The 922,746-nt window shown below is 72.7% G+C and carries 796 protein-coding genes, 8 tRNA genes, 15 pseudogenes and 3 riboswitches (2 of these 822 cut by a window edge); of the genes and pseudogenes, 338 read left to right on the top strand and 481 right to left on the bottom strand.

Translation table 11 applies throughout. The features are described from left to right. Positions 1-264 carry the 5' end (the start) of a 30S ribosomal protein S2 gene (gene rpsB, locus OG422_RS23030; RefSeq protein ID WP_405745017.1) on the bottom strand. The gene continues 648 nt to the left of window position 1, outside the view, so the window shows 264 of its 912 coding nt (coding positions 1-264); its start codon is at positions 262-264; its stop codon lies beyond the left edge, outside the window. A 565-nt stretch (positions 265-829) separates the two neighbouring features. Here rpsB and OG422_RS23025 point away from each other — a divergent pair. Next, positions 830-2,215: a murein hydrolase activator EnvC family protein gene (locus OG422_RS23025; RefSeq protein ID WP_405745014.1), complete on the top strand. Its 1,386-nt coding sequence runs from the start codon at positions 830-832 to the stop codon at positions 2,213-2,215. Between the two features lie 109 nt (positions 2,216-2,324). On the opposite strand, the gene OG422_RS23020 is transcribed toward OG422_RS23025, so the two are convergent. The 22 genes from OG422_RS23020 to OG422_RS22915 all read right to left on the bottom strand — a co-directional run bounded on the left by OG422_RS23020 (position 2,325) and on the right by OG422_RS22915 (position 24,470). Further along, positions 2,325-2,864, bottom strand: a complete 540-nt coding sequence (locus tag OG422_RS23020; RefSeq protein WP_143944407.1) for a TetR/AcrR family transcriptional regulator — start codon at positions 2,862-2,864, stop codon at positions 2,325-2,327. Between the two features lie 238 nt (positions 2,865-3,102). After that, positions 3,103-3,939 carry an RNA polymerase sigma factor WhiG gene (gene whiG, locus OG422_RS23015; RefSeq protein ID WP_405745012.1) on the bottom strand — a complete coding sequence of 279 codons (837 nt, stop codon included), beginning with the start codon at positions 3,937-3,939 and terminating at the stop codon, positions 3,103-3,105. 346 nt (positions 3,940-4,285) lie between these two features. Continuing rightward, positions 4,286-5,533, bottom strand: coding sequence for a DNA-processing protein DprA (gene dprA / locus OG422_RS23010; protein WP_405745010.1), 1,248 nt, complete (start codon positions 5,531-5,533; stop codon positions 4,286-4,288). Then, complete coding sequence (locus OG422_RS23005; protein ID WP_405745008.1) at positions 5,530-7,197, bottom strand: YifB family Mg chelatase-like AAA ATPase; 1,668 nt, start codon at positions 7,195-7,197, stop codon at positions 5,530-5,532. The genes dprA and OG422_RS23005 overlap by 4 nt, the downstream gene beginning before the upstream one ends. Before the next feature lies 1 nt (position 7,198). Continuing rightward, complete coding sequence (locus OG422_RS23000) at positions 7,199-7,540, bottom strand: YraN family protein (protein WP_143942778.1); 342 nt, start codon at positions 7,538-7,540, stop codon at positions 7,199-7,201. A gap of 954 nt (positions 7,541-8,494) precedes the next feature. Then, a complete protein-coding gene (locus OG422_RS22995; RefSeq protein WP_003980220.1) occupies positions 8,495-8,803 on the bottom strand; it encodes a DUF2469 domain-containing protein in 309 nt (102 codons plus the stop codon). A gap of 38 nt (positions 8,804-8,841) precedes the next feature. After that, the gene (locus OG422_RS22990) at positions 8,842-9,366 is read right to left on the bottom strand and encodes an NUDIX hydrolase (RefSeq protein WP_405745005.1); all 525 of its coding nucleotides are present in this window, start codon (positions 9,364-9,366) and stop codon (positions 8,842-8,844) included. Beyond that, positions 9,359-10,141 (bottom strand): signal peptidase I, encoded by a 783-nt coding sequence (lepB, locus tag OG422_RS22985; RefSeq protein WP_405745003.1) that lies wholly within the window; start codon positions 10,139-10,141, stop codon positions 9,359-9,361. The genes OG422_RS22990 and lepB (OG422_RS22985) overlap by 8 nt, the downstream gene beginning before the upstream one ends. Before the next feature lie 55 nt (positions 10,142-10,196). After that, a complete protein-coding gene (lepB, locus tag OG422_RS22980; protein WP_405747955.1) occupies positions 10,197-11,144 on the bottom strand; it encodes a signal peptidase I in 948 nt (315 codons plus the stop codon). After that, complete coding sequence (gene lepB, locus OG422_RS22975) at positions 11,086-12,099, bottom strand: signal peptidase I (RefSeq protein WP_405745000.1); 1,014 nt, start codon at positions 12,097-12,099, stop codon at positions 11,086-11,088. The genes lepB (OG422_RS22980) and lepB (OG422_RS22975) overlap by 59 nt, the downstream gene beginning before the upstream one ends. Next, entirely contained in the window at positions 12,092-12,856 is a 765-nt protein-coding gene (gene lepB, locus OG422_RS22970) for a signal peptidase I (RefSeq protein WP_405744997.1), read from the bottom strand. Before lepB (OG422_RS22970) ends, lepB (OG422_RS22975) begins: the two co-directional genes overlap by 8 nt. Before the next feature lie 90 nt (positions 12,857-12,946). Beyond that, on the bottom strand, positions 12,947-13,294 hold the full coding sequence (gene rplS, locus OG422_RS22965; protein ID WP_143942771.1) for a 50S ribosomal protein L19: 348 nt from the start codon (positions 13,292-13,294) through the stop codon (positions 12,947-12,949). Between the two features lie 132 nt (positions 13,295-13,426). Next, positions 13,427-14,236, bottom strand: coding sequence for a tRNA (guanosine(37)-N1)-methyltransferase TrmD (trmD, locus tag OG422_RS22960; RefSeq protein ID WP_405744994.1), 810 nt, complete (start codon positions 14,234-14,236; stop codon positions 13,427-13,429). Then, positions 14,236-14,781, bottom strand: a complete 546-nt coding sequence (gene rimM, locus OG422_RS22955) for a ribosome maturation factor RimM (RefSeq protein ID WP_405744991.1) — start codon at positions 14,779-14,781, stop codon at positions 14,236-14,238. Before rimM ends, trmD begins: the two co-directional genes overlap by 1 nt. A gap of 178 nt (positions 14,782-14,959) precedes the next feature. Next, a complete protein-coding gene (locus tag OG422_RS22950; protein ID WP_143942774.1) occupies positions 14,960-15,199 on the bottom strand; it encodes an RNA-binding protein in 240 nt (79 codons plus the stop codon). Between the two features lie 2 nt (positions 15,200-15,201). After that, positions 15,202-15,651, bottom strand: coding sequence for a 30S ribosomal protein S16 (gene rpsP / locus OG422_RS22945; RefSeq protein ID WP_143942775.1), 450 nt, complete (start codon positions 15,649-15,651; stop codon positions 15,202-15,204). A 156-nt stretch (positions 15,652-15,807) separates the two neighbouring features. Then, the gene (locus OG422_RS22940) at positions 15,808-16,398 is read right to left on the bottom strand and encodes a hypothetical protein (protein WP_143942776.1); all 591 of its coding nucleotides are present in this window, start codon (positions 16,396-16,398) and stop codon (positions 15,808-15,810) included. Between the two features lie 281 nt (positions 16,399-16,679). Further along, on the bottom strand, positions 16,680-18,236 hold the full coding sequence (ffh, locus tag OG422_RS22935; RefSeq protein WP_143942777.1) for a signal recognition particle protein: 1,557 nt from the start codon (positions 18,234-18,236) through the stop codon (positions 16,680-16,682). Positions 18,237-18,341: 105 nt separating this feature from the next. Beyond that, entirely contained in the window at positions 18,342-20,993 is a 2,652-nt protein-coding gene (locus tag OG422_RS22930) for a [protein-PII] uridylyltransferase (protein WP_405744986.1), read from the bottom strand. Beyond that, positions 20,983-21,321: a P-II family nitrogen regulator gene (locus OG422_RS22925; RefSeq protein WP_405744984.1), complete on the bottom strand. Its 339-nt coding sequence runs from the start codon at positions 21,319-21,321 to the stop codon at positions 20,983-20,985. The genes OG422_RS22930 and OG422_RS22925 overlap by 11 nt, the downstream gene beginning before the upstream one ends. Further along, a complete protein-coding gene (locus OG422_RS22920) occupies positions 21,318-22,727 on the bottom strand; it encodes an ammonium transporter (protein ID WP_405744982.1) in 1,410 nt (469 codons plus the stop codon). The genes OG422_RS22925 and OG422_RS22920 overlap by 4 nt, the downstream gene beginning before the upstream one ends. A gap of 276 nt (positions 22,728-23,003) precedes the next feature. Beyond that, a complete protein-coding gene (locus tag OG422_RS22915; protein ID WP_405744980.1) occupies positions 23,004-24,470 on the bottom strand; it encodes a hypothetical protein in 1,467 nt (488 codons plus the stop codon). Between the two features lie 498 nt (positions 24,471-24,968). Between OG422_RS22915 and OG422_RS22910 the strand changes: the two genes are divergently transcribed. Further along, positions 24,969-25,643: a bifunctional DNA primase/polymerase gene (locus OG422_RS22910; protein WP_405744977.1), complete on the top strand. Its 675-nt coding sequence runs from the start codon at positions 24,969-24,971 to the stop codon at positions 25,641-25,643. Positions 25,644-25,737: 94 nt separating this feature from the next. On the opposite strand, the gene ftsY is transcribed toward OG422_RS22910, so the two are convergent. Beyond that, entirely contained in the window at positions 25,738-26,973 is a 1,236-nt protein-coding gene (gene ftsY, locus OG422_RS22905) for a signal recognition particle-docking protein FtsY (RefSeq protein ID WP_143944090.1), read from the bottom strand. A 367-nt stretch (positions 26,974-27,340) separates the two neighbouring features. Here ftsY and OG422_RS22900 point away from each other — a divergent pair, with 367 nt between their 5' ends. After that, positions 27,341-28,813: a cytosine permease gene (locus OG422_RS22900; RefSeq protein WP_143944091.1), complete on the top strand. Its 1,473-nt coding sequence runs from the start codon at positions 27,341-27,343 to the stop codon at positions 28,811-28,813. A gap of 330 nt (positions 28,814-29,143) precedes the next feature. Continuing rightward, positions 29,144-30,136: an LLM class flavin-dependent oxidoreductase gene (locus OG422_RS22895; RefSeq protein ID WP_405744972.1), complete on the top strand. Its 993-nt coding sequence runs from the start codon at positions 29,144-29,146 to the stop codon at positions 30,134-30,136. Positions 30,137-30,308: 172 nt separating this feature from the next. On the opposite strand, the gene OG422_RS22890 is transcribed toward OG422_RS22895, so the two are convergent. After that, on the bottom strand, positions 30,309-30,722 hold the full coding sequence (locus OG422_RS22890) for a cupin domain-containing protein (RefSeq protein WP_405744969.1): 414 nt from the start codon (positions 30,720-30,722) through the stop codon (positions 30,309-30,311). A gap of 71 nt (positions 30,723-30,793) precedes the next feature. Between OG422_RS22890 and OG422_RS22885 the strand changes: the two genes are divergently transcribed. After that, a complete protein-coding gene (locus tag OG422_RS22885; protein WP_405744966.1) occupies positions 30,794-31,816 on the top strand; it encodes a GlxA family transcriptional regulator in 1,023 nt (340 codons plus the stop codon). Positions 31,817-32,053: 237 nt separating this feature from the next. Here OG422_RS22885 and OG422_RS22880 read toward each other — a convergent pair whose 3' ends face one another. From OG422_RS22880 to OG422_RS22865, 4 genes are all read right to left on the bottom strand, one after another. Further along, positions 32,054-33,472 (bottom strand): sugar porter family MFS transporter, encoded by a 1,419-nt coding sequence (locus tag OG422_RS22880; protein ID WP_143941869.1) that lies wholly within the window; start codon positions 33,470-33,472, stop codon positions 32,054-32,056. 207 nt (positions 33,473-33,679) lie between these two features. Continuing rightward, positions 33,680-37,372: a chromosome segregation SMC family protein gene (locus tag OG422_RS22875; protein WP_405744963.1), complete on the bottom strand. Its 3,693-nt coding sequence runs from the start codon at positions 37,370-37,372 to the stop codon at positions 33,680-33,682. 282 nt (positions 37,373-37,654) lie between these two features. Then, on the bottom strand, positions 37,655-37,852 hold the full coding sequence (locus OG422_RS22870; RefSeq protein WP_030287366.1) for a hypothetical protein: 198 nt from the start codon (positions 37,850-37,852) through the stop codon (positions 37,655-37,657). A gap of 383 nt (positions 37,853-38,235) precedes the next feature. Continuing rightward, positions 38,236-38,517 (bottom strand): acylphosphatase, encoded by a 282-nt coding sequence (locus tag OG422_RS22865; protein ID WP_405744959.1) that lies wholly within the window; start codon positions 38,515-38,517, stop codon positions 38,236-38,238. Positions 38,518-38,649: 132 nt separating this feature from the next. Between OG422_RS22865 and OG422_RS22860 the strand changes: the two genes are divergently transcribed. Then, positions 38,650-39,555 (top strand): CAP domain-containing protein, encoded by a 906-nt coding sequence (locus OG422_RS22860; protein ID WP_405744956.1) that lies wholly within the window; start codon positions 38,650-38,652, stop codon positions 39,553-39,555. A 40-nt stretch (positions 39,556-39,595) separates the two neighbouring features. Here the strand turns inward: OG422_RS22860 and OG422_RS22855 are convergent, their stop codons facing one another. Together OG422_RS22855 and OG422_RS22850 are read right to left on the bottom strand one after the other, a co-directional pair. Further along, positions 39,596-40,108 carry a hypothetical protein gene (locus tag OG422_RS22855; RefSeq protein WP_143941864.1) on the bottom strand — a complete coding sequence of 171 codons (513 nt, stop codon included), beginning with the start codon at positions 40,106-40,108 and terminating at the stop codon, positions 39,596-39,598. Then, on the bottom strand, positions 40,105-40,878 hold the full coding sequence (locus OG422_RS22850) for a MerR family transcriptional regulator (RefSeq protein ID WP_405744953.1): 774 nt from the start codon (positions 40,876-40,878) through the stop codon (positions 40,105-40,107). Before OG422_RS22850 ends, OG422_RS22855 begins: the two co-directional genes overlap by 4 nt. Before the next feature lie 227 nt (positions 40,879-41,105). Between OG422_RS22850 and OG422_RS22845 the strand changes: the two genes are divergently transcribed. Then, the gene (locus OG422_RS22845) at positions 41,106-41,303 is read left to right on the top strand and encodes a hypothetical protein (RefSeq protein WP_143941862.1); all 198 of its coding nucleotides are present in this window, start codon (positions 41,106-41,108) and stop codon (positions 41,301-41,303) included. Between the two features lie 24 nt (positions 41,304-41,327). On the opposite strand, the gene mutM is transcribed toward OG422_RS22845, so the two are convergent. The 10 genes and pseudogenes from mutM to OG422_RS22795 form a co-directional block, all read right to left on the bottom strand. Next, entirely contained in the window at positions 41,328-42,278 is a 951-nt protein-coding gene (gene mutM, locus OG422_RS22840) for a bifunctional DNA-formamidopyrimidine glycosylase/DNA-(apurinic or apyrimidinic site) lyase (RefSeq protein WP_143941861.1), read from the bottom strand. 89 nt (positions 42,279-42,367) lie between these two features. Continuing rightward, a complete protein-coding gene (gene rnc, locus OG422_RS22835; protein ID WP_405744949.1) occupies positions 42,368-43,222 on the bottom strand; it encodes a ribonuclease III in 855 nt (284 codons plus the stop codon). A 7-nt stretch (positions 43,223-43,229) separates the two neighbouring features. After that, positions 43,230-43,403 carry a 50S ribosomal protein L32 gene (gene rpmF, locus OG422_RS22830; RefSeq protein ID WP_003951102.1) on the bottom strand — a complete coding sequence of 58 codons (174 nt, stop codon included), beginning with the start codon at positions 43,401-43,403 and terminating at the stop codon, positions 43,230-43,232. A gap of 2 nt (positions 43,404-43,405) precedes the next feature. Next, entirely contained in the window at positions 43,406-44,038 is a 633-nt protein-coding gene (locus OG422_RS22825) for a DUF177 domain-containing protein (RefSeq protein WP_143941872.1), read from the bottom strand. A 175-nt stretch (positions 44,039-44,213) separates the two neighbouring features. Continuing rightward, positions 44,214-45,304: pseudogene (locus OG422_RS22820) on the bottom strand (IS630 family transposase). 43 nt (positions 45,305-45,347) lie between these two features. Continuing rightward, positions 45,348-46,448, bottom strand: coding sequence for a cell division initiation protein (locus OG422_RS22815; protein ID WP_405744946.1), 1,101 nt, complete (start codon positions 46,446-46,448; stop codon positions 45,348-45,350). A 132-nt stretch (positions 46,449-46,580) separates the two neighbouring features. Next, positions 46,581-47,060: a pantetheine-phosphate adenylyltransferase gene (coaD, locus tag OG422_RS22810; RefSeq protein ID WP_285229398.1), complete on the bottom strand. Its 480-nt coding sequence runs from the start codon at positions 47,058-47,060 to the stop codon at positions 46,581-46,583. Positions 47,061-47,086: 26 nt separating this feature from the next. After that, positions 47,087-47,686: a 16S rRNA (guanine(966)-N(2))-methyltransferase RsmD gene (gene rsmD, locus OG422_RS22805; RefSeq protein ID WP_405744943.1), complete on the bottom strand. Its 600-nt coding sequence runs from the start codon at positions 47,684-47,686 to the stop codon at positions 47,087-47,089. Between the two features lie 249 nt (positions 47,687-47,935). Next, positions 47,936-50,167, bottom strand: a complete 2,232-nt coding sequence (gene recG, locus OG422_RS22800) for an ATP-dependent DNA helicase RecG (protein WP_405744940.1) — start codon at positions 50,165-50,167, stop codon at positions 47,936-47,938. 287 nt (positions 50,168-50,454) lie between these two features. Further along, a complete protein-coding gene (locus tag OG422_RS22795) occupies positions 50,455-52,182 on the bottom strand; it encodes a DAK2 domain-containing protein (protein WP_405744937.1) in 1,728 nt (575 codons plus the stop codon). A 231-nt stretch (positions 52,183-52,413) separates the two neighbouring features. Between OG422_RS22795 and rpmB the strand changes: the two genes are divergently transcribed. From rpmB to OG422_RS22780, 3 genes are all read left to right on the top strand, one after another. Then, positions 52,414-52,599, top strand: coding sequence for a 50S ribosomal protein L28 (gene rpmB / locus OG422_RS22790; protein ID WP_030287328.1), 186 nt, complete (start codon positions 52,414-52,416; stop codon positions 52,597-52,599). 445 nt (positions 52,600-53,044) lie between these two features. Next, complete coding sequence (locus OG422_RS22785; protein WP_405744934.1) at positions 53,045-54,409, top strand: bifunctional o-acetylhomoserine/o-acetylserine sulfhydrylase; 1,365 nt, start codon at positions 53,045-53,047, stop codon at positions 54,407-54,409. Further along, positions 54,406-55,560 carry a homoserine O-acetyltransferase gene (locus OG422_RS22780; protein ID WP_405747952.1) on the top strand — a complete coding sequence of 385 codons (1,155 nt, stop codon included), beginning with the start codon at positions 54,406-54,408 and terminating at the stop codon, positions 55,558-55,560. The genes OG422_RS22785 and OG422_RS22780 overlap by 4 nt, the downstream gene beginning before the upstream one ends. A gap of 216 nt (positions 55,561-55,776) precedes the next feature. Here OG422_RS22780 and thiD read toward each other — a convergent pair whose 3' ends face one another. Continuing rightward, positions 55,777-56,580 carry a bifunctional hydroxymethylpyrimidine kinase/phosphomethylpyrimidine kinase gene (thiD, locus tag OG422_RS22775; RefSeq protein WP_405744931.1) on the bottom strand — a complete coding sequence of 268 codons (804 nt, stop codon included), beginning with the start codon at positions 56,578-56,580 and terminating at the stop codon, positions 55,777-55,779. Positions 56,581-56,590: 10 nt separating this feature from the next. Next, positions 56,591-57,601, bottom strand: coding sequence for a thiamine-phosphate kinase (locus OG422_RS22770; protein WP_143940466.1), 1,011 nt, complete (start codon positions 57,599-57,601; stop codon positions 56,591-56,593). A gap of 158 nt (positions 57,602-57,759) precedes the next feature. Here OG422_RS22770 and OG422_RS22765 point away from each other — a divergent pair, with 158 nt between their 5' ends. Beyond that, positions 57,760-57,993: an Lrp/AsnC family transcriptional regulator gene (locus OG422_RS22765; RefSeq protein ID WP_143940467.1), complete on the top strand. Its 234-nt coding sequence runs from the start codon at positions 57,760-57,762 to the stop codon at positions 57,991-57,993. A gap of 8 nt (positions 57,994-58,001) precedes the next feature. Then, positions 58,002-58,493 (top strand): DUF3515 domain-containing protein, encoded by a 492-nt coding sequence (locus tag OG422_RS22760; protein WP_143940468.1) that lies wholly within the window; start codon positions 58,002-58,004, stop codon positions 58,491-58,493. A gap of 37 nt (positions 58,494-58,530) precedes the next feature. Here the strand turns inward: OG422_RS22760 and OG422_RS22755 are convergent, their stop codons facing one another. The 3 genes from OG422_RS22755 to OG422_RS22745 form a co-directional block, all read right to left on the bottom strand. Next, entirely contained in the window at positions 58,531-59,667 is a 1,137-nt protein-coding gene (locus OG422_RS22755) for a D-alanine--D-alanine ligase family protein (RefSeq protein ID WP_405744926.1), read from the bottom strand. A 109-nt stretch (positions 59,668-59,776) separates the two neighbouring features. Further along, on the bottom strand, positions 59,777-60,778 hold the full coding sequence (locus tag OG422_RS22750; RefSeq protein WP_143940470.1) for an NAD(P)H-dependent glycerol-3-phosphate dehydrogenase: 1,002 nt from the start codon (positions 60,776-60,778) through the stop codon (positions 59,777-59,779). Then, positions 60,775-61,584: a lysophospholipid acyltransferase family protein gene (locus OG422_RS22745; protein WP_405744924.1), complete on the bottom strand. Its 810-nt coding sequence runs from the start codon at positions 61,582-61,584 to the stop codon at positions 60,775-60,777. Before OG422_RS22745 ends, OG422_RS22750 begins: the two co-directional genes overlap by 4 nt. A gap of 140 nt (positions 61,585-61,724) precedes the next feature. On the opposite strand from OG422_RS22745, the pseudogene cofC reads away from it, so the two are divergent. Further along, positions 61,725-62,288 (top strand): annotated as a pseudogene (gene cofC, locus OG422_RS22740) (2-phospho-L-lactate guanylyltransferase); the annotation flags it as partial. A gap of 105 nt (positions 62,289-62,393) precedes the next feature. On the opposite strand, the gene OG422_RS22735 reads toward cofC, so the two are convergent. From OG422_RS22735 to leuC, 5 genes are all read right to left on the bottom strand, one after another. Then, positions 62,394-62,597, bottom strand: coding sequence for a hypothetical protein (locus tag OG422_RS22735; RefSeq protein ID WP_143940493.1), 204 nt, complete (start codon positions 62,595-62,597; stop codon positions 62,394-62,396). 114 nt (positions 62,598-62,711) lie between these two features. Next, positions 62,712-63,395, bottom strand: coding sequence for an HU family DNA-binding protein (locus tag OG422_RS22730; protein WP_405744921.1), 684 nt, complete (start codon positions 63,393-63,395; stop codon positions 62,712-62,714). A gap of 124 nt (positions 63,396-63,519) precedes the next feature. Continuing rightward, the gene (locus OG422_RS22725) at positions 63,520-63,765 is read right to left on the bottom strand and encodes a hypothetical protein (RefSeq protein ID WP_143940473.1); all 246 of its coding nucleotides are present in this window, start codon (positions 63,763-63,765) and stop codon (positions 63,520-63,522) included. Between the two features lie 135 nt (positions 63,766-63,900). Further along, a complete protein-coding gene (gene leuD / locus OG422_RS22720; RefSeq protein ID WP_143940474.1) occupies positions 63,901-64,494 on the bottom strand; it encodes a 3-isopropylmalate dehydratase small subunit in 594 nt (197 codons plus the stop codon). A 6-nt stretch (positions 64,495-64,500) separates the two neighbouring features. Then, the gene (leuC, locus tag OG422_RS22715; RefSeq protein ID WP_405744917.1) at positions 64,501-65,931 is read right to left on the bottom strand and encodes a 3-isopropylmalate dehydratase large subunit; all 1,431 of its coding nucleotides are present in this window, start codon (positions 65,929-65,931) and stop codon (positions 64,501-64,503) included. Positions 65,932-66,104: 173 nt separating this feature from the next. On the opposite strand from leuC, the gene ndgR reads away from it, so the two are divergent. Then, on the top strand, positions 66,105-66,821 hold the full coding sequence (ndgR, locus tag OG422_RS22710; protein WP_143940476.1) for an IclR family transcriptional regulator NdgR: 717 nt from the start codon (positions 66,105-66,107) through the stop codon (positions 66,819-66,821). A 95-nt stretch (positions 66,822-66,916) separates the two neighbouring features. Here the strand turns inward: ndgR and OG422_RS22705 are convergent, their stop codons facing one another. Then, positions 66,917-67,384, bottom strand: a complete 468-nt coding sequence (locus OG422_RS22705) for a DUF4188 domain-containing protein (RefSeq protein WP_143940494.1) — start codon at positions 67,382-67,384, stop codon at positions 66,917-66,919. Between the two features lie 84 nt (positions 67,385-67,468). Here OG422_RS22705 and OG422_RS22700 point away from each other — a divergent pair, with 84 nt between their 5' ends. After that, positions 67,469-68,110, top strand: a complete 642-nt coding sequence (locus OG422_RS22700) for a MerR family transcriptional regulator (RefSeq protein ID WP_405744913.1) — start codon at positions 67,469-67,471, stop codon at positions 68,108-68,110. A 95-nt stretch (positions 68,111-68,205) separates the two neighbouring features. Here OG422_RS22700 and OG422_RS22695 read toward each other — a convergent pair. The 8 genes from OG422_RS22695 to OG422_RS22660 form a co-directional block, all read right to left on the bottom strand. Continuing rightward, positions 68,206-68,278: transfer RNA gene (locus OG422_RS22695), tRNA-Glu, on the bottom strand. A gap of 43 nt (positions 68,279-68,321) precedes the next feature. Further along, a tRNA-Gln gene (locus OG422_RS22690) sits at positions 68,322-68,393 on the bottom strand. Between the two features lie 16 nt (positions 68,394-68,409). After that, positions 68,410-68,482 (bottom strand) — tRNA-Glu (locus OG422_RS22685). Between the two features lie 63 nt (positions 68,483-68,545). Continuing rightward, positions 68,546-68,618: transfer RNA gene (locus tag OG422_RS22680), tRNA-Glu, on the bottom strand. Positions 68,619-68,669: 51 nt separating this feature from the next. After that, a tRNA-Gln gene (locus tag OG422_RS22675) sits at positions 68,670-68,741 on the bottom strand. Between the two features lie 451 nt (positions 68,742-69,192). Continuing rightward, complete coding sequence (gene gltX, locus OG422_RS22670; protein ID WP_405744910.1) at positions 69,193-70,671, bottom strand: glutamate--tRNA ligase; 1,479 nt, start codon at positions 70,669-70,671, stop codon at positions 69,193-69,195. Then, positions 70,664-71,425, bottom strand: a complete 762-nt coding sequence (locus tag OG422_RS22665) for a fumarylacetoacetate hydrolase family protein (RefSeq protein WP_405744907.1) — start codon at positions 71,423-71,425, stop codon at positions 70,664-70,666. The genes gltX and OG422_RS22665 overlap by 8 nt, the downstream gene beginning before the upstream one ends. 81 nt (positions 71,426-71,506) lie before the next feature. Next, on the bottom strand, positions 71,507-71,695 hold the full coding sequence (locus OG422_RS22660; RefSeq protein ID WP_405744904.1) for a hypothetical protein: 189 nt from the start codon (positions 71,693-71,695) through the stop codon (positions 71,507-71,509). A gap of 676 nt (positions 71,696-72,371) precedes the next feature. On the opposite strand from OG422_RS22660, the gene OG422_RS22655 reads away from it, so the two are divergent. The 8 genes from OG422_RS22655 to OG422_RS22620 all read left to right on the top strand — a co-directional run bounded on the left by OG422_RS22655 (position 72,372) and on the right by OG422_RS22620 (position 82,847). Continuing rightward, positions 72,372-76,178, top strand: a complete 3,807-nt coding sequence (locus tag OG422_RS22655; protein WP_405744901.1) for a nitrate- and nitrite sensing domain-containing protein — start codon at positions 72,372-72,374, stop codon at positions 76,176-76,178. A gap of 9 nt (positions 76,179-76,187) precedes the next feature. Beyond that, positions 76,188-76,601 carry a roadblock/LC7 domain-containing protein gene (locus OG422_RS22650; RefSeq protein WP_185993829.1) on the top strand — a complete coding sequence of 138 codons (414 nt, stop codon included), beginning with the start codon at positions 76,188-76,190 and terminating at the stop codon, positions 76,599-76,601. A gap of 94 nt (positions 76,602-76,695) precedes the next feature. Further along, positions 76,696-77,103 (top strand): DUF742 domain-containing protein, encoded by a 408-nt coding sequence (locus tag OG422_RS22645; RefSeq protein WP_143940484.1) that lies wholly within the window; start codon positions 76,696-76,698, stop codon positions 77,101-77,103. Further along, entirely contained in the window at positions 77,084-77,680 is a 597-nt protein-coding gene (locus OG422_RS22640) for an ATP/GTP-binding protein (protein WP_143940485.1), read from the top strand. Before OG422_RS22645 ends, OG422_RS22640 begins: the two co-directional genes overlap by 20 nt. Positions 77,681-78,050: 370 nt before the next feature. Next, positions 78,051-81,158, top strand: a complete 3,108-nt coding sequence (locus OG422_RS22635) for a nitrate- and nitrite sensing domain-containing protein (protein ID WP_405744897.1) — start codon at positions 78,051-78,053, stop codon at positions 81,156-81,158. 10 nt (positions 81,159-81,168) lie between these two features. Further along, the gene (locus tag OG422_RS22630; RefSeq protein WP_143940495.1) at positions 81,169-81,582 is read left to right on the top strand and encodes a roadblock/LC7 domain-containing protein; all 414 of its coding nucleotides are present in this window, start codon (positions 81,169-81,171) and stop codon (positions 81,580-81,582) included. Positions 81,583-81,667: 85 nt separating this feature from the next. After that, complete coding sequence (locus OG422_RS22625; RefSeq protein WP_405744894.1) at positions 81,668-82,288, top strand: DUF742 domain-containing protein; 621 nt, start codon at positions 81,668-81,670, stop codon at positions 82,286-82,288. Then, positions 82,269-82,847 carry an ATP/GTP-binding protein gene (locus OG422_RS22620; RefSeq protein WP_073760799.1) on the top strand — a complete coding sequence of 193 codons (579 nt, stop codon included), beginning with the start codon at positions 82,269-82,271 and terminating at the stop codon, positions 82,845-82,847. Before OG422_RS22625 ends, OG422_RS22620 begins: the two co-directional genes overlap by 20 nt. 98 nt (positions 82,848-82,945) lie before the next feature. Here OG422_RS22620 and OG422_RS22615 read toward each other — a convergent pair whose 3' ends face one another. Both OG422_RS22615 and OG422_RS22610 read right to left on the bottom strand, forming a co-directional pair. Further along, complete coding sequence (locus OG422_RS22615; protein WP_405744890.1) at positions 82,946-83,146, bottom strand: DUF397 domain-containing protein; 201 nt, start codon at positions 83,144-83,146, stop codon at positions 82,946-82,948. Between the two features lie 330 nt (positions 83,147-83,476). Next, a pseudogene (locus tag OG422_RS22610) lies at positions 83,477-83,590 on the bottom strand (helix-turn-helix domain-containing protein); the annotation flags it as partial. An 89-nt stretch (positions 83,591-83,679) separates the two neighbouring features. Between OG422_RS22610 and OG422_RS22605 the strand changes: the two are divergent. Beyond that, on the top strand, positions 83,680-83,820 hold the full coding sequence (locus OG422_RS22605; RefSeq protein WP_405744887.1) for a hypothetical protein: 141 nt from the start codon (positions 83,680-83,682) through the stop codon (positions 83,818-83,820). A 90-nt stretch (positions 83,821-83,910) separates the two neighbouring features. On the opposite strand, the gene OG422_RS22600 is transcribed toward OG422_RS22605, so the two are convergent. Then, on the bottom strand, positions 83,911-85,680 hold the full coding sequence (locus tag OG422_RS22600; protein WP_405744884.1) for a dihydroxyacetone kinase family protein: 1,770 nt from the start codon (positions 85,678-85,680) through the stop codon (positions 83,911-83,913). 266 nt (positions 85,681-85,946) lie between these two features. Between OG422_RS22600 and OG422_RS22595 the strand changes: the two genes are divergently transcribed. Continuing rightward, entirely contained in the window at positions 85,947-87,242 is a 1,296-nt protein-coding gene (locus OG422_RS22595) for an MFS transporter (protein WP_405744881.1), read from the top strand. Between the two features lie 66 nt (positions 87,243-87,308). Here OG422_RS22595 and OG422_RS22590 read toward each other — a convergent pair whose 3' ends face one another. The 3 genes from OG422_RS22590 to OG422_RS22580 form a co-directional block, all read right to left on the bottom strand. Then, on the bottom strand, positions 87,309-87,512 hold the full coding sequence (locus OG422_RS22590; protein ID WP_143940490.1) for an acyl-CoA carboxylase epsilon subunit: 204 nt from the start codon (positions 87,510-87,512) through the stop codon (positions 87,309-87,311). Between the two features lie 71 nt (positions 87,513-87,583). Next, positions 87,584-89,167, bottom strand: a complete 1,584-nt coding sequence (locus OG422_RS22585) for an acyl-CoA carboxylase subunit beta (RefSeq protein ID WP_405744877.1) — start codon at positions 89,165-89,167, stop codon at positions 87,584-87,586. Between the two features lie 207 nt (positions 89,168-89,374). After that, positions 89,375-91,822, bottom strand: a complete 2,448-nt coding sequence (locus OG422_RS22580; RefSeq protein ID WP_405744874.1) for a polysaccharide lyase 8 family protein — start codon at positions 91,820-91,822, stop codon at positions 89,375-89,377. A gap of 345 nt (positions 91,823-92,167) precedes the next feature. On the opposite strand from OG422_RS22580, the gene OG422_RS22575 reads away from it, so the two are divergent. Continuing rightward, a complete protein-coding gene (locus tag OG422_RS22575; protein WP_405744871.1) occupies positions 92,168-92,779 on the top strand; it encodes a YceI family protein in 612 nt (203 codons plus the stop codon). A gap of 86 nt (positions 92,780-92,865) precedes the next feature. Here the strand turns inward: OG422_RS22575 and cimA are convergent, their stop codons facing one another. From cimA to OG422_RS22535, 8 genes are all read right to left on the bottom strand, one after another. Next, positions 92,866-94,521, bottom strand: coding sequence for a citramalate synthase (gene cimA, locus OG422_RS22570; RefSeq protein ID WP_143944716.1), 1,656 nt, complete (start codon positions 94,519-94,521; stop codon positions 92,866-92,868). A gap of 515 nt (positions 94,522-95,036) precedes the next feature. Next, positions 95,037-96,362: an MFS transporter gene (locus tag OG422_RS22565; protein ID WP_143942609.1), complete on the bottom strand. Its 1,326-nt coding sequence runs from the start codon at positions 96,360-96,362 to the stop codon at positions 95,037-95,039. Positions 96,363-96,472: 110 nt separating this feature from the next. Further along, positions 96,473-97,084, bottom strand: coding sequence for a TetR/AcrR family transcriptional regulator (locus OG422_RS22560; protein ID WP_143942610.1), 612 nt, complete (start codon positions 97,082-97,084; stop codon positions 96,473-96,475). Between the two features lie 76 nt (positions 97,085-97,160). Next, positions 97,161-98,201 carry an agmatine/peptidylarginine deiminase gene (locus OG422_RS22555; protein ID WP_405744867.1) on the bottom strand — a complete coding sequence of 347 codons (1,041 nt, stop codon included), beginning with the start codon at positions 98,199-98,201 and terminating at the stop codon, positions 97,161-97,163. Between the two features lie 44 nt (positions 98,202-98,245). Beyond that, on the bottom strand, positions 98,246-99,937 hold the full coding sequence (locus tag OG422_RS22550) for an urease subunit alpha (RefSeq protein ID WP_405744864.1): 1,692 nt from the start codon (positions 99,935-99,937) through the stop codon (positions 98,246-98,248). After that, positions 99,934-100,623 carry an urease subunit gamma gene (ureA, locus tag OG422_RS22545; RefSeq protein ID WP_405744861.1) on the bottom strand — a complete coding sequence of 230 codons (690 nt, stop codon included), beginning with the start codon at positions 100,621-100,623 and terminating at the stop codon, positions 99,934-99,936. Before ureA ends, OG422_RS22550 begins: the two co-directional genes overlap by 4 nt. Before the next feature lie 210 nt (positions 100,624-100,833). Then, on the bottom strand, positions 100,834-101,919 hold the full coding sequence (locus OG422_RS22540; protein WP_405744858.1) for a branched-chain amino acid aminotransferase: 1,086 nt from the start codon (positions 101,917-101,919) through the stop codon (positions 100,834-100,836). A gap of 354 nt (positions 101,920-102,273) precedes the next feature. Continuing rightward, positions 102,274-103,314, bottom strand: a complete 1,041-nt coding sequence (locus tag OG422_RS22535) for a 3-isopropylmalate dehydrogenase (RefSeq protein ID WP_405744855.1) — start codon at positions 103,312-103,314, stop codon at positions 102,274-102,276. Between the two features lie 128 nt (positions 103,315-103,442). Between OG422_RS22535 and OG422_RS22530 the strand changes: the two genes are divergently transcribed. Further along, positions 103,443-105,047: a purple acid phosphatase family protein gene (locus OG422_RS22530; protein WP_405744853.1), complete on the top strand. Its 1,605-nt coding sequence runs from the start codon at positions 103,443-103,445 to the stop codon at positions 105,045-105,047. A 72-nt stretch (positions 105,048-105,119) separates the two neighbouring features. Here OG422_RS22530 and OG422_RS22525 read toward each other — a convergent pair whose 3' ends face one another. The 3 genes from OG422_RS22525 to OG422_RS22515 form a co-directional block, all read right to left on the bottom strand. After that, the gene (locus tag OG422_RS22525) at positions 105,120-105,251 is read right to left on the bottom strand and encodes a hypothetical protein (protein ID WP_285229409.1); all 132 of its coding nucleotides are present in this window, start codon (positions 105,249-105,251) and stop codon (positions 105,120-105,122) included. Between the two features lie 407 nt (positions 105,252-105,658). After that, positions 105,659-107,290: an L-glutamate gamma-semialdehyde dehydrogenase gene (gene pruA, locus OG422_RS22520; protein ID WP_405744850.1), complete on the bottom strand. Its 1,632-nt coding sequence runs from the start codon at positions 107,288-107,290 to the stop codon at positions 105,659-105,661. A gap of 144 nt (positions 107,291-107,434) precedes the next feature. Continuing rightward, a complete protein-coding gene (locus tag OG422_RS22515) occupies positions 107,435-108,361 on the bottom strand; it encodes a proline dehydrogenase family protein (RefSeq protein ID WP_143942617.1) in 927 nt (308 codons plus the stop codon). A gap of 269 nt (positions 108,362-108,630) precedes the next feature. On the opposite strand from OG422_RS22515, the gene OG422_RS22510 reads away from it, so the two are divergent. Beyond that, a complete protein-coding gene (locus OG422_RS22510) occupies positions 108,631-109,980 on the top strand; it encodes a helix-turn-helix domain-containing protein (RefSeq protein ID WP_405744846.1) in 1,350 nt (449 codons plus the stop codon). 223 nt (positions 109,981-110,203) lie between these two features. On the opposite strand, the gene OG422_RS22505 is transcribed toward OG422_RS22510, so the two are convergent. From OG422_RS22505 to OG422_RS22475, 7 genes are all read right to left on the bottom strand, one after another. Next, complete coding sequence (locus tag OG422_RS22505; protein ID WP_405744843.1) at positions 110,204-111,235, bottom strand: PRC and DUF2382 domain-containing protein; 1,032 nt, start codon at positions 111,233-111,235, stop codon at positions 110,204-110,206. Between the two features lie 297 nt (positions 111,236-111,532). Further along, complete coding sequence (gene serA / locus OG422_RS22500) at positions 111,533-113,128, bottom strand: phosphoglycerate dehydrogenase (protein WP_405744840.1); 1,596 nt, start codon at positions 113,126-113,128, stop codon at positions 111,533-111,535. 279 nt (positions 113,129-113,407) lie between these two features. Then, positions 113,408-114,406: a ketol-acid reductoisomerase gene (gene ilvC / locus OG422_RS22495; protein ID WP_143942543.1), complete on the bottom strand. Its 999-nt coding sequence runs from the start codon at positions 114,404-114,406 to the stop codon at positions 113,408-113,410. A gap of 151 nt (positions 114,407-114,557) precedes the next feature. After that, positions 114,558-115,082, bottom strand: coding sequence for an acetolactate synthase small subunit (gene ilvN / locus OG422_RS22490; protein WP_143942544.1), 525 nt, complete (start codon positions 115,080-115,082; stop codon positions 114,558-114,560). 35 nt (positions 115,083-115,117) lie between these two features. Continuing rightward, positions 115,118-116,977, bottom strand: coding sequence for an acetolactate synthase large subunit (locus tag OG422_RS22485; RefSeq protein ID WP_405744836.1), 1,860 nt, complete (start codon positions 116,975-116,977; stop codon positions 115,118-115,120). Positions 116,978-117,184: 207 nt separating this feature from the next. After that, entirely contained in the window at positions 117,185-120,100 is a 2,916-nt protein-coding gene (locus OG422_RS22480) for a putative bifunctional diguanylate cyclase/phosphodiesterase (RefSeq protein ID WP_405744833.1), read from the bottom strand. A 291-nt stretch (positions 120,101-120,391) separates the two neighbouring features. Next, positions 120,392-121,369, bottom strand: coding sequence for a 2-hydroxyacid dehydrogenase (locus OG422_RS22475; protein ID WP_405744830.1), 978 nt, complete (start codon positions 121,367-121,369; stop codon positions 120,392-120,394). Positions 121,370-121,456: 87 nt separating this feature from the next. Here OG422_RS22475 and OG422_RS22470 point away from each other — a divergent pair, with 87 nt between their 5' ends. Continuing rightward, positions 121,457-122,488, top strand: a complete 1,032-nt coding sequence (locus tag OG422_RS22470) for an aldo/keto reductase (RefSeq protein ID WP_405744828.1) — start codon at positions 121,457-121,459, stop codon at positions 122,486-122,488. 384 nt (positions 122,489-122,872) lie between these two features. Then, positions 122,873-124,030 carry a PQQ-dependent sugar dehydrogenase gene (locus OG422_RS22465; RefSeq protein ID WP_405744825.1) on the top strand — a complete coding sequence of 386 codons (1,158 nt, stop codon included), beginning with the start codon at positions 122,873-122,875 and terminating at the stop codon, positions 124,028-124,030. A gap of 130 nt (positions 124,031-124,160) precedes the next feature. Here OG422_RS22465 and OG422_RS22460 read toward each other — a convergent pair whose 3' ends face one another. The 14 genes from OG422_RS22460 to mnmA all read right to left on the bottom strand — a co-directional run bounded on the left by OG422_RS22460 (position 124,161) and on the right by mnmA (position 142,398). Further along, the gene (locus OG422_RS22460; protein ID WP_405744822.1) at positions 124,161-124,850 is read right to left on the bottom strand and encodes a hypothetical protein; all 690 of its coding nucleotides are present in this window, start codon (positions 124,848-124,850) and stop codon (positions 124,161-124,163) included. A gap of 219 nt (positions 124,851-125,069) precedes the next feature. After that, positions 125,070-127,181: a phosphocholine-specific phospholipase C gene (locus tag OG422_RS22455; RefSeq protein WP_405744820.1), complete on the bottom strand. Its 2,112-nt coding sequence runs from the start codon at positions 127,179-127,181 to the stop codon at positions 125,070-125,072. A gap of 183 nt (positions 127,182-127,364) precedes the next feature. After that, positions 127,365-128,270, bottom strand: coding sequence for an LLM class F420-dependent oxidoreductase (locus OG422_RS22450; protein ID WP_405744817.1), 906 nt, complete (start codon positions 128,268-128,270; stop codon positions 127,365-127,367). Positions 128,271-128,446: 176 nt separating this feature from the next. Then, the gene (gatB, locus tag OG422_RS22445) at positions 128,447-129,955 is read right to left on the bottom strand and encodes an Asp-tRNA(Asn)/Glu-tRNA(Gln) amidotransferase subunit GatB (RefSeq protein ID WP_405744814.1); all 1,509 of its coding nucleotides are present in this window, start codon (positions 129,953-129,955) and stop codon (positions 128,447-128,449) included. 16 nt (positions 129,956-129,971) lie between these two features. Then, complete coding sequence (locus OG422_RS22440; RefSeq protein ID WP_185994060.1) at positions 129,972-130,205, bottom strand: hypothetical protein; 234 nt, start codon at positions 130,203-130,205, stop codon at positions 129,972-129,974. A 5-nt stretch (positions 130,206-130,210) separates the two neighbouring features. Further along, entirely contained in the window at positions 130,211-131,704 is a 1,494-nt protein-coding gene (gene gatA, locus OG422_RS22435; RefSeq protein WP_143943736.1) for an Asp-tRNA(Asn)/Glu-tRNA(Gln) amidotransferase subunit GatA, read from the bottom strand. A gap of 5 nt (positions 131,705-131,709) precedes the next feature. Continuing rightward, positions 131,710-132,006 carry an Asp-tRNA(Asn)/Glu-tRNA(Gln) amidotransferase subunit GatC gene (gatC, locus tag OG422_RS22430; protein ID WP_030258164.1) on the bottom strand — a complete coding sequence of 99 codons (297 nt, stop codon included), beginning with the start codon at positions 132,004-132,006 and terminating at the stop codon, positions 131,710-131,712. A gap of 516 nt (positions 132,007-132,522) precedes the next feature. Continuing rightward, positions 132,523-134,631, bottom strand: a complete 2,109-nt coding sequence (locus OG422_RS22425; RefSeq protein WP_143942095.1) for a bifunctional diguanylate cyclase/phosphodiesterase — start codon at positions 134,629-134,631, stop codon at positions 132,523-132,525. 157 nt (positions 134,632-134,788) lie between these two features. Then, positions 134,789-137,005: an NAD-dependent DNA ligase LigA gene (gene ligA / locus OG422_RS22420; protein ID WP_143942094.1), complete on the bottom strand. Its 2,217-nt coding sequence runs from the start codon at positions 137,003-137,005 to the stop codon at positions 134,789-134,791. A 32-nt stretch (positions 137,006-137,037) separates the two neighbouring features. Continuing rightward, on the bottom strand, positions 137,038-138,087 hold the full coding sequence (locus OG422_RS22415; RefSeq protein WP_405744808.1) for a methionine synthase: 1,050 nt from the start codon (positions 138,085-138,087) through the stop codon (positions 137,038-137,040). A gap of 100 nt (positions 138,088-138,187) precedes the next feature. Further along, positions 138,188-138,877, bottom strand: coding sequence for an SDR family oxidoreductase (locus OG422_RS22410; protein WP_405744805.1), 690 nt, complete (start codon positions 138,875-138,877; stop codon positions 138,188-138,190). A gap of 105 nt (positions 138,878-138,982) precedes the next feature. Continuing rightward, positions 138,983-139,525 (bottom strand): TIGR00730 family Rossman fold protein, encoded by a 543-nt coding sequence (locus tag OG422_RS22405; protein WP_143942091.1) that lies wholly within the window; start codon positions 139,523-139,525, stop codon positions 138,983-138,985. A 131-nt stretch (positions 139,526-139,656) separates the two neighbouring features. After that, positions 139,657-141,033, bottom strand: a complete 1,377-nt coding sequence (gdhA, locus tag OG422_RS22400) for an NADP-specific glutamate dehydrogenase (RefSeq protein ID WP_405744802.1) — start codon at positions 141,031-141,033, stop codon at positions 139,657-139,659. A gap of 237 nt (positions 141,034-141,270) precedes the next feature. After that, entirely contained in the window at positions 141,271-142,398 is a 1,128-nt protein-coding gene (gene mnmA, locus OG422_RS22395) for a tRNA 2-thiouridine(34) synthase MnmA (protein ID WP_405744799.1), read from the bottom strand. Between the two features lie 54 nt (positions 142,399-142,452). On the opposite strand from mnmA, the gene OG422_RS22390 reads away from it, so the two are divergent. Continuing rightward, positions 142,453-143,112 (top strand): N-acetylmuramoyl-L-alanine amidase, encoded by a 660-nt coding sequence (locus OG422_RS22390; protein ID WP_143942088.1) that lies wholly within the window; start codon positions 142,453-142,455, stop codon positions 143,110-143,112. A gap of 15 nt (positions 143,113-143,127) precedes the next feature. On the opposite strand, the gene OG422_RS22385 is transcribed toward OG422_RS22390, so the two are convergent. Beyond that, positions 143,128-144,297, bottom strand: coding sequence for a cysteine desulfurase family protein (locus OG422_RS22385; RefSeq protein ID WP_143942087.1), 1,170 nt, complete (start codon positions 144,295-144,297; stop codon positions 143,128-143,130). 142 nt (positions 144,298-144,439) lie between these two features. Here OG422_RS22385 and OG422_RS22380 point away from each other — a divergent pair. Next, positions 144,440-145,039: pseudogene (locus OG422_RS22380) on the top strand (alpha/beta fold hydrolase); the annotation flags it as partial. Here OG422_RS22380 and OG422_RS22375 read toward each other — a convergent pair. Further along, positions 144,997-145,845, bottom strand: coding sequence for a thioesterase family protein (locus OG422_RS22375; RefSeq protein ID WP_405744795.1), 849 nt, complete (start codon positions 145,843-145,845; stop codon positions 144,997-144,999). The pseudogene OG422_RS22380 and the gene OG422_RS22375 sit on opposite strands and share 43 nt — an antisense overlap. Positions 145,846-145,940: 95 nt before the next feature. On the opposite strand from OG422_RS22375, the gene OG422_RS22370 reads away from it, so the two are divergent. Further along, entirely contained in the window at positions 145,941-146,570 is a 630-nt protein-coding gene (locus tag OG422_RS22370) for a trimeric intracellular cation channel family protein (RefSeq protein ID WP_143942084.1), read from the top strand. A gap of 19 nt (positions 146,571-146,589) precedes the next feature. On the opposite strand, the gene OG422_RS22365 is transcribed toward OG422_RS22370, so the two are convergent. Further along, positions 146,590-148,029, bottom strand: a complete 1,440-nt coding sequence (locus tag OG422_RS22365; protein ID WP_405744791.1) for a M1 family metallopeptidase — start codon at positions 148,027-148,029, stop codon at positions 146,590-146,592. Between the two features lie 825 nt (positions 148,030-148,854). Between OG422_RS22365 and OG422_RS22360 the strand changes: the two genes are divergently transcribed. The 5 genes from OG422_RS22360 to OG422_RS22340 all read left to right on the top strand — a co-directional run bounded on the left by OG422_RS22360 (position 148,855) and on the right by OG422_RS22340 (position 154,120). Further along, complete coding sequence (locus OG422_RS22360) at positions 148,855-150,105, top strand: IS701 family transposase (RefSeq protein ID WP_405744788.1); 1,251 nt, start codon at positions 148,855-148,857, stop codon at positions 150,103-150,105. A gap of 236 nt (positions 150,106-150,341) precedes the next feature. Next, positions 150,342-151,430, top strand: a complete 1,089-nt coding sequence (locus OG422_RS22355) for a 50S ribosomal protein L11 methyltransferase (protein ID WP_405744785.1) — start codon at positions 150,342-150,344, stop codon at positions 151,428-151,430. A 39-nt stretch (positions 151,431-151,469) separates the two neighbouring features. Next, entirely contained in the window at positions 151,470-152,894 is a 1,425-nt protein-coding gene (locus tag OG422_RS22350; protein ID WP_405744783.1) for an iron-containing redox enzyme family protein, read from the top strand. Then, on the top strand, positions 152,843-153,211 hold the full coding sequence (locus OG422_RS22345) for a Rieske 2Fe-2S domain-containing protein (protein WP_143941581.1): 369 nt from the start codon (positions 152,843-152,845) through the stop codon (positions 153,209-153,211). The genes OG422_RS22350 and OG422_RS22345 overlap by 52 nt, the downstream gene beginning before the upstream one ends. A 114-nt stretch (positions 153,212-153,325) precedes the next feature. Continuing rightward, entirely contained in the window at positions 153,326-154,120 is a 795-nt protein-coding gene (locus OG422_RS22340; RefSeq protein ID WP_405744779.1) for a LysE family translocator, read from the top strand. Positions 154,121-154,188: 68 nt separating this feature from the next. Here OG422_RS22340 and OG422_RS22335 read toward each other — a convergent pair whose 3' ends face one another. The 16 genes and pseudogenes from OG422_RS22335 to OG422_RS22260 all read right to left on the bottom strand — a co-directional run. Continuing rightward, positions 154,189-154,734, bottom strand: a complete 546-nt coding sequence (locus OG422_RS22335; RefSeq protein WP_405744776.1) for a methylated-DNA--[protein]-cysteine S-methyltransferase — start codon at positions 154,732-154,734, stop codon at positions 154,189-154,191. A 151-nt stretch (positions 154,735-154,885) separates the two neighbouring features. Then, positions 154,886-155,764, bottom strand: a complete 879-nt coding sequence (locus tag OG422_RS22330) for an MGMT family protein (RefSeq protein WP_405744774.1) — start codon at positions 155,762-155,764, stop codon at positions 154,886-154,888. Then, positions 155,761-156,339, bottom strand: coding sequence for an RNA polymerase sigma factor (locus tag OG422_RS22325; RefSeq protein WP_251076593.1), 579 nt, complete (start codon positions 156,337-156,339; stop codon positions 155,761-155,763). Before OG422_RS22325 ends, OG422_RS22330 begins: the two co-directional genes overlap by 4 nt. An 85-nt stretch (positions 156,340-156,424) precedes the next feature. After that, a complete protein-coding gene (locus OG422_RS22320; RefSeq protein ID WP_143941577.1) occupies positions 156,425-157,165 on the bottom strand; it encodes an MOSC domain-containing protein in 741 nt (246 codons plus the stop codon). A gap of 2 nt (positions 157,166-157,167) precedes the next feature. Next, positions 157,168-158,076, bottom strand: a complete 909-nt coding sequence (locus tag OG422_RS22315; protein ID WP_405744770.1) for an alpha/beta fold hydrolase — start codon at positions 158,074-158,076, stop codon at positions 157,168-157,170. Positions 158,077-158,158: 82 nt separating this feature from the next. After that, a complete protein-coding gene (locus tag OG422_RS22310; RefSeq protein WP_405744767.1) occupies positions 158,159-159,442 on the bottom strand; it encodes an ATP-grasp domain-containing protein in 1,284 nt (427 codons plus the stop codon). After that, on the bottom strand, positions 159,432-160,376 hold the full coding sequence (locus OG422_RS22305) for an alpha/beta hydrolase (RefSeq protein ID WP_405744764.1): 945 nt from the start codon (positions 160,374-160,376) through the stop codon (positions 159,432-159,434). The genes OG422_RS22310 and OG422_RS22305 overlap by 11 nt, the downstream gene beginning before the upstream one ends. A gap of 75 nt (positions 160,377-160,451) precedes the next feature. Continuing rightward, entirely contained in the window at positions 160,452-161,801 is a 1,350-nt protein-coding gene (locus OG422_RS22300; protein WP_405744761.1) for an MFS transporter, read from the bottom strand. A 221-nt stretch (positions 161,802-162,022) separates the two neighbouring features. Beyond that, entirely contained in the window at positions 162,023-163,066 is a 1,044-nt protein-coding gene (locus OG422_RS22295) for an ABC transporter ATP-binding protein (RefSeq protein ID WP_405747949.1), read from the bottom strand. 164 nt (positions 163,067-163,230) lie between these two features. Continuing rightward, positions 163,231-164,334, bottom strand: coding sequence for an ABC transporter ATP-binding protein (locus tag OG422_RS22290; protein WP_143941572.1), 1,104 nt, complete (start codon positions 164,332-164,334; stop codon positions 163,231-163,233). After that, complete coding sequence (locus tag OG422_RS22285) at positions 164,331-165,341, bottom strand: ABC transporter permease (RefSeq protein ID WP_143941571.1); 1,011 nt, start codon at positions 165,339-165,341, stop codon at positions 164,331-164,333. Before OG422_RS22285 ends, OG422_RS22290 begins: the two co-directional genes overlap by 4 nt. Before the next feature lie 76 nt (positions 165,342-165,417). Further along, positions 165,418-167,166, bottom strand: a complete 1,749-nt coding sequence (locus OG422_RS22280) for an ABC transporter substrate-binding protein (RefSeq protein ID WP_405744756.1) — start codon at positions 167,164-167,166, stop codon at positions 165,418-165,420. A gap of 95 nt (positions 167,167-167,261) precedes the next feature. Continuing rightward, on the bottom strand, positions 167,262-168,263 hold the full coding sequence (locus OG422_RS22275) for an ABC transporter permease (protein ID WP_405744753.1): 1,002 nt from the start codon (positions 168,261-168,263) through the stop codon (positions 167,262-167,264). A 406-nt stretch (positions 168,264-168,669) separates the two neighbouring features. Beyond that, a complete protein-coding gene (locus OG422_RS22270; RefSeq protein ID WP_405744750.1) occupies positions 168,670-169,455 on the bottom strand; it encodes an enhanced serine sensitivity protein SseB C-terminal domain-containing protein in 786 nt (261 codons plus the stop codon). Positions 169,456-169,513: 58 nt separating this feature from the next. Next, positions 169,514-170,320, bottom strand: coding sequence for an enhanced serine sensitivity protein SseB (locus tag OG422_RS22265; RefSeq protein WP_143941568.1), 807 nt, complete (start codon positions 170,318-170,320; stop codon positions 169,514-169,516). 43 nt (positions 170,321-170,363) lie between these two features. Continuing rightward, a pseudogene (locus tag OG422_RS22260) lies at positions 170,364-171,098 on the bottom strand (AAA family ATPase); the annotation flags it as partial. A gap of 492 nt (positions 171,099-171,590) precedes the next feature. Beyond that, a riboswitch (glycine riboswitch) is annotated at positions 171,591-171,685 on the top strand. A gap of 146 nt (positions 171,686-171,831) precedes the next feature. On the opposite strand from OG422_RS22260, the gene gcvT reads away from it, so the two are divergent. The 7 genes from gcvT to OG422_RS22225 all read left to right on the top strand — a co-directional run bounded on the left by gcvT (position 171,832) and on the right by OG422_RS22225 (position 180,286). Further along, positions 171,832-172,959: a glycine cleavage system aminomethyltransferase GcvT gene (gcvT, locus tag OG422_RS22255; protein ID WP_405744746.1), complete on the top strand. Its 1,128-nt coding sequence runs from the start codon at positions 171,832-171,834 to the stop codon at positions 172,957-172,959. A 156-nt stretch (positions 172,960-173,115) separates the two neighbouring features. Next, positions 173,116-173,493 carry a glycine cleavage system protein GcvH gene (gene gcvH / locus OG422_RS22250; RefSeq protein WP_405744744.1) on the top strand — a complete coding sequence of 126 codons (378 nt, stop codon included), beginning with the start codon at positions 173,116-173,118 and terminating at the stop codon, positions 173,491-173,493. Positions 173,494-173,561: 68 nt separating this feature from the next. Further along, positions 173,562-174,821 (top strand): serine hydroxymethyltransferase, encoded by a 1,260-nt coding sequence (glyA, locus tag OG422_RS22245; protein WP_405744741.1) that lies wholly within the window; start codon positions 173,562-173,564, stop codon positions 174,819-174,821. Between the two features lie 420 nt (positions 174,822-175,241). Then, entirely contained in the window at positions 175,242-176,624 is a 1,383-nt protein-coding gene (locus OG422_RS22240) for an L-serine ammonia-lyase (protein WP_143942933.1), read from the top strand. 426 nt (positions 176,625-177,050) lie between these two features. Then, on the top strand, positions 177,051-177,629 hold the full coding sequence (locus OG422_RS22235) for a hypothetical protein (protein ID WP_405744737.1): 579 nt from the start codon (positions 177,051-177,053) through the stop codon (positions 177,627-177,629). A gap of 117 nt (positions 177,630-177,746) precedes the next feature. Beyond that, on the top strand, positions 177,747-179,099 hold the full coding sequence (locus tag OG422_RS22230) for a Dyp-type peroxidase (RefSeq protein ID WP_405744734.1): 1,353 nt from the start codon (positions 177,747-177,749) through the stop codon (positions 179,097-179,099). A gap of 56 nt (positions 179,100-179,155) precedes the next feature. Beyond that, on the top strand, positions 179,156-180,286 hold the full coding sequence (locus OG422_RS22225; RefSeq protein ID WP_405744731.1) for a catalase family protein: 1,131 nt from the start codon (positions 179,156-179,158) through the stop codon (positions 180,284-180,286). A gap of 27 nt (positions 180,287-180,313) precedes the next feature. Here OG422_RS22225 and OG422_RS22220 read toward each other — a convergent pair whose 3' ends face one another. Continuing rightward, entirely contained in the window at positions 180,314-180,781 is a 468-nt protein-coding gene (locus OG422_RS22220) for a hypothetical protein (RefSeq protein ID WP_405744728.1), read from the bottom strand. A gap of 156 nt (positions 180,782-180,937) precedes the next feature. Beyond that, the gene (locus tag OG422_RS22215; protein WP_405744725.1) at positions 180,938-181,612 is read right to left on the bottom strand and encodes a hypothetical protein; all 675 of its coding nucleotides are present in this window, start codon (positions 181,610-181,612) and stop codon (positions 180,938-180,940) included. 301 nt (positions 181,613-181,913) lie between these two features. Between OG422_RS22215 and OG422_RS22210 the strand changes: the two genes are divergently transcribed. The 5 genes from OG422_RS22210 to OG422_RS22190 all read left to right on the top strand — a co-directional run bounded on the left by OG422_RS22210 (position 181,914) and on the right by OG422_RS22190 (position 185,197). Then, positions 181,914-182,246, top strand: a complete 333-nt coding sequence (locus OG422_RS22210; RefSeq protein WP_143942928.1) for a hypothetical protein — start codon at positions 181,914-181,916, stop codon at positions 182,244-182,246. A gap of 235 nt (positions 182,247-182,481) precedes the next feature. After that, on the top strand, positions 182,482-182,937 hold the full coding sequence (locus OG422_RS22205) for a MarR family winged helix-turn-helix transcriptional regulator (RefSeq protein ID WP_143942927.1): 456 nt from the start codon (positions 182,482-182,484) through the stop codon (positions 182,935-182,937). Between the two features lie 191 nt (positions 182,938-183,128). Then, positions 183,129-183,683, top strand: coding sequence for a GH25 family lysozyme (locus tag OG422_RS22200; protein WP_143942926.1), 555 nt, complete (start codon positions 183,129-183,131; stop codon positions 183,681-183,683). A gap of 57 nt (positions 183,684-183,740) precedes the next feature. Then, positions 183,741-184,568 carry an ammonia-dependent NAD(+) synthetase gene (gene nadE / locus OG422_RS22195; RefSeq protein WP_405744722.1) on the top strand — a complete coding sequence of 276 codons (828 nt, stop codon included), beginning with the start codon at positions 183,741-183,743 and terminating at the stop codon, positions 184,566-184,568. Positions 184,569-184,855: 287 nt separating this feature from the next. Next, entirely contained in the window at positions 184,856-185,197 is a 342-nt protein-coding gene (locus tag OG422_RS22190; protein WP_384601368.1) for a hypothetical protein, read from the top strand. Between the two features lie 97 nt (positions 185,198-185,294). Here the strand turns inward: OG422_RS22190 and OG422_RS22185 are convergent, their stop codons facing one another. The 7 genes from OG422_RS22185 to OG422_RS22155 all read right to left on the bottom strand — a co-directional run bounded on the left by OG422_RS22185 (position 185,295) and on the right by OG422_RS22155 (position 192,503). After that, the gene (locus OG422_RS22185) at positions 185,295-186,140 is read right to left on the bottom strand and encodes a cytochrome c biogenesis CcdA family protein (RefSeq protein WP_405744718.1); all 846 of its coding nucleotides are present in this window, start codon (positions 186,138-186,140) and stop codon (positions 185,295-185,297) included. Further along, positions 186,137-186,907, bottom strand: a complete 771-nt coding sequence (locus tag OG422_RS22180; RefSeq protein ID WP_143942921.1) for a DsbA family protein — start codon at positions 186,905-186,907, stop codon at positions 186,137-186,139. Before OG422_RS22180 ends, OG422_RS22185 begins: the two co-directional genes overlap by 4 nt. A gap of 130 nt (positions 186,908-187,037) precedes the next feature. Then, positions 187,038-187,550, bottom strand: coding sequence for a hypothetical protein (locus OG422_RS22175; protein ID WP_405744715.1), 513 nt, complete (start codon positions 187,548-187,550; stop codon positions 187,038-187,040). A 550-nt stretch (positions 187,551-188,100) separates the two neighbouring features. Next, the gene (locus tag OG422_RS22170) at positions 188,101-188,628 is read right to left on the bottom strand and encodes an ATP-binding protein (protein ID WP_405744712.1); all 528 of its coding nucleotides are present in this window, start codon (positions 188,626-188,628) and stop codon (positions 188,101-188,103) included. Between the two features lie 269 nt (positions 188,629-188,897). Further along, positions 188,898-189,665, bottom strand: a complete 768-nt coding sequence (locus tag OG422_RS22165; RefSeq protein WP_405744709.1) for an enoyl-CoA hydratase/isomerase family protein — start codon at positions 189,663-189,665, stop codon at positions 188,898-188,900. Between the two features lie 84 nt (positions 189,666-189,749). Next, entirely contained in the window at positions 189,750-190,919 is a 1,170-nt protein-coding gene (locus OG422_RS22160) for an Ig-like domain-containing protein (protein ID WP_251076899.1), read from the bottom strand. 348 nt (positions 190,920-191,267) lie between these two features. Next, a complete protein-coding gene (locus OG422_RS22155; protein ID WP_143944259.1) occupies positions 191,268-192,503 on the bottom strand; it encodes an Ig-like domain-containing protein in 1,236 nt (411 codons plus the stop codon). Between the two features lie 277 nt (positions 192,504-192,780). Between OG422_RS22155 and OG422_RS22150 the strand changes: the two genes are divergently transcribed. The 12 genes and pseudogenes from OG422_RS22150 (at position 192,781) to glgB (ending at position 214,745) form a co-directional block, all read left to right on the top strand. Next, positions 192,781-194,685, top strand: coding sequence for an ABC transporter ATP-binding protein (locus OG422_RS22150; RefSeq protein ID WP_405744704.1), 1,905 nt, complete (start codon positions 192,781-192,783; stop codon positions 194,683-194,685). Next, a complete protein-coding gene (locus tag OG422_RS22145) occupies positions 194,682-196,541 on the top strand; it encodes an ABC transporter ATP-binding protein (protein WP_143944447.1) in 1,860 nt (619 codons plus the stop codon). The genes OG422_RS22150 and OG422_RS22145 overlap by 4 nt, the downstream gene beginning before the upstream one ends. A 215-nt stretch (positions 196,542-196,756) precedes the next feature. After that, positions 196,757-197,026: pseudogene (locus OG422_RS22140) on the top strand (N-acyl homoserine lactonase family protein); the annotation flags it as partial. 169 nt (positions 197,027-197,195) lie between these two features. Continuing rightward, complete coding sequence (locus OG422_RS22135; protein ID WP_405744700.1) at positions 197,196-198,572, top strand: methyltransferase; 1,377 nt, start codon at positions 197,196-197,198, stop codon at positions 198,570-198,572. A 91-nt stretch (positions 198,573-198,663) separates the two neighbouring features. Further along, on the top strand, positions 198,664-200,529 hold the full coding sequence (locus tag OG422_RS22130) for an ABC transporter transmembrane domain-containing protein (protein WP_405744698.1): 1,866 nt from the start codon (positions 198,664-198,666) through the stop codon (positions 200,527-200,529). Between the two features lie 14 nt (positions 200,530-200,543). After that, complete coding sequence (locus OG422_RS22125; RefSeq protein WP_405744695.1) at positions 200,544-202,469, top strand: ABC transporter ATP-binding protein; 1,926 nt, start codon at positions 200,544-200,546, stop codon at positions 202,467-202,469. A 346-nt stretch (positions 202,470-202,815) separates the two neighbouring features. Continuing rightward, a pseudogene (locus OG422_RS22120) lies at positions 202,816-204,480 on the top strand (M4 family metallopeptidase); the annotation flags it as partial. A 298-nt stretch (positions 204,481-204,778) separates the two neighbouring features. After that, the gene (locus OG422_RS22115; protein ID WP_143939976.1) at positions 204,779-206,404 is read left to right on the top strand and encodes a M4 family metallopeptidase; all 1,626 of its coding nucleotides are present in this window, start codon (positions 204,779-204,781) and stop codon (positions 206,402-206,404) included. A 423-nt stretch (positions 206,405-206,827) separates the two neighbouring features. Continuing rightward, entirely contained in the window at positions 206,828-208,828 is a 2,001-nt protein-coding gene (locus OG422_RS22110; RefSeq protein ID WP_405744692.1) for an alpha-1,4-glucan--maltose-1-phosphate maltosyltransferase, read from the top strand. Next, positions 208,825-210,543 carry a maltose alpha-D-glucosyltransferase gene (gene treS / locus OG422_RS22105; protein ID WP_143939974.1) on the top strand — a complete coding sequence of 573 codons (1,719 nt, stop codon included), beginning with the start codon at positions 208,825-208,827 and terminating at the stop codon, positions 210,541-210,543. Before OG422_RS22110 ends, treS begins: the two co-directional genes overlap by 4 nt. Before the next feature lie 251 nt (positions 210,544-210,794). After that, entirely contained in the window at positions 210,795-212,243 is a 1,449-nt protein-coding gene (locus tag OG422_RS22100; RefSeq protein ID WP_405744689.1) for a maltokinase N-terminal cap-like domain-containing protein, read from the top strand. Between the two features lie 168 nt (positions 212,244-212,411). Then, positions 212,412-214,745: a 1,4-alpha-glucan branching enzyme gene (gene glgB, locus OG422_RS22095; protein WP_405744686.1), complete on the top strand. Its 2,334-nt coding sequence runs from the start codon at positions 212,412-212,414 to the stop codon at positions 214,743-214,745. Positions 214,746-214,852: 107 nt separating this feature from the next. Here glgB and OG422_RS22090 read toward each other — a convergent pair whose 3' ends face one another. Then, positions 214,853-215,380 carry a DUF4259 domain-containing protein gene (locus OG422_RS22090; RefSeq protein WP_405744683.1) on the bottom strand — a complete coding sequence of 176 codons (528 nt, stop codon included), beginning with the start codon at positions 215,378-215,380 and terminating at the stop codon, positions 214,853-214,855. Positions 215,381-215,642: 262 nt separating this feature from the next. Further along, positions 215,643-217,040 carry a cation:dicarboxylate symporter family transporter gene (locus OG422_RS22085; RefSeq protein WP_143939970.1) on the bottom strand — a complete coding sequence of 466 codons (1,398 nt, stop codon included), beginning with the start codon at positions 217,038-217,040 and terminating at the stop codon, positions 215,643-215,645. A 141-nt stretch (positions 217,041-217,181) separates the two neighbouring features. On the opposite strand from OG422_RS22085, the gene OG422_RS22080 reads away from it, so the two are divergent. The 4 genes from OG422_RS22080 (at position 217,182) to OG422_RS22065 (ending at position 223,235) form a co-directional block, all read left to right on the top strand. Beyond that, positions 217,182-218,879, top strand: a complete 1,698-nt coding sequence (locus tag OG422_RS22080) for an ATP-binding protein (RefSeq protein ID WP_405744680.1) — start codon at positions 217,182-217,184, stop codon at positions 218,877-218,879. After that, positions 218,876-219,559: a response regulator gene (locus OG422_RS22075; RefSeq protein ID WP_405744678.1), complete on the top strand. Its 684-nt coding sequence runs from the start codon at positions 218,876-218,878 to the stop codon at positions 219,557-219,559. The genes OG422_RS22080 and OG422_RS22075 overlap by 4 nt, the downstream gene beginning before the upstream one ends. A gap of 287 nt (positions 219,560-219,846) precedes the next feature. Beyond that, positions 219,847-220,629, top strand: coding sequence for an ABC transporter ATP-binding protein (locus OG422_RS22070; protein WP_405744675.1), 783 nt, complete (start codon positions 219,847-219,849; stop codon positions 220,627-220,629). A 65-nt stretch (positions 220,630-220,694) separates the two neighbouring features. After that, the gene (locus OG422_RS22065) at positions 220,695-223,235 is read left to right on the top strand and encodes an ABC transporter permease (RefSeq protein ID WP_405744672.1); all 2,541 of its coding nucleotides are present in this window, start codon (positions 220,695-220,697) and stop codon (positions 223,233-223,235) included. A 77-nt stretch (positions 223,236-223,312) separates the two neighbouring features. On the opposite strand, the gene OG422_RS22060 is transcribed toward OG422_RS22065, so the two are convergent. Beyond that, the gene (locus tag OG422_RS22060; protein ID WP_143939966.1) at positions 223,313-224,338 is read right to left on the bottom strand and encodes an ATP-dependent 6-phosphofructokinase; all 1,026 of its coding nucleotides are present in this window, start codon (positions 224,336-224,338) and stop codon (positions 223,313-223,315) included. A gap of 257 nt (positions 224,339-224,595) precedes the next feature. Here OG422_RS22060 and pta point away from each other — a divergent pair, with 257 nt between their 5' ends. Genes pta through pyk form a run of 3 tightly spaced genes read left to right on the top strand, consistent with a single transcriptional unit; the run spans position 224,596 to position 229,423 of the window. Next, positions 224,596-226,686, top strand: coding sequence for a phosphate acetyltransferase (gene pta / locus OG422_RS22055; protein ID WP_405744668.1), 2,091 nt, complete (start codon positions 224,596-224,598; stop codon positions 226,684-226,686). Between the two features lie 40 nt (positions 226,687-226,726). Next, a complete protein-coding gene (locus OG422_RS22050) occupies positions 226,727-227,938 on the top strand; it encodes an acetate kinase (RefSeq protein ID WP_405744665.1) in 1,212 nt (403 codons plus the stop codon). A 60-nt stretch (positions 227,939-227,998) separates the two neighbouring features. Then, positions 227,999-229,423 carry a pyruvate kinase gene (pyk, locus tag OG422_RS22045; RefSeq protein WP_405744662.1) on the top strand — a complete coding sequence of 475 codons (1,425 nt, stop codon included), beginning with the start codon at positions 227,999-228,001 and terminating at the stop codon, positions 229,421-229,423. A gap of 73 nt (positions 229,424-229,496) precedes the next feature. Here the strand turns inward: pyk and OG422_RS22040 are convergent, their stop codons facing one another. The 4 genes from OG422_RS22040 to OG422_RS22025 form a co-directional block, all read right to left on the bottom strand. Next, positions 229,497-230,810, bottom strand: a complete 1,314-nt coding sequence (locus tag OG422_RS22040; RefSeq protein ID WP_405744659.1) for a hypothetical protein — start codon at positions 230,808-230,810, stop codon at positions 229,497-229,499. Then, the gene (locus OG422_RS22035) at positions 230,800-231,357 is read right to left on the bottom strand and encodes a DUF6114 domain-containing protein (protein WP_143939961.1); all 558 of its coding nucleotides are present in this window, start codon (positions 231,355-231,357) and stop codon (positions 230,800-230,802) included. Before OG422_RS22035 ends, OG422_RS22040 begins: the two co-directional genes overlap by 11 nt. A 152-nt stretch (positions 231,358-231,509) precedes the next feature. Beyond that, entirely contained in the window at positions 231,510-232,127 is a 618-nt protein-coding gene (locus tag OG422_RS22030; RefSeq protein ID WP_143939960.1) for a DUF6230 family protein, read from the bottom strand. A 603-nt stretch (positions 232,128-232,730) separates the two neighbouring features. Beyond that, a complete protein-coding gene (locus tag OG422_RS22025) occupies positions 232,731-233,696 on the bottom strand; it encodes a tetratricopeptide repeat protein (protein ID WP_143939959.1) in 966 nt (321 codons plus the stop codon). A 325-nt stretch (positions 233,697-234,021) separates the two neighbouring features. Between OG422_RS22025 and OG422_RS22020 the strand changes: the two genes are divergently transcribed. Continuing rightward, positions 234,022-234,666, top strand: coding sequence for a TetR/AcrR family transcriptional regulator (locus OG422_RS22020; RefSeq protein ID WP_405744654.1), 645 nt, complete (start codon positions 234,022-234,024; stop codon positions 234,664-234,666). Between the two features lie 115 nt (positions 234,667-234,781). Here OG422_RS22020 and OG422_RS22015 read toward each other — a convergent pair whose 3' ends face one another. From OG422_RS22015 to OG422_RS21985, 7 genes are all read right to left on the bottom strand, one after another. Beyond that, positions 234,782-234,994 (bottom strand): DUF397 domain-containing protein, encoded by a 213-nt coding sequence (locus tag OG422_RS22015; protein WP_143939957.1) that lies wholly within the window; start codon positions 234,992-234,994, stop codon positions 234,782-234,784. Then, positions 234,991-235,710: a DUF5753 domain-containing protein gene (locus tag OG422_RS22010; RefSeq protein WP_405744651.1), complete on the bottom strand. Its 720-nt coding sequence runs from the start codon at positions 235,708-235,710 to the stop codon at positions 234,991-234,993. The genes OG422_RS22015 and OG422_RS22010 overlap by 4 nt, the downstream gene beginning before the upstream one ends. Then, complete coding sequence (locus OG422_RS22005; RefSeq protein ID WP_405744648.1) at positions 235,661-237,361, bottom strand: methylmalonyl-CoA mutase; 1,701 nt, start codon at positions 237,359-237,361, stop codon at positions 235,661-235,663. Before OG422_RS22005 ends, OG422_RS22010 begins: the two co-directional genes overlap by 50 nt. Positions 237,362-237,518: 157 nt before the next feature. Then, positions 237,519-237,851: a DUF3817 domain-containing protein gene (locus OG422_RS22000; protein ID WP_143939954.1), complete on the bottom strand. Its 333-nt coding sequence runs from the start codon at positions 237,849-237,851 to the stop codon at positions 237,519-237,521. 204 nt (positions 237,852-238,055) lie between these two features. Next, positions 238,056-238,565, bottom strand: a complete 510-nt coding sequence (locus OG422_RS21995) for a MarR family winged helix-turn-helix transcriptional regulator (RefSeq protein ID WP_143939953.1) — start codon at positions 238,563-238,565, stop codon at positions 238,056-238,058. Between the two features lie 179 nt (positions 238,566-238,744). Next, positions 238,745-239,068, bottom strand: a complete 324-nt coding sequence (locus OG422_RS21990; protein ID WP_405744645.1) for an MTH1187 family thiamine-binding protein — start codon at positions 239,066-239,068, stop codon at positions 238,745-238,747. Continuing rightward, positions 239,065-239,409 carry a DUF3817 domain-containing protein gene (locus tag OG422_RS21985; protein ID WP_143939951.1) on the bottom strand — a complete coding sequence of 115 codons (345 nt, stop codon included), beginning with the start codon at positions 239,407-239,409 and terminating at the stop codon, positions 239,065-239,067. The genes OG422_RS21990 and OG422_RS21985 overlap by 4 nt, the downstream gene beginning before the upstream one ends. A 241-nt stretch (positions 239,410-239,650) precedes the next feature. Here OG422_RS21985 and OG422_RS21980 point away from each other — a divergent pair, with 241 nt between their 5' ends. From OG422_RS21980 to OG422_RS21965, 4 genes are all read left to right on the top strand, one after another. Next, complete coding sequence (locus tag OG422_RS21980) at positions 239,651-240,289, top strand: AIM24 family protein (protein WP_143939950.1); 639 nt, start codon at positions 239,651-239,653, stop codon at positions 240,287-240,289. Next, complete coding sequence (locus tag OG422_RS21975) at positions 240,289-240,939, top strand: AIM24 family protein (protein ID WP_405744641.1); 651 nt, start codon at positions 240,289-240,291, stop codon at positions 240,937-240,939. Before OG422_RS21980 ends, OG422_RS21975 begins: the two co-directional genes overlap by 1 nt. Next, positions 240,936-241,709, top strand: coding sequence for an AIM24 family protein (locus OG422_RS21970; RefSeq protein WP_405744638.1), 774 nt, complete (start codon positions 240,936-240,938; stop codon positions 241,707-241,709). The genes OG422_RS21975 and OG422_RS21970 overlap by 4 nt, the downstream gene beginning before the upstream one ends. Positions 241,710-241,852: 143 nt before the next feature. Then, complete coding sequence (locus OG422_RS21965) at positions 241,853-242,329, top strand: MarR family winged helix-turn-helix transcriptional regulator (protein WP_143939947.1); 477 nt, start codon at positions 241,853-241,855, stop codon at positions 242,327-242,329. Between the two features lie 95 nt (positions 242,330-242,424). Here OG422_RS21965 and OG422_RS21960 read toward each other — a convergent pair whose 3' ends face one another. Both OG422_RS21960 and OG422_RS21955 read right to left on the bottom strand, forming a co-directional pair. Continuing rightward, positions 242,425-243,810, bottom strand: coding sequence for an ATP-binding protein (locus tag OG422_RS21960; protein WP_405744635.1), 1,386 nt, complete (start codon positions 243,808-243,810; stop codon positions 242,425-242,427). Further along, on the bottom strand, positions 243,803-244,492 hold the full coding sequence (locus tag OG422_RS21955; protein ID WP_143939945.1) for a response regulator transcription factor: 690 nt from the start codon (positions 244,490-244,492) through the stop codon (positions 243,803-243,805). Before OG422_RS21955 ends, OG422_RS21960 begins: the two co-directional genes overlap by 8 nt. Positions 244,493-244,602: 110 nt before the next feature. Here OG422_RS21955 and OG422_RS21950 point away from each other — a divergent pair, with 110 nt between their 5' ends. Then, entirely contained in the window at positions 244,603-245,289 is a 687-nt protein-coding gene (locus tag OG422_RS21950; RefSeq protein ID WP_405744631.1) for a PepSY domain-containing protein, read from the top strand. Between the two features lie 80 nt (positions 245,290-245,369). On the opposite strand, the gene meaB is transcribed toward OG422_RS21950, so the two are convergent. Together meaB and OG422_RS21940 are read right to left on the bottom strand one after the other, a co-directional pair. Continuing rightward, positions 245,370-246,326, bottom strand: coding sequence for a methylmalonyl Co-A mutase-associated GTPase MeaB (meaB, locus tag OG422_RS21945; RefSeq protein WP_143939943.1), 957 nt, complete (start codon positions 246,324-246,326; stop codon positions 245,370-245,372). Between the two features lie 71 nt (positions 246,327-246,397). Next, complete coding sequence (locus tag OG422_RS21940; protein WP_405744628.1) at positions 246,398-247,609, bottom strand: acetyl-CoA C-acetyltransferase; 1,212 nt, start codon at positions 247,607-247,609, stop codon at positions 246,398-246,400. 137 nt (positions 247,610-247,746) lie between these two features. Here OG422_RS21940 and mce point away from each other — a divergent pair, with 137 nt between their 5' ends. The 8 genes from mce to OG422_RS21900 all read left to right on the top strand — a co-directional run bounded on the left by mce (position 247,747) and on the right by OG422_RS21900 (position 259,258). Continuing rightward, a complete protein-coding gene (gene mce / locus OG422_RS21935) occupies positions 247,747-248,187 on the top strand; it encodes a methylmalonyl-CoA epimerase (RefSeq protein WP_143939941.1) in 441 nt (146 codons plus the stop codon). Between the two features lie 237 nt (positions 248,188-248,424). After that, positions 248,425-252,684, top strand: a complete 4,260-nt coding sequence (gene scy / locus OG422_RS21930) for a polarized growth protein Scy (RefSeq protein WP_405744624.1) — start codon at positions 248,425-248,427, stop codon at positions 252,682-252,684. A gap of 114 nt (positions 252,685-252,798) precedes the next feature. Beyond that, entirely contained in the window at positions 252,799-253,734 is a 936-nt protein-coding gene (locus tag OG422_RS21925; protein WP_405744622.1) for a cellulose-binding protein, read from the top strand. A 126-nt stretch (positions 253,735-253,860) separates the two neighbouring features. Further along, the gene (locus OG422_RS21920; RefSeq protein WP_405744619.1) at positions 253,861-254,865 is read left to right on the top strand and encodes an ABC transporter ATP-binding protein; all 1,005 of its coding nucleotides are present in this window, start codon (positions 253,861-253,863) and stop codon (positions 254,863-254,865) included. 2 nt (positions 254,866-254,867) lie between these two features. Next, positions 254,868-255,638 carry an ABC transporter permease gene (locus tag OG422_RS21915; protein ID WP_405744616.1) on the top strand — a complete coding sequence of 257 codons (771 nt, stop codon included), beginning with the start codon at positions 254,868-254,870 and terminating at the stop codon, positions 255,636-255,638. 167 nt (positions 255,639-255,805) lie between these two features. Continuing rightward, complete coding sequence (locus OG422_RS21910; protein ID WP_405744613.1) at positions 255,806-257,050, top strand: ATP-binding cassette domain-containing protein; 1,245 nt, start codon at positions 255,806-255,808, stop codon at positions 257,048-257,050. A gap of 392 nt (positions 257,051-257,442) precedes the next feature. Continuing rightward, the gene (locus OG422_RS21905) at positions 257,443-258,360 is read left to right on the top strand and encodes an ABC transporter permease subunit (RefSeq protein WP_405747948.1); all 918 of its coding nucleotides are present in this window, start codon (positions 257,443-257,445) and stop codon (positions 258,358-258,360) included. Between the two features lie 151 nt (positions 258,361-258,511). After that, a complete protein-coding gene (locus OG422_RS21900) occupies positions 258,512-259,258 on the top strand; it encodes a GNAT family N-acetyltransferase (RefSeq protein ID WP_405744610.1) in 747 nt (248 codons plus the stop codon). Here the strand turns inward: OG422_RS21900 and OG422_RS21895 are convergent. Continuing rightward, positions 259,255-259,572, bottom strand: coding sequence for an ATP/GTP-binding protein (locus OG422_RS21895; protein WP_405744607.1), 318 nt, complete (start codon positions 259,570-259,572; stop codon positions 259,255-259,257). The genes OG422_RS21900 and OG422_RS21895 overlap by 4 nt on opposite strands. Positions 259,573-259,761: 189 nt before the next feature. On the opposite strand from OG422_RS21895, the gene OG422_RS21890 reads away from it, so the two are divergent. Next, a complete protein-coding gene (locus OG422_RS21890; RefSeq protein ID WP_143940239.1) occupies positions 259,762-260,811 on the top strand; it encodes an LLM class flavin-dependent oxidoreductase in 1,050 nt (349 codons plus the stop codon). A 152-nt stretch (positions 260,812-260,963) separates the two neighbouring features. On the opposite strand, the gene OG422_RS21885 is transcribed toward OG422_RS21890, so the two are convergent. Beyond that, entirely contained in the window at positions 260,964-261,356 is a 393-nt protein-coding gene (locus OG422_RS21885) for an SCO5389 family protein (RefSeq protein WP_143940238.1), read from the bottom strand. A gap of 249 nt (positions 261,357-261,605) precedes the next feature. On the opposite strand from OG422_RS21885, the gene nucS reads away from it, so the two are divergent. After that, positions 261,606-262,268, top strand: coding sequence for an endonuclease NucS (gene nucS, locus OG422_RS21880; RefSeq protein WP_143940237.1), 663 nt, complete (start codon positions 261,606-261,608; stop codon positions 262,266-262,268). A 154-nt stretch (positions 262,269-262,422) separates the two neighbouring features. Here the strand turns inward: nucS and OG422_RS21875 are convergent, their stop codons facing one another. The 3 genes from OG422_RS21875 to OG422_RS21865 form a co-directional block, all read right to left on the bottom strand. Beyond that, on the bottom strand, positions 262,423-264,864 hold the full coding sequence (locus OG422_RS21875; RefSeq protein WP_405744603.1) for an ATP-binding protein: 2,442 nt from the start codon (positions 264,862-264,864) through the stop codon (positions 262,423-262,425). A 305-nt stretch (positions 264,865-265,169) separates the two neighbouring features. Further along, positions 265,170-265,493, bottom strand: a complete 324-nt coding sequence (locus OG422_RS21870) for an STAS domain-containing protein (RefSeq protein WP_143940235.1) — start codon at positions 265,491-265,493, stop codon at positions 265,170-265,172. Between the two features lie 204 nt (positions 265,494-265,697). Next, the gene (locus tag OG422_RS21865; protein WP_143940234.1) at positions 265,698-266,546 is read right to left on the bottom strand and encodes a 3-hydroxyacyl-CoA dehydrogenase family protein; all 849 of its coding nucleotides are present in this window, start codon (positions 266,544-266,546) and stop codon (positions 265,698-265,700) included. A gap of 253 nt (positions 266,547-266,799) precedes the next feature. Here OG422_RS21865 and OG422_RS21860 point away from each other — a divergent pair, with 253 nt between their 5' ends. Beyond that, complete coding sequence (locus tag OG422_RS21860; protein ID WP_143940233.1) at positions 266,800-267,372, top strand: cob(I)yrinic acid a,c-diamide adenosyltransferase; 573 nt, start codon at positions 266,800-266,802, stop codon at positions 267,370-267,372. An 88-nt stretch (positions 267,373-267,460) separates the two neighbouring features. Here OG422_RS21860 and OG422_RS21855 read toward each other — a convergent pair whose 3' ends face one another. Beyond that, a complete protein-coding gene (locus OG422_RS21855) occupies positions 267,461-268,036 on the bottom strand; it encodes a hypothetical protein (RefSeq protein WP_405744598.1) in 576 nt (191 codons plus the stop codon). A 160-nt stretch (positions 268,037-268,196) separates the two neighbouring features. Here OG422_RS21855 and OG422_RS21850 point away from each other — a divergent pair, with 160 nt between their 5' ends. Further along, on the top strand, positions 268,197-269,507 hold the full coding sequence (locus tag OG422_RS21850; protein ID WP_405744595.1) for a sensor histidine kinase: 1,311 nt from the start codon (positions 268,197-268,199) through the stop codon (positions 269,505-269,507). Beyond that, positions 269,504-270,190, top strand: coding sequence for a response regulator (locus OG422_RS21845; protein ID WP_405744592.1), 687 nt, complete (start codon positions 269,504-269,506; stop codon positions 270,188-270,190). Before OG422_RS21850 ends, OG422_RS21845 begins: the two co-directional genes overlap by 4 nt. 95 nt (positions 270,191-270,285) lie before the next feature. Here OG422_RS21845 and OG422_RS21840 read toward each other — a convergent pair whose 3' ends face one another. The 25 genes from OG422_RS21840 to OG422_RS21720 form a co-directional block, all read right to left on the bottom strand. After that, the gene (locus tag OG422_RS21840) at positions 270,286-270,735 is read right to left on the bottom strand and encodes a DUF2550 domain-containing protein (protein ID WP_143940229.1); all 450 of its coding nucleotides are present in this window, start codon (positions 270,733-270,735) and stop codon (positions 270,286-270,288) included. Positions 270,736-270,883: 148 nt separating this feature from the next. Continuing rightward, positions 270,884-271,267 carry a F0F1 ATP synthase subunit epsilon gene (locus OG422_RS21835; RefSeq protein ID WP_018087383.1) on the bottom strand — a complete coding sequence of 128 codons (384 nt, stop codon included), beginning with the start codon at positions 271,265-271,267 and terminating at the stop codon, positions 270,884-270,886. Between the two features lie 108 nt (positions 271,268-271,375). Further along, complete coding sequence (gene atpD, locus OG422_RS21830; protein WP_143940228.1) at positions 271,376-272,830, bottom strand: F0F1 ATP synthase subunit beta; 1,455 nt, start codon at positions 272,828-272,830, stop codon at positions 271,376-271,378. Between the two features lie 5 nt (positions 272,831-272,835). Continuing rightward, on the bottom strand, positions 272,836-273,759 hold the full coding sequence (locus tag OG422_RS21825) for a F0F1 ATP synthase subunit gamma (RefSeq protein ID WP_405744587.1): 924 nt from the start codon (positions 273,757-273,759) through the stop codon (positions 272,836-272,838). Between the two features lie 20 nt (positions 273,760-273,779). After that, positions 273,780-275,372: a F0F1 ATP synthase subunit alpha gene (gene atpA, locus OG422_RS21820; protein WP_405744584.1), complete on the bottom strand. Its 1,593-nt coding sequence runs from the start codon at positions 275,370-275,372 to the stop codon at positions 273,780-273,782. 214 nt (positions 275,373-275,586) lie between these two features. Beyond that, positions 275,587-276,402 carry a F0F1 ATP synthase subunit delta gene (locus OG422_RS21815; protein WP_143940225.1) on the bottom strand — a complete coding sequence of 272 codons (816 nt, stop codon included), beginning with the start codon at positions 276,400-276,402 and terminating at the stop codon, positions 275,587-275,589. Beyond that, positions 276,399-276,962 carry a F0F1 ATP synthase subunit B gene (locus OG422_RS21810; RefSeq protein WP_143940243.1) on the bottom strand — a complete coding sequence of 188 codons (564 nt, stop codon included), beginning with the start codon at positions 276,960-276,962 and terminating at the stop codon, positions 276,399-276,401. Before OG422_RS21810 ends, OG422_RS21815 begins: the two co-directional genes overlap by 4 nt. A 47-nt stretch (positions 276,963-277,009) precedes the next feature. Continuing rightward, complete coding sequence (gene atpE, locus OG422_RS21805) at positions 277,010-277,252, bottom strand: ATP synthase F0 subunit C (protein WP_143940224.1); 243 nt, start codon at positions 277,250-277,252, stop codon at positions 277,010-277,012. 76 nt (positions 277,253-277,328) lie between these two features. Then, positions 277,329-278,126 (bottom strand): F0F1 ATP synthase subunit A, encoded by a 798-nt coding sequence (gene atpB, locus OG422_RS21800; RefSeq protein ID WP_143940242.1) that lies wholly within the window; start codon positions 278,124-278,126, stop codon positions 277,329-277,331. A 279-nt stretch (positions 278,127-278,405) separates the two neighbouring features. Next, positions 278,406-278,843 (bottom strand): hypothetical protein, encoded by a 438-nt coding sequence (locus OG422_RS21795; protein WP_143940223.1) that lies wholly within the window; start codon positions 278,841-278,843, stop codon positions 278,406-278,408. Positions 278,844-279,145: 302 nt separating this feature from the next. After that, on the bottom strand, positions 279,146-280,489 hold the full coding sequence (locus tag OG422_RS21790) for an MraY family glycosyltransferase (protein WP_143940222.1): 1,344 nt from the start codon (positions 280,487-280,489) through the stop codon (positions 279,146-279,148). Positions 280,490-280,630: 141 nt separating this feature from the next. Continuing rightward, positions 280,631-281,962, bottom strand: coding sequence for a serine hydroxymethyltransferase (gene glyA / locus OG422_RS21785; protein ID WP_143940221.1), 1,332 nt, complete (start codon positions 281,960-281,962; stop codon positions 280,631-280,633). A 220-nt stretch (positions 281,963-282,182) separates the two neighbouring features. Then, the gene (locus tag OG422_RS21780) at positions 282,183-282,914 is read right to left on the bottom strand and encodes a protein-tyrosine-phosphatase (protein ID WP_405744578.1); all 732 of its coding nucleotides are present in this window, start codon (positions 282,912-282,914) and stop codon (positions 282,183-282,185) included. Beyond that, positions 282,911-283,558, bottom strand: coding sequence for an L-threonylcarbamoyladenylate synthase (locus tag OG422_RS21775; protein WP_143940220.1), 648 nt, complete (start codon positions 283,556-283,558; stop codon positions 282,911-282,913). The genes OG422_RS21780 and OG422_RS21775 overlap by 4 nt, the downstream gene beginning before the upstream one ends. A 50-nt stretch (positions 283,559-283,608) precedes the next feature. Continuing rightward, positions 283,609-284,454, bottom strand: a complete 846-nt coding sequence (prmC, locus tag OG422_RS21770) for a peptide chain release factor N(5)-glutamine methyltransferase (RefSeq protein ID WP_143940219.1) — start codon at positions 284,452-284,454, stop codon at positions 283,609-283,611. Positions 284,455-284,498: 44 nt separating this feature from the next. Next, entirely contained in the window at positions 284,499-285,578 is a 1,080-nt protein-coding gene (gene prfA / locus OG422_RS21765; RefSeq protein ID WP_143940218.1) for a peptide chain release factor 1, read from the bottom strand. A 163-nt stretch (positions 285,579-285,741) separates the two neighbouring features. Then, positions 285,742-285,966, bottom strand: coding sequence for a 50S ribosomal protein L31 (gene rpmE, locus OG422_RS21760; protein ID WP_143940217.1), 225 nt, complete (start codon positions 285,964-285,966; stop codon positions 285,742-285,744). Between the two features lie 219 nt (positions 285,967-286,185). Further along, positions 286,186-287,310, bottom strand: a complete 1,125-nt coding sequence (locus OG422_RS21755) for an LCP family protein (RefSeq protein WP_143940216.1) — start codon at positions 287,308-287,310, stop codon at positions 286,186-286,188. 371 nt (positions 287,311-287,681) lie between these two features. Next, on the bottom strand, positions 287,682-289,703 hold the full coding sequence (gene rho, locus OG422_RS21750) for a transcription termination factor Rho (RefSeq protein ID WP_405744571.1): 2,022 nt from the start codon (positions 289,701-289,703) through the stop codon (positions 287,682-287,684). A gap of 377 nt (positions 289,704-290,080) precedes the next feature. Next, positions 290,081-290,998 carry a homoserine kinase gene (gene thrB, locus OG422_RS21745; RefSeq protein WP_143940214.1) on the bottom strand — a complete coding sequence of 306 codons (918 nt, stop codon included), beginning with the start codon at positions 290,996-290,998 and terminating at the stop codon, positions 290,081-290,083. A gap of 319 nt (positions 290,999-291,317) precedes the next feature. Beyond that, positions 291,318-292,403: a threonine synthase gene (gene thrC, locus OG422_RS21740; protein WP_405744568.1), complete on the bottom strand. Its 1,086-nt coding sequence runs from the start codon at positions 292,401-292,403 to the stop codon at positions 291,318-291,320. 8 nt (positions 292,404-292,411) lie between these two features. Further along, positions 292,412-293,713: a homoserine dehydrogenase gene (locus OG422_RS21735; protein ID WP_143940212.1), complete on the bottom strand. Its 1,302-nt coding sequence runs from the start codon at positions 293,711-293,713 to the stop codon at positions 292,412-292,414. Positions 293,714-293,851: 138 nt separating this feature from the next. After that, entirely contained in the window at positions 293,852-295,243 is a 1,392-nt protein-coding gene (lysA, locus tag OG422_RS21730; RefSeq protein ID WP_143940211.1) for a diaminopimelate decarboxylase, read from the bottom strand. 27 nt (positions 295,244-295,270) lie between these two features. After that, complete coding sequence (gene nrtL, locus OG422_RS21725) at positions 295,271-296,296, bottom strand: ArgS-related anticodon-binding protein NrtL (protein WP_405744563.1); 1,026 nt, start codon at positions 296,294-296,296, stop codon at positions 295,271-295,273. A 200-nt stretch (positions 296,297-296,496) separates the two neighbouring features. Next, complete coding sequence (locus tag OG422_RS21720) at positions 296,497-297,066, bottom strand: PleD family two-component system response regulator (RefSeq protein ID WP_405744560.1); 570 nt, start codon at positions 297,064-297,066, stop codon at positions 296,497-296,499. A gap of 320 nt (positions 297,067-297,386) precedes the next feature. Between OG422_RS21720 and OG422_RS21715 the strand changes: the two genes are divergently transcribed. Next, positions 297,387-297,458: transfer RNA gene (locus OG422_RS21715), tRNA-Arg, on the top strand. A 211-nt stretch (positions 297,459-297,669) separates the two neighbouring features. Here the strand turns inward: OG422_RS21715 and OG422_RS21710 are convergent. The 5 genes from OG422_RS21710 to OG422_RS21690 form a co-directional block, all read right to left on the bottom strand. Beyond that, positions 297,670-298,728 carry a cytochrome c oxidase assembly protein gene (locus tag OG422_RS21710; protein ID WP_405744558.1) on the bottom strand — a complete coding sequence of 353 codons (1,059 nt, stop codon included), beginning with the start codon at positions 298,726-298,728 and terminating at the stop codon, positions 297,670-297,672. Positions 298,729-298,796: 68 nt separating this feature from the next. Further along, a complete protein-coding gene (locus OG422_RS21705) occupies positions 298,797-299,378 on the bottom strand; it encodes a hypothetical protein (protein ID WP_405744555.1) in 582 nt (193 codons plus the stop codon). A 38-nt stretch (positions 299,379-299,416) separates the two neighbouring features. Next, a complete protein-coding gene (locus OG422_RS21700) occupies positions 299,417-300,139 on the bottom strand; it encodes a hypothetical protein (protein ID WP_405744553.1) in 723 nt (240 codons plus the stop codon). Next, positions 300,136-301,422, bottom strand: coding sequence for a putative T7SS-secreted protein (locus OG422_RS21695; RefSeq protein ID WP_405744551.1), 1,287 nt, complete (start codon positions 301,420-301,422; stop codon positions 300,136-300,138). The genes OG422_RS21700 and OG422_RS21695 overlap by 4 nt, the downstream gene beginning before the upstream one ends. Before the next feature lie 2 nt (positions 301,423-301,424). Further along, positions 301,425-301,748: a hypothetical protein gene (locus OG422_RS21690; protein ID WP_405744549.1), complete on the bottom strand. Its 324-nt coding sequence runs from the start codon at positions 301,746-301,748 to the stop codon at positions 301,425-301,427. Positions 301,749-302,026: 278 nt separating this feature from the next. On the opposite strand from OG422_RS21690, the gene OG422_RS21685 reads away from it, so the two are divergent. Continuing rightward, entirely contained in the window at positions 302,027-302,515 is a 489-nt protein-coding gene (locus tag OG422_RS21685; protein ID WP_405744547.1) for a hypothetical protein, read from the top strand. A gap of 79 nt (positions 302,516-302,594) precedes the next feature. Here OG422_RS21685 and OG422_RS21680 read toward each other — a convergent pair whose 3' ends face one another. The 4 genes from OG422_RS21680 to OG422_RS21665 all read right to left on the bottom strand — a co-directional run bounded on the left by OG422_RS21680 (position 302,595) and on the right by OG422_RS21665 (position 308,621). Beyond that, the gene (locus OG422_RS21680) at positions 302,595-305,375 is read right to left on the bottom strand and encodes an FUSC family protein (RefSeq protein WP_405744545.1); all 2,781 of its coding nucleotides are present in this window, start codon (positions 305,373-305,375) and stop codon (positions 302,595-302,597) included. Then, positions 305,372-305,608, bottom strand: a complete 237-nt coding sequence (locus tag OG422_RS21675; RefSeq protein WP_405744542.1) for a hypothetical protein — start codon at positions 305,606-305,608, stop codon at positions 305,372-305,374. The genes OG422_RS21680 and OG422_RS21675 overlap by 4 nt, the downstream gene beginning before the upstream one ends. Before the next feature lie 84 nt (positions 305,609-305,692). Next, entirely contained in the window at positions 305,693-307,075 is a 1,383-nt protein-coding gene (locus OG422_RS21670) for a M64 family metallopeptidase (RefSeq protein WP_405744539.1), read from the bottom strand. Positions 307,076-307,325: 250 nt separating this feature from the next. Beyond that, positions 307,326-308,621, bottom strand: coding sequence for a cytochrome P450 (locus OG422_RS21665; RefSeq protein ID WP_221938192.1), 1,296 nt, complete (start codon positions 308,619-308,621; stop codon positions 307,326-307,328). Positions 308,622-309,260: 639 nt separating this feature from the next. On the opposite strand from OG422_RS21665, the gene OG422_RS21660 reads away from it, so the two are divergent. The 4 genes from OG422_RS21660 to OG422_RS21645 all read left to right on the top strand — a co-directional run bounded on the left by OG422_RS21660 (position 309,261) and on the right by OG422_RS21645 (position 313,358). Further along, positions 309,261-310,709 (top strand): FtsW/RodA/SpoVE family cell cycle protein, encoded by a 1,449-nt coding sequence (locus OG422_RS21660; RefSeq protein WP_405744536.1) that lies wholly within the window; start codon positions 309,261-309,263, stop codon positions 310,707-310,709. Beyond that, positions 310,706-312,160, top strand: a complete 1,455-nt coding sequence (locus OG422_RS21655) for a penicillin-binding transpeptidase domain-containing protein (protein WP_405744534.1) — start codon at positions 310,706-310,708, stop codon at positions 312,158-312,160. Before OG422_RS21660 ends, OG422_RS21655 begins: the two co-directional genes overlap by 4 nt. Before the next feature lie 99 nt (positions 312,161-312,259). Next, positions 312,260-312,745, top strand: coding sequence for an HD domain-containing protein (locus tag OG422_RS21650; protein WP_251076929.1), 486 nt, complete (start codon positions 312,260-312,262; stop codon positions 312,743-312,745). Positions 312,746-312,884: 139 nt separating this feature from the next. After that, entirely contained in the window at positions 312,885-313,358 is a 474-nt protein-coding gene (locus OG422_RS21645) for a VOC family protein (RefSeq protein WP_143944518.1), read from the top strand. A gap of 120 nt (positions 313,359-313,478) precedes the next feature. On the opposite strand, the gene OG422_RS21640 is transcribed toward OG422_RS21645, so the two are convergent. Next, on the bottom strand, positions 313,479-314,609 hold the full coding sequence (locus tag OG422_RS21640; protein WP_405744532.1) for a ferritin-like domain-containing protein: 1,131 nt from the start codon (positions 314,607-314,609) through the stop codon (positions 313,479-313,481). A 223-nt stretch (positions 314,610-314,832) separates the two neighbouring features. On the opposite strand from OG422_RS21640, the gene OG422_RS21635 reads away from it, so the two are divergent. The 5 genes from OG422_RS21635 (at position 314,833) to OG422_RS21615 (ending at position 319,877) form a co-directional block, all read left to right on the top strand. Then, positions 314,833-315,780 (top strand): diiron oxygenase, encoded by a 948-nt coding sequence (locus OG422_RS21635; RefSeq protein WP_405744529.1) that lies wholly within the window; start codon positions 314,833-314,835, stop codon positions 315,778-315,780. A 71-nt stretch (positions 315,781-315,851) separates the two neighbouring features. Then, the gene (locus OG422_RS21630) at positions 315,852-316,592 is read left to right on the top strand and encodes a TetR/AcrR family transcriptional regulator (RefSeq protein WP_405744526.1); all 741 of its coding nucleotides are present in this window, start codon (positions 315,852-315,854) and stop codon (positions 316,590-316,592) included. Positions 316,593-316,698: 106 nt separating this feature from the next. Continuing rightward, a complete protein-coding gene (locus OG422_RS21625; RefSeq protein WP_143944331.1) occupies positions 316,699-316,965 on the top strand; it encodes a hypothetical protein in 267 nt (88 codons plus the stop codon). A gap of 276 nt (positions 316,966-317,241) precedes the next feature. After that, complete coding sequence (locus OG422_RS21620; protein WP_405744523.1) at positions 317,242-318,444, top strand: chitinase; 1,203 nt, start codon at positions 317,242-317,244, stop codon at positions 318,442-318,444. A 212-nt stretch (positions 318,445-318,656) separates the two neighbouring features. Beyond that, complete coding sequence (locus OG422_RS21615; RefSeq protein ID WP_405744520.1) at positions 318,657-319,877, top strand: NlpC/P60 family protein; 1,221 nt, start codon at positions 318,657-318,659, stop codon at positions 319,875-319,877. A 43-nt stretch (positions 319,878-319,920) separates the two neighbouring features. On the opposite strand, the gene OG422_RS21610 is transcribed toward OG422_RS21615, so the two are convergent. From OG422_RS21610 to OG422_RS21590, 5 genes are all read right to left on the bottom strand, one after another. Next, the gene (locus tag OG422_RS21610; protein ID WP_405744517.1) at positions 319,921-321,183 is read right to left on the bottom strand and encodes a styrene monooxygenase/indole monooxygenase family protein; all 1,263 of its coding nucleotides are present in this window, start codon (positions 321,181-321,183) and stop codon (positions 319,921-319,923) included. 63 nt (positions 321,184-321,246) lie between these two features. Then, positions 321,247-321,867: an ATP/GTP-binding protein gene (locus OG422_RS21605; protein WP_143943681.1), complete on the bottom strand. Its 621-nt coding sequence runs from the start codon at positions 321,865-321,867 to the stop codon at positions 321,247-321,249. Between the two features lie 34 nt (positions 321,868-321,901). Next, on the bottom strand, positions 321,902-322,303 hold the full coding sequence (locus OG422_RS21600) for a DUF742 domain-containing protein (RefSeq protein WP_143943678.1): 402 nt from the start codon (positions 322,301-322,303) through the stop codon (positions 321,902-321,904). Continuing rightward, positions 322,300-322,791: a roadblock/LC7 domain-containing protein gene (locus OG422_RS21595; RefSeq protein ID WP_143943677.1), complete on the bottom strand. Its 492-nt coding sequence runs from the start codon at positions 322,789-322,791 to the stop codon at positions 322,300-322,302. The genes OG422_RS21600 and OG422_RS21595 overlap by 4 nt, the downstream gene beginning before the upstream one ends. Further along, positions 322,791-325,847: a nitrate- and nitrite sensing domain-containing protein gene (locus tag OG422_RS21590; protein ID WP_405744512.1), complete on the bottom strand. Its 3,057-nt coding sequence runs from the start codon at positions 325,845-325,847 to the stop codon at positions 322,791-322,793. Before OG422_RS21590 ends, OG422_RS21595 begins: the two co-directional genes overlap by 1 nt. Before the next feature lie 614 nt (positions 325,848-326,461). Here OG422_RS21590 and OG422_RS21585 point away from each other — a divergent pair. After that, positions 326,462-327,307 (top strand): hypothetical protein, encoded by an 846-nt coding sequence (locus OG422_RS21585; RefSeq protein WP_405747946.1) that lies wholly within the window; start codon positions 326,462-326,464, stop codon positions 327,305-327,307. Between the two features lie 76 nt (positions 327,308-327,383). Here OG422_RS21585 and OG422_RS21580 read toward each other — a convergent pair whose 3' ends face one another. Beyond that, positions 327,384-327,878, bottom strand: coding sequence for a MarR family winged helix-turn-helix transcriptional regulator (locus tag OG422_RS21580; RefSeq protein ID WP_143944026.1), 495 nt, complete (start codon positions 327,876-327,878; stop codon positions 327,384-327,386). A 420-nt stretch (positions 327,879-328,298) separates the two neighbouring features. Between OG422_RS21580 and OG422_RS21575 the strand changes: the two genes are divergently transcribed. Then, entirely contained in the window at positions 328,299-329,156 is an 858-nt protein-coding gene (locus tag OG422_RS21575; RefSeq protein WP_405744508.1) for a lysozyme, read from the top strand. A gap of 75 nt (positions 329,157-329,231) precedes the next feature. Here OG422_RS21575 and lon read toward each other — a convergent pair whose 3' ends face one another. After that, positions 329,232-331,703, bottom strand: a complete 2,472-nt coding sequence (gene lon, locus OG422_RS21570) for an endopeptidase La (protein WP_405744505.1) — start codon at positions 331,701-331,703, stop codon at positions 329,232-329,234. A gap of 211 nt (positions 331,704-331,914) precedes the next feature. Here lon and OG422_RS21565 point away from each other — a divergent pair, with 211 nt between their 5' ends. Continuing rightward, entirely contained in the window at positions 331,915-332,736 is an 822-nt protein-coding gene (locus tag OG422_RS21565; protein WP_405744502.1) for a GNAT family N-acetyltransferase, read from the top strand. Positions 332,737-332,809: 73 nt separating this feature from the next. On the opposite strand, the gene OG422_RS21560 is transcribed toward OG422_RS21565, so the two are convergent. Continuing rightward, positions 332,810-333,550 (bottom strand): rhomboid-like protein, encoded by a 741-nt coding sequence (locus OG422_RS21560; RefSeq protein WP_143943212.1) that lies wholly within the window; start codon positions 333,548-333,550, stop codon positions 332,810-332,812. 194 nt (positions 333,551-333,744) lie between these two features. Here OG422_RS21560 and OG422_RS21555 point away from each other — a divergent pair, with 194 nt between their 5' ends. The 8 genes and pseudogenes from OG422_RS21555 to OG422_RS21520 all read left to right on the top strand — a co-directional run. Beyond that, positions 333,745-334,491, top strand: a complete 747-nt coding sequence (locus OG422_RS21555) for a spermidine synthase (protein WP_405744499.1) — start codon at positions 333,745-333,747, stop codon at positions 334,489-334,491. Positions 334,492-334,635: 144 nt separating this feature from the next. Next, positions 334,636-335,376, top strand: coding sequence for a response regulator transcription factor (locus tag OG422_RS21550; protein WP_030280798.1), 741 nt, complete (start codon positions 334,636-334,638; stop codon positions 335,374-335,376). Then, complete coding sequence (locus OG422_RS21545) at positions 335,373-336,497, top strand: ATP-binding protein (RefSeq protein WP_405744496.1); 1,125 nt, start codon at positions 335,373-335,375, stop codon at positions 336,495-336,497. The genes OG422_RS21550 and OG422_RS21545 overlap by 4 nt, the downstream gene beginning before the upstream one ends. 259 nt (positions 336,498-336,756) lie before the next feature. Next, on the top strand, positions 336,757-340,530 hold the full coding sequence (locus OG422_RS21540) for a multifunctional oxoglutarate decarboxylase/oxoglutarate dehydrogenase thiamine pyrophosphate-binding subunit/dihydrolipoyllysine-residue succinyltransferase subunit (RefSeq protein ID WP_405744493.1): 3,774 nt from the start codon (positions 336,757-336,759) through the stop codon (positions 340,528-340,530). Between the two features lie 230 nt (positions 340,531-340,760). Next, complete coding sequence (locus OG422_RS21535; protein WP_030280801.1) at positions 340,761-340,943, top strand: DUF6104 family protein; 183 nt, start codon at positions 340,761-340,763, stop codon at positions 340,941-340,943. Positions 340,944-341,270: 327 nt separating this feature from the next. Continuing rightward, on the top strand, positions 341,271-342,149 hold the full coding sequence (locus tag OG422_RS21530; RefSeq protein ID WP_405744489.1) for a DUF4097 family beta strand repeat-containing protein: 879 nt from the start codon (positions 341,271-341,273) through the stop codon (positions 342,147-342,149). Between the two features lie 2 nt (positions 342,150-342,151). Continuing rightward, the gene (locus OG422_RS21525) at positions 342,152-343,180 is read left to right on the top strand and encodes a PadR family transcriptional regulator (RefSeq protein ID WP_405744486.1); all 1,029 of its coding nucleotides are present in this window, start codon (positions 342,152-342,154) and stop codon (positions 343,178-343,180) included. Between the two features lie 648 nt (positions 343,181-343,828). Next, a pseudogene (locus OG422_RS21520) lies at positions 343,829-344,683 on the top strand (SCO6745 family protein); the annotation flags it as partial. Positions 344,684-345,009: 326 nt separating this feature from the next. Here the strand turns inward: OG422_RS21520 and OG422_RS21515 are convergent. From OG422_RS21515 to OG422_RS21505, 3 genes are all read right to left on the bottom strand, one after another. Continuing rightward, positions 345,010-345,654 (bottom strand): HutD family protein, encoded by a 645-nt coding sequence (locus OG422_RS21515; RefSeq protein WP_405744483.1) that lies wholly within the window; start codon positions 345,652-345,654, stop codon positions 345,010-345,012. Positions 345,655-345,682: 28 nt separating this feature from the next. Further along, entirely contained in the window at positions 345,683-346,645 is a 963-nt protein-coding gene (locus OG422_RS21510; protein ID WP_143942944.1) for a zinc-binding dehydrogenase, read from the bottom strand. A 271-nt stretch (positions 346,646-346,916) separates the two neighbouring features. Continuing rightward, positions 346,917-348,134, bottom strand: coding sequence for an NADP-dependent malic enzyme (locus OG422_RS21505; RefSeq protein ID WP_405744480.1), 1,218 nt, complete (start codon positions 348,132-348,134; stop codon positions 346,917-346,919). Between the two features lie 530 nt (positions 348,135-348,664). Between OG422_RS21505 and OG422_RS21500 the strand changes: the two genes are divergently transcribed. The 3 genes from OG422_RS21500 (at position 348,665) to OG422_RS21490 (ending at position 351,433) form a co-directional block, all read left to right on the top strand. Beyond that, positions 348,665-349,636: an ABC transporter substrate-binding protein gene (locus tag OG422_RS21500; protein WP_405744477.1), complete on the top strand. Its 972-nt coding sequence runs from the start codon at positions 348,665-348,667 to the stop codon at positions 349,634-349,636. A 64-nt stretch (positions 349,637-349,700) separates the two neighbouring features. Then, positions 349,701-350,639, top strand: a complete 939-nt coding sequence (locus tag OG422_RS21495; RefSeq protein ID WP_405744474.1) for an amino acid ABC transporter permease — start codon at positions 349,701-349,703, stop codon at positions 350,637-350,639. 41 nt (positions 350,640-350,680) lie between these two features. After that, the gene (locus OG422_RS21490; protein WP_405747945.1) at positions 350,681-351,433 is read left to right on the top strand and encodes an amino acid ABC transporter ATP-binding protein; all 753 of its coding nucleotides are present in this window, start codon (positions 350,681-350,683) and stop codon (positions 351,431-351,433) included. A gap of 91 nt (positions 351,434-351,524) precedes the next feature. On the opposite strand, the gene OG422_RS21485 is transcribed toward OG422_RS21490, so the two are convergent. Both OG422_RS21485 and OG422_RS21480 read right to left on the bottom strand, forming a co-directional pair. Continuing rightward, on the bottom strand, positions 351,525-352,322 hold the full coding sequence (locus OG422_RS21485; protein WP_405744472.1) for an SDR family NAD(P)-dependent oxidoreductase: 798 nt from the start codon (positions 352,320-352,322) through the stop codon (positions 351,525-351,527). A 197-nt stretch (positions 352,323-352,519) separates the two neighbouring features. After that, complete coding sequence (locus OG422_RS21480; protein WP_405744469.1) at positions 352,520-353,281, bottom strand: class I SAM-dependent methyltransferase; 762 nt, start codon at positions 353,279-353,281, stop codon at positions 352,520-352,522. 93 nt (positions 353,282-353,374) lie between these two features. Between OG422_RS21480 and OG422_RS21475 the strand changes: the two genes are divergently transcribed. Next, the gene (locus OG422_RS21475; RefSeq protein ID WP_143942950.1) at positions 353,375-354,004 is read left to right on the top strand and encodes an ABATE domain-containing protein; all 630 of its coding nucleotides are present in this window, start codon (positions 353,375-353,377) and stop codon (positions 354,002-354,004) included. Here the strand turns inward: OG422_RS21475 and sodX are convergent. Next, positions 353,908-354,369 (bottom strand): nickel-type superoxide dismutase maturation protease, encoded by a 462-nt coding sequence (sodX, locus tag OG422_RS21470; RefSeq protein WP_405744467.1) that lies wholly within the window; start codon positions 354,367-354,369, stop codon positions 353,908-353,910. The two genes, OG422_RS21475 and sodX, sit on opposite strands and share 97 nt — an antisense overlap. Before the next feature lie 188 nt (positions 354,370-354,557). On the opposite strand from sodX, the gene sodN reads away from it, so the two are divergent. Continuing rightward, a complete protein-coding gene (gene sodN / locus OG422_RS21465; RefSeq protein ID WP_405744465.1) occupies positions 354,558-354,953 on the top strand; it encodes a superoxide dismutase, Ni in 396 nt (131 codons plus the stop codon). A gap of 186 nt (positions 354,954-355,139) precedes the next feature. Here sodN and OG422_RS21460 read toward each other — a convergent pair whose 3' ends face one another. After that, positions 355,140-356,099, bottom strand: a complete 960-nt coding sequence (locus OG422_RS21460) for a LysR family transcriptional regulator (RefSeq protein WP_186000447.1) — start codon at positions 356,097-356,099, stop codon at positions 355,140-355,142. 226 nt (positions 356,100-356,325) lie between these two features. Between OG422_RS21460 and snpA the strand changes: the two genes are divergently transcribed. The 3 genes from snpA (at position 356,326) to OG422_RS21445 (ending at position 359,432) form a co-directional block, all read left to right on the top strand. Continuing rightward, positions 356,326-356,982 carry a snapalysin gene (snpA, locus tag OG422_RS21455; protein WP_405744463.1) on the top strand — a complete coding sequence of 219 codons (657 nt, stop codon included), beginning with the start codon at positions 356,326-356,328 and terminating at the stop codon, positions 356,980-356,982. Positions 356,983-357,427: 445 nt separating this feature from the next. Beyond that, complete coding sequence (locus OG422_RS21450) at positions 357,428-358,174, top strand: FadR/GntR family transcriptional regulator (RefSeq protein ID WP_143943430.1); 747 nt, start codon at positions 357,428-357,430, stop codon at positions 358,172-358,174. Further along, positions 358,167-359,432, top strand: a complete 1,266-nt coding sequence (locus OG422_RS21445; protein ID WP_405744460.1) for a CynX/NimT family MFS transporter — start codon at positions 358,167-358,169, stop codon at positions 359,430-359,432. Before OG422_RS21450 ends, OG422_RS21445 begins: the two co-directional genes overlap by 8 nt. A gap of 162 nt (positions 359,433-359,594) precedes the next feature. Here the strand turns inward: OG422_RS21445 and OG422_RS21440 are convergent, their stop codons facing one another. Continuing rightward, positions 359,595-360,680: a magnesium and cobalt transport protein CorA gene (locus tag OG422_RS21440; protein WP_405747943.1), complete on the bottom strand. Its 1,086-nt coding sequence runs from the start codon at positions 360,678-360,680 to the stop codon at positions 359,595-359,597. 262 nt (positions 360,681-360,942) lie between these two features. Between OG422_RS21440 and OG422_RS21435 the strand changes: the two genes are divergently transcribed. The 3 genes from OG422_RS21435 to OG422_RS21425 all read left to right on the top strand — a co-directional run bounded on the left by OG422_RS21435 (position 360,943) and on the right by OG422_RS21425 (position 364,672). Next, the gene (locus OG422_RS21435) at positions 360,943-361,122 is read left to right on the top strand and encodes a hypothetical protein (RefSeq protein ID WP_143943426.1); all 180 of its coding nucleotides are present in this window, start codon (positions 360,943-360,945) and stop codon (positions 361,120-361,122) included. Further along, positions 361,119-363,383, top strand: a complete 2,265-nt coding sequence (locus OG422_RS21430; RefSeq protein ID WP_405744458.1) for a heavy metal translocating P-type ATPase — start codon at positions 361,119-361,121, stop codon at positions 363,381-363,383. The genes OG422_RS21435 and OG422_RS21430 overlap by 4 nt, the downstream gene beginning before the upstream one ends. 350 nt (positions 363,384-363,733) lie before the next feature. Next, a complete protein-coding gene (locus OG422_RS21425; RefSeq protein WP_143943425.1) occupies positions 363,734-364,672 on the top strand; it encodes a beta-ketoacyl-ACP synthase III in 939 nt (312 codons plus the stop codon). A 31-nt stretch (positions 364,673-364,703) separates the two neighbouring features. Here the strand turns inward: OG422_RS21425 and OG422_RS21420 are convergent, their stop codons facing one another. Together OG422_RS21420 and OG422_RS21415 are read right to left on the bottom strand one after the other, a co-directional pair. Then, complete coding sequence (locus OG422_RS21420; RefSeq protein ID WP_143943424.1) at positions 364,704-364,925, bottom strand: hypothetical protein; 222 nt, start codon at positions 364,923-364,925, stop codon at positions 364,704-364,706. A 96-nt stretch (positions 364,926-365,021) separates the two neighbouring features. Next, positions 365,022-365,936 (bottom strand): glutaminase, encoded by a 915-nt coding sequence (locus tag OG422_RS21415; protein ID WP_143943423.1) that lies wholly within the window; start codon positions 365,934-365,936, stop codon positions 365,022-365,024. A 228-nt stretch (positions 365,937-366,164) separates the two neighbouring features. Between OG422_RS21415 and OG422_RS21410 the strand changes: the two genes are divergently transcribed. Next, on the top strand, positions 366,165-366,398 hold the full coding sequence (locus OG422_RS21410; RefSeq protein WP_405744453.1) for a hypothetical protein: 234 nt from the start codon (positions 366,165-366,167) through the stop codon (positions 366,396-366,398). A 50-nt stretch (positions 366,399-366,448) separates the two neighbouring features. Here the strand turns inward: OG422_RS21410 and OG422_RS21405 are convergent, their stop codons facing one another. Next, positions 366,449-368,047, bottom strand: coding sequence for a Na+/H+ antiporter (locus OG422_RS21405; protein ID WP_405744450.1), 1,599 nt, complete (start codon positions 368,045-368,047; stop codon positions 366,449-366,451). Between the two features lie 71 nt (positions 368,048-368,118). On the opposite strand from OG422_RS21405, the gene OG422_RS21400 reads away from it, so the two are divergent. The 4 genes from OG422_RS21400 (at position 368,119) to OG422_RS21385 (ending at position 370,783) form a co-directional block, all read left to right on the top strand. Next, a complete protein-coding gene (locus tag OG422_RS21400) occupies positions 368,119-368,379 on the top strand; it encodes a UBP-type zinc finger domain-containing protein (RefSeq protein ID WP_143940716.1) in 261 nt (86 codons plus the stop codon). Positions 368,380-368,547: 168 nt separating this feature from the next. After that, on the top strand, positions 368,548-369,051 hold the full coding sequence (locus OG422_RS21395) for a GNAT family N-acetyltransferase (RefSeq protein WP_143940717.1): 504 nt from the start codon (positions 368,548-368,550) through the stop codon (positions 369,049-369,051). Between the two features lie 285 nt (positions 369,052-369,336). After that, positions 369,337-369,750: an anti-sigma regulatory factor gene (locus OG422_RS21390; protein WP_143940718.1), complete on the top strand. Its 414-nt coding sequence runs from the start codon at positions 369,337-369,339 to the stop codon at positions 369,748-369,750. A gap of 43 nt (positions 369,751-369,793) precedes the next feature. After that, positions 369,794-370,783, top strand: coding sequence for an RNA polymerase sigma factor SigF (locus OG422_RS21385; RefSeq protein WP_143940737.1), 990 nt, complete (start codon positions 369,794-369,796; stop codon positions 370,781-370,783). Positions 370,784-370,853: 70 nt separating this feature from the next. Here the strand turns inward: OG422_RS21385 and OG422_RS21380 are convergent, their stop codons facing one another. After that, positions 370,854-371,312, bottom strand: coding sequence for a hypothetical protein (locus tag OG422_RS21380; protein WP_405744446.1), 459 nt, complete (start codon positions 371,310-371,312; stop codon positions 370,854-370,856). Positions 371,313-371,454: 142 nt separating this feature from the next. On the opposite strand from OG422_RS21380, the gene OG422_RS21375 reads away from it, so the two are divergent. Together OG422_RS21375 and OG422_RS21370 are read left to right on the top strand one after the other, a co-directional pair. Continuing rightward, a complete protein-coding gene (locus OG422_RS21375) occupies positions 371,455-372,438 on the top strand; it encodes a diacylglycerol kinase family protein (protein ID WP_143940720.1) in 984 nt (327 codons plus the stop codon). A gap of 320 nt (positions 372,439-372,758) precedes the next feature. Further along, on the top strand, positions 372,759-373,016 hold the full coding sequence (locus tag OG422_RS21370) for a WhiB family transcriptional regulator (RefSeq protein ID WP_003983230.1): 258 nt from the start codon (positions 372,759-372,761) through the stop codon (positions 373,014-373,016). 156 nt (positions 373,017-373,172) lie between these two features. Here the strand turns inward: OG422_RS21370 and OG422_RS21365 are convergent, their stop codons facing one another. Further along, complete coding sequence (locus OG422_RS21365) at positions 373,173-374,642, bottom strand: sensor histidine kinase (protein ID WP_143940721.1); 1,470 nt, start codon at positions 374,640-374,642, stop codon at positions 373,173-373,175. A 931-nt stretch (positions 374,643-375,573) separates the two neighbouring features. On the opposite strand from OG422_RS21365, the gene nagB reads away from it, so the two are divergent. After that, entirely contained in the window at positions 375,574-376,356 is a 783-nt protein-coding gene (gene nagB / locus OG422_RS21360) for a glucosamine-6-phosphate deaminase (protein WP_405744443.1), read from the top strand. 76 nt (positions 376,357-376,432) lie between these two features. Here nagB and OG422_RS21355 read toward each other — a convergent pair whose 3' ends face one another. The 4 genes from OG422_RS21355 to OG422_RS21340 all read right to left on the bottom strand — a co-directional run bounded on the left by OG422_RS21355 (position 376,433) and on the right by OG422_RS21340 (position 381,219). Continuing rightward, on the bottom strand, positions 376,433-378,013 hold the full coding sequence (locus OG422_RS21355; protein ID WP_405744441.1) for a glycoside hydrolase family 3 protein: 1,581 nt from the start codon (positions 378,011-378,013) through the stop codon (positions 376,433-376,435). Between the two features lie 10 nt (positions 378,014-378,023). Next, positions 378,024-378,854, bottom strand: coding sequence for a carbohydrate ABC transporter permease (locus tag OG422_RS21350; protein ID WP_143940724.1), 831 nt, complete (start codon positions 378,852-378,854; stop codon positions 378,024-378,026). Continuing rightward, positions 378,851-379,840 (bottom strand): carbohydrate ABC transporter permease, encoded by a 990-nt coding sequence (locus tag OG422_RS21345; protein WP_405744438.1) that lies wholly within the window; start codon positions 379,838-379,840, stop codon positions 378,851-378,853. The genes OG422_RS21350 and OG422_RS21345 overlap by 4 nt, the downstream gene beginning before the upstream one ends. A gap of 149 nt (positions 379,841-379,989) precedes the next feature. Then, a complete protein-coding gene (locus OG422_RS21340) occupies positions 379,990-381,219 on the bottom strand; it encodes an extracellular solute-binding protein (RefSeq protein WP_405747942.1) in 1,230 nt (409 codons plus the stop codon). Between the two features lie 281 nt (positions 381,220-381,500). Here OG422_RS21340 and OG422_RS21335 point away from each other — a divergent pair, with 281 nt between their 5' ends. The 5 genes from OG422_RS21335 to OG422_RS21315 all read left to right on the top strand — a co-directional run bounded on the left by OG422_RS21335 (position 381,501) and on the right by OG422_RS21315 (position 388,339). Then, entirely contained in the window at positions 381,501-382,262 is a 762-nt protein-coding gene (locus OG422_RS21335) for a GntR family transcriptional regulator (protein ID WP_405744435.1), read from the top strand. A gap of 163 nt (positions 382,263-382,425) precedes the next feature. Next, on the top strand, positions 382,426-382,686 hold the full coding sequence (locus tag OG422_RS21330) for a DUF3311 domain-containing protein (RefSeq protein ID WP_143940728.1): 261 nt from the start codon (positions 382,426-382,428) through the stop codon (positions 382,684-382,686). Further along, complete coding sequence (gene mctP, locus OG422_RS21325) at positions 382,686-384,350, top strand: monocarboxylate uptake permease MctP (protein WP_405747940.1); 1,665 nt, start codon at positions 382,686-382,688, stop codon at positions 384,348-384,350. Before OG422_RS21330 ends, mctP begins: the two co-directional genes overlap by 1 nt. 173 nt (positions 384,351-384,523) lie before the next feature. Beyond that, a riboswitch (cobalamin riboswitch) is annotated at positions 384,524-384,689 on the top strand. Positions 384,690-384,854: 165 nt separating this feature from the next. Next, complete coding sequence (locus OG422_RS21320; RefSeq protein ID WP_143940729.1) at positions 384,855-387,281, top strand: ribonucleoside-diphosphate reductase subunit alpha; 2,427 nt, start codon at positions 384,855-384,857, stop codon at positions 387,279-387,281. Next, positions 387,281-388,339 carry a ribonucleotide-diphosphate reductase subunit beta gene (locus tag OG422_RS21315; RefSeq protein WP_143940730.1) on the top strand — a complete coding sequence of 353 codons (1,059 nt, stop codon included), beginning with the start codon at positions 387,281-387,283 and terminating at the stop codon, positions 388,337-388,339. The genes OG422_RS21320 and OG422_RS21315 overlap by 1 nt, the downstream gene beginning before the upstream one ends. Before the next feature lie 73 nt (positions 388,340-388,412). Here the strand turns inward: OG422_RS21315 and def are convergent, their stop codons facing one another. From def to OG422_RS21280, 7 genes and pseudogenes are all read right to left on the bottom strand, one after another. Then, positions 388,413-389,054, bottom strand: a complete 642-nt coding sequence (gene def, locus OG422_RS21310) for a peptide deformylase (protein WP_143940731.1) — start codon at positions 389,052-389,054, stop codon at positions 388,413-388,415. 66 nt (positions 389,055-389,120) lie between these two features. Further along, entirely contained in the window at positions 389,121-390,107 is a 987-nt protein-coding gene (locus OG422_RS21305; protein WP_143940739.1) for a hypothetical protein, read from the bottom strand. Positions 390,108-390,390: 283 nt separating this feature from the next. Continuing rightward, positions 390,391-391,615: pseudogene (locus OG422_RS21300) on the bottom strand (HD-GYP domain-containing protein). A 104-nt stretch (positions 391,616-391,719) separates the two neighbouring features. Continuing rightward, entirely contained in the window at positions 391,720-392,157 is a 438-nt protein-coding gene (locus OG422_RS21295) for an HD-GYP domain-containing protein (protein ID WP_405744431.1), read from the bottom strand. Continuing rightward, positions 392,154-392,750 carry an HD-GYP domain-containing protein gene (locus OG422_RS21290; RefSeq protein ID WP_405744428.1) on the bottom strand — a complete coding sequence of 199 codons (597 nt, stop codon included), beginning with the start codon at positions 392,748-392,750 and terminating at the stop codon, positions 392,154-392,156. Before OG422_RS21290 ends, OG422_RS21295 begins: the two co-directional genes overlap by 4 nt. Positions 392,751-393,406: 656 nt before the next feature. After that, positions 393,407-393,829: a mycothiol system anti-sigma-R factor gene (gene rsrA, locus OG422_RS21285; RefSeq protein WP_143940732.1), complete on the bottom strand. Its 423-nt coding sequence runs from the start codon at positions 393,827-393,829 to the stop codon at positions 393,407-393,409. Beyond that, a complete protein-coding gene (locus OG422_RS21280) occupies positions 393,826-394,518 on the bottom strand; it encodes a sigma-70 family RNA polymerase sigma factor (protein WP_405744425.1) in 693 nt (230 codons plus the stop codon). The genes rsrA and OG422_RS21280 overlap by 4 nt, the downstream gene beginning before the upstream one ends. Positions 394,519-394,841: 323 nt before the next feature. Between OG422_RS21280 and OG422_RS21275 the strand changes: the two genes are divergently transcribed. Then, a complete protein-coding gene (locus tag OG422_RS21275; RefSeq protein ID WP_143940734.1) occupies positions 394,842-395,429 on the top strand; it encodes a helix-turn-helix domain-containing protein in 588 nt (195 codons plus the stop codon). Positions 395,430-395,489: 60 nt separating this feature from the next. On the opposite strand, the gene OG422_RS21270 is transcribed toward OG422_RS21275, so the two are convergent. Next, positions 395,490-396,137 carry an alpha/beta family hydrolase gene (locus OG422_RS21270; RefSeq protein ID WP_405744421.1) on the bottom strand — a complete coding sequence of 216 codons (648 nt, stop codon included), beginning with the start codon at positions 396,135-396,137 and terminating at the stop codon, positions 395,490-395,492. Between the two features lie 140 nt (positions 396,138-396,277). Next, positions 396,278-397,111: an SOS response-associated peptidase gene (locus OG422_RS21265; RefSeq protein ID WP_405744418.1), complete on the bottom strand. Its 834-nt coding sequence runs from the start codon at positions 397,109-397,111 to the stop codon at positions 396,278-396,280. Positions 397,112-397,310: 199 nt separating this feature from the next. Here OG422_RS21265 and OG422_RS21260 point away from each other — a divergent pair, with 199 nt between their 5' ends. The 5 genes from OG422_RS21260 (at position 397,311) to hisN (ending at position 402,159) form a co-directional block, all read left to right on the top strand. Beyond that, positions 397,311-398,051: a M50 family metallopeptidase gene (locus OG422_RS21260; protein WP_405744415.1), complete on the top strand. Its 741-nt coding sequence runs from the start codon at positions 397,311-397,313 to the stop codon at positions 398,049-398,051. 233 nt (positions 398,052-398,284) lie between these two features. Continuing rightward, positions 398,285-399,637, top strand: a complete 1,353-nt coding sequence (aroA, locus tag OG422_RS21255; RefSeq protein WP_405744412.1) for a 3-phosphoshikimate 1-carboxyvinyltransferase — start codon at positions 398,285-398,287, stop codon at positions 399,635-399,637. 13 nt (positions 399,638-399,650) lie between these two features. Continuing rightward, on the top strand, positions 399,651-400,658 hold the full coding sequence (gene rsgA, locus OG422_RS21250; RefSeq protein WP_405744409.1) for a ribosome small subunit-dependent GTPase A: 1,008 nt from the start codon (positions 399,651-399,653) through the stop codon (positions 400,656-400,658). A gap of 89 nt (positions 400,659-400,747) precedes the next feature. After that, the gene (locus OG422_RS21245; RefSeq protein ID WP_143941618.1) at positions 400,748-401,071 is read left to right on the top strand and encodes a multidrug efflux SMR transporter; all 324 of its coding nucleotides are present in this window, start codon (positions 400,748-400,750) and stop codon (positions 401,069-401,071) included. Positions 401,072-401,352: 281 nt separating this feature from the next. Further along, positions 401,353-402,159: a histidinol-phosphatase gene (gene hisN, locus OG422_RS21240; RefSeq protein WP_405744405.1), complete on the top strand. Its 807-nt coding sequence runs from the start codon at positions 401,353-401,355 to the stop codon at positions 402,157-402,159. Between the two features lie 158 nt (positions 402,160-402,317). On the opposite strand, the gene OG422_RS21235 is transcribed toward hisN, so the two are convergent. Continuing rightward, entirely contained in the window at positions 402,318-403,781 is a 1,464-nt protein-coding gene (locus tag OG422_RS21235; RefSeq protein WP_405744402.1) for a catalase, read from the bottom strand. A 157-nt stretch (positions 403,782-403,938) separates the two neighbouring features. Here OG422_RS21235 and OG422_RS21230 point away from each other — a divergent pair, with 157 nt between their 5' ends. Further along, complete coding sequence (locus OG422_RS21230; RefSeq protein ID WP_143941615.1) at positions 403,939-404,358, top strand: Fur family transcriptional regulator; 420 nt, start codon at positions 403,939-403,941, stop codon at positions 404,356-404,358. Positions 404,359-404,517: 159 nt separating this feature from the next. Here the strand turns inward: OG422_RS21230 and OG422_RS21225 are convergent. From OG422_RS21225 to OG422_RS21210, 4 genes are all read right to left on the bottom strand, one after another. Continuing rightward, a tRNA-Met gene (locus tag OG422_RS21225) sits at positions 404,518-404,591 on the bottom strand. A gap of 89 nt (positions 404,592-404,680) precedes the next feature. Continuing rightward, positions 404,681-406,447 (bottom strand): tetratricopeptide repeat protein, encoded by a 1,767-nt coding sequence (locus OG422_RS21220; RefSeq protein ID WP_405744398.1) that lies wholly within the window; start codon positions 406,445-406,447, stop codon positions 404,681-404,683. Between the two features lie 323 nt (positions 406,448-406,770). Further along, positions 406,771-406,844: transfer RNA gene (locus OG422_RS21215), tRNA-Met, on the bottom strand. A gap of 118 nt (positions 406,845-406,962) precedes the next feature. After that, positions 406,963-409,788 (bottom strand): UPF0182 family protein, encoded by a 2,826-nt coding sequence (locus OG422_RS21210; RefSeq protein WP_405744395.1) that lies wholly within the window; start codon positions 409,786-409,788, stop codon positions 406,963-406,965. A gap of 214 nt (positions 409,789-410,002) precedes the next feature. Between OG422_RS21210 and OG422_RS21205 the strand changes: the two genes are divergently transcribed. Beyond that, on the top strand, positions 410,003-410,557 hold the full coding sequence (locus tag OG422_RS21205) for a PPA1309 family protein (protein ID WP_143941613.1): 555 nt from the start codon (positions 410,003-410,005) through the stop codon (positions 410,555-410,557). A 42-nt stretch (positions 410,558-410,599) separates the two neighbouring features. Here OG422_RS21205 and OG422_RS21200 read toward each other — a convergent pair whose 3' ends face one another. The 4 genes from OG422_RS21200 to OG422_RS21185 all read right to left on the bottom strand — a co-directional run bounded on the left by OG422_RS21200 (position 410,600) and on the right by OG422_RS21185 (position 413,915). Beyond that, entirely contained in the window at positions 410,600-411,691 is a 1,092-nt protein-coding gene (locus OG422_RS21200; protein ID WP_143941612.1) for a PDZ domain-containing protein, read from the bottom strand. 120 nt (positions 411,692-411,811) lie between these two features. Continuing rightward, positions 411,812-411,985, bottom strand: coding sequence for a hypothetical protein (locus OG422_RS21195; protein ID WP_185993890.1), 174 nt, complete (start codon positions 411,983-411,985; stop codon positions 411,812-411,814). A gap of 180 nt (positions 411,986-412,165) precedes the next feature. Next, positions 412,166-412,645 carry a molybdenum cofactor biosynthesis protein MoaE gene (locus OG422_RS21190; RefSeq protein ID WP_143941611.1) on the bottom strand — a complete coding sequence of 160 codons (480 nt, stop codon included), beginning with the start codon at positions 412,643-412,645 and terminating at the stop codon, positions 412,166-412,168. A gap of 118 nt (positions 412,646-412,763) precedes the next feature. Continuing rightward, the gene (locus tag OG422_RS21185) at positions 412,764-413,915 is read right to left on the bottom strand and encodes an SDR family oxidoreductase (RefSeq protein WP_143941610.1); all 1,152 of its coding nucleotides are present in this window, start codon (positions 413,913-413,915) and stop codon (positions 412,764-412,766) included. Between the two features lie 191 nt (positions 413,916-414,106). Between OG422_RS21185 and OG422_RS21180 the strand changes: the two genes are divergently transcribed. Together OG422_RS21180 and OG422_RS21175 are read left to right on the top strand one after the other, a co-directional pair. Further along, positions 414,107-415,567: a zinc-dependent metalloprotease gene (locus tag OG422_RS21180; RefSeq protein WP_405744389.1), complete on the top strand. Its 1,461-nt coding sequence runs from the start codon at positions 414,107-414,109 to the stop codon at positions 415,565-415,567. Continuing rightward, positions 415,564-416,094: an NUDIX hydrolase gene (locus OG422_RS21175; protein WP_405744386.1), complete on the top strand. Its 531-nt coding sequence runs from the start codon at positions 415,564-415,566 to the stop codon at positions 416,092-416,094. The genes OG422_RS21180 and OG422_RS21175 overlap by 4 nt, the downstream gene beginning before the upstream one ends. A gap of 179 nt (positions 416,095-416,273) precedes the next feature. Here the strand turns inward: OG422_RS21175 and OG422_RS21170 are convergent, their stop codons facing one another. From OG422_RS21170 to OG422_RS21155, 4 genes are all read right to left on the bottom strand, one after another. Then, positions 416,274-417,032 (bottom strand): AIM24 family protein, encoded by a 759-nt coding sequence (locus tag OG422_RS21170; protein ID WP_405744384.1) that lies wholly within the window; start codon positions 417,030-417,032, stop codon positions 416,274-416,276. Between the two features lie 16 nt (positions 417,033-417,048). Next, on the bottom strand, positions 417,049-417,732 hold the full coding sequence (locus tag OG422_RS21165; protein ID WP_405744381.1) for an AIM24 family protein: 684 nt from the start codon (positions 417,730-417,732) through the stop codon (positions 417,049-417,051). A 14-nt stretch (positions 417,733-417,746) separates the two neighbouring features. Then, on the bottom strand, positions 417,747-419,312 hold the full coding sequence (locus OG422_RS21160) for a TerD family protein (protein WP_405744378.1): 1,566 nt from the start codon (positions 419,310-419,312) through the stop codon (positions 417,747-417,749). Positions 419,313-419,421: 109 nt separating this feature from the next. Beyond that, positions 419,422-419,994, bottom strand: coding sequence for a M48 family metallopeptidase (locus tag OG422_RS21155; protein WP_405747938.1), 573 nt, complete (start codon positions 419,992-419,994; stop codon positions 419,422-419,424). Between the two features lie 249 nt (positions 419,995-420,243). Between OG422_RS21155 and OG422_RS21150 the strand changes: the two genes are divergently transcribed. Both OG422_RS21150 and OG422_RS21145 read left to right on the top strand, forming a co-directional pair. Further along, entirely contained in the window at positions 420,244-421,380 is a 1,137-nt protein-coding gene (locus OG422_RS21150) for a ThiF family adenylyltransferase (protein ID WP_143943840.1), read from the top strand. Positions 421,381-421,414: 34 nt separating this feature from the next. Further along, positions 421,415-422,815, top strand: a complete 1,401-nt coding sequence (locus OG422_RS21145) for an ABC1 kinase family protein (RefSeq protein WP_405744375.1) — start codon at positions 421,415-421,417, stop codon at positions 422,813-422,815. A gap of 35 nt (positions 422,816-422,850) precedes the next feature. Here the strand turns inward: OG422_RS21145 and OG422_RS21140 are convergent, their stop codons facing one another. From OG422_RS21140 to OG422_RS21120, 5 genes are all read right to left on the bottom strand, one after another. Beyond that, on the bottom strand, positions 422,851-423,063 hold the full coding sequence (locus tag OG422_RS21140) for a hypothetical protein (protein ID WP_405747936.1): 213 nt from the start codon (positions 423,061-423,063) through the stop codon (positions 422,851-422,853). Positions 423,064-423,285: 222 nt separating this feature from the next. Continuing rightward, positions 423,286-423,603: a hypothetical protein gene (locus OG422_RS21135; RefSeq protein WP_405744372.1), complete on the bottom strand. Its 318-nt coding sequence runs from the start codon at positions 423,601-423,603 to the stop codon at positions 423,286-423,288. After that, a complete protein-coding gene (locus OG422_RS21130) occupies positions 423,600-423,953 on the bottom strand; it encodes a WhiB family transcriptional regulator (protein ID WP_030280963.1) in 354 nt (117 codons plus the stop codon). The genes OG422_RS21135 and OG422_RS21130 overlap by 4 nt, the downstream gene beginning before the upstream one ends. Positions 423,954-424,069: 116 nt before the next feature. Further along, complete coding sequence (locus OG422_RS21125; protein ID WP_143943843.1) at positions 424,070-424,393, bottom strand: hypothetical protein; 324 nt, start codon at positions 424,391-424,393, stop codon at positions 424,070-424,072. A 142-nt stretch (positions 424,394-424,535) separates the two neighbouring features. Continuing rightward, positions 424,536-426,785 carry an ATP-dependent DNA helicase UvrD2 gene (locus OG422_RS21120; protein WP_405744369.1) on the bottom strand — a complete coding sequence of 750 codons (2,250 nt, stop codon included), beginning with the start codon at positions 426,783-426,785 and terminating at the stop codon, positions 424,536-424,538. A 431-nt stretch (positions 426,786-427,216) separates the two neighbouring features. Here OG422_RS21120 and OG422_RS21115 point away from each other — a divergent pair, with 431 nt between their 5' ends. Beyond that, positions 427,217-427,474 carry a glutaredoxin domain-containing protein gene (locus tag OG422_RS21115; RefSeq protein WP_143944853.1) on the top strand — a complete coding sequence of 86 codons (258 nt, stop codon included), beginning with the start codon at positions 427,217-427,219 and terminating at the stop codon, positions 427,472-427,474. Between the two features lie 174 nt (positions 427,475-427,648). On the opposite strand, the gene nudC is transcribed toward OG422_RS21115, so the two are convergent. The 5 genes from nudC to OG422_RS21090 all read right to left on the bottom strand — a co-directional run bounded on the left by nudC (position 427,649) and on the right by OG422_RS21090 (position 438,389). Next, the gene (nudC, locus tag OG422_RS21110) at positions 427,649-428,584 is read right to left on the bottom strand and encodes an NAD(+) diphosphatase (protein WP_143944854.1); all 936 of its coding nucleotides are present in this window, start codon (positions 428,582-428,584) and stop codon (positions 427,649-427,651) included. A 67-nt stretch (positions 428,585-428,651) separates the two neighbouring features. Then, positions 428,652-430,052 carry a dipeptidase gene (locus OG422_RS21105; protein ID WP_405744365.1) on the bottom strand — a complete coding sequence of 467 codons (1,401 nt, stop codon included), beginning with the start codon at positions 430,050-430,052 and terminating at the stop codon, positions 428,652-428,654. Positions 430,053-430,062: 10 nt separating this feature from the next. After that, positions 430,063-433,866, bottom strand: a complete 3,804-nt coding sequence (locus OG422_RS21100) for a UvrD-helicase domain-containing protein (protein WP_405744362.1) — start codon at positions 433,864-433,866, stop codon at positions 430,063-430,065. Positions 433,867-434,052: 186 nt separating this feature from the next. Continuing rightward, a complete protein-coding gene (locus tag OG422_RS21095) occupies positions 434,053-437,427 on the bottom strand; it encodes an ATP-dependent helicase (RefSeq protein WP_405744359.1) in 3,375 nt (1,124 codons plus the stop codon). A 302-nt stretch (positions 437,428-437,729) separates the two neighbouring features. Beyond that, positions 437,730-438,389, bottom strand: a complete 660-nt coding sequence (locus tag OG422_RS21090; RefSeq protein ID WP_405744356.1) for an MGMT family protein — start codon at positions 438,387-438,389, stop codon at positions 437,730-437,732. Between the two features lie 366 nt (positions 438,390-438,755). Here OG422_RS21090 and OG422_RS21085 point away from each other — a divergent pair, with 366 nt between their 5' ends. Beyond that, positions 438,756-441,671, top strand: a complete 2,916-nt coding sequence (locus OG422_RS21085) for a lysylphosphatidylglycerol synthase domain-containing protein (RefSeq protein WP_405744353.1) — start codon at positions 438,756-438,758, stop codon at positions 441,669-441,671. 102 nt (positions 441,672-441,773) lie between these two features. On the opposite strand, the gene moeZ is transcribed toward OG422_RS21085, so the two are convergent. The 12 genes from moeZ to OG422_RS21025 all read right to left on the bottom strand — a co-directional run bounded on the left by moeZ (position 441,774) and on the right by OG422_RS21025 (position 456,736). After that, positions 441,774-442,952 (bottom strand): adenylyltransferase/sulfurtransferase MoeZ, encoded by a 1,179-nt coding sequence (gene moeZ, locus OG422_RS21080; protein ID WP_143943822.1) that lies wholly within the window; start codon positions 442,950-442,952, stop codon positions 441,774-441,776. A gap of 34 nt (positions 442,953-442,986) precedes the next feature. Beyond that, on the bottom strand, positions 442,987-443,580 hold the full coding sequence (locus tag OG422_RS21075) for a hypothetical protein (protein ID WP_405744349.1): 594 nt from the start codon (positions 443,578-443,580) through the stop codon (positions 442,987-442,989). Continuing rightward, positions 443,568-444,518: an NAD(P)-dependent oxidoreductase gene (locus tag OG422_RS21070; RefSeq protein ID WP_143943821.1), complete on the bottom strand. Its 951-nt coding sequence runs from the start codon at positions 444,516-444,518 to the stop codon at positions 443,568-443,570. The genes OG422_RS21075 and OG422_RS21070 overlap by 13 nt, the downstream gene beginning before the upstream one ends. A 209-nt stretch (positions 444,519-444,727) precedes the next feature. Next, the gene (locus tag OG422_RS21065) at positions 444,728-445,804 is read right to left on the bottom strand and encodes a hypothetical protein (protein WP_405744346.1); all 1,077 of its coding nucleotides are present in this window, start codon (positions 445,802-445,804) and stop codon (positions 444,728-444,730) included. A gap of 434 nt (positions 445,805-446,238) precedes the next feature. Further along, positions 446,239-447,903: a glycosyltransferase gene (locus OG422_RS21060; protein ID WP_405744344.1), complete on the bottom strand. Its 1,665-nt coding sequence runs from the start codon at positions 447,901-447,903 to the stop codon at positions 446,239-446,241. A 316-nt stretch (positions 447,904-448,219) separates the two neighbouring features. Then, entirely contained in the window at positions 448,220-450,193 is a 1,974-nt protein-coding gene (locus tag OG422_RS21055) for a dipeptide ABC transporter ATP-binding protein (RefSeq protein ID WP_405744342.1), read from the bottom strand. Beyond that, positions 450,190-451,179 carry an ABC transporter permease gene (locus OG422_RS21050; RefSeq protein ID WP_405744336.1) on the bottom strand — a complete coding sequence of 330 codons (990 nt, stop codon included), beginning with the start codon at positions 451,177-451,179 and terminating at the stop codon, positions 450,190-450,192. The genes OG422_RS21055 and OG422_RS21050 overlap by 4 nt, the downstream gene beginning before the upstream one ends. Continuing rightward, positions 451,176-452,129 carry an ABC transporter permease gene (locus tag OG422_RS21045; RefSeq protein WP_405744333.1) on the bottom strand — a complete coding sequence of 318 codons (954 nt, stop codon included), beginning with the start codon at positions 452,127-452,129 and terminating at the stop codon, positions 451,176-451,178. The genes OG422_RS21050 and OG422_RS21045 overlap by 4 nt, the downstream gene beginning before the upstream one ends. A 10-nt stretch (positions 452,130-452,139) precedes the next feature. Beyond that, positions 452,140-453,888 (bottom strand): ABC transporter substrate-binding protein, encoded by a 1,749-nt coding sequence (locus OG422_RS21040; RefSeq protein WP_405744331.1) that lies wholly within the window; start codon positions 453,886-453,888, stop codon positions 452,140-452,142. A 186-nt stretch (positions 453,889-454,074) separates the two neighbouring features. Continuing rightward, positions 454,075-454,188 carry an Ms4533A family Cys-rich leader peptide gene (locus OG422_RS21035; RefSeq protein WP_405744328.1) on the bottom strand — a complete coding sequence of 38 codons (114 nt, stop codon included), beginning with the start codon at positions 454,186-454,188 and terminating at the stop codon, positions 454,075-454,077. Between the two features lie 99 nt (positions 454,189-454,287). Further along, complete coding sequence (locus tag OG422_RS21030) at positions 454,288-455,715, bottom strand: DUF3152 domain-containing protein (RefSeq protein ID WP_405744325.1); 1,428 nt, start codon at positions 455,713-455,715, stop codon at positions 454,288-454,290. Positions 455,716-455,722: 7 nt separating this feature from the next. After that, the gene (locus OG422_RS21025) at positions 455,723-456,736 is read right to left on the bottom strand and encodes an alpha/beta fold hydrolase (RefSeq protein ID WP_405744323.1); all 1,014 of its coding nucleotides are present in this window, start codon (positions 456,734-456,736) and stop codon (positions 455,723-455,725) included. 194 nt (positions 456,737-456,930) lie between these two features. Between OG422_RS21025 and OG422_RS21020 the strand changes: the two genes are divergently transcribed. The 4 genes from OG422_RS21020 (at position 456,931) to OG422_RS21005 (ending at position 458,954) form a co-directional block, all read left to right on the top strand. Then, positions 456,931-457,146, top strand: a complete 216-nt coding sequence (locus OG422_RS21020; protein ID WP_143941501.1) for a hypothetical protein — start codon at positions 456,931-456,933, stop codon at positions 457,144-457,146. A 148-nt stretch (positions 457,147-457,294) separates the two neighbouring features. Beyond that, positions 457,295-457,936 (top strand): TetR/AcrR family transcriptional regulator, encoded by a 642-nt coding sequence (locus OG422_RS21015; RefSeq protein ID WP_143941500.1) that lies wholly within the window; start codon positions 457,295-457,297, stop codon positions 457,934-457,936. 117 nt (positions 457,937-458,053) lie between these two features. Further along, a complete protein-coding gene (locus OG422_RS21010) occupies positions 458,054-458,281 on the top strand; it encodes a DUF3107 domain-containing protein (RefSeq protein WP_143941499.1) in 228 nt (75 codons plus the stop codon). A 403-nt stretch (positions 458,282-458,684) separates the two neighbouring features. Next, positions 458,685-458,954 (top strand): hypothetical protein, encoded by a 270-nt coding sequence (locus OG422_RS21005; protein ID WP_405744318.1) that lies wholly within the window; start codon positions 458,685-458,687, stop codon positions 458,952-458,954. Positions 458,955-459,031: 77 nt separating this feature from the next. Here the strand turns inward: OG422_RS21005 and OG422_RS21000 are convergent, their stop codons facing one another. Then, complete coding sequence (locus tag OG422_RS21000) at positions 459,032-459,769, bottom strand: ferritin-like fold-containing protein (protein WP_143941497.1); 738 nt, start codon at positions 459,767-459,769, stop codon at positions 459,032-459,034. A 221-nt stretch (positions 459,770-459,990) separates the two neighbouring features. Between OG422_RS21000 and OG422_RS20995 the strand changes: the two genes are divergently transcribed. The 3 genes from OG422_RS20995 (at position 459,991) to OG422_RS20985 (ending at position 463,676) form a co-directional block, all read left to right on the top strand. After that, the gene (locus OG422_RS20995) at positions 459,991-462,294 is read left to right on the top strand and encodes a DEAD/DEAH box helicase (RefSeq protein ID WP_405744316.1); all 2,304 of its coding nucleotides are present in this window, start codon (positions 459,991-459,993) and stop codon (positions 462,292-462,294) included. 124 nt (positions 462,295-462,418) lie between these two features. Then, complete coding sequence (locus OG422_RS20990; RefSeq protein ID WP_143941495.1) at positions 462,419-463,270, top strand: alpha/beta fold hydrolase; 852 nt, start codon at positions 462,419-462,421, stop codon at positions 463,268-463,270. Between the two features lie 250 nt (positions 463,271-463,520). After that, positions 463,521-463,676: a hypothetical protein gene (locus tag OG422_RS20985; protein WP_169750032.1), complete on the top strand. Its 156-nt coding sequence runs from the start codon at positions 463,521-463,523 to the stop codon at positions 463,674-463,676. 90 nt (positions 463,677-463,766) lie between these two features. On the opposite strand, the gene OG422_RS20980 is transcribed toward OG422_RS20985, so the two are convergent. The 4 genes from OG422_RS20980 to OG422_RS20965 form a co-directional block, all read right to left on the bottom strand. Next, complete coding sequence (locus tag OG422_RS20980) at positions 463,767-464,372, bottom strand: MarC family protein (protein WP_143941494.1); 606 nt, start codon at positions 464,370-464,372, stop codon at positions 463,767-463,769. Between the two features lie 127 nt (positions 464,373-464,499). Beyond that, positions 464,500-465,354 carry a PHP domain-containing protein gene (locus OG422_RS20975; protein WP_405744313.1) on the bottom strand — a complete coding sequence of 285 codons (855 nt, stop codon included), beginning with the start codon at positions 465,352-465,354 and terminating at the stop codon, positions 464,500-464,502. Positions 465,355-465,533: 179 nt separating this feature from the next. Next, positions 465,534-466,172, bottom strand: coding sequence for a DUF6758 family protein (locus OG422_RS20970; protein WP_405744310.1), 639 nt, complete (start codon positions 466,170-466,172; stop codon positions 465,534-465,536). 166 nt (positions 466,173-466,338) lie between these two features. Continuing rightward, complete coding sequence (locus OG422_RS20965; RefSeq protein WP_143941491.1) at positions 466,339-466,956, bottom strand: suppressor of fused domain protein; 618 nt, start codon at positions 466,954-466,956, stop codon at positions 466,339-466,341. 564 nt (positions 466,957-467,520) lie between these two features. Between OG422_RS20965 and OG422_RS20960 the strand changes: the two genes are divergently transcribed. Beyond that, positions 467,521-468,630, top strand: coding sequence for a magnesium and cobalt transport protein CorA (locus tag OG422_RS20960; RefSeq protein WP_143941490.1), 1,110 nt, complete (start codon positions 467,521-467,523; stop codon positions 468,628-468,630). Positions 468,631-468,663: 33 nt separating this feature from the next. Further along, positions 468,664-469,203, top strand: a complete 540-nt coding sequence (locus tag OG422_RS20955) for a hypothetical protein (protein WP_405744307.1) — start codon at positions 468,664-468,666, stop codon at positions 469,201-469,203. A gap of 48 nt (positions 469,204-469,251) precedes the next feature. On the opposite strand, the gene OG422_RS20950 is transcribed toward OG422_RS20955, so the two are convergent. Next, complete coding sequence (locus OG422_RS20950; RefSeq protein ID WP_405744304.1) at positions 469,252-470,034, bottom strand: hypothetical protein; 783 nt, start codon at positions 470,032-470,034, stop codon at positions 469,252-469,254. A gap of 228 nt (positions 470,035-470,262) precedes the next feature. Here OG422_RS20950 and OG422_RS20945 point away from each other — a divergent pair, with 228 nt between their 5' ends. From OG422_RS20945 to OG422_RS20935, 3 genes are read left to right on the top strand one after another with little or no spacing between them, the layout of a single operon-like run. Continuing rightward, positions 470,263-471,591, top strand: a complete 1,329-nt coding sequence (locus OG422_RS20945) for a magnesium transporter MgtE N-terminal domain-containing protein (RefSeq protein WP_405744301.1) — start codon at positions 470,263-470,265, stop codon at positions 471,589-471,591. Further along, the gene (locus OG422_RS20940; protein WP_405744298.1) at positions 471,581-472,156 is read left to right on the top strand and encodes a DUF1003 domain-containing protein; all 576 of its coding nucleotides are present in this window, start codon (positions 471,581-471,583) and stop codon (positions 472,154-472,156) included. Before OG422_RS20945 ends, OG422_RS20940 begins: the two co-directional genes overlap by 11 nt. 43 nt (positions 472,157-472,199) lie before the next feature. Beyond that, a complete protein-coding gene (locus OG422_RS20935; RefSeq protein WP_143943743.1) occupies positions 472,200-473,360 on the top strand; it encodes an Mrp/NBP35 family ATP-binding protein in 1,161 nt (386 codons plus the stop codon). 110 nt (positions 473,361-473,470) lie between these two features. On the opposite strand, the gene OG422_RS20930 is transcribed toward OG422_RS20935, so the two are convergent. The 5 genes from OG422_RS20930 to sigE all read right to left on the bottom strand — a co-directional run bounded on the left by OG422_RS20930 (position 473,471) and on the right by sigE (position 478,876). Next, positions 473,471-474,115 (bottom strand): hypothetical protein, encoded by a 645-nt coding sequence (locus OG422_RS20930; protein WP_143943744.1) that lies wholly within the window; start codon positions 474,113-474,115, stop codon positions 473,471-473,473. 180 nt (positions 474,116-474,295) lie between these two features. After that, complete coding sequence (locus OG422_RS20925; protein ID WP_143943747.1) at positions 474,296-474,769, bottom strand: sec-independent translocase; 474 nt, start codon at positions 474,767-474,769, stop codon at positions 474,296-474,298. A 114-nt stretch (positions 474,770-474,883) separates the two neighbouring features. Further along, positions 474,884-477,100 (bottom strand): trypsin-like peptidase domain-containing protein, encoded by a 2,217-nt coding sequence (locus OG422_RS20920; RefSeq protein ID WP_405744295.1) that lies wholly within the window; start codon positions 477,098-477,100, stop codon positions 474,884-474,886. A gap of 124 nt (positions 477,101-477,224) precedes the next feature. After that, positions 477,225-478,112, bottom strand: coding sequence for an anti-sigma factor family protein (locus OG422_RS20915; RefSeq protein ID WP_405744292.1), 888 nt, complete (start codon positions 478,110-478,112; stop codon positions 477,225-477,227). Then, on the bottom strand, positions 478,109-478,876 hold the full coding sequence (gene sigE / locus OG422_RS20910; protein ID WP_143941659.1) for an RNA polymerase sigma factor SigE: 768 nt from the start codon (positions 478,874-478,876) through the stop codon (positions 478,109-478,111). Before sigE ends, OG422_RS20915 begins: the two co-directional genes overlap by 4 nt. A gap of 165 nt (positions 478,877-479,041) precedes the next feature. Between sigE and OG422_RS20905 the strand changes: the two genes are divergently transcribed. Beyond that, positions 479,042-479,725 carry an O-methyltransferase gene (locus OG422_RS20905; RefSeq protein WP_143941642.1) on the top strand — a complete coding sequence of 228 codons (684 nt, stop codon included), beginning with the start codon at positions 479,042-479,044 and terminating at the stop codon, positions 479,723-479,725. A gap of 177 nt (positions 479,726-479,902) precedes the next feature. On the opposite strand, the gene OG422_RS20900 is transcribed toward OG422_RS20905, so the two are convergent. After that, the gene (locus tag OG422_RS20900) at positions 479,903-480,070 is read right to left on the bottom strand and encodes a DUF3117 domain-containing protein (RefSeq protein WP_003985072.1); all 168 of its coding nucleotides are present in this window, start codon (positions 480,068-480,070) and stop codon (positions 479,903-479,905) included. Positions 480,071-480,402: 332 nt separating this feature from the next. On the opposite strand from OG422_RS20900, the gene OG422_RS20895 reads away from it, so the two are divergent. After that, entirely contained in the window at positions 480,403-481,203 is an 801-nt protein-coding gene (locus OG422_RS20895; protein ID WP_143941644.1) for an enoyl-CoA hydratase/isomerase family protein, read from the top strand. Positions 481,204-481,248: 45 nt separating this feature from the next. Here the strand turns inward: OG422_RS20895 and OG422_RS20890 are convergent, their stop codons facing one another. Both OG422_RS20890 and OG422_RS20885 read right to left on the bottom strand, forming a co-directional pair. Next, the gene (locus OG422_RS20890; protein WP_405744288.1) at positions 481,249-481,860 is read right to left on the bottom strand and encodes a DNA-3-methyladenine glycosylase I; all 612 of its coding nucleotides are present in this window, start codon (positions 481,858-481,860) and stop codon (positions 481,249-481,251) included. Next, a complete protein-coding gene (locus OG422_RS20885) occupies positions 481,857-482,372 on the bottom strand; it encodes a DivIVA domain-containing protein (RefSeq protein ID WP_405744285.1) in 516 nt (171 codons plus the stop codon). The genes OG422_RS20890 and OG422_RS20885 overlap by 4 nt, the downstream gene beginning before the upstream one ends. A 90-nt stretch (positions 482,373-482,462) precedes the next feature. Here OG422_RS20885 and folP point away from each other — a divergent pair, with 90 nt between their 5' ends. Then, positions 482,463-483,323, top strand: coding sequence for a dihydropteroate synthase (gene folP, locus OG422_RS20880; protein WP_405744282.1), 861 nt, complete (start codon positions 482,463-482,465; stop codon positions 483,321-483,323). Positions 483,324-483,424: 101 nt separating this feature from the next. On the opposite strand, the gene OG422_RS20875 is transcribed toward folP, so the two are convergent. Both OG422_RS20875 and dapE read right to left on the bottom strand, forming a co-directional pair. Next, positions 483,425-484,183 carry a TIGR00730 family Rossman fold protein gene (locus OG422_RS20875; RefSeq protein WP_405744280.1) on the bottom strand — a complete coding sequence of 253 codons (759 nt, stop codon included), beginning with the start codon at positions 484,181-484,183 and terminating at the stop codon, positions 483,425-483,427. Between the two features lie 107 nt (positions 484,184-484,290). After that, positions 484,291-485,382: a succinyl-diaminopimelate desuccinylase gene (dapE, locus tag OG422_RS20870; protein ID WP_405744277.1), complete on the bottom strand. Its 1,092-nt coding sequence runs from the start codon at positions 485,380-485,382 to the stop codon at positions 484,291-484,293. Positions 485,383-485,478: 96 nt separating this feature from the next. Between dapE and OG422_RS20865 the strand changes: the two genes are divergently transcribed. Further along, a complete protein-coding gene (locus OG422_RS20865) occupies positions 485,479-486,432 on the top strand; it encodes a heavy metal transporter (protein ID WP_405744274.1) in 954 nt (317 codons plus the stop codon). A gap of 317 nt (positions 486,433-486,749) precedes the next feature. Further along, positions 486,750-487,196: an ATP-binding protein gene (locus tag OG422_RS20860; protein ID WP_405744272.1), complete on the top strand. Its 447-nt coding sequence runs from the start codon at positions 486,750-486,752 to the stop codon at positions 487,194-487,196. A 74-nt stretch (positions 487,197-487,270) separates the two neighbouring features. Here the strand turns inward: OG422_RS20860 and dapC are convergent, their stop codons facing one another. After that, the gene (gene dapC, locus OG422_RS20855; protein WP_405747934.1) at positions 487,271-488,365 is read right to left on the bottom strand and encodes a succinyldiaminopimelate transaminase; all 1,095 of its coding nucleotides are present in this window, start codon (positions 488,363-488,365) and stop codon (positions 487,271-487,273) included. Positions 488,366-488,517: 152 nt separating this feature from the next. Then, positions 488,518-488,838, bottom strand: coding sequence for a ferredoxin (gene fdxA / locus OG422_RS20850; RefSeq protein WP_004950253.1), 321 nt, complete (start codon positions 488,836-488,838; stop codon positions 488,518-488,520). Between the two features lie 138 nt (positions 488,839-488,976). Here fdxA and OG422_RS20845 point away from each other — a divergent pair, with 138 nt between their 5' ends. Both OG422_RS20845 and OG422_RS20840 read left to right on the top strand, forming a co-directional pair. Next, complete coding sequence (locus tag OG422_RS20845) at positions 488,977-489,987, top strand: GNAT family N-acetyltransferase (RefSeq protein ID WP_405744270.1); 1,011 nt, start codon at positions 488,977-488,979, stop codon at positions 489,985-489,987. Next, positions 489,984-490,850, top strand: a complete 867-nt coding sequence (locus OG422_RS20840) for a tetratricopeptide repeat protein (protein WP_405747933.1) — start codon at positions 489,984-489,986, stop codon at positions 490,848-490,850. Before OG422_RS20845 ends, OG422_RS20840 begins: the two co-directional genes overlap by 4 nt. A 158-nt stretch (positions 490,851-491,008) precedes the next feature. Here OG422_RS20840 and OG422_RS20835 read toward each other — a convergent pair whose 3' ends face one another. The 8 genes from OG422_RS20835 to OG422_RS20800 form a co-directional block, all read right to left on the bottom strand. Next, the gene (locus OG422_RS20835; protein ID WP_405744267.1) at positions 491,009-491,614 is read right to left on the bottom strand and encodes a response regulator; all 606 of its coding nucleotides are present in this window, start codon (positions 491,612-491,614) and stop codon (positions 491,009-491,011) included. Positions 491,615-491,728: 114 nt separating this feature from the next. Then, positions 491,729-492,997 carry a sensor histidine kinase gene (locus OG422_RS20830; RefSeq protein WP_405744264.1) on the bottom strand — a complete coding sequence of 423 codons (1,269 nt, stop codon included), beginning with the start codon at positions 492,995-492,997 and terminating at the stop codon, positions 491,729-491,731. Beyond that, entirely contained in the window at positions 492,994-493,731 is a 738-nt protein-coding gene (locus tag OG422_RS20825) for an ABC transporter permease (protein WP_143941655.1), read from the bottom strand. Before OG422_RS20825 ends, OG422_RS20830 begins: the two co-directional genes overlap by 4 nt. Beyond that, the gene (locus OG422_RS20820) at positions 493,728-494,693 is read right to left on the bottom strand and encodes an ABC transporter ATP-binding protein (RefSeq protein WP_405744260.1); all 966 of its coding nucleotides are present in this window, start codon (positions 494,691-494,693) and stop codon (positions 493,728-493,730) included. The genes OG422_RS20825 and OG422_RS20820 overlap by 4 nt, the downstream gene beginning before the upstream one ends. Positions 494,694-494,833: 140 nt before the next feature. Next, entirely contained in the window at positions 494,834-496,981 is a 2,148-nt protein-coding gene (locus OG422_RS20815) for a hypothetical protein (protein ID WP_405744257.1), read from the bottom strand. A gap of 302 nt (positions 496,982-497,283) precedes the next feature. After that, on the bottom strand, positions 497,284-497,760 hold the full coding sequence (locus OG422_RS20810; RefSeq protein ID WP_405744255.1) for a DUF6113 family protein: 477 nt from the start codon (positions 497,758-497,760) through the stop codon (positions 497,284-497,286). Then, complete coding sequence (gene mshB / locus OG422_RS20805) at positions 497,757-498,728, bottom strand: N-acetyl-1-D-myo-inositol-2-amino-2-deoxy-alpha-D-glucopyranoside deacetylase (RefSeq protein ID WP_405744252.1); 972 nt, start codon at positions 498,726-498,728, stop codon at positions 497,757-497,759. Before mshB ends, OG422_RS20810 begins: the two co-directional genes overlap by 4 nt. 251 nt (positions 498,729-498,979) lie before the next feature. Continuing rightward, positions 498,980-499,174 carry a hypothetical protein gene (locus OG422_RS20800; RefSeq protein WP_030287173.1) on the bottom strand — a complete coding sequence of 65 codons (195 nt, stop codon included), beginning with the start codon at positions 499,172-499,174 and terminating at the stop codon, positions 498,980-498,982. A gap of 275 nt (positions 499,175-499,449) precedes the next feature. Between OG422_RS20800 and OG422_RS20795 the strand changes: the two genes are divergently transcribed. The 7 genes from OG422_RS20795 (at position 499,450) to OG422_RS20765 (ending at position 509,296) form a co-directional block, all read left to right on the top strand. Continuing rightward, on the top strand, positions 499,450-501,654 hold the full coding sequence (locus tag OG422_RS20795; RefSeq protein ID WP_405744249.1) for a prolyl oligopeptidase family serine peptidase: 2,205 nt from the start codon (positions 499,450-499,452) through the stop codon (positions 501,652-501,654). Between the two features lie 361 nt (positions 501,655-502,015). Continuing rightward, positions 502,016-503,047 (top strand): ABC transporter permease, encoded by a 1,032-nt coding sequence (locus tag OG422_RS20790; protein WP_405744247.1) that lies wholly within the window; start codon positions 502,016-502,018, stop codon positions 503,045-503,047. 103 nt (positions 503,048-503,150) lie between these two features. Continuing rightward, the gene (locus OG422_RS20785) at positions 503,151-504,950 is read left to right on the top strand and encodes an ABC transporter substrate-binding protein (RefSeq protein WP_405744244.1); all 1,800 of its coding nucleotides are present in this window, start codon (positions 503,151-503,153) and stop codon (positions 504,948-504,950) included. Between the two features lie 115 nt (positions 504,951-505,065). After that, on the top strand, positions 505,066-506,037 hold the full coding sequence (locus OG422_RS20780) for an ABC transporter permease (RefSeq protein WP_143942897.1): 972 nt from the start codon (positions 505,066-505,068) through the stop codon (positions 506,035-506,037). A gap of 11 nt (positions 506,038-506,048) precedes the next feature. Then, positions 506,049-507,110, top strand: coding sequence for an ABC transporter ATP-binding protein (locus OG422_RS20775; RefSeq protein WP_143942898.1), 1,062 nt, complete (start codon positions 506,049-506,051; stop codon positions 507,108-507,110). A gap of 12 nt (positions 507,111-507,122) precedes the next feature. Next, positions 507,123-508,280, top strand: a complete 1,158-nt coding sequence (locus tag OG422_RS20770; protein WP_143942899.1) for an ABC transporter ATP-binding protein — start codon at positions 507,123-507,125, stop codon at positions 508,278-508,280. 216 nt (positions 508,281-508,496) lie between these two features. Further along, a protein-coding gene (locus OG422_RS20765; protein ID WP_405747929.1) for an IS5 family transposase occupies positions 508,497-509,296 on the top strand; the annotation gives its coding sequence in 2 pieces (ribosomal slippage) (positions 508,497-508,821 and positions 508,821-509,296; 801 coding nt in all). On the opposite strand, the gene OG422_RS20760 is transcribed toward OG422_RS20765, so the two are convergent. From OG422_RS20760 to OG422_RS20745, 4 genes are all read right to left on the bottom strand, one after another. After that, on the bottom strand, positions 509,180-509,476 hold the full coding sequence (locus tag OG422_RS20760; RefSeq protein WP_405747931.1) for a helix-turn-helix domain-containing protein: 297 nt from the start codon (positions 509,474-509,476) through the stop codon (positions 509,180-509,182). The genes OG422_RS20765 and OG422_RS20760 overlap by 117 nt on opposite strands. 41 nt (positions 509,477-509,517) lie before the next feature. Further along, positions 509,518-510,135 carry a hypothetical protein gene (locus OG422_RS20755; RefSeq protein ID WP_405744239.1) on the bottom strand — a complete coding sequence of 206 codons (618 nt, stop codon included), beginning with the start codon at positions 510,133-510,135 and terminating at the stop codon, positions 509,518-509,520. A 32-nt stretch (positions 510,136-510,167) separates the two neighbouring features. Then, entirely contained in the window at positions 510,168-510,731 is a 564-nt protein-coding gene (locus OG422_RS20750; protein WP_405744237.1) for a hypothetical protein, read from the bottom strand. 456 nt (positions 510,732-511,187) lie between these two features. Next, a protein-coding gene (locus OG422_RS20745) for an IS5 family transposase (RefSeq protein ID WP_405747929.1) occupies positions 511,188-511,987 on the bottom strand; the annotation gives its coding sequence in 2 pieces (ribosomal slippage) (positions 511,188-511,663 and positions 511,663-511,987; 801 coding nt in all). Between the two features lie 209 nt (positions 511,988-512,196). Between OG422_RS20745 and OG422_RS20740 the strand changes: the two genes are divergently transcribed. After that, complete coding sequence (locus tag OG422_RS20740; RefSeq protein WP_405744234.1) at positions 512,197-513,504, top strand: SUKH-4 family immunity protein; 1,308 nt, start codon at positions 512,197-512,199, stop codon at positions 513,502-513,504. Positions 513,505-513,527: 23 nt separating this feature from the next. On the opposite strand, the gene OG422_RS20735 is transcribed toward OG422_RS20740, so the two are convergent. Genes OG422_RS20735 through OG422_RS20715 form a run of 5 tightly spaced genes read right to left on the bottom strand, consistent with a single transcriptional unit; the run spans position 513,528 to position 519,289 of the window. Continuing rightward, the gene (locus OG422_RS20735; RefSeq protein ID WP_405744231.1) at positions 513,528-514,712 is read right to left on the bottom strand and encodes an ABC transporter ATP-binding protein; all 1,185 of its coding nucleotides are present in this window, start codon (positions 514,710-514,712) and stop codon (positions 513,528-513,530) included. After that, positions 514,699-515,739, bottom strand: coding sequence for an ABC transporter ATP-binding protein (locus tag OG422_RS20730; RefSeq protein ID WP_405744228.1), 1,041 nt, complete (start codon positions 515,737-515,739; stop codon positions 514,699-514,701). The genes OG422_RS20735 and OG422_RS20730 overlap by 14 nt, the downstream gene beginning before the upstream one ends. A gap of 11 nt (positions 515,740-515,750) precedes the next feature. Then, a complete protein-coding gene (locus OG422_RS20725) occupies positions 515,751-516,725 on the bottom strand; it encodes an ABC transporter permease (RefSeq protein ID WP_405744225.1) in 975 nt (324 codons plus the stop codon). After that, positions 516,718-517,641: an ABC transporter permease gene (locus tag OG422_RS20720; RefSeq protein ID WP_143944471.1), complete on the bottom strand. Its 924-nt coding sequence runs from the start codon at positions 517,639-517,641 to the stop codon at positions 516,718-516,720. Before OG422_RS20720 ends, OG422_RS20725 begins: the two co-directional genes overlap by 8 nt. 19 nt (positions 517,642-517,660) lie before the next feature. Beyond that, positions 517,661-519,289: an ABC transporter substrate-binding protein gene (locus OG422_RS20715; protein WP_405744222.1), complete on the bottom strand. Its 1,629-nt coding sequence runs from the start codon at positions 519,287-519,289 to the stop codon at positions 517,661-517,663. Positions 519,290-519,667: 378 nt separating this feature from the next. Here OG422_RS20715 and OG422_RS20710 point away from each other — a divergent pair, with 378 nt between their 5' ends. Next, the gene (locus OG422_RS20710; RefSeq protein ID WP_405744220.1) at positions 519,668-520,360 is read left to right on the top strand and encodes a class I SAM-dependent methyltransferase; all 693 of its coding nucleotides are present in this window, start codon (positions 519,668-519,670) and stop codon (positions 520,358-520,360) included. Between the two features lie 178 nt (positions 520,361-520,538). On the opposite strand, the gene OG422_RS20705 is transcribed toward OG422_RS20710, so the two are convergent. The 7 genes from OG422_RS20705 to OG422_RS20675 all read right to left on the bottom strand — a co-directional run bounded on the left by OG422_RS20705 (position 520,539) and on the right by OG422_RS20675 (position 530,924). Further along, a complete protein-coding gene (locus tag OG422_RS20705) occupies positions 520,539-521,600 on the bottom strand; it encodes an ABC transporter ATP-binding protein (RefSeq protein ID WP_405744218.1) in 1,062 nt (353 codons plus the stop codon). Beyond that, complete coding sequence (locus tag OG422_RS20700) at positions 521,593-522,630, bottom strand: ABC transporter ATP-binding protein (protein ID WP_405744216.1); 1,038 nt, start codon at positions 522,628-522,630, stop codon at positions 521,593-521,595. Before OG422_RS20700 ends, OG422_RS20705 begins: the two co-directional genes overlap by 8 nt. Positions 522,631-522,641: 11 nt before the next feature. Further along, a complete protein-coding gene (locus OG422_RS20695; protein ID WP_405744214.1) occupies positions 522,642-523,562 on the bottom strand; it encodes an ABC transporter permease in 921 nt (306 codons plus the stop codon). Beyond that, positions 523,555-524,478, bottom strand: coding sequence for an ABC transporter permease (locus OG422_RS20690; protein WP_143943048.1), 924 nt, complete (start codon positions 524,476-524,478; stop codon positions 523,555-523,557). The genes OG422_RS20695 and OG422_RS20690 overlap by 8 nt, the downstream gene beginning before the upstream one ends. Positions 524,479-524,655: 177 nt before the next feature. Continuing rightward, a complete protein-coding gene (locus OG422_RS20685) occupies positions 524,656-526,281 on the bottom strand; it encodes an ABC transporter substrate-binding protein (RefSeq protein ID WP_405744211.1) in 1,626 nt (541 codons plus the stop codon). Between the two features lie 458 nt (positions 526,282-526,739). Beyond that, on the bottom strand, positions 526,740-528,644 hold the full coding sequence (gene typA / locus OG422_RS20680) for a translational GTPase TypA (protein ID WP_143943050.1): 1,905 nt from the start codon (positions 528,642-528,644) through the stop codon (positions 526,740-526,742). A 243-nt stretch (positions 528,645-528,887) separates the two neighbouring features. Then, positions 528,888-530,924 (bottom strand): ABC transporter family substrate-binding protein, encoded by a 2,037-nt coding sequence (locus OG422_RS20675; protein ID WP_405744209.1) that lies wholly within the window; start codon positions 530,922-530,924, stop codon positions 528,888-528,890. Positions 530,925-531,298: 374 nt separating this feature from the next. On the opposite strand from OG422_RS20675, the gene OG422_RS20670 reads away from it, so the two are divergent. Continuing rightward, positions 531,299-531,592 (top strand): hypothetical protein, encoded by a 294-nt coding sequence (locus tag OG422_RS20670; protein ID WP_405744207.1) that lies wholly within the window; start codon positions 531,299-531,301, stop codon positions 531,590-531,592. Between the two features lie 125 nt (positions 531,593-531,717). Here the strand turns inward: OG422_RS20670 and OG422_RS20665 are convergent, their stop codons facing one another. The 6 genes from OG422_RS20665 to OG422_RS20640 form a co-directional block, all read right to left on the bottom strand. Next, positions 531,718-534,261: a SpoIIE family protein phosphatase gene (locus OG422_RS20665; RefSeq protein WP_405747927.1), complete on the bottom strand. Its 2,544-nt coding sequence runs from the start codon at positions 534,259-534,261 to the stop codon at positions 531,718-531,720. 284 nt (positions 534,262-534,545) lie between these two features. Then, positions 534,546-535,007 (bottom strand): ATP-binding protein, encoded by a 462-nt coding sequence (locus OG422_RS20660; RefSeq protein WP_405744205.1) that lies wholly within the window; start codon positions 535,005-535,007, stop codon positions 534,546-534,548. 174 nt (positions 535,008-535,181) lie between these two features. Next, positions 535,182-535,649, bottom strand: coding sequence for a (deoxy)nucleoside triphosphate pyrophosphohydrolase (locus OG422_RS20655; RefSeq protein WP_185994077.1), 468 nt, complete (start codon positions 535,647-535,649; stop codon positions 535,182-535,184). A gap of 40 nt (positions 535,650-535,689) precedes the next feature. After that, positions 535,690-535,869, bottom strand: a complete 180-nt coding sequence (locus tag OG422_RS20650) for an SPOR domain-containing protein (protein WP_405744203.1) — start codon at positions 535,867-535,869, stop codon at positions 535,690-535,692. Positions 535,870-536,114: 245 nt separating this feature from the next. Then, positions 536,115-537,866 carry an APC family permease gene (locus OG422_RS20645; RefSeq protein ID WP_405744201.1) on the bottom strand — a complete coding sequence of 584 codons (1,752 nt, stop codon included), beginning with the start codon at positions 537,864-537,866 and terminating at the stop codon, positions 536,115-536,117. Between the two features lie 277 nt (positions 537,867-538,143). Then, positions 538,144-538,896, bottom strand: a complete 753-nt coding sequence (locus OG422_RS20640; RefSeq protein WP_405744199.1) for a GntR family transcriptional regulator — start codon at positions 538,894-538,896, stop codon at positions 538,144-538,146. 170 nt (positions 538,897-539,066) lie between these two features. On the opposite strand from OG422_RS20640, the gene OG422_RS20635 reads away from it, so the two are divergent. Beyond that, positions 539,067-539,819, top strand: a complete 753-nt coding sequence (locus OG422_RS20635) for a PIG-L deacetylase family protein (RefSeq protein ID WP_405744197.1) — start codon at positions 539,067-539,069, stop codon at positions 539,817-539,819. 271 nt (positions 539,820-540,090) lie between these two features. Here the strand turns inward: OG422_RS20635 and ychF are convergent, their stop codons facing one another. After that, a complete protein-coding gene (gene ychF, locus OG422_RS20630) occupies positions 540,091-541,179 on the bottom strand; it encodes a redox-regulated ATPase YchF (protein WP_405744195.1) in 1,089 nt (362 codons plus the stop codon). Between the two features lie 416 nt (positions 541,180-541,595). Here ychF and OG422_RS20625 point away from each other — a divergent pair. Then, positions 541,596-541,886: pseudogene (locus OG422_RS20625) on the top strand (DUF6542 domain-containing protein); the annotation flags it as partial. A gap of 61 nt (positions 541,887-541,947) precedes the next feature. Here OG422_RS20625 and ppgK read toward each other — a convergent pair. Continuing rightward, positions 541,948-542,835, bottom strand: coding sequence for a polyphosphate--glucose phosphotransferase (gene ppgK / locus OG422_RS20620; RefSeq protein WP_405744193.1), 888 nt, complete (start codon positions 542,833-542,835; stop codon positions 541,948-541,950). Between the two features lie 99 nt (positions 542,836-542,934). Then, positions 542,935-544,020, bottom strand: coding sequence for a 4-hydroxy-3-methylbut-2-enyl diphosphate reductase (locus OG422_RS20615; protein WP_405744191.1), 1,086 nt, complete (start codon positions 544,018-544,020; stop codon positions 542,935-542,937). A gap of 119 nt (positions 544,021-544,139) precedes the next feature. Here OG422_RS20615 and OG422_RS20610 point away from each other — a divergent pair, with 119 nt between their 5' ends. The 4 genes from OG422_RS20610 to OG422_RS20595 all read left to right on the top strand — a co-directional run bounded on the left by OG422_RS20610 (position 544,140) and on the right by OG422_RS20595 (position 548,433). Next, entirely contained in the window at positions 544,140-545,603 is a 1,464-nt protein-coding gene (locus tag OG422_RS20610; RefSeq protein ID WP_405744189.1) for an APC family permease, read from the top strand. A gap of 266 nt (positions 545,604-545,869) precedes the next feature. Next, positions 545,870-547,108: an exodeoxyribonuclease VII large subunit gene (gene xseA, locus OG422_RS20605; RefSeq protein WP_405744187.1), complete on the top strand. Its 1,239-nt coding sequence runs from the start codon at positions 545,870-545,872 to the stop codon at positions 547,106-547,108. Between the two features lie 10 nt (positions 547,109-547,118). Then, on the top strand, positions 547,119-547,421 hold the full coding sequence (locus OG422_RS20600; protein ID WP_405744185.1) for an exodeoxyribonuclease VII small subunit: 303 nt from the start codon (positions 547,119-547,121) through the stop codon (positions 547,419-547,421). Between the two features lie 418 nt (positions 547,422-547,839). Beyond that, the gene (locus OG422_RS20595) at positions 547,840-548,433 is read left to right on the top strand and encodes a malonic semialdehyde reductase (protein ID WP_143943990.1); all 594 of its coding nucleotides are present in this window, start codon (positions 547,840-547,842) and stop codon (positions 548,431-548,433) included. Between the two features lie 102 nt (positions 548,434-548,535). On the opposite strand, the gene OG422_RS20590 is transcribed toward OG422_RS20595, so the two are convergent. After that, positions 548,536-549,072, bottom strand: a complete 537-nt coding sequence (locus OG422_RS20590; RefSeq protein ID WP_143943992.1) for a DUF4245 domain-containing protein — start codon at positions 549,070-549,072, stop codon at positions 548,536-548,538. A gap of 204 nt (positions 549,073-549,276) precedes the next feature. On the opposite strand from OG422_RS20590, the gene glpX reads away from it, so the two are divergent. Further along, the gene (glpX, locus tag OG422_RS20585; protein ID WP_143943991.1) at positions 549,277-550,308 is read left to right on the top strand and encodes a class II fructose-bisphosphatase; all 1,032 of its coding nucleotides are present in this window, start codon (positions 549,277-549,279) and stop codon (positions 550,306-550,308) included. A gap of 85 nt (positions 550,309-550,393) precedes the next feature. On the opposite strand, the gene OG422_RS20580 is transcribed toward glpX, so the two are convergent. Both OG422_RS20580 and OG422_RS20575 read right to left on the bottom strand, forming a co-directional pair. Then, the gene (locus OG422_RS20580; RefSeq protein WP_030288011.1) at positions 550,394-550,753 is read right to left on the bottom strand and encodes a WhiB family transcriptional regulator; all 360 of its coding nucleotides are present in this window, start codon (positions 550,751-550,753) and stop codon (positions 550,394-550,396) included. Between the two features lie 278 nt (positions 550,754-551,031). Continuing rightward, complete coding sequence (locus OG422_RS20575) at positions 551,032-551,865, bottom strand: DUF1707 domain-containing protein (RefSeq protein ID WP_405744182.1); 834 nt, start codon at positions 551,863-551,865, stop codon at positions 551,032-551,034. Positions 551,866-552,125: 260 nt separating this feature from the next. Between OG422_RS20575 and OG422_RS20570 the strand changes: the two genes are divergently transcribed. From OG422_RS20570 to OG422_RS20520, 11 genes are all read left to right on the top strand, one after another. Further along, positions 552,126-553,823 (top strand): fumarate hydratase, encoded by a 1,698-nt coding sequence (locus OG422_RS20570; protein ID WP_405744180.1) that lies wholly within the window; start codon positions 552,126-552,128, stop codon positions 553,821-553,823. Positions 553,824-554,529: 706 nt separating this feature from the next. Beyond that, on the top strand, positions 554,530-555,252 hold the full coding sequence (locus tag OG422_RS20565; RefSeq protein ID WP_405744178.1) for a hypothetical protein: 723 nt from the start codon (positions 554,530-554,532) through the stop codon (positions 555,250-555,252). A 61-nt stretch (positions 555,253-555,313) separates the two neighbouring features. After that, complete coding sequence (locus OG422_RS20560) at positions 555,314-555,940, top strand: hypothetical protein (protein ID WP_405744176.1); 627 nt, start codon at positions 555,314-555,316, stop codon at positions 555,938-555,940. Positions 555,941-556,278: 338 nt separating this feature from the next. Next, entirely contained in the window at positions 556,279-557,967 is a 1,689-nt protein-coding gene (locus OG422_RS20555; protein ID WP_405744174.1) for an amino acid permease, read from the top strand. After that, positions 557,964-558,986 (top strand): acetamidase/formamidase family protein, encoded by a 1,023-nt coding sequence (locus OG422_RS20550; protein ID WP_405744172.1) that lies wholly within the window; start codon positions 557,964-557,966, stop codon positions 558,984-558,986. The genes OG422_RS20555 and OG422_RS20550 overlap by 4 nt, the downstream gene beginning before the upstream one ends. 184 nt (positions 558,987-559,170) lie before the next feature. Continuing rightward, positions 559,171-560,106, top strand: coding sequence for a hydroxymethylbilane synthase (gene hemC, locus OG422_RS20545; RefSeq protein WP_405744170.1), 936 nt, complete (start codon positions 559,171-559,173; stop codon positions 560,104-560,106). A 143-nt stretch (positions 560,107-560,249) separates the two neighbouring features. Continuing rightward, a complete protein-coding gene (locus OG422_RS20540; protein ID WP_405744169.1) occupies positions 560,250-561,671 on the top strand; it encodes a class II fumarate hydratase in 1,422 nt (473 codons plus the stop codon). Positions 561,672-561,792: 121 nt separating this feature from the next. After that, complete coding sequence (locus OG422_RS20535) at positions 561,793-562,521, top strand: DUF402 domain-containing protein (protein ID WP_405744167.1); 729 nt, start codon at positions 561,793-561,795, stop codon at positions 562,519-562,521. A gap of 223 nt (positions 562,522-562,744) precedes the next feature. Beyond that, a complete protein-coding gene (locus OG422_RS20530) occupies positions 562,745-563,428 on the top strand; it encodes a class I SAM-dependent DNA methyltransferase (RefSeq protein ID WP_405744165.1) in 684 nt (227 codons plus the stop codon). 85 nt (positions 563,429-563,513) lie between these two features. Continuing rightward, positions 563,514-565,841 carry a SpoIIE family protein phosphatase gene (locus OG422_RS20525; RefSeq protein ID WP_405744163.1) on the top strand — a complete coding sequence of 776 codons (2,328 nt, stop codon included), beginning with the start codon at positions 563,514-563,516 and terminating at the stop codon, positions 565,839-565,841. 360 nt (positions 565,842-566,201) lie between these two features. Continuing rightward, positions 566,202-567,665, top strand: a complete 1,464-nt coding sequence (locus OG422_RS20520; RefSeq protein ID WP_405744161.1) for a catalase — start codon at positions 566,202-566,204, stop codon at positions 567,663-567,665. Positions 567,666-567,741: 76 nt separating this feature from the next. Here OG422_RS20520 and OG422_RS20515 read toward each other — a convergent pair whose 3' ends face one another. Then, positions 567,742-570,024 (bottom strand): transglycosylase domain-containing protein, encoded by a 2,283-nt coding sequence (locus OG422_RS20515; protein WP_405744159.1) that lies wholly within the window; start codon positions 570,022-570,024, stop codon positions 567,742-567,744. A gap of 277 nt (positions 570,025-570,301) precedes the next feature. Between OG422_RS20515 and OG422_RS20510 the strand changes: the two genes are divergently transcribed. The 7 genes from OG422_RS20510 to OG422_RS20480 all read left to right on the top strand — a co-directional run bounded on the left by OG422_RS20510 (position 570,302) and on the right by OG422_RS20480 (position 578,530). Beyond that, a complete protein-coding gene (locus tag OG422_RS20510) occupies positions 570,302-571,267 on the top strand; it encodes an SPFH domain-containing protein (protein ID WP_143942594.1) in 966 nt (321 codons plus the stop codon). Further along, positions 571,264-571,545, top strand: coding sequence for a hypothetical protein (locus OG422_RS20505; RefSeq protein WP_405744157.1), 282 nt, complete (start codon positions 571,264-571,266; stop codon positions 571,543-571,545). Before OG422_RS20510 ends, OG422_RS20505 begins: the two co-directional genes overlap by 4 nt. A gap of 238 nt (positions 571,546-571,783) precedes the next feature. Further along, a complete protein-coding gene (locus OG422_RS20500) occupies positions 571,784-572,470 on the top strand; it encodes an ABC transporter ATP-binding protein (RefSeq protein ID WP_405744155.1) in 687 nt (228 codons plus the stop codon). Further along, positions 572,467-574,851 (top strand): FtsX-like permease family protein, encoded by a 2,385-nt coding sequence (locus tag OG422_RS20495; RefSeq protein WP_405744153.1) that lies wholly within the window; start codon positions 572,467-572,469, stop codon positions 574,849-574,851. Before OG422_RS20500 ends, OG422_RS20495 begins: the two co-directional genes overlap by 4 nt. 132 nt (positions 574,852-574,983) lie before the next feature. Continuing rightward, entirely contained in the window at positions 574,984-575,508 is a 525-nt protein-coding gene (locus OG422_RS20490) for a PadR family transcriptional regulator (protein WP_405744151.1), read from the top strand. Then, positions 575,505-576,194: an ABC transporter ATP-binding protein gene (locus tag OG422_RS20485; RefSeq protein WP_405744149.1), complete on the top strand. Its 690-nt coding sequence runs from the start codon at positions 575,505-575,507 to the stop codon at positions 576,192-576,194. Before OG422_RS20490 ends, OG422_RS20485 begins: the two co-directional genes overlap by 4 nt. Continuing rightward, on the top strand, positions 576,191-578,530 hold the full coding sequence (locus OG422_RS20480; RefSeq protein WP_405744147.1) for an ABC transporter permease: 2,340 nt from the start codon (positions 576,191-576,193) through the stop codon (positions 578,528-578,530). The genes OG422_RS20485 and OG422_RS20480 overlap by 4 nt, the downstream gene beginning before the upstream one ends. A gap of 64 nt (positions 578,531-578,594) precedes the next feature. Here OG422_RS20480 and OG422_RS20475 read toward each other — a convergent pair whose 3' ends face one another. Beyond that, a complete protein-coding gene (locus tag OG422_RS20475; protein ID WP_143942076.1) occupies positions 578,595-579,572 on the bottom strand; it encodes a hydrogen peroxide-inducible genes activator in 978 nt (325 codons plus the stop codon). 296 nt (positions 579,573-579,868) lie between these two features. On the opposite strand from OG422_RS20475, the gene OG422_RS20470 reads away from it, so the two are divergent. Both OG422_RS20470 and OG422_RS20465 read left to right on the top strand, forming a co-directional pair. After that, positions 579,869-580,423, top strand: coding sequence for a peroxiredoxin (locus tag OG422_RS20470; protein ID WP_143942075.1), 555 nt, complete (start codon positions 579,869-579,871; stop codon positions 580,421-580,423). Positions 580,424-580,434: 11 nt separating this feature from the next. Next, the gene (locus tag OG422_RS20465; protein WP_030287967.1) at positions 580,435-580,968 is read left to right on the top strand and encodes an alkyl hydroperoxide reductase; all 534 of its coding nucleotides are present in this window, start codon (positions 580,435-580,437) and stop codon (positions 580,966-580,968) included. 82 nt (positions 580,969-581,050) lie between these two features. Here OG422_RS20465 and OG422_RS20460 read toward each other — a convergent pair whose 3' ends face one another. From OG422_RS20460 to OG422_RS20445, 4 genes are all read right to left on the bottom strand, one after another. Beyond that, a complete protein-coding gene (locus tag OG422_RS20460) occupies positions 581,051-582,601 on the bottom strand; it encodes an AI-2E family transporter (protein ID WP_405744144.1) in 1,551 nt (516 codons plus the stop codon). Positions 582,602-582,736: 135 nt separating this feature from the next. Beyond that, a complete protein-coding gene (locus OG422_RS20455; protein ID WP_405744142.1) occupies positions 582,737-583,438 on the bottom strand; it encodes a transglycosylase SLT domain-containing protein in 702 nt (233 codons plus the stop codon). Positions 583,439-583,847: 409 nt separating this feature from the next. Beyond that, on the bottom strand, positions 583,848-585,185 hold the full coding sequence (locus OG422_RS20450; RefSeq protein WP_143942072.1) for a PhoH family protein: 1,338 nt from the start codon (positions 585,183-585,185) through the stop codon (positions 583,848-583,850). Positions 585,186-585,596: 411 nt separating this feature from the next. After that, positions 585,597-586,376 carry an isoprenyl transferase gene (locus tag OG422_RS20445; RefSeq protein WP_405747925.1) on the bottom strand — a complete coding sequence of 260 codons (780 nt, stop codon included), beginning with the start codon at positions 586,374-586,376 and terminating at the stop codon, positions 585,597-585,599. Positions 586,377-586,517: 141 nt separating this feature from the next. Between OG422_RS20445 and mgrA the strand changes: the two genes are divergently transcribed. Both mgrA and OG422_RS20435 read left to right on the top strand, forming a co-directional pair. Then, positions 586,518-587,555, top strand: a complete 1,038-nt coding sequence (mgrA, locus tag OG422_RS20440) for an L-glyceraldehyde 3-phosphate reductase (RefSeq protein WP_405744140.1) — start codon at positions 586,518-586,520, stop codon at positions 587,553-587,555. 723 nt (positions 587,556-588,278) lie between these two features. Further along, positions 588,279-588,641, top strand: coding sequence for a DUF192 domain-containing protein (locus tag OG422_RS20435; protein ID WP_405744138.1), 363 nt, complete (start codon positions 588,279-588,281; stop codon positions 588,639-588,641). A 177-nt stretch (positions 588,642-588,818) separates the two neighbouring features. On the opposite strand, the gene OG422_RS20430 is transcribed toward OG422_RS20435, so the two are convergent. The 12 genes from OG422_RS20430 to OG422_RS20375 form a co-directional block, all read right to left on the bottom strand. Continuing rightward, positions 588,819-589,487: an OmpA family protein gene (locus tag OG422_RS20430; protein WP_405744136.1), complete on the bottom strand. Its 669-nt coding sequence runs from the start codon at positions 589,485-589,487 to the stop codon at positions 588,819-588,821. 8 nt (positions 589,488-589,495) lie between these two features. Next, positions 589,496-590,077: a hypothetical protein gene (locus tag OG422_RS20425; RefSeq protein WP_405744134.1), complete on the bottom strand. Its 582-nt coding sequence runs from the start codon at positions 590,075-590,077 to the stop codon at positions 589,496-589,498. Positions 590,078-590,144: 67 nt separating this feature from the next. After that, a complete protein-coding gene (locus OG422_RS20420) occupies positions 590,145-590,870 on the bottom strand; it encodes a pilus assembly protein TadG-related protein (protein ID WP_405744132.1) in 726 nt (241 codons plus the stop codon). Between the two features lie 38 nt (positions 590,871-590,908). Next, positions 590,909-591,076 carry a hypothetical protein gene (locus OG422_RS20415; RefSeq protein ID WP_405744130.1) on the bottom strand — a complete coding sequence of 56 codons (168 nt, stop codon included), beginning with the start codon at positions 591,074-591,076 and terminating at the stop codon, positions 590,909-590,911. 476 nt (positions 591,077-591,552) lie between these two features. Continuing rightward, positions 591,553-592,446: a DUF5936 domain-containing protein gene (locus OG422_RS20410; RefSeq protein ID WP_143944352.1), complete on the bottom strand. Its 894-nt coding sequence runs from the start codon at positions 592,444-592,446 to the stop codon at positions 591,553-591,555. Between the two features lie 13 nt (positions 592,447-592,459). Continuing rightward, positions 592,460-593,404 carry a type II secretion system F family protein gene (locus tag OG422_RS20405; RefSeq protein WP_405744128.1) on the bottom strand — a complete coding sequence of 315 codons (945 nt, stop codon included), beginning with the start codon at positions 593,402-593,404 and terminating at the stop codon, positions 592,460-592,462. Beyond that, positions 593,401-594,738 (bottom strand): CpaF family protein, encoded by a 1,338-nt coding sequence (locus OG422_RS20400; protein WP_405744126.1) that lies wholly within the window; start codon positions 594,736-594,738, stop codon positions 593,401-593,403. Before OG422_RS20400 ends, OG422_RS20405 begins: the two co-directional genes overlap by 4 nt. Beyond that, complete coding sequence (locus OG422_RS20395) at positions 594,735-595,352, bottom strand: TadE/TadG family type IV pilus assembly protein (protein ID WP_405744124.1); 618 nt, start codon at positions 595,350-595,352, stop codon at positions 594,735-594,737. The genes OG422_RS20400 and OG422_RS20395 overlap by 4 nt, the downstream gene beginning before the upstream one ends. Further along, complete coding sequence (locus tag OG422_RS20390; RefSeq protein ID WP_405744122.1) at positions 595,349-595,675, bottom strand: pilus assembly protein; 327 nt, start codon at positions 595,673-595,675, stop codon at positions 595,349-595,351. The genes OG422_RS20395 and OG422_RS20390 overlap by 4 nt, the downstream gene beginning before the upstream one ends. 233 nt (positions 595,676-595,908) lie before the next feature. Then, positions 595,909-597,252: a CpaE family protein gene (locus OG422_RS20385; protein WP_405744120.1), complete on the bottom strand. Its 1,344-nt coding sequence runs from the start codon at positions 597,250-597,252 to the stop codon at positions 595,909-595,911. 13 nt (positions 597,253-597,265) lie between these two features. Beyond that, positions 597,266-597,982, bottom strand: coding sequence for a Flp pilus assembly protein CpaB (gene cpaB, locus OG422_RS20380; protein WP_405744118.1), 717 nt, complete (start codon positions 597,980-597,982; stop codon positions 597,266-597,268). Further along, positions 597,979-599,397, bottom strand: coding sequence for a hypothetical protein (locus tag OG422_RS20375; protein ID WP_405744116.1), 1,419 nt, complete (start codon positions 599,395-599,397; stop codon positions 597,979-597,981). Before OG422_RS20375 ends, cpaB begins: the two co-directional genes overlap by 4 nt. A 314-nt stretch (positions 599,398-599,711) precedes the next feature. Between OG422_RS20375 and OG422_RS20370 the strand changes: the two genes are divergently transcribed. After that, positions 599,712-600,758, top strand: coding sequence for a chitinase (locus tag OG422_RS20370; RefSeq protein WP_405744114.1), 1,047 nt, complete (start codon positions 599,712-599,714; stop codon positions 600,756-600,758). Positions 600,759-600,869: 111 nt separating this feature from the next. Here the strand turns inward: OG422_RS20370 and OG422_RS20365 are convergent, their stop codons facing one another. The 5 genes from OG422_RS20365 to OG422_RS20345 all read right to left on the bottom strand — a co-directional run bounded on the left by OG422_RS20365 (position 600,870) and on the right by OG422_RS20345 (position 606,113). After that, positions 600,870-601,787 (bottom strand): serine protease, encoded by a 918-nt coding sequence (locus OG422_RS20365; RefSeq protein WP_405744112.1) that lies wholly within the window; start codon positions 601,785-601,787, stop codon positions 600,870-600,872. A gap of 179 nt (positions 601,788-601,966) precedes the next feature. Then, entirely contained in the window at positions 601,967-603,457 is a 1,491-nt protein-coding gene (locus OG422_RS20360) for a GntP family permease (RefSeq protein WP_405744110.1), read from the bottom strand. Between the two features lie 192 nt (positions 603,458-603,649). After that, positions 603,650-604,060: a RidA family protein gene (locus tag OG422_RS20355; protein ID WP_405744108.1), complete on the bottom strand. Its 411-nt coding sequence runs from the start codon at positions 604,058-604,060 to the stop codon at positions 603,650-603,652. A 29-nt stretch (positions 604,061-604,089) separates the two neighbouring features. Continuing rightward, positions 604,090-604,845 (bottom strand): IclR family transcriptional regulator, encoded by a 756-nt coding sequence (locus tag OG422_RS20350; RefSeq protein WP_405744106.1) that lies wholly within the window; start codon positions 604,843-604,845, stop codon positions 604,090-604,092. Beyond that, positions 604,842-606,113 carry a sugar kinase gene (locus OG422_RS20345; RefSeq protein ID WP_405744104.1) on the bottom strand — a complete coding sequence of 424 codons (1,272 nt, stop codon included), beginning with the start codon at positions 606,111-606,113 and terminating at the stop codon, positions 604,842-604,844. The genes OG422_RS20350 and OG422_RS20345 overlap by 4 nt, the downstream gene beginning before the upstream one ends. A gap of 522 nt (positions 606,114-606,635) precedes the next feature. Here OG422_RS20345 and OG422_RS20340 point away from each other — a divergent pair. Both OG422_RS20340 and OG422_RS20335 read left to right on the top strand, forming a co-directional pair. After that, positions 606,636-607,964 (top strand): alanine racemase, encoded by a 1,329-nt coding sequence (locus tag OG422_RS20340; RefSeq protein WP_405744102.1) that lies wholly within the window; start codon positions 606,636-606,638, stop codon positions 607,962-607,964. Positions 607,965-608,122: 158 nt separating this feature from the next. Further along, positions 608,123-609,745: an amidohydrolase family protein gene (locus OG422_RS20335; protein WP_405744100.1), complete on the top strand. Its 1,623-nt coding sequence runs from the start codon at positions 608,123-608,125 to the stop codon at positions 609,743-609,745. Here OG422_RS20335 and OG422_RS20330 read toward each other — a convergent pair. After that, positions 609,720-609,914, bottom strand: coding sequence for a DUF397 domain-containing protein (locus tag OG422_RS20330; RefSeq protein ID WP_405744098.1), 195 nt, complete (start codon positions 609,912-609,914; stop codon positions 609,720-609,722). The two genes, OG422_RS20335 and OG422_RS20330, sit on opposite strands and share 26 nt — an antisense overlap. 1 nt (position 609,915) lies before the next feature. Beyond that, positions 609,916-610,770 (bottom strand): helix-turn-helix transcriptional regulator, encoded by an 855-nt coding sequence (locus OG422_RS20325; protein ID WP_405744096.1) that lies wholly within the window; start codon positions 610,768-610,770, stop codon positions 609,916-609,918. A gap of 109 nt (positions 610,771-610,879) precedes the next feature. On the opposite strand from OG422_RS20325, the gene OG422_RS20320 reads away from it, so the two are divergent. Next, entirely contained in the window at positions 610,880-611,116 is a 237-nt protein-coding gene (locus OG422_RS20320) for a hypothetical protein (protein ID WP_405744094.1), read from the top strand. A gap of 197 nt (positions 611,117-611,313) precedes the next feature. Here OG422_RS20320 and OG422_RS20315 read toward each other — a convergent pair whose 3' ends face one another. Next, positions 611,314-613,434 carry a P-loop NTPase fold protein gene (locus tag OG422_RS20315; protein ID WP_405744092.1) on the bottom strand — a complete coding sequence of 707 codons (2,121 nt, stop codon included), beginning with the start codon at positions 613,432-613,434 and terminating at the stop codon, positions 611,314-611,316. Between the two features lie 282 nt (positions 613,435-613,716). On the opposite strand from OG422_RS20315, the gene OG422_RS20310 reads away from it, so the two are divergent. The 7 genes from OG422_RS20310 (at position 613,717) to OG422_RS20280 (ending at position 618,725) form a co-directional block, all read left to right on the top strand. Beyond that, on the top strand, positions 613,717-614,925 hold the full coding sequence (locus OG422_RS20310; protein WP_405744090.1) for a pyridoxal phosphate-dependent aminotransferase: 1,209 nt from the start codon (positions 613,717-613,719) through the stop codon (positions 614,923-614,925). A gap of 127 nt (positions 614,926-615,052) precedes the next feature. After that, entirely contained in the window at positions 615,053-615,322 is a 270-nt protein-coding gene (locus OG422_RS20305; protein ID WP_405744088.1) for a hypothetical protein, read from the top strand. Continuing rightward, positions 615,315-615,944 carry a DUF6879 family protein gene (locus OG422_RS20300; RefSeq protein WP_405744086.1) on the top strand — a complete coding sequence of 210 codons (630 nt, stop codon included), beginning with the start codon at positions 615,315-615,317 and terminating at the stop codon, positions 615,942-615,944. Before OG422_RS20305 ends, OG422_RS20300 begins: the two co-directional genes overlap by 8 nt. Before the next feature lie 210 nt (positions 615,945-616,154). After that, on the top strand, positions 616,155-617,174 hold the full coding sequence (locus tag OG422_RS20295) for an NB-ARC domain-containing protein (protein ID WP_405744084.1): 1,020 nt from the start codon (positions 616,155-616,157) through the stop codon (positions 617,172-617,174). Beyond that, on the top strand, positions 617,171-617,527 hold the full coding sequence (locus tag OG422_RS20290) for a hypothetical protein (RefSeq protein ID WP_405744082.1): 357 nt from the start codon (positions 617,171-617,173) through the stop codon (positions 617,525-617,527). The genes OG422_RS20295 and OG422_RS20290 overlap by 4 nt, the downstream gene beginning before the upstream one ends. Beyond that, positions 617,509-618,246 (top strand): hypothetical protein, encoded by a 738-nt coding sequence (locus OG422_RS20285; protein WP_405744080.1) that lies wholly within the window; start codon positions 617,509-617,511, stop codon positions 618,244-618,246. Before OG422_RS20290 ends, OG422_RS20285 begins: the two co-directional genes overlap by 19 nt. 50 nt (positions 618,247-618,296) lie before the next feature. Then, complete coding sequence (locus OG422_RS20280) at positions 618,297-618,725, top strand: hypothetical protein (protein WP_405744079.1); 429 nt, start codon at positions 618,297-618,299, stop codon at positions 618,723-618,725. Positions 618,726-618,884: 159 nt separating this feature from the next. On the opposite strand, the gene OG422_RS20275 is transcribed toward OG422_RS20280, so the two are convergent. Next, positions 618,885-620,705 (bottom strand): phosphoenolpyruvate carboxykinase (GTP), encoded by a 1,821-nt coding sequence (locus OG422_RS20275; RefSeq protein WP_405744077.1) that lies wholly within the window; start codon positions 620,703-620,705, stop codon positions 618,885-618,887. A 421-nt stretch (positions 620,706-621,126) separates the two neighbouring features. Between OG422_RS20275 and OG422_RS20270 the strand changes: the two genes are divergently transcribed. Together OG422_RS20270 and OG422_RS20265 are read left to right on the top strand one after the other, a co-directional pair. Continuing rightward, positions 621,127-621,879 carry a hemolysin III family protein gene (locus OG422_RS20270; RefSeq protein ID WP_405744075.1) on the top strand — a complete coding sequence of 251 codons (753 nt, stop codon included), beginning with the start codon at positions 621,127-621,129 and terminating at the stop codon, positions 621,877-621,879. Next, positions 621,876-622,637, top strand: coding sequence for a TetR/AcrR family transcriptional regulator (locus tag OG422_RS20265; RefSeq protein WP_405747923.1), 762 nt, complete (start codon positions 621,876-621,878; stop codon positions 622,635-622,637). The genes OG422_RS20270 and OG422_RS20265 overlap by 4 nt, the downstream gene beginning before the upstream one ends. A gap of 78 nt (positions 622,638-622,715) precedes the next feature. On the opposite strand, the gene OG422_RS20260 is transcribed toward OG422_RS20265, so the two are convergent. The 5 genes from OG422_RS20260 to mca all read right to left on the bottom strand — a co-directional run bounded on the left by OG422_RS20260 (position 622,716) and on the right by mca (position 628,834). After that, positions 622,716-624,059, bottom strand: coding sequence for an amidase (locus OG422_RS20260; protein WP_405744073.1), 1,344 nt, complete (start codon positions 624,057-624,059; stop codon positions 622,716-622,718). 168 nt (positions 624,060-624,227) lie between these two features. After that, complete coding sequence (locus OG422_RS20255; RefSeq protein WP_405744071.1) at positions 624,228-625,232, bottom strand: zinc-binding dehydrogenase; 1,005 nt, start codon at positions 625,230-625,232, stop codon at positions 624,228-624,230. 143 nt (positions 625,233-625,375) lie between these two features. Then, positions 625,376-627,433 carry a thioredoxin domain-containing protein gene (locus OG422_RS20250; RefSeq protein WP_405744069.1) on the bottom strand — a complete coding sequence of 686 codons (2,058 nt, stop codon included), beginning with the start codon at positions 627,431-627,433 and terminating at the stop codon, positions 625,376-625,378. A gap of 251 nt (positions 627,434-627,684) precedes the next feature. Next, positions 627,685-627,957 carry a hypothetical protein gene (locus tag OG422_RS20245; RefSeq protein WP_185994108.1) on the bottom strand — a complete coding sequence of 91 codons (273 nt, stop codon included), beginning with the start codon at positions 627,955-627,957 and terminating at the stop codon, positions 627,685-627,687. Between the two features lie 4 nt (positions 627,958-627,961). Continuing rightward, positions 627,962-628,834, bottom strand: a complete 873-nt coding sequence (gene mca / locus OG422_RS20240; RefSeq protein ID WP_143944345.1) for a mycothiol conjugate amidase Mca — start codon at positions 628,832-628,834, stop codon at positions 627,962-627,964. Positions 628,835-628,960: 126 nt separating this feature from the next. On the opposite strand from mca, the gene OG422_RS20235 reads away from it, so the two are divergent. Both OG422_RS20235 and greA read left to right on the top strand, forming a co-directional pair. Further along, positions 628,961-629,371, top strand: coding sequence for a DUF4307 domain-containing protein (locus tag OG422_RS20235; RefSeq protein WP_405744066.1), 411 nt, complete (start codon positions 628,961-628,963; stop codon positions 629,369-629,371). Between the two features lie 419 nt (positions 629,372-629,790). Then, positions 629,791-630,288 carry a transcription elongation factor GreA gene (greA, locus tag OG422_RS20230; RefSeq protein ID WP_143944343.1) on the top strand — a complete coding sequence of 166 codons (498 nt, stop codon included), beginning with the start codon at positions 629,791-629,793 and terminating at the stop codon, positions 630,286-630,288. Positions 630,289-630,404: 116 nt separating this feature from the next. Here the strand turns inward: greA and OG422_RS20225 are convergent, their stop codons facing one another. The 3 genes from OG422_RS20225 to ilvA all read right to left on the bottom strand — a co-directional run bounded on the left by OG422_RS20225 (position 630,405) and on the right by ilvA (position 633,814). Next, positions 630,405-631,274 (bottom strand): ABC transporter permease, encoded by an 870-nt coding sequence (locus OG422_RS20225; protein WP_405744064.1) that lies wholly within the window; start codon positions 631,272-631,274, stop codon positions 630,405-630,407. Then, positions 631,271-632,398: an ATP-binding cassette domain-containing protein gene (locus tag OG422_RS20220; RefSeq protein WP_405744062.1), complete on the bottom strand. Its 1,128-nt coding sequence runs from the start codon at positions 632,396-632,398 to the stop codon at positions 631,271-631,273. The genes OG422_RS20225 and OG422_RS20220 overlap by 4 nt, the downstream gene beginning before the upstream one ends. Positions 632,399-632,554: 156 nt before the next feature. Continuing rightward, complete coding sequence (gene ilvA / locus OG422_RS20215; RefSeq protein ID WP_405744060.1) at positions 632,555-633,814, bottom strand: threonine ammonia-lyase; 1,260 nt, start codon at positions 633,812-633,814, stop codon at positions 632,555-632,557. Between the two features lie 356 nt (positions 633,815-634,170). Here ilvA and OG422_RS20210 point away from each other — a divergent pair, with 356 nt between their 5' ends. Beyond that, complete coding sequence (locus OG422_RS20210; RefSeq protein ID WP_405744058.1) at positions 634,171-634,671, top strand: MarR family winged helix-turn-helix transcriptional regulator; 501 nt, start codon at positions 634,171-634,173, stop codon at positions 634,669-634,671. A 129-nt stretch (positions 634,672-634,800) separates the two neighbouring features. Here OG422_RS20210 and OG422_RS20205 read toward each other — a convergent pair whose 3' ends face one another. Continuing rightward, entirely contained in the window at positions 634,801-635,961 is a 1,161-nt protein-coding gene (locus OG422_RS20205; RefSeq protein WP_143943349.1) for a cystathionine gamma-synthase, read from the bottom strand. A gap of 138 nt (positions 635,962-636,099) precedes the next feature. Between OG422_RS20205 and OG422_RS20200 the strand changes: the two genes are divergently transcribed. The 4 genes from OG422_RS20200 to OG422_RS20185 all read left to right on the top strand — a co-directional run bounded on the left by OG422_RS20200 (position 636,100) and on the right by OG422_RS20185 (position 640,516). Continuing rightward, positions 636,100-637,239, top strand: a complete 1,140-nt coding sequence (locus tag OG422_RS20200) for a hypothetical protein (RefSeq protein ID WP_405744056.1) — start codon at positions 636,100-636,102, stop codon at positions 637,237-637,239. Between the two features lie 328 nt (positions 637,240-637,567). Further along, positions 637,568-638,239, top strand: a complete 672-nt coding sequence (gene msrA, locus OG422_RS20195) for a peptide-methionine (S)-S-oxide reductase MsrA (protein ID WP_405744054.1) — start codon at positions 637,568-637,570, stop codon at positions 638,237-638,239. A 284-nt stretch (positions 638,240-638,523) separates the two neighbouring features. Then, positions 638,524-638,958 carry a hypothetical protein gene (locus tag OG422_RS20190; RefSeq protein ID WP_251076788.1) on the top strand — a complete coding sequence of 145 codons (435 nt, stop codon included), beginning with the start codon at positions 638,524-638,526 and terminating at the stop codon, positions 638,956-638,958. A gap of 16 nt (positions 638,959-638,974) precedes the next feature. After that, positions 638,975-640,516, top strand: coding sequence for a DnaJ C-terminal domain-containing protein (locus OG422_RS20185; RefSeq protein WP_405744052.1), 1,542 nt, complete (start codon positions 638,975-638,977; stop codon positions 640,514-640,516). A 60-nt stretch (positions 640,517-640,576) separates the two neighbouring features. Here the strand turns inward: OG422_RS20185 and OG422_RS20180 are convergent. Then, positions 640,577-640,795: pseudogene (locus OG422_RS20180) on the bottom strand (XRE family transcriptional regulator); the annotation flags it as partial. Between OG422_RS20180 and OG422_RS20175 the strand changes: the two are divergent. After that, entirely contained in the window at positions 640,751-641,062 is a 312-nt protein-coding gene (locus OG422_RS20175) for a hypothetical protein (protein ID WP_405748087.1), read from the top strand. The pseudogene OG422_RS20180 and the gene OG422_RS20175 overlap by 45 nt on opposite strands. Before the next feature lie 110 nt (positions 641,063-641,172). Further along, a complete protein-coding gene (locus tag OG422_RS20170) occupies positions 641,173-641,922 on the top strand; it encodes a maleylpyruvate isomerase family mycothiol-dependent enzyme (protein ID WP_405744050.1) in 750 nt (249 codons plus the stop codon). A 70-nt stretch (positions 641,923-641,992) separates the two neighbouring features. On the opposite strand, the gene OG422_RS20165 is transcribed toward OG422_RS20170, so the two are convergent. From OG422_RS20165 to OG422_RS20155, 3 genes are all read right to left on the bottom strand, one after another. Continuing rightward, entirely contained in the window at positions 641,993-643,318 is a 1,326-nt protein-coding gene (locus tag OG422_RS20165) for a DUF2786 domain-containing protein (protein WP_405744048.1), read from the bottom strand. Positions 643,319-643,415: 97 nt separating this feature from the next. Continuing rightward, a complete protein-coding gene (locus tag OG422_RS20160) occupies positions 643,416-644,717 on the bottom strand; it encodes an Ig-like domain-containing protein (RefSeq protein ID WP_405744046.1) in 1,302 nt (433 codons plus the stop codon). Between the two features lie 342 nt (positions 644,718-645,059). After that, the gene (locus OG422_RS20155) at positions 645,060-645,407 is read right to left on the bottom strand and encodes a hypothetical protein (protein WP_405744044.1); all 348 of its coding nucleotides are present in this window, start codon (positions 645,405-645,407) and stop codon (positions 645,060-645,062) included. 107 nt (positions 645,408-645,514) lie between these two features. Between OG422_RS20155 and OG422_RS20150 the strand changes: the two genes are divergently transcribed. Then, positions 645,515-645,880 carry an LAETG motif-containing sortase-dependent surface protein gene (locus OG422_RS20150; protein WP_405744042.1) on the top strand — a complete coding sequence of 122 codons (366 nt, stop codon included), beginning with the start codon at positions 645,515-645,517 and terminating at the stop codon, positions 645,878-645,880. Between the two features lie 90 nt (positions 645,881-645,970). Here the strand turns inward: OG422_RS20150 and hutH are convergent, their stop codons facing one another. The 5 genes from hutH to OG422_RS20125 form a co-directional block, all read right to left on the bottom strand. Then, the gene (gene hutH / locus OG422_RS20145) at positions 645,971-647,509 is read right to left on the bottom strand and encodes a histidine ammonia-lyase (RefSeq protein ID WP_405747922.1); all 1,539 of its coding nucleotides are present in this window, start codon (positions 647,507-647,509) and stop codon (positions 645,971-645,973) included. 271 nt (positions 647,510-647,780) lie between these two features. Further along, positions 647,781-648,977 (bottom strand): GGDEF domain-containing protein, encoded by a 1,197-nt coding sequence (locus OG422_RS20140; protein ID WP_405747920.1) that lies wholly within the window; start codon positions 648,975-648,977, stop codon positions 647,781-647,783. 261 nt (positions 648,978-649,238) lie between these two features. Continuing rightward, positions 649,239-650,027: an enoyl-CoA hydratase/isomerase family protein gene (locus tag OG422_RS20135; RefSeq protein WP_405744040.1), complete on the bottom strand. Its 789-nt coding sequence runs from the start codon at positions 650,025-650,027 to the stop codon at positions 649,239-649,241. Between the two features lie 185 nt (positions 650,028-650,212). Further along, a complete protein-coding gene (locus OG422_RS20130) occupies positions 650,213-651,481 on the bottom strand; it encodes an adenylate/guanylate cyclase domain-containing protein (protein WP_405744038.1) in 1,269 nt (422 codons plus the stop codon). A gap of 185 nt (positions 651,482-651,666) precedes the next feature. Next, positions 651,667-652,602, bottom strand: a complete 936-nt coding sequence (locus OG422_RS20125; protein ID WP_405744036.1) for a biotin--[acetyl-CoA-carboxylase] ligase — start codon at positions 652,600-652,602, stop codon at positions 651,667-651,669. Positions 652,603-652,732: 130 nt separating this feature from the next. Between OG422_RS20125 and OG422_RS20120 the strand changes: the two genes are divergently transcribed. From OG422_RS20120 to OG422_RS20105, 4 genes are all read left to right on the top strand, one after another. Then, positions 652,733-654,322 (top strand): acyl-CoA carboxylase subunit beta, encoded by a 1,590-nt coding sequence (locus tag OG422_RS20120; protein WP_405744034.1) that lies wholly within the window; start codon positions 652,733-652,735, stop codon positions 654,320-654,322. 25 nt (positions 654,323-654,347) lie between these two features. Next, the gene (locus OG422_RS20115) at positions 654,348-654,554 is read left to right on the top strand and encodes an acyl-CoA carboxylase subunit epsilon (RefSeq protein WP_143941597.1); all 207 of its coding nucleotides are present in this window, start codon (positions 654,348-654,350) and stop codon (positions 654,552-654,554) included. A 146-nt stretch (positions 654,555-654,700) separates the two neighbouring features. Then, positions 654,701-654,829: a morphogenic membrane protein MmpB gene (gene mmpB, locus OG422_RS20110; protein WP_285229390.1), complete on the top strand. Its 129-nt coding sequence runs from the start codon at positions 654,701-654,703 to the stop codon at positions 654,827-654,829. 142 nt (positions 654,830-654,971) lie between these two features. Next, entirely contained in the window at positions 654,972-655,583 is a 612-nt protein-coding gene (locus tag OG422_RS20105; protein WP_143941596.1) for a nucleoside triphosphate pyrophosphatase, read from the top strand. A 172-nt stretch (positions 655,584-655,755) separates the two neighbouring features. Here OG422_RS20105 and OG422_RS20100 read toward each other — a convergent pair whose 3' ends face one another. Next, positions 655,756-656,220: a hypothetical protein gene (locus OG422_RS20100; protein WP_405744031.1), complete on the bottom strand. Its 465-nt coding sequence runs from the start codon at positions 656,218-656,220 to the stop codon at positions 655,756-655,758. A 502-nt stretch (positions 656,221-656,722) separates the two neighbouring features. Here OG422_RS20100 and OG422_RS20095 point away from each other — a divergent pair. Next, positions 656,723-658,492 carry an acetyl/propionyl/methylcrotonyl-CoA carboxylase subunit alpha gene (locus OG422_RS20095; RefSeq protein ID WP_405744029.1) on the top strand — a complete coding sequence of 590 codons (1,770 nt, stop codon included), beginning with the start codon at positions 656,723-656,725 and terminating at the stop codon, positions 658,490-658,492. Positions 658,493-658,642: 150 nt separating this feature from the next. On the opposite strand, the gene OG422_RS20090 is transcribed toward OG422_RS20095, so the two are convergent. Next, a complete protein-coding gene (locus OG422_RS20090; protein ID WP_405744027.1) occupies positions 658,643-659,827 on the bottom strand; it encodes an alpha/beta hydrolase in 1,185 nt (394 codons plus the stop codon). A gap of 429 nt (positions 659,828-660,256) precedes the next feature. Between OG422_RS20090 and OG422_RS20085 the strand changes: the two genes are divergently transcribed. Further along, complete coding sequence (locus tag OG422_RS20085) at positions 660,257-660,820, top strand: TetR/AcrR family transcriptional regulator (protein ID WP_251076598.1); 564 nt, start codon at positions 660,257-660,259, stop codon at positions 660,818-660,820. A gap of 448 nt (positions 660,821-661,268) precedes the next feature. Next, entirely contained in the window at positions 661,269-663,437 is a 2,169-nt protein-coding gene (helR, locus tag OG422_RS20080; protein WP_405744025.1) for an RNA polymerase recycling motor ATPase HelR, read from the top strand. Positions 663,438-663,531: 94 nt separating this feature from the next. On the opposite strand, the gene OG422_RS20075 is transcribed toward helR, so the two are convergent. Next, complete coding sequence (locus OG422_RS20075) at positions 663,532-664,455, bottom strand: DeoR/GlpR family DNA-binding transcription regulator (protein WP_251076597.1); 924 nt, start codon at positions 664,453-664,455, stop codon at positions 663,532-663,534. Positions 664,456-664,726: 271 nt separating this feature from the next. After that, the gene (locus tag OG422_RS20070) at positions 664,727-666,172 is read right to left on the bottom strand and encodes an NAD(P)H-quinone dehydrogenase (RefSeq protein ID WP_185994177.1); all 1,446 of its coding nucleotides are present in this window, start codon (positions 666,170-666,172) and stop codon (positions 664,727-664,729) included. Between the two features lie 114 nt (positions 666,173-666,286). Here OG422_RS20070 and OG422_RS20065 point away from each other — a divergent pair, with 114 nt between their 5' ends. From OG422_RS20065 to OG422_RS20055, 3 genes are all read left to right on the top strand, one after another. Continuing rightward, entirely contained in the window at positions 666,287-666,724 is a 438-nt protein-coding gene (locus OG422_RS20065; RefSeq protein ID WP_143941588.1) for a gamma-glutamylcyclotransferase, read from the top strand. A 211-nt stretch (positions 666,725-666,935) separates the two neighbouring features. Next, positions 666,936-667,757: a purine-nucleoside phosphorylase gene (locus OG422_RS20060; protein ID WP_143940343.1), complete on the top strand. Its 822-nt coding sequence runs from the start codon at positions 666,936-666,938 to the stop codon at positions 667,755-667,757. A 173-nt stretch (positions 667,758-667,930) separates the two neighbouring features. Next, the gene (locus OG422_RS20055; RefSeq protein WP_405744022.1) at positions 667,931-669,610 is read left to right on the top strand and encodes a phospho-sugar mutase; all 1,680 of its coding nucleotides are present in this window, start codon (positions 667,931-667,933) and stop codon (positions 669,608-669,610) included. Between the two features lie 32 nt (positions 669,611-669,642). Here OG422_RS20055 and OG422_RS20050 read toward each other — a convergent pair whose 3' ends face one another. Continuing rightward, the gene (locus OG422_RS20050) at positions 669,643-670,266 is read right to left on the bottom strand and encodes a PH domain-containing protein (RefSeq protein WP_405744020.1); all 624 of its coding nucleotides are present in this window, start codon (positions 670,264-670,266) and stop codon (positions 669,643-669,645) included. A gap of 219 nt (positions 670,267-670,485) precedes the next feature. Between OG422_RS20050 and deoC the strand changes: the two genes are divergently transcribed. The 3 genes from deoC to OG422_RS20035 are packed head-to-tail and all read left to right on the top strand — an operon-like array spanning position 670,486 to position 673,795. Further along, positions 670,486-671,481: a deoxyribose-phosphate aldolase gene (deoC, locus tag OG422_RS20045; protein ID WP_405747918.1), complete on the top strand. Its 996-nt coding sequence runs from the start codon at positions 670,486-670,488 to the stop codon at positions 671,479-671,481. 3 nt (positions 671,482-671,484) lie between these two features. After that, a complete protein-coding gene (locus tag OG422_RS20040; RefSeq protein WP_143941384.1) occupies positions 671,485-672,942 on the top strand; it encodes an aldehyde dehydrogenase family protein in 1,458 nt (485 codons plus the stop codon). Further along, complete coding sequence (locus OG422_RS20035; protein ID WP_143941385.1) at positions 672,935-673,795, top strand: aldehyde dehydrogenase family protein; 861 nt, start codon at positions 672,935-672,937, stop codon at positions 673,793-673,795. The genes OG422_RS20040 and OG422_RS20035 overlap by 8 nt, the downstream gene beginning before the upstream one ends. A 73-nt stretch (positions 673,796-673,868) precedes the next feature. Here the strand turns inward: OG422_RS20035 and OG422_RS20030 are convergent, their stop codons facing one another. Then, a complete protein-coding gene (locus tag OG422_RS20030) occupies positions 673,869-674,255 on the bottom strand; it encodes a hypothetical protein (RefSeq protein ID WP_405744017.1) in 387 nt (128 codons plus the stop codon). A 323-nt stretch (positions 674,256-674,578) separates the two neighbouring features. On the opposite strand from OG422_RS20030, the gene OG422_RS20025 reads away from it, so the two are divergent. Both OG422_RS20025 and OG422_RS20020 read left to right on the top strand, forming a co-directional pair. Next, positions 674,579-675,268, top strand: coding sequence for an ATP-binding protein (locus tag OG422_RS20025; RefSeq protein WP_251076577.1), 690 nt, complete (start codon positions 674,579-674,581; stop codon positions 675,266-675,268). Positions 675,269-675,342: 74 nt separating this feature from the next. Then, a complete protein-coding gene (locus tag OG422_RS20020) occupies positions 675,343-675,834 on the top strand; it encodes an OsmC family protein (protein WP_143941387.1) in 492 nt (163 codons plus the stop codon). Between the two features lie 275 nt (positions 675,835-676,109). On the opposite strand, the gene OG422_RS20015 is transcribed toward OG422_RS20020, so the two are convergent. Next, positions 676,110-676,850, bottom strand: coding sequence for a SigE family RNA polymerase sigma factor (locus tag OG422_RS20015; protein WP_143941388.1), 741 nt, complete (start codon positions 676,848-676,850; stop codon positions 676,110-676,112). A 288-nt stretch (positions 676,851-677,138) separates the two neighbouring features. Between OG422_RS20015 and afsQ1 the strand changes: the two genes are divergently transcribed. The 5 genes from afsQ1 (at position 677,139) to OG422_RS19990 (ending at position 681,144) form a co-directional block, all read left to right on the top strand. Beyond that, positions 677,139-677,816 (top strand): two-component system response regulator AfsQ1, encoded by a 678-nt coding sequence (gene afsQ1, locus OG422_RS20010; RefSeq protein ID WP_185993866.1) that lies wholly within the window; start codon positions 677,139-677,141, stop codon positions 677,814-677,816. Positions 677,817-677,908: 92 nt separating this feature from the next. Continuing rightward, on the top strand, positions 677,909-679,519 hold the full coding sequence (locus OG422_RS20005; protein ID WP_405747916.1) for an ATP-binding protein: 1,611 nt from the start codon (positions 677,909-677,911) through the stop codon (positions 679,517-679,519). Continuing rightward, complete coding sequence (locus OG422_RS20000) at positions 679,516-680,142, top strand: hypothetical protein (protein WP_405744014.1); 627 nt, start codon at positions 679,516-679,518, stop codon at positions 680,140-680,142. The genes OG422_RS20005 and OG422_RS20000 overlap by 4 nt, the downstream gene beginning before the upstream one ends. Positions 680,143-680,378: 236 nt before the next feature. Continuing rightward, positions 680,379-680,891, top strand: a complete 513-nt coding sequence (locus OG422_RS19995; protein WP_185993868.1) for a VanZ family protein — start codon at positions 680,379-680,381, stop codon at positions 680,889-680,891. 46 nt (positions 680,892-680,937) lie between these two features. Continuing rightward, positions 680,938-681,144 carry a PspC domain-containing protein gene (locus tag OG422_RS19990; protein ID WP_143941391.1) on the top strand — a complete coding sequence of 69 codons (207 nt, stop codon included), beginning with the start codon at positions 680,938-680,940 and terminating at the stop codon, positions 681,142-681,144. A gap of 83 nt (positions 681,145-681,227) precedes the next feature. On the opposite strand, the gene OG422_RS19985 is transcribed toward OG422_RS19990, so the two are convergent. Both OG422_RS19985 and OG422_RS19980 read right to left on the bottom strand, forming a co-directional pair. Further along, entirely contained in the window at positions 681,228-681,515 is a 288-nt protein-coding gene (locus OG422_RS19985) for a hypothetical protein (RefSeq protein WP_143941392.1), read from the bottom strand. Positions 681,516-681,679: 164 nt separating this feature from the next. Continuing rightward, on the bottom strand, positions 681,680-682,816 hold the full coding sequence (locus tag OG422_RS19980) for an adenosine deaminase (RefSeq protein ID WP_405744012.1): 1,137 nt from the start codon (positions 682,814-682,816) through the stop codon (positions 681,680-681,682). A 103-nt stretch (positions 682,817-682,919) separates the two neighbouring features. Between OG422_RS19980 and OG422_RS19975 the strand changes: the two genes are divergently transcribed. Then, positions 682,920-683,801 (top strand): alpha/beta hydrolase family protein, encoded by an 882-nt coding sequence (locus OG422_RS19975; protein ID WP_405744010.1) that lies wholly within the window; start codon positions 682,920-682,922, stop codon positions 683,799-683,801. A 35-nt stretch (positions 683,802-683,836) separates the two neighbouring features. Here the strand turns inward: OG422_RS19975 and OG422_RS19970 are convergent, their stop codons facing one another. Continuing rightward, positions 683,837-684,784 (bottom strand): LysR substrate-binding domain-containing protein, encoded by a 948-nt coding sequence (locus OG422_RS19970; protein WP_405747914.1) that lies wholly within the window; start codon positions 684,782-684,784, stop codon positions 683,837-683,839. A gap of 153 nt (positions 684,785-684,937) precedes the next feature. Between OG422_RS19970 and OG422_RS19965 the strand changes: the two genes are divergently transcribed. Then, on the top strand, positions 684,938-686,257 hold the full coding sequence (locus OG422_RS19965; RefSeq protein ID WP_405744009.1) for an MFS transporter: 1,320 nt from the start codon (positions 684,938-684,940) through the stop codon (positions 686,255-686,257). A 69-nt stretch (positions 686,258-686,326) separates the two neighbouring features. Here OG422_RS19965 and OG422_RS19960 read toward each other — a convergent pair whose 3' ends face one another. From OG422_RS19960 to OG422_RS19925, 8 genes are all read right to left on the bottom strand, one after another. Then, entirely contained in the window at positions 686,327-686,920 is a 594-nt protein-coding gene (locus tag OG422_RS19960) for a Uma2 family endonuclease (protein ID WP_405744007.1), read from the bottom strand. A gap of 96 nt (positions 686,921-687,016) precedes the next feature. Then, positions 687,017-688,294 (bottom strand): thymidine phosphorylase, encoded by a 1,278-nt coding sequence (locus tag OG422_RS19955; protein ID WP_405744005.1) that lies wholly within the window; start codon positions 688,292-688,294, stop codon positions 687,017-687,019. Positions 688,295-688,582: 288 nt separating this feature from the next. Next, the gene (locus OG422_RS19950) at positions 688,583-688,984 is read right to left on the bottom strand and encodes a cytidine deaminase (RefSeq protein WP_405744003.1); all 402 of its coding nucleotides are present in this window, start codon (positions 688,982-688,984) and stop codon (positions 688,583-688,585) included. Next, the gene (locus tag OG422_RS19945; protein ID WP_143941400.1) at positions 688,981-690,264 is read right to left on the bottom strand and encodes an ABC transporter permease; all 1,284 of its coding nucleotides are present in this window, start codon (positions 690,262-690,264) and stop codon (positions 688,981-688,983) included. The genes OG422_RS19950 and OG422_RS19945 overlap by 4 nt, the downstream gene beginning before the upstream one ends. Next, positions 690,261-691,430, bottom strand: coding sequence for an ABC transporter permease (locus OG422_RS19940; protein WP_405744001.1), 1,170 nt, complete (start codon positions 691,428-691,430; stop codon positions 690,261-690,263). The genes OG422_RS19945 and OG422_RS19940 overlap by 4 nt, the downstream gene beginning before the upstream one ends. Then, entirely contained in the window at positions 691,427-693,106 is a 1,680-nt protein-coding gene (locus OG422_RS19935) for an ABC transporter ATP-binding protein (RefSeq protein WP_405743999.1), read from the bottom strand. The genes OG422_RS19940 and OG422_RS19935 overlap by 4 nt, the downstream gene beginning before the upstream one ends. A gap of 72 nt (positions 693,107-693,178) precedes the next feature. Further along, on the bottom strand, positions 693,179-694,210 hold the full coding sequence (locus OG422_RS19930; protein WP_405743997.1) for a BMP family protein: 1,032 nt from the start codon (positions 694,208-694,210) through the stop codon (positions 693,179-693,181). A gap of 618 nt (positions 694,211-694,828) precedes the next feature. After that, positions 694,829-695,224, bottom strand: coding sequence for a hypothetical protein (locus OG422_RS19925; RefSeq protein WP_405743995.1), 396 nt, complete (start codon positions 695,222-695,224; stop codon positions 694,829-694,831). Positions 695,225-695,702: 478 nt separating this feature from the next. Between OG422_RS19925 and OG422_RS19920 the strand changes: the two genes are divergently transcribed. From OG422_RS19920 to OG422_RS19900, 5 genes and pseudogenes are all read left to right on the top strand, one after another. Further along, on the top strand, positions 695,703-696,542 hold the full coding sequence (locus tag OG422_RS19920; protein ID WP_405747913.1) for a Scr1 family TA system antitoxin-like transcriptional regulator: 840 nt from the start codon (positions 695,703-695,705) through the stop codon (positions 696,540-696,542). Then, the gene (locus tag OG422_RS19915) at positions 696,539-696,751 is read left to right on the top strand and encodes a DUF397 domain-containing protein (protein ID WP_405743994.1); all 213 of its coding nucleotides are present in this window, start codon (positions 696,539-696,541) and stop codon (positions 696,749-696,751) included. The genes OG422_RS19920 and OG422_RS19915 overlap by 4 nt, the downstream gene beginning before the upstream one ends. Positions 696,752-696,977: 226 nt before the next feature. After that, a pseudogene (locus OG422_RS19910) lies at positions 696,978-697,238 on the top strand (hypothetical protein); the annotation flags it as partial. Positions 697,239-697,332: 94 nt separating this feature from the next. Further along, the gene (locus tag OG422_RS19905) at positions 697,333-697,578 is read left to right on the top strand and encodes a hypothetical protein (RefSeq protein ID WP_405743992.1); all 246 of its coding nucleotides are present in this window, start codon (positions 697,333-697,335) and stop codon (positions 697,576-697,578) included. A gap of 85 nt (positions 697,579-697,663) precedes the next feature. Continuing rightward, positions 697,664-698,293 carry a hypothetical protein gene (locus OG422_RS19900; RefSeq protein ID WP_405743991.1) on the top strand — a complete coding sequence of 210 codons (630 nt, stop codon included), beginning with the start codon at positions 697,664-697,666 and terminating at the stop codon, positions 698,291-698,293. A 69-nt stretch (positions 698,294-698,362) separates the two neighbouring features. Here OG422_RS19900 and OG422_RS19895 read toward each other — a convergent pair. Further along, a pseudogene (locus OG422_RS19895) lies at positions 698,363-698,515 on the bottom strand (alpha/beta fold hydrolase); the annotation flags it as partial. 105 nt (positions 698,516-698,620) lie between these two features. On the opposite strand from OG422_RS19895, the gene OG422_RS19890 reads away from it, so the two are divergent. Continuing rightward, complete coding sequence (locus OG422_RS19890) at positions 698,621-699,115, top strand: CGNR zinc finger domain-containing protein (RefSeq protein WP_405743990.1); 495 nt, start codon at positions 698,621-698,623, stop codon at positions 699,113-699,115. Between the two features lie 82 nt (positions 699,116-699,197). Here OG422_RS19890 and OG422_RS19885 read toward each other — a convergent pair whose 3' ends face one another. The 5 genes from OG422_RS19885 to OG422_RS19865 form a co-directional block, all read right to left on the bottom strand. Next, complete coding sequence (locus tag OG422_RS19885) at positions 699,198-700,481, bottom strand: amidohydrolase (RefSeq protein WP_405747912.1); 1,284 nt, start codon at positions 700,479-700,481, stop codon at positions 699,198-699,200. 202 nt (positions 700,482-700,683) lie between these two features. Beyond that, the gene (locus OG422_RS19880) at positions 700,684-701,979 is read right to left on the bottom strand and encodes a hypothetical protein (RefSeq protein ID WP_405747910.1); all 1,296 of its coding nucleotides are present in this window, start codon (positions 701,977-701,979) and stop codon (positions 700,684-700,686) included. Positions 701,980-702,103: 124 nt separating this feature from the next. Next, positions 702,104-703,030, bottom strand: coding sequence for an N-acetylneuraminate synthase family protein (locus OG422_RS19875; protein WP_405743988.1), 927 nt, complete (start codon positions 703,028-703,030; stop codon positions 702,104-702,106). A gap of 68 nt (positions 703,031-703,098) precedes the next feature. After that, on the bottom strand, positions 703,099-704,397 hold the full coding sequence (locus tag OG422_RS19870; protein ID WP_405743986.1) for a cytidylyltransferase domain-containing protein: 1,299 nt from the start codon (positions 704,395-704,397) through the stop codon (positions 703,099-703,101). Between the two features lie 53 nt (positions 704,398-704,450). Next, the gene (locus OG422_RS19865) at positions 704,451-705,788 is read right to left on the bottom strand and encodes a DUF6716 putative glycosyltransferase (RefSeq protein WP_405743984.1); all 1,338 of its coding nucleotides are present in this window, start codon (positions 705,786-705,788) and stop codon (positions 704,451-704,453) included. A 187-nt stretch (positions 705,789-705,975) separates the two neighbouring features. On the opposite strand from OG422_RS19865, the gene OG422_RS19860 reads away from it, so the two are divergent. The 3 genes from OG422_RS19860 to OG422_RS19850 are packed head-to-tail and all read left to right on the top strand — an operon-like array spanning position 705,976 to position 709,435. Next, positions 705,976-706,953, top strand: coding sequence for a glycosyltransferase family 2 protein (locus OG422_RS19860; protein WP_143942912.1), 978 nt, complete (start codon positions 705,976-705,978; stop codon positions 706,951-706,953). Then, the gene (locus OG422_RS19855; RefSeq protein ID WP_405743982.1) at positions 706,953-708,296 is read left to right on the top strand and encodes a polysialyltransferase family glycosyltransferase; all 1,344 of its coding nucleotides are present in this window, start codon (positions 706,953-706,955) and stop codon (positions 708,294-708,296) included. Before OG422_RS19860 ends, OG422_RS19855 begins: the two co-directional genes overlap by 1 nt. Continuing rightward, on the top strand, positions 708,293-709,435 hold the full coding sequence (locus tag OG422_RS19850; RefSeq protein ID WP_405743980.1) for an acyltransferase family protein: 1,143 nt from the start codon (positions 708,293-708,295) through the stop codon (positions 709,433-709,435). The genes OG422_RS19855 and OG422_RS19850 overlap by 4 nt, the downstream gene beginning before the upstream one ends. Before the next feature lie 118 nt (positions 709,436-709,553). Here the strand turns inward: OG422_RS19850 and OG422_RS19845 are convergent, their stop codons facing one another. Next, positions 709,554-710,222, bottom strand: coding sequence for a TetR/AcrR family transcriptional regulator C-terminal domain-containing protein (locus tag OG422_RS19845; protein ID WP_143942915.1), 669 nt, complete (start codon positions 710,220-710,222; stop codon positions 709,554-709,556). 38 nt (positions 710,223-710,260) lie between these two features. Between OG422_RS19845 and OG422_RS19840 the strand changes: the two genes are divergently transcribed. Next, positions 710,261-711,841 (top strand): FAD-dependent monooxygenase, encoded by a 1,581-nt coding sequence (locus tag OG422_RS19840; protein WP_405743978.1) that lies wholly within the window; start codon positions 710,261-710,263, stop codon positions 711,839-711,841. A 454-nt stretch (positions 711,842-712,295) separates the two neighbouring features. Then, positions 712,296-712,814, top strand: a complete 519-nt coding sequence (locus OG422_RS19835) for a hypothetical protein (protein ID WP_405743976.1) — start codon at positions 712,296-712,298, stop codon at positions 712,812-712,814. Between the two features lie 138 nt (positions 712,815-712,952). Here the strand turns inward: OG422_RS19835 and OG422_RS19830 are convergent, their stop codons facing one another. Together OG422_RS19830 and OG422_RS19825 are read right to left on the bottom strand one after the other, a co-directional pair. Continuing rightward, the gene (locus tag OG422_RS19830; RefSeq protein WP_143942918.1) at positions 712,953-714,350 is read right to left on the bottom strand and encodes a gluconate:H+ symporter; all 1,398 of its coding nucleotides are present in this window, start codon (positions 714,348-714,350) and stop codon (positions 712,953-712,955) included. 67 nt (positions 714,351-714,417) lie between these two features. After that, entirely contained in the window at positions 714,418-714,930 is a 513-nt protein-coding gene (locus tag OG422_RS19825; protein ID WP_143942919.1) for a gluconokinase, read from the bottom strand. 135 nt (positions 714,931-715,065) lie between these two features. Between OG422_RS19825 and OG422_RS19820 the strand changes: the two genes are divergently transcribed. After that, positions 715,066-715,767 (top strand): FadR/GntR family transcriptional regulator, encoded by a 702-nt coding sequence (locus OG422_RS19820; protein ID WP_143942920.1) that lies wholly within the window; start codon positions 715,066-715,068, stop codon positions 715,765-715,767. A 14-nt stretch (positions 715,768-715,781) separates the two neighbouring features. Here OG422_RS19820 and OG422_RS19815 read toward each other — a convergent pair whose 3' ends face one another. The 4 genes from OG422_RS19815 to OG422_RS19800 all read right to left on the bottom strand — a co-directional run bounded on the left by OG422_RS19815 (position 715,782) and on the right by OG422_RS19800 (position 720,322). Continuing rightward, positions 715,782-715,994, bottom strand: a complete 213-nt coding sequence (locus tag OG422_RS19815; RefSeq protein ID WP_030284618.1) for a hypothetical protein — start codon at positions 715,992-715,994, stop codon at positions 715,782-715,784. A 273-nt stretch (positions 715,995-716,267) separates the two neighbouring features. Continuing rightward, positions 716,268-717,254 carry a hypothetical protein gene (locus OG422_RS19810; RefSeq protein WP_405743973.1) on the bottom strand — a complete coding sequence of 329 codons (987 nt, stop codon included), beginning with the start codon at positions 717,252-717,254 and terminating at the stop codon, positions 716,268-716,270. Further along, the gene (locus OG422_RS19805; RefSeq protein ID WP_143942270.1) at positions 717,254-718,045 is read right to left on the bottom strand and encodes an RNA polymerase sigma factor; all 792 of its coding nucleotides are present in this window, start codon (positions 718,043-718,045) and stop codon (positions 717,254-717,256) included. Before OG422_RS19805 ends, OG422_RS19810 begins: the two co-directional genes overlap by 1 nt. Positions 718,046-718,567: 522 nt before the next feature. Beyond that, positions 718,568-720,322 carry a beta-N-acetylhexosaminidase gene (locus OG422_RS19800; protein WP_405743971.1) on the bottom strand — a complete coding sequence of 585 codons (1,755 nt, stop codon included), beginning with the start codon at positions 720,320-720,322 and terminating at the stop codon, positions 718,568-718,570. A gap of 442 nt (positions 720,323-720,764) precedes the next feature. On the opposite strand from OG422_RS19800, the gene OG422_RS19795 reads away from it, so the two are divergent. From OG422_RS19795 to OG422_RS19775, 5 genes are all read left to right on the top strand, one after another. Next, the gene (locus OG422_RS19795; protein ID WP_405743969.1) at positions 720,765-721,379 is read left to right on the top strand and encodes a 2-oxo-4-hydroxy-4-carboxy-5-ureidoimidazoline decarboxylase; all 615 of its coding nucleotides are present in this window, start codon (positions 720,765-720,767) and stop codon (positions 721,377-721,379) included. A 180-nt stretch (positions 721,380-721,559) separates the two neighbouring features. Further along, positions 721,560-721,940 carry a succinate dehydrogenase, cytochrome b556 subunit gene (gene sdhC, locus OG422_RS19790; protein ID WP_143942268.1) on the top strand — a complete coding sequence of 127 codons (381 nt, stop codon included), beginning with the start codon at positions 721,560-721,562 and terminating at the stop codon, positions 721,938-721,940. 9 nt (positions 721,941-721,949) lie between these two features. Further along, positions 721,950-722,423 (top strand): succinate dehydrogenase hydrophobic membrane anchor subunit, encoded by a 474-nt coding sequence (locus tag OG422_RS19785; RefSeq protein ID WP_384600846.1) that lies wholly within the window; start codon positions 721,950-721,952, stop codon positions 722,421-722,423. Between the two features lie 20 nt (positions 722,424-722,443). Continuing rightward, positions 722,444-724,198, top strand: a complete 1,755-nt coding sequence (gene sdhA / locus OG422_RS19780; RefSeq protein ID WP_143942266.1) for a succinate dehydrogenase flavoprotein subunit — start codon at positions 722,444-722,446, stop codon at positions 724,196-724,198. Beyond that, entirely contained in the window at positions 724,198-724,971 is a 774-nt protein-coding gene (locus tag OG422_RS19775) for a succinate dehydrogenase iron-sulfur subunit (protein WP_143942265.1), read from the top strand. Before sdhA ends, OG422_RS19775 begins: the two co-directional genes overlap by 1 nt. Positions 724,972-725,187: 216 nt before the next feature. Here OG422_RS19775 and OG422_RS19770 read toward each other — a convergent pair whose 3' ends face one another. The 8 genes and pseudogenes from OG422_RS19770 to OG422_RS19735 form a co-directional block, all read right to left on the bottom strand. Next, positions 725,188-725,709 (bottom strand): FBP domain-containing protein, encoded by a 522-nt coding sequence (locus OG422_RS19770; RefSeq protein ID WP_143942264.1) that lies wholly within the window; start codon positions 725,707-725,709, stop codon positions 725,188-725,190. Between the two features lie 153 nt (positions 725,710-725,862). Continuing rightward, entirely contained in the window at positions 725,863-727,047 is a 1,185-nt protein-coding gene (locus OG422_RS19765) for a S8 family serine peptidase (RefSeq protein ID WP_405743966.1), read from the bottom strand. Positions 727,048-727,163: 116 nt separating this feature from the next. After that, entirely contained in the window at positions 727,164-728,501 is a 1,338-nt protein-coding gene (locus tag OG422_RS19760) for a hypothetical protein (RefSeq protein ID WP_405743964.1), read from the bottom strand. 51 nt (positions 728,502-728,552) lie between these two features. Further along, a complete protein-coding gene (locus OG422_RS19755) occupies positions 728,553-728,819 on the bottom strand; it encodes a hypothetical protein (RefSeq protein ID WP_405743962.1) in 267 nt (88 codons plus the stop codon). A 336-nt stretch (positions 728,820-729,155) separates the two neighbouring features. Then, the gene (locus tag OG422_RS19750; RefSeq protein WP_405743960.1) at positions 729,156-730,493 is read right to left on the bottom strand and encodes a hypothetical protein; all 1,338 of its coding nucleotides are present in this window, start codon (positions 730,491-730,493) and stop codon (positions 729,156-729,158) included. 163 nt (positions 730,494-730,656) lie between these two features. Then, positions 730,657-731,391 (bottom strand): hypothetical protein, encoded by a 735-nt coding sequence (locus OG422_RS19745; protein WP_405748085.1) that lies wholly within the window; start codon positions 731,389-731,391, stop codon positions 730,657-730,659. 83 nt (positions 731,392-731,474) lie between these two features. Then, positions 731,475-731,762, bottom strand: a pseudogene (locus tag OG422_RS19740) (WXG100 family type VII secretion target); the annotation flags it as partial. Then, positions 731,755-732,090 (bottom strand): hypothetical protein, encoded by a 336-nt coding sequence (locus OG422_RS19735; RefSeq protein WP_405743958.1) that lies wholly within the window; start codon positions 732,088-732,090, stop codon positions 731,755-731,757. The gene OG422_RS19735 and the pseudogene OG422_RS19740, both read right to left, overlap by 8 nt. 446 nt (positions 732,091-732,536) lie before the next feature. On the opposite strand from OG422_RS19735, the gene OG422_RS19730 reads away from it, so the two are divergent. Together OG422_RS19730 and OG422_RS19725 are read left to right on the top strand one after the other, a co-directional pair. Beyond that, positions 732,537-732,788 (top strand): SCO4848 family membrane protein, encoded by a 252-nt coding sequence (locus tag OG422_RS19730; protein ID WP_143942257.1) that lies wholly within the window; start codon positions 732,537-732,539, stop codon positions 732,786-732,788. Between the two features lie 311 nt (positions 732,789-733,099). Further along, positions 733,100-734,521 carry a D-alanyl-D-alanine carboxypeptidase gene (locus tag OG422_RS19725; RefSeq protein WP_405747908.1) on the top strand — a complete coding sequence of 474 codons (1,422 nt, stop codon included), beginning with the start codon at positions 733,100-733,102 and terminating at the stop codon, positions 734,519-734,521. A 131-nt stretch (positions 734,522-734,652) separates the two neighbouring features. Here the strand turns inward: OG422_RS19725 and OG422_RS19720 are convergent, their stop codons facing one another. Continuing rightward, the gene (locus tag OG422_RS19720; protein ID WP_405743955.1) at positions 734,653-735,678 is read right to left on the bottom strand and encodes a YihY/virulence factor BrkB family protein; all 1,026 of its coding nucleotides are present in this window, start codon (positions 735,676-735,678) and stop codon (positions 734,653-734,655) included. Positions 735,679-735,866: 188 nt separating this feature from the next. Here OG422_RS19720 and OG422_RS19715 point away from each other — a divergent pair, with 188 nt between their 5' ends. Then, positions 735,867-736,622: a decaprenylphospho-beta-D-erythro-pentofuranosid-2-ulose 2-reductase gene (locus OG422_RS19715; protein ID WP_405743953.1), complete on the top strand. Its 756-nt coding sequence runs from the start codon at positions 735,867-735,869 to the stop codon at positions 736,620-736,622. Between the two features lie 166 nt (positions 736,623-736,788). Here OG422_RS19715 and OG422_RS19710 read toward each other — a convergent pair whose 3' ends face one another. The 5 genes from OG422_RS19710 to OG422_RS19690 form a co-directional block, all read right to left on the bottom strand. Beyond that, complete coding sequence (locus tag OG422_RS19710; protein WP_143944476.1) at positions 736,789-737,370, bottom strand: 2'-5' RNA ligase family protein; 582 nt, start codon at positions 737,368-737,370, stop codon at positions 736,789-736,791. 233 nt (positions 737,371-737,603) lie between these two features. Then, positions 737,604-738,614, bottom strand: coding sequence for a tryptophan--tRNA ligase (trpS, locus tag OG422_RS19705; RefSeq protein ID WP_143944950.1), 1,011 nt, complete (start codon positions 738,612-738,614; stop codon positions 737,604-737,606). Between the two features lie 267 nt (positions 738,615-738,881). Continuing rightward, positions 738,882-740,072: a glutathionylspermidine synthase family protein gene (locus OG422_RS19700; protein WP_405743951.1), complete on the bottom strand. Its 1,191-nt coding sequence runs from the start codon at positions 740,070-740,072 to the stop codon at positions 738,882-738,884. Between the two features lie 7 nt (positions 740,073-740,079). Beyond that, a complete protein-coding gene (locus OG422_RS19695; RefSeq protein ID WP_405743949.1) occupies positions 740,080-740,433 on the bottom strand; it encodes a hypothetical protein in 354 nt (117 codons plus the stop codon). Positions 740,434-740,475: 42 nt separating this feature from the next. Further along, positions 740,476-741,936, bottom strand: coding sequence for a PLP-dependent aminotransferase family protein (locus OG422_RS19690; RefSeq protein ID WP_405743947.1), 1,461 nt, complete (start codon positions 741,934-741,936; stop codon positions 740,476-740,478). 47 nt (positions 741,937-741,983) lie between these two features. Here OG422_RS19690 and OG422_RS19685 point away from each other — a divergent pair, with 47 nt between their 5' ends. Together OG422_RS19685 and OG422_RS19680 are read left to right on the top strand one after the other, a co-directional pair. Then, positions 741,984-742,475: a carboxymuconolactone decarboxylase family protein gene (locus tag OG422_RS19685; RefSeq protein WP_143943646.1), complete on the top strand. Its 492-nt coding sequence runs from the start codon at positions 741,984-741,986 to the stop codon at positions 742,473-742,475. A 46-nt stretch (positions 742,476-742,521) separates the two neighbouring features. Continuing rightward, positions 742,522-743,244, top strand: a complete 723-nt coding sequence (locus tag OG422_RS19680; RefSeq protein WP_405743945.1) for an isocitrate lyase/phosphoenolpyruvate mutase family protein — start codon at positions 742,522-742,524, stop codon at positions 743,242-743,244. Positions 743,245-743,363: 119 nt separating this feature from the next. Here the strand turns inward: OG422_RS19680 and OG422_RS19675 are convergent, their stop codons facing one another. Continuing rightward, the gene (locus tag OG422_RS19675; RefSeq protein WP_405743943.1) at positions 743,364-743,741 is read right to left on the bottom strand and encodes a hypothetical protein; all 378 of its coding nucleotides are present in this window, start codon (positions 743,739-743,741) and stop codon (positions 743,364-743,366) included. 111 nt (positions 743,742-743,852) lie between these two features. On the opposite strand from OG422_RS19675, the gene OG422_RS19670 reads away from it, so the two are divergent. Beyond that, a complete protein-coding gene (locus OG422_RS19670; protein WP_405747907.1) occupies positions 743,853-744,683 on the top strand; it encodes a Scr1 family TA system antitoxin-like transcriptional regulator in 831 nt (276 codons plus the stop codon). Continuing rightward, the gene (locus OG422_RS19665; protein ID WP_405743941.1) at positions 744,680-744,889 is read left to right on the top strand and encodes a DUF397 domain-containing protein; all 210 of its coding nucleotides are present in this window, start codon (positions 744,680-744,682) and stop codon (positions 744,887-744,889) included. Before OG422_RS19670 ends, OG422_RS19665 begins: the two co-directional genes overlap by 4 nt. A gap of 184 nt (positions 744,890-745,073) precedes the next feature. On the opposite strand, the gene OG422_RS19660 is transcribed toward OG422_RS19665, so the two are convergent. Continuing rightward, positions 745,074-745,235 (bottom strand): hypothetical protein, encoded by a 162-nt coding sequence (locus OG422_RS19660; RefSeq protein WP_405743940.1) that lies wholly within the window; start codon positions 745,233-745,235, stop codon positions 745,074-745,076. A gap of 28 nt (positions 745,236-745,263) precedes the next feature. Here OG422_RS19660 and OG422_RS19655 point away from each other — a divergent pair, with 28 nt between their 5' ends. Beyond that, the gene (locus OG422_RS19655; RefSeq protein ID WP_405743938.1) at positions 745,264-746,490 is read left to right on the top strand and encodes an RNA-guided endonuclease InsQ/TnpB family protein; all 1,227 of its coding nucleotides are present in this window, start codon (positions 745,264-745,266) and stop codon (positions 746,488-746,490) included. Between the two features lie 35 nt (positions 746,491-746,525). Here OG422_RS19655 and OG422_RS19650 read toward each other — a convergent pair whose 3' ends face one another. From OG422_RS19650 to OG422_RS19625, 6 genes are all read right to left on the bottom strand, one after another. Next, positions 746,526-747,518, bottom strand: a complete 993-nt coding sequence (locus OG422_RS19650) for an ABC transporter substrate-binding protein (protein WP_405743936.1) — start codon at positions 747,516-747,518, stop codon at positions 746,526-746,528. A 2-nt stretch (positions 747,519-747,520) separates the two neighbouring features. Then, positions 747,521-749,500 carry an ABC transporter permease gene (locus tag OG422_RS19645; protein ID WP_405743934.1) on the bottom strand — a complete coding sequence of 660 codons (1,980 nt, stop codon included), beginning with the start codon at positions 749,498-749,500 and terminating at the stop codon, positions 747,521-747,523. Further along, on the bottom strand, positions 749,497-749,661 hold the full coding sequence (locus OG422_RS19640; protein WP_185994051.1) for a hypothetical protein: 165 nt from the start codon (positions 749,659-749,661) through the stop codon (positions 749,497-749,499). Before OG422_RS19640 ends, OG422_RS19645 begins: the two co-directional genes overlap by 4 nt. Then, complete coding sequence (locus OG422_RS19635) at positions 749,661-750,824, bottom strand: glycine betaine/L-proline ABC transporter ATP-binding protein (protein WP_405743932.1); 1,164 nt, start codon at positions 750,822-750,824, stop codon at positions 749,661-749,663. The genes OG422_RS19640 and OG422_RS19635 overlap by 1 nt, the downstream gene beginning before the upstream one ends. Beyond that, the gene (locus OG422_RS19630) at positions 750,824-752,392 is read right to left on the bottom strand and encodes a GMC family oxidoreductase (protein ID WP_405743930.1); all 1,569 of its coding nucleotides are present in this window, start codon (positions 752,390-752,392) and stop codon (positions 750,824-750,826) included. Before OG422_RS19630 ends, OG422_RS19635 begins: the two co-directional genes overlap by 1 nt. Before the next feature lie 166 nt (positions 752,393-752,558). Then, positions 752,559-754,061: an aldehyde dehydrogenase family protein gene (locus OG422_RS19625; protein ID WP_405743928.1), complete on the bottom strand. Its 1,503-nt coding sequence runs from the start codon at positions 754,059-754,061 to the stop codon at positions 752,559-752,561. A gap of 188 nt (positions 754,062-754,249) precedes the next feature. Here OG422_RS19625 and OG422_RS19620 point away from each other — a divergent pair, with 188 nt between their 5' ends. Beyond that, positions 754,250-755,080 (top strand): hypothetical protein, encoded by an 831-nt coding sequence (locus tag OG422_RS19620; RefSeq protein ID WP_405743926.1) that lies wholly within the window; start codon positions 754,250-754,252, stop codon positions 755,078-755,080. Here the strand turns inward: OG422_RS19620 and OG422_RS19615 are convergent. The 3 genes from OG422_RS19615 to OG422_RS19605 form a co-directional block, all read right to left on the bottom strand. Continuing rightward, on the bottom strand, positions 755,066-755,521 hold the full coding sequence (locus OG422_RS19615; RefSeq protein WP_405743924.1) for a zinc ribbon domain-containing protein: 456 nt from the start codon (positions 755,519-755,521) through the stop codon (positions 755,066-755,068). The genes OG422_RS19620 and OG422_RS19615 overlap by 15 nt on opposite strands. A 22-nt stretch (positions 755,522-755,543) precedes the next feature. Beyond that, entirely contained in the window at positions 755,544-755,753 is a 210-nt protein-coding gene (locus tag OG422_RS19610; protein WP_405743922.1) for a hypothetical protein, read from the bottom strand. A 163-nt stretch (positions 755,754-755,916) separates the two neighbouring features. Then, positions 755,917-756,927 (bottom strand): DUF5954 family protein, encoded by a 1,011-nt coding sequence (locus OG422_RS19605; RefSeq protein ID WP_143944783.1) that lies wholly within the window; start codon positions 756,925-756,927, stop codon positions 755,917-755,919. A 182-nt stretch (positions 756,928-757,109) separates the two neighbouring features. Here OG422_RS19605 and OG422_RS19600 point away from each other — a divergent pair, with 182 nt between their 5' ends. After that, a complete protein-coding gene (locus OG422_RS19600; protein ID WP_143944782.1) occupies positions 757,110-757,319 on the top strand; it encodes a DUF5988 family protein in 210 nt (69 codons plus the stop codon). A 183-nt stretch (positions 757,320-757,502) separates the two neighbouring features. On the opposite strand, the gene OG422_RS19595 is transcribed toward OG422_RS19600, so the two are convergent. The 8 genes from OG422_RS19595 to OG422_RS19560 form a co-directional block, all read right to left on the bottom strand. Further along, positions 757,503-758,534: a hypothetical protein gene (locus OG422_RS19595; RefSeq protein WP_405743920.1), complete on the bottom strand. Its 1,032-nt coding sequence runs from the start codon at positions 758,532-758,534 to the stop codon at positions 757,503-757,505. Next, the gene (locus OG422_RS19590) at positions 758,531-758,902 is read right to left on the bottom strand and encodes a hypothetical protein (protein WP_143944501.1); all 372 of its coding nucleotides are present in this window, start codon (positions 758,900-758,902) and stop codon (positions 758,531-758,533) included. Before OG422_RS19590 ends, OG422_RS19595 begins: the two co-directional genes overlap by 4 nt. After that, positions 758,889-760,712, bottom strand: a complete 1,824-nt coding sequence (locus tag OG422_RS19585; RefSeq protein ID WP_405743917.1) for a hypothetical protein — start codon at positions 760,710-760,712, stop codon at positions 758,889-758,891. Before OG422_RS19585 ends, OG422_RS19590 begins: the two co-directional genes overlap by 14 nt. Before the next feature lie 227 nt (positions 760,713-760,939). Further along, positions 760,940-761,929: a malate dehydrogenase gene (locus OG422_RS19580; RefSeq protein WP_143944502.1), complete on the bottom strand. Its 990-nt coding sequence runs from the start codon at positions 761,927-761,929 to the stop codon at positions 760,940-760,942. Positions 761,930-762,673: 744 nt separating this feature from the next. Continuing rightward, complete coding sequence (locus OG422_RS19575; RefSeq protein WP_405743915.1) at positions 762,674-763,528, bottom strand: DUF2690 domain-containing protein; 855 nt, start codon at positions 763,526-763,528, stop codon at positions 762,674-762,676. A gap of 471 nt (positions 763,529-763,999) precedes the next feature. Continuing rightward, entirely contained in the window at positions 764,000-764,791 is a 792-nt protein-coding gene (locus OG422_RS19570; RefSeq protein WP_405743913.1) for a peptidoglycan-binding protein, read from the bottom strand. Between the two features lie 527 nt (positions 764,792-765,318). Then, a complete protein-coding gene (locus OG422_RS19565; protein ID WP_405743911.1) occupies positions 765,319-765,747 on the bottom strand; it encodes a DUF3017 domain-containing protein in 429 nt (142 codons plus the stop codon). Positions 765,748-765,820: 73 nt separating this feature from the next. Beyond that, entirely contained in the window at positions 765,821-766,675 is an 855-nt protein-coding gene (locus OG422_RS19560) for a bifunctional methylenetetrahydrofolate dehydrogenase/methenyltetrahydrofolate cyclohydrolase (RefSeq protein ID WP_405743910.1), read from the bottom strand. Positions 766,676-766,941: 266 nt separating this feature from the next. Between OG422_RS19560 and OG422_RS19555 the strand changes: the two genes are divergently transcribed. From OG422_RS19555 to OG422_RS19540, 4 genes are all read left to right on the top strand, one after another. Further along, positions 766,942-767,694: an RDD family protein gene (locus tag OG422_RS19555; RefSeq protein WP_405743909.1), complete on the top strand. Its 753-nt coding sequence runs from the start codon at positions 766,942-766,944 to the stop codon at positions 767,692-767,694. A 133-nt stretch (positions 767,695-767,827) separates the two neighbouring features. Continuing rightward, positions 767,828-768,379 (top strand): hypothetical protein, encoded by a 552-nt coding sequence (locus tag OG422_RS19550; protein WP_405743908.1) that lies wholly within the window; start codon positions 767,828-767,830, stop codon positions 768,377-768,379. 209 nt (positions 768,380-768,588) lie between these two features. After that, positions 768,589-769,350: an FHA domain-containing protein gene (locus tag OG422_RS19545; RefSeq protein ID WP_405743907.1), complete on the top strand. Its 762-nt coding sequence runs from the start codon at positions 768,589-768,591 to the stop codon at positions 769,348-769,350. Continuing rightward, on the top strand, positions 769,347-770,909 hold the full coding sequence (locus OG422_RS19540) for a serine/threonine protein kinase (RefSeq protein WP_405743906.1): 1,563 nt from the start codon (positions 769,347-769,349) through the stop codon (positions 770,907-770,909). The genes OG422_RS19545 and OG422_RS19540 overlap by 4 nt, the downstream gene beginning before the upstream one ends. A gap of 53 nt (positions 770,910-770,962) precedes the next feature. On the opposite strand, the gene OG422_RS19535 is transcribed toward OG422_RS19540, so the two are convergent. The 3 genes from OG422_RS19535 to purN all read right to left on the bottom strand — a co-directional run bounded on the left by OG422_RS19535 (position 770,963) and on the right by purN (position 773,766). Beyond that, positions 770,963-771,340, bottom strand: coding sequence for a hypothetical protein (locus OG422_RS19535; protein WP_405743905.1), 378 nt, complete (start codon positions 771,338-771,340; stop codon positions 770,963-770,965). Between the two features lie 198 nt (positions 771,341-771,538). Then, positions 771,539-773,122: a bifunctional phosphoribosylaminoimidazolecarboxamide formyltransferase/IMP cyclohydrolase gene (purH, locus tag OG422_RS19530; RefSeq protein ID WP_251076722.1), complete on the bottom strand. Its 1,584-nt coding sequence runs from the start codon at positions 773,120-773,122 to the stop codon at positions 771,539-771,541. Then, positions 773,110-773,766: a phosphoribosylglycinamide formyltransferase gene (purN, locus tag OG422_RS19525; protein ID WP_143942756.1), complete on the bottom strand. Its 657-nt coding sequence runs from the start codon at positions 773,764-773,766 to the stop codon at positions 773,110-773,112. Before purN ends, purH begins: the two co-directional genes overlap by 13 nt. Before the next feature lie 315 nt (positions 773,767-774,081). Between purN and OG422_RS19520 the strand changes: the two genes are divergently transcribed. Further along, entirely contained in the window at positions 774,082-775,149 is a 1,068-nt protein-coding gene (locus OG422_RS19520; RefSeq protein WP_405743904.1) for a hypothetical protein, read from the top strand. An 81-nt stretch (positions 775,150-775,230) separates the two neighbouring features. Here the strand turns inward: OG422_RS19520 and OG422_RS19515 are convergent, their stop codons facing one another. After that, positions 775,231-777,078: a DUF6350 family protein gene (locus OG422_RS19515; RefSeq protein ID WP_405743903.1), complete on the bottom strand. Its 1,848-nt coding sequence runs from the start codon at positions 777,076-777,078 to the stop codon at positions 775,231-775,233. 213 nt (positions 777,079-777,291) lie between these two features. Here OG422_RS19515 and OG422_RS19510 point away from each other — a divergent pair, with 213 nt between their 5' ends. Further along, the gene (locus OG422_RS19510; protein ID WP_405743902.1) at positions 777,292-778,821 is read left to right on the top strand and encodes an RNA polymerase sigma factor; all 1,530 of its coding nucleotides are present in this window, start codon (positions 777,292-777,294) and stop codon (positions 778,819-778,821) included. A gap of 66 nt (positions 778,822-778,887) precedes the next feature. Here OG422_RS19510 and sucD read toward each other — a convergent pair whose 3' ends face one another. Together sucD and sucC are read right to left on the bottom strand one after the other, a co-directional pair. Further along, positions 778,888-779,772, bottom strand: a complete 885-nt coding sequence (sucD, locus tag OG422_RS19505; protein WP_143943555.1) for a succinate--CoA ligase subunit alpha — start codon at positions 779,770-779,772, stop codon at positions 778,888-778,890. 21 nt (positions 779,773-779,793) lie between these two features. Beyond that, positions 779,794-780,972 carry an ADP-forming succinate--CoA ligase subunit beta gene (sucC, locus tag OG422_RS19500; RefSeq protein WP_405743901.1) on the bottom strand — a complete coding sequence of 393 codons (1,179 nt, stop codon included), beginning with the start codon at positions 780,970-780,972 and terminating at the stop codon, positions 779,794-779,796. A gap of 613 nt (positions 780,973-781,585) precedes the next feature. Here sucC and OG422_RS19495 point away from each other — a divergent pair. Beyond that, entirely contained in the window at positions 781,586-782,470 is an 885-nt protein-coding gene (locus OG422_RS19495; protein WP_405743900.1) for a peptidoglycan-binding protein, read from the top strand. 180 nt (positions 782,471-782,650) lie between these two features. Here the strand turns inward: OG422_RS19495 and OG422_RS19490 are convergent, their stop codons facing one another. From OG422_RS19490 to OG422_RS19465, 6 genes are all read right to left on the bottom strand, one after another. After that, positions 782,651-783,826 (bottom strand): hypothetical protein, encoded by a 1,176-nt coding sequence (locus OG422_RS19490; protein WP_405743899.1) that lies wholly within the window; start codon positions 783,824-783,826, stop codon positions 782,651-782,653. 88 nt (positions 783,827-783,914) lie between these two features. Then, entirely contained in the window at positions 783,915-784,823 is a 909-nt protein-coding gene (locus OG422_RS19485; protein WP_405743898.1) for a hypothetical protein, read from the bottom strand. Between the two features lie 454 nt (positions 784,824-785,277). After that, positions 785,278-785,688, bottom strand: coding sequence for a hypothetical protein (locus OG422_RS19480; protein WP_143943550.1), 411 nt, complete (start codon positions 785,686-785,688; stop codon positions 785,278-785,280). Between the two features lie 352 nt (positions 785,689-786,040). Next, positions 786,041-787,180, bottom strand: coding sequence for a VWA domain-containing protein (locus OG422_RS19475; protein WP_405747905.1), 1,140 nt, complete (start codon positions 787,178-787,180; stop codon positions 786,041-786,043). Between the two features lie 125 nt (positions 787,181-787,305). After that, a complete protein-coding gene (locus OG422_RS19470; protein WP_405743897.1) occupies positions 787,306-789,945 on the bottom strand; it encodes a DUF5682 family protein in 2,640 nt (879 codons plus the stop codon). A gap of 86 nt (positions 789,946-790,031) precedes the next feature. Further along, complete coding sequence (locus OG422_RS19465; protein ID WP_405743896.1) at positions 790,032-791,222, bottom strand: AAA family ATPase; 1,191 nt, start codon at positions 791,220-791,222, stop codon at positions 790,032-790,034. Between the two features lie 167 nt (positions 791,223-791,389). Here OG422_RS19465 and OG422_RS19460 point away from each other — a divergent pair, with 167 nt between their 5' ends. Together OG422_RS19460 and OG422_RS19455 are read left to right on the top strand one after the other, a co-directional pair. Beyond that, the gene (locus tag OG422_RS19460; RefSeq protein WP_405743895.1) at positions 791,390-792,751 is read left to right on the top strand and encodes an SWIM zinc finger family protein; all 1,362 of its coding nucleotides are present in this window, start codon (positions 791,390-791,392) and stop codon (positions 792,749-792,751) included. Between the two features lie 160 nt (positions 792,752-792,911). Further along, positions 792,912-794,711, top strand: coding sequence for a DUF5691 domain-containing protein (locus tag OG422_RS19455; protein WP_405743894.1), 1,800 nt, complete (start codon positions 792,912-792,914; stop codon positions 794,709-794,711). Positions 794,712-794,874: 163 nt separating this feature from the next. Here the strand turns inward: OG422_RS19455 and OG422_RS19450 are convergent, their stop codons facing one another. Continuing rightward, the gene (locus tag OG422_RS19450) at positions 794,875-795,333 is read right to left on the bottom strand and encodes a cobalamin B12-binding domain-containing protein (RefSeq protein WP_143944786.1); all 459 of its coding nucleotides are present in this window, start codon (positions 795,331-795,333) and stop codon (positions 794,875-794,877) included. A 622-nt stretch (positions 795,334-795,955) separates the two neighbouring features. Between OG422_RS19450 and OG422_RS19445 the strand changes: the two genes are divergently transcribed. Continuing rightward, positions 795,956-797,701: a M23 family metallopeptidase gene (locus OG422_RS19445; RefSeq protein ID WP_405747903.1), complete on the top strand. Its 1,746-nt coding sequence runs from the start codon at positions 795,956-795,958 to the stop codon at positions 797,699-797,701. Positions 797,702-797,771: 70 nt separating this feature from the next. Here OG422_RS19445 and pcrA read toward each other — a convergent pair whose 3' ends face one another. Continuing rightward, on the bottom strand, positions 797,772-800,258 hold the full coding sequence (gene pcrA, locus OG422_RS19440) for a DNA helicase PcrA (RefSeq protein WP_143943233.1): 2,487 nt from the start codon (positions 800,256-800,258) through the stop codon (positions 797,772-797,774). Positions 800,259-800,518: 260 nt separating this feature from the next. Continuing rightward, positions 800,519-800,704, top strand: a riboswitch (cyclic di-AMP (ydaO/yuaA leader). Between the two features lie 7 nt (positions 800,705-800,711). Here pcrA and OG422_RS19435 point away from each other — a divergent pair. After that, on the top strand, positions 800,712-801,851 hold the full coding sequence (locus OG422_RS19435; protein WP_405743893.1) for an NlpC/P60 family protein: 1,140 nt from the start codon (positions 800,712-800,714) through the stop codon (positions 801,849-801,851). A 141-nt stretch (positions 801,852-801,992) separates the two neighbouring features. On the opposite strand, the gene OG422_RS19430 is transcribed toward OG422_RS19435, so the two are convergent. Next, positions 801,993-802,346, bottom strand: a complete 354-nt coding sequence (locus tag OG422_RS19430) for a hypothetical protein (protein WP_405743892.1) — start codon at positions 802,344-802,346, stop codon at positions 801,993-801,995. Between the two features lie 222 nt (positions 802,347-802,568). On the opposite strand from OG422_RS19430, the gene OG422_RS19425 reads away from it, so the two are divergent. Both OG422_RS19425 and OG422_RS19420 read left to right on the top strand, forming a co-directional pair. Next, positions 802,569-802,970: a hypothetical protein gene (locus tag OG422_RS19425; RefSeq protein ID WP_405743891.1), complete on the top strand. Its 402-nt coding sequence runs from the start codon at positions 802,569-802,571 to the stop codon at positions 802,968-802,970. Beyond that, positions 802,949-803,158, top strand: a complete 210-nt coding sequence (locus tag OG422_RS19420) for a GNAT family N-acetyltransferase (RefSeq protein WP_405743890.1) — start codon at positions 802,949-802,951, stop codon at positions 803,156-803,158. The genes OG422_RS19425 and OG422_RS19420 overlap by 22 nt, the downstream gene beginning before the upstream one ends. Positions 803,159-803,246: 88 nt before the next feature. Here the strand turns inward: OG422_RS19420 and OG422_RS19415 are convergent, their stop codons facing one another. The 4 genes from OG422_RS19415 to OG422_RS19400 form a co-directional block, all read right to left on the bottom strand. After that, entirely contained in the window at positions 803,247-804,371 is a 1,125-nt protein-coding gene (locus OG422_RS19415; RefSeq protein WP_405743889.1) for an alpha/beta hydrolase, read from the bottom strand. A 250-nt stretch (positions 804,372-804,621) separates the two neighbouring features. After that, the gene (locus OG422_RS19410; protein ID WP_285229418.1) at positions 804,622-805,446 is read right to left on the bottom strand and encodes a response regulator transcription factor; all 825 of its coding nucleotides are present in this window, start codon (positions 805,444-805,446) and stop codon (positions 804,622-804,624) included. Positions 805,447-805,639: 193 nt separating this feature from the next. Continuing rightward, complete coding sequence (locus OG422_RS19405) at positions 805,640-806,920, bottom strand: PspC domain-containing protein (protein WP_405743888.1); 1,281 nt, start codon at positions 806,918-806,920, stop codon at positions 805,640-805,642. A 96-nt stretch (positions 806,921-807,016) separates the two neighbouring features. Next, positions 807,017-808,963 (bottom strand): serine/threonine-protein kinase, encoded by a 1,947-nt coding sequence (locus OG422_RS19400; RefSeq protein WP_405743887.1) that lies wholly within the window; start codon positions 808,961-808,963, stop codon positions 807,017-807,019. Positions 808,964-809,193: 230 nt separating this feature from the next. On the opposite strand from OG422_RS19400, the gene OG422_RS19395 reads away from it, so the two are divergent. Both OG422_RS19395 and OG422_RS19390 read left to right on the top strand, forming a co-directional pair. Continuing rightward, on the top strand, positions 809,194-810,789 hold the full coding sequence (locus OG422_RS19395) for a PspC domain-containing protein (protein WP_405743886.1): 1,596 nt from the start codon (positions 809,194-809,196) through the stop codon (positions 810,787-810,789). Then, on the top strand, positions 810,786-810,995 hold the full coding sequence (locus OG422_RS19390) for a hypothetical protein (RefSeq protein ID WP_143944088.1): 210 nt from the start codon (positions 810,786-810,788) through the stop codon (positions 810,993-810,995). The genes OG422_RS19395 and OG422_RS19390 overlap by 4 nt, the downstream gene beginning before the upstream one ends. A gap of 95 nt (positions 810,996-811,090) precedes the next feature. Here OG422_RS19390 and OG422_RS19385 read toward each other — a convergent pair whose 3' ends face one another. Both OG422_RS19385 and OG422_RS19380 read right to left on the bottom strand, forming a co-directional pair. Beyond that, a complete protein-coding gene (locus OG422_RS19385; protein WP_405743885.1) occupies positions 811,091-811,573 on the bottom strand; it encodes an NUDIX domain-containing protein in 483 nt (160 codons plus the stop codon). Between the two features lie 300 nt (positions 811,574-811,873). Continuing rightward, positions 811,874-813,166: a hypothetical protein gene (locus OG422_RS19380; RefSeq protein WP_405747901.1), complete on the bottom strand. Its 1,293-nt coding sequence runs from the start codon at positions 813,164-813,166 to the stop codon at positions 811,874-811,876. A gap of 301 nt (positions 813,167-813,467) precedes the next feature. Between OG422_RS19380 and OG422_RS19375 the strand changes: the two genes are divergently transcribed. Together OG422_RS19375 and OG422_RS19370 are read left to right on the top strand one after the other, a co-directional pair. Continuing rightward, on the top strand, positions 813,468-813,812 hold the full coding sequence (locus OG422_RS19375; protein WP_405743884.1) for a hypothetical protein: 345 nt from the start codon (positions 813,468-813,470) through the stop codon (positions 813,810-813,812). Between the two features lie 173 nt (positions 813,813-813,985). Then, complete coding sequence (locus OG422_RS19370) at positions 813,986-814,420, top strand: GNAT family N-acetyltransferase (protein ID WP_405743883.1); 435 nt, start codon at positions 813,986-813,988, stop codon at positions 814,418-814,420. Positions 814,421-814,739: 319 nt separating this feature from the next. On the opposite strand, the gene guaA is transcribed toward OG422_RS19370, so the two are convergent. Further along, entirely contained in the window at positions 814,740-816,314 is a 1,575-nt protein-coding gene (gene guaA, locus OG422_RS19365; protein ID WP_143943012.1) for a glutamine-hydrolyzing GMP synthase, read from the bottom strand. Positions 816,315-816,570: 256 nt separating this feature from the next. Here guaA and OG422_RS19360 point away from each other — a divergent pair, with 256 nt between their 5' ends. Further along, positions 816,571-816,873 carry a chorismate mutase gene (locus OG422_RS19360; protein WP_143943013.1) on the top strand — a complete coding sequence of 101 codons (303 nt, stop codon included), beginning with the start codon at positions 816,571-816,573 and terminating at the stop codon, positions 816,871-816,873. A gap of 524 nt (positions 816,874-817,397) precedes the next feature. On the opposite strand, the gene OG422_RS19355 is transcribed toward OG422_RS19360, so the two are convergent. The 3 genes from OG422_RS19355 to OG422_RS19345 form a co-directional block, all read right to left on the bottom strand. Then, on the bottom strand, positions 817,398-819,251 hold the full coding sequence (locus tag OG422_RS19355) for a GMC family oxidoreductase N-terminal domain-containing protein (protein ID WP_405743882.1): 1,854 nt from the start codon (positions 819,249-819,251) through the stop codon (positions 817,398-817,400). A gap of 54 nt (positions 819,252-819,305) precedes the next feature. Then, entirely contained in the window at positions 819,306-821,015 is a 1,710-nt protein-coding gene (locus tag OG422_RS19350) for a succinic semialdehyde dehydrogenase (RefSeq protein ID WP_405743881.1), read from the bottom strand. Positions 821,016-821,221: 206 nt separating this feature from the next. Next, positions 821,222-821,944 (bottom strand): hypothetical protein, encoded by a 723-nt coding sequence (locus OG422_RS19345; protein ID WP_405743880.1) that lies wholly within the window; start codon positions 821,942-821,944, stop codon positions 821,222-821,224. Between the two features lie 196 nt (positions 821,945-822,140). Here OG422_RS19345 and OG422_RS19340 point away from each other — a divergent pair, with 196 nt between their 5' ends. The 3 genes from OG422_RS19340 to OG422_RS19330 all read left to right on the top strand — a co-directional run bounded on the left by OG422_RS19340 (position 822,141) and on the right by OG422_RS19330 (position 825,533). After that, on the top strand, positions 822,141-823,166 hold the full coding sequence (locus OG422_RS19340) for a hypothetical protein (RefSeq protein ID WP_405743879.1): 1,026 nt from the start codon (positions 822,141-822,143) through the stop codon (positions 823,164-823,166). Between the two features lie 316 nt (positions 823,167-823,482). Beyond that, positions 823,483-824,145 carry a response regulator gene (locus OG422_RS19335; protein WP_405743878.1) on the top strand — a complete coding sequence of 221 codons (663 nt, stop codon included), beginning with the start codon at positions 823,483-823,485 and terminating at the stop codon, positions 824,143-824,145. Positions 824,146-824,147: 2 nt separating this feature from the next. Then, on the top strand, positions 824,148-825,533 hold the full coding sequence (locus tag OG422_RS19330; protein WP_405747899.1) for a sensor histidine kinase: 1,386 nt from the start codon (positions 824,148-824,150) through the stop codon (positions 825,531-825,533). A gap of 36 nt (positions 825,534-825,569) precedes the next feature. Here the strand turns inward: OG422_RS19330 and OG422_RS19325 are convergent, their stop codons facing one another. After that, complete coding sequence (locus OG422_RS19325) at positions 825,570-825,932, bottom strand: STAS domain-containing protein (protein WP_405743877.1); 363 nt, start codon at positions 825,930-825,932, stop codon at positions 825,570-825,572. Between the two features lie 475 nt (positions 825,933-826,407). Here OG422_RS19325 and OG422_RS19320 point away from each other — a divergent pair, with 475 nt between their 5' ends. Together OG422_RS19320 and OG422_RS19315 are read left to right on the top strand one after the other, a co-directional pair. Further along, complete coding sequence (locus OG422_RS19320) at positions 826,408-826,989, top strand: sigma-70 family RNA polymerase sigma factor (protein ID WP_405743876.1); 582 nt, start codon at positions 826,408-826,410, stop codon at positions 826,987-826,989. Next, on the top strand, positions 826,986-828,389 hold the full coding sequence (locus OG422_RS19315) for a zf-HC2 domain-containing protein (protein WP_405743875.1): 1,404 nt from the start codon (positions 826,986-826,988) through the stop codon (positions 828,387-828,389). Before OG422_RS19320 ends, OG422_RS19315 begins: the two co-directional genes overlap by 4 nt. A 103-nt stretch (positions 828,390-828,492) precedes the next feature. Here OG422_RS19315 and purU read toward each other — a convergent pair whose 3' ends face one another. Together purU and OG422_RS19305 are read right to left on the bottom strand one after the other, a co-directional pair. Next, a complete protein-coding gene (purU, locus tag OG422_RS19310; RefSeq protein ID WP_405743874.1) occupies positions 828,493-829,416 on the bottom strand; it encodes a formyltetrahydrofolate deformylase in 924 nt (307 codons plus the stop codon). A 48-nt stretch (positions 829,417-829,464) separates the two neighbouring features. After that, positions 829,465-829,914: an SCO4402 family protein gene (locus tag OG422_RS19305; RefSeq protein WP_251076864.1), complete on the bottom strand. Its 450-nt coding sequence runs from the start codon at positions 829,912-829,914 to the stop codon at positions 829,465-829,467. 180 nt (positions 829,915-830,094) lie between these two features. Between OG422_RS19305 and OG422_RS19300 the strand changes: the two genes are divergently transcribed. Continuing rightward, entirely contained in the window at positions 830,095-831,441 is a 1,347-nt protein-coding gene (locus OG422_RS19300; RefSeq protein WP_405743873.1) for an ABC transporter substrate-binding protein, read from the top strand. A gap of 170 nt (positions 831,442-831,611) precedes the next feature. Here OG422_RS19300 and OG422_RS19295 read toward each other — a convergent pair whose 3' ends face one another. Continuing rightward, positions 831,612-833,360: a hypothetical protein gene (locus OG422_RS19295; RefSeq protein WP_405743872.1), complete on the bottom strand. Its 1,749-nt coding sequence runs from the start codon at positions 833,358-833,360 to the stop codon at positions 831,612-831,614. A gap of 276 nt (positions 833,361-833,636) precedes the next feature. Further along, positions 833,637-835,028 (bottom strand): transcriptional regulator, encoded by a 1,392-nt coding sequence (locus OG422_RS19290; RefSeq protein WP_405743871.1) that lies wholly within the window; start codon positions 835,026-835,028, stop codon positions 833,637-833,639. A gap of 596 nt (positions 835,029-835,624) precedes the next feature. Between OG422_RS19290 and OG422_RS19285 the strand changes: the two genes are divergently transcribed. From OG422_RS19285 to OG422_RS19270, 4 genes are all read left to right on the top strand, one after another. Next, entirely contained in the window at positions 835,625-836,431 is an 807-nt protein-coding gene (locus tag OG422_RS19285) for an ABC transporter ATP-binding protein (RefSeq protein ID WP_405747897.1), read from the top strand. Further along, positions 836,428-838,065: a transporter gene (locus OG422_RS19280; protein WP_405743870.1), complete on the top strand. Its 1,638-nt coding sequence runs from the start codon at positions 836,428-836,430 to the stop codon at positions 838,063-838,065. Before OG422_RS19285 ends, OG422_RS19280 begins: the two co-directional genes overlap by 4 nt. A gap of 316 nt (positions 838,066-838,381) precedes the next feature. After that, the gene (locus tag OG422_RS19275; protein WP_405743869.1) at positions 838,382-840,520 is read left to right on the top strand and encodes a hypothetical protein; all 2,139 of its coding nucleotides are present in this window, start codon (positions 838,382-838,384) and stop codon (positions 840,518-840,520) included. Beyond that, positions 840,510-841,835, top strand: coding sequence for a hypothetical protein (locus OG422_RS19270; RefSeq protein ID WP_405743868.1), 1,326 nt, complete (start codon positions 840,510-840,512; stop codon positions 841,833-841,835). The genes OG422_RS19275 and OG422_RS19270 overlap by 11 nt, the downstream gene beginning before the upstream one ends. Before the next feature lie 78 nt (positions 841,836-841,913). On the opposite strand, the gene OG422_RS19265 is transcribed toward OG422_RS19270, so the two are convergent. The 3 genes from OG422_RS19265 to OG422_RS19255 form a co-directional block, all read right to left on the bottom strand. Continuing rightward, positions 841,914-844,421: a protein kinase domain-containing protein gene (locus OG422_RS19265; protein WP_405743867.1), complete on the bottom strand. Its 2,508-nt coding sequence runs from the start codon at positions 844,419-844,421 to the stop codon at positions 841,914-841,916. Positions 844,422-844,885: 464 nt separating this feature from the next. Then, positions 844,886-845,758 carry an alpha/beta fold hydrolase gene (locus OG422_RS19260; RefSeq protein ID WP_405747895.1) on the bottom strand — a complete coding sequence of 291 codons (873 nt, stop codon included), beginning with the start codon at positions 845,756-845,758 and terminating at the stop codon, positions 844,886-844,888. Between the two features lie 1,032 nt (positions 845,759-846,790). Further along, on the bottom strand, positions 846,791-847,483 hold the full coding sequence (locus OG422_RS19255; RefSeq protein ID WP_405743866.1) for a metal-dependent transcriptional regulator: 693 nt from the start codon (positions 847,481-847,483) through the stop codon (positions 846,791-846,793). A gap of 259 nt (positions 847,484-847,742) precedes the next feature. Between OG422_RS19255 and OG422_RS19250 the strand changes: the two genes are divergently transcribed. Then, positions 847,743-848,501: an SIS domain-containing protein gene (locus OG422_RS19250; protein WP_405743865.1), complete on the top strand. Its 759-nt coding sequence runs from the start codon at positions 847,743-847,745 to the stop codon at positions 848,499-848,501. Between the two features lie 109 nt (positions 848,502-848,610). Here OG422_RS19250 and OG422_RS19245 read toward each other — a convergent pair whose 3' ends face one another. Both OG422_RS19245 and pdxH read right to left on the bottom strand, forming a co-directional pair. Beyond that, positions 848,611-850,044 carry a PAS domain-containing protein gene (locus OG422_RS19245; protein WP_405743864.1) on the bottom strand — a complete coding sequence of 478 codons (1,434 nt, stop codon included), beginning with the start codon at positions 850,042-850,044 and terminating at the stop codon, positions 848,611-848,613. Positions 850,045-850,696: 652 nt separating this feature from the next. Beyond that, positions 850,697-851,395: a pyridoxamine 5'-phosphate oxidase gene (gene pdxH, locus OG422_RS19240; RefSeq protein ID WP_405743863.1), complete on the bottom strand. Its 699-nt coding sequence runs from the start codon at positions 851,393-851,395 to the stop codon at positions 850,697-850,699. A 441-nt stretch (positions 851,396-851,836) separates the two neighbouring features. Between pdxH and OG422_RS19235 the strand changes: the two genes are divergently transcribed. Continuing rightward, on the top strand, positions 851,837-852,949 hold the full coding sequence (locus OG422_RS19235; protein ID WP_405743862.1) for a citrate synthase 2: 1,113 nt from the start codon (positions 851,837-851,839) through the stop codon (positions 852,947-852,949). A 158-nt stretch (positions 852,950-853,107) separates the two neighbouring features. Here OG422_RS19235 and OG422_RS19230 read toward each other — a convergent pair whose 3' ends face one another. From OG422_RS19230 to OG422_RS19190, 9 genes are all read right to left on the bottom strand, one after another. Next, entirely contained in the window at positions 853,108-853,722 is a 615-nt protein-coding gene (locus tag OG422_RS19230) for a TetR/AcrR family transcriptional regulator (RefSeq protein ID WP_143940959.1), read from the bottom strand. Then, a complete protein-coding gene (locus OG422_RS19225) occupies positions 853,710-854,558 on the bottom strand; it encodes an enoyl-CoA hydratase family protein (RefSeq protein WP_405743861.1) in 849 nt (282 codons plus the stop codon). Before OG422_RS19225 ends, OG422_RS19230 begins: the two co-directional genes overlap by 13 nt. Continuing rightward, positions 854,555-856,141, bottom strand: coding sequence for an AMP-binding protein (locus tag OG422_RS19220; RefSeq protein WP_143940961.1), 1,587 nt, complete (start codon positions 856,139-856,141; stop codon positions 854,555-854,557). Before OG422_RS19220 ends, OG422_RS19225 begins: the two co-directional genes overlap by 4 nt. A gap of 266 nt (positions 856,142-856,407) precedes the next feature. Continuing rightward, complete coding sequence (locus tag OG422_RS19215; protein ID WP_143940962.1) at positions 856,408-857,583, bottom strand: acyl-CoA dehydrogenase family protein; 1,176 nt, start codon at positions 857,581-857,583, stop codon at positions 856,408-856,410. A gap of 189 nt (positions 857,584-857,772) precedes the next feature. Next, complete coding sequence (locus OG422_RS19210) at positions 857,773-859,722, bottom strand: biotin carboxylase N-terminal domain-containing protein (RefSeq protein WP_405743860.1); 1,950 nt, start codon at positions 859,720-859,722, stop codon at positions 857,773-857,775. Positions 859,723-859,729: 7 nt separating this feature from the next. Further along, entirely contained in the window at positions 859,730-861,337 is a 1,608-nt protein-coding gene (locus OG422_RS19205; RefSeq protein ID WP_405743859.1) for an acyl-CoA carboxylase subunit beta, read from the bottom strand. After that, a complete protein-coding gene (locus OG422_RS19200; RefSeq protein ID WP_143940965.1) occupies positions 861,334-863,043 on the bottom strand; it encodes an acyclic terpene utilization AtuA family protein in 1,710 nt (569 codons plus the stop codon). Before OG422_RS19200 ends, OG422_RS19205 begins: the two co-directional genes overlap by 4 nt. Then, positions 863,040-863,849 (bottom strand): TIGR03084 family metal-binding protein, encoded by an 810-nt coding sequence (locus OG422_RS19195; RefSeq protein WP_405743858.1) that lies wholly within the window; start codon positions 863,847-863,849, stop codon positions 863,040-863,042. The genes OG422_RS19200 and OG422_RS19195 overlap by 4 nt, the downstream gene beginning before the upstream one ends. A gap of 368 nt (positions 863,850-864,217) precedes the next feature. Next, on the bottom strand, positions 864,218-865,048 hold the full coding sequence (locus OG422_RS19190; RefSeq protein ID WP_405747893.1) for an EamA family transporter: 831 nt from the start codon (positions 865,046-865,048) through the stop codon (positions 864,218-864,220). 255 nt (positions 865,049-865,303) lie between these two features. On the opposite strand from OG422_RS19190, the gene OG422_RS19185 reads away from it, so the two are divergent. From OG422_RS19185 to OG422_RS19170, 4 genes are all read left to right on the top strand, one after another. After that, positions 865,304-866,167, top strand: coding sequence for a LysR family transcriptional regulator (locus OG422_RS19185; protein WP_405743857.1), 864 nt, complete (start codon positions 865,304-865,306; stop codon positions 866,165-866,167). Between the two features lie 159 nt (positions 866,168-866,326). Continuing rightward, positions 866,327-867,442, top strand: a complete 1,116-nt coding sequence (locus OG422_RS19180) for a hypothetical protein (RefSeq protein WP_405743856.1) — start codon at positions 866,327-866,329, stop codon at positions 867,440-867,442. Positions 867,443-867,444: 2 nt separating this feature from the next. After that, on the top strand, positions 867,445-870,813 hold the full coding sequence (locus OG422_RS19175) for a CHAT domain-containing protein (protein ID WP_405743855.1): 3,369 nt from the start codon (positions 867,445-867,447) through the stop codon (positions 870,811-870,813). A gap of 199 nt (positions 870,814-871,012) precedes the next feature. Further along, positions 871,013-871,531 (top strand): hypothetical protein, encoded by a 519-nt coding sequence (locus OG422_RS19170; RefSeq protein WP_405743854.1) that lies wholly within the window; start codon positions 871,013-871,015, stop codon positions 871,529-871,531. A 29-nt stretch (positions 871,532-871,560) separates the two neighbouring features. Here OG422_RS19170 and OG422_RS19165 read toward each other — a convergent pair whose 3' ends face one another. The 4 genes and pseudogenes from OG422_RS19165 to OG422_RS19150 all read right to left on the bottom strand — a co-directional run bounded on the left by OG422_RS19165 (position 871,561) and on the right by OG422_RS19150 (position 875,719). After that, complete coding sequence (locus tag OG422_RS19165; protein WP_405743853.1) at positions 871,561-874,455, bottom strand: FAD-binding and (Fe-S)-binding domain-containing protein; 2,895 nt, start codon at positions 874,453-874,455, stop codon at positions 871,561-871,563. Positions 874,456-874,541: 86 nt separating this feature from the next. Further along, positions 874,542-874,709 (bottom strand): annotated as a pseudogene (locus OG422_RS19160) (IS5/IS1182 family transposase); the annotation flags it as partial. A 136-nt stretch (positions 874,710-874,845) separates the two neighbouring features. Further along, positions 874,846-875,457, bottom strand: coding sequence for a DUF6879 family protein (locus OG422_RS19155; protein ID WP_405743852.1), 612 nt, complete (start codon positions 875,455-875,457; stop codon positions 874,846-874,848). Beyond that, a complete protein-coding gene (locus tag OG422_RS19150) occupies positions 875,450-875,719 on the bottom strand; it encodes a hypothetical protein (protein WP_143943295.1) in 270 nt (89 codons plus the stop codon). The genes OG422_RS19155 and OG422_RS19150 overlap by 8 nt, the downstream gene beginning before the upstream one ends. A 262-nt stretch (positions 875,720-875,981) precedes the next feature. On the opposite strand from OG422_RS19150, the gene OG422_RS19145 reads away from it, so the two are divergent. Then, complete coding sequence (locus OG422_RS19145) at positions 875,982-878,108, top strand: tetratricopeptide repeat protein (RefSeq protein WP_405743851.1); 2,127 nt, start codon at positions 875,982-875,984, stop codon at positions 878,106-878,108. Between the two features lie 224 nt (positions 878,109-878,332). On the opposite strand, the gene OG422_RS19140 is transcribed toward OG422_RS19145, so the two are convergent. Together OG422_RS19140 and OG422_RS19135 are read right to left on the bottom strand one after the other, a co-directional pair. Continuing rightward, the gene (locus OG422_RS19140; RefSeq protein ID WP_405743850.1) at positions 878,333-878,875 is read right to left on the bottom strand and encodes a hypothetical protein; all 543 of its coding nucleotides are present in this window, start codon (positions 878,873-878,875) and stop codon (positions 878,333-878,335) included. A gap of 84 nt (positions 878,876-878,959) precedes the next feature. After that, positions 878,960-879,826: an oxaloacetate decarboxylase gene (locus OG422_RS19135; RefSeq protein WP_405743849.1), complete on the bottom strand. Its 867-nt coding sequence runs from the start codon at positions 879,824-879,826 to the stop codon at positions 878,960-878,962. Positions 879,827-880,246: 420 nt separating this feature from the next. On the opposite strand from OG422_RS19135, the gene serC reads away from it, so the two are divergent. After that, positions 880,247-881,365, top strand: coding sequence for a phosphoserine transaminase (gene serC, locus OG422_RS19130; RefSeq protein WP_405743848.1), 1,119 nt, complete (start codon positions 880,247-880,249; stop codon positions 881,363-881,365). Between the two features lie 193 nt (positions 881,366-881,558). After that, on the top strand, positions 881,559-882,032 hold the full coding sequence (locus tag OG422_RS19125; protein ID WP_405743847.1) for a PPOX class F420-dependent oxidoreductase: 474 nt from the start codon (positions 881,559-881,561) through the stop codon (positions 882,030-882,032). A gap of 256 nt (positions 882,033-882,288) precedes the next feature. Here the strand turns inward: OG422_RS19125 and OG422_RS19120 are convergent, their stop codons facing one another. Then, on the bottom strand, positions 882,289-883,047 hold the full coding sequence (locus tag OG422_RS19120; protein ID WP_405743846.1) for a DUF4232 domain-containing protein: 759 nt from the start codon (positions 883,045-883,047) through the stop codon (positions 882,289-882,291). 314 nt (positions 883,048-883,361) lie between these two features. On the opposite strand from OG422_RS19120, the gene OG422_RS19115 reads away from it, so the two are divergent. Then, a complete protein-coding gene (locus OG422_RS19115) occupies positions 883,362-884,102 on the top strand; it encodes a VOC family protein (protein WP_405743845.1) in 741 nt (246 codons plus the stop codon). 127 nt (positions 884,103-884,229) lie between these two features. Here OG422_RS19115 and OG422_RS19110 read toward each other — a convergent pair whose 3' ends face one another. Next, positions 884,230-885,414 carry a helix-turn-helix domain-containing protein gene (locus OG422_RS19110; RefSeq protein ID WP_405743844.1) on the bottom strand — a complete coding sequence of 395 codons (1,185 nt, stop codon included), beginning with the start codon at positions 885,412-885,414 and terminating at the stop codon, positions 884,230-884,232. 203 nt (positions 885,415-885,617) lie between these two features. Here OG422_RS19110 and OG422_RS19105 point away from each other — a divergent pair, with 203 nt between their 5' ends. From OG422_RS19105 to OG422_RS19095, 3 genes are all read left to right on the top strand, one after another. Continuing rightward, a complete protein-coding gene (locus OG422_RS19105; RefSeq protein ID WP_405743843.1) occupies positions 885,618-885,830 on the top strand; it encodes a hypothetical protein in 213 nt (70 codons plus the stop codon). 85 nt (positions 885,831-885,915) lie between these two features. Continuing rightward, on the top strand, positions 885,916-886,365 hold the full coding sequence (locus OG422_RS19100; RefSeq protein WP_405743842.1) for a glycine-rich domain-containing protein: 450 nt from the start codon (positions 885,916-885,918) through the stop codon (positions 886,363-886,365). Between the two features lie 70 nt (positions 886,366-886,435). Further along, positions 886,436-887,077, top strand: a complete 642-nt coding sequence (locus tag OG422_RS19095; RefSeq protein WP_405743841.1) for a class I SAM-dependent methyltransferase — start codon at positions 886,436-886,438, stop codon at positions 887,075-887,077. Positions 887,078-887,101: 24 nt separating this feature from the next. On the opposite strand, the gene OG422_RS19090 is transcribed toward OG422_RS19095, so the two are convergent. Continuing rightward, a complete protein-coding gene (locus OG422_RS19090; protein WP_405743840.1) occupies positions 887,102-888,097 on the bottom strand; it encodes a hypothetical protein in 996 nt (331 codons plus the stop codon). Between the two features lie 172 nt (positions 888,098-888,269). On the opposite strand from OG422_RS19090, the gene OG422_RS19085 reads away from it, so the two are divergent. Together OG422_RS19085 and OG422_RS19080 are read left to right on the top strand one after the other, a co-directional pair. Next, a complete protein-coding gene (locus OG422_RS19085) occupies positions 888,270-888,986 on the top strand; it encodes a GDSL-type esterase/lipase family protein (RefSeq protein ID WP_405743839.1) in 717 nt (238 codons plus the stop codon). A gap of 57 nt (positions 888,987-889,043) precedes the next feature. Beyond that, positions 889,044-890,042, top strand: a complete 999-nt coding sequence (locus OG422_RS19080; protein WP_143942498.1) for an aldo/keto reductase — start codon at positions 889,044-889,046, stop codon at positions 890,040-890,042. Between the two features lie 170 nt (positions 890,043-890,212). Here the strand turns inward: OG422_RS19080 and thpR are convergent, their stop codons facing one another. The 3 genes from thpR to OG422_RS19065 form a co-directional block, all read right to left on the bottom strand. Then, positions 890,213-890,797 (bottom strand): RNA 2',3'-cyclic phosphodiesterase, encoded by a 585-nt coding sequence (gene thpR / locus OG422_RS19075; RefSeq protein ID WP_405743838.1) that lies wholly within the window; start codon positions 890,795-890,797, stop codon positions 890,213-890,215. Between the two features lie 156 nt (positions 890,798-890,953). Further along, the gene (locus tag OG422_RS19070) at positions 890,954-892,390 is read right to left on the bottom strand and encodes an MFS transporter (protein WP_143942496.1); all 1,437 of its coding nucleotides are present in this window, start codon (positions 892,388-892,390) and stop codon (positions 890,954-890,956) included. 29 nt (positions 892,391-892,419) lie between these two features. Then, complete coding sequence (locus OG422_RS19065) at positions 892,420-892,857, bottom strand: MarR family winged helix-turn-helix transcriptional regulator (protein WP_143942495.1); 438 nt, start codon at positions 892,855-892,857, stop codon at positions 892,420-892,422. A gap of 130 nt (positions 892,858-892,987) precedes the next feature. Between OG422_RS19065 and OG422_RS19060 the strand changes: the two genes are divergently transcribed. Beyond that, positions 892,988-893,215, top strand: coding sequence for a ribbon-helix-helix protein, CopG family (locus OG422_RS19060; protein ID WP_405743837.1), 228 nt, complete (start codon positions 892,988-892,990; stop codon positions 893,213-893,215). A gap of 156 nt (positions 893,216-893,371) precedes the next feature. Beyond that, the gene (locus tag OG422_RS19055) at positions 893,372-894,784 is read left to right on the top strand and encodes an MFS transporter (protein WP_405743836.1); all 1,413 of its coding nucleotides are present in this window, start codon (positions 893,372-893,374) and stop codon (positions 894,782-894,784) included. Positions 894,785-894,819: 35 nt separating this feature from the next. On the opposite strand, the gene OG422_RS19050 is transcribed toward OG422_RS19055, so the two are convergent. Further along, positions 894,820-896,286, bottom strand: a complete 1,467-nt coding sequence (locus OG422_RS19050) for an NCS2 family permease (RefSeq protein ID WP_405743835.1) — start codon at positions 896,284-896,286, stop codon at positions 894,820-894,822. A gap of 271 nt (positions 896,287-896,557) precedes the next feature. Here OG422_RS19050 and OG422_RS19045 point away from each other — a divergent pair, with 271 nt between their 5' ends. Both OG422_RS19045 and OG422_RS19040 read left to right on the top strand, forming a co-directional pair. Next, positions 896,558-896,836 carry a DUF2530 domain-containing protein gene (locus tag OG422_RS19045; RefSeq protein WP_405743834.1) on the top strand — a complete coding sequence of 93 codons (279 nt, stop codon included), beginning with the start codon at positions 896,558-896,560 and terminating at the stop codon, positions 896,834-896,836. A gap of 56 nt (positions 896,837-896,892) precedes the next feature. Further along, entirely contained in the window at positions 896,893-899,340 is a 2,448-nt protein-coding gene (locus tag OG422_RS19040) for an HAD-IC family P-type ATPase (protein ID WP_405743833.1), read from the top strand. Positions 899,341-899,492: 152 nt separating this feature from the next. On the opposite strand, the gene OG422_RS19035 is transcribed toward OG422_RS19040, so the two are convergent. Further along, positions 899,493-900,254: a calcium-binding protein gene (locus OG422_RS19035; RefSeq protein WP_405743832.1), complete on the bottom strand. Its 762-nt coding sequence runs from the start codon at positions 900,252-900,254 to the stop codon at positions 899,493-899,495. A 54-nt stretch (positions 900,255-900,308) separates the two neighbouring features. Between OG422_RS19035 and OG422_RS19030 the strand changes: the two genes are divergently transcribed. Then, positions 900,309-900,488, top strand: a complete 180-nt coding sequence (locus OG422_RS19030; RefSeq protein ID WP_143942489.1) for a hypothetical protein — start codon at positions 900,309-900,311, stop codon at positions 900,486-900,488. Positions 900,489-900,587: 99 nt separating this feature from the next. On the opposite strand, the gene OG422_RS19025 is transcribed toward OG422_RS19030, so the two are convergent. Both OG422_RS19025 and OG422_RS19020 read right to left on the bottom strand, forming a co-directional pair. After that, positions 900,588-903,845 carry a sacsin N-terminal ATP-binding-like domain-containing protein gene (locus OG422_RS19025; protein WP_405747891.1) on the bottom strand — a complete coding sequence of 1,086 codons (3,258 nt, stop codon included), beginning with the start codon at positions 903,843-903,845 and terminating at the stop codon, positions 900,588-900,590. A 293-nt stretch (positions 903,846-904,138) separates the two neighbouring features. Then, the gene (locus OG422_RS19020; RefSeq protein ID WP_405743831.1) at positions 904,139-905,062 is read right to left on the bottom strand and encodes a DUF3027 domain-containing protein; all 924 of its coding nucleotides are present in this window, start codon (positions 905,060-905,062) and stop codon (positions 904,139-904,141) included. 390 nt (positions 905,063-905,452) lie between these two features. Between OG422_RS19020 and OG422_RS19015 the strand changes: the two genes are divergently transcribed. From OG422_RS19015 to OG422_RS19000, 4 genes are all read left to right on the top strand, one after another. Beyond that, complete coding sequence (locus OG422_RS19015) at positions 905,453-906,862, top strand: MFS transporter (RefSeq protein WP_405743830.1); 1,410 nt, start codon at positions 905,453-905,455, stop codon at positions 906,860-906,862. Positions 906,863-907,032: 170 nt separating this feature from the next. Continuing rightward, complete coding sequence (locus tag OG422_RS19010) at positions 907,033-907,536, top strand: hypothetical protein (protein WP_143942782.1); 504 nt, start codon at positions 907,033-907,035, stop codon at positions 907,534-907,536. A 43-nt stretch (positions 907,537-907,579) separates the two neighbouring features. Beyond that, the gene (locus OG422_RS19005) at positions 907,580-908,284 is read left to right on the top strand and encodes a futalosine hydrolase (protein WP_405743829.1); all 705 of its coding nucleotides are present in this window, start codon (positions 907,580-907,582) and stop codon (positions 908,282-908,284) included. A gap of 45 nt (positions 908,285-908,329) precedes the next feature. After that, positions 908,330-909,181 (top strand): 1,4-dihydroxy-6-naphthoate synthase, encoded by an 852-nt coding sequence (locus OG422_RS19000; RefSeq protein ID WP_143942784.1) that lies wholly within the window; start codon positions 908,330-908,332, stop codon positions 909,179-909,181. A 40-nt stretch (positions 909,182-909,221) separates the two neighbouring features. On the opposite strand, the gene OG422_RS18995 is transcribed toward OG422_RS19000, so the two are convergent. After that, the gene (locus tag OG422_RS18995) at positions 909,222-909,605 is read right to left on the bottom strand and encodes a cold-shock protein (protein WP_143942785.1); all 384 of its coding nucleotides are present in this window, start codon (positions 909,603-909,605) and stop codon (positions 909,222-909,224) included. A 210-nt stretch (positions 909,606-909,815) separates the two neighbouring features. Between OG422_RS18995 and OG422_RS18990 the strand changes: the two genes are divergently transcribed. Continuing rightward, the gene (locus tag OG422_RS18990) at positions 909,816-910,067 is read left to right on the top strand and encodes a hypothetical protein (RefSeq protein WP_405743828.1); all 252 of its coding nucleotides are present in this window, start codon (positions 909,816-909,818) and stop codon (positions 910,065-910,067) included. On the opposite strand, the gene OG422_RS18985 is transcribed toward OG422_RS18990, so the two are convergent. Then, a complete protein-coding gene (locus tag OG422_RS18985) occupies positions 910,037-910,705 on the bottom strand; it encodes an HAD family hydrolase (RefSeq protein WP_405743827.1) in 669 nt (222 codons plus the stop codon). The genes OG422_RS18990 and OG422_RS18985 overlap by 31 nt on opposite strands. A gap of 253 nt (positions 910,706-910,958) precedes the next feature. Between OG422_RS18985 and OG422_RS18980 the strand changes: the two genes are divergently transcribed. The 4 genes from OG422_RS18980 (at position 910,959) to OG422_RS18965 (ending at position 915,482) form a co-directional block, all read left to right on the top strand. Next, the gene (locus tag OG422_RS18980; RefSeq protein ID WP_251076724.1) at positions 910,959-911,960 is read left to right on the top strand and encodes an iron ABC transporter permease; all 1,002 of its coding nucleotides are present in this window, start codon (positions 910,959-910,961) and stop codon (positions 911,958-911,960) included. 23 nt (positions 911,961-911,983) lie between these two features. Continuing rightward, the gene (locus OG422_RS18975) at positions 911,984-913,132 is read left to right on the top strand and encodes a FecCD family ABC transporter permease (protein WP_405747889.1); all 1,149 of its coding nucleotides are present in this window, start codon (positions 911,984-911,986) and stop codon (positions 913,130-913,132) included. After that, the gene (locus OG422_RS18970) at positions 913,129-913,983 is read left to right on the top strand and encodes an ABC transporter ATP-binding protein (RefSeq protein ID WP_405743826.1); all 855 of its coding nucleotides are present in this window, start codon (positions 913,129-913,131) and stop codon (positions 913,981-913,983) included. The genes OG422_RS18975 and OG422_RS18970 overlap by 4 nt, the downstream gene beginning before the upstream one ends. Before the next feature lie 413 nt (positions 913,984-914,396). Further along, positions 914,397-915,482, top strand: coding sequence for an ABC transporter substrate-binding protein (locus tag OG422_RS18965; RefSeq protein ID WP_405743825.1), 1,086 nt, complete (start codon positions 914,397-914,399; stop codon positions 915,480-915,482). A 196-nt stretch (positions 915,483-915,678) separates the two neighbouring features. Here OG422_RS18965 and OG422_RS18960 read toward each other — a convergent pair whose 3' ends face one another. Beyond that, a complete protein-coding gene (locus OG422_RS18960) occupies positions 915,679-917,061 on the bottom strand; it encodes a hypothetical protein (protein ID WP_405743824.1) in 1,383 nt (460 codons plus the stop codon). Positions 917,062-917,559: 498 nt separating this feature from the next. On the opposite strand from OG422_RS18960, the gene OG422_RS18955 reads away from it, so the two are divergent. After that, complete coding sequence (locus OG422_RS18955; RefSeq protein WP_405743823.1) at positions 917,560-920,205, top strand: helicase-associated domain-containing protein; 2,646 nt, start codon at positions 917,560-917,562, stop codon at positions 920,203-920,205. Between the two features lie 151 nt (positions 920,206-920,356). On the opposite strand, the gene OG422_RS18950 is transcribed toward OG422_RS18955, so the two are convergent. Beyond that, complete coding sequence (locus tag OG422_RS18950; protein WP_405743822.1) at positions 920,357-920,575, bottom strand: hypothetical protein; 219 nt, start codon at positions 920,573-920,575, stop codon at positions 920,357-920,359. Between the two features lie 90 nt (positions 920,576-920,665). Between OG422_RS18950 and OG422_RS18945 the strand changes: the two genes are divergently transcribed. Next, positions 920,666-921,301 carry a TetR/AcrR family transcriptional regulator gene (locus tag OG422_RS18945; protein WP_405743821.1) on the top strand — a complete coding sequence of 212 codons (636 nt, stop codon included), beginning with the start codon at positions 920,666-920,668 and terminating at the stop codon, positions 921,299-921,301. Positions 921,302-921,463: 162 nt separating this feature from the next. Then, positions 921,464-922,746, top strand: partial view of a DNA repair helicase XPB gene (locus OG422_RS18940; RefSeq protein ID WP_405743820.1) — the 5' portion only. The gene runs 370 nt beyond the window's last position; the window shows 1,283 of its 1,653 coding nt (coding positions 1-1,283); its start codon is at positions 921,464-921,466; its stop codon lies off the right edge, out of view.

The raw sequence follows: 922,746 nt of genomic DNA, 5'->3' as shown, positions 1-922,746 counted from the left end.
GCCCACGCGGGTCGCCTGCTCGGCAATGGCCTCCTGGGCCTGCTTCTTGGTGCCGACGAACATGACCGAGCCGCCGTGGGCAACGGTCTCCTTGACGAACTCGTAGGCGCGGTCGATGTACGACAGCGACTGGAGCAGGTCGATGATGTAGATGCCGTTGCGCTCCGTGAAGATGAAACGCTTCATCTTCGGGTTCCAGCGGCGGGTCTGGTGCCCGAAGTGGACGCCGCTCTCCAGCAGCTCCCGCATCGTGACGACGGCCATGGCCGTACTCCTTGTTTTCTCGGTTCCACTGCGGCCGGTCGGCCGCGGTGCCTGACGCCCCGACGCGCCTGCCGGGGAGGGAACCTTGCGGAACCGTCCGAGGACCGAGGGGCGCGGCCACCGTGCTGCCCGACGGGGACTGATGCACTGGCGGCGGGGCGTGCGAAGTCGACCCGGTGACCCGGATCGCCACCAGAAGTGTACGGGACGGCCGACGCGCTCAGCGACACACGCCTTTCACATGGTGCCGCCCCGCGCTGCCTCACCTGCAGCGGGACTCATAGATGGCCCCGGTGGCCCCATGGGCCTGGCGCGGTGGGCTGCGCCATGGGGACGTCGTCGGTAGGTGCCGACCACGATGGTTCTTCTCGGGGAGACCGTGACGGGGCGTCGCGCATGAGGCTGTCGTCGAGGGGAGCGTCGGAGCCTTCGAGGGCACAGGCGCTCAGAGCCGGAGGCTCGGGCGCTCACTGGATCGGGTGAGGAGGATGTCCACAGACGCGGAGTTACCCACAGATCTGGTTCAAGATCCCCGCGCTCGTTCGGACTCCGTCACCGTCGATCCATGCGACTTCTCCCACCTCTCCCCAGCCTCCGGGTCCTGCCCGGCCGCCTCCGCCCTTCGTCCCCTTCCGGGCCTCGCACTTCGGTCCTTCCTTCGCCCGCCTCCGGCAGCCGTCGGCCGTGGTGCGTTCGGCGATTCGGCCCATTGGGTGCGCGGTGCCGCGCCCGACCGTCACGGTCGAGCGGGCCCCTGCCACGCGATCGGTGCTGGAGCGCCCCCGGAGAGGCTCCGGTCACGCGGCTCAACGCGGCCGCTCCGTCGGCACGCCGATCCGGCTCGCATGGTGCGACGACGCGCGGCCGTCGGCCCCACGTGCTGGACACGTCCGGCTTCGGACGTTGCGTACGCACAGTGCAGGGTTACGGACGCCGCTTGATGCCCGTGCCGGGTCCCCTGGCCCAGGCGCCGGAGTCCGGGCCCGCGCGGCCGCACGATGTGGCGCATGTCCCGGCCGGTGGCGTTGCCCTGCAGGTCACGGGCGTTTCGGCCAGGGGCGCGCTCGCCGCTCTGATGGCGTTCGCGGCCTTCGCTTCTCTCGCCGCGCTCACCGGTGTGGCGGCCGCCCGCGCGGGGGGACGTGGGGCACCGGCCGAGCCCGGGCCCACCGCTCCGCAGGCCGCGGAAGCCCCGCCTCCTACCTCCGCCGACCGTGCCTGGCCGGTGGACGGCGAAGCAGGATCCCGGCCCACGATCCTGCGTGGCTGGGAGCCGCCGCCCGCTCCCTGGGCGCCGGGGCACCGAGGCGTCGATCTGGCGGCGGCGCCCGGGACCACCATCCGGGCCGCCGCGCCCGGCGAGGTCACCTTCGCCGGAGTCGTCGCAGGCCGGGGCGTCCTCACCATCCAACTGTCCGGCACCGGAGAGCCGCCACTACGTACGACGTACGAGCCGGTACGAGCTTCGGTCCGCAAAGGCGACCGGGTGGACGCGGGTCAGCCGGTCGGCATCCTCCAGCAGGGGCCGTTCCACTGCCACGAGCCCTGCCTCCACTGGGGCCTCCTGCACGGGAGGACCTACCTCGATCCGCTCACCCTGATTCCTCCGCGTATGCAGCAAGGCGGCCCATCACGGCTCCTCCCGCTCACGGGCGTCCCGGTTCCGCCGGAACGCCCCCGGTCGGCGGGACCTCACACGGACGGGGCGAGCGGGGGCCGGGAGACGTTCGAGAGGAGAGCGACAGCGGATGGTGGGGTGAGCGGCGAGCGCCGGCCAATGGGGCTAGGTATCGCCTGGCGGCCCGCTCGGGCCGGGGCCACGTGGAGGGTCGGAGCAGCAGGGTCAGGGCGCTGGCCGCCCGGGAGCGCGTCAGCCGACGGGGCGCCGTGCCCTGAGTGCCTGGGTGGTGAGGTGGCGGCGGGGTGGCAGCGGCTGAGGCCGTCGGGCTGACGCACGCGGTGGTGGAGGGGTGGGTGGGGCGGGGGAGGGGGAGGGGGAGGGGGAGGGGGAGGGGGAAGCCCCCCAAGGGCCGAAACAACCAAGCCCCCGCCCCTCCCCCTCAGCCCCGCACCCCCCGCAGGACCATTGCGACCGCTGCCTCGGTGATTTCTTCGGGATCCTCCGCGGCGCCGAGTTCGATGCGGCGGACGGCGGCGTCGACGACGCCCTGGAGGAGCATGGCGGCCAAGCGGGGCTGGGCGTGGCCAAGGCCGGCGAGCGCTTCCACGATCATGGCGATGAGTCCGCCGTGGGCGGCCCGGATCTTCTCCCGCGCCCCGGCGTCCAGCTCTCCTGCCGAGATGGCGACGACCGCGCGGTGCCGCCGGTCGCCGACCAGGGCGAGCTGGCGTCGTACATATGCCTCGATCTTCGCTTCGTCGGTGTCGGCGCGCTCCATGGCCGCCTCGACCTCCGCCGCCCATACCGGGAAGTCGACGGCGCACAGCTCTTCGACGACGGCGGCGCGGGAGCGGAAATATTCGTATACGGACGACCGCGCGAGGCCGGTGCGCTCGGCGAGTGCGGGGAAGGTCAGGGCTTCCGTTCCGCCTTCGGACAGCAGGGTGCGGGCGGCGTCCAAGAGGGCGCCGCGTTGCATCGTTCGGTGCTCGGCCACTGAGGCCGCTCGAATCCTGGGCACCTGACCACTCTACGGATGGGCGGCGCCGAGCGGCACTCCGCGTCGGCTCCACGGCGGGCCGCACCGCTACGGAGGCGGGTGGGGCCCACACCTCCCGACGGCCGACTCGGCACCGACGGCAGTCCAGCCGGACGGATGGCCCGGATGGCGGAGCCAGCTCGACACCCCGCGAAGCCGCCGCGGGCGCCCGCCCCGCTCACCGTCCCGCGTCGGCGAGTTTGGCGCGCAGCTGGAGGACGGACTTGGTGTGGATCTGGCTGACCCGGCTCTCGGTGACGCCGAGGACGTTGCCGATCTCGGCGAGGGTGAGGCCCTCGTAGTAGTAAAGGGTGACGACCGTCTTCTCGCGGTCGGGCAGGGTGTTGATGGCGCGGGCGAGCAGTCGTCGCAGTTCGCGGTCCTCGGCGATCTCGACGGGGTTGTCGGCGGCGGTGTCCTCCAGCGTGTCCATCAGGCTGAGGCGTTCGCCGCCTTCACCCCCGGCGTGCAGGAGCTCTTCGAGGGCGACGACGTTGGCCAGGGAGAGTTGACTGAAGACGCCGTGAAGGTCTTCCAGGGAGATGCCCATTTCGCGGGCGACCTCGGACTCCGACGGGGTGCGGCGCAACTGGGCTTCGAGGGTCGCGTAGGCGCGTTCGACGGCGCGGGCCTTCTGCCGTACGGAGCGGGGGATCCAGTCGAGCGCGCGCAGTTCGTCGATCATCGCGCCGCGGATGCGGGTGATCGCGTAGGTCTCGAATTTGATGGACCGTTCGGGCTCGAACTTCTCGATGGCGTCGATGAGTCCGAAGACCCCGGAGGAGACGAAGTCGGCCTGTTCAACGTTGGAGGGCAGGCCGACACTGACGCGTCCTGCGACGTATTTGACGAGTGGTGAGTAGTGCAGGATCAGCTGTTCCCGCAGGCGTTCGTCGCCGGTTCGCTTGTAGGAGCGCCACAGATCGTCGAGCGCGCTGGGGGCGGCGGGGCGCACGCCGGCGCGCGCGGCAGGTGGTACTGCCGCGCGGTCAGAACCGGAGGTGTGCTGGGGCATTCGTCGCCTTGAGCCGTTCTGCCGAGACACGGGTGGATGGGTGGGCGGGCTGGTCGGATGTGAGCGTAGCGTGACTGAAGCGTCGCTGTGTGCGAGGGAGTGCGGTTCGGGTGTACGCAGATACGTTCCGCTGCCCGCACCCCAGGGTTACCGCGTACGGCACGCCGCGGCGTTGCGCGCGGCGCGTCGGGTAGGTGGGCCACCGGCCGAAGAGGCGTGGCCGACGGGGCCTCTCGCGTCCCGTGCGCCACATCGACCTCTCCTTGCGGTGCGGTTTGGCCTGCTGAAGCATGCCAAATCTGGATTCGGCGGTTCTGTCCTCACCTTTTCACCCGTTCGCGCCAGGTCACGTACCGCCTCGCCGGGAACCGGTGGGGGCATCGGCCTGCCGTACGAACTCCCAGCGCGTACCGGATCTCCGGACGAATCCGAGCGTGCACAGTTCGTGGAGCTTGCTGTGGGTGACGTCCTGGGAGAGGCCGGATTCATGGGCGACGTCGGTGAGGGCCGCGGTGCCGCGGGGTGGCAGGGCGTCCAGGACGCGTGCGGTGGCCGGACCGAGGAGGTCGCGGGCGAGCACCGGGCCGCGTGGTTCGGGGGCGAGGTCGCCGATGGCACCGGCGTGCTCGACGACTTCGTCGGCGCAGGTGACCACCGTGGCCTCGCCGCGCAGGAGTTGATGTACACCGGCGGAGAGTGCGCTGGTGACGGGCCCCGGTACGCCCATGGTGAGTCGCCCCAGGGTCTGCGCGCGGCGGGCGGTGACGAGGGAGCCGCTGCGCAGTGCGGCTTCGACGACGACGGTGCCGCGGGTGAGGGCGGCGATCACGCGGTTGCGCTGGATGAACCGGCTGCGGGTGGGATGCGCGCCGGGTGGTAACTCCCCGACGATGAGGCCCTGTTGGACGAGGCGGTGGATCAGTTCGGTGTGGCCGGAGGGGTAGGCGCGGTCGATGCCGCAGGCGAGGACGGCGAGGGTGGCGCCGCCCGCGGCGAGGGTGCCGCGGTGGGCCGCTCCGTCGATGCCGTAGGCGGCCCCTGAGACGACGGTCCAGCCGCGGTCGGCGAGCCCGGCGCCCAGGGTGGCGGCGAGGTGGGCGCCGTACTCGGTGCACGCCCGGGCGCCGACGAGGGCGACGGAACGCAGGGCCCACAGGCGGAGGTTCGCGCCGCCGCGTACCCAGAGGCCGGTGGGGCGGGTGTCGCCGAGGTCGTCGAGCTGACCGGGCCATTCGTCGTCCCCGGGGCAGAGGAACCGGGCCCCGAGAGCGGCTGCCGTGGCGAGGTCGGCCGCGGGGTCCGCGCGGGCGGCCCGCAGGCGCAGGCCGTCCAACGCGGCGCGGCTCCCGCCCCTGGGTGGCGGCCCGTCGCCGGTGAGGACGTGCCACAGGGCGACGGGTCCCAGTTCGCGCAGCCAGCGTCCGGCGCGTGGGTCGCCCGGTTCGATGACGCGGCTGAGGGCGGCGCGGGCGGTGCGCTCCGGGGTGGGGCGGTCCGGTGGCGCCGGTGCGGTGTCGGCGGCGGTGGGGCCGTGGGATCGAGGTTCGCCGGTGGCCGGGCGGCGGGGCTCGTGAGGCGGGTGGGGTGTGGTCATGACGTCACCTGCGCCGGGGCGGGGTGCCGGGGGTGTTTCCCGTCCGGGCGGGGGCGGCGACGGGCGGTGGGTACGGGGACGCCGCGTTGAACGCCGGTGCGGAGTTCGAGGGCCCCGGCGACGTCTTCGGCCGTGGGGCGGTCGCGTCCGGCGAGGTCGGCGGCGGTCCAGGCGACGCGGAGGACGCGGTCGAGGCCACGGGCGGTGAGCAGGCCGCATTCCAGGTCGCGTTCGGCCTGGGCCAGCGCGCCGGGTTGGGCGTGCCAGCGGGTGCGGAGTTCGTGGCCGGGCACCTCGCTGTTGGTCGTCCAGGGCGTCCCGGCGTAGCGGGCGGCGGCGCGGGCGCGGGCCTCGCGTACCCGTTCGGCGACGGTGGCGCTGGATTCGGCACCGGCGTCGAGGGCGGCGAGGGCGGAGCGGGCGACCGGTTCAACGGTGACGCGCAGGTCGACGCGGTCCATGAGGGGGCCGGAGAGGCGGGCGCGGTAGCCGCGGACGGAGGACGGGCGGCATTCGCAGCCGCCTCCGGGGGTGCCGTGGCGGCCGCAGGGGCAGGGGTTGGCGGCGAGCGCGAGGAGGAAGCGGGCGGGCATCCGCAGCATGGCGGCGGCGCGGGCGACCACGACGTGACCGGCTTCGAGGGGCTGGCGCAGGGCGTCCAGCACGCGGGCGCTGCATTCGGCGGCTTCGTCGAGGAAGAGCACCCCGCGGTGGGCGAGCGAGACTGCTCCGGGGCGGGGCAGTCCGGTGCCGCCGCCCACGAGGGACGCCATCGTCGCGGAGTGGTGCGGCGCGCAGTACGGCGGCCGTTCGACGAGTGGCTGGCCGGGCGGGAGGGTGCCGGCGACGGAGTGGACGGCGGTGACTTCGAGGGATTCCTTGGGTGTCAGGGGCGGCAGCAGGCCCGGGAGGCGTTCGGCGAGCATGGTTTTCCCTGCTCCGGGCGGGCCTTTGAGGAAGATGTGGTGGCGTCCGGCCGCGGCGATCTCCAGGGCGCGGCGGGCGGTGTGCTGGCCTGCGACGTCGGCGAGGTCGGGGAGGTGGTCGCCCGAGGGCAGTCCGGCGGCGATGCCGGTGCCGGGGACGGCGAGTCCGGCCAGCAGCGGGTCGGGGCGCCCTTCCCGTGGCACTTCCTCCTCGTCGGGGACCGGTTCGTCGGCCAGGATGGCGATGAGTTGGCGCAGGCTGCGGACGCCGAGGACGGTGACGCCGGGGACGAGGGAGGCTTCGGCCGCGGTGCATTCGGGGACCACGACGGTGCGGTATCCGGCTTCGGCGGCGGCGAGGACGGCGGGCAGTACGCCGCGGACGGGGCGGACCCTGCCGTCGAGCCCGAGTTCGCCGATCATCATCAGGTCGGTCAGCTCCCGGGGGTCGAGGCGTTCGGCGGCGCCCAGGACGGCGCAGGCGACGGCGAGGTCGAAGCCGCTGCCGCTCTTGGGGACCGATGCCGGGCTGAGGCCGATGGTGAGTTTCTTCTGCGGCCATTCGGCGCCGGAGTTGACGACGGCGGCGCGGACCCGGTCCTTGGCCTCGACGAGGCTCTTGTCGGGGAGTCCGACGAGGGTGAAGGCGGCGACGCCCGGTTCGAGGTCGGCCTGGACCTCGACGACGACGCCTTCGACGCCGACGAGCGCGACGGAGCAGGTGCGGGCGAATCCCATCTCACGCCACCCCCCGGACGTGCTCGACGACCGGGGCGCCCCGGGCCGGCAGGAGGACGCCGATGACATCGATGCGGACGCCTCCCGGCGGCGGTCCGCCGTGGCGTTCCATCCAGCGTTCCGCCAGGAGCCGCAGCCGGCGGGTCTTGTCGGGACGTACGGCGGCCATCGGGTGTTCGTAGGCGCTGGCGCGACGGGTCTTGACCTCGCAGATGACGAGGGCGTCGGCGTCGGTGGCGACGATGTCGATCTCGCCGTCGCGGCAGCGCCAGTTGCGGTCGAGGATGCACATGCCGCTCGCGGTGAGGCGGCGAACAGCCAGGTCCTCGCCGTACCGGCCCAGGGCACGGCGCGGTGTGGTGACCGGTCGGGTGACCGGCGAGGCAGGGGTACGACGCGGAGCTTCGCGGCTGCCCTGAGCCTCGGTGGAACGGGTGCGGCGACCCGGAGCGCGGGTCTCGCCGCGGGGTTTCCGGGGGCGCGTACGCCCGGTCCGTGCGCTGTCGTGGTCCGGGCGAGTGCCGGGCGCGCGGCCCGGGGCGTCCGGCGGCTCCGCCTCGGCTGCGGAGTGTGGGGCCGGGGGCGGCTCCGGGGTGTCGGCAGGCGCGGGCCCCCGGCTCCCGGCACCGGGGTGGTGCGGGGTGGCGCGTGTCGGTGCGGCGTGAGCCTGACCGGGCGGCGCGCCGCTCACCGGAACGAGCCGGACGCCCTCCGCCTCTTGCCGTACCGCACTCGCCGGAACGGGCGGGGCTCCGCGCTCCGATCCGGACGACGTGCCGCACCCCGGCCCAGGCCGGACCGCGCCCCTCTCCTCCGGCCGTGCCTCACCCGCCGAAAGGAACGGCGCCCCGGGCGCCGAGCCGATCCGGGCAACGCCCCCCAGCTCGGCCGCCCAGGCCCCCGTCGCCCCAGCCGACGGGACCCCCATCCCTCCAGGCCAACCGCCGCTCTCCGGCCCCGCCCACAGGCCGTTCCTCACACCGTGCTGCATGACGTTCATGCGGTACCACCTCCGGCACCGACTGTGACGTCTTGGACCGGAAGTATTGGATCTTGGTGGATAACCGCCCGGCTGTGGATAACTCGGCCGCCCGGACGAGCGGAGCAACGCCCTCACCACACCGCCCCGGCAGCCCCGACCACGTATCCACGCCACCGACCGCACGCCTTACAGACGCACGCCCCGGCCACTCAGCCGCAGGTCACACGCCCCCGGCCCCACCGATCCGGACCAACCCGCACGCCCCGGCATACCGCAAGCCCCGACGCCACCCGTCGTCCGAAGCCCGGCCCTCACTCAGCTCCCCGGCAGATCCAGATCGCTCTTGTTCAGCTCTTCGATGTTCACGTCCTTGAAGGTCAGGACGCGGACCTGCTTGACGAAGCGAGCGGGGCGGTACATGTCCCACACCCAGGCGTCGGCCATCGACACCTCGAAGAAGACCTCACCCTGGACGGAGTGCACCTGCATCTCGTAGTCGTTGGTGAGGTAGAAGCGCCGCTCGGTCTCGATCACGTATTTGAACAGTCCGACGACGTCGCGGTACTCCCGGTAGAGCTTCAGCTCCATCTCGGTCTCGTACTTTTCGAGGTCCTCGGCGCTCATGGCAGATCCCCTTCAGCCGTGCGTGCCCCTATTGTGCGTCAGGCCCGCTCGGTCTCCAGGGCCAGCGGCGCACTCGGGGGCCCTTCGTCGAGCAGCGTGCGCAGCAGCCCGGCGAGTCTGGTCGGGTACACCGTCTCATGGGTCGCCGACAGTTCCGCCACGGTCCACCACCTCAGCCCCGACACGCTGCGCCGCTCCAGGGTGGTCTGGCCCCGGGTGTCGGTCGCGGTGCGCTCCGTGCGGGCCAGGTAGTACCACTCTTCCTGCTCCCAACGGCGGCCGTCGAACGGGAAGGAGCAGCGGCGCTGCCAGAGCACCGGGCCAAGGACCGCGCCGGTGATGCCGGTCTCCTCGGCCAGTTCCCGCAGGGCGGCCTCCTCGTGGGTCTCGGTGCCCTCCAGGCCGCCGCCGGGCGTGAACCACCAGGTCTCCTCCGGGTGCGCCGGTTCGAAGCCGTGCAGCAGAAGGATGCGGTCGGCGGGGTCGAGGAGGATGACGCGGGAGACCCGGCGCGCCTCCACGGGCAGGCCGCCCTCGGCCGCGTCGGTGACGCCGTCAGCCATGGGCCCGCTCCCCGTCGGCCGCGGGCGCCGCCCCGGCAGCCCCCGCGGGCCCGCCCTGAGCTGCTCGTTTCCTGCGGGCGGCGAGGGGCCCGTACGCGGCGCCGCCCAGGATGAGGACGGCTCCGGCGACGATGGCGGCGGTCAGCGGAAACAGCGGGCCCGGCTCGGAGGTGCCGCCGGGCAGCGCGGCGAAACCGTCGGCGCGGTCGAGCATGCCGACGCCGCTCAGGGGCCAGGCCAGGGCGTCGACGCGGCCCAGGACGGCGTCGCGCGGCACGGAGCCGTCGTCGCCGTCGGCGGCGTGGGAGCGGGAGTCGAGGGAGTCGCCGCGGTGGTCACCGAGGAGGAAGAGGCGGCCGTCGGGGACCTTGGCGGTGAAGCCGGTGGGCGAGGCGAGCCGCGGGTTCTGGAGGTACGGCTCGTCGACGGGGGTGCCGTTGACCGTCAGCTTCCCCTTGGTGCAGCAGGCGACGGTGTCGCCGCCGACCCCGGCCACCCGCTTGACCATGGGGACGTCGCCCCAGACGTTGTCCCGGAAGACGACGACGTCGCCGCGGCGCACCTGGGAGCCGTCGACGTTCTCGGCCAGCACCCGGGCGCCGGGTGCGATCGTCGGGGCCATCGAGTCGGTCGGCACCGTATAGGGGCGGTACAGCAGTGCCGCCCAGACGAAGCCGCCGAGGAAGAGGAGACAGCCGACGGCCACGGCCAGACCGGACAGTGCGCTGCCCGTGGTCCGGCCGTGGCCGTCGGTGCGTTCGGTGCTGCGGACCATCCCAGCGCTCCCACCCCGCGGGCGCGGGCCCGCGTCGAAGATCTGGGACGGCACCCTACCTGGGAGTACGTTCCCCGGTCAGCCTCTTGCGACGCCAGAGGACGAGCGGGACGGCACCGGCCAGACCGAGCGCGGCGGGCGCGGCGGCCATGGCCTTGTCGATGCCCTGCTGCTGGAAGGTGTCCGGCACCGAGAGCGTCGACCAGCGGTTGATCGGCCAGGCGATGGTGAACGCGCGGCCGACGACCTCGTCCACCGAGACCGTGCCGTCGCCCTTGAGGTTCTGGTGGTAGCGCGAGTCCAGGGAGTCGTCGCGGTGGTCGCCCATGACCCAGATGCGGTCCTTGGGGATGTGGATCGGGCCGAAGGCGCGGTCACCGCACGGCGTGTTGCCGGGGAAGATGAACGAATCCTCCTTGAGGGCCTTGCCGTTGACCTTGACCGGCCCGGTGCCGTGGCACTCGACGGTGTCGCCGCCGACCGCGATGACCCGCTTGATCAGGTCCTTCTCCTCGGCGGACGGCATCAGACCGATGAAGCTGAGGACCTTCTGGACGGGGTTGGGCTCGGGCGTCGGCGTCTCGTTGAGCCAGCCGCCCGGGTCGTGGAAGACGACGACCTCGCCGCGCTCCGGCTTCGACCCGAACCACGGCGTGAGCTTGTCCACCAGCACCCGGTCGCCGCGCTGCAGGGTGTCCTGCATCGAGTCGGACGGGATGGAGAACGCCTGCACCAGGAAGGTCTTGATCAGCAGGGCGAGGATCAGCGCGATACCGACGAGGATCGGCAGTTCCTTCCAGAAGGCGCGCTGCTTCTTGGCCTTCGTCACGCCGTCCTTCTCCTCGTCCGCGGCGGGCCGCCGGGCCGCCGGTGGTGCCTGACCTTCGTACGGTGACTGTGCCTGTGGCTTCGCGAGATGCACAGAACCCGCCGCCGACGCGGCCTCACCGCGCCCCGCCGGTTCCTCGGGCTCTCCGGTTCCGGACCGCGCACCGACCGCCAAGTCCCCCACATCCACTCCTTACTCCGCGCTCTCGCCCGCCCGTCAACCGGTGCAGGCCCATCACTCCCATAACGAGCGGGAGTTCCGCAGGGGTCGGGAGTGGGGTCAAAGACTCGGGCAACACCCTATGCGGGCCTGCCCCGGCCGCCGCCTTCGCGCCCGGCGCGTCGTGCACGTTCGCGAAGGTGTCGGGCTCTTCCAGGTGCCGCCAGTGGGCGAACGGCCAGGCGATGACCACGGCCCGCCCGACGACGTTGTCCTCGGAAACCGTGCCACGGTACGCCTCGTCGAGATGGAAGCGCGAATCCGCCGAGTTGGAACGGTGATCGCCCATGACGAAGACCCGGCCGGTGGGGACGTTCACCGTGAACGGCGTCTCGGACGGCGGGTTGCCGGGGTGAAGGTACGGTTCGGTCAGCGGGGTGCCGTTGACGGTGACGCGGTGCTGTGCGTCGCAGCATGTGACGGTGTCACCGCCGACCGCGACGACCCGCTTGATCAGGTCCTGTTCGTCGGCCGACGGCAGCAGGCCGATGAAGGTCATGGCCTCCTTGAACTGCTTCACACCGGGCGGATCGGCGGCCTTCTTCGTCTGCTCGCCCTTGAGCCAGCCGCCGGGGTCCTTGAAGACGACGACGTCACCGCGCTCGGGCTGCCAGCCGAACCACGGGGTGAGCTTGTCGACCAGCACCCGGTCCCCGATGCGGATCGTCTGTTCCATGGAGCCGGACGGGATCACGAACGCCTGGACCAGGAACGTCTTCAGGACCAGCGCGATGGCCAGCGCCACGGCGATCAGGATGGGTATTTCCTTGAGGTACGAGCGGCGTCTGCGGCGTGTGATGCGGCGCGCCTGACGCCGCCGCTCGGCCCGGCCGCCGGTCGCCGGACGGTCGTCCGCCGCGTGCGCGCCGTCGCCGTCCTGCGGTTTGCCGTGCCGCCCCCGGTTACCCATGGGAGCCTGCCGGAACGGGCACCCGGGAGAACGCCGGCGGCCGGTCCAGGCCCGTCCAGCGGCTCACCGGCCAGCTGATCCAGTCGGCCCGGCCGATCACCTTGTCGACGGGGACGGTGCCGCCGCCTTCCTCACCGAGGTGGTCGCGGGAGTCACTCGACCGCGACCGATGGTCCCCCATCACCCACAGCTTTCCCTGGGGCACCACGATGTCGAAGGGCACCGACGACGCGGCGTCCCCCGGATACACATAGCCCTCGGTCACGGGCTCACCGTTCACCTTGATCCGCCCCCGTTTGTCGCAGCAGGTCACCCTGTCCCCTCCGATCCCGATCACGCGCTTGACGTAGTCGGTGTCGGCCGGACGGGCCAGGCCCACCGCCGCGCCGGCTCCGCGCAGCAGGCCCGTCACGGGATTCTCCTCCGTCTCCCTGTGAACGAAAGACCCTGTGCCGTCGAAGACGACGACGTCCCCGCGCCGGGGCGCGTCGCCGAAGCGGTACGCGAGCTTGTTGACCAGCACCCGGTCACCGACCTGGAGGGTGTGCTCCATCGATGTGCTCGGGATGAGGAACGGCTGGACGACGAAGGCGCTCAGCAGCAGCACGAAGACCACGCAGCAGACCAGCAGCGTCAGTGGCCGGAAGCGGAGCCGGGCGGAGGCGGCGGGAAAACGCGCGGAGCGCGACTGCGGCTCCCGTCCCTGGTCGGGGACGGGGGCGCGGTCGCGCTCCGGGAGCTGTGCGTCGGTGTCCATCGGAACGTGAGCCTATCCGGCTGGTTCCGGGCACCGTACGTGAGCCGGGTGCCGGGGCCCTCACAACGGAGGGCGGCCCGGCGTGCGGGCTCACCTGTCGCGCTTCTCCTTGATCTTCGCGGCCTTGCCGCGCAGCTCACGGAGGAAGTAGAGCTTGGCGCGACGGACGTCACCGCGGGTCACCAGCTCGATCTTCTCGACGATCGGGGTGTGCACGGGGAAGGTGCGCTCGACGCCGACGGAGAAGCTGACCTTGCGGACCGTGAAGGTCTCGCGCACGCCGCTGCCCTGGCGGCGGATGACAACGCCCTTGAACTGCTGCACACGGGAGCGGTTGCCCTCGATGACGCGGACGTGGACGTTGACGGTGTCACCCGGGCGGAAGGCCGGGATGTCGCTGCGCAGCGACGCGGAGTCGACGGAGTCGAGAAGGTGCATGACCTACTGCTTTCTTCGCTGATGCCACAGGTCATCAACGGGAATTCGGAGAGGATGTTCGGATGCCGTTCCGTCGGACGGGCGTCGTTCCCCCTGTGGCAGGGGCGCGCGCCGGACGCACACAGCAGCGGCCTATTCTTCCACGCCCTGGTCGGTCCACCCAAATCGGCCGTCCTTACCCGGGGCCCACCCCAGGATGGACAGCAGTTCACGGTCCTTCTTGTCGAACGCGGCGGGGTCGGCCCGCTCGATCAGGTCCGGGCGGTTGCGGTCGGTACGGCGGAACGCCTCGTCACGACGCCAGCGGGCGATCTTGCCGTGGTGGCCGCTGAGCAGCACCTCGGGGATGCCCCGGCCGCGCCACTCGGGCGGCTTGGTGTAGACGGGCCCCTCCAGGAGGTCGGCCATCGCACCGGGCGCGAAGGAGTCGTCCTGGTGGGAGGCGGCGTTGCCCAGGACGCCGGGCAGCAGCCGGGCGACGGCCTCGACCATCACCAGGACCGGCGCCTCGCCGCCCGCCAGGACGTAGTCGCCGATGGAGACCTCGCGGACGTCGAGCCGGTCGCCGTACTCCTCGATGACGCGGCGGTCGATGCCCTCGTAGCGGGCCGGGGTGAAGACCAGCCAGGGCTTGGCGGAGAGTTCGACGGCGAGCTGCTGGGTGAACGGCTCGCCGCTGGGCGTCGGCACGACGAGGACGGGCGCGCCCTCACCGGAGGCGAGGATCTCATCCAGCGCCTCGCCCCACGGCTCCGGCTTCATGACCATGCCGGGTCCGCCGCCGTAGGGGGTGTCGTCGACGGTGTTGTGCTTGTCGTGCGCCCAGTCCCGCAGGTCGTGGATGCGGACGTCGAGCTGGCCGCGGGCGCGGGCCTTACCGACGAGGGAGACGTTCAGCGGTTCGAGGTACTCGGGGAAGATCGTGACGATGTCGAGGCGCATCAGCTGTCCTCACGGCTGCTGGCGATCTCGGCCTGCGCGTCGTCGAGGAGGCCGGGCGGCGGGTCGATGACCGCGCGCTGCTCCTCCAGATCGATCTCCGGGACGATCTCGCTGACGAACGGGATCAGCACCTCGCCGCCCTCGGGCCGCCCGACGACGAGCAGATCCTGGTAGGGCAGGTGGGAGACCTCGGTGATCCGGCCGACGACGGTGCCGTCGCGAGTGACGACGTCGAGGTCGATCAGCTGGTGGTCGTAGAACTCCTCGGGGTCCTCGGGGACCTCCTCGGGGTCGACCTCCGCGATCAGCAGGATGTTGCGCAGGGCCTCGGCGGCGGTCCGGTCCCTCACGCCGGCGAACCGCAGCAGCAGCCGGCCGCTGTGGACCCGGCCGGTCTCGATGGTGAGCGGTCCGGCCGTGGACGGGTCGGTGGCCAGGACGGCTCCGGGCGCGAGCCGCAGTTCGGGCTCGTCGGTACGCACCTCCACGGTGACCTCGCCCTTGATGCCGTGGGCGCGGCCGATCCGCGCGACTACCAGCTGCACGGTGTTGCCTCTCTGCGGCCGATCCGCCGCCGCTTGCGCGGAACCGCTGCGGTGCCGCGCGTGATGTTGCCGATTCCGGTGGCGACCGGGCGCCCGTGGGGTACGGGGCTGCGGCGCCGACGACAAAGGCCGGGGACGGCCCGAAAGCCGTCCCCGGCCCGAGCCGGTGTTCAACTGTTCAGTGGACCTGGTCCACGTCGACGAGGTCGACGCGGATACCCCGTCCACCGAGACCGCCCACGACGGTCCGCAGGGCGCGGGCGGTACGGCCGTTGCGGCCGATCACCTTGCCGAGATCATCGGGGTGGACCCGGACCTCCAGCACACGCCCACGACGCAGGGTGCGCGAGGCTACCTGGACGTCATCGGGGTTGTCGACGATGCCCTTGACGAGATGCTCAAGGACCTCCTCGAGCATGCTCAGGCCTCGGTGGGCTCAGAGGCCGACTTGTCTGCCTCGGCAGCAGCCTCGTCCGCCTTCTTGTCGGCCTTCTTCGCCTTCGGGGTGATGGCCTCACCCTTCGGCTCGTCGCCGGACGCCTTGGCGGCGGCCTCGAAGAGGGCACGCTTGTCGGCCTTCGGCTCGGCGACCAGCATCGGCGCCGGGGCGGGCAGGCCCTTGAACTTCTGCCAGTCGCCGGTGACCTTCAGGATGGCCATGACGGGCTCGGTCGGCTGCGCGCCGACACCCAGCCAGTACTGGACACGCTCGGAGTCGACCTCGATGCGGGAGGGGTTCTGCACCGGGTGGTACAGACCGATCTCCTCGATGGCCCGGCCGTCACGGCGGGTACGCGAGTCGGCGATGATGATGCGGTAGTGAGGCGCGCGGATCTTGCCCAGACGCTTCAGCTTGATCTTGACTGCCACGGGAGTGGTGTCTCCTGGTCTTGACGTGGTGGGGCACAACGGGATGCCACGTGGGGATGCGGTACTCGGTATGCCCGATGGACGCGTCAGCCGGAGGAGAGAGGGGTCCTGTGCGACTGTCGAGTACAGCGGTCCATTGTGCCACACGCCCTACGGTCAGCCGACCGCGGCCACCTCGGGGATCCGGAACGGCTTGCCGCAGCCTCCGCAGACGATCGGGGCCTGGGCCAGCACGGACGGGACGACCCGGACGTTGCGTCCGCAGTCGCAGACGGCCTTGACGCGGACGCCGCCGCCGGAGGAACCGTGGCGGGCGGCCGGGCCGCGGAAGCTGCGGGCACTGTCGGTGGCGGTCGCGGCGGTGTGGGCCTTGAGGGCTCTGGCGAGCCGCTCGATGGTGGGGCGGTAGCGGCGTCTGGCCTCGGGGCTGAGCGTGACCAGCGAGAAGCCGCTGCTGGGGTGGGGCTCGTCGGCATGATCCAGGCCCAGCTCCTCGGCGATGGCGAGGAACCGGCGGTTGTGGTAGCGGCCCGCACGGGAGGTGTCGCGGATGCCGCGGGAGGCGGCGATGCCGTGGACTGCCTCGTGGAGCAGCCGTTCGAAGGAGAGCTCGGCGCCACAGGCGGACGACGACTCTCCGATCAGGGACTCGGGCGCGGCCAGATCCGGCAGCTCGGGGTGGTGCCGTTGAATATCGGCCCAGGCGAGCGCCAGTTCGGCGGCGAGAACAGGCGGTGTCGTGCTCACGTCGTGACAACGAGCCGGGGACGCCAGGTGTTCCGATTCCGGGCCATCCCAAATAATTTGCACGTACCAGTCAGTTTCGTGTCATGGGCCGCGCCCGGGGCGGCTGCCCCGTTCCGCGCCCACGGCGTACAGGGGCCCGCGAAGCCGGTGCGTACCCCCGCGTCATCCGTACGGCGTACGCCGTCGCACCGCGCGGTGCGGAGGGCGCCGTGCCCGGCCGGGTGCGCGCGGGCCCCCGCCGTGTGCGTACGGCGGGGGCCCGGGCGGCAGGACCTCGGGGGTCAGCCCATGAACTTCTTGAACTCCTCGGGGAGTTCGAAGTCCTGGGCGTCGGCTCCGCCGGGGGGCAGGCCGAGCGGATTGCCGTTCTGGGCGGCCTCGCGGCGGGCGGCGGCCGCCGCCTCCTCGGCCTTGCGCTTCATCGGGTTACCGCTCTTGCGCTTGCCCTTGGCCTGCTTGACCTGCTTCTTCTTCTTGGCGCCGCCGCCCGCGCCGGGCATCCCGGGCATGCCCGGCATCCCCGGGATGCCGCCGCCCTGGGCCATCTTCGACATCATCTTGCGCGCGTCGAAGAACCGCTCGATGAGGTTCTTGACCGCGCTGACCTCGACGCCGGAACCCCGGGCGATACGGGCACGGCGGGAGCCGTTGATGATCGTCGGTTCGTGGCGCTCGGCCGGGGTCATCGACTTGATGATCGCGGCGGTGCGGTCGACCTCGCGCTCGTCGAGGTTGTTGATCTGCTCCTTCATCTGCCCCATGCCGGGCAGCATGCCGAGCAGCTTGGAGAGGGAGCCCATCTTGCGGACCTGCTCCATCTGGGCCAGGAAGTCGTCGAGCGTGAACTCCTTGGGGCCCTTCTGGAGCTTGGCCGCCATCTTCTCGGCCTCGGCCTGGCTGAAGGTCTGCTCGGCCTTCTCGATGAGGCTGAGCATGTCGCCCATGCCGAGGATGCGGGACGCCATGCGGTCCGGGTGGAACGCGTCGAAGTCGTCCAGCTTCTCGCCGTTGGAGGCGAACATGATCTGCTTGCCGGTGACGTGCGCGATGGAGAGCGCGGCACCGCCTCGGGCGTCGCCGTCGAGCTTGGAGAGGACAACGCCGTCGAAGCCGACGCCGTCGCGGAACGCCTCGGCGGTGTTGACCGCGTCCTGGCCGATCATCGCGTCGACGACGAAGAGGACCTCGTCGGGCTTGACGGCGTCGCGGATGTCCGCGGCCTGCTGCATCAGCTCCTGGTCGATGCCGAGGCGGCCGGCGGTGTCGACGATGACGACGTCGTGCTGCTTGGCGCGGGCGAACTCGATCGAGTCCTGGGCGACCTTGACCGGATCGCCGACGCCGTTGCCGGGCTCGGGGGCGTAGACCGCCACCTCGGCGCGCTCGGCGACGACGGAGAGCTGGTTGACGGCGTTGGGGCGCTGGAGGTCGCAGGCGACGAGCAGCGGCGTGTGACCCTGACCCTTGAGCCAGCGGCCGAGCTTGCCGGCGAGGGTGGTCTTACCGGCACCCTGGAGACCGGCGAGCATGATGACGGTCGGCGGGGTCTTGGCGAAGCGCAGGCGGCGGGTCTCGCCGCCGAGGATGCCGACCAGCTCCTCGTTGACGATCTTGATGACCTGCTGGGCCGGGTTCAGCGACTGGGAGACCTCGGAGCCGGAGGCGCGCTCCTTGACCTGCTTGATGAAGGCCCGGACCACGGGCAGCGCGACGTCGGCCTCAAGAAGGGCGATACGGATCTCGCGCGCCGTGGCGTCGATGTCGGCCTCGGAGAGGCGGCCCTTGCCCCGGAGGTTTTTGAAGGTACTCGCCAGGCGGTCGGAAAGCGTATCGAACACGGCGGTCGTCGTTCCTCGGGGTCGGGGGCATAAGACAGTCGACTCCTAGGGTATCCGGCCCGGCAAGCGGGCCACTCCGGGCCGCCGGCACCGGTACCGGGCGCGTCATTCCAGGGCGCGGCGCACGGCGCGGGCGGCGGCGCGGGCCCGTTCCCCGGTGAGCGGGGTGCCCGCGCCGTCGGTGAGGTAGAAGGCGTCGACGGCGCTGGCGCCAAGGGTGGAGACGCGGGCGCCGCGGACGGTGGCACCGGTGGATTCGAGGGCCCGGCAGACGCGGTGCAACAGGCCGTGGGAGTCGCGGGCGCGGACGTCGATGACGGTGGCGGTGCGGGAGGTGCCCGGGGCGACGGTGACGGTGGGCGGCGGGGCGTGGGGCGCACGGGGCCGGTGGGCGCGTTCGCGGGCGGCGAGGCGGGCGGGGAGGTCGAGGGTGCCGTCGAGGGCGCGGAGGAGGTCGGCGCGGAGTCGGGCGGCCGGGGGCAGGGCCCCGTAGTGGGCGGCGATCCGCCAGGTCAGCAGGGCGACCGGTCCCGCGCCGACGGGGTCGAGGGTGCGCAGATCGGCGGCGCGGACGGTGATCCGGTGCAGGGCGAGGACCCCGGCCGCGGCGGCGAGGACGCCGGTGGCGGGCGCCGCGGACGCCGGGTCCGGGCAGCGGTCGGTGGGGACGGCGAGGAGGAGTGCGGCGCCGACCGGTTCGGGGGCGCCGGGCCCGGTGTCCGCTCCTGCGGCGCCGGGCGCGGGGCCTTCGGGGCGGAGGGTGAGGACGGGGCCGCCGGTGTGGGCGGCTTCGGCGGCGAGGCGTTCCTCCTCGGCGGTGGGTGGGCGGGTGGCGGGGCCGTCCGGTACGGGTTCACCGGCGAGGCGGTCGGCGACGCGGGCGACGAGGCCGTCGACGAGCGCACCGCGCCAGGCGCTCCATGCGGCGGGCCCCGTGGCGCGGGCGTCGGCCTCGGTGAGGGCGTGCAGCAGGCCGAGGGTGCGGACGGTGCCGACGGCTCCGGCGACGGCGGTGACCGTCTCGGGGTCGTCGAGGTCGCGGCGGGTGGCGGTCTCGATGAGCAGCAGGTGGTGGCGGACGAGGGTGGCGAGGACGGCGGTGTCGTGGGCGCCGAAGCCGAGGCGGGCGGCGACGGCGCGGGCGACGGGTGCACCGGCCACCGCGTGGTCGCCGGGCAGGCCCTTGCCGAGGTCGTGCAGGAGGGCCGCGACGAGCAGCAGGTCGGGCCGGTCGACGCGGCGGGTGAGGGCGGCGGCGCGGACGGCGGTCTCGACGAGGTGGCGGTCGACGGTCCAGGTGTGGACGGCGTTGCGCTGCGGCAGGCAGCGGACCCGTTCCCACTCCGGCAGCAGGCGGGTGAGCAGGCCCTCGGCCTCCAGGGTCTCCCAGACGGGGACGGTGGGGGCGCCCGCGTCGAGGAGGGCGACGAACGCCTCGCGGGCCTCGGGCGGCCACGGCACGGGTAGCGGGTGGGTGGCGGCCGCGGCGGCGCAGCGGCGGGCGGCGTGCGGGGAGAGCGGCAGTCCGGCCCGGGCGGCGGCGGCCGCGGCGCGCAGGCCGAGGACGGGGTCGCGTTCGGGGCGGGCGGTGCGGGCGAGGGCGGCCTCCCCGTCGTGTGCGACGACGCCGTCGGCGAGCGGGGCGCGCTCGCCCCGTCCGGCGGCGCGGTCCCCGGCGAGCAGACCACGCAGCAGCGGGCGTACGGAGCGGGCGCGCAGGATCCGGCCGGTCGCGCGCCAGGTGATGTCGGCGGCGTACGCGAGGGTGCGGGCGGCCTCGTAGGTGTGGCGGAGCAGGACGTCCGCGTCGGGGAGGCCGAGGGCGGCGGCGACCTGGTCCTGTTCCTGGAGGGTGAGGCGGTCGGTGGCGCGGCCGGTGGCGAGGTGGAGCGCGTCGCGGATGTCGAGGAGGCGGGTGCGGGCGGCTTCGAGCCCGTCGCGTGGGGCGTCGGCGACCCAGGAGGCGGCGACGGCGCGCAGGGCGGTGGCGTCACGCAGCCCGCCGCGGGCCTCCTTGAGGTCGGGTTCGAGGAGGTACCGGAGGTCGCCGTGGCGCTCGGCGCGGGCGCGTCCCAGGGCGTGGAGTTCCGGGAGGCGGGCGGGGGCGGCGGCGCGCCAGTCGGCGGCGGCGGCGGTGCGCAGCGCGTCGGTGAGGGTCCGGTCACCGGCGAGGTGGCGGGCGTCAAGGAGGCCGAGCTGCACCTTGAGGTCGGCGCGGGCGGCGGTGCGGGCCTGCGCGGGGGTGCGGACGGAGTGGTCGAGGTCGAGGCCGTGGTCCCAGACCGGGTACCAGAGGCGGTCGGCGAGCGTGGCGAGTTTGGACGGGGCGGCGCGGCCGTCGTGGAGCAGGAGGAGGTCGAGGTCGCTGCGCGGGGAGAGTTCGCCACGTCCGTAACCGCCGACCGCGACGAGCGCCGCCCCGGTGACCCCGGTGTCGACGGCCGCGGCGGCGAACAGCGCGGCGAGCCAGTCGTCGGTGACCTGCGCGAGGGCGGCCCGGCGCTCGGGGCCGGGGAGGGCGGGGGTGGGGAGGAGGCGCAGCCGCGTGGCGGGGTGGTCGTCGTCCGGCGTGGGGCCGGCGGCGCTGCGGGGCGAGTTGTCGTCCGGTAGGGGACCGGCGGCGTTCCGGAGTGAGTTGCCGTCGTCGCGGGACGGGGCCGGGGTGTACGGGGCGGGGCGGGGGGCCGGAGCGGGGCGGGGGCGCGGGGCGGGAGCCGCCCCCTTCCCGGGCCCCGCCGACCGGGGGTCACAACGCATCCGCCCCCCTCTCCCCCGTGCGCACCCGCACCACTTCGTCCACCGGCACGCTCCACACCTTGCCGTCACCGATCTTGCCGGTGCGGGCGGCGGTCACGATGGCCTCGGCGAGAGGGGCGGCGTCCGCGTCGTCGGCGAGGACCTCGATGCGGATCTTCGGGACGAGGTCGACGGTGTACTCGGCGCCGCGGTAGACCTCGGTGTGGCCGCGTTGCCGGCCGTAGCCGCTGGCCTCGGTGACGGTCAGGCCGTGCACGCCGAACGCCTGCAGTGCCTCCTTCACCTCGTCGAGGCGGTGCGGCTTGATGACTGCCGTGATGAGCTTCACGCGTCCACCCTCTCCGTGTCCGGGCCGAGGCCCCGTTCCGCTTCGTTCGTGGGTGCCGGTCCGCCGCCGAGGGCGCCGGGAGTCCCCAGGGCCACGGCCGGTACGCGGTGGACGGCGCCGCCGCCCGCGCCGGTGAAGTCGTAGGCGGTCTCGGCGTGGGCGGTCCGGTCGACGCCGGTGATCTCCTCGTCCTCCGCGACCCGGAAGCCCATCAGCCGGTCGACTCCCTTGGCGAGGAGGTGGCTGACGACGAAGGAGTAGAGCAGGACGGCGGCCACGCCGAGGGTCTGCTTGCCGAACTGCCCGAGGCCGCCGCCGTAGAAGAGGCCGCGGGCGGGGGACTGCACGCCGCCGGTGGCGAAGAGGCCGACGAGGAGGGACCCGGCGATGCCGCCGACGAGGTGGACGCCGATGACGTCGAGGGAGTCGTCGTAGCCGAGCTTGTACTTGAGGCCGACGGCCAGGGCGCAGAGGATCCCCGCGATGACGCCGACGGCGAGGGCACCGAGCGGGCTGACGGCGCCGCATGCCGGGGTGATGGCGACGAGTCCGGCGACCGCGCCGGAGGCGGCGCCCAGGGTGGTGAACGCCCCGTGGCGCAGCTTCTCGTACGCGAGCCAGCCGAGCATCGCGGCGGCGGCGGCGACCTGGGTGTTGACGAAGGCGACCGCGCCGACGCCGTCGCCGTTGCCCAGCCAGGAGCCGGAGTTGAAGCCGAACCAGCCGAACCACAGCAGTCCGGCGCCGAGCATCACCAGGGGCAGGTTGTGCGGCCGCATCGGGTCCTTGCGGAAGCCGATGCGCCGTCCGACGACGAGGAGGACGCCGAGGGCGGCGGCGCCCGCGTTGATGTGGACGGCGGTACCGCCGGCGAAGTCGATGACGCCGAGCCGGAAAAGCCAACCGCCCTCGCCCCACACCCAGTGGGCGACGGGGAAGTAGACGACGGTGACCCACAGGGCGGTGAAGAGGGCCCATGCGGTGAATTTGACGCGGTCGGCGAGGGCGCCGCTGATCAGCGCGGGCGTCAGGACGGCGAACATCAGCTGGAAGACGGCGAAGACGTACACCGGGATGGTGCTGGTGCCCCACAGTTCGGTCAGGCCGATGCCGCCGAGTCCGGCGAAGTCGCCGCGCCAGCCGATGAGTCCGCCGCGGTCGGTGCCGAAGGCGAGCCCGAAGCCGTAGAGGACCCACAGGACGGTGACGATGCCGAGGCTGACGAAGCTCATCATCAGCATGTTGAGGACGCTTTTGACGCGCACCATGCCGCCGTAGAAGAAGGCCAGGCCCGGCGTCATCACCATGACGAGGGCGGAGCAGAGGAGCATGAAGCCGGTGTCGGCCGGGCTCAGGGCGGCGTCGGCCGCGAGCCCGTCCGCGAGGGTCTGGATGCCTGGGGGCATCGGCGTCTCCCGTCGTCGATGCGGCCCGTGCGGGTGCCGTGGTGGGTGGGCCGTCGTTCCGACGAGGCTGGCGCAGCCCGGTTTCGGCCACGGCCCACGGGTGTTTCGCCGCCGTGACGAAGGCGTCGTCGGTGTTACGTGGCGGTGAACGGGGACGGTGCGCACGGCGCCGGACGCGGGCCGGCCGCGGCGCCACCCGTATGACCTGGCATGGGGAAGCCGAGTCGGGTGGTACGGGGTGGCGTCCGCGGCCGGTGTCGTGCGGCCTCGGCGTCGTCAGACGGCCTCGGCCTCGGGGAGGCCGCGGGCCAGCTCCTCGCCGAGGTGGATCACCTCCGCGACGGTGCCGAAGTCGCGGGCGGCGGTGTCGACGGTCTTCCGCAGCCGGGTGTTGACCCGCTCGGAGCGGACCTGCTGGGCGAACGGCATGGCCTGCCGGGCCCGCACGGCGCACTGCTCCGGCTCGCGCTGCAGCAGATGGACGGTGGCCATGCCGATGAGGTTGAGGGCGTACGAGCGCTGGTGCTCGGCGTCCTTGGCGAAGAGTTCGACGGCGCGCTCCATGACCGGCGCGGCGAGGGCGGCGTAGGTGGGGCTGCGCCCGGCGACGTAGGCGAGATCGCGGTAGGAGTGGGCGTTCTCGGCGTTCAGTTCGGCTTCGGAGAAGAAGCGGATCCAGTCGGGCTCGGGCTCGCCCGGCACCGCGTCCTCGAAGGTCTCCTCCGCCATGCGGACGGCGCGCTTGACCTTGCTGGGGCGGCCCATCCCGGCGCAGGCACGGGCCTCCACCGCGTACAGCATGGCCTGGGTGCGGGCGGTGGCCGTCTCGCGGCTGCCGTACTGCGCGAGGTGGATCAGCTCCAGCGCGTCGTCGGGGCGGCCGAGGTGGATCATCTGGCGGCTCATGCTGGAGAGGATGTACGCACCCAAGGGGCGGTCGCCGGCCTCCTTGGCGGCGTGCAGCGCGAGGACGAAGTACTTCTGGGCGGTGGGCTGCAGGCCCATGTCGTAGCTCATCCAGCCCGCGAGCTGGGAGAGTTCGGCGGCGACCTTGAAGAGGCGGGTGGCGACGGTGGCGGGCTGCGGCTCCTGGAGGAGGTCGGTGACCTCGTGGAGCTGGCCGACGACGGCCTTGCGGCGCAGCCCCCCGCCGCACTGGGCGTCCCACTGCCGGAACATGGCGGTGGTCGCCTCCAGCAGGTCGAGTTCGGGTACGGAGAGGCGGGCGCGGCGGGTGCGGTCGCGGGCGGGGTCGGGCTGCGGGGCGCCCGGGGCCGGGGGGACCGGAACCAGCCAGCGCTGCATCGGCTCGATGAGGGACGGTCCGGCGGCGAGGGCAAGGGAGGTGCCGAGGAAGCCGCGGCGCGCCAGCATCAGGTCGCTGCGGGAGAACTCGCTGAGGAGGGCGGTGGTTTGGGGACCGGCCCAGGGCAGGTCCACGCCGGAGACGGACGGGGCGCGGTGCGCGGCGCGCAGGCCCAGCTCCTCGACGCCGACGACGCAGCCGAAGCGTTCGGAGAAGAGTTCGGAGAGGATGCGCGGGATGGGCTCGCGCGGCTGTTCGCCGTCGAGCCAGCGGCGGACGCGGGAGGTGTCGGTGCTGATGTGGTGCGCGCCCATCTGGCGGGCTCTGCGGTTGACCTGACGGGCCAGCTCGCCCTTGGACCAGCCGCTGCGCACGAACCACGATCCCAACTGTGTGTTGGGACGCTTCTCGGCAGTTCCGCTGCCGTTGCCGCCCACTGGTAACGCCCCCAACCGTGTGTCGCCCGACGCGAATCCCGTGCAGGATCCGGCTTGTTGAGGCATCCTGCCCGGCCGGCTCCGGCCGGTCGCGCATTCCGGCCACCGCTCCGGCCGGTCCGGCCACCGGCGGGACCGCCCCGGACGGCACCCCCCGGCTCCGCGCACCGAAAGTAATCGTACGATCACGCTCTCCGTGAGATCGCTCACGGAAACGCCACCATTCGCCACCCCTTCGAATGAACTGGCACTCCGCTCCGCGCGATTGACTTGACACAGGTCGGGCGCAACCCGACGGAGCGATGCGTGTGACGGCGCGCGCCACGGCACACGCCCCGTGGCGCGCCCCGCTCCGAGGACGCGCCGCGGGGCGTCGGCGCCCCGTCGACGGAGCGTCACGGCGGCGCTCCGGGCGTCCCGTGCGGCGGGGCGCCGCGGTCGGCTCCGGGTCCCGGGGCGGCTCGTAACCAGACCGACACACCACCCGTTGGAGGGGGCATGGGTTTCACGATCGGCGGCATCCGGGACATCGGTGCCAGGCGCCGCGTGCGCGCGCCCGAGAGCACCACGGTGGCCGAATACACGGGGCTGTGGGGCTGGGACGTCGTGCCCGGCGCCCGGGCGGCACGCATCGGTGGCGGGCGCCTGGAGTGCTCGTGCGGGGTGTCCGCGTGCCCGGCACCCGGCGCGCATCCGCTGTCCTTCGGCGCGGAGATCGCGGCGGGCGCCTCGCTGGAGACGGTCACGGCCGCCTGGTCGCGGACGCCGGGGGCGGCGGTGCTGCTGCCGGTGGGCCGGTCGTTCGACGTGCTCGACGTACCGGAGGCGGCGGGCCGGTGCGGGCTGGCGCGGCTGGAGCGGATGGGGGTGCCGCTCGGCCCGGTGGCGCTGACACCCACGGGGCGCGCGCAGTTCTTCGTCGCGCCGGGGGCCGCCGCCGGGCTCCCGGGGCTGCTCTACCGGACGGGCTGGGACGACGCGGCGCTCGATCTGCGCCCCCTGGGGCAGGACGACCACCTCACCGCTCCCCCGTCCGACCTCGGCGCGGACGGCCCCGTGCGCTGGCTCCGTCCGCCGTCCCTGGAGACGGCGGCCCGCCCGCCGCAGGCCCGGTTGCTGCTGGGGATGCTCGCGTACGTCTGCCACCGCTCGGGCCACCGGGCGGCCGGGTAGCGCCCCGGTCCGCTCCGACGCGACGGCCCCCGGCGCCTCGCTCCGTACGGGAGCGGGTGCCGGGGGCCGTGGGCGCCGGTGGGTGGCGCGGTGGTCAGTCGCCGATCAGCGCGTCGACGAACGCCTCGGGCTCGAACGGCGCGAGGTCGTCGGCGCCCTCGCCGAGACCGACGAGCTTCACCGGGACGCCCAGCTCCCGCTGGACGGCGACGATGATGCCGCCCTTGGCGGTGCCGTCGAGCTTGGTGAGGACCACGCCGGTGATGTCCACAACCTCGGCGAAGACCCGCGCCTGGACGAGGCCGTTCTGGCCGGTGGTGGCGTCGAGGACGAGCAGCACCTCACCGACCGGGCCGTGCTTCTCGACGACCCGCTTGACCTTGCCCAGCTCGTCCATGAGGCCGGTCTTGGTGTGCAGCCGGCCGGCGGTGTCGACGAGGACGACGTCGGCGGATTCGGCGATGCCCTCCTTGACAGCGTCGAAGGCGATGGAGGCGGGGTCGCCGCCCTCGGGGCCGCGCACGGTGCGGGCGCCGACCCGTTCGCCCCAGGTCTGGAGCTGGTCGGCGGCGGCGGCGCGGAAGGTGTCGGCGGCGCCGAGGACGACGGACTTGCCGTCGGCGACCAGCACCCGGGCGAGCTTGCCGGTGGTGGTGGTCTTACCGGTGCCGTTGACGCCGACGATCAGGACGACGCCGGGGATCTCGTCGCCGCCGTTGCCGATGCCGTTCGCGGTGTGCACGGAGCGGTCGATGTCGGTGCCGATGAGGGTGAGCAGTTCCTCGCGCAGCAGGGCGCGCAGGTCTTCGGGGGTGCGGGTGCCGAGGACCTTGACCCGCTCCCGCAGCCGCTCGACCAGCTCCTGGGTGGGGGCGACGCCGACGTCTGCGGTGAGCAGGGTCTCCTCGATCTCCTCCCAGGTGTCCTCGTCGAGGTGTTCGCGGGACAGGAGGGTCAGCAGGCCCTTGCCGAGGGAGTTCTGCGACCGGGAGAGCCGGGCGCGCAGCCGCACCAGGCGGCCGGCGGTCGGCTCCGGAACCTCGATCTCCGGGGCGGGCGGGGCCTCCGGCTCGGCGACCGGCGCCTCGGCCTCGGGGGCTTCGGCGACGGGCAGCGGCGTGTCTTCGATGGTGCGACGGGATACGTCGCTCGGGGTCTCGGCTTCCTCACCGACCTGCGGTTCTGCGGGCGGCGCGGTGACGGAGGGCGTGACGGCGGCGGTCGGCGGGGACGGCGGCAGCTGCTTCTTCTTGCGGCCGCTGACGACGAGCCCGCTGATCGCGCCGAGCACGACCACGGCGATGACTACAGCAAGGATGACGATTTCCATAACCCTCCCAGTATCAGCCACGTGCCGTCCTCGGGGGCCGCACGCGCCGATCCCGTAAGCGCCGCGCGCCCCTCGCGCCCCCGCCCACGCCCCGGTGCGCGGGGCGCGCGTCCGACACGTCGAGGCTGGCCGGAAATCGCTGGTCAGCAGGGTGGCGGGAAAGTGAGGGGCTTCCTCAGACAGCGCGGAGCTGCGGTTTCATGGAGGCATCCAACGGGACGTACGGCACGAACTTGGACCAAAGTACAATGGTGGACGGCTGCGCAACGCGCGTAGAGTCCTGGCGACCGAACCCGGCCGGGCACCAAAGCCGCTGCCTCAGCGCCTCCCGGGGCGCTCCAGAACCGCGCACGGAGACACCTGCACCATGGGCACCACGTCCACCCCCGAAGCCGACGGCGCCGTCGAGACCCGGGGCATCGAGCCCGTACCCGACCGCGAACGCCACGGACGCGTCCGCGAACTGTTCCCCACCTGGGTCGCCGCCAACATCAGCGTGCTCCTGCTGACCATGGGCGCCGCGCTGGTGGTCAACAACGGGCTGAACTTCTGGCAGGTGCTGCTGGTCGCCGTCATCGCCGCGACGGTGGCGTTCGGCATGGTCGGGGTGTTGTCGGTGTCCGGGAAGTGGGGCGGCGCGCCGGGCGCGATGCTCTCCCGGGCGGCGTTCGGCGTCCGGGGGAACTACTTCCCGGGCGCGGTCCTGTGGGTGGCCCGCTTCGGCTGGGAGACGATCAACGCCGTCACCGGCGCGTACGCGGTGCTGACGGTGCTGCGGCTGCTGTTCGACATCCGGGCCAACAACCTGCTGGTGGTCATCACCCTGCTCGCGTTCGTCGCCTGTACGTATCTGGTGAGCGGCATGGGGCGCAAGGCGCTCAACCTCTGCAACCGGTACTCCACGTACCTCTTCGGCCTGTTCACCGTGATGGTGCTGGTGTATCTGATCGCCACCATGGACTGGCAGGCGATCTTCGCGAAGAAGGCGGGCACCACCGCGATGGTGATCGCGGGCATCGGCACCATCGCCGCGGGCGGCATCAGCTGGGTGCCCACCGGCCCGGACTTCGCGCGCTACCTCCCGCACTCCGCGTCCGGCCGCCGGATCGTCGGCGCCACGGTCTCCGGCGCGGCGCTGGTGCTGGTGCCGATGGTGCTGATGGGCGGCGTGATGGCGGTGTCCAACCCGAAGCTGGCCGGGCAGAACACCGACCCGATGTCGTTCCTCGGCACGATCCTGCCGACCTGGCTCGCGGTGCCGTATCTGATCACCGCGCTGGTCGGGATGGTGCTGATCAACAGCCTGTCGATGTACTCCGCCGGGTTCACCGCGCAGACCATGGGCGTCAAGCTGCCGCGGGCCCTGGCGGTGAGCATCAACGCCGTCATCAGCCTGGTGGGCGGGCTGTTCATGATGCTGGTCGCCAAGGACTTCATCGGGCAGTTCATCACCTTCCTCACGCTGCTCGCGGTCTCGTTCTCCGCCTGGATCGGCGTCTACGCCGTGGACATGGCCCGGCGCCGCTCCCTGGCCGTCCGCTACGACGCCGACAGCCTGCTGACCATCGGGCGCACCAGCCGCTACTGGTACCGGGGCGGCTTCTGCTGGCAGGCCATGATCTCCTGGGCCGCGGCGCTGGCCGCGGGGCTGTGCTTCACGACGGTGCAGTGGTTCACCGGCCCGCTGGCCACCACCTGGATCGGCCGGAACGGCCTGGGCTGGGCGGCCACGATCCTGATCGCCGCGGTCCTCTTCGCGGTGCTGCCCCGCCCGAAGGAGAACGTCCCGGCCACGGACGAGCCGGTCACCGGGGGCCGGACGCCGCTCACGACGGGCTGACGGGCCGCCGCGTGGGGCCATGCCCCCGTCCGGCCTCGTGCGGCCGGGGCCTGCCTCGTGCGGCGCCGTGCCGCGGCTCCATGCGGCACCATGCCGCGGCGCCGTGTGGACAAGAGGCCCCGCCCCATGCGGGGCCCCACACCTGGCCCCATGCGGCACCGTGCCGCGGCCCCATGCGGCACCACCGCGCCCCGACGCACGGCGACACGACCGCCCCGTCCGGGGCCACGGGACCACCCCGGGCGCGGCCCGCACCACCCTGGAAATCTGACACCTCGTCAGCTCCCCCCCCCCACCCGCCACCCGCCACCCGGCGAAGGGGACGCCGCCATGCCGCCCATCACCGTTCTGCGCCTGAACCTCGTCGACCCCGACCCCTCCCCCGCCTCGCTCGCCGCCCGCTACCGCGCGGCGCTGGAGATGGCCGCGTACGCCGACGCACGGGGCCTGACCACCGTGCAGACCGAGGAGCACCACGTCACCGGCGACGGCTGGATGCCCGCCCCGCTGGCCTTCGCCGGGGCGCTGCTCGGCGCCACCCGCCGGATCACGGTCACGGTCTCCGCGCTGCTCACGCCGTTGCACGATCCGCTCCGGCTGGCCGAGGACCTCGCCGTGCTCGACCTGCTCGGCGGCGGACGGCTGGTCACCGTCGCCGGGCTCGGCTACCGGCCCCAGGAGTACGCGGCGTACGGCAGGGACTGGGCCGGGCGCGGCGCCCTCCAGGACGAGGTGCTGGAGACGCTGCTGACCGCCTGGCGCGGCGAGCCGTTCCGGTACCGGGGCCGCACCGTGCAGGTCACGCCGCGCCCCTGCACCCGGCCGCATCCGCCGCTGCTGGTCGGTGGCGGTTCACGCGCCGCGGCCCGGCGCGCCGCCCGGCTGGGGCTGCCGCTGTTCCCCTCCGCCCATCTGCCGGAGCTGGTGGCGTACTACCGCGAACGGTGCGCCGCGTACGGCACCGAGGGCCGGGCGCTGCAGCCCGACGCCCGCACCTGCCTGCTGCACGTCTCCGAGGACCCGGAACGGGCCTGGGATCGCTACGGTCCGCATCTGCTGTACGAGGCCCGGACCTACGCGTCCTGGCAGCCCGCGGGCGTCCGCTCGGCGGTGCGCTCGGCCGCACGCGACGTGGCGGAACTGCGCGCGGAGGGCATCTACCGCATCGTCACACCGCAGGAGTGCCTACGGCTGGCCCAGGAGCCGGACGCGCCGGGCTCGTGGGTCCTCCACCCGCTGTGCGGCGGCATCCCGGTCGACGAGGGCTGGCGCGCCCTCCGCCTCTTCACGGACGAGGTCCTGCCGGGGCTGGGGGTGGGGTGAGGGGCGGTGCGGGGCGGGATGTCGCATGAGACGGGGCGGTACGGGGCCGGGCGCTGCAGGGGGCGGGGCGCACCATGCAGCCGCCCCATGCGGCACGAGGCACGGGCCGGTGCGGCCCGCCCCATGCGGCCGTGCCCCCTGCGCCGCCGCCCGGCCCCGTACCCCCGTACCGTCAGCCCTCCGGGTAGAAAACGAACAGTGTGCAGCCATCCGCGGACTGCGGCACGTGCCAGGAGCCCGCGGGTGCGTGGATAAAGGTCCCCGCGGGGTGGGCGCGGTCGCCGTCGTGGAAGGTTCCGGAGACCACGTAGACCTCCTCGGGGCCCGGCTCGTGGACGTCGATCCCGTCCCAGCAGCTGCCGGGGGCGAACTCCACGACCATCGCCTTCGCGCCGTTCTCCCCGGTCCACAGCAGCCGGGCGCTGATGCCGGGTGCGGGTTCCATGGGCTCGGCGTCGGCCACCGTACGGAAGAGGTAGCCGGGCGTGCCGCCCACGCCCCCGGGGTGCGCCCCCGCCACCGCTCCGGCGGCTATGCCCTCGGGCGCCGCGTCCTGCTCGTCGTTGACCTGCGTGTTCACGTTCATGGGGACAGCTTGTCGGGCCGGTGGGGGCCGTTCCCAGTGCCAGAACCGACCCCGCCGGGTACTTTCCTGCCATGATCAAATCGTCGTCCCGCACCGCCGTGCCACCGGGCGGGGAAGGGGCGCGTCATCAGGTCGTGGCGCTGGTGCACGCACCGCAGCCGACGTTCGAACTGGGCTGTGCCGCGGAGGTCTTCGGCACCCGGCGGCCCGGCCTCCCCGCGTACTACGACTTCCGGATCTGCGCGCTGCGGCCCGGCTCCGTGGCGACGACCGCCGGGTACACGCTGCACGCCACGGCGGGGCTGTCCGCGCTGGACGAGGCCGACACCGTCGTCGTCCCCGGCTGGGCGCCCGACGCGCCGTTACCCGAGGCGATACACGGGGCGCTGCGCGCCGCCCACCGGCGTGGCGCCCGCCTGATAGGGCTCTGCTCGGGCGCGTACGCGCTGGCCGCCACCGGGGTGCTGGACGGGCGGCGGGCGACGACCCACTGGAACCGCGCGGCGGATTTCGCGGCCCGTTTCCCGCGCGTGGAGATGGACGCCACGGTGCTGTACATCGACCACGGCGACGTCGCGACGAGCGCGGGGGCGGCCGCCGGGGTCGATCTCTGTCTGCATCTGCTGCGCGCCGACCACGGTGCCGGGTACGCGGCGCGCGTCGGCCGCTACATGGGGGTACCGCCGCACCGTGAGGGCGGCCAGGCGCAGTTCACCGCGGAGGCGCCGCCCCGGCGGGCGGACCCGTCGCTGGCACCGTTGCTGGACTGGGTGTCCGGGCGGCTGGGGACGCGGGTGTCGGTGGCGGAGATGGCGGCGCGGCTGCGGGTCTCGCCGCGGACGCTGGCGCGCCGCTTCACCGAGGAGGTGGGCACCAGCCCCGGCCAGTGGCTGCTGGCCCGCCGGATCGCGGCGGCGTGCACGCTGCTGGAGGAGACCGATCTGCCGGTCGAGGCGGTGGCCGCGCGCGTCGGCCTCTCGTCGGCGACCAACCTGCGGCGCCGCTTCCACGACGCCCTGGGCACGACACCGGCCGCCTACCGCCGCGCCTTCCGCCACCGCTCCCCCGTGCCGCCCGGGAACGCCGGTACCTGACGAGCGGACGGGCCCGGGGCGCGCCGCATGCCGCGGCGCATGGGGCCGACGCGCATGGGGCCGCCGCGCATGGGGCGGCACACAGGAACCGCGCCCCCCGTACGCACGGCGCAGCCACGCAGGAGGCCCACGCACCACGCGGCGCCCACCGGAACACCCCCACACACGACACCGCCCCGGCTCTCCGAATGAGCCGGGGCAGCATCCACTTCCGAGGAAACGGACTGGCGGGGTGGGTTAGCCCATCTCCTCCAACGCCTTGCCCTTGGTCTCCTTCACGAACTTCAGCACGAAGGGGATCGAGAGCAGGGCGAAGACCATGTAGATCACGTACGTACCGGAGAGGTTCCAGTCGGACAGGCTCGGGAAGCTCGCCGTGATGGCCCAGTTGGCGATCCACTGGGCGGAGGCGGCGACGCCGAGCGCCGCGGCGCGGATGCGGTTGGGGAACATCTCGCCGAGGAAGACCCAGACCACCACGCCCCAGGAGAGGGCGAAGAAGAGCACGAAGCAGTGGGCCGCGATGAGGGCGACGGTGCCCTGCGTCGTCGGCAGCGTCCCGGCCGCCGTCTTGGCGGAGAAGGCCCACGCCTCCAGGGCGAGCGCGACGGCCATACCGGCGGAGCCGATGAGGGCCAGCGGGCGGCGGCCGATCCGGTCGACGAAGATCATCGCGATGACGGTGCCGATGATGTTGATGATCGACGTGGTGAAGCTGTAGAAGAACGAGCCGCTGGGGTTGATGCCCACGGACTGCCACAGCGTCGACGAGTAGTAGAACGCGACGTTGATGCCGACCAGCTGCTGGAAGACCGACAATCCGATACCGACCCACACGATCGGCAGGAAGCCGCCCCGGCTGCCCAGCAGATCCCTGAACGTCGACTTGTGCTCCCGGCGCATCGCCTCCTGGATCTCCTCGACCCGCGTGTCGAGATCGACGCTGTGCCCCTCGACCTCGGACAGCACCTGCTTCGCCTTGGTGATCTTGCCGACGGAGATCAGGAAGCGCGGCGACTCCGGGATGACGAACGACAGCAGGCCGTACAGGAGCGCCGGGATCACCATCACGCCCAGCATCCACTGCCACGCCTCGATACCGGCGAGCTTGCCGCGCTGGTTGCCGTCGGCGAGGTTGAGGATGCCCCAGTTGACGAGCTGGGAGACGGCGATGCCGACGACGATCGCGGCCTGCTGGAACGAGCCGAGCCGCCCCCGGTACGCGGGCGGCGAGACCTCGGCGATGTACGCCGGGCCGATCACCGACGCCATGCCGATCGCGATACCGCCGAGCACCCGCCACATGGCGAGGTCCCAGAGCGCGAACGGCAGCGCGGACCCGACGGCGCTGACGGTGAAGAGCCCCGCGGAGATCTGCATCACGTGGATGCGGCCGATCCGGTCGGCGATCCGGCCCGCGGTGGCGGCGCCGATCGCGCAGCCGATCAACGCGATGGCGATGACCTGGGCCAGAACGGCGGAACCCACGTCGTACCGGCCGCGGATCGCCTCGACGGCGCCGTTGATGACGGAGCTGTCGTAGCCGAAGAGGAAGCCGCCCATCGCGGCAGCCGCGGTGATGAAGATGACATGGCCGAGATGGTCCGGCTGAGCCTTGCGGCCTTCCGGTACCGCCGGCTGCGCGGTGCTGGTCAACGTGTACTCCAGTGGCCCGGCTGCGCTGCCGGGCGTAGGGGGCTGGCACTTCCAGTGGCGCATACGTCGAGGGCAGCCACCACGTGAAGGCAAAAACGACATGGCAGAGACTATTCGTTCAAGTTTCTAAGTCAATAGCGCGAGATGAAAAGACGCATCCACCCCGTTGGGTGACCTGAATTCAAGTTCTGAACAGAGGTGTCGGGCTCAGCGCAGCCGCTGGCTGATGACCTTCGAGACACCGTCGCCCTGCATCGAGACACCGTAGAGGGCGTCGGCGACCTCCATCGTCCGCTTCTGGTGCGTGATCACGATCAGCTGGCTGCTCTCCTGCAGCTCCTCCATGATCCCGATCAGCCGCTGCAGGTTGGTGTCGTCGAGCGCCGCCTCGACCTCGTCCATCACGTAGAACGGGCTGGGGCGCGCCTTGAAGATCGAGACCAGCAGGGCCACCGCGGTCAGCGACCGTTCGCCGCCGGACAGCAGCGAGAGCCGCTTGACCTTCTTGCCGGGCGGGCGGGCCTCCACGTCCACCCCGGTGGTCAGCATGTGCTCCGGATCGGTCAGCACCAACCGGCCCTCGCCGCCCGGGAAGAGCCGCCCGAAAACGCCCTCGAACTCCCGCGCCGTGTCGTGGTACGCCTCGGTGAAGACCTGCTCCACGCGCTTGTCGACGTCCTTGACGACCTGGAGCAGATCGACCCGGGTCTTCTTCAAGTCTTCAAGCTGCTCGCTCAGGAACTGGTGCCGTTCCTCCAGTGCGGCGAACTCCTCCAGGGCCAGCGGGTTCACCTTCCCGAGCTGCTGATACGCCCGCTCGGCCGCCTTGAGCCGCTTCTCCTGCTCGGCACGGACGTACGCCACCGGCCGGTTCCGCGGATGCTCCGGATCGTCCGGCAGCCGCTCCCCCTCCGCGGGCGGCGACGGCGGCACGGGCTGGTCCGGTCCGTACTCCGCGACCAGCGCGGACGGCTCCACGCCCAGCTCCTCCAGGGAACGCGACTCCAACTGCTCGATCCGCAGCCGCTTCTCGGCCCCCAGGACCTCGCCCCGGTGCACCGAGTCGGTCAGCTTGTCCAGCTCCGACGCGAGCTGCCGGCCCTGCTCCCGCGCGGCCGCCAGCGCCTCCTCGCTCCCGGCGGTGGCCCGCTGCGCCACCGCCCGCTCCTCCTCGGCCCGTACGAGGGAGACCTCGACGTGCGCCAGCAGCTGCCGGGCGCCCGAGACGACCGCCGAGGCGACCGCCGCCTCGTGGCGCAGCCGGGCGCGCCGCCGTTCCGCGCGCGCCCGCGCCTCGCGCTCCGCGCGCGCCCCTCGGTCCAGCGCGTCGGCCCGCCCGGCGAGCGCCTTGACCCGCTCCTCGTGCGTACGCGTCTGGAGCCGGGCCTCCATCTCCGTCTGCCGGGCGTTGGCACCGTCGGCGGCCAGCCGGTCCCGTACCGAGGTGTCCGGCTCCTCCTCGCCCGGCTCCTCCTCGGCGACCGCCAGCCGCTCCGCCAGCTCCTCGGCCTCCTCGGTGGCGCGGGCCAGGGCCTCCTCGGCCTTCGCCGTCGCGGCGGCGGCCCGTTCGGCCTCCCCCGCCGCCGCCCGCGCCTGCCCGGCGAGCCGCCCGAGGTCCCCGGCGACCTGTGACTGCTCACGCTCCGCGGTACGCCGCCGGGCGTCCAGCTCCGCGACGTGCGCGGCGGCCGCGGTGCGCCGTTCGGCGGCCCCGTGCCGCTCCTCGGCGAGCGCCGTGCAGCGGGCGTCCAGCGCCGCGAGTGCGGCGGCCGCCTCGTCGACGGCCACCCGGACCTCCAGCAGGCTCGGCGCCCCGGCCGACCCGCCGTGCGCGAAGTGCCCGCCGAGCACATCGCCCTCGCCGGTGACGGCCGTCATCTCGGGGCGCGCCGCGATCAGCTCCTCGGCGTCCTCCAGCGTCGCGACGACCACCACATCCCGCAGCAGCCGCCGGACGGCCAGGGTCAACTCCGGCGGTCCGTCGACGAGTTCGGCGGCCCGTACGCCCGGCTCCCAGGGGCCGGGCAGCAGCCGGGCGGCCTCCGGGGCGCCCGCCCCGTCCGGCTCCGCACCGGCCTCCCGCGCGGGCGCCGGGACCCGCACGCCGCATGGGGCCGCGGCACCACCGGGGGCCCCGTGCGCGGGCACGGCGGGGCCGGTCGTCGCGGGCACCGTCGCCCCGGGGGCGGCCAGCAGCATCGCCGCCCGGCCCGCGTCCTGCTTGCGCAGCAGACGGATCGCGTCGGCGGCGGCAGCCGGTCCGCTGACCGCGAGCGCGTCGGCCGCGACGCCGAGCGCGGCGGCGACCGGCACCTCGTGGCCGGGCGCAACGGTCAGCAGCTCCGCGGCCGGTCCGAGCAGGCCGGTCAGCTCCTCGGACGCGGCCAGGAGCGCGCCGCTGCCGTCCTTGCGCCGCAGCCCCGACGCGAGTGCGTCATGCCGGGCCGAGGTCGCGGCGCGCCCGCGCTCCGCGACGGTCAGCGCCTCCCGCACGGCCTCCAGCGCGGCGTCCGCCGCGGCGAGTTCCTGCCGGGCGGCCTCGTCCCGTTCGGCGTCCTCGGCGCGCGTCGCCTCCAGGGCACCGGCCTCCGCCGCGCGCCGTTCGTACTCCTCCTGCGCCTCCTGCGCCCGCTGCCGGGCACCGTCGCGGGAGGCGGCGAGCCGCCCGATCTCGGCCTGTGCGGAGGCGGCCCGGCCGCGGGCGGCGCTGACCTGCCCGCTGAGCCGCGCCAGGCCCTCGCGCCGGTCGGCGAGGGCCCGCGCCACATCGCGCAACCGCCGCTCCTCGTCGGCCAACTCCCGCTCCAGGGCAGCGCGGTGCTCGACGGTGTCCTCCAGCGCCCGGCTCGCGGCCTCCACCGCGGCGGTCAGCTCCGCCTCCTGCTCCCGGATGCGGGCGGCCTCGCGCTCCATGTCCTCGGGGTCCCGGCCGCGCCGCTCCTCCGGCGGCGCCTGCTGGGCGCTGCGCACCCGCGCCTCGGCGAGCGAGACGGTGCCGCGCACCCGCTCGGCGAACCGCGACAGCTCGTACCAGTTCTGCTGGGCCCGCTGCACCCGTGGCGTCAGCGTCCGCAGTCGCTCCTCCAGCTCCGCCTCCTGCCGCCGGGCGTCCCGCAGCCGCTGTTCGGCGGCCTCCTTGCGCTGCTTGAGCGCCGCCTCGTCGGCGATCTCGGCGTGCAGCGCGCGGCGCAGCGTGACGAGGTCGTCGGCGAGCAGCCGCAGCCGGGCGTCGCGCAGATCGGCCTGGATGACGGCAGCGCGCCGGGCGACCGCCGCCTGCCGGCCGAGCGGTTTGAGCTGGCGGCGCAGTTCGTCGGTGAGGTCCTGCACGCGGGCGAGGTTCGCCTGCATCGCGTCCAGCTTGCGGACCGCCTTCTCCTTGCGCTTGCGGTGCTTGAGGACCCCGGCGGCCTCCTCGATGAAGGCCCGGCGGCCCATCGGGTCGGCGTGCAGGACGCCGTCGAGCTGCCCCTGGCCGACGATGACGTGCATCTCCCGGCCGATGCCGGAGTCGCTGAGGAGTTCCTGGATGTCGAGCAACCGGCAGGTGTCGCCGTTGATCTGGTACTCGCTGCCGCCGTTGCGGAACATCGTCCGGGTGAGGGTGACCTCGGCGTACTCGATGGGCAGCGCGCCGTCGGAGTTGTCGATGGTCAGCGACACCTCGGCCCGGCCGAGCGGCGGCCGCCCGGTCGTACCGGCGAAGATGACGTCCTCCATCTTGCCGCCGCGCAGCGACTTGGCACCCTGCTCACCCATCACCCAGGACAGCGCGTCCACGACGTTGGACTTACCGGATCCGTTGGGCCCCACGACGCAGGTGATGCCCGGTTCGAAGCGGAGCGTCGTGGCGGAGGCGAAGGACTTGAAGCCTCGCAGGGTCAGACTCTTGAGGTGCACGCCGTGCGACTTTACCGGCCGATTCCGGGCGCCCCGGACGACATCCCGGGGCCCGGCGGAGACCGCCGCGCCGCCTCGCGTTCTCTTTCGGTTTCATGCCGCGTGGCGCAGGGCACATCATGCGGTAAGCGCCGGACGGAGCCGGCACTCGGGGCGCGGGGAGGGCGGACATGACGAAGGGACGCCGAAGCGTCCCTTTTGCAGATCTCGCGTGGCGCAGATCGTGCTGATTGCAGTTCCTCAAGCAGGTGGCATACGCCGTACCGGCCCTTGAGGCGGGGGTCAGGTGAGCGCGGGCTCCGCCTGGGGTACGTCGAGCATCGAACCGTCGTGACGTGCGGCAGCGGACAGCATGTCGTTTTCGGCCTGCATCCGGATCAGTTCGGATTCCAGGTCCTGCACGCGCTGCTGAAGCCGTCGCATCTCGGAGAGGACTCGGGGGTCGGAGCCGCCGACGTAACCGAGAAGCGCCTTTGCCATGATGGATGGTCCTCCACAATGAGTGACCGACCGAAGCGGTGTGGGTCGTGAGGGATTCGCGCACCCGCGGTGCTTGTCATTTGCGGGGTTCTCCATGCCAAACAGCTAAGGTGCGCGGGGATTCCAGAGTCTCACCAAATGTTTTGACGGTCAACACGATCACGCCCCGTATCGCCGGGCACCTGAGACGGCGCTGCCGTGACGGCCGGGCGCCGATGCTCCAGAAAGGTCCCGCAGGGGCGTGGAGATCATCCGTACAGCGGCAGCCTTGCACGGGACGGCCGAGTTGGCAACCACCAGGCCAGATCTCCCGACGGCGGGCCTCCGGGGCACGGTTTGAAGATCATCCCCGAGGCCACTCCGGGTCGGCTTTCCGCCGTCCGTCAACGCGTCGCGAAGCCGTCGTAACCCCCGCGCGGGGTGTCCCATATCTCAGTCACACCGTCGACGCGCCCGGGCGTGTCCCCGGCGCGCAGCCACTCCAGCAGTTCCTCGCAGCGGTCCTTCGGGCCTTCGGCGACGACCTGGACGCGTCCGTCGTCCAGATTGAGCGCGAATCCGACCAGTTCGCCGATGCGCAGGGCGGTGGCGCGGGTGAACCAGCGGAACCCGACGCCCTGGACCCGACCGCGCACCCATGCCGTCAGGCGGACTTCTTCCTTCATGGCGTGCACGGTATCCGGCCGATCGGCCGGCGAGCACATTGGCCCGGAGAGTCATGGCGTACAGTCACCCGGCAATCCAGCTCACCCTTTCGGGTGAATTTCTCGATGCTGAGGACGGAAGGACGCCAGCGGATGGGCCGCCACAGACGCTCTGTTCCCCCTGCCACCGGACCGGTGGGCGCACCGCCCACCGACGCCACGCCCGGCGAGGGCCGCCGACGGGGCCGCCGCGCCCGGCGCACGGTGCCGGTACGCACGGGGCTGATCGGCGCGTCCGCCGCGGTGGCGATGGGCACCGTCGCGGTCGCCTCGGGGCTGATCCCGGGCGGCGGCGACCGGTATGTCGTGGGTGAGGAGGCCGGGCAGCCGGTCCGGGCCGGTGCGCTGCCGGACGCTTCCCCACAGGGCGGCGAGTCGGCCGCACCGACGGACCGGGCATCGGGTGCGGTCGGCCGCGGCCGTGTCCGCGCCACGGCCCCCGGCACCGACCGGCCCACCTCCGCGGCGTCCCCGTCCACCTCTCCGTCCCCGAAGGCGCACCACAGGTCGGCGTCGCCAACGGCCGGATCCGGGCACGGCGGGAGCGGCGGCGCCGCCTCCGGCGCGGCGCCCACCACGGCGCCGACGCCGTCCGCACGCCCGCAGCGCTCGGTGGGCTCCGGGACATCGGCCGAGGCGCAGGTGCTGTCGCTGGTCAACGAGGAGCGCGCCCGGGCCGGCTGCGCGCCGGTCAAAGCCGACGCCGAACTGGCCTCGCTGGCGCGGGACTTCAGCGACGACATGGCCGCGCGCGGCTTCTTCGACCACACCGACCCGGACGGCGCGGGCCCCTGGGACCGCTCCCGCACGGCGGGTATCTCCGGCCTCGGCGGCGAGAACATCGCCCGCGGCCAGGCGGACGCCGCGGCCGTCATGGAGGCGTGGATGCACAGCCCCGGCCACCGCGCCAACATCCTCAACTGCGAGTACCGCATCCTCGGCGTCGGCGTCCACCGCGGGCCGGGCGGGCCCTGGTGGACCCAGGACTTCGGTTTCTGACGCCGACCGCCACCGGGCCCGACCGCCACCGGGCCCGGCCTCAGTCCGGAACCCCCAGATCCCGCCGCATCACCGCGCTCAACGCGCTGAGCGCGGGCTCTGCCGCCTTCAGGTCCGTCAGGGCCCGGTCGGCGCTCTCGCCGTCGTCGGCGCGGCCCCGGTCGAGGCGTTTGACGACGGCATCGGCGTGCGCCAGGACCCGGTTGACGTCGCGCGACGCGGCCAGCACCGCCCCGGGGACGCTCATCTGCGCCTCGGCATAGCGGTCGCGGTACTCCAGCCGCGCCTCCTCCGTCTGCTCGCGTTCGTGCGCACCGTAGACGCCGTCGCGCAGGCGGTGCAGCGCGTCCTTGAGGAGGGTGTGGAACTGCCGGGAGGCACGGTTGAGCGCGGTGTACGCGGTGCGCCGCTCGTCGAGGGAGCGGCGCGCCGCCTCCTCCGCCGCCTCCTCGACGCGCTGCCGCCGCGTGATGCGGTGGGTGAGCAGTGGGGCGAAGAGCGTGCCCAGGACGCCCACGACGGCGGTGAGCATGGCGGCGATGACGGCGCTCATCCCGGCGGCTCCGTGGACGTTCCTTTCACCGGCCCCACGCATCCTTCCGTGCCGTGTTCCGGGCGTTCTTCCGCCCGCCGCAGGAGATAGGTGTGCAGGGCCGCGGCGGCGGTGAGGCGGTGGCGGGACGCCTGGTGCAGGGCGTCGCGGCGGCGGGCCAGCTCCGCGCGGAGGCGGTCGGGGCTGCCGGTCGTGCGCAGTTCGCGGAGGACGGCGGCGAGGGCGGCGAGCGGGTGGCCGCCGCGTCGCAGCAGCGCGGTGACGTGCGCGAGGTGCACTTCGGCGGCGGGATAGCGGCGGTATCCGGTGGCCGGTTCGCGCTCCGGGCGCAGCAGACCGTGGTGCTCCCAGAGCCGCAGCACGGGCGGCCGGACGCCCACGACGCGGGCGGCGTCGCCGATCCGCAGGGGGCGCGGCGCGGACGCGGGCGGCTCGGCGGCCAGCACGGTGCCGAGGGCGTCGTGCACCGCCGCCAGCTCACCGCGCTCCCGGTCCAGCCGGGCGTGGCTCGCGTCGAGCGCGGCCAGCGCGGTCTCCTCGTCACCGTCGTGGACGGCGCGCATGACGGTGCGGGTGGTGGCCCAGCCGTGTCCGGCGGCGAGCGCCCGGGCAGCGGTGAGCGCCTCGGCGTGCAGGGTGGTGAACCGGCGGTGGCCGCCCGCGCTGCGCGGTGCCGGAGGCAGCACCCCGGTGTCCAGATAGCTGCGCAACTGCTGCACGGAGAGGCCCGCCGCCCGCGCGAGCTCACCGGCCCGCAACCGGTCCCTCACGCCGCCCTCCCCCGCCGCCCCGTTCCGTCCGACGCGGTCAGCTTACGGGCCGGACCGCCCCGGCGGGCACCGTTTCCGGAGGGTCCCGCCGCCTCACCGCCAGTTGAGATTTTCCCGCCCATTTCCCACCACCACCTGCGCAGACATCGTCGAAATCCCTGCTCGCACAGGAATGGAAGACTTGAGACCGGGCGGAACGACGCCCCTGACGAGAGGGAGGCCGCGGCATGAAGTTCGTACTCGAGGTCGAGGTGGACGAGGGCAGGATCGCGCAGGACCCGGCGGGCGAACTGGGCCGCATCCTGCGTTACTGGGGCGGCAATCTCCACCACTACGCGATGGCACCCGGCGACGGCTCGGCGGTGTACGACTCGGAGTACCGCGAGGTCGGCCGCTGGCATCTCACCGAAGCGCCCAGCGCCTGACCGCGGGCGCCGGACGGCCCGCGCTCAGGGCCGCGGCGGCCGCTGGCAGCGCGGGCAGAAGTAGCTGGAGCGGTTCATCCAGGGACGGCGGCGGATCGGGGTGCCGCACCGGCGGCACGGCTCGTCCTCCCGGCCGTACGCGTCGAGGGACCGCTCGAAGTAGCCGGACTCGCCGTTGACGTTGACGTAGAGGCTGTCGAAGCTGGTGCCGCCGACGGCGAGGGCTGCGGCCATCACCTCCCGTACGTGGCCGAGGAGTTCGGCGGTGCGCGGGCGGGTGAGGGTGGCGGTGGGCCGCTCGTAGTGCAGCCGCGAGCGCCACAGCGCCTCGTCTGCGTAGATGTTGCCGACGCCGCTGATCAGGGACTGGTCGAGCAGGGCGCGCTTGACGGTGGTACGGCGGCGGCGCAGCGCGTCGTGGAACGCGGCGTCGTCGAAGCACGGGTCGAGCGGATCGCGGGCGATGTGCGCGATGGCGTCCGGGAGCTGGTCCGCGTCGCCGGGCACCGTGTCGTGCAGCGAGAGACCGCCGAAGGTCCGCTGGTCGACGAAGCGCAGCTCGGTCCCGGCCGCGTCCTCGGGCGGCGGGGACACGGTGTCGTCGAAGCGGACCCGGATCCGCAGATGCTTCTCGTCCGGCGCGTCCTGCGGCTGCACCAGCAGCTGACCGCTCATCCCGAGGTGGGCGAGGACCGCGAGGCCATGGGTGACATCGGTGGTGATCTGCGGCGCCAGGCCCTCGGCCGCGGTCTGCGCAGCGGGGCCGCCACCGGACACCGGCAGCCAGAGGTACTTGCCACGGCGCCGCGCCGCGTCGATGCGCAGCCCCGTCAGCCGGGCGGCGAAGTCGGCCGCGCCCGCGGTGTGACGGCGGATCGCGCGCGGGTGCAGCACCTCGACCGAGTCGATGGTCCGGCCGCTGACCCAGCGGTCCAGTCCTCGGCGTACGACCTCGACCTCGGGCAGTTCGGGCACCGCGGCTCTCCTCACGGGTTTCGGCAGGGTACGGAAAAGACTTCTGACCCCGTCGGGCGGTGTCGCCCGACGGGGTCAGAAGGGGTGGTTCAGCAGGCCGGCGTCGAGGAGTCGCCGGAAGCCGTGGACGGGTCGGCGGCGGAGCCGTCCTGCCCGGCCTCGGCGCGCTCGTCCGCCGCGGCGCGAATGGCACGCCACGCGGACTCCGCCGCCTGCTGTTCGGCTTCCTTCTTGCTGCGGCCGGTGCCGGTGCCGTACGAGACACCACCGACGCGGGCGGCAGCCGTGAACGTCTTCTCGTGGTCCGGTCCGGCCTCGGTGACCAGGTACTCCGGAACGCCGAGACCTTCGGTCGCGGTGAGCTCCTGGAGGCTCGTCTTCCAGTCCAGGCCGGCGCCCAGGCTGGAGGACTTCTCGATGAGCGGGTCGAAGAGCCGGTGCACCAGCTCGCCGGCCGCGTCGAGGCCCTGGTCGAGGTAGACCGCGCCGATCACCGCTTCGAGGGTGTCGGCGAGGATGGATGCCTTGTCCCGGCCGCCCGTGCCTTCTTCGCCCCGTCCGAGGCGGATGAAGGCGCCGAGGTCGAGGCCGCGGCCCACCTCGGCGAGCGCGCGCGAGTTGACCACCGCGGCCCGGAGCTTGGCCAGCTGGCCTTCCGGGAGATCGGGGTGGATGCGGTACAGCGTGTCCGTGACCACCAGGCCCAGCACGGAGTCCCCGAGGAACTCCAGCCGCTCGTTGGTGGGCAGACCGCCGTTCTCGTACGCGTAGGAACGGTGCGTCAGCGCACGTACCAGAAGGGCGGACTCAAGGTGGTACCCGAGCCGCCCTTCCAGAATCGTGTGGGACGAGGCCGTGTCCGCCGGTGCCTGCTCCTCGCCGCGGGTGCCGGCCGAGGGGTGGGCGTCTTGCGCCTTCTTGGGGCTAGACACAGTGCCTGTCACCAGCCGCTCAGACCTCGAGGACCTGGCGCTTGTTGTAGGTGCCGCAGCTCGGGCACGCGATGTGCTGCTGCTTCGGCTCATGGCAGCGCTCGCACGCCACCAGGGTGGGGACCGCAGCCTTCCACTGCGACCGGCGGTGGCGCGTGTTGCTGCGCGACATCTTCCGCTTCGGAACAGCCACGGCTACTTCTCCTGCTTCTCGTCGACGCCCGCATCGGCGCCGCCCATGTTGTCCTTCTCGTCGTCCTGGTTGGTCCCGACGAGTCCCTGCAGTGCCGCCCAACGGATGTCGACGGCATCGTGGTGGTGGTCCGGGTCGTCCGCGAGCCGTGCTCCGCAATCGGAACACAGACCCGGGCAGTCTTCCCGGCACACCGGCTGCAGCGGCAGTGCAAGCACCACCGCGTCCCGCAGCACGGGTTCGAGGTCGAACAGGTCGTCCTCGACGAAGAGCGTGTCCTCCTCGTCCTCGGCGTCGTCGCCGGATTCCGCGGTGCGGGTCCGGGCATCGGCGTCGGGGTAGGCGAACATCTCCTGGAAGTCCGCTGCGAGCTCGCGCTCCAGCGGCTCCAGACACCTTACGCACTCCCCCTTCACGGTTGCACGGGCGGTACCTGTGACAAGTACCCCGTCCATGACCGATTCCAGGCGGAGGTCGAGCGCGAACGGGGTGCCCTCGGGCACACCGATCACCTCGTTACCGAGGTCCCGGGGGGCCTCGACGGTGCGGGAGAGCCGCTGGAGCGCGCCGGGACGACGGCCCAGCTCGCGCGTGTCGAACACGAGCGGGGAACGGTGGTCGAGGCGGGCGTTGATGGCTTTCCTGCTTTCTGTACCGGGGGTCCGGCGCTCCGCCTTCCGGCCACCGGGCTCAGGGAGCGGGCGGAGACGGAAACGGGCAGCCGGGATCGCGGACGTACACGCGACCGAACAGCCAGGATACTGGACATGCCCGGATAGGCCCAATCCGCTCCCCTCCGGACGGGACTCCCTAGTGTTCTGAGTCGGGAATTCTGTTCAGATATGAGGCGAGGTGTTCGAGGATCCGTCCGCGGTCTTGGTCCAGACGTAGGGCTTGGGGTCGGTGTTCCAAGCGGCGATCCAGGTCCGGATGTCGTTCTCCAGGGCTTGGACGGTCTTGTGGACGCCTCGCCGTATCTGTTTGTTCGTCAGCTCGGCGAACCACCGCTCCACGAGGTTGGGCCAGGACGATCCCGTCGGCGTGAAGTGCAGGTGGAACCGGGGGTGCGCCAGCAGCCACGTCTTGATCGCCGGGGTCTTGTGGGTGGCGTAGTTGTCCAGCACAAGGTGGACTTCGAGGCCGTCCGGTACTTCGCGATCGAGCTTGACGAGGAACTTCTTGAACTCCTCGGCTCGGTGGCGGCGGTGCAGGGAACCGATGACCTTGCCGGTGGCGACCTCCAGGGCGGCGAAGAGGGGGGTGGTGCCGGCGCGGACGTAGTCGTGCCCCATCCGCTGAGGGACGCCGGGCATCATCGGTAGCACCGGCTGGGAACGGTCCAGGGCCTGGATCTGCGACTTCTCGTCCACACAGAACACCAGAGCCCGCTCGGGCGGGTCCAGATAGAGTCCGGCGACGTCGTGGACCTTGTCGACGAAGTACGGATCCCTCGACAGCTTGAACGTCTCCGAGCGGTGCGGCTGCAGACCGAACGCCCGCCACACCCGTGACACCGTCGACTGCGACAGTCCCGTCTGCTTCGCCATCGACCGCGTCGACCAGTGCGTCGCATCCTTCGGGGCGGACTCCAGAGTCTTTGCGACCAGTGCGGCTACCTGCTCGTCGGTGACCGACCGGGGACCACCCGAGCGGGGCATATCTCCCAGACCGACGATCCGGTGCTCGACGAACCTCGCCCGCCAGCGGCCCACCGCATGCGCAGTCGAGCCGAGCCGAACCGCCACATCCTTATTCGACATCCCCTCCGCACAGGCCAGGATGATGCGGCACCGCAGAGCCCACGCCTGCGGCGTGGAACGGCGCCGCACCCACCCCTCCAGCGCAGCCCGTTCCTCATCCGACAGGATCAACTCGGCCTTCGGCCGCCCAGTACGCACCACAGACCAAACCTATACATCTGAACAAAATTCCCGACTCAGAACACTAGGGGCGGCCCTCCTCGTACTGCCGGAGCTGGTCGAGGTTGATCATGCTGGTGTCGAAGAGGCTGGTCTCCTCCAGGGCGCCGGGCTGCGTGGGCGCCTGCGGGAGCTGCTGGGGGGCCTGCTGCGGGGCGTCCGGGTAGCCGGTCCGCTGGTCGTAGCCCTGCTGCGGGACCTGCGGGGCGGTCTGCTGCTGCCAGCCGTAGCCGTACGGGTCCTGCGGCTGGGCGTACTGCTGCTGCCCGTAGGCGTAGCCGTCCTGGCCCGCCGCGTAGCCCTGGTCCGGGTAGTAGCCGGGCTGGACGTACTGCGGGGCCTCCGCCGCGGCCCGGAGCGGCTGCGGGGCGGGGTGCACCGGGGCTGCGGGCTGCTGCGGGGCGACGTCGGCGAGTCCGGCGAGGAACTCCGCGTCGGCCTGGTGGCCGCCGGCCCGCTCGTCGGTCTGGGCGGCCAGATGGGCGCCCAGCTCGTCGACGGCGCGGGCGCCCTGGAGCTTGTCGCGGCCGCGGCCGACCGCTTCGAGGGTCTTGGTCAGCACCGCCTGGAAGGCGCCGAACTTGGCGTCGACATAGGCGTCGGCGCGCTCGGTGAGCGTCGCCGGGTCGGCGCTGCGCTCGGGGGCCTCCGCGTCGGCATAGCCCTGTTCGTCGAGACCGGGGCCGCGGCCGAGCAGCTTCTCGCGGCCGCGGTCGACGGAGCCGATGGTCTTGGTGAGGACGACCTCGAAGTTGGCGAGCTTGCTGTCGACGTAGTCGTCGGCCTCGGCGCGGATCTCCTCGGCCTCGCGGCGGGCCTCGGCGAGGATGCGGTCCGCCTCGTCCTGCGACTGGCGGGCGACCTCGGTGTCGGAGATCAACGAGCCGCGGTGGGCGTGGGCGGACTCGATGATGCGCTCCGCCTCGACGCGGGCCTCCTCGACCATCCGCTCACGGCCGCCGAGCAACTCCTGCGCCTGGGCCAGCGAGCCGGGCAGCGCCGCGCGCACCTCCTCCAGCAGGGCGAGCAGTTCGGCCCGGTTGACCACGCAGGACGCCGACATGGGCACGGAACGGGCGCTGCCGATGTTGTCGACGATCTCGTCGAGCTTCTTCTGCACGTCCACGTTGGACTCGCCACTCTCTGAAGGGATGGAACGAGGGAACGCCACGACTGTACGGCCACCGGACCCCGCTCCGACACCTGCTGACGGCCCGTCAGCAGGTGGTGACGCCCGGCGGGTGCACCGGGGTGCGGTTCAGCGCTGCCGCAGCCGCTCGGTGAGCGCTTCCAGGACGAACGGCGGGACGAGGTGGCCGACGTCGCCGCCCCATGCCGCGACCTCCTTGACGAGGCTGGAGGAGAGGAAGCTGTAGGTGGGGTTGGTGGGGACGAACAGCGTCTCCACGCCGGAGAGCCCGTTGTTCATCTGGGCCATCTGGAGTTCGTAGTCGAAGTCGCTGACGGCGCGCAGGCCCTTGACGATCGCGGGGATGTCGCGCTGCTTGCAGAAGTCGACGAGCAGGCCGTGGAACGCCTCGACCTCGACGTTGCCGTACTCGGCGGTGGCGCGGCGGATCAGGTCGATGCGCTCGTCGACCGTGAACAGCCCCTGCTTCGACTGGTTGATCATCACGGCGACGTGCACGACGTCGTACAGCTTGGAGGCACGGGCGATGATGTCCAGATGCCCATTGGTGATGGGGTCGAAGGACCCGGGACAGACGGCGCGGCGCAACTCTGGTTCCTCGCTCTCCGATGCGTTCATGACACGCGTTCCGACGTCTCGTCGGAGGACGTCGAAGCGGCGCGACCGTACCAAAGCGTCCCCTCGCCGTAGCGGCGGGCCTTGATCGCCGCGAAACCGTCCGGCCAGGAGAACGCGCCGCCTCGGGTGCTCCGCTCCACCGTGACGAGTGCGCCGGGCGCGCACCAGCCCGCTCGGCGGAGTGTGAGCAGGATCTCCCGCAGTTCGTCGTCGGTGACGGCGTACGGCGGGTCGAGGAAGAGGACGTCGTACGGGTCGCCGGGCGCGGCACCAGCGGCGGTCTGTTCGGCGCGGCCGGTGCGGACCTCGGCGCCGGACAGGCCGACGGCCTTGACGTTCTCGCGCACGGTGCGGGCGGCGCGGGCGTCGGCCTCGACGAGCAGGACGTGGGCGGCGCCCCGGGAGAGCGCTTCCAGGCCGACCGCGCCGGAGCCCGCATAGAGGTCGAGGACCCGGGCACCGCTCATCGGGCCGTCCAGCGACTCCCAGGTGGAGAAGAGGCCCTCGCGCGCGCGGTCGGAGGTCGGGCGGGTGCCGTTGCCGGGGGGTACGGCCAGGCGGCGGCCGCCGGCCGTACCGGCGATCACGCGGGTCATGGGCCCGTCCTTACGTGGTGCGGGGTCGGTGGGGAGACGGCGGCCGGGGTGCGGCGCCGTGGCCTCCACGATATTCCGGGTGGGCACGGGACGGCGCCTGCTGGGTGGCCGGTCCGGGCGGGGGCGCCGGGGAGGGTGAGGCTTCTCACGTGCGGGGGCGGGCCTCATGTGGCGGGCCTGGCCGGTCGCGCGGCCCCGCACCTTGGGCGCCGGGCCGGTCGCGCGGCCTCGCCCGGCAGCCCGATCCCGTCACCCCTTGTCGAGATACTCCTCGCGTTCGTCGTCCAGCAGGGCGGCGAGCGCGGTGCGCAGTTCGGGGTAGGTGTCGAGGGACGGGTCGGCGGCGACGACGGCGGTGGCCTCCTCGCGGGCGGCGGCGATGACCTCCTCGTCCTCGATGACGGCGAGCATCCGCAGCGAGGAGCGCACACCGGACTGGGCCCGGCCGAGGACGTCGCCCTCGCGGCGCTGTTCGAGGTCGATGCGGGAGAGTTCGAAGCCGTCGAGGGTGGCGGCGACGGCGGCGAGGCGGGCGCGCGCGGGGCTGGCCTCGGGCATCTCGCTGACCAGCAGGCAGAGCCCGGGGGCGGCGCCCCGGCCGACGCGGCCGCGCAGCTGGTGGAGCTGGGAGACGCCGAAGCGGTCGGCGTCCATGATCACCATGGCGGTGGCGTTGGGGACGTTGACGCCGACCTCGATGACGGTGGTGGCGACCAGGACGTCCAGCTCACCGGCGGCGAAGCGGCGCATGACGGCGTCCTTGTCCTCGGGCGCCATCCGGCCGTGCAGGGCGGCCACCCGCAGTCCGGCCAGCGGCCCGGCGGTGAGCTGCCGGACGACGTCGAGCACGGCGAGCGGCGGCCGCTTCTCCTCGGTGTCCTCGGGCGACGGCTCGGCCTCGGCACCGCCCTTGCCGCCCTTGGCCGTTCCGGGGGCGTCCTCCTCGTCGCCGATCCGGGGGCAGACGACGTAGCCCTGGTGGCCCGCCGCGACCTCCTCGCGGACCCGCTCCCAGGCGCGGGCGAGGAAGTGCGGCTTGTCCTTCGCGGGCACGACATGGGTGGCGATGGGCGAGCGCCCGGCGGGGAGCTGATCGAGGACGGAGGTCTCCAGGTCGCCGAAGACGGTCATGGCGACGGTGCGCGGGATGGGGGTCGCGGTCATCACCAGGAGATGTGGGGTCCGCTTCTCGCCCTGGGAGTGGCCCTTGCCGCGCAGGGCGTCGCGCTGCTCGACACCGAAGCGGTGCTGTTCGTCGACGACGACCAGCCCGAGGTCGTGGAACTGCACCTTGTCCTCGATCAGAGCGTGGGTGCCGATGACGATTCCGGCCTCGCCGGTGACGAGATCGAGGAGCGCCTGCCGCCGGGCGGCGACACCCATGGAGCCGGTCAGCAGCACCACCTTGGTGCCGTGCTCGGCCCCGCCGAGCATTCCGCCCTCGGCCAGCTCCCCCATCATCTCCCTGAGGGAACGGTGGTGCTGCTGGGCGAGGACCTCGGTGGGGGCGAGCATCGCCGCCTGGCCCCCGCCGTCGACGACGGTGAGCATCGCGCGCAGCGCCACCATCGTCTTGCCGGAGCCGACCTCGCCCTGGAGGAGGCGGTGCATGGGGTGGTCGGTGGCGAGGTCGGCGAAGATCTCGTCGCTGACCTTGCGCTGGCCTTCGGTGAGGGTGAACGGCAGCGCGGCGTCGAACGCGTCGAGGATGCCGCCCTCGGTCAACGGGCGGGGTACGGCAGGGAGTTGGGTCTCGGCGAAGCGGCGGCGGGCCAGGGCGACCTGGAGGACGAACGCCTCGTCCCACTTCAGCCGGGCGCGGGCGTCGGCGATGTCGGCCTTGGTGTGCGGGCGGTGGATCTTCTCCAGGGCCTCGGGCAGCTCCACCAGTGCCCGGCCCGCGCGCAGCGCCTCGGGCAGCGGGTCGACGGCCTCGTGGGCGCGGGGCAACACGGCGTCGACGGCCTTGGCGAGCTTCCAGGACGCCATCTGCTGGCAGGCCGGGTAGATCGGCATCAGCGCGCCGGCGAACGCGTCGACGGCCTCGCTGCCGGACTCCTGGTCGAGGAGAGCGTATTCGGGGTGGGTGAGCTGGAGCTTGCGGTTGAAGACGGAGACCTTGCCGGCGAACATCGCACGGCGGCCGGGCACCAGGTCCTTGTGCGGTTTGTGGATGCCCTTGCCGAAGAAGACGAGCTGGAGGCGGCCACTGCCGTCGGTGAGCGTGACCTCCAGCCGCTGGCCACGGCCGCCGTTGAACCGCAGGACGCGGGCGTCGGAGACCTGGGCGACGACGGTGACGTGTTCGTCGAGCGGAAGGTCGGCGAGGCGGGTCAGCTCACCGCGCTCGGCGTACCGGCGCGGGTAGTGGTGCAGGAGATCGCCGACCGTGTGCAGGCCGAGGTGGTCGGCGAGCACCTTCGCGGTGGTGCCACCGAGGGTCTTCTTCAGAGGTTCGTCGAGCGCGGCCACGGAACCCATTGCACACCATGCCACTGACAAACGGCCCCTCTCGCGGGCGGCGGGGCCTGTTGCGGGGGGGGCGGGAGCGGGCGGCGCGGGGCGGGGGTTGGGGTGAGCCCGGGTCCGCGGGTGGGGCCCCGGGTGCCCGGCCTCCTGCGCGGCGCCCCATGCGTCCGGCCCCCTGCACGGTGCCCGTGGCGTGAGGCCCGCGCAGGGCGGCATGGGCCCCTGCACGGCGCCCATGCCGCCGCCCCCTGCGCAGCCCCCGAGCGCCCCCTACGCGGCGCCCCCACGCCTACGCCCCGCTACTCGACCCCGATCAGCAACGGCGCCGCATGGCGGCCGCCCTCGTACACGACGGTGTCGACGGCGAGGAACCGTTCGCGGACGTGGGCCTCCAGCCGTTCGGCGAGGCCGTCCGGGGCGCAGGCGCCGCGGACCAGGGTGACGAGTTCGCCGCCGGCCGAGAGCATCCGGTCGAGGACGGTGAGGGCGGTGTCCGTCAGATCGCCGCCGATGACCACGACGTCGCCGTCGATGAGCCCGAGAATGTCGCCCCGCTGGCAGATGCCTGCCATCGTCCACGCCTGCCGTTCGGCGACGGCCAGTTCGGCGTAGCGGGTGGCCCCGGCGGCCGAGGTCATGGCGACGGCGTCCTCGTCGAAGCTGCGGTCGGGCTCGTGCACGGCGAGCGCCGCGAGGCCCTGTACGGCGGCGCGGGTGGGGATGAGCGCGACCCGGATGCCCTCGGTGCGGGCCGCCTCGGCCGCCGCGGCGGCGGTGTGCCGCAGCTCGGGGTCGTTCGGCAGCAGCAGCACCTCGCGGGCGTGCGCCTGCCGGATCGCCTGGACCAACTCCCCGGAGGCGGGCGGCTCCCCGGGGCGCACGCGCACCGCGGTCGCACCCGCCTCCTCGCACAGCGCGGCCAGGCCCTCCCCGGGGACGACGGCGACGACGCCCCGTGCGGCCGGTTCCACCGCCTCCCGCACGGCGTGCGCGGCGCCGTCGAAGTGCGTGATGCGGATGCGGTACGGGCGGCCCGCCTCGATACCGGCCTCGACGGCGGCGCCCGCATCGTCGACATGGACATGAACGCGCCACAGGTCGTCGCCGCCGACCACGACGAGGGAGTCGCCGAGCACGTCGAGCCGGGAGCGCAGCCGCGCCACGGCGGCGTCGGTGGCCTCCAGGAGATAGATCACCTCGAAGGCGGGCCCCGCCGCCTCCCCGGGCGGGCAGCTCTCCGGCGCGGCCACGGTGACGGCCGCGGGGCCCGCCGCCTCCGGGAGCGGGGCGTCGGCCCGTACGGGGACCGGGGCGGTGGTGACCTCGCCGGACAGGGCGTCGGCGAGCGCCCCCAGCAGGGCGACGAGACCGCAGCCCCCGGCGTCCACGACCCCGGCCCGGCCCAGGGCGGCGAGCTGTCCCGGGGTGGCGCGGAGCGCGGTGCGGGCGCCGTCGTGGGCGGCGCCCGCCACCGCCGCGGCGTGCGGCGCGGTGGCGGCGACGGCCACCGCGGCATCGGCGGCGGAGGCGGCGACCGTCAGCACGGTGCCCTCCACGGGGTGCGCGACGGCCTCCCGGGCGGCGGCGGCGGCGCGGTGCAGCGCACGCCCCAGGGTCACGGGCGGACAGCCGCCGGGCCGCTCACCGGTGGCGCCCGCATCGTCGGCCCCCGCAGCTCCCGGCCCCGTCGCAGGCACCGGCGGCGCGGCCAGGATCTCGGTCATGCCGCGGAGCAGCTGGGCGAGGATCGTGCCGGAGTTGCCGCGCGCCCCGATGAGGGCGCCGTGCGCCATGGCTCCGGCGGCGTCGGCGAGGCAGGGCGCGGTGCCCGCGGAGGCGTGGCCGTCGAAGGCCGCCTCGACGGCGCGAGCGGCGGATTCGACGGTGAGGTAGAGGTTGGTGCCGGTGTCGCCGTCGGCCACCGGATAGACGTTGATCGCGTCGATCCGGGCACGCTCCCGGCCCAGCGCCTCCAGAGCCAGCCCGCACCAGGTGCGGATCGCGGCGGCGTCGAGCGGGTGCGGCACAGCGTCCTCCTGGATGCACGGGATGACCGCACAGTAGCCGCGGTCACACCGGGAGCCCGGGGCGGGGGCCGGAGCACGCGTGGTAGTTTCGTTCTACGGAAGCGGCCGTTGTATGCTGCTCCGGTTGCCCGGTGCGAATCGGGCCATTCCTCTCCTGGCGATGCCGGTCGGTCAATGCACTCGGCCCGTCAGGATTCACCGTAAGTGCATCTGAAGTCTTTGGAGTGACCCGTGGCTGCCAACTGCGACGTCTGCGGCAAGGGGCCGGGCTTCGGCAAGAGTGTCTCTCACTCGCACCGCCGTACCAACCGTCGTTGGAATCCCAACATCCAGACGGTTCGTGCAGTGGTCGAGCGTACGCCGAAGCGGCTCAACGTCTGCACCTCGTGCATCAAGGCCGGCAAGGTCTCGCGCTGACGTCTTAGCCGTAGCGCAGCCAAGCCGGTTGCTTGACGCAAAGCCGGTCCACCGAAAGGTGGGCCGGCTTTTCGTCGTTGTCCCACGGGGCACGGAGCCCTCGGTTGTCCCACGGGGCCGGGGCGTTGTCGCGGGCGGACGGCGCCCCGTACGGCGGGCACACGATGCGGAGGCGAGCGCCCCGTGCGGCGGGCGCACGGGGCAGGATCAGGCCCCTCGCGCGGGGGGCCGTGCCCCGTTGCCGCGCGGCGCGCACTGTTGCCGGGTATGGGCCCCGTGTTGCCGTCCGTTACGGGTGGGCGCCGCTCGTTGCGCCGTCGTTGCGGTCTCGTGGCCGGGCGGCGGTACCGCTTCCGGGGCGTTCCTCGCCGCCCCTAGTGTCCGGGTTCCGGACGCGGCACTCCCCTGCCGGGTCCGTCCGTCACCCACTGTGCGAGGACCGTTCATGAGCCAGCCCGTCGACTCCGTCACCGCAGGACACACCACCGACGACCACGCCGGGGCGGAGGACCCGTCCGCCGCGTGGTCCTTCGAGACCCGGCAGATCCACGCGGGTGCGGCCCCCGATCCCGCCACCGGGGCCCGCGCGGTGCCGATCTACCAGACGACGTCCTTCGCCTTCCGGGACACGCAGCACGCCGCGGACCTCTTCTCGCTCGCCGAGCCCGGCAACATCTACACCCGGATCCACAACCCCACCCAGGACGTCCTGGAGCAGCGGGTCGCCGCGTTGGAGGGCGGCGTCGCGGCCGTCGCGCTCGCCTCCGGGCAGGCCGCCGAGACGCTGGCGCTGCTGACGCTGGCGGGCGCCGGTGACCACGTCGTGGCCTCGTCCTCGCTGTACGGCGGGACGTACAACCTGTTCCGGCACACCCTGCCGCGGCTGGGCGTGGAGGTGTCGTTCGTCGACGACCCCGACGACATCGCCGCCTGGCAGGCGGCCGTACGCCCCACGACGAAGACGTTCTTCGCGGAGACGCTGGGCAATCCGCGGGGCAACGTCCTCGACGTCCGGGCGGTCGCGGACGCGGCGCACGGGGCGGGCGTGCCGCTGATCGTCGACAACACGGTGCCCACGCCCTATCTGCTGCGGCCCATCGAGCACGGCGCGGACGTCGTGGTGCACTCGGCGACGAAGTTCCTCGGCGGACACGGCACCACGCTGGGCGGCGTGGTGGTCGACGCGGGCACCTTCGACTTCGGGGCGCACGCCGAGCGGTTCGCCGCCTTCCACACCCCCGACCCGAGCTACCACGGGCTGCGCTACTGGCCGGACCTGGGCCCCGGCGCGTTCGCCGTGAAGCTGCGGGTGCAGCTGCTGCGCGACATCGGCCCGGCCATCGCGCCGCACTCCGCGTTCCTGCTGCTCCAGGGCATCGAGACGCTCAGCCTCCGCCTGGAGCGGCACACCGCCAACGCGCAGGCGCTCGCCGAGTGGCTGGAGCAGCGCGACGAGGTGGCGGCGGTGCACTACCCGGGGCTGACGTCCAACCGCTGGTACGAGGCGGGGCAGACGTATCTGCCGCGTGGTGCGGGCGCGGTGCTCTCGTTCGAGCTGCGCGACGGCATCGAAGCGGGCAAGAAGTTCGTCGACGCGGTGCGGCTCTTCAGCCACCTCGCGAACATCGGTGACGTACGGAGCCTGATCATCCACCCGGCGTCGACCACCCACAGCCAGCTCGACGAGGAGCAGCTGGCGGCGACCGGCGCGGCGCCGGGCCTGGTGCGGCTCTCCGTCGGGCTGGAGAGCCTGGAGGATCTGCGGGCCGATCTGGAGGCGGGGTTCCGGGCCGCGAAGGCGGCGTCCTGAGCACCGTCGCGTCGGGCCGTGCCCTCCCGCCGGCCTCCGGGGCCTGGCGGGAGGGCGATCCGCCGGGCCGCCGCCGGTGGGTGACGCTGCCCGGCACGCTGCCGCTGGAGGCCGGTGGCGCACTGCCGGGCGTGCGGATCGCGTACGAGACGTGGGGCACGCTCGCCCCGGACGCCTCGAACGCGGTGCTGGTGCTGCACGCGCTGACCGGCGACAGCCATGTGGCGGGCCCGGCGGGGCCCGGGCATCCCACGGCGGGCTGGTGGGACGCGCTGGTCGGGCCGGGCGCGGCGCTGGACACCCGGCGGTGGTTCGTGGTGGCGCCCAATGTGCTGGGCGGTTGCCAGGGCAGTACGGGTCCGGCGTCGCCCCGTCCCGGCGGCGCGGGGCGGTGGGGGCCGGACTTCCCGCTCGTGACACCGCGGGACCAGGCCGCCGCCGAGGCTCGGCTGGCCGACGCGCTGGGCATCGGGCGGTGGGCGGCGGTGATCGGCGGCTCCATGGGCGGTATGCGGGCCCTGGAGTGGGCGGTGGGGCTGCCGGAGCGGACCGGTGCGCTGCTGGTGCTGGCGTGCGGGGCGGCGGCGTCGGCGGAACAGATCGCGTGGGGCGCCGTGCAGACGGCCTCGGTGCGCGCCGATCCGGGCTGGCGCGCGGGGCGGTACCACGACGCCCCGGACGGTGCGGGCCCGCACCGGGGGCTGGGCGTCGCCCGACGGATCGCCCAGCTCACCTACCGCAGCGAACCGGAGCTGGCGGACCGGTTCGGGCGGCGGGCGCAGCCCGGCGAGGACCCGTGGCGCGGCGGGCGGTACGCGGTGGAGTCGTACCTCGACCACCATGCGGGCAAGTTGGTGCGGCGGTTCGATGCGGGGAGCTACGTCACGCTCGTCGAGGCGATGAACGCGCACGACGTGGGGCGCGGACGGGGCGGCGCGGCGGCGGCCCTGGCGCGGGCGCGGATGCCCGCGGTGGTCGCCGGTATCGGCTCCGACCGGCTCTACCCGCCCGCCCAGCAGGCCGAGTTGGCGGCCCTGCTCCCCAGCGCCGACCGGCCACGCATCCTCGACTCACCGTCCGGCCACGACGGTTTCCTCACCGAGACGGAACAGGTCGGGGCGGTACTGCGGGAGGTGCTGGGGCGGGGGTGAGGGCGCCGCCCCGGGGCGGGCGCGAGGCCACCCCGCATGGGGCGGCGGCACGGGGAGAGGCAAGCCGGACATGGGGCAGGCGCGAGGCCACCGCATGGGACGGCCACCGCATGGGACGGCCACCGCATGGGACGGGCACGACCAACCCCGCATGGGGCGGGCGCGAGCCCCCCGCACAGGGCGGGCACCGCACCGCCTCACCGAACGGCTGCCCCCTCACACTCCCTCATGCCACCGCCACCCATGATCCACCGGCCCGATCCCGCTCCCCAGCCGGAAGCCCGCCGCGAGTGCGCCCGTGACGTACTCCTTCGCGGCGGTGACGGCCTGCGGGACGGTGTCACTGTGGGCGAGCCGGGCGGCGACGGCGGAGGCGAGGGTGCAACCGGTGCCGTGGGTGTGGCGGTTGTCGTGGCGCGGGGCGCGCAGCCAGTGCTCCTCGGTGCCGTCGGTGAGCAGGTCGACGGCGTCGGCGGCGCCGGGCAGATGGCCGCCCTTGATGAGCGCCCAGCGCGGCCCGAAGGCGAGGACCGCGTCGGCGGCGCGGCGCATCCCGGTCTCGTCCGTGGTGCGCACGCCGGTCAGCTGCGCCACCTCGTCGAGGTTGGGCGTGGCGACGGTGGCGGTCGGCAGAAGCTTGGTGCGGACCGCGTCGAGGGCGGTCGTGGCGAGCAGCGCATCGCCGTGCTTGGAGACGCCGACGGGGTCGACGACGACGGGCACGGCCAGCTCCGCGAGGAGCGCGGCGACGGTCTCCACCAGCTCCGGCGAGGCGAGCATCCCGGTCTTCACCGCCTGAACGCCGATGTCGTCGACGACGCTGCGGAACTGCGCCCGCACCGCCTCGGCGGGCAGCTCCCAGGCGCCCTGGACGCCCCGGGAGTTCTGCGCGGTGACGGCGGTGACCACGCTCATGCCGTGGGTGCCCAGCGCCAGCATCGTCTTGAGGTCGGCCTGGATGCCCGCGCCGCCGCCGGAGTCGGAGCCGGCGACGGTCAGTACGCGTGGTGGGGTCTGCACGGCGCCGAATCTACCGGCCGCCGCCGGGCGCCACGGAGCCGCCCCGGGGCGGGGATTCGGCGTCGCCGTTGTCCCCGAAGTGATCCCAGCCGGCCCGGGCCCAGGGCGCCCCGTCCACCGTCACCTGCGGCAGCGCGGAGGGGTGCAGAACCTCGCCGATGACCTTCCAGCGGGCGGGCAGCTTCACATCGGGCGGGAACGTCGCGACGATCGCGTGGTCCTCGCCGCCGTTGAGCACCCACTGCATGGGGTCGACGCCGACGGCGGTGCCGATGTCGGACATCTGCGTGGGGATGTCGATCTTGGTGGAGGCGAGGTCGATGCGGACCTTGCTGGCCTCCGCGATGTGCCCGAGGTCGGCGACGAGGCCGTCGCTGACGTCCGTCATGGCGGTGGCGCCCAGTCCGGCCGCCGCCGGGCCCGCGTGGTACGGCGGTTCGGGCCGCCGGTGCGCCTCGACGAAGGCGCGCGGCGAGCGGAACCCGCGGGTCAGCACGGCGTACCCGGCGGCCGACCAGCCCAGCCAGCCGGTCACCGCGACGACATCGCCGGGCTGCGCGCCGCCGCGGGTCACCGGCTCGGCGTTGCGCAGATCGCCGAGGGCGGTGATGGCGACGGTGATGGTGTCGCCGCGTACGACGTCGCCGCCGACCACCGCGGCACCGGCGACCTGGCATTCGTCGCGCAGCCCGTCCATCAGCTCGGTCGGCCAGGTGGCGGGGAGTTCCGCGGGCACGACGAGGCCGAGGAGGATGGCGGTGGGCACGGCGCCCATGGCGGCGATGTCCGCGAGGTTCTGGGCCGCGGCCTTCCGGCCGACGTCGTACGCGGTGGACCAGTCGCGGCGGAAGTGCCGGCCCTCCAGGAGGATGTCGGTGCTGGCGACGACCCTCCGGTCGGGCGCGGTGACCACCGCGGCGTCGTCGCCCGGACCGATGCGTACCGCCGGGGTGGGGGTGATGCGGGAGGTCAGCTCCCGGATCAGCCCGAATTCCCCCAGCTCGCCCACGGTGCCCTTCATGCTGTCGCCCTTCTCCTGCGTACGGCCCGTCCGTACTTCGCTGGTCTGGGCGCCGCACCGGCCGCCGTCACCGCGCGGGTCTCCCCGCTCCGCTCGGTGACGCGGTACCGTGGCGTCCCTTCTTCCCCCATGATCCTCGAAGCCGCCCTGGAGGTCCCGTGGTACAGGCGTACATCCTGATCCAGACCGAGGTCGGCCGGGCCTCGGCGGTGGCGGAGGTGATCGCGCAGATCCCCGGTGTGCTGACGGCCGAGGATGTGACCGGTCCCTACGACGTCGTGGTGCGCGCGCAGGCGGAGACCGTCGACGAGCTGGGCCGGCTGGTCGTCGCCAACGTGCAGCGGGTGGAGGGGATCACCCGCACCCTGACCTGTCCGGTAGTCCATATCTAGCTCCCCGTATGCTCGGCCGGGTGATCTCGTCTCGTCGCTGGTTGCCGGTCCTGCCGTCGCTCGCCGTGCTGTGCTGCACGGCGGGCTGTTCCTCCGCGGACGAGGTCACGCCGCCCGCGCCCGAGGGCGCGTCGGCCCAGCACTGCCGGGCCCTCCACAAGGAGTTGCCGGACACCGTCGACGGGCTGGCGCGCAGGAGCACCGAGCCCGCGTCGGATTTCACGGCCGCCTGGGGCGACCCCGCCGTACAGGTGCGCTGCGGGGTGCCGAAGCCGGGCGCGTTGACGTCCGGGGGTGAACATTACAACCCCGGCGCCGACGCGGCGGACGTCAACGGCGTCTCGTGGTTCCTGGAGAAGCGCGACGACGGCTACCGCTTCACAACGGTACTGCGCAGGACCTACGTCGAGGTGACGGTGCCGGGGAAGTACGCCCCCGAGGTCAACGCGCTCACCGATCTCGCCACCGCGGTGAAGAAGACCGTGCCCGAGGGCGTCTGAGCCGGACCCGCGGCGGGCGGGCCCGGCACCGGACGGGTCAGCGCAGGCCGGTGGAGCGGTTCAGCGCCGCTTGGAGGAGCCGGTCGATCAGCTCCGGGTAGCTCACACCGCTCTCCTGCCACATCCGCGGGTACATCGAGATGGGCGTGAAGCCGGGGAGTGTGTTGATCTCGTTGATCACGAACTCGCCGTTCTCCTGGAGGAAGAAGTCCGCACGGACCAGGCCCTCGCAGGACGCCGCCTCGAACGCCGCGACGGCCAGTTCCTGGACGCGGACGGTCTCCTCGGCGGTGAGCGGCGCGGGCACCAGGCCCGCCGCCGAGTCGATGTACTTCGCCTCGAAGTCGTAGAAGTCGTGGGCGGTGACCGGCGGGATCTCCGCCGGGACGCTGGCGCGCGGGCCGTCCTCGAACTCCAGGACCCCGCACTCGATCTCGCGGCCGCGCAGCAGCGACTCGACGACGACCTTCGGGTCGTGGCGCCGCGCCTCCTCGATCGCGTCGTCGAGCCCGTCGACGTCGTCGACCTTGGTGATGCCCATGGACGAACCGGCGCGGGCGGGCTTCACGAAGAGCGGCCAGCCGTGTTCGGCGGCGAAGTCCACGATCTTCTTGCGGGCGGCCTCGGGGCTGCGCTCCCACTCCCGGGGCCGGATGACCTCGTACGGGCCGACCGGCAGCCCGAAGGAGGTGAACACCCGCTTCATGTAGTCCTTGTCCTGGCCGACGGCGGAGGCGAGGACGCCGCAGCCGACGTAGGGGACGCCGGAGAGTTCCAGCAGGCCCTGGAGGGTGCCGTCCTCGCCGTAGGGGCCGTGCAGCACGGGGAAGACGACGTCGACCTCGCCCAGCGCCTTGGGGACGGAGCCCGGTTCGCTGTAGACCAGCTCACGGTTGGTCGGGTCGACCGGCAGGACGACGCCGCCCTCGCCGGATTCGGCGAGCTCGGCGACGCTCGGCAGGCGGCGGTCCGCGATGGCCATCCGCTCCGGGTCGTCGGCGGTCAGGGCCCAGCGTCCGTCGGTGGTGATCCCGATCGGCAGCACGTCGTACTTCTCGCGGTCGATGGCACGCAGGACGGCTCCCGCGGTGACCACGGAGATGGCGTGTTCGGAGCTGCGGCCACCGAACACGACGGCGACACGGGGCTTGTGGGGAGGGGTCTGGCTGCTCATATCGACTTGAGGGTACCTGCTGGTGGATACGGAGTCGGCGCGGCGGCGGCCGTGCGCGGCGCCGTGTCCGCGCGCCGCACGGGGCGGGCCGGGCGCCGCGCGCGGGCGGTCAGTGGCGTTCGGACTTGGCGCTGCGCGACATCAGCTCCTTGAGGGCGACCATCGGCGGCTTGCCCTCGTGGACGATGTCGAAGACCGTCTCGGTGATCGGCATGTCGACGCCGTGGCGGCGGGCCAGATCCCGTACGGATTCGCAGGACTTGACGCCCTCGGCGGTCTGCTTGGTCACCGCGATGGTCTCGGCGAGGCTCATACCGCGGCCGAGGTTGGTGCCGAAGGTGTTGTTGCGCGAGAGCGGCGAGGAGCAGGTGGCGACGAGGTCGCCCATGCCCGCCAGGCCCGCGAAGGTGTGCGCGTCGGCGCCCATGGCGAGGCCCAGGCGGGTGGTCTCGGCGAGACCGCGGGTGATCAGCGACGCCTTGGCGTTGTCGCCCAGGCCCATGCCGCCCGCGATGCCGACGGCGAGCGCGATGACGTTCTTGACGGCGCCGCCCAGCTCGCAGCCGACGACGTCGGTGTGGGTGTACGGGCGGAAGTACGGGGTGTGGCAGGCGGTCTGCAGCCGCCGGGCGACGGACTCGTCGGTGCAGGCGACGACCGCGGCGGCGGGCTGCCGGGCGGCGATCTCCTTGGCGAGGTTGGGGCCGGTGAGGACCGCGACGCGCTCGGCGGGGACCTTCGCGACCTCCTCGATGACCTCGCTCATCCGCTTGGCGGTGCCCAGTTCGACGCCCTTCATCAGGGAGACCAGGACGGTGTCGGCGGGCAGCAGCGGCGCCCAGGCGGCGAGGTTGTCGCGCAACGTCTGCGAGGGGACGGCGAGGACGGTGAAGTCGGCCCCCGCGGCTGCCTCGGCGGGGTCGGTGGTGGCCCGCACGGACGCGGGCAGCTCCACCCCCGGCAGGTAGTCGGGGTTGGTCCGGTCCTTGTTGATCGCGTCGGCGACGGCGGCGCGGCGGCCCCAAAGGGTCACCTCGCAGCCCGCGTCGCCGAGGATCATCGCGAATGCGGTGCCCCAGGACCCCGTGCCGTAGACGGCGCAGCGCGTCACTTGCCTTCATCCTCCTGTGCCTGCTGGGTGCTTCGGACCGGCCCGGCGGCGGCCGCCGCCCGGGCCGCCTCGCGGGCCGCGCGCCGCTCGTGGGCGAGCGCCCGGCGCGGGTCGAACGGTACGGCGGGCGGGGTCTCGCCCCGAACGTCCGCCAGCTGCGCGGTGATCGCCGCCATGATCGTCTCGGTGACCTCGCGCAACACCTCGGCGGTGGGCTCCTTGCCGTGGTACGCGCTGAGGTCGACCGGCGGCCCGGCCTGCACCCGCAGCGTCTTGCGCGGCAGCAGACGGAGCTTCTTCTCCTTGGCGTACGGCGGCATCGCCTCGTTGGCGCCCCACTGCGCGACGGGGATGACCGGCGCCTTGGTGAGCAGGGCCACGCGCGCGGCGCCGGTCTTGCCCTGCATCGGCCAGAGCGCCGGATCACGGGTGAGCGTCGCCTCGGGATAGAAGGCGACGCATTCGCCCTTCTCGATGGCGGTGACGGCGGCACGGAACGCGTTGGCGGCGTCGGTGGTTTCCCGGTAGACGGGGATCTGTCCCGTGCCGCGCATCATCAGGCCGACAAAGCCGCTGCGAAAGAGCCCGGACTTGGCGAGGAATCGGGGAACCCGCCCGGTGTTGTACTGATAGTGCGCGTACGACAGCGGATCGAGATACGAGTTGTGGTTGACGGCGGTGATAAATCCGCCGTCGGCCGGAATGTTCTCCATTCCGCGCCAGTCCCGCTTGAACAGAACCAGGAGCGGCGGTTTGCAGATGACCGCGGCCAAGCGGTACCAGAAGCCGATTCTGCGGCGGGACACGTGGACACCCTCCTTGTGGGACCTGCTGAGCTGCTGCGAGCCGGCAGCCGCACAAGTGTCGCCCCAGGTACCCGCTATGTCGAGAACACCGTAACCCCGCGGTCCCCGACGGGCTGCGGCAGCAGGGAAAATCGAATCCTATGCGAGGAGACGGAGTGGATGTGGGCTGGAGCCTGGTCGTGCCGTTGAAGCCGCTGGTGCGGGCCAAGAGCAGGCTTTCCCCGGCGGTCGGTGAGGAGTTCCGCCCGCGACTGGCGCTCGCATTCGCCCTGGACACCGTCGGCGCGGCACTGGCCTGCGGCGACGTCGCGGATGTGGCGGTTGTCACGGACGATCCGGCGGTCGCCGGGCCCCTTTCGGCGCTCGGCGCGCGGATCGTGCCCGACACCCCGGCACACGGCCTCAATGCGGCACTGGCCCACGGCGCGGCCGCGGTCCGGGCGCGCCGCCCGGGCGCGGCGGTCGCGGCCCTCAACGCCGATCTGCCCGCACTGCGCACCGCCGAACTGGAATCCGTCCTGCAAAGGGCCGCGCTATTTCCGCGGGCTTTTCTCGCCGATGCGGCGGATATCGGAACAACGCTTCTCACCGCACGTTCCGGTACGGAATTGGCACCGGCATTCGGCGGCCGTTCGCGGGAGCGGCACCGTGCGTCGGGCGCACGGGAGATTTCCGGGCGGGCGGCGGCTTCGGTGCGCCGGGACGTGGACACCGGCGAGGACCTGCACGAGGCACTGGCGCTCGGGGTGGGAGCGCACACGGCGCGGGTGGCCGCGGCGCTGGCCCGGACGGCGGGCGCCGCGGGGCTCTCAGAGGGTCTGGAGCGTGAGGAGCGTGATCCGGAGGGCGTCGCCCTCGCCGGTGGTCTCGATCCGTACCCGCTGGCCGGGACGCAGCAGGCGCAGACCCCCCGCGTCGAAGGCGGCGGCGTCGAAGGGCACGGGGGTGCCGTCGTCCAGCAGCACGCTGCCGGAACGGGAGTCCGAGTCGTAGGTGTACGCGGTGGCCTGCATGGTGCAGAGCCTAAAGGAGCCGGCCGCCCCCGGTGAACGCGCGGTCGCCACGCACCGCGGGCCGGGCTCCCCGGAGGGAGACCGGCCCGGCGCGAGGCGTCACCGCTGCGGGAATTACCGCTTGCGGGCGGTGGTCTTCTTCGCGGCGGTCTTGCGTGCCGTGGTCTTCTTCGCGGGAGCCTTCTTCGCGGTGGTCTTCTTCGCGGGCGCCGTCTTCGCCGTGGTCTTCTTGGCGGCGGGGGCGGTCTTCTTCGCCGGGGCGGCCTTCTTCGCAGTGGTCGTCTTCGCCGCCGTGGTCTTCTTCGCGGCGGCCGTGGTCTTCTTCGCCGGCGTCGCCTTCTTGGCGGTGGTCTTTGCGGCCGTGGTCTTCTTCGCCGCGGCGGTCGTCTTCTTCGCCGTGACCTTCTTGGCGGTGGTGGCCTTCTTGGCGGCCGCCTTCTTCACGGTCGTACGCGTGGAAGCGCCGCCCGAGAGGCTGCCCTTGGGCGCCTTCTTGACGGCCACGTCGTGCTTGGGGAGCTTCTTGGAACCGCTCACCAGGTCCTTGAATCCCTGACCCGCGCGGAATCGCGGCACCGAGGTCTTCTTGACCCGCACGCGCTCTCCGGTCTGCGGGTTCCGGGCGTAGCGGGCCGGGCGGTCGACCTTCTCGAACGACCCGAATCCGGTGACCGAAACGCGGTCGCCGGCGACAACTGCACGGACGATTGCGTCCAGTACGGCGTCCACCGCGTCCGCGGCGTTCTGACGGCCACCGAGCTTGTCGGCAATGGCTTCTACGAGCTGCGCCTTGTTCACGTCTTCCCCTTCGGAGACATTGCTGGAACGATAGATTCCAAGCTTTTTCGCACGTTAGGCAGATATATACCGCAAATCAAACACGAAACGGGCTAATCACCCTTGTGCCGCAACGCACTCGACCTCACGCACTTCCGTCGGTGTGCACGTCTTCGGGATAACGACCTTCGTCGAGGTCGGCCATGAACCACTCCAGACGCCTTGCCGCGTTCGCAAGATCGTGTTGTGCCGCGGCCGTGATGACGAGCAGCTTCCGGGTCAGCGCCATCCGTACGCCCTCCGGGACTTGCAGTGTCCGCACCCTTGCGTGTGCGTCCTTGAGTTGGTCGGCGACGTAACCGTAGAGCTGGAGTTGGCCGTCGCGTTCCATGCGCTAATTGTGCCATCTGCGGCGAGTTGTCGCTTCACGGGGCCTCAACAGGCGTCCGAACACGCCGATGCGCCCCCTGCCAACTGCACAGGGGGCGCATCGTACGCAATATGTCTTTGAGCCAAAAGTCCGAGGTCAGGCCACCACGGTCCGCGGCTTGAACGCGGGCCTTTTTGCCTCGTACGCGGTGATGGCCGACTCCTCCCGGAGGGTGAGGCTGATGTCGTCCAGCCCCTCCAGCAGTCGCCACCGCGCATTCTCGTCCAGCTCGAAGTCGGCCTCCACACCTGGGGCGAGCACCTTGCGCGCGACCAGGTCGACGGTGACCTCGGCTGCCGGGTCCTCCTCGGCCAGCTGCTGCAGCCGCTCGACGGTCTCCTGCGGCAGGACCACCGTCAGCAGGCCGTTCTTGAGGGAGTTGCCGCGGAAGATGTCCGCGAACCGCGAGGAGATCACGGCCTTGAAGCCGTAGTTCTGCAGCGCCCAGACGGCGTGCTCACGGGAGGAGCCGGTGCCGAAGTCGGGGCCCGCGACGAGCACCGTGGCGCCCCGGTGCGCCTCCTGGTTGAGGACGAACTGCGGGTCCTTGCGCCACGCCTCGAAGAGCCCGTCCTCGAAGCCGTCGCGGGTGACCTTCTTCAGCCAGTGGGCCGGGATGATCTGGTCGGTGTCGACGTTGCTGCGGCGCAGCGGCACGGCCCGGCCAGTGTGGGTGGTGAAAGCTTCCATGGTTCCTCAGACTCCCGCGGGCGTACGAACGTCGGCGTCGGACAGGTCGGCGGGCGAGGCCAGATGCCCGAGCACCGCGGTGGCGGCGGCGACCTGCGGCGAGACCAGGTGGGTGCGGCCGCCCTTGCCCTGCCGCCCCTCGAAGTTGCGGTTGGAGGTGGAGGCGGAGCGCTCGCCCGGCGCCAGCTGGTCGGGGTTCATTCCCAGGCACATCGAGCAACCGGCGTGCCGCCATTCGGCCCCCGCCGCGGTGAAGACCTTGTCCAGCCCCTCCTCGACCGCCTGGAGGGCGACCCGCACCGAGCCCGGCACGACGAGCATCCGCACGCCGTCGGCGACCGAACGCCCCTCCAGAACGGAGGCGGCAGCGCGCAGGTCCTCGATGCGGCCGTTGGTGCAGGAACCTACGAAGACGGTGTCCACACCGATCTCACGCAGCGGCTGACCCGCCGTCAACCCCATGTATTCCAGGGCCTTTTCGGCGGCCTGCCGCTCCGAGGCGTCCTCGTACGAAGCGGGGTCGGGGACGCGGGTGGAGAGCGGCGCGCCCTGACCCGGGTTGGTGCCCCAGGTGACGAACGGGGCCAGCTCGGCGGCGTCGATGACGACCTCCGCGTCAAAGGCCGCGTCGTCGTCGGTGCGCAGCGTGCGCCAGTAGGCGACGGCGTCGTCCCAGTCGGTGCCCTCGGGGGCGTGGGCCCGCCCGCGCAGATAGGCGAAGGTGGTGTCGTCCGGGGCGATCATCCCGGCCCGGGCGCCCGCCTCGATCGACATGTTGCAGACGGTCATCCGGGCTTCCATCGACAGCTTCTCGATGGCGGGGCCGCGGTACTCCAGGACGTAGCCCTGGCCGCCGCCGGTGCCGATCTTGGCGATGATCGCCAGGATCAGGTCCTTGGCGGTGACGCCGTCGGGCAGCTCGCCCTCGACGGTGATCGCCATGGTCTTGAAGGGGGCCAGCGGCAGCGTCTGGGTGGCGAGGACGTGCTCGACCTGGCTGGTGCCGATGCCGAACGCCAGGGCGCCGAACGCACCGTGCGTGGAGGTGTGACTGTCACCGCAGACCACGGTGGTGCCCGGCTGGGTCAGTCCCAACTGCGGTCCCACCACGTGAACAACGCCCTGTTCGACATCGCCCAGCGGGTGCAGCCGCACGCCGAACTCCGCGCAGTTCTTGCGCAGCGTCTCCAGCTGGGTGCGCGAGACCGGGTCGGCGATCGGCTTGTCGATGTCGAGGGTCGGGGTGTTGTGGTCCTCGGTGGCGATGGTCAGGTCCGTACGGCGCACCTGCCGTCCGGCCTTGCGGAGGCCGTCGAACGCCTGCGGGCTGGTGACCTCGTGCAGCAGGTGGAGATCGATGAAGAGGAGGTCGGGCTCGCCTTCCGCGCGCCGGACGACGTGGTCGTCCCAGACCTTCTCCGCGAGTGTCCGTCCCATCGCTTTCCCTCCGGCCGGCCGCATCGCCGGCCCAACTCGTACTGTGCGCACGGTCCCCGCACCCCCGTGCCGGGCCCCGCACCGGGCCCTGGTCGAGGGCCATGGCTACAGAGTGACGACTTCCACGGAAAATTGAACTTGCGTTTCACACTGTGAGACGCAAGTATCGTTGCATGGACAACTCTAGCGGCGTCGGCGTTCTCGACAAGGCGGCTCTCGTATTGAGCGCTCTGGAGTCCGGTCCGGCCACCCTCGCCGGGCTGGTCGCGGTGACCGGGCTCGCACGACCCACGGCCCATCGGCTGGCCGTGGCCCTGGAACACCACCGGATGGTGGCGAGGGACATGCAGGGCCGGTTCATCCTCGGCCCCCGGCTGTCCGAACTGGCCGCCGCGGCCGGTGAGGACCGCCTGCTGGCGACGGCCGGGCCGGTGCTCACACATCTGCGCGATGTGACGGGCGAGAGCGCCCAGCTCTACCGTCGCCAGGGCGACATGCGGATCTGTGTGGCGGCGGCGGAACGGCTGTCCGGACTGCGGGACACCGTCCCGGTCGGCTCCACGCTCCCGATGAAGGCCGGTTCCGCGGCGCAGATCCTCATGGCCTGGGAGGAGCCCGAGCGGCTCCACCGTGGACTCCAGGGCGCCCGCTTCACCGCCACCGCGCTCTCCGGCGTACGCCGCCGCGGCTGGGCCCAGTCGATCGGCGAGCGGGAGCCGGGCGTGGCCTCCGTCTCGGCGCCGGTCCGCGGCCCCTCGAACCGCGTGGTGGCCGCCGTCTCCGTCTCCGGCCCGATCGAGCGGCTGACCCGCCACCCGGGCCGGATGCACGCCCAGGCCGTCATCGACGCCGCCGCCCGCCTCTCCGAGGGCCTGCGCCGCACCGGCTGAGAGGCCCCCCACTCCCCTACGGGCCGTGGCCCGGGGTACCGCCCTTCATGGGGGCTCCCCGGGCCACGGCCCGCCTGCTGCACGCGACGGGGCGGTCAGACGCCCAGCCGCTCCGGGGCCTGCACCCTGTCGCGCAGCGACCGCACCCCGTACGCGGCACCGAGGCCGCGCGCCGGCATGTCCCCGTAGATCGTCTCGTAGCTCCCCGCCGGGACCACATACGTCTCATGCCAGATGCCGACATGCCCCGCACCCTGGCGCGCACGGCGGTTGAACGTGGCCCACGCCGGGCGGTGCTCCCGGTCCGGCGCCACCGCGTACGCCAGCAGCTTCTCCTTGGACTCCCAGTACTGCACGACCTCGAACGTGCGGGGCGGCCCGCCCACCAGCCGGTGGTGGAGCAGTCCGGCCGTACGGTCGCGGCCCAGCTCCTTCAGCATCCTCGGCATCGCGAGGAACACCGGCAGCCAGCGGTGGACCGCCCAGAGGTGGTGAATCCGCATGCCGATGAGAAAGATCACGACATCCCCGTCGGCATCCGCCGTGACCCGGCCGGGATGCATGTCACCGCTCACGTCGCCCCCTCGTTGGATAGCACCACTGCCCAATGATTGGATAGTGGCGCTACCCAAGAAGGAGCACAAGGGATGCGTCTCTCCGAACTGAGCGAGCACAGCGGGGTTTCCACCGCCACGATCAAGTACTACCTGCGCGAACAGCTCCTGCCGCAGGGCCGGCGGATCACCGCGACGCGCTCCGAGTACGACGCGTCCCATCTGCGGCGCCTGCGCCTGATCCGCGCGCTGATCCAGGTGGGCAAGGTGCCGGTGGCAACGGTCCGCGAGGTACTGGCGGCGGTCGACGACGAGAGCCTGGGCCGCACCACCCGGCTCGGCGCCGCCCTGTGGGCGCTACCCCGCGCCGAGGAGGCCGATCCGCAGGCCCCGGCGACGCGCGAGGCCCAGGCGCTGGTGGAGGACCTGCTGACGGAGCTGGGCTGGGACTTCGCCCGCGCCAACGGCGCCCTCTCCCCCGCCTACCGCTCCCTGGTGACTCCTCTGGCCCGTCTGCTGGAGCTGGGCCACCCCGTGACCGTGGCCGAACTCACGCCGTACGCACGGCAGATGGCGTCCGTGGCCGGTCATGACTTCGACGTCCTGGAGACACTGCCGGACGACGCGGAGCGGGCGGAGACCGCCGTGGCCGCCGCGATCCTCCGGGAGCCGGTGCTGCTCGCTCTGCGTCGGGTGGCCCAGGAGGAGGAGTCGGCCCGGCGCTACGGGCCGTGAGACGGGAGGCCGTGCGCGAAGGCCGCACGGATTCCGTCCCGAATTCCGCATACGACAAAGGCCCCTGCCGAAGCAGGGACCTTTTTCTCTTCGCGTACCCCCGACCGGATTCGAACCGGCGCTACCGCCTTGAGAGGGCGGCGTGCTAGGCCGCTACACAACGGGGGCCTGCTTTTTTGCAGTTGAGTTCGCATGACGCGAATTCTCTGCGCTGGGCTACCAGGACTCGAACCTAGACTAAATGAACCAGAATCACTCGTGCTGCCAATTACACCATAGCCCATGGTGGTTTAGACCAGTACCCCCGACCGGATTCGAACCGGCGCTACCGCCTTGAGAGGGCGGCGTGCTAGGCCGCTACACAACGGGGGCCCTAGCGATCCTCACATCGACACATCCGGGAGCGACCCGAAGATGACGGAAAGAAAGGATCTGTACCCCCGACCGGATTCGAACCGGCGCTACCGCCTTGAGAGGGCGGCGTGCTAGGCCGCTACACAACGGGGGCCTGATACTGCACTCAAGAGACCATGGTTTTCTCGAAGAGAAAGATCTCTTGCTGGGCTACCAGGACTCGAACCTAGACTAACGGAACCAGAAACCGTCGTGCTGCCAATTACACCATAGCCCACCAAAACGCAACCCCCAGTGGGGATTTTGTTCGGCTTGCGCTTTCCGGCCGGACCTCTCGGCCCTCCCGGGCGGCGCAGAAAGAACATTACCCGAAGGTGCACGGGGCTCCAAAACCGATAGGGCGCGGAGCAGGGCGGAAACGCCGTAAGGCCCGGTGAGGCGGAGGACGACGGACGGTCCGGAACGGCGGCACCGGGCCGGGGCGCCGCTCCGGCAGCGCTGGTCGGCTCCCCGGCGTACGGGGGCGCCCCTGCGGCCATGAGGGCGGCGGCGGGGCCGCCTCCCTGCCCCTGTCAAGGTTCCCGGCGGGGCGAGCGACGGATCCGGCCGTACGCGGCCCTCGCGGCGCCTCTGGGCGCGCTCCTGGGCCCTCACGCCGTCGCCCGCCCCGCATACGCCAAGGACCCGGAAGCCATCTCGACTTCCGGGCCCCCAGGGCTCGTACGAGGTCAGGCTGCGAGCTTGGCCAGGGCCGCGTCGATGCGGGACAGGGTTCGCTCCTTGCCCAGGATTTCCAGGGACTCGAAGAGGGGCAGGCCGACGGTGCGGCCGGTGACCGCGACGCGGACGGGGGCCTGGGCCTTGCCGAGCTTGAGGCCGTGCTCCTCACCAGCGGCGAGGACAGCGTTCTTCAGCGACTCGGGGCTGCTCCAGTCGGCGTCCAGCAGCTTGGCGCGGGCGGTGGTGAGCAGCGCCACCGGCTCGCCCTTCATCGCCTTCGTCCAGGACGCCTCGTCCTCGACCGGCTCCTTGCGGAACAGGAAGTCGACGTTGGCGGTGATGTCCGAGAGGACCGTCAGCCGGGTCTGGGCGTGCGGGGCGATGGCCTCCCACGCCGCTTGGTCGAAGTCCTCGGGCGCCCAGTTGGCGTGCGGGGCCGTCAGCCAGGGCTCACAGGCGGCGATGAAGGACGGGAGGTCCAGCTGCCGGATGTGGTCGGCGTTGATCGCCTCGGCCTTCTTGAGGTCGAAGCGGGCCGGGTTGGCGTTGACGTCCGCGATGTCGAACTTCTCGACCAGTTCGGCGACGGAGAAGAGGTCACGGTCGGCGGAGAACGACCAGCCGAGCAGCGCGAGGTAGTTGAGCAGGCCCTCGGGGAGGAAGCCGCGCTCGCGGTAGAGGTTGAGGGACGCCTGCGGGTCGCGCTTGGAGAGCTTCTTGTTGCCCTCGCCCATGACGTACGGCAGGTGACCGAAGGCCGGGATCCCCTTGGCGTAGCCCAGCTCGATGAGCGCCTTGTAGAGGGCGACCTGGCGGGGGGTGGAGGAGAGCAGGTCCTCGCCGCGCAGGACGTGGGTGATGTCCATCAGCGCGTCGTCGACGGGGTTGACGAGCGTGTAGAGGGGCGCGCCGTTGGCCCGGACGATGCCGTAGTCCGGAACGTTGTCCGGAGTGAAGGTCAGCTCGCCGCGGACCAGGTCGGTGAAGGTGATCGGCTCGTCGGGCATCCGGAAGCGGATGATCGAGGAGCGGCCCTCGGCCTCGTAGGCGGCCTTCTGCTCGTCGCTCAGGGAGCGGCAGGTGCCGTCGTAGCCGGAGGGCTTGCCGGCCTTGCGGGCGGCCTCACGGCGGGCGTCCAGCTCCTCGGTGGTGCAGTAGCAGGGGTAGGCGTAGCCGCCGGCGAGCAGCTTGTCGGCGACCTCCTTGTAGAGGTCCATGCGCTGCGACTGGCGGTAGGGCGCGTGCGGGCCGCCGACCTCGGGGCCTTCGTCCCAGTCGAAGCCCAGCCACCGCATGGAGTCCAGCAGCTGGTTGTAGGACTCCTCGGAGTCGCGGGCCGCGTCGGTGTCCTCGATGCGGAAGACCAGGGTGCCCTGGTGGTGGCGCGCGAACGCCCAGTTGAACAGGGCGGTGCGGACCAGTCCCACATGGGGGTTGCCGGTCGGTGAGGGACAGAAACGGACGCGGACGGGGGTCGCGTTAGCCACGCTTGATCACCTTGTTGGTGAGAGTGCCGATGCCTTCGATGGTGACGGCGACCTCGTCGCCGACGGTGAGCGGGCCGACCCCGGCCGGGGTGCCCGTGAGGACGACGTCGCCGGGGAGCAACGTCATCGCCTCGGTGATGTGGACGATCAGGTCCTCGACGGAGCGGACCATCTCGCTCGTCCGGCCCAGCTGACGCTGTTCGCCGTTGACGGTGCACTGGATGGTCAGATCGGAGGGGTCCAGCTCGGTCTCGACCCAGGGGCCGAGCGGGCAGGAGGTGTCGAAGCCCTTGGCGCGCGCCCACTGCTTCTCACGGCGCTGGACGTCACGCGCGGTGACGTCGTTGGCGCAGGTGTAGCCGAGGATGACGTCCTTGACGCGCTCGCGGGGCACCTCGCGGCACATCCGGCCGATGACGACGGCCAGCTCCGCTTCGTGGTGCACCTCCTCGGAGAAGGAGGGGTACGCGATGGGGTCACCGGGGCCGACCACGGAGGTGGAGGGCTTGAAGAAGGTGAACGGGGCGTCGGAGACGTCGTGGCCCAGCTCGGCGGCGTGGGCGGCGTAGTTGCGGCCGATTGCGACCACCTTGTTGGGCAGCACCGGCGGCAGCAGGCGGACCTTGTCGAGGGGGACCTTCTGGCCGGAGCGCTCGAACTCCGCGAAGGGGTGTCCCTTGATGACGTCGATCTCGTCGCCCTCTAGGACGCCGAAGCCGACGTTGCCGTCGATGGAGAATCTGGCGATGCGCACGGGTGCCGCTGCCCCTCATTGATCACTGGCCGGAGTGGACACTCCAGGCTAACGCGGGGGCGCGGCTCGCCCGCTGCGGAATTACGCCGCGGTGTCCTGGCCGGGGGCGTCCATCAGGACGGTACGGCGCGGGTTGGCGGTCTGCGTGGGCAGCTCGGCGACGTGCTCCGGGGCCGGGGTGGCGGCGGTCAGCTCGTCGGCGTCCTTGAGGTGCGCCAGCGTGGTGCGCCGCGGGTTGGCTATGTTGCGGAACATCATCGTGGTCTTCACTGCTTCACGCCTCGCGTAGATCGGGATGCATCGGAAGGGACGGCCGGCCCGGTGGGGCGGTGCGGACCGGGCCCGCCGCATCCGTGGCGCCGCGGGAGCGCGGAATCACGACAACGGGCGAGGTCGCGCGGGGTGTCCTTGTCGCGCCGGCTGCCTTTGTAAAGCATCAGACTAAGCGGGCCATTCCCTGCGATGCGGGGGGAAAGTCACCGACCCCCCTGTGAGTTTCCTCACTGAGTACGTGACAAATGCCGCAATTCCCACGATCAGCATCAAGGGATGAACAGGACATCGATCACCAGAAGGCTCCATTTCGCCTCCGATCACCGCACCTGGGACAACGGAGCGACCGAAGCGGTTAGAGGTCAAAAGTCCGTTATCGACCATGGATCCCTCTACGTGTCGTGACACGATCCGCACCGTGTGTCACCCATGTCGCACCGCACGGTTCCGCTCTTGTTGGAGATCCGGCACTGTGCTGGAATTCCACGGACCGCCGCATGTATCAACCGGCGCGCAGGGCGCGATGTGGCGCAGCGCGGTGGAGTTGCTCTCTCGGCCAGAGGGGGAAGCCCACCGGTCATTCACGGCCGCACGGGGGCTTGCGGTCCCCCACGACTCGACACCGTCCCGCCGCTCACGCGGGGGGACGCCTGGTCCAGAGGTTGCGACGCTAGTGCAGGGACGTTTCAAGAGGGATGGCACGGAGCCTTCCCAGGCCCGTAAGGGCCGGGAAGCTGCGGCGGAGCCGGAGCCGCGCGGCGGGACCGACCGCGCCTCCTCTCCCCAGCGTGCCCAGGGGGGCGGTCCGGCGAACGCCCCGGCGCCGTCCGACCGGAGCGGCGGCGACGCCGACCGGGGAACGGCCAAGGAGCAGTCGGGCCCGGGCGGTCCCGGCTCCCGGGTCGCGTTGCGCAACTGGCGCATCAGCACCCGTCTGATCTCCCTGCTCGCGCTGCCCGTGGTCGCCGCGACCTCGCTGGGCGCCATCCGTATCCAGGACTCGATGGAGAACATCGAGCAGCTGGACAAGATGAAGATGCTCACCGACATGACGCGGCAGGCCACCGAGCTGGCCGACGCGCTCCAGGTCGAGCGGGACAAGTCGGCGGGCCCGCTGGCGGGTTCGGGCAACGCCAAGGACGACGCCAACGTCGTCGCACCGCGGGAGGCCACCGACCGCGCCCGCATCGCGTTCAACCAGGGCACCGGCGACATCCAGGGCGTCGACGCCACGATGACCGGTGTGCGGGCGACCGTCCTGGAGATCGGCCGCCAGCTCAACACCCTCAACGAGATCCGCGGCAGCGCGTACAAGGACGACGGCAACGCCGCGCGCACCATCAGCAACTACAACCAGCTGATCGACTCGCTGCTCTCCCTCTCCCAGGACATGGCGCAGGCCACCAGCAATCCGGAGATGATCCGGTCCACCCGTGCACTGGCGGCGTTCTCCTCGGCCAAGGAGTACGCGTCGATGCAGCGCGCCCTGGTCAGCGCCGGTCTCGCCCACAAGGGCGGCCCCCAGCTCTCCGCCAACGACCGGTTGGCCGGACGTACCGCCGAGGACGACGAGAAGGCGGCCCGCGACCGCTTCTCGCAGATCTACGCGGGCAATGCCGGCTCCCTCACCCGCGGTCTGGACGGCAACAACGACGAGATCAAGGCGGCGGTCGCCTTCGCGCACCGCGCCTTCGCCAGCAACAGCGGCATCCGCAGCCAGGAGTACAAGTACCTGGACTGGTACGACTCCGACACCGTCAAGGTCGAAGAGATGTCTCGGATCGAGACCTCGCTGCTGACCGAGATGGAGCAGAAGTCCCGCGAGCTGCGCAACGCGGCGACGCAGGAAGCGATCATCAACGGTGCGCTGATCTTCCTCGTCCTCGGTGTCTCGCTGGTCGGCGCGTTCGTCGTGGCGCGGTCCATGGTCCGCTCGCTGCGCCGTCTCCAGGACACCGCCCAGAAGGTGGCCCAGGAGCGGCTGCCGGAGCTGGTCAAGCACCTGTCCGACACCGACCCGCAGGACATCGACACCTCCGTCGAGTCGGTCGGTGTGCACAGCCGGGACGAGATCGGCCGGGTGGCCGCGGCCTTCGACGACGTGCACCGCGAGGCGGTCCGGCTGGCGTCCGAGCAGGCGCTGCTGCGGGGCAACGTCAACGCGATGTTCACCAACCTCTCGCGCCGCTCCCAGGGCCTGATTCAGCGCCAGCTCTCGCTCATCTCCGAGCTGGAGTCCCGCGAGGCCGACCCGGACCAGCTGTCCTCCCTCTTCAAGCTCGACCACCTCGCGACGCGTATGCGCCGTAACGGTGAGAACCTCCTCGTTCTCGCGGGTGAGGAGCCCGGCCGTCGCTGGACGCGTCCGGTGCCGCTGGTCGACGTGCTCCGCGCCGCCGCCTCCGAGGTGGAGCAGTACGAGCGCATCGAGCTGACCGCCGTACCGCAGACCGAGGTCGCCGGGCGCGTCGTCAACGACCTCGTGCACCTGCTCGCGGAGCTGCTGGAGAACGCCACGTCGTTCTCCTCGCCGCAGACCAAGGTGAAGGTGACCGGTCACGCGCTGCCCGACGGGCGGGTGCTGGTCGAGATCCACGACACCGGTATCGGCCTCTCCCCCGAGGACCTGTCGTCCATCAACGAGCGGCTGGCCAGCCCGCCGACCGTGGACGTCTCGGTCTCCCGCCGGATGGGTCTGTTCGTGGTCGGCCGCCTGTCGCTGCGTCACGGCATCCGCATCCAGCTGCGGCCGTCCGACTCCGGTGGCACGACCGCGCTGGTCATGCTGCCCGTCGATGTGGCGCAGGGCGGCAAGAAGCCGGCGCCGTCCACCGCGAAGGGCCAGTCGCCCGAGGGCGGTACGGGTTCCGGCTCCGGCTCCGGTACGGGTTCCGGCTCCGGCGGGACGAGCCGTCTCGCGGGGCTGCAGCCGCGCGGCCAGGTCGGTTCGGGCCCCGGCGGCACCGGGCGGCCCGCGCTGCCGGGCCGTGGCGGTCCGGGTGGTCCCGGGCGTACGGCCCCCGGTGGTCTCGGCGGTCCGGGCGGCTTCGGCGGTCCGGTGCCCTCCGGCGGCCCCGTGCCGCAGGCGCCCGCGGCACCGGACGCGTCCGCGCGCCCGGCGAACGCCCCGGCCGACGGCGGCCGTCCCGCGCTCCCCACCCGTCACGTGCAGCGCGGCGAGGCGCCCGCCGAAACCTCCGGCGCGACGCCGATGGTGGCGCCGCCCACCGGTGCGCCGGGCCGTGACGAGCGGCCGCAACTGCCGCCCCGCGGCCCGGCCGCGGAGCTGACCGGCTCCCCCGCCGCGGAGGCCGCTCCGGCCGTCGACTCCCCGCAGCCGGGCACCAGTTGGGGCGTACGCCGCGACCGCGGCGCGACCGACGACTGGCCGCTGGCACCCCGCGAGCCCCAGGACACACCGCGCGGCCACGAGGAGCCGGAGACCACCGGCACCTTCGCGCGTCCGACGGCGCCGGAGACCACGGGCGCCTTCGCGCTCCCGACCCCGCCCGAGACGACCGGCACCTTCGCGCGCCCCACGCCGCCCGAGACGACCGGCACCTTCGAACGTCCGGCGCCGCCGGAGACCACGGGCACCTTCGCGCTCCCGGCGCCGCCCGAGGCGACCGGTGGCCCCGGTGACACCACGGCCTTCGCCCGGCCCGACTTCAACGGGCCGCCGCCCGGCGCTCCCCGGGGCGACGCGCAGGCGCCCGATGACACCGGCCGGTTCCCGCTGCCCGGCGGCCCCGCCCCCGCGGCTCCGGAGCACTTCGGGCAGACCGCGTCCGGTCTCCCGCTGCGGGACGCCGGGCGGCCCGACGCGTCGCGCCGGGCGGCTCAGGAGAGCGGCGACGCCCCGTCGGAGGCGGCCAGCCTCTTCGGCGTCGCCCCCGAGGCGCCGCACTCCACCGGCCAGGTCCCGGCGCAGCCGTCGCCGGACGTCGCGCCGGAGCCCGCCCCGTCGGCGGACTGGCTCGGCGACACGTCGGCCGGTGCCGGTGACGGGCGGACGCCGATCTTCGACACCATCGAGTCGAACTGGTTCCACACGCCGGAGGCGGCCGCCGCCGGTGTGGAGCCGCCGCCCTCCACCCACGCCGAGGCGCCGCAGCCGCAGCCGCAGCAGGCTCCGCGGCCCGCGGACGGTCCGGACGACACGCCCGCCGGGGGCTTCGACACCACCGGCTGGCGCAGTTCACCGAACGACGAGACCTGGCGGCAGGCGGAACAGATCCGTCAGCCGGCCGCGGGCGGGGTGACCACGTCGGGACTGCCCCGCCGGGTGCCGCGCGCCAATCTCGTCGCCGGTACGGCACAGCAGCAGCCCACCCAGAGCGGTCCGCAGGTCTCGCGCGCGCCCAGCGACGTACGCGGCCGGCTGACCAGTCTTCGCCGGGGTATCCAGCAGGGCCGGCAGGCCGGTGGCGACACCGGGCAGCACGGCGTGGTGGACCCCACTCACCAGCAGGAGCGTTAGTTGAGTCCGATGAGCCAGGCGGCGCAGAACCTGAACTGGTTGATCACCAACTTCGTGGACAACACCCCCGGTGTCTCCCACACGGTCGTGGTCTCCGCGGACGGTCTCCTCCTCGCCATGTCCGAAGGCTTCCCACGGGACCGAGCCGACCAACTGGCAGCAGTGGCCTCCGGCCTCACCTCGCTGACCTCCGGCGCCTCCCGCATCTTCGAAGGCGGAAGCGTCAACCAAACCGTGGTGGAAATGGAACGCGGCTTCCTCTTCATCATGTCCGTCTCCGACGGATCCTCCCTGGCCGTCCTCGCACACCCCGAGTGCGACATCGGCCTCGTCGGCTACGAAATGGCCCTCCTGGTCGACCGCGCAGGCAACGTCCTCACCCCCGACCTACGCGCCGAACTCCAGGGCAGCCTGTTGCACTGAAGCGCCGCAGCACATGTCCCGTACACCGCCGAACAGCCACCGGCCCAACCCGACGGCAGTCCCGCACAAGACAGTTGTCACGCCCGGAGGATCCATGACCCCGCCACCCACGTCGGACCCCTACGATGCCTACAGTCAGGCGTCGTACGGCGGCGAAGGCGACCAGCCCCTGGTGCGTCCCTACGCCATGACGGGCGGCCGCACCCGGCCGCGCTACCAGCTCGCCATCGAGGCGCTGGTCAGCACCACGGCAGACCCGTCCCAGGTGCCCGGTCTGCTGCCGGAGCACCAGCGGATCTGCCACCTGTGCCGTGAGGTCAAGTCGGTCGCCGAGGTCTCCGCGCTGCTGCACATACCGCTGGGGGTGGCGCGCATTCTCGTCGCCGACCTGGCGGAGGCCGGGATGGTGGCGATCCATCAGCCGGGTGGCAGCGGTGAGGCCGGCGGTACGCCGGACGTGACGCTGCTGGAGAGGGTGCTCAGTGGACTTCGCAAGCTCTGACGCCGCGTTCGGGGACGGCGCCCCCGCCCGTTCGACCACCTCGGCGAAGATCGTGGTGGCCGGCGGTTTCGGTGTGGGCAAGACGACCTTCGTCGGCGCCGTCTCGGAGATCAACCCGCTGCGTACGGAGGCCGTGATGACCTCCGCGTCGGCGGGCATCGACGATCTCAGCCACGTCCGGGACAAGACGACGACGACCGTGGCGATGGACTTCGGCCGCATCACCCTGGACCAGGACCTGATCCTGTACCTCTTCGGTACACCCGGACAGGACCGCTTCTGGTTCATGTGGGACGACCTGGTGCGCGGTGCGATCGGGGCCGTCGTCCTCGTCGACACCCGCCGCCTCGCCGACTGCTTCCCCGCCGTCGACTACTTCGAGAACAGCGGCCTCCCCTTCGTCATCGCCCTCAACGGCTTCGAGGGGCATCAGCCGCACACGCCCGAAGAGGTGCGCGAGGCCCTGCAGATCGGGCCCGGTACGCCGATCATCACGACCGATGCCCGTCAGCGCGGTGAGGCGAAGAGCGCGCTGATCACGCTGGTCGAGCACGCGCTCATGGCCCGCCTGCGCTGATGGCGGGTCCGTCCGGAGCTGTTCCGGGCGGACCCGCCGTACGGCGCCGTCCCCAGGTGTGTCACCGGCTGTGTCACACGCTGTGTCGTTGGACACGCCGTCGATTGTGTTCATAACGTTTCGGCAGGCAATTGCCCCGCCACAGACACACCTTGCGCACACTTGGCTCCACTGTGCACACGCTTCCCTCGTATTTTGCCGCGGCTCGCCCTTAACGCCCCTTTTATATGAGGTCTCTCCTGCCTTCTCCAGGCTTTGCTCAGTGTTTGGAACGCGCGCGTCCGACGTGCTGAAATTCGCTGAACTCCGAAGGAGACGCCCAGAAGAAACGGCACAGCACGACGTGTCGCGCCGAGAGGTTGTTGGTCGAGTGAGGCGAAGTAAGGCGAGCCCCGAGCCGCGGGAGGCCCGGCGGGGCAACTTCACCCCGCCGTCGCGCAGTACCGGCCCGGCTCCCGGGACGCCCGAGCCCACGCCCGCCCCGCCCTTTTCCGGTGGGAAGCCGTACTCCCCCCGCAACTGGCGGGTGGCGACCCGTCTCAACGCCATCCTGCTGATCCCGGTCCTGCTCGCGCTGGTCTTCGGCGGGCTGCGGGTCAACTCCTCCCTCGACACCTGGCAGGACGCGCAGGACGCGGAGAGCACCGCGAAGCTCGTCCGCGCCGCCCTCACCTACGGCAACACGCTCATCGACGAGCGGGACCGCACCGCCGACCCCCTGCTGAACGGCAAGAAGAACGACCCGGCCGTCGGGGACGCGCGCGCCGCCACCGACCGGGCCGCCGCCGACTTCCGCACGGCCGCGGAGTCGATGCCGGACAAGCCGGGCCTCAAGCGCCGCCTCGCCTCGTTCACCACCGCCGAGAACGGCCTCGGCGCGCTGCGCGACTCCGCGTACACCTCGGCGCTGCCCGGCGTGCGCACCGAAGAGGGTTACGTCGCCATCCAGCACCCGCTGATGGAGTTCGCCAACGAACTCGGCCTGGGGACCGGCAACATCACCTCCTACGGCCGCACCGTCTACGCCCTTTCGCTCGCCAAGGCCGCCGCCTCGCTGGAGCGCTCGATCGGCGTCCACCTCCTCGTCGACCCGGCCACCGGCATCACGTACACACGCCAGTTGACCGCCTTCGCGTCGTACCGCTACCTGGAGAACATCGCCATCGGCGAGTACACCTCCGGCGGCACCCCCGAGGACGTCGAGCGGCTGAAGAAGGACACCGCCGCGCTCAAGGCGACCGCAAAGGCGAAGAACGCGCAGGCCCGGCGGCAGGCCGAGACGGCCGGGCGGCCGTTCCGTGCTCCCCCCTCCATCGACGCCATGGCCACCGCGATCGGTTCCGGCGCATCGCCGCAGGATCTGGCGGACCGGGGCATCACGCCCGAGGTCTGGTTCACGGCGGCGACCGGCAGCTTCGACATGTACCGGTCCATCGAGAAGGACCTCGCGGACAAGGCCGTCGCCGAGGCCGCGCAGATCTCGGCGGACGCCGAGCGGACCACCTTCACGGACACGGCCATCGTGCTCGCCGCCCTGATCGCCGCCTTCCTGGTGGCCGGTCTGATGGCGCGGCGGATGAGCCGCAACATGCGGACGCTGCGGACCGCGGCGTTCGGCATCGCCGAGCAGAAGCTGCCGATGCTCGTCGACCAGCTCTCGCGGGCCGAGCCGGGCCGGGTCGACACCCGGGTGCGGCCGATCCCGATCGGGACGACGGACGAGATCGGTGAGGTCGCCCGCGCCTTCGACCAGGTGCACCGCGAGGCGGTGCGGCTGGCGTCCGAGCAGGCGATGCTGCGCGGCAACGTCAACGCGATCTTCACCAACCTCTCGCGCCGCAACCAGGGCCTCATCGAGCGGCAGTTGACGCTCATCACCGACCTGGAGAACAACGAGGCGGACCCGGACCAGCTGGAGAACCTCTTCCGGATGGACCACCTCGCCACGCGCATGCGGCGCAACGGCGAGAACCTCCTCATCCTCGCGGGCGAGGAGCCGGGCCGCCGCTGGGACCAGCCGGTCCCCCTCGTCGACGTCCTGCGGGCCGCCACCTCCGAGGTCGAGTCGTACGAGCGCATCGAGCTGGCCGGGGTCACGGAGAGCGAGATCCACGGTCAGGCCGTCACCGACCTGGTGCATCTGCTGTCGGAGCTGCTGGAGAACGCGACGACGTTCTCCTCTCCGCAGACCAAGGTGCGGGTCGCCGCGACCCGGATGTCCGACGGCCGCATCATGGTCGAGATCCACGACAAGGGCATCGGGCTGGCCGCCGAGGACTTCGCGGACATCAACCACAAGCTGGCGAACCCGCCGAGCGTGGACGTCGCGGTCTCCCAGCGCATGGGCCTGTTCGTGGTCGGCCGCCTCGCCGACCGGCACGGCATCCGCGTCCAGCTGCGCCCCTCGGGCGAGCAGGCGGGCACCACCTCGCTGGTGATGCTGCCCGACGCGATCACCCACGGCGGTGGCGGCAACGTCCGGTTCGAGGAGGACTTCACCGTCCCCCGGACCGCGCCCGACCAGCCCCGCCCACCGCGTCCGGACGCACCGGCCACCGCGCCCGGAGCGGCCCCCGGCCACCCCGGGTTCGCCGCCGACGCGGCCGGGGCCGGTCACGACGGCATGAGCCGGTCACTGCTGCGCGAGGAGCGCCGCGCGGCCCTGGAGGAGACGCAGGGCGCCCAACAGGCCGACGGGGGACCGCTGTTGGGCGGTGTGGCGCCGGACCTTGCCGGGTACGGTGCGCAGTCCGGGCCGCAGGCATATGCGGAAGCCGATCAACCGCGGTATGGCGACGGCACGTTCGGCACCGAAGGTTTCCGGCCTGCGGCCGATCCGCACGCCACGGACCAGCATCCGTACGCCGCGCCCGAAGCACCCGCCACCGGCGGCGGCTTCGAACCCGCCGCGTACGATGGGCACTTCGGAGCCGAAGCGGAATCTGACCGGAATACACCCGCCGCTCACGTTGACGCGTCCGAGCGCGTACCATTCGACCGTCCGGGCTCGTCCCCGAGCGACTCCCACTCGCTGACCGATGCCGGTCTTCCGCGCCGCGGAGGCCACACGGAGCAGGCGCAGCCTGCTGCGCAGGAGTGGGCGCAGCCCGGGGAAGCGGCGGTGCCCCCACAGCGGTGGGAGGCGTCGGATCAGGTCCTGGACGGCTCCGAATGGCGCAGCTCCAACGACGAACGGTGGGAGCGGGCGGAGCGGCTGCGTGAGCCGAAGGCTGGCGGGGTCACCCCGTCCGGTCTGCCGCGACGGGTGCCCAAGGCCAATTTGGTCGAGGGTTCGGCGGAGCAGAGCCCGCAGGGTGGCCCCCAGGTCTCCCGTGCCCCGGAGGACATCCGCGGCAGGCTGAGCAATTTGCGTCGCGGCGTCCAGCAGGGCCGCAGCGCGGGGGTGGACCGCTCGGAGTTCCCCCACAATGACCAACAGGGCTTCGGCCCCGGCAGCACCTACGATCAGGAGCGTTAGTGTGAGCCCGATGAGCCAGGCGGCGCAGAACCTGAACTGGTTGATCACCAACTTCGTGGACAACACCCCCGGTGTCTCCCACACGGTCGTGGTCTCCGCGGACGGTCTCCTCCTCGCCATGTCCGAAGGCTTCCCACGGGACCGAGCCGACCAACTGGCAGCAGTGGCCTCCGGCCTCACCTCGCTGACCTCCGGCGCCTCCCGCATCTTCGAAGGCGGAAGCGTCAACCAAACCGTGGTGGAAATGGAACGCGGCTTCCTCTTCATCATGTCCGTCTCCGACGGATCCTCCCTGGCCGTCCTCGCACACCCCGAGTGCGACATCGGCCTCGTCGGCTACGAAATGGCCCTCCTGGTCGACCGCGCAGGCAACGTCCTCACCCCCGACCTACGCGCCGAACTCCAGGGCAGCCTCCTGAACTAGCAGACAAGCAGTGCGTTTCCCGCCATCGGCCCATTAGGGTTCGAGGGCGCGACCGGCATCAGACAGGCAAGTTGGAGGAGGAGACGTGGCAACGCCCCCTGGCGGATACCCGTACGGCCCCGGACAGCAGTCCGGGTCCCAGGGCGAGACCTCTCACAACCGCTTCAACTTCCCGTCCTCGCCGAGCCGCCGGCCGCAGCGGTCCCATCCGCGGCGGCAGCAGCAGCAGCAGCCCCAGCAGACCCCGCCCGGCCCGTACGACTCCCAGCCGTACGAGCCGTCGGTGTACGAACCGCCTCGGACGCCCGGCATCCGCCCGGCGCCGCTGCAGCCCCCGGCGCCCCAGGCGCCCACGGGCGGCGCGCACAATCCGTTGGTGCGCCCGTACGCCATGACCGGGGGCCGGACGCGGCCGCGCTACCAGCTCGCCATCGAGGCACTGGTCAGCACCACGGCCGATCCGTCCCAGCTACAGGGCCAGCTGCCGGAGCACCAACGCATCTGCCACCTCTGCCGCGAGATCAAATCAGTTGCCGAGATCTCCGCACTTCTCTCCATCCCCCTCGGCGTCGCCCGGATCCTCGTCGCCGACCTGGCGGAGGCCGGACTCGTCGCCATCCATCAGCCCGGCGGGGACGAGACCGCCGGCGGACAGCCAGATGTGACACTGCTCGAAAGGGTGCTCAGTGGACTTCGCAAGCTCTAGCGGTGCAGCCCGCTCCACCACCTCCGCGAAAATCGTGGTGGCGGGCGGCTTCGGCGTGGGTAAGACCACGTTCGTCGGGGCCGTTTCAGAGATCAACCCGCTGCGCACCGAAGCCGTCATGACCTCAGCGTCTGCGGGGATCGACGATCTCACGCACGCGCCGGACAAGACGACGACGACCGTGGCGATGGACTTCGGCCGCATCACCCTGGACCAGGACCTGATCCTGTACCTCTTCGGTACACCCGGACAGGACCGCTTCTGGTTCATGTGGGACGACCTGGTGCGCGGTGCGATCGGGGCCGTCGTCCTCGTCGACACCCGCCGCCTCGCCGACTGCTTCCCCGCCGTCGACTACTTCGAGAACAGCGGCCTCCCCTTCGTCATCGCCCTCAACGGCTTCGACGGCCACCAGCCGTACACGCCGGACGAGGTCCGCGAGGCGTTGCAGATCGGACCGGACGCCCCGATCATCATCACCGACGCCCGCCACCGCAGCGAGGCGAAAAGCGCGCTCATCACGCTCGTGGAGCACGCGCTCATGGCGCGCCTGCGGTAGCCGCCTGACGGCGCGGTTTTCCGACGTACGGCGAAGGCCCCCGCTCACCTGACTGTCAGGTGAGCGGGGGCCTTCGCCGTGTCGGCCGGCCGGCCGCGTCAGCCGTCGACGAAGTGGTCGAACTCCCCGGCCTTGACGCCGAGGATGAACGCCTTGAGGTTGGCGCGGGACGTGGTGAGGATGACTTCCGGGGCGTCGCTCTCGCACACCTTGATGGTGTCGCTGTCGGGAGCCGCGACGTGAAGACACTGGGCGCCCTCGCCACTGAACGAAGACTTCTGCCACTCATGCGGGGGCATGGCGTTCCTCTCAGACGTTCTTTGCCATCCGGTGGATCAGATCGCGGGACTTCGCCGGTGCCAGGGCTCGGGATTCCAAGCAGTCCAGCACAACCCGGGACTTCTCCAACTGAGCCTCGGCGTGCATGAAATCACATCCGTACTCGGTGTCGACTTCGACAGTGTCCAGTGCGGGAACTGGGCCGGAGGCATAGACGTACGGCTGACCGGCAGGTGTTCGCGGTACTCCTCCCACCAGCCGCGCGCCCGCCCTCCCGTCATCCCGGCGAGCGCCTCGACGTAGTCCGGGTCGGCGCAGCCATAGGCCGCGGCGAACGCCCGTACCCGATCGGCACTCACTGCGTGACGGGCCGCTTCGATGGTGCTGATCTGCGCCTGTCGGATGCCAAGGCGGTTGGCTGCCTCACCCGACGAGAGCCCTGCCCGTTCCCGTGGCTTCCGCAGCTCAAGGGCAAGTCGCTGCTGCCGCAGGGTGACCTTTCGACGGGCACATCGCCGCCTGGGGACTGGCGTACGAGGACGGGGAGGCGGACATGGTCAGCACCGGCGGGCGGACGTATCTCAGTCTGCGTTCGCCGGAGAGTGCGCTGCGGTGGTTCGGGCGGCCGACGGATACGCAGGTGTGGCTCATCCGGCCGGGGGCGGGGCAGTTCCCGGAGAAGCGGCCCGTCTGACGGTGACGGACAGACCCGATAGGCACGAAGGGCCTGTGGAGGAGAGGCGGCGCTCTCCTCCACAGGCCCTCAGCGGTCATGGGGCGGCGATCAGTCGTGCAGCGTCTCCCCGACGGCGGTGAGCAGGAGCGCGAGGGAGGTGGCCCCGGCGTCGGGGTGGCCGAGGCCGAGGTCGCCCATGCGGGCGGCGCGGCCGCGGGCCGGGACGAGGTCGGCGGTCGCGGCGGCGGCGCGGGTCGCGGCCCCGGCGGCGGCGCGCCACGCCGTGGCGGGGCCGTCGGCGGTGCGGGCGCGCAGTGCGTGGCGGAACGGTTCGAGGGCGTCGAGCAGGGTCTTCTCGCCGACGCGGGCACCGCCGAGTTCGGCGACGGCGCGGTGGGCGGCGTCGGCGGCGTCGGCGAGGAGCGCGGTGGTGCAGGCGTCGTCGGGGGCCTTGGCGAGGACGGCGCCGGTCTCGGCGAGGAGGGCGCCGTAGAGCGCGCCGGACGCGCCGCCCGAGGCGTCGGCGAGGGCGAGTCCGGCGCCGAGCAGGGCGGCTCCGGCGGAGCGGGGCCCGGCGGGGCCGGTCTCGGTGGCGCGGGCGGCGGCGACGGCGGCGCGCAGTCCGCGGACGATGCCGATGCCGTGGTCGCCGTCCCCGGCGACGGCGTCGAGGCGGCCGAGTTCGTCCTCGTGGGCGGCGACGGCGTCGAGGGCGGCCTGGAGGGCAGCGGTGGCGGGCAGGTCGGCGGCGCCGGGCGCGGTGCGGGCGGCCGGGACCTGCGCGGTGTCCGTGGCGTCGCCGTCCTCCGTGCGGTCGTCGGCGGCGGGGGTGTGGCCGCCGGGCAGGCTGCGGAAGGCGGGGGTGTCGCAGGGGGCGTCGTAGAGGGCGGTGAGTTCGTCGTCGAGGACCATCAGGGAGAGCGAGACGCCGGCCATGTCGAAGGAGGTGACGAACTCCCCCACCTCGGGCCGGTACGGCTGGAGTCCGGCGGCCCGCAGGCGGCGGTTGACCTGGCGGTAGACGACGAACATCTCCTCGTACTTGGTGCGGCCGAGGCCGTTGAGGAGGACGGCGACGCGGCCGGTGACGGTGGCGGGCCGGGGCAGTTCGGCGAGGAGGTTGTCGACGAGCGCGTCGGCGAGTCCGGCGGCGGTCAGGCCGTGGGTGGTGCGCAGTCCGGGCTCGCCGTGGATGCCCATGCCGAGCTCGGTGGTGCCGGGCTCGACGGTGAACAGCGGTGCGGCGGCGCCGGGCAGGGTGCACCCGGCGAAGGCGGCGCCGAAGGTGCGGGTCATGGCGTTGGCGTGGGCGGCGAGGCGGGCGACGGTGCCGAGGTCGTCGCCGCGGTCGGCCGAGGCGCCGGCGATCTTGAAGACGAAGAAGTCACCGGCGACGCCGCGGCGGTCGCGGGACGGGTCGATCTCCTGGCCGTCGACGGGCGGCGGGCCGCTGGCGACATCGTCGGTGACGAGGACGGTGCGGACGTCGGTGCCCTCGGCGGCGAGGCGGCGGGCGGCGAGGCCGAAGTGCATGACGTCGCCCGCGTAGTTGCCGTAGGTCATGAGGACTCCGGCGCCGCCGTCGGCGGCGCGGGCGGTGCGGTAGACCTGCTCGGCGCTGGGGCTGGCGAAGACGTCGCCGATGGCGGCGGCGTCGGCGAGACCGGGGCCGACGAGTCCGGCGAAGGCGGGGTAGTGGCCGGAGCCGCCTCCGATGACGACGGCCACCTTGCCGGGGCGGGGCATGTGCCGCCCGACGACGCCGAAGGCACCCGGGACCCGGCGGACGGTGCGCGCGTAGGCGTCGGCCAATCCTTCCAGCCAGTCCTCACGGAAGGTCTCGGCGTGGTGTACCGATCCGGCGGGGGTGGTGGTCATCAAGGGCACACTCCTTTGTTTCGTCCCTGTTTGATTTAACACCTACATCACAGACTCGTCACCCCTCACCCCAGAAATCACCTGGCCACCTGGGAGAACTGCTGCCCAAAATCCCCCGCATCACATCTTGCGTGTGAAGATCTCAGGATTCATGATGCTCGCATCGTGCGCGCCGCCCGGCGGCGCCCGAGCCGGACGACCCGGCTCCCCTGCCCCGACCCGCCGTCCGCCGTCCCGCGGCGGCACCCGCCCCACGGAGGCGTGACATGGCACCACCCACCCTGTTCGACCGGATCGGCATCCCGAGGCCGCTGGTCTTCGGCTACCTCGGCGTCCTGCTGTTCATGGTGGGCGACGGCGTCGAATCCGGTTTCATCGCGCCGTTCATGGCGGACCACGGCGCCGGGACCGAGGTGCACGCCTCCTATGTGATCACGGCGTACGGCGTGACCGTCATGCTCGCCTCCTGGCTCTCCGGGGCGCTGTCGGATCTGTGGGGACCGCGCCGGGTGATGCAGCTGGGGCTCGTGGTGTGGATCGTCTTCGACATCCTCTTCCTCACCCTCGCCATCGGCCCGCAGAACTACCCGCTGATGCTGGTCTTCTACGGTCTGCGCGGCTTCGGCTACCCGCTCTTCGCCTTCGGATTCCTCGTCTGGATCACCGCGACCGCCCCGAAGGCGCGGATGGGCACCGCCGTCGGCTGGTTCTACGTCGCCTTCACCGGCGGTCTGCCGACGCTCGGTTCACTCGTCGCGGGCGTGACCAACCCGCTCTTCGGTCACCTGGGCACGCTGTGGGTGGCGCTGGCGATCATCACGGTCGGCGGGGCGTTCTGCCTGCTCGGGGTCCGCGAGCGCACCGGATTCGCGCGGCTGGCGCCGCCGGAGGTGCGTCCGGTGCAGTCGCTGCTCTCCAGCCTCTCCATCGCCTGGACGCATCCGAAGGTCGCCGTGGGCTGTGTGGTGCGCGTCATCAACACCGCGCCGGAGTTCGGCTTCCTGGTGTTCCTGCCGACGTTCTTCGCCAAGGAACTGCACTTCGGCGAGGGCCGCTGGCTGACACTGCTCGCCGTCATCTACGGCACCAACGTCTTCTGCAACCTGCTGTTCGGTGTGATCGGCGACCGGATCGGGTGGCGGAAGACCATCGCGTCGTTCGGCGGCCTCGGCTGCGCCATCACCACGCTCGCGCTGTACTTCGTCCCCAAGGCGGTCGGCAGCCACTACTGGGTCGCGATCGTCGTCGGCATGCTCTACGGCGTGACGCTCGCCGGATTCGTCTCCATCTCGGCGCTGATCCCGGCGCTCGCCCCCGACAACAAGGGCGGCGCGATGGCACTGCTCAACCTCGGTGCGGGCGGCGCCGCGTTCGTCGGCCCGGCGATCGTCAGCATCTTCCTGGAGCCGCTGGGCCCGTCCGGCATCGTCATCATCTTCGCCGCGCTGTACGTCGTCTCGGCGCTGCTGACGCTCTATCTCAAGACGCCGGAGGAGGAACGGGGCGCAGCGGAGCCGGTGCCCGGTGGGCCGAAAGCCACCCCGGAGCCGGTCCGCGCCTGATCCCGAATACGCCTCGGGCCCCGCACCATGCACAGGTGCGGGGCCCGAGGCGTATCCGGCGGTGGGTCAGCGCTGCCAGCTGGTCGCGCCGTGGAAGCCGTACTGGCGCTCCAGGCGGCGCCAGCGCGCGGCGGTGGCGCGGGGGCGGGCCGGGGCGGCGGGCCGGTGCGCGGCGCGGGCCAGGAGCACGGCCGTCAGGGCCGCCAGCTCCTCCTCGCTGGCCTCGCCCTTCTCCACACGGATGGGGGTGGCGGGGGCTGCGGAATTCATGCGGGTCTCCGTCGTCTTCATCGTCTTCGTCTCCGCGGTCGCCTGCGTCGCCGGTCGGCCCGGCGCGGGGGCTACTGCGGCGGGTTGCCGTGCTTGCGGGCGGGCAGGTCCGCGTGCTTGGTACGGAGCATCTCCAGCGAGCGGATGAGGGTGTGGCGGGTCTCGGCCGGGTCGATGACGTCGTGCACCAGACCGCGCTCGGCGGCGTAGTAGGGGTGCATCAGCTCGGACTTGTACTCCTTGACCATGCGCGCGCGCATGGCTTCGGGGTCCTCGGCGTCGGCGATCTGCCGGCGGAAGATGACGCCGGCGGCGCCTTCCGCGCCCATGACGGCGATCTCGTTCGTGGGCCAGGCGTAGGTGAGGTCCGCGCCGATGGACTGCGAGTCCATGACGATGTACGCGCCGCCGTACGCCTTGCGCAGCACGATCGAGATGCGCGGGACCGTGGCGTTGCAGTACGCGTACAGCAGCTTGGCGCCGTGGCGGATGATGCCGCCGTGCTCCTGGTCGACGCCGGGCAGGAAGCCGGGAACGTCCAGCAGCGTGACGATCGGGATGTTGAAGGCGTCACACATCTGCACGAAGCGGGCGGCCTTCTCGGACGCCTCGATGTCGAGCACACCGGCGAGCGACTGCGGCTGGTTGGCGATGAGGCCGACGACCCGGCCGTCGAACCGCGCCAGCGCGCAGATGATGTTGGTCGCCCAGCGCTCGTGGACCTCCAGGTACTCGCCGTCGTCGACGATCTCCTCGATGACCTTGCGCATGTCGTACGGGCGGTTGCCGTCCGCGGGGACCAGGTCGAGCAGGGCGTCGCCGCTGCGGTCCGCGGGGTCCTCGCACTCGACGACCGGCGGGTTCTCGCGGTTGTTGGCCGGGAGCAGCGAGAGCAGGTAGCGGACCTCTTCGAGACAGGTGGTCTCGTCGTCGTAGGCGAAGTGCGCCACGCCGGAGGTCTCGGCGTGGACGTCGGCGCCGCCCAGGCCGTTCTGGGTGATCTTCTCGCCGGTCACCGCGCGGACGACGTCCGGGCCGGTGATGAACATCTGCGAGGTGTCGCGGACCATGAAGACGAAGTCGGTGAGCGCCGGGCTGTAGGCGGCGCCGCCTGCGCAGGGGCCGAGCATCACGGAGATCTGCGGGATGACGCCGGACGCCTTGGTGTTGCGCTGGAAGATGCCGCCGTATCCCGCGAGTGCGGAGACGCCCTCCTGGATACGGGCGCCCGCGCCGTCGTTCAGCGAGACCAGCGGCGCACCCGCCTGGATGGCCATGTCCATGATCTTGTGGATCTTGGTGGCGTGCGCCTCACCGAGGGCGCCGCCGAAGATCCGGAAGTCGTGCGCGTAGACGAAGACCGTCCGGCCGTGGACCGTGCCCCAGCCCGTGATCACACCATCGGTGTAAGGCTTCTTCGCCTCCAGGCCGAACCCGGTCGCCCGGTGCCGGCGCAGCGGCTCCACCTCGTTGAACGAACCCTCGTCGAGCAGCAGCTCGATCCGCTCTCGGGCGGTCAGCTTGCCCTTCGCACGCTGGGCTTCGGTCGCCCGCTCGCTGGGGCCTCGGTACGCCTGCTCGCGGATCGCGTGCAACTCGGCGACGCGCCCACGGGCGTCGGTCGCGCCCGCGGGCACCTCTTCGACAGTGGTCATGCACCGACGGTACGTGGGCGAGGGCCCGGGCGCCGATGTCAGTTTCGTACAACGTCGGATGCGATTTGGTGGGCAAGCAGTACAGAAGCCTCCTGTACGTGAGGTCGGCGCGCTGCTCCGATCGAGTGAGGTGTGGGCCATGTGCTGTATGGGGCCGACAAAACCGGGGCGGGCGCGAGGTACCCCGTCAGACGGCGTCCGGGCCGGTCAGCGCAGTGTGAGGGTGGCGGTGTGGGTGGCGCAGACGGTGCCGGGGGTGAGCCTCAGGCGCAAGGTGCGGCCGGTGGCGAGGACCACGATGCCGGGGTCGTGGCGCGGGACCGCGGCGACCGGCCGGTCCCAGACGATCTCCAGCGGATCACCGGTCCGCTCGGGCGCGGCGGCGTGCAGGGTGGCGGTGCGCGGCCCGGTGCGCCGGACGAGGAGGCTGACCGGGCCGTCGGCGGTGAGCGGTCCGGCGGTGCCGGGGCGGAAGAAGTGGGCGGCGGTCAGGCCGAGCGCGTCGACGGCGACGGCCTGCTGACCGGCGGTGTGCGCGAGGACGGTGAGCCAACGGGGGTCGGCGGCACGGGCGGCGACCGCGTGGGCCGTGGCGCCGGGCATCAGGAGGTAGAGGTAACGGGCGTCGTCCGGGTCGGTGCCGTGGTCGTACCAGAGGGTGAGGTAGCGGCGGGTGAGCTCGGTGGCATCGGAGCCGGTGTTGATGTCGCGCCAGGAGCCGGTGCGGTCCTCGCGGAGGGTGTGCAGCGCGGCGCCGCCAGGAAATCCGCCGGGGAAACCGCCGGGGAAACCGCCGGGGAAAACATAGCCGCCGTGTCCGGCGAGGTGGGCCCAGCGCGCGGCGGGGAAAGTGCGGACGGCGCCGGGGGCGGTGGGCTGCGGGCGGCCGTCGACGGTGAGGGCGGCGCGCCCGGCGGCGCCGAGGGCGCGGTTGTCGACGATCGTCTCGACGGGCACGCCGTCGTGGACGGTGATCCCGGCGCCGAGGCAGACGACGGTGTCGTCGAGGAAGAACCACGACTTGTGGGCGGTGAGGGTGGAGCCGAGGCCGCGCAGATGCTGGCCGACGGCGGCGTAGGTGCCGTCGGTGGTGCCGCCGACCCCGCGGACGTCGGGGCGGGGCGCGCCGAAGGCGCCGCCCTCGTTGTCGGCGAGGCGCTTGGTGGAGACGGTGGTGCCGGGCAGCCGGTAGGGGTCGACGGTGGGCCAGTAGGCGTCGGTGTACTGCCCGCCGCCGGTCTCCCCCGCCCACCAGGAGAGCATGCCGGAGCCGGTGTGCCAGCCGTGCGGGTTCTCACCGTTGCCGTTCTCGTAGTGGGCGATGCGCGCGGAGGCCATGGCGAGCCCGGCGGTCCAGCCGGGGCGGCGGTGGACGGCGCGGTCCATGGCGGGGAAGAGGCGGTGGCCGTCCGGCTCCGGGGCGGGCGCGGCGGGGCCGTCGGCGACGGCGGCGAGTCGGGCGAGGTCGGCGACGGTGTACTGGCGGTCGGTACGGACCGGCAGCACCCGGTCGCGGGCGATATGGCCCTTGACCAGGGCGTGCCAGCGGGTGCGTGCGGTCGGGTCCGCGCTCTCGGCGAGCAGCGCGACGGCGGCGAGGAGGGCGTGCCCGTGGTAGTGGTCGCTGCGCGGGACGCGGCGGTCGTCGGTGAGCAGATCGCCGCGGCTGACGGCCCGTCCGCTGACCATGTCCATCATCAGGCCGTCGTGGAGCAGCGGCGCGTAGGCGTGGGTGACGCTGTCGAGGACGGTGCGGCGGGCCGGGTCGGTGACGGCCCATTCGGTGCCGGTCAGGAGAGCGAGGAGTCTGCCGATGCCGTCGAGGAGGACGTAGCCGTAGGTGCCGGAGTAGGCGACGGCGGTGTGCTGGATGAAGGAGCCGTCGGCGTAGAGCCCGTCGCCGTGGGTGACGTAGGGAAAGACCGGGGAGAGGGCGTCGCGGGCGAGGGCGATCTTGGCCGGGGTACGGCCGAGGACGCCGCGGAGCACGACGACGCGGCACAGGTCGACGCGGTTGGCCCCGGTGCTGGTGCCGGTGTACGCGCCGAGGGCCGAGTCGGGGACGAAGTGGTCGACGGCGGCGAGATGGCGGGCGCGGTGGTCGTCGGGGAGCGGGCCGCCGGGCAGGTGGGTGTCGAGGACGGCGAGGGTGTCGAGGAGCTGCTGCGGGCTGCCGATCTGCCAGTCCCACCAGTTGCCGTAGCGGTCGGCCCCGGCGTGGTACACAGCGGCTTCGAGGTGGTCGAGGCCGGTCAGGACGGTGTCGGCGAGGGCGGCGTCACCGGTGAGTCCGGTGCCGGGCTGGGCGTACGCCTCGGCCATGGTGTGCAGCCGGGTGTAGCTGCGGGTGATCCCGGCCGACGGGTCGAAGGGCTGGTCGGGCCAGAGCGACGCGGCGGCGGGCCGCATGGCGGCGGCGAACCGTCCGGCCAGCTCCCCGGTCTCGCGCAGCGCGCGGGCGTACGGCTCGGCGGCCGGGTCGACGCCGGTGCCGAGGACGAGGTCCACCCAGCGGCGGCGCAGGGCGGCGAAGACGTCATCGGGGGCGGAGGGCCTTGGGGCGGACGCGGCGGGCGCGGCGGCGCCAAGGACGGTCGCGCCCCCGGCGGTGGCGGCGAGGAAGGCGCGGCGGGACCAGGCGGAGGGGTACGGCACGGTCGTTCCCTTCGGTGACGGCACGGCGGCCGACGGCGTCCGCCCGATGGCGGGCCCGACCGGCCAACCGGCCTGCGGGGCGGCGGACTTGGCGGGCGGAGCGCCGGTGTAGCACGGGGCGCGGGGCACCGACAAGAACACCATGAAGCGGGAGGGAACGGGCGGGGCGAGCGGGGCGGGAGGGGCGAGTCGGGCAACGGGGCACCGCGGGAAGGCGGCGGCGAGTCGCCCCGTGCCCGAACCCCGAACCTCGAACCCCGAACCCAAAAGGTTGAACATTGAACGAGATCTCGCTACAGTCATCCTCGTCGTTGAATATTAAACAACTTCTTCCGAGGAGGAGCCATGGCTCTGTTCACCCGCAAGCGCGCCGAAGCCCCCGCCGCCCCCGCCCTCGTCGCGGCGGACCCCGCGCTCGCCGCCCTGACCGGCGACTACACCATCGACCCGGCCCACAGCGCCATCGGCTTCGCGGTGCGCCACGCCATGGTCACCAACGTCCGCGGCGCGTTCGGCACGTATGAGGGGCGGCTGCACCTCGACGGTTCGGAGCCCGGCCGGTCCACCGCCGCGCTGGAGATCCGGACGGAGAGCATCGACACCGGCATCGGCGACCGCGACGCCCATCTGCGCGGCGGTGACTTCTTCGACGCCGAGGCGTTCCCGCTGATGACCTTCCGCAGCACCGCCGTCGCGCAGACCGCCGCCGACCGCTTCCGCGTCACCGGCGACCTGACGATCAAGGACGTCACGCGGCCGCTCACCCTCGACCTGGAGCTCCAGGGCACCGCCACCGACGTCTACGGCGCCGAACGCGTCGGCTTCGAGGGCAGCACCGAGATCCTGCGCTCCGAGTGGGGCCTGACCTGGAACGCCGCGCTGGAGGCCGGTGGCGTGATGGTCAGCGACAAGGTCAAGCTCACCTTCGACATCTCCGCGGTCAAGAACGCCGCCTGAGCCACCGCTCCCCCGCATGCCGCGGCCCCGCGCACGGCCCCTCCCCCGAGGGCCGGACGCGGGGCCGCGGTACATGTGCGGTCCGGTTACTCCTGCGGCTCCGCCCCGGCGCGCAGCAGCCCGTACGCGTAGGCGTCGTCGAGCGCCTGCCAGGAGGCGGCGATGACGTTCTCGGCGACGCCGACCGTGGCCCACTCGCCGTTGCCGTCGGTGGAGGAGATCAGGACGCGGGTGATCGAGCCGGTGCCCTGGCGGCCCTCCAGGATGCGGACCTTGTAGTCGACCAGCTCGATCCGGGCGAGCTGCGGGTAGATCCGCTCCAGACCGACGCGGAGCGCCCGGTCCAGGGCGTTGACCGGGCCGTTGCCCTCGGCGGTGGCGACGATCCGCTCGCCCTTCGCCCACAGCTTCACCGTCGCCTCGTTGGCGTGCGAGCCGTCCGGGCGGTCCTCGACGATCGCCCGCCAGGACTCGGTACGGAAGAACCGCGCGGCCCTCCCCCGCTCCCCGTCGCGCGCCAGCTCGTCGCGGAGCAGCAGCTCGAAGGAGGCGTCGGCGGCCTCGTAGGTGTAGCCCGCCAGTTCGCGTTCCTTGACCCGTGCGACGACCCGGCCGACCAGCTCCCGGTCGCCGCCGAGGTCGATGCCCAGCTCCTTGCCCTTCAGCTCGATCGAGGCGCGGCCGGCCATGTCGGAGACGAGCATCCGCATGGTGTTGCCGACCAGCGCCGGGTCGATGTGCTGGTACAGGTCCGGATCGACCTTGATCGCGGAGGCGTGCAGCCCGGCCTTGTGCGCGAACGCCGAGACGCCGACGTACGGCTGGTGGGTGGCGGGCGTGAGGTTGACGACCTCGGCGATGGCGTGCGAGACGCGGGTGGTCTCGGCGAGCTTGCCGGGCGGCAGCACCGCGCGGCCGTACTTCAGCTCCAGCGCGGCGACCACGGGGAAGAGGTTGGAGTTGCCGACCCGCTCGCCGTAGCCGTTGGCCGTGCACTGGACGTGGGTGGCACCGGCATCCACCGCGGCGAGGGTGTTGGCGACGGCGCAGCCGGTGTCGTCCTGGGCGTGGATGCCCAACCGGGCGCCGGTGTCGGCGAGGACGGTCCGGACGACGGCGGCGACCTGCGCGGGCAGCATGCCGCCATTGGTGTCGCAGAGCACCACCACATCGGCGCCCGCCTCGCTCGCGGTGCGCACGACCTGCTTGGCGTAGGCCGCGTCCAGGGCGTAGCCGTCGAAGAAGTGCTCGCAGTCGAGGAAGACCCGGCGGCCCCGGTCACGCAGGTACGCGACGGTGTCCGCGACCATCGCGAGGTTCTCCTCGGGCGTGGTGCGCAGCGCCAACTCGACATGCCCGACATGGGACTTGGCGACCAGCGTGACGACCGGCGCGCCGGACTCCAGGAGGGCCGCGACCTGCGGGTCGTCCTCGACGCGGACCCCGGCCTTGCGGGTGGCGCCGAACGCGACGAGCTGGGCGTGCCGGAAGTCGATCTCCGCGCGGGCCCGCTGGAAGAACTCGGTGTCGCGGGGGTTGGCGCCGGGCCAGCCGCCCTCGATGAAGCCGACGCCGTAGTCGTCCAAGTGCCGGGCGAGGGTGAGCTTGTCGGCGACGGTGAGGTTGATGCCCTCGCGCTGGGCGCCGTCGCGCAGCGTCGTGTCGAAGACGTGGAAGTCGTCGGGGACCGCGCCCGCGGGGCGGGGCTCGGGCGACGCCGGGGCTGTGTGTGCGTCCGTCATGCTGGTCTGGCTCCTGTCGGGATCTCGGTCTACCGGAATGACCGGCTCCACCGTCCCTCCATGTTCCCTCGCGCTCCGCGTTCCGGGCCGGGTGGGGCCGGAAACGAAAAAACCCCTCGCGGGTGCGAGAGGTCTGCGCGCGGGTCTGGGACGACGAGGGCCGCGCCGTACGCGGTAGGTACGGGGCGGTCACTGCGGACCGGCGCGCCTGCTGCCAATAATCATGGCGAACGAGAGCACGGGGGGCAGTCTGGCACGGCCGGGGCGGCGCGAGGTAGCCGGTCTCACGATGCGGGCGCCGGGGCGGACGGGGCCGGGCCGCGCGGGCCCCGGGGCGGAGCGCCTCGGTCCGGCGGCGGCCCGGGGAGAGGGCCGCCGCCGGCCGGCCGACGGTCCGGGTCGGCTCGGGGGAACCGGCCCGGGGCGTCGTGGCAGGGCGTCCGCCGGTCAGGGTCCGTACGGGCGCCGTGGTGCGGGGCGGGCCGGACGGCTGGCGTCCGGCCCGGTGGGGCGGGTCAGGCGGGGGCCTGCCCCGTGGCCGGGGCGGGTGCGCCCGGCGCGGCACCGTCCTTGCCGACGCGGTGCAGGTCGATGGTGCGGGTCTCGCGCATCGCCAGGTAGACGACGAGGGAGACGGCGGCGCACCCGGCGACGTACCAGTAGTAGCCGGATTCGATGCCGCCGTTCTTGAACCAGAGGGCGACGTACTCGGCGGTGCCGCCGAAAAGGGCGTTGGCGATGGCGTACGGCAGGGCGACGCCGAGGGCGCGGATGCCGGTGGGGAACAGCTCCGCCTTCACACAGGCGTTGATCGAGGTGTAGCCGGTGACGATGACGAGCGCCAGCAGCGAGAGGCCGAGCGCGGGCCAGAAGGAACCGGCGTGCCGCAGCAGCGTCATGATCGGCACGGTCAGGAACGTCGAACCGATCGCGAAGGTGATCAGCAGCGGACGGCGGCCGATCCGGTCGGAGAGCCACCCGGCGAACGGCTGGAGGCACATGAAGAGGAACAGCGCACAGAAACTCACCAGCGATGCCGTGGACTTCTCCATCCCGGCGCTGCCCGAGAGGTACTTGGTGAGGTACGTCGTGTACGTGTAGTACGCCACGGTGCCGCCCATGGTCAGCGCGATGACGAGGAACGCCTCACGCTTGTGGGCCAGCAGCGCCTTGAGGGTGCCGCGGTCGGGGTCGGTGGCGGCGTCGTCGTCGGCGTAGACGTCGGTCTCCAGCATGTTGCGGCGCAGGTAGAAGACGATGGCGGCGCCGAGCGCGCCGATGATGAACGGGATGCGCCAGGCCCAGCTGTGCAGCGCCGCGTCGGACAGGGTGCGCTGGAGGACGATCTGCAGGCCGAGGCCGAGGAGCTGGCCCGCGGTCATCGACACGTACTGGAAGCTGGAGGCGAAGCCGCGCCGTCCGGGGGCGGACGCCTCGGTGAGGTAGGTGGCGCTGGCCGCGTACTCGCCGCCGACGGAGAGGCCCTGGAGCATCCGGGCGAGCAGCAGGACAGCGACGCCGCCGTAGCCCGCGACGCCGTAGGTGGGGGCGACGGCGATGAGGACCGCCGAGGCGGACATCAGGGTGACGGTCAGGGTGAGCGCCGCCTTGCGGCCCTTGCGGTCACCGACCCGGCCGAGCAGCCAGCCGCCGACGGGGCGCAGGAAGAAGCCGACCGCGAAGATCCCCATGGTGTTCATGAGGTTGGCGGTGTCGTTCCCCTTGGGGAAGAACGCATCCGCGAAGTACACCGCGAAGCTGGCGTACACGAACCAGTCGAACCACTCGACCATGTTCCCGGCCGAGCCGACCCAGATCTTCTTCCACTGTTCTCTCCCCATAGCCGATCACGGTCGCCGACCGCCGGCCGCTCGGCAAGAGCAACGTCCGCAACGATCCCGCGTACTTGAGTGCGTTGCGTTCGCGGGCGGGGAACTTTTGCGGAGGTGCCTTACGCCGGGCCCAGCGTCTCGTCGAGGAATTCCGCCACATGCGCGCGGACCGTGGCGAGGTCCGTGCCCGGCAGGCCGACGACGAGGTGGGTGGCGAAGCCGTCGAGGAGGGCGCGGATGCGGGTGGCGAGGCGTTCGGCGTCGACGGGGCGGAAGGTGCCGTCGGATCCGCCCTCGACGAGGAGGGCGACGAGGTCGCGGTGCCAGGCGAGTTCGAGGTCGAGCTGGCGCTCGCGGGCCGCGTCGTCGGCGGTGCGGGTGCGGTTCCAGACCTCCAGCCAGAGCGTCCAGCGCGGGTCGCCGGGGCCGTCGGGGAGGTAGAGGCCGACGAGTGCGTCGAGGCGTTCGCGGACCGGGACGCGGCGGGCGAGGGCGGCGCGTCGTTCGGCGCCGAGCTGTTCCTCGCTCCATCGCAGGGTCTGGAGCAGCAGCTCGTCCTTGGTGCCGAAGTAGTACAGGATGTGGCCGCTGCTCATGCCGACCGCGCGGCCCAGGCCCGCCATCGTCAGCCCCGTAAGGCCCCGGGCGGCGATCGTGGCCATCGCGGCGGCGAGTACCTGTTCGCGGGGCTGGTTGAGCCGGCGCCGGGGACGGCGGGCGGGTCCGGACACGGGGCCTCCGGGGTCGGTGGGAGTGTGACGAGAGGACCCTATGGGACGGCGGCGGGCCCGCCGTCCCTTACGGGCATCAGGGCCGCGGTTGCTGCTGGGTGATGCAGTGGATGCCGCCGCCCGCCGCGAAGAGGGTGCGGGCGTCGACGAGGGTGACGGTGCGGTCCGGGAAGAGGCGGCGGAAGAGGGCCGCGGCCTCCTCGTCGCGCGGGTCGTCGAAGGCGCAGAGGACAACGCCGTCGTTGCAGAGGTAGTGGTTGAGGTACGAGTGGTCGACGGGTGCGCCGTCCTCCTCGATGACGGTGGGCGCGTCGACCTCGATGACCTCCAGGCGGCGGCCCCGGGCGTCGGTGGCCGCGCGCAGCACCTCGGCGATCTCCTTGCCGACGGCGTGGTCGGGGTGGGCCGGGTCGGGCTGGCTGTGGACAAGGACGGTGCCGGGGCGGGCGAAGGCGGCGACGATGTCGACATGGCCGCGGGTGCCGAACCGGCCGTAGTCGGCGGTCAGTCCGCGCGGCAGCCAGATCGCCTTGGTGGTGCCGAGGTGGGCGTGGATCTCCGCCTCGACGTCCTCCTTGGTGCGGCCCTGGTTGCGGTCCGGGTCGAGCTGCACGGTCTCGGTGAGCAGCACGGTGCCCTCGCCGTCGACGTGCAGGCCGCCGCCCTCGTTGACCAGCGACGACGCGTAGGTACGGGCCCCGGCCAGGTCCGCGACGTGCGCGCCGATCCTCGCGTCGTGCTCCCAGCGGGCCCAGTCCTGGGCGCCCCAGCCGTTGAAGATCCAGTCGGTGGCGCCGAGCGTGCCCGCGCCGTCGGTGAGGAAGGTGGGGCCGATGTCGCGCATCCAGGCGTCGTCCAGCTCCGCCTCGACGACGTCGATGTCCGGGCCGAGCAGCGCGCGGGCGCCCTGGGCGGCGGCGGGCGCGGCGACGACGGTGACCGGTTCGAAGCGGCGCACGGCGCGGGCCACCCCGGCCCAGGCGCGGCGGGCGGCCAGAAGGGTCTCGCCGCCCTCCTCGCCGAAGGTGGCGTTGGCGCCGGGCCAGGCCATCCAGGTGCGATCGTGCGGCGCCCACTCGGGGGGCATGCGGAAGCCGTCGGCGGCGGGGGTGTTCATGCAGGGTTCCTCACAGTTCGGTGCCGGGGCGCGGGCCCGGCGGCTCACAGGAAGTACAGGCGGGAGAGGGAGACGGTCTCGGCCGGGTCGGAGCGCATCGCCTCGCCGTCGAGGGTGACCAGCCCGCTGCGGGCGTCGACCTGCACCTCGCCGATCCGGGAGTTGTGGACGAGGTCGGCGGGGCCGATGCCGCGGGTGCCGCGGACGGCGACCCGGCGGCGGCGGGTGGGCAGGTGGTCGCCGCCCGCCTCGGCCGCGGCGCGGGAGACGAAGGCGACGGACAGCTCCGCGGGCGCGGCACCGTGCGCGCCGAACTGCGGGCCCAGCACGAGCGGTTCGCAGGTGTCGGTGGCGGCGTTCGGGTCGCCGGTGACGCCGTACGCGGGGAACCCGGACTTCAGCACCAGCTGCGGTTTGGCGCCGAAGAACCGCGGCTGCCAGAGCACGATGTCCGCCATCTTGCCGGTCTCGATCGACCCGATCTCGTGCGCCAGGCCGTGCGCGAGGGCCGGGTTGAGGGTGAGTTTGGCGAGGTAGCGCAGCACCCGGGCGTTGTCGTCGTGCGGCCCGTCGCCGTCGAGGGGCCCCAGCTCCGCCTTCATCTTCCCGGCCATCGCGAAGGTCCGGCGGACGGTCTCCCCGGCACGGCCCATGCCCTGCGCGTCGGAGGAGGTGATGCCGATGGCGCCCAGGTCGTGGAGGACGTCCTCGGCGCCCATCGTCCCGGCGCGGATGCGGTCGCGGGCCATGGCGGCGTCGCCGGGCAGGTCGGTCTTGAGGTCGTGGACGGAGACGATCATGCCGTAGTGCTCGGCGACGGCGTCCCGCCCGAAGGGGAGGGTGGGGTTGGTGGAGGAGCCGATGACGTTCGGGACGCCCGCCATCTTCAGGACGTTGGGGACGTGCCCGCCGCCACAGCCCTCGATGTGGAAGGCGTGGATGGTGCGGCCCTCCAGGACGGCGAGGGTGTCCTCGACGGAGAGACATTCGTTCAGGCCGTCGCTGTGCAGCGCGACCTGGACGTCGTGCTCCTCGGCGACGCGCAGCGCGGTGTCCAGGGCGCGGGTGTGGGCGCCCATGTCCTCGTGGACCTTGAAGCCGCAGGCGCCGCCCTCGGCCAGCGCCTCGACCAGCGGCGCCTCGCCGGAGGACGAACCGCGGCCCAGGAAGCCGATGTTGACCGGCCAGGCGTCGAACGCGCCGAACGCCCGGCCCAGCGCCCACGGCGAGTTGACTCCGACGCCCCAGACCGGCCCGAACTCCTGGCCGATGATCGTGGTGACGCCGGAGGCGAGCGAGGCTTCCATCACCCGCGGGGAGAGCAGATGGACATGGGTGTCGACGGCGCCCGCGGTGGCGATCAGGCCCTCGCCGGAGACGATGGTGGTGCCGGTGCCGACGACGACGTCGACGCCGTCGAGGGTGTCCGGGTTACCGGCCCGCCCGATGGCGGCGATCCGCCCCTCGCGGATGCCGATGGAGACCTTGCGGATGCCCTGGACGGCGTCGATGACCAGGACGTTGCTGATCACGATGTCGCAGGTGTCGCGGACGGCGGCGGCCTTGAGGTGGAGCCCGTCGCGGGCGGTCTTGCCGAACCCGGCGAGGAATTCGTCGCCCGGCTGCTGGGCGTCGGACTCGACGCGGACGACGAGCCCGGAGTCGCCGAGGACGACGCGGTCACCGGCGCGCGGGCCGTGCACCGACGCGTACTCGTGGGGGTCCATGCCGGTCATGAGTGCTCCTCCGCTCCCAGGTAACCGCAGGCGTGCGCCCGCCGCAGCGCTTCGGCCTTGGCCCCCGGCGCGTCCAGCGGCCCGTCGACGAGTCCGGCGAAGCCGATCGCGATGCGGTCGCCGCCGATCGGCACCAGCCCGACCTCCGCGGTGCCGCCGGGGTCGAACCGCACGGACGAGCCCGCCGGGACGCACAGCCGCATGCCGTAGGCGGCGGCACGGTCGAAGTCCAGCCGGGGGTTGGCCTCGAAGAAGTGGAAGTGCGAGGTGACGCTGACCGGCACCGACGCGGTGTTGCGGACGGTGATCCGCAGTGCCGGTTCGGGCTCCGGATCCGCCGGTCCCGGCAGGACGGCGCCGGGTCCGTACGGGTCGGGCACCGCGCCGCGGATCGGATCGCTGACCACCGCCAGCCGGGAGCCGTCGTCGAAGACCGCCTCGACATGCACCTCGGTGACGACCTCGGCGACGCCGGGCAGCACCTCGTCCGGGCCGAGCACGGAACGCGCCGCCTCGATCGCCTCGGCGAGGCGGCGTCCGTCACGGGCCGCCTCGCAGACCGTGTCCGCGATCAACGCGGTCGCCTCGGGGACGTTCAGCCGCACCCCGCGGGCCCGGCGCGCCCGCGCCAGCTCGGCGGCGCCGAACAGCAGCAGCCGGTCGCGTTCCGTCGGGGTCAGCCGCATCCTCACACCTCCAGCTCGATTTGAGCAGCACTCTAACTTGACGGTGAAGGCGCACGGAAGAGCTACCGTGTGAGGGGACAGCCACAGGCGATGAGGCGGATGTCCACTATTGATCAGCGCTCTAATAATGTGGGGCCCGGAACGCAGCGCGGGCCGCCACCCGTGCAGGGTGGCGGCCCGGTGTGCGATCGGCCGGTGCGGCGGAACGGATCAGCCGAGGGGGTGCATCCAGCCGTGCGGGTCGGCGGCGGCGCCGGTCTGGATGTCCAGCAGCGCCTTGCGGAGCTTCATGGTGACCTCACCGGGCTGCCCGTCGGCGACGCCCCAGGCACCGTCGGCGGACTTCACCGAGCCGACCGGGGTGATCACCGCGGCGGTGCCGCAGGCGAAGACCTCGGTGAGCGTGCCGTCGGCGGCGCCCGCCTTCCAGTCCTCCACGCTGATCCGCTCCTCGGCGACCTCGTAGCCCAGGTCGGCGGCGATGGAGAGCAGCGAGGCGCGGGTGATGCCGGGCAGCAGCGAACCGGTCAGCGCCGGGGTGACGATGCGGTTGCCGAAGACGAAGTAGAGGTTCATGCCCCCCATCTCCTCGATCCAGCGGCGCTCGATCGCGTCCAGCCAGACGACCTGGTCGCAGCCCTGCTCGGCGGCCTGGGCCTGGGCGACCAGCGAGGCGGCGTAGTTGCCGCCGGTCTTGGCGGCGCCGGTGCCGCCGGGCACCGCGCGGACGTACTCCTTCGACAGCCACACCGAGACCGGCTTCACGCCACCGCCGAAGTAGGCGCCCGCCGGGGAGGCGATCACGAGGAACATGTACTCGTTGGCGGGCTTGACGCCCAGCCCGACCTCGGTGGCGATCATGAACGGCCGCAGGTACAGCGACTCCTCACCGGAGGCGGGCACCCACGCCTTGTCCTGAGTGACGAGCGCGTCGCAGGCGGCGATGAACGTCTCGACGGGCAGCTCGGGCATGCCCAGACGGCGCGCGGAGTCCTGGAAGCGGCGGGCGTTGGCGTCCGGGCGGAAGGTGGCCACGCTGCCGTCGGGGCGGCGGTACGCCTTCAGCCCCTCGAAGATCGTCTGCGCGTAGTGGAGGGTCATGTTCGCCGGGTCCATGGAGAGCGGCGCGTACGGCACGAGCTGGGCGTCGTGCCAGCCGCGGCCCTCCGTCCACCTGATCGTCACCATGTGGTCGGTGAAGTGCCGGCCGAAGCCCGGGGCCGAAAGGATCCGCTCCCGCTCGGCGTCGGACAGCGGGTTCGCGGAGGGCTTGAGTTCGATCGTGGGCGTCGTCATGAATGCGTGTCCTTCACTGCGTCTTCCGGAGCCGGGCGGCCCGGCGGGCGGGGCCGGGAGTGCTCGGGGTGCGGCACCGGTGCGGTTGTTGCGGCCGCGCGCCCCGGGCGTGGGGTGGCCCCTGGCGTCAGGGGCGCCTCGTCGTCGCGGCCGGCGGTCCATGTCCGATTATCGCTCGCGGGTGTCCGAGCGCGGAACGGGCGTGCGCGGGCCTGTCGACCGGCGCACGCCGGTACGGACCGGTTCGCCGGCGATGGTCTCACCGGACTGGTGGTATGTACACGGGATATAGGACACGGAGCGCCGGGCCTTCGCGGGCCCGGCGCTCCGTGGTGTGGCGATACGGCGCGGGCGTCAGCCCGCTACGCGTGCGGCGAGCGCGTCACCGATCTCGTCGGTGGTGCGGGCCGCACCGTCGCGGGCCTCCAGGTCGGCGGCGACCGCCTCCTCGATACGGACGGCCTCCGCGTCCAGACCGAGGTGGCGCAGGAGCAGGGCGACCGACAGGATCGTGGCGGTCGGGTCGGCCTTGCCGGTGCCCGCGATGTCCGGCGCGGAGCCGTGCACCGGCTCGAACATCGAGGGGAACTCGCCGGTCGGGTTGATGTTCCCGGAGGCCGCGAGGCCGATACCGCCGGTGACGGCGGCGGCGAGGTCGGTGAGGATGTCGCCGAAGAGGTTGTCGGTGACGATGACGTCGAACCGCTCGGGCTGCGTGACGAAGAAGATCGTCGCGGCGTCGACGTGCAGATAGTCGGTGGTGACCTCGGGGTACTCCGCGCCGACCTTGTCGAAGACCTTCTTCCACATGTGCCCGGCGTAGACCAGGACGTTGTTCTTGTGGACCAGCGTCAGCTTCTTACGGGGACGGGCGTTGGCCCGCTCGAACGCGTCCCGGACGACCCGCTCCACACCGTAGGCGGTGTTGACGCTGACCTCGGTGGCGACCTCGGCGGGGGTACCGGTGCGGAGGCTGCCGCCGTTGCCGGTGTACGGGCCCTCGGTGCCCTCGCGGACGACGACGAAGTCGATCTCGGGACGCCCGGCCAGCGGCGTGGCAGTGTTCGGGAACAGCTTCGACGGCCGCAGGTTCACGAAGTGGTCGAAGGTGAAGCGGAGCTTGAGCAGCAGTCCGCGCTCCAGCACACCGGAGGGGACGGACGGGTCGCCGATCGCGCCCAGGAGGATCGCGTCGTGCTCCTTGAGCGCCGCCAGTTCCTCGTCGGGGAGGGTGTCACCGGTCGCGTGCCAGCGCCGGGCACCAAGGTCGTACTCCTTGGTTTCCAGCTTGACGTCCTGCGGGAGGACGGCGGACAGGACCTTGAGGCCCTGGGCCACGACCTCCTGGCCGATACCGTCACCGGGGATCACTGCGAGGCGAATGCTGCGAGACATGCCTGGACCCTACTCGTCGTCCCATTCATTGACACGCAGCGTCCGCCATGCGGACACATGGGGAGCCGGTCAGCCACCGTTCACCTTTCCGACCCGCTCCGGTCGGGTCGCGCTGGGACATTCGGGCCATGACTGGAGACTCCCGGGGGAGCGCCCCCCTGCCCTCGCATCTGCCGCGCGTGGGCATACCGGAACGGCTCGCGGCCCGGATGAGCATGCCCGAACAGCACGCCTACCTGCGGACCAAGCTGACCCGGCGGGGTCTGCTGCGCTCCTCGGCGGTGACCGCCGGAACCGTCGCCGGGGGCGGGCTGCTGGCCGGTTCGGCACACGCCACGCCCGTCGCCACCCCCACGCTGCTCACCTCGGGCGCCGCCTCGCCGGTGGACGGTTCGCTGGTCGCCCCGTTCGCCCGCCATCTGGCGTTCGGCGCCGACCCCAAGACGCAGATGCGCGTTTCCTGGCAGGTGCCGTTCGCCGTGCGGCGGCCGTATGTGCGCGTCGGGCTGAAGCCGTGGGACCTGGGCCGCAAGATCCAGGCGGAGGTCCGGGACCTGCACACCCCGTCACTGTCCCCCCAGCTGCCCGCGGTCGACCAGTTCTATCTGCACGCGGCGCTGGACGGGCTGCGCCCGGGGACCACGTACTACTACGGCGTAGGCCACGACGGCTTCGACCCGGCGGACGCGCGCCACTTCGCAGCCGTCGGCACCTTCCACACCGCCCCGGCGCGCGCCGAGAGGTTCGTCTTCACCGCCTTCGGCGACCAGGGCGTCAGCTACCACGCGCTCGCCAACGACCAGCTGATCCTGGGCCAGAACCCGGCCTTCCACCTGCACGCCGGTGACATCTGCTACGCGGACCCGGACGGCCAGGGCTCCGAGCACGACACCTACGACGCGCGGGTGTGGGACCAGTTCCTGGCCCAGACCGAGTCAGTGGCGAAGTCCGTGCCGTGGATGGTGACGACCGGCAACCACGACATGGAGGCGTGGTACTCCCCCAACGGCTACGGCGGCCAAAGCGCCCGCTGGACGCTGCCGGGCAACGGCCCCGACCCGGACGCGGCGCCCGGTGTCTACTCCTTCACCTACGGCAACACCGCCGTCGTCGCGCTGGACGCCAACGACGTCTCGTACGAGATCCCCGCCAACCAGGGCTACACCGGCGGCCGCCAGACCCGCTGGCTCGACCGGCGTCTCGGCGAGCTGCGCGCCACCCCCGGCATCGACTTCGTCGTGGTCTTCTTCCACCACTGTGCGTACTCCACCACCACCGCGCACGCCTCCGACGGTGGCGTCCGCGACGCCTGGCTGCCGCTCTTCGAGAAGCACCGCGTCGACCTCGTCGTCAACGGCCACAACCACGTCTACGAGCGCACCGACGCCCTCCAGGGCGGCCGGGTGGCGAAGAAGATGCCCCCGGGCGAGCGGGTGGACCCGCGCCACGAGGGCATCGTCTACGTCACCGCCGGCGGCGCGGGCAAGGCGCTCTACGACTTCCCCGTCCCGGACAGCTACGAGGGCCACACCAAGGACCTCGACCACGTGGACACCTACCACTGGGCGAAGGACGGCACGAAGACGAAGGAAGCCGCGGAGTGGTCCCGGGTCCGGTACACCGGCTTCTCGTTCCTCGCCGTCGAGGTCGTCCCCGGTCACCGGCCCACGATGAAGGTCACCGCCCTCGCCGAGTCCGGTGAGCGCATCGATCACTTCGAGGTGGTCCGGTAGGAACCGCCGCCGGGAGGCGGCGGGCGGCACACGCGAAGGGGTGCGGCAGCTCCGGCCGCACCCTCGCGGGGCTCAGTGCCCGGTCACGCCGCCGTTGTCGCGGCGGTCGAGGGCGCGCTGGAGGGCGGCCGCCGCGTTCTTGCGGTCGGCCTCGTTGGTACGGCGGGCGGAGTGACGGGTCCTGCGGACGGCGGTCTCGGCCATGATGCACGTCTCCCATGCCTCGGCCCCACGGCCCGGACGAGCCGGACGGAAAGGGGCACATCAATCGGAAGGCCGGAAGGGCGGGGGCCGGCGCGGCAGGGGTCGCCTGCCCTCAGCACGGGCCACATCCGCCGTCGCTCGATGGAGCGATTCGTTCGGCTCCTACAACGCTAGGCGAGCGGAGCCGTGATGTCTGCACAAGTACTTGGTCTTCCTACTATCTGAGACGGCGGGGCCCGGAAAGGCCGCCCCACGCCCCTGCCAGGTCCCACGCGAAGCGCCCCCGGCCGGTCAGGCCAGGGGCGCTTCGCGCGGCAGGAAACCGCGGGTCACCGGCGTACTGGGGGGAGGTCGCAGGCCGGTGACCACCGGGGGGTGCGGGGGACACCACCCGGTGTTCGGGGGTGTCAGCCCATGTGCGGGTAGCGGTAGTCCGTCGGCGCGACCATCGTCTCCTTGATGGCGCGCGGGGACATCCAGCGCAGCAGGTTGAACTTCGAACCGGCCTTGTCGTTGGTGCCGGAGGCGCGGCCGCCGCCGAAGGGCTGCTGGCCGACGATGGAGCCGGTCGGGCGGTCGTTGATGTAGAAGTTGCCGGCCGCGAAGCGGAGCTTCTCGGAGACCTCGGCGACGACCTCCCGGTCCTTGGCGAGGACGGCACCGGTCAGCGCGTAGGCCGACGCGGACTCCATCTGCTCGACCGTCTTGTCGAAGTCGGCGTCCTCGTAGACGTGGACGGCCATGATCGGGCCGAAGTACTCGGTCTTGAAGACCTCGTTCTCCGGGTCCGAGCAGACGATGACGGTCGGGCGGACGAAGTAGCCGACCGAGTCGTCGTAGGTGCCACCGGCGACGATCTCGCAGGTCGGGTCGGCCTGGGCGCGGTCGATGGCGGCCTTGTTCTTGGCGAACGAACGGTCGTCGATGACGGCGCCCATGAAGTTCGACAGGTCGGTGACGTCACCCATGGTGAGGCCGTCGATCTCGGCGGCCAGCGCGTCCTTCAGGCCGCCGTCCCAGGTGGAGCGGGCGACGTAGGCGCGGGAGGCCGCGGAGCACTTCTGGCCCTGGTACTCGAAGGCGCCACGGGTGATGGCGGTCTTCAGGATCGCCGGGTCGGCGGTCGGGTGGGCGACGATGAAGTCCTTGCCGCCGGTCTCGCCGACCAGACGCGGGTAGGAGCGGTAGTTCGTGATGTTCTCGCCGACGGCCTTCCACAGGTACTGGAAGGTGGCGGTCGAGCCGGTGAAGTGGACGCCGGCCAGCTCCGGGTGCGGCAGGGCGACCTCGGAGACCTCCTTGCCGTCACCGGTGACGAGGTTGATGACGCCCTTGGGCAGGCCCGCCTCCTCCAGCAGCTCCATCAGCAGGATCGCCGAGTGGGTCTGCGTCGGGGACGGCTTCCACACGACGACGTTGCCCATGAGCGCCGGGGCGGTCGGCAGGTTGCCCGCGATGGCCGTGAAGTTGAAGGGCGTGATCGCGTAGACGAAGCCCTCCAGCGGACGGTGGTCCAGACGGTTCCAGACACCGTTCGGCTGCATGGGGGGCTGCTCCTGGAGCAGTTCCCGCGCGAAGTGCACGTTGAAGCGCCAGAAGTCGACGAGCTCACAGGGCGCGTCGATCTCGGCCTGCTGAGCGGTCTTGGACTGGCCCAGCATCGTCGAGGCGGCGATGGTCTCGCGCCACGGGCCGGACAGCAGGTCGGCGGCCTTCAGCAGGATCGCCGCGCGGTCGTCGAAGGACATCGCGCGCCACGCCGGGGCGGCGGCCAGGGCGGCGTCGACGGCCTCCTGCGCGTCGGCCTTGGTGGCGTTCGCGTAGGTGCCGATGACGGCCTTGTGATGGTGCGGCTGCACGACGTCGAAGCGCTCGCCGCCGCCCATCCGCTTGACGCCGTTGATGGTCATCGGCAGCTCGATGGGGTTACCGGCGAGCTCCTTGAGCTTGGCCTCCAGGCGAGCCCGCTCCGGGGATCCGGGGGCGTAGCCGTGCACCGGCTCGTTGTACGGGGCGGGGACGTGGGTCACAGCGTCCATGACGGCCGTGCCTCCTTCGTTTCGACGTCGGTTTCCATCGTGGTGCGAGCGGCGCAGCGCCGCTGCGGGTGGGCGGCGCGGGCGCTGGCGCGGGGATCGTGCCCCGCACTCCAGCATCCACCCGCGCAGGCCCGTCCGGGGCCGTCAGCCGCGGGTGGCGAGCGACCGGAGGAAGAAGGCCAGGTTGGCGGGGCGCTCGGCGAGGCGGCGCATGAAGTAGCCGTACCAGTCGGTGCCGTACGGAATGTAGACGCGCATCCGGTGGCCCTCGGCGACCAGGCGCTCCTGCTCGGCCTCGCGGATGCCGAAGAGCATCTGGAACTCGAAGTCGCCGGGCTTGCGGCCGTTGCGCTGGGCGAGGTCCTGGCCGATGGCGACCATCCGCGGGTCGTGGGAGCCGATCATCGGGTACCCGTCGCCCGCCATGAGGATCTTCAGGCAGCGCACATACGCCTTGTCGACCTCGCGCTTGTCCTGGAAGGCGACGGTCGCGGGCTCCTTGTAGGCGCCCTTGACCAGCCGGACCCGGGAGCCCTCGCCGGCCAGCGCGTGGCAGTCGTCCTCGGTACGGAAGAGGTACGACTGGACGACGGCGCCGGTCTGCGGGAAGCGCTCGCGCAGCTCCGAGAGGATGGCGAGGGTGGAGTCGACGGTGGTGTGGTCCTCCATGTCGAGGGTCACCGTCGTACCGGCCTCGGCGGCGGCCTCGACCACCGGGAGGACGTTCTTGAGGGCCAGTTCATGGCCGCCGGTCAGCGCCTGGCCGAAGGCCGAGAGCTTGACCGACATCTCGGCCTTGGTGCCGAGGTCCTGCTCGGAGAGCGCCTCGGTCAGCCGGAGGTAGGCGTCGCGGTTGCGGAGCGCCTCGGAGGGGTCGGTGATGTCCTCGCCGAGGTGGTCGAGGGTGACCTCCATCCCCCGCGCGGCCAGCGACCGCACGACGGCCATCGACTGGTCGAGCCGTTCACCGGCGACGAATCGGTCGACCACCGGGCGGGTGATCGGAGCGGCCGCAACGATGCGGCGGATGCTGTCGCTGCGCGCGGCGGCGAGAAGCACGGGACCCAGCATGGGGCACCTCCACGATTCAGGATGACAAATGCCGGGCGGGCGCCGTTTGGGGGCGGGCGCTGCGGCAAGGTGAGCCACCTGAAACTTAAGGATCTCGCCACCTTTCAGCCATCGACAGCTGTCACGCCTTCGTGTCCCGGATCTCAGACAGATGTATGAGAATGAAACCAACGGCGAGAGAGACCGCCGCACCACCGGGCCGCCGATGATGACGGTGCGCGGTCACGGGGAGTGGTACGGCAAGCGACACGGAAGGGGACGGCCGGCGGATGCGGGGCGACTACCAGCAGCTCGTGGACGACATCTCAGCGGCGCTCGGAGCGCCTGCGACCCTGGAGGACCGCGATTTCGGGCTGATCGCGTTCGGTGCGCACGAAGGCGACGACGATCTCGTCATGGATCCGGTGCGCACCCGTTCGATCCTCCAGCGGCGCTCGTCGGCCGCGGTGCGTGCCTGGTTCGAGGCGTTCGGGATCGCCCGCGCCAAGTCCGCGCTGCGTATCCCGCCGGACCCGGCGGCGGGCGTGTTCAAAGGCCGGATCTGTCTGCCCGTACGCCACCGCGGCATCGTGCACGGCTATGTCTGGCTGCTGGACGACGGCCACCTCACCGACCTGGAGCTGGGCGGCCGGGACACCCCGCCGGACCCGCGGATCGAGCACGCCATGGAGACCGCGTCGCGGATCGGCGCGCTGCTCGCCGAGGACGCGCGCGCCGGGTCGGAGCTGGGCGATCTGCTGCAGGAGCTGCTGCTGGCCCATCCCGCGGACCGCCCGGCGGGCGCCGTCCTGCTGCGCGACGCGCTCCGCGACACCCTGCGCTTCACCCCGGGCGCGCCGCTGACGCTGGTGGCCGTGCTGCCCTGGGACACCACCGACACCGATGCCGCGCCGCCGCCGAGCCTGCCCGGGCTGCTGGCCGCCTGCGCGATGTACCCGGAGGGGCCGGGCGCACCGGCCGACACGCCGGGGATGCTCCCGCTGGACGGCACGACCCCGCCCCGCGGCATCCCCGTCCTCACCGCCCCGCGCCCCCGGCAGCCGGCCCCCGCGCTGGCCGCACTGGTGCGGCTGCGCTCGCCGGGTGCGCTCGGGCCCGCGCACACCGTCGCCGAGCATCTGCTGCGCTCCCCTCGCGCGGGCGCCCTCGCACAGCAGCAGCCGGGCCGTGGCGCCGCGCGTACGCAGCCGCCGCAGGAGGCCCGGCTCGGGCCCGGGGTCGCCGGAATCGCCGCCGGGACCACGGAGTTGGCGGCGCTGCCGGGCGCCTGGCACGAGGCACTGGACGCGGCCCGCTCGGCGCGCGCCGAGCCCCGGCTGGGCACCGTCGCCGAATGGGCCGCCCTGGGCTCGTACCGCCTGCTCACCGCGTTGCCCACCGAGACCCCGGACGCCGCCGTGCGGCCGCTGCTGGATCCGGCCCACACCGAACTGGCCCGCACCGCCGAGGCGTTCCTCGACTGCGCGGGGCAGGCCGGCCGCACCGCCCAGGTCCTCGGCATCCACCGCCAGACGCTCTACTACCGGCTGGGCCGGGTGGAGAAGCTCACCGGCCTCGACCTGGACGACGGCGAGGACCGGCTGTTGCTGCACATGGGGCTGAAGGCGTCGCGGTTGTAGGGGCCGACGGTCGCGGTTGTCAGGGCCGATGCGCGTGGCCGTCGGCGTGCCGGGCGGCCCCGGGTTCCGGGCGGAGTCAGGCAGGGCGCCGCGCCCCCGCTGGCGCGGGCGCCCCGGGCGGGGCGAGCCCCCAAGGCACCGGCGCTCCGTGCCGCAGGCGTCCGGGCGGGCGGGGGCCGGGCGTCGGCCCCCGCCCCTCTCCCGGGTGCGACGCCCCACCCGGTTACCGGCGGCGCTCCGGGCCCGGGCCCTTGCGGTCTCCCTTACGGGTGGACATACCGTCGTCGAACTCCACTTCCTCCTTGCGGAGTTCGGTGTTGATCTCTCTCTGCTCGGTGACCCGCTCGGTCTCCAGCCGTACCCGCTCCACCGGCACGGTCCGCTTGGTGACCACGGCCTCCTCCTCGTGGAGGACGACCTCGACCTCGCCGTCGCCGAGCCGCGGTGCGGTGCGCCCGCGCATCTGCTCCTCGTCGCTGATCTTCTCCCGGACCAGCCGCACCTCCTCGTGGCTGAGGGGGACGGTGCGGTGCACGTCCTCGGTCACCACGTGCTTGCGCAGATGCGCCCGGCCGGCCTCGCGCTCCGCGGTGCCGATCTGGATCCGCTCCTCGGAGAGCACGATCTCGGGGGTCTGTTCACGGGTCTCCTTGGTGCGCGCGGCCTCGCCCTCCGCACGGCCGCGGGACATCGCCATCCCGCCACCGGCCCCGGCTCCGGCCATCGGCCGGTCGGTGCGGGCGGCGCGCTCGCCCTCGGCCATCGTGCGGTCGCGCTCCCCGGCCCGGGCGCGGCGTGTGCCCCCGGCGGCCATCCCGGCGGCACCGCCCGCGGCGGTCCCGGCGGCCATACCGGTGGTGCCCTTCATCCCGGTCGTCCCCGGCGTACCGGCCGGACTGCCGGTGTCGGCGCCCGTGGGGCCTCCGGTCGTACCCGGCCGGGTCAGCCCGTAGTGGCGGTAGAGCTCATCCTCCTCGGAGGGGTCGAGGTGCCCGTCCGCGTCGATCCGCGGCGCCTCCTTGATGGTGTCCTTCGTGTGCGGAACATGCAGTTCGTCGTCGACCCGCCGGGCCCCGGCAAGCGGGATGAAGGTCTCCTTCATGCCGAACAGCCCGGTCCGCACCGTGATCCACTCCGGGACGTTGGTGGCGTCGTCCCGGTAGACCTGCTGGACCGATCCCACCTTGGCGCCCTCCGCATCGACCACGTTCAGGCCGGTGAGGTCCTGAGGGGTGTCACCCAGGGGTGCATTCATGGCGTCTTCTCCTTCCGCACGCGCCGGAGGGGGCACGCGCACTTCCCATTGCGCGTCGCCCCGACCCGCGCAGCGACTCGGGAACGGGCCCGCCATGCGGCTCCGGGGCCCCCGGGACGCTCCTGACGGCGCTCCCGCCCACCCCGGTCACTACTCCATTCGGGTGAACGCAGGGGGCCTGAGCCGCCGGGCCGCTCACCCGGCCGGACGCGCACCGTTCGCGGCCCGCCCCCCGGCACGCGAACGGGCCCGGACCCCGCCGCAGCGGAATCCGGGCCCGTCGGGAAACGGTGCGGCTCAGCCGAGGTTCACGGAGCGCACCGACGAGGCGCCGATCTCGTCGGAGATCTCCGCGAGCACGCTCGCCGGGATGGTGTCGTCGACGGTCAGCGCGACCAGCGCCTCACCGCCCACGTCCGCCCGCGAGACCTGCATCCCGCCGATGTTGATCCCGGCCTCACCCAGGATCCGGCCGACGGTGCCGACCACGCCGGGGCGGTCGCCGTAGCGCAGGAACGCCATGTGATCGGCGAGCGCCAGGTCGATGGAGTGGTCCCCGACCGCGACGATCTTCTGGGTGTTGCGGTGGCCGGAGAGCGTGCCGGAGATCGACACCTCCTGGCCGTCCGCGAGGGTGCCACGGACGGTGACGACGTTGCGGTGCTCGGCCGACTCGCTGCTGGTCGTCAGCCGCACCTCGACGCCGCGCTCCTGCGCGAACAGCGGGGCGTTGACGTACGACACCGTCTCGTCGACGACGTCCTCGAACACGCCCTTGAGCGCGGAGAGTTCGAGCACCTTGACGTCGTGCTGGGTGATCTCGCCGTACACCTCGACGTCGAGGCGGACCGCGACCTCACCGGCGAGCGCGGTGAAGATCCGGCCCAGCCGCTCGGCCAGCGGCAGCCCCGGCTTGACGTCCTCGGCGATGACGCCGCCCTGGACGTTGACGGCGTCCGGCACCAGCTCACCGGCGAGCGCGAGGCGCACCGAGCGGGCCACCGCGATACCGGCCTTCTCCTGCGCCTCACCCGTCGAGGCGCCGAGGTGCGGGGTCGCCACGACCTGGTCGAACTCGAACAGCGGCGAGTCGGTGCAGGGCTCGGAGGCGTACACGTCAAGACCTGCGCCGGCGACCCGGCCCTCCTTGAGGGCGGCGGCGAGGGCCGTCTCGTCGACGATGCCACCGCGCGCGGCGTTGACGATCCGGACCGACGGCTTGACCTTGTGCAGCGCGTCGTCGCCGATCAGACCGACCGTCTCGGGGGTCTTGGGCAGGTGGACGGTGATGAAGTCCGCGACCTCCAGCAGCTCGTCCAGCGAGAGGAGCTTGACGCCCATCTGCGCGGCACGGGCCGGCTGGACGTACGGGTCGTAGGCGACGACCTTCATGCCGAACGCGGACATCCGCTGCGCGACCAGCACGCCGATCCGGCCGAGGCCGACCACGCCGAGGGTCTTCTCGCTCAGCTCGACGCCGGTGTACTTGCTCCGCTTCCACTCGCCGTTCTTCAGCGCGGTGTTGGCCTGCGGGATGTTGCGCGCGGTGGCCACCAGCAGACCGCAGGCCAGCTCGGCGGCGGTGACGATGTTGGAGGTGGGAGCGTTGACGACCATCACACCGGCCTTGGTGGCGGCGGAGACGTCGACGTTGTCCAGGCCCACGCCCGCGCGGGCGACGACCTTCAGCTTCTTCGCGGCGGCGATGGCCTCGGCGTCGACCTTCGTCGCGGAGCGCACGAGGATCGCGTCGACCTCGGCGAGGGCGGGCAGCAGTTCGGCGCGGTCGGCGCCGTTGCAGTGCCGGATGTCGAAGTCGGGGCCGAGCGCGTCAACGGTCGCGGGCGACAGTTCCTCGGCGATGAGTACGACGGGTTTGCTGGCAGTGCTCACGTGGTCTTCAGTCCTCACTAGTCCTTCGCGGACGGCCGTCCCGACGGCCGAAGGCGGTGAAGGGGGCAGCCGCGTGAAGACGCACGACGTTGTGAGCCTGACGCGCTTGTGCCTGGCAGTGTAGTGGCGGCCCGGGACTCCTCCTGCGCCGGAGCGTAAGGATCACCCGTGCGTGGTTCTACGCGGTGGACAAGGCGGCCGCGGCCCGCTCGTGCGGGCGCGCGGCCACAAGGGTGACGGGGGTCGCGGGCGGTGCCGCGGCCCCCGTCACCCGGATGCTCACGCCTCGTCGTCGACCCAGCTCATCAGCTTGCGCAGCTGCTTGCCCGTGGTCTCCAGGAGGTGGTTCTCGTCGGCCTTCTTGTACTCGTTGTACTTCGGCAGACCGGCGTTGTACTCGGCCATCCAGTTGTTGGCGAAGGTGCCGTCCTGGATCTCGCCCAGGACCTTCTTCATCTCGGCCTTGGTCTGGTCGGTGATGATCCGCGGGCCGGTGACGTAGTCGCCCCACTCGGCGGTCTCGGAGATCGACCAGCGCATCTTCTCCAGGCCGCCCTCGTACATGAGGTCCACGATGAGCTTCAGCTCGTGCAGGCACTCGAAGTACGCGATCTCGGGCTGGTAGCCCGCCTCGACCAGCGTCTCGAAACCGGCCTTGACCAGCGCGGCGGCGCCACCGCACAGCACGGCCTGCTCGCCGAAGAGGTCGGTCTCGGTCTCCTCGGTGAAGGTGGTCTTGATGACACCGGCGCGGGTGCCGCCGATGCCCTTGGCGTACGAGAGGGCCAGCGCGAAGGCGTTGCCGGAGGCGTCCTGCTCGACGGCGGCGATGCAGGGCACGCCGCGGCCTTCCTCGTACTGACGGCGGACCAGGTGGCCGGGGCCCTTGGGGGCGACCATGCAGACGTCCACACCGGCCGGGGCCTTGATGAAGCCGTAGCGGATGTTGAGGCCGTGGCCGAAGAACAGGGCGTCGCCGTCCTTGAGGTTGTCCTTGACGGACTCCTCGTAGACCTTCGCCTGGATCGGGTCCGGCACCAGGATCATGATGACGTCGGCCTCGGCCGCCGCCTCCGCGGGGGTGACGACACGCAGGCCCTGCTCCTCGGCCTTCGCCTTGGACGTGGAGCCCTCGTGCAGGCCGACGCGCACGTCGACACCCGAGTCACGCAGCGACAGCGCGTGGGCGTGGCCCTGGCTGCCGTAACCGAGGACCGCGACCTTGCGGTTCTGGATGAGGGACAGGTCGGCATCGGCGTCGTAGAACAGCTCGGCCACTTCGGGTATCTCCTTGGATCTAGCTGGTTGCCCACACAGTACGTCGGGCGGGGTACGGAAGGTTTCGGGGTCTCGCGATGCGGGCGAGGGGCGGGCGCCGCGGCCTGGCGGCGCCCGCGCGGGTCAGGCCGTGCGGGTCAGGCCGTGCGGGTCAGGCCGTGCGGTCCAGGGCGCGCAGCGAACGGTCGGTGATGGACCGGGCGCCGCGCCCTATGGCGATCGTGCCGGACTGCACCAGCTCCTTGATGCCGAAGGGTTCGAGCATCTTGAGCATCGCCTCCAGCTTGTCGCTGGAGCCGGTCGCCTCGATCGTGACGGCGTCGGGTGAGACGTCGACGGTCTTGGCGCGGAAGAGCTGGACGATCTCGACGATCTGCGAACGGGTCTCGTTGTCGGCGCGGACCTTCACGAGGACGAGTTCACGCTGGATGGCGTGGCCCGGCTCCAACTCGACGATCTTCAGGACGTTGACGAGCTTGTTGAGCTGCTTGGTGACCTGTTCGAGGGGGAGCGACTCGACACTCACCACGATGGTGACGCGGGAGATGTCGGGGTGTTCGGTGACACCGACCGCGAGGGAGTCGATGTTGAAGCCGCGGCGGGAGAACAGCGCGGCGATCCGGGCGAGGATGCCGGGGGTGTTCTCCACCAGGACGGAGAGCGTGTGCTTGGACATGTCGTCTTCTCTCTATCTTCCGTGACGTCCTGGGCTCAGTCGTCCGCGCCGTCGCCGAAGTCGGGGCGCACGCCCCGGGCGGCCATGACCTCGTCGTTGGAGGTGCCGGCGGCCACCATCGGCCAGACCTGCGCGTCCTCGTGGACGATGAAGTCGATCACGACCGGGCGGTCGTTGATGGCGTTGGCCTTGGCGATGACGGAGTCCAGCTCGGCCGGGTCCTCGCAGCGCAGCGCGACACAGCCCATCGCCTCGGACAGCTTGACGAAGTCCGGGACGCGGGTGCCGCGCGGCTTGCCGTCGGCGGGGTCGGCGTCGGGACCGCTGTGCAGCACGGTGTTGGAGTAGCGCTGGTTGTAGAAGAGGGTCTGCCACTGGCGGACCATGCCGAGCGCGCCGTTGTTGATGATCGCGACCTTGATCGGGATGTTGTTCAGCGCGCAGGTGGTCAGTTCCTGATTGGTCATCTGGAAGCAGCCGTCGCCGTCGATCGCCCAGACGGTGCGGTCGGGCATGCCCGCCTTGGCGCCCATCGCGGCGGGGACGGCGTAGCCCATCGTCCCGGCGCCGCCGGAGTTGAGCCACGTCGAGGGCTGTTCGTAGTCGATGAAGTGGGCGGCCCACATCTGGTGCTGGCCGACGCCCGCGGCGTAGATGGTGCCCTCCGGGGCGAGCTTGCCGATGCGCTCGATGACCTGCTGCGGGGCGAGGCTGCCGTCCTCGGGGAGTTCGTAGCCGAGCGGGTACGTCTCGCGCCAGCGGTTGAGGTCCTTCCACCAGGCGCCGTGGTCGCCGCGGTGGCCCGCCTCGTGCTCCGCCTGGACGGCGACGATCAGATCGGCGATGACCTCGCGGGCGTCACCGACGATCGGCACGTCCGCGACGCGGTTCTTGCCGATCTCCGCCGGGTCGATGTCGGCGTGGATGACCTTGGCGTACGGGGCGAAGGAGTCCAGCTTGCCGGTGACGCGGTCGTCGAAGCGGGCACCGAGGGTGATCAGCAGGTCGGACTTCTGGAGCGCGGTGACGGCGGTGACCGAGCCGTGCATACCGGGCATGCCGACGTGCTGCGGATGGGTGTCGGGGAACGAACCGAGCGCCATCAGCGTGGTGGCGACGGGCGCGCCGGTCAGCTCGGCCAGCACCTTCAGCTCGGCGGTGGCGCCCGCCTTCATCACGCCGCCGCCGACGTAGAGCACCGGGCGCTTCGACTCGACGATCAGCCGGGCCGCCTCGCGGATCTGCTTGGCGTGCGGCTTGGTCACCGGGTGGTAGCCGGGCAGCTCGGTGTGGGGCGGCCAGGCGAAGGTGGTCTGCGCCTGCATCGCGTCCTTGGCGATGTCGACGAGGACCGGGCCGGGGCGGCCGGTGGAGGCGATGTGGAACGCCTCGGCGATCGTCCGCGGGATCTCGGCGGGGTCGGTGACCAGGAAGTTGTGCTTGGTGATCGGCATCGTGATGCCGCAGATGTCCGCCTCCTGGAAGGCGTCCGTGCCGATCGCGCCGGAGGCGACCTGACCGGTGATCGCGACCAGCGGGACGGAGTCCATGTGGGCGTCGGCGATCGGCGTGACGAGGTTGGTGGCACCCGGGCCCGAAGTCGCCATGCAGACACCGACCTTGCCGGTGGCCTGCGCGTAGCCGACGGCGGCGTGGCCCGCGCCCTGCTCGTGCCGCACCAGCACGTGCCGGACCTTCGCGGAGTCCATCATCGGGTCGTACGCCGGAAGGATCGCGCCACCGGGAATGCCGAAGACCGTGTCGGCCCCCGCCTCCTCCAGAGAGCGGATGAGGGACTGCGCACCCGTGACGTGCTCGACGGCGGTGCGGTGCGCTCCTCCGGCGTGACGGGTCCGCGGCTGCGGATGGTGGGCCCCGGTGGCCTGCTCGGTCATCTGCGTCTCTTCTCGAAGCTGAGGGTTTTGGCGGGGTTTGGGGGGTCTGGTGCAATAAAAAACCCCTCGTGCCGGGAGGCAAGCGAGGGGAGCGCGTCGGTGCGGTCAGTTGGGCTTCATCGTTGCCCAGCTTCAGCCGACGCGCTGTCCAAGTACGAGAATTCGGGTGCGCATGGCACTGACCCTCCCCCCAGCGCGCCGTGAGTGTCAAGTGGGTGGGACGGAGGTCTCACTATGTGAACGGAGCGGGGGGTGAACGATGGCGTCGGGACCCGACCCGCCGTGCCGTACGGGCAGTCCGCTGCCGGTCAGCACCACCGCGCGGCTCGGGCCCGCGGGGCTCGGCAGCGGGGTGGAACCGGCCGTCAGGACGCGGCGCAGACGGTGTTCGTCGAGCGGTCCGGAGAAGGCGGCACCCTGGCCGTGGGTGCAGCCCATCGCGCGCAGGGCGAGCACCTGCTCGGGCAGGTCGACGCCCTCGGCGACCGACTGCATCCCGAGATCGGAGGCGATCCGCAACAGGCCGGAAGTGATCTTGTGCAACCGGGCGGACTCCGCCACACCGTCGATCAGCCCGCGGTCCAGCCGGAGCACATCGATGGGGAGCCGCCGCAGCGCGCCGATCGCGGCGTATCCACTGCCGAAGCCGTCGAGGGCGATACGGACACCCAGCCGGCGCAGCGCGACCAGGCGGCGTTCCAGTTCGTCCAGCGGGGTCCGGGCATCGCTTTCGGACAGCTCCAGGACGAGCGCGCCCGAGGGCAGGCTGTGCCGGGAGAGCAGCGTTTCGACGGTCTTGGGCGGCAGGGAGCGGTCGAGGAGGCGGCGGGCGGAGAGCCGGACGGCGACCGGGACGCGGTGACCGGCGCGGTGCCGGGCGGCGGCCTGTTCGACGGCGGCCTCCAGATGCCAGCGGCACAGCTCCGCGGTGCGGTCGCCGTTGTCGTCGGCGAGCCGCCCGCGCTCGCCGACCCGCAGGAACTCCGCCGGGGTGAACAGAATGCCCTGGGCGGAGCGCCACCGGGCGTGCGCGGCGACGGCGGTGACCCGGCCGGTGGCCAGCTCGATCACCGGCTGGTGCAGCAGCAGGAACTCGCCGTCGTGCAGCGCGCTGCGCAGCCGGGTGGCCAGCTCGGCGCGGCGGGCCACCTCGGCCTGCAGCTGCGGGGCGTACAGCTCGACGCGTCCCTTTCCGGCCTGCTTGGCGCGGTACATCGCGAGGTCGGCGTTGCGCATCAGGCCGGCCGGGGTGATGCCGGGCTCGGCGAAGGCCACGCCGATGCTGGCGGCGACCCGTACGTCGCGCCCCTCGATGCGGTACGGCTCGGAGAGCGTGATGCGGAGGCGGTCGGCGATCTCGTGGATGCGGAATTCCCGGGTGGCGGAGTCGCAGGTGGCGTCGCCGGTGATCAGGGCGGCGAATTCGTCGCCGCCCAGCCGGGCCGCTATGTCGCCGGAGCGCACCGACTCGCCGAGCCGCCTGGCGGCCTGGATGAGGAGTTCGTCGCCCGCCTGATGGCCGATGGTGTCGTTGACCTGCTTGAAGCCGTCGAGGTCGATGTAGAGCACGGCGGTGCCGTGATCCCCGGCGCGGCGACCGGCGAGGGCCCTGCTGACCCGCTCGGTGAACAGGGCACGGTTGGGCAGATCGGTGAGGGCGTCGTGGGAGGCGTTGTGCTGGAGCTGCGCCTGGAGGCGGACGCGCTCGGTGACGTCCCGGGAGTTGAAGATCAGGCCGCCGTGGTGGCGGTTGACGGTGGATTCGACGTTGAGCCAGCCGTCGCCGCCGGGCCGCCGGTCACCGGCGCGGAAGCGGCATTCGATACGAGTGGTGGGCTCGTCCTGGGGCGAGACGGCGAGGAAGCGGCGGACCTCGTGGAGGACCCGGCCGAGGTCCTCGGGGTGGATGAGCGCGGAGAGCTCGGAGCCGACCAGCTCCTCCGCGTCGCGGCCGTAGACCCCGGCGGCGGCGGGGCTGACGTAGCGCAGCACCCCGCTGGGCGCGGCGATCATGATGACGTCGCTGGATCCCTGCACCAGGGAGCGGAAGTGGTTCTCCTTCTGCGCCAGCTCCTGGGTGAGGGTGAGGTTGTCGAGCAGCACGATGCCCTGGCGGATCACCAGGGCGAGGACGACCGTGCAGCCGGTGAAGAGGACGACGCGGTCGAGGCGCCGCCCGTCGAGGACGTTGGTGAGGATGCCGAGGGTGCACACCGCTGCGGCGAGGTACGGCGCGAGCGCGCCGAGCGAGCCCGCGAGCGGCCGGGCCCCGGGGTACGGGAGGCGGCGCGGCGCCCGTCCGGCGTCCTCGGCGGCATCCCCCGGGGCACGGCGGGTGAACCAGGGGGCGTAGGCGAGGAGGACCGACCCGGCGAACCATCCGGCGTCGAGGATCTGGCCGGAGCGGTAGTGCTCGCGCAGCAGCGGTGAGGTGAACAGCGCGTCGCACATCACCGTCAGGGCGAGTGCGGCGATGGCGGTGTTGACCGCCGAGCGCTGGGCGCACGAGCGGCGGAAGTGCAGCGCGAGGACCATGCTCACCAGCACGATGTCCAGCAGCGGATAGGCCAGCGTCAGCGCGCACCGGGCGACCGAACGGCCCTGGAAATGGGCGGTGTTGGCGAGCGCCAGGCTCCAGGAGAGGGTGAGCAGGGAGCCGCCGATCAGCCAGGAGTCCAGGCCCAGGCAGACCCAGCCGGCGCGGGTGACCGGCCGTTTGGCGAGGACCAGGAGCCCGACGATGGCGGGCGGCGCGAAGAGCAGGAAGCAGAAATCGGCCGGGGAGGGGCTGGGTACCGGGGCGCCCTCGACGACCTCATACCAGCCCCAGATGCCGTTGCCGAGCGCGGCCATCGCCGAGGAGACGGCGAAGAGCGACCAGGCGGGGCGGGCGTGGGAGTCGGCGCCCCGGGCGTACAGTGCGCAGGAGACGGCGGCCACCAGCGCGGCGAAGCTGAGCCCGAAGTCACCCATGACCAGCGCGACTTTGGGGGATCCCCAGCCGAGGGCGGCGCCGACCGCGTACCCCCCGCAGACCGCCGCGAGCGCGATCTGCGGCAGCAGGCTCGGCGGCCGGTCGGCGGGCAGCGGCGGATGGGGGAGCACCGCGCCCGGGGCGCTCACCGGGCCCTCCCGCAGGCCGTGGTCCGGCTGTGACGCGGTCGGCGCACCGGAGGCTGCTGCCCTATTCCCCCCGGTGCTCGTGGATCGCGTGTCTCGCGGTTTGCCCATCGGCCGTACATCGCCCGTCGCCCCCCTCGCGTTCCGGATGCTTCACGGGCGCCGCTCGCCTCGTCGGCGCCGTCCCCGCTCGGGACGATACACCAGATCGGTCACTCAGGGATATAGGTTCCCTACAGAGCGTAACTATGTGTGAGGTGCAGGCACGCAGCGCATTCATACTGCCCCGTAGCGCTACCTCTCGGCATTCCGCTCCGCCGTGGCGACGGTGTTCCGTAGCGGCCGGCCGGCGGCGAAAAGGGTCAGCTGGTCGCGCAGGAGGCGCTTCGCACGGGGCAGAAAGGCAGAGCTGGGGCCACCGACGTGGGGAGTGATGAGCACGCCGGGGGCGCGCCACAGGGGGTGTCCGGCCGGAAGGGGTTCCGGATCGGTGACGTCCAGTGCCGCCAGCAGCCGTCCGGACGTCACCTCCGCGAGCAGCGCGTCGGTGTCCACGATCCGGCCGCGGGCGATGTTCACCAGCAGGGCACCGTCCTTCATCCGGGCCAGGAAGTCGCGTCCTGCCAGGCCACGGGTGTCTTCGGTGAGCGGGGTGGCCAGGACGACGACATCGGCGTCGGGCAGGAGGGCATCGAGCGCGGAGAGTGGATGCACAGGGCCGCGCACGGTCTCACGAGCGGTGCGCGCGAGGCGCGCCACCCGCGCGCACTCGAAAGGAGTGAGCCGGTCCTCGATGGCACTGCCGATCGACCCATACCCCACGATGAGGACGGATTTGTCGGCCAGCGCAGGCCGGAACCCGTGCCGCCACTCCCCCGCGTCCTGGGCGCGGACGAAACCGGGGATGCCGCGGAGCGCGGCCAGGATGAGCGTCAGCGCCAGCTCGGCGGTGCTGGCGTCGTGCAGGCCGCGGGCGTTGCAGAGCCGGGTGCCGGGCGGCAGCCGGTCCAGTGCGGGCAGGATGTGTTCGACACCGGCGGTCAGCGTCTGCACCACCCGGAGCCCGCTCATCCGGGCGAGCGGCCGCAGCGACGTCTCCACGTCCTTCATGTACGGCACGGCGTAGAACACGCACCGGGCGGGATCGGCGGGATACTCGGGACCCGCGTCCCAGTGGACGTAGTTCAGGCCCGTGGGGAGACCGTCGATCTCTTCCGGAGGAATCGGGAGCCAGACGTCGTGCGGGGCGCCGTGCGGGTCTGCGGTTGCCATGGTCCGAGGCTATGCGAAGGACCGTTCCTCCAGACGTTAGTTTGGTCTGGCCCTTGACCGGGGGCGAGGGGACGGAGGCACGACCAGGTGGAGCGCAGGACAATCGGCGCGGCAACGCTCGAAGTAGGCGCAATCGGGCTCGGCTGCATGCCGATGAGCTGGGGGTACACCGAGTCGCAGCGGGATTTTGAGAGTTCGCTGCGGGCCGTGCACACCGCGCTCGACCGGGGGTGCAGCCTGCTGGACACCGCCGACATGTACGGACCGTTCACCAACGAGTTGCTGGTGGGCCGGGTGCTCAAGGAGCGGCGCGCGGACGCGTTCGTCTCGACCAAGTGCGGGCTGCTCGTGGGCGAGCAGCACATCGTCGCCAACGGGCGGCCCGGCTATGTGAAGCGCGCCTGTGACGCCTCGCTGCGGCGGTTGCGGACCGACCACATCGATCTGTACCAGCTGCACCGCGCGGACCCGGAGGTGCCGATCGAGGAGACCTGGGGGGCGATGGCGCAGCTGGTGGCGGCGGGCAAGGTGCGGTCCCTGGGGCTGTGCGCGGTGGGCGCCCGGGCGCTGCGGCCGACGCGGACGGACCGGCCGGTTGCCGGTGGCGGGCGCCGTCCCGGGGCGCGCACCCACCAGTTGACGATGCGTCAGCTGGAGCGGATTCAGCAGATCTTCCCGGTCAGCAGCGTGCAGGCGGAGCTGTCGGTGTGGTCGCCGGAGGCGCTGGAGGAGCTGGTGCCGTGGTGCGAGTCGCGCGGGGTCGGCTTCCTGGCGGCGATGCCACTGGGCAACGGCTATCTGACCGGCACCCTCACCCCGGGCCAGGGCTTCGAGCCGGAGGACATCCGGGCCCGTCATCCGCGCTTCACCGCCGAGATGATGGCGGCGAACCAGCCGGTGGTGGCCGGGCTGCGCCGGGTCGGCGCCCGGTACGGCGCGACGCCGGGGCAGGTCGCGCTGGCCTGGGTACTGGCGCAGGGCCGCCATGTGGTGCCGGTCCCGGGGACGAAGAAGGAGCGGTGGGCGGCGCAGAACGCCAAGGCCGCCGACCTGGTGCTGGACCGCGCGGACCTGGCGGAGATCGCTTCCCTGCCGCCCGCCCGGGGCTCCTGGTACTGACTCCGGGGGGGCAGCGGGAGCAAGGCGCGGGTGCCCGCGAGGGTGGCCGTCGGGCGCCCGTTGGGGCGAGTCCCTGGCGTGCCTCGCCCGCCCCGGCGCAGGTCCTGACGTCGCCTCGCCCGCCCCGGCGCGGTCCCTGACGTCGCGCCGTCCACCCCAGGGAACGTTGGCGTACCGCCGTGGCGGTGGGCGTCCGTGCGGCGGCGGAGGGAATCACGGTGTCGGCCGCCGCGCGGCGCGGTGCGGGTGTGGTGTCCTGGGGCGGGGCCGTGCCGTGCCGACCGGCGCCTCCGGCGGCCGGACGGCGCGCGGGCCCGGCGTGCGCGCCGCCCCCGGCGCGGGCCCGGGGGCCGTGGACCGCTCCCCCGACGAGAGGAATCCGCCGTGCCACACCGCCTTCCGACCGCCGTGACGGCCGCCGCCGCGCTGCTCCTCGCGGCGGGCTGCTCCGCCCACGGGAACCGGCCCGCCCCGGGCGCGCCGTCCCCGGAGCGGTCCGCCGCCGCGGTCACCGGACCGCAGCGGGATGCCTCCCCGCCGCCCGCCAAGGGGTCGGCCAAGGTGACCCGTACTCTCGCGACCGGGCTCAACTCCCCCTGGGGCGTCGCCGCGCTGCCGGGCGGCGATCTGCTGGTCGGCTCCCGCGACAAGGGGACGCTCACCCGCGTCTCGGCCCGCGACGGGCACAAGACCGAGGTGGGGTCGGTGCCCGGTGTGGCCCCGGGCGGCGAGGGCGGTCTGCTGGGTCTCGCCGTCTCCCCGTCGTTCCGCGGGGACCATCTCGTCTACGCGTACTTCACCACCGCCTCCGACAACCGCATCGCCCGGATGAGCTACGACGACACTCGGCACCCCGGTGATCAGCTGGGCGCGCCCCACACGGTGCTGCGGTCCATCCCCAAGGGCCATTTCCACAACGGCGGCCGGATCGCCTTCGGCCCGGACCGGATGCTCTACGCACCGACCGGGGAGACCGGCGACAAGGACCTGTCACAGGACAAGAAGTCCACGGCGGGCAAGATCCTGCGGATGACGCCGGACGGCGCGCCCGCGCGCGGCAACCCCGATCCCCGTTCGGTGGTGTACTCCTACGGCCACCGCAACGTGGAGGGCCTCGCGTGGGACAGCGGAAAGCGGCTGTGGGCCTCGGAGTTCGGCGAGGACACCTGGGACGAGCTGAACCTCATCGAACCGGGCCGCAACTACGGCTGGCCCGCACGGGAGGGCAAGGGTCCGACGAGCGGCCGCTACGTCAACCCGGTGCTCCAGTGGAAGCCCGCCGACGCCTCGCCCAGCGGACTCGCGTACGCCAAGGGGTCCCTGTGGATGGCCGCGCTCCGCGGGGAGCGGCTGTGGCGCATCCCGCTGAACGGGGCGAAACCGGCGGCGGCCCCGCAGGCGTTCTTCACCGGACGCCACGGGCGCCTCCGGACCGTCCTGCCGGCGGACCACGGGGCGCTGTGGCTGGTGACGAGCAATACGGACGGACGGGGGCAGCCCCGGAAGGGCGACGACCGGATTCTGCGGGTGGAGGTCAGCTGAGGGAGGGCGTGGCCGGGGCCCGGCCCCGCCCGACCCCGCCCTCTCCGCCCCCGAACCGACACACCCGAAGGCCCACCGGACGGAACCGGTGGGCCTTCGGCGCGCCGTGCCGACGGGGTACGGGGCGTCGTCACCCCGCGGGGGCCTGGACCGGGGACTTGGGGAGGGTGGGCAGGCTCGCCAGCAGGTCGAAGTACATGCCCGCGGCGATGAGGAGCCCGAGGACGCCGAGGGCCAGGCCGCCCCAGGCGACGGCGCGGGTCCAGGTGGCACGCGGCCGGTTGAAGAGCACCGCGGCACCGACGGCCACGGCGAGCAGCGCGAAGACGCCGTTGATCAGCGCGGTGGTGTGCCAGGGCGCCCCGTAGACCGCGGCGATCTGGTCGCCGGCCTTGCCGGACTGGAGCTTGATCTGCCCCAGCAGGGCCTGCCGTTCGGCGAGCAGCGTGCCGAGCCAGGTGCCGGTCACGGAGGCGAGGCCGAGCCCCGCGGCGACGACGGCGCCCGCGCCCCGCTTCACGCCGGACGAGGCGGGGGCCGCGTCGTCTTCGGTCTCGTCGGCCGCGTCCTCGGCGTCTTCGGCGCGCTCCGTGTGCTCGGCGTCGGCGGCGTCCGCCGCCTCGGTGTCATCGGCCGGGTCCGCCCCGCCCCGTTCGCCCGTGCCGGACGCGGAGGCCGCCGCGTCGTCACGGTCACCGGCCGGTTCCCCGGTGGCCTTCCCCTCCGTCCGCGGGGTTTCCGTGGCGGTGTCGGCCGTCACGGACGGGTCGTCGGTTCGCGTCGCGTCGCGCTCGTCGGTCGTCGTCCTGGTCGTTCCCATGGGCGCGACCGTAGGGGCCGCGTCTGAGAGCCGGATGAGAGTCGGATGAACGCCGGGACAGCGACGGGGCGATGCGGGACGACGGGGCCCGGCCTCGCGGCCGTCGCCCCGTGCCGCGGCGCCCCATGCGGCCCCATGCCGCCGTCCCATGCGGCACCGCGCCGCCCCGCCCCATGCCGCCCCGGGACGTGCCCCGCTGGGCCGCCCCGGGGCACCCCCTCACCCCGTAACCGACTCCTCCCCGTCCTCGATGTGGCCCATCAAGCGCCGACGGAACGACGCGTCCTCGGCCGCTGTGAGGGCCAGGTCGTACCAGCCGTGGGCGTCCGCCGCCGCATGGGCGACGGTGCGGGTCGATCCGGCCCGCACCGTCAGCGTGCGCGGTGCGGCGTCCCCGTAGGCGAGTGGGGCCAGCGTGAGGGTGAGGTCGGTGGAGCCGCCGTTGACGACGGTCAGGTGCAGCTCCCGGCGGTCCGCGTCGAGGCGGGTGCGGACGGCCACCGCGGCAGCGGTGCCCCCGGCGCTCCCGGCGAACTCCCGGCGGAAGCCGTTCGGCCCGGTGACGGTGAAGCGGTACGCACCGTCCTTGACCGGCACGTCCCAGGTGCCCTTCCTCGCCACCTCGCGGTGCTGGGGCGTGCCGTACTCCTTCGCGTACGGGTACAGCGCCAGGTGCGCGGAGGCCACGCCGTCGTTGCGGACGGCCAGGCGGAAGAGCCCGGCGCCCGCGTCCAGCGCGCCGTCGGCGTCCGGCTGGTAGGGCAGCGGGCGGGCCGGGCGGACACCGGGCTCCTGCTCCGGGAGCGCCTGCCGGGCGGGCGGCAGCGGCGCCCAGCGGCCGCTGAACGGCGGGATCGCGCCGGGCTGCGCGACCGACGGCTGCCTGCGGCCGCGGCGGAAGTCGAACGCGCCGGTCAGATCGCCGCAGACCGTTCGCCGCCAGGCGCTGATGTTGGGCTCGCGCACCCTCGTCCACTTCTCCAGGAACCGGGTGATCGAGGTGTGGTCGAACACCTGCGAGCAGGCGTAACCGCCCACCGTCCAGGGCGAGATGACGAGCATCGGCACCCGCATGCCCAGCCCCGTCGGCTTCCCGTCCCAGAACTCCCCGTCGGTCCCGGGCGGCGGCACCGGCGGCGGTACGTGGTCGAAGAACCCGTCGTTCTCGTCGTACGTCAGGAACAGCGCGGTGTGCCGCCACACGTCCGGGTTGCGGCCGAGGGCGTCGAGGACCTTGTAGACGATGGTGGCGCTGGCGACGGGCGAGGAGGAGCCCGGGTGCTCGGAGTCGGCGGCCGAGGGGACGATGTACGACACCTCGGGCAGCTTCCCGCTCGCCACATCGGCGGCGAACGCGGTGGCCGTGGAGTCCGGTTCGCCGCGGCGCAGCGCCCGTTCGAAGAGGCTGCGGTCGCCCGCCCCGAGCGCCTGGACGCCCTCCTCCAGCTGCGCCAGCAGCTTCTTGCGGCCGGCGTCGTCGGCGGCGGCCACCTTCCCGTAGAAGGCGGTCATGTTGCTGGCACCGTCCACCTTGGCCAGGGCCTTCTTCGCCACCGCCTTGAAGCTCGCGTAGAACTCCAGGTTGTTGTCGGTGAAGTTGTCCCACTCCTGGTAGACGCGCCAGGTGTGCCCGGCCTTCTCCAGCCGCTCCGGGTACGTCGTCCAGGCGTAGCCGGGGTGGGTGTCCTCGTCGTACGCGTCGTTGCCCACGGCGCGCTTGCCGCTGCCCGGCTCGAAGCCCGTCCAGCCGCTGACCAGGTGGTTGCGGTTGGGGCTGGTGGAGGAGTGGATGGCGGAGTGGTACGCGTCGCAGACGGTGAAGGTGTCGGCCAGCTCGTGGTGGAGCGGCACGTCACGCCGGTCGTAGTGGGCCATGGTGGCGGCGGTCTTGGCGGTGACCCAGTTGTTCATCCAGCCGTCGTTCCACGCCTTGGCGCCGCCGTCCCATTCGTGGTTCAGCGCGCCTATGTACTGAAGGTCCTTGTGCTGCGCCGCGGCCGCCTCGCGTACCGAGAAGGGCAGGACGGTGCCGACGCCGAGCAGCCCCGGCTGCTCGAAGACGCTGCGGCCGCCGGGGAGTTCGACGGCGTTGCGGTCGGCGTAGCCGCGGACGCCGCGCAGGGTCCCGAAGTAGTGGTCGAACGACCGGTTCTCCTGCATCAGCACGACGACATGCCGGATGTCGCCCAGCTCCCCCCCGCGGCGCCCCGGCCGCGCCGCGTCGGCGGCCAGCGCCTGCTGCAGCGACGGCGGCAACAGCGACCCCACGGCCGCCACCCCCGCCGCCGCGCCAACTCCCAGGACCCGTCTACGAGATACCTCCGGTGCCACGCCCGACCTCCCAGTCGACAGTCAATGGTCTTCGGTCAGCCCATTGAGATGGTGCGACTGGGACGGTAGTGGAGCGGTGTGACCGGCGGCAGGTATCGAGGTGACAACTTTGGAACACGTGACCGAACCCCTCGTCGTAAGGGGCTCGCGGCGGCTCGGTCGGCCGGTCGTGCTCGCGGCGGCTCAGCCGGCCAGCAGCGCCGGCGCCAGCTCCCGGAGCTGCCCGAGCCCCGGCTCCAGGTCCGCCGTCAGCGGCTGGACGGCGACATGGTCGGCGCCCGCGTCGAGGTGTTCCCGCACCCGCCGCCGGATCGCGTCCACATCGCCCCAGGCCACCAGCGCGTCGACCAGCCGGTCACTGCCGCCGCCCGCGAAGTCGTCATCGTCGAAGCCGAACCGGCGCAGACTCCCGACATAGTTCGGCAGCGTCAGGTAGTGACGCAGATGGTGCTCGCGGGCCAGGCCGCGGGCGGTGGCCGGGTCGCTCTCCAGCAGCACCGCCTGCTCGGGTGCGAGCAGCGGCCCGGCGCCGAGGACCTCGCGGGCGCGGACGGTGTGCTCCACGGGTACGAAGTACGGATGGGCGCCGGACGCGCGGTCCCGGGCCAGCTCCAGCATCTTCGGGCCGAGCGCCGCCAGCACCCGGCCGGGCTCCGCCGCGGGAGCCGGGCCCTCGTACGGCGCGCCGTCCATCGCGTCGAGGTAGCCCCGCATCGCGGCCAGCGGCTTGGCGTACGTGTGGCCGCGCAGCCCGACGAGCGGGGCGTGGCTGGCGCCGAGGCCGAGCAGGAAACGGCCGTCGTACGCCTCGGCGAGGGTGCGGGTGGCGGCGTGGGAGGCTGCGGCGTCGCGGGCCCAGATGTTGGCGATGCCGGTGGCGACGGTGAGCCGTTCGGTGGCGGCGAGCAGCAGTCCGGCGTGGGTGAACGCCTCCTTCGAGGTGACGCCCTCCCCCACCCACAGGGCGCCGAAGCCGAGGCGTTCGATCTCGGCGGCCGCCTGACGGCCGGTCGCCGCCGGGAGCCGTCCGAGACCGCCGTGCCAGACGCCGATCCGGCCGATCCGCGCGACGAGAGCGTGCTGGGACACCGTTCCTCCAGAGGGTCAGGGGACGTCCGCGTCCCGTTCCGTGCCCCCTGCAGCGTCCTGCGGGCGCCCGGCATTCCTTGATCGGACGGCCGGTACGTGCGAAGGCCGTACGCGAACGGCGGCCGCCTCCCCGGGAGTTCCGGGAGGACGGCCGCCGCTCGCGTGCCGGGAAGGCGTCAGCCCTCGACGCCCAGCTTCTCCAGGATCAACTCCCGGACGCGGGCCGCGTCGGCCTGGCCGCGGGTGGCCTTCATGACCGCGCCGACCAGGGCACCCGCCGCGGCGACCTTGCCGCCGCGGATCTTGTCGGCGATGGCGGCGTTGCCCGCGATGGCCTCGTCGACGGCGGCGCCCAGCGCGCCCTCGTCCGAGACGACCTTCAGGCCGCGCTTCTCGACGACGGTGTCCGGGTCGCCCTCACCGGCAAGCACACCCTCGATGGTCTGCCGGGCCAGCTTGTCGTTGAGGGAACCCTCGTCGACCAGCGCGGCGACCCGGGCGACCTGCGCCGGGGTGATCGGCAGCGCGGCCAGCTCCACGCCGTCCTCGTTGGCGCTGCGGGCCAGCTCGCCCATCCACCACTTACGGGCGGCGGCCGAACCGGCGCCCGCCTCGATGGTGGCGACGATCAGATCGACCGCACCGGCGTTGAGGATCGACTGCATGTCGTGGGCGGAGACGCCCCACTCCTCGCGCAGCCGGTTGCGGCGGATCCGCGGCAGCTCGGGCAGGACCGCCCGCAGCTCCTCGACCCAGGCGCGCGCGGGGGCGACCGGCACCAGGTCCGGCTCGGGGAAGTAGCGGTAGTCCTCGGCGTTGTCCTTGATGCGGCCGGCCGTCGTCGAGCCGTCCTCCTCGTGGAAGTGCCGGGTCTCCTGGACGATGGTGCCGCCGGAGGAGAGGACCGCGGCGTGCCGCTGGATCTCGAAGCGCGCCGCCCGCTCCACGGAGCGCAGCGAGTTGACGTTCTTCGTCTCCGAGCGGGTGCCGAACGTCTCGGTGCCGTTCGGGCGCAGGGAGAGGTTGACGTCGCAGCGCATCTGGCCCATCTCCATGCGCGCCTCGGAGACGCCCAGGGCCCTGATCAGCTCACGCAGCTCGGCGACGTACGCCTTGGCGACCTCGGGGGCCCGCTCACCGGCGCCCTCGATCGGCTTGGTGACGATCTCGATGAGGGGGATACCGGCGCGGTTGTAGTCGAGCAGGGAGTGGGACGCGCCGTGGATACGGCCGGTGGCGCCGCCGACGTGCGTCGACTTGCCGGTGTCCTCCTCCATGTGGGCGCGCTCGATCTGGACGCGGAAGACCTCGCCGTCCTCCAGCTGTACGTCGAGGTAGCCGTCGTAGGCGATCGGCTCGTCGTACTGGGAGGTCTGGAAGTTCTTCGGCATGTCCGGATAGAAGTAGTTCTTCCGGGCGAAGCGGCACCACTCGGCGATGGAGCAGTTCAGTGCCAGGCCGATCTTGATCGCCGACTCGACACCGATCGCGTTGACGACCGGGAGGGAGCCGGGCAGGCCCAGGCAGGTGGGGCAGGTCTGCGCGTTGGCGTCGGCACCCAGCGTGGTGGCGCACCCGCAGAACATCTTGGTCTTGGTGCCGAGCTCGACATGGACCTCCAGGCCCATGACGGGGTCGTAGGACGCGAGGGCGTCCTCGTACGGCACCAGGTCAGTGACTGTCACGGTGAAACTTTCCCTCTCAGCCCAGCAGGACGTCGTCGTCGCCCAGGCGCTTCAGTTCGCGGTAGAGGATCGCCAGGCCGGTGACGATCGCCGCGGCGGAGACGCCGGCGTCGATCAGCCGCAGCGTGTCGTGATCGTTGCGGGCCTCCCTGGCCTGCTTGAACACGCCGAAGGCACCGAACGCGGTGGTGCCGATCGACAGGTACACGCCGGACTTCGACTTCTTGAAGTTCTTGGCCTTCTTGCCGATGTTGCTCACAGTGACGGTGCCTCCTCCAGCAGCGGGTGGCCCCACTTTTCCACGAAGGCGGCCTCGACGGCGGCTCCGACCTGGTACAGCCGGTCGTCCTTCATGGCGGGGGCGATGATCTGCAGTCCGACGGGCAGGCCGTCCTCGGGCGCCAGGCCGCAGGGCAGCGACATGGCGGCGTTTCCGGCGAGGTTCGTCGGGATGGTGCACAGGTCGGCGAGGTACATCGCCATCGGGTCGTCGGCCCGCTCACCGATCGGGAAGGCGGTGGTGGGCGTCGTCGGCGAGACGATGACGTCGACCTTCTCGAAGGACTTCGCGAAGTCCTGGGTGATCAGCGTGCGGACCTTCTGCGCCGAGCCGTAGTAGGCGTCGTAGTAGCCGGAGCTGAGCGCGTAGGTGCCGAGGATGACGCGGCGCTTGACCTCGTCGCCGAAGCCGGCCTCGCGGGTGAGGGCGGTGACCTCCTCGGCGGACTTCGTGCCGTCGTCGCCGACGCGCATGCCGTAGCGCATCGCGTCGAACCGGGCGAGGTTCGAGGAGCACTCGGACGGCGCGAGCAGGTAGTACGCGGAGAGCGCCAGGTCGAAGGAGGGGCAGTCCAGCTCGACGATCTCGGCGCCGAGGCTCTTCAGCAGCTCGACGGACTCCTCGAACCGCTGCACCACACCGGCCTGGTAGCCCTCGCCGCGGAACTGCTTGACGACGCCGACGCGCATGCCCTGCACGCTGCCGTTGCGGGCCGCCTCGACGACCGGCGGGACCGGCGCGTCGATGGAGGTGGAGTCCAGCTCGTCGTGGCCGGCGATCGCCTCGTGCAGCAGCGCCGCGTCCAGGACCGTACGGGCGCAGGGGCCGCCCTGGTCGAGGGAGGAGGAGAAGGCGACCATGCCGTAGCGGGAAACCGCGCCGTAGGTGGGCTTGACGCCGACCGTGCCGGTGACGGCGGCGGGCTGGCGGATGGAGCCGCCGGTGTCCGTGCCGATGGCGAGCGGTGCCTGGAAGGAGGCGAGGGCGGCGGAGGAGCCGCCTCCGGAACCGCCGGGGATCTTGGTGAGGTCCCAGGGGTTGCCGGTCGGGCCGTAGGCGCTGTTCTCGGTGGAGGACCCCATGGCGAACTCGTCCATGTTGGTCTTGCCGAGGATGACGACGTCGGCGTCCTTGAGGCGCTGGGTGAGCGTCGCGTCGTACGGCGGGATCCAGCCTTCGAGGATCTTGGAGCCGACGGTGGTGGGCATCGTCCGCGTGGTGAAGATGTCCTTCAGCGCGAGCGGGACACCGGCCAGCGGGCCGAGCTTCTCGCCGCGGGCGCGCTTCTCGTCGACGGCGCGGGCCTGGGCCAGCGCGCCCTCGCGGTCGACGTGGAGGTAGGCGTGCACCTTCTCGTCGACAGCCTCGATACGGGCCAGATGGGCCTCGGTCACCTCGACGGCGGTGACCTCGCCGGACGCGATCTTCGCCGCGGTCTCGGCGGCGGTGAGCTTGATCAGGTCTGCCATGTCGGTCACTCCTCCCCCAGGATCTGCGGCACCTTGAAACGCTGCTGCTCCTGGGCGGGGGCGCCGGAGAGCGCCTGCTCGGGAGTGAGCGACGGACGGACCTCGTCCGCCCGCATGACGTTGGTCAGGGGCAGCGGGTGGGAGGTCGGCGGTACGTCTTGATCGGCGACCTCGGAGACGCGGGCGACCGCGCCGATGATGTCGTCGAGCTGTCCGGCGAAGTGGTCGAGCTCTTCGTCCTTCAGCTCCAGACGTGCCAGCCGGGCGAGGTGGGCGACCTCCTCGCGCGTGATGCCAGGCATGCAGCGTTCCTCTGCTGGTTCTCGGAGTTCTTCGTGAACGTGAATCTGTCGGAGATCTACGTGAATCTGTACGGCCCAATCCTATGGCCCCGGCGTACGGAGCCGCGCCTGCGTTCCTGCGGGGCGAACGGGCGGCACCGGCGGGGCGGCCCGGGCGCCCTCGGCGGGCAGGGTGCTCCGGTGCGGTACGGGCCCGGCGGTGCGGTACGGGCCCGGTGCGGTACGCGCCCGGTGCCGCCGTGGCCCGGGGTCAGCGGTTCCCGGCGGGCGGGGCGTCGGGGGCGCCGGGCGGGGTGGCTTCGCCGGGTGCGGCGGGCGGGGACGGTTCGCCGGGTGCGCCTGATGTGGCGGGCGAGGCCCGTTCGGCGGGCGTGGCGGCTCCCCCGGGCTCGCCGGACGCGGCAGGCTCGCCGGACGCGTCCGCCGCACGGGCTTCCCCAGGCGCGGCGGACGCATCCGGCGACGGCCGGTCGGTGTGGTCGGAGCGGGGAGGTGGGACGGCCGGTGGCCGGGTCCTCAGTTCAGGACCTGTCCCGAAGGGCGGTCTGCCGCCTTCTCCGCCGCCAGGGCGGCCGTCTCCGATTCACGGTGCCAACCGCTCTTGCCACGGGCGCGCAGCCAGGCGGTGGTCTCGTCCGGTGGCATCGCCGCCGCCACCAGCCAGCCCTGCACGGCGTCGCACCCGAGGTCGCGCAGGCGCTCCCAGGTCTCGTCGTCCTCCACGCCCTCGGCGACGACCAGCAACCCGAGGGAGTGGGCGAGGTCGAGGGTGCAGCGGACGATCTCGGCGTCCTCGTTGTCGACCGCGAGCCGGGCCACGAAGGAACGGTCGATCTTCAGCTCGCTGACCGGCAGCCGCCGCAGATGGACCAGGGAGGAGTAGCCGGTGCCGAAGTCGTCGAGGGACATCTTGACGCCGTGCCCGGTCAGCCCGGCGAGGGTGTCGGCCGCCCGCTGCGGGTCCTCCAGCAGCACATGCTCGGTGATCTCCAGCTGGAGAGCTCCGGGAGGGACGCGGTGCCGGGCGAGACGGGCGGCGACCGCACCGGCGAAGCCCGGCGAGTGCACATCGCGCGGCGAGACATTGACCGCGACCGGCACCTCCAGGCCCATCGCCCGCCACCGCGCCACCTGGGCGAGCGCGGTCTCCAGCACGTACTCCGTCAGCCGGGGCATCAGGCCGGAGGTCTCGGCGATGGCGATGAACTCGTCGGGAGGCACCCGCCCGCGGTCCGGGTGCACCCACCGCACCAGCGCCTCCAGGCCCGCGACATGGCCGTCGAAGCCGACCTTCGGCTGGTAGTGCAGCTCGACGTCCCCGGCGTCGAGGGCGCGGCGCAGATCGCCGAGGAGGCCGAGGCGGTCGGGGGTGTTGCCGTCGCGCCGGGCCTCGTAGACCTCGACGCCGCTGCGGTCCCGCTTGGCCTGGTACATCGCGACGTCGGCGCGGCGCAGCAATCCCTCGGCGTCCAGCGCGTGGTCCGGGAAGACGGCGACCCCCGCGCTCGCTTCGAGTACGAGGGTCAGACCGTCGAGGTCGAGGGGGGAGCCCAGCGCGGCGACGAGGTTGCGGGCCACCCGCTGGGCGCTGGTGAGCGAATCGGCCGTGGGGAGCAGTACGGCGAACTCGTCCCCGCCCAGACGGGCCGCCTCGGCGCCGCGCGGGAGGGCGGCGCGCAGCCGGTCGGCGATCTGCAGCAGCAGGCGGTCACCGGCGAGATGCCCGAGGGTGTCGTTGACCGAACGGAAGCGGTCGAGGTCGATCAGGACCAGGGCGCACCGGGCCTCGATCCGCTCGGCCTCGTCCAGCGCGGACCAGGTGCGCTCCAACAGCCACTGGCGGTTGGGGAGTCCGGTGAGCGGATCGCGCAGCTGCTCCTCGGCGCGGGCGCGGGCGATCCAGAGGGTGGAGTCGAGGGCGATGAGCGGGACGGCGTAGAGCGGCAGCAGCAGCGGGGCGTGGTCGGCGGTGACGGCGATCAGCGGGGCGATGCCGAACAGGGCGACGCCGACGAGCATCTGACGGGTCAGCGCGGTCCGGGTGACGGTGGGCAGGCCGCCGCCGCGCGGCAGCAGGGTGCACCACAACAGGCCGCGGGTGACGAGGAGATAGCAGGCGGCGGCCGCAACGACCTGCGGGAGGACGGAGAGATCCCACGCCTCGGGCCGCCAGGGGTGGCGGACCGTCGCCGTGCTGCCGAGGGCCGTGCCGGCGAGGGCGGCGGCCCCCACGCCCAGCAGGTCGACCGCACCGTGCAGAACGGCCTGCCGCCAGCGGTGGCGGCGGGCCGCGCCGACGAGGACGACGACGGCGAGGCTGACCAGGACGGCGGGCATCCAGCCGTAGAGGAGGACGACGGCGAGGGCGAGGGCGGCACCGGAGCCGGTGCCGCCCCACCAGCGGTCGCGGCCGAGGGCGACGAGATGGCCGACGATGATGCCGGTGAGGACGGCGAGCGACCAGCCGACGGTGCCGGAGGGGAAGAGCTCCCGCCGCTCGCCCAGTGTCCAGATCACCCCGGTCAGGAGGGTGAGGCCCGCGAGGACCGTGAAGGCGGCGGGCAGCGCGGGCACGACAAGCCGGCGGAGCCGCGACGCCGGAGCGGCGCTGTCGGTCGGTTTCATTCCGATCCCTCTCACAGCCGGCTGTGCCCGCGCCACGGCAGGCGCACCCCTCAACAGTAGGACGCGAAGGGCCCCTACGGGCAGCGATCGGCAGCGGTTGCCCGAATGCGACCCGGCCATCCCGATCACTCTGGTATGCGCCGAAGGGGCTGGCCTGTCACTCCTCCTCGGGCGGCGTGACCGCTACCTCACGTGCCGCGTCGGGCCCTTGTTCCAGCAGCACCGCGAAGCCGTCGTCGTCCAGAACGGGCACCTTCAGCTGCATCGCCTTGTCGTACTTGGAACCGGGGTTGTCACCCACGACGACGAATCCGGTCTTCTTGGAAACGGAACCGGTCACCTTCGCCCCGAGACTCTGCAGGGCCTCTTTCGCGCCATCTCTGGTGTGGGACGCCAGGGTGCCGGTGACGACGACGGTGACGCCTTCCAGCGGGCGCGGGCCCTCGTCGTCCTGCTGCTCCTCCTCCATACGGACACCGGCCGCGCGCCAGCTCTCGATGATCTGGCGGTGCCAGTCCACCTCGAACCAGCGCTTGAGGGAGGCGGCGATGGTGGGCCCGACGCCCTCCACGGCGGCCAGCTCCGCCTCGTCGGCCTCGCGGATGCGGTCGATGGAGCGGAATTCGCGGGCCAGCGCCTCGGCGGCCACCGGGCCGACATGACGGATCGACAGGCCGGTGATGATCCGGGCCAGCGGACGCTCCTTGGCCGCCTGGATGTTCTCCAGCATGGCCAGGGCGTTCTTCTTCGGCTCGCCCTTCTGGTTGGCGAAGAACGTCACGATCTTCTCTTCGCCGGTCTTCGGGTCCCTCTTGGGCAGGCCGGAATCCGGGTCCAGGACAGAGGACTTGATGGGCAGCAGTTGCTCGATGGAGAGGCCGAAAAGGTCGCCCTCGTCCTTCAGCGGCGGCTCGGCGGGCTCCAGCGGCTGGCTGAGCGCGGTGGCGGCGACATAGCCGAAGTTCTCGATGTCCAGGCATTTGCGCCCGGCGAGGTAGAAGAGCCGCTCGCGGATCTGCGCGGGGCAGGAGCGGGCGTTGGGACACCGCAGGTCGATGTCGCCCTCCTTGGCCGGCTGCAGCGGCGTACCGCACTCGGGGCAGTCGGCGGGCATGACGAACTCCCGCTCGCCGCCGTCGCGCAGATCGGCCACCGGGCCGAGGATCTCCGGGATGACGTCACCCGCCTTGCGGATGACGACGGTGTCGCCGATGAGGACGCCCTTGGCCTTGACGACGTCCTGGTTGTGGAGCGTGGCGAACTCGACCTCGGACCCGGCGACGGTGACCGGCTCGACGACGGCGTACGGCGTGACGCGGCCGGTGCGTCCGACGCCGACGCGGATGTCGACGAGCTTGGTGTTGACCTCCTCCGGCGGGTACTTCCAGGCGATGGCCCAGCGCGGGGCGCGGGAGGTGGAGCCCAACCGACCCTGGAGCGGGATCTCGTCGAGCTTGACGACCACGCCGTCGATCTCGTGCGCGACGGCGGTGCGGCGGATCTCGGGGTCGGCGTGGCGGGCGATGAACTCGCGGACGGCGGCGAGGGAGTCGACGACGCGGTTGTGCGCGGCGGTGGGCAGGCCCCATTCGCGCAGCAGGTCGTAGGCGTGCGACTGACAGTCGATGGCGAAACCCTGCCGGGCGCCGACGCCGTGGACGACCATGTGCAGCGGCCGGGTGGCGGTGACCTTGGGGTCCTTCTGGCGGAGCGAACCGGCGGCGGCGTTGCGCGGGTTGGCGAACGGGGGCTTGCCGTCGGCGACGAGGCGTTCGTTGAGCTCCAGGAACTTTTCCATGGGGAAGTACACCTCCCCGCGGACCTCGACCAGCTCCGGGATCCGTTCGCCGGTGAGGCGGTGCGGGATCTCGGCGATGGTGCGGACGTTGGGCGTGATGTCCTCGCCGGTGCGGCCGTCGCCGCGGGTGGCGGCGCGGGTGAGGCGGCCGTGCTCGTAGGTGAGGTTGACGGCGAGGCCGTCCACCTTCAGCTCGCACAGGAAGTGGTAACCGGCACTCTTCGGGTCGCCGCCCAGCTCCCCGGCGATCCGCTCGGCCCAGGCGGCCAACTCCTCGTCGTCGAAGGCGTTGTCGAGGGAGAGCATCCGCTCGCGGTGCTCGACCTCGGTGAACTCCGTGGCGTACGCACCGGCGACCTTCTGGGTCGGGGAATCCGGGGTGCGCAGTTCGGGGTGTGCCTCCTCCATCGCCTCCAGGGAGCGCAGCAGCCGGTCGAACTCCGCGTCGCTGATGACCGGAGCGTCCTTCACGTAGTACCGGAAGCGGTGCTCCTCGATCTGCTCAGCGAGCCGCGCGTGCTCCTCCCGCGCCGCCGCGGGCACCTCTGATGCCACTGCGTGCTGTTCGCCAGCCACCGTCTTGTCCTCCCGTGATCCGTGAGTGGTCGTCACTCAGGGTTGTCTGCGAGCGAGGTCGCGGCCCGGACGACGTGGGCGAGCACGGAGCGGGCGTATGCGGGCGAAGCGCCCGCGAGCCCGCACGACGGGGTGACGACCACGGACTCGGCGAGAGTCCCCGGCGTCAGCCCCAGCCTGCGCCACAGCGTCCTGACACCCATGACGCTACCGGCAGGGTCTGACAATCGGCCGTCCACGCCGGGCACCACCCCGGCGAAGAGCGCGGTGCCGCCCTCCACCGCCTCGCCGATCGCCTCCTCCTCACGCTCGGTGAGCAGGGAGAAATCGAACGAGATGCCCTGGGCACCGGCCCGGCGCAGCAGCGCGAACGGGACGGCGGGCGCGCACGAATGGACGACGACGGGGACGCCGTCCGCGGCGTCGACGACGGTCCGCAGCGCGGCCTCGACGTCGGCGCGGTCGACGACCGGGTGGGTGCGGTATCCGCTGGCGGACTTCACCCGGCCCTGGAGGACGGCGGTGAGCGACGGCTCGTCGAGCTGGAGCACGGGCCGCGCGCCGGGCACCCGGCGCCGGAGGTCCGCGAGGTGGGCGCGTACCCCCTCGGCCAGGGAGGCGGTCAGGTCGCGGCAGGCACCGCGGTCGCTGACGGCGGCCTCGCCGTTGCGCAACTCCAGGGCGGCGGCGAGGGTCCACGGTCCGACGGCGGAGACCTTCAGCGGGCCCTCGTGCCCCTGGGTGAACTCCTCCAGGGCGTCGAGGTCCTCGCCGAGCCAGGCGCGGGCGCGGCGGGTGTCGCGCCCGGGGCGGTCGCTGATCCGCCAGCCGCTGGGCTCCACATGGGCGTACAGCTCGACGAGGAGGCCGCAGGTCCGGCCGATCATGTCGGCTCCGGGGCCGCGGGCGGGCAGCTCCGGCAGGTGCGGGAAGGTCTCCAGCGAGCCGGTGACGGTCCTGACCGCCTCGCGCGCGTCGCCGCCGGGCATCGAGCCCACGGCAGTCGCCGTCCCCGCGCCCCAGGGGCGCGCGCCGCCCCGCTCGTCCGTGCCGCTGCGCTCACTCGTACTGTTCTCGCTCACCCCGGAAGCGTATGACGCGGTACGTCACCTGGTGGCGGGTGGCCCGCCCGGGGCTCACGGGGGCGCCCCGGAGAGGCAGGCGTTCCCCGGGGCGCGGTGCTCAGCGCCCCGGGCGGACCGAGAGGTCGTTGATCTCGGCGTCCCGCGGCAGGTCGACGGCGGCGAGGATGGCCGTCGCGACCGACTCGGGGTCGATCCAGCGCGAGGCGTCGTACTCCTTGCCCTCCTGCTGGTGCGTGCGGGCCTGCATCGGCGTGGCCGTCCGGCCCGGGTAGACGGAGGTGACCCGCACGCCGTTGCCGTGCTCCTCGCCGCGCAGCGCGTCGGCGAGCGCCTTCAGGCCGTGCTTGCTCGCCGCGTACGCGCCCCACTCGGGGTTGGCGCGCAGCCCGGCTCCGGAGTTGACGAAGACGACGTGCCCCTTGGCGACGCGGACCAGCGGCAGCAGCAGCCGGGTCAGCTCGGCGGGCGAGACGAGGTTGGCGGCGAGCTGCCGCTGCCACGCCTTGGCGCCGAGGTCACCGATCGCGCCCAGCTCGATGACGCCGGCGATGTGCATCAGCGAGTCGAGCCGTTCGGGCAGCGGCTGCTTGCCCAGCGCCCAGTCGAGCTTCTCCGGGGTGGCGAGGTCGCCCACCAGCGTCCGGGCGCCCGGGTACCGCGCGGCCAGCTCCTTGGCCCGCCCGGCGTCCCGGGCCAGCAGCCACAGGTCCTCCCCGCGCTCCGCCAGCCGCCGTGCGACCGCCGCTCCGATGCCCGACCCTGCGCCCGTGATCAAGTGCGTACCCATACCCCGATCCTAACGAGCCGCCGCGGGCACTCCACCCATACCCCCGCAAGGGCCGCATATCGCCGAACACCCGAGTGACCTGGGTGTATGCCGCCGCGAGCCGGGTCAGGCGGTGATGCCCGCCTGCTCCTCCAGATACGCCAGGGCGCCCACGCCGTCCTCGGCGAAGAAGACCAGTTCGGTCAGGGGCAGCGGCAGGAAGCCCTCGGCCTCCATGCGCTGGAACTGTGCCTTGAGGCCGTCGTAGAAGCCCGCGGTGTTCAGCAGGACGACCGGCTTGGTGTGCATCCCGTGCTTGCGCAGCTCCAGGATCTCGGTGGCCTCGTCGAGCGTGCCGGTGCCGCCGACCATGATCACGATGGCGTCTGCCCGCTCCAGCAGCTGCGCCTTCCGTTCGGCGAGATCCCGGGTGACGACCATCTCGTCCGCGCCGGAGCGCGCCTTGTGCGCCAGGAACTCCACGGAGACGCCGATCAGCCGTCCGCCGGTCTCCTGCACGCCGTCCGCCATGACCTGCATCAGGCCGGTGTCGGAACCGCCCCACACCAGGGAGTGGCCGCCCTTGCCGATCAGCTCGGCGAACTGCCGGGCGGGGGTGACGTAACGGTCGTCGAGGTCGGCGGCGGAACAGAAGACGCAGATGTTCATACGCGCCAGCTTACGAGCCGGGGCGCGGCGCCCCTCGGGCGGCCGCGGCGGAGGTGGCGCGGAGGTGCCGTGCCGGGCGGGCGACCGGCACCGTCGGCCCCGCACGTCGTTGGGCGGGGCCGCCGGGCGCGTCAGATCAGGCCCTGGGCGAGCATCGCGTCCGCGACCCGCTCGAAGCCCGCGATGTTCGCGCCCGCGACATAGTCGCCCGGCATACCGAAGCGCTCGGCCGTCTCGTAGCAGGTGTCGTGGATGTGCCGCATGATCGCGGCGAGTTCACCCTCGGCCCGCTCGAAGCTCCACGCCTCGCGCGCGGAATTCTGCCGCATCTCCAGCGCGCTGGTGGCGACGCCGCCCGCGTTGGCGGCCTTGCCCGGCCCGAACGCGACACCGGCGTCCTTCAGCAGCGTCACCGCCTCCGGGGTCGTCGGCATGTTCGCGCCCTCCGAGACGGCCTTGACGCCGTTGCGGATCAGCGTGCGGGCGGCGTCCGCGTCCAGCTCGTTCTGGGTGGCCGACGGCAGCGCGACGTCACAGGGGACGTCCCACACCCGGCCGCCGGGGACGTACCGGGCCGAACTGCCGCGCCGCTCGGCGTACTCGGAGATGCGGCCGCGCTCGACCTCCTTGATCTCCTGGAGCAGCGGCAGGTCGATGCCCTTCTCGTCGACGACATAGCCGCCGGAGTCCGAGCAGGTCAGGACGTGTGCGCCCAGCGCCTGGGCCTTCTCGATGGTGTAGATGGCGACATTGCCGGAGCCGGAGACGGCGACCTGACGGCCGTCCAGCTCCTCGCCGCGCCGCTTCAGCATCTCCTCGGTGAAGAGGACGTTGCCGTACCCGGTGGCCTCCGTACGGGCCTTGGAGCCGCCCCAGTCGAGGCCCTTGCCGGTGAGCACCCCGGCCTCCCAGCGGTTGGTGATCCGCCGGTACTGGCCGAAGAGGTAGCCGATCTCGCGGCCGCCGACGCCGATGTCACCGGCCGGCACATCGGTGTGCTCGCCCAGATGCCGGTACAGCTCCGTCATGAACGACTGACAGAACCGCATGACCTCGGCGTCGGACCTGCCGTGCGGATCGAAGTCGCTGCCGCCCTTGCCGCCGCCGATATTGAGGCCGGTGAGAGAATTCTTGAAGATCTGCTCGAAACCGAGGAACTTCACGATTCCGAGATTGACCGAGGAATGAAACCGCAGTCCGCCCTTGTACGGACCGAGTGCGCTGTTGAATTCCACCCGGAAGCCCCGGTTGACGCGGATCGCCCCGGAATCGTCCTGCCACGGCACCCGGAAGATGATCTGCCGCTCGGGCTCGCAGATCCGCTCCACGATCCTGGCCTCGGCGAACTCCGGCCGCGCCGCGAGCACCGGGGCCAGCGTCTCCAGCACCTCCAGCGCCGCCTGGTGGAATTCCGGCTCCCCGGGATTCCGCCGGACCAGCTCCGCGTGCAGGGCCTTGTGCCACCCCGGGTGAACTCCGGACCGGCCCTCGGACTGAACAGTCGACATGCTTTCGGATCCCTTCCTGACCGACGAAAAGCCGCCCGCGCCCCGATTCCTGACGAAATCGAAAGGGGCGGCGGCTTACGGAAACGTCCTGTCGCAGCTCCGAGACTATTTGCCGCAGGGCCCCACATCGAGAGCACTGTGGGGAAAACCTCATCCGCACCGCGGAATCCGGCCGCGCCCGGCGGAGGGGAAGGCCCCCGCACGGAACCTTCCCCTCCGGGACCGACCGCGGACCCCCTACGCCCCCGCCGCCGCCCGGCGCCGGGTCGTGGCGATGGTGGCGGAGCCGACGACGCGGGTGTCGTCGTAGAGGACGACGGCCTGGCCGGGGGCGACGCCGCGGACCGGTTCGGCGAAGGTGACGTGCAGCTCCTCGCCGTCGACCAGCTCGGCGCGCACCTCCGTCTCGCCGCCGTGGGCGCGCAACTGGGCGGTGTACGTGGCCGGGCCGTCGGCCGGCGGGCGGCCGCACCAGCGGGGACGTATCGCGGTGAGGGCGGTGACGTCGAGGGAGGCGGCGGGGCCGACGGTGACGGTGTTGTCGACCGGGGAGATGTCGAGGACGTAGCGCGGCTTGCCGTCGGGGGCGGGGGTGCCGATGCGCAGGCCCTTGCGCTGGCCGATGGTGAAGCCGTAGGCGCCGTCGTGGCTGCCGAGGCGGTTGCCGGACTCGTCGACGACGGCGCCCTCGGCGGTGCCCAGGCGCTTGGCGAGGAAGCCCTGGGTGTCGCCGTCGGCGATGAAACAGATGTCGTGGCTGTCCGGCTTCTTGGCGACGAACAGGCCGCGCCGGGCGGCCTCCTCGCGGATCTCCGCCTTGGTGGTGCGGGTGTCGCCCAGCGGGAACATCGCGTGCGCCAGCTGCCGGTCGTCGAGCACCCCGAGGACGTACGACTGGTCCTTGGCCATGTCGGAGGCGCGGTGCAGCTCACGGCTGCCGTCCTCGCGCAGCACGACGGTGGCGTAGTGGCCGGTGCAGACGGCGTCGAAGCCGAGGGCGAGGGCCTTGTCGAGCAGCGCGGCGAACTTGATCTTCTCGTTGCAGCGCAGGCAGGGGTTGGGGGTGCGGCCGGCCTCGTACTCGGCGACGAAGTCCTCGACGACGTCCTCGCGGAAGCGCTCGGCGAGATCCCAGACGTAGAACGGGATGCCGATGACGTCGGCGGCGCGGCGGGCGTCGTGGGAGTCCTCGATGGTGCAACAGCCGCGGGCGCCGGTCCGGAACGATTTCGGGTTCTCGGACAGCGCGAGGTGCACGCCGGTCACATCGTGTCCGGCCTCGGCGGCGCGGGCGGCGGCGACGGCGGAGTCGACACCGCCGGACATGGCGGCGAGTACGCGCAGGCGGCGGGGTGCGTCAGTCATAACTTCTCCAGAGTAGACGGAACCACCGACAGGCCCGTACGCGTTGTCCAGCGCATGGGGAAGACGGAACGGACGGGGTCCGGCATCAGCAGACGGCGGGTGCTGTGGATCGGCGGCGCCGCGGTGGTGGCCGCCGGTTCCGCGGTCGCGGCCCGTGGCGGGCTGCTGCCGGAAGCCGGGAAGCCGCGGACACCCGGCGCCGTCGACCAGCCGGGCGCGGAGTGGACAGCGGCGTCCCCGGCGAACTGGCGGCGGGCCGACCGCCCGGACGACTACCCCATAGACCGTGTGGTGATCCATGTCGTCCAGGGCAGCTTCGCGACGGCCCTGAAGGTCTTCCAGGATCCGTTCCACGCGGCCGCCTCGCACTACGTGGTGCGCAAGGACGGCCATATCGCGCAGGTCGTCCGGGAGCTGGACGTGGCGTTCCACGCGGGCAACCGCGCGTACAACGAGCGGAGCGTCGGCATCGAGCACGAGGGTTTCGTGGACCGCCCGGAGGACTTCACGACGGCGATGTACGCCGCCTCGGCGCGGCTGACGGCCGGGATATGCCGCCGCTACGGGTTCCCCGCCGACCGGAAGCACATAGTGGGCCACTCCGAGGTGCCCGGCGCCGATCACACCGACCCGGGGCCGCACTGGGACTGGGACGGCTATCTGCGGCTGGTCCGCGCGGAGCTGCGGAAGACCCCGCCCAAGGGCGCCGCGTAACGGGGCCGCCCCCAGTCAGCTCAGTCCGGCCTGCCGGGCCCGTTCGACCACCGGGCCGATGGCCTCGGCGAGCACCGCGACGTCCTCGGCGGTCGAGGTGTGGCCCAGGGAGAAGCGGAGCGTGCCGCGGGCCAGCTCGGGCGGGGTGCCGGTGGCGAGCACCACATGGCTGGGCTGGGCGACCCCGGCGGTGCAGGCGGAGCCGGTGGAGCAGGCGATGCCCCGGGCGTCCAGGAGGAGGAGCAGGGAGTCGCCCTCACAGCCGGGGAAGGAGAAGTGCGCGTTGGCGGGGAGCCGCCCGGCCGGGTCCGGGTCGCCGCCCAGGACGGCGTCGGGCGCGGCGGCGCGTACGGCCTTGATCAGGTCGTCGCGGAGGCCGCCGATCTCGCGGGCGAACTCCTCGCGGTGCGCGACGGCGTGGCGGGCGGCGGCGGCGAAGGCCACGATCGCGGGGGTGTCGAGGGTGCCGGAGCGGACCTGACGCTCCTGGCCGCCGCCGTGCAGCACGGGCACGGGCGCCCACTCCCGGCCCAGCAGCAGCGCGCCGATGCCGTACGGGCCGCCGATCTTGTGGCCGGAGACCGTCATGGCGGCGAGTCCGGACGCGGCGAAGTCGACCTCGGTCTGGCCGACCGCCTGCACCGCGTCGGCGTGCAGCGGGATGCCGAACTCCCGGGCGACGGCGGCGAGTTCGGTGACCGGCTGGAGGGTGCCGATCTCGTTGTTGGCCCACATGACGGTGGCCAGCGCGACATCGGCGGGGTTGCGGACGACGGCCTCGCGCAGCACGTCGGGGTGCACCCGCCCGTAGGAGTCGACCGGCAGCCACTCCACGCGGGCGCCCTCGTGGGTGGCGAGCCATTCCACGGCGTCCAGGACGGCGTGGTGCTCGACGGGGCTGGCCAGGACGCGGGTGCGGGCCGGGTCGGCGTCCCGGCGGGACCAGTACAGGCCCTTGACCGCGAGGTTGTCGGCCTCCGTGCCGCCGGCTGTGAAGACGATCTCGCTGGGGCGGGCGCCGAGGGCGGCGGCGAGCGATTCGCGCGCCTCCTCGACGGTGCGCCGGGATCGCCGTCCGGCGGCGTGCAGCGAGGACGCGTTACCGGTGACGGTCAACTGAGCGGTCATCGCCTGGACCGCTTCGGGGAGCATCGGCGTGGTGGCGGCGTGGTCGAGGTAAACCATGGTGCCCCCGATTCTACGGGCGGCCGTCCGGGCCCCCGGGGGCGCATGTCCGGCGCGCGGGGGCGCCGCCGCGCCGCACCGCCCGCGTGCCCGCCGTCGGGCCTCTCGACGCCCTCCGTAAGGAGTCATTAGCCTGACGGTCATGACATCAGCGACGCAAGAGGTGCCGTGCCACCTGGACCGTACGTTCGCCGCCTCGACCGGGCAGGTGCGCTGGGCCGTGCTCGGCCCGGAGGAGAGCGAGGAGCCGCCCGTCGCCCTGCTGCATGGAACGCCGTTCTCGTCGCACGTCTGGCGGTCGGTGGCCCGCGCACTGGCCGGGCGGCGGCGGGTCCATGTCTGGGACATGCCGGGCTACGGCGCCTCGGAGATGCGCGCCGGGCAGGACGTCTCGCTGGCCGCGCAGGCGGTGGTCCTCACCGAGCTGCTGGACCACTGGGGGCTGACCGAACCGGCCGTGGTGGCACACGACTTCGGGGGCTGTGTGGCGCTGCGGGCGCATCTGCTGCACGGCGCGCGCCATGCCCGGCTGGCACTGGTGGACCCGGTGGCGATGGCGCCCTGGGAGTCCCCGGCGTACCGGCTGCTGGGGCGGCACGCGGACGTCTTCACGCAGTTGCCGCCCGCGCTGCACCGGGCGCTGGTGCGTGAGTACGTCGCCTCGGCGAGCGCCACCGGGCTGCGCCCCGGCCCGGACCCTCAGTCCCCCAGCGGCGCCCGGGCCAGCTGGCGGGACTGGGCGACGAGGCGGTCGGCGGAGTCCCAGACCTCGGCGTCCTCCTCCAGGAAGCCACCGGCGAGGTTGCGGGTGGTGACGGCGACGCGCAGCGGGCCCGGAGCCGGGCGGCAGCGGATGTGGCAGGTCAGCTCGACGGTCGGCACCCAACCGGAGAGGCCCAGGTCGAAGGCGGTGGGCGGCATGGCGTCGACGGTCAGCAGCAGGGAGAGCGGGTCCGGGTCGCGGCCGTCGGCGAGGCCGAACCAGCCGCGCATCTCGCCCTTGCCGGAGGGCGCGCCGATGGCCCAGCCCGAGGTGGCCGGGTCGAGCCGGATGTCGAGCCGGTCGGCGATGGCGGTGCTGCCCGGTATCGCCGATCCGCCGTCGGGTGCGCTGCCGGTGCCCAGGCAGTGCTCGTACGGGGGCAGCTCCGGGGGCTTGGCGCTGGTGCGGACGTCGTCGCGGAGCGCGGCGAGGTCGCCGTAGGAGGCGAGTACCCGCATCCGCTCGACCTCGGTGCCGTCTGGCGCGGTCTGGACGAGGGTGGCGGTGCCGGTCGACATGGTGCGGCCGGTGCGGACCACTTCGGTGCGGAGGGTGGCGGGCCCGGGGACGGACGCCGTCAGGTAGTGCGCGGTGACCGAGAACGGGTCGGGGTGCGGCAGGGCGTCGCCGAGCGCGCGGCCCATGAGGGCGAGGAGGTAGCCGCCGTTGACGGCCCGGATGATCGTCCAGCCTGCGGAGAGCTGTGCATCGTAGCGCCCCGGGGCGCGGCGCACCACCGCCGTGTCCCGGTCGAACTCGCTGTTGCCAAGGGTCACCTGTGCCATGGCCGGAACGCTACACCGAAAAGTTACCGACTGGTAGTGTCGGTTTGCGGCGCCCTGCGGGTAGACGCACCGCCGCGGCCTGGGATGATCCCGGCATGCTGCACGTGCTCTACCTGTTCGGTGTCGCCGCGTTCGCCGCGAGCGGCGTGCTCGCCGCGTACCGCGCGAACATGGACCCCTTCGGCGGTCTGGTGCTCGCCTTCGCCGCCTCGATCTCCGGCGGCACGCTGCGCGATCTGATCCTCAATCGGCACCCGCTCTACTGGACGCACGACTGGGTACTGCTGACGTTGATCATCTGCGTCGGCGTGGCCACCATGGTCTATCTCCGCTTCTGGACCCTGCCGCGGAAGTCCCTGCTGGTCGTCGACGCGGTCGGGCTCGCCGTCGTCACCGTGATCGGGGCGCGCGCCGCCATCGACGCGGGCGCCACCCCGCTCGCGGTGATCATCCTGGCGGTGCTGACGGGCGTGGCCGGTGAGGTCATCCGCGATGTGCTGTGCGGGGAGTTCCCGCCACTGCTGCTGCGCGAGGACGTCTACGCCATCGCCGCGCTGGCCGGCGCCGCCCTCCTGCTGGCCCTGCACCATCTCGGCATCGGCGGCACCGCGGCCACCGCCGCCTCCGCCGGACTGGTCTTCGCGCTGCGGATGGGCGCGGTCTACTTCGGGCTGCACCTGCCCCGGCCGCACCGTTCGGCGCGCCACGGGGGCGCGGACGACTGACGAGGCCGGGGCGGCGGCCTTACGGCTTCGGCAGCGGCGGCCGGGAGCCGGTGTTCAGCCAGGCGTCGAAGAGGTCGCCCAGCCGCTGGCCGGAGATCTTTTCGGCCAGCGCGATGAACTGCGAGGTCTCGGCGTTGCCGTAGCGGTGGGCGGCGGTCCAGGCGGGCAGCAGCGTGAAGAACGCGGTGTCACCGATGCGTTCGCGCAGCGCCTGGAGGGTCATCGCGCCCCGGTCGTAGACCGCGTGGGAGAACATCGTGTCCCACTGCGGATCTGCGACCTTGATCTTCCAGAACGGGTCGTCGGCGGGTGTCGCGGCGTACGCCTCGCGGAACGCGTCGTGGGCGCTCTTGGTGCCCTTGTGCTCGTCCCACAGCCACTGCGCGTAGCTCGCGAAGCCCTCGTTGAGCCAGATGTGCTGCCAGTCCTTGACGGAGACGGAGTCGCCGAACCACTGGTGGGCCAGTTCATGGACGATGGTGGACTCGTTGCGGACCGCCGAGTAGGCGGGCTTGGACTGCACCTCCAGGGAGAAGCCCGCCTGCGGCATGTCGTCGACGATGGCGCCGGTCTCCTCGAAGGGGTACGGCCCGAACACCTTCGACCAGTAATCCGTGGCCTCCGCCGTGACGCCGTAGACATCGACCTTCCCGGCGGGCAGCGTCGGGTCGGTGGCGACGTAGATCGGCGTGCCGCCGGGCGTGGTGCCGGTGCGGACGTCGAACTTCCCGATCGTGGCGGTGGCCAGATATGTCGCCATCGGGCGGCTCTCGCGCCAGTGGGCGTACGAGCGGCCGCCGCGCTCGCCGGAGTCGATCAGCCGCCCGTTGGAGACGCCGGTCAGCCCCTTGGGCGCGTCGATGCGGATGTCGTACGTCGCCTTGTCGCCGGGGTGGTCGCTGGAAGGGAACCATGTGGAGGCGGCGTTCGGCTCGCACGCCACGAAGACGCCGTCCTTCGTCTTCATCCAGCCGTAGTCGGAGCCGAAGATGATCGGCCCGCCGAGCGGCTGGGGCACGCCGCTGTAGGTGACGGTCACCTGGAACGTCCGGCCGTCGCGCAGCATCCGCGCGGGCCGGACGGTGAGTTCGTCGCCGGATCTGGTGAAGCGCGCCGGGCGACCGTCGACCCGGACGGCGGCGACATCGAGTTTCTGCAGGTCGAGGTCGAAGGCGCTGAGGTTCTGGGTGGCGCGGGCGGTGAGCGTGGTGCGGCCGTCGAGGCGGCCGGAGGAGGGGTGGTAGCTGACGCCCAGGTCGTAGTGGAGGGCGTCGTAGCCACCGTTGCCGAGGTTCGGGAAGTAGGTGTCGCCCGCGCCGGGCGCGCCGGGGGTGCCGACGGGTGCGGCGGCGACGCTGCCGGGGGCGGTGGCCACGCCGCAGACCGTGGCGGCGACGGTGCAGGCGGCGGCCAGGGAGAGCAGCCGGGGGCGGCGGAGTGCGGATACGGAGAGTGCCATGGTGAGCCCATCTCTTCGGACACACGGATGTGGGATTCGTACGGGGCGCAGCGGGCCGACTCTGCCCGCCGCCGCGGCTCCCGGCGCGGGACTTTGCCAACTCGTCATGCGGGCCCGGGACTTCCCGCCACCCGGGCACGGGCGGCCCGGCCGTACCTGGCGCGCCCCCTGCGGGCGGCCCGTCCGCGGTGGCCGATCGGCGCCGTACGCGAACGCGCCGCGGTGGGCACCGTGGTGCGGGGCGCGGCGGCCCACCGGGGCGTACACGGGCGCGACGTGCGGGTTCTCCGCCGCGGGGCGGGGTCGCGGCCCGGGCGGCGGCTTCGCCTGAACAGGTAGAAACACCGCCGGGGCGCGATGGGTTGCACGGCGCCCCGGAAAGAGATGCGGACCGGCCATAATTCAGCCGGGACAATTGGATCAACAGGGGAAGAAGGATCGTCAATTTTACTGTTTCTTTAGTTGTCTGACTGAACCCGTCGCCTGTTAATCTGACGTCCTTCATCCCAAGACCACACGGAGAGGGGCAAGCGGCATGATCAACTCACCGGGTGCCCACCCCTGTTATACGGATGACGATCCTCCGGAGCCGTACTGACCCACGCGGCGACACCCTCGATTCGTCGCGAAATACGGACTCCGTTCTCCGATGCCCTCCCCGGCATTTCCTTTACCGCCACCATTCCGGACAGGTCTTTTCCGGTCAGGAATGTGCTGACGCGCGGTTTTTCCACCGCTGAACAGGTACCACCCGTGCGCCGCCCGGCCGCACACCTCCCGCAGCATCACGAGTTCCCGCTCGCCCTACGCAACGGAGGAACACCTGTGCCCCCGCTCGCCTCGCCACTCGCTCCCGCCCCGCCTTCACCCGGCGCGGCGCCCCTGCCCCGGCCCCCTTTAGCCAGCGCGCCCGAGGCCGGTCCCCCCGCCGCCGTACCGCAACCCCCGGAGGCGGAGCGGACACCGCCCGGCGACGCCGACGCGTTCGACGCCCGGCTCGACGCGGCACTGGACGCGCTCGGCACCCGCATCGGCCCCCTCTTCGCCCGCCCCGAACCGCGCGCCCAGGCCCTGCGGTACGTCCGCGCGCTGCTCGGCGGCACCGGCGCCGGAAACAGCTGGCGGCTCGCCCACCGCGTCGGCGACGGCTCGCCCTGGCGCATGCAGCGGCTGCTCACCCGGGCCCGCTGGGAGCTGGAAGCCTTCCAGGACGCGGTCCGCGGCCAGGTGCTGGAACACCTCGGGCACCCCGACGGCGTGCTGACACTCGGCCAGATCGACACCGTCAAGAAGGGCGACAAGTCGGTGGCCGTCGCCCGCCAGTACGCCGCCGCCGCCCGCCGCGTCGAGAACTGCCAGACCACGCTGCTCGCCTCCTACACCTCGCCACTGGGCACCGTCGTCCTCGACCGCGAGCTGTATCTGCCGCCCTCCTGGGCCGAGGACGCCCAGCGCTGCCATCAGGCGGGGGTGCCTGCCGACCGCACCGCCCACCGGCCCCGGACGGAGTTGGCGCAGCGCCTCGTGGAGCGGGCCCACGCCGCCCGGGTCCCGTTCGCCTGGGTCAGCGGCGATCTGACGCGCGGCCAGGACGCGGGGCTGCGCGGCTGGCTGGAGCAGCGGGCGACCGGCTATGTCCTGCCCGTCTCCGCCGGGTACCCGGTCCGCACCGTAGGCGGCCCGGCTCTGCCCGCCGGGGTACTGGCCCGCAGCGCCGCGGGGCCCGGTGTGCCGGACGCCCTCGCACCGTCCTGGGAGTGGTCGGCGGTGCCGCTCGGCGCGGCCGGACCCGGCGGCCTCGTCCGTCTGCTGCTGACCCAGCGTCACCCGGGAACCGGACGCACCGGCCACTATCTGGCGCACGCACCGCAGGACACCGCCGTGCCCGTGCTCGCCGCCGTCGCGCGCGGCGGGTGGCACACGCTGCGCGCCGCGCCCGGGGCGTGCGAGAGCGTGCAGTTCACCCGTACCGAGGTCCGGACGTGGACCGCGTGGTACCGCCACACCACGCTCGCCCTGGCGGCACTCGGCGTTTACGCGGCCGCGGGCGCGCCGCACGGAAAAGTACCGCAGTAGCTTCCCCATATCGCAGGGTGCACCGCATTCCATTGCGTGATGCGAGCGGCATCTGCTTTTCTGAGAACGTGACGGTCGGCAGCATTTTCCGCCGCACCGCATCACCACGGCGAGGAAAGGAGATGCCCTCTGCTCCCCCTCGCCGGTAATCCCTGTATGTCGTTCGCACCGAAATCCTTCTCGGGTTGATTCCGACGCCGGTAAGACCCCACACATGGGAGTGTGCGTAGACCATCATGGTAACGACCATCAACACGCCGACCGACGGATTTCCGCCCGGCGTATCCCTCGCGAACGCACCGTCGCCGATAAGGGGGGAATCCCCGGAGCTGCGTCTCGCTCTGGCCTCGCTACAGGCCCAGGCGCAGACGCTGAACGAGCTGATCCGGACCACCGTCGACGCGCTGGCCTCCCCCCAGGCGGCGCCGGTGCCGGGCACCCGCGCCTTCGCCGAGATCGCCCAACGCACCGTGCCCCGCTGGCACTTCGCCATGCTCAACGACACCGCGCGCAACGAGGCGCTGGCCACCGCCGTGCGCCGCGCGATCCCGCCGGGCGCCACCGTCCTGGACATCGGCTCCGGCACGGGGCTGCTGGCCATGGCCGCCGTCCGGGCGGGCGCCGCACACGTCTACACCTGCGAGGGCAATCCGCTGCTCGCCGAGATCGCCCGTCAGATCATCGCCGAGCACGGCATGTCCGACTCGATCACCGTGCTCACGAAGTTCTCCACCGCCATCGAGGTCGGCCGGGACCTGCCGCGCCGCGCCGATGTGCTGATCTCCGAGATCGTCGACTGCGGGCTGATCGGCGAGGGGCTGCTGCCCACCGTGCGCCACGCCCGCGAACATCTGCTGGCCCCCGGCGGCGTGATGATGCCAGTCTCCGCCCGCCTCCACGGCCAACTGGTCGACAGCCCGGCCATGGTCAACCTCAACCGGGTCCACGAGGCGCACGGCTTCGACGTGTCGCTGATGGAGACCGTCGCCACCCGCGGCCACTTCCCGGTACGGATGCACACCTGGCCGCACCGGCTGCTCTCCGACCCGTTCGAGATGGCCGCGTTCGACCTGGCGCACGACCCGCTGCTGCCGGGCAGCCGCCGCCTGACGGTCCCGGTCACCACGGGCGGCCGGGCGCACGGTCTGCTGTCGTGGTTCTCGCTGAAGCTGTACGACGGCCTCGACCTGTGCAACGCGCCGGACAATCCGGAGTCGCACTGGATGCAGGCGCTGCTCCTCTTCGACAAACCGGCATCCGTCACCGCGGGCGAAAGCCTCGACATGGAACTGCGGTGGACGGAGAACCAGCTCACCGTCGTCTGAACCGCACCGCCAATCTTCGGACCAGAAAGGCACCGTGACATGAGCCACGCTCCGAATGCGTACGTTCCTTTCGAGCTGCACGGCCAGGAACTCCGCGATGCGGTCGTCCGGTACGCGAGCAATCCGATCTACCTCGACAACGAGGAGTGGCAGAACAACGACAACCCCTACCGCCGCCAGCTGCGCCCGCAGGTCCTGCCGCATCTGGATTACGATGCCGTGCCCGGCCGCGAGAACATTCTCGACTACAGCAGTCTGGCCGTGCAGCGGGTCCTCACCAGCGTCTACGAGGCGGATCTGGTGTTCCTCCCCAAGTCCGGCCTGAAGGACGGTAAATGGGAGGACTTCCAGCAGTTCTACAGCCCCAGCAACCGCGCCCTCGGCGAGGCGATACGACCGGCGCTGGAGAAGTACGCGTTCGGTTTCCTCGACGACGAGGTCGAGATCTCCGGAAAGTGGACGAAGGAGAGTTTCCACGCCTACATCGAGTCGCTGGGCGCGGACGATCCGGCCGAGGCGTCCCTCACGGAGAAGGCGATCCTCTCCTCCACCGACCGCGAGCGCGCCGCCCGGATGTGGCTGATCCAGTTCGCCCCGGACTTCCTCTCCGAGGCGTCGCCGATGATCCGCAACGTCCTCGGGCACTACGGCGCCACGCAGTCCGAATGGTTCAAAATCATCATCGACGAGTACGGCTACGGCGTCCACGACACCAAGCACAGCCGCCTCTTCGAGCGGACGCTGGAGTCGGCGGGGCTCGCATCCGACATCCACCGGTACTGGCAGTACTACCTCAACAGCAGCCTGCTGATGAACAACTACTTCCACTACCTGGGGAAGAACCACGAACTGTTCTTCCGCTACGTCGGCGCCCTCTACTACACGGAGGCGACGCTCGTCGACTTCTGCCGCCGCGCGGCGTCCGTCCTCACCTCGGTATTCGGCGACAAGGCCGATGTGGAGTACTTCACCGAGCACGTCCACATCGACCAGCACCACGGCCGGATGGCCCTGGAGAAGCTCATCGACCCGCTCATCGAGGAACACGGCGAGCACATCATCCCGGAAATCGTCCGCGGCATCGAGGAGTACCGCGTCATCCAGGCGGTCTCCGACGACGATTTCGCCACCCAGATCGCCTGGATGGACAAGGGGCCGGAATTCAAGAAGCTGCACGCACCGGTGTGGGCGGCGATCGAGAGCGGCAAGGTCACCGCACCCGTCGCCGATATCGTCGAACCGTACGGCGAACTCTCCAACACCCACTGCCACGACGGCGACGAGCTGTGCCACATCGTCTCCGGCACCATGAAATTCGTCAGCGGCTTCGACTCGCACCAGATCCTCGAAGCCGGTGAGGGCACCGTCATCCAGAAGAACCGGCTGCACGGCGCCATCATCGAATCCGAGGAATGCGTCTACCAGATCCACTCCGTGGGGGACTACAAGAAGTGCTTGTCCTGACATTCGCGGCCACCGGCCGCGGGAATTGCGTGGAGGTCGACGGCACACCGTACGTGTACGTGCGGACCGCGTCGGGATCCTTCGTCATGCGTGCCGACTGCCCGCACCGCGGCGGCCCGCTCCATCTGGCCGCCGAGGGGCCCGAGGGCAAGTCCCTGATCTGCCCCTGGCACGAGCGGCGCACCGCCACGGTGCGGATGCGGCAGCGGATTCCCGCCGTCCGCACGGGGCGGACGGTGCGGGCCGTCCTCCCCCATCCGCCGCAGGCCGAGGTATCGCACCAGCACCGCCCGCTGTCACCGGCGCTGGCCTGCTGATCCGGCGGCGCGCCCCGCGCCGCCGACCGGCCGGTGCCGTGCCCGGACTCCCCGTGGTCCCGGGCACGGCACCGGCCTGACCGCGTCCGCCCGCGCACGAGCCAAGGAGCGGCAGTGCCCGGCCTTCTCTTCCTCAGCACCTCCCTGCTGGTCATCGCCACCCCGGGCCCCGATGCCGCGCTGGTGACCCAGCTGGTACTGCACACCGGCGCACGGCGCCAGGCGGCGGTCGCCGCCGTCGGCATGATCACGGCCGGTGCGCTGCACGGCGTGCTGGCGCTGACCGGCGTCGCCCTGTTGCTGCGCACGGACCCCAGGCTGCTGACCGCGCTCCAGTGGTGCGGGGCGGTGGTGATGCTCGTCTGGGGACTGAGAGCGGTCCGGGCCGCGGCACGGGGGCCGGGAGCGGCGGACGTTGGCGCCGGCCCGGAGGCCGGGACCGGACCGGGAGCGGGCGCCGGGGCCGGAGGTGGTCCGGGGTGCCGCTCCGGTGCGGGGCCCGAGGCCGGGCCGGGGCACGAGGCCAGGCTCGGTTCCGGCGCTCCCGGACGCGGGCTCGGCTCCGCTTCCGGGCTCGGCTCCCTCTCCCCCGCCGCACGCCGCTACTTCTGGACAGGGATGCTCTGCACCGGCGGCAATCCGAAGGTGGGGCTGTTCCTGCTCGCGTATCTCCCGCAGTTCGTGCCGCCCGGTGCCCCATGGGCACTGAGCATGGGCGTGCTGACCGGCGTCTACCTTGCCCTCGCGGCGCTCTGGCTGACCTGTGTGATCTCGGCAGTGCATCTGCTGCACGGGCTGGCCCGCTCCCGACGGCGCGCACCGCGGGTACCGGGTCGTGGACTGCGGCTCGTCGACGGCGTGGTGGGCGTGGTCTTCATCAGCTTCGCGATCAGGCTGGCGTGGCACTGATGGGACGGCTGCGGAAGCGGGTCACGACAGGGCCCGGTGGCGGGGCCACACCGCGTCGGAGGTTCGGCTCAGGCACCCGCCTCCAGTTCGAGCAGCAGCCGCTTGGCGGCGAGCCCCCCGGCGTACCCGGTGAGCTTCCCCGAGGCGCCGACCACGCGATGGCAGGGCAGGACGACGCAGAGCGGATTGGCCCCCAGGGCCACGCCGACCGCCCGCGCCCCGCCCGGCCGCCCCAGCCTCTCGGCGAGCTGTGCGTACGTGAGGGTGTGGCCGTACGGGATGAGGCCGGTCAGGGAGAGCACCACCTCACGGCAGAACGGGGTGGCCAGCCGCAGATCCATGGGCAGGGCGAAATCGCGGCGGCGACCGGCGAGGAAGTCCGCCAACTGCTCGCGCACCTGCGCCAGTTGGTCCTGTTGCGGGGCGGACACCCCCGCCTCCTCCTCGGTGCAGCACGGCGTCACCCGGGAAAGCTGCTTACGGACCTCCTCGGGGAAGGCGAAGCCGCAGTAGAGCAGGGCCTCGTCGGAGACCGCGAGCGTCATCCGCCCGACAGCGGTCTCCTGCGTGGCGAGGCCCACGGTCTCCGGCTCGGCCTTCTTCTTCCTGGACATGACGGACTCCTTCGGGAAGCAACAACGGTCGGCGACCGGGACCGCCCCGGCGCCGCACCGGGCGGCCGCGCGGCCGCGCCGACCGGCCCGGCGGAGGTGGCCGCCGCCCGGCGCGCATGCAGGGCGGCCCGTGTGCGCCGCGGCGGTCAGCTCATGCGGCGAGCGGCCGACAGGACCGGCACGGTCGGTATCCGGCCCGGCGGGCATCGCGGGCGGACCGGAAGGGGACTTGGTGCCGCGGGGTGATACGGCGGGCGTGCGCGCACAGCGGATGGCAGTAGATATGGGTGGTGTCGCTGCCGAGGAAGACGGTGTGCGTCCGCACCAGCGCACGGACCCGCTCCGGGCTGATGCCCTCCGCCTCCCGCAGCGCGGCGCCGACCGCCCCGCCGTACGCCGCGTCGTGCGGCACCCCCTCGTCGTCCGTGACGCGGTGGCAGGGGATCAGCAGCTGTATCGGGTTACGAGCCAGCGCCGCGGCCACCTGCGCGGTACGGCCCCGGGGCACACCGTCCTGAAGCTCGGCGTCCGGAGGCTCGGCGTCCGGGACCGCCGCCCCCTGAAGCCCGGCCTCCCGCACCACCCAGGAGGTGGGCCGCAGTTGCCCGTACGGGATCGAGCGGACCGCGTCGAGGACGGCGGACTCGGTGTCCGTCAGCCCCGCCCCCGCCAGATTGATCCGCAGCTGCCGGGCGCGACCGGTCCGCACCGCGGGGCGGACCCCGGGCGCGGTCGCGGTGCCCGGCACCGCGCTGCGGCCGGTGGCCGCCAGATGCCGTTCCTCGAAATCACGCGCCGTGCCGACCACCGCGGCCAGGACGGCTCCCGTCACCACCGGGCCGCTCTGTGCCACATACAGCCCCCCTGCGGGGGCCTCGACACGGACATAGGTGTCGTAGCGGTCCTCGGGGATACCCACATACCGCAGCACCTTCAGTTCGAAGGGGGTCGGGCCGGTGTCCGCCAGCTCCGCCAGCGCCCGCGCAAGCGCCGGTTCACCGGTGCCCTGCCCGTTCACTCCTCCACTCACGTCCTCACCTCCCTCAGGTGTGCCGCTTCCGGCCCCAGTAATTCCCGTAACGCCAGCAGGCCCCGTGACACCTGCGCCTTGACCGTGCCGACCGGGCACCCTTGCACCTCGGCGACTTCCGCATAGCTCATGCCCAGTACGTGCCGCATCACGACCGCGGTACGGGAGCGCTCGGGCAGCTTGCCGAGGGCGGCGCCCAGCATCTCCCGCTCCGCGATCCGCGACGCCCACTCCTCCGGGCCGGGACCGGTGTCCGCCCATCTGTCGGAGTAGTCCTCCACACAGGCGGCCGAGACCGGGCGCCGGACCTTGGACCGGATGTCGTTGCGCCACACATTCGTGGCGATGCTCAGCAGCCAGGCCCGCGGACGCAGTTCCCGGCGGCGCCCCGGCGTGTAGTCCCGCAGCGCCTTGTAGGCCCGCAGGAAGGTCTCCTGTCCCAGATCGTCCGCCTCGGCCGCCGACCCGGTCACGCGGTACAGGTAGGTGCGCACGGCCGAGCCGTGGATCCGCACCAGCTCCGAGAAGCCGCCGTCCAGATCCCGGGCCAGATGCTCGGTCAGTCGCTCAGACATCTCGTCCTTCACCCAATGGACACCGTTGACACTTCGCCAGTTCCGCGGAATGCGGGGATTACGGTTATGCATCGGGCCCCACCGCTCAGTCGAGCAGCACGGCCCGGTCGCCGGTGCGTATACCGCCAGGTCGGATCACTTTCGCGTAGATGCCGAAACACATTCCGCTGGATTGCCGGAATGTTTTGAGGATGCGCCCGTCGTAGGGCAGTCCCTCCCGGTCGTGGTTGACCATGACGCAGCGTTCGGTGCGCTCCACGACCTCGAACCGCGCCTCGCCGACGGCCAGCGTCCGGCCCACCCAGGCGTCCTCCACAGGGCCGGTGGCCTCCGCGGTGTCGAGCAGGATGTTGGGGCGGAAACGGCGTACGTCGATGACGGAGTCGGGCAGCAGCGCCCGGGCATGGGCCAGGGACGCGGTCGTCACCAGGTGGACGATGCCGGGCCCGGCGTCGAGCAGTGGCACGTTCTCCTCGGCGGCGAGGGTGACGTCCTTGCGCAGCGCCTTGGAGAGCGCCTCGTGGACGCCGGGGTCGTCGCCGCGCCACCGCTCACCGCCGGGGAAGGCGATACAGGGCACCTCGCCGTCGTACCGCGAGGAGAAAAGGCGCAGGTCACGGGTGGAGGCGAACCTCGGGGTGCTCTTCCCCGCGCCGTACTTGCCCTTCGGTGTACGGACGGCCCACAGGCGGTCGCCGACCACCCCGCGGGCGTCGATGTCGAGGGCGGTGTGCCGCTCGCCGAGCATCGACTTCACCGGGAAGCGTTGCAGAAGACTGACGGTGCCGGCGGCGGTACCCGCGCCGACGTCGGTGGTGTCCGGCACGCTCAGTGCTCCTTCCAGAACTCGCGCAGCAGGGTGTGGACGGTCTCCGGCTCCTCGACATGGCCGAACGAACCGCTGCGCTCCAGCATTTCGAAGCGGGTGCGCGGCGCCCACTCGACGAACTCCCGCTGCAGCGCCGGGTAGAGCGCCCGGTCGTACCGTCCGGCCAGGACCATCAGGGGCGCCTCGATCTCCGCCAGCCGCGGCCGGAAGTCGGGGATGCGGGGGATTTCGCCGCCGACGGTGAAGTCGACGTCGGCGCCGCAGAAGAGGGGGTAGAGCGCGAGGTTGCGGGCGCCGGGCTCGGTGGCGAGCAGCGAGGCGTGGTCGGGGTTGTGGAAGCGGACCGGTTTCACGGCGGCGGCGAACTCCGCCTGCATCGCCGGGTCGGTGGACGGGACGCCCCGCTCCCGCAGGGCGGTGATCCGCGCCCACACCTCGGGGAACTGCAACTCCAGTTCCCGGTTGATGTTCTCGTGGTTGAGCTGCCACATCTGCGGGCTGTGCAGGCTGTTGGCGAGGGTGAGGGTGCGCACCGTCTCCGGGTGGTCCAGCGCCAGGGCCTGGCCGAGCAGTCCGCCGTAGGAGAAGCCGTAGAGGTGGACCGGGCCCAGGTCGAGGGTGGTGAGGAGGGCGGCGATATCGGCGACGTCGCGGGCGAAGGTCAGCTCCGTGAGGTCGTCCGGGGTGTCGGAGCGGCCGCGTCCGTGCAGGTCGACGTAGAGGACGCGGTGGTCGGAGGCGAGCGCGTCGAAGTGCGGGTGGAAGACGACATGCGATCCCGCCGGGCCGAGCCCGGCGAGCAGCAGGACGGGGTCGCCCTGCCCTTCGCTCTCCACCCAGAGGCGGTGGCCGTTGGCTTCGTGGTACGCGCCGTCCGGGTGCCGGACGGCCGGTGCGTCGTGGGACATGGTTCCGCTTCTTTCTGTTCCGTGTGGTGCGTTGTCGCGTGGTGCGGTGTGGTGCGGTGCCGCATCGTGCGGTGCGGGGCCGTCAGACGGGGTCCAGCCGGAGGCGTTCCTCCATGCGCCGTACCGCCCGGCAGTCGGCCTCGACCTGCTCGGGGTCTTCGTGGGCGAGGACCACGAAGCCCAGCGAGAGGGTCTGCAGCAGGTCCTGGGTGACGCCCAGGCGCTGGCCGTTGCGGAGGTGGACGGCGGAGTGGTGGAGCGACGGCAGGTCCTGGACGGCGTCGAAGACCTCGGCGTTGGTGACCGTTCCGGCGGCGCGGCTGATGAGGAACACCACCCGCGTGTGCCGGTGCAGGTCGAAGCTGTCGGGTATCCGCGCGCCGGGGCCGCCGAGCACGCTGCGGACGGTCCGGTCGATCTGGCTGTCGCCGGTGGCGTGGCGGTTGAACGGGGGGTGGCCGCCGCCGTGCGGGCGGGCGTTCAGCTCGATGAGGCGGGGGCCGTCGGCGGTCCACATGATTTCGACATGGGCGGCGCCGAAGCGCATGCCGACGGCGTCCAGGACGCCGCGGGTGTAGTCGGTCAGCTCGGCGACGACCGGGTCGCCGGGGGCCAGCCACTCCATCGTCGAATAGACCGCCATATGCGGTCCGTTGTCGACCTTGGAGTAGCGGGTGACGTCGGCGACGGTGTGCCGCCCGTGATGGCTGAAGGTGTCGACGACGTACTCGGTGCCGGTGGCGTACTCCATCAGCAGCATGCGGTCGTTGATGACGTCCCACTGGTTGGGGCTGCCGAGCTGTTTCTCGAACGCCTCGCGCCATCCTTCACCACGCGGCAGGCGTTCGACGCCGTCCGTGCTGGCGCTGCGGGGCGGCTTGATCACCAGATCGCGGCCGGTCAGCCCCGCGCGGGCGATCCAGGCGCGGGCCTCCTCGGGATCGGCGGTGCAGATCTGGGCGAGGGTGGGCAGCCCCGCGGCGGCAACGACGGCGGCCATCGCGCCCTTGTCGCGCCGGGCGGCGGCCAGGTCGGGGACGTTGGCGGTGGCGGGCAGGAGCCGCGCGGCGAGCAGATCGGCCAGCTCCACGCCCGGGTCGGCACCGGCCACCACACAGCTCGGGGCCAGCTCCCGCAGCCGGGCGACGACCGGCTCCCTCGCGCCGTCGTACCGGATGATCTCGTCGAAGTCCTCCGGACGCCACGACGGGGCGTAGACCGGCATGACCTCGGGGCGGGAGAGGACGGCGACCGTCCGTACGCCCGCTTCCCGGAAGGCCGGGGCAAAGTACATGCCGGAGGAGTACGGGTCGACGATGACGGCGGGGCCGGGCGCGCCGCCCGCGCCGGGGAGGTCAGTGGTCATGGGGCGTGCCTCCTTCGGCGAGTGCGGCGGCGGCGTGGCAGAAGCGTTCCCAGGCGTCGTCGACCGCGGGGCTCAGCGCGCGGGCGCGGACGGCGGCGTGCACCAGGCCCTCCTCGATGACCAGGTGGACGGCGGTGCCGTGGTTCCGGAGGTTCTTGGCGTACTCCTCGGAGTCGATGCGGAGGGAGTCCATCTCGGCGCCCATGATGTAGGCGGCGGGCAGTCCCTCGAAGGTGCCGGAGACCAGCGGTGAGACATAGGCGTCAGCGGCTCGGGCGGCGTCGGGGCAGTAGCAGGCGGTGTAGTACTCCATCTCGCCGCCGGTGAGCAGCGGGACGTCCTCGCCGCCGTGCCGCCAGCGGGTGAAATCGAGGACCGGGCTGATCAGCGCCTGGCCGCGGAGCGCGGGCCCGCGGCGGTCCCGGCTCATCATGGAGAGCACCACGGCCATGTTGCCGCCGGAGCTGTCGCCGCAGACCACGACGCGCTCCGGGTCCACATCGAGGCGGTCCGCCGCGGCGACCACTCCGCACAGGGCGCCGTAACAGTCCTCCAGCGCGGTCGGGAAGGGATGCTCGGGCGCCATCCGGAAGTCGAGGGCGATGGTGGTCAGCCCGGAGCGGGCGGCGAGTTCGGCGACGGCGGTGTGGTGGGTCTCCAGGGAGCCGACGACGAAGCCGCCGCCGCGGATGTAGAGGAGCACGCCCCGGCCCCGGCGCCGCTCGGGCCGGTAGACCCGGATGCGGTGCTCCTCGCCGCCGTGCCGCACGATGTCGTCGGCGTGGGTGACGCCTTCAGGGTATTCGTAGGGGAATGCGACGGTCAGGCCGTGGTAAAGGCGGCGCTGTTCGGCCACCGGGTGGCGGTAGAAGTCCGGCGGCATGGCGTTGTTGCTGCGTTCGATGAATTCCTCGATACCGGGCGCGTAGGGCATGTGCGGTCTCTCCTCACGTGCGGGCCGCTGGTGCGGCGGACGGCGGCGGCGACGGGCGGGCCGGAAGGGGCCGATTCAGGTGTCGAGGGGCTGGGTGACGGCGGTCGGCTGTGCGGGCAGCGCGGCGTCCGCGTCACCACCGGCGTCCGTGCCGCCGCCGTCCTCCGGGTGGGACGAACCGCGGAACTGGGCGCGGATGCCCTTGCGGACGAGGACCGGCAGGCACAGGACCGTGCCGAGCGCGCCGACCCAGACGGCCGCGCTGAGGCCGAATCCGGCGATGACGCCGGAGGCCAGGGCGCTGCCCAGCGGGATGCTGCCCCACAGCAGGAAGCGCTGGACGGAGTTGACGCGGCTGAGGAGTTCGGGCGGGGAGTCCGTCTGCCGCAAGGTCTGGGAGGTGGGGCCGAAGGCGCCTTCCCCGACGCCATGGATGACGCTGCCGATGACGAGCCCGGCGATCGACCCCAGGCCGCCGGAGACCGGCATCAGCACCAGGCCGAGGACCGAGACGGAGGCGCCGGTGATCAGCGTGCGGGCCATGCCCCAGCGCTCCACCATCCGTCCGCTGAGCAGATTGCCGACCGGGAATCCGGCGGCCGCCGCCCCCACCACCAGGCCGATGCCGACGGCCCCCAGGTGCAGTTCCTCGCGGCTGTAGAGCACCAGGGACGCCTCGACCATGGTGAGGAAGAGGACGTAGACGGTGCCGCAGAGGATCACCGGCTCCAGGCGGGGGTGCTTGAGGAAGAACCGCAGCCCCTCGCCGACGTCCCGGATCAGCCAGCCGCGCTCACGGGCCTGTTCCTGCACCGGCTTCTTCGGTTCGCGGGTGCGGATCCACAACACGGCGAGCACGGAGAGCGCGAAGGTGAGGGAGTTCAGCGCGACCGCCGCCGCCACCCCGACGAACGCGATCACGGGGCCCGCGATGACCGGGCCGAGCGACCGGCTGACCGATTCGGAGAAGAAGAGCCGGGCGTTGCCGCGGTGCAGCTTCTTCGTGCCGGTGAAGAGCACGGGCAGATAGGAGGTGTAGGCGACCTGGAAGAAGACCGTGCCGCATCCGGCGACGCCGACCAGGGCCAGCAGGCCGATGAGCGAGAGGGTGTCGGTCAGCGCGAGCACCGCGATCAGGGCGAAGCAGGCGGCCTGGAGGGCATCGCAGCCGATCATGACCGTGCGCCGCGGCAGCCGTTCGATGATCGCTCCGGCCGGGAGTCCGAGCAGCAGGAACGGGCCGAAGAGGAACATCGGGATCAGGGCCGCCTGGGCCGGGGTCGCGTCTAGCGCCGCCACGGCGAGCAGTGGCAGGCCCAGCACCATGACTTGGTCGCCCAGCAGGCTGGCCGACTGGCCGGCCCACAGCTTGGCGAAGTCACGGTCGGCTCCGGCCGCTTCCTCGGCAGGGGTTTCGGTGGTCATGATCGGACGCACTCCCGTCTCTCCGGACCACGGGAGGGCGTCGGCCGGTCACGGCGCCACCGGCGCCGCGGGACCGCCTGCCGTCCCGTCTCACAGAAGAAACACCGGGCCGACGCCGGGGGTTGCAAGGAATGCACAGAGATTTCGGGGCGTCGGCATCCGCTGCCGACGCCCCGAAGAACGTCCGGTTCCCGTGCCCCGGCCACCGCGGGGCACGGCCGTCACGACGTCCGGGAGGACACCTCCGAGGGCCCCGGGGCGTTCTCCGGGTGGTGGCAGGCCACCTTGTGCCCGTCCTTGAGCGAGACCAGCGGCGGTTCGGTCGTCGTGCAGGTCTCGGTCGCCTTCCAGCAGCGGGTGCGGAAGCGGCAGCCGGACGGCGGGTTGATCGGGGACGGTACGTCGCCCTTGAGCAGGATGCGGTCGCGCTCGGTGCGCCGCCGCGGGTCGGGTACGGGCACCGCCGACATCAGCGCCTTGGTGTAGGGGTGCATCGGCGCGGCGTACAGGGAGGCACGGTCGGCCAGTTCGACGATCTTGCCGAGGTACATCACCACGATCCGGTCCGAGACGTGCCGGATGACGGAGAGGTCGTGCGCAATGATCACGTACGTCAGGCCCAGCTCCTCCTGGAGGTCGTCCATGAGGTTGACGACCTGCGCCTGGATGGAGACGTCCAGCGCGGAGACCGGTTCGTCGGCGACGACCAGCTTCGGCTTGAGGGCGAGGGCGCGGGCGATGCCGATGCGTTGGCGCTGGCCGCCGGAGAACTCGTGCGGGTAGCGGTTGTAGTGCTCCGGGCTCAGGCCCACCAGTTCCAGCAGCCGCTGCACCTCCTTCTTGACGCCGCCCTCGGGTTCGACGCCCTGGAGGCGGAAGGGGGTGGAGACGATGCCGCCGATGGTGTGCCGCGGGTTCAGCGACCCGTACGGGTCCTGGAAGATCATCTGGACGTCGCGGCGCATCGGGCGGAGCCGCCCCGAGGAGAGGTGGGTGATGTCCGTCCCCTCGAACTCGACGGTGCCGCTGGTGGGTTCGTCGAGCCGGGTGATGAGCCGTCCCATGGTCGACTTGCCGCAGCCGGACTCGCCGACCACGCCCAGCGTCTCGCCCGGGTACACGTCGAAGTCGATGCCGTCGACCGCCTGGACGGCGCCGACCTGCCGCTTGAGCAGGCCCTTGGTGATCGGGAAGTGCCGCGTCAGCCCGCGCACCCGCAGCAGCGGGGTACGCACCTCGTCGGCGTCCTCCCGCTGCGCGGGCACGGCCTCGGCGACCTCCGCGGCCCCGGCGACCTCCGCAGGCTCGGCGACCTCCGCGGGCTCCCCGGCCCCGGCGACCTTCTCGGCCTCCACGACCTCAGCGGCCTTCTCGGCCTCCGGCGCCTTCTCAGCCTTACCGGCCTTCTTCTTCTCGTTCTCGTTCTCGCTCACAGCTTCGGCGCAATCTCTTCGGTCCAGATCCGCTTCCGCTCCGCCGGTGCCATGTGGCACGCGGAGAAATGGCCGGTCGTGGCCTCGGTGAGTTCGGGGCGGACCGTACGGGTGAGGTCGTCCTTGGGCACGTCCGCGTACGGGCAGCGCGGGTTGAAGGCGCACCCGGAGGGGACGTTGATCAGGCTGGGCGGCGAGCCCTTGACCGGGATCAGCCGGTCGGTGTGGTCCCGGTCGATGCGCGGCATGGAGCCGAGCAGACCCCAGGTGTAGGGGTGTTGCGGTGCCGAGAAGATCTTGTCGGCGGGGCCGCGTTCGATGCACCGTCCGCCGTACATGACCAGCAGGTCGTCCGCGAGTTCGGCGACCACGCCCAGGTCGTGGGTGATCACGATGACCGCGGAGCCGAACTCCTTCTGCAGATCGCGGATCAGGTCGAGGATCTGCGCCTGGACGGTGACGTCCAGCGCGGTCGTCGGCTCGTCCGCGATGAGCAGTTCGGGGTTGTTGACCAGCGCCATCGCGATCATCGCGCGCTGGCGCATACCGCCGGAGAACTGGTGCGGATGGTCGTCCACCCGCTTGTCCGGCTGCGGGATGCCGACCCGGTCCAGCATCTCGATCGCCCGCTTGCGCGCCGTCTTCCTGTCGACGTCGTGATGGACGCGGTACGCCTCCACGATCTGCTTGCCGACGGTGTAATAGGGGTGCAGTGCGGAGAGCGGGTCCTGGAAGATCATCGCCATCCGGCGGCCGCGCAGGCGGCGCACCTCGTCCGGGTCGGCGCCGATCAGCTCCTGGCCGTCCAGCCGGATCTCGCCGGACATCCGGACCTTGGCACGCTGCCGCCGCGACGCCCGGTGCAGGCCCATCACGGCGAGCGAGGTGACGGACTTGCCGGAACCGGACTCGCCGACGATGCCGAGGGTCTTGCCCTTCTCCAGCGTGAAGGAGAGGCCGTCGACGGACTTGACCAGGCCGTCGTCGGTCGGGAAGTGCACCTTCAGATCGCGGACGTCGAGGAACGCGGAACCGCCGGACGGCTCAGGGTTGCCGGTCGGGCCCGGGGCGCCGGATGCGGTGTCGTCGGAGTCGGTCACGAGAGCCTCACGCGCGGGTCGACGGCGGCGTACAGGACGTCCACCACCAGGTTGCACAGGACGATGAAGAACGCGGCGAGCAAGGTGACGCCGAGGATGTTGGGCAGGTCGTTGGCGGTGATCGCCTGGACGGCGAAGGCGCCCACGCCCTGGAGCGAGAAGACCTGTTCGGTGATGAGCGCACCGCCGAGCAGCAGCCCCAGGTCCATGCCGAACACCGTGATGAGCGGGGTGAGGGCGGCGCGCAGCCCGTGCCGGACGACGACGGTGCGCTCCCCCAGACCCTTGGCGCGCGCGGTCCTGATGTAGTCCTCACTCAGCGTCTCCAGCATGCCCGCCCTGGTCAGGCGGGCGTAGAGCGCCGAGTAGAGGAACGCCAGCGTCACCCAGGGCAGGACCAGCGTGCGGGCCCACAGGAGGGGGTTGTCGAAGAGCGGGACGTAATCGCTGCGTTCGAAGATCGGCCACTGGTAGGTGAAGAGCGCCAGCGCGATGGCTCCGGTGAAGAACATCGGCAGCGACACACCGGCCAGGGCGACTCCCATCGACAGCCGGTCGAAGAGCGATCCGGGGCGCAGCGCGGAGATGACGCCGGTGGTGATGCCGGAGACGAGCCAGACGACGGCCGCACCGAGGGCGAGCGACAGGGTGACCGGCAGGCGGGACTGGATCTCCGGCCAGACCTCGATATGGGTCTTGAAGGAGTAGCCGAAGCACGGGACGTGGCAGCGCGCCGCCTCGGGGCCGAACTTGTAGTCGACGCCGGTGAAGATGCCCTTGAGGAACTCCCAATACTGTTCGTACACGGGCTTGTCCAGGCCGAGGTTCCTCTTCACCGCCGCGATGTCGGCGGGCGTCGGCGACTTGCCGATGTACTGCTGGGCGAGCTGGTCGGTGGTCTGCCCGGCGATCTTCGGCAGCAGGAAGAAGATGCCGAAGGTGACCGCGCTGACGATCAGCAGCAGGATCACCGCGCTGATCACCCTGCGGATGAGGTACGAGAACACGGGGATGCGGCGTCGGTGCCCGCGGGGCCGAGGGGGCCGGCCGCGGGCGCCAATGCCTTCACCTGCCTTCCGGGACTTACTTCTTGACGCCGATGTTGAGGTAGTCGTACTGCCCGCTGTAGGCCGAGGTGGCCACCATGTTCGTGGCCTTCGGGGAGCGGTAGTTCAGGACCTTGAAGTAGGTGAGCGGGACCATCAGGGCCTGGCTCATCGCCTTCTTGTCGATCTCGGCGTACGCCTTCTCGCGCCCGGCCTTGTCGGGGTTGGCGACGGCGGAGTCGAGGAGCTTGTTGATCTCCGGGTCGTCCGTCTCGGAGAGGTTGACGTTGCCGGAGCTGGAGATGGCCTTGCCGTTGAGGATCTGCTGGAGGTAGCCGTAGCCGGTCGGGAAGTCGGCGCCCCACTGCATCATGATCAGGCCGACGTTGTTCTTCTTGTTGAACGTCGGGACGCCCGCATAGTCCGAGAAGTACTTGCTGCTCGGGTACTGCTGGATCTTGGCGGTGATGCCGAGCTTCTTCAGCGAGGAGATGACGGAGGTCGCCGCGTCCACCTCCTCCTGCCGGTCACTGCGGGCGAGGATGGTGGTGGAGACGTTCCCGGCGCCGCACTCGGCCCACTTCTTCTTCGCCTCGGTGAGGTCGAGGTTGTCGCCCGAGTACTTCTGCGGGTACAGGTCGAACTTCTCGTAGCCGGGGATGTCGGTCGGCAGGACGGTGGAGGCGATGTCGCCGCGGATCGGGCCGCCGAGAGAGGTCTGCACGGCCTTCTTGTCGACGGCGTACTCGACCGCCTGGCGGCAGGCGAGCTTGTCGAACGGCTTCACCTTGGTGTCGATCGACAGGTAGTTGAGCCGCTGGCCGAGGGCGTTGTCGGTGTTGCCCTTCTCCTTGGCGTCGGTCAGCAGCTGCGCCTGTGTCTGCGCGTCGACGCCCTTACCGGCCAGGTCGACGGTGGTGTTCCCGGCCAGCAGGTCCTTGTCGATGGTGGACTGCGCCACCTTCAGCTTCAGGACGATCTTGTCCGGCAGCTGCTTGCGCAGCGGGTCCGTCTTCGCCGACCAGTGCGGGTTGCGGACGAGGGTGAGCTGCTTGCCCTCCTGGTAGTCCTGGAACTTGTACGAACCGGAGGAGACCACGGACCTGGTGTAGTCGGCGCCCTTGTCCTTGGCCTGCGGGACCGGCGCGGTCTGCGGGGCGCTGACCAGCTGGTCGAACTCCGCGAGCGCCTTCTTGAGGTGGAAGACGATGGTGTGGTCGTCCGGCGTCTCGATCGACTTCAGACCGGACTTGCTCTTGTCCTTGTACGGGCCCTTGTAGCCGCCGCCGTCGTTGTCCTTGAGGAACTGCTGGAAGTAGTTGGGCCCCAGGGACAGCGTGTCGCGGGCGAAGTTGGAGCGCTCGACGGCGTACTTGACGTCCTGCGAGGTGACGTCGGTGCCGTCGTCGTACTTCACGCCCTTGCGGAGCTTGTACGTCCAGGTCTTGCCGCCGTCGGAGGACTTGCCCTTGGACTCGGCGAGGTCCGGGACGATCTCGTTGCCCTTGGGGCCGGGGCCCGGCTTGAAGGTCGTCAGGGAACGCGCGTAGAGGCGGCTGAAGTTGTACACGAACGCGTAGTAGGTGTTGCCCGGGTCGAAGGACTCGGGGGCGTCGCTCATCGCGTAGGTGACCGTGCCGCCCTTCGCGTCCGAGGCGTTGACGATTCCCTCGGTGGCGGCGTTCGCCTTGCCGGAGGCGGTGGATCCGGCCCCTCCGGTGCAGCCGGCCAGCAGGCCCGCGCTGGTGATGGCCGCTATCGCCGCGACCGGAACTGACCTTCGCATGATGGTGGCGCTCCCCTTCAATCGTCGAACACTTCGAGAAATGACTTCGGAAAACTTCGGAACGACTGGACGTGGTGCGGCGGGCGGGGGCCGGCTCAGCGGCCGCCGCGGGGGTCCAGTGCGTCCCGCAGACCGTCACCGAGCAGGTTGAACGCGAGCACGGTGACGAAGATGGCGAGACCGGGGACGAGCATGTACTGCGGGTCGACCTCGTAGTACTTGACCGCCTGGTTGAGCATGCCGCCCCAGGACGCCTGGGGCGGCTGGATGCCGACACCCAGGAAGCTCAGCGCCGCCTCGAAGAGGATGTTGGAGGGGATCAGCAGCGTCGAGTAGACGACGATCGGGCCGACGAGGTTGGGCAGCAGTTCGCGGAAGAGGATGAACGGGCCGCGCGCGCCCATGCCGCGCGCCGCGTCGACGAACTCCCGCTCCCGCAGTGACAGCGTCTGTGCCCGCACGATGCGGCCCATGTACGGCCAGTTGAAGAAGCCGATCACGAAGATCAGCACGGAGAGGTGGAGCGGCAGTCCGGTGAGGCCGAAAGCGCCCCCCTGGAGCGAGGCGGAAATCGCGATGGCGAACAGCAACAGCGGGAACGCCAGGAAGACATCCATCAGCCGGCTGATCACCGCGTCGACGCGCCCGCGGTAGAAACCGGCGATCACGCCCATGACCGTGCCGATCGCCACCGACAGCACAGTGGCGCCGAAGGCGACGATCAGCGAGACCCAGGAGCCCTCCAGCACCCGGGCGAGCAGATCGCGGCCGAACTTCGGGTCCACACCCAGCGGATGATCGCCGCTCATGCCGCCCAGGTCGCCCTTGGGAAGCGTGGTGTTGGGGTCGATCAGCGACTGGTTGGGGCTGTCGGGGTCGAGACCGAGCAGTGCCTGGAGCGGGCGGGAGAGCGCGGCAACGGCGATGAGCAGGATGACAACGATGGCACCGGCCACCGCGACCTTGTCGCGCCGGAAGCGCAGCAGCGCGATGCGGCCCAGCGAGCGGCCTTCGATCCGCTTGCCCTCCACGCCCTTCAGCACCGCTTCCGGCTGCGTCTGGGCAGCCGCGCCGGTGGTCTCGATCGGTGCGGTCACAGTGCCTTTGACCCCTCTCGGCCGACGGTGGCCGGCCTCACGCCCCGCCGCGCTCGCGGCCTGGTCCCCATCGCCGCCGCACGCCCTCGTACGGATGCACGGAACGTTCGCCACGCGAAACGTCGCGCGTTCACCTGGCAGGTGTCCGGATGGTGTTCGTACACAGGGCCGATGCCCTGCTGCCGGAGTCTTCATCCGATTCGCGATCACTCACCAGCCCCCAAGGTGAATGGATGCGCAACTGTGATGTGGTCCACAAGTCTCCGCTATGCGGACGGAATGGACGTCTGAGCGGAGAATTCCGTGGCGGGAAAACGCCCGTCAACTTACGGGCAAACAGGGCAATTGGGGGCGCCGTGCCCGAGGCGGCGCAACTCCGGGGCGGCCCGGTGGGCGCGCCGCCGGGTCAGTAGGGGCGCGGGTAGCCGTACCCGGGGGCGGGCGGCTGCACCGGGGTGCCATAGCCCTCACGATCGAAGAAGGGGCGCGCGCAGGCCCGCATCCACATGCCGACCGGGTCGTACTCGTCGTTCATCGCGACGGTCGAGACGGGCAGCCCGTCCGGGACCGCGCCGATCGACTGCTGGATCATCAACCGGGCGGCGTCCACGCCCTGTTGGCCCGCGTCGTAGAGGTCCAGGCCGAGGGCGAGGTACGGCGCGCCGAGGGCGGGCTGCACCCAGGCGCGGCGCAACGACCGTACGGCGGGCGTGCGGTGGGCGTTCTGTGCGAGGAGGGCGTAGAACTGCGGGAGGTCGATGACCGGTTCGGTGATGCGCAGCGGTCCGGCGGGCAGCCGGTCGAGGCCGCCGGCGATGCGGCGCAGATCCAGCCAGGGGATGCCGACGCCGCCGCCGGGGGCGTGCGGATTCAGCCACAGGCCCCACCGGTCGGGGAAGAGGGCGGCGGCGATCTCGACACCGGTGACCAACTCGTGGTCGCGGTTCCAGCCGGAGGCGGCCAACTCGGGTGCGGAGGTGACGCAGGGCGCGTAGCCCAGGCCGTCGACCTCCATGTTCCCGTACTGCGCGTCGGGCATCCCGGCGCGGCCGTGCCAGAGCAGCATCCAGACCTGACCGGCGGCGAGCGCGTGCAGCAGCGCTTCGTAGGCGTCGTAGCGGCCGGGCGTGACCTGCCCCAGCATCTGCTCGACCCGGCCTGCCGCCGCTCCCTGATGCGCACCCGCGCTCACGTGGTCCGTCCCTTCTCCGGCGGCCGTGTGGGGTACGTCCGCCCGTCGTCCGTCCAGCTTACGAGTGGTCCCGGGAGTAGAAGGGCCGTACGCGCGCACCCATCCAGTCGGCGACCGGATCGCCCTGGGCGACGTCCAGCAGCACCAACTGGACGGGCCAGGCCACCGGAACCGCGCCGAGCGCGCGCCCCAGGGCCGTGAGGGCCACCTCGCGGGTGGCGTCGTCGAAGGGGTCGGCGAGGGTGGCGTCGATCTCCACGCCGACGAAGAGCGCGGGCGTGTCGCCCTCCACACTTGCCAGGGCGCGACGGGCAGTTCGGACAATTCCAACGCCGGAGAACTCCAGCCCGGCGGCCGCGAGGAAGTCCACCGGCTCCTCCTGCCAGTCCGGCTCGAAGAGCCGCACCCGGCCGCCGAGGGGCGCAGGCATCCCGGGCACCGCCTCCCGGCACAGCTCGGCCACCGCGGGCGCGGGCAGCGTGGTGCCGACCGTGCCGCCGGGGTTGACGGCGATACCGAGCAGCGGCGGCAGCCCGCGGGCGAACTCCTGCGCCGGGGCGACGGTGAAGGCCATGTGCGTGCCGACGGTCCGCAGGAACTCCTGCTCGGAGCTGAACACCGGGACGTACGCCGCGTCGTCGATCTGGACGGTGGGCAGATCCAGGCCCCGGCCACCGGGGCCCGCGGCGTCCGGACCGCCGCCGTTGGGCAGCGGCACCCACACCCGGCTGCGGCCCAGCACCTCCACGATCCGGCCGCCCGCGCCGGGGTGGCCGACCGAGGCCCCGAGGACCTCTTCGAGTGCGTTGGCGGGCCACGCCAGTTGCGGTATTCCCTGCTCGATCCCCTGCTCGGGAAAGTTCATGTCCATCCATCCGCTTCCGTACCGCGCGCTCTGGCCGACGAGCCTAGACGAGTGGCGGCGGCGCCGCGTCCGCCGCCCGGGCCGCGGGCCCTCCCCCGTCGAAGCGGAGCACGCGCAGCCGGTCCGCCGCGGCCCGGTCCAGCAGGACGGCCGAGGCGAAACCCCGGGGCGGGCGGCCCGCCGCCGCGTCCCCGATCAGCCGCCGGGCGGCCGCGCGGTGCCGGGCAAAGGCGTAGCCGGACACCCCGCGCCCGCGCGAGCGCTGGCCGCACCGCGCCACCTCGGGCGGGACGTCGAGCAACAGCAGGTGGGGGCGGCGCCCGCCGCGCCACGCGGCGCGGGCGATCCAGCGGCGCACCCAGGCCTGTGTGCCGCAGTCGTGCACCACCGCGCCCCGGCCCGAGCGCAGCACCCGGCGCAGCCCGAGGTAGTGCGCCACCCGGACGAGTGGCCGGTAGAGGACGTACGGCACCCGGCGCAACCGGCCGCGCTCCCAGCGCGCGCGCACGTCCTGGGAGTCGACGCGGTGGACGGGCGCGCCCCCGTCGTCGGCCGCCGGTACGACGCGGTGCATCAGGGTGCTCTTGCCACTGCCGGGCAGCCCGGAGACGACGACCACGGCACCCGCGGGGAAGCGGAGTTCGGGCGGGAGCGTGGCGGTGGGGCGGGCGCGGAGGTCGGTGACGGCGGGGGTGGAGGGGGACGCGGCGGGGGCGCAGCCCGGGGCCGGGACGCCGCCCGATCCCGAAGTGCCGCCCGGAGCCGGGCCCGAGGTGCCGCCCGGAGCCGGGGCATCGCCGGAGCCCGGGCCGCCCGCCGAGCCCGGGGCATCGTCCGAGCCCGGGGCATCGTCCGACCTCCGCCCCGCCCGCGCCCCCCAAGGCGTGCGCGGGCCCCAAGGCGTGCGCGGGCCCGGCACCAGCCCGGACGGCGCGGCGCCCCCGCCCCCCGGTGTGGCCGTGCGCGCGGCTTCGCTCTGCACCGTGATCGCCCCTCCCCGTTCGGCGGGGCCGGGCGGCGGCCCGCCCCCATCCCCCGCACAGTGTCAAGGAAAGGTAATGCCCTTCACGGCATGGGGCGTTCCGGTGCCATGGCATCCGGGGCGCACGGGGCCACGCGAGCTGGGGCGGGGCCGGGCGGAGGCGCTCCGTCCGGTCCGTCCCGTGGGTTCCGGGCCGGGGCTCCTACGTGCGGCGTTCCCATGCAATGATGTCGGCGCCACGTGCACTCCTGTGTTCCGCCGTGCACGGTCAACTCCATACCGGCCGCTTGAATCCGCGCGGGAGAGTCCCCGGCCGCACGCCGGGGCGCCGAAGGAGCAAGTCCTCCCTTGAATCTCTCAGGCCCCTATACCGCGCGGGCGAGGCAGATCTGAAAAGCGAGCCGCGGCCCGGTCCGGGAGCGGCTCCACCCAAGGTGCAAACCGGCCCGTTCGCGGGATTCCGGTGAACCTCTCAGGTTCCGATGACAGATGGGGAGACATGTCCTCTCATCCTGTCCGGGAGCCCACTATGACCGATGCCCCCCGCCGCACCGCGCTCGACGCCGTCCACCGCGCGCTGGGCGCGACCATGACCGACTTCGCCGGCTGGGACATGCCTCTGCGCTACGCCAGCGAGCGTGACGAGCACGTCGCCGTCCGCACCCGCGCCGGTCTCTTCGACCTCTCCCACATGGGCGAGATCACCGTCACCGGCCCGCGCGCGGCCGACCTCCTCGACCATGCGCTGGTCGGCAACATCGGCTCCGTGAAGCCGGGCCGCGCCCGCTACACCATGATCTGCCAGGAGGACGGCGGCATCCTCGACGACCTGATCGTCTACCGCCTGGGCGAGCAGGAGTACCTGGTCGTCGCCAACGCCTCCAACGCGCAGACCGTCCTGGACGCGCTGACCGCCCGGGCCGGCGGCTTCGACGCCGCGATCCGCGACGACCGCAACGCCTACGCGCTCCTGGCCGTGCAGGGCCCGGAGTCCCCCGGCATCCTCAAGGCCGTCACCGACGCCGACCTGGACGGGCTGAAGTACTACGCCGGGCTGCCCGGCACGGTCGCCGGGGTGCCCGCGCTCATCGCCCGTACGGGATACACCGGCGAGGACGGCTTCGAGCTGTTCGTACGGCCGGAGGACGCGGCCGCGCTCTGGGAGGCGCTGCTGGCGGCGGGCAAGGACGTGGGTCTGGTGCCGTGCGGTCTGTCCTGCCGCGACACGCTGCGCCTGGAGGCGGGCATGCCGCTCTACGGCCATGAGCTGACGACGGCGACCACGCCGTTCGACGCGGGTCTGGGCCGGGTCGTGAAGTTCGAGAAGACGTCCAACGGCGGCGCCTTCGTCGGCCGCGCCGCGCTGGAGGCGGCCGCCGCGCGCGCCGAGGAGCAGCCGCCGCGCACGCTCGTCGGCCTGATCGCCGAGGGCCGCCGGGTGCCGCGGGCGGGCTACGCGGTGGTCGATGCCGCGGGCACCGTCATCGGCGAGGTGACCTCCGGGGCGCCGTCGCCCACCCTCGGCAAGCCGGTCGCGATGGCGTACGTCGACGCCGCGCACGCCGCCCCCGGCACCGAAGGCGTCAAGGTCGACATCCGTGGCAGCCACGAGCCGTACGAGGTCGTCGCGCTGCCCTTCTACAAGCGGGAGAAGTAGCCCCGTATCCGCATGCGGGCGACGTAGCCCGTAGCGGGACACCTCACCCCGGGTGGGGCCGCCGCGCCGGGCCGGTGCGGCCCGGCCGCCACCGGTGTGTCTCACTGTGCAAGACCCCTTTCACCACCACACCCTCGCGTACAGGAGAATCGACCCATGAGCAACCCCCAGCACCTGCGCTACAGCAAGGAGCACGAGTGGCTGTCGGACGCCGAGGGCGGCGTCTCGACGGTCGGCATCACCGAGCACGCGGCGAACGCGCTCGGCGATGTCGTCTACGTGGAGCTCCCGGCGGTCGGCACCACGATCACGGCAGGCGAGACCTGCGGTGAGCTGGAGTCGACCAAGTCGGTCAGCGATCTCTACGCGCCGGTCGACGGCGAGATCACCGAGGTCAACGAGGGTGTCACCGACGACCCCTCGCTGGTGAACACCGCCCCGTTCGAGGGCGGCTGGCTGTTCAAGGTGAAGGTCACCGCGGAGCCGGGCGACCTGCTCTCCGCGGACGCATACACCGCCTTCACCGCCGGCTGAGTCCGCCACTCGGCCGCCGCCCGTACCGGAAGCGCTCCGCGCCCCCCTGACCCTCCAGGAGAAGACCCATGTCGCTTCTCGACAGCTCCCTCCACGAGCTCGACCCCGACGTCGCCGCCGCCGTCGACGCCGAGCTGCACCGTCAGCAGTCCACCCTCGAAATGATCGCCTCGGAGAACTTCGCTCCGGTCGCCGTCATGGAGGCGCAGGGCTCGGTTCTCACCAACAAGTACGCCGAGGGCTACCCCGGCCGTCGTTACTACGGCGGCTGCGAGCACGTCGATGTGGTCGAGCGGATCGCCATCGACCGCATCAAGGAGCTCTTCGGCGCGGAGGCGGCCAACGTCCAGCCGCACTCCGGTGCGCAGGCCAACGCCGCCGCGATGTTCGCGCTGATCAAGCCGGGCGACACCATCCTGGGCCTGAACCTCGCCCACGGTGGTCACCTCACCCACGGCATGAAGATCAACTTCTCCGGCAAGCTCTACAACGTGGTGCCCTACCACGTCGACGAGAAGACCAGCCTGGTCGACATGGACGAGGTCGAGCGCCTCGCCCGTGAGCACCGCCCGAAGCTGATCGTCGCGGGCTGGTCCGCCTACCCGCGTCAGCTGGACTTCGCCGCCTTCCGCCGGATCGCGGACGAGGTCGGCGCGTACCTGATGGTGGACATGGCGCACTTCGCCGGTCTGGTCGCCACGGGCCTGCACCCCAACCCGGTGCCGTACGCCCACGTCGTCACCACCACCACCCACAAGACCCTGGGCGGTCCGCGCGGCGGCGTGATCCTCTCCACCCAGGAGCTGGCCAAGAAGATCAACTCCGCGGTCTTCCCGGGCCAGCAGGGCGGTCCGCTGGAGCACGTCATCGCGGCGAAGGCGGTCTCCTTCAAGATCGCGGCGTCCGCCGAGTTCAAGGAGCGCCAGCAGCGCACCCTGGACGGCGCCCGCATCCTGGCCGAGCGCCTGGTGCAGCCGGACGTCACCGAGGCGGGCGTCTCGGTCCTGTCCGGCGGCACGGACGTCCACCTCGTCCTGGTCGACCTGCGCAACAGCGAGCTGGACGGCCAGCAGGCCGAGGACCGCCTCCACGAGGTCGGCATCACGGTCAACCGCAACGCTGTCCCGAACGACCCGCGGCCCCCGATGGTCACCTCGGGTCTGCGGATCGGCACCCCGGCGCTGGCCACCCGCGGTTTCGACGCCGACGACTTCCGCGAGGTCGCCGACGTCATCGCCGAGGCGCTGAAGCCGGTCTACGACGCCGAGTCGCTGAAGGCGCGGGTCGCCGCCCTCACCGCGAAGCACCCGCTCTACCCCACTCTCTGAGAGGGGGCGCGCGGCGCACCGCCGCGCGCCGTTTCCTCCGGGCGCCGCACCGCCGGCGCCCGGAGGCGGTACGGGCCACGAGCCCGGGGCCCCGGTCCCGGGCTCGCCGTCTGCCTGCCCGAAGATGCAGAACGATCCGGCGCACAGGCCGTGAAACGGGTGCGGACGGCGGCCGCGTACGCCGGTCGGGCCCGTCCCTCGATCGTTCCGTACGACCCTCCGCGCGGGGAGTCCCGACCGCCCCGGCACCCGCCGTTCCCCGGGCCGACGGCCGCCCTTAGGACCGCGTCCGGCGACCCGCACCGTGTCCGGGTTACGCTCGTCAGCCGGCACCGATACGCCCCGAAACCCGCACCAACCTCCCCGATCCCCCTCCCCGCCCGCACCGCCCCTCACGAGCAGACAAGGGAGTCCGCCACCGTGGCCATCTCCGTCTTCGACCTCTTCTCCATCGGCATCGGCCCCTCCAGCTCCCACACGGTGGGCCCCATGCGCGCGGCCCGGATGTTCGCCGGCCGCCTCAAGAAGGACGGACTGCTCGCCCAGACCGTCTCGGTGCGCGCGGAACTGTTCGGCTCGCTCGGCGCCACCGGCCACGGCCACGGCACCCCCAAGGCCGTCCTGCTCGGCCTGGAGGGGCACTCCCCCCGCACCGTCGACGTGGAGAACGCCGACACCCGCGTCGCCGAGATCCGCGAGAGCGGGCGGCTGCGCCTGCTGGCGGCCGAGATAGGGGAGGCCCACGAGATCGCCTTCGACGAGGCGACCCAGCTGATCCTGCACCGCCGCCGCTCCCTGCCGTACCACGCCAACGGCATGACCCTCTTCGCGTACGACGAGCACGGCGCCCCGCTGCTGGAGAAGACGTACTACTCGGTCGGCGGCGGCTTCGTCGTCGACGAGGACGCGGCGGCCGAGGACCGGATCAAGCTCGACGACACCGTCCTGACGCACCCGTTCCGCACCGGCGACGAACTGCTGCGGCTGACGCAGGAGACCGGGCTGTCCATCTCCGCGCTGATGCTGGAGAACGAGAAGGCGTGGCGTACCGAGGAGGAGATCCGCGCGGGGCTGCTGGAGATCTGGCGCGTGATGCAGGCGTGCGTGACGCGCGGTATGACCCGTGAGGGCATCCTGCCGGGCGGGCTGAAGGTCCGCCGCCGGGCCGCCAACGCCGCCCGCGCGCTGCGCGCCGAGGGCGACCCGCAGGCGCACGCCATGGAGTGGATCACCCTCTACGCCATGGCCGTCAACGAGGAGAACGCGGCGGGCGGCCGGGTGGTGACCGCCCCCACCAACGGCGCGGCCGGGATCATCCCCGCCGTCCTGCACTACTACGTGAACTTCGTGCCCGGAGCCGACGAGGACGGCGTGGTCCGCTTCCTGCTCGCCGCCGGCGCGATCGGCATGCTCTTCAAGGAGAACGCCTCCATCTCGGGCGCGGAGGTCGGCTGCCAGGGCGAGGTCGGCTCGGCCTGCTCGATGGCGGCGGGCGGCCTCGCCGAGGTCCTGGGCGCCACCCCGGAGAAGGTGGAGAACGCCGCCGAGATCGGCATGGAGCACAACCTCGGCCTGACCTGCGACCCGATCGGCGGCCTGGTGCAGATCCCGTGCATCGAGCGGAACGGCATGGCGTCCGTCAAGGCCGTCACCGCGGCCCGGATGTCGCTGCGCGGCGACGGCCGCCACCATGTCTCCCTCGACAAGGTCATCAAGACGATGAAGGACACCGGCGCCGACATGTCGGTCAAGTACAAGGAGACCGCGCGGGGCGGTCTCGCGGTGAACATCATCGAGTGCTGAGGAAATGGGCCCTGACCAGCGCGTTCGTCTCCTTCAGCGCTGTCAGGGCCTTCCCTGCTTACTCGGCGGAAAGTCCCTCGGAAGTCCCCGGGACAGGGTGAAAGTCCCTGAAAAGTCCCTGGGATGCCCCAGTCGGCATTGCTCTTGGTCCTGCGCCTGGCCGGATCTGTCCTCGGGAGCCTGTCCGGGGGCGAGGTCCCCGGTATGCGCCTTCCCGCACCCGCGTTCCTGCCTTCCCGGACGCGGGTGCGGGAAGGCCATCGGCCGGTGAAGTGATCAGGCGGGTGCCCCGAGTGGCCGCATCGCTCAGGGGCGAGGATGCGAGGCAGAGCATCCGCGGTGACGATGAAGAGGCGAGGGCGACGGCGCGCCACGATCCGCGCGCCAGGAGACCCTCGCATCGACCGTAGGCAGGAGGATCTCACGATGACTGCGACGACAGGTGCAGCCCAACCTGCTCACCCCGAGCGCCCGGGCAAGTCGGATGGGGTCTGCAGCGAGTTCACCGTCTTTACGAAGATCAAGCCGGGCCACGCGGATGCTCTGCGCAAGGATCTCGCCAAGATCGCCGGCGCGGAGAACCGTGCTGCGCTGCGCCAGATCGGCACTCTGCACGACGCACGGCACGTGATCTTCGACAACGACACCCAGTTCATGTTCGCCAGCGTCTTCGACGGCTCCTGGGACACCTACATCGACGACTTCGGCAAAACGGTGGTGGGGAAGCACTTCGACACGATCTTCGCGCACAGCGAAGGGTTCCCCGGCGTCAGTGATCCAGGGGTGAAGGACTGGTTCGTCGCCCACCAGGAACCCGCGGGGGTCTTCGTCAGCTCCTATCCCGATCTCACCGTGCAGCAGATCTGGAAGGACCACCGAGTGGACGAGGCGTTCGAGGAGGTGCTGGACACCCCCGAGTTCCGGGCCGCGCTGGACAACCCGGCCAACGCGGAGTTGGTGGCCACGCCGGCCTTCCAGAAGCTGTTGGAGGAAGCCTCGGCCTAGAACCCGGACACAGCCACCCCTCAGAGCCGACCCACCATCGGTGGACCGCGTCGGCTGGTGCGAGTCAGCCGTTGCAGGGCTGCTCAGGCAGAGACCGATGTGGAGGCACAAGCGACCATGAACACGGCGGCAAACACCAGCGTGGCGAGCGTGCGCGTCGAGATCGACGACGTCCAGAGCGGGGCCCTACGACCACGGCCCGTGCCCTACCAGGGAAAGTTCATCTTCCTGCGCGTCGATGACCGCCATGCAGGGCGCGCCCTCCTGCGGCGGCTGCTCCCGCTGACCGCGGCTGGTCTGCCCGAGGCGGACCGGAGCCGGGATGCCTGGGTCGCCGTGGCGTTCACCTATCAGGGACTTGAGGCCCTGGGGGTGCCGCAGGAGTCGCTGGACAGCTTTCCGCAGGCGTTTCGTGAGGGCATGGCCGCCCGCGGGGAGCTGATCGGCGACGTGGGTGAGAGTGCACCGGCTCACTGGGAGGCACCGTTTGGAACCGGCTCCGTTCACATCGCGTTGAGCGCCCTCTCCTCCGATGCGGCGCAACTGGGCAAGGAGCTGGAGCAGGCCCGTGCCGCCTACGAGGACACGCCCGGCGTCCAGGTGATCTGGCAGCAGGACGTCCACCAGCTCCCGACCGGACGCACCACCCTCGGCTTCCGTGACGGCATCAGCCATCCGAACATCGAGGGCGTCGGACTGCCCGGCTCCAACCCGCAGGAAGCCCCCATCAAGGCCGGAGAGTTCATCCTCGGCTACCCCGACGAGACCGGGAGCCTGCCGCCCATGCCCAGCCCTGAGGTGCTGGGGCGCAACGGGACCTACGTGGCCGTCCGCAAGGTCCACACCAACGTGGCGGCCTGGCGGCAGTACCTGCGCGCGAACAGCTCCAGCGCCGAGGAGGAGGCCCTCCTGGCGGCGAAGATGGTCGGGCGCTGGCCCAGCGGAGCACCGCTGGCGCTGGCGCCGGAGCACGATGATCCGGAGCTGGCGGCCGATCCGCACCGCGTCAACAACTTCCTGTACCGGGAGAACGACGACCGAGGCTTCCGGTGCCCGGCCGGTGCGCACATCCGGCGCACCAACCCCCGCGATTCCACCATCATCGGCGACGCCCGGATGCACCGCCTCATCCGCCGTGGCACCACCTACGGACCGCCGCTTCCGGAGGGCGTGCTGGAGGACGACGGTGCCGACCGCGGCCTGGTCGGAGTATTCATCGGGGCCCATCTGGAACGACAGTTCGAGTTCATCAAGGCCGAGTGGGTCAACGACGGAAACTTCATCGGCCACCCCGGCGAGAAGGACCCCGTGGCCGGGCACCACGGCGGAACCGGCAGTGTCACCATCCCGGAGAAGCCGGTCCGCCGGCGCCTGCAGAACCTACCCAGCTTCGTGGTCACCCGCGGCGGCGAGTACTGCTTCCTGCCGGGTCTGCGTGCTCTGCGCTGGCTCGCCGAACTGGAGGACTGACGGCGATTCCCCTCGCCCTAGGATCCGATCATGCTCTCCGAGGAGAGGCCGAAGTCATGGCAACACCGTTCGTCCGCTACACACCTGACGTCGAAGACGACGACCCGAACTTCGACCAGAGCCTGCAAACGGTGATCGACAAGACCGAGAGCTTCATCGCCGAGTCGGTCCAGGCGGGCGGCACCGGACAGGCCCTTCGCGACGCCCATGCCAAGGGCTACGGGCTGGTCCGAGGGGAAGTGGAGATCCTGGACGGGCTTCCCCCCGAGTACGCCCAGGGCATCTACGCCACTCCGGGAACCCACGACGCGCTCATCCGCTTCTCCAACGGCTCGCCTCACACCGGAGCCGACGCGCGACTGGGCAGCGCCACCGGACTGGCACTGAAGATCTTCGACATCCCTGGCCCGACCCTGCTGGAAGACGAACCGGACACAGGCACCTTCGACTACGCCAACATCAACGGACCGATCTTCTTCTGCAACACGATCGAGCACTACCTCTTCATCCAGGAACTGTTCCTCAACGCGCCGTCCTACTTCTCCCAGGGCCGCCCCGGCGCACATCGTTTCTTCACCGAATTCGTGACCGGAAAGGGAACGCTGGAACAGGGCAGCTGGGCGTGGGACGAGTTCCTGGCTTTCCTGCGACTGTCCAAGATCCTCCCGGTCAACGTACTGCTGTCGAGCTACTGGACGATGGGTGCGGTCCGGCACGGGGACTACATCGCCAAGGTGCGCATCACCCCCGATCCGTCCGCCGCCGCCGCGGTGGTCCGGCGCGACATCGACCCGGCCTCCGCGCCGGAGGTCTTCCGACCGGCCCTGCAAGCCGAACTGCAGGAGCGTCCCTACGCCTTCGACATCCAGGTCCAACTCTGCACCGACCTGGAGCGCATGCCAGTGGAGGACACCACCGTGGAGTGGCCCGAACAGCTCTCGCCGTCCGTCACCGTGGCCAGGCTGAGGCTGCCACAACAGGACATCTCCGGCCCGGAAAACCTGGCGAAGATGGACGCGCTGTCCTTCACGCCCTGGCGGGTCACCGCCGAACACGCCCCCCTGGGCAACATCATGCGGGCCCGCAAGGAGGTCTACCGGCGATCCTCCATAGAACGCCACAGGCTCAACGACCAGCCGCGCACGGAGCCCCGCAGCGCCGACGAGGTGCTTGGCCCACCCCGATGAAGCCGTCCAGCTCCTATCGGTGGCGATTCAGTGTTCGAGCACCACCTTGGCCAGCACGATAACCGCTCCGAGCAAGAGATTGACAGCACCGTTGACCAACACCACGCGTACCGTGGCGCCGCCCCGCACGACGGGGACGGTTGCCCAGCCCACCTGCTCGATCAGGGCGACGATCAGCGCACACCACGTGGTGCCCGCCATCCCCAGGCCGAACGGCGAGCTGATCGCTACCGCGGCGGCGGGCGGAACGGCCACCTTGACGATCGGCCATTCACGCACAGCGACCCGGCGGACCTCCCCCCAGGTCACGGGGTGATACAACAGCCGTTCCCCGGCGAGGCGCGCGTAGACGTGCGCCGCCCAGAACACCACACCGGTGATGAGCAGGAGCAGCATCAGCTTGATGCGGGGAAACGGACCGAGCGTCCCGGCGGTGGCCACCACTGACGCCGCAAGGATTGAGCCGTAAACAGCCCCGACGTAGTCCGTCCGCATCCCCGAGGGCGCCTTCGGTACGTCCCCGTGCGTGGTAACTCGCCATCCCACACACCCAGGATCCACCCGCATCCACCAGCCCGCACAGTCGGCCGATGCGCCCAGCCTCCACCCTCCTCGGCACAAACGCCCACACCGGCCAACGCCCCACCCTGCTCAAGCGGCGTTCGGCACCTGCGGACCCCGAAACGAGGACCAGAAAACGCGGCTGCTCACGACCAGCACCCAAGCAGGAAAGACCAGCTCGGACCACGGGACGCTGGTGACGACAAAGAGCAGCACCAGCGCCACGAGGAACCCGAGCCAGCCGAGCCAGCGGGGAAAGAGACCCAGGCCGCGCCCGATCGACGTAGTGGACAAGGTGAACACCGCCGCCATACGCATCCCATAACTCAACAGCACCGTGTAGGTGAAATGCCGCCCCGCCTCCCAACCCTGGGGCGTTGCCGCCAGTTGCGAGGCGCCGGCTGGCCCCACCAAGCCCTCGGCCGAGGCCGCGAGCGCGAACAGCATCGCAACGAACAGCAGCCCACTGCCCAAGAAGAGCGTGGCGAAGAACCTGTCCTCCCGCGCACCGACGTAATCGCGTACCGCACCCATGAACCACAGGAAGAAAACCCCGCCGAACGGCACCAGGGTAAGCGCCGTCTGCAGAGCGTCACGGCGCGATGGATCAGCCACCGCGGCCGCCGCACCGTTCGCCTGGCCAGGGAGCGCGAGACGGACCAGCACGATGACCGCAGCCAACAGCAGCGCGAACACCACCCCCGCCACACCCGCCGCCCGTGGCGTCCGCAACACCCGCGCCGGATCTCCACCCTCCACCTGCATGAGCCGCCTCCCTGCACGCGACCACTCCGGGGCCGTCGGCCCACCATCGTGCCGCGCAAGGGCGCGATCGAGTGCTCAGGCACACCCCCAGCGCAAACGATCACTCCTACGGGCCAAGTGGATCATCGACGTATCCCCGAGTTGTGCCCCACATACGCCGCGCGCCGGGCGGACCGGCACCGCGGCCCGCCGCCGCGTCGGCACCCGCGCCCGCGGCGGGCGGCCGGCCGTCCCGCCGGAACCACGCACCGCGCCACGTGCGTCTGTCACTGTCATGAGCGGCGATGCCCCTGGACGGAACATGAGCAGCGCACCCGGCGCCACCGTCGGCGCCGGATGTCTCCTCGCCTGCCTCGGTGCGGCGATCGCGGCGCTGGTGTGGGCGCCCCGGGCCGCCTTGAACATCGACGGCGGGTTCGAAGGCCAGTCCCGCGATCTCAGCGTGCTCTACGTCGATCTTCCCCTCATCGCGCTCGGCGGCGCGCTGGTCCCGTCCCTGGTCTGGGCGCTGACCGCACGCCGGGTGGGGCGCCCCTGGGTCGCGGCGCTCGCGGCCGGGGCCGCGTTCGCACTCGGGCTGTGGGGGCTCATGGAGTGGTGGACGCCTCGGCAGCACCCTGGCTCAGGCGTCTGACCGTCCGGCGACGGCGGCGCCGCACGCGTCCGGACCGGCCGGCACCCGTCCTCCCGGACCCGGCACGGCTCGTGCCCAGCCGCCCGCCTCCGAAAACCTCCCCCCGGACGGTTGTCCATAGCACATTCTGCCTGGTCAAGGCACTTATCCCGGGCACGGCGCGCCGCTACAATGAGTGTCGCTCCGGACGCACAGTGCGTACGGGCCCGAGCTTCGACGGGGAAGGAGAGGCGGCGTGACCACGCTCGACCTCAGCAGCCATCCGGGTCCCCTGGCCAGGCGGTTCCAGCAGGCACACACCCTGCTGTGGACGACCATGGTCTCCGAGGAGGTCACCTCCCCGCAGTTCGCGGTCCTCAACTCCCTGGTCGGCGAGGAGGGGCTGGATCAGCGCACCGTCGGCGAGCGGGTCGGCCTGGACCGCTCCACCATCGCCGAGGTGATCCGGCGGCTGGTGGTGCGCGGGATGGTCGACAAGATCCGCGATCCGCGCGACGGCCGCCGCGCGGCGCTGCGCGCCACCGACGAGGGCGTCCGCGTCCACAAGAAGCTCGCGGTGCGCACCGCGCGGATGAACCAGCTGTTCCTCTCCCCGCTGGCGCCGTCCGAACGGACCGTCTTCGTGGAGCTGCTGTGCCGCGTCTCGGACGCCGCCGAACAACTGCGCCACCCCACGCAGCCCATCGGCTGATCCCCGGTCACCTTTTCGACGCCGCCACCTCGACCGTCCCGCGCCGTAGTGGTTTCCCCCTTCGCGCCAACTGGCCGTCACCCTGCGGAACTTCTCGGTAGCGATCTGGCGTCTTCCCCAGTGAACGTGCTGAACTGCTGGAACGCAGTGGACGGTTCGAAGAAGCAGGTCGGAACGGCGGGAGGCCGCTCATGCTGCACGGTGTCGATGTCAGCTCGTACAACACGTCGTTCTCCACGGACGGGCTGGACTTCGTGATCATCAAGGCCACCGAGGGCCGCTCGTACCTCAACCCCCACCAGTCGGCGCAGGCGGCGAAGGCGCGTAAGGCCGGGTGCGTGGTCGGCTTCTACCACTTCCTGTGGCCGGGGAACATCGCGGCGCAGGCGCGGTACTTCGTCGAGAAGTGCGCCTCGGTCGGGGGCGACATCCTCGCCGCCGACTGGGAGACCACCGGCAGCGGCACCTACGCGAGCAACGCGCAGAAGGACCAGTTCCTGAGAGAGGTGAAGAAGCTCCGCCCCACGCACCGGGTGATGCTCTACTGCAACCGCGAGTTCTGGCTGCACCACGACACCTCCTCGTACGCCGGTGACGGACTGTGGATCGCCGACTACGTCAAGGCCGGGCATCCGCGGATCAAGGCGAAGTGGCGCATCCACCAGTACACCGACCGGCCGCTCGACAAGGACGTCGCGGACTTCGCGAGCAAGGCCGCCCTCAAGAAGTGGGCGCACCCGGCATAAGGTTTCCGGTGGCCGGTGCGTCCGGCCGACCGGATTCCGACAGAACGAGGAGCAGCCGTGAGTGACCCGGCGTCCATGGCCCAGCAGGAGATCTCCCGGGATCTCCAGGTGAGCGCGTCCTTCGACGCCGGGCACGAGATCGAGCGCCGGGTCGCGTTCCTCGCGAAGCGGCTGACCTCCACGGGCCTGCGCTCCCTGGTGCTGGGCATCAGCGGCGGCGTGGACTCCACGGCCGCGGGCCGCCTGTGCCAGCTCGCCGTGGAGCGCGCCCGGGAGGCGGGCCACGACGCGACGTTCTTCGCGATGCGGCTGCCGTACGGCGTCCAGGCCGACGAGAAGCACGCGCAGCAGGCGCTGGACTTCATCCGGCCGGACCGGCTGCTGACGGTGGACGTCCGTCCGGCGAGCGATGCCGCGCTGGTGTCGGCGGTCGCCGGGGGGCTGGAGTTCCGCGACGCCGCCCACCAGGACTTCGTCCAGGGCAACATCAAGGCCCGGCAGCGCATGATCGCGCAGTACGCGGTGGCGGGCGCCCAGGACGGTCTGGTCGTGGGCACCGACCACGCCGCCGAGGCGGTCTCCGGCTTCTTCACCAAGTTCGGTGACGGCGCCGCCGACGTCGTCCCGCTGACCGGCCTGACCAAGCGGCGGGTGCGCGCGGTGGCCGCGGCCCTGGGCGCCCCGGACGAGCTGGTCGTCAAGGTGCCGACGGCGGACCTGGAGACGCTGGACCCGGGCAAGCCGGACGAGGACGCGCTGGGCGTGACGTACGACCAGATCGACGACTTCCTGGAGGGCCGGCCGGTCGACGATGCCGTGCGCGACGCCATCGTCCGCCGCTACCACGTCACCGCCCACAAGCGGGAGCTGCCGCTCGCGCCGTGACGGCCGATGCGCGATACGAAGGGCCCGCCGGTGCGCTTTCCGGCGGGCCCTTCGCCGTCTGTGGGCGCCCCGGGCGCGTACGGGGCAGGCCGTCCGGGGCGGTCCGGGCGTGCGCGGGCCCGTCCGCCCGGCCCGTACGTGGGGACGGACCTGTCATGCGCCGGTAAGGCGACAGCAAGCTTCCGGGGGCTAAGACGTCGGCCGCGGCGGGCAGGGATGCGGCCATGGGAGACCACGAAGCACGATCGGAAGATCCACTGTCAGTGGGGGCGCCTACGCTCCGAGGCATGGGTTACGCACAGCTGCGCGAACTCCGCACCGCGCTGACCACCGCCTCCGACATCGCCTCGTCCCTGCGGGCCACGCCGACCCGGCGGGACGCCGACCAGCTCGTCGACGCACTCCGCCGGGCGCTCACCGCCGCCGGTTCGCTCGGCGAGGCCACCGGCCCGACCGGCTGTGCGCTCCATCCGCACGGCGCGGTCGACCCCCTCCACGGCGACCCGGAGGACCCGCTGCCGCCCGGGTACGGCAAATGCCTGCTCTGCAACGACCGCCGCAGACGGGCCGACGCCCCGGTCCGCCTGCACCACCGCCGCCAACGGCCCGGCGGGCGGCGCAGCGCGTAGGGCGGTCGTGGCGGGGGCCCGGACGGCCCGAGGCCCCGGCAGGCCCCGCGTCGCGCCGGGCCGGGGCCTGCGGGGCCGTCTCATGCCGCCCGTCGTTTCACTCCGGCGCGTCCTGTCCCCGCGGCTCCTTCTCCGGGCGCAGGGCGATCCGGCCGAGGACCACGGCGACGACGAGTGCGCCCAGCGCGATCAGTACGTAGTCCGGCACGGCGTTGCCGATCGACGCCACCCACTCCTCGACGCGGAACTCCGCCTCCGCGTCGAGGACGCCGGGCAGTGCGCTGGTCCCGTTGTAGCGGAGGAAGAGCACGCCGATGGCGATGAAGAAGAGGCCGGACAGGAGCGAGGTGGTGTGCAGCCGCAGCCTGCCGAGGCGCAGTTCCCGGCCGCGCAGCCAGCCGCGGCTGCCCAGCCGGTAGCGGTCCCAGAGCAGGGCGAGGACGAACAGCGGCAGCGCCATGCCCAGCGCGTAGACGGCGAGCATCGACGCGCCGTAGACCGGTGAGCCGCTGACCGCGGTGACGGTGAGGACCGCGCCGAGGATCGGCCCGGCGCAGAATCCGGCCAGCCCGTAGACACAGCCCAGCAGGAAGGTGGAGACGGCCGAGCGGGGCGTGATCCGCGCGGCCGCGGCCTGGGCGCGGCGGGAGGCGAAACCGAGGCCGAGGATCTGCGCGAGCCCCATGGTAATGACGACCCAGCCGCCGACGGTGATCAGCAGGTCGCGGTGGCCGTTGAAGAGCCGGCTGGCGGCGGTGGAGGCGACGCCGAGCGGCACCAGCGTGGTGGCGAGCCCCAGGTAGAAGACGCCGGTGCGGGCGAGCAGCCGTCCCGGGTGGGAGAGCGAGTACGCGAAGAACGCCGGGAGCAGCAGCGCGCTGCACGGGCTGACGAGCGCGAGGGCGCCGCCGAGGAACGCCGCGAGGTACCCGATGTCGGTCACTTGCCGCTCCCCTTGCCCGCCGTCTTCCCGGCCGCCGCCTTCGCGGCGCTCTCGATCGCGTCGGCGAAGACGGAGGTGGGCTGGGCACCGGACACCGGGCGGCCGTTGACCAGGAAGGACGGCGTGGACTGCACGCCCAGTTCGTACCCCTCCTCCTGGTCCTTCTTCAGGGCGCTGCGGGCGGCCTCGCTGTCGAGGTCGGTGCGGAACTTCTCGATGTCCTCGACCCCGGCGGTGCGGGCCAGTGCGACGAGCTTGTCCTCGGCGAGCGCGTCGCCCTTGCGGGTCTTGGCGTACAGCTCGTCGTGCAGCTGCCAGAAACGGCCCTGGCGCCCGGCGGCCCAGGAGGCGCGGGCGGCGCGTTCGGAGTCGGCGCCGTAGAGGGTGAAGTTGCGGAACTCGATGCGCAGCGTGCCCGCGTCGACGTACTTCTTGATCAGCTCGGGCTGGGTCTCGCGGGTGAACCGGCCGCAGAACGAGCACTGGTAGTCGGCGTATTCGACGAGGACCACCGGGGCGTCCTTCTGGCCGACGGCCAGCGCGTCACCGGCCTCGCGGCGGCTGGTGCGCTCGGCGAGCCGGTCGTAGAGGCGCCGCTGTGCCGGGTCCTCCTGCGGTTCCGGGGCGGCGGCCTTCGGTTCGTTGGGGCCGCGGCCGTCCTCGACGGCCCGTCCGGCCGCGATGCCGATGGCGACGACGGCGATGAGAAGGGCGATGATCGCGCCGACGGCGGCGAGCTTGCGGGTGGGTGAGGTGAGGGTGGGCACAGGTTCTCCAGTCGTACCGGGGTGGCGGAAGGGCCGGACGGCGGTGGCGGGCCGCACGGGGCGGCGACGCGGCACGGGCCGGTCCGGATGCGGGCACACGGGAGCGCGGCGGCGCTCGCGTGGGGCGCCGCTAAATCCGCAGTACGGGCAGGAGCGTGGCGGGGTCGGCGGGCCCCGCGGGGCCGGTATCGGAGCGTGCCGGGACGGGCCGGGCGGGGGGCGCGGCGGCGAGCGTGGCCGGTACCGCGACGCTGGGGGCAAGCGGTTCCCCGCGGTGCGGGGTGGGCAGCGGCGCCGATTCGTCGGGCCCCGGCGCATGCCGCCCCGAGCAGTGCCGGGGGACGTCGACGAGGTCGGTCCGCGCGGCGAGGCGGTGCGTGCGGTCGGGGGCGGCGTCGGCGCGGTCGCCGGTCGGGGGCGCCGTGTCGGTACGCGGCTCCGCCGGGCGCGCGGTGTCCTCCGGGGGCGCCGCGTCGCGCAGGGCGGGAGCGGCCGGTGCGCCGGTGGCCCGGGGGCCGGCCATGGCCGTGGCCTGCACGGCCCCCCACGACTGGTCGCCGCCGGTACGGCAGAGCAACGGGCCGAAGGTCACGGCGAGGAGGAGCAGCCAGATCGCGGCCGCCGGTCGGCGGGTGGCTGTCATGGCCCTCCTTCCTCGTCCTGGCGTGCGCGAATACCCCGGCGCACGCCACCGTCGCGGTCGCCCGCGCGCGGCCGTGATGATCCCCGTCCGCGAGCGGCCCCATCCTACGGACCACGGCGCCGCCTCCCGAGCACGGACCGCCATCCGAAGGAGGCACGGCGCCGGGGCGCACAACGCGGGAGAACCGGAGCCCGCCACGGGCGGTGCGGCACCCGCCGGGCGGTGGCACCGGCGGACGGGACCGCCACAGCGCCGCATATACATCGAGGCAACCGGTAAACAAACCGTCGTTTGCAAGGCCGGTGGCACACCTCACCTGGGATCTCCCTGGACTTGATCCCTCGATGTCACACATTGTCCGCAATGCACTTTTGGCATCGGAGGCCGGACCTGTCATAGTCGTTCGCAACGACCCCCATTGACCCGGGCCAGGTCGTTCCACCCCCGCGGACACACCCCTTCCGTCCGCCGAGGGGCGACACTGGGGCCTCACCCGCACCACCCTGCGGGAGGCCCCAGTCGCGTATCCGGGGGCGGTACGCCGCCCGGCTCAGCGGTCGCCGGTGCGCATCTCGAACCAGGTGGTCTTGCCGCGCGGCAGCAGATCCACGCCCCAGCGGTCGGAGAGCGTGTCGACGAGGAAGAGGCCCCGGCCGCTGACGTCCAGCTCGCGGACCGGCATCAGACACGGCAGCCCGCGCGAGGGGTCGCGCACCTCGATCCGGATCCAGCCGCGCCGCCGCAGCATCCGCAGCCCGAACCGCCGCGCGCCGGTGTGCCGTACGGCGTTGCCCACCAGCTCCGACACCAACAGGACGGCGTTCTGGGCGAGTTGGGGGGACAGGTCCCACTGGTCGAAGAGGACCCGGTGGGTCAGCCGGCGGGCGGCGCCGGCGGACTCGGGGCGCGAGGGGAACAGGACCTCGTCCACGGAAGGGTCGCCGAGCAGATCGAGCACCACGGGCCCCGGGGCGCCCGGTGCCGGTCCGTCGCTCTCCGGTGCACCGGGGACTCCCCGGCAGATGGCAGCCGTGCCGCACAGCGGCTGCGGCTGCTCCGATTCCTCCAGGCCCGCCATGCCCCCATCATGGCCGCTGCGCAACACCCGCGGGACCGGAACCGGCGGAATCCCGTACCGGGGAGCGCCGGGTTCCGGTCGCCGCGGGGCCCGTCGCGGCGGCGTTCATGACACCACCGTCACCTGCCTGAGCTGCGAGGCGACCGCGCCGGGAGGCGCCTGCCGGGGCGGCGGCACGGGGCGGGCCCGCACGGGGCCGGATCGGCGCGATTCCCTCTCACGAGGCACGGCGCACCGGCCGTTCCCACGCCCCGCCAACCCCCGGCCCCTCAGCGGAACTTGGCCTTGCCGGGGCCTTCCTCGACGAAGCTGCGCATGCCGATCTCACGGTCCTCGGTCGCGAACAGCCCGGCGAACAGGGAGCGTTCGATCGCCAGGCCGGTTTCGAGATCCGTCTCCAGACCGGCGTCGACGGCCTCCTTGGCGGCGCGCAGCGCGAGCGCCGGGCCCTTCGCCAGCTGCGCCGCCCAGGCGTGCGCCGCGTCGAAGACCTCGGTGGCGGGAACGACACGGTCGACCAGGCCGATGGTCAGCGCCTCGCCGGCCCTGACGTGCCGCCCGGTGAAGATCAGGTCCTTGGCCTTGGACGGGCCGACCAGGCGCGACAGCCGCTGGGTGCCCCCGGCGCCCGGGATGACGCCGAGCAGGATCTCCGGCTGGCCGAGCTTGGCGTTCTCCGCCGCGATCCGGAAGTCCGCGCAGAGCGCCAGCTCGCAGCCGCCGCCCAGGGCGTAGCCGGTGACCGCGGCGACCACCGGCTTGGGGATACGGGCGATGGCGCTGAACGCCTCCTGCAGCGCCTTGGACCGCACCACCATGGCGGCGTAATCCATCCGCTGCATCTCCTTGATGTCCGCCCCGGCGGCGAACACCTTCTCGCTGCCGCGCACCACGACGGCGCGGACATCGTCCCGGCGGGTGGCCTCGCCGGCCAGCTCGCGCAGCCGGTCCTGGGTGGCGATGTCCAGCGCGTTCATCGGCGGGCGGTCGAGCCGGATGGTCCCGACGCCGTCGGCGATCTCGAAGTTCACAGTCATACCGCGAAGGTTAGTCGTCGTTAACGGCGCTGGGTACGGTGCACCGACGTGCCGCACACCGCCCCGGGCCCGGGCGCCACCGGCTCAGCGACGGTCCGCCTTCCACTCCTTCCAGGAGAGGTTCCAGTCGCTGAAGCCGTTGTCCGGCTGGATCGTCTCGTCGTGGGAGTTCTTGACGACGACCACGTCACCGACGAGGGAGTTGCGGAAGAACCAGGCGGCGGGGGTGGCCGGATCGCCGCCGCCGCGCTGGTCGAAGAGGCCCACACAGCCGTGGCTGGCGTTGCGGCTGCCGAACGCGTCCCGGCCCGCCCAGTAGTTGCCGTGCAGGAAGGTGCCGGACGTGCTCAGCCGCATGGCGTGCGGGACGTCCTTGATGTCGTACTGGCCGCCGAAGCCGACAGTTTCGCCGTTCATGCGGGTCACCTGGAGCTTCTCGCTGATCACCATCCGGCCGTTGTACGTCTCGGTGCCGGGCGCCCCGGCGGAGACCGGAATGGTCTTGATCTTCTTGCCGTCGCGGACCACGGTCATCTTCTTCGACCGGGCGTCGACGGTGCTGACCTGGCTGCGCCCGATGGTGAACGCCACCTTCTTGGACTGCGTGCCGTAGACACCGGGCCGGCCCTCGACACCGTCGAGGCGGAGCCGGAGGGTGACCTCGGTGCCGGGCGCCCAGTACTTCTCGGGGCGGAAGTCCAGCCGGTCGTTGCCGAACCAGTGGCCCTCGACGGGGACGGCGGGCTCCGCGGTGACCTCGACGGCCTTCTCCACGGCGGCGGGGTCGGTGATGCCGCGGCTGAAGCGCAGCGAGACCGGCATCCCGACGCCGGTCTTCCGGCCGTCCTCCGGCGTGTACGTCGCGGTGAAGGTCTCCTTCGGCGTGAGCGTGGTGAAGCGGGCGTGCCGGGTGGCCTTCCGGCCCTCCGCGTCGGCGGCCACGGCGTCGACGGTGTAGGTGGTCGCCACCCCGAGGTGCCCGGTGGGCTGCCATCCGGTACCGCCGCCGGATATCCGGCCCGGTACGTCGTGGCCCTTGGCGTCCTTGACCTTGACGGAGAGGAGCTTGCCCCAGCGGGCGGTCACCGCGAGGGCGCCGCTGGTGGCGACGGAGTCCGCGCCGTCCCGGGGCGCGATCGTCAGCACCGCTTTCGAGGGGCCGTGCGCGGTGCGCGCCCTGTCGGCCGGGTCCTTCCCGCTCGTACCGTCCCCGCACGCCGCGGCGAGGAGAACGGAGCCGAGCGCGAGGGCCACGGCCGCGCCTCGTCGTGCCCGCAGCCGTATCGGCCGCCGACGTATCGACCGTCGTATCGGCTCTCCGGATATCGCCTGATGCACCTCTGGCCCCTCTTCCCCTCGCGCCGCACGCACTCCCCCGCGCGCAGGACACCGCCGTTCGGCACGGCACCGCCCACCGATGGGCAGGGCCACGCGCGTTCCGTTAGATAACCACACCGGTCTGACAGTGCGGTGTCCGGCGAGTGCGGCACGGGATCCGGTCGGGGCGGATGGACAGGGAGAAAGAGGGATAAGGCGGGGCGGCACGTCATATCGGCCTGCGGGCAAGGAAGTTGACGGCTCGCGTCGACTGCCGCCCCGGGGCTACAGGGCCGTCCCCGCTCGCCACTGCGTCCAGGGCATGTTCCAGCCGCCGAGGCCGTTGTCCGGGGCGACGGTGCGGTCCCGGGAGTGGCGGACCTCCACGATGTCGCCGATGAGCGACTGCGTGTAGAACCAACCGGCCGGGGTGGCGCCCTTGCCGCCCTTGTTGTCGAGCAGACCGACGCAGCCGTGGCTGGTGTTCTCGTCGCCGAAGATGTCGGGGTCCGCCCAGTAGTTGCCGTGCAGGAAGGTCCCGGAGGTCGTCAGGCGCATCGCATGCGGCACGTCGGGGATGTCGTAGGCGCGGCCGAAACCGACGGTCCGGGCGTCCATCCGCGTCACCCGCTGCCGCTCCAGGATCACCATCTTCCCGTTGTACGTGGGGTTCTTCTCGTCGCCCGCGGTGACCGGCAGCGTCACCGGCTTCTCCCCCTGCCGGGTCACCGTCAGGGTGTGCCGGGCCGCGTCGATGATGCTGGTCTGGTCCCTGCCGATGTGGAAGCGGACGGTCTCGCGCTGTGCGCCGAACGTCCGGGGACCGGCCCGGACGCCGTCCAGCCGGAGGTCGACGGTGACGGTGGTGCCGGGCCGCCAGCGCTCCCGCGGGCGGAAGTCCAGCCGCTGGTCACCGAACCAGTGGGGGGCGAGCTCGACGTCCGGCTCCGCGGTGACCCGGACGGCCCGCTGCACGGCGGCGAGGTCGGGGATCGGGTGGTTGAACTGGAGCGAGACGATCATTCCAGTGCCGACGGTCGCACCGTCCTCGGGGAGGAGCGAGGCTGCCAGCTTGGCGGGGCCGGTGGTGAAGGTGGTGTGCCGGGACCTGCGGTCGCCCGCGCCGTCCAGCGCCACCGCGTCCACGGTGTACGTCGCCGCGGCCTCCAGCCGGGGCGCGGTGGGCCGCCAGCTCAGGCCGTCCCGGGCGATCCGGCCCGGCACCCGCGCCGCGCCGCCGTCGCCGGTGCGCCGCACCGTCACCCGCTGGAGCCGCCCGTCGGGCACCCGGATGACGAACCGTCCGCTCTCGCTGACATCGCGGGCGCCGTCGCCGGGCTCGATGTCGATGCCCTGCTCCGGACCGGGCGGTTTGTCGCCGCCCAGCAGGTCGGGGACGGCGCAGCCGGTCACCGCGGTCAGGCCGCACACCGGCACCAGGGCGAGACGGAGGAGACGCCGGAGCCGCACGGGGCGGCGGGCCGGCGGGCGGGGGGCGCGATCCTTCTCATCACCGGACATATGACGAATTGTGACCGATGAGACGGTTAACACACTGGAAGTGACGGCCCGGCACGGCCGTGTCCCGTAGGGGATGCGGCCTTGTGGTGGTACGGGGACGGCGGGGGCCGGTTCCGGCGGAGGCGCGGATCGGGGCGGTGGGAGCCCCGCCCTCCGGGCGGACGACGGGACGTTGCGGACACGCCCAGGCCCGGGCGGTGGGTGAGGGTTCGGCCGGGGCGGTGCGGCGGGAAAAGCACATGAGCGTTGTCAGTGGCCGCCCTTACTCTCGCCTGTGATGGATGCCACCGCGAGCACACCCGCCCGTCCACCGTCCTCCGAGCCCCCACGGCACTCCGCCGTGCGGTCGCTGCTGCGCCTGTGGCCGTTCGTCCGGCCGGTGCGGGCGCGGCTGTTCACGGCCGCGGCCGTCGCCGTCATCGCGTCCTGCATCAGTCTGGTCATCCCGTTGGTGCTCAAGTGGATCGTGGACGGCCCGGTCGCCGCGGGCGCGCCCGGCGGCGTATGGCTGGGCGGCGGCTTCCTCCTGTTCCTCGGGGTGGCCGAGGCGGGGCTGTTCGGGCTGCGGCGCTGGCTGGTCGCGCGGCCGCTGGCGGGTGTCGAGGCGGCCCTGCGGGAGCGGCTCTACGCCCGCCTCCAGCGGCTGCCGGTCTCCTTCCACGACCGCTGGGCCTCGGGCCAGCTGCTCTCCCGCGCCACCACCGACCTCCAGCTGCTCCGGATGTTCCTGGCGTTCCCTCTGACGTTCCTGCTGGTCAACGGCGCCACGATCCTCGTGGGCTGCGCGATCCTGCTGACCCAGCGTTTCTCGCTGGGGCTGATGCTGCTGGCGCCGGTCGTGCCGCTGATGATCCTGTGCTCGGTCTTCGAGGCGAAGTACGCGCTGGCCGCACGCCGGGCGCTGGACCAGGTCGGTGATCTGACGACGGTGATCGAAGAGTCGGTCCTCGGCATCCGGATCGTGAAGGGCTTCGGCCGCCACCGCAGCCAGGCCCGGATGTTCCGGCGGCTGACCCATGGCCTGCGCACCACCGAGCTGCGCAAGGCCCGGCTGCTTGCGGTGATCTGGGGCTTCATCACCCTGCTGCCGGAGCTGGCGATCGGCGCCGCGCTGGTGCTGGGCACCGTCCAGGTGGCGGACGGCGCGCTCTCGGCCGGCACCCTGGTCGCCTTCCTGTCGACGGCGCTCGCACTGCGCTGGCCGGTGGACTCCATCGGCTTCCTGCTGGCGATGAGCAACGAGGCGGCGATGGCCGCCGACCGGTACTTCGAGGTGCTGGACGCACCGTTGGCGGAGGCGTCGGACCCGTCCCCCGGGCCGCGGGCCACCGCCGACGACACGGACGGCTCCGGCCCGTGCTCCGACTCCGGCCCGTGCTCCGGCTCCGACGACTCCGGCGGTCTCGTCTTCTCCGGTGTCGAGTTCCGCTATCCCGACGCGCCCGGGGACGCCCCGCCGACGCTGTGCGGGGTCGATCTGCGCATCGCGTCCGGGGAGACGATGGCGCTGGTGGGGGCCACGGGCAGCGGGAAGACGACGCTCACGGCGCTGGTCCCGCGGCTGTACGACCCGACCGGCGGCCGGATCACCCTGGACGGCCGCGACCTCACTGCGCTCTCCCGGGACGAGGTGCGTGGCCTGGTGTCGGTGGCGTTCGAGGAGCCGGCGCTGTTCTCCGCGACCGTCGCCGAGAACGTCCTGATGGGCGGCGCGGACCTCCAGGAGGCCGATCTGCGGCGGGCGTTGGCGGTGGCGCAGGCCGACGGCTTCGTCTCCGCGCTGCCCCAGGGGCCGCACACCCAGGTCGGGGAGCAGGGCATGAGCCTCTCCGGCGGCCAGCGGCAGCGGCTCGCGCTGGCCCGCGCGGTCGCCGGGCGGCCGCGTTTCCTGATCCTCGACGATCCGCTCTCCGCCCTCGACGTCCACACCGAGGCGCTGGTCGAGGCGGCGCTGCGGCAGGTCCTGGCGACCACCACCGCGCTGATCGTCGCGCACCGCCCGTCCACGGTCCTGCTGGCCGACCGGGTGGCGCTGCTCTCCGGCGGCCGGATAGCCGCCGTCGGCACCCACCACCAACTGCTGCGTGACAACGCCGAGTACGCCGGGCTGATGTCCGGCACCGACCCCGTGACGGCCGGGTCGGTGTCCCGGCCCCGCGGCACCTCCGGAGGCACCCGATGACGACCGCCCCCGCACCCGGCGCCGTACCCGCCGACCCGCCCGCGTCCGCACCGCCGCCCGGTGACGGCGACGCCTTCGCACGGGACGTCCTCCCGGCCCCGCCCGGGGCGTCGCGGCGGCTGCTGCGGTCGCTGCTGGCCCCGCACGCCCGGTGGGTGACGCTCTCGGCCGTGATGCTGCTGCTCCAGCAGGCCGCGGTGCAGGCCGGGCCGCTGCTCGTGGCGTTCGCGCTGGACCGCGCGGTGCCCGCGCTGCGCGCCGGGGACCACGGCCCGCTGGTCACCGTGGCGGTCGCGGCCGCACTGTGCGCCGTGGTGTCGGGCGGGCTGAAGTACCTCTTCGTCCGCTGCTCGGCCCGGATCAGCCAGGACGTCCTGCTGGAGCTGCGCGGCCGCATCTTCCGGCACGCGCAGGCACTCAGCCTCGACTTCCACGAGCGGTACACCTCGGGCCGGTTGATCTCGCGCGCCACCACGGACGTCGAGTCGCTGCGCGAACTCCTCGACGAGGGCCTGGAGGAGCTGATCTCCGTCGTGCTCTCCACGGTCTGGATCACCGCGATGCTCCTCTACCTGGACTGGCGCACCGGTGCCGCGGCGCTCGCCTCCGCCGGGCCGCTGGCGCTGCTGGTCCGCTCCTACCAGCGGCGTTCGCTGCGGGTGTACAGCAGCAAGTCGTCGGCGGTCGCCGCCGTCATCGTGAAGTTCACCGAGACGGTCAACGGCATCCGCCCGGTGCAGGCGTTCCGCCGCGAGCGGCCCAACGACGCCGCGTTCGCCGCGCTGAACCGCACCCACGAGGGCGTCAACGGCGACACCCTGCTGGAGATGGCCCGGTATGTCGTCGGGTCGCGGCTGGTGGCCAACTTCGCGGTCGCCGCGATCGTGCTGTGGAGCTCCTACCGCGTGGCGACCGGCGGTCTGGAGCTGGGCGTGCTGGCCGCCGCCGTGCTGTATCTGCGGCGGCTGTACGACCCGATCGACCGGCTCGGGATGTTCCTCAACTCGTATCAGGGCGCGGCCGCCTCGCTGGAGAAGATCGCCGGTCTGCTGGCCCAGCGCCCGTCGGTCCCGGAGCCGTCCGCCCCGGCGGCGCTGCCCCCGGCCTCCGACGGGCGGCCCGGGCGGGAGGTCGTCTTCGAGGACGTGCGGTTCGCGTACCGGACCGGCGGCGAGGTGCTGCCCCGCTTCGGCCTGCGGCTGGCCGCGGGCGAGACGGTCGCCGTGGTCGGTTCGACCGGCGCCGGGAAGTCGACGCTGGCGAAGCTGCTGGCCCGGTTCTACGACCCGGCCGAGGGCCGGGTCCTGCTGGACGGCGTGGACCTGCGGGAACTGCCGTCGGCCGAGCTGCGCCGGGGCGTGGTGATGGTCACCCAGGAGGCGTTCCTGTTCTCCGGGACGGTCGCCGAGAACATCGCGCTGGGGCGGCCCGACGCCACCCGCGCGGAGATCGAGGACGCCGCCCGGGCGATCGGCGCGCACGGCTTCATCGCCGCGCTGCCGGACGGGTACGACACCGATGTCCGCAAGCGGGGCGGCCGGATCTCCGCGGGCCAGCGGCAGCTGGTCGGCTTCGCGCGGGCGCTGCTCGCCGACCCCGCCGTGCTGATCCTGGACGAGGCGACCAGCTCGCTGGACATACCGGGCGAGCGGGCGGTGCAGCGTGCCATGGACACCGTGCTGCGCGGCCGGACGGCGGTGGTGATCGCGCACCGCCTGTCGACGGTGGAGATCGCCGACCGGGTGCTGGTCATGGCCGACGGCCGGATCGTGGAGGACGGCACCCCCGCCACCCTGATATCCGACCGCGGCCGCTTCGCCGACCTGCACCGGGCATGGCGGGACAGCGTGGGGTGAGCCGGGGCGTGGGGCTCGTCTGCGTCCGGTATCGGGGTGGTGGGTACGGCCTGGCGCCGGGCTGTCGGCTCCGGGCCGGTCGGCCGTGGGCGGTGGCCTTCGGCCCGGTCGGCCTCGCTCCGCCCGGCGCCGGGTGGCCGCTTGTCCGCGTACGGCGAACGACGCGTCGCCGACGGCCCGTTGGCCGGGCGGCGGTGCTCCGGCAGCATGGCCGGATGAGGGAGGACACAGCGGTGCGCCGCCTCGATCCGGGGTACTTCGTACGGCCCGCGTCGGAGACGGGCGGGCCGCGGCCACGGGTCGAGCCGGTCCTCGCGTATCTGGTCCGTAGTCCGGAGGGGCTGCTGCTCTTCGACACCGGGATCGGTGCCGCCGACCCCGGTACCGAGGCCCACCACCGGCCGCGACGCCGGGGTCTGGCCCAGGCGCTGGCGGACGCGGGCGTCGCCCCGGCGGACATCGCCCTGGTGGTGAGCTGCCCTCTCCGCCCCGAGCCCCGCACCCCTGGCCCGCACCACGCCGCAGCCCGGCCCCTCCGGCCGAGCCGCGCCCCGGGGCGCGGGCCAAGCCACACCCGACCCCGCACCCCCAGACCCCAGCCCCCGCCCGGCTCCCGCTCCGGCGACGTCGCGCCTCGGCTAGCCTGAATCCACGATGAACCGTTTCACGACGTCATGGGGTGCGTTCGACCTCACCCGCTTCCCCGAGGACCCCCGCGACCCGCTCCGTGCCTGGGACGCCGCCGACGCCTATCTGCTGGACCATCTCGCGGAGAGCGGGACCGGCGCGGCCCCGGACACCGGGGCCGCCCCCGAGCCGCCCGGCCCGTCCGGCACCGGCACCGGCACCGGCACTGGCACTGGCACTGGCACTGGCACCACCGTCATCCTCGGCGACCGCTGGGGTGCCCTCACCACCGCACTGGCCGGAGCCGGAACCGGGCCCGATACCGAGGCCGGAGCCGGAACCGGGCCCGGGCCCGCGGCCGCCGGAGCCGAGGCCGCCGGAGCCGAGGCCGCCGGAGCCGAGGCCGCCGGAGCCGAGGCCAAGCCCCGAACCGGAGCCGAACCCGGAGCCGGGCCCGCCCCCGTCCACCTCACCGACTCCTACCTCACCCAACGCGCCACCGAGGCGAACCTGCGGCGCAACGGCGTCGCCGACGGGGCCGTACAACTGCGGACGGTGCTGGACGAGCCCCCGGAGCGGATCGATCTGCTGCTGGTCCGGGTGCCGAAGAGCCTGGCGCTGCTGGAGGAGCAGCTGCGTCGGCTGGCGCCCGCGGTGCATGCGGGTACCCGGATCGTCGGCACCGGCATGGTCTCCGAGATCCACACCTCGACGCTGAAGCTGTTCGAGCAGATCCTCGGGCCGACCCGGACGTCCCTCGCCGTCCGCAAGGCGCGGCTGATCTTCTGCACCCCGGACCCGGCCCTCGCCCCCGCCGCCCCCTCCTGGCCGCGCAGCTACGCGCTGCCCGGGGACGTCGGCGTGATGTCGGGGCGGACGGTCACCAACCACGCCGGGATCTTCTGCGCCGACCGGCTGGACATCGGGACCCGCTTCCTCCTCGGCCACCTCCCCCCGCGGCGGGGCGCCGAACGCGTCGTCGACCTGGGCTGCGGCAACGGCGTCGTCGGCACCGCGATGGCGCTGGCCAACCCGGAGGCGGAGACCGTCTTCGTCGACGAGTCGTTCTCCGCCGTGGCCTCCGCGCGCGCCACCTTCGCGGCGAACGCGCCGGACGGGGCGCGGGCAGAGTTCACCGTCGGCGACGCGCTGACGGGACTGCCGCCCGGCTCGGTGGACCTCGTGGTGAACAATCCGCCGTTCCACACCCACCGTGCGACCTCCGATGCGACGGCCCGGCGGATGTTCGGCGGTGCGCGCGCCGTGCTGCGGCCCGGTGGTGAGCTGTGGGTCGTCGGCAACCGCCACCTCGGCTACCACGTCCGGCTGCGGCGGCTCTTCGGCAACTGCGAGGTCGTCGCCTCCGACCCGAAGTTCGTCCTGCTGCGGGCCGTCCGCCGCTGACCCCTGGGGCGTGTCTTTCCGGTCTTCGTGCGTCACAGGCCCACGAAGACCGGGAAGACACGCCCCAGGGGCCGCCCCGTAGGGTGCGGCCATGGGGAACTCGGGCCGTCCGGCGGCACGTTCGGGGCGGGAGACGCCCGACCACCGGAGCGCCGCGCGCTATCTGCTGTGGCTGACGCGTCGCCAGCTGCCCCGGGTGGCGGCGGGTGCCACCTTCGGCACGCTGTGGATGACGGGGCTGATGATGCCGCCGTATCTGCTCTCCCGCGCCCTCGACGACGGGCTGGTGCCGGGTCGCCGGGGGCCGCTGCTCGGCTGGACGGCGGCGCTGCTGGCCATGGGTGCGCTCAACGCCGCCCTCGCCATCGCCCGCCACCGCACCATGACCCGGGTACGGATGGACGCGACGTTCCGCACGGTGCGGGTCGTCGTCGACCAGACGCTGCGGCTGGGGGCGTCGCTGCCCCACCGGGTGACGGCGGGCGAGGTGGTCACCATCGGCATCGGGGACGTCGGGGTGATCAGCCAGACGCTGACGCTGACCGGCCCGGGGGTGGGCGCGGTCATCGCGTACGGGGTGGTGGCGGCGCTGCTGCTGGCGGTCGACCCGGCGCTCGCCGCGCTGGTGTTGCTGGGGGTTCCGGCGCTGGCGGTGCTGGTGGGGCCGTTGCTGAGGCGGCTGGAGGGCGCCGAGGCGCGCTACCGGGAGCGGCAGAGCGGGCTGGCCGACCGGCTGGCGGATCTGGTCGGCGGGGTGCGGGTGCTCGGCGGGCTGGGCGGCAAGGAGGTGTTCGCGGCGCGGTACCGGCGGGAGTCGGCGGCGCTGCTCGCCGAGGGGTACCGCGTCGGCGCGCACGCCAGCTGGATCCAGGCGCTGGGCGTGGGGCTCCCGGCGCTGTTCCTCGCCGCCGTCACCTGGCTCGCGGCCCGGATGGCCGCCGACGGGGCCCTCTCCGTAGGCGAGTTGGTCGCGGTGTACGGCTACACGGCGGCGCTGGCGGCGCCGGTGTCGTTCCTCATCGAGGCGGGGTACGACGTGACCCGGGGGCTGGTCGCCGCCCGCCGGGTGGTGCGGTTCCTGGACCTGGCACCCGACGCGCGGGGCGGCAGCAGCGACGGGGGCGACGGGCCGCCGGTGCCGTCCGTGCTGCGGGATCCGGTCTCCGGCGTCGAGGTGGTGCCCGGGACGCTGACGGTGCTGGCCGGGGCGCGGCCCGAGGAGTCCGCCGCGGTGGTCGACCGGCTGGGCGGCGTCGCCGGGACCGCCGCGACCTGGGGCGCGGTGCGGCTGAACGCGGTGGACGTGGCGCGGCTGCGGGAACGGGTCCTGGTCGCGGACAACGAGGCGGCGCTGTTCGCGGGCACGGTGCGCGAGGCCGTTTCGGGGCGCCGGGCGCGCCCGGCGGACGCGGTGGCCCGGGCACTGCACACGGCGGCGGCGGAGGACATCGTGCGGGCGCTGCCCGGTGGCCTGGACGCGCGGCTGGACGCGGACGGAAGCAACCTCTCCGGCGGGCAGCGGCAGCGGCTGCGCCTGGTCCGGGCACTGCTGGCGGATCCGGAGGTGCTGCTCGCCGTGGAGCCGACGTCGGCGGTCGACGCGCACACCGAGGCGGCGGTCGCGGCCCGGCTGCACACCGCCCGGGCGGGCCGTACGACCGTCATCGCCGCCACCTCACCGCTGGTGCTGGACCGGGCGGATGTCGTGTACCACCTGTCCGGCGGGCGGGTGGCGGCGGTCGGCACCCATCGCGAACTGCTCGCCTCCGCCCCGGAGTACCGCGCGCTGGTGGTGCGGGGCGCGGACGACGAACCCCCTGCCGGGCCCGGGGCCGTCCCAGACGCCCCGGATGTGCCGGACGCCCCGGATGCCCCCGGAGGCGATCTGCCCGCGCGCCGCGCCCCCGTGGACGAGGTACCCGGGCAGCCCGCCCCCGTCGCCGAGGAGACACCGTGACGGAGAAAGGCACCGTGACAGAAGAGGCCGCCGCAACGGAGGAGACCGCCGCAACGGCCCCACCGACACCGGACGCCACACCACCACCGGACGCCGCCCTCCCGGTCGCCTCCCCCCGGGAAACCCGGCGCGCGGCCGGCCGGCTGATCCGGCGCGACGGCCGCGCCTTCGCGCTGATGCTCGTGCTCAACGCGCTCGCCGCGGGCGCGGGGCTGGCCGGTCCGTGGCTGCTGGGCCGGATCGTCGACACCGTACGGAGCGGCGGTGGCGCCGCCGCGGTGGACCGGCTGACGCTGCTCATCGTGGTCGGTACGGTGCTCCAGCTGCTGCTGGGCCGCTCCGCGCGCTACGTCGGGCACCGCTTCGGCGAACGGGCCCTGGCCCGGGTCCGGGAGGGGTTCGTCGACCGGGCGCTGGCGCTGCCCCCGGCGGTGGTGGAGCGGGCCGGTACCGGGGATCTGACGGCGCGTGGCACGGCGGATGTGGCGTCGGTCGCCGGGACGCTGCGCGATGCGGCACCGGAGGTGTCGGTCGCGGTGGTCCAGGCGCTGTTCCTGCTGGGCGCCGTGGTGGTGCTCCATCCGCTGCTCGGGGCATGTGCACTGGGGCTGGCCGGGTGCGGGTTCGCGGTGCGCTGGTATCTGCGGCGGGCGCGGGCCGCGTATCTCGACGAGGGCGCGGCCCAGTCCGAGCTGGCCGGGCTGCTCGCGGCGACCGCTGCCGGTGCCCGGACCGTCGACCTGCTCGGTCTGGAGGAGAGCCGCGCGGCGGCGGCCCGGCGGGCGATCGAACGGTGCCGCCGCACCCGGCTGCGCACGCTGTTCCTGCGTAGCGTGCTCTTCCCGGTGGTGGACTTCTCGTACACGGTCCCGGTGGCCGCCGCGCTGACGGCGGGCGGGGCGCTTCACGACGCGGGCGTGGTGAGCCTGGGCGCGGTGGTGTCGGCGGCGGTGCTGCTGGGCCAGTTGTCGGCCCCGCTGGACACGCTGCTGTTCCGTACGGAGCAACTCCAGGCCGGTGCCGCGGCGTTCGCCCGGGTGGCGGGCGTGGGGACGGAGGCGGTCGGGCCCGGCGGGCACGCGGAGGCGGGCACCCCCGGAGCAGACGGGAAACCGGCCGCCCCCGAAGCGGCATCGTCCCCGGCCCCCGGCGCCACACCCGACGCCCCGTCCGCCCCCGCCCCCCGCGGCCGGATCGAGGCCCACGGCGTCCGCTACGCGTACGCGCGCGGAGCAGGCGACGAGGTGTTGCGCGGCGTGGAGGTGGCGGTACGGCCGGGGGAGCGGCTCGCGCTCGTCGGGCCGTCCGGGGCCGGGAAGTCCACCCTGGGCCGGTTGCTGGCCGGGGTCGAGGCGCCGGGTGCGGGGACGGTGACGGTCGGCGGGGTACCGGTGGCCGCGCTGCCGCCGGAGGAGCTGCGCCGTCAGGTGGTGCTGGTCACCCAGGAACACCATGTCTTCCTGGGCACTGTCCGGGAGAACCTGCGGATCGCCGCGCCCGGCGCCGCCGACGCCGCGCTGCACGCCGCGCTCGCCGCCGTCGGTGCGGACTGGGCGGCGGCGCTGCCGTCCGGGCTCGACACCGAGCTGGGCCCCGGCGGCCACCTCCCGGACGGGGCACAGAGCCAGCAACTCTCCCTGGCCCGGGTGGTGCTGGCCGACCCCGGCATCCTGATCCTCGACGAGGCGACGGCGCTGCTGGACCCGCGGACCGCACGGCGCACCGAACGGGCGCTCGCCGCCGTACTGGAGGGCCGTACGGTCATCGCCGTCGCGCACCGGCTGCACACCGCGCACGACGCGGACCGGGTGGCCGTCATGGAGGCGGGCCGGATCACCGAACTCGGCACCCATGACGCCCTCGTGGCGGCCGACGGCGCCTACGCGGCCCTGTGGCGCACCTGGCACGGGGACTCCTCGGGGCAACCGACGCGGTCCTGACCACCCCTCAAACCCACGTATTCCAGCCGCCCCATGCCCACCCCCGCACCACCTGGGCCTGCACCCCGGCGGTCCACACGCTCCCGGTGTCCGCATTCCGAACTCGCATTCCGGGCTACGGACGGTTTCCGGCCAATTAGTTGAAGGGGCCCTGACAAGGACCTCGCGGCGGTGGCACTCTTCCCGGCAGCCGCCACACGGACCCCCACAGTCCCACCGTGCGGCAGTCGGCACCGTCTCCCCCCACACACGTTCCAAGTGTTCTGCCTCGCTCTGCCCGGACGGCCCTCCGCCGCCCGGTCCCCCTCGGCCGCGGCCCTGCCGCAGCCCCGCAGAAGGAGTCAGTGTGAGACGCACCCCCCCTCGTCGCGCCGTCGCAACCGGAGCCCTCGTCGCCGCCACGGCCATGCTCGCCGTCGGCGTGCAGACCGGGACCGGCACCGCGGCCACCCCTCACCCGGCCGCACCCCACGCCGCCCCCGTCGCGGGCGCCCTGCCCGCGCAGCTCTCCCCCGCCCAGCGCGGCAAGTTGATCCGCGCCGCCGGCGCCGCCACCGCGGCGACGGCCAAGGAACTGAAGCTCGGCGCGCAGGAGAAGCTGCTCGTCAAGGACGTCTCCCGGGACGCCGACGGCACCACCCACACCCGCTACGCGCGGACCCTGGACGGCCTGCCGGTCTTCGGTGGCGACCTGATCGTCCACGAGGCGAAGGGCGGCGCCGTCAAGGGCGTCACCAAGGCGCAGACCCGGCAGCTGAAGGTTGCCACGACCACTGCGAAGGTCGCACCGTCCGCCGTGTCCGCCAAGGCGCTCTCGTCCGCCCGCTCCCTGGGCGCATCGAAGGCCGCCGCCGACAAGGCGCCGCGCAAGGTGGTCTGGGCCGCCGACGGCACCCCGCGGCTGGCGTACGAGACCGTGATCGGCGGGCTCCAGAAGGACGGCACCCCCAACCAGCTGCACGTCATCACGGACGCCACGACCGGTGAGCAGATCTTCCAGTACCAGGGGATCGAGAACGGCATCGGCAACACCGAGTACAGCGGCAAGGTCACCCTGGGCACCACCGCCTCCGGATCGTCCTACACGCTGACCGACGGCGGCCGCGGCGGGCACAAGACGTACAACCTCAACCACGGCTCGTCCGGCACCGGCAAGCTCTTCACCAACTCCACCGACACCTGGGGCAACGGCACGCCGCAGAACGCCGAGACCGCCGCCGCGGACGCCGCCTACGGCGCGGCCGAGACCTGGGACTACTACAAGGAGGTGCACGGCCGCACCGGCATCAACGGTGACGGCGTCGCCGCGTACTCCCGCGTCCACTACGGCAACAGCTACGTCAACGCGTTCTGGGACGACAGCTGCTTCTGCATGACGTACGGCGACGGCAGCGGCAACGCCGCGCCGCTGACCGCGCTGGACGTCGCCGGGCACGAGATGTCCCACGGCGTCACCGCCGCGACCGCCGGTCTCATCTACAGCGGTGAGTCCGGTGGCCTGAACGAGGCGACGTCCGACATCTTCGGCACCGCGGTGGAGTTCTACTCCAACACCGCCGAGGACCCGGGCGACTACCTCATCGGCGAGAAGATCAACATCTACGGCGACGGCGAGCCGCTGCGCTACATGGACAAGCCCTCCAAGGATGGCGCGTCGGCCGACTACTGGTCGAGCACGGTCGGCAACAAGGACGTGCACTACTCGTCCGGCGTCGCCAACCACTTCTTCTACCTGCTGTCCGAGGGCAGCGGCGCGAAGGACGTCAACGGCGTGCACTACGACAGCCCGACGTACGGCGGGAAGTCCGTGCCGGGCATCGGCCGGAAGAACGCCGAGAAGGTCTGGTTCAAGGCGCTCAGCCAGTACATGACCTCGTCCACCAACTACGCCGCGGCCCGCACCGCGACCCTCAAGGCCGCGGCCGACCTCTTCGGCCAGGGCAGCGCGACGTACAACACGGTCGCCAACACCTGGGCCGCGGTGAACGTCGGCTCCCGGGTGTCGGCCGGAAAGTGACATCCTGACCCGGTGACGGCACCGGCCGGTCATCTCGGCGTGGCATGGCCGAAAGGCCGACCGGTGCACGGAACCCACCTGCGAAAACGGCGAATTGGGCGCCGCTTCCGGACCTCCGGGGGCGGCGCCCGTTTCCGTTGCGCGGATCGCGCGTACACCCCTACCGACGAATTTCGGCCAACCTGCTCTCAGCGTCCTGACATGAACGCGTTCGGAATGGCAATGTTCCCGACGCACGTCACACCCGCATCGCTTTGCACCCCCACCACTTGGCAAAGTTGAAGGAGCACGCGTGACCCCCCGCATATCCCGCAAGGCCCGCATCACCGGCACTGCTGTCGTCGCCGCCGCGGCCCTCGTCGCCGGCGTCGCCGCCACGGCGAGCGCCTCGACCGCCCCGGCCGCCAAGGGCGGCGCGCCGGTCGCCCTCACCACCTCGCACCGCGCCGAGCTGATCCGCGACGCAAGCGCCGCCAAGGCGCAGACGGCCAAGGAGCTGGGCCTGGGCGCCCAGGAGCAGCTGGTCGTCAAGGACGTCATCAAGGACGCCGACGGCACCGTCCACACCCGCTACGACCGCACCTACGCCGGTCTGCCGGTGCTCGGTGGCGACATGGTCGTGCACCGTGCCAAGGACGGCTCCATCAAGAGCACCACCAAGTCGACCCAGAAGACCATCAAGGTCGCCTCCCTCACGCCGAAGATCACCGCGGCCGCCGCCGCGCAGCGCGCGCACGGCACCGCCGCCAAGTCGATCAGCGCCAAGCAGACCGGCGCGCAGGCCGCGAAGAAGGTCGTCTGGGCCGCCTCCGGCTCGCCCGTCCTGGCGTACGACACCGTCGTCAACGGCGTGAAGAAGGACGGCACCCCGAGCCGGATGCACGTCATCACCGACGCCAACACCGGCAAGAAGCTCTTCCAGTACGACGACATCCGTACCGGCAAGGGCGAGAGCGAGTTCAGCGGCACCGTCGACCTCGGCACCACCAAGGACGGCAGCAACTTCACGCTGACCGACGGCGAGCGCGGCGGTCACAAGACCACAAACCTGGAGAACGCCGAGGACGGCGACGGCAAGCTCTTCACCAACTCCACCGACACCTGGGGCAACGGCAAGCCGGACAACCCGGAGACCGCCGCCGTCGACGCGCACTACGGTGCCGCCTTGACCTGGGACTACTACAAGGAGGTGCACGGCCGCACCGGCATCAAGGGTGACGGCAAGGGCGCCTTCTCCCGCGTCCACTACGGCGACAACTACGTCAACGCCTTCTGGGACGACAGCTGCTTCTGCATGACGTACGGCGACGGCGAGGGCAACAAGGCCCCGCTGACCGCCATCGACGTCGCGGCCCACGAGATGTCGCACGGTGTCACCTCCGCCACCGCCAACCTCACCTACAGCGGTGAGTCCGGCGGCCTGAACGAGGGCACCTCCGACATCTTCGGCACCTCGGTCGAGTTCTACGCGAACAACTCCGAGGACCCGGGCGACTACCTCATCGGCGAGAAGATCGACATCAACGGTGACGGCACGCCGCTGCGCTACATGGACAAGCCGTCCAAGGACGGTCAGTCGCAGGACAACTGGGACTCCAGCACCGGTGGCCTGGACCCGCACTACTCGTCGGGTGTCGCCAACCACTTCTTCTACCTGCTGTCCGAGGGCAGCGGCGCCAAGGAGATCGGTGGCGTCAAGTACGACAGCCCGACCGCCGACGGCTCCAAGGTCGAGGGCATCGGCCGGGACAAGGCCGAGAAGATCTGGTTCAAGGCCCTGAGCGAGTACATGACCTCGAACACCGACTACAAGGCGGCCCGTGAGGCCACCGTCAAGGCCGCCACCGACCTGTACAAGGCCGACAGCGCCGAGGTCAAGGGCGTCGAGGCCGCCTGGAACGGCGTCGCCGTCAAGTAACGCACCACGCCGGGCGCCGTGCGACACGGCGCCCGGCACCACGCCGATCCGCCCGGGACCCCTGTGACGTGTCCCCGGGTGCGGTCGGCGCCCCGAGAACGGCGGAACGGCCGGGGAACTCTCTCCCCGGCCGTTCCGCCGTTCCGCCGTTCCGTCATGTCCCGGCTCTCGCGCCACTGCGGGACTCCGGGACTCCGGGACTCCGGGACTCCGGGACTCCGGGACTCCGGGACTCCGAGGTGGCCCTCGCGCCACTCCGGGCCACCCCGCCCTCCCGGCACCCGGCCGCGGACCGGCCGGCGCCGCCCCGGCCGCCAACCGGGTGAAGGCGGCAGGCCCCCCGCTCCTCGCACACCGACTCCCCCAGCGGAACGGATAGAAAGGAGAAATTCCGGCAAAACCTGACGATTCTCTGGTGAGCCCATGATCGGTCGCATCCCTGTCCTGGACATCCGCCCCCGCCTCGACGACGGCCGCCCCGCGAAGGCGGTGGCGGGCGAGACCTTCGACGTCTCGGCCACCGTCTTCCGCGAGGGCCACGGCGCCGTCGCCGCCAATGTCGTGCTGACCGGTCCCGCGGGCCGCACCGGCCCCTGGACCCCGATGGCCGAACTCCGCCCGGGCACCGACCGGTTCACCGCCGAGGTCACCCCGGACGCCGAGGGCCGCTGGACGTACACCGTCGAGGCATGGGCCGACCCGGTCACCACCTGGCGCCGCGATGCCGCCGTGAAGATCCCCGCCGGGCTCGGCACCGAACTCACCCTCCGCGAAGGCGCCGACCTGCTGACCCGCGCCGCCGACGGTGTTCCCAAGGACGCCGGACGCGAGGCGGTGCTCGCCGCCGCCGACGCGCTGCGCGACACCACGGCGCCGCCCGCCGCCCGCCTCGCCGCCGCGACCGCCCCCGCCGTCACCGACGCGCTCGCCCGCCACCCGCTGCGCGAGCTGCTCACCGCCGCCGCCCCGCTGCCGCTCCTCGTCGAGCGCCGCCGCGCGCTGTACGGCTCGTGGTACGAGCTGTTCCCCCGCTCCGAGGGCGCCACCGCGCGGCCGGACGGCACCCTCGTCGGCGGCACCCTGCGCACCGCCGCCGAACGGCTCCCGGCCGTCGCCGCGATGGGCTTCGACGTCGTGTATCTCCCGCCCGTCCACCCCATCGGCACCACCCACCGCAAGGGCCCCAACAACTCCCTGACCGCCGGACCGCACGACGTGGGCTCCCCCTGGGCCATCGGTTCCGCCGACGGCGGCCATGACGCGCTCCACCCGGACCTCGGCACCTTCGACGACTTCGACCACTTCGTCCGCACCGCCCGCGATCTGCGGATGGAGGTCGCGCTCGACTTCGCGCTCCAGTGCTCGCCCGACCACCCCTGGGTCACCCGCCACCCCGAGTGGTTCCGGCACCGCGCCGACGGCTCCATCGCCTGCGCGGAGAACCCGCCGAAGACGTACCAGGACATCTATCCGCTCGACTTTGACACCGATTTCCGGGGGCTGGTCCGTGAGACCGAGCGGCTGCTGCGCTTCTGGATGGACCGGGGCGTGCGGATCTTCCGGGTCGACAATCCACACACCAAACCGGTGCACTTCTGGGAGACGGTGATCGGCGCGGTGGGCCGCACCGACCCGGATGTCCTCTTCCTCGCCGAGGCGTTCACCCGCCCCGCGATGGTCCACGCCCTCGCCCGCGCCGGGTTCCAGCAGTCGTACACCTACTTCACCTGGCGGAACACCAAGCAGGAACTGAGCCGCTACCTCACCGAGCTGTCCGGCGAGGGCGCCGGTTATCTGCGGCCCAATCTCTTCGTCAACACCCCGGACATCCTGCACGGCTACCTCCAAAGAGGTGGGCGTCCCGCCTTCGCCGTCCGCGCGGTGCTGGCCGCCACCCTCTCCCCCACCTGGGGCGTCTACGCGGGCTACGAGCTGTGCGAGGCAGAGCCCGCGGAGCCGGGCAGCGAGGAGTATCTGAATTCGGAGAAGTACCAACTGCGGCCCCGCGACTGGGCGGCCTCGGCCCGGAGCGAAAAGAGCCTCGCCCCGCTGCTCACCACCCTCAACCGCGTCCGCCGCCGCCATCCGGCCCTTCAGCAACTGCGGCGGCTGCATTTCCATCCCACCGACAACGAAGCGGTCCTCGCCTATTCCAAACGCGCGGGCCACGGCCGCGGCGCCGATACCGTCCTGACCGTGGTGAACCTTGATCCACACCACACCCAGGAGGCCACGGTCTCGTTGGACATGCCGGAACTCGGCCTCGGCCGGGACGATTCCTTCCCGGTGCGCGACGAGCTCACCGGCGACACCTACCACTGGGGCAGGGACAACTATGTACGGCTCGATCCGGGCCAGTCGCCCGCGCCCGCGCACGTACTGTCCCTGCGACCGTCCTCACCGATCGGAGGGTCACCCAATTGATCGTCAACGAGCCCGTGCATGACACGTTCGAGGACACGCCGGAAAAGGACCGTGATCCGGACTGGTTCAAACGCGCCGTCTTCTACGAGGTCCTGGTCCGTTCCTTCCAGGACAGCAACGGAGACGGCGTCGGCGACCTCAAGGGCCTCACCTCGCGGCTCGATTACCTGCAATGGCTGGGCGTGGACTGCCTCTGGCTCCCGCCGTTCTTCAAGTCCCCGCTGCGGGACGGCGGTTACGACGTCGCCGACTACACCGCGGTCCTCGACGAATTCGGTGACCTCGCCGATTTCGTGGAATTCGTCGACGCCGCCCACCAGCGCGGTATGCGGGTCATCATCGACATGGTGATGAACCACACCAGCGACCAGCACCCGTGGTTCCAGTCCTCCCGTAACGACCCCGAGGGGCCGTACGGCGACTACTACGTCTGGGCGGACGACGACAAGCAGTACGCCGACGCGCGGATCATCTTCGTCGACACCGAGGCGTCCAACTGGACCTTCGACCCGGTGCGCAAGCAGTACTACTGGCACCGTTTCTTCTCCCACCAGCCGGACCTCAACTACGAGAACCCGGCGGTCCAGGAGGAGATGATCTCCGCGCTGCGGTTCTGGCTCGACCTGGGCATCGACGGCTTCCGGCTGGACGCGGTGCCGTACCTCTACGCCGAGGAGGGCACCAACTGCGAGAACCTGCCGCGCTCGCACGCGTTCCTCCGGCGGGTCCGCGCCGAGATCGACGCGCACTACCCGGACACCGTATTGCTGGCCGAGGCCAATCAGTGGCCCGAGGACGTCGTCGACTACTTCGGCGATTACGCGACCGGCGGCGACGAATGCCACATGGCGTTCCACTTCCCCGTCATGCCGCGTATCTTCATGGCGGTACGCCGCGAATCGCGCTATCCGGTATCGGAAATCCTCGCCAAGACCCCGGCGATCCCGTCCGGCTGCCAGTGGGGCATCTTCCTCCGTAACCACGACGAGCTGACCCTCGAAATGGTGACCGACGAAGAGCGCGACTACATGTACGCGGAGTATGCCAAGGACCCGCGCATGCGGGCCAATATCGGCATCCGCCGCCGCCTCGCCCCACTGCTCGACAACGACCGCAATCAGATCGAACTCTTCACCGCCCTGCTGCTCTCCCTGCCGGGCTCGCCGATTCTCTATTACGGCGACGAGATCGGCATGGGGGACAACATCTGGCTCGGTGACCGCGATGCGGTTCGCACCCCGATGCAGTGGACCCCGGACCGCAATGCCGGATTCTCCTCCTGCGATCCCGGGCGGCTCACCCTGCCGACCATCATGGATCCGGTCCACGGTTATCAGGTCACCAATGTCGAGGCGGCGATGAGTTCCCCGTCGTCGCTGCTGCACTGGACCCGCCGGATGATCGAGATCCGGAAACAGAATCCGGCGTTCGGGCTCGGCAGTTACACCGAACTCCCCTCCAGCAACCCGGCGGTCCTCGCCTTTCTGCGGGCCGCGCCCGGCGAGGGCGGTGCGGACGACGATCTCGTCCTGTGCGTGCACAATTTCTCGCGCTTCGCCCAGCCGACGGAGCTGGATCTGACGGAATTCGACGGACGTCATCCGATGGAACTGATCGGCGGGGTGCATTTCCCGCCGATCGGCCAACTGCCGTATCTGCTGACGCTGGCGGGCCACGGCTTCTACTGGTTCCGGCTCCGCCGCAACGCCGTCTGACGCGGGGGCGGGCCCGCCGCCCGCCCGGTCCGTGGGCCGCCCTCCGCCCGTGCGCCGACCTGCGCGTACGGGCGGAGGTCCGTCCGGGGGCGGGCAGGTCCGGCCGCAGGGCGGGCCCGCCCGCGCCGTGATGGCGTCCGGCCCGGCGGACTCCGTCCGGGGGTACGCTCCCCGCGCCGCCGCACGGAGAACGCCGCATTCCGGGACACTTTGCGCATCCTGTCGAGTGCCCCGGGAAAGGACGCGCCCCCATGCCGGACCCCGCCTCGACCGGTGCTCCGCCCAGATCCGGCGGGCCTCCGCTCGCCGCCGCGCCCGATCTGCTCTCCTCGCTCGCGCCGCTCCTCGCGGACTGGTTGCCCGGCCGCCGGTGGTTCGCCGGGCACGGGCGGCTGATCACCGGCTTCACCCTGCTCTCCGCGACCGAGCTGCTGCCCGGCGCCGCCGCCGGCGGGCCGCCCGGCCTGCTCCATCTGCTGGTCCGCGTGGAGCAGGCGACGGCCCCGGCGGCCGGTGCGCCACCCGGCGGTGACTGCTACCAACTACTGCTGGGCGTGGGCCGGGAGCTGCCGCCGTGGCTGGCGCCCGCGCTGATCGGCCGCCCCGCAGGCGGCCCGCTGCGCGGCCACGCCGTCCACGACGCGTTGCTCGACGGGCGGCTGTGCGGGCTGCTGCTGGAGCGGCTGCGGCTGCCGGGCCGCATCGGGGTGCTCGACTTCCACCGCGAGGCGGGCGCGGAGATCCCGCCCCGGCTGCCCGGCCGCCCGCTCGCCGCGGAGCAGTCCCACACCTCCCTCGTCTACGGCGAGACGCTGATCCTGAAGGTCTTCCGCCAGGTCACGCCGGGCCTCAACCCGGATCTGGAGCTGCCGCGCGTGCTGGCCGGTGCGGGGTGCCCGCGGGTGCCCGCGCCCGTCGCGTGGTTCGAGGCCCGCCCGCCGGAGCGCGGTGCCGAGCCGACGACGCTGGGCGTGCTCCAACCGTATCTGCCGGGCTGCGCCGACGGCTGGCAGCTGGCGCTGGCGGCGCTGGCCGGGCGCGCCGACTTCACCGCTCCGGCGCGGGCCCTGGGCCGCGCCACCGCGGAGGTGCACACCGCGCTCGCCCGGGCGCTGCCCACGGTCGCGCTGCGCCGTCCGCAGCTGGAGTCCATCGCGGCGGGGATGCGCGCCCGGCTGGAGAGCACCGCCCGTGCGGTGCCCGGCCTGCGGCCGTACCGCGCCGGGCTGCGCACCGCGTTCGATGCGCTCGCCACCGCCGGGCGGGGCGGCGGCAGCTGGGCGGCGCAGCGCATCCACGGCGATCTGCACCTGGGGCAGACGCTCCGCCCGGCCCGGGGCCCCGGCCGCTGGTCCCTGATCGACTTCGAGGGGGAACCGGCCCGCCCGCTGGCCGAGCGGCGCCGCCCGCAGCCCGCGGTCCGCGATGTCGCCGCGATGCTCCGCTCCTTCGACTACGCGGCCCGTAGCGGCCCCTCGGGCGGCGACGCCTGGTCCCTGGAGTGGGCGCGCCGCACCCGGGAGGCGTACTGCCGCGGCTATGTGGAGGGCGGCGGCCCCGACCCCTGCGCGGCACCGGAACTGATGCGCGCGTACGAGACCGACAAGGCCGTCTACGAAGTGCTCTACGAGGCCCGGCACCGGCCCGACTGGCTGCCGGTACCGATGGCGGCGGTGCGGCGGCTGGCCGACGGGGGGTGAAGGCCCGGGCGTGTGCCGCCGGGGCGCCTTGCGACGGCTGCGGGGCTCCTTCGGTGCGCCGGTGCCGCCGCCTCCCGTGGGTGTCGCCCCGTCGCGTGCGGCTGCCGCCCGTCCCCGCCCGACCGTTCCGTCCGCCGATCGTCCGTCGCCCCGCCCAGGAGGCCGCCCATGACCGTCCGCCCGCCGTCCCGCCGCCGCCCCGCCGCACCGCCGACCGCCGTCCGGGAGGCGACCGGGCCGACCGACCTGGCGAGGTCGGCAACCTCGGCCGGAGCTGCCGCCGTTCCGGGCGCGGCTGACGCCCCGGAGGTACGGCAGGCTGCCCCCCTCCCCGACGAGGACCGCGCCCGCCTGCTGGCCGGTGCGCACCACGATCCGCACGCCGTGCTCGGGGCGCGGCCGGTGCCCGGTGGGGTGCTCTTCCGGGTGCTGCGGCCGCACGCCCGAAAGGTCGCCGTCGTCACCCGGGGCCGGTGCGCGGTCCTGCGGCCCGAGGGGGACGGGCTGTTCGCCGGGGTGCTGCCGCTGCGCGCCGTCCCCGCGTACGAGCTGCGGGTGGCGTACCCGGACGCCACGCTGACGGTCCGCGACCCGTACGGCTTCCTCCCGGCGCTGGGCGCGCCGGATCTGCGGCTGCTGGGCGAGGGGCGGCACGAGCAGCTGTGGCAGGCGCTCGGTGCCCGCGTCCTGACGCACCAGGGCGTCACCGGCACCCGCTTCACCGTCTGGGCCCCGAACGCGCGCGGGGTGCGGATCCTCGGGGACTTCAACCACTGGGACGGCACCGCCTTCCCGATGCGGTCGCTGGGCGCCTCGGGGGTGTGGGAGCTGTTCCTGCCCGGCGTCGGCGCGGGTGAGCTGTACAAGTTCGAGATCGCCCGGCCGGACGGCTCGCACACCGTACGCGCCGACCCGATGGCCCGGCGCACGGAGTGCCCGCCGGCCAACGCCTCGGTCGTCGACGTCTCGCACCACAAGTGGCGGGACGGCGCCTGGATGGCCGCGCGGGGCGCCCGGCCGCCGCACGCCGCGCCGTTCTCCGTCTACGAGGTGCATCTGCCGTCCTGGCGACCGGGCCTGACCTACCGGCAGCTCGCGGCGCAGCTGCCCGCGTACGTACAGGATCTCGGCTTCACGCATGTGGAGTTCATGCCCCCGGCCGAGCATCCCTTCGGCGGTTCCTGGGGCTACCAGGTCACCGGCTACTACGCGCCGACCGCGCGGATGGGCACCCCGGACGACTTCCGGTATCTGGTCGACGCGCTGCACCGGGCGGGGATCGGTGTGCTGATCGACTGGGTGCCCGCGCATTTCCCGCGCGACGACTGGGCGCTGGCGGAGTTCGACGGGCGGCCGCTGTACGAGCATCCGGATCCGGCGCGGGCCGCGCACCCGGACTGGGGGACGCTGGAGTTCGACTACGGGCGGGCCGAGGTCCGCAACTTCCTCGTCGCCAACGCGGTGTACTGGTGCGAGGAGTTCCACATCGACGGGCTCCGGGTGGACGCCGTGGCATCGATGCTCTACCTCGACTACTCGCGGCCGGAGGGCGCCTGGACGCCCAACGCGCACGGCGGGCGGGAGAATCCGGACGCCGTCGCCTTCCTCCAGGAGATGAACGCGACCGTCCACCGCCGCTGCCCCGGGGTGGTCACCGTCGCCGAGGAGTCCACCGCCTGGGACGGCGTCACCCGCGCCACCCATGAGCCGGGCGCGGGCGGGCTCGGCGGGCTGGGCTTCGGGCTGAAGTGGAACATGGGCTGGATGCACGACTCCCTCCGGTACGTCGCCAAGGAGCCGGTGCACCGCAGGTACCACCACGGCGAGATGACCTTCTCCATGGTCTACGCCTACTCCGAGAACTATCTGCTGCCGATCTCGCACGACGAGGTGGTGCACGGCAAGCGGTCGCTGGTGTCGAAGATGCCGGGCGACTGGTGGCAGCGGCGCGCCACCCACCGCGCCTACCTCGGCCACATGTGGGCCCACCCGGGCAAGCAACTCCTCTTCATGGGGCAGGAGTTCGCCCAGGGCGCGGAGTGGGCGGAGCGCCACGGCCCGGACTGGTGGCTGCTGGACCCGTCGTACGCGGCGGAGCCGGACCACCGCGGGGTGCGGGATCTGGTGCGCGACCTCAACCGCGCCTACGGGGCGGCGCCCGCGCTGTGGGAGCGGGACACCGACCCGGCGGGCTTCGCGTGGGTGGACGCGGACGCCGCCGAGGACAACGTCTTCGCCTTTCTGCGCTTCGCCGCCGACGGCTCCCCCCTGCTGTCCGTGACCCACTACTCCCCCGTGGTCCGCCCCGGCTACCGGCTCGGCGTCCCGGACACCGTGGCCGCCTGGCGTGAGGTGCTGAACACCGACGCCGCGCGCTACGGCGGCGGCGGTGTCGAGAACCCCGGCGCGCTGACGCCGGAGCCGGTGCCCGCGCACGGCCGGGAGACCTCGCTCACCGTCACGCTGCCGCCCCTGGCCACGCTCTGGCTGCGCCCGGCCTGACCGGAGCGGCGGACACGGGGCCGCCAGGCCCGCCGGGCACGGGGCCTCCCGGACCGCCGGAATCCCGCCGTCCCGGCCGGGGGCCGTCCCCGCTGTCTCCGCTCCCCTCAGACCCGCTGGGCGACCGGTCCGAGCGCGGCCCGCAGCCCGGCGACCGAGGCCCGCCACTGCGGTCCGGAGTCCGACTCGTCCCACAGCTCGGCCAGTTCGGAATCCGGGGCGAGCACCCGGTCCAGGGCGCGGACGGCCAGACCGGTCAGCTCGGGCGGCGGCTGCGGTATGACACAGCGCGGCACGGACACCGCCGCACCCCCGCACACGACGGGCCCGGCCACGCCGACCGCGCCCGCACCGGCCCTCTCCACACCGGCCCCGCCCGTACCGCCCGACTCCGTACCGGCCGCACCGCCCCTCTCCGCACCGCCCGTACCGCCCGGCCGGGCCGCCGCCAGCAGCGCGGCCGCGGCCACCGCCGTCTCGCCCTCCGGTGCGTCCAGGTACCAGCGCTCCTCGACGGCGTCGGCCAGTGCCGTGCGTACCGCGAAGAGGCGGCGGTTCTCCGGCAGCGCGCCCAGTCGCACCACGAGGTCCGCCGCGGCGTCGCCGCCGAACGGACCCGTCCCCCATGTGCCCATGCCCCGCTCCTCGTTCACCAGCGGCCGGTGCACCACCGGCCGCTGTCATCCCGTTCCCTGCATGGTGCCGCACACCACTGACAACGGCCGTCCGGCGAGGGCGGGGAACGGGGCGCGACACGGCGTATCCGCAGGTGGGGCGGGAAAGCGGAAGGGGCGGGCGCCCGAAGGCACCCGCCCCGTACGGCGGTGGAACGCAGCGCACCCGGCGCCGTCACCACGCGGCGCGGGCGGTCCCGAGGAACTGCCGCCGCGCGTCCGGTCAGGCCCCGGCGAGCTCCTTCGCCCCGTCCGCCCGCGGCGCGTCATCGGCCGGTGCGGGGACGCCGTGGTCCTCGTTCAGCGTCGCCTCGTCGAACGGCAGCTGACCGGCGAGGACCTCGCCCACCCGGGCCTTGTCGATCTCCTTCGTCCAGGTACCGATGAGGACCGTGGCGACGGCGTTTCCGGCGAAGTTGGTGAGCGCCCGCGCCTCGCTCATGAAGCGGTCGATGCCGACGATCAGGCCGACGCCGTCGACCAGTTCGGGGCGGTGCGACTGGAGGCCGCCGGCGAGGGTGGCCAGGCCCGCGCCGGTGACGCCGGCCGCGCCCTTCGACGCGATGATCATGAAAACGAGGAGGGAGATCTGCTGCCCCAGGGCGAGCGGCTTCCCCATCGCCTCGGCGACGAACAGCGCGGACATCGTCAGGTAGATGGCGGTGCCGTCGAGGTTGAAGCTGTAGCCGGTGGGGACGGTGATGCCGACCACGGGCTTGCTGACGCCCAGGTGCTCCATCTTGGCGATCAGCCGCGGCAGCGCCGACTCCGAGGAGGAGGTCGACAGAATCAGCAGGAACTCCCGCGCCAGGTACTTCAGCAGCAGGAAGATGTTCACCCCGGCGAAGAGCCGCAGCAGCGTCCCGAGGACGACGATCACGAAGAGCAGGCAGGTGAGGTAGAAGCCGACCATGATGACGGCGAGGGACTTCAGCGCGTCGACTCCGGTCTCGCCGACCACCGCGGCGATGGCGCCGAAGGCGCCGACCGGCGCCACCCACATGATCATCGACAGCACGCGGAAGACCAGCTTCTGCAGATGCCCGACCCCGCGCAGCACCGGCTCGCCCGCCTTGCCGAGCGACTGCAGCCCGAAGCCGACCAGCAGCGCGACCAGCAGCGTCTGGAGGACCTCGCCCTGAGTGAAGGCGGAGACCAGCGTCTTCGGGATCATGCCGAGCAGGAAGTCGGCGGTGGACTCGCCGCCGCCCGCGGTCTGCGCCTGGCCCGCGTGGCGGACCGTTTCGGTCAGGTGCAGGCCCGAGCCGGGCTCCAGGATGTTGCCGACGACCAGTCCGATGGCGAGGGCGACGGTGGACATCACCATGAAGTAGCCGAGGGCGAGACCGCCGACGGCGCCGACCTTGGCCGCCTTGCGGACCGAGCCGACGCCCAGCACGATCGTGCAGAAGATGACCGGCGAGATCATCATCTTGATGAGGTTCACGAACCCGGTGCCGAGCGGCTTCAGCTCGACGGCGACACCGGGGGCGATGAAGCCCACGGCGATGCCGAGCAGCACCGCCGCGATCACGACGATGTAGAGGAAATGCGTGCGGTCCCGCTTCTTCGGCGCGTTCTCCCCGGTGGTGCCACCCGACGGCGGCGTCTTTGCAGCCACGGCTGCCTCCTCGCTCTACGGTTGCGCGCTGAATCTGCGGCTCGGGCGCAACGAATCCCGGCGACTATGCACCTGACCTGTGGCGTGCGTCACCCTTACGTGCATTTCGTTCATATAAAAGTGACCGGGCAGACTGTTTGCATGCACCTTGCCCTTCCGCGGACGCCATGGCGCCTGCGTCGCCCCCGCAGCCTCGCCGGGCAGCTCTTCGCGATGCAGGTCCTGCTGGTGACCGTGGTCGTCGCGGGCTGCGCGCTCTTCGCGTACGCGAGCGCCGGGCGGCAGGCGAAGGAGACCGCGCGGCGGCAGACGACGGCGGTGACGACGGCGGTCGCCGACTCGCCCGCGGTGATCGCCGCCGCCCGCACCGCCGACCCCACGGCGGTGCTCCAGCCGTACGCCGAGCGGCTGCGGCGCGACGCGGGCGTCGACTTCGTCGTCGTCATGGCGCCGGACGGCACCCGCTGGACGCACCCCGAGCCGGACGCGATCGGCCGGACGTACCTCGGGCACACCGGACGGGCGCTGCACGGCGAGACGTTCACCGAGACGCACCTCGGCGTGCTGGGGCCGTCGGTGCGGGTCATCGCGCCGGTCCGCGACCCCGCGCACGGCGACCGCGTCACCGCGCTGGTCAGCTCCGGCATCACCGTCGCCACCATCAGCGAGCAGCTGCGCAATCAGGTACTGGCGCTGCTCGGGGTGGCCGCGGCGGCGCTGGCGCTGGGCGGGCTCGGGACGTACGTCATCAACGCCCGGCTGCGGCGCCACACCCACGGGATGAACGCCGCCGAGCTGAGCCGGATGCACGACTACCACCAGGCGGCGCTGCACGCGGTGCGAGAGGGACTGCTGATGCTCGACGGGCGGCGGCGGGTCTCGCTGATCAACGACGGCGCCCGGGAACTCCTCGGGGTGGCCGACGACGCGGTGGGCCGTCCGGTGGCGGAGCTGGGGCTGCCCGCGCCGCTGGCGACGGCGCTGACCGCACCGGGGCCGCTGATCGACGCACTGCATCTGACGGACGAGCGGGTACTGGTCGTCAACTCCGCGCCGGTCTCCGGCGGGGAGCACCGCGGCAGCGTCATCACCCTGCGCGACCACACCGAACTCCAGGCGCTGTCCGGCGAGCTGGACTCCGTACGCGGGTTCACGGAGGCGCTGCGGTCGCAGGCGCACGAGGCCGCGAACCGGCTGCACACGGTGGTGTCGCTGATCGAACTGGGCCGCGCCGACGAGGCGGTGGAGTTCGCCACCGCCGAACTGGAGCTGGCCCAGGCGCTGACCGATCAGGTCGTCGGCGCGGTCGCCGAACCGGTGCTCGCCGCCCTGCTGCTGGGCAAGGCGGCGCAGGCCAACGAGCACGGCGCGGAGCTGGCACTGACCGCCGACAGCCGGATCGACGACGGGCTGCTGCCGCCGGATCTGCCCGCCCGCGACCTGGTGACGGTGCTGGGCAACCTCATCGACAACGCCCTGGACGCGGCGGCGCCGGACGCCACCTCGGGCGCCGCGCCACCGGAGAGCGACGGCCCGGCCGCTCCGCCGAAGGTCACCGTCACCGCCCGCTCCGACGGTGGCGAACTGCTGCTGCGCGTGGCGGACAACGGGCCCGGCGTGCCCGAGGAGAGCGCGGCGGAGATCTTCCGCCGCGGCTGGAGCAGCAAACGGCCCACGGCGGGCGCCCCGGCGCGCGGCCGGGGGCTGGGCCTGGCCCTCGTCCAGCAGGCGGTCCGGCGCAACGGCGGTACCCTCACCCTCGACCACGCCCCGGACGGCGGCGCGCGCTTCACGGTACGGCTGCCGCTGCCCGGGACGACGGACGGCGGTGCCTCATGATGACCGCCCCCGACATCAAGGTCCTCGTCGTCGAGGACGATCCGGTGGCCGCCGCCGCGCACACGCTGTACGTGGGGCGGGTGCCCGGTTTCACGGTCTCGGGCACCGTGCACTCCGGCGCGGACGCCCGCCGCCACCTCGACCAGCACACCGTCGACCTGCTGCTGCTCGACCTCTATCTGCCGGACGGGCACGGGCTCCAGCTGATGCGGACGCTGCGCGGCGCCGGGCACGGTGCGGACGTCATCGCGGTCACCTCGGCGCGCGATCTGACGATGGTGCGCGAGGGCGTGTCGCTGGGCGTGGTGCAGTACCTCCTCAAGCCGTTCACGTTCTCGACGCTGCGCGACCGGCTCCAGCGGTACGCCGCGTTCCGCTCCACCGCGGGCGAGGCCAGCGGGCAGGACGAGGTGGACCGCGCCATCGCCGCGCTGCGCAACCCGCGCCCGGCGGCGCTGCCCAAGGGGCTGACCTCCGCGACCCTGCGCGCGGTCACCGACGCGCTGCGCGCCGCCCCCGACGGCCTGTCGGCCACCGAAGCGGGCGCGGGCGTCGGCATCTCCCGGATCACCGCCCGCCGCTACCTGGAGTACCTGGTGGAGACGGGCCGGGCGGCCCGCGCCCCGCAGTACGGCCAGGTGGGCCGCCCGGAGCTGCGGTACCGCTGGTCGGGGCGGTAGCGCGGCGGCGCGGGCGCGCCGGGGCCGTGGGGCCGTAACGCGCGGAAGGCGCACCCTCCGGGGGCCCGGGAGCACCTCAACTCCCGCGCCCCGGCGGGCCCGTGGGCCGTACGGCACCGGCCGGTCCTCGCCCTGTGGACGGACCGGCCGTCCCCCTTGAGAGGGACCGGCGGGCCCGGCGTCGGACTTCCGGCCGGTGCCGCTTTCGGTCCCTCGGGGCGACGACGCTGACGGGTGCCGCGGCCGACGATGGGAGCACGTTGCCCGTCCCGTTCCCAGGAGTTCCCGTGTCCCATGCGGCTGCCGTCCCCGCACCCACCCTCGCGACGTCCGGTGTCGCCGCCCGCGCGGCCGACCTCAGCAAGGTCTACGGCGGGGGCGAGACGAGGGTGGTGGCGCTGGACTCGGTCTCCGTCGAGTTCGGCACCGGCCAGTTCACCGCGATCATGGGTCCGTCCGGCTCCGGCAAGTCGACGCTGATGCACTGCATGGCGGGGCTGGACACCATTTCGTCCGGCTCGGCCCGCATCGGCGACGTGGAGCTGGCGGCGCTCGGCGAGAAGAAGCTGACCCAGCTGCGCCGCGACAAGATCGGCTTCATCTTCCAGGCGTTCAACCTGCTGCCGACACTGACCGCCGCCGAGAACATCACCCTCCCGATGGACATCGCGGGCCGCAAGCCCGATCCGGCGTGGATGAACGCCGTCATCGAGACGGTGGGCCTCTCCGGCCGCCTCACCCACCGCCCCGGCCAGCTCTCCGGCGGCCAGCAGCAGCGCGTCGCGGTCGCCCGCGCCCTGGTCGCCCGGCCGGAGATCATCTTCGCGGACGAGCCGACCGGCAACCTCGACTCCCGCTCCGGCGCCGAGATCCTGGGCTTCCTCCAGGAGTCGGTGCGCGCCATGGGCCAGACGGTCGTGATGGTCACCCACGACCCGGTCGCCGCGGGCTACGCCGACCGCGTCGTCTTCCTCGCCGACGGCCGCATCGTCGAGGAGCTGCACCGGCCCACCTCGGACGCGGTCCTGGACCGTATGCGGCGCTTCGACGGCCGCGGCCGTACGCAGTGACCCCGGCCCCGCGCCGCACCGCCCCGCCACCCCATCCGAGCCTCCGGCCCCAGGACTGACACACCATGCTGCGAACAGCCGTGCGCAACCTCTTCGCGCACAAAGCCCGGCTGATGATGACCGTGCTCGCGGTCCTCCTCGGCGTCGCCTTCGTCTCCGGCACCCTCGTCTTCAGCGACACCGTCGGCAACGCCCTCAAGAACGCCTCCGCCAAGAACCTCGACGACGTCGCCGTCTCCGTCCAGGCCGAGTCGGAACCCCCGAAGGCCGACGACCGGCGCACCACCGTCCTCACCGACAAGACGGCCGCCAAGGTCCGCGCGGTGCCCGGCGTACGGGCCGTACGGGCCGACATCACCGGCGACGCGGTCCTCGCCGCCAAGGACGGTAAGCCGGTCGGCGAGGCGTGGCAGAACCTCGCCGCCAACTACCAGCCCGGCCCGGACGGCAAGGACGGCCGCTATCCGCTGGTCCGGGGCCGCGGCCCGGCCGCCGCCGGCGAGATCGCGATGGCCGAGGCCACCGCGCGCAAGGCCGGCTACCGGATCGGCGACACCGTACGGTTCGCCACCAACGGCCCGGTGCTGGCGAAGAAGCTGGTCGGCCTCGTCGCCACCGACGACCCGAAGGTGACCGCGGGCGGTTCGCTGGTGCTGCTCGACACCGCCACCGCGCAGCGGCTCTACCTCCACCCCGGCCAGTTCGACGAGCTGGTGGTGTCGGCCGCGCCCGGCGCCGACGAGGCGGCGCTGACCCGCGAGGTCCGCGCGGCCGTGCCCGGCAAGGGGGCGACGGTCACCAGCGGCACGGCACTCGCCGAGGAGCAGAGCGTGCTGCTCGCCGAGCAGAACAAGGCGCTGACCTCGACGCTGCTGACCTTCGCCGGGATCGCACTGTTCGTCGGCATCTTCATCATCGCCAACACCTTCACCATGCTGATCTCCCAGCGCCGCCGCGAGATCGCCCTGCTGCGCGCGGTCGGCGCCTCCCGCCGCCAGGTGGTCCGCTCGGTGCTCATCGAGGCGACGCTGCTGGGCGTGGTGGCCTCCGTCGTCGGCATGGGCCTGGGCGTCGGCATCGCCACGGGAATCCGCGCCGTCCTCAACGCCAACGACGCCGGGCTGCCGGACGGGCCGCTCGTCATCAGCCCCGTCACCGTCCTCGCGTCGCTGGCCACCGGCACCGTCGTGACGGTCCTGGCCGCGTGGCTGCCGTCCCGCCGGGCGGCGAAGATCGCGCCGGTGGAAGCGCTGAGCACGGTCGACACGCAGGCGGCGCCGCGCAGCCTGGTGCTCCGCAACATCTTCGGCGCCGTCGTCGGCGGCGCCGGTGTGGCCGTGATGTTCTGGGCCTCGACGCTGGAGTCCAGCGACGACCTGCCGATCGCGATGCTCGGCTCCGCGCTCACCATGATCGGCGTGATCGTGCTGGCGCCGCTCCTCTCCCGCCCGCTGGTCTTCCTCACCGGCGCGGTCACCGGCCGTCTCTTCGGTACGGTCGGCAAGCTCGCCAAGGAGAACGCGCTGCGCAACCCGCGCCGGACCGCCGCGACCGGCTCGGCGCTGATGATCGGCCTCACCCTGATCACCGGCATGACCGTCGTCGGCCACTCCGCGCAGTCCGCCGTCGACCGGATGACCTCGACCCAGCTGACGGCCGACTACCAGATCACCACGTCCACGTACTCCGGCCTCGACCCGAAGCTGTCCGCAAAGACGGCGCAGGTCCCCGGCGTGACGGCGGTGGCGCCGCTGCGCAACTCCGCCTTCCTCCTCGGCGAGGACGCGGTGCACCTCAACGGCACCGACCTCCGCACGATCGGCCGGGTCACGGACCTCAAGGTGGTCCAGGGCTCGCTCGGCGCGGTGCACGGTGACGCCGTCGCGCTGGCGAAGAGCGTCGCCGACAAGGCGGGCAAGCACACCGGACAGAGCCTCGACGTCAGCTTCTTCGGCGACAAGAAGCGCCACCTCACGGTCGCCGCCGTCTACGAGGACAACGAGATCGCCGGTGACGCCCTCTCCGACCTGCCGCTGGTCGCCACCCCGACGGAGCGTCCGAAGGACGACTCGCTGCTGGTCAAGACCGCGCACGGCGCCTCCGAGGCGACGGCCGCGCAGCTGCGGGCCGCCTTCGGTGACAACCCGCTGGTGAAGGTCCAGGACCACGAGGACCTGCGCCGGGAGAACGCCGGTCAGATCGGGATGCTGGTCAACATGGTCTACGGGCTGCTGGGCATGGCCGTCGTCATCGCGGTGGTCGGCGTGATCAACACCCTGGCGATGTCGGTCTTCGAGCGGACCCGGGAAATCGGGATGCTGCGCGCCATCGGCCTGGCGCGGACCGGGATCAAGCGGATGGTCCGGCTGGAGTCGGTCGTCATCTCGCTCTTCGGCGCGGTGCTCGGCATCGGCGTGGGCCTGTTCCTCTCCTGGGCCGGCGGCTCCATGCTCGCCTCGTCCTGGAAACTCTACGAGACGCTGCTGCCGTGGGGACGGCTGGCGCTGTTCGTGGCGATCGCCCTGGCGGTGGGCGTGCTGGCCGCCGTCTGGCCGGCCCGCCGCGCGGCGAAGCTGAACATGCTGGAGGCCATCGGCGCCCAGTGACGGCCGGGCACGACAACAGCGGCGCGCCGTCCCCCACCGGGGAGGCGCGCCGCCGCCGTGTCCGGACGGGCCGCAGGTCAGAAGACCGACTCGGCCTCCCGCATCCGGTCGGCGGGGACCCGCTTCAGTTCGGTGACCGCCTCCGCGAGCGGCACCATCGTGACGTCGGTGCCGCGCAGCGCCGTCATCTTCCCGAATTCCCCGCGGTGCGCCGCCTCGACGGCGTGCCAGCCGAAGCGGGTGGCGAGGACGCGGTCGTACGCGGTGGGGGTGCCGCCACGCTGGACGTGGCCGAGGATGACCGGGCGGGCCTCCTTGCCGAGGCGCCTCTCCAGCTCGACGGCGAGGGCGTTGCCGATACCGGAGAACCGCTCGTGGCCGTACCGGTCGATGGCGCCCTTCTTGTAGTCCATCGTGCCGGGCGCGGGGTGAGCTCCCTCGGCGACGCAGATCACGGCGAACTTCTTGCCGCGCGAGAACCGTTCCTCGACCATCCGGACCAGGTCGTTCACGTCGAATTCGCGCTCCGGCAGACAGATGCCGTGGGCGCCGCCGGCCATACCGGACTCCAGGGCGATCCATCCGGCGTGGCGGCCCATGACCTCGACGACCATCACCCGCTGATGCGATTCGGCGGTGGTCTTGAGGCGGTCGATGGCCTCGGTGGCGACGCCGACGGCGGTGTCGAAGCCGAAGGTGCGGTCGGTGGAGGAGATGTCGTTGTCGATCGTCTTGGGCACGCCGACGACCGGCAGTCCGGCGTCCGCCAGCATCCGGGCGGCGGTCAAGGTGCCCTCGCCGCCGATCGGGATGAGGACGTCGATGCCGTGCTCGCGGGAGAAGTCCTTGGCGTTGTCGCACGCCTCGCGCAGCCGGTCGCGCTCCAGGCGGGCGGAGCCGAGGATGGTGCCGCCGCGGGCGAGGATGCCGCTGACGGCGTCCAGGTCGAGCTTGCGGTAACGCCCGTCGAGCAGTCCCTTGAAACCGTCCTCGAAGCCGATGACCTCGTCGTCGTGGCCGGTCAGGGCGCGGTGGACGACGGACCTGATCACAGCGTTCAGCCCGGGGCAGTCGCCGCCGGCGGTGAGGACTCCGATACGCATCGTGCTGTGTCTCCTGTGCTCGCTGTCGGTCGCGCGGCCGGTCCGATTCTTCCACGGGGCGTCCGGGCGCGCCCTCACCCGCCCGGCGCCCCGCCCTTCTCCCGGGCCCTTTCCCTCGGGGAAACCGGGACGCGCGACCGCCCCGGAGCCGCGGGTATGGTCAAGAGGGCGAGCCCGCCATAACGGCTGTTTCCGACCCTACTCTGACTGCCCCGGCTGATCTGACCCTGGCGACAACGGATGGACGGAGAGCACGCGTGACACGCAGCGTGTACGTGACCGGTACCGAGCGCGGCGACGGCCGTCAGGTCGTCGAGCTGGGAGTGATGGAGCTCCTGACCCGCCACGTCGACCGGGTGGGCGTCTTCCGCCCGCTGGTCCACGACGGACCGGACCGCCTCTTCGACCTGCTGCGGGCCCGCTACCGCCTCAGCCAGCCCACCGAATCCGCCTTCGGCCTCGGCTACGACGAGGCCGCCGGCCTCCAGGCCGAGCACGGCACCGACGAACTGGTCTCCCGGCTGGTCGAACGGTTCCACGCGGTGGCCCGGGAGTACGAGTACGTCCTGGTCCTCGGCTCGGACTACGCCGCCACCAACCTGCCGGACGATCTGGGCCTCAACGCCCGCCTCGCCAACGAGTTCGGCGCCGCGGTGATCCCGGTGGTCAGCGGTCAGAGCCAGGAGGCCGAGGCGGTGCGCGCGGAGGCCCGGAACGCCTACCGCGCCTACGCCGCGCTCGGCTGCGATGTCGTCGCCCTCGTCGTCAACCGCGTCGATCCGGGGCTGCAGAAGGCCGTCGTCGAGCGGCTGGCAGCGCGACTGCCGGTGCCGTGCTACGCGCTGCCGGAGGACGGTGCGCTCTCCGCGCCGACCGTCGGGCAGCTGGTGCACAGCCTGGGCGCGGAGGTACTGCTCGGTGACGACTCCGGGCTCGCCCGCGACGCCCGCGACTTCGTCTTCGGCGGCGCGATGCTGCCGACGTTCCTCAAGGCGCTGACGCCGGGGTGCCTGGTGGTGACGCCCGGGGACCGTGCCGACCTCGTCATCGGGTCGCTCGCCGCGCACAGCGCGGGCGCCCCGCCCATCGCCGGGGTGCTGCTCACCCTGGACGAGCGGCCCGGCCCGGACATCATGGCGCTGGCGGACCGGCTGGCGCCCGGCACCCCGGTCGTCTCGGTGCCCGGCGGCTCCTTCCCGACGGCCGCGGAGCTGTTCGCCGTCGAGGGCAAGCTCAACGCCGCGGCGCCGCGCAAGGCGGAGACCGCGCTCGGCCTGTTCGAACGGCATGTGGACACCGTCGAGCTGACGAATCGTATCTCCGTGGCCCGCTCCGGCCGGGTCACGCCGATGATGTTCGAACACGAGCTGATCGAGCGCTCGCGGTCCGGGCGGCGCCGGGTGGTGCTGCCCGAGGGCGGTGAGGAGCGGGTGCTGCGCGCCGCCGATGTGCTGCTGCGCCGCGACGTCTGCGCGCTGACGCTGCTCGGCGAGGAGGAGGCGATCCGCAAGCGCGCCGCCGACCTCGCCATCGATCTGGCGGACGCCCAGATCATCGACCCGCAGGCGTCGCCGCTGCGCGAACGCTTCGCCGAGCGGTACGCGGAGCTGCGCGCCCACAAGGGCGTCGGCTACGAGCTGGCGTACGACGTCGTCGCCGACGTGTCGTACTTCGGCACCCTGATGGTGCAGGAGGGCCTGGCCGACGGCATGGTCTCCGGCGCGGTGCACTCGACCGCGGCGACCATCCGCCCGGCCTTCGAGATCATCAAGACCAAGACGGACGCGCAGATCGTCTCGTCCGTCTTCTTCATGTGCCTGGCCGACCGGGTCCTCGTCTACGGCGACTGCGCGGTCAACCCGGATCCGGACGCCGAGCAGCTCGCCGACATCGCCATCCAGTCGGCCGCCACCGCCGCGCAGTTCGGGGTGGAGCCGCGGATCGCGATGCTGTCGTACTCCACCGGTACCTCCGGCTCCGGCGCCGACGTCGACAAGGTCCGCCGCGCCACCGAGCTGGTCCGCAAGCTCCGGCCGGATCTGCTGGTGGAGGGCCCGATCCAGTACGACGCGGCGGTCGACGCCTCCGTGGCGCGCACCAAGCTGCCCGAATCCGAGGTCGCGGGCCGGGCGACGGTGCTGATCTTCCCGGACCTCAACACCGGCAACAACACCTACAAGGCGGTGCAGCGCTCGGCGGGCGCCATCGCCGTCGGACCGGTCCTCCAGGGCCTGCGCAAACCGGTCAACGACCTGTCGCGCGGCGCGCTGGTGCAGGACATCGTCAACACCGTCGCCATCACCGCGATCCAGGCGCAGGGCGCCCCGCCCGGCGCCGGTGCCGTCTGACCCGCGCCCGCCCCGTCCCGCAACCACCGGAAAGCGCTTCATGACTGCCAACCCCACCCGCGTCCTCGTCCTCAACTCCGGCTCCTCGTCGGTGAAGTACCAGCTGCTCGACATGGCGGAGAGCCGTCGGCTGGCCGTCGGTCTCGTCGAGCGGATCGGTGAGGAGACCTCGCGGCTGGTGCACACGCCGCTGGCCACCGGCGGCGCACGGCGGGTGCACGAAGGACCGATGGCCGACCACGACGCGGCGCTGAAGGCGGTCGCGGCGGAGCTGGCCGCCGACGGCCTGGGCCTCGACTCGCCGCAACTTGCCGCGATCGGGCACCGTGTGGTGCACGGCGGCCTGAAGTTCACCGAGCCGACCGTCATCGACGAGGTGGTCCTCAAGGAGATCGAGCGGCTGGTGCCGGTCGCGCCGCTGCACAATCCGGCGAACATCACCGGCATCCGCACCGCCCAGGCGCTCCGCCCCGACCTGCCGCAGATCGCGGTCTTCGACACCGCGTTCCACACCACGATGCCGGAGTACGCGGCCCGTTACGCCATCGACGTGGCCACCGCCGATGCGCACCGCATCCGCCGCTACGGCTTCCACGGCACCTCGCACGCGTATGTCTCGCGCCGCACCGCCCGGCTGCTGGGCAAGGACCCGTCCGAGGTCAACGTCATCGTGCTGCACCTGGGCAACGGCGCCTCGGCGTCGGCGGTGGCGGGCGGCCGGTGCGTCGACACCTCGATGGGGCTGACGCCGCTGGAGGGCCTGGTGATGGGCACCCGCTCCGGCGACATCGACCCGGCGGTGACGTTCCACCTCAAGCGGGTCGCCGGGATGTCCGCCGACGAGATCGACGAGCTGCTCAACAAGAGGAGCGGGCTGGTCGGGCTCTGCGGCGACAACGACATGCGGGAGATCCGGCGCCGTATCGACGAGGGCGACAAGGCCGCGGCCCTCGCCTTCGACATCTACATCCACCGGCTGAAGAAGTACCTCGGCGCCTACACCGCGGTGCTCGGCCGGGTCGACGCGGTGGCGTTCACCGCGGGCGTCGGCGAGAACGCCGCCCCGGTGCGCGCCGCGGCGATGGCCGGTCTGGAGGGGCTGGGCATGGCCGTGGACGCCGACCGCAACGCCGTACGGTCCGACGAACCGCGGCTGATCTCGCCCGAGGGCGCCCGGGTCGCGGTCGCCGTGGTCCCGACAGATGAGGAGCTGGAGATCGCCCAGCAGACATACGCGCTGGTCACCGCCTAGCTCCGCGCCCGCCTTCGGGGGAATATTCCGCTCCGAAACAAAACCGATAGGATTCAGCCCATGCGCCGTTCGAAAATCGTCTGCACCCTGGGCCCCGCCGTCGACTCCTACGACCAGCTGAAGACGCTGATCGAGGCCGGTATGAACGTGGCCCGTTTCAACATGAGCCACGGAACCCACTCGGAGCACGAGGAGCGGTACCACCGCGTCCGCAAGGCGTCCGAGGAGACCGGCCGCGCGGTGGGCGTACTGGCCGACCTCCAGGGTCCGAAGATCCGCCTGGAGACGTTCGCCGACGGCCCCGTGGAGCTGGTGCGCGGCGACGAGTTCGTCATCACCACCGAGGACGTCCCCGGCGACAAGCGCATCTGCGGCACGACGTACAAGGGCCTGCCCGGCGACGTCTCCAAGGGCGACCCGGTCCTCATCAACGACGGCAACGTCGCGCTCCAGGTCGTCGATGTCGACGGCCCGCGGGTGCGCACCATCGTCATCGAGGGCGGCGTCATCTCCGACCACAAGGGCATCAACCTGCCCGGCGCGGCGGTCAACGTCCCCGCGCTGTCGGAGAAGGACATCGAGGACCTGAAGTTCGCGCTGGCGATGGGGTGCGACATGGTCGCGCTCTCCTTCGTCCGCGACGCCAAGGACGTCCAGGACGTGCACCGCGTGATGGACGAGGTCGGGCGCCGCGTCCCGGTCATCGCCAAGGTGGAGAAGCCGCAGGCGGTCGCCAACATGACGGAGGTCGTCATGGCCTTCGACGCGGTGATGGTGGCCCGCGGTGACCTCGCGGTGGAGTACCCGCTGGAGAAGGTCCCGATGGTGCAGAAGCGCCTGGTGGAGCTGTGCCGCCGGAACGCCAAGCCGGTGATCGTGGCGACCCAGATGATGGAGTCGATGATCACCAACTCGCGGCCGACCCGCGCCGAGGCGTCCGACGTCGCCAACGCGATCCTGGACGGCGCGGACGCGGTCATGCTCTCCGCGGAGTCGTCGGTCGGCGCGTACCCGATCGAGACCGTCAAGACGATGTCGAAGATCGTCGAGGCGGCCGAGGAGGAGCTGCTGTCGAAGGGCCTGCAGCCGCTGGTCCCGGGCAAGAAGCCGCGGACGCAGGGCGGCGCGGTGGCCCGCGCGGCGTGCGAGATGGCGGACTTCCTCAGCGGCAAGGCGCTGGTGGCGTTCACCAAGTCCGGTGACACCGCCCGCCGGCTCTCCCGCTATCGCGCGGCCCAGCCGATCCTGGCCTTCACCACCGACCCGGCCACCCGCAACCAGCTCGCGCTGAGCTGGGGTGTGGAGACGTTCGTGGTGCGGCACGTCGACAACACCGATGCGATGGTCGACCTCGTCGACGCGGAGCTGCTCAAGCTCCAGCGGTACAACGAGGGCGACACCATGATCATCACGGCCGGTTCGCCCCCCGGCATCCCCGGCACCACCAACATGGTGCGCGTCCACCGCCTGGGCGGCGAGAGCTGATCCGGCGCCGGTGACACGGATACGGCGGTGGCCGCCCCCACGGAAGGGGGCGGCCACCGCCGTATCCGTTGCCTCAGCTGTTCTCGATGGTCTCGTGCAGCCCGGGGACGTGCAGGGTGCCGCCGAACTGTCCCGACTGGGCGAGCTTCACCTTGGTGAAGTACGCGAACGGGATGTTGATGGGCGGCGGGTGCTCCGGGTCGAAGACGATCGGGATCAGCCCGAAGAGGTTGCCCTGCAACCGCTCGGTGTAGAGCGTGACCTGCCCGTCGCGGATGGTCGACGTGGAGCCCGGCGTGGACCGGACGTGGTACTTGAGGCCGTTCGGCCCGTCCACGATCTGGTGCAGGTCACCGATGTCGATGCCACCGGCGGTGAACTTCAGCGCCTGCTTGGTCCGCCCGCTCGGCGTCCGGAGGTTGACCACGCCCTTGTAGTCGAGTTCCTTCAGCGTCAGCGACGAGGCTTCCAGGTGCCAGGGGCCCTCCGGCACGGCGGCCGGGGGCTGTTCGTCCGTACCGTCCGACTTCTTCTCGACGACGCACGGGAACGACTTCTTCCCGTCCGCGTCCGGCGCACCGGGGTCGGCCGTCGCACCGGCCGTGGGCCCGGCGGCGTCGCCCTTCCCCTCGGCGGCCTCGTCCGCCGCGTCCCGCACCGGCTCCGCGGCCTTGTCGGCCGCGTCCCGTACGGGGTCGGCGGTCTTCCCGGACGACGGCTTCGACGGGTCCGGCTGCTTCGAGGGCTCCGACATCGCGGACGGGCTCGGGCCCGGCGACGCGGCGTCCTTGCCGCTCTCCGTGCCGGAGTCCTTCGCGCCGCCGGGCGGGACGGCGTCCTCGATCTTCTTGCCCCAGCCCAGCGGGTCGTACCAGGGGTTGCCTTCGTCGTCCGTGGGGGACGACGACGGGGTGGTGGACGGGGACGGCGCGGAGCCGGCGTCCTCGCCCCCGGACGCGGAGCCGGACGGCGACGGCGAGGCGTCGGGCGACGGCGTGCCCGGACCCGGCGCCTTCCCCTTCTCCCCGCCCTCGGCGGCCTTCTCCTCGGCGGCCTTCTTCTTGGCTGCCTCGGCGTCCTTGGCGGCCTTCTCCGCCGCGGCCTTCTTCTTGGCGGCCTTCTCCTTGGCCTGCGCCTCCTGCTCCTGCTGGTCCGGAGCGGTGACGCACGGGCCGTCCTTGAAGGGGCTCTTGGGCGCCGGCTTGGCCACCGCCAGCTGGGGCGTGAACCCCATGCCCATGAGCACGGCGGACGGCATCGCGGCGATGGCTATCGCCTTGCCCGCGGGCACATGGAACCGCGTCAGCAGCGGTTTCTTCGGCGCCGCGTGCCTCGGTCCGGATCTCGCCCCGGCGGCTGCGTTCTCGTGCAGCTCGTCACCCGGCACGGTGCCTCCCGTTCGTTCCGTTGGTCGGGCTCGTTCCTGACAGGTCGTCCAGTCCGTCGCCCGATCCCGGAGCCGCACCGGCCGCGACCGGCTGCCCGCCGACCGCCGCACCGGCCCGCGCGCCCTGCGGGCCGCCGCCCTCCGCCGCCGCCCGGCCCGGCGCCCACGAGACGCCGAGCGCCCCGCCGAACAGTCCCAGCAGGAAGCCGACGAGGAAGGCACCGAAGTTCGAGACGACCAGGGAGACGAGGGACAGCAGGATGGCCGCCACCCCCGCGAAGACCCGCGAGGCCGGCTGGAACCACAGGGTCAGACCGAGCACGACCAACAGCACGCCGATGATCAGCGATCCGGCACCGGCGGTGGTCGCCATGCGCAGGGTCAGCGAACCGATCGTGAGATTGGCGTAGGGGAAGTACATGATCGGCAGACCGGCCAGCAGCGTCAGAAGACCGGCCCAGAACGGGCGTTGCCCGCGCCACTGCCGGAACGCGAGACGCTTCCGTCCAAGGTTCTCGTTCAGTCCTGGTCGCGTGTCGGCGCTCATGCCATACCTTCGCTTCGTTCGGCCCCGCATCCACGCGGCGCGCACGGTGGTTCTGGGCTGGACTACGTGACTGCTGACGTCATCGGCGGACAGGCGCGGGGTCACCACGGCGCGGCCGCGGCCTCGCGCCCCGCGCCCGTACGCTCAGCGCGTCAGTAGCACTCGTTCTTGCCCTTGCTGACCTTCATCTGAAGGCCGCTCAGCTTGAACGTGCCGGCCGTGGTCGCCCACGCCGTCTGCTGGACGCCGGTCAGCGTGGCCTTGTCGGCTTCCTGGGCGAACGAACCCGGGTCGGCCTTGTCGCCCTTCTTCATGCCGGGGCCCTTGGACGTCGACCCCGCGGCCACACCGATGTTGATGTTCTTGAAGGTCGCATCGGCGTTCAGCTGATCGAGGTCGATGTAGAGGTTCTTCGCCACGACCGGTGTCGCGCCGCCACCCGCCATCAGCTTCATCGACACATCGCCGAAGACCGGCACCGGCACGACGACCGACTGGCACAGGTTCTTGATCTTGGCGTCGGAGAACGCCGAGACCGCAACCGGTACCTGCTTGCCGTCCTTCTGGGCGTCAACCGCTCCGTACTGAACGAAGCCGGTGCCCTCCAGTCGGTCGGTGCTGACCTTGAACTGCTGGCCGGACACGCTGAACGATGCCGCGAGGGCGCCCTGCGACAGGGCGACGCCTATCGCGGCGGTCGCCGCGACGCTGGGCACCATGACGACGGCGAACCGCTTCCATCTGGTCCCGCCACGAGCCAGGGACTCCATGACTTTCCTCCTTCTCGGACGTACATCTCCGGCACCGGCGGACTCGGTCGAGTTCCGCGGTACCCGGGATGGGAGAAGTGCTACGTCCTCGGGAAGGAGAGCGCCCGTGCTCGAAAGGCGCAAGGCGTTCCGAATACCGGCGATCACCCCCGAGCGACAACCACTGGCCACGCTCTCGCGCAACCTCCTGGACAGGCCCTGCCGTTGATGGCGGGGACCCCCCTGCCCACGGTCGGCAACAGGGGCCGCCGACCCACTCGGTGGGGACCCATCTGCCCGTGGCGCCGGCCGGCTGCCGGACTACGGAAAGGGACCGAGCGTGGCCGATCGTGGTGCATTCCACGCCGCCGCACAAGGGGTTCGTTACTTGCGGGTAACGGGCAGATCACCGGGGCGCGACCGACCAATATCGCGCGGGCACGCAGCGTCGCCGCGCTCGACCCGGAAATACGGGGCATCCGCGACCGTATGCCGACACATCACCCCGTCGGACTTACTACGAGTAACAGCGGCCACGATTGCCAAGGTTTGGCAAAGCGTGGCCGCTGATCATTTCACCCGGCCGGCGTACGCCCCGGTCGGCGGGCGGGCCCTTGGGGACCGTCAGAAAAGGACCCGGGCCAGCGCGGTACGCGCCGAGACGACCCGCGGATCGTCCGTGCCGATCACCTCGAACAGCTCCAGCAGCCGCACCCGCGCGGCCTCCCGGTCGTCACCGGCGGAGCGCTTGACCGTGTCAACGAGACGGCCGAAGGCGTCCTCGACATGACCACCGACAAGGTCGAGGTCGGCGGCGTGGATCTGCGCCTGCACATCGGCCGGGTTCTCCGCGGCGACCTTGCGGACGTCGGCGGGGACGAGGTCCTGCACCCGGCGCAGCAGTTCGGCCTGGGCCAGCCCGAGCTTCGCCTCGGGGTTGCCGGGATCGTCGGAGAGGACGTTCTTGTACGCCTGCACGGCGCCGCCCAGATCACCGGCGTCCAGCGCGGCACCGGCGGCCGCCAGCGCCGCGTCGTACGGACCGGCCGGGGCCTCGACGGGGGCCGGGGCACCCGCGGCCTGCGGGTCGACGGGGGCACCGACGATGCCGAACTGCTGCTCGGCGGCCTGGACCAGCTGGTCGAGCACCTGACGGATCTGTGCCTCGGGGGCCGCGCCCTGGAACAGCGGGATGGGCTGCCCGGCGACGACGGCGAAGACCGCGGGGATGCCCTGCACACCGAACTGCTGGAAGAGCATCTGGTTGGCGTCGACGTCGACCTTGGCGAGCACGAACTTTCCGGCGTACTCACCGGCCAGCCGCTCCAGCAGCGGACCCAGCTGCTTGCACGGCTCGCACCATTCGGCCCAGAAGTCGAGGACGACCGGCACTTCGGTGGAGCGCTGCAGGACGTCCTGCTGGAACCCCGCCTCGTCGACATTGATCACCAAGGGGGTGCCGGCGGCGGGCGTTTCGCCCGTGCGCGCCGCCTCGGCGCGCGCCTGCTCGGCCTTCTGCTTCGCCTCCCCGGCGGCCTTCACCGCTGCGAGGTCGACGACTCCACTCATGGACATGTTGCGTGGCTGCATGGGTCCATCCTCCCCCCTGAACGGCCCGTTCCGGAAAGCGATACCGAAAATCCGGCCCGCGGGCCGCACCGGACCCTCTTCCCGGATGCTCCGGCCGTCCGTACACTCCGCCGGGATGCGGTGCACGGCCGGGCCTGGCGCCCGATTCCGGCCCCTCGCGGGGCCCCTGCGTGGCCGCGGGTCCCCACCCGGGCCGATGTGATCGTCGCTCTTACGCTACGACCCGTAGCGTAACTGCTGGTGGTCCCGCGGCGGCACCCCCGCCGGAGAGCCGCCGTCGTGATCTGCCTCACGACCCGCACCGAGAACGGTACTACTGGCCGGTATGGTCGCCCGCATGCCGCACTCCTGCCCCCGAAAACGCCGCACGGGCCGCCCGCGCAGCGTCGAGACCGACCGCGCGATCCTCGACGCGGCACGGGCCGCCCTGGTCGATCTGGGCTGGGGCCGGTTCACCATGGGCGATGTCGCCGCCCGCGCCGGGGTCGCCAAGACCACGCTCTACCGCCGCTGGGCCCACAAGAACGAACTGGTCGTCGACGCCGTCGCGGTCCTCTTCGACGAGCTGGAACTCCCCGACCGCGGCAGCCTCCAGGCCGATATCGAGGGCGTGGTCCTGCAGTTCGGCAGGTTGCTGGAGCGGCCGGAGACGAAGGCGGCGCTGATGGCGGTGGTCGCCGAGTCGACGACCGACGCGGCGCTGCGCGAACGCATCCGCACCGCCATCGTCGACCGGCAGATGCGCCTGGTGGTCCTGGGCCGCGAACGCGCCCAGGAACGCGGCGAACTCCCCCCGGACCCGCCCGACCACGACGGCGCCCGGGCCGCCGCCGAGACGGTCGGCCTGATCTTCGACGTCATCGCCGGAACGGTCGTCCACCGCACCCTGGTCTCCGCGGAACCGGTCGACACCGTCTGGGCCCGCCGCCTCGCCACGATCCTGTTGGCGGGGCTGGCGGGGCTCGACTGAGGCGGGGCCGACCGCACGCCGTACGCCTCTTCCGGCCGCGAGATGGCCGAACGAAAGCCCCGCCCGCCCTCCAACTCGGAGGCTCGGGCGGGGCTTTCGTCGTACGCGGACCGGCTCAGGTGCGGAGCTCGCCTGCCTTGACGCCCGCGACGAAGGACGCGAACGCGGTGGCGGGAACGCTCAGCGCCGGGCCCTGCGGATCCTTGGAATCGCGGACGGGGACCACACCGCGCGAGGCGACGAGGTCGGCGGCGATCTCGATGCACTCACCGCCGTTGCCGCTGTAGGAGGACTTGAACCAGGTCAGGGGGAGGGAGTCGGTCGTCACGGGGCGCCCTTTCGCAACTGCTCGATCATGGCCACGGATTCCGCCTGGGACAGCGATTCGGCCTGCAACTGATGGTAGGCCGACAGTACGGACAGCACGAACGTCGCTTCCCGGTCCAAGTGCCCCTGCGCTTGGGACTCCGCGTACGCGATCATGGACCGGTCCGACATCGTCAGCAGGTTGATCGGCAGGTTGAAGGGCCGCCGCTCGCCTATGTCGTACGGGGCGACTTGGAGCATCGAGTTCGGCAACTGGGCGAACTTCACAAGGTGCCGCAGCTGCTCGTCCATGACCTCGGCGCCACCGATCGGACGGCGCACGCAACTCTCGTCCATCACCACGAGCATCGTGGGGGGCCTGGGGCGCACCAGCGCCGCCTGGCGATCCATCAGAACCGCGACGCGCTCATCAGCCTGCTCGGGCGTGAGCGTGCCCCGCCTCACGTTGCCCTCTTCCATGGCCCTTGCGTACGCGGGCGTCTGAAGCAGACCGGGAATGACCCCGATCTGGAACATCCGGAGTTCGACCGCCCGGGCCTCGCACCCCACGTACTCCGGATATCCCTCCAGCAGGCTGCCGTGCCTGATCTCGCCCCAGCCGCGCGCGAACGACTCCGTGGTCCCCGGCGATGCGGCGGGGAGGCGCGGCCGTCCAGCCGCGCCCCGCTCAGAACCCCGCCGGCTCCGTGTAGACGCCCCACTCGTCCCGCAGCGCATTGCAGATCTCGCCGAGGGTGGCCTCGGCGCGGACCGCCTCCAGCATGGGTTCGATCATGTTGCCACCGGTGCGGGCGGCGGTGAGCATCGCGTCGAGGGAGGCGGTGACGCGGGCGTCGTTGCGGGCGGCCTTGCGGTCGGTGAGGGTGCGGACCTGTTCGCGTTCGACCTCGTGGCTGACGCGGAGGATCTCCAGGTCGCCGGTGACCGAACCGTGGTGGCAGTTGACCCCCACGACCTTCTTGTCGCCCTTCTCCAGGGACTGCTGGTAGCGGAAGGCGGATTCGGCGATCTCGCCGGTGAACCAGCCGTCCTCGATGCCGCGCAGGATGCCGGAGGTGACCGGGCCGATGGAGTGCTGTCCGTCCGGGACGGCCCGGGCGCCGCGCTCCTTGATCCGGTCGAAGATCTTCTCGGCGTCCGCCTCGATCCGGTCGGTGAGCTGCTCGATGAACCACGAACCGCCCAGCGGGTCGGCGACGTTGGCGACGCCGGTCTCCTCCATCAGCACCTGCTGGGTACGGAGCGCGATCTCGGCGGCCTGTTCGCTGGGGAGCGCCAGGGTCTCGTCGAGGGCGTTGGTGTGCAGGGAGTTGGTGCCGCCGAGGACCGCGGCGAGCGCCTCGACGGCGGTGCGGACGACGTTGTTGTACGGCTGCTGGGCGGTGAGCGAGACCCCGGCGGTCTGGGTGTGGAACCGCAGCCACTGCGCCTTCTCGCTGGTCGCGCCGTAGACGTCGCGCATCCAGCGGGCCCAGATGCGGCGCGCGGCGCGGAACTTGGCGATCTCCTCGAAGAAGTCGAGGTGCGCGTCGAAGAAGAAGGACAGGCCGGGCGCGAAGGTGTTGACGTCCAGGCCGCGGCTGAGGCCCAGCTCGACGTAGCCGAAGCCGTCGGCCAGGGTGTACGCCAGCTCCTGCGCGGCCGTCGCCCCGGCCTCGCGGATGTGGTAGCCGGAGACGGAGAGCGGCTTGTACGCGGGGATCTTCGCCGCGCAGTGCTCCATCAGGTCGCCGATCAGCCGCAGATGCGGCTCGGGCGGGAAGAGCCACTCCTTCTGGGCGATGTACTCCTTGAAGATGTCCGTCTGGAGGGTGCCGTTGAGGACGGCGGGGTCGACGCCCTGGCGTTCGGCGGCGACGAGGTACATGCAGAAGACGGGGACGGCGGGGCCGCTGATCGTCATGGAGGTGGTGACATCGGCGAGCGGGATGTCCCGGAAGAGGATCTCCATGTCGGCGGCGGAGTCGATGGCGACGCCGCAGTGGCCGACCTCGCCGAGCGCGCGCGGGTCGTCGGAGTCGCGGCCCATCAGCGTCGGCATGTCGAAGGCGACGGAGAGGCCGCCGCCGCCCGCCTCCAGGATCATCTTGTACCGCTCGTTGGTCTGCTCGGCGTTGCCGAAGCCGGCGAACTGGCGGATGGTCCAGGTGCGGCCCCGGTAGCCGGTGGGGTGCAGCCCGCGAGTGAAGGGGTACTCGCCGGGCCAGCCGATCCGCTCGAAGCCGTCGACGGTGTCGCCGGGGCGCGGGCCGTAGACGGGCTCCACGGGGTCGCCCGAGAGCGTGGTGAAGTCCGCATCGCGCTTACGGGCGGAGTCGTACCGAGCCTGCCAGCGGAGGCGGCCCTCTTCGATCGCGTCGGCGTCCATACCCCGAATTTACTAGGACGTCCTAGTACTTGTCGATGGCAAGCCGCCGTCGTGTCCGCCGTACCGGGCCCAGTACCGGTTCCCTACCTGCCCTGAACAGCACGAACGCGCCCGTCCCCGGGTGGGGAGGGCGCGTGGCGGCGGCGGTGCGGCGCGGTCAGACCTTGACCGGCTGCGGTGTCCCGTCCTGGAGCTGCGGCCGGATCTCGGCGACGACCTGGCGCTCGACGAAGAACGCGGCGGTCGGGATGGTACCGGCGACCAGCACCCACAGCAGCTTGCCGAACTTCCACTTCGCCTTGGAGCCCAGGTCGAAGGCGAAGACGAGGTAGATGATGAACAGCACGCCGTGGATCTGGGAGACGACGAGGGTGAGGTCCTTGCCCGCACCGAAGCCGTACTTGGCCACCATGCAGGCGCACAGGACGAGGAGCATGACGGCGGTGGCGTAGGCCATCACCCGGTAGCGGGTCAGGACGCTGGGCTTCATGCCCCCGAGCGTAACCGGACCTCCTGGGGCGATCTTCGCCACCCCCGTGGCGTGCCGGTGGCCGGTCCGGTGCGCGACGGAAAGGGCAGGTGATGCCTTGGCCGGGCGGCCGGGCGGGTCCGCCGCCGACGGCCGGGCGAGCCTCCGGCGGGCGGCCGGGCGGGCCCCGGCGCGGGGCCGGGCGGCTCCCGGCGGGCGGCCCGGTCAGTCCTCGGCGAAGTCGCCCGCGGCGACGCGCAGCGGGCGGAGCATCGCGAAGATCTCCGCGCACTCCTCGGCGTCGTAGGCGCCCAGGCCGAAGTCCATCCCCATCAGGTCGCGGGTGGCGGCGTCGCACACCTCGCGGCCCTTACCGGTGATGGTGGCGAGGGTGCCGCGGCCGTCGTTGGGGTTGGGCCGCTTGGCGACCAGACCCGACGTGACCAGCCGGTCGACGGTGTTGGTGACCGAGGTCGGGTGGACCATCAGCCGCTCGCCGATCTTCGACATCGGCAGCTCCCCCGCCTTCGAGAAGGTGAGCAGCACCAGCGCCTCGTAGCGCGCGAAGGTCAGACCGTACGGCTTGACCACCGCGTCCACCTCGGAAAGCAGGATCTGGTGGGCCCGCATGATCGAGGTGATCGCGGACATCGACGGCACGGCTCCCCAGCGCTGCTGCCAGAGTTCATCGGCGCGCGCGATGGGATCGAAAGCAAGACTGAGCGGCTTCGGCACGCCGTCGACCCTATCGGGCGGCCATATACCGGTCGGACGCGTCTCGGGATACGGGCGACCCGCCGCGCTTCCCGAAGGCGAACGGCCCGTCCGGCCGACGCCCGGTCCCGTACGGGAGGGAGCGTCGGCCGGACGGGCCGTCGGGTGGCGCGGCGGTACGGGGCCGGGGCCGCGCGGGGTCAGGCCGGGGCGTCGCCGTCCGCCGGGGCGTCGGCGGCGAGGTGGCGCTCGACGGTGGCGACCTTCGAGGTCAGGCCGTCGGTGACGCCCGGCCGGATGTCGGCCTTGAGGACCAGGGAAACCCGGCCCGCGCGGGCCTCGACGGCGGCGACGGCGCGCCTGACGATGTCCATCACCTCGTCCCACTCGCCCTCGATCGAGGTGAACATGGCATCGGTGCGGTTCGGCAGGCCGGACTCGCGGACGACGCGGACGGCATCGGCGACGTACTCGCCGACGTCCTCGCCCACGCCCAGCGGGCTGACCGAGAAGGCGACGATCATGCGTTGACCGTGCCTTCCCGGCGGGCGCGGGCGGCGATGACGGAGCTCTCGGCCTCGCGCTTGAGCTTGCGCTCGGCGAAGAACCCGCCGGTGGGCAGCACCGAGAGGAGGAAGTAGAGGGCGGCGGTCTTCAGGTCCCACTTGGCGCGGTTCCAGGCATCCAGCCAGAAGACGACGTACAGGATGAACAGCACGCCGTGGACCATGCCCATGACCATGACGCCGTCGAAGCTGGTGGTGCGCTTGAGGACCGAGCAGCACAGCAGCAGGAGGAAGGAGATCGCCTCGGGGGCCGAGATCAGGCGGAGCCGGTGGAGTGCGGCGGCGGTCTTGATGTCCACGGGAACCTCGTTCGGGTGGCAGGGGGCGACAGACGGAGGGGGCAAGCGGCTTGTGCAAGGGTTCACAAGCCTGCCGTCCATTGTTACAGCCGCTCCCGGAACCGCCGCGCCGGGGGCCGGGCGGCGGCCCCGTAGGGGAGGAACGCCTCCCGGCGCCCGGGAGGAATGGGGGCGATCCCCGAGCGGATCAGGGGTCGACAGGCCTCCCGCGGCGGGTGGCGCTGCGGCTACCGTTCGGGACGTGGCTCAGTTTCGGCTCCACGGGAGCAAGGTGCTCGCCGTCGACATGTCGGGCGACGCCGTCAAGGCGAAGAACGGCGCGATGGTCGCGTACGAGGGACAGATGTCGTTCAAGAAGAAGACCGGAGGGGGTGAGGGTCTGCGCGGGATGGTCACCCGGCGCCTGACCGGTGAGCAGATGGCGGTCATGGAGGTGAAGGGGCAGGGCACCTGCTATTTCGCCGACCGCGCGAGCGAGATCAACCTGGTGCAGCTGCACGGCGAGAAGCTGTTCGTGGAGGCGAGCAATCTGCTCTGCACGGACGCCGCGCTGCGCACCGGCACCACCTTCACCGGGCTGCGCGGCGCCTCACAGGGCAACGGCCTGTTCACCACCACCGTGGAGGGCACCGGCCAGGCGGCGCTGCTCTCCGACGGCCAGGCGGTGGTGCTGCGGGTCACCCGGGAGTATCCGCTCCAGGTCGACCCGGGCGCGTACATCGCGCACACCGGCGATCTCAAGCAGCACTTCCAGTCCGGGGTGAACTTCCGCACGTTCCTGGGCGAGGGGTCCGGCGAGGCGTTCCAGATCCGCTTCGAGGGCGAGGGCCTGGTGTACGTCCAGCCCAGCGAGCGCAACACCGTGGGCGGTGAGGTCTGATGCCGTTCACGGTCCTCAACTCCCGCATGGTCGAGGCGCGGATCACGCCGGGGGCGCAGCTGTTCAGCCAGCGCGGCGCGATGCTCGCCTACCGCGGCGAGGTCTCCTTCACGCCGAACATCCAGGGCGGTCAGGGCGGCATCGGCTCGATGATCGGGCGCCGCCTGGCCAACGAGGCCACCCCGCTGATGACGGTGGAGGGCGACGGCACGGTGATGTTCGGCCACGGCGGCCATCACGTCGAGGTCATAGACCTCACGGGCGAGACGCTGTACGTCGAGGCCGACCGGCTGCTGGCGTTCGACGGCTCACTACGGCAGGGCACGATGTTCCTGGGCTCACAGGGCGGCGTGATGGGCATGGTGCGCGGCCAGGTCACCGGCCAGGGCCTGTTCACCACCACCCTTGAGGGGCACGGCTCGGCGGCGGTGATGGCCCACGGCGGCGTCATCGCGCTGCCGATCTCCCCGCAGCAACCGGTCCACGTCGACCCGCAGGCGTACGTCGCCCACCGCGGCGAAGTGCGCAACAAGCTCTCCGCCGCGCTCGGCTGGCGCGAGATGGTCGGCCGCGGCTCGGGCGAGGCGTTCCAGCTGGAGCTGTCGGGCCAGGGCACCGTCTATGTACAGGCGTCGGAGGAGAAGCTGTGAGCACACCCGTCATCCACGACGTCCACACCCTGCCGCGGAACGACAACGTCAATGCCTACGCGTTCTCGGTGGAGCTTCAGGGGCAGTGGTTTCTGCAGAAGGGAAAGATGATCGCGTACTACGGCGCGATCGATTTCCACGGCGTCGGGCACGGTCCGCTGGAGCGGCTGATCTCGACGAGTTTCCATTCACCGCTGCATGCGGCGGACTGGGTGGTGGCCGAGGGCCGGGGCAAGATGGTCCTCGCCGACCGGGCATTCGACGTCAACTCCTACGACCTCGACGACGGCAACCTCACCATTCGCTCCGGCAATCTGCTCGCGTTTCAGCCATCTCTGTCGCTGAAGCAGTCGATCATTCCGGGCTTTCTGACGCTGCTGGGCACCGGCACCTTCGTCGCCGCGTCCAACGGCCCGGTGGTCTTCGCCGAGCCGCCGATCCGGGTGGACCCGCAGGCCCTCGTCGGCTGGGCGGACTGCCCGTCTCCGTGCCACCACTACGACCATCAGTACCTGCGGGGATTCCTCGGCGGTGTCCGGGCGCACACCGGCCTGGGCGGGGTGTCGGGCGAGGAGCACCAATTCGAGTTCGTGGGTGCAGGTACGGTCCTGCTGCAGTCGACGGAGCAGTTGATGGCGGAGCGGCCGACGGGCGAGATGGCGTCGGAGCCGGGTATTCCCGGGGGCGGGGGTCCCGGCGGAGGAAGTGGCTCACAAGTGCCGCAGCTGCCAGGTGCGTTCGGCGGCCTCCAGCAACGTTTCGGGCTGTGAACGGTAGTCTGCGCACGGTGAGCAGCTCGAACGCCTGAGCCACCACGTCCGGCCCGGGGAGCCGGAACCGGCGGCCGTCGCACGGTCCGCCCGATCGACCCGCATTTATTTCATCATTCAACTTTTACGGGTAGAATTCATCCATGACGACCGACAGCGACACCCCCTGGCTGACCGACCAGGAACAGCGCGCCTGGCGTACCCATCTGGACGTCAGCAGGCTGCTGATGCACCAACTGGAGCGCGATCTCCAGCCGTTCGGGCTGACCAACAACGACTACGAGATCCTCGTCAACCTCTCCGAGGCCGAGAACCACCGGATGCGGATGAGCGATCTCGCGTCGAGCACCCTGCAGTCCAAGAGCCGTCTCTCGCACCAGATCACCCGCATGGAGAACGCCGGTCTGGTCCGCCGTGAGCACTGCGAATCGGACCGCCGCGGGCTCTACGCCGTCCTGACCGACGAGGGCTGGGAGACCATGCGCCGGGTCGCGCCGCACCATGTCGCCTCGGTGCGCAGGCACTTCATCGACCTCTTCACCCCGGAGGGCCTGGCGCAGCTGCACTCCTCGCTGGGGCCGGTCGCCGCCCGGCTGCGGGAGCACCGCGGCGCCCTCTGAGCCCACCCGCCGCGGTCCGCCCCCGGACCGCGGCACCGGCGGCGCGCCCGGGAGCAGGCCCTGCTCCCCGCGGCCCGCCCCCGCTCCGCCGCAGGTCAGCGCGTCACCGGCAGCCGCAGCTCGAACACCGACCCCTCGCGCACCCGCAGCGAACCACCGTGCCGCTCGGCCACGTCCCGGGCGATGGCCAGCCCCAGCCCGGCGCCGCCGTCGTCCCGCGCCCGCGCGTCGTCGAGCCGGACGAACCGCTCGAAGATCCGCTCGCGGTCCCCCGGCGGGACGCCCGGCCCGTCGTCGTCGACCCGCAGCACCGCCTCCGCGCCCTCACGCACCACCTCCACCCGCACCGCCGCGGTGGCGTGGCGCTGCGCGTTGTCCAGCAGATTGCCCAGCACCCGGCCCAACTGGCTCCGCGACCCGGTCACTTCGGCCTCGTCCAGCCACCCGGCCGTGACGGCGATCCGGTCGGCGGGCCGCTGCGACATCTCCTCCCGCACCAGCGCGGCCAGCGCGACCGGCGCGCCGACGGGCCGTTCCCCCGCGTCCAGCCGCGCCAGCAGCAGCAGATCGGCGGCGAGCTGCTGGAGCCGTACGGTGTCCTCGACCGCGCCCGGTACGTCCAGCAGCTCCGGGTGGGCGGCGCCCACCTCCAGCTGGGTGCGGAGGCTGGCGAGGGGGCTGCGCAGCTCGTGGGAGGCGTCGGCGACGAAGCGGCGCTGCCGTTCGACGGATGCCTCCAGCGCCGCCAGCGTCTCGTTGGTGGTCCGCGCCAGCCGCCCGATCTCGTCCCGCGCCGCGGGCACCGGCACCCGGCGGCCGAGGTCCGTGCTCGCGGTGATCGCGGCCATCTCGCCCCGGATGCCCTCCACGGGCCGCAGCGCCCGCCGGGTGACCAGCCAGGTCACGCCCGCCACGACCAGCAAAAGCAGCGGCAGGCCGATCAGCATCGCGGTCCGGAGCGAGCCCACGGCCTGCTGGGACGGCGCGAGCGGCGCCCCGGCGCGCACCACCGCCTTGCGGCCGCTGGCGTCCTCCGCCTCGACGGTCGCGAAACGGTAGTCGGCGCGGTGCCCGTCGACGGTCGCGGTGCCGTCGGCCACCTTCACGTCGTCGTCGACCTCGCCGTGATGGCCGTCGCCCGTCACCTCGTCGGAGCCGTCGCCGTCGGGCGCGCCGGTGACCCGCCGCCCGTCGACCTCCTCGACCTCGTCGCCCACGGCCAGCAGCCGGCCGTCGTCGTCGGTGACCACCACCGGGCGGTCGTCGCCGTCCGGCAGATGCAGATCGCCGTGGACGGAGCCGGTGGCGACCCGTACGGCGACGGCGCGGGCGGCGACCTCGGCCTGGAGGTCGGTCTGGTCGCGGAGGTTGCCGCGCAGCACCAGCAGCAGCGCCGTCCCGGCCATGACCAGGGCCAGCGCCACCACCAGCGTCGCCCCGGCCGTCGCCCGGGCGCGCACCGAACCGAACGCCTCACGCATCGGCCACCAGCCGGTACCCGGCGCCGCGCACGGTGACGATGTGCCCGGCGCCCAGCTTGCGGCGGAGGGCGCTGACGTACACCTCGACGATATTGAGGTCGCCCTCGTAGGCGAAGTCCCAGACGTGGTCGAGGATCTCGGCCTTGGAGACCACCTCCCCGGCGCGCAGCGCGAGCTGTTCCAGGACGGCGAACTCCTTCGCGGTCAACGTCACCTCGGCGCCGTCCCGCAGCACGGTGTGCGCGCCCTGGTCGACGGTGAGGGCACCGATCCGCAGCACCGGCGCGGCCGTCCGCCCGTGGCGCCGCAGCAGGGCCTTGACCCGCGCGACGAGGACCACGTACGAGAACGGTTTGGTGAGGTAGTCGTCGGCGCCGGTGTCGAGCCCCTCGGCCTCGTCGTACTCGCCGTCCTTGGCGGTCAGCATCAGGACGGGCACGTCACTCCCGGCGGCCCGGAGCGCGGCGCAGACGCGGTAGCCGTTGAGCCCCGGCAGCATGATGTCCAGCACGATCAGGTCGTGGGTGCCCTCGCCCGCGCGGCGCAGGCCCTCGGTGCCGTCGTGGACCACGTCGACGGTGTAGCCCTCGGCGCGCAGGCCGCCGGCGAGCGCGCGGGCCAGCCGTTTCTCGTCCTCGACGATCAGCAGGCGGAACGGGCGCGCGGGCGTGGGATCAGGCATGCGCTCAGCTTCGCACCCCGTTCCTGAAGCGCTCTTCAGGGTCCTTCAGCTCCGCTTCAGCTTCGTTTTGCCACGGTGGGGTCATCGCCGATCACAGGGGAGCAACCACCATGAAGCGCCGTTTCGTTCTCGCCGCCACCGCCGCCACCGTCCTCATCGCCGGGGGCGCCACGACCGCCGTCGCCGTCACCACGGACGACGGCCCCGGCAGCCCGCAGTCCGGCGCCCAGACCTCCGCACAACTCGCGGCGACCGCCGGGGCGGACGGCGCGGACGGCCGCGAGGAGTCCGGGGACGCCCAGAGGGCCGCCGGGGCGAAGACCGGCGCCGCACAGGCCGCCGTCGCCGCGGTGCGGGCGGTCCCGGGCACGGTCACCGAGATCGAACTGGACGAGGACCGCGGCGCCCTGGTCTGGGAGGCCGACGTGCTCGGCCGCGACGGCGCCTGGCACGGCCTCACCCTCGACGCCCTCACCACCCGCGTGCTCCACTCCCACGTCGACCGGGACACGAGCGGCGCGCACGGCCAGGACCGGGCGCGGGCGGCGCTGCGGGGCACCACGGTGGGCGCGGCGGACGCCGCCCGCGCCGTCGGCCAGCGGCGTGGCACGGTGACGTCCGTGGACTTCGAGGACGACCCCGCGAAGGCCGTCTGGGAGGTCGAGACCGTCACCCGGGACGGCCGGGAGCACACCTACCTCGTCGACCCGCGCACGGCCGCGGTGAGCGCCGCCCCGGCGGACGACGACCACGCCGACCACGACGGTGCCGGGGACCACGACGGTGCGGACGACTGAGCCGCCGCGTCCCGGCCCAACGGCTGCGGCCCCGGCTCCCGCACCGTGCGGGAGCCGGGGCCGCAGCCGTACAGCCCGCGTCAGCTCCCGGTGATCCCCTCGACCAGCTCGTCCGCCGCCCGGTACGGATCGCAGTCACCCGCGACGATGCGGTCCGCGAGGGCCTCCAGGCGCCGGTCGCCGTGCAGGTCGCCGATCCGTTCGCGCAGCGCCGTGACCGCGATGGTCTCGACCTCCTGGGCGGCGCGGGCGTGGCGGCGGCGGGCCAGGACGCCGTGCTCCTCCATCCACGCCCGGTGCTTCTCCAGCGCCTCGACGACCTCGTCGACGCCCTCCGCGCGCGCCGCGACGGTCTTGACGATCGGCGGCCGCCAGTCCCCGGCGGCCCGCGCGGCGCCCAGCCCGAGCATGTGGTTCAGCTCCCGGGCGGTGGCGTCCGCGCCGTCCCGGTCGGCCTTGTTGACCACGTAGACGTCGCCGATCTCCAGGATTCCGGCCTTCGCCGCCTGGATGCCGTCGCCCATGCCCGGCGCCAGCAGGACCACGCTGGTGTCGGCCTGGGAGGCGATCTCCACCTCGGACTGCCCCACGCCGACCGTCTCGACGAGGATCACGTCGCACCCGGCCGCATCCAGCACCCGGATCGCCTGCGGCGCCGCCCAGGCGAGGCCGCCCAGATGGCCGCGGGTGGCCATCGACCGGATGTAGACGCCGGGGTCGGAGGCGTGGTCGCTCATCCGGATCCGGTCGCCGAGCAGCGCCCCGCCGGAGAACGGCGAGGACGGGTCCACCGCCAGCACCCCGACCCGCTTCCCCGCCTTGCGGTACGCGGTGACCAGCGCCGAGGTGGTGGTGGACTTCCCGACGCCGGGCGAGCCGGTCAGCCCGACGACATAGGCGTTGCCGGTCAGCGGGGCCAGCGCCGCCATCACCTCCCGCAGATGCGGGGAGGCTCCCTCCACCAGGGAGATCAGCCGGGCCACCGCCCGGGGCCGGCCCTGCCGTGCCTGCTCCACCAGCTGCGGGACGTCCACCATCGCTGCTCGGCTCCTTCGGCTTCTACGGGTGCGTACGAACGGTGCGGTTCACCGGCGCGGGCCGGTGGTGCTCACTTCCCCGGGACGCGGAGGATCAACGCGTCGCCCTGGCCGCCACCGCCGCACAGGGCGGCCGCGCCGGTGCCGCCGCCGCGCCGCTTCAGCTCCAGCGCGAGGTGGAGGACGAGGCGGGCGCCGGACATGCCGATGGGGTGGCCGAGCGCGATGGCGCCACCGTTCACGTTCACCTTTTCGTGGGACACCCCGAGGTCCTTCACGGACTGCACGGCGACCGCGGCGAACGCCTCGTTGATCTCGATCAGATCAAGATCCTCGGCGGTCAGGCCCTCCTTGCCGAGGGCGTGGAGGATCGCGTGGGACGGCTGCGACTGGAGGGAGTTGTCGGGGCCCGCGACATTGCCGTGCGCGCCGATCTCGGCGATCCACTCCAGGCCCAGCTCCTCGGCCTTGGCCTTGCTCATCACCACGACCGCGGCGGCGCCGTCGGAGATCTGCGAGGCGGAGCCCGCGGTGATCGTGCCGTCCTTGGCGAAGGCCGGGCGGAGCTTGCCGAGCGATTCGGCGGTGGTCTCCGGGCGGATGCCCTCGTCCTGGCTGAAAACGACCGGCTCGCCCTTACGCTGCGGGATCTCCACCGGCGTGATCTCCGCCTCGAAGATCCCGTTCTTCTGCGCGGCGGCGGCGAGCTGGTGGGAGCGGGCGGCGAACGCGTCCTGCTCGGGGCGGGCGAGGCCGAGGCGGGTGTTGTGCTTCTCGGTCGACTCCCCCATCGCGATGTTCTCGAACGCGTCGGTGAGGCCGTCGTGCGCCATCGCGTCGAGCATCTGCACGGCGCCGTACTTGTAGCCCTCGCGGGACTTCGGCAGCAGATGCGGGGCGTTGGTCATCGACTCCTGGCCACCGGCGACGATCACGTCGAACTCCCCGGCGCGGATCAGCTGATCGGCCAGGGCCACGGCGTCCAGGCCCGAGAGGCAGACCTTGTTGACGGTCAGCGCCGGGACGTTCATCGGGATACCGGCCTTGACGGCGGCCTGGCGGGCGGGGATCTGGCCCGCGCCGGCCTGGAGCACCTGACCCATGATCACGTACTGCACCTGGTCGCCGCCGATGCCCGCGCGGTCCAGCGCCGCCTTGATGGCCACCCCGCCGAGGTCGGCGCCGGAGAAGGAGCGCAGGGAGCCGAGGAGACGACCCATGGGGGTGCGCGCCCCCGCCACGATCACGGAGGTGGTGCCGTTGGTTCCGTTCGTTGCAGACATGCGGTGCGGCCTTCCTTTGCAGGGAAGTTAACGAGGGTTCCCGTCAATGTACTGAGGGGTACGCGCCGGGTCACCGGCAAGTGGGTGTGACGGCGCGCACGTTGCGTAACCGGCCGTGCGAGCGGTGCACTGGAGCCATGCTGACGCGAATCGACCACATCGGGATCGCCTGTTTCGACCTGGACAGGACCGTCGAGTTCTACCGTGCCACGTACGGCTTCGAGGTGTTCCACTCCGAGATCAACGAGGAGCAGGGCGTCCGCGAGGCGATGCTCAAGATCAACGAGACCTCGGACGGCGGCGCCTCCTACCTCCAGCTGCTGGAGCCCACCCGCGAGGACTCCGCGGTCGGCAAGTGGCTCGCCAAGAACGGCGAGGGCGTGCACCACATCGCCTTCGGCACCGCCGACGTCGACACCGACGCCGCGGACATCCGCGACAAGGGCGTCCGGGTCCTCTACGACGAGCCGCGGACCGGCTCCATGGGGTCACGGATCACGTTCCTGCACCCCAAGGACTGCCACGGCGTGCTGACCGAACTGGTCACGGCGGCACCCTCCGCCCCGGCCGACCACTGACCGATGTCCTCCCCGGCCGGTAGAGTGCTGCTTCGGCCGGGGTACGAGGTGCTCACGCACGGTGCGAGCGCTTCCTGGGAATGGGGCTCGGTCCATACTCCGCCGATGATCTGACACCATTTCTTCGGAAGGGTCGGCTCCGGGGACGCAGCCTCGTACGACGTGACGTGTACGGGTCGATCGTCCGCAGCACCGGGGACGGCCGCCACCTGACCATGGGACGGATGGGACCGCGCAGTGCGGGGCAACGAGCGCCAGGAGCGTCAGCGGGCTGAGGCCGATCACCTCTCGCAGTTCGAGGCCGAGATGGAGCGGCTGAAGACCGAGCGGGACAAGGCCGTCCAGCACGCCGACGACCTCGGCTATCAGGTCGAGGTGCTGCGCGCCAAGCTGCACGAGGCGCGCCGCACGATCGCGAGCCGGCCCGCCTACGACAACGTCAGTCACCAGGCGGAACAGCTGCTGCGCAACGCCCAGATGCAGGCGGAGCAGTTGCGCGCCGACTCCGAGCGGGAGCTGCGCGAGGCCCGGGCGCAGACCCAGCGGCTGCTCCAGGAGCAGTCCGAGCGGCAGGCCCGGATGGAGTCCGAGCTGCACACCGAGGCCGTCGAGCGCCGCCAGCGGCTCGACGAGGAGCTGAACGAGCGCCGTCAGACCGTCGAGTCGCACGTCAACGAAAACGTCGCCTGGGCCGAGCAGTTGCGTGCCCGTACGGAGTCCCAGGCCCGCCGGCTGATGGACGAGTCGCGGGCCGAGGCCGAGCAGGCGCTGTCGGCCGCGCGGGCCGAGGCGCAGCGGCTGGCCGAGCAGGCCCGGGAGCGGCTGGGCACCGCGGCGGAGGAGGCCCGCACCGAAGCGGAATCCATCCTGCGCCGGGCGCGGGCCGACGCCGACCGGCTGCTGAGCGCCGCCTCCACCCAGGCCCAGGAGGCCACCGACCAGGCGGAGCAGCTGCGTTCGAGCGCGGGCAGCGAGTCGGAGGAGGCGCGCCGCACGGCCGCCGAGCTGACCCGTACCGCCGAGACGCGGCTGAAGGAGGCCGACACGGCGCTGCGCGAGGCGCGCGCCGAGGCGGAGAAGCTGGTCGACGAGGCGGAGCAGAACGCCACCAAGCGGCTGTCGGCCACCGAGTCGGAGAACGAGCAGCGCACCCGTACGGCCAAGGCGGAGATCGCCCGGCTGGTCGGCGAGGCCACCAAGGAGGCCGAGGCGCTGCGGGTCGAGGCCGAGCAGCTGCGGGCGGACGCCGCGACGGAGGCCGAGCGGCTGGTCGCCGAGGCGCGCGAGGAGGCCCGGGGCAAGGCGGCGGAGGACTCCGCGGCGCAGCTGGCGAAGGCCGCGCGGACCGCCGAGGAGGTGCTGACCAAGGCGTCCGAGGACGCCAAGGCCACCACGAAGGCGGCGGCCGAGGAGGCCGAACGGCTGCGCACCGAGGCCGAGTCGGAGGCCGACCGGCTGCGCGAGGAGGCGCACGACACCGCCGAGCAGCTCAAGGGCGCGGCGAAGGACGACACCAAGGAGTACCGCGCCAAGACCGCCGAACTCCAGGAGGAGGCACGGCGGCTGCGCGGCGAGGCGGAGCAACTGCGCGCCGACGCCGTCGCGGAGGGCGAGCGGATCCGCGGCGAGGCGCGCCGCGAGGCGGTCCAGCAGATCGAGGAGGCGGCCGGGTCCGCCGAGGAGCTGCTGACCAAGGCGAAGGCGGACGCCGAGGAGACCCGTACCAAGGCCGGGGCGGAGAGCGAGCGCGTCCGCACCGAGGCCATCGAGCGCGCCACCACGCTGCGCCGCCAGGCCGAGCAGGCGCTGGAGCGGGCCCGTACCGAGGCCGAGGAGCTGCGCTCCGAGGGCGCGCAGACCGCGGAGCTCGTCGCGTCGGAGGCGGAGGAGTCCGCGGCGCGGCTGCGCGAGGAGACCGAGACGGCCGTCGCGGAGCGGCGCGAGGAGGCGCAGGCCGAGCTGGACCGGCTCACGGCGGACGCCGAGGAGAAGGTCGCGTCGGCCGAGGAGGCGCTGCGCGAGGCGCGCGCCGAGGCGGAGCGGCTGCGCCGCGAGACCCAGGAGGAGGCGGCCCGGCTCAAGACGGAGGCCGCCGAGCGGCGCCGTACGCTCCAGCAGCAGGCCGAGGAGGAGGCCGAGCGGCTGCGGACCGAGGCCGCGCAGGACGCGTCGGCGGCCCGTACGGAGGGCGAGTCGGCCGCCGAGCGGCTGCGGACCGAGGCGGCGGCCGAGGCGGAGCGGCTCAAGGGCCGGGCGCAGGAGAGCGCCGACCGGGTGCGCTCGGAGGCCGAGGCGGCCGCCGAGCGGGCCGGTAACGAAGCGGCCGAGGCGCTGTCCGCGGCGCAGGAGGAGGCCGCGCGGCGCCGCCGGGAGGCCGAGCAGCTGCTGGGCGAGGCCCGCGAGGAGGCCCACCAGGAGCGCACCGCGGCGCGGGAGCAGAGCGAGGAGCTGCTGACGTCGGCGCGTACCCGCGTCAGCGAGGCGCAGGCCGAGGCGGAGCGGCTGGTCGGGGAGGCCGAGCAGCGGTCCGATGAGCTGGTGACGACCGCCGAGACCGCCGCGCAGGAGGTGCGGGATGCGGTCTCCGGGCTGCACGGGCAGGCCGAGGAGGAGATCGCCGGGCTGCGGTCGGCGGCCGAGCAGGCGGCGGGGCGGACGCGGACGGAGGCCGGCGAGGAGGCCGAGCGGGTCCGCGCGGACGCCTACGCCGAACGCGAGCGGGCATCCGAGGACGCGACGCGGGTCCGGCAGGAGGCGCAGGAGTCGTCCCAGGCCGCACAGGAGCTGGCGGAGCGGACGGTGGCGGAGGCCATCGAGGAGTCCGAGCGGCTGCGCGCCGCGGCCGCGGAGGTCCTCGACGAGGCGCGCCGGGACGCGGGCACGGCCCGTACGGAGGCCGCGGAGCAGGCCGACCGGCTGGTCACCGAGGCGACCGCGCAGGCCGGGAAGCTGGTCGCGGACGCCACCGCCAAGGCGCAGCAGCTGCGGACCGACGCGTCGGACGCGCTGGCCGCCGGTGAGCAGGACGCGGCGCGGGCCCGTGCGGAGGCACGGGGCGACGCCAACCGCATCCGGTCGGAGGCCGCGGAGCAGGCCGACCGGCTGATCACCGAGGCCCGCGCGGAGGCCGAACGGATCGTCAACGAGGCGACGGAGCTGACCGCTTCGGCGCAGGAGGACGCCGACCGTACGGTCAAGGAGGCCCAGGAGGCCGCCGAGCGGATCCGCGCCGAGGGCGAGGAGCAGGCGCGGGCGCGGCTGGCCGCGGCGACCGCGGAGGCGGAGCGGCTTCGGGAGGAGGCCGAGCAGGCGCGGGAGCAGGCGCGGACGGAGGCGGAGCGCACCGGCGACGAGGCGCGCAAGGCCGCCAACAAGACCCGTTCGGACGCCGCGGTCCAGGCCGACGAGCTGCTGAAGGAAGCGGGCACCGAGGCCGAGAAGCTGCGGACGGAGGCGGCCGAGACCGGCGCGCAGGCCGAGCGGGACGCCGACCGTACGCGGTCGGACGCCCGGGAGCAGGCCGACCGCATGGTGGCCGCCGCGTCCGCCGAATCGGACCGGCTGCGCACCGAGGCCGCCGAGACGGTCACCTCGGCGCAGGAGCACGCCACCCGTACCCGCGGCGAATCGGCCAAGGTCAAGGAGGACGCCGAGGCCGAGGCGGAGCGGCTGCGGACGGAGGCGCAGGAGGAGACCGACCGGCTGCTGGACGAGGCGCGCAAGGACGCCGCCAAGCGCCGCGCGGACGCCGCCGAGCAGGCCGATCAGCTGGTCGCGAAGGCCCAGGAGGAGGCCGTGCGGGCGGCCGCCGCGGCCGAGGAGCAGGCCGACACGATGGTCGGCGCGGCCCGCAAGGAGGCCAACCGGATCGTCCAGGAGGCGACGACGGAGGGCAACGCGCGGGTGGAGAAGGCCCGTACGGACGCCGATACGCTGCTGAGCGAGGCGCGCGGGGACGCGACGGCCATAAGGGAGCGCACCGAGGAGCTGCGGACCCGCGTCGAGTCCGAGGTCGAGGAGTTGCACGACCGGGCGCGCCGGGAGTCGTCGGCCGCGATGAAGAACGCCGGTGAGCGGGTCGACAAGCTCATCGCGCAGGCGACGCAGCAGCAGACGGAGGCCGAGGAGAAGACCGAAAAGCTGGTGTCGGACGCGAACAGCGAGGCCAGCCGGGTCCGGATCGCGGCGGTGAAGAAGGCCGAAGGGCTCATCAAGGAGGCCGAGAACAAGCGGGCCGAGGCGGTGCGCAACGCGGAGCGGATGCACACCGAGGCCGAGGCCGAGGCCGCCCGGATCATCGAGGAGGGCCGCCGGGAGCTGGAGGTCCTGTCGCGCCGCCGCAAGGACATCAACACCGAGATCTCGCGGGTGCAGGATGTGTTGGAGGCCCTGGAGTCGTTCGAGACGCCGGGTGCCGGGGACGGTAAGGCCGGGGGCGGCAAGGCCGCCGCAGGGGCTTCGTCAACTCGTTCGAGTGGCAAGCAGTCTGAAGGGTAGCCACTCAAATGAGGGGTCATTCTCCTCTTCAAACGGACATGGGCTCGATGACACGCCGGTCGGGCCCCTAGGATTCTCCTTATCACCTCACCGGTCTCTTTCGACAGGAACCCCATGAGCGACACTTCCTCCCCCTTCGGCTTCGAGCTCGTGCGGCGTGGGTACGACCGCGGTCAGGTGGATGACCGCATTACAAAGCTTGTCGCGGACCGCGACAGCGCGCTGGCCCGTATCACCTCGCTGGAAAAGCGGATCGAGGAGTTGCACCTCGAAACGCAGAACGCCCAGGCCCAGGTCACCGACGTCGAGCCGTCGTACGCGGGGCTCGGGGCCCGCGTGGAGAAGATCCTCCGTCTCGCCGAGGAGGAGGCCCAGGAGCTGCGCGAGGACGCCCGTCGCTCCGCCGAGCAGCACCGCGAGCTGGCCGAGTCGGCCGCCCAGCAGGTCCGTAACGACGCCGAGCAGTTCGCCGCCGAGCGCAAGGCGAAGGCCGAGGACGAGGGTACGCGGATCGTCGAGAAGGCCAAGGGCGAGGCGTCCACGCTCCGTTCCGAGGCCCAGAAGGACGCGCAGTCCAAGCGGGAGGAGGCGGACTTCCTCTTCGAGGAGACCCGCGCCAAGGCCGCCCAGGCCGCCGCGGACTTCGAGACCAACCTCGCCAAGCGCCGCGAGCAGTCCGAGCGGGACCTCGCCTCGCGTCAGGCCAAGGCCGAAAAGCGCCTTGCGGAGATCGAGCACCGCGCCGAGCAGCTGCGGCTGGAGGCGGAGAAGCTGCGGACGGACGCGGAGCGCCGGGCCCGTCAGACGGTGGAGACCGCGCAGCGCCAGGCCGAGGACATCGTGGCCGACGCCAACCAGAAGGCCGACCGCGTCCGCAGCGAGTCCGAGCGCGAGCTGGCGGCGCTCACCAACCGCCGCGACTCGATCAACGCCCAGCTCACCAACGTCCGCGAGATGCTAGCGACGCTGACCGGCGCGGCCGTCGCCGCCGCCGGTGTCCCGGACGACGAGACCGCCTCCCGCGGCGTCCCGGCCCAGCAGTCCCGCTGACGCCCGGCGCCCTTCCGGCCCGTACGAGCGCCCTCGGTCCGCCTGTCAGGCGGTGCGGGGGCGCTCGGCCGTCCGGGCGGCGGCCGCCCGGTGGCGGGGGCTTCCGGGCGGCTTTAGCGTGCTTACATGATCGAGCTGGACGGGCTGACCAAGCACTACGGTGACAAGGTCGCGGTGGACCACCTCACCTTCACGGTGCGGCCGGGCATCGTCACCGGTTTCCTCGGCCCGAACGGCGCGGGCAAGTCGACCACCATGCGCATGATGCTGGACCTGGACAATCCGACGTCCGGTTCGGTGCGGATCGACGGGGAGCACTACCGGCGGCTGACGGATCCGCTGCGGTCGATCGGGGCGCTGCTGGACGCCAAGGCGGTGCACGGCGGGCGCAGCGCGTACCACCATCTGCTGTGTCTGGCGCAGAGCAACGGCATTCCGCGGCTCCGGGTCGGCGAGGTGCTGGACACCGTCGGCCTCACCTCCGTCGCAAGGAAGCGGTCCAAGGGCTTCTCGCTCGGGATGGGGCAACGGCTGGGGATCGCGGTGGCGTTGCTGGGCGATCCGCGGGTGCTCCTCTTCGACGAGCCGGTCAACGGCCTCGACCCGGAGGGCATCCACTGGATCCGCAACCTGATGAAGAACCTTGCCGCCCAGGGCCGTACCGTCTTCGTCTCCTCGCATCTGATGAGCGAAATGGCGCTGACCGCGGACCATTTGGTGGTGATCGGGCGTGGGCGGCTGCTCGCGGACACGTCGATGGCGGAGTTCATCCGCGGCAACTCGCGCGCGTTCGTACGGCTGCGGTCGCCGGAGCCGGAGCGGCTGCGGGAGGTGCTGCACGCCGAGCGGATCGTGGCGGTCGAGGCGGCCGGCGGTGCCCTGGAGGTCGACGGGGAGCCGTCGGAGCGGCTGGGGGAACTGGCGGCCCGGCACGGTCTGGTGCTGCATGAGCTGAGTCCGCAGCAGGCGTCGCTGGAGGAGGCGTTCATGCGGCTGACGGCGGAATCGGTGGAGTACCACGCGCACGACGGGGAGCCGGGGCGGGCCGAGGGGCCGGTGCCGTCGGCGCCGCCCGGCGTGGCGGCCGCACCCGGTGGCTGGGACAGCGACTGGCGGAAGAAGGGGAGCTGACGATGGCGGCGGTCGGGCAGGTGCTGCGCTCGGAGTGGACGAAGATCCGGTCGGTGCGGTCGACGGTGTGGACGCTGGGCATCGCGGTGGTCGTCACCGTCGCGCTGTCCATGCTGATCTGCGCCTTGGCGGCGAACGACTTCCGCACCATGCCGGTGCGCGACCGGCTGGCCTTCGACGCCACCAACATCAGCTTCGCCGGGATGGGCCTCGGCCAGCTGGCGATGATCGTGTTCGGGGTGCTGGTGGTCTCCAACGAGTACAGCACCGGCATGATCCGCAGCTCTCTGGCGGCCGTACCGCAGCGCGGCACCTTCCTGTTCTGCAAGCTGACGGTGGCGACCGCGCTGGTCTTCGTCGTCGGCCTGGCCACCGGCTTCCTCGCGTTCTTCGCGGGGCAGGCGATGCTCGGCGACCACCGGGCGCACCTCGGCGATCCCGGGGTGCTGCGCGCGGTGTTCGGCGCCGGGCTGTACATGACGATGATCGCGCTGTTCTCGATGGCTGTGGCCACGATGCTGCGCAGCCCGATGCTGTCGCTGGGCATCCTGATGCCGTTCTTCTTCCTCGTCTCCAACATCCTCGGCAATGTCTCCGCCACCCGGAAGATCGGCCGGTATCTGCCCGACCAGGCGGGTCAGAAGGTGATGCAGGTGGTCCCCCGCGACACCGATGTGCCGTACGGGCCGTGGGGCGGTTTCGGGATCATGGCGGCGTGGACGGCAGCGGCGCTGATCTGCGGCTACGTCCTGCTGAAGCGGCGCGACGCCTGAGCGGGGCGTACGGGGGCGGGGGCGTGGGGAGTGCGGGGCGGGCGCGAGCCGTGGGTGCGGCCGACCGCGCCCCGTTTTGGCGAGAACCGTCAAGGGACAGATAGCCTCCTAATCCTCACGGGGGCACGAGGGCGCCTCTGCCCCGACCATCTCGCGAGGGGCGGAGAATGATCGAGGCAGTCGGCCTGACGAAGCGCTACGGCGCCAAGACGGCCGTGCACAACCTGTCGTTCCAGGTGCGGCCGGGCACCGTCACGGGTTTCCTGGGGCCGAACGGTTCCGGCAAGTCCACGACGATGCGCATGATCCTGGGCCTGGACGCCCCGACGTCGGGCCACGCCACCATCGGCGGCCGTCCGTTCCGCCAGCTCCCCAACGCCCCACGGCAGGTGGGCGCGCTGCTGGACGCCAAGGCGGTGCACGGCGGGCGCAGCGCGCGGGCGCATCTGCTGTCGCTGGCGCAGCTGTCGGGCATTCCGGCCCGCCGGGTCGACGAGGTGCTCGGCGTGGTCGGTCTCCAGGACGTCGCGGGGCGCCGCTCCAAGGGCTTCTCCCTCGGCATGGGGCAGCGGCTGGGCATCGCCGCCGCGCTGCTGGGCGACCCGCAGGTGCTCCTCTTCGACGAGCCGGTCAACGGCCTCGACCCGGAGGGCATCCTGTGGGTGCGCAACCTGATGAAGCAGCTGGCGGCGGAGGGCCGTACCGTCTTCGTCTCGTCGCACCTGATGAGCGAGATGGCGCTGACCGCTGAGCATCTGATCGTGATCGGCCGGGGCCAGCTGATGGCGGACATGCCGGTCAAGGACTTCATCTCGGCCAACTCCGCCGACTTCGCCCGGGTCCGTACGCCCGGCACAGAGCCGGAGCAGCGCGAGAAGCTGGCCGCGGCGCTCGGTGAGGCCGGTGCCCGGATCGAGCCCGAGCAGGACGGCGCGCTGCGGGTGACGGGACTGCCGCTCCCCCGCATCAGCGATCTCGCCCACGAGGCGGGCGTCCGGCTCTGGGAGCTGTCGCCGCATCAGGCGTCCCTGGAGGAGGCGTACATGCGCCTGACCCAGGGCGCGGTGGACTACCGCTCGACCTCCGACGCACGCACCGGACTCCAGCAGGCGCCCGCCGGGTACCCGCAGCAGCTCGGCGCCCCGCACGGCTTCCCGCCCGCCCAGGGCGGCCCGGCGTCCCAGGGCGCGATGCCCGGCGCGCAGCCGAACCCGTACGCCCCCCAGGGCCCGTACGCGCCGCAGGCCGCCCCGGGTCAGGGGTACCCGCCGCCCGCCCAGGGAGGTCCGGTGCCGCAGGGTCCGGTGCCCGGCGCGCAGCCGAACCCGTACGCCCCGCAGCCGCCCGCGGTCCCGATGCCGCCGGCCGCTCCCGCCGACATGACCGCGCCGCACCACGAGGAGGCCCGATGACCAGCCCTCAGCAGCCGCAGCCCGAGCGCGGCCCGAACGACGCCGCGGCGCAGGGACAGCCCGCGAGCCAGGGCCAGCCGCCCGCCACCCCGGCGCAACCCGCCGCCCCCCAAGGCCGGCAGCCCGCCCGGGAGCACGGCACCGTCGTGCTCGGCGCCGTGCCGCAGCCGCCCGCCCGTGAGGCCGGGACGATGATGCTCACGGCCCAGCAGCTCCCCGCGCACCAGGGCGACGGCCCGCCGCCGCAGCCGCTGGCGGCCGGTGGCGGCCTGGCCAAGGAGCCCGGCACGATGATGCTGAAGGCCCCGGCCGCCCCGCCCGGTCAGCCGGGCCCCGGCGCCCCGCAGCCCGGTGCCCCGGTACCGGCCGGTCAGCCGGGCCCCGCCGCGCAGATCCCGCAGGCGGGCGCCCCGCAGGCCCCGCAGCCGCCCGCCCAGGGGCCCGGCGCCCCTGCGCAGCAGCCCGGCCCCGCGTTCCACCAGGGGCAGCCGCATCCCGGCGCGCCCCAGGGTGCGCCCGCCGGGTACACCTCGCCGATCCCGGTGCGCTCCACCCACCTCGGGCATGCGCTCGCCTCCGAGTGGACCAAGATCCGTTCGGTCCGCTCGACGCTGTGGACGCTGGGTGCGCTCTTCGTCCTGATCTTCGGCATCGGCACGCTGACCGCCCTCGCGCTGGGCACGCAGCGGTTCGTCGACCCCAAGCTCGGCATGGCGTTCTTCGGCGTCCTGCTCGGCACGCTCTGCATCATCCCGCTCGGCGTCCTGGTCATCTCGTCCGAGTACGGCACTGGCATGATCCGTACGACGATGACCGCCTGCCCCCGCCGCGCCCGGGTGCTCGCCGCCAAGGCGATCGTCTTCACCGCGCTGGCCTTCGTCATCACGACGATCACCACCACGCTCGTCGCCGTGCTCACCAACGGCATGGTCAGCGGCCCGGACCCGACGTCCGGCGAATGGTTCCGGGTCACCGTCGGCGCCGGTCTGTACGTCTCGGTGCTCGGCCTGCTGGCGCTCGCCGTCGGCTCGCTGCTGCGGCACTCCGCGGGCGCCATCAGCGCCATGCTCGGCCTGGTGCTGCTGCCGATGCTGCTGGCGGTCTTCATGCTCGGCTCGGAGAGCCTGAAGTCGGTGAGCAAGGCCCTGATCGAGTACTCGGTGCCCAACTCGCTGGCGTCGCTGTACGGCAACCCGTTCCTCGGCACGGACACCGGCCCGCAGGGCTGGGAGCCCCTCTGGATCCTGGTCGGCGTCACCGCGGTCGTCCTGGGCGCCGCCTTCGCCGCCCAGTCGAAGCGCGACGTGTAGGACGGCTCCTCCCCGGAGGACACCAGGGCGTGCCCGCCCGTTCCGCCTCGGCGCGGGACCGGCGGGCACGCCCTTCGCCGTTCCCGTACGCGGTGCGCACCCCGCGGAAAACCCGGTGACGTCCGACGGCCGCACCACTACCCTCGCGGGCGTGATCCACGACGAGGAACGGCTGCTGGCCCTGGAGGTCGACGCGGTCCACGGCCTCGAACGCTCCCCCGGCGGCCCGCCCGCCCGCGTACGGAACCGCTCCGTGCCGGCGCTCTGGGCCTGGTCGCCCCGGGCCCGCCTGGCGGCGCTCGGCCCCGCCCTCGCGCATCTGGACGCCCTCGACGACACGGACCAGCCGTACGCGCCCGGCCTGCGCCCCGACCCGCTCGTGCGGCTCGCCGCATCCCTGGGCGACCGGGCCGTCTCCCTGGAGGGCGGCCCCTGCTTCGTCTTCCCCACGCCGCTCCCGGACCCGGGCCCGGCGCCGCTGCCCGTCCTCGTCTCCTCCGACGAGGGCCGCGCCGCGGCGCGTGAGCTGATCCGGCCCGGCAACTGGCAGCCCGGCGAGTGGGCCGAGCTGATCGGCGGCGGCGCGGGCGCGTGGGCGATGGCGGTGCACGACGGGCAGCCCGTGTCGATCTGCCACACCCCCGCCGCGGGCGCCACCACCGCGGAGGCCGGCATCTGGACCCGCGCCGACTTCCGCGGCAGGGGCCTCGCCCCGGCCGTCGTGGCCGCCTGGTCCCGGCGCGCCCGCCACGGCAAGGAGGCGCTCTTCCACAGCGCCACCGCCGACAACCACGCCTCCCGGTCGGTCGCCCGCCGCCTGCGGCTCACCCCGCTGGGCTGGCTGTGGCGGCTGCGGGAGGCGGCGGACCGGGAAGGCACGGCCCAAGTGCCGGGCTAGTACCGCGGCGCGTTCCGCGATCGCTGGAGCCGGGCGCTGCGGCGGTCCCGGGCGTTCCAGCACGCCCTGTGCCAGTGGCGGCGGTCGTCGACGTCGCCGAGCTGCGGCCAGGCCACGACGTGCGGGATGCCCGGCGGGATCTCCTGGTCGCAGCCGGGGCAGCGGTAGTGCTTGGCGGCGCCGCCACCGCCGACGTGCCGGACGACCCACTCCTCCCCGCGCCACTCCGCGGTCTGTTCCAGACCGTAGCGGTCCCCCTCTGCGCGTTCGGCGGGCTTCGCACCGCCATGCTGGCGGTTTCGACGCGGAGACACAGGGCACCTCGGGAGATCTGCGGGGTCACGGGCCGTCACCAGCGTACGCGCCGGACAGGCGGGCGCGGCAGGCCCGGTGCGTTCCTGCGATCATCAGCAGAACCGTGCGCCGGACCGTGCCTTCGGCACGTGTCAGCCGTTATTGCCTGAGTGGGGAAAGCCGCGTCGGCTGCGAGGAGGCAGAGAGCGATGCGCGTTGGGGCTTTCGTCCTGGCCGCTCAATTCCCGGGCCAGGGACAGGGGGAAGCGCTGTACAGAGCGGTCCGCTGCGCGGAGGTCGCGGAGCGGTCGGGGCTCGATGACGTATGGCTGGCGGAGCACCACTTCGTGCCGTACGGCGTCTGCCCGTCGGCGGTGACGCTCGCCGCCCTGTTGCTGGGCCGGACGGAACGGATCGGCATCGGCACCGCGGTCAGTGTGCTGCCGACCCAGCATCCGGTGGCGCTGGGTGAGCAGGCGGCGCTGCTGCACCTCACCTCCGGCGGCCGCTTCACCCTCGGCGTCGGCCGCGGCGGCCCCTGGGTCGATCTGGAGGTCTTCGGCGCCGGTCTCGCCGCGTACGAGCGGGGCTTCCCGGAGGCGCTCGATCTGCTGCTGCGCTGGCTGCGCGAACCGCGGGTCGGTGCGGCGGGCGAGCGGTACGCGTTCCGGGAGGTGGCGGTGGTGCCGCGCCCCGCGCAGGCGCTGGCGCCGCCCGACGCCCCGGACGCGGAACTGCCGGGCCCCGGGGTGCTGGTGGCGTGCACCTCCCCCGCGTCGGTGCGGCTGGCGGCCGCGCGCGGGCTGCCGATGCTGCTGGGCATGCACTGCGCGGACGACGAGAAGGCCGAGATGGTGGCGTTGTGGCGGACCGCGGCGCGGGAGGCGGGGCGGGGCGGCGACGAGATCGCGGCCGCCCGCCATGTCTCGGCCGGTGTGGTACAGATCGCCGACGACCGGCGGGACGCGGTCGAGACGCTGACGAAGGCGATGCCCGGCTGGCTGCGCCAGGGGCTGGGCGCGCATGTCACCGTCGACGGCCGGGTCCGCGCCATGCGGGACCCGGTCGCGTACACGGAGAAGCTGTGCGCGCTGCATCCCGTCGGGACGCCGCGGCAGTGCGCGGACAAGCTGGCGGCGACGGCGGAGCGTACGGGCATCACCACCCATGCGCTGCTCGTCGAGGGTTCGGGTGATCTGGCGGCCACCGAGGAGAACGTCCGCCGCCTCGGCGGGGACGTCACACCGCAGTTGGGGTGACCGGCCGTACGCCCCGTCCGCCGGACGGGGCGTACGGTGCCGCGCGGTACGTCGGTGTGGTCAGCGGTCCGGTCGGTGCCGCTGCCGCGCACACCCGTGTGCAAGGCGCCGGAAGGGCGCGTGGAAAGGGTGCGCGGCGGCAGCGGAAGCGGTCAGCAGTCGCGGAGTACGGGCGACTGGTTCAGCAACTGGCCGCGGATGGAGGTGAAGCGGGCCAGGCGGTCGTCGACCGCCGGGTCGAGGGGGAAAACCGCGACGCGATGGCAGTTCTGGAAGGCGAGACGTACACCGAAGTGACGTTCCAGCGATCCGCGGATCGCATCGCTCGCCAGCGCACGCAGCAACTGACCGCGCGCCTGCTCGTCCGGCGGCGGCGTCAGATTGTCGGCGAACTCCCCGCCGTCCGCCTTCAGCCGGTCCACCAGCGAGCTGATCATTCCCCATGCGTAGGGCAGGGAGGTGCGGACGCAGTCGACAAATGCGGCTTCGTCGACCTCGCCTCGCTCGGCCTGTTCGAGGAGGGCCGGTGAGACGTCGAGCGACATGAGGTTCTCCTCTCGCGGCCCCGCCGGAACGGGGGGCCTCACGGAACGGGATATGGGGCATCGCGACGGAGCGTGTCTGCCTCACGACCCCCCGCATCAACGGTAGGCCGCGCAAGAGCCCGGCACCAGAAGATTGCACAGACAACCAGCCAAGGGCCGCCGCCGGAGGTGCGGGGGTTTCCCCCGGAAACGTCCGCGTCTCCGGGGCGAATCGCGCGGGTGGCCTCCGGTCGAGTAGCGTGACGCCCCATGCGTCTCGTCATCGCCCGCTGCTCCGTGGACTACGCGGGCCGGCTCACCGCCCATCTGCCCTCCGCCCCCCGCCTCATCCTGGTGAAGGCGGACGGTTCGGTCTCCGTCCACGCGGACGACCGCGCCTACAAGCCCCTCAACTGGATGTCGCCGCCGTGCACCCTCAAGGAGGGCGACGGCCAGGTCTGGACGGTGGAGAACAAGGGCGGCGAGAAGCTCATCATCACCCTTGAGGAGGTCCTGCACGACTCCTCGCACGAACTGGGCGTCGACCCCGGTCTGATCAAGGACGGCGTGGAGGCCCATCTCCAGGAGCTGCTCGCCGACCGCATCGAAACCCTTGGCGAGGGCTATTCGCTGATTCGGCGCGAATACCCCACCGCCATCGGCCCGGTGGACATCCTGTGCCGCGACGCCGATGGTCAGACCGTGGCCGTGGAGATCAAGCGGCGTGGCGAGATCGACGGTGTGGAGCAGCTCACCCGCTATCTCGAACTCCTCAACCGCGACCCGCACCTGGCGCCGGTGAAGGGCATCTTCGCCGCCCAGGAGATCAAGCCGCAGGCCCGGGTGCTGGCCACCGACCGCAAGATCGGCTGTGTGGTGCTCGACTACGACGGTCTGCGCGGTATCGAGGACGACAAGCTCCGCCTCTTCTGACCCCGGCGACCCTCCGGTCCCGTACGACGGCCCGGTACGCGCCCGGCTGCCCCCAGGGGCGGCCGGATCCGTACCGGGCCGTTGCGCGTTTCCGTACGGGCGTCGCACGGCCCGTACGGGAGCGCCCGTACGGGCCGGAGCCGCCGCCGCGCCGTCAGGCCGTCGGGGTGCCCGACAGCGTGGCCGTGCGGGCGGCGGTGCCGTGGGTCTGCGGATCGGAGGCGGACGGGCTCTGGCCGGTCGGCTTGCCGGTGGGGTCGGTCGGGTCCGGCGTCGTCGGCTCGTCCGTCGGGTCGCCGGTGGGCGTCGGCTCGGTCGGCCGGTGGGTGGGCCGGGTCGGGCGGCTCGTCGGCTCGGTGGGGTGGCCGGTGGGCCGGGTCGGGCCGGTCGACGGGTCCGTCGGCGTCGGGGAGCCGGTGGCCGAGGCCGTGGTGGGCGCATCCGTCGACGGGGACGGGCTCTCCGCCTCCTGCGACGGCGTGGCCGAGGCGGCGGTGGCGGGCGGCGGCACCTGCGGGGACCAGGTGTCCCCGGGCGTCGTCGGCTCCGCGTCGTCCGGTTCGGTGGGCTGTTCCAGGGTGGTGCGGCCGCCGGGGCGGTTGTCGTCGCCGCCCGAGGTCGCGCCGAGCGTGACGACGGTGCCGAGCACTGCGGCGAGCAGCACGCCCGCGCCCGCCGCGGTGAGATTGCGGCGCGTGGTGGCGGATTTCCGGGCCGCGAGGGCCGGTTGGACGGCGGTCTCGTCGCCCTTCTTCCCGGCGGGCGCGGGGCGGGAGGCGACGACCGGCGTCCCGGCCACCGGCGTCTTCGGGCCGGAGGCGGCCTGGCGCGGCCCGGTGGACGGCGCCGCCGCCGCGAGCGGCACGGCGGCGCCGGGCGCGGGCGGCGGCGGGGAGCCGGTGCCCTCGGCGCTCTGCCGCTCCCGGTCGGCGACGAGGGCGAGGGCGCGGCGGCCGGCCACCGCGCCGCTGCGGTCGGAGAGCACCCCGCGCAGCCCGATGGACGCCTCCAGTTCGGCGCGCGCCCGGTCGAGGCTGTCGCCGCAGAGCGCCAGGACGCCCAACTCATGGTGGAAATAGGCTTCCTCGGCGACCTCACCGGCCAGCCGCGCGGCCTCCTGGCCGTGGCGCAGAGCCCGTTCCCAGGCGCTCCAGTGCAGCCCGGCGGCGAACGCCGGAGCGGCGGTACGGGCCAGCAGCACGGCGGCGCTGGCGTGGCCGCTCTCCCGGCCCGCGGTGAGCGCGGCCATCGCGGCGAGCACGGCGTCCGCCTCGGCCGCGGCGCGCTCCGGGGTGACCGAGGGGTGCCCGGCCCACCAGGCGTAGTGCTGGGCCGCGGTGTGCGCCCGGGCGGTCGCGCCGTCGGCGTATCCGGCGGCGGCCAGCTGGTCCCGGACGGTGGCGGCGAGCCGGTAGTGGCCGCCCGCCGGGGTGATCAGCCCGCAGCCGAGGAGGTCGCCGAGGGCGGCGTCGGCGTGGGCGTCCTGGGTGAGGGCGGGGAGGTGGGCCTGGTGCGGGAGTTCGCCGCCGAGCGCCACCGCGAAGCGCAGCGTCTCCTGGGCGGCCGGGCCCAGCCGTCCGGCGATCAGCGGCGCGGGCGCCGCGGTGTCGGCGGCGGAGGGCAGCGGGGCGTGGGGCTGCCCGGGGACGCCCGCGGAGGCGGGCGCGAAGAGGCCGGGGCCGTCGACGGGGGCGCCGCCGGGCCGGTCGCGCAGCCGCAGCAGCGCCGCCGCCTGGACGAAGCGCAGCGGCAGCCCCTCGGACTCGAACCACAGGTCGGCGGCCCAGGCGGTCTCCTCGTTGGCCAGCGGCCGCTGCACGGCGCGCTCCAGGAGCCGCAGACCGGCGGCGCGGCCGATGCCGCCGAGGAAGACCTCCTCGACGGGACAGCCGGGGCTGGGCGCCGCGACGTCGGGGGTGGCGGAGAAGAGGAAGGCGCACTCGGGGGTGGCGTCGAGCAGTTCGTCCAGGGCCCGGCCGCCGAACTCCAGGTCGTCGAGGACGACGATCGCGCCGATCCCGGCGAGCAGCCGCGGCAGCTCCTCGCGGTCCGGCCGGTGCTGCGGTGCGCGGTGGACGGCGGCGAGGAGCGCGTACAGCAGGTCGGCGGGGGTGCGGTGGTAGCCGGAGAGGCGGACGACGCCGTCGGGGGCGATCCCGGTGCAGGCGGTGGCGACGGCGTCGAGGAGGCGGGTGCGGCCCGCGCCGGACGGCCCGGTGAGCCGTACCGAACGGCCGCGGGTCAGCAGGCGCACCAGCCGCTCGGTCTCCTCGCCGCGCTCCTCCAGCGTGGCGGTGCGGGAGGCGTGGACGGGCGCGCCGGGTGGCACCGGGGGCGCCGCCGCGCGGGCGGCCTCGGCGCGCTCCTCGGCGTCGCGCCGGTCGGGGTCGGCGGGGCGTTCCCCGGGCGGGCAGGGTTCCATCTCGCTGCCGTCGAGGGGGTTGACGGTGACGAGGTAGCGTCCGGCGACGAGGCGGACGGTGCGGACGGGCTCTTCGGGGCCGGTCTGCATCCCGCCGAAGGCCGGTGCGCCGGGTTCGTCGCCGCCCGCCGGGATACCGCTCTCGTCGGGTCCCCGCCGGGTGTTCGGGTCCATGGTCACAGCCCCCAGATGCCCTTCTGTTCGCTCCGCCCGGCCGCGCGGGCCCGTCCTCGTGACCGGGTGCGCGCCGTCGTCGTGTGGTCCGGCCGGCCCCCGGCCGCGCGGTGCGGGCGGGGCCGGGGTCAGCCGCCGCGGGTGCCGCGGACGCGGAGGTGACCCTAGCCCCGGGATGGTACGGGCCCGCCGCCGGGGCCCTGACATGTCCGGAACGACCCGTTCCGACGGTATGACCGCGGAATCGACGGACGTGAACGGCCCGGGACTGCCGTGGAACGCGGCCGTCCCGGGCCCGCCGGGACTCACACCCGGGGCAGCGTCTCCGCCGCGAGCCCGCCCTCGATGGCGAGAATGCGGTGCAGGCGGGTGGCGACCAGCAGCCGCTGCATCTGGGGCGGCACCCCGCGCAGCACGAGACGGCGGTTGACCCGGCCCGCCCGGCGGTGCGCCCCCATGATCACGCCGAGCCCCGTGGCGTCCCAGGAGTCCAGCTCGGTCAGATCCAGCACGAGATCGCCGCATCCGGAGTCGACGGCGGTGTGCAGGGCCGTACGGGCGTCCGCCGCGCTGCGGACGTCGAGGCGGCCCCCGACGATCAGCTCGGCGTGGTCGCCCTTGATGTGCATATGCGCTCCCCGAATGGTGTGGTGCCGTGCTGGAGGTCTACCGAACTGACTGCCTCTCCGACGGCGAAGTTGCCGCCCGTGAGCGAACCGATACCGAATTCACCCGACGGGGTGACCACTTCGCCGTCCGCGATCTGACGTCACGTCAGCGCCCGTGGACATGCCTCCTCCTGAGCCTTCCAGGATGCCAGGACGCGCCGCCGTTCAGTGCGCGTAGAACCCGCGCCCGCTCTTACGGCCGATGTCGCCCGCGTCGACCATCCGCCGCATGATCTCCGGCGGCGCGAACTTCTCGTCCTGCGACTCGGCGTAGATGTTGTCGGTGGCGTGCAGCAGGATGTCGACGCCGGTGAGGTCGGCGGTGGCCAGCGGGCCCATCGCGTGACCGAAGCCCAGCTTGCACGCGAGGTCGATGTCCTCGGCGCTCGCCACGCCCGACTCGTAGAGCTTGGCGGCCTCGACGACCAGTGCGGAAATCAGCCGGGTGGTGACGAAACCGGCGACGTCGCGGTTGACGACGATGCAGGTCTTGCCGACGGACTCGGCGAACTCGCGGGCGATGGCGAGGGTTTCGTCGCTGGTCTTGTAGCCGCGCACCAGCTCGCACAGCTGCATCATCGGCACCGGCGAGAAGAAGTGCGTGCCGACGACCCGCTCCGGGCAGGAGGTGGCCGCGGCGATCTTCGTGATCGGGATCGCGGAGGTGTTGGAGGCGAGGACCGCGTCGTCCTTGGCGAGCTTGTCGAGCGCCTGGAAGATCTCCCGCTTGACCTCGATCTTCTCGAAGACCGCCTCGACGACGACATCCGCGTCGCCGACCGCGTCCAGATCGGTCGTGGTGGTGATGCGGGCCAGCGCCTGCTCGGCGGCGTCCGCGTCCAGCTTCCCCTTGGCGACGAACTTCGCGTACGACGCCTCGATACCGCCCTTGCCGCGGGCCAGCGCCCCGTCCGTCACATCGCGGAGCACCACGTCCCACCCCGCCTGGGCGGAGACCTGCGCAATACCGGATCCCATGAGTCCGGCACCGATGACGGCGAGCTTCTTTGCCACTGCTGTCCCCTCACACCCTGTGTGTTCCAGAATCGGTCAGGGTGACGTTATCCGTACTGAGCGATCGTTTGGTAGGTAAGAGACACGCGTCACGCCCGGCCCCCGGCGAACGGCGCCCGGCGGCCCGTCCGTCCGTGTCCCGCGTCACCCGGAAGGCCGTCAGACGACCCCGCACGCGGCGGAGTTAGGGACCCTCGGCGGCCGGGCCCGGCGCGCCGGATCCGCCCGGCGGCCCGCCGCGTACGCTCGTGCCATGGTGAATCTGACGCGCATCTACACCCGCACCGGCGACAAGGGCACCACCGCCCTGGGCGACATGAGCCGCACCGCCAAGACCGACCGCCGGATCGCCGCCTACGCGGACACCAACGAGGCCAACGCGGCGCTCGGTGTGGCCCTGGCCCTCGGCGAACTGCCCAAGGACGTCCGGGCGGTGCTGCTGCGCGTGCAGAACGACCTCTTCGACGTCGGCGCCGACCTGTCCACCCCGGTCGTCGAGGACCCGAAGTACCCGCCGCTGCGCGTCGAGCAGAGCTACATCGACAAGCTGGAGGCGGACTGCGACCGCTTCCTGGAGCGGCTGGAGAAGCTGCGCAGCTTCATCCTCCCCGGCGGCAGCGCCGGTGCCGCGCTGCTCCACCAGGCGTGCACGGTCGTCCGCCGCGCCGAGCGCGCGACGTGGGCGGCGTTCGAGGAGCACGGCGACACCATGAACCCGCTCACCGCCACCTACCTCAACCGCCTCTCCGACCTGCTGTTCATCCTGGCCCGTACGGCCAACAAGGAGGTCGGGGACGTGCTGTGGGTGCCGGGCGGCGAGCGGTAGTCGTATCCGTAGTCGCAGTCGCAGTCGTACGAGCGGTGACCGTAGTCGTATGGGTCCGGGGCGCCCCCGCCGGCGGCCCGGACCGCGCTCAGCGCAGCACCTTCGGGCGCCGCCGCGCCGCCTCCGGCTCCCCGGCCGGCGCCTTCTTCGGCCACAGCAGGTACGACAGGGCGATCACCCCGTGGACGGCCACCAGCCGGGCCATGGTGAGCTGCCACTCCCGCAACGTCGCGGTGTCACCGTCGCCGACGTACCAGGCCGCCAGCTCCAGCAGCCCGGCGGCGACGGCGCCCATCGCGACCGTCCGCAGCCACAGTTTCCCCTCGTGGCGGGCGCGGGCCAGGCCGTGGCGGGGCGGCTTCACCGGCCGCGGGGCGCCGCCGAACCGGTGCGCGGCATGGCCGTCGGCCCAGCGGATCGTGTAGTGGCCGTAGGCGACGGTGTAGCCGAGGTAGACGGCGGCGAGGCCGTGCTTCCCGTCCGCCGTGGCGCCGGTGCGCAGATCGATCGCGGTGACGGTCAGCAGCACCAGCTCCAACAGCGGCTCCAGCAGCAGCACGGCGGCTCCGGTGCGCGGCATCCGGCACCCGTACCGCAGCACCAAACCGGCCGCGAGCAGCACCCAGAACCCGACCTCGCAGACGACGATCAACGTGACAACCATGGCGTTCCTCCTCCGGGACGCCTCAAGACTGCCGCCGCCACCCCGCCCGGGACGTCGTCGCCGACGACGATTCCGGCTGCATCTTTCGATGTAGTGGCGGCGCCGGGACAGTCACCGTGACGACGAGGCGGGCGCCGCCCCGGCCGTGTTGGATGGACGGGTGCCGCCGCTCCCCCGCCCCGTCCGCCCGCACCGCGACGACGTCCTCATCGCGGCCGCCGGGCTGCTCGGCGGGGTGCTGCTGTGGGCGCTGGGCCTGCGCGGCGCGCCACCGGTGCCGGGGCTGCCGCCGTGGGCGTCCCTGGTGGCGCCGGCCGTCGCCGCCGGGGCCGAACTGCTGCGCCGCACCGCACCGCTGACCGGCCTGGCGCTCGCCACCGCCGCGCTCGCGCTGGACACCTGCGCCGGGACGCTGCTCGCCACCGTCGTAATGTTCACCGACCTCGTGTACGCGGCGGTCCTCCACGGCGGGCCCCGCGCGGCCCGCCGCATCCCGCCGGGCACCGCGCTGGCGACCGTCCTCGGCACGCTGATCGCGCTCGCCGTGGCCCGCGACCCGCAGGCGCTGTTCGTCGGCGTCTTCCTCGGGCTGATCACCCTCACCCCCGCCTGGACCGGCCTGATCGTCCGCCACCACCGCGACGCGGCCCAGGCGGCCCGGCTACGGGCCGAGCAGACCGCGCTGCTCGCCGGGATGGACCGGGCACAGGCGGTCGCCGGGGAGCGCGCGCGGATGGCGCGGGAGCTGCACGACGTCGTCGCCGGGCATCTGTCGGCCATCGCGCTGCACACCACCGCCGCGCAGACCCTCGACGATCCGGCCGCGACCCGGGAGGCGCTGGGCGTCATCCGCGAGAACAGCGTGCGGGGCCTGGCCGAAATGCGCCGCCTCATCGGACTGTTGCGCGCCTCCGGCGGCTCCGAGGCCGACGGCGAACCACCCGCCGTCCCCACCCTCGACGGCCTCCCGGCCCTCCTCACCCGGGTCCGGGCGACGGGGGCGGGCGACGGGCTGGCCTTCAGCCTCCACGACGGCCGCCAGGGGTACGAGGACGGGGCCCGGCTCAGCGGCAGCTCCCGGTCCGGCAACGGCACACGGACCGGCGACGGTGCCGCCCGGCCCGGCGGCACCCCCGCCTCCCTCCCCGCCCCCGTGGAGCTGGCCGCCTACCGCATCGTCCAGGAATCCGTGACCAACGCCCTCAAACACGCCACGCCCGGCGAGGTCACCGTCCGCCTCGACCGGGCGCCAGGCGGCCCGCTCATCCTCGTCGTGACCAGCCCGTACGGGACCCGCCGCGGGCCGGGCGGCGCGCGGGTGCCGGGCTCGGGCGCCGGACTGACCGGCATGCGCGAGCGCGCCGCGCTGCTGGGCGGCGTCTGCGACGCGGGCCCGGCGGACGGCCCCGACGGCACCGTATGGCGGGTACGGGCCACACTCCCCGCCACCGAGGAGGCACCCCCGACATGACCGGCACACCCCCGCGCCCGCTGCGCGTCGTCGTCGCCGAGGACCAGTCCGCCGTCCGCGCCGGGCTCGTCCTCATCCTCCGCTCCGACCCCGGCATCGAGGTCGCCGGGGAAGCCGCGGACGGCGAGGAGGCGGTCCGCCTCGCCCGCGAGCTGCGCCCCGATCTCGTCCTCATGGACATCCAGATGCCGCGGCTGGACGGCGTCTCGGCCACCCGCCGGATCGTCGCCGAGGGGCTGGCGGACGTCCTGGTGCTGACCACCTTCGACCTCGACGCGTACGTCTTCGGTGCCCTGCGCGCCGGTGCCGCCGGATTCCTGCTCAAGGACATGGACGCCACGGCGCTGCTGGCCGCGGTGCGCACGGTGGCCGCCGGGGACGGGCTCATCGCCCCCGCGGTCACCCGCCGTCTGATCGCGGAATTCGCCGGGACCTCCGCACCCCGGGAACGTACGGAGCCCGGGCCCGGCCCCGCGGTGCTGGAGGCGCTGACGCGGCGCGAGCGGGAGGTCCTGGGAGTACTGGGCCGCGGCCTGTCGAACGCCGAGGCCGCGGTGCGGCTGGAGATGGCCGAGGCCACCGTGAAGACGCATGTCAGCCGCTTGCTGGCCAAACTGGGACTCCGCAGCCGGGTGCAGGCGGCCGTCCTGGCCCAGGAGCTGGGCGTGGAACCGCCGCCGTAGTCGGCCGCGGCGGCGTAGGGCGGGGCTCTCTTTCAGGCAACATTGGCCCTCCCCCAGACTCCGTCCGGGGGCACCCCCTTCAGCGGGGCTCTCTTTCAGGCAACATTGACCCGCTGCCCGGGCGGCGCCGCCTCCAGCCAGGCGAGGAAGCCGGTGAGGGCGTCCTCGCTCATCGCCAGTTCCAGGCGGGTGCCACTGTGGCGGCAGACGAGGACGACGGAGTCGGAGAGCAGCGCCAGCTCCTCCTCGCCCTGCGGGGTGCGGCGCTCGACGACCTCGATGGCGGAGCGCTCCAGGATGCGGCGGGGCCGCGGCGCGTAGGAGAAGACACGGAACCACTCGACGCAGTCACCGTTGTAGCGGGCGACGCCGTAGATCCAGCCCTTGCCGCTGGGCTCGCCTTCGTCCTCCGGTACGTTCCAGCGCAGGCTGCAGTCGAAGGTGCCGCCGGACCGCTGGATGAGCCGCCGTCGCAGCCCGAAGACGAACAGCCCCAGCAGCACCAGTACCACGACCGCGCCGCTCACGAGCAGAGCGAGGACCATCTCGACCGACCTCCTCGCCTCTGTGGGGGATCCCCGCGCCGGGTCGGGCGCGAGGGAGGGAAACGCACCTGCATTGCCTCAGCCGCGGGCCGCTCCGGAAGTCTCCGGGCAGCCCGCGGCTGAGGATCGATCTCGTCGGTGACGGGGCTCAGTGAACGCCCGTCACCGCGCGCAGCCGGACATCGGCGCGACGCTCGGCGGCCGCGTCAGCGTCCGACTTCGCTCGCTCCAGTGCCCGCTCCGCGCGCTGGACATCGATCTCGTCCGACAGCTCGGCGATCTCTGCGAGCAGAGACAGCTTGTTGTCGGCGAACGAGATGAAGCCGCCGTGCACCGCGGCGACGACAGTACCGTCCCCGCTCTCGCCGGTCGTACGGATCGTCACCGGGCCCGACTGCAGCACGCCGAGCAGCGGCTGGTGTCCGGGCATGACGCCGATGTCGCCCGACGAGGTGCGCGCGACGACCAGGCTGGCCTCACCGGACCAGACCTGCCGGTCCGCTGCGACCAACTCGACGTGCAGCTCAGCCACGATGGCTCCTCGGGTCTCCACCTGCCGGGTCCGGCAGATGTTGGGTCAAATACTAGTGGTCGTACGGGCCGGGGGCGGCCAGGGCCGCCCCCGGTGCCGAAGCCGGGGTCAGGAGACGCCCAGCTCCTTGGCGTTCTTCTCCAGGTCCTCGATGCCACCGCACATGAAGAAGGCCTGCTCGGGGAAGTGGTCGTACTCGCCGTCCGCGATGGCGTTGAAGGCGTGGATCGACTCGTCGAGCGAGACGTCCGAACCGTCGACGCCGGTGAACTGCTTCGCGACGTGGGTGTTCTGCGAGAGGAACCGCTCGATACGACGGGCGCGGTAGACGGTGAGCTTGTCTTCCTCACCCAGCTCGTCGATACCCAGAATCGCGATGATGTCCTGAAGGTCCTTGTACTTCTGCAGGATCGTCTTGACGCGCGAAGCGCAGTCGTAGTGCTCCTGCGTGATGTACCGCGGGTCCAGGATGCGGGACGTCGAGTCCAGCGGGTCCACCGCCGGGTAGATGCCCTTCTCCGAGATCGGACGGGACAGAACGGTCGTCGCGTCCAGGTGGGCGAAGGTGGTGGCCGGCGCCGGGTCGGTCAGGTCGTCCGCGGGGACGTAGATCGCCTGCATCGAGGTGATCGAGTGACCACGGGTCGAGGTGATGCGCTCCTGGAGGAGGCCCATCTCGTCCGCCAGGTTCGGCTGGTAACCCACCGCGGACGGCATACGGCCGAGCAGCGTGGAGACCTCGGAACCCGCCTGGGTGTACCGGAAGATGTTGTCGATGAAGAAGAGGACGTCCTGCTTCTGGACGTCACGGAAGTACTCCGCCATCGTCAGACCGGCCAGGGCGACGCGCAGACGGGTGCCCGGCGGCTCGTCCATCTGACCGAAGACCAGCGCGGTCTTGTCGATGACGCCGGAGTCCGTCATCTCCTCGATGAGGTCGTTGCCCTCACGGGTGCGCTCACCGACACCGGCGAACACCGACACACCGTCGTGGTTGTTGGCCACGCGGTAGATCATTTCCTGGATCAGAACGGTCTTGCCGACACCGGCACCACCGAACAGACCGATCTTGCCGCCCTTGACGTACGGGGTCAGCAGGTCGATGACCTTGACGCCGGTCTCGAACATCTCGGTCTTGGACTCGAGCTGGTCGAAGCTCGGGGCCTTGCGGTGGATCGGCCAGCGCTCGGTGATCTGGGCGGCCGCCTCGGGCTTGTTCAGGATCTCGCCGAGGGTGTTGAAGACCTTGCCCTTGGTGATGTCGCCGACGGGCACGGTGATGCCCGCACCGGTGTCAGTCACCGCGGCCTGGCGGACCAGACCGTCGGTGGGCTGCATCGAGATCGCCCGGATGACGCCGTCACCCAGGTGCTGGGCGACCTCAAGGGTCAGCGTCTTGGTCGTGCCCTGCTCGGCAGGGTCGTCGACGTCGACGTGCAGCGCGTTGTAGATGTCCGGCATCGCGTCGACGGGGAACTCCACGTCGACAACCGGGCCGATGACCCGCGCGACGCGGCCTGCGGCCACGCCCGACGCGGCGGTCGGCTCAACAGTGGTGGTCATAGTTGTCAGTCACTCCCCGCGGTCGCGTCGGCCAGGGCGCTGGCGCCACCGACGATCTCGCTGATTTCCTGGGTGATTTCGGCCTGGCGGGCCGCGTTGGCAAGCCGCGAGAGCGACTTGATGAGCTCTTCGGCGTTGTCGGTGGCCGACTTCATCGCGCGCCGCGTGGCGGCGTGCTTCGAGGCGGCGGCCTGGAGCAGCGCGTTGTAGATCCGCGACTCGACGTACCGCGGCAGCAGGGCGTCGAGGACGTCCTCCGCCGAGGGCTCGAACTCGAAGAGGGGAAGGATCTCCCCGCCCTTCGCCGGCTCCTCCTGCTCGCCCTCGGCGGTACCGAGGCTGAGCGGCAGCAGCCGGTCGTCGAGCGCCGTCTGCGTCATCATCGACACGAACTCCGTGAAGACGATGTGGAGTTCGTCCACACCACCCTCGGCGGTGTCCTTCTGCACGGCGGCGATCAGCGGTGCGGCGATCGCCTTGGCGTCGGCGTACGTCGGGCTGTCGGTGAAGCCGGTCCACGACTCCTGCACCGCCCGCTCGCGGAAGGCGTAGTACGACACGCCCTTGCGCCCGACGATGTAGGCGTCGACCTCCTTGCCCTCGGCCCGGAGCCGCTCGGTGAGCAGCTCCGCGGCCTTGATGACGTTGGAGGAGTAGCCGCCGGCCAGACCGCGGTCGCTCGTGATGAGCAGCAGCGCGGCGCGGGTCGGCCGCTCCGCCTCGGTCGTGAGCGGGTGCTGGGTGTTCGAGCCGGTGGCAACCGCTGTCACCGCGCGGGTCAGTTCACTCGCGTACGGCGTCGATGCCGCCACCTGACGCTGCGCCTTGACGACGCGCGAGGCGGCGATCATCTCCATCGCCTTGGTGATCTTCTTGGTCGCGGTGACGGAGCGGATGCGACGCTTGTAGACCCGGAGCGTGGCTCCCATGGATCAGGTCCCTTCCGTCGTCACTTGGCGGTGCTGACCGGAGCGTCCTCACCGAGAAGCTTGCCGTCCGAGGTCTCGAACTGCTGCTTGAAGGCGGCGACGGAATCGGTGAGCGCCTGGATGGTGTCGTCGGACATCTTGCCGCCCTCGACGATGCTGACCAGCAGGTCCTTCTTCTCCCGGCCCAGGTGGTCCAGGAGCTCCCGCTCGAAGCGGCGGATGTCCTCGACGGGCACGTCGTCCATCTTGCCGGTGGTGCCGGCCCAGATGGAGACGACCTGGTTCTCGACGGGGTACGGAGCGTACTGACCCTGCTTGAGCAGCTCGGTCATGCGCTTACCGCGCTCCAGCTGGGCCTTCGAGGCGGCGTCCAGGTCGGAACCGAAGGCGGCGAACGCCTCCAGCTCGCGGTACTGGGCGAGGTCCACACGAAGACGGCCGGAGACCTGCTTCATGGCCTTGTGCTGGGCGGAGCCACCGACACGGGAGACCGAGATACCGACGTTCAGCGCCGGGCGCTGGCCCGCGTTGAACAGGTCGGACTCCAGGAAGCACTGACCGTCGGTGATGGAGATGACGTTGGTCGGGATGAACGCCGACACGTCGTTCGCCTTGGTCTCGACGATCGGGAGGCCCGTCATCGAACCGGCACCGAGCTCGTCGGAGAGCTTCGCGCAGCGCTCCAGCAGACGCGAGTGCAGGTAGAAGACGTCACCCGGGTACGCCTCGCGGCCCGGCGGGCGGCGCAGCAGCAGGGACACGGCGCGGTAGGCGTCGGCCTGCTTCGAGAGGTCGTCGAAGATGATCAGGACGTGCTTGCCGGAGTACATCCAGTGCTGGCCGATGGCCGAGCCGGTGTAGGGCGCCAGGTACTTGAAGCCCGCCGGGTCGGACGCCGGGGCGGCGACGATGGTGGTGTACTCCAGGGCACCGGCCTCCTCCAGCGCGCCGCGCACGGACGCGATGGTGGAGCCCTTCTGGCCGATGGCGACGTAGATGCAGCGGACCTGCTTCTTCGGGTCGCCCGAGCGCCAGTTGTCGCGCTGGTTGATGATCGTGTCGACGGCCAGGGCGGTCTTGCCGGTCTGGCGGTCGCCGATGATCAGCTGACGCTGGCCACGGCCGATCGGGACCATCGAGTCGACGGCCTTGTAGCCGGTCTGCATCGGCTCGTGGACCGACTTACGGACCATGACGCCCGGAGCCTGCAGCTCCAGGGCGCGGCGGCCCTCGGACTCGATCTCGCCGAGGCCGTCGATCGGGTTGCCCAGCGGGTCGACGACGCGGCCGAGGTAGCCCTCGCCCACGGCGACCGAGAGCACCTCACCGGTGCGCTGCACCGGCTGGCCCTCCTCGATACCGCTGAACTCGCCGAGGACGACCGCACCGATTTCGCGCTCTTCGAGGTTCAGCGCGAGACCGAGGGTACCGTCCTCGAACTTCAGCAGTTCGTTCGCCATCGCCGAGGGAAGGCCCTCGACCTTCGCGATGCCGTCACCGGCCTCGCTGACCGTGCCGACCTCCTCGCGCGAGGCCGCGTCCGGCTTGTACGCCTGGACGAAGTTCTCCAGCGCGTCCCGGATCTCCTCCGGCCGGATCGTGAGCTCCGCCATCTGGGTTCCCTGCTCTCCTTGTTGGGCCCGAAGTTACTTGCGGGGGTCTGGGGTTACGTCCCCAGGGGGTTTCCGCCTACGGCCCAACTCGGGCCGCCGTCGTGCTTGTGCTGTCTCCCGGCGCGGGCTCCCGGCCGCGGCCGGACCTCTCGGTCCGGCCCGTCGGTGCCGGTGCTCTGTCACCGGTGGTGCAGCTCTTGAGTTGGTGGCTGGGTCAGCCGGCCATCCGCCGTGCCGCCTCGTCGAGGCGGTCCGCGATGCTCCCGTTGATGACCTCGTCGCCGATCCGGACCTGCACACCGCCGAGGACCTCGGGGTCCACGTCGAGGTTCAGGTGGATCTGCCGTCCGTAGACCGCGGCCAGCGCGGCGGCGAGGCGCGTGCGCTGTCCTTCGTCCATCGGCACCGCCGTGGTGACCACCGCGATCACGCGGTCGCGTCGGTGCGCGGCCAGCTTGGAGAGGGCATCGAGCCCTGCTTCCAGGCTACGGCCTCGCGGCTGGGCCACGAGCCGGCCCACGATGCGCGTGGTCACCGGGTTGGCCCGGCCGCCCAGCAGCGTGGTCACCAGCTCGGTCTTGGCGGCGACCGAGGCGTTGCGGTCGGTCAGTGCGCGGCGCAGCTCGCCGTTGGAGGTGAGGATCCGGCCGAACCGGAACAGCTCGTCCTCGACGTCGTCGAGCCGACCGGACCGCTGTGCCGCGGCGAGGTCGGCGCTGTAGGACAGCTCCTCCATCGCGTCGGCGAGGTCACGCGAACGCGACCAGCGGGACCGGACCATGCCGGACACCAGGGCGGCGGCCGGACCGCCGATCTTGGTGCCGAGCAGCCGGTCGGCCAGCTCGGCCCGCGCCTCGCCGGACTGCGCCGGGTCGGTCAGGACCCGACGCAGCGAGACCTCGCGGTCGAGCAGAGCGGTGACGGCAGCCAGCTCCTCGGCGAGCTTCGTCGCGTCGACGGACGCGTTGTCCGTCTGCGCGTCGAGCTGCTCGCGTGCGGAGGCGAGTGCCTCGCGGCTCGCTCCGTTCATCGGCCGGCCTCAGCCTTCGTCGTCTCCGACGCCGCCTTGGCCTCGATCTCGCCGAGGAAGCGGTCGATGGTCCGGCTCTGCCGGGCGTGGTCCTCCAGGGACTCGCCGACGAGCTTGCCGGCCAGGTCGGTGGCGAGCTTGCCCACGTCCTGGCGCAGGGACTGCGCGGCCTGCTTGCGGTCGGCCTCGATCTGGGCGTGACCGGCAGCGATGATTTCCTCACGCTGCCGCTGGCCCTCGGCGCGCATCTCGGCGATGAGCGTCGCGCCCTGCTCCTGCGCCTCCTGGCGCAGGCGCGCGGCCTCGTGGCGGGCGTCGGCGAGCTGGGCCCGGTAGTCCTCCAGGACCTGCTGGGCCTCGGCCTGTGCGGCCTCGGCCTTCTCCATGCCGCCTTCGATCTTCTCGCGGCGCTCGTCCAGAACCTTGTTGATGTTCGGAAGGAGCTTCTTGGCGAGGAAACCGAAGACGATGAAGAAGGCGATCAGGCCGATGACAAGCTCTGGGATCGGCGGGATGAGCGGGTTCTCGGGAACCTCGACCTCACTCGCCAGGCTGACCAGGGTCACGTCAATGCCTTCCGTCTAAGGGGATCGTCGGTGCGTTTCGTTTACTTGTAAACGAAGCCCATGACGATGCCGATGAGGGCGAGCGCCTCACAGAAGGCGAAACCCATGATCTGGTTGGTGCGGATCAGGCCCGCGGCCTCGGGCTGACGGGCCAGGGCCTGGGTGCCGTTACCGAAGATGATGCCGACGCCGACGCCGGGGCCGATGGCGGCCAGGCCGTAACCGATCGCGCTGGCGCTGCCGGTGAACGCGTCTGCGGAGGCGAGGGTCTGGAGAGCGGACATGCCGGTTCTTCCTTCTCTTTCAAGGACCGGTGGGGGTTGGCCACCGGACGTCTGTTGGTATGGGGAGGCGGGGTGCTCAGTGGTGCTCGGCGAGCGCGCCCTGCACGTAGTTGCAGGCCAGGAGGACGAAGACGTACGCCTGGACGGCCTGGATGAACAGCTCGAAAGCGGTCATCACGATGGTCATCACGAACGAGGCGCCCGCGTAGACGAAGCCGAAGCCGTTCGCCAGGTAGAAGCTGGCGATGGTGAACATCACGATGAGCATGTGGCCCGCGAACATGTTCGCGAAGAGTCGCACCGCGTGGGTGAAGGGCCGGATGAGCACGTTCGAGAAGAGCTCGATGATCATCAGGAGCGGCAGGACCGCGCCCAGCGACTTGTCGTAGCCGGTGATGTTCTTCAGGCCGCCGACGAAGCCGTGCTTCTTGAAGGTGAGGAACATCCACAGGACCCAGACCATCAGGGCCAGACCCGCGGGGAAGGCGATGACCGAGGTCACCGGGAACTGGGCGACCGGAATGATCGACCAGAGGTTCATGATCCACACGAAGAAGAACAGGGAGACCATGAAGGGGACGTACTTCTCGCCCTCCTTCTTGCCGAGCGCGTCGTACACGAGCCCGCGGCGCACGAAGTCGTAACCCGCCTCAGCAACCATCTGGAGCTTGCCCGGCACGACCTTGGCGCGACCGAAGGCGGCCCAGAAGAACCACACCACGACGACCGTGCTCAGCAGAGCCAGCAGCATCGGCTTGTTGAAATTGAAGCCGCCGATGGTGAAGAGCGGTTCGAAGACGAACGAATGAAGGCCCGGGGCCTCGAAGCCACACCCCGGGATAAAAAGGTGGCACTCCGTGTCGAAGGCGAGCATCGTTTCAGCACTCACCGCGGGCTCCTTCAGCGTGGCGCATGGGTACGGCAACCTCGTTGTGTCGGCGCGGCATTGAGCCACGGAGCGGCACTGGACTGGTCTTGCGGAATAGGGGGCGGCGTCTCGGCGCTGGGCCGGGTCGGATCGCAGGCATCGGCCACGAGGCCCACCGGCTCCAGCTCGTGGAACTCGGGTGCTCAGCCGCCTGCGCCGACTGTGCCGCAGTTGGCACCGGACGATAGCAGGCCCGTGATCGGGCTTTTATTCCGGCCCTACGTGTCACGTCGGCGACCCCGCCGTCTCCGCCTTCTTCGCCTCTGCGGAGTCAGGGTCCACGTAGAGAATCTTCGCCTTCATGTGACCGCGGGTCTGTGCAGCGATCCACACGAGGGTGGCGCCGAGCAACGTGAAGGCAAATGCCTTCGTATCAAAGAGCGTTGTGTCCTTGAAAGTCAGCAGGAAGACCGCGACCAGCAGGATCTGCACGGAGTAGAGCAGAAGGCCCATCATCTGGAAGAGCTGCGGGTAATTCTTCGCGGTCTGCTGCAGGACGACGAGTCCCGCTCCCATGACGAGAACCACCAACAGGGTGCCGATCACGGCACCGACGGCCCCCGCGCCACCGACGAGCGCGGCGCTGACCGCGACGGCGACGACGCCGGCGGCAAGCGTGGGCACGAGGGCATGGACGAGAAGTCGGGCGTCATTCGACTGCATGGCGGCGCTCCGGCAAGGGGTGGGGGTGTGTTCGTCAGGGACGAGCGTAGACCCGGGCGGCGGAAGAACCTGCTGAGCCCAAAGGCCCCGCACTGTAGGGACCTTCGGCTCTGTCGCCGAGTCTCGTGAACGGTATCACAAACTATTTGATGAGGTCTTTACCTCTATCGTGTGCCGCCCGTCACACGTGAGCGTGACCCCGCGCGTTGGTGCAGCGACAGGCGGCACTTTGTCTGCTATAGGGCCAAGTCACCCGATTTAGCGATGCAGTTGACGGACATCAGCGGCGTCACACACGAGTTTCAGCGGTGACTGTCCGCCCGGCGACGCTCCACGAAGCGTGACCGCTCGCCGATCGCGGTGGCGCCGTGCAGCCCCGCGGCGACCGCCTCCCGCGCCTCGTCCCGCTCCCCCCGCACGCCCTCGGCCGACTCCCCCGCGGCGGCTTCGCCGGTCTCCGGGCGAACGACCCTGCGGTAGCGCGGCGGCACGATGCGCTGCGCCCACATCGGCGCCCGCGGCGTGAACCGCGGCAGCAGGAGCAGCACCAGCCCGACCGCGCTCAGCAGCACGATGCCCAGGACGATCCACATGCTCGCGTTGTTGACCGAGTACGCGACCGCGCCGAACGCGATCAGCGCCGACCAGAAGTACATGATCAGGACAGCGCGGCTGTGGGAATGACCGATTTCCAGCAGCCGGTGGTGGAGGTGTCCGCGGTCCGCGGCGAACGGCGACTGGCCGTTCCAGGTGCGCCGGACGATCGCCAGGATCAGGTCGGCGACCGGCACCGCGATGACGGTCAGCGGCAGCAGCAGCGGGATGTAGACCGGCACCATCGAGTGCGTCGCCTCGCGGATACCGCCGGTCTTCAGGCTGAGCAGGTCCGGGTCGACCTGACCGGTCACCGACACCGCTCCGGCCGCCATCACCAGGCCGATCAGCATCGACCCGGAGTCGCCCATGAAGATCCGCGCCGGGTGCAGGTTGTGCGGCAGGAAGCCCAGGCACATGCCCATCAGCACCACCGAGAACAGCGTCGCGGGGGCTGCCGCCTCGATGCCGTAGCCGAACCACATGCGGTACGCGTACATGAAGAACGCCGCGGCGGCGATGCACACCATGCCGGAGGCGAGACCGTCGAGACCGTCGACGAAGTTCACCGCGTTGATGGTGATGACGACCAGTGCGACGGTCAGCAGCGTGCCCTGCGTCGGCGACGGCAGATACGTGCCGACGCCCGGGATCGGGATGTACAGGATCGTCAGACCCTGGAGGACCATCACGCCCGCGGCGACCATCTGGCCGCCGAGCTTGACCAGCGCGTCCACGCCCCACTTGTCGTCCAGCACGCCCAGCAGCCAGATCAGCGCGGCGCCGGAGAGCAGGGCACGCGGTTCGTTGGAGTCCGCGAAGACGCTCTTGAGATTGGTCAGATGGGAGGCCACCAGGAGGCCCGCGCACAACCCGCCGAACATCGCGATGCCGCCGAGCCGGGGAGTCGGCTCGCGGTGCACATCACGGGCCCGGATCTCCGGCATCGCCCCGGCCGCGATGGCGAACTTGCGCACCGGGCCGGTCAGCAGATAAGTCACCGCGGCCGTGACGCACAGCGTCAGCAGGTATTCACGCACGGGCTGCCCCACAGATATAGCTGGCCATCACAGCCCCACACCCTATGCGGGTCCACGACCACGCCGTACACACAGGTGGCGGGCTGCCGGGTGACGGACGTCCGTCACCGTCCCCGCGGAGTGTGACGGAAGGGGGCCGTACGCGGTTCCCGATCAGTTCCGGCCGGGATACGGCGGAAAACCGCCGACGAGCGCTGCGGTGCGCGGGCGGACCGCGGCGTCCCCGCGCAGCGCCGCCCCGATCAGCTCCGCGATCCGCGCCATCTCCGCCCCGCCCATCCCCTGCGTCGTCACCGCCGCGCTGCCCAGGCGGATGCCGGTACGCCGGGCCGTGCCGTCCGGGCAGGCCAGCGCGCAGGTGTCGAGGACGATCCCGGCGGCGGCCAGCCGCCCCCGCGCCGTCCCGGCGTCGAGGCCCAGCGGCGCGGTGTCGGCGACGATCAGATGGGTGTCGGTGCCGCCGGTCGCGAGCGTCAGGCCCTGGTCGGCGAGGGCGGCGGCGAGCGCGCGGGCGTTGGCGACGGTCCGCCGGGCGTAGCCGCGGAACGCGTCGGTGGCCGCCTCGCGGAACGCGACGGCCTTGGCGGCGACGGAGTTCATCTGCGCGCCGCCCTGACTGAACGGGAACACCGCCCGGTCGATGCGCTCGGCGAGCCGCGCACCGCACAGGATCATCCCGCCACGCGGCCCGCGCAGCACCTTGTGCGTGGTGGCACAGACGACATCCGCGTACGGCACCGGGCTGGGCGCCGCTCCCCCGGCGATCAGCCCGGCGGGATGGGCGACGTCGGCGATGAGGTAGGCGCCGGTCTCGTCGGCGATGTCGCGGAAGGCGGCGTAGTCGATATGGCGCGGGTAGGCGATCGAGCCGCAGACCAGGGCCTTGGGGTGGCGCTCGCGGGCCAGGGCGCGGACCTCATCGAGGTCGAGGAGGCCGGTGGCCGCGTCGACGCCGTATCCGGCGAAGTCGAACCAGCGGCCGGAGAAGTTGGCGGGCGAGCCGTGGGTGAGGTGTCCGCCGTGCGGCAGGGACAGGGCCAGAACGGTGTCTCCGGGGCGCAGCAGGGCGGCGTAGGCGGCCAGGACGGCGGAGGACCCGGAGTGGGGCTGGACGTTGGCGTGTTCGGCGCCGAAAAGGGCCCTGGCGCGTTCCACGGCGATCCGCTCGGCGAGGTCGACGATCTCGCAGCCACCGTGGTGGCGGGCGCCCGGATAGCCCTCCGCGTACTTGTTGGTGAGCGGGGAGCCGAGGGCGGCGAGGACCGCGGGCGAGGTGAAGTTCTCCGCGGCGATCAGCTGAAGCGTCTCGCTCTGCCGGGCGCTCTCGCCGACCAGCACCCCGGCGATCTCCGGGTCGGCGGCGGCCAGCGCCGCGAAATCCGCCGGGAACGCCCCGGCGTCGGCAGCCGTTCCGGGGCCCGGCGAGGTGCCCGGGCGCGTGTCGGCCGGTGACGTGCTGCGGGGTGACGCGGTGGTGGCGGACATGGCGCGCTCCGGGCCTCGTGCGGGGACTCACGTCCAATGTAGGCGCGGTGCAGCGATCGGGCGCGGCGGCGGGGCCCGGGCGTACGAGCCTCGCCACGGGGGCGGGAGACGGCCGGGAGAGGCGGCTACGAGGGCGGGCCAGGGCCACGGATGGGCCGGCGTACGGCGAGCCAGGAGCGCGAGCGCCGGCACCCACCAGGTGCCCGCCCGCACGCACCCCCTACGCCCGCGCCGGAACCCCCGTGAGGGCGGTGACCACCGGATCCAGGGCCTGGTTGATCTCGTCGCCGATGGAGCGGAAGAAGGTGATGGGGGCGCCATACGGGTCGTAGACCTCGTCGGACTCCGGGTCGGGCGCCAGCAGCCAGCCGCGCAGCGCGGCGGCGGCGCCGACCAGGGTGCGGGCCCGCTCGACCAGGCCGCAGTCGGGCAGCTCCGGGTCGGGCTCCGGCAGAGTGGCCGGGTCTATCGCCCGCACCAGCCGGTTGAACTCCTTCAGCGTGAAGGTGCGCAGGCCCGCGGAGTGGCCCATCGAGATGACCTGGGCGCGGTGGTCGCGGGTGGCGGTCAGGACCAGGTCGGCGCGGATGACGTGCTCATCGAGCAGTTCGCGGCCCAGGAACCCGGCCGGGTCGGCGCCGTAGTCGGCGAGGACCGTCGCGGCGTGCGTCTCCATGGGCGCGCCCTCATGGCCCCAGGTACCGGCGCTCTCCACCACCAGGCCGCCGCTGCCCGCACCGCCCAGCCGCAGGTCGAGCGCGTGGCGGTGCAGCCGCTCGGTGATCGGCGAGCGGCAGACGTTGCCGGTGCTGACGTGCAGGATCCGGAAGCGGGCGGGCGCGACCGGCGCCGCGGTGCGGGCCTGGACGGCGGCGGCGTAGCCGGACGGCGGCACCGACGGGAAGGCGGTCTCGCCGGGCCCCGTTATGCCGCGCCCCAGGGGCGCCATCAATTGGCCACCTCGAGCTCGGGCACGACCTTCCGCAGCTCCTCGGCGCTGAGGGCGCCCTCGCGCAGCAGCACCGGGATGCGGCCGGTGACATCGACGATCGAGGACGGCACGGCGGCGGGCGTGGGGCCGCCGTCGAGGTAGACGGAGACGGAGTCGCCCAGCATCTCCTGGGCGGCGTCGCAGTCCTGCGGGGAGGGGTGTCCCGTGAGGTTGGCGCTGGAGACCGCCATCGGGCCGAACTCGGTGAGGAGTTCGATGGCGACGGGGTGCAGCGGCATGCGTACCGCGACGGTGCCGCGGGTCTCGCCGAGGTCCCAGGTCAGCGACGGCTGGTGGGTGGCGACGAGCGTCAGACCGCCGGGCCAGAACGCGTCGACCAGCTCCCACGCCTGCTCGGAGAAGTCGGTGACCAGGCCGTGCAGGGTGTTGGGCGAGCCGATGAGGACCGGCGAGGGCATACCGCGGCCGCGGCCCTTGGCCGCCAGCAGATCGCCGACGGCGTCGGCGCTGAACGCGTCGGCCCCGATGCCGTAGACGGTATCGGTCGGCAGAACGACCAGCTCGCCGCGGCGGACGGCCGACGCGGCCTCACGCAGACCGGTCGCGCGGTCGGTCGCGTCGCTGCAGTCGTATCGCCGTGCCATTTAACGGTCCTCCTCGTGCGGAACGGATACATCGGGCGTCGGGGCGGCCGTCATGGCGTCACCCGGCGCGCGGTGGCGAAACGGGGCCGGTTGTTCAGGTCCGGGTGATCGGCCGCGTCGGCCCAGCCCCGTTCCTCGGCGAAGATCCACGGCACCTGGCCGCCCTGGGTGTCGGCGTGCTCGATGACGACGAGCCCGCCGGGCCGCAGCAGCCGGTGCGCGGTCCGCTCGATGCCCCGGATGGTGTCCAGGCCGTCCTCACCGGAGAACAACGCCAGCTCGGGGTCGTGGTCGCGGGCCTCGGGGGCGACGTACTCCCACTCGGTGAGCGGGATGTACGGCGGATTGGAGACGACCAGGTCGACCTGGCCGTCCAGCTCGGGCAGCGCGGTCAGCGCGTCGCCGTGGTGGAGGTTGACCCGCGAGCCCTCGACGTTGCGCCGGGCGTACGTCAGGGCCTGCTCGGACAGCTCCACGGCGTGCACCGTGGAGCGCGGCACCTCCTGCGCGAGGGCGAGGGCGATGGCGCCGGAGCCGGTGCACAGGTCGACGATGAGCGGTTCGACGACGTCCATGGCGCGTACCGCGTCTATGGCCCAGCCGACGACCGACTCGGTCTCCGGGCGGGGCACGAACACGCCGGGACCGACGTGGAGTTCGAGGTAGCGGAAGAACGCGCGGCCGGTGATGTGCTGGAGCGGTTCGCGGGCCTCGCGGCGGGCGATCGCCTCCCAGTACCGGGCGTCGAAGTCGGCGTCGGCCACCGTGTGCAGCTGGCTGCGCTTGACGCCGTGCACATGCGCGGCCAGCTCCTCGGCGTCGAAGCGCGGTGAGGGCACCCCGGCGTCGGCCAGCCGCTGGGCGGCCTGGGCCACCTCGGCGAGCAGCAGGTTCACGGGTTCCTCCAGCCGGTCGTGCGGGCGTGCGGGTGGTGCGGGTCTTACTGGGCGGCGGCGAGCTTGGCCGCCGAGTCGGCGTCCACGCACGCCTGGATGACCGGGTCCAGCTCGCCGTCGAGCACCTGGTCCAGGTTGTACGCCTTGAAGCCGACGCGGTGGTCGGAGATGCGGTTCTCCGGGAAGTTGTACGTCCGGATGCGCTCGGAGCGGTCGACGGTGCGGACCTGGCTGCGGCGGGCGTCGGACGCCTCGCGCTCGGCCTCCTCCTGGGCGGCGGCCAGCAGCCGCGAGCGCAGGATGCGCATCGCCTGCTCCTTGTTCTGGAGCTGGCTCTTCTCGTTCTGGCAGGAGACGACGATGCCGGTCGGCAGGTGGGTGATGCGCACCGCGGAGTCGGTGGTGTTGACGGACTGGCCACCGGGACCGGAGGAGCGGTAGACATCGATCCGCAGGTCGTTGGGGCCGATCTCGACCTCGACCTCCTCGGCCTCGGGCGTGACGAGCACACCGGCGGCGGAGGTGTGGATGCGGCCCTGCGACTCGGTGGCGGGGACGCGCTGGACGCGGTGCACGCCGCCCTCGTACTTCAGGCGGGCCCAGACGCCCTGGCCCGGCTCGGTGGCCCCGCCGCCGCCCTTGGTCTTCACGGCCACCTGGACGTCCTTGTAGCCGCCGAGGTCGGACTCGTTGGCCTCCAGGATCTCGGTCTTCCAGCCGGCCCGCTCCGCGTAGCGCAGGTACATCCGCAGCAGGTCACCGGCGAACAGCGCGGACTCCTCGCCGCCCTCACCGGCCTTGACCTCCAGGATGACGTCCTTGTCGTCGCTCGGGTCGCGGGGGACGAGCAGCAGCCGCAGCTTCTCGGTCAGCTCGTCGCGCTTGGCGTCGAGCTCCTTGACCTCGTCGGCGAAGTCCGGGTCGTCCGCGGCGAATTCGCGCGCGGTCTCCCTGTCCTCGCCGGTCTGCTTCCAGGAACGGTAGGTGGTGACGATCGGGGTGAGTTCGGCGTAGCGCTTGTTGAGCCGCATGGCCTCGCGCTGGTCGGCGTGGACCGCGGGGTCGGCCAGCTTCTTCTCCAGACCGGCGTGCTCGCCGATCAGTTCCTCGACCGCCTCGAACATCGTGGGGTTCCTTAGCTGACTGGTGTTTCCGGGTGCCGGTCACCTGGTGCGGCACAACAGCCGCGGCGTGCCGGACCCCCGGCCGGGTCCGTGGCCTGGACGACAAAGCGCCGGTCCGGTCGCCCCTCGGAGGGGCGACCGGCAACCGGCGCCTTGCGGGTCGCTACTTGTTGGCCGAACCGGCGGCCTTGCCGAAGCGGGCCTCGAAGCGGGCCACACGGCCACCGGTGTCCATGATCTTCTGCTTGCCCGTGTAGAACGGGTGGCACTCGGAGCAGACGTCGGCACGGATGCCACCGCCCTCGACGGTGCTACGGGTGGTGAAGGACGCGCCACAGGTGCAGCTGACCTGCGTCTCGACGTACTCCGGGTGGATGTCGCGCTTCAAGGGGATCTCCTAGGTTCGGGAGTGCTCCGGGTCGTGCCGCGGGTTTGCGTCACGTGAACCGGGGCCGACGGTCCAGTCTGCCAGGACTTGTCGCATCTCCCAAAACCGGGGTGGACCGCCGGGTATTCCCCGCCCCGGGAGCGGGGAAACCCCGGCGGCCGGACGGTTACGCGCCGTCCCCGGGCCTCCACATCGCGTGGCTGCCCGAAGGGGCCGCGGCTACTTCACGTACGAGCCGGTACCGCCCTTGTCGCCCGCGGAGTCCTTGAGCGCGGTCTTCGGGATGGCGCGGTCCTGCCGCAGCGCGTCCCAGACCTGCGCGGTCTGCCGGGGCAGCGGGACGACGCGCGCCGGGTCGAGCTTGTCGTACTCCACGGGCAGCGTGACCATGTGGATGTTCTGCGAGTCGAGGGAGCCGAGGGACTTGGCGAGGCCGGTGAGCGCGCCGACCGAGTTGAGGTCGGTGTCGGTGGTGACGGCCCTGGTGGCGGTGTCGGCGATGTCGTAGAGCTTGGCCGGGCTGGTGAGCACGCCGACGTTCTTGACCTGCTGCATCAGCGCCTTGACGAAGGTCTGCTGGAGCTGGATGCGCCCCAGGTCGCTGCCGTCGCCGCCGGGGACGCCGTGCCGGGTGCGGACGAGCCCGAGGGACTGCTCACCGGTGAGGACGTGATGCCCGGCGGGCAGGTGGAGATGGCTGGAGTTGTCGTCGATCGGCTTGCTGGTGGTGAGTTCGACGCCGCCGAGCGCGTCGATGAGCTTCTTGAAGCCGGTGAAGTCGACCTCGACGAAGTGGTCCATCCGGATGCCGCTGAGTGATTCGACGGTCTTGACGGCGCACGCGGGGCCGCCGACCTCGTAGGCGGTGTTGAACATCGCCCGCCGCGCGCCGGCCACCTCCTTGCCGTCCTTCACGCAGGCGGGACGGGTGATGAGGGTGTCGCGCGGGATGCTGACGACGCTCGCCTTCTTGTGGCCCTTGTAGACGTGCAGCACCATCGCGGTGTCGGAGCGCGCGCCGCCCTCGTCGGTGCCGTACGCGGCGTTGCTGCCGGACCGGGAGTCGGAGCCGAGGACGAGGATGTCGAGGGAGCCGTTGTCGACGTTGTCGGGCCGGTCCTTGCCGAGGGCGGCGTTGATGTCGATGCCCTTGAGGTTGCCGTTGAGCTGGTAGTAGACGTAGCCGAGTCCGGCGCCGGTGAGCAGCAGGCAGCTGACCGCGGCGCAGAGCGTGAGGGTCAGGGCGCGGCGGCGTCGGCTGCGCGCCTTGCGACGGCGCCCCGTGGCGCGTATGCGGCTGCGGCGGCTCGCCGTCGCCCTCTGCGTCCCGTTGCTGTCGGCCATGTGCTCCTCGGTCCGTATGCGCTGCCCCCCGCCCGCCCCGTGCGGGCACGGCGCGTCATGTCGTGGGAGACGGGGAGCCGGACGGAAGGGTTGCACAGCGACCTGTACGCACCGGGCGGACACGGGCGGACGCACGCGCACCGCCGTCCGGCCCGTACGTCCGTCCCGACCTGGACCGATGGCCGGTTTCCGGCCACCGCCAAGCGGTCGGTTCCGGGCATCTCCTGTGCGAAAGGTCTCAGCGGGACACCTCCGGACGGAGGTATACGGACCGGTCGTCGGCGGTTCACCCCTCGTGCCGGGCCCGGACAGCGCGAAGCCCCCGCACGCGAAAGTGCGGGGGCTTCGTGGCGGCGTTGCGCGGCCGGGCGTCAGTCGTTGCCGTTGCCCATGCCCGGCGTCGTCTTCTGGATCTGGAGCAGGAACTCCGCGTTGGACTTCGTCTGCTTCATCTTGTCCAGCAGCAGCTCGATCGCCTGCTGCTGGTCCAGGGCGTGCAGCACCCGACGCAGCTTCCAGACGACGGCCAGCTCGTCGGCGCCCATCAGGATCTCCTCCTTACGGGTGGACGACGCGTCGACGTCCACCGCCGGGAAGATCCGCTTGTCGGAGAGCTTGCGGTCGAGCTTGAGCTCCAGGTTGCCGGTGCCCTTGAACTCCTCGAAGATCACCTCGTCCATCCGCGAACCGGTCTCGACCAGCGCGGTGGCCAGGATGGTCAGCGAACCGCCGTCCTCGATGTTGCGCGCGGCGCCGAAGAACCGCTTCGGCGGGTAGAGCGCGGTCGAGTCGACACCACCGGACAGGATGCGGCCGGAGGCGGGCGCCGCGAGGTTGTACGCGCGGCCCAGACGGGTGATGGAGTCCAGCAGGACGACCACGTCGTGACCCAGCTCGACGAGACGCTTGGCGCGCTCGATGGCCAGCTCGGCGACGGTGGTGTGGTCCTCGGCGGGACGGTCGAAGGTCGAGGAGATGACCTCGCCCTTGACCGACCGCTGCATGTCGGTGACCTCTTCGGGCCGCTCGTCGACGAGGACGACCATCAGGTGGCACTCGGGGTTGTTGCGGGTGATCGAGTTGGCGATCGCCTGCATGATCATGGTCTTACCGGTCTTCGGCGGGGCCACGATCAGACCACGCTGGCCCTTGCCGATCGGCGTCACCAGATCGATGATCCGGGTCGTCAGACCGCTCGACTCACCCTCCAGGCGCAGCCGCTCCTGCGGGTAAAGGGGCGTCAGCTTCCCGAACTCCGGGCGCTGGCGGCCCTGTTCGGGCGCCACGCTGTTGACGGTGTCGAGGCGGACCAGCGCGTTGAACTTCTCGCGGCGCTCGCCGTCCTTGGGCTGGCGGACCGCACCGGTGACGTGGTCACCCTTGCGCAGACCGTTCTTACGGACCTGGGCGAGCGAGACGTACACGTCGTTCGGGCCCGGCAGGTAGCCGGAGGTCCGGATGAACGCGTAGTTGTCGAGGATGTCGAGGATGCCCGCGACGGGGATCAGGACGTCGTCCTCGGAGACCTGCGGCTCGTTGCCGAATTCCTCGCGCCCGCCGCGACGGCCCCGGCGGTCGCGGTAACGGCCACGGCGGCCACGGCGGCCGCCCTCGAAGTCGTCGCCGTCGTCGTGGCGGTTGTCCCGCTGACGGTCCTGACGGTCCTGACGGTCGCGGCGGTCGCCCTGGCTGCCGACGTCGCCACCGTCGTTCTTGTTGCGGCGGCCCTGCTGGCGGTCGCGGCGGTCGCCCTTCTGACCGCGGTCCTGACGGTCGCCGCGGTCCTGGCGGTCGCCGGCCTTGTGCTGCTGATCGGACTGCTCGCCCTTGGCGGGCCGCTCGTCGACGGCGGTGTCGGCCTTGCCCTTCGGCTCGGCCTTGATGTCGGCCGCGCCCTCGGGGCTGCCGGCGGCCGCGGTGGCCCGGCGGCGGCGGCGCTCGCCGGCCGGCTGCTCGTCGCTGGCCGGCTGACCGGGAATGTCGATCTGCTGACCGGCCTGCTTCTCGGCGGTCTTGTCGGCCTTGGCCGGCTTGTCGGCGGCCTTGACGGCGTCGCCGTCACCCGTACGGGCCTTGGAGGTGGTACGGCGCTTGGGCTTGGTGTCGGTCTCGGCGGGCGCGTCGGCCTTGGCGGAGCCGGAGGAGCCCGCGGCCTGCCTCTCCTTGATGACCTCGATCAGCTGGCTCTTGCGCATCCGCGCGGTGCCCTTGATGCCGAGGCCGGAGGCGACCTGCTGCAGCTCTGCCAGGACCATGCCGTCGAGGCCGGTACCGGAACGGCGGCGCCGCGTGGTGCCGGCAGCACCGGTGGCAGGCGCGGCGGGAGCGTCCGTGGCGGGCGCGGTGGCACTGCCATCGGTGCGCACGCCCATCAGATCGGTGGTGTCGCTCACGAAGGGTCCTTCCCTGGAGCGGGCGTCGGCCTGTCTGGCTCGGCGACCGGTTGTGCTGTCCGGCTGGTGGTCCCGCGGTGTTGCGAACCGGGCCGGGGCGGTGGTCCCGCCGGATACGGCGGAAAGATCAGTTCATTGGTCCGGCGCGAAGGGATGCTGTGTGACCCATGTCCGTCACGCCGATTCCGGAGCGTGCTCACTCCTGCTCGGGCTATTGCTTCGAGCAGTTTGGGAGGCTCCCGGAAGAAAGGTGGTCCCGATAGGGACACGAAGCATCGCGCCACTCAGGCGTCGAGTACTGACTTGAGGTTAACACTACCGGATCCAACAAACATTCCCCCTTCCCAAGACCGGCAATCGTCGATCACCCGCGTCGGTCACCCGGCGAGCGGCAGGACGCATGTGCCCGCCGCGTCGAGGGCCAGCCGGTTGGCCGCCCAGCCCTCTCCCGCCAGTGCGGCGACCTTGTCGGCCGAGGCGTCCTCGGCCAGTGCGAGCACCGTCGGGCCCGCACCGGAGATGACCGCGGGGACACCGTCCGCACGCAGTCGGTTCACCAGCGCCACACTCTCCGGCATCGCGGGGGCGCGGTATTCCTGGTGAAGTCGGTCCTCGGTCGCGGCCAGCAGCAGCTCGGGGCGCCTGGTCAGCGCCTCGACGAGCAGTGCGGCGCGACCGGCGTTGGCCGCGGCGTCCACATGCGGGACGGTGCGCGGAAGCAGTCCGCGGGCGGTCTCGGTGAGCACCGGTTTCCCGGGGACGAAGACGACGGGGACGATCGACGCGGCCGGCTCCATCCGGATCGCGCGGGCCGCCCCGGTGTCCATCCAGGCCAGGGTGAAGCCGCCGAGCAGACAGGCGGCGACGTTGTCGGGGTGGCCCTCGATCTCGGTGGCCAGCTCCAGGAGCGCGGCGTCGTCGAGTCTCTGCTCACCACCGATGGTGACGGCACGCGCGGCGACGATTCCGGCACAGATGGCGGCCGACGACGAGCCGAGGCCCCGGCCGTGCGGAATGCGGTTGGCACAGACGATTTCCAGCCCGCGCGGCTGCCCGCCGAGCAGGTCGAAGGCGGTGCGCAGGGAGCGTACGAGCAGATGACTCTCGTCGCGCGGGAGGGTTTCGCTGCCCTCACCTGCGATGTCTACGTGCAGACCGGAGTCGGCGACCCGCACCACGACATCGTCGTACAGCCCCAGCGACAGGCCGAGGGCGTCGAAGCCGGGGCCAAGATTGGCGCTGGTGGCGGGGGTGCGCACCCGGACGGCGGCGGCACGGAACGCGGGACCGGCCATCGCTCGATGACTCTCCTTGATTGATGCTGCGGTATGCCCCGCGCCACCGCGGCGCCGAGGCGCCCGGTCGGCCGCCGGGGACTGTTCTGACCTGCCCTGCACACCACTACGTCATGCCGTGCGGAGGGGAGTTGACTGCCAGCCTATCGAAGGAAGGTTCTGTGGCGACACAGGGCGCACGGGAGGCGCACGGTGCGTGTCGCAGACCGAGCCGTGCCTCACTTCTGACTTTGCAGCCTTTGCACTCTTTGCTGCACGGCGGGTCACCTGCCCCGGGAGCTGGTGACCCGCCGTACGCCCGGCGTGTGCGGTTTCCGGGTTACGCGAGACCGAGACGCTGGGCGGCGGCGTCCGCGTCGATCGGGACGGTGACGGGCTGCGGCGCACCGGCCACCGCCCAGTCGGGGTCCTTGAGGCCGTTGCCGGTCACCGTGCAGACGATGCGCTGACCGGGGTCGACCTTGCCCTCGTCGGCGGCCTTGAGTAGACCGGCGACCGAGGCGGCCGACGCGGGCTCCACAAAGACGCCCTCCTGCGCGGCCAACAGCCGGTAGGCGGCCAGAATCTGACGGTCGGTCACCTCATCGATGAAGCCGCCCGACTCGTCCCGCGCCTGCTCCGCGAACGACCACGACGCAGGGTTGCCGATGCGAATGGCGGTGGCGATGGTGTGCGGGTCCTTGACGACCTCGCCGCGCACGATCGGGGCGCTGCCGGACGCCTGGAAGCCCCACATCCGCGGGGTGTGCGAGGCGATGCCGTCGGCGGCGTATTCGCGGTAGCCCTTCCAGTATGCCGTGATGTTCCCGGCGTTGCCGACGGGCAGGACGTGGATGTCGGGCGCGTCGTCGAGCATGTCGACGATCTCGAACGCCGCGGTCTTCTGGCCCTCGATACGCACAGGGTTCACGGAATTCACAAGTGCGACCGGATACTTGTCCGAAAGTCCACGGGCGAGCGTCAGACAGTCGTCGAAATTTCCGTCGATCTGGAGAATCTTCGCGCCGTGCACCAGCGCCTGGCCCATCTTGCCGAGGGCGATCTTGCCCTGCGGGACGAGCACCGCGCAGACCATCCCGGCGCGCACCGCGTACGCGGCGGCGGAGGCGGAGGTGTTGCCGGTGGAGGCGCAGATCACCGCCTTGGCGCCCTCCTCCTTGGCGCGGGTGATGGCCATCGTCATCCCGCGGTCCTTGAAGGACCCGGTGGGGTTGGCACCCTCGACCTTGAGGTGCACCTCGCAGCCGGTGCGCTCGGACAGCACCTGCGCGGGGACGAGCGGCGTGCCGCCCTCCCGCAGGGTGACCGCCTCGGTCGTGTCGCTGACCGGCAGCCGGTCACGGTATTCCTCGATGATTCCGCGCCACTGACGGTTCGCGGCGGACGCGGTGGAATTGGCAGACATGGGTTCCTTTACTCCCCTTCGACCCGCATGATGCTGGCGACACCGCGGACGGTGTCCAGCTCACGCAGAGCCTCGACGGTCGACGACAGGGCGGCGTCGGCCGCCCGGTGGGTGACGACGACGAGGGATGCCTCGCCGTCTCCGTCGGGCCGCCCTTGCTGACGGACGGTGTCGATCGACACCCCGTGCTCGGCGAAGACCGTGGCGACCTGCGCGAGCACGCCGGACTTGTCGGCCACGTCGAGACTGATGTGGTAGCGCGTGACGACCTCGCCCATCGGGCTGACGGGCAGCCGCGTGTACGCGGACTCCCCCGGCCCGGTGGTGTCGGCGACCTTGTTGCGGCAGACCGCGACGAGGTCGCCGAGCACCGCGGACGCGGTCGGCGAACCGCCGGCGCCCGGCCCGTAGAACATCAGCTGACCTGCGGCGTCGGACTCCACGAACACCGCGTTGTACGCCTCGCGGACGGAGGCCAGCGGATGGCTGAGGGGGATCATCGCGGGGTGCACCCGGGCGGTGACGGACGCGCCGTCCGCGGCACGCTCGCAGATGGCGAGCAGCTTGACGGTGCACCCCATCCGCTTGGCGGAGGCGATGTCGGACGCGGTGACCTCGGTCAGGCCCTCGCGGTGCACGTCATCGATGGTCACGCGGGTGTGGAAGGCGATCCCGGCAAGGATCGCGGCCTTCGCGGCGGCGTCGAAGCCCTCGACGTCGGCGGTCGGGTCGGCCTCGGCGTACCCGAGGGCGGTGGCCTCGTCCAGCGCCTCGCTGTATCCGGCGCCGCTGGTGTCCATCTTGTCGAGGATGAAGTTGGTGGTGCCGTTGACGATGCCGAGGACGCGGTTGACCTTGTCACCGGCGAGCGATTCGCGCAGCGGGCGGACCAGCGGGATCGCGCCGGCGACCGCGGCCTCGTAGTAGAGGTCCGCGCCGTGCCGCTCCGCCGCGGCGTGCAGCGCGGCGCCGTCGGCGGCGACCAGCGCCTTGTTGGCGGAGACGACGCTGGCGCCGTGCGCGAAGGCGGTGGTGATCAGCTCACGGGCCGGTTCGATGCCGCCGATGACCTCGATGACGACATCGACGTCCTCGCGTTTGACCAGCTCCATCGCGTCGGTGGTGATCAGCTCGGCCGGGATGCCCTCGCGCACCCGGTCGGGGCGGCGGACGGCGATCCCGGCCAGCTCCACGGGGGCACCGATGCGGGCCGCGAGGTCGTCGGCGTGCGTCGTCATGATGCGCGCCACCTCTGAGCCGACCACACCACAGCCCAGGAGCGCCACCTTCAGCGGACGCGTACGCATCATTCGACCTCTGCTTTTCATCGATACTGCCGTTTTTCTTCTTGGTGATTTCTCAGTCTCACGCACCGGACGGCACTTTCCGCACCTCGTCCGGATACCGAGACATTTATGTCGTCCGCGCCGGACACGCGAACAAGTTCGTCATCCGACATCCAACCGCAGGAGATCCTCCTCCGTCTCCCGGCGGACGATGACCCGTCCGGCGCCCCCGGCGACGGCCACCACCGGCGGCCGCAGCGCGTGGTTGTAGTTGCTGGCCATCGAGCGGCAGTACGCGCCGGTGGCGGGCACCGCCAGCAGGTCACCGGGGGCCACGTCGGACGGCAGGAAGGCGTCCCGGACGATGATGTCGCCGCTCTCGCAGTGCTTGCCGACGACGCGGGAGAGCATCGGCTCGGCGTCCGAGGTGCGTGAGACCAGCGCGACGGTGTACTCCGCGTCGTACAGCGCGGTGCGGATGTTGTCGGACATCCCGCCGTCGACGGAGACGTACGTCCGCAGCCCCTCCAGCTCCTTGACGGTGCCGACCTCGTACAGCGTGAAGGCGGTGGGGCCGACGATGGCGCGGCCCGGCTCGACGGAGAGCCGCGGCACGCGCAGCCCGGCCGCCTCGCACTCCTTGGTGACGATCTCGCCGAGCGCCTTCGCGATCTCGTGCGGCTCGCGCGGATCGTCGTCCGACGTGTACGCGATGCCGAGGCCGCCGCCGAGGTCGATCTCCGGCAGCTCCACGCCGTGCTCGTCACGGACCTCGGTCAGCAGCTGGACGACGCGCCGGGCGGAGACCTCGAACCCGGCCATGTCGAAGATCTGCGAGCCGATGTGGCTGTGGATGCCGGTCAGCTCCAGGCTGTCGAGGGTGAGCGCCCGCCGCACGGCCTCGGCGGCCTGCCCGCCGGCCAGCGCGATGCCGAACTTCTGGTCCTCGTGCGCGGTCGCGATGAACTCGTGGGTGTGCGCCTCGACACCGACGGTGACGCGGATCTGCACCCGCTGCTGCTTGCCGAGCCGCTGCGCGATGTGCGCGACCCGCACGATCTCCTGGAACGAGTCGAGCACGATCCGCCCGACGCCGGCCTCGACTGCGCGGGTGATCTCCTCGGTGCTCTTGTTGTTGCCGTGCAGCGCGATCCGCTCGGCGGGCATCCCCGCGTCCAGCGCGGTCGCCAGCTCACCGCCGGAGCAGACGTCGAGGTTGAGCCCTTCCTCGGTCAGCCATCGCACCACCGCGCGGGACAGGAACGCCTTGCCCGCGTAGTACACGTCGGCGCCCGTCCCGAACGCCTCCCGCCAGGCCCGGCAGCGCGCCCGGAAGTCGTCCTCGTCGAGGAAGTACGCGGGGGTGCCGAACTCCTCGGCGAGCGTCTTCACGTCGAGTCCACCGACGGTCACCAGGCCGTCGGCGTCGCGCCGGACGGTACGCGACCAGACCCGCGGGTCAAGGGAGTTGAGGTCGGCGGGCGGCCCGGCGTAGTGCCCCTCGGGCAGCACATCGGCGTGACGGGGCCCGGCAGGGTGGGCGGAACGGCTCATGGTGGTGGAGATCCCCTCGGATGTCGTTCAAAGTCGTACGGGTGCGGAGACGCCGAGCAGGCGGAGGCCGTTGGCGAGCACCGTCCCGCTGGCCTCGGCGAGGGCCACCCGGGCGCGGTGCACGGCCAAGGGTTTCTCCTCACCGACGGGCAGCACCCGGCACCCGTCCTGCCAGCGCAGATACGCATCGGCCACCGCTTCCAGATGCCGCAGCACGCGGTCCGGCGCCCGGTACCGCGCCGCGGCGGCGACGGCGTCCGGGAAATCGGCGAGGAGGAGGTGGAGGGCGTGGGTGTCCGGGTCGGGGCCGGTCTCGATGTGGCTCTCGGGGCCGGTGTCGCCCGGCGCTCCCGTGAAACCCAGCTCGCGGGCGTTGCGCACCGCAGCCTGGGCGCGGGCGTACGCGTACTGCACCCGGAAGCGCGGGTTCTCCTCCCGCTGCGTGGGCCGCTCGGGCGGCCGCACCGGGTCGTGCGCGGCCGGTCGCAGCAGCGCCCACCGCGCCTCGTCCTCGCCGAGCCGGGCGACGAGCCGGGCCAGCTCGGCCCGCGCACCGTCGGACGACGCGGCTCCGGCGTCCGGCGCGACGTCGCCCGGCCGCGTCCCGCGGTCGGCCACGGCCGCGTCGATCCGCGCCAGGGCCTCGGCCACGGCGAGCCCCCGCGCGCCCCCGGACGGCGGCGCGGTCGCGGCTCCGGGGCGGCCCGGGCGGGCGCCGCCGGTGCCGTACCGCGGTCCCTGCGCGAGGACGGTGCGGACCAGCTCGGCCGGTGCGCCGTCCCCCAGGGTGAAGTTCAGAAATCCGGGCCCGGCGACCTCGACCCGCGCGATGCCCGCGCATCCGGCCAGCCGCTTGCGCAGCACCTCGGCGACCTCACGGGCGGGCAGCCCCGCACCCGCGGCGAGCTGCAGCGCGACGTTGGACGCGTAGTCCCCGGAGTGCGGCGCGGGCCGCACCACGACCCGCTCCGGCACCACCACGGAAAGCTCCCGCTCCGCCACGGCACCACGCACGGAGCGCAGGACGGTACGGGACAACTCGGCGGGGGTCACAGGACAAGCGTAGGGGAGAAGGGGGGCACCCATGCGACCAGGTTTCGCCTGGTGGACAGCGGGGGCCGGCCGGGGGCCCTGTCGGGTCGCCCGGGACGGTGCGCAGGGGCAGGGTGGGGACGGTGGCTGGGGTCGGGTGGGGGCGGCGCCCGGGCCGCTCAGGGCGACGTCGGGGTCACCTCAAGACCTCGGCGGTCCGCTCAGGACGACGCCCGGCGGTCGCCGAGATCGCCCCGCCAGCCGTGGTACCGCTCGCGGCCGCCGTACGGCGCGAGGTGATCCTGCCGGTCCAGATGGTCGCCGCAGTCGAGATGCGCGACGTGCTCGGTGAGGCCCGGCTGCTGTCGTACCAGCGCCATCCCGGCGGCCCGCTCCGCCGCCAGCCGGTCCGCCACCGCGGTGTCGCCGTCGGCTGTCGGCCGCCGCCCCTTGCGGGCCAGCCGCGCCACCGTCTGCACCATCTCCACCGGCTCGAACGGCTTGCTCAGAAACGCGTCGACGCCCACGGCTTCACCACTGTCCGTCTCCCCCTGGGTGCAGGCGCTGATGATCGCGATGGGGATGTCCCACGTCCGCGGATCGGCCCGCAGCCGCGCCGCCGTGTGCAGACCGTTGAGCCGCGGCATCACGACGTCAAGGGTCACCACATCGGGTCTCACGTGGTGCACGACATCCAGACACTCGGCACCATCAGCCGCGGTCACGACCTCGAAGCCCTCCAGCTCAAGGTTGACCCTGATCAACTGCCGGATCCCCTTGCTGTCATCCACAACAAGGATCCGACCGCACAAGCCAGGCACACGACGAGACTAGGGGCCCGCCTGCGGCGGCGTACCGCTTTTCCGCACTTCGCCCCCGCGCGGGGGACGTTTCCCCGACCGCCCCTCCTGCGCCTCTGACATGCGCTAAGGCACGGAGTCGGGGGTTGGGCCGGGCCTCCGCGGGGCGCGTGTGGGTGGCGGTGGCCGTCGGCCGGGGCGGCGCTCCCGGACCCGCGGAACGATCTCCACGTCCCTCCCCGGAATCACGTGCCGGAACACCCCATCGGAGCTGGTAGTGTTCTACCCGTCGCAGAGCAACACAGCGAAACGCCCCCGTAGCTCAGGGGATAGAGCAACGGCCTCCGGAGCCGTGTGCGCAGGTTCGAATCCTGCCGGGGGCACCCTTCATGAGGTGCCTGAAGACCCTGACATAAGTGGAAACACTGATGTCAGGGTCTTAGCGTATCTGTAGGCGTATGCCATCAGGAAAGGGCGGGAGTCGGTCTCACCGGCTCCCGCCCTTTCCCATGGCTCTCGGCCTTCTCCCGCTCCGCGTTCGCGAGGCCCTCCGTCACGCTCGTCAGGCCGTATCGATGTCGCTCTTGGTGGGCCTCAGCCCCTCGGGGCTCCGCCTCCCCCACGCCGGTACCGCTCCCCCACCGCGCCCTGGTCCGTCTCCCACCAGGGGCGGGTCAGTTCCGGGTGCGGCGCCTTGGTGTCGGCCGGCGTCCCCGTGGCGTCCGGCACGGCCGGTGCACTCGGGGGGACCGGCGCCGCCGCCGTCGCCAACTCGCGGTCCAGTCGGGCGTCCAACGCCACCGTCCTGCCGCGTTCGGAACGTACCCACTCCGCGAAGACCGCGATGAGGAAGGGCAGGCCGATCAGCTCGGCGAGGGTGAGCATGAGGCCGCCGCCGATCATCTGGTCGCGCTGCGGGCTGGGGTCCCAGGGGCGGTGGTGGGCGGTGTACCAGCCGCCGGCGACCAGGGTGCCGCTGGTCATCACGACGATGCCGGGCACGGAGTCGACGAGCCCGTCGACGAGGACAAGGAGGGCCCGTACCGGATGGCTGCACCATGTGGGCAGCAGCTCCTCGCGGGTGAGCATCGGCAGGACGAAGAGGGTGCCGACGACGAGGAGTTGCAGGTACATCAGCTCGTGCAGCGGGCCGTGTCGCAGCGCTGTCGTGAAGTACGGCGTGAAGTAGATCGCCAGCTCGGAGGCGAGCACCAGGACGGTGCTGACCAGCGGGAACGTCAGCAGGCGCAGCAGGCGGCCGGAGAGTGCGCCGCGTAGTCGGCGGGCGGTCGGCGACCGTTCGCCCAGGGCCCGTAGCGCCAGTGCCAGCGGGTCGCCGAGCGCCAGGCCGAGCGGGGCGATCAGGTCGAGAACGATGTTCTGCACCGCTGCCGGCCAGAACAGTTCGTGGTCGTAGACCGCCAGCCCGGACATGGTCGCCACGGTGATCGCGCCGAGCCCGATGCCCGCGAACGCCGCACTCCGGGCGACCGGCCATCGTTCACCGCGGCGCGCCAGCCGTACGACGCCCCAGGCGTAGAGGCCACCCAGCAGCACGACCAGGGCGAGGGCGTACGGGTCCAGTTGCCAGCTGTCGGCCAGCCGTGCGGCGGTCAGCTCCGGCAAACCGGCGGAAAACGGTGTCGGTGTCACGGGTCACCACGCTAGACCTGCCGCCGAGCGGGGCGCGCGCGGGGCACCGGAGGCTGCGGGAGCCCTGGTCAGCGGTGGCGGCTGGGGCGGGTGATGCCCGCGCGGGATGCCTGCTTCGTGCGGACGGGGCCCGCGCTTTTACGTTCCTTGTCGCTGTCCGCCCAGCGCTTCGGCTGCAAAAACAGCAGCTCGCCGGTGCCCGGGACCAAGGCCGCGCCGCCGAACGGCTCGTCTCCGGCGAACCAGACGCCCGCCTCCAGCTCCGGCCAGTCGGAGCGGCCCAGCGGATCCTTCGCGCGCAGCGTGGGGGCGTCCTCGTGGCGTCCGCCGAGGCGGAGGTAGAGGGTGTGGGACGCGTACTGGCCGTCCTTCTCCACCGGGGTGCGGAATTCCAGGGGATAGGTGCGGAGCACCCGCGCGCACTTACGGGTCAGTGCCATGCGTTCCCGGAACGCCAACAGGACGATCAGGCCGCCGAAGAGACCGATGAGGGCCAGCGGGATCAGGTAGGTGTTCTGGAACACGAGCAGCTGGACCCAGAGGAGGAAGAACACCGGGAAGAATTTCAGGAAGCTCTTCGTGGCGGTGGTGTAGTGGTACTTCAGCGCTCTCCCGAAATCCGTGCCGTCGGTCGGGTAAGGGGCCGGCACGGCCTTCCGGAGCCTGGCTCGCACGCGCTCTTCCGGGGTCATCCGAAGGGGCTCCTTTCTGCTGCGTCGGGGGCGGCGGACGGTCCGGAATTCCCGTTCGCCGCGGACTCCTCCGCCGGGTCCGTGAAGGACACCGTGCGGGCGACGCCGAGCAGCACGCCGCGGTAATCCTGGGCCCATTCCACGGCGGGGGTGACCAGTTGCAGCATGACGATCGATGCGTTGCCGGGGCGGGGGATGGCCACCGTGCCCTGCCAGACGGTGCCTTCGCGGGATTCTTCTTCCGTTCCCTCTTCCGATCCCTCGGGGGGAGCGGCCGGTGAAGGCGTGCGGCGGACGGTTTCCCATACGTATCCGGTGCCGACGGGGATTTCCACCGGGACGATGCCGTCGGCGCGGCTGGTTCCCGTGCTGTCGCCGCCCAGGAGTTGCATCAGGACGGCGTTGGGATTGGCGCCCGTGGTCGCGACGGTGGAGACCGTGAGCACGGACAGGGTGGGTTCGCCGTCGTCGTCGGGGTGCATTCCGAGGGCGCACCCCATCACCTCGCGTTTCCGGAGCATGGTGAGGACGGACGCGTAGAGCCGGAATATCTGGTCGGCGCGGTCGCGGTGCTCGGGAGGCAGCAGAGTGATCTGGCGGGCCGCCTCCTGGATTCCCTCAGGGGTGGGCTGGAGGTCCAACGGGAGGTAGCCGTAGGGCAGTCCGTACCAGAATTCTGGTTTCGGTTCGGCCGCTGTCGTGTCGATAAGGCCGTTCACAGACGGATGCCCCTCACCATTTCTGCTACGTCGGTAATGATTTCGGTGGCGCCGCCCTTCAGACCGGTGCCGGCGGCGACACCCTTGGTGACCTCGGCACCGTCATGCCCCAGGCCGTCCTTCGGGAGCACTCCGAGGCTTTCCATGGACGACGCCATGTTGGCCGCCACGTTGACGCCGTTGATGCCGTACTGGAGCGCTCCGGTGGCAGGCGCGGTGGCGACGTCAAGTGCCTTGTAGCTGAAGGCCGGCACGATTTCGCTGCCGAATTTGCCCATTTTCGAGCCGAGCGACATGGCTTCGCCGCCTTCGCGCGCGACCGCCGCCGCGAGCCCCGCCTCGCTGCCCGCCCGGGCGAGGGCACCGACGCCCGGCACCATGCCGAGGGCGTCGCCGACCATGGAAGCTCCGGCGAATATGCCTTCCTTCCAGCCGTATTTGCCCGTCAGAGCGTCCCTGAAGTCCTCGCTGGAGAGGTTCTTGGCCATGGACACCGCGCTGGCGGCGACCGCGATACCCGCGAAGAGCGGCGCCAGCGGCGTCGGGAGCAGCGCCAAGAGACCGGCGATGGCGCCAATGGTTCCGGCGTGCTCGACGAGGAAGTCGCCGAGCCACTTGAGTCCTTCGCCGATAGCGCTGAGCGCTTTGCTGAACCAGCCCGGTTCCTTGGGGGCCAGTTTGTCGTCGGCCTCGTCGAGCTTTCCGGCGACGTCGTTGGCGCGATGGCTGTGCAGGTCTTCGAGTTCGCGTGCCTTTTTCAGGACGTCGTCGTAGGCGGTGTTGGCGTCATCGACCTGCTTGGACGCTTCGTTGAGCGCTCGTTCGGCGGCCCGCAGACGGTCCGTGGCGGCATCCGCCTCCGCCTGGCTGGGGTATTCCTTTCCGCCGAGCTTGAGGTCCGGGTCCGCCTTGGCCGCGTCGTAGCGCTTCTGGGCGCTGTCGGCGTCGGTCTTCTTCTCCCGCGCGGCGTCATCGTATTTCTTCGCCAGATCGCGATGGGAGGAGAGATCACCTTCCCAGCCCTTGAGGCATTTTGCAGCCTTGTCCAGGGAGTGGCCCGCGTTCATCACGGCCACCTTGAGGTCGCCGTCGACGGTGTCGCGGAATGCGCTGGCGGCGTCGCCCTGCCAGCTGGAGCTGGCGCCGAGGAGGTAATCGATCTGCTGGTAGCAGTTGTTCAGGGTGTCGGCCGCCGCCTTCACCTTGGTGTAGAGACCGGTGACCGATTCGGGGAGTCCGGGGACCGGATTCCAGCCCAGACTCGGATAAGGATTTGCGGCCATGGTCAGCGCTCCCCCGCATTAGTGGCTGCGGTCTCTTCCATCTTCTTGAGCGCCTTGGAGAGGTTTTGCTCCATCTCCTTGTAGCTCAGCGCGGTCTTCTCCACGCCTTCGTCGACCGCCTCGATCAATTCCTTCAGCTCGCTGGTGCCGTACTTCCACCGCTCCTGGAAGGTCTCGCACGCCTCGTCCAGCCGTGCCGTGCCGATCTGTTCGGCACTGACGGACGAAAGGGCTTTGCGTGTGCTCTCCAGATCCGAAACGGATTTCTTCAACACGCGGCCGAATGACCCAAGTTGTGTGAGATCCATCTTGAACTCGTCGGACACCGGTAAACCTCTCCTCCCCCAGCAAACGAAGTGAACATACGCCGCACGAGGGGCAATTGGGGCACCCATGCACCGCCCGGCGTGACGTCAGGATAAGATATAGCAACTATCAAGTTCTTGTAATCTCCGACCTCGGGAGACGGTCCTTTCCCGGTGTCGATGGCCTGATGTTCGAAAAGGGGGACTTTCTGGTGAGGTCTGCGGCGTATACGGTTCCGGACACAGTCGCCTTCGAGGATGCGGGAACACGGTCCGCCTGGGCCGCGGAGCGTCGGCGGGTGCGGATACTCCTGACGTGCTGGACGGTCGGGTGGGTGGTGTTCTTCATCGCGCTCACCCTGCTCGACGGGTTCGGGGTCATCTCGCTGTCCGACGTGAAGTGGAGCGGGCGCAGGGGGCGTGGCGGCGGGAATCTGATCGGTGCGATCGGAGCCATCACCCTGCTCGTCTACATCTGCTTCCTCTACTACTACGTGATCTCCCTGCGCGCCCTGAAGCGCATCCGCCGCCTGCTGGAAGCTCACCCGTGGCGCCCGGTGGCCGCGGTGCGGCGGATTCCGCGGAACAAGGACATCGGCGTTCCGGTGCGGCTGCGCCTCGGGGACGCAGACGAGTGGACCAGGGACATGTCCACCCGTGGGACGCGACCGCGGCGGCAGTGGCCCAAAGCACTGGAGCAGGGGGCCTGGCACGCCGGGAATCTGGAGGGTGCGGGTGTGCTCGCGCTGCCCGGTGGCGGGCGTCCGATGGAGATCAAGCCTCGGTGAGGTGACGGTGTGCAGGGTGCGGGGCGCGGGCCGGTGGTGACGGCCCGCGCCCCGTTGCCGTTTCCGGGCACGCCCCCGCTCAGGCCCCGCCCACCGGCTCCAGGTCGATGTCGTGCCGCAGCTCGCCCGCTCCGGCGCGTACGGAGAGGAACGCGGCGCGCGGCGGATGGGCCGAGCCGGAAGCGATGAGGGTGTAGCTGCCGGGCGGCACGGCGGGGATGCGGTAGTGGCCGCCGGTCGCGCGGCTGGTGGCGCGGCGTTTGCCGCGGGCGTTGACGATGGTGATCCAGGCGTCGCAGCCGCCGGGGTGGTCGGTGCAGCGGAGGGTGCCGGTGACCGTGGTGCCCGTCGTGCGCGCGCCCGGGGCGAGTTCGGTGCGTACGGCGGGTCCGGGAGTCCCGGCGGCCATCGTGACCCGCGCGGCCGAGGCGCCGCCCACCTCCCGCGGATGCGCCGCCCGATTACGGGCCGCCCAAGCCGCCAGCGCCTGCTGGGTACGGCGATCGACGGCAGCCGCGGCGGAGACGGGTCGCGGCGCAGGCGCGGCGGGTGTCGCAGCGGCCAGGGTCAAGCCGCGCTGTTCCGCGTACGCCGCCAACGCCTCGTCCAGAGCGGCAAGTTCATGCAACGCCGTACGCAGCCGGTCCGCGCGAGGTCCGGACGGCCCCCGCAGGTGGGCGGCGAGGTCGCGGAGGAGAGGGCCGACGCGGGTCCAGGTACCGGGTGTCGGGGCGCCCGCGGCGTGCCGGTCGAGGGCGTGCAGGGAGGTCGTGAGGGTGGTGAGGATCTGGCGGACGCGGGCGCTCAGGTGGGGAGCGAGGTCGAGATCGGTGTCGGCGGCCGCGGCGAGGGCACGGGCGTGGCCGGTGGCGTGGGTGAGGAGGGCGAGGCGGTTCTCGGTGCCGCGGCCGCGGATGCCCAGCGGCATACGGATCAGCGGCCGCAGGACGCCGTGGACGGGGAAGAGCGCGGCGTCGATGGCGCGGGCGGCGCCGCGCAGCCGGACCGGGGCGTCCGGCTGGTCCCAGCGAAGGGCGATCTGGGCGAGGAGGTGTTCCATCGCGGAGAGGTAGCCGCGTTCGGCCTCCTGGGCGAGGCGGCGGCTGGAGACCGGGAAGATCAGCGCGGCGCAGGCCGTGGCGGCGAGGACGCCGAGGCCGTTGTCCAGCAGGCGTTCGGCGAGCAGGCCCTCCAGGGCGTCGTTCGGCGTGGTCATGCCGTAGAGCTGGGTGAGGGCGGTGACAAGGCCGACGACCCAGTACGCGTAGCGGCGTTGCATGCCCCAGGAGCCGGCGGCGAGGCCGAGGACGATGACGGTGAGGGTGGCGTAGACGTGGCCGGGGCCGATGAGGCGGAGCAGGAGGATGCCGAGGACGGCCCCGGCGACGGTCCCGGCCATGCGGTGGACGAACTTCCGCAGCCGTTCGTGGGTGGTGCTGGTGCCGAACAGCGTGATCATGACGCCGACCAGGCCCCAGTAGAAGCGGCGCGGGTCGATGGCGTCGGTGAGCGGGCAGACGAGCGCCGAGGCGACCGCGGCGTGCAGCGGGACGCGCAGATACGGGACGGCGCGGCGCCAGCCGTGGTCGCTGCGGGCGGCGACGACGCGCCGGGCGACCTCGCCGGTGCCCGCGGGCTGCCCCTTCTCCAGGGCGACGGTCGGCCGGAACGGCACCTCGGCGCGGGCGGTGGGGGTGTGGCTGCCGAGGTCGAGCCAGTGGGCGAGGGAGTCGGCGAGGGAGTCCAGCAGGTCGCCGACGCGGCGGGCGAGGGCCGCGGCCTCCGCGTCGGCGGGTCCGGCCTGCGGATCGTCGAGGACGAACGCGGCCTGCTGGCGGATGAGTTGGGCCGCCGGGTGGAGCGCGTCGGCGCGGCCGAGCGGGGTGTCGCGGGCGATGACGAGGCCGACGACCATCGCCTCCCGCAGCGGGGCGGGGACCTGGAGGCGGGTGAGGTGGGTGAGGGCCTCGCCGATGCCGCGCAGGGCGAGTTCGGCGTCGAAGAGGTGGCGGTGGAGGAGTTCGGCGGCGACCGGGTCGGCGGCGACCTCGGGCTGGGCGAGACGGCCGTCGATGGTGACGGTGGTGGTGTTGAGGCGGCGCAGGCTGCGGCGCATCCGGGCGATGGCGACCTCGTGGTCGGCGTCCGGGTCGAGGGCGGCGGTGGCGGCGTCCGCGACGCGACGCGCCTCGACGACGAAGGCGCGCTGGGTACGGAGCAGGTCCTCGCGCGGCATCGGATAGCAGAGGAGCAGGCGGGCGGCGAGGACCGCGGCGGAGGCGGTCAGCGCGACGACGAAGAGCTCACCGCAGAGGGCGAGCGGGACGGCGGCCATCATGCCGACCATGAAGGCGTTGAAGGTCATCATGCCGGTGAGCAGCGCGAGGGTGCCGAAGCGGGCGAGGAGGAAGGTCAGCGCCAGCGCCGTCACCATCAGGGCGATCTCCAGCAGCCGGTCCGGGCGGAGCCAGGCGGCGACCGGCAGGGCGGCGGAGTACGGCAGCGGCATCCACAGGGTGGCGCGGGCCAGCCGCAGCGGCGTGTTCTCGGCGATGACGAACGCGCTCATCAGGCCCATCATCCCGGCCACCGTCATGGCGAGGACGGCGGGCAGGTCCAGCGCCACGGACATGCCGTAGCCGGTCGCCAGCGCCGCGGTCATGGAGACCAGCGACCGCCACCCGGACTGGAGTTGACCGAGCCCCGGATCGGCCGCGAGGACCCGATCCCACCAGCGTCTGGGCCCGGCGACGCGGTACGGGGCGAGCGGGCCCGTCCGGGGCCGGGGCGCGGGGCCGGGGCGGTCGCCGTCGGCAACTGCGGTGGTGTCCTGGGTCGTGGCGGCGGCTGGGGTGGTCAATTGACCTCCGGTTCGGGGGCGTGGGGCGGGGGTGCGACGGCGCGGTGGGCGGCCAACTCGGCGGTGCAGTACGGAAGTTGGGGCGCGGTGCACGATGCGGGGATATGGCCGTGGGCCGGGGCGGGGCCGTCGGTGCGACGGTGGGGCCGCGCGGGGCCCGGGGCCGCGCGCCCGGTGCGCATCTCGCCCGGCGCCGGGCCCCGTTCGGGCTCCGGCGGCAGCGATAGATGCATATCGCAATCATATACGCCGACGGGGGCGGCCCTCGGGGATTCGGTCCCGGGGGCCGCCCCCGCGGGGCGGTGCGGCGCGGTCGGTCAGCCGGTGACGCGCCAGCTCAGTTCGGTGGTGAGAAGGGAGCGCAGGGACGGGTCACGGACCGCGTCCGTGGCGTCGGTGGCGCGGACGGTGACGGTGTGCGGGCGGCCGTCGGCGGGGACGCCGAGGGCGGCGGGGCGCACCGTGGTCGCGCCGCGCGCCGAGCGGGCCTCACGGCCGTCGACGTACCAGTGCGGAACGGCGCCCGGCAGCGGGGTGACGCGGAGCGAGCCGCTCCGGGGGAGCGGCCGCCCGGTGGGCACCTCGGCGGTCAGCGTCTTGGAGTGGCGGTGGAATCCGGCGATCATCGCCTCGCGGCCGGGAAGATTGAACTCCTGCCCCAGGGTCCGCATGATCGAGTTGTCGGTGGGGCGGTTGATCCCCTTCTCGTAGTAGCCGCCGCCCTCGTACGCGCCGACCGTGCCGCCGTCCGGGGACTCCTGGCCCAGCCAGCGGAACCACTTCTTCTGCTGGGACTTCATCGCGTCCGCGCCGAGGGTGGAGATGTTGGAATCGGTGGGCTCGGGGCCGGTGTAGGTGCCCTCCTGCCCGTAGTCGTACTCGTCGGCGAGCTTGCCCAGGGAGTGGCCGGTCTCATGGACGGCGATCTGGTCGGACTGGTCGTTGTCGGACGAGGCGGTGGCGATGCCGTCGTAACCGACCTGCGAGGAGACGGCGTTGTACCCGGCGCCGCCGTACTTGGACGAGTGGCCGAGGACGACGACGAGATCGGCGGCGGGCGCCTTGGCGGCGTACGCCTCGACCTTCGCGGTGTCGACGCAGAGCAGCCGCTCGGTGCCGTTGCAGAAGAAGGCGGAGCTGAGAGCGGTGTTGCGGACGACGTCCTGGGTCGGGTCGCCGGAGACACCGGAGTCATGGGAGACGGCGTCGACGGCCCAGACGTTGAAGAGCTTGGTGTACGAGGCGTACGGCTCGACGGCCGTCATCTTCTCCCACTTGGCGCGGGCGGCCTTGTGGAAGTCCTCCTGCTGGTCGGCGGTGTAGCCGTCGCCGATGAAGACGACGTCGAGCTTGTCGGCGACCGGGCCGTTCCGGACGAGCGGGGTGACGTCGCCGTCGGCGGCGATGGCGGTGCGCGCGGCCGGGGCGAGCGGGGCGGAGGCGGGCACGGTGGTGTGGCGGGGGTGACCGCCGGGCCCGGTGAAGTACTCGACGGGCTGCGCCGACCGGGCGGCTGGAGCCGCTGCCGGGGCCGGGGCCGCTCCGGCGGGCGCGGCGGCGGTCAGCGCGAGGGCGGCGGCGAAGGCCGCCCCGACGGCCGCGGCGGCGCGCAGGGGCGCGGGGCGCCGACGGCCGGGCGGGGTGCCGCGGTCACGCCCCGGGGCGTGGCCGGACGTACGGACGGAGGCGCGTATGCGCATGGATCGATCCTCCCAAGTCCCGCCGACGGTACGGCGGGTGGAGCCGGATGGGCGCGGCTCAATGTAGGGCGCGGGGAGGAGGCGGGCAACGGTGGGCCGTCGAGTGGCCGGGGAGGAGGACGAGTTGGCGGGCGGGGTGGGGCTCGGCCCGGCCGGCTCCCCCCTGGCCCCGGAGACGCCTCGCCCCGGCGTGCCCGTCCGTACCGGAGGCCGGACGAGCGCGCCGGGGCGGGACGCGTCAGGGCGGGGCTCAGCCGCCCAGTTGCACCGGCAGCGAGTCGATCCCGTACACGATGGAGAGCTTGCGGAAGCTCAGGTTCTCCGGTTCGACGGCGAGGCGCATCGTGGGGAAGCGGCGGACGAGGGCCGGGTAGGCGGCGCGCAGCTCCATCCGGGCCAGCTCGGCGCCGACGCAGCGGTGGATGCCGTAGCCGAAGGCGAGGTGGGAGGGGACGTTGCGGTCGGGGTCGAAGCGCTCCATGTCGGGGCCGAGGGCGCCGTCGCGGTCCGCGCCGCTCAGGGAGCACAGCACGATGTCGCCGGCGGCGATCCGCACGCCGCCGATCTCCAGGTCCTCGCGGGCGAAGCGCGGGAAGGCGACCTGGACGACGGTGAGGTAGCGCAGCAGCTCCTCGACGTACCGTTCGACGGCTTCGTCGCCGTCCTTGAGTGCCGCGAAGTGGTCCGGGTCCTGGAGGAGGACGAGGGCGCCGAGCGCCAGCATGCTCGCGGTGGTCTCGAAGCCGCCGGTGAGGACGCCGTCGGCGAGACCGGCCAGCTCCTCGTCGCTGACGGTGTCGCCGTGCTCCTTGACGATCATGCCGAGGAGACCGTCGCCCGGGTCCTTGCGCTGCTTCTTGACGACCTCACGGAAATAGGTCAGGGATTCCGATATGGCGCCGAAGGACGCGTTGGCGCCGCTGAAGAGGTCGAAGCGCGCGGCGCTCAGCCGCTCGAAATCCGCACGGTCCTCATAGGGCACACCGAGGAGTTCGCAAATCACCAGAGAGGGAATGGGCAGCGCGAAAGCCTGGACGATGTCGACCGGTTCGCCGTCCTTGCCGGCCCGCTCCATCGCATCCAGCCGCTCCTCGACGATCTCGTGGATACGCGGGGTGAGGCGGCTCAGGCGGCGCATGGTGAATTCCGGGGTGAGCAGCCGCCGCAGCCGGGTGTGGACGGGCGGGTCGGCGAAGCCCAGACCGCCCGGGTTCTGCTCGGCCTCCGCGCCCGCCTTGCCGACCAGGTGGGTGAAGTCCGAGCTGAAGGCGTTGGCCTTGCCGAGCACCGCCTTGACCTCGTCGTAGCCGGTGACCAGCCAGACGTTCGCGGCTATCGGCACCGGAAGCTTGGTGATGGGCTCCTTCTCCCGGACGGCTCCCAGCTCGGGCACCGGGTCGAGGCCGTCGCGCCGCAGCGGCATCAGCACGGACTCGGGCAGGAAGGACATCCGCGAGAGATCGAAGCCCTTCTTCCGCGTTCTCGCGAGATACAGGCGGCCGGCCCAGGCGATGATCCGGGAACGGAGTGTCGTCATGACGCTCATACTGCCTTTCGTCGGGGAGGGGACGGTCATCCGCACTCGGCGGCCCGGAGGGACCGAGGAAGCGCGGGGCGTCCGCCCGGCGTCCGCGGTGGTGCCGTACGCCGTAGGGGATGTCTTTCCGGCATCCCCTGCCCCTCGCTTGCGGCGGTCACGGCGCGGGTCCGTGACGTCGACCGGCATCGCCGGTCGCCCGCGGCCGGCGTGACGCGCTCGGCCCTTGTCTTTCGCGTCGAGTTTACAAAGCGCCCTTGGCGGCGCCGAGGGCCCAACGGCCCTGATACGCGTCGGGGGCACCCCTGGAATTCCCCTGACCCCCCACCCGACCTTCATCCATCACTCCCGTACCGGCCGAGGCACCACCCTGAACTTCCTTTACCAGGACGCCGATTTCCGGTACGGAGTTGCCCGGAGTGCGGACTCCGGTTCCGTGCGCCGGGGCGTACGCGTCCCCGCTCCCGGTACGCCGACCCGCTGCCGTCCCGTGGAATCCCGCGTTCCCTCGACCCGGCCGCCCGGTGTCGCGCCCGTACCCCCGGAGGAACGAATCGGAATTACCCCCGAAGAAATCGCATTCCGACATGAGCAGCGCATGAACCGACATAACACATATAAGCCGCCTTACTTGCTACGTTGCCAGGCATGACGGCAACGGCCCCGCCCCCGGCCCCGGCGTCGTCCGCCGCCTCGGCGGCGGACCGTCCGCCGCCCCTCCCGCTGGTGCCCCGACGGCGCGGCGTCGAGCTGGTCCTGCTGACCGGCGCGGTGCTGATCAGCGTCTGCGGGTACACCGTCGTCGGGCTGACGGTGCGGGGCGCGGTGCCCGGCGGCGCCGCGGGGTACGGCGCGGGGCTCGGCGCCCTCGCGCTCCTGGCCCATCTGGCGGTGCGGCGCGGCGCCCCGCACGCCGATCCGCTGCTGCTGCCGGTCGCCGTCCTCCTCAACGGGCTCGGGCTGGTCCTCATCTTCCGGCTGGACCTGGCGACGCCGGGCCACCACGCGGCACCGGCCCAGCTGGTCTGGTCGGCGGTCGGGATCGCGCTGTTCACGGCGGCGGTGCTGCTGGTACGCGACCACCGGAAGCTGGCGCGGTACGGGCCGGTGTGCGCGGCGCTGGCGCTGGCGCTGATGCTCGCGCCGCTGGCGTTCCCGGCGGTCAACGGCGCGAAGATCTGGATCCGGCTGGCGGGGTTCTCGATCCAGCCGGGCGAGTTCGCGAAGGTACTGCTCACGGTGTTCTTCGCGGCGCGGCTCGCGGCCCACCGCGCGGCGCCCCCGGCGGACGGCCCCGGCGCGGCGCGGCGCACGGCGCTGCGGATACTCCGCCCGGTCGCCGCGGTCTGGCTGCTGACCGTCGCCATCCTGGTCCTCGAACGCGACCTCGGCACCTCGCTCCTCTACTTCTGCATCTTCGTGGTGCTGCTGTACGTGGCGACCGGGCGGCTGGGCTGGCTCGCGGTCGGGCTGCTGCTGGCGGGCGCGGGCGCAACCGCCGTCGCGGTGCTGGAGCCGCATGTGCACAGCCGGGTGGAGGACTGGCTGCATCCGTTCGCCGGCGTCGCGGCGGGCGCGGGCCCCGGGCAACTGGCGCAGTCGCTGTACGCGTTCGGGGCGGGCGGTCTGCTGGGCACCGGGCTGGGCCGCGGCGACTCGTATCTCATCGGCTTCGCCATGAAGTCCGACTTCCTGCTGGCGACGTTCGGGGAGGAACTGGGGCTCGCCGGGCTGACCGTGCTGTTCCTGCTCTACGCGATCTTGGTGGCGCGCGGCTTCCGGGCCGGGCTCGGGCTGCGCGACCCGTTCGGCGGGCTGCTGGCGGTGGGCCTCGCCTCGCTCCCGGCGGTGCAGGTCTTCGTCATCGCGGGCGGGGTGATGGGGCTGATCCCGCTGACCGGGATGGCACTGCCGTTCCTGGCGCAGGGCGGCTCGTCGCTGGTGACGAACTGGCTGATCGTGGCCCTGCTGATCCGCCTCAGCGACCGGGCCCGACGGCCTCCCGGGGACGCGCCGGACGCCCCGGACGGGCTGCGGGACATGGTCGGGACCGCGGCGGTGGCGGTGGCCGGGCGCGCTCCGGAGGCGGGCCGGTGATCCGCTGCACCCGGCACGCCGCCGTCTTCTGTCTGCTGCTCTTCGTCGCGCTGCTGGGCAACGCGGCGTGGGTCCAGGTCTTCCGCGCGCCGGAGCTGGCCGCCGATCCGGCCAACCGCCGGGCGCAGATCGCGCGGTACGCGGAGCCGCGCGGCGCGGTACTGGTCGCCGGGCGGCCGGTGACCGGCTCGCACGACAGCGGCGGGCGGCTGCGGCACGAGCGGACGTACACCGACGGGCCGCTGTACGCGCCGGTCACCGGGTTCTCCTCGCAGACGTACGGCACCTCGCTGCTGGAGCGGGCCGAGGACGGGGTGCTGTCCGGGACCGATCCGCGGCTGACGGCGTTCCCCTGGTGGGACGGGCTGACGCGGGCGCGGCGGCGGGGCGGGTCGGTGGCGACCACCATCGATCCGGCGATGCAACGCGCGGCGTTCGCGGGCCTGGGCCGCCGGACGGGCGCGGTCGCCGCCGTCGAACCGCGCACCGGCCGCATCCTGGCGCTGGTCTCCACCCCCTCGTACGACCCGGCCCAGCTGTCGGGCAACGGCCGGAAGGTGACGGCGGCGTGGCGGCGGCTGACCGGGGCGGCGCGGCAGCCGATGCTCAACCGGGCGATCCGGCAGACGTATCCGCCCGGTTCGGCGTTCAAGGTGGTCACCGCCGCGGCGGCGCTGGAGGGCGGGTTGGTCGACGACCCGGACGAGCCCACCGACTCCCCCGATCCGTACACCCTGCCCGGTACGGACACCATGCTGGTCAACGAGTCGGACGACTGCGAGGACGCGTCGCTGCGGGAGGCGTTCCGGGTCTCGTGCAACACGGTCTTCGCGCGGCTGGGCGTCGGCGCGGGGCTGGACACGATGGTGCGCACGGCGCGGGCCTTCGGCTTCGACGGGCGGGGGCCGCGCATCCCCTCGCCCGTCGCACCGAGCACCTTCGACACGTCGATGGACCGGGCGCAGCTGGCGCTGTCGTCGATCGGGCAGTACGACACGACGGCGACGCCGCTCCAGATGGCGACGGTCGCGGCGGCGGTGGCCGACGACGGGGAGCGGGCGGCGCCGTATCTGGTGGACGAGGTGACCGACCCGTCGGGGACGGCGCTCGCCGCGGCGGAGCGCCCGGCGCCGGTCCGGGCGATGAGTCCGGCGACCGCCCGGCGGCTCCAGGAACTGATGGTGGACGTCGTCGAGCACGGCAGCGGGCACCGCGCCGCGATCCACGGCGCGGTCGTCGGCGGCAAGACCGGGACCGCCCAGCACGGCGTGCACAACGAGGGCACCCCCTACGCGTGGTTCATCTCCTGGGCACGCCGCGAGGACACCGCCGAACCGGCGGTGGCGGTCGCGGTGGTCGTCGAGGACGCGGCGGCCGACCGCACCGAGATCAGCGGCGGCGGCAGCGCCGCCCCGATCGCGGGCGCGGTGATGCGGGCGGCGCTGCGGTGAGGGGGCGGGTACGGGGCCACGCCACGACGTGCGGCCCGGGCCCGTCGCACCATGCGGCCCGGCCCCTTCCCGGCCCGAGCACCCCGGCACAATGACCGCATGACGGAACCTGACGGCGGTACGACGGTGTCCGGTGCGGCGCCCATGCTCACCACGGCGGAGGTCGAGGCGCTGGCGCGGCGGGCGCACGACGGGCAGACGGACAAGGCGGGCCGCCCGTACGCGGAGCATCTGGCGGCGGTCGCCGACGGGGTGCGGGAGCGGGGCGGCGGCCCCGAGCAGATCGCCGCGGCGTGGCTGCACGACGCCGTCGAGGACGGGGCGCTCTCCGCGGACCGGCTGGCGCGGGCGGCGCTGGCCGAGGCGACCAAGGCGATGGTCCTCGCCGTCACCAAACGGGACGGCGAGCCGCCCGAGGCGTACGCCGCCCGGATCCTGGCGACACCGGGCGCGCTGCTGGTCAAGACGGCCGACCTGGCCCACAACGCGGACCCGGCGCGGCTCGCGGTGCTCGACGGGCCGACCCGGGAGCGGCTGACGGCGAAGTACGCCCGGATGCGGGCGCTGTTGGGGCTGGCCGGGTAGCGGACCCGCCTACGAGGTGCTGACCGGCCCGGTCGCGGGCGGGTGGCCGGTACCCCAATGGCGGGCGCCGCGCCAGGGTGGCACGGTCGTTGTCAGGGGGTGGGACGCGCGTCCCGTCCGCCGACACCAGGAGCCCGCCATGCCGAAGATCACCCCGAATCTCTGGTTCGACACCCAGGGCAAGGACGCCGCCGAGTTCTACGTCTCGGTGTTCCCCCACTCCCGTATCACCCAGGTCTCGTACTACGGCGAGGCCGGTCCGCGCCCGGCCGGGACGGTGCTGACCGTCGATTTCGAGCTGGACGGGCAGCCGTACACGGCGATCAACGGCGGCCCGGAGTTCACCTTCGACGAGGCGATCTCGCTGCTGATCAACTGTGCGGACCAGGCGGAGGTCGACTACTACTGGGACGCCCTGGGCAAGGGCGGCCGCACCGGTCCGTGCGGCTGGCTCAAGGACCGCTACGGCCTGTCCTGGCAGGTGATCCCCGACGCGCTCGGCGAGCTGATGGCCGACCCCGATCCGGCGCGCGCCCAGCGCGCGTTGCAGGCCATGCTGGGGATGCAGAAGCTCGATGTCGACGCGTTGCGGGCGGCGGCGGACGGAGGCTGAGCCGGGCGCCGGGACGAGGCGGCGGGGCGCCCGGGACAGACGTGGCAGTCAGGGCGCCCGTGGCAGGCGGGATGCCCGGCCTGCCCCGCCCGATCGGCCTCAAGCCCCGCCCGCCCGGCCTCACCCCCGCCCCTCACCGCCGTCCTCCGCAGCCCCCTCCGCGACCGTCGCCGCGATCTCGGCGGTGCGGGCCGCCTCCTCGGCGGCGAAGCGGCGGGCGTCCAACTGCTCGGCCAGCTCCTCGTCCTGGGCCATCAGCGTGTCCAGCTCCGCGTCGCCCAGGTCGAGGACGCCCAGGTCGGCGTAGGCACGGCGCAGGCGCGGGCCCCACAGGCCGATGTCCTTGACACACGGCACGATGCGGCTGAAGAGCAGCTTGCGGAAGAGGTGCAGGAACTCCGACTGTTCGGTGAGTTCCAGGGCCTCGGCGCGCGGGATGCCGAAGTTCTCCAGGACCTCCAGACCGCGCAGCCGATCCCGCATCAGATAGCAGCCCTCGATGACGAACTCCTCGCGTTCGCGCAGTTCGGCGTCGGTGAGCTGCCGGTAGTGGTCGCGCAGCGCCATCCGGCCGAAGGCGACGTGCCGGGCCTCGTCCTGCATGACGTAGGCGAGGATCTGGTGCGGCAACGGCTTGGTGGTGGTGTCGCGGATCATGCCGAACGCCGCCAGCGCCAGCCCCTCGATGAGCACCTGCATCCCGAGGTAGGGCATGTCCCAGCGGGCGTCGCGCAGGGTGTCGCCGAGGAGGGCGCGCAGGCTGTCGTTGACGGGGTAGAGCAGCTGGATCTTCTCGTGCAGGAAGCGGCTGTAGATCTCGGCGTGCCGCGCCTCGTCCATGGCCTGGGTGGCGGAGTAGAACTTCGCGTCGAGGTCGGGCACGGACTCGGTGATCCGGGCGGCGCACACCATCGCGCCCTGCTCACCGTGGAGGAACTGGCTGAACTGCCAGGCGGCGAAGTGCTGGCGCAGCGCGCCGCGGTCCCGTGCGGACATCCGGTCCCAGTAGGGCGTGCCGTACAGGACCGTCGACTCGTCCGGGGTGCCGAGCGGGTCGAGCGGGTCGACCTCCTGGTCCCAGTCGATGCGGGTGGTGGCGTCCCACTGCTTGTCCTTGCCCTTCTGGTAGAGGGCGAGGAGCCGGGCGCGCCCCTCGTCGTACTCCCAGCTGAAGCGGGCGGCTCCGGCGGCGGGGACCTCCCATAGGAGGCCGTCGGCGGGTTCTTGGGTGTAGGTCTCGCGGCTCGACACGGGCGTCTCCTCGGCTCACCGGGCTGCTGGGGCCTGTCATCACGCTCCGCCCGCCGGCCGGGGAACGCGTCGTGCGATGCGGTACGGCGGCGGGGTCACCCGCAGGCTCACACGCTGCTTACCGGCGGGTCAAGAAGTCGTGTGCGGGGGATTGACGGGCTTACTGACGCACAGTCTTATAAGATGTGACCGCTGGTAACCCATGAGCGAGGTAGCCACAGCCATGACGAGCGCGACGACCGCGATGACCATCCCGGACACCGAGGTCCTGCGGGACGCCCTCGGGCTGCTCAAGGACCGCGAGCAGGTGGCCGAGCGCCTGCTCGACTCCTCAGCCAAGCACTCCTTCGACCCCGACACCGCACTCGACTGGGACGCACCGCTCGAAGACGGCAAGTGGTACTGGCCGCCGGAGCTGGTGTCGCTCTACGACACGCCCCTGTGGCGCCGGATGCCGGTCGCGCAGCAGCAGGACCTCTCCCGGCACGAGGCCGCATCCCTCGCGTCGTTGGGCATCTGGTTCGAGATCATCCTGATGCAGCTGCTGGTGCGGCACCTCTACGACAAGCCGGTGACCAGCGCACACGTCCGCTACGCGCTCACCGAGATCGCGGACGAGTGCCGCCACTCGAAGATGTTCGCCCGGCTGATCACCCGCAGCGGCGCGCCCGCGTACCCGGTCTCGCGCCTCAACCACCACCTCGCCCGCATCCTCAAGACCGTCTCCACCACGCCCGGTTCGTTCGCCTGCACCCTGCTGGGCGAGGAGATCCTGGACTGGATGCAGCGGCTGACCTTCCCGGACGAGCGGGTGCAGACCCTCGTACGCGGCGTGACCCGCATCCATGTCGTCGAGGAGGCGCGCCATGTGCGCTACGCGCGGGAGGAGTTGCGGCGGCAGATGGTGACCGCGCCGCGCTGGGAGCGGGAGCTGACCCGGGTCAGCGCGGGCGAGGCGGCGCGGGTCTTCTCCGTCGCGTTCGTCAACCCGGCGGTGTACAGCAACGTCGGCCTGGACCGGCGGGAGGCCGTCGCGCAGGTCCGGGCGAGCGGGCACCGCCGCGAGGTGATGCAGTCCGGCGCCAAGCGGCTGACCGACTTCCTCGACGAGATCGGCGTGCTGCGCGGTGTGGGCCGGAAGTTGTGGCGCAGCTCCGGGCTGCTGGCCTGATCCGCACGGACCGGCGGGCGGCGGCCCGGCCGTCCGTGCGGCCGCGAACGCGGGGCGGTTACGCTGCTGGTATGAACGGCAGCGGCACCGCCCCGGCAGTACCCCGACCCGCCTATCGCAGGATGGGCGTGGAGCAGCGCCGCAGCCAACTCCTCGCCGCCGCACTGGGACTGTTCGCCCACCGCGCGCCCGAGGACGTGACGCTCGACGACGTCGCGACCGCCGCCGGGGTCTCCCGGCCGCTGGTCTACCGCTACTTCCCCGGCGGCAAACAGCAGCTGTACGAGGCGGCCCTGCGCAGCGCCGCCGACGCCCTCGAAGGCTGCTTCGACGAACCGGAGGCCGGCCCGCTCACCCAGCGCCTCTCGCACGCCCTCGACCGCTATCTCGCCTTCGTCGACGAGCACGACGCAGGGTTCAGCGCGCTGCTCCAGGGCGGCAGCGTGGTCGAGACGTCCCGGACGTCGGCGATCGTGGACGAGGTCCGGCGCGCCGCGGCCGACCACATCCTGCACCACCTCGGCGCACCGGAGCCGGGGCGGCGGCTGCGGATGACCGTCCGGATGTGGATCACGGCGGTGGAGGCCGCCTCGCTGATCTGGCTGGACGAGGAGAAACACCCGGACCTGGGCGAACTGCGGGACTGGCTGGTCGACCACTTCATGGCGCTGCTGACCTCGACGGCGGCGCGCGACCCGCAGACGGCCCGGGTGGTGCGGCGGGCGCTGGCGCTGGAGACCCGCGAGGGCCGGGTGGGCGACCTGGCCCGCCGCACCGTGCCGGTCATCGGCGACGCCGGTCATCTGCTCTGAACGACGCCGCGGCCCGGGCCCGGCGTGAGCCACCCGGCTCCTGCCGTGGCACCGGCCCGCACCCCTGACGCGTCCCGTCCCGCTCCCCCGGTGTGACACTGGCGCCGTGAGAAGCGAGAACACCCCGTTCACCGGCGGCCCGCTGGACGGCCGGGTGCTGCCGGTCCTCGTCGGCGCCACCGGCCGTCCGCCGAAGGTCTACACCGTGCCGGTCCCGCACGACGACGGCACCCCGCCGACGGTGCACGTCTACCGCCGCGTCCCGGGCCCGCCCGGCCGCCTCGGCCTGCCCCGCGGCTGGCGCTACGCGTACGACCCCGAGGGGGATGCGGGGCGGGGGCGGCTCACGTGGCCCTGGAGCAAAGCGGGTTGAGACATCGGCGGGTGCCGGACCCGGGCGCCCTCCTCGGACGCGCCCCTGGGCGCCCGCCCCGCCGGCTCCCCACGCCCACACCCTCTCCACCCGCCCTGGTCCGGACCATTGACACCCAATGGTCTAGTCCTGTTTGCTTCCTGCCCGGGGGAGCCGCCCCGCCTCCCTGACCGGATCGCCCCCTTCAGGGGCGGCTTCCCCTGCCTCGACACCGCGCCACCGCCCGTGCACCGCCCCGTGCCACCGTTCCGCGCCGTCGACCGAAGGAGCAGCACCATGCGCACCGGCTCGCCCCGCCCCGACCGTCCCGGCCGCATCCGCCGCGCCGCCGCCCGCCGCCGTCGCGCCCTGCCCGCCGCGCTCGCCGCCATCGCCACCACCGCGGTGCTCACCGCCCTGGCCGGTACCGGACCGGCGCACGCCGCAGCGGCGCCCGCCCCGTCCGCCGCCCGGCCCGCCGCCGCGTCCGCGCACACCCTCGTCGGCTACCTCCACGCCAGCTTCGCCAACGGCTCCGGCTACACCCGCCTCGCCGACGTCCCCGACAGCTGGGACCTCATCGATCTGGCCTTCGGTGAGCCGACCTCCCCCACCTCCGGCGACATCCGCTTCTCGCTGTGCCCGCAGAGCGAGTGCCCGGGCGTGGAGAGCGAGGACGAGTTCAAGGCCGCGGTCAAGGCGAAGCAGGCCGCGGGCAAGAAGGTGCTGATCTCGATCGGCGGGCAGAACGGCCAGGTCCAGCTGACCACCGCCGCCGCCCGGGACGCGTTCGTGACGTCCGTCGGCGCCCTCATCGACCGCTATGGGCTCGACGGCCTCGACATCGACTTCGAGGGCCACTCCCTCTCCCTCGACGACGGCGACACCGACTTCACCAAGCCCACCACGCCCTCCGTCGTCAACCTCATCGCGGCGGTGAAGTCGCTCAAGGCGAAGTACGGCGAGAAGTTCACGCTGACGATGGCGCCGGAGACCTTCTTCGTCCAGCTGGGCCACCAGTACTACGGCTCCGGCCCCTGGGGCGGTCAGGACCCGCGCGCCGGGGCGTATCTGCCGGTGATCCACGCGCTCCGCAATGATCTGACGCTGCTGCACGTCCAGGACTACAACTCCGGACCGATCATGGGCCTGGACGAGCAGTACCACACCATGGGCAGCGCCGACTTCCCCATCGCGATGACGGACATGCTGCTCGCCGGTTTCCCCGTCGCGGGCAACAAGGACCAGGTGTTCCCGCCGCTCAAGCCCTCCCAGGTGGCGATCGGCCTGCCCGCCTCGCCCAACGCCGGCAACGGCCACACCTCGACCGGCGACGTCACCAAGGCGCTCAACTGCCTCACCAAGAACACCGACTGCGGCGGCTACACCCCGCACGGCGCCTGGCCGGACCTCGGCGGCCTGATGACCTGGTCGATCAACTGGGACCGCTACAACGACTGGGAGTTCCAGAAGAACTTCGACGCCTACTTCGGCCGCTGAGCGGCGCGGACCTGGCCCCACGCCGCGCCCCGCCCCGCACACCGGGCCGCCCGGCGCCGATCGGGTGAGCCGACCGCCCGCTTCCTCCGCCTTCGTTCAGAAATCACCACCCACCGTGGCAGCATCCCCACCGTTCGCACGTCACGGATACGGCCGGACGGCCGGAGCACCGGGCACCCCGGCGCCCGGCCGTCGGCGTCGGAGGTGGTCAGATGTCCGGTCCCGCACCGCAGTCGTCGCGCTCCCTGCGGTCGGCCGGTGCCGCGCTGCTCCTCGGCGCCACCGCGCTGACCGGCCCCGCGGCCACCGCCACCGCGGCCCCCGCCCCGGACCCGGCGACGACGGCCGAGGCGTCCGCCTCCCCCGGCGACCCGGCCCCGGACCCCCACAGCCCCGCCGCCCTCCTCCGCCGCCTCCAGGCCCTCTACCGCTCCGCCGAGGAGTCCACCGAGGCGTACAACGCCACCCAGGAGGACCTCAAGGCGACGCAGGCGCGCGCGAAGAGCCTCGACGAGCGGCTGCAACAGGCCCGCGCCCGGCTCGCCGGGGCCCGCGCCGACGCCGGGCGGCTGGCCCGCCAGCAGTACCAGGGCGGCGGCCCCGCCACCCTCGCCTCGTACGTCCGGGTGCTGCTCGCCGACGACCCGGAGCAGGCGATGGACCGCAGCCATCTGCTGCACACCGCCGCCACCGAGGCCGCCGCCACCATCGACCGGATGGCCCGCGGCGCACGGCAGGCCGACACCCTCGCCCGGCAGGCGGACGCCGCCCTCGACCGGCAGCGCGCCCTCACCGCACAGCGCGCCCGGCAGCAGGCCACCGTGCGGTACCGCCTCAAGGACGTCGAGCGGCTGCTCGCCCAGCTCTCCGAGGACCAGATCGCCGCGCTCGACCGGCTGGAGAGCGACGGCGCCGCCACCGCGCAGCGGACGCTGGAATCCCGCGGCGCGCTCGGCGCGGCGGGCGCCCCCTCGTCCGCGGGCGACCGGGCCATCGCCTACGGCCTGCGCCAGGTCGGCAAACCGTACGTCTGGGGCGCCACCGGGCCCGACGCGTTCGACTGCTCCGGCCTCACCTCGCAGGCGTGGTCGCACGCCGGGCGAACCATCCCGCGCACCAGCCAGGAGCAGTGGAAGCGGCTCCCGCACGTCCCGCTGAACCGGCTGCGCCCCGGCGACCTCGTCGTCTACTTCCCCGGCGCGACCCATGTGGCGCTGTACGTCGGCGCCGGGAAGGTCGTCCAGGCACCACGCCCGGGCACCACCGTCCGCCTCTCCCCGCTCGCCTCGAACCCGCCGCTCGGCGCCGTCCGCCCGGACCCCGCCGCTCGGCCGGTCACCGGCTACACCGCGCCCCGTCAGGTCACCGCGGACGGCCCGGCGCCGGGGGCGGCGGACGCCGGATACGCCACGTCCGCCGCCCCCGGGCACTGAGCCGGGGACGGCGGACGGAAGCGGCGGACGGACGGTCCGGAGGTCAGGACTCCGGGCCGCCGAACGACCCCAGGTACGCGTTGGTCTTCTCCGGCTCGAAGAAGAAGTTCTCGAAGTCGGCCGGGTTGTTGAAGCCGTTGGCGAAGCGGTCCGCGACCGGCTGGATCTGACCGGCGGCGCCGATCAGGTTCAGCACGTGCTCGGGCGGCGGCGCCAGCATCGCGTTGGTCCACTTGGTGACGTGCTGCGCGGTCTGCCAGTAGCGCTCGAAGGTGGCCTGCATCCACTCCGCGTCGAACGGCTGGTCGCCACGCTCGACGATGGAGGAGAGGTAGGCGGCGGCGCACTTGGAGGCGGAGTTGGAGCCCTGGCCGGTGATCGGGTCGTTGGCGACGACGACGTCCGCGACACCGAGGACCAGACCGCCGGAGGGCAGCCGGCCGATGGGGTTGCGCACGGTCGGGGCATACCGCCCGGCCAGCGTGCCCTGCGCGTCGGTCAGTTCGACCTTCGTGGAGCGGGCGTACTCCCAGGGCAGGAACTTCTCCAGCAGTTCGAGGGTGAGCGACAGGTGTTCGTTGGGGTCCTTGACGCCCTGGAACGCGTCGAGCGGACCGCCCGGTATGCCCTCCCAGAAGAGGATGTCGGCGCGGCCGGAGTTGGTGAACGTCGGCATGACGAACAGCTCGCCGACGCCGGGCACGAGGTTGCAGCGCACCGCGTCGAATTCCGGGTGCTCGGGGCGCGGGCCCATGCCGTGGACGTACGCGACGGCCAGGGCGCGCTGCGGGGTGTCGTACGGCGAGCGGGACGCGTCGCGGCCGAACATCGAGACCAGTTCGCCCTTGCCCGCCGAGACCAGCGTCAGGTCGTAGCGACTGGCGAAGAAGTCCAGGTCGGAGACTGCGGCGCCGTGGATGACGAGCTGGCCGCCGCGCTGCGCGAAGGTCTCCATCCAGCCGGCCATCTTGACCCGCTGGTCGACGGACTGAGCGTGGCCGTCGAGCTTGCCGACCCAGTCGATGGCGCGCTGGGAGCCCTCGGGGGACTCGAAGCTGCCGGGGGCGGCGACCGAGACGCCCAGGCCCTCGATGCGCGGCGCCTGGTTCTCCCAGAAGTTGATCTGGAGGTCGCGCTCGTGCTGGAGGGCGGTGTGGAACATGCACTGCGTCGACATGACCCGGCCGGAGCGGATCTCGTCGGAGGTGCGGTTGGACATCAGGGTGACCTCGTAGCCCTTGGACTGGAGGCCAAGGGCGAGCTGGAGGCCGGACTGACCGGCTCCCACGACGAGTATCTTCCGCATGGTGGTGCTCTTCTCTGCGTTGCTGCTGCTTCGGGGAGGGGGTGGATCGGTGCGGGCGGCAGCCTATTCGGGCGTTTCGGCCAACGCGTGACCGACCAGTGCCAGCAGCGATTGGACGACGGTGGGCCGGTTCCGCGCGTCCATGATCACGATGGGTACGTGGGGCGGCACGGTCAGCGCGTCCCGCACGTCCTCCACCGCGTACATCGACGTCCCCTCGAAGTGGTTGACGGCGACGACGTAGGGCAGCTGGCAGCTCTCGAAGTAGTCGAGCGCCGGGAAGCAGTCCTCCAGCCGCCGGGTGTCCGCCATCACGATCGCGCCGATCGCCCCGCGCACCAGGTCGTCCCACATGAACCAGAAGCGCTGCTGTCCGGGCGTGCCGAACAGGTAGAGCACCAGGTCCTGGTCGAGCGTGATGCGGCCGAAGTCCATCGCGACCGTGGTGGTCTTCTTCTCCGGCGTGGCGGTCAGATCGTCCGTCTCCGCGCTGGCCTGCGTCATCACCGCCTCGGTCTGCAGCGGGGTGATCTCCGAGACCGAGCCGACGAACGTGGTCTTGCCGACGCCGAAGCCACCGGCGACCACGATCTTCGTCGCGATCGGGGCGCGCGAACGGTCGGTCTGCCAGCTCTGCAGGCCCGCATCGGCGGCGGACCGTGCACCGCCGGCGAACAGGTCCACGCCGTCGGCGCCCGCCGCACCGGCCGTTATCGTGTCAGAGCCTGTGAAGTCCACTCAGCACCCTTTCCAGCAGCGCGCGGTCGGGCCGGCCGGTGCCGTGACCGGTGCCGTAGACGCGGATCTTTCCCTGGTCGGCGAGGTCACTCAGCAGCACCCGGACCACGCCGAGCGGCATATTGAGCAGTGCGGAGATCTCCGCCACCGAACGCATCCGGCGGCACAGCTCCACGATGGCGCGCATCTCCGGCATGACCCGGTCGCCCCAGCCACCGGACGTCAGCTCGGGCCGCTCACTGGGGGCGTCGAGCGCCGCGACGAACGTCTCGACGAGCAGGACGTGACCGAAGCGGGTCCGGCCGCCGGTCAACGAATACGGTCGTACGCGCGCGGGTTTGCGGTCCCCGCCGCGCACGGGAAGTTGGGGTGTGGTGCTCACTGGGCGCTCTCCATCGACTTACGCAGCTCGCTGCGGAGTTCGGGGGTGAGGACATGTCCGGCACGGCCGACGAAGAGCGCCATGTGGTAGGCGATGATGCTCATGTCGCAGTCCGGGGTGGCGTGCACGCCGAGCAGCGAACCGTCGCTGATCGACATGACGAAAAGACTGCCCTCGTCCATGGTGACCATGGTCTGCTTGACCAGCCCGCCGGACATCAGCTTGGCGGCGCCGGAGGTGAGGCTGCCCAGTCCGGAGACGATGGTGGCCAGGTCGGCGCTGGAGCCGCGGGGCCCCCCGCCTTCCGCATGCACCGCCGCCTCGCCCTGTCCGGGGTCGGAGGAGAGCAGCAGCAGACCGTCGGAGGAGACGACGGCGACGGAGAGAATCCCTGGGACCTCGTCGACAAGATTGGTCAGCAGCCAGTGCAGGTTCCGGGCCTGGGTGCTCCGGCCGCCTGCTCCGTGGGCAATGGGCGCTTGGGCCATCAATCGCGTGCCTCCTCGACAACGTGGCTCATCCCCGGGGCCCCCGCACCGCCGGTGTCCATCTGTGAGCTGGTCTGCTGCGCGGCCCGGTCCTGCGGCGCGGCGGGCTGCGCCGCGCCACCCGGGCCCTCCGGACGGCCCCCGAACTCCGCCTCGACCTCGCGGCGTCCGGAGCGCGCCCCCTGCTGGAAGCCGCCGAGCCGTCGGCGCAGCGCCTCCGCATTGGCCTTGCCGGTCTTGCGCGGCGCGGCGGCGTTCTCCTTCGGCGCCACGATCTTGGGCGTCCGCTTGGGCAGGCCCAGGTCCGTACGGCGCTGCTCGGGCACCGCGGACTGCTCCCCGGCGCCCGGTGCGGTCGCCTCGGCGTGCGGCGCGGCCGCCTGCGCGGGCTCCGCGGCCGGAGCGGGCCGGGTGTGCTGGTCGGGCCCGATGGCGTACGGGTCGGCCGGTGCCGCGGGCTCCGCCGGACGGCGGTGACTGCCGGTGCCGGGCTCGCCGTAAGGGCCGGACGACATCGGCCCGTACGGGCTGCCGCCGACGGGTGCCTGCGGGGCGGCCGGGGCCTGCGGTGCCTGCACCTGCGGGGCGGCGGGCGCCTCGACGTACGGGGCGACGGGACCGGCCGGTGCGGGACGGCCGGAGGCCGCGTCCGGGACGACGGGGGCGACGGGCGCCTGCGGGCCCGGCGCCTGCGGGGCCTGAACCTGCGGGGCCCGGGCCGTGCCCGGAGCCTGCGCCTGCGGAGCTATCTGCGTCCGCGGGGCCTGAGCCGGAGCCTGCGGGGCCCGCACCTGCGGGTCCCTCGGCATCTGCGGCCCGGTGGGGGCCTGCGCCGCCGGGTTCCGGTCCGTGGGCACGCCGCGGTCCGGGAGTCCGGCCGCGTCGATGGCGCGCTCGGCTGCGGCGACCAGCGGATCGGCTTGCGGGGCCGGGGCCACGGCGGGCTGCGCGGGGCCCGCCCCGCGCTTCGGGAGGGCCGTCTGGTCGGTGCGCGGCACCCGCGTCTGGAGCGCGTTGGAGTTCGCCTCGGCGACCGAACCGGGCAGGGTCGGGCCGGCGGACACCGGCGTGCCCGCGCGGGTGTTCACCGGACCCGGGCGGGTCGGCAGGATCGAACCGGGCAGCACCACGACGGCGGTGACGCCGCCCTGCTGCTGGGCCCGCAGCTGCACCCGGACGCCGTGCCGGGCGGCGAGCCGCACCACGACGTACAGGCCCAGGCCCAGGGCCTCGTCGATGGACTCGGAGGTGGACGCGGCCTCCGCGTCGGCGAGCCGCTCGTTCAGCTCGGCGAGGCGTTCGGCGGTCATGCCGATGCCCTCGTCCTGCACCGAGAGCATCAGCTCACCGGTCTCCAGCAGCCAGCCGGACAGCTCGACATGGGCCTCCGGCGGGGAGAACGCGGTGGCGTTCTCCAGGAGTTCGGCGACCAGGTGGCTGAGGTCGTCGGCGGCGAACCCGGCGATCTGCGCATGCGGCGGCAGCGACTGGATGATCACCCGGTCGTAGCGCTCGATCTCGCTGACCGAGGCGCGCAGCACGTCCAGCAGCGGCACCGGGCCCGGGTGACCGGTGCCGTGCTCGGTACCGGCCAGGACCAGCAGGTTCTCGCTGTTGCGGCGCATCTGCGCGGCGAAGTGGTCGAGCTTGAAGAGGGTTTCCAGGGCCTCGGGGTCCTGCTCCTGCTCCTCCATCGACTCGATGACATGGAGCTGACGCTCGACCAGGCCGACGGTGCGCAGCGCGAGGTTGACGTACCGGCCGTGCACGCCGGTACGCAGCGTCGCCAGCCGCTCGGTCAGCTCCCCGACCTCGGCCCGCAGCGCGTCGCGCTCGCCGTCGAGCACCTCGCGCTCGTCGGCCAGCCGCTGCCGGGCGGTGATCAGCCGGCCGCGCTCGCCCTCCAGCTCGGCGGTGCGCCGGGCCACGGCGGCGACCTGCGCGTGCAGCGCGTTGACCGAGCGGACGGCGGCGGCGAACTCGTCGTTGCGGCCCTTGAAGGCGATGGGCTCCTCGTGCGCCGGGTCCGCGGCGACCCGCTTGGCGCCGAGCCGCAGCGCGGCCAGCGGGCGGGTCATGGAGCGGGCGGCGGAGATCGAGACGCCGAGCGCGAGCAGCAGGCAGACGCCGACCAGGGCGATCCGTACCTCCAGCGCGGTGACGTCGTCGTCGCGCAGGTCGGAGAGGCGCTGGATCTCCTGGGTGGCCAGGGCCGATTCGACGCCGCGCATCAGGTCGATCCGGGCGGTGAGGGTGGCCTGGACCCGCGAGCGGCTGAGCGCCATGTCGGCGGCGTCCATGCGCGGCTGGTCGGTGAGGCGGGTGAGGTACCGCTCGGCGGTGGTGACGTCCGCGCCGTTGACCGTGGCGTCGTAGCGGTCCTGGGTGCGCTCCCCGGCAACCTGCGTGAAGTCCGCGAGGGAACCCTGTTCGCGCAGGTGGGCGAGTTGCGCTGCGGCGGACAGCTGGGGCTGCTCGCCGCCCGCCCGCAGCGCCGCGAGCAGCAGCGCGCGGGTCCCGGCGGCCTGTTCGACGGCGCGGCCCAGCGCGGGCAGCGCACGGGTGTCGGCGTCGGCGCCGTCCGCGCGTCCGGGCAGGGAGCGGGCGATGTCGTCGGCGATCGCGCCGAGCGCCTGGAGGGTACGGGTGTACGCCTCGTAGGTGGACTGCGCGGTCGCCGGTCCGGCCAGGGCCTCCTGACGGATCTGCGGCAGCCCGGAGAGCTGCTTCTCGGCGGCGGCGTAGACCGCGGTCTCGCCGGACGCGCCCTGGGAGGCGGCGCGCAGATCGCGCAGCTGCCGGTCGACGCGGGCGCGCAGCGCCTCGTAACCGGCGGCGGTGCTCCCGCCGCGCCCGGTGGCGACGTACGACGTCATGGTGTCGCGCTCGTCCGCCAGGGAGTGGGACAGCGCTATCGCCCGTGCGTCGAGTTGGGCGAGATCGACAAGGCGCTGACTCGTGTGGGTGTCGTCCACCGCGGCGCTGATGCCGGGGGCACCGGCACCCACGACGGCGACCGCGACCACCGCCACCGCGCCCATCAGACGGTTGCGCACCCGCGCGGGGCGCCTGCCCGCGGGGTCACCACCGGTCGTCGCGTCCCTGCCGGGGCCTGTGCCCGTATCCGGTACCGGGACCGGTCGGGCCGGCGTTCCCGGCTTCCCTGCGCTGCCCCGAAGCCGCTTCTTCCGCACCGCTGCTCGCATTCCTGTCTCGCCTGCCCACGCCGTGTGGCGCGCGGGTCCGGCTCGGTTTCCGCTCGCGGGGCAAACCTGCGCGAAACCGCAGCAGTGCACACTTCCGCGAAGGGAAACAGCCCGGTCTTGCGCGGCGCGACGTATGTCCCGGCCCGCCCCCCATGGTTCGGGAAGCGACCTTTCCACCGGCTCCGCGCAGTGGCTCGGCAACACTTGCCCGGCCACGCGAATGAGTGAACATCAATCGGAAGTTGACCATCAACTTCCACGCGTGGCCGATTCTCGGTGCAACCCGGCGCAACCCTGTGGTGCGTTTGGAGAACCGGTCGGCTCCTGCAAAGATGCCCGCCCGCACCGCGCGCGCCCCCGCACGGGCCGCCCCGCCGCGCGCACCGGACGCCGGTCCGCCGTCCACCCGCCCGCGCGGCGCCGCCACCGCCGCCGCCCGCCGCCGCTCCGGCAGACTGCCCGGCATGCGCATCGAACTCGCCGTCGCACCGGGCGATCCCCAACACCCAAACGAGGACTACGCTTCCGTCGCTCTGCCCGCGTCCGGCCAGGGCGGAACCCTGGTGCTGCTGGACGGCGTGACCCCACCCGAGGGCGACTACGGGTGCATGCATCCGGTGCCGTGGTTCACCGCGCGGCTCGGGGGCGCGATGCTCGAACTGTCGGTTTCGCACCGGGACATGACGCTCCCTGAGGTGCTCGCGGCAGCCATCTCCCGTACGGCCGCCATTCACCGGTCGGCGTGTGACCTTTCTCACCCCCGCACCCCGCAGGCCACGGTGGTCGCCGTGCGGTGGTCCGAGGAGAGCGTCGAACACCTCGTACTCTCCGACTCGGCCCTGCTGTTGACGCGCGCGGACGGTTCCGTGACACCGGTGCGCGACACCCGGCTCGACGAGCTGACCCCGGCGGTCCGCGCCGAACGCGAGGCGCTGCGGGCGCTGCCACGCGGCTCGGCCGCGCGCACGGCGGCCGCCCGCCGGTACGTACGTTCCGTCGAGGCGCTGCGGAACGCCGAGGGCGGGTTCTTCACGGCGGCGGCCGATCCGTCGGTCGCCGCCCGCGCGGTCACCGGATACACACCGCACGCCGATGTACGGGCGCTGACGGCGCTCAGCGACGGCGCCGGGCGCTGGGTCGAGGTGTTCCGCGAGGGTTCCTGGCAGGAGTGCGCGGCGCTGGTGGCCCGCGACGGCCCGCAGGCGCTGATCGACGCGGTCCGCGCGGCGGAGGCGGCGGACCCGGAGGGCGCCGCGTACCCGCGGGGCAAGGCGCGGGACGACGCGGCGGTGGTGTACGTGGAGCCGTGAGGGCGGGGCATCGTGCGGCGGCGGGCCGGCTGGTGCGGCGCCCCGCCCGGCCGCAGGACGGCTCCACGGGCATGCCCTACGCCCCGTCCTCCCCCTCCCGTTCGGCGTTGAGGCGGTGCAGCAGGCGGCTCAGTTCGGCGACCTCGGCGCGGTCCCAGGCGGCGAGGCGGCGGGCGTAGCGGGCGCGGCGGGCGAGGCGGGCCCGGCCGTAGCGGTCGTGGCCCTCGTCGGTGAGGCGGACCAGGACGGCGCGGCCGTCGGCGGGGTCGGGCTCGCGGGTGACCAGGCCGAGCCCTTCGAGGGCGTGCAGTTGACGGCTCATCGTCGCCTTGCCGACGCCGAAGTACCCGGCCAGGTCGGTGGCGCGCTGCGCCCCGGCGTCGGAGAGGCGCACCAGCAGGCCGTACGCGGCGGGCTCCATGTCGGGGTGGACCTCGCGGGCCAGCTCGCCCGAGGAGGCGCGGGCCCGGCGCAGGAACACCGCCAACTCGCGTTCCAGGGCGAGGAATACGTGGTCCACACCCGCCGCGTCGCCGTGGTCCGCCGCTCCATCGGCTCCGGTGTTGTGCACGTCAGCACCCTTTCCGGCGTTTCCGTTCGTGAAAAGTTTCCGCTCGCCGCCGCCGAAGCCGCAGCTCCGCCAGTATTTCGCAGGATTAGACCAACGGCAGCCCCGTGTCCCTCTTTTATCGCCGAGGTCTACGCGCGTACCGTCATTTCTGGCATGGCCACACCAAGTCCGTCGGGTGCCCGGCCGTCCCGGTCCGCGTACGGCGTCCGCACCGACGGGCGCCCGCGCGCACCACGCACACCGCATCTCCGCACCTGCACGTCGGCACCCGCAATTCCGGCACCACGCACCACGCACCGCACTCCGCCGCGCCCCGCGGCGGTCGCCGCCGTACCCCGGCGGCGCGTGACACCGGGGCCGCGGTCCGCCGCGGCTCCGTCATCCCCCCTCAGGTCACCTCAACGAAATCCGGAGGCACGCATGCTCGTGCACAGATCGGGCTCCCCGCACCGCACCCGCTCCCTGGCCACCGTGGCCAGCGCCCTGCTCGCGCTCTTCGCGCTGCTGCTGGGCCTGCCCGGCGTCGCGACGGCCGCCGCGACCCCCGCCAAGGACGCGCCCGAACCGTCCCACCCCGCCCAGGACTGGGCCGGATCGCAGATCGCCGCACACGAGGGCACCGGCTCGGTCCGCCCGGCGACCGGGCTGCTCGCCGGGGTCGAGGGTGTCGACGTCAGCGGTCACCAGGGCAACGTCGACTGGTCGGCGCTGTGGAACAGCGGCGTGAAGTTCGCGTACGTCAAGGCGACGGAGTCGACGACGTACACCAACCCCTCCTTCGCGCAGCAGTACAACGGCTCATACAACATCGGCATGATCCGCGGCGCGTACCACTTCGCCACGCCGAACACCTCCAGCGGCGCCGCCCAGGCCAACTACTTCGTCGACCACGGCGGCGGCTGGTCCAAGGACGGCAAGACCCTGCCGGGCGCGCTGGACATGGAGTACAACCCGTACGGCGACACCTGCTACGGCATGACCGCCACCGGGCTCGTCAACTGGATGAAGGACTGGTTCGCGACCTACAAGTCGCGCACCGGCCGGGACGCGGTCATCTACACCTCCACCAGCTGGTGGAAGCAGTGCACCGGCAACAACACCGGCTTCGGCGGCGTCAACCCGCTGTGGGTGCCGCGCTACGGCTCCTCGGTCGGTGAACTCCCGGGCGGGTGGGGCTTCCACACCATCTGGCAGTACACCTCGACCGGCCCGGACGTCGGGGACCACAACTCCTTCAACGGCGCGTACGACCGGCTCCAGGCCCTCGCCAACGGCTGACGGCCGCAACCGTGAAAAACGGGCCCCTCCCGCGCTGTGCGGAAGGGGCCCCGGTGCGATGGCCCGCCGCGTCCGTCACGCCGCGGCGGGCACCGCCCCGTCCGGTGCGGCCGGGTCGCGGACCGGCGTCGCCGCGTCGGTCAGCGCCAGCTCCAGCACCGTGCGCACATCGGTGACCGGCCGCACGTCGAGGGTCTGGAGGATCTCCTCGGGGACCTCGTCCAGATCCGGTTCGTTGCGCTGCGGGATGATCACCGTGGTGATGCCCGCACGGTGCGCGGCGAGCAGCTTCTGCTTGATCCCGCCGACCGGCAGCACCCGCCCGGTCAGCGACACCTCACCGGTCATCGCCACATCCGGCCGCACCTGACGGCCGGAGAGCAGCGAGGCCAGCGCGGTCGTCATCGTCACGCCCGCGCTCGGCCCGTCCTTCGGGACGGCTCCGGCCGGTACGTGCAGATGGACGCCGCGCTCCTTGAGGTCGCCGACCGGAAGTTCCAGCTCCGCGCCGCGCGAGCGCAGGAACGACAGCGCGATGTGCGCCGATTCCTTCATCACGTCGCCGAGCTGGCCGGTGAGCGTCAGCCCCGAGGCACCGGTCTCCGGGTCGGCGAGCGACGCCTCGACGTACAGCACATCGCCACCGGCGCCGGTGACCGCGAGTCCGGTGACCACCCCGGGCACGGCGGTCCGCCGCACGGCCGGATCCTGCGCCGCCTCCGGGGTGTGGTGCGGCCGTCCAATCAGCGGGCGCAGCTCCTCGGTGCCGACGGTGAACGGCAGCTCCCGCTCGCCCAGTTCGTGCCGGGCGGCCACCTTGCGCAGCAGCCGGGCCACCGCGCGCTCCAGGTTCCGTACGCCCGCCTCGCGGGTGTACTCCCCGGCCAGGCTGCGCAGCGCGTCGTCGGTAAGGGTGACCTCGCCGGGCGCGAGTCCGGCCAGCTCCAGCTGGCGCGGGAGCAGATGGTCGCGGGCGATGACGATCTTCTCGTCCTCGGTGTAGCCGTCCAGCCGCACCAGCTCCATCCGGTCCAGCAGCGGCCCGGGGATGGCTTCGAGGACGTTGGCGGTGGCGAGGAACACCACGTCGCTGAGGTCGAGTTCGACCTCCAGGTAGTGGTCGCGGAAGGTGTGGTTCTGCGCCGGGTCCAGGACCTCCAGGAGGGCGGCCGCGGGGTCGCCGCGGTAGTCGGAGCCGACCTTGTCGATCTCGTCGAGCAGCACCACCGGGTTCATCGAACCGGCTTCCTTGATCGCCCGGACGATGCGGCCGGGCAGCGCGCCGACGTACGTCCGCCGGTGGCCGCGGATCTCCGCCTCGTCGCGTACGCCGCCGAGCGCCACCCGGACGAAGGAGCGGCCCATGGCCCGGGCGACGGACTCGCCGAGCGAGGTCTTGCCGACACCGGGCGGCCCGACCAGCGCCAGCACGGCGCCCCCGGCGCGGCGCCCGCCGCCGGTGGTGGCCTCGGCATCGGCGGCGTCGGCCCGTTCGGCGCGCCGCTTGCGGACCGCCAGGTACTCGGTGATCCGCTCCTTGACGTCCTCCAGACCGGCGTGGTCGGCGTCGAGCACGGCGCGCGCCCCGGTGATGTCGTAGGCGTCCTCGGTCCGTTCGTTCCACGGCAGTTCGAGGATGGTGTCGAGCCAGTTGCGGATCCAGGGGCCCTCGGGGCTCTGGTCACCGGCGCGCTCCAGCTTGTCGACCTCCTTGAGGGCGGCCTTGCGGACGTCCTCGGGGAGCGCGGCGGCCTCGACGCGGGCGCGGTGGTCGCCGCTCTCGTCGTCGGCGTCGCCGTTCAGCTCGGACAGCTCCTTGCGGACCGCCTCCAGCTGCCGCCGCAGCAGGAATTCGCGCTGCTGCTTGTCGACGCCCTCCTGGACGTCCTTGGCGATGGACTCGGCGACGTCCTGCTCGGCCAGATGGTCGCGGAGCGTCTCGGTGGCGAACTTCAGCCGGGCGACCGGGTCGGTGGTCTCCAGCAGCCGGACCTTCTGCTCGGTGGTGAGGAACGGCGAGTACCCGGCGTTGTCGGCGAGGGCGGAGACGTCCTCGATCTGCTGGACGCGGTCGACGACCTGCCAGGCGCCGCGCCTGCGCAGCCAGCTGGTGGCCAGCGCCTTGTACTCGGTGACCAGCTCGGTCACGGCGCCGGGAAGGGTGCGGCCGCCCTCGCCGTCGGCGGTGCCCGGCACCGTCTCCTCGACGGTGCTGCCCGCCACCCAGAGTGCGGCGCCCGGGCCGGTGGTCCCGGAGCCGATGCGTACCCGGCGCAGCCCGCGGATCAGCGCGCCCGGGTCACCGTCGGACAACCGGCCGACCTGCTCGATCCGACCGAGCGTGCCGATCGCGGCGTAGGTGCCGTCGACCCGGGGCACAAGCAGCACCTCCGGTTTGTTGCCCTGGACAGCGGCGGACTGCGCGGCCTCCACAGCGGCCCGTACGTCCGCGTCCGACAGGTCCAGCGGCACGACCATCCCGGGCAGGACCACCTCGTCATCGAGGGGCAGCACCGGCAGAGTGAGCGTGTGGGACGACGAAGCCATGATCTCCCCTTCGGCAGGCAAGTTGAGCTGTTCCCACTCAATGCCGGGGAGCGGGGAGATGTTCCCCGGTCCGTGTTCGCCGTGAGCGATCAGCGGATCGCCGTCCGGCGCGACGCCCCCGTGTCCGGTCCCCCCGCCACCGCGCCCACCGGGCACCACGACACGCCCGCCGCCGCGGAAAACCGCTTGCCCTCCCTCGTACCGTCGAACCGTGACGGACATCGACGGCTTGCTCGCGGCCTACGACGAGCGGATGCGGGACGTCCCGCCGGACCTGCCCCGGGGCGTCACCGCGGAGCGGGACGGGCCGCTGACGCGGCTGACCGGGCAGTTCCGCGGCTTCGTCAGCGGCCCGCCGGACCTGGGCGTACGCGGCGCCGCACTGGACGCGCTGATCGCCCGGCAGTGCGCGGTGTTCGCCGCCCGGGGCGAGGCCGTGGAGTGGAAGACCCGCGACCACGACCTGCCGGAAGAGCTCCCCGAGCGGCTGCGGGCCGCCGGGTTCGTGCCCGAGGAGCGGGAGACGGTGCTCATCGGCCGCGCCCGGGAGATGGCCGGGGAGCCCGTACTCGCCGAGGGCGTCACACTGCGCCGGGTCACCGACGACGCCGATATGCGGCGCATCGCGGCCATGGAGACGGCGGTCTGGGGCGACGACCACGGCTGGCTGGCCCACGATCTGACCGCCCGGGTGGCCGCCGCCCCCGACCGTATCGCCGTCCTGGTGGCGGAGGCCGGGGGCGAGGTGGTCTCGGCGGGCTGGCTGGTGCTGCGGCCCGGCACCGGTTTCGCGAGCCTGTGGGGCGGCTCGACGCTGCCCGCCTGGCGCGGCCACGGCGTCTACCGCGCGCTGGTCGCCGCCCGCGCCACACTCGCCGTGGCCCACGGCGCGGACCTCCTCCAGGTCGACGCCTCCGGCGCCAGCGCCCCGATCCTGCGCCGCCTCGGCTTCCATGCGGTGACCACGACGACGCCTTACGTGTGGACGCCGGGGGCGGGTGAGGGCAGCGAACCGGGCGCGGGCGGGCCGTGACCGGGGCGACCCGGGGCGGACGCGGGGCGCGGCGGCCGGGCCGCCACCGCCCGCCGCCCGCCCGACAGCCAGCTCAGCGCCGCCGCACCCCCGCCACCGGCACCGCACACCCCGGCACCGCACGCCCCGCCGCCCGCCGCAGCGCCGGATGCCCCAGATCCCCGTGGAGCCGCACCGGACGCGGGCCGGACCGCCCCCGGCGCAGCAGCGGCCAGGCGGCCGCACCGAGGGCGAGGGAGAGGAGGTGGCCGCAGGAGCTGAGCGGGTCGGCGAAGGTCAGCAGGTCCGCCGCGGCGTAGCAGGCGGCGCCGCCGAGCAGCGGCCACCGCAGCCGCCCCGGCAGCAGCCCGGCCAGCGCTCCGGCGCAGGTCATCACGCCGTAGCTGATGCCGTAGTCGAGGCGGTGCGCCGCGCCGGGCGGCAGCGCCCCGGTGGCGACGGCGGCGCCCACCGGCAGCTCCGTGGCGAGGGTGGCCAGCACATGGCCGCCGAGGAAGACCGCGACGGTGCGCACGGCGCCGACCCGCCGCTCCAGCGTGGCCAGCACCACGACGAAGGCGAACGCGAACCCGGAGAGCAGCCCGCCGTCGATCCACAGCGCGCTCGCCACCAGCACCCGCAGCGGCGTCGCCGCCAGATGCGCCGCGTCGGTGCTGGAGCCCCGCAGCAGCTCGGCCACCCGCACCGGGTCCGCGTACGCCGCGAAGAGCGAGGTCCCCACCAGCAGCAACGCGTACCAGAAGGTGAACGGCGTCGCCCGGGGCCCGGGCAGCAACCGCCACGGCCACCGGCCCGACCGCCCCGCTCCGCTCACCGCGCCGCCCCTCCCCGTCGGTTCCGGCCCTCCGTACGCCCGCCCTGCTCAACGCCCGGCGACGCCCGCCCGTTCACCACGCGACCGCCCGCTCCACGTGAGCTACGTCACGGCACACAACCCGGGGCGGGCCCGCCGCGTTGCCCGAACCATCGGTTGGACCGGCGTCCGCGCGGTTGGCCAGGATGGCCCGTATGACTCCCGTTCCCCCCGACCCGAATGTCCCGACCTCGGCCGGTCCTGCGGAGGGCCCGGTCACACTGGACCGCCGCGAGGGTCCGTACGGCGAGGTGGTGCTGCGCCGGCGCGGCGGCGCGGACGGCTCCGGTGGCGCGCCGGTCCACGAGATCATCGCCAACGGCTGCTTCCTGATGGACACCTCCGACGGCCGCTCCGAGCGGCTGCTGATCGATGCGGCGCTGGCCGGTCTGCCGCCGGAGCGGGAGCGTCCGGCCGTGCTGATCGGCGGCCTCGGCGTGGGGTTTTCGCTGGTCAGAGCGGTGGAGGAGGAGCGCTGGGGGCGGATCGCGGTGGTCGAGCGGGAGGCCGCGGTGATCGACTGGCACCGCACCGGCCCGCTGTCCGGGCTGACCGGCCGGGCGCTCGCCGACCCCCGCACCGCGATCGTGCACGCCGATCTGGTGGCCCATCTGCGCGACGACGCGGCCCCTGGCTCGTACGACGCACTGTGTCTGGACATCGACAACGGGCCGGACTGGACCGTCACCGACGGCAATGACGGGCTCTACTCCCCCGCCGGGCTCGCGGCCTGCCGGGCGGCGCTGACGGCGGGTGGGGTGCTGGCCGTCTGGTCGGCCCAGCCGTCGCCCGCCTTCGACCAGGCCCTCCGGAATGCCGGTTTCCAGCGCGTTCGCACGGAAGAGGTACCTGTCGCCCGAGGTGTCCCCGACGTCGTTCACCTCGCGCACAAGGGCGCGTAGCCGACAGTCACACCGTGCGCTTACGCTGCTCCCCTGGATGTGACGCGGCGCGGCGGCCCGCGCCCCGCGACGGGCCGCCGCGCGCCGCTGCCGCACGTCCACTCACTACGCGACCAGGCACACGGGGACATGCAGGGGCGGGCGATGGACCAGACTCAGACCAGCCAGGGCGGCACCGCCGCGGCCACGCCGGGCGCCCAGCGCCGGGTGCTGGTCGTCGAGGACGACCCGACGATCGTGGACGCCATCGCGACCCGGCTGCGCGCCGAGGGCTTCCAGGTGCAGACGGCGACGGACGGCCCGGCGGCCGTCGACACCGCCGAGGCGTGGCAGCCCGACCTGCTGGTCCTCGATGTGATGCTGCCGGGCTTCGACGGCCTGGAGGTCTGCCGCCGGGTGCAGGCGCAGCGCCCGGTGCCGGTGATGATGCTGACCGCGCGGGACGACGAGACCGACATGCTGGTCGGGCTGGGAGTCGGCGCGGACGACTACATGACCAAGCCGTTCTCCATGCGGGAGCTGGCCGCGCGGGTGCACGTCCTGCTGCGCCGCGTCGAGCGGGCGGCGCTCGCCGCGCACACCCCGCGCAGCGGCATCCTGCGCCTGGGCGAGCTGGAGATCGATCACGCGCAGCGCCGGGTCCGGGTGCGCGGCGCCGACGTCCATCTGACGCCGACCGAGTTCGACCTGCTGGTCTGCCTGGCCAACACGCCCCGCGCGGTGCTCTCCCGTGAGCAGCTGCTGGCGGAGGTGTGGGACTGGGCCGACGCGTCCGGGACACGCACGGTCGACAGCCACATCAAGGCGCTGCGCCGCAAGATCGGCGCCGAGCGCATCCGTACGGTCCACGGCGTCGGCTACGCCCTGGAGACCCCGCCCGCATGACGCGTGGGTGGCGGGCGCGCGGCCGTGCCCTGGCCGGGCGCCTGTGGGAGGGGCTGCGGCCGCTCGATCCCTACCGTTCGGTGAAGGCGGCGCTCGGCGCGCTGGTCGTCGTCTCGGTGATCATCACCACGCTGCTGGTCTTCGTCGCCATCCACTCGGCGACCGAGCTGCGGGTGATCACCGTCTTCTCGATCATCGCGTCGCTGCTGATCACGCAGTTCGTGGCGAACAGCCTGACGGCGCCGCTCGACGAGATGACGGACGTGACGCGGTCGATGGCCCACGGCGACTACACCCGCCGGGTGCGCGCGGAGCGGCGCGACGAGTTCGGCGACCTGGCCAGCGCCTTCAACCGCATGGCGGCCGACCTGGAGGCGGTGGACACCCACCGCAAGGAGCTGGTCGCCAACGTCTCGCACGAGCTGCGCACCCCCATCGCGGCGCTGCGCGCAGTGCTGGAGAACGTCGTCGACGGCGTCTCCGAGCCGGACCCGGAGACCATGCGGACGGCGCTGCAGCAGACCGAGCGGCTGGGCCGTCTCGTCGAGCATCTGCTGGACCTCTCCCGTCTGGACAACGGCGTCGTGCCGCTGCACTGCCGCCGCTTCGAGGTGTGGCCGTACCTGTCCGGGGTGCTGAAGGAGGCCAACATGAGCCGCGGCGCCTCCACCCTCGCCGGAACGGCCGGGTCCGGCACCCACACCCGTACGGACGTCCATCTCCACCTGGACGTCTCACCCCCGGAACTGACCGCGTACGCGGACGCCGAGCGGCTGCACCAGGTCGTCGCCAACCTCATCGACAACGCGATCAAGCACAGTCCGCGCCATGGCCGGGTCACCGTGCACGCCCGGCGCGGCGAGGGGCCGCAGAGCCTGGAGCTGGACGTGCAGGACGAGGGCCCGGGCATCCCGGAGGCGGAGCGCTACCGCGTCTTCGAACGCTTCAACCGCGGCGGGCCCGCGCCGTCCGGTCCGGGGTCCGACGGCGGTACGGGGCTGGGCCTGGCCATCGCGCGCTGGGCGGTGGATCTGCACGGCGGACGCGTCGGCGTGGCCGAATCCGATCGCGGATGCCGAATCCGGGTCACTCTTCCGGGGACGGAGTCCGGCCGGAGCTGACGGCCCGTGGCGTAGGGTCGGTGCCGGAAGCACACGAACGGCGGTGCACCGCCCCGATCAGGGGGGTGCACCCGTGGCGAGTCGTACCCGCGCACGGGCAAACTCCGAGTGTTTCCCGCCAAGTCATGCCTCGAAACCCGTCGGCGAATGTGACGTGCGCTACCTGTACCCCTCCCGGACTGCACCAAAGGTCACAAGAGGCGTAGCCTTTATTTCCGCTGTCCACCACCTTAGGAAGCGGAAGAGGGCGGTTGCCGCCGTGTCGCCACAGTCCCCCAACAGCTCGAACATTTCGACCGACCAGGACCGGCAGGGGAAGTCCCCTGCCGCCGCCTTCGGTGCGAATGAGTGGCTCGTTGACGAGATCTACCAGCAGTACCTCCAGGACCCGAACTCGGTAGACCGGGCCTGGTGGGACTTCTTCGCCGACTACAAGCCCGGCGCCACTGCCGCCCCGGGCCAGCCGGCCGAGGGCCCCGCCCCCGTACCGCCCACCCAGGAGAAGCCCGTGGCGCCCGCGAAGCCCGCCGCTCCGGCGCAGCCCGCCGCGAGCGCCCCGGCCCCCGTCAAGGCGGCCCCGGAGCCCGTGAAGGCCGCGCCCGCCGCAAAGCCGGCCGCCGCCGCGAAGCCCGTCGCCAAGAAGGACGGCGCGGACGAGACCCCGGCCGGTCCCGAGCTGGTGACGCTGCGCGGCCCGTCGGCCGCCGTCGCGAAGAACATGAACGCCTCCCTGGATCTGCCGACGGCCACGTCCGTCCGCGCGGTCCCGGTGAAGCTGCTGTTCGACAACCGCATCGTCATCAACAACCACCTCAAGCGCGCCCGGGGCGGGAAGGTCTCCTTCACCCACCTCATCGGGTACGCGATGGTGCAGGCCCTCAAGGCCATGCCGTCGATGAACTACTCCTTCCAGGAGAAGGACGGCAAGCCGACGCTGGTCAAGCCCGAGCACGTCAACCTCGGCCTCGCCATCGACCTGGTGAAGCCGAACGGTGACCGTCAGCTCGTCGTCGCCGCCATCAAGAAGGCCGAGACGCTCACCTTCTTCGAGTTCTGGCAGGCGTACGAGGACATCGTCCGCCGCGCCCGCAACAACAAGCTGACGATGGACGACTTCACCGGAGTCACCGCGTCGCTGACGAACCCGGGCGGCATCGGCACCGTCCACTCCGTGCCGCGTCTGATGCCCGGCCAGGGCCTCATCATCGGCGTCGGCGCGATGGACTACCCGGCGGAGTTCCAGGGCACCTCGCAGGACACCCTGAACAAGCTGGGCGTTGCCAAGGTCATGACGCTGACCAGCACGTACGACCACCGCGTGATCCAGGGCGCCGCCTCCGGCGAGTTCCTGCGCATCATGAGCCAGCTGCTGCTCGGCGAGAACGACTTCTTCGACGACATCTTCAAGTCGCTGCGGATCCCCTACGAGCCGGTCCGCTGGCTGCGGGACATCGACGTCTCCCACGACGACGACGTCACCAAGGCCGCCCGGGTCTTCGACCTGATCCACTCCTACCGGGTCCGCGGCCACGTCATGGCCGACACCGACCCGCTGGAGTACCACCAGCGCAAGCACCCCGACCTCGACATCATCGAGCACGGCCTCACCCTGTGGGACCTGGAGCGCGAGTTCGCGGTCGGCGGCTTCTCCGGCAAGTCGATGATGAAGCTGCGCGACATCCTCGGCGTGCTCCGCGACTCGTACTGCCGCACCACCGGCATCGAGTACATGCACATCCAGGACCCCAAGCAGCGCAAGTGGATCCAGGACCGTCTCGAGCGGCCGCACAACTCGCCCGAGCGCGAGGAGCAGCTGCGCATCCTGCGCCGTCTGAACTCCGCCGAGGCGTTCGAGACGTTCCTGCAGACCAAGTACGTCGGCCAGAAGCGCTTCTCGCTGGAGGGCGGCGAGTCCGTCATCCCGCTGCTGGACGCGGTCATCGACTCGGCCGCCGAGTCGCGGCTGGACGAGGTCGTCATCGGCATGGCCCACCGCGGCCGCCTCAACGTCCTCGCCAACATCGTCGGCAAGTCCTACGCGCAGCTCTTCCGGGAGTTCGAGGGCAACCTCGACCCGAAGTCGATGCACGGCTCCGGCGACGTGAAGTACCACCTGGGCCAGGAGGGCACCTTCACCGGCCTGGACGGCGAGCAGATCAAGGTCACCCTCGCGGCGAACCCGTCCCACCTGGAGACGGTCGACCCGGTCATCGAGGGCATCAGCCGCGCCAAGCAGGACATCATCAACAAGGGCGGCACGGACTTCACGGTCCTGCCGGTCACCCTCCACGGTGACGCCGCCTTCGCCGGTCAGGGCGTGGTCGCCGAGACGCTCAACATGTCGCAGCTGCGCGGCTACCGCACGGGCGGCACGGTCCACATCGTCATCAACAACCAGGTCGGCTTCACCGCCGCCCCGGAGTCGTCGCGTTCGTCGATGTATGCGACCGACGTGGCCCGCATGATCGAGGCGCCGATCTTCCACGTGAACGGCGACGACCCCGAGGCCGTCGTCCGCGCGGGCCGCCTGGCGTTCGAGTTCCGGCAGGCGTTCAACAAGGACGTCGTCATCGACCTCATCTGCTACCGCCGCCGCGGTCACAACGAGACCGACAACCCGGCGTTCACGCAGCCGCTGATGTACGACCTGATCGACAAGAAGCGTTCGGTGCGCAAGCTGTACACCGAGTCGCTGATCGGCCGGGGCGACATCACCCTGGAGGAGGCGGAGCAGGCGCTCCAGGACTTCCAGGGCCAGCTGGAGAAGGTCTTCGCCGAGGTCCGCGAGGCCGTCTCGGCCCCGGGTGCGGCCGAGGTGCCGGACCCGCAGGCGGAGTTCCCGGTGGCGGTCAGGACCGCGATCTCCCACGAGGTCGTCAAGCGCATCGCCGAGTCGCAGGTCAACATCCCCGACCGGGTCACCGTCCACCCGCGTCTGCTGCCGCAGCTGCAGCGCCGTATGTCGATGATCGAGGACGGCACGATCGACTGGGGTATGGGCGAGACCCTCGCCATCGGCTCCCTGCTGCTGGAGGGCACCCCGGTCCGCCTGTCGGGCCAGGACAGCCGCCGCGGCACCTTCGGCCAGCGCCACGCGGTGCTGATCGACCGGGAGACCGGCGAGGACTACACCCCGCTGCTGTACCTCTCGGACGACCAGGCGCGCTACAACGTCTACGACTCGCTGCTCTCGGAGTACGCGGTCATGGGCTTCGAGTACGGCTACTCCCTGGCCCGCCCCGAGGCGCTGGTCATGTGGGAGGCGCAGTTCGGTGACTTCGTCAACGGCGCGCAGACCGTCGTCGACGAGTACATCACCGCCGCCGAGCAGAAGTGGGGCCAGACCTCCGGCGTCACGCTGCTGCTGCCGCACGGCTACGAGGGCCAGGGCCCGGACCACTCCTCGGCCCGGATCGAGCGCTTCCTCCAGCTGTGCGCGCAGAACAACATGACGGTCGCCATGCCGACGCTGCCGTCGAACTACTTCCACCTGCTGCGCTGGCAGGTCCACAACCCGCACCACAAGCCGCTGGTCGTCTTCACCCCGAAGTCGATGCTGCGTCTGAAGGCCGCGGCGTCGAAGGCGGAGGAGTTCACCACCGGCGGTTTCCGTCCGGTGATCGGCGACGCGAAGGCGGACCCGAAGAACGTCCGCAAGGTGCTGCTCTGCTCCGGCAAGGTCTACTACGACCTGGCCGCCGAGCGGGACAAGCGCGGTGCCGACGACGTCGCGATCATCCGCCTGGAGCGGCTGTACCCGCTGCCGGGCAAGGAGATCCAGGCCGAGATCGCCAAGTACCCGAACGCCGGGAAGTTCCTGTGGGTGCAGGAGGAGCCGGCCAACCAGGGTGCGTGGCCGTTCATCGCGCTCAACCTCATCGACCACCTGGATCTGGCGGTCGGTGCGGACATCCCGCACGGTGAGCGTCTGCGCCGCATCTCGCGGCCGCACTCCTCGTCGCCCGCGGTCGGTTCCGCCAAGCGTCACCAGGCGGAGCAGGCCCAGCTGATGGCCGAGGCGTTCGACGCGTAGTCGCCCGCCCCGGTGACCCGGACACCGGAGGGCCCGTCCCCACGAGGGGGCGGGCCCTTCGCCGTGCCCGCCCGCGCTTCCGGGGGCGGCGGGCGGGCACGGCGTTGCGCCCGTCCCGGGGCGCGCTGCGCGGCGTCGCCGCCCGTCCCGGTGGCGGGTGGCTGCGCGGCGCTCTGTCCGGCCTGCCTATCCTGGCCGGGAACGTCCTACTGACCCCTGGTGGAGAGCTCGTGTATTTCACTGACCGCGGCATCGAAGAGCTGGAGAGCCGACGCGGCGAGGAGGAGGTCACGCTCGGCTGGGTGGCCGATCAGCTGCGTACGTTCGTCGATCTGAACCCGGACTTCGAGGTGCCGGTGGAGCGGCTGGCGACCTGGCTGGCGCGGCTGGACGACGAGGACGACGACGAGTAGCGGACGAGCGCCCCGAGGGGCGACGCGACAAAGGGCCGGCGGCCGAGGGGCATCCCTTGGCCGCCGGCCCTTTGCCGCGTGAACCGCTGCCTTGTCCATCGGCTTCCCTCCTGGCGGCTTCTCTCCTGGCGGCTTCTCTCCTGGCGGCTTCTCTCTTGACTTCACCGGAGCGCGATATATCGTGTATGGCGAAGACGCGATATGTTGCGTTGCGCTTCCATCCAACCGGGGGTCGGTATGTCCAGCGAGTCGAGTTTTGGTACGTCGAGTTCTCCCACGTCCGGATCCGGCACGCCGGGGAACGAACGGTCGCACCCTCCCCTCCGCGTGACCGAGCCCCGCACCCTGGAGATCGACGAGCCCGTGGGGGCCCTGGAGATCCGGGTGTGCGGCGGCGCGGTCAACGTGGTGGGCTCGGCCGAGGAGGGCCCGGCCCGGGTGGAGATCGGTGAGGTCACGGGCGAGCCGCTGACCGTCTCCCTTGAGGACGGAACCCTCTCCATCGGCTACGACAACCCGCCGTGGAAGGGGCCCTGGAAGGAGCTGTTCACCTTCCTCCAGCGCAAGGCGTGGCGCGAGCACGGCGCGGTGGTGTCGGTGACCGTCCCGGCCGCCACCCGTGTCGACGTCGGCGTGGTCGGTGCCACAGCGGTCGTGACGGGCATCGCGGGCCCCACCCGGGTGCGGACCGTCTCGGGCGACAGCACGCTCGTCGGGCTGACCGGCGAGGTGCGCGCGGAGACCGTCTCGGGCCGGGTCGAGGCGCAGGGCGTCACCGGCGGTCTGCGGTTCCACTCCGTCTCGGGGGATCTGACGGTGCTGGACGGCGGCGCGGCCACGGTGCAGGCGGACTCCGTGAGCGGTGACATGGTCCTCGACCTCGATCCGTCGGACCGGGGCGCGGACATCCAGTTGACCAGCGTCTCCGGCGAGGTGGCGATCCGGCTCCCGGAGCCCGCCGACACCCGGGTAGAGGCGGGCACCACCAGCGGCACGGTCTCCAACGCCTTCGACACGCTGCGGGTCGGTGGCCGGTGGGGTGCGAAGAACATCAGCGGAACGCTCGGCTCCGGGACGGGCAGACTGAAGGCCACCACCGTCTCCGGTGGCCTCGCGCTGCTGCGCCGACCGGCCTTCGAGACCGGGGACGGCGGCCACCCGGGCGACGGCCCGGCCACCCCGTCCATAGAGAAGAAGGTGCTCTGACCATGCCTCCCGTCTTCGCCCACGGCCGTCTGCGCCTCTATCTCCTCAAGCTCCTCGACGAGAATCCGCGCCACGGCTACGAGGTCATCCGCCTGCTGGAAGAGCGCTTCCAGGGCCTGTACGCGCCGTCGGCCGGTACGGTCTATCCGCGGCTGGCGAAGCTGGAGGCCGAGGGCCTGGTCACGCACGCCACCGAGGGCGGTCGCAAGGTCTACTCGATCACCGAGGCGGGCCGTGCCGAGCTGGCCGGACGCGGCGGAGAACTGGCCGAGCTGGAGCTGGAGATACGCGACTCGGTGGCCGCGCTGGCCTCCGACATCCGGGCGGATGTGAGCGGTTCGGCAAGCGACCTGCGCCGCGAGATCCGCGAGGCCGCCCAGCAGGCACGGACGCAGGGCCGCCAGGGCGGCGACGGCGCGGGGCCGGAGGGCGAGGGCACGTCCGGCGACAAGGAGGCGTGGCGGCAGGCGAAGGAGGAGTTCTGGCGGGCCAAGGAGGAGTGGAAGGAGCAGGCCCGCCGGGCGAAGGACGAGCGCCGCCGCGCCGAACAGGAGGCGCGCCGCGCCCGCGAACAGGCCCGCGAGGCCCAGGCGTTCGCCCGGGAAGAGGTGCAGCAGGCCCTCCGGCGGGTCCAGGAGCAGGCACAGGAGCGGGTACGGTCCGGCGACTGGGCGGGCGCGGTCCGGGAGGCGCTGTCGGAGGTCTCCCGTGAGGTGGGCCGCTTCGCAGGAGGAACAGGGCTCGGCGGAGCCGCCACCGAGGGCCGGCCGGGCGCGGACCACACGGCGACCGGGCGGGCGGGGGCCGGGGAACCGTCCGCGCCGGAGTGGGCGGATGAGCCGCCGGGCCCCGATCCGGCCCGCGACTTCGACCGTCTGCTGGACCGCTTCCGCGACGACCTCCGGGACGCCGCCCGCGATCACGGCATCACCGCCGAGCAGGTACGCCGGGCCCGGCAACGGCTCGCGGCGACCGCCACCGAAATCGGCGCTGTGCTGCGGGAGCCGGAAGCGCGAGGAACGGAGAAGTAGGGGCAGGGGGCGCCAGGGGCCAAGGGCCGGGGCCGGGGCCGGGGCCGGCGGGGGGAAGTAGCGGCTGGGGAGCGGGAGTTCGGCACAGTTCGACCCGGAAGGGGCGCACCGTCCCGCCGCGGCGCCCCGCCCCCTCCGCGCCGTCTCCCTCCCGCCTCTCCCCGCCATCTCCCGCCCCGCCGGGGCGTCCGGCTCGCTCCCCGTCCTCTCCCGTCCCGCCCCTTCCCCGCTCGCCTCGCTGCCGCGTCGCCCCTGCGCGCCCCTTCCCGGCCCTTCACGCCCCTCCCCACCCCTCTCCACCTCTCCTCACCCGCCATCACGGAGAGTTATTCATCGCAGCCAGGATTCACGGCGCGTAATCGGGGAACGTCATCTGTCGCACGGTTTTTCGTCCGGGGCCGGTGCGGGGTTCCCGGTCCGGTGTCCGGTCGGTGGCCGTGTGCGGAGCGGGTCGCGGCGTGGGCTGCGCCCCGACGTCCGTGCGGGGCGCCTCGTTCCGTACGGCATCCGCCGCCCCGTACCGGCACCACACGGTCCGCGGACGCGCCCGAGGCGTGGACCCCGACGACAGGGCCTGGCCCTCGCGGCGCGCGCCAACGGCCGTTCCCTCTCTGCACGCACGCATCGTGAAGGCCATGAGGTACAGCGATGTCGGACTACCCTTCGGTCGCCCGCCGAATGTGGCAGCAGCTCGAACCGCTGCACGCCACCGCCTACTCCGCCCCCGAGGCCCAGCGGGTCGCGGCGGGCCTCGGTTACGACACCACGTCGCGGCGTCCCGGCTACTTCGCCTGGCGCACGGCTCCGCTGGGGGCCGTGGGCCCGGAGCTGGTGACCGCGGCGTTCTACACCTTCGCGCCGCGACTGGTGGCCCAGTACGTACCACGGATCTGGGCGACGGCCCGGCCGGGCGCGGTGCTGGATGCACGGCTGCGGGCCGTCGACCGCGCGCTCTCCCGGCTGCTGGGCGACCGGCTGTCCGGCCCCGAGGTGGCCGAGGCCGCCCAACTGGCCCGCCGCGCCGCCGAGAACGCCCACGCCGTGGCGCGTCCGCTCGCCGCCGCCAACCGCGATCTGCCGTGGCCCGGGCCGCCGCATCTGGTGCTGTGGCAGGCCGCGGCGGTGCTCCGTGAGCATCGTGGTGACGGCCATCTCGCGACCCTGCTGACCTGGGGGTTGGACCCGTGCGAGGCGTTGGTGTCGCATGCGGCGGCGGGCGGCGGACGGGACCGTCACGGCTGGGCCGCCCCCGCGTCCGCCGCCGCCCGCGGCTGGAGCGCCCAGGAGTGGAGCGACGCCCACGACCGGCTCGCGGCCCGCGGCTGGATCGCACCGGACGGCAGCGCCACCGCGTGGGGGCTGCGGGAGCGGGAGGCGATCGAGCGGTTGACGGACCAGTTGGCGGCCGGTCCCTGGCGCGCGCTCGGCCGGTCCGGCGCCGAACGCCTGCACCTGCTGCTGCGCCCGCTGAACCATGCGCTCCTCGCGGCGGGCATCCGGCCGCCGGATGCGGGGGCGGCGCCCGTAACGCCGTGTTCCCGGGGGGAGTTGCCGCCGGTGCGGGGTGCCGTGGGCGCCGTGGATGCGGTGGGCGCCGCGGCGGCCGCGTCGCTCATCTCGCCGCCGCGGTTCTCCCCGTTGCCCCCGTCGTCGCCTTCGTCCCCGCCGTCCTTGGCGCCGCCTCCGCCGGCCCGGCCGGCCGGCCCGTCCGCCCCGGTGGTGGCCGTCCTCGCGGCGCGCGGCAGCACGCCGTAGCCGTCACGGTCCGGCGCCCGGGCCCGGTGCGGCGCCCCGCCCGTCCCGAGCCCGACGCCGCACCGGCCCGCCCGTCAGCGCGCCCCGTCCGCCCTCTCCCCCGCCAACGTGATCACCGCGGCAACCCCACCCGTACGAAGCTCCGCAGTCACCCCGCCGGGCAACAACACCGCGTCGTGACAACCGAGTTCGGCCACGACCGCACCGCCCGAGGCCACCACCGCCCCCGCCGGGACCGCAGCCGTACCGTCGGGCTCACCGGGCTCGGCCGCCGTACCGCCCGGCAACGCCACCACCAGCCTCGGCCCGGACCCACCCGGCAGATCGCACCCGCCCCGTACGACCGCGACCTCCGCGTCCGCCCGTCCCTCCCGCACCATGACGTTGAGGTTGACGACCGGGCCGTCCACCAGGCGGCAGTCGGTGGCGGCGGCGCCCGGGAAGGCGAAGGGGGTGTGGCGGGGCAGCGGTGGGTGGGTGGTGCCGTCGACGGTCAGGTGCAGTCCGGCGCCGTCGACGACGGTGAGGACGCGGCGGATGCCGGGCAGCGGGGAGTACGGGCCGTCGCGGGTGACGTCGGCCAGGCTGACCCGCCAGTCGAAGGCGTCCCAGCCCGCGCCGTCGGGGTGGGCGGCGATCTCGCGCGTCACCCCGCCGCCGTTGCTCCACGGCGCGGCGACCCGTTCCGCCGCCCGCAACACCCGTATGCCGTCGCCCACTTCGCCCCTCGCTCTCCGTCGTCCCCGCTCAGACCGTCAGGACGACCTTGCCGAACAGGTCGCCCTCCGCCATCCTCGCGAAACCCTCGCGCGCCCGGTCCAGCGGCAGGGTGGAGTCGATGACCGGGCGGACGCCCTTGGCGGCGCAGAAGCTGAGCAGCGACGCCAGCTCCTCCTTGCTGCCCATCGTCGAGCCGACGACCTTCAGCTCCAGGAAGAAGATCCGGTTGAGTTCGGTGCGCTCGGGGTGGAAACCGCTGGTGGCGCCCGAGATGACGAGGGTGCCGCCGGGGCGCAGTGACCTGACCGAGTGCGACCAGGTGGCGGCGCCGACCGTCTCGATGACCGCGTCCACCCGGTGCGGCAGCCGCTCCCCGCTGCCGAACGCCGCCTCGGCGCCCAGCTCAACGGCGCGGCGCCGCTTGCCCTCGTCGCGGCTGGTGACGAAGACCCGCAGCCCGGCGGCGGCGCCCAGCACGATCGCGGCGGTCGCCACGCCGCCGCCCGCGCCCTGGACGAGAACGCTGTCGCCGGGCCGCACCCCGGCGTTGGTGAAGAGCATGCGGTACGCGGTGAGCCAGGCCGTGGGCAGGCAGGCGGCCTCCTCGTAGGTCAGCTCCTTCGGCTTGGGCAGGACGTTCCAGCTGGGGACGGTGACCTGCTCGGCGAAGGTGCCCTGGTAGCGCTCGGTGAGGAGGGAACGGGTCTCGCCGGGGCCGACGCCGTGGCCGGTCTGGCCGATGACGGAGTGCAGGACGACGTCGTTGCCGTCGGCGTCCGTCCCGGCGGCGTCGCAGCCGAGGATCATCGGCAGCGCGTCCTCGGTGATGCCGACCCCGCGCAGCGTCCACAGGTCGTGGTGGTTGAGGGAGGCGGCCTTGACGTTCACGGTGGTCCAGCCGGGGCGGCTCTCCGGGGCCGGGCGTTCGCCCAGTTCGAGGCCGCTGAGCGGCTGGTCTCGGTCGATGCGCGCGGCATAGGCAGCAAACATGAGGCCAACCTAGGCCGCGGACGCCCGACGCGGTACGGGGCGGAGCTGTGACGCGCGCCGCGTGGACGGACCGGCGTACGGCGCCGGGGGCACGGAACCGGGCGGGACGAAGGACCGGGCCCCGGCCACCACGAGCCGGGCACCGGGCCCGGCCACGCCCCTCGCTCCCCCACCCCCAACGGGCCGGGCCCCGCACGCACAACGGGCCGGGCCCGCACCCCAAGAGGCGCGGGCCCGGCCCGTCGGCAACGCGGCGAGGCCGCGGCACGCGTCAGGCGCGTGCCACACCCTCCGCACGGGCGGCGGCCGCGACGGCGGCGGAGACGGCCGGGGCGACGCGCTCGTCGAACGGCGAGGGGATCACGCACTCGGCGCTCAGCTCGTCGGCGACGACGGCGGCCAGCGCCTCGGCCGCGGCGAGCTTCATGCCCTCGGTGATGCGCGAGGCCCGCACCTTCATGGCACCGGCAAAGATGCCGGGGAAGGCCAGCACGTTGTTGATCTGGTTCGGGAAGTCGCTGCGGCCGGTGGCGACGACGGCCGCGTACTTGTGGGCGACGTCCGGGTGGATCTCCGGGGTCGGGTTGGCCATCGCGAAGATCAGGGAGTTCTTCGCCATGGTGGCCACCGCGGACTCGGGGACCGTGCCGCCGGAGACACCGATGAAGACGTCCGCGCCGTCGAGGGCGTCCTCCAGCGAACCGGTCCGCCCGCCCTTGTTGGTGAAGCCGGCCAGCTCCCGCTTGACCTCGGTGAGGTCGCCGCGGCCCGCGGAGACGATGCCCTTGCGGTCGCAGACCGCGACGTCGCCGATGCCCGCCTCGATGAGGATCTTGGCGATGGCCACACCGGCGGCGCCCGCGCCCGAGATGACGGCGCGCAGCTGGCCCAGCGCCCGGTCGGTCAGCTTGGCGGCGTTGCGCAGCGCCGCGAGCGTGACGACGGCGGTGCCGTGCTGGTCGTCGTGGAAGACCGGGATGTCCAGCCGCTCCTGGAGCTTGCGCTCGATCTCGAAGCACCGGGGCGCGGAGATGTCCTCCAGGTTGACGCCGCCGAAGGAGGGCGCCAGCCGGACGACGGTCTCGATGATCTCGTCGGCGTCGGTGGTGGCGAGCGCGAGCGGCACCGCGTCCACGCCACCGAACTGCTTGAAGAGGATGGCCTTGCCCTCCATCACCGGGAGGGACGCCTCCGGGCCGATGTCACCCAGGCCCAGCACCGCGGTGCCGTCCGTGACGACCGCGACGACCTGAGACTTCCAGGTGTAGTCGTGCACCAGCTCGGGCCGCTCGGCGATGGCGCTGCAGACCTTGGCGACGCCCGGCGTGTACGCGAGGGACAGGTCGTCCCGGTCGCGGACGGGGACGGTCGCCTGGATGGCCATCTTGCCGCCACGGTGCAGCGCGAAGGCCGGGTCGAAGGAGGCGCCGACGCCGTCGGCCCCCTCGTCGGTGCTGTCGCTGCGAGGATTGACGATCTCCGCTGCCACTTTGTTGAACCCCTTTGTTCGTAAATGGTGAGGGTGGCCACCCCTGGTTGGGAGGTGGGCGGGCACCGCGTCCGTTCCCTGCGCGCCGGATGACCGGTACGCGGGGGGAGGTACGGACGCCGGGCGCGCCGCACACGCGCCCTGAGCCCCGGATGAGGGGTGTAACGCCCCTTTCTACCGGACGGGCGTGGCGGGCGACGAGCCAGATCCGTCACCCCACCCCCCGGCGGATCCGGCAATAAAGATCAATGGGGCGAATCCCCGGGAGGGTTAGGGGTCCTCGTCCATATTTCGAGACATCCGGACGGGCGGGGCAGAGGGGCCCGTGCCGTAGATCCCGGTCACCGCACGGCGGTGGAGCAGGCCGAGCCGAACACCCCTGGTCCGTTATCCGATTTTGACCTGAACGGCAGTCCGAATATCGGATCCCTGATGGCAGGATTCCGTCCATCGACCGAGGTCGGGGTGGCTGTGAGCCCTTCTTCCCGGCCGTTGCCCGCCGGCTTTTCCCCATCCGCAGGAGGATCAGCATGACCGCACGTCCCACCCGTCGCACGGCCTCCGGCAGGTCTCGGACAGCCGTGGCCGGGGCGACCGCGGTCGCGGCCGCGCTGCTGCTGACGTCCTGCGGGGACCAGACCGACGCGGCCGTCGCCCGCCGTGAGGCGGTGAAGAATCGTGACACCAGCGCCCCGCTCTTCAAGTTGCTCCCCAAGGACGTCCAGGAGAAGGCGCTCATCCAGGTCGGCTCGGACATCACGTACAAGCCGGTGGAGTTCCGCAGCGACGGCGCGATCGAGGGCATCGACCCCGATCTGGCGGCCGTGCTGAGCAAGGAACTGGGCGTCAAGCTGAACTTCAACAACGCCACCTTCGACACCCTCATGGGCGGCATGAAGTCCAAGCGGTACGACATCGCGATGTCCGCGATGACGGACACCAGGGAACGCCAGCAAGGCATCGACTCCAGCACCGGCAAGAAGATCGGTGAGGGCGTCGACTTCATCGACTACCTCAACGTCGGCGTCTCGATCTACACCCAGAAGGGCAAGACGCAGGGCATCGACGGCTGGGACGCCCTGTGCGGCAAGAAGATCGCGGTGCAGCGCGGCACCGTCTCGCACGATCTGGCCAAGGACCAGTCGAAGAAGTGCGAGAAGAACGGCGAGCAGCCGATCGCCATGGAGGCGTTCGACAACGACTCCGAGGCCCAGACCCGGCTGCGCACCGGCGGTGTGGACGCGGTCTCCAGCGACTACCCGGTCGCCGCGTACGCCGTGAAGGTCTCCGGCCACGGCAACGACTTCCAGATGGTCGGCGGCGCGCCGGTGAAGGCCGCGCCGTACGGCATCGCCGTGCCCAAGGGCAGCGAGAAGCTGCGCGACGCGCTCAAGGCAGCACTGGAGCGCGCCATCAAGAGCGGCGCCTACGCCAAGGTCCTCGACAAGTGGGACGTCAAGGAAGCGGCGGTCCCGGAAGCGAAGCTCAACGGCGGTTCCTGACCGCCGCGGCGCCCGCTTCCGCGCCCTCCCCGCCGATCCGCTGAACCTCCGAAAGGCAGCATCCGTGTCAGTCGACGTCGAGAAGTCGGACCGGTCCCCGGCCGGCACACCGTCCCCGCCCGAGTCCATCAAAGCCATCCCCGTCCACCACTACGGCCGCTGGGTGGCGGCGCTCGTCGTCCTCGGAGTGATCGCGGCGCTCGTACAAGCCTTCGCCTCCGGGAACGTCAACTGGGGCGCCATCCCCGAATACCTCTTCAACGCGGACATCCTCAAGGGTCTGCGCAACACCCTGCTGATCACCGTGCTGTCGATGGTCATCGGCATCGTGCTCGGCGTGATCCTCGCGGTGATGCGCCAGTCGAACAACCGGGTGACCTCGTCCGTCTCGTGGTTCTACATCTGGTTCTTCCGCGGCACGCCGGTCTACGTCCAGCTCTTCCTCTGGTTCAACCTCGGTCTCGTCTTCCAGTACATCGACATCATGCCGATCTACAAGGACGAGTGGTCGGACTTCATGACGCCGTTCCTGTGCGCGCTGCTGGGCCTCGGGCTCAACGAGGCGGCGTACATGGCGGAGATCTGCCGGGCGGGCCTGAACGCCGTCGACGAGGGGCAGACGGAGGCGGCGCACGCGCTCGGCATGAGCCACGCCAAGACGCTGCGCCGGATCGTCGTGCCGCAGGCGATGCGGGTGATCGTCCCGCCGACCGGCAACGAGGTCATCAACATGCTGAAGACCTCCTCGCTGGTCATCGCCGTCCAGTATTACGACCTGCTCCAGGCCGCGCAGAACGTCGGCCGGGACTCCGGTGTCGTGGTGGAGATGCTGATCCTCGCCGCCGCCTGGTACCTGATCGCCACGACGGTGCTCAGCATCGGCCAGTACTACCTGGAGCGGTACTACGCCCGCGGCGCCAGCCGCCAGCTGCCGCCCACCCCGCTCCAGCGCGCCAAGGCGAAGCTGGCCGGGAGCTTCCACCGCGCCGGAGGTGCCGCATGACCGCCAGCAAGTCCGCCCCCGCCAAGGGCTCCGGGGCCCCGATGGTGAAGGCCGAGGGCGTCCACAAGTCCTTCGGCGCGGCCCACATCCTCAAGGGCATCGACCTGGAGGTGGCGCCCAAGGAGGTCTTCTGCCTGATCGGCCCGTCCGGCTCCGGCAAGTCGACGTTCCTGCGCTGCATCAACCACCTGGAGAAGATCAACGCCGGGCGGCTGTCGGTCGACGGTGAGCTGGTCGGCTACCGCGAGCAGAACGGCAAGCTCTACGAGCTGCGCGACCGCGAGGTGGCCGCCCGCCGCCGCGACATCGGCATGGTCTTCCAGCGCTTCAACCTCTTCCCGCACATGACCGCGGTGGAGAACATCATGGAGGCGCCGGTCCAGGTCAAGGGCGAGTCGCGGGCGTCCGCCCGGGAGCGCGCCACCAAGCTGCTGGACCGCGTCGGCCTGAAGGACAAGGCCGGGAACTACCCCTCGCAGCTCTCCGGCGGCCAGCAGCAGCGCGTCGCCATCGCCCGCGCGCTGGCGATGGAGCCGAAGCTGATGCTCTTCGACGAGCCGACCTCAGCGCTCGACCCGGAGCTGGTCGGCGACGTCCTCGATGTGATGAAGGACCTGGCCGCGGACGGTATGACGATGGTCGTGGTCACCCATGAGATGGGCTTCGCCCGTGAGGTCGGCGACTCGCTGGTCTTCATGGACGACGGCGTGGTCGTCGAGTCCGGCCACCCGCGCGAGGTCCTGGGCAACCCGCGGCACGAGCGCACCAAGTCGTTCCTGTCCAAGGTGCTGTGATCCGGGGCCGGGGCTGATCCCGGCGGGATTACGGAGGCGGTACGGGCCCTGGGGGCGCGTACCGCCTCCGGCGCGTTCGGGGCGGCCGCCCTCAGTGCACGGAGAACCCGCCGTCGACGAAGAGGGACTGCCCGGTGACGTAACCGGAGGCGCGGCTCGCCAGGAACACCGCCGCGCCCGCGAAGTCCTCGGCCAGCCCGTTGCGGCCGGTCAGGGTGCGGGCGGCCAGCGCCGCCACCCGCTCCGGGTCGGACGACAGCTGCGCGTTGAGCGGGGTCATCACGAAGCCCGGGACCAGCGTGTTGCAGGTGACGCCGTGCGGCGACCACGCCTCGGCCTGCGAACGCGCCAGCGACTCCAGCGCCCCCTTGGAGACCCCGTAGGCCCCGCTCTGCACGAACGCGCGGTGCGCCTGCTGCGAGCTGACGTGGATGATCCGGCCGAAGCCCCGCTCGGCCATACCGGGGCCGAACCGGCGCCCCAGCAGATGGGGCGCCTCCAGGTTGACCGCCATCGTGGCGTCCCAGACCTCGTCGGTCATCTCCCCCATCGGCGGCCGCAGGTTGATCCCGGCGCTGTTGACCAGGATGTCGGGCTCGCCGAAGACCGCGGCCACCTCCTCCGCCCCGGCGCGCACCCCGGCGCGGCTGCCCAGATCGCAGCTCACGGCGGCGGCCCGGCGGCCGTCGGCGGTCAGCTCGTCGACGGTGGCGGCCAGCTCCGCCTCCCGGCGCGCGACGACCACGACGCGCGCCCCGGCCCGTGCGAGCGCCCCGGCGATCCCCCGGCCGATACCGGAACTGCCGCCGGTCACCACGGCATTCAGACCCTCCAGCGAGAACAGGTCGGAGAGGTAACTGTGAGGCGTCTGCGGCGTCTGAGGTGTCATGCCCGCACCATAAACGGTGTCCGCCGCCCGGAGGCGGGGCGTCCGGCCCCCGGACAGGTCACGGGCAGCGGGGGCCCGGGAGCCGGGACGGCCGTACGGCGGCGGGGCCGGGCAGCCGCCGTACGGCAGGAGGGCGCGGGCCGGGGCACGGGCCGGGCGCGCCTCCGAAAGGGTGCGCCCCCGGCCTCACCCCCGCCTCACTTCAACCCGAGCACCAGCGCATCGCTCGGCGACCGCCACACCGTCCGCGCCTCGGCGAAGCCGGAGTCCCGCAGGACCTGGGCGTGCCACTGCGCGGAGGGGGTGTCGCCGTCGGCGTGCTCCCCGTAGATCTCGAACCGCTCGGCGGTCGGCCCGGCCAGCAGCGGGTCGGCGGCGGCCAGCTTCCACCAGTCGGCCCAGTCGACCGCACCGGCGGCCTTGGCGCGGTCCATCCGGGCGTGGCGCTGCGCACGGTCGGCGGCGTTGATCCGCGGGGTGGACCCCTCCGGCATGTGGTCGGCGTTCATGAACACGCCGCCGTCGCGCACCACGGTGCCCAGCTGCCCGTAGAGCCCGCGCAGGTCCTCGGTGTGCAGCCAGTGCAGCGCGGTGGCGGTGAGCACCGCGTCGTAGGACTCGTGCGGCAACTGCCGCGTCCAGGAGGGGTCCTTCAGATCGGCACGGACGAACCGCACCCGCGCGTCACCGGCGAAGTACCCTTCGGCGATGGCCAGCAGTGCGGGATCCAGATCGACGCCGACACTCTCGGCCTCCGGGAAGCGCTTCAGCAGCCGGTCGGAGATCGAGCCGGTGCCGCAGGCGAGGTCGAGCACCCGGGGCGCGGTGCCCACCAGCGCCTCGACCATGTCGAGCATCACCCGGAACCGCTCCTCGCGGTCCGGCATGTACCACTCCTGCTGCCGGTCCCAACTGTCCTGCCACGCCTGCCAGTCGGCCCCGTCCACGGTCTCCGTCATCACGAACCCCTTCCACGTGTAATACCCTCGTAGCCACAACACCCATTACGGCCACCTGCCCGGAACGATAGCCCGCCCCCGTAAGGACTACAAGTGGAACTGGCCTATTACTCGGACTATGCCGTGCGGCTCGTCAACACCGAGGAGCCCGAGCGCGGCGGCGACAGCCTGACCTCCGTCGAGGCGGTCCGCGCGCTCTTCGGGCCCGCCCAGCAGATCGCCCGCCGCGCCACGGAGAGCGATGTGACCCGGCTGCGCGCGGTCCGCGGCCGCCTGCGGACCGTCTTCGAGGCGGCGGCCGACGGGGACGAGGTCCGCGCCGTCGACCTGCTGAACGCGCTGATGATGGAGTTCCCGGTCAGCCCGCAGATCTCCGGCCACGAGTACCGCGACGCGGACGGCCGCCCCGACTGGCACATGCACATCGCCGACCACGCGGCCAACGCGACCGCCGGCTACACCGCCACCGCCTGCATGGGCCTCGCCTTCCACCTCACCGAACTGGGCGTGGACCGGCTGGGCGTCTGCGAGGCCCGCCCCTGCCGGAACGTCTACGTCGACACCTCCACCAACCGCTCGCGGCGCTACTGCTCCGACCGCTGCGCGACCCGCGCCAACGTCGCCGCCTACCGCGCCCGCAAGAGGCTGGAGAGCGAACGCGCCGCACGCAGCGGACGCACCGCCGACAGCGCCCAGGACGCCACGGCCAGCGGCGAGCGCTGAGCCCCCAGCGGCCGCAGCCGCACCCGGGCCCGCGCCACCACCAGCTCGTCCGGCACCGCCCCGAACTCGCGGCTGTCGTTGACCACCTGCGGATTGTCGCCCCGCACCCACCAGCCGCCGTCCTGCCGCTCGACGGCCCGTTTGACGATCAGCAGGTCCTGCCGGAACGGGTGCCGCACCACCACCACATCACCCGGCCGGACGGCCGCGCCGTAGTGCAGCAGCAGCCGGTCGCCGGGCCGGAGCGTCGGCAGCATCGACGGGTTGTACACCTCGGCGAGCCCGAACACCGGCCCGCGCCGCCGCGCCCCGGGCCCCGGCCCGTCGCCGCTCCCGGGCCCGCGCCCGTCCACCCGCTCGGGCATCCAGCCCACCTCCCGGTCCGGCCCGGCCCGGCACCCACCGGACCATCCCTCCAGCTCACCGGTCCATCCTCCATCAGTCCCGGCCGGTGGCCGGACTTTTGCCCTAAGACCCACGGGCCGCCCGAGAAAAGGGTTCCGGCACCGAGTAATCTCGCCCGTGAGAAGACGATCACGAGGAAGGACTGAACATGCTCTCGCGCCTGTTCGCCCCCAAGGTGAAGGTCAGCGCCCACTGCGACCTGCCCTGCGGTGTGTACGACCCGGCCCAGGCCCGTATCGAGGCCGAGTCGGTCAAGGCCGTCCAGGAGAAGTACCAGGCCAACGAGGACGCGGACTTCCGCACCCGCGCGGTCCTCATCAAGGAGCAGCGCGCCGAGCTGGCCAAGCACCACATCTCGGTGCTGTGGAGCGACTACTTCAAGCCCCCGCACTTCGAGAAGTACCCGGAGCTGCACCAGCTGGTCAACGACACCCTCAAGGCCCTCTCGGCCGCCAAGGGCTCGAACGACCCGGCCACCGGCCAGAAGGCCCTGGACCTCATCGCCGAGGTCGACCGCATCTTCTGGGAGACGAAGAAGGCCTGATCCCCCGGATCGGACCCACGGCGCCCTGCGGGTGGTGCACCCCCGCAGACCAGTGTCGCTTCGAAGGGGCTCGGCGGATGTTCCGCCGGGTCCCTTCGGCATGTGCGGCGGGGCCCTCGTTCCCGGCTGCACGCGCAGGGGAGGAAATTCGGCGCGTTGCGCCATCCGGGCGCCGGGCCGCGCCCCCTACGCCGAAGCCAATCCCCTCCGCAGCCCCCCGTCCCCCTTCCGCAGCAGCCACGCCCGGTACGCGGCGCTGGCCCAGGCGATCTCCGTGTACGACGCGGTGAGGTCGGCGAAGAGGGCCTCGGGTGGGGCGGCGAGGGTGGCGTCGGAGCGGCAGGCCATGAAGAGGCGGACGGCGAGGGGGTCGCCGCGCAGGGGGCGGATGTCCATGCCGTGGCGCGGGCGGGAGGTCGGCTGGCAGGGGGTGACCACCTCGCCGGCGGCGACGAGGTCGGCGGCGGTGAGGTAATCGCCGTGCACGACGCGCGGGTTGACCCCGGCGGCGGCCCAGATGCGGCGCAGTCCGACCCATTCGCCGTCCACGGTCGGGTCGACCATCCACGGGTCGCCCGCCAGGTCGGCGAGGTCGACGACCTCCTTGGTGGTGGCCGGGTGGGTGGCCGGGAGGGCGATGAACTGCGGTTCGCGGGCGATGAGTTCGTGCTGGTCGAGGTTGGTCGGTACGCGCAGCGGCGCACCCTCGACCTCGTGGACGAAGACGGCGTCGAGCTGGCCGGAAGAGACCATCTGCAGCAGCGCGTTGGCGGAGACGTCGATGCGCAGGGCGGGGTCGGTGCCGGGCAGGCGGGCGCGGAGGCGGCGCAGCCAGCCCGCGACGGCACGGCTGCTGGTGCTGCCGATGCGCAGCCGGGCGCCCTGTTCGCGGACGGAGACGGCGGTGATCTCGTCGACCAGGGCCCGCATGTCGGCGACGATCGGGCGGGCCCGGGAGAGCACCACATGGCCCAGCGGGGTGGGGCGGCTGCCGGTGGCGGCGCGGAAGAAGAGCTGGCCGCCGAGGGCCTTCTCGATGCGGTGGAGCTGCGTGGTCAGCGACGGCTGGGTCATGCCCAGCTGACGGGCCGCCTTCCGTACGCTGCCGGAGTCGGCGATGGCGCACAGGGCTCGAAGATGCCTCACCTCTAGCTCCACGCGGGGAGCATAGCCATGCGCGAAGGCGTCACACCAGACTCCTGAACCGCCATGAACTGCCCCTTTCCCCTGGGGTATTGAGCCGCCCTATCGCCTCCTGGCATCTCCGCCTCACGGGTGAACTGCGTCCAGACTCGGCGGCACCAAGAAATCCGGGGCCCCGGCCGCCGCCCCACACGGCGGCCGTAGCCCTCGGAAATTAAGGAGCCCCCACATGAGATCTCCCAAGACGGCGCTGTCGGCGGCGCTCGGCCTGGGCCTCGCCGCCGCGCTCACCGCGGCGGTCCCGGCGTCCGCGACGCCCTCCGCCCCCACCTCTCATCGCTCCACGCCCGCCTCGGTGGCCGCGTACACCGGTTCGGCCGCGCAGAAGGCCGACACCAAGGCGTTCTTCGACGCCGTGCTGAAGTCGGCGGCGAAGAAGCTGAAGGCGAACCCGCACGCGCAGTCGGTCACCGTGACCTACGACGCGAGCGGCGCCCCGACGTTCGCGAGCCAGATATCCCAGGCCGCGCAGATCTGGAACAGCGCGGTCTCCAACGTCAAGCTCCAGGAAGGCGGCGGCGACTTCCAGTACCGCGAGGGCAACGACCCACGCGGTTCGTACGCCAGCACCGACGGCCACGGCAGCGGCTACGTCTTCCTGGACTACCAGCAGAACCAGGAGTACAACTCCACCCGCGTCGTGGCCCACGAGACCGGCCATGTGCTGGGTCTGCCGGACCATTACGAGGGCCCGTGCAGCGAGCTGATGTCCGGCGGCGGCCCCGGCACGTCCTGCCAGAACACCCAGCCGGACGCCAACGAGCGCGCCCAGGTCAACCAGCTGTGGGCGAACGGCCTGGCGGGGCTCCTTCCCACGGCGTCCTGACCCACCTGCCCGACGCACCGGCCGGTGTGCGGTCCTGACGCCCCGTCCGGACACACCACCGGTGCGGCGCCCCGGCATGACGCCCGACGTGGCGTCATACGTCTTCCGGCGGGGGTTCCCCACCCGCCCGCCGTGTCCGGCCCCCCTCGCCCCGGCCGCCCGCGCCCGACCGGCGCGGGCCACCGGCGGACAGCGTCCGGACACGGCGGCGGTCCCCTTCCCGGACCACCGGGCGGCCCCGCGTACGGCCACCCCGTGCACGCCTTCCCCGTACGCGGCCCTGCGGCGGAGTCCTTCACGGACTCCGCCGCAGGTGCGTGCGCGGCCCGGTTCTCCCGCACGGCTTCTTTTGACAGCAGAAACATGGGATGTTCCCATGACCAGCAGAACGCGGCGGGCCGGTGGGCGGCCCGCCGTCCCGGTCCGAGGAGAGGACGCCGCGCCGATGCCGCTGCGCAGTACCGCCCGTACCAGCCTGGTCGGCCTCGTCATTGAGCAGCTGGAGGCGCTGATCGAGGGCGGCGAGTGGCCGGTGGGGGCGAAGATCCCGCCGGAGCCCGCCCTCGTCGAACAGCTCGACGTCGGGCGCAACACCGTCCGCGAGGCGGTCCGCGCGCTGGTCCACACCGGGCTGCTGGAGGCCCGGCAGGGCGACGGCACCTACGTCCGCGCCCGCAGCGACTTCGGCGCTGCGGTGCAGCGCCGGCTGCGCCACGCGGAGAGCCTGGAGGCGTACGAGGTGCGGGCCGCGCTGGAGCGGGACGCGGCGCGCCATGCGGCCGCGCGGCGGACGCCCGCGGATCTGGCGGCGCTGCGGGAAGTGCTGGCCGAGCGGGTGCGGACCTGGGAGGCCGGGGACACCGACGCGTTCGTGGAGGCCGATGTCCGCTTCCACCAGCTGATCGCGCAGGCCGCGCACAACGGTGTGCTGGCGGATCTGTACGCGCATCTCAGCGACGCGCTGCGCGGCACTCTGCACGCGGTGCTCGCCGCGCACGTACCGGATGCGGTGCACCACCAGCTCGACGGCCACACCGCGGTCGTCGACGCCATCGAGGCGGGCGACGCGGACGCCGCCGAACGCGCCGTACTGGCGCATCTGACCGAAGCGAGGGACGCCCTGCGCGGTGCCACGGGCGACGGTGCCCGGGCCGCCGGGCGCCCGCACACCACCGGAGAGCACCGTGTCTGACCCCGGACCCGCCGTCGCCGACGGCCCGATAACCACCGCGCCGCCGCGCCCCGCCACCCCGGAGCCCGCGGCCGTCCCCACCGGGCGCCGCGCCCTGTACCTGGGGCTGGGCGTCGTCCTGCTGGCGCTGAACCTGCGGCCCGCGCTGGTCGCGGTCTCGCCGCTGGCCGGGACCATCCGGGACGACAGCGGGATGTCGGCGGCGGCGACGAGTCTGCTGACGACGCTGCCGCTGCTCTGCTTCGGGCTGCTGGCGCCGGTCGCACCCCGGCTGGGCCGCCTTCTGGGGATGGAGCGGTCGCTGCTCGGCACGATGGCCCTGATCGGCGCCGGGACCGCGCTGCGGCTGGTGGATTCGGTGGTGGCGCTGTTCGCCGGGACGGTGGTGATCGGCGCCGGGATCGCGGTCGCCAATGTGCTGCTGCCCGGCCTGATCAAGCGGGACTTCCCGGCCCGCGCCGGGCTGATGACCGGCCTGTACTCGATGTCGCTGTTCGGCGGCGCGGCGCTGGCCGCCGGGGTGACCGTCCCCGTGCAGCGGGCCGCCGGGCTGAGCTGGCAGGCCACGCTGGCGTGCTGGGGCGCCCTCGCGGTGGTGGCGCTGGTCTGCTGGCTGCCGCAGGTGGGCACCCGTACCCGCGTCCCGGCCGGTGCGGCCGGTGCGGCGGCGCACCCGGTGCGGGGCCTGTGGCGCTCCCCGCTGGCCTGGCAGGTCACCGGCTACATGGGGCTCCAGTCGCTGAGCTACTACGCGGCCGCCGCCTGGCTGCCGACGGTGCTGCAGGACGCCGGGATGTCGGCGGGCGACGCCGGGTGGATGCTGTCGTACTCGTCGCTGCTGGGCATCGCGGGTTCGTTCCTCGCCCCGGTGATCGTGGGGCGGCGGCTGCGTGCCGGGACGCTCGCCGCGGTGAGCGCGCTGCTGTGCGCGGTGGCGTTCGCGGGGCTGCTGGCCACGCCGGCCGGCGGGGCGTACGCCTGGATGACGCTGCTCGGGCTGGGGCAGGGCGGGGCGATCAGCCTGGCACTGCTCTTCATCGTGGAGCGGGCGCCGGACGCCCGGCACACCGCGCAGCTGTCGAGCATGGCGCAGTGCTTCGGCTACATCCTGGCGGCGACCGGTCCGGCGGTGCTGGGCGCGGTGCACGACACGGCGGGCAGCTGGACGGTGCCGCTGACGCTCCTGCTGGTGCTGCTGGTCCCGCAGATCGCGGCGGGGTTCGGGGCGGCGCGGCCTCTCCACGTCGCGGGGCGGTAACGCGCCGGGGGCCTTCTCTACCGGGCCCTGTCTCTCAGGAAGGGTGCCTGAATCGGATCACAGCCACCCCTTCTCTCAGGAAGGGTCCCTGAACACAGCCATCCGCTCCCTCAGGAAGGGTCCCTGAACACAACCGCCCGCTCCCTCAGGAAGGGTCCTGCATCACAGCCACCCGTTGCGTTTGAAGCCACGGTGGATCAGCCGGCACAGGCCCAAGGTGATGGCCATGACCAGCGGGTATCCGAACGTCCAGTCCTTCTCCGGCATGTAGGTGAAGTTCATGCCGTAGACGCCGCAGACCATGGTCGGGACGGCGAGGATCGCGACCCAGGCGCTGATCCGGCGCATGTCCTCGTTCTGCGCGACGGTGACCTGCGCGAGATGCGCCTGGAGTATCGAGTTCAGCAGGTCGTCGAAGGACGTGATCTGCTCGACGACCCGGTCGAGGTGGTCGGCGACGTCCCGGAAGTACGTCCGCAGCCGGGCGTCGACGTGCGGCATCGGCTCGGTCACCAGCGTCTGGAGCGGCCGGTCGAGCGGCGCGACGGCGTGCTTGAGCTCCAGCACCTCGCGTTTGAGCTGGTAGATCCGGCCGGCACCGCCGCCGCCGCGGAGGGAGAAGACGTCGCTCTCCACATCGTCGATGTCGTCCTGGATCTCGGCGGCGGCGTCGAGGTAGTCGTCCACCACGAGGTCGGCGATGGCGTGCAGGACCGCCGACGGGCCGATGGCCAGCTGTTCGGGATCCTGCTCCAGCTGTTCGCGGAGCGGGCCGAGGGAGCCGTGGCCGCCGTGCCGGACGGTGATCACGAAGTCGGCGCCGGTGAAGACCATGAGTTCGCCGGTCTCGACGACCTCGCTGGTGTCGGTGAGCTGCTCGTGCTCGACGTAGCGGACGGTCTTGAAGACGGTGAACAGCGATCCGTCGTACAGCTCGATCTTCGGGCGCTGATGGGCGAGGACGGCGTCCTCGACGGCGAGCGGATGCAGCCCGAACAGCTCGACGATGCCCGCGAACTCGGTCTCCGTCGGCTCGTGCAGCCCGATCCACACGAATCCGGCCCCGGAGCGGCGCACCCGGCGGATCGCCTCGTCGGCGGGGTGGTCGCCGGGCTGCCGTACGCCGTTCTCGTACACCGCGCAGTTGACGACGGCGGTGCCGAGCGGCGAGCGGGCGGGGTGGCTGAGGTCGACACCGCGGGTGCGCGGCTGCGGCAGCCGGACGGCGCGGCGGAGGCTACGGATCATCGACACCGGCTCAGTATGGCGTCCCGGACCGCCGGGCGGCAGGGAGCGGGCGCGCGTGGTGGCCGGGAGCGGCGCGCGTGACGGCGGGGCGCGGGCGCGCGTGGTGGCGGCGCGCGGGCGCCGTCGGGCGGGTCGCAGCGCCGTGGCGAAATACCCCTGGGGGGTATACAGTTGGACACGTAGGGACGCCGGGGGCGCCGCCGTCCCCCGCCCCTGGGAGCACCCGCGCTCCGGGTTCCGGTATCCCTGTGAGGAGTACGGCATGAAGGCACCGACCACTCCGGTCCTGCTCGGCGGCTACGCACTGATCCTGCTGGTCGTGCTCGCCGCCGGATTCGGCATCGGCCGCGCCACCGGCGCCCCGGCGCCGCCCGTACCTCCCGCACCACACAGTTCCGCGCATACCCCCCACCCGTACGCACACCACGAGGAGCAGTCGTGATCACCGTGCCCGGAGAGCAGTACATCGAGCTGGAGATCGGCGGGATGACCTGCGCCTCGTGTGCGGCGCGCGTCGAGAAGAAGCTCAACCGCATGGACGGCGTCACCGCCTCGGTCAACTACGCCACCGAGAAGGCGCGCGTCTCCCTCGACGAGGGCAGCGCACTGGAGACCGCCGACCTCATCGCCACCGTCGAGAAGACCGGCTACACCGCCGCGGTCCCCGCGCCGCCGGTGCCGGAGTCGGCGGACGAAGAGGGCGCGACGGAGCCCGCGGACGACGGCCTCACCGCGCTGCGGCAGCGGCTGCTGACCGCGCTGGTGCTGTCCGTCCCGGTGATCCTCATGGCGATGGTCCCGGCGCTGCAGTTCACCAACTGGCAGTGGCTCTCGCTGACGCTCGCCGCCCCGGTGGTCGTCTACGCCGCGTGGCCGTTCCACCGCGCCGCCTGGACCAATCTGCGGCACGGCGCGGCCACCATGGACACCCTGATCTCCATGGGGACGCTCGCCGCGTTCGGCTGGTCCCTGTGGGCGCTGTTCTTCGGTACGGCCGGGATGCCCGGCATGCACCACCCCTTCGAGCTGACCCTCACCCGCGGGGACAGCGGCGGCTCGATCTATCTGGAGGCCGCGGCCGGGGTCACCACGTTCATCCTGGCGGGCCGCTACTTCGAGGCCCGCGCGAAGCGGAAGGCCGGGGCCGCGCTGCGCGCCCTGATGGAGCTGGGCGCCAAGGACGTCGCGGTGCTGCGCGACGGCCGGGAGGTCCGTATCCCCACCGCGGAGCTGACCGTCGGCGACCTCTTCGTGGTCCGCCCCGGCGAGAAGATCGCCACCGACGGCCGGGTCACCGGGGGCTCGTCCGCGGTGGACGCCGCCCTGCTGACCGGCGAGTCCGTACCGGTCGAGGTCGGGCCCGGCGACACCGTCACCGGCGCCACCGTCAACGCCGGGGGCCGCCTGGTCGTCGAGGCGACCCGGGTCGGCGCCGATACCCAGCTCGCCCGGATGGCGCGGATGGTGGAGGAGGCGCAGAACGGCAAGGCCGCCGCGCAGCGGCTGGCCGACCGGATCTCCGCGGTCTTCGTGCCGGTGGTCATCGCGCTGGCGGTCGGCACCCTCGGCTACTGGCTCGGTACCGGCGCCGGTGCCACCGCCGCGTTCACCGCCGCCGTAGCGGTGCTGATCATCGCCTGCCCGTGCGCCCTGGGCCTGGCCACCCCGACCGCCCTGATGGTCGGGACGGGCCGCGGCGCCCAGCTGGGCATCCTGCTCAAGGGCCCGGAGGTGCTGGAGTCCACCCGCGCCGTCGACACCGTCGTCCTGGACAAGACCGGCACGGTCACCACCGGCGTGATGACGCTGACCGGCGTCCACCTCGCCGACGACGTGGACCGCGCCACCGCGCTGCGGCTGGCCGGTGCGCTGGAGCACGCTTCGGAGCATCCGATCGCCCGCGCCGTCGCCACGGCCGCCGAGGAAGCGGTGTCCGGTGCGCTGCCGGTGCCCCAGAAGTTCGAGAACGTCCCCGGTCTCGGCGTACGCGGCAAGGTCGACGGCCACACCGTGCTGGTCGGCCGCGAGCGGCTGCTGGCCGACGCCGGGCTGACGCTCCCGGAGCCGCTGGCGACGGCGAAGCGGCAGGCCGAGGAGGCGGGCGCCACCGCCGTCGCGGTCGCCTGGGACGGCGCGGCCCGCGCGGTGCTGGTGATCGCCGACGCGGTGAAGGAGACCAGCGCCGAGGCGGTGCGACGGCTGCGGGCGCTGGGTCTGACGCCGGTGCTGCTGACCGGCGACAACCGCGCGGTCGCCGAGGCGGTCGCCGCCGAGGTCGGCATCGACGAGGTCATCGCCGAGGTGCTGCCGCAGGACAAGGTCGCCGTGATCGAGCGGCTGCGCGCCGAGGGCCGTACGGTCGCCATGGTCGGCGACGGCGTCAACGACGCGGCGGCGCTGGCCACCGCCGATCTGGGCCTGGCCATGGGCACCGGCACCGACGCCGCCATCGAGGCCGGGGACCTCACCCTGGTCCGCGGCGATCTGCGGGCCGCGGCGGACGCCATCCGGCTGGCCCGCGCCACCCTCGGCACCATCCGCACCAACCTCTTCTGGGCCTTCGGCTACAACGTCGCCGCCCTGCCGCTGGCCGCCGCGGGCCTGCTCAACCCGATGATCGCGGGCGCCGCGATGGCCTTCTCCTCGGTCTTCGTCGTCGGCAACAGCCTCCGCCTGCGCCGCTTCCGCGCGACGGCGGAGTGAGGGTACGAGCAGATCGCACGGAGGCGGGGCCCGGGCCGGGGAGGCCGGGGGCCCGCCTCCGTCGTACGGGGTGGCGTACGGACCGGGACGGCGTACGGACCGGGACGGCGTACGGACCGGGACGGCGTACAGCTTGCGGACGGGTTCGCGTACCGGGTGCGGCCGGGCCCCGGAGCACGCACAAACGTCCCGCGCGCCCCCGGCCTCGTCGCACGCGCCTGCGGGGCCGGGCCCGGTAGGCGTCGGATCTCTCCAGAGAAGACGGCGGAAGATTGGCGGTTCTCGCAAGGGACGCTCGCCCGCCGCGGGTCACACTGGTCGCACGACACCGCAGGTCCGGAGGGTATGACATGCCAGGTTCACGCGTTCTCGCGGTCGGCCACCATCAGCCACCGGGCGTCCTCACCAACCACGATCTCGCCACGATGGTGGAGACCGACGACGCCTGGATCCGCAGCCGCGTCGGTATCCGCACCCGGCACATCGCCGGGCCCGACGAGACCGTCGACGCGATGGCGGCCCAGGCGGCGGCGAAGGCCCTCGCCTCCAGCGGCGTCCCGCCCGAGGACATCGACCTCGTCCTCGTCGCGACCTGCACGGCGACCGGCCGCAGCCCGAACACCGCGGCCCGCGTCGCGGCCACCCTCGGCCTGACGGCCCCCGCGACGATGGACATCAACGTCGTCTGCTCCGGCTTCACCCACGCCCTCGCCACCGCGGACCACGCCATCCGCGCCGGGTCCGCGACCCGGGCGCTGGTGATCGGCGCCGAGAAGTTCACCGCCGTCGCCGACTGGACGGACCGGACGACCTGCGTCCTGGTCGGTGACGGCGCGGGCGCCGCCGTGGTCACCGCGTCCGAGGAGCCGATGATCGGCCCGGTGCTGTGGGGTTCGGTGCCCGAGATGGGCCACGCGGTCCGCATCGAGGGCGAACCGGCCCGTTTCGCGCAGGAGGGCCAGACCGTCTACCGCTGGGCCACCACCCAGCTCCCGGCCATCGCCCGCCAGGTCTGCGAACGCTCCGGCATCACCCCCGCCGACCTGGCCGGGGTCGTGCTCCACCAGGCCAACCTGCGGATCATCGAACCGGTCGCCCGGAAGATCGGCGCGGTCAACGCCGTCGTCGCGCGGGACGTCGTGGACTCCGGGAACACCTCGGCGGCGTCGGTGCCGCTGGCCCTGTCCAAGCTGGTCGAACGCCGCGAGATCGCCGCGGGCGACCCGGTCCTCCTCTTCGCCTTCGGCGGCAACCTCTCCTACGCGGGACAGATCATCCACTGCCCCTGACCAGGCCGGACAGCACCGGAGGCACCTGCGCTCAGGGCACCTCGCGCAGGTACATCGCACCGCAGGAATGGCAGAACGGCTCGCCCTCGGGCGTGCCCCAGAGATCGGCCGGCTGGGTGGCGGCGGACTCCCCGAGGATCCGGCCGCACATCGCCTTGATCCCTTCGAAGCGGACCATGTGCCAGATCTTGACCGGGGATTCCGGCCCCGGCGTCACGCCGTCCTCGTACTCCGCGCGCATCTCGTGCTCCATGGCGGTGCACCTCCTACGCCCACGATGCGCCAGGAAGATCGCCGCCACAACGCGACCGGCGCCGGGCGGGCGCCCCCCCGGGCCGGGCCCGGCGGCTCAGAACACCGACCAGCCGGTGAGCGTCGTGAAGTGGTCGAGCGCCGCGGCACCGGCGACGGAGTTGCCGCGCCGGTCCAGACCCGGGCTCCATACGCACAGCGTGCAGCGGCCCGGTACGACGGCGAGGATCCCGCCGCCGACGCCGCTCTTGGCGGGCAGCCCCACCCGGTAGGCGAACTCCCCCGCCGCGTCATAGGTGCCGCAGGTCAGCATCACCGCGTTGATCCGCTTGGCCTCCCGCGCCTCCAGCAGCCGGGTGCCGTCGGCCCGCAGCCCGTGCCGCGCGAGGAAGCCCCCGGCCGTCGCCAGATCCCGGCAGCTCATCTCTATGGAGCACTGCCAGAAATAGTGCTCAATGACGCTGGGGACCGGGTTCTCCAGATTCCCGAACGACGCCATGAAGTGCGCAAGCGCGGCATTCCGGTTCCCGTGGTCGGCCTCCGAATCGGCCACCGCCTGGTCGAACGCGAGGTCCTCGTTGCCGCTCTCCTCCCGCAGGAAGTGCAGCATCGTCGTACTGGCGTCACCGGTGAGGGTCTGGAGGCGGTCGGTGACGACGAGCGCGCCCGCGTTGATGAACGGATTGCGCGGAATGCCGTTCTCCCACTCCAACTGCACCAGGGAGTTGAACGGCGTACCCGACGGCTCCCGGCCCACCCGGGACCAGATGTCGTCGTCGTGGGCGTGCGCCATCACCAGCGCCAGCGAGAACGCCTTCGAGATCGACTGCACGGAGAACGGCGTCTCCCAGTCGCCCGCCCCGTACACCGCGCCGCCGATGTCGACCAGGGCGATCCCGAACCGGTCCGGGCTGACGCGTTCGAGCGCCGGGATGTAATCGGCGACCTCGCCCTGCCCCGCATACGGCCGCGCATAGGCCGCTACCTCGTCAAGAACGGCCTGGTAGTCCATATCGGCCACGCTAACCCGGCCGTTCCCGCACCCCGCGGCGGGGCCCCGTTTACCGTGCCCGACACCGCGGCGCGGGGCCCGGGCGCGCGACCCGGCACCGTGCCCCGGCCCGCCCAACGGCCCGCCCGCCTCGCGCCCCCCGCCCGGGTGCCCGAGCCTGGCACGGGGAACCCGGCGGCCGGACGGGCCGTTGATCCCGACGAGACCGATCGTTCACAGGAGGCAGTGATGGCAGGTTTTCTCGACCGCGCCAAGGAGCAGGCCCAAAGCGCCCTCGAACAGGGCAAGCAGAAGGTGGACGAGGTCCAGCAGCAGCGGGCGGGCAACGACCTCCTCAAGAAGCTGGGCACCGCCTACTACGCCGAACACAGCGGCAGCGGCTCCCCGGAGGCGACCCGGAACGCGCTGAGCGCGCTGGAGGCACACATCAGGGCGCATGGGGACGCGTTTCTGCGGTCGTAGACCAGGCGGAGCGGGGTACGGCCGTCGGGCACCCGGGCCGACGGCGCCCCTCACCCCCGCTCCTCCCGATAGGCCGCCGCCTCCTCCAGGTCGAGGCGGCGGAGCAGGGTGCGCAGCATCTCGTCGTCGATACGGCGGGCGTCGCGCAGGCGGACGAAGACGCGGCGTTCGGCGTCGATCATCTCGCCGGCCAGACGGCGGTACGTCTCGTCGGCGGTCTCACCGGTCGTCTCGTTGACGGTGCCCAGCCGCTCCCAGACGGCGTTGCGGCGGCGCTCCATCACGGTGCGCAGCCGGTCCTCCAGGGGGCCGGGCAGGGCGTTGCTGTCGTCGGCGAGGAGGGCTTCGAGGCGTTCCTCGGCGGCGCGGGAGGCCGCGTTCTGCGCCTGGGCCTCGGCGAGCGTTTCGGTGCGCGCGTCGCGGCCGGGCAGCTTCAGGGCGCGGATCAGCGGCGGCAGCGTCAGCCCCTGGATGACGAGGGTGCCGATGACGGTGGTGAACGTCAGGAAGAGCACCAGGTTGCGGGCGGGGAACGGACCGCCGTCGTGCACCGTCGCCGGGATGGAGAAAGCGATGGCCAGCGACACCACGCCCCGCATCCCGGCCCAGCCGACGATCAGCGGCGCCGCGGCCGTGACGTCCGGCTCCCGCTCCCGGATACGGGCCGACGCCCGCGGCAGATACGTCGCCGGGAAGACCCACACGAACCGCGCCACCACCACCGCCACGAAGACGAGCGCGGCGTACGCGGCGGCCTGCGCGCCGCTGAACTCCCCCAGGCCGCGCAGCACCACCGGCAGCTGGAGCCCGATCAGCGCGAAGACCGCGGACTCCAGCAGGAACGACACCATCCGCCACACGGCCGCCTCCTGGAGCCGGGTCTCGAAGTCCACCTGCCAGGAGCGGTGCCCCAGGTAGAGGGCGACGACGACGACGGCGAGCACCCCGGACGCCCCGATCTGCTCGGCGGCGGCGTACGCCACGAACGGGATGAGCAGCGAGAGGGTGTTCTCCAGCAGCGGCGACGCCCGCACCCGGCGGCGCAGCCAGTGCAGCGGCACCATCAGGACGAGGCCGACGCCGATGCCGCCCAGGGAGGCGACGGCGAACTCCTTGGCCCCGCCGCCCCAGGTGGCGCCCGCGCCGACCGCCGCCGCCAGGGCCACCTTGTAGGCGGTGATGGCGGTGGCGTCGTTCACCAGGGACTCCCCCTGGAGGATCGTCGTGATCCGGCCGGGCAGCCCCAGGCGGCGGGCGATGGCGGTGGCCGCGACCGCATCGGGCGGCGCGACCACGGCGCCCAGGACGAGCGCGGCGGTCAGCGGCAGATCCGGGATGGCCAGGTGGGCGAGGAGGCCGACGGCGAGTGTGGCGAAGAGGACGTAGCCGACGGAGAGCAGCGCCACCGGCCGCCAGTTGGCCCGTAGGTCCAGGTAGGAGCTTTCCAGGGCCGCGGAGTGCAGCAGCGGCGGCAGCACCAGCGGCAGCACGATGTGCGGATCGAGGGTGTAGTCCGGCACCCCCGGGACATACGCGGCGGCGATCCCGGCGGCGACCAGCAGCAGCGGCGCCGGTACGGGCGTACGCCGGGCGAGCGCGGCGACCGCGGCGCTCCCCGCGATCAGCAACAGCAGCGGCATGACGTCCATCGGCCCGTCCCGTACCCCTCTGACACACCGGCGCGGCCCGCCTCCGGCGCCGCCGTTCTAACCTGGCCATCATGAGCGAGTGTGTGCACGTCCGTGATCTGCCACGCGCCGAACCCGCCCCGCTGACCGACACCTGCCCGGAGTGCCTGGAGGTGGGCAGCCACCCGGTCCAGCTGCGGCTGTGCCTGGTCTGCGGCCATGTCGGCTGCTGCGACTCCTCGCCGTTCCGCCACGCCACGGCGCACTACGAGCGGACCGGCCACCCGGTGATGCGCTCCTTCGAGCCGGGCGAGTCCTGGCGGTGGTGCTTCACCGACCAGCTCCTGGTGTGAGGGCGGCGGGGCCCCGGCCCCGGGGCGCTCCACGGCCGCCGCGCGACGGTACGGACCGCGCGCCCGGCCCGGCTGCCGGTTGCGCTCCGGCATCCCGCCCGGTCGCGCTCCGGGCACCTTTCCCGGCCTCCCTGCCGGGCTGTCACCGGCGCGGTTTAGCCTGGCGGCATGATCCGCGAAGCAGCCGTCGCCGATGTCCCCGTCATCCTGGCCATGATCCACGAACTCGCCACGTACGAACGCGCCCCCGAGGCCGCGCAGGCGACCGAGGCGCAGCTCACCGAAGCGCTCTTCGGTCCCCAGCCCGCGGCCTTCGCGCTGATGGCGGAGGAGGACGGCGAGCCGGTGGGCTTTGCCCTGTGGTTCCGCAACTTCTCGACGTGGACGGGCACGCACGGTGTCTATCTGGAGGATCTCTACGTCCGCCCCGACGCACGCGGCGCGGGCCACGGCAAGGCGCTGCTGGCGGCGCTCGCGGAGACCTGTGTCGCCCGCGGCTACGAGCGTTTCGAGTGGTCCGTCCTGGATTGGAACGAACCGTCCATCGGCTTTTACCGGTCGATCGGCGCGCAGCCCATGGACGGATGGACGGTCTTCCGGCTCACTGGAAAGGAACTGCACGCCCTCGCGGACACCACGCGGGTCAACGGAGCGTCACCGTCGAGGATTTGACGCCCCCAACCCCTAGCCACTGTACGTACTCATATGTTTACAATGAGTGACGAAAGCGGTTCCGGGAGCCCCCGGATCCGTTCGCATTCCGGACGACAGTCATGCTCTTTCCGGGCGACACCGGCCCGCGGATCGCGGTAGCGTCACAGCCGACCATGTGCTGCGCCGCACCACCGCCACGTCCTGCGGGAACGACCGGCGGAACGACCGGAGCGGCACCGTGGCCACGCACATCAACTCAACACGTATCAGCTCAATCCAGCTTGTGCCACCTTGGAGGTGAGGGTGTCCCAGATCGCAGGCGAGCCCGGGACCCAGGACTTCGTGGAAGTCCGGCTGCCCGCTGCGGGTGCCTACCTTTCCGTGCTGCGTACGGCCACGGCCGGACTCGCAGCCCGCTTGGACTTCACCCTCGACGAGATCGAGGACCTGCGCATCGCGGTGGACGAGGCGTGCGCGATCCTGCTCCAGCAGGCCGTCCCCGGCTCCGTGCTGAGCTGCGTCTTCCGTCTCATCGACGACGCGCTGCAGGTGACCGTCTCGGCGCCGACCACCGACGGCCGCGCACCCGAGCGCGACACCTTCGCCTGGACGGTGCTCTCCGCACTGGCCGGCAAGGTCGACTCCGCCGTCGCCGAGGACCGTACGGTCACCATCAGCCTCTACAAGGAGCGCGGCGCCGGTCCCGGACCGTCATGACCGAACAGGGGGCCCCGTGAAAGATCTCGAACGCGGCGCGGGGATCGCGCCGGGTGCGACCATCCCGGACCAGCAGGCCCGGCCGCACCCGACGGGCGCGGACAACCCCGGCGGCCGGCCGGACGCAGCGGAGCAGGCAGAGCGGGCGGACCACATGGACGACAGCGAGCAGCAGGGCGAGCGGGCGCAGCACACGCCGCGTCCGTCCCAGGAGACTCCGGAGCCCCAAGGCGCTCCGGAGCCCCCGCACGCCCACGAACCGGCGCACGCCCACGACCCGCACGACCGCAGCGGCGCACGGGCGATGTTCTACGAGCTGCGGAAGCTCCCCGACGGCTCCCCGGAGCACGCGGAGCTGCGCAACACCCTGGTGCAGATGCACCTCCCGCTGGTCGAGCACCTGGCGCGCAGGTTCCGTAACCGCGGCGAGCCCCTGGACGACCTCACCCAGGTCGCGACCATCGGCCTGATCAAGTCCGTCGACCGCTTCGACCCGGACCGCGGCGTGGAGTTCTCCACCTACGCGACGCCCACCGTCGTCGGCGAGATCAAGCGGCACTTCCGGGACAAGGGCTGGGCGGTCCGGGTGCCGCGCCGTCTCCAGGAGCTGCGGCTGTCGCTGACGACGGCGACCGCCGAGCTGTCCCAGCGGCACGGCCGGTCGCCGACGGTCCACGAGCTGGCGGAGCATCTGTCGCTCTCCGAGGAGGAGGTCCTGGAGGGTCTGGAATCGGCGAACGCCTACTCCACGCTCTCCCTCGACGTCCCGGACACCGACGACGAGTCCCCCGCGGTGGCCGACACACTCGGCGCGGAGGACGAGGCGCTGGAGGGCGTGGAGTACCGCGAATCCCTCAAGCCGCTGCTGGAGGATCTGCCGCCGCGGGAGAAGAAGATCCTGCTGCTGCGGTTCTTCGGCAACATGACCCAGTCGCAGATCGCCCAGGAGATCGGCATCTCGCAGATGCACGTCTCCCGGCTGCTGGCCCGCACCCTGGCCCAGCTGCGCGACCGGCTCCTCGTCGAGGAGTGAGCACCCGGCCGTGACAGGCGGAGGGGGCGGGGTCCGTTGTGGACCCCGCCCCCTCCGCCGTTCCCGCCGGTTACTCCCGCGGGCCGATACCGAGCGCCACGGTGGCCGTCGGGTTGACCAGCAGGCCGAGGACGACGAACGCGGCGACCGCCAGCGCGACGCCCGCCGCGATCAGCGCGCCGCCGCCGTTGATCAGCGTCCAGGCGACGGGCAGCGCCACGATCTGGGTGATCATTGAGGGGCCGCGGCTCCAGCGGCGCAGCAGCCACAGCCCGCGCGCGGCGACCAGCGGCAGCACCGCCAGCGCGAGGACGGTCACCGCGCCGGTCACGGCCTGCTGCGGGCTGTCGGGCGAGCCGGTGACGCCCTCGATCAGCAGGAAGAGGCCGAGGGCGGCCAGGGCGACGCCTTCGACGGCGGTGAGCACCGCGGCGGCGCTCAGCCGGGCCGGGCGCGGTCCGGGCCGCTCGGGGGCCGCGGGTGCGGCGGCGGCCTGGCGTGCGGACTTCTTCTGCTGCTGACTGCTCACCTCAGCAGGGTAGCGCCGCCCCCGCCGCCCACCGGCCGCCCCCGGGTCGCCGCGCCGGTCGGCACCGCGGCTCCCCGCCCGCGACGCCTTCCGGGGAGGTGCGTCGCCGGGCCGGTACCAGCAGGTAGGTACGCTGGCGGTCATGCGCGCGCTTCTCGTGGTCAATCCCGCTGCCACCACCACCAGTGCCCGCACCCGTGACGTTCTGGCCCATGCGCTCGCCAGCGATCTCGATCTGACGGTCGCCGAGACCCGGTACCGCGGCCACGCCCGCGACCTCGCCCGGCAGGCCGCCGAGGACGGCAGGACCGAGCTGGTGGTGGCGCTCGGCGGCGACGGCACCGTCAACGAGGTCGTCAACGGCCTGCTGACGCACGGCCCCGACCCGGAGTCCCACCCCCGCCTGGCCGTGGTGCCCGGCGGCTCCACCAATGTCTTCGCCCGCGCGCTCGGCCTGCCGAACGATGTCGTGGAGGCGACCGGCGCCCTGCTGGACGCGGTACGGGACGGCAGCGAACGCACGGTCGGCCTGGGGCACGCCGCGGGCACCCCCGGCAGCGAGGACGAGGCCACACCGGGGCGCTGGTTCACCTTCTGCGCCGGATTCGGCTTCGACGCCGGGGTGGTCGGCCGCGTCGAACAGCAACGCGAGCGCGGCAAGCGTTCGACCCACAGCCTCTATGTCCGCCAGGTCGTCCGGCAGTTCCTGGGCGACCAGAACCGCCGCCAGGGCACCATCACCCTGGAACGTCCGGCCCCGGGCGGCGGCGCCCCGGAGATCACCGACGGCCTGGTGATGTCGATAATCTGCAACACCTCTCCCTGGAGCTACCTGGGCAATCGCCCGCTCTACCCGCTTCCGGATGCCTCGTTCGACACCGCGCTGGACGTCTTCGCCCTGAGCCGTCTCTCCCCCGCCGCCGTGACGCGTTACGCGACCCAGCTGCTGACCTCCACACCGGAGCGCGGCCCCCGCGGCAAGCACGCACTGTCACTGCACGACCTGACGGCCTTCACCTTGCATTCACAGGTGCCGCTGCCCTTTCAGATGGACGGAGACCACCTGGGACTGCGTACGAGTGTGACGTTCACAGGCGTACGCCGGGCACTGCGTGTGATTGTGTGAGCAGTAGGGCCTAAAGTCCTTTCACTCGAACGTTTAGGCTGACTTCCACCCCCTAGAAGTACGGCTGTGACCTAGGCGACACCAAGGAATCAAAAAAAAGTTTCCGGTAGGGGTTGTATCCGTCGCCGAGGTTTGCGAGTCTCTTCATGGCGATCGGGACGGCAGCTTCACCAGCCCCCTTGAGAGCCCGAATCCCCTCCTCATTCCACAGGACCGCACCAGTTTGTCGACTGGTATTCGGCCCTTCCCCTGCGGAGGGATTCGTGAAAGCGTTCACATTCACAAGCAACGTTCCCGTTATACGAGGAGATGGAGCAGCCATGGACTGGCGTCACCGCGCCGTTTGCCGCGAAGAAGACCCCGAGCTCTTCTTCCCCATCGGCAACACCGGTCCTGCGCTCCTGCAGATCGAGGAAGCCAAGGCCGTCTGCCGCCGCTGCCCCGTCATGGAGCAGTGCCTGCAGTGGGCGCTCGAGTCCGGCCAGGACTCCGGCGTCTGGGGTGGTCTGAGTGAGGACGAGCGCCGCGCGATGAAGCGCCGTGCAGCTCGCAACCGGGCGCGCAACGCCAGCGCCTGACACAGACTCCCCGTGGCCCCCGAGCCGCAGCGCGCAGTACCCCCGATGCGCAGAGCAACGTGAGCTTTGAGCCCCGGACCACCTCGTGGTCCGGGGCTTACTGCTGTGCGGGCCACCGCCGCACCACTCCCCCGGTGGCCGCGGCGCCCGGTCGGTTCAGCTCTTCTCGGGCCGGACCGGTACGTCGAGGAGCACCCGCGTACCGCCCTCGGTGGCGCGCACCATGTCGAACGTGCCGCCCAACTCCCCCTCCACCAGGGTCCGTACGATCTGAAGGCCCAGGTTTCCGGCGCTGTGCGGGTCGAAGCCCTCGGGCAGACCGCGGCCGTTGTCCTGGACGGTGACCAGCAGCCGCGGCTCCGTACGGCTGCCGCCACGTACCGCGCCCACCTCGACCGCGCCCTGTTCCCCCTCGTCGAAGGCGTGCTCCAGGGCGTTCTGCAGGATCTCGGTCAGCACCATCGACAGCGGGGTGGCGACCTCGGCGTCAAGGATGCCGAAGCGGCCGGTGCGGCGGGTGGAGACCTTGCCGGGGGAGATTTCGGCGACCATCGCGAGGACCCGGTCGGCGATCTCGTCGAACTGGACGCGTTCGTCGAGATTCTGCGACAGCGTCTCGTGGACGATCGCGATCGAGCCGACCCGGCGCACCGCCTCGTCGAGCGCCTCGCGGCCCTGGGCAGAGTCCATCCGGCGGGACTGGAGGCGCAGCAGCGCGGCGACGGTCTGGAGGTTGTTCTTCACCCGGTGGTGGATCTCCCGGATGGTGGCGTCCTTGGTGATCAATTCCCGTTCGCGGCGGCGGAGTTCGGTGACGTCGCGCAGCAACACCAGCGAACCGCTGTGGGTGCCCTTGGGCTTGAGCGGGATCGCCCGGAGCTGGATCACGCCGTCGTCGCCCTCCACCTCGAACTCCCTCGGCGCCCAGCCGCTGGCCAGTTTGACCAGTGCCTCGTCCACCGGGCCGCGGGCGGGCGCCAGTTCGGCGGTGGTGCGGCCGAGGTGATGGCCCACCAGGTCGGCGGCGAGGCCGAGGCGGTGGTAGGCGGAGAGCGCGTTGGGGCTGGCGTACTGGACGACGCCGTCCGCGTCGAGCCTGATCAGGCCGTCGCCGGCGCGCGGTGAGGCGTCCATGTCGACCTGCTGGGCCGGGAACGGAAACGTTCCGGCAGCGATCATCTGGGCGAGGTCGGAGGCGCTCTGGAGGTAGGTCAGCTCCAGGCGGCTCGGGGTGCGGACGGTGAGGAGGTTGGTGTTGCGGGCGATCACGCCCAGCACCCGGCCCTCGCGGCGGACCGGGATGGACTCGACGCGGACCGGCACCTCCTCGCGCCACTCCGGGTCGCCCTCGCGGACGATCCGCCCCTCGTCCAGCGCGGAGTCCAGCATCGGGCGGCGGCCCCGTGGAACGAGGTGGCCGACCATGTCGTCCTGGTAGGAGGTGGGCCCGGTGTTCGGCCGCATCTGGGCCACCGACACATAGCGGGTGCCGTCGAGGGTGGGCACCCAGAGCACCAGGTCGGCGAAGGACAGATCGGACAGCAGCTGCCATTCCGAGACGAGCAGGTGCAGCCACTCGAGGTCGGAGTCGCTCAGAGCGGTGTGCTGGCGTACGAGATCGTTCATGGAGGGCACGCCAGCGAGCCTACCGGCGTACGGTGTCCCTGTTCTTCCCGTGTTCTCCGCGCGGAGGGCTTCCCTTGGGGTGGCCGTACCGTGCGGGCGGGCGGCCCGGCGGCACGGATCTTTGGTCCCGCATGGGCATGGACAGATCAGAATGGTCTAGTCCACAATGTTTTCTGCTACAGACTTCCGCCCTCCCCGCACAGGAGGGTGGATCGAGACCGGCGCGTTCTCTGCCCTGACTACGCGACGGTCTCCGATCGACCGGTTCCCGGGCGGGCGCCACCCCTACCGCACTCGGGGTGCCCGACCGCCCTACGGAACCGGCCGATGTAGCTCCGGGCTGCGGTGCCGGACAGGCTGAGGGTCCTGTCCAGGCGCCGCGGCCCGCGGGTGTTTTCGGGCCCGGATGCGCCGCACGGTCGGCCGGACGCCCCCAAGCGAAGCCATGACGGCGCCCTGTTGCCCGGGGTGGGGCAGGGCGGATCTGGCGTTGATCCCCCGTTGACGGCCTTTTGATTCCGCGCGCCCATGCTGGAGGCGCGTCACCACGTGACCTCCCCACTCGGTCGCCCGCCTGCTTCCCCCCGGGCGACCGCTCAGGTGCGTCGCCGGGCCGGCCCGTTCCCCGTCGGACAGGGCCCGGCGGCGCACTCTATTTCCGGCCCGGCGCTTTCCCGCCCCCCTTTTCCGGCGCCGCCTCCATTTTCCCTTTCCCGTAAGGGAATTACGGAATTCCGAACGGCGAGGACCGGGTGGTGAATAAACGGAGCGTGGAGGGTTCGGTACGGACGGTGGAACCCGCGAATGGGCCGGGAATTCGATGCCGTTTCGCGGGCGCGAAGACGATCTTCGTGAGCCGGGCCCGGGGGCGCCCCCTCTGATAGATTGGTCTATACCACCAGACCCCATTCTTCAGAACGGCAGGCCACGCGTGGAAGTTGTCATCGTTCCGGACGCCACGGCAGGCGGCTCGCTCATCGCCGACGCCCTCGCCGCCCTGGTGCGCCGCAAGCCCGACGCGCTGCTCGGTGTCGCCACCGGCTCGACCCCGCTGCCCATCTACGAAGCGCTCGCCGCGCAGGTCGCATCCGGGGCGGTGGACGCCTCGCGGGTCCGCGTCTGCCAGCTCGACGAGTACGTCGGGCTGCCCGCCGGGCACCCCGAGTCGTACCGTTCGGTGGTGCTGCGCGAGGTCGTCGAACCGCTGGGCATCGATAAGGGTTCCTTCCTGGGACCCGACGGTTCCGCCGACGACATCCCGGCGGCCTGCACGGCGTACGACGAGGCGCTGCGGGCGGCCGGCGGGGTGGACCTCCAGATCCTCGGGATCGGCACCGACGGGCACATCGGCTTCAACGAACCGTGCTCCTCGCTCGCCTCGCGCACCCGTATCAAGACGCTGACGCGGCAGACCCGCGAGGACAACGCGCGGTTCTTCGACAGCCTCGACGAGGTGCCGCACCACGTCATCACGCAGGGCATCGGCACGATTCTGGAGGCGCGCCACCTGGTACTGCTGGCGACCGGCGCGGGCAAGGCGCACGCCGTGGCACAGGCGGTCGAGGGCCCGGTCGCCGCGGTGGTGCCCGCCTCCGCGCTCCAGCTGCACCCGCACGCCACGGTCGTGGTCGACGAGGCCGCCGCGTCGGAGCTGAAGCTCACGGACTACTTCCGGGCGACGTACGCGGCCAAGCCGGAGTGGCAGGGCCTGTAGACGATCGGGACACGGCGACGGCCGGGACGCTCCCCCCACGCGGGGGCGTCCCGGCCGTCGGTCTGTGGCGGCCGGGTCAGCCCTCGGCCGCTGCGCCCGTCAGCGCCTCGGCCGCGGCGCGGGCACAGACCCGGGCGGCGCCGTGGGTGGCGAGGTGGAGCGCCCCGCACGGCGGCGCCTGCGGTACGCCCATCTCGATGACGACGGTGTCGGGGCGGGCGGCCACCAGGGTGGTGAGCGCCCCGGCCATCCAGGGGTGCCGGTGTGCGTCGCGGACCACGGCGACCACGCGGCGCCGCCCGGCCCCGGTGAGCAGCGCGGCGACCAGCTGCTCGGTGCCCTCGGCGGTGGCCCGCTCGGCGCCGTACACGGTCGTGGTGGTGCCGGGCAGCAGCCGGGTCAGCTCGGCGGCGACGCCCCAGGGGGTCTCGTCGCCGACGGCGACGTTGGCGACGGGCGTGAACGCGGCGACGTGCACCGGCTCGGTGAGCGGGGTGAACGGCTCCCGGGCGGTGCGGCGCAGCGCACGGCGGGCGGCAATCAGCCCGGGTGCGGGCGCGGCCCCCTCCTCCGCGCCCGCGCCCGGAATCGAAGCGCCCGAAGCCCCGGCGCCCGCGCCCCCGGCCCCTCGGACCCACTCCGCCAAGGCGCGCACCCGTGCCGCGGCATCCGCCAGCCGCTCCTCCGGCAGGTCACCGTCACGGACCGCCCGTACCAGCGCGTCGCGCAGCCGCAGCACGGTCTCCTCGTCCGAGAGTCCGCCGCCCACGCAGAGCGCGTCGGCGCCGGCGGCGAGGGCCAGGACGCTGCCGCGTTCGATGCCGTAGGCGGCGGAGATGGCGCGCATCTCGATGCCGTCGGTGACGATCAGCCCGTCGAAGCCGAGGCCGCCCTCGGCCTCGGGGGCCCGCAGCAGACCGTGCAGGGCGGCCGGGCTGAGGGTGGCCGGGCGGACCGGGTCCAGGGCGGGCAGCAGGATGTGCGCACTCATGACCGCCCGGGTGCCCGCGGCGACGGCGGCGCGGAACGGCACCAGCTCCCGCTCCCGGAGCGTCGCGAGGTCGACGCCGACGCGCGGCATGTCGTGGTGGGAGTCGACGGCGGTGTCGCCGTGGCCGGGGAAGTGCTTGGTGCAGGCGGCGACCCCGGCGGACTGGAGGCCGTCGACGTAGGCGGCGGTGTGCCGGGCGACCAGCGCCGGGTCGTCGCCGAACGAGCGGACTCCGATGACGGGGTTGCCCGGGTCGGAATTGACGTCCGCACAGGGCGCCCAGTTGAGGTGGATACCGCAGGCGGCGAGGCGGCGGCCCAGGTCCCGGGCGACGGCGCGGGTGAGCGCGGGGTCGTCGACGGCGCCGAGCGCGAGGTTGCCCGGGTAGGAGGATCCGGTGCGCACCTCCAGGCGGGTGACGTCGCCGCCCTCCTCGTCCACGGCGACCAGGACGTCGTCGCGTACGGCGCGCAACTGCGCGGTCAGGGCGGCGAGCCGGTCCGGACTCTCGACGTTGCGGCCGAAGACGGCGACGGCGGCGAGGCCCTCGTCGAGGCGGCGCAGCACCCAGTCGGGGGCGGTGGTCCCACGGAAGCCGGGCTGGAGGACGGTGAGCGCGTCGCGGGTGAGGGTGTCGGTGGCCGCGCGGGTACGGGTGGTGCTCATGGGGTCCGGGTCATCCCTTCACGGCGCCGGAGGTGAGGCCGCCGACGGCCTTGCGCTGGAGGAAGAGGAAGAGGACCAGAATCGGCACGGCGAAGATCGACGCGGCGGCCATGGTGGCGCCCCAGTCGTCGCCGAACTGGCTCTGGAACTGCGACAGCCACAGCGGCAGGGTCCCCTTGGCCGGTTCCTTGTTGAGGACGAGGACGAGCGGGAACTCGTTCCAGGCGGTGATGAAACCGAAGAGGGAGGTGGCCATCAGACCGGGGGCGAGCAGCGGGAAGACGACCTTGGTGAACGCCTGGCGGCGCGAGCAGCCGTCGACCATCGCGGACTCCTCCAGCTCCTTGGGTACGGCGGCGACGTAACCGCGCAGCGTCAGGAGGGTGAAGGGCAGCACCATCAGCATGTAGAAGGCGGTCAGCGGGACGAGACTGTTCAGCATGTCGGCGTCGCGGACGATCATGTAGATCGAGATGACCATGACCTCCCACGGCGCCATCTGCGCGACCATGAAGACCAGCAGCGTCGTCTTGCGGCCCGTGAACCGCATCCGGGTCAGCGCGAAGGCGGCGCAGAGCGCGATGAGCAGGGAGAGGCCGACGGCAAGGGCGGTGACGAGGACGGAGTTGCCCGCCAGCGTCCAGAAGTCGGGGGCGCCCACGGCGGTCGCGAAGTGCGCGAAGGTGCCGTGCAGCGGGAACCACACGGGGACGTCGCTGAGGATGTCGCCGGTCGGCTTGAACGCCGTGTTGAACATCCAGTAGACGGGGAAGACGAAGCCGAGGGCGAGGGCGACCGCCGTCGCGTTGGGCCAGATCCGGCCGGCGAGCGAGCGCTTCACAGCTCGCCCTCCTCTTGCTTGAGCGTCAGACGCAGGTAGTACGCGGTCATGGCGAGCAGCACGGCGATGGTGAGCAGCGAGATCGCGGCGCCCATGCCGAAGTGGAGGTTGCCGACGCCCTCGGTGAACGCGTAGATCGGCAGGGTCTCGGTGAGCCGGTCCGGGCCGCCCTTGTTGATGGCGAAGATCTGCGGGAACGCCTTGAAGACCCAGATGACCTCAAGGAACGTCGTGGCGAGGAAGAACGGCTTGAGGAAGGGGAAGGTCACGGTGGTGAAGACCTTCCAGGTCCCGGCGCCGTCCATCCGGGCCGCCTCGTACAGCTCCTTGGGGATGGTGGTGGTCGCGGCGTAGAGGTTGAGCGCCACGAACGGCAGGGACTGCCAGACGATCAGCAGGGTGATGACGAAGAAGGTGGAGAGCTGGGTACCGACCCAGTCGTAGTGGGCCATGGCGTGCCAGCCGAGTTGGTCGAGGACCCAGTTGACGACGCCGTAGCGGGAGTCGAAGAGCCACTGGAAGACGGTGGTGGCGGCGATGACGGGCATCGCCCAGGCCAGCACCAGCGCGACGGAAAGCGTCAGCCGCATCTTCGTGCCCAGCCGGGCGAGGAGCAGGCCGATGAGGACGCCCAGCGCCATGATCAGGACGACGTTGACGGCGGTGAAGACAAGCGTGCGGAGGGTGACCCGCCAGAACTCCTCGTTGCCCAGGATCTCCTGGAAGTTTCCGGTGCCGTTCCAGACCGTCAGGTGCTGGATCAGCTCCTTCATGTTGAGGGTCTGGAAGGAGAGCAGGACGTTGCGGACCATCGGCCAGCCGAGGAAGACGGCGGTGGCGAGCAGCGCGGGGAGCAGCAGCAGATAGGGCGTGGCTCTGCCGGTGCGGGTCCGCCGGGTGCCGGTGGCGCGGCCGGACGGCGGCGCACCGCCCTTGCCGATGCGCGGCGCCCTCTTGTCCACCGCGTCGTCGAGCTGCACTGCCATGGCCGTTCGCTCCCCTTCGTACCGATGTCGCGCGCGTTGGCGGTGCCTCCGTACGGGCCGGGGGCGGCCGGGCGTACGGAGGGACCGGGTGTGCCGGGTCCGCGAAGGGGCGCCCCCGGACGGGCGGCGCCCCTTCGGTGGCCGTCGCCCTACTGCTGGGCGAGCCGCTTGTTGATCTCCGGCTCGACGGCCTTGGCGGCGTCGTCCGCGGTCTGTCCGTTCAGCACGGCGGTCATGTAGTTCTTGATCGGGTTCGGGACGTTCTCGACGGCCGCCCACTCCGGGATGAGCGGGGTGGTGCCGCCGGACTTCGCGGCGGCGGGGGCCGCCGCCTCGGCCGCCGGGTTGCCCTTCGCGGCGCTCGCCAGGTCGGGGGACTTGGGGCTCCAGCCGACCTCCTTGACCATCTGCGCGTCGTTCTTCTTCGACAGCGCGACCTTGAGGAATTCCTTGGCGAGGTCCTGTTCGGTGCTGCCGCCGGCGACCGCGAAGTTGGAGCCGCCGAGGAAGACGCCCTCGGGCTTGCCGGCGGTCTCACCGGGGAGGGTGAAGAAGCCGATGTCCTGCTTGATGTCCGGGTTGGCCTTGACGGCGGTGGCCGCCTCGTAGCCCATGGCGATGATCGCGCCGGTCTTGCCCTTGGCGAAGACCTCGGCCTGCTGCGGCGTCGCCTCGTCCTTGTTCTTGGGGGCGTCACTGAAGGACTGGTAGGTCTTGTAGATGTCCATCGCCTTGGCGACCTTGGGGTCGGCGAGGTTGGAGACCCACTTGCCGCCGCTCTTCTTGACGAGGTCGGCGCCGGTGCCGATGGTCAGGCCGTCGAAGAAGTACCAGTTCTGGCCGGGCAGGTAGAGCGGTTCGGCGTCGGTCTTCTTCTTGATGGTGTCGAACGCCTTGAACAGCTCGGTGCGCGTCGTCGGGAGGTCCTTGATCCCGGCCTTCGCCCAGATCTTCTTGTTGTACATCACGACGCGGTTGCCGGCGTACCACGGGAGCGCGTACTGCTTCCCGTCGGCCATCGCCGCCTTGTTGAAGGAGTCGCTCCAGTCGGCGCCGATCTGCTTCTTGAGGTCGCCGAGGTCGAGCAGGGCGCCTGCCTTGGCGTAGGCGGCGGTCTGGGTGTTGCCGATCTCGACGACGTCGGGCGGACTGTCCTCGGACAGGGCGGTCGTCAGCTTCTGCTGGATGCCGTCCCACTGCTGGACCTTGAAGTCGACGGTGGCGCCGGTCTTCTGCTCGAATTCCTTGGAGACCTGGGCCGTCCACTGCGACGGATTGGAGCCGGACATCACCCACACGGTCAGCTTCTGGCCCTTGAAGCCGTCCGCGCCGTTACCGCTGCCGTCGCTGGACCCACAGGCAGCGACACTCATCAGCATTCCCGCGACCGCGGTCGCTGCTATGAGCCCACGCTTCATTGCGCTCTCCCCTAGAGGCCGGGTGCGGTCTTTAATGGTTTAGACCAGTGCCCCGCAGCTTGGCCTAGACCTTTTGGGGTGTCAAGGGTGTATAAGAGTCGCTGTCGGCTCCGTTACCGGACCGACATCTGCCGGGTGCGGGCCCTCGGAAGGGCCCGGCGACCACGCCCGTGCCACGATGTGAGGCGCAAGGTACGGAGGAGCCGGTGACGGCAGCGGAACACAGGGCGGAAGGGCGGGTCATGCAGACCGACGGGGGCAGCACGGAGAACGGCACGACGGCCACACGCAGCGCCCGCGTACCCAAGTATTACCGCCTCAAAAGGCACTTGCTGGAGATCACCGAAACGCTGCCGCCGGGCACACCGGTGCCGCCGGAGCGGGCGCTGGCCGCGGAGTTCGACACCTCCCGCACCACGGTCCGCCAGGCCCTCCAGGAGCTGGTGGTCGAGGGGCGGCTGGAGCGCATCCAGGGCAAGGGCACCTTCGTCGCCAAGCCGAAGGTCTCCCAGGCACTGCAACTCACCTCGTACACCGAGGACATGCGCGCCCAGGGTCTGGAGCCCGCCTCCCAGTTGCTGGACATCGGCTATGTCACCGCCGACGACCGGCTGGCCGGGCTGCTGGACATCGCCACCGGCGGGCGGGTGCTGCGCATCGAGCGGCTGCGGCTGGCCAGCGGTGAGCCGATGGCCATCGAGATCACCCATCTGTCCGCCAAGCGCTTCCCCGCGCTGCGTCGCAACCTCGTCAAGTACACCTCGCTCTACACCGCGCTGGCCGAGGTGTACGACGTGCGGCTCGCCGAGGCGGAGGAGACCATCGAGACGTCGCTGGCCACGCCCCGCGAGGCCGGGCTGCTCGGTGCGGATGTCGGTCTGCCGATGCTGATGCTCTCCCGCCATTCGCGCGATGCACAGGGCCGTCCGGTGGAGTGGGTCCGCTCGGTCTACCGCGGCGACCGCTACAAGTTCGTCGCCCGGCTGAGCCGCCCGGTGGAGTGACGTACGCGGCGTCCGACGGGCGCACGGCGGCCTCCCGCGCGCCCCAAGGGACGCTCCGATGGCCGCCGTTGCCGTACCGATATGCGGACACCTAGTGACGGCTGACGCGGCCCTGCCATAGATTTCCAGCCCATCGCAGGAGAGCGCCAGGGACGGAGCCGCCATGACAGAGCACGACGGAACACCCACTTCCAGACAGGTCGTCACACCGACACGTGTGGTGGCCGGACTGTGCCTGATCGCTCCGTTCGTGGCGATGCTCTGGGTGGGTTCGTACGCGAAGATCGAGCCGACGCTCATCGGCATCCCGTTCTTCTACTGGTACCAGATGCTGTGGGTGCTGATCTCCACGGCGCTGACGATGATCGCGTACAAGCTGGTCCAGCGGGAGAACCGCGCCCGTAAGGGCGGTGCGGCCACGTGATGCTCCCCTCCTCCGCGCTCGCCGTATCCGGCACCGACGGCGTCAACGGCGTCGCCCTCACCGTCTTCGTCCTCTTCTTCATCGCCGTCACCGTCATGGGCTTCCTCGCGGCCCGCTGGCGCAAGGCCGAGCAGTCCGCCAGCCTCGACGAATGGGGGCTGGGCGGCCGGAGTTTCGGCACCTGGGTGACGTGGTTCCTGCTCGGCGGCGACCTCTACACCGCGTACACCTTCGTGGCCGTCCCGGCGGCGATCTACGCGGCGGGCGCGTCCGGCTTCTTCGCCGTGCCGTACACGATCCTCGTGTACCCGATGATCTTCACCTTCCTGCCCCGCCTCTGGTCCGTCTCGCACAAGCACGGCTACGTCACCACCTCCGACTTCGTGCGCGGGCGCTTCGGCTCGAAGGGCCTGTCGCTGGCCGTCGCACTGACCGGCATCCTGGCGACGATGCCGTACATCGCCCTCCAACTCGTCGGCATCCAGGCGGTCCTGGACGTGATGGGCGTCGGCGGCGGCGAGAACACCAACTGGTTCGTCAAGGACCTGCCGCTGCTGATCGCGTTCGCGGTGCTCGCCGCGTACACCTACTCCTCGGGGCTGCGCGCCCCGGCGCTGATCGCGTTCGTCAAGGACGGGCTGATCTACCTGGTCATCGCCGTCGCGATCATCTACATCCCGATCAAGCTCGGCGGTTTCGACGCGATCTTCCACGCGGCGGGCAAGGCGTTCGCCGAACCGGGCCCGACCGGCAAACCGCGCGGTGAGCTGGCGAGCGGCCCGAACAGCCAGTGGGCGTACGCCACGTTGGCGCTCGGCTCGGCGCTCGCGCTGTTCATGTATCCGCACTCGATCACCGCGACGCTCTCCTCCCGCAGCCGCAATGTGATCCGCCGCAACACCACGATCCTGCCGCTGTACTCGCTGATGCTGGGCTTCCTCGCGCTGCTCGGCTTCATGGCGATCAAGGCGGGCACGGAGACCCACGGCAACGCCCAACTCGCCATCCCGCAGCTCTTCGAGGACATGTTCCCGAGCTGGTTCTCGGGCGTGGCGTTCGCCGCGATCGGCATCGGCGCGCTGGTGCCCGCCGCGATCATGTCCATCGCCGCGGCGAACCTCTTCACCCGCAACGTCTACAAGGACTTCCTGCGGCCCGGCGCCACGCCCGAGCAGGAGCACAAGGTCGCCAAGCTGGTGTCGCTGCTGGTGAAGGTCGGCGCGCTGGTCTTCGTGCTCAGCATGGACAAGACCGTGGCGATCAACTTCCAGCTGCTGGGCGGCATCTGGATCCTCCAGACGATGCCGTCGCTGGTCGGCGGCCTGTTCACCCGGTGGTTCCACCGCTGGGCGCTGCTGGCCGGCTGGGCGGTCGGCATGGCCTACGGCACGCTCGCCGCCTACGGCGTGGCGAGCCCGACGCAGGCCCACTTCGGCGGCTCCAGCGCGGAGATCCCCGGCATCGGCCAGATCGGCTACATCGGCCTGACGGCGTTCGTCCTCAACGTCGTGGTGACGGTCGTCCTGACCGTCGTCCTGCGCGCACTCAAGGCCCCCGACGGCATCGACGAGACCAGCCCCGGCGACTACACCGCGGACGCCGGCGACAAGGGCGTCACGCCGGATCTGCCGCCCGCGACGGCGGACGTTCCGGCGGGCCGCTGACGTCGCGGACGCGACCTCTCCCCGCAGGCCGCCGTGTTCCTTCCGGGACGCGGCGGCCTGTTGTTCGGGGCGAAGGCCCGCTCGCCCAGTCGTGGCACGGCTCGGCCGACCCGAGACCACTGACAGCCACCCATCCCTCACCACACCGCACTAGATATGGGGGTGCACCCAAGAGCCCACCACCACATGTATGCTCGTCCTCGCTGTCGCCGCAGGGGAATCCGGTGTGAGTCCGGAACTGTCCCGCAATGGTGTACGAGAGCGCAGATATCCCCCGATATCGCCTGATCGGCGTGCGCCCCGTGAGTCCGAAGACCTGCCGATGGTACGTCCGCGCCGCCCTGGTCCGGACGTCGAGATGTCCGGGCCCCGAGGGATGGGCCGGTGGACGCCGCGCGGGCCTCCGCGCGCCCGAGCGCCCCTGTGTGCCGCCGGGCGCCGCCGCCCGCCGTGGACGTCCGTCGCGCCTCCCTCCGGCCCCCGCCGAGTGAGGGAGAGCACCACGTGACCACCGCGCCACCGCAGTCCGCGACCGACGCCGAGGCCGCAGCGCTTGAGACGGCCACGTTCCCCGCCGACGCCCCAGGCCAGGACCCGCCCGGCACCGCCCTGCTGCGCACCCTGACCGAGCTGACCGCCGACCTGACGGCCACCGACCCCGGCAAGATCGCCGCCGCCGCGCTCCGCGGCCGCCACCCCGGCTCCGACGAGGCCGGGCTGCGGGAGCTGGCGATCGACGCCGCCGCCGGTCTGATCGGCGACGAGCCTCAGTACTCCAAGCTCGCCGCGCGGCTGCTCACCCTCGCCATCGCCGAGGAGGCCGCGCGCGAGGGCGCCGTCTCGTTCTCCGCGTCGGTCGCCGCCGGCCACCGCGAGGGCCTGATCTCCGACTCCACCGCCGCTTTCGTCGCCACCCACGCCGAGGAGCTGGACGCCCTCGTCACCCGGGCGCTGGCCGACGGCGCCGACGACCGGTTCGGCTACTTCGGGCTGCGCACCGTCCACTCCCGCTACCTGCTGCGCCACCCCACCACCCGGCAGGTCATCGAGACCCCGCAGCACTTCCTGCTCCGGGTCGCCTGCGGTCTGGCCGAGAACGACTCGGCGCGGGCGCTGGCCGACGTCGCCGAGCTGTTCCGCCTGACCAGCTCGCTGTCGTACCTGCCCTCCTCCCCCACCCTCTTCAACTCCGGCACCCGCCACCCGCAGATGTCGTCCTGCTATCTGCTGGACTCGCCGCTGGACGAGCTGGACTCGATCTACGACCGCTACCACCAGGTCGCCCGGCTCTCCAAGCACGCCGGTGGCATCGGCCTCTCGTACTCCCGTATCCGGGCCCGCGGTTCGCTGATCCGCGGCACCAACGGGCACTCCAACGGCATCGTGCCGTTCCTGCGGACCCTGGACGCCTCGGTCGCGGCGGTCAACCAGGGCGGGCGTCGCAAGGGCGCCGCCTGCGTCTACCTGGAGACCTGGCACGCGGACATCGAGGAGTTCCTGGAGTTGCGCGACAACACCGGCGAGGAGGCGCGGCGCACCCACAACCTCAACATCGCGCACTGGATCCCCGACGAGTTCATGCGCCGCGTCGAGGCCGACGCCGACTGGTCGCTGTTCTCCCCCTCGGACGCCCCGGAGCTGGTCGACCTGTGGGGCGACGAGTTCGACGCCGCGTACCGCACGGCGGAGGCCGAGGGCCGCGCCACCAAGCAGGTCCCGGCGCGGGTGCTGTACTCCCGGATGATGCGCACCCTGGCGCAGACCGGCAACGGCTGGATGACCTTCAAGGACCACGCCAACCGCACCGCCAACCAGACCGCCGAGCCCGGCAAGGTCGTCCACTCCTCCAACCTCTGCACGGAGATCCTGGAGGTCACCGACGACGGCGAGACCGCGGTCTGCAACCTCGGTTCGGTCAACCTCGCGGCGCACCTCGGCGACCCCGCCGCCGGGTGGGAGGACGCGATGGACTGGGAGCGGCTGGACGCCACCGTCCGCACCGCCGTCACCTTCCTCGACCGCGTGGTGGACATCAACTTCTACCCGACCGAGCAGGCGGCGGCCTCCAACTCCCGCTGGCGGCCGGTGGGTCTGGGCCTGATGGGCCTCCAGGACGTCTTCTTCCGGCTGCGGCTGCCGTTCGACTCGCCCGAGGCGCGTGCGCTGTCCACCCGGATCTCCGAGCGGATCATGCTCGCCGCCTACGAGGCGTCCGCGGACCTCGCCGAGCGGCACGGCCCGCACCAGGCGTGGTCGGCGACCCGTACCGCCCGCGGGGTGCTCCACCCCGACCACTACCCGGACGCCGAACCGCTCTGGGCGGACCGCTGGGCCGCGCTGCGCGCCCGCGTCGCCGAGACCGGTATGCGCAACTCGCTGCTGCTGGCCATCGCCCCGACCGCGACGATCGCCTCCATCGCGGGCGTCTACGAGTGCATCGAGCCGCAGGTCTCCAACCTCTTCAAGCGCGAAACCCTCTCCGGCGAGTTCCTCCAGGTCAACGCGTACCTGATCGAGGAGCTGAAGGCGCTGGGGCTGTGGGACGCCCGCACCCGGGACGCGCTGCGCGACGCCAACGGCTCGGTCCAGGACGTCCCCTGGATCCCCGAGGAGACCCGGGCGCTGTACCGCACCGCCTGGGAGATCCCGCAGCGCGCGCTGATCGACATGGCCGCGGCCCGCACGCCCTACCTCGACCAGAGCCAGTCGCTGAACCTCTTCATGGCGTCGCCGACCATCGGCAAGCTCAGCTCGATGTACGCCTACGCCTGGAAGCGCGGCATCAAGACCACGTACTACCTGCGCTCGCGTCCGGCGACCCGGATCGCGCAGTCCGCCCGCGCGGCCGTCCCCGCTCAGCTGCCGGTGACCGACCCCGAAGCGGTCGCCTGCTCCCTGGAAAACCCCGAGTCCTGCGAGGCCTGCCAGTAATGCCCGACACCACCCTCACCCCCAACGCCGCCGCGGCCCACACCGCCACCACCGGCACGAAGAACCTCCTCGACCCGGGCTTCGAGCTGACCCTGCGGCCCATGCGGTACCCGGACTTCTACGACCGCTACCGCGACGCGATCAAGAACACCTGGACCGTCGAGGAGGTCGACCTCCACTCCGACGTCACCGACCTCGCCAAGCTCTCCCCGGGCGAGCAGCACCTGATCGGCCGCCTGGTGGCGTTCTTCGCCACCGGTGACTCGATCGTCTCCAACAACCTGGTGCTGACGCTGTACAAGCACATCAACTCCCCCGAGGCGCGGCTCTATCTGAGCCGTCAGCTCTTCGAGGAGGCCGTGCACGTCCAGTTCTATCTGACGCTGCTCGACACCTACCTGCCCGACCCGGACGACCGCGCCGCCGCGTTCGCCGCCGTCGAGAAGATCCCGTCCATCCGGGAGAAGGCGGAGTTCTGCTTCAAGTGGATGGACTCCGTCGAGTCCATCGACCGCCTGGAGTCCCAGGCCGACCGCCGCCGCTTCCTCCTCAACCTCATCTGCTTCGCCGCCTGCATCGAGGGCCTGTTCTTCTACGGCGCGTTCGCCTACGTGTACTGGTTCCGCTCCCGCGGCCTGCTGCACGGTCTGGCCACCGGCACCAACTGGGTGTTCCGCGACGAGACGATGCACATGGACTTCGCGTTCTCGGTCGTCGACACCGTCCGCAACGAGGAGCCGGAGCTCTTCGACGCGGAGCTGGAGCAGCAGGTCGTCGCGATGCTCAAGGAGGCCGTCGAGGCGGAGCTGCAGTTCGCGCACGACCTGTGCGGTGAGGGCCTGCCGGGCATGAACACCGCGTCGATGCGTGAGTACCTGCAGTGCGTCGCCGACCAGCGGCTCCAGCGGCTGGGCTTCGCGCCGGTCTTCGGCTCGGAGAACCCGTTCTCCTTCATGGAGCTGCAGAACGTCCAGGAGCTGACGAACTTCTTCGAGCGCCGGGCGTCGGCCTACCAGGTCGCCGTCGAGGGCTCGGTCTCGTTCGACGACGACTTCTAGGACACACACCACGAGCGGCCCGTGGACGGGATTCCGTCCACGGGCCGCTCGGCGTTTTCGGCCGGTGCGCCGGTCAGTCGTTGGCGACGACGGGGTAGCGCGGCTCCTGCTCGGCCATCTGCTTCAGCGCGCCCTTCCGCTCCCGCTTGGAGAGGCGGTCGATGTAGAGGTAGCCGTAGAGGTGGTCGGTCTCGTGCTGGAGGCAGCGCGCGAAGTAGCCGGTGCCCTCGACGGAGATCGGGTTGCCCTGGGCGTCCTGGCCACGGACGACGGCGTAGTCGGGGCGGGCCAGCTCGGCGTAGGCGCCGGGCACCGACAGGCAGCCCTCGTTGGAATCGTCCAGCATCCGGCGGGCGGCCGGGAGTTCGTCGAGGACGGGGTTGCAGACCGCGCCGACGTGGCGGACGCCGTTGTCGTCCGGGCAGTCGTAGACGAAGACCTTGAGGTCCACACCGATCTGGTTGGCGGCCAGGCCCACGCCCTCGGCGGTGCGCTGGCTGGCGAACATGTCGTCGATCAGCTGCGCCAGCTCGTCGCCGAACTCCGTGACGTCCTGGCACTCTTTGTGGAGCACGGGGTTGCCGACAACCGTGATCGGCCGGGACGTGCCCCGCTCACGGTGAGCGCTCTCCCGCTCCGCCGCGTCCGTCGTGTCGTCGACGAACTCGTCCACGCGCTGCTCACCGTCTTGATCAAACACAGGCTGCTGGGCCATCTCCGCCGTACGCCTTCCTTGGAACCCTGATTAGTCGCCCTCCAGCCTACGGGGGCGGCGAGGCGGTCAGCAGACCTCTTCCAGATCACGCCACTCACGGGTGTCCGGGCTGTCCGCGACCCAGCCGTCCAGCAGCCCGCGCACCAGGGCGGCGGGCGCCGCTATGCCGCACTCCCGCTCGGGCACCCAGAGCGAACCGGAGCCCGCGGTGCGGTGGCCGAGCGGCCCGGGGTGGCCCGGTTCGCTGTGGTCGTGCGGGTCCAGATGCTCACCGTCGCCCTCGTCGCTGGGCATGCTGGACTCCGAGCACGTACGGCACAGCAGCCGCACCGACGACGACCAGTCCTCGGCGGCGAACCCGGCGTCCGCCGCCAGCCGCTCCAACGCGTCCCGGTCCGCCTCGGTGGCGGCCTCCAGCAGGACGACCCAGGTGGGCACCGGCGACGGCGCCCACAGCTCGATCTCGTCGAAGACCGGGTACGAGGGCCCGGCGGCGGTGGTGCGTTCGCCGTGCGGGACGCCGTCGTGCAGCACCACCTCGCCCCAACGCCGCCCGGAGGACGGCAGCGGGATGGACAGCACCTCGATCCGGGCCGGGTCGAGACGGCGGCCCCAGACGACCTCCGCCTCGCCCTCGGGCGACAGCCTGACCGCTGCGCTGCCCAGCGCCATCCCGGACGGCTCGCTCTGCGCGACCCCGCCGCCGGGGACCTTCAGCCCGTACGCCTGCCAGGCGCGGCGGGCCAGCGGCCAGTCCTGGAGGGCGGTGGCGGCGATGCCGACGTTCCACCAGTCGGGCGCGCCCGGGGAGCGGTCGAGCAGGGCCACCGCGCGCAGCCCCGCGGCCCTGGCCTGCTCCCAGTCGTGCCGGAATTTGTGCAGCAGGGCGAGGTTGAACCAGGACTCCGAGAGCCACGGCTCCATGTCGGCGGCGCGCGTCAGCAGCGCGCCCGCGTCGTCGTAACGGCCGTCGCCGATCAGCGTGAAAGCCCGGTCGGTCGCCTGCCGCCACGAGGCGGAGGGCCGGTGCCGTACCTTGCCGAAGATCTTCACGATTCCCGCCTGCTGGTTGCTCGATGCCACTGGAGGTGGTGTCCCGAGCGGCGCCCGGGGCCACCCGGGGGCCCACTGGCAACCTGCCACAGATTGCCGTCGGCCTCAGCGTTTTCGCCGGGGCCCCTGCGGCTCCCTTGCCCTGCGTGCTCCCCCTGAATCCCCTCTGCGGGGCTTCCTTCGCATCCAACCATGCCCATCTCGGCGGGCGCTCATTACCCATGGGTTGCCCGGTGCGTTCACCAGGGGCGGAACTCTGGGGAAGGCTGTGGCGCCACGGGCCTCACGTGGTGCGGCCGCCGCGGGCCAGGACCCTCACGAGCGCTTCTACGACGCCCGGCTCAAAGTCCCGCCCGACCGCCAGCCGCAGCCGCTCCAGCGCCCACGGCGCCCCGTCGGGCCCGGCCGTCCGCCCCGCCCAGTCGTCGTACGCGTTGACGGTCCGCACGATGCGTGCGGTGACCGGCTGCTCGCGGTAGGGATCGGCCTGCCGCTCGACGATCACGGCGACCTCGGCGGGGACGCCGGTCTGCCGGACGACTGCGCCGCCGAGCAGGGCGATCCGGCGCTGCTCGGCGGGCGGCAGCGGCGCGGTCGCACCCGACGGCACCGGGTCGACGAGCGGCAGCTGCCCGATGTCGTGCATCAGCGCGGCGTACTCCAGGAGATCCAGATCGGGCTCGCGCAGCCGCAGCTCCCCGCCGGCCGCCCGGCTGAGGGCGGCGACCCGGCGGGCGTGGCCGGGCGGGGTGTACCCGGCGATCTCGGTGGCGCGGGCCAGGGAGGCGACGGTCTGGCGGTTGGTGGCCCGGACGGCCGCGCAGCGGCGCAGCGCGCACTGGGTCAGCAGCAGCGGCAGCGAGAACACCGGCAGCGCCCACAGCCCGGCGACCGCCGTGGCCAGCGCGATGGCCACGCCGGTCGCGCCGATCGCCGGGCCGATGCCGCCGGACGCCCGCAGCGCCCCGCGCAGCAGCGCCCCGTACGGGCGGCCGCTGCGGGCGCGGGCGAACGCGGCGGCGAGGACCGCGTCGCCCCGCGCGGTGAGCGCCAGCAGCCCGAGCAGCACCAGGGGCGGCGCATGGCCCCGGCCCACCCAGGAAGCGAGGGGCCCGGCGGCGTACAGGGGCTGCACACAGGTCGCGGCGAATCCGCAGGTCAGCAGGTGCCGCGCCAGACGGTCACCGGCCGGCCCGCGGCCAGGCCGCGGCACCAGACCCACCGGACCCGCGACGCCGACCACCACGAGGGTCTGCGCCGGGCCGTGTGGCGGGCGCCCCGGCCACCTCGCCGAGCAGCGCGTACGCCAGCGCGCCCGCCGCGCCCAGGGGCGCGCGTTCCCGCTCCTCGGGCGCCCGGTGCGCCCCGGCGGGTCCCTGCCGGGCCAGTTCGCCCACGGCGATCAGCGCCCCGAAGGCCAGTGCGACACCGGGCTGCGCGACACCGGACCGCAGGGTGTGGACGAGGGCCCAGAGCCCGAGACCGGCCGCGGTCGTACGGATCGCCACGGCGAGGGCGGCGCCCGAGGGGGGCCGGGCCGCCCGCCGGGTGTCGTCGCCGGGGTGCGCCGTCCCCGGGGGCGGCAGGGTGTCCGGGCGGGCCGCCGGGCCGCTCACGCGTCACCGGACCGGCCGGAATGGTGCCGGGCGCGGCCACCGCGCGGGGCGGCGTGCCGGCCACGCGGCGCACCGCTACCGCCGCGGTGCGAGCCGGGCGCGGGGAGCTGCGGCCCCGGGGGCGGGCCGCCTGTGGGATGCGGCAGGTCAGGGGCGGGATCGGCCGACGTGATCAGGTCCGGGTGCCAGCCGTGCCGCTCCAGGGCGGCGGCCAGCGCCCGCACCATCCGCGGGTCGAACTGCTTCCCGGCGCATTTGCGCAGCTCGGCGACTGCGGCCGGGACGGGGCGGGCCCGGCGGTAGGAGCGGGTGGAGGTCATCGCGTCGAAGGCGTCGGCGACGGCCACCACCCGGGCGCACTCGGGGATCTGCGCGCCCTTGAGGCCGTAGGGGTAGCCGCGGCCGTCGAGCCGCTCGTGGTGGTGGAGGATCACCTCCCGCGCCTCCCGCGCCTCCCCGAGGAAGCCGATGCCCCGGACGATTCGTGGCCGTACTCGGGGTGCAGTTCGATCAGGGAACGTTCCTGAGGGGTGAGCGGGCCCTCCTTGCGGAGCAGCCGGGTGGGGACGCCGAGCTTGCCGACGTCGTGCAGGGTCCCGGCGATCCGCAGCGCCTCGGTACGGTCCTCGGGCAGGCCCAGTTCCCGGGCGATCATCACGGAGGCGCGGCCGACGCGTTCGCCGTGGCCGCGGGTGTAGCGGTCCTTGATGTCGACGGCCTGCACCAGCGCGCGGATCGTGGCCCGGTGGGCGGCGCGCTCCTGGTGGTACTGGGCGAAGACCCAGCACGAGAGGTACATCGGCGGCAGCACCAGCAGCGCCGCCGCCGGGCCGTACGCGCCGCTCCAGAGCACCGCCGTCATCAGCCCGGCGAGGCCGTGCATCAGATGCGGGCCGAGGGAGCCGCGCAGCAGACCGCGCCAGGCGGTGCGCGGCGGCTGGCCCTCGGCGGTGACCCGTACCGCGCCGTCGAGGGCGGTGAGCACGGCGCAGAAGACGGCCGCGGTGGCGAGGGCGGGCAGCAGCACCCAGGGGAAGTGCGGGGCGGTGAGCGGCCGCGGTCCGGCGGCGTCGAAGAGCCGGGCGGCGGCCCAGCAGGCGGGCGAGTCCGGCCGCGTGCCAGATGCGGCGGGCGGTGCGCGAGGCTCGTCGGCCGGGGCGAGCAGCGCGCCCGGGACGGTGGTCAGCGCGGCCAGTGGCGGGGGCAGCAGGAACGCCCCGGCCGGCAGGGCGGGCAGCGCCGTGAGAACGGACCGGTACCGGCCGGGACCCGGATGCCCGGGAGCGGGCGGTGGCGCACCGTCTCGCAGCCCGCATGGAGGGCGGTGAGGGCGGTGAGGGCGGTGAGGGCGGTGAGGGCGGTGAGGGCGGCGGCGTCCGCCCAGGGGGCGCCGGGCCCGAGCCGGACGGCCGGGGCGGCGCACACCGCCGGGCCAGGACGGCCCCTGTGATGCAGCCACGCGCGGCCGGCGGCAGCGCCCGCATCGCGCCCTCCTCCCCGAAACCACGGCCCGATTCCGCGCAGCGTCATGCGCGGTGCGGGGGTGCGGGGGTGCGGGGGTGCGGGGGTGCGGGGGTGCGGGGGTGCGGCGAGGATAGAGGCGGTCGGGCGGACGCGTCGGCGCATCGGGGGGCGAGCGGGGAGAAAAGCCCCGCCACTCATCCCTTCGGGTGATACGCGGCGTTATTCGGCGCGCGCGGCCTCTGTACGTGCATCGGCGGATTCCGCCGCTTCGGCGGGGGACACGGCGGCGTCGGCCGCACCGTCCGCGCCCCGGGCGCCGGTGGTGTCGTCGTTCCGGGCCGCGTCGTGACGGGCCTGGTCGAGGACGCTGACCTCGGGGACGGTCTCACCGGCCCGGATCAGATCGATACGGCCCATGACCTTGGACCGCAGGTCGCGGGGGACGTCGTCATGGCCGCAGCAGCGCTTGACGAGCTTCTTGACGGCCTGTTCGAGACCGTACTTCTCCAGGCACGGCGAGCACTCGTCGATGTGCACCTGGAACTTCTCGCACTCACCCTCCGGCATCTCACGGTCGAGATACTCGTAGAGGTGGTCGAGCACCTCGGAGCAGTCCTTGTCGTGCGGATCTCCGCAGCTCATGATCCCGAGCCTTTCCGGTCGTGCGGCTGCGGTGCCTGCGTGGCAGCCCCTGCCCCGGCCGGGACCAGCCCGCGCTCCCGGGCGTAGTCCTCCAGCATGCCGCGCAGTTGGCGCCGGCCGCGGTGCAGACGGGACATCACCGTGCCGATGGGTGTCCCCATGATGTCCGCGATCTCCTTGTACGCAAAGCCCTCGACGTCCGCGAGATAGACCGCGATGCGGAATTCCTCCGGAATGGCCTGGAGTGCGGCCTTCACATCGGAGTCGGGCAGGTGGTCGAGCGCCTGCGACTCGGCGGAGCGCAGTCCGGTGGACATGTGCGACTCGGCGCGCGCCAGCTGCCAGTCCTCGATCTCCTCCGCCGCGCTGCGCTGCGGCTCACGCTGCTTCTTGCGGTAGGAGTTGATGAAGGTGTTGGTCAGGATGCGGTAGAGCCACGCCTTGAGGTTGGTGCCTTCCCGGAACTGATGGAAGGACGCGTACGCCTTGGCGTACGTCTCCTGCACCAGGTCCTCCGCGTCGGCCGGATTGCGCGTCATGCGCAGCCCGGCGGAGTACATCTGGTCCAAGAAGGTGAGGGCGTCGCGCTCGAAGCGTGCGTTGCGCTCGGCGGCGCTCTCCTCCCGGTCCGCGGTGTGCTCCCGTGCCGTGCCGTCGGTCCCTGCGTCGGTACCGGTGACCGGACCCACCTCCTCCAATACCGTGACGGACCCGGATGCGGATCCACTCGATTCGGAGAATAGACGACGATCCCGGGCCGCCACCGCTCCAGCCGGAGCGGTCTGCGATACCTGCGTCTGCGGCCACCGCAGGTCGGCGGCGGGACGAGCGGGGCAGGCGATTCCCATGCGGCGAGCTCCCATTCCTCGTACTGCGCGAGTGGTGTACGGATGTCCTACGCCACGGACAACAGCCGCGCCCCGCGCCGCATTCCCGGCCCGCGACGCCTTTTCGCGACGGCCCGCTGCGGGCGGCGGTTGACAAAGCGCGTTGCCGCTTCGGCAATGGGGACATGACGGATGACGCGTACGAACGGGTGCTCGGTGAGGTCGGGCCGCGGCTGCGGCGGCTGCGGCAGGAGCGCTCGGTGACCCTGGCCGCGCTGTCGGAGGTGACGGGCATCTCGGTCAGCACCCTCTCCCGCCTGGAGTCCGGGCGCCGCCGCGCCACCCTGGAGCTGCTGCTGCCGCTGGCCCGCGCCCACCAAGTGCCGCTGGACGAACTGGTCGGCGCCCCGGAGGTGGGCGACCCCCGGGTGCGGGCGGTGCCGCAGCGCCGGGCGCACATGACGTTCGTGCCGCTGACCCGGCAGCCGGGCGCCCTCCAGGCGTTCAAGCTCGTCGTCGACCCGGTCCCGGGCCCGCCCGAGCAGCGCACGCACGAGGGGTATGAGTGGCTGTACGTCCTGTCGGGGCGGCTGCGGCTGCTGCTGGCCGACCGCGATGTGGAGCTGAGGGCGGGCGAGGCGGCCGAGTTCGACACCCGGCTGCCGCACTGGTTCGGGCCCGCGGACGACAAGCCGGTCGAACTGCTCAGCCTCTTCGGCCGCCAGGGCGAGCGGATGCATGTCCGCGCCCGGCCCCGGGGGCGCTCGGAGTGAGACGGCGCGCCGGGGGCGCGGGGCGCCGGTCGGCGGGACCGCGGGCCCGCGCGCCGCGGCTCAGCCGAAAAGGCCGTCGAGCCACTCCGCCACCGCGTCCCTCAGCGTCGCCATCGATGCGTCCTCGGTGGCCCCGGCCCGCTTGGGCACCGCGAAGCCGTGGTCACCGTGGGCGACCTCCCGCAGCTCCGTACCGGGCGGGAACTCCTCGGGGCGCCCGAAGGGGTCCCGGCCGCCCTGGACGACGAGGGTCGGCACCCCGGAGGCGGTCAGCTCGTCGGCGCGGGACTTCTCCGGGCGGCCCGGCGGGTGCAGCGGGAAGCTGAGGGCGAGGACGGCGTGCGCGCCCAGTTCGCGCGCGGTGCGGCAGGCGACCCGCGCCCCCGCGCTGCGGCCACCCGCGACGACCGGAAGACCGGGCTTCTCCAGGGCCGGCCACAGCGCCGTCCACCCGGCGTCGAGGGTCTTGGGGGCGGGCGCCACCTTCTTCCCGGCGACCCGCCACGGCTGCTCCACGAGCGCGACGGTGTAGCCGCGAACGGGCAGCGCGGCGGCCAGCGCCCGCAGGTCACGCGCCTCGATACCGCCCCCGGCGCCGTGGCTGACCGCCAGCACCGCCCGGGCCGGTACGGGCGCCCGGAACCAGGTGATCCGCGCCTCGCCCACGGGCGTGGCGACCGTCTCGCTCTCGTGCACACCGGAAGTCATACGCCCATCCTGCCGCCCCGGGGACGCCTCGGCCGCACGGGCCCGCCGGGGGCGGGACGGAGAAGCGGCACACCCGAGGGGCGGCCCGCAGAAGGCGCTCCCCCAGCGACCGTGGCCCCGGCCTCCCCAGGGGCCGCCCCTCAGAACAAGGTGCCGACCTCGGGCCCGTCGAGTTCGGTGAGCAGTTCCGGACCGTTGTTGCGGACGTTGCTGACGGCCGTCGGCACCGGGTACGCGCGCATCAGCCCGGCCGGGGGCGGTGCGAGCAGGGTGAGCAGCCCGTCGGGGTCGGTGGGGGACGGGTCGAGCCAGGCGTCCCAGCGGTCGGGGGGCATCACCAGCGGCATCCGGGGGTGGATGGCGGCGAGCGACTGCGGCCCCTCGCCGCCGTCCGCCCCGGCCAGCGGCGTGGTCTCGGCCGCCGTGGTGATGACCGTGCACGTCACCCACCAGGCCCGCGGATGGTCGGCGGGCAGCGTGGCGTCGCGCCAGAACTCGTACAGACCGGCCATCGCCATCACCGAGCCGTCGGCGGGCGTCACGAAGTACGGCTGCTTACGGGGGCGCTTCTTCACCCCGCGCTCCTCCAGATCCCGCTCCTCGGGAGCGGTCACCCACTCGTAATAGCCGTCCCCGGGGAGCAGACAGCGGCGGGCGGCGAACGCCTGCCGGAAGGACGGCTTCTCGTGGACCGTCTCGGCCCGCGCGTTGATCATCCGCGCGGCGCCGTCCGGCGAGTTCGACCACGACGGCACCAGGCCCCAGGTCAGCGTGCGCAGCTGCCGCACCGGCATCCCCGGGGGGAACGCCTGGGCCGCGGCGCCCTTGAGGGGGCGCTCCAGGACCGCCTGTACGGGGACGGTCGGGGCGATGTTGTAGTCCGGGGCGAGCGTCTCCTTGGGGTCCAGGTGCCGGATCCCGAAGGTCTTTGTCAGCTCCTCGGGTCCGCGACTCGCTGCATACCTGCCACACACGGCAATCCACCCCTTTGACCTGCTGACCCACCAGGGTAGGCCGCCGCGCTCCCCGGTGCCCGACCCGGTCCGCGGCCCGGCGCACGCCCCGCCGGACGCGCCCCCGCTCCCCCTCCGCGCCCGGCCCCGCGACCCGCCGCGTACCGTCCGGGCAGGCGTGCCACACTGCCAGGCCATACGAAGGGACGACAGGGACGACATGGACACCGATCGCCTCACCTACATAGGGAGCCGCGTCTTCGGGACCCAGCCCGACCCGCCGGTCTGGCTGGTGGTCGCGACGGGGGTGCTGGCGCTGGCGGCCGTCCTGCCACGCCCGGCCTGGCGGCTGACCCGGAACGCGGTGACCATCGCCCACGAGGGCGGCCACGGCCTGCTGGCGCTGCTCACCGGCCGCCGCCTGGAGGGCATACGGCTGCACTCCGACACCTCCGGTCTGACCGTCTCGCGCGGCAAACCGACCGGTCTCGGCATGATCCTGACCGCGGTCGCCGGGTACATCACCCCGTCCCTGCTGGGGCTGGCGGGCGCCGCGCTCCTGGCGGCGGGCCACATCACGGCGCTGCTGTGGGGTGCGACACTGCTGCTCCTCGCCATGCTGGTGATGATCCGCAACGCCTACGGGGTCCTCACCGTCGTCCTGACGGGCGCCGCCTTCCTCCTCGTCTCCTGGCTGACACCCGCCGACGTCCAGGCGGGCTTCGCGTACGCGGCGGTGTGGTTCCTGCTGCTCGGCGGCGTCCGGCCGGTGTTCGAACTCCAGCGCAAGCGCCGCCGCGGCCCCGCGCTGCGTCCGGGGTCGCCGAGCGGTGCGCCGGACTCCGACCCCGATCAGCTGGCCCGGCTGACGCACGCCCCGGCGTTCGTCTGGATCGGGCTGTTCCATGTGGTGACGCTCTGCTCGCTGTTCGGCGGCGGCCGCTGGCTGCTCGGCGCCTGACCCGCGCCCGCGGCGGCCCGGCGGCGGACCGTGTATGCGGCCGATCCGGCCCGTACCGTCGCGAAACCGGGCCTCCCCGGGTGCGTATCCCTCGATCGTGCGCATCGCGGACGCCGCGGGCGGCGGCGCGACGGGACGGTTGCCTGATCAGCGCGGTGTGCGACGCAGGTACGTCACAGTCGCACCGTTTTTGATCAGGATGGGCACCCTTGCCCAGCGATTAAAGTGAGGGCATGACCGAGAGCACCGCACTCCCCGCCCTCTGGCCCGCCCCCGTCGCGTCGGGGGCGGTCGACGCGACCGTCACCGTGCCCGGCTCGAAATCGGTCACCAACCGCGGTCTGGTGCTCGCCGCCCTCGCCGCCGAGCCGGGCTGGCTGCGCCGCCCGCTCCGCTCCCGCGACACGCTCCTGATGGCCGAGGCGCTGCGCACCCTGGGCGTCGGCATCGAGGAGACCGCGTCCTCCAGCTCCGCCGAGCCCGGTGGCGGCGAGGCGTGGCGGATCATCCCGGCCGGTCTGCGCGGCCCGGCCACCGTCGATGTCGGCAACGCCGGTACGGTCATGCGCTTCCTGCCGCCGGTCACCGCGCTCGCCGACGGCCCGGTCCGCTTCGACGGCGACCCGCGGTCGTACGAGCGTCCGCTGGGCGGGGTCATCGAGGCGCTGCGCGCCCTCGGCGCCCGGATCGACGACGACGGCCGCGGCGCGCTCCCCATGACGGTGCACGGCACCGGCACCCTCGACGGCGGCCCGGTCGCCATCGACGCCTCCTCCTCGTCCCAGTTCGTCAGCGCGCTGCTGCTCTCCGCGCCCCGCTTCAACCAGGGCGTGGAGGTGCGGCACACCGGCGCCGCGCTGCCGTCCATGCCGCACATCCGGATGACGGTCGACATGCTGCGCGCCGCCGGGGCCCAGGTCGACACCCCGGAGGCGGGCGGCGAGCCGAACGTCTGGCGGGTCACCCCGGGCGCCCTGCTGGGCCGGGATCTCGTCGTCGAGCCGGACCTTTCCAACGCCCAGCCGTTCCTGGCCGCGGCGCTGGTCACCGGCGGCCGTGTCACCATCCCGGACTGGCCGGCGCACACCACGCAGCCCGGTGACGCGCTGCGCGAGATCTTCACCGCGATGGGCGGCTCCTGCGAGCTGACCGACGCCGGGCTCACGTTCACCGGCGGCGGCGCGATCCACGGCATCGACGTCGATCTCGGCGAGGTCGGCGAGCTGACCCCCGGTATCGCCGCCGTCGCGGCCCTCGCCGACTCCCCGTCCACGCTCCGCGGCGTCGCCCATCTGCGGCTCCACGAGACGGACCGCCTCGCCGCGCTCACCAAGGAGCTGAACAACCTCGGCGGTGACGTCACCGAGACCGCCGACGGCCTGCACATCCGCCCGCGCCCGCTGCACGGCGGCGTCTTCCACACGTACGAGGACCACCGCCTGGCGACCGCCGCGGCGCTCATCGGCCTCGTCGTCGAGGGGGTGCAGGTGGAGAACGTCGCGACGACCGCGAAGACCCTGCCGGACTTCCCCGCCCTGTGGAACACGATGCTCGACCCGGCCACACCGGCCGCCCGGAGAGGCTGAGGGTTCCGCCGCCATGCGCCGCTACGGCAAGAATCCCGATGAGGACGACGTCCGGGTCCGCCCGAACCGCAAGGGCAACCGCCCGCGTACCAACATCCGCCCCAAGCACGAGGACGCCAGCGAGGGCCTGGTCCTGACCGTCGACCGGGGGCGGCTGACCGTCCTCATCGACGACCGCACGGTCACCGCGATGAAGGCCCGTGAGCTGGGCCGCAAGAGCGCCGTCGTCGGCGACCAGGTCGCGGTGGTCGGCGACCTCAGCGGCGCCAAGGACACCCTGGCCCGCATCGTGCGGGTCGAGCCGCGTACCTCGACGCTGCGCCGGACGGCCGACGACGACGATCCGTACGAGCGCGTCGTCGTCGCCAACGCCGATCAGCTCGCCATCGTCACCGCCCTCGCCGACCCGGAGCCGCGCCCCCGGCTGATCGACCGCTGTCTGGTGGCGGCGTACGACGCGGGGCTCGATCCGCTGCTGGTGCTCACCAAGTCCGATCTCGCCCCGGCCGACACCCTCCTCGCGTCGTACGGCGCGCTCGGCGTCCCCTATCTCGTCACCAACCGCGACGAGCTGGCCGACGGTTCCGCCGCCGACCGGGTCCGCGAGCGGCTGGCGGGCCGGATGACCGCCTTCGTCGGGCACTCCGGCGTGGGCAAGACGACGCTGGTCAACGCCCTGGTGCCGGACCGCCGCCGGGCCACCGGCCGTGTCAACGCGCACACCGGCCGCGGCCGCCACACCACCACCTCGGCGCTCGCGCTGCCGCTGCCCGACGACAGCGGCTGGGTGATCGACACACCGGGTGTGCGCTCTTTCGGGCTGCACCACGTCGACCCCGCGCGGGTCGTGTTGGCCTTCCCCGATCTGATGCCGGGCACCGACGGCTGCCCGCGCGCGTGCAGCCACGACGAGCCGGACTGCGCGCTGGACGGCTGGGTCGCCGAGGGGCACGCCGATCCGGCGCGGCTGTACTCGCTGCGCCGGCTGCTGGCGGCCCGCGAGCGACGCGAGGGCGACTGACCGACGCAATCCCCTGCCCACCGTCCGGGGTAACTGCATAATCACACCGAGGCGGACGAAGCGGTCACCGACGGACGGAGGCATGGGACATGGCGTGGCTGCTCGTCGTGGTGGCGGGACTCCTGGAGACCGGCTTCGCGGTCTGTCTCAAGCTGTCCCACGGCTTCACCCGCCTCTGGCCGACCATCGCGTTCGCCGCGTTCGCGCTCGGCAGCTTCGGCCTGCTGACGCTGTCGCTGCGGAAGCTGGACGTCGGCCCGGCGTACGCGGTGTGGACGGGCATCGGCGCCGCCGGTACCGCCGTCTACGGCATGGCCTTCCTCGGCGACCTGGTCTCCACCCTGAAGCTCGTCTCCATCGCCTTCGTCATCGTGGGCGTCATCGGCCTGCAACTGTCGGGCTCGGCGCACTGACAGCGGGGCGTACGCCGCGCCGCCCGGTCCGCGCCGCCCGGCCCCGTCCGTCCGCGCCGGGACGGACCGCCGTACCTCACGGGGCCGCGCCCGTAACGTCGCGTCGCACGCCAGGCGGGACTTTGCGGACACACCCCGGTCCCATATGACCGGTGTGCGCACAGAATTGAGGCGCCGCCAGGGACTGCCAAGGGGCGCCGCGTGCGGCCGTCCGGGGCTTATCCGCCCGGCGGAGCCCGACCGTGTGGCTGTCCGCGTATACCAGTCGATACTGTTCGTACATGCCCGACTATCACGATGATCTCCGTCTCGGACACGTCCTCGCGGACGCCGCGGACGCCGCCACCATGGAGCGGTTCAAGGCGCTCGACCTCAAGGTGGAGACCAAACCGGACATGACACCGGTGAGCGAGGCGGACAAGGCCGCCGAGGAGTTGATCCGGGGTCATCTCCAGCGGGCCCGGCCGCGCGACTCCGTCCTCGGCGAGGAGTTCGGCTCCATCGAGGGCGCCGGTCCGCGGCGCTGGATCATCGACCCGATCGACGGCACCAAGAACTACGTGCGCGGCGTCCCGGTCTGGGCCACCCTGATCGCGCTGATGGAACGGGGCGAGGGCGGTGACCGCCCGGTCGTCGGCATCGTCTCCGCTCCGGCCCTGGGCCGTCGCTGGTGGGCGGCCGAGGGGCTGGGCGCCTTCACCGGCCGCAGCCTGACCTCCGCCAGCCGCCTGCGCGTCTCCGAGGTCGGCAGCATCCGGGACGCCTCGTTCGCGTACTCGTCGCTGACCGGCTGGGAGGAGCGCGACAAGCTGCAGGGCTTCCTCGACCTGAGCCGCGACTGCTGGCGGACCCGCGCGTACGGCGACTTCTGGCCGTACATGATGGTCGCCGAGGGCTCGGTGGACATCTGCGCGGAGCCGGAACTGTCGCTGTGGGACATGGCGGCGTGCGCCGTCGTGGTGCAGGAGGCCGGTGGCCGCTTCACCGGGCTGGACGGCGTACCGGGCCCGCACAGCGGCAACGCCGCGGCCTCCAACGGCCTGCTCCACGACGATCTGCTCTCGTACGTGGGCGACGCCCGCAGCTGAGCGGCGCCGCACCCGGGGGCGAGCGTCCGCCGGAAGGCGCACGAAGAGGCCGGAGCCCAGTGGCATCCGGCCTCTTCGGCTGGTACGGCAAGCGGGTGGCCGCCCGCGGCCGGGCCGCCCGCCCCGGAGGGAGGCGGCCCGGCGCGCGGGGTGGCCGGTCAGCCGCGCAGGGCCTGGACCGCGGCGTCGAGCCGCTTGCCGTAGTCCGCGTCCGCCTTGCGGAAGTTGTCGATCGCGCGCTGGGCGATGTCGTCGCGGGAGACCTTCGCGATGAAGCCCGCGAGGTTGTTGACCAGCCGCTCCTTCTCGTCCTCCGACATCAGGCGGTAGAGGTTGCCCGCCTGCACGAAGTCGTCGTCCTCGGCGTGCGAGGGCGCCGCGCTCTCTCCGGTGGCGCCGGAGAGCTGGGCGGGCTCCCACAGCGGACGGCCGGTCTGGACGGGACCGCCGAAGCTGTTCGGCTCGTAGTTCTTCGCGCCCGCGTGGCGGCCGTCGTACAGGACGCCGTCCCGGCCGTGGCTGCGCGCCTCGGTGGCGTGCGGACGGTTGACCGGCAGGTGGTCGGCGTTGATGCCGACGCGGTAGCGGTGCGCGTCGCCGTACGCGAAGAGGCGGCCCTGAAGCATCTTGTCGGGCGAGGGGCCGATGCCCGGCACGAAGTGGTGCGGGGAGAAGGCCGACTGCTCGACCTCGGCGAAGATGTTCTGCGGGTTGCGGTTCAGCTCCAGCTTGCCGATCTCGATGACCGGGTATTCCGCGTGCGGCCACACCTTGGTGAGGTCGAACGGGTTGAAGCGGTAGTTCGCGGCCTCGGCGGCGGGCATGATCTGCACGCCGACCGTCCAGGTCGGGAAGTCACCGCGCTCGATGGACTCGCGCAGGTCGCGCTGGTGGCTGTCGGGGTCCTCGCCGGCGACCTTGGCGGCCTCCTCGCCGGTGAGGTTCTTGATCCCCTGGTCGGTCTTGAAGTGGTACTTGACCCAGAAGACCTCGCCCGCCTCATTGCTCCACTGGAAGGTGTGCGAGCCGAAGCCGTCCATGTGGCGGTAGGACGCGGGGATGCCGCGGTCGCCGAAGAGCCACGTCACCTGGTGCGTCGTCTCGGGCGACAGGCCCCAGAAGTCCCAGACGTTGTCCGCCTCCTGCGAGCCGGTGTACGGGTCGCGCTTCTGGGTGTGGATGAAGTCCGGGAACTTGATGGCGTCCTTGATGAAGAAGATCGGGGTGTTGTTCCCGACGAGGTCGTAGTTGCCGTCCTCGGTGTAGAACTTCAACGCGAAGCCACGCGGGTCACGCACCGCGTCGGCCGCGCCGAGGTTGCCCGCGACGGTCGAGAAGCGCAGGAACGTCTCGGTCTGCTTGCCGACCTCTGAGAGGAACTTCGCGCGGGTGTACCCGGTCACATCCGCGGTGACGGTGAAGGTGCCGTACGCACCGGCGCCCCGGGCATGGACGATGCGCTCCGGGATCCGCTCGCGGTTGAAGTGGGCGAGCTTCTCGATCAGGAGCTGGTCCTGGATCAGTCCGGGTCCACCCAGGCCGGCCGTCTCGCTGTTCTGGTTGTCCGCAACCGGAGCTCCGGACTCCGTGGTCAGCGGTCCCGTGGTGCTCTCTACCGACACGTGCGCCTCCTGAAGTCTGCTACCTGCCCTTGGCTTGCGCCGCTGCCGATCCTACATTGGACATTGTCTAAGTCAAGAAGACTCCGAAAGTCGTACCCGATCCGGTGATGGACGGTGCACTGTTACCCTGGGCGTATCTGACTGATAGGTGAATGGCATGAGTGACCTGCTGGAACGGCTTCGGGAACGCGGCTGGCGACTGACCGCGCAGCGGCGCGTGGTCGCCGAGGTGCTGGACGGCGTCCACGTCCACTACACCGCCGACGAAGTGCACGCCCGCGCGACCGAACGGCTCCCCGAGATCTCCCGCGCCACCGTCTACAACACCCTCGGCGAACTGGTCTCGCTCGGCGAGGTGCTGGAGGTCAGCACGGACGGCCGCGCCAAGCGCTACGACCCCAACGCCCACCACGACCACCAGCACCTGGTGTGCTCGCGCTGCGGCACCATCCGGGACGTCCACCTCCACGGCGACCCGCTCTCCGCACTCCCCGAGCCCGAGCGGTACGGCTTCCAGGTCTCCGAGGTGACGGTCACCTACCGGGGCCTCTGCCCCACCTGCGCCGCCACTTCCTGAACCGCGGGCCCGCCCTCGTCCGGGCCGCCCCGCCACCTTGATCGGCTCGCACCCCACCCGGGTGCGGGCCGTTGCCCTACCCGCGCCCCGGCATACGGAAGCGGCCGCGCATACGACGAAGGCCCGGATTCTCGAAAGAATCCGGGCCTTCGTCTTCAGTAGCGGGGACAGGATTTGAACCTGCGACCTCTGGGTTATGAGCCCAGCGAGCTACCGAGCTGCTCCACCCCGCGTCGTTGTGATGCTTACTCTAGACCCACGCCGACGACCAGCGCAAATCCGTTCCCCGGAGGCGGCGCCGGACCGCGCCCGGGGAACGCCGTCAGGCACTCAGCTCCTCCCGGAGCGCTTCCTGCAGCCGGGCCGCCCGCTCGGCGACCTCCGGCGGCCCCAGCTCCACGGCGCGCGCGCACCACGACCCGGCCTCGGCCAGCGCCCCGCGCCGCGCGGCCAGCAGCGCCAGCCGGAGCGCGGCCCGGCCGTGGCCGTCGCGGGCCGCCCGCTGCCACCACAGGGCGGCCTCGGGCAGGCTTCCCTCCCGGGCCAGGAGCAGTCCGAGGTTGAAGGCGCCGTTGCGGCTCCCGGCCTCGGCGGCCGCGCGGTACCAGCGGGCCGCCTCGACCGTCTCACCCCGGGCCGCCGCGAGCATGCCAACCCGGACCTGTGCGTGGCGGTGCCCCTGGGCGGCCGCCTTCTCGTACCAGCGGGTGGACTCGGCGTCCGGCGTCCGCGCCCCGCCCGCGGGCCAGGGCTCGTCGGCCTCCCGGGCCCGGCGGTCCAGCAGGTCGGCGAGGCGGAACGCTGCCTCCGCGCTGCCGCCGTCCGCCGCGCACCGCAGATTGCGCTCCGCCGCCTCGTCCTCGCCGTCGCGCTGCTGCGCGATCGCGACCTGGAGTGCCGCCTCGGTGTGCCCGGCCGCGGCGGCCCGCTCGTACCAGATCTGTGCGGCGCGCTCGCTGCCCCGCCCGGCGAACAGGATGCCGAGGTTGAACGCCGCGTCCACGCTCCCGGCCTCGGCCGCCTTGGAGAACCACGGCTCGGCACCGGCCGCGTCGCCGCGCTGGAGCAGCAGGATGGCCAGCGCGTTGGCGGCCTCGCGGTGTCCGGCGTACGCGGCGCGGCGATACCACTGCTCGCCGCGCCCGGCCCGGCCCTGCTCGGCGCAGAGCAGCCCGAGGTTGTAGGCGCCGTTGACGTCGCCCGCGTCGAGCGCCGCGCGGTACCAGCGCTCCGCCGTCTGCAGCTCGCCGCGGTCGGCGTGGAGCGCGCCCAGGGCGTTGGCGGCGTTGCCGTCGCCGTCCTGGGCGGCGCGGCGCCACCACTCGGCGGCGCTCTCGGTGTCCCCGGCGTCACGCAACAGGAAGCCGAGCGCGCAGGCGGCCTTCGGCTCGCCGTCCTTGGCGGCGGAGAGGTACCAGCGGCCCGCCTCCTGGACGTCGCCGCGCTCCTCCAGCAACGTGCCGAGCTGGAGCGCCGCGCGCCGGTGTCCGCGCGCGGCGGCCTGGCGGTACCACTGCTCGGCCTCGGCCTCCCGGCTCAGCTCGCCGTAGGCGGGCGCCGTACGGCGGTCCGCGCCGCGCCCCTCCTCGACGAGCCGGGCGAGGCGGTAGGCCGCCTCCCGGTGCCCGCGCTCGGCCGCGGTGCGAAACCACCGCTCGGCGCCGACGTCCCCGCGGTGTTCGAGCAGGTCGGCGAGGGCGTACGCGCCCAGGCAGTGGCCCGATTCGGCGGACTGGCGCAGCCAGTACTCGGCGGCGGGTTCGTCGCCGCGCTCGCGGTGGTGGCGCCCGAGGGCGTGTGCGGCGGCGGCGGAACCGGCGACCGCGGCGATCCGCCACCAGCCCGCCGCCTCGTCCGCGTAGCCCCGCTGGTGCAGCAGTACGCCGAGATTGTTCGCGGCCGCGCGGTCGCCCGCGACCGTCGCGGAGCGCAGGTACGGCTCGGCGCCGTCGAGATCCCCGCGGCGCAGCAGCAGCGCGCCCAGTGCGCTCATGGCCGTGGTGTCGCCGGCCTCCGCGGCGCGGCGGTGACCGGTCTCGGTCACGGCCTCCGACGCCTCGGCCGCCTCCGCGGCGTCCATTTCGTCCATCGGCAACTCGGATGTGCGCCCTTTGTGAGGCGCATGCACAAACCGGTCCGTCTCCAACAACCTTGCCTTGTCCCCCATAAGAGCCATCGTCGCACCACCCGTAACCCTCGTACACCTGGTATACAGCACCCGGCGAGGTCACTTCAGCGTTTTGTCGACTTCCCGACACAACGACTTGCCAAACTCAAGCACACAGGTTCCACACATCGACTGTTCGACGCGGCCGTACGCAGGGAGAACGCGGCCGACCGGACGGGTACCCGGCGCGACCGCGCTCATGACGAAGGCCCGGATTCTCGAAGAATCCGGGCCCTCGTCGTCAGTAGCGGGGACAGGATTTGAACCTGCGACCTCTGGGTTATGAGCCCAGCGAGCTACCGAGCTGCTCCACCCCGCGTCGTTGTGTTCTCAACCTACCACGGCGCGGGACGGGGCTGACGCGGGGTCCCGCACCGGCCCCGCCGCGCCCGGTGGCCGCCGGGGAGACCGGCGGCCACCACGGGCGGCACGGGCGGTCAGCCGCCGGAGCCGCCGCCCTTCTTCTCCGCCTTCTTCTCGGCGGCGGCGGCGCGGTCCAGCGCCTCCTTGAGCTTCTTCTGGGCGTCGCCGTACGCGCTCCAGTCGCCGTCGACCCGGGCCTTCTCGCCCGCCTCGTACGCCTTCTGTGCGTCGGTCAGTGCCTCCTGCACCGTCTGGTCGGACGGCGGCTGGGTCGTCTCACCACCGGTGGGCGGTTCCTCGCCCGGTGCGGTGCTGCTCGGTGCCTTCTTGCCGAAGACGACATCCAGCGCGTCCTTGAGGGAGTTCTCCAGGACGGGCTTGTCGTCGCCGTAGCTCACCAGCACCTTCTTCAGGAGCGGGTAGTTGGTGTTGGCGCCGCGCAGATAGACCGGCTCGACGTAGAGCAGACCGCCGTCCAGCGGCACGGTCAGCAGGTTGCCGTACTCGATCTCCGAGTCACCGAACTTCTTGAGGATGTTCAACTCGTTGGCGATCTGCGGATCGGAGTTGAACTTCGACTGCACCAGCTGCGGGCCCGGGACCGGCGTCTCCGACGGCAGCTTCAGGATTCTGATCTTGCCGTAGTCGCCGCTGGTGGCGTTCGCGTCGACAGCCATGAACGCGCCGAGGTTGTCCCTCTTGTTGGGCGTGAACGTCGTCGTCAGCGAGAACGTCTGATCCTTCTGGTCCGGCATCTTCATGCTCAGGTAGTACGGCGGCACGGAGTTGCCCGACTTGTTCGTCGGATCGTTGGGGATCTGCCAGCGCTCGGAGCCGGTGTAGAAGGTGCCCGGGTCCGTGACGTGGTACGTCGTCAGCAGCTGCCGCTGGACCTTGAAGAGGTCCTGCGGGTAGCGCAGATGCTCCATCAGCTGCGGGCTGATCGCGCTGCGCGGCTCGACCGTGCCAGGGAAGGACTTCATCCAGGTCTTGAGGACCGGGTCCGCCTTGTCCCACTGGTAGAGCTTGACCGAGCCGTCGTACGCGTCGACCGTCGCCTTCACGGAGTTGCGGATGTAGTTGACCTGGTTCTGCTGGGCCATCACCGCCCGCTGTCCGTTGGTGAGCGAATCGGCGGTGGTGTCACCGAGCGTGGTCCGCGAGGCGTACGGATAGCCGTTGCTGGTGGTGTACGCGTCGACGATCCACTGGACCCGGCCGTTGATGACCGCCGGGTACGCGTCGCCGTCGATGGTCAGCCATGGCGCGACCGCCTCGACGCGCTCCTTGGGCGTGCGGTTGTACAGGATCCGCGAACCGTCGCCGATCGCCCCGGAGTAGAGGATCTGCGGCTCGCCGAACGCCACCGCGTACGCGGCGCGGTTGACCGGGTTGGCGAGGCTGACACCGCTCTTGCCCTGGTAGGTGTAGCTCTTCTCGCCGCTGTCGTCGGAGTAGTCCAGCTCCTTCTGCGGACCGCCGACGATGGAGTACTGCGTGGTCTTCTCGCCGTAGTAGATCCGCTGCTCGTACGTGGGCAGCTTGCCCTTGGACGGCAGGTCCGACTCGGTGTACTTCGGGCCGCCGCCCTCCGAGATCTCGGTGCCCTTCGCCGCCACCGCGCCGTAGCCGTGGGTGTACTTGAAGTGGTCGTTGATCCAGTTGCGCTCGGGGATACCGGCGATGTTCAGCTCGCGCAGACCGATGACGGTGTCCTGCTCGACGCCGTCCTTGTCCTTGTACCGGTCGACGTCGAGGGTGGAGGGGAACTGGTAGTAGCCGCGCACCTGCTGCTGTTGCTGGAACGCCGGGGAGACGACGTTCGGGTCGAGCAGCCGCATGCTGGCGGTGGTGTCGGCGTTGTCCCGGAGCTTCTGACTCTCACCCTTGCTGCCGGGCTGGTAGTCGCCCTTGTAGCCGGTGACCTTCGAGTCCTGGATGTCGTACGCGTCCCGCGTCGCCTTGATGTTCTGCTTGATGTACGGCGCTTCCTTGGCCTGCTCGTTCGGCTGGACCTGGAACTTCTGCACGATCGCCGGGTACAGACCGCCGATCAGCACAGCCGAGAGGACCATCAGACCGAAGCCGATGACCGGCAGCTGCCAGGTGCGGCGCCACAGGGTCGCGAAGAACAGCACCGCGCAGATCACCGCGATGAAAAACAGGATCGTTTTCGCCGGGAGATAGGCGTTGGCGTCGACGTACCGCAGGCCCGTCCAGCCGTCGGCGGACCGCAGCCCGCTCGACTTCACGGCGAGGCCGTAGCGGTCGAGCCAGTACGCGATGGCCTTGAGCGAGACGAAGATGCCCAGCAGCACCGACAGATGGCCGGTGGCCGCGGCGGTCGCGCGGGAGCCGGGGCTGGTGAGCCGCAGGCCGCCGTAGAGGTAGTGGGTGAGCGCGGCGGCGACCAGGCAGAGCACCGCGGCGGCGAAGCCGAAGCTCAGCAGGAAGCGGTACCAGGGCAGGTCGAAGGCGTAGAACGCGACGTCCTTGCCGAACTGCGGGTCCTTCTGGCCGAACGGCACGCCGTTGATCCACTGGAGCCAGGTGCGCCACTCACCGGACGCGGAGGCTCCGGCGATCAGGCCGATGACCGTGGAGATCGCCAGCAGCACCCACTTCTTGAACGGCGCCAGGCTCATGCGGTAGCGGTCCAGGCTCTGCTGCTCCATGGACATCGCGCTGAGCGGCGGCCGCAGGCGGTGGGCCAGCCAGATGTTCACGCCGACGACCACGGCCATCACCACGCCGAAGACGGCGAAGAGGCCGATCTTCGTCCACAGCGTGGTGGTGAAGACGGAGGCGTATTTCACCGAGCGGTACCAGAGCCAGTCGGTCCAGAACCCGGAGAACATCACAAAGAGCATGGCCAGGACGGCCAGTACGCCCACCGTCATGAAAAGGGTCCGGGCCCGCCGCGACGGCCGGCCGACTCTCATCCGTGGCCCGGAGGGGCCTCCGCCGCGGTCCGGCATCTGGAAAGCCAAGGTGCGCACCTCGAAGTTCGCTGTCGTGTGGAACAGGCCCGGAGATAGTAGGACCCACTGAACCAACTTACGAAGGCTTTACCCGGTTCCCGATTTCCGGGGTTCACAAGGCACGATGTGAAACATGACGAACAACCCCGTGGACGGCACCCCGCTCGCCGCCTCTCCGCTGACCCGCGCAGTACTCGAGATCGACGAGTACAGCGCCGGGCTGGGCTGGGACCAGCCCGCCCGACTCTTCGCCCTCGTGGACTCCGCCAAGCTGCGGGCACAGGAGCCCGCACTCGCCTCCCAGCTGGGCATCGACGACGACGCGGCCGCGTCGCTGACCCCCGTCGAGCAGGACGAGATCCCCGCGCAGACCCCGCTCGACGAATTCCTCGCCACCATCGCCTGGCCCGACGCGGTCGCCGGGTGCGCGCTGACCGTGGAGCGGCTGATGCTGCCGCCGTCGGCCGAGGACTCAGTGCCCGCAGGGCTGGACGAGAAGCAGCTCGCCACGTGGGTGGCCGAGCACCCGGACCGTCAGGAGGTCCGGATGACGGTGGCGGTGCTGCGGGACGGCTCCCGCGAATCGGCACTGCGGCTGCGCGAGAAGGACGCGACGTCCGAGGTGCTCACGGGCGCCTCGCTGGTGCCGGGCCTCGCGGACGCGCTGGCGGCGACGTTCGAGGCGTGACCGGGAACGGGCGGCGTACGGGGCGGTTCCCCGTACGCGGCCCTAGCGGGACGTGGAGCAGCTGGGCAGACCGGCGGTGTGCCCGCTGCTGATCTTCTTCAGCGCCTGGACGGCGTCACCTATGGTGTCGACCTTCACGAGGGTGAGGCCCTCGGGGGTGTCCTTCGCTGCGGACGCGCAGTTGTCCTTCGGCGTGAGGAAGTACTCGGCGCCCTTGGCGCGGGCGCCGACCGTCTTCATGGAGATGCCGCCGATCGGGCCGACCTTGCCCTGGTCGTCGATGGTGCCCGTACCGGCGATGAACTTGCCGCCGGTGAGGCTCTGCGAGCTGAGCTTGTCGACGATGCCAAGGGCGAACATCAGCCCGGCGCTGGGGCCGCCGACATCGGCGAGCTTGACGTCGATGGAGAACGGGAAGATGTGGTCGACGCCCGCCTGGATGCCGACGAGGGCGCGGCCGCCGTCGGCCTTCACCGTGGGCACCGTGATGTTCTTGCGGCCGCTCTCGGGCCGCTGCCCCTTCTTCTCGTCGGCCGCCGCGGTCTTGGCCGGGATGACCGTGAAGACGACCTTCTCTCCCGGCTTGTGACGGGTGACGAGCTTGGTGACGTCGTCCTTCGCCTTCACCGGCGTATCGTCCACCGCCTTGATCACATCCCCGGCGTGCAGCAGTCCGTCGGCGGGCTTGCCCTTGAGCACGGAGGCGACGACGGTCTGGGTGGCGACGGGGATGTGCAGTTGGTTCAGCGCCGCGACCTTGGCGCTCTCCTGGGACTGGGAGAACTCCTCGGCGTTCTCCTGGTCGGCCTGCTCGGCGGTCTGTCCCTCGGGGTAGAGCGTTTTGTGCGGGACGACCGCGCTGTCGGGGTCGAGCCAGCCGTAGACCGCCTCCAGGAGATTCATGGAGTAGTCGGGGCCGGTGACGCGGACGGTGGTCATGTTGAGGTGACCCGTCGTCGGATACGTCTTGCGGCCGGAGATCCGCAGCACCGGCTGGCCCTCGTGATCGCCGAGGGTGTTGACGGTGGGGCCCGGCGACATCTCGGCGTACGGCACGGGAATGAGCACCCCGGCGCAGAGCAGCGCGATCAGCATCAGTGTCGAGGCGAGCAGCGTCGCGGTGCGGCGTGGCATGGAACGACAGTACGGGACGGGTATGACAACCGGCTCGCGGGGCCGTCCGTACGAGGCGGGCGGGCCGACCGGTGTCCGCCCGCCGCCCGGTGTGCTCCGGTGCGGCGGGCGGACGCCGGGTCAGACCAGATCGGATCCGGAGTGCTCGCGCTCCATCGCGGCCCGGAAGCGTTCGTATCCGGCCAGCTCCGCGATGTCGCCGCCGCTCCTGCGGTTGCGTTGTGCCCAGGTGCTCCACAGCATGGCGGCGAGCGCGGCGAGGACCGGAATCAACAGCCAGAGGAGCGCACCCATAGTGGCCTCCCGAAAGTGTCCCACCGCTATCGACGAATAAGCAGATTAACCATCTGCCAGGTCAACGCTCACGGCAGGGGGCGAGTTACGCAACCGGAACCCGCCCACCCGGTCGGCTCCGTGCCCGGGGGCCGTCCGGGCGGCGTGGCGGGGCCGGGCGCGTGACCGAGGGGCGCGTCGTCAGGCGCCGACCCACTCCTCGGTGCCGTCCGAGAAGGTCTGGTGCTTCCAGATCGGCACCGTCGCCTTGAGGTCGTCGATCAGCCTGCGGCACGCGGCGAACGCCTCGGCGCGGTGCGGGCAGGAGACCGCGACGACGACCGCGAGGTCGCCGACGGTCAGGTCGCCGACCCGGTGGACGGCGGCCAGCGCGCGGACCGGAAAGTCGGCGGCGACCTTCTCGGCGACCCGGCGCAGCTCCGCCTCGGCCGTGGGGTGCGCGGAGTAGCCCAGCGCGTCGACGTCGGTGCCGCCGTCGTGCGAGCGGACCGTGCCGACGAACAGCGCGGTGCCGCCCGCCGCGGCGTCGCCGACGGCCGCGAACACCTCGTCGACGGAGAGCGGCGTCTCGCGGATCGCCAGCAGCCGGACGGGGTCGGCCGCCGCCCGCTCTCCGGGGTGGTCACGGCCTGGGGTCGGGGTGACGTGCGTGCCAGACATGCCGCCATCGTGCCGCACCGCGCCCCGGAAGGGGAATGGCCGTTTCCCCCGGGCGCGGGGCGCACGGACCGGAGGGTCCTCCAGGGGCGGCCCCTGCACGCCGTGCCCGGGGGGCGCGTCAGATACGGCGGCGGGCCTTGCGGGCGCGGCGTACCAGGGCGGCGGTGCCCAGGAGGGCGACGGTCGCACCGGCGGCACCGGCGGCGGTGGCGTCCTTGCGGCCGAGGCGGCGTCCGGCGACGGTGTGCCGCCCGGCGACCTCCTCCAGCAGCTCGGCGAGGACTTCCTCGTTGGTCCACCGGGGCCGCCAGCCCGCCTCGTGCAGCCGGCTGCCGCTGACCACCCAGGGGTGCATGGTGTACGCGAGGTCCCCGGCGGGCGAGGGGGTCAGCCCGATGCGGTGCAGCCGGGCCGCGGCGCCCAGGGCGACGGAGGACGGCAGCTCCATGCGCCGGATGCCGGACAGCTCCTCGACCTCCTCCTGGTCCAGCCAGCCGTCGCAGCCGACCGCCAGCTCGCCCTCGACCTTCTCCAGGGCCGCGTACTCCAGGGCGCCGACCAGGTCCTCGACGTGGCAGAACTGCCAGGCGGGGCGGGAGCCCGCGACGACCAGGAGGCGCGGCGACTCGAAGTACCGGGTCAGCGCGGTGTCGGTGCCGCCCACCAGGACGGCGGGCCGTACGACGGTGCAGTTCAGGCCGGGGTGGGCGCGGGGCGCCCGCTGGGCGAGGCGTTCGATCTCCAGGAGGTCGCCGACCCCGGTGGCGTCGGCGGTGGCCCGCAGCTCGGCGTCCTCGGCGAGCGGGATGTCGTTGTCCGGCAGCGCCCCGTAGACCATCGCGGAGGTGCAGAGCACGACGCGGTGCACCCCGGCGGCAGCCGCGGCGGTGAGGACGGTCTGGGTGCCGCGGACGTTGTAGGCGGTGCGGGCGGCGGCGTCGGACTCCAGGTCGAGGTCGAGCGCGAGGTGGACGATGACGTCGGCACCGTGCAGCTTCTCGGCGATGGCCGGGTCCCGGATGTCCAGGACGTGCCAGTGGGCCTCGGGGATGTCGCCGCGCCGCTCGTCGATGGCGATGACCTGCTTGACCTCGTCGGACGCGACGAGGGCGCGGGTCAGCAGCGCGCCGATGCCGGTTGCGGCTCCGGTGACGGCGATGACGGGGCGGCGGCCGGGCCGCGGGGCCGGTTCTTCGGTACCGCGTCCGGTCTGCAGGGTCGGCGCGTCAGCGTTTCGCGCTGCGCGAACGGTCGGATCTGGGGAACTCACCGGGCGTCTCCAGCGGTTGTCTTCAGTGCGTATGCGTACCGGCGCGTACGTACAGGTGGCGTCCATCCTGCCGCAGGCGTCCCGACAGCGGAGCACCGAGCCCCGATGCGCTGAGGGTGTCTACGCTGGAGGGTGATGTCGGGCAGCCGCCGTCGGCCCGGGGCCGGCGGCCCTACGAGCCGAGGAAACCCGTGAGTGACACCCCATTCGGATTCGGCCTTCCGCCGGAGGAGCCGGAGGACGGCGACAACGGCAAGAAGAAGGGCGGCCAGGGAGGTAGCCAGGGCCCCGCGGACCCGTTCGGGTTCGGTGGCGGGAGCGGTGGCGCGGACAATCCGTTCGCGGCGCTCTTCGGCGGTATGGGCGGCCCGGAGGGCCAGATGAGCCCGGGCGACCTGGGCGCCGCCTTCCAGAAGCTCGGCCAGATGCTCTCGTACGAGGGCGGGCCGGTGAACTGGGAGATGGCCAAGGACATCGCCCGGCAGACGGTCGCGCAGGGCACCGAGGCGGGTGGCAAGGACGCGTCCGTCTCGCCGGGTGAGCGCACCGCGGTCGAGGAGGCGGTGCGCCTGGCCGACCTGTGGCTGGACGGTGTGACGTCGCTGCCGTCGGGCGCCGGGACGGTCGTGGCGTGGAGCCGGGCGGAGTGGGTCGAGGAGACCCTGCCGGTCTGGAAGGACCTGGTGAATCCGCTCGCGGAGCGCGTCGGGTCGGCGATGGGCGATGTGCTGCCCGGTGAGATGCAGGCCATGGCGGGTCCGCTGCTGGGCATGATGCGCTCCATGGGCGGCGCGATGTTCGGCACCCAGATCGGGCAGGCGCTGGGCGTCCTGGCGGGCGAGGTCGTCGGTTCGACGGACGTGGGCCTGCCGCTGGGTCCGGCCGGGAAGGCGGCACTGCTGCCCAAGAACATCGCGACGTTCGGCTCCGGTCTGGGCGTGCCCGAGGAGGAGGTGCGGCTCTATCTGGCGCTGCGGGAGGCCGCCCATCAGCGGCTGTTCGCGCATGTGCCGTGGCTGCGCTCGCATCTGTTCGGGGCCGTGGAGGGGTACGCCCGCGGCATCAAGGTCGACACTTCGAAGCTGGAGGACGTCGTCGGCCAGATCGACCCGCAGCACCCCGAGGAGCTGCAGAACGCGCTGCAGCAGGGCATGTTCCAGCCGGAGGACACCCCGGAGCAGAAGGCCGCGCTGGCGCGGCTGGAGACGGCGTTGGCGCTGGTCGAGGGCTGGGTGGACGCGGTGGTGCACGCCGCCGCGGCGCCGCATCTGCCGTCCGCCGACGCGCTGCGTGAGACGCTGCGGCGACGCCGGGCGACCGGTGGCCCGGCGGAGCAGACGTTCGCCACGCTGATCGGGCTGCAGCTGCGTCCGCGGCGACTGCGGGACGCCTCCCGGCTGTGGGCGTCGCTGACGGACGCGCGGGGCCTGGAGGGCCGCGACGGTCTGTGGGCGCACCCGGACATGCTGCCGACCGCCGCCGATCTCGACGACCCGGACGGCTTTGTGCACCACGAGCAGATGGACTTCTCCGAGCTGGACAAGATGCTGGGCGACGCGGCGAGCGGTGGTTCGGAGCCGCGGAAGCCGCAGGCGTCCGGCGAGCCCGGTGAGGACGGCGAGGACGGTGCCAAGGGCGACGGTGGCCGGTGAGCCTGCATGACGAGGCGGCGCGGGCGCTCAAGGAGTGGCCCGCGCCGTCGCCCGCCCAGGAAGAGCTGCGGCTGGCGTATCTGGAGCATCTGACCGCGCACCCCGACGGCATGGGGAAGCCGTGCAAGGCGGGGCATCTGACGGCCAGCGCGCTGGTGATCGACCCGGCGGGCGGGCGGGTGCTGCTGACGTTGCACCGCAAGCTGAAGATGTGGCTGCAGATGGGCGGCCACTGCGAGCCCGGCGACGCCACGCTGGCGGACGCGGCGCTGCGCGAGGCGCGTGAGGAGTCCGGTATCGCGCGGGGGCTGGAGCTGCTGCCCGGCGGCCCGGTGCGGCTGGACCGCCATCACACGCCGTGTGCCTGGCATCTGGATGTGCAGTTCGCGGCGGTGGCGCCCGAGGGCGCGGTGGCGCGGATCAGCGACGAGTCGCTGGATCTGCGGTGGTTCCGGTACGACGAGGTCGCGGCCGTGGCCGATGAGTCGGTGGTGCGGCTGGTGGACGGCGCGCGGGCGCTGCTGTAGGCGGCGAGCCGTGCGCCGGGCGAACGGCGGCCGGAGCGGTGTGGCGGGCGGTGGCCGGGTGTCCGTCGGCCGGGGCCGCGTGGCGGGCGGTGGCCGGGCAGCCGTCGGCCGGGGCCGGGTCGCCGGAGGGCGGAGGGTTGGGCCCGGTTGGCTCCGCCTCCAGCCCTGCCCCGGCGCCTTCAGTTGGTGAAGATGTTGCCCTGGTTGTAGCCGCGGGCGCCCTGCTGGCCCATGCCGAACTGCGCGGCGAGGCCGGAGCCTATGACGGCGTTCTGCGGCGGAAGGAGTTCGCTGGGCTGGACCAGGGCGTATCCCTGGCCGAGGAAGCTCAGCTCCCAGCCTTCGCCGGTGCTGCCGCGGCGCCGCCAGACGCCGGAGGAGTGCGTCTGGGCCTGCATCTGGACCCGCAGCGAAGCGGACCAGGCGACGACCGCATCGGCGTCGGCGTTGACGTAGGTCTCGGGGGTGACCGGCAGCATCAGCGGCTGACCGGAGGTCATGAGGACGACCTTGCCCTGACCTGCGATGTTGAGCTGGTACTTGCCGGTGCCGGAGATGCCGTACCGGCTGTCGACGGAGACGGCGTCCCAGTGGAGTCCGGAGTCGAGCGCCAGGACGTAGCTGCTGTCGACGGTGAGGCCCTGGTGGTCGACGTCGAGGATGTGGACGTACTGGGCGAGGTTGGCGAGGTAGACGGTGCCCTGGCCGGAGATGCGCATCAGGTCCAGGCCCTCGCCGGTGACGGCGCGGGCGCGGTGCTGGCCCTGGGTCTGGTAGTCGCCCTCGAATTCGAGGAGTCCCTGGTAGGCGACCATGGAGCCCTTGCGGGCGAGAAGGTCCTCGTGCCCTTCGAGGGCGACGCGCAGCAGCTGGGAGTTCTGCAGGGCGTAGCGGTCCTGGGTCTGTGCCTCGGTGTGGGCGAAAAGCGGGCTCTGCATGTTCCTCGGTCCCCCTTCAGCCCCGGGCCCGGAGCCGGTCGGTGCTGTCCTCGCTGGGCTGGACGACGACGAAGCCCTGGCCGGAGAAGCCGAGCTGGTACGCCTCGCCGCTGCCGCGTCCGATCATCGAGGACGCCTTGAAGCTGCGTTTGCCCTTCATCTTCAGGTGGGTCGACCAGGCCACGAGGGCGTCGGGGTCGACGTACGTCTCGTCCACGCCGCGCCCGCAGTCGACGACGATGGGCGTGCCGCGGGAGGTGAGGGCGACCCAGCCGGTGCCGGATATACCGACGTTGAACAGCCCCTGACCGGCGAACTTGGCCATGCCCTTGACGCGTTGGACGCCCCACTGGAGCTGGGCGTCGAGGGCGAGGAGGTTGGTGCCGCTGACGGACAGCGACTCGCCGTTGAGGTGGATGCAGACGACGTCGGCGCCGTAGTCGGCGAGGTAGAGGATGCCGTCGCCGCTGCACTTCATCAGCGGGGCGCCTTCGCCGGTGACCCACTGGGAGGCCATCTGGCGGACGGCGGGCGGGTTGGGCTCGTACTGGATGAAGCCTTCGTAGGCGACCATCGATCCGGTGCGGGCGAAGACGTCGTGGCCGCTCTGCATGGCGATCTTGGCCATGGCGCTGCCGTGGTTCTCCATGCGGGCGGCGGGCGGGGTCGGGGCGTAGCCCGACAGCTGCTGCTGGGTCATGGTGGCGGGCTCCCTCAGACCTCGTAGGGCTGGACGACGATGAAGTTGCCGGGTGCGCCGCGGAATTGGAGGTTCACGGACTCGCCGGAGTGGCCGGGGTAGGCGTGGCGGCGCATGCTCACCTGGCTGGAGACGATCACCTGCGCGGCGGCGGACCACGCGACGACGGCGTTGGCGTCGGCGAAGGTGGTCGGCGTAACGGGCAGGACGACGGGGGTGCCGCGGGTCTTGACGACGACGGTCCCGGTGCCCTGGAACTGCAGGGTGAACAGGGCGCCCCCGGGTATCCCGTGGCCTTCGACGCGGCGCACTTCGTGCTGGAGCGATTCGTCGAAGGCGAGGACGCTGTCGGCGGAGACGCACAGGGCGTCGCCCTGCAGCTCGACGGGGTGGATGTGGGCGCTGTCCTCGGCGAAGAAGACCTGGCCCTGGCCGGTGCAGCGCATCAGCTGCATCTCCTGGCCGGTGGCGTTGCCGACGATGCGGCCGCGGAGGCCCGCGCCCTTGTAGTGGAAGTCGACCTTGCCCTGGTAGAGCACCATGCTGCCCTGGCGGGCGAGGACCGGCTGCCCGTCGACGCCGAGGTCGACGCGGACCAGTTTGCTGTTCTGGAGCGTCCAACGCTGCCCGGTGGGGGCTTCTTTGTACTTCTCCAGCACGACGCCGAGACCGGGGCCACCGTCCTGTGGCACGGCCGGCGCCTGCCCGGAGTGCGGCACGCCGGGGGCCTGCCCGTACGGTGCCGGGTGCTGACCGCCGGGGATGCCAGGGGCCGCGGGCGGCGGCACGAGGGCGGCGGGCGGCGTCATCGGGGCGCCGGGCGGGGCGAGGGGCGCGGCCATGGTGGGCGCGTTGTGCATCTGGGGCGCGGGCGGCTGCGGCGCGGCGGGCGGGGCGCTCTGGGGTGCACCGAAGCCGGGGGCCGGTTGCTGCGGGGCAGCGGGCGGCGGCTGTGCGGGCGCCGGGGCCTGCGGCGGGGCGAAGGCCAGGGCCGATGCGGCGGGCGGGGCGAAAGCGGGCGCGGCCTGCGCGGGCTCGGGCGTCGCCTCCTCCTCGACGGCCTCGCCGCCGAAGTTCTTCAGCAGCGCCTCCAGGCCGCCGTCGAAGCCCTGGCCGACGGCGGCGAACCGCCACACGTCCTTGAGGTAGAAGTCGCCGAGCATGACGGCGCGTTCGGTGCTGAACTCGGAGCCGTTGAAGGAGTAGCGGGCGACCTCTTCACCGCCTGCGACGATGCGGAGGTAGCCGGAGCCGATCCGGGAGACCTGACCGGCGCCGTCGAGGGCGGCGGTGAAGGACAGCTTCCGGATGTGCGGCGGGATGCGGTCGAGGGTGACCCGGAACGACTGGGTGTCACCGGCCTGTTCGCCGAGCTGCTGGATGGCCTGCTCGGGCGAGGCGGGCTGGTTGAAGAAGACGAAGTACCGGTCGTCGGAGAGCCGTTCGTCGGCGTCCAAGCCGAAACAGCTGATGTCGAAGGTGAGCCCCGGGCCACCGATCTGCACGCCGACGTACAGGTCGGTCCCTGCCGTCAGGTCACCGATCCTGGCCTTGTGGCCCCGCTGGAATTCCCTGGCCATAGGTAACGCCTGTCCCCCCGCTCCGGCTGTGAGTTGGTACTGCGAGCCAGGCTATCCGCTGCCACTGACAACGCGGGATGCCGGGGCGTGTGACCGGCGCCGGCCGGTGTCAGTCGTCCGGTTCGGACGGGTGCGGCAGCCGCTCGGCGGCGGCGATGCCTTCGAGGTAGCCCCGGGCCCTTTCGATGCGTGGGTAGGCGTCGAGCAGCTTCCAGAACCGCGGGCCGTGGCCGGGCACCAGGAGGTGGGCGAGTTCGTGCAGCAGTACGTAGTCGACGACGTATTCCGGCATGCCCTGGAGGCGGTGCGAGAGGCGGATGGTGCCCTCGGCGGGGGTGCACGAGCCCCAGCGGCTGTTCTGGTTGGTGACCCAGCGCACCGACGCCGGGCGGGCCTCGCCGCCCAGGAACCGCGCCGACAGTGCGGCGGCCCGCTCGGTCAGCTCCGCGTCGCCGGGGCGCCGCCTGCCGTCCTTCGCGGCGAGCCGCTCCAGCATCACGGCGACCCAGCGTTCCTCCTCCGCCCGGGACATCCGGTCCGGTATCAGGACGACGGTGCGGTCGCCCTCCCGGCGGGCGGAGACGGTGCTGCGCCGACGCGCGCTGCGGCGCACCTCGACGGGGCCGGGCGCGGTCGGGGTGCCGGGGGTGGAGCCACGGGGGTCGGGGGTGGTGGGTCGCAGGGGGTTCTCCTTCTCCGCGGTGGACGGGTGGCCGGCCGGTGGGCCGCGCCCGAGGCTACTCGCGGCCACTGACATCCCGGCCCCGGCCGGAGACGGCCCGGTCGTCCACAGCCCGTCGCATTCGTATGACCGCGCGGCGCGGGCCTGTGGACAACTCGGGGGGTGTTCCGGCCGTCGGCGCATGCTGTGTTCACACACCGCGGAGGACCGCGGAAGGACCGGTGAACGGGGGCGGATGCGATGCGTCCGATGATCAAACCGGCGCTGCGGCGCGGTTGGCTGGACAGGGCGACGGTGCGGTACGGCGTGGCACCGGCGCACGCGGTGGTGGTGGGTCCCGTCGACATCGCGACGGGCTACTTCCTCGACATGATCGACGGCACCCGCACCATGGACGAGCTGATCGCCCAGGCCCATGCGCTGGACCTGTCGCCCGCCCGTGCGCGGGGTGTGGTGGAGCGGCTGGGCGCCGCGGGGCTGCTGGAGGTGGCGTCCGGGGGCGGTCCCGGGGCCGACGCGGTCCGGGCGGACGGCGCGGCCTGTGCCCGGCTCCGGCCGGACCTGGCGTCGCTGTCGGTGCGGTATCCGGAGGCCACCGGCGCGTGGGGACGTATAGGGGCGCGACGGGCGGTCCGCGCGCGGGTGCGGGGCGCGGGCCGGGTGGGGGCGGCCGTCGCCGCGTTGCTGTCCGCGTCGGGCATCGGCCGGGTGGAGGTGCTGGACGGCGGGAAGGTCGAGCCGTGGGACGTACTGCCCGGCGGGTATCGCGCGGATCAGGTCGGTGAGCGGCGGGACGTGGCCGCGCGGCGGCTGGTGCGGGAGGCATCGCCGTGGGGACGTGTCCCGCGTCCGGTGGTCCCGGTGAGCGAGTCGGGCGAGCCGGGTCTGTCCCTGGTAATCCTCACCCCGCGGGATGACCTGGGGGCGTACACCCCCGATCCGCTGCTGTCCGAGCCGCTGTTGACGGCCGGTATCCCGCATCTGTACGCGGGCGTGATGGAGGGGACGGGTGTGGTGGGGCCGCTGGTGGTGCCGGGCCTCTCCGCGTGCGCCGGCTGCGATGAGCTGCGGCGTACGGAGGCGGAACCGGCGTGGCCGAGGCTGCTGGCACAGTGGCGGTCGGGCCGGGGATCCCCCGCGGTCCCGGCGTGTGATGCGTCGCTGGCGACGACGGTCGCGGGACAGGCGGCGGCGCAGGCGTTGACGTTCCTCGACGGGACGTTGCCGCCGTGCACGGGCGCCCGGCTGGAGTTCGCGCTGCCGGGTGCGGGCATACGCACCTCATCGATCGTGCCGCACCCGGAGTGCGGGTGTGGTGCCGCGCGGTCGGCGGCGTCCGACGGCGCCTCGGATCCGGAGCGGCGGCACGCCACAATGACGGAGTAACCCCGCTTGGGGGCAGTGTGAGTTGGAGGGGCGCATGTCTGATCTTCCCCGCAAGGCGGTCACCCGCACCGCCAAGCTGGCCGCGCTGCCCCTGGGGTTCGCCGGTCGCGCCACCTGGGGCCTGGGCAAGCGGATCGGCGGCAGGTCGGCCGAGATCGTCGGCCGCGAACTGCAGCAACGCACCGCCGAACAGCTCTTCAAGGTATTGGGTGAGTTGAAGGGCGGGGCGATGAAATTCGGGCAGGCGCTGTCCGTCTTCGAGTCGGCGCTGCCGGAGGAGGTGGCCGGCCCCTACCGCGCGGCGCTGACCAAGCTTCAGGAGGCGGCACCGCCGATGCCGACGAGCACCGTGCACACGGTCCTCGCCGAACGGCTGGGCGAGGAGTGGCGGGAGCTGTTCCAGGAGTTCGCGGACAGGCCGTCGGCCGCCGCGTCGATCGGCCAGGTACACCGGGCGGTGTGGCACGACGGCCGTCCCGTCGCGGTGAAGGTGCAGTACCCGGGCGCCGGTGAGGCACTGCTGTCGGACCTCACCCAACTGAGCCGCTTCGCCCGCCTGCTGGGCCCGCTGATCCCCGGCATGGACGTCAAACCGCTGATCACCGAGTTGCGGAACCGGGTGGCGGAGGAGCTGGACTACGCGCTGGAGGCCGAGGCGCAGCGGGCACACGCCGCGGAGTTCGACGGCGACGGGGACGTCCGGGTCCCCGCCGTGGTGCACCAGAGCGATCAGATCCTGGTCACCGAGTGGCTGGACGGCATACCGCTGGCGGAGGTCATCGCCGACGGCACCCCGGAGCAGCGGAACCGCGCGGGGCAGTTGCTGGCCCGGTTCCTGTTCTCCGGCCCGGCACGTACGGGACTGCTGCACGCCGACCCGCATCCGGGCAACTTCCGGCTGCTGGCCGACGACGGGCCGGTGAGCGCCTGGCAACTCGGCGTCCTGGACTTCGGGACGGTGGACCGGCTGCCCGAGGGCCTTCCGCCGACGATCGGCACCGCGCTGCGGATGACGCTGGATGGGCAGGCCGAGGCGGTCTACCAGCAGCTGTGCGACGAAGGGTTCGTGAAGGAGTCCATCGAGCTGGACCCGGAGGCGGTACTGGAGTACCTGCTGCCGATCATCGAACCGGCGCAGGCCGAGGAGTTCACCTTCACCCGGGATTGGATGCGGCGTCAGGCCACCCGCATCGGCGACCCCCGCTCCCCCGCCCACCAGCTGGGCAAGCAGCTCAACCTCCCCCCGGCCTACCTGCTGATACACCGGGTGACGCTGAGCACCATCGGAGTCCTGTGCCAACTGGGGGCGGAGGTCCGGCTACGCGACGAACTCATCGACTGGCTACCGGGCTTCGTCCCCCTGGACGAGCCCGCCGACGAGGAGGAGACGACGGAGCTGGAAGGCCGCGTGGCGGCGGAGGAACCCACCGGCTGACACCGGGGCGCCGCGGCACCACCGCACGGTGGAGGTCACCAGTCGACGGAGTCCAGGCGCCCTTCGATGGCACGGAGGTTCTCCCGCGCACAGCCGTCGCAGAAGTAGCGGCGGACGCCGTTCTCCACCGAGCAGGTCCACAGCGGCGGGCTTCCCTCGGCGACGGCGCCGCAGCGGGCGCAGGAGGCGCCGGGGGCAGCGCCGTCCCGGCTGCCCGGGCTCGTGCCCGGGCCGTCCCCGGCTTCGATATCGGTCTCGGCCGTCGGCTGCTGCGCCGTGCCGTGCGTCGTGCGGTCCACCGTACGACGATATCCCCGCAGGCCCCGCCACGACGGAGACACGCGCCCGGGGCCCGCCCAGCCGGACGGGCCCCGGGCCCACAACACACGGAGCGTGCCCGCCGCATCGCCTCCGCCGTGGCCAACCGGCCAGGGACTCCGCGGACACGCCCTCGTGATTCTGCTACCGCGTCACTGCGTCACGGCCATGGCCAGGGCGCGGCGGGCGCGGAGCGACGCGCGTTCCGCACGCCGCTGCATACGCCGCGCGGCGGCGAGCCGGTGGCCCCTGTGTTCGGACTCGGCTTGTTGCAGGCGTTCGTGCACATGGGCACGCGCCAGGGCTTCTGGGATGAGTTGCATCTCGAGGTTCCTGTTCTGACGCGACTCGATCGCACCGGAGTTCACGGGTGCGGGCATTTCGGTGACGGTGGGGTTCATCGCTGGGTCCTGCTTCCGGGGGTCCCGCGTACCGGGACGGTCGATCGTTCCTGTGCCGCGGGTGTTCATGCCGCGACCGGGTTCTTGCGCGGACGGCCCCGCGGTCGCTTCCGCGCCACGACGACACCCTGGACGAACAGCTCACCGCCCCAGACACCCCACGGCTCACGGCGGTCCTTGGCACCCGCCAGACACGCCTCGCGTACGGGGCAGGTACGGCACAGCGACTTGGCGTACTCGACGTCCGCCGGGGACTCGGCGAAGAAGACCTCGGGGTCGTAGGTCCGGCACGGCACGGCGGCGCCGAGACGGTCGATTTCGTTGTCCAGCTCGGTGAGGGGCAGCAAGGAGTTCTCCTGGGGATCGGGCGGAGGGATCAGGTCGGTCGCTACGGACGGGGTGTGCGTCTGCAGTTGCACGGTGTGTGTTCCTCGTCTGTGTGGCCCGGCGGTGGCCGGGCGCTGGGCAAACAAAAGGGCCGCGGATCCCGGTGGGGGTTCCGCGGCCCTGGAAGGCGCCGACCTGATCATGCCGATCAGGCTGGATCTCTCCAGGGTTCAAGGCCGCGGTAGGCCCACGTTTCATGCTGGCGGTACTGCTGCTGGGATCCGGCACCATTGGCTGCCGCGGAGACAAAGGCATTCGCCACTGCCGCCACTGCCGCTACCGCAGGTGCCTGCGCCGGTCGCGCACTGCGCTCCTCCGCCACGAGGGACAGGAGGGCCTCGGGACGCTTGACCTCGACACCGGAGAGGCGACCGAAGTCGGACATACCGGTACCCAGGAGCGAGGAGCCGAGAGAGCAGGTGGCGACGACCGAACGATCGGTCATTTTGTTCATCTCGATGAAGCTGATCATTGGGCTCGCCTCCTCTCGGCGTCTCGGTGGACCGGGAATCCCGTTCCAAACATGTTCAAGTACAACACGGATACTTCCGGACCCGGAAGCCCGTCATCACCGTGCTTCCGAAGGCTATGGGGATGCCGTCCGCGCGCGCAAACTATTTTTCCGACGAGTTTTCCGCGGCTACCCCACCGCCCTCGTCGCCGCCTTCCCCAAGGCCCTCCACCACACCGTCGCCGAGCTCCTCACCTGCGCAGAGCGCCAGCACGTCCGCCCCGAAACGGTCCAGCTTCCGCCGTCCCACACCGGAGATCTGCGCCAGCTCCCCCGCCGACCCCGGCACCGCCTCCGCGATCGCCATCAACGTCTTGTCGGTGAACACGCAAAATGTCGGTTGCGACAGTCGCTCCGCCTGCTCCGCCCGCCAGTCACGCAGCCGCTCGTACAGCCCCTCGTCCAGCTCCGACGGGCAGCCCTCGCACCGCATCAGCTTCATCTCGCCCGCGTCCGTCAGCGTCCGCCCGCACACCCGGCACCGGGCCGGCTTACGGTCCCGGCGCCGGAAACCACCGGACACCCCGCCCGCGCCGCGCTCCACACCGCCCACGGCCGCACCCCCAGCGCGGCGCGGCGCGCCACCGCCGCCGGGCCGCAGACCGTTCAGGAACCGGCTGGGACGACGCGACGCCCGGCCCCCCGGCGAACGCGCCAGCGACCACGACAGCGCCAGATGCTCCCGCGCCCGTGTCACCCCCACATACAGCAGCCGCCGCTCCTCCTCGATCTCCGCGTCGGACGTCGCATGCGAGATCGGCATCATGCCGTCGGTCAGCCCCACCAGGAACACCGCGTCCCACTCCAGGCCCTTCGCGGCATGCAGCGACGCCAACGTCACGCCCTCGACCGTCGGCGCGTGCTGCGCCCGCGCCCGCTCGTCCAGCTCCGCCACCAGATCCGCCAACGACGCCTCCGGGCGCGCCCGCGCGAAATCCTCCGCCAGCCGCATCAACGCCGCCAACGACTCCCACCGGTCCCGCACTGCGCCCGAACCCGCCGGTGGCTGCCCCGTCCAGCCCTTCGTGCTCAGCACCGCCCGCACCTGCGACGGCATATCCACCGCATCGTCCAGCAGCGCGTCATTCCCCCCGAAGCGCGCGGCGCTGCGCAACGCCACGCCCGCCTCCCGCACCTCCGGTCGCTCGAAGAACCGCTCCGCGCCCCGCAGCAGATACGGCACGCCCGCATCCGCCAGCGCCTGCTCGTACACCTCGGACTGCGCGTTGATGCGGAACAACACCGCTATCTCACCCGCCGACACCCCCGACGCGATCAGCTCCCGGACCCGCCGGGCCACGCCCTCCGCCTCCGCCGGCTCATCGGTGTACTCGACGAACACCGGCTCCGGGCCCGGCGCACGCTGCGACACCAGCTCCAGACGCTGCTCCGCCGCCCGCCCGCTCGCCTGCGCCAGCACACCGTTCGCGAGATGCACCACCTGCGGCGTCGAACGGTAATCCCGCACCAGCTTCACCACCGTCGCCCCCGGATGACGCGTCCGGAAATTCAGCAGATGATCGGGGGTCGCGCCGGTGAAGCTGTAGATCGTCTGCCCCGGGTCGCCCACCACGCACAGCGAGTCCCGCTCCCCCAGCCACAGCTCCAAAAGGCGCTGCTGCAACGGGCTGACGTCCTGGTACTCGTCGACGACGAAATGCTGATACTGCGCCCTGACCTGCTCCGCGATGTCATGCCGGTCCTGCAGCACCCCCACCGTCAGCAGCAGCACGTCCTCGAAATCGATGACGCCGCGCTCCCGCTTCAGCTGCTCGTACATCGTGTAGATCTGCCCGACCTCGGCCGCATCACGAGGCGCCGCGCGGCCCGCCTTCACCAGCGCCGCCGGATAATCCGCCGGAACCGTCTGCGTCACCTTCGACCACTCGATCTCCCCCGTCACCTCCCGCAGCTCCGCGCGGTCCAACCGCACCCGGCACCGCGCCGCCGCCTCCGCGACCACCTGCACCTTCCGCTCCAGCAGCCGCGGGACCTCCCCGCCCACCGCCTTCGGCCAGAAGAACTGCAACTGCCGCAACGCCGCCGAATGGAACGTCCGCGCCTGCACCCCACCCACGCCGAGCTGCCGCAACCGGCCCCGCATCTCCCCCGCCGCCCGCGCCGTGAACGTCACCGCCAGCACACTCGCCGGCTGCACCACCCCCAACCGCACGCCGTACGCGATCCGATGCGTGATCGCCCGGGTCTTGCCCGTGCCCGCACCCGCCAGCACACACACCGGACCACGCAGCGCCGTCGCCACCTCGCGCTGCTCCGGGTCGAGCCCGTCGAGCACCGCATCGGCCGAATCCGGGACCTGCGGGAAAAGAGAGGAATCCGATGCTGCAGTCACCCCGCCATGCTGCCAGGTCCGTCACCGAACCCCCCAAAACTGTCCACAGGGGACCCGGCACCGGTAATACCGCAAGAGCCCGCTGTGGACAGCCGACGACGCTCCGAGCCGAAATCTGCTGGAGTGGGGGTACTACAGCAGCCGGACGCTTGGAGCCAGAGCGGCCAGACGCTGCCGGACGGGCGCAGAGGCTGCTGGGATGGATCACGGGGGCGGTGGAGGAGGGGTGGGGTGGGGGCGGGGCCCCCGGGGCGGGGGGGGGAGGGGGGCGGGGAGGCCCCCCGGGAATGCTCCAGCCCCCCGCTGCGTTCTTCCATGGCGTCGCCACTCCGACCGGCCCCTGAGGCCCCGGTCGGAAACGGCTCGGGCTACTGGCCCGGGCCGGTACGGCGGCTTCTGTTCGAGAGTCTTACCGAAGGAGCGCGGGACGCATGGCGGGCACTGTGACGATGTACAGCACGACCTGGTGCGGTTACTGCCGTCGGCTGAAGGGCCAGATGGACCGCGAGGGCATCGCGTACACCGAGATCAACATCGAGCATGACGCCGACTCCGCGGCGTTCGTGGAGAAGGCGAACGGCGGCAACCAGACGGTGCCGACCGTGCTGGTGGTTCCCCCGTCCGGCGGCGAGAACATCGTCATGACGAACCCGAGCCTCAATCAGGTCAAGCAGGCGCTGGCCGTCTGAGGCACCGTGCGCCGTCCGTGCCCTCTCCGGAGTTCTCCGGGGAGGGCACGGTCGTGTCCGGGCGCCCGTCCACGGAAACGACCGTACGGAGGAGAACACGCGCGGAGGCAGGCACGGACACCACAGCGGCGCTCCTCCACCTCAGCCGGGAAAGCGCCGCCGTGCATCGGCCCGTCAGGGCTTGGGCAGCGGTTTGCCGTACCAGGATTCGATGAGGCGGGCGGCGATAGAGATGCCGTACGGGGGCAGGACCTCGCCGGATTCGAAGGCGGCGCGGAGGTCGTCGCGGGAGAACCAGCGGGCCTCCTCGATCTCCTCGCCGTCGACGTGTATGTCGGACGAGGTGGCGCGGGCCATGAAGCCGAGCATCAGGCTGGAGGGGAAGGGCCAGGGCTGGCTGGCGACGTATTCGACGTCGCCGACGACCACTCCGGCCTCCTCGAAGACCTCGCGGGCCACGGACTGCTCGATGGATTCGCCCGGTTCGACGAACCCGGCGAGGGTGGAGAAGCGGCCTTCGGGCCAGTGGACCTGGCGGCCGAGGAGGGCACGGTCCTGGTCGTCGGTGACGAGCATGATGACGGCGGGGTCGGTGCGGGGGTAGTGCTCGGCGCCGCAGGCGGGGCAGCGGCGGATGTGCCCGGCGGCGGCGATGACGGTGCGTTCGCCGCAGCGGGAGCAGAAGCGGTGGAGGCGCTGCCAGTTCTCCAGGGCGACGGCGTGGACGAGGAGTCCGGCGTCGCGCGGGGAGAGGAGCAGACCGGCTTCGCGGAGTCCGGCGGCGCGGGCGGACTGGTCGAGGCGGCCGGGTAGGGCGTCCTTCTGGAGGGCGAAGTAGCTGATGCCGTCGTCGTCGGTGCCGAGGTAGTAGCGGTGGGCCTCGGTCAGGGGCGCCTCGAAGGAGGGTGTCGTGATGAGTTCGGTGCGGCCGTCGGGGGTGTCGTCGATGAGGGCCTGACCGCCGGAGACCACGAAGACGCGCGTGGAGGGGTGGCTCCAGGCCGCCGCGAGCCATGCCTCATCGAGGCGGTGGTGTGCGGAGCGGTCGATGCCGCTCGGTGCGCTGAAGGTGATCGGCCGGTCTGCGCGGTGGTCGGTCCAGGTGGTCACTGCTGTCTCCAACTCCCCCTGTGGCGTGGGTGGTTGCTGCGTGTGGGGCGGTGGGCGGTCCGGCGGGTCAGGTGGTGTGCCAGTTCTCCGCGAGGTCGCCCCAGAGGTGTGCGGTGGTTTCGGCGCCCTTCAGGAGGAGGTCGAGTTCGACCTTTTCGTTGGGGGCGTGCCAGCCGTCGGAGGGGATGGAGATGCCGAGGAAGAGGACGGGTACGCCGAGGACGTCCTGGAGGTCGGCGGCGGGTCCGGAGCCGCCTTCGCGGGTGAAGCGGATCTTCTTGCCGAACGCGCGGCCCATGGCGCGGACGACGGACTGGAGCGCGGGGTGGTCGAGGGGGGTGAGGCAGGGGCGGGTGGCGCCCCAGAAGGTGAGGGTGTGGCGGATGCCGTCGGGGAGGTTCGCGGCGATCCAGTCGCGTACGGCCTGCTGGACGGCGTCGGTGTCCTGGCCCGCGACGAGGCGGAAGGAGAGCTTCAGCTGGGCGGTGGCCGGGACGATGGTTTTGCCGCCGGGGCCCTGGTAGCCGGCGGAGATGCCGTTGACCTCGGCGGTGGGGCGGGCCCAGATGCGTTCCAGGGTGGTGTGGCCGGCTTCGCCGAGGGTGGCGTGGGAGTGGGCGGTGCTCAGCCAGGCGGCTTCGTCGAAGGGGAGCTCGGCGAAGAGGGCGCGTTCCTGGTCGGTGAGGGGGGTGACGCCGTCGTAGAAGCCGGGGATGGTGACGCGGCGGTCGGCGTCATGGAGGGCGGCGGCGAGGCGGGCGGCTTCGGTGGCGGGGTTGGGGACGGCGCCGCCGAAGGAGCCGGAGTGGATGTCCTGGTCGGGGCCGTGGAGGTCGATCTGGCAGTCGGTGAGGCCGCGCATGCCGGTGCAGACGGTGGGGGTGTCCTTGGACCACATGCCGGTGTCGGAGACGATCACGGCGTCGCAGGCCAGGCGGTCGGCGTGGCGGGCGATGAGGTCGGGGAAGTGCGGGGAGCCGGATTCCTCTTCTCCTTCGATGAGGAGTTTGAGGTGGACGGCGGGGGTGGTGCGGCCGGTGGCGGCGAGGTGGGCGCGGACGCCGAGGGTGTGGAAGAAGACCTGGCCCTTGTCGTCGGCGGCGCCGCGGGCGTAGAGCTTGCCGTCGGCGGTGTGCGGTGCGAAGGGGTCGGTGTGCCAGCCGTCGTCGCGGGTGGCGGGCTGGACGTCGTGGTGGCCGTAGACGAGGACGGTGGGGGCGTCGGGGTCGTCGCTGGGCCAGTGGGCGTAGACGGCGGGGTGGCCGTCGGTCTCCCAGATCTCGGCGGTGGGGAAGCCGGTGGCGGTGAGCTTGGCGGCGAGCCATTCGGCACTGCGGCGCACGTCGGGGGTGTGGCCGGGGTCGGCCGACACGGAGGGGATGCGCAGCCAGTCGGCGAGGTCGGCGAGGAAGGTCTCGCGGTGGGCCGTGAGGTACGCGTGGACGGCGCTGTCCGGGGTGGTGCTCATGGGTCCGAGCCTATCGGCCTTCCGGGTGAGGGCGGTCGGCGGTCTCGCCGCGGAGGATGCGTTCGAGTTCGGGGCGTCCGGGGAGGTGGGCGGGGCGGATGAGGGTGCCGGTGCGGACGTGGAGGAAGGCGGCGTCGACGGCGGTGGGGGGCAGGTGGTGGCGTTCGGCCCAGGCGAGGCGGTAGAGGGCGAGTTGGAGGGGGTCGGCGTCCTGGGTGTGGCCGGTTTTCCAGTCGATGATCTCGAAGTGGTCGCCGCCGTCGGGGCCGGGGTGGGTGTAGACGGCGTCGATGCGGCCGCTGATGACGCGTCCGGCGAGGGTCATACGGAACGGGGCTTCGACGCGGTACGGGGCGCGGTGGGCGTAGGGGGTGCGGGCGAAGGCTTCCTTGAGGGCTTCGAGGTCGCTTTCGTCGGCGATGTCGGGGTGGGCGTCGGGGTCGGCGCCGGGGAGGTCGTCGGGGTCGTGGAGGGGGAGGGTGAGGTCTTCGTGGCGGGAGGCGACCCAGGCGTGGAAGCGGGTGCCGCGGCGGGCGGCGGGCTGCGGCGGGCGGGGCATGGGGCGGGCGAGTTCGCGGGCGAAGGCGTCGGGGTCGGCGGCGAGGCGCATCAGCTGGGTGGCGCTGAGGGCGTGCGGGAGGGGCACGTCGCGGACGGTGGCGCGGGCGCGGCGGAGTTCGGCGGTGAGGGCGTCGAGGTCACGGTCCCAGGAGGCGAGGGTACGGCGGTCTTCGGGGAGGAGGGGGGTGTCGTGGCCGGCGGGGGCGTGGCTGGTGCCGTCGTGATCGGTGCCGCTGTGGCCTGCGGTGTCGTCGTGGCCGGTGGGGGCGGCGTGCGGGGCGTCGGCTGCGGGGTGGCGGGGCCCGGGGACGGCGGGGTGCTGCGGGGTACGGGCCGGGAGGGGGTCCGCCTCGCCCGCGAAGAGGTCGGTGTCGTCGGCGTCGGGGCGGGCTGAGGTGTGGGCAGGGCCATCCGCCGGGCCGTGGCCGGGTCCGTCCTCGCCATCGGGGCGGACGGACGTGGTTTCGTACGGCTCGGTGTCGCCGTACGCATCGGTGTCGCCATACGGGGCGGGCTCCTCGTACGGATCGGGTACGTCGAACGGGTCGGGGTCGCCGTAGGGATCGGGTGCGTCGAACGGGTCGGGCTCATCGTGGGGGCCCGGCTCGTCGTAGGGCGTCGCAGCGTGGGCGGGGCCACTGTCGCACTGCGGGTCCGTGGCCTGACCGCCGGGAGCGGCGGGCCCCTCCGGCAGGCGGGAGAGGTGGGCCCGCACCGTGGCCGCGGCTGTGCGGCGGTGGGTGGTGGCGGTGGGGTCGAGGGGCAGGGGCCAGTCGTGGGTGGTGGCTTCTGCGGTGAGGGTGGGGTTCTCGGCGCCGTCCTCGGGGGCGTCGGTCCAGGTCTCGATCTCGCCGTGGCCGGCCTCGCAGTGGGTGCGGAGGGCTTCGAGGAAGGCGGACGGGCCGCGGGGGCGCTTCTGCTGGGGGCCCCACCAGTGGCCGGAGCCGAGGAGGAGGGAGCGGGGGCGGGTGAAGGTGACGTAGCCGAGGCGGAGTTCCTCGGTGGACTGGTGGTCCTTCATCGCCTCCTTGAACGCCTTGAGGCCGCGGGCGTCGAAGGTGCCGACGTCGGGGAGGGTGGCGGCGTCGCCGCGCAGGGTGTGCGGGAGGACCTTGGGGCGGGTGGTCCAGGAGTCGCGGGGCTGTTCGCTGGGGAACTGCTTGGCGACGAGGCCGGGGACGGCGACGACGTCCCATTCGAGGCCCTTGGACTTGTGGGCGGTGAGGATCTTGATGGTGTTGTCGCCGCCGGGCAGGGAACTGTCGAGGCCCTTTTCGTGGCGGGCGGCGGTGCGGAGGAAGCCGAGGAAGGCGGCGAGGGTGGCGTCGCCGTCGAGGGCGGCGCCACCCTGTTTGGCGGCGAACCCGGCGGCGGTGTCGAGGAAGGTGGTGAGGGTTTCGCGGCGGCGGGCGGCGAGGGCGTGCGGGGAGGCGGCCAGTTCGATGTCGAGGCCGGTGGTGGAGAGGACGCGGTGGAGGACGTCCATGAGGGGGTCGCCGACGCAGCGGCGCAGGTCGCGGAGTTCGGTGGCGAGGTAGGCGAAGCGGACGCGGGCCTCGGGTGAGAAGGGGAGGCCGTCGTCGGGGCCGTCGCCTTCGAGGAAGGTGTCGAGGGCGTCGGCGAGGGAGAGCGTTTCGGCCGGGTCGGTGCCTTCGACGGCTTCGGCGAGGCGGCGGGCGGGGTCGTCGGCGGGGCCGGTGTGGTGGACGAGGGTGCGGGCGCGGCGGCCGAGGAGGGCGAGGTCGCGGGGGCCGATGCGCCAGCGGGGGCCGATGAGGAGGCGGACGAGGGCGGCGTTGGCGGTGGGGTCCTGGAGGACCTCGCAGACGGCGACGAGGTCGGCGATCTCGGGGAGGTGGAGGAGTCCGGAAAGGCCGACGACCTCGACGGGGAGGTCGCGGTCGACCAGTTCGCCCTGGATGCGGGCGAAGTCGGTGGCGGTGCGGCACAGGATGGCGATCTCGCCGGGTGGGGTGCCGGTGCGCACGAGGTGGGCGAGGTGGTCGGCGAGCCAGGTCAGCTCTTCGGCGTGGGTGGGCAGGAGGGCGCAGCGGACGGTGCCCTCGTGTTCGGCGCCGGGGGCGGGGCGGAGGGCTTCGACGCCGGTGTGGCGGGCGCGGAGGGGGGCGGCGAGGGTGTTGGCGAGGTCGAGGAGGCGGCCGCCGCTGCGGCGGTTCTCGCTGAGGGCGTAGCGGCGGGCGGGGGTGCCGTCGGGGAACGGGAAGTGTGCGGGGAAGTCGTCGAGGTTGGCGACGGAGGCGCCGCGCCAGCCGTAGATGGCCTGGCAGGGGTCGCCGACGGCGGTGACGGCGTGGCCGGTGCCGCATCCCCCGTCCGGGCCGGATCCGGCGCCGAAGAGGCCGGAGAGGAGGAGGCGCTGGGCGACGGAGGTGTCCTGGTACTCGTCGAGGAGGACGACGCGGAAGGCGTCGCGGAGGAGGGCGCCGACGTCGGGGCGGGTGGTGGCGAGGGTGGCGGAGAGGGCGATCTGGTCGCCGAAGTCGAGGAGGTCGCGGCGGCGTTTGGCGTCGCGGTAGGCGGTGACGAGGGTGGTCAGTTCACGGCGGGCGCGGGCGGTTTCGGGGACTTTCCGCAGGTCGGCGTTTGTCAGCGGGCGGTCTTCGAGGGTGGTGAGCAGCTCGGTGTCGTACGCCTGGAGGCGGGCGGGGGGGACGAGGTGTTCGGCGAGCTCGGCGTCGAGGGCGAGGAGGTCGTCGACGAGGGTGGGGAGAGAGGTGGTGAGGGCGGGGAACGGGCCTTGGGCGGCGCGCAGGACGCGGGCGGCGAGCTGGAAGCGGGTGGCGTCGGCGAGGAGGTGGGCGCCGGGCTCGATGCCGATGCGCAGGCCGTGGTCCTTGAGGAGGGTGCCGGCGAAGGCGTGGTAGGTGGAGATGCGGGGTTCGCCGGGGTGGGCGTCGGGGGTGGTGGGGTCGTCGGCGGGGGTGGTGACTCCGGCGGCGTGCAGGGCGGTGCGGACGCGGTCGGCGAGTTCGCCTGCGGCTTTGTTGGTGAAGGTGAGGCCGAGGACCTGTTCGGGGGCGACCTGGCCGGTGCCGACGAGCCAGACGACGCGGGCGGCCATGACGGTGGTCTTGCCGGATCCGGCTCCGGCCACGATGACCTGCGGGGCGGGCGGCGCGGTGATGCAGGCCGTCTGCTCCGGGGTGAAGGGGATGCCGAGGAGTTCTTTGAGCTGCTCGGGGTCGGTCAGTGGCGCGGGCACATCGAAAACGGTAACGGGCGGGACTGACATTTCCCGTCCCGGCGGGCGTCGCGCAGGGCGCGATAGCGGCTCTCACCTGCGGATACGTCAATCCGGGGCGGGTGGGGTACCCGTAAGGCCCGGGTTCCGAGGGCGCCGGGCCCCGAAGTGCCGGACGTCGGGAGCCGCAGGTGCCGACACCGAACGCACCTGAACGCACCCGACCGCCCCGGGCCGTCACTCGATGATCTGGCGCCCCTCCGGCTGCGCGCTACAGGAGGCGCGGAAGGCGCAGTGGGTGCAGTGGGTCCCGGTGGTCGGCGTGAACCGTTCGTCGAGAACGCGCCCCGCCGCTTCAGCGAGGAGGCCGCCGATCCAGGTGTCGTCCGGGGGGGGCTGGGTCTGGACGGCGGGCAGGGCGTCGCCGCCCTCCTTGCGGGGGGCGCCGAGGCGGAGGTGGACCAGCTGGGCACCGGCGGTGTCGGGGGTCCGCCCGTCGAAGGCGTCGTCGAGGGCGCCCTGGCGGACAGCGAGCTGGTAGACGGCGAGCTGGGGGTGGTGTTCCACGTCGGGCCCGGTGGGCTTCTGCTTGCCGGTCTTGAAGTCGACGACGTAGGCGCGGCCCTGGTCGTCGCGCTGGACGCGGTCCATGGTGCCGCGGATGCGGATCTGGTGCGGCCCCGCGTCGAGGGTGACGTCGAAGTCGTGCTCGGAGGCGGCGGTGGTGCTGCCGCGGATGTCGCGTTCGTCGGTGTGCCAGCGCAGGAAGCGTTCCAGGGCGTCGCGGGCATTCTCCTTCTCCTGGCGGGATTTCCAGGGGGCGTCGAAGGCGAGGGCGTCCCAGACGGAGTCGAGGCGTGCCATGAGGACGGCAAGGTCGGCGGGGGTGCGGCCGGAGGCGACCTCGTCGGCGAGGACGTGGACGACGTTGCCGAAGCCCTGGGCGGCGGTGGCGGGGGCGTCGGCCTTGACCTCGCGGCCGAGGAACCACTGGAGGGAGCAGGTGCGGGCGAGCTGGTCGAGGGCGCTGCCGGAGAGGACGACGGGGTGGTCGCGGTCGCGGAGGGGGGTGGTGTTGTGGGTGGGTTCGGCCAGGCCCCACCAGTGGTCGGGGTGGGCGGCGGGGACGAGGGGGCGGCCGTCGTCGTCGCGGAGGGCGGCGAGGCGGGCGAGGCGGTGGGCGGCGGCGTCGCGGAGGGCGGGGGTGGCGGCGGGGTCGACGGTGGTGGCGCGGAGTTCGGCGACGAGGGCGGCGACGGCCAGGGGGCGCCGGGGGCGGGCGGTGACGTCCTGGGGGGTGACGCCGAGTTCGGTCAGGAAGCGGGAGGGCTGGTCGCCGTCGTCGGCGGCGGCTTTCACGGCGGTGACGACGAGGCGGTCGCGGGCGCGGGTGGCGGCGACGTAGAAGAGGCGGCGCTCCTCGGCGAGGAGGGCGCCGGGGGTGAGGGGTTCGGCGAGGCCGTCGCGGCCGATGCGGTCGGCTTCGAGGAGGGAGCCGCGGCGGCGCAGGTCGGGCCAGAGCCCTTCCTGGACCCCGGCGACGACGACGAGGCGCCATTCGAGGCCCTTGGCGCGGTGGGCGGTCATCAGGCGTACGGCGTCGTGGGTGGGGACGCGGCGGGTGAGGGTGTCGGCGGCGATGTCCTGGGCGTCGAGCTCTTCGAGGAAGTTGAGGGCGCCGCGGCCGCCGGTGCGTTCCTCGGCGCGGGCGGCGGTTTCGAAGAGGGCGACGACGGCGTCGAGGTCGCGGTCGGCGTTGCGCCCGGCGGCGGCGCCGCGGTGGGCGGCGCGTTCCAGGCGCTGCGGCCAGGGGGTGCCGTTCCACAGTTCCCAGAGGGCGGCTTCGGCGGTGCCGCCGGTGGCGAGGAGGTCCTCGGCGGTCCGCAGGAGGAGGCCCAGGCGCTGGGCGCCGCGGGCGTAGGCGGGGTCGTGGGCGATGAGGCGTTCGGGTGCGGCGAGCGCCCGGGCGAGCAGTTCGTCGGAGGGCCGGGGCAGCGCGGTGCCCGCGGCCCGCTCCTCCTCCCGCAGGGCCCGCCCCAGCCGCCGCAGGTCGGCGGCGTCCATCCCGCCGAGCGGCGAGGTGAGCAGGTCGAGGGCGGTCTCGGGGGTGAGGTGGGCGGGGGCGACGGATGTCGCGGGGGCGGGGTCGGCCACCGGGGCGCCGGGTACGGCGGCGCCCCCCGGGCCGTCCGGTACGGGCGCGGGCACGGGCTCGGCCCCCGGGCCGTCCGGTACGGGCGCGCCCCCAGCCCCATCCGCAGCACCCCCGCCACGCCCCAATGCCGCCCGCGCAGCCACCCGCAACGCCGTGAGCAGCGGCGCCACCGCGGGCTCATCGCGAAGGGGAAGATCGTCGCCATCGATGTCGAGCGGCACCCCCGCCGACGTGAGCGCCCGGCGGACACCGGGCAGGGAGCGGGCCCCGGCGCGGACGAGGACCGCCATCTCGTGCCAGGGCACGCCGTCCTCCAGGTGGGCGCGGCGCAGGAGGTCGGCGATGTTGTCGAGTTCGGCGCCGGGCGTCGGGTAGGTGAGGACGTCGATGCGGCCGCCGTTGCGGACGGCGGCCGCATCGCGGTGGGCGTGGACGGTGGCGGCGGGCAGCCGGGTGAGCGGCATCCGGCGGGCCAGTTGGCGGGTGGCGGCCAGGAGGGCGGCGCGGGGGCGGCGGGCGGTGGTGAGCACCGCGACGGGTGCGGGGGTGCCGTCGCCGCGGGGGAAGGCGGTGGGGAAGTCGAGGATGCCGTTCACGTCGGAGCCGCGGAAGGCGTAGATCGACTGGTCGGGGTCGCCGAAGGCGAGGAGGGTGCGGCCGGGGGTGCCGGGTGCGCCGCGGGTGGTGCCGGGCCCGGCGAGGGCCCGCAGCAGGCGGAGTTGGGCGGGGTCGGTGTCCTGGTACTCGTCGACGTAAACGGCGTCGTAGGCGGCGGTGAGGCGGGCGGCGGCGCCGGTGGCCGCGTCCTCGGCGAGGAGGACGGCGCGGTGGACGAGTTCGGCGTAGTCGAGGACGCCCTGGGCGTCGAGGACGTCGAGGTATTCGGCGAGGAAGGCGGCGGCGGCACCCCAGTCGGGGCGGCCGGTGCGGCGGGCGAAGGCGGCGAGGGCGTCGGGGCCCAGGCCCAGTTCGCGGCTGCGGGCGAGGACGGCGCGGACCTCGTCGGCGAAGCCGCGGGTGGTCAGGCAGGCGCGGAGTTCGTCGGGCCAGGTGACGCGGGCGCGTCCGGCGGCGGCCAGGTCGGCCTGTCCGGCGAGGAGTTCGCGGACGACGAGGTCCTGTTCGGGGCCGGAGAGCAGCCGGAGCGGGTCGGCGAAGAGGTCGGCGTCCTGGTGGGCGCGGACCAGGGCGTAGCAGAAGGAGTGGAAGGTGGTGGCCTGCGGGAGGGCGGTGGTGCCGAGGCGGGCGGCGAGGCGGTCGCGGAGGGCGACGGCGGCCTTGCGGCTGAAGGTGAGGACGAGGATCCGCTCGGGGTCGGTGCCGCGGCGTACGCGGGCGGCGACGGACTCGACGAGGGTGGTGGTCTTGCCGGTGCCGGGCCCGGCGAGGACGAGGAGCGGTCCGTCGCGGTGCTGAACCACCGCGCGCTGCGCCGCGTCCAAGGCAGGAGGCTCCATGGGCCCCACGTCGGTCCGCACCAGGCGGTACGGGCCGGGGGCGTCCCGCCGCGACGCGCGGGGGCGCGGGCGTCGCGGTGTGTCGGAGAAGGAGGAGCTCACGTGGATCGCCGGTTCTGGTGGAGGTACGGGTCGTGACGGGGCGGACGGTGCGGGGCCACGGTGGGCGGGGCGCCGTCCTGCCGTCGGCGTCCGGCCGGTCCGGGCCGTCCGGGTCGGCGTTGGACCTCGACGCTACGCCAGGTGGCGGGCGGGGCGGCGGCCGTCCACAGGGCGTCCCGGGGCGGCGGGGGCGCGTGGGCTCAGGAACGCGCCGTCCCGCCGCGGCCACGGCGCCGGGCCCGCGCGGCCGGGCCGTCGGGGGCCGCGCTGCCGCCGTCGCGGCTGCGACCTGCGGCGCGTTCCTCGGCCGGGGTGCCGTCGCCGCCTCCGGGGGCGGCGGGTCCCGTGGGGACGGCGCCCTCCGGGAGGCCCGGGAGGTGGGTGAGGTCGACGACGTGGCGGGCGCCGGGGCCGGTGTCGGAAACCTCACAGTCGTCGGCGGGATCGAGGGGGCCGTCCCAGCGGGCGCGGCGCATGTCGAGGCGGGTGGCGGAGCCGTCGGCGGCGGTGCGCAGCGGGGTGCCTTCGGCGCGGTAGTGGGCGAGGGCGCGGTGTTCGCTGCCGGGCAGCGGGGCGCCGTCCGCGCGGACCACGCGCCACCAGGGGACCGCGCCGCCATAGAGGGCCATGGCGCGGCCGACCTGGCGGGGGCCGCCGGAGCCGCGGCCGTCGCGGTCCTCGGCGGCGAGGCGGGCAGCGATGTCACCGTAGGTCAGGACGTGGCCGGGCGGGATCCGTTCGGCGACGCCGAGGACGCGTTCGGCGTAGTCGGGCAGCTCGGGTGCGGGCCGGGCGCCCTCCGGGGGCGGGCCGTCGCCCCGGGAGGGGTCAGGTGCGGTGCCGTCGCGGTGGCCACTCATTCGGTCCATCCTGCCGTACCCCACCGACAACGGCGCGGGGCGCGAGGCCGGGGCCGTGCGCGGCGCGCGCGGGGGCCCGGGATGCGGGAGGCTCGAAGCGGGTGCCGTGGCGGGCGCCGGGCCGGTAGCGGGGGCCCGGCTTCCGCTTCCCGCGCCCTCGAAAAGCACCCTGATCCCCCCGCCCCCCGCACGGCCGTGCCACCATCTTGCGGGCGGTGACTGGTGAGACGTGAGCGAAAAGCGACGTCCGGACGGCAGGGCGCGGCGCCTCCTCGGGAGGCCGGCGCCCGTGACGTCCGGCAGCCCGGAGCCGCCGCCACCGTCCCGGGAGGCACCGCGCGCAGGCGCCGGGCCGACCGTCCGGCGGTGGATCAGGGGAAGCAGCAACGGAGGCCGTCCGCGGTCTCCGCGACCGAAAAGGCGAGCACGATCGAGAAGGCCGAACGACCCGGGGCGTCCGAGAGACCCGACGGGCCCGCACCTCACGCGGGCGACGACGCGCAGCGGACGCCGCAGGGGCACGAGCAGGGAGCCGGACCGCAGCCGGACGTGGAGCATGCGGGGCCCGAGCGGCCCGCGGGCGCCGTGGCCGCGGGGTCCGGCGAGGGCGGTGACGTGCCCCGGACCGGTTCGCACCTGGCGACGTGTGACAGCGCGGGGTGCGCGGGCGGTGCGGAGCACGCGGACCGGGTGTCCGGTGACGAGCCGCTGCTGCCGGCGCGGGTGCACCGCCCGGCCGACCTGCTGCGGCTGCTGCTCGGTATCGCGGGGATCGCGCTGGTCCTGGCGCTGGCGGCGTTCGCGCACGCCACGACGCAGGGGCTGGCCGACGACATCGGCAAGGGTGCGGGCCAGGCCCCGCGGCTGCTGATCAACTTCGCGGGGCTGGCGTCGAGCGTGGCGGTGCTGATCGTTCCGGTGGCGTTCGCCGTCGAGCGGCTGATCAAACGGGACGGGCTGCGCATTGCCGACGGGGTGCTGGCCGCGGTGCTGGCGCACGGGGTGTCGCTGGCGACGGACCTGTGGGTCGCGGAGGCGGCGCCCGCCTCGATCCGGGCGGCGCTGACGCAGCGGATGCACGACGGGTCGCTGACCACGCCGGTGCACAGCTATCTCGCGCCGGTCATCGCGTACATGACGGCGGTGGGCATGTCGCGGCGCCCGCGGTGGCGGGTCGCGATGTGGTGCGTGCTGCTGCTGGACGCGTTCGCGGTGCTGGTCGGCCGGTACACCACACCGTTCGCGATCGTCACGACGGTGCTGATCGGCTGGACGGTGGCGTACGGGACGCTGTACGCCGTCGGCACCCCCAATGTGCGGCCCACCGGGCAGCATCTGCTGGCGGGGCTGCGGCGGGTGGGGTTCCGTCCGGTGAGCGCGCTGCGCTCCGAGGACGTCGCCAATCCGGACCGCCCCGAGCACGCCGATCGCGGGCGCCGCTATCTGGTGACGCGGGAGGACGGTCCGCCCATCGATGTGACGGTCGTCGACCGCGAACAGCAGGCGCAGGGCTTCTTCTACCGGGTGTGGCGGCGCCTGTCGCTGCGCGGTATCAACCAGCGCCGCAGTCTCCAGTCGCTGCGGCAGGCACTGGAGCAGGAGGCGCTGCTGGCGTACGCCGCGATCGCCGCGGGTGCCCGTGCGCCGAAGCTGATCGCCACGTCGGAGCTGGGTCCGGACGCGGTGATGCTGGTCTACGAGCACATCGGCGGGCGGCGGCTGGACGCGCTGGACGACGAGGAGATCACCGACGCGGTGATGCGCAGCACGTGGGAGCAGGTCGCGGCGTTGCAGTCGCGGCGGATCGCGCACCGGCGGCTGGTCGGTGACGCGCTGCTGGTGGATCGTTCCGGCAAGGTGACGCTGACGGAGCTGCGCGGCGGGGAGATCGCCGCCGGTGACCTGGTGCTGCGGATGGATGTCGCGCAGCTGCTGACGACGCTGGGCCTGCGGGTCGGTGCGGAGCGGGCGGTGGCGACAGCGGTGGAGGTGCTGGGCCCGGACGCGGTCGCGGACAGTCTGCCGCTGCTCCAGCCGATCGCGCTGAGCCGGGCGACGCGGGCGACGCTGCGGCAGCGGGCCCGGGAGCGGTCGGCGCGGGAGCGGGAGGCGGTGCTGGCGGCGTCGCGGTCCGCGAAGGAGGCGCGCGAGGAGCTGGCGGCGTCCGAGCCCGCGGACCGCAAGCGGCTGCGGGCGATGCGGGCGCAGGCGAAGGCGGCGGAGAAGCGGGCGCTGGACGAGGCGTCGGAGGAGGCGCGCGAGGAGGATCTGCTGGCGCAGATCCGGCGGCAGGTGCTGCTGATCCGTCCGACGGCGGTGATCGAACCGGCGAAGCTGGAGCGGCTGAGCCCGCGGATCCTGATCAGCTGGATCGCCGGTGCGTTCGCCGCGTATCTGCTGCTGTCGCAGCTGATGTCGCAGGTCGCCCACTTCAACCTGCTCGATGTGATCAGCGAGGCCCAGTGGGTCTGGGTGCTGGTGGCGATGGTGTTCTCCGGGACGACGTACATCGCGGCGGCGATGAGCCTGCTGGGGTTCGTCACGGAGAAGGTGTCGTTCGTCCGGACGGTGATCGCGCAGATCGCGGGGAACTTCGTGAAGCTGGTGGCGCCCGCCGCGATCGGCGGCGTCGCGCTGAACACGCGGTTCCTGCAACGGGCGGGGGTGCGGCCGGGGCTGGCGGTGGCGAGCGTCGGCGCCTCGCAGTTGTTCGGGCTGGGCGCGCACGTCCTGCTGCTGCTGACGTTCGGGTATCTGACGGGGACGGAGAGCGGCGACGATCAGCTGTCGCCGTCCCGTACGGTCATCGCCGGGCTGCTGACGGTGGCGGTGCTGGTGCTGGTGGTGACGGCGGTGCCGGTGCTGCGGAAGTTCGTGGTGACGCGGGTGCGGTCGCTGTTCGCCGGGGTGGTGCCGCGGATGCTGGACATCCTGCAGCGGCCCGGGAAGCTGGTGACCGGCATCGGCGGGATGCTGCTGCTGACGGCGGCGAACGTGATGTGCCTGGACGCGTCCGTGCGTGCCTTCGGGGGCGGCGATCAGCTCAGTTACGCGAGCATCGCGGTGGCGTTCCTCGCCGGGAACGCGCTGGGCTCGGCGGCGCCGACGCCGGGCGGTGTGGGCGCGGTCGAGGGCGCGTTGATCACGGCGCTGACGCTGGCGGGACTCGGCGGCGACGTCGCGTTCCCGGCGGTGCTGCTGTTCCGGCTGATGACGTTCTGGCTGCCGGTGCTGCCGGGCTGGCTGGCGTTCACGCACCTGACGCGCAAGGGCGAGATCTGAGGAACGGCCGGGTCCGGCCACGGCGAAGGCGCCGCCCCGCACGGTGCGGGGCGGCGCCTTCGGTGCGCGGGGCGGGGGCGTGAACGGCCCCCGGTGACGCGGTCAGTAGACGGGCTTCTCCGGCTCGATCTGGTGGACCCAGCCGATGACGCCGCCGCCGACGTGGACCGCGTCGGCGAATCCGGCGGACTTGAGGACGGCGAGGACCTCGGCGGAGCGGACGCCGGTCTTGCAGTGCAGGACGATCTTCTTGTCCTGCGGGAGGTCCTGGAGGGCGTTGCCCATCAGGAACTCGTTCTTCGGGATCAGCTTGGCGCCGGGGATCGAGACGATCTCGTACTCGTTCGGCTCGCGGACGTCGATGATCTCGATCTGCTCGTCGGCGTCGATCCACTCCTTGAGCTGCTTGGGCGTGATCGTCGCGCCCATCGCCGCTTCCTGGGCCTCCTCGGAGACGACGCCGCAGAAGGCTTCGTAGTCGATCAGCTCGGTGACGGTGGGGTTCTCGCCGCAGACCGCGCAGTCGGGGTCCTTGCGGACCTTGACCTGGCGGTACGTCATCTCCAGCGCGTCGTAGATCATCAGGCGGCCGACGAGCGGGTCGCCGATACCGGCGAGGACCTTGATCGCCTCGTTGACCTGGATGGAGCCGATGGACGCGCAGAGCACACCGAGGACGCCGCCCTCGGCGCAGGAGGGCACCATGCCGGGGGGCGGGGGCTCCGGGTAGAGGCAGCGGTAGCAGGGGCCGTGCTCGCTCCAGAAGACGGACGCCTGGCCGTCGAAGCGGTAGATGGAGCCCCAGACGTACGGCTTGTTCAGCAGCACGCAGGCGTCGTTGACGAGATAGCGGGTGGCGAAGTTGTCCGTGCCGTCCACGATCAGGTCGTACTGGCTGAAGATGTCCATCACGTTCTCGGCTTCGAGCCGCTCTTCGTGGAGGATCACGTTCACGTACGGGTTGATGCCGAGCACCGAGTCCTTGGCGGACGCGGCCTTGGAGCGGCCGATGTCCGCCTGGCTGTGGATGATCTGGCGCTGCAGGTTCGACTCGTCGACCTCGTCGAACTCCACGATGCCCAGGGTGCCCACGCCGGCCGCGGCGAGGTACATCAGGGCGGGCGAGCCGAGGCCGCCGGCCCCTACGCACAGCACCTTGGCGTTCTTCAGCCGCTTCTGCCCGTCCATCCCCACGTCGGGGATGATCAGGTGGCGGGAGTACCTGCGGACCTCGTCGACGGTGAGCTCCGAAGCGGGCTCGACCAGGGGTGGCAGCGACACGGAAGACCTCAACAAGGGGGTTGGTCGGTGTGGGTCAGTACGGTTGTTCTGTCCGTAACACTGCCACGCCCGTCTTCATTCCAAGACACCCGGTCCGATGCGCGAGACGAAATCGTCCCAGTAGCCGGGCAGGGTCCCAGGTGCCGTCCGTGAGGCCGCACAGCGCGGCGGCGGTGCGGCGGGTGGCGGGCAGCGCGTCCCGCCCGGCGGGGGCGCGGCCCAGCAGGAATCCGTCGGCCTTGTACCACTCCAGGAAGCGGTGGGCGTCGGCGATCAACTCGCCGAGGGGCCGGGCGCCGTACCGCAGATCGAGATGTCCCAACAGGCGGACACCCGTCTCACGCAGTCGGGCCGCGGCGGGCAGACAGCGCGAGTCCGGGCGGTCGCCGGGGCCCCCGGCGACGTCGAGGACCGCCCGGTGGACCGGGGCGGCCGGGGCGTAGCCGGGCACCGGCCCCGCCACACCCCGGGGGGCCTCCCTGGGGGCGACGAACCCCCGGGAGACCCGCAGCAGTTCGGCCCACTCGGTGGGCGCGAGCAGCGGGTGGGCGATGCCCGGGACGCCGGCCCCGAAGGGACCGGCGCCGGTGGGGGTGCGGGTCGTGCCCGCGGTGGTCAGATGCGGCATGCGGCCTCCATCCAGATGTCGGCGAGGGATTCCTCCAGTCCGATCCGCGGCCGCCAGCCGAGCCGGTCGCGCGCGGTGCGCACATCGGCCTGCTGCCAGGTGCCGCAGCCGTCCGGGTAGGGGTACGTGGGTGGCGCGGCGCCGTGCTCCGGGGACGGGCCCGGGATGATCAACCGGGCGGGCGGCGAGTCCAGTTCGTGCAGGGCGCCGCCGAATCCGGCGACCCGGGCGAGGACGGACGCGGCCTCCCGCAGCCGCACCGCGCGCCCGGTCCCGATGTTGACGACGCCCTGCGCCGCGGAGAGCGACGCGGCGTGCACCGCGCGCGCCACATCGCGGACGTCGACGAAGTCCCGCTGGACGCCGAGGCCGCCCAGCTTCAGTTCGCCGTCGCCGGACTGCATGGCGCGGCGCATCGCCTCGGCGAGCCGCCCGAGCGGCGATCCGGCGGGGGTGCCGGGCCCGACGGGTGAGAAGACCCGCAGCACGACCGCGTCGAGGCCGGAGCCGAGGACGAGTTCGGTGGCGGCGAGCTTGCTGACGCCGTAGGGGCCGCCGGGGCGGGGTACGGCGTCCTCGGCGGTGGACGAGCCGGGCTGCGAGGGGCCGTACTCGGAGGCGCAGCCGAGGTGGACGAGGCGGGCGCCGCAGCCGCTGCGGCGCAGCGCCTCGCAGATGGTGGCGACGGCGACGGTGTTGTGGCGGGTGAGGTCGCGGGCGCCGCCGCGGGTGGCGCCGGAGCAGTTGACGACGACGCCGGGGTGGACGGCATCGAGGAAGCGGGTGAGCGCGCCGGGGCTGCCGGTGGCGAGGTCGAAGCGGACGTCGGCGTCGTCGCCGCGGCCCAGCACGGTCAGTTGGACGGCGGGGTCGGCGAGCAGGCGGTCGGCGACATAGCGGCCGAGGTAGCCGTTGGCGCCGATGAGCAGAACCCTCATCGGGCGACCCCCTGGTGCTCATGGCGTGCGGTCGGGTGGACGTTCATGTGTCGTGCTCCTCGTGGGACGGGGCGGTGGTGGTGGTTCGGCCGCGGGCGGGCGGCCGCCGCGGGACGGCGGCCCGGAGGGGGTCGTGGTCCGCGCCGATCGCACGGGTGGGGCCCGTGGGGCGTCGGTGCCCGGGGCCGGCGGGAGGGCTTTTCGCCGGATCATGGCCGGGCCGCCTCCGGCTCCTCGGGGGCGGGGTGGGCCCGGGCGCCGGTGAGGGTGCGCAGGGCGTGGCCCAGGAGGACGAGGGCGGCGGTGGCGCAGGCGACGGCCGGTACGGCGGCGGGGCCCGCGGCGGCGGTGAGCGCGTCCACCGGCCGGGCGAGCGCCCCCGCGCCGGGCAGCCGGGCGATGAGCACCAGGGCGAGGGCGACGACTTCGAGGGCGGCGGCCGCCGCGGGCCCGGCGACCGCGGCGGCGGGGAAGCCGTGGACGGCCAGCAGCCGGGCGAGGAAGAGCAGCGTGCCCAGGGCCGTGGTGGCGACGAGGGCGGCGGGCGGGTCGGCGGGGCCGCCGGTGAGAGGGCGGGCGCCGAGCAGCAGGGCGAGCTGCGCGGCGGCGTACAGCAGGGTGGCGCCGAGCAGCAACGGGCGGACGCGGGAGGCGAGTTCGCCCAGTCCCCGGCTGACGGCGAGGCCGCGCCGGGCGCGCCGCGCGAACCAGCGGGCGAGCGCCGCGGCGGGCGCGACGGCGCAGGTCAGGGCGAGCGCGGTGGCGGGGTCGGGGTGCGGCCACGACAGCGGGAGGTCGGGCCCGCCGGAGAGGAGTGCGGTCAGCGGGGCGTCGCCGAGGAGGGCGTGGCCGACGGCCCAGGCGACGGCGAGGACGGCGGTCGCGGACGGGCGCCCGGCCCGGCGGAGGTGCAGCGGACCGGCGCGCAGACACAGCCGGAGCGCGAGGAGGACGAGGACGGTGCCCACGGCGGCGGTGGCGGGCCGGGCGAGCGGGTGCCCCGGATGGACGGCGGTGAGCGCCGTGAGGGTGGCCGCGCAGAGCGCCCCCGGCAGCAGCTGGAGCACGGCCCGCACGGCCGCCCCGCGCCGGACGGGCTCCCGGGGCGGCGCGGCGGCGGCACGGGCGCGGGGCACCCGTGCGTACAGCTCCTCGGCGAGCGAGAAGACGTCACGGTGCCGGAAGCGGGCGGCGGTGCGGTCGGTGACCCCGTGTGCCTCCAGCCCGGCGGCGATCTCCAACGGGTCGACGGCGTGCGCGCACAGGCGGCGGTGACGGTGGATCAAGGTGCGTACGGGATCGGCGGGTTGGGCGGGAGACGCTTCCAGGGGCGGGTTTTCGGTGGCCGACGCCTCTCGTGGCGGGTGCGCCGCGGGTGTCGCGTCCGGGGGCGGACGCCCCGCAGGGGTCGCATCCCGGGGCGGGCGTACGGCGGGGACCTCGTCCCAGGAGAGGTGCCCCGCGGGGGTGGCGTCCCGAGGCGGCTGCCCGGGGGCGGACGCGTCCGAGGACAGGCGCCCGGCGGGCGTCGCCTCCCGGGCCGCGCGCCACCCGGTGGACAGCGGTCCGACGGGCGTCGCCTCCCGGGTCGGGCGCCCCGCGCCGAGGGGGCGTCGGGTCGCGCGCCAAGCGGTGGCAGAGTGACGGGCCGGGCGCCCCGGGGCAGCCGGGCGGCCGGGGGTGCGGGAGGGCTCGCGGTCCTGGGAGTCCGTGCCCGGGGTCATCGCGCCTCTCCTCCTGTGGCCGCCGGGCGGCGGCGCGGCCCGGGTGCGGCCCAGCTCGGGGTGCGGTCGGTCGGGGGCGTACGGGGGGCGGCGTCGCCGCGACGCCCGGGGAGGTGGGTCTCGGCGGGGCGGGCGAAGGGGTGCGGGGTGCCGGGGGCGGGGTCCGGGTGGGCGTGGGCGAGGAGTTCGAGGTAGATGCCGCGGAAGGCGGTGAGGTGGCGGTCGACGGTGAAGAGTTCCAGGGCCCGGGCGCGGGTGGCGGCGCCGAGGCGGGCGCGGCGGGCCGGGTCGGTGAGCAGGGCGAGGCAGGCGTCGGCGAGGGCGCGGGGGTCACCGGCGGGGACGACCAGGCCGGTGCCGCCGATGACCTCGCAGACCGCCCCCGCGTCGGTGGAGACGGTGGCCCGGCCACTGAACATCGCCTCCACCAGGGTGTGCGGGAACCCCTCGTCGACGCCGGAGAGCACCACGACGGCGGCGGTGGCGTAGGCATCGGCGACGGGGGGCGCCCCGGGGGCGGCCGGCTCCTCGAAGCGGACCGGGCCCGGGGCCCCGGGGAAGAGCCGGTCGGCGAGGGCCCGGCAGTGGGCGAGGTAGGCGGCGGCGTCGGGGGCGTCGCCGGGCCCGCCGACGATCCGCAGGGTGGCGTCGGGCACGGCGGTGCGGACGTGGGCGAAGGCGCGCAGCAGTCCGGCGAGGTCCTTGGCCGGTTCGACGGGACCGGCCCACACCAGGGTGGTGGCACCGTCGGCCACGGCGTCGGGCACCCGGAGGAACGGCCCGGCGGGCACGCCCGGGTGGACGGTACGCAGCCGCTGCGGCGCCGCACCGCACCGCTCCTGCCAGCGGCGGGCATGGGCGGTGCCGGGGGTGATGAGCGTCGCGCGGGCGTACGTCTCGGCGGCCAGGGCCCGTTGGAAGGCGGCGAGGAGGGCGCGGGCCGGGGCGTTCAGCGGGGTGGTGGCGCGGTCGAGGTGGTGCGCGCGCAGCCCGGGGCCGTCCTCGGTGACCAGGAGCGGGGTGCCGAAGAAGCGTTTGGCCAGCAGCCCGGCGAGGGCGGTCGGACCGGCGGCCGTGGCGTGGCAGAGGTCGACGGTGTCGAGGCCGGGGGCGCCGTCCCCGTACCAGTCGAGGGAGAGCGGACGCAGCGCCTCGTCGAGGTGGGTGGTGACCGCGAGGAGGTCGGGGACCTGGACGGCGTGCGCGGCGGGGAGTGCGCCGGGGGCGCGGCAGGCGCGCTCCAGCAGGCGCAGGGCGGCCTCGGAGCGGAGCAGGGCGGGCAGGTCGGCGTGGTCGCGGGCGAGGTCGGCGAGGCCGTGGAGACCGGCGGCGAAACGGTCCGCCTGGGTGGCGGTGCCGCCGGGTTGGACGGCGAGCGCGGCGGCGAGTTCGGCGAAGTGGCGGGCGAAGCGGCGGCGGGCGGCGCGGTCCGGGGTGCGGCCCCGGCCGTCGGCGCGGCGGGCCGCCGGGCCGGGCACGGGACCGGTACGGCGCGCCCCGTCGGCGTACGACGGGTCCGTGGGGCGGGCGGCGGGCGGTGCGGGGAGGGCGAACTCGGTGAACTCGTGGCCGGGCAGCCCCTGGACGAGCCGGTCGTACCAGCGCCGGGCGCCACACGGCGCGCCGGGGTGTGCACCGTCGGTGAGCAGTCCGATGTGCACGTGTCCACTCCCGTTCTGCGGTCTCGGCGTGTGTCGGCATCCGGCGGTACGGTCCGGGCCGCCGGTTGCGGAACGACGCTACGCAAAAGGCCCGGTGGCGCGATGGACGGTTGTCCATCGCGCCACCGGAAGGGGTGAACGGTCGTAACTTTCCACCCCACGGGGCGTTCTTATACGCTAAGCAGTGAGTTCGCCCCCGGGGCGCCCTGGTGCGGGTGCGGTCCGGGGGCGCGGTCGGACGGGATCCCACGGACGCGGCCCGGGGCATCTCCCCGAGGCCCTCACCGCTCCCCCGGCGCACGGCGTGCCGGACGGCTCAGACGCGGGCGCGCGCCGCCCGCCGCTCGGCGGCAACCTCCGGATCGAGGACCGGTACGGCCGCCAACAGCCCCTGGGTGTAGGGGTGTTGGGGGTGGTCGTAGACGGTGTCGACGGGGCCCTCCTCGACGATGCGTCCGGCCCGCATCACGGCGACGCGGTCGCTGGCCGCGCGGACGACGGCGAGGTCGTGGGCGATCAGGACGACGGACAGGCCGAGGTCACGGCGGAGTTCGGCGAGGAGGTCCATCACCTGGGCCTGGGTGGTGACGTCCAGGGCGGAGACCGGTTCGTCGCAGACCAGCAGGCGGGGCCCGGGGGCGAGGGCGCGGGCGATGCCGATGCGCTGGCGCTGGCCGCCGCTGAACTCGTGCGGGTAGCGGTGGTACCACGCCGGGTCGAGGCCGACGCGTTCGAGGAGTTCGCGCGCCCGGCGGACGACGGTGGCGTCGTCGAGGCCGCCCGCCGCGCGCAGCGGGTCGGCGACCGACTCCCCGATGGTGCGGCGGGGGTTGAGGGAGGACACCGGGTCCTGGAAGACCATCTGGAGTTCGCCGCGCAGCGGCCGCAGCGCGCGCTCCCCCAGGGTGCCGAGGTCGCGGCCCCGGTAGCGGAGGGTCCCGGCGGTGGGGTCGAGGAGGCGGACCAGCATCCGTCCGACGGTGGTCTTGCCGCTGCCGGACTCGCCGACGAGGCCGAGCGTCTCACCCGCGGCGACGGTGAGGGAGACGTCGTCGACGGCGACGGTGCGGTCGCCGCCGAGGACCGAGCCCAGGGGCCCGCCGCGGCCGAACTCCCGGCGCAGTCCCCGCGCTTCGAGCAGCGGGGCGCCGTTGTGGTCGTCGTCGCCCGTGGTGGGCCGAGGCACGCGGTCGGTGACGGTCGCGACGGCGGTACGGGCCGCGGGGACGGCCGGACGCACGGGCTCGTCCGGGCGCGCGGAATCGTCCGGAGGCGCGGAATCGTCCGGGCGCGCGGGCCCGGCCGGACGCGGAGAATCAGCCGGTCGCCCGGCCGCGGGGCCACGGCGCCCGGCATCGGCTCCACGGCGCGCGGCACCCGCCTCGCGCCCCTCCTCCTCGTACGCCACCCCGGCGTGCGCCGCCCGCTCGCGCGCCGTCTCGATCCGGGGGACGGCGGCGAGGAGGGCACGGGTGTAGGGCTCTCGGGGCGCACCCAGGACCTCGGTGACGGGGCCGTGTTCGACGGCGCGGCCACCGCGCATCACGAGGACGTCGTCGACGCTGCCCGCGACGACGCCGAGGTCGTGGGTGACGAGCAGCAGTCCGGTGCCGGTCTCGGTGCGCAGGGTGTGCAGCAGGTCGAGGATCTGCGCCTGGACGGTGACGTCGAGGGCGGTGGTCGGCTCGTCGGCGATCAGCAGCCGTGGCTCGCAGGCGAGGGCCATGGCGATCAGGGCGCGCTGGCGCATGCCGCCGCTGAACTCGTGCGGGCGGGAGCGGGCGCGGCGGGCGGCGTCGGGGATGCCGACCCGGTCCAGGGCTTCCACGGCGCGGGCGCGGGCGGCGCGGCGGGAGACGCCGGGCCGGTGGACGCGGTGCACCTCGGCGATCTGGTCGCCGAGGGAGTGGTACGGGTCCAGGGAGGACAACGGGTCCTGGAAGATCATCGCGGCGGTGGCGCCGCGCAGGGCGCGCAGGTCGGCCTCGGGCGCCGCGAGGACGTCGGTCCCGGCGACGCGGACGGTGCCCTCGGTGCGGGCGCCGGTGCCGCGGTGCAGGTCGAGGAGGGTGGCGGCGACGGTCGACTTGCCGGAGCCGGACTCCCCGACGATGCCGAGGGCGCCGCCGGGCCGGAGGGTGAACGAGAGCCCGTCGACGGCGCGTACGGCGTCGGCGCCCCCGGTGGCGGGGAAGGTGATCGTGAGGTCGCGGACCTCGACCAGCGGGTCGGCCGGGGCCGGGGCCTCGGCCGGTTCCGTGGCCGGTTCCGTGGCCAGGGGGGCGGTCATGTCAGCGTCACCCTTCGATCGGCGAGTGCGTAGAGGACGTCGGCGACGGCGCCCGCGAGGACGACGGCGGCGCCGACGCCCAGGACGGCGCCGACGACGACGGGGAGGTCGACGGTGCGGACCGACTCGACGGTGAGCCGCCCGAGGCCGGGCAGCCCGAAGAGGGATTCGGTGAGCATCGCGCCGCCGAACATGGTGCCGAGGTCGACGGCGTTGAGGGCGACGACGGGCGGCAGGGCGCCGCGCAGCGCGTGCCGCCCGACGATCCGGCGTTCGCGCAGCCCGTAGGCGCGGAAGGTGCGGATGTGGTCCTCGGCGAGCGTCTCCAGGGTGGCGGAGCGGGTCAGCCGGGCGTACTTGGCGGACTCCAGGAGGGCGAGGGTGGTCCAGGGCAGCAGCAGGTTCCACGCCCACTGCTCGGGGTCCTCGGTCAGCGGCACGTAGGTGGGGAACGGCAGCCACTGGAGGGTGGCGCAGAAGACCATCAGCAGCAGCAGTCCGGTGATGAAGACCGGGGTGGCGGTGCCGGTGAGGGTCAGCACCGTCAGGACGCGTTCCGTGGCGCCGCCGCGGCGCAGCGCGGAGAGCAGTCCGGTGCCGACGCCGAGCAGCAGCCACAGCACCATGGCGCCGACCGCGAGCGAGGCGGTGACCGGCAGCCGGGAGGCGAGGAGCTGGGCGACCGGCTGGTCGTTCTGGTACGAGAGGCCGAAGCAGGGCGCGGGGCAGTGCAGGACGCCGGTGCCGGTGGAGTAGTCGCGGCCGGTGACCAGGCCCTGGAGGAAGTGCAGGTACTGCACCGGCAGCGGTTCGCCGAGCTGAAGCTGGTCGCGGACCTGCGCGATCTGCTCGGCGTTGCAGCGCGGGCCGCAGGCGAGTGTGGCGGGGTCGCCGGGTGCGACGTAGAACAGCGCGTACACGGCGACGGAGAGCAGCAGCAGGACGAGGAGGGCGCCGCCGGTCCGGCGCAGGACGTAGGCGGTCATCGGGTGGCGCCCTTCGGCGGTCGGGCGGCGGCGCGGGTGCCGACCGCGAGGCGGGAGCGTTCGCGCGGGTCGAGGGCGGTGCGGACGGCGTCGCCGAGGACGGTGCAGGCCAGCACGGTGACGAGCAGGCAGCCGGAGGGCAGCAGGACGTACAGCGGGTCGGCGCGGAACCAGGTGGTGGCGGTGGAGAGCAGCTGGCCCCAGGAGGACGTCGGCGGGGTGACGCCGATGCCGAGGAACGACAGGGACGCCTCGACGACGATGTTGGTGGGGACCAGCAGCGCCGCGTAGGTGAGGACGGGCGCGGCGAGGGCGGGCAGCAGTTCGCGGCGGGCGATCTGCGTGGGGGTGCGCCCGGCGAGGCGGGCCGCCGCGACATGGTCGCGTTGGCGCAGCGACAGCGTCTGGGCGCGGACGATGCGGGAGGTGCCGCCCCAGTTCAGCAGGCCGATGACGAGGATCAGCAGCAGCGGGCGGGGGAATCCGGCCGGGACGATCGCGGTCAGCGCGACGGCGAAGACCAGCATCGGCAGCGCGACCAGCACATCGGTGAAGCGGCTGAGGACGGAGTCGAGGAGGCGGCCCCCGGCGCCCGCGGCGAGCCCGATGGCGACGCCCAGCGCCACCTGGACGACGGTGGCGCCGAGCGCGACGAGGAGGGAGACGCGGGCGCCGTACAGCAGGCGGGCGAAGAGGTCGCGGCCGGTGCCGGGTTCGACGCCGAGCCAGTGGTCGGCGCTGATGCCGCCGAAGGAGCCGTAGGGGACGCCGCCGCGGGCGGAGTCGACGAGCTGGTCGTGGTACGTGGTGGGGTCCTGGCCCTCCAGCGCCGTCAGCAGCGGGGCGCCGAGGGCGAGGAGGGCGAGGGCCGCGAGCACGGCGGCGGCCACGACGGCCGAGGGGCGGGTGCGCAGCCGCCGCCATGCTCCGGTGGAGGGGGTGTCGTTCATGGTGCCGCGCCTACTTGACCGCGACCTGGGAGATGTCGAGGACGCCGTCCCAGTCGCTGATCACGACGTTACGGATCGACTTGCCGTGCAGCCGCTTGTAGACGGGGTGGAACAGCGGGACGGAGAGGGCCTGCTCCCCGATCCTGTCGTCGAGAGCGCCCCAGCGGGCGGCGGCCGTGTGGAGGTCGGTGAGCTTGTTGATGGCGTCGATCTCGTGGTTGACGGCGGCGTCGTCGAGCTGGGCGTGGTTGAAGTTGTAGGCGTCCTTGACGATCTGGCGGCCGTCGAAGATGGGGGCGAGGAACGGGCCGCCGGAGGGCCAGTCGGCGCCCCATCCGCCGATGAAGAGGCCCGGTTCGTCCTTGAGGCTGTGGACGGTGTCCTTGTAGTCGTTGTCCTCCAGCCCCTTCAGCTCGACGGTGATGCCGGCCTTCTTCAGCGCGTCCTGGACGGCGGTGGCGACCTCCGGGCTGGTCGCGAAGTTCTTGGCGGTGGAGTGGGTGAGGGTGATCTTCAGGCCGTGCGGATATCCGGCCTTCTTGAGCAGTTCCCGGGCCTTTTCCGGATTTCCGGTCCTGCCGGCGGGGAAAGGGTCGGCGCCGGTGTAGCCGAAGGATTTCTGATCGGGCAGGAAGGTGGTGGCCGGTTCGGCGAGGGAGGAACCGCCGGCGGCGTTGACGACGCTGCGGCGGTTGACGGCGTAGGCGATGGCCTGCCGTACCTCGGGCTTGTCGAACGGCTTCACCTTCGGGTTGAAGGCGAGGTAATTGGTGTAGCCGAAGTGGCCGGTTCCGACGCGCTTTTCGAGTTCCTTGTCGCCGGAGACGCGGGCGAGTTCGGCGGGCCCGAGGTTGGTGTCGGTGGTGACGGCGGCGGCGTCGGGTCCGGAGCCGGTGGCGAGGCGCTGGTTGATGACGGCGGAGTCGAGACCGGAGCGGACGTCGACGGTGTCCGGGTAGGCGTGCCGCTCCTTGTCGGTCCTCTCCGACCAGTGCGGATTCCGCTTCAGCAGCAGATGTTCGCCGTCCCCGGTGTTCTTGACGACCTGGTACGGGCCGGAGGAGACGGGGTGCTCCTCGTATTTTGTGCCGGTGTCCTTGGCGCGCGGTACGGGCGCGAACTGCGTCTGCGTGGCGAGCAGCGGGAATTCACCCTCGGGCTTCTTCAGGTGGAAGACGAGGGTTTTGTCGTCGGGCGTCTCGATGGACTTCAGCCCGTCCTTGGACTTGTCCTTGTACGGGCCCTGGTATTTCTCGCCGCCGATCAGCCAGTCCCGCAAATAGGGGGCGCCGCCGGAGAGTTCGGCGGCGAAGGACCGCTCGATGCCGTATTTGATGTCGGCGCTGGTGATGGGCGTACCGTCCTCGAACTTCAGGCCGTCCTTGAGGGTGTACGTCCACACCGTGGCGTTCTTGCTGGGCCGTCCGGTGTCGGTGGCGAGGTCCGGGACGGCCTTGGTGCCCGCGGCGCCGTTCGCGCGCTTGCGGGTGGTGAGGGTGCGGAAGACGAGCGTGGGGACCTTGCCGCCGCCGGAGGTGTAGAGCCGGGCGGGGTCGAAATCGGTCTGCGGCTCGGAGTTGAGGACGGTGAGGGTGCCGCCCTTGTGCGGCGCGGCGTCGGCGCCCGCGTCCGCGGCGTCCTTCGGGCCGCAGGCGGTGGCACCGGCGGCGAGGGTGACGCCGATCGCGGCGGCGGCGACGCGGCGCGCGGTCAGCAGCAGCCGGCGGGAGCGGAGGGGGGTGCGGGCCGGTTCGGCCATGACGGGTTCGCCTTTCGCAGCGGGACCGCGCCCGGCTGCGGGGTGGCGGGCGCGGTGCGCACGAGGCCACCCCGGCGCGGGCGTGCGGGAAGAGGTCACACGGTTCGCAGGGGGAGGAAACCGGCCCGGGACCGTCGGCCGCGCGGCGATTGCCGGGGCGTCACGGTCCGTGGCGCGGGTGGGGCCTCAGCGACAGTCGATGTCGGCCACGGACTGCACGGACACGCCGATCAGCGCCAGCTCTATGGCGGCGGGGGCGACGGCGTGACGGTGCGGCATGCGCAGAACTATGGAACGCATGGCCGATTTCTGGCAAAGGTGTCTCGCGATGAGAGACCGCATATCTCACATACGAGGACGGCGTGCCGTCGGCCCGACGGGCCCGCCGCCCCGCCCGGCTCAGCGACTGCCGGGATACGGCCAGGAGTTGGGGCGGCAGGTGGCGCCGTCCGTCGTCAGGAACTTCGTCTGCTGCATCATCACCGGCGCAAGCGCCCCGGACCGGGAACAAGCCTCGTGGTCGCGGCCGAGCCGGTGGCCGACCTCGTGGTTGATGAGCATCTGACGGTAGGCGTACATCTTGTCCGGCCCGTACGTCTTCGCGCCCTGCGCCCAGCGGTACGCGTTGATCATCACGCGCGGGGTCGCCGCCGAGTCGCACGAGACGTTGTCCTCGGAGGTGTCAAGACCCGACTTGGCGCACCACACATGGGTGGTGCCGGGGCTGGCCAGCGTGATGACGAAGTCCGCGCCGCCGGAGGCGACCCGCTCGAAGGTCCGGGTGCCGCCGTGCGCCCAGCTCCGGTCGTCGTTGAGGGTCTTGTGCACCGCGTCGGCGAACAGCTGGCCGTCCAGCGGCAGTCCGGTCTCCATGTCCACGCGGTAGCGGACGACATGACCGCGGCCGGGCGCCTTCGCGGCGCCGCCGACGGGCATGAACTTCCCGGAGGCGGTCAGCTTCGCGTCGAGCGGGAACGGCTCGGCCATCCGCTGCGCGTACGAGGCGGGCTTGGCGTCCTGCGGCCGGTCCCCGGAGCGCGAGGCGCCCTCGTCCTGCGGGTCGGTGCGGTCGGGCCCGCCGCCCGAGTGGCCGGTGCCGTCCGGCCGCTGCTCGGCGACCTGACCGGCCACCACCACGGCGAGCACGGTGGTCACCGCGGCCGCCGCGACACCGGTGAACGTCCGGCCCAGCCCGCCCTTCCTGGCACCGGCGGACGGCGGCCCGTCCGGCCCACCGTCCCCGTCCACCATGTCCGTACCGACGGGGACAGCGCCGTCCGACGGAGCCGTCTCCCGCGCGAAGACCACGGAACGGCCGGTGTCCACCGGCCCGTCCTCCCCGCGCGGCGCCCCGGCGGCCGGCACGTCGAACGCCTCCAGATACTCCGGCCGGGGCCCGGCGTCACCGAGCGCACCGGCACCGGCCGTCGCGTCCGCGCCGGGGCGGACCTCGGCGGTGGCGGGGTCCGGCAGCCGGGCGTCCGGCTCGGCGGCCGCGCGCGGGCGCGGCACCCGCGGCGCGGCCGCGGCGGACGGCCGGGACGTGGGGCGGCGGACGGCGGGCGGGCCGGGCGCCGAGGCCCCCGGGACCGACGGCGGCAGGCCCCAGCCGCCGCCCGGCTCCCGCTGCTCGGGGTGGCCGCCGCGCACGCCCTCGCGTGCGGGGCCCGGGCGGGCGGCGGGCTCCGCCGGGTGCGGCCGTTCACCGTCGCCCGGTCCGCGCCTGCGGCGCCCGGTGCCCGGCTCGGCCGCGGGCGCCGGGCGCGGCACCGCCGTCTCCGTCGTGTCGTGCCCGTCCGGTGTCCCGCCTCGGCTGTGCCGTCCCACCGCTCCGTCAGCTCCTGCCCGTATCGGCCGCCGCTGTGTCGTCGATCAGTTCCCGGATGGCCCGCGCCACCGTCCGCGGGTACTCCATCATCGCCACGTGCCCGGCCTCGGGCAGCGTCACCAGCCGCGCCCCGCGGAAAGCGGCGGCGGCCCGCCGCGCCATCCGGTACGAGACGAGCCGGTCGCGCCCACCGTAGACGAGGAGCGTCGGCGCGAGCACCCGCTCCGCCTGCCGCCACAGATTGTGCTGCCCACCCAGGGTGTACGCATTGACCAGTCCGCGGGCGGAGCGCTCCATCACCTCCCAGAAATACGGGAGTTCGAGCCGCTTGGCGTACTCCTCGACCGCGTCGCGGAAGCCGTCGGGGGTGACGTTGCGCGGGTCGCCGTAGCAGAGCCCCAGCACCTCGCGGGTGCGGCGCTCGGGCGTCCAGTCGCGGGTGAGGCGGGCGAAGAGGCGGGCCGCGCCGGGCACCGCGAGCAGCGCGGTGGGGACCGCCGTCAACTGCGGCCGCAGCTCCGGCAGGGCCGGCGAGATCAGCGTCAAAGTGCGGACGAGATCGGGCCGGGCGGCGGCCACCCGCGTCACGGCGGCGCCGCCCATGGAGTTGCCGACGAGGTGGACCGGACCGCGCCCGGCCGCGTCCAGATACCGGATGACCGCGCGGGCCTGCGCGGCGACCGCGTAGCTGCCGTCGTCGGGCGGCGGCGCCTCACCGAAGCCGGGCAGATCGAGCGCCTCGCCGTCGAGCCGGTCGGCGAGCAGCGGCATCAGCGCCGACCAGTTCCGCGACGAGCCGCCGAGCCCGTGGACGTACAGCGCGGGCTCCCGCTCCCGCTCCCGCACCGCGGCCGCACCGGACTCCGACAGCGGCGCCGGGGTGCGCACACCGAGCGTCAGGCCGGAGAGCGGCACCAGCCGCAGCGTCTCGGCGGCCTCCTGCGGGCCGGGCCGTCCCGGACCTCCGGGCGGCACCGGAAGGGCTGCGGTCCGGGTGTCGGGCGACTCCGTCGAAGACATGCCGTCGATGTTACGAGATGATCACGCGCGTACCGATGTGTTCGCCGTCACACACCGCATCGCGCTGCCGCGCCCGCTCTCCTAGGCTCGATACGAAGGGCGCCCCGGCCCGCCCACGGCCGGAGGATCCGAACCGCCCGCAGCCCGGGGCGAGGAAGGCACAGCGGACCGAGAGACTCCAGAGAGGGAGCACCATGCCGGTCGATCCGAGCGACCCGGACACCTTCGACGAGGAGAACGAAACCGGCTTCTCCGACGAGGCTCCGGAGGCCGACGCCCAGGAACAGCACGCGGACGTCGCGCCCCACCGCGACGAGACACTGTCCGGCACCGACCTCGACGCCGCGAACGAGGCGGACCGCGCCGAACAGGCCCGCGTCGTGGAACTCAACGAAGACGAATATCGATGACCTGGGGTGTTATGTCACCTTCCCACAAGGGCCCGGACCGGATTTTCTCGGCTCCGACCGCCCACAGCCCGGTTACCCAAAAGTACGATGGCGGGCGCGGTGTACCACCTTGCGTACGCCGCGTACGGAACGACTTCTGGGAGGCAGCGTGAGCGCCATCGAGCAGACCGAGGCGGCACGCCCGCGGGGCACACGTCTGCCGCGCCGAGCACGGCGCAACCAGCTTCTGGGTGCGGCACAGGAAGTATTCGTCGCGCAGGGCTACCACTCCGCGGCGATGGACGACATCGCCGAGCGGGCGGGCGTCAGCAAGCCGGTGCTCTACCAGCACTTCCCGGGCAAGCTGGACCTCTACCTGGCCCTGCTCGACCAGCACTGCGAGGCGCTGCTGCACTCGGTGCGGACGGCGCTGGCGTCGACGACCGACAACAAGCAGCGCGTCGCGGCGACGATGGACGCCTACTTCGCCTACGTCGAGGACCCGGGCGGCGCGTTCCGGCTGGTCTTCGAGTCGGACCTGACCAACGAACCGGCGGTCCGCGAGCGGGTCGACAAGGTCTCGCTGGAGTGCGCCGAGGCGATCTGCGCGGTGATCGCCGAGGACACCGGCCTCTCGCGCGACGAGTCGATGCTGCTGGCCGTGGGCCTCGGCGGCGTCTCGCAGGTGGTGGCGCGCTACTGGCTGGCGGCCGAGAGCAAGGTCCCGCGGGAGACCGCGGTGGGCCTGCTGACCTCCCTCGCGTGGAAGGGCATCGCGGGTTTCCCGCTGCACGGCATCGATGCCCACTGACCGTGTTCGCTCCCGGCGTGCCCCGGGGCGCCCTGCACCTCCCCGTACCGGGCTAATGTGTGGTGCGTACGGCGCGGCTGGCCGCGCACCCAACTGACCGTCGGAGGGACATCAGCCGTGGAGGTCAAGATCGGCGTGCAGCACGCGCCCCGCGAGATCGTTCTCGAGAGCGCGCAGACTGCCGAGGAGGTGGAGGGCGCCGTCGCCGACGCCCTCGGCGGCAAGTCGCCGCTGCTGAGCCTGGTGGACGAGCACGGCCGCAAGGTCCTGGTCCCGTCGGACCGGCTCGCCTACGTGGAGATCGGCGAGCAGTCGGTCCGCAAGGTCGGCTTCGGCGCACTCTGACCCAGGGGCGCCCCACAGGCGCCCGAGGCACACCGCGGACGGCGGCCGGGATTTCCGATCCCGGCCGCCGTCGGCGTTTTCCGGGGGCGCGGCCCGACGGGACCACGGCGGTACGAGTTGCGGGGCCGCGGCTCGCCGGTTTGCGGAGCCGCCCCTCTCCCGCTTCCGGGGCCTTCCGCTTCCCCTTCCGGTTCGCCCTCCCGCACCCAGGGCACCCCGCCACCGTCCGCGCTCCCGGCCGGAACGGCTCGCCTCATCCGCCCCATGCACCCCTGCTTCCCCACAGGTTCGGCGGAACGGAGGCATGAGGGTTGCTGAGCGTGGCTGATGGGTACCACCGCCTACGACCGATTTGTTCGTCCGGTCGGTCCGGTCGTCAGCCGTAACGCGGGAGGGAACACGCATGATCTGGGAAGCTCTGGGCGCCGTCGTCGTCGGTCTGGCCCTCTCCTTCACCGCCACCCGCCAACTGCCGGAACGGTTCCCCGCCCGCTCCCTGGCGCTGGCCACCGGCCCGGTCGCCGCTCTGCTGGGCGCGCTGCTGACCCGCTCGATCCTCGGCCCCGGCCACCCCGTCCAGACGCTCGCCGCGGCCGTCGCCGTGGGCGCCGCGCTGCTCTCGGTGCTGATCCGCCCGGCCCGCGGGGCGCTGCGCGGCTCGGCCCCCGCCTGACACCCCCGTATACATACGGCGCGGCCCCGGACCGGGTGGTCCGGGGCCGCGCCGTCGTCATGTCCGCGGGGCGTCGCCTACGCCGCCAGGCCCAGGGCCGCCATCCGCTTGGTGTGCGCCTCGGTGATCCGGGAGAACATCCGGCCGACCTCGGCCAGGTCGAAGCCGTCGGCGACGCCGCCGACCAGCATCGTCGAAAGCGCGTCGCGGTCGGCGACCACCCGCTGGGCCTGCGACAGCGCCTCGCCCATCAGCCGCCGCGCCCACAGCGCCAGCCGCCCGCCGACCCGCGGGTCCGCCTCGATCGCGGCGCGCACCTTCTCGACGGCGAAGGTCGCGTGGCCGGTGTCGTCCAGGACGGTCAGCACCAGGTCCCGGGTGTCGGAATCCAGCCGGGCAGCGACCTCCCGGTAGAAGTCACTGGCGATCGAGTCGCCGACGTACGCCTTGACCAGGCCCTCCAGCCAGTCCGACGGCGCGGTCTGGCGGTGGAACTCGTCCAGCGCGGCGGCGAACGGCTCCATCGCCTCGTTGGGCTCCGCCTCGATGTCGGCGAGGCGCCGCCGCAGCCGCTCGAAGTGGTGGAACTCCGCCGACGCCATCTTGGCCAGTTCGGCCTTGTCGTCCATGGTCGGCGCGAGCTTCGAGTCCTCCGCGAGCCGCTCGAAGGCGGACAGCTCGCCGTAGGCGAGGGCGCCCAGCAGGTCGATCACGGCGGCGCGGTAGTGCGGCTCGGCGGATGCCTCCGTCCAGGTCTGGGCGGCGATCCCGGTCGGTTCCGGCGCGTCGGCGGTGGCGGTGTCTGGCGTCTCCATGACCGGCACAATAGTCGCCGGACAGCCCCCGCAGCGCCGGGCCGCCGGGTCCCGTGGCGCCCGCCCCGACCGGCCGGGACCGTGTCCGGCCGCGCGGCGCGGGCGGCTTGTTCCCTTTCTCACTCAGACAAGCCTTCGGATGTCCCGTCGCATCCGGGGTACAGTGGTAATGCGCCTGCCGAGTATCGGCGGGTCGTTCCATGCATGCGGATGCCCGGTCGGTGGCCCGATCGGCTCCAACCCGACCGCCCTCCCCCGCGGCGCGTACGCGACGTACGCATCAGCAGGAGGGACACCGCTCGCGGCAGGAGTGCCTGAGCGTTGGCAGTGGTCCCGCGCGCCGTCGGCTTTGCAACCCGGCCCGTACACATCCCGTACGAAGCGCGGTACGACCCCCTTCGCCGCCTCACGCCGCGTCTCACAGAAGAGGCAAGATTCTGTCTACGTTCCGAGAGCTCGGGATTTTCCCCGAGACCGCCGAGGCCCTCGAAGCCGTCGGCATCATTTCCCCCTTTCCCATCCAGGAGCTGACGCTCCCCGTCGCGCTCTCCGGCAGCGACGTCATCGGCCAGGCGAAGACCGGCACCGGCAAGACGCTGGGTTTCGGCCTGCCGCTGCTGGAGCGCGTCACCGTCCCCGCCGACGTCGAGGCGGGCCGGTCCACGCCCGAGCAGCTGACCGAGGCGCCGCAGGCGCTCGTCGTCGTCCCCACCCGCGAGCTGTGCCAGCAGGTCACCAACGACCTGCTCACCGCCGGCAAGGTGCGTAACGTCCGGGTGCTGGCGATCTACGGCGGCCGGGCCTACGAGCCGCAGGTCGAGGCGTTGCAGAAGGGCGTCGACGTCATCGTCGGCACCCCGGGCCGCCTGCTCGACCTCGCGGGCCAGCGCAAGCTCGACCTCTCGAAGGTCCGCAGCCTGGTGCTGGACGAGGCCGACGAGATGCTGGACCTCGGCTTCCTGCCGGACGTCGAGCGGATCATCCAGCTGCTGCCTGCCAAGCGGCAGACCATGCTGTTCTCGGCCACGATGCCCGGCCAGGTCATCTCGCTGGCGCGCCGCTACATGTCGCAGCCCACCCACATCCGCGCCACCGCGCCGGACGACGAGGGCCAGACCGTCGCCAACACCACCCAGCACGTCTTCCGCGCGCACTCCATGGACAAGCCGGAGATGGTCGCGCGCATCCTCCAGGCCGACGGCCGGGGCCTGGCGATGGTGTTCTGCCGGACGAAGCGGACCGCCGCCGACATCGCCGACCAGCTCGCACGGCGCGGTTTCGCGTCCGGCGCGGTCCACGGCGACCTCGGCCAGGGCGCCCGCGAGCAGGCGCTGCGCGCCTTCCGTAACGGCAAGGTCGACGTCCTGGTCTGCACCGACGTCGCCGCCCGCGGTATCGACGTCGAGGGCGTGACGCACGTCATCAACTACCAGTCCCCCGAGGACGAGAAGACCTACCTGCACCGCATCGGCCGCACCGGCCGCGCGGGCGCCAAGGGCACCGCGGTCACCCTCGTCGACTGGGACGACATCCCGCGCTGGAAGCTGATCAACAAGGCGCTGGACCTCTCGTTCGACGAGCCGGAGGAGACGTACTCCACCTCCCCGCACCTCTACGAGCAGCTGCACATCCCGGCGGGCACCAAGGGCGTGCTGCCGCGCTCGGAGCGGACCCGGGCCGGGCTCGCCGCCGAGGAGGTCGAGGACCTCGGTGAGACCGGCGGCCGCGGTCGCGGTCGCGGCCAGGCCCCGGAGGCCACGGAGGAACGCCCGCAGCGGACCCGTACCCCGCGGCAGCGGCGGCGTACCCGTAGCGGCTCGGCCGTCGACGGTGACGCGGCCCCGCAGCCGCAGGCGGACGCCGCGCTGGACACGGCGGAGGGCGCCCCGGCCGAGGGCGAGTCCCGGCAGCCGCGCCGTCGGCGCCGTACCCGTACGGGCCGGGCGGCGGCCGAGGCCGTGACGCCGGTCGCGGACGCGCAGCCCGCCGCACCCGCCGCCGAGGAGGCGGAGGCCGCCCCGGCGAAGCCGCGCCGCCGCCGGACGCGTGCGGCGAAGCCAGCCGAGGCGCAGGCCGTGGTGGAGGCCGTAGAGGCGCAGGCCGTGGTGGAGGCCGTGGAGGCGCCCGCCGCCCCGGTCGCCGAGGAGGCGCCGGTCAAGCCGAAGCGGACCCGGAAGACCGCCGCGGCCAAGGCCGTGGAAACCGCCGAGGGCGCCGAGGCCCCCGCCAAGCCGAAGCGCACGCGGAAGACCGCGGCGGCGAAGGCGGCGGAGGCCGTGGACACCGCCGAGGCCGCCGACGCCCCGGCGAAGCCGAAGCGGACGCGGAAGACCGCCGCCAAGGCCGTCGCACCGGAGGCTTCCGGCGAGGAGGCCCCGGCGAAGCCGAAGCGCACCCGGAAGACCGCCGCGGCGAAGGCGGCGGAGGCCGCCGACACCGCGGAGGCCGCCGACGCCCCCGCGAAGCCGGTCCGCCGCCGCACCCGCGCGAAGGCCCCGGCCGCCGAGGCGACGCCGGAGAGCTGATCCGCAGCGCACGACCGACGGCCCGTTCCCGCCCATCCGGCGGGGGCGGGCCGTCGGGGTGTTCCGGGGCGTCGGCGCGTCCCTGCGCGGGGGCGTGCCCGCCGTGGCCGGATAGCCTCGGATCATGAGCAGGCCGCCGACACTTTCGCTGCCCCCGTGCGCCAGCGCGTACCGCCTCGTCACCGCGCGCGGGGAGTTCGCCGTGCACGACGCCCGGCCCGAGCGGGCGCCGCTCGGTACGGCGCTGCTGGTCCCGGGGTTCACGGGCAGCAAGGAGGACTTCATCGCGCTGCTCGCGCCGCTCGCGGCGGCCGGGTTCCGGGCGGTGGCGGTGGACGGCCGCGGGCAGTACGAGTCCCCCGGCCCCCGTGACGTCGCCGCCTACGAGCAGGGCGCGCTGGCGCAGGACGTGTTGGCGCAGGCCCGGGCGCTGGGCGGCCGGGTGCATCTGCTGGGGCATTCGTGCGGCGGGCTGGTGTGCCGGGCCGCGGTGCTGACGGACCCGGGGCCGTTCCGGTCGCTGACGGTGCTCAGCTCCGGCCCGGCGGCCATCGACCCGGCGCAGCAGAACCGCGTACGGATGCTGATCGACGCGCTCGGCACGCTGGACATGGCGACGGTCTGGCAGGCGATGCGGGCGCTCGACCCGCCGGAGGCGCCGGGCGCCGGAACGCCGTCGGAGATCGGGGAGTTCCTGCGGCGCCGCTGGCTGGCGACCGTCCCCGAGCAGTTGATCACCACAGGGCGGCAGATGCTGGAGGAGCCGGACCGGGTCGACGAGCTGGCCGCGGTGCCGCTGCCCAAGCACCTCGTCTCCGGCACGGTGGACTACGCCTGGCCGGTGCCGCTGATCGACAAGATGGCGGCGCGGCTGGCCGCCCGCCGCACGGTCGTCCCGGGCGCGGAGCACTCCCCCAACGCGGAGCGCCCCATGGAGACCGCCGCCGCGCTGGCCGCCTTCTGGGGCGAGCACTGAGCCGTCCGGGACGCGTACCCGGTGACGGCGCGCGCTGACCTGCGGCCGTACGAACCGGTGTCCGCGGCGTTCCGGCCGGGCTCGTCGTCGCTTCCTCACCTGCAAATACTTAGACCATCGAAAATTTTCCTTAGCGTAGGGAATGTTTGCAGGGGGCCAGGACGTTGGACAGGTCGGAAGCTCGGGCAGCGACGCCCGCGCTCGCCATCCATCAGTTCTCCTGCAGGAGGATCAGACGAAGGGAAGCCGTATGCGCTTCGAGATCATGCGCCTGGACGATGTCGACGGCACCGCCGTGGACAGCACCGTCGTGGACGCCGCCTCCGTCAACCGGATCGTGCAGCAGGCCGCCGCAATCGGCCAGCGCATCTACATCCGCCCGGCCGACACCGTCGCCGCCCGGTAACACCGACGCCGCCCCGCGCGGTACGCACGGATGCGCCCCCGTACGGAAGTGCCGTACGGGGGCGCGACTGCGTCCGGGGGCCGGGCGCCGTCAGGCGCCCTGGACGACCTGGGTGACGCCGTTGATGATCTGCTGCACGGCGAGCGCGGAGAGCATCATGCCCGCGAGCCGGGTCACCAGCACCACACCGCCGTCCTTGATGACCCGGATGATCAGCAGCGAGAACCGCATCGCCAGGTAGAGGACGACATGGATCGCCACGATGGCGGTCCACACCGCCAGCTGTGCGGTGAAGCCGTGGGCGTGCTGGACGGCGAGGATCACCGACACGATCGCGCCGGGCCCGGCCAGCAGCGGCATGCCCAGCGGGACCAGCGCCACGTTGACGTCCTTGGTCTGGGTGGGCTCCTCGGACTTGCCGGTGAGCAGGTTCAGCGCGACCAGCAGCAGGAGCAGACCACCCGCGATCATCAGGGCGGGCGTGCTGATGTGCAGCCGGCCCAGGATCTGGCGGCCGAAGAGCCCGAAGACGGCGATGACGCAGAACGCGACGGTCGCCGCCTGCCAGGCCATCCGGCGCTGGACCTTGGCGGGCCGCCCGGCGGCCAGCCCGAGAAAGATCGGGGTGATCCCGGGGGGATCCATGATGACAAAAAGGGTGACGAAGAGAGTACTGAAGGCAGCGACGTCGAACACGGTGATGAATGGCCTTGCGAGGGAGATGGAGCGGAGGGGGACGGCGCACCGGCACGGCGGCGCGCGGGCGCACCGCATCTGCACGGGCGCCGGAAGGAAGGGACCGCCGGACTCCGGCGGCGGAGGCTCAGCCGCCCGCGCCGGGGACGGGGAAGGCGCCGGTGGCCCGGCGCACGATCTCGCCGTAGATCTCCGGGTCGGTGGTGTATTCGCCCAGCTCACAGGTCTTGTGGCTGCCGTGGTAGTCGCTGGAGCCGGTGGTCAGCAACCCCAGCTCGGCGGCGAGAGAGCGCAGCCGGGCACGGGTCGGCGCATCGTGGTCCATGTGGTCGACCTCGATGCCGTCAAGACCGGCGGCGGCCAGCTCGACGAGGGCGCCCTCGGGCACACAGGCGCCACGCTTGACGGCCGCGGGGTGCGCGACGACGGCGACGCCGCCCGCGCCCTTGATCAGCCGCAGCGCCTCGAACGGGTCCAGCTCGTGCTTGTCGACGTACGCGCGGCCGTCGTTGGCCAGCCACTGCGAGGTGAACGCGTCGGAGACGGTGGGGACGACGCCCAGGTCGACCAGGGCGGTGGCCACATGCGGCCGTCCCACGGCGCCGTCACCGGCGATGGCAGCGACCTGCTCCCAGGTGATCGGGACGCCCAGCTCACGGAGCTTGGCGACCATGCCCTGGGCGCGCGGCACCCGGTCGTCGCGGAGCAGCGCCCGCTCGCGGGCGAACGCGGGCTCCTTGGGGTCGAAGAGGTAGGCGAGCATGTGCAGCCCGGTGCCTTCGACCCGGCAGGACAGCTCGGCGCCGGTGACCAGCGTCAGCCCGGCGGGCAGCGCTTCGCGCGCCGCGGCGTGCCCGGCGACGGTGTCGTGGTCGGTCAGTGCGACGACGTCCAGCCCGCGGGCGGCGGCGTGGGCCACCAGCTCGGCGGGGGTGTCCGTACCGTCGGACGCGGTGGAGTGGGTGTGCAGATCGATGCGCACGACGCTGAACTCCCCCCTGCGGGACGGGACGGTGACCGGACGGGCGCCCCGCGCGGCCGCCGTCGGCGCGCCACAGGGCGTCCCGGCAAGGATACCGGCCCGCGGAAGACCCCCGTCCGCCTCGGGGAGGACGTACGGGCACCTGCCGTACCCCCAGGACACGGGGCCGGGCCCGGGGATCAGGACAGGAGCCGCGGGGAGAGCGCCCCGCACGGCAGCAGGTCGACCTCGGCGCCCGCCTCACGCAGATCGGTGAGGACCAGATCGTCGTACATCAGCAGGCCGGACTGCTCGGGCCAGACGATCGCCCACAGCCAGAGCCCGCGGGCCTCCCCGGCGAAGACCACGCGGTCGGCCGGGGAGCCCTCGACATGCCACATCGGGGTCGGGCGGCCGGAGGTGAGGATCTTGGTGTGCGGGGCGGCGTCGACGTGCATACCGGGGCCGGGGTCCGGGCCGTCGATCCCGGCGTAACGGGCGCCGAGCCCCACGCCCAGCTCCTCGGCGATCAACAGGAGTTCGCCGGGACCGCCGAGCGGGCCGGGTCCCGAGCAGGCGACGGCGGTGGCACGGCCGCCGCTGCGGTCGTCACCGGCGCAGGCCACACCCGTGAAGAGCCAGCCGACCGGCAGCGGCCAGGGCATCCACACCGGGACCTGTGAACGGTTCACGACAACGCCGAGCGCCTCGACGCTCGGCAGGACGACCGGCTGGAGCGGCTGCACGGTGCCGTGGACGGCGCACTGCCAGGAGTCGGAGAAGAGACCGGGCGCCCGGACGCGGCCACCGCACTTCGGGCAACTGGGTTCACCCCTCATAGGGATCCACGGTCCTCCAGCCACGCGGTCGCGTCAAGGACGATCACCCGACCGGTCGGAATGTTCCGCACACCGGTACGGGGCCCGCCGGACACGGCCCAGGAGGCCGCCGCGCACCCGGCACGGGCCCCGGCGACGCCTCGCACGGTCCGGCCGCGGGCGCGCCTCACGACAGGTCCGCGCCGCCGCGCAGCGGGTCCCGCAGGTCCGTGCCCTGCGCCAGCCACCGTTCCTGGAGCGCCTCCGCGCCGTGCACCCGCTTCCACGCCGCCTCGTTGGGCGTCATCGGCAGCAGCGGCAGGAAGCGCACCGGATCCAGCGGCGCGTCCAGCTCCAGATCCTCGACGAGGCCGCCGGACGCGGCGACCAGGACGGAGGTGAACCCGGCGCCGGGCCACAGCGGTTCGCCGGTGTCCAGGGAGGCGCCCGGCGCCACCACCACGCCCTCGACCTGCGGTGACGCGGCGAGCACGGCGAGCGGCCGCAGCACCTTGTCGATATCGGCGCGGCCCGGCCGCAGCGTGATCACCAACTCGGCGCGGGGCCCGGCCACCGGGTCGGCGAAGACCACCGACGGGGGCGCGCCCAGGCCCGGCGCGGAGCCCGCCGGGTCCGTCATCGGGTGGGCGGACATCCCGAGCGAGGCGTAGCGGACCACGCCGTCACCGACGAAGCGCAGCACCTCGATGCGGTCGGTGCCGAGGAAGGTGACGGCGGCGCGGGCGTCCGGCTCGCCCAGGGCGGTGCGCAGCCGGGCTTCGACCAGATCGAGAACGTCAGACATGGGGCGAGCATAAAGCGGCCCCGCGAGGCATCCGGAGGGCCACCCGACGGCGCCGCCGCCCGGCCCCGGGGCCGGGCGGCGGACCCGGATGCGGGCGTGTCGGAGAAGGCCGTGAATCGGCTTCGTATCGAACAGGCAAAGCGGCGCGGTGGCACCACGGACGGCTGATAGCCTGCCATCTGGTCAGGGAATGACGCTGTCCCCCAGCGGGGACCGGCCGGAGGAGGTGGGGCTGCGGTGGATCCGAGTCGACCGTGCAGTACCGATAGTTCTCCTGTCATCCCGCTCGCGCAGCGAATCTTCTGAGCCGAAGGCTTCCGTACCCCGCAGTCCAGCGGGGAAACATGCGAAGTTCCTTCGCGTCGGACGGAGATGACGGAAGAGCGCCTTCGCCCTTCTGTTCCGTATCTCTCAGCGAATTCCTCGAATTCTCCGCGCGCCGTCAGTGCCCCGGCACCGAACGCCGCCCGCTTTGCGGACGTACGGCCGATGACGCCTCGTACGTCCACGTTCCGGGTTGCGTTACGCCCCGCGCACGACGGCCGGCCCGTGAAGGAGCTTGCCATGTCGATGATCCGTGACCTGCGCGCCGCCGTCCGTCCCTCCCGCCGCCGTGACGGCGCCGCCTTCGGCTACGAGAAGTCCGCCCCGGCCTGTGTGAACAGCGCCATCGTCGACTGCGCCGTCTACCGTGAGGGCCGCCGGGTGCAGGAAGCCTGCACCCCCGCCGAGGCGATGGCGAGCGTCCGGGCCGAGGGCGGCTTCGCCTGGATCGGGCTGCACGAGCCGTCGGAGGCCGAATTCGCCGGTATCGCCGCGGAGTTCGGGCTGCATCCGCTCGCCGTCGAGGACGCCGTCCACGCCCATCAGCGGCCGAAGCTGGAGCGCTACGACGACACCCTGTTCACGGTCTTCAAGACCGTCCACTACGTCGAGCACGCCGAGCTGACCGCGACCAGTGAGGTCGTGGAGACCGGCGAGGTGATGTGCTTCACCGGCCGGGACTTCATCGTGACCGTCCGGCACGGCGGCCAGGGATCGCTGCGGGCGCTGCGTCACCGCCTCCAGGACGACCCCGAGCTGCTGGCCAAGGGCTCGTCGGCGGTGTTGCACGCCATCGCCGACCAGGTCGTCGACGGGTACATCGCGGTCGCCGGTGCCGTACAGGACGACATCGACGAGGTGGAGATCGACGTCTTCAGCTCGGGCACCGGCCGGGGGGCGACCCGGGGCGGCGACGCCGGGCGGATCTACCAACTCAAGCGTGAGGTGCTGGAGTTCAAGCGCGCGGTGGGGCCGCTGCTGCGGCCGTTGCAGCTGCTGAGCGAGCGGCCGATGCGGCCCGTCGACTCCGACATCCAGAAGTACTTCCGCGACGTCGCCGACCACCTGGCGCGCGTCAACGAGCAGGTGCTCTCCTTCGACGACCTGCTCAACTCCATCCTCCAGGCCAACCTCGCGCAGGCGGCCGTCGCGCAGAACGAGGACATGCGCAAGATCACCTCGTGGGCCGCGATCTTCGCCGTCCCCACGATGATCGCCGGGATCTACGGCATGAACTTCCACTCCATGCCGGAGCTGCACTGGAAGTACGGCTACCCGGCGGTGCTGGTGGCGACCGTCGCGCTCTGCTTCGGCATCCACCGCGGCTTCAAGCGCAACGGCTGGCTCTGACGCGCCCGTACCAGGCCGATTAGGCTGACGGGCATGACATCGACCACGTCGCAGGCGCTCCAGGACCGCGCGCTCATCGAAGAGGCCACGAAGAAGTCCGGCCTGATCTGGGTACGGGGGGCCACCGGCCCGTCCCGGGCACTGTGGCATCTGTGGGTGGACGGCGCGGCGTGCCTGGTCGGCGATGGCGCGGGCGAGCAGCCGCTGGCGGATCTGGGGCTGGCCGACGGCACCACCGCGACGGTCACCGTCCGCAGCAAGGACAAGGGCGGCCGCCTCGTGGCATGGCAGGCGCGCGTCGTGGAGACGGCGCCGGACAGTGCGGCGTGGCGCACCGCGGTCGACGAACTGAAGGGCAAGCGGCTCAACGCCCCGGACGCGGAGGCGATCTTGGAGCGCTGGGCGGCCGAGTGCCGGGTGCTGCGGCTGGAGCCCGTCGGCGGCGCCGAGCAGCGCCCCGGCACCATGCCGGACGAGGCCCACGCCGCCCCGCCGCTCCCCTCCCCCGCGATCACCCGCCGCCCGGTCCCGGCGGCTCTGCCCAAGCTGCTGCGCCGGGGGCGTAAGGGCTGAGCGCCGGTGCGGGTCGCGCCCCGCGCCCCGGCCTCGCGGCCGTGTCCCTCAGCCCCCCGAAGCCGCCGAGACCTGCTTCCCGTAGTCCACGATCTGGTCGTGCGACGGCGGCTTGAGGGAGACGCCCTTGTCCCAGTCGTCGAAGCGGACCGTGCCCGCGTCGCCGCCGCGCTCCAGGCGCAGCGGGTAGGGCGTGCCCTCCAGGGAGACGTCGAGGGTGCCGCCGGAGCCCGCGCCGCCCGCGACGCGGATGGTCTTCACCCCGCCGACGGTGGCGTGGTCGCCGGTGGCGAGCGTGCCGCGCAGCGCGAGCAGGCTCGCCAGCAGCGTGTCCTTGTCGGTGAAGCCGCTGAAGCGCTTGTAGACCGGGTCGGCGGCGGGCACCTTGACGTACTTGCCGCCGAGCTTGTCCGCCGCCGCCGCGTCGTTCCCGCCGCCGCCCGCCTTCTCCCCGGCCCAGAACGCGGCGTCCGCCTTGAGGTAGAGCGCGTCGCCGACCCGCAGCAGCGCGAACGTCGACTTACGGGTGGTGAGTTGGCCCTTGGCGCCGTCGCCGGCGAGGTGCATGTCCAGCTTGTAGGTGGCGCCCTGGCTGACGAAGCTGCCGGAGAGGCGGACCGTCCCGGCGCTCTCGGCCGCCGCCCGCGCCTTCGCCTCGATCTTCGGGGCGGGCAGCTTGCCGACGCCGTTCGTCCCGGCGTCCGGATCCTCGGCGCACCCCGCCAGCGCCACGGCCAGCCCCGCGCACACCGCCCCCAGGAGCGCCGTCCGCCCGGCGCGAGGGGTGACGGCCACGGTTCGGGGGCCCGGCCCCGAGGGGGTTGCACTCACGTCGGCTCTGCCTCCTGTTACGGGTGACCTCGACAGCAGTACGGCAGCGTACCGGTCGCGCGGGGCACTTCGGCGCCCCCGCCGTCCGCCGCCGTACGGGCCGCTCGCCGGGGCGCGGACGAGCCGGGCGCGTTAGCCTGAACCCGGATTGACGCCTTTGTGCAGATATTCCCTTGTCCCTACTACCGTCCCCACACCCGATCGGCCGGAGGAACGGAGGCGCGCTGCATGGCGGTGGTGACTCCCCGGGTCTTCGTCTCGCACCTGTCCGGCGTCGCCGTCTTCGACCCCAACGGCGACCAGGTCGGACGGGTCCGCGACCTGGTCGCGATGTTGCGGACGAAGGGCAGCGGCACCCGTAAGGGCCGCCCGCCCCGGCTGCTGGGGCTGGTCGTCGAGGTCGCCGGGCGGCGCCGCGTCTTCCTGCCGATGACCCGGGTGACGGGCGTGGAGTCCGGTCAGGTCGTCACCACCGGCGTGATCAACATGCGCCGCTTCGAGCAGCGCGCCTCGGAGACGCTGGTCCTCGGCGAACTCCTCGACCGCCGGGTGCGGCTGGTGGAGACCGGCGAGGAGGTCACCGTCCTCGACATCGGCATCATCCAGCTCCCCGCCCGCCGCGACTGGGAGATCGACAAGGTCTTCGTCCGGCGGGGCAAGGGCGGGGCGCTGCGCCGCAAGGGGGAGGCGCTGACCGTCGAGTGGTCGGCGGTGACCGGGTTCTCGCTGGAGGAACACGGGCAGGGCGCGGAGAACCTGCTCGCCACCTTCGAGCAGCTGCGCCCCGCCGACCTCGCCGGGGTACTGCACCACCTGTCGGCCAAGCGCCGCGCGGAGGTCGCCGCCGCCCTCGACGACGACCGGCTCGCGGACGTCCTGGAGGAGCTGCCCGAGGACGACCAGATCGAGATCCTGGGCAAGCTGAAGGAGCAGCGCCGGGCCGACGTCCTGGAGGCGATGGACCCGGACGACGCCGCCGACCTCCTCTCCGAACTCCCCGAGGAGGAGAAGGAACGGCTGCTGACGCTGATGCGCCCGGAGGACGCCGCGGACGTCCGGCGCCTGATGGCGTACGAGGAGCGCACCGCGGGCGGTCTGATGACGACGGAGCCGATCGTGCTGCGGCCGGACGCGACGGTCGCCTACGCACTGGCCCGGGTGCGCGACCCGGACCTCTCCCCCGCGCTGGCCGCCCAGATCTACGTCTGCCGGCCGCCCGACGAGACGCCGACGGGCAAGTTCCTCGGCGTGGTCCACTTCCAGCGGCTGCTGCGCGATCCGCCGTTCACGCTGGTCAGCTCGATCGCCGACACCGATCTGCCGCCGCTGCCACCGGACGCCACGCTGCCCGAGGTGACCCGTCATCTGGCGACGTACAACCTCGTCTCCGCGCCGGTCGTCGACGACGGCGGCTCGCTGCTGGGCGCCGTCACCGTCGATGACGTCCTCGACCATCTGCTGCCGGACGACTGGCGGGAGACGGAGCTGCACGGCGAGGAGCTGAGTCCGCCCGAGGACGCCGGGTGGGCGCCGGAGGTGGACGACGGTGGGGCCTGAGGAGCGGGGCGGCGTCCGGGCACGGGCGAACGGTTCGTCGGCGCTGCGACGCGGTGCGAACGAGCGCCCCCGGGTCCGCCTCGACCAGCCGCGGGTGCCGCGCCGCTCCCTGCTGCCGGAGTACGACCCGGACGCGTTCGGGCGTATGTCGGAGAAGATCGCCCGCTTCCTGGGCACGGGCCGGTTCCTCGTCTGGATGACGGTGACCATCATCCTGTGGATCGGCTGGAACGTCACCGTGCCCCTGAGCCTCCGGTTCGACCAGTACCCGTTCATCCTCCTGACGCTGGCGCTCTCCCTCCAGGCGTCGTACGCGGCGCCGCTGATCCTGCTGGCGCAGAACCGTCAGGACGACCGCGACCGCGTCACCCACGAGCAGGACCGTGGCCGCAACGACCGGTCGATCGCCGACACCGAGTACCTGACGCGGGAGATCGCGGCGCTCCGGCTGGGCCTGGGCGAGGTCGCCACCCGCGACTGGATCCGCTCCGAGCTGGCGGAGCTGATCAGGGAGCTGGAGACGCGGCAGCCGGACGAGGCGGAGCGTGACGAACGCGACCGCTGAACGGGCTTTCCGCCACACGCCTACCCCGCCGTAATATCGAGGCATGGCTACCGACACGCCCCCAGGCGCCGCGCCGAGCGAGGACGCGGTCCGCGACGCGCTCGCGACGGTGAACGACCCCGAGATCCACCGCCCCATCACCGAACTGGGGATGGTCAAATCGGTGGACATCGCGGCGGACGGCGCGGTGGCGGTCGTCGTCTACCTCACCGTCTCCGGCTGCCCGATGCGCGAGACGATCATCTCCGGCGTCCGCGAGGCGGTCTCCCGCGTCGACGGCGTCACCGGCGTGAGCGTCGAGCTGGACGTGATGAGCGACGAGCAGCGCAAGGAGCTGGCGGCGGCGCTGCGCGGCACCACCGCCGAGCGCGAGGTGCCGTTCGCCAAGCCCGGTTCGCTGACCCGCGTCTACGCGGTCGCCTCCGGCAAGGGCGGCGTCGGCAAGTCGTCGGTGACGGTCAACGTCGCCGCGGCGATGGCGGCGGACGGTCTGAAGGTCGGTGTCGTGGACGCCGACATCTACGGTCACTCCGTCCCGCGGATGCTGGGCGCCGACGGCCGTCCCACCCAGGTCGAGAACATGATCATGCCGCCGTCGGCGCACGGCGTGAAGGTCATCTCCATCGGCATGTTCACGCCCGGCAACGCCCCGGTCGTCTGGCGCGGCCCGATGCTGCACCGCGCCCTCCAGCAGTTCCTCGCCGATGTGTACTGGGGCGACCTCGACGTCCTCCTCCTCGACCTGCCGCCCGGCACCGGCGACATCGCCATCTCGGTGGCGCAGCTCGTCCCGAACGCCGAGATCCTGGTCGTCACCACGCCCCAGCAGGCGGCGGCCGAGGTCGCCGAGCGGGCCGGGTCGATCGCGGTGCAGACCCACCAGAAGATCGTCGGCGTGGTCGAGAACATGTCCGGGCTGCCGTGCCCGCACTGCGACGAGATGGTCGATGTGTTCGGCACCGGCGGCGGCGAACGGGTTGCCGAGGGCCTGACGAAGACGACCGGTGCCAAGGTGCCGGTGCTCGGGTCCATCCCGATCGACGTCCGGCTGCGCGAGGGCGGCGACGAGGGCAAGCCGGTGGTGCTGAGCGACCCCGACTCCCCCGCGGGCGCTGCGATCCGCGCCATCGCCGGAAAGCTCGGCGGCCGTCAGCGCGGCCTCCAGGGCATGTCGCTGGGGATCACCCCGCGCAACAAGTTCTGACCTGCTGACCTGCGGCGGACCGTCCGCCGAAGAGGCGGATCCTCCGCCACACCGCCGAGGGGGCGGACCGGAAGTCTCCGGTCCGCCCCCTCGCCGCATCGGCGCCGCGCTCAGCCCTCGTACGCGGCGAGGTCCTTGATCGCCCCGAAGCCGAGGCCGTATGCGCTCATCCCCCGGCCGTACGCGCCGATGTGCACGCCCTCCTCGCCGCCGCCCGCCGACCCGGCCAGCACCCAGCCGTACGCGGACTCGCGGTAGCGGAACGGGGTCGGCTCACCGTCGACCGGCAGCAGCAGTTCGCTCCAGCCCTCGCCGTCGAGGTCGTCCGCCAGCTCCCAGGCGAGGGCGGTCTGCTGGTCCAGCCAGTCCTGGCGCAGCGCGCGGTCCATCGTCGACGGCCAGGTGTGCGCGAGCAGCCCGGAACCGGCGAGCCACGCGGCGGTCGAGACGGAGGTGGCGTCCAGCACGCCGGTGCCGTCGCCGCTGCGCCGCACCGGCCGCCCGGCGACCGTCACCACGACCGTGAACCGCTCGTCCTTGGGGGTCTCGACCTTTATCGTCGGCTCCTCGCCGTGGCCGGTCGCACCGTGTTCGACGGTGCCGTCGGCGGCGGCGCCGACCCGCATCAGCCAGCGCGGGCCGGTGAACGCCTCATCGAGGCCGTACCAGGGGAAGGCCGCCAGCAGATAGCCGTCGACCTTCCGCCCCGCGTCGGCCGTATCCGCCTGGGCCGCAGCCCGACTCACCGTCTCCATCTGCGCGGAGCCTCCTCGTTGCCCTGTGTCGTGGGCGGCCCGCCCCCCCTCAGGCGTCCTCACCCCGGACACCGGGAGCATAGCCACTGGCCGGGCGGGACAGAGCGCAAGGGCGTGCCCGCGACGTGCGACATCCGCCCGGTGGGCGAGTGCACCGCGGATACGGCGGAGGGAGCAGGCTCAGGTGGCGTCGGTGTCGTAGGGCGGACGCTCGCCCGGGGCCAGGCCACCGGAAGGCTTCTTCGTGAGGTCGATGCGGCCGGAGGAGGACGCGCCGTCCTTGGAGAGGTTCAGCCGTCCGCCGCCCGACGGGGCGTCGTCGTAGCTGCGGACCGCGTCGGTGACGTCGGCCATCTCCTTCTTGAGGTCGAAGCCGTCCCGGATCTCCTGAAGATCCTTCAGGCCGTACTCGTCCTTCTCCAGGACGTGCTTACGGACGAAGTTCTTCGGGCGCAGATCGTCGAACTCGAAGTCCTTGAACTCCGGGCCCAGCTCGCTGCGGATGTCCTCCTTGGCACTGTCCGAGAACGCCCGGACCTTGCGGATGAAGCCCGTCACGTCCTGGATGACCTTGGGCAGCTTGTCCGGGCCGAAGATGAGCACACCGAGGATCGCGAGAGCCAACAGCTCCGGGAGTCCTATGTCGAAGAACACCTTCAGCTCCTTGGTTGTCCGCGGCCGGTAGGCGGCCCGGGGCCAGGCCACCCCTCACGGTACCTGGCCCCGCACGCCGCACGGGAGTCACCCGCGCCAACACCGCGCAAACGATCAGCCGGTGCCGGACGAGCCGAGCGTGAGGCGGACGGTGCGGTCCTTGCCACCACGGCGCAGGGTCAACGTCAGCGTGTCGCCCGGCCGGTGGCTGCGGATCTTGACGATCAGCTCCTCGCCGCCGTGGACGGGGGCGCCGTCCAGCCGGGTGATGACATCGCCGCCCTTGATCCCGGCCTTGGCGCCGGGGCCGCCCGGGGTGACCGGGTTCCGGCCGTCCTTGGCGAGGCCGCTGACGCGCGCGCCGTCGCCCGGGTACTCCATCTCCAGCGTGACGCCGATGACCGGGTGGGTGGCCCGGCCGGTGTTGATCAGCTCCTCGGCGACCCGCTTGGCCTGGTTGATCGGTATGGCGAAGCCCAGCCCTATGCTGCCGCCCTGGGTGGTGCCGTCGGGGCTGGAGCCGTCGGCCGCGCGGATGGCGCTGTTGATCCCGATCACCCGGGCCCGGCCGTCGACCAGCGGTCCGCCGGAGTTGCCCGGGTTGATCGGCGCGTCCGTCTGTAGCGCGTCCACGTACGACACATCGCTGCCGTCGCCCTTCTCGCCGCCCGCCGTGATGGGCCGCTGCTTGGCGCTGATGATCCCGGCGGTGACGGTGTTGGCGAGGTCGTACGGCGCGCCGATGGCCACCACCGGGTCGCCGACGCGCACCGCGTCGGAGTTGCCGAGGGTGAGCGGGTGCAGCCCGGAGACGCCGTCGACCTGGACGACGGCGAGGTCGTAGCCGCTGTCGCGGCCCACCACGCGCGCCTTGGCGGTCTGCCCGCCGCTGAACGTCACCGAGATCTCGCCGCCGTCCCCGGCGGGCTCCACGACGTGGTTGTTGGTGAGGATGTGGCCCTGTGTGTCGAGGACGAAGCCGGTGCCGGTGCCCTGCTCGGCGTTGCCCCGTACGTGGAGCGTGACCACTCCGGGCAGCGCGGTCTGCGCGATCCCGGCGACGCTGTGCGGATCGCGGGGCCGGGGCGCCTCGTCGTCCTGCGGCAGGATGATGTCGCCCGGCCCGCCGTGGCGTTCGACGTACACACCGACGGTGCCGCCCACGCCCCCGGCGAGCAGCGCCAGCAGCACCGCGCCGACGACGAGCGGGCCACGCCTCGCACGCCGGACCGGCGGCGGCACGGCGAGGCCGTGCTGCCCCGGCGGGCTCCACGGGTCGTACTGCTGCCAGGCGCCGCCCGGGTGCGCCGGGACGAGGTGGCCGTGCTCACCGGACGCCTCGTGGTGCGGTACGGGCCGCTCCGGCGGCAGCGGCGCGTCGGCGCCCACGACGGCGGGCAGCGGCACGAACCCGCCGCCGTCCGTCCCGTTCCCGCCCTGCGGATACGGCTGCGGGGAAACGGGCAGCTCGGCCGGGAGCGGCTGCTCACCGTACGGCAGCGCGGGCGCCTGCGGCGGCAGCGCCCCCGGCAGCGGTGGCGCGGCGGTGCCGTAGCCGCCCGCCGCGACGGTCTGCGGCAGCTGGGTACCGTGCGCCGGAGTGGTCACCGGCCGCTGCACCGGCGGCGCGGGCGCCCAGGGCCCGGGGTCGCCGTAGGGGGGCGTGCCGTAGGGGTCCTGGGGGTGGCGGGGGCGGGGGCGGTCGGAGGCAGCGGCCGGACTGCCCGTCGGTGCGGGTGCCGCGTCGGGCTCGGCCTTGGTGAGCTGCACGGTGGCGCGGGAGACGGGGACAGTGGGCTCGGCGGCAGGTGCCTCGGCGGGGGCTTCGGGCGCGCCCGGGGCCCCGGGCGCCGCGACGGCTTCCGGACCGGCCGGGGACGACGCCGCCCGGGCCGCGGAACCGGCCGCGACCGAGGCCCGCGTGGCCGCCAGCGGCTCCGGCGGCGGCCACTCGTCGACGGGCAGGGGCTGGGCCCCGGGCGAGGCGACCGGCTGCGGACCGGTGGAGGCCGAAGCAGCGGGCTGCGGCGAGGCCGCACCGGAGGCACCCGGCTGCGGGCCCGCGCCGCCCGCGGGCAACGGCTGTGCCCCAGCCGAGGCCGGGGCACCAGGCTGGGTGCCGCCCGAGGTGCCCGGCTGCGGGCCCGTACCGTCGATGGGCGGCGCGCCCGTACCGGCGGCGGGAAGGGCCGGCTCCGGCAGGGCCCCGCTCCCCTCGGCGGCCACCGGCTGGGGCTGCGGACCCGGTCCCGGGTGGGGCTGGGGGTCGGGGGTGTGCCCCGGCCGGCTCCACCACTTCAGCTTCGGCCCGGTGGCCGTACCGTCGTCCATGCTCTCCCCACCATTCGCCCGCACCTGCGCGGGCCACCGCCACCTCGCGGACCGTGCGCACGTCGACGACACGCACCGCCCCGCAGCGATTCAACCAGTTCCCTGTGACAGAGCGCGGCGGCGGTCAGCGCGGAGCAGCGGCGGGCGGGCGGGAGGCGGGGGTGGGGGATGCCGCGGAGCCGACGAGCGGGCGGAGAGGCCCGGCGACGGGGGTGTACGGGCCCGGGGCGCGGGCGGTACCGACGGTGAGGGGTGCGGGGTGCCGGTCGGCGTCCTGACCGGGCGGGGCTATCAACGGGCCGAAGCGGCCACCGGACGGTATCCGTGCCGGGGGTGAGGAGGTCGGCACGGAGGGGCCGTAGAGGCCCGTCGCGCCGGGCGCCACGGACGCGACCGGACCGGCGACTCCCCCGGAGGTCAGCAGCCCGGCGTCGCGGAGCGGATTGCTCCCGGCGACCGGGGTGGCGCTGAGCGGGACGACGGCGGTGCCGGTGCCGTCCTGGCGGCCCGACGGGTCGATCGCGGCCTCCAGCGGCAGCGTGCCACCCAGGGCGAGGGCGGCCAGCGAGACGGCCCCGGCCGCGGCGAACGCGAAGCGGCGGCGCGGCGCCGCCGAACGCTCGCTCTCATGGATACGGAAGCCCCGCTGCCGGGGCGCGCGGACGTCGCTCGCATGCGCACCGGAGGAGGGCGGATAGCCGAAGCCGCCGCCGTCCCGGTCGAATTCGGCGCGTCCGAAGGCGCCCAGCCCGCCGCCGGGGCCGTCCGGATCTCCTCCGGGCAGCCCCTGCAACCGCGCCAACAACCCCTCGGAGGGGCCGGGTGGCGCGGCCTGCGCGAAGACGCTCTTGAGCCGACGCTGGGCGTCGGCCTCCGCCTTGCACCGTCCGCAGGTCGCCAGGTGCGCGAGCACCCGCTCCCGCGCGTCATGTCCCAACTCGCCGTCGACCAGGGCTGCGAGGCGGTCACCGAGATGCTGCTCGGCGGGGGAAGCACCGCCAATGGGGCTCACGCGATTCCGACCTCCCCGGTGGACACCGCGGCCAGCGACCGCTGCTCGCGCTCCTCGGCCCGCACCTGCGGGGAGCGGTGCTTGAGCGCCTTGCGCAGATGCGAGCGGCCACGGTGGATCCGGCTGCGGACCGTGCCGAGCTTCACGCCGAGCGTCGCGGCGATCTCCTCGTACGACAGGCCCTCGATGTCGCACAGGACGACGGCGGCGCGGAACTCCGGCGCCAGGGTGTCCAGCGCCTGCTGTACATCCGCGTCGAAGTGGGTGTCGTTGAAGTGCTGCTGCGGCGACGGCTCCCGGCTGGGCAGCCGCTCGGCGGCGTCGTCGGCCAGCGCGTCGAAGCGGATGCGCTGGCGGCGGCGGACCATGTCCAGGAAGAGGTTGGTCGTGATGCGGTGCAGCCAGCCCTCGAACGTCCCCGGCGTGTACGTCGACAGCGAACGGAAGACGCGGACGAACACTTCCTGGGTGAGGTCCTCGGCGTCGTGCTGGTTGCCGGTGAGGCGGTAGGCGAGACGGTAGACCCGGGCGCTGTGGGTGCTGACGATCTCCTCCCAACTGGGGGGAGTCCACGCCTGCGCATCCGCGTCTGCGGCGAAGGTCGCGGTAGGAGCGGAGTGGTGGGTGCGGAGACGGTCAGCGGTGTTGGTCACGGATTTCGGCTCGACGAACGGCCGTCTCAGGCGTCTGCGCCCTCGGCGGTCACCCGTCGCAGCCGCACCTCCCCTGGTGGCTCTGGTGGTGTCCAGTAGAGCCCCTACCATATCCACCTCGCCCGTTAGCTCCGGATAAGCAGTTTTGACCTGCATTTGGTCCTGCTTCTGTGCTTGCTTCACGTCTCCGTCGGTCTTCACCCGCGCATCCCCCCTGTCCCCCGTCAACGCCCGGTCCCATCTGCGGGTTCCCGCACGCAGCGGATACAGTCACCGTTGCGTCAACTACGGGGACAGGAGAGGGCCATTACCGGCAACCGGCAGACGGGCCTGGCATTCGCCGAGGCGTACGGCGCCGGGACCATCGACGACGCGACCGACATCGCCCTGCGCTGGTCCCGTGGCTGCGCCCGCGACGCCGGGATCCGTACGGTGTCGACCGCCACCGGAGCCGCACTGCGCATGCTCGCCGCCACCGCCGGGGCCAAGGCCATCGCCGAGATCGGCACCGGCACGGGCGTGTCGGGCATCTACCTCCTGCACGGTATGCGGCCGGACGGCGTGCTGACCACCGTCGATCTCGAACCGCAGCGGCAGACCTTCGCCAAGCAGGCGTTCCGCGAGGCGGGCTTCGCCGGGAACCGCGCGCGGTTCATCCCCGGCCGGGCGCTGGACGTCCTGCCGCGGCTCGCCGACGGCGGCTACGACCTGGTGTTCTGCGACGGCGATCTGGGCGAGTGCACCGACTATCTCGCCGAGGCGCTGCGACTGCTGCGCCCCGGCGGTCTGGTCTGCTTCGCGGGGGTCTTCGCCGACGGCCGCACCGTCGACTCCGGCGCGCAGCCCGACGAGGTGCTGCGCCTGCGCGAGCTGCTGCGTGCCGTCCGGGACAGCTCCCTGCTCGTACCGTCGCTGCTGCCGGTCGGCGACGGTCTGCTGTGCGCGGTCAAACGCGGCTGAGGCGTCCGACAGGGCCACGGCACCGGCCCCGGAGCGCGCCGCCGCGACGACGAGCCGCCCGTCACGACGAACGGCCCCGGCGGGAGCGCACGAGGCGCGCCGGCCGGGGCCGTGATCATCGGCTGGGGGTACCAGGGGTCAGCGCCCCAGGGAACCGCAGCAGTTCGGGCCGCCCTCTCAGACGGTGACCTTTTCCAGTGCCTCACCCAGGGCCTTGGCTTCGTCGGGTGTCAGCTCGACGACGAGTCGCCCGCCGCCTTCGAGCGGAACCCGCATGACGATGCCCCGCCCCTCCTTGGTCACCTCGAGCGGGCCGTCACCCGTCCGCGGCTTCATGGCCGCCATGCTCGTTCCCCTTCCTGAAACCAGCTCAACCTCAGCCGACCGCCGACGGCCGCATCTCCGCATGCGTCACCGGCATCGAACACATTGCTTCCAGGCCATTATCCCGCATCGAACGACCCGATGACCAACATCGGACAGCTTCCCTTCGGCAACGCGCTCCCCCAAACCCCCTCAATTCGGTGAGTGGCCTGCGATACTGCGCCACCCTGCACACCCCGGGCCACCCTCATTCTTTGACGTACGTCACATGCCGGGGCCGGATGATCTCCGGCATCCTGAGCGCTGACCGCCCCCGACGGGCGGCGCCACCCGCGACGGAGGGATCCTCACTCATGGCCGACACCGTGCTCTACGACGTGACCGACGGACTCGCCACGATCACCCTCAACCGCCCCGACGCGATGAATGCCCTGAACATCGACGCGAAGGTGACGCTCCGGGACCGTCTGCGGGACGCGGCGGCCGATCCCGCCGTCCGCGCCGTCCTGCTGACCGCCACCGGCCGCGCGTTCTGCGTCGGCCAGGACCTCAAGGAGCACATCGGGCTGCTCGCCGCGGACCGGGAGAGCGGCGACGGCGCCACCATGAGCACCGTGCGGGAGCACTACAACCCCATCGTCACGGCGCTCGCCGGGATGCCCAAGCCGGTGGTGGCGGGCGTCAACGGCGTCGCGGCGGGCGCCGGTTTCGGCTTCGCACTCGCCGCCGACCACCGCGTCGTCGCCGACTCGGCGTCCTTCAACACCTCCTTCGCCGGGGTCGCGCTCACCGCCGACTCCGGGGTGTCCTGGACGCTGCCGCGCGTCGTCGGACCGGGCCGCGCCGCCGACCTGCTGCTCTTCCCCCGCAGCATCGACGCGCAGGAGGCGTACGCGCTGGGCATCGCGAGCGAGGTCGTGCCCGCCGCGGAGCTGGCCGACCGGGCGGCGGCCGTCGCCCGGCGCCTCGCCGCGGGCCCGACCCTCGCGTACGCCGCGCTCAAGGAGTCGCTGGCCTTCGGCGCCGGGCACACCCTGGCCGACACGCTCGCCAAGGAGGAGGAACTCCAGGCGCGGGCCGGTGCCTCCGAGGACCACCACATCGCCGTCGAGGCGTTCGTGAAGAAGGAGAAGCCGGTCTACCTCGGGCGCTGACCCGGGGCGCGCCGCCCGGACCGGAACGGCGGGGCGGCCCGGTGCTCAGCCCGCGGCCGCCGCCCGCTCCGTCGCCTCCCGGGCGTGGCATCCGGTGAGATGGTCGTTGACCAGGCCGCACGCCTGCATCAGCGCGTACGCGGTGGTCGGGCCGACGAAGCGGAAGCCGCGTTTCTTGAGGTCCTTGGCGAGCGCGGTGGACTCCGGGGTCACCGGCAGGACGTCGGCGAAGGTACGCGGCGCCGGGCGGCCCGCCCGCTCGGGCGCGTACGACCAGATCAGGGCGTCCAGCTCGCCGGGGGCCAGCGCGGCGGCGAGCCGGGCGTTGCCGAGCGTCGCGGCGATCTTGGCGCGATTGCGGATGATGCCGGGGTCGGCGAGGAGCCGCTCGGCGTCGGCATCGGTGAACCGCGCGACCTCGGCGATGCCGAACCCGGCGAACGCGGCGCGGAACGCCTCCCGGCGGCGCAGGATCGTGATCCAGGACAGGCCGGACTGGAACGCCTCCAGGCACATCCGCTCGAAGAGCGCATCGTCGCCGTGGACCGGGCGGCCCCACTCCGTGTCGTGGTACGCGCGGTAATCGGCCATCTTCTCGGACTCCATGCCCCAGGGGCAGCGCGGAACGCCGTCCGGGGCGCTCACCACACCCGTCATGACCGGCCCTCCGACTCCGGCGCCGCGGTGGCCCCGCCGTCCGCCTCCGGCTCCTCGCCGGTCGGCCGGACCCGCTTCGTCGTCCGCATCGTCTCCCCGCTTCCGTCGTTCCCCTCCGCAGGGCCGGGGCCCTGTCCCTCGGGCGGTGCCGCCGCCCCGGTCGGTGCGTCGTCCGCGGACCCGTCGTCCCGGATCAGGCCCGGGCCGCCCATGGACGCGGCGTGGACGCCCGCCAGCGCGGCCTCCAGCTCCGCGATCCGGGCGTCCCGCTCGGCCAGCTCGGCGCCGATGCGGTCGAGGGCGTCGTCGACGTCGTTCATGCGGTAGCCGCGGACGGTGACCGCGAAGCGTACGGCGTCGATGTCGGCGCGGGTCAGCGGGCGTTCCTGGGGCAGCGGGTCGTAGAGCTGCTCCGGCTCGGTGTCGCGCAGCCCGGCGCGCTCGCCGCCCACGACGACGAGGGTGACCACGGCGACCACCACGACCATGGCGATCAGCAGAAACCAGAACACGACCAACTCCCCGGAAGATGCACCTGCCCCGATCGTGCCATGCGGGTGTGACAGTTAAGGTCGCTGGCGGACCACTGAGAAGGAGTGAGAATGCTGCGGCTGGGGAAACGCGAGTTCGACGCGCACGAACCGGTGATCATGGCCATCGTGAACCGGACCCCGGACTCCTTCTACGACCAGGGGGCGACGTTCCAGGACGAGGCGGCGCTCACCCGCGTCGAGCAGGCCGTCGCCGAGGGGGCCGCGATCATCGACATCGGCGGCGTCAAGGCCGGTCCCGGTGAGGAGGTCACCGCCGAGGAGGAGGCGCGGCGCACCGTCGGCTTCGTCGCGGAGGTCCGGCGGCGCCACCCGTCCGTGGTCATCAGCGTCGACACCTGGCGGCACGACGTCGGCGAGGCGGTCTGCGCGGCGGGCGCCGATGTCCTCAACGACGCCTGGGGCGGCGTCGATCCAAAGCTCGCGGAGGTCGCCGCCCGGCACGGCGCGGGCCTGGTCTGCACCCATGCCGGGGGCGCCGAACCGCGTACCCGTCCGCACCGGGTGGCGTACGACGACGTGATGGCCGACATCCTGCGCGTCACGCTGGGGCTCGCTGAGCGCGCCGTGGAACTGGGCGTCCGGCGCGACGCGATCATGATCGATCCGGGGCACGACTTCGGGAAGAACACCCGGCACAGCCTGGAGGCGACCCGGCGGCTGGACGAGATGACCGACACCCGCTGGCCGGTGCTGGTCTCGCTCTCCAACAAGGACTTCGTCGGCGAGACCCTGGACAAGCCGGTCAAGGAGCGTGTCCTCGGCACCCTCGCGACCACCGCCGTCTCGGCCTGGCTGGGCGCGCAGGTCTACCGCGTCCACGAGGTCGCCGAGACCCGGCAGGTGCTGGACATGGTCGCGTCCATCGCCGGTCACCGGGCACCGGCGGTCGCCCGGCGCGGGCTGGCCTGACCGGCCCGGGGAGGGGGCGGGGCCGCGCCCGGCGGGCCCGCCGGAGGAAGCCGCGCCCGCCGGCCCGCGGGGAGGCGTCGGCGCTGCCCCGCGGGGAGGCCCTACCGCACCCCCGGCCCGACTTCCTTCGTCACCAGGGCGACCGCCTCTTCCACGTCGTCGCTGAGGTGGAAGAGCTCCAGGTCGCGCGGGGACGCCTTGCCCTCGGCGATCAGCGTCTCGCGCAGCCAGTCGACCAGGCCGCTCCAGTAGGCGGTGCCGAAGAGGACGATCGGGAAGCGGGTCACCTTCCGGGTCTGGACGAGGGTCAGTGCCTCGAACAGCTCGTCCAGGGTGCCCAGTCCGCCGGGCAGCACGACGAAGCCGCGGGCGTACTTCACGAAGCAGGTCTTCCGGACGAAGAAGTACCGGAAATCGACCCCGAGGTTCACGTACTCGTTCATGCCCTGCTCGAAGGGCAGCTCGATGCCGAGGCCCACAGAGGTGCCGCCGGCCTCGTGGGCGCCCCGGTTGGCCGCCTCCATGGCGCCGGGGCCACCGCCGGTGATCACCGAGAAACCGGCCTCCACCAGCGCCCGGCCGAGCTTCACACCGACCGCGTACTCGGCGGAGTCACGGAGCGTGCGGGCGGAGCCGAAGACGCTGACGGCGGGGCCGAGTTCGGCGAGCGCGCCGAAGCCCTCGACGAACTCCGACTGGATGCGCATCACCCGCCACGGATCGGTGTGCACCCACTCCGAGGAGCCCTCCGAGTCCAGCAGCCGCTGGTCCGTGGTGCTGTGCTGCACCTGGTCGTGACGGCGCAGTACGGGGCCCAGCCGCTGCTCCTCGGGGGCCGCTGCTCCTTCGAGACTGGCCATGTCGTGCTCCCTCCGCTGACAGATCGTTGCCGCTTCAGCGTAGATCCCGCGGTGGGCGGCGCGGACCGGTGCGCCCACCCGGGGCGGGCGCACCGCCGAGAACCGCGTCAGCTGGTCAGCCAGGCGCGCAGCCGCTCCTCGCAGTGGCCGATGCGCTCGGCGAGGACGCGCTCGTCCCGCTTGTGGGCGAGCAGCGGGTTGCCGGGGCCGTAATTCACGGCCGGGACGCCGAGGGCGCTGAAGCGGGAGACGTCGGTCCAGCCGAACTTGGGGCGCGCGGTGCCACCGACGGCTTCCATGAACGCCTTGGCGGCCGGGTGGGAGAGGCCCGGCAGTGCGCCCGGGGAGTGGTCATCGACGACGAACTCGTCCACCGGGCAGTCGGCGAAGACCTCCCGGACGTGCGCCAGCGCCTCTTCCGGGGTGCGGTCCGGGGCGTAGCGGAAGTTGACGGTGACGGTGCAGGCATCCGGGATGACGTTGTTGGCGACGCCGCCCTCGACGCGGACGGCGTTGAGGCCCTCGCGGTACTCCAGTCCGTCGATCATGGCGCGGCGCGGCCGGTACGCGGCGAGCTTCGTCAGGATCGGGGCGGCGGCGTGGAGCGCGTTCGACCCCATCCAGCCGCGGGCGGAGTGGGCGCGCTCACCGCTCGTGCGCAGCAGGACGCGCAGGGTGCCCTGGCAGCCTCCCTCGACCTCGCCGTCGGAGGATTCCAGGAGGACGGCGAAGTCGCCCTCAAGCCAGTCCGGGTGGGCGGCGGCGACGTGCCCGAGGCCGTTGAGGTGGGCGGCGACCTCTTCCTGGTCGTAGAAGACGAAGGTGAGGTCGCGGTTGGGCTCGGGGACGGTGGCGGCGACCCGGAGCTGGACGGCGACGCCGGACTTCATGTCGCAGGAGCCGCAGCCCCACAGGTAGCCCTCGTCGTCGAGGCGGGAGGGGACGTTGTCGGCGATCGGGACGGTGTCGAGGTGACCGGCGAGCACCACCCGCTCGGCGCGGCCCAGGTGGGTGCGGGCGACGATGTTGTTGCCGTAGCGGTCGACGGTGAGGTGGTCCAGCGCGCGCAGGGCGTGCTCGACGGCGTCGGCGAGGTCCTTCTCGTTGCCGCTCTCGGAGGGGAAGTCGACGAGCCGCGCGGTGAGCTCCGCGGCGTCGAGCGACAGGTCGAGGGCGGGGTGGTCTGTGGAGCGGTCCATACGCTCAACCCTAGAGCCTGCCGTCGGACTCCCGTCGTCCGCCCGGAGGGCAGAGCAGTCCGGGCGGCAGGCCCTGGCCCGCCGGGCTTCGCTACGGTGGGCCGCGTGCAAGCTTCCTCTCCCTCCCGTCGGCGGCGTCCGTGGCGTACCGCCGTGACCGTCGCCGCGCTGCTGGGCGCGGGGGCGTACGTCGCGGTGCAGCAGCTGACCGGCGGGCCCGGGGAGCCGCGGTGCACGGTGGCGGCGGCGGACGGCGGGGCGGCGTACGAGCTGAGTCCGGAGCGGGCGGCGAACGCGGCGACGATCTCGGCGGTGGCGTCCGCGCGGGGGCTGCGGCCGCGGGCGGTGACGATCGCGCTGGCGACGGCGATGCAGGAGTCCGGGCTGCGCAACCTCGGCCACGGCGACAAGGACTCCCTCGGCCTCTTCCAGCAGCGCCCCTCGCAGGACTGGGGCACGTCCCGGCAGATCATGGATCCGATCTACGCCGCCGGGGAGTTCTACGCGCATCTGGTGCAGGTGCCCGGCTACGAGCAGCTGCCGCTGACCGAGGCGGCGCAGCGGGTGCAGCGCAGCGGCTATCCGCTGGCGTACGCGAAGCACGAGACGGACGCGGCGCTGCTGGCCGACGCGCTGACCGGGCGCCGGGGCGCGGCACTGTCCTGCGTGGTGCCCCGCCCGGCGAAGGGTGCGGATACGGGCGGCGGGGGCGGCACGGACGCGGCGGGCACCGCGCGGGTGCGGGAGCGGCTGGTGCGGGAGTTCGGCGCCGGGGTGCTGTCCGAGCCGGGCGCCCAGGACGCCAAGGGCGCGGGCGGCGGGCGGACGCTGACCGTGCCGGTGGCGCGCTCCGGGGACGACGGCGGGGTGCGGCGCGGCTGGCAGGTGGCGCTGTGGTCGGTGGCCCACTCCGCCGAGCTGGGCGTCGAACAGATCTCTTACGCCGGGCGGACCTGGCGGGCGGCCGACGCCGAACAGGGCTGGCGGCGCGGCGCGGACCCCGGCGGCCCCGGTCCGGCGTCCGCCGTACGGATCACCACCGGGCAGTAGTCCGGCGCTTCCCTCCATCGGGGCACGCCCGCCCCTTCCCGGAACGATCGGGAGCGTGGCCCCGTCGCGGGCGACCGGGGAAGGTTAATTCCCTTACGGAACAAGGGATGCGGCAGCGCCGCGAGAGGCGGGCGGATGCGCATATTGCCCGCCTTTCGCCACGGCGGATTATGTGACGCGTTATCAATTCTTTACCGGACTTCACCGCAACCTTCGGAGGGCTGACGCGGTAGTCAGGGCGTCCGTCCGCCCGGCGGACTCGGCACCTCCGTGCCCATCTGTCAGAAGTACGCGCCCCTCTCCGTCAAAGGAGCACCATGTCCCTCCCCGTTACGCGCCGGATCGCCCGAGCCGCCCTGCTGGTCGCGGCGAGCGCGGCGCCCGTGGTCGCCGCGGCCGGTTCCGCGACCGCCGCGCCCCTGCCGAGCACGACCGACCTGGGCGGACTGACCACCCTGGACTCGCCGCGCACCAGCGAGACCGTCGACCAGGTCGCGCACGAAGGCGTCGGCCTGGTGAACGAGGCCGGTGGCGCGGCGGCGGAGAAGCTCGCCCCGGCGCTGGTGGAGACCGCGGGCCCGGTCGTCCAGCGGGCCGCGCCGACCACGCAGCACGCCGCCGGCACCGTCGGGAACATCCTCAGCAAGACCGGCAAGGACGGTCTGTCGACCGACACGCTGCCCACCAACGCGGTGAAGGGCGTGGCCGGCAACCTCCCGACGCAGGGGAAGGGCCTGCTCGGCGGCCTTCCCCTCGGCGGCTGACGGCAGGCGCAGCGGCGCCACGCAACGCGAAGGGGCCCGGGGAGTTCGCGCTCCCCGGGCCCCTTCGCGTACGGCTACGCGAGGCGGCGGACGGCCGCCTCGACGCGCTCGTCGGTCGCGGTGAAGGCGATCCGGACGAACCGGTCACCGGCCGGTCCGTAGAAGTCACCGGGGGCGACGAGAATGCCGCGCTCGGCGAGGTGGCCGACGGTGTCCCAGCAGGGCTCGTCGCGGGTCGCCCAGAGGTAGAGCGACGCCTCGCTGTGCTCGATGCGGAACCCGGCCGCCTCGAACGCGGTGCGCAGCGCGCTGCGGCGGCGGGCGTAGCGTTCGCGCTGCTCGGTGACGTGCGCGGTGTCGCCGAGGGCGGCGACGGTGGCCGCCTGGACGGGCGCGGCGACCATCATCCCGCCGTGCTTGCGGATCTGCAGCAGCTCACCGAGGACGGCGGCGTCGCCGACGAGGAACGCGGCGCGGTAACCGGCGAGGTTGGAGCGCTTGGAGAGCGAGTGCACGGCGACCAGGCCGTCGTGCGAGCCGCCGCAGACGTCCGGGTGCAGCACGGAGACCGGGTCGGCCTCCCAGCCCAGTTCGAGGTAGCACTCGTCGCTGACGACGAGGATGCCGTGCTCCCGCGCCCAGGCGACGATGCGGCGCAGTTCGTCGACGCCGAGGACCCGGCCGGTGGGGTTGGACGGCGAGTTGAGCCAGAGCAGCTTGATCCCGGCCGGGTCCAGGTCGGTCGGGTCGTCGTAGGCGACCGGTTCGGCGCGGGCGAGGCGGGCGCCGACCTCGTACGTCGGGTAGGCCAGGCGCGGGTGGGCGACCTTGTCGCCGGGGCCGAGGCCGAGCTGGGTGGGCAGCCAGGCGACCAGCTCCTTGGAGCCGACGACCGGCAGGACGTTCGCATGGCTCAGGCCGCGGGCGCCGAGGCGGTCGGTGGCCCAGACGGTGAGGGCGTCGCGGAGCGCGGGGGTGCCCCAGACCGTGGGATAGCCGTGACTGTCGGCCGCGTCGGTCAGCGCCGCGCGGATCAGCGCGGGCACCGGGTCGACGGGGGTGCCGACGGAGAGGTCGACGAGGCCGTCGGGGTGTGCGGCGGCCGTGGCCTTGTAGGGCTCCAGGCGGTCCCACGGGAAGACCGGAAGGAGGGAGGAGACTGCGCCCACGATGCTCTCTTTCTGGTGCGGGGTGACGTCGTCGGGGACGTCGGCGCGGGGGCCGGGTCCGGCGTCGCGGGTGCGCGCCGGGACCCGGAATGCGCGAAGGTCCCGCACGGCGGTCGGTGCCGTACGAGACCTTCGGGGCGCCGCGGGACCGCTTACTGATTCTGCGGCGGCAGCGCGGCGATGAAGGGGTGGTCGCGCTCGATCAGGCCGAGCTTGCTGGCACCACCGGGCGAGCCCAGCTCGTCGAAGAACTCCACATTCGCCTTGTAGTAGTCCTTCCACTCGTCAGGGGTGTCGTCCTCGTAGAAGATCGCCTCGACCGGGCAGACCGGCTCGCAGGCCCCGCAGTCGACGCATTCGTCCGGGTGGATGTACAAGGACCGGGAGCCCTCGTAGATGCAGTCGACGGGGCACTCCTCGATGCATGCCTTGTCCTTGACGTCGACACAAGGCTGCGCGATGACGTAGGTCACGCTGTCGTTCCTCCTCGGTAGGGCCGGCGGACCAATTGGCAGGCCGCCGCAGGGCGCGCGGGAGCGCGGCGTCGTCGATGCCCACACCTAGTATCTCCGTTCCCGGGCACGAGACGAACAAGAGGGGCGGGAAGAGCGGTGGAATTCATGACCGACGGTCGTGCTGAAGTTCGCATCACCCATGCTGACGTGGGCAAAAGGGTATCTGTCCGGCGGCGTACGGACGACAGTGCAGGTCAGTGGGCGTTCACGGACGCGGTCGGCGTGCTCACATCCTGGACCGACGGTGTGCTCATCATCACACGCAGGAATGGCGAGCAGGTCCGGGTCGGGGAAGAACTGCTGGTCGCGGCCAAGGTGGTGCCCGCGGCCCCGGCCCGGCGGCGGGGCCCGGCGGCCGATGTCCGGGAACTGACGGAGGTCGCCGCCCGCGGCTGGCCGGCGGTCGAGACCGCACATCTCGGCGGGTGGACACTGCGGGCGTCCGGCGGCTTCACCCGGCGGGCCAATTCGGTGCTGCCGCTCGGCGACCCCGGCGTCCCGCTGGACGAGGCGCTGGCGCACACCGTCCGGTGGTACACCGCGCGGTCCCTGCCGCCGGTCATCGCCGTCACCACCGGCCGCCCGGACGCCACCGAGGAGCTGGCCGACGGTCTGGAGCGGCGCGGCTGGACGGCGTCCGGCCACACCCTGGTGCGGACCGCCGCGCTGGCGCCGCTGGCCGACACCGGAGCGGACCTGACGCGGGTACGCCTGGACCGCGCGCCGGACGCGGCGTGGCTGGCGCGCTACCACCGGGCGGAGGGGCCGGTGCCCGAGGCGCGGGCGGTGCTGACCGGCGGTCCGTCGGTGTGGTTCGCGACGGTTGAGGGTGCGGACGGCGGCACGGAGGCGATCGGGCGCTGTGTGGTGGACGGCCGGTGGGCCGGGTTCGCGGCGGTCGAGGTGGCGCCCGGGGCGCGGCGCCGGGGGCTGGCCCGCCTGGTGATGGCGGCGCTCGCCGCCCGCGCCCTGGACGAGGGGGCGTCGGCCGCGTATCTCCAGGTCGAGGCGGACAACGCGGCGGCGCTCGGGCTCTACGACGGGCTCGGGTTCACCGATCACCACGGCTACCACTACCGGGCCGCGCCCGCGGCGGTGGCGCCCTGAGCGGGGCCGGGCCCGGCGGGCCCGAGGAGGCGGACGAGGCGCGCCGGGCACAGCGTCGGCGGTTCGCCGAGGAGGCGCGCGCCGAGCGTCCCGATCTCGTACTGCTGTGCCTGCTGATCGCGGCGGAGGGCGATCCGGCGCTGGACGAGGCGGGCATGGACGCCGTGCAGATCGCACTGGACGAACTGGCCGGTCAGCTGCCGTTCGCCCCGGAGGGCGGCCCGGCGGCGTGGGCCCGTAACGTCGGCGAACTGCTGGGCCGCCGTCTCGGTTTCGGCGGGACGCCCGCCGACTACCGGCGGCTGGAGTCGTCGCTGCTGCACGAGGTGGTACGGCGGCGGCGCGGGCTGCCGATCCTGCTGTCGGTGGTGTGGACGGAGGTCGCCCGGCGGGCCGGGGCGCCGGTGTACGGGGTGGCGCTTCCGGGCCATTTCGTCGTCGGGTTCGGCGATCCGCACGGGACGCATGTGCTGGCCGATCCGTTCGCCGGGGGCCGGTTGCTGTCCGACGCGGACGCGGCGGAGCTGGTGGCGGGCGCCGGGGCTGCGCTTACGGCGCCGATGCTGCTCCCCGCGGATCCGCTGGAAATCGTGGCGCGGATCCTCCGCAACATCCGGGCCTGGGCGCAGGCCCGCCCCGAGCACGGCCCGGTGGGCCTGTGGGCGGTCGAACTGGCCCTGCTGCTCCCCAGCCACCCGGCCCGGCTCCGCCACGACCACGCCCAACTGCTGGTGAACTGCGGCCGCTTCCTGGAGGGCGCCGCCGAGCTGGAGGAGTACGCCCGGGTGGTCGAGGCGGTGGACCCGGCGACGGCGGAGACGGTACGGGGGCGGGCGGCGGAGGCCCGGGCGCTGCTCAACTGAGGCCCTGCGGACGGGCATCGGGGCGAGCGCTTCGTTGCGGGGGCGGCGGCTCACCTCGGTACGGGGCCGCGGGCGGCGGCTCGCCTCGGTGCCGGGCCGGGGGCGGCGCACCCGTACGGTGCGGGCCCCGGTCACGTGGGCCCCGCGGACGCGTCCGCTCAGAGCCATCCCTTCTCGCGGGCCGTGCGGACCGCCTCCGCGCGGTTGCGGGCGCCGGTCTTGCGGATGGCGCTGGAGAGGTGGTTGCGGACGGTGCCCTGGGAGAGGTGGAAGTGGCGGGCCAGTTCGGCCTGGGTGCCGCCCTCATCCGCACGGACCAGGATCTCGCGTTCGCGGTCGGTGAGCGGGCTGACGCCGTCGGCGAGCGCGGCGGCCGCGAGCGCCGGGTCGATGACCCGCTCGCCGCCCAGCACCCGCCGTACGGCCTCGGCGAGACGGGCCGCGGGGGCGTCCTTGACCAGGAACGCGGCGGCGCCCGCCTCCATGGCGCGGCGCAGATAGCCGGGCCGCCCGAAGGTGGTGAGGATGACGATCCGGACGCCGGGCAGCGCGGTGTGCAGCTCCGCGGCCGCGTCCAGACCGCTCATTCCGGGCATCTCGATGTCGAGCAGCGCGACGTCGACGTCATGCTCCCGGGCCAGCGGTACGACCTCGTCGCCCCGGGACGCCTGGGCGACGACCCGCAGATCGTCCTCCAGCTCCAACAGCGCGGCCAGCGCCTCCCGGACCATGGACTGGTCCTCGGCGAGCAGCAGACGGATCATGCGGCCAGCTTACGGGCGGTCCCCGCAGCCGGGGCGCGCGGTCCCGAGCCCGTGCGGCCCGGGGCGCACGGGTTCCGGGGCCGGGCGCCGGGCCCTCCCCGAACCGCCGCCGGGCTACCGTGCCGGTTCGGAGGCGGGCGGCGCCGCGGGAGCCTCGTCCGCCGGACCATCCCCGGCCTCGTCCGCCCCGTCCTCCTCCAGCAGCGGCACGACCGCCGCGAGCAGGAAGCCCCGGCCCTCGGCCGACCCCGTCTCCACCTGCCCGCCGGTCAGGGCCAGCCGTTCGCGGAGGCCGCCGAGCCCGTTGCCGTCCGCGGTGCCGCGCGGGGCGCCGACGCCGTCGTCGGAGACGGTCAGGCGCAGCGCGGGCGAGCCGTCCGGACCGGCCTCCTCGGTGAGCCGCAGGGTGCAGCACCCGGCCCCGCTGTGCCGGACGACGTTGGTGACGGCCTCGCGCAGCGCCCAGGCCAGCGCGCCCTCGACCGCCTCCGGCAGCGGGCGATCCCGCTCCAGGGCCGGGTCGACGTCGGCGGTGATCCGGGCGGTGCGCAACGCGGCGCGGGCCCCGGCCAGTTCGACGGCGAGGCGGGGCCTGCGGTAGCCGGTGACGGCCTCGCGTACGTCCACCAGGGCCTGTCTGCTGACCCGTTCGATGTCGGCGACCTGCGCCGCGGCGTCCTCGGGCCGGGCGGGCAGCATCCGGCCCGCCAGCTCGCTCTTGAGCGTGATCAGCGAGAGCGAGTGGCCCAGCAGATCGTGCAGGTCACGGGCCATCCGCAGCCGTTCGTCGTTGGCGGCGAGGCGGGCGACCTCCTCCCGCGCGGCGCGCAGCTCCTTCGTCGTACGGATCAGGTACTGCACTCCGATCATCGTGTAGCCGCTGCCGAGCGCCGGGAGGGCGTACGCGAAGAGGTAGTAGCCGCGGACCTCGGGGAAACGGAAGCCGAGGGGCAGCAGGACGACGGTGACGACCGGGACGGACCAGCGGGCGTGCTCCCACGGCAGGACGACGCCGGTGGCCACCGAGGTGAAGAGGAACAGCACCAGCCAGGTGGCGCCGAGGTTCCAGGCGAGGACGGCGGAGAGCACCAGCAGCGCGGCGAGCGGCGGGTAGACCGCCCGCGGTGTGACGCCCCGCCACAGGTGCCGGAAGACCAGCGCGAAGTAGAGCGCCACGTACACCGCGAGGCCGGTGGCGCCCAGGACGCGGGTGGTGAGCGGGGCGGAGCCGGTGAAGAGGTCGGCGATCGGGCCGGCGAGGTAGAGCATCCAGACGGCGACCCACAGCGCCTTGGAGACGGCCTGCCGCCGGGTGCGGGGCGGCTGCCCCACCCTGATCGGGTGGGGCTCCTCGGCCCCGTGCTCCGTTGTCACCGTCGTCATGCCTTCCGGGTGTCCTTGCGGTACAGCCAGGCCGCGCCGCTCATGAAGAGCGCCAGATATACCAGGAGGATCGCGACGTCCTTCAGGTGCGGTGCGCTGCCGCCCTCGATGGCGGTGCCCAGGGCGGTGTACGCGTGGGTGGGGACGTACTCCGCGATGTTCTGCACCCACTGCGGCAGGATCGTCAGCGGCATCCACAGGCCGCCGAGGAACGCCAGGCCGAAGTAGCAGAGCATGCTGATCGGGCGGACCGCGTCGCCGGTGGCGAGGTAGCCGATGGCGACGCCGAGGGCGGCGAAGACGAAGCTGCCGAGCCAGGTGGCGGCGGCGATGCCGGCCCACTGCCAGGCGTCGAGGCGGACGCCCTTGACCAGCGCGCCGGCGAGCAGCACCAGCACGATCGACGGCAGGCTGACGGTGGCGGCCGCGGCGATCTTGGCGGTGACGTAGCCGCGGCCGGGCAGCGCGGTCAGCCGCAGCTGCCGCACCCAGCCCCGCTCGCGCTCCTTGGCGATCTGCTCGCTGTTGCCGAGGAGGACGGCGGTCATGGCGCCGAAGGCAGCCATCGCGACCATGTAGTAGAGCCCCATGTCGAGCTTCATCCCGGGCATCGGGCTGCCGCCCGCGCCGCCCGCGATGATCAGGTAGAGACCCGGCGGATAGATCACCGAGAAGAACATGAACTTCTTGTTCCGCAGCGCGCGGCGGATCTCCAGCGTGATCAGGGTGGTCATCGTCCCGCCTCCCCGGCGGTGGTGGTGTCGGTGGCGGCGGTGAGGGCGAGGAACGCCTGCTCCAGGCCGAGCCCGGCGACCTCCAGGTTCCGCGGGTACAGGCCGAGGCCGTAGACCGCGTGGACGGTCGCGTCGGCGTCGTGCGACTGGATGCGGACGGTGCGGCCGGAGACCTCCAGCGCCGTGAGGGCGGGCAGCGCGCGCAGCGCCTCGCGATCGACGGTGCCGTCCAGGTCGAAGGCGATCCGGCGGGCCCCGGCGCGGGCCTTGATCTCGGTGGCGGTGCCGTCGGCGAGGACCCGGCCGCGGTGCAGCACGATGACGCGGTCGGCGATGGCGTCGGCCTCTTCGAGGTAGTGCGTGGCGAAGAGGACGGTACGGCCCTGCTCGGCCTGGGCGCGCATGGTGCCCCAGAACGCCTGGCGGGCCGAGACGTCCATGCCGGTGGTCGGCTCGTCCAGCACGATCAGGTCGCCCGCGCCCGCGGTGGCGAGGGCGAAGCGGACCCGCTGCTCCTGGCCGCCGGAGAGCTTGTCGACCATGCGGTCGGCGATGTCGGTGAGGTCGGCGGCGCGCAGGATGTCGTCGAGCGGGTACGCGCGGGGGTGCAGGTCCCGGGCGAGGCCGACCAGTTCGCGGACCTTGACGCCCTGCATCAGGCCGCCGCTCTGCAGCATCGCGCCGACCTTGCCCTGGGCGATGGCCCGCTGCGGGGTGGTGCCGAAGACGCCGACGGTGCCGGTGTCGGGGGTGCGCAGCCCGAGGAGCAGGTCGAGGGTGGAGGACTTGCCGGCGCCGTTGGGGCCGAGCAGGGCGACCGTCTCGCCCGGGTGCAGCTCCAGGTCGATGCCGTCCACGGCGCGCACCGTGCCGTACCGCTTGGTGACCCCGCGGAAGCTGACCACGGGGGCCGGGCCCGGCCGGCGCGTGGCGGCCGGGGCCGCGGTTGAGGTTGTCGTCATGCCGTCAAGTTTCGCTGGTGGCGGGTGGCCGCGGCAGTGTCGGCTGTCCGCACTCCGTCATGACATCTGTCATGCGACAGGCCCCCGCGGTCGCTCCGTGGGAGCTGTCGCGGGGGCCTGTCGCCGGGGTGCGGGGCCCGTCAGCCGGCGTCCCCGCCGATGGTCTGCACCCGGTCGGCGGGCGTGGTGCCCTGGAGCGCCAGCTGCACGGCGCTGGCCACCTCGGCGGGCGTGACCGGCTTCTTGCTGCCGTCGCCCTTGGTGAGCAGGACGCCGTTGAAGGTGTCGCCGTAGAGCGCCTGGAGGGCGGCCCTGTCGTAGTACGGGACGAGGCTGCCGTCGGCGCCCGGCCGGAAGGAGAGGAACTTCGGGATGGACTTCTGCGGGCTGAACGACACGGTGTGCGCGGCGTCCGTGCGGACGGTGACCAGGCCGGACATCGCGGGCTCGGCGAACTGCTTGAGCGCCTTGTCCACGGCCTCCTTGGAGACCCGGGGCCGCTGCGTGGAGGCGGCCAGTGTCAGCGTCGGCTGGGTGCCGGTGGTGACGCGCTCGCGGTAGGCGTCGGCGACCTTCGTCTTGGACGCGGCGACGTCGACGGCCTTGTGCGGCTTGCCGTAGTGCGGGACGGCCCGGCCACCGGCGAAGGTGATGCCGCCCTCGCCCGGCTCCGCGCCGCCGGAGCCGCCCGCGACCTGGCGCAGCGCGATCTCCAGCTTCTCGTCGTCGGTGGTCATCGAGGGCTGCGCGGTACGGGCGACGCCGAAGAGCGAGCCGATGACGGACACCGGGTTGTAGTCCCGGCCGGAGGCGTTGCGGACGGTGGCCTGCACATCGATGCCGAGGCCCGCCTTGACCGGGTCGAGGCTCTGCTCGGCGCCGTCGACGGTGAGCTTCAGCGGCTGGTCGGTGCGGTCCTTGAGCGCCGCCTCCAGCTTCTTGACGGCCTCGTCCTTGGCCTGCCCGCCGATGTCCACACCGAGCGCGCTGGTGTTGTTGGGCACGTCGGCGTGGTCGAGGAGCAGCCCGGCGCCGTAGGCGACCGCGGCGAGGACGACGACTCCGGCGCCCACCAGGACCAGCTTGTTGCGGCCCTTCTTCTTCGTCGGGTTGATCGGCTCCGGGATCTTGGGGAGCGACGCCGGGGCGGCGGCCGCACCGTCCTTGCCGGAAGCCCCCGACGGACCGTCCGGTGCGGGGACCCTCGGGATGCCGCCGACGAGGGTGTCGCCGGAGACGCGGTCGCGGGCACCCGAGCGGGGCCCGGGGCCCTTGGGCCCCTTGGGCGACGGCGACTTCGGGCCACCGGCGGGGCCGCCCGCCGGGCCCGCGGTGAGCCCGCCCGTGATGCCGGACGGGGCACCGCCGCCGGACCCGGCGACCGGCGCGGCGGCGTCGCCGCGCGCCCCCGGGTCGCTGAAGCCGGGCGGCAGGGTGACCGCGCTCCTGCCCCGGGCGGGCCCGGTGGTGGGACCGCTGGGCGCCGCGGCCGCGGGCGTGTCGAACGGGCTGAGGTCACCGGCGGGCGCGTCGAACGGCGAGGCGGCGCCGGGCGCCGGGGCGTCGAACGGCGAGGTCTCGCGGGCCGGGCGGCCACCGCCGTCGAACGGCGAGAGGCCGAGCGGGTCACCGCCGGACGGCTCGGCGCCCCCGGCCGGGGCGTCCGAGAAGTACGGCATGTCGGGGCGCGACGGCGCGGCGCCGCCCGCGTCCGGCGCACCGGGCACCGGGTGCGAGCCGGTGGTGGGCGAGGCGCCGGGCGCCGGGTGCGAGCCCGTCGTGGACGAGGCGCCGGGCGCCCGGTGCGAGCCGGTCGTCGAGGACGCGCTCTGGCCCTTGCGGGGGGCGAACCAGGAGCTGGTGGTCTCGCCGGAGCCGGTCGGGGCGCCGGGCCGGGCCGTCGCGCCGCCGGGGCGCTGGGCCGCGGGCGCGCGGCGCGGGAGCCGGGGCGCGGTGCCCGCCGGGTCCGCCGCCGCGTCGGGGCCGGGCGCGGCGCCCTCCCCTGACGTGCCATTCGCTCCGGTCGCCCCGTTCGCTGCGCTCATGCCGGACTCCTCCCCCACGGGCTTGCGCACGACGACGGGCGGGATGGGCCGCGAACCCGGAATGTTGATTTTGATCCGCGTCGTCAGCGTGGTCTCGGTCTTCTGCTCCTCCGGCTGCGCGGCGGCACCGGTCGCCGCCTCACCTTCTCCCCTGGGGGTGCCGTACGGCGGCGTTCCCGAGGGGTAGACGGCGTTGCCCCGGCCCTGGGGGCCGGAGGACGAACTGTCAGATTCACGACTCAAAGCAAGTTCTCCCGGTTGGCTCCGCCGCTCGTCAGAGTTGATCCCGGGCCCAGGGTCCGGCGTCATACTCCCGTCGTCCGCCCGGAGGGCGGGCCTCGCGTCGCGCGGCAGGCGGGAGTGTGACGACAGGCCCTAGGACCGGGGAAGCGCCCCGAGGGCGGCGCGGCGGCGCGCACCACCATACTGGCCGCCGCACAGGGGTACCCGAAGAGCACGGGAAGACCACGACGACGGGCGAACCCCCGGCGCGCGGCCAACTCACCCCGTGCGCTACGGATTGTGTGCGGGTATGAGGCCCGTCATCAGGCGGCCCGGCCGGGCGGTGCACCCAGCGCCCGCCGCTGCGCCGCGGTGGCGCAGATCACAGCCACCAGGATCCCGCCCAGCAGGAAGAGGTACGAGCCGAGCCCGGCGCCGAAGAGGAAGTCACCCTCCGGACGGGTGGTGCCCAGCAGCAGGAAGACGGTGACCAGCCAGGCGGCGCCCGGCACCAGCACCCCGGAGACGGTCTCGGTGGCCCGGCCGCCGCCGTACAGCAGACCGGTGAGACCGGCCAGCGACAACAGCAGTCCGCCGGGGAACCACGCGGCCTGGAGCAGCGCCCCGGCGGGCGCGACCAGCACCCCGCCGACCAGCAGCAGGACGTACAGCGCGATCCGGCCCGGCGTCACCGGCCGGGCCATCGCCGCCGCGGCGCCGCCCCCGCCGCCGCCCGCGGGGCGCGCGCCGGTACCACCCGCCCGTGTCCGGGGAGTGCCGTTCTTCTTCTCCGCGCTCATGCGCCCGCTTCCTGGTGGCCGTCGGTGAGATGCGCGCCCGTGGGGCCCTCGGAGAGGCCCGCGAAGAGGTCATGCTCGCGGCCGTCCGCCGCCGGGGCGGCCGTGCCCTGGACGAGCCGGTAGTACTCGGTGCCGAAGAGCGGCTGCCCGAGGTCGTTGGAGAGGGCGAAGAACGGGCCGTCGACCGCGATCTGGGTGGCGTGCGCCCGCATCGCGGCGGTCTTCGCCGCGCGGTGCGCCGCCTCGCCCGCGATCTCCGCGGTGACCTCACCGTCCGCCACGACGCCGGGGACGTCGTCGACGGCGGCGATGCCGGGGAAGGAACGGCCCGCGGCGCGCAGGGCCGCGAAGCCCTTCTCGACCTCCGAGCGGGGGCTGCAGTTCCAGTAGATCTTTTCGATCGCACACGGTGCGCCGAGGTCCGGCCGGAACGCGCCGTCGGCGGCCAGCTCCGCCGCGCGCATCGCGACGCGGTGCGCCTGGATGTGGTCGGGGTGGCCGTAGCCGCCGTCCGGGTCGTAGGTGACCAGGACCTGCGGGCGGACCTCGCGGACGACGGCGACGAGAGGGGCCGCCGCCTCGTCGAGCGGCGCCGCCCAGAAGGCGCCGGGACGGTCGTTCTGCGGGGCGCCCCTCATCCCGGAGTCGCGGTAGCGTCCCGCACCGCCCAGGAAGCGGTGGTCGGCGACGCCGAGCGCGGCCATCGCGTCGGCCAGCTCCCCGACGCGGTACGGGCCGAGCGCGTCGTCCCGGTCGGGCGCCAGATGCGCCAGCTCGGGCGGGATGACCTCGCCCTCCTCGCCGCGGGTGCAGGTCACGAGCGTGACGTGGGCGCCCTCGGCGGCATACCTGGCCATCGTGACGCCGTTGTTGATGGACTCGTCGTCCGGGTGCGCGTGCACCAGCAGCAGACGGCGGGGCCGGTCGGCGCCGGGGCGCGCGGGCGGGGTGGGGGCGGGCTCCGTCATGGGAACAGCCTACGAGCCGGGGCCCGCGCCCGGCACACGCGCCCGGCGGCGGCCACGGCACCCGTGACCGGCGGCCACGGCACCGGCCGCGCCCGGCCCACGCGCCACCGGCACCGCGCCCGGGCGCACCCCGTACGCCCGCGCCGCGGCACCCACCGGGCGCGGACATGCCGCCGCCCGGTCCCCGGGGCGTGGTCCGGGGGCCGGGCGGGCGGCGCGGGCGTGGTGTCGCAGGCCCTACGCGCTGTACGTCAGAATTTGATACCCCCGAGCATCCCGGCGACGTTCGTCGTCAGCTGCTTGATCGTCGGGGCCACGGACGAGCTGGCGAGATAGAAGCCCAGCAGCATGCACACAAACGCATGCCCGCCCTTCAGCCCGGCCTTCTTGACCAGCAAGAAGACGATGATCGCCAGCAGCACCACCGCCGAAATCGAGAGTGCCACGGCGGTTCACCTCCAAGTACGCACGGACCGGACAGATATGAGGGGGCGAAACCGCCGTCGCGGCTCAACTCCCGGGAATGCAAAGGGCTCTTTACCCCGCACCCACTACGCGCAAGGGATCATAACTTTCCGGGCGCGCGCATATGTCGGTGCACGGGAGCAGACGAGGGGCGCACGCCGGATTCGCTGGTGCGACGGCTGGCGTTCCGGCCCCCGGGCCGGGCGGTATCCCAAGTTCCGTCCGCGGGCCGGGCGTACGCCCTAGGCTCGGCCTCATGACCGGACAGCCTGCTTCTGTGCCCTTTCCGCGCCAGCACGCCCGTACGCAGCGCTTCACGCTGGGCGCCCCGCGCGGCTACACCGTCTCCCCGGACGGCGGCCGCGTCGTCTTCCTCCGCTCCGGCTCCGGCACCGACCGGACCCAGCGGCTGTGGGTCCTCGACGTCGCCGAGGGCCGGGAGTTCACCGCCGCCGATCCGCTCGCCCTGCTGTCCGGTGCCGAGGAGGAGCTGTCGGCGACCGAACGGGCCCGCCGGGAGCGCACCCGGGACGGCTCGGCGGGCATCGTCGGCTACGCCGTGGACGCGGCGGTCGAGGTGGCAGCGTTCGCGCTGTCGGGCCGCCTGTTCATCGCCGAGCTGCGGGCCGGGACCGCACGCGAGCTCCCCGCCACGGGCACGGTGGTGGACCCGCGCCCCTCGCCCGACGGCCGGTATGTGGCGTACGTCGCGGACGGCGCGCTGCGGGTGGTGCCGGCGGACGGCGGCGACGGCGCGGACGGCGACGGCGGCGGTGACCGGGCGCTGGCCATTCCGGACGGGCCCGAAGTGACCTGGGGGCTCGCGGAGTTCATCGCCGCGGAGGAGATGGGCCGCCACCGCGGCTTCTGGTGGTCACCGGAGAGCGACCGGCTGCTGGTGGCGCGGGTCGACACCGCTCCGGTGCGCCGTTGGTGGATCGCCGACCCGGCGCACCCGGACCGGAAGCCCGCCGAGGTCGCGTACCCGGCGGCGGGCACCCCCAACGCCGAGGTGACGGCGGCCTTCCTGGGTCTCGACGGGTCCCGGACGGACGTGGCATGGGACCGCGAGCGATTCCCCTATCTCACGCGGGTGCACTGGTCGGCGGCGGGCCCGCCGCTGCTGCTCGTCCAGAGCCGCGACCAGCGCACCCAGCGTTATCTGGCGGTCGATCCGGAGACCGGCGCGACGCGCACGGTGCGCGAGGAGACGGACCCGGTGTGGAACGAGCTGGTCCCGGGCGTCCCGGCGTGGACGCCGGACGGACGGCTCGTCCGGATCGCGGACACCCCTGAGAGCGCGGACGGCGCGGAGCCCGGCGCGCGGCGGCTGTTCGCCGGGGACCGGGCGCTGACGGCGGCGCCGCTGCATGTCCGCGCGGTGCTGGACATCGGCGAGGACGACATCCTGTTCGCGGCGAGCGGCCCGCAGATGCACGACATCGGCGTCCACCGCGTACGTCACCGCGGCGACGGCCCGGCGGTCCCGGAGCGGGTCGGCGCCCGTCCGTACCCGACGGTGACGTCGGCGGTGCGCGGCGGCGAGGTGGTGGTGCTGTCGCAGGCGTGCCTGGAGCGGCCCGGGGCCCGGGTCGAGGTGGTGCGGCTGGGTGCGGACGGCGCCGAGGAGACCGTCGCAGCGATCGGCTCGTACGCCCAGGAGCCGGTGCTGACGGCGCGGCCGCGGCTGGTTCTCGCCGGGGAGCGGGAGATTCCGTGCGCGGTACTGCTGCCGGACGGCTACACGGAGGGCGACGGTCCGCTGCCGGTGCTGCTGGACCCGTACGGCGGGCCGCACGGCCAGCGGGTGGTCGCGGCGCACCACGCCCACCTGACGTCGCAGTGGTTCGCGAACCAGGGCTTCGCGGTGGTCGTCGCGGACGGCCGGGGCACCCCGGGACGCTCCCCCGCCTGGGAGAAGGCGGTCTCCCGGCGGGTCGCGGAGGTGGCGCTCCAGGACCAGGTGGACGCCCTCCAGGCGCTGGCCGAGCGCTTCCCGCTGGACCTGACGCGGGTCGCGATCCGTGGCTGGTCGTTCGGCGGCTATCTCGCGGGGCTGGCCGCACTGCGCCGCCCGGACGTCTTCCACGCGGCGGTGGTCGGCGCCCCGGTCACCGATCTGCGGCTGTACGACACCCACTACCAGGAGCGGTATCTCGGCCACCCGGACGAGGAGCCGTCGGTGTACGCGGCGAACTCGCTGCTCACGGACGAGGGGCTGTCCGGGGCGCGGGAGCCGCACCGGCCGATGATGATCATCCACGGGCTGGCGGACGACAACGTCGTGGTGGCGCACTCCCTGCGGCTCTCCTCCGCCCTGCTGGCGGCGGGCCGTCCACACGAGGTGCTGCCGCTGTCCGGGGTGACGCACATGACGCCGCAGGAGCAGGTGGCGGAGAACCTGCTGCTGCTCCAGGTGGACTTCCTGAAGCGGTCGTTGGGCCTCCGCGACGCGGACTGACGGGTGCGGCGGTACGGGCTCCGGCCGGGGTGGCCGTTCGCCCCCCGGTCGGCCCGTGACACCGCACGGCCGTACGCAGTTCAGCAAGACGCGTCCGTATATCGGTGATGCGACGGTCAAGTTGCCGTCGCGTTACGGCAATTGAACACCTTATGTCCGTTATTCCGTACATCTCCCGAGGGTGTCAAGCACGCCCTGGCGTCAATCTGCGCAATCTTCGCTCAAGAAGCGAACCGCCTGCACATCAGCGCCCCCGATCCCCTTGACTCCGCCATAAATCACTTGCGAAAGTCCGCTCATCCAGCGGTGCGACCGGCGCCGCTTCACGTTCCAAGAGAACTCGGCGCGGGGGCACTTCGCGATGACTAGTCCATCCCAGACCGCGGCTGCACAGTCCGACACCCCAGGGCTGGAGCCGGAGGGTCTGAAGAAGGAGAAGAACAAGGGCGGTGAGCTCGTCGGCCGTTCCCCCGGCCAACTGATGTGGGCGCGGTTCAAGCGGGACCGCACCGGCGTGATCTGCGCCATCGTCGTCCTGGCATTCTTCGCCGTCTCGGCACTGGCCCCCGTCATCGCGTCGCTGTACGGCAAGGACCCCTACACGTTCTACTCCAACAGCGACCCGAACCTCCTCGACGAGTTCGGCTTCCCCTCGGGCCCGAACGGCGGTGTCTCCGGCGACTTCTGGTTCGGCGTCGAGCCCCAGCTGGGCCGTGACCTGTTCACCCAGCTGCTGTACGGCATGCGGACCTCGCTGGGCATCTCGGTCGCCGTAACGATTCTGGTGGTCCTCACCGGCACCATCCTGGGTGTCACCGCCGGCTACCTCGGCGGGCGCACCGACTACTGGCTCGGCCGGGTCATGGACTTCCTGATGGCCTTCCCCAGCCAGCTGACGTTCGTGGCGTTCATGCCCGTCGTCGTGGCGCTCTTCGTGCCGCCGGGCGACGAGACCCCCACGTACATCCGTGTGGTGGCGCTGATCCTCGTCCAGTGGGCGCTGGGCTGGATGGGTCTGGCGCGACTCCTGCGCGGTCAGGTCCTCTCGCTCCGTGAGCGGGAGTTCGTGGAGGCGGCGAAGATCACCGGCGCCTCGCCCTGGCGGATCATCCGCAAGGAGCTGCTGCCGAACGTGGTCACGCCGATCCTGGTCCAGAGCACCTACATGCTCCCGCTGTTCGTGACCGCGGAGGCGGGCCTGTCCTACCTCGGCGTCGGGATCATGGAGCCGACCCCCGACTGGGGCCGCCTCTTCCGCACCGCGGGCAACATCTACGAGAGCGACCCGACCTTCCTGCTCTTCCCGGGCGCCGCGATGGTCATCTTCGTCCTCTGCTTCAACCTGCTCGGGGACTCGGTCCGGGACGCCTTCGACCCCAAATCCGGGCGCTGAGAGTCCACTTGAGGGGGGCCGCTGTCGCCCCCGCACCGGCCTCCCACCGGAAGCGTCAGACAGCACATCAGGACACCAAACTGACAGGCAGGTGCTTGACCTCATGAACGCACTCTCCACGCGCAGAGCACGCGCGACCATAGTCGCCCTGGCGGCCGGTTCGCTCGCACTCACCGGATGCAGCGCCGGCAGCGGCAGCGGCAAGGACAAGTCCCAGACCGACGCCGACGCGGCGTCGCAGTCGGGCACCGTCCCCCTCGGCACCGCGGCCGACTCGACCGGCCCGGCCAAGGAGGTCAAGGACGCCAAGTCCGGCGGCACCATCCGCGTCTACCAGCGTGACAGCTTCAACCACCTGGACCCGGCGCAGATGTACGTCAGCGACATGAAGGCGCTGTCGCAGCTGATCTTCCGCGGGCTCACCAGCTTCCAGCAGGACGACAGCGGCAAGCAGAAGGTCGTCGGCGACCTCGCCACCGACGCCGGGCAGATGTCCGACGGCGGCAAGACCTGGAAGTACACGCTCAAGGACGGCATCAAGTTCGAGGACGGCACGCCGATCACCTCGAAGGACATCCGCCACACCTTCGAGCGCACCTACGCGAAGTTCATCACCGACGGCCCCACCTACATCCAGCAGTGGCTGTCGGGCGGCGGCACCACGTACCGCAAGGCGCTGCCGGACGGCCCGTACAAGGGCGACCACCTGCCGAAGAGCGTCCTGGACACCCCGGACGAGAAGACCATCGTCTTCCACTTCAAGCAGCCCCAGTCGCAGCTGCCCTACGCGCTGACCATGCCGGGCTACAGCGTGGTCCCGGACGGCGCCAAGGACACCCAGGACAACTACGACGTCAAGCCGGTCACCTCCGGCCCGTACAAGATCGCGTCCTTCAAGGCCGGCAAGTCCATGCAGCTGGTGCGCAACACCAACTGGGACCCGAAGACCGACGCGATGCGGCACCAGTACCCGGACGGGTACAACATCACCTTCAACCACCAGCCGTCGGACTCCACCAAGCGGCTGATGGCCGACCAGGGTGAGGCCAAGAACGCCGTCAGCTTCACCAACCCGGTCGAGCCGACGACGACCAAGCAGGTGCTGAGCGACCCCAGCGCCAGCAAGCGCCTGGTGCAGGGCTACCAGCCCTACGTGTGGCAGATGAACTTCAACATGGACCGCATCAAGGACAAGCGGATCCGTGACGCCATCACCTACGCGCTGCCCAGCAGCCAGATCGTCCGGGTCAACGGCGGCAGCTACGGCGGCGAGGTCGCGGGCGGTCTGCTCGCCCCCACCGTCGCGGGCTACAAGAAGGGCTACGACCCCTACGGCAAGCTGTCGCACCCCAACGGTGAGCCGGAGAAGGCCGCGAAGCTGCTGAAGGAGGCGGGCAAGAAGGGCATGAAGCTCGTCTACGCCTACTCCAACACCGAGGCCCGCCAGAAGGAGGCCGTCCTCATCGAGGACGCGCTGAACAACGCCGGCTTCAACGTGCAGAAGAAGGAGGTCGACTCGGCCTCCTGGTACCAGCAGATGGGCAAGGTCGACAACGGCTTCGACATCTACATGACCGGCTGGGGCCAGGACTGGCCGGACGCCTCCACGGTGATCCCGCCGTCGTACGACGGCACCACCATCCAGGACGGCTCGTCGAACTACTCGCACGTCAACGACAAGCACGTGAACGCCGAGATCGCCCGCATCAGCAAGATCGCTGACGCGAAGAAGGCGACCGAGGAGTGGGAGAAGCTGCACCAGTACATCGTGGAGAAGGTCAACCCGGCAGCCCCGGTCTTCTACACGAAGATGCTCCAGCTCTACGGCTCGAACATCGGCGGCGCCCGTTACAACAACGACGTCAGCTACCTCGACCCGAACACGCTCTTCCTCAAGAAGTAAGCGTCCGGAAGGCACTCCGGAGGGCGCGCGCACGGCGGAGCGCGCGCTCTCCGGGGCCTTCGCCACCACCCCTCATCGCCCACAGCCGCCGCCGTCCTGAGAGCAGCGAACTGTCATGCTTCCCTTTCTATTTCGCCGGACGTTCGGCGCGATCGTCACCCTCATCCTGCTGAGCGCCGTCACCTTCTTCGTGTTCTTCGCGGTCGGCGACCCGGCCCTGATGGCCTGCGGTAAGAACTGCACCGCCGACAACGTCGCCCTGATCCACCAGAACCTCGGCCTCGACAAGCCCCTGCCGACGCAGTACTGGGACTTCCTGTCCGGCATCTTCGTCGGCCGCGACTACAGCATTGGGCACTGCAGCGCCCCCTGCTTCGGCTACTCGTTCGCCACCAAGCAGGACGTCTGGGCGACGATGGTGGACCGGCTGCCCACCACCGCCTCGCTGGCCCTCGGTGGCGCCGTCGCGTTCCTCGTCATCGGCATCGGCGCCGGTCTGCTCGCCGCGTGGAAGCGCGGCACCTTCCTGGACAAGGCCGTCACCAGCGTCTCGATGATCCTCAGCTCGGTGCAGATCTACATCCTCGGCCCCATCGTCCTGGGCATCTTCGTCTACAGCGGCGTGATGGACTCCCCGAAGTACGTGGACCTGACCAGCAACCCGGCCGGCTGGTTCATGGGCCTGCTGCTGCCGTGGCTGGTGATGTCGACGATCTTCACCGCGCAGTACACCCGTATGTCCCGCTCGACGATGATCGAGCAGCTCCAGGAGGAGCACGTCCGCACCGCCAAGGCGAAGGGCATGCCGGCGCGTTACGTCTTCCTCCGCTACGCCTGGCGCGGTTCGCTGATCCCCATCGTCACCATCCTCGGCATGGACCTCAGCGCGCTGTTCGGCGGCGCCATGATCACCGAGTTCACCTTCTCGCTCGCCGGTATCGGCCGGCTGGCGATCGACTCCGTCATCACCCTCGATCTGCCCATGGTGCTGGGCGTGATGCTCTTCAGCGCCGCCCTGATCCTGGTGTTCAACATCATCGTGGACGCGGCCTACGCCTTCATCGACCCGCGCGTGCGCCTGTCCTAGGAGAGCCTGAAGTGACCACACTCCCCACGACCGAAGGCACACCGGCCCCGACCGGGTCCGACCCCTTCCTCTCCGTGCGCGACCTGCACGTGCGGTTCTCCACCGAGGACGGCATCGTCAAGGCGGTCGACGGCCTCTCCTTCGACCTGGAACGCGGCCAGACCCTCGGCATCGTCGGCGAGTCGGGCTCCGGCAAGTCCGTCACCAACCTCGCCGTCCTGGGGCTGCACAACCCCAAGTCGACGGAGATCAGCGGCGAGATCCACCTGGACGGCCAGCAGCTGACCGGAGCCCGGGAGAAGACCCTGGAGAAGCTCCGCGGCAACAAGATGGCGATGATCTTCCAGGACGCGCTGACCGCGCTGTCGCCGTACTACACGGTCGGGCGGCAGATCGCCGAGCCGTACATGAAGCACACCGGCGCCTCCAAGCGCGAGGGCCGCCAGCGCGCCATCGAGATGCTGACCAAGGTCGGCATCCCGCAGCCGAACCTGCGGGTGGACGACTACCCGCACCAGTTCTCCGGCGGTATGCGCCAGCGCGCGATGATCGCGATGGCGCTGGTCTGCAACCCCGAGCTGCTGATCGCGGACGAGCCGACGACCGCGCTGGACGTCACCGTCCAGGCGCAGATCCTCGACCTCCTCAAGGACCTCCAGCAGGAGTTCGGCTCCGCGATCATCCTGATCACCCACGACCTCGGCGTGGTCGCCGACACCGCCGACGACCTGCTGGTGATGTACGCGGGCCGGGCCGTGGAGCGCGGTTCCGTCAAGGAGATCCTGACGCAGCCGCAGCACCCGTACACCTGGGGACTGCTCAGCTCCATGCCGCGGCTGTCCTCGGACGTCAACGAGGCGCTGCACCCGATCCCCGGGTCGCCGCCGAGCCTGCTGAACCCGCCGTCGGGCTGCGCGTTCCACCCGCGCTGCGCCTTCACCGCCGAGGTCGCCGGGGGGCTGTGCACCGAGAAGCGCCCGGCGCTGCCGGACGGGCGGGCCGCCGCCTGCCACCTCGGCGCGGAGCAGCGCCAGACCTTCTTCACCGAGCAGATCAAGCCCCGGCTGGGCTAGGGAGCCATCACCATGACAGACAACGTCACCCTCCCCTCGCCCCGGGACGCCGCGCCCGCGGCGGGCGAGCCGCTGCTCGTCGCCGAGGGCGTCACCAAGCACTTCCCGATCTACGGCGGCTTCCCGTTCAAGCGGAAGGTCGGCGCGGTCAAGGCGGTCGACGGCGTCGATCTGACCGTGCACGCGGGCGAGAGCTTCGGCCTGGTCGGCGAGTCGGGCTGCGGCAAGTCGACCACCGGCCGGCTGCTGACCCGCCTGATGGAGCCGACCTCCGGCAAGATCACCTATGCCGGGCAGGACATCACCCGCGCCAACCGCAAGCAGCTGGCGCCGGTCCGCTCCGAGATCCAGATGATCTTCCAGGACCCGTACGCGTCGCTGAACCCGCGGCAGACCGTCGGCACCATCATCGGCGGCCCGATGGAGATCAACGGGATCAACCCGCCCGGCGGCCGCGAGAAGCGGATCCGGGAGCTGCTGGAGACCGTCGGCCTCAACCCGGAGCACTACAACCGCTTCCCGCACGAGTTCTCCGGCGGCCAGCGCCAGCGCATCGGCGTGGCGCGGGCGCTCGCCCTGGAGCCGAAGCTGATCGTCGCCGACGAGCCGGTCTCGGCGCTGGACGTCTCCATCCAGGCGCAGGTCGTCAACCTCCTCCAGGACCTCCAGCGGGAGCTGGGCATCGCGTTCCTGTTCATCGCCCACGACCTGGCGGTGGTCCGGCACTTCAGCCAGCGGGTCGCGGTGATGTACCTCGGCAAGGTCGTCGAGGTGGGCACCCGCGACGAGATCTACACCCGGCCGCGCCACCCGTACACCCATGCCCTGCTGTCGGCGGTGCCGGAGGCGAAGTTCACCGAGGCGGCCGAGGAGGAGAAGCAGCGGATCCGGCTCGCCGGTGACGTGCCCTCGCCGGTCAACCCGCCGTCCGGCTGCCGGTTCCGTACGCGGTGCTGGAAGGCACAGGACAAGTGCGCGACGGAGGAGCCGCCGCTGGTCCAGATCACCGGGAACGGCGCGGGCCACCTGACGGCCTGCCACTTCCCCGAGGAGCCGACGATCGCGGCGCGGGGTGAGGACATCGTCCTCGACCCCGCACTGGCCGCGATCGAGGAGGCACCGCAGGAGGGCCCGGCGCACGACGCCGGTTCCTCCGGCAAGACCCTTTGACCCGGTCTCAACAGCCTCCACTCGGAGCCGGAGCCCGCTTCCCACACCCCAGATTCACGGGAGGCGGGCTTCGGCCTTTTCGGGGTCGGTCTTTTCGGGGGCCGGCCTTTCGGGGTTCGTGGTGGGGTCCGTGTGGGCGAGGTCCGATTCTTCGTGGTGCCCCTAAGACGTCGTTTCTTTTGGTGTTTGGTGGTCGTTGGGCAGGTCGTGACGGATCTGGTTGAGCGGTTGGTGCCGGATGAGTTGTGGGTGTTGTTTCGTCGGGTGGTTGAGCTGACGGTGGTGAGGCGTCCGCAGGGTGGGGGCCGGGCTCGGGCGGGTGATCGTGAGGTGCTCGCGGCGATCTTGTTCGTGGCGACCTCTGGTTGCACCTGGCGGCAGTTGCCGCCGGTGTTCGGGCCGGCCTGGCCCACGGTCTACCGGCGTTTCGCGCAGTGGAGCCGGGACCGTGTGTGGGCCCGGCTCCACCGCGTCATCCTCGACGAGCTCGGCGCGCGAGGTGAGCTGGACTGGTCCCGGTGTGCGATCGATTCCGTCAGCGTCCGGGCCGCAAAAGGGGGCCTTTGACCGGACCGAATCCGACCGACCGTGGCAAGTTGGGATCGAAGATCCACCTGATCGTCGACCGAAACGGACTGCCGCTGTCGCTGGGGATATCCGGCGCCAACATGCACGACAGTCTCGGTCTGGCGCCGCTCGTGCGGGGCATCCCGCCCATCCGGTCCCGATGCGGCCCGCGTCGCAGGCGTCCGGCGAAGCTGCACGCCGACAAGGGCTACGACTATCGTCACCTGCGGCGATGGCTCCGCGAGCGCGGCATCACCCCTCGCATCGCCCGCAAAGGCGTCGAGCCCTCGCAACGGCTCGGCCGCCACCGCTGGGTAGTGGAGAGAACAGTGTCATGGCTGAGCGGCTGCCGACGCCTCCACCGACGCTACGAACGCAAAGCGCAACACTTCCTCGCCTTCGTCGGCATCGCCGCAGCCCTCATCACCTACCGCCGCCTCACCAAATGAAACGACGTCTAAGGAACTCACCAAGACGTGTCGCGGCACACCGACTTCACAAGAGGCTCGATGCACCAAGTCGAGGTCGACGACGCGGCTGCGGCGTTCCAGGTGGGAGACGGTGGCCGGGAAGCAACCGAGCCGGTCACCGAGTACGGCGAGTGTCCAGGCGCGGTGTTCGCGGCCCAGGCGGATGAGTGCGTCGCCGGGGCGTCGTTGGTCGGTGAGTATCAGGTGCGAGGCTGCTGGACTTGGGCAGCAACGATCTTGCGTGCATCGTCTGAACCCGCGATCATGACCACTGGCTCAGTGTTGGAATGACGCTTCTTGAGCGAAATGTGGCCCTTTTTTCCAGTTACCGTCGCATTTTCCCCGGGCCTGAACTCGATGACCATTGCGCTCTTGCTGCAGTAAATGGAGGCCTGTGAGTGAGATCCGTTAGCGCCTGCGCCTGAAGTGAAGTTATACGGACCGGCGGCGTAGCGTCGGCTGCCTTCTGAGTCGCTGCGCGGCCACTCTGAAACGAGATTGATGAACGGCCGTTTGGGGTTCTTCGCGTCGATCACCAGGAGCCCGCATGCATTTTCTTCAGTGTAAGAAATTACGCGGTAGGTGCCAGCCTGTACTTCCCCTACCGCTTTGGGGGCGTCATGCGTACTAGAGATCTCCGTTGCAGAAAGCGGATCCCCTTCAAGGTTAATCGCTGTGAGTTGATTTATTGGCGCGAACTTTGCTGGGGAATTGGCGGGGGAGGTGCTACCACCACCACCGCCGCCCTGCATCGTGCAGGCAACGCAAAAGACCGAAAGGGCGGCCCCAGTGGCCGCCTTCAGGATCCCCTTGGCCACGAGACCGCCCTTTCGTTCATGAAGTTTCTAGGCTACTGCGTCCATTGATTGAAGCAGACACCAATGGGCTTCAGTGCAACAGCAATCCCCACGTACTGTTCGGTCATATCGTACCCCTGGGCCTCGTACATGTCGTAGAGGGGGTATGCCTCAACGAACCCCATCTTCCCCTTGGGAACCTCGTAGCGGGTTTGATTCGAAACGGTGTACGACTTCTGCGTGTTGAAGCCCACCGTAGCTGAGAGCCCCTTGGCGCTGAACCCAAACTCGGCGTTCACTTGGGCTGATACGGACTTCTCTACCGTCATCACGAGCGTGGTCTTACCGCGGCCACTCGTCTTCTGTACCACGCGAGTGCCGCACACTTCGCCCCTGTACTTCTTATTCTTGAACTTGATGGCATATTTCGCCATCAAGGTCGCGTGGGGCTGATGGGTGTCGCTGCTGATGGCGTCGTTGGCGGCCACCGTCATGGATGGGGCGGCGGAGCCTGAATTCCGCTTGACCAAGATATTGGCGCCAGGCTTGAAGAACTTTTCAGGGGCGCTGGCTCGGGACTCGCCCCCCTTGCTCTGCGCCAAAGCTGGCGTGGCCACGGTAACACTGGCTCCGAGTGCACCGACAGCGAGTGCGGCCGCAAGTGTTCCAAGCTTCGCCGTGTGATTCACAATTCCCCCCGGATTTGTGTTCGGCACTCTGGTCGTGAGTGCGAATGAGTCGTGAATTTAATCTGATTTTGCGTTCGATGCCACCAGGAGGGGTTGATTTAAGACAGATCTTGGGAGTGGGCGACTATTTGGGCTTTATGGTGAAAAGTAGCAGGAATGCGGCAGGTCGCTTTGCGTCGTAGGGGTTCTCCGAGACGAGGTGAGCGCAGGAAGGCGAGTGACGCAGAGCAGCATGAGAGTGGCATGAGCGCAGGGATCAGACGCAGCAGGTACCACCGACAGGGACTGGCTCTGGGTAGGCGATGGTGCCCACCCGGGGTGGCGCCGACTTGGCGGATCCGCTCAGGAAGTTCTCGTGTCCGACACCGTTCCTTAGACGTCGTTTCATTTGGTGAGGCGGCGGTAGGTGATGAGGGCTGCGGCGATGCCGACGAAGGCGAGGAAGTGTTGCGCTTTGCGTTCGTAGCGTCGGTGGAGGCGTCGGCAGCCGCTCAGCCATGACACTGTTCTCTCCACTACCCAGCGGTGGCGGCCGAGCCGTTGCGAGGGCTCGACGCCTTTGCGGGCGATGCGAGGGGTGATGCCGCGCTCGCGGAGCCATCGCCGCAGGTGACGATAGTCGTAGCCCTTGTCGGCGTGCAGCTTCGCCGGACGCCTGCGACGCGGGCCGCATCGGGACCGGATGGGCGGGATGCCCCGCACGAGCGGCGCCAGACCGAGACTGTCGTGCATGTTGGCGCCGGATATCCCCAGCGACAGCGGCAGTCCGTTTCGGTCGACGATCAGGTGGATCTTCGATCCCAACTTGCCACGGTCGGTCGGATTCGGTCCGGTCAAAGGCCCCCTTTTGCGGCCCGGACGCTGACGGAATCGATCGCACACCGGGACCAGTCCAGCTCACCTCGCGCGCCGAGCTCGTCGAGGATGACGCGGTGGAGCCGGGCCCACACACGGTCCCGGCTCCACTGCGCGAAACGCCGGTAGACCGTGGGCCAGGCCGGCCCGAACACCGGCGGCAACTGCCGCCAGGTGCAACCAGAGGTCGCCACGAACAAGATCGCCGCGAGCACCTCACGATCACCCGCCCGAGCCCGGCCCCCACCCTGCGGACGCCTCACCACCGTCAGCTCAACCACCCGACGAAACAACACCCACAACTCATCCGGCACCAACCGCTCAACCAGATCCGTCACGACCTGCCCAACGACCACCAAACACCAAAAGAAACGACGTCTAAGGGGTACGGGGCGGGCATCGGCCTCTCGCAGGTCGGGGTCCCTTACGGGTTCGGGGTGAAGTCCCTTACGGGGTAAGGGCGGTGGGTGTGGGCGGCTGGGCAGGGCCGTCGTCCGCTCGCGGTCGGATTGTCAGTGGTGGGTGCGAGGATTCCTGCATGACGACCGATACGCCGCACGCGACCGGGACGCCGCTTCCGGACGCCACGCTCGACGCCGTTCTCGCCGACCCCACCCAGCTGCTCCGCGCCGATCGCGCGGAGATCCGCGAGCAGCTGTCGTCGCTGCCGCGCGGCAGCGCCGCCGCGGAGAACGGCCGGACCGTGTTCCGCCAGGCCGAGGCCATATTCGGCGGGGCGGTGGTGGCGCGCGCCGAGTTCGCTTCCTGGCTGCACTTCGCCGCCACGGTGCTGGGGCACACCGCGTACGCCGAGCGGGTCGCGGCGGCCGAGCCCGGGATGCCGTGGCGCACGGAGTGGGCCTGGTGGCGCCCGGTGGGCCACTACACGGCGCACCCCAATCTCAGCGGCGACAGCAGCGCGGCGGCATTCGTCCACGAGGGCCGGGAGCTGCTGGAGGTGTCCGGCATGTGGTGCCCGAGCCGCTGGTTCGACCTCGCCTCCGGTGCGCCGGTGGCGGCGCCGCCCGCGGGCGCGGCGGAGCGGCTGCGCGTCGCTGACGACGAGCTTCCCTACCTCTTCGGCACGGACGACGAGGATCCCGCACTGGCGGTGCCGCCCACCTGGGAGGAGCCCGAGCCGCTGGACACCCGGGGCCGGTATCTCCTCCAGGAGGCGCGGGGCGTCGCCGTGCTGCGGGTCGACGCCGCCGTGCTGAAGGGCTGGCCGACCGGCGGCGCGTCGTACGCCTCCGCCAAGGACGGCAGCCCGGGCGGGCTGGACACCCCGGACGACGACGGCCCGCTCACCGCCGCGCGGATGGACGACGCCTTCGGCCCCGACGGCGTGCGGCGCATACCGGAGGCCGAGCTGCCCGCCGCCCTGGAGCACGGCCCCACCCGGGCGTTCCTGCGGGACGTGGGTCTGCCCGCCTGGTGGGCCGGGGGTGTCTCCTCCTTCGCCGCCACCGACGCGCTGCGGTCGCTGCCGGAGGACCCTGAACTGCTGGTTCTGGGCACGTTCGAGCTGCGGTACGACGAGACGGGCACGGTCTGCGTGCACCGCGCCACCGGTGAGATACGCCTGCGCCACACCGACGGCGATACCGTCCACCCGCCGTTCTTCCTCTCCCGGGACGCCGAGACGTTCACGCTCTTCCTGGAGTCCCTGCGCCGGTACATGGGCGCGAGTTGGGACCCGTACCCGGAGGAGGCGGGCGCGGAGTACGACTACGAGTTCCGGATGGCGGAGCTGGACCCGCGGGCCCTGGACGCGGAGACGCCGTCGCGGGAGGTCTGGGCCCATCTCTTCGCCACGATCACGGAGTTGGGGGTGTACGGCTACTGACCGGGCCGCCGCTCGGCCGGAGCTCATTCGCCGGGCACGACCCGTCGTTCCTCCGCGAAGTGGCAGGCCGACGGGTGGGCCGCCGGGCCCGCGTCCGGGGTGGCGAAGCGCGGCGGGACGTCGAGCGGCGGGACCTTCTTCGCGCACAGCTCCTGGGCCTTCCAGCAGCGGGTGCGAAAGCGGCAGCCGGAGGGCGGGTCCGCCGGGGACGGCACCTCCCCGGCGAGCAGGATCCGGGTCCGGCTCTCGCGCGCCTCGGGGTCGGGCACCGGCACCGCCGACAGCAGCGCCTGGGTGTAGGGGTGCGTGGGGTGGTCGTAGATCTGCTCGTCGGTGCCGGATTCGGCGAGCCTGCCGAGGTACATCACGGCGACTCGGTCGGAGATGTGCCGGACCACGGAGAGGTCGTGGGCGATGAAGACGTAGCTGAGGTCGAAGGTGTCCTGGAGCTTCGCCAGGAGGTTGACGACCTGCGCCTGGACGGAGACGTCGAGGGCGGAGACGGGTTCGTCGGCGACGATGATCTCGGGGCGCAGCGCGAGGCCGCGGGCGATGCCGATGCGCTGGCGCTGGCCGCCGGAGAACTGGTGCGGATAACGGTTGATGTACTCCGGGTTGAGCCCGACGACATCGAGGAGTTCCTGCACCTTGCGCCGCCGGTCGCCCTTCGGCGCCACCTCGGGGTGGATCTCGAAGGGCTCGCCGATGATGTCGCCGACCGTCATCCGGGGGTTCAGCGAGGTGTACGGGTCCTGGAACACCATCTGGATGTTGCGGCGGACGGCCTTCAGGGCGCGGCCGGAGAGCTTGGTGATGTCCTCGCCGCGGTAGCGGATCTCCCCGGCGGTGGGGCGTTCCAGGCCGACCAGCAGCTTGGCGACGGTCGACTTGCCGCACCCCGACTCCCCCACGATGCCGAGGGTTTCACCGCGTCGGAGGTCGAAGGAGACACCGTCGACGGCCTTGACCGCGCCGGCCTGTTTCTTGAAGAGGATGCCGCGGGTGAGCGGGAAGTGCTTGACGAGGCCGCGGACCTCCAGCACCGGCTCACCGCGGGCGGCCCGCCCGCCGGCCCCGCCGGCCACCGCCGGAACCGCGGCCGCCAGGCTCCCCGCCGCCGCCCCCACCACTCCCCCGCCCACGACACTCCCGGCGGGGCCTCCCGGCAGGCTGGTGGCGTCGGAGGTCCGGCGGTCATCGGGCTCCATCGAGCGTCTCCTTCCAGAAGTGGCAGGCGCTGGTGCGGCCCGGGGCCACGTCGTACAGCGGGGGCCGGTCGGTGCGGCAGATGTCCTGGGCGAGCGGGCAGCGGGGGTGGAAGGGGCAGCCGGGCGGGATGGCGGTCAGGTTGGGCGGCAGGCCCTTGATCGCGTACAGCTCCTGGCCCTTGTGGTCCAGGCGCGGGATGGAGTCCAGCAGACCGCGGGTGTAGGGGTGAGCGGGGGCCCGGTAGAGGTGGTGGACGGGGGCGTTCTCGACGATGCGCCCGGCGTACATGACGGCGATGGTGTCGGCGACGTCGGCGACGACGCCGAGGTCATGGGTGATGAGGATGAGACCCATGTGGTACTCGGCCTGCAACTCCGCGAGGAGATCCATGACCTGGGCCTGGACGGTGACGTCGAGGGCCGTGGTCGGCTCGTCCGCGATGATCAGGTCCGGCTCCAGGGCCAGCGCCATCGCGATCATGATGCGCTGGCGCATCCCGCCCGAGAACTGGTGCGGATAGTCACCGGCCCGGCTCTTCGCGGCGGGGATCTTGACGCGGTCCATCAGCTCGACGGCCTCGGCGCGGGCCGCCTTGCGGGACATACCGCGGTGGACCTGGAACATCTCCCCGAGCTGGGCGCCGACGGACATCACCGGGTTCAGCGCGGAGAGCGCGTCCTGGAAGATCATCGCCATACCGGTGCCGCGGACCCGGCGGCGTTCCTCCCGGCCGAGAGTGAGCAGGTCACGGCCCTGGAAGCGGATCTCGCCGCCGGTGACGAAGCCGGGCGGCGAGTCGAGGATGCCCATGATCGCCTGGGCGGTGACGGACTTGCCGGACCCGGATTCGCCGAGGACGGCGAGGGTCTGCCCGGCGACGACGCGGTAGCTGACGCCGTTGACGGCCTTGGCGACGCCGTCGCGGGTGCGGAACTCCACCTTCAGGTCGCGGACGTCGAGGAGCGGCGGCCCGTTGGTGCCGGTGGTCTCGGGGCGGGGTGCGGTGACGCTGTCGTTGCTGGTCATCTGCCCGCTCCTCAGCGCAGTTTGGGGTCGAGGGCGTCGCGGACCGCGTCGCCGAGCATGATGAACGCCAGCACCGTGATGCTCAGCGCCCCCGCCGGCCACAGCAGCATGTGCGGCGCGTTGCGGATGGAGGTGGAGGCGGCGGAGATGTCGATGCCCCAGGAGACGGTGGGCGGTTTCAGCCCGGCGCCGAGGAACGACAGCGTCGCCTCCAGCGAGATGTAGGTGCCCAGGGCGATGGTCGCGACGACGATGACCGGGGCGACGGCGTTGGGGGCGATGTGCCGCAGCAGGGTGCGGCCGTTCCCTGCGCCGAGGGCGCGGGCCGCCTGGACGTAGTCGTTCTGTTTGGCGGTGACGACGGCGCCGCGGGCGATGCGGGCGATCTGCGGCCAGCCGAGCAGCACGATGAAACCGACGACCGGCCAGACGGTGGAGCTGGTGACGACGGAGAGGAAGACCAGGCCGCCGAGGATGACGGGGATGCCGAAGAAGATGTCGGCGATCCGGGAGAGCAGCGTGTCCCACCAGCCACCGAAGAACCCGGCGAGCCCGCCGAGGAGGCTGCCGAGAAGGGCGGCTCCGGCGGTGGCGCAGACGCCGACGGTGATGGAGGCGCGGGCGCCGTAGACGACGCGGGTGTAGACGTCGCGGCCCTGGGTGTCGTAGCCGAAGGGGTGGCCGGGCTCCGGTCCCGCCTGGGCCTTGGCGAGGTCGGCGCGGTACGGGTTGCCGTCCGCGATCAGCTGCGGCCAGACCGCGATGACCAGCAGGAACAGGATGATCAGCGCGGAGATCAGGAAGACCGGATTGCGGCGCAGGTCGTGCCAGGCGTCGCTCCACAGGCTGCGGGGTTTGCCGGTGGGGGCGCCGCCGGGTCCGGCGCCGGGGGGCCGCTCCAGCGATTCGGCCTCGCCGATGGCGAGCGCGGCGGGCCCGCCGTCGCCGTGGGTGATGGCCTCTTTGGGCGCGTAGGGGTCAGGCATAGCGGATCCTCGGGTCGAGGACGGCGTAGAGCAGGTCGACGAGGAGGTTGGCGACGAGGAAGACCAGCACGAGGATGGTCACGAAGCCGACGACGGTGGGTGAGTTCTGGCGCAGGATGCCCTGGTAGAGCTGGAATCCGACGCCGTGGATGTTGAAGATGCGCTCGGTGACGATGGCGCCGCCCATGAGCGCGCCGATGTCGGTGCCGATGAAGGTGACCACCGGGATCAGCGAGTTGCGCAGCAGATGGCGGGTGATGACGCGGTGGCGCGGCAGCCCCTTGGCGACGGCGGTGCGGACGTAGTCGGCGCGGGCGTTCTCCGCGAGGGAGGTGCGGGTGAGCCGGGTGACGTAGGCGAGGGAGACCAGCGCCAGGACGAGTCCGGGGAGCAGGAGTTCGCCGAGCGGGGCGTCGGTGGAGACGGCGGGTTTGACCCAGTTCCCTTTCACGCCGAGCAGGAATTGCAGGACGTAGCCGCTGACGAAGGTGGGGATGGAGACCACGACGAGGGTGAAGATCAGCACGGTGGTGTCGACGGTGCGTCCGCGCCGCAGTCCGCTGAAGACGCCGAGGACGATGCCGACGACCATTTCGATGACGATGGCGACGAGGGTGAGCCGCAGGGTGACGGGAAAGGCGGCGGCCATGAGTTCGGTGACGGGCTGGCCGTTGAACGCGGTGCCGAAATTCCCCTGGAAGATCTGCGCCATGTAGTGCAGATACTGCTTCCACAGCGGCTGGTCGAGGTAGAGGTCGGCGCGGATCTGGGCGGCGGTGGCCGGGTCGGGTGCCCGGTCGCCGAAGAGTGCGGCCACCGGGTCGCCCAGCGCGTACACCATGAGGAAGATCAGGAGCGTGCTGCCGATGAACACCGGGATCATCTGGAGCAGTCGCCGGATCACATAGCGTCCCATGAGGGCTCCGGGTTCTGGTTCAGTGGACCGTGATCTCGTTGTAGACGGGGACGCTGAGGGGGTTCAGCGCCACATTGGCGATCCGGTCGGAGTAGCCGCCGTTGCCGTTCTGGTACCAGAGCGGAATGGAGGGCATGTCCGTGGCGAGGATCCGCTCGGCGTCCTGGAATGTGGCGATGGCTGTCTTGCGGTCGGGGGCGGCGTTCGCCTCGTTGATGAGTTTGTCGAACTTCGGGTTGCTGTATTTGCCGTCGTTGGAGGACGCCTTGGAGTAGTACATCGGCTGGAGGAAGTTCTGGATGAGCGGGTAGTCCATCTGCCAGCCGGTGCGGAAGGGGCCCGTCATCTTGTCGGAGGTGATGCGGTTGCGGAAGTCGGCGAAGGTGCCGACGGGGGCGCCGACGCATGCCTTGTCGTTGTCGAGGGCGTTGTTGATGCTGTTGCAGATCGCGTCGACCCAGTCCCGGTGGGAGCCGGTGTCGGCGTTGTAGGCGATGGTCATATGGCCGCCGGGGAGCCCGCCGCCCTCCTTGACCAGCGCTTTCGCCTTGGCGGCGTGGAATTCGCAGGCTTCGCCGCAGACCCCTTCCTGGAATCCGCCCTTGGCGCCGAGGACGGGTGAGGTCCAGTCGGTGGCAGGGGTGCGGGTGTTCTGGAAGATTTCCTTGGTGATCGAGGCGCGGTCGATGGCCATCGAAATACCGCGGCGGAGCTTGTCGCCTCCCTTTTTGTTCCAGATCTTGTCGTACATCGGGAAGGTGAGGGTCTGGATGATGCCCGCGGGCTGGTTGATGTAGCGGTCACCGAGGTCGGCGTGGGCATTCTTGAGCTGGGTGGCGGGAATATCGTCGACGAGGTCGAGGTTGCCCGCCTGGAGATCGGTGTAGGCGGTGTTGTTGTCGGTGTAGACCTGAAGGTCGATTCCGCCGTTCCTGGCCTTGTCGGCGCCCGGGTACTGCTCCCATTTCCGCAGTTTCATCGCGGAGCCCTTGGTGTAGGAGTCCACGAGGTACGGGCCGTTGCCGATGGGTTTCTTCACCCAGGCGTCGTGATGGGTGTAGAACGTCTGCGGCAGCGGCATGAAGGCGTTGTAGCCGAGGGTGTCGGGCCAGCTGGAGAATTTCTGGTTCAGCGCGACGGTGAATTTCGTGGGGCTGACGACCTTGAGGCCGGAGAGGGTTTTCGCCGTCGCTTTGCCGTTCTCCGGGTGGACGGCATCAAATCCTTCGATGTACTGGAAGAACGGCGCGTTCTTCTGCCTGTTGCCGAGCAGTGCACCGTAGTTCCAGGCGTCCACGAACGATTTTGCGGTGACCTTTTCGCCGTTGCTGAAGGTCCAGCCGGGCTTCAGGGTGACGGTGAAATGCCGGGAGTCGGTCGTGTCGATCGATGCGGCGAGCACGTTCTCCGCCGCGCCGGTCTTCGGGTGGTACCGCTTGAGCCCCCGGAAGATCATCTCCAGGACCTTGCCGCCCTGGACCTCGTTGGTGTTGGCCGGTTCGAGGGGGTTCTGCGGGTCCCCCCAGGAGGAGCTGACGATTCCGGCGGCGCCCGAGCCGCGGGTGTCGACCCCGCCCCCGCAGGCGGTCGCCGCCAGGGCGACGGACACCGCACATACGACCCACTTCGTGCGTTCGGCTCCACGCATGGGCGCCTCCTCAGCTCTCAGGCCACGTAAACGACATAAGAGCCCAAAGCGGGGTGTGCTGCACTCCGGCGGCGGGACGCATTACTCCGTGGGGCGCGGAATCCGCCCATGTGCGCGGCGGCCGGGCGGCGGGCCGATCGGGTGCACGGACGCCGGTCGGGTGAGGCCCACGCCCTCGGATCCGCCTCCCCCGGCACCCGCCCGGCCCCTGGCCCCGTGGGCCGTGCGGGCGAACCGGCCACCCCTGGCCCGCCGCTCCCGGCACCGTCCGCCCGCGTCCGCGCGCGTCCGCATACGCCCCCGCGCACTCCGGAGCGCGGCCCGCCCTGTCCGGAAAGGCCCCTTTCGCCGCCGGTAGCGCCGTGTTGGCATGTGGCTATGGAACACCGGGTGCGCGAGGGATACGAGGGCAGTGGGCCGGGGGCGATCACCCCGGACGGCTGTGCGGTCGAACTGTACGAACGGCTGCCGGTGGGCGAGGAGCCGGACATCATCGAGGGCGCGGTGCGCCCGGCGTCCAGCATTCTCGAACTGGGCTCCGGGGCCGGGCGGATGACGCATCCGCTGGTCCACCGCGGCTTCGCCGTCACCGCCGTGGACGAGTCCCCGCAGATGCTGGAACGTATCAGCGGCGCCGGAACGGTCCGCAGCGCCATCGAGGAACTGTCCCTGGACGCCCGGTTCGACGTCGTCCTGCTCGCCTCGTTCCTCGTCCACGCCGCGGGTCCGGGCGTGCGCGAGGGGATGCTGGCGACCTGCCGCCGCCATGTGAAGGACGACGGCTGCGTGCTCATCCAGCGTGAGGCGCCCGACCGGCACGACCGCGTCCCGTCCGAGCGCCGCGTCGACGGCGGGCTGATCCGGATCGTCTCCTCCGAGCCGGTGCGCCCGGGCGTGCGCTCGGTGCACGTCGAGTACGACTTCGCCGACGCCCGCTGGACGCAGACGTTCCTGTCCTGCCCGCTGACCGATGAGGCGTTCGACGCCGCCCTGGAGCGCGCCGGACTCGCGGTCGACCGCTACCTCACCGCCGACCGCACCTGGGTCCGGGTCGTCCCGCGCGACAACTGAACGGGGACGGGCCGCACGGCAACCGGGCCGCGCCGCCGGGAGCACGCGGCCGCCCCGTACGACGACCGAGCCGAAGCGGCGCGCGCCCGGCTCCCCGGCACCGAGCCGCCCCGTACACACGCATCGGGCCGGGCCCCGCACGTTCGCGGACCCCGGCCCGAAGCCGTACGCGACGGATCTACGCCGCGCCCACCACGTCCCGGACCTCCGCGAAGTGGCAGGCCGACGGGTGGGCCGCCGGGGACGCCGCGTCGCGGAAGCGGGCCGGTACCGCCAACTCCGGCGTCTCGGTCGCGCACCGCTCCTCCGCCTTCCAGCAGCGGGTGCGGAAGCGGCAGCCGGACGGCGGGTCGGCCGGGGACGGCACATCGCCGGTGAGGATGATCCGGTCGCGGCCCTCGCGCGCCTCGGGGTCGGGCACCGGCACCGCCGACAGCAGCGCCTGGGTGTACGGGTGCGTGGGGTGGTCGTAGATCTCGGTGTCGGTGCCGATCTCGGCCATCCGCCCCAGGTACATCACGCCGACCCGGTCGGAGATGTGCCGGACGATCGACAGGTCGTGGGCGATGAAGAGGTAGCTGAGGTCGTACTCCTGCTGGAGCCGGGCCATCAGGTTGACGACCTGCGCCTGGACGGAGACGTCGAGCGCGGAGACCGGCTCGTCGCAGATGATGATCTCCGGGTTGAGCGCGAGGCCGCGGGCGATGCCGATGCGCTGGCGCTGGCCGCCGGAGAACTGGTGCGGATAACGGTTGATGTACTCCGGGTTGAGCCCGACGACATCGAGGAGTTCCTGCACCTTGCGCCGCCGGTCGCCCTTCGGCGCCACCTCGGGGTGGATCTCGAAGGGCTCGCCGATGATGTCGCCGACCGTCATCCGCGGGTTCAGCGAGGTGTACGGGTCCTGGAACACCATCTGGATGTTGCGGCGCACCGCCTTCAGCGCGCGCCCCGACAGCTTGGTGATGTCCTCGCCCCGGTAGAAGACCTCACCGGCGGTGGCCCGCTCCAGGTTCATCAGCAGCTTGGCGACGGTCGACTTGCCGCACCCCGACTCCCCCACGATGCCGAGGGTTTCGCCCCGGTAGAGGTCGAAGGAGACACCGTCGACCGCCTTGACCGCGCCGACCTGCTTCTTCACCAGCACGCCCCGGGTGAGCGGGAAGTGCTTGACGAGGCCGCGGACCTGGAGGATCGGCTCACGGGCGCCTGCGGCAACCGCCTTGTCCGGCTCAGCCATTGACCGTCTCCTTCCAGAAGTGGCAGGCACTGCGGCGGCCTTCGCCGAGGGTGTGCAGCGCCGGGGTGTCCGTACGGCAGAGGTCCTGCGCCTTGGGGCAGCGCGGGTGGAAGGCGCAGCCCTGCGGCACGTTCAGGAGGTTGGGCGGCAGGCCCTTGATCGCGTACAGCTCCTGGCCCTTGTGGTCCAGGCGCGGGATGGAGTCCAGCAGACCGCGGGTGTAGGGGTGCGCCGGGTTCCGGTACAGCTCGTGGACGGGGGCGGTCTCGACGATGCGGCCCGCGTACATCACCGCGATCTTGTCGGCGACGTCGGCGACGACGCCGAGGTCATGGGTGATGAGGATGAGGCCCATGTGGTACTCGGCCTGCAACTCCGCGAGGAGGTCCATGACCTGGGCCTGGACGGTGACGTCGAGGGCCGTGGTCGGCTCGTCCGCGATGATCAGGTCCGGCTCCAGGGCCAGCGCCATCGCGATCATGATGCGCTGGCGCATCCCGCCCGAGAACTGGTGCGGGAAGTCGCCCGCCCGGCTCCTCGCGGCGGGGATCTTGACGCGGTCCATCAGGTCGACGGCCTTGGCCAGCGCCGCCTTCTTGGACAGGCCCTGGTGGACGCGGAACATCTCGCCGAGCTGGTAGCCGACGGTCAGCACCGGGTTCAGCGAGGAGAGCGCGTCCTGGAAGATCATGGCGATCTTGGCGCCGCGCAGGCGGCGGCGGGCGTCGGCGGACATCGTGAGCATGTCCTCGCCGCGGAAGCGGATCTCGCCGCGCGGGATCTTCGCCGGGGGCATGTCGAGGATGCCCATGATGGCCTGGGCGGTGACGGACTTGCCGGACCCGGACTCGCCGAGCACGGCCAGCGTCTCGCCCGCCGACACGCTGTAGTTGACGCCGTTGACGGCCTTGACGACGCCGTCGCGGGTGTGGAATTCGACGTGCAGATCGCGGACCTGGAGCAGCGGGGTGCCCGCCTGCTGCCTGGCGCGCGGCGCGGGGACGGCCTGCTTGTTCTCGGTGGTGGTCATGTACGCCTCCCTCAGCGCAGCTTGGGGTCGAGGGCGTCGCGGACCGCGTCGCCGAGCATGATGAACGCCAGCACCGTGATGCTCAGCGCCCCCGCCGGCCACAACAGCATGTGCGGCGCGTTACGGATCTGGGTGGCGGCGGACGAGATGTCGATGCCCCAGGAGACCGTCGGCGGCTTGAGGCCGACGCCGAGGAACGACAGCGTCGCCTCCAGCGAGATGTACGTACCGAGCGCGATGGTGGCCACGACGATCACCGGCGCGAGGGCGTTGGGCGCGATGTGCCGCAGCAGCATCCGCGGGGTGCTCGCGCCGAGGGCGCGGGCCGCCTGCACATAGTCCTGTTGCTTGGCGGAGATGACCGCGGAGCGCGCGATACGGGCGATCTGCGGCCAGCCCAGGACCGCCATCAGCAGCACGACGGTGAAGATCGAGCCGCCCTTGATGACGGAGAGGAAGACGATGCCGCCGAGCAGGACGGGGATGCCGAAGAAGATGTCGCCGATCCGCGAGAGCACCGCGTCCCACCAGCCGCCGAAGAACCCGGCGAGCCCGCCGAAGACGCAGCCGAGGACGGCGGCGAGGAGGGTGGTGCAGATGCCGACGACGACGGAGGCGCGGGCCCCGTACACCGTGCGGGCGTACACATCGCAGCCCTGGGTGGTGAAGCCGAAGGGGTGGCCCGGGGCCGGGCCCTGCTGGGAGCGGCCGAGGTCGCAGGCGTAGGGGCTGGTGCCGGTCAGCAGGCTCGGCCAGATCGAGAGGACGACCAGGAAGAGGATGAGGACGGCGGAAAGGTAGAAGATCGGGTTGCGGCGCAGGTCCCGCCAGGCGTCGCCCCACAGGCTGCGCGGCGCGGCCGCCGCCTCGGGGGCTGCCGCGGGGGCCGTTCCGTCGGTGGTCGCGGGGGCCCGTTCGGTGATCTCAGGCATAACGGATCCTCGGGTCCAGGACCGCGTAGAGCAGGTCGACGATCAGGTTGGCGGCGAGGAAGACGACCACGAGGATGGTCACGAAGCCGACGACGGTGGGCGCGTTCTGCCGCAGGATGCCCTGGTAGAGCTGGTAGCCGACGCCCTGGATGTTGAAGATCCGCTCGGTGACGATCGCGCCGCCCATCAGGGCGCCGATGTCGGTGCCGAGGAAGGTGATCACGGGGATCAGCGAGTTGCGCAGCAGGTGCACGCCGACGACGCGGCGCCGGGGCAGGCCCTTGGCGGTGGCGGTGCGGACGTAGTCGGAGCGGATGTTCTCGGCGATCGAGGTACGGGTGAGCCGGGCGACGTACGCGAGGGAGACGCCGGCCAGCACGATGCCGGGCAGCAGCAGTTCGCCGAAGGCGACATCGCTGGAGACCGCGGGGGCGGCCCAGGCGAGCTTCACGCCGATGAAGTACTGGAGCAGATAGCCGGTGACGAACGTCGGGATGGAGATCACCAGCAGGGTGAAGACCAGCACGCCGGTGTCGGCGAGGCGGCCGCGGCGCATCCCGGCGACGATGCCGAGCCCGACGCCGACGACGACCTCGATGGCGAAGGCCACCAGTGTCAGCTTGATGGTGTTGGGGAAGGCCGAGCCCATCAGTTCGGCGACGGGCGTGCCGTTGAAGGCGGTGCCGAAGTCGCCGCGGAAGATCCCGGCCATGTACTGCAGGTACTGGCTCCACAGCGGGTCGTCGAGGTGCAGGGATTCCCGGATCTGGGCGGCGGTGGCCGGATCGGGCGTCCGGTCTCCGAACATCGCGGCGACGGGGTCGCCGAGTGCGTAGACCATGACGAAGATCAAGAAAGTGGTGCCGATGAAGACGGGCACCATCTGGAGCAGGCGTCGGATGACGTAGCGCCCCATGTGTCCTCCAGTAAAGCGCCGACGCGGGGGCGGCCGGGACCGCGTCCGGGACCGGGTGGTCGCGGGCGTGTCCGGCTGCTCCTGCCGCCGTGAGCGGGTGTGTTCTCGCGCGCGGGGCCACGGCCCCGAGGGGCCGACGGGCGGGAGCCCGTCGGCCTCAGGGGCGGCCGCGTCGGGTCAGTCCGTGACCTTGACCTTGGTGAAGACCGGGAAGCTGAAGGCGTTCAGCTGGACGCCGGAGACGTGATCGGACCAGCCGGCGGTGCCGTTCTGGTACCAGAGCGGGATGCTGACGACCTTGTCGAGGACGATCTTCTCGGCCTGCTTGTAGAGGTCGGTGGCCTTCTTGACGTCCGGTTCGGAGCCGGCCTTCTTCAGCAGCGCGTCGAACTTCGGGTCGCTGAACTTGGCGTCGTTGGAGGCGCCGCCGGTCGCGTACAGCGGGGTCAGGAAGTTCTCGATCTGCGGGTAGTCCATCTGCCAGCCGGAGCGGAACGGCTGGGTCATCTCCTGCTTGGTGATCTGGTTGCGGAAGTCACCGAAGGTGCCGACGGGGTTGCCCACGCACGCCTTGTCGTCGCCCAGCACGGTGTTGATGCTGTTGCAGACGGCGTCCACCCACTGCTTGTGGGAGTCCTTGTCGGCGTTGTAGCTGATCGTCATCTTCCCGCCGGGGATGCCGCCGCCTTCCTTGATCAGCTTCTTCGCCTCGGTGGGGTCGTACGTGCAGGTGTCCCCGCAGACGTCCTTGCTGTAGCCGTTGGCGACGCCGAGGACGGGCGAGGTCAAGTCGGTGGCGGGGGTGCGGGTGCCGTTGTAGACCTTGTCGGTGATCGCCTTGCGGTCGATCGCCATGGACAGGCCCTTGCGGACCTTCTCCATGCCCGCCTTGTTCCAGCCGTCCTTGTACAGCGGGAAGGTGATGACCTGGTTCATACCGGCCGGCTGCGAGAGGTAATTGCCCTTCAGGTCCGACTTGGCGTTGCGGATCTGCTCGGCGGGCACGTCGTCGTCGACGTCGAGGTTGCCGGACTGGAGGTCCGCGTAGGCGGCGTTGGAGTCGGTGTAGACCTTGAGCAGCACGCCCTTGTTCTGCGGCTTGTCGTCCCCGGTGTAGTGCGCGTTGGGGACGAGCTTCATCTGCTTGCCCTTGTCGTACGTGTCCACGGCGTACGGGCCGTTGCCGACGGGCTTGGCGAGGTAGCCGTCGTGGTCGCTGAAGAACGTCTTGGGCAGCGGCGCGAACGCCTTGTAGCCCAGGCGCAGCGGCCAGGTCGACATCTTCTCGTCGAGGGTGACGGTGAAGGTGTGCTCGTCGACGACCTTGAGGCCGGAGAGGGTCTTCGCGGTCGGCTTGCCCTCGGCGGGCGCGACCTTGTCGTAGCCCTGGATGTCGGCGAAGAAGTACGAGTTCTTCTGGGCGTTGGTGCTCAGCGCGCCGTAGTTCCAGGCGTCGACGAACGAACGGGCCGTCACGGGCTCGCCGTTGGAGAACTTTTCGCCCTTCTTCACCTTAATGGTGAAGGTCTGCTGGTCCTTGGTGTCGATGGACTGCGCGACGTCGTTCTTCGCCTCGCCGGTCTTCGGGTCGTAGCTCTTCAGGTTGCTGAAGATCATGTCGAGGACCTTGCCGCCGAGCACCTCGTTGGTGTTGGCGGGCTCCAGCGGGTTCTGCGGGTCACCCCAGTTGGCCCGGACGACGCCGGGTTCGGCGCTCGCACTGCTGCCGCCGCCACAGGCCGTGGCCCCCAGGGCCACGACTATCGCTCCTGCGACCCAGGTGGCGCTCTTGGCACCGCGCATGGATTGCCTCCTCATGAGTCCATTTCTCGATATGGAAAGGAGCCGGCGCGACTGACACCCCTGACAGTCCACAACCAGCCCCCGATGCTCGTGAGTCGGCGCTTCTTACGGCGCGTGACCCATTGACCCGAGCTCAATACCGCCCAGTCTCAGTCACGTTTCGGCCATAAACCACGCGTAAAGGGTCTCGATCAGATCACATCTTCCATTGAGAGAGTTCGAAATTCGGACAAAGCAAACTATCCACACGTGCAGGAAAGGGACGAGGTGGGCAACGTCACTCGCGTATTGCTCCGGAATGCGGACACCACGCCAACTGGCCGAGGCCAAGCCACCATTGACAAGATCATTCCACCGCGATATAAGCCGCTTCGTGTCCGCCCCCCCGCACACGACGAAGCGCCCCGCCGGACCGGAGTCCTGCGGGGCGCTTCGTCGTATCAGCGGTGCCCGGGGCGTCAGCGCTTGGCGCGCGACGCGGTGCGGCCGCGCTCCTTCTGGTCGAGGACGACCTTGCGGATACGGACCGCCTCCGGGGTGACCTCGACGCACTCGTCGTCGCGGCAGAACTCCAGCGACTGCTCCAGGGAGAGCTTCCGCGGCGGCACGATCGCCTCGAAGGAGTCGGCCGAGGCGGAGCGCATGTTGGTGAGCTTCTTCTCCTTGGTGATGTTGACGTCCATGTCGTCGGCGCGGGAGTTCTCGCCGACGATCATGCCCTCGTACACCTCGGTGCCGGGCTCGGTGAAGAGCACACCGCGCTCCTGGAGGTTGGTCATCGCGAACGCGGTGACCGCACCGGAGCGGTCGGCGACCAGCGAACCGTTGTTACGGGTCTTCAGCTCGCCGAACCACGGCTCGTGGCCCTCGTGGATGGAGTGGGCGATGCCCGTGCCGCGGGTGTTGGTCAGGAACTCCGTGCGGAAGCCGATCAGACCGCGGGAGGGGACGACGAACTCCATGCGGACCCAGCCGGAGCCGTGGTTGGACATGTTGTCCATCCGGCCCTTACGGGTGCCCATGAGCTGCGTGACCGCGCCCATGTGCTCCTCGGGCACGTCGACCGTCATCCGCTCGACGGGCTCGTGGGTCTTGCCGTCGATCTGCTTGGTGACCACCTGCGGCTTGCCGATGTTCATCTCGAAGCCCTCGCGGCGCATCTGCTCGACCAGGATGGCCAGCGCCAGCTCACCGCGGCCCTGCACCTCCCAGGCGTCGGGGCGCTCGGTGTCCAGGACGCGCAGCGAGACGTTACCGATCAGCTCGCGGTCGAGGCGGTCCTTGACCTGGCGGGCGGTGACCTTGCGGTCCTTGACCGCGTTCTTGGCGTCCGCGCCCTTGCCGGTGCCACCACGGCCGACCAGCGGCGAGGTGTTCGTACCGATGGTCATCGAGATGGCGGGCTCGTCGACCGTGATCAGCGGCAGCGCGACCGGGTTCTCCGGGTCGGCCAGCGTCTCGCCGATCATGATCTCGGGGATACCGGCGACCGCGCAGATGTCACCGGGGCCGGCGACCTCGGCGGGCTTGCGGGTCAGCGCCTCCGTCATCATCAGCTCGGTGATGCGGACGTTCTGCACCGAACCGTCGCGCTTCATCCAGGCCACGGTCTGGCCCTTGCGCAGCTCGCCCTGCTCGACGCGGAGCAGCGCGATACGGCCGAGGAAGTTGTCCGCGTCGAGGTTGGTGACGTGGGCCTGGAGCGGGACGGTCTCGTCGTACTCCGGCGCCGGGACGTGCTGGAGCAGCGTGGTGAAGAACGGCTCCAGGTTGGTGGAGTCGGCCGGGACGGTGCCGTCCTCCGGCTTGGTCAGCGACGCGACGCCGTCACGGCCGCAGGCGTAGACGATCGGGAACTCGATCTGCTCCTCGTCCGCGTCCAGGTCGAGGAAGAGGTCGTACGTCTCGTTGACGACCTCGTCGATACGGGAGTCGGGGCGGTCGGTCTTGTTGATGCACAGGATGACCGGCAGGCGCTGCTGGAGGGCCTTGCGGAGCACGAAGCGGGTCTGCGGCAGCGGGCCCTCGGAGGCGTCGACCAGCAGCACGACCGCGTCGACCATCGACAGACCGCGCTCGACCTCGCCACCGAAGTCGGCGTGGCCGGGGGTGTCGATGATGTTGATCGTGATCGGGTCGCCACCGTCCTTGGGGTGGTACTTGACCGCGGTGTTCTTCGCGAGAATGGTGATGCCCTTCTCGCGCTCCAGGTCGTTGGAGTCCATGACCCGGTCGTCGACGGAGTCGAGCTGGTGAGCGGCGAAGGCCCCCGCCTGCTTGAGCATGGCGTCGACGATGGTCGTCTTGCCGTGGTCGACGTGGGCGACGATGGCGACGTTACGGATGTCGTGGCGCGTGGGCACTTGCGGCGCTTCTCCCGGAATCGTGGTGGGCGGCGCGTACGGTCCGGTACGCGCGCCTGCCGGGCATGAGACGCCACGGCCTCACCCCATGGTACGTGGCTGCCGCGGCATCGGCCGCCGCAGCCTGCCCGCACCCGGCCTGACCTGGGCGTTCTCACCGATTGTCCGGGCTCGCGCCGACCCGATTCCACCCGGGCGCCGCCGCGCCGTCAGCCGGGTCGGCGCGGCGGCGGGGGCCGGGGCTCACTTCGCGTAGCCGATGTCCTGGAAGCGCGGGGCCGCGAAGCCGAAGGAGCCGATGTTGACGAGGGACTTCTTCGTGGCGACCAGCTCGGGCCGCTGGTACAGCGGGATCGAACCGGCCGACGCCCAGATCCGGGCGTCGGCCTTGTTCAGCGCCTCCCGCGCGGCCTTGGGGTCGAGGTCGGAGACCGCCTGGTCGAAGAGCTGGTCGACGCGGTCGCTGCCGACGCGGGTGTAGTTCTGCCCGACGCTCAGCGAACCGTCCGGGGCGGGCTGCGGCTTAGCGTAGACCGGCCGGGCGTCGGTCGACGGGTAGGCGGTGCCCGGCCAGGAGTACAGCGCCAGGTCGTAGTCGCCGGCCTCGATGTGGTCCTGGAGGTAGCTGTCGTCGGCGACCTTCTGGACGGCGGTGGCGATACCGATCCGGGAGAGCATCGTGGCGATCCGGTGGCTGACGGTCCGCAGCTCCGCGGAGGCGGGGCCGTCCGGCACGACGAAGCGCAGGGTGAGCGGTTTGCCGTCCTTCTTCACCGCGGGCGCCTGCGCCGCGATCTGCTCGCCCGCCCGCTCCCGGCCGCCCGCGGCGGTGTCGCCGGGGGCGCCGCCGTGACCGGCCTGGGCGTCGCCCTGCGCGGGCTGCGGCGAGCCCGGCCTGGGCCGGCCCGCACGCCAGCCCGCGTCCGCGAGCAGCGTCTTCGCGGCGTCGGTGTCCGTACCGCCGACGGCGTCGCTGTGGTCGGCGTACCCCTCCTGCCCGGACAGCAGCAGATGGCTGCCGAGCGGCGTGGCGGGCAGCCGCAGCGGTTTGAGGACGGTGTCGGCGAGGGCCTGCCGGTCGATGGCGCGGGCCACCGCGCGCCGCACCCGGTCGTCGCTGAGCGGCCCGCTGCCGCCGTTCAGCGCGAGCTGGGTGTACGCGGGCTGCAACGCGCGGCGGACGGCGTAGCCGCGCAGCGTTCTGGCGACGGCCGCGGCCCGGGCCTCGGCGCGCGCCGCCTCGGAGCCGCGGGCGGCGGCCTGGGCGCGCACGGCGTCGGCGGCGACCGCGCCGCGCGGGGCGGGCTCCTGGTCCGCGGCGTCCTGCCCGGCCCCGGGCTGGGCGCCCGCGTTGCCCGCGTGGACGCTCTTGGGGACACCGGCGGGGGCGGCGCCGCCCACGTCGTCGATCTTCTTCGCGACGGCCGCGTCGACCTCCGCGACGTCGACGTCACCGGAGCTGAGCGCGTCGGCCCGCTTCCCGCGCGGTACGGCGCGCAGCTCCAGCCGGTCGAGCTTGGCGGGCGCGCCCCACCAGTGGCGGTCGCGCTCCAGGGTGAGGGTGCCGTCGTCGGAGTTCCGGTCGCCGACGGCGAACGGCCCGGCGGTCACCGGGAGCCGGTCGCGGGCGCCGTCGTTGAAGGCGTCGGCGCCGACCATGACGGACTGCGGGTAGAGCGGGGTGAAGAGCGCCCGCCAGTCCGCGTAGGGCTTGGCGAAGGTGACCTTGACCTCGTGCGGCCCGGCGCCCTGTTCCACCTTGGCGATGCGGTCGTAGCCGCTGTTGCGGGCGGTCCAGTACGCGTGGTCCGTGCCGCGCAGCGCCTTCCACTGGGCGACGAAGTCGGCGGCGCCGATCGGGCGGCCGTCGCTCCAGCGGGCCTTGGGGTTGAGCTTGTAGACGACGACCTGCCGGGGCTCACGCGTGGTGAGGTCGGCGGCGGTGAGGTAGTCGGCGTTGCGCTGCGGGGTGCCGCTGCGGTCGAGGGTGAAGAGCGAGGGCAGGACGGCGCCGGTGACCCGGTAGGTGGCCGCGTCGGCGTCGGTGTGGAAGGCGTTGAGGGTGCTGGGCAGCGCCTCGACCGCCCAGCGGACCGTGCCGCCGTTCGCGACCCGGCCGCGCGGCGCCGCCGCGATGTCCTGGGCGAGGCCCGAGGCGCCGCCGCCGTCGTCGTCCGCGCACCCGGCCAGGACCGGCAGCGGCAGCAGGACCCCCGCCGCGAGGAGGACGGCGCGGCGCCTGCGGCGCACGGCGCGGCCTGGGCTGACGTGGTCGGTCATGGCTGTTACCTCCGGGGCTCGCCGACGCCGCGGCGAGCCGCCGTGACACGTCCGGCCCACTTAGCGGCTCATCACATCTATGGCACCCCCACTGAAGGCGACCCGGGACGGCCCGGCCGCCCGACACGGCGGCGCCCCGGGGCAAGGCCACCCGCCCGGCGCAAGAAGCAGGAGGCGGGCCTCCGGAACGGCACGGCAGCGGGCGCCCGCCGCTCAAAACGGCGGCCCCGGCGGCCGAGCGGCCCGCCCCGCCTTTCCCACCCCACCGCGACGCGCGACACTCGGGACGTGGGAGGTCGTCCCCGCGCTCCGGAGACCTCGTCCCGGCGCCCGCCGACCTTCCCGGACGACGTTTTCGGCAGAGAGGGCGGACCATGTCCCTTCACGACGAGCTGACGGCGGCCGAACGCACCCTGAACGAGCTGGTACGCGCCGTGGAGCGGCTGGAGCGACGGCTCGGCGACGGGCTCGACATCCGCCGGGTACGCAGCGACACCGATCACCTGGGCGAAAGCCTGCGCCTGCTCCGCGCCGGAGCCGGTACCGCCCGCCCCACCGGACCCGACGGCGACCGCATCGTCCCCGTCCCCGACGCCCCGTACGACAGCGCCCTGTGGTCCGACGCGGAGGACGAGGGCCTGGGGGCGAAGGACCGGCACGCACCCTGAGCCGGGCGGGGGCCGGGGCCGGGCCGCGGGAGGCACAACCGGGCCGGTCGGCGGGACGCGGTGCGCCCGGGGCGGGGTGAGCACCCCGTATGCGGAACACCCCGCCGTACGGGGCGGCCCCGTCGCTAGAACATGCTCAACAACGCCTCGGTCGCATCCGGCGCCGGATGGTCGCCGTCGGGCAGGGCGAGTTCGAACCACACGGTCTTGCCGCGTGGGGTGCGTCTGCTGCCCCAGCCCGCGCTGAGCAGGCCGACCAGCTGGAGGCCGCGGCCGCCCTCGTCGGTGTCGCGGGCGCGGCGGCGGCGCGGCTGGGCGAGGTCGGCGTCCCACACCTCGCACACCAGTGACCGGTCGCGCAGCAGCCGCAGCCGGATCTCGCCGTGGCCGTGCCGCAGCGCGTTGGTGACCAGCTCGCTGACGAGCAGCTCGGTGGTGTCCACCAGCTCCTCCAGGCCCCAGTCGGTGAGCTGGTCGCGGGCCAGCTCCCGCGCCCGCGCCACCGACCGGGCCTCCGGCGCCAGGCTCCAGTCCCCCACCGCGTCCTTGGGCAGCCCGTGCACCCGGGCCATCAGCAGCGCGATGTCGTCCTCGCCGTGCGAGGTGTCCAGGGTGGACAGGACGTGGTCGCAGGCGTCCTCCAGCGGCCGGCCGGCGTCCGACAGCGCGCTACGGAACGCCTCCAGGCCCTCGTCCAGCGGGTGGTCGCGGGACTCCACCAGGCCGTCGGTGTAGAGGGCGAGCAGCGCGCCGTCCGCCAGCTCCACCTCGGTCTCCTCGAACGGTTCGCCGCCCACGCCCAGCGGCATGCCCGGCGGTACGTCCAGCAGCACCGCGTCCGCGCCCTCCTCGACCAGCACCGGCGGCAGATGCCCGGCGTTGGCGAACGTGCAGCAGCGGCTGATGGGGTCGTAGACGGCGTATACGCAGGTGGCGAGGTAGACCTCGGAGAGGTCGGCGGTCCCGGCGGCGTGCGGGACGCCGGGGACGGTGGAGCGGCCCGCTGCGGAGCGCTTGCCGCCGCGGCCCTCGCCACCGCCCAGCCCGCGGGCGACCTCGTCCAGCGCGGCCAGCACCTCGGCCGGTTCCAGGTCGAGGAGGGCCAGCGTGCGGACGGCGGTGCGCAGTTCGCCCATGGCGACGGCGGCGCGCAGCCCGCGGCCCATGACGTCGCCGACGACCAGCGCCGTACGGTGGCCGGGCAGCTCGATGACGTCGAACCAGTCGCCGCCGACCTCGGTGGCGGTGGTGCCCGGCAGATAGCGGCAGGCGATGTCGAGGCCCGCGGCCTCCGGGTCGCCGGGCGGCAGCAGGCTGCGCTGGAGCATCAGCGCCCGCTCGTGCTCGCGGCGGTAGAGCCGGGCGTTGTCGATACAGACCGCGGCGCGGGCCGCCAGCTCCACGGCGAGGGCGGTGTCCCGCTCCCCGAACGGCTCGCTGCCCTTCGTCCGGGAGAACTGCACCAGCCCGACGACGGTGTCCCGGGCGACCATCGGCACGGCGAGGGTGGAGTGCACCACGGCACCCAGCTCGCGGCCCTCCTCGCTCTCCCGGCCGGGGACGATCTGCGCCCGGGCGGTGCGCAGCGCGCCCGCGCACGGGGAGTTGAAGGGGTAGCGGTGCACCGCGCCGACCGCGACCGGCCCGCCCTCGGGCGTACAGGGCATGGTGGCGAGCGGCGCGTCGGAGACGGCACTGGAGAACGCGACGCGGCGCAGCTCCGCACTGCCGTCGCTCATCCCGGGCGGCGCCTCGTCGCCCGCCAGCAGCCCCTGGTAGAGGTCGACGGAGGCCAGATCGCAGAACTGCGGGACGGCGACGTCGAGGAGGGTGCGGGCGGTGGTCTCCAGGTCGAGGGAGTTGCCTATGCGGGCGCCCGCCTCGTTGAGCAGCGCGAGGTTGCGGCGGGCGTTGGCGGCCTCGCGTTCGGCGCGGCGGCGCCCGGTGACGTCGGAGGCGAGCGCGGCCACGCCGATGGGGCGGCCGCTGGCGCCGTGCAGGCGGTAGAGCGAGATCGACCAGCGGCGCCGGTCCTCCGCGCCGGGCACCACGCCGACCAGTTGCATCTCGGTCACCGCCTCGCCGGTGTCCAGCACCCGGCGCAGCGCCACCGTCATCCGCTCGGCCTCGGCCCGCGGCAGGAAGTCGTACGGGGTGCCACCGCGGTACTTGCTCGCGGGGCCGCCGAAGACCGTGGCGAACCGCTCGTTGACGCGGAGCAGCCGCAGCCGGGTGTCGAAGAGGGTGAAGCCCATCGGGGATTGACCGAATACCGCCTGCGCGGCGGCGAGGTCGGTCTCGATGCCGCGCAGCGCCCGGACGTCGACGACGAGACAGAGCGCGGCCCGCTCGCCGGTCTCCTTCGCGGACGGCATGACGTAGATCTCCGCGAGCCCGTCGGCCTCGCCGCCGTCCGCGCGGCGATAGGGCACCAGGCCCGTCCACTCCCGGCCGTCGAGGATCCGGGAGACCGCGCGGTGCCCGGTCTCGCGCAGCTCGCGGGGGACGAACGCCTCGACGGGGTCCTTGCCGACGGCCTGTACCGCGGAGATGCCGAGCATGTCGGCGGCCCGTTCGCTCCAGCCGTCGATGCGGCCGTCGGGTCCGAGGGAGAAGGACGCGAGCCGGATGTAGTCGTAGATCGACCCGGGCCGGCTGGACTGCCACACCGGCGGTTCCTGCGGCGCGTGGGCAGGCGGGACGAGGACCGGGTCGGCCGGGCCCTTCCCGCCGCGACCTGCGGTCTGCGCGGGAACCGTCCCGCCGGATGACAACTCGCTCACGAGCCCCGTCCCCTCCAGCTCATCGTGCCCGGACCGGACCTGCCGAGTAAATCAGCACCTCGGCACTTCGGAACACGGTCTTCACGATCACAGCACAGTCTCGATCGCGGCCCCGGCACGGTTTGCCGACGAATGGGCAACGACGCGCGGCGACCGGATCCACCTGTCTCCTAACCAGCCACCGACAGCTCGAACCACACGGTCTTGCCGCTCTTCCCGCGCCGCGCCCCCCAGCGCCGCGAGGCGCGGGCGACGAGTTGCAGTCCGCGTCCGCCCTCGTCATCGGGTTCGGCGGCGCGCTCCAGCGGCGGATCGGGCAGCGGATCGGAGACCTCGACGAGGAGTCCGCCGCCGAGCTGTTCCAGCCGGACGCCGATCGGACCGCTGGCGTACGTCAGGGAGTTGGTGACCAGTTCGCTGACGAGCAGGACGGCGATGTCCGCGACGGACTCCAGGCCCCAGTCGGCGAGGGTCGTGCGGACCGTGGCCCGCGCGGTGCGGACGGCGCCGGGCTCGGCGGGGAAACTCCATTCGGCGATGGGGAACGCTCCGGAGACCGTGTCACGACGGCGGACTGCGGCGTGTGCCGATTCGGAGGCCCCTGCCGCTGCGCTGTCGCTCACGCCGATCACTCCCCATGGTGCGGTTGCCCACCACACCCACCTACAAAAGAGTCAATCAGGACATACCCGATAATTGCCCGTCCGTACCGCCTGCGCGCGGCCGCCCGCGCCACCCGGACGAACCCGTCCCCCGGCCGGGTCCCGTCACCGCGGGCCCGACGGGCCACCGGCGGCCTGTCACGCTCAGAGCGGGGTACGCCCACCGGGCACGGTGCCCCGCGACGGCGGACGCGGCGCGGCGCCACCCGGCCCCTCGCCCTCCCGCAGCCGCCGCATCGCCTCGGCGACAGCCGGACGGTCCTGGTCCAGCCAGTCCACCGACAGCTCCTCGTCCGGCTCCAGCCAGCGCAGCTCGTCGTGGTCCTGGAGCGGCCGCGGCTCGCCGGACACCAGCTTGGCGGCCCACACCCGCAGCACGAACCCGGGGCGCAGCGCCCACTCGCCGGCAATCGGCTCCAGCGGCTCCGCCTCGACGCCCAGCTCCTCGCGCAGCTCGCGCACGAGCGCCTGCTCGGGGCTCTCACCGTCCTCCACCTTGCCGCCGGGCAGCTCCCAGCGACCGGCCAGCGCGGGCGGCGCGCTGCGCCGGGCGGCCAGCAGCCGCCCCCGGTCGAGCACCGCGCCGCCCACCACCACACGCACCGTCGTCATACGCGGCAGCCTACGGCGCACACCACGCCCCGCAACCCGCTCAGCCCGTCGTCACATCCACCTTCTCCACCACGTAGAGCTGCTGGTCACCGTCGCCGTCGAGGCACCCGGCGACCCGCTCGGCCTCCGCGCGGGTGGCGTACCGGCCCACCCGATAGCGGTGGCCGCCTTCGTCCTGACGAATGACGAGCCAGGGCAGTCGCGTCCCACCGTCACCCATCACACCGCTCCGTCCGCAGTACCGCGCGCCATGCCGTGCCCCTCCCGGGCCGATACCGAAACCGCATCCTGCATATGCCCGAGCCTACGCCCGACCTTCACGCAGCGGATATGGAATGGCACAAAGAGAGACGGAACCGGCCACCCGCGGGCCCCCGGCGAACCGGGAGGGCCTGCGAGTGGCCGGTGGAGCCGTACGGCTCGGTGGTGCATCGGACCGGGGCCGGGCCCCGGGGGTGGCGCCGGTCAGGCGTCGCTGCGGACCTTGCCGTCCGAGGGACGGTCGTCGTCGGGACCGTCGCCGTCACCGGAGCGCTGGGCACCGACGGTGACCGCACCGGAAGGCTCCTCGGCCTGCTCCGCCGCGCGGATCTCCTCCTCGACCGCGACCAGCGAGGGGTTACGCCACGAGCTCCGCACGCCCCAGAAGTAGAACGCGAGGCCGATGAGGACGACCACGACGAGGTCCAGGCCCTCCGGCAGATACCCCTTGCCGCCGAACTCCTTGCCGCCCGCGTACGAGACGAGCGCCATCACCAGGAGGTACGCCACCATCCAGGCACCGGCCTTGAGGTGCGGACGCAGCTCGGCCCACGGCTTGCGGCCCTGGCTGAGCGGCTTGCCGATCTCGTACCAGGCCCAGACCGGCAGACCGACGGCCATGATCAGGATGACCTTGCCGGTGAGCGGCCAGCGGCCCCAGTACAGCACCAGCGAACCGAAGACCATCGCGATCGGGGCGATGACCGGCATCACCTTCAGCTGCACCGGCCGCTTGAGGCCCGGCGACAGACGGCGCAGCGACATCACGGCGACGGGGCCGGTGATGTACGAGATGACCGTGGCGACGGAGACGATCTCGGCGAGCGAGCCCCAGCCGCGGAAGACCGCGAGGAACAGGAAGGCGATGACGAGGTTGAGCACCAGCGCCGGACGCGGCACACCGGTCTTCTTGTCGACCTTGCCGAAGATGCCGGGCAGGTGGCCGTTCTCCTGCACGCCGTGGATCATGCGCGAGGTGGTGGCGGCGTAGATCATGCCCGTACCGGACGGCGAGATGAACGCGTCGGCGTAGAGCAGCATCGCGAGCCAGTTCAGGCCCCAGGCGATGGCGAGGTCGGCGAGCGGGGAGTTGTAGCCGAGACCGGCCCAGCCACCGGCGGAGGCGAGCTTGTCGCCGGGCACCGCCATCAGGAATGCGATCTGGAGGGCGACGTAGATCACCAGGGCGATGATGATGGAGCCGATGACGGCCTTCGGCAGCGAGCGGCCCGGGTTGCGCGCCTCGCCGGCGAGGTTCAGCGGCGACTGGAAACCGTTGTAGGCCCAGACGATGCCGGAGACCGCGACGGCGGTGAAGACCGAACTCCAGCCGTTCGGCGTGAAGCCGCCGGCGGCCTTGATGTTGCTCGTGTCGAAGTGCGCGATCATCAGCGCGCTCGCGGTCAGGATCGGAACGACGACCTTGAAGACCGTGATCGCGGTGTTGGTCTTCGCGAACAGCGTGATCGCGAACCAGTTCAGGAAGAAGTAGAAGATCAGCAGCACGCTGGCCAGCGCCACACCGGTGCCGGTCAGCTCCTTGCCGTCGTACAGCGCATGGGTCCAGCCGAAGTCCCAGGAGCTCATGTACTGGACGGAGGCGGTGGCCTCACCGGGGATCACGGAGACGATCGCGATCCAGTTGGCCCACGCCGCGAGGTAACCGGCGAGCGAGCCGTGGGAGTACTGGCCGTAGCGGACCATGCCGCCGGCCTTCGGGAACATCGACCCGAGCTCGGTGTAGGTCAGGGCGATGGTGAGTGCGACGACCGCACCGATCACCCAGGCGAGGATGGCGGCAGGACCGGCGATGGCAGCGGCCCGCTCGGCTCCGAAGAGCCAACCGGAGCCGATGATGGACCCGAGACCAGTGGCGGTCAGGGCGATGGTCCCTAGGGACCGGCGGTAATTGGAGTGCGAGCCCTGCTCCGCGCTCGGGGTTTTCGTCGTGCTCACGTGCTTGGTCTCCTGGTCTTCCCCCGTGCCGTGCACAAACTTCGCCATCGTAAGAGCGAAATCGGATGATCGGAATCCCCCACCCGGCGAAAAGCCCCGCCCCAGCGAGCGGGTGTGACTATTCCCACGACACGGTGCAGCCGACAAATAAGAATGAATACGGACAACGAGCCCGCATGAAACTGGCGTTACGGGCGGTATGAGGACCCGTCCCGAGGCCCCGTGCCCGTCTCCCCCGTCCCCCTCTTCGCTTCCTCCCGCCCCCGTCGCGCCGGGCCTATCTGACCGGCAGGTGATACGTCACGCGGTGCCGGTCGGCGAGGGTGACCACATCGGCGGTCTCCACGGGCCGCCCCCCGGCGAAGTACGTCCGCGAGATGACGAGCACAGCATGGCCCGGCACACCGCCCAGCACCATGACTTCTTCGGCCAGCCCCGGCCGGGCGCCGATCTCCTCCACGACGTTGTCCACCACGACATCGATGGCCGCCATCCGCTCGACCACTCCGCGCCCCGCCAGCGGCCCCTCCTCGGGCAGCATCACCGGCGTCCGGCCCGTGATCTCCAGCGGCTCCCAGGACGTCGAGACCATGGCCGGCTCGCCCTCCGCGCGATAGACGTACCGCGTCCGCATGACCCGCGCGCCCGGCTCGATCCGCAGCCGCCCGGCGACCCCGCCCCCCGCCGCCTCCTGGCGGCTGCTCGACTCCCAGCTGCCCGTGACCCGCTCGTCCGTCTGCTCCTGCCGGAACGGCGTGCAGGACGGTCCGGCGTGGTGCCCGGCCCGGGCGATACGGCGAGGGGCGGGGCGCTCGCGCACATACGTGCCGGAGCCGGAGCGTCCCTCGACGAGCCCCTCGGCCATCAACACCTTGCGCGCCTCCAGCGCGACGGTGTCCGAGACGCCGTACTGGGCGCGGATGCGGGCCTGCGAGGGGAGACGGGTGTGTGGCGGCAGTACGCCGTCGACGATCTTCTGACGCAGGTCGCCTGCGACACGGAGGTACGCGGGCTGCTCACCGAAAGACACGTGCCTCTCCCAACAGCTTGGCAGTCGGTAACAGCGTGGCAACTGCGCGTCGCCACCCGCAACCTTGGGCCAGGAAATCGCCCAATGTGATGACGCCCAGCTCATCCGGCATAAGGATCAAGGAAATGGGTGACGGGGACGCCGCGGGGGCCGCACGCCGAGGGAGACCCATGACCGGCAACGCCACCCCGCTCCCCGCCCTGCCCGACGACTGGCACCGCGCACTCGCCGTCGCCGCCCACCCCGACGACCTGGAGTACGGTGCGGCCGCCGCCGTCGCCGAATGGACCGCCTCCGGGCGCACCGTCACCTATCTCCTGGTGACCCACGGCGAGGCCGGTATCGACGGCCTCACCCCCGGCGAGTGCGCCACGGTCCGCGAGGCCGAGGAACGCACCGGCGCCGCCCTGGTAGGCGTCGACACCGTCGAATTCCTCGACCACCCCGACGGCACCCTCACCCCGACCCCGGCCCTGCGCCGCGACCTCTCGGCCGCCATCCGCCGCCACCGCCCCGACCTGCTCCTCACCCTCAACCACCACGACACCTGGCCCGGCGGCCACTGGAACACCCCCGACCACCGCACCGTCGGCCGCGCCACCCTGGACGCGGCCACGGACGCGGGTAACCGGTGGATCTTCCCCGACCTCGTCACGGAGGAGGGCCTGCCCCCTTGGAACGGCGTCCGCCGGGTCGCCGTGGCCGGGTCCCCCACACCCACACACGCGGTCGAGGTGGGCCCCGGCTTCGACGCGGCCGTAGCCTCCCTGGCCGCCCACCGCACCTATATACAGGGGCTCCCCCCTCCCGACTCCCCCGCGCCCGATCCCCCTGCCTACGCCCGCGATTTCCTCGACCGCACGCTCCCTCCGACGCCTGAGGGAGCGGCCCGGATCGTCCGCTTCGAGGTGTTCTCCCGCTGATGCCCTGCCGCACCAGCTCACGCAAAAGGACCATCGATTGCGGGGGAGGTGGCTGAATCTGAGCCTTGCGCCAGGGCATTCCATGAGCATGTCGCCCAACGGGCCCACAACTACAGGCGCAGATCGCCCAGTTGGGGACTTTCGAAGGAAGAAGAGAGGGACCGTGGAAACACCCCCCTCAGGCGGTACAGGCAAGGGGCCGACCCCGAAGGATCGGCCCCTCATGATCTGAACGCCCGTTCAGATCAACGCCGTTGCGTCCGCTCACCCATCACACGTTGAACCGGAACTCCACCACATCCCCGTCCTGCATCACATAGTCCTTCCCCTCCATCCGGGCCTTGCCGGCCGCGCGGGCGTCGGCTACCGAGCCCGTGGTGACGAGGTCGTCGAAGGAGATGACCTCGGCCTTGATGAAGCCCTTTTGGAAGTCGGTGTGGATGACGCCGGCGGCCTCGGGGGCGGTGGCGCCCTTCTTGATCGTCCAGGCGCGGGATTCCTTGGGGCCGGCCGTGAGGTAGGTCTGGAGGCCGAGGGTGATGAAGCCGGCGCGGGCCAGGGTGGCGAGGCCGGGCTCCTCGGCGCCGACGGACTGGAGGAGTTCCATGGCGTCCTCCTCGTCCAGCTCGGCGAGGTCGGCCTCCAGCTTGGCGTTGAGGAAGATCGCCTCGGCGGGGGCGACCAGGGCGCGCTGCTCGGCCTTGAACGCCTCGTCGGTCAGCTCGTCCTCGTCGACGTTGAAGACGTAGAGGAACGGCTTGGTGGTGAGGAGGTGGAGGTCGTGGAGGAGCTCTTCGTTGCCGGAGCCCTGGACGATGCCCTGGGAGAAGAGGGTGTCGCCGCGCTCCAGGATCTCCTTGGCCTCCTCGACGGCCTTGACCTTCGGGGCGATGTCCTTCTTGATGCGCGACTCCTTCTGGAGGCGCGGCAGGACCTTCTCGATGGTCTGGAGGTCGGCGAGGATCAGCTCGGTGTTGATCGTCTCGATGTCGTCGCGGGGCGAGATCTTGCCGTCGACGTGGACGACGTTCTCGTCGGCGAAGGCGCGGATGACCTGGCAGATCGCGTCGGACTCGCGGATGTTCGCCAGGAACTTGTTGCCCAGGCCCTCGCCCTCGCTGGCGCCGCGGACGATGCCCGCGATGTCGACGAAGTCGACGGTCGCCGGGAGGATCCGCTCCGAGGAGAAGATCTCGGCGAGCTTGGCCAGGCGGGTGTCGGGGACGCCGACGACGCCGACGTTCGGCTCGATGGTGGCGAACGGGTAGTTGGCCGCCAGCACATCGTTCTTGGTCAGGGCGTTGAACAGGGTCGACTTGCCGACGTTGGGCAGTCCGACGATTCCGATCGTGAGCGACACGGTGGCAACTTCCCGGGGAGCGAGGCGGTGAGGGCGGACACGGCTCCCGAAGGGGCCGATCCACCAGTTTACGGGGCGCCCGCGGCGGCCCGCCCGGCCCGGTACGGGCTCCTCGAACGCACCGCCGATGCAGGCCCCTGGCGTGTCCCAAAGCCTGTTAATACCACTTAGCGGCCTACCGTTGGCGGGTGGAGCAACGAGATGCGCGCGCACCCCAGCACCGCCCGTCCGCGAGCGGCGGGCCCTCCGCGGTCCAGGATCCCCGGCTGCCGCGCCCGGCGACGGGGCCGTCCGGCGGCCGGGAACGGTCCGGCGCGGGCCCGGCGGACGCCGAGCGGCGGGCCGCCGGTACCGCGACCGTCTACCGGGCCGGCCGGCGGCCACTGCCCGCCCGGGTCGTGGCGGTGCTGCGGCGGATGCCCGCGCCGAAACTGACCGGCCTGGGGTGCGGCCTGCTGAGCACCCTCGCGCTGCTCGCCTTCGCCGCCCTCGACGAACTGCTCCTGGACGGCGCACAGACCCCGTACGGCGTGTTCTTCGTCCTGGTCGCGTTCTGCGCGGGGCTGTGGGTACGGCCGTACGACCTGATCGCGGCGCCGGTGGCGCTGCCCATCGCGTTCACGCTCGGGGCGGTGCCGATCGAGCACGGCGCCGGCGGGTTCGGCGGGCTGGTGATGGGCGTCTTCAGCGTGCTGGCGCTGAGCGCGGGCTGGCTCTACGCGGGGACGCTGGTCTGCGTGTTCCTCGCACTGGTGCGCAAGGTGGTGCTCATCGCGCGGCGTCGGGCCAGCCGACCGGCGACGCGACCGGCGCGTCCGGGGAGCCGGCGTCCGGCGGAGCGTCCCGGTGCGGCGGAGGGGCGGGGGCCGGGGCGGGCTCCCGGTAACCGTCCGCGGCAGGTGGCGCCGCAGCCCGAGCGGCGTGTGCAGCCATCGCGGCACCCACGATCCCCGCGTCGTTCCGAAGCCGAGCCGGCACGATCTCGGCCCTGATGCCGTCGAGCAGCGGCAGGAATTTGTCGGCCCTGCGGCTGACCCCGCCGCCGATCACGAACAGCTCGGGTGAGAAGAGCATCTCGACGTGGGCGAGGTAGGTGCGCAGCCGCCGCGCCCAGTGTGACCAGCTCAGTCCCTCGGTCTCCTTGGCATGGGTGGCGGCGCGGGTCTCGGCGTCGTGGCCGTTCAGCTCCAGATGGCCCAGCTCGGTGTTGGGCACCAGGCGGCCGCCGGTGAAGAGGGCGGAGCCGATGCCGGTGCCGAGGGTGAGGACGATGACGGTGCCGCGGTGGCCGTGCCCGGCGCCGTAGCGCATCTCGGCGAGCCCGGCGGCGTCCGCGTCGTTGAGGAGGGTCACCGGGCAGTCGCCGCCGAGGCGTCCGGTGAGCAGCTGGGCGGCGTCGGTGCCGATCCAGCCCTTGTCGACGTTGGCGGCGGTACGGGTGAAACCGCCGGTGATCACGCCGGGGAAGGTGGCGCCGACCGGGCCCGTCCAGCCGAAGTGCGCCACGACCTCGCGGACGCTGTCGGCCACCGCGCCGGGGGTGGCGGGCTGCGGGGTGAGGACCTTGTGGCGCGGCTCGGCCAGCTCGCCGCGCTCCAGGTCGACCGGGGCGCCCTTGATGCCGGATCCGCCGATGTCCACGCCGAAGACCTTCATGGGAAAAGGCTAGGCGCGGTGGGCGCGGAGCGCCCCAGGAACGGGGAACCGGCCGCCGGTACGGATGTCACGGCGGCCGGTTCCCGGGGGCTGCGGTCCTCAGCCCTCCGTGGCGGCCTTGGCCTCGGCGCGCAGGTCGCGGCGGAGCTCCTTGGGCAGCGAGAAGGCGATGGACTCCTCCGCCGCGGTGATCGTCTCGACGTCGTCGTAGCCGCGCTCGGCGAGCCGGTCGAGGACGCCGTGGACGAGGACGTCGGGGACGGAGGCGCCGGAGGTGACGCCGACGGTGGTGACGCCGTCGAGCCAGCTCTCGTCGATCTCGTCGGCGTAGTCGACCAGATGGGCGTCCTTGGCCCCGGCGCCGAGGGCGACCTCGACGAGGCGGACGGAGTTCGAGGAGTTCTTGGAGCCGACGACGATGACGAGGTCGGCGTCGGCGCCCATCTGCTTGACCGCGATCTGGCGGTTCTGGGTGGCGTAGCAGATGTCGTCGCTGGGCGGCGAGAGGAGGTTGGGGTAGCGGCCCTTGAGGGCGCCGACCGTCTCCATCGTCTCGTCGACGGAGAGGGTGGTCTGGGAGAGCCAGACGACCTTGTCCGGGTCGCGGACCTCGACGTTCCGCACGTCCTCGGGGCCGTCGACGAGCGTGATGTGGTCGGGCGCCTCGCCGCTGGTGCCGATGACCTCTTCGTGGCCCTCGTGGCCGATGAGGAGGATGTCGTAGTCCTCCTTGGCGTACCGGACGGCTTCCTTGTGGACCTTGGTGACCAGCGGGCAGGTCGCGTCGATGGTGGCGAGCTTGCCGCGCCGCGCCTCCTCGTGGACGGTCGGGGCGACGCCGTGGGCGGAGAAGATGACGATGTTGCCCTCGGGGACCTCCGCCGTCTCGTCGACGAAGATGGCGCCCTTCTTCTCCAGGGTCTTCACGACGTACTTGTTGTGCACGATCTCGTGGCGTACGTAGACGGGAGCGCCGTACTGCTCCAGGGCTTTCTCGACGGCGATCACCGCGCGGTCCACCCCCGCGCAGTAGCCGCGGGGGGCGGCGAGCAGGACCCGCCGGCGCTCGCGCGGGGCGTCCGCGCTCGGGGTGCGTGCGGGCTGCGGGGTGTCACCGTGACGCGGGGCGTCTCCGCTCGCGGCGGTGGCGGGTGACGGGCCGGGCGTAGCAGTCATGCGTCCCATCGTACGGGCGTACCGCACCGCACAGAGATCGCTCCGGTGGCCCAGACTGAGGGCCGCGAAGGTACGTACCGGGCGCCGGGCGCCGGGCCGGACTTCGCGGACACGATCAAGGAGGCGGTATGCCGGAAAACGACACGGCGAGCGGGACGGCCGGTGATCCGGCGGGCGGGGAGAGCGGGGCGGTGGAGGCCCCGGAGCAGGGCAGCAGCAGCCCTCCGGTGCTGCGGCGGACACTCACCTTCCGGGATCTGATCGTCTACGGGCTGCTGTTCATCGCCCCGATGGCGCCGGTCGGCATCTTCGGCACGCTCCAGGCCAAGTCGCACGGGGCGATCACCCTCGTCTATCTGGTCGCGACGGTGGCGATGGCGTTCACGGCGTACTCGTACGCGCAGATGGTGCGGGTGGCGCCGCAGGCGGGGTCGGTCTACACGTACGCCCGGGTGGGTTTGGGTGAGGGCGCCGGGTTCATCGCCGGGTGGATGGCGATGCTGGACTATTTGCTGATCCCGGCGGTGGCGTATCTGTTCTCCGGGATCGCGATGCACGCGCTCGTCCCCGAGGTGCACCAGTGGGTGTGGACGGCGCTGGCGGTGGTGGTGACGACGCTGCTGAACCTGTGGGGGGTGCGGACCGCGGCGGTCGTCGGGTTCGCGGTGCTGGCGATGGAGATCGCGGTGCTGGCGGTGTTCGTGGTCGCCGCGGTGGCGGAGCTGGTGGCGCACGGCGCGCAGCGCGGCTGGGCGGCGCCGCTGACCGGTGAGGGTTCCTTCTCGATGACGGCGGTGCTGGCGGCGGTGTCGGTGGCGGTGCTGTCGTATCTCGGCTTCGACGCCATCGCGGCGTTCGCGGAGGAGGCGCGGGGGGCGCACGGACCGGCGGGCGCCGGGCAGCGGGGCGCGGACCGGGTGGCGCGGGCGGTGATCACCTGCCTGGTGGTCGCCGGTGTGCTGTTCGCGGTGCAGACGTATCTGGCGGCGCTGCTGGCCCCGATGTCGGCGGCGGAGCTGGCGGCGAAGCCGGGTACGCAGGGTGAGGCGTTCTACGCGACGGTCGACGCGTCGGTGGGCGGCTGGCTGCACGATCTGGTGGCGGCGAGCAAGGCGCTGGGCGCGGCGTTCGCGGCGCTGGCCGGGCAGGCGGCGGCCGGGCGGCTGCTGTTCGCGATGGCGCGGGACCGGCGGCTGCCGGGGGCGATGGCCAAGGTGGACGTGGGCAGCGGGGTGCCGCGCCGGGCGCTGCTGGGCGCGGCGGTGGTGACGCTGGTGGCGGCGGTGTGGGCGGCGCGGCGGGCCGACGGGCTCGACCATCTGTCGTCGATCGTGAACGTGGGCGCGCTGACCGCGTTCGCGCTGCTGCACGCGTCGGTGATCGGCTGGTTCCGGGTCCGGCGGCGCGCGGAGGTGCCGAGCGTGCTGCGGCATGTGGTGGTGCCGGTGGTGGGTCTGGCCGTGGTGGTCGCGGTGATCGTCGAGGCGTCCCGGACGGCCCAGCTGGTGGGCGCGGTGTGGCTGGCGGTGGGCCTGGGGGTGCTGGGGTTCCAGTACTGGGGGGCTCGGCGGGAGGGGAAGACGGGGCGGTAGGCGGGGCCTCCCGGATGCGGGGCCTCGCAGGGTGCGGGCCTGGGGATTCGCCGCCGGGTGCGGGCCGGGGGCTGTGCCGGGTGCGGGGCCTCGCCGGGTACGGGCCTGCGGCTTCGCCGGGGCGGATGGGTAGCCCGGTACGGGCACGACGTATCGCCCGGCCCGGGGTCCCGGCGGGGGACCGCGGGCACGGCGTGGTCCCGGCGCGCGCACCGCACGGCGGCGGTCCCCGGCCGTTGTCGGTGGTCGCCGATACTCTCGCTCGTATGGCTCTCTCCACGTCTCCCGAAGCACCGATCCCGGTCGGCCAGGTGTCGCGGCTGATCGGCGGGTGGATCGACCGGCTCGGCGCCGTCTGGGTCGAGGGGCAGATCACCCAGCTGTCGCGGCGGCCGGGCGCCGGGGTGGTGTTCCTGACGCTGCGCGACCCGTCACACGACATCTCGCTGAGCGTGACGTGCTATCGCCGGGTCTTCGACCAGGTGGCGGACGTGGTGAGCGAGGGCGCCCGGGTGGTGGTGCACGCCAAGCCGGAGTGGTACGCGCCGCGCGGCCAGCTGTCACTGCGGGCCGCGGAGATCAAGCCGGTCGGCGTGGGCGAACTCCTCGCGCGGCTGGAGCAGTTGAAGAAGTCCCTGGCGTCCGAGGGCCTGTTCGCCCTGGACCGCAAGAAGCCGCTGCCATTCCTGCCGCAGCTGATCGGGCTGGTCTGCGGCCGGGCGAGCGCCGCCGAGCGGGACGTCCTGGAGAACGCCCGGCACCGCTGGCCGGCCGTCCGCTTCGAGGTGCGCAACGTCCCGGTCCAGGGGGCGCGCGCGGTGTCGGAGGTCATCGAGGCGGTACGGGAGCTGGACGCGCTGCCCGAGGTGGACGTCATCGTCGTGGCGCGCGGCGGCGGCAGTGTGGAGGATCTGCTGCCGTTCTCCGACGAGCGGCTGGTACGGACGGTCGGCGCGGCCCGCACCCCGGTCGTCTCCGCGATCGGCCACGAGCCGGACACCCCGCTGCTCGACCTCGTCGCCGACCTGCGGGCGTCCACCCCGACCGATGCGGCGAAGAAGGTCGTACCGGACGTCGGCGAGGAGCTGACGCGGGTGCGGCAGCTGCGGGAGCGGGCGCTGCGCGCGGTCGACGGTTTCCTGGAGCGGGAGGAGCGGGGGCTCGCGGCGGCGCTGAGCCGCCCGTCGATACGCCATCCGCAGCGGATGGTGACGGACCGCGCCGAACAGGTCGAGGCGCTGCTCGGCCGCGGCCGCCGGACACTCGGCCATCTGCTGGACCGCGCCGACTCGGAGCTGTCCCACACCCGGGCCCGGGTGGTCGCGCTCTCCCCGAAGGCGACGCTGGAGCGCGGTTACGCCGTCCTGCAGCGGCGCGACGGTACGGCGGTGCGCTCCCCGTCCGAGGTGACCGACGGCGAGGAGCTGCGGGCACGGGTGTCCGAGGGCGGCTTCACGGTACGGGTCGGCGACGACGGCGACGGCGCTGTCACACCCAGCGCTTAGTCTGGACGGCATGGCGAAGGCGGAGACGGACGAGATGGCGGACGCGGAGCGCGGTGCGGCCGATGAGCAGACCCCTGAGCCCGTGGCGCCCGTGGACTCCACCCTCGGTTACGAGCAGGCGCGGGACGAGTTGATCGAGGTCGTCCGCAGCCTGGAGGCCGGCGGCACGACGCTGGAGGAGTCCCTGGCCCTCTGGGAGCGCGGCGAGGAGCTGGCAAAGGTCTGTCGCCGCTGGCTGGACGGCGCCCGTGCCCGCCTGGACGCGGCCCTCGCCGAGTCGGACACGGCCGAGGGGGACGGCGACCGGGGCTGACCCCCGGGGCGGCGGGCCAACCCCGTGCCCGGCGGCGGGAGCCGCGGCGGTGAGGTCGCCCGATCGGGGCCGCCCCGGTAAGGTCGCCCGATTCGGGCCGCCCCGGTGACGTCGACGGCGTCCGGCTGACGCGGTGACGTCGGTGGGTTCCGGCTACTGCCCCGGTGAGGCCCGCCGGGTCCGGTGCCGCCCGTGGACCGCGAACCGCAGGCCCCGAACCACAGGCCCGGGTCACGGACCGACTCGCACCCGCCGCCCGCCTACGGGCACGACGCGACCCGTACACCACACCGTGAACCCCCTCACACCCCTCGCCGCTTTAGTTGAAAATTAATCTAACTCGGCTACAGTGGAGCGCCTAGACATCACCGGATCGGCAGCCCCGACCCTCCCCTATCTGACTCACCGAGGTGCTTCCATGTCTCTCGCCCTTGACGCCGCCGCCCAGGACCTCCTCTTCCGCGAGGCCCAGACCGCCAACACGTTCACGGACGAGCCGGTGACGGACGAGCAGGTCCAGGCCATCTACGACCTGGTGAAGTTCGCGCCGACCGCGTTCAACCAGTCGCCGCTGCGCCTCACGCTGGTCCGCTCCGAGGACGCCCGTAAGCGCCTGATCGCCCACGCCATGGGCGCCAACGGCCCGAAGACGCTGGCCGCGCCGCTGACCGCCATCCTCTCCGTGGACCTCGACTTCCACGAGAAGCTGCCGCAGCTCTTCCCGCACGCCCCGGGCGTCAAGGACGCCTTCTTCTCCGAGGCCGCCGTCCGCGAGGTCGCCGGTACCCAGAACGCCACCCTGCAGGCCGGTTACTTCATCCTCGGCATCCGCGCCGCCGGGCTGGCCGCCGGCCCGATGACCGGCTTCGACTTCGCCGCCGTCGACAAGGAGTTCTTCGGCGACGGCACGCAGAAGTCCTTCCTCGTCATCAACTTCGGCAAGCCGGGCCCCGACGCCTTCTTCCCGCGTTCGCCCCGCCTCGACTACGCCGAGGCCGTCACCACCGTCTGAGCCCGGACGGCCGCCGCCCCCGGTGGCGCCCGGCACACGAAGGCCGCCGCTCCCCCTACGGGGTGCGGCGGCCTTCGTCGTCGCTCCGGGGCGCGGGCCCGGTCAGCCCTTCTTCGCCACCAGGGCCGCCGCCAGCTCGGCGAGGCGGCCGTACGGCGCGGTGCCGGTGACCACCGTCGTCACACCGGGCTCCTCGCGTACCAGCGCGTTGTACTTCTCGCCCTTGTAGCGGTCCCACTTCTTGCTGCCGACGGCCTGCTCACCCTTGGCGCGCGTGGCGCCGAGCGTGACGTCCTGGATGAACTTCTCCGCGGGCGCGTCGCTTTGCTCCACCGCCGCGTACTGCTCCTCCGGGTCGAGCAGCCCCAGATGCCAGGCGCCGCCCTTGCCGTCCTCGGTCGCGCGGTACGACACGGAGGTCGCGCGCCAGGTCTTCGGCAGCCCCTCCGGCGCGGCGACCGGGTACGGCGCCGCCCGGCGGGCCGTGGCGATCTCGACGCGGGTGTCGACGGTCTGGACCGCGTTCTTCTCCGCGGTACCGCTGTCGTCGTGCGGGATGAAGATGTAGATCGCCGCGACGAGCACGCCGATCACTGCCAGCGACAGGACCATGTCCCGTACCGTTTGTCTGCCTCGCATTCCAGCCACGTCCCTATCGTCCCCCATGGCCCGGACGATCAGGACACGGCCCCCGCGGCGCCGTGCAGATACCCCGGGTGCGGCCCGTTCCCGCCGGTCGCCGCACCGCTCATGCGAAGGGCCGCCTGCTCAGTTTCGCGGCGTACCGATAAAATCGTAGACACCCTCAGACCTGCGGCAGTAGCCGTACAGAAAGGTGCGCTCGTGTCCGAGCATCAGCTCCCGTCCCCCCTAGAGGTCAGCCCCGAGGCCCCCGACCGCAACCTCGCCCTGGAGTTGGTCCGGGTCACCGAGGCCGGCGCCATGGCGTCGGGCCGGTGGGTCGGGCGCGGTGACAAGAACGGCGCCGACGGCGCGGCGGTCAAGGCGATGCGCGCCCTGATCCACACCGTGTCGATGGACGGCGTGGTAGTGATCGGCGAGGGCGAGAAGGACAACGCCCCGATGCTCTACAACGGCGAACGCGTCGGCGACGGCACCGGCCCCGAGTGCGATGTGGCCGTCGACCCGGTGGACGGCACGACGCTGACCGCCAAGGGCATGGCCAACGCCGTCTCCGTGATGGCCGTCGCCGAGCGCGGCTCCATGTTCGACCCGTCCGCGGTCTTCTACATGGACAAGCTCGCCACCGGCCCCGAGGCCGCCGACTTCGTCGACATCAACGCGCCCGTCGCGGTGAACATCAAGCGCATCGCCAAGGCCAAGCGCTCCGCCGTCGAGGACGTCACCGTCGTCATCCTGGACCGGCCGCGCCACGACGGTCTGGTCAAGGAGGTCCGGGAGGCCGGCGCCCGCATCAAGTTCATCGCGGACGGCGATGTGGCCGGCGCGATCATGGCGGCCCGCGAGGGCACCGGCGTCGACCTGCTGCTCGGCATCGGCGGCACCCCCGAGGGCATCATCGCGGCCTGCGCGCTCAAGTGCCTCGGCGGCGCCCTCCAGGCCAAGCTGTGGCCCAAGGACGACGCGGAGCGGCAGCGCGCCCTCGACGCCGGGCACGACCTGGACAAGGTCCTGGCCATCGACGACCTGGTCAAGGGCGACAACGTCTTCTTCGTCGCCACCGGCATCACCGATGGCGACCTGCTGCGCGGCGTCCGCTACCGCGCGGACACCGCCTACACGCAGTCCCTGGTGATGCGCTCGAAGTCCGGAACGATCCGCCAGATCGACTCGCAGCACCGGCTGTCGAAGCTGCGCGCGTACAGCACGGTCGACTTCGAGCGCCCGAGCTGATCCGGGCGACGGGCGGCGCACCGCGCGCGTCCCGGCGGGAGCCGTTCGGCTGCTCCCCGGGACGCGCGCGCCGTGCCGCCCGTGCTCAGCCCGCGGCCGGCATCCGGGTCTGACGCGGGATGTCGGCCTCGCGGCGGCGTCGCCGGGTGAGGACGACGCGCCGCTCGGCGGCGGTCAGGCCGCCCCAGACGCCGTACGGTTCGGGCTGGAGCAGGGCGTGCTCGCGGCATTCGAGCATCACGGGACAGCGGGCGCAGACCCGCTTCGCCGCCTCCTCGCGCGCCAGCCGGGCGGCGGTGGGCTCCTTGGACGGGGCGAAGAAGAGTCCGGCCTCGTCCCGGCGGCAGGCGGCCTCGGCATGCCAGGGGCCGGCCTCGTCACGTGAGGGGACTCGCTGGGACGGGACGGCAGCGGCGGCCTGCAGGGGCTGTTGCGGTAGCAGCACGGTCTACTCCTGACGACGGCTTCGGCGAAGTGGGCGGCACCCTGGTCCGTCCCTCTGCGCACGGCGCTTCGCAGCCCGCCGCCGTACGAGAGACGATGCCCCCAGCCCTACCCGCTGTACCCGCGCTTATGCACACCGTGGTGATCGGGAACGGGCTCCGGGGCGCCGCCGCGAGGCGATCCGGACGCCGGCGCACGCGGGTGTCGCGGGCCGTCCCGCGGACGCCTACGCCGCGCCGGACCGTCCTGGGCCACTGGGCCGCCCCGGGCCGCCCACCGTCAGTGGTCGTCCTTGCGGAAGCGGTCGTGGCGGTCGTACCGCTCCACGCGCCGGGCGTCGTGGCGGTCGTGGCGGTCCTCGCGCAGTTGCTCGCGGAGCTGGTGGCGGTCGTCGCGCAGTTTGCCTATGAGGTCGCGGACCCAGGCGCCGCGCTTGGGCCTGGCCTCCACGCTGCCGAGGAGTGCGTAGCCGTTGACCTGGACGACCGGGGCGTCCGGCTCGACCGCGTCGTTGGTCGCCACCTCGAAGGAGCCCAGCACGCCGGAGCCGCTGCTGCGCAGGGTGAGGTTCTCCGGGACGCGGATCTCGACGCTGCCGAAGATCGCGGTGACGTTGATCTGCACCTGCTGCTGCGGGAAGAGCGCCTCGGTCAGGTCGATCTCGACGCTGCCGAAGATCGCCACGGCGTTGATCCGCGCCGGGACCCGCCAGCGGCCCTTACGGGTCGAGGCGCTGAAGACGGCGACCAGGCTCTGGTCCGGCACCGGCGCGGCGTGCGCCTCGGCGGCGGGCCGCTGCGGCGCCGTGTGGCCCGCGTGGCCCGGTGCGGGCAGGTCCCGCACCATCGGCTCCAGCTCGCCCAGGGTCTTGGCGCGGTAGACCACGTCGATCCGCTCGGCGTGCTCCTCGGCGTCCAGCCGTCCCTCGGCCAGCGCCTCCCGCAGGATCTCGGCGATCCGGTCGCGGTCCGCGTCCGACGCCCGGAGGTCGGCCTCGGCGACGGGCTCGGTCATGTCGACCGGCCGCCGCTCCTGACGCGCGGGCTGCCGACCGCTGTCGTCGCGCGGTCCGGCGGGGGTCGCGGGGTCGGTCCCCCGGTTGTCAGCATCCACAGCCCCAACATACCCAAACGCGATACATCGCGAACAGGGATTCGAGGCATCCGGTCACGTCGGGGCACATCTCCGGGGCGCCTCAGGGCAGCCTTCCGGGATGCGTCAGGGTCGGCTCTCAGAGGCGCGCCGCCGCCCCTCGTACGCCCCCAGGGCGACTGAGCCTTACCTCACAGCCGTCGCGTCCCGTCAGGGTTCTACGCTGGTCGGTGCTGCCGCAGATGCCAGCGGAACCCCCTGTCGAGTGAGGAATGGCCCCCATGCCCCCCGTCTCCCGCCCCTCCGGCCCCGCATTCGCCTACACCGATCTGCTCCCCGTAGGCGCGGACACCACCCAGTACCGCCTGGTCACGTCGGAGGGCGTGAGCACCTTCGAGGCGGACGGCCGTACGTTCCTCAAGGTCGAGCCGGAGGCGCTGCGCAAGCTGGCGGCCGAGGCGATGCACGACATCGCGCACTACCTGCGCCCGACGCACCTCGCGCAGCTCCGCAAGATCCTCGACGACCCGGAGGCCAGCGCCAACGACCGGTTCGTCGCGCTGGACCTGCTGAAGAACGCCAACATCGCGGCGGCGGGCGTGCTCCCGATGTGCCAGGACACCGGCACCGCCATCGTCATGGGCAAGCGCGGCCAGCAGGTCCTCACCGAGGGCGGCGACGAGGAGGCGCTCTCGCGCGGCATCTTCGACGCGTACACCCAGCTCAACCTGCGGTACTCGCAGATGGCCCCGCTGACCATGTGGGACGAGAAGAACACCGGTTCCAACCTCCCGGCGCAGATCGAGCTGTACGCGAACGACGGTGACGCCTACAAGTTCCTCTTCATGGCGAAGGGCGGCGGCAGCGCCAACAAGTCGTTCCTCTTCCAGGAGACGAAGGCGGTCCTCAACGAGACCTCCATGATGAAGTTCCTGGAGCAGAAGATCCGTTCGCTGGGTACGGCCGCCTGCCCGCCGTACCACCTGGCGATCGTCGTCGGCGGCACCTCCGCCGAGTACGCGCTGAAGACCGCCAAGTACGCCTCCGCGCACTACCTGGACGAGCTGCCCGCCGAGGGCTCGCCGACCGGCCACGGCTTCCGGGACAAGGAGCTGGAGGAGAAGGTCTTCGAGCTGACGCAGAAGATCGGCATCGGCGCGCAGTTCGGCGGCAAGTACTTCTGCCACGACGTGCGCGTGGTGCGCCTGCCGCGGCACGGCGCGTCGTGCCCGGTGGCCATCGCGGTGTCCTGTTCGGCGGACCGCCAGGCGGTCGCGAAGATCACCGCCGAGGGTGTCTTCCTGGAGCAGCTGGAGACCGACCCGGCGCGCTTCCTGCCGGAGACCACCGACGAGGAGCTGACCAAGGGCGCGGGCCCGGACCTCGACGCGGTGAAGGTCGACCTGAACCGTCCGATGGACGACATGCTGGCCGAGCTGACCAAGCACCCGGTCAAGACGCGGCTGTCGCTCACCGGCACGCTGGTCGTCGCCCGTGACATCGCCCACGCGAAGATCAAGGAGCGGCTGGACGCCGGCGAGGAGATGCCGGAGTACCTGAAGAACCACCCGGTGTACTACGCCGGTCCGGCCAAGACGCCCGAGGGCTTCGCGTCCGGTTCGTTCGGCCCGACGACCGCGGGCCGGATGGACGCGTACGTCGAGCAGTTCCAGGCGGCCGGCGGCTCGAAGATCATGCTCGCCAAGGGCAACCGCTCCCAGCAGGTCACCGACGCCTGCGCGGCGCACGGCGGCTTCTACCTCGGCTCCATCGGCGGTCCGGCGGCCCGCCTCGCCCAGGACTGCATCAAGAAGGTCGAGGTCCTGGAGTACGAGGAGCTGGGCATGGAGGCGGTCTGGCGGATCGAGGTCGAGAACTTCCCCGCCTTCATCGTCGTCGACGACAAGGGCAACGACTTCTTCCAGGACCCGGCGCCCGCGCCGACGTTCACCAGCATTCCGGTGCGTCAGGGGGTGTAGTCGCCAGGGGCGTACGCGGGTGCCGCGCGCGCCCCGCGCAGCCCTTGGCGCGCCCCGCCGGTCCGGCCGTCACCCCGTGCGGGGTGGCGGCCGGACGCGTTCTGCCGGTATTTCCCCCGGCGCCCGATTCCGGGGAATTCCCCACTTCCGTACGGGAGTTGCACGCGGCGACGCGGGCACGGGCACGCAATATCACCGTGTTAGCCTCTGATGGCTTTATCGGCCGGGAATGCCGGTCGCTGCGCGGTTCGTCGTACGGGAGTCATCGATGTACCGGTTCGATTCCAGGGATTTCACGGTCGGCGCCGGACGGCCGGACCTGCCGAGAAATCGAGCCGAACGCCGGACGCGCCGCCACAGCGCGGCCTTTTCTCCCGTTCCCTGAGCGCCGTGTCCCGCGCGTCACGAGGCCGACGGCCGCCCGCTCACGGCCCTGCCGGGGCCCGTCCCACAGCGCGGAACGCCCGGTTCTCCTCCTGCGCGGTGCCCTTTCCCCCGCGCCCGGCCCGCCATTCCGTAAATCCTCCGGCGGGAATACCGGCGCGGCGGACGCGGCACCGCGAAGCAGCCCCACCCCGGTATCCCTCTCCCCGGCATCGGCCACCGGCCGATGCCGCCGTGCGGACCGTCCCCGCGGGCCACGGCCGGACGGTGGCGAGGCAGCAATTCAGCGATAGTCGATAGTCCAGCGATCATGGTGAGTCGAATGAGTGCGGTAGGCGTCGCCTTCGAGATTCCGTCGGTCTTCCGGGAGGTCGTTCCCGGGCTCTCCACCGAACAGGCGGAGGCCGAGGTGAGAGCGCGCCTGGAAGTCGACGGCGGGGCCGGTCCGCCGTCCGGACGGATCGCCCGGCTCACCACGGAGTACGCGAGGGCATCGGCGCTGCTCGCGGCCACGGGCATCCGCTACGCCGCCACCTGCTTCGGCCGGTTCCGCGGCGCCTGGTCGATGGGGACCCTGACCCTCGGACTCTCCCCGCTCGCCTATCGGGACACCGCTGCCGCGGTCGCGGGCATGGGCGCCGTCCTCGCCGAACACGGCTCCGGTACGGAGGTCAGCACCCTGACGCTGCCGTGCGGCCCGGCGACGCTCGCGGTCCGGCGGCCGGAGCCGCTGCGGATATCCGCGGAAGCCACGGGAACGTCCGGCGCGGCCGACCCGGCGGGCGCGTCCGGTGCGCCCAGCGATGGTGCCGCCCTCGACGTGTCCCAACTCCAGGTCTTCATCCCCGTACCGCCGGACGCCGTCCCCGGGGCGCAGACGCTGGCCACGGTGACGTTCAACACCCCCAGCACCGACCACTGGGCGGACTATTGCGCGCTGTTGTTGCCGTTTCTGCGAAGCGTGCGGTTCGTGCCGAGGGGGACGCGGGACGGAGCTCCAGATGGCCCGGTGGCCGGTGCCGTGGCGGTCGGGGCCGCCGGGTGACCGGGGTGGGAAGGGTGCCGCCGCCGCCGTGTCGTCGTCCGGTCGATCAGGGGTCCGCGGTATGAGAACAGCGCTGTACGCCGTCCTCATCGTCCTCGCGTGCGGCGCCGTGTGCGCCATCGCCGTCTCCCTCTGGAGTGGCACGGTGGGCACCTCGTCCCGGCGCCGCAGACGCCGGGAGGAGATCCTCCGCTCCTTCGACGGGCGGCCGGAAGTCAAGGTCCGGGTCACCGGAACGGGGATGTCCGCCGAGGAGACGGCGCTGCTCGGCCACCGGTACGGCTGCGCCGTCACCCGGTGGGAGACCTCGCGGGGCGGGCCGACGTCCCTGGTCATGCACCGCACCACGGGCCTCGCGCCGGCGCCCGGCTTCGGCCCGCCGCCTCCGGATGTACGGCGCGCCTTGGCGCAGGCTCCGAATCCCCGGGCGCGATCACGGCAGATCGGCGCCCTGGTGGCCATGGGCATCGGAACCGGGGCCGCGGCGATCAACCGTTTCCGTTCGGGTGAGGTTCATGTCCTCGCAGGCATGGTCGCGGTCGTGTTCTTCGGCGGCGCGGTCGCGCTGGCGCTGTACGACCGGGCGGCCCGGCGGCGGACCGATGTGCCGCCCCCGTACGCGCCTCCGGGGACGCAGACGCCGCCGTACGCACCGCCCGGCGCGCCCGGTGCCCCACCCGGCGCATAGCCCTCGCACGCGCCGATGCCCCGCCCCCAACACAGGGGCGAGGCATCGGCGTTGTCGGGATGGAGCCGACGGTTCAGGACTGGGGCCTGCTGCCGTGGTTGGCTCCGTTCTTGCTGCGTGCCTTCTTCTTGCGGCGTCGCTTCGAGGACATGCGCTTCTCCCTTCACCGAGGTGCTTTCGACGAGATTCCACCCTTCCACACCGGGGCCCGCGAAGCGATTTCGGCCGTCGGCACCGGTGCCCCCCGGGGAGCGTCGGCGGCATGACCGTATGGCGTCTTCCGTCACCGGGGCCGCCTCCCTACGCTGCGGGGTCCGACGACGTCGTGAGGAGCGGCCGTGGCAGAGCAGGGACGCGCGGGGCGGCGACGGGCGGGCGGGGCCGGTCCGGGGCTGCGGCGGGACGCCGTGGGGCTGCGGGAGGTGCTGTTCCAGAGTGTGACGTCGATGGCGCCGGCCGCCGCCGTCGCGGTGTCGATCCCGGCGGGGGCGGCGTACGCGGGCGGGGCGCTGCCGCTGTCGGTGCTGATCGCTCTGGTGGCCTGCCTGTTCACCGCCTCGTCCGTCGCGGAGCTGGCCCGGCAGCTGCCGTCGGCCGGTTCGGTGGCGACGTACAGCGCCCAGGGGCTGCACCCCGTCGTCGGCTTCCTGGTGGCCTGGACGTATCTGCTGGTCGAGGCGTTGGTACCGGCGTTGCTGCTGCTCCAGTTGGGGTTCACGGTCGCGGACACGCTGCACCAGGAGTGGCCCGGATATCCGGCGGACCTGTGGTGGCCGTGGGTGGTCGCCGGGGCGGTGGTGATCGTGGTGACGGGGTTCTACGGGATACGGGCGTCCGCGCGGTTCGGCACCGTCCTCGGCGTGTTCGAGGTGCTGGTCTTCGTGGTGCTCGCGGTGCTGCTGATCGCGGCCGCCGGGCGGCACAACACCCTGACGGTGTTCGGGACGTCGCACACCCCGCCGGACCACCCCGGGCTGTCCGGTGTCATCGCGGGCTCGGTCTACACCGTGCTGGCGTTCGCCGGGTTCGAGGCGGCGGCGCCGCTGGCGGAGGAGGCCCGCGATCCGCGCCGTACGCTGCGCCGCGCGGTCCTCGGGGCGGCGCTCTCCGTCGGGCTGCTGTTCGTCCTGACGACGTACGCGATCACGGTGTACGTGGGGCCGGACGCGTTCGCCTCCTTCGGGCCGTCCGGGGCGGCGTCCTGGGACGGGGTGGCCCGCGCGTCCTATGGGGCGTTCTGGGTGCTGATCTTCCTGGCGGTGGTCAACTCGACGGTCGCCAACGCCAATGCGGCCACCAACGCCTCGACCCGGACGGCCTTCGCGCTGGGCCGGGACGGGCTTTTCCCCCGGGCGTTCGCGCGGGTGCATCCGGTGCACCGCTCGCCCGTCGTGGGGCTGGCGGCGCAGTTCGTGATCGCGCTGGGCGCGGCGCTGCTCCTCGGCCGGGCGTACGGCCCAAGGACCGCGTTCCTGCTGCTGGCGACGGTGGTGGTGACCGCGATCATCGCGGTCTATCTGCTGACCAACGCCGCCTGCGCGGGGTACTTCCTGCGCCGTCGCCGCGCCGCGTTCCGCCCGATGCGCCATCTGCTCCTCCCGCTGCTGGGCATCGCCGCGTTCACCCCGGCGCTGCTCACCGCCGCCGGGATCCCGGCGTTCCCGTTCGTCGAGAAACTGACCGCGCCGGTCTCGTACGCGGGTGCGGGGGTGGCCGGTTGGACGGCCGTCGGGCTGGTCGTGGTCACGGTGGTGTGGCGTCGGCGGCCGGACGCGCTGGCGGTGACCGGACTCGTCGGCATCGAGGCGGAGGCGGGTCCGGAGGCGGGTCCGGAGGCGGGCCCGGCCACCGGCCCGGCCCCGGCGGACGGCGCGCGGGCGGGCGCGTCCGAACCGGCGGCGCGCCCCGGCGCGCCCCACTCCCCCGCACGCCCCGCCGCGTCCGGCCCCGCCGCACTCCCGGACGCGTCCCGGCCCGGCGCCCCGCCCGAGCCGTCCGATCCGCCCCACGATGAGGAGTCCCGATGACCGACCCCGCCGACGACCCGCGCGTGCTCACCGTCCGGCCCACCGCGCAGGAGTACGCCTGGACGTTCGGCGGCGCGCCGCCCGTCGCGCGGATCGCGCCCGGCACCGTCCTGGACGTGTACACCGAGGACTGCTTCGGCGGGCGGGTGCGTACCGCCGACGACCTGGTCTCGCGGGTCTGCGCGTTCCCGTACGTCAATCCGCAGACCGGGCCGTTCCACGTCGAGGGCGCCGAGCCCGGGGACACCCTGGCGGTGCACTTCGTCTCCGTCGAACCGCGCCGGGACTGGGCGGCGTCGACGACCGTGCCGCTCTTCGGGGCGCTGACCGCCACCCACGCCACCGCCGCGCTGCATCCGCCGCTCCCCGAGGCGGTGTGGATCTGGCAGCTCGACCGGGAGCGGCGGCTGTGCCGCTTCACCGCCCGGGACAGCGACCACACGCTGACGCTCCCGATGGAGCCGATGCACGGCACGGTCGGGGTGGCTCCGGCCAACCTGGAGGTGCGCTCCGCGCTCGTCCCGGACGCGCACGGCGGCAACATGGACACCCCGGAGATGCGCGCGGGGGTCACCTGCTGTCTCGGGGTGAACGTCGAGGGCGCGCTGTTCAGCCTCGGTGACGGGCACGCGCGCCAGGGCGAGGGCGAGACCTGCGGCGTCGCCGTCGAGACGGCGATGCACACGGTGGTGATCGTGGAGCTGCTGAAGGGCGTCGCAACGCCCTGGCCGCGCATCGAGTCCGACACCCATCTGATCTCGACCGGTTCGGCGCGCCCCTTGGAGGACGCCTTCCGCATCTCGCAGCTGGACCTGGTGCAATGGCTGGCGCGGGACTTCGGGCTGAGCGAGCTGGACGCGTACCAGTTCGTGACGCAGGCGGTGGAGTCGCCGCTGGCCAACGTCTGCGACAGCAACTACACCTGCGTCGCCAAGCTCCGCAAGGAGTGGCTGCCCCCGGCCGAGGTGCACGGCGGGCTGCACGCCGAACTCCGCAGGCGGGCCGCCGCGCTGCGCTGACCACCGGGCGCCACCGGGTGCCACCGGGTGCCACGGGCGTGCGGGGCCGGCGCACCGGGCGTCCCGCGCGCCGGGGCGCCCCGGATACCGCGGCCCGGTCCCGTACGGGACAACCCCCGGACCCGTACGGGAACCACGGCCCGCCGCCGTACGGCCCCCGGGTCCGACGTCCTATCGTGGACCCATGTCCGCACCTGAGTTGATCCGCATCGTCTCCCGTGACTCGCCGATGGCGCTCGCCCAGGTGGAGCGGGTGCGCGCCGAACTGTCCGCGCTCCATCCGGAGGTGCGCACCGAGGTCGTCCCCGTGAAGACCACCGGGGACAAGTGGCTGGGCGATCTGTCGCTGGTCGAGGGCAAGGGCGCGTTCACCAAGGAGGTCGACGCGGCGCTGCTGGCCGGTGAGGCCGATCTGGCGGTGCACTGCGTCAAGGACGTGCCCGCCGACCGGCCGCTGCCCGCCGGGACGGCGTTCGCCGCGTTCCTCAAGCGTGACGACGTGCGCGACGCCCTCATCCACCCCGGTGGGCTCACCCTGGACGAGCTGCCCGCCGGGACCCGTATCGGCACCTCCTCGGTGCGCCGCCGGGCGCAGCTCGCCGCCTCGCACCCGCATCTGGAGTGCGTACCGATGCGCGGCAACGCCAACCGCCGGATGGAGAAGCTGGCCGCGGGCGACGCGGACGCGCTGCTGCTCGCGGTCGCCGGTCTGGAGCGCATCGGCCGTCCGGACGTGATCACCGAGGTGCTGTCCACGGACGCGATGTGTCCGCCGATCGGCGCCGGGATCCTGGCGCTCCAGTGCCGCGAGGGCGACACGGAACTGATCGACGCCATCAGCCCCCTGGGTGACCCGGCCGCCCACCGGGAGGCGACGGCGGAGCGGATGTTCCTCCACGTCCTCCAGGGGCACTGCAACTCCCCGATCGCCGGGTGCGCCCGCGCCGAGCGCGGCGGCGATCTGTCGCTGCGCGCCTGTGTGTTCACGCCCGACGGCAAGACGGTCCTCAACGCCCACGAGTGGGCCGGGCGCCTCGACCCGGCGACGCTGGGCACGTCGGTGGCGGTGGCGCTGCTGCGGCAGGGTGCCCGCGAGCTGATCGACGGCATCGCGCACTGAGTCCGGCGGTCACCGCGCCCGTTTCCGGCGCTCCCCGGGGGAGCGCCGGAATGTAGCCCGCACGGGGCATTACCAGCGGTAACCCACGGTCGTCGGGAACACCGCGGAGCCGCCGGACGCTGTGCCCGTCGGAGGTGGCGAAGGTGAGCGACAGGACGGCACGGCAGGACAGCACAGCGGGCGCGGAGTACCGCATCGAGCACGACTCCATGGGCGAGGTGCGGGTGCCCGCCCACGCGAAGTGGCGGGCGCAGACCCAGCGGGCGGTGGAGAACTTCCCCGTCTCCGGGCAGCGGTTGGAGCGGGCCCATATCGAGGCGCTGGCCCATATCAAGGCCGCCGCGGCCCAGGTCAACGCCGAGTTGGGCGTGCTCGACGCCGAGGTGGCGCGGGCTGTGGCCGAAGCCGCGGAGGAGGTCGCGGCGGGCCGGTGGGACGAGCATTTCCCCGTCGACGTCTTCCAGACCGGCTCCGGCACCTCCTCCCACATGAACGCCAACGAGGTCATCGCGACGCTGGCGAGCGAGCGGCTGGGGCGCGACGTCCACCCCAACGACGAGGTCAACGCCAGCCAGTCGTCCAACGACGTGTTCCCGTCGTCGATCCACATCGCGGCGACGGCGGCGGTCACCCGCGATCTGATCCCGGCGCTCGACCATCTCGCGGCCGCCCTGGAGCGCAAGGCGGCCGAGTTCGCCGAGGTGGTCAAGTCGGGGCGGACGCATCTGATGGACGCGACGCCCGTGACGCTCGGGCAGGAGTTCGGCGGGTACGCCGCGCAGGTACGGTACGGCGTCGAGCGGCTGCATGCCTCGCTGCCCCGGCTCGCCGAACTCCCGCTGGGCGGCACGGCGGTGGGCACGGGCATCAACACCCCGCCCGGCTTCTCCGCCGCGGTGATCGAGCGGGTCGCCCGCACCACAGGACTGCCGCTCACCGAGGCGCGCGACCACTTCGAGGCGCAGGGCGCGCGCGACGGCGTGGTGGAGATCAGCGGTCAGCTGCGGACCATCGGGGTCGGCCTGACGAAGATCGCCAACGATCTGCGCTGGATGGCGTCGGGCCCGCGCACCGGCCTCGCCGAGATCGCCCTGCCCGATCTCCAGCCCGGCTCCTCGATCATGCCGGGCAAGGTCAACCCGGTGATCCCGGAGGCGGTGCTGATGGTCGCCGCGCAGGTCACCGGCAACGACGCGACGGTCGCCGCGGCCGGTGCGGCCGGTAACTTCGAGCTGAACGTCATGCTCCCGGTGATCGCCAAGAACGTCCTGGAGTCCATCCGCCTGCTGGCCAACGTCGCCCGGCTGCTTGCGGACCGCACGGTCGACGGCATCACCGCCCATGCCGAACGGGCCCGCGAGTACGCCGAGTCGTCGCCGTCGGTGGTCACCCCGCTCAACAAGTACCTCGGGTACGAGGAGGCCGCGAAGGTCGCCAAGAGAGCGCTCGCGGAACGGAAGACGATCCGTCAGGTGGTCGACGAGGGCGGCTATGTGGAGCGGGGGCTGCTGACGGCCGCGCAACTTGACGAGGCGCTCGACGTGTTGCGGATGACGCACCCGTGACGGCGCGGGCGTCCCGCGTCACGGCGTACGCCGGCGCCCTTCCGGCCCTGCCTCGCGCCGCCGCCCGCGGCACCCTGTGGGCGGACGGCGAAAGGGCCGCGGCAGGCCCTAAGATCTGGCCATGACAGCGGAGAGGGCGGGGACCACGGCGGGGGCGCCGGCCGGGCACGAGGCTCCCGGGCCGCGGCGGGCGGCGGTACCGGCCGCGCGGTGGGCGCCCGGCACTCACATCCTGTGGCGGTACCGCGACAACGCCGACGCCGCACGCTTCCACATCTGCCGCCCGGTGACGGTGGTCCGGGACACCGAAGACCTGCTGGCGGTGTGGATGGCGCCCGGCACCGCCTGTGTGAAGCCGGTGATGGCCGACGGCACCGCGGTGCACCGCGAGCCGCTGGCGACGCGGTACACCAAGCCGCGGCGAATCTCGTACGACCGCTGGTTCGGTACGGGCGTGCTGAAGCTGGCGCGGCCCGGCGAGCCGTGGTCGGTGTGGCTGTTCTGGGAGCGCGAGTGGCAGTTCAAGAACTGGTACGTGAATCTGGAGGAGCCGCGCGCCCGTTGGGCGGACGGCATCGATTCGCAGGACCACTTCCTCGACCTGTGCGTCTACCCGGACCGCAGCTGGGAGTGGCGGGACGAGGACGAGTTCGACCAGGCGCAGCGGGACGGGCTGATGCCACCGGGGCAGGCAGCGCGGGTGCGGGCCGCGGGCCGGGCGGCGGTGGAGCGGATCGCCGCGTGGGACGCGCCGTTCCGGGACGGCTGGGAGGAGTGGAGGCCCGATCCGGCATGGGAGCTGCCGTCGCTGCCGCAGGACTGGGACCGTGTCCCCGAGCGTTTGCGGTAGTGAGCGGGCGAAGAGAGGAAAGGCGGAGACGGGCGAGTGAACGGGGCGAACGGTGGAAAGACGCGCCTATGGGCAACTCCTCCGCCCGCTTGGCGGGCAGGGTGCCGAGCCCCCTTGCTATGCCCTGGGCCACGAACCGTAGGATCGTCCTCCGCGAGACTGCACAGGCGCAACTCCACCCCATACAACCGAACTTGACCGCGGTCGCAGGAGAGGCGAGGTCGTGAGCGCTGACAACTACGACAAGTACGAGGGCCTGAACCGGTTAGCTCTGGACCGGGCGGGCCAGGCCGAGGCGTTCGACGCGATCGGCGACCGCTACGACGAAGCGTTCCCGCACAAGGACGGACAGGTGTCGTCCGCCGCATGGCTGGCCGGTGAACTGCCGCCCGGCTCGCGGGTGCTGGACGTCGGCTGCGGCACCGGTCTGCCCACCTCCCATCAGCTTGCCGAGGCGGGCCATCGGGTGGTGGGCATCGACCTCTCCCACTCGATGGTCAAGCTGGCCGGGGACAATGTCCCCGGGGCGGAGTTCCACCGGCTGGACGTCGCGGAGCTGCGAAACGGTTCGCTGGGCGGCCCCGGGTCGTTCGACGGGATCACGGCGTACTTCACCCTGCTGCTGCTGCCGCGCGCGGAGATTCCCTACGCGCTGCGGATGCTGCATGATCTGCTACGGCCGGGCGGGGTGATGGCCCTGTCCATGGTCGAGGCCGATGTGGACGACTTCACGATTCCGTTCCTGGGCAACTCGATCCGGGTATCGGGTTTCCTGCGCGAGGACCTGCGCCGTGTCGTGCGCGACGCGGGTTTCGACATCGCCGGGGAGGATTCCTACGCGTACGCCCCGGCCAGTACGGACGTACCACCCGAGATCCAGCTCTTTCTGCACCTGCGACGCGCTTGAGACGCAGCGGGTCAGGCGCGTCGCCCCGGCGCACTTGACACGCGGCGCGTCGGGCGCGCAGCCCCGGACGGATGGAATCCCACGCGTGACGGAGCACCCAACCTCCCACCACCTGCGGCAGCCGGTCCCGCCTGCCGCTCCTTCGGCGTCCCCTGCACGGGGCCCGGGCTCCTCGGCGCCGTTCGGCGCGGTGCCCGATCCGCGCAGCGCCCTCCAGCAGCCGGGGGCGGCGGGCTTCGCGCCGCCGCCCGGGGCCGGTTTCGCCGTGCGCGGCGAGAACGGCGCGGCCGCCGGACCGCCGGACGCCCCGCTGGTCACGGCCGGTGCCGGACCGGGCGGCGGCGAGCCGGTCGCGGGCCACGGCCGTCCCCGTACGGCCGGCGGGCACGCCCCGTACGACGACGGACTCGCGGCGCGCGGCGCGGTCGGCGGGGCGCAGCCGCCGGAGCAGGGCGAGCCGCGCCCCGGTGAGCCGCGGCCGGGCACCGGCCACGTACCGGCCGAGGGCATCGGGCGGCCGCGGGAGGGTGGCCGGTCGCGGCCGCCGGGCGACGACGGGCCATCCGGCGCGTTCGTCCCGCCGCCCACGGGTCCGGCGGGCGGCGCGGTGGTGCCGGGCGAGGGTGCGGCGCCGGTGCCTCCGGCCCGGGCGGACCATCCGGGCGAGGGTGACGAGGTGGCGGCGGCCCGGCAGGCGGGCGGTGACCGGCTGCGGTTCATCGGCGCGGCCACCCGGCGGATCGCCCGGGGCATCGACCTCGACGAGATCGTGCTGGGGCTCTGCCGGGCGACGGTGCCGACGTTCGCCGACGCGATCCTGGTGTATCTGCGCGATCCGCTGCCGGTGGGCGACGAGCGGCCGACCGAGCCGATGGTGCTGCGGCTGCGGCGTACCGACCGGATCCCGGAGGAGCCGGACACCAACGGCATCCGGCTGCCGGTGCTGCCCGCGCAGCCGGATCTGGGCCCGGCGATGGGCGGCAGCGCCGCGGAGCTGGCCGAGGTGCTGACGGGCGGGCCGCTGGCAGAGGTGTTGCGCGGGGTGCGGCCGCTGTTCGGCGATGTCCCGGCGGCACGGACGGCACTGCCGGAGCTGCTGGGCGACGGCACCCAACTGCCGGGCGGGCGCCGGGTGATCCTGGCGCCGCTGCGCGGCCGCCGCCGGGTGATCGGCGCGGCGGTGTTCCTGCGCCGCCCGGACCGTCCGGCGTTCGAGGGCGACGATCTGCTGGTCGCGGCGCAGCTGGCGACGCACACCGCGCTCGGCGTCGACAAGGCGGTGCTCTACGGCCGGGAGGCGTACATCGCCGACGCGTTGCAGCGCACGATGCTGCCGGACTCGCTGCCGCAGCCCACCGGCGTCCGCCTGGCGAGCCGCTATCTGCCCGCGGCGGAGACGGCGCGGGTGGGCGGCGACTGGTACGACGCGATTCCGCTGCCGGGCAGCCGGGTGGCGCTGGTCGTCGGGGATGTCATGGGGCATTCGATGACGTCGGCGGCGATCATGGGGCAGCTGCGGACGACGGCGCAGACGCTGGCCGGTCTGGATCTGCCGCCGCAGGAGGTGCTGCACCACCTCGACGAGCAGGCGCAGCGGCTGGGCTCGGACCGCATGGCGACGTGCCTGTACGCGGTGTACGACCCGGTGGCGCACCGCATCATCGTGGCGAACGCGGGGCATCCGCCGCCCGTGATGCTGCACCGCGGCGGCCGGGCGGAGGTGCTGCGGGTCCCGGCGGGCGCGCCGATCGGGGTCGGCGGCGTGGACTTCGAGGCGGTGGAGCTGGACGCCCCGGCGGGCGCCACGCTGGTGCTGTACACCGACGGTCTGGTGGAGTCGCGGATCCGGGACGTGTGGACCGGCATCGAGCAGCTGCGGGAGCGGCTGGCCGAGACGGCGCGGCTGACGGGCCCGAATCCGCCGCCGCTGGAGCCGCTCTGCGACGAGGTGCTGGACATGCTCGGCCCCGGCGACCGTGATGACGACATCGCGTTGCTGGCGGCGCGGTTCGACGGGATAGCACCCAGCGATGTCGCGTACTGGTATCTCGATCCGAAGGCCCAGACGGCGGGGCAGGCGCGTCGGCTGGCCCGGCGGGCGTTGTCGCGCTGGGGCCTGGAGGAGCTGACGGATCAGGTGGAGCTGCTGGTCAGCGAGGTGGTCACCAATGCGGTGCGGTACGCGGAGCGGCCGGTGACGCTGCGGCTGCTGCGGACGGATGTGCTGCGCTGCGAGGTCGGTGACGACGTCCCGCAGCTGCCGCGGCTGCGGCAGGCGCGGCCGTCGGACGAGGGTGGGCGCGGGCTGTATCTCGTCAACCGCATGGCGCGGCGCTGGGGCGCCACCCGGCTGAGCATGGGCAAGGTCGTGTGGTTCGAGCTGTCGATGCCGCCGGGCGCCGCGGCGCGCTGATCACCCGGCCGGACGCATGGCGCGTGCGGCGGTATGGAGCCCCGTCCGGGCAGCCGGGCGGGGCTCCGTCGTGTGCGGCGGGGGCCGGAGGGCGCGTGGCCCGTAGGGGCGTTCCGTAAGGGCCGGGTGGAGCGATCCGGGCCGGGCGCCCTCCGGGGTGGCGTCCCGTAAGGGCCGGGCGCCCTCCGGGGTGGCGTCCCGTAAGGGCCGGGCGCCTGCCGTTCCGGGGCCATCAGGACACGGCCATCGGGCAAGGGTTGCCGACATGCCGTCGGCGGCGTTGACTGCTTGGGTGGACAAAAGGGACTGACTGGCCCCCCCCACTCCCCCACTTCCCCGTCGAAACGGAGGCGCTCCTCCATGTCCAGCCCCGCGCAGAACGTCCCGCACACGACGAACAACGTCGGCATCGCCGTCGGGAGCGACGAGAACTCACTGACCGTCGGCCCCGACGGTCCGATCCTGCTGCACGACCACTATCTGATCGAGAAGATGGCCCAGTTCAACCGGGAACGGGTCCCCGAGCGGGTGGTGCACGCCAAGGGCAGCGGCGCGTACGGCTTCTTCAAGGTCACCAACGATGTCAGCCAGTTCACCAAGGCGGATCTCTTCCAGCCGGGCAAGACGACCGAGATGCTGGCCCGCTTCTCGACCGTCGCCGGTGAGCAGGGGTCCCCCGACACCTGGCGCGACCCGCGCGGTTTCGCCCTGAAGTTCTACACCGAGCAGGGCAACTACGACCTGGTCGGCAACAACACCCCGGTGTTCTTCGTCCGCGACACGATCAAGTTCCAGGACTTCATCCGCTCGCAGAAGCGCCGCCCGGACAACGGGCTGCGCGACAACGACATGCAGTGGGACTTCTGGACGCTGTCGCCGGAGTCCGCGCACATGGTCACCTGGCTGATGGGCGACCGCGGTATCCCCAAGACGTACCGGCACATGAACGGCTACGGCTCGCACACGTACATGTGGGTCAACGCCGGAGGGGAGAAGTTCTGGATCAAGTACCACTTCAAGACCGACCAGGGCATCGACTTCCTCACGCAGGAGGAGGCGGACCGGCTCGCCGGTTCGGACGGTGACCTCCACCGCCGGGACCTCTTCGACGCGATCGAGAGTGGCAACGCCCCGTCGTGGACGCTGTATGTGCAGGTCATGCCGTTCGACGACGCGCCGGACTACCGGTTCAACCCGTTCGATCTGACGAAGGTGTGGCCGCACGGCGACTACCCGCTGATCGAGGTTGGGCGGATGACGCTCAACCGGAACCCGGAGGACTTCTTCATCCACATCGAGCAGGCGGCGTTCGAGCCGTCGAACCTCGTGCCGGGCATCGGCCCGTCGCCGGACAAGATGCTGCTGGGGCGGCTGTTCTCGTACCCGGACACGCACCGGTACCGGATCGGCCCGAACTACGCCCAGCTGCCGCCGAACCGGGCGCACATCCCGGTCCACTCGTACGCGAAGGACGGGCCGATGCGGTTCGATCCGTCGCGGGCGGCCCGGCCGTACGCGCCGAACTCCTACGGGGGTCCGGCGGCGGCCACGCAGGAGTCGACGGACCCGGTGGGCTGGGAGACCGCCGGTGAGCTGGTCCGCGAGGCGTACACCAAGCGCCGGGAGGACGACGACTTCGGGCAGCCGGGGACGATGGTCCGCAAGGTGCTGGACGACGCGGCGCGCGCCCGGCTGGTGAGCAATGTCGCCGGGCATCTGCTCAACGGTGTGAGCAAGCCGGTGCTGGAGCGGGCGTTGCAGTACTGGCGCAACGTCGACAAGGAGCTCGGCGACCGGATCGCCAAAAAGGTCAACGGCGGCTGATCCCGGCCGCCGCACGGCCGCGGCCCCCGCCTCGTGGGTACGAGGCGGGGGCCGCGGGCTGTGCGGGGGGGGCCGGTCAGTTCAGCCCGTTGAGGCCGCCGGCGCCGCCGGGGCCGTTGCCCGTGCCGCCGGTGCCGTTGTTGCCGCCGTTGCTCTGGCCGCCGTTGCCGCCCGGGCCGCCGGTGGTGCCGCCGTTGGGGTCGCCGGTGCCGGGGTCGGTCGGCGCCGAACTGGTGTCGGTGGGCGTCGGGGCGCCGGAGCCGGTCGGCGTCGGGTCGGTGGACGGCGTGCCCGACGGGCTCTGCGTCTCGGTCGGGGTGCCCGACGGCGTTTTCGACGGCGGGGCGGTGTCGGTCGTCGGGGGCGGCGGGGCCACGCCCATGCCCGAGTCGGCGTCCAGGTCGAAGGTGGCTCCGGCGCCGGAGCCGAGCGCGGCCGCGTTGTAGGCGGCCCAGACCTGCGCCGGGTAGCCGCCGCCGTTGACGCGGCCGCCGCCGCCGGTGCCGCGGAGGGTGACCTGCTTACCGCCCTCGGCCTCGCCGAACATGCCGACGGCGGTGACCAGCTTCGGCGTGTAGCCGACGAACCACGCCGACTTGTTGTCGTCGGAGGTGCCGGTCTTGCCCGCCGCCTGGTACGAGGTGTCCTGCACCGCCGTGGCCGTACCGTCGTCGACCACACCGCGCAGCACGGAGGTGACGGTGTCGGCGGTCTTCCGGCTGAGCACCTGGTCGCCGATCGGGTCCGGCAGATCCGGCTCCGGGTCGGTGGCGTGCTCGGCCTTGGTGACCAGGGTCGGGGTGACCTTCCGGCCGTGATTGTCGAAGGTCGCGTAGACCCCGGCCATCTGGACGGGGCTGGCGCCCATGCTGCCGAGGGTCATGGCGGGCTGGACGTCCATCCGGGCGCCGTTCATGCCCAGCGAGGTCGCGGTCTTCTTCAGGCTGTCGAGGCCGACATCGGCGCCCATCTGCGCGAACACCGAGTTGACGGAGTTGTTCATCGCCTTCTGGACAGTGATGTTGCCGTAGCTGCGCTGGTCCTCGTTGGGCGGCGCGAACGGCGCGGTGCCGCCGGTGACCGGGCGCCGGTTGGTGCCGTCGTAGGCGGTGTCCGGCGTGATCGGGCGGCCGTCCTGGGTGGTGGCGTGGTTCTCCAGGGCGGTGGCGAGAATCAGCGGCTTGAAGGTGGAGGCCGGCTGGTAGTCCTGGCGCGTCGCGTTGTTGATGTAGTGCTGGGTGTACCCGGCGCCGCCGTACATCGCGACGATGTGGCCGGTCTTCGGGTCGACGGACGCGGCGCCGAGCTGGGCGTCCCGGTCGGCCTCGCGGGCCTTGGGGTCGAGGTCGCCGGTGAGCTTGCGCTTGACGGCCTGTTCCAGGGCGAGTTGCTTGTCCTTCTCGATGCCGAGGGTGACGGTCCAGCCGCCCAGCTCGAACTTCTTCTCGTCGACGCCGTGGGCGAAGAGTTCGTCCTTGGCGGCCTTGACGAGGTAGCCGGTGCGGCCGGTCAGGCCCTCCTGGGGCTTGGGATCCTTCGGCACGTCAAACTTCTGCTGGTCGCGCTCGGCCTGGGAGAGCCACTTCATCTCGACCATGTTGTCGAGGGTGTAGGCCCAGCGTTCCTGGGCGAGCTTCTTGCCCGCCGGGGTGGCCAGCGCCCAGTCGTACTGGTTGGGGGCCTGGAGCAGCGCGGCGAGGTAGGCGCCCTGGGAGACGGTGAGCTTGTCGGCGTCCTTGCGGTAGTACGCCTGGGCGGCGGCCTGGATGCCGTAGGCGCCGCGCCCGTAGTAGCTGGTGTTGAGGTAGCCGTCGAGGATCTCCGGTTTGCCCTTCTCGGCGTCGACCTTGAGGGAGATCACGATCTCCTGGAGCTTGCGGGAGACCGTCTGCTCCTGGCTGAGGTAGTAGTTCTTCACGTACTGCTGGGTGATCGTGGAGCCACCCTGCTTGCCCTCGCCGCGGAGCGTCTTGTAGATGCCGCGGAAGGTGCCCTTGAGGTCGACGCCGGAGTCGTCGTAAAAGGTCTTGTTCTCGGCGGCGACGAAGGCGTGCTGCACCTTCAGGGGCACGCTGCTGAGCGGCACGCTCTCGCGGTTCAGCTTGCCGGTGCGGGCGAGGACCTTGCCGTCGGCGTACTTGTAGACGTTGCTCTGGGCGGTGGCGAGTTCGGTGCCCGCCGCGGGGACGTCGACGTAGAAGTACAGGCCGAAGGCGGCGGCTATGCCGAGCAGGCATATCCCGAAGAAGGTGCCGAGCATCTTCTTCCAGGTGAAGAGGCGGCGTATCCGGCCCTTCGGGCGTCGGGGCCCGGTCCCGCGGCTCCCCTGCCGCGCTCGTGTCGCGTCCGCTCGGCCCATGGCTCCTGTCACTTTCGCTCGTACCGCCCCCAGCTGGGTCAGCGGTTGAAGCTAACACCGCATCTGCCCCCAAATACTCATCGATCAAGGGCTTTTCCTACGTGACAAACAGCACCTGGCGTGACGGAACCGCGGACGCAGAGTTGCGCATCGGACGGGTCAAGGCGTTAAAGTGATATCACTTTGATGAGTCGGTGAGATCGCACCCGGGGACCGCCCGGGCGCGCCGCCGGCCCCGCGTCCGGCATCCGGGCGCGCCACGAGAAACGGGGCTTCCATGTCCGAGACCACACCCGTCACCCCGCCCAGAGACGGTGCACCGCTCGCCGACGCACCCGAGATGCCCTCCCCGCAGGTCCGCGAGAGGGCCGCGCACAGCATTCCGGGCGGTCTGGCGCTGCTGCTGACCGTGCTCGGCGTCTTCCTCGGCATCGCGATGATCATCGGCGGCGGCGTCGCCGGTTCGGGCGGCAGCCCCGCGGTCGCCGCCCCGCTGATCATCGTCGGCATCCTGCTGCTGCTCTCCTCGTTCTTCTGCATGACCGGCGTGAAGATGGTGGCACCGGGCGAGGCGCGGGTGATCCAGCTCTTCGGCCGGTACGTCGGCACCATCCGCACCGACGGGCTGCGCTGGGTCAACCCGCTGACCAGCGCGCGGAAGATCTCCACCCGGGTGCGGAACCACGAGACGGCGGTGCTGAAGGTCAACGACGCGTACGGCAACCCGATCGAGCTGGCGTCGATCGTCGTCTGGAAGGTCGAGGACACCGCGCAGGCGCTCTTCGAGGTGGACGACTTCCTGGAGTTCGTCGCCACCCAGACCGAGGCAGCGGTCCGGCACATCGCGATCGAGTACCCCTACGACGCGCACGACGAGGACGCCCTGTCGCTGCGCGGCAACGCCGAGGAGATCACCGAGAAGCTGGCCGCCGAGCTGACCGCGCGGGTGCAAGCGGCGGGTGTGCGGATCATCGAGTCCCGCTTCAGCCACCTCGCGTACGCGCCCGAGATCGCCTCGGCGATGCTCCAGCGGCAGCAGGCCGGTGCGGTGGTCGCGGCGCGGCAGCAGATCGTGGAGGGCGCGGTCGGCATGGTCGAGCAGGCGCTGGTGCGCATCAGCGAGCAGGGCATCGTCGAGCTGGACGAGGAGCGCAAGGCATCCATGGTCGGGAATCTGATGGTGGTGCTCTGCGGCGACCGGGCCGCCCAGCCGGTACTGAACACGGGCTCGCTCTACCAGTGAGTGACGAGAGCCCCGAGGGAGCGGGCGGCGGCGCCCGCAAACCCGCGCGACGGCCGCAGCAGCGCAAGCAGGTGCTGCTGCGGCTGGACCCGCTGCTCCACGACGCGCTGGCCCGCTGGGCGGGCGACGAACTGCGCAGCACCAACGCGCAGATCGAGTTCCTGCTGCGGAGGGCGCTGGCGGACGCGGGCCGGCTGCCGCGCGGGGCGGGTGGGCCGCCGCGGCGGGGGCGGCCCCCGAAGGAGCCGGACCCCGGTACGGACGGAGCGGCGGACTGACCGGGCCGGGCGGGACGGGCAGGACGGGCGGGCCACCGCCGGACCGACCGGCGCGGACCGGGGCACCGCCGAACCGGCCGGCCGCCGGACCGGCGTGAGCCCGGACCACCGCCCGACCGGCCGGATCGGGAGGCACCTTCCCCCACCCTCACCTCTATACATACGATGTATACACCTCGTGTAGAGTGCGGCGCATGCCCGAAGGTCGTCCCCTGCCCGCGCCCACGGAGGCCCGCCCATGACCCCGTCCGGCTCACTACTCCACGCCGGTGGTCTGCACAAGGCGTACGGCGCCACGCCCGCGCTGGACGGCGCGGAGTTCTCGATCCACCCCGGTGAGGTCGTCGCCGTCCTCGGCTCCTCCGGCTCCGGAAAGTCCACGCTGCTGCACTGCCTGGCGGGGATCATCCGGCCCGACCGCGGCACCGTCCGCTACGGGGACCGCGACCTGACGGCCATGGGCGACGCCGAACGCAGCGCCCTGCGCCGCAGCGACTTCGGCTTCGTCTTCCAGTTCGGCCAGCTCGTCCCCGAACTCACCTGCCTGGAGAACGTCGCCCTGCCGATGCGGCTGGCCGGGGTGGCGCGCAAGGCCGCCGAGGCGCAGGCGCGCGGCTGGCTGGAGCGGCTGGAGGTGGACCCCGTCGCCGGGCGCCGCCCCGGTGAGGTCTCCGGCGGCCAGGGCCAACGCGTCGCCGTCGCCCGCGCCCTCGCCACCCGCCCCCGCGTGCTCTTCGCCGACGAACCGACCGGCGCCCTCGACTCCCTCAACGGCGAGCGCGTCATGGGCCTCCTCACCGACGCCGCCCGTGAGACACAGGCGGCCGTCGTCCTCGTCACCCACGAGGCCCGCGTCGCCGCCTACTCCGACCGCGAGGTCATCGTCCGCGACGGCAAGGTCAGGGAAGCGGTGACCGCCGTATGACGCGCCCACCGCACCGGCGTCCCGTACCGCCGCACGGCCCGGCCGTCTGGTTCCGCGACCTCGGCATGGGGTTGCGGTTCGCCGCCGCCGGGGGCCGCGAGGGCTGGACCCGTACGCTGCTGACCGCCGTCGGCGTCGGCCTCGGCGTCCTGCTGCTGCTCGGCGCCGCGTCGGTGCCGACCCTCATGGAGGGCCGCCACGAGCGGGCCATGGCCCGTCAGCTGCTCAACGGCGAGGAGCCGCCGTCCGCCTCCGCCCGTACCGTGCTCGCCGCCGGGAGCGACACCACCTTCCGCGACGAGCGGGTCTTCGGCACCCGGGTACGCCCCGAGGGACCCGACGCCCCGCTCCCGCCAGGCGTCACCGCGTACCCGCGCCCCGGCACGATGGTGGTCTCCCCCGCCCTGCGCTCCCTGCTCGCCTCGCCCGGCGGCGCCCTGCTGCGCGAGCGGCTGCCGTACGTGATCACCGGCACCATCGGCGACGCGGGGCTGCTCGGGCCGAAGGAGCTGGCGTACTACCTGACCAGCGACGCCCTCACCGTGGACAACGGCGCGTTCCGCCTGGCCCGCTTCGGCGCCGACGATCCCGGGCCGCCGATGAGTCCGATGCTGCTGATGCTGATCATCATCGCGTGTGTGGTGCTGCTGATGCCGGTGGCCGTCTTCATCGCCACCGCGATCCGCTTCGGCGGCGACCGCCGCGACCGGCGGCTGGCAGCGCTCCGGCTGGTCGGCGCGGATGTCGCCACCACCCGCCGGATCGCCGCGGGTGAGGCGCTCTTCGGCGCGCTGTGCGGACTGGTGCTGGGCACCGCACTGTTCCTGGTCTGCCGTACGTTCGCGGGGTCGGTCACGCTCTGGGACATCAACGCCTTCCCCTCCGACGTGACACCGCTCCCGGCGTTGGCCGCGCTGATCGCGGTGGCCGTCCCTCTCGCCGCCCTCGCGGTCGCCCTCTTCACGCTGCGCGGCGTCGCCATCGAACCGCTCGGCGTGGTCCGCGGCCGTACGGTACGGCGCCGACGGCTGTGGTGGCGGCTGCCGCTGCTGGTGGGCGGCCCGGCGATCCTGCTGCTCGGCGGGCGGCTCGACCCGCGGCAGAGCGGCAGCGACGTCTACCCGGTCGCGGTGGGCGCGGTGCTGACGCTGTGCGGCGTCACGGCGCTGCTGCCGTGGGCGATCGAGGCGGTCGTCGGGCGGCTCGGCGGCGGGCCCGTCGCCTGGCAACTGGCCGTCCGCAGGCTCCAGTTGAGCGGCGGCGGCGCGGCCCGCGCGGTCAGCGGCATCTGTGTCGCGGTGGCCGGGGCGCTGGCGCTGCAACTGCTGGTCTCCGCCCTCCAGAGCGACTTCGTCCGGCGCACCGGGCAGGACTCCAGCCGCGCCCAGATGTCCGTGTCACTGCCGGAGTCCACCACCGCCGGCCTCCGCCGCGGCATCGCGCGGCTGGCGGGAACCGAGGGCATCCGCGGCACGCACGCGTTGATCGAGGCGAACGTGACCCGGCCCGGTCCGCTGCGCAAGGGCGAGGACTTCCCGCCCGGCGCCCCGCTGACCGTCGGCGACTGCGCCTCGCTCCGCGAGGTGGCGGACACCGGCCCCTGCCGCGACGGCGACGTCTTCCTCGCCGTGCACGGCGGCCCGGCGTCCGACGCCGGGGCAGTCCGCGCCGCCGCCCGCCCCGGCGGGCAGGTCCTGCTCAACGCCGACGGGGACACCGGCAAGCCGATCGGCGCGCCCCGCCTGTGGACCGTCCCGGAGCGGACCCGCGAGGTCGCCGCCCGCAGGGACCCGACGGGCGACCTCTCGCTCCGCGTCCTCGCCACCCCCGGCGTCCTCGACGCCACCCGGCTCCAGGACCCGTACGCGCGCGTCCTGATCCGTACCGATCCCGCGGTGCCCGACGCCGAGGAACACGTCCGCAACACCGCCGCCGCGCTGGGCCCGGAGGTGTTCGTCTCGACGGTGCACGACACCGAGAGCGATGCGCAGTACGCCAGCGTGCACACCGGGCTGCTGCTCGGCTCGACCGTGACGATGGCGCTGGTCGCCGCCGGGCTGCTGGTCACCACCGTGGAGCAGCTGCGTGAGCGGCGGCGGCTGCTGTCGGTGCTGGTGGCCTTCGGCACCCGCCGCTCCACCCTCGCCTGGTCGGTGCTGTGGCAGACGGCGGTGCCCGTCGCGCTGGGGCTGGCCCTCGCGGTGGCCGCCGGGCTCGGGCTCGGCTCCGGGCTGCTGCGGATGGCGGGCAAGGCCGACTACGACTGGGCGGGCGTCTGGCCGCTGCCGCTCGCCGGGGGCCTGCTGGTCCTCCTCGTCACGCTGCTCACCCTGCCATCGCTGTGGCGGCTGATGCGCCCGGACGGCCTGCGCACGGAGTGACGCGCCACCGTGCGGAACGCGCCCCGCGGGGCCCGGGTGACCGGGTCGCGCGGGGCGTTCCCGTGCCCGTACCGGGTACGTATAAATCAAGCGTATACACCCCGGATACACCCACGACGTAAGGTGGTCGCCATGTCAATCGGTCATACGCTGCTGGGCCTCCTGGAGTCCGGACCCCGCCATGGCTACGACCTCAAGCGGGCCTTCGACGAACACTTCGGGCACGACCGTCCGCTGCACTACGGGCAGGTCTACTCGACGATGTCCCGGCTGCTGAAGAACGGCCTGGTCGAGGTGGACGGCGTCGAGGCCGGTGCGGGCCCCGAGCGCAAGCGGTACGCGATCACGGACGCCGGTGTCACCGATGTCGGCCAGTGGCTCAGCCGCCCGGAGAAGCCGGAACCGTATCTCCAGTCGACGCTGTACACCAAGGTCGTTCTCGCGCTGATGACCGGACGGGACGCCGCCGAGCTGCTCGACACCCAGCGGGCCGAGCATCTGCGGCTGATGCGCGGGCTCACCGAGCGCAAGCGCCAGGGCGACCTCGCCGACCAGCTGATCTGCGACCACGCGCTCTTCCATCTGGAGGCCGACCTGCGCTGGCTGGAGCTGACCGCCGCCCGGCTCGACAGCCTGGCGCAGACGGTGCACAAATGACGCCCGAGGGTTCACTGCTCGCCGCGAGCGACCTGCACAAGGCGTACGGCGCCACGCCCGCGCTGGACGGTGCGGAGTTCTCGGTCCACCCCGGTGAGGTCGTGGCCGTCCTCGGTCCGTCCGGCTCCGGGAAGTCCACGCTGCTGCACTGCCTGGCGGGGATCATCCGGCCCGACCACGGCACCATCCGCTACGGGGACCACGACCTGACGGCCATGAGTGACGCCGAACGCAGCGCCCTGCGCCGCAGCGACTTCGGCTTCGTCTTCCAGTTCGGCCAGCTCGTCCCCGAACTCACCTGCCTGGAGAACGTCGCCCTGCCACTCCGCCTCAACGGCGCCCGCCGCAAGGAGGCCGAACGGCAGGCGCGGGAGTGGCTGGAGCGGCTGGAGGTCGAGGACGTCCACAAGCAGCGCCCCGGCGAGGTCTCCGGCGGGCAGGGCCAACGCGTCGCCGTCGCCCGCGCCCTCGCCACCCGCCCCCGGGTCGTCTTCGCCGACGAGCCCACGGGCGCCCTGGACTCCCTCAACGGCGAGCGCGTCATGACGCTGCTGACCGACGCCGCCCGCGAGACCCGGGCGGCCGTCGTCCTCGTCACCCACGAGACCCGCGTCGCCGCCTACTCCGACCGCGAGATCACCGTCCGCGACGGCAAGGTGAAGGACCTGCTGGCGGGCTTGCGGTGACCACTCCCGCCGCGCCCGTACCCGTCCGGGCGCGTGGCTGGTGCCGCGACCTGTTGATGGGGATGCGGTTCGCCGCGGGCGGCGGACGTGAGGGCTGGACGCGTACGGCCCTGACGGCGGTCGGCGTGGCCCTCGGCGTCGCCGTGCTGCTGGTCGGCGCGTCCGTACCGACGCTGATGAACGCCTGGCACGGCCGCGAGAAGGCCCGCGAGAACCTGGGCCAGCTGCACGAACCGCCGCGCGGCGACACCACGGTGCGCTATGCGAGCGCCGACACCGTCTTCCACGGCGAGCGGATCCGCGGCCGCCTGGTCCGGCCCGACGGCGCGCACCCGCCCGTACCGCCCGGCATGGACCGCCTTCCCGGACCGGGCGAGATGCGGGTCTCCCCGGCACTCAAGGAGCTGCTGGCCGAGCCGGGCAGCGCCCTGCTGCGGCAGCGGCTCCCGTACAAGGTCACCGGTGTCATCGGCGACGCGGGGCTCCAGGGCCCGGCAGAGCTGACGTATGTCGCGGGCGGCACGACGCTGCGCCCGCCCGACGCGTACCGCATCGACCACTTCGGCAGGAGCTGGACCCCACGGCCGCTGACGCCGCAGGGCACGCTGCTGGTGATCATGACGTGTGTGGCGCTGCTGACGCCGGTGACGGTCTTCATCGGGACGTCCGCGCGGTTCGGCAACGACCAGCGCGAACGGCGGCTGGCGGCGCTGCGGCTGCTCGGCTCGGACATCGCCACCACCCGCCGGGTCGCCGCCGGGGAAGCCCTGTTCGGCTCGGCGCTGGGGCTGGCGGGCGGCACCGCGCTGTTCCTCGCCGCCCGGCAGACCGCCGGGGCGATCACCCTGTGGGACATCAACGTCTTCCCCGCCGACATCCGGCCCGGCCCGCTGCCCGCCGCGCTGATCGCCGTCCTCGTCCCGGCCGTCTCGGTCCTGGTGACGCTGTTCGCGCAGCGCGGGGTGACGGTCGATCCGCTCGGTGTGGTGCGCCGGCGGCCCGCGCCGCGCCGCCGGCTGTGGTGGCGGCTGCTGCCGCCGGTGCTCGGCGCGGCGCTGCTGGTCCCGCTGCTCCGGCGGCAGGGCTGGGACGACACCGCCGCCAACACCACGGAGCTGGCCGTCGGTTCGATGCTGTTGCTGCTCGGCGTCACGGCGCTGCTGCCGTGGCTGGTCGAGGCGGTGGTGTGCCGGTTGCACGGCGGCCCGGTGCCCTGGCAGCTGGCCATCCGCCGCCTCCAGCTGGCCGGGGGTGCGGCGACCCGCGCGGTCAGCGGCATCACCGTCGCGGTGGCCGGGGCCATCGCCATCCATATGCTCTTCACCGGTATGCAGTTCGGCTTCGCCGAGGCGTACGCCCGCTCCGGCGCGCTGCCCCGGCTCGGCTACACCGCGCAGGCCGACAGCTGGCGGCAGACCGAACGGGCGCTCACCGCGGTGCGCGCCACGCCGGGGGTGACGGACGCCCGCGGTGTCATCGAGGCCACCGCGGACACCCTGCCGGGCAGCGACAGTTTCCCGAACCTCGCCATCGGCAGCTGCGCCGAACTGCGCCGGGTGGCCGCGCTGGACTCCTGCCGCGACGGCGACGTCTTCGTGGCACAGGGCCGCGACACGAAGACGGTACGGCCGGGCGGCGCCCTCGACCTCAACCCGGCGTTCTCGCCGGAGGACCGCGCCACCCCGCAGCCGTGGACGATCCCCGCCGACGCCCGTCAGGTCCGGCTCCGCCACACGGGCCAGGGGCCGGACGACCACCGCTACGACGTCCTGGCCACCCCGTCCACGGTCGACGTGCGCCGCCTGGGCATGGGTGACATGGCGCTGCGCGTCGGCTTCGACCGCTCCGTCCCGGACGCCGTCGAACGCATCCGTACCGCGTTGGCGCTGGTCACCCCGGCGGTGTACGAAAGCTCCGCGGTGGACAACCCGCACGACCGGGCCTACTCGGGCGTCCGCAACGGCCTGTTCGCCGCCGCCACGGTCACTCTCCTGCTGATCGGCGCGGGCCTGATCATCTCGACGGTGGAACAGCTCCACGAACGCCGCCGGATCCTCTCCTCCCTCCACGCCTTCGGCGTCCGCCGGTCCGCGCTGAGCTGGTCGGTCCTGTGGCAGACGGCGGTCCCGGTCCTGCTCGGCCTGGCCCTCGCGGTCGGCTGCGGTCTGCTGCTCGGCGCACTGCTGCTGCGGATGATCCACGCCGAGGTACGGGTGGACTGGCCGGTGGTGGCCGGAATGACGGGCATCGGCGGCGGCGTGATCCTCTTCGTCACGGCCCTGAGCCTGCCGCCCCTGTGGCGGATGATGCGGCCGGAGGGGCTGCGGACGGAGTGAACGGGGGCCGGTCCGGTCGGCTCACGGCGCGAAGGGCCGGGCGCCCGGGGACGGGCCCGAGCGTCTACGGCGCGGCGACCCCGTCCCCCGCCTCCACCATCCGCACCGGCAACCCCCGCATCGCCACCCGCAGCGCCGCCGCGAACTCCTCGAACTCGCGCTGGCGCGCCGCGCCGCTGCGCATCGCCAGCGCGATCCGCCGGGCGGGCGCCGGATCGGCGAAGTACCCGGTGGTCAACTCGTCGTTACGGGCGGTCTCCACGCGCAGCGCGGTACGGGGCAGCAGCGTCACGCCGAGCCCGCCGGCCACCAGCTGGACCAGCGTCGACAGGCCCGCCGCGCTGGTCGTGACCGGCACGCCCTCCTCGCGCCCGGCCTCCCGGCAGATGTCGAGGGCCTGGTCGCGCAGGCAGTGCCCCTCGTCGAGCAGCAGCAGATCCAGCTCCTTGAGCGCTTCCCGCGGGATGTCGCCGCGCCCTCCCAGCCAGTGCTCCTTCGGCGCGACCAGGACGAAGTCCTCGTCGAACAGCGGGAGTTCGGTGATCTGCGGGACGCCGAGCGGCACCGCGAGCAGCAGCAGATCGAGCCGCCCGTGCCCGAGCCCGTCCAGCAGCGAGGCGGTCTGCTCCTCGTGGACCTGGAGGTCGAGGTCGGGGTAGGTGGCGTGGACCAGCCGCAGGACCGTCGGCAGCAGATACGGCGCGACGGTGGGGATCACGCCGAGCCGCAGCGCCCCGGTGAACGGTGCGCGGGCCGCCTCCGCCTCCTCCAGCAGATCCCCGACGGCCGCCAGCACCGCACGGGCCCGCGCCGCGACGCGCTCCCCGGCGGTGGAGAGCAGCACCTTGCGCGTGGTCCGCTCCAGCAGCTGTACGCCGAGCGTCTCCTCCAGCGCCGACACCGCCCCGGAGAGCGCGGGCTGGCTCATCCCGATCTCGGCCGCCGCCTCCCGGAAGTGCAGATGCTCGGCGACCGCCACGAAGGCCCGCAGCTGCGCCAGACTCGGCTGCCGCGCCCGTCCCCCGCTCACCGGCGACGCCACTGATAACCACCTCCGATCAACACATTCCAGTCTACGGAGCCGCCGCCCGAACGCCCGCGCCCACCGGCTCCGGCCTCCTCCACGGCGCTTCCCCCCGCACCCGTAGACCGATTTTCGGCGCCCCGACACCGCTCAGCGGCACACAGGACACCCTCCGAACAGCACTGATAACCCCATCCAATCAACATCAACAACTCTGGCTATTTCCCTGATCAATACTCCGTATGGCACTGTGTTATCCGTCCAACCCTCAAGGAATGCCCCAAAAGGGACTTCCGGTGTTGCAAGGAGAGCGCGTGCTCACTGTCGGCGACAAGTTCCCCGAGTTCGATCTGACCGCCTGCGTTTCGCTCGAGTCCGGCAAGGAGTTCGAGCAGATCAACCACAAGACCTACGAAGGCAAGTGGAAGATCGTCTTCGCGTGGCCGAAGGACTTCACCTTCGTGTGCCCCACCGAGATCGCCGCCTTCGGCAAGCTGAACGACGAGTTCGCCGACCGTGACGCCCAGATCCTCGGCTTCTCCGGCGACTCCGAGTTCGTGCACCACGCCTGGCGCAAGGACCACCCGGACCTGACCGACCTGCCCTTCCCGATGCTCGCCGACTCGAAGCACGAGCTCATGCGCGACCTGGGCATCGAGGGCGAGGACGGCTTCGCGCAGCGCGCCGTCTTCATCGTCGACCAGAACAACGAGATCCAGTTCACGATGGTGACCGCCGGCTCCGTCGGCCGTAACCCCAAGGAGGTCCTGCGGGTCCTCGACGCCCTGCAGACCGACGAGCTGTGCCCCTGCAACTGGTCCAAGGGCGACGAGACCCTCGACCCGGTCTCGCTGCTCTCGGGCGAGTGAGCTGATCCGACATGGCTCTCGATGAACTGAAGTCCGCCGTACCGGACTTCGCCAAGGACCTGAAGCTGAACCTCGGCTCGGTCATCGGCAACAGCGACCTCCCGCAGCAGCAGCTGTGGGGCACCGTCCTGGCCTGCGCGATCGCCTCGCGCTCGCCGAAGGTGCTCCGCGAGCTGGAGCCGGAGGCCAAGGCCAACCTCTCCCCCGAGGCGTACCAGGCCGCCAAGTCCGCCGCCGCCATCATGGCGATGAACAACGTGTTCTACCGGACCCGGCACCTGCTGTCGGACCCGGAGTACGGCACGATGCGCGCCGGTCTGCGGATGAACGTCATCGGCAACCCGGGCGTGGACAAGGTCGACTTCGAGCTGTGGTCGCTGGCCGTCTCGGCCATCAACGGCTGCGGTATGTGCCTCGACTCGCACGAGCAGGTGCTCCGCAAGGCCGGTGTGGACCGCGAGACGATCCAGGAGGCCGTCAAGATCGCCGCCGTCCTCCAGGCCGTCGGCGCCACCCTCGACGCCGAGGCCGCCCTGGCGGAGTAATCCGCCCGCGCACCGCGCACCGTGAAGAAGCCCCGTGGACCGTTGGGTCCACGGGGCTTCTTCGCGTTTCCGGAGCGGGCGGTCAGTCCCGCGACGGCGGCCGCGCCGGCGTCGGTGCCACCCCGATCGCCGTGGCACCGCGCGGCTGCGGCGCCATCCGTACCGCCTGTTCCAGGGAGTACGAACGGAGGTAGCCGACGACGGTGTTGGTGACGGCGACCAGCGGGACGGCGACCACCGCGCCGCCGATCCCGGCGATCAGGCCGCCCGCCGCGACGGAGAGGATCACCGCGAGCGGGTGGACGCGGACCGCGCGGCCCAGGATGAACGGCTGGAGGATGTGGCCCTCGATCTGCTGCACCGCCAGGACCACCGCGAGCACCATCAGCGCGGTGAACATGCCCTGGGTGACGAGCGCGACGACACATGCCAGCGCGCCCGAGACCACCGCGCCGATCAGCGGGATGAAGGCGAACAGGAAGATGAAGACGGCGAGCGGCACGGCCAGCGGCACTTTGAGGACGTAGAGCCCGGTGCCGATGAAGAACGCGTCGATCAGGGCGACCAGCACCGTGCCGCGGACGTACGCGGTCAGTGTCCGCCAGGCGCGCGGCCCGGCGCCCGCCACACCCTCGCGGGCGGCGAACGGGACCAGCTTCAGCATCCATTCCCAGATCCGCCGGCCGTCGTAGAGCAGGAAGAGCGTGGTGAACATCGCCAGCAGGATGCCGGTGAACACCTCAAGGACGACGGTGACGCCCTCCAGACCGGCGGAGGTGATGGCCTCGGTGTTGGCGCCGACCGCGTCCTGAAGGTTCTTGGCGATGTTGTTGATCTGGCTCTCGGTCACATGGAACGGGCTCTTGAGCAGCCAGCCCTTCAGCTCGGTGATGCCCTCCTGGATACGGTCGGAGACCGAGTCGATGTTGGCCTGCACCTGCCAGACGACGAACCAGCCGACCAGGCCCATGATGACGAAGCCGCCGATGAAGGTCAGCGCGGTGGCGAATCCGCGCGGCAGCCCCCGGCGCCGCAGCCAGGCGACCGTCGGCTGCAACAGCGCGGTGATCAACAGCGCCGCGACGAAGGCCAGCACGACCAGCTCGATGGTGGTGATGACCTGGGCCAGCACCCAGAGCGTCCCGGCCAGCACCAGCAGCCGCCACCCCGCCTCGGCGGCGACCCGCACCCCCCACGGCACCGCCGACGCCGGATCGGGCCGCGCGGCAACGGCCGGAGCGTAGGCGGGCGGTGCGGGGACGGCGGCTGCACGGCCCGTACCCGCCTCCCCCTCGGACGGCGGCGCGGTGCTCCCGGACGCCGACGCCGCGGCCACGGGCGTCACGGCCTCCGGCGCAGCAGCTTCCGGAGCAGCGGCTTCCGGTGCCACGGCCTCCTTCGCCGCCACGGACTCCTCCCCCACCACAGGCACTTCAGGCCCCGACCGCGCTCCCCCCGAGGCCGCGGCGGCATCCGTCCCGCCCAGGGGCCGGGGACTCCCGTCACGCCGCAGCGCCTCCGCGTCCTCGGCCGCCGCCGCGGCCTCCGTCCGGCGGCGCTGTTCCTCCAGCCGGTGCGCGAGCCGCGTCAGACCGGCGCCGAGCCCGCCGACCCATTGAGGCAATCTGGACATGTCGTTCTTCTTCCCCTCCCGCCCCCCACTCCTGACGGGACGACGTTACCTGTGCGGGACACACGAAACCCCCGACGCTGACGCGGTCGGGGGTTTCGGGGCGTACGTGCGGTGCGGCCGGAGGCCGGGGTACGTCTAGTACCAGCTGTTTTGCTGCCAGAAGCTCCAGGCGCCACAGGGGCTGCCGTAGCGGCTGTTCATGTAGTTCAGCCCCCACTTGATCTGGGTGGCCGGGTTGGTCTGCCAGTCGGCGCCCGCGGAGGACATCTTGGAACCGGGCAGCGCCTGGACCAGACCGTAGGCGCCCGAGGAGGCGTTGACGGCCTGGTAGTTCCAGCCGGACTCGTGGTTCACGATGTTGCTGAAGCACTGGAACTGCTCGCCCGGGATCATCTGGCGCGCCATGGCCTGCGTCTCGGCGATCGTGTACGAGCCCTTGGCGACGAAGTCGCTGGCGTCACGGGTCGCGGAGCGCGACACCTCCAGCTTCTTCTTCCGCGCCTCGGCGTCGGCCTTCGCCTTCGCCTCGTCCGCGGCGTCCTTCTTCTCCTGCGCGGTCTGTGCGGCGGCCTTGCGTGCCGACTCCTGCGCGGACTTGAGGGCTGCCACATCGGCCTGGGTGGACTGGTCGTCCGCCTGCTGCGTCAGGGAGGCCGTCTGCACCTGGGCCTGCTGGCCCGCGGGGAGGTCGGCGATCGTCGCGTCGGCTGCCGTGGCCTGGGTGTTGCTGCCATCCAAGCCCGGCTGGTTGCCTGCAGCGACGCCGACTACGGCGCCGACGGTGGTGACCGCGGTGGCGGAGGCCACGGCGAATCCCCGGACCGAGATCCGGCTCACACGATTTCCTTCCAGCATCGCCCGCATAGGTGACCTCGCGGACGCAATCGTGCCCCTGGCGCTGGCTTCCCTTGTTCCGCCCCCTGTTGAGCGGCGGGGGCGACTGGTCACGGGAGGCACGGGCCCGGTACGTCCCCCTCAGGGTTCGCGTGGTGCTCGGGCGGCATACGGCGGTTCACTATGAAGTTCGGGTGGTGCCGCACCTCTGGGGATGCTGGTGGTGCCGTATGCGGGGCCTGACAGGACCCAGACTCTGCCCGACGGGGCCACCGGGAATCAATTCTCCACCGGGTGTGAAAGCTCACACCCGGTTTACCCCCCTGAGATTCCCGCATATTCCCGCGCATCAGAACGCCGCCCGGTTAAGCTCCTTGGCTTCTCCGGGCGGCGTCCTGTCGTACACACCGGATCAGATGCTGCCGTCCTCCAGCATTTCGGTCACCAGCGCGGCGATCGGCGAGCGCTCCGAGCGGGTCAGCGTGACGTGCGCGAAGAGCGGGTGGCCCTTCAGCTTCTCCACCACGGCCACCACGCCGTCGTGCCGCCCGACCCGGAGGTTGTCGCGCTGCGCGACGTCATGCGTCAGCACCACCCGGGAGTTGGCCCCGATCCGGGACAACACGGTCAGCAGGACGTTCCGCTCCAGGGACTGGGCCTCGTCGACGATGACGAACGCGTCGTGCAGCGACCGGCCGCGGATATGGGTCAGCGGCAGCACCTCCAGCATGCCGCGCTCCACGACCTCCTCGATGACCTCCTTGCTCGTCACCGCCGAGAGCGTGTCGAAGACCGCCTGCGCCCAGGGGCTCATCTTCTCGGACTCGTTGCCCGGCAGATAGCCCAGCTCCTGCCCGCCCACCGCGTACAGCGGCCGGAACACCATCACCTTGCGGTGCTGACGGCGTTCCAGCACCGCCTCCAGGCCCGCGCAGAGCGCCAGCGCCGACTTGCCGGTGCCGGCCCGGCCGCCCATGGAGACGATGCCGACCTCCTGGTCCAGCAGGAGGTCCAGGGCGATGCGCTGTTCGGCGCTGCGGCCGTGGATGCCGAACGCCTCGCGGTCGCCACGCACCAGCCGCACCGCGCCGTCCTCGGTGACCCGGCCGAGCGCCTTGCCGCGCTCCGACTGGAGGACGAGCCCGGTGTGGACGGGCAGCTCGGCGGCCTCCGGTACGTGTGCGACCTCGTCGGCGAAGAGTTCGTCGACCTGATCGGCGGTGGCGGCGATCTCGCTCATGCCCGTCCAGCCGGAGTCGGTGACGGCCAGTTCGGCGCGGTATTCCTCGGCGAGCAGTCCGACGGACGACGCTTTGATCCGCATCGGCAGGTCCTTGGAGACGACGGTCACGTCGTACCCCTCGGCCTGGAGGTTGCGGGCGACGGCGAGGATCCGTGCGTCGTTGTCGCCGACGCGGCTGTGGCCGTTCCAGAACGCGGCGGGCAGGATCCCGGGGTCGGAGTGGTTGAGTTCGACTCTGAGGGTGCCGCCCAGGTCGCCGATGGGCAAGGGCGCGTCCAGCCGCCCGAACCGTACGCGGTACTCGTCCAGCAGGCGCAGCGCCTGCCGTGCGAAGTACCCCAGCTCTGGATGGTGCCTCTTGGCCTCCAGCTCCGTGACCACCACGACCGGCAGGACGACCTCGTGCTCGTCGAAGCGGGACATGGCGCCTGGATCGGCCAGCAGGACGCTGGTGTCGAGGACGTAGGTGTGCCGGCCGCTCTCACGGCGCTTGTTGCTGTTCACCACGGGTGGACGAACCCCCTCGGATGAGGTCGGGGTGCGACGGCGTCGCGGGGGACAGGACCGGGTTCTGGCCGCGCTGCGCGGGCCGAACACCGGCCCTCCGCGTCGTCCGTGCGGGTCGCACGGGCCTCCGTGATGCGCAAAGGGCCTCCCCGGCGGACGGCCCCATGCCGTCCGCTGAGATACGGCGCCCGTGTCTGATTCCGGACGCCGACCTGCCAGGAACCTTCCCGCGTTGGGGTGCGCCCATGCCCGGCGCGCGGGCGCACAGGCGGTGAACCTTGGATGACGCGCGCCGCCTACGACCGCGCCCCGGCCACCACCTGGGGTGACCGGGGCACGGGAGGAACCGGGGCCGGAGCTTCACCGGGGCACCTCCGAGGGGCACGTACCGGGCATAACGGATGCGGCGGGCTAGCCGCCGTAACGCCGGTTGCGGGCCGCGTAGTCACGCAGGGCGCGCAGGTAGTCGACCTTCCGGAAGGCGGGCCAGAAGACCTCGCAGAAGTAGTACTCGGAGTGCGCGGACTGCCAGAGCATGAATCCGGACAGGCGCTGTTCGCCGCTGGTGCGGATCACCAGGTCCGGGTCGGGCTGGCCGCTGGTGTAGAGGTGGTTGGAGATGAGGTCGATGTCGACGGTCTCGGCCAGCTCCTCGAAGGAGGTGCCGCGGTCGGCGTGTTCGAGGAGGAGGGAGCGGACCGCGTCGGCGATCTCCTGGCGGCCTCCGTACGCGACGGCGACGTTGACCAGGACGCCGGTGTTGTCGACGGTGTCCTCCTCCGCCTGCTTGAGGACGTGCTGGGTGCCCGAGGGCAGCAGGTCGCGGTTGCCGACGTGGTGGACGCGCCAGCGGCCGTCGGCGGCGAGGTCGCGCACGGTGTTCTCGATGATGCCGAGCAACGGCGTCAGTTCGACCTCGGGCCGGTCGAGGTTGTCGGTCGACAGCAGCCAGAGTGTGACCACCTCGACATCGGTCTCGGCGCACCAGCCCAGCAGTTCGCCGATCTTGACGGCGCCGGCCTGGTGGCCCTGCTCGGGCGTGCGGCCGTCGGCCCGTGCCCAGCGGCGGTTGCCGTCGAGGATGACCCCGATGTGCTTGGGCACCTGGCTGTGGTCCAGCCGGCCCTCCACCCGCCGTGCATACAGCCGGTAGACCAGATTCCGCAGTGCCTGCGGATACGGGATACGCATCCCGGAAGATCGCAGCATGAGTGTGGTCCAGCCCCTCCGTGCCCATTGGCGGTCGCCCCGTCGCCTAAGTACGTACTTTACTTCTCGGGCGTGTCGGCAGCCCCATCAGGTGTCTCTGAGGACCGTGATAGGGAGTTGACCATGACTGATTCTTCTCCGTACTGCGCCGCGGATTCGCGCTACGACTCCATGGAGTACCGGCGCACCGGACGCAGCGGCCTGAAACTTCCGGCCATCTCTCTGGGACTCTGGCACAACTTCGGTGACGACCGCACCTTGGCCTCGCAGCGCGCGATCCTGCGCCGCGCCTTCGACCTGGGCGTGACCCACTTCGACCTGGCCAACAACTACGGTCCGCCGCCCGGGTCCGCCGAGCTGAACTTCGGGAAGATCTTCGCTCAGGACTTCCGGCCCTACCGCGACGAGATCATTCTCTCGACCAAAGCGGGATATCGGATGCATCCCGGCCCGTACGGCGAATGGGGTTCGCGGAAATATCTCCTCTCCTCACTCGATGCCTCACTGAAGCGGATGGGTGTCGATTACGTCGATATCTTCTACTCGCACCGCTTCGACCCGGAAACCCCGCTGGAGGAGACGATGGGCGCCCTCGCGTCCGCCGTCCGCCAGGGGAAGGCGCTCTACGCCGGAATCTCGTCGTACAGCTCCGAGCAGACCCGGGAGGCGGCCCGGATTCTGCGCGGTATGGGCGTTCCGGCGCTGATCCACCAGCCGTCGTACTCGATGATCAACCGCTGGACCGAGGGCGACGGGCTGCTGGACACCCTGGAGAGCGAGGGCATGGGCTGCATCTCGTTCGCGCCGCTCGCGCAGGGGCTGCTCACCGACAAGTACCTGCACGGCGTCCCGGAGGGCTCACGTGCCTCGCTGGGCAAGTCGCTCGACCCGGGACTGCTCTCCGAGGACGTGGTACGGCGGCTGCGGGGGCTCAACGAGATCGCCGCCCGCCGGGGCCGGTCGCTGGCGCAGCTGGCGCTGGGCTGGGTGCTGCGGGACCCGCGGATGACGTCGGCGCTGATCGGGGCGAGCAGCGTGGCGCAGCTGGAGGCGAACATCGCGGCGCTGGGCGCCCCGGCGCTGACGGAGGCCGAGCTGTCGGAGATCGACGAGTTCGCGCAGACCACCGACGGGGTGAACATCTGGGCCCGCCGGAGCTGAGTCCGGCGGGAGGCCCGGGGCCCGGGTTTCCGGGCCGGTCCCGTGCCCGGGAGGCGGTGTGCGCCCCCTGTGCCGAGTGCCCCTGGCGTGCGCCGGGCACGGCGAAAGGCACAGGAACGGAGCCGGAAAGAAAACCGGAAAGAAAAAGCGGGCCGGTCCGTGGGGGGATACGGACCGGCCCGAGGGGGGGCTTCCACCATAACCCCATGAGCCCTGTGGTGTGCGCAACATCGCAGAACCGGTGTGCCCCGGTCGCGCGCCGGGGCGCACCGTCGCCACCCGGACGGCCGCCGCGACCCTCGTCAGGCGGCCGCCGCGACCGCCGGGAGCAGCCCGCAGAGCGCCCCGACGATCAGGTGCGGGCCGAGCGGCAGTCCACCGGGGACCGCGCGGCGCCAGGACCCGGCGGCGGCGCCCGGCGAGCAGCAGCCAGCCGTGGGCCGATCCGGTGAGGGGGTGGCCCCGGGGGCAGCCGGTGCGCCAGCCGGGGTCCGGGTCGACGCTCAGCCGGTGGACGGGCCGGGGCAGCAGCACTCCGGCGGCACCGTAGGCGGCGGCGAGGATCATCAGCGTCGGGTCACCCGATGGCCATGGAGCGCGGGGCCCGGGCGCGGGACCGGCCCGGCGGGACGGCGGGACGGCGCGGGGCGCCCGCACGGTCGCGGGCGGGCGGGCCCGGGGCGCCCGTACCTCCGCGGGCGGACGGCTGGTAGAACGGCGGCCATGGCGCGTTGGCGGGACGGTACGGGGACGATGTACGGGGCGGGCACTCCGGTCGTGGTGGAGATCGCCGCGTCCTACCGGGCGCGCAGACGGGGACTGTTGGGCCGGGACGGGGTGGCGGGAGCGCTGCTGCTGACGCCCGCGAGCGGGGTGCACACCTTCGGGATGCGGTTCGCGATCGATGTCGCCTATCTCGACCGGCAGCTGCGGGTGCTCGCGGTGCGCACCATGCCACCGGGGAGGCTGGGGCTGCCGCGTCCGCGTGCCCGCCATGTGCTGGAGGCGTCGGCGGGGGCGATGGCCGGGTGGGGGCTGGTGGCGGGGGCCCAACTGACGGTTCGTACGGGGGAAGCGGCCCCGTAGGGGACGAGGCCGGGGCACCCTTCGGCGGAGCCGCCCCGTAGGCGACGGGGCCACGGGCGCCCTTCGGCGGGGAGCCGCGCGGTGGCGGCGCCGCCCGGAAGGTCCAGAGAGTTGCCTGCGAAAGGACCAGCAAACCCCGGCGCCCCATCACCACCCACAGGAACCCTCCCTGATACGTCAATCCTCCCGAGGGAAACTGACCTCCACCCGACGGTTCTTCTTCCGCCCCTCCTCCGTGGAGTTGTCCGCGATCGGGTACTGCTCGCCGTAGCCGCGGATTTCGAAAGTGACGGCGGAGCCGAGGTCCTCGGCGAGGCGGCGTTGGACGGCTCCGGCGCGTTCACGGGAGAGGGTCACGCCGTGGGCGGCGGAGCCGAGGTCGTCGGTGAAGCCGAAAACCCGCAGCTTCTTGGCGTGCTGTTTCGTGACCTCGTCGGCGATGGCGGCGATGCGGGAGCGCGCGTCGTCGGTGAGCTCGGCGCTGTCCTTGCCGAACAGCACCTCCGCCTGGAGCGCGAACGTCACATTGTCGTTGGTGTCCTGGCGGCGTTCGGCGCCGTCGTCGGTCTCCACGACGGACTTGATGTTCAGGACCTTCGACGGGGCCAGCGTGGCGCCCTGCACCATCCGCAGATCGGGATCGCGCGCATCGATGGCGACCGGCGGGGTGGTGTCCTCGGTCAGGCCGGGCGGGGTGTCGGCGTGCGCCACGGGGGCGGCGAGCCCGGTGGCCAGCAGCAGGGCGGCGGCGGTGACGGCGCGTCCGGTCCGGGCGGCGCGCGGCGGATGCGTACCGGTGGGGCGGGTGCCGGTCGGGTGGGGGCGTGGCGGGTGCGTCGCGGGCATGGGCGCGGTCACTCCGTGATCCGTACGTCGGCGGGCGGCATCGTCGGGAGCTGGAAGTCGACCTCGGTGACCTTGGCGGGCGGGGCGGGGAACTGCGCGAAAACCGGGCGGCTCTCGCCGGGCCGCAACCCGCTCAGGCCCGTGGTGCACAGGCATTCGCCGTCGGTGTCGCGCAGCACGAGGTACCGCTTCTTGCCCGCCTTGTCGACGAGGGTGGCGCCGGAGAGAGAGGAGCGGGAGCGGAGTTCGGATTCGTTGGAGCGCCAGTCGATGGCGTTGAAGACACGGGTGCCGTGGTTGGCGACGGTGCCGTTGACGGTGACGAAGCCGCCGGAGTCGCGGACGACGGAGTGCAGGGTGACGGTGACGCCGTCCGGGCCCTTCATCTCGCCGATGGCCTTGTCGACGTCGGCGGCGGGGGCGGTGGGCTCGGCGGGTGCGGGACCGGCGTTGCGGGCCGGGGCCCGGTCGTCCGTCCGTCCTCCCCCGGCGTCGCCGTCACCGCAGCCGGCGACGACCAGCGCCAGGCCGACCGCGACGGCCGTGGCGGCCGCTCCTCGGGCGGCTTTCGTGGTGCGCCGCATGCTCATGGGTGCCAATCCTTCGGTCGTCAGCGGTTCGGTGGGCGGTCGGCGGCGCCCGGGACCGGCGGCGCGGTCATCGGGCGAGCCGTACGGCGAAGAGGTCGGTGGCCTCGGGCAGTCCGCGGCCGTCGTGAAGATCGCCGGGCTCCAGATGCCATGCCTTCCCGTCGCAGACGAGCCCGGGGAGGGGGGCGTCGTCCGTGCCGTGGGGGTCGTCCTTCCCCTTTCCCTCACCGGGGTCGCCGGTGCCGTGTCCGGGGGTGGAGGAGGGTACTCCCCCGCCGGGGGTGTGCGGTCCGGTTGTCGGGGGCGTGTCGCCGGTCGCGCCCGCGTGGCAGCGGGGTTCGACGACGGCGGTGGCGGTGGCCCGGGCGTGGGCGGACTCCGTACCGGGGACGACGGAGCGGCCGACGGCGGAGCGGGCGCGGACCTGGACGGCGAAGGAGGTGGGCCAGGAGTCGGGGGTGCAGGCGGTGAGGACCGCGTCGTTGCGTCCGGCGAACCAGCCGGCGTTGTCGCAGGCGGCGCGGGAGTCGGCGCCGCGGCCCTCCAGCAGATCGCGCCAGTCGGCGCCGGAGCGCAGCGCGTCGAAGAGGTTCTCGGTCAGCCGGTCGCGGTACTTCTGCCCGGCGGCGAGGGCGGCGGCGTCGGCGGCGGTCTGGGCGCCGCCCCGGCTCGCGGCCGCCTGGCCGACGGCGAAGAACGCGAGGGCGAGGAAGAGCAGCCCGGCGACCGCCACGATGTACACCGGGAACGCCTGTCCGGCATCGCGCGGCGGGCGGGCGGCGGGGGCGGTCATGGCAGCGCCGGGCGGGGCGGGTGCGGGGGCGCGGCCCGCTAGATGCCGACGACTTCGGAGATCTTGTCGGCGATGGCGTTCGCGATCTGGCTGCCGAAGTCCGTGGTGGACAGCACCAGGACGATCGCCACAACCACCGCGATGATGCCGAGGTACTCGATCGAGGTCTGCCCCCGGTCGTCGTTCCCCACAATCCGCTTCACCATCGACTTCTCCTCCATGGGCCCCCGCACCTCTCTGGTCCGGCTGGGCAGTCCCCGTGGTGTCGGCGCGTAGCTTCGCGGTCACGACACGAGAAAAGTACGCCGGAAAGGCGCTCGTGGAACAGGGAATCCCTACCCCAACCTGTTCGGAGGACACGGCGAGGGGCCAGAGCGAAAGAATTCGGCCATCCGGCGTGCGTGGCGGAAGCGGCGCCCCTCGCACTCCGTTCACCCCCGATCCCCCTGCGGTCCCCGCGCGGGACATCCCGTACCTCGATGGCGGCTCCACTGTGACACAACTCGTTGCTCCTGCGAAGGAGTTGGCGGCAAGCCGCCGTCGTCCGCGTACGGTTTTGGCCGCGTGCCCACATCCGGTACGCGGCGCTCCGCCGGGCGCCCGGAGCGGTCCGGCGATACGGCCGTCCGGGCGCGGCGCGCGGCGCGTCCGGGTGAGTATGGCGGCGCCAATTCGGCGGCTTTCATTTCCCCATCAGCGAGCCGAAATCGGTGCCGGAGCCGAGGAAGAACCCGGCGATCAGCAAAATCATGGTCGCCGGGACCATGAAGGTGGTGACGACCATGGTGGCCTTGGGGACGGCGCGGGCGGCCCGGCGGCGGGCGTTCTGCGCGTCGGTGCGCCGCATGTCGTCGGCGATCTGGATGAGCGTGTCGACGATCGGCGCGCCCAGCTCCTCGCCCTGCTGGAGCGCGGTGACGAACTGCGCGACCTGCTCGGAGTCGTTGCGTTTGCGCAGTTCCTCGAAGGCCGTACGGCGGCTGACGCCCATGTCCATCTGGCGCAGGGTGATGCGCAGTTCGTCTGCCCAGGGGCCTTCGTAGCGGTCGGCGACGCGGTCGAGGGCCTGGCGGAAACCGAGCCCCGCGCTGACGACCACGGCGAGGACGTCGAGGAAGTCCGGCAGGGTCCGTTCGATGGTGTCCTTGCGCTGCCGGATGGCGGAGCGGATGCCGACCTCGGTCCAGAAGCAGGCGAACAGCACCATCAGCACACCGAGCAGTGGCTGGCCGCGCAGGAACATCACCAACGCGCCGAACAGCCCGAGCGCGCCGTAGACCGCGCGCCGGGCGGCGTAGCGGTCGACGGTCAGCCCGCCCGGGTTGCCCGCCAGGTCGATGCGGCGGCGCAGGCGCGAGACGCGTTCCGGGCCCATCAGCCGCAGCACCAGCGGCGCGTAGCGCATGCCCGTACGGTCGACGGCCGAGCCGACGGCGGTGGTGCGGCGGGCGCCGACCTCCAGGGAGAGGGCGAGGTCGGGCGGGAGTTTCGCCTCGCGGCGGTAGAGCGCGAGTCCGCCGCAGACGCCCGCGACGGACAGCGCGCAGAGCAGCGCCAGCAGGATTCCGGTGCCCATGCGTTGCCTGTCCCTAGACGTCGATCTTGGAGAGCCGTCGGATGAGGAAGAAGCCCAGTCCGTAGAGGACGAACGCGGCGACGACGGCGAGTTGGCCGAGGAAGGAGGAGGTCATCCGGTCGATGGCGCCGGGGGCGATGCGGTTCATCAGCAGCAGGGTGCCGATGCCGAGCAGCGGCACCACGTACGCGGTGACGGTGACCTGGGAGAGCTGGGTGCGGACCTCGCGGCGGGTCTCCTTGCGCTCCTCCAGTGTGCGGGTGAGGTTGCGCAGCGAGCCGACGACCGTGCCGCCGGCGCGGTTGGCGAGGACCAGGGTGGTGACGAGGACGACGAGTTCGCGGGAGGGAAGGCGTTCGGCGAGTTCACCGAGCGCTTCCTCGACGGAGTGACCGACGGCGAGTTTGTCGGACACCTTGGCCAGTTCCTGACCCGCCGGTGCCTCCAGCTCTTCGGCGGCCATGCCCAGCGCGGTGCGCAGCGCCAGGCCCGCCTGGGTGGCGTTGGCGAGGATGCGGGACAGCTCTGGGAGCTGGTTGATGAACCGTTCGGTGCGCTTGCGGCGCTGCCAGTCGAGGAAGGCGAACGCGGCCCAGACGGCGGCGAGCGCGGCGATCGGCCCGAAGAACGCGGCGAGGACGGCGTGCGCGAGCAGCCAGAGGGCGACGACCGTCCCGGCCAGGTAGGCGGTGAACTCGCCGGGGGTGGCGTCGAGTCCGGTGGCGGCCAGCCGCTTCTCCAGGCGGCGGCCGTAGCGGGTGGCGCGGACCGCGCGGTCGAGGGCGGCGAAGCGGCGGCCCCGGCCGGACACCGGCAGGCGGTCGTCGGCGAGCCGGTCCACGACGGCGCGGCGCCGGTCGCGCCCGGACGCGTAGAGCTGGAGTCCGGCGACGGCGAGGGCGCAGCTGAGCAGGGCGGCGCCGACGGTGAGGAGCGCGGGGTCGAGGGCGCGCGTCATCGGGTCTCCCGGGTGGCGAGCTGGTCGTCGGTGGCGGCGACGCCGAAGGCGGGCGGGACGGACTCGCCCGCCATCCGCAGGCGTTCGGCGGTGCGGCGCGGCAGCGGGAAGTGGCGGATGCGGCCGTGGACCTGCCGGTCGGCGGTCATCGGTTCGGTCTCGAAGCGGCAGACGGCGGCGAGGCGGTACGCCTGGTGGCCGCGGGAGTCGAGGAGGGCGACCTCGGTGATGCGGCGGGCGCCGTCGGCGCCGCGCCCGAGCTGGACGAGGCAGTCGACGGCGCTGTTGATCTGGTCGCGCAGCGCCTCGAAGGGGATCTTGACGTCGGACATGGAGGCGAGGGTCTGGAGCCGCATCAGGGCGTCCTCGGCGCTGTTGGCGTGGACGGTGGCGAGGGAGCCGTCGTGGCCGGTGGACATGGCCTGGAGCATGTCGAGGGTCTCGCCGCCGCGGACCTCGCCGACGATGATGCGGTCGGGGCGCATGCGCAGGGAGTTGCGGACGAGGTCGCGGATGGTGATGCGGCCCTTGCCCTCGACGTTGGGCGGGCGGGACTCCAGGCGGATGACGTGGCTCTGCTGGAGCTGGAGTTCGGCGGCGTCCTCGACGGTGATGATCCGCTCGCCGTCCGGGATGAGCCCGGAGAGCGCGTTGAGCAGGGTGGTCTTCCCGGCGCCGGTGGCCCCGGAGACGACGATGTTGAAGCGGGCGCGGACGAGGGCGGCGAGCAGCAGCAGCGTCTGCTCGTCGAGGGTGCCCATGCCGAGGAGTTCGGCGAGGGCGTAGGCGCGGGGGAAGCGGCGGATGGTGAGGACGGCGCCGTTGAGGGCGAGCGGCGGGATGATGACGTTGACGCGTTCGCCGGACGGCAGCCGGGCGTCGACCATCGGATTCGACTCGTCCACGCGGCGGTTGACGGTGGAGACGATCCGCTCGATCGTCTGCATCAGCTGCTCGTGGGAGGCGAAGCGGACGGGGACGGGCTCGACGCGGCCGTGGCGTTCGACGTAGATCCGGTCGGGGCCGTTGACCATGATCTCGGTGATGGAGGCGTCTTCGAGGAGCGGTTCGAGGACGCCGAGGCCCAGCGCCTCGTCGACGACGCGGCGGATGAGCAGATCGCGTTCGGCGGTGGAGAGGACCGGGCCCTCGCGGCTGATGATGTGGCCAAGGACGCGCTCCAGGCGGGAGCGGCGTTCGGCGGCGGTCAGCGCGGACATCTCCGCGAGGTCGATCTCCTGGAGGAGCTTGGCGCGGTAGACGGGCACCAGCCGTCCGTCGGAGCGGGCCTCGCCCTCCGGTTCCGGGGCGGCGATCCGGCCTTTGAGGCTCATGGCGCGAGGACTCCTTCCGGGGCGGCACCCGGTACGTGCGCGGCCGCGGGGCGGGGCATCGTCGCGCTGCGGCTGACGGTGCCGAGGGAGACACCGGGGATGAGGGAGGGCAGGGTGACGGTCGCGGTGGCACGGACCGCGTCGCCCGCGCCGTCGACGCCGATCCGGGCCCGGTCGGCGACCCACCCCGTCATCGCGGCGCGCCCGGCGGCGGCCGGGTCGCGTGGGCGGTCGAGCGGGTCGAGCGAGGCGGTCCGGGCGGCGGCGCGGGCGCCCGTACCGGCCTGCTGCACGGCGAAGGCGGCGATGCCGAGTTGGACGACGGCGAGCGCGACGACCAGCAGCAACGGCAGGAAGCCGAGGAATTCGATGGATGCCTGGCCGCGGTCGCAGGCGTGGGCGCGGGCGCGGAGGCGGGCGGGGAGGCGGAGACGGTCGCGCCTGCGCAGGCGCGGGGCGGTGGGCCGTGCGCCGGGGGCGCGGGCGGTACGGGATGCGCCGGGCCCGGCGGTACGGGTCGGCCCGGGGTCGGCGGTACGGGTCGGCCCGGGCCCGGCGGTACGGGCCTGTCCGGGGCCCGTACGGCGCGTCCCGCGGAACGGAGGCCGGCTCATCGCCCCTCCTCGTCAACGGCTCCCGCCGTGCCGCTGACCGTCCAGGGGAAGGCGGCCGCGCCCGGGAAGAGGACCGGGACCTTGAGGCGTACGGTCGCGTGCCAGAGGCCGGAGCCGGCGGCGCAGGTGGTGGTGGCGGCGGTGCGCCAGGAGGCGGGGAGTTCGCCGGTGGCGGCGGTGCGGCAGGCGCCCGGGCCGCCGCCCCGGAGCGCGACGGCGGCGCGCGCGCCCCGGTCGGCGGCGTGCGCGGCGAGCGAGAAGGTGTAGCCGAGCAGCACGAACTGCCACAGCAGCACGAGCACCAGCAGGATCAGCGGGAGCATCCCGGCGAACTCGACCGTGACCTGGCCGCGGTCTCCGGCGTAGCGGGGCCGCGGGGCCCCCCGGGCGGGACGGGGACGGGCGGAACGCGCCGCACCGGCCTGGCCGCAACCGGTCCGACGCACCGGGCCGCACCGCGCCGCACGCCTCGGGTCACCGCACCGGGCCGCCCGCACCACGCCGCCCTGTCCGCACCGCGCCGCGCTCCCCGCCCCACGGACCCGCCCCACCCCGCTCAGCCTTCCTCGTACGGAGCGGCCGGGGCCGAAGGGGCGGACGGGCCGGGGGCGGCCTGGGGAGCAGCGGGCCCGGCGGTCAGGGCCTTGCGGCGGCGGCCGGTCAGGGACGGGCGGGTGCGGTGGCCGGACTTGAGGCGGGGGACGCCGGACGAGGCGGCCACCAGGCCCAGTTCACCGGCGAGCGCCCACAGGGCCGCGCGGACGGTGGAGCGGGCGTCGAGGTCCTGCATCCGGCCGGAGTCGACGCAGGGCTGGAGCTCCTTGAAGGCGGCGGGGACGGTCGTGGCGGCGACGGTGGTGCCGGTGGCCTTGGCGATCAGCGGGGGCTGGATCTCGGTGTGCCGGGTGAGGCGGTTGACGACGGTGAGGGTGGACCCGGCCTTACGGATCCGCAGCCGGTCCCAGAGCCGGACCTGGCGTTTGGCGGCGCGTACGGCGACGACATCGGGGGTGGTCACCAGCAGGGCGGTGTCGGCGAGTTCGACGGCGGCGGCGTTGGCGGACTGCATCTGGGAGCCGCAGTCGGCAATGACGACGTCGTAGCGGGCGCGCAGCGCGGTGACGATCTGCCGGGCGGCACGGTCGTCGACCTCCTCGCCGCGTTCGCCCTCCTCGGGCGCGAGCAGCAGCGCGAGGCCGGTGGGGTGATCGTGTATGGCGTCGGCCAGCACACGGGCGGAGAGGTCGGCGATCCCGGCGAGGTCGACGACCGAGCGGCGGAACTGGACGTCCAGGTAGGAGGCGATGTCGCCGGACTGGAGGTCGAGGTCGACGAGGGCGACGCGGCGGCCCGCCTGACGGGCGGCGAGGGCGAGTTGGACAGCGATGACGGTGGTGCCGGTGCCGCCCTTGGCACCGGTGACGGTGAGCAGCGTCCCGGCCGGTCCCGGAGGTGCCTCGCGGCCGCCGCCGAGGTGGACGCGGACCCCGGCGGCCCACTGGGCGGCGGCCTGGACGCGGGCGGCGAGTTCGTCGGGGCCGAGCGGCAGCCCGGCGACGCCGCGGGCGCCCGCGTCCATGGCGGCGGAGTACAGCGCGGGCCCCGCGTCGGCGGTGAGCAGGACGACGCCGACGGCGGGGAAGCGGAGCGCGACCTCACGGATCAGGTCGAGGGCGGGCAGCGGTCCGATGCGTTCGTGGACGAGGACGACCTCGGGCAGCGCCTCGACGGCGGCGGGCCCGGCGGCGTCCGGCGGCGCGGCTCCGGCCAGCGCGTCGAGGAGCGCGGCGGAGTCGGCGACCGGCGGCGCCGCGGCCGCGTCGGGCACCCCGGTGAGCAGGGCGGTCAGGGCGCGGGCGGCGTCGGGGTCACCGACGGCGGGCAGGATGCGGATGGTCACCGGGGCCTCCGGGTCACTTGTCGCCGTCCAGGGTGTAGGTGCGCTCGCCCGGCGGGATGGCGCGGTCGGAGCCGGGGGCGAGCAGGGCGAGGCGTACGTGGGAGGCGAAGGACTCGGCGTAGGCGACGCGTTGGGCGTCCTTGGTGTCGAGCGAGAAGGTGATCGGGACGGCCTCCCCCTCGCGGCGGGTGCCGGAGGCGTCGCCGGGGTCCTGGGCGGCGAGCGGCGTCAGCTTGCCGACGTCGATGACCTGGGCACCGGCCACGATGACCTTGGAGACCGGCTTGTCCTCGGGGCGCTTGCCCTCGAAGGTGGCGTAGATGTTGACCCGGGCGCCCGGGGTGATCTTCCCGGCGACGCCGGTGGCCGCGTCGATCATGATGGCGATCTCCTGGCGGCCGGGCTGGAGCGCGGGCCGGGCGACGATCATGTCGTTCTGGAGCAGCGAGCCCTTGTGGAGCGGGGTGACCGCTATCTTCCCGCTGAGGGCGTCGAGGTGGGTGACGGCGGTCGGCGGCAGCCAGCGCTCGGGCATCGCCACCTTCTCGAACTGCCCCGGGTCCAGCGGGGTGTAGGCCGCCACATCGGCCTTCAGCCGGTACGCGGTCCGCTCCGGGCCGACCTTCGACTCGACGTTACGGATGACGGAGAGCACCCCGGCGAAGGTGCCGGCCGCGCAGAGGACCGACAGCAGGAGCAGGATCAGGCCGCGGCGCTGACGTGCGTTCATGGGTGGGGGACCTCGATCGGGGCGGGACGGGGCTGCTGCGGACGGGGAACGCCCCCGGGCACGCCGGGCGGCGCCACCGGGGAAAGCCCGAGGGCGTACGGGGGGCCGAAGGGGGGCAAGGCGGGGGGCATGGGCCCGATGGGCGGTGGCCCGATGGGCGGTGGCCCGATGGGCGGCGGTCCGGCGAACGGGCCGCCGGGTAGGGGACCGGGGAGCGGCGGGCCGCCCGGGTACACGCCTGGGTACGGCGAACCGGTGGGCGGTGCGTCCGGTGGCAACGAGACGGGGACCGCGGGGAGACCCGGTACGCCCGCCGTACCGGGGGTGCCCGGCCTCCCGGGAACGCCCGGCACTCCCGGCGCGCCGAACGGCTGGGCAGCGGGCGGCGCTTCCCCCGGCGGCACCACACCGGGCGGCACCGCACCGGGCAACGGTCCGGGCCCCACAGCAGGGGAAACCCGCTCCCCGGCCCCCGGGCCACCGTCCACGGCGGGCCCCGGCCCGCTCCCCGGCGGCAACGCCGCAGGCGCGTTCCGCGCCCCCGCCGGGCCGCCGGTCACCGCGCGTCCACCTGCGGCAACATGCTCACCGCCGCGGCCGGCCGTACCGCAGAACGCGCAGCGGTCGCCGAGGAGTTCAAGGCCGCACCAGGCGCAGTCCTCGCGGCGCACCGAGGAGACCAGGCGGTGCAGCAGCGCCGGGTCGGGGATGGCGGCGGCGAACTCGACGAGCTTGCGGGTGCCCCACCAGTGGGCGGACTCGGCGGGCAGCGGCACCTCCTGGGCGCCGCGCACCTGCCAGGCGGGGGCGAGGACGGAGCCGACCCAGTCGCCGCTGAAATGCCCCCTGGCGACCGCCAGTTCCGTGGCGTACGAGGGGGCGGGCAGGGCGGCCTCGGTGCTGTGGCGCTCCACTCTGACCAGGTGCGGCGCGGGCGCGGCGAGGACCGCGAACTGCACGCCGGGCAGCCAGGACGTCATATGGGCGCGGAGGTCGACCTCGACGCGCTCCAGCCCGCCGACCGTACCGAGCAGCGCCCCGGCGTGGATGTAGTGCGCCAGCAGCCGGGCGGCGCAGGCGAGGACGCCGGGGCTGAGCGCCGAGCGGGAGAGTTCCCGCAACTGTCGGGCGAGGACGGCGAGGCCCAGGGGCGGCAGGTCCACCTTGACCAGAGCGATGCGGTCGCTCTCCAGGAGGCCACGGAGGGTGTGCAGCCGCCGTACGTGCGCCTCCGGGCAGGCGTCGGAGTGGAGGACGACGAGGTGGCCGTGGTGTTCGAGGACCGCGGCGGTCTGCGTCAACGCCTCGTCGAGCGGCTGGAGATGCGGGGCGGGGAGCACCACCGCCGCGGGGGTGGTGCGGTCGGCGGCGGGCAACGCGAGATCGGAGCCGGTGACGGCAATCGCGGTCGGCACGCGCTCCCCCACTCCCTCCGGCCTCCGAGGGCCCCGGATCGGCACTGCTTGCGCACTCGGCGCCGTACGTCCAGCACTTTATCCGCGAGATACGCCCGGGAGAACACGTTCCGGGCCACTCACCCCGCGCCTGCGGTCCCTGCGGAAGGGCCACTTCACCTCCCCGCCATCGTCACGCCCGCCACCCGCACGGGGCAACGGGTGGCGTCGGAAACCTTGACAGGAGCATTGGTCTGGACCACGTTGTACGGCAGCACAGGGGCCCCTGAGCGCGCATCCGCACACCCCCAACTCCCCCACATCCGGAGGCAGTCGTGGTTGGCGCACGAAGCAGGAAGACACGTTCCGGTACGACGAGGAAGGCGCTGCTGGCCGCGGCCGCCGCGACGGCGCTGCTGTCGGGCGGCGCGCTGTCCGCGGGCACCGCGCAGGCGGCGCCGGGGAGCCACCGGCAATCCGCCCCGGCCGCGGGCGCGTCCGCTGTGGCCAAGCACGCGGTGACCGGTTACTGGCAGAACTTCGACAACGGCGCCACCGTCCAGAAGCTGAAGGACGTCGACGACGCGTACGACATCATCGCGGTCGCCTTCGCCGACGCGACGGGCAAGCCGGGCGAGATCACCTTCCACCTCGATCCGGCGGTGGGCTACTCCTCCGCGGACGACTTCAAGGCCGACATCAAGGCGAAGCAGTCGGCGGGCACGTCGGTGATCCTCTCCGTCGGCGGCGAGAAGGGTTCGGTGTCGGTCAGCGACTCCGCCTCCGCGGACGCCTTCGCCGCATCGGTGAACCAGCTGATGGACGAGTACGGCTTCAACGGCGTCGACATCGACCTGGAGAACGGCCTGAATTCCACCTATATGACGCAGGCGCTGAAGGCGGTCCACGCCCAGCACCCCGATGTGGTGGTGACGATGGCGCCGCAGACCATCGACATGCAGTCGCCGCAGAACGAGTACTTCAAGACGGCGCTGGGGATCAAGGACTTCCTGACCGTCGTCAACATGCAGTACTACAACAGCGGTTCGATGCTGGGCTGTGACGGCAAGGTCTACTCGCAGGGCACGGTGGACTTCCTGACCGGGCTCGCCTGTATCCAGCTGGAGAACGGTCTGGATCCCTCACAGGTCGGCCTCGGCGTCCCGGCTTCCTCCAGCGCGGCGGGCGGCGGCTACACCGCGCCGTCGGTGGTCAACGACGCGCTGGACTGCCTGACGAAGGGCAGCGGCTGCGGCACGTTCAAGCCGTCGAAGACGTACCCGGGGCTGCGCGGCGTGATGACCTGGTCGACGAACTGGGACTCGGCGAACGGCAACGCCTTCGCCTCCCAGGTCGGCGGGCACGTGCACGGGCTGCCGTAGCCACCCGTGGCGCGGGCCCGGATGCGGCGGGCCTCTCCAGCGCCACCCCCCATACGGGCCGGGCCCCGCGTAGCGTGCGCGCGGGGCCCGGCCTCTTCGTATGACGCGGTATCAGCGGCGGACGCCGGACGGCTTGGGCAGCTCACAGCCGGAGGCGTTCAGGTCGAGCTTGTTCCCGGCGGTGAAGCACTTCGGGATGCCGTAGGTCTCCTGGCCGTACGGAGTGCCCTTGTGGACGGTGACCTCGCCGTTCCCGTCGACCTCGCACGGGTTGTTGAGCGTGCACTTCTCACCGTCCTCGTTGACGGTGTTGTTGATGGCGGTGACCTTGCCGGTCTCGTCGTCGACCACCGGGGAGCCGGAGGTGCCGCCGATGGTCTTGCAGTCGGTGGTGTAGCGGACCGAGTCCTTCCAGGTCCAGTCGCCCTCCTTGAGCTGGGGGACGAAACCGTCGATGGAGCAGGAGTAGGTCTGCTTCCAGTAGCCCGACACGACGGTGATCTTGTGCCCCTGGGTGGGGTGCGCGGTGTCCACCTCCAGCGGCTTGATGCCGTACTTCTGCTGGATGTCGGCGTAGGTGGAGCCGGTTTCGTACAGGGTGACGTCGGTATCGGTCATCGTGGCGTAGACGACCTTGGTGGCCTTGACGGTGCCGAGGTCACCGGCGTTGGCGTCCAGGACGGTGAAGCTGCGGCTGGAGGGCTGGTCGACGATGACCTCACCGGCGCCGGGCATCCCGGACTCCAGGCAGTGTCCGTTGGTCATGACGATCGCCGGGTCGGTGTCCTTGGACGTGGGCAGCTTGACGATCGAGCCGGAGCAGTTGCTGAGCGCGACGGTGCCGGCGAAGTCCACGGCCTTGGTGTGGACGCCGTGCTGCGCCGGGGCGGATATGGGCGTGGTCGCACGGAACGTGTGGGGGGCGTCCGTGCCGGGCTTCGAGGCGGCACCGGCCGTTCCGGCGGTGCCCACCAGGGCGGCGGCGCCCAGGACGACGGTGGCGAGGGTGCCGACGAGAGGTCGGTTCATTGTGGGGTCCTCTCACGCTGCGTACCGCAGGGCGAACAGCCCTTCGGTTTGTCGTGCGCATTGTTGGCGGGCCCGGGCCCCAGGGCAATGAATCGGCCCGAATCAAGGGGAAGTTGGCGCACCGTGCCACCTTGCGCCGCCCGGAGCGCCGGGGTCGTCCCGATCCGTCCGGCCGGCCCCTACACCACCAAGCTCACCAGCGCCGCCACCGCGAACCCGGCGACCGAGAGGACGGACTCCAGCACCGTCCACGACTTCAGCGTGTCGCGTTCGGAGATGCCGAAGTACTTCGCGACCATCCAGAAGCCGCCGTCGTTGACGTGCGAGGCGAAGATCGAACCGGCGGAGATCGCCATGATGATCAGCGCCAGGTGCGGCTGGGACAGGCCCTGGTTCTGGACGAGCGGCAGGACGATCCCGGCGGTGGTGACGATGGCGACGGTCGCCGAGCCCTGGGCGACGCGCAGCACCAGCGAGAGCAGCCAGGCCAGCACGATGACCGGCAGGCCGACGCCGTGGAAGGTGTCGGAGAGCGCGGTGGCGACGCCGCTGCCCTGGAGGACCGCGCCGAAGACGCCGCCGGCGCCGACCACCAGCAGGATGTTGCCGATCGGCTTGAGCGAGGCGGTGGAGACCCGCTCCAGCGACTTGCGCGACCAGCCGCGGCGGATGCCGAGCAGGTAGTACGCGGCGAACAGCGCGAGGGTCAGCGCGACGAACGGGTTGCCGAAGAACTCGATGACCGAGCGGAACGTGCTGGGGTCCAGCGCGATCGACGAGAACGTCGACAGCAGGATCAGGACGAGCGGTATCAGGATGATGGTGAGGACGGCGCCCAGGGACACCGGCTTCTCCTGCGGGGTGACCCCGGCGGCGCGCTGCTCGGCGAGGACCGCGGCCTTCGCCTCGTCGGCCGCCTCGGCCATGTCCTGCGGCAGTTCGACGAAGATCCGCTTGCCGATCCAGGCGGCCCACGCCCACGTCGCGAGGACCGCGGGGATGCCGCAGACCAGGCCCATCAGGATGATCCAGCCGAGGTCCACGTGGAAGAGGCTCGCGGCGGCGACGGGCCCGGGGTGCGGCGGCAGGAAGGCGTGGGTCATCGACAGCGAGCCGAGCAGCGGCAGGCAGTAGAGCAGCATCGACTTGCCGCCGCGCTTGGCCGCCGCGTAGACGATCGGGGCGAGGACGAAGATGCCGATGTCGAAGAAGACCGGGATGCCGAAGAGGAGGCCGGTCAGGCCCATGGCGAGCGGGGCGCGCTTCTCGCCGAAGAGGTTCAGCAGGCGGGTGCTGAGCACTTCACCGCCGCCGGAGACCTCCAGGATCGAGCCGAGCATGGTGCCCAGGCCGATGATGATCGCGATGTGCCCGAGGGTGCCGCCCATACCGCTTTCGATCATGGACTTCACGTCGGACTTCTGGACCGTGCCGAAGAGTTCGGTGACGGAGAGCCCGGCGCCCAGGCCGACCGCGATGGAGACGGTGAGCAGCGCCACGAACGGCTGCAGCCGGAACGTGATGATCAGCAGAAGCAGCAGGGCGATGCCGAGGACGGCGACGGTCAGCAACCCCGCGGTGCCCGGTATCAGGGCGAGCAGCCCGCCGGTGTGCGGAGGTGGCGGTGGCGCGGGGGCGGTGGCGGCGGCGGCGGCGGCGGCGAGGAACATCGTGTGACTCCGTTGTCAGCGGGGCCCGGAGGTCCGGGTGGCTCCCCTGGAATGCGTCTCGGGGCAGGGCGGACCGCGGCACGGCACCCCGGCGGTACGGGGCGCCGCGCCGTGCGGCGGGTGGTGCGGGCGAAAGTGCTTCAAGGGCAAGGCGGTTGCTCGGTGGGGGGCGGGTGCGGCCGGTCCGTCAGGTCAGCCGAGGACGGCGAGCGCGTCGATCTCGATGAGCAGGCCCTTGGGCAGACCGACGTAGACGGTCGTACGGGCGGCGGGCGCCTCCTTGAGGCCCTGCTCCTCGAAGTAGGCGTTGTAGATCTCGTTCATCTCGGCGAAGTGGTCCACGTCGGTGAGGTAGACGCGCATCATCATGACGTCGTCCCAGCTCGCGCCGCCCTCTTCGAGGATGGCCCGGACGTTGGCGAAGGTCTGGAGGGTCTGCTCGCGCAGGGTGGGACCGGCCGGGGTGGGGGCCTTGCCCTCCTCGGCGGGGAGGAAGCCGACCTGGCCGGCGACCTGGAGGATGTTGCCCTTCTTGACGCCGTGGGAGAACTTCGCCGGCGGGGTGGTGTGGGTGGCCGGGGTGAGCGCGGTCTTCTCGGTCATGGTGTTCAGGCTTCCTGTGCGGGTCCGGCTCAGGGCCGGGGGATTGCTGTTCCGGAGTACTCCCGGCTGATGGCGTCGGCGGTGCGGCGCAGCAGCGGGAGGAGGGTGAGGAGTTCGTCGGCGGTGACGACGACGTTCGGTGCGGAGACCGACATCGCGGCGACCACCCGGCCGTCGGCGCCGCGGATCGGGGCGCCGATGCAGTTGATGGACTCCTCGTGGCCGCCGAGGTCGGTGGCCCAGCCCTGTTCGCGGACCTTGGCCAGTTCGGTCAGGAAGGCCGCGGCGTTCGGCGTCGAACGGGACGTGTAGAGGGGGTAGTCGAGCTTCTCCGCGACGGCGCGGCGCTCGGGTTCGGACAGGTCGGAGAGGAGCAGCTTGGCGACGGCGGCGACGGTGATCGCGACGGGCTTGCCGATCCGCGAGTACATCCGGACCGGGTAGCGGCTCTCGACCTTGTCGATGTACAGGACCTCGTTCTCCTCGTAGACGGCGAGGTGGACGGTGTGTCCGCACTGCTCGTTGAGGGCGACGAGGTGGGGGTGGGCGATATCGCGGACGTCCAGGTTCTCGACGGCCTGCTGGGCGAGGGCGAAGAGGCGGGCGCCGAGGCGGTAGCGCTGGTCGGGCTGGCGATAGACGATGCCGTGCTCGTGCAGGGTGCGCAGCAGCCGCAGCGCGGTGGACTTGTGGACGCCGAGGCGGACCGCGACCTGTTCGAGGTTGGCCGGGCCCTCGGCGAGCAGCGGAAGGATGCTCAGTGCGCGGTCTACTGTCTGGCTCATGTCTGGGGGACCTCCACCCGTGCGTCGTGCAGCCCCGTCGTCCAGCCGGGGCCGAGTCGCAGTCTCCCCCAGTCGTCGGCGGGAAGGGCGGCGAGGCGATCGGCGAGGGCGCGTGGCGGGGGGACGGCGAGGTCGCCGGGGACGGTGAGCGCGGCGGCGGCCATCAGGTGCCCGTGCCGGATCCGGTCGAAGACCGGCAGCCCGCGCAGGGTCCCTGACAGAAAACCGGCGGCGAACGCGTCACCCGCACCGACGGAGGCGATGACGTCGACGGTGAGGGCGGGGGCGTAGGTGAGGGTGTCGGGGGTGGGGGCGGCGGCGCCGGGGTGCGCGGCGGGCGTGTCCGCGAGGGCGGCGGGCGCGGCGGCGACAGGGTGCGCGGCGGGCGCGGTCGCCCCGGCACCGGCGGCGTCCCCGGCGTCCCCGGCCTCCCCGCCATCCCTGCCGTCCCCACCCTCCCGGTGGAGAACCGTGACCCCCTCGGATCCCTGCTTGACGACGAGAACGCCCGGTTCGGGCAGCGCCGCGCGGATCGCCTCGGGCCCGTGCAGATCCCAGGCGGCCGCGGCCTCGTCCTCCCCGACGAAGACCACATCGGCGCCGCGGGCCAGGTCGAGGAGGGTTTCCGGGCCCTGCGGGCGGCCCTGCCACAGCCCGACGCGGTAGTTGACGTCGAAGGAGACGAGGGGGCGGCCCGGGGTGCGGCGGGTGAGGGTACGCAGCACGTCGAGGCAACTGTCGGAGAGGGCCGCGGTGATGCCGGTGAGGTGCAGCACCCGGGCCCCGGCGAGGGCGGCGGGCCCCGGGGAGCCGGGGGTCATGGCGGAGGCGGCGGAACCGGCGCGGTAGTAGACGACCTCGGCGGTGCCGGGCTCCTCGCCGTCGGCCCCGGTGGCCCGCTCCCCCGCCGTACGGAAGTAGACGCCGGTCGGGCGGTGCGGGTCGCGGGCGACGTGGCCGGTGTCGACGCCGTGCGCGGCGATGGCGGCGACGAGGTGGTCGCCGAAGCCGTCGGCGCCGACCCGGGAGACCCAGCGGACGCGGTGTCCGGCGGCGGCCAGGACGCAGGCGACGTTGGACTCGGCGCCGCCGATGGCGCGGTCGAAGGACGGCACATCGGCGAGGCGCCCGGGGCGGGACGGCAGGAAGGTGACCATGGACTCGCCGAGGCAGACGACGTCGGTGCCGCCCGCCGGGAGCCCGGCGCCGCGCTCGGCGGCGGCACCGTCCTGGCCTGCGGTGCCGCTGGCGTTCGAGAGCCTGGTCACGAGGGTGGTGCTCCTTAGCTGTGCCGTGCGGGGGAAGCCGTCGCCGTGGCCGGGGACCCGGCCGTACCGGAGCCGGGCGCCGAGGCCGTCCGTCCGGCGCGCGTCGCGGCGGCGGACGGTACCGGGCGGCGGCTCGGGGCGAGGGCCGGGCGGCGGTCGCGGCGCGGGCGGGCGGTGGTGGTCGCGGTGGGTGCCGGGCCTCCGGCGGCGACGCGGCCGACGACCGCTCCGACCACCGGATTTCCGGCCCGGGGCGAGGCGCGCGCCACGGCCGTTTCGACCGCCGACGCCCGCCATTGACCCGGTGATGGCTCGGATGTTAAACACCATTAAGCGATATACGCAATGAGCGTTGCACAATACGCAACGCATGCAGGCACTCGGAGGCGCCCCGCTTCGATCCGGCCCACCACCGGCCCCCGGCCACCCGGCCACCCGGCCACCTCGCGCATACTGCGCCCAGCACCGACCCGGCACGCCGCGACGCAGCCCGCGCCCGGCACCCATCCCTGAGGAGGCCCCATGGCCGACAACCGGCTCACCGACGACCGGCCCGCCACGGACCCGCACACCCCCGCGACGGCGGCGGCCCGGGCCCTCGCGGACGAACGCGTCGACCACCGCTTCAAGGCGCTCCCCCCGGACGCCGAGGGCCGCACCGTCGGCGAGCTGGCCGCCGAACGCCGCAACCTCTTCGACGGCGGCTTCACCACCCCCGTCCTCGCCCTCTCCGCCGAGTCCGTCGCGCACAACCTCGCGCTGATGGAGACGTACGCGCAGCGCCACGGCCTGGCCTTCGCCCCGCACGGCAAGACCTGCATGGCCCCGCAGCTCTTCGCCCGCCAGCTGGAGCACGGCGCCTGGGGCATCACCGCCGCCGTCCCCCACCAGGCCCGCGTCTACCGCGCCCACGGCATCGCCCGGATCTTCCTCGCCAACGAACTCGTCGACCCCGCCGCGCTGCGCTGGCTCGCCGCCGAACTGGACGCCGACCCGGAGTTCCGCTTCGCCTGCTACGTCGACTCCCCGCGCGGCGTCGAGCTGATGGACGCCGCGCTCCGTGACGCCGGGGCCCGCCGCCCCGTCGATGTCGTCATCGAACTGGGCGCGGGCGAGGGCGCCCGCACCGGTGCCCGCACCGAGGCGGACTGCCGCGAGGTGGCCGCCGCCGTCGCCGCGACCACCACCCTCCGCCTCGTCGGCGTCGCCGGTTACGAGGGCGAGGTCCCCGAGGCCGACCACACCAAGGTCACCGCCTGGCTGCGCCGCCTGGTGGCGCTCACCGCCACGTTCGACGCCGAGGGCCGCTTCGCCGGGGTGGACGAGATCGTCGTCAGCGCGGGCGGCAGCGCCTGGTTCGACGCTGTCGCCGAGGTCTTCGCCGAGATCCCCGACCTGTCCGCGCCGGTCCTGAAGCTGCTGCGCTCGGGCGCGTACGTCTCGCACGACGACGGCCACTACCGCCACCTCACCCCGTTCAACCGCGTCCCCGAAGAGGGCGCCCTCCATCCCGCGTTCCGCCTCTGGGCGCAGGTCGTCTCCCGGCCCACCCCGCACCAGGCGTTCGCCAACGCCGGGAAGCGTGACGCCGCCTACGACCTCGACCTGCCGCAGGCCCAGGTGGTCCGCTCCGCCCGGGACGGCGCCGAACGCCCCGCCACCGGCGTCACCGTCACCGGCCTGTCCGACCAGCACGCCTGGCTGGCCACCGAGTCCGCCGACGCCCTGGAGGTCGGCGACTGGGTCGGCATGGGCCTCTCCCACCCCTGCACGTCCTTCGACAAGTGGCAGCTGATCCCCCTGGTCGAGGCCGACGGCACGGTCGTCGACTTCATCCGGACGTTCTTCTAGGGGAGCGGAGGCCGGGGGGCTTCGTTCAGGAAGCCTTCCTGAACGAAGCCCCCCGGCCCCGCCCCGGCCGGTCCCCCTCCCCCACCCGACCGGCGCACTGACCCGGACACCGGCCGCACGCTCGACCGCAAGGCCGAAGTACCGAAAGGCAGCCACCCATGGACACCGTGTTCCGCGACGTACGCGTCATCGACGGATCGGGCGGCCCGTCCTACCGCGCCGACGTCGCCCTGGACGGCGGCCGGATCGCCGCCCTGCACCGCGAGGGCGACGGCGGCCCGCGCCCGTCCGCCCGCCACACGGTCTCCGCCGACGGCCTCGCCCTCGCCCCCGGCTTCATCGACATGCACGCCCACAGCGACCTCGCGCTGCTCCGCGACCCGGCGCACGAGGCGAAGGCCGCCCAGGGCGTCACCCTCGAAGTCCTCGGCCAGGACGGCCTGTCGTACGCCCCCGTCGACGACCGCACCCTGGCGGAGGTCCGCGCCCAGATCACCGGCTGGAACGGTGATGGCAGCGACATCGACTTCTCCTGGCGCTCCGTCGGCGGCTACCTCGACCGTCTCGACCACGGCTTCGACGGCGCGGGCATCGCCGTCAACGCCGCGTACCTCATCCCGCAGGGAACCGTCCGGATGCTCGCCATGGGCTGGGACGACCGCCCCGCCACCCCCGACGAGCTGGCCCGCATGAAGCAACTCGTCGCCGAGGGCCTGCACCAGGGCGCCGTCGGCCTCTCCTCCGGCCTCACCTACACCCCCGGCATGTACGCGTCCGACGCCGAACTGACCGAACTGTGCCGCGTCGTGGCCGAGTACGACGGTTACTACTGCCCGCACCACCGCTCCTACGGCGCCGGGGCGCTCCAGGCGTACGAGGAGATGGTCGCCCTCACCCGCGAGGCGGGCTGCGCCCTCCACCTCGCCCACGCCACCATGAACTTCGGCGTCAACAAGGACCGCGCCCCCGAACTCCTCGCCCTCCTCGACGCGGCGCTCGACGGCGGCGCCGACATCTCGCTCGACACGTACCCGTACACCCCCGGCTGCACGACGCTCGTCGCGATGCTGCCGAGCTGGGCGAGCGAGGGCGGGCCGGACGCGATCCTCGCCCGCCTCCGGGACGAGGAGAGCGCCGCCCGTATCCGTCACACCATGGAGGTCGAGGGCGCCGACGGCTGCCACGGCGTCCCCATCGAGTGGGACACCATCGAGATCTCCGGGACGACGGATCCGGCGCTCGCCGCCTACGTCGGCAGGACCGTCGCGGACAGCGCCGCCGAGCGTGGCGAGGAGCCGTGGACCGTCGCCCGCCGCCTGCTCCTGGAGGACCGCCTCGGCCCGACGATCCTCCAGCACGTCGGCCACGAGGAGAACGTCCGCCGCATCATGCGCCACCGCGTCCACACCGGCGGCTCCGACGGCATCCTCCAGGGCGCCAAGCCGCACCCGCGCGCCTACGGCACGTTCCCCCACTACCTGGGCCGCTACGTCCGTGAGCTGGGCGTTTTCTCCCTGGAGGAGTGCGTCGCGCACCTCACGTCCCGCCCCGCCGCCCGTCTGCGCCTGCCCGACCGGGGCCTGATCCGCGAGGGCTACCGCGCCGACCTCGTCCTCTTCGATCCGGACACGGTCGCCGCGGGCTCCACCTTCGACGCCCCGCGCACCCTGCCCACCGGTATCCCGCACGTCCTCATCGACGGCCAGTTCGTCATCGAGAACGGCCATCGGACGGAGGTCCTGGCGGGCCGGTCGGTCAGGCGCGCAACGCCCCGCCCTTGACCGCCGAAACGAAGCTGCCCCAGGCACCGGACCCGAAGATCAGCGTGGCGCGGGCCCGGTCCTTGGTGTCGCGAACGGGGACGATTCCGGGGAGGTCGTCGGCGACCTCGATGCAGTTGCCGCCGTCGCCGTTGGTGTAGGTGCTCGTTCGCCAAACGGCGGCACTCAAATCAATGTGCCTGCTTGCCATTTCGGAATTCCTCCGCCGTCGCTTCAACCATCGCCAGGGACGCCTCGGGGGGCAGTGCGGCGGCCCTGAGCTGATCGTACGACCTGCGGTACTTCTCCACGAGCGCCGGATCGTCGATGGTGTCTCCGCTGTACGCGGACTCGATGTAGATGAGCGGCGGGGCATCCGGGAACGTCATCGCCGTGACGGAACCCATCATCAGCGCGTGCGGCGTGCTCTTACGCGGAAGAATCTGCAGAACGATCCGGCGACGGCGTCCCAACTCCGCAATGCGCTCAAGCTGCTCGGCCATCTCCTCCGGCGGGAGCAGTGGCTCACGCAGCACCGATTCATCGAGAACCACCCAGTACATCGGGGTCTTGTGGTCCTCCTCGAAAATCTGGGCCCGCGCCAGTCGAGCGGTGACCTTCACCGCCACCTCCTCGTCAGAGGCCAGCGGGTGCGTGGCCAGCACCATCATTCGCGCATACGCTGCCGTGTGAAGCAGCCCCGGGATGAGCCCCGGATACCACTCCTCAATCGTCTTCGCCTGCTGCTCCGCCTCCAACGCTCGCGCGAAGTAATCGGCGTGGCCGACCCGACGCGCCTTCCGCACGTCCTCGCACCGCCGCCTGAAGAACCCATCCGTGCCGAGCACGCGATCCACATGGGCAGCCAGATCTTCCGGCATCCGCCGCTGCCCCCGCTCGATCTCGCTCAGATAACTCACCGAGTAGAAGCAGTCCTTGACCACATCCTTCAGGGTCAGGCCCGCCTCCTCCCGCTTCCAGCGCAGCTCGGAACCGTAGAAGGCGGGGACGCTTTCCGAACCGTCAACATCCTTGCGTGCAGGCATTTCTCACCGCTCCACGGTCTTCGTACCGAAAGGGAAGGGCCTTCCACGGTACGCCGGTCCGCGTCACGCTGTGAGCGGATCGTCACCGAACGCACAGGAAGCCGACACCATGCCGCACGCCTACCACTACCCCCACCACGACGACATCGACGACTGCACCGAGGAACTGCGCGCCGCGCTCGCCGCGCACGGCATCACGCTCCCCTCGCTCGGCATCGACCTGCCGTCGTTCGCCGGGAGTTACAGCGCCCCGCTGATCGCCCTCGGCAACTGCAACACCACCACCGCCCGCCGCCTGTCCGCAGTCCTCCACCAGGCCGTTTCCGGTACGGGCAGCGCGCGGTGACGGAGCGGCGGGACGGGAAGCGCGCCCCGAAGGAGCCGCCCTCCGGGCCCGAGGAGACCCGGCGGGAAGAGTTGGCCGAGGAGGTCCGGCAGCTCAACAGATGGTCCTCCGGCGGGGGCGGACGCCGCTGAAACGCGCGCCCCGTACGCCTCGATGCGCGGGCCCCCACGCCTCACTGCGCGTCACCGTCCGCATCGTCAGGGGAGGGGGAAATCCCGGTCCGGGGCAGGGTCGGGGTCGGCGACCGGCGCCGCCCGCCCCCGGTACTCCATCGCCTCCACCACCAACTCCCTCAGCTGCTCCTCCTGGTTGGTGAGGCGGGCACCCAACGACGCGGCGCGGTCCTCGCGTTCGGGGCTCTGGCGGATGGTGTAGAAGATCACCGGGCCGTCGTACAGATGCTCCCGCCGGAAGTTCTCCACCATCGCGAACCCGGCGGTGTGGTTGCGGCGGCGGCTGATGTCGCTGATCAGCAGGCCCGGCGGCCGCGACCGCAGTTCGGCGACCGCCTCGCCGCTCGACGCCACATGCCGCACCCGCGCCCCCAGGCTCCGTAGCACCGTCCGCACCTCGCCCTTGCGGTAGGGCTGGTCGTCCACCCACAGCACATCGAGCGTCGGCAGCGCATAGCCGCCGCGCATGCCGTACCTGCCGGACCCGGCCACGAACCGCTGCCCCCGCCCGTCGGACGCGCCCTGTTCCTGCGGCTCGGCGCCCGGCCCGGCGTCCCCGTAGGCGGCGTCCCCGTACGAGATATCCCCGTACGAGATATCCCCGTACGCGGCCGACCCGGGCCGGAACGGCTCCGGGCGCGCCCCGGTCCGGAACTCCGGCGGCAGTTCCGGGTACGCGGCGCCCGGCTCGGGGTACGCGGCGCCCTGCTCCGGGATGCCGTCCGGGTGGCCGCCCTCCGGGGCCGTCACCGGCCAGGCGAGCGGCGACCCGTCGGCGTCGAGCCCGTCCCGCATCCCGGCCAGGACCTCCCGCAGCGGCTCCCAGGCGGCCGACATCCGGGCGGGGCCGTCCCCGGAGAGCAACGGTCCCTCCCGCAGCCGCAGCAGCAGCCCGGCCGCGTCGTCCCGGTCGACCAGTTCGTCGATCAGCGAGGTGAACCCGGCATTGAGCACCAAGTCCGGGAACTCCCTGGGGAGTTGGCGTTCCAGCGCGGCCAGCACGTCCGGTCCGGGCGCGTCCGGACCGTCCGGCAGCACCAGGTCGTACCGGGCGACGAACCGCGCCGCCTGAGCCGCCTCGCCCTCGGGGACCGACCCGCGCGGCGCCAGCAGCGTGCGCCGCACCGCCCGGTACGTACGGAACTCCGCGACCACATCGCCGTCCACCGTCCCCGACGGGCCGGTCATCATCCGGTAGAAGTCCGGATAGAAGTACTGGAGCAGCAGCGTGCGCAGCACCGCGTCCGGGCCGAAGTCGCGCCACACCGGGTTCAGCGTCGCTTCCAGGACGAAGCCGTTGACCAGGCGTTTGATGCGCCGCGGGTTGCGTGCGCTGCGCTGCGCCAGCAGTTCCACCAGCGTGTCGTCCAGCAGCGGCTCGACGCCCGCGGTCCGGGCGCACCAGCGGATGTACTCCTCGACGCCGCGGCCGTCCGGTGCCGGGATGCGGTAGCTCGTCTGGAAAATTTTTTCCATGAACGCCGACCCGGCGGGCGACAGATCGCGCAGCAGACCGTTCGGGCCCATCGCGGAGCGGTCGCAGCCGACGACGAAGGCGAGCCCCGGTACGTCGAGGTAGATCTTCACCGCCTCGCAGACCGCCAGCACGGTCTCCTCCGAGCAGCGGTCCAGGTCGTCGATGAAGACGACCAGCAGTCGCCGCAGCTCACCGGCGTTCTGCGCCCACTCGCCGACCAGTTCGCCGATGGCGGTCCGCATCTCGTTCCTGGCCTGCGAATTGACGGACAGGTTCTTCCACAACTCGTCCACCAGACCGGCGACGCCCAGCGGCCCCGCGGCGACCGTCGTCACGGCGCGCACCGCCCGCAGCAGCGCCCGCTGCTCGGTGGCGCGCCGGAGCCCGCGCCGCAGCACCCGCCGGTCGAACCGCATCAGGACCGACTTGATCAGCCCCTCCAGCGCGTCCGCGCCGGTCGACGTCCAGGCGTTATACCAGACGGTGTGCACCTCGGGCTGCGCGGTCAGCTCCGCGTCGACCAGCCGCATCAGGCTGCTCTTGCCCATCCCCCATCCGGCGTCGACAGCGAGGGTGAACGGCGTCGCGGGCCGCGAGGCGACGAGCAGCCCCGCCAGTCGCCGCGCGGCCGCCTGCGCCCCGAGCAGATCGCCCCCGGCCACGGTCACCGGCTCATCGCTCAACAACGAGAACGGCGTCCCCCCACCGCCGCCACCCTCGACACCGCTACCGCTACCGCTACCGTTCCGCCCCGCCGCCATCTCGCCCCCGCGCACCCGCCCCGGACCGGCGGAACGCGCCCCTGGCCGGACGCCGCCCGCCGACGAACGCCCGGAGCGTACCGCCGCTCCACCGCGCCCCGCAGCCGGTCCGCCCGCCCGCTCCCCCACCGGCCCAACGTGGGCAAAAACACCGCGCCGGGCCCCCTGAGCGCCCGTAAGGTGGCGGACATGCAGGTCATCCAGTCAACGAAGCTCGCCAACGTCTGCTACGAAATCCGCGGCCCGGTGCTGGAGGAGGCGATGCGGCTGGAAGCGGCAGGCCACCGCATCCTCAAGCTCAACACCGGCAACCCCGCGGCGTTCGGCTTCGAGTGCCCGCCGGAGATCCTGGAGGACATCCTCCGCTCCGTCGGCACCGCCCACGGCTACGGCGACGCCAAGGGCCTGCTCTCCGCCCGCCGCGCGGTCATGCAGCATTACCAGACCAAGGGCGTCGAGGTCTCCGTCGACGACATCTACCTCGGCAACGGCGTCTCCGAGCTGATCCAGATGTCCATGCAGGCGCTCCTCGACGACGGCGACGAGGTCCTCGTCCCCGCACCGGACTACCCGCTGTGGACGGCGTCCGTCTCCCTCTCCGGCGGCACCGCCGTCCACTACCGCTGCGACGAGCAGGCCGACTGGATGCCGGACCTCGCCGACATCGAATCCAAGATCACCGACCGCACCAAGGCGATCGTCGTGATCAACCCGAACAACCCCACCGGCGCGGTCTACGACGACGCGCTCCTCCACGGCATCGCCGAGATCGCCCGCCGCCACCACCTCATCGTCTGCGCCGACGAGATCTACGACAAGATCCTCTACGACGACGTCACTCACACCCCGTTCGCCGCCCTCGCCCCCGACCTGCTGACGCTCACCTTCAACGGCCTGTCGAAGGCGTACCGCGTCGCCGGCTACCGCAGCGGCTGGCTCGCGGTCTGCGGCCCGAAGGCCCACGCCACGTCGTACATCGAGGGCCTGACGATCCTCGCCAACATGCGCCTGTGCGCCAACATGCCGGCCCAGCACGCCGTAGCCACCGCCCTCGGCGGCCGCCAGTCCATCAACGACCTGGTCCTCCCCGGCGGCCGCCTCCTGGAACAACGCGACACGGCCTACGACCTGCTGACCCAGATCCCCGGCGTCACCTGCGTCAAGCCGAAGGGCGCCCTCTACGCCTTCCCCCGCCTCGACCCCAAGATCTACAAGATCACCGACGACCGCGAACTCGTCCTCGACCTCCTCCGCGCGGAGAAGATCATGATCGTCCACGGCACGGGCTTCAATCACCCGACGCCGGATCATTTCCGGTTGGTGACCCTGCCCAACAAGGATGATCTGACGGAGGCCGTGACGCGGATCGGGGCGTTCCTGGAGGGGTACGGGAAGTAGGCGCCGCGGGGGCGGGGATCTTCCACCACCTGCATGGCCGGTGGTGGCCGAATCACCCGCTCCCCGCACCCGTCGTGTCCGGTATCGTCCGCAGGACCGTGCACGCCATCGGGATCTGGAGGCCGCCATGGCCCGCGCCTGGGAAGCCGACCCGTCAGCGTTATTCACCAAACGGCTGGGGAAGTCCGCGGCGGAACTCGGTAATTCCAAGGACGAAGAGGATTGCCCGGACATCTGGCAACTGAGCAATGGCGATGTGGCCGTCATAGGCCGCGATCTCAGCGACCAGTACGGCTCACGCCTGCCGGAAGGCGTACGCCTCGGCCCTGACGAGCGCTTGGTCGTCATCCCGGGAAACATGCTCAGCGCAGCGAAGGCGGATATCCCCGATGCTTGACCTCCGCACTCCCGCTCCACCGCTCCCCGACGCATCGGGCGTGCGGCTCACTCGGCCGGAATACCACCGTGAATTCCGGGAGCACCGGAAGGAAATCCGCGGCAGCGATTCCTGGAAACTCGAACGGCTGCAGCACTTCGAGGAGACGAACGACGAAAGCCGCGACGCCCTGCGCAACGGGGACTGGCCGGAAGTCCTGCGCCTGTTCGAAACCGAGCGTGACGACACACTTCAGGAGGCCCGGGAACAGGAATCGCAGGGCGCGCCCTTCCATCGCATCCGGGTCGTGGAGGAACCACTGACACCGTATGTGCAGTGGGAACTGCACTGGCTGCGCATGCGTGCGGAGTGCGGCCATCCCGTCCGCGTGCTGCCTGCCACCGCGGTCGCCTCGGTCGAGACCGAGGGTCTCCTGCCTGAGCTGACCCTCCTCGGCAACAGCGTACTTTTCCGAGTTATCTACACCGAAAGCGGGCGCCCCGACGGAGCGATCCGCTTCACCGACCCCCACCTCGTACAGGAATGGGCGGCGTATTTGGAGAAACTGTACGTGGCGGCCGAGAGCATGCAGACGTATTTCGACCGTGTGGTGGCCCCGCTGGCTCCGCCGGCGGCGGCATGACCGGATATCACGATTGCCGTGCCGGATATCGATATGCCGGATGACCACGGCAATGAACACCGCGGGGACTCACGGAACGACGTCTCCGGGGCGACTCACGATGTCGTTCAGGCCGGGAGCATCGCCGGAGGTGTGCACTTCCACCAAGCGCCCCCGGTCACGTCACGCCGCCCCGGTCCTCGTCAACTACCGTCCGACATCCGCACCTTCGTGAACCGCACCGCGGAGCTGGGGCAGCTGAACGCCGTACTGGCAGGCCGGGACGGCGGCGACGTCGTCATCTCCGTGCAGGTCGTGGCCGGTACCGCGGGCGCGGGCAAGACCTCTCTGGTGCTGCGCTGGGCCCACCAGGTCAAGGACCGCTTCCCCGACGGCCAGCTCTTCGTCAACCTGCGTGGCTACGATCCCGGAGAGCCCGTCACAGCGGACCAGGCACTGCAACGGTTCCTGCGGGCCCTCGGCGTGGCGGCAGGCGATCTGCCGCAGGACACCGATGACGCGGCAGCCCTGTACCGCTCTCTGCTCTCCGACCGTCGAGTGCTGATCGTGCTGGACAACGCCGCAACGGTCAGTCAGGTCCGGCCGCTCCTGCCCGGCAGCGGAAACAGCCTCGTCGTGGTCACCAGCCGCAACCGCCTGGCCGGACTGGCCGTACGCGACGGCGCCCACCGGATCACCCTCGGCACGCTCCCGGAACCGGAGGCCGTTGCCCTGCTGCACGCGGTCACGAAGGACTACCGGCCCGAGTACGACGAGGACAAGCTCGCAGAGCTGGCCCGCTACTGCGCCCGGCTGCCCCTGGCCCTGCGGATCGCCGCCGAACGGGCCGCCAGCCACCCGTATCTGCGGCTCGACGACCTCATCAGCGATCTACGGGACGAGTCCGCGCTCTGGGACACCCTCAGCACCGGCATCGACGAGGAAGCCGAGGCCGTCCGCTCGGTCTTCGCCTGGTCCTACCGCGCACTGTCCGCGCACTCGGCGCGCCTCTTCCGGCTCCTCGGGCTGCACCCCGGAGCGGAGTTCGGCCTCGCCGCCGCAGCCGCGCTCGGCGACCTCCCGCACCACCGGGCCCGCCGTTGCTCGACGACCTCGTCGGCACCCACCTGCTGGAGCAGACCGCCCCGGACCGCTTCCAGTTCCACGACCTGCTGCGCGCCTACGCGACCGACCTGGTGCAGACCGAGGAAACTCCCGCGCACCGGGCCGCGGCGCTACGGAGGCTCATGAGCTGGTACCTGCACACGGCCGACGCCGCGCAGACCTGGCTCGCACCATCCGAGGAGCACCTGACCCTGCCGGAGCCGCCGCCCGGTGTACGGCCGCTCACCTTCGCCGACTACCACGCGGCAGTCGACTGGTCCGAGCAGGAGCACCCCTCCTTCCTCCCGGTGGTGCGCAGCGCCGCACGCAACGGGCTGGCGCAGCTCACCTGGCTGTTGGCCGCTGTCATGTGGTCCGCGCGGCCCCCCTCCTCGTCGGAGCGCGACTGGCTGGAGCTGGGGCGCATCGGCGGGGAAGCCGCGGCAGAACTCAACGACCCGGCGTCTCCGTCTTCCGGGCCGTGGAGGACCGCCGGCTGATCGCCGTCGCGTTGTCCAATGTCGCCGGCGCCCGCCTCAGCGCAGGCCGCCTTCCGGAAGCCGCCGCAGCCGTCGGCGAGGCGTTGCATGCCCACCGCGCTCAGGGCAACCGGAGCAGCACGGGCAATGCCCTGCGCCTCACGGCCGCGCTGAGCCTGGAGCAGGGGAATGCCGGCGCGGCCCGGCAGGCCATCGACGAGGCACTCGATATCGCCCTCGCCCTCCGTGACCACACGCTGGAGGGGTACTGGCTCCTCACCCTCGGCGACGTCCAGCGCTCCGAGGGTCAATACGGCGAGGCTCTGGCGTCCTACCAACGATCCGCCATGCTCCACCGCCGGCTCGGCGACCGCAGCCGCGAGGCCCTGGCCTGGCGCGGCGCCGGCCAGGCGTACGCCGAGATGGGCCGCTCCACGGAGGCCGCGCGGACTTCCATCGGCGGGCCGTATCCGTACACCGCGCCCTCGGAGACTCCTGGCAGCTTGCCGTGGAGCTCGACCTCCTGGCCGCCGCCGTCCACCAGGAGGACCCGTGCGCCGCCCGCGCCCACCGGTCCGAGGCCCTGTCCCACCTGTCCGGGTATGCCGATCCCCGGGCCACGGCTTTCCGTTCGCGCCTGGAGGATCTGTCCGGCGGCGGGTGAGCGGGAGGCGGGCGCCCACTGGCGGTACGCGCTCCCGCTGCCGCGCGAGGGCCCCTCACACCCACCCCCACTTTAGACTCTGTCTAAGCTAAGATAGTTTCCTAGACGCATTCAGGAGGCCATCCCATGTACGAACCGATCCGTTCCAAGTCGGTCCACACCATGGCCGCCGCCGGGGAGTTTCCGCACCGTTCGCGGGCGGAGGAGTTGGATATCCGCCTCGCCGGGCACCTGACCGCGCTGCTGACGGTCACCGATGAGCTGCGGGCGCTGACGTCCGGGGTGGACGGGGAGGCGCTGGCGGCGGCGGCCGAGCGGATTGCCGGGCAGGTGGCGCGGCTGCGTGGTGGGCGGTATCCGCTGCGGGCCGAGCCGAGTGGCGGGGATCCGGCGCGGGCGCGGGCCCTGCACCAGCGGGCGTACACCCTGGCCGGGCACGCGCTGACCGTCGCCACCTCGCGGAACGACGCGGCGGCCACCGCCCTCGCCACCGAACGCCGCGCCGCCCACGAGGCACCCGCCACTCCGGCCCGGCCGGACCTCGCCACGGCGTAGCCGGAGACGGCGGACGGCCCGGCCGGGCACGCCCCAGGGGCCCGCGCACCCCACAAACCGAGGGGCCCCGCACCACAGCGCGAGGCCCCTCGGTCCATTCCATGTGCGCCGCCAGGCAACACCACCGGCATCACCGGCCACCGGGCGGCGCCACCCCCATCAGCCCAGTCGCTGCACCAGCGCCCGGTACTCGTCCCACAGCTCCTTCGGCGTGTGGTCGCCGAAGGTGTTGAGGTGCTCGGGGATCAGGGACGCCTCGTCGCGCCAGACGTCCTTGTCGACGGTGAGGAGGAAGTCGAGGTCGGCGTCGGAGAGGTCGAGGCCGTCGGTGTCCAGGGCGTTCTTCGTCGGGAGGATGCCGATCGGGGTCTCGACACCCTCGGCCTTGCCGTCCAGACGCTCGACGATCCACTTCAGGACGCGGCTGTTCTCGCCGAAACCCGGCCACACGAAGCGTCCCTTGTCGTCCTTGCGGAACCAGTTGACGTAGTAGATCTTCGGCAGCTTGGCGGCGTCCGCGGACGCGCCGACCTTGATCCAGTGACCCATGTAGTCGCCCATGTTGTAGCCGCAGAACGGCAGCATGGCGAACGGGTCGCGGCGCAGCTCGCCGACCTTGCCCTCGGCGGCGGCGGTCTTCTCGGAGGCGACGTTCGCGCCGAGGAAAACGCCGTGCTGCCAGGTCAGCGACTCGGTGACGAGCGGGACGGCGCTGGCGCGGCGGCCGCCGAAGAGGATCGCGGAGATCGGCACGCCCTTGGGGTCCTCCCACTCGGGCGCGATGATCGGGCACTGGCCGGCGGGGACGGTGAAGCGGGCGTTGGGGTGGGCCGCCGGGGTCTCGGACTCCGGGGTCCAGTCGTTGCCGCGCCAGTCGGTGAGGTGCGCGGGCAGCTCCTCGGTCATGCCCTCCCACCACACATCGCCGTCGTCGGTGAGCGCGACGTTGGTGAAGACGGAGTTGCCCCACATCGTCTTCATGGCGTTGGCGTTGGTGTGCTCGCCGGTGCCGGGCGCGACGCCGAAGAAACCGGCCTCGGGGTTGATCGCGTAGAGGCGGCCGTCCTCACCGAAGCGCATCCAGGCGATGTCGTCGCCGATGGTCTCGACCGTCCAGCCGGGGATGGTCGGCTCCAGCATCGCGAGGTTGGTCTTGCCGCAGGCCGACGGGAACGCCGCCGCGACGTATTTCGCCTCACCCTGCGGCGGCGTGAGCTTGAGGATCAGCATGTGCTCGGCGAGCCAGCCCTCGTCCCGCGCCATGACGGAGGCGATGCGCAGCGCGTAGCACTTCTTGCCGAGGAGCGCGTTGCCGCCGTAGCCGGAGCCGTACGACCAGATCTCGCGGTCCTCGGGGAAGTGCGAGATGTACTTGGTGGTGTTGCAGGGCCACGGCACATCCGCCTCGCCCTCGGCGAGCGGGGCGCCCAGGGTGTGGACGGCCTTGACGAAGAAACCGTCGTCGCCCAGCTCGTCCAGGACGGCCTGGCCCATGCGCGTCATGGTGCGCATCGAGACGGCGACGTACGCGGAGTCGGTGATCTCGACGCCGATCGCGGAGAGCGGCGAGCCGAGCGGGCCCATGCAGAAGGGGACGACGTACATCGTCCGGCCGCGCATCGAGCCGCGGAAGATACCCTGCTCACCGGCGAAGATCTCCCGCATCTCGGCGGGGTCCTTCCAGTGGTTGGTCGGGCCGGCGTCCTGCTCCTTGGCGGAGCAGATGAAGGTGCGGTCCTCGACACGCGCGACGTCGCGGGGGTCCGACGCGGCGTAGTACGAGTGGGGGCGCTTGACGGGGTCGAGCTTGGTGAACGTGCCCTTGTCGACGAGCTCTTCGCACAGACTCTGGTACTCCGCCTCCGAGCCGTCGCACCAGACGACCCGGTCGGGCTGGGTGAGGGCGGCGATCTCGTCGACCCAGGCGATGAGCTCCTGGTGACGGGTCTGGGTGGTGGGAGCCGCGTTGTCGCGCGCCACGATCGCTCCTAGATGAGGGTGTGGACGGATTGCCGACGGGCCGGGCCGAGGCTGCCGGTTCGGTCCGGGAAATCCGCTTCTTTGGTTGGTGCCCCTTGGGGGCTGCGACCCGGACGCTTCGTGACCGCTCATCCGGTGCCGAACGCACTCATTTGATCATCCGACCCCGACGGGCTTCTGTCCAGGGGGCCTCGTGGTGACCGTCACCACTCGCACCCGTACGGACACCCGCGGCCAAAAGCCCTCGTCAAGCGCGTGCCAAGCAAGCGTCAAGCGCCCGCGGGGAGGGCCGGGCGCCCGCGTCCCCGGCACCCCCCGCCCCTCACCCGACCGCCCCGTCACCCGCGCATCCGGGTCCACCGTCGCCCGCCCGGCGGCCTTCAGACCGGGAACCTACGGTGCCGTAGATAGCATGACCGGCATGACTTCCGCGCCCGATGCCGCAGCGAGCCAGCCCCCCTCCGCGCCCGCGACGGCCGAAGCGGTCCCACCGGCCGGAGCGGCCCCCGCCGCCGCGGCCGACCCGGCGGCGACCGCCCCGCTCAAGCCCCGGATGCGGGGCTGGCTGCACGCCGGGATGTTCCCGGCCGTCCTGCTGTCCGGCGTCTTCCTCACCGCACTCGCCGACAGCACCCGCGGCCGCGTGGCCTGCGCCGTTTACACGCTCACCGCCTGCCTGCTGTTCGGCGTGAGCGCGCTCTACCACCGCGGCAACTGGGGCCCGCGCGCCGGTGGTGTGCTACGACGGCTGGATCACGCCAACATCTTTCTGATCATCGCCGGTACGTACACGCCGCTGACGATGCTGCTCGTACCGGGCAGCCGCGGGCAGATCCTGCTGTGGGCGGTGTGGGCGGCGGCGCTCGCCGGGATCGGCTTCCGGGTGTTCTGGGTCGGCGCCCCGCGCTGGCTCTACACCCCCTGCTACATCGCGATGGGCTGGGCCGCCGTCTTCTTCCTCCCCGACTTCCTGCGCACCGGCGGCATCGCCGTCCTCGTCCTGGTGATCGTCGGCGGTCTCCTCTACAGCGCGGGCGGCGTGATCTACGGCATCAAGCGCCCCAACCCGTCCCCCCGCTGGTTCGGCTTCCACGAGGTCTTCCACTCCTTCACGCTGGCGGCATTCGTGGTGCACTACGTCGGCATCTCTCTGGTCGCCTACTCGCACGGCTGACACCGGTGACCACCGCCCGCGCGGACGGTACGGCGCCACCCGCCGTACCGCGCCCCGCCGCGCCCGCCGACGGGCTGCGGGAACGGAAGAAGCGCCGCACCCGGCAGGCGATCCGCGACGCCGCCTTCCGCCTCTTCGACTCCCTGGGGTACGACGCGACCTCCGTCGACCGGATCGCGGAAGCCGCCGACGTCTCCCCCAGCACCGTCGCGCGGTACTTCCCCGCCAAGGAGGACATCGTCCTGCGGGGCACCTACGGGGAGCTGCTGGCCGCCGCGATACGCGCCCGCCCCGCCGGCGAACCGCTGCCCGGCGCACTGCGCGCCGCCGCCCTGACGGTGCCGGGCCGCCTCTCCGTCCGGGACCTGCGGGAGCTGCGGCGGCGCGCCCGGCTGATCCGCGACGTCCCCGCCGTCCGCCGCCGCATCGCCGAACACGCCGCCCGCGACGCCACCCACATCGCCGCCGCCCTCACCGCCCGGACCGGCCGACCCGCCGATGACCTGGAGATACGGGTGATCAGCACGGCGCTGATCGCCGCCCTTCAGGAAGCGCTGCTGCGTTGGGCGGAGGGGCCCGTACGGGGCGGGGCGGGGTCCGCGGCGCGATCGGCCGCTTCCCGGGGTGCGGAGTTGGAGGCGGCGGTCGGCCGGGCGCTGGATGTGCTGATGCGGGGATTGGTGCTGTCGCCGGATGGTGCTGTCGCCGGAGTGGGCCCGGCCTTCGCCCCCGGTTCGGAAGGCCACACCAAGGAGTGAGGGCCGCGTCGGGCGGAATGGCCACGGCGGGGTGAACGGGTCGCCTACGCGGGACGGGCCGAGGCCGGGGCCCCCCACTCACCCCGCCCCCAGCGCCTCCTCCACACCCGCCGCCCAGGCGAGCACCGCCGGATCGGAACCGTACGGACCCACCAGCTGGAGGCCCAGCGGCAGGCCGTTCGCGGCGTGCCCGGCGGGCAGGCTCACGGACGGCAGACCGGCGTTGCTCCACGGCAGGCACATCACCGACGTACCAGTGGAGCCGAGGCCGAAGGGGGCCGGGCCGGTGGCAGCGGGGGTGAGCCACAGGTCGGCGCCGGCGGCCACCCGCGCCGCGTCCAGCCGGTCGCGGAACTCGGCCCGGCGGGCGCGCGCCTCCTCGTAGGCGGCGTCCGTGACGGCGTGGCCCTCGTGCAGGGCGTTCGCGGTCTGCTCCCGGTAGAGGTCGCCGAAGCGCGCGTACCACTCGGTGTGCGCGCGGGCGACCTCGTAGCGGTTCATGGTGAACAGCTGGGTGACGACCTCCTCGAAGTCGTCCATCACCGGCACCTCGACGACGGTGTACCCGGCGCCGCGCAGCACCTCCCGCTGGGCCTGGAGGGCGGCCAGCGCCTCGTCGTCCGCGCGACGCAGATACGGGCCGACCGGCACGCCCAGCACCGGCGGCGGTCCGGGCGCCGGGCCCGTCTCGGCCGGCCAGCCGTCGCACAGCACCGAGGCGGCCAGCGTGACGCCCGCGACGTCCTGCGCGTACCAGCCGACCGTGTCGAAGCTGACGGCGTTGGGGATCACCCCGGCGGTCGGGACGCGGTCGAAGCTCGGCTCGAAGCCGACGATGCCGCAGTACGCGGCCGGGCGGATCACCGAGCCGACGGTCTGGGTGCCGAGGGCCAGCGGCACCATGCCCGCCGCGACGGCCGCCGCCGAGCCGCTGCTCGAACCGCCCGGCGTATGGGCGACATGGTGCGGATTGCGCGTCGGCCCCGGCGCGGTGACCGCGAACTCCGCCGTCACCGTCTTCCCCGCGATCAGCGCACCCGCCGCGACCAGCCGGTCCACGACGGCGGCCTGCGGCCCGGCGAGCACCCCGGGCGGCAGCACCGAACCGGCGCGGGTGGGCAGCCCGTCGACCCGGATGATGTCCTTCACCCCGACCGTCACGCCGTACAGCGGCGGTTTGGCGGGCCGGTTGGCCAGGTCCGGGGCGCCCGCCGTCGCGCTGTCCCACGCCGCGACGGCGCGCTCCGCCTCGTCCAGCAGCCGGGCCCGCCGGTCCGGTTCGGGCACGAAGGCGAGAACGTGCGGGTCGACGGCGTCGATACGGTCGCAGGTGCGCCGCGCCGCCGCCACGGGGTCGTCCGCACCGGACCGCAGCGCCGCGGCCTCCCGGACGAGTGATCGATGCCGGAGCAAGCTGTCCACGGCGGCAGGCTACAACCGCACCGGACGCCGCGCGGGCCGAAGCCTGAACTGTCCTGACACCCGCGCGGGAAGCCGGGGGCGGCTGGGCTTGGGCCCGCGCCGGAAGCCGTGGATCGACCGGGACGCGACAACGCCGTCAGCCGCCGGGCCCCGGCCATCGCCCCAGGGTCACAACTCCACGATCACCGCACCCATATGGCGTCCCTCGGTCAGCCCCCGCAGTGCGGCCGGGGCCTGCTCGATGCCGTGCAGGCGGGTGTGGGGGAAGGTGAACGTGCCGTCCCGCAGGCCCTCGCCGAAGCGGGCGTTCCACTCCGGGATCAGATCCAGGTGGTCGTGGAGGGCGGCGCCGCGCAGCGTGATGCCGCGGCCGAGCAGCGAGAACGTGTCGATCTCCAGCGGGGCCGTGCCGTGCCCGCCCATCTGGGCGGCGAGCGCACCGACGACCGCGATGCGCGCGCCGCGGTTGGCCACCGCGAACGCGGCGCGCAACTGCTCGCCGCCGACGTTGTCGAAGACCGCGTCGACGCCGTCCGGGGCGAGGCGGCGCAGCTGCTCCTCGATCGGGCCCGCGCCCCGGATCACCACGGCGTCGTACCCGAGGTTGTCGACCAGGCAGTCGGCCTTGGCCTGCGAGCCGGTGCTGCCGATGACCCGGGCGGCGCCCTGCTGCCGCGCGATCTGCCCGGCCAGGGAACCGACGCCACCGGCCGCCCCGGTGATGAACACGGTGTCGCCGGGCCGCACTTCGGCGCCCCGGACGACACCCATCCACGCGGTGGGCCCCTGCGAGAGATGGGCGGCCGGGTCGGGCAGCACCGCCGGATCGATCCGCTGCACGGCCGCGGCGTCCACCAGCGCGTACTCGCGCCAGCCGAGGCGGTGCTGCACCAGGTCGCCGACGGCCACCTCGCCGCCGGGCGCGGCGACGACCTCGCCGACGGCCGGTCCGTTCAGCGGCTCGCCCAGCGCGAACGGCGGGATCGGCACCACGCTGGACTCGTCCATGAGGGTGCGCATCACCGCCGCGACGCTCATCAGGGTGTTGCGCACCAGGACCTGCCCGGGCGCCGGCTCGGGGACCGGCACCTCCACGACCGCGAAGAGCGCGTCGGTGACCGGCCCCTCAGGACGGGCCGTCAGATGAACTTCACGTGCAGTGCGCTGAGTCATGTATCGATCTCACGCCCGATTCCCCTCGGCGTCAACTCGTCCCTTGGGCGGAGTACTTCCGACCGAGAAGGTGCCGGTCGTGCCGTCAGGGTTGACGACACCGGCGGGCCGTTCATGCCGTCAGCCCGCCGCTCACCGCCCCGTCACCCCACCGTCCCCCGGAGCCGCCCGCTCAGCTCGTCCGGGTCCGTCGTGGGACGCTCGCAGACGAAGCGGCGGCAGACGTACGCGGCGGGGGCGCCGTCGACCAGCGGCCGGTCCCGGAGGAGCGCCACCGCGCCCGCGTCGTCCGTGTCCGGCGCGCCGAGCGCGACGACCGCGCCGGGCGTGTTGCCGAGCAGTGCGGCGCGGTGCAGCGCCCGGGTGGCCGCGTCGTCCGGCGGGCCGACGACCGCGATCTCCCGGGGCCCGTCCAGCGCCGCCTCCGCGACGGCCAGCCCCCAGCCGATGAAGCGCGGCGCGCGACCGGCCAGCGCCGTGACGACGGCGAGCGCCTGCTCGGCGGCCTCCCGGTGCGGGGCGCTGCCGGTGAGCGCCCCGTAGGAGAGCAGGGCCCCGGCGGCGGCGGTCCAGCCGGACGGCGTGGCGTTGTCCGTCGGATCCTGGGGGCGGCGGATCAGCGCCTCCGCGTCCGCCGCCGTGTCGTAGAGCGAACCGTCCTCGGCCCGGAACTGCACCAGCACCGTGTCGAGAAGGAAGCCCGCGAAGTCCACCCAGACGCCCTCACCGGTGACGGAGGCGAGGGCGAGGAAGCCCTCGGCGACGTTCGCGTAGTCCTCCAGGACGCCGCTGTTGTCGCCGGGTACGCCGTCCCGGGAGGTGCGGTGCAGCCGGGCCTGCCCGTCCATGTGGACGCGAACGAGCAGGTCAGCTGCGTCGGTGGCCGCCTGGACGAGGTCGGGCCGGTCGAAGTACGCGCCGGTCTCCGCGAGCGCGGCGACGGCCAGCCCGTTCCAGGACGCGACGATCTTGTCGTCCCGCCCGGGGCGCGGCCGCTCGTCCCGCGCCGCCAGAAGTCGTTCCCGCACCGACCGTACGCGCTCGGCGTCCACCGGACCGACCCCGTCCGGCAGTTGCAGCACCGAGGCCCCCTCCTCGAAGGTGCCCTCCTCCGTCACCCCGAAGTACGCGGCGGCGAAGGCCCCGTCCTCCTCACCGAGCACCTCCCGCACTTGCTCAGGGGTCCAGACGTAATACGCACCCTCGGCGTGCCGCCCGCTGCCCGAACCGTCGTCGCTGTCCGCGTCCAGCGCGGAGGCGAACCCGCCCTGGACGGTGCGCAGTTCACGCACCATGAAGTCGGCGGTCGCGAGCGCGACGCGACGGGCCGTGCGGGAACCGGTGGCACGCCACAGATGCGCGTAGACGCGGCAGAGAAGCGCGTTGTCGTACAACATCTTCTCGAAGTGCGGCACCGTCCACGTCGCGTCGACGGCGTACCGCGCGAACCCGCCCCCGAGCTGATCATGAATCCCGCCACGCGCCATCGCCTCACACGTCGCCTCGGCCATTTCCACCGCGGCCTCGGAATCCGTACGCGCATGATGGCGCAGCAAAAACTCCAGCACCATCGCCGGCGGAAACTTGGGGGCCCCGCCGAATCCCCCGTGCACGGCGTCGAAGTCCCTGGTCAGCGCCATCAACGCACCGGCCAGATCCCCCGGCCCCGGAGGCGCGGAGGCCGACAACGACGCGGCCAGGGACCGCCCGGCCAGGTCCGCGGCGATCCGCCCGGCGACCTCCTCGACCTCCCCGCGCCGCTCCGCCCAGGCGCTGCGCACACCCTCCAGCACCTGCCGGAACGACGGCATGCCGTGCCGCGGCTCAGGCGGAAAATACGTACCGAAGTAGAACGGCTCCCCGTCCGGTGTCATGAACACCGACATCGGCCAGCCGCCCTGCCCTGTGGCCGCCTGCACCGCCTCCATGTACACGGCATCGACGTCGGGCCGCTCCTCGCGGTCCACCTTCACCGCCACAAAGTGCTCATTCATGAACGCGGCCGTCGCCTCGTCCTCAAAACTCTCGTGCGCAAGGACGTGACACCAGTGGCACGCGCTGTACCCCACACTCAGAAACACCGGCACATCCCGCCGCCGCGCCTCCTCGAAGGCCGCGGCCTCCCACGGCCACCAGTCGACGGGGTTGTCGGCGTGCTGGAGGAGGTAGGGGGAGGTGGCGTGGGCGAGTCGGTTGGGCATGGGGTCATCTTTGCGTACGGGGGCTGCGTGCGCGGGGGTGGCGGGGTGGTGGACGGCGTGGCGGGCGCCCTTTGCCCCGGCCCCGCCAGGAAGTGGGACGACCGCTGTCCCCGGAGGCGGACTCAGCCGTGCCACAGCTCAGCGGAGCGGGTCCGCCGCCCGGCCATCCGCCCCGGGCCCGAGGCACACCTGACCCCGCCCCGTCCCCAGGCGCACCGCCCGGGGCCCGGGGCGGGGCCCGATGCCCAGCCTCAGCCGGCCTCCGGCTTCGCCTTCTCGGCGGCAGCGGAGGAGGCAGAAGCAGGAGAGGCAGAGGCACCGGCAGAGGCCGTCGCCCCTTCCTTCTCCTCGAAATCCACCTTCCCCATGTGACGGTTCATGGACTTCATCAGCAGCCATACGGCACCGCCGATGACCGCGAAGACGATGAAGCCGAGGATGCCGGGGGTCACCTTGTCCTTGTCGAACGAGTCGGCAAGGGTGACGAAGTGCGTCAGGGCGAGGGTGCTGGTCGCGCTCATCATGAGGTCAATTGTTGCGGATGCCCGCGAAGAGGTCGTCCTCGGGGAGGGATGTATCCACGAGCGACTTCGCGAGCTCGTATTCCTCCGTCGGCCAGACCTCCTGCTGGATGTCCATCGGGACGCGGAACCAGCCGCCGTCGGGGTCGATCTGGGTGGCGTGAGCGATCAGTGCCTTGTCGCGGACCTCGAAGAAGTCGGCGCAGGGAACGTACGTGGTCAGGGTGCGTTCGCGCTGTTCGAACTGGGTCCAGCGCTCCAGCCACTCACCGTAGGGGGACTCCAGGCCGCGGGCCAGCAGCGCCTCGTGGAGGGCGACGGTGCGGGGGCGGTTGAAGCCCTGGTTGTAGTAGAGCTTCCGGGGCTGCCAGGGCTCGCCGGCTTGGGGGTACTTCTCCGGGTCGCCGGCCGCCTCGAAGGCCACCATCGTGATCTTGTGGGTCATGATGTGGTCGGGGTGCGGGTACCCGCCGTTCTCGTCGTAGGTCGTGATGACCTGCGGTTTGAACGAGCGGATCAGCTTCACCAGCGGCTCGGCCGCCGCCTCGACATCCTGGAGGGCGAAGCAGCCGTCGGGCAGCGGCGGCAGCGGGTCGCCCTCGGGGAGACCGGAGTCGACGAAGCCGAGCCACTCCTGCTTGACGCCCAGGATCTCCCGGGCCTCGTCCATCTCCTTCTTACGGACCTCGTGAATGTGCTCCTCGATGTACGGGTCGCCCTGGAGCTTGGGGTTGAGGATGGAGCCCCGCTCCCCGCCTGTGCAGGTGGCGACCAGCACGTCCACCCCCTCGGACACGTACTTGGCCATGGTGGCCGCACCCTTGCTCGACTCGTCGTCGGGGTGGGCGTGGACCGCCATCAATCGCAGCTGCTCAGTCAAGACTCGATCCTCAGTGAAAGGCTGGAGAAGATGCCTCCTATAGTGACCGAAGCGAGGGGCCGTGTATTCCCCGGACGGGAACCCGCGGGGCCGGGGCTCCCGGCCCCGGCAGCAGGAGGACAGAGCATGACCGCGGTACGCGACGGGGCCGACGAAAAGCGCTACGGCCGGTCGGCGGGCCGGAGCGAGGACCGCGGACTGAAGATCGTCGGCGGGGTGCTGGGGGTGGCGATGCTCGGCGTGGTCGCCTGGTGTGGCGTCGCATACATCGGCGGCCAGAAGCTCAGCGGGCGCGTGATCACCTGGGAAGCCGTGTCGGACAGCGCGGTGAAGGTGCATCTGGAGGTCGTCAAGGACCGGGACGCCAAGGGCGTCTGCACGCTGCGGTCGGTCTCCGCGGACAAGGCCGAGGTGGGGCGCAAGGACGTCACCATCGACGGGCGCGGGGAGCAGATCGACACGGTGGTGACGGTACGGACGACGGACCGGGCGACCACGGCAGAGCTGGTCGGCTGTTCGTCCTCCGACGGCCACTGAGACCGGGGCCTCCGGCGGTCACTGAGGCCAGGACCTCCGGCAGTCACTGAGGCCGGCGCCTCCGACGGTCGCTGAGACCGAGACCTTCGGCGGTCACTCGGACCGGGCCTCCGGCGGTGGCTGCCCCGGCCCCAGCGGTGGCTGACGCGGACCCTGGCGGTGGCCGAGGCCCCGGAGCCGGGCCCCGCGGGCGGCCGGACCGACCGCCCGACGGCCCGCGCCGTGCCCGGGCGATCGCCCACCCGACTCGCGGGCACCCCTCCCGACCAGGGAATTCACGCTCAGGAAGGTTCCCTGAAGATTTCCTCTTCCCCGTTTTGTGCCGGAATTGTTAGGCTCGTGGTTTCGCCCACCCGTGAAGGCGCAATCCTTCCCTGGTAGGGCGTTTGATTTATCCCCAGTACCGACGAGGAGCACCTGTGACCCAGACCAGCGAAAGCGTCACCTGGCTGACCCAGGAGGCGTACGACCAGCTCAAGGCCGAGCTGGAGTACCTGTCTGGTCCCGCACGCGCCGAGATCACCGAGAAGATCGCGGCGGCCCGCGAGGAAGGTGACCTGAAGGAGAACGCCGGGTACCACGCGGCCAAGGAGGAGCAGGGCAAGCAGGAGCTTCGCGTGCGCCAGCTCACCCAGCTGCTGCAGACCGCGAAGGTCGGCGAGGCCCCCGCCGCCACCGGTGTCGTCGCTCCCGGCATGGTCGTCACCATCGCGTTCGACGGAGACCCGGACGACACCTTGGAGTTCCTGCTCGCCTCGCGCGAGTACGCCAGCTCGGCCATCGAGACCTACTCGCCGCAGTCCCCGCTGGGCGAGGGCGTGAACGGCAAGAAGGTCGGCGCCGACGCGGAGTACGAGCTTCCGAACGGCAAGAAGGCCAACGTGAAGGTCCTCGACGCCAAGCCGTACTCGGGCTGATCAAGCCGTCTTCAGGCTGATCCACGACGTACAGAAGCGGCCCGGAGCACTCCGCTCCGGGCCGCTTCCACGCACCCGGGGCCCGTACGCCGGACCCGTCGCCGCGCCGTCCCTCATCAGGCCGTGGCCGACCGGTACTTCCGCACCGCGAGCGTGCGGAACACCACGATGATCAACAGGGACCAGAGCGCCGAGGCGATGACCGGGTGTTCCATCGGCCAGGCGCCGGTCACCGAGGACGGAATGCCCTCGATGGTGTTGCCGAACAGCTGGCGGGCCGCCTGCACGGTGGTGCTGAACGGGTTCCACTCCGCGATGTGCTGGAGGAACGGGGGCATGCCGTTGACCGGCACGAACGCGTTGGAGATGAAGGTCAGCGGGAAGAGCCAGATCAGGCCGCCCGAGGTGGCCGCCTCCGGGGTGCGTACCGACAGGCCGATCAGCGCGCCGATCCAGGAGAAGGCGTAGCCGAGCAGCAGCAGGAGCGCGAAGCCGCCGAGGACCTTGAGGACGTTCTCGTGGCTGCGCCAGCCTATGAGGAGCGCCACGGCGGCGAGGACGACCAGGGTGAGGGCGGTCTGCACCAGGTCGGCGAGGGTGCGGCCGGTGAGCACCGCGCCGCGGGACATCGGCAGCGAGCGGAAGCGGTCGATCAGGCCCTTGTGCATGTCGTCGGCGATGCCCGCGCCCGCTCCGGCGGTGGCGAAGGTGACGGTCTGCGCGAAGATGCCCGCCATCAGGAATTCGCGGTACGCCTGGGCGCTGCCCGCTGGGGCGCCCGGGACGTTGATCGAACCGCCGAAGACGTAGGTGAACAGCACCACGAACATGATCGGCTGGACCAGCCCGAAGATGACCACCTCGGGGATGCGCATCATGCGGATCAGGTTCCGCTTGGCGACGACGAGGGAGTCGCGGACGGAGCGGCCGACGGCGTTGCGGGCGGGGGCGGTGCCGAGCGGGGCAGTTTCGGTTGCGGCGCTCATCTGACGGCCTCCGTCTCGGGCCTGTCGGGCCTGTCGGGCCTGTCGGGGGTGTCGCCGGTTGTTCCGGAAGCGCGGGCTGCGGAGCGGCGCTTCCCGGCCTTGCGGCGGCCGCGTCCGGCGCCGCCCGGGCCGCCCTCGACGCCGTCGCCGTCCCTACCGTCGTCGCCCGTACCGTCGTCGCCCGCCTCGGCGGCGTGGCCGGTGAGCGAGATGAAGACGTCGTCGAGGGTGGGGCGGCGCAGACCGATGTCGTCGATCTCGACGTCGCGGGCGTCCAGCTCCCGGATGACCTCGGCGAGGAGCTTGGCGCCGCCGGTCACCGGGACGGTGAGCTTGCGGGTGTGGGCGTCCAGGGTGCCCTCGCCGTCGCCGAAGCGGCGCAGCACCTCGTCGGCGACGGCGATCTGCTCGGGGGTGTGGACGACGACCTCGACGCGTTCGCCGCCGGTACGGGCCTTGAGCTGGTCGGACGTGCCGCGGGCGATGACCCGGCCGTGGTCGACCACGCAGATGTCGTGGGCGAGGCGGTCGGCCTCCTCCAGGTACTGGGTGGTGAGCAGCAGGGTGGTGCCGCCGGCGACCAGTTCCTGGATGACGTCCCACAGCTGCTGGCGGTTGCGCGGGTCGAGGCCGGTGGTGGGCTCGTCCATGAACATCACGGGCGGGCTGACCACCAGCGCGGCGGCGAGGTCGAGGCGGCGGCGCATCCCGCCGGAGTACGTCTTGGCGGGGCGGTCCGCGGCGTCCCCGAGGCGGAAGCGTTCCAACAGCTCAAGGGCGCGGCGCTTCGCGGCGCGGGCGCTCATCTGGTAGAGCTGGCCGACCATCATCAGGTTCTCGCGGCCGGTCAAGTACTCGTCGACGGCGGCGAATTGGCCGGAGAGGCCGATGGAGCGGCGCACCCGGTCGGGGTGTGTGAGCACATCGATCCCGGCGACCGTGGCGACGCCTCTGTCGGGCCGGAGCAGGGTGGTCAGGACGCGGACGGTGGTGGTCTTGCCCGCGCCGTTCGGACCGAGCAGCCCGAGGACGCTGCCTTCGGGCACGTCGATGTCGACGCCGTCCAGTGCCCGTACGTCTCCGAAGGTCTTCACCAGACCTTCGGCGTGGATCGCACCTGGCATGGGATACCCCCGTTGTTTGGGCGAGTTCCAGGTCGAATCCTACGGTCGGCGAGGCGCGGGCGCGCTGCGAAAAAGGGAAGAGTAGGGGCGGGTGGGGGCTGCCCCTAGGGACCGGCCTCCGGCGGGTGGGGGCTGCCCCTTAGGGCCCGGCCCGCCTCACTCCGACTCCGCCACCCTGTACCCCGCGCCGCGCAGCGCCGCCGTCACCTCGGCGCAGTGTTCGGGGCCGGAGGTCTCCAGGTGCAGTTCCACCTCGACCTCGGTGAGGCCGAGGCGCGGGCCGGTGCGGACGTGTCCGACGTCGAGGACGTTGGCGTCCACCTCCGTCAGGACGCCGAGCAGCGTGGCGAGCGCCCCGGGGCGGTCGGTCAGCCGCAGCCGCAGCGAGAGGTAGCGGCCGGACGCGGCCATGCCGTGGCGCAGGATCCGCTGCATCAGCAGCGGGTCGACGTTGCCGCCCGACAGCACCGCGACGACCGGCCCCTCGAACGCCCCCGGCTCCGCCAGCAGCGCGGCCACCGGGCTCGCCCCGGCGGGCTCCACCACCAGCTTCGCCCGCTCCAGGCAGATCAGCAGCGCCCCGGCCAGCGCGTCCTCGGAGACCGTACGGACCTCGTCCACCAGCTCCTCGACGATCCGGAACGGGACGTCGCCGGGCCGCCCGACCTTGATGCCGTCGGCCATGGTGGACAGCCCCTCGACCGCCACCGGGTGCCCGGCCGCCAGCGACGGCGGGTAGCAGGCCGCGCCCGCCGCCTGGACGCCGATGACCTTGACGTCCGGCCGCAGCTCCTTGACCGCGACGGCCACCCCGGCGGCCAGCCCGCCGCCGCCGACGCCGACCACGATGGTGCGCACCTCGGGGCACTGCTCCAGGATCTCCAGCCCGACGGTGCCCTGACCGGCGATGATGTCCCGGTGGTCGAAGGGGTGCAGGAAGACCGCGCCGGTGCGGTGCGCGTACTCCTGGGCGGCGGCCAGCGTCTCGTCGACCACCTGGCCGTGCAGTCGTACCTCGGCGCCGTAGTCGCGGGTCGCGGCGACCTTCGGCAGCGGGGCGCCGACCGGCATGAACACCGTCGACCGCACCCCGAGCAGCGAGGCCGCCAGCGCCACGCCCTGCGCGTGGTTCCCGGCGCTCGCCGCCACCACCCCGGCCGCCCGCTCCGCCGCCGTCAGCCCGGCGATCCGGACGTACGCGCCGCGGATCTTGAAGGAGCCGGTGCGCTGGAGGTTCTCGCACTTGAGGTGGACCGGCGCCCCGACCAGCCCGGAGAGGTACCGGCTGCTCTCCAGGGCGGTGGCCCGGGCGACGCCGGAGAGCAGTTTGTGGGCCGCGCGGATGTCCTCGACGGTGAGCGGGGCCGCGTCCCCTACGGGGCGCGCGGGGTGCGAAGGCGGCGTGTGGTCGAGCATGACGCCAGTCTGGCAGTCCGGCGGCCACCGGGCCTTTTCCGGCCAAGGTGCGGACAGGGCGGGGAAACGGGGCCGGGACGGAGCGGGCTCGCCCCGGGGTGCAGCGGCCTCACCTTCGGGTGCAGCGAACCGCCGGGCCTCGTACGAAGGCGTACGTCAGGGCTGCCGGGGCCCGCGTCGGGGCGTACGTCAGGGTGGGCGTCGGGGCGTACGTCAGGGGCGCCCGGTGAGTGGCCGCACGCCCTTACGGGTCGGGCCGGGCACGGGCCGCCGGGCCTTCGGCGGACGGGCTCCGGCCACTTCCGCGTAACCTTGTCACCCGGTCCCTAAGCCCCCCATGAAGCGAGCACCCGGCCATGCCCACCTCTTCGGACATGACGACCCCCACCGATCCCGCCGTTCTGGACGCGCTGCAGCACCAAGTGGCCGTGTTCGCCCGCCGCGCCGAACAGAGCCGCCTCGGCGGGGTCGGCCAGGCGCGCAACTCCATGGACCGCGCCGCGTATCTGCTGCTCAACCGCCTGGACCAGGAAGGCCCGATGGGCGTCAAGGCGCTCGCCGCCGGGATGGGGATCGACTCCTCGACCGTCACCCGGCAGGTCGCGCCGCTGGTCGAGTCCGGGCTGGTCAACCGCGCCACGCACCCCGAGGACGGCCGGGCGGTCGTCCTTCAGCTCTCCGAACGGGGCCGCACCCGCCTCGGCGAGGTACGGGCCTCGCGCCGCGCGCTGATGGAGATGGTCACCGATGAGTGGACGGAGGAGGAACGCGCCGTCTTCTGCGCGCTGTTGACCCGTTTCAACATCTCCCTCGCCGCCATCACCGCGACGATGCCCCCGGCGGGCGCGGCCTCCTGAGCCGACTGGGGCCTGCCCGGGGCGCGCCGAAACCGATGCGCCCCGGGTGCGGAGCCCCTACGGCCTCCCCTTACGGGAGACCGCCCGCCCCGGGGTGCGGTGCAGCCGTGACCGCACCGCACCGGGTGCTCAGCCCAGCGCCTGGGTGAGGTCGGCGAGCAGGTCGTCGATCGACTCGATGCCGACGGAGAGACGGACCAGGTCGGCGGGGACCTCCAGCGCGGAACCGGCCGTCGAGGCGTGCGTCATCCGGCCCGGGTGCTCGATGAGCGACTCCACGCCGCCCAGGGACTCCCCGAGGGTGAACAGCTTCGCGCGGTCGCAGACGTCGACCGCGGCCTGCTCGCCCCCGGCGACGCGGAACGACACCATGCCGCCGAAGGACCGCATCTGCTTGGCGGCGACCTCGTGCCCCGGGTGCTGCGGCAGCCCCGGGTAGTAGACCTGCGTCACCTTGGGGTGCGCGGTCAGCAGCTCCGCCACCCGGGTGGCGTTGGCACTGTGCCGGTCCATCCGGATGGCGAGGGTCTTGATGCCGCGCATCACCAGCCACGCGTCGAACGGGCCGGCCACCGCGCCCATCGCGTTCTGGTGGTAGGCCAGCTCCTCCCCGAGGGCGTCGTCGCCCACCACGAGGGCGCCGCCGACCACGTCGGAGTGGCCGCCCATGTACTTGGTCGTGGAGTAGACGACGACGTCCGCGCCGAGCGCCAGCGGCTGCTGGAGATACGGGCTGGCGAAGGTGTTGTCGACGACGAGGCGGGCCCCGGCCTCCCGGGCGATACCCGCGAGCGCCGCGATGTCGCTGATGCCGAGCAGCGGGTTGCTGGGCGTCTCCACCCAGATCGCCTTCGTACGGGGACGCAGCTCGGCGCGCACCGCCTCCGGGTCGGAGGTGTCGGCGACGGACCATTCCACACCCCAGCGCTCCGCGACCTTGGCGAACAGCCGGAAGGTGCCGCCGTAGGCATCATTGGGGATGACGACGTGGTCGCCGGGGGTCAGCAGCGTCCGCAGCAGGCAGTCCTCGGCGGCGAGGCCGGAGGCGAAGGCCAGTCCGCGGCGGCCGCCGTCGAGGGCGGCGAGGTTCTCCTCCAGGGCGGTACGGGTCGGGTTGGCGCTGCGGCTGTACTCGTAGCCGCCGCGCAGCCCACCGACCCCGTCCTGCTTGTAGGTGGACACCTGGTAGATGGGCGTCACCACCGCGCCGGTCGCCTCGTCGGGCTCCTGACCTGCGTGGATGGCGAGGGTTTCGAAGTGCTGATGGCGCTGGTCGCGCTGTTCGCTCATGGACAGCGAGGGTAGTCGCCTCCGGGCGGGCCGATCCCCCGGAACTTTCTGGTTCGCTGGGGAGTGGATAGAGCAGGACGTGCACACACCGCGCGTCCCGCCGCTCCGCCCCACCTGCCTCCGACCGGGACACGCCTCATGGACGCTCTGCTCGTACTCTTCGCCGCCGCCGCGTTCGGCGGTGTCGTCCTCCTGCCCTGGCTGCGGCGCCGCCGGGCCGCGCAGCAGTTCCGGCTGCAGGGCCCGCCGCAGGTCTCCGACCCGGTGGCGGGCTACGGCTTCGTCCCGCTCGACGCACTCGACGTCCGCCTGCCGGGCCCCGACGAGGAGCTGGAGCACGCCCTCGCGGAGATCCGGCGCACCCACGACTGGCGCCCGGCGGCGGCGCTGCTGCGGGCCACCCCCGAGGACGACGAGCGGCGCTGGCAGCGCGTCCAGACGCTGGCCGGGGCCGCCGCCTTCGACCTGGCCCGGGAGCGGGACGATCCGGACGCCGCATCCGGTGCGCCGCGCAGCGGCGGGGTGTGGCTGCGGCGCTGGCGGCTGGAGGCGCCCAAGGACGCCGGGGGCGCGCAGACGCACGCCCAGTTCCTCGTCCTCCAGGCGCTGCGCGACCCGGGTTCGGAGGACTTCCGGATGATCCTGGAGGAGGCCCGGACGGTCTGCGGCGAGGCGGCCCTGCTGGCCCCGGGCAGCCCGGTCCCGTACGTCATCGAGCTGGCCGTCGCCCGAGGGCTGCACGACCGCCCCGCCGACTACGCCGAGCTGTGGGAGAAGGTGGCCCGCCGCGCACCGCACCACATGGGCGCGCACCTCGCGGCGCTCCCCTACTGGTCGCAGAAGTGGCACGGCTCGCGCGAGGAGGCGGAGGCATTCGCCGAGCGCGCCGCCTCCGGCGCACCGACGGGCACCCTCCTCCCGGCGCTGCCCCTCTTCGCCGTCTACGAACACCTCCCCGAGGCCAACATGGTCCGCGGCCTCTACCGGAGCGCGGTCATCGAGCGGGCCATCGAGGGCGCCCACTACGCCCTCCGCGAGGCCCCGGCGGACCACCCCATGGCCCCGCACGTCCGCCACCTCCTGATCTGGTTCCTCGTCCGCGCCGAACGGTACGGCGAGGCCCTTGAGCAGCTGCGCGAGGTCGACGGCCACGTCGGCGCCGTCCCATGGTCGTACGGTCACAGCCCGGCGGCGGAGTACGCGGCCTATCGCGCGCTGGCGGTCGCGGGATGGGAGCGCAGCGGGGGGACGGCGACGGGCGGCATACGGCCGGAGTGAGGGGCGGCCGGGGCGGTGCGGGCCTCGGGGTGAGCGGTCCCTCCGGTGGGATGGTGCGGCGCGGGCCGGGCGGAAGCGGTCGCTCCGGGGGCCAGGGGGCTTCGACGCTGCGCTCTGGGCGCGTCGGGGGCCTTCCACGGCCTGTGGCTCCGGTGCGGGACACGGCGGGGCTCCCCGTGGGTGGCCGCCACCCCGAACGTGACCGGGTCACCGGTGGGGGGCCTCCGCCGGAATGTCACCGCCCCGCCCGGCGTTGCAGCTGACGCCATCGTCCCCACGGCAGGCGGCCGCCTGCCACCACCGCCGTCGTCCCCGGAGCCTGATCGCGATGCTCTTCTCCCGCTTCAAGAACCACCTCCCGACCCCCGAGGAAGCCCTCAAGGGCCGCCCGGAGCGGGACTTCACCGTCCCCGCCCGGCACACCGTTCTCGGCACCTCCCTGCTCGGCCCGTACCCGGAGGGCACCGAGATCGCCGACTTCGGCCTCGGCTGCTTCTGGGGCGCCGAGCGGAAGTTCTGGCAGACCGAGGGTGTCCACACGACCCTCGTCGGCTACCAGGGCGGCCACACCCCGAACCCCACCTACGAAGAGGTCTGCAGCGGCCACACCGGCCACACCGAGGCCGTCCGCGTCGTCTACGACCCCACCGTCGTCCCGTACACCGCACTCCTGAAGCTCTTCTGGGAGTCCCACAACCCGACCCAGGGCTTCCGCCAGGGCAACGACGTCGGCACCCAGTACCGCTCCGCCCTCTACACCCACTCCCCCGCCCAGCACCAGGCCGCCGAAGCCTCCCGCGACGCCTACACCCAGGTCCTGCGCTCCCGCGGCTACGGCTCCATCACCACCGAAATCCTGCCCGCCACCGACCTCCCGTTCTACCCGGCCGAGGGGTACCACCAGCAGTATCTTTCAAGCAGTAAAAACCCTGACGGGTACTGCGGGATCGGGGGGACGGGGGTGAGCTGCCCGGTGGGGGTGACCGAGTTCGACGGCTGAACCCCAAGCGCGGGGTTTACCGCCCGGGGAACGGGCGCGGCTCGCGGGACGCGTCTGCTTGTCTCCCCGGGCCGCGATCCCGACGACGGCTCGTCAGCGCCTTCGAACCGGAGAGCAGCCCCGACCGGAACCGATACCGGCCCACTGCGTGGTCAGGAGCTACTCTTCAAGAAGAATCGCATCGAACTGAGGCCGAACGCAGGCGAGTTGACGGGTAGCGCCCGAAGGGGCGGATCCTGATCTCCGTCGCCTGGACCGGAAGCCTCAGGCGAACGGGGGACGAGATGGCAGCAACCAGCCGGATGAGCCTGGTGGTGTCCGGTGAGACCGACGTGGACCAGGAGGAACTGGCCCAGCTCACCGCGCAGCTGAGGCGCCGGATCCTCGAACTCGACGTCGACGACGTACGGACCGCCCGGTCCGACGAGGGCATGCCTGAGGGCGCCAAGACCGGCGAGCTCATGGCGGTCGGTACCCTCGCGGTGGGGCTCGCGCCAACGGTGCTGCGGCCCGTACTGCGCCTGGTGGAGACCTGGATGCAAAGCCGCCCCGTCCGCACGGTCAAGGTCGACGTGGACGGCCGCGTGCTGGAGCTGGGCCATGCGTCCCCGGAACAGCAACAGCGGTTGGTCGAGGCGTTCTTGGCGACGGAGATCCAGACCACGGCCGATGCGCCCTCCACGCAAGGCGGCGGAGAACCCCCCGCCGCCCAGGAGTAGCCGGAGCAGGCTCTCCATGACCGATTCCATGGGGCCAGGCCGCAGGCACGCCCTCCTCATCGCGACGGGCACGTACGACGACCGCACCCTCAGCACGCTCCGCTCACCGGAGCAGGACTGCGCGGGCCTCGCCGACGTCCTCACCGACCCGCGCATCGGTGCCTTCCGCGCCGAGCAGGTGAGGGATGCGCCGGCCCATCGAGCGATGCGCGCCGTCGAACGCTTCTTCCTGAACCGGAGCCGCGACGACCTACTCCTCCTCCATGTGTCGTGCCATGGCATCAAGGACGACGACGGCCACCTCTACTTCGCCGCTCGCGACACGGACCGCGACCTGCCCGCGTCCACGGCGATCCCGGCCGCCTTCCTCCGCGACCGTATGGACCGCTGCCGGGCCCGCACGATCGTCGTCCTCCTCGACTGCTGCTACAGCGGAGCCTTCCTGCCCGGTGCGAAGGGCGACGGCCGGATCCACGTCCGCGACGAACTCGGCGGTCACGGCCGGGCCGTACTGACCGCGACCAACCGGACCGAGTACGCCTGGGAAGGGAAGAGCATCGAGTCGGCGGCCCCTCAGCCGTCCCGTTTCACGGGTGCGCTGATCGAGGGCCTGCGCACGGGCGCGGCCGACCTGAACGGGGACGGCCGGATCACCGTCACCGAGCTGTACGACTATGTGTATGAGTCCCTGCACCGGGACGGGGCGAAGCAGCACCCGCGGATGTGGGCGGACCTGGAGTACCACGTCACCATCGCCCGGGCGGTGGGAGAACCGGTCCGAGGCGGTCCGGGCGCCCCGTCCCCGGGCCCGCCGCCGCAAGAGACGGCAGACCTGAGCGAGAAGACCACCGGTGAGCTCTCCGGGGCTGCGAAGGCCCCCCTGCCCTACACACCTGTCATGCGCGGCCAGGACTCCCTGGTCCAGCAGGAAATCACTGTGGAGGAGACGGCGCTGGGCACGGTGAAGGAACTCACCATTGATACGGCGGTGGTGTGTTCAAGCTGCTCGGGGCCGGGCTGGGCCGCGGTGGCGCCGCGCTGCGAAGCGTGCCAGGGCCGCGGCGAGAAGGCGGAGACCCGGCACGGCGCTCCCGGCGGAAGCGCCGATGCGCGTGCCTGCCCCACGTGTCGGGGCCGGGGCAGCGTCGCGCCTCCCTGCCACCAGTGCGACGGCAACGGCCGGGTGCCCGCCCGCCGCACGCTCACGGTCAAGATTCCGGCGGGCGTCGATCACGGGACCCGGATACAGTTCGCCAGCGAGGGAGAGGTGGGCCCCGGCGGCGGCGAGCCCGGGGATCTCTACCTAGAGCTTGTGGAGCTGCCGCACCCGGTCTTCGAGCGCGTGGGGGACGACCTGCATTGCACCTTGACCATCCCTCAGGCCGCGGCGACCACGGGCGACACGGTGCGGTTGGACACGCTCGACGGCACGAAGACGGTCCGTATCCCCCGGGGCACCCGCCATGGCCAGACCCTGCGGCTCGCCGGGCTCGGCGCCACCCATCTCCGCGCCGGCGGCCGGGGGGACATCCTGATCCACATCGAGGTGTCCGGCTGACCGCGCCTACGTGGGCTGTCGCATCGACCGCACCCCGCCGGGACGCCCAGGACGCCCCGGTCACACGGGCCGGCCCCGCCCCCACAGCTCCTCCGCATGCTCGGCGAAGCGGTCGAACATTCCCCCGTCCCCCTGGCGACGGAAGTGCAGCAGCGGCGAATCATGGCCCACCAGCAGTGCCAGGTGGGGTGTGACCAACGCGTCGCCGTCGAAGCGGAAGACGGACAGCGACACATGGTTCATGGCGTCCGCGGCGGCGGAGAACCGCGCCTCGACGCCCGGATTGCGCTCACGCTCGTCGGCGTCGCCGCCGGGTTCGCCGTACTGGCGTTGACCGTACGAGAGTTGGCGACCCTCTGTGTGGTGTTCTGCCTGGTGGGGGCGGCGAGCCTGGTGGGTGCCGCGCTGGCTCCTCGCCTCATACGGAAGGGGTATGACGAGAGTCTGCGCCTCGTGGAGTGCTACCGGCGGCAGCAGGCGGCCCGGTTCGCGGTGCCGCCGCCCTTTCCGGCTTTCGGTTCGCCTGGCGGGTGGACGGGGGAATGAGGCGGAATGCACAGCTCCGGACGGGTGCACCGCCGTCCTGTACGCCTGCCCCGAAGGAACGCCCGTAAAGGGCTGGGTCCACTGTCAGTGCCGGGTGATACGAAGCGGGGATGCCTCAGACGCCTGCCTTCGACGACCTGCTCGCCTTGTTCCAGGACCGCTCTGCCGCCCTGCGTGACAGCGTCGCGGGCTGCCCCGATCTGGATGTCCGCGTCCCCAGCTGCCCCGACTGGTCGCTCCGCGACCTCGTCGCGCACCTGACGAAGGTGCACCGGTTCTGGGCGGCGGCGGTCACGAACGGCCCCAGCGGAAAGCCCCCGACCGTCGCACCGGCCGACGACGCGCTGACAGCCGGCCTGCTGGCCCGTTCGGCCGCGGCCACCGGGGAGCTGGTCGCGGCCCTGCGCGCCGCTGGACCCGCGGTGAGCTGCTGGACCTGGTGGGGTGAGTCCGACGTGCCGACGACGAGCGGTGCCGTGGCCCGGCATCAGGTCCGGGAGGCCGCTGTCCATGCCTTCGACGCCCAAACGGCCACCGGAACTCCCCGGCCCGTACCTGCGGTTGTCGCACTCGACGGCATCGCCGAGTTCTTCGGCGTCAGCCACGGCACCGCCGGGCCTTGGCCGCATGAGCCCGCCCGGGTCGGTCTGCACGCCGCCGAGGGCGAGTCGTGGCTGATCGATCTGACGGCGTCGGGCTCAGACGTCATCGACGGCCGCCAGGACACCGCCGCCGATCTGTACGGATCGGCGAGCGACCTGTTGCTCACGCTGCACGGCCGCCTCCCCCTGGACAGCCTGCGGAGCGAGGGGGATCGCACCACCCTGGAGAACCTCCTGAGCTGGCCCGACCTGGGCTGACTCCCGGTCCGGGAAACTCACTGCGGGCGGGGTTCCGCGCCGCCGCCCCCCGCCCCCGCGCGGCGCCCCCTCACCCCTGCCCCAACCGCGCCCGATCAGCCGCCGCCCTCCCCTGGTGCCAGCCGTCCGCGTCGTTCAGGCCGCGGAGGCGGACGGGGGCGGTGTCGGGGAAGAGGGTGCCGGTGGTTTCCTCGACGGCCAGGGCGCGGGCGGCGAGGACGGGGAGGAGGCCGCCGGTGCCCGCCCCGGCGCCCCCGGCGGTGCCCACGCCCGCATCCCCGGCGGTCGCCGCCTCGGCCGTTGCCGCCTCGGTCGCGGCGGTCAGGCGGGTGCGGACGCGGTCGGCGTAGGCGACGAGGAAGGTCTGGCGGAAGTCGCGGGTGCGCCGGGCGCGGCCGCGGGTGTGGTGGGCGTCGGCGGCGCGGTGCATGGCGGTGGTGGCCTGGAGGAGGAGTGAGGTGTAGAGCAACTCCGTTGCCTCCAGGTCGGGTTCGTAGCCGACGAGGGTGGAGAAGGCGGCGTCGGACGACCAGACGGCCTGGCAGCGGTTGGCAGTGGCGACGGCGTCGAGGAGGAGGGCCTTGGCCTGTTCGTACGGGCCCTCGATGCCGATGCGGATCGCGCCGGGGCCGCCGCCCGCGGTCGCGTCGGCCCCGGCCAGCAGGGCCTCGTCGATGCTGTGACGGGCCATCAGCTCCTGGGCCTTGGCCGACAGCGCCTCGGCCTCCTCGGCGTAGTCGGTCGCCTCGGCCTTGGCCAGCAGGCCGCGGATCCGGCCGAGGGCGCGGGAGGCGCCGGGGGACGCGGCGCGGGCGGCGGGTGGCGGTGCGGCCGGGAGCGGGGTGAGGCGCGGCAGCCGGGCGAGGGTACGCAGCGCCAGGAGGACGGTGTACGCCGTCTCGAAGCGGGTGGTGCGGCGGCGGGCGGCGAGCGCGTCGAGGTAGCCGGCGTCGGACGGCCACCAGACCTCGGCGCCGAGCCGGCGCAGCTGGGCGTCCCGGCGGGCGGTGGCGGACGGCGGGCGGGTGCCGCAGCGGGCGTCGGCGGCGATGGCGTCCACGACGAGCCCGACCTGCGTGGGGTCGGCGGCGTCGCGGCGGACGATGCGTTCCAGGTCGGCGGGTTCCCAGCCGCCCGCCCAGCAGCGGCGTACGGCGTCGGTGGCGGCGCGGACGACGGCGGCGGAGACCGCTTCCCAGCCCTCGGGGGCGGCGGCGAGCCGGGAGGCGCCGACCTCGGCCGCATCCTCGGTGGGCTCGCCGTCGGCGGCGTAGCGGACGGTGCCGAGGATCTCGCCGAGCAGGGCGTCGGCGTTGCCGTGCCGCCCGCCGGGGCGCCCCTCGGCACGGCCGCCGCCCCCGTGTCGGTCCCGGCCGTTGTCCGTACGTTCGCTCATCCGGTCACTGTACGGAGCGGCTCGCCCGGCCGCGGTGCGGAGGGGACGAGGGCGGGCCGGTGCCAGGCGCGGCGCACCGCGCCTGGCGCCGTCGGCGTCAGGACGCCGACCCGCCCAGCGCGCTGCCCGCCACCCACTGCTGCCAGCCCATGTTCCACCCGTTGAGACCGTTGTCCGGCTGGATCGTGTGGTCCGGGGAGTTGACGACGGTGACGACGTCGCCGATCAGCGAGTGGGTGAAGAACCACGCGCCGTCCGTGGACGGGTCGCCGGCGCCCTTGGCGTCCGCCAGGCCGATGCAGCCGTGGCTGGTGTTGACGTTGCCGAAGATGCCCTTGCCCCAGTAGTTGCCGTGGATGAAGGTGCCGGAGGTCGACAGGCGCATGGCGTGCGGGACGTCGGGGATGTCGTACTCGCCCTTGCCGTCGTTGTTGGTGAAGCCGACGGTGGAGCCGTCCATCCGGGTCTGCTCGTACTTCTCGGAGATGACCATCCGGCCGTTGTAGGTCGGGTGGTCCTGGCTCCCGGCCGAGATCGGGATGGTCTTGAGGGTCTTGCCGTCGCGCACCACCGTCATGAGGTGCGTCTTCGCGTCGACGGTGGAGACCTGGGAGCGGCCGACGTGGAAGTGGACGGTCTTGTTCTGGACGCCCTGCACGCCGGGCGACGCCTGTACACCGTCGAGGGCGAGCTTCACGGTGATCTCGGAGTTCGCCTTCCAGTACTCCTGGGGGCGGAAGTCCAGGCGGGTGTTGTCGAACCAGTGGCCGACGACCTTCTGGTTGCTGCTGGCGGCGACGGTGATCGCGGACTCGACGGCCTTCTTGTCCTTGACCGGCTTGTCGAAGTGGATCGAGACCGGCATGCCGACGCCGACGGTGGAGCCGTCCTCGGGCGTGAAGTTGCCGATGAAGCTGTTCGCCGGGGAGACGGTGGTGAAGGTGGAGTTCTCGACCGCCGTGCGGCCCTCGGAGTCCACGGCGTGCGCGGTGATCTTGTACTTCGTCGCGCGGGCGAGGTCCTGCGACGGCTTCCAGGACGAGCCGTCGGCGGAGAGCGTGCCGTCGACGGTCTTCTTGGACTCGACGGCGGTCATGGTGACTGAGGTGAGCTTGCCGCTCTTGACGGTGACCTTCGCGTCCTTGCTGATGCCCGCGGTGGACGAACCGTCCTTGGGGGCGATCTTGATCTTGGCGTGTGAGGCGTCCTGCGCCGCGGCCTCGTCGACCTGCAGGGACCTCTCGTGCGCGCGGGTGGAACCGCTGCGCGCGTGGCTGTCGCCGCCGCCCACGCCGCTCGCACTGCCGCACGCCGAGAGCACGACCAGGCCCCCGGCCAGCGCGGCGGTGGCTATGAAGCCCTTGCGGCGCTTGCTGTCCGTCATCACACGCTTCTCCATTGATCCGATAGGAATCCCCGAGCAGCAGACCGGGGGCAGCCTCCCCGGCCGACATCCAGGAAACGCCATTTTTCCCGTGGTTCGCGCCGCATCCGGACAAAGTGTGGGCAACGACACGCAATGCGGGCACACGCCCCGGAGATGCCGTGGATCACGGCCCGAACCCGCCGCAGGCCCGCGATTCCGGGCCCGTACGGGGTCCACTTCCCCCCTCGTACGGGACAGAAATCGACCCTCGTACGACAGGTGCCGTACGAGGGCCGTGGGGCGCCGGGGCGGGGGCGCGGGGGCTCCCGGAGGGGCGCACGGGCAGAGGTCACGCTCCGTGACGACGGGGCCGGATCAGACCTCCTCCTCGACGGGGACGCCACCGCTCGCCAGATCCCACTCATCGGCGTCCCACGCCGCGTCCGGGTCGTAGTCGGTCCGCTCCTCGCAGCTCCAGGACGCCTGCGCGAGGGTCGTGCCGGGGACGGCGGTGACCAGGTCGGACGGGTCGACGAGGTGGGCCAGCGCCTCCGCCGGGTCCTCGCGTACCGCCTCCTGGGCCTGGTGGCGTCCGCTGTCCGGGAGGGAGGGGTCGGTGGCGACGTGGTCGAGCGCCGCGGCGGTCAGCAGACCGGGGTCGATGACCTCCATGACCAGTTCGATATGAAGCCGTACAAACCGTGATGTCTCGCCATTGCTCATGGGACGGAGGGTAAGCACTCCGGGGCCCGACTTCCCCGCGACCCGCGGCGGTCACTAACATCTGAGGTCAGCGGCCAATTCGCCGGACCTGCAAGGGGGATTGTCCTGTGACCGCACGCCGACCACTGCTGACCGCCGCAGCCGCGGGGTCGGTGCTGATCGCCCTGTGGTTCGTCCCGTCCGCGCATGCGATCATCGGCGCCCCCGGCGACCCGGCCACCGGCGCGCGGACCACCGCCGCCACCGTCTCGGACGGCGGTACCCATGGCTCCGATGCGGTGACCTCCGCCGACCGGAACGGCGCCGCCCAGGGCGCCTTGGTGCCGCGGACCGACAGCGCGTCCGCCCGCTCCCTCGCCGAGACCGGTTCCCCGGACACCACCCCGTACGTCATCGGCGGCGCCGCCTGCCTGGCCCTCGGCGCCGGACTGGTCAGCTACTCCGTACGGCGCGGCCACGACGGTGCACTGTAGGTCCTCGTCACGCCAGGTCCTCGTCACGCATACGGGAGCGGCGGCCGCCCCTGGGGTCGGCCGCCGTAGTCATATGTACGTCCCGGCCTCTCAGGCCAGCGGGCCGGTGACCGTCTCCGCGGCGGTGATCAGCGCGCCGGAGCGGACGAACGCGTAGGCGCGCTCCAGGTCGGGCGCGAGGAAGCGGTCACCGCCGGGGCCCGCGACCCCGGCCTCGCGGGCCGCGGCCACCACGGCGCGGGTGGCGGGCGACAGGCGGGCACCGTCCCGCAGCTCCACCGCGCGGGCCGCCGCGTACAGCTCGACGGCGAGGATCCGGGCGAGGTCGTCGACGGCGGTACGCAGCTTGCGCGCCGCCGACCAGCCCATGGAGACGTGGTCCTCCTGCATGGCGGAGGACGGGATGGAGTCGACGGAGGCGGGCGCCGCGAGCCGCTTCATCTCGCTCACCAGCGCCGCCTGTGTGTACTGGGCGATCATCAGGCCGGAGTCGACGCCCGGGTCGTCGGCGAGGAAGGCGGGCAGGCCGTGCGAGCGGTTCTTGTCCAGGAGCCGGTCGGTGCGGCGCTCGGCGATGGAGCCGAGGTCGGCGGCGGCGACGGCGAGGAAGTCCAGGACGTACGCGACGGGCGCGCCGTGGAAGTTGCCGTTGGACTCGACGCGGCCGTCGGAGAGCACCACCGGGTTGTCGACGGCCGCGGCCAACTCGCGGTCGGCGACCAGCCGGGCGTGGTCGAGGGTGTCCCGGCCGGCGCCCGCGACCTGCGGGGCGCAGCGGATCGAGTAGGCGTCCTGGACGCGCGGCGCGTCGTCCTGGTGGTGGCCGGTGAGGCCCGAACCGGCAAGGATCTTGCGCATGTTGGCGGCGGCCACCGCCTGGCCGGGGTGCGGCCGGATGGCGTGCAGTTCGGGCGCGAGGACCTTGTCGGTGCCGAGCAGCGCCTCCAAGGAGAGCGCGGCGGTGATGTCGGCGCAGGTGTACAGCCGGGCGAGGTCGGCGCAGGCCATGACCAGCATGCCGAGCATGCCGTCGGTGCCGTTGAGGAGCGCCAGGCCCTCCTTCTCGCGCAGTTCGACGGGGGCGATGCCGTGCGCGGCGAGAAGATCGGCGGCGGGCACCACGGTGCCGTCGGGGCCTTCGGCGTCGCCCTCGCCCATCAGCGTCAGGGCGCAGTGCGACAGCGGCGCGAGGTCGCCGGAGCAGCCGAGCGAGCCGTATTCGTGGACGACGGGGGTGATCCCGGCGTTGAGCAGCGCGGCCATGGTCTCGACGACGACGGGGCGGACGCCGGTGTGGCCCGAGGCGAGGGTCTTCAGGCGCAGGAACATCAGGGCGCGGACCACCTCGCGCTCGACGTGCGGGCCCATCCCGGCGGCGTGCGAGCGGACGATGTTGCGCTGGAGCCGGGCGCGCAGCCCGGGGCTGATGTGGCGGACGGCGAGGGCGCCGAAGCCGGTGGAGACGCCGTAGACGGGGTCGGGCCTGGCCGCGAGGTCGTCGATGACGGCGCGGGAGGCGGCGACGGCCGCGAGGGCGTCCTCGGAGAGCGCGACCCGGGCGTCGCCGCGGGCCACGGCGAGGACATCCTCGGCGGTCGCGCCGGACGTCCCGAGCACCACAGTGTGCATCTCCATATTCACGAACAGTAGAGAGTGAATTCCGGGATGTCACTACCCTGTTCCCGCACGGCTCCTGGGCCCCACACGTCACCTGCGGCCCGGCCGTTCCGGGGGCCGAACCGGTGCCTGCGCCTTGCGCCGTCCGGGGCCGGTCCGCCGCCTCGGCCTGCGCCGTCCGGGGCCGGATCGCCGCCGGGCAGGGCCGCGGTCCGGGGTCGGCCGCCCCCGAGGCCGAGCCGCATCCCCGCCCGCACCCGAAGCTCCCCGCCCCGTACCGCCCTCACCGCCGGAACCGCCTGCGCTCCGTCCCCGGCCGCCGCTCCGGAGTGTCCGCGAGGCGTACGACGGGATCGTCGGGACCGCCGTGCCGGCCGGCCACCACCGGCTCCCGGGCGCGGGCGGCCTTCGCCCGGTACTGCGCGGCGTCGGCGAGACGGAAGAGGCGCCGGGCGGTGCGCACCGGGCCGATCGGGTCGCCGGTCGAGGCAACGCCGACCGCGACGCCGTCCCCGAGCCCCAACTCCGCCGCCTTCACGCAGAGTTCGGCGGCCACCTCGACCACGCCATCGGAGGGCGGACCGACCGCGAGGAGGCAGAACTCGTCGCCGCCGAGCCGGGCGGCGAGGGTGCCGGGCAGCCGCGCGCCGCAGAGCGAGAGGACCGAGCCGAATCGTTCCAGCAGGCGGTCACCGACCGCGTGGCCGCGCGAATCGTTGACCTGCTTGAGGCCGTTGAGGTCGCAGACCACCAGGCTGACCACGACCGCCTCCCGGCGGTGCACCTCCAGCGCCTCGTCCAGCCGCATGTCGACGGCGCGGCGGTTGGCGAGCCCGGTCAGCGCGTCGGTGAAGGCCAGCCGCCGGGCCTCCGCCAGCCGCTCGGTCTGCGCGATCCCGGCGGCCGTCACGGCGGCCAGCACCGTCGCGAACTCCGCGTCCGCCGCCCCGAACACCGGCTCCCCCGCCGCCCGCGCCACATACAGCTCGCCCCACGCACGCCCGCGCAGCACCAGCGGCGCCACCACGCAGCAGCCCCGGCCGCGGCGGCGCAGCGCGGCCACCCGCCGCCGGTTGGCGCTCCCGGTGCGCCCGCCGGCCTCCGGGGTGACGGCCGTCACCTGCGCGGGGGCGGACAGCGGCGCGTCCGGAGGGCGGGCCGCCGCGGGCACCCCGGAGAGCGGCGCACCGCTCGTCGCGCAGGGCCCGTCGGCGCGCTCCACCCATGCGTCGGGCCCGCCGCCGGGAGTCCGCCGCTCGTGCGGGAGGCCGACGATCTCCGGGAACTCGTGCACCGGATACGACTCGTCCTCCGGGAACTCCTGCTCGCCGTCGGCGAGTTCACCGACGTTGACCAGCACCCGCAGCTTTCCCCGTTCGCGTTCCCACTTCGAGATCGCGGCGAAGGAGCCGCCCAGGGCCAGCCGTACGCCCTGCGCCGCGGCATGCGCGGATTCGCGTGGTGTGCGCGCCGCCGCCATCGCCTGCGCCAGCTCCACCACAGCCCGCAGCCTCGCATCGCCCTCGTCCGTCACCGGGCCCTCACATTCCGTCACCGTGAGCACACTCTGTACTACAGCGTAGGAATGTTTAACCCGTTTCGCCCCTTACGCGCGACTCCCACACGGGGACGTCATCCTCACCCACGGTGATCTACGCCGCCCGCGGGGACGGAGGGGCGGACGGGGCGCGGACCGGCGGGACGGGCGCCCCCGCGCGCCGCCGCGCCCTGGCGCCGCGCCTCACTCCCCGGGCCAGTCCGGGTCCCGCTTCTCGTTGAACGCCGCGACGCCCTCGGCGCGGTCCCCCGAGAAGGCCACGCTGCGCCAGGCGGCGTCCTCGACCTCCAGACCGGCCCGCAGATCGAGACCGTGACCCAGCCGCATCGCCCGCTTCGCGGCGCGCAGCCCCACCGGCGAGTTCCGTGCGATCCGCGCGGCCAGCTCCAGCGCCTCCGCCCGGTCCGCGCCGTCCGCCGCGAGCTGATCGACCAGCCCCAGCCGTACGGCCTCCTCGGCGCGTACCCGGCGGGCGGTGAAGACGAGTTCGGCGGCGCGCGCCGCCCCCACCCGGCGCGGCAGCAGCTGCGTCCCGCCGCCACCGGGGATGACACCCACCGACACCTCGGGCAGCCCGACCACCGCGCTGCCGTCCGCCACGATCAGATCGCAGGCCAGCGCCAGCTCGAAGCCGCCGCCGAGCGCGTAACCGTGCACCGCGGCGACGGTGGGCTGCGGCAGTTCCAGGACGCCGGTGTAGGCGGCGCGGGTGCGCGGGCGCTGCCGCAGCAGGTCCGCGTCGGTGAAGGAGTTGCGCTCCTTGAGGTCGGCGCCGACGCAGAACGCCCGCTCATGGGTGGAGGTGAGGACGACCGCCCGTACGGCGGCGTCGGCGGCGAGGGACGCGCACGCCTGAGCCAGCGCGTCGGCCATCGCCGTCGAGACCGCGTTCATCGCCTCGGGCCGGTCCATGACCAGCTCCGCCACGTAGCCGTGCCGCTCCACGCGGACCCATTCGCCGAACCGCTGCATACGACCCTCCCGGTTAACGACCGTTGATTCGGTTCCGCCGGGATCATGTCAGGTCAGGGCGTGCGGGAACAGGGCCGACCGGCCCGACCGGGACTCACGGCCGCCCGGGGCCGCCCTGGGGAACACCGCCCCCAGAACGCCGCCCCGGGGAACGCCACCGCGGCGGCCGCCCCGGGCGCGGCGCCTCACCCGCGCCGGGTCAGCTGCCAGGGCTCGACGACGCCCAGACCACGCACCGGCCGCTGGTACATCGGCTGGAGCGCGAAGCGGTACGTCGGCAGCTCCGGCGTCAGACCGCTCGCCGCCGCCTCCGCCGCGGCCTTCTCCGCGGCCGCGGCGGCCGCCTCGGAGACCGGGGCGTCGCCGGTGCGGCCCAGCTCCTCCGCGAACGCCTGGTCCACGAAGAGGGCATCCTTCGGCGCTATCGACGTCAGGCGGCTGGCGAGGTTGACGGTCGTGCCGAACACATCGCCCATCCGCGTCGTGACGGTGCCGAAGGCGATGCCGACGCGCAGCTCCGGCATGGTCTCGTCGTGCGTCATGGTCTCGATGAGCCGCAGCCCGATCTCGGCGGCGACCCCGGCGTCGTCGGCGGAGAACAGCACCTCGTCGCCGAGCGTCTTGATCAACCGACCGCCGTGGGCGGCGACCAGGTCGGAGCAGGTGGTCTCGAACGCCTCGACCAGCTCGCCCAATTCCTCCTCCTCCAGCCGCCGGGTCAGCCGGGTGAAGCCCACCAGGTCGGCGAAGCCGACGGCGAGCCGCCGGTCGACCATCTCGTCGTCGTCCTGCGCGCGCACGACCCGCCCGGTGGCGGCGGCCAGCTGGCGCCGCCAGACGTACACCAGGAACTCCTCCAGCTCCGGCAGGAGGAGTTCGACCAGCGGGTACGTGATCTCCGTACGGGTCATGCCGGAGTCCTGGGGCTCGGTGAGGCCCTCCAGGAAGGAGTCGATCTGCCAGTCGGCGAGCCGGGCGGTGGTCTGGCCCGTGGAGCGCGCCACCTGAACGGCCATCGCCTCGCTCAGCAGCCCGGCCTCGACCAGACCCGCCAGCCGCCGCAGCGCCAGCACATCGGCCTCGGTGAGCGCCTTGACCTGCCCGATGTCGGCGAAGCCCATGGCGCGCCAGAACCGGGCCGCCAGATCCATCGAGACCCCGGCGCTGCGGGCCGCCTGGAACGGCGTGTAGCGGCGGTCGGCGCCGAGGATCAGCTGTTCCAGGCGGATGGCGATGGTGTCGTCGGGGTCGGCGGGCGTGGCGCCCTGCGCCCCGGATGCCGCGCCGGAGGGCGCCCCGGGCGGGGGCTCGTCCGTGGCCGCGGGGGCCGCCGCGCCGCCGGGACCCCGCTCACCGGGGCCGTCACCGGATGCGGCGTCGCCGGAGCCCGCGGCGGGCCCGTCCGGCGTGGCCGCGCTCTCGGGCGGTCCGCCGCCCGCGTCGCCGGCGGTCACCGCCCGCTCCCTGTCCGCTCCCTGCGCACTGCCCTTCCGATCACTGCTCGCCGGTGGCCCGCTCCCCGGCGGGCCGCCTCAACGATACGGCAGGTGTGCTCTGGCTCACTCTCCCGTGCCCGGTCAGGGCCGTCCGACCGGGCACCGCTCGGCGTTTCGGCCACCGGCACGCCGTACGCGGCCGGTCAGCTGTAGCCGCCGCCGTCCGTGTCCGGCCGCAGGTGGACGATGTCACCGGCGCCCACCGGCTGCTGCACGCCGTCCCCGGTCGCGAGGATCAGCCGCCCGTCGCCGTCGAGGGCCACCGCCTCACCGCGGACCGCCCGGCCCCCGGGAAGTTCGGCGCGGACCGCGCGGCCCAGGGTGGCGCAGCCCGCGACATACGCCTCCCGCACCCCACTCGCCACGGGGTCGCCGTCCGCGTCCTGCCAGGCGGCGTACCAGGTCTCCAGGGAGCGCAGCACGGCCCGCAGCAGGGTGTCGCGGTCGAGGGTGTGCGCACCGGCCAGGGCGAGGGAGGTGGCGGTGGGCACCGGCAGCTCGTCCTCGCGCAGCGACACGTTGAGGCCCATGCCGAGGACGACGCCGTCCCCGGCGCGCTCGGCGAGGATGCCCCCCGCCTTCCGCTCGGCGCCGCCCACGGTCAGCAGGACGTCGTTGGGCCACTTGAGTGCGGTGTCCACGCCCGCCGCTCGGGAGAGCGCGGTGGCGGTGGCGACCCCGGCGAGCAGCGGCAGCCAGCCCCAGCGCTCCTGGGGGACGCGGGGGGTCAGCACCACGGAGACGAAGATGCCGGAGCGGGGCGGCGCGCTCCAGCGGCGGTCCAGGCGGCCGCGGGCGGCGGTCTGCTCCTCGGCGACGAGCACGGTGCCCTCGGGCGCGCCGGCGGCGGCCCGCAGCGCGAGGTCGGTGTTGGTGGAGCCGGTGGCATCGACGACGTCGAGCGCGGTCCACAGGGAGCCGGGGCGCAGCAGGGCCCGCCGGAGCGCCCGGACATCGAGCGGCGGCCGCTCCAGATCGCTCCAGCGGCCGCCACCGCTGGCGCCCGGCGTGCCAGGGCCGTCCCCGGGCTCCGGCGAGCGGCCGTCTTTGTCCTGGTTTTCCGGCGGTTGAGGTGTCATGGAACCAGCCTAGGTGTGGTCAACGACGCAGTGCCGCTGAGCACCCCCGCCGATACGCTACGAAGCGGTAGCAAGGCCGTACGTCCCCCCGTACGCGCACCAGTCCAGGACGAGCAGGAGCCGCATCCCGATGTCCGAGCCGGAAGCACACCTGACCACCACCGCGGGCAAACTGGCGGATTTGCAGCGGCGGATCGACGAAGCCACGCACGCCGGTTCCGCCCGCGCGGTGGAAAAGCAGCACGCGAAGGGCAAATTGACCGCGCGTGAGCGCATCGGCCTGCTCCTCGACGAGGGCTCGTTCGTCGAGCTCGACGAGTTCGCCCGGCACCGGTCGACCAATTTCGGGCTGGAGAAGACCCGCCCGTACGGCGACGGCGTGGTCACCGGCTACGGCACGGTCGACGGCCGCCCGGTCGCGGTGTTCTCGCAGGACTTCACGGTCTTCGGCGGGGCGCTCGGCGGCGTCTTCGGCGAGAAGATCGTCAAGGTGATGGACTTCGCGCTGAAGAACGGCTGCCCGGTCATCGGCATCAACGACTCCGGTGGCGCGCGCATCCAGGAGGGCGTGGTCTCGCTCGGCATGTACGGCGAGATCTTCCGCCGTAACACGCATGCTTCCGGCGTGATCCCGCAGATCTCGCTGGTCGTCGGCCCGTGCGCGGGCGGCGCGGTCTACTCCCCCGCGATCACCGACTTCACGGTGATGGTGGACCAGACGTCGCACATGTTCATCACCGGACCCGACGTCATCAAGACCGTCACCGGTGAGGACGTCGGCTTCGAGGAGCTGGGCGGCGCCCGCACCCACAACGCCACCTCCGGCGTCGCGCACCACATGGCGTCCGACGAGAAGGACGCCATCGACTACGTCAAGGCGCTGCTGTCGTACCTGCCGTCCAACAACCTCTCCGAGCCGCCCGCCTTCCCCGAGGAGGCGGACCTGGAGACGTCGGACCACGACCGCGAACTGGACACGCTGATCCCTGACTCGGCGAACCAGCCGTACGACATGGTCACCGCGATCGAGCACATCCTGGACGACGGGGAGTTCCTGGAGGTCCAGTCGCTGTACGCGCCGAACATCCTCACCGGCTACGGCCGCGTCGAGGGCCACTCGGTGGGCATCGTCGCCAACCAGCCGATGCAGTACGCGGGCACCCTCGACATCAAGGCGTCCGAGAAGGCCGCCCGCTTCGTGCGGACCTGCGACGCGTACAACATCCCCGTCCTGACCTTCGTGGACGTGCCGGGCTTCCTGCCCGGCACGGACCAGGAGTGGGACGGCATCATCCGCCGCGGCGCCAAGCTGATCTACGCGTACGCGGAGGCGACGGTCCCGCTGATCACCGTGATCACCCGCAAGGCGTTCGGCGGCGCGTACGACGTCATGGGCTCCAAGCACCTGGGCGCGGACCTCAACCTCGCCTGGCCGACCGCGCAGATCGCGGTCATGGGCGCCCAGGGCGCGGTCAACGTCCTGCACCGCCGCGCCCTCGCCGCCATCGAGGATCCGGGGGCGCAGGACACCCGCCGCCAGGAGCTGATCCAGGAGTACGAGGACGCGCTGCTCAACCCGTATGTGGCGGCCGAGCGTGGCTATGTCGACGCGGTGATCATGCCGTCGGAGACGCGGCACCACATCGTCCGCGGGCTGCGCGCCCTGCGCAACAAGCGCGAGGCGCTGCCCCCGAAGAAGCACGGCAACATCCCGCTGTAGCCCGCGTCGTAGGAGGTCGGAGACCATGATCAAGGTCGTACGGGGCAACCCCACGCCCGAGGAGCTGGCCGCCGCGCTCGCGGTGGTGCAGGTCCGCGCCGCCGCGGCCACCGGCGCCGAGCCGGACACGACGCCGGTCTCGGAGTGGTCCGATCCGGCGGCGCGCGTCCCGGCCCGCCGGACCCCGCACCCGGGGCCGCGCGCCTGGCGCACCAGCTACTGGCCGCGCTGACCCGGTTCCGCCGCTCCGGCGGTATGTGAGGTACGTCGCACACGCCGCGTTTGCCCCGGTCATCCGGGGGCGGGCGTTCCGTGCGCCAGGGCGCCTGAGTACGCGTACTCAGGCGCCCGCGACGTGACGGGCGCAGGATCGGAACCATGCTGTGGTCCGATCCGCCCGACGAGCCTCCCGAGGAGCTGCGCCATGCGCAGAAGCGGCTCCGTCGGATGGGTGTCGTGATGGCGGTCGCCTCGATGCTCACCATCGTGTTGTTGGCCGGGCGTTGACGTGTAATCGTTCCCGCCGCCGGGCTCGGGACCGCTCCACCACCGAGGACGCGCACCGGACCGCGGGTGGTTCCACCGCCCGGACCGGGCGGTTGTCCACAGGCCCCGCCGCGCCTCTCCGGCGCTCCGTACGATGGCGGGCATGACCGAAGAGCCCCGCCCCCGCCGTCTCGTCCTCGCCTCCCAGTCGCCCGCGCGCCTGGGCCTGCTCCGGCAGGCCGGGCTGGCCCCCGAGGTGATCGTCAGCGGGGTCGACGAGGACGCGCTCACCGCGCCCACCCCCGGCGAGCTGGCCCGCATCCTGGCCGAGGCCAAGGCCACCACGGTCGCCGCCCGCCCGGAGGCCGCCGGAGCGCTCGTCATAGGTTGCGACTCGGTCCTGGAGCTGGACGGCCGGGCGCTGGGCAAGCCCGCCGACGCCGAGGACGCCACCGCCCGCTGGAAGGCGATGCGCGGCCGCTCCGGCGTGCTGCGCACCGGCCACTGCGTCATCGACACCGCCAACGGCCGCCGCACCTCCGCCACCGCCTCGACCACGGTCCGCTTCGGCGAGCCCGACGACGCCGAGATCGCCGCCTACGTCGCCAGCGGCGAACCGCTCCACGTCGCCGGTGCCTTCACCCTCGACGGCCGCTCGGCACCGTTCATCGACGGCATCGACGGCGATCCGGGCAACGTCATCGGCCTCTCCCTCCCCCTGCTCCGCCGCCTCCTGGCCGAGCTGGACATCCGCCTCACGGATCTGTGGGCGTGAGGCGGATGGGGCGTAGGGCGTAGGAGGGCGGCGGCCCGTACCCAGGGCGGGCGACCCGCGGCTCCGTGGGCGCGGCGCTCGACCGTCCGGTGCGCCGCCCGGGCCGTCCGCCGGGCCCCGGCAGCCAGGGCCCGGCCGCCGGGCTCACGCCGAGGGGCCGTACCCGCCGGGCTCACGCCGAGGTGGGTGCGGCCGGGGCCGGGCCGTCCGGCTCCGCGTCGGCCCCGGCATCCGGGACGGCGGGCCGTTCGCCGTAGGCCACCAGCGTCAGCACCAGCAGGGCGAGGACGGCCATCAGCGCGGCGAAGGCGAGCCAGCCGACCATGCCGACGACGAAGGCGCCGAGCACCGCGTGCACCACGGCGCAGCAGATCAGCGCGATCCGGGCGAGGGTGCCGGGCGGACGGTCGCGGAGCCCGGTGCGCAGCAGCAGGGCGGCGCAGCCGAGGAGGGAGAGCGCGGCGACCGCACCGGCGGCCAGTGCGCCCGTGGTCATCGCGCCGGGCCGCAGCCCCGCCAGGGACATCTGCTGCCGGTCGACGACGATGCTCAGGATCCAGTTCAGCAGGACGATGCCGCCCGCCTCCAGGATCAACACCGCGGCCGCCACCAGCGCCACCGGTCTCCGCGCCGCCACCGTCCCCACCTGCTTCCGCCCTTACCGAGCCCGCCGTTACCGACGGGGCCGTACGCCCCGCCGCCGTGCGCCCGCGTGGAGCGGGCCGTGCCGTGTTACCGCGAGTACAGAAGACAGCGCGCACGCTACTAACGGGTAACGGCCGGGGCAAGAGTTCTGCACGCTCCGGATGACGGCGCCCGGCGCGCCTCCCGAGGGGTCCCGGGCGCCGCGCCGGGCGCAAACTTTCCTTCGCCCATTCGTAGGGACTCCACAAAGAATTGACGGTCCGCCGCCCGCGCGCGGGCAGAGACCTAGACCACATCGAGCCGCCCGTCCGCCGCCGCGGAACCGGGCCTACCCTGGGCTGTCAGGGGGCTTCGCACCCCTCACTGGCGCGCGTGCCACGCTCCGTGTGGGCAAGGTCACCCCGGGGAACGGGTCGGCACGCGGTGTCGCCAGTCCCTAAACTCGCTGCGTTCAGTGTGTTGTGTTGCGGCGTAGCGCCAAGGAAGGACCCATCGTGCGCAAGGTGCTCATCGCCAACCGTGGCGAAATCGCTGTCCGCGTAGCCCGTGCATGCCGGGACGCCGGAATCGGGAGCGTGGCGGTCTACGCCGACCCCGACCGGGATGCCCTGCACGTCCGCGCGGCCGACGAGGCATACGCCCTGGGCGGTGACACCCCGGCCACCAGCTACCTCGACATCGCCAAGGTCCTCCAGGCCGCCAAGGACTCCGGCGCAGACGCCATCCACCCCGGCTACGGCTTCCTCTCCGAGAACGCCGAATTCGCCCAGGCCGTCCTCGACGCCGGCCTGACCTGGATCGGCCCGCCCCCGCACGCCATCCGCGACCTCGGCGACAAGGTCGCCGCCCGCCACATCGCCCAGCGCGCCGGCGCCCCCCTGGTCGCCGGCACCCCCGACCCCGTCTCCGGCTCGGACGAGGTCGTCGCCTTCGCCAAGGAAAACGGCCTGCCGATCGCCATCAAGGCAGCCTTCGGCGGCGGTGGCCGCGGCCTGAAGGTCGCCCGCACCCTCGACGAGATCCCGGAACTCTACGACTCCGCGGTCCGCGAGGCCGTCGCCGCCTTCGGCCGCGGCGAATGCTTCGTCGAGCGCTACCTCGACCGCCCCCGCCACGTCGAAACCCAGTGCCTGGCCGACAAGCACGGCAACGTCGTCGTCGTCTCCACCCGCGACTGCTCCCTCCAGCGCCGCCACCAAAAGCTCGTCGAAGAAGCCCCGGCCCCCTTCCTGAGCGACGAGCAGAACGCCGAGCTCTACCGCGCCTCCAAGGCCATCCTCAAGGAAGCCGGCTACGAAGGCGCCGGCACCTGCGAATTCCTCGTCGGCCAGGACGGCACCATCTCCTTCCTGGAGGTCAACACCCGCCTCCAGGTCGAACACCCGGTCACCGAAGAAGTCACCGGCCTCGACCTGGTCCGCGAGATGTTCCGCATCGCCGACGGCGAAGAACTCGGCTACCACGACCCGGCAGTGCGCGGCCACTCCTTCGAATTCCGCATCAACGGCGAGGACCCCGGCCGAGGCTTCCTGCCCGCCCCCGGCACCGTCACCACCTTCCAAGCACCCACCGGCCCGGGCGTCCGCCTGGACGCAGGCGTGGAGTCCGGCAGCGTCATCGGCCCGGCCTGGGACTCCCTGCTCGCCAAACTGATCGTCACCGGCGCCACCCGCGAGCAGGCCCTCCAACGCGCCGCCCGCGCCCTGAACGAGTTCACGGTGGAGGGTATGGCCACTGCCATTCCCTTCCATCGCACGGTCGTGACGGACCCGGCGTTCGCGCCCGAACTGACCGGCTCGACCGGTCCGTTCACGGTTCACACGCGGTGGATCGAGACGGAGTTCGTCAACGACATCGCGCCGTTCGCCGCCGCCGGCGCGGATGAGGCGGAGGCCGACGCCCGCGAGACGGTCGTGGTGGAGGTCGGCGGCAAGCGCTTGGAGGTGTCCCTGCCCTCGTCGCTGGGGATGCCGCTGGCCCGTGCCGCCGTCGCCGGGGGCGCCAAACCCAAGCGCAAGGCAGCCAAGAAGTCCGGCTCCGCCGCCTCCGGCGACACCCTCACCTCCCCCATGCAGGGCACCATCGTCAAGGTCGCCGTCGAAGAAGGCCAGACCGTCGCCGAAGGCGAACTCGTCGTCGTCCTCGAAGCCATGAAGATGGAACAACCCCTCAACGCCCACCGCGCCGGCACCATCAAGGGCCTCACCGCCGAAGTCGGCGCCGCCCTCACCTCCGGCGCCCTCATCTGCGAAATCAAGGACTGACGTCCGGCCGTACGCAACGGAGGCCCTGGCACGCCTGGACGCTAGCGTCCGCCTGTGCCGGGGCCTTCCGCGTGCCCGGGGCCGCCCGGGACACGCGCCCGGCCGACGGGGCGCGCACGTGAGGTCCGCGCGCCCCGGGCGCTCCGCCCGTTACGACGCCCCCACCACGTCCTCCGGGAAGGTCAGCTCCTTGCTCATCCACCGCAGGGCGGCGGGCAGTTCGCGGCGCCAGGTGGCGAAGTTGTGGCTGCCCTGGTCGAGGAGGACGGTGTCCGCCTGCATCGGCGGCCGGACGGCGGCCAGGAACTCCCGGGCCGCCGGGTAGTTCTTCTCGCCGTGGCGGCTGGTCCCGATCAGCACCGACACCCGCGGCGGCGGCAGATGGCGCAGCCGCCAGATCAGATCGTGCTCCTCGCGGCGGCGCACCCGGTCGCGCCCGGCGCCGAAGAGATCGCCGGTGGTCGGGTCGGGGGTGACCTTGTAGTCCGGGGAGAGCGCCGCCGCCGCGGTGTACGTCTCGGGGTGGCGCATGGCGAGCTGGAGGGCGCAGCTGCCGCCGGAGGAGTAGCCGAGGACGCCCCAGCCGCCGGGGTCGTGGCCGACCCGGTAGTGGGACCGCAGGGCGTCCGGCACGTCCCGCGCGAAGAACGTCTCGGCCTGCGGGCCCCCGGGCACGTCGACGCACTGGGTGTCCCGGGGCGGGGCGACGGTGGGCCGCAGCATCACGATGACGGTGGGCTGCACGGCGCCGGTGCGCTGGAGCGCCGCCGCGGTCTGCGGCAGCCGCAGATGCTGTCCCAGCAGGTAGATGCCGCCCGGGTAGCCGCTGAGCGCCACGACGACGGGGAATCTCTGGCGGGCGTAGGCGTCCTGGAAGTACTGCGGCGGCAGATAGACGTACGCCGGGTCCACCAGCCGGGTCCGCTTGCCGACGATCCGTACGGTCTCCACCTTCCCGGCCGTCGCGGGCGGCCCCTTGGGCAGGCCGTGCACCTTGTCGAGCCCTTCCGGGCCGGACGGCTGGACGAGGCCCTGCGACGGGTCCCCGGCCGGGCCGACACCCGTGGCCCCGCCCCATTTGGCGACCGCGCCGGGGGCGTCGTCGTAGAGGCCGAGGAGTTCGTGCCAGGAGCCGTAGAACTGGAAGTTGGCGTTGACGGCGAGGGCGAGCGCCGCGATGAGGGCGAGCTGGGTGGCGAGGAGGGAGCCGAGACGGCCGAGCACGGCCCCCGGGCCGCGCCCGGCGAAGCGCGGCCACAGGCCGCAGGTCAGCGCGACCGCGGCCAGGGCGGCCAGGACGGCGGCGTACAACAGCGGGCGGCTGGTCAGCCCCATGACGTCTTCCCCAGGTCTTGGGGGGTCCGCCGGGGCGCGCCCGTGCCGACCCCTCGGTGTACCGGCGGCCCGGGGCACGCACCGGCCCGGAACACCTTGTTGCGCCACGTTTGATGGTGTTCGGGGGCGTGGCGTTGCGGCCCGCCGCGGTGTTCGGCGAGGTGTCGCCGGACGGCAACCGGGCATTGGGGCGCGGGACGCCGCCCGTCCACCGTCCGGGCCCGGGGGCGCCCGTCAGGGGCGCGCGCAGCGACCCCGTGCGCCCCGGGCGGGCGGCCCGCCGCGACCCCGGTCAGTGGCATCCTGGAGCCACCGGGCCGGGACCGGCCGGGGTGAGGAAGGACGGCGATGGCGACCGAGACGGCAGGGCGGCGGCCGGCCGCGCGGCGGAGCGAGGCGGCGGACGGCGCGGCAGGCGGCCCGCGCCCGATGCGGGCCGACGCCCGGCGCAACTACGAGCGGCTGCTGGCCGCGGCCCGTACCGCCTTCATCGAGCACGGCACGGACACCTCGCTGGAGGAGATCGCGCGGCGCGCCGGGGTCGGCATCGGCACCCTCTACCGGCACTTCCCGCACCGTACGTCGCTGATGGGCGCGGTCTTCCAGAGCGAGGTGGAGGCACTGCTGGCGCAGGCGCGGGAGCTGGCGGACGCGCCGCAGCCGTGCCGGGCGCTGGTCGAGTGGCTGCGCGCGATCATCACCCACGCCGGTACGTACCGGGGCCTGTCGCGGGCGTTGATGACGGCGACGGCCGACGAGAGCTCGGGGATGGCGCGGTGCAGCGTGCCGATGCGGGAGGCGGGCGGCGCCCTGCTGGCCCGCGCGCAGCGCGCCGGTGCGGTACGCCCCGACGTCACCATCGGGGACCTGATGCAGCTGACGAACGGCATCGCCCTGGCTGCCGAGGAATCACCGGACGACCCGCTCCTCGCCGACCGCCTGCTGACCCTCACCCTGACCGGGCTGAAGGCGGACCACCCCACGGCGGACTGAACGCCCGCGGCCGACGCGCGAGGCCGACGGCGGCGTGCCCGAAAGGGCTGTGCCGAAGAGCTGTGCCGAAAGGGCTGTCCCGAAAGGGAGTTGAGGGGGGACGCTGCGCCCCGCGCGCTGCGGGCCTGTCCGTCCGGGCGGCCGATCAGCGAAGGTGATCAGGCGCTTGGGTCAGGGTGTCCGTACCCCCGCCCCGCCCTTCTCAACGTATAGCGCACAGGGGGCCTTGCGGCAAGGCCCCCCTCGTGCCGCAGAATCTCAGGCTGATGCCGGATCCTGCGGAAATGGGAGATTCACGAAGTGCGTGTGTTGCTGTCGGTTCATGGGTCGTGCGGTGGCGTTGCGCCGCTGAGGGGGCCCGGGCCGCACCCGCGGGGGCCCGGGGCCGGACGGCGGGGGTGCGTACCCGCGGCGTCGGCGTGCGCGGCTCCGGATCGGAGCTGCTGAGATGACCTCCCTGACCACCGGCGCGTTCGCCCTGCCCGAACGGCTCGCCGCCAAGGCCGACCCGGCGCTGATCGACGGTGACGAACGGCACTTCGCGGCCGTCGCCGCGACGCTGGAGGAGACGATCGCCGAACTCTCCGAGCGGCTCGACGCCGCACGCCGGGCCCCCGGCGGCCTCGGCCGGGAGGCGATGGACCGGGACACCGAGGTCCACCGGCTGGCCGGCCGCCTGCGCACCCTGCGCCGCTTCGGCCTGGACCTCTGCCTGGGTCACGTCGTGCACGCGGACGACCCCGAGCCCGTGTACATCGGCCGCCTCGGCCTCACCGACAGCGCCGGCCGCCGGCTCCTGGTCGACTGGCGCTCCCCCGCCGCCGAGCCCTTCTTCGCCGCGACCCACGCCGACCCGATGGGACTGGTGCGCCGCCGCCGCTACCGCTGGACCCGCGGCCTGATCGGCGACTACTGGGACGAGGTGTTCACCGCGGACGGCCGCGAGGGGCACGCCGCGCTCGACGACCAGTCCGCCTTCATCGCGAGCCTGGGTGCCAACCGCTCGGAGCGGATGCGCGATGTCCTGACCACCATCCAGGCCGACCAGGACGCCGTCATCCGGGCCGGTTCGCGCGGCGCTCTCGTCGTCGACGGCGGCCCCGGCACGGGCAAGACCGTCGTGGCCCTGCACCGCGCCGCCCACCTCCTCTACTCCGACCCCCGCCTGGGCCACCGCCGCGGCGGCGTGCTCTTCGTCGGCCCGAGCCGGCCCTACCTCGCGTACGTCGCCGACGTCCTGCCCAGCCTCGGCGAGGAGGGCGTACAGACCTGCACCGTGCGCGACCTCGTCGCCGAGGGGGCGAAGGCGGCGGCCGAGGCCGACCCGGAGGTGGCCCGGCTGAAGGCGTCCGCGGACATGGTGAAGGCCGTCGAACCGGCCGTCGCCCTCTACGAGGAGCCGCCCACCGAGGGGATGACGGTCACGACCCACTGGTCCGACGTGTGGCTGAGCCCCGCCGACTGGGCCGTCGCGTTCGCGGCCGTCGAGCCGGGCACGCCGCACAACGAGGCGCGCGACCAGATCCGGGAGGAGCTGATCACGCTGCTGATGGACAAGCACGGCACGGACGGCGACGACCTCTCCCCCGCGCTGCTGCGCAGGTCGCTGCTGCGGAACCGGGAGCTGTTCACCGCCCTCCACCGCGCCTGGCCGACGCTGGAGCCGACCGACCTCATCGGGGACCTCTGGTCGGTCCCCGCCTATCTGCGCAGATGCGCCCCCTGGCTCGACCGCGACGAGGTGCGCCGCCTCCAGCGCGCGGACGCCCACGCCTGGACGGTGTCCGACCTGCCGCTCCTCGACGCGGCGCGGCAGCGGCTCGGCGACCCGGAGGCGGCCCGGCGCAAACGCCGCCACGCGGCCGCCGTCGCCGCCGAACGCGACCGCCGGGCCGCCGTCATCGACGGCATCCTGCGGGCCGACGACGGCGAGGGCGCCGTGACGATGCTGCACGGGCAGGACCTCCAGGACGCCCTGATCGACGAGGACGGGCTGCCGGCCGCCGAACCGGACCTGCTCGCCGGTCCGTTCGCCCACATCATCGTGGACGAGGCGCAGGAATTGACGGACGCCGAGTGGCAGATGCTGATCCAGCGCTGCCCGTCCCGCAGCTTCACCGTCGTCGGCGACCGCGCCCAGGCCCGGCACGGGTTCACCGAACCGTGGCAGGAGCGGCTGGCGCGGGTCGGGCTCGACCGGGTCACGGTGGCGTCCCTGAGCATCAACTACCGCACACCGGAGGAGGTCATGGACCAGGCGGAGCCGGCCATCCGGGCCGCGCTGCCGGACGCGAACGTGCCGACCTCCATCCGCCGCAGCGGCATCCCCGTCACCCACGGGTCCGTCGCGGAGCGGGACGCGGTCCTCGACGCCTGGCTCGCCGCGCACGACGACGGGACGGCCTGCGTCATCGAGGCCGGGGACGCCGGGGCGGAGGCGGTCCGCGCGAGGCCCCGTGTCCGGTCGCTGACGCCGGAGCTGTCGAAGGGGCTCGAATTCGATCTGGTCGTACTCGTCGACCCGGAGTCGTTCGGTACGGGCATCGCGGGCGCCGTCGACCGCTACGTCGCGATGACCCGGGCGACCCGGCAGCTGGTGATCCTCACGCGCCCCTGAACACCGGCCGTCACGGCGGCTGTCGGGCGCGCCTGCCGACCGCGCCGCGGGCGCCCGCCGGGGTCCTCGGGGACCCCGCGGGCGCTCCGTCGGTTCAGCGGCGCCGCGGCGCGAGATCGGCGACGCGGGGCGCGTCGCCCAGGGAGGCGGAGCGCAGGGACGAGGCCGCGCCCCCCGGTGGGTGGTTGCGGCGCTGCCCCGGCAGCGGCACCTCCCGGCGGTGGCCGCGCCGGTCGGCGGTGCCGTCCGCCGTGACGGTGGCCGCGCCGTTGGCGGTGCCGGTGACGGCGATCTGCACGCCCTGGTCGGCGAGGGCCTGCAACTCCGTCGCGGCGCGGTCGGCGTGGGCCGGGGGCTCGTCGGTGACCAGGCGGGTGACGAGGTCCGTCGGCACGGTCTGGAACATCGTGTCGGCGCCGAGCTTGGTGTGGTCGGCGAGGACCACCACCTCGCCCGCGGCCTGTACGAGGGCCCGGTCGACGCTGGCGGAGAGCATGTTGGACGTGGACAGACCGCGCTCGGCGGTCAGCCCGCTGCCCGACAGGAAGGCGCGTGACACCCGGAGCCCCTGGAGCGACTGCTCGGCACCGCTGCCGACCAGCGCGTAGTTGGAGCCCCGTAGCGTCCCGCCGGTCATGACGACCTCGACGCGGTTGGCGTGGGCCAGCGCCTGGGCGACCAGGAGGGAGTTGGTGACGACGGTCAGGCCGGGCACCCGGGCGAGCCGGCGGGCCAGCTCCTGGGTGGTGGTACCGGCTCCCACGACGATGGCCTCCCCCTCCTCCACGAAACCGGCGGCGAGGTCGGCGATGGCCGTCTTCTCCGCGGTCGAGAGGTGGGATTTCTGGGGCAGGCCGGATTCCCGGGCGAGACCGCCCGGGAGGACCGCTCCGCCGTGCCGGCGGTCGAGGAGCCCTTCCGCTTCCAGCGCGCGTACGTCCCGGCGTACGGTCACTTCGGAGGTCTGGACGACACGGGCGAGCTCCCGGAGCGACACCGCTCCGTTGGCCCGCACCATTTCAAGGATCAGTTGGCGACGTTCTGCAGCGAACACGAAACTGACAGTAACGCCAACGACCGTCTGTTTTCAGCAGGTTGCACCAATTAACGGAAATTGTTCACACCATGGGTGACCGAGTGGTATAGAGGGCTCTCACCCCGAACTCCCGCCCGGCAACGGCGACATGACCGCGCGTCAGCCCCAGGCGCCCCGTAACGGCCCCCGGCGCCCCTCACCCGCCGTGCGCACCCGGGGCACAAACGTGCCACCCGCCGCGCCCCGCGGACGGCTACTCGTTCGCCGCCTTACGGGTGTGCAGCTGCCGGGCCACCTCGGCGAGCGAGCCGGACAGCGACGGGTAGACCGTGAAGGCGCTGGCGATCTGTTCGACGGTGAGGTTGTTGTCGACCGCGAGCGAGATCGGGTGGATCAGCTCACTGGCGCGCGGCGAGACGACGACGCCGCCGACGACGATGCCGGTGCCCGGACGGCAGAACAGCTTCACGAAGCCGTCGCGTATGCCCTGCATCTTGGCGCGCGGGTTGCGCAGCAGCGGGAGCTTGACGACCCGGGCGTCGATCTTGCCCGCGTCGACGTCCGCCTGGGAGTAGCCGACGGTGGCGATCTCCGGGTCGGTGAAGACGTTCGCAGAGACCGTCCGGAGGTCCAGCGGCGTGACCGCGTCGCCGAGGAAGTGGTACATCGCGATCCGGCCCTGCATCGCGGCGACCGACGCCAGCGCGAAGACGCCGGAGCAGTCACCCGCCGCGTAGACACCGGGCGCGGAGGTGCGCGAGACCCGGTCGGTGCGGACGTGCCCGGAGTCCTTCAGCTGGACCCCGGCCTCCTCCAGACCGATCCCGGCGGTGTTCGGGATGGAGCCGACCGCGACCAGGCAGTGGGTGCCGGAGATCGTCCGGCCGTCGGCGAGCGTCACCTCGACGCGGTCACCGGCGCGCTTGACGGCGGCGGCGCGGGAGCGGGCCATGACGTTCATGCCGCGGCGCCGGAAGACATCCTCCAGGACGGCGGCGGCGTCCGGGTCCTCGCCGGGCAGCACCCGGTCGCGGGAGGAGACGAGCGTGACGCGGGAGCCGAGTGCCTGATAGGCACCGGCGAACTCGGCGCCGGTGACGCCGGAGCCGACCACGATCAGCTCCTCGGGCAGCTCGTCGAGGTCGTAGAGCTGCGTCCAGTTCAGGATGCGCTCGCCGTCGGGGAGGGCGTCGGGGATCTCGCGGGGGTGCGCGCCGGTGGCGATCAGCACCGCGTCGGCGACGAGGGTCTGCTCGGTGCCGTCGGCGGCCGTGACCGTGACCTTGCGGGAGCCGTCCGTGGCCTGCCCCGGCTCCAGCCGTCCGCGGCCGCGCAGCACGCGGGCCCCGGCGCGGGTCACGGAGGCGGTGATGTCGTGCGACTGCGCCAGCGCGAGGCGCTTGACGCGGCGGTTGACCTTGCCGAGGTCGACACCGACGACGCGGGCGGGCCGCTCCGGGTCGGGCGTGCCGTCCTCGACGATGATGCCCAGCTCCTGGTACGAGGAGTCGAAGGTCGTCATCACCTCGGCCGTCGCGATGAGAGTCTTCGACGGGACGCAGTCGGTCAGCACCGACGCCCCGCCCAGACCGTCGCAGTCGACGACGGTCACCTCCGCGCCGAGCGAGGCGCCCACCAGGGCCGCTTCGTATCCGCCGGGTCCGCCACCGATGATCACGATCCGAGTCACGTCCTCCATTGTCCCGCACGCCGCGCGGTGCTTCCCGGCGGGGTGCGGCGGGCGGCGGATTTCCCGGCTCCGGATCCTCCGTTCCCCAGGAGCACGCGGGCCCACCTCCCGTACTCTCGAACCATGTCGCTCTACGCCGCGTACGCCGGCAACCTCGACGCGCGGCTGATGTCCCGCCGCGCACCGCACTCCCCGCTGCGCGGCACCGGCTGGCTCAACGGCTGGCGGCTCACGTTCGGCGGCGAGCAGCTGGGCTGGGAGGGCGCCCTCGCCACCATCGTGGAGGCACCGCGCTCGCAGGTCTTCGTCGCGCTCTACGACATCGCGCCCATGGACGAGGACTCCATGGACCGCTGGGAGGGCGTCGGCCTCGACATCTACCGCCGGATGCGGGTGCGGGTGCACACCCTCGACGGCGAGGAGCCCGCCTGGATCTACGTCCTCAACGGCTACGAGGGCGGTCTGCCGTCCGCGCGCTATCTCGGCGAGATCGCCGACGCGGCCGAATCGGCGGGCGCCCCGCACGACTACGTCATGGAGCTGCGCAAGCGCCCCTGCTGAGGGACGGCCGGGCGGCGCGTCCGGCCCGCCCTTCGGGGGCGCTCCCGGGAGGGGCGTCCCCGACCAGCCGTTCCGGGCCCCCTTCGCCCCGCCCACCCGGCCCCTTGGCTCCCGCCCACCCAGCCCTGCATCTCCGCTTTCCCCCTCGCCTTCCGGCCCCGTACGCAGCAGCATCTACGCGCGTAGGGGATTTCCCGCTACCCTCGTCCGCGTGAACGCATCTGTTACCACGGACCCCGCCCGCGCCCCGCAGGCCGCCGCCGGGGACGCCGCCGCCCGCCTGCGCGAACTCACCGGCGCCGAGAGCCATGACGTCGCCCTGGTCATGGGCTCCGGCTGGGCCCCGGCCGCGGAGGCGCTGGGCGCGCCCGAGCACGAGTTCCCCGTCACCGAGCTGCCCGGCTTCCCGCCGCCCGCCGTCGAGGGCCACGGCGGCAAGATCCGCTCGTACCGCATCGGTGACAGGCGCGCGCTGGTCTTCCTCGGCCGTACGCACTACTACGAGGGCCGCGGCGTGGCCGCCGTCGCGCACGGGGTGCGGACCGCCGTCGCCGCCGGGTGCAGGACGATCGTGCTCACCAACGGGTGCGGCGGTCTGCGCGACGGGATGCGTCCGGGGCAGCCGGTGCTCATCAGCGACCATTTGAACCTCACCGCCACCTCCCCGATCGCCGGCGCGCACTTCGTCGACCTGACGGACCTGTACTCGCCGCGGCTGCGCGCGCTGTGCAAGGAGGTCGACCCGACCCTGGAGGAGGGTGTCTACGCGCAGTTCCCCGGGCCGCACTACGAGACGCCCGCCGAGATCCGGATGATCCGTACGCTCGGCGCCGACCTGGTCGGCATGTCGACGGTGCTGGAGGCCATCGCCGCCCGTGAGGCGGGCGCCGAGGTGCTGGGCCTGTCCCTGGTGACCAACCTCGCCGCGGGCATGACCGGCGAGCCGCTCAACCACGAAGAGGTCCTGCAGGCCGGCCGCGACTCCGCGACGCGGATGGGCAGCCTGCTGGCGCAGGTGCTCGGCAAGCTCTGAGCCCGGCGGCCGGGGCGGGCGGGGCGCCGTACCCGGCCCGCCCGCCCCGGCCCCGTACGCCGTCCGGTCGACCCGTTCCCGTACGCCGCCGGGCGTCCAGCTGTCCGGCGCCCGGCCGTCCGGACGCCGTCCCGCGCATCCCCCGCCCCACCCACCGTCGTCAGGAGCATCACGTGGCCACCGACCCCGCGGAGCTGATCCGTCTCGCCCAGACCTGGCTGGCCGAGGACCCCGACCCGCAGACCCGCGACGAGCTGTCCCGGCTGATCGACGCCGGTGACGTGACCGAGCTGGCCGACCGGTTCGCCGGGACCCTCCAGTTCGGCACCGCGGGGCTGCGCGGGGAGCTGGGCGCGGGCCCGATGCGGATGAACCGCGCGGTGGTCATCCGCGCCGCCGCCGGGCTCGCCGCGTATCTCAAGGGCCGCGGCGACGGCGGCGGCCTCGTCGTCATCGGCTACGACGCCCGCCACAAGAGCGCCGACTTCGCGCGCGACACGGCGGCGGTGATGGTGGGCGCGGGCCTGCGCGCCGCGGTGCTGCCGCGCCCGCTGCCCACGCCGGTCCTGGCGTTCGCCATCCGGCATCTGGGCGCGGTCGCGGGCGTCGAGGTCACCGCCAGCCACAACCCGCCGCGCGACAACGGCTACAAGGTCTACCTCGGCGACGGCTCCCAGATCGTGCCGCCCGCCGACGGCGAGATCGCCGCGGAGATCGCCGCGGTCGGCTCGCTGCACGACGTGGCACGCCCCGAGTCGGGCTGGCAGTCCCTCGGTGACGACGTCCTCGCCGCCTACCTGGAGCGCACCGACGCGGTCCTCACCCCGGGCTCGCCGCGCGACACCCACGTCGTCTACACCCCGCTGCACGGCGTCGGCCGGGACACGCTGCTCGCCGCGTTCGCCCGCGCCGGGTTCCCCGCGCCGCTGGTCGTCGCGGACCAGGCCGAGCCGGACCCGGACTTCCCGACCGTGGCGTTCCCCAACCCGGAGGAACCCGGCGCGATGGACCTGGCGTTCGCCACCGCCCGCGCCGCGGGCCCCGGCGTCGACCTCGTCATCGCCAACGACCCGGACGCGGACCGCTGCGCGGTGGCCGTGCCCGCGCCCGGCACCGACGCGGGCTGGCGGATGCTGCGCGGCGACGAGGTCGGCGCGCTGCTCGCCGCGCACCTGGTCAGCAAGCAGGCATCCGGCACGTTCGCCACCACCATCGTCTCGTCGTCCCTGCTCTCCCGGATCGCGGCCGCCTCCGCGCTCCCGTACGAGGAGACGCTGACCGGCTTCAAGTGGCTGGCCCGGGTGGACGGCCTGCGGTACGCGTTCGAGGAGGCGCTGGGCTACTGCGTCGACCCCGAGGGCGTACGCGACAAGGACGGCATCACCGCCGCGCTGCTGATCACCGAGCTGGCGGCGGAGCTGAAGCGGTCCGGGCGGACGCTCGCCGATCTGCTGGACGACCTCGCCGTCGAGTACGGGCTGCACGCCACCGACCAGCTGTCGGTCCGGGTCGAGGACCTGTCACTGATCGCCGACGCGATGCGACGGCTGCGCGCGACGCCCCCGGCCACGCTCGCCGGACTGCCGGTGTCCACGGCCGAGGACCTGGCCCACGGCACCGCGTCCCTCCCGCCGACGGACGGCCTGCGCTACACCCTCTCCGGCGCCCCCGAGCACGGCGTCACGGCCGGCCGCGTCGTGGTCCGCCCGAGCGGCACCGAACCGAAGATCAAGTGCTACCTGGAGGCCGTCCTGCCGGTCGCGTCGGCCGAGGGCCTGCCGGAGGCGCGGGAGCGGGCGGCGGTTGTTCTTGCGGGGTTGAAGAGGGATTTGGCCGGGGCGGCGGGGATCTGAGGGGGCGGGGGACGCAGCGCGCCCCCGAGCCCCTACACCGCCAACATCACCAGCAACCCCACAACCCCCACCACACACGGGGCAATGACCTCGTACGCCCAGCGCACCACCGGCTCACCGATCGCACCCTCCCGATGGGCGGCCTGCGCCTTCATCTCGCGCAGGTCGTCCACGGTCTGGTCGGCCATGGCGCGCGGTACCGGGCCGGTGTCGCCGCCGAGGCCGAAGCGGCGGGGGGCCGGGCCGCGGGCGGCCTGGCGGCCGGCCTTTTTGCGTTGGCGGAGTGAGACGGGGACCGCCCACAGCTGGTACTTGCGGCCCCCGGTGGTGAACACCTCGCAGGAGAAGGACGCCCGCAGGTCCTCCACCGCGCCCCAGGGGAGCGTCAGGGTCCGGAACGGGTTGCGCACCAGCAGCCGGTCCTCCCCCGCCTTCACCACCGGGCGCAGTGTGAAAGCGGCCACCAGCGGCACCCCGAGCAGCAGCGCGAAGAGCGCCGTCAGTTTGGTGTCCCCGGCGCCGCGCAGCACCGCGTCGCCGCCGAGCCAGAGGCCGAGCGCGATCATCAGCACGCCGCCGACCAGGCCCATGGGCGAGCGGTAGCTGCGCTCGGCGTACTTCTGCGGGGCCGTGCTGGCGGATTCCTGGCGCGTCATGCTGCCGATTCTGCCTGACCGTCCGGATGCCGGACATTGCGGTACGGCATCAGTCGGGCGGAATGCCGTGCCTGGTCCGGCCGGGCGTGCGCGTCCGGCCCGTACGCCCGGCCGGCCCGCCCCCGGCGCACTCCCCGGCCGCGCACTCCCCCACCCCCGCCGACCCCTCCCCAGGGGATGACAGGCCGCTACGCGCGTAGATATGCTCCCCTCGTGACCATGCCCACCACAGTTCCCGCATACGGCAAGGAAGCCGCGGGGCGGCTGGCGTCGATGGCGGACGTGACCGCCGACGACGGCGCGCTGCGCCGCTTCCTGCACGGCCTCCCCGGCGTCGACAAGGTCGGCCTCGAAGCCCGTGCCACCGCCCTCGGTACCCGTTCGATCAAGACGACGGCGAAGGCGTACGCCATCGACCTCGCCGTCTCGATGATCGACCTGACGACGCTCGAAGGAGCCGACACCCCCGGCAAGGTGCGGGCGCTGTGCGCCAAGGGCATCCACCCGGACCCCACCGACCGCACCGTCCCCAAGGTCGCCGCGATCTGCGTCTACCCGGACATGGTCGCCACCGCCAAGGAGGCGCTGGCCGGCTCCGGCATCCATGTCGCGTCCGTCGCGACCGCCTTCCCGGCGGGCCGCGCCGCGCTGCCGGTCAAGCTGGCCGACGTCCGGGACGCGGTCGCCGCCGGTGCCGACGAGATCGACATGGTCATCGACCGGGGCGCGTTCCTCGCCGGCCGGTACCGTTCGGTCTTCAAGGAGATCAAGGCCGTCAAGGAGGCGTGCGCCCGGCCCGAAGGCGGCGCCGCCCACCTCAAGGTGATCTTCGAAACCGGTGAGCTCCAGACGTACGACAACGTCCGCCGGGTCTCCTGGCTCGCGATGCTCGCGGGCGCCGACTTCATCAAGACGTCGACCGGCAAGGTCGCCGTCAACGCCACGCCGCCGGTCACCCTCCTGATGCTGGAGGCGGTCCGCGACTTCCACGCGGCCACCGGCGTCCAGGTCGGTGTGAAGCCGGCCGGTGGCATCCGGACGACCAAGGACGCGCTGAAGTACCTGGTCATGGTCAACGAGACGCTGGGCGGCCCCTGGCTGACCCCCGACTGGTTCCGGTTCGGCGCCTCCAGCCTGCTCAACGACCTGCTGATGCAGCGCCAGAAGCTCAGCACCGGCCGCTACTCCGGCCCCGACTACGTTACGGTGGACTGACCCATGGCATTCGAGTACGCGCCAGCCCCGGAGTCGCGCGCAGTCGTTGAGATCGCACCGACCTACGGACTGTTCATCGACGGCGAGTTCGTCGACAGCTCGGATGGGAATCGCAACAAGACCGTCTCTCCCGCCACCGAAGAAGTACTGGCCGAGTACGCCCAGGCGAACGCCGCCGACGTCGACCGCGCCGTCGCCGCCGCCCGTAAGGCGTTCGTGACGTGGTCCGCGCTGCCCGGCGCCGAGCGGGCGAAGTACCTCTTCCGGATCGCCCGGATCATCCAGGAGCGCTCGCGGGAGCTGGCCGTCCTGGAGACGCTGGACAACGGCAAGCCGATCCGCGAGTCCCGCGACGCGGACCTGCCGCAGGTCGCCGCCCATTTCTTCTACTACGCCGGATGGGCCGACAAGCTGGAGCACGCGGGCTACGGCCCGAACCCGCGCCCGCTGGGCGTCGCCGGGCAGGTCATCCCCTGGAACTTCCCGCTGCTGATGCTGGCGTGGAAGGTCGCCCCGGCGCTGGCCACCGGCAACACCGTCGTGCTGAAGCCCGCCGAGACGACGCCGCTGTCGGCGCTGTTCTTCGCGGACATCTGCCGTCAGGCGGGGCTGCCGAAGGGCGTCGTCAACATCCTGACGGGCGACGGGTCGACGGGCGCCGCGCTGGTCGCGCACCCGGACGTGAACAAGGTCGCCTTCACCGGCTCCACCGAGGTCGGCAAGGCCATCGCGCGGACGGTCGCCGGGACCGACAAGAAGGTGACGCTGGAGCTAGGCGGCAAGGCGGCGAACATCGTCTTCGACGACGCCCCGCTCGACCAGGCCGTCGAGGGCGTCGTCAACGGCATCTTCTTCAACCAGGGCCATGTCTGCTGCGCCGGTTCGCGGCTGCTGGTCCAGGAGTCCGTCGCGGACGAGCTGCTGACCGCGCTCAAGCGCCGGATGCGGACGCTGCGCGTGGGCGACCCGCTCGACAAGAACACCGACATCGGCGCGATCAACTCCGCCGAGCAGCTGGCCCGGATCACCGCGCTCGCCGACGCGGGCGAGGCCGAGGGCGCCGAGCGCTGGTCCCCGGAGTGCGCACTCCCCACGTCCGGCTACTGGTTCGCGCCGACGCTCTTCACCGGCGTCACCCAGGCGCACCGCATCGCCCGTGAGGAGATCTTCGGCCCGGTGCTGTCGGTGCTGACGTTCCGTACGCCGGAGGAGGCCGTCGCCAAGGCCAACAACACGCCGTACGGACTCTCCGCCGGGATCTGGACGGAGAAGGGTTCGCGGATGCTGTGGATGGCGAACAAGCTGCGCGCCGGGGTCGTCTGGTCCAACACCTTCAACAAGTTCGACCCGACGTCGCCGTTCGGCGGCTACAAGGAGTCGGGCCACGGCCGCGAGGGCGGCCGCCACGGTCTGGCGGCGTACCTGACCCCGTCGACCCCGAAGGGCGAGCACCATGGCTGACCGACTCTCCGTCTTCAAGACCTACAAGCTGTACGTCGGGGGGAAGTTCCCCCGTTCCGAGAGCGGGCGGGTGTACGAGGTGACCGACTCCGAGGGCAACTGGCTGGCGAACGCGCCGCTGGCGTCCCGCAAGGACGCGCGGGACGCGGTCGTCGCGGCCCGTAAGGCGTTCGGCGGCTGGTCGGGCGCGACGGCGTACAACCGCGGGCAGATCCTCTACCGCGTCGCGGAGATGCTGGAGGGCCGCCGGGCGCAGTTCACGGCGGAGGTCGCAGCGGCCGAGGGGCTGCCGGAGACGCAGGCCGCCGCGCAGGTGGACGCGGCCGTGGACCGCTGGGTCTGGTACGCGGGCTGGTCCGACAAGGTCGCCCAGATCGCCGGTTCCGCCAACCCGGTCGCGGGCCCGTACTTCAACCTGTCGTCGCCCGAGCCGACCGGTGTGGTCGCGGTACTGGCGCCGCAGGAGCCGTCGTTCCTGGGGCTGGTGTCGGTGATCGCGCCCGCGATCGTCACCGGCAACACCGTGGTCGCGGTGGCGTCGGAGCGCGCCCCGCTGCCCGCGCTGTCGCTGGCCGAGGTGCTGGCCACGTCCGACCTGCCGGGCGGTGTGGTCAACCTGCTCTCCGGCCGTACGGCGGAGCTGGGCGCGCCGCTCGCCGCCCATCAGGACGTCAACGCCATCGATCTGGCGGGCGCGGACGCGGAGCTGGCGGCGGAGCTGGAGGCCGCGGCGGCGGACAACCTCAAGCGGGTGCGCCGCCCGGCCCCGGTGGACTGGTCCGCCGATCCCGGCACCGGCCGCCTCCTCTCCTTCCTGGAGACGAAGACGGTGTGGCACCCGATGGGCGTCTGAGACCCCGGCACGGCGATACGGGCCCCGATCCTCCACGGATCGGGGCCCGTACGGCGTTCCGGGGCCGGGCGCCCTACGGCAGGAGGCGGGTGACCGCGCCGATCAGCGGCAGGTCCTTGAGCGCGCCGCCCTTGGTGACCGGGTCGGTCGCCAGCTGGGTGCCGATGGGCTTGAAGTCGGCGATCTGGGTGCCGACGGCGTTGGCGAGCGGGTCGACGGAGGTGTTGGCCAGCGGGTCGAGCTGGAGGTTCTTGACCGGGCCGGTGGCCCCGGCCACGGAGTGGAGCAGCGCGCCGGAGAGCGCGGACGCGGTGGCGCCGGTGTCGGTGGATGTCACCGGGGCCGCGCTCGCCGCGCCGCCGCCCGCCACGAGCGCGGCTCCGGCGGCGGAGACCGCGAGCGAGGCCCGCAGGAGCGTACGGGGGAGCCGGTTGGGGTTGGGACGTGCGTGTGAGGCCATGCGCTGCCACCTGCCTGTGGGGCGGAAGGCGCCCGGTGGGAAACCTTCCACGGGAGAGGGAACCTTGGGTAATCGCTTGACCGCACAGCGTAGTTGATGGGGTGCCGGTCGATCCACTTCGTGGCGGGGCGGCGGCGCACCGTCGCGGCCCGGCCCGGGGCCTGCCTGCGGCACACCGTCACGGCCCGCCCCAGAGGGGACCCGCGGCGTCCGGCGTCCCGGTCCGGGGCCCGCCCGCCGCGGCACGTCCCGGACCAGGCACGACGTCGCGGTCCCGCCCCAGGGGGTGGCCCGGCGGGCCTCATGCCGGACAATGGGCTCCCGTGAGCTTTCCGTCCGCCGCCCGGCGCCCCGCCCGCGTTCTGCTGCTGACCGGTCCCTCCGGATCGGGCAAGTCCTCCCTCGCCGCCCGTACGGGCCTGCCGGTGCTCCGGCTTGACGACTTCTACAAGGAGGGCACCGACCCGACGCTGCCGCAGCTGCCCGACGGCGGCGGCGCGGACTGGGATTCGCCGCTCTCCTGGGACGCGGACGCCGCGCTCGCCGCCGTCACCGCGCTCTGCCACGAGGGCCGCGCGGCGGTCCCGGTGTACGACATCGGGGCGAGCGCCCGCACCGGCGTCGCGGACGTCACGCTGGACGGCGCCGCGCTCTTCGTCGCGGAGGGCATCTTCGCCGCCGAGGTGATCGACCGCTGCCGGGCCGCCGGGCTGCTCGCCGACGCCCTCTGCCTGCGCGGACGGCCCACCACGACGTTCCGCCGACGGCTGCTGCGGGACGTGCGCGAGAGCCGTAAGCCGGTGCCGTATCTGATACGCCGCGGGCTGCGGCTGCTGCGGACCGAACGCTCCGTGGTGGCACGCCAGTCGGCGCTCGGCGCCCATCCGTGCGCCCGCCCCGAGGCGCTGGCCCGGATAGCGGCGGCGCGGTCGGCGGGCCCGGACGGGCGCCCCGGGGAGACGGAATCCCCCGAAGGGGCGGGGATCTCCCGTACGGCGGCGGGCCGGAAGTGACACACGTAGGCTCCCCCTGAGCCCGGCGGCCGGATCCGGCGCCGGAACGCGAACGGCGTCTCAGGAGGACGTTCATGCCGAAGGCCAGGGAACACACCTACCGCACCCGCGTCGTCTGGACCGGCGACCAGGGCACGGGCACCAGCGGCTACCGCGACTACGACCGCGACCACGAGGTGAGTTCGGTGGGCCCGCCGCCGCTCTTCGGCACCGCCGACCCGGCGTTCCTGGGCTCCGCCGACGCCTGGAACCCGGAACAGCTGCTGCTCGCCTCCCTGTCCCAGTGCCACATGCTGACCTACCTCTCGCTGTGCTCCGTGAACGGCGTGACGGTCAACGGGTACGAGGACATCTCCGGCGCCACGATGGCGGAGGACGGCAGCGGGGGCGGCGCGTTCACGGAGGCGGTGCTGCACCCGAGGGTGCGGGTGGTGTCGGAGACCATGCGCGAGCGGGCGCTCGAACTGCACGACGAGGCGCACCGCAAGTGCTTCATCGCCAACTCCGTGGCGTTCCCGGTCCGGTTCGAGCCGACGGTCGAGGTGCAGGAAGAGGCCCTGCGGTAGGGGCCCTGCGGTAGGGGGCTTCACCCAGGGGGCGTCGCTGCGGAGCGGCCCGGCCCCTCCCTTGCGTACACACGACGAAGCGGGTTCGGACAGCCCCCCGGCTGTCCGAACCCGCTTCGTCTTCCCCCGTGTTCCCCCGTTTTCCCCTTGTTCGCGGACGCGTCCCGGGTACGTCCGGCCGTCGCGGAGTGCTCCGCTCGGGCCGGTTCCCCCGTATCCCCCGTGTCCGGGACGTGTCCGCAGCCCCTTCATCCCCTCGGGCTTCTCCCCATCCTTCAGGCCACCAGCTCGCCGAAGGACTCCTCCTCGTCACGGCCGAAGCTGAGGACCTCGTCCTCGCGCAGCCGGCGCAGCGAGCGCCAGATGCTGGACTTGACCGTGCCGACACTGATGTTGAGGATGTCCGCGATCTCCGGATCGGTGCGGCCCTCGTAGTAGCGCAGGACCAGCATCGTGCGCTGCGTCTCGGGGAGGCGGGCCAGCGCCTGCCAGAGCACCGCGCGCAGTTCGGTGCCGCGCATCGCGTCCACGTCGCCCGCCGTCTCCGGCAGTTCCTCGGTGGGGTATTCGTTCAGCTTGCGGCGACGCCACGCGCTGATGTGCAGGTTCGTCATGGTGCGCCGCAGGTAGCCGCCGAGCGCCGCCTTGTCGCTGATCCGGTCCCAGGCCCGGTAGGTCGAGAACAGCGCGCTCTGCAGCAGGTCCTCGGCCTCGTAGCGGTCGCCGGTCAGGTGGTAGGCGGTGGCGTAGAGCGCGGCGCGGCGCTCCTGTACGTACGCGGTGAAGGCGGCGTCGGACTCGGCGGCGGACGCGGTGGGCGCCGGGGCCTCCGGCCGTCCGGCGGGCGCCGGGCCGTTCACCGTGGCGTCGACGGCGATCCGGTACGGCTGCCGCTGACGTCCGGTGCCGCGGAAGCACCCCCGCCCTCCCGCAGCACCGGACTTCTCGGCGGCCCGTGCGACATCGTGGAGACGCGTGACCACCGCGCCGGTGCTCGTGGCGTGCTTGGTGTTCATCTCGCGCCCCCCGTCGGTAGAGCCTGGTTCGTCGGTCTGTTCCGGTCGGTGTCCCTCCCGGTGCCAAGAACCCTGCCAACGCAGTTTCATCGCGGTGTCCGTCGACTGTCACAGCCCTGTCACAGGGGCCGCGACATGCTCGATGTGCACGTCACAGCGGTGGGAGATGTGCCTTGGGGGGTCTTTTGCGCTCTTCGTGGAGCGGTTGGCGGCGCCCGGGAGACAGGTCGGAGTTCCGCGGCGCCGGCCGGTCGATGCGGCGGGGGGCCATGGGCCAGAATGGCGGACGTGCCATTCCTGTTGCTGATCGAGGACGACGACGCCATCCGCACGGCTCTCGAACTCTCGCTGTCGCGCCAAGGTCACCGTGTGGTGACCGCGGCGTCGGGCGAGGACGGCCTCCAGCTGCTGCGTGAGCAGCGGCCGGATCTGATCGTGCTGGATGTGATGCTGCCGGGCATCGACGGTTTCGAGGTGTGCCGGCGGATCAGGCGTACGGACCAACTGCCCATCATTCTCCTGACCGCGCGCAACGACGACATCGACGTCGTGGTGGGCCTGGAGTCCGGGGCGGACGACTATGTGGTCAAGCCCGTCCAGGGCCGGGTGCTGGACGCCCGGATCCGGGCCGTGCTGCGCCGCGGGGAGCGGGAGTCCAGCGATTCGGCGACGTTCGGTTCGCTGGTGATCGACCGCTCGGCGATGACGGTCACCAAGAACGGCGAGGACCTTCAGCTGACCCCGACGGAGCTGCGGCTGCTGCTGGAGCTGAGCCGCCGCCCCGGTCAGGCGCTCTCCCGCCAGCAGCTGCTGCGGCTGGTGTGGGAACACGACTACCTGGGCGATTCGCGGCTGGTGGACGCCTGTGTGCAGCGGCTGCGGGCCAAGGTCGAGGACGTCCCGTCGTCGCCGACGCTGATCCGTACGGTCCGCGGGGTCGGCTACCGGCTGGACACCCCGCAGTGACGGACGGCTCCCCCGGGGCGGCGGACCGCGCCCGGCGGCTGCCGCGGTTCCGGCGCCGGGCGGCGGGGCTGCTGCGCTGGACGAGCCTGCGGATGCGGCTGGTGTTCGTCTTCGCGCTGGTCGCGCTGACGGCGGCGGTCTCCGCGTCCGGGATCGCGTACTGGCTCAACCGCAACACCGTGCTCGACCGTACCCAGAACGCGGTGCTCAAGGACTTCCGTACGGCGCTGGGCGAGCGGGCCGGTGCGCTGCCGGTGCAGCCGCGGTGCGGGGAACTCCAGGACGCGGCGCGGCAGATGGCGGCCGGGCCGCAGAACTACGCGGTGCTGCTGATCGGCACGGACTCCGAGCGCAAGGAGTGCGTGGCCACGACGGACCGGAAGCTGCTGACGCCGAAGAGCGTCCCTCAGTCGCTGCGCACGGCGGTCGGTACCGCGCGTCCGGTGGACGACGCCAACCGCTTCTCGCACCACCTGTACTGGCAGCGCAAGGAAGTCGGGGACGTGCCGTATCTGATCGCCGGGGCGAAGGTGACCGGCGGCGGGCCGACCGGCTATCTGATGAAGTCGCTGGCGACGGAGCGGCAGGACCTCAACTCGCTGGCCTGGTCGCTGGGGATCGCGACGGCGCTGGCGCTGGTCGGCTCGGCGCTGCTGGCGCAGGCGGCTGCGACGATGGTGCTGCGGCCGGTGCAGCGGCTCGGGCACGCGGCGCGGCAGCTGGGCGAGGGGCGGCTGGAGACCCGGCTGCGGGTGACCGGCACCGATGAACTGGCCGATCTGTCGCGGACGTTCAACCGCACGGCGGAGCAGGTCGAGCAGCGGGTGGAGGAGCTGAGCGCGCGGGAGGCGGCGTCGCGGCGGTTCGTCGCGGACATGTCGCACGAGCTGCGCACGCCGCTGACGGCGATCACCGCGGTCTCGGAGGTCCTGGAGGAGGAGGCCGACTCCCTCGACCCGATGATCGAGCCCGCGGTGCGGCTGGTGGTCAGCGAGACCCGGCGGCTGAACGACCTGGTGGAGAACCTGATGGAGGTGACCCGCTTCGACGCGGGCACCGCCCGGCTGGTGCTGGACGGCGTCGACGTCGCGGACCAGGTGACGGCGTGCATCGACGCGCGGGCGTGGCTGGACGCCGTCGAGCTGGACGCCGACCGCGGCATCGTCGCCCGCCTCGACCCGCGCCGCCTCGACGTGATCCTCGCCAACCTCATCGGCAACGCCCTCAAGCACGGCGGCTCGCCGGTGCGGGTGTCGGTCCGTACGGAGGACGCGGCGGGGACGGAGCACCGGTGCGCGCCCGGCGCGGTCCGCGCGGGCAGCAGCGCGGCGATGTCCGACGGGGAGCCGGACGACGGGCCTGCGCCCGGCGGCGTCCTGCTGATCCGGGTGCGCGACCACGGTCCGGGCATCCCCGAAGAGGTCCTGCCGCACGTCTTCGACCGCTTCTACAAGGCGAGCGCGTCCCGGCCCCGCTCCGACGGCAGCGGTCTGGGCCTGTCGATCGCCCTGGAGAACGCGCACATCCACGGCGGCGAGATCACCGCGGCCAACCTTCCCGAGGGCGGTGCGGTCTTCACGCTGCGGCTGCCGATGGACGCCTCCCGGCTGGCCGGGGACGACCGCACCGAGGGCGGCGGTGCGCCCCGGGCACCGGGCGCCGATGACGCCGGTGCCCGCAGTGGTACGGAGGACGGGCGGTGAGCCGGGACGGGCGGCTGCGGCGGCCGGGGGCCGGTGCGCTGACCGCCGTCGCGGCCCTGACGCTGGCCGGTTGCGGGGTGCGCGGCACGACCGTCCCGGTGGACGCCGGGGGCGCGCCGTCCCGGGTCAGCTGCGAGGTACGGGAGCGAGGCGCGGACGAGCAGGGTCCCGACCGGATACCGGCCAGGGTGTATCTGGTGTGCGGCGGGGCGCTGGTGCCCGTCGCCCGCACGGTGCCGCGCACCGCGGACCGGCCTGCGGACACCGCGCAGCTGCGGGCGGCCCGGGTCCTCCTCGACGAGGTGCGCCGTCCGCCGTCGCCGCGCGAGGAGGAGGCCGGTTTCGCGTCCGCGGTGCCGGAGGACCTGACGATCGCCGGGGCGCGGCCGGGCGATCCGTCAGGGACCCTGCGGCTGAGCGTCCCGCCGGACGCCCTGCCGTCCTTCGCGCTGGCCCAGCTCGCCTGCACCTTCGGCGACTCCGCGCCGCTCGGTCACCCGCGGCGGGCGATCCTCGGCGGCCCGGACGATGCGGAGCCGCACCGCTACGCCTGCACGGCCGACGTCCGCGCCCACCCGGACGCGGGGCGGGACACGGTCGAGGAGACACCGATCGTGCCGTAGGGCGTGTCCGTGACGTCCCGTCGTCCGCCCGGAGGGCGGGGCTCGCGCGCGAGGGTGTGTGCCGGGCGTCGCGAGCCAGGCGGGACTTCGCGGACACGCCCGGGGGGCAGCCGGATCGGGGGCGGGATTCCACCCGCCTTGCCCGCACTCGGGCGGATGCGGGCGGAACCACGGCCGCCGCTCCCGGCGTCCTGGGCTGTGTGCAGCATGGCCCCGGCGTTTTCGCCACCTTCCGTATGCGCGCCACCGGACGGATCCTCCTCGTGGTGCATCTGCTGATCGTCGGCCGTCTGATGCTGTGGCCCCGGGCGGTGCCCTGGGTCCCGGAGGCGAATGTCGAACCGCTGGCGACGATCGGCGCCGCGCTGGCCCGCGGCCCGTGGGCGGCGGTGTGCGACCTCGGCGCCCCGCTGCTGATGCTGGCCCCGCTGGGCGTGCTGCTGCCGCTGGCCGCCGGACGCCTGAACGTTTCCCCGGTGCTGTCCCTGCTGCGTACGGTGGGGGCGGGCGGGCTGCTGGCGCTGGTCCTGGAGGCGTTGCAGGCGTCGGTGCCGGGCCGCGTGCCGGACGTCGACGCGCTGCTGCTGAACATCCTGGGGGTGGCTTTGGCGCATCTCGCCGTCGTCCCCAGGGCCCGGGCGCGGCTCCGCCGCCGGGCTGAGGATCTCAGGGGTCCGACCCCGAAAATCACCAGGGTCGGCCCCCTTCCGAAGGCTGATGTCCTCTCCGCGTCGCGTACCTACCTTTGAGGTGTCGGGGCAATCCGCTCCGCACCGTCGAGAAGGAGTAGCCCTCATGGCCGCCGCACTGGTCCGCCCCCGCAACAACCGCATGATCGCCGGAGTCTGCGCGGGCCTGGCCCGTCGCTTCGGTACGACGCCGACGACGATGCGCGTGCTCTTCGTCCTCTCCTGTCTGCTGCCCGGCCCGCAGTTCCTCGTCTACCTGGCGCTGTGGCTGCTGCTGCCCTCCGAGTCGGAGAGCGCCGCCTCCGCCTGGTGACCGGCGCCGTACGGGCCCGGACACGGCGGTGCCCCGGTCCGTACGGGGGTGTCGGACCGGGGCACGGGCGTGCTGTGCCGGGATCAGCCGCCGAGGGGGAGGGCCTTGCCGAGGGCCTGGGTGGGCAGGCCGCCCAGGAGGTGGTTGCCCTTGGCCTTGGGGATGGCCTGGATGTCGCCGGTGGCCGAGTGGGCGGTCTTGGAGACGCCGGAGACGGTGGTGGCCGTCTGCTTCACGGGCAGCTTCTTGAGCACGCCGCCGAGCTGTCCGGCGTCGATCGCCGGGGCGGCGGACGCGGAGCCCGCGGCGGTGGCGGCGAAGGCCACGCCGAGGAGGGCGGTGCCGAGCGTCTTGATGGTTCCCTGCTTCATCGCAATTACGTCCTCATGAGGGGGAGTCGACCGGTAACGCAACGTAGTGAGCCGCCCGTACCGCCGCAAATATCCCCGGACACGGGAAAACGGCCGGTGTGCATCGCCCCGGCCGTCCCGTCCGCTCCCCCGTACGCGGCTCACGCCGCCTCAGAAGCCGTTTGTCACACGGAAGTTGGGGCCGCCTTCGGGAAGAGCCATTCCGCGCGCAGCTCCGCGTAGCCCGGCTTGATGACGTCGTTGATCATGGCGAGACGTTCATCGAAAGGAATGAATGCTGATTTCATCGCATTGACGGTGAACCACTGCATGTCGTCGAGGGTGTACCGGAACGTCCGCACCAGGTGCTCGAACTCCCGGGACATCGTCGTGCCGCTCATCAGCCGGTTGTCGGTGTTGACGGTGAGCCGGAACTGCAGCCGCCGCAGCAGCCCGATCGGGTGCTCCGCGTACGAGGGGGCGGCGCCGGTCTGGAGGTTGGAGCTGGGGCACATCTCCAGGGGGATGCGCTTGTCGCGGACGTACGAGGCGAGGCGGCCGAGGGTGATGGCGCCGTCGTCGCCGACCTGGATGTCGTCGATGATCCGCACCCCGTGGCCGAGCCGGTCGGCGCCGCACCACTGGAGCGCCTGCCAGATCGACGGCAGCCCGAACGCCTCGCCCGCGTGGATGGTGAAGTGGTTGTTCTCGCGCTTGAGGTACTCGAACGCGTCGAGGTGGCGGGTGGGCGGGTAGCCCGCCTCGGCGCCCGCGATGTCGAAGCCGACGACGCCCAGGTCGCGGTAGCGGTTGGCGAGTTCGGCGATCTCCAGGGCGCGGGCGGCGTGCCGCATCGCGGTGAGCAGTGCGCCGACGCGGATGCGGTGACCGGCCGCGCGGGCCCGCCGCTCGCCCTCACGGAAGCCGTCGTTGACCGCCTCGACGACCTCTTCGAGGCTCAGCCCGCCCTCCAGGTGCTGTTCGGGGGCGTAGCGGATCTCGGCGTAGACGACTCCGTCGGCGGCGAGGTCCTCGGCACATTCGGCGGCGACCCGGGTCAGCGCCTCGCGGGTCTGCATGACGGCGCAGGTGTGCGCGAAGGTCTCCAGGTAGCGCTCCAGCGAACCGGAGTCGGCCGCCTCGCGGAACCAGATCCCGAGCTTCTCCGGGTCGGTCTCGGGCAGTCCGGCGTAGCCGCGGTCGCGGGCGAGGTCGACGATGGTGCCGGGGCGCAGTCCGCCGTCGAGGTGATCGTGGAGCAGCACCTTCGGTGCGCGCCGGATCTGGTCACTGGTCGGGAGGGTGCTGGTCTCGCTCGTCATTGCGGCACTGTAGCGCCTACGCGCGTAGAACTCACCGAACGATACGTAACGGTGACCCGTCCACGGGGTGGCCCGCTCCCCGCGATCTGCCATCGTTCTGGGCATGACTCAGCAAGCACTGCCGGTGCGTGACGCCCGGCTGGGAAAACCGCTGGGAGTGTCCGGCGACGAAGGGGTACGCGCCACGCTGCGGCGAGGCGGCGCGGGCCGGTCCGGGCGTTCGGTGAGCGGGGTGGCGCTGTTACTGCCGGACGGCGCTCCGGACGGTACGGGACGCCCGTCGCCGCTGTCGGCGCTCGCGGTCCGGCCGCTCGCCGGCCGGCTGGCCCGCGCGGGGCGCGCCGAGGGGCTGACCGCCCATGTGGTGCGCTACCGCCGCCGGGGCTGGAACGGCGACGCGGCCGATCCGGCGCGGGACGCCGCCTGGGCGGTGGCCGAGGTCGTCCGGCGCTACGGCGACGTACCGGTCTGCCTGGTCGGCGCGGGCATGGGCGCGCGGGCGGCGCTGCACGCGGCGGGCCATCCGGCCGTCGGCGCGGTGCTGGGGCTCGCGCCGTGGTTCCCGGAACCGGGCGCGGACGGCGGCTCCCCGGAGGCGGCGGACGACGCCGGACCGGACGGCGCGGAGACGCCCGGTGACGGCCCGGCCCGGCGGGCGGCCGATCCGGTCAAGCAACTCATCGGCCGCCATGTGCTGTTGGTCCACGGGACGAACGACGGGCGCACCGACCCGGAGCTGTCGTACCGCTACGCCGAGCGCGCCAAGAAGATCAACCGGGACACCTGCCGGTTCGAGGTGCACTCCGACGGTCATGCGCTGCTCCAGCACCGCTCCGAGGTCCATGCGCTGGCCGTCGACTTCCTGCTCGGCGCGCTCTTCGCCCACGACTTCGCCCGCCCGGTGCAGGACGCGATGGCCGCGCCGCCGCCGCTGGGCCTGCGGATGCCGCTGGCCGCCGGATTCGGGAAGTCGCTACGGCGATAGCAACACCCTTTGCTTACAAGGGAGTTGAGGGGATTTCACCGCAGCAGCAGCCCTCGGCGGCTCAGCAGGAACTTCTTGAAGGCGGCGACCGGCGGGGTGTCCTGGTGACCGTCGAGCCAGGCGACGCCGATCTCGCGGACCGCCCGGGGCGCGGTGACGGTCAGTTCGGCGACGCCGGGCCGGGGCACCGCGGGCGGCGGCAGCAGTGCCACGCCGAGCCCGGCGGCGACCAGTCCGCGCAGCGTCTCCGCCTCCTCGCCCTCGAACGCGATCCGGGGCGCGAACCCCGCCTCGGTGCAGAGCGCGTCGGTGATCCGGCGCAGCCCGTAGCCCGGTTCGAGGGTGACGAAGAGTTCGTTCGCCGCCTCGGCCAGCCGGATGCGCTTGCGGACGGCGAGGGGGTGGTCGTCCGGGACGACGAGCCGCAGCTTCTGCTCGTCGAGGCGGCGGGCGACGAGGTCCGGGTAGTCGGGCACCGGCGAGGTCAGACAGAGGTCGAGGTCGCCGGCGCGCAGCCGCTCGATCATCGCCTCGCCGTGGTTCTGGACGAGTTGGAAGCGGACCCGGGGGTGGTCGGCGCGGAAGGTGCGCAGCAGTCCGGGGACGGTCTCGGAGCCGAGGGTATGGAGGAAGCCGAAGGCGACCTTCCCGGCGGCGGGGTCGGCGTCGGCGCGGACGGCTTCGGTGGCGCGGTCCAGGTCGGCGAGTGCCTTCTCCGCCTGGTCACGGAAGGCGCGGCCCGCCGGGGTGAGCGAGAGGGTCCGGCCGTGCCGGGCGAAGAGGGCGACGCCGAGATCGCCCTCCAGCCGCACCAGCGCCCGGCTGAGCGTCGGCTGCGGCATACCGAGTTCCTGCGCGGCGCGGGTGACGTGCTCGTACCGGGCGACCGCGGTGAACTGCGCGAGACGGGGCGCGAGGGCGAGCGCCCACGACCCGTCGCCGACATCGACACCGTCGGGCGCCCGTGTCCGTTCCGTCGCCATCGTCCGGCGCCCTTCCTCTTGCCCGTCCTGCATGTCTTTTCTGTTGCGAAGCGGTGACACAGCGCGCTGTGAGCTGCTGTCATACGTCACCACATCGATTATGACGTTTCTATGCATTGGACGCATAAAACACGGTCGGCCTATGTTCGGACCATGCCTCCCGCTGATACCGGGGCGTCCGTCACCACCCGTGCGGTCGCCTCTCCCCTGTCGTCCCCCGACTCCTCCCCCGTGGCCGCCGCCGTCGACCCCGACGCGGCCAAGCTGCACCCGGGCGGCCCCGGCTACCGCCGGATGAGCTTCGCCCTCTTCGCCGCGGGTCTCGCGACCTTCGCGCTGCTCTACTCGACGCAGGCGCTGCTGCCCGCGATCTCCGCGTCCCTGCACGTCTCGCCGGACCAGGCGAGCTGGACGGTCTCCGGCGCCACCTTCGGTCTTGCGGTCGCGGTGATCCCGCTCAGCGCGGTCTCCGAGCGCTTCGGCCGCCGCACGATGATGACCGCCTCGCTCACCGTCGCCGCGCTGCTCGCCCTGCTCGTGCCGTTCGCGCCGTCGCTGGGCTGGCTGATCGCGCTCCGCGTCGCGCAGGGCGTGGCGCTGGCGGGGCTGCCCGCCTCGGCGATGGCGTTCCTCGCGGAGGAGGTCCGCCCCCGGGCGCTGGTCGGCGCGATCGGCCTGTTCGTGGCGGGCAACAGCATCGGCGGCATGTCCGGCCGGATCGTGACCGGCTGGGTCGCGCAGGCGTGGGGCTGGCGGGCGGCGCTCGCCGCGGTCGGACTGATGGCCGTGGTGTGCGCGGTGGTCTTCCGGGTGCTGGTGCCCCGCGCCCGGCACTTCGCACCCCGCGCGGTCGGCCCGCGCGCCCTCGCCCGTACCCTCGGCAGCCACCTCGCCGACCCGCTGCTGCGGCGGCTGTACGGCATCGGCGCGCTGTTCATGACGGTCTTCGGCGCGGTCTACACCGTGATCGGCTACCGCCTGGTCTCCGAACCCTTCAACCTCCCGCAGGGCATCGTCGGTTCGATCTTCCTGGTGTACCTCGTCGGCACGGTGTCGTCCGCGGCGGCGGGCAAGCTGGTCGGCCGGACGGGGCGCCGTGGCGCGCTCTACCTCGCGGTCGGTACGACGACGACCGGGCTGCTGCTGACCCTCTCCGACGCGGTCACCGGGGTGCTGGCCGGGCTGATCCTGATCACCGCCGGGTTCTTCGCCGGGCACGCGGTCGCCTCGTCCTCGGTCAGCCGCGCCGCCAAGTCGGCCCGCGCCCAGGCGTCCGCGCTGTACCAGTGCACGTACTACGCGGGCAGCAGCATCGGCGGCGCGCTCGGCGCGGTGGCCTTCCACGCGGCGGGCTGGGACGGCACCGTCGTCCTCGGCCTGCTGGCCATGGTCGCCGCCGCCTCAATCACCCTCTACGCCACCCGCAAGGCGCTCACCGAGCAGCGGCTGCTGCGGCTCCGGAAGGCCGCGTAACCGCCCCCGAACCCGGAGGGCCCGCCCCACCACCTGTCCTGGTGGGGCGGGCCCTTCGTCGTGGGGCGGTCAGTCCGGCAGGAAGCTGGAGGTGTCGAGGGTGAGGCCGAACGGCTCCGGAAGGTCGAGCGGTTCCCCGAACTTGACCGTGCTCAGGGTGCGGTAAACCCCGTTCTTCGGCTCGCCGAAGAGCGTGAGGGTCGGCCCGGCGGGAGCCCATCTGTCGATGAGCAGGTAGAGCGGGGCCCCCGCCCGGGCATACCCCGCGGCCTTGCTGATCCGGTCGTGGGCCGCGTTCGACCGGGAGGTGATCTCCACGAGGAGTTCACACGCGGCGGCCGGCAGGCAGCCCCCCGAATCGCTCCTGACCAGTTGTTTCGGCGCGACGACGAGGTCCGGGAGGTACAGCCCTTCCCGCGACGGTACGGCGACGCCGAGCGTCTGGTAGATCCCCCATTCCTTGGGCTTGTCCGCGTACAGGCTTTCGGCCAGTTCGTCTGCGATGGCATTGTGCATGCCGTCCGGCGGCGGTGACACGGTGACGATCCCCTCGATGATCTCCACCTTGCAGCCCTCCGGCGCGTCCGTCTGTTCCCAGATGCGGACGGTGTCGTCCCACTCGCGGCCAGGGTCCGGAGTGTGGTCGACGGTGAGTGCGCCCATGGCGGTCTCCTCTATCGGGACGTCACCCATCCCAGCATGCCCGGCGGGCGGGCGCCCCGTCCACGAATCACCGCCACCCATACGGGAAACCCCAGGTCAGCCGATACGTTCCAACACCACCGGCGTACCGGCGAACGTCGTGTCGGCCGGGCCGACGACGACCTGGTCGTCGAGGGCTTCGAGGGCGTAGGGCAGCTTCTCGGGGGTGTCGGTGTGGAGGGTCAGCAGCGGTTGTCCGGCGGCGACGAAGTCGCCCGGCTTGGCGTGGAGTTCGACCCCGGCACCGGCCTGCACCGGGTCCTCCTTGCGGGCCCGGCCCGCGCCCAGCCGCCAGGCGGCGAGACCGACGGCGTACGCGTCGAGCTCGGTGAGGATGCCGGTGGCGGAGGCGGTGACGGTGTGCTGCTCGTGGGCGACGGGCAGCGGCGCGTCGGGGTCGCCGCCCTGGGCGAGGATCATGCGGCGCCAGTGGTCCATGGCGGAGCCGTCGGCGAGCGCCTTGGCCGGGTCGGCGTCGGGCAGTCCGGCCGCGTCCAGCATCTCGCGGGCGAGCGCGAGGGTGAGGTCGACGACGTCGCGGGGGCCGCCCCCGGCCAGCACCTCGACGGATTCGCGGACCTCCAGGGCGTTGCCCGCGGTGAGGCCGAGCGGGGTGGCCATGTCGGTGAGCAGGGCCGTGGTGCGCACGCCGTGGTCGGTGCCCAGCTCGACCATGGTGGCGGCGAGTTCGCGGGCGTCGTCGAGGTTCTTCATGAACGCGCCGGAGCCGACCTTGACGTCCAGGACGAGGGAGCCGGTGCCCTCGGCGATCTTCTTGGACATGATCGAGGAGGCGATGAGCGGGATCGACTCGACGGTGCCGGTGACATCGCGCAGCGCGTAGAGCTTCTTGTCGGCGGGGGCCAGCCCGTCACCGGCGGCGCAGATGACGGAGCCGACGTCGCGCAGCACGTCCAGCATCTCGGGGTTGGTGAGCTGGGCGCGCCAGCCGGGGATGGCCTCCAGCTTGTCGAGGGTGCCGCCAGTGTGGCCGAGCCCGCGCCCGGAGAGCTGCGGGACGGCGGCGCCGCAGGCGGCGACCAGCGGGGCGAGCGGCAGGGTGATCTTGTCGCCGACGCCACCGGTGGAGTGCTTGTCGGCGGTGGGACGGGTCAGCGAGGAGAAGTCCATCCGCTCACCGGAGTTGATCATCGCGGCCGTCCAGCGGGCGATCTCCGTGCGGTTCATGCCGTTGAGGAAGATCGCCATGGCCAGGGCCGCCATCTGCTCATGGGCGACCTCGCCGCGGGTGTAGGCGCCGATGACCCAGTCGATCTGATCGGCGGTCAGCTCGCCGCGGTCGCGCTTGGTGCGGATGACGGAGATGACGTCCATGGAGGCTTCCTTTCGAACGGTTGCCCCCTGTTCTACACGCATAGAAAGGGAGGGGCGAGGCCGGATGGCGCGGAACGCCACCCGGGCCGCACGTGGCGGCACGGCAGGACGGGCGGGGCGCCGCGGGCCCCGGCCCGGGAGTGCCCGGCGCGCACACGCCGCGGCACCGCGGGGTCCGGTACGAAGGCGCCCGGCGCGCACGCTCCGGGGCGCCCCCGATCTCACCCGGAGAAACCCCGGAGCCGCCCCGGACGCCCCCCCCGAGGCGGCCCGCCGCGTCAACCGCCCTCAGCCGCGCAGGTGTCCGGGCCCGAACGGGTCCGGGAGCAGTTCGACGAGCGGCCGGATTCCGGAGCCGGTGTCGACCAGCAGCTCAGGACCGCCGTGCTCGTGCAGCAGCTGACGGCAGCGCCCGCACGGCACCAGCACCTCGCCCGCCGCATCGACGCAGGTGAACGCCGTCAGACGGCCGCCGCCGGTGGCGAACAGCGCCGAGACCAGGCCGCATTCGGCGCACAGCGCAAGGCCGTACGAGGCGTTCTCGACGTTGCAGCCGGTGACCGTCCGCCCGTCGTCGACGAGCGCCGCGGCCCCTACGGGATACCCGGAGTACGGGGCGTAGGCCCGGGACATCGCGTCCCGGGCCCGCGCGCGCAGAGCGGTCCAGTCGACCGGCTCCTGTGAGGTCATGCGCCTTGTCCTCGACGGTAGGGCCGGCCCCCCGCCTTCGGCGGCCGCAGCCGCTGCGAGAAGAGCGCGAGCACCAGCAGGGTGGCGATGTACGGGCTGGCCTCGACCAGCTCCAGCGGCACCGTATCGGCGACCGCGTACCAGACCACCAGCGCCACGGCGACGACGGCGGCCACCGTCGCCTGGACGCGCTTGGCGGCGCGCAGCCGCAGCAGGGCGAGGACGGCGAGCAGCGCGGCGAGGCCGAGCAACAGGGCGTGGACGGTGGGCCCGCCGCTGCGCAGCTGCATCGCGTCCATGAAGCCGAACAGTCCGGCGCCCATCGCGACGCCGCCCGGCCGCCAGTTGCCGAAGATCATGGTGGCGAGGCCGATGTAGCCGCGGCCGCCGGTCTGGCCGTCCTGGTAGAAGTGCACGCCGATGGAGAGGAACGCGCCGCCGAGACCGGCGAGCGCACCGGAGACCAGCACCGCCGCGTACTTGTACGCGTAGACGTTGACGCCCAGCGACTCCGCCGACAGCGGCGCCTCACCGCACGACCGCAGCCGCAGACCGAACGACGAGCGCCACAGCAGGTAAAAGGTGGCGACGAAGAGGGCGACGGTGCCGAGGGTGAGCCAGGAGACGTTGGTGACGGCCGCGCCGAGGATCCCGGCGAGGTCGGAGACGAAGAACCAGTGGTGCGCCTCGACGGAGTTGAGCCAGTCCGACAGGCCGGGGACGGTGAACGTCGGCATGTCCGGCATCGGCGGGGACTGCTTGTCGTTGCCGCCCGCCGCCTGCGCCGCGCTGCCCTCGCCGCCGAACCAGAGGGTGGCGAGGTACTGCGTGGCGCCCAGGGCGAGGATGTTGATGGCGACACCGGAGACGATGTGGTCGACGCCGAAGGTGACCGTCGCGACCGCGTGGACGAGGCCGCCGAGCGCGCCGCCGACGATGCCCGCGGCGGCCGCGGCCCACGGCCCGTGCTGCCAGCCGATCCACCCGGCGGCGAACGAGCCGAGCATCATCATGCCTTCGAGGCCGATGTTGACCACCCCGGCCCGCTCCGACCAGAGGCCGCCCAGACCGGCCAGGCCGATCGGTACGGCGGCGGAGAGCGCGGCGCCGAACTGGCCGGTGGAGGTGAGGTCCGCGGTGCCGGTCAGGGCCCGCAGGCCGGAGACGGCGAGCAGGGCGACCGCGAGGATCAGCAGGATCCAGGGGTAGGTCAGCTTGCGCCGCCCGCCCTTCGCGGCGGCCGCGACGGGCTGCGCCGCGGGCTTGAGGTCCGCGCTCACGCCGACACCTCCGACTTGTCGTTGTTACCGGCGTCGTCGGCGCGGCTGCCCGCCGCGCGGGCCGCGGCCGCCAGTTCCTCGCCGACCTTGCGCTGCTGGAGCCGCAGGCCGTAGCGGCGCACCAGCTCGTACGCGATGACGACGCAGAGCACGATGACGCCCTGGATGACGCCGACGATCTCCTGGGCGTAGCCCTCGAACTCCAGGCGGGAGCCGGTGCGGTCGAGGAACGCCCAGAGCAGCGCGCCGAAGGCCATGCCGACCGGGTGGTTGCGGCCGAGCAGGGCGATGGCGATGCCGGTGAAGCCGATGCCCGCCGGGAAGTCGGTGCCGTACTGGAAGGACTCGCCGAGCAGGGTGGGCATGCCGACCAGACCGGCGGCGGCGCCGGACAGCAGCATCGAGATGACGACCATCCGCTTGACGCTGACGCCGCTGGCCTCGGCGGCCGGTTCGGAGGCGCCGACCGCCCGCAGGTCGAAGCCGAAGCGGGTGCGGGAGAGCAGGAACCAGTACAGGGCTCCGGCGATCACCGCGATCACCACGAAGCCGTAGACCGGCTTGGGGTGCGTCGGGAAGGAGAAGAAGTGGCTGGACTCCGGCAGGAACTTCGTGTGCAGGAGGTTGCCGTCCTTGACGGCGAGGCGGCCGTCCTGGAGGAAGTAGCCGATGACGGACGCGGCGATGGAGTTCAGCATGATCGTGGTGATCACCTCGCTGACCCCGCGGGTGGTCTTCAGCAGCCCGGCGATCCCGGACCAGATCGCGCCGACGAGCATCGCGACGACGATGAGCAGCACGATCTGAAGGGCGCCGGGCAGCACCAGCGAACCGCCGACCGCGGCGGCGGCGAACGCCGCGAGGCGGTACTGGCCGTCGACGCCGATGTTGAAGAGGTTCATCCGGAAGCCGATGGCGACCGCGAGCGCCGACAGGTAGTACGGGACCGCCTTGTTGACGATCCAGACCTGACTGTCGCTGTAGTGGCCGTAATCGGCCATGATCCCGTACGCGCGGAACGGGTTCTCGCCGGACGCCAGGAAGACCAGCGAGCTGATGACTATCGCGGCGACGACGGCGAGCAGCGGCGCGGCGAGGGCGAGGACCACCTTGTCGCGGGTGGCGCTGCGCGCACCGCCCTGTGCGGGCAGCTTGGCGGCGGTCATGCCTGGTCACCGCCCGTCGGCTCGGTGTCGCCGGACGCGGGACGGCCGGTGTCGGCGTCCCCGTCCGCGGTGAGGTGGCCGCTGGCGGCACCGGTCATGGCGGAGCCCAACTCCTCCGGGGTGATCACGGCAGGATCCGCGTCCGCGACCAGCCGGCCCCGGTACATCACCCGCAGGGTGTCGGACAGGCCGATCAGCTCGTCCAGGTCGGCGGAGATCAGCAGCACGGCCAGGCCCTCGCGGCGGGCCGTGCGGATCTGCTCCCAGATCTGCGCCTGCGCGCCGACGTCGACCCCTCGGGTGGGGTGCGCGGCGATCAGAAGCTTGGGGCGGTGGCTCATCTCGCGGCCGACGATCAGCTTCTGCTGGTTGCCGCCGGAGAGCGAGGCCGCGGTGACCTCGATGCCGGGCGTGCGCACGTCGTACTCCTCGACGATCCGTGCGGTGTCCTTACGGGCACCGGCCGGGTCGAGGAGCTTGCCCTTGCTGTTGGGGCGTTCGGTGACGTGGCCGAGGATACGGTTCTCCCACAGCGGGGCTTCGAGCAGCAGGCCGTGGCGGTGGCGGTCCTCGGGGACGTAGCCGATGCCGCCCTCGCGGCGGCGGCGGGTGGAGGTGCCCGACAGGTCGGCGCCGTCGAGGGTGACGGTGCCGCGGTCGGGGGTGCGGGTCCCCATGATCGCCTCGACCAGTTCGGCCTGGCCGTTGCCCTCGACACCGGCGACGCCCAGCACTTCGCCCTTGTGGATGGTGAGGCCGATGCCGTCGAGGACGGTGCGGACCGCGCCGTCGGAGTCGGTGGCCGACAGGTGCAACCCGTCGACCTGGAGCATCGGCTCATCGGTGACGGTCGACTCGCGGGTCTCCGGCGACGGCAGTTCGCTGCCGACCATCAGCTCGGCGAGCTGCTGGGGCGTGGTGTCGTCCGGCGCGACGGAGGCGACGGTCGTCCCGCGGCGGATGACGGTGATGTCGTCGGCGACCGACAGCACCTCGCCCAGCTTGTGCGAGATGAAGAGGACGGTCAGGCCCTCGGACTTCAGCTCCCGCAGGTTGGCGAAGAGCGCGTCGACCTCCTGCGGGACGAGGACCGCGGTCGGCTCGTCGAGGATGAGGGTGCGGGCACCGCGGTAGAGGACCTTGAGGATCTCCACGCGCTGCCGGTCGGCGACGCCGAGGTCCTCGACGAGGACGTCGGGCCGGATGCCGAGGCCGTACGCGTCGGAGATCTCCATGATCTTCGTGCGGGCGCGCCCGCCGATGCCGTGCAGTTTCTCGGCGCCCAGGACGGTGTTCTCCAGGACGGTGAGGTTGTCGGCGAGCATGAAGTGCTGGTGGACCATGCCGATGCCGCGGGCGATGGCGTCGCCCGGGGTGCTCAGCGCGGTCTCGGTGCCGTCCAGCGCGATGGTGCCCTCGTCCGGCTTCTGCATGCCGTAGAGGATCTTCATCAGGGTGGACTTCCCGGCGCCGTTCTCGCCGCAGAGGGCGTGGACGGTGCCGCGGCGGACGGTGAGGTGGATGTCGTGGTTGGCGACGACGCCCGGGAACCGTTTGGTGATTCCGCGGAGTTCTACGGCAGGGGCGTCCGGCCGGGCCGGGGCGCTGCTCGTGGGTGCTGCGTTGATGGCGCACTCCCCTCGGGGATGAAGGAGCGGAAGGGGCGGGTGTGACACGCGTGGGTCACGAAGGGGCACGGCTGAGACCCCGGGGCCTTGACCGGGCCACCGGGGCGGTGCCGTCCCGGGCTACGGCGTCTCCTTGACCTTCACCTTGCCCTCGACGATCTTCTTCCGGGCCGCGTCGATCTGCGGCTGGATGTCCTTGATGAAACCGCCGGACGTGGCGAGCTTGACGCCGTCCTTCTTGAGGTCGTAGGCGTGGATGCCGGTCAGCGGTTTGCCGTCCTCGACGCTCTTGATCAGGTCGTACACGGCCACGTCGACGTTCTTCACCACCGACGTGAGGATGCAGTCCCGGTACTTCGCGAGGCCCGCCTGCTGGTACTGGTCCGAGTCGACGCCGATCGCCCAGGCGCCCTTGCGCTTGCTGATCGCCTCGATGGACCCGGCGCCGGACTGCCCGGCCGCGGAGTAGATCACGTCGATACCGCTGTCGAGCATGCCCGCGGCCTTGGCCTTCGCCGCTGCCGGGTCGTTGAAGCCCTTGTCGTTGTTCGGGTAGAGGTACTGCGAGACGACCTCGGCCTTCGGGTCGGTGGCGCGCACCCCCTGCTCGAACCCGGCCTGGAACTTCTGGATCAGCGCGTTGTTGACGCCGCCGATGAAGCCGACCTTGTGGCTCTTGCTCTTCAGCGCCGCGGCGACGCCCGCCAGATACGAACCCTCGTGCTCGGCGAAGACCATCGCATCGACGTTCTTGCCGGTCGGCACCGCATCGACCACGCCGAACGTCGTCTCCGGAAAGTCCTCCGCGACGTTCTGCACCGACTGGCTGTACGCGAAGCCGACGCCGATGACGGGGTTGTACCCGGCCTCCGCGAACGACGTCAGCCGCTGCTCACGGTCGGCCTCGGTCTCGCCGTTCTTCGCCGTGAGCATCTTGACGTTGACGCCGAGATCCTTCCGGGCGTTCTCCGTGCCCCGCGCGGCCGCCTCGTTGAACGAGTGATCGTCCCGGCCACCGATGTCGAAGGCGAGCCCGACGCCCGCGTGCTTGGCACGGTTCGCCTCGGCGAAGCTCTGTCCGCACGCGGTGGCGGTGAGCGCGAGAACCACGGTGGCACTGGCCGCGGCGGCAATCCTGGTGACCCGACGCACGGGGCCTTCCCTTCGCTCCCGGAGCCCCCTGTGGCTCCGGCTTAGCGGGAGATTAACGCGCGTAGACATGGCGCAAAACCCTCCACGACGCTGCCGTTATCGATTCGTCGCGAAGGGGGTGGGGACCTGGCGCCTCGGGGCACGGGCGGGGGCGGCGATCGACGACCTCGGGCGGCACGGGGCGCGGCGGCGCGATGCGGCAGCGGCACCGTCCACGAGGACCACCGGCGGCCGGACGGCTCGGGGTGGGTGACGCTGCTCGACCCCGAAGGCAACGAATTCCGCGTGGAGCGGGGCGTGGGGGGAACGGGCAGGGCACGTCGCCGTGCCCGCCAGGAAGCCGCCGACGCTTGATCTCGACCTGTGGTCCCGGGACTGCGCCAACCGACGTCGCGCAAGGAGGCCGATCATGAGCGGAAGGCGGCTCCGGGTCGGCCGAGCGCGGGGCCGGTGGAGGCGGTTCCGGTCCGGAGGAATCCCGCCCTGGTCAGGCGCGGTCGAGACTGAGCCGCCACCCGCGAGGTACCCGGTGAAGGGGCAGGCGGCCCGTTCGCCGGTGGAGCCGCGTGGCGGCACCGACCGGGCCCTCGCGAGAGGCGGGCAGACGGTGCCTGCAGGTCACGCAGGCCGGGGGCCAGGGCTCTCCGCCTCGCTTCCCTCCGGCTCGGGCACCCGCAGCCCCCGCGACTCCGCGATCCCCAGTGCGTCCCGCAGGCATTCGGCGAGCCGCACCCCGGCGTACCGCACCTCCCCGTAGGGGGACAGGGGGTCGGCCAGGACCGCGCAGCCCTGCCGCAACACGTCGTATCCGACGTCGAGTTGGGCGTCCTCGACGCCGTCGGCGAGGCGGGAGAGGAAGCTGCCGGGGCCGCTGGTGCTGAGGACGCAGAGTTTGCCGTCGGCGGTCCACGGCAGGAGGCGGACGTGGTGGGCCAGGTCGGTGCCGGTGAGGTGCTGCGCGGCGACGGGGGCGGAGCTGCGGGCGGCGGACCGGTCCGCGGGGGTTTCCTGCACGGCTACCTCCAGGGGTCTTCGGCAAGTACGTGGAGCGGGTGCGCGAGTCCGCCGATGCGGTGGCGGAGTGGGGGGCGTGCGTCGGCGGGTGAGCGGACGGGCCGGACCCAGGGCGCACGCTCCGGGTCCGGGTCGAGCCGTTCCGCGAGATGCCGGGCCTGACCCCGGAGCCAGCGGACGGCGAGGACGGGCGAGATCGTTCGAAAGGTGCCCAGGACGTGTGACGCGGTGACGTCGGACCCGAACGGCCGTCCCTCGCACCGGACTTCGGCGAAGTAGCCCGTCATCGCAGGTCACCTCGGGTGCGTGGGGTGGCGCGGGGCGTGGCGGAGACCTCACGCTCCGTGGGCCGACCTCTGCGAATCCTGACAATCCTGACAGCCATGACCGTCCCTCTCCGTAGCCATTCCACTACTGGGGAGGGTTAGCGTGGCCTAGCGTCGGACCCGTCTTCAACGTTCCAGGTGTGGAGGGCACGTTGGTAAACATCAAGGAGCTGAACCCCGAGGCAAGCCCGCAGGCGGCCTTCGGTGCGCGCGTACGCAGTGCTCGCGAAGCGCGGGGGTGGAAGCAGGACGACCTCGCCGAACTCGTCGGTTACTCCGGCAGGCACATCTCGGCGGTGGAAACTGGCCGTAAGCCGCCGACTCTGCGGTTTTCGCGCAGTCTTGATGCGACCTTGGGCTTCACAGGGACCCCGGAGTCGTTCGAGCGCGCTTGGGGGGAGATCAGAAACGGGAGCTTGCTGGAAGGCTTTCCGGAGTACCTAGGACAGGAGGCTCACGCGGCGGAGATACGACTGTTCGACGTGGGCGTGATTCCTGGACTGCTCCAGACACCGGAGTACGCACGCGCCATCGAAGAAGGTCACGTGAGGCGGGGCACGCTCACCCCCGAAGAAGCCCGTGAGCGAGTCGAGTCCCTGGCGGAACGGCAAGCGGCCCTGGTACGGCGAATCCCGCCCATGGTGATCGTGGTTCTGGACGAGAGCTGCATCCGGCGGATGATCGGTGGAACAGAGGTCATGGAGCACCAGCTGGCCCACCTGATTGAGTTCGCTGAACAGGCGAACTCTGTGCTTCAGTTGGCTCCGTACGCCATAGGTGAGCGCCGCCCGTTCAACCGGCTGGTGAACCTGCTGACACTGCCCGACCGCTCCGTCATGTCCTACGTGGAGTCCGAGACCAACGGGCATCTGGACAGGGAGATCACGTCCGTGTTGCCGCTGGTGAGGTCCTACCATCAGCTACAGGCCGAAGCGCTTTCCCAGGCGGAATCCGTGGCCACGATCGAGCAGTTGCGAAAGGGCACCCCGTGACGACCGAATCCCTCCCCCTGACCTGGTTCAAGTCCTCCTTCAGCGGCAGTGGTGGCTCCTGCGTCGAGTGGGCTCCGGCGCATGCGGCGGCCACCGGCATAGTTCCCCTCCGCGACTCGAAGGACCCGCGCGGCCCCGCCCTGACCGTCCCCGCCACCGCGTTCGCGTCCTTCGTCGCGGGCGTCAAGGCCGGAGAGTTCCGCGCCTGAGCCGGACCGCAGACCACGACGGAAGCCCCGTCGCGCCACCCATCCCCCGGGGCGCGGCGGGGCTTTCGTTCGTTCTCTCGCGGGGCCGCGTGGCACACCCGTAAGGGCAAAACTGGGAAAGTGGCTTCGACTCGGCCATCGCGCCCCAGGGGGCAAAGGGTGAGGAGCCCAGGTGAAGACAGCAGATGGTGGCCTGTCGGTGATCCCGGCACCAGCCGACGTGTGGATGCTCGTACGGGAGCAACCGATGGCTCTGGGGCGCGCGGGCGTCGTCCGCAACCCGTACCTGGAGGCGCCCTGCGTGGTGAAGGCCGTCAGCGGTACCAAAGGGCGTCAGGTCTTCCTCGCCCCCGATCAGAACCTGCTGAGCGAACTGGCCGGCAGCCTCACCCAGGAGGTCCCGTTTCTCTTCCAGGAACACGTGGCTTCCTCGCACGGCCGCGCCCTGCGCGTGGTGGTGGTCGATAGCAAGCCCGTGGGCGCCGTATTGCACACCTCCGGCCATGGTGCCCTCGCCGCCAACATCGGCAACGGAGGCTCCGCCGACCTGTGTTCGGGGCCGCTATCCGAAGGCGGAGGAGTTGGCGGTCGAAGCATCCACCGTTTTGGCCTTGGACATCGCCGGGGTGGATCTGCTCTTCGCGGCCGACGGCGCCTACACCCTCTGCGAGGTGAACGCCGTCCCGGGCTGGCGCCCGGCGATGACCACGGTCGCGCCCGCCATCACCGCCTGCGTCAACCGTCGCCTGACGGCCCGCGACTCGACCGTCCGAAGGAGCAGCACAGCCCGCCAGGACCTGTCCCGTCGGCCAACCGCCACGTATTAGTCGCCCGTTAGCGGAACGGCAGGCCGGTGGCCCAGAGTGGTGAGCGTCCGGGAGCGAGACGACAGAAACACAGCATCGGGAGCACATGATGATCACCGCCACCGCCCACCGCTTCCGCGGCCGCGCCGGCCGCCGTATCGCCCTTTCCGTCGCCGCCGCCGCGGCGCTGGGGATGGGGGTCACCGCCTGCGGGCAGGGCGACACCGGGGCGGGCAAGGTGAACTCCTCGGCCGCGTCGCAGGACGGGGAGCAGTCCACGGGCGGCTCGGCGTCGGGCAGCTCCGGTGGGCAGGACGGCGGCAAGGGGTCCGCGCGGAGCGCGGGGTCCGGTGAGCACACCACGACCGGTGGCGGCGGGTCCACAACCGGCGGCGACAGCGGCGGGTCCACCGGCGGCGGCGCCGCTCAGGGGGGCGAGCGGACGATCGTCGGCAAGCTGTCCTACCTCGCGCCCGGCAAGCTGATCGTCAAGCCCGACAGCGGCGGCACGGACCAGGCGTTCCTGGTCGCCAACGCCACGAGGGTGCTCGGCGCGGCCGCGATCTGCGGCGACCCCGAAGGCAATGTCTCCATCGACAAGGAGGGCTTCGGCACCTACAAGTGCGACGTGGAGCAGCTGGAGACGGCCGCCAAGACCAACAGCGTGACCGTTCGCGTCACCATGGACACCAAGGTCGGCGCCGCCGATGTCGTCGCGGAGAAGTACCACCCGTAAACCCCGCATCCCGCACCGCGCCCGGTGGGCTCTTCGCCCCGCCGGGCGCGCGGGCGTCAGCCCCGGGCCGTCGGCGAGTTCGGGGATCAGCCGGCGGAACATGCGTGAGCTGGTGGGGAAGCCGTGCAGGAGCACGACGGCCGGGGCGTCGCGGGGGCCCGCCTCCCGGTAGAAGACGCGGTGGCCGTGCACGGTGGCGTACCGGTGGCGGATCTCCACCATGACTAACCCCTTAAAGCCTCTGCGATGGCTATCCGTACCTCCAGTGGAGCGGATGCGGAGTAACCTGTCAAGGTATGGAATGGGGTTAGCCGGGAGGTGGCAGAGATGATCGACGAACGGGCGCTGCTCGATGCGCTGAACAGCACCCCGGTGGTGAACGACCGGCCGGAGGACCGGTGGGCCGATGACGCCGCGCTGCGGCGGTGGGCGCACGAGCACGGCGGCTCCGGCGACGCGGCGGCGCTGGACCGGCTGCGGACGGCGCGGGACGTGCTCCAGGCCGCCACCCGCGGGCCCGTGCCCGAGGCGGAGCTGCGGCGGATGCTCGCCGGGGTCCGCCGCCTGCCCGAGGTCGACGCGGCGGGCCTGCGGTGGCAGCTGGAGGCGCCGCCCGAGCGGCTGCTCGCAGTGGAGCTGGTGCTCGCCTGGTACGACGTCCAGGAGCGCAGGCCGGGGCGGCTGCGCCCGTGCGGCAACGGCGAATGCCGCCTCTTCCTCCTCGACCGCAGCCGCGCCAACACCGCCCGCTGGTGCTCGATGAAGACCTGCGGCAACCGCCTGAAGGCCCGCCGCCACCAGGAACGCGCCCGTCAGACCTGACGGGAGGCGGCCGCCGCGCGCAGGCGACGGCCCCCGCCGCTCCCCGGGTGCGGGGCCGTCGGGGGCCGGTACGGGCGCGGGCTCAGAAGACCGGGGCCGCCCCGGACAGCAGCGCGGCGGCGGTGAAGAGTTCGACGCCGGTGCGGATGGCGGACTCGTCGACGTCGAAGTCGCCGCGGTGCAGGTCGAGGCGGTCGTTGCTGCCGGGGACGCGGACGCCGAGGCGGGCCATGGCGCCGGGGACGCGCTCCAGGTACCAGGAGAAGTCCTCGCCGCCCAGGGACTGTTCGGTGGACTCGACGGCGGTGGGACCGCAGCGGGCGGTCATCGCGTCGTGCAGGAGCTGCGCGGAGGTGGCTTCGTTGACGACGGGCGGGACGCCGCGGACGTAGGTGGTCTGCGACTTCGCGCCGTGCAGGGTGGCAATCTCGTCGATCGCGGCGTGAACGAGATCGGGGGCGCGCCGCCAGGCGTCCAGGTCGAGGCAGCGGACCGTGCCGGAGAGTTCGGCGTGCTGCGGGATGACGTTGCAGGCGTGCCCGGCGTCCAGGCGGCCCCAGGTGACGGCGAGGCCGGAGCGGGCGTCCACGCGGCGGGCGACGAGCGCGGGGACGTCGACGGCGACGCGGGCGGCGGCGGTGACCAGGTCGGTGGTCAGATGCGGGCGGGCGGTGTGGCCGCCGGGGCCGTCGAGGGCGACCTCCAGGCGGTCGCAGGCGGAGGTGATGGGGCCGGTGCGCAGGCCGATGCGTCCGGCGTCGACGCGCGGGTCGCAGTGGACGGCGAGGATGCGGGCGACGCCGTCCAGGGCGCCGGACTCGATGGCGTCGGGGGCGCCGCCGGGCAGCACCTCCTCGGCGGGCTGGAAGAGCAGCCGGACCGGGTACGGCAGCTGGCCCCTGCGGGCCAGGTCGGCGAGGACCAGTCCGGCGCCGAGGACGACGGTGGTGTGGACGTCGTGGCCGCAGGCGTGGGCGCGGTCGGGAACGGTGGAGCGGTACGCGACGGTCTTGGTGTCCGGGATGGGGAGGGCATCGATGTCGGCGCGCAGGGCCAGCAGCGGGCGGGCGTCGGGGTCGTCGCCCTGCCCGATGGCCACGCGGGTGATGTCCGCCGGGTCGGTGCCGATGTCGCAGATCAGGCCGGTGCCGACGGTCAGGACACGGGGCCGCAGACCGGCCGCCTCCAGACGGCTGCGGATCGTCTCGGTGGTGCGGAACTCCTGATTACCCAGCTCGGGGTGCATGTGCAGGTCGCGGCGGAAGGCGATGAGTTCGGTGTGCAACGCCTCGGAGAGGGCTCCGGGGAGCAGGTCCTGCGGGTCGGTCGGGTCAGGGGCGGCGGCAGGGGCGGCGGCAGGGTACATCAGTTGGCTCACGCGGGGAAGGTTACGGTCCCCGCAGGGGCAACTGTCCCTGGATCAACAAAAGTTCAGCCCGTCAGGGGAAGATTTTCGAGCCTTACGCCGCATGGATGACCCGGGGGTGGGGTATTTCCTTTTGTTTTCGCGTCGGCCGGGGGCGGGGCCGAGCCGGGACCGGCGGCTCTCCGCGCCCGAGGTCGTCACCTCATTCCGGCTCCGCGGGCGGCCCCGGCTCCGTCGGCCGCTCCGGTGGCAGGCGGTCGACGCCGCGGGCGGTGCCGGTGACGTCGTCGAGGAAGCCCTGGGCGCGGGGCGAGGCCCGGCTGGTGAGCCAGGCCGGGTCGACGTCGCAGACCGCGACGCGGACGCCGGTGCCGACGAGGGCGAGCGGCAGGGTGTGCACGACCGTCGAGGGGAAGCTGACGATCAGCCGTCCGATGGGGCCCCGGCGGGCGATCAGCTCCAGGGGGAGTTCGGGGCGGACCACCTCCAGGCCGGTCTCGGTGGCGAGGCGGTGGAGTTTGTCGGTGTGCTCGCGGCGGTGGGCGAAGTAGCGGGTGGCGCCGTGCGTACGGGCCAGATGGGCGACGGCCTCCAGGTAGCGGTCGACGTCGACCACGCCGGTCTCGACGAGGGAGGTGCCGACGATGTCGGCGGCGCGGGTCAGGCGCGGCGGGCCGAAGCGGCGGCGGGTCCAGGCGAAGGCGTTGGTGGCGATGCGGACGCCGGGCGGCGCCTCGACCGGCATGGAGCTGAAGACGCCGACGGTGCGGCGGCCGCCGTCCGGCGCCGGGGTGAGCCGGCGGCGCGCGGCCCGGGCGAACGGCGCGAAGGCCAGATCGCGCGCCCCCCGGCCGCTGCCGTGCCGGTGCCAGCGCACCAGCCGTTCGCCGCGCGCGAGTTGGGCGATGAACTCCATCGTCGCGGTGCCGTCGTCGACGACGACCAGGTCACGGGCGCGGGCGAGGGTGAGCAGCAGTTGCACATAGCGGGAGAACGGGTCGCCGATGACGATGCGTTCGGCGCGGCGCAGCAGAGGGGCGAGTCCGCCGATGGTGCGCACCGGTGCGGTCGCGCCGCCGCGGGCGTCCTCCCAGCGGACGGTGTGGCCTTCCTCGCGGGCGAGTTCGGCCATGCGGCGCAGCTGGCCGCGGGTCATGGGGTCGTGCGGGGAGAGGACGACGATGGTGAGGGGGGCGGAGTGGGGGGTGCGGCCCGGGGTGGACGGGCCGGTCGGCGAGCCGGGAGCCGTCAGGCCCGGGCCGCCCGGGGCGCCGACGTCCGGGCCACTGCCGTCCGGGCCCGGGCCGCCCGGCGCCCCGTTCGTGCCCGCGTTGCCCGGGCCGCGTGCGCCGCCCGGAGCACCCGTCACCGCCCCCGCCCCCTCCTCGTAGGCCCACTCCAGCACGTTCAGCAGCTGAACCGGGCTCTCGACGAAGGCGAGCGTGGCCGGGGGCAGGGCCGTGGCCCCCGTGGCGGCGCGGTCGCGGGGGCGGGGCACCCCCGGGAGGCGGCGGGGGGTGGCCGCCGCCTCCCGGGGTGGGGCCGCCGCGCCGGGCGCGGGCGACTCGGCGTGGGGGCCTTCGGATGCGGTCACGGGGGTGTCCGCCGTTTCCCGGGGCCGGTCAGACCGCGGCCGGGGCCGCGGTCTCCGCCTCGGCGACGACGCCGGGGACGCGGCGGAGCTTCTTCATCGGGCCCAGCTCGCTCGCGTAGACCTTCTTGACGCCGTCGCCCAGGGACTCCTCGATGGTGCGGATGTCGCGGACGAGGCGGGTCAGGCCCTGCGGCTCGACGGAGGCGGCCTGGTCGGAGCCCCACATGGCGCGGTCGAGGGTGATGTGGCGCTCGACGAAGGTGGCGCCGAGGGCGACGGCGGCGAGGGTGGTCTGGAGGCCGGTCTCGTGGCCGGAGTAGCCGATCGGGACGTTCGGGAACTCGTCCTGGAGGGTGTGGAGCATCCGGAGGTTCAGCTCCTCCGCCTTCGCCGGGTACGTGGACGTGGCGTGGCAGAGCAGGATGTTGTCGCTGCCCAGGACCTCGACGGCGTGGCGGATCTGCTTCGGGGTGGACATGCCGGTCGACAGGATGACGGTGCGGCCGGTGGCGCGCATCGCGCGCAGCAGCTCGTCGTCGGTGAGGGAGGCGGAGGCGACCTTGTAGCAGGGGACGTCGAACTTCTCCAGGAAGGCGACGGACTCGACGTCCCAGGGGGAGGCGAACCACGCGATGTTGCGCTTCTTGCAGTACTCATCGATCGCGCGGTAGCCCTCCTCGTCGAACTCGACGCGGTGGCGGTAGTCGATGTACGTCATCCGGCCCCAGGGAGTGTCGCGCTCGATGTCCCACTGGTCGCGCGGGGTGCAGATCTCCGGGGTCCGCTTCTGGAACTTGACGGCGTCGCACCCGGCGTCGGCGGCGGCGTCGATCAGCGCGAACGCGTTCTCCAGGTCGCCGTTGTGGTTGATGCCGATCTCGCCGGTGACGTAGACGGGGCGGCCGGGGCCGGCCTCGCGGTTGCCGAGGTTACGGATGCGGGAGTTGCTGCTCATGGGGAGGTCCTTCATGTGTGGGTGGGTGCCGGGCGCGGTGCCCGGGCGTGCGGTGCGGTAAGGGGTGTTCAGAGGGACGGGCCCAGGAGCCAGGAGGCGATCTCGCGGACGGCGCCGCTGCCTCCGGGGGTGGCGGTGACGGCGCGGGCGGCGCCGCGCACCACGTCATGCGCCCCGGCGACGGCGACGGGCCAGCCGACGACGTCGAAACAGGGCAGGTCGTTGACGTCGTTGCCGACGTAGAGCACCCGCTCGGGGGCGACGCCGGACTCCTCGCACCACTGCTTGAGGGCGAGGTCCTTGCGGTCGATGCCGTGCAGGACGGGGATGCGGAGCTTGCGGGCGCGCGCGGCGACCACCGGGTTCTGCTCCGAGGAGAGGATCAGCAGCTTCAGGCCCGCCTTGCGGAGCGCGGCGATGCCGAGGCCGTCGCCGCGGTGGACGGAGACGAACTCCCGCCCGTCCGCGTCGATCAGCACCCGGTCGTCGGTCTGGGTGCCGTCGAAGTCGAGGACGACCGCGTCGATGTCGTCCGCGCCGGGCAGCGCGCCGGGCGTCGCCCCGTCGAGGAGCGGCGCGAGGGCGCGGGCGCGCGCCAGGTCGTGCGGGTCGTCGATCTCCAGGACGCGCGCCGGGTCGGTGCGGACCGGTTCGGTGCGGCCGAAGAAGCGGTGGCCGACGGCGCGGAAGCCGGTGGCGTCCATGGCGTAGGCGGCGCCGGTCTCCAGCAGGTCCTGGGGGCGGTCCTGGCGGCGGGGGCGGAAGGACTTGTCGTGGTTGACGCCGTAGCCGCCGGACGGGGCGACGGCCGTGGCGGTGGCACGGCGGGCGGCCGGGGCGGCGTCCACGGCCGCCTCCAGGGTGCCGTCCTCCAGGGCACCGGCGGCCTCCGCCATGGTGTCGGCGTCGCGCCAGACGAAGCCGTGGAAGGGGGCGACGGTCAGCGCAGTGTCGGCGCCGCCCTCGACGACGGCGGCGGCGACCCCGTCGACGTCCTCGGGGGTGAGGAACGGGCTGGTGCACTGGACCAGCAGCACCACGTCGACGCGGACGGCGCGCTCGGCCTCGTAGGCGTCCATGGCGTGCCGCACGGCGGCCTCGCTGGTGGCGGTGTCGCCGGCGAGGTCGCCGGGGCGGCGGACGACGACGGCTCCGGCGCCGCGGGCGGCCGCCGCGATGCCGTTGTCGTCGGTGGAGACCACGACATCGGTGATCAGGCGGGCGGCGCGGCAGGCGCGGACCGCGCGGGCGACGAGCGGGACGCCGCCGACGGCCGCGAGGTTCTTGGCGGGCACGCCCTTGGAGCCGCCGCGCGCGGGGATGACGGCCACCACGACGGGCGGGCTGGCGGGCGGGCGGTGCGGCATGGGGGGCTCCTTCCGGGGGCCGCGCGGGCTCCCCTGGCGGGCGGGCGGAACGGTCACAGCTGCCCCCAGCGGCGGATGGCGGGGGCGACGCGCTGCACGCCGTGGCGGTAGGCGCCGCGGGCGGCCTCGCGGACCGCGTCGCGGGCGACCCGGCGCAGCCCGCCGGGCGCCTCGCGGCCCTCGGGCGCGCAGCCGGCGATGGGCACGCCGTGCGGGTCCAGGCCGTGCCGGGCGAGGATGCCGGGGAGGTAGCCGGGGGCGGTGCGCGGTGTGTAGTACGGGGTGAGCGGCGGCAGCGGCCCGGCGGCGTGCAGGGCGGCGACCTTCGCGCGGACCGCGTCGAAGGCGCGCGGGTAGCTGCCGTCGGCGCAGACGCCCTGGCGGGCGAGCCAGTCGGCGTCGGGCTCGGGCCGGTGCCCGGCGTCGAGGTCGTCCCAGGAGGCGAGGCAGCCGGAGCCGAGGAAGTGGTGGTTGCCGAGGACCTCGCGGATGCCGAGGTCGGTGAGGACAGCGGTGGGGACGCCGCGGTGCAGCGACTCCAGCGCGGCGGTCGAGGAGACCGTGACCATCAGGTCGGTGCGGTCCAGGACCTCGCCCATGTTGCCGTAGACCAGGCGGCAGTTGGCGGGCAGTCCGCCGGGGACCTTCGCCGCGAGCTTCTGGTACGGCAGCTCCTCGATGTGTGTGGTGTGCTCGCCGGGCTTGCTGCGGAGCTTGATCAGCACCTCGCGGTCGGGGTGCTTACGGGCGTGCTCGACGGCGCGGCGCAGCAGGTAGCCGCGGTCGGCGCGGTTGTCGGGCACGGACGGCTGGGCGGCGAACACCACGGTGTACGGGGCGTGTTCGCCGGCGTAGGGGTCGCCGCCGAGGAAGGGCAGGGCGCATTCGGTGACGGCGGAGTCGTCGGCGCCGGCGCCGCGGTAGACGGCGCGGAAGCGGTCCGCGTCGTGCCGGGAGTTGGCGAGCACCACGTCCGCGCCGTGGCGCAGCAGCAGCCCGTCGGCGAGCTTCTCGTAGACCACGCCGACGTAGCCGGTGACGACGGCGGGGCGGCGGACGGTGCCCTCCCAGGCGCGGGCCAGCCCGTGCAGCATCGCCTGGACACCGCCGCCGACCAACGCGAGGACGACGGTGTCGTAGGGCTCGGCGGATCCGGCGTCGGCGCGCATCAGGTCGAGGAAGTCGATCCCGCGGATCTCGCGCAGCGTCTGCGCACGCGCGCCGACCTCGTGGAGCTGGCGGACCGTGGGGGTGGCGCGGCCGCGCAGGAGGTAGCCGTCGAGCCGGGCCTCCGGGTGGATTCGGTACGCTGTCAAAGCGCCCCATTTCCACCGGGTGTCCGAATCGGCGAGTACCGCGACCCGCGGCGTAGAAGAGGTACGTGAGGGCACGTCGATGACGCTAGGAATCGATTCGGTTCGGCGGGCCAACCACCGCGCAACAAACGGTTAACAGCGGGTCGCCGAATGGCGAACCGGCCGCCGATGCGGTCCGGTTAACCGTCCCGCCATTCTTCGTTCACCGCGCCGTCCGCCCGCGGTAAAGACGAATGGCGGCGGCGCCCCTAACGTCACCCGGGTGGTTAAGCTCTCCGTCATCGTGCCGTTCTACAACGTGCAGACATACGCGCCCGACACCCTCAAGAGCCTGGCGGCGAACGCCCGGGAGGACTTCGAATTCCTGCTCGTCGACGACTGCTCGCGCGATGAGACGCCGCAGATCCTGGAGCGTGCCGCACGCGAGCTGCCGGGCGCCCGGCTGCTGCGGCACGAGAAGAACGGCGGACTCGCCACCGCCCGCAACACCGGCCTGGACGCGGCGCGCGGCGAGTACCTCACCTTCCTGGACGGCGACGACTGGCTGGCGCCGGGCCATCTGAGCGATCTGCTGGGCGCCATCGAGGAGTTGGGCTGCGACTTCGTCCGCACCGACCACGTCCAGTGCACCGCGCGCGCCCGCACGATCAGCCGGGTGCCGCACGGGCGGCGCGGTGTGGTGATGAACCCGCGCGACGTGATCCTGCCCGCCGACCGCTCCACCTCCGTCGACTACGCATACGCCTGGGCGGGCATCTACCACCGGCGGCTGCTGGACAGCGGTGTGCTGCGGTTCCGCGACGGGCTGCGGACGGCCGAGGACCGGCCGTGGATCTGGCGGCTGCACCGCGAGGCGGAATCGATGGCGGTGGTCGGACTGCTCGGCGTTTTCTACCGGCGCGGGGTCGCGTCGTCGCTCACGCAGATCGGCGATGTCCGGCAATTGGATTTCCTGCGCGCATTCGATCAGGTAATCGAGGAAACCGCGCAGGACCGCGATGCGGACACGCTGCTGCCGAAAGCGGTCCGAACGTATTGCGCGATCATTTCGCACCATCTCGGTTCCATCGAACGTTTCGAACCGCAGGTGGCGCGCGCGCTGCGGGAATTGAGCGCGGCGGCGCTGAAGCGTATGCCGCAGGACGTACTGAGGGAAGCGTTGGATTCCATGGATGTGCAGCGTGCGTCCCGGCTGCGGCGGCTACGCCGCCGGCCCGTCGCCTCGGGGGTCGCCGCCTGATGGGTACCCGGCCACTGACCCGCATCTTCCTGGCGTCGACCCTGTACGGCGCGGCGACCCTCGCCGCCGCCCTGGACAGCGACGCCTTCTCCCCCACCGACCGCAACCTGCTGCTGATCTGCAACAACGCGGCGACGCCGGAGACCACCCCGGCGCTGGATGCGGCGCCCGGCTTCGCGAAGCTGCGCGCCCGCTTCGACGGGGTGCTGTCCTGGAACGACACCATCCGCCCCTTCCACCCGGGCGGCTGGTCGCCGCGCCCGGACGACGTACCGCTGTGGGAGCGGTATCTGCGCAAGGAGTGGGGGCTGGGCGACGACCGCGTCACGCTGGTCGTCGAGTCCCTCCAGGTCAACCCGGCGCTGGCGGTGGCCCAACTCTTCCCGGACGCGCCGGTCGACGTCTACGCGGACGGGCTGATGAGCTACGGCCCGACCCGCGACAAGCTCGACCCGCTGGTCGGCACCCGCATCGGCCGGCTCCTCCACCTGGACTTGGTGCCGGGCCTCGTCCCGCTGCTGCTCACCGAGTTCGGGGTGGCGGCGCAGACCGTGCCGACGGAGGCGTTCACCAAGGTCCTCGGCGAACTCGACGGTGCGGCTGGCGAGTTGGACCTCCCCGAGGGCGGGGCGTTGCTGCTGGGGCAGTACCTCTCCGCGCTCTCCATCCTCACGCCGCAGGAGGAGGAGGACCTGCATGTGCGGATGGTGCGCGGCGCGGTCGCGCGCGGCCACCGCACGCTGGTCTTCAAACCGCATCCGTCGGCCCCGGCCCGCTGGTCGCGGCTGCTGGAACGGGAGGCGGAACGGCTCGACGTCACACTGACGGTGCTGGACACCCCGGTGCTCGCCGAGGTCGTCTACGCCCGGATGCGGCCGGATCTCGTCGTCGGCTGCTTCTCCACGGCGCTGCTGACGGCGTCCGCGTTCTACGGGTTGCCGGTCGCCCGGACCGGTACCGGGCTACTGCTGGAGCGGCTCACGCCGTACCAGAACAGCAACCGCATCCCGGTGACGATCGTCGACGCGACGGTCCCGGACCTCGACGACCCGGCGGCCACCGCGGTCACGCCCGTACCGGCGGGGCTGGTCGAGGCGGTCGGCTATGCGATGCAGCACCAGATCTACCCGCGGCTGCGCCCGGCCGCCGAACGCTACCTGTCGGCGCATCTGACGCCGTACACCCGCCGGTACTTCAAGCGGCGGCGGCTGACCGCGCTGGCGCTGCCCGGCGCGGTCCCCTCCCAGCTGGCGTTCCTGCCGCGCAACCCCGCCGTGCTGCGGGTGGCGCGCCGGGCGCGGGCGGTGCAGCGGCGGCTGAAGAGGCGGGTCGCGTCGGCATGACCGGGCAGCTGACGGTTCCGGCGCCCGCCGCCGGGGGGACCGGCGCCGCGCCGTCCGGCGCCGCGGAGCGGGCGCGCCGCGCGCCGTCCCGGCTGCGGGCGCTGGACGGGCTGCGACTGCTGGCCGCGCTGATGGTCGCCGCGTACCACTACGGCGGACGCGACGGCGAGATCGGCACGGCGTGGGGCTCCTCGCCCGCCGTGCAGTTCCCGACCGCCTCGGGCTTCTTCGCGTACGGCTGTCTGGGCGTGCAGATCTTCTTCGTGATCAGCGGTTTCGTGATCTGCCTCAGCGGCTGGGGCCGCACCCTGCGGGCGTTCATCGCGTCCCGGATCTCGCGGCTGTATCCGGCGTACTGGGTCGCGGTGCTGCTGGTCACGGCCGTCTTCGCGCTACCGGGCGTGGTGTACGCGACGGTGTCGCCCAGCGAGGTGCTGACCAATCTGACGATGCTCCAGATGCCGTTGGGCGCGCACCGGGTGCTGGGCGTGTGCTGGACACTCTGGGCGGAGATGCGGTTCTACGCCCTCTTCGCGCTCTGTGTGGTGCTGCCCGGGGCGACCCGGCGCCGGGTGGTGCTGTTCTGCGCGGGCTGGACGCTGGCCGCGGCGCTGGCACAGGCGGCGCACGAACCGCTGCTGGACACCGTCCTGATGCCGGAGTACGCACCGTTCTTCATCGGCGGCATCGGGCTGTACCTGCTGCACCGCTACGGCGCCCGCGATCCGATCGCCTGGTCGATCGTGCTGGTCAGCTGGCTGATCGGACAGCATTTCGCGGTGGCCGGGCTGTGGCATCCGGCGTCCGCGGGCGGCTTCTCCTACCGCTCGCAGTTCGGCATCGTCGCGGTCGTCACCGCCGGTTTCGTCCTCGTCGGGGCCATCGCACTGGGCCACTTCCGGTGGGCGAACTGGCGCTGGCTGACCGTCGCCGGAGCGCTGACCTACCCCTTCTACCTCGTCCACGAACACCTGGGCTGGGTCGTCGTCCACGCCCTGCACATCGGCGCCGGACTGCCGTCGTCCGCGACGCTGGCACTGACCGTCGCGTCGATGCTGCTGCTGGCGTGGCTGCTGCACCGCTGGGTGGAGCGCCCGCTGACGCCGGTGCTGAAACGGGCGAGCGCCCCGAAGCGGTGAGCGAACGGTGAGCGAACGGTGAGTACGTACGGGGGCGCGGGCCGGTCGGGTCCGCGCCCCTGGTGCGTGTCGGCGACGCGGCGCGGCGCGCGGCCGGGCGCCGCAGGCCGGGGGCGTCTCAGCTCGCGTCCGGCCGTATCTCCACGGTCGCCTCGATCCCGGCGATGATGATCCGCAGGCCCGCCTCGAAGTTCCGCTCGATGTCGCCGAACAGCTCGGCACCGGCGCGCGCCGCGTACGGGTACCGGTCGCCGAGCCGCCGCTCACGCTCGGCGCTGTCGTACGCCGGGTCGCGGTACTCGGGGTGGGCCGGATCCGGGTGGACTGACTGCTCCTCGATGACCAGGCCGACGGTGAAGTTGTAGGCGGTCCACCACGCCTGGACCGCGTCGGGGAAGGCGAAGCCCGCCTCGACGAGCCGCCGGATGAACGCGTCGAACGGCGCGGCGTACCCCTGGCCGACCATCCGGGTGCCGCCGAAGACCTTGGCGCCGTCGCGGTAGGCGAGCAGTCCGCGGCGCAGGCCGCGGCAGGCGTCGGCCAGCTGCTTCTGCCACGGGGTGGCGAGCACGGGCTCCGCCATCAGCGGGGTGGCCATCCGCCGCATCATCTCGGTGGCCATCTCATCGAGGAGTTCCTGCTTGTTACGGACGTGCCAGTAGAGCGCGGGCGCCTGGACGTGCAGTTCCGTGGCGATGCGGCGGACGGTGAGCTTGTCGAGACCGACCTCGTTGAGCAGCCGGAGGGCGGCGTCCACCATCTTTTTCCGGTCGATGCGCGAAACCATGTTGACAACTTAACACCGTTAAGCGCAGCCTCGGAGGCATGGAACTTAACAGCGTTAAGGAAGACTCCGGCGCGGCCGTTCCCACCCCCGACGGCTCCGCCGGCGAGATCGACGTACTGATCGCCGGAGCGGGCCCGACCGGCCTCGCCCTCGCCATCGACCTGACCCGCCGCGGCCTGCGCGCCCTCGTCGTCGAGCGGCAGCGGACGCTCTCCCCCGGCGCCCGTGGCACCGGCCACCAGCCGCGCTCCCTGGAGGTCTACGACGACCTCGGCCTGCTGGACGCCCTCCTGGCGGCGGGCGGCCCGTACCCGGAGATAGGGATCTGGCGCGACGGCCGCCTCGCCGAGTCCTTCCTCGCCATCGACCGCTACGAGCCGACGCCCGCCATCCCGTACGCCAACATCCTGATGGTGCCGCTCTTCCGCGCCGTCGAGCTGTTCCACGACCGGCTGCGGGAGCTGGGCGGCGAGGTCCGCTTCGGCACCGAACTGACCACGTTCGCCCAGGACATGGACGGCGTGACCGCCACCCTCCGCGGCCCCGACGGGGCGCACCCGGTCCGCGCCCGCCATCTGGTCGCCGCCGACGGCGGCCGCAGCACCGTCCGCCACGCCCTGGGCATCACCATGAGCGGCCCGACCCTGGAGGAGGGCGCCGCGCTCCTCGCCGACGTCCGCATCGACGGTCTCGACCGCGACCACTGGCACCGCTGGATCCTGCCGGACAAGCGCGGCTTCGTGATGCTGCTCCCGCTGGCCCGCACCGACGTCTTCCAGGCATTCGTCATCGCCCGGGACGAGACCCCCGACCCCAGCGAAGCGGGCGCCCGCGCCGCCCTCGCCCGCCACACCCACCTCGCCCCCGAGCAGATCCGCGACGTGCTGTGGACCTCCGTCTACCGCCCCCGGGCCGCCCGCGCCGACACCTACCGTGCCGGACGCGTCTTCCTCGCGGGCGACGCCGCCCATATCCACTCCCCCGCGGGCGGCCAGGGGCTCAACACCGGCGTCCAGGACGCCTACAACCTCGGCTGGAAGCTCGGTCAGGTCCTGCGCCACGGTGCCCCCGACACCCTCCTCGACACCTACGAGGCCGAGCGCCAGCCCCTCGCCACCCGCATCCTCGACACCAGCACCCGCCTCCACCGCAACCGCAACTGGCGCCGCGGCCGCGACCTCCACCAACTGGGCATCGGCTACCGCGACAGCACCCTCACCCGCGAGCTACGCCCCCACATCCCCGAAGACGCCCCCCACGCGGGCGACCGCGCCCCGGACGCCCCGTGCACCACCCCTGACGGCTCCCCCCTCCGCCTCTTCGACCTGCTACGGGGGCCGCACTTCACGCTGCTGGCGCTGGGCGACGTCGACCTCGATCCGGCCGCACTTCCGGTCGATCCGGACCTGGTGCGCATCGTCCGCACCGGGGGCGCGGCCCCCGACCTCGTCGACGCGTACGGCCATCTCCGGGACGCGTACGGCCCGGATCCCGTCCTGTACCTCATACGTCCTGACGGCTACATCGCCTGGGCGACACCGGCGGAGGATGCGGCTGCCCATGCGGTGGAGGGCCTGCGGTCCTTCTTCGGGGAGGGGGCGATCGGGGCGGTGGGCTGAGCGGTGTGGAGCATGAGCCAACTCTGACGGCTTCCTCATGCCATAGGAAACCCCGCACAAAATAAATAATGAACAAAATTACGCCATCGATTGCATGGCGAACATTCGGCCAGACTCCACGACGTCGTTTCCTCAGGAATGAGCCACCCTCGCGGTCTGCTTGACCACCTATTACCGGGGCAAGAACTTGATACGGATCGCCACAACGAGATCGGCTTCCGCCGCATTTACCCAGCGTGAGGGGCCGGCCGAACGCTCCAGGTTATCGCTCATGGTTCCGGTCTCGTCGTATCCTTCGACGCCGACCGGGCCCACCGGAAGCTGGTCAGATACCTGGGTGAGGAGGTAAGCCTATGGGACGACAGATTCAGCCTGCGCGAGAGGCCCGGCGAGCGTAAATGGCTGATAAGAATGGACCCCGATACCCTCTGGGTTTCCGACCAATCTGCGCACGGTGCCCAAGCAGACGCTCCTCGTCGGCATCATCGCGGCCTGGGCCGCCGCCATGTTCGGGCTGGCGGGCGCGCAGAATGTGCTGACCGCGTCGATCTCCTTCTTCTTCGGTGGCCTGATCTACGCGCCGTTCACACCGATCGCGTACTCATATCTGCAGTCCTTTCTCACCGAGGAGGACGAGCAGCCGGTGATCACCCTGTGGTCCACCGCATCGGCACTGGCCGCCCCCATCGGTCTGGTGACGGCCGGCCCCTTGATCTACTTCGCCATCGGCGGGCCGGCGTTCCGCGACCTGTGTGTGGAACCGCTCGCCGCCGTGGGTGAGGCGCTCGGTGTCCCGGGCGTCGGTACGGCGGCAGCTCACACCACCCGGAACAAGGACCTGTGCCGGGCGAGGCTGCGTGAGGCCGGCCTGCCGCAGCCCGCCTCGCTTCCGGCCGACCACGAGGAGCAGGCTCGCGCATGCCTCGCGGAGATCCGGGACCGGGTCGTCTTCCGGGTGATCCCGGCAGGTTGATCGGTGGTACCTCCGCAGGCGGACGTCGGCGGCGACTGACCGAGCCCTCCCCCCGTAGCGCCCGCCTACGCGAACGGGGCCGCACCGGCGGCCCTCCCGCCCGTACGGCCCCGTCGCGAAGAGGCATCGCGTCGCTCGCTAGACCACCAGCGACAGCAGCAGCACACAGGCGATGCCGACCACCGAGATCAACGTCTCCATCACCGACCACGTCTTGAGCGTCTGGCCGACGTTCATGCCGAAGTACTCCTTGACCATCCAGAATCCGGCGTCGTTGACGTGGCTGAAGAACAGCGAGCCGGTGCCGATGGCGAGGACCAGCAGGGCGACATGGGTGCTGCTCATGTCGGCGGCGAGCGGGGTGACCAGGCCCGCCGCGGAGATGGTGGCCACCGTCGCGGAGCCGGTCGCCAGGCGGATGGCGACGGCGATCAGCCAGGCCAGCAGCAGTGCGGAGATGTTCCAGCCCTTGGAGATGTCCAGGATCATCTGGCCGACGCCCGCGTCCACCAGGGTCTGCTTGAAGCCGCCACCGGCGCCGACGATCAGCAGCACACCGGCGATCGGGCCGAGGGACGACTCGACGGTGGTGGCTATCCGGCCCTTGGTGAACCCGGCCGCGCGGCCCAGCGTGAACATCGCGACGACGACACCGGTCAGCAGCGCGATCATCGGGGAGCCGATGACGTCGAAGACCCGCTGCACGGAGTGCTCCGGATCGTCGATGACGATGTCCACCAGCGCCTTGGCCAGCATCATCACGACCGGCAGCAGCACGGTGGCGACGGTGACGCCGAACCGCGGGCGCTTCGCCAGCTCCGCCGAGGCGCGCTCGGGGATCATGTTCTCGGGCGGCCGGATGTCGACCCAGCGGGCGGCGTAGCGGGAGAAGAGCGGCCCGGCGACGATCGCGGTGGGGATCGCCACGACGACGCCGAGGGCGAGGGTGATGCCGAGATTGGCGCCGACCGCGTCGATCGCGACGAGCGGCCCGGGGTGCGGCGGGATCAGGCCGTGCATGACCGAGAGTCCGGCCAGGGCGGGGATGCCGATGCGCATCAGCGAGAAGTTGCCGCGCTTGGCGACGAGCAGGACCACCGGGATCAGCAGCACGATGCCGACCTCGAAGAAGATCGGCAGCCCGACGACGCAGGCGATGAGCACCATCGCCCAGGGCATCGACCGCCGGTTCGCCTTCGCCAGGATCGTGTCGACGATCTCGTCGGCGCCCCCGGAGTCCGCGAGCAGCTTGCCCAGGATCGCGCCGAGGGCGATGAGCACGCCCGTACCGGCGACGGTCGAGCCCAGCCCGGTGGAGAAGCTGGCGATGGCCTTGTCGAGCGGCGCCCCGGCGGCCGCGCCGAGCACCAGCGAGCCGATGATCAGCGACAGGAAGGCATGCAGCTTGAACTTGGTGATGAGCACAACGATGACGGCGATGCCCGCCAGAACGGCGATGCCCAGCTGCGCATGACCGGCCGAAGTGATCGGCTCGGCCGCGTCCGCTGCCAGCATCTCGACGCTGAGATGAGTCACGGCGATTCCTAGGAGGAAGAGGGAGGGGAGGGAGGTGCGGGGGCCGCCGGGCCCGAGGGCCCCGGGTTCAGGCGGCCGGGACGACGCGGAGCGCGTCGGCCGCGCGGGCGGCGATCTCCTCGGGGGTGCCCGAGACGTCCACCGCGACGCCACGTTCGTCGGCGCCGAGGGGTTCGAGGGTGGCGAACTGCGAGTCGAGCAGCGCAGTCGGCATGAAGTGGCCCTTCCGCTCGGCCATCCGCCGCTCGATCAGCGCGCGGTCGCCGGTGAGATGGAGGAAGACCACCTCGGGGGCGGCGGCGCGCAGCCGGTCGCGGTAGCCGCGCTTGAGGGCGGAGCAGCTGACCACGCCGCCGCGCCCGGCCCGCTCGTGGGCCCAGGCGCCGATGGCGTCCAGCCACGGGCCGCGGTCGGCGTCGTCCAGCGGGGTCCCGGCGGACATCTTGGCGATGTTGGCCGGCGGGTGGAAGTCGTCGCCCTCGGCGTACGGCACACCGAGGGCCTCGGCGACCAGCGGGCCGATCGTCGTCTTGCCGGTTCCGGCAACTCCCATCACGACGATGACGTGGGGCGTGCTCATTCCCGGGTACCTCGCTGTCTTCTTCGACCTCGGTATGACACCCCACTGAAACCCATTATGTATGACTTATTCAAGAGAGTGTGGCGCAAACGTCATACTTAAAGAGGCAGTCGGGCGGAACGTAGGGTGATCCCCATGGAGAACCAGGGGCAGGGGCCGCACACACGGGTGCTCGAAGCCCTCGGTCCGGCGATCACCGCGGGCGATCACCCGCCGGGCACGGTCCTGCGCGCCGAAGAGCTGGCGGCGGCGTTCGACGTCTCGCGCACCGTCGTCCGCGAGGTGATCCGGGTCCTGGAATCCATGCGGCTGGTGACCTCCCGCCGCCGGGTGGGCGTGACGGTCCTGCCGCCCGAGGAGTGGAACGTCTACGACCCGCGGGTCATCAGCTGGCGGCTGGCCGGACGGGACCGCCCCCGGCAGCTGCGCTCGCTGACCGTGCTGCGCTCCGCCGTCGAACCGGTCGCCGCGGGGCTCGCCGCCGTCCACGCCGACCCCGCCCAGTGCGCCGCGCTCACCGAACACGCCATGGGCATGGTCGCCACCTCCCGCGGCCAGCAGCTCGACGCGTACCTCGTGCACGACTCCGCGTTCCACCGCGTGGTGCTGACCGCTTCCGGCAACGAGATGTTCGCCCGGCTCGGCGATGTCGTCGCCGCGGTGCTGACCGGCCGCACCGCGCACCATGTGATGTTCACCGACCCGGACCCGGCGGCGGTCTCACTGCACGTCCAGGTCGCCGAGGCGGTACGGGTCGGCGACGCGACGCGCGCCGAGGAGCTGACGCGTCAGATCACGGTCGGCGCGATGGCGGAACTGGACGTCCTGGTGCCGTAACGCCTGCGCGCCGCTCAGAACAGCGGCTGCTGGCCGGGGAACGGCGGTTCCTCCGGGTCGAAGAGCTTCTCCGCGGGCGCCATCATCGGGGCGATCCGCCGCGACCCCGGGCAGGAGACCAGCTCCAGCACCGTGCGCCGCCCGGGCGGGTCGTGGCGGGCGAAGCGGCCGCCGACGACGGCGATCTCTCGGGTGCAGACGGGGCACGCGCGGCGGGGTGACGACATGCCACCAGTGTGACGCAGCCCCCGCGCGCCCCGCCCTGCGGCCGGACCGTCCACCACCGGACACCACGGAATCGCCCGCCGACGGACGGACACCGGGAAGAGGCAGAGGGGCCCCGCGCGGCGCGGGGAAAGAGGGGGGCGCGGGCAGGGCCGGGGGAACGTGCCCCGCCCGCGCCAGGTGCGCGAGGTCCTGGGTACGGGGGGGGAACCCGGCCCACGCGCCGCCGATGACCAGTCGGCTCACTCAGTACTGCGCCGGGGGCCGCAAAAACGTCACACCGAGGCGGGAGCGGTGCCGTCCGCGCTGGTGGAGGGCGTCGGGGTCACGGTGTCCGAGGCGGATGGTTCCGGGGAACCGGGGGCGGGGGCCGGGGTCTCCGGTGCGGTGGACGGTTGTCCGTCGCCGTCCTCGTCGCCGCCGTGGCCGCCGCCCTGCCCGGTGCCCGCGTTCCCGCCGTCGGCGTTTCCGTCGCCGTTCCCGCCGCCGTCGCCGCCGTCGCCGTTGCCATTGCCGCCGTTGCCGCCGTTGCCGCTGTTCCCGTTGCCCTGCTGCTGGAGGTAGCGGCGGCAGAACGCGTGGGCCTTCGCCGGGCCTCCGGCGGCGCGCTCCAGGCGCTGTACGGTCTCGCGGTCCATGTCGCCGCGCTTGCCCGCCTCGTAGTCCCGGCAGAGCGCGAGCACCACCGAACGCCGTTCCGCCGAACCGTTCTTGCCGTTGCCGGGCAGGCCGGGCACCCCACGGCCCGGGCCCCGGGTGGTGCCGGACGGCGACGGGGTGGCGCTGTGGCTGGTGTCCGGCGTCGGGGAGGTGGTGGCGTCGGTCGGCCGCTCCCCCGCCGTCGCGTCCGGAGAGCCGGGGGTCGTGGTGCCGGGGGCCGGGGATTCGAAGGGGCCGGGGCTGACGTCCGTGGAGATGCTGGGGGGCGGGGCGGGACCCGGGCGGAAGGGGCTGTGCAGCACGCCCGTACCGGCCGCCACCGCCACCCCGCCGAGCGCGCAGGCCGCCAGCGCCACGACGAAACCGCGCCGGACGGGCCGGGCGAGACCGGCGCGGGCCGGTACCGCGTGGTGGGCCCGGCGGAAGGCGGCGACGGCGGCCTCCTCCCCGGGCAGCGGCGCCGGGCCGGGTCCGGCCGGGGCCGCGTCGTCCAGCAGCCGGGCGAGTTCCTGCGCGCCGTGTGCCGTGGTGCCGACCGGCTCGCCGCGCAGCAGGCGCTCCGCGGCATCGTTGTCGAGCCAGTTGTACCGGTCGTCGGCCATCACATGTCCTTCTGCGTTCGCGCGGCCGTTTCCGTCACACCCGGTACGTACGATTCCGCCACGCCGTCACGGCGTCTTCGCCCCTGTACGGGGACCCCGCCCATCGTTCCACCACCCCCGCGCGGGCCGCCCGTAGCCCGGCGGGCCGGGGCGCCCTCCGCCGCGCCGGGTCCGGGACCGTCGCCCTCGGCCGCGGGTCCGGCTTCTTCGGCGTCCCCGTTCTCCGCCCGTTCGCCGAGGAGTTCGGCCAGGCGGCGCAGCCCGCGGTGGGCCGCCGTCCGGACCGCGCCGGGCCGCTTGCCGAGGACCTTCGCGGTGCTCTTGGCGTCCAGCCCGACGACGACCCGCAGCACCACCGCCTCGGCCTGGTCCTGCGGGAGCGTGGCTATCCACCGCAGCGTGCGGCCGGTGCCGAGGGCGGCGAGCGCCTCGCCCTCGGTGTCGGAGAGGGCCGGAGTGTCGACGAGTTCACTCTCGTCGCCGCCGGTCACCGGGCGGCGGCCACGCATCCGGATGTGGTCCAGGGCGCGGTTGCGGGCGATCCGGGCGGCCCAGCCGCGGAACCGGTCGGCGTCACCGCTGAACCGGCCCAGGTCACGGGTGATCTGGAGCCAGGACTCCGACGCGACGTCCTCCGCGTCCGCCTCGCCCACCAGCGTCCGCACATAGCCGAGGAGCCGGGGGTGCACCGCACGGTAGACCGCGCGGAACGCCGCCTCATCGCCGTCCTGTGCCGCCTGCACGGCAGCGGTCAGCCGGCTGTCGTCCGGCTGAGTGTCGTCCCCTCGCACGGGTCCATCCTGTCGCGTGCGGAATCTCCGCTGCCCGGTCCTTGCTGCTGCCCCACTGCTCCGCTACCGGCCGCCGCCCCTGGCGACGGCCGCGGAACCCCCGGTAACCCCGGCGGTTCCGCAGACGGTATCCCGGCTGATCACCACGGCCGCCCCCGGGCCCGGCATCCGCCACGGGCGGCCCGGGACGCACGGCGCGTACGGCGCGTACGGCGCGTACGGCGCGTACCGATCCATCGAACCCCCCGTTGGCGCGGCCCGGTCCCGGCCGCGGCAGACGTACGACAAGCGCGCCGACCGGCGCGAACTGGCACGTTACGGGCCCCGCCCGGCCGCCGTCCAGACCACTGTGGCGCGGCCTTCCACACCCCCTGTGACGCTTTTGGCGCGTACGGCGCTGTATCGGTTGAGGGGTCCGTGACGGGCCTCTCCGCGAACGACGGCCGGGGCCTCTCCTGTGGGGGGTGGCGGCCCCGGCCGTCCCGCGCACCCCCGCCGTCAGGCTCGCGCCGGGGCCTCCGGTCAGCCCGTACCGGACACCTTCGTGGCCAGCGCCCGGAAGTCCGCCCAGCTCAGTGCGGGCTTCCGCGGGTCCCACACCTTCTGCGACAGCGCCGCCAGCGGCATCCGAATGCCCTGGGCGATCTGCTGGGGCGTCTGCGCGTGCGCCAGATCGCACCAGATGGCGAAGCGCGCGCCCGGGATGCGGTCCGGGGTGGTCATGCTCGCCGGGACGTCGACGGGCGAGGTGTGCCGCAGCACCGCGGGCGTCCACTCGCGGTAGATCCGCTCACCGGTCGGATAGGTGAACTGATTCGGCTCGCCGAGGACGTAGTAGAGGTACTCGTCGTTGAGATTGACCACCTTGCGGCCCTCGCGCAGGAAACGGGCCGGGTCGTTGGCGCCGATCTCCTTGCCGGTCCAGTAGCCGACGGTGCGGTTCTTGTCCGCCTGGACGCGCGTGCCGGCGAAGAACCCGTCGTTCCACGCCTCGATCCGGTCGCGTCCGGCCTTCTCGGCGGCGCGCTGCCGGTCGTTGAGCCAGCCGGTTGCCAGATCCTCGATGGTGCCGTTCGGCCCGTACTTCTTCCGGGCCGCCCGGGCCAGGCCCGGGTAGGACGCGGACGGGGAGGGGGCCGTCAGCGCCTGGTACTCGTCGCCGCCCAGATGCCAGTACGCGGCGGCGCCCTTGGGCACGTCGAAGAGTTCGGCGTACTCGCCGATCAGCTCGTCGATGAGCTTCCCGGCGGCGGGCTGGGAGATGTCGATCGCCCCGCGCAGCACCCGCCCGCTCGCGTTGCGCAGCTGGAGGTCGGGGTGGTGGTCGAGGACGGCGCCGAGGTGGCCGGGCGAGTCGATCTCGGGGATGACGCTGAGGTGCCGGGAGTGCGCGAGCCGCAGGATGCGGCGGACCTCGTCCTTGGTCAGATGGTCCTTGGAGACGATTTCCGGGTGGGTGTCGCTCTCGATGCGGAAGCCCTGGTCGTCGGAGAAGTGCAGCTGGAGCTGGTTGAGCTTGAGGTCGCCCAGCTCCCGCACCCGGTCCTCGATCCAGCTCGCGGTGAACGGCTTACGGGCGTTGTCCAGCAGCATCCCGCGCTGGGCCCGGTCGGGCCGGTCCTCGATCGTGCCCTCCGGCAGCCCCCCGGCGGCGCGGACCGCCTGTTTGACGGTCCGGGTGGCGTAGAAGATCCCGGCGTCGGTGGGGGCGGCGAGCGTGAGCCGGGTGTCGCGCGCGGTCAGCGTGTACACCTCGTCGGCGGTGTCGCCCGTGGGCGCGTTGTCCGGCCGCTGCGGGACCCCCTGGCCGTCCTTCCCGGCGAGCTTCACCTCGACGTCCCCGGGCCGTGCGGGCTGATCGCCCCAGACGACGGGCATCCCGCCCAGGTCCTGCCCGAGCAGCCGCGCCTCGTCCGCGACGGTGCTCTTCTCCCCGGCGGGCACCACGATCCGGGCGCCCTTGGAGGGCCGCCAGCCACGCCCGTCGGCCGGACGGAAGTCCCGTACGGCGGGAACGGTGCGCGGCGCGCCGGTGACCTTCTGCCAGGTCGGGGTCGGCACCGGGGAGGCCGCCCGGCCGGTGGCGCCCGGCGCCTGGGAGTCCGCCGCGTCGGAGCAGGCGGCCAGCGTGAGCGCGGCGGCCACCAGCACGGCGGGCAGCGCCGCCCGGGCCACCGGCGACCGGCCGCCGGGCGGCGCGGCCCGCTCCCCCGACGGCGCATTCTCCGGCGCCGCCTTCGGCCGTTCAGGGCGTCCGGGCCGACTCGGATACGACATCGTGCGCTCCTTACTGCTCGGTTCTCTCCTCGCCGTGCCACCGCTCCCCGCGACCGGACCCGCCGGTACGGGGAGCGCGGGCCCCGCCGCGTCCCGGGCGCTCCGCCCACCAGGGCCGGGCCCGGGGCGGCACCCGCCCGGCACGACGGACGCCCCCGACGCACGGCCTCCCGGGCGGACACCGTCGCTTCGCAGGCGATCCCTAGGGAAAACCTCTCTCATCCGGGTGAAATTCGCGCATCCGTCGGACAGCGCCCATCCCGCGTCGTTACGGTGGCGTTTCGGTTCATCACACCGCGCGCAGGGTGTCCGGGTCTCCGGACGGCCCCGGCCGACGCCTCCGTCGCCACGACACGCCCCGGCCGCCGCGCCCGCGATCCGAAACCCGCACCGCTTCCGTCGGCCGCCGTACCCCGTCCACCCGCACCACTTGCTCGTCCGAATGTCCGATCCTTCCGAGGAGCCCCCGCTGTCCGGTGACACTCCGGCCGCCCGGCCGACGATGCTGCGCCCGTCGTGCGCGCCCTGGCGCGGCATACCCTCGCAGAGCCACGGCGCCCGGTCGCCGCTTTCGGACACCGCCGTGCCCCACACCTTCAACGCCCTGCCGCCGGACGACGCCGTCGCCACGCTGCTGACCTGCTGCGGCAGCCGCCGCTGGGCGCAGCGCCTGGCCCGGCACCGCCCGTACCCGGATCTCGGCGCGCTGCTCGCCGCCTCCGACGAGGGCTGCTACGACCTCTCCGCCCCCGATCTGGACGAGGCGCTGGCCGCCGAATCGGCCTCCCCGCTGCCGCCGGTGGGCGCCCCCGGCCCGGGCACCCTCGCCGCGCACACCGCGCTGCGCGCCGCCCACGCCGAGTACGAGCGCCGCTTCCGCCACGCCTTCGTCATCTGCCTCGACGGCTACGGCGAGGACGAGGTCCTGGACCAGATGCTGGCCGGGATCCGCACCCGGCTGGGCAACGACCCGGACGAGGAGCGCGCCGTCGCCGCCGATGAGCTGCGACGCACTATTCGCGGGCGTTTGACACGCCTTATCACGGGATGCCCATAACATCCCGTTTTGCTCTTGTGTGATAGCCCGTTGGTGGCTGTTTGATCACACCTGCGGGGCCCCGGGGCAATGAACCGACAAGGCGTCGCTACGATGGCCAGGGCCGGTGGACCGTACCCGGCCGGGCCGACCGACAGAGAAGCCGGCAGGCCCCAATCCCCGCTCCCGGAGGGTTTTTCCGTGCCGGCTGGAACGCTGTACCGCGGCCGGGAAGGCATGTGGTCCTGGGTGGCTCACCGAGTCACTGGCGTCCTCATCTTCTTCTTCCTGTTCGTACACGTCCTCGACACCGCTCTCGTCCGCGTCTCTCCCGAGGCGTACGACAACGTGGTCGCGACGTACAAGACACCCATCGTCAACGTGCTGGAGTACGGCCTCGTCGCCGCGATCCTCTTCCACGCGCTCAACGGTCTCCGCGTCATCGCCGTGGACTTCTGGTCCAAGGGCCCGAAGTACCAGAAGCAGATGCTGTGGACCGTTGTGGGCGTCTGGGTCGTGCTCATGGCCGGTGCCTTCTACCCCGTGCTGCAGCACACCCTGCGCACGCTGTTCGGGAGCTGATGACGCGAGATGTCTGCTGAAACGACCTCCCCCGCGGGTGCCTCCGACGTCACCCTCTACGACGCGGACAACCCGGCGCCGGTCATCGAGCCGCCCCGTAAGCGCACCGGTAAGACCCCGAAGTCGACGCGCACCAACTTCGAGCTGTACGGCTGGCTCTTCATGCGGCTGTCCGGCATCGTGCTGGTCGTCCTGGTCCTGGGCCACCTGCTGATCCAGCTGGTGCTGGACGGCGGCGTCTCCAAGATCGGCTTCGCCTTCGTGGCCGGCCGCTGGGCCTCGCCGTTCTGGCAGGTCTGGGACCTGCTGATGCTGTGGCTCGCGATGCTGCACGGCGCCAACGGCCTGCGTACGGTCATCAACGACTACGCCCAGCGGGACAACACCCGCTTCTGGCTGAAGATGCTGCTGTACACCGCCACGGTGTTCACCGTCCTCCTGGGCACGCTGGTGATCTTCACCTTCGACCCGAACATCCGCTAACGCCGGGGCTGACGAGACCAATGAAGATCCATAAGTACGACACCGTCATCGTCGGCGCCGGTGGCGCGGGCATGCGCGCGGCGATCGAGTCGACGAAGCGCAGCCGCACCGCGGTCCTGACGAAGCTCTACCCGACCCGCTCCCACACCGGCGCGGCGCAGGGCGGCATGGCCGCCGCCCTCGCCAACGTCGAGGAGGACAACTGGGAGTGGCACACCTTCGACACGATCAAGGGCGGGGACTACCTGGTCGACCAGGACGCCGCCGAGATCCTGGCGAAGGAGGCCATCGACTCCGTCCTCGACCTGGAGAAGATGGGCCTGCCGTTCAACCGCACCCCGAACGGCACCATCGACCAGCGCCGCTTCGGCGGCCACTCCCGTAACCACGGTGAGGCCCCGGTCCGCCGGTCCTGCTACGCCTCGGACCGCACCGGCCACATGATCCTCCAGACGCTGTACCAGAACTGCGTCAAGGAGGGCGTGGAGTTCTTCAACGAGTTCTACGTCCTGGACCTGCTGCTCACCGACGTCGACGGGGTCAAGAAGTCCTCCGGTGTCGTCGCGTACGAGCTGGCGACCGGCGAGATCCACGTCTTCCAGGCGAAGTCGATCATCTTCGCGTCCGGCGGCACCGGCAAGTTCTTCAAGGTGACCTCCAACGCGCACACCCTGACCGGTGACGGCCAGGCCGCCGCCTGGCGCCGTGGGCTGCCGCTGGAGGACATGGAGTTCTTCCAGTTCCACCCGACCGGCATCTGGCGGATGGGCATCCTGCTGACGGAGGGCGCCCGCGGTGAGGGCGGCATCCTCCGCAACAAGGACGGCGAGCGCTTCATGGAGAAGTACGCGCCGGTCATGAAGGACCTCGCGTCCCGTGACGTCGTCTCGCGCTCCATCTACACGGAGATCCGCGAGGGCCGCGGCTGCGGTCCCGAGGGCGACCACGTCTACCTGGACCTCACGCACCTCCCGCCGGAGCAGCTGGACGCCAAGCTGCCCGACATCACCGAGTTCGCGCGGACCTACCTCGGTATCGAGCCCTACACGGACCCGATCCCGATCCAGCCGACCGCGCACTACGCCATGGGCGGCATCCCGACCAACGTCGAGGGCGAGGTGCTGGCCGACAACACCACCGTCGTCCCGGGCCTGTACGCCGCCGGCGAGGTCGCCTGCGTCTCCGTCCACGGCGCGAACCGCCTGGGCACCAACTCGCTGCTGGACATCAACGTGTTCGGCCGCCGCGCGGGCATCGCCGCCGCCGAGTACTCCGCGGACCACGACTTCGTCGAGCTGCCCGAGGACCCGGCGCAGAAGGTCGTCGACCAGGTCGAGCGGCTGCGGAACTCCACCGGCACCGAGCGCGTCACCGAGCTCCGCCAGGAGCTGCAGGAGTGCATGGACGCCAACGTGATGGTGTTCCGCACCGAGCAGACGATCAAGACTGCGGTCGAGAAGATCGGTGAGCTGCGCGAGCGCTACCTGAACGTGTCCGTCCAGGACAAGGGCAAGCGGTTCAACACCGACCTGCTGGAGGCCATCGAGCTGGGCAACCTCCTCGACCTGGCCGAGGTCATGGCGGTCTCCGCCCTGGCCCGCAAGGAGTCCCGCGGCGGTCACTACCGCGAGGACTTCCCGAACCGCGACGACGTCAACTTCATGCGGCACACCATGGCGTACCGCGAGGTCGGCGCGGACGGCAAGGAGTCGATCCGTCTCGACTACAAGCCGGTCGTCCAGACCCGCTACCAGCCGATGGAGCGTAAGTACTGATGAGCACCCCGACTCTCGACAAGCACTCCGCGGCGCTGGACGCGGCCGAGAACACCGCTTCCCACGCGATCAAGGTCACCTTCCGGATCCGCCGGTTCAACCCGGAGGTCTCGGAGGAGGCGAGCTGGCAGGACTTCGAGCTCGACATCGACCCGAAGGAGCGCGTCCTGGACGCCCTCCACAAGATCAAGTGGGAGCAGGACGGCACCCTGACGTTCCGCCGTTCCTGCGCCCACGGCATCTGCGGTTCGGACGCCATGCGCATCAACGGCAAGAACCGTCTGGCGTGCAAGACGCTGATCAAGGACATCAACCCGCAGAAGCCGATCACGGTCGAGGCCATAAAGGGCCTGACGGTCCTGAAGGACCTGGTCGTGGACATGGAGCCGTTCTTCCAGGCGTACCGCGACGTGATGCCCTTCCTGATCACCAAGGGCAACGAGCCGACCCGCGAGCGCCTGCAGACCGCCGAGGACCGCGAGCGCTTCGACGACACCACCAAGTGCATCCTGTGCGCGGCGTGCACGTCGTCCTGCCCGGTGTTCTGGAACGACGGTCAGTACTTCGGCCCCGCCGCGATCGTCAACGCGCACCGCTTCATCTTCGACAGCCGTGACGAGGGTGGCGAGCAGCGTCTCGAAATCCTCAACGACAAGGACGGCGTCTGGCGCTGCCGCACGACCTTCAACTGCACGGACGCCTGCCCGCGCGGCATCGAGGTCACCAAGGCCATCCAGGAGGTCAAGCGAGCGCTGATCACCCGGCGCTTCTGATCCCCCTGTCGGCCTGGGCCTCATGTCACGTGGTGGCTGATGGTCTGGGCCGGTGGCCGATGGCCTGGGCTTACGTGGAGAGCCCCGCATCCGGATTCTCGGGTGCGGGGCTCTTTGCGTTCAGGGGGGGCGGAGATGGTGCGGCCGGGCGCGGGGCTCGCCGGTACGACCTGGGCGTGGGCACGCCGGAGGGCGGGGGCCTGCAGCCGGCCCCGGCTACCGCCTGCGGGCCGCCGACGCCCCCGCCGTCACCTTCTCCAGGAACTCGTCCAGATTCCGCATCATCCGCGCGATCCGCTCCTCGACCGGCAGCGTCTCCTCGTACCGCGCCGCGAGCTGTGACCGCTTCTTCCCGCGGACGTACAGCGAACAGGCGAGATCGGCGCAGAAATACGCCCCCACGGTGTTCCCCTCGCGCCCCGAGGCCCCCGCGCGGCGGGCGGCGAGCAGGCTGACGCCGGAGCCCGGATGCCCTGTGAGGCACACCGAACAGACTGTCGTCTTCGTGAAACTCCGCCGCACGCCCTGCGGCACCCGCAGCGTGACCCCCGTCAGCCCGTCCCCACGCGGCACCACCAGATAGCTCCGGTCCGGCGCCCCCTGATCACGCCACCCGAGAAAGTCGAGGTCCTCCCACGGCAGCTCCCCCAACTCCCGGGGCAGATTGATCCGGCTCGCCTCCCCCTTCGAACAGTTCACGAAGGACGCACGGATCTCTTTTTCACCTACGGGGTCCATGACCAGGAACGTAACAGCGAAAGCCCGGGCGTGTCGTCCGGATTTCTCCGCCCCCACCCCGCACCACGGCTGAGGCCGCCACCCTGTATCGGGCAGCGGCCTCGGCCGTAGCGGCAGTCTCCTTCGTACGCGTCTCGTATACGGGGGCGAGGCTCAGCCCCAGGACTGGCTGCCCGCATTCCCCCGGCGGCGTACGAGCGCCACACCACCGATGATCACACCGAGCACGATCACCACACCCAGCCCAATGCCTCCATACAGCAGCACCGCCTTCTTCCCACCCATCGGCGGGTCGGGGTCCTGCCCCTTGTCCGCACCGGCTACGACAGGCGTCTTCGACGCCTTCCCCTCCGGCATCGGGAGGGGGCCGGCGGCGGGGCCGGCGGGGATGTCCTTCGTCAGTGCTACCAGCGGCTTGATGAAGCCGTAGCCGTAGTGCGGGTCGGGGAGCTTGAGCCCGTCCTTCTCGGCCGACTTCGGGAGCCCGGCCGACTTCACCAGCCGGTTCGCGATCTGCCCAGGCGTGAGGTCCGGGAACTTCTCCTTGAGGAGCGCGGCGGCGGCGGAGACGTAGGCGGTGGAGATGGAGGTACCGCTGGACTTGCCGTAGCGCGAGCTGTCACCGCCGAGGACGGGGACGTCGACGCCCGGGGCGGCGATGTCCACGCTGGAGTTGTAGTTGCTGCCGTCCCAACTCTTGCCGTACTCGTCCACTGCCCCCACGCCGATCACGCCGGGGCAGGCCGCCGGGTAGTTCTCCTTGGGCCCGGCGTCGTTGCCGACCGCCGCGACCACGACGACGCCCTTCTCCACCGCGTAGTGCACCGCCTCGCACATGTCCGGGGTGTGCTTGGAGACACCGATGGACATGTTGATGACGTCCGCGCCGTGGTCGGCCGCGTAACGCGTCGCTTCAGGGGCTGCGTTGTCCTCCGCCAGCGGAAGGATCTTGGCGCCCGGCGCCAGACCACGCAGGCCCTGCTGACCACCGGCTCCGTGGCCGTGCCCCGCGACGAGGGCCGCCATGCTGGTGCCGTGCGTCCGCACATCCTCGCCCGGCAGCACCTGCATCTGCCCTTCGACGCCTCCGCTGAACTTGTGCAACGGAAGGAACTGCCCCGTAAGATCCTGCTGTTCCAGGTGGAAGCCTGCATCGATCACAGCCACCGTGACGCCCTTACCCGTGGCCTGCTCGTGGATTCTCGCCGCGTCAAAGGCAGTGAGCGGCCACTGGTCATTACCTGACTCGTCTGCGACGGCCCACCCACCGGTGCCAAGGAAAAGCGCTCCGGTCAGCGCAGCACCAACGGTCGCGCGAAGGGTACGTGTGACCCTCATGCCTTGCTCCTCACTTGCTTCTTCCCGGGCGGCAGCCGACCGCCGGCGAAGGTGCCCCGCACCAGGCCGTGCGGGGCACCTCTGAGCACCGGCGGGGTCGCCGGAGCCGTCTCGCGTTACTCGATCACGCGCGGCGCCACATTACGTTGCGAAGTCCACGTCTCTTCGTCCTCGACAAGGTAGTCGGGACGCTCCTTGCCCTCGCGCTTCTTCTCCTTTTTGCCCTTGCCCGCGGCACCACCCATGCCGGGGCCGCCCTGCGCCCCGCCGCGGCTGCGGTGCAGACCGGCGCCGCCCTGCTTCAGGCCGCCGGCCGGGCCGCCCGGCTTGCCCTTCGCGCCGCCGGGGACGCGTGCGGCACCGCCGCCCGCACCCGGCATCCCGGAGCGACCGGCTCCGGGGCCAAGCCGCATGGCTCCGCCCCCGCCACCGGCCATTCCGGGCATGAACCCCGGAGGCACCGCTCCGCCCGAGCCGCTGCCGGTGCCACCACCGGCATGTCCGGACCCGAATGTGCCTCCGGCGTTCCCGGGGGTCGGCGTCAACGTGCCGCCCTGGACCCCGTCGAGGCCGGTGGTGGGCGACGGTCCGAGCGACTTGATGTTCCCCAGGCCGTCGCGCTGGATGCCGTTGCCCGAACCATGGGGTGTCACCGTGGTCGGACGCGGGTGATCGCCACCGATCGTCGGCATGTTGACGGGCGGGTGGGGCTTGTACTCAGGGGGAGGGGTCGGCCAGTCGGGGTCGCTTCCGGGCGGCGGGCCAGGGTTGAACTGTCTCCCCTGCACTCGGTAGTTCGCCGCCAGTTCCTCCATCACGATGACCGCCTCGACCTGGCGCTCCTTGCTCAACGAGAGCTTGTCCCGGTTGAGTTCAAGGGCCATCTTGGCGTCCATCTTGGGGTTCGCCATGTCCTTGTGGAACTGGGAGTCGTCGCCGGACGAGTTGAACGCGCTCTCGACCTTGCCCGGGTCCTCGATCTTGGACATGGCCTTCTTGGCCTCGCGCAAACTGTGGGCGACACCGTACTCAGGACCCATCGCCCGGCTTCCGATGAGCATGGCCTCGACGTTACGGGCGTGGCCGTAGGTGCGGTCGATCTTCACCAGGACCTTCCCCGCCTGACGCCGGAACGCCTCGGCGGCCGTGCCGTGCCAGTGCTGCGAGGCGTGCTCCACGGCATCCATGAACGCCTTACGGATCCCACCCTGACCGTCCTGGCCCCCGAGTCGGTCGGCCGACGCCCGCCAGTGATCACCGGACCGCTCCAGCTCCTCCGGCGAAGAGCTCTCCACCATCTTCCGCAGCGCGTTGATGCCGTGGTGATGGAAGTCCGAACTGGACTTCTCGACGGGCTTGTAGCCGTCGAACTGCTTCATTCCCTCGGTGCGGTGCTTCTGATCGATCTGCTTCTCGTACGACTTGTTGCCGTCGTTGTCCATCGGGCCAGGCATGGCCTTCTCCCCCTAGTCATCGCCGATCCACCTGCCCCAGCACAGCCGGGGTCAGCTGCTCATCGATGTCTTCGTCTCCTGCTCCTGGTCGTCGTACGCACCGTGGCTGCGCTCGGCTTTCCCCCCGAAGTCCCGGATGAGGTCCTGGAGGGCGGCGATGACCTGCGTCATGTAGTTCTGCATCTCGTCGTGAGCGCTGCTGATGTCCTCGGCCTCATCGAAGCCAATGCCGAACGCCGACTTGGGGATCGTCGTGCTGTATTTGATCTTCTGGTTCGGCTCGTCCATGTCGGCCTGCAGGTGCTTGAGACGGCGCACGACTCCGTCCAGTTCATCGAGATCGACTTGAAACTTCTCGCCCACTGGTCCCACTCCCCCGTTGTCCTTCATTCCGCGCCCGGTAATCCTTCGCCAAGGGCAGCGTAAAGAGTGTCAATACTAGGGAGTTAGGGTCTGTTCGGGCAACATTGAAAGTCCTGAAGTGTCCGATTTAGTACCAGATGATGCCACGCTCTGTAGAGGTGTTGTTACCAAGCTGAGGCAACCTGATCCGTCCGGGACGTGTCCGGGCCTGACGAGTCGCTTGGTGGGCACGCAGGCCCACCAAGCCGACCGTGCACCCCTCAGCTCAAACCTCCACGCGAGACATGCAGTTCACCGCCCCCGCGCCTCGGAGGCACTCGATCCGCCCCCGGAGTTCATCGCAATGAACGCCAGGAGGGATTCGCGCATGGTGAGGACGTGGGCAAGCGCCAGGGCCACCACCACGCCGCCCAGGCCGGTCAGCCAGCGCCATGTGCCGGAGAGGTCGCCGGACAGCAGAGCGACTCCACACGCGAAGAGGAGCGAGGAGAGCGCCAGGGCCCAGGCCGACACGAAGCGTGGCCATGCCGAACGAGGGTCCCAGAGGAAGAGGCGTTTCGGAGGTTCCGGCGCCTCTGAAGCCTGAGCCCCAACAGGTGAAGGATTAGCCTCAGTTACGGCATGAGCCTTGATAGATACGTGCTCACCGACCAGTGCTTCCGCTTCTTCCACTGCGATCAAGGCATGCAGGACCCAACCGTCATCGGACACCAGCGCCGCCGAGGCGCGGCGAGGTGAGAAGCGATGGCCACCGGTCCCTCTGCGTCCGTCCCAGCAGAGCCAAAGCTCCTGCCCCTCCAACCCCTCGGGGACTTCCCGTTTCGCGATGTAGGTGAGGAAGTGGACCGCCTTCGAGGAGGAAGTGGTCAGCCTCAGACACCGCTGGTTGGCGGTGCCCTGTCGCCAGTGGTCCGTGCCCATGAATCGGACACGAACAGCCAGATCGCCTTCCCTCATCCGGGAAAATGAACGGAATCCATAACGGACCCAGAGACCCCACACGGAGAACCCGATGGCGATTACCCACGCACCGGTATAGCCCCACACTCCGCGAGGCGACATGGTGTCGCCGCGCAAGAATGCACCGAGGCGACTTTCGTCTCCGGCGATTGCTCCAATCTCAGGCCGGGAGGGCGCGTAAAGCACCGTCACTTTATCGCCCGGGGCCAAGGGCTCGGGAGTATCGGTGCGCACTGTCGCTGTCACTGCCGCCCCAGCTGCCGTCCGCGGGACGAGTCGGACAACCACTGTGGCCGCATAGAAGTCTTTTCCACGACTCGGATCGTGCCGCTCCACTTCGCCGACTTTTTCGACCACGACCTCGGTGAACTCGGGGCCGGCATCGTGGAGACGCTGCAGCATCTCCGGTCGCTCAGGCGATCCCGCCGCAAGCGCGATCAACGTCACTACTACGGTGAAAAAACCCACGTACCAGCCGATAACACGGCACTGCACACCCCGCCTCGAAGGGAGAGAAAGAGGAACCATCGACGGAGATCTCAGGGATTTTTCAGATTCGGTGCCTGGTGCGAGAAACTCCGCCGTGGACACTGCATGAAACGACCTCGGGCCGCCCGTCAGACGTCGATAGGAAATCGCCGCCACAAGAGAGAGGAAGGCGATTGCCATGGCGATCAGGATCCCTGTGCGACGTATATCCGCTTCCCCAAAAATCCATAGGGGAAGAATGGATGTCGAAGACAGCAGGGCGATCCCGCCACACCAGGCGCCGATCCGGCGGGGGTTGGCGCCTACCCGCCCCGCGTCGCCCGCCCCCTGGGAAGCCGCACCGTCAGCCGAAGACATCTCGTACCTCATCCGTCGCGGTACCGCTTCTTCCTCGCGTTCCCTTCTCGGCACCCGAGCGCCCTTCCTTCGTGCTCTTGTCGACGTCTTCCCACCTGTCCTTGCCTTCGTTCGCCGCAACACCGCCGGCCACAGGAACAGTGGTTCCCCACGCCCTGTCCATGCCGGCCTCGTGCCCTACGGGCGTGGGCTCCTCGAACTTGATGTCCTGTGCGATCCGGGTCATTTCCTTATCGAAGCCTCTGGCCACGCCACCGGCTCCCCCCGCGGCACCACCCGTAGCGGCCGTGATGGCCGTCTGCCGCATGTCCATGGATTTTCCCTGGGCAAGAGAGTCAAGCCCGTCACCGGTGACGCCGCCCACCGCACCGCCCACCACGCCACTGACGAGGTCACCACCACCCAACGCCGTGGCGAGCTTGCCTGCGCCAGCTCCGAGACTCGCGCCACCAATGCCGCCCGCGAGGTTCGTCTCCCATTCGGGACCCTTGCCGCTGAGAACGCTGGTGACCACGCCACCTGCGGTGCCGGAGGCCGATTCCATGGCGAATTCAGCTGCCACCCTGGTCAGGGCATGGAAGTTCTTGAAAGCCTTATAGGCATTCGCCACCGCCCGGAGCATCCGCCCCAGCTTTCCCGCAGCATCGAGCGCCTTCTCCACAAGCATGACGACACGAGCCGTACCCGTGGCAGCGGAAACGCCGAGCGTGAGAAAGGACATCCCCACCGAGACGCCGATGGAAATTCCGATCTCCAGATAAATGTCGTGGATTTCCGAGTTGACCTCGCGGATCGCCTTGCGGCTTTATCGAGGCCGTCGGCAGCTTCATCGAACTTCTCAGTGGCTGCATCTGCCGATGATTTACACTTTCGCCAATGCTCATGAAATGCCTCTGCGGCAGGACCTCTCCAGGCGTTACCAATCACACCCTCCACCTGCTTATCCAGCCTGCGGAAAATCTGATCTATTTCAGACTTCAGATTCCGCCACGCCTTGGCTGCTTGCTCTAATTCATCTGGACGACCTCCCGGATTGACGATCTCGATCCCGAGTTCTACGATTTCCTCGGCCGCAGACTCCCCATCACTCACTTACAGACACCCCATTACCGAACAGCGAGCCAACGTTCTCATCGTTGACTTCCGTGTTCTTTGTCACCTGCTTGAGTGCGGCGCCGATCGAATCCAGGTGCGTATATATGGATTTCACCGCGCCAGCGACATCCTCAGAGTATTCAATGTACGCCGTGGTCACCTCTTCAGACTCGGTGAGAACGCCGAATCCGTCGGTAATCGCCTCTTCCCCAGTCTCACTGGAGAATTTTCTGAGATGCGTCTCCAGGTCATAGGCATGCTGCTCGAAACTTCGCGCCAGTTTCATGAGCTCTCCATGCTCCACATAAGATTCTTCGCCACTCATAAATTACCCCTCCCAGAGTCGCATATAAATATCCGACCCCACTCTAGACGACAGAGAGGATTGAGCGAGTCGCACCTCAAAATAATCATCCCGATGCGCGAGGAAAGGGAGAGCAAGTCGAAAATGTCACACTTGTCAGGAAGAGGTCGCTGTTTTACGTTTTCCAATTCCGAACGGACGCACGGAAAGACTACTTTCATTTGCCTCAATTCCCCGAGAGGGGGCAGATTCAGCCGCCCTCGCCCCGCATCCGGACATGTCTGAGTCGGCCAAACTCCCGCAGGTGGGGAGCCGCCCAAGCGGCGTGAACGCGTCTCCGCCTGTGGCTTTCGGACCGTGTCTACGTCAGACTTCGCGGCCAGCAACCCGACCATGCCCCTCCGTTAAAGCGCAGACCGATGGGCTGGATACTGGGACAGTCCCCCTGTAGTAGAGGAGCTCGTTTCGTGAAGATCGGTCGTCGTGTGTCGTGGTTCCTGCTCGCCTTTGGTGTGTGGTCCTGGGTGGTGTGGGTCACGTTCGCCAAGAACCTTGTCAAAGATGCCAGTGGGCTCGCCTTTGACGGGGCGGGGAATCCGACCGGGTATTTCTGGGTGCATCTGGTGTTGGCGATTACCTCTTTCCTTCTGGGAACGGCGATCGGTGTGATCGGTTTCCGTGGGCTGCGGGCGAACGCGCGGCTGCGGGAGAATTCGTAGCGGTCCGGAGGTGGTTGCCGCACGTCTTCGGCTGCCGGGGGCGGGCCGCAACCCGTTGGGCGTTCGCGTCATCTAGCAGGGGGAGGGCGACAGCGGCGGCACCGGTCCGGCCTGTTCTTCTGCCGGGTCGCCGCCCTTGTGCCGAGTACCGCTGAAAGGTGATCCAGGTGAGCCAGCTTCAGAGCCCCGGGACGGACGAGGACCGGGGTGCGGGGCGGGAGAACGTCGCGGTGGCCCGTGCTGGGGCAAGATTTCGCAGGGCGCCCGACGCGGGCACAGGGGCGACGGGTACGTTCGCGAGCGTGTCGATGATGTCCTCCTCCTTGGTCCCCTCGCCCGCGCCCCGGGGCGCCGCGTCCGCCCCGAGCAGCGCCCACCCGGGCTCGGGCACCCCCCGCCCGAGCTCAGCCGGTGCCTCGGGCGGTGCGGTCCCGGGCCCCCGGACGGCGCCCGCGTCCCGGCCCGCGCGGGTCCCCGCACCGCGCGGCCCCCGCGCCGTCTCCGCGCTCGCCGTGTCCGCGCTGCTGGTGCCGCCCGTGGTGCTCGGCAGCGGGACCGCGTACGCCGCGAACGGCGACGGGCCGAAGCGGGCGAAGGAGCCCGCGCCGCCCTCGGTGATGTCGCGGGTCGGGGGTGAGCGGCTGGGCGTGCCGGGGGTGCAGGTGCGGCTGAAGGGCGGGGCGCCGAAGGTGCCGCAGGGGATCACGGCGCGGTCGTGGATCGTGTCCGATGCGGAGTCGGGTGAGGTGCTGGCGGCGAAGAACCCGCACTGGCAGCTGCCGCCCGCCAGCACGTTGAAGATGCTGTTCGCCGATACGGTTCTGCCGAAGTTCCCCAAGGACGAGAAGTACAAGGTCAAGCCCGCGGATCTGCAGGGCATGGGCGCGGGCAGCAGCCTGGTCGGGATAAAGGAGAACCTGACGTACACCGTCCACGACCTGTGGCTCGGGGTCTTCCTGCGGTCCGGGAACGACGCGGTGCACACGCTCGCGGCGATGAACGGCGGTACCGAGGCGACGGTCGCGGAGATGCGGCAGCGGGCCAAGGATCTGAACGCCGTCGACACCCATGTCGTCACGCCGGACGGGTACGACGCGCCGGGCCAGGTCTCCAGCGCGTACGACCTGAGCCTGTTCGCCCGCGCCGGGCTGCAGAACGCCGACTTCCGGGAGTACTGCGCGACGGCGAATGCGCAGTTCCCCGGGGAGATGGACAAGAACGGCAAGCGGATGTCGTTCGGGATCCAGAACACCAACCGGCTGCTCAGCGGCGATTTCGGTCTCAAGCCGTATCCGGGGATCGCCGGGGTGAAGAACGGCTACACGACGAACGCCGGGAACACGCTCACCGTCGTCGCCCAGCACGGTGCGCGGAAGCTGCTGGTGACCGTGATGAACCCGGCGAAGGAAGAGCGCAACGAGGCGTACAAGGAGGCCGCGGCGCTCTTCGACTGGGGATTCGAGGCTGCGGGCAAGGTCGAGCCGGTCGGGCGGCTGGTCGGGCCGAGGAGCGAGGAGGGGGACGCGACGGCCGCCGGGCACCACGACGACGGCAAGCCCGGCAAGGGCGGCGCCCCCTCCGCGCCGCAGGCGGCCGATTCGTCGGGCGGTGCGTGGACGGCGGTCGGGGTGGCCGGTGGTGCGCTGGTCGTGGTGGGCGCGGTGGCCCTCTTCGTACGTCGGCGTCGGCCGTTGCCGGAGGCGGTACGGCGGGGGGCGCGGCGGCGGCGGTGAGGTGGGGCGGGGGGCTGAGCCCGTCAGCTGTGGTGAGCCGGGCCTGGCCCCGTAGGGCCGGTCCCGTACGGAAAATCCCGTAGGGGTTCAGCGGCCCCCTTGCGGGCCAACTACCCGCCGGACCAGCGGATTTAACGCTTCCGGTCGATGCTCCGAGAAGTTGGCCCGCCACCCTCCTTCGGCTTCCCGCCACCCTCCTCCGGCTTCCCGCCGCCCTCCTCTGGCTCCCCGGCGCCCTTCCCCGGCTTCCCGCCCTCGGGCCCGTCACCGTCCGGCCCCTCCACCGGCCGCCTCTCATCCGCTTCCGCCGCCGGATCCTGCGTGGCCGTCCACGCCGCGCAGAAGACCAGGAGCTTGGCGGTGAAGTTGATCCACAGCAGGAGGGCGATCGGGGTGCCGAAGGCGCCGTACATGCTCTTCGAGGCGACGCCCTTGAGGTAGCCGCTGAGCAGGAGTTTCAGGAGTTCGAAGCCGACGGCGCCGAGGAGTCCGGCGACCACGACGGCGCGGCGCGGGGGGCGGACGCCGGGCAGCCGGGTCAGGACGTAGATCAGCAGCAGGAAGTCGGCCAGGACGGCGATGCAGAAACCGGCGGCGGTCAGCAGGGCGCTGCCGATGCCGCCCTCGGCCAGTCCCAGGGCGTCGGCGGCGTGGCCGACGGCGGCGGAGGCGAAGGCGGAGCAGGCGACGGAGAGCAGGGCGACGCCGCCGAGACCGATGAGGACGGCACCGTCGCGGAGCTTGCCGAGGAAGAAGTTGGTGTCGTCGTGCTCCTTCTCCCAGACGGCGCGGAGGCAGTCGCGCATCGCCTGGATCCAGCCGATGCCGGTGAAGAGCAGGGCGGCGCCCGCGATGAGGCCGACGGTCCCGGCGTTGTCGACCAGCGCGCCGAGGTCGAGCTGGCCGGAGATCCCGGGGATCTGGGCGGCGAGCCGGGTCTCCAGGGTGTGGAGTTGGCTCGTGCTGAGGACGGTGGCGCCGATCGCGGCGCCGACGGTGATCAGCGGGAAGAGCGCGACGAAGCTGGTGAAGGTGATCGCGGCGGCCAGCCGGGTCCAGTGCACCCGCTGTATCCGTGTCCAGGCCCGCCACAGGTGGGTGGCCATCAGCCAGGTCACCGCCGGGCCGATCAGCGGCAGCCTGCTCAGCCAGTCCATGGCGTTCCCCTCGTCGCATCGTCAGGCCGGTGATCCGGAACCTTAGCGTCCGCGTACCCCGGAATCGGGTGCGTACGGGGGCCGGTCCCGGCCCGTCGTGCGGGGGCGGCCACCCGTTCGGGCGAGACGCGGACGGGGCGGGCGGTTCGGACGACTAGTAGGGATGTCACACCGTTTACGGTCGCCGCATGAACGACGCCTGTGGGAGCCCGCGGTCGCTGCTGGTGCTCGGCGGGACCTCCGAGATCGCGCTGGCCACCGCGGCGCGGCTGGCCGCCCGCCGCACCCGGACGATCTGGCTGGCCGGGCGCCCGTCGCCGGGCCTGGAGGAGGCGGCGGACCGGCTGCGGGCGTACGGCGCGGAGGTGCGGACCGTCGCGTTCGACGCGCTGGAGACGGGCAGCCACCGGGAGACGCTGGAGGCGGTCTTCGCCGAGGGCGAGCTGGACATGGTGCTGCTGGCGTTCGGCGTGGTCGGGGACCAGCCGCGCGACGAACGCGACGCCCGGCACGCGGTACGGCTCGCGCAGACCAACTACACCGGCGCCGTCTCCGCCGCGCTCGTCTGCGGCCAGGAGCTACGGCAGCAGGGGCGTGGCTCGCTGGTCGTCCTGTCGTCGGCGTCCGGCGAACGGGCCCGGCGCTCGGACTTCCTCTACGGGTCGAGCAAGGCGGGTCTGGACGCGTTCGCGCAGGGGCTCGGCGACGCGCTGCACGGGTCCGGGGTGCACGTCATGGTGGTGCGGCCCGGCCGGGTGCGGACGCGGATGACGCCGGAGCTGTCGTCGGCGCCGCTGGTGACCACGCCTGAGGAGGTCGCCGAGGCGGTCGAGACGGGGCTGCGCCGCAGGTCGGAGGTGGTGTGGGTGCCGGGGAAGCTGCGGTATGTGATGGCGGCGCTGCGGCATGTGCCACGGCGGACGTTCCGGCGGTTGGCGTTGTAGCCGGACGGGCGGGGCTCGTGCCCTCAGCCGCATACGGGGCGGGGCCCCGGGGAACCAGGCCCCGCGCCGTCAGCCGCGTCCGGGCCCGGCCGCGCGCCACGGGCCGTACGGGCCAGGGCCCGCGCCGTCACCCCCGTACGGCCGTCGTCAAGCGCCCCGGCGCCGTTCAGCAGGACGGCGCCGGCGGCCGCGTCAGACCGGCCTGGCGGGGGACGGTCGCGGTGCGGGGCCCGAAGGGGTACTCGCGCTCCAGGCGCCACACCGCGTCGGCGCCCTGCTCGTAGAGGGCGAAGCCGCCGATGGTCCAGGTGGCCCGGAAGTCGCGGAGTTCGTGCTGGGCGCGGTCCATCGCGACGTCGTCGAGGTGGTGGGCGACGGTGACGTGCGGGTGGTACGGGAACTGCAGTTCACGGGCGCAGGGCCCGCCCGCGGCACGGACCCGGGCCTGGAGGGCGGCGCAGCCCTCCTCGCCCTCGGCGACCTTCACGAAGACGACGGGCGACAGCGGACGGAAGGTGTCGGTGCCCTCCAGCCGCAGCGGGAAGGGCCGGCAGCCCTCGGCGACCTCGGCGAGGTGCCGTTCGACGGCGGGCAGCGCGTCCCGGTCCACCTCGGTCGGTGGCAGCAGGGTGATGTGGGTGGGGATGCCGTGTGCCGCGCTGTCGCCGAAGCCCTCGCGCTGCCTTTGGAGGTAGCTGCCGTAAGGCTCCGGGACCACGATCGAAACGCCCAGCGTTACGGTCCCCACTGCGTTCTCCCTCCACTGTGTGCGCTGCGCCGACGGCCGCCCCTACGGGGGCCGCACGACGGGGTGCGCCGCTTCGTCCGAGGCGTCGCACCGTTCCCAGTGTGACGCGTGTGGGCACCGCCCAGCGGCGGTGCGGGCCCCGGGCGGGCGGGGCGGGGCGGCCGGCGGGGCCGCTTCGGTGGTCCGTCCGGGGGCCGCCGGGCCGGTGGGTGACCGGCCCGGCGGGGTGCCGGTCAGTGCCCAGCGGGGAGGAGTCCCAGCCGGTCATAGGCGGTGGCCAGGGTCTCGGCGGCCACCGCGCGGGCCTTCTCGGCGCCCTTCGCAAGGATCGCGTCGAGCGTCGCGGGGTCGTCGAGGTATTCCTGCGTACGGTCCCGGAACGGTGTGACGAAGTCGACCATGACGCCCGCGAGGTCGGTCTTGAGGGCGCCGTACATCTTGCCCTCGTACTCCTTCTCCAGCTCGGGGATGCCGGTGCCGGTGAGGGTGGAGAGGATGGTGAGGAGGTTGGAGACGCCGGGCTTGGCCTCGCGGTCGAAGCGGATGACGGTGTCGGTGTCCGTCACGGCGCTCTTGATCTTCTTCGCGGTGGCCTTGGGGTCGTCGAGGAGGTCGATGATGCCCTTCGGCGAGGACGCCGACTTGCTCATCTTGACCGACGGGTCCTGAAGATCGTAGATCTTCGCGGTCTCCTTGACGATGTACGGGTTGGGGACCGTGAAGGTGTCGCCGAAGCGGGTGTTGAAGCGGTCCGCGAGGTCGCGGGTCAGCTCCAGGTGCTGGCGCTGATCCTCGCCGACCGGGACCTGATCGGCCTGGTAGAGCAGGATGTCGGCGACCATCAGCACGGGGTACGTGAACAGGCCGACGGTGGTGCGGTCCTGGCCCTGCTTGGCGGACTTGTCCTTGAACTGCGTCATACGGGACGCCTCACCGAAGCCGGTGACGCAGTTCATCACCCAGGCGAGCTGGGCGTGCTCGGGAACATGGCTCTGCACGAAGAGGGTGCACTGCTCGGGGTCGAGCCCGGCGGCGAGCAACTGGGCCACGGCGACGCGGGTGTTGCGGCGCAGCGTGACGGGGTCCTGCGGGACGGTGATCGCGTGCAGGTCGACGACCATGTAGAAGGCGTCGTGGGACTCCTGGAGCGCCACCCACTGGCGGACGGCACCGAGGTAGTTGCCGAGGTGGAACGAGCCTGCGGTGGGCTGGATGCCGGAGAGCACACGTGGAGCTGACTGCATGGCGAAGCCATTCCCCTGGGGGCGGTGGTGGGCGACGGGCGGGCGATCGTGAGCCATGCTGTCGATTGTCTCAGGTCCGGGGAACTCCCCCGCGCGAGGTCGGCGGCGGGCGGCGGCGCGCGGCCCGGGTCGGCGGGCGCGGGGGCGCACCTCCGGGGCCGCTGGGTGCGCGGGGAGCGCGGGTGTCCGGCGGGACGGACGCGGCCCGGTCGGCTCGTCGGTACGAGGCGCCCCGCCCGGGTCCCGGCCCCGCTCCCCCGTGGCCCCTCAGCGGATCACATGCGGCAGGAACCGTGCGTACTCATCCGTGATCGGCCCGGACGATTCGCGGATGCCCAGGCCCGCCGCCTCGTTCTCGACGACCCAGGCGCCGAGGACGACGCGGTTGCCGTCGAAGTCCGGCAACGGCGCCAACTGCTGGTAGCAGCACGGGTCCTGGGGGTCGCGCGGCGCCGCCGGGGCGCCCGGCGGGTGGAGGGTGACGCCCTCGCCCTCCCGGCCCAGCAGCGGCTTGGCGGCGTAGCCGGTCGTCCCGGCCAGCTCGCGGGGCCCGTCGAGGTAGGCGGGGAGGAGGTGGGGGTGGCCCGGGTACAGCTCCCAGAGGACGGCGAGCAGCGCCTTGTTGGAGAGCAGCATCTTCCAGACCGGCTCGATCCAGAGCGTGGAGCCGGTGCCGCCGCCGTTGTCGAGGGTGTCCAGGACGTGCGGTCCGAAGGCGTCGGTGGTCAGCCACTCCCAGGGGTAGAGCTTGAAGCAGGCGCGGAGGAACCGCAGCCGCTGGTCGACGAAGCGGCCGGTCAGGCCGTCCCAGCCGATCTCCTCCACCGGGATCGCGACCGTCTCCAGGCCCGCCTGACGCGCGGTCTCCTCCAGGTAGGCGACGGTCATCAGGTCCTCGCCCAGCTCGTCCCCGGCGGAGTGCGCGAAGTGCAGCGGGGCGCCGGGCGGCAGCAGCGGGGCCTGCCGTTTCCAGGCGTCGACGAGGCGTTCGTGGAGGGAGTTCCACTGGTCGGCGCCGGGGAAGCGCTCCTCCATCCAGAACCACTGCGGGCTCGCCGCCTCCACCAGCGACGTCGGCGTATCGGCGTTGTACTCCAGCATCTTCGCCGGGCCGGTGCCGTCGTAGTGCAGGTCGAACCGGCCGTAGAGGGACGGGAGTTCGGCGCGGCGGTGCCAGGACTCGGCGATCAGCTCGGCGACGCGCGGGTCGTGGACGCCGAGGTCGGCGAGGCGGTCGTGGGTGACGAGGTGCTCGGCGGCGGCCAGGCACATCGCGTGCAGCTCCTCGACCGTCTCCTCCAGCGCCTCGACCTCGGGGAGCGTGAAGGAGTAGTACGCGCTCTCGTCCCAGTACGGGCACAGCTCACCGTCCGGGTGGCGGGTGAGCGGGTAGATCAGGCCCTGGGCCTCGACGGTCTGCTGCCAGCCGGGGCGCGGGGTGAGGGTGTGGCGCTCCACGTTCCGGTCACCCGCCGCTGGAGCCGGAGTGGCCGAAGCCGCCGCGGCTGACCGAGCCGCCCTTGCTGAACGAGCCGCCGTCGGCGTACGAGCCGGACTTGCCGGGGCCGTAGTACCACCGGCCCTTGACGGACTGCTTGCCGGTGCGGCGGTTGCCGGTGCCGTGGGACGAGGTGTCGCTGGAGGTGCCGCAGTACTTGGCGTCGACGATGCGGTAACCGCGGGCGGCGTCGTAGCTGTTGCGGTCCACGCAGCGCTTGTCGGGCTCCGAGCCGCAGGCGGTCAGCGTCGCGGCGAGGACGCCCATACCGCCGAGGATCACCGTGCCCGAGCGCAGTCGGCGGTGTGCTTTTTCGGCCATCTTCCGTCTCCCCCGTGGAGCATTCGTATGAATGTGCCAACCCTAAAGGGTGCTCGCGGACGGGTCGGGGGGCAGGGCCCGCAGAAGGGCCTCCAGGGCGCCCGTGAAGGCGTGTTCCGGGGGTCTTCCGTACGGGACGACAAGGCCGTCGCGGGCGGGCATCGTGCGGGCCGCCGGGTCACGGAAGGTGTTCAGGCCGTTCAGTTCCAGACCCTGCCAGCGGGCCGCCTCGACCAGGGACCGCTCGGTGCCGGGCGGGAGTTCGAGGACGGCGTGGAGTCCGGCGGCGATGCCGGAGACCTCGATGTGCGGGGCGTGCGCGGCGAGCGCTGCCACCAGACGGTCGCGGCGGCGCCGGTAGCGCAGCCGCATCCCCCGCACATGGCGGTCGTACGCGCCGCCGGACATGAACTCCGCGAGGGTGAGGTGATCGAGGGTGCCGGACTGCCATTCGCCGCCGCTCTTGACGGCGAGGACGGGGTCGACGAGGCGGTCGGGCAGCACCAGCCACGCCAGCCGCAGCGCCGGGGCCAGGCTCTTGCTGGCGGTGCCCAGATAGACCACGCGGTCCGGGTCGAGCCCCTGGAGCGCGCCGACCGGCTGGCGGTCGTAGCGGAACTCGCCGTCGTAGTCGTCCTCCAGGATCCAGCCGTCGTGCGCCACGGCCCAGTCGAGGGCGGCGGCGCGGCGGTCGGGGTGGAGCGGGACGCCGGTCGGGAACTGGTGGGCGGGGGTGAGCAGGGCCGCCAGCACGCCGTCGTACGAGGGGAGTTCGGCGGTGCGGGCGCCGAGGGCGTCGACGGTGAGGGGGACGGTGCGCAGCCCGGCGCGGACGAGGACGTCGCGGTGGAAGCCGAGGCCGTACCCCTCGGTGGCGATGGCGGGGGCGGACCCGCGGGCCGGGCCGCGGACAGCCGTCAGCGCGCGGGCGACGAGGGCGAGGCCCTGCATGAACCCGGCGCAGATCACGATGCGGTCCGGGTCGGCGCGGACGCCGCGGGCGCGGGCGAGGTAGTCGGCGAGGACCGCCCGCAGCTCGGGGCGGCCCTGCGGGGCGCCGTAGCCGAGCGCGTCGTACGGGGCGGCGTTCAGCGCCCGGCGGGCGGCTGCGAGCCAGGGGGCGCGGGGGAAGGCGGAGACGTCCGGGGTGCCCGGGGTGAGGTCGAAGCGGGGCGCGGGGCGGCCGGACGGCGGGGTGCGGCGGGCGGGCGCCGGGCGGGCCGGGGTGCGGTCGGCGATGCGGGTGCCGGAGCCCTGGCGGGCGCTGAGCCAGCCCTCGGCGACCAGGTCCGCGTACGCCTCGGCGACGGTGTTGCGGGCGATGCCGAGGTCGGCGGCGAGGGTGCGGGAGGACGGCAGCCGGGTGCCGGGGGCGAGCCGTCCGGTGCGGGCCGCCTCGCGCAGCGCCCGCATCAGGCAGATCCGCAGCCCGCCCGGTCCGGCGAGGTCCAGATGGAGGTCGCGGCCGAAGGCGTCCCAGGAGGTGGCCCAGGAATTATCCATGGAAGTGGACCATACGCGGGTGCCACCACGGTCGTAGATTCGGTGCCATGACGACGACGAACGACACCACCAAGACCCCCTCGGACGCCGCGGAGCACGGCCCCCGGCTGCGGATGGCCGAGCTGGCCCCCGAGGTCTACAAGTCCATGATCGCGCTGGACGCGGCGGCCCGTAAGGGCATCGACCCGGCCCTGGCCGAGCTGGTCAAGATCCGCGCCTCGCAGCTCAACCACTGCGCGTTCTGCCTGGACATGCACACCAAGGACGCCCGTAAGAACGGCGAGAGCGAGGAGCGGATCTACCTCCTCAGCGCCTGGGAGGAGGCGACCGGTTACTACACCGAGCAGGAGAAGGCGGCGCTGGCGCTCACCGAGGCGGTGACCGTCCTGACCGACGGTTTCGTGCCGGACGCGGTGTACGCGCGGGCCACCGCGCACTTCGAGGACGCCGAAATCGCCCAGCTGATCGCGCTGATCACCACCATCAACGCGTGGAACCGCTTCGCGGTGACCACCCGGATGGCCCCGGGCCGGGTGTGAATCCGGTGGCCACGGCATTGACGCCCGCCCGTCCCGGCGGGGCACCGTGCTGACGGGCGCCGCCGCGCTGCGCGCCCTGCACCACGGGCCCGGGCTGCCGCTGGTGCTGCCGGGCCCGTGGGACGCGGGGAGCGCGAAGGCGTTCGCCGACGCCGGGTTCCCCGCGCTCGCCACGCCCAGCGCCGGGGTGGCGGCCGCCCTCGGGTACGCGGACGGCGAGGTGCCGCCGGACGAGATGTTCGCCGCGATCGGCCGGATCGCCCGCGCCGTGGACGTCCCCGTCACGGCGGATGTGGAGGACGGATACGGGCTCGGCGCCCGGGAGTTGGTGGCGCGGCTGGCCGAGGCGGGGGCGGTCGGCTGCAACCTGGAGGACGGCGACCGCACGACCGGCGGCCTCGTCGACGCCGGCCGTCAGACGGACCGGCTGGCGGAGGTCCGCGCCGTGGCGGGCGACGCGCTGGTGATCAACGCCCGGGTCGACACGTACGTCCGCGGTGCGGGCGGGGTGGCGGAGACGGTGCGGCGCGGACGGCTCTACGCGACGGCCGGGGCGGACTGCGTCTACCCGATCCTCGCGCCCCCGGAGGAGCTGGCGGAGCTGGCCGCCGGGATCGGCCTGCCGCTCAACGCGCTGGCCGTCCCCGACGGGCCCGCGCCGCGGGAGCTGGGCGCGCTCGGCGCCGCCCGGGTCACGTTCGGGCCCTGGCAGCAGCGCCGGGCGATGGCGGCGGTGGCGGCCGAGGCGCGGGAGCTGCGGGGCGTATGACGAGGGCGGGGCGGTGGCATCGGTGCCACCGCCCCGCCCCGGACGCGCCTAGGGGCGGATGCGCGCCACGTCGGCAGCGCCCAACAGCTGCATGACGGCGGTCTGTTCGGTGCAGCGACTCACCAGGTGCCCCTGAGGCCGACCGCATCAGCCAACGGCGCCCAGGAGAACAGTAGTTGGCATCCGAAACTGCACAGGTGCTTCATCTCGGGGTACCGCCGTTCATGGTCGACGGACAAGGCATTGGGCCACCGGACGATGACCACCTCCACCTCACCCTGCTCGGCCATCTCCCGCACGCGAAGCCACCCGCTGCGCCGTTGGGGGACGGGATCGCCGAACGGGTCGGTGATCACCGTGACGATCTTCAGGCCACGCGTGGCCGCGAAGTCACGGCCCTCCTGCACCGCCCTCTCCTCGGCCACTCCGGCGACGGCATCACGGCGGGCGGCACAGATGTAGAGCACCGCCAGGGCAGAGGAAGCCTTTTCGGTCATGGAAGCCCTCCTTAACTCTTGGTAGTGAATCCACCACCAAGAGGACTCGCCGTGGCCTACAGTCGGGCCGTCTTCAACTTGCGCAAATTGAACGGAGAGTTGGTTATCCAGATGGTCAACCGCAAGGAACTGGAGCCCGAAAGGTCACCCGCCGCGCGCTTCGGACAGCTGTTACGCGCACTGCGGGACGAGCGCGGCTGGACGCAGGACGAGCTGGCGGAGCGCATGGGGTGCTCCGGTACGCACATTTCCGCCGTCGAAACTGGCCGCCGCCCGCCAACTCCCCACTTCGCGGCGAGCGCTGACAGGGCCCTCGGCACGGGAGATCGGCTACAACGCCAGGCGCGGGCTGTGCGTTACACCGCGCTCATCGAAGGGTTCCCGGAGTACGTCACGCATGAGGCAAGAGCCGCAGAAATCAGGCTGTACGAGGTAGGTGTTATCCCTGGGCTGCTCCAGACACCGGAGTACGCATCGGCACTGGAGGCAGATGCTGTACGGCGGGAAGCGATCACTCCTGAGCAAGCCAACGAGCGGGTTGAGCTGGTGGCGCAGCGGCAAACCACCCTCATGCGGTCACCGTCGCCGCTGATCCTCGCGGTGCTCGACGAAGGATGCATCCGCCGGCCGATGGGCGCCCCTGCTGTCATGGATGCCCAGTTCGCACGCCTGCTTGAGTTCGCCGAGCTGCCGAACACCGTATTGCAGGTTGCGCCGTTCTCCATGGGAGCGCGCAGACCGTTCAGCCTGCCCGTCACCATGCTCACGATGCCGGACCGCTCGCTGATGTCCTACGCGGAGTCCACTCACCGGGGCCATCTCGAACGGGAAAGTACGTTCGTGCTGCCCATACTGACGGCCTACCATCAGCTACAGGCCGAAGCGCTCTCCCAGGCGGAATCTGTGGCCATGATCGAGCAGGTACGAAAGGGCACCCCGTGACGACCGAATCCCCCCGTTGGTTCAAGTCCTCCTACAGCGGCAACGGTGGCCAGTGCATCGAGGTCGCCGCCAACCTCGCCGCCGCGCGCGGCATCGTCCCCGTCCGCGACTCCAAGGACCCGCACGGCCCGGCCCTCGCCTTCCCCACCGCCGCGTTCTCCTCCTTCGTGGCAGGCGTCAAGGACGGGCAGTTCGGCGCCGTCTGATCCGCCGCTGCACCCTGAGAACGAACCCGGGGCGCGGCCCGCATCCCCGAAGGGATACGAGGCCGCGCCCCGGGTTCGTTCGCCGGCCGCCGTCGGTCACCAGACATCTCCGAGGATGCCCCGGCCTTCAGGCCGGGGAGGAATCGGACCCCTGCGGAGCAGGGCAGGGAAAGAGCAATCGCCGTCAGGGCGATTGGTCGTCTGCCGGGACGTCGCCGCGCCCGGCCTCAAGCCGGTGCACGATCTCGGAGTTGAGGGACCTGCGGGCGCGCTTGGACTCGGAGACCAGCCATGCGTGGAGATCGGCGGGCAGGCGGAGCGTGATGCGTACTTCTTCTTGATCCATGCCTCAACCGTAGCGGTAGAATGGTGTCATGGTGACACCACGAAAAGCGGCGGGGGATGCCGGGCGCGCCCGGTACACCTACCGGCTTCGCGTGTCGTCGACCGCCCGCGCCGCCCTGCTCGCCGAATGGAGCCGGTGCAGGTGGGTCTGGAACGAGTGCGTTGCCAAGTCCTGTCAGGTGCACGCCCGCAACCGGGCGCACCCCGACGACAAGCTGACGTGCGGCCCGGCGCAGCTCGACAAGATGCTGACCGAGGCTCGCGCCAAGCTGCCGTGGCTCCGCGAAGGCGCATCGGTGCCGCAACAGCAGACCATCCGGGACTTCGCCAAGTCCCGATCCAAGGCGCTGAAGGACATCGAGAAGCGCCTTCCGCCCCGGCAGCGCGCGGGCATGCCCCGCCCGAAGAAGAAGCGGGAAGCGCTCCCGACGCTGAACTACACCAAGAACGGCTTCCGGCTGAAGGACGGCCGCCTGCACCTTGCGGGCGGCATCGCTCTGACGGTGGTGTGGTCGCGGGAACTTCCCTCCGCGCCGTCCTCGGTTCGCGTGTACCAGGACAGCCTCGGGCATTGGTACTGCTCGTTCGTCGTCGCCGCCGAGGCTCTGCCGCTCCCGGAGACCGGCCAGGTCATCGGCGTGGACTGGGGCATCAAGGAGACCGCAACCACCACGAGCGACACGCACGACCTGCCGCACGCCCAGCACGGGAAGAACGCCGCGCAGAAGCTGGCCCGCTATCAGCGGATGATGGCCCGCCGTAAGCCCCTGCGCGGACAGGCCGCGTCCAACGGCTACCGCGAGGCGCAGAAGCAGGCGGCGAAGCTGCATAAGAAGGTCGCCCGGCAGCGCCAGGACACCGCCCGCAAGTGGGCCAAGCGCGTCGCGACCGACCACGACGCCATCGCCGTCGAGGACTTCCGGCCGAAGTTTCTCGCCAAGACCACCATGGCCAGCAAGGCGGCAGACGCGGCCATCGGCGCCACCAAGACAGCCCTGATCGAGATGGGCCGCAAGCACGGGCGGGACGTCCGCCTCGTGCATCCCGCGCACACCACCATGGACTGCGCGGCGTGCGGAGCGAGAACCAAGCACGCACTTCCTCTTTCGGAACGTACCTACACCTGCACCGCGTGCGGAGCCGTGTCCCCCAGGGACAAGAACTCCGCCCGCGTGATGCTGGTCCGGGCTGGTCTCACCCCGGCTGGTGTCGAGGGCGTAAGACCTCCGGGAGCGCTGCTCCCGGAGGCAGCCTGAGCCAGGAATCCCCCTCCTTCAGGAGGGGGAGGATGTCAATTCTTCGGCAACCACCGCTGCCACACGTCCGGGTGCTTCTCCACCCAGCGCTTCGCCGCCTCGTCGGCGGTCAGGCCGTCCGCGGCGATCATCTCGGAGACCTCGTTCTGGTTCTCCTTGGTCCAGTGGAAGGACTTCAGGAACGTCGAGGCAGCGCCGCCGCTCTTCGCGAACTCGGTGTTGAAGAACTTCTTCAGCGGCGTCGTCGGATAGGCGCAGTCGATGGACGCGGGATCCTTCGTGCCCTTCTGCGCGCACGCGTCGGTGTACTTCGGCAGCTTCACCTCGACCATCGGCACCTGGTTGAAGAGCCACTGCGGCTCGTACCAGTACGTCAGGAAGGGCTTCTTCTCCTTGGCGAACTGCTGGATCTGGGTGATCTGCGCCGCCTCGGATCCGGCGAAGACGACCTGGTAGTCCAGGCCGAGGTTCTTCACCAGCGCCTTGTCGTTGGTGACGTAGGACGGCGAACCGTCCATCAACTGGCCCTTGTCGCCGCTCTCCGGGGTGCGGAGCTGCTTGGCGACCGCGTTGAGGTTCTTCCAGTTGGTGACCTCGGGGTGCTTGTCGGCCCAGTACTTGGGGACGAACCACCCGATGTGGCCGGTGACGCCGTTGCCGCCGCCGTCCGTGATCGTCTTCTTGTCCTGGACGTAGCGCTTCTCCTGGTCGGGGTGGCCCCAGTCCTCCAGGATCGCGTCGACCCGGCCCTGGCTGAGCGCGTCCCAGGCGGGGATCTCGTCCACCTGGACGGTGTCGACGTGGTACCCCAGCTCGTGTTCGAGGAGGTACGTGGCGACCGCGACGTTGGACTGCGCGCCGATCCAGGTCTGGACGGAGAGCGTCACCGACTTGGTGCCCTTGGCGGCGGCGAACGGCGACGCCTGCTTGGTCATATCGGCCTTGCCGCAGCCGGACAGCGCGAGCAGCGCCGCCCCGGCCAGCAGCGAGGCACCGGCCGTGGTGCCGATCCGTCGGGTACGGGACATGGTCAGGCTCCCTTCGCGGCGCGGCGCTCGGTCGGCTGGGTGACCCGGTCGAGCATCAGGCCCAGGCAGACGATGGCGACACCCGCGACGAGGCCGAGGGCCAGGTCGCCGGTGGCGAGGCCGGTGACGACGTCGTAGCCGAGGGCACCGCCGCCGACCAGACCGCCGATGATGACGACGGCGAGGACGAGGACCACGCCCTGGTTGACGGCGAGCAGCAGCGCCGGGCGGGCCAGCGGCAGCTGGACCTGGCGCAGGATCTGCCAGCGGGTGGCGCCGAGCGAGGTCGCCGACTCCATCGCCGCCGGGTCGACCTGCCGCAGCCCCTGGGTGGTGATGCGGATGACGGCGGGCAGCGCGTAGACGACGGCCGCGGCGGCCGCCGGGGCGCGGCCCACGGCGAACAGCGCGACGACCGGGATGAGGTAGACGAACTGCGGCATGGTCTGCATGACGTCCAGGACCGGGCGCAAGATCGCCTCCAGCCGCTTGCTCCCCGCCGCGAGGATGCCGGTGCCGACGCCGATGACCAGCGTCACCACCAGCGCGGCGAGCACCTGCGACAGGGTGTTCATCGACGGCTTCCACACGCCCAGCACGCCGATCGCGGCCATCGCGAGGACGGCGGTCAGCGCGGTGCGCCAGGTGCCGATCAGCCAGGCCAGCGCGCCGATGATGAGCAGCGTGGCGTACCAGGGCAGCGCGGTCAGGCCGTCGCGCAGCGGGTTGAGGACCCAGTTGGTGAAGTGCGCGGCCCAGTCGGCGGTGCCGCCGACGACGGGGACGCCGGAGTAGAGGTGGTCGACCATCCACTCCTTGGCGTGGTTGACGGGCCGGGCGATGGCGACGGTCGCGCCGGTCGGCCAGACCGTCGAACCGGCCAGCCGTCCGGCGACCGCGGCCACGGCGGTGACGATGGCGACCCCGGCCCAGCCGCGCCGGCCGCGCAGCAGGGCGGGCCCGGCGGCGCGGGCGCCCCCGGCCTTCTCGCCCGCCGCGGCGGTGGTGCGGTCCATGACGATGGCGAGCAGCACGATCGGGACGGCGGCGGCGAGCGCGGCGCCGACGTCGACGGAGGCGAGGGCCTGGTAGACGCGGTCGCCGAGACCGGCGGCGCCGATCATCGAGGCGATCACGGCCATGGACAGCGCCATCATGATCGTCTGGTTGAGGCCGAGCAGCAGCTCCTTGCGGGCCAGCGGCAGCCGGGCGGTCAGCAGCCGCTGCCGTCCGGTGGCGCCGAGCGAGGTGACGGCCTCCAGGACACCGGCGTCCGCGCCGCGCAGCCCGAGGGCGGTGAGCCGGGCCATCGGCGGCGCCGCGTAGACGACGGTGGCCAGCAGTGCGGCGGGCACGCCGATGCCGAAGATCAGCACGACCGGCAGCAGGTACGCGAAGGCCGGGAGCACCTGCATGGTGTCCAGGACCGGGCGCAGCAGCCGGAACATCCGGTCCGACAGCCCGCCGGCGAGGCCGAGGAGCGCGCCGACCGCGACCGACGCGATGACCGCGACGATCATCAGCGCGAGGGTCTGCATCGTCGGCACCCACATCCCCAGCACGCCGCTGACCAGGAAGGACAGCAGGGCGGTGGCGGCGATGCGCCATCCGGCGACGCGCCAGGCGACGAGGGTGACCCCGGCGGTCACGCCCATCCAGCCGAGGGCGAGCAGCACCAGGTACACGCCGCGTACGGAGAGGACGACGGCGTTCGAGAGGTGGCCGAGGAAGTAGACGAACAGCGGGTGGCTGTCGCGGTTGTCGATGATCCAGTCGCTGGCGCTGCCGAGCGGCTTGGACACGTCGACGGTCAGCGCCTCGGGCCACACCCCGCCGGACCACTTGGCGTGCAGCAGCGGTACGAGGACCACAGCGGCGACGGCGAGCAGCACCAGCTTGGCCAGGCCGCGGTGGCGCAGCAGGGCGCGCAGCGGACCGGCGGACGGGGCGTCGGGCCGGGTGGTGACGGTGGCGGCACTCATGCGCGGCCCCGTTTCACGGTGCCGGTGCGCACATTCATGGCGGCGGCGCGCTGCGCCTCGCGCCAGCGGCGCCGCAACGCGGCACGGAGCCGCGGCAGCACCGGGGCGTGGGGGACGCCGGCGCCGTGCAGGGCGACGCCGTGGGGGGTGGCGTGGTGCATCAGGCGGCCACCTCGGTGCGGGCAACGTCCATGCGGGCGACGACGTTCAGCAGGCAGGCGTGGTCGACGATGCCCAGGCAGCGGCCGTTCTCGGCGACGCGGACGGCGCCGCCGGAGCGGGCGACGGCCTCGATGGCGTCGGAGATCAGGGTGGACGGCGCCAGCGCCGGGCCTTGGTCGGCCTCGTCGCCCTCGGCCGGGCGCATGGCGCGGCGGACGGTGAGGACCTGCTCGCGGGGGACGTCGCGGACGAAGTCACGGACGTAGTCGTCGGCCGGGGAGCCGACGATCTCCTCGGGCGTGCCGAGCTGGACGATCTCGCCGTCGCGCATCAGGGCGATGCGGTCGCCGACGGTCAGCGCCTCGGCGAGGTCGTGGGTGATGAAGACCATCGTCCGGCCCTCCTCGCGGTGCAGGCGGACGACTTCCTCCTGCATATCGCGGCGGATGAGCGGGTCGAGGGCGCTGAACGGCTCGTCGAAGAGCAGGATCTCGGGGTCGACGGCGAGGGCGCGGGCCAGGCCGACGCGCTGCTGCTGGCCGCCGGAGAGCTGGCCGGGGCGGCGCTTCTCCAGTCCGGCGAGGCCGACCTTCTCCACCATCTCGGCGGCCCGCGCGCGGCGTTCTGCCTTGCCGACGCCCTGGATCTCCAGGCCGTAGGCGACGTTGTCGAGGACGGTGCGGTGCGGCAGCAGACCGAAGTGCTGGAAGACCATGGCGGCACGGCGGCGGCGCAGGTCGCGCAGGGCGCTGCGGTCCATGCCGAGGACGTCCTCGCCGTCCATCTCCAGGGAGCCGCCGGTCGGTTCGATGAGCCGGGTCAGGCAGCGGACGAGGGTGGACTTGCCGGAGCCGGAGAGGCCCATGACGACAAAGACCTCGCCCTTGTGGACGTCGAAGGAGACATCGCGGACGGCGGGCGTGCAGCCGGTGCGCTCGCGCACCTCGGGGACGCTCAGGCCGGTCAGGGAGGTGTCGTCGGGGATGCGGTCGGCCTTGGGGCCGAAGACCTTCCACAGGTGGCGGGCGGAGAAGACGACGTCGCGGTCGGCGGCGTTCTCCGCGCCGGTGGCGGGTGCGGGGACGGCCGGGGACCGGTCCCCGGCGTCCGTCCCGGCGTCGGCGGCGGCTATGCCGGAGGCGTCGGCGGCGGTGGCAGCCATCAGGCATCACCTCCCTGGGCGGGGGCTTCCTGGAGCAGTTCGGCGCACTTCTCCCCCACCATCAGGACGCCGAGCATCGGGTTGACCGCGGGCATCGTCGGGAAGACCGAGGCGTCGGCGATGCGGATGTGCGACAGGCCACGGATCTTCAACTGCGGGTCGACGACGGCGAGTTCGTCGTCCTTGGCGCCCATCTTGCAGGTGCCGGCGGGGTGGTAGACGGTGTGCGCGGCCTTGCGGACCAGCTCGCTGATCTCCGCGTCGTCGGTGACCTCGGGGCCGGGGAAGACCTCGCGCTTGAGCCACTTCTTGAACGGCTCGGCCTCGGCGACCTTCCGCGCCAGCTTGATGCCGTCGACGAGGGTCTTGCCGTCGTAGTCCTCGTCGTCCTCGAAGTACTTGAAGTCGAGGGCGGGCTTGACCTCGGGGTCGGCGGAGGTGAGGTAAAGGCGGCCGCGGGCGCGGGACTTGGGGATGTTCGGGGTCATCGAGACGCCGTGCTCGGGGCGCTCGTAGCCCAGCCGCTCCGGGTTGTCCGTGAACGGGATCTGGTAGAAGTGGAACATCAGGTCGGGACCCTTATGGTTCGCGTCCCGCTTGATGAAGAGGCCCGCGTCAGAGTCCATCGCGGAGTTGCCGGGCAGCGGCCCGTTGGTCTCCCAGACGATGACCGACTCGGGGTGGTCGATGAGGTTCTCGCCGACGCCCGGCAGGTCCAGGACGCAGTCGATGCCCAGCGCCTCCAGGTCCTTCTTCGGGCCGATGCCGGAGAGCATCAGCAGCCGCGGCGTGTCCACCGCACCGGCGCAGAGCAGCACCTCGCGCCCGGCCTCGACGAACAGTTCCTCGCCGTCCTTGGTGGTGGCGCGGACGCCGGTGGCCCGGGTGCCGTCCAGCTCCAGCTTGTGGACCCAGGTCTCCAGCAGCAGCGTGAGGTGGGGGCGGTCCCCGGCCTCGATGTGCGGGTGGAGGTAGGCGACGGAGGCGGAGGAACGCTTGTTGTTCTCCGGGTGGTACGACAGGTCGAAGAAGCCGACGCCCTCGTCGAACGGCTGGTCGTTGAAGCCGACGACCTCGGGCACGTCCAGGGCGGTCTTGACGGCCTCGACCCAGTCGGTGGCGATGGCGTTCTGGTCCTTCTTGGCGACCCGCACGATGTTGTTGCGGAGCTTGCCGAAGTAGGGGTCCATCTTCGCGGCGCCCCAGCCGGCGGCGCCCGCGGCCTCCCACTCGTCCCAGTCGGACGGCAGCGGCTTGAAGGAGATCAGGGTGTTGTGCGAGGAGCAGCCGCCGAGGACCTTGGCGCGGCTGTGCAGGATGTGGGAGTTGCCGCGCGGCTGCTCGGTGGTGGTGTAGCCGTAGTCGAGGTCGCCGCCGAGCAGGCCGAGCCAGCGGCGCAGCGTCAGGACGTCGTCACGGTCGATGTCGGTGGGGCCGCCCTCGATGACGACGACGCTGACGTCCGGGTCCTCGGTCAGGCGGGAGGCGATCACCGATCCCGCGGTACCGCCGCCGACGATGACGTAGTCGGCCTTGACGGTGCGGGCTGCGGGGGAAGACGGGGGCATGCGGGTACTCCTTCGTGCACAGTGCCTGAGCTGCTGCGTGGGGCTGCGGTACCGCGGAGGGGTGGGGCGGCGACGCGGGGCCCGGGGGGCGGCCCCGGGCGGCCGGGGCCGGGCCCCGGCGGGGCGGCGGGCGGCCGTCAGGGAAGCCGCCCGCCGTGCGGCGTGGTCAGCCGCCGAACCAGCGGACCGGCTCAGGCCGGAGGTTCTCGTAGATGTGCTTGGACTCGCGGTACTCGTCGAGACCGGAGGGGCCCAGCTCACGGCCGATGCCGGACTTGCCGAAACCGCCCCACTCCGCCTGCGGGAGGTAGGGGTGGTAGTCGTTGATCCACACGGTGCCGTGGCGCAGCCGGGCGGCGACGCGGCGGGCGCGGGCCGAGTTGCCGGAGAAGACCGCACCGGCCAGGCCGTACTCGGTGTCGTTGGCGAGCGCGACGGCCTCGTCCTCGGTGGTGAAGGTCTCGACGCTGAGGATCGGCCCGAAGGTCTCCTCACGGACCACCTTCATCTCCCGGTGGCAGCCGTCGAGGACGGTCGGGGAGTAGAAGTAGCCGGTGGCCGGGCGGATGTCACTGGGCTCGGGGCGGGAGCCGCCGCTGCGCAGCTGCGCGCCCTCGGCGAGCGCGGAGGCGATGTACGCCTCGACCTTGTCGAGCTGCTGCTGGGAGACGAGCGGGCCGCACTCCACACCGTCCTCGGTGCCGCGGCCGAGCTTGATCTTCTCGGCACGGCGGGACAGCTCGGCGACGAAACGGTCCTTGACCGACTCCTCGATGATCAGGCGGGCACCGGCCGAGCAGACCTGGCCGCTGTGGATGAACGCGGCGTTCAGCGCCTGGTCGACGGCGGTGTCGAAGCCCTCCTCGGTGGTGCAGGCGTCGGCGAAGACCACGTTGGGGTTCTTGCCGCCCAGCTCCAGGGCGATCTTCTTGGCACCGGCGACCGCAGCGGCGCCCGCCTTGGTGCCGCTGACCAGGCCGCCGGTGAAGGAGAAGAGGTCGACGTCGGGGTGGTCGGCGAGGCGCTGGCCGACCGGCACCCCGGCGCCGGTGACGATGTTGGCGACCCCGTTCGGCAGACCGGCCTCGGCCAGCAGCTTCACCAGGTACACGGTCGACAGCGGGGTGACCTCGCTGGGCTTGATGACGAAGGTGTTGCCCGCGGCGAGCGCCGGGGCGATCTTCCAGCTGGCCTGGAGCAGCGGGTAGTTCCACGGCGTGATGAGCGCGCAGACGCCGACCGGTTCGTGGACGACGACGCTGTGCACGTCCGCGGAACCGGCGTCGACGACCCGGCCGCCGCTCTCGTTCATGACGGTGTCGGCGAAGTAGCGGAAGGCGTTGGTGACGTCGTCGACGTCGACCCGGCCCTCCTCCAGGGTCTTGCCGGTGTCGCGGCTCTCGATGAGCGCGATCTCCTCGCGGTCGCGCTGGAGCAGGTCGGCGACGCGGCGCAGCAGCGCGGCGCGCTCGGCGACCGGCGTGCCGGACCAGATGCCCTCGTCGAAGGCGCGGCGGGCCGCGGCCACCGCCGCGTCGGCGTCCTCCGCACCGCCCTCGGCCACCCGCTGGATCACCGTGGCGTCGGCGGGATCGAGGACCTCCCGCGTGGCGCCGGATGCGGCGGCGCGCCACACCCCGTCTACGTGAATGGTCTCGCTTGCCGACACGCTGTCTGCCTTCCGTCACCGATTTTCTTCCACTGGTTCCCACCAGCAACGGGGACCCCTCCCCGAAACCTCTACAGCTATGCCCAACCCTTCGGGGAAAGTGGCCCGAGTCACTCAATGTGCGACTGAATGTCCTCATACGTACCCTGAATAGCCGTACGCCCATCTCGGTGCGGAGGTGCCCACGGATGAGCAGCAGACGGCGAACCACGACCGGTATCACCGCCCTGACCTGCGGCGCGGCCCTCCTCGGTGGTTTCGCGGGGGCCGGGACGGCCCGGGCGGGAGACTCCGGGGGCGAAGGCGACCTGGCGGGGAAGTCCGCCGGACAGGTCTCGGAGCTGGCCCGCAAGGAGCTGCTGGCGGCGACCTCGCTGCGGCTGCGCACCAGCACCAGCGTCGACGCCACCCGCCTCGACATCACGATGAACCGCTCCGGTGACTGCACCGGATCCATCAGCAAGGGCCGCTACGGCAAGGTGGAGCTGATCAAGCACGGCCGCCAGATCTGGCTCAAGCCGGACGATGCGTTCTGGAAGGGCCAGCTCTCCGCGGACGCCGCCGCCTCCGTCATCGCCCGCGTCAAGGGCCGCTACCTGCACGGCACCACCGACGACCCGCTCCCGGCGAGCATCGCCGCCGCCTGTGACCTGGCCGCCTTCCAGAAGCAGACCGCGGGCTCCGGCAGCCCCGAATCCCCCGCCCCGGCCCCGCCGGGCGCCTCACCCCAGCCGAAGCTGACCCTGCGCAAGGGCAAATCGACCGTTCAGGAGGGCACCCGGGTCCTGCCCATCGTCAAGACCCGCGGCGGCGCCAGCCAGACCCTCTACGTCGCCATCGACGGCAAACACGTACCGCGCCGCCTCACCACCGAGGTCGACCACCAGACCGCGACGATCCTCCTCAGCAACTACGGCACCCAGGTCTCGCCAAAGACCCCGACCGCCGCCCAGAGCCTCGACATCTCCGAGGTCGAGGACCAGCTCCCGGGGGCGAAGCCGCCGTCACAGGAGACGTGAGGGGGCGAACGGGGGGGCGATGCCAACTCCCTTGTCCCGTACGTAAAGAGGAAGCCCCAGCCTAGTAGCTGAGGCTTGTCCTTTGCCTTCGCGCCTTCGCCTTGCCTTCGTACGGCGGACCGACTTGACGTGCTCCCTGGCTTGAATTCCAGGGATTCCGGTCTGGGCCTGCCGGCCCTTCCGGGGGCTTCCTGCTTCACCGCGCTGTGCCGGGAATTTCGTCCTGGTCCTACCGGCGCTCCACAAGGCGTTCAGCGTCTCCGCCCGTCCGGCGGCGACGATACGGCGCCCTTCGAAGAGAACGTTGTGGGCTGCGTTGTCATCGCGGTCGTGCACGGTCCCACAGCCTCTGCACGTCCATTCCCGGACGTGCAGAGGCTTGGGGCCGTCCCTGAATGCGCACACCGAGCAGATCTGAGAGGACGGGAAGGCCCGGTCCACCTTGGCGAAGGTGCGGCCGTGTTCAACCGCCTTGTACTACGGCCGTCATCAGCACGATCAGGCCGACGCCGACCCGGGCGATGAACCCGAGGCCGGGGCGGCGCAGGCCCTGGACCTCTTCCTCCAGCCGCTCGATCTCGGCGGCCATCCGCCGGTGGTTCTCCTCCAGTGCGGCGATACGGGCGTCCGCGTCGGTGCCGCCGCCGGGCTGTGCTGTGGTGGGCGCGTTCATGCCCTCACCCTGGGCGGGCGGGTGCGGAGCGGCGTGTCCGCCCACGTCGCGCACGTCGAGATGTTCAACAGCGGTATGGGGCAGGGACGTCGGCATGCAGCGCGCGAGGCCGTCGCGCCTTGCCTCACCCGATACCGGCCCGGGACGCGGCAGTTGGGCGCCCTCAGCCGTGCCCCGGTCCCCGGTCCGGCGCGCCGTCGCGTTGCCGGGCCCGTTCCGCGGAGGGTGTGTCCGGGTCCTGGTCGGAGGGGCGGGGGCCCTCCGGGCCGTCCGGGCCGATGCGGACCAGCCGTTCGACGCGTACCACCTTGAAGCAGCGGCCCGGACGGCCCTCGACGCGTACGTCGTTGCCGGGGCGACGGGCCAGCCGGTCGCCGGCCCGCTCGTACGCATCCCGTTCCGCACCGGCCAGTTCGAGGGTGACGGGGGCGAGGACGCGCAGCCACATCGTGAGCGCGTCGCGGGCGTCCTGCGGGGTGTCGCAGGAGGCGGTGTGCGCCTGCCATTCGCCGCCGGTGCGCTCGGCGACCATGAACGCCGCCGGGAGCAGCACCCCGCCGGGATGGCTGACGGCCGCCCGCCGCTCGTCCCGTTCGACGTCCGGCGGCGCCGAGCCCTCCGCCCGGACGAACTGCAGCAGATCGAGTTTGAGGACGCCGGCCGACATGCCCGTGCCGACCGCCGGGTCGATGACGAACCCTTTCGTCCGGCCCGGGTGGCAGGCGTCGTCGTACACCGCCGGGTCCGGGTCCGAGGGGCGTGGCGGCTCCGGTCCGTCGGGGCCCATCCGGACGAACTCCTCGCACCGGACGACGCGGTACCGCTCCCCCAGGACGGTCAGGTCGTCGGGCCGCTCCCGCTCCAGCCGGGCGGCGGCCGCCAGATACGCGGGCGCGTGCGCCGTGCGGGCGGAGCGCCGGGCCCGCCGCCGGAACTCGGCGGCCAGCGCGTCCCGGGCGGTCTGCGGGCCGCTGCCGCCGACGCACCGCACCTCCCAGCCGCCCTGTTCCCGCTCGCGCGCGGCGCAGAAGACCGGGCCGCCCGTCCCCAGGATCTCCGGATAGCGCTCCCGCGCCCGCCACGCCTCCTCCTCGGACAGCTCCGCCACCGGGCCGTCCTGTGCGGTGACCCTGATGGTGCGGTACGCGGGCACTTCCTCACCGTGTTCCGTCATGCCCGCAGTGTGGGCAGCGGCCCGCCCGTAGGGCGTCGGGTCGGCGGACAAACCACCTGTGGGGGTGGCGCCGGTGCCCGGCCGGAAACCGTCCGCCGTCCGTGCGCCCGTCGCCGCCCCGGCGCGTACCGCGTCGGCGTGCCGCCGCCCTGCGACGGCGGGCCCGGGACGACAATCCGGGCATGGCTGACACGGAGACGAAGGCAGTGCTGAGCGGCGGACCCGCCGACTTCCCGGAGCGGATCGTGCCGATCGAGCCACCGGGACCGGAGATGAAGATCGCCTGGCGCAACGGATACGAACACTTCCGCGCCACCGGCCGGTACGAGGAGACGGAGGAGGGACGGCTGCCGGTCTACGAGTGGTGGGAGCGGACCGAGCTCCCGGGATGAGCGGCGGGACGGGCGCGGAGTGAGCGGGGCGGCCGCGGGGTGAGCGGGGCGGCCGCGGGGTGAGCGGGCCCTCCGGCGCCGCGGGCCGCCTGACGGCGGACCGCCGGGCCACGGGCCGGGCGGTCCGCCGCCCCCGGCCCGCCCGTCAGGCGTCCGCCCCGCCGTCAGGCGCCCGTCCCGCCCTCACGCATGCGGGACGAACGCGTTGAGCGCCGCCCGGAGCGTCGTCTCCTGCTGCGGCCAGTCCGTGGCGGGGCCGCGGACCAGCACCGCGAACTGCCGTCCGTCGTCCGTGCTGAACGCGCAGTCCACCACCTGCACCCGCTCGCCCAGCTGCGCGCTGTCGTAGGCGTAGATCAGCTTGGCGGCGTCCGGGGAGGGCGCGCCGTCGCCGAACGCGCCGCGCTCGATCTCCGTGTAGCCGGGGTTGCCCGCCAGGTTCTTCGCGGCGGTCGCGAGGGAGTGCCGGGGCGTCTCGTCCGGCTCGCGGATCTCGAAGACCTGCACCAGCCCGCGCTCGTCCGGCGACGTGTAGAACTCACCGTCCGTGCGGGAGTCGTGCTGCCAGTCCTCCGGTACGGCGAGGGTGAAGCCCTTGTCGGTGTTGTGGACGAGGTGGAAGCCCTCGGGGAGGCCGGTGCCGGTCGGCGTCGGCTCCATGGGTTCCGTGGGCAGCTCCGGGTACGACGCCCGGCCGCTGGCCGTCGGGGTGTGCGGGGCGGGCTTCGGTGCGGGCGCGCCGCCCTGGCCCCACAGCAACCAGCCGCCGCCGAAGCCCAGCCCGATGACGGCGACCGCGGCGCCCGCCGCGAGCGCGGCGGTACGGCGCGAGGACCGGCGCCCGGCGACCGTCGGCCGCTCGTCCCACGCCACGCTCCCCGGGAGCGCGTCGAGCGCGGCCTGGTCAGCGTACGGGGCGGGGGCCGGTGCGGCCGGGGGCGCGGCGGGCGCGGCGGGTGCGGCGGGTGCGGCGGGTGCGGCGGGTGCGGCAGCAGGAGGGGCCGGGGCGGCAGCAGGCCCGGCGCCGGGCGCGGGCGCCCCGCCGGTACCCGGTGCGTCCCCGCCCGCGGCCGACGGCGCCGCCGGGCCCGTCACCGGGCTCCAGGCCGGGCGGGGCGGCGGCGGGCCGGTGTACGGCGCGGGTGGCGGCGCGCCGTCGTCCCACTGCTGGGTCTCGCTGTTCCAACGGGCGGCACCACCGCCGTGTGCGGTCATCCGCCCACCAGCGCGGCGACGGCCTCGGCGACGGCCGTCCCGGAGGCCAGCAGTCCGATGACGGAACCGGCGTCGGCGAGCGCGGTCCGCAGGCGGGCCAGGCGCCCGGCGCCCGCCGCGCCCTGTGTCGCGATCTCCGTCTCGGTCTCCGCCAACTCCCCGCCCAGCGCGTCGATCTGCGGGGTGGCGACCGCGCGGGACAGGTCCTGGCGCAGCTCACGGACGGCGCGCAGCAGCTCCTCGTGCGCCGGGTCGGTGACCGGGCCCGCGCCGCTGTTCTGTGTGACGGTGTTGTTGTTGCCGATGGCGACGGCGCCGTTCACCGTGCCGATGTGGATGCCTTTGCCCTGATCGTCAGCCGTTGCCACGTGGGGCCCCTTCCGTGGGCGCGCCACCGCGCCGGTCGTTGTTGGTGACGGTGTTGTGGTCGCCGATGCCCACCGCGCCCTGGGCCGACTCGATGTAGACGCCGCCCTCGGCGACGTTGACCACGCGCCGTTCGAACTCCTCGGTGACGTACCCGGCCTCGTGGAGCGCGGTGGTCACCCCGGCGGTGACGCGCTGCTGGACGGTCTTGAGGTAGCGGGCGGCGTCCATGCCCTGGAAGAGCGAGGCATCGCCGTACGAGCCCAGTTCCCGGACCGCGAGTCCGGGGCCCTCGGGCAGCGCGGCCGCGTGGCCACCGGTGGCCAGCCGCCATACGGAGCGCACCCCCCGCGCGAGGGTGGCGACCGCGCGCCCCCCGGCGCGAGGTGTGTCGATCAGCGCCCGGAGGCCCCGGACGACGGGGTGGAGGTGGGCCTCCTGGTGGGCGAAGCGGTCGGCGTCCTGGAACTGCTGCCGCAGCGGCCACAGCACATGGGGGGAGACCTCCAGCATCAGCATGCCGCCCTGGGTGTGGACCCGTACGAAGACCGTCGTCACCACGCCTTCGTGCCAGCCGCCGATCCGGATGCGCAGGAAGTGCCGCCGGGTCTCGCCGCCCTCCTCGACCGCCTCGGTGCGGTGCCGGGCGAGCTCCACGGGGGCGTACGGCGCCGCGGCGCGCGCCGGGAGGCCGTCCGCCGGGAGGAAGACGCACTCATCGGTCTCCAGCTCCCGCAGCCGGTCCCGGACCGCGGACCGCGTCCGCGGCGAGCGGTGCGCCGAGGGCACCCGCAACGCCTCGACCAGCGGGACGATGCGCTCCAGGAACGCGGCGTTGTCGAGCGGCCGGACCTCGACGTCCGTACGGGGCCGCAGCTCCACCGAGAGCGACCAGGTGCCGTACGCCTCCCCGGCGCCGCGGAACGGGTCGGTCGGCCGGTACATCACCAACTGGCCGTGCTGTTCCGTACGGATCCGCTCGCGCAGCCGCTGGAAGCGGGCGCCGGTGTGCGCCTCGGCCGGATCGCGGTGCAGGTCGGGGAAGCGGGGGCGGGAGAGCTCCTCCTGGAGGACGCGGGCGGTCCGGCGGCGCTGGAGGGCGACGAGGACGGCGACGGCGACCGGCAGCAGCAGCGTGACCCACATCTGTACGGGGCCCGGCCCGGACGAGGAGCCGTCGTCGAAGGCGCCGGAGCCGGTCCAGTCGGTCGCGGCGGCGCCGTCGGACGCGTAGGTGGAGTAATCGCTGCCGGACGACCACGGGACGAGCCATTCCACCAGGGACGCGGTGGCGCCGAACGCCGCGGTCAGCAGGAACACCGCGATCATGACCGCGGTGATCCGTCCGTACCAGCGGAGCAGGAAGGCGGCGCCGCCCGCCAGCCAGTGCGGCAACGGCAGCCGCCGGACGAACCGGGCGAGGCCCAGCAGCAGTACGGGCCAGACATAGAGCGTGGTCATGCCGTACGAGAGCGGGATGGAGACGATCCACAGGCCCAGGAGGGCGGCGGCCCAGCCCAGTTCGAGGCGGCGGGCGCGCAGCGCGTGGGCGAGGACGCGGGCCGCGTCGATGCCCAGGGACGGGGCGGCGAACCGCTCCTCGTGGACGTACAGCTCCTCGATGACGGCGTCGCGGTAGGTGCCGTCCAGGTAGGTACCGGCGCACAGCAGGCGGGTGGCCTCGCTGGCGGCGGGCGGGACGGAGGCGGGCGGTGGCGCCCCCGGGGGTGGGGGCGGCGCGGCCGGCCCCTTGTCGAAGGACGTCCGGTCGTCGTGGTCGCCCGATTGGGCAGGCACGTTCGTCTGACTCACCGCTCTTCCCCCCAAGGCGCGGTCCGGAGCCGTGGCCCGGGCCTTGAGGGCCCTCCGCCGCGCAGCCTACGGAGCGGCAGCATAGGGGAGGCGGGCGGTTTCCGGCCAGCGCCATTGCGGCAGGGGGCGGCGCAACGGCCGGGCCCGCGCGATCCGTTGGGACCGCGCGGGCCCGTGGCCGTGCGCCGGATGCGTACGCCGGGGAGGTCAGCGCCCGGCGGTGCGGGTCAGAGCAGGCCGAGACCGCGGACGGCCTCGCGCTCCTCCGACAGCTCCTTGACGGAGGCGTCGATGCGCTCACGGGAGAAGTCGTTGATCTCCAGGCCCTGGACGATCTCGTACGCGCCGTCCTTGATGGTGACGGGGAACGAGGAGATCAGGCCCTCGGGGACGCCGTAGGAGCCGTCCGAGGGGATGCCCATGGAGGTCCAGTCGCCGTCGGCGGTGCCGTTGACCCAGGTGTGGACGTGGTCGATGGCGGCGTTGGCGGCGGAGGCGGCGGAGGACGCGCCACGGGCCTCGATGATCGCCGCGCCGCGCTTGGCGACGGTCGGGATGAAGTCGTCGGCCAGCCACGCCTGGTCGTTCACGGCCTCGGCGGCATTCTTGCCGGCCACCTCGGCGTGGAAGATGTCGGGGTACTGGGTGGCGGAGTGGTTGCCCCAGATCGTGAGCTTGCGGATCTCGGAGACCGGGGCGCCGGTCTTCTTCGAGAGCTGCGAGAGCGCACGGTTGTGGTCGAGGCGGGTCATCGCGGTGAAGCGCTCACGCGGCACGTCCGGCGCGGCGGCCTGGGCGATGAGGGCGTTGGTGTTGGCCGGGTTGCCGACGACGAGGACCTTGATGTCGTCCGCGGCGTGGTCGTTGATGGCCTTGCCCTGCGGCTTGAAGATGCCGCCGTTGGCCTCCAGCAGGTCGCCGCGCTCCATGCCCTTGGTACGGGGGCGGGCGCCGACGAGGAGGGCGACGTTGGCGCCGTCGAAGGCGACGTTCGGGTCGTCCGAGATGTCGATGCCCCGGAGCAGCGGGAAGGCACAGTCGTCCAGCTCCATGGCGGTGCCCTCGGCGGCCTTCAGGCCCTGGGGGATCTCCAGCAGGCGCAGCTTGACCGGCACATCCGCGCCGAGCAGGTGACCGGAGGCGATGCGGAAGAGGAGGGCGTAACCGATCTGACCGGCGGCGCCGGTGACGGTGACATTGACGGGAGTGCGGGTCATGGCGATCTCCTGCGCGATGTGTTCCGGGGGCAAGCCCCGGTCCACCTGGGGTGGCGGTGGGTGTCTGCCCGTTTTCGGGGTCTCATCGACGACTCTCGACGAGTCTCTTGGTATCGAGAGACCTGTCCGTCAGGCTATCGGACCCCGCCCCGCCCTCGACGACGGGCCGGTGTGGCACACCTCACCGGACGCCTCGGGGTACGCCCGTACGGGTGCGGCGGGGGCCTGCCGAGAGCCTGCCCCGGCCCGTCCCCTACGGGCTTGCCCGAAGGGGCTTGCACGGGGTGCGTGGTGCCGGGCGTGCCGCGCCCCGGCCGTACGACACGGCGGCCGCCCGCTGGAGGAGGGGCGCGGGCGGCCGCCGGGTCGGACACACCCGTGGGGGGTTGCTGTCCGCCTGCCCGCGATGGGCGACGGCATGCCCCGCGGTACGGGCCACCCCGGGCCCGTCGGCGATTACCGGCCAGCCCACCGGGCGCCCGCCCCGCCCCTGCTCACGGCCGAGCAGTGCCGGTACCTGGGGGACCATCGCGGAGGCACGGGTTCCTGGTGTGACGTCAGGGGGGTGTGGGTCGGCTGGGATTTGGCGGCCGGGCGGGTGCCTCCCTCGGGTGCGCGGGGTTCGTCGGGCGGGGCGGGGTGGGTTCGCCGGGCGCGGCGTGCGTGGCGTGCGTGGCGTGCGTGGCGTGCCGTACGGGGCGTGCTGGGCCTCGCCGCGCGCCCCGGCGAGGCCCCGCGAGCCCCTTACGAGCCGGAGCCGGGCGGCGGCACCGGCACCGGCGTGGCAAGCGGCTGCGCGCACCCCTGGGCGCCGCGGGCGGTGGTGCCGCAGGCGGTGGCCGTGCCGGAGGTGCCCGGGACCGTGACCATCGGGGTGGTGGCGGCGCCGCTGCGGCCCGCGGTGGCCCGGGCACTGTGGCCGTGGGCGCTGACGCTGACCTGACTGCCGGGGTCGGCGCCCACCATCCAGGCCCAGGCGGCCCGGCAGTCCGCGCTGTAGCGCACCTCGATCAGCACGCCGCCCGCCGTGCCCCGGGCGGTGGCGACCGCCTTCGCCGCGCAGCCGGACGCCTCCGGGTCGCGCCCCATGCAGCCGTCGGCCGTGCACCGTACGCCCGGCGGCGGGACGGGGCGATCGCTCCGCTCCGCCGTCGCCGCGGAGGCGGGCTCCCGGGGCGCCGCGTCGCTGCTGCCGGGCCGGACCAGCAGCCCCGCGGCGGCCACCACCAGCAGCGCGGCGCCCGCACCCGCCGCCAGGAGGATGCGGCGCCGACGGCCGCCCCGCGCGCCGTCACCGGGCACCCCGGGCGGGCCGTCGCCGCGCTCCGCACGGTGCCGCCAGGCCGCCGCGGCGGCCTCTCCCATGGCGGCCAGGTGCGCGGCGGGCACCCCGGCCACCCGGGCGAGCGCGGCGACCGCCTCGCGCGGCGGCGGCTGCCGTCCGTCGAGGTGGCGCACCCAGTCGGCGCGGGGCGTGCCGGTCTGCTCCGCGACGTCGGACACGCTCAGCCCGGCGCGGTCCACGACGCCGCGCATCTGCCGGACGAACTCCCTTATCTCCGGCTCCAGTTCCTCCGGAAGCGCCCGCCAGCGCGGCATGCCTCCCCCTCTCCCCCGTACGCGTGCGTCGCGCCGTACGGTCACCGTTCGTCCCCGGGCCGCCCACCGGCACCGGCCGTTCATCAGATCCCCCGCCCCATCGAACCAGGCGCCCCCGGCCGCCGCGCACGCCCCCGGCGCTCACGGCCCCGCACGCGCCGCTCCCCTACGGGGTCGGTCGGACGCCGTACGGATGCAACCCGGCCGCGGGGCACGCCACTTCAGCCCGGCCCCGGGCCCCGGCCCCGCCGAGGGGTCCGGCGCCGCACCGTACGCCGCACCGGACGCGGCGCCTGGCCCCGCTCCGGGCGCACCGCCGCACGGCGCGCCGCAGGCGCCCTCCGCCGCTACGCCGCCCTCGGGCGCCGCCCCGCGCGGCGCCCCGCTCCATCGCACCCCGGGGCCGCGCTCCAGTCCGCCGCGCCCCGGGTCCACGCCCCAGGCCCGCCGCCCCCGGGCGCGGCCCGTCGCTCATCGCCGCAACGCCCCCCAGGTGTCCGGCCCGACGACGCCGTCCGGGGCCAGCCCGGACGCCTTCTGGAACGCGCGGACCGCGCGCTCGGTCCGCGGGCCGTAGACGCCGTCGGCGGCGCCCGCGCCGTAGCCGCGGTGGCGCAGCAGGCACTGCGCCTCGACGACCTCCCAGCCGGTGCTGCCGACGTCCAGCAGCCGGACCTCGGTACGGCTGTGCCCGGCGTGCAGGAAGCCGCCGCTGCGGATGACCGCACAGCCGCGCTCCTGGCCACGTCGGACGGTGAACACGCCCTGCACCGCATCGACCGCCTCCGGGCCCAGCCAGGGGCGGCCCGCCAGCAGTCCGGCGACGAACGTGGCCAGCACCACGCCGCCCAGCACCCCCACCACCCTGGGCCGTACGCCGCCGTCGCCGCCGTCCTCGCCGCCGTCGACCGGCTGCGGCGCCCCGGGGCGGGGCAGCTGGGCGGGCACCACGGGCCGGTCCGGCGCCCCGCACCGGGCGACCGGGGGCAGGTACCGCTCCTCCCACGCCTCGGCGGCCGACCGCCACAGCGCCAACAGCCTTACGGGGTCGGCCGCGCAGATCCGCGCCAGCGCCTCGACGGCGTCGCGCGGCGGCAGTTGCTCGGCGTTGAGGTAGCTCTCCCAGGACGCGCGGCTGTACGGGGTCCGCGCCGCGAGGGCGGTGAGGCTCAGCCCGCTGCGGTCCTTCAGCATCCGTATCCGTACCGCGAGTTGTCGCACCCGGTGGTCCAGAGGAACGGGCAGTTCCTGCCAACGCGCCATGTTCACCCCATAGGCATGCGGTGTCTCCCGGCAAGGAGGCGCCTCCATCTGCCTACAAATACCAAGATTTCCACGCCGGGTGAGCGGCGGAAACGGGGGCTGTGAGGGCCTTCCCGGCGCGTTCGGGGCCCCACACGCCCGCGCTCCGCGCTCCCTTCCCCGACCCCGCGCCCGGCCCCGTCCCGCACCCCGGCCCAGCCGTCCCGACAGGTCGGCGGGGGCGCCATACCCGAGGCACCGGCCTGCCCCGGAACCACCGGCCGGCGCGTACGGACTGGTGGACGGAGCCTCGATGCCGATGCCGATCCCGATGCCGACTGCACGGGCCCGCGCCACCGCTCCCGGGGGATCGGACAGGAAGCCTTCCTGAGCAATACGGCCAAGCCCCTGCCGCCCTTCCCGCGGAAGGGAACAGGAACCCTCCCTGAGCAATACGCCCACACCGCCCCGCCCCGCCCCGCCCCACACAACGGGCCGCCCTCCCCCAAAGGAGAAGGCGGCCCGCCACCAGATACCCGAGGCCCGGCCTACCGGACCGTGAGGTGCACGAGATCCTCAAGGAACGGCAGGTGAAGCCACGGCTTGGGCTGCACCATCATCGCCAGGATCACGATCACGAAGCCCAGCACGCCGTACGTGAGCATGTCCGTGAAGCGCGAGCGGACCGCCAGCATGCCCACCGAGGGCAGCGCCCAGCGCAGTGCGGCGCCGCCCAGCAGGGACAGGCCGATCATGAGCGCCCCGATCCGGGACACGTCGAACGCAACGAGCAGCAGCCCGAGGCCGACGCCGCCCATGACCGAGAGCAGCGGCCACTGGCGGGCCGGTGCCGGGGAGTCACCCGGTGCGGCCCGGCCGCCGCCCTGCGGGCGTGCGGTGTCCCTCGTCAGCTGCGGGAAGCGGCGCGTCAGGCGCCGGGGCCCGGACGCGCCGTCCGGGTGCGCTGCATCGCCCATGGCCGCCTGTCCCTCCGTGTTCATCGTCGTGCCGTCCGTCGTCCTCAGTCGTGGGTGGTCGTTCGCCCGTCGGTCAGCCGGCCGCGCGCTCGGCCGCCTCGACGACGTTGACCAGCAGCTGGGCGCGGGTCATCGGGCCGACGCCGCCCGGGTTCGGCGCGACCCAGCCGGCGACCTCGGCGACGCCGGGGTGCACATCGCCGACGATCTTGCCGTTCTCGTCCCGGCTGACGCCGACGTCGAGGACGGCCGCGCCCGGCTTGACGTCCTCGGGCTTGACGAGATGCGGCACACCGGCCGCGGCGACGATGATGTCCGCCTGCTTGAGGTGCGTGGACAGGTCACGGGTGCCGGTGTGGCACTGCGTGACCGTGGCGTTCTCCGACCTGCGGGTCAGCACCAGCGGCATCGGGCGCCCGATGGTGATGCCGCGGCCGACCACGACGACGTGCGCGCCGTTGATCTGCACGCCGTGGCGGCGCAGCAGCTCCACGATGCCGTACGGGGTGCAGGGCAGCGGGCCGGTCTCGCCGAGGACGAGCTTGCCCAGGCTCATCGGGTGCAGGCCGTCGGCGTCCTTGGCCGGGTCCATCAGCGCGAGGACGCGGTTGGTGTCGATGCCCTTGGGGAGCGGCAGTTGGACGATGTAGCCGGTGCACTCGGGGTTGTCGTTCAGTTCCCGGACGACCGCCTCGATGTCCTCCTGGGTGGCGCTCGCGGGCAGCTCACGCTGGAGGGAGGCGATGCCGACCTGTGCACAGTCGCGGTGCTTGCCGTTGACGTACCAGCGGCTGCCGGGGTCGTCGCCGACCAGGACGGTGCCGAGGCCGGGCTGCACGCCCTTGGCCTTCAGCGCTTCCACCCGCTCGGTCAGTTCGGACTTGATCGCGGCGGCGGTGGCCTTGCCATCGAGAATCTGGGCGCTCATACCCCCATCCTCCCGGATGGAGGCGGTCGCGTTCCAATCAGGGCCCGCCGGACCCCATCAGGGCTGGTCGGCGCCCGAAAAGTAGAATTTGATCATTGCACTTGCACAACACCTTCCCGTCGCGACTGGACAACGTTCATCGACAGCTAGAAGGATTGTCGGCCAGTGCCGCAGGCATCATCGGGGGCAAGCCAAGTGAAACAACCTGTATTCCTCCGAAGTCGCGCCGCGTCGTCCCCCACTGACCCAACGGAGGAAAACACCACATGAGCTTCGGCGACCCGAACAACCCGTACGGCCAGCAGCCGCAGCAGCCGCCGCAGGCCCCGTACGGCCAGCAGCCGCCGGTCCCGCCGCAGGGCGGCCAGCCCGGTTACGGCTACCCGCAGCAGCAGCCCGCCGCTCCCCAGCAGCAGCCCTACGGCTACCCGCAGCAGCAGGCGCCGCAGCAGGGCTACGGCGGCTACCCGCAGCAGGGCGGCTACCCCGGCCAGCCCGGCATGCCCGGTATGCCGACGGGCTACGCGAGCTGGGGCGCCCGCGTCGGCGCGTACCTGATCGACGGCCTGATCATCTTCGCCGTGCCGCTCGTCCTCTACATCATCGCGATCATCGTCGCCGCCTCGTCGGCCAGCTCGGTGCAGACGGACATCAACAACTGTGCGCCGGGCGACACCCAGTGCGCCAACGATGCCCTCCACTCCGCGTCCACCGGCATGCCGATCTTCGCGATCCTGCTGATCGCCCTGGCGGGCCTGGTCACGCTCGGCGCGGGCATCTTCCTGATCTCCAAGGAAGGCAGCACCGGCCAGACGCCCGGTAAGAAGGCGCTGCACATCAAGCTGGTCAGCGAGTCGACCGGTCAGCCGCTGGGCTTCGGTATGGCCTTCCTCCGCAAGATCTGCCACGCCGTGGACGGTCCGCTGTGCGGTCTGGGCTACTGGTGGCCGCTGTGGGACGAGAAGTCCCAGACCTTCGCCGACAAGATCGTCAGCTCGGTCGTCGTCAAGACCCAGTGAGCCGGAGCGGGGCCGCTCCCCGCGCCGTCCCGAAGGCCCTCGCCGCCCCGCGGCCGGGGGCCTTCGCGGCGCCATGAGGGCCCGGCCACCGCGTCCCGGACCATCCGGCCACCCCGCCTGAAGGACACCGCTCGTGAGTTATCCGAACCAGAACCCCTACAGCCAGCCGCCCGCCCCCCAGCCCGGTTACGGCTACCCCCAGCAGCCTCCCGCGCCCTACGGTCCCTACCCGGGCGGCGGGATGCCGCCGGGCGGGATGCAGCGGCCGCCGCTCACCGGCATGCCCGGCGGGGTGAAGGCCGCGCGGGTGCTGCTGTTCGTGCTCGCCGGACTGAACCTCATCGGTCTGGGCCTGGCGGTGACCGGCCTCGGCGCGGTCAGCAAGGCATCGCACAGTGCCCGCCAGGACGACGCCCTCGCCGCGGCCAACCTCGGCAAGGGCCTGCTGATCGCCCTGATCGTGGTCATCACGATCTTCACGGTGCTGGCGGTCGCGCTGGCGCTGCAGTTCGCGAGCGGCAGCAACGGCGTCCGGATCGGCGCCACCGTCTTCGGCGCGGCGACCCTGGTGGTCAGCTTCGCCGTCTTCCCGCTGGGCCTGATCCACACCGTGATGGGCATCCTGGTCATCGCCTTCACCTCGAAGGAAGACGCCAAGGCGTGGTTCAACCGCCCGCGTTACTGACGCCGTCGGACGCCGTTCCACCGTCCGCAGGCCCCCTCCGCGTCCGTGCGAGGGGGCCTGCGGCCTTTCCGGGGCCTGCCGGTCTTTCCGGGGCCTGCGGGCTTCAGGCCGCCCCACGGTGACCGTTCGTCACACTTTTCCGGTACGGGAGAGGGGGATCTTCCTCCGCCGCTACCCTGCCCCTGGCGTTCTCGGGGGAAGGAATGACCATGCACAGCATCATCGTCGTGCCCGCGCACAGCACCGGACCGGCCTCGCAGCTCCGTCTCGCACCCGGCGAATCCCTGACGTTCGGCCGCCGCGCCACCGGACCCGGCGCCCCGGCCCACCACCTCCCGCTCACCCACGGCGGCGTCTCCCGTACGGCCGGGCGGATCACCGCCACCGGCACGTACTGGACGATCGGCAATCTCAGCGCGCACCAGACGTACGTCGTGGAGAACCCGGAGGGCGCCGGGGAACACATCAAGGTCGCGCCGGGGCGGATCGACGCACCGGTGCCGTTCGAGTTCTCCCGCGTGGTGTTGCCCGCCGCCGGTGACCTGCTGAGCTTCGAGGTCTGGGCGCCGCGCCACGACTACGCGGACCCGACGGCGCCGGATGGACCGGATGACGGAACCGGCGCCGAACTGACCGCCCCGGCCTTCCCCTTGGACCGCACCAAGCGGTACTTCCAGGTCCTCGCCGCGCTCTGCGAGTCGCGGCTGCGCGGTGCCCCGCACGCGCCGCTGCCGACGGTCGAGCAGATCACCGCGCGGCTGCGCCCGGTGTGGCCGGCCGCGGGCCGCGCGTCGGTCCAGTGGAACGTCGACTACCTCGCCGTCAAACTCCGCCTCAAACAGCCACCGGAGGCGGCGGACGGCGGCCCCCGGCTCAACGGCAAGAAGGAGAGCCTGGTCTCCCTCGCGCTACGCTTCAACCTCGTCGACGAGGACGATCTGGCGGTCCTGGACGGGCGGGCCCCGGCATGACGGACGGGGCCCGGCACACCGTCACCGTCCCCGCGGGCTACCGCATCGGCCGCTGGACGGTCCGCGCACCGCTCGCCTCCGGCGCGTTCGGCAGCGTCTACGCGGCCCGCCGCACCGGCCCCGCCGAGGGCCTGCCGGACGACGCCGCGCTGAAGATCCTGCCCACCGGCACCCGCACCCCGCGCCAGCTGCGCCACCTCCAGGACCTGGCCCGCCGCGAACTGGACGTCCACCGCAGGCTGCAACGGCCCCGGCTGATCCGGATGTTCGAGACGCTGACCGTCGACGATCCCGGGCGCCCGGCTCTGGACGGCGCGACCGTCCTCGTCCTGGAGCGCGCCGAGGGATCCGTCGAGGATCTGCTGCGACGGTCGGCCCCCGGGCCGGTGCCGGCGGCGCCCGCGTTGCTCGCGCAGGTCTGCGAGGGGCTGGCCCAGCTCCACCACGCGGGCTGGGTGCACGGTGACCTCAAGCCCGCCAACGTCCTGCTAATGCCGCCGGGCACCGACGGCGGCGGGCCCGACGGTGTCTGCGTGCGGCTGGGCGACTTCAATCTCGCCGCTGAGATGGACGGCACCCACGCCTACGCCCCGGCGTTCGCCACCCCCGACTGCACCCCGCCCGAACTGCTGTGGTCCGAGGTCACCGCGCACGGGCGGCAGATCCGCCCGACCGCCGACATCTGGGCCTTCGGCGTCCTCGCCCATCTGCTGCTGACCGGCGTCCCGCCGCTGCCCGGCGGCGGCCCGGCCGCCCGCCGCGACGCCCTGCTGCGGTACGCGCGCGGCGCCGAGGAGTTACGCCTCTCGCCGCAGCTCCCGGTGGAGTGGCGGGAGATCGTCACCGACTGCCTGGCCCGCGACCACACCGCCCGCGCCGCGCACGACGCCGCCTCGCTGCTGCGCCGCGTCGAGAAGGCCGCGGGCGCCGGCCCCTCGCCGCGCCTGCCCCGGCTGCGGCCGCGCCGCGTCCGCCCCCGCGTCTGGGTGGCCGCGGCCACCGCCCTCGCGGCCCTCGGCGGCGGCGGGCTGTACGCCTTACGGGACGTGCCGCCGGACCCGGCGTCGTACGGCGCCGACGAGCTCCGCACCGACCGCGGCATCCCCGTCGCCTACCGCAAGCCCCTTGTCAACGCCGCCCGCTCCTGCGAGAACGCCGAGGTCACCAGCGCCCTGATCGCCGCCCTCCTGAAAACGGAGTCGAACTTCGACCCGGACCTCTCCGACCCCGCCAAGGACGAATACGGCATCGCCCGCTGGACCCCGTCCGTCCTCTATTACTGGCTCCCGCCCGACCGCCGCCCGGCAGGCGGCGAACGCGCGATGAAGCCGCCGTTCCCGCCGGAGGTGTCCATCCCGGCGGTCGGGCGCTACCTGTGCGACATCTCGCGGTCGCTGTCGCGGGACGTCAAGGGGGACCGGCGGCTGGCCATGGCCGCGGCGTACCGGACGTCGGTCCAGAAGGTGAACCGGGCGGGCGGGGTACTCCCCAAGGAGAAGCCGTACACGGACGAGATCGCCCGGCATCTCAAGGAGTACACGCCGGGCGGAGCAGCGTGAGCCTGAAGGCAGCGGCCCCCGGGGCATGGTCCCGGGGGCCGCCGTCACGGGCGTCAGCAGCCGCGGATCCCCGGCACCGGCTTCCAGTTGGCGCCGTCCTTGAAGAAGACGGCGGAGACCCAGCCCTTGCCGGGCACGTTCACCCACCAGTTGTTCTTGTAGCCGTGGTAGCTCACGTTGCCGCCCTTCTTCTGGCACTTCACCGGCACCGTGCCGCCCAGGTGACGGGCGGTGACCTTGGAGCTGACGTACGGCTTCTGGTGCGCGTTGACGTCCTTGGCCCACAGCGTGGCGGAGCCCTTGACGATGCCGCTGCCGGCCACGTGGACGTCGGACGGGGTGGCCGAGGCGGCCGGCGCCATCGCCAGGGCGCCCGTCGCCGCGGCACCGGTGATCAGCAGGGCGGCGGCGCGCTTCTGTGTCGAGAACATCTCTTCCCCCATGGTTCGGGTGGCGTGGTCCCCCGGTTTCCCGGGCGACTCGGTCCCCCACAGAAAACCGCGTGGCCGCGCCCCCGGGTACCTCGCACATACGAGGTACCCGGCGGGGCGCGGCCGTGCCAGGTTCGGCTGCGCGGACGGGCCGCGCGCCGTCACGGGGGTACGACGCACGGCCCGTCGGCGGCGGGCTCAGTGGAAGAAGTGCCGCGTCCCCGTGAAGTACATCGTCACGCCGGCCTTCCTGGCGGCCTCGACGACCTGCTCGTCGCGGATCGAACCGCCGGGCTGCGCCACGGCCTTGACGCCCGCCTCGGCCAGCACCTCGAAGCCGTCGGGGAAGGGGAAGAACGCGTCGGAGGAGGCGTACGCGCCGCGCGCCCGCTCCTCGCCCGCGCGCTGGACGGCGAGCTTGGCGGAGTCGACGCGGTTGACCTGGCCCATGCCGACGCCGACGGTGGCGCCGTCCTTGGCGAGCAGGATCGCGTTGGACTTCACCGCCCGCCCGGCGCGCCAGGCGAAGGCCAACTCGGCCAGCTCATCGGCGGTCAGCGGCTCGCCCGCGGCCAGCGTCCAGGCGGCCGGGGAGTCGCCGTCGGCCTGGAGGCGGTCGGTGACCTGGAGGAGCGCGCCGCCGTCGATCGGCTTGACCTCGACGGGCGCCGCCGGGGCGCCGGGCACCCGCAGCACCCGGATGTTCTTCTTCCGGGTCAGCGCCTCCAGCGCGCCGTCCTCGTAGCCGGGCGCCACGATGACCTCGGTGAAGATCTCCGCGACCTGCTCGGCCATCGCCTTGCTGACCGGCCGGTTGACGGCGATGACGCCGCCGAACGCGGAGAGCGGGTCGCACTCGTGGGCCTTGCGGTGCGCCTCGGCGACGTCCGCGCCGATCGCGATGCCGCAGGGGTTGGCGTGCTTGATGATCGCCACGCACGGCTCGTCGTGGTCGTACGCGGCACGGCGCGCGGCGTCCGTGTCGGTGAAGTTGTTGTACGACATCTCCTTGCCGTGCAGCTGCTCGGCGTCGGCGAGGCCGCCCGGCGCGGCCGGGTCGAGGTAGAGCGCGGCGCCCTGGTGCGGGTTCTCGCCGTAGCGCAGGACGTTCTTGCGCTCCAGGGCGGAGCCCAGGAAGTCGGGGAAACCGGAGTCGTCGGCGGCGGCGTAGTCGGCGGCGAACCAGGAGGCGACGGCCACATCGTAGGCGGCGGTGTGCTGGAACGCCTCGGCGGCGAGCCGCTTGCGGGCGGTGAGCCCGAAGCCGCCCTCGGCAACGGCGGCCAGAACCTCGCCGTAGCGGGCGGGGTTGACGACGACGGCGACCGACGGGTGGTTCTTGGCGGCGGCGCGGACCATGGAGGGGCCGCCGATGTCGATCTGCTCGACGCACTCGTCGGGGGAGGCGCCGGAGGCGACGGTCTCCCGGAACGGGTAGAGGTTCACGATCACCAGGTCGAACGGCTCGACGCCGAGGTCGGCGAGCTGCTTTTGGTGCTCGGTCAGCCGCAGGTCGGCGAGGATGCCCGCGTGCACCTTGGGGTGCAGCGTCTTGACCCGGCCGTCCAGGCACTCGGGGAAGCCGGTCAGCTCCTCGACCTTGGTGACCGGCACACCGGCGGCGGCGATCTTCCCGGCGGTCGATCCGGTCGACACCAGCTGGACACCGGCCGCGTGCAGCCCCTGCGCCAGCTCCTCCAGGCCGGACTTGTCGTAGACGCTGACCAGAGCGCGGCGGATCGGCCGCTTGCTGTCTTCGGCGGTGGCGGTCAAGAGATACATACCTTTCGTCCCTCAATGCGGTAGCCGTGACGGGCCAGACGCCCCACGACCTCGACGAGCAGAGTGCGCTCGACTTCCTTGATGCGCTCGTGCAGCGCGGCTTCGTCGTCCTCGTTGCGGACCTCCACCACGCCCTGCGCGATGATCGGCCCGGTGTCGACGCCTTCGTCGACGAAGTGGACGGTGCACCCGGTGACCTTCGCGCCGTACGCGAGCGCGTCGCGTACGCCGTGGGCCCCGGGAAAACTGGGCAGCAGGGCGGGGTGGGTGTTAACCACCCGGCCGCCGAAGCGGGCCAGGAACTCCGGCCCGAGGATCTTCATGAACCCGGCGGAGACGATGAGGTCCGGCGCGTACGCGGCGGTGGCGGCGGTGAGCGTGGCGTCCCACTCGGCGCGGGAGGCGTGGTCGCGGACCTTGCAGACGAAGGTGGGCAGCCCGGCGCGCTCGGCGCGCTCCAGACCGGCGATGGCCTCACGGTCGGCGCCGACGGCGACGATCTCCGCGCCGTACGCGGCGGGCCCCGCCTCGGCGATGGCGTCCAGCAGCGCCTGGAGATTGGTACCGGAGCCGGAGACGAGGACGACGAGCCGGACCGGGGACGCCTCGGCGTCCGGGCGGCGCGGGGGGAGAAGGGGGTCCACGATGGGGGTCTTTCTCGCGTGGTGCTGCTGCGGTGCGGTGGGCGTGCGGTGCTGCGGGCCGACACCCGCACCGCCGCTGGACGGTTCCGTCCGGCGCCTTTGTGCGGTCGTACGAAGCCATGGGTCGCGTAAATACGGGGAACCCTACGAAGGCGCCGACCGTCAGCAACGATACCGGCACACCGCGCGGCCCCCACGGGACGGGGGCGGGCACGGGAGGTAGCGTCAGGCGCAGGAACGCATGCAGTTCGTGGTGCTCGTCCCCCCGGCCGCCCGGCCGGAAGGGCGGCCGAGACAAGGGAAGACTCACTCCAGATGCCGGACCGACGCCGCCGCGCGGCCCCCCTCCTCCCGCTGCCCGCGACGTCCCCCGGGACGGCCCGACTGCCGGGAGAGGGCGTCCTTTCCTCCGCCCTTGCTTCCTCCGTTCCCTTCTCCCTGCGGCTTCCCGTCCCCAACGGCACGGCTGTACGGCCGGGGAGCGGCGGCCTCGCGTTGCGTTCGGGGGAGCCCGGGGACTCCGGGTCCGGTACGGGTTCGGGGGCGGGGTCCGGTACGGGCTCCGGGCCCGGTGCGGGTCCCGGCTCGGGCTCCGACTCCGGCTCCGGTACGGGCTCGGGTTCCGACTCCGGCACCGGCCCCGGCACCGGCCCCGGCTCCGACTCCGACTCCGGCCAGCAGGAGCGCAACCCCTTCGCGCCGCCGCCCGAGGGCGTCCCCGACCAGGAGTGGCGGCCGCGCCGACGGGCGCAGGACGGCTCCCAGGGTTCGCACCCCGAGGGCGGCCAGGGCGAGGACGGGCCCCCGGCGTGGGGCAGCCGGTGGAGCAGTCGGCAGCCGGGGCGGCAGAGCGGCGGTTTCGGCAACCGCCCCGGGCGCCCCACCGGGCAGAGCGGTCCCGAGGGACGCTCCGGCGGACTGCGCTGGGACCCGACCGACCCGGCGCAGCGGCGCGCCCGTTACGCCCTGCTCGCCGGTCTGTGGGCGTTCTTCTTCGCCCTCTTCAGCCTCCCGGAGGTCGCGTTGCTGCTCGGCGCGCTCGCCCTCTACTGGGGGATCAGTTCGCTGCGCGCCAAGCCGCGCGCCGGGCGGCCGTCCGCCGCGGCGACGACGGCGGCCATGGAGGGCCGCCCGACACCGTCCGCCTCCGGCACCGGCCAGGCCACACCGGGCTCCACCCGGCCGCAGACCACGGCGGCGGTCAGCGGCCTGGTCACCGCGTCCCTGGCGCTGCTGATGGTGGCGGCGACCTTCTTCGTGAAGCTCGCCTACCACGACTACTTCACCTGCGTCGACGACGCCCTGACCCGCACCTCCGCCAAGTCCTGCGAAAAGCTCCTCCCGAAGGAGTTCCGGCCGCTGCTGGGATCCCAGGAGGAGTAACCGCGGGACGGTGACCCGGTTGCCCTGGTTGCTCAGGGCCACTTCGAGCCCCCTGACGTGAAAGCCGGACCACCGGCCGCGTCAGGGGGCTCGCCGCTCCTCCGGGGCCGGGTCGGCCGCGGCGGCGCCCTCGGCCGCGGCGGCCCTCGCGGCGCCCTCCGGCGGGTCGGCCTCCGCTTCGTGCTCCGGCGGGTCGGCCTCCGCTTCGTGCTCCGGCGGCTCGCCGTCCGAGTAGGCCCGCAGCTCCGCCCAGCGGGCCGCCCGGTTGTCGGCCTCGTGCCAGGGGTCGAAGCGGTGGACGAGGATGCCGAGCCCGTACGGGTCCGGCGGCGCCCCGTCACCGCTCTGCCGCTCGGCGTCCGCCTGCTCGGCCTTCGCCGCCTTCCGCTCCGCTCTCGTGACCTTCCGCTCCGCTCTCGTGGTTTTTCGCTCCGGCTTCGCGGCCTTGCGCGCCGCGCGTCGGGCCTTCCGCCCGGGCCGCCGGGCGCGGTCCGGGCCGCCTTCCTCGCCGCCCGTGCGGCGGGACCCGCGCCTCCGTGCGGGCGTGGCCGCCTCGTCCCCCGCCCCCTCCACGTACGGCCCAGCAGGCGCCGGTACCGCGGGCGCCGCTCCCTCCCCGTGCCGCTCCCGCTTCCGCTGGGAATGGAGGCGACACGCACGCAGCAGGAGCGCACACGGGAGGCCGATCAGGGTCGTCCAGCCGGTGGCGGCGAGGCCGGTCTGCCACCAGGTCGGGCCGAACAGGGCGAGGCTCGCGGTGCCCAGGGCGCCGCCCGCCAGAGCGGAGAGCATCGCCGTCGCGGCGCCGCAGGCCCCGGCCGCAAGGGCCGCCACGCCCAAGGTGGGCCGGCGCCGCCAGGGCCCCCCGGCGTCCGGCCGGGCCGCGGCGTGGGCCACGTACCGGCCGAGCAGCACCCCGGCGAGTACCGGTCCGGCGGCGACGGACCAGGTCAGTGGCGTGCCGGGGCCGGGTTCCGGGAGGGCGGCGAGGAGCGGGAAGTGCGGGAGGGCGGCCGGTGCCGAGGTGCCCAGCGGGCCCGCGAGGCCGCCCGCGCCCGCGGTGAAACCGGGCCCGAGGGCGTAGGCGGCGCCCCAGACGGCCGCGTTGGGGAGGAGGGCGAGGCAGAGCAGCAGCACGGTGCCGCGGCCGACCCAGTCCGGGGCGAGGGCCAGGAAGTCGCGCCGAGCGTACTCGGCGTGCAGGACCAGGCCGACGAGGGTGAGCACCGCGCCGGAGCCGAGCAGGGCGAGGGTGGCGGCGGTGGCCGCCCGGCGCACCGCCACGCCCCGCGCGCCCCCCAGGGCGGTACGCACGCCAGGGGGCAGCACCTCGTCCCACCGGGCTGCGGGCCCCGGGCACCCGTGGCCGTACCAGGCGCTGAGGGCCAGGGTTCCAGCGGCGACGGCGGGGATCCAGAGCGCGGCGCTGACCGGGTCAACGCGCAGCGGGCCCGTCGAGGCGTAGACCACGGCACCGGCCGCGACCAGCAGATATCCGGCGAACAGGGCCGCCAGCCGGGCGCCCGGCGACGCCTCCGGGTGCGCGGGCAAGGCGACCTCGGGGCCGTCGTCGTCCGGGTCGGCGAGGAGGTGGCGGGCGGCCCGGTGGAGCAGCCAGACGGGCAGCGCGCCGAACAGCAGTGGGGTGAGCGCCACCGGGGCCGGTACGCCGGTGAGCGTGACGGTGCGGACCAGGTCGGCGCCGTGCGCCAGCAGCCACAGGTCGGCGGCGAGGTGCAGGGCCTCCGCCGGGTCGCTGCCGGGGTAGGGCGAGGCGACCCACACCAGGAGCACCGCGACGGTGACCACGCCGAGGCCGAGCCCGGCAGCCGTCGCCCCGCCGAAGAGGGCCGCGCCGATCGCGGAGGGGGGCGCGGCGGGGCGGCCGCGCGGGAACGGTTCGGGGCCACGGTCGGTCAGCTGGCTCACGGCGCCATGCTGCCAACAACACCCGATTCATCCGCGTAGTGACCAAATGACCGACGTGTCGCACATGATCCGCTTATTAGGTTTTTCACACTGTCTTGTGTTCCGGATATTTCGCGATCCCTTGATCGACCCAGAGGCCACTTCGATCGGCGGCCCCCAGCGCACCACGTACCGCGTACCGCCGGAGCACCGGGGACGCGTGGAGAGGACGGCATGAGTCACCGCAAACGACAGAACCCGCGCCGACGGCACCCCGAGCGCCCCGCACGACGCCCCCCGACCCGGCGGAACGCCACCCCGCCGGCGCCCGCGCGCCCCGCGACGGGCACCGAGCCGGAGGACCGGCATCCCCGACCCGACCCGGACCGGACCGCACCGGCGGCACACCACGACACCGGGGCGGACGGCCCCCGCCCCGACCCCTCTCTCGACGACACCGCCGAGCTGCCGATCCTCACCGGGGACCCCGCGGACACGATGGAGTTCCCGGTCATCACCATCGCCCCGCCCCGGCCCGGCGTACGGACCGGTCCGGGGCCGGGCCCGGCGCAGGACCCCGGCGCCGCCGCCGTCGCCGCGTTCGACGCCCTGTACACGCACCATGCGGAGGCCCTGATCCGGCAGGCGTATCTGCTCACCGGGCGGCCCCGGCGCGCCCAGGAGGCGGTCGAGCGGGCGTTCCGGCTGGCGTGGCAGCGGTGGCCCGAGGTGGCCGTGGACCCGGACCCGGTGAGCTGGGTGCGGGCCGCCGCCCACGAGTACGCGCTGTCGCCGTGGCACGGGCTGCGGACCGGCCGGGCGGCGGAACGGCCGACGCCCACCGCGCCCGCGCCGCCGCCCACCGGCCCCGGCGACCGGGCGCTGCTGGGCGCGCTGCTGGAGCTGCCCGCCCCGTACCGGCGGGCCCTGGTGCTGCACGACGGCGTCGGGCTGGGGCTCCGCGCGACCGCCGCCGAGGTGGAGGCGAGCACCCGGGCGGCGGCCGGACGGCTGGCCCACGCCCGGGCGACGGTGGCGGAAAGGGTGCCCGAGCTGGAGCTGTCCGATCGGTCCCCGGAGCAGCAGGGCGCGATCCTGCACGACCGGCTCGCGGCGCTCGCCGCCACCCAGCCGGTGGCGCCGCCCGCTGCCGAGGCGGTGCGCGACGGCAGCGATCTGAGCGTGCGCCGCCTGACCCACGGCGCGCTCGGGCTGTCCGGGCTGCTCGCCGCGACCACCGTCTTCGCCCTGGTCACAGCCGTATGGCACGAACCGCCCGCACCCCCGGCCCACCCCCGGGCGACCACCCCCGCCCGGCCCGCCACGGCCCCGGGCACCCACCGGCCACCCCGGGACGCGGCCGGAGCCCCCCACAGCAACCCGGCACCCGGCACCGGACCGGACGACGGCTCGGACGGCTACGGAGGCGACCCGTCCACCTGGAACAGCGACGGGTCCGACGCGGCGGACGACAGCGGGAACGCCGGGGACGGCAAGCCCACCCGCCCCTCCCCCGGCGGCGGCCACCCCGGCCCCCAACCGGCCCCGGGCACCGCCCCGTCCGCCGCCCCGCAGAAGGGCGCCGCACCCCGGGCGGTCCCGCCGCCCGGACCGGCCGCTCCCGGGTCGCCGCCGCCCGGGCCCGCCGCCCCCGGACCGGCCACCCCAGGGTCAGCCGCGCCCCGGGCCGTCACCCCGCCGGTGACCCACCCCGCCACACCGGCCTCCCCACCGACCCCAGCCACCACCCCACCCACCCACTGACGAAAAACGACACCGGGCCCGCACCCCCAACGGGGTACGGGCCCGGTGCTACCGGAAGGACTTCCGTCAGCCGACGAGGATCTCGCGGGCCAGACGGGCGGTCTCCGACGGGGTCTTGCCGACCTTGACGCCGGCGGCCTCCAGGGCCTCCTTCTTCGCCTGGGCGGTGCCGGAGGAGCCGGAGACGATGGCGCCGGCGTGGCCCATGGTCTTGCCCTCGGGCGCGGTGAAGCCCGCGACGTAGCCGACGACCGGCTTGGTGACGTTGGCCTTGATGAAGTCGGCCGCACGCTCCTCGGCGTCGCCGCCGATCTCACCGATCATGACGATCAGCTCGGTCTCCGGGTCGGCCTCGAACGCCTCCAGGGCGTCGATGTGGGTGGTGCCGATGACCGGGTCGCCACCGATGCCGACGGCCGAGGTGAAGCCGATGTCCCGCAGCTCGTACATCATCTGGTAGGTCAGCGTGCCGGACTTCGACACCAGACCGATCTTGCCGGGCTTGGTGATGTCGCCCGGGATGATGCCGGCGTTGGACTGACCGGGGGTGATCAGGCCGGGGCAGTTCGGACCGATGATCCGAGTCTTGTTGCCCTTGGTCTTGGCGTGCGCCCAGAAGGCGGCGGAGTCGTGGACCGCGATGCCCTCGGTGATCACGACGGCGAGACCGATCTCGGCGTCGATCGCCTCGACGACGGCGGCCTTCGCGAACTTCGGCGGCACGAAGATGACGGAGACGTCGGCGCCGGTCTGCTCCATCGCCTCGGCGACGGAACCGAAGACGGGCACCTCGGTGCCGTCGAAGTCGACCTTCTCGCCGGCCTTGCGGGGGTTCACGCCGCCGACGATGGTGGTGCCGTCACCGAGCATGAGCTTGGTGTGCTTCATGCCGGTGGCACCGGTCATGCCCTGGACGATGACCTTGCTGTCCTTGGTGAGGAAGATAGCCATGGTGGTGTCTGACCTCGTCCCTTACTTCGCAGCCGCGAGCTCGGCGGCCTTGTCGGCCGCGCCGTCCATGGTGTCCACGCGCTGCACCAGCGGGTGGTTGGCGTCGCTGAGGATCTTGCGACCCAGCTCCGCGTTGTTGCCGTCGAGGCGCACGACCAGCGGCTTGGTGACGTTCTCACCCTGGGACTTCAGCAGCTCCAGGGCCTGGACGATGCCGTTGGCGACCTCGTCACAGGCGGTGATGCCACCGAAGACGTTGACGAAGACGGACTTGACGTCCGGGTCGCCGAGGATGATCCCCAGGCCGTTCGCCATGACCTCGGCGGACGCGCCGCCACCGATGTCGAGGAAGTTGGCCGGCTTGACGCCACCGTGGTTCTCACCGGCGTACGCGACGACGTCCAGCGTCGACATGACCAGACCGGCACCGTTACCGATGATGCCGACCTCGCCCTCAAGCTTGACGTAGTTCAGGCCCTTGGCCTTGGCGGCGGCCTCCAGCGGGTTCGCCGCGGCCTTGTCCTCCAGGGCCTCGTGCTCCGGCTGGCGGAACTCGGCGTTGGCGTCCAGGGACACCTTGCCGTCGAGGGCGATGACCTCACCGGAGGCGACCTTGGCCAGCGGGTTGACCTCGACGAGGAGCGCGTCCTCGGCGACGAAGGTCTTCCAGAGGGTGACCAGGACGTCGGCGACCTTGTCGGCGACCTCGGCCGGGAACTGGCCCGCGGCGACGATCTCCCGGGCCTTCTCCTTGGTGACGCCGTCGTTGGCATCGACCGGGATCTTGGCGAGCTTCTCGGGCGTGGTCGCCGCGACCTCTTCGATGTCCATGCCACCGGCGACGGAGGCCATGGCCAGGAAGGTGCGGTTGGTGCGGTCGAGGAGGTACGAGACGTAGTACTCCTCAAGGATCTCCGGAGCGGTCTCCGCGATCATCACCTTGTGGACCGTGTGGCCCTTGATGTCCATGCCGAGGATGTTGGTCGCGTGCTCGACCGCCTCGTCGGGGGTGGCGGCCAGCTTGACGCCACCGGCCTTGCCGCGGCCGCCGACCTTCACCTGCGCCTTGACGACCGACTTGCCGCCCAGACGCTCGGTCGCCTCGCGGGCTGCCTCAGGCGTGTCGATGACTTCACCGGCCAGCACCGGTACACCGTGCTTGGCGAAGAGGTCCCTCGCCTGGTACTCGAACAGGTCCACGCGCGTCCGTCCCTTGTCTTCTCAGAATCGCCGTAGTGATCGCGGGTCGTTCTCTGCGATGGGCGTGCCGCGAAGGGCAACGTGACGGCGCTGTCACAGGGGAGGCGTACACGGTGACCGAATACGCGGCATGTCCGTCTCGCAGGTTATCGCCGCAGGCGGTGCGGCCCTAAATCACAGCTCGCACTGGAGCGGTGATTACGGTCACAGAAGCCCAGGCAGCGCCCGTACGGACGCCCCGGATCGGCGGTTTCCCGGCCCCCGGCCGCGTCACTGTGGAACGCCTCACGTCGCCGCCCGAACGGCCGCCACCACGAAATCCGCACCCGATTCCGGCCACCCGGTACGGCGGCGCGCCGGATCCCGTACGGGCCGGCCCTTACAGCGCCCGGCGCGCGATCCCGCCCCGGGCGTCGCGGCCCGGGGCGGACGGCACGCAACGGTCCGGTGCACTACCCGCCGTCCACCTGGGTACAAGGGGAGTGCCCGGCCCGGGGCCGGGTGCCCGCGCCGTCCGGCCACCCGTACGGCCGACGCCCGGACGCCGGGACCGGCCGTCGCACCTCGGTGCCGCGGACCGGCGACGGCCACCACCACTGCATGGGGGAGTTTCATGGCGACACCGCTCACCGCATCCGACCTGCTCAAGGCGTTGCGCGACGAGGGGCTGACCGTCCACGAGGTACGCGACTGGCGCACCCACAACCGCAACGCCAAAGGCGCCTGGGGCCCGCTGAACGGCGTGATGATCCACCACACCGCCACCACGGGCACCGACGATTCCGTCGCCCTCTGCTACGAGGGCCGGTCCGATCTGCCCGGGCCGCTCTGCCACGGGGTGATCGACAAGAAGGGCGAGATCCACCTCGTCGGCAACGGCCGCGCCAACCACGCCGGGCTCGGCGACGGCGACGTCCTGCGCGCCGTCGTCCGCGAGAGCCGGCTGCCGCACGACAACGAAGCCGACACCGACGGCAACCCGCACTTCTACGGCTTCGAGTGCATCAACCTCGGCGACGGCGACGACCCGTGGCCCGAGGCCCAGATCCAGGCGATCGTCCGGGCGTCGGCGGCGCTCTGCCGCGCCCACGGCTGGGGAGAGCGCTCCGTCATCGGCCATCTGGAGTGGCAGCCGGGGAAGGTCGACCCGCGCGGCTTCCCCATGGCCGCGCTGCGCGCCCGTATCCGCGCGCGGCTGGCCGGACCGGCCGACGCCGGGGAGACGGGGGGCGGCGGGGAGCGCCCCGCGGCCCACGAGCCGTTCCCCGGGACGGACTTCTTCCGCTCCGGCACCCGGAGCGCGATCATCACGGCGATGGGCGAACGCCTGGTGGCGGAGGGCTGCGGCCACTACCGCCAGGGCCCGGGCCCGGAGTGGACCGACGCGGACCGCGACTCGTACGCAGCTTGGCAGCGGAAACTCGGCTTCTCCGGCGACGACGCCGACGGCATCCCGGGGAAGGTCAGCTGGGACCGGCTGAAGGTTCCCGCTTCGTAGAGCTGGATGTGGGCCCGGCCCCGGCTGTGGGGCCGGGCCCGCTCGTGGATCCGGGTCCGGGCCGTCGTCGGCCCGGACCCGGACATGAGGAAGCCGGGTGGTCCTCCCCCACAGAGGGCCACCCGGCTGTTCATGAGGCGACGTCACCCGCGCAGGGGGACGGTCGCGGAGTTACCGCCGTCAGACGCCCTGAGCCGGGAGCGCGGGGACACCCGGGATCGAGGGCACCGTGTGGCCGGCGGGGACACCCGGGATCGAGGGAACGGTGTCACCGGCGGGGACACCGGGGACCGACGGCACACCGGCCGGGATGCCCGGGACCGACGGCACGGCCGGAACGCCCGGGACGGAGGGAACGGACGGGACCGACGGGACACCCGGGATCGCGGGGATGTTGGCCGGGTCGGTCAGGTCGGTGGGCACGGTTCCGGCGGGCAGCAGCGTCACGACGATGTCGCGCACGGCAGCCTGGTTCACGCCGGCGACGGTCCGCTCGGTGGCCGGGAGGACGAGGGCGAACACAGCGTCGACGGTGGAGCCGCAGGCACCGGGCAGCGCGGGCTTACCGGGCAGCGCCGGGACGGCCGGAACGGTCGGGGTGACCGGGACGGCCGGGATCGCCGGGACCATGGGAACGGTCGGGGCCTTGGGCAGACCGGGGGTCGCGGGCACCGCCGGAACGGACGGAACCTGGCCGGTCAGGTTGGTCAGGTCGGCCTGGTTGGTGAAGCCGGTGAGGTCAGCCTGGTTGGTCAGATCGCCCAGGTTGATGCCGGGGATGGCGCGGCTCAGGTCCTCCTGGAGACGCCCGTACTGGTCACCCTTGGCGATCGTGGTGTGGATACCGCCCAGGGCGTTGACGACCGGGCCCAGACCATGGGTGGCGGGCAGCGCCGGGACACCGGGAACGCGCGGGGTGGTGGGAAGCGCCGGAATGCGCGGGGTGGCGGGCAGGTCCGAAGCGGCCGGGACACCGGGAACGCGCGGGGTGGTGGGAAGCGCCGGAATGCGCGGGGTGGCGGGCAGGTCCGAAGCGGCCGGGACACCGTGCATCGCGGGGATCGAACGCGGGGCCTTCTTCGCCGCCTTCGACAGACCGGCGGGGACACCGTGCTGCGCGGGGATGGTGTGCGGCACCTTCTTCGCCACCTTCGGCAGACCGGCCGGGAGGCCCTTCTCGGCGGGGAGGGCGGGAACGGTGTCCTGCACCTTCTTCCCCGCGTTGGCGAGCGAGCCGACGGCGGGCAGGTCCGAAGTGGCGGGCAGTTCGGCGGCGTTGGCGGAGACGGCGCCGAGGGCCAGCAGACCGGTGGCGGTGGCGGCGACGGCGATGGAACGACGGATGGCGATACGCATGGGAAGGATCCTTCGAATTCAGAGGTGTGATGGGCAGACCTGTGCCGCCCCCGCGCGGCAGGTCAGGAGAGACGCGGAACGGTCCGCTCTAGCCCGGGAATTCGAGGATGTCGTGGGGACGGTGACGCGTCGGCGCGCCCTCCGGCCGGTGCGCACCACCGGGCACCCACCCGGTGCACGCGGTCTCCGCCACGCACGTGGCGTGCTGGTCGCCACGGGGACCGTGACCGTCACCCATGCTCGACGAGGTGGGCGTGAACGTCACTCTGGGAAGCGGCGCCGACGCGCCGCCCTGGCTCGGTGCACCCGGCGCACGAGCGGCGCTGCGCGCCCCCTCGGCACCCTTCGCCCGCACCCCGCCGACGTAAGACGGGTTCACCTTCTCCGCAGGTCCAACGCGGTGCGCGGCGCCCTGCGGGGTTCCGTGCGGAGCGCCACCGTGCTGCGGCCGACCGCCGTCACCGGGGTGCCCCGGGTGCGTTCCGGACGGCAGCGGCAGCACGGCACCCGCCGCGTCGCCCACCTGCCGTACGACGCCGGTCACCGGGTCGACGACCTGGACGGCGCGCTCGGCGGCGGGCCGTACGGCGTCGGCGAGGTCACCGGCCGCGGCCCGTGCCTGGTGATCGGTCGCCGCGCCCGCCTGGGCTTCCTGCCGCGTGACCGCGGTTCCGGAGGGCTCCAGGTGGTCGGGCGCACCGGTCCGGGTGGCGGCCCGGACCGGTGCCGCCGCCTCGGCCGTGGCCTTGGCGGGCGAGGCCGTCGCGCGGTCCGCGGGCACGGCCCGGACCTGCGACGACGGCTGGTCGGACGACTGTCCCGCGGTCGACCCGGCGGACGCCGGGGAGAACGTCCCCGGCAGTCCCGCCGTGCGGTCGTCCGCATGGGCGCCGGGGCCGAAGGCGAAGCCGAGGGCCACGAAACCCACCAGGAAGAGCCCCGCCAGCAGCGCACGCCGCACGGCCACGGTGCGCGGCAGGCGCACAGCGGCAGGCACGACGAACACAGCAGACAACGGAGGAGACCTTCCCAGAAGGACGGGGACGCCGGGCAGGGGCCACGGCGTCGCTCTCGTCACGGGTGATCAAGCGATGACCCGATCCTTGCACGAGGGGCCAGGGCGCCCGCAAGTCCCCTTGGCACTCCTGTCACGTTCCTCCGCCATGTCCGGTATGGCGTACGAACAGCTTTCGATTTACCGGCGGTCTCCGTCGAGTACGGCACATTCAGCGGGTGCATGACACTTCGTTACCTGTGACACGGGCCGACCCGCTTGCCACGGAGAGTCCGGAAACGCCGAGGCCGGGTGATCCTCCCCCACAGAGGACCACCCGGCAGTTCGGGGCACCGGTGCACTCAGACGCACCGGGGAGAGGGCGGCACGGCGTCACCGGCGTGCCACCGCGGTGCCGCTACCGGCACCGTTGACGCCGAAGCGCCTCCGTACGGGCTCAGCCGCGCGGCTGGCCGGGGATGCTGGGGACCGTGGGGTCGATACGGTCCGTCCAGCAGTCGCCGTTCTGGTCGCAGATGACGCGGCCGGTGTCACCGTCGGCGGCGGGGACACGGGGAATGAGCTTCCCCTCCTCACCGGACCGGAGCGACGCCTGCCGCGTCACGAAGTAACCGGTCGGGTCCTCCGGGTCCACACGGCAGATCTCACCGGGAGCGGGGTCGCAGTCGTCGCTCGGCGGCAGGATCACCCGGCCGCCGTCGGCAGCGGTGAGGGCGTGGAAAACGCCCAGGTCGGTCCTGTCGGAGGGGACCCAGTCACTGTCGGCCTGGGCGGCGGTCGCGCCGAAGGCGACCAGGCCGACAGCGGCGGCGGCCACGGCCAGGGAACGGCGAACGGGATGACGCATGGTGACAATCCTTCGCTTCTGAAGCTGACGGGCTGTCCTGTCCCGCCCGCACGGCGGATCCCGGCGGCGGGGCGATCCAGGCGCACAACCGGCCTTCCCCGGCAGCCCGTTGGCGACGGCCACCGACGAAGTCGGACGTGCGTGGTGCGGGTGCGCCGTACCGCCGCGCGCCGATCGCCCACGCACCGTGCGTACACGGGCAGAGGTGACGGAGACGGCGGAAACGGGGAGTGCTTCCCAGGAAGACGGGGGCGGCCACGGCCCGGAATCCGTGGTGCCGCTCACGTCGTGGGCGATACGGCGACCTTGCCCGCCCCGGCGGCCACGCCGCAAGGACCCTCGGTACGACCCGTCACCGTTGCTCCGGCATGTCCGGTATGAATAGGGGGCGCTTTTCGATTGCGGCGGCCATGACATCCGGGAAGCGATCAGGTGTGCAGGCGAAGGCCGGTACGCCCAGGGCCGCCAGAGCCGCCGCATGCTCCCGGTCGTATGCGGGCGCACCCTCGTCGGACAGCGCGAGCAGGCAGACGAACTGCACCCCCGACGCCTTCATCGCGGCGACCCGCTTGAGCATCCCGTCGCGGATCCCGCCCTCGTAGAGGTCGCTGATGAGGACAACGACCGTGTCGGCGGGGCGGGTGATCCGGGACTGGCAATAGGTGAGCGCGCGGTTGATGTCCGTGCCGCCGCCGAGCTGGGTGCCGAAGAGGACGTCGACCGGGTCGTCGAGCTGCTCCGTGAGGTCGACGACGGCGGTGTCGAAGACGACCAGCCGGGTGTCGAGGGCCCGCATCGAGGCGAGCACCGCGCCGAAGACCGAGGCGTGGACGACGGACGCGGCCATGGAGCCGGACTGGTCGACGCAGAGCACCACTTCCTTCTTCACGGACCGCGCGGCACGGCCGTAACCGATCAGCCGCTCGGGGACGACCGTGCGGTGCTCGGGCAGGTAGTTCTTGAGGTTGGCGCGGACGGTGCGGTCCCAGTCGATGTCGCGGTGGCGGGGGCGGGCGGTCCGAGCCGAGCGGTCCAGCGCACCGGTGAGGGTGGCACGGGTCCGCGTCGCCAGACGCCGCTCCAGCTGCGCGACGACCTTACGGACGACGGCCCGCGCGGTCTCCCGGGTCGTCTCGGGCATGGCCTTGTTGAGGGTGAGCAGGGTGCCGACCAGGTGGACGTCCGCCTCGACCGCCTCCAGCATCTCCGGCTCCAGCAGCAGCGCGGCCAGGCCGAGGCGGTCGATGGCATCGCGCTGCATGATCTGGACGACTGGGGAGGGGAAGTACGTACGGATGTCGCCGAGCCAGCGCGCCACACCGGGCGCGGACGCACCGAGCCCGGCGGCGCGGCGGCCCCCGGCGTCCCGGCGGTCGCCGTCCCGCTCGGCACCGTCCCGGCCGTAGAGCGCGCCGAGCGCCTCGTCCATCGCCCGGTCCTGGCCTCGCAGTTCACGTCCGGTACCGTCCGCGTCGCCCCCGCCGAGCGCCATCCGCCAGCGCCGCAGGCGTTCATCGGGTGAGACGGGGTGAACGGTGGCGACGGCGGGAGCGGTGGCGGGCGGCCGGGCGGTTGCGGGGCCCGGGGTGGCGGGCGGGTCCATGCGGTCGATGGTGTTCAACGTGCCCTTCCCAAGGTGTCGTTGGCGTACGGGACGGAGCCGAGCAGCAGGTGGAGGGTGGGCAGGACGGCGGCGGCGCGGTCGCGGTCGAGCCCGGGGCCGAAGCCCGGTACCGGTACGACGTCGTCCGGACCCGCGCCCCTGACGGGCCCCGCCGCCTGCGGTGCAAGGGCGGCGGGGCCTCGGCGTATCAGCTCGCCGAGGGCACGGCGCACCCCAGGCCCGTACGCGGCGAACGTCCGGCGCAGCAGCGGGAGTACGTCCGTGAACGCCTCGGCCGACACCCTCGTCAGCCAGCCGTCGACGAGGGCCAGCAGCCGCTCGTCGTGGACCAGCAGCATGCCGTCGCCGTCCCCGCCTCCGGCGAATCCCTCGATCCAACCGGCGGCGTCCGTAGGCGGAGCGGCAGGCGACAGGGCGAGCCCCATCAGCCGCTCCACACCGTCGTCGCCGAGCCGCCCGTCATCGCGCAAGAGGCGCACGGCACGGCCCCGGAGCAGCCCGGGGACGCGCTCCCGCCCGGTGAGGGCGCGCAGTGTGTGGGCCCAGCGGTCCGCGGGGGTGCGGCCGCTGCCGGGGGGCGGGGGCCCGGCAGAGCCGGGAGCGGGGCCGGGGGCCGGGGGCCCGGCGGGGCCGCCGCCGATGGCGGTCGGGCCTTCCGTGGTGGTGGCGGATGCGCCCGCGGCGGCCTCGACGGATTCCACGGCCCCGCCACCCCCGATGGTCTCCGGTCGGCTGAGCAAGGTGACGGCCCGGTGGGTGGCGTCGAGGTGGTCGCGCATCTCGGTGGCGGCGTCCGCGTCGAGACCGGCGCAGGCCGGCGGCAACCCGACGAAGATCCGCTCGGCCAGCCCCGCGGCCACCTCGCGCAGCGCCGCGCCGTCCGTGCCGCGCACATCGCCGTAGCGGACGGCGCGGACGAGGGCGGGGAGCGCCCGGGCGAGCCGTCCGACGTCCGTGTCCAGTGCGGCGCGGTCCGCCAGGACGCGCATGACCTGCGGCAGGGCGTCCGGGAGCGCGGCGAGCAGGCAGCTCTCGGCGACGGCGGTGACCTCGGCGAGCGCGGTGGCGGCGCCCGCGTCCGCCTCGGCCTTGGCGGTGGCCGCGGACCGCACGGTCGTCCCCCAGATCCCGGCCTCGGCGACCTTCACCGACAGCTCCGGCTCCCAGCGCAGCCGCCAGGTCTCGCGGAACGTACCGGTGGTGGCGCGCGACCGGACCGGCTCGCCCCAGGGGATGCCGAGGAGACGCAGCCGGTGCAGCAGGCGGCTGCGCCCGGCGTCCGTCTCCTTGCGCAGATCCAGCTCCACCTCGCGCTCGGCGGCCTCCGGCTTGAGGCGCAGGGCGCGGGCGGTGCGGGTCAGGTCGCGTTGCAGGGGGACGGCCGGTGCGCCGTCGGGCACCTCGCCGAGGGCGTCCCCGACCACGAGGCGGTCGTGGATCAGCGCGGCCGGGACGTCGGAACCGTCACCCATCACGGCGCGGATCGCGTCGGTGGTCTCGGCGAGCCCCGGGAGCGGTCGGCCACGGACCGCGGCGAGCCCTTCGGCAAGGCGTACCGCCTCGATGACGTGGGCCGGGGAGACGGCGTAGTCCTCCGCCCGGAGCAGCCCGGCGGCCTTGGTCAGCCAGCGCGTGACGGGCCGGTCGGGCACCCGGAAGAGATGGCCGTACCAGCCGGGCGAGGCGATTCCGGCGCCGTAACCGCTGTGCCGGGAGAGGCGGCGGTGCGTCCAGGGCACCCAGGTCAGCTCGACCTTGGCCTTGGGCAGACCCGTCAGCAGCCGTCGGTCGGCGGTCACCGTCGTACGACGGGCCAGCGCCGGAACGTGCCAGGCGCCGCACACCACGGCCACGCGGTCCCCGAACTCCCGCCGGGCGGCCCGCACCCGCAGCCGCATATGGGCTTCGCGCACCGGGTCGTCGGGATGCCCGCCGTCGCCGTACGTCTCCCGCAGAGTGGCCATCGCCTCGGCAACCGCCGCGAACGGCGCCAGGGCATCCGCCACCCCGGGCCCGCCCGCCGTACGGTGCTCGACGACGTCCTCCCACCACGCCTCGGCATCGTCGTACCCGGCGGCCCGGGCCAGCGCGCCCAGCGGATCGGTCCGGAGCGCGGCGCCCGGCGAACCCGGGGCGGTGGCGGGCCCGCCACCGGGGGCCTCCTCCGGCGGCTCGGGCGTGGCCCCGGCACCCGGCTCCGGGCCGGGCTCCGGGCCGGGCTCCGGGCCGGGCTCCGGGCCGGGCTCCGGGCCGGGCTCCGGGCCGGGCTCCGGGCCGGGCTCCGATGTCGCCAGGGAGTGGGCGGCCGGAAGGTCGATGAAGCGGACCGGGACCTCCCTCTCCAGGGCCCAGCGCAGGGCCACCCACTCCGGGGAGAACTCCGCCAGCGGCCAGAACGCCGACCGCCCCGGGGCGTCCCGGACATGGGCGAGCAGGGCGACCGGCGGGCGCATTTCGGGGTGCCCGGCAAGCGGCACCAGGGCGTCCGCCTCCGGTGGCCCCTCGATGAGCACCGCGCGCGGGGCGGTCTGCTCCAGGGCGGCGCGCACCGCCCGCGCCGACCCGGGGCCGTGATGCCGCACCCCGAGCAGCACCGGCTCCGCGGGGACGGCCCCCGCACCGGACCTGCTCATGCCCCCGGACCCGCCACCGCCACCGGATCCGCGCATGCCGCCGGACCCGCTCCCGCCGCCGGACGCGCTCGCTCCGCCGGGCCCGCTCATGCCGTCACCTCCCGGCAGGCGCGGTAGAAGTCCTTCCAGCCGTCCCGTTCACGGACGACCGTCTCCAGGTACTCCTGCCAGACGACGCGGTCCGCGGCCGGGTCGCGGACGACGGCGCCCAGGAGGCCGGCGGCCACATCGCCGGGGCGCAGCACGCCGTCCCCGAAGTGGGCGGCCAGCGCCAGGCCGTTGGTCACCACGGAGATCGCCTCGGCCGTGGACAACGTCCCGGAGGGCGACTTGACCTTGGTACGTCCGTCCTCGGTCACACCGTCGCGCAACTCGCGGAAGACGGTGACGACCCGCCGTATCTCGTCCAGCCCCTCGGGGACGGCCGGGAGATCCAGGGAGCGGCCGAGCTGCCCGACCCGGCGGGAGACGATCTCCACCTCGGCGTCGGGGGTCCCGGGCAGCGGCAGGACGACGGTGTTGAAGCGGCGGCGCAGGGCGCTGGAGAGGTCGTTGACCCCGCGGTCGCGGTCGTTGGCCGTGGCGATGAGGTTGAATCCGCGGACCGCCTGTACCTCCTCGCCCAACTCCGGGATGGGCAGGGTCTTCTCGGACAGGATGGTGATGAGGGTGTCCTGGACATCGGCCGGAATGCGGGTCAGCTCCTCGACGCGGGCGGTCGCACCACGCGCCATCGCCCGCATCACCGGACTGGGCACCAGCGCCTCCCGGCCGGGGCCGTGGGCGAGGAGGCGGGCGTAGTTCCAGCCGTAGCGGATCGCCTCCTCGGGTGTACCGGCGGTGCCCTGCACGAGCAGGGTGGAATCGCCGCTGACCGCGGCGGCCAGATGCTCCGACACCCACGTCTTCGCGGTCCCCGGCACCCCCAGCAGGAGCAGCGCACGGTCCGTGGCCAGCGTCGTCACCGCCACCTCGACGAGGCGGCGCGGCCCGACGTACTTCGGCGTGATGACCGTGCCGTCCGGGAGCGTGCCGCCGAGGAGGTACGTCGCCACCGCCCACGGTGACAGGCGCCAGCGCTCCGGCCGCGGCCGGTCGTCGGCGGCGGCCAGCGCGGCGAGTTCGTCCGCGAAGGTCTCCTCCGCGTGCGGCCGCAGCACCGCTCCCCCGGCCTCGCCGCCCGTACCCTCCGACGCCCGCTCGCGCGGCGCCTCCCCCGTCCCGCCCGTCGCCTCTCCCGTCGCTGCTTCCGTCGTCTTCCACCCGTCCGCGGACATGGCTCCCCCTCATCGAACGAACTGCCACCGACGCCCCGCAGGCCGTCGGCCGCTTGCGGATTCCACTCTGCACCCGACCACTGACAACGGCCCCGAAACCACCTCTGACCTGCACTTCCACTCCGCTTCCCGGTCGATTGTCAGTGGCGGGTCGTAGCGTCGGTGACATGAATTCGCAGGGGGAACGCTGGACGACGGATCAGGTGCTCGCACTGGCGCCTGACGAGGCATCACGTAAAGCGGGCGGCAGGCTCGCCGGGCCCGGGCCGTGGTCGGGGGCGGGGGCGGGCGGCGATGCGGTGTGGGGGCTGTGCGAGGGCAGCGGCCGGACGCCGCACCGCGCCGTCGTCGACCTCACTGGCCCGGCGTACCAGTGCAGTTGCCCGAGCCGAAAGTTTCCGTGCAAGCACGCGCTGGGGCTGTTGCTGCTCTGGTCGGGCGGGGGCGGCGCGGTCACTGCCGGTGCGCCGCCACCCTGGGCGGACGACTGGCTGACGGGCCGCCGGGAGCGGGCCGGTCGCCGCGCGGCCGCACCGCCGGACGGCGACGCGTCCCCGCACGCCCCCGCCGACGCGGAGCCCGCGGCGCGACGCGCGGCGCGGCGGGCGGCCCGGATCGGAGCGGGCGCGACGGAGCTGGAGCAGCGCCTGGAGGACCTGCTGCACACGGGGCTCGCCGCCGCGGAGGGCGCCGGTTACGCCTCCTGGGACGAGACGGCCGCCCGCATGGTGGACGCCCAGGCGCCCGGACTCGCCTCCCGCGCACGGGAGTTGGGTGCGCTCCCTTCCTCGGGCGGCGACTGGCCGTCGCGACTCCTGGAGGAATGCGCCCTGCTGCACCTCCTCGACCAGGGCTTTCTCGGCATCGAGCGGCTGCCACCCCCACTCGCCGCGACGGTCCGCGCCCGGGTGGGCCTGACGACGGACACCGCCGAGCTGCTGACCGGCCCCAAAGCGGCACCGGTGCGCGACCGCTGGCTGGTGCTGTCCCAACAGGACACCGACGAAGGCCGGTTGACCGCCCGGCGCATCCATCTACGGGGCGAGCGGACCGGCCGGACGGCGCTGCTTCTCTCCTACTCCGGCGGCGGCCGCCCCTTGGAGCCGACGCTGCCGCCCGGCCTGCTGCTCGACGCCGACCTCGCCTTCTACCCGGGGGCCCGGCCGCTGCGGGCCGCCCTGGGTGAGCGCCACGCGCCGCCTGCCCAGGGGCCGGTGCCCTCGGGATGCGGCATCGACGCGGCGCTGCGCGCATACGGCGAGGCGCTGCGCGACGATCCCTGGCTGGACTCCTGGCCGGTGGTGCTCGCGGACGTCGCACCGGTCCCCGGGGACGACGGCTCGGGCTGGCAACTGGCCGATGCGGACGGCGAATCCGCCCTCCCCCTGGACCCGCGCGGCCTGCCCCGACCGGGCCTGTGGCGACTGGCCGCGATATCCGGCGGCCGCCCCGTCACGGTCTTCGGCACCTGCGGCCACCGCGGCTTCCTCCCCCTGACCACCTGGGACCCGGAGCCGGTTTCCCTGTGAGCCGGAGCCCTACGGGCTGGGGCCTCGTACACGTACAGGAACTCACCCGAAGCGCCACCGGACGACCGACGCACCCCGTACGCCCAGCCATACGCCCCCTCTCCCCGTCCGCCCGGCAGCTCCAGCCCCACACCCCACCCGACGACTCCTGGAGTACGGCATGACACCCACAGATTCCGCTTCTTCGCCCCTCCTGACCGCCACCGCCACCCCCGCCCCCAGGGAGACGACCGGCCCGACCAGCACCCCCACCCGACCCACCGTTCCCCCACCCCCGCCCGCCCCCTGGTCCGCCCTGGTGAGCGCCGCGCTGCTGGGGACGGAGCGGCGGACGCCGCCCGTGGTGGTACGGCCCGGGCGGAGCGCCGCCGCCGCGCTGCTGGACGCGGCGGCCGTCAGCACGGTGCGGCGCCGCGCCGCGCTGCGGCCCGCGCTCGCGGCCGACCGTCCGGCGCCCGCCCCGGACGATCCGCGGCCGGTGATACCTCCGGCCGCCCGCCGCCGCCTGGCACTGCTGCTCGCGGACCGCGGCGGGACGGTCGGGAGCAGCCGCCGCGGCACTGCGCCCGACCTCACCGAGCTGCTGCCCCAGTGGCTGGCCGCCGCCCAGGCTCACGGCTACCGTGCCCCCGAGGCGTTGCTGCCCGCCCTGCTCGACGCTGCCCGCGCCCGGACGGACCTGCGTCCGGCGGCGCTGGCGCTGGCCGGGCCGCGGGCCCTCTGGCTGGCGCGGTTCAACGGCGACTGGAAGTTCGCCCTGCGCGGCACCGGTGCCCGCGCGACGCCGGGCGCCGACGACCCCGAGGCGGTGCGGCGCCGGTGGGACGAGGGGCTGTTCGCGGAGCGGGTGGCCCTGCTGACCGCGGTGCGCCGGAGCGCACCGGACGCCGGGCGGGACCTGTTGGCCGGCACCTGGTCGGCGGAGCACGCCGAGGACCGTCTGCTGTTCCTCGACACGCTGCGCGAAGGTCTCTCGCCGGATGACGAGGCGTTCCTGGAAGGGGCGTTGTCCGACCGCAGCCGCACCGTCCGGGCCACCGCCGCCGAACTCCTCTCCACGCTCCCGGAATCCGCCTTCGCCACACGGATGGCCGCCCGCGCCCACGCCTGCGTCACCCTCACCCCGGGACCTGCACCGCGGCCGGCCCGCCCCGGGTCGGCCGGCCCCTCCGGCCCGGGGCTCACCGTGACACCACCGCGCGCCTGCGACGAGGGCATGCGGCGCGACGGCGTGGCCGCCAAGGCCCCTTCGGGCCGGGGCGAACGTGCCTGGTGGCTGGGCCAGTTGGTGGAGGCGGCACCGCTCCACCGCTGGTCCGAGCGGTGCGGCGGACGCGCACCGGAGGACATCGTCGCCCTCCCGGTGGCGGACGGCTGGCGCACCGAACTGCACGACGCCTGGTGCCGCGCGGCGATCCGGCAACGCGACACCGTCTGGGCGCGGGCCCTGCTGGGCGCCCCCGGGGCGGCACCTCAGGACGCCGGGGTCGCTTCCGGCGGCTCGTCCCGCGACACGGCGAAGCTGCTGACCGTCCTGCCGTCCGATGAACGCGCCGCGTGGGTGGCGGGGTTCATCGCGGCGCACGGCCTGGCCGACGCGTTCCGGATGCTGGGGGTCTGCGCGGTGCCGTGGGCCGAGCCGCTGGGCCGGGCGGTGGTCGACGCCCTGGACATCGCACGGGACGCGGGCAACTACCCCTGGAGCTTCAGCGGCGTGATGGGCCTGGCCGAACGGTGTCTGGATCCGGCCGCCGCGGACCGTCTGGACATGCTGACGGCGGTCACCGACGAGCCGGAGGGTGCGTCCCCGGGGTCCGGCGGCTACTGGTCCGAGGCGTTCCAGCGCCTCGTCGGCACCCTCCGCCTACGCGCCACCATGCTCGCCGAACTCACCGACGCCTTCGGCCCCGACGCCGATGCCCCTTCTCTTTCTCTTTCTCCTTCTCCTGTAACGGAGTGACCCCATGGCCGACGCCTTACGACGCCAAGCCTGGCGGAAGGCATCCCGTCAACAGCCGCCGGAACACGGCGCCTTGCCCGAAAACGGGCCACCGGCGGAGTGCACACCACCGCCCCGCCCCTAGCCAACTCCCGGCCTCGACCGGCCCCGGCCCACCGCTCCCTCAGGCCGACAAGGACCGCACGTTCGCGGTCACCCACTCCACGATCGAGGTGGTGGTGGCGCCCGGGGTGAAGATCTCCGCGACGCCCTGTTCCTTCAGGGGCGCGATGTCCGCCTCCGGGATGATGCCGCCGCCGAAGACCTTGATGTCGTCCGCGTCGCGCTCCTTGAGCAGCGCGATCACCTTGGCGAAGAGCGTGTTGTGGGCGCCGGAGAGGATCGACAGGCCGATGGCGTCGGCGTCCTCCTGGATGGCCGTGTCGACGATCTGCTCCGGGGTCTGGTGCAGCCCGGTGTAGATGACCTCCATACCGGCGTCGCGCAGCGCCCGCGCGATGACCTTGGCGCCCCGGTCGTGTCCGTCCAGCCCCGGCTTGGCCACCACGACGCGGATCGGCCCCGGCGTAGTGGCCGTCCCCCGGCCGTCCGCCTGCGCCTCGTCATGCCGTGCCACACCCATAACCGCCTCCAAGTCATGCACGGCACGTCGTGTGTGCCGCCGAGCCGACAACCGATCGCGCGACCGTCCGGTCCAGTGGCCGCAAGTGAACGAACGTTATCCCCAGCATCGCGCACCCGGTGGTCCCGTGACATGCGGGGAGGGGGAAATCACATGCGAACACCCCTGCCACACCCCGCCCTCCGTCCCCCCGCACCCCGCCCGGCCCCGGTCCGCGACACCGGCACCGCACCCCCACCGGAATGCACCCGGCATTCGCGACGCCCTTCGCCACCACCCTTCCCAAAAGGGCCACCACCACCAAAAGGTCGACATCAAGCCATCCCTTGCCATTCCGTGGCGCAATCTCCGCATTCGATATCGCCATCGGACCGCACGCCCGGCACGCACCGGATACGTCAAGGGAATTCCGGCCGCCCGGGCCCGGCCACGGCGCGTGCGCCGGGTTCCGCGCCCCAGCGCTCTCGAACGGGACACCAAAAGGAGGCATGGATGCCACCGAAAGGCGACCAAATGCCCGGCCCGGTCCCGCCCGAAACCTGGGGAAGATTGTCGGCGTCGCGTACCGCCGGGTACAGTCGCCGCTAATTCTCCTGCTGCCGAGGCGAAAGAGAAGCTGGTGGTGAACGACCGTCACCCGTCGGAGAGTCCGCTCCCGACAGGCCCCGCTCCCGACGCCTCGTACGGGCACTCCCCCGCGTACGACTCCTACGGGCAGCAGCATCCCGCGGCCGGATACTCCGGTGACGACGGCGCTGATCCGCTCTTCGGTTCCCTACCCGGCGGATACGACACCGGGCAGTACCCAACAGCCGGTTACGGCGCCGAGCAGTACGGCGGCGCCTACGAGACCGGCGCCTACGCCGCGTCCTCGTACGGCACCGGCTCCCACGACACGGGTTCCTACGCCACCGGCGCGTACGACGCGGCCGGGTACGACACCGGCACGCACCACGCCATGACCTACGGGACCGGCTACGGCACGGACGCGCAGGGCGGTGCCTACGACCCGTACGCCCACACCGGCCACGAGACGCCCGGCACCGGCACCCACGCGTACCGCTACGACGACGGGTACGGCACGGACACCGGCGCCTACCCGACCGGCACGCACCACGCCGCCTACGCGACCGGCGCCTACGAGACGGGCGGGCTCGGCACGGACGCCCTCGGCACCGGCACCGGCACGTACGCCTACGGAGGCGACCCCCTCGGCACCGGCTCTTTCCCCGCCGGTTCCTTTGACACCGGTTCCTCCCACACCGGTCGTTACGACGCCCCCGTCGGTTACGACGACCGGACGGCGTACGGCACCGGCGGCTACGAGGCCACCGCCACGGTCGTGCAGCCGGCCATCACCGAGGACGCCGGACACGACGCCACCGCCGTGTGGCCGACGATCGACCAGGCGGCGACCGCGATCATCCCGGCCCAGGGCGGCCCCCCGGCCGTCGACTCGCTGCCGCACCAGCCCGCCGAACCGCCGCGGCCCGAGGCCGGATCCCCGGGGTCCGGTTCGGGCGCCCGTGCCGCCGCGCTCGCCGACGCGATGACCCAGGCGACCCCGATCATCCCGTCCGACCTCGCCGACGACACCCCCGACCACGGCCGGGCCGCCTCCCCCGCGGTGCGGGGCCGGGGCCGCCGCCGGACGGCGAAGCGGTCGGCGCTGCTGACCATCGCGGTGCCCTCCGTCGCAGCCCTCGGCGTCTGCGCCGCCGCCGCGGCCACCGTCGGCAGCTTCGGCGGGGGCGAGAAGGACGAGGCCGCGGCGGCCGCGCCGGAGGCCGGGGGCGTCAAGCCGTCGACGGCCAACAGCAAGCTCGACACCCAGCTCGCGGGGCTCAGCGCCGGGGCCGACGACTTCGCCGGCCGGGCGAGCCGCACCCAGGAGCGCATCGACCTCAAGGCCCGGCAGGCCGCCGAGAAGAAGCGCAAGGAAGACGAGGCGAAGCGCAAGGAGGCCGCGCGCCCGAAGTTCGTGCTGCCGGTCACGCAGCACGGGCTGAGCGCGCTCTTCGGTCAGGCGGGCGTCAACTGGATGTCCGTGCACACCGGCATCGACTTCCCCGTGTTCGGCGGCACCCCTGTCATGGCCGCGACCGACGGCACCATCCGCACCCAGTGGAACTCCGCCTACGGCAACATGGCGATCGTGACGGCGCCCGACGGCACGGAGACGTGGTACTGCCACCTCAGCAGCACCAAGATCCGCTCCGGCTCCGTCAAGGCCGGCGACCAGATCGCGTACTCGGGCGACTCCGGCAACTCCACCGGCCCGCATCTGCACTTCGAGGTGCGGCCGGGCGGCGGCTCGCCGATCAACCCACTGCCGTGGCTGCAGAGCCACGGGCTCAACCCCAACTGACGCCCGGTGCCTGCCGGTCCGTCCGGCAGGCACCCGCGTGGTGGCCCGGCCCCTGAGGGCCGGGCCTTTTTCACAACTTCTCGACCGGGGCGTACCGCAGCAGCAGCCGCTTGGGCTTCTCGCCGCCGAAGTCGATCGTCGCCTCGGCGTTGTCCCCGCCGCCCTTGACGCCGACGACCGTGCCGAGGCCGAAGCTGTCGTGGGTGACGCGGTCGCCGACGGCGAGCGCCACCACCGGGCGGTCGTTGCTCCGCCGGGTCGCGAACCCGCTCGGGCCCTTGGCCCGCGACGTACCGAACCCGGCGCCGACACCGCCGCTGCCGCCGGAGCGCATCCCGCCCATGGTCGCGGACGGCGTCGCCGGTCCGGTGCGCCGCCAGTCGACATACGTCGCGGGGATCTCCTCCAGGAACCGCGACGGCGGGTTGTACGACGGCTGGCCCCAGGCGCTGCGCATCGTGGAGCGGGTGAGGTAGAGGCGCTCGCGGGCGCGGGTGATGCCGACGTAAGCGAGGCGGCGCTCCTCCTCCAGCTCCTTGGTCTGGCCGAGCGCGCGCATGTGCGGGAAGACGCCGTCCTCCATGCCGGTGAGGAAGACGACCGGGAACTCCAGGCCCTTGGCGGTGTGCAGGGTCATGAGGGTGACGACGCCGCTGCCGTCCTCGTCCTCGTCGGGGATCTGGTCGGAGTCGGCGACCAGCGCGACCTGCTCCAGGAAGTCGGCGAGCGTGCCGCCGGAGACGGGCTCCTCCGCGTCCACATCCTCCGCGGCGGGTCCGGCCACGCGGTCCTGCTCGAACTCCAGGGCCACAGCGGCGAGTTCCTGGAGGTTCTCGATACGGGTCTCGTCCTGCGGGTCGGAGGAGGACTGCAGCTCGGCGAGGTAACCGGTGCGTTCCAGGACCGCTTCGAGGACGGTGGCCGGTCCGGCGCCGGATTCGACGATGGTGCGCAGCTCTTCCATCAGGGTGTTGAAGCGCCGGACGGCGTTGGCGGAGCGGGCGGCCATGCCGTACGCCTCGTCGACGCGGCGCAGCGCCTGCGGGAAGCTGATCTTCTCGCGGAGCGCCAGGGCGTCGATCATCGCCTCGGCGCGGTCGCCGATGCCGCGCTTGGGGACGTTGAGGATCCGGCGGAGCGGGACGGTGTCCTCCGGGTTCGCGAGCACCCGCAGGTACGCGAGGATGTCGCGGACCTCCTTGCGCTCGTAGAAGCGGACACCTCCGACGACCTTGTAGGGCAGCCCGACGCGGATGAGGATTTCCTCGAAGACACGGGACTGGGCGTTGGTGCGGTAGAAGATCGCGACGTCTGAGGCGCGGGCATCCCCGGCGTCGGTGAGACGGTCGATCTCCTCGGCGACGAACTGGGCCTCGTCGTGCTCGGTGTCGGCGACGTACCCGGTGATGCGGGGGCCCTCACCGGCTTCGGTCCAGAGGTTCTTGGGGCGGCGGTTCTCGTTGCGCTCGATGACGGCGTTGGCGGCGGAGAGGATCGTCTGGGTGGAGCGGTAGTTCTGCTCCAGCAGGATCGTCGTGGCGTCCGGGTAGTCCTCCTCGAACTGGAGGATGTTGCGGATCGTGGCGCCGCGGAAGGCGTAGATCGACTGGTCGGCGTCGCCGACGACGCACAGCTCGGCGGCGGACTCGGCCGGACCGACCAGCTCGCGGACGAGGGTGTACTGCGCGTGGTTGGTGTCCTGGTACTCGTCGACCATGACGTGGCGGAAGCGGCGGCGGTAGTGGGCCGCGACGTCCGGGAACGCCTGGAGGAGGTTGACGGTCGTCATGATGATGTCGTCGAAGTCCAGGGCGTTGGCCTCGCGCAGCCGCGCCTGGTAGAGCGCGTACGCCTGGGCCAGGGTCTTCTCAAAACCGTCGGCGGCCTGCCCGGCGAAGGTCTCCTCGTCGATGAGCTCGTTCTTGAGGTTGGAGACCTTGGCGCTGAAGGACTTGGGCGGGAACCGCTTGGGGTCGAGATCCAGATCGCGGCAGACCAGGGCCATCAGGCGCTTGGAGTCGGCGGCGTCGTAGATCGAGAACGACGAGGTGAAGCCGAGGTGCTTGGACTCGCGGCGCAGGATGCGGACGCAGGCACTGTGGAAGGTGGAGACCCACATGGCGTGGGCCCGGGGACCGACCAGCTCCTCGACGCGCTCCTTCATCTCCCCGGCGGCCTTGTTGGTGAAGGTGATCGCGAGGATCTGGCCGGGGTGGACGCCGCGGGCGGCAAGCAGATGCGCGATGCGGTGGGTGAGCACACGGGTCTTGCCGGAACCGGCTCCGGCGACGATCAGCAGCGGGCCGCCGGAGTGCACCACGGCGGCCTTCTGGGCGTCGTTCAGCCCCTCCAGGAGCGTGGCCGGGTCGACGGCGGGGCGGGCGGCGCCGTCGCGGTAGTGCGCGTCCCGGGGCACGGGAGCGTCGTACCTGCCGCTGAAGAGGTCGTGCGGGACCTCCTCCGGGGCCGGGCCGTGCTCGTCCTCGGGGGGCGGCGGGGGCTCCTCGTCCTTGGGAGCGAGGTCCGCCAGGAAGCTGTCGTCAAAGAGGCTGCTCATCGCCCACCGAGTCTAGGCCGCCCCACTGACAGTCGGCCCCGGAGTCGCGGAAGTGCCGGAAGGACGGGCGTTCCGCCCCCACCACTCGCGAATCCGGCATTCGACGCAGAAGCCTCGCTTTACCCGCACGAACGTCACCTCATGCACACAGGTCACAGAAAGGTTTCGGGCAATTCGAACACCTGCCTTCACAGGAGCCACACGAGTTGGCTAGGTTCACGCTCGGGCTGCCCGCATCCCGCGGACGACAGCGTCCGCACGGGCCGCCTCCGCCGAGTCCGGCCCTGCCCCACGGCACCCGGAGCCGGGGACCCACCAGCACCACCGGGGTGAATCGGTCGGTACGGCCGCACGCGTGCGAACGTACGGACCGTAGGGCAAGCCTTCCGTCTGCGACACCGCCCGAACCCGACAGCTAACCCGGTAGGCGGTCCACGGAAGGAGTCGTCGGCCTTGCCGTCGCACCGCAAGCCGCGTACCCGCGTCCTCACCTCGCCCGGCAGCCGCCGGACGGCCGCCGGTCTGACGACCGCGGCCCTCGCCACGGTCACCCTGCTGTCGCAGTCGGCCGAGGCGTCCCCCCGCTCCCCGAAGCCGACCGTCGAAGAGGTCAAGAAGAAGGTCGACACCCTCTACCGCCAGGCGGAGGTCGCGACCCAGAAGTACAACGGCGTCAAGGAGCGCGTCGACGAGCGGCGGGCGGAGGTCGGCGACCTCCAGGACGCCGCGGCGCGCCGCACCGGCAAACTCAACGAGGCCCGCCGGGAGCTGGGGACCTTCGCCGCCGCGCAGTACCGCGGCGGCGGCATGAACCCGACGGCGCAGCTGATGTTCTCCAAGGACCCCCAGCAGTTCGCCGACCGCAGCCACCTGATGGAGCGGCTGACCGGGCGGCAGCAGCAGGCCGTCGACGCCTACCAGGAGCAGCAGGCCGCCGCCGCCCACCAGCGGGCCGAGGCGACCCGCAGCCTGGAGCGCCTCCAGGAGTCGCAGACCGCGCTGGCCGACTCGAAGCGGACGGTCCAGGGCAAGCTGACCGAGGCCCGGCAGCTGCTCTCCGAGCTGACCGCCCAGGAGAAGGCGCACCTGGCGGAGCTGGAGCGCAAGAAGGAGGAAGAGGCCCGGCGCAAGGCCGAGGAGGAAGCTCAGAAACAGCGCGAGCAGCCCAGTGGCGGGACGGACACCGGCTCCCCCGGTACGACCGACCCCGGCCAGGGCGGCGGACCGGCCGACGGCTCGTACCATACGAAGGCCGAGAAGGCGCTCGCGTTCGCCCGCGCCCAGATGGGCAAGCCGTACGTCTGGGGCGCCACCGGCCCCAACTCCTACGACTGCTCCGGGCTGACGCAGGCCGCGTGGAAGGCGGCCGGGGTGAGCCTGCCGCGCACGACGTGGGACCAGGTGAACGTCGGCCAGCGCGTCGTCACCAAGGATCTCGCCCCCGGTGACCTGGTGTTCTTCTACAACGACATCAGCCACGTCGGGATGTACATCGGCGACGGCAAGATGATCCACGCCCCGAAGCCGGGCGCCAGCGTGCGCATCGAGTCGATCTACTACATGCCGATCTACGGGAGCGTCCGCCCGGCGTGACACCCCTCCGGGAGGCCGCCGCACCGCGCGTCCTCCCGGCGAAACGCCTCCGGCCCGGCACCCTCGGTGAGGGGCCGGGCCGGAGGCGTACGCGGGGTGTGCCGGGGGCGCGGGGGACAGCGCCGCGCGCCCCGGTCGGGCTCAGGTCCAGAGCACCGCGATGAAGATGTTGACCATGGTGAGCAGGCCGACCGTGCCGAACAGCGGCTTGGCGATGCTCTCCTCGTCCCGCTTGACGTAGACCAGGCCCAGGATGACGACCAGGACGGCCAGCTTGACGCCGATCTTGATGTTGTCGACCGGGCTGCCCTGGGCCTGGTTCAGGCCGACCAGCGCGATGCCGGTGACCAGCATCGTCAGCGCACCGTGCAGCATCGCGGGCACGAACCGGGCGGTGCCCGCGCTCATCGCCTTCATCTGCGTGAGAAAGCCCCCCAGCAGGGAGGCGATACCGATGATGTGCAGGCCGACGAAGATATTGATTACTACGTCCATGGTACGGATCGTAACGGTCTCCCCCATACCTCCTTCCGGGGGCCCGGTGGTGGGCGTTCATGGCCGGTCTGCGGCCTGTCCGTGGGGCGGGGGCGGCTCCAGGGTGCGGCGCATGGACCGGCTGAGGGGGCCTGTAGGGGGTGTGACCCGGCCGGTCTCGCGCGGGTCGCCGGTGTCTGGGCGCGGGGGTGGGCGCGGGCCCGTGCGACGCCGGCGCCGCGAGTGGTCCCGGGTGGCTTCCGCACCGAGGTCGGCCATCCGCGGGAGGCCGCACGGTACGTCCTCCCCGCCGCCGACCCCGCGGTGCTGCGCGCACTGGCCCGTACGGTGACGGCGCCGGACATCCGGCTCAAGATCTGCGCGCCCCGCGCCGAGGTCGCGCCGCTGCTCACCGCCGCCTGGCGGTACGACGAACCGCAGTACCTCATGACGGCCCCGCTGCCGCCGGATCCCCCGGCCGCCGCGCCGCCGCCCGGCTACCGCCTCGACACCGAGGAGTGCGACGGGATCATGGACGTACGGGTATGGGCCACTGGCGGGGCGGCCGACCGGCCCGCCGCGAGCGGCCGGATCGCGCTCACCGGCGGCACGGACGGCGCCCGGTGTCCGCCGTCCACGACATGATCGGCACGGAGCCGGAACACCGCCGCCGGGGCCTGGGCCGCCTGGTGATGGCGGCGCTCACCGCCTACGCCGTCCGACGGGGCGCCACCGAGGGCGTACTCGTCGCCAGCCCGCCCGGCCGGGAGCTGTACACGGCCCTCGGCTGGCGCCTGCGTTCTCCGGTGACGGCGGTGGTGCGGGCAGGGTGAGTGGGGCGGGCGAGGCCGATGTCGCGTGGGGCCGGGGCCCGGTGGCTCTCGGGGCGGCCCACGTGGCGGACGCGTCGGCCCTCGGCCGTCAGCCCTTGATCTCTCGTCCCAGCCACCGGAAGATCTCGGGGACCTGTGCGCGCCACGCCGCGCTCGTGTGGCCGCCTGCGTCCGCGCCGATCCGCCGGACGGTCACCGCGGTCGGCCGACGGGCCTCCCGCTGCAGTCCGAGACCGGCCTCGTAACCGTCGCCGGGCGCGCCGGAGAGGTAGAGCGCGGTGTGCGGCGGGCGTCCGGCCAGGTTGGCCTCCCGCAGCTGGTGCAGCGGGTTGCTCTCGATCCGCAGCTTCGGGTCCTTACCGGCGAGCGAGGTGGCCTCGCCCGCCGGGTCGTTGTAACCGGACATGCCGACCGCCGCGCGGTACCGGTCGGGGTGGGCCAGGGCGAGCCTGGTCGCGCAGTGCGCCCCGGCGGAGTACCCGGCCAGCGCCCAGGAGCCGGGGCGGTCCCCGGCCCGGAAGGTTTCGGTGATCATCTGGCGTACGTCGACGGTCAGCCAGCTGTCGGCGTTGACCTTCCCGGGGATGTTGACGCAGCCCGTATCGGCGCCCTGGTAGATGTTGGTGCGCGGCGCGACCAGGATGAACGGCTTGATCTCCCCGCGCTCCATCAGAGGCTGGAGCTGGCGGCCGGCCGCCAGCGTGCCGAACCAGGACTTGGCCGAGCCGGGGTAGCCGGGCAGCAGCTCGACCACCGGGAACTTCTTGGTGCGGTACGCCGGGTCGTGGTACTGCGGCGGCAGCCAGACGTACACCTCACCGCTGACGCCGGAGATACGGCCCTGGAGGTCCGTGACCTGCACGCCCGGGCCGAGCACCGGGTCGTCGGCGGGGCGGAACGACTGGGCCCGGCGGGGCTCGTCGGAGATCTGCCGGCCGCCCAGCCCGTCGGGACCGAGGTCGCGGGCCGCCTCGATGTGGCTACCGGTGCCGAGGAGGTCGTCCCAGGTGTCGTAGAGGTTGTTGGCGTTGTTGACCAGTACGAAGACCACAGTGATGGCGGTTGCCTGCGCGAACAGCAACATGGCCAGACGTAGCGCGCCGCGCAGCAGACGTGGCCCGGCTATCCGGCTCCAGAGCGCCAGTGGCAGGACGATCGCGACGCCCAGCAACAGGAGCGAGGTGAGGAAGAAGGGCGTGCCCGTCAGGCTCATCGGGATCTCGCTTCCAGGACGTGTACGTGGTCGGCGGGGTGGTGGCCGCGCCGACGGCAGCGAGCCTCTCCTCGCCTTTAGATGGCGTTCCACGACGTCCTGGTTGCCCCTCTTCGCGGGCTTCTTTCCTCCTTTTGCTGGATGGATCACCGGGCGTGACGGGGGCCTCTCCGGCGGTGAGCCGGGAGCCCTCAAGTGGTGCGCCTGAGGCCCCGGCCCCCTCCGGTGGTACGCCGACCCCGACCCCGTGTCACACCAGGCGGCGGGCGGCCGCCCAGCGGGTCAGCTCGTGGCGGTTGGAGAGCTGGAGCTTGCGCAGCACCGCGGAGACATGCGACTCCACGGTCTTGACGGAGATGAAGAGCTGTTTGGCGATCTCCTTGTACGCATAGCCGCGGGCGATCAGCCGCAGTACCTCGCGCTCCCGCTGGGTGAGGCGGTCCAGGTCCTCGTCCACCGGCGGGGCATCCGTCGAGGCGAACGCGTCGAGGACGAACCCGGCCAGCCGCGGCGAGAACACCGCGTCGCCGTCGGCCACCCGGAAGATCGCGTCGACCAGGTCCTTCCCGGTGATCGTCTTGGTGACGTAACCGCGCGCGCCGCCCCGGATGACGCCGATGACGTCCGCGGCCGCATCGGAGACCGACAGCGCCAGGAAGCGGACCGGCCGCTCCGGGTCTGCCATCTGCGTCGCGCTGCGGCGCAGCACCTCCACGCCGCCGCCACCGGGCAAATGGACGTCCAGGAGGACGACCTCGGGGCGGGTGGCGGTGATGACCGTGATCGCCTGGTCGACGTCGGCCGCCTCACCGACCACCTCGACGCCGGTCCGCTCCGTCACCCCGATCTCCGCCTGGACCCCGGTACGGAACATCCGGTGGTCGTCGACGAGCACCACCCGTACGGTGCGCTCCCCGGCCGCCTCGTCACCGGCCGAACCGTCGCCCGCCGGTCCCAGGGTCGCGGGCCCGTCGGGTTCCGCGGTGCCGGCGGGTGCCGGTGTCCCGGTGCCGACCGGTGCGCTCCGGGGAGCGTCGTCGCTGCTCAGGCCCTGCTGTGCGCCGTCGCTGTTCATTTCTTCCGTCCGTCCCTCGTGGTCTGCGTCGTCATCATCGCGCGGTGCGGCGCGCCGTTTCGCCGCCGCGGCGTATGCGGCGCCCGGCGGGCGCGGCGGTGGCCGTGGGGGTGGCCGTGGGGGTGGTCGTGGGGGTGGTCGTGGGGGTGCCCGTAAGGAGGGGTCGTGGGGGTGGCGGCGGATGCGGGCGTGGTCATTCGGTGCGCTCCATCTCCAGCTCGACCTCGGTGCCGCCGCCGGGCACGGACCGCAGCCGGGCGGTGCCGCCGTTGCGTTCCATCCGGCCGATGATGGACTCGCGGACGCCCATCCGGTCGTCGGGGACGGCGTCCAGGTCGAAGCCCGGCCCCCGGTCGCGTACGGAGACGAAGACCGTGCGGCCCTCCACCTCGGCGAAGACCTGCACCGGCCCGCCCTCGCCGCCGTACTTCGCGGCGTTGACCATCGCCTCGCGGGCGGCCTTCATCTGCGCGCCCAGCGCCTCGTCCAGCGGGCAGTCGCCGACCACCACGACCTCGATCGGTACGCCGTGGTGGTCCTCGACCTCGGCCGCCGCCGTACGCACCGCGTCGGCGAGGGTGGCGGGCTCCTCGTCCTCCTCCTTGGTGCGGCCCTCGGGCCGGTACAGCCAGGCCCGCAGCTCCCGCTCCTGGGCGCGGGCGAGCCGGGCGACCTCGCGGGAGTCGTCGGAGCTGCGCTGGATGAGGGTGAGGGTGTGCAGCACGGAGTCGTGGACGTGGGCGGCGACCTCGGCCCGTTCCTGGGCGCGGATGCGCATCAGCCGCTCCTCGGAGAGGTCCTGTATCAGGCGGACGAGGTAGGGACCGGCGAGCAGGGCGATGCCGACGACGACGGCGAGCGCGGCCTGGAGCACCGAGCCGAGGTGGCCCACCGAGCCCTGAAGCACGACGATGCCGGTCACGCCGACTCCGACGAGCGCGACTCCGGCCGCGCCGCGCAGCGCCGGGAGGACCCCCTTACGGCGGCCCAGCTCCAGCCACTGCGCGCGGCGCGCGTTGTCGGCCTGCCGCCAGACGAGGGCGACACCCGCGGCTATCAGCAGCACCGGCCACAGATAGCCGCTGCCGATGCCCAGCTGGAACCGGGAGGCGACGAACGCGGACCCGGCCAGCAGCGCGATCAACGCGATGACTTGGCCCGTATCGGGTCTGCGGGCCCCGGCGCGGCGGGCGCCGTCGGCCGTGGTCCGGCGGTCCTCCACCCCGCCGACGCCGAGCGGGACGAAGAACCAGAACGCCGCGTAGAGCAGCGCGCCCATGCCCTCGGCGAGGAACAGCGCGACGAAGACGACCCGGACCCAGGAGACGGGGAGCCCCAGATGTCCCGCGAGTCCGCGCGCGACGCCGCCGAGCAGCCGCCCGTCGGCGCTGCGGTAGAGCTTGCGCACGGGTGGCTCGGCGAATTGCTGCGCGGACGCGTGGTGCGATCCGGCGCGGGGCGGGGCTGTGGTCATGCGCAGATCGTCACACGCGGCGGGTCGGGGGACATCAGGGTGGACCCTGACGTGGTCCCTGAGATTTGCGGGTCGCGGCGCGGGCGTGCCCCGCGGTCAGCTCGCGTCCTCGCGCTTGCGGAAGCCGTCCTTCACCTTGGAGAAGAGGTCACGGAACGTGGCCCATTCGGCGCTCGGCGCGGAGACGTAGATCGCATACTCCTTCTCCCCCTCACGGCCGAATCCGAGGTCGATGCCGCGGTACTCCCGCACCTGGCCTTGGAAGGTGAACTCCCAGATGGCGGCCGGGTCGTTCTGGTACATCGTGTCCTGCAGCCGCTTGCGCGAGTAGCTCGGGTACTGCTTCTGGAGGTCCCCCTCGACCTGCTTGAAGTGCGCCACCTGGTCGCCGGACGAGAAGTCCAGCACGCTGATCGTCAGCTGGGCGAGCGACTCCTGGGAGATGTAGACGATCTGCCGGCCGCCGTCCTTCACCTGCCGCGTCCAGCCGTCCGGCACCGGATAGGAGACCCCGAGCTGCCGCTCCTCGACGCGGTGCATGCCGTCCGGGGTGGGCGGGGGCGGCCCGATGGGGTGCTGGGACACGGAGGGCTGCTCGGGGCTGCTGCCCTTCGCCGGTTGCGCCGTGTTGCCGATGCCCCCGTGGAGCGCGTACCAGGCGCCGCCCGCGCCGCCCCCGGCCGCCAGCACCCCGAGGGCGCACCAGAGGACGACCCGGCCGCGTCGCTTACGGGGCGGCGGGGTCACCGCGATCTGCCCCGTGTCTTCGGCACCCGACACGGCCGCCCCGGTGGCGGACGGCAGGAGCGCGCCGCCCATGGAGCCGGTGTCCGCCTCGGCGACCCGTTGGGCTTCCGCGTCGACGCCGACGAGGCCGCGTGTGTCCGCCGCCGGTCCCGTGACCTGGCCGGTGGCGGACGTGCTCGCGGTATCGGTGTCCGTGGCCGCGCCGGTCGTGGTGGCGCGGCCCAGGGAGGCCGCTATCCGGGGGTCGGTGATCGCCCCGGTACCGGCCGTCTTTCCGGCGATCCCGGTGGTGGTGCCCGTACCGCCGCTCCCCGGGGTGGGCCGCCCGCCGCCCGCGGTGTCCGACGGCACGACCGGCCTGGTCAGGGCCTCGAAGCCACTCGCCGTGTCGGAACCGCCGCGCCCCACGGTGCCCAGGGCCAGCGTCGGCCAGCCGATCAGCGCCGTGTCCACCTCCGCCTCGGCGGAGCGCAGCGCCTGCTCGACGACCTCGGCCGACGGCCGGTCGGTGGGCTCCTTCGCGAGCAGCGCCTCGATCAGTGGCGCCAACGGCCCGGCGTGGGCCGGCGGCTCCAACGGGTCGACGGCGATGGCGTACGCACTCTCGACCGCCGTGGTCTTACGGAACGGGGGCCGCCCCTCGACCGCCTGATAGAGCGTCGCCCCCAGGGCCCACAGGTCGGACGCGGGCCCCGGGGTGCCACCCTTGACCCGCTCGGGCGCCAGGTAGTCGATGGAGCCGACCAGTTCGCCGGTCTTGGTGAGGGTGGACGTACCGGAGGCGACGGCGATCCCGAAGTCCGTCAGGACGACGCGGCCCTCGTCGCCGAGGAGGACATTGCCCGGCTTGACGTCCCGGTGCAGCACCCCGGCGGCGTGCGCGGCCCGCAGCGCGGCGATCATGCCGCGGCCGATCCGGGCCGCCTCCCGGGGATCCACGAAACGGTTCTCCCGCGCCGCCCGTTTGATGAGGTCACCGAGCGTCCCGGCCGGTACGTACTCCATGACGATGCACGGCAGCCCGTCGTCGAGAACCACATCGTGGACGCTGACCACATTGGGGTGGTTGATGCGCGCCGCGGCCTGCGCCTCGCGGGTGGTCCGCTCGTGGCGCAGGGCCAACTCGTCCGCGTCCAACTGGGGCGAGACGTGCAGCCGCTTGACGGCCACTTGGCGTGCGAGGACCTCGTCCCGGGCCCGCCAGACGGTGCCCATACCTCCGCGGCCTATCCGCTCGATCAGGCGATACCGCCCGGCGACCAGTCGCCCCTCGTCCACCGACGCCGCCTCCGTCACCGCACGCCCCTCCGGAAACCCGTACGTATCCAGGGCGCAACGATAGTCTCCGACCCGGCCGATCCGGGCCCCACCTGCCGCGCCTGTGCACCGTCCGTTCGCTGCGTCGGCGCATCTCGGGGGGATATGCGAACCCGCGGGTGATATCGGGGTTGCTCGGGGTCGATCTCAGGGTTCTGCCAGGGTTTCCACGGATGCCGGGATTCCGTCGCGCTTGTCACCATGGGTTCATGAACGAAGCAGCCCCAGCCGAGGAATCGGCACCGCCCGGCGCCGACGGCGCCACCCCGCCGCGCCCGCCGCTGCGCCGCAGCCGACGGCACAAGGTCGTCGCGGGCGTATGCGGTGGCCTGGGCAGGCAGTGGGATCTCGACCCGGTGATCTTCCGGATCGTCCTCGCCGTGCTCTCCGTCACCGGCGGCCTGGGGCTGATCTTCTACGGCTTCGCCTGGCTGATCATCCCGCTCCACGGCGAGGAGGAGAACGAGGGCCGACGGCTGCTCTCCGGCCGGGTCGAGGGCTCGGCGCTGACGGCGCTGCTGTTCGCGCTGGTCGGCTGCGGGCTGTTCCTCACGACGCTGGGCAAGGGCAGCGTCATGTCCTTCGCCGTCCTGCTGACGCTGGCCGTGGCCGGTGCCGCGTACTGGTCGCGTCGGCACCGCGGCGGCGGTGCCGAGGGCCCCGGCGCCCGGGACGCAGCCACCGCGCAGGTCATCGCCGACGCGCCGCCGGAGACCATGGCGCCGCCCGGCCCGCAGACGCCTCCGTGGTGGCGGGGGCCGCTCGGCAAGGAACCGGCCGGGCTGATGTACCTGTGGGGCCCTGAACACGCCGATCTCACCTATGAGGGCGGCCACGGCGTGCCCGGCGGCCCCGTGTGGCCTCCCGGTTTCCGCCCCGGCGGCGCGGCGGCCCGTCCGTCCGGTGCGCCCGCGCCGCAGCGGCGTCGGCCGCGGGCCGGGCGGCGGATCGGTGGCGTGGTCTTCCTTCTGGCCGCACTCGGCGGCGCCGGCACGGCGCTCGGCGTAGACCGGCACGCCCCGTTCTCGCACGCACTGCAGGCGGGTCTGGCGTGTGCGCTGGTGGTGTTCGGGCTGGGGCTGGTGATCAGCGCCTGGCTGGGGCGGACGGGCGGCGGCACCGTCGTCATGATGGTGCTGACGACGGCGCTCCTCGCGGTGTCGACGGTGTTGCCGGACAACATCAGCGCCGAATGGCAGAACCGTCATTGGGCCCCCACCGAAGTCTCCGCCGTCCAGCGGCATTACGAACTCGACTCCGGAGGGGGCAGGTTGGACCTCGGGGGGCTGCCCGTCAAGGACGGTCACACGATCCGTACCGGCGCCGAGGTGGGCGCGGGCCGCCTGGAGGTGACGCTGCCACAGGGCGTGGAGACGACGGTGCATCTGTCGCTGGGGCTCGGCGATGTGCGTCTGCCGGGCGAGTCCGCCAACGACGTACGGATCTCCGCGGACGACCGCACCCGGACGGTCACGCTTCCCGCCGAGGGGCTGAAGAAGGGGGAGAAGCCGCGCGGCTTCCTCGACCTGACGCTCCGGGTGGGCGCCGGGCAGATCGATGTCCGCCACGCTCTCCCGCCGTCGCCTGCGGCGCCCGCCTCCCCGTCGCCGCCCGGGGCGGCCTCCCCGCCAACGGCCGGTTCGCGAGCCGGGGCCCTCCCGGCGGCCGCGGTCGCGGCGCTCGCACCGGTCGGCTCGCCGGTGTCGGCCACCACGCACATATCCGCCGTATCCACCCCGCCCGCCGCTCCCCGCACCTTCGCTCTCGTCCTTGCCGCTCGGCCGTCTCAAGGAGGTATCTCATGAAGCGTCACCCCTTCGAACCGGTCCGGTTGATCTGCGGGCTGGCCGCGGTGGCCGTCGGCGTCGGATACGGCCTCGACGCCCTGGGGGTCTGGCATGCGCCGGGGCCCTGGCTCTTCCTGGCGATACCGGCCGGTCTGCTGGCCTCCGGCGTCACCGCCGTGGCATGGGCCGTCGCCCGCCGGGGGCGCCCGGGCACGGAGCGGTAGCGACGGGCCGCCGGGACCGGCTGCAGCACAGCGGGGCGGCGGTCGCCGGCCCGGGTGGCGGAGGCGGTATCGGCAGCGGGGCCCATCGGGTGAGTTCAGGCGTCCCGGGCCGGAGGCATCCGGTCGGACACGGGCCGTGCGGTGGCCCACCGTGGGGCGACGTGGCCCAGCCAGATGTCCTGGTCGTCGGCGAGCGGCCGGTGGAGGGGAAGGGGGAGGAAGTGGCAGGCACAGGCCGGACCGGCGTCGTCGCCGTCGCCCCGGACACGGTGTTCCCATGCGTCGGGGGCGCCATCCGGCGCCCGGAGCAGGAAGAAGGTGGTCCGTCTCGGTTGTGCGGTGTCGGGGTGGGGCTCGTCCTCGACGGTGATCCGCCGCACCACGGTGGCGCCCGACAGCCCGGTCTCCTCGGCGACCTCCCGCAGCACAGCCCGCTCCGGCGCCTCACCTGCTTCGACTCCGCCCGCGGGCGCCTGGGTACCGGCCTCCGCCATGCCTACGTGGTCGAAGGCCACCAGCTCGGGAACGACGCGGTGGCGGACCACGCCAGCGGCGACGCGGATTCTGGGGAGGGTCATCCCGCGATGATCCCGCGTTTCCGGGCGGTACCGGGGCGTTGGCGGAGGGCGCTCGGGCGGCACCGGCGAGCCGGGGGTCGCCGGTGCCGCGGCCTCCACGGTCCTTCACCCGGCAGGGTCCCCGGCAGGGTCCCCGGCACCGGCCGGCTCCGAGGCCCGGACGCCCGCACCCGCACCCGCACCCGCACCCGCACCCGCACCACCCTCCTCGCCAACGCGGTCGCCACAGCAACCGCCGTCGTCGGCGCCGTCACGCGAAGAGCGACGGCGACAACGACGCCCCGCACCCGGCCCGGACGATTACTCCCCCACCTCCGCGACCCATCCCGCCGACTCCGCGCCGGATGCCGTGATCACCCGGATCTCCGTGGGGCCCGGTTCGATGTCGGCCGGTACGGGAACGGTCAGGGTGGCGTCCGCCGGGTTGGTGAAGCCTCCGGGGCCGGGCACCAGGGGCACCGGCACATGCACCGCTCCGATGCGTACGACGATGCGGGCCAGCAGGTCCGGGGTGCGGGCGCCCGGCGGGACGAAGCCCGTGCCGCGGATCTCGATGTCGTCACCCGGGCGGATCGGTGCGGGCAGATCACCCGGCTCCCGGGCGCGGACCACCGACAGGATGACGGGGCGGCCGCCCTCATCGCACTTGGCGGCCAGGTAGCCGGCGGCCGACACCACGACGAGCGCGGCGGTGACCCAGCCCGCCGACGGCGGGACGAGTCCGGGCGGACCGATCACCACGGTCAGGGCCAGCGCCGCCACCGCCGCGTTGACCAGCAGATACTGCGTGGCGGCGAGGTCGGCGCGGCCCGCGTCGTCGGCGAACAGGTCGACGGCCCGGGGGCGTTCGGCGGCCGGTTTCTGGAGCCGCCCGGCCCGTACCCGCGCGGCGACCACGGCGCGCGCCGCCACCGCCGTACCGCACACCGTCAGCAGGACGAGCAGCATCGGCGGGGACAGTGCGGCCCGTCCGGCGAGCGCGGCGTCCGCCTCCGACGGGTGCGGCGCGCCGCCGGGCAGCACGTTCCCGGCCACCGCCGTCAGCATCGCGAAGACCGCCACACCGAACCAACCGGCTGCGACCGTACGGGAGGTGGACAGCCGCTGGTCCTCGCCGGTGAGCGGCGCCAGCACCCCGCCGTGCCCACGGTGCCGCCATGCCGTCACGGTGCCGCCGAGTGCCAGCGCGACGGCGGCGGTCAGCGTGGCCGTACGGTGTGCGGTCCAGCCGTCGCCGACCGCGGTCAGCGCCTGCCCGAGGAGCAGCGCGGCGACCGCGCCCCACAGCGCCCGGAGGGTGCCGCGGTGTACGGAGTCGAGCCAGGTCGTGCGGGTGGCGGCGGCGTGTTCCGTCAAGGTGCGGGCGGAGAGGGTGAGTTCGTCGGAGATCCACTGGCGGGCGGCTCCGGCGGAGCGGGTCAGCCCGGCCGGTATGCCGCGTCCGGCGGCGTACTCCTCGCGCAGCGCCACGAACGCCGCGACCGCTTTCCGGTGCGCGGCGCGCGCTCCGTGCCCGCACTTGCCGCAGCGGCACCCTTCGCCTCCGAGATCACCACCCGCCCCCGAAGTCACACTTGCACCGGGCGCCCCCATCGCCCTGTCTGCCGCTTCCACCGCTACGTCACCGCCGCTCGCCATGACCCCGCGCCACCCTCGGGCCGCGTTCGGCGTCAACTTCCGTCCCCTGTAAGGGATTACGTTCGGAGGGCAGTGTGCCGCAGGTGTCGGGTGATAAGGGAAACCGTCCAGATGGCGGCGGGTGAACGTGCCGCGCCCGGGTTGACGTTGCGACGCGCACCCGGGGCGGTCGGGTATGCGTCGCCGCACCGGCCCTTCATTAGTCGGGCCGCGCGGCCGATACTGCCGCCCTGTCCCCGCATGGTGGAGGTGGCCGGTGCCGAAGGATCCGCTGATGTATCTCGCGCGGCGGGACGCGTACGCCGCGTTCCTCACCGCGAGCGACGCCGAGGGCGCGGTGGTCTGGCGCCGCCTGGAGGGCCGTTACGACTCCCCCGAGGCCACCCTCGCGGCGACGCGGGAGAGTTACGCGGCGACCCAAGCCGCGTTCAATGTGCTCGATGTGGAGGGCGTGGGCCCGGTCGAGCAGGCGCGGGAGTTGAGGGACCAACTCCGGGCGCTGCACCGCGTCGACGTGGTGCCGGATGGCGCGTGGGAGACATACACGGCGGCGCGCGCCGCGTTCGTGACGGCGGCCCGGGGGTTCCTCACGCGCAACTGACGGTGGGGGCCACGCGTGGTCCGACCAAGCCGGATGGCGACGCGTCCGGCACTCCGGCGCCCCGCGGCCGAACCCGGTCGGGCCCCGGGCGGACCTGCATCCCGGGCCGCCGCGAACCCAGCCCCCGAGCAAACCGGTTGACGACCCGCGCCCCTCCCCCGTTTCCTGCTGCGATGTCACCTCTCCATATCGCCCCGCCCGCCGATGACGCCGCCTTCCAGGACTGGCGCCATGTCCACAACACGGTCATCCCGACCCATGACCTGTCCCTGGAAGATGTCCGGGAGCGGGCGGTGCGCCACCGGCTGGAGGTCGCCTACCTGGACGGCGCCCTGGTCGGCTGCTCCACGGTCCGTCCGCCGGTGGACGGCACGGCGACGGTGATCGCGCGGGTGCTCGCCGCGCACCGGGGCCGGGGGTACGGCGCGGAGCTGTACACCCGCGGGCTGGACCGGGCGCGGCAGTGGGGCGCCGAGGCCATCGAGACGGTGGTGCTGGCGTCCAACGAGGACGGACTGCGGTTCGCCCTCCGGCACGGCTTCGCCGAAACCGAGCGCTACCTCCTGCCGGGCGACACCATCCCCTGGATCGACCTGCGGCTGACCTGACGGGTGCAGCCGACCTGACGGGCTGAGGCTGACCCGACAGGCCGAGGCTGGCCTGACGGGCCGGGCCGGACCCCACCCGATGGGCACGGACCGGGTACCGCCCCACCGCCACGGGCACGAGCCGGGCCCACCCGGATGGGGCGCGAGCACCCCCTCAAGCCCCACAACGCCCCCTCACGCCCCACAGCGCGGCCCCACGCCCAGGCACGGGGCACCTCGTACGCCCGCACCGCCTCCGCAACGCGCCGACGCCGCCGCTCACAAGGAGCGACGGCGTCGGCGTCGGGCGTGCGGGAGGACCGGCGGACCGGTCAGCGGGTCACTCCCACTCGATGGTGCCCGGGGGCTTGCTGGTGACGTCGAGGACGACGCGGTTGACGTCCGCGACCTCGTTGGTGATCCGGGTCGAGATCTTCGCCAGGACGTCGTACGGCATCCGCGTCCAGTCCGCCGTCATGGCGTCCTCGGAGGAGACCGGACGCAGCACGATCGGGTGGCCGTAGGTGCGGCCGTCGCCCTGGACGCCGACCGAGCGGACGTCGGCGAGCAGCACGACCGGGCACTGCCAGATCTCGCGGTCGAGACCGGCCGCGGTCAGCTCCTCGCGGGCGATGGCGTCGGCCTCGCGGAGCAGGTCCAGACGCTCCTTGGTGACCTCGCCGACGATGCGGATGCCGAGGCCCGGGCCGGGGAACGGCTGGCGCTGGACGATCTCCTCCGGCAGGCCCAGCTCGGAGCCGACGAGGCGGACCTCGTCCTTGAACAGCTGCCGCAGCGGCTCGACCAGCTCGAACTCGATGTCGTCGGGCAGACCGCCGACGTTGTGGTGCGACTTGATGTTCGCGGTGCCCTCGCCGCCGCCGGACTCGACGACGTCGGGGTAGAGCGTGCCCTGCACCAGGAAGGCGACCTCGGGGCCCTCCTCCTGGAGGATCTCCAGCTGGGCCTGCTCGAAGACCCGGATGAACTCCCGGCCGATGATCTTCCGCTTCTCCTCGGGGTCGGAGACCCCGGCGAGGGCGTTCAGGAAGCGCTCGGAGGCGTCGACGACCCGCAGCTGGGCGCCGGTGGCGGCCACGAAGTCCTTCTCGACCTGCTCGGTCTCGTCCTTGCGCATCAGGCCGTGGTCGACGTAGACGCAGGTCAGCTGGGAGCCGATGGCCTTCTGGACCAGGGCGGCGGCCACCGCGGAGTCCACACCGCCGGACAGGCCGCAGATCGCGCGCTTGCTGCCGACCTGGGCGCGGATGGCCGCGACCTGCTCCTCGACGATGTTGCCGGGCGTCCAGTTGGGCTCGATGCCCGCGCCGCGGTAGAGGAAGTGCTCCAGCACCTGCTGGCCGTGCGTGGAGTGCATGACCTCGGGGTGGTACTGGACGCCGTAGAGCTTCTTCTCGTCGTTCTCGAAGGCGGCAACCGGGACGACGTCCGTGGACGCGGTGACGGTGAAGCCCTCGGGGGCGGCGGAGCAGGCGTCGCCGTGCGACATCCAGACGGACTGCTCGACGGGGGTGCCCTCGAAGAGGGTGGAGCCGGGTCCGGAGACGGCCAGCGGGGTGCGGCCGTATTCGCGGGCGCCGGTGTTGTCGACCGTGCCGCCCAAGGTGGTGGCCATGAGCTGGAAGCCGTAGCACATGCCGAAGACCGGGACACCGGCCTCGAACAGTGCGCGGTCGACGCTGGGGGCGTCTTCGGCGTAGACCGACGAGGGTCCGCCGGAGAGGATGATCGCCTTGGGGTTCTTGGCGAGCATCTCGGCCACCGGCATGGTGGACGGGACGACCTCGCTGTAGACCCGCGCCTCGCGAACGCGGCGGGCGATGAGCTGGGCGTACTGCGCGCCGAAGTCGACTACGAGGACGACGTCCGGGGCGGCGGGGGGCGCTGATGGCACTTCGGCGGCCTTCCGGCGGTGTGGAGCAGGGGTTGGACTTTCGATTCTAACGGGCTCATACTGAGCGCCATGTCCAAGCAGCTGACCTCCGTCTTTACCTATGGCACCGGCCCGGCCGGCTGCCATGGACGTGCTGCTTGATCGACTGACCAGCGACTTCCCAGGCGCCCCGGGCCGACAAGGCCCGGGGCGCCTGTGTCGTTCCCGGTCCGCCCGTCGGCTCCGGGGGCCACCGACCCCCAGGAGAGACCCGAACATGAGCAGCGACACCACCGCGACCGCACCCGCCGCCGACACCGGGGCGCGTACCCCGGAGGCGGTCGGGGTGATCACCGACGCGCGCGGGCGGATCGACGACCTCGACGGCCGGATCATCGGCCTCGTCCAGGAGCGGATGGCGGTCTCCGCCGTCATCCAGCGCGAGCGCATCGCGTCCGGCGGGCGGCGGGTGAACCTCTCCCGCGAGATGGAGATCCTCGACCACTACCGCGGGCAGCTCGGCCGGTCCGGGACCGCGCTGGCGATGACCCTGCTGGAGCTGTCCCGCGGCCGCGTCTGAGAGGCCGGACCGGCGCGCGGAAGGGGCGCGTGCGCCGGGCGCAGCGGGCGGATCCGAGTTCGGGCGGCCTCTCACCCGTACGGCGCGTGACCAGCCGCGGAGCCGCTTCGTTGTGCCGTGTGCCGCGTCAGCCAGGCGCGGGAGGCAGGACTACGCATAGACGCCGCCCCCGGGGCGGAACGCCGGAGGGATGAGACGCCGGCCGCTCGGCGGCCCGCGTCGTGGGACCTCGCTCCGGTGAGGTGACCGGTCAGCAGGGGACAGCAGCCCGGTCACGTCGATGGGTGGCCGGTCCTGGGGACGCCCGGGACCGGCCGCATCCGACACGACGTGTCCCCCACGACACTCCCGTCTCCGGCACACCTCGCTCACCCGCCACGATCCACCATCCCGCGGCGCTTCCCCCCGGCGCCGCTCCCCGGTGCCCGCGCCGCCCTGTCGCGGGCACCGGCCGCCAAGGGCCCCGTCGCCGTCCGCACTCCCCCTCGCGGACGGCGTCACGGGGCCCTTCGCGCGCGGCGGGGTCAGTCGCCGTCCGGTTCCGCGCCCTCGTCGGCGGGGCGCTTCGGCGGGACCACCGGGACGGCGAGGAGCGGCAGCTTCAGGGCGCCGAAGGCCGACGGCGGGACGGCGGGGGCGACGGGCTCGACGGGCGCCAGGCGCCGGTACGCCTCGCCCTGGCCGGGCCGCGGGTCGTCCTCGCCCTTGTTCGGCCAGAACGCCATGGCCCGCTCGGCCTGCGCGGTGATCGTCAGGGACGGGTTGACGCCCAGGTTGGCGGAGACCGCGGCGCCGTCGACGACGGAGATGCCGGGGTGGCCGTAGAGGCGGTGGTACGGGTCGAGGACGCCGTGGTCGGCGTCCTCGCCGATGGGGCAGCCGCCGAGGAAGTGTGCGGTGAGCGGCGTGCCCATCAACTCGCCGACGTTGCTGCCGGGGAAGCCGTTGATCGCCTTCGCGAGGTGCCCGGCCGCCTCGTACGCCTCCGGTATCTGCTCCGGGTTGGGGGCCCCGTGGCCCTGGCGGGCGGTGAGCAGGCCCTTTCCGGGGCCGGACGGTTTGCGGTACGTGGTCAGGGAGTTGTCCAGGGACTGCATCACGAGGCCGATGATGGTCTTCTCCGACCAGCGGCGGTTGGAGAGCGACTGCGCGGTCTGCACCGGGTGGCGCAGGCTGCGGGCCGCCCAGGCGAGGGCGCGTCGGCCCCGGCGGGCGGCGAGCGGCACCTGCACGATGGAGAGCGACCCCATGGCGTTGGAGCCCTTGCCGTAGCGGACCGGTTCGATGTGGGTGTTCTCGTCCGGGTGGATGGACGAGGTGATCGCGACGCCTCGGGTGAAGTCGGGCCGGGTGCCGAACTTCTTGCGGTAACGGCGGTCGCTGGTCTGCGAGCCGACCAGCGCCTCGGAGTTGGTGCGGGTCAGCTCGCCCAGGCGCGGGGAGATGCCGGGCAGCAGGCCGCTGTCCTTCATGCGGTGCAGCAGCGTCTGGGTGCCGTAGGTGCCCGCGGCGAGGACGACGCGGCGGGCGGTGAAGACGCGGCCGCGGCGCTTGTCGTCGGTGGGCAGCGTGCCGAGGGCGAAGCCGCCGCGGGAGTCCTCAGTGACGGTGACGACGGAGGTCATCGAGTGGATGACGGCACCGGCCTGTTCGGCGAGGTGGAGGTAGTTCTCGTTGAGGGTGTTCTTGGCGCCGTGGCGGCAGCCGGTCATGCACTCGCCGCATTCGGTACAGGCGGCGCGGGCCGGGCCCTTGCCGCCGAAGTACGGGTCGTGGACCTGACCGCCGGGCTCCGCGCGGGTGGCGCCGTCCGCGTCCTTGCCGTCGCCGAAGAAGACGCCCACGGGCGCGAGGTGGAAGGAGTCGCCGACGCCCATCTTCTCGGCGGCTTCCTTGAGGTGGACGTCGGACGGCGTCGTCGTCGGGTTGAGCCGGACGCCCAGCATCCGCTTGGCCTGGTCGTAGTAGGGCGCCAACTCCTCCTGCCAGTCGGCGAGATGGCCCCACTGCTGGTCGCGGAAGAACTGCGGCGGCGGGACGTAGAGGGTGTTGGCGTAGTTGAGGGAGCCACCGCCGACACCGGCACCGGCCAGCACCATGACGTTGCCGAGGAGGTGCACCCGCTGGATGCCGTAGCAGCCGAGGGCCGGGGCCCACAGGTAGTTGCGCAGGTCCCAGGAGTTCTTGGGGAGTGTCTGGCGGCTGAAGCGGCGCCCGGCCTCCAGGATGCCGACGCGGTAGCCCTTCTCGGTCAGCCGCAGGGCCGAGACCGCGCCGCCGAAGCCGGAGCCGACGACGAGTACGTCGTAGTCGTACGGGCGGTCGGGGTCCCGGCGCTGCCCGGGGAGCGGGTGGTGGGCGGTTTTCTTCTGCGGCACGGGCTCTCCTGGGTGTGGGCGGGCGGGGGCCGCGGTGGGTCCCCGCCAGAGGCATCAGGGCTGCCGGAACGCCTTCATCGCCCTGAAGTAACGGGTCATCAGGTCGGCATACTTCTCGTCGGTCAGGCCGAAGGTCGGGCCGAGCGGCATCACCCGCTGCTGGGCGATGGTCTGCGCCTCGGTGTACTTCAGGACGCCCTCGGAGCCGTGGCGGCGGCCGAGACCGGAGTCGCCCATGCCGCCCATGGGCGAGCGGACACTGCCGTATCCGGCGGCGTACGCCTCGTTGACGTTGACCGTCCCGGCGCGCAGCCGGGCGGCGACGGCGCGGCCGCGGCGGGAGTCACGCGTCCAGACGCTGGCGTTGAGGCCGTACGGCGTACCGTTGGCCTGGGCGACGGCCTCGTCCTCGTCCTCGAAGCGGTAGACGGAGACGACCGGGCCGAAGGTCTCCTCGGCGCAGACCGTCATCGACTCGCCGACGCCGTCGAGGACGGTCGGCTCGTAGAAGTACGGGCCGATGTCGGGGCGGGCACGGCCACCGGCGACGACGCGGGCGCCCTTGGCGACGGCCTCCTCGACATGGCGGCTGACGGTCTCCAGCTGACGGGCCCCGGTCAACGAGCCCATGTCGGCGCCGTAGGCGAGCTGGGTGCCCAGCCGCATGGCGCGGGTGCGGGCGGCGAAGCTCTCCAGGAAGGCGTCGGCGACGGAGGCGTGGACGTAGAGCCGCTCGATGGAGATGCAGCACTGGCCCGCGGAGGAGAAGCAGCCACGGACGGCACCGGCGGCGGCCTTCTCGACGTCGGCGTCCGCCAGCACCAGCATGGCGTTCTTGCCGCCGAGTTCGAGGGAGACGCCGATGAGGCGGGCCGCGGCGCTCTGGGCGACCTCGCGGCCGGTGCGGGTGGAGCCGGTGAAGGAGACGTAGTCGGCATGGCGTACGACGGCCGGGCCGACGACCGGGCCCTCGCCGATGACGACCTGCCAGACGTCCTCGGGAAGGCCCGCCTCGATCATCTGCTGCCGGGCCCACAGGGCGGTCAGCGCGGTCTGCGTGTCCGGCTTCGTGACGAGGGCGTTGCCCGCGACGAAGGCGGGCAGGGCGTCGCCGGCGGACAGCTCCAGGGGGTAGTTCCAGGGGGCGATCTGGCCGACGACGCCGCGCGGCTGGCGCAGCTCACTGACCTTGGTCAGGATCGGGAGGGCACCGGTGTGGCCCTTGGGGCGCAGGTACGCGGGGCCCTTGCGGCCGTAGTGGCGGGCGGCGACGACGACCGCCTGCACCTCTTCGTAGGCGTGCAGCCGGGTCTTGCCGGTCTCCAGCTGGATGAGGTCGAGGACCTCGGCCTGCCGCCGCAGCATCAGGTCGTGGAAGCGGAGCAGCACCGCGGCGCGCTGCTTGAGGGGGACCCTGGCCCAGCGTTCCTGGGCGGCGCGGGCGCGGTCGAAGGCGGCGGCGACGTCCTCGGGGGTGGACTCGGGCAGATCGGCGAGCTTCTCGCCGGTGAACGGCGTGTGGTTGGCGGTGCGGCCGCTGCCGACGGCGCCACGGACGAGCTGCGCGACGACCTCCGGGGCGACGACGTCGGCGGCGGTGCGCGCACCGGGCACGGCGGCGGCGACGGGGTTGCCGCCCTCGGGTGCGGAGAATGTGGCGGCAGGCGCCCCGGCGGGCGCGGGCACGGCCGCGGCGGGCGCCTCGGCGGGCGCGGCCGCCTCGGGTTCGGCGTCGACTGTTCCGGTGTCCTGCGAGTCCGTCATGCGGGCGAGCGTAATGGGGCCGCGACCGCTTTGTGTATCCGACGGTAACGCCTTTTCGGCGCCGCCCGAACGGCGCCAGTGGTGGATGGCTGCAACGGTGCTGGTCAGCGACGATGTGGGGGTACGGGGCCGGGTTCGGGTCCGGGTCACCCTCGGGCGTGTCCGTAAAGTCCCGTCGCGAGCCAAGGGGGACTTTACGGACACCCTTAAGGCCCGTCGAGGCGGAGCCGGTCGCGGGCGCCCCGGAACACCGCGCGGCCGACGTGCTCGGCGGCCGGGACCCGGGGCATCTCCACGTACAGGTCGTAGGAGCGGCCGGTCGCGGTGGTGGTCAGGAGCTGGAGCCGTCGGGTCCTGGTGGGGGTCTGCGGCGAGAAGGTGTACGTGGCGTCCAGGAGGAGCGCGGGGCGGCCCCGGAAGCGGGTCGGCTCGGTGTACACCTCGGCGTCCGGCCAGTACTCCCGCAACCGCGCCACCTCTTGGACGCCCCAAGCGGTCAGCGCCCGGGGGCGGTGGGCGTAGGTGGTGAGCCGCAGCCGGTTGCTGTCGTCCCCGGGGACGACGTACTCGACGATCCGGCTGCCCCGGCGGCGGTACGAGGCGTCGCCGTCGTCGTGCACGACCGTGGCATACGTGGTGGGGACGGCCGACCAGGCGCGGAGCTTGCGCTCGTGGTGAACCTCCCAGTCGAGGACGACGGGGGTGGTGGGCGAGGGCGTGGGGGCGGCGCGTGGCGGGCTGGACACGCCGGGGGCGGTGCGGCGTGCGCCGTCCGTGCCGAACGGGCCCGCGGCACTGACCAGCACCGCGGCGAGCGCCGCCACGACACCCGCGGCGAGCGTCCCCACGGCGATCCGGCCGCGCCGGGTGAGGCGGACGCCGCCGTGGTGCGCGGCCCGGCCGTCCGGCGCCTCCCCCGTTTCCGTCATGGCCGCATCATGCCAGCCCGCGGCGGGAGTTCGGCGTCCGCGGCGCCTTCGGACGCCGGGCCCGGGGGAAGCGGTGCCCACGCTCCGACACGGCAGGGAACCTCCCCCGCCGCTCCTGCCGTCCTTGGCACAGTGAGGCTGCGGTACGGGACGGTCCGGTTATCGCGGCCGGCGGGCGGAGCGGGGGGTCTGGGGCATGGTGATGCAGGACGACGGCGCGGTGGACATCCGCCCGGATCCCGATCCAGGCCGGGCCGACCCGGCGCACCGGGGCCGCTACCGCGCCGCGGGGCTGTGCCTGGGGCTCCTGGGGCTGGCGATGGCGGGCTGGACGGTACGGGGCGTCGCCCAAGGGGGCGGCGGCGTCTGGGACTTCGTCGAGGAGCTGTTCCACCCGACGTTCCCCGGGGCGGTGCCGGTGCTCGGACCGTACGAGTGGGCGTTCACGGCGGCGTTCCTCGGCGTCGCCGGTCCTGCGCTGGCCGGGCGGCGGGCGGCGCGGGCGGCGGCGCTGCTGCTCGGCTGGGTGCTGCTGGTGGCCGCCCTGCGGGAGGCCGTCGGCCTGTGCGACGCGGCCTACCGCGCCCGGTACGTGACCGCCCCGGAGTGGGGCTGGCTGCTGGCCACCCGGTGCCTGGGGCTGGTGACCGCCCTGGTGGTGCTGGGGGCGCTGCTGCCGGTCGGGGACGCGCGCCGGGGGGCGTCCGGCGAACCGGACGCGCCGCCGGGCGCCCGGCGACGCCCCTCACGGATCTGCGGGGTGCTGTTCCTGGTGATGGGCGTGGTCCAGCTGGCGTGGACGGTGCGGGGGCCGATGCTCGCGTTCGGGCACCCGGGGCGGTTCCTGCGGGCGGCCGTCGACGCATCCGCGACGGGCACGGTGGGGCTCGCGGCGCCCCCGGAGTTCGCCTCCGCGGGCGCGGTGCTGGTCCTGCTGATCCTGGGGGCGCTGGCCTGGGGCGCCCGGTGCGACGTACGCAGCGCGCTGCTCGCGTACGGGGCGGTGCAGCTCTATCTGACGGTGCGGTCGGTGGTGCAGCTGGCCGTGACCGACTACTTCAACCGGTCTCTGGAGACGCCCCAGGGCGCGCTGTGGCTGGCGACGACGGCGTACGGCCTGGCGGCGATGACGTCGGTGGTGGTGCTGTCCTCGGGGCGGCCGGGCGGGCCGTACGGCGGGGCGCGGGGCGAGAGTCTGCGGACGGCGGCCGCGGGGCGCTGAGGGGCGCGGGACGGCGCGGGCGGGCGCCGGTGCGGGCGACGGGGCCCGCGCAGAGGCGGCCGCCGCGTGTGGGGGCCGCGGCGGCCGTCGCTGTGAGCTGCGCCGCCTCCGGTGCCGGTGGCCCGGTCGGTGGTGCAGCATGAAGGCACTCTGCCGGTGTACGCCCCGGTGAGGCATCGTCCCGAGGTCCCGGGCGTACCCCCGCCGGTCGGCGGGGGTACGGGGCCGCCGGAGGGCGGCCTCCCGGGGCGGGCGGGGCGCGGGTGCGGCCGGTGGGCGCGCCCGGCGGGAACGTGCGAGGAGAGAGGGGCGCCCGGTGATCCGTGTCGCTGTGGTGGACGACGAGCGGCTCGTCAGGTCGGGGCTGCGGATGATTCTGGGCACCGCCCCGGACATCGAGATGGTCGCCGACTGCGGCGGCGCCGAGGCCGTCGGGACGGTGCTGGGCAGCGGTGCCGAGGTCGTCCTGCTGGACATCCGGATGCCGGACGTGGACGGGCTGACGGTGCTGCGGCAGCTGCGTGCCGCCCCCGAGCCCCCGGTGGTGGCGATGCTGACCACCTTCGACGCCCAGGAGTACCTCACCGCGGCGCTGCGCGAGGGCGCCGCCGGTTTCCTGCTCAAGGACTCCGAGCCGGAGCAGCTGGTGCGCGCGGTACGGACGCTGGCGGCGGGCGGCAGCGTGCTGGACCCCGGGGTGACCCGGGCGGTGATCGGCGGCTATCTGACCGCCGAGGACCAGGCCGCCGCGGCGCGGGCCGTGACGGGCCTGACGCCGCGGGAGTCGGAGGTGCTGGCGCTGCTCGGCGAGGGGCTGGCCAACGCCCAGATCGCGGACCGGATCGGCCTCGCGCCCAGCACCGTCAAGGACCACGTCCGGGCGCTGCTGGGCAAGTTGGGCGGCCTCAACCGCATCCAGGCGGCGATCGTCGCCGACCGCGCGGGCCTGGTCGCCCGTATACCCCGCGGGACGTGCTGACGATGGCGGGCACGGGGCAGGCGCGGCAGGCGCCCCCTTCCGGGGAGGCGCCGGGGGCACAGAAGGGCCACGGCGCGCCGGGGGCGCTCGACGACCGGCTTCCGGCGGTGCCCGGGGCGCGGGGGCACGATCCGGCACCGGGGGCGCGGACCGCGGCCGTCGCGGCGGGGGCGCGCGGGGGTCCGGGTGCGCGGGTACCGCGGTGGCTGCGCCGGGCCGCCCCGGTGGCCGTCCCGGCGCTGCTGGGGATCGCCGACGCGTTCCTCGTCAACGGGCTCCATCTGCTCCTGGAGCTGGCCGTGTCGCTGGTCGCGGCCGCCGCGCTGCTGCTGCGCCGCCGCTTCCCGCTGCTGGTCTTCCTCTTCACGCTCCCGGGGCTGTACATCGGCTACATCTGGTTCGCGCCGATGATCGCGCTCTACACGGTGGCGGCGCGGCGCCCGGGGCGGTTGCGGCTGGGGATCTGCGCGGCGCTGCTCATCGCCGCGCACTTCTTCCCGTATCCGCTCTCGGATCTCGAACCGACCGCGTACCGGGAGAACGCCCTGGTGCTGATCGACGCGTGCGTCACCTCGGCGGCGCCGATCACCCTGGGGCTGCTGGTGCGCACCCGGGGCGAGCTGGCGGCGCGGGTCGAGGAGCTGACCCGCAGTCTGCGCCGCGAGGACCGGCTGCTGGCCGACCGGGTGCAGGCCACCGAACGCGCCCGGCTGGCCCGGGAGATGCACGACGTGGTCGCCCACCAAGTCAGCCTGATCAGCCTCCAGGCGGGCGCCGTGCAGGTCAGCACGGGTGACGAGGCGGCCCGGGACGGGGCGCGCACCATCCGGGAGCTGTCGGTGCGCACCCTGGAGGAGCTGCGGCACATGGTCGGCGTGCTGCGGACGGCCGGCGGCCCGGAGGAGGCGCGCCGCCCGGCGCCGCAGCCTGACCTGGCGGAGCTGCCCCGGCTGATCGGGATGAGCGGCCTCGACGTGACGTACGAGCCGGGCGTGGTGGCGGGCGCACGGGGCGCGCAGACAGTGGAGCGGGCGGCGTTCCGTACCGTCCAGGAGGCGCTGACCAATGTCCGTAAGCACGCCCCGGGGGCGCGGGTCCTGGTCCGGATCGATCCGCTGGAGGCACCGGACGCCGGGCGGGCCACGGACGCGGCGGTCACGGGCGGCCTACGGGTGGAGATCCGCAACGGGCCACCGGACGCCTCGGCTGCGGCTCCGGCGCTACCGGGCGGCGGTCACGGACTGGTGGGGCTGCGCGAGCGGGCGCAGAGCCTCGGCGGGACGCTGGAGACGCGTCACACCTCCGAGGGCGGCTTCGTCGTCCGCGCACAGTTCCCGTACCGGGCGGAGCCCCCGTACGGGTCGGACACCCCGTACGGGTCGGGGTGACGGCCCCGGGGGGCGCGCCGCCCAGGGGCGCCGGGCTCAGGCCGAGAGTGGGGCGGCGGTTTCGTCCACGGCGGTGTGCAGGTCCGGGTAGACCTCGAAGAGTCGGCGGACGCCGAGGGCGGCGAGGACGCGGTTGACGTGCGAGCCGTCGACGGCCCCCTGGGCAGGGAGGATCAGCCGGAGACGGCCCTGACAGGAGCGCATCAGCCGGCGGGCGGCGATGAGCACGCCGACGCCGCTGGAGTCGCAGAACCGGACCTCGGACAGGTCGAGGACGACGTTCCGCCGGCCGTCGGCCACCGCGTCGTGGACGTGCTGGCGCACCGCGGGCGAGGTCACCAGGTCCATCTCGCCGGACACCTGGAGGACGGCCCACCGGCCCTGTTCGTCTTCTGCCACCTTCAACGACACGCGCTCGAAGCCCTTCGCTCGCTTGCGGACCGGATGCTCCCGGACATATCCGGAACACACCCTTCCCCGGCTCGACTGCCCGGCCTCTCTCCCCTGAAACACTGCGGAATGCGTGGCGCACTGGGCCGTTCCCGTCCAAGGCTATGCCCAGCGCGCGGTCACTCTTTGCCGAATTTCGGTCACACCCCGGTAACGCATTCTCCGAATTGGGCGGGATCGATCTTCTTCGAACCCGCCTGACCGGGCATTCCCACCCCAAAGTGACGACTCTTCTACCATCCGCACCCTTGTTCCGGGGCGGTTTGCCGCAAAGAAACGTGCGGTGTCGCACCCCCCGACTACATTCGGTGGCGCGTCCCGCCCGCGCGGGCGGGATGCGGGCAAGGAATTGACCGCACGACGGCGCGTCCGGCCGCGCCACGAGCGGTCCGTACGACGGCGGTGAAGGACGGGACAGGGTCCGATGGCGAGGGACGCACCACCACGCGGGGACAGACGGATGCAGCAGCGGCTCGCCCGCGGCGAGGCCGCCGCGCTCGGCGAGCTGTACGACCGCTTCGCCTCGCTCGTCCACAGCCTCGCCCACCGCGTCCTCGGTGACGAGGACGCCGCCGACCGCGTCACCCGCGAGGTCTTCGGCTACATCTGGGAGAACCCGGACGCCTACAACCCCAAGCAGGGCTCGCTGCGTTCCTGGGTCGCCACGCTCACCCAGCGCCAGGCCGTCCACCGGCTGCGCCAGAACGAAGCCGTCCTCACCCGGGACGACGGGGCCGCGCCCGCCGAGGTCGAGCGGAAGATCCAGGACGCCTCCACCGCCGCCCGCGCCGACTACATCGTCACCTCCATGCCCGCCCCGCTGCGCGACGCCCTGGAGCTGGCCTACATCCATCGGCGCGACTACCGCCAGACCGCCACCGACCTGGGCGTCACCGCGGACGAGGCCCGCCGCAGGCTCCGCCTCGGCCTCCAGCTGCTGTCCACCGCCCACCACCAGAAGCTGCCGCCCGGCGGGCCCGGCGAAGGAAACGGAGGGCCCTGGTGAACAGCCCGGAGGAATGGGAGGGGTATGGCTGCGAGGACGCGTACCCGCCGCGCCACGACGGCCCCGGCGAGCCGCCCGGCACCGGCGCCGCCCCGGGCCCGCCCGCGGCCCGGCCCCGGATACCGTCCCCGCGCGCCGCGGCCGAGGACCACGGCCCGCTGCCCGACGGCCCGCCCCCGGAGCGCGCCGCACCGAAGCCGGGCCCCACAAGACCCGCGCCCGCCGAGGGCCCTCCCCCGGGCGCCCCGGCGGCCCCCGGTGACGCCGCACACCCCGGTGACGGGCGGCCCGAACTGCCGCACCGCGTGCTGACGTCGCTGCTCGGTGCGTGGGCGCTGGCCGCCTGCTCGGCCGAGGAGACCGCCGCCGTCGAGGCACACCTCACCGACTGCGCCTCCTGCGCCGACGAGGCGCTGCGGCTGCGGGACGCCGTCGGCCTGCTCCACCCCGCCGACAACCTCGACCTCGATCCGCTGCTGCGCTCCCGCGTCCTGGAGGGCTGTCTGGGCCGCCGCCCGGCACGTATCCCGCTGCCCGAGTGGGCCGCGCCGTACGACGCGGAGACCGCCAAGCTGGACGCCCTGCTGCGGGACATGGGCGACGCCGAGTGGCGCGCCCCGGTGCGGCTGCGATGGTTCGACGGCGAACGGCCGGTGCACCGCGAGACCACCGCCGCCGGAGTGCTCGGGCATCTGCTGGCGGTCGACGGCCTGGTCGCCGCATCCCTGGGCCTGCCCGATCCGCTCGGCGACGCCGCGCCCGCCGGAACCGCCGGGCCCGGTGACCGCACCCGTGCCCTGTGGCGCACCCTCGGCGAGGCGCCCCGGACGCCCGCCCTCCACCGGCCGTGGCGGGAGCAGAGCCATGCGCTGATCCGTACGGCCTCGTTCGCGGGCGGCGGGGTGAGCGACCTCGCGGTGCCGTACGGGCCGGTCCGGCTGCCGCTGCGCGACGCCTTCCTCGACCGGGCCTTCGGCTGCTGGCTGCATGCCGGTGACATCGCCGACGCGGTCGCCTATCCGCACAAGGGCCCGGCCGCCGGTCATCTGCACAGCCTGGTGGATCTCGCCGCCCGGCTGCTGCCCCGTGCGCTCGCCCGCCGCCGCCAGGCCGGGCTCGCCGGGCCACCCCGGGAACTGGTGGCGGCCGGTTCCCCGGGCCGGACGCTCCATCTGGAGATCGAGGGTGACGGCGGCGGCCACTGGTACATAGCTCTGGACTCCCCGGCGGCGGTCGGCTCGCCGGAGCGCACGGTGGCCCATCTCGCCCTCGACGGCGAGGAGTTCTGCCAGCTGGCGGCCGGGCACATCGTCCCGGACGAGGCCGCCGCCGGTTCGGACGGCGAACGCGAGGCGGTCCGCGACGTCCTGTACGCCACCGCCTCCCTCTCCCGTCTTTGAGCGGGCCCCGTCTCTGAGCGGGCCCCGTCTCTGAGCGGGCCCCGTCTCTGAGCAGGAAAGGGAGGCGGTCACCGGGCGGGCCGAGGGCGCGCCCGTCGGACGGCTAGGCGAACACGACCGTCCGGGTGCCGTTGAGCAGCACCCGGCGTTCGCTGTGCCACTTCACCGCGCGGGACAGCGCCTGGCACTCCACGTCCCGGCCGATGGCGACCAGTTGGTCGGGGGTGACGCCGTGTCCGACCCGCTCGACCTCCTGCTCGATGATCGGGCCCTCGTCGAGATCGGCGGTGACGTAGTGGGCGGTGGCGCCGATGAGCTTCACGCCGCGGGCGTGCGCCTGGTGGTACGGCTTGGCGCCCTTGAAGCTCGGGAGGAAGGAGTGATGGATGTTGATGATGCGGCCGGACAGTGCCGTGCACAGATCGTCGGAGAGCACCTGCATGTAGCGCGCCAGCACCACCAGCTCGACCCGCTCGGCCCGTACCAGCTCCAACAACTCCGCCTCGGCCTGCGCCTTGGTCGCCCTGGTCACCGGGATGTGGCGGAAGGCGATGCCGTACGAGGCGACCAGCTCGGCGAAGTCGGTGTGGTTGGAGACGACGGCGGCGATCTCGACCGGCAGCGCCCCGGTCCAGGAGCGGAACAGCAGGTCGTTGAGGCAGTGGCCGAACTTCGACACCATCAGGACGATGCGCATCTTCTCGTCGGCGCGGTGGATCTGCCAGTCCATCCGGAACGAGTCGCCGACGGCGGCGAAGCTGGCGCGCAGCTCCTCCACACTGTCCGGGGTGTCCGCACTGAAGTGCACGCGCATGAAGAACAGCCCGGTGTCGCGGTCGCCGAACTGCTGACTGTCCTCGATGTTGCAGCCCGTCATGAACAGGAAGCTGGACACGGCGTGCACGATGCCCGGCTTGTCCGGGCAGGACAGCGTCAGGACGTACTGGTCGGTGGGACGGCCCTGGCCGGAACCGCTGGGGACGGACCCGTCGTTCGGGCCGGGCGTGGAGGACTGCGACTCGCTCATGACCCAACAGGGTCGCATACCCGGATACCCCCTGGGCGTCCCATCGGCTCAGGCGCCGACCGCGGCACCACCGGTCACCTGTGCCAACGCCTCCAGCGACAGCGGCGGCGCGTCCGGATCGTCGCCGTCCGCCCGGGCCAGCCGGACATGCGCCTCGCGCGCCGCACGGACCGCCTCGGGCCAGGCGGGGTGCTCGACGTACGCGGTGACGGGTGAGTCCGCGCCGACCTGGTGCATGATCCGCAGCACCCGCAGCACGGTGGCGTCGACGAGCGCCGCCTCCTGGGTGTCGCGGAAGATCGTGCCGACGTATTTCTCCGCGGACCAGTTGTCCAGCCAGGTGTCCTCGACGAGCCGGTAGACGGCGTCGGTCACATCTCCGTACCCGGGGCGGCCGGCCAGCCAGGTCTCCTGGTGGAATCCGGGATCGGAGAGCATGTGCAGCGCGGAGCGCACATTGCTGCGCCAGCGCCACCACGGCATGTCGTTGTGTGGCATGCCGTCCATGGTGGTCGAGCGGCGGCCGCGACGGGAAGACTTCTCCGAACCTTGCACAGTATTCGATCGTACGTTCCTTGTTCCCGATCACCTATCGCCCCCTGGAGTTCACCTCACCGTCACCCTCCGCTGTCCTGGAATCACTCAGGCGTTTCGGGCGGACCGCGAGGCTCCCCAACCATGACCGGACGGCGCCGCCCCTCCTCCCGCCCCTTCCCGACCTCCTCCGCACGGACCACCGCCCGGTGGGCGGCCGGTACGGCGGCGATGGCGTCGCTGCTCACGGGCTGCGGCTCGCTGCCGGGCACCGCGTCCGCGCAGAAGGCGCCGATCACGGTGATGACCTGGGCCCCGGAGGGCACCAGCGCCACCAACATGCCCGGTATGCCGGCGATGGCGCAGACGTACGCCCGCTGGGTCAACGCCTCGGGCGGCCTCGCCGGTCACCAACTCAAGGTCCTGACCTGCAACGACCACAACGACTCGGTGGGCGCGACCCGCTGCGCGCAGCGCGCGGTCGACGAGGGCGCGGTCGCGGTCGTCGGCTCCTACAGCCAGTTCGGCCGGTCGTTCATGTCGCCGCTGGAGGTCAAGGGCGTCCCATACATAGGCGGCTACGGCGCCTCCGACGAGGAGTTCGAGAGCCCGCTGTCGTACCCGGTCAACGGCGGTCAGGCGTCGCTGCTCGCCGGGAACGGCCGCCAGCTGGCGCGCGACTGCGACCGCGTCGCCCTGGTGCGGCCCGACACCATCGAGGGCGACCAGATGCCCTCCCTCCTCGACTCCGGTCTCCAGCAGGGCCGCCGGTCGCCGGTCACCGACATCCGGGCGCCCGAGGACGGTACGGACTACTCGGCCGAGGTGCGGCGCGCGCTGGACGCCGTCGGCGCCGACCCCGCGCGCTACGGGATGGCGGCGTACGGCGGCGAGGCGCCGGGCTCCTGCGTGACGGCATCGCTGGGCGACCACACCGACGCCTTCTTCGACTCCTTCCGGCGGTTGCAGCGGCAGAGCCCGAAGGTGCATGTCGCCTCGGTGCTGGGCAGCGTCGGGCAGGCGCTGGTCAACCGCACCGGCGGCCGGTCCGGGCCGCTGGAGGGCGCGCTGCTCACCGGCTGGTACCCGGCCGCCGGGGATCCGCGGTGGAACCCGATGCGCAAGGTCATCAACGCGCACGCCTTCGGCGACAACCGCGTCGACCCGGCCGACCAGGGCGTTCAGACGACGTGGATCGCGTACACGGTGCTGCGCGCGATGGTGGAACAGCTCGACGCGTACGGGGTGGACGAGATCACCCCGTACGCGCTCCAGAAGGTGCTGGACCGGGGGAAGCACCCGGTGGACACCGGCGGGCTGACGCCGAAGCTGCGGTGGCGCGCGGAGGACATGCTCGCCGTGCAGGACTTCCCGCGGATCGTGAACGGGACGGTGATGTACCAGACGGTCGCGGACGGCCAGGTCCTCGCCGCGTCCGACGGTTTCGTGAACGTCACCGGGACGCTGGAGCGGCGGCGCACGGACAGGTAGGGGGCGCGCCGGCGGGAGCGGGCGCCGGGGGCGTACGGAACGGGCGCGGGGCCTATGCGGGCGCCCCCGGGGGCCGTGGCCGGACGGGGCTCACCGGGGCGCCGGGAAGCGCCCGGCGGCCCCGGCCGGTCGCTCAACGCGCACCGGCCCGATGGCACCCGGCCGATGGCTCAGAGGTCACCCGCCTGGTGCGTCCGCAGGCCGTACTTCTGGGCGATCGGGTTCCAGAGACCGGCCGCCTGCTCCTTGGCCTTGGTGGCCGCGCCGCTGGCCGCGGTGCCCTGGGCGGTGTGGCCGGTGTTACGGGCGTGGCCCTTGTGGCAGCCATGCTTCCCGGCGACCTGACCGGCCCACGCCGCGTAGTGGTTGTCGGCGGCGGCCGACGACTTCCACGCGGTGGTCAGGGCGGCGGTCAGCTCGGCATGCTGCGGGAGCTTGTCGAGGGGCAGCCCCTGGAGGCGGCTGACCAGCTGGTTGCGCTGGTTGGCGGCGTCCTTGAGGTTCTTCGCCGCGCCCGGGAGGTTGTCGCAGTTGCCGATGTTCCGGACGGCGTTGATCACGGCGGACCGGCTGTTGTTGCTGTCGCCGAGCAGCGCGTCCAGCTTCTTGGCCTGCTCCGCGGCCGGGTCGACGGTCGGCGACGGCGGCGCGGTGTCCTTGGGAGCCGCATCGGCCGCATTGACCTTGGGCTCCCCCTTCTTCGTCTCGTCGTCACCGCTGAGCGCCCAGCCCAGACCGAGCCCGGCGCCCGCGAGCGCCACCACGACGATGCCGGTGATCACGACCGGGCTCAGACGCCGACGGCCGCCCGGCTCGTCGCCGTACCCCGGCTGCGCGTCGTGGCCACCGGACGGGAAGCCGTGCCGACCGCCCCCCGGCCCGCACGGCGGCGGGGCCTGGTCGTCGAAGCGCGGCAGCTGGGCGGTGGCGTCGGGGGCCGGGGGCGGGGCGGCGGCACCGGAGTCGGCGCGGAACAGGCCCTCGAACTCGGCCGGGGTGGGCCGCTCCGCGCCACCGGGCTGCGCGCCGAACGGCGCACCGGACTGCGGCGCGGGGGCCCCGGCGCCGACCGGCGGGATCAGCTGGGTCGCCTCGGAGTCCCCGGGGGCGGCGGGCGGCGCGGCCGCGCGGTTACGGGGCGGCTTGATGCTGCGGAGCATCTGGGTCGACTCGCCGGGCGTCTCGGGGCGGCCCGCCGTCTCGGGCGGCAGCGGCGCGGCGCCGGGCGTGGGCTGCGCGCCGACCGGCGGCAGCAAGGTGGTGGAGTCCGCGTCGCCCGCGACGGGCGGCAGCGGCGCGGCCGGCTGCGGGGTGGCCTTCACCAGCTGCCCGGTCAGGCCCTGCCGTCCCGGGGCCGCCACGGCGCCCTCGGGCGGCAGCGCGCCGGGCATGCCGAAGGGCGGGATCAGCGCCGTCTCCTCGGCGTCCGACACGGCGGGCGGCAGCTGGCCGGCCCCGTGCCGGGGCGCGGTGGGCGGCATCGGCGGCTGCCCCTGCGGCGGGGGCGGGAACGCCGGGGTCTGCTGGGGTTGTGCGTACGGCTGGGGCTGCTGCGACGGCTGGCCCGGCCCGTAGCCCTGGTGCTGCTGGGCCTGCGGGGGCTGCTGCGGGGGCAGGCCCTGACCGTACGTCGTCGAGGGCAGACCCTGACCGTGCGTCGGGGCCTGGCCCTGACCGAAGCCCTGGGACGGACCCGGATACTGCCCGGATATCTGCCCCTGGGGCTGCTCGGGGGACTGACCGTACGCCTGCGGGCTCTGCTGGTCGGGGCCCCAGGGCTGCCCCCAGGGCTGCCCGGCCGGGGGTGCGGCCTGCTGGGCGGGCGTCCATGTCTCGCCGCCCGCGGGCAGCACCACACCCTCTTGCGCGGGGCCGCCCGCAGCATTCTGCGGGTCGTGGCCCTGTCCGCTCTGCGTCACCGGGACTCCTACCTCTGCAGACCTACGGAATCGTCGGCTCACGCTACCGGTTCGCCGACACGTTCGACCACGTCCCCTGGTCACCCCCGCCGCCCGGCCCTGAGACAGCGACCGGACCGGCGCCCCCGGGGAACGCACCGCACGCCCCCGGGGCACCGGTGCCCCGGATCTGCACATTCGTCGCATTTCTCCGGCCCGTTGACGCCTACGCAGAACGGGTCCGCGGCACCACGCACCAGGCGCGGCACCGCGGACCCGTCCCGGGGCCCGGCGTTCTCACACCGCGACGCGCAACTCCAGCCGCGCGCCGAACTCCCGCACCACCGGCTCGTCCCGGTACGGCTCGACGCGCTGCCGGAAGTCGTCGAGGTACTCCACGCCCCGGTGCGAGCGCAGTTCGCCGAGCAATTCCGCGGCCTCGGTGGCGGTGTGGCAGCCCTGTTCGACCTCGCGCTGCTGCACCTGCGCCCCGGCCAGCAGCACCATGCCGATGGCGCGGCGGCGCACCCGGGTGCGCGGATGGCCCTGGAGCGCCAGACGGGCCTGCTCCTCGGCGGCGGCGGCCTGCCCCAGATCGCGGTGGCAGTGAGCGAGTTCGTCGGCCAGATAGGCCCGGTCGAAGTGGCCGATCCAGTCCGGGTCGTCGCCCGCGTCGCCCTCGGCCTCGGCGCGTTCCATCGCGGTCAGCGCGCGGGCGGCCACCGACTGGAAGGCCCGGCCGTCCCCCATGAGCGCATGGCCGCGCGCCTCCGCGGCGCAGAACATCGCCTCGGCGCGCGGGGTGATCCGGCCCCGCGCGCCCTCCTGCGCGGCCCGCGCGAGCTGGGAGATCTCGCGGGGGGTACCCAGTTCGGCGGCGAGGTGGCTCATGCTCGCGGCGAGTACGTAGCCGCCGTACGCGCGATCGTCGGCGGCCTGCGCGAGGCGGAGCGCCTGGATGTAGTAGCGCTGCGCGAGACCGGGCTGCCCGGTGTCGACCGCCATGTAGCCGCCGAGTTCGGTCAACCGCGCGACGGCGGCGAAGAGTTCCCGCCCCACGGACTCCCGGTAGGACCCGGCGAGCAGCCCGGAGACGACGCTGTTGAGGTAGTGCACGACGACCGGCCGGACGTGGCCGCCGCCGAAGCGGTGGTCGAGGTCGCCGAGCGCCGTGGTCATGGCGCGCACCGCCTCGACATCGGCGCGCCCCACCCGGGCGCCCGCGCTGCGCGCCACCTGGGGGTCCGCCCCGGTGATCAGCCAGTCGCGGCTGGGCTCGACCAGCGCCGAGGCCGCGACGGAGGAGCCGTTCAGGAAGTCACGCCGCCCGACATCGCTCCGCCACAACTCGCTGACCTGCTCGATCGCGCCGAGCACGGTCGGGGAGAACTGCAGCCCCACACCGGACGCGAGGTTCTTGCCGTCCGCCATGCCGATCTCGTCGATGGTGACCGTGCGGCCGAGCTTGCGCCCCAGGGACTCCGCGATGACGGCGGGCGCGCGGCCGCGCGGCTGTTGCCCGCGCAGCCACCGGGCCACCGAGGTCTTGTCGTAGCGCAGATCGAGGCCGTGTTCGGCGCCGCACATGTTGACGCGGCGGGCCAGTCCCGCGTTGGAGCAGGCGGCTTCCTGGATCAGCGCCTGAAGCCGCTCGTTGGGCTGGCGAGCGACGAGTGGCCTTGCGGCCATGTTGGTACCCCCTGTTGCGGCTGTGCGTTCACCGGTGAACGCCGTTCGGAGTGATTGGTTGTGGTCAATTCCCCGCTTATTCCCGGATATCCGGGAGATTCCGGAAACCGGCGATACGGGTGAGGCGTGCGGTGCGGGCGGGTGTGTCAGGTGCGCGGAGTCCGGGTGACGGCGGCGTCCGCACGGGGCGCCGCGGCGCCGGGTGCGTCCCGGTGCTCTCCACGGCCCTTCGCCCCCACGGTCCGCACGCCGCGATCCTGCTCGCCCCGGCGGGCGGGTCGCTACCCCGCACCCGGCTCACCACCGCTTCGCGCCCCCGTCGATGCCTCCATGCGCCCCAGGTGCCGGTAGGTGCGCCCGGGACACGCGTTTCTCCCGTCCCTCTTTCCGGTCCCTCCGGGCGGTACGGGTCGCCCCGGGGCCGTTCATACGGCAGGGCCCCGGGACCGCCCGCCGTTCGTCGCCGCCGGCGGGCGGTCCCGGCCCGCTGTCAGTCCCGGTCCGTATCGTGAAGGAGGACGGGGGCCGGCCGGCCTCTGCGGGGACGTCGAAGGGCTGGACCGGTGACGAACGGAACGGAGAAGAGCGGGGAGACGGTGGCCGCGCCATCGAAGGACGGGGCGTCCGAAGGCGTGCCGGCGGTGCAGATCCGCGGGCTGACCAAGCGCTTCGGGACGCAGACCGCGGTGGCCGGTATCGATCTGACGCTGCCCGCGGGCCGCTTCATCGGGCTGGTGGGGCCGAACGGCGCGGGCAAGACCACCACGCTGTCCATGGTCACCGGGCTGCTGCGGCCGGATTCCGGCGAGGTCCGCATCGGCGGGCACGACGTGTGGCACGACCCGGTGGCCGTCAAGTCGCGGATCGGGGTGCTGCCCGAGGGTCTGCGGCTCTTCGAGCGCCTGTCGGGCCGTGAACTCCTCGGCTACATGGGCAGGTTGCGCGGGCTGACCGGCACCGAGACCGACAAACGCGCCGATCAGCTGCTGGACATCCTCGGCCTGTCCGGTGCGCAGTACAAACTGGTCGTCGACTACTCCACCGGTATGCGCAAGAAGATCGGGCTGGCCGCCGCGCTGTTGCACAACCCTGAAATCCTCTTCCTGGACGAGCCGTTCGAGGGCGTCGACCCGGTGTCGGCGCAGACCATCCGCGGCGTCCTGGAGCGGTACACCTCCTCCGGGGCGACGGTGATCTTCTCCAGCCATGTGATGGAGCTGGTCGAATCGCTCTGCGACTGGGTCGCGGTGATCGCCGCCGGACGGATCCGGGCGGACGGCCCGATCGCCGAGGTGCGGGGCGACGCGCCATCGCTCCAGGAGGCGTTCCTGGAGCTGGTCGGCGCCGGTCACCGCACCCGCGCCGGGCAGAACCTCGACTGGCTGGGGGGCGGCTCCCGATGAGTGCCGGATTCGCACCGGGCGCCCCGGGGCAGTCGGCCTCGCCCGCGCTGACGCCGCTGTTCGTCCGCCTGAAGCTCGCCCTGCTCCGCAACGGGCTGCGCCGCTCGCCGGGCCGCGCCGCCGCCTACGTCGCGTCGATACTGGTGGGCGTGGTGTGCGCCGCCGGGGCGACCACGGGTCTGGTGCTGCTGCGCGGGGTGGCGCACGTCGACGCGCTGGCGGTGCTGCTCACCGGGTTCCTGACGCTGGGCTGGGCGGTCATGCCGCTGTTCTTCCCGTCCGGCGACGAGACGCTGGACCCGACGCGGCTGGTGATGCTGCCGCTGCGGCCCCGCCCGTTGATCGTGGCGCTGCTGACGGCGTCGCTGGTGGGCATCGGGCCGTTCGTCACCCTCGCGCTGGCCACCGGCGCGGCCGTCGCGGTCGCCGACGGCACGGCCGCCACGGTCGTCGCGGTGTGCGCCGTTCCCCTGGTGGTGCTGGTCTGCGTGGCGCTGGCGCGGGCCGTCGCCACCGCGTCGATACGGCTGCTGACGAGCCGCCGGGGCCGGGATCTGGCGGTGCTGGGCGGCCTGTTCGTCGCGCTCGGCGGGCAGGTCGTCAACATCGCCGCGCAGAAGCTGGGGCGGCCTGACGGGCTGTCCGTCCTGGAGCCGGTCGGTGAGGTGCTGCGCTGGGTGCCCCCGGCGTCGGCAATGAGCGCCGTGGCGGACGCGGGCCGGGGCGCCTGGGGCCGGGCCGCCGTCGGGCTGGCGCTGACCGTGCTGGCACTGGTGCTGCTGTTGTGGTGGTGGCAGCGGATGCTGACCACCCTGATGACGTCGCCCGACGCGTCGACGCTCCAGCCGGTCGAGAAGGACGGCGGGCGCGCGGCGAAGGGCGGCGCACGGGGCCTGGCCCGGCTGCTGCCGGACGGCCGGACGGGCGCGGTCATGCTGCGGACGCTCCGCTACGCCTGGCGCGATCCGAAGTCGAAGATGAGCTGGGCGACGTCGCTGGGCGTGGGGCTGCTGGTGCCGGTCGTCTACGCGGCGCAGGGCAACGGCACGGTCTACACCGCGTTCGTGGCGCCCGCGCTGCTCGGCATGCAGATGTACAACCAGTTCGGGCAGGACACCTCGGCCTTCTGGATGGTCGCCGCCACCCTCGCCACGCCCCGCGACGCCTACCGCGAACTGCGGGCCCGCGCCTTGGCGCTGTGTCTGGTCGCGGTTCCGTACGTCACGCTGGTGGTGGTCGGCACCGTCGCGTTCCTCGGCGCCTGGTCGTCGCTGGTGGAGATCTACGGGCTGTCACTGGCGCTGCTCGGCGCGCTGGTGGCGACGGGCGCGCTCACCTCGACGCTCTTCCCGTACTCCATCCCGTCCGACGGCAACAAGAACATCGGGCCGGGCCAGGCGTCCATCGCCTGGTTCAGCCTCTTCGGCGGCCTGCTGGCGGGCACGGTCCTCAGCGCACCGCTGCTGGCCCTGACCCTCTGGCTCCACCTGGCGGGCCACCACGGCCTGCTGTGGATACTCCTGCCGGTCGGAGCGGCCTACGGCACGGCGATGGCCCAGGTGGGACTGCGGATCGCGGCGCCTGTGGTGGTGCGGCGGGTGCCGGAGATCTTGGCGGCGGTGCGGAAGGGGTGAAGCGGAAAGGGTGAAGGGGCGGGGTGGTCGGTTGCCCCGCCCGGCGTCCCGGCCGGCGCCCCGCCCCCGATACGCCGCCGCCCACGCCCTGGAGCCGCTGTGCACCAGTAGTTATCCACAGGCTCCGACGGCGTCCGCGCGTGAGAGGTAGCGTCAGGGCGTCATGCGGAACGAGGGGGTGGGGGCGATGCGTCGAGGCGCGCTGATGCTGGTCACAGGGTGGTTGACGGTGCTGCTGAGCGGCGCCCCCGCGGTGGCACAGCCATCGCCCCCGGTTCCCGGACGCACGGCCCACGGGCCCGCGGCGGAGCGCACCGTGAGCAGGCACGCGGCCGAGGCCACCACGGCCGAGTCCCCCGCGAGCACGGCACCCGCCGCCCCCTCCCGCGCGGACACCCCGCGCAGCAGGGCCGCGTACCTCGCCGAGCAGCTGCGCCGCGATCCCGTGTACATCAGCGACCAGGTGCCGCGCGAAGCCCCCCGCTCCAGTGCCCCGTTCTTCGCCGCGCAGGCCACGCGGCTCCATGTGCCCGTGTACGTCATGGTTCTGCCCGACACCGCGCTGGGCGCCGACGGCGCTGGGTTCCTCGCCGGAGTCCACGACCGGCTCGGGCGCGACGGTCTGTACGTGGCGCTGAGCGGGCCCGGGACGCCGGAGGTGCAGGCGTACGGCGTGGAGGTGCCCGGCACCCGGGACGCGGCCCGCGCCACGCTCTACGAGCTGCCGTACGACGCGACGCCCCGCGAGACATTCCAGCACTTCGTCGATGTCCTTCTCTCGGGGCGGGCCCATGAACGGGCGGAGGCGGGCAGCGCCGCGGCCGACAGCGGCACCGAGGTGCCGAAGCTGCACCCCGACCCCACCGAACGGGAGAACCAGAGCTTCGTCACGGGCATCGCGGTCGCCGGGCTCCCGCTCGCCGTCGTACTGGTGGGCCTCTACGTACGCCGTCGGCTCCGACTGCGCCGGGCGCGCGGCGGGGCGCCGGTCCCCGGCCCGCGCGCCGCCGCCCCCGCGCTCTCCCTCCGCAAACCCGGTGACACACCGGGCAAGGGCGGCAAGGACCGCACGGCGGGAAGCGCCCCACGGGGAGGTGCGATGTCAGGGAAAGGCGCCGCCCCGCTGTCCCCGGGACACTCCACCGGTCGGCGGCGCCCGGCCCCGGCCGTGGCGGTGCTACTGGCCGTGGCGGTGGTCCTCGCGGGCGGGCTCGCCGTCACCGCCGCGCGCCTCTTCGACGACCGCTCCTACGGCGACGACGCCATCCCGACCCCGGCCGATATGCGCTCCCGCATCGAGCGGGTGACCGCCGGTCTGCGCCACGACCCCCTCTACACCGACCCGGAGAGCGAACCGGTCCTGAGCTCCGCCGAGCGCACCCGGCTGCACAAGCGCCTCGCCGCACTCGACATCCCGGTGCTGATCGCCGCGGTCCCCCGCCTCACCGAAGACGAATCGGGCGGTAACCGCGAGATATTCGTCCAGTCGCTCCACCAACGCCTGCACCATGACGCGCTGTTCATCCTCGCCGATCCGCTGGCGGAGACCCTCTCCGTCGTCAACTACGGCGCGCCCATCAACGCGTACGCCCTGCCGAGAAGCCACTTCGGCCTCCCTGAGCTGCACGAAACCCGAACCCTCGGCGACCGGCTCGACGCGCTGCTCCGCGATGTCGCCGACGCCCCGCGGGACTCGGCGGGCGACCGGCCGTACGACCCCGGGCCCGCGGCCGACCCGGTCGCGGAGAAGGATCTGCCCAGCGTTTTCGCGGCGGACTTCGCTCCGGGGCTGCTGATCGGCACGTTCCTCGCGGCGCTGCTGCTCGGCCTGGTGACGGCGGTGCGGGCCCTGGCCGGTGCGGTGGGGCGGCGCCGGACGGCCGGTGGCCCGGCGCCCGGCGGCGTACCGGCCGCGTCCGAGGCGCCGGACGAGCCGTCCCTCGCGTGGTTGCGGCGCACCGCCCGGCAGGAGGCCGACGCCCTCACCGCCGTACTGGACGCCCAGGACACCCTGCCGGAGCGGACCCGCCACCGGGCCTGGGAGTGCCTGGACGCCGCTGCCCTGCTCATCGACGGCGACGGCGACGCCCGGGTCGATGCGGACGCCACCCCCGCCTCCCTGGTGTGCGCCGTCGCGCTGGCCCGCTCCGGTCGGGCGGCCGTCGAGGGTCCCGCCGCGCCGGAGCGGCTGTGCCACCGCAATCCGCTGCACGGCCCGGCGCACGGCACCCGCCGTATACCCACGGCGGGCGGCGGCCGCGCCCGGTCGCTGCCGGTCTGCGGACGGTGTCGTACCGTCCCGGGGCCGGTGCTGCGGCTGGGCCCGGCGGCGGACAGCGGCCGGGCGGACCGGGTGCCGTACGCCGAGCTTCCCGGGCCGCTGGCCGCGCTCGCCGACGGCACCCCGATCGATCAACTCACCCGCGATGTACGGGAGTACTTCGGTGTTCACTGACCTTCGCCACCGCCGCCCGCGCCGCGCGGGTGCCCGCCGCCGGATGCCCGCCGTGGCCGGTGCCGTCGTCTCGGCGCTGGCCCTGGTGTGGTGCGCCGCGTCGCCGGGGGCCGCCGCCGGGAGCCCGGGGCAGAAGATCGCCGATGCGCTGCGCCGCTCCCCCGTCTACGTCGATCCGTCGCTGGACTCGGCGGTCGGCGGGGCCGCGCAGCGGCAGCTGGCCGAGCGGATCCGCGGGACGCATCTGCCGATCCGGGTGGTGCTGGTGCCGCTGGTCGAGGGGGACAGCTGGGGCGGCGATCCCGCGCAGCTCGCGGAGGTCGTCCACGACCGGATGGGCGGCGATCCGTCGATCATCATCACGCTCGGCGAGTTCCACGACGACATCGCCGCCCGCGAATGGCCCACCGGCGCCCATCAGGCGCAGCAGGCCGCGGCGGCCGTCTTCCACCAGAGCGACATGGAGGGCGCGGGGACGGCCCGCCGCGTCGAGCGGGCCATCGACATCATCGCGGCGGGCGACGGCGAGAAGGAGTACGAGAAGGCCACCGCCGACCTCAACGCCCCTGCCCCGTCCGGGACTTCCGACGAGCCGGGCGCCGCGAGGCCATCGGAGCACTCGAAGCCCTCCGGCTCCCCCGTGGTCCGGGCGGTGACGCTGGTGGCCGGGCCGTTGCTGCTGCTCGGCGCGGTGGGGCTGCTGTGGCGGCGGCGTGCCCGGGTGCGGGATCTGGCCACGCCGTTCGCGTTGCCGCGTTCCGTCTTCGCTGCCGCCCGGCGGGCCGACGAGGCGGAGCTGCGTGACCGGGCGGCGGCGGAGGTGGTGCGGCTGGGCGAGGAGGCCCGCGCCGCGCAGGGCGATCCGCAGGCCGTCGGGCGGGCCCTCGACGCGTACTCCGCGGCCGGTACGGTGCTGGACCGCGCGCGGGGCGTGCCGGATCTGGCGGGCGTGTTCGCGCTGATGGCCGAGGGCCGCGCGGCGCTCGGCGCCGAGGAAGCTCCGCTGCCCCTGTGCTTCTTCCATCCGCTGCACGGACCGGCCGCCCGCGTCCTGCCGTGGCGTCCGCTCGGCCGCCGCGAGGAGCTGCGGGTGGCGGCCTGCGAGTCCTGCGTACGCGCGATACGGTCCCGCCGGGCCCCCGAGGTCCTCACCGACCGGAGGGGCGACCGCCCGGTCCCGTACTTCGAGGTGGACGCCGCACACAGCCTCTGGGCCGCCACCGGCTACGGCTCCCTGCTCTCCGGGGAACCCGACGATTCCCTGGCCGCGCGCGTCCAACGCGGCGACTTCACCCGTACGTTGGACGCCTCGTAGGGGGTGACGGCGGGTGCCGGCCGGAGCAGATCCGCCTCGCCGGTTCCGGGGCAGCGTCCGGCGCCGAGGAGACCCAGGTCAGACCGCCGGCAGCGCGTAGATCTCGTCGCCATGGGTGGCCAGCAACCGGCGTCCGGCGGCGGTGACGTGCCACTGGTCCAGGCTTCCGGTGTTGTCGTTGTAGTGCCAACGGACCTTGCCGGTAGCCGGGTCGAGGGCGAAGATGCCACCGGCGTCGTCGTACGACGCACCGTAGAGCGTGCCGCGGGCGGACAGGAATTCGGTCGGCGCCCGGCGCGCGCCCGGGTCCTCGGAGAGCCAGAATTTGCGGCCGCGCACCGGGTCCACCGCCCAGACGCCACCGCTGTGATCGGCGGCGTACACCACGCCGTTGACGACCATCGGCTGATAGAAGCTGAGGCGCCCGGCGGAGGAGAGCGACCAGTCCGGCTCGCCGGTGTCGAGGTGGACGGCGCGTAGCCGGGGGCCGCCGAGGAAGATCCGCCCGGCGTGCACGGCGGGCCGCCAGGCGATGTCGTCGCCGAGCTTGCGGCTCCACAGCTGACGGCCGTCGGCGTTGTCGCGGACCGTGACGTTGCTCCGCCCGTCGGTGTAGACGAGCCGGTCGCCGGAGACGGTGCCTTCGAGGTCGTAGTCCGTCGTCCCCTTGTCGCGAGGCTTGCTCCAAGCCGTTCGGCCCGTACGGAGGCTGATCGCCGCGACGGCGGTCAGGTGCTGGGTGGTGTCCTCGGTGCGCACCGACGCGACGACGTAGAGGCGTTCCGCGTCGGCCGCGAGGATGCGCTGGACGGTGAGGTCACCGCCGAGGCGGCTGCGCCACACCTCCTTGCCGGTGTCCGGGTCGAGGCCGATGACATCGCCGTTGTACTCGGTGCTGACGAGGAAGAGCTTGCGGTCGGCGAGGATCAGCGGCGCACCGGCGATGGTGATGCCCTTCCGGCTCCAGGCGATGGCGCCGGTGGTCGCGCGGCGGGCGACCAGCGGGTCGCCGCTGATCAGCAGCAGACCGTTGTGGACGGCGAGCGGCGCATCGCTGTTGAGGCTGTCGGTCTCGGCGGTGCGGTGCCAAAGGACGGTGGGCGGGGTGCCGGGCGGCGGGGTGGTGAAACCGTCGGCCTCCGGGGTGTCGCCGCCGCCCCCGCCGTCGTCGGTGGCCTTGCCGCCGGACCGGCCGCTCATCGCCCAGACCCCGGCGCCACCGAGGGCCGCCACACCGGCCACGCCTCCGGCGACCAGCCCGAGGAACCGCCGCCGGGACGGTGCCGGCGCGTCACCGGACGTGAGGGGGGCGGTCGTTCCGCCTGGTCCGGCAGGTACGCCGGGGCCGGTCGGGGCGGTCGCGCCGGGTCCGGCCGATGCCTGCTGCGGGACGGTGCCGGGTCCGGCGGGTACGGGGACTCCGTCGCCGGGCGTACCAGGGTGACCGGCACCCACCTCACCGGGCACGCCGGCCTCACCGGACGCGCCTGGCCCACCGACGGCTCCGGGCGCCGCGACCTGGCCCGCCCCGAGCACATACGTCGGCGCCGTACCGAACCCGGGCGCCGCACCGGGATGCTGCGGCGCACCGGCCACCGGAGGGGTCGCGCCCGAAGGAGCCACGCCCGACGGGTTCACACCCGGGGCCGCAGGTCCGGGCGACGGCGTCCCGGTACCGGGCTGCGGCAGGTCGCCGGGGGTTTCCAGGTCGAGGAGGCGCGCGGCGTGGGTGGCGATGGTGGAGGCGACGGCGCCGGGCAGCCAGTTGGCGAAGGCCGTGCCGGTGCCCTCCGGGGCGAGCGCGGCCAGCACCTCGGCGGGGGCGGGCCGTTGGGCCGGATCGCGGTGCAGGCAGGACGCGACCAGCTCAAGAAGGGCGTCGGGCACCCCGCTGAGGTCCGGTTCGCCGTGGACGACCTGGTAGAGCACCGCGGCGGGCGTGGACTCGGCATACGCCCCGTGCCCGGTGGCGGCGTGGGTGAGGACCGCGCCGAGGGCGAAGACGTCACCGGCCGTGCCGACGCGCTGGCCGAGCACCTGCTCGGGCGGAATGTAGCCGGGCGAGCCGACGACCACGCCGGTCTGGGTCATACGGTTCCCGTCGACGGCGCGCGCGATGCCGAAGTCGATGACGCGGGGGCCGTCGGCGGCGAGCAGGACGTTGGACGGTTTGAGGTCGCGGTGGACCAGCCCGACGGAGTGGATTTCGGTCAGCGCGGCGGCCAGCCCGGCGCCCAGGGCCCGGACACTGCGCTCCGGCAGCGGGCCGTGTTCGTCGACGACCTCGGTCAGCGACGGCCCGAGGACGAAGGCAGTCGCGAGCCAGGGCAGCGACGCGTCGGTGTCGGCGTCGACGACCGGTGCGGTGTAGCGCCCGGACACGGCGCGGGCTATCTCGACCTCCTGCCGGAACCGCCCCCGGAACGCGGTGTCCTGCGCCAGATCGGGCCGCACCACCTTCACCGCGACGGTGCGGCCCCCGGCGGACCGCGCGAGGTAGACGCGGCCCATCCCGCCGGCCCCGATCCGGCCCAACAGGCGGTACGGCCCGAGGGCTTGCGGGTCGTCCGGGAGCAAGGGGTCCATCGCGGGCCTTCCACGTCTGTCGGGAGATGCGGGAATCGGGAGATGCGGGGAACACGTCACGCGGGCGCCACCCCCACGAGTTCCCCACGCGGACCGACGGCCGACGCGGCACGGCACGGCACGGCAGTGCATCGTAGCGTCGGCCGAAATTCGACTCCTCCTGGCGTATCCCACCAGGCGGGCACGGGCCGTGGGGCGCGCGCGGGCCCCACTGTCGGCCCGCACCTACGCCTCCCCGCCTGCCCTCCCGGCGGCCCCCTTCCCGCCTACCTCCCAGCTACCGGTCACCCACTCCCCCGCCACCGGCCGGGCATGGCGTGCCGTACCGGCCGTGCGCACCGACGGGCAGCGGGCAGGCCGCCGAGCGCCGGGCAGCGGCGGACGGGCCGCCAGAAGTCAACGACCAACGGCCGGTCCACCAGGCACGCGGCATCAGGCATCAGCCCGCCCGCGCCCCCGCCCCCTCACCCTGGTACCGCCGCCCGCAAAAACGGCTCAACGGCGCGCTGCCAGGCGTCAGGGTGTTCCCAGGGCAGCAGATGGCCCGCGTCGGGTATCTCGGCGTAGCTGCCGCCGGGCAGGACGCGGACCATCTCCTGCGCCTCGGCGCGGCCCAGCTCGCCGTCCTGGCCCCGGACGACGAGGGCGGGGCAGCGGACCTCGGCCAGCTCTTCCCAGTGGGCGTCGGTCACCCAGGTCTCGCGGGCGGTGAGCATCTGGCGGCGGGAGAAGACCGGGCGCCAGCCGTCGGCACGCTCGGCCATCACCTCGGCGAAGAACGCGCCGCGCGCCGGGCGGGGGCGCTCCAGCGACGGATCCTCCTCGCCGAACCACCGGCGGACGTCCGCGAGCGTGGCGAAGGGCAGCGGCCAGGTGGCGAACCACTCGGCCCATTCGTGCTGCGAGGCGGCGCCCAGCGCGGACGCGCGCATGTCGCAGATGACCAGCGCGCCGACCAGATCCGGCCGACGGGCGGCGAGCTGCCAGGCCGTCAGCGCACCCATGGCGTGGCCGATGACGGTCACAGGGGCGAGGCCGAGCTGTTCGATGACGGCTATCGCGTCCTCGACGTAGGCGGCGCGGCCGAAGGGGCCGTCGGCGGGCTTCTCACTGCGGCCGTGGCCCCGCTGGTCGAGGGCGATGGCGCGATACCGCGCGCCGAGCCAGCGGGCGGTGTCGGCCCAATGGGAAGCCCGCCCCATCAGGCCGTGGAGCAGCAGGACACCGGGGCGCCGCTCGCTCCCCTCCGGCCCGCCGTCGCCCTTGGGCGGGTCGGTGAACTCCCAGGCTGCGAGCCGCATTCCGCCGGCCCCCGTCACCTCGATGCGCCGCACCATGTGCCCTGACACCCCCACTCGTCCCTTGACCCACTCCACACTATCGAACTTTCATTCGAATACGACGGCCTCGTGCGGAAGTCCCCTCGTTCGGGTGACAGTGCGCAGGGATAGCCGGGGATCCGCACGGGGAGACAGCTACGGGGGGACGGATCCCGCCGGACAGGGGGTCCGTAGCGCGGGACCTTGAGAGCTCGGGGCTCCAGGTCCTGACGGGGGAGCCGGGGGAGGCGGGGTCCCGGATGCTCGCAGCGCCGGGGCCCCGAGACCTCGCAGGATCTGTGTCGCGCCGCCGTTCGCCGTGTTCGGTCAGGTTCCGCTGCCCCCACCCGCGCCTCCTCCCCCGGAAGCCGTCAGACCGCGGCTCCCCCGTACCGTTCCGTACCGGGCCGCCGCAGCCCGGGCCGAGCCCGTCCGCGTGCCGGTCGGCACCACAGCGGGCATCCATGTGGGCGCCAAGGGTGACACGTCCCCGGCCGTTCCGCACCGGTTCGCGCAATTCCTCATCCCGCACCCGCCCCGCCCGGAAGCCGCCACGGCCCGGGGCGCCCCCCTCTGCGCAGCTCAGGGCGGTGAAACGGTCAAGAGAGGAAATCCGCGGAGGAAACGCAGGCCCGGCCCGGGGCCGCGGGGCTGCCCGCGCCCTGCGCTTCGTACGGCGGCCGCCGGGCGGCAAGGCCGGGTCGGCGGCGACGGGCGGGCGTCCCGGAACCACGTCGCGACGGCGGCCCGGCAGGGGCAAGGCGGCGATCATCCACGCCGCGCGGCAACGGCCCAGGCGCCAGACAGCGGGGCGCCAGGGCAGCGGCCGTCAGCCCCTGCGACAACGGCCCGGCCGTCAGCCCTGCAACAACGGCCCGGCCGCCCGCACCGGTGCGGCAACGCCCCCGTACGAAGGCACGGGCGGGGCGCCGGGCACCGGCCATCAGCCGCACGCTTTGCGGCCACACACACCGGCGACCCGCGCTCCACAGCACGGGGCGCAAGGCATCGGCCGGACGCGCCGGTACCCCCGGCGCCCGACGCGGTGGGTCAGCGCTTCGCGACGAAGACGTGGGCGGCGATCTCCGACTCCAGCTCGGCCGCCTCGCCGCTGCTGCCGACGAGAACTCCGGCGGGGGCCTCGGTCACGCTGACGACCGCGCCGGGCTGGATCCCGGCGCGCCGGAGCGTGTACATCAGCTGGGCGTCCGCCTGGATGGGCTCGCCGATGCGGCGGACCACGACGGTCTTGCCGTCCGGACCGGCGTCCAGCTCGGTGAGGCTGACCATGCCGGTCTCCAGGAACGGATCGGCCTCCGCCTTCTCGCCCAGCTCCTCCAGGCCCGGGATCGGGTTGCCGTACGGCGACTCCGTCGGGTGGCGCAGCAGCTCGACGACGCGGCGCTCGACCGCCTCGCTCATCACGTGCTCCCAGCGGCACGCCTCGGCGTGCACCTGCTCCCACTCCAGCCCGATGACGTCGACGAGCAGGCATTCGGCGAGGCGGTGCTTGCGCATCACGCGCGTCGCCAGCCGACGGCCCTCCTCCGTCAGCTCCAGGTGCCGGTCGCCCGCGACGGACAGCAGGCCGTCCCGCTCCATGCGCGCCACGGTCTGGCTGACCGTGGGGCCACTCTGTTCGAGCCGCTCCGCGATCCGGGCGCGCATCGGGACCACACCTTCCTCTTCGAGTTCGAGGATGGTGCGGAGATACATCTCCGTGGTGTCGATCAGTCCGGACATGCGTGCCCCTAGCTGTGTCGTGCGGGTGGCCCTGGATTCAATTCTGACGCATCCCACCGACAACGGCGCCGCCTCCGCCCGCGGCGGCTGCCGCCCGGGGCCGCACACAAGCCGTCCGGGGGCTGTCGCGTCAGCCGTATTGACAGCGCACTGGTCCAGACCGCAACGTGATCCGCGCCACGGCCGCCCACCGTCCGGCGCGCTCGTGCCCGGACCGGGGCGAGGGGAATCCATGAGCAGCGATGAGGGAGACCGCGGAATGGCTGAGAGCGACCGGCTTGCCGGGCAGTACTTCGATGCCGCGATCGAGCTGCTGCGGCAGACGCGTGACGACGGGGGTCCCGCCATCGCCGCCGCCGGGCGGCTGATCGCCGACACCGTCGAGGCGGGCGGACGGGTCTTCTCCTTCGGCGCCGGGCACTCCTCGCTGCCCGCGCAGGACACCGTCTACCGGGCGGGCGGCCTCGCGATCATGAACCTGCTGTCCGTGCCGGGGGTGGTGGGCGTGGACGTCCGGCCCGCGACGCTCGGCAGTGCGCTGGAGCGGGTCGACGGGCTGGCCGCCGCGGTGCTGGACACCAGCCCGCTGCGGGCCGGTGACGTGCTGGTGATCATCTCGCTCTCCGGGCGGAACGCGCTGCCCGTCGAGATGGCGATGAACGCGCGGGCGCTCGGCATAAAGGTCATCGGCCTGACGTCGGTCGCCTACGCGGACGCCACCTCCTCCCGGCACGTCTCGGGCACCTTCCTCAAGGACCACTGCGACCTGGTGCTCGACAGCCGTATCCCGGTGGGCGACGCGGAGCTGCGGCTCCCGGGGATCGACGCGCCGTTCGCGCCCGCCTCCACCGTCGTCACCAGCGCGATCATGCAGGCGATGGTGGCGACGGCCGCCGGTGCGCTGGCCGAGCGGGGCGTCGAACCGCCGCTGCTGCGGTCGGGCAACGTCGACGGCGGCCACGAGTGGAACGGCCGGGTGATGCGGGAGTACGCGGACCGGATCTTCTACCGGCAGTGACCCGGATCCGGCGGCGGTGACCCGGATACGCCGGAAGCGGACCGTTCCCGGCGGCGGTGACCCTGCGGCCCCGGGGAGCACCGGCCCGCCACCGGGTGCCGACCCCCGTTCAGCCGTCGGACGACGACGCCAGGTCCAGGGCCGCCGCGATCCGGGCGGCGACCTCCTCCGCGTAGGCGGCGTCGGCGCGGTCGAAGGGGCGGCGGGCCGGGGTGCGCAGGAAGGTCGCGACGCCGAGGGTGCGGGCGCGGCTGCGCAGCACCACGCACAGCCCGTGAACCGTGCCGTCCGGCCATCGGCGGGCGGCCGCCCAGCCGTCGTCGCCGGTCGCGCCCACACTCGTCCGCACCGAGCCGCCGCGCGCGTACGCCTGGAGGGCCGGGTGCCCGGCGGCGTACGCGACGGGGACCGCGGACGGCTGCGGCACCGTGCAGGGGCCGGGGGACCCCGCGGGTGAGGCGAGGGCCCGCCGCAGCCGGACGGAGGCGGTGCCGTCCCCGCCCGCTCCCCCGTCGTCACCGTCCCGGCCGGGCGGGGGCGCGACGACATCGACCAGGGCGTGGTCGGCGAAGCCCGCCAAGGCGTAGTCGAGGTGGACGGCGGCCGCCTCCCGCGGGTCGGGGCAGTCGGCGGCGGCGCGGCCCGCGCGGTGCAGCTGCTGGGTGCGGAAGCGGAGCAGCGCGCCGTCCTGTTCGGCCTGTTTGGCATCGGTGACGTCCTGGAAGAGCCAGGCGACGCCGAGCGGTACCGGCTCCTCGGAGAGCGGGGAGGCGAGGCGGACGAAGCCGCTCCGCCAGCAGCGGCGGGGGCGTACGGCGTCGGGGGCGCGCAACGTCACCCACAGATCGCTCAGTCCGGGCGGCTCGCCCTCCGCCAGGACGTGCTGGAGCACCGCCTCCACCTCCTCGGCGCCCTGGTCCAGCAGATCGCCGAGGGTGCGGCCGAGGAGCGCGTCCCGGCCGGATTCCAGTGCGCGGGCGGCGGGGGTGTTGACGACGGCGGGCCGCAGGTCGGCGTCGACGAGGACCACGCCCCAGGGCGCGTCGTCGCCGAGCGCCTCGCTCAGGGCGAGGGAGCGTTCCAGGCCGATCTGGGCGTGTACGGCGGTGAAGACGCAGTACACCCCGGCGGCCCGGCCGTCGGGGCCGGGGACGACGGAGGTCTGGCCGCGGACCAGGACGCGGCGGCCGTCCTTGGTGAGCAGGGCGTAGTCGTGCACCTGACGGCCGGGGGCGCGCAGCGCGGCGAGGAGGGCGGACTCGGTGGCACCCGCGTCCTCGTCGCGGACCGCCCAGCCGGTCAGCCCGCGGCGGCCGACGGCCTCGGCGGCGGGCCAGCCCAGGAGCTGTTCGGCCTCGTGGTTCCAGTGGGTGACCGTGCCGTCCGCGGCGAGGGCGAGGAGCGCGGTGTCCATGCCGTCGAGGAGGGCGGCGAGCAGCCCGGTGTCGTCGGCGGGCCCGAGCGGGCCGGGCGGCGCGGCGGCCGGGGCCGGGGTGTGTTCCGCCGAGGAACCGTACGAAGCGGAACCGTACGAAGCGGCCACTGGAACCCCCTACGGACGCGGTGGCGCGTGCTGGACCTGGGCACATTCAACTCGAACGTGACGCAGCACACACCCCCTTCGCGGAAATCCCGGGCCGTTCGCGCGGTCGGGCCGCCCCGGGACGACGCGGGTGTCCCGGGGGCCGCAGCCGTCCCGGGCGTCGCGGAAATTAATTCGCTTGTACGGGGCGGGGCGCGTTCCTAGGCTGGGTGCACACGAGAAGGGAGGTGGTTCGGCAGATGATTTCGTACCGGACGCGTGAGGTGACTGCGGCCTAGGCCGCCGCTTCACACCCAGTGCAGCGCCGGCCCGCGCATACTGCAGATGCGCCGTCGGCCAATCCCAGCAGTCACCCGACCCGTGGGCCCCCGGTTCGTCCGACCGGTCGCCGCGCCACCCGGCGCGACGGAAGCGGCCCACGGGTCGTCTGCGTTCTCCGGGCCCCACGCGGGGCCCTTTTTCCTTGCACGCGGGGCCCTTCCCCCTTGTACGCGGGCCCTTTCCCTTGTCCGAGGAAGCTCACGTTCCTCGTCCGAGGAAGCTCGCGGCCCTGCCGCGCCTCCGGCCCTTCGTGGGCCGCTCCCCGATCCCCGGGCCCCGCGCGGGCCCGTTCGTCGTTTCCGGGCGGTCCCCGGGGATCAGGCCATCCGGTTCACGGTGCGAGGCGTTCCACGGTCCAGCCGGTGGTGGCGCGGACATAGCGGAGGCGGTCGTGGAGGCGGTTCTCGCGGCCCTGCCAGAACTCGACGGTTTCGGCGGTGACGCGGTAGCCGCCCCAGTGGGGTGGTGCCGGGACCTGCTCGCCCTCGGGGTACCGGGCCGCCAACGCGTCGTAGGCGCCCTCCAGTTCGGCGCGGGAGGCGATCGGCGCGGACTGGTCGCTGGCCCAGGCACCGAGTTGGGAGCCGTGCGGGCGGGAGCGGAAGTAGGCGGCGGTCTCGTCGCGGCCGATGCGGGCGGCGGTGCCGGTGACGATGACCTGACGGGCCAGCGGATGCCAGGGGAAGAGCAGCGCCAGGTGCGGGTTCTCGGCGAGGTCACGGCCCTTGCGGCTGGTGTAGTTGGTGAAGAACACGAAGCCGCGGTCGTCGAACGCCTTCAGCAGCACCGTCCGTGAGCTGGGGCGGCCCGCGGCGTCGGCGGTCGAGACGACCATGGCGTTGGGCTCGTGGATCCCGGCCGCGGAGGCTTCCTTGAACCAGCGCGCGAACTGTGCGTACGGCTCGGCCGCCAGCTCGGTCTCGGTCAGCCCCTCGGCACGGTAATGGGCGCGCATCGACGAGGGATCGAGGGTTTCGTGGGCATCGGGGGAAGGCGCGTCGGCGGAGTGCACGGCCTCATCTTGCAGCATCGGCCCGCGCGGTGGCAGGGCGCGGGCCGGGAAGCCTGCCCGCCGTCGCCCGGACGTAACCCTCTCGTAGGCGAATCGACCAGTGTGCCGGACGTCACGCTTCCTTGCAGGTGGGGAAAGCACCAAACTTGCGGGTCGGTGCAGTGTGGGGTTCGCACATCGGCGACCATCGTGTCCGGACCGCCGGACCGGCGGGCCCCCGCCGTCCATCGCCGGGGCCGCGCGTCCCGTGGACCGCGCAGCGCACCACCCGTACCGCGCCCGAGGGCCGTCCACCCCGGGCGGGAAACCGCGTCACCATGCCCGCGAGGCATCCGGTGACCGGCGCGGACCGCGAGCTGCCGGGCGCAGCCGCGGAACCGTTCCGGCGCCGCACACCGAGCCGACCGCACGGCAACCGGTCACCGACCGTGGGCCGTCCGTACCTTGAGGAGTCGCCAGATGTCCGCATTCGTACCCGGACTTGAGGGTGTCGTCGCGTTCGAGACGGAGATCGCCGAACCGGACAAGGAGGGCGGCGCGCTGCGCTACCGCGGCGTCGACATCGAAGACCTTGTCGGCAGCGTGTCGTTCGGGAAGGTGTGGGGTCTGCTGGTGGACGGGGCGTTCGACCCCGGGCTGCCGCCGGCCGAGCCGTTCCCGATCCCGGTGCACTCCGGGGACATCCGCGTCGATGTGCAGTCGGCGCTGTCGATGCTGGCGCCGGTGTGGGGCCTCAAACCGCTGCTGGACATCGACGAGCGGACGGCGCGCGACGATCTGGCGCGCGCCGCGGTGATGGCACTGTCGTACGTGGCGCAGTCGGCGCGCGGGCAGGGGCTGCCGATGGTGCCGCAGCGGGAGATCGACAAGGCGGAGACCGTCGTGGAGCGGTTCATGCGGCGCTGGCGCGGGGAGCCGGACCCCAAGCATGTCGCGGCGGTCGACGCGTACTGGACGTCGGCGGCGGAGCACGGCATGAACGCGTCGACGTTCACCGCCCGGGTCATCGCGTCGACCGGCGCGGATGTGGCGGCGGCGCTGTCGGGGGCGGTCGGCGCGATGTCGGGGCCGCTGCACGGCGGGGCGCCGTCGCGGGTGCTCGGCATGATCGAGGAGATCGAGCGGACCGGCGACGCGGCGGCGTACGTCCGCAAGACCCTGGACAAGGGGGAGCGGCTGATGGGCTTCGGGCACCGCGTCTACCGGGCCGAGGACCCGCGGGCGCGGGTGCTGCGGCGGACCGCGAAGGAGCTGGGCGCGCCCCGCTTCGAAGTGGCCGAGGCGCTGGAGAAGGCGGCGCTGGAGGAGCTGCACAACCGGCGTCCGGACCGGGTGCTGGCGACGAATGTGGAGTTCTGGGCGGCGATCACGCTGGACTTCGCGGAGGTCCCGGCGCACATGTTCACCTCGATGTTCACCTGCGCCCGCACGGCCGGGTGGAGCGCGCACATCCTGGAGCAGAAGCGCACCGGACGGCTGGTGCGGCCGTCGGCCCGGTACGTGGGGCCCGCGGCGCGGGATCCGCGGGAGATCTCGGGGTTCGACACGGCGGCGCACGGAGAAAGTCCGTAGGGGCGGGCCCTGGGGCACGTCCCGTAGGGCGATCCCTTGGGGCCGCGTCCCGTACGGGCCTGCCCCGAGGGCCGCGTCCCGTACGGGCGCCCCCTACGGCTCCGCGGCGGGCCGCACCCGGGGACGGCTCCGGGTGCGGCCCGCCGCGTGGCATCGACTCAGTCCAGCGCCTCGTCCAGCAGCTCGGCCCACTGGTCGACGACCCGTTCCCGCCGCACCGTGTCATCGCTGAGCAGGGTCGCCAGGCCCAGACCGCGGGCCATGTCCAGCAGGCCCTGGACGGTTTCGCGGACGCCGGGGACGGATTCGTCGACGCCGAGCAGGTCGACGGCGGTGCGGTGGGACTCCCGGCCGACCCGTGCCTCCAACTCCGTGACGCGGGCGCGGAGTTGGTCCTCGTAGGAGGCGGCGACCCACAGGTGGAGGGCGGCGCGGAAGAGCGGGCCGGTGTAGAGGTCGACGACGGCGGCGACGACGGCGCGGCGGTCGGTGGCGACGCCGGTGCCCGCCGGGAAGAGGTCACGCAGCGCCTGCGAGCGTTCCTCGGCGACGTGCTCGACGGCGGCGGTGAACAGGTCCTCGCGGGTGGGGAAGTGGTGCTGGGCGGCGCCGCGGGAGACCCCGGCGCGTTCGGCGACGACGGCGACGGTGGAGCCCGCCCAGCCGTGATCGGCCAGGCAGGCCACCGCCGCCTCCAGCAGGCCGCGGCGGGTGGCCCGGCTGCGTTCCTGCTGGGGGGCCTTGGCGGTGCGGGCGGCGTTCACCGTGCCCATCGCGGGGCCCTTCGCTCCAGGAAGGCGGTCATGCCCTCGCGCGCCTCGGCGGAGGCGAAGAGCCGCGCGGACTCGGCGGCCAGCGCCTCGGTGTCGCGGTCGAAGGTGCGCAGCACCTCTGCGGTGACCAGCGCCTTCGAGGCGGCGAGGCCCTGCGGGGAGCCCTGGCGCAGGCCGTCGAGCAGGGGTACGAGGGCGCCGTCGACGTCGTCGGCGGCGAGGGTGACCAGGCCGATGCGGGCGGCCTCGGCGGCGTCGAACCGTTCGCCGGTGAGGTAGTAGCGCCCGGCGGCGCGGGCGTCGAGGCGGGGCAGCAGCGGCATCGAGATGACGGCCGGGGCGAGTCCGAGGCGCGCCTCGGTGAAGGCGAAGGTGGCGCCGGGCCCGGCCACTGCTATGTCGCAGGCGCCGAGCAGCCCGGTGCCCCCGGCGCGGACATGCCCGGTGACGCGGGCGACGACCGGTTTGGGCAGCTCCACGACCGTGCGCAGCAGCCGGGTCAGGTCCAGCGGCGCGTCGGTCGGGGCGCCGTCGGTCGCCTCGGTGAGGTCGGCTCCGGCGCAGAAGGTGGTGCCGGTGTGGGTGAGGACGACGGCGCGGACGGCGTCGTCGGCGGCGGCCTCGGCGAGGGCGGCGTGCAGCTCGCCGACGAGGCGGGCGGAGAGCGCGTTGCGGTTGCGGGGAGAGTCCAGGGTGAGGGTGGTGACGCCCAGATCGTGTGCGGTGCGGACGAGCGGGCCGTCCTTGACGCCTTGGTCGTGGGCGGTGCGGGCGAGCGGGTCGGCGCCGTCCAGCGGTGCGGCGCCGTGGGTGGTGCCTGACGTGGTGTCGGTCATCGGGCCGTGGAACTCCTTTCCCTGGCGCGCAGTTCGCGCCGCAGGATCTTGCCGGTCACCGCGCGCGGCACCGTATCGGTGAACTCCACGCGGCGCACCCGCTTGTACGGGGCGACTCGTCCGGCAACGTACGTGAGAACGTCGTCCGCACCGAGGGCGGCCCCCGGGCGGCGGACGACGTACGCCTTGGGGATCTCGTTGCCGTCGGTGTCCGTGACGCCGATGACGGCGGCGTCGGCGATGTCGTCGTGGGCGAGCAGCAGCGCCTCCAGATCGGCGGGGGCGACCTGGTAACCCTTGTACTTGATCAGCTCCTTGACGCGGTCGACGACGTAGAGCCAGCCATCGGCGTCGATCCGGCCGATGTCGCCGGTGTGCAGCCAGCCGTCGGCGTCGATCAGGGCGTCGGTGGCCTCGGGGCGGCCGAGGTACCCCTTCATCACCTGCGGGCCGCGCAGCACGATCTCGCCGTCCTCGCCGGGCGGCAGGTCCGCGCCGGTGGTGAGCGACACCAGCCGCATCTCCGTGCCGGGCAGCAGACGCCCGACGGTGCCGGGCGGGGCGTCGGCGCCGGGCGGTACGAGGTGGCTGGCGGGCGAGAGTTCGGTCATGCCGTACGCCTGGAGGACGGCCTTGAGGCCCAGGCGGCGGGCGCAGGCGTCGGCGAGCGCGGCGTCCAGCGGCGCGGCGGCGCAGACCAGGTACTTCAGGGAGGAGAGGTCGTAGCGGTCCACCAGGGGGTGTTTGGCGAGGGCGAGGACCATCGGCGGCGCGGCGTAGACGGCGGTGACGCGGTATCGCTGGAGCGCGTCGAGGAACTGTTCCAGGTCGAAGCGGGGCAGCACGACGACGGTGGCGCCGGTGCGCAGCGGGGCGTTCATCAGGGCGGTGAGGCCGTACATGTGGAAGAACGGCAGCACGGCGAGGACGCGGTCGTCGGGTCCGCCGCTGAGGAACGCGTCGAGCTGGGCGAGGTTGGTGGCGACGGAACGGTGGGTGAGCATCACGCCCTTGGGGGTGCCGGTGGTGCCGGAGGAGTACGGCAGGACGGCGAGGTCGGCGGCGGGGTCGAGGTCGACGTCCGGTTCCGGGGCGGTGGTGTCGGCGAGGTCGAGGACGGAGCGGTGGCCGTCGGCGCGGTCGCCGACCAGGATCTCGGTGATGCCTCCGGCCCGTCGGGCGGCGTCCCGGGCGGTGTCGAGGAGGGCGGCGACGGTGACGATGCGGCGGGCCCCGGAGTCGGCGAGCTGGGTGGCGAACTCCTCGGCGGTGGCGAGTGGGTGGACGGTGGTGACGGCCGCGCCACAGCGCCAGGCGGCGTAGCAGACGACGGGGAAGAGGGCGCTGTTCGGGCTGTGCAGGGCGAGGACGTCGCCCTTGCCGAGACCGGCCGCGGCGAGTCCGGCGGCGAGGCGGCGGCTGAGGTGGTCGAGGCGGGCGTAGCCGAAGGTGGTGCCGTCGGTGGCGTCGATCAGTGCGGGGTGGTCGCCCCGGGCGGCGGCACCGGCCAGGACGTAGGAGTGAACCGGCTCGGTGACGGGGGCGAGCGGGGGGTGGTCGCTGTGGAACACGTGGGAAGCCATGCCGGAGATTCCTTCCGTGGCGGAGCGCGGCGCGGGCGTGCGGGGGCGCCTGCGCGCCGCGCTCGGGGAGGGTTGGTCCTGCGGTCCCCCGGTGGCGCTGGCCAGGGCCTGTCTTTCCGGTCTGCGTGGATCACGCCTGCGGCGTCCGGTGCCGTGCCTCGCAAGGCGGAGCCCCTCCCGCGGACCGGGTGTCCGTGGGAGGGGCGACAACGCCGCGAGGTGCGCTGCCGGGCGTCACAGGCCCACGAGGACCGGGAAGACACGCCCTAGTAGGACTTGGGGAGGCCCAGCGTCTGATGGGAGACGTAGTTCAGGATCATCTCTCGGCTGACGGGGGCGATTCGCGCGACGCGGGCGGCGGTGATGAGGGACGCGAGGCCGTATTCGTGGGTGAGGCCGTTGCCGCCGAGGGTGTGCACGGCCTGGTCGACGGCGCGGACGGCGGCCTCCCCGGCGGCGTACTTGGCCATGTTGGCGGCTTCCCCGGCGCCGAGGTCGTCCCCGGCGTCGTAGAGGTGGGCGGCCTTCTGCATCATCAGGCGGGCGCATTCCAGGTCGATATGGGCCTGGGCGAGGGGGTGGGCGATGGCCTGGTGGGCGCCGATGGGGTCCTTCCAGACCTGCCGGGTGCGGGCGTAGTCGACAGCGCGGTCGAGGGCGTAGCGGCCCATGCCGAGGGCGAACGCGGCGGTCATGATGCGTTCCGGGTTGAGCCCGGCGAAGAGCTGGAGGAGTCCGGCGTCCTCGTCGCCGACAAGCGCGTCGGCGGGCAGCCGCACGTCATCGAGGACCAGCTCGAACTGCTTCTCCGGGGCGGCGAGTTCCATCGGGATGGGGCTGCGGCCGAAGCCGGGTGCGTCGCGCGGGACGAGGAAGAGGCAGGGCTTGAGGCGGCCGGTGCGGGCGTCCTCGGTGCGGCCGACGATGAGGGTGGCCTCGGCGATGTCGACACCGGAGACGAAGACCTTACGGCCGGTGAGTATCCAGTCCGAGCCCTCCCGACGGGCGGTGGTGGTGATGCGGTGGGAGTTGGATCCGGCGTCCGGTTCGGTGATACCGAAGGCCATGGTGCGGCTGCCGTCGGCGAGCCCCGGCAGCCAGGCACGTTTCTGCTCGTCGGTGCCGAAGCGGGCGATGACGGTGCCGCAGATGGCCGGGGAGACGACCATCATCAGCAGCGGGCAGCCCGCGGCACCCAACTCTTCGAGTACGAGGGAGAGTTCCACGATTCCGCCGCCCCCGCCGCCGTACTCCTCGGGGAGGTTCACGCCGAGGTAGCCGAGCCCGGCGGCCTCCGCCCAGAGTTCATCGGAGTGACGGCCCTCGGCGACGACGCGGGTGAAGTACTCCCGGCCGTACCGCTTGCCGAGCGCGGCGACGGCGGCGCGCAGGTCGCGCTGTTCCTCGGTCTCGATCACGGAGTTGCGCAGGGCGGTGCTCATAGCGGCTCCCTCTGTGCGGTGGGTGAAGTGCGTGAGACGTGCGAGATACGTGAGATACATGAGATACGTGAGGTGTACGGGGTGCGGGGCCCGGCCGGGCGCGGGTGCGGGGCCCGGCCGGGCGCGAGCCCGTCCGCTGGCGGCCCGGCCGGGTGCGGGTACGGCCCCAGCCGGTCGTGATCGCGCACCTCACTCCCCCACGACCGCCAGCAACGCACCGACCTCGACCTGCATACCGACGCTCACCGGCAGGCTGGTCAGCGTCCCGGCGGCGGGGGCGGCGACGGTGTGTTCCATCTTCATCGCCTCCAGCCAGAGCAGCGGCGTTCCGGCCTCGACCCGGTCGCCCTCGGCCAGGCCGGGGGCGAGGCGGACGACGGTGCCGGGCATCGGTGCGAGCAGGGAGCCGGGTTCGGTGCGGTCGGCGGGGTCGGGGAAGCGGGGCAGCGCGGTGAAGGCGTGGCCGCCGGTGGCGGCGTCGACGTGGACCCGGTCGCCGTAGCGGGCCACGGCGAACTCCCGCCGCAGCCCGTCCACGTCGAGGACCGCGCCCTCCGCCGTGTGCTCCAGCAGCCGTACGCCGGGGAAGCCCTCGGCGTGCAGCGCGCCGCGCACCAGGCGGTAGCGGATCTCGTACGTCCCGCCGCCCGACCCGTCGGCCGCGTACGTCTTGACCTGCGGCTGTGAGGGGACGTTGCGGAAGCCGCCGAAGCGGGAGCGGCCGTGGGAATCGGCGAGCGCGGCGGCGAGCGCGGCGAGGCGGGCGCGGGCCTCGTACGTCGCGTCGTGGGCGGTCAGTTCGGCCAGGTGGCGGTCGTAGAAACCGGTGTCGAGGCCGTCGGTGGTGGCGAAGGCGGGGTGGCGCAGGGAGCGGACCAGCAGGTCGCGGTTGGTGACCGGGCCGTGGACCTGGGCGCGTTCGAGGGCGTGGGCGAGGCGGCGGACGGCCTCGGCGCGGGTCGGGGCCCAGGCGATGACCTTGGCGAGCATCGGGTCGTAGTGCGCGGTGATCGTGGAGCCGTCGGCAACGCCGGAGTCGAGGCGGACGGCGCCGGGCACGGCGAGACGGTGCAGCGGGCCGGTGCCGGGCCGCCAGCCGGCCGCCGGGTCCTCGGCGTAGAGGCGGGCCTCGACGGCGTGGCCGCGGGGCAGCGGCGGTGCGGCGTCCAGCGGGCTGCCCTCGGCGACGGCGAGTTGGAGGGCGACGAGGTCGAGGCGGTAGATCTCCTCGGTGACGGGGTGTTCGACCTGGAGGCGGGTGTTCATCTCCAGGAAGTGGGCGCGGCCGTCGGCGGAGACCAGGAATTCGACGGTGCCGGCGCCGCGGTAGCCGATGGCGCGGGCGGCGCGGGCGGCGGCCTCGTGCAGCGTGGTGCGCAGCCCGTCGGAGAGCCCGGGGGCGGGCGCCTCCTCGATGACCTTCTGGTGGCGGCGCTGGAGGGAGCAGTCGCGGGTGCCGAGGGTCCAGACGCCGCCGTACGCGTCGGCCAGGATCTGCACCTCGACGTGACGGCCCCCGGTGACATACGGCTCGACGAACACCTCACCGTCCCCGAACGCAGCGGCGGCCTCGGCCCGCGCTGCCGCCAACTCTCCTTCGATTGCGGAGAGTTCCGTGACCAGCCGCATCCCGCGACCGCCGCCGCCGGACGCCGCCTTGACCAGCAGCGGCAGGTCGGCGGCGGTGGCGGAGGCCGGATCCACGGGTTCCAGCAGCGGGACCCCGGCCGCCGCCATCAGCTCCTTGGCGCGGGTCTTGGAGGCCATCGCCTCGATCGCCTCGGGCGGCGGGCCGATCCAGGTCAGCCCGGCGTCGGTGACGGCGGCGGCGAACGCGGCGTTCTCGGAGAGGAAGCCGTAGCCGGGGTGAACGGCGTCCGCACCCGCGTCGAGGGCGGCTTTCACGATCAGGTCGCCGCGCAGATAGGTGTCGGCGGGGGCGTCGCCCGGCAGCCGGACGGCGGTGTCGGCCTCGCGGACGTGCGGGGCGCGGGCGTCGGCGTCGGAGTGCACGGCGACGGTGGCCAGGCCCAGTTCCCGGCAGGTGCGGAAGACCCGGCGCGCGATCTCCCCGCGGTTGGCGACAAGAACACCCGAAAGAGTGAGGGACGAAGGGGGCGTTGGGGTCCGATCGGTCATTGCTGCCTCACATCCGGAAGATGCCGAAGCCGCCGCGCGCGCCCTCGACGGGCGCGGTGTGCACGGCGGACAGGCACAGGCCGAGAACGGTGCGGGTGTCGCGGGGGTCGATGACGCCGTCGTCGTAGAGCCGCCCGGAGAGGAAGAGCGGCAGCGACTCCGACTCGATCTGCTGCTCGACCATCGCCCGCAGCCCGGCGTCGGCCTCGTCGTCGTACGGCTGTCCCTTGGCGGCGGCGGAGGCGCGGGCGACAATCGACAGGACCCCTGCGAGTTGTTGCGGGCCCATGACGGCGGATTTGGCGGTCGGCCAGCTGAAGAGGAAGCGGGGGTCGTAGGCGCGTCCGCACATGCCGTAGTGACCGGCGCCGTACGAGGCGCCCATCAGGACGGAGAGGTGCGGCACCTTCGAGTTGGAGACGGCGTTGATCATCATCGCGCCGTGCTTGATGATCCCGCCCTGTTCGTACTCCTTGCCGACCATGTAGCCGGTGGTGTTGTGGAGGAAGAGGAGCGGGATGTCGCGCTGGTTCGCGAGTTGGATGAAGTGGGCGGCCTTCTGGGACTCCTCGCTGAAGAGCACGCCGCGGGCGTTGGCGAGGATGCCGACGGGATAGCCGTGCAGTGTGGCCCAGCCGCAGGTCAGGCTGGTGCCGTAGAGCGGTTTGAAGGCGTCGAAGTCGGAGCCGTCGACGATCCGGGCGATGACCTCACCGGGGTCGAAGGGCGCCTTGAGGTCGCCGGGGACGATGCCGAGCAGTTCCTCGGCGTCGCACTTCGGGGGCGGCGCGGGCGCCGGATCGGGGTGCGCCTTGCGCCGGTTGAGGCGGGCGACGACCCGGCGGGCCTGGCGCAGCGCGTCCGGTTCGTCGAGCGCGAGGTGGTCGGCGAGTCCGGAGGTGCGGGCGTGCATCTCGGCGCCGCCCAGCGATTCGTCGTCGCTCTCCTCGCCGGTGGCCATCTTCACCAGCGGCGGCCCGCCGAGGAACACCTTGGCGCGCTCCTTGACCATGATCACGTGGTCGGACATACCGGGGACGTACGCGCCGCCCGCGGTGGAGTTGCCGAAGACCACGGCGACGGTCGGGATCCCGGCGGCGGAGAGCCGGGTGAGGTCCTTGAAGAGCGCCCCGCCCGGGATGAAGATCTCCTTCTGGCTCGGCAGATCGGCGCCGCCGGACTCGACGAGCGAGATCACCGGGAGCCGGTTGGCGTACGCGATCTCGTTGGCGCGCAGCGCCTTCTTCAGCGTCCAGGGGTTGGAGGCGCCGCCGCGCACCGTCGGGTCGTTGGCGGTGATCAGGCACTCCACGCCCTCGACCACGCCGATACCGGTGACCAGCGCGGCACCCACTGCGTACGTGGGGGATTCGCTGCCCCAGGCGGCGAGCGGCGAGAGTTCCAGGAACGGCGTGTCCGGGTCGAGCAGCAGCTCGATGCGTTCGCGGGCGGGCAACTTGCCGCGCCCCCGGTGGCGGGTGAGGTACTTCTCGCCGCCACCCGCCAGCGCCTGCCCGTGCGCCTCCTCGACCTCCGCGAGCTTCGCCAGCATCTCCGCACGCCGCTGCGCGTACGCGGCGCCGCCCGTGTCGAGTGCGGTCGCCAGGACGGTCACAGCAAAACCTCCGGTATCTCCAGGTGCCGGGAGCGCAGCCACTCCCCCACCGCCTTGGCCTGCGGATCGAAACGGGCCTGCGCGGCGACGCCCTCGCCCAGCAGTCCCTCGACCACGAAATTCAATGACCAGAGCCCCGGCAGCAGATGCCGGTCGATAGCCAACTCACCTGTTTCCGGCAGGAGTTCACGGAACTTCTCGATGGTCAGCGTGTGGGCCAGCCACCGCCACGCCGTCTCCGTCCGGGCCCATACGCCGACGTTGGCGGAGCCGCCCTTGTCGCCGCTGCGGGCCCCGCAGACCGCGCCGAGCGGCGCCCGGCGGACCGGCAGCCCGGCAGCCGGCGGCGCGGGCGGCTCCGGATCGGGCAGCCGGGTCAGCTCCCGGGTGACGGCGGGCGGCGCCACCGCCTGCCGGGTTCCGTCGGGCAGCACGGCTGTGTGCGCCACCTCCGCGCGGTCCACGGCCACCGCCTCGAAGACGCCGTACGGGGTGCCCTTGCCGGGCGGCGCGGTGACGTGGAAGCCGGGGTAGCTGCCCAGCGCCAGTTCGACGGCGGCGCCGCTGACCGCCCGGCCGACGGCCGCCTCGTCCAGGTCGCGGACGACGAGTCGCAGCAGCGCGCTCGCCTCCTCCTGGACCGGCGCATCGGCGTGATCGGTGCGCGCCAGCGTCCACCGCACCTCGGCGGGCCGGACACCCGTCGCCTCGCACGCCGCCGCCAGCTGCCCGCGGACCAGCGCCGCCTTCGCCTCGACGTCCAGCCCGGTCAGGACGAAGGTGACCTCGTTGCGCCAGCCGCCGAGCCGGGTCAGCCCCGCCTTCAGCGCGGGCGGCGGCGCCTCGCCGCGCACCCCGTCGATCCGCACCCGGTCGGGCCCGGCACCGTGCAGCCGTACGGTGTCGAGCCGGGCGGTGACGTCCGGGCCGGCGTAGCGGGCGCCGTCGGTCTCGTAGAGGAGTTGGGCGGTGACGGTGCCAGTGGTGACGGCGCCGCCGGTGCCGGGGTGCTTGGTGATCACGGCGGTGCCGTCGGCGGCGATCTCGGCGAGCGGGAAGCCGGGGCGGCGCACATCGTGTTCGCCGAAGAAGCTGTAGTTGCCGCCGGTGGCCTGGGTGCCGCACTCCAGGACGTGCCCGGCGACAACCGCCCCGGCCAGCGCGTCCAGCTCGCCGGGCCCCCACCCGAAGTGGGCCGCCGCGGCCCCGCTGACCAGCGCGGCATCGGTGACCCGCCCGGTCACCACCACATCGGCACCGGCCCGCAGACACGCCGCGATGCCGTCGCCGCCGAGGTAGGCGTTGGCGGTGAGCACGCCGTCGCCCCACCGGGTGCGGTCCCCGGCGGCCAGCAGATCGTCCCCCTCGACGTGCGCGACCCGTACGGGCACGCCGACCCGGTCCGCCAGCTCCCGTACGGCGTCGGCGAGTCCGGCCGGGTGGAGGCCCCCGGCGTTGGTGACGATCCTGACGCCGCGCTCGACGGCGAGCCCGAGACCGTCCTCCAGCTGCCGCAGGAAGGTCTTGGCGTAGCCGCGTTTCGGGTCCTTCAGCCGGTCACGGCCGAGGATCAGCATGGTCAGCTCGGCGAGATAGTCGCCGGTCAGGACATCGAGTGGGCCGCCGGTGAGCATCGTGCGCAGCGCGTCGAACCGGTCGCCGTAGAAGCCGGAGGCGTTGCCGATCCGCAGCACCTCCCCGCTCATCCGGCCGCTCCCCCACCCTTGCCGGACGGCGCCCGGCCCGGTCCCGGCGGGCCCGCGAACGCCTGGGCGATGTCCAGCCAGCGGTCGGCGTCGGCGCCCTCGGCGCGCAGGGTCGGCAGGTCGTCGCGGTGCGCCCGCTGCGTCACCAACAGGCAGAACTCCCACGCGTCGCCGGTGACCCGCTGCCCGGCGTCGACCGGTCCGTACGTCCACGACGTGCCGTCGGGCGCCCGCAGCTCGACGCGGAACTCCTCTGCGGGCGGCGGGAGTTGGCGTGCGGTGTAGGCGAAGTTCCGCGCCCGGACGCCGATCCGGGCGATATGCTGCAGCCGGGCGGTGGGCGTCCGGACGGCGCCGAGCGCATCGGCGACGTCCTGGCCGTGCGCCCAGGTCTCCATCAGCCGTCCGGTCGCCATCGACGCGACGCTCATCGGCGGCCCGAACCACGCCAGCTTCGTCCCGTCCGGCACCGCCCGCAGCGCCGCCAGCAGCGCCTCCCGCCCGGCCCGCCACCCGGCGAGCAGCGCGGCGGGCTCCTGCCGCGCGCCCTCCGCCGCGCCCTCGTCGACGAAGGTGTCCGGCGCCGCGAGGGCATGCGCGACGGCGCGGGCGAAGGCGTCCGGGTCGGTCGCGGCGGCGAGCGCCTGCCGGTCGGTCCAGGCGAGGTGGGCGATCTGGTGCGCGATGCTCCACCCGGCGGCGGGCGTCGGGTCCGCCCACCGCCCGGCGGGCAGATCGGCCACCAGCGCGTCCAACTCCTCGCTCTCGTCCCTGAGGTCCACCAGTACGGCGCCGGGATCGGCCACGCGACACTCCCTCCCCGGCCCGCCCACGGACGGACCCGGATCAGCTGCCTTGCCTGTGGTGTGTGTGCCTTGCTGACGTGCTTCGCGTACGCACCCGGGGAGCGCCGGAGGCCGCTCGGTGCGGCGGCGGGCCCGTGGTGCGGTCCGAGCGTGGCAGCACCCGGAGAAACAATCAAGCACGCCTGCATGGTTTTTGGGCGCGGGTGGGCGGGGTCGTACGGCGCAAGGCGCGGGGCCGCGCTCGGGGGCGTGCGGGACCGCCCCGCGCGCCGGGCGTACGGCAACGGGCCGCGAGCCGTCCGGCCGGACACGGCAACGGGGCGCGAGCCGTCCGGCCCGCGCCCCGCGCTTCGTTGAAGGCGACCAGGTCAGCCGTGCGGATCCCCCGCACTGCGCACCGCGCCCACGCTCGCGACAACGACCAGGCCGATGGCGACGATCTCCGCCCAGCCCAGCGCCTGGTGGAGGACGAGGAACCCGGCGGTGGCCGCGGCGGCCGGTTCCAGGCTCATCATGACGGCGAAGCCGGACGCCGGGAGCTTGCGCAGGGCGAGGAGTTCGAGGGTGTACGGCAGCACCGACGACATCAGGGCGACGGCGGCGCCCAGCCCGAGGGTGACCGGGTCGAGCAGCGCGCGCCCGGCGGTCGCGATGCCCAGTGGCAGGCTGAGCAGCGCCGCGACGGTCATCGCCAGCGCCAGCCCGTCCGCCTGCGGGAAGCGCTGTCCGGCCCGCGCCGACAGCAGGATGTACGCGGCCCAGAACCCGCCCGCGGCCAGCGCGCACGCGGCTCCGGCGAGGTTCAGCCCGTCGAAACCCTCGCGCCCCAGCAGCACCACGCCACCGAGGGCCAGCATCGCCCACACCACGCTCAGCAGCCGCCGGGAGGTGGCGACCGACAGGATCAGCGGGCCCAGGAACTCCAGGGTGACCGCCGCACCCAGCGGGATGCGGTCGATCGCCTGGTAGAAGAGGGAGTTCATCCCGGCCAGGGCGATGCCGAAGCCGACGACGGTGGCCCAGTCGCCGCGCCCGTAGCCGCGCAGCTTCGGGCGGCAGGCGATCAGCAGCACCAGGGACGCCACGACCAGCCGCAGCGTGACGACGCCCAGCGCCCCGGCGCGCGGGAAGAGCAGCACCGCGACCGACGAGCCGAACTGCAGCGAGACGATCCCGCCGATCACCAGTGCCACCGACACGAACCGGCCGCGCGCCCCGCCCGCGCCGCCGCCCGCCGCCTCGGCCGCGGCGACCTCCGGCGAGGGCGGGACGGGATGCGGGACGCCCGCCGGGTCCGGGGCCGCCGGATCGGGGCGCGACGCGACGGCGGACGGAGTGGGGGCGGGCGCGGCAGCCCCGTCGGGACGGGGGGACGAGGAGTTCACGCCACCACGCTAAGGCCCGCCGATCCGGTCCGTGAAATGCCGTTTTTCCTGTTGTTATGCTCCGCGCGTATGAGCATCGAGCTGCGTCACTTCCGCTGCTTTCTCGCCATCGCCGACACCCTCAGCGTCACCCGCGCCGCCGAGCGGCTGCATCTGACGCAGCCCGCCGTCTCCCGCACCCTGCGCCAGCTGGAGCAGGGGCTGGGCGTCCGCCTCGTCGACCGCTCCACCCACCATCTGGCGCTCACCTCCGAGGGCCTGCGCTTCCGCGATCAGGCCGCCCTCGCGATCACCGCCTTCGACCGGGCGCTCCGCCTCGCCCGGGGAGCCGCCTGGCCGCTGCGGCTGGGCCACGCCTGGTCGGCGGCGGGCCCGTACACCCCGCAGCTGCTGCGCCGCTGGCACGAGGAGCATCCGGACACGCCGCTGGAGCTGCTGCGGATCGACGACCGTACGGCGGGGCTGGCGCGCGGCGACGTGGACGCGGCGCTGCTGCGCGGCGAGGTCCGCACCCCCGGGCTCGTCACCGAACTGCTGCTCACCGAGGAGCGGGTGGCCGGCCTCGCCGCCGACGACCCGCTCGCCGCCCGCCCGCACCTCTCCCTCACCGACCTCGCGGACCGCACCCTCGCCCTGAACACCGTCTCCGGCACCACCACCCTCGACCTGTGGCCCCCGCACGCCCGGCCCGCGTCCACGGTGACCATCGGCAACACCGACGACTGGCTGGCCGCGATCACCGGCGGCCGGGCGGTCGGCGTCACCACCACCGCGACCGCCCGGATGCACCCGCTGCCCACCATGGCGTACGTCCCGCTGACCGATGCCCCACCGGTCCCGGTCGTCCTCGCCTGGCGCGACGAGCCGGGGCATCCGGCCCTGGCGGATCTGCGGCGGCTGGCCCGGGAGGTGCTGCGGGAGGGGGACCGCTGAGAGCGCGCCCCCGCGCTCCCCGTGCGCCGGGTCACGTCCCATACGAAACCCGCCCGTTGGGCTTAATCTGACCGCAGGGCGCCGTCGGTGGCGTTCCGCGCGTACGGGGGTGGCGCAGGCCGCTTCCGCACGGCCCGACGTCCGGCCCACGGAGGCCCGGTGAGAGATCCCTCGGCGGACTGGAGCGTTCCCTACGACCCGCAGAGCCTGCCCGGCGGGGGCCTGGGCGCGGCGTTCGCCCGGCCCGGCGCACCCGACACCTGGCGGATCGTCGCCCTCACCCGGCAGCTCAGCGTGGAGAGCCCCGCCGCCCGACACGAGTACGGTGTCGCGCTGCTGCTGTCCGGGATGCCGTTCGCCGCCGCGGAGGCCCTCGGCGGCCTCTTCTCCGAGGCGCCCGGCGCCCCGCCGCCCGGCGCCGCGGCCCTGATGGACATGGCGACGGCGACGGTCCGCACCGGCTTCTGGGACGCCGGGTTCGGCCGGCTGATGGAGCTGGCCGACGAGCTGCACCGGGCGGACCGCGCCTCCGGCCCGCTGTGGGAGGAGCTGGCGCACCGCTGCCGCGCGCTGCACCGCTCGCTCTTCCTCCGCGACGAGGAGCGCACCCTCCAGCGGCTGCGCCTGGCGTGGTTCGAGGAGCTGGAGGCGTCCGGCGCGGCCACCCCCGAGCACCGTCTCGCCCGGGCCCGCGCGCATCTGGCGCTCGCCGACATCGACGTCGAGTTGGCGGAGTACGACGCCGCGGCCCGGGTGCTGCTCCCGCTCGCGGACGTCCCCGAGGTCGCCGTCACGGCGCTGGAGATGCTGGTGGAGGCGCAGCTGCGGGCCGGGCCCGAGCACCCGGAGGACGGCCCGCGGGCCCGCGCCCTGCTGCACCGCGTCCATCCGCACTCCCGGATCCTCACCGAGGGCGCCCACGGCGACGACGCCGCCCGTTGGCTGGCGGATCTGGAGGCGTATCACGCCGCCGGCTTCCTGCTCCAGGTCGCGCAGAGCTGCGGTGACCGCCCGCCCGGACCGTACTGCCGCCGGGTCCTGGTCCGCGCCGCCCGTTCCCGTCCGGAGCAGCCGCGGTACGTCGTCGCCGCCGCCCGGGCGTTGCTGGACGGCGGGGAGCCGGACGCGGCGTCGGCGGTGCTGGACCGCGCCACGGCGCCGGTCGGTGCGGAGGAGGGGCGTGCCCTCGCCGCCGCCTTCACCGAGGCCGGGCGGCCCGATCTGGCGGACGCCCACCTCCACCGGGCACGTACCGCCCCCGGACGGACGGAGTGACGATGGACGACGCTTTCCGGATCTCCATGCTGCGGCTGCTCACCCTGCACTCCAACGGCATCGAGGCGGTGACGGAGGAACTGCACCGCGCCCCGGCCTTCCTCCGGGACGACCTGCGGGAGACCCTGGAGAACGGCGCGCGCACCGCCGCGGCGGCGGGCCGGCCCGCCGAGGCCCGGCTGCTGGAGCACCTCGGTGCCCTCGCCCGGCGCATGTACACCGAGGACGCGGAGGATCCGGCGGCGTCCGGGGACGCCGACGGCCCGGCCGGTGCGGACGGCCCGGCCGCGGCGGACGGCCCGGCCGCGGCCGGTGCCCCGCGCAGGCCGGACTTCGCTGCCCTCCTGCTGGCCGCCGGACGACTCGACGGCCTGTTCGCCCAGTTCCTCCAGCTGCGGGCGCACCGCTCCGTCCTGCCCGCGGACCCGGTCACCGCTGCGCAGCAGATCCTGGCGCAGCAGCCCAGCTGGGGGACGGACGAGTACGCCACGGCGCTCGCCGCGGTCGCGATGGCGGCGGGCGGCCCACTCGCCGCCGTCCATGCCCGTACCTGGTGGGCGTACGCCCTGCTGGATCAGGCCACGCAGGCCGAGAAGCTCGGCTTCGGCGCGGGCACCGGGGCGCGGGAGCACCGGCAGCGGGCGCTCTTCCACGCCACCCGGGCGGTGACCGCTTTGCCCGAGGAGGCGTTCACCACCGACACCGAGGTGGCGTTCCAGGCGTACAACGTGCTGGCGCGGGCGCACCGGGCGCTGGGCGAGTACCGCTACGGGCTGGACGTGCTGCTCGCCTGCCGGGAGCGGATGCCGGACCCCGCAGCCGGGTCCGCGCCCCGGCTGCGCACGCTGTGGATGCACCTGGACTGGGTCGTCGCCGCGGAGCTGTCCGCCCTCGGGCGCTGCCACGACGGGCTGCGCTGTTTCGGCAATGCGCTGGCCCTGCACGCCGAGCTGACCGGCGCCACCGCCGACGCCGACCTCGTCGAACTGCTCACCGAGCGCGGCAAGACCCTGCTGCACGCCGGGCGCCCGGCGGCCGCCACCGCCGACTTCGAACAGGCCGCGGAGGCGGCGGAGCGGCTCGGCCGGACACTGCCCGCCTTCCGGGCGCGGGCGCTGGCGGCCAACGCGCTGGCGATGCGGGGCCGTTCGCGGGAGGCGCTGCGGAGGCTGGAGGAGAACCTCGCGGCGGCCCGCCGCGGCGGCGATCAGATGCTGCACGGCCACCGCGCCGCGCTCGCCACGCACCTGCGCCAGATGGGAGATCTTGCGGGCGCCGAGGAGCAGTACCTGCTGGCGCTGCGGGAGATCGGGACGATGCCGGGCGGCTCCGGCAGCCGCAACGAGATCGGCTGCCTCTTCGGCCTCGGGCAGCTCGCCGACGCCCTCGGCAACCACGACTGGGCGCGCGAGTGGTACGCCCGCGGTATGCAGGCCGGGCGCCGCTACGGCCAGGAGCGGGATGCGGCGGCGCAGCTCGCCGTCGCGCTTCGCGAGTCCCTGGAGCGCGACCCCACCCCGGCGACCGCCGCCCGGCTGCTGCCGCAACTGGAGGAGTTGCGGCGCCAGGCATGGCGGGACGGCGCCCCCGTCCCGCGGTCGGTGGCCGGACGGGCCGTGGTCCACGCGCTGCTGCGGCTGGGCCGGGACGCCGAGGCGGCGGCGCTGGCACGGGAGTTGATCGCCGTCGCGGACGCCACCGGCGACGAGGACACCGGCCGGCAGGAGCGCTGGCACTTCGTCACCGCGTTCACGGAGCGGGACGGCTTCCGCCAGGAGTGCTTCGACCAGCTGTGGTGGACCCGGGAAAAGACCCTGCGGCAGCTCGCCGGGACCCCTCAGGCGCGGATCCGCGCGGAGATCGCGGGCGCCGCCCTCGACACCCACGAACGGCTGCTGGGGACGGTGCTGGACCACCACGGCGCGCTGACGGTGCCGGACGACGCGCCGCTGCCGCAGCTGTGCTTCACCCTCCAGGAGGAGGTACGGGCCCGCGACCTGCTCGCCGACCTCGCCCACGGCCCGCTGCCGGTGCCCGCCGCCGTCCCGCCCGCGCTCGCCGAGGAGGAGGCGTCGCTGCTGTCGGCGCTGCATCCGGTGCGGACCAGGTCGGCGCTGGCGAGCGGCGACGCGGCCACCTCCCGCGTCGCCTCGATGCTGTACGAGCGGCTGGCCGGGGTACGCGAGCAGATCCGGCCGCACGCCCCCGGCCACGCCCGGCTGCGGGACGGCGAGCCACTCGACGTCGCCGGTGCCCAGGACCTGCTGGCGCGGCACGCACCGCCCGGCGGCATGGTCCTCGCCTCGTACTTCTGCGGCGCGGACGCCCTGTACTGCACGGTGCTGACGTCGGACGGGGCACCGTCGCGGGTCCGGCGGGTGCCGCTGGGCCGGGCGCGGCTGGCGGAGTTGGCCGCGCGGCTGCGCCACGACATCAACGGCGATCCGCACGCCGCGCCGCCCACCCCGGCGATCCGGGCCCGCCGCCCCTGGAAGCGCGATCTGGCGTATCTGGCCGAACTGACGCCGCTGATGGCGCCGTTCGAGGATCTGCTGGACGGGTATCCGCTGCTGGCGGTGGCGGGGCACGGTCCGCTCGCGGGGCTGCCGTTCGTGGCGGTGCCGCGCGCCGACGGCCGGCGGCTGGGCGAGACGACGGCGGTGGTGTCGGTCCCGGGCGCCAGCGCGCTGTCGTACCTGCTGGCGGAGGAGGCGACAACCGCGGCGACGGCAGTGACGGTGGGCTGCGGGGCGCGGGAGAACCCCGACATGGCGCTGTTCGAGGAGGACGACGCGCTGCTGCGGTCCGGCCCGTGGACGACCGCCGCGCCGCTGACCGGCACCGGGGCCACCCCCGGTACGGTGCTCGACGCGCTGGGCGGTGCGGAGCTGGCCCATGTGACGGCCCACGGCTACGCCGACGGTGACGATCCACTGGACGCGGCGCTGTTGCTCTCCGACGGCCGGGAGCGGCCCAGCGAACGGTGGGTGGCGCACGATCTGCCGGCCCGCGCGCCGTTCCTGCTGCGCGCCCGGGACGTGGCGGCGGCGCACGCGGCGCCGCGTCGTCTGGTGCTCCGTGCCTGTTCGGCGGGGTGGAGCGACCCGGACCATCCTGGCGAGGAGTTGACGGGGATGACCTGGGCGTTCCTGCGCGCCGGCACCCGTTCGGTGCTCGCGCCGCGCTGGAACGTCGACGGCGCCGGCTCCCGGCAGCTGCTCGGCACGTTCTACCGTGCGCTCGGCGCAGGCGAACCGGCCTGGCGGGCCCTCTGGCTCGCCCAGCGGGAGACCGCCACCGACCCGGACCGCCCCTGGCTCGCCCACCCGTACCACTGGAGCGCCTTCACCTTGACCGGGGACTGGCGCTGAGCGCACGGCCGGACGGAGCGGGGCCTGGCCGAGCCCAGGCCGTGCGGGGCTGCGGCCGGGCAGCCCGGGTCCGGTGGGACCCACCGGACCGTGCGGCACCTCGACCGGGCCCTCCGCCCGCCGCCCGGCCCCGCCCGCAACGCCCGGGACACCGCACCGGACCCGAGACACCCGAGCCCCGACACACCCGAGGAGACCGATGACCATCCCCGCCCCCGTCCCCGACGCCCTTCCTGACCGCTCCGTGGTGCTGGCACTCCAGGAGATCACCGACGATCTGCTGGACGGCGCGCCCTCCCCCGCCCGGTCCGCCGAGGAGGCCGCCCAGATCCTCGGGGAGCTGCTCGGCGGACGCCCCGGCGGCGGCCCGGCCGCCGCCGCGCGGCTGCTGCGGGACGGCGCCGATGCCCCAGCAGCCGCCCGGCGGCTGCTGGCGCTGCTCGCGGCCGACGAGGACACCGCGGCGACCGCCGCGCCGGTCCTCGACGATCCGCCGGTGGACGAGCAGTTGGCGGTGGTCGAGGTGGCCGGCGGGGCCGTGGTGCTGTTCGCGCTGGTCACGTGGTTGCAGACGAAGGTGCACATCAAGGTCCACCGGCAGAACCGGAAGAACACCATCGACTTCGAGCTGACCAAGGAGGCGCTCCGGGGCCGGGAGCTGACCGAACTGGCGGCGACCGCCGAGCAGATCCTCGGCGACGGTGCACCTCAGCCGTGACGCACCCCCCCCCCGGCCCCTGACCCGCCTCAGCCGCCCGCCCCGTCCAGCCCCTCGGCCAGCACCTCCGCGAGGTGACGGCCGGGGCGCGGCCCCAGCTGGGCGAGCTGCGTGCGACAGGAGAAGCCGTCCGCGACGACCTCCGCGCCGTCCGGTGCGTCCCGTACGGCGGGCAGCAGTTGTTCCTCGGCGCAGGCGACGGAGACGTCCCAGTGGCCGTCCTCGAAGCCGAAGTTCCCGGCCAGGCCGCAGCAGCCGCCGCTGAGCGTCCCGGTCAGGCCCGCCTTCTCGCGCAGCCGCCGGTCGGCCGCGTCACCGAGGACGGCGTGCTGGTGGCAGTGGGTCTGCCCGACGACCGGCCGGTCCAGCCGCGGCGGCCGCCAGTCGGGCGCCCGTTCCTCCAGCGCCTCCGCGAAGGTCCGTACGGACGCGGCGAGCGCGGCGGCCCGCGGATCGTCCGGCAGCAGCTCCGGCAGGTCGGTGCGGAGGGTGGCGGCGCAGCTCGGTTCGAGGACGACGAGCGGGTGGCCGTCGGCCCGTTCCATCCGGTCCAGGGTGCGGCGCATGACCTTCCGCGCGGTGTCGAGCTGGCCGGTCGAGACGTACGTCAGTCCGCAGCAGACGCCGGGCCCCGGCATCGCGATCTGCTGCCCGGCGGCCTCCAGGACCCGGACGGCGGCCCGGCCGACCTGCGGGGCGAGGTAGGTGGTGAAGGTGTCGGGCCACAGCACGACGGTCCGCGCGGCGTCCAGCGGCGCCGTCCGCTCCCGGCTGCGCCGGGCGAACCACCGGGTGAACGGTTCCGCCGCCAGCTCCGGGATCTCCCGCTGCGGCGCGATCCCGCCGAGCCGTTTGCCGAGGGCGCCGAGCGGGGTGCGGGCCGCGGCGTTGAACAGCGGCGCGAGCGGGGCGGCTCCCCGCAGCCACTGGGGCAGCCGCCCCATGCTGTAGTGCGCGGCGGGCCGCACCCGCCCCGCGTAGTGGTGGTGCAGGAACTCCGCCTTGTACGTGGCCATGTCGACGCCGACCGGACAGTCGCTGCGGCACCCCTTGCACGACAGGCACAGGTCAAGAGCGTCACGGACCTCCGGGGACCGCCAGCCGTCGGTCACGACCTCCCCGGCCAGCATCTCGTGCAGCAACCGCGCCCGCCCCCGGGTGGAGTGCTGCTCCTCACCGGTCGCCCGGAACGACGGACACATCACCTCCGACGAGCCCGGGACGACCCGCTCCGTACGGCACCGGGCGACGCCCACGCACCGCCGCACGGCGGCGGAGAAGTCGCCACCGTCCTGCGGATACCCGAACTCCACCGGCACCGGCCCGCGCGGCAGCACCTCGAACCGCAGGTTCTCGTCGAGCCGCGCGGGCCGCACCAGCATCCCCGGATTCAGCCCGCCCGCCGGATCCCACAGCGCCTTGAACTCCTCGAAGACCGAGACGAGTTCGCTCCCGTACATCCGCGGCAGCAGCTCGGCGCGGGCCTGCCCGTCACCGTGCTCCCCGGAGAGGGACCCGCCATGCGCGACGACGAGGTCCGCGAGGTCGACGGAGAACTCCCGGAAGCGGCCGATGCCAGCCCTGCTGAGCAGGTCGAAATCAATCCGGACATGGATGCAGCCGTCACCGAAGTGGCCGTAGGGCGTACCTCGTAGCCCGTGCTGGCCGAGGAGGGCGCGGAAGTCCCGCAGATACGGGCCGAGCCGGGCGGGCGGCACCGCACAGTCCTCCCAGCCGGGCCACGCCTCTCCCCCAAGCCCTCGGCTTCGCTCGGGCAGGGAGGCGCCCCCTTCGTCGGGCCTCAACCGCGTCGCCGTACCGGAGGCGTCCTCCCGCACCCGCCACAGCGCGCGCTGCCCCGCCGGATCGGCGACGACGGTGTGCCCGGTGGTCTCCCCGCCCGCCGCCCGGCAGATCTCCTCGGCCCGCGCGACGGCCTCGGCGGCGCTCCCCCCACCGGTCTCGACGAACAGCCAGGCGCCGCCCTTGGGCAGCCCGGTGGCGTCCCTGACCAGGTCGGCGGCCATGCCCTCGACGGTCAACGGCCCGTACGGCAACAGCGTGTGGGCGGCCTCCGCGGCCCCGGACTCATCCGCGTACCCGAGCACGGCCAGCGCCCGCGCGGCGGGCGCCTCGACCAGCCGCACGGTCGCCTCGGTCAGCACCCCGAGGGTGCCCTCGCTGCCGGTCAGCGCCCGTGCCAGATCCGTCCCGTTCTCGGGCAGCAGCGCGTCCAGCGCGTAGCCGGAGATCCGCCGCGGAAGCTCCGGGAAGCCGGTACGCAGCAGCGCCAACTCCCGTCCGATCAGGGCCCGTACGCCGTCGGCGAGGTGAGGCGGCAGCCCGGTCGGCGCGCCCGTCGCGTCCGTGCCGCGTCCGGCACGCACCTCCTCCCCCGCGTACGTCAGCAGTCGCAGCTCCTCGACGTTGTCGGCGGTGGTGCCCCAGGCGACCGAATGCGACCCGCACGAGTTGTTCCCGATCATGCCGCCGAGCGTGCAGCGGCTGTGGGTGGACGGGTCCGGACCGAAGGTCAGCCCGTGTCGCGCGGCGGCGGCCCGCAGGTCGTCGCAGATCACACCGGGCTGAACGGTGGCGGTCCGCGCCTCCGGGTCGATGTCGCCGATACCCCGCAGATGCCGGGTGAAGTCGAGAACGACGCCGACACCGGTCGCCTGCCCGGCGATGCTGGTCCCCCCACCCCGCGGAACGACCGGCACACCCCGCTCCCGGCACACCCGCAGAACCGCCGCCACGTCCCCCGCATCCCGAGGCGCCACCACCGCCTCCGGAACCCGCCGGTAATTCGACGCGTCCATCGTCACCAGAGCCCGGTCGGCGGCGGCCCCGGAAACCTCGCCCCGCACCACCCCCGCCAACTCCCGCACCAGATCCTGCCGCTGTTTTTCCGTACGTTCAGGCATGGGGGCAGCCTGCCCAGGGGGAGGCTGGTTCGCGCGTTACGGCGTGGCCGGGTGGGGCGGATGGGGAGCGGACGGCGTAGTGGAGGGCCTGCACGGCTGGACAGCTGGGCACAGGTGTCGTCGCACCGCAGGTGGGCCAGGGTGAGCAGGGCCTGGCGACCGATGGGAAGGCGCCGCCACCGCGCCCCGATCTCCTGGCGCCGGACGGCGAGTCGCCTGCTCAGGTATCGCAGGGTACGGCTGGAGCGAACCATCGATGGCGGGTGGGCAAACAGGCGAAACTCCTGGCGGACACGGGTGATCTTGATCGAGAACCCGTCCACCAGGAGCTTCGTCGTTGCGCAGGCGTGCCCACCTCGCGGTCAACACCGCGAGACCGGAAACGCTCGTTCAATGGGTTATCGCTGGAGGTTCGAGTGGAGCAATCTCCCGGTTGAAGAACGTCATGAAATCTTCACCGCGAGAATAAAGAGCATCGAACCCCGAGGAAGTTTCCTCGACGGCACCCTTATCCGCGATTCGATTGGCCCCCGCGGCATTCCCGTCATCGTCGTAAACCACCTCGTACATCACCTCATCACCGAGGATGACAACCTCTGGCACAAGGTGATCGCCTTCGATGTTCGCCAGCTCGCGGGCGTCGATGGCTCGAATATTGTCGCCCAGTTCAACTCTTAGGCGCAGCACGTGCATTTCCCACTGGACGTACGGAGTGATCGGGAACTCCACGACGCGAAGCCGACGCTCCAGAATCCCGAGTTCGGCAGCCTTCTGGAACTGCGAACCATAGACCGGGCGTTTCTCTTCGATCAGAGAGAGCGCCCCACCCCAGTCTCCGATAACGAAGGACTCCCAACTCGGGAATCCGCGCTCCTTGAAATTCTGCCCACGTTCGAGTTTCCGCAGGAAGCGGATTCCACCCTCGTAGTGGCGGCGAAAATCGGCGTGGTATTTCGGTCGATCCAGACGCTCTGAGGTGCCGTGCCGGAACGAATCAAACACTGGGGATGTCCGGCTTTGCTGCGACCATCATGCTTCGGGGGATGACGACGAGGCGCTCATCTTCTCCCACTGATACACCCACCGGAAGGCGCTTTCCGAGCGAGTCGGTCAGATCTCTACCGATGACGGCCACGTCCCCGTTCTCAAGTTCCCAGATGTCGGGGCAGTCAGGATTGTCGGTTGTGGTCCCCAGCTCTTGGGGAGATTTCCCCATTCGCCTTTTGAAACTTGTTTCCGGATCGGCTTCCCATGGCCTGGCCATAATGGCTCCTTCCCTGTCCCCTCCGGGGGCATTGAGCATAGCGGTCGACTGGCGGGCCCGCCAGGGCAGCATTTAAGTTATCGTAGGTAAATAGACAATGGCATATGCCATTGAACCGGAGGGCCCTTGCCCATTCCGGCAAGGCAGTGCCAAAATCCCGATCTTCGACGTCGGCGACTCCACACGGATTCACCAGTCCGACATAAGCGATATAGGCCAAATTAAAGCATTTAAAGCAAAGTCGAGGGAGTGATGGAGGCAGATGGAAGGCCATGCTGAAGACAGCGGCCGTGTTTACCAATCGACGCGTGATCAGCACATCAACGAGTACCACTATCACGGAGATGAAAACCCCGGGCTGAACGGCCCCGACTCAGTTCGACGGCCAGCCGTGGGCAGAGCGCCTGTGATATTGCGCGACCGTGCCGAAGTGCTTGAGCGATTGCGGATGAGCACGGCGGACGAGGGCGGCGGCCAAGCATTTGTTCTCCACGGCATGGGGGGCTGTGGTAAAACCGCCGTCGCATATTCCTTCTTTCAGTTCGTCACGGAAGGCAGCGACCGTGTCGGACTGTGGGTAAACGCTTCCGACCGTGCAAGCCTGCGCTCAGGAATGCTCGCCGTTGCCTCCGACCGTGGCGCCACAGATGGGGAGCTGTTAGCTGCCCGTAACGGGTTGCGTCCTGGGGCCGACCTGGTGTGGGAATACCTCAACTCCTCTGCTGAGCCGTGGTTGCTGGTGCTCGACAACGCAGATGCCCCTGAGATCTTGAGGGAAGGTAGCTGGCTACGCACCAGTCCTGTCGGCATCGTCGTGGTCACCACACGTCGCGCAGCCGCTCGGTGGTGGCCGGGAGCAGAGTTGCAGCACATCGGGGTGTTACCACGCGAGGATGCCGCGCAGCTTCTGTGTGACCTGGCACCGGACAGCGGCACGCTCGATCAAGCCGCAGAGATCGCCGACCGATTAGGGCGGTTGCCGCTCGCGCTGACGCTGGCAGGTGGCTTCCTGTCGCACCAGGTGCTCGGCCCCTGGACGATGGATGCCTACAGGCTCCACCTTGAGGTGGGAGAACGTGTCGAACTCATCGATCAGGGAGCTGACATCTTGTCGGATGAAGATCCACGCCACCTCGTGGGGCGTACCTGGCAACTCACGCTCGACGCATTCGAAGAACGGGGCCTGTCCGAAGCGGTGACGCTACTCCGCCTGCTGGCCCGCTTCGCTTCGGAGCCGCTACCGCTATCTCTACTGAACCAAACCGAAATCGCGAGCGTACTGCCTCGCGCTCGCACCGAATCGGCACTTCGGGCGCTACTCGACCAGTCACTTACCGAGCTGGTGGATGTCAGCGGCGTGCGGTGCGTTCAAAGCCACGGAGTTTTGCTCGACAGCGTCGCTTCCGCTACACCGCCGGAATCACTTTCCAGGCTGAATTCAACGGCCACCAGATTGCTGGATGCGGCGATTCCCAAGCTGCCGGACGCGGGCCCGGAAGAGCCACGGCTGAGGCTGCTCGGCCCGCATGCTGTCGCATTGCTCCGACGCGGTGTGGCACCCGAAACCACGGAAGACTTGGTGGGCATCGCCAACCGATTGGCCACGGCCCTGCACCGCACAGGTGACTACCTGTCCGCCTGGGAAAATTCCCGTAGCATCGTAGAGATTTCTGAGCCCGTCCTGGGGCCGGAGAACCGATTGGTATTGGCTGCCCACTCAAGAGGCGGTCGGGGGCTATTTCGACTGGGGAAATATGACGAGGCCGAGATGCTGCTGCGCGAGGCCCGAAGCAGCCAAGAGCAACTTTTCGGGGCCTGCGATCCAGACACCTTGGACAGCGGTCACGGTCTTCAAATGGTCCTGGGGAACCTCGGGAAGCGGGAGGAAGCTCTCTCACTGCTGCGCACCGTAATAGCGGGCCGGCGGTCAGCGTTGGGAGATGCGCATCCATTGACGCTACGTTCTCAGTCCAGTCTCCTGACGATGCTTTCAGCATCCGAAATGGAAGCGGAAGACAACTCCGCACTCCTTTCCTTGCCCTTGGCTTGCGAAAGACACCTGGGCCCGGACCACACGATCACGCTGGGCGCGAGGCACAACCATTCCTGGACACTGTACGTACTCGGGCGCTTCACAGAGGCCAACGAGCAGATTCAACAGGTCGCAGAGACGTACGGGCGACGATTCGGCCCCGATTACCCCAATGCCATTTCAGCGCAACAGCTGTACGCTCGCATTCAATACAAGCTGGGCAACTTTGAAGCGGCCGTAGAGCTTATGCGCGATGTGCTGGAAAAGCGACGCAACAGCCTTGGCACTGATCACCCCTTCACAGTCGCAAGCAGGAAATTGCTGGCCGAATTCGACAGCCGGGGAAAAGCGCTGTGACGCCGGGGCCAGGGCCTCGCCCTCCTGGCTGTTGCTGTGCGGTGTGACCGGGACGGCGAGGGTCCCTCCGGGAGGCGTGGTCGGAAAGCGCCGGCGGCCCCCGGTCGGCCCCGTCCGTCGACCGCGCACGCGAGCGCCCGGCCCTCACCCGTCGAAGCCTCCGCTTCGTCCGCCGGGTGCCGCCGCGCCCGGCCGCAGCCGCAGCGGGCAGGCGCGGGGCCGGGTCAGCGCCGCTTCGCGGCAGCCCGTTTCGCCGGCCGGTCGTCGTGGTCCGCGTCCCCTTCCGGATCGTCGCCCCCGGTGGCCGCGCTCTCGCGGCGCGGCGGGGTGTCCTCCTCCTCGTCCTCGTCCTCGTCCTCCGAGCGGGGGTCGTCGTGGGGCACCGTCTTCTGTTTGACGCCCTGGCCGTTCTCCACGCGCTGGTCGATCGCGCCGCCGCCCCCGTCGTGGTCGCTGCCCGCCGTTCCCTTGCTCAGGGGGGCCAGGATGTTGAGGGTGCGGTCGACCTCCAGCCAGGAGTCGGCGTTGGAGTTGTCGATCGTGATCAGGGAGGGGCCGTGGTGGGTCTCCATTCCGCCGTCGGGGGCGTCGGCGGCGGCCGGAGCGGCGGCCCACGGCACCCCGCAGCAGGCGCCGACCACGACCGCGACCGCCGTACCCGCCTTCCGGAGAGGACCTGTTCTTGGTGGCCTCCGCCGCCTCCTGCCCGTCGCCCGCACCGCTTCCGTCGCCACTTCCGCCTCCACGGCCGTCCTCCATCCGCTCACGCCACTCGTTCCCTTCTCCCTCCGGCACGGGCCCGGTGGGCGCGGCACAGGCCGCAGCCACCGGGCCCGGCGCCCCGTGGACCGTCAGGCACGGACAGCGGTCCGGCCCATGGCGTGATGCCGGCTGATGTTCTTCTCCAGCAATTCCGTGGAACCTCGTACGCCGACTGCCCCGGACCCGGCGAATTCCGGCAATCGGCCGTCGGAATTCTGAATGTCTTCGAGCGCGGCGTCGATGGCGGTGTGGGCGGCGAAGAGGCAGGGCGTGCTGTAGATGGCGACCTGGCAGTCCAGGTCGGTGAGTTCGGAGAGGGAGAGGCGGGGGGATTTTCCGCCGGCGATCTGGTTGAAGAGCAGAGGTTTGTCGCCGATGACCTTACGGATGCGGCGGATCCATTCGACGCTGCGGACGCCGTCGACGAGCACCACGTCCGCGTCGGTCTCGGCGAGCGCCTCGGCACGGCGCAGGATGTCGGACTCCTCCGTCGCGTCGGTGCGGGCGACGACCAGCATGTCCTGCCTGCTCTCCAGCACCAGGTTCAGCTTCTCCAGGTACGTGTCGAGCGGGAGCACCAGCTTGCCGTCGGCGTGCCCGCAACGGCGCGGGCGCATCTGGTCCTCCAGGATGACGCCGGAGGCGCCGCCGCGTTCCAGGCGCTGCACCACGTGGCAGGCGACCTCGGGGTCCACGTATCCGTCGTCGATGTCGACCAGCAGATGGTGGGACGGAAAGGCCAGCCGCAGCCTTTCGACGAAGGCGACCATGTCGGGCCAGGCGATGAAACCGATGTCGGGCAGGCCGTAGTGCGAGGCGGCGAAGCCGAATCCGGAGACGAAGAAACCGTTGTACCGGGTCGCCGCGATGGACGCCGAGTACATGTCGTAGACGCCGATGAGCGGGGTCGTTCCGGGGGATCGGATTTCCTCGCGCAGCGCGCTTCCGTACGTCATGGGACCTCATTTCGGGGGGACGGGAATATCACCCCTCCCGGGCGTCGGCGTTCTGCGGGCACGACAAAGGGAGGCGTCATAGCGAAAAGGGGAAGAGCCCTCGCTCCGTGCGGGGCCGTACAGAATTTTGCAAACTTTGCCGGTCTTTTGCCATACGACACGCACGCCCGATCCGCCGTTCCGCCCTCCTGGGCGAAGCGTTCCGCCCCAGGTCAACACGTGCACGCACCGTCACCCTCGATGACGGATGACGCCCCGTCCGCGCCCTCGCCGAAACCGGCGGCGAGCGGGACTCCTTGTTGTCCTTTTACCCGTTCATTACCGAAGGGTCGGCGCCGCGCCCACCCGGCGGCGAGACGGTCCATCTCACCGGGTGGACGTGGCGCCGGAGCCGCATCGGGGACGGATTAGGCTGCCGGTGTGGCTGATATCCAGATTCCCGCTGACATCAAGCCCGCCGACGGACGCTTCGGCGCGGGCCCCTCCAAGGTACGGACGGAGGCGCTGGCCGCGCTGGCCGCCACCGGTTCCTCCCTGCTCGGCACCTCCCACCGCCAGGCCCCGGTCAAGAACCTGGTCGGTTCGGTGCGCGACGGCGTACGCGACCTGTTCCAGCTCCCCGAGGGCTACGAGGTCATCCTCGGCAACGGCGGCTCCACCGCGTTCTGGGACATCGCGACCCACGGACTGATCGAGAACAAGTCGCAGCACCTCACCTTCGGTGAGTTCTCCTCGAAGTTTGCCAAGGCGGCCAAGCTGGCCCCGTGGCTCGCGGAGCCCACCGTCGTCGCCTCCGACCCCGGCACCCACCCCGAGCCGCACGCCGAGGCGGGCACCGACGTCTACGCGCTGACCCACAACGAGACCTCCACCGGCGTCGCCGCCCCGATCAAGCGGGTCGCGGGCGCCGACGAGGGCGCGCTGGTCCTGGTCGACGCCACCTCCGGCGCGGGCGGTCTGCCCGTCGACATCGCCGAGAGCGACGTCTACTACTTCGCCCCGCAGAAGTCGTTCGCCTCCGACGGCGGCCTGTGGATCGCGGTCTTCTCCCCCGCCGCGCTGGAGCGCGCCCGCGCCGTGCACGCCTCGGGCCGTCACATCCCGGAGTTCTTCTCGCTGCCGACGGCGATCGACAACTCCCTCAAGAACCAGACGTACAACACCCCGGCGCTCTCCACCCTCTTCCTGCTCAACGAGCAGCTGGAGTGGATCAACGGCCAGGGCGGTCTGGAGTGGTCCACGGGCCGCACCGCCGCCTCCTCCGCCGCGCTCTACGGCTGGGCCGAGAAGGCGTCGTACGCCACCCCGTTCGTCACCGACCCGGCGAAGCGTTCGCAGGTCATCGGCACCATCGACTTCGACGACTCGGTCGACGCCGCCGCCGTCGCCAAGGCGCTGCGCGCCAACGGCATCGTCGACACCGAGCCGTACCGCAAGCTCGGCCGCAACCAGCTGCGCATCGCGATGTTCCCGGCCATCGACCCGGCGGACGTCGAGGCGCTGACGGTCTGCATCGACCACGTCATCGGCAAGCTCTGACCCTCCCGGGGCGCGGCCGTACGGCGGCCGGCCCCGGAGCGGTACGGCACCAGGCCCCCGGATCCCGCCCGGATCCGGGGGCCTCGCCGTGTCCGCCGGGCCGCGCGTACCGTGCCGCCGACCGGCCCATCGGCCGCCCGAACGGCCCCGTCCCCACGGGCCGAACGCCCTCGCCTGTGCCTCCATGGGAGGTATGAGCACTCCACCCACCGACCCCGACCTCGCCTCCTTCGTACGCCAGGGCGCGGTGCTGCTCACCACCTTCAAACGGGACGGCACCGGTGTCGGCACCCCGGTCAACCTCTCCGTCGACGGGGACCACGCGTACTTCCGCACCTACGGCAAGGCGGCGAAGGCCAAGCGGATGCGGAACTTCCCCGACGTGGAGATCTGCTGCTCCACCTGGCGCGGGCGCCCCACCGGACCCACCTACCGGGCGCGGGTGCGGCTGCTCGACCCGGCGACCCGCGAGTACCGCCGCGCCGGACGCAGCCTGACCCGCAAGTACCCGCTGCTGCACGGCCTGTTCGTCCCCCTCGCCCACCGCATCGCCCGCGACACCACGCTCCACTACGAACTGCGCCTGACCGGCCTGAAGGAGCCCGAGGTCAGGGACGCCGACATCGCGGCGGAGAAACGCTGGGACGACGAGGGCGGGGCGCTGTAGCGGACGGGCCCGCCTGTGGTCCGGACCCCGTACGGCGCTGAACGCGCCGGATGCCGGCACCGACGGGGGGCGGTGCCGGCATCCGGCAGAGAGGGCCCCGGTCGCCACCCGCCGCCGGGACCGGGAAGGGGAAGTCCGGTGCCGGGGCGGGTGGCCCGGGGCCGTAGATCGGCTCAAGGGGGCAGGCACTCCCTTGAGCCGAGTCCGTGGGCCGGGCCCGAAGGCCCGGGGTCGGGGCCCGGTCGGGGCCCCGGGGTCAGCTGCCGCTGCCCGATTCGAGGGCGGAGACCAGGAACTCGTTGCCGCAGACCCGCAGGCCGTCGGCGGCACGGGCGGTCATCTTGATCTTCGAGCCCGGCGCGTACACCTGGACCAGCGCCGCGTCCTTCCAGCAACCGCCGTCCTTGAGGCCCTCGTTGATGGTGTGCAGCACGGTGTGCGCGGACCCGCCCGGGGCGAGGGTCACGGCGCTGCCCGCGCCGCCCTCGCGGTCGGCGGGGTGGCCGATGGCCGAGCCGTCCTTGGCGAGCAGGGCGATGCCCGGGTAGCCGCGCAGGGTGCAGCTCTTCTTTCCGGTGTTGGTGAACGACAGCGGGTAGCGGATGTTGCCGGCGCCCGTGTCGCTCTGCCCCAGCTCCAGCCGCAGGACATCGGCCTCGCAGCGGTCGCTCGCGTTGTCCTGCGAGGCGGCCGCCGCAGCTCCCCGGGCCGTCGCCGCACCGGACCCACCGGTCGAGCCGCCGGAGGAACCATCGGTCGAGCCGCCGGAGGAACCACCGGACGAACCCGGGCGGCCAGTGTTGGCCGAGGCACCGGACTTCGCGTCGTCGGAGCCCTGACCGTCCGCGGAGGACGCCTGGCCGCCCGAGGAGTCGGACGCCTGGGAGGAGGACTTACCGGCCGCGTCGGCGCCGCCGTCCGAGTTGTCGCACGCGGTCAGGCCGAAGGCGGCGACCGCGGCGAGCGCGAGAGCGGCGGTGGTACGGACCGGACGGAGAAGAGTGCGGTGCGACATCGGTGGGTCCTTTGCCATGGGGGGAGCGGCCTGCCCGGAGCGCCGGGCCCGTGGGGTTCGACTCCTCCAAGGTGCGCCCCCGCGCTGCCGTCCCGCTAACGCGCCGCTAACACCCCACGGAAGCCCCGCCGGTGATAGCCCGTACGCCCCGGACCTGCGGTTTCACCCCCGCCGTCCGGGTTCACCCCTTCCGTCGCAGCAGCCACCACGGAACCGCGTAAACCCCTCGCCACAGGCCAGGTTCAGCTGCATGCGAACCAGGTCCCTCCCCCACCACCCACACAAACGATCGACACCTCCGTACGATCGGCCGCATGGCACTGCGACTTGTGAACGTGAATTTCAAGGCACGCGACAACGCGGCGCTCGGCAAGTTCTGGGCGGAGGCCCTCGGCTGGGGCCTCTCCAGCGAGGGCCCCGGCGTGACCAACGTGTACCCCGAGGAGTTCAACTGGCCTTCCCCCGAGGCGCTTTGCGTCGATGTCGTCAAGGTCCCGGACCCCGAGACGGTGCAGTACCGCGTCCACATCGAGCTCGCCACCACCTCCGCGGACCACCAGAGGGAGCTGGTCACCCGTCTCAAGGAACTCGGCGCCACCCCCGCCGGCGCCGGCCGGGACGACACCCCCTGGACGACCCTCGCCGACCCCGAGGGCAGTGTGTTCCGCGTCCTGGAGCCCCGCGAGCTCTACCGCGACACCGGCCCGATCGCCGCCCTGGTGGTCGACTGCGCGGACCCGCGCGCCATGGCCCGTTTCTGGGACCAGGCACTGGACTGGACCCTCCACGAAGTGACCGACGACCGCGCCCGGTTGCGCTCCGCCCAAGGCGTCGGCCCGTACCTGGAATTCGCCCGCACCCCCGAGGCGAAGTCCGCGCCGAGCCGCGCCCATCTCGACGTGATGCCGTACCGCGGCGACGACCAGGAGGCCGAGGCCGCCCGCCTGCGGGCCCTGGGCACCACACCCGCCGACATCGGCCAGGGCAACACCCCCTGGAAGGTCCTCGCCGACATCGAAGGCAACCAGTTCTGCATCCTGGGCGCCCCGCGCTGAGCCGGAACCGCTTCCGCTCCGGGCCGTGACGGGGTGCGTCGGCGGCGGTGTTGGGCTCGTGCCGCAGGGACGGGGCCACCACCGCCGCCTGACGACCACCGTTGCCGGACAGCGGGGTTCCGTTGGTTCACACAGGGATGCCGGACAACTTGGACAGCCGCAGAAGCTCCGGATTGCTGCGGCGGTGCAGGGAGGACAGGACGCGGAAGACCTCCATCGCCATGGGGTGGATCCGGGCCATCTGGGGAGCGGCCTCCCACGCATCCGACAAGGACTCCAGAGCTCCGTCACGGTCCCCCACGTCCAGCCGGGCCCTGGCCAGGTTCATCCGGGACGGAGCGACACGAGTGGCAGGCAGGCCCTCCAGGGCCGCGTCAAGGTTTTCTGCCACCCTCAGTGCCTCACGGGGCCTCCCCAGGTCGAGCCGGGTGGCCAGAACGTGTGTGGTCGTGTTCCGGGGCCCGAAGATCATGCTGTGCCGGTTCCGGTCCCGCTGGAACCACTCGGAGGCTTCCCAGGCCGATGTGATGTGGCGTTCCGCCTCCTTCTTTCCTTCCTTCTTGTCCTTGAGGCGTCCGGCCAAGGTCATCCCCCGCAGGTTCAGGAGTCCGACCGCAAAGGCCCTTTCCTGCCCTGACAAGCCGGCCTGCGCCTGACTGATGGCCCGGTCCACCACCATGAGGCCGCCTTCGAAGTCTCCGCCGTTCAGGTAGGCCCCCGCCCTGTCCCTGGCGGCAATGGCCCTGCCCAGGGGGTTGTTCTTCTGCTCGACGGCCCAGCTCTGACGCGTCACGGCCAGCTCCGCCATGTCCATCCATCGATGCCGGGCGGCCAGCCAATAGACGCTGCTGTAGACCTCGGACAGGGCCATCCAGCCCTCCACCGTGTGGGCTTCATGCGCGTGCGTCGTCGCGTCCCTCAGAAGGCCGGGGAGCATCACCAGAAGCCGGTCCACCTGCGCCCTGTCCCTGTGGTGTCCGGCGGCCTCCACAGAGGATCTGAGGGCACCTTCCTCGACTGCTTGGCGCCCCGGTAGGTCATAGTCCCGGACCGCCGACCGGAGGGTCGACAGACGCGCTTCATCGTCCTGGGGCACCGAGGCTTTGCCCAGCACCTCGGCCATGCTCAACCCCATGGCCTTACCCAGGTCGGCAGCGATAGCCGGGGTCAGGGTCCGGTCCCCTACTTCGATCTTGGACAGCAGGGAAACGCTGATGTTGGCCAGCCTCGCCAGCCGACTCTGAGTAAGCCCGCGTTCCTTCCTGAGCACGGCAAGGTTCGCGCCCGGTGCCAGTTCGGTGGTCTTACCCATGTGATCAGCCCTATCCAGGAAGACAGTCGCCGAAGCCATCGTCGCAAGCGACATGAGTAGCCGCAGCACGTTCCTTCACGCCGGACTTTCGGTGTGCAAGTGGTGTGCAAGTCCCCTGGCCCCTAAGCCCGTTGACTGAATGGAGTCACCAGCGAAAGGCAGAGGGCATGAGGCAAGGAACTGTGTGTGAGCCCGGTACACCCGTGTTCGACAACAGCAGCCAGATGGTCGGCGTCGTTCAGGCGCGCCGGGGCCCCATGGTCATCCTGATCCGCCCCTCCGGCCTCCGCTGGCAGACGCGCGCGGTATCCGTACGCAACGCGAACGACAGGGATCTGATCCAGCTTGCTGCGCTGGCTCGACACCACCAGCAGGTACAGACCTTGGCGAGGCTGCGGCGACGCGTGCGCTCCTGAGCCCCGTCCCCTGACCACCGAGGCACGTTCGAGTGACCAGGGCGGGTTCCCTCATCCGAGCACGACAACGCGAAGGGATTCACTGATGGCAACAGCGGTACAGGTCCGGGACCCGCGGACCTGCCTCTCACCCCAGGTGTGGGACCGGGAAGTCCGACTCATCATGCGGGACCACGCCATGGAGCGTGACCTCGCAGAGCGCGTCTTCGGTCAGGCCGTCGCCTACCTGGTGACCTCCACCGAGCGCCCCGAGGTCCGCATGGGACCTTCTCAGGCCGTGGACCTGGGTGTTCACTCGTTCGTGCTCGACTCGACCAACTACACGGCGTTCTGCGACCGGCATGCGGGACGCTACATCCACCACGTCCCGCACCTGCCCGGAGAGGGAACCGAGGCCCCGCCCGCTCTTCGGGACACTGCGAAGGCCATCCAAGCTTCCGGCTTCGGCGTCGACCGGGAACTGTGGAACGTCCAGGGCGCCGAGTGCTCCCAGTGCCATGCCGGGTGCACGGACAGCCCCAACAGCGGGACGTAATGGACCGGCACCGATGACGGCAACTCCCCTCGACAGCGAGGGGAGTTGTCCCCATGAGGAGAGGTTCTGTATGGAGATCGCTGAAGCGTGGGAGCGGTACGCGCAGGGGCGGGCACCGCGGCGTGAGTTGAACGCCTTCGGTGCCCGTACGTGGTTGAACTGGACCCAGTACCCGGACCACGGCCCCGATGAGTCGATCCTCGGCGATCTCCGGGGCCGCACCGTCCTGGAGCTGGGCTGCGGCACCGGCTGCAACCTCGCCCATCTGTCCACCCTGGGGGCCATCTGTACCGGAGTCGACATCGCCCCCAGCCAGCGCGGGAAGGCCGTAACCCGATGGGGACACCTGCCCGGTCTCACGTTCCAGACGGCAGAGGTCACCGACTACCTGACCCACACGGCAGGGCCTTTCGATGTGGTGCTGTCCCTCTTCGGCCCTGTCTGGTTCACGGACCCTGAACAGCTCCTCCCTCTGATTCGTCAGAGGCTTTCCGCTGGTGGCGTGCTGGCCTTCTCTCACCGGCCACCGGCCGACGGCATGAAGCAGGTGGGGAATCTGAGAGAGGCCAAGGCAGTGACCAGGTGGGAGCACTCCCCGGAGCAATGGGCGGCCTTTCTGGCCTCTGCCGGATTCTCGGACAGCAAAGCCGAGATCCTCCCTCCGCCGGAGGGGAAAGACACGGGGACCCTCCTGGTGAGGGCCTACGCATAGACCGCCCCTTTGCCCCGCCCGCCTTCACCCCTTCCGCCGGAACACCCTCCGCACCCCCGTCACCACCACCGTCGCCAGGACGAACACCAGCCCCACCTTGACCAGTCCGGGGCTGAGCGCTGAGCCGTCCGCGGTACTGCCGGAACCGTCCTTGCCGCCGTCGTCCGCCTCCTGGCCCGCCGCCGACTCGGGCAGCTGCTTCCCGCTCAGGCCGACCGGTTCGACGGGGCTGTTCTCGCCCTCCGAGCCGAACATCAGGGTGCGGCCGTCGGGGGTGAAGCTCACCGATTCGCCCTGTTGCTGGACGGGGACGCCGACGCTGCCGAGGTCCTTGGGACGGCCGTCCTGCCAGGCGTACATCCGGGCGCCGAAGTAGCTGCGGAGCACCAGCCGGGTGCCGTCGGGCGAGAACGAGCCGTCCGTCACCCACAGGTCGATCGGCGCGACCTTGCGGAAGACGTTCGTTCCGGACGTCGACAGCCGCTCGGGGGCGGCGTAGAGCGCACCGCCGCCGCCCTGCTTCTTGCTGGCGATGTAGACCCGGCCGGTCTTCGGATGCACCATCAGCGCCTCGGCGTCGCGCGGCCCGTCGTCGTACTTCACGTCGAACTGCGTGGCCGTGACGGTCTGGTCGCGCAGCTGCTTCGGCTCCGGGAAGCGGTAGATCCAGACGTGGTCCCATGTGCCGCCGAGGTTGTCGCCGATGTCGCCGACGTAGAGGTTGCCGTCCGGGCCGAGGGAGATCGCCTCGACGTCGCGGGGGTCGCCGATGCCGCGCAGGGTGACGGTGGCGACGGTGCGGCCGGTGCGGGAGTCGATGGCGTAGACGTACGGGCCGTCGTCGCTGTCGTTGTGGGTCCAGTAGACGCCGGGGTGTGCGCGGCTGGCGATCAGGCCGCTGGACTCGGTGATCCGGTGGTCGCCGATCCGGAAGCCGTCCGGCTCCTCGGCGGCCGCGGGAGCGACGGCCGTACTCATCAAAAGCCCCGCGGCACCGGCCGCGCACAGTAGCGAACGCATGCGCTCAGGGTGCCATCCCGCCGCCCGGCGAGGCATAGGCGAGCGGGGGCGGGAGCGGGCACCGGGAGCGGAACGGCGCCCCGGCGCCGCGCGCCCGACGCGACGTCCGCCGGTCCACCCGCGTGGGCAGGGTCACGTACCGCCCGGTAACGGCGTCGGAGATCATGGCGGGATGAGGATCATGCCCGTCGGTGACTCGATGACCATCGGCAGCTGCGGTGACTTCACCTGGCGTTACCGCCTGTGGCAGCACCTGCGTGCGGTCCACGGCGGGCCGTTCCGGCTGGTCGGCCCGCGCGACGCGCTGCACGACACCGCCGCCGACGCCGCCACCTCGCACCGCTACGCCGATCCGGCCTTCCCGCCGGACGCCCGCCGCCATCTCGCCGGGTGGGGCGAGGGCTGGCTGCACATGGCGCCGCTGATCGGCGACGCCGTCCGCGCCCACCGCGCCGACACCCTGCTGGTCTCCCTCGGCCTGATAGACCTCGGCTTCTACACCGACGCGGCCCAGACCGCCGCCAACGTACGGGAGTTCCTGACCGCCGCCCGCCGCGCCGACCCGCACATCCGGGCCGTGCTGCTGCCCGTCCTGGCCAACTCCCGCGCGGCGAGCGACCCGGAGTTCGCCGCCGAGTGCGCCCGTTTCAACGCCCTCCTCGCGCGGGCCGCCGCCGACCTCACCACCCCCGCCTCCCCCTTCCTCCTTGCCCCGGCCCCCGCCCCCTGGGACCTCACCCGCCACACCTACGACGGCACCCACCCCTCCCCCGACGGCGAACACGCCCTCGCCGCGGCGTTCGCGGAGACGCTGTACACGGCGTGGGGAATCGGCGGGCCGTACGCGGCGACGCCCGGGGCCCGGACACCGGAGTACGCGGCGGGCTGAGCCGCCACGCCCCGCCCGTCCTTGCTTCGAGCGCGCTCGAAGGCGTTGGCTGCCTCCATGGAGTACACGCAGCTCGGACGCACCGGACTCAAGGTCAGCCGACTCGTTCTCGGCACGATGAACTTCGGACCGCAGACCGACGAGACCGGCAGCCACGCCCTGATGGACGCCGCCCTGGACGCCGGGGTCAACTTCTTCGACACCGCCAACGTCTACGGCTGGGGCGAGAACAAGGGCCGTACGGAGGAGATCATCGGCTCGTGGTTCGCCCGGGGCGGCGGGCGCCGGGACAAGATGGTGCTGGCCACCAAGGTCTACGCGAACATGGCCCCCGACGGGGCGCCCGCCTGGCCCAACCACGACAAGCTCTCCGCCGTCAACATCCGCCGCGCGGTCGACGCCTCGCTGCGCCGCCTGCGCACCGACCACATCGACCTGTACCAGTTCCACCACGTCGACCGGGCCACGCCCTGGGACGAGATCTGGCAGGCCATCGACGTCCTCGTCCAGCAGGGCAAGATCCTCTACGCCGGGTCCTCCAACCACGCCGGATGGCATCTCGCGCAGGCCAACGAGACGGCCCGCCGCCGCGGCTCGTTGGGCCTGGTCAGCGAGCAGTGCCTCTACAACCTCGCGGAGCGGCGGGCCGAGATGGAGGTGATCCCGGCGGCCGAGGGCTACGGCCTCGGCGTCATCCCGTGGTCGCCGCTGCACGGCGGGCTGCTGGGCGGCGCGCTGCGCAAGGAGCGGGAGGGCGGCGCGGCCCGCACCACCTCCGGACGGGCCGCCGACGCGCTCGCCGACCCCGTGGTCCGCGCGCAGCTCCAGCGGTACGAGGACCTGCTCGCCGAGCACGGTCTGGAGCCCGGTGAGGTGGCGCTGGCCTGGCTGCTGACCCGCCCCGGCGTGACCGGCCCGATCGTCGGCCCGCGCACCCCGGAACACCTCGCCTCGGCGCTCCGCGCCGTCGCCCTGGAGTTGCCGGACGGGCTGCTGACGGCCCTGGACGAGATCTTCCCGGGCCCGGGCCCCGCCCCGGAGGCGTTCGCCTGGTGACCCTCCGCCCCGGACACGGCGGCCCGTCGTACGTCGTATCCGGGGTACGGCTCAGCGCAGGGCCGCCGCCACGATGACGACAACGAGCAGCAGCGCGAGCAGACCGGACATGATCCGGTTCCGGGTTTTGGGATCCACCCTGTGAGCCTACCGGGCACGATCCGAACGTTTCAGCGACCGGGAGCGCCGAGCGGCCAGCTGTCCACCGTCTCGTAGTGCGGCCGGGCGCCCGCGACGCCCGGTGCGGGCGGATGACTGCGGACGAGGGTGAGCGAGGCGGCGGTCCAGGGGCTGCCGTCGAAGTGCTCCAGCGCGGCGGCAAACGGCGCGAGGTCCACCCGGGGGTCGCGGTTGCGGGCCAGGGTGAGGTGCGGGGTGAAGCCGCGGCGCCCGTCGACGGCGGGCCCGGCCAGCCCCGCCCGGCGCCCGGCGGCCGCGGCGGTCCCGGCCAGCTTCCGTATCGCCGCCAGATCGCCGTCCGCGCCCGCCCACAGCACCCGGTCGGCGAACCGCCCGCCCCCGGCGATCCGCAGCCCGTACGGGGCGTGCCGCCGGGCGCCGCGGGCCAGGCGTTCGCGCAGCTCGGGCAGGGTTTCGTCGGGGACCTCGCCGTAGAAGGCGAGGGTGAAGTGCCAGCTGTCGTGTCCGGCCCAGCGCAGCCGGCCGGCGCCCGGCAGCGCGCGCAGCGCCTCGACCCGCCGCGCCAGCTCGGCGACGGCGGAACCGGGCGGCAGCACCGCGGCGAAGAGTCTCACCCGGCCAGTGTCGCGCGGGCGGGGGTGCTTCCGTACGAGGACGGCGCTTCGGTGCGACGCGACGACGGCGGCGCTTCCTGCGACGCGGGCGGCCGGGCCCGGAACGGCGGCCGGCCCCCGCCGGTGGGAGGCGAGGGCCGGAAACCGGTGGCCGGGTCAGGCGACCGTCACAGGTTTGCCCGAGGAAGCGGTCGGCTCCGCGTCGTCCGGTGGCAGGGCGGCGCGGGGCACGAAGGCGACGTGCCGGTGGCCGCGGCGGAGGTCTATCCGGAGCCGCAGTCCGCCCACGCGGGCCAGGATCAGGCCGATGAGGACGGCGGCGAGCAGCGAGACCAGACCGCCGGAGAGGAAGCCGATCCGCGGGCCGAAGCTGTCGGTGATCCAGCCGACGAGCGGCGCGCCCAGCGGCGTACCGCCGACGAAGACCATCATGAACAGCGCCATCACCCGGCCGCGCATCAGCGGGTCGGTGGCCAGCTGGACGCTGGAGTTGGCGGTGACGTTGATCGTCAGGCCGACCACGCCGATCGGGGCGAGCAGCACCGCGAAGATCCAGAAGGACGGGGCGAGCGCGGCGGCCATCTCCAGGGCGCCGAAGAGCACGGCGGCGCCGACCAGCAGCCGCAGCCGGGACGACGAGCGCCGCGCGGCGAGCAGCGCCCCGACCAGCGAACCGGCCGCCATCAGCGAGTTGAACAGCGCGTAGGTGCCCGGACCCTGGTGGTAGACGTGGTACGTGAAGGCGGTCAGCCAGATCGGGAAGTTGAAGCCGAAGGTGCCGATGAAGCCGACGAGGACGATCGTCCAGATCAGCTCGGGCCGCCCGGAGACGTACCGCAGCCCCTCCCGCAGCTGACCCTTGCTGCGCGGCACCCGGTCGACCTTGTGCAGCTCGGCGGTGCGCATCATCAGCAGCCCGGCGATCGGCGCGGCGAACGACAGGCCGTTGAGCAGGAACGCCCAGCCGCTGCCGAACGCGGTGATCAGCGCACCGGCGACGGCCGGACCGATGAGGCGGGCGGACTGGAAGTTGGCGGAGTTGAGGCTGACGGCGTTGCGCAGGTCCTCCTTGCCGACCATCTCGACGACGAACGCCTGCCGGGACGGGTTGTCGACGACGGTGACGAGCCCGAGGAGGAACGCGATCAGGTAGACGTGCCAGACCTGGACGCTGCCGGAGAGGGTCAGCGCGGCCAGCGCCAGCCCCGTGCCGCCCATCGCGGACTGGGTGACCAGCAGCAGCTTGCGCTTGGGGAAGCGGTCGGTGAGCACACCGCCGTACAGCCCGAACAGGAGCATCGGCAGGAACTGGAGCGCGGTGGTGATGCCGACGGCGGCGGAGGAGCCGGTGAGGCTGAGCACCAGCCAGTCCTGAGCGATGCGCTGCATCCAGGTGCCGGTGTTGGAGACCACCTGGCCGGTGGCGAAGAGGCGGTAGTTGCGTACGCGCAGCGAGCTGAACATGCCCTTCCGCGGGGCGGCGGGTGCGCTCGGGGGCGCCCCGCGCCCGGTGGCCTCGGGCGAGGCGCCGGGGGCCGTCTCGTGCGGGGTCTGCGGTCCGGGGACGGAGTCTGATCCGGATCCCGTACTCAACGTCGGTTCGCCTCCTCGGCTCGGTGTCGCTACAGCTGGGCGAGCTTCTCCAGGACCGGCGCGGCGGCGCGCAGCTTCGCCCACTCGTCGTCGTCCAGCCCGGTGGCCAGCTCGGCGAGCCAGGCGTCGCGTTTGTGGCGGCTCTCGGCGAGCATCGCCTCGGCCTGCTCGGTCTGGGTGACGACCTTCTGCCGGCGGTCGTCGGGGTGCGGCTCCAACCGGACGAGCCCCTTGGCCTCCAGCATGGCCACGATGCGCGTCATCGACGGCGGTTGCACATGCTCCTTGCGGGCCAGCTCCCCGGGGGTGGCGTGGCCGCAGCGGGCGAGGGTGCCGAGCACCGACATCTCGGTAGGGGTCAGCGACTCGTCGACCCTCTGGTGCTTGAGGCGGCGGGAGAGGCGCATCACGGCGCCCCGCAGGGCGCTCACGGCGGCAGCGTCGTCGCCGCGGGACAGGTCCGGCATGTTTGTTAGCGTAACTCATTACCCTTTCTAAGGAAAGCCGTGGGAGACGGACGCATCCGCATCACCCATACGAGTGAGGACGCGCCGGAAAGCGACGCACCTGACGGGGGTCTGCGGCGACGGTGTCCTCATGGGATCGCGAGTGCTCAGCCTGCGTCTGGACGACGAACTGCTGGAGCGCATCCGGCAGCACGCGGCGAAACGCGGTATGAGCGTCCAGGACTACGTCGTCCGGACGCTCGTCCGCGAGGATTTCGACGAACGCTTCCAGTCCTCCGTCGATGCGACGGAACGTCTCGGCGGCTGGGGCGACACGGCGCCGGAGGCGGCCGACGGGTCCCCGGCGGCGCACGGCTGACGGCGCCGGGCGGGCCGCCGCGTGACCGCGCCCGGCCGGTGACCGTCCGGGCCGAAGCCCCCTCCGCCGCAAAGTCATTTGCCCTCGCGCCCGCCGCTCGCTAGCTTCGGCCGGTCCGCGCGCGAGGTGCGGCCGGGAGGCGAGGAGTGCGCGGACGTGACGGTGTCCAAGGAGCCGCTCGGGCGGCGGTTCAACCGGCTCTGGGCGGCGTACACCGTCAGCGCCTTCGGTACCCGGCTCGCGTTCAACGCCCTGCCGCTGACCGCCCTGCTCGTGCTGCACGCCGGGCCCACGCAGGTGGCGGCGTTGTCGGCGGCGGGCGCCGCGGTCGGGGCGGTGGCCGCCGTACCGCTCGGCCCCTGGGTGGAGGGACGCCGCAAACGGCCCGTGATGATCGCGATGGACCTGGTGCGGTGCGCGGCGATGCTGAGCGTCCCCGCCGCGTACGCGCTGGGCCTCCTCGGCTTCGCGCAGCTCCTGGTGGTCTCCGTCGTCGTCGGCGCCGCCGACATCGCCTTCTCCGCGGCGAGCGGCGCGTTCCTCAAGTCGCTGCTCCCGCCGGAACGCCTGCTGCGCGCCAACGGACGGCTGGAGTCCACGACCTGGACCACCACCATGCTCGGCCCGCCGCTCGGCGGCGCCGCGGTCGGCGCGCTGGGCCCGATGCTGACGGTGACGGTGGACGCGGTCAGCTATCTGCTGTCGGCGGTGGGGCTCCGGGCGGTCGGCGAGGGCGAAGCCCGGCCGGGCCGGGGCGGTGCGGCGGAGCGGTCCGCGGGCGGCGTCCCCGGGCCGCGTACGGAGGGCGCGTCCGGCGGGGACGCGGCGCGGCGGGAGGCGGACGGACCGGAGCCGGGCGGCTCCGGGTCGGGCGGCCCGGAGATCGCCAAAGGCCCGGAGACCGCCAAGGGCCCGGCGCGTCCCCGCACCCGCGCCGCCGACCTCCTCACCGGTTGGCGCTTCCTGCTGGCCGACCCGGCGCTCCGGCCGCTGTTCCTCAACACCGTGCTGGTCAACGGCCTGATCATGGCGACCGAGCCGCTGCTCACCGTGCTGCTCGTCGACCGGCTGGGCTTCGCGCCCTGGCAGTACGGGCTGGCCTTCGCGCTGCCCTGTGTGGGCGGGCTGATCGGCTCCCGGCTCGCCCGGCCCCTCGTCGCGCGGTACGGGCGCCGGGCGGTGCTGCTCACCACGGGGACGCTGCGGGTGTGCTGGCTGCCGTGGCTGGCGCTGACCGGGCCGGGGGTGGGCGGTTTCGCGCTCGTCGTCGCCGTCGAGCTGGCCATGATCCTCTGCATCGGGGTCTACAACCCGGTGCTCGTCACGTACCGGCTCGACCGGCTCCCGGCGGACCGGGTGGCGCGGGTGCTGGCGGCGTGGTCGGTGACCTCCCGGGCGGCCATCGCGACGCTGACCGCGCTGGGCGGTCTGCTCGCGGCCGTCACCGGGACGCGTACCGCGCTGCTCGCCGCCGGTCTGCTGGCCCTCACCACACCGCTGCTGCTGATCGGCGCCGGACGCACGGTGCGCGATACGGCCCCGGACGCGCCGGAGGTGCCGGCCCGCTGACGCGGCGGCCGGCACCTCCGGGGTGGTACAGGTCGTTACTTGCCGAGCAGCTGCTCGATCGGGTTGAGCAGGAAGTACACCAGGAAGCACAGGCCCACGGCGTTGAGCAGCCAGGGGATCTCCCGGAAACGGCCGGTGACGGAGCGCAGCAGGATGAAGGCGAGCACGCCGATGCCGATGCCGTTGGTGATGCTGTACGTGAACGGCATCGAGATCATGGTGAGGAACGCCGGGATGGCGACGGTGAAGTCGCCCCAGTCGATGTGCCGGACGTTGGACGCCATGATCAGGAAGCCGACGACGATCAGCGCGGGCGTCGCCGCCTGGGCGGGCACCACGGTCGCCAGCGGGGTGAAGACCAGCGCGAGCAGGAAGAGCCCGCCGGTGACGATGTTCGCCAGGCCGGTGCGGGCACCCTCGCCGACACCGGCGGTGGACTCGACGAAGCAGGTGTTGGCGGAGGCGGAGCCGACGCCGCCCGCCGCGACGGCGATGCCGTCGACCATCAGGATGCGGCCCATGCCGGGCAGGTTGCCGTTCTCGTCGGTCAGCCCGGCCTCCTCGCCGACGCCGATGATGGTGCCCATCGCGTCGAAGAAGCCGGAGAGCAGCACGGTGAAGACGAAGAGGCAGCCGGTCAGCAGGCCGACCTCCTGGAAGCCGCCGAAGAGGCTGATGTGGCCGATGAGCCCGAAGTCCGGCGCGCCGATGATCTTGTCGGGGACGTTCGGGACGGCGAGGCCCCAGGCGGCGTCCGGGATGGTGGCGAGGGCGTTGATGACGATCGCGACGACCGCCATGACGACCATGCCGATGAGGATCGCGCCCTTGGTCTTGCGGACCACCAGCATGAACATCAGCACCAGGCCCAGCACGAAGACCAGCACCGGCCAGCCCTTGAGCTGACCGCCCTGGCCCAGGCCCATCGGCACGGTGGTGTGCGCGGCGTCCGGGTTACGGCTGACGAACCCGGCGTCGACCAGGCCGATCAGCGAGATGAACATGCCGATGCCGATGGCGATGGCGCGCCGCAGCCCCGGCGGGATGGCGTCCATGACGCGCTGCCGCAGACCGGAGGCGACGAGGATCATCAGCACCAGACCGGCGAGGACGACCATGCCCATCGCGTCCGGCCAGCTCATCTTGGGGGCGAGCTGGAGGGAGACGACGGCGTTGATGCCCAGGCCCGCGGCGATGGCGATCGGGACGTTGCCGACGACACCCATCAGGACGGTGCTCAGACCGGCCATCAGGGCGGTGGCGGTGACCAGCTGTCCGTTGTCGAGATGGTGACCATATTTGTCCACACCCGCGCCGAGGATGATCGGGTTCAGCACGATGATGTACGCCATCGCGAAGAAGGTCGCCAGGCCACCGCGGAGTTCGCGGGCCACCGTCGAGCCCCGCTGGGAGATCTTGAAGAAGCGGTCGAGCCCGTCCTTGGGCGGGTGACCTGGGCTCCGAAGAGCGTTTTCGACCGGTGTGGTGGCCGAGGACGACATGGGCGGGACCTCAGTGGGACGGGCCTGGAGGAGGCGCGGGGGCCCGGCCCGGGTGATCCCGGGACGGGTGCACGGACAGCACGTTTCCCGATCAATTTGGAGCAATCAACGATTGAAACCAGTCAGATCCGGAAGAGTTCAGTATGAATAAACAATTCGTTGATCGCTATCTTCGCGCGTAGACCCCCGCGCCGCACGGCCGCCCCCTACCCTCGGAAACCGGCCACGGCCGGGCGTGGGCCCGTCGGACCGCCCCCGTAAGCTGGGTTCCATGTGGAAGAAGTCCGAACTGCGCGCGGCTCCGGCGCCCCTTGAGGGTCCCGTCGTCGGCACGATCACCGGCGGCACCCTCATCTGGTTCGTCCTCTTCCTCGGCCAGTTGCCCTTCTACGGCTGGTTCGCCGACGGCGGCCACGCCTGGTGGGTGTGGACCTGCCTGGCCGGCGGCGGTCTCGGCTGCCTCGGCATCGTGTACGTCCGCAAGCGGGACGCCGCCATCAAGCGCGCCGCCCGGGCGGCAGCCGAGGCGACCGCCGCCGACGCCGCCTGATCCACCGCCTCACCGCCCAGCGGGTGCGCCGCGCCCCGCCCCCGTACCGTCTAACCATGACGCAGTGGGCGAAACCCGGCGGCGGCCCGGGGCCGGACGGCAGCAGCTCCGGGGGGCCGGACGGCGGAAGCGCCATCGAGGCACCGGGGAGCGACGCCGAGCCGCCCGCGCATCCGGGGCTGACCGCCGCCGAGGTGGCCGAGCGGGTCGCCCGGGGCGAGGTCAACGATGTGCCGGTGCGCTCCTCGCGCTCGGTGCCGGACATCGTGCGGGCCAACGTCTTCACCCGGTTCAACGCCATCATCGGCGTCCTCTTCGTGATCATCCTGTTCGTCGGCCCGATCCAGGACGGGCTGTTCGGCTTCGTCATCATCGCCAACACCGGCATCGGCATCTTCCAGGAGCTGCGCGCCAAGCGGACGCTCGACAACCTCGCGGTCGTCGGGGAGGCGAAGCCGACCGTACGGCGGGACGGGCGGGCCGTCCCCCTCTCCACCTCCGCGGTGGTCCTCGGCGACGTCATCGAGCTGGGGCCAGGCGACAAGGTCATCGTCGACGGCACCGTGCTGGAGGCGGACGGCATGGAGGTCGACGAATCGCTGCTGACCGGCGAGGCGGATCCGGTGCTGAAGCGGCCCGGGGAGCCGATGATGTCCGGCAGCTTCGTGGTGGCCGGGGGCGGCGCGTTCAGCGCGACGCGGGTCGGCCGGGAGGCGTACGCGGCGCAGCTCGCCGAGGAGGCCAGCCGCTTCACGCTCGTCCACTCCGAGCTGCGCTCCGGCATCAGCCGGATCCTCACCTACGTGACGTGGATGATGATCCCGACCGCGCTCGGGCTGATCCTCAGCCACCTCTTCACCCTCCACATGGCGGGCGACGACGCGGTGCGGCGGATGGTCGCCGGGATCGTGCCGATGGTGCCCGAGGGGCTGGTGCTGCTGACGTCGGTGGCGTTCGCGATCGGGGTGATCCGGCTGGGCCGCAAGCAGTGCCTGGTGCAGGAGCTGCCCGCGATCGAGGGGCTGGCCCGGGTCGACGTCGTCTGCCTGGACAAGACCGGGACGCTCACCGAGGGCGGTATGGACGTCAGCGCGCTGCGGCCGCTGAACGGCGCCGACGAGGGGCGGCTGCGGCAGATCCTCGGCGCGCTCGGCGGCGCCGACCCGCGGCCGAACGCCTCCCTGCTGGCCATCATCGAGGCGTTCCCCGAGCAGGACGGCTGGCGGTGCGCCGCCACGCTGCCGTTCTCGTCCGCCCGGAAGTACAGCGGCGCCGTCCTCGACGACCCCGCGGGCGGGCGCACGACCTGGCTGCTGGGCGCGCCCGACGTGCTGCTGCCGCCCGGCGATCCGGCGCTCGCCGAGACCGAGGAGCTGAACGCCGAGGGGCTGCGGGTGCTGCTGCTGGCCCACACCGCGCGGGCGCTGGACGATCCGGCGCTCGCCCGGGATGTGGAGGCGGCGGCGCTGGTGGCACTGGAGCAGCGGCTGCGGCCGGACGCCGGGGCGACGCTGGCGTACTTCGCCGAGCAGGACGTCGCCGCCAAGGTCATCTCGGGCGACAACGCGGTGTCGGTGGGCGCGGTCGCCGGGCGGCTCGGGCTGCCGGGGGCGGCGGCGCCGGTGGACGCGCGGGAGCTGCCCGCCGCGCCGGAGTCGATGGCCGCCGCGGTGGCGGACGGCACGGTCTTCGGCCGGGTCACGCCGCGGCAGAAGCGGGACATGGTCGGCGCCCTCCAGTCGCGCGGCCACCATGTCGCGATGACCGGCGACGGCGTCAACGACGTCCTGGCGCTGAAGGACGCGGACATCGGCGTCGCGATGGGCTCCGGTTCGGAGGCGACGCGGGCAGTCGCGCAGATCGTGCTGCTCGACAACAGCTTCGCCACGCTGCCGTCGGTGGTCGCCGAGGGCCGCCGGGTGATCGGCAACATCACCCGCGTCGCCACCCTCTTCCTGACGAAGACGGTCTACTCGGTGCTGCTGGCGCTCCTGGTGGCCTGCTGGCAGATCCCGTACCCGTATCTGCCGCGCCATCTGACGCTGCTGTCGACGCTGACCATCGGCGTCCCCGCGTTCTTCCTGGCGCTGGCGCCCAACAAGGAGCGGGCGCGGCCGCACTTCGTCCGCCGGGTGATGCGGTACGCGGTGCCGTCCGGGCTGATCACCGGCGCCGCGGCGTTCGTGACGTATCTGCTGGCGCGGCACCACTACACCGGGCCGGACGCGCTGTCCGCGGAGACCAGCGCGGCGACGCTGACGCTCTTCCTCGCCGCGATGTGGGTCCTGGCGATCATCGCCCGCCCCTACACCTGGTGGCGGATCGCGCTGGTCGCGGCGATGGGCGTGGCCTTCCTGATCGTGCTGGCCGTGCCGTGGTTGCAGCACTTCTTCGCGCTGCGGCTGGTGGGGACGGTGTTGCCGTGGACGGCGGTGGGGGTCGCGGTGGTGGCGGGGGTCACGCTGGAGATCGTCTGGCGCAGGCTGCGGCGGACGATGGCGTGAGGCGGCGGCCGGGGCGGGCGCGGGACCCGGCGGATGTGCGGGCGCCGGGCCTCGGGGCGGACGCCCGGGCGGCGACGGCGACCGGTCGGGTCCGCCGCCGTCCGGAGGGCCGCGCCCGGCCGCTCCCCGCGAGGCGGCCGGTACCCGCCCCCTCAGTCCTGCTGGACGACGTCCTCGCCGGGCCCGCCCGACAGCCGGTCCTTGCCGGGGCCGCCGTACAGGTGGTCGTTGCCGCTGTTGCCGTACAGGATGTCGTCGCCCGGACCGCCGTTGAGGATGTCGTCGCCGGGACCGCCGTACAGCCTGTCGTTCCCGTCGCCGCCGGAGAGGGTCTGGCTGCCGGGACCGCCCCGGAGGACGTCGTCGCCGGGGCCGCCCTCCGCGAGCGCGGCGTCGCCGTTCGCCTCGATCGTGTCGTGGCCCTCGCCGCCGAGGACGGTGGCCGCCGCCCCGACCGTGATCCGGTCGTCGCCCGCGCCGCCCACGACCGAGCTGCCGTCGGCGGGCCCGGTGCTCGTCAGGGTGCCGTCGCCGTCGCCGAGCAGGACGCGGTTGAAGAAGTACGTCTCGCCCGCGGTGTTGGCCAGCGCGACGCGGTCGTCGCCGTCGCCGAGGTCCATCGTCAGCGCGGCGTACGGGTCCTGGCTCTCGACGGTGACGACCGTGCAGCGGACCGTGGTGGCGTCGGCGGCGTCCGGGTGGACACAGCCGTGACCTGCGGAAACGGGCACGCGATCGTCGATCAGGTAGGTGAGCCGGGCGTGGTCGTCCTTGGCGTACGCCTCGGTCACGGTGACGTCGTTGGTCTGGCCGGGGGCGGCGGTGTAGGCGAGTTCCCGGCCGTCGTCGCCGACGGCTGCGGTGGCCTGCGGCGCGGCGGCGACGGCGCTCGCGCGCCGTATCAAGCGGGTCACAGTGCCCGCACGCGGCTGGCGCCGCCGCCACCGCGCCGCCTAGGGTCCCTGCCCATGGCTTTCTCCGCGGGGGACCTCACCCACGAGGTACTGGCACGGTCGCATCACTACCACCACACCTACCACTCGTCGCACGGCAGCAGCTCCGGGACGATCCAGTGGTGGGAATGGCTCATCCTGCTGGTCGGCGCGGGTGCGCTGATCTGGGGGCTGGTCAAGAAGTTCGCCGGGTGAGGCGCTGACGGGCCGGGGCCCGGAGCCGTACGCGCGGACCCGGCACACGGCGTGGGGCGGCCCCGGACGTGAGCCGGGAACCGCCCCACGCCCCCTCCGTCAGTCGAACCAGCGCGACCGCGCCAGCTCCTCGCCCCGGTCCGGCTCCTCCAGGAGCGCGGCGACCTCGAAGCGGCGGGGCCACTGACCGGCGGCCCACGCCAGTCCGGCGGCCACGCCCTCCAGCGTCGCCGCGTGCAGCGCGCCGTCGGCCGTCAGCCGCCAGTCCAGCTCGACCGTGGCATCGCCGTCGCCGACCAGCAACTCCTCGTGCTCGGTGTACGCCTCGGGGGTGGCGGGCCCCAGCAGCGCCCGGACCTCCTCCGGCACCGCATGCCGTACGCCCTCGGAGCGCACGTCGGCGTCGACCGCCTCGCTCAGCCGTGACACCTGGAGGAGTTCGGCGAGAGCGGCGGCGCGGTCCGGGGCGACGGGCAGCAGCGCCCGCTCGGCCACCAGCGGCATCAGGTCCGGCGCGTCGGCGACCAGCGCGTCGGCCGCGTCGGCCACCCGTACCTCGCCGCCGGGCCCGCCGTCGGCGTCCGGGACGACCGCGCGCAGCGCGTCGGGCAGCGTCACCACCTCCGGGTCGAGCAGCGCCAACTCGCCGTGGATCGCATGGAGTTGGGTGGCCGTGACCGGCAGGTCCGGGTCGGCGAGGCGGCCCAGCAGTTCGGCGGCGCCGCCCGGTTCGTCCAGCAGCGCGGCCAGTGAGGTGCGCACGCCCAGCGCCCGCAGTACCTCCGGATCGACGTCGCCCGCGTCGGCCGCCTCGTACAGCCCGGCGAGCAGCGGATCGCCGCCCGCGGACCGCAGTCCGGCCGGGTGCCGCCCGTCGAGGACCGGGTGGCCGCGCAGCCACCATGCGGTGTAGGGGCGGACGGATTCCGTGGTGCCGTCGGGCAGCAGGACCCGTACGGGTGCGGTCAGGGCGTCGCGCAGCGGTGGCCGGGAGAGCAGGGCGAGCGCCTGCGGCCAGGCGTCGTCGTCGACGAGGTCGAGGTCGCGGACGGCGATCAGCTCGGTGACCACCGGCGGTACGGGGGTGTCGGGCAGCGCGTCGAGGATGTCCTCGCACCACACGTCGACGGCGTCGAGCAGCCCCGCGTCGTCCGGTTCGGCGAAGTCACCCTCGCGCGGCTCCAGTTCGTCCGGGTCGAGGACCACATCGGTGGCGCGGACCAGCGCGAAGGCGGCCAGCACCCCGACGGCGGTCAGCGGCTGTTCGCCCCAGCGGTCCACCAACTCCGCGTCGCAGGCGGCGAGTTCACCCTCACGGAGGACCTGCTCGAAGGCGCTGCCGGGGTAGACCAGCTCACCGGCGGGGGCCAGTTCACCGTCCTCGTCGGGCAGGGCCAGCGCGGCCAGCCACGGCTCGTCGCCGGGCGCGAGGTGCGCGTCGCGGACCAGGCCGAGGACCGTCTCGGCGATCTCGTCGGCACCGGGCGGCGCGCCCGGCCCGTCCGGGTCGGCGAGCAGGTCCCAGGCGTCTTCGTCGGCGTCGAGGGAGCCCGCCACCGCCGCCCTGACCTGCGGCGTCGTCAGAACCGCGCGGGGTGAGGCGGGGAGCGCGCCCAGCTTCTCCAGCAGCGGGTGGACCGCGTCGGGGTGCGCGACCTTCAGCCCGAGGCGGGTCAGCGTGGCGTACCGGGCCGCCGCACCGTCCGCCGCGTCCTCGCCGGACACCGGGAGCAGCACCTGCCGCGGCCCGAGGGTGGTGCGGACGGCGCCGGGGCGGCCGTCCGGTGCGGCCAGCGGGACGGGCAGCCCGGAGAGCCGGTCCGGGTCGGTCCCGGCCAGCGCGTCGTACAGCCGCCACCACCAGGACGGGTCCCGTTCCACGCCCGCCAGCCGGTCGATCATCTCGCCGAGCGGGACCCGGGCGACGCCCAGCGCCCGCAGCTCCGGGCGGCGTTCGAGCCCGGCGGGGAGCAGCGTGGGGAAGAGTTCCGCGAGGACGGCGACGGTGGCGGCGCCCCCGCCCTCCAGGACCTCCGCGTCGATGGGCCGCAGGCCGTCGCGGACGGCGCCGCCGGGCTCGTCCCAGGTGTCGTCGGGCGCCGCGGGCGGTGCGGTGGCCGGGGCGGCGGCGGGCAGGAACCGCGTCCGGGGCAGCAACTCCAGGATCCGGCCGCGGAGTTCCCCATCGATACCGCCCTTGCCGAGCGGGCCCGGCACCAGGTCCAGGGCGGCGGTGGTCAGAGGGCGCCAGGCGCCGAGCAGCGCGGCATACGCGGTGGCGGCGCGCGCCACCAGGAAGTCGGCGAGCGGACCGGGCGCGACATGGCGGCGGGTCGGCTCCAGCGGGAACGACGCGATCAGCAGCGCCGGGAGGCCCATCGGCTCGTCCGTCGGTGTCGGGGCGTGCACCACGGGCGCGGTGCCGGGCGCGGCCGGGGCGCCGTCGGCGTCCACGGGCACCGCCCACGTCACCGACCACACCGGGCGCAGCCGCTCCTCGACCGGTCGGTCGGCGAGGAGCGCGGGCTCCAGCGGGCCACCATCGGTCACCACCCGCCAGCGAGTGTCGCCGCGCTCACTGTCCTCGATCCGGACCAGCTCGCCGTCCCGCGCGCGCCGCAACTCCCGTACGCCGTCCGGGGTTTCGACGACGATCTCGGCTAGCCCCGGCAGGGTCAGCAGCAGCGCGGCATCGATCCCGGCAAGCAGCCGCTCGGCGAGGTCCAGCGCGGCGCCGTCCCGCAGCGGGAGCACCACGGAGGTGTCGTACCCCTCGGGCGCGGTGCCCTCGGCGGGCAGCGGCAGGCGCAGCAGCGGAACGTGGCCGTCGCGGCGGCGCAGTTCACCGCCGAGCCCGGGGCTGTGGGCGGCGACCTCGCGGGTCAGCTCGCGCGCCTCGGCCAGCGACCAGCGGACGCCGCCGGTGCGGCCGATCAGCGCCGGTTCGTCGGTGACCGACAGCACGGCGGCGAACCCGACCCCGAACCGGCCGACCGCCCCGGTCTCCACGCCGGCCTCCCGCTTCGCGGAGGCGCGGAGGGTGGCGAGCGATTCGACGCCGGTGGCGTCCAGCGGGGCACCGGTGTTGGACGCGACGAGCACGGCCGGGGCGTCACCGTCGGCCGGGTGCAGGGTCAGCCGCAGGCGGCCGGGGACACCGGCGCGGGCGGCGGCGTCGGCGGCGTTCTGGGCCAGCTCGACGGCGAGGCGGTCTCGGTAGCCACCGAGCGCGAGGTCCTCCTCGGCGTTGGCGTCCTCCCGGAAGCGGGCGGGGGAGGCGGCCCATGCCTCCAGGACTCCGCGCCGCAGCCGCGAGGTGCCGAAGGGGTCTGCGCCCCCGGCCTCCCCGCGGACCATTGCCGTACCGGTCACTTGCGTCTCCCTCACGTCTTTGTTCCGACCGTAGCGCCGGTCGCCTTTGCGGCGGGCATTTCTGTGGTGGGGGGCGCCGGGCGCCTGCCTGGCGCCTGCCCGGCGGGGGAGGGCGCGGCCCTCGGTAGGTGGTGGGTGACGGTGGTGGGGCGGGGTGGTGTTGCGGACTGCTTCGCTTTACGTCCGCAACGCCACCCCGCCCCACCACCTTGCGTCGTCCGTCGTCGCCGGGTCGCGCCCTCGGAAAGGAGAGAAAAGAAAAAGAAAGGGGCTCGGGGTCAGCTGTGGCCCAGTTCTTCCGGGGGGGTGGTGTCCTCCACGGAGCCGCCGGTGGGTTCGGGGCGGAGGGTGAGGGGTTCGATGATGGTTTCGTCGACCACGGGGGTGGCGGGGCGGGGCGGGGCGGGCATGACGGCGGCTTCGGAGTGGCCGCCGCAACCGTAGGAGAGGGAGACAACGCGGCCGTCGGCGGGGGAGAACTCATTGGCGCAGACGCCGAACGCCTGACGCAGGGAGCCGGCGAGCGGGGTGAGGAAGCCGCAGGAGATGCAGGTGGCGGGGGCCGCCTGGGCCATCGCGGTGCGGGCGCCGAACGCCTCGTCCCAGCGGTCGGCGGCCTCGTGCAGGCCGTAGCGGGACAGGATGCGGGCGCGGCGCATGCCCAGTTCGTCGGCGAGGGAGGTGAGGTCGCCGCGGGCAGGGGCGGGCTGGACGGCGGGCGAGCCGGGGACGACGTCGGCGTCCTCGGTGTCGGCGATCTCGGCGATCTCCGCGGTCTGGGCGGGCAGGTCCGCGGCGAGGGCGGAGTTCGGCGGCGGGGTGTCCTCACCGGTGTAGCCGGGCTCCAGGCGCAGGTCCTCGGCGTCGGTGGGCAGCAGATCGCCGGGGCCCATGTCGCCGGGGCGCAGCCGCTCGCTCCACGGCACCCACTCGGGGGCGAGGACGGCGTCCGAGCCGGGCAGCAGCACCGACTCGTCGAGGGTGACGACCTTGGCGCGGGAGGCGCGGGCGACGGTGACGGCCCAGCGCCAGCCGCGGTAGCCGGGCTCCTTGCAGGCGAAGAGGTGCGTGACGACGCGGTCGCCGTCGGCGACGGCCTCCAGGTGCTCGCCGACCATGCCCGGCAGCGCGGTCTCCTCGGCCGCTGCACGGGCCAGGTCGACCGCCTCGGCGCACAAGCGGTCCGGGGTACGGCTTCGCATCGCAGCACTCACAAGAATCGATTCTCTCTTCCACGCCGTCTCACGAGTGCGCCAGCCGGAGCTGTCCTGTCCATGTCCGGACGACCGGCGGGGCCGGGGCGGGCGGAGCGGACCTGGGGACCGCGTCGACGTCCGCGCCCGATCGCTTGGGTCGAGCGCACCTCTCACGACCCATTCTGAGGGATCGCGCAAAGGCGCGCGGCCATGGACGACCGCCGGTGGCGCGCTACACACGCTACCCCTTCGTTCGTGGACGACCCCTCGGCGGGAGCGGCAAATGTGATCGCCGGGGGCCGCCGGTGGCGGTGAGAGGGGCGCGGGCCGCCGCCACCTCGCGCAACAAGCCCGGGAAACCGCCCGATAGCTGGCAAATTCGGGCAGTATGGCCGGATGGCTGCCGCACGGGCATCGAAGGGCTCGCGGTTCTCGCGCGCGTCGACCCGGAGCGGGCTGCGGCGCAACCGGGTCCGCGGGGCGGGCCGGGCCGCCGGGCGAGCGCTGCACCGGCCGTTCACCGGTGCGGCCCGCGGCGTCCGGCGCGCCACCCATGCGCACGGCGCGGGCGAATCGGGCCTGGGCAAACTCATCGAACTGCACGCGGTGAACTCCGCGGGCGACATGCTGATCACCGTCGCGCTGGCCTCGACGGTGTTCTTCTCGGTGCCGACGGATCAGGCGCGGGGCCGGGTGGCGCTGTATCTCGCGGTGACGATGGCGCCGTTCGCGCTGCTGGCGCCGGTGGTCGGGCCGCTGCTGGACCGGGTGCCGCACGGGCGGCGGGCCGCGATGGCCGCCGCGATGCTGGCGCGGGCGCTGCTGGCGCTGACGATGTCGGGCGCGGTCGCCGCCGGCGGGCTGGAGCTGTATCCGGCGGCGCTGGGCGTGCTGGTGGCGTCGAAGGCGTACGGCGTGGTGCGCAGCGCGGTGGTGCCGCGGCTGCTGCCGCCACGTTTCTCGCTGGTCAAGGCCAATTCGCGGGTGACGCTCGCCGGGCTGCTGGCGACCGCGGTGGCCGCGCCGCTGGGGGCCGGGCTGCATCTGATCGGGCCGATGTGGCCGCTCTTCGTGGCGTTCCTGGTGTTTTGCGGCGGCACCTTCCTGTCGTTCACGCTGCCGCACAAGGTCGACTCGGGGAAGGGCGAGGCCCGCGCGCGGCTGGCGTCCGGGGAGCCCTCGGGGCCGGGGTGGCGGCCAGGGCTGCGGACCGTCGGCCCGTCGGTGCTGCACGGCCTCCAGGCCAACGCCACGCTCCGCGCCCTGTCGGGGCTGCTGACGTTCTTCCTCGCGTTCCTGCTGCGCGAGCAACCGCTGTCCGGGCTGGGCGCCGCGACATCGCTGGGGCTGGTCGTGGTCGCGGCGGGCGGCGGCAACGCGCTGGGCACGACGGTCGGCGCCTGGCTGCGGGCGCGCGGCCCGGAGCGGATCGTCGCCGGGGTGCTGGGCGTCGCGCTGGCCGCGACGGTGACGGCGGCGGTCGGGTACGGGCTGCTGTCCCTGGTGGTCGTGCCGGTGGTGGCGGCCACCGCGGGGCTCTGCCAGGCGCTGGGCAAGCTGTCGCTGGACGCGATGATCCAGCGCGACGTCCCGGAGACGGTGCGCACCTCCGCGTTCGCCCGCTCGGAGACGGTGCTCCAGCTGTCGTGGGTGGTCGGCGGCGCGCTCGGCATCGCGCTGCCGCTGGTCGGCGAGGTGGGCATGGTGGTGGCGTCGGCACTGGTGGCGGTGGGTGCGCTGGTGTCCGTACGAGGTCTGCTGGGCGCGGCCCGGCGCGGCGGACGGGCCGGGGCGCGGGTGCGGTGAGCGGCCGGGCGGCGCCGGTCGCGGAACGCGGGCTGCGCCGCCCGCCGGGTGCGGGCGATCTCCGGCGGCGGGCCCGGGTGCCGGATCCGGCCGGTACGCATGTGGGCGGCGCGGGGCGGCACGCCGTACCCGGGCGTGGTGCGCGCCGGGGCGCCAGATAGCCTGCCCGCATGACCGCTGCGATGATCTCCTGGGGCAAGGGCCGCCGCGCCGCTGCCGCCATCGGTGCCGTGTCCCTGGGCCTCGTCACCCTCTCCGCCTGTGAGAAGCCGACCGACCTGGCGACCGTGACCGTCGGCTCCACGACCGTCACCGCCGAGGCCACGCCCGGCTGCAACGGCGACGGCAAGCTGCTGAGCAAGAAGCAGGTCGAGACCTGCATCACCAAGAACGGTGGCAAGACCGTCACCGTCCAGTCCGGCGACAAGGTCCGCGTCGGCGTGGCGCCGGAGGTCGCCAAGTCCGGCTGGATCGTCATCGGCGGCGGCCCCGTGATGCGTGAGGCCAGCCACGAGACGTACCGCTCCTTCGACGCGGACACCCTCTTCATGCAGCAGAACCCGCAGACCGGTCAGACCACCTACACCCGGTCGGTCACGCTCCAGGTCGCGGAGCTGGGCAAGGGCCAGGGCCCGAAGACCATGTGGCACTTCAACCTGAAGCAGAAGGACTGAGCCCGCTGACCGGGGCCGGAGCGCCGTCCGGGCGGGCCGTCTGATGCGGGTGCTCGTCGTCACGGCGGTGGCCGCCGAACGCGACGCGGTGTGCGCCGCGGGCGGTCCGTACACCCCGCGCGCCCTGCCCGGCGGCCTCGCGCTGCACCGCGGCGGCGCGGACACCGGCCCCGCCGTCGACGTGCTGGCCGCCGGGGTCGGTCCGGCGTCCGCCGCGGCCGGGACGGCCACCGCGCTGACCGCCGCCGCGCTGGACGGCGCGCCGTACTCCCTGGTGATCTCCGCCGGGATCGGCGGCGGCTTCGCGCCCGCCGCCCCGCTGGGCTGTGTGGTCGTCGCGGACGCGCTCACCGCCGCCGACCTGGGCGCCGAGACGCCCGAGGGCTTTCTGCCGGTGACGGAACTGGGCTTCGGGACGGTCACGCACCGCCCGGACCCGGCGCTGGTACGGGCCGTCGCCGCCGCGTGCGGGGCGCGCACCGGGCCGGTGCTGACCGTGTCGACGGTGACGGGCTCCGCGGCGCGCGCGGCGGAGCTGACGGCGCGCCACCCCGGTGTTCTGGCGGAGGCCATGGAGGGCTTCGGCGTCGCCGAGGCGGCCGTGGCCCATGGCGCGGGCGTGCTGGAGATCCGTACGGTCTCCAACGCGGTCGGCCCCCGCGACCGGGCGGCCTGGCGCATCGGCCCCGCGCTGACCGCGCTGACCGGCGCGTTCGCGGCGTTGCCCGCCGCACTGCGCGCTCTGTGACACCCGGCCCGGCCACCGCGCCGGGCCCGTTTGCGAGGAGGACCCGTGACCCGGCCGCTGGACATCGCGTATTCGCCGTGCCCCAACGACACCTTCGTCTTCGACGCCTGGGCGCACGGCCGCGTCCCCGGTGCACCGGAGCTGGCGGTGACCTTCGCGGACATCGACGTCACCAACGGCATGGCCGAGCGCGGTGAGTTCGATGTGCTGAAGGTGTCGTACGCGGTGCTGCCGTGGGTGCTTGAGGAGTACGCGCTGCTGCCGTGCGGCGGGGCGCTGGGGCGCGGCTGCGGGCCGCTGGTCCTGACCCGCGGGGGCGGTGACGCGGCGGGTCTTGCCGGGAAGACGGTGGCGGTTCCCAGCGAGCGGTCCACCGCGTATCTGCTGTTCCGGCTCTGGGCGGCGGCCGAGGTGCCGGGCGGCGTCGGGGAGATCGTGGTGCTGCCGTTCCACGAGATCATGCCGGCCGTCCGCGACGGCAAGGTCGACGCGGGCCTGGTCATCCACGAGGCCCGCTTCACCTACGGGAACTACGGCCTGACCTGCCTGGCCGACATGGGCGAGCACTGGGAGCGCACCACCGGGCTGCCGATTCCGCTGGGCGCGATCATCGCGAAGCGGTCGCTGGGCGAGGAGATGCTGCGGCGGCTGGCGGACGCGGCGCGGACGTCGGTGCGAATGGCGTGGGACGACCCGGAGGCGTCCCGTCCGTACGTCCTCGGGCACGCCCAGGAGATGGATCCGGCCGTCGCCGACCAGCACATCGGGCTGTACGTGAACGAGTTCACCGCCGACCTCGGCGAGCACGGGTATGCGGCGGTGCGGGGGCTGCTGACGCGCGCGGCGGCCGAGGGGCTGGTGCCGCCCCTCGGCCCGGACGCGCTGGCGTTCGTCTGATCCGGATGGTCCGGCCGGGCGCGGGCCCGGCGGGGCGGGGTCAGACGTCGAGCTGGTCGGCGACCGCGCGGAGCATTCCGGCGATCTTGGCGCCGTGCGCCTTCTCGGGGTAGCGGCCCCGCTCCAGCTGCTGGGTGACGTTCTCCAGCAGAGTGGTCAGGTCCTGCACGATCGAGGCGAGTTCATCGGGCTTACGGCGCTGGGCCGCGGCCACCGAGGGCGCCGGGTCGAGGATCGTCACGGACAGTGCCTGGTCGCCGCGCTGACCGGCGACGACGCCGAATTCGACGCGCTGGCCCGGCTTGAGTGCGTCCACGCCGTCGGGCAGCACCGACGAGTGCACGAAGACGTCACCGCCGTCGTCGCGGGAGAGAAAGCCGAAGCCCTTCTCACTGTTGAACCACTTGACCTTGCCGGTAGGCACGTCTGTCCTCGTCCTCGTACTCGTGGGAAAAATGCGGGCTGACTGCTCAGAAAATGCCGAAAGTGCGGAAAAACTGCCGGAAAAACGGGTCTGGATAGCAGTGCAGCGGGTCACCCTGACCCGCCGTCACCAAGGCTAATGCTCCCGCGCGCGGTGACAAGACGTACCGGGCGGTTCCTCCATGCTTGTGGCCGGACTTACCCTGGTCAGGTGTCTGACGAAACGCCCCGGGATGGGGATCTGCTGGTCCGAATCGGCGCGATCGTGTTCTTCATTGGCGCACTGGCCACTCTGGCCACGATGACCCCACTGTTCATCGGCGCCGAACCGCTGCCTTCGGTTTTCTACTGGGTGTGCATGCTGATGGGCGTGGGCTTCCTCATCGCCGGGGCGGGGGTGGTTCGCTCCGTCGTCGGCCAGCGCCGCCGGGCTCAGGCGGACGCGGCGTCCCTCGCGAGGTAACCGGCGAGCCAGCCCGGGAACGCGGTCAGGTCGTCGAGCACCACATCGGCACCGGCCGCCCGCAGCTCCGCCGCATCGCACGGCCCCGAGGCGACCGCGACCGACAGGGCGTCCGCGGCCCGCGCGCCGCGCACATCGCCGGTGTGGTCGCCGACGTAGACCGTGGCGCCGTGCGCGCGCAGCGCCGCCGCCTTGGCCTCCGCCCACAGGGACCCGGCGAGGATGTCGACCTCCAGGCCCAGGTGGTCGAGGTGGAGCTTGGCGCTGGGCTCGAACTTCGCGGTGACGACGAGCGTGCGGCCACCGGCGGCGTGCACCGCCGCCAGCGCCGCGTGGGCGCCGGGCATCGCGGGCGTCGGCGCGACCGCGTACTGCGGGTACAGCTCCCGGTACAGCTCACTGGCCTCGGCTGTCCGCTCCTCGGGGAACCACTGGCGGATCTCCTGCTCCAGCGGCGGGCCCAGGCGGGTGATCGCGAGGTCGGCGTCGACATTCACGCCGGTGCGGGCGGTCAGCTCCTGGTAGGCGGCCTTGATGCCGGGGCGGGAGTCGATCAGCGTCATGTCGAGATCGAAGCCGACGGTCAGGGCGGGGGCGCTCGGGACGGTCGGGTCGGCGGGGGCGATCGGGGCAGCCATGCCCCCCATTGTGCCGGGCGCCACCGACAGCCCCGCAGGGCCGCCCCGCCCGGCCCGGTACGACCCCGGGTCGTACCCTTAGCCTTGCCTTACCTAAGCGCGTGCCCCTGGGGGCCCGGTGGTCCGCCGCCGGGGTCCGGGGGCGCGTGCTGCGCCCGGATATCTCGAAATGGACCCGATGTCAGCCGACCAGGCAAGCAGCCCCCGGAGCGCCGCCGCGCGACCCGGCACGTCCGGCCCCGGGGGGCGCGCGATGAGCCGGATGCGCGGGCGGCGGCTCGTCCTGACGCTGGCGGCGGTGGCGGCGCTGCTGCTGGCCGTCCTCCTCTCGCTCGCCGTCGGCAGCCGCGCGTTCGCCCCGTCCGAGGTGATCGGCGCGCTGGTACACGGCGGGGACGGCGACGCCGCGCAGGTGGTGCGCTTCCTACGGCTGCCGCGCACGCTGATCGGCCTGATGGTCGGGGCGGCGCTGGCGATGGCCGGGACGGTGCTCCAGGGCATCACCCGCAACCCGATCGCCGACCCCGGCATCCTCGGCATCAGCCAGGGCTCGTCGGTCGGCGTGGTGCTGGCGATCTCGCTGTTCGGGGTGCACACGCTCGCCGGCTACGTCTGGTTCGCGTTCGCCGGTGCCGCCGTCGCGTCGGTCGTCGTGTACGCCATCGCCACCCGGGGCCGGGGCGGGGCGACGCCGGTGAAGCTGGCACTGGCCGGTGCGGCGATCAACGCGCTGCTGGTGTCGGTGACGATGGCGGTGCTGACGACCCAGGCGGCGGCGCTGGACGAGTTCCGGTTCTGGCAGGTCGGCTCGCTGACCGGCCGGGACAGCGAGGTCGCCGCCCAGATCTGGCCGTTCCTGCTGGTCGGCGCGGTGCTGGTGCTGTCGGTGGCACGCGGTCTGGACGCCTTGGCGCTGGGCGAGGACGTCGCCCGGGGGCTGGGCCAGAAGGTCGCCGTCGTACGGATCGTCGGCGGGCTCGGCGCGACGGTGCTGACCGGCGCGGGCGTCGCGGCGGCCGGTCCGATCGCGTTCGTCGGGCTCGCGGTGCCGCATCTGGCGCGCGCCGTGGTCGGCAACGATCACCGCTGGGTGCTGCCGATGGCGGCGCTGCTCGGGCCGGTGATCGTGCTGGTGTCGGACACCGTCGGGCGGATCGTCTTCCCGCCGTCGGAAGTCCCTGCGGGCGTGATGACGGCGCTCATCGGGGTGCCGTTCCTGGTGACCCTCGTCCGCCGGAAGGCGGTGGCCGCGTGAACGCCCCCGGAACCCGCGAGGCGGTGGCCGCCCCGGCCCCGCGCCCGGCCCCGCGCCCGGCCGCCGGGCACCGTCCGGCCGGTTACGCCGTCCTCGGGGCAGGCCGTGCCTCCAGGGTCTCGTTCCTGCTGCACCGCCGGGCGGCGGTCGTCGCCGTGCTGCTCGCGGCGGCGCTGGCCGCGGTGTGCCTGGCGTATCTCTGCGTCGGCGAGGACTTCGTCGCGCCGTCCGACGTCCTCGACGTGATCCTGGGGCGGCCGTCGTCGCAGGAGCTGGTCGTCGGGACGCTGCGGCTGCCGCGGATGACCGTGGGGCTGCTGGTCGGCGCGGCGTTCGGCGTCGCGGGCGGGCTGATCCAGACGGTCGCCCGCAACCCGCTGGCCAGCCCGGACATCATCGGCGTCACCCAGGGCGCGGGCGCGCTGACGGTCGGCGCGATGACGTTCGGGGTCACCTCGTACACGGTGCTGCCGTACCTCTCGGTGGCCGGCGGGCTGCTGGCGGCGGGGCTGGTGTACGTCTTCGCGTGGCGCGGCGGGCTGCACGCGACCCGCTTCGTACTGATCGGCATCGGTTTCGCGGTGGCGCTCCGCTCGGTGATCCAGCTGTTCCTGACGAAGGGCGACTACCTGGTCGCGCAGCAGGCGCAGGTGTGGATGACGGGGTCGCTGAACGGGCGGGGCTGGGCGGAGGCGGCGCCGCTGGGCTGGGCGCTGCTGGCGCTGCTGCCCGCGGTGCTGTGGGCGGCGCGGGCGCAGCGGACGGTGTCGATGGACGACGACACCGCGACAGCGCTGGGCGTCCGGCTGGGCCGCACCCGGCTGGGCCTGGTGGCGCTGGGCGTGGTGCTGGCGTCGATGGCGACGGGCGCGGCGGGCCCGGTGGACTTCGTGGCGCTGCTGGCGCCGCAGATCGCCCGGCGGCTGACGCGCACCGCGCAGATCCCGCTGTTCAGCTCGGCGCTGCTGGGCGCGGCGATCGTGGTGGGCGGCGATCTGCTGGCCCGCAAGCTGTTCGCGCCGACGGAGCTGCCGGTGGGCGTGCTGACCGCCGCCGTCGGCGCGCCGTATCTGATCTGGCTGATCATCCGGGGCCACCGCACCCGCAGCCGCACGGCGGGCCGTGGCCGCGCCGCCGGGACCCGTAGCCGTGCCGCAGGAGGAGAAGCGTGACCGAGACCGGCGCAACCGCCGCCCCCACGACCGGGGAGCCCGCCCCGAGCAGGCTGACGGCGCGGGGGCTGACGCTGGCGTACGAGGACCGTACGGTCGTCGACGGGCTGGACCTGGACGTGCCGCAGGGCGCGGTCACCGTCGTCGTCGGGCCGAACGCCTGCGGGAAGTCGACGCTGCTGCGCGCCCTGGGGCGGCTGCTGCGGCCGCGGCGCGGCGCGGTGTTCCTGGACGGCGCGGATCTGGCGCGGATCCCGACGAAGCAGATAGCCCGGTCGCTGGGGCTGCTGCCGCAGACGCCCGTCGCGCCGGAGGCGATCACCGTCGCCGATCTCGTGGCGCGCGGCCGCCAGCCGCATCAGCACTGGTGGCAGCAGTGGTCGGCGGAGGACGAGCGGGCGGTGACGGAGGCGATGGAGCGCACCGACGTCGCCCAGCTCGCCGCGCGCGCCGTCGACGAACTCTCCGGCGGCCAGCGGCAGCGGGTGTGGATCGCGATGGCGCTGGCCCAGGAGACCGATCTGCTCCTCCTGGACGAGCCGACGACGTACCTGGACATCGCGCACCAGGTGGAGGTGCTGGACCTGGTACGCCAGCTCAACCACGAGCGGGGCCGCACGGTCGTCGCCGTCCTGCACGACCTGAATCAGGCCGCCCGCTACGCCGACCACCTGGTGGCGATGCGCGCGGGCCGCGTGGTGGCCGAGGGCCCGCCGGGCGAGGTGGTCACCGCGGAGCTGGTGCGGGAGGTCTTCGGCCTGGAGGCGGTCGTCATCCCGGATCCGGTGACCGGCTCCCCGCTGGTGGTGCCGGGTCGGCCTTGGGCGGGGGCCGAGGTGTCCGGGGTCTGAGGCGTCCGGGGCTGAGGCGTCCGGGGCTGGAAGGCCCGGTGCGGAGGTGCTGGGGCCGGGGGCTGGCGGGTAGAGGGGTGCTGCGGGCCCTGCGGTCCGTGTCCGACCCGATCTGTTCTGTCCCTGTCCCTGTTCCTGTTCCTGCTCCTGTTCCTGCCGCTGTCCCTGCTCCTGCCGCTGTCCCTGTTCCTGTTCCTGTCGCTGTCCCGTCTCCCGAACCGACCCGCCGTACGCGTTCGGACCACCGATCCGTACGCGTTCGCTTGCACCACCGATCCGTACGCCTTCCTCCGTTCCACCCGTACGGGCCGCGTCCGTTCCACCCGTACGGGCCGCCGTCCCACCCGTACGGGCCGCTGCCATTCCACCCCTACAGGCCGTCCTCCCTCCCGTACGAGCCGAAAGGGCATTCCATGACCCGTCGCACCGTCCGTCGTGCCGCCGCCCGTCGCGTGATCCGCCGTGCGCAGCCGCGTCCCGTCCGCCGTGCCGCGGTCGCCGTGGCCGGGACGGTCGCCGCCTCCCTCGCCCTCGCCGCCTGCGGAAGCGGCGGGTCCGACTCCGGCGACGGCGGGTCCCTCAAGGCCGCCAGCTGCCCGAAGCAGCCGGTGACGCACTGGGCCCAGCCGCCCTCGGGCGATGGCCCGCACAAGGTCGCGACGGCGACGGGCGAGGTCGAGGTCCCGGCCGCGCCGAAGCGGGTGGTGGTCCTGGACACCGCGGAGCTGGACTCCGCCCTCACCCTCGGCGTCAAGCCGGTCGGCGCCACCCGCTCCGACGTCGATTCGGGCTTCCTCGACTACCTGCCGAAGGACGACGTCGCCGGGATCAAGGACGTCGGCAGGATCGGCTCCCCCAACCTGGAGGCCGTCGCCGCCCTGAAACCGGACCTGATCCTCACCAACACGGTCCGCGACGGGCACAGCTACCCGCAGCTCACCCGCATCGCGCCGACGGTGATGACCGAGACCACCGGCTACCCCTGGAAGCAGAACTTCGCCACCCATGCGGCGGCGTTGGGCCGGATTCCGCAGGCCAAGAAGCTCGTCGCGGGGTACGAGGCGCACGTCCGGCAGACCACCGCGGCGCTCGGCGGACCGGCGAAGGCGAGGGCGCTGCGGGCCAACGTCGTCCGCTTCGTCGAGGGCGCCGACACCCGCGTCTACGGCTGTCAGAGCTACATCGGCACCGTCCTCGACGACCTCGGCACCGGCCCGACCGACGTCGTCAACGGCACCAAGGACGGCCTGATGACGGAGCTGAGCACCGAGCAGATGAACCGCGCCGACGCCGACGCGGTCTTCTACGCGAGCTACGGCTCCCCGGAGAAGTCGAAAGAAGCGCAGGTCACCAGCGGTCCCCTGTGGAAGAACCTCCGAGCGGTCAAGAACGGCCGCTCCTTCCGCGTCGACGACCAGCTGTGGATCCAGGGCATCGGGTACACGGCGGCCGACAGGATCCTTGACGAGGTGCGGGAGCGACTGGCCAAGAAGGGGTGAGGGACGCCCGGGGGGCCCGGCGTGCGCTCCCGGAGTGCGGTGGCGGTGGTCCCCCGTACGGGAGAGGCGGACAGCCCGTACGGGGTGCCGTACGGGAAACCTCGTAGGGGCAGGCCCGTAAGGGAGCCCCGTAAGGGCGAACGACCCCTACGGGTCGGGCCCGTGAGCGTCGGTCAGTCCGGGAGAGCCCGGTCCGTCATCGAACCCAGCGCCGCATCCGCCACACCAGGAACACCGCCGAGGCGACGGCGGCGACGCGGACCAGAAGCGGCAGACCGTCGAGGAGCGCGGCGCCCATCTTCCCGGAGGCGATCGGATCGCCCCACCGGCCGGTGGCACGGCCCCACATCCACAGGACTCCGCCGCCCGCCAGCAGGCCGGGCACGCCGAGCGCGGCGAACTTCGCCTCGGCGTGGGTGAGGCGGCGCGACAGGAACGTCACCGCCCAGCCCGCGGCCAGCGCGAGCCAGCTCCCGAGGACCACACCGGCCAGCAGCAGCACCACGGCGAGCGTCACCACGGGGCTGAGCCGGACTCGGGCGGCCGGTGCCTCCTCGGCGGCCGGTTCCGGGGCGGGCGCCGCCTGCTTCCGGCCGAGGGCGCGGCGCAGCAGCCCCGGCAGCGGACGGCCGGGTTCCGGACCGGCGCCCTGCCCCGGCGTACCGTCCGGCGCCTTCTTCGCGTCGTCGCCCTCCCCGGGCCGCTTCCACATCTCCGGGATCTCGATGCCGCCGACGAACCCAGGCACGGTCTCGCCCCTCCCGGTCGGCTCCGGCCGCGCCAGCCACCAGTCCGCGTCGCCGTCGCCCAACTCGTCGGCCCCGGCCAGATGCGGCGGCGAGGCGGAACCGGGCGCCAACGTGAACCGCGGCCCGGCTGCCTCCGCCGCCCCGGAACCGGCGTCCTTCTTTTTGAACAGCCCGGACCACTGCCCGGACCGGGATCCGTCCCGCGTTCCGTCCCGCGGCGACGGCACCTTTCCCGATGCGCCGTCACCAGCCCTTGGGGCTTCGCCGTCTGCGGGATTGCCCATAGGGGCGGGAGCCGACGGACGGGACGCGGAGGGGCCGGACGGGTCGGACGGGTCGGACGACTCGGGCGCGTCGGCGGAACCGAGAGGCGTGGGCGGCTCGGCGGGTCCGGAGGTCCCGGTGGGGCCCGGCGTCCCCGACAGACCGGAGGAGGAGGCGAGCTTCCCCGACAGGCCGGAGGTGGCGGGCGGTTCGGGTGTGCCCAGGGGCGCGGACGGTCCGGCGTGCGCCCCCGGCGGTACGGACGGAGCGCCCGCAACGGGCGGAGCGGCCGGGCCGTCCGCCGCGCGCGCAGCCGACGACCGCCCGGCCACCCCCGCGGCCGACTCCGCCGCCGATACGACCGCCTCCGGGGTGCCCAGCCGGGCCAGCACCCGCTTCACCTGGGAGACCGACGCGGACTTCTGGCCCGCGATCCGGGACGTGGCCTCGGCCCGCAGATCGGCCACCAGCCGCATCCGCGCCCCCGAGGGCAGGCCCCGCTGCTGGGCCAGGTCGCCGACCCGGCTCAGATAGTCAAAAACGAGCTGTTCGCTCTCGATCCCCACGAAATCCCCTGCGGTGTCCGCTGGTTACTGCCCCGACCGTACCGCCTCCCTCCGAACCGCACCGAGGGCCGCACACCCGGCCCCTGACACGCCACCACCTCCGGTACGCCGCCCTGCCCGGCACACCCCTGATGGACCTCCCCCGGAGCCTCCTCAAAGGGCTCGCTCCAAGGACCCTCCAAGGGTTTGCCCCGGCCCCGTGCCGCCCGCCGCAGCGCCCGGCGGGCTTCAGGTCCGTACGGGAGACACCGCCCCCGGCCGCACGGCAGACACCCCGCCCCGGCCGATCCCCTACGGGACCGCATACGCCGATCCGTACGGGACGCGCGACGACCGCCCGCCCCACCCCCTGAGCTGCCCGGCAGCCGGAGCCCCGACCCGTACGGGCTCCCCGGATCCCGAAGTCCGGGGCGCGCGGCGGGTGCGTGCGGGTCCTGGTGCGCGCCGTCACAGCGGGATCCCGTTACGGGGACCACCGGCCCGGCTAACGTAGGGCGGATGACGGATACGCCCCGCACCCTGGCCGAGGAGCTACGGACCCGCACCGACAGCGGGCTCATCGACCTGCTGCGGGCCCGCCCGGACCTGCTCAACCCGGTGCCGGGCGACGTCACCCAGCTCGCCACCCGGGCCGGGACCCGGGCCTCGGTGGTGCGCGCCGTGGAGCGCCTGGACCGGTTCGCGCTGCAGACCGCCGAGGCGCTGGCGGTGGCGCCCGACCCCTGCCCGTACCCCACGCTCGCCTCCCTGATGACCGGAGCCCCGACACCCGCCCCGGACGCGGCCGAGGGCACGGCCGGACCGGACGCCTCCCAGGGAGCGGAGGGCCCGGATGCCTCCCAAGGGATGGAAGGGCCGAACACCCCCCAAGCCCCGGGCACGCCCTCCCTGGACGCGGCGGTGCTGGCCGCGCTGCCCGGTGCCGTGGCGGCGCTGCGGGCGCAGGCCCTGGTGTGGGGGCCCGACGACCGGCTGCGGCTGGTGCGGACCGCCCGTGAGCTGCTGGCCCCGAGCGCGGCGCACCCGTCGCCGACCGGCCTCGGGCCGACCGTCGCGGAGGCCGCGGCCGGGATGTCGCCGGGGCTGATCCAGGAGATCATCGCGACCGCCGGGCTGCCGCCCACCCACGACCCGGTGACCGCCGTCGCCGCGCTGACCTCGCTGTTCACCGACGGCGAGCGGATGGCGGCGCTGCTGGACGAGGCGCCCGCCGAGTCCGTCGCGGTCCTCGACAGACTGCTGTGGGGCCCGCCGTACGGCAGCGTCACCGAACGGCCCGCGCCGCATCTGCGCTGGCTCCTCGGCCGCGGGCTGCTGCTGCCCGCCGGCGCCCGCAACGTCGTACTGCCCCGGGAGGCGGCGCTGCATCTGCGGGCGGGGCGCGCGCACCGTAGCCCCGCGCCGGTGCCGCCCGCCCTCGCGCCAGTCACCGCGCGCGATCCACAGGCTGTGGACGCGGCCGCCGCCGGGCAGGCGTTCACGGCGCTGGCGACCGTCGAGGAGCTGCTGAAGGAGTGGGATCTGGGCGGTCCGGCGGCGCTGCGCGCCGGGGGCCTGAGCGTCCGTGACCTCAAGCGCACCGCGGCCGCCCTGGACACCACCGAGCAGACCGCCGCCTTCTGGCTGGAGCTGGCCCACGGAGCGGGCCTGATCGCCTCCGACGGCGAGGCCGACGAGCGGTACGCGCCGACGCCCGCCGCCGAGGAGTGGCGGCAACTGCCCGACGCGCTGCGCTGGGCGGAGCTGGTGGCGGGCTGGCTGGACGCCACCCGCACCCCGGGCGTGGTCGGCGTCGCCGACGCCAAGGGCCGGGCGGCCGCCGCCCTCGGCCCGCACCTCGACCGCTCCCCCGCCCCCGAGGTCCGCCGCCGTACCCTCGCCCTCCTCGCCGAGCTGCCGCCGGGCTCCGCCGTCCCGGAGGCGGCCGTTCTGGACCGCCTCCACTGGGAGCGTCCGCTGCGCGCCGCCGCCCCGGAGGGCGCACCCGCCGCACCCGGGGGCGCCGCAACCGGAGGCGCCACTCCCCCGCCCGGGGAAAACCTTCGTACCCGCCTCGCCCGGTGGACGCTGGCCGAGGCCGAACTGCTGGGCGTCACCGGGCGCGGCGCCCTGTCCGCACCTGGCCGCGCGCTCCTGGGCGCCCCGGACTCCGGGGACGCGGCGCCCCGGACCGCCCCGACGGCCGCCGGGACCCGGGAGGCCGCGGCCCGCGCCGGGGCGCTCCTCGCGCCGCTGCTGCCCGAACCGCTCGACCACGTCCTCCTCCAGGCCGACCTGACCGCCGTCGCGCCCGGGCCGCTGCGCCGCCCGCTCGCCGAGACGCTGGGCGCCCTCGCCGACATCGAGTCCAAGGGCGGCGCGACCGTCTACCGCTTCACGCCCGCCTCGGTGCGCCGCGCCCTGGACACCGGCCGCACCGCCGCCGAGCTGCAGGAATTCCTCACCACCCACTCGCGGACGCCAGTACCGCAGCCGCTCGCCTACCTGATCGACGACGTGGCCCGCCGCCACGGGCGACTGCGGATCGGCGCGGCCTCCGCATACGTCCGCTGCGACGACGACACGCTGCTCGCCGAGATCCTCGCCGACCGCCGCGCCGCGCCGCTGCGGCTGCGCCGCCTCGCCCCGACGGTGCTCGCCGCGCAGATCGCCCCGGACCAACTCCTGGACGGCCTACGGGCGATGGGCTACGCCCCCGCCGCCGAGTCACCCGAGGGCGATGTCGTGATCACCCGGCCCGACGCGTACCGCACGGGGCCGCGCACCGCACCCGTCCCCGTGCCCGAGGGGCCGCCGGTCCTCGACGCGCCGCTTCTGGCGGCGGCGGTCCGCGCCATCCGCGCCGGCGATCTGGCCGCCACCGCCACCCGCAAACCCGTCACCGCCACCGCCCCGGCCCCCGGCGCGCCGCCCCGCACCACCTCCGCCGAAACCCTCGCCACGATGCAGGCGGCCGTCCTCACCAACGCCGCCGTCTGGATCGGCTACGTCAACGCGGACGGCGCCGCCAGCCAGCGCGTCATCGCCCCCGTACGGGTCGAGGGCGGCTTCGTCACCGCCTACGACCACACCGCCGACGAGGTCCGCACCTACCCGCTGCACCGCATCACCGGCGTCGCCGACCTGGCGGACGACACGGTCTGAGTCCCCGGGGCCCGGCACCACCCCTTACGGGATCGCTCCCCTACGGGTCAGGATCCGGCCGCGGCCCGCCCCGTCCCCTACGGGCCCCACTCCCCTACGGGCCGGGGCCTGCCCCCACCCGTCCCCTACGGGCAGGGTTCCGGCCCCGCCGTCACCGTCGGCCGCCTCCTTGTCCCGGCCCGCCCGTCACCCTGCGGGTCGCCGCACGCAGGGCTGCCCTGGCGGCGGGGTCCGCGTACCGGCGTGCCCGGTCGAGTCGGCCGCGCCGCTTCAGGACGACCGCCGCGCCGAGGAGCAGCAGCGCCAGCGCCACCACCACGGCGGCCAGCACGCCGAACCTGATGAGCATGAAGTCGAGGTACGCCTCCACGGTCCCGTTCCCTCCGTCGATTTTTTATCACGAGCGTGACAGAAAAAGAACGTATCACGGGCGTGATAAAACGCGTGGTAAAAAGGACCTATGCCGAAACTTGTGGACCGGGACGCCCGCCGCCGGGACGTCGTCGACGCCCTCTTCCGGATCGTCGTCCGTGACGGCCTTCAGCGCGCCTCCCTGCGCGCCGTCGCCGACGAGGCCGCCCTCAACATCGGCTCCGTCCGCCACTACTTCGCCTCGCAGCAGGAGCTGATGCGGTTCGCGATGGAGTCGATGCTGGAGCGGGTCTCCGCGCGGCTGATGCGCCGGGTCGACGCGATCGGCGGACTGGCCGGTCACCCGCAGGCCGCGCAGTACCGCCTCGCCGCGGACCTCCTCGGCGAATTGCTCCCCCTGGACGACCTGCGCCGCGCCGAGGTCACCGTCTTCCTCGACTTCACCGCGGCCGCCCGCACCGAACCGGCCTTCGCCGACCTCTCCCGCAAGGCCGCCACCGGCACCCGCGCCCTGATCCACCGCGTCCTGGCCCGCCTCGCCGACGATGGCTCCCTCGGCCCCGCCCGCGACGTCCCCGCCGAAACCGAACGCCTCGCCGCCCTCATCGACGGCCTCGGCCTCACCGCCGTCCTCCATCCCACCGTCGTCACCCCGACCGTCTGCACCGATACCCTCCGGGCCCACCTGGCGGAGCTGGCTGCTGCGGCACCGGCCGCCGCCTGACCCGGCCACCGCCGAAAAACCCATCGCGACCGGGGCCGCCGCGGTCCGTCCCGGCGATGCGGCACACTGGACGTTTGGCCACCGGCCCGGTCGCGGGTCGCGGCCGGTGACCGGGCGGCGACGGATTCGGCCGGGCAGCACTCACGTAGGAAGGCGAGGCGCGTGAACGGACCTCTCATCGTCCAGAGCGACAAGACGCTGCTGCTGGAGGTGGACCACGAGTCGGCGGGCGCCTGCCGACGGGCCATCGCGCCGTTCGCGGAGCTGGAGCGGGCGCCGGAGCACATTCACACGTACCGGGTGACGCCGCTCGGGCTGTGGAACGCGCGGGCGGCCGGGCACGACGCCGAGCAGGTCGTGGACGCGCTGGTGCAGTTCTCGCGGTATCCGGTGCCGCACGCGCTGCTCGTCGACATCGCCGAGACCATGTCGCGGTACGGGCGGCTGACGCTGGTCAAGCACCCCGCGCACGGGCTGGTACTGACGACCACCGACCGGCCGGTGCTGGAGGAGGTGCTGCGGTCGAAGAAGGTCCAGCCGCTGGTCGGCGCGCGCCTCGACCCCGACAACGTCGTGGTGCACCCCTCCGAGCGCGGCCAGATCAAGCAGACGCTGCTGAAGCTCGGCTGGCCCGCCGAGGACCTCGCCGGATACGTCGACGGCGAGGCCCACCCGATCGCGCTCGTCGAGGACGGCTGGGCGCTGCGGCCGTACCAGCAGCAGGCCGTCGAGGGCTTCTGGCACGGCGGCTCGGGCGTCGTCGTACTGCCGTGTGGTGCGGGAAAGACGCTGGTGGGGGCCGGTGCGATGGCGCAGGCGAAGGCCACGACGCTGATCCTGGTCACCAACACCGTCTCGGCCCGGCAGTGGAAGCACGAGCTGGTGAAGCGGACCACGCTGACCGAGGACGAGATCGGCGAGTACAGCGGGACGAAGAAGGAGATCCGGCCCGTCACCATCGCCACGTACCAGGTGCTGACGACGAAGCGGAAGGGCGTCTACCGGCATCTGGAGCTGTTCGACTCCCGGGACTGGGGCCTGATCGTCTACGACGAGGTGCATCTGCTGCCCGCGCCGGTCTTCAAGTTCACCGCCGACCTCCAGGCCCGGCGCCGCCTCGGGCTGACCGCGACGCTGGTGCGGGAGGACGGCCGGGAGTCGGACGTCTTCTCGCTGATCGGCCCGAAGCGGTTCGACGCGCCGTGGAAGGAGATCGAGGCGCAGGGGTACATCGCGCCCGCGGACTGCGTCGAGGTGCGGGTCAGCCTCTCCGACTCGGAGCGGCTGACGTACGCGACGGCGGAGACCGAGGAGAAGTACCGCTTCTGCGCGACGACCGACAGCAAGCAGCGGGTCACCGAGGCGCTGGTCCGTCGGCACCAGGGCGAGCAGACGCTGGTCATCGGGCAGTACATCGATCAGCTGGACGAGCTGGGCGCGCATCT

Origin of the sequence: Streptomyces sp. NBC_01525, assembly GCF_045040405.1 — a bacterium.
In the GTDB taxonomy this organism is placed as follows: domain Bacteria; phylum Actinomycetota; class Actinomycetes; order Streptomycetales; family Streptomycetaceae; genus Streptomyces; species Streptomyces benahoarensis.
This window is presented reverse-complemented; position numbering and strand designations above follow the sequence as displayed.

Coding starts and splice junctions, on each gene's coding strand:
- OG422_RS23025 (WP_405745014.1), top strand. CDS start 830: ATGCGACTTCTCCCACCTCTCCCCAGCCTCCGGGTCCTGCCCGGCCGC.
- OG422_RS23020 (WP_143944407.1), bottom strand. CDS start 2,864: ATGCAACGCGGCGCCCTCTTGGACGCCGCCCGCACCCTGCTGTCCGAA.
- whiG (WP_405745012.1), bottom strand. CDS start 3,939: ATGCCCCAGCACACCTCCGGTTCTGACCGCGCGGCAGTACCACCTGCC.
- dprA (WP_405745010.1), bottom strand. CDS start 5,533: ATGACCACACCCCACCCGCCTCACGAGCCCCGCCGCCCGGCCACCGGC.
- OG422_RS23005 (WP_405745008.1), bottom strand. CDS start 7,197: ATGGGATTCGCCCGCACCTGCTCCGTCGCGCTCGTCGGCGTCGAAGGC.
- OG422_RS22995 (WP_003980220.1), bottom strand. CDS start 8,803: ATGAGCGCCGAGGACCTCGAAAAGTACGAGACCGAGATGGAGCTGAAG.
- OG422_RS22990 (WP_405745005.1), bottom strand. CDS start 9,366: ATGGCTGACGGCGTCACCGACGCGGCCGAGGGCGGCCTGCCCGTGGAG.
- lepB (WP_405745003.1), bottom strand. CDS start 10,141: ATGGTCCGCAGCACCGAACGCACCGACGGCCACGGCCGGACCACGGGC.
- lepB (WP_405745000.1), bottom strand. CDS start 12,099: ATGGGTAACCGGGGGCGGCACGGCAAACCGCAGGACGGCGACGGCGCG.
- lepB (WP_405744997.1), bottom strand. CDS start 12,856: ATGGACACCGACGCACAGCTCCCGGAGCGCGACCGCGCCCCCGTCCCC.
- rplS (WP_143942771.1), bottom strand. CDS start 13,294: ATGCACCTTCTCGACTCCGTCGACTCCGCGTCGCTGCGCAGCGACATC.
- trmD (WP_405744994.1), bottom strand. CDS start 14,236: ATGCGCCTCGACATCGTCACGATCTTCCCCGAGTACCTCGAACCGCTG.
- OG422_RS22950 (WP_143942774.1), bottom strand. CDS start 15,199: ATGCTCGAGGAGGTCCTTGAGCATCTCGTCAAGGGCATCGTCGACAAC.
- OG422_RS22930 (WP_405744986.1), bottom strand. CDS start 20,993: ATGCGTTGTGACCCCCGGTCGGCGGGGCCCGGGAAGGGGGCGGCTCCC.
- OG422_RS22920 (WP_405744982.1), bottom strand. CDS start 22,727: ATGCCCCCAGGCATCCAGACCCTCGCGGACGGGCTCGCGGCCGACGCC.
- OG422_RS22910 (WP_405744977.1), top strand. CDS start 24,969: ATGGGTTTCACGATCGGCGGCATCCGGGACATCGGTGCCAGGCGCCGC.
- ftsY (WP_143944090.1), bottom strand. CDS start 26,973: ATGGAAATCGTCATCCTTGCTGTAGTCATCGCCGTGGTCGTGCTCGGC.
- OG422_RS22900 (WP_143944091.1), top strand. CDS start 27,341: ATGGGCACCACGTCCACCCCCGAAGCCGACGGCGCCGTCGAGACCCGG.
- OG422_RS22895 (WP_405744972.1), top strand. CDS start 29,144: ATGCCGCCCATCACCGTTCTGCGCCTGAACCTCGTCGACCCCGACCCC.
- OG422_RS22890 (WP_405744969.1), bottom strand. CDS start 30,722: ATGAACGTGAACACGCAGGTCAACGACGAGCAGGACGCGGCGCCCGAG.
- OG422_RS22885 (WP_405744966.1), top strand. CDS start 30,794: ATGATCAAATCGTCGTCCCGCACCGCCGTGCCACCGGGCGGGGAAGGG.
- OG422_RS22870 (WP_030287366.1), bottom strand. CDS start 37,852: ATGGCAAAGGCGCTTCTCGGTTACGTCGGCGGCTCCGACCCCCGAGTC.
- OG422_RS22865 (WP_405744959.1), bottom strand. CDS start 38,517: ATGAAGGAAGAAGTCCGCCTGACGGCATGGGTGCGCGGTCGGGTCCAG.
- OG422_RS22860 (WP_405744956.1), top strand. CDS start 38,650: ATGGGCCGCCACAGACGCTCTGTTCCCCCTGCCACCGGACCGGTGGGC.
- OG422_RS22855 (WP_143941864.1), bottom strand. CDS start 40,108: ATGAGCGCCGTCATCGCCGCCATGCTCACCGCCGTCGTGGGCGTCCTG.
- OG422_RS22845 (WP_143941862.1), top strand. CDS start 41,106: ATGAAGTTCGTACTCGAGGTCGAGGTGGACGAGGGCAGGATCGCGCAG.
- rsmD (WP_405744943.1), bottom strand. CDS start 47,686: ATGACCCGCGTGATCGCCGGTACGGCCGGCGGCCGCCGCCTGGCCGTA.
- recG (WP_405744940.1), bottom strand. CDS start 50,167: ATGGGTTCCGTGGCCGCGCTCGACGAACCTCTGAAGAAGACCCTCGGT.
- OG422_RS22785 (WP_405744934.1), top strand. CDS start 53,045: ATGAGCCAGCCCGTCGACTCCGTCACCGCAGGACACACCACCGACGAC.
- OG422_RS22770 (WP_143940466.1), bottom strand. CDS start 57,601: ATGAAGGGCACCGTGGGCGAGCTGGGGGAATTCGGGCTGATCCGGGAG.
- OG422_RS22760 (WP_143940468.1), top strand. CDS start 58,002: ATGCTCGGCCGGGTGATCTCGTCTCGTCGCTGGTTGCCGGTCCTGCCG.
- OG422_RS22755 (WP_405744926.1), bottom strand. CDS start 59,667: ATGAGCAGCCAGACCCCTCCCCACAAGCCCCGTGTCGCCGTCGTGTTC.
- OG422_RS22735 (WP_143940493.1), bottom strand. CDS start 62,597: ATGCAGGCCACCGCGTACACCTACGACTCGGACTCCCGTTCCGGCAGC.
- OG422_RS22725 (WP_143940473.1), bottom strand. CDS start 63,765: ATGGAACGCGACGGCCAACTCCAGCTCTACGGTTACGTCGCCGACCAA.
- leuD (WP_143940474.1), bottom strand. CDS start 64,494: ATGGAAGCTTTCACCACCCACACTGGCCGGGCCGTGCCGCTGCGCCGC.
- leuC (WP_405744917.1), bottom strand. CDS start 65,931: ATGGGACGGACACTCGCGGAGAAGGTCTGGGACGACCACGTCGTCCGG.
- ndgR (WP_143940476.1), top strand. CDS start 66,105: ATGGACAACTCTAGCGGCGTCGGCGTTCTCGACAAGGCGGCTCTCGTA.
- OG422_RS22705 (WP_143940494.1), bottom strand. CDS start 67,384: ATGCATCCCGGCCGGGTCACGGCGGATGCCGACGGGGATGTCGTGATC.
- OG422_RS22700 (WP_405744913.1), top strand. CDS start 67,469: ATGCGTCTCTCCGAACTGAGCGAGCACAGCGGGGTTTCCACCGCCACG.
- OG422_RS22650 (WP_185993829.1), top strand. CDS start 76,188: ATGAGCCAGGCGGCGCAGAACCTGAACTGGTTGATCACCAACTTCGTG.
- OG422_RS22645 (WP_143940484.1), top strand. CDS start 76,696: ATGACCCCGCCACCCACGTCGGACCCCTACGATGCCTACAGTCAGGCG.
- OG422_RS22630 (WP_143940495.1), top strand. CDS start 81,169: ATGAGCCAGGCGGCGCAGAACCTGAACTGGTTGATCACCAACTTCGTG.
- OG422_RS22615 (WP_405744890.1), bottom strand. CDS start 83,146: ATGCCCCCGCATGAGTGGCAGAAGTCTTCGTTCAGTGGCGAGGGCGCC.
- OG422_RS22605 (WP_405744887.1), top strand. CDS start 83,680: ATGGTCAGCACCGGCGGGCGGACGTATCTCAGTCTGCGTTCGCCGGAG.
- OG422_RS22600 (WP_405744884.1), bottom strand. CDS start 85,680: ATGACCACCACCCCCGCCGGATCGGTACACCACGCCGAGACCTTCCGT.
- OG422_RS22595 (WP_405744881.1), top strand. CDS start 85,947: ATGGCACCACCCACCCTGTTCGACCGGATCGGCATCCCGAGGCCGCTG.
- OG422_RS22590 (WP_143940490.1), bottom strand. CDS start 87,512: ATGAATTCCGCAGCCCCCGCCACCCCCATCCGTGTGGAGAAGGGCGAG.
- OG422_RS22585 (WP_405744877.1), bottom strand. CDS start 89,167: ATGACCACTGTCGAAGAGGTGCCCGCGGGCGCGACCGACGCCCGTGGG.
- OG422_RS22575 (WP_405744871.1), top strand. CDS start 92,168: ATGGCTCTGTTCACCCGCAAGCGCGCCGAAGCCCCCGCCGCCCCCGCC.
- cimA (WP_143944716.1), bottom strand. CDS start 94,521: ATGACGGACGCACACACAGCCCCGGCGTCGCCCGAGCCCCGCCCCGCG.
- OG422_RS22565 (WP_143942609.1), bottom strand. CDS start 96,362: ATGGGGAGAGAACAGTGGAAGAAGATCTGGGTCGGCTCGGCCGGGAAC.
- OG422_RS22555 (WP_405744867.1), bottom strand. CDS start 98,201: ATGAACACCCCCGCCGCCGACGGCTTCCGCATGCCCCCCGAGTGGGCG.
- OG422_RS22550 (WP_405744864.1), bottom strand. CDS start 99,937: ATGACCGGCATGGACCCCCACGAGTACGCGTCGGTGCACGGCCCGCGC.
- ureA (WP_405744861.1), bottom strand. CDS start 100,623: ATGCGGCTGACCCCGACGGAACGCGACCGGCTGCTGCTGTTCGGCGCC.
- OG422_RS22540 (WP_405744858.1), bottom strand. CDS start 101,919: ATGACGACGCCCACGATCGAACTCAAGCCCTCCGCGAACCCGCTGTCC.
- OG422_RS22535 (WP_405744855.1), bottom strand. CDS start 103,314: ATGTCTCGCAGCATTCGCCTCGCAGTGATCCCCGGTGACGGTATCGGC.
- OG422_RS22530 (WP_405744853.1), top strand. CDS start 103,443: ATGACTGGAGACTCCCGGGGGAGCGCCCCCCTGCCCTCGCATCTGCCG.
- OG422_RS22525 (WP_285229409.1), bottom strand. CDS start 105,251: ATGGCCGAGACCGCCGTCCGCAGGACCCGTCACTCCGCCCGCCGTACC.
- pruA (WP_405744850.1), bottom strand. CDS start 107,290: ATGGACGCTGTGACCCACGTCCCCGCCCCGTACAACGAGCCGGTGCAC.
- OG422_RS22515 (WP_143942617.1), bottom strand. CDS start 108,361: ATGCTGGGTCCCGTGCTTCTCGCCGCCGCGCGCAGCGACAGCATCCGC.
- OG422_RS22510 (WP_405744846.1), top strand. CDS start 108,631: ATGCGGGGCGACTACCAGCAGCTCGTGGACGACATCTCAGCGGCGCTC.
- OG422_RS22505 (WP_405744843.1), bottom strand. CDS start 111,235: ATGAATGCACCCCTGGGTGACACCCCTCAGGACCTCACCGGCCTGAAC.
- ilvN (WP_143942544.1), bottom strand. CDS start 115,082: ATGTCCAAGCACACGCTCTCCGTCCTGGTGGAGAACACCCCCGGCATC.
- OG422_RS22485 (WP_405744836.1), bottom strand. CDS start 116,977: ATGACCGAGCAGGCCACCGGGGCCCACCATCCGCAGCCGCGGACCCGT.
- OG422_RS22475 (WP_405744830.1), bottom strand. CDS start 121,369: ATGGCAACCGCAGACCCGCACGGCGCCCCGCACGACGTCTGGCTCCCG.
- OG422_RS22460 (WP_405744822.1), bottom strand. CDS start 124,850: ATGGGAACGACCAGGACGACGACCGACGAGCGCGACGCGACGCGAACC.
- gatA (WP_143943736.1), bottom strand. CDS start 131,704: ATGGCAGACCTGATCAAGCTCACCGCCGCCGAGACCGCGGCGAAGATC.
- gatC (WP_030258164.1), bottom strand. CDS start 132,006: ATGCCTGGCATCACGCGCGAGGAGGTCGCCCACCTCGCCCGGCTGGCA.
- OG422_RS22425 (WP_143942095.1), bottom strand. CDS start 134,631: ATGAAACCGACCGACAGCGCCGCTCCGGCGTCGCGGCTCCGCCGGCTT.
- OG422_RS22410 (WP_405744805.1), bottom strand. CDS start 138,877: ATGGGTACGCACTTGATCACGGGCGCAGGGTCGGGCATCGGAGCGGCG.
- OG422_RS22405 (WP_143942091.1), bottom strand. CDS start 139,525: ATGAACATCTGCGTCTTCTGTTCCGCCGCCGACCTCGACGACCGTTAC.
- gdhA (WP_405744802.1), bottom strand. CDS start 141,033: ATGTCGACTGTTCAGTCCGAGGGCCGGTCCGGAGTTCACCCGGGGTGG.
- mnmA (WP_405744799.1), bottom strand. CDS start 142,398: ATGACTGACGCACCCCGCCGCCTGCGCGTACTCGCCGCCATGTCCGGC.
- OG422_RS22390 (WP_143942088.1), top strand. CDS start 142,453: ATGGGGAAGACGGAACGGACGGGGTCCGGCATCAGCAGACGGCGGGTG.
- OG422_RS22385 (WP_143942087.1), bottom strand. CDS start 144,297: ATGGTTTACCTCGACCACGCCGCCACCACGCCGATGCTCCCCGAAGCG.
- OG422_RS22375 (WP_405744795.1), bottom strand. CDS start 145,845: ATGGCACAGGTGACCCTTGGCAACAGCGAGTTCGACCGGGACACGGCG.
- OG422_RS22370 (WP_143942084.1), top strand. CDS start 145,941: ATGCTGCACGTGCTCTACCTGTTCGGTGTCGCCGCGTTCGCCGCGAGC.
- OG422_RS22365 (WP_405744791.1), bottom strand. CDS start 148,029: ATGGCACTCTCCGTATCCGCACTCCGCCGCCCCCGGCTGCTCTCCCTG.
- OG422_RS22355 (WP_405744785.1), top strand. CDS start 150,342: ATGGTAACGACCATCAACACGCCGACCGACGGATTTCCGCCCGGCGTA.
- OG422_RS22350 (WP_405744783.1), top strand. CDS start 151,470: ATGAGCCACGCTCCGAATGCGTACGTTCCTTTCGAGCTGCACGGCCAG.
- OG422_RS22345 (WP_143941581.1), top strand. CDS start 152,843: ATGCGTCTACCAGATCCACTCCGTGGGGGACTACAAGAAGTGCTTGTC.
- OG422_RS22335 (WP_405744776.1), bottom strand. CDS start 154,734: ATGTCCAGGAAGAAGAAGGCCGAGCCGGAGACCGTGGGCCTCGCCACG.
- OG422_RS22325 (WP_251076593.1), bottom strand. CDS start 156,339: ATGTCTGAGCGACTGACCGAGCATCTGGCCCGGGATCTGGACGGCGGC.
- OG422_RS22315 (WP_405744770.1), bottom strand. CDS start 158,076: ATGTCCCACGACGCACCGGCCGTCCGGCACCCGGACGGCGCGTACCAC.
- OG422_RS22310 (WP_405744767.1), bottom strand. CDS start 159,442: ATGACCACTGACCTCCCCGGCGCGGGCGGCGCGCCCGGCCCCGCCGTC.
- OG422_RS22305 (WP_405744764.1), bottom strand. CDS start 160,376: ATGCCCTACGCGCCCGGTATCGAGGAATTCATCGAACGCAGCAACAAC.
- OG422_RS22300 (WP_405744761.1), bottom strand. CDS start 161,801: ATGACCACCGAAACCCCTGCCGAGGAAGCGGCCGGAGCCGACCGTGAC.
- OG422_RS22280 (WP_405744756.1), bottom strand. CDS start 167,166: ATGCGAAGGTCAGTTCCGGTCGCGGCGATAGCGGCCATCACCAGCGCG.
- OG422_RS22265 (WP_143941568.1), bottom strand. CDS start 170,320: ATGAACTTTCCCGAGCAGGGGATCGAGCAGGGAATACCGCAACTGGCG.
- gcvT (WP_405744746.1), top strand. CDS start 171,832: ATGACCGATGCCCCCCGCCGCACCGCGCTCGACGCCGTCCACCGCGCG.
- gcvH (WP_405744744.1), top strand. CDS start 173,116: ATGAGCAACCCCCAGCACCTGCGCTACAGCAAGGAGCACGAGTGGCTG.
- glyA (WP_405744741.1), top strand. CDS start 173,562: ATGTCGCTTCTCGACAGCTCCCTCCACGAGCTCGACCCCGACGTCGCC.
- OG422_RS22235 (WP_405744737.1), top strand. CDS start 177,051: ATGACTGCGACGACAGGTGCAGCCCAACCTGCTCACCCCGAGCGCCCG.
- OG422_RS22230 (WP_405744734.1), top strand. CDS start 177,747: ATGAACACGGCGGCAAACACCAGCGTGGCGAGCGTGCGCGTCGAGATC.
- OG422_RS22225 (WP_405744731.1), top strand. CDS start 179,156: ATGGCAACACCGTTCGTCCGCTACACACCTGACGTCGAAGACGACGAC.
- OG422_RS22220 (WP_405744728.1), bottom strand. CDS start 180,781: ATGCGGACGGACTACGTCGGGGCTGTTTACGGCTCAATCCTTGCGGCG.
- OG422_RS22215 (WP_405744725.1), bottom strand. CDS start 181,612: ATGCAGGTGGAGGGTGGAGATCCGGCGCGGGTGTTGCGGACGCCACGG.
- OG422_RS22210 (WP_143942928.1), top strand. CDS start 181,914: ATGAGCAGCGCACCCGGCGCCACCGTCGGCGCCGGATGTCTCCTCGCC.
- OG422_RS22200 (WP_143942926.1), top strand. CDS start 183,129: ATGCTGCACGGTGTCGATGTCAGCTCGTACAACACGTCGTTCTCCACG.
- OG422_RS22190 (WP_384601368.1), top strand. CDS start 184,856: ATGGGTTACGCACAGCTGCGCGAACTCCGCACCGCGCTGACCACCGCC.
- OG422_RS22175 (WP_405744715.1), bottom strand. CDS start 187,550: ATGACAGCCACCCGCCGACCGGCGGCCGCGATCTGGCTGCTCCTCCTC.
- OG422_RS22170 (WP_405744712.1), bottom strand. CDS start 188,628: ATGGCGGGCCTGGAGGAATCGGAGCAGCCGCAGCCGCTGTGCGGCACG.
- OG422_RS22165 (WP_405744709.1), bottom strand. CDS start 189,665: ATGACTGTGAACTTCGAGATCGCCGACGGCGTCGGGACCATCCGGCTC.
- OG422_RS22155 (WP_143944259.1), bottom strand. CDS start 192,503: ATGTCCGGTGATGAGAAGGATCGCGCCCCCCGCCCGCCGGCCCGCCGC.
- OG422_RS22150 (WP_405744704.1), top strand. CDS start 192,781: ATGGATGCCACCGCGAGCACACCCGCCCGTCCACCGTCCTCCGAGCCC.
- OG422_RS22145 (WP_143944447.1), top strand. CDS start 194,682: ATGACGACCGCCCCCGCACCCGGCGCCGTACCCGCCGACCCGCCCGCG.
- OG422_RS22135 (WP_405744700.1), top strand. CDS start 197,196: ATGAACCGTTTCACGACGTCATGGGGTGCGTTCGACCTCACCCGCTTC.
- OG422_RS22130 (WP_405744698.1), top strand. CDS start 198,664: ATGGGGAACTCGGGCCGTCCGGCGGCACGTTCGGGGCGGGAGACGCCC.
- OG422_RS22110 (WP_405744692.1), top strand. CDS start 206,828: ATGATCGGTCGCATCCCTGTCCTGGACATCCGCCCCCGCCTCGACGAC.
- OG422_RS22100 (WP_405744689.1), top strand. CDS start 210,795: ATGCCGGACCCCGCCTCGACCGGTGCTCCGCCCAGATCCGGCGGGCCT.
- glgB (WP_405744686.1), top strand. CDS start 212,412: ATGACCGTCCGCCCGCCGTCCCGCCGCCGCCCCGCCGCACCGCCGACC.
- OG422_RS22090 (WP_405744683.1), bottom strand. CDS start 215,380: ATGGGCACATGGGGGACGGGTCCGTTCGGCGGCGACGCCGCGGCGGAC.
- OG422_RS22080 (WP_405744680.1), top strand. CDS start 217,182: ATGCACCTTGCCCTTCCGCGGACGCCATGGCGCCTGCGTCGCCCCCGC.
- OG422_RS22075 (WP_405744678.1), top strand. CDS start 218,876: ATGATGACCGCCCCCGACATCAAGGTCCTCGTCGTCGAGGACGATCCG.
- OG422_RS22065 (WP_405744672.1), top strand. CDS start 220,695: ATGCTGCGAACAGCCGTGCGCAACCTCTTCGCGCACAAAGCCCGGCTG.
- OG422_RS22060 (WP_143939966.1), bottom strand. CDS start 224,338: ATGCGTATCGGAGTCCTCACCGCCGGCGGCGACTGCCCCGGGCTGAAC.
- OG422_RS22050 (WP_405744665.1), top strand. CDS start 226,727: ATGACTGCCAACCCCACCCGCGTCCTCGTCCTCAACTCCGGCTCCTCG.
- pyk (WP_405744662.1), top strand. CDS start 227,999: ATGCGCCGTTCGAAAATCGTCTGCACCCTGGGCCCCGCCGTCGACTCC.
- OG422_RS22035 (WP_143939961.1), bottom strand. CDS start 231,357: ATGAGCGCCGACACGCGACCAGGACTGAACGAGAACCTTGGACGGAAG.
- OG422_RS22030 (WP_143939960.1), bottom strand. CDS start 232,127: ATGGAGTCCCTGGCTCGTGGCGGGACCAGATGGAAGCGGTTCGCCGTC.
- OG422_RS22025 (WP_143939959.1), bottom strand. CDS start 233,696: ATGCAGCCACGCAACATGTCCATGAGTGGAGTCGTCGACCTCGCAGCG.
- OG422_RS22020 (WP_405744654.1), top strand. CDS start 234,022: ATGGTCGCCCGCATGCCGCACTCCTGCCCCCGAAAACGCCGCACGGGC.
- OG422_RS22010 (WP_405744651.1), bottom strand. CDS start 235,710: ATGCGCTGCGGGACGAGTGGGGCGTCTACACGGAGCCGGCGGGGTTCT.
- OG422_RS22005 (WP_405744648.1), bottom strand. CDS start 237,361: ATGGACGCCGACGCGATCGAAGAGGGCCGCCTCCGCTGGCAGGCTCGG.
- OG422_RS22000 (WP_143939954.1), bottom strand. CDS start 237,851: ATGAAGCCCAGCGTCCTGACCCGCTACCGGGTGATGGCCTACGCCACC.
- OG422_RS21990 (WP_405744645.1), bottom strand. CDS start 239,068: ATGATCGTCGCCTTCTCGGTCAGCCCGCTGGGCGTGGGCGAGGACGTC.
- OG422_RS21975 (WP_405744641.1), top strand. CDS start 240,289: ATGCCGTTCACGGTCCTCAACTCCCGCATGGTCGAGGCGCGGATCACG.
- OG422_RS21965 (WP_143939947.1), top strand. CDS start 241,853: ATGACGACCGACAGCGACACCCCCTGGCTGACCGACCAGGAACAGCGC.
- OG422_RS21960 (WP_405744635.1), bottom strand. CDS start 243,810: ATGCGTGAGGCGTTCGGTTCGGTGCGCGCCCGGGCGACGGCCGGGGCG.
- OG422_RS21955 (WP_143939945.1), bottom strand. CDS start 244,492: ATGCCTGATCCCACGCCCGCGCGCCCGTTCCGCCTGCTGATCGTCGAG.
- OG422_RS21950 (WP_405744631.1), top strand. CDS start 244,603: ATGAAGCGCCGTTTCGTTCTCGCCGCCACCGCCGCCACCGTCCTCATC.
- meaB (WP_143939943.1), bottom strand. CDS start 246,326: ATGGTGGACGTCCCGCAGCTGGTGGAGCAGGCACGGCAGGGCCGGCCC.
- OG422_RS21940 (WP_405744628.1), bottom strand. CDS start 247,609: ATGTCTGCAACGAACGGAACCAACGGCACCACCTCCGTGATCGTGGCG.
- mce (WP_143939941.1), top strand. CDS start 247,747: ATGCTGACGCGAATCGACCACATCGGGATCGCCTGTTTCGACCTGGAC.
- OG422_RS21925 (WP_405744622.1), top strand. CDS start 252,799: ATGAGCGACACTTCCTCCCCCTTCGGCTTCGAGCTCGTGCGGCGTGGG.
- OG422_RS21920 (WP_405744619.1), top strand. CDS start 253,861: ATGATCGAGCTGGACGGGCTGACCAAGCACTACGGTGACAAGGTCGCG.
- OG422_RS21915 (WP_405744616.1), top strand. CDS start 254,868: ATGGCGGCGGTCGGGCAGGTGCTGCGCTCGGAGTGGACGAAGATCCGG.
- OG422_RS21910 (WP_405744613.1), top strand. CDS start 255,806: ATGATCGAGGCAGTCGGCCTGACGAAGCGCTACGGCGCCAAGACGGCC.
- OG422_RS21890 (WP_143940239.1), top strand. CDS start 259,762: ATGCGCGTTGGGGCTTTCGTCCTGGCCGCTCAATTCCCGGGCCAGGGA.
- OG422_RS21885 (WP_143940238.1), bottom strand. CDS start 261,356: ATGTCGCTCGACGTCTCACCGGCCCTCCTCGAACAGGCCGAGCGAGGC.
- nucS (WP_143940237.1), top strand. CDS start 261,606: ATGCGTCTCGTCATCGCCCGCTGCTCCGTGGACTACGCGGGCCGGCTC.
- OG422_RS21875 (WP_405744603.1), bottom strand. CDS start 264,864: ATGGACCCGAACACCCGGCGGGGACCCGACGAGAGCGGTATCCCGGCG.
- OG422_RS21870 (WP_143940235.1), bottom strand. CDS start 265,493: ATGCACATCAAGGGCGACCACGCCGAGCTGATCGTCGGGGGCCGCCTC.
- OG422_RS21860 (WP_143940233.1), top strand. CDS start 266,800: ATGGTGAATCTGACGCGCATCTACACCCGCACCGGCGACAAGGGCACC.
- OG422_RS21855 (WP_405744598.1), bottom strand. CDS start 268,036: ATGGTTGTCACGTTGATCGTCGTCTGCGAGGTCGGGTTCTGGGTGCTG.
- OG422_RS21845 (WP_405744592.1), top strand. CDS start 269,504: ATGACCGGCACACCCCCGCGCCCGCTGCGCGTCGTCGTCGCCGAGGAC.
- OG422_RS21840 (WP_143940229.1), bottom strand. CDS start 270,735: ATGGTCCTCGCTCTGCTCGTGAGCGGCGCGGTCGTGGTACTGGTGCTG.
- atpD (WP_143940228.1), bottom strand. CDS start 272,830: ATGACCACCACTGTTGAGCCGACCGCCGCGTCGGGCGTGGCCGCAGGC.
- OG422_RS21825 (WP_405744587.1), bottom strand. CDS start 273,759: ATGGGAGCCACGCTCCGGGTCTACAAGCGTCGCATCCGCTCCGTCACC.
- atpA (WP_405744584.1), bottom strand. CDS start 275,372: ATGGCGGAGCTCACGATCCGGCCGGAGGAGATCCGGGACGCGCTGGAG.
- OG422_RS21815 (WP_143940225.1), bottom strand. CDS start 276,402: ATGAACGGAGCGAGCCGCGAGGCACTCGCCTCCGCACGCGAGCAGCTC.
- atpE (WP_143940224.1), bottom strand. CDS start 277,252: ATGTCCGCTCTCCAGACCCTCGCCTCCGCAGACGCGTTCACCGGCAGC.
- atpB (WP_143940242.1), bottom strand. CDS start 278,126: ATGCTCGCCTTCGACACGGAGTGCCACCTTTTTATCCCGGGGTGTGGC.
- OG422_RS21795 (WP_143940223.1), bottom strand. CDS start 278,843: ATGCAGTCGAATGACGCCCGACTTCTCGTCCATGCCCTCGTGCCCACG.
- glyA (WP_143940221.1), bottom strand. CDS start 281,962: ATGTCCGCCACCACCGCGTCACCCCGCAGCACGTCACCGGCCGACACG.
- OG422_RS21775 (WP_143940220.1), bottom strand. CDS start 283,558: ATGGCACGGCGATACGACTGCAGCGACGCGACCGACCGCGCGACCGGT.
- prfA (WP_143940218.1), bottom strand. CDS start 285,578: ATGTTCGAGGCGGTCGAGGAACTGATCGGCGAGCACGCCGGTCTGGAG.
- OG422_RS21755 (WP_143940216.1), bottom strand. CDS start 287,310: ATGGCCGACAGCAACGGGACGCAGAGGGCGACGGCGAGCCGCCGCAGC.
- thrB (WP_143940214.1), bottom strand. CDS start 290,998: ATGGCCGGTCCCGCGTTCCGTGCCGCCGCCGTCCGGGTGCGCACCCCC.
- thrC (WP_405744568.1), bottom strand. CDS start 292,403: ATGTCTGCCAATTCCACCGCGTCCGCCGCGAACCGTCAGTGGCGCGGA.
- OG422_RS21735 (WP_143940212.1), bottom strand. CDS start 293,713: ATGATGCGTACGCGTCCGCTGAAGGTGGCGCTCCTGGGCTGTGGTGTG.
- lysA (WP_143940211.1), bottom strand. CDS start 295,243: ATGAGCCGTTCCGCCCACCCTGCCGGGCCCCGTCACGCCGATGTGCTG.
- OG422_RS21695 (WP_405744551.1), bottom strand. CDS start 301,422: ATGGCCGCAAATCCTTATCCGAGTCTGGGCTGGAATCCGGTCCCCGGA.
- OG422_RS21675 (WP_405744542.1), bottom strand. CDS start 305,608: ATGCATCTATCGCTGCCGCCGGAGCCCGAACGGGGCCCGGCGCCGGGC.
- OG422_RS21670 (WP_405744539.1), bottom strand. CDS start 307,075: ATGCGCATACGCGCCTCCGTCCGTACGTCCGGCCACGCCCCGGGGCGT.
- OG422_RS21665 (WP_221938192.1), bottom strand. CDS start 308,621: ATGAGCGTCATGACGACACTCCGTTCCCGGATCATCGCCTGGGCCGGC.
- OG422_RS21660 (WP_405744536.1), top strand. CDS start 309,261: ATGACGGCAACGGCCCCGCCCCCGGCCCCGGCGTCGTCCGCCGCCTCG.
- OG422_RS21650 (WP_251076929.1), top strand. CDS start 312,260: ATGACGGAACCTGACGGCGGTACGACGGTGTCCGGTGCGGCGCCCATG.
- OG422_RS21645 (WP_143944518.1), top strand. CDS start 312,885: ATGCCGAAGATCACCCCGAATCTCTGGTTCGACACCCAGGGCAAGGAC.
- OG422_RS21635 (WP_405744529.1), top strand. CDS start 314,833: ATGACGAGCGCGACGACCGCGATGACCATCCCGGACACCGAGGTCCTG.
- OG422_RS21630 (WP_405744526.1), top strand. CDS start 315,852: ATGAACGGCAGCGGCACCGCCCCGGCAGTACCCCGACCCGCCTATCGC.
- OG422_RS21620 (WP_405744523.1), top strand. CDS start 317,242: ATGCGCACCGGCTCGCCCCGCCCCGACCGTCCCGGCCGCATCCGCCGC.
- OG422_RS21615 (WP_405744520.1), top strand. CDS start 318,657: ATGTCCGGTCCCGCACCGCAGTCGTCGCGCTCCCTGCGGTCGGCCGGT.
- OG422_RS21610 (WP_405744517.1), bottom strand. CDS start 321,183: ATGCGGAAGATACTCGTCGTGGGAGCCGGTCAGTCCGGCCTCCAGCTC.
- OG422_RS21595 (WP_143943677.1), bottom strand. CDS start 322,791: ATGGCCCAAGCGCCCATTGCCCACGGAGCAGGCGGCCGGAGCACCCAG.
- OG422_RS21585 (WP_405747946.1), top strand. CDS start 326,462: ATGCGCATCGAACTCGCCGTCGCACCGGGCGATCCCCAACACCCAAAC.
- OG422_RS21575 (WP_405744508.1), top strand. CDS start 328,299: ATGCTCGTGCACAGATCGGGCTCCCCGCACCGCACCCGCTCCCTGGCC.
- lon (WP_405744505.1), bottom strand. CDS start 331,703: ATGGCTTCGTCGTCCCACACGCTCACTCTGCCGGTGCTGCCCCTCGAT.
- OG422_RS21555 (WP_405744499.1), top strand. CDS start 333,745: ATGACTCCCGTTCCCCCCGACCCGAATGTCCCGACCTCGGCCGGTCCT.
- OG422_RS21550 (WP_030280798.1), top strand. CDS start 334,636: ATGGACCAGACTCAGACCAGCCAGGGCGGCACCGCCGCGGCCACGCCG.
- OG422_RS21545 (WP_405744496.1), top strand. CDS start 335,373: ATGACGCGTGGGTGGCGGGCGCGCGGCCGTGCCCTGGCCGGGCGCCTG.
- OG422_RS21525 (WP_405744486.1), top strand. CDS start 342,152: ATGCCTCCCGTCTTCGCCCACGGCCGTCTGCGCCTCTATCTCCTCAAG.
- OG422_RS21510 (WP_143942944.1), bottom strand. CDS start 346,645: ATGTTTGCTGCCTATGCCGCGCGCATCGACCGAGACCAGCCGCTCAGC.
- OG422_RS21500 (WP_405744477.1), top strand. CDS start 348,665: ATGACCGCACGTCCCACCCGTCGCACGGCCTCCGGCAGGTCTCGGACA.
- OG422_RS21490 (WP_405747945.1), top strand. CDS start 350,681: ATGGTGAAGGCCGAGGGCGTCCACAAGTCCTTCGGCGCGGCCCACATC.
- OG422_RS21485 (WP_405744472.1), bottom strand. CDS start 352,322: ATGACACCTCAGACGCCGCAGACGCCTCACAGTTACCTCTCCGACCTG.
- OG422_RS21480 (WP_405744469.1), bottom strand. CDS start 353,281: ATGACGGAGACCGTGGACGGGGCCGACTGGCAGGCGTGGCAGGACAGT.
- sodX (WP_405744467.1), bottom strand. CDS start 354,369: ATGCCCGAGCGGGTGGACGGGCGCGGGCCCGGGAGCGGCGACGGGCCG.
- sodN (WP_405744465.1), top strand. CDS start 354,558: ATGCTCTCGCGCCTGTTCGCCCCCAAGGTGAAGGTCAGCGCCCACTGC.
- snpA (WP_405744463.1), top strand. CDS start 356,326: ATGAGATCTCCCAAGACGGCGCTGTCGGCGGCGCTCGGCCTGGGCCTC.
- OG422_RS21450 (WP_143943430.1), top strand. CDS start 357,428: ATGCCGCTGCGCAGTACCGCCCGTACCAGCCTGGTCGGCCTCGTCATT.
- OG422_RS21440 (WP_405747943.1), bottom strand. CDS start 360,680: ATGATCCGTAGCCTCCGCCGCGCCGTCCGGCTGCCGCAGCCGCGCACC.
- OG422_RS21435 (WP_143943426.1), top strand. CDS start 360,943: ATGAAGGCACCGACCACTCCGGTCCTGCTCGGCGGCTACGCACTGATC.
- OG422_RS21425 (WP_143943425.1), top strand. CDS start 363,734: ATGCCAGGTTCACGCGTTCTCGCGGTCGGCCACCATCAGCCACCGGGC.
- OG422_RS21420 (WP_143943424.1), bottom strand. CDS start 364,925: ATGGAGCACGAGATGCGCGCGGAGTACGAGGACGGCGTGACGCCGGGG.
- OG422_RS21415 (WP_143943423.1), bottom strand. CDS start 365,936: ATGGACTACCAGGCCGTTCTTGACGAGGTAGCGGCCTATGCGCGGCCG.
- OG422_RS21410 (WP_405744453.1), top strand. CDS start 366,165: ATGGCAGGTTTTCTCGACCGCGCCAAGGAGCAGGCCCAAAGCGCCCTC.
- OG422_RS21405 (WP_405744450.1), bottom strand. CDS start 368,047: ATGGACGTCATGCCGCTGCTGTTGCTGATCGCGGGGAGCGCCGCGGTC.
- OG422_RS21400 (WP_143940716.1), top strand. CDS start 368,119: ATGAGCGAGTGTGTGCACGTCCGTGATCTGCCACGCGCCGAACCCGCC.
- OG422_RS21395 (WP_143940717.1), top strand. CDS start 368,548: ATGATCCGCGAAGCAGCCGTCGCCGATGTCCCCGTCATCCTGGCCATG.
- OG422_RS21375 (WP_143940720.1), top strand. CDS start 371,455: ATGCGCGCGCTTCTCGTGGTCAATCCCGCTGCCACCACCACCAGTGCC.
- OG422_RS21370 (WP_003983230.1), top strand. CDS start 372,759: ATGGACTGGCGTCACCGCGCCGTTTGCCGCGAAGAAGACCCCGAGCTC.
- OG422_RS21365 (WP_143940721.1), bottom strand. CDS start 374,642: ATGAACGATCTCGTACGCCAGCACACCGCTCTGAGCGACTCCGACCTC.
- OG422_RS21355 (WP_405744441.1), bottom strand. CDS start 378,013: ATGAGCACCACCCGTACCCGCGCGGCCACCGACACCCTCACCCGCGAC.
- OG422_RS21345 (WP_405744438.1), bottom strand. CDS start 379,840: ATGGCAGTGCAGCTCGACGACGCGGTGGACAAGAGGGCGCCGCGCATC.
- OG422_RS21340 (WP_405747942.1), bottom strand. CDS start 381,219: ATGCTGATGAGTGTCGCTGCCTGTGGGTCCAGCGACGGCAGCGGTAAC.
- OG422_RS21335 (WP_405744435.1), top strand. CDS start 381,501: ATGCAGACCGACGGGGGCAGCACGGAGAACGGCACGACGGCCACACGC.
- OG422_RS21330 (WP_143940728.1), top strand. CDS start 382,426: ATGACAGAGCACGACGGAACACCCACTTCCAGACAGGTCGTCACACCG.
- mctP (WP_405747940.1), top strand. CDS start 382,686: ATGCTCCCCTCCTCCGCGCTCGCCGTATCCGGCACCGACGGCGTCAAC.
- OG422_RS21315 (WP_143940730.1), top strand. CDS start 387,281: ATGCCCGACACCACCCTCACCCCCAACGCCGCCGCGGCCCACACCGCC.
- def (WP_143940731.1), bottom strand. CDS start 389,054: ATGGCCCAGCAGCCTGTGTTTGATCAAGACGGTGAGCAGCGCGTGGAC.
- rsrA (WP_143940732.1), bottom strand. CDS start 393,829: ATGAGCTGCGGAGATCCGCACGACAAGGACTGCTCCGAGGTGCTCGAC.
- OG422_RS21275 (WP_143940734.1), top strand. CDS start 394,842: ATGACGGATGACGCGTACGAACGGGTGCTCGGTGAGGTCGGGCCGCGG.
- OG422_RS21270 (WP_405744421.1), bottom strand. CDS start 396,137: ATGACTTCCGGTGTGCACGAGAGCGAGACGGTCGCCACGCCCGTGGGC.
- OG422_RS21260 (WP_405744415.1), top strand. CDS start 397,311: ATGGACACCGATCGCCTCACCTACATAGGGAGCCGCGTCTTCGGGACC.
- aroA (WP_405744412.1), top strand. CDS start 398,285: ATGACCGAGAGCACCGCACTCCCCGCCCTCTGGCCCGCCCCCGTCGCG.
- rsgA (WP_405744409.1), top strand. CDS start 399,651: ATGCGCCGCTACGGCAAGAATCCCGATGAGGACGACGTCCGGGTCCGC.
- OG422_RS21245 (WP_143941618.1), top strand. CDS start 400,748: ATGGCGTGGCTGCTCGTCGTGGTGGCGGGACTCCTGGAGACCGGCTTC.
- hisN (WP_405744405.1), top strand. CDS start 401,353: ATGCCCGACTATCACGATGATCTCCGTCTCGGACACGTCCTCGCGGAC.
- OG422_RS21230 (WP_143941615.1), top strand. CDS start 403,939: ATGAGTGACCTGCTGGAACGGCTTCGGGAACGCGGCTGGCGACTGACC.
- OG422_RS21220 (WP_405744398.1), bottom strand. CDS start 406,447: ATGGACGAAATGGACGCCGCGGAGGCGGCCGAGGCGTCGGAGGCCGTG.
- OG422_RS21210 (WP_405744395.1), bottom strand. CDS start 409,788: ATGACGGTGGGCGTACTGGCCGTCCTGGCCATGCTCTTTGTGATGTTC.
- OG422_RS21205 (WP_143941613.1), top strand. CDS start 410,003: ATGACGAACAACCCCGTGGACGGCACCCCGCTCGCCGCCTCTCCGCTG.
- OG422_RS21200 (WP_143941612.1), bottom strand. CDS start 411,691: ATGCCACGCCGCACCGCGACGCTGCTCGCCTCGACACTGATGCTGATC.
- OG422_RS21195 (WP_185993890.1), bottom strand. CDS start 411,985: ATGGGTGCGCTCCTCTGGCTGTTGATTCCGGTCCTCGCCGCGCTCGCC.
- OG422_RS21190 (WP_143941611.1), bottom strand. CDS start 412,645: ATGTCTGGCACGCACGTCACCCCGACCCCAGGCCGTGACCACCCCGGA.
- OG422_RS21170 (WP_405744384.1), bottom strand. CDS start 417,032: ATGCAGAGCCCGCTTTTCGCCCACACCGAGGCACAGACCCAGGACCGC.
- OG422_RS21165 (WP_405744381.1), bottom strand. CDS start 417,732: ATGACCCAGCAGCAGCTGTCGGGCTACGCCCCGACCCCGCCCGCCGCC.
- OG422_RS21160 (WP_405744378.1), bottom strand. CDS start 419,312: ATGGCCAGGGAATTCCAGCGGGGCCACAAGGCCAGGATCGGTGACCTG.
- OG422_RS21150 (WP_143943840.1), top strand. CDS start 420,244: ATGATCAAACCGGCGCTGCGGCGCGGTTGGCTGGACAGGGCGACGGTG.
- OG422_RS21145 (WP_405744375.1), top strand. CDS start 421,415: ATGTCTGATCTTCCCCGCAAGGCGGTCACCCGCACCGCCAAGCTGGCC.
- OG422_RS21135 (WP_405744372.1), bottom strand. CDS start 423,603: ATGAACACCCGCGGCACAGGAACGATCGACCGTCCCGGTACGCGGGAC.
- OG422_RS21125 (WP_143943843.1), bottom strand. CDS start 424,393: ATGATCAGCTTCATCGAGATGAACAAAATGACCGATCGTTCGGTCGTC.
- OG422_RS21115 (WP_143944853.1), top strand. CDS start 427,217: ATGGCGGGCACTGTGACGATGTACAGCACGACCTGGTGCGGTTACTGC.
- OG422_RS21105 (WP_405744365.1), bottom strand. CDS start 430,052: ATGAGCACCACCCCGGACAGCGCCGTCCACGCGTACCTCACGGCCCAC.
- OG422_RS21100 (WP_405744362.1), bottom strand. CDS start 433,866: ATGTCAGTCCCGCCCGTTACCGTTTTCGATGTGCCCGCGCCACTGACC.
- OG422_RS21095 (WP_405744359.1), bottom strand. CDS start 437,427: ATGGAGCCTCCTGCCTTGGACGCGGCGCAGCGCGCGGTGGTTCAGCAC.
- OG422_RS21090 (WP_405744356.1), bottom strand. CDS start 438,389: ATGAGTGGCCACCGCGACGGCACCGCACCTGACCCCTCCCGGGGCGAC.
- OG422_RS21075 (WP_405744349.1), bottom strand. CDS start 443,580: ATGCCGCATCTGACCACCGCGGGCACGACCCGCACCCCCACCGGCGCC.
- OG422_RS21070 (WP_143943821.1), bottom strand. CDS start 444,518: ATGAGGGTTCTGCTCATCGGCGCCAACGGCTACCTCGGCCGCTATGTC.
- OG422_RS21055 (WP_405744342.1), bottom strand. CDS start 450,193: ATGACCGCCCCCCTGGCCACGGAACCGGCCACGGAACCGGCCGAGGCC.
- OG422_RS21050 (WP_405744336.1), bottom strand. CDS start 451,179: ATGACCGCCTACGTCCTGCGCCGGACCGGCGGCGCCCTCCTCGTCCTG.
- OG422_RS21045 (WP_405744333.1), bottom strand. CDS start 452,129: ATGAACGACACCCCCTCCACCGGAGCATGGCGGCGGCTGCGCACCCGC.
- OG422_RS21040 (WP_405744331.1), bottom strand. CDS start 453,888: ATGGCCGAACCGGCCCGCACCCCCCTCCGCTCCCGCCGGCTGCTGCTG.
- OG422_RS21035 (WP_405744328.1), bottom strand. CDS start 454,188: ATGCGTTCCATAGTTCTGCGCATGCCGCACCGTCACGCCGTCGCCCCC.
- OG422_RS21025 (WP_405744323.1), bottom strand. CDS start 456,736: ATGTCTTCGACGGAGTCGCCCGACACCCGGACCGCAGCCCTTCCGGTG.
- OG422_RS21020 (WP_143941501.1), top strand. CDS start 456,931: ATGCCGGTCGATCCGAGCGACCCGGACACCTTCGACGAGGAGAACGAA.
- OG422_RS21005 (WP_405744318.1), top strand. CDS start 458,685: ATGATCTGGGAAGCTCTGGGCGCCGTCGTCGTCGGTCTGGCCCTCTCC.
- OG422_RS21000 (WP_143941497.1), bottom strand. CDS start 459,769: ATGGAGACGCCAGACACCGCCACCGCCGACGCGCCGGAACCGACCGGG.
- OG422_RS20990 (WP_143941495.1), top strand. CDS start 462,419: ATGAGCAGGCCGCCGACACTTTCGCTGCCCCCGTGCGCCAGCGCGTAC.
- OG422_RS20985 (WP_169750032.1), top strand. CDS start 463,521: ATGCGCTTCGAGATCATGCGCCTGGACGATGTCGACGGCACCGCCGTG.
- OG422_RS20970 (WP_405744310.1), bottom strand. CDS start 466,172: ATGAGGGGTGAACCCAGTTGCCCGAAGTGCGGTGGCCGCGTCCGGGCG.
- OG422_RS20965 (WP_143941491.1), bottom strand. CDS start 466,956: ATGTCTGACGTTCTCGATCTGGTCGAAGCCCGGCTGCGCACCGCCCTG.
- OG422_RS20960 (WP_143941490.1), top strand. CDS start 467,521: ATGTCGATGATCCGTGACCTGCGCGCCGCCGTCCGTCCCTCCCGCCGC.
- OG422_RS20955 (WP_405744307.1), top strand. CDS start 468,664: ATGACATCGACCACGTCGCAGGCGCTCCAGGACCGCGCGCTCATCGAA.
- OG422_RS20945 (WP_405744301.1), top strand. CDS start 470,263: ATGGCGGTGGTGACTCCCCGGGTCTTCGTCTCGCACCTGTCCGGCGTC.
- OG422_RS20935 (WP_143943743.1), top strand. CDS start 472,200: ATGGCTACCGACACGCCCCCAGGCGCCGCGCCGAGCGAGGACGCGGTC.
- OG422_RS20930 (WP_143943744.1), bottom strand. CDS start 474,115: ATGGAGACGGTGAGTCGGGCTGCGGCCCAGGCGGATACGGCCGACGCG.
- OG422_RS20920 (WP_405744295.1), bottom strand. CDS start 477,100: ATGGACGACGGTACGGCCACCGGGCCGAAGCTGAAGTGGTGGAGCCGG.
- sigE (WP_143941659.1), bottom strand. CDS start 478,876: ATGGTAGGGGCTCTACTGGACACCACCAGAGCCACCAGGGGAGGTGCG.
- OG422_RS20900 (WP_003985072.1), bottom strand. CDS start 480,070: ATGGCGGCCATGAAGCCGCGGACGGGTGACGGCCCGCTCGAGGTGACC.
- OG422_RS20895 (WP_143941644.1), top strand. CDS start 480,403: ATGGCCGACACCGTGCTCTACGACGTGACCGACGGACTCGCCACGATC.
- OG422_RS20890 (WP_405744288.1), bottom strand. CDS start 481,860: ATGACGGGTGTGGTGAGCGCCCCGGACGGCGTTCCGCGCTGCCCCTGG.
- folP (WP_405744282.1), top strand. CDS start 482,463: ATGCTGCGGCTGGGGAAACGCGAGTTCGACGCGCACGAACCGGTGATC.
- OG422_RS20875 (WP_405744280.1), bottom strand. CDS start 484,183: ATGGCCAGTCTCGAAGGAGCAGCGGCCCCCGAGGAGCAGCGGCTGGGC.
- dapE (WP_405744277.1), bottom strand. CDS start 485,382: ATGGACCGCTCCACAGACCACCCCGCCCTCGACCTGTCGCTCGACGCC.
- OG422_RS20860 (WP_405744272.1), top strand. CDS start 486,750: ATGTCCCTCCCCGTTACGCGCCGGATCGCCCGAGCCGCCCTGCTGGTC.
- OG422_RS20835 (WP_405744267.1), bottom strand. CDS start 491,614: ATGATCCGTCTGCTGCTCGCCGAGGACCAGTCCATGGTCCGGGAGGCG.
- OG422_RS20830 (WP_405744264.1), bottom strand. CDS start 492,997: ATGACGACGGTGACAACGGAGCACGGGGCCGAGGAGCCCCACCCGATC.
- OG422_RS20825 (WP_143941655.1), bottom strand. CDS start 493,731: ATGACCACCCTGATCACGCTGGAGATCCGCCGCGCGCTGCGGAACAAG.
- OG422_RS20820 (WP_405744260.1), bottom strand. CDS start 494,693: ATGACGACAACCTCAACCGCGGCCCCGGCCGCCACGCGCCGGCCGGGC.
- OG422_RS20810 (WP_405744255.1), bottom strand. CDS start 497,760: ATGAGCGCGGAGAAGAAGAACGGCACTCCCCGGACACGGGCGGGTGGT.
- mshB (WP_405744252.1), bottom strand. CDS start 498,728: ATGACGGAGCCCGCCCCCACCCCGCCCGCGCGCCCCGGCGCCGACCGG.
- OG422_RS20795 (WP_405744249.1), top strand. CDS start 499,450: ATGACCGGACAGCCTGCTTCTGTGCCCTTTCCGCGCCAGCACGCCCGT.
- OG422_RS20790 (WP_405744247.1), top strand. CDS start 502,016: ATGACTAGTCCATCCCAGACCGCGGCTGCACAGTCCGACACCCCAGGG.
- OG422_RS20785 (WP_405744244.1), top strand. CDS start 503,151: ATGAACGCACTCTCCACGCGCAGAGCACGCGCGACCATAGTCGCCCTG.
- OG422_RS20780 (WP_143942897.1), top strand. CDS start 505,066: ATGCTTCCCTTTCTATTTCGCCGGACGTTCGGCGCGATCGTCACCCTC.
- OG422_RS20770 (WP_143942899.1), top strand. CDS start 507,123: ATGACAGACAACGTCACCCTCCCCTCGCCCCGGGACGCCGCGCCCGCG.
- OG422_RS20740 (WP_405744234.1), top strand. CDS start 512,197: ATGACGACCGATACGCCGCACGCGACCGGGACGCCGCTTCCGGACGCC.
- OG422_RS20735 (WP_405744231.1), bottom strand. CDS start 514,712: ATGGAGCCCGATGACCGCCGGACCTCCGACGCCACCAGCCTGCCGGGA.
- OG422_RS20730 (WP_405744228.1), bottom strand. CDS start 515,739: ATGACCAGCAACGACAGCGTCACCGCACCCCGCCCCGAGACCACCGGC.
- OG422_RS20725 (WP_405744225.1), bottom strand. CDS start 516,725: ATGCCTGACCCCTACGCGCCCAAAGAGGCCATCACCCACGGCGACGGC.
- OG422_RS20720 (WP_143944471.1), bottom strand. CDS start 517,641: ATGGGACGCTATGTGATCCGGCGACTGCTCCAGATGATCCCGGTGTTC.
- OG422_RS20715 (WP_405744222.1), bottom strand. CDS start 519,289: ATGCGTGGAGCCGAACGCACGAAGTGGGTCGTATGTGCGGTGTCCGTC.
- OG422_RS20710 (WP_405744220.1), top strand. CDS start 519,668: ATGGAACACCGGGTGCGCGAGGGATACGAGGGCAGTGGGCCGGGGGCG.
- OG422_RS20705 (WP_405744218.1), bottom strand. CDS start 521,600: ATGGCTGAGCCGGACAAGGCGGTTGCCGCAGGCGCCCGTGAGCCGATC.
- OG422_RS20700 (WP_405744216.1), bottom strand. CDS start 522,630: ATGACCACCACCGAGAACAAGCAGGCCGTCCCCGCGCCGCGCGCCAGG.
- OG422_RS20695 (WP_405744214.1), bottom strand. CDS start 523,562: ATGCCTGAGATCACCGAACGGGCCCCCGCGACCACCGACGGAACGGCC.
- OG422_RS20690 (WP_143943048.1), bottom strand. CDS start 524,478: ATGGGGCGCTACGTCATCCGACGCCTGCTCCAGATGGTGCCCGTCTTC.
- OG422_RS20685 (WP_405744211.1), bottom strand. CDS start 526,281: ATGCGCGGTGCCAAGAGCGCCACCTGGGTCGCAGGAGCGATAGTCGTG.
- OG422_RS20675 (WP_405744209.1), bottom strand. CDS start 530,924: ATGACCGACCACGTCAGCCCAGGCCGCGCCGTGCGCCGCAGGCGCCGC.
- OG422_RS20670 (WP_405744207.1), top strand. CDS start 531,299: ATGTCCCTTCACGACGAGCTGACGGCGGCCGAACGCACCCTGAACGAG.
- OG422_RS20655 (WP_185994077.1), bottom strand. CDS start 535,649: ATGACGACGGTGCGTGTGGTGGTGGGCGGCGCGGTGCTCGACCGGGGG.
- OG422_RS20650 (WP_405744203.1), bottom strand. CDS start 535,869: ATGGGTGACGGTGGGACGCGACTGCCCTGGCTCGTCATTCGTCAGGAC.
- OG422_RS20635 (WP_405744197.1), top strand. CDS start 539,067: ATGACCGGCAACGCCACCCCGCTCCCCGCCCTGCCCGACGACTGGCAC.
- ppgK (WP_405744193.1), bottom strand. CDS start 542,835: ATGAAGGTCTTCGGCGTGGACATCGGCGGATCCGGCATCAAGGGCGCC.
- OG422_RS20615 (WP_405744191.1), bottom strand. CDS start 544,020: ATGGGACGCATGACTGCTACGCCCGGCCCGTCACCCGCCACCGCCGCG.
- OG422_RS20610 (WP_405744189.1), top strand. CDS start 544,140: ATGCCGGAAAACGACACGGCGAGCGGGACGGCCGGTGATCCGGCGGGC.
- xseA (WP_405744187.1), top strand. CDS start 545,870: ATGGCTCTCTCCACGTCTCCCGAAGCACCGATCCCGGTCGGCCAGGTG.
- OG422_RS20600 (WP_405744185.1), top strand. CDS start 547,119: ATGGCGAAGGCGGAGACGGACGAGATGGCGGACGCGGAGCGCGGTGCG.
- OG422_RS20595 (WP_143943990.1), top strand. CDS start 547,840: ATGTCTCTCGCCCTTGACGCCGCCGCCCAGGACCTCCTCTTCCGCGAG.
- OG422_RS20590 (WP_143943992.1), bottom strand. CDS start 549,072: ATGCGAGGCAGACAAACGGTACGGGACATGGTCCTGTCGCTGGCAGTG.
- OG422_RS20570 (WP_405744180.1), top strand. CDS start 552,126: ATGCCCCCCGTCTCCCGCCCCTCCGGCCCCGCATTCGCCTACACCGAT.
- OG422_RS20565 (WP_405744178.1), top strand. CDS start 554,530: ATGAGTGCGGTAGGCGTCGCCTTCGAGATTCCGTCGGTCTTCCGGGAG.
- OG422_RS20560 (WP_405744176.1), top strand. CDS start 555,314: ATGAGAACAGCGCTGTACGCCGTCCTCATCGTCCTCGCGTGCGGCGCC.
- OG422_RS20550 (WP_405744172.1), top strand. CDS start 557,964: ATGACCGACCCCGCCGACGACCCGCGCGTGCTCACCGTCCGGCCCACC.
- hemC (WP_405744170.1), top strand. CDS start 559,171: ATGTCCGCACCTGAGTTGATCCGCATCGTCTCCCGTGACTCGCCGATG.
- OG422_RS20535 (WP_405744167.1), top strand. CDS start 561,793: ATGACAGCGGAGAGGGCGGGGACCACGGCGGGGGCGCCGGCCGGGCAC.
- OG422_RS20520 (WP_405744161.1), top strand. CDS start 566,202: ATGTCCAGCCCCGCGCAGAACGTCCCGCACACGACGAACAACGTCGGC.
- OG422_RS20515 (WP_405744159.1), bottom strand. CDS start 570,024: ATGGGCCGAGCGGACGCGACACGAGCGCGGCAGGGGAGCCGCGGGACC.
- OG422_RS20510 (WP_143942594.1), top strand. CDS start 570,302: ATGTCCGAGACCACACCCGTCACCCCGCCCAGAGACGGTGCACCGCTC.
- OG422_RS20500 (WP_405744155.1), top strand. CDS start 571,784: ATGACCCCGTCCGGCTCACTACTCCACGCCGGTGGTCTGCACAAGGCG.
- OG422_RS20495 (WP_405744153.1), top strand. CDS start 572,467: ATGACGCGCCCACCGCACCGGCGTCCCGTACCGCCGCACGGCCCGGCC.
- OG422_RS20490 (WP_405744151.1), top strand. CDS start 574,984: ATGTCAATCGGTCATACGCTGCTGGGCCTCCTGGAGTCCGGACCCCGC.
- OG422_RS20485 (WP_405744149.1), top strand. CDS start 575,505: ATGACGCCCGAGGGTTCACTGCTCGCCGCGAGCGACCTGCACAAGGCG.
- OG422_RS20465 (WP_030287967.1), top strand. CDS start 580,435: ATGGCTCTCGATGAACTGAAGTCCGCCGTACCGGACTTCGCCAAGGAC.
- OG422_RS20460 (WP_405744144.1), bottom strand. CDS start 582,601: ATGTCCAGATTGCCTCAATGGGTCGGCGGGCTCGGCGCCGGTCTGACG.
- OG422_RS20445 (WP_405747925.1), bottom strand. CDS start 586,376: ATGCGTATCCCGTATCCGCAGGCACTGCGGAATCTGGTCTACCGGCTG.
- mgrA (WP_405744140.1), top strand. CDS start 586,518: ATGACTGATTCTTCTCCGTACTGCGCCGCGGATTCGCGCTACGACTCC.
- OG422_RS20435 (WP_405744138.1), top strand. CDS start 588,279: ATGGCGCGTTGGCGGGACGGTACGGGGACGATGTACGGGGCGGGCACT.
- OG422_RS20430 (WP_405744136.1), bottom strand. CDS start 589,487: ATGCCCGCGACGCACCCGCCACGCCCCCACCCGACCGGCACCCGCCCC.
- OG422_RS20425 (WP_405744134.1), bottom strand. CDS start 590,077: ATGAGCATGCGGCGCACCACGAAAGCCGCCCGAGGAGCGGCCGCCACG.
- OG422_RS20420 (WP_405744132.1), bottom strand. CDS start 590,870: ATGACCGCCCCCGCCGCCCGCCCGCCGCGCGATGCCGGACAGGCGTTC.
- OG422_RS20415 (WP_405744130.1), bottom strand. CDS start 591,076: ATGGTGAAGCGGATTGTGGGGAACGACGACCGGGGGCAGACCTCGATC.
- OG422_RS20410 (WP_143944352.1), bottom strand. CDS start 592,446: ATGGGCACCGGAATCCTGCTGGCGCTGCTCTGCGCGCTGTCCGTCGCG.
- OG422_RS20405 (WP_405744128.1), bottom strand. CDS start 593,404: ATGACGCGCGCCCTCGACCCCGCGCTCCTCACCGTCGGCGCCGCCCTG.
- OG422_RS20400 (WP_405744126.1), bottom strand. CDS start 594,738: ATGAGCCTCAAAGGCCGGATCGCCGCCCCGGAACCGGAGGGCGAGGCC.
- OG422_RS20395 (WP_405744124.1), bottom strand. CDS start 595,352: ATGAGCCGGCCTCCGTTCCGCGGGACGCGCCGTACGGGCCCCGGACAG.
- OG422_RS20390 (WP_405744122.1), bottom strand. CDS start 595,675: ATGCTCCCGCTGATCCTGCTGGTGCTCGTGCTGCTGTGGCAGTTCGTG.
- cpaB (WP_405744118.1), bottom strand. CDS start 597,982: ATGAACGCACGTCAGCGCCGCGGCCTGATCCTGCTCCTGCTGTCGGTC.
- OG422_RS20365 (WP_405744112.1), bottom strand. CDS start 601,787: ATGAACCGACCTCTCGTCGGCACCCTCGCCACCGTCGTCCTGGGCGCC.
- OG422_RS20360 (WP_405744110.1), bottom strand. CDS start 603,457: ATGTTCCTCGCCGCCGCCGCCGCCGCCGCCACCGCCCCCGCGCCACCG.
- OG422_RS20355 (WP_405744108.1), bottom strand. CDS start 604,060: ATGACCGAGAAGACCGCGCTCACCCCGGCCACCCACACCACCCCGCCG.
- OG422_RS20350 (WP_405744106.1), bottom strand. CDS start 604,845: ATGAGCCAGACAGTAGACCGCGCACTGAGCATCCTTCCGCTGCTCGCC.
- OG422_RS20340 (WP_405744102.1), top strand. CDS start 606,636: ATGGCCGACAACCGGCTCACCGACGACCGGCCCGCCACGGACCCGCAC.
- OG422_RS20335 (WP_405744100.1), top strand. CDS start 608,123: ATGGACACCGTGTTCCGCGACGTACGCGTCATCGACGGATCGGGCGGC.
- OG422_RS20325 (WP_405744096.1), bottom strand. CDS start 610,770: ATGCCTGCACGCAAGGATGTTGACGGTTCGGAAAGCGTCCCCGCCTTC.
- OG422_RS20320 (WP_405744094.1), top strand. CDS start 610,880: ATGCCGCACGCCTACCACTACCCCCACCACGACGACATCGACGACTGC.
- OG422_RS20310 (WP_405744090.1), top strand. CDS start 613,717: ATGCAGGTCATCCAGTCAACGAAGCTCGCCAACGTCTGCTACGAAATC.
- OG422_RS20305 (WP_405744088.1), top strand. CDS start 615,053: ATGGCCCGCGCCTGGGAAGCCGACCCGTCAGCGTTATTCACCAAACGG.
- OG422_RS20300 (WP_405744086.1), top strand. CDS start 615,315: ATGCTTGACCTCCGCACTCCCGCTCCACCGCTCCCCGACGCATCGGGC.
- OG422_RS20290 (WP_405744082.1), top strand. CDS start 617,171: ATGAGCTGGTACCTGCACACGGCCGACGCCGCGCAGACCTGGCTCGCA.
- OG422_RS20280 (WP_405744079.1), top strand. CDS start 618,297: ATGTACGAACCGATCCGTTCCAAGTCGGTCCACACCATGGCCGCCGCC.
- OG422_RS20270 (WP_405744075.1), top strand. CDS start 621,127: ATGACTTCCGCGCCCGATGCCGCAGCGAGCCAGCCCCCCTCCGCGCCC.
- OG422_RS20255 (WP_405744071.1), bottom strand. CDS start 625,232: ATGACTCAGCGCACTGCACGTGAAGTTCATCTGACGGCCCGTCCTGAG.
- OG422_RS20250 (WP_405744069.1), bottom strand. CDS start 627,433: ATGCCCAACCGACTCGCCCACGCCACCTCCCCCTACCTCCTCCAGCAC.
- OG422_RS20245 (WP_185994108.1), bottom strand. CDS start 627,957: ATGATGAGCGCGACCAGCACCCTCGCCCTGACGCACTTCGTCACCCTT.
- OG422_RS20235 (WP_405744066.1), top strand. CDS start 628,961: ATGACCGCGGTACGCGACGGGGCCGACGAAAAGCGCTACGGCCGGTCG.
- OG422_RS20225 (WP_405744064.1), bottom strand. CDS start 631,274: ATGAGCGCCGCAACCGAAACTGCCCCGCTCGGCACCGCCCCCGCCCGC.
- OG422_RS20220 (WP_405744062.1), bottom strand. CDS start 632,398: ATGCCAGGTGCGATCCACGCCGAAGGTCTGGTGAAGACCTTCGGAGAC.
- ilvA (WP_405744060.1), bottom strand. CDS start 633,814: ATGCTCGACCACACGCCGCCTTCGCACCCCGCGCGCCCCGTAGGGGAC.
- OG422_RS20210 (WP_405744058.1), top strand. CDS start 634,171: ATGCCCACCTCTTCGGACATGACGACCCCCACCGATCCCGCCGTTCTG.
- OG422_RS20205 (WP_143943349.1), bottom strand. CDS start 635,961: ATGAGCGAACAGCGCGACCAGCGCCATCAGCACTTCGAAACCCTCGCC.
- OG422_RS20200 (WP_405744056.1), top strand. CDS start 636,100: ATGGACGCTCTGCTCGTACTCTTCGCCGCCGCCGCGTTCGGCGGTGTC.
- msrA (WP_405744054.1), top strand. CDS start 637,568: ATGCTCTTCTCCCGCTTCAAGAACCACCTCCCGACCCCCGAGGAAGCC.
- OG422_RS20190 (WP_251076788.1), top strand. CDS start 638,524: ATGGCAGCAACCAGCCGGATGAGCCTGGTGGTGTCCGGTGAGACCGAC.
- OG422_RS20185 (WP_405744052.1), top strand. CDS start 638,975: ATGACCGATTCCATGGGGCCAGGCCGCAGGCACGCCCTCCTCATCGCG.
- OG422_RS20175 (WP_405748087.1), top strand. CDS start 640,751: ATGGTTCATGGCGTCCGCGGCGGCGGAGAACCGCGCCTCGACGCCCGG.
- OG422_RS20170 (WP_405744050.1), top strand. CDS start 641,173: ATGCCTCAGACGCCTGCCTTCGACGACCTGCTCGCCTTGTTCCAGGAC.
- OG422_RS20165 (WP_405744048.1), bottom strand. CDS start 643,318: ATGAGCGAACGTACGGACAACGGCCGGGACCGACACGGGGGCGGCGGC.
- OG422_RS20160 (WP_405744046.1), bottom strand. CDS start 644,717: ATGGAGAAGCGTGTGATGACGGACAGCAAGCGCCGCAAGGGCTTCATA.
- OG422_RS20155 (WP_405744044.1), bottom strand. CDS start 645,407: ATGAGCAATGGCGAGACATCACGGTTTGTACGGCTTCATATCGAACTG.
- hutH (WP_405747922.1), bottom strand. CDS start 647,509: ATGCACACTGTGGTGCTCGGGACGTCCGGCGCGACCGCCGAGGATGTC.
- OG422_RS20140 (WP_405747920.1), bottom strand. CDS start 648,977: ATGGCGGCGGCGCGCACACCACGCGAATCCGCGCATGCCGCGGCGCAG.
- OG422_RS20135 (WP_405744040.1), bottom strand. CDS start 650,027: ATGCAGCGGTTCGGCGAATGGGTCCGCGTGGAGCGGCACGGCTACGTG.
- OG422_RS20125 (WP_405744036.1), bottom strand. CDS start 652,602: ATGACACCTCAACCGCCGGAAAACCAGGACAAAGACGGCCGCTCGCCG.
- OG422_RS20120 (WP_405744034.1), top strand. CDS start 652,733: ATGTCCGAGCCGGAAGCACACCTGACCACCACCGCGGGCAAACTGGCG.
- OG422_RS20115 (WP_143941597.1), top strand. CDS start 654,348: ATGATCAAGGTCGTACGGGGCAACCCCACGCCCGAGGAGCTGGCCGCC.
- mmpB (WP_285229390.1), top strand. CDS start 654,701: ATGCTGTGGTCCGATCCGCCCGACGAGCCTCCCGAGGAGCTGCGCCAT.
- OG422_RS20105 (WP_143941596.1), top strand. CDS start 654,972: ATGACCGAAGAGCCCCGCCCCCGCCGTCTCGTCCTCGCCTCCCAGTCG.
- OG422_RS20090 (WP_405744027.1), bottom strand. CDS start 659,827: ATGGGGCTGACCAGCCGCCCGCTGTTGTACGCCGCCGTCCTGGCCGCC.
- OG422_RS20085 (WP_251076598.1), top strand. CDS start 660,257: ATGCGGGCCGACGCCCGGCGCAACTACGAGCGGCTGCTGGCCGCGGCC.
- helR (WP_405744025.1), top strand. CDS start 661,269: ATGACCTCCCTGACCACCGGCGCGTTCGCCCTGCCCGAACGGCTCGCC.
- OG422_RS20075 (WP_251076597.1), bottom strand. CDS start 664,455: ATGGTGCGGGCCAACGGAGCGGTGTCGCTCCGGGAGCTCGCCCGTGTC.
- OG422_RS20070 (WP_185994177.1), bottom strand. CDS start 666,172: ATGGAGGACGTGACTCGGATCGTGATCATCGGTGGCGGACCCGGCGGA.
- OG422_RS20065 (WP_143941588.1), top strand. CDS start 666,287: ATGTCGCTCTACGCCGCGTACGCCGGCAACCTCGACGCGCGGCTGATG.
- OG422_RS20050 (WP_405744020.1), bottom strand. CDS start 670,266: ATGACGCGCCAGGAATCCGCCAGCACGGCCCCGCAGAAGTACGCCGAG.
- deoC (WP_405747918.1), top strand. CDS start 670,486: ATGCCCACCACAGTTCCCGCATACGGCAAGGAAGCCGCGGGGCGGCTG.
- OG422_RS20040 (WP_143941384.1), top strand. CDS start 671,485: ATGGCATTCGAGTACGCGCCAGCCCCGGAGTCGCGCGCAGTCGTTGAG.
- OG422_RS20035 (WP_143941385.1), top strand. CDS start 672,935: ATGGCTGACCGACTCTCCGTCTTCAAGACCTACAAGCTGTACGTCGGG.
- OG422_RS20030 (WP_405744017.1), bottom strand. CDS start 674,255: ATGGCCTCACACGCACGTCCCAACCCCAACCGGCTCCCCCGTACGCTC.
- OG422_RS20020 (WP_143941387.1), top strand. CDS start 675,343: ATGCCGAAGGCCAGGGAACACACCTACCGCACCCGCGTCGTCTGGACC.
- OG422_RS20015 (WP_143941388.1), bottom strand. CDS start 676,850: ATGAACACCAAGCACGCCACGAGCACCGGCGCGGTGGTCACGCGTCTC.
- OG422_RS20005 (WP_405747916.1), top strand. CDS start 677,909: ATGCGGCTGGTGTTCGTCTTCGCGCTGGTCGCGCTGACGGCGGCGGTC.
- OG422_RS19995 (WP_185993868.1), top strand. CDS start 680,379: ATGCGCGCCACCGGACGGATCCTCCTCGTGGTGCATCTGCTGATCGTC.
- OG422_RS19990 (WP_143941391.1), top strand. CDS start 680,938: ATGGCCGCCGCACTGGTCCGCCCCCGCAACAACCGCATGATCGCCGGA.
- OG422_RS19985 (WP_143941392.1), bottom strand. CDS start 681,515: ATGAAGCAGGGAACCATCAAGACGCTCGGCACCGCCCTCCTCGGCGTG.
- OG422_RS19980 (WP_405744012.1), bottom strand. CDS start 682,816: ATGACGAGCGAGACCAGCACCCTCCCGACCAGTGACCAGATCCGGCGC.
- OG422_RS19975 (WP_405744010.1), top strand. CDS start 682,920: ATGACTCAGCAAGCACTGCCGGTGCGTGACGCCCGGCTGGGAAAACCG.
- OG422_RS19970 (WP_405747914.1), bottom strand. CDS start 684,784: ATGGCGACGGAACGGACACGGGCGCCCGACGGTGTCGATGTCGGCGAC.
- OG422_RS19965 (WP_405744009.1), top strand. CDS start 684,938: ATGCCTCCCGCTGATACCGGGGCGTCCGTCACCACCCGTGCGGTCGCC.
- OG422_RS19960 (WP_405744007.1), bottom strand. CDS start 686,920: ATGGGCGCACTCACCGTCGACCACACTCCGGACCCTGGCCGCGAGTGG.
- OG422_RS19955 (WP_405744005.1), bottom strand. CDS start 688,294: ATGGACGTCATCTCCGTCATCCGCACCAAGCGCGACCGCGGCGAGCTG.
- OG422_RS19950 (WP_405744003.1), bottom strand. CDS start 688,984: ATGACCTCACAGGAGCCGGTCGACTGGACCGCTCTGCGCGCGCGGGCC.
- OG422_RS19940 (WP_405744001.1), bottom strand. CDS start 691,430: ATGACCGCCGCCAAGCTGCCCGCACAGGGCGGTGCGCGCAGCGCCACC.
- OG422_RS19900 (WP_405743991.1), top strand. CDS start 697,664: ATGATGATCACCGCCACCGCCCACCGCTTCCGCGGCCGCGCCGGCCGC.
- OG422_RS19890 (WP_405743990.1), top strand. CDS start 698,621: ATGATCGACGAACGGGCGCTGCTCGATGCGCTGAACAGCACCCCGGTG.
- OG422_RS19885 (WP_405747912.1), bottom strand. CDS start 700,481: ATGTACCCTGCCGCCGCCCCTGCCGCCGCCCCTGACCCGACCGACCCG.
- OG422_RS19875 (WP_405743988.1), bottom strand. CDS start 703,030: ATGAGCAGCAACTCCCGCATCCGTAACCTCGGCAACCGCGAGGCCGGC.
- OG422_RS19870 (WP_405743986.1), bottom strand. CDS start 704,397: ATGCCGCACCGCCCGCCCGCCAGCCCGCCCGTCGTGGTGGCCGTCATC.
- OG422_RS19855 (WP_405743982.1), top strand. CDS start 706,953: ATGGGTACCCGGCCACTGACCCGCATCTTCCTGGCGTCGACCCTGTAC.
- OG422_RS19850 (WP_405743980.1), top strand. CDS start 708,293: ATGACCGGGCAGCTGACGGTTCCGGCGCCCGCCGCCGGGGGGACCGGC.
- OG422_RS19845 (WP_143942915.1), bottom strand. CDS start 710,222: ATGGTTTCGCGCATCGACCGGAAAAAGATGGTGGACGCCGCCCTCCGG.
- OG422_RS19840 (WP_405743978.1), top strand. CDS start 710,261: ATGGAACTTAACAGCGTTAAGGAAGACTCCGGCGCGGCCGTTCCCACC.
- OG422_RS19825 (WP_143942919.1), bottom strand. CDS start 714,930: ATGAGCACGCCCCACGTCATCGTCGTGATGGGAGTTGCCGGAACCGGC.
- OG422_RS19820 (WP_143942920.1), top strand. CDS start 715,066: ATGGAGAACCAGGGGCAGGGGCCGCACACACGGGTGCTCGAAGCCCTC.
- OG422_RS19815 (WP_030284618.1), bottom strand. CDS start 715,994: ATGTCGTCACCCCGCCGCGCGTGCCCCGTCTGCACCCGAGAGATCGCC.
- OG422_RS19810 (WP_405743973.1), bottom strand. CDS start 717,254: ATGGCCGACGACCGGTACAACTGGCTCGACAACGATGCCGCGGAGCGC.
- OG422_RS19800 (WP_405743971.1), bottom strand. CDS start 720,322: ATGTCGTATCCGAGTCGGCCCGGACGCCCTGAACGGCCGAAGGCGGCG.
- OG422_RS19795 (WP_405743969.1), top strand. CDS start 720,765: ATGTCCGATCCTTCCGAGGAGCCCCCGCTGTCCGGTGACACTCCGGCC.
- OG422_RS19785 (WP_384600846.1), top strand. CDS start 721,950: ATGTCTGCTGAAACGACCTCCCCCGCGGGTGCCTCCGACGTCACCCTC.
- sdhA (WP_143942266.1), top strand. CDS start 722,444: ATGAAGATCCATAAGTACGACACCGTCATCGTCGGCGCCGGTGGCGCG.
- OG422_RS19775 (WP_143942265.1), top strand. CDS start 724,198: ATGAGCACCCCGACTCTCGACAAGCACTCCGCGGCGCTGGACGCGGCC.
- OG422_RS19770 (WP_143942264.1), bottom strand. CDS start 725,709: ATGGACCCCGTAGGTGAAAAAGAGATCCGTGCGTCCTTCGTGAACTGT.
- OG422_RS19765 (WP_405743966.1), bottom strand. CDS start 727,047: ATGAGGGTCACACGTACCCTTCGCGCGACCGTTGGTGCTGCGCTGACC.
- OG422_RS19760 (WP_405743964.1), bottom strand. CDS start 728,501: ATGCCTGGCCCGATGGACAACGACGGCAACAAGTCGTACGAGAAGCAG.
- OG422_RS19750 (WP_405743960.1), bottom strand. CDS start 730,493: ATGGCAATCGCCTTCCTCTCTCTTGTGGCGGCGATTTCCTATCGACGT.
- OG422_RS19745 (WP_405748085.1), bottom strand. CDS start 731,391: ATGTCCTTTCTCACGCTCGGCGTTTCCGCTGCCACGGGTACGGCTCGT.
- OG422_RS19735 (WP_405743958.1), bottom strand. CDS start 732,090: ATGAGTGGCGAAGAATCTTATGTGGAGCATGGAGAGCTCATGAAACTG.
- OG422_RS19725 (WP_405747908.1), top strand. CDS start 733,100: ATGTCCTCCTCCTTGGTCCCCTCGCCCGCGCCCCGGGGCGCCGCGTCC.
- OG422_RS19720 (WP_405743955.1), bottom strand. CDS start 735,678: ATGGACTGGCTGAGCAGGCTGCCGCTGATCGGCCCGGCGGTGACCTGG.
- OG422_RS19715 (WP_405743953.1), top strand. CDS start 735,867: ATGAACGACGCCTGTGGGAGCCCGCGGTCGCTGCTGGTGCTCGGCGGG.
- trpS (WP_143944950.1), bottom strand. CDS start 738,614: ATGCAGTCAGCTCCACGTGTGCTCTCCGGCATCCAGCCCACCGCAGGC.
- OG422_RS19695 (WP_405743949.1), bottom strand. CDS start 740,433: ATGGCCGAAAAAGCACACCGCCGACTGCGCTCGGGCACGGTGATCCTC.
- OG422_RS19690 (WP_405743947.1), bottom strand. CDS start 741,936: ATGGATAATTCCTGGGCCACCTCCTGGGACGCCTTCGGCCGCGACCTC.
- OG422_RS19685 (WP_143943646.1), top strand. CDS start 741,984: ATGACGACGACGAACGACACCACCAAGACCCCCTCGGACGCCGCGGAG.
- OG422_RS19675 (WP_405743943.1), bottom strand. CDS start 743,741: ATGACCGAAAAGGCTTCCTCTGCCCTGGCGGTGCTCTACATCTGTGCC.
- OG422_RS19670 (WP_405747907.1), top strand. CDS start 743,853: ATGGTCAACCGCAAGGAACTGGAGCCCGAAAGGTCACCCGCCGCGCGC.
- OG422_RS19660 (WP_405743940.1), bottom strand. CDS start 745,235: ATGGATCAAGAAGAAGTACGCATCACGCTCCGCCTGCCCGCCGATCTC.
- OG422_RS19655 (WP_405743938.1), top strand. CDS start 745,264: ATGGTGACACCACGAAAAGCGGCGGGGGATGCCGGGCGCGCCCGGTAC.
- OG422_RS19650 (WP_405743936.1), bottom strand. CDS start 747,518: ATGTCCCGTACCCGACGGATCGGCACCACGGCCGGTGCCTCGCTGCTG.
- OG422_RS19645 (WP_405743934.1), bottom strand. CDS start 749,500: ATGAGTGCCGCCACCGTCACCACCCGGCCCGACGCCCCGTCCGCCGGT.
- OG422_RS19640 (WP_185994051.1), bottom strand. CDS start 749,661: ATGCACCACGCCACCCCCCACGGCGTCGCCCTGCACGGCGCCGGCGTC.
- OG422_RS19635 (WP_405743932.1), bottom strand. CDS start 750,824: ATGGCTGCCACCGCCGCCGACGCCTCCGGCATAGCCGCCGCCGACGCC.
- OG422_RS19630 (WP_405743930.1), bottom strand. CDS start 752,392: ATGCCCCCGTCTTCCCCCGCAGCCCGCACCGTCAAGGCCGACTACGTC.
- OG422_RS19620 (WP_405743926.1), top strand. CDS start 754,250: ATGAGCAGCAGACGGCGAACCACGACCGGTATCACCGCCCTGACCTGC.
- OG422_RS19610 (WP_405743922.1), bottom strand. CDS start 755,753: ATGAACGCGCCCACCACAGCACAGCCCGGCGGCGGCACCGACGCGGAC.
- OG422_RS19605 (WP_143944783.1), bottom strand. CDS start 756,927: ATGACGGAACACGGTGAGGAAGTGCCCGCGTACCGCACCATCAGGGTC.
- OG422_RS19600 (WP_143944782.1), top strand. CDS start 757,110: ATGGCTGACACGGAGACGAAGGCAGTGCTGAGCGGCGGACCCGCCGAC.
- OG422_RS19595 (WP_405743920.1), bottom strand. CDS start 758,534: ATGACCGCACACGGCGGTGGTGCCGCCCGTTGGAACAGCGAGACCCAG.
- OG422_RS19580 (WP_143944502.1), bottom strand. CDS start 761,929: ATGACCCGCACTCCCGTCAATGTCACCGTCACCGGCGCCGCCGGTCAG.
- OG422_RS19575 (WP_405743915.1), bottom strand. CDS start 763,528: ATGCCGCGCTGGCGGGCGCTTCCGGAGGAACTGGAGCCGGAGATAAGG.
- OG422_RS19570 (WP_405743913.1), bottom strand. CDS start 764,791: ATGGCGCGTTGGCAGGAACTGCCCGTTCCTCTGGACCACCGGGTGCGA.
- OG422_RS19565 (WP_405743911.1), bottom strand. CDS start 765,747: ATGGGCGATGCAGCGCACCCGGACGGCGCGTCCGGGCCCCGGCGCCTG.
- OG422_RS19560 (WP_405743910.1), bottom strand. CDS start 766,675: ATGAGCGCCCAGATTCTCGATGGCAAGGCCACCGCCGCCGCGATCAAG.
- OG422_RS19555 (WP_405743909.1), top strand. CDS start 766,942: ATGAGCTTCGGCGACCCGAACAACCCGTACGGCCAGCAGCCGCAGCAG.
- OG422_RS19545 (WP_405743907.1), top strand. CDS start 768,589: ATGCACAGCATCATCGTCGTGCCCGCGCACAGCACCGGACCGGCCTCG.
- OG422_RS19540 (WP_405743906.1), top strand. CDS start 769,347: ATGACGGACGGGGCCCGGCACACCGTCACCGTCCCCGCGGGCTACCGC.
- OG422_RS19535 (WP_405743905.1), bottom strand. CDS start 771,340: ATGTTCTCGACACAGAAGCGCGCCGCCGCCCTGCTGATCACCGGTGCC.
- purH (WP_251076722.1), bottom strand. CDS start 773,122: ATGTATCTCTTGACCGCCACCGCCGAAGACAGCAAGCGGCCGATCCGC.
- OG422_RS19520 (WP_405743904.1), top strand. CDS start 774,082: ATGCCGGACCGACGCCGCCGCGCGGCCCCCCTCCTCCCGCTGCCCGCG.
- OG422_RS19510 (WP_405743902.1), top strand. CDS start 777,292: ATGAGTCACCGCAAACGACAGAACCCGCGCCGACGGCACCCCGAGCGC.
- sucD (WP_143943555.1), bottom strand. CDS start 779,772: ATGGCTATCTTCCTCACCAAGGACAGCAAGGTCATCGTCCAGGGCATG.
- OG422_RS19495 (WP_405743900.1), top strand. CDS start 781,586: ATGGCGACACCGCTCACCGCATCCGACCTGCTCAAGGCGTTGCGCGAC.
- OG422_RS19490 (WP_405743899.1), bottom strand. CDS start 783,826: ATGCGTATCGCCATCCGTCGTTCCATCGCCGTCGCCGCCACCGCCACC.
- OG422_RS19480 (WP_143943550.1), bottom strand. CDS start 785,688: ATGCGTCATCCCGTTCGCCGTTCCCTGGCCGTGGCCGCCGCCGCTGTC.
- OG422_RS19475 (WP_405747905.1), bottom strand. CDS start 787,180: ATGGCGCTCGGCGGGGGCGACGCGGACGGTACCGGACGTGAACTGCGA.
- OG422_RS19470 (WP_405743897.1), bottom strand. CDS start 789,945: ATGAGCAGGTCCGGTGCGGGGGCCGTCCCCGCGGAGCCGGTGCTGCTC.
- OG422_RS19465 (WP_405743896.1), bottom strand. CDS start 791,222: ATGTCCGCGGACGGGTGGAAGACGACGGAAGCAGCGACGGGAGAGGCG.
- OG422_RS19460 (WP_405743895.1), top strand. CDS start 791,390: ATGAATTCGCAGGGGGAACGCTGGACGACGGATCAGGTGCTCGCACTG.
- OG422_RS19455 (WP_405743894.1), top strand. CDS start 792,912: ATGACACCCACAGATTCCGCTTCTTCGCCCCTCCTGACCGCCACCGCC.
- OG422_RS19450 (WP_143944786.1), bottom strand. CDS start 795,333: ATGGGTGTGGCACGGCATGACGAGGCGCAGGCGGACGGCCGGGGGACG.
- pcrA (WP_143943233.1), bottom strand. CDS start 800,258: ATGAGCAGCCTCTTTGACGACAGCTTCCTGGCGGACCTCGCTCCCAAG.
- OG422_RS19430 (WP_405743892.1), bottom strand. CDS start 802,346: ATGGACGTAGTAATCAATATCTTCGTCGGCCTGCACATCATCGGTATC.
- OG422_RS19415 (WP_405743889.1), bottom strand. CDS start 804,371: ATGAGCCTGACGGGCACGCCCTTCTTCCTCACCTCGCTCCTGTTGCTG.
- OG422_RS19410 (WP_285229418.1), bottom strand. CDS start 805,446: ATGAACAGCGACGGCGCACAGCAGGGCCTGAGCAGCGACGACGCTCCC.
- OG422_RS19405 (WP_405743888.1), bottom strand. CDS start 806,920: ATGACCACAGCCCCGCCCCGCGCCGGATCGCACCACGCGTCCGCGCAG.
- OG422_RS19395 (WP_405743886.1), top strand. CDS start 809,194: ATGAACGAAGCAGCCCCAGCCGAGGAATCGGCACCGCCCGGCGCCGAC.
- OG422_RS19390 (WP_143944088.1), top strand. CDS start 810,786: ATGAAGCGTCACCCCTTCGAACCGGTCCGGTTGATCTGCGGGCTGGCC.
- OG422_RS19385 (WP_405743885.1), bottom strand. CDS start 811,573: ATGACCCTCCCCAGAATCCGCGTCGCCGCTGGCGTGGTCCGCCACCGC.
- OG422_RS19380 (WP_405747901.1), bottom strand. CDS start 813,166: ATGGGGGCGCCCGGTGCAAGTGTGACTTCGGGGGCGGGTGGTGATCTC.
- OG422_RS19370 (WP_405743883.1), top strand. CDS start 813,986: ATGTCACCTCTCCATATCGCCCCGCCCGCCGATGACGCCGCCTTCCAG.
- OG422_RS19360 (WP_143943013.1), top strand. CDS start 816,571: ATGAGCAGCGACACCACCGCGACCGCACCCGCCGCCGACACCGGGGCG.
- OG422_RS19350 (WP_405743881.1), bottom strand. CDS start 821,015: ATGACGGACTCGCAGGACACCGGAACAGTCGACGCCGAACCCGAGGCG.
- OG422_RS19345 (WP_405743880.1), bottom strand. CDS start 821,944: ATGACGGAAACGGGGGAGGCGCCGGACGGCCGGGCCGCGCACCACGGC.
- OG422_RS19340 (WP_405743879.1), top strand. CDS start 822,141: ATGGTGATGCAGGACGACGGCGCGGTGGACATCCGCCCGGATCCCGAT.
- OG422_RS19330 (WP_405747899.1), top strand. CDS start 824,148: ATGGCGGGCACGGGGCAGGCGCGGCAGGCGCCCCCTTCCGGGGAGGCG.
- OG422_RS19320 (WP_405743876.1), top strand. CDS start 826,408: ATGGCGAGGGACGCACCACCACGCGGGGACAGACGGATGCAGCAGCGG.
- purU (WP_405743874.1), bottom strand. CDS start 829,416: ATGAGCGAGTCGCAGTCCTCCACGCCCGGCCCGAACGACGGGTCCGTC.
- OG422_RS19305 (WP_251076864.1), bottom strand. CDS start 829,914: ATGCCACACAACGACATGCCGTGGTGGCGCTGGCGCAGCAATGTGCGC.
- OG422_RS19300 (WP_405743873.1), top strand. CDS start 830,095: ATGACCGGACGGCGCCGCCCCTCCTCCCGCCCCTTCCCGACCTCCTCC.
- OG422_RS19290 (WP_405743871.1), bottom strand. CDS start 835,028: ATGGCCGCAAGGCCACTCGTCGCTCGCCAGCCCAACGAGCGGCTTCAG.
- OG422_RS19280 (WP_405743870.1), top strand. CDS start 836,428: ATGAGTGCCGGATTCGCACCGGGCGCCCCGGGGCAGTCGGCCTCGCCC.
- OG422_RS19265 (WP_405743867.1), bottom strand. CDS start 844,421: ATGGACCCCTTGCTCCCGGACGACCCGCAAGCCCTCGGGCCGTACCGC.
- OG422_RS19260 (WP_405747895.1), bottom strand. CDS start 845,758: ATGGTGCGGCGCATCGAGGTGACGGGGGCCGGCGGAATGCGGCTCGCA.
- OG422_RS19255 (WP_405743866.1), bottom strand. CDS start 847,483: ATGTCCGGACTGATCGACACCACGGAGATGTATCTCCGCACCATCCTC.
- OG422_RS19250 (WP_405743865.1), top strand. CDS start 847,743: ATGGCTGAGAGCGACCGGCTTGCCGGGCAGTACTTCGATGCCGCGATC.
- pdxH (WP_405743863.1), bottom strand. CDS start 851,395: ATGCTGCAAGATGAGGCCGTGCACTCCGCCGACGCGCCTTCCCCCGAT.
- OG422_RS19235 (WP_405743862.1), top strand. CDS start 851,837: ATGTCCGCATTCGTACCCGGACTTGAGGGTGTCGTCGCGTTCGAGACG.
- OG422_RS19230 (WP_143940959.1), bottom strand. CDS start 853,722: ATGGGCACGGTGAACGCCGCCCGCACCGCCAAGGCCCCCCAGCAGGAA.
- OG422_RS19225 (WP_405743861.1), bottom strand. CDS start 854,558: ATGACCGACACCACGTCAGGCACCACCCACGGCGCCGCACCGCTGGAC.
- OG422_RS19220 (WP_143940961.1), bottom strand. CDS start 856,141: ATGGCTTCCCACGTGTTCCACAGCGACCACCCCCCGCTCGCCCCCGTC.
- OG422_RS19215 (WP_143940962.1), bottom strand. CDS start 857,583: ATGAGCACCGCCCTGCGCAACTCCGTGATCGAGACCGAGGAACAGCGC.
- OG422_RS19210 (WP_405743860.1), bottom strand. CDS start 859,722: ATGACCGATCGGACCCCAACGCCCCCTTCGTCCCTCACTCTTTCGGGT.
- OG422_RS19200 (WP_143940965.1), bottom strand. CDS start 863,043: ATGAGCGGGGAGGTGCTGCGGATCGGCAACGCCTCCGGCTTCTACGGC.
- OG422_RS19185 (WP_405743857.1), top strand. CDS start 865,304: ATGAGCATCGAGCTGCGTCACTTCCGCTGCTTTCTCGCCATCGCCGAC.
- OG422_RS19175 (WP_405743855.1), top strand. CDS start 867,445: ATGGACGACGCTTTCCGGATCTCCATGCTGCGGCTGCTCACCCTGCAC.
- OG422_RS19170 (WP_405743854.1), top strand. CDS start 871,013: ATGACCATCCCCGCCCCCGTCCCCGACGCCCTTCCTGACCGCTCCGTG.
- OG422_RS19165 (WP_405743853.1), bottom strand. CDS start 874,455: ATGCCTGAACGTACGGAAAAACAGCGGCAGGATCTGGTGCGGGAGTTG.
- OG422_RS19150 (WP_143943295.1), bottom strand. CDS start 875,719: ATGGCCAGGCCATGGGAAGCCGATCCGGAAACAAGTTTCAAAAGGCGA.
- OG422_RS19145 (WP_405743851.1), top strand. CDS start 875,982: ATGGAAGGCCATGCTGAAGACAGCGGCCGTGTTTACCAATCGACGCGT.
- OG422_RS19135 (WP_405743849.1), bottom strand. CDS start 879,826: ATGACGTACGGAAGCGCGCTGCGCGAGGAAATCCGATCCCCCGGAACG.
- OG422_RS19125 (WP_405743847.1), top strand. CDS start 881,559: ATGAGCACTCCACCCACCGACCCCGACCTCGCCTCCTTCGTACGCCAG.
- OG422_RS19120 (WP_405743846.1), bottom strand. CDS start 883,047: ATGTCGCACCGCACTCTTCTCCGTCCGGTCCGTACCACCGCCGCTCTC.
- OG422_RS19115 (WP_405743845.1), top strand. CDS start 883,362: ATGGCACTGCGACTTGTGAACGTGAATTTCAAGGCACGCGACAACGCG.
- OG422_RS19110 (WP_405743844.1), bottom strand. CDS start 885,414: ATGGGTAAGACCACCGAACTGGCACCGGGCGCGAACCTTGCCGTGCTC.
- OG422_RS19100 (WP_405743842.1), top strand. CDS start 885,916: ATGGCAACAGCGGTACAGGTCCGGGACCCGCGGACCTGCCTCTCACCC.
- OG422_RS19095 (WP_405743841.1), top strand. CDS start 886,436: ATGGAGATCGCTGAAGCGTGGGAGCGGTACGCGCAGGGGCGGGCACCG.
- OG422_RS19090 (WP_405743840.1), bottom strand. CDS start 888,097: ATGCGTTCGCTACTGTGCGCGGCCGGTGCCGCGGGGCTTTTGATGAGT.
- OG422_RS19085 (WP_405743839.1), top strand. CDS start 888,270: ATGAGGATCATGCCCGTCGGTGACTCGATGACCATCGGCAGCTGCGGT.
- OG422_RS19080 (WP_143942498.1), top strand. CDS start 889,044: ATGGAGTACACGCAGCTCGGACGCACCGGACTCAAGGTCAGCCGACTC.
- OG422_RS19065 (WP_143942495.1), bottom strand. CDS start 892,857: ATGCCGGACCTGTCCCGCGGCGACGACGCTGCCGCCGTGAGCGCCCTG.
- OG422_RS19060 (WP_405743837.1), top strand. CDS start 892,988: ATGGGATCGCGAGTGCTCAGCCTGCGTCTGGACGACGAACTGCTGGAG.
- OG422_RS19050 (WP_405743835.1), bottom strand. CDS start 896,286: ATGTCGTCCTCGGCCACCACACCGGTCGAAAACGCTCTTCGGAGCCCA.
- OG422_RS19045 (WP_405743834.1), top strand. CDS start 896,558: ATGTGGAAGAAGTCCGAACTGCGCGCGGCTCCGGCGCCCCTTGAGGGT.
- OG422_RS19040 (WP_405743833.1), top strand. CDS start 896,893: ATGACGCAGTGGGCGAAACCCGGCGGCGGCCCGGGGCCGGACGGCAGC.
- OG422_RS19030 (WP_143942489.1), top strand. CDS start 900,309: ATGGCTTTCTCCGCGGGGGACCTCACCCACGAGGTACTGGCACGGTCG.
- OG422_RS19025 (WP_405747891.1), bottom strand. CDS start 903,845: ATGGTCCGCGGGGAGGCCGGGGGCGCAGACCCCTTCGGCACCTCGCGG.
- OG422_RS19020 (WP_405743831.1), bottom strand. CDS start 905,062: ATGCGAAGCCGTACCCCGGACCGCTTGTGCGCCGAGGCGGTCGACCTG.
- OG422_RS19015 (WP_405743830.1), top strand. CDS start 905,453: ATGGCTGCCGCACGGGCATCGAAGGGCTCGCGGTTCTCGCGCGCGTCG.
- OG422_RS19010 (WP_143942782.1), top strand. CDS start 907,033: ATGACCGCTGCGATGATCTCCTGGGGCAAGGGCCGCCGCGCCGCTGCC.
- OG422_RS19005 (WP_405743829.1), top strand. CDS start 907,580: ATGCGGGTGCTCGTCGTCACGGCGGTGGCCGCCGAACGCGACGCGGTG.
- OG422_RS18985 (WP_405743827.1), bottom strand. CDS start 910,705: ATGGCTGCCCCGATCGCCCCCGCCGACCCGACCGTCCCGAGCGCCCCC.
- OG422_RS18980 (WP_251076724.1), top strand. CDS start 910,959: ATGAGCCGGATGCGCGGGCGGCGGCTCGTCCTGACGCTGGCGGCGGTG.
- OG422_RS18965 (WP_405743825.1), top strand. CDS start 914,397: ATGACCCGTCGCACCGTCCGTCGTGCCGCCGCCCGTCGCGTGATCCGC.
- OG422_RS18955 (WP_405743823.1), top strand. CDS start 917,560: ATGACGGATACGCCCCGCACCCTGGCCGAGGAGCTACGGACCCGCACC.
- OG422_RS18945 (WP_405743821.1), top strand. CDS start 920,666: ATGCCGAAACTTGTGGACCGGGACGCCCGCCGCCGGGACGTCGTCGAC.